This is a genomic window from Paenibacillus sp. FSL R10-2736, from assembly GCF_038000245.1.
Lineage (GTDB): Bacteria > Bacillota > Bacilli > Paenibacillales > Paenibacillaceae > Paenibacillus_AQ > Paenibacillus_AQ phytohabitans.
Genome location: NZ_JBBOBN010000001.1, coordinates 4668652 through 5591397, shown reverse-complemented (window position 1 = coordinate 5591397; position 922746 = coordinate 4668652). Strand labels below are relative to the sequence as shown.

The following is a 922746-nucleotide window of genomic DNA, read 5'->3' as shown; positions in this document are numbered from 1 at the left end:
ATAGCGGTCCGGACGGTGATGTGGCTGTTCCTGCTGGCAACAGCGCTCCTGACCTTGTTTCCGCTGCTGATGACGCTGGCAGGCTCGCTGAAGACAGGGGCAGAAATGATGACCGGCGGCAGCCTGCTTCCGGCGAAGCTGCAATTCGCCAACTATGCGGAAGCCTGGAAACAGGCCAACTTCGCCCGCTATACCTGGAACAGTGCTTTTATGAGTGTAATGGTTACGGTGGGGACGCTGCTGGTAGCCTCGATGGCCGCCTATGTGGTGGACCGGCGTGAGTTCCCCGGCAAACGGATATATGTCACGGTGCAGGCGTCCATGATGTTCATCTCGGTTGGTGCGATTGTGCTGCGCCCGCAGTTCGATCTGATGGTTGCGCTGCATCTGAATACGACGCTGTGGGGAGTCATTCTGATTCTGGTCAGTGCCCATTCCAGCACCTTCTTCATGCTGCAGGGCTTCTTCAAAGCGATCCCCCGTGAGCTGGATGAAGCTGCTATGGTCGATGGCTCCGGCTTCATCCGCACCTTCTTCCGCATCATTCTTCCGCTGCTGACTCCAGGACTGGGGGTTGCCGGACTATTCGCCTTCCGCCATTCGTGGAACGAATACATCCTGCCGCTGGTATTCACCATGACCAATCCGAAGCTGCAGACGCTGACTGTCGGGCTGGCGAATCTCCGCTACGGCTCCTCGGCCGCGATGCAGATCCATCTGATGATGGCCGGGGCCTGCCTGTCCATTCTGCCGATGCTGCTGGCATATATTCTGGCGAACAAGACATTCATTCAGGTTACGGCCGGTTCGGTGAAAGGGTAGCTATAATCTTATATGTGCAAAGGAGAATCTTCCATAATGAACGATCTGACGATAGGAACACTTACCTCAAGTCCGGTGATGGTCCGGCATCCGCTTAACCCCATTCTGAAGCCTGCGGATGTCCCGTACGGGCCGGCCATGGTATTCAACGCCGGAGTGACGAAATTCAAGGGCAGATATGTAATGGTATTCCGCAATGACTACGGGGATCAGAGCAAGGGAATCGTCGCTCCCCACCATACAACGAATCTGGGACTCGCCTTCAGCGACGACGGAGTAAGCTGGGAGGTGCAGCCGGAGCCGTGCTGGTCCTGGCATGATGAGGAAGTGGTCCGGGTGTATGATCCGCGCCTGACCGTGATTGGCGAACGCTGCTATCTGTGCTTCGCGGTCGATACGCTTCACGGCCTGCGCGGCGGGATCGCCGTGACGGACGATTTCCGCTCCTTCGAGGTGCTGAGCCTGTCGCTGCCGGATAACCGCAATATGGTACTGTTCCCGGAGAAGATCGGCGGCAAATATGTCAGGCTTGAGCGTCCGCTGCCGGTCTACAGCCGGGGAGGACTGGACCGCTTTGACATGTGGATGAGTGATTCCCCGGACCTGAAGTATTGGGGGAGTCACAAGCTGCTGCTGGCTGTCGAGAATGTGGCGTATGCCAATGACAAGGTGGGTCCCGGCGCCCCTCCCGTTAAGACGGACAAGGGCTGGCTGACGACATTCCATGCCGTGGATCTTGACCGCAGCCGGGGCAAGAACGGCTGGGAAGACAGCTGGAAGAAGCGCTATACCGCCGGGATTATGCTGCTTGATCTTGAAGATCCGGGCCGGATCATCGGCCGGGCGGCAGCGCCGATGCTGGCACCGGAGGCGCTGTATGAGACCTCGGGCGGGTTCCGCAACGATGTGATTTTTCCCGGCGGGATGATCCTGGAGGATTCCGGGGAGGTCAAAATTTATTACGGTGCTGCGGATACGGTGGAATGCCTGGCGACTGCGCATGTAGATGACCTGCTCCGGCTGTGTCTGGAGAAGGGGACTGAATAACTAAACCGGCCTTACAAGGAGGACGATTATGAATCAGGAACATATGAATTACGGAGATATGGATTACGGACAGATTACTCTGCCATCTGCAGCTGTGCCGGTCTCCCGTGAGGTAGATGTGCTGGTGATCGGCGGCGGGGCGGCGGGCATTGCTGCCGCCATCTCCGCTGCCGAAGGCGGTGCAAGCACCATGATCGTGGAGCAGCGGGGTTATTTTGGCGGCATGGGGACTGTAGCGCTTGTGCCTGCCTTCTGTCCCTACACGGACAAGGTCAAGCCGATTATCCGCGGCCTCGGCCTGAAGCTGATGGAGCGGATGAAGCAGGCCTGCGATCCCGGCTATCAGGAGGAATACCGCGAAATGCTGGACTGGGTGCCGATTGATCCTGAGGTGCTTAAGCGTGTCTATGACGATGCCATTCTTGAGAGCGGTGTGACGCCGCTGTTCCATACCTTTGTCTACGATGTTGTGCTGGCCCCGGATGGACAGAGTATCGAGGGCGTGATTATTGTCAATAAATCGGGTCGGTCCTTCATCCGCTGCCGGTATATTATCGACTGCACGGGTGACGGGGATATCGCTGCCCTGTCGGGCGTTCCGTTCCAGAAAGGCGGCGGGGAAGGAGAGCTTCAGCCGGGCAGCATGTGTTATCTGCTGGCAAATGTAGACCGCAAGGAGTTCAGCCGGTTCCTGGAAGAAACGGGGGATACGGGGCAGCTGCACCGGACGGTTGAGCAGGCTATGGCTGAAGGGGCACTGCCGGAAGGCCGCAAGTCCATTTCCGGCCTGGCCTGGGTGAGTGATTATCTGGTCGGGGTCAACTTCGGCCATGTGTTCGGGGTAGACGGAACGAAGGCCGAGGAGCTTACGCGCGGAGCCATCGAAGGCCGCCGGACCGTGCTGCGGCAACTGGAATTCTTCCGCAAGTATGTGCCGGGCTTCGGGGCGGCACATCTGGTGGCGAGCGGTGAGCAGCTTGGCATCCGGGAGACGCGGCGGATTCAGGGCGATTACATGCTGACCGTAGACGACTTCATTGCGGCGCGTTCCTTCCCGGATGATATTGCCCGCAATGCCTATTACATTGATATCCACCTGGCTACCAGCAAGAGTGATATGACCTTCAATCATCTGCCGCCGGGAGTCTCCCACGGTGTGCCCTACAGGGTCATGCTTCCGGTAGGCATCCTCAACCTGTGGGTGGCCGGACGCTCCGTGTCCTCGGACCGGGCGGTTCAAGGCTCCCTGCGGGTGATGCCGAACTGCTTCTCGATGGGCCAGGCCTGCGGAACGGCAGCATCGCTGGCGCTCCGGGATGGCGCGGATTCCCGCAGCATCTCGATCCCTGAGCTTCAGCAGCGTCTGCTGGATCAGGATGTATGGCTCGGGGAGGGGTTCGTTCCGGGCACCGGGGCGGCGGACAGCAGGGAAGCAGGGGAAGGGCATTGAAGAACCTTCCTCTGACGGATGAGTGGTTCCACGGCGCAGTTTCACTGGAGCACCGGGAGGAGGGGATCAAGCCCTGGCGTATTCCTTACCGGGATTATGAGTTGTATCCGCCGGACGGGATCGATGGCAAGGCGGAAATCTGCTCCGGTATCCGGCTGCGGCTGGCCACCGGCTCCAAGGCACTGGCCTTGTCGTTCAGTCCGCTTGCGGAGGCTGCCGCACTGGACTGTCTTATTGGCGGCGTGCTGTTCCAGAAGCTCCGACTTGCTGCGGGCGGCACGGAAGCCTTATTCACCGGGCTTCCGCCCGGTATGAAGGATCTGGAAGTCTATCTGCCGCAGAATACCGGCATTACACTGAGCGGCTTGCGGATCGAAGATGAGGCGGCTGCTGAACCGCTGCCGGATCACCGGCCAAGGTGGATCACCTATGGAAGCTCCATCACCCAGTGTGTGGCAGCGTCCAGCCCTTCGCGCACCTGGCCGGTCATTGCCGCCGGGGAGTGCGGCTATCATCTGACCAATCTCGGCTTCTCGGGCAACTGCCTGATGGAGCCGATGGCGGGCCGGCTGATCCGGGATTTGCCGGCTGAACTGATTACCTTGTGCGTCGGAGTCAATATATACGGTGCAGCAGCTTCCAGCCCGCGGATGTTCAAGCCGCTGCTGATCGGCATGCTGGAGACCATCCGTGAGAAGCACAAGGAGACGCCGCTGGCCGTCATCTCTCCGATCTACGGGACGGAGCGGGAGACGGAGGAGAACAAGCTCGGGTTCACCCTGCCGCTGATGCGCCGGCAGATCGTAGAGACAGTGAAGCTGCTGCAGGAGCGGGGAGACCGCCATCTGCATTACCTGGATGGCCTGGAATGGTTCGGCCCGGAAGATGGGGAGCTGCTCACGGATGGCCTGCATCCGGGAGCCGAAGGCTACGAGCTGCTGGGAAGCCGTTTCGGCAGCAGGCTGGCGGCAGCGCTTCAGGTGGGGCGGGTGTAGCCAGGCGATGGAGCGCCTGAGCGGATTCATTGGGCGAGTATAACAGCAGGTGAAAGACAACTATAAAAAGGCAGCAGCCATCCCGGTTAAGGGGTGGCTGCTGCCTTTCCTGTTGTATAGGAAATTCTGATATATGTCAGTTGTGGTCAAATAAGTCCCTTGGAATTAGGAGCAGATCCGTAATCCCATTGAATCTCCTGGTAAGCGGGCCAAAGGTTGGCTAATGTACGCGAAAAATCGAACACAATGTGCTATCGCGAAGGTAATCAGGCCTAATGTATGCGAAAAACCGAACACAATGTGCTACTGCGAAGGTAATTGGGCCCAATGTATGCGAAAAATCGAATAGATTTTGTCCTTGTTAAGGCAATTATACCGTTTGTTGCTTGAACAATTGCTGATCACTCACACCTGCCAGTGAAGCGGACTGAGAGGACGCTATATCTCCCAAAAGCCACTTTATGAGGCTGAGGCGGACTGAGAATCGCTTATCTTGTAGATTCGGGCCACGAATCCGGTGAATTTGCTCACTTAACGGAATCTGAGTCCGCTTAGCCGGCAAATCTGCCTGATCTGCCCGAATAACGGAATCTCAGTCCGCGTTGCCGGCGGGCAGGCTGGCTTGATGAGCCGCCAAGCACTCTGCGAACATCGGCACTCTACAAGGCCCGCCAAGCACTCACTGCGAATATTCGCACCCGATAAGCCCCACCCCGAAATCACCTGACGCACCGTTAGGAGTGATTGTCGGTATGCAAGAGTGATGAGTGGCGTGCTAGAGTAAGAATCAGTGCGTTAGAGTGACTATCGTTGCGTAAGTGTGATTACTGGTACGTTGACTATCGATGCATTAGTGAGATTACCGGTGTCAAAAGATAATAAAGTTCTAGACTGAAAAATAAAGTGTTAGACTCGGCAAATAAAGTTGCAGACTGAGAAAATAATGTATTAGACTGTCAATACTTCTTTAAGCTCTAACGGGCAGGGTAGTTGAATGATTTCGCGAATAACTTAAGTCATGACGGATTTACGAAGTTCGCAAAAAGACGTTAGCCGAAAGAAGTTATTAGTTTAGGAGGAGTCTATATGATATTAGAAAAAGTTATAAATAGAATTGTAATACAAAGTGAATATAAAGATTTTGTTGATAAGTATATAGGTAATATACTTACCGAATTTAAAGGTAAGATTCATAGCATTTATATGTGTGGCTCGATTCCAAAAGGAACTGCTAAACCTTTTAAGTCAGATGCAGACTTTACTATTGTATGTGTAAATCCCAAAGATATTGATTACGAAAGATTGTCAAATATTAAAGACAGGCTTTTGGAAGAATATCCAGTAGTAACTAAGATTGATACGATAATTTGCCCGATTGACGATGTATTAAGTAAACCAAATGAGTGGGGTTTTTGGGTAAAGATAATTTGTGTTTGCATATATGGTCATGACGTTGGTGAAAAAGTGCCACCGATAATTATTTCTCCAGAGTTCATTTTAGACTTAAATACAGAGACCAAGGAGGAAGTAGCTCGTATACATAGTTCACTTTCTAATGCTAGTGATAACACAATGAAAGCTAGATATATTAAAGGTTACTCTAAGAGATTAATTCGTGCATTATACTCTTTGGTTTTAGAAGATACAGGTGTATGGCAAGATGACATTATTAAGATGAAGAATGCCATATTAAACTATTGTGAGATTGACTCCGCTTTAGTTGATTATCTGTATGCTTGTTACTTGGATAGTAATGTACTTGTTGAAGAGTTTCTGGGAATTGCAGATGAAGTATATAGCTATTTTGAGAACGCCTTAAATGCAATGGCTGCTTCCAGAACTTCCTTCGGCTAAAACCATATTGACGCTCCGGGTCACTCTGAGAAGCGAGTGACCACATCCAGCCCCCTAAGCCCGTCGGGACGTCACTGCGTTAGGTGTTCGGCAAGCCTCACAGCTATAAGCAGCGACTCTAATTAAAACATAAGACGATTAAGCTAACCGGAAACGTTAGTCGAACGACAACAGCGGCAGTCTAAGACTTTATTTATCAAGTCTTAGACTGCCGCTGCTTTTATTAATGGATCAGTCTAAGACTTTATTTTCACCGAACAACCGGTACGTTGACTATCGATGCGTAAGAGTGATTACTGGGGCATTAGAGTGATACCGGCACTGTTCCCTAGTTCGTCAACTGGTGCAGCACCATAGCGCATGCGCCTGCTGCGACCGAGCGCTCACCGAGTCTGCTGCGGGTGAAGCGGACGTTATACTGCTCGCGGTAATAGGTCCGCTCAAGGGCGATCCGGGTCGCCTCCTGATAGAAATCATCGGCCGCTAGGAATAACGGGCCGCCGAGGATGACTTCCTCGGGATGGAGGATATTGATCAGATTGGCCAGCCCGATGCCGCAGTAGACAGCCATCTCGTGGAACAACCGGACAACCTCGGGATCACGGGCATGGAGCGCTTCTATTAGATGGGCGAATTCCAGCTGCTCTGCACTCTCGGCCAGGCTGCGGAGCAGCCCGCTGCTGCCCAGCCGCCAGACTTCACGCGCCTGTCTCTCCAGGGTGTGGATGGACACATAGCTCTCCCACGCACCGGCGTTGCCGCCGGGAATATGCGGCGGCAGCCCGGAGCCTTCGATGATCATCTGTCCGACAGCCCCCTCGGTATCAATCATGCCATAGAGCAGCCGTCCATCATTCATGATGGCGGAGCGCAGGCCGATTCCGGCATGGAGGTAGAGCAGATGATGCTGCATCCGGTTACTGCTGGCCCAGTATTCGCCCAGCAGAGCCGTATTGGCTCCATTGTCCAGATATACCGGCACAGCCAGCCGCTGTTCCAGCTGCTCCTTAATATGTACCTGAGACCAGCCCGGAGCCGCGAAACGGGCCGGATTGAGGATAACTCCGGCACGGCGGTCCAGCGGACCGACTGCGCCGATGCCAAGTCCCGCGACCCGGCTAAGATCAATGGAAGCTGCAGCTAGCATCTGCAGTGCCTGACTATGTAAGGATTCCATCAGATGCTCCGGGGTAAGGGCGGTATCCATATTCCAGGTATATTCGCCCAGCAACTGCAAATGAAAGTCCATCAGCACCAGCTTGGCATGGGTACGGGAGATCTCCAGTCCCAGCAGATAGGCATAGGCCGGATTGGTCTCATAGAGAGTGGGACGGCGGCCACCGGTAGATTCGCCGAAGCCGACTTCAACCAGCAGCTCCATGGACAGCAGTTCATCCAGAATGCGTGTTAACGTGCTTATGGTCAGTCCGCTTTCGTCCAGCAGACTTTGTTTGGAGACGGTGCCGTGTTTTCTTACAGTGAAATAGATTTCCCTGGCTTTGGGATTGGCGATAAGTTCATGAATAAGCAGCAAAGACGGTTCTCTCCTTATGAATATACTAAACCTGATGAATAGACTAAACCTGCTTTTACAATGACACAAAAAGCAGGGGGCCGCAACTGTCACAAGGAGAGAATAGACTTACAGGGTTCCATCCGGTTATAGCGGTAAATCCCGCCGTCTGAACAGCTGGATGCCGATCGTGAGCAGGCTAGTCCGGTCAGCAGCAGCCAGAGGGAGACCTCTGCCCAGGCTGCTGTTCCCTGGACAATCTCGCCTGGACGGTAGAAGCTGAAATAGGGTGAAGAAGCGCAGCACATCCAGCTTATCATTGATTTTACCGAGAATATCGAGGGTGAAGAATCCGAACGTGACCGCCCCGGAGATCCCGATTGCCTTCTTCTCGTTATTGCAGGCACAGGAGACCAGGAATCAGAATCCGCCGATGGCGAAGAACAGCAGAAAAGCCGCCAGGTTAAGCTGGCTGAACCGGGCATTTCCGAACTCGTAGCCGCTGCTCAGCCCGAATGCCTTGCCTACGCCTTCCGGCATCGCCTGCACCAGATCGTTCAGCGCAGGAACCCGAATACCTCACCTTGATTCACGGTAAATGAGACATCGCGAATTCCCTTGCCGTTTGAAAATTGTTTTGTTAAACCTTCCACTTGCAGCCTGCTGCCACCCCCGACAGATAATAATGAAATAGTATTGAATGGATATTTCAGATGTTATAATAGTTCCAGGCTACGCCTAGCAGGTAACGATTTATAATTATTTTGGCAGCATAGAGGCTGATCAGCTAGTTTTTCAAGGATTTTATCCAGCGGCCATTGATGAGTTTCGGGGAGAAATTTCGGATAAAGGGTCAGTGAAGGCGGTTCTGCTGACCATACAGTTATATATTAAGAGCTCGGGAGAGATACTGGGCAGCCTGGCAGGGCATGAGGATAAAGATGCGTTTCTGGAGGAGCTTATTCACATCTTCTTCTATGGGCTGTGCGGCCGGGAGCCGCAATAGACGCGGCGCCGGCAACAGTCCGGTAAGTCAGCTTGCATAGCAGAATACAGCAGAACACAGCATCTGGCTAGAGCAGAGCCTTGAAGGAATGGCGGATCACATCGCCGCGGCTGATAATGCCGACCAGCACACGGTTACGCTCAACGGGGACTTTTTTGATCTGCTTTTTGCCGAGAATGGTGGCGATCTGTTCAATGTCCTCTTCGTAGTGCACAGTGACCACCTTCTTCTTGGCGATGGCCATCACGTTCAGATTGAGCAGCTTGCGCGTCCGTTCTTCGAACTCATCATTATCCCCGACGAATACATTGATCTGGAAAAAAGAATCCACAATCAGATCCTCATGCCTGCCGATATAGCGCATAATATCTCCGTCGCTCAAATAAGCGACAATCTCGTTCCGGTCATTGACTACAGGCATGCCGCTGATCCGGTGGGTGATGCATTTCTCAATAAAAGTCCGTACAGTGTCTTCCTGCTTGACCTTGTAGACCTGGCGGATCATGAACTCATGGGCTTTCATATAGGTTCCCCCTGAAAAGTATCTCATGCACAAATAAGTTGCATAATGAAAGTATATACTTGTATTATACAAGTGGAAAGAACGATGTCAATGAAGAAAGAGAAGAGGATGGGACTGCATGGAGAAACGTTCAATAGAGACGATAGAGCTGGAAATGGCGGTTCTTGTCCGCCGTCTGACCTCACTTACCACTTACAAAAAAATCGGCAATCTCGACCGGGCGGCCTACCTGCTGCTGCATCAGATTGCTTTCAATAACGGAACTGCCGGAGTGAAGATGCTCTCCGATGAATTCCAGCTGGATATCTCCACCGTCAGCAGGCAGGCAGCTGCACTGGAGAACAAGGGATATATCATCCGTGTACCGGACCCTGTGGATGGACGGGCCTATACATTGCAGATTACGGAGCTGGGCGGAGAAATTCTGGATGAGAACCGGCAGATGCGGCAGGAAATTATGGGCAAGCTGCTGGCGAACTGGTCGGATGAAGAGGGAGATTCCTTCGGGGAGCTGCTGCGGAAATTCAATGCGACCTTTCTGGAAGAGGATTAACCAGGGCAAAGCCGTTTCCTGAGTGGAGGGTTTGGGCTATTTTGGGCTATACTTAAGTTAATAAAGCTTATGGGGTGTACCGATGAACGAAGATAAATATGAACATATTGATGATTTAATAGAGGCTTTTCAGCAGTTTGCCCGGATGAATTGGCGCAAGACGACGCTCTGGGGACTGAAGCCGAGTGAAATCCGTGTGCTGGTCTCGATCAAAAAGGGCATGGAGCAGGAAGGCAACAAGGGGCGGACAGTTTCCGATATCAGCAAGCTCCTCAAGGTGACTTCTCCGACGGTCACGCAGATGGTGAACAGCCTGATTGCCCAAGGGTACGCTGTGCGCACGCCGGATAGCCAGGACCGCAGAATCAGCGACATTACACTAACGGACAAGGGTGCGCATCTTGCCGATATGGCGGTGGCGAAATCCCGGGAGACCTTCCAGGGGATGATTGACCATCTCGGCAAAGAACGAAGTGAGACCTTAAGCGAGCTGCTGAACGGGGTATACGAATATTTCGAGCAGCTGAATAGCCAGCAGAATGATTTCTGAACAGTAATATTGGGCATTGTATACAAAAAGAGATGTCCCGCAGCTGTAGCTGTTCCGGGACATCTCTTTGCTGTTTATAAGGATTAACTTGTGAATCTGTTAATGCCCTGCAGGCGCAGTTTCCTTCCGCAGCTTACTCCCCGCACCGGCTTCCTCTGCGGCAGCCTCTGTCTTGGATTCGCTGGAACGCAGCGGAATCTCCTTCAGGAACAGAACAAGCACGGCTGCAATAACGAGCAGCGCAGTACCGCTCAGGAACACTACCGTCAGGGAGTCGCTCAGCGCCCCGCGCAGCATCTCAATCAATTGATTGAAGAGCGGCCGGATCTGCTCCGGCAGCGTTGTATGCAGCTCTTTCAGCTTAGGCTGGTCTAGCAGCAGCTGCGGATTCATGAAGGCTGTAAGCTGCCCCGCGGCTTCCGGATCAAGCTTGGACAGGTCGGGACCTTTGCCGGAGGCCACCGCAGATTCCAGCTTATGCGTAAGGGTTGTATTCATTACGGTACCCATAACGGCAATCCCGATAGTACCGCCAAGGTTACGGAAAAGAGTTGTGGTAGCTGTAGCTACGCCCAGCATCTGCGGAGCCACGGCGTTCTGCACGGTCAGCGTGAATACCGGCATCGCCAGCCCGAGTCCGATCCCGAACACGATCATGCTGGCCACAGCCATAATTATGCTGTTCATGAAGGCCATCATGATCATGGCGGCGACCATAAACGGCATGCCAATCATGGCGTAGCGCTTGTATTTACCGGACTTGGAGATCCAGCGTCCGGCCAGTGTGCTGAGCACAATCATCATCAGCGACATCGGCATGTTGATGAAGCCGGAATTGGTCGGGGACACGCCCTCGACCCCTTGCACGAAGAACGGCAGATAGATCATGGCGCCCATCATGCCCGCATTCATCAGGAAGCCGATAATCATCGAGATGGTGACAATCGAATTCTTGAACAGGGAGAGCGGCAGCACCGGACTCTTGGCTTTGCGCTCAATCAGAATCAGAATGACTGCACCGGCAATCGCTGCCGCGAACAGTCCGAGAATCTCCGGTGAACTCCAGGCATATTTGGTGCCTGCCCAGGAGAAGCCGAGCAGCAGGGCGACGATGCTGAGGGACAGGAAGATGGAGCCCGGATAGTCAATCGTTTCGGAAGTGGCGCGTGTTCCTTTGGGGAACATTCTCCAGATCATGATGAACGCTACAATACCGAGCGGCAGGAAGATCCAGAAGATCCAGCGCCAATCCATATGATCGACCATGAATCCGCCGAGGGTAGGGCCGATTACGCTGGAGAAGCCGAACATGGCCATCATAATTCCCGTCCACTTCGCCCTTTCCCGGGGAGCGAACAGGTCGCCTACGGCAGTGACGGTGGCCGACATCAGAATTCCGCCGCCGACGCCCTGTATCCCGCGGTAGGTGATCATCTGATAGATGTTGTCAGACAAGCCCGACAGGAAGGCCCCGATGATAAAAATAACAATCCCGGCGAGCAGGAAGGGCTTGCGGCCGTAAATGTCGGATAACTTACCGACCAGCACCGTGGCAATGGTGGAGGTCAGCATATAGATGGTGATGACCCAGGTGTAATGCTCAATTCCGCCCAGGATGGCAATAATCCGGGGCATCGCGGTGCCGACAATCGTCTGGTTGATCGCCGCGAAGAACATAGCCGCCATTAAGGCGATCATAATGGTTACTTTCTTTTTTTGCGTGAGATGCTCCATGGCAGGGTACTCTCCTTTGATCCTATACGTATTATAGTTTGGCCTTTTATGATATTCTAATTAGGTAGCCAAACTACCTTTTATGTATAATACACAACTATTTTAAACATCACAATAATTTTATTTTTTATCGGAAGATAAATAGAGGTTTGTATTGATTTTCACATGTTAGGTAGGTAATCTAATGATATAGAACGGAGGTGTCTCATGAGTATCCAGGACAGTCAGGAAAGGCAGCTGCTTATCACACTGGAAAATATAAAACGCCTAACCCCCCGTCAGCAGAGCATGGACTCTATCCCGCATGGAGAATTTGTAACGATGTTTGTCATACATGCAGCCATGAAGCAACAGGAGGCGGATGAACAGGAACGGGGAGGCCCGTGCCGCGGCCTGATGGTCTCCAGATTAAGTGAGCTGATGCAGGTCAGCCGGCCGACGGCTTCACAAATGGTCAGTACGCTGGAAGAGAAAGGTTATATTGAACGCGTGATGTCCGAAACCGACCGCAGGGTCATCTATATCTGCCTGACGGCCAAAGGCCAGGCGGTATTCGGCAGCAGAATGGACCGTTATTCGGATGTGCTGGCCGAGATTATCGATAAGGTGGGCCGGGAGGAGATTGATCAGCTGATCTCAACCTGCGGCCGTCTGATGGAAGCCGTGAACGAGGTACGGCCGCGGGTAATGGGGAATGCGTCCGAATGAGCCGTAATCCGGGTAACTTATAAACCTGTAAGCTGTAAACATGGAAGGTGTAGACCTGTAAGCTGTAAACCTGTAAACCTGTAAACCTGTAAACCTGTAGCGATGAAGACTTTAAACTATAAATTCCACTTTTGCTAACCGTCTGATTTCAGGCGGTTTTTCTGTTGGGCCAATGTCCTCTCCACAGCAGGCAATCTTTGTTTTGGCCAACGCAAAGAGAAGAAGAGAAGAAGAGAGAAAGCATGCTAAGTGGAAAAACGACATCTAATAACGCAGAAACCTCTGTATACGGTAGATTAGTTGGAGAAATAGCACTTGCTGCCACACGGATCGGAGAAAAACGAGGGAAGAGGGGAAATTAGGTGGAGAAAATCCAGCTAAAATCGGTAAGGCTACCCGTGAGGCCTTGGGAAGTGGAGGAAATCCATTTAATCTCTGGGGCGCCATTCACCATCACAAGGAGCAATAACTGCAGGAAAACTGGATGCCCGCCTGAGTTTTGTCCCCCGTGAACAGGGGAAGCTGTACGCCGAACACCGCAGATGTACCTATCCAAGGAGGGCGGCAACCCCCTATGATCAACTCGTATGGAAAGCGCTACCATTATTGGCCGTCTCATCATGAGTAAGCAGAGAGCATGCAATGAGCATGCAGTGGGCAAGTTGCGGCAGGAATAGAAAGCGCTTTATAAATTGCCGAGGGGAGCTGGGATATTTGAAGTCTTTGGGTAAGAAAATCGGCTTGTGCCTGCTGATGCTGATCATGACAGCAGCGCAAACCGGACTTGCGGGAACCAGGCAGAATGTAGCGGAGGCAGCTGACAAGGAGCTGGCACAGAAGCCTTATATGGGCTGGAGCAGCTTCAGTATGCAGGTGTATGAGCCTTCAGGGAACTGGATATCGGCGGACAGCATCAAGAAGCAGTCGGATGCCATGCATGAGAAGCTGCAGTCGCACGGCTATGAGTATATTAATATTGACGCTGGCTGGAACGGAAGTATGGATGAATACGGCAGGCCTATTCCAAGTACTGAGCGTTACCCGAACGGGTTCCAGGAGGTCATCGACTATGTCCACAACAACGGGCAGAAAATCGGAATCTACCTGATCCCCGGCTTGTCCATCGATGCCTATAATCAGAATCTGGAAATCTACGGAACTGCCGGTGAATGCCGGATGCAGGACATTGCCGTGCAGCCGCTCAAGATCGTGGATGCCTGGAATGCCTACAGCTACAAGATCGATTTCAGCAATCCCTGCGCGCAAAAGTATATTGATTCCATCGCCGATATGCTTGGCGAATGGGGGATTGACTTCGTCAAATTTGACAGCGTAACTCCGGGATCGGGAATCAACAATCTGAGTCTTGATGCACGCGGCGATGTGGAAGCCTGGTCCAAGGCTTTGGCCCGGCATGACATCTGGTTCGAGCTCTCCTGGGCGCTCGATCATAATTATGTGGACTTCTGGAAGAAATACGCCAACGGCTGGCGAATCCAATGGGATGTTGAAGCCTACGACAGCAATGTGGGATTAACCCAGTGGGCCAATATCGCCCGGCTATTCCCGGATGCCGCGGTATGGTGGCGGGATGCCGGTCCCGGCGGATGGAATGACTTTGATTCGCTCAATGTCGGAAACGGTGCGATGGATGGTCTGACCAAGGATGAACGGCAGACAGCCATGACCTTCTGGGCCGTATCTGCGGCGCAGCTCTATATCGGCAACGACATGACCCGGCTTGACGACTATGGCCTGCAGCTGCTGACGAATGATGAGGTCATTGCCGTCAACCAGTCAGGTCGTCCGGCCCATCCGGTGTCGATGGATACGAAGCAGCAGGTCTGGTACGCGAATAACGGCGACGGTTCCTACAATGTGGCCTTGTTCAATCTCGGCAGCCGCAGTGCAGCAGTGGAGGTGAAGTGGAGCGATATCGGACTCGAAGGCCCCGCTTCTGTCCGCGATCTCTGGAGCCACACGGAGCTTGGAACCTTCGGGGACGGCTACAGTGCAGGAGCGCTTGAACCGCATGCTTCCCGGATGTTCAAGGTGACAGCCAAGGAGGGCACCTCGATTGTTAATGATGATGATACCGGGCTGCGCTACACTGGCTCCTGGCAGCGTAATGGCGGGAAAGAGCAGGTTCCCGGCAGCCAGGATATGAATATCAGCATCACTGATACATCTCCGGCTCCGGGTGAGGGAGATCCGGGGGACGGCGGGCAACAGGGGGGCGGAGCTGGAGCAGATCCGATTGATCCGGGAACAGGCAGCGGAGCATCAGTTACCCGCTCGGTCTATGTCAATGACAGCAATCCGGCGATTGCCTACAGCGGCTCCTGGTCTTCCTCGACCGGCAGATCTGCCGGGGACCACAGGGCAGATGTGCACTATACGGAGCAGAACGGTGACTATTTCCAGTATACCTTCAGCGGTACGGGAATTGAGCTGCTGACGGAGAAGGACCCCGCACAAGGCGATATACTGGTGTATCTGGACGATGCCGCAAGTCCGGACCGGGTGAGCACATATACGTCCGGGGATAAGGAAGCCCAGCAGATCGTATATAGCGCTACTGAGCTGGCGGAAGGTGAGCATACTCTGAAGGTGGTCAAGGACTCCGGCCAATATATGCTGCTTGATGCGCTGCGGATTACGGCAGGCCAGCTGATTAATCCGCAGGCAGGCAGCTTCGACAAGGCGCCCGGCAGCCAGGCGGATCTGGAGCTTGCACTGGCAGCCGGCAGCGACTCGCTGCTGGCGATCACGAATAATGGCGTTGCCTTGCTGCCGGGCGCCGATTACACTGCTGACGGCAGCACAGTTATTCTGAAAAAGGAGTATCTGTTCAACCAGCCATCCGGCCGGACAGAACTGGCGCTCAGCTTCGACGGAGGAAGCAGTGAGCTGTTCACTGTCCAGATAACCGGCTCCTCTACAGTGCGCTACGAACAGATCAACAATGATGATCCGGGAATCACCTATAATGGCTCCTGGTCGCGCAGTACAGGAAGAAACATGGGAGACTACAAGGATGATGTGCAGTACACCGAGCTTAACGGTGATTCCTTCGAGTACGCCTTCAACGGGACAGGGATCAGTCTATATACCGAAGTAGACAGCTCGCAGGGGGATATGGATATCTATGTCGATGGAGAATTCAAAGAAACCGTAAGCGCGTACCGGAACGGGCGGCTGGCCCAGCAGAATCTGTACAGTATTTCCGGTCTTCCGGAAGGCATTCATACATTGCGGGCAGTGAAGAAGTCAGGCCGGTTCATGCTGCTGGATATGCTGAAGGTGGAGATTCCCGACCTCGTTAATCCTGTGGAAGCTGTCTTCGACAAGGCAGCTGCGGCTCAGGCTGATATAGACGTGACGCTGCTCCGGCAGCCGGGACTGTTCGGCGGCATCCGCCAAGGGTCTTACACGTTGGTAGAGGATACGGATTATACGCTCTCCGGCAGTACAGTCACGCTCGCGAAGTCCTATCTGGCCGCTCAGCCGCCTGGAACACTTACGCTGACCTTTGAATTCAGCGGTGATTATCAGAACGATGTGCATTACACAGAGCATGATGGCGACTATGTCGAATATGCCTTCACGGGTAGCGGGATTTCGCTTGTAGGGCCAACAGGACCGGAACTGGGAGACATTGAGCTGTACGTGGACGGTGAACTGCAGCAGACTGCCAGCGCCTATAGCGCGAACCGGCAGATTCTGCAGAGTATTGCCGTGATTACAGGACTTGAGGCAGGCCCGCATGTGCTGAAGGCTGTGAAGAAGTCAGGCGGTCTTATGCTGGCCGATCAGTTAAGAATCACCTTGCCGGCTGCTGACGAGGGTCCGGGTGAAGAGCCCACGGCAACACCGGCTCCAAGTGCAACACCGGAACCTGCTGCAACGCCGGAAGCTACAGCCACACCACAGCCCGGAGCCACCGCGCAAACCGGAGGTAATCCGGCTCCGGCAGCAACCGCTTCGCCGGCAGTAACTGTAGCACCATCGCCGACATCTGCGCCGGTTCCATCTTCTACGCCGGGCATTGCAGAGGAACATCATTCCGCATATGCCAAAGGATATCCGGGCGGCTTATTTAAGCCGGATCAGAAGATTACCCGCGCCGAGATGGCATCGCTGCTGTTCGCAGCCATCACACCGGAGGCCGGCGGATCAGCGGCATCGTTCAGCGATGTAAGCGCAGATTACTGGGCAGCAGCGGCGATATCCGCTGTGGCCGAAGCCGGGATGATGACCGGTTACAGCGATGGCAGCTTCAAACCGGCGCAGCTGATTACCCGTGCAGAGATGGCGAGTCTGGCAGCCGTACTGATACCGGCAGACACGGCAGACACGGCAGACACAGCGGCAGGCCGCGGATTCCCGGATATTGCCGGGCACTGGGCAGAGGCAGCCATCCTGAAGGCGCAGGGTGCCGGAATACTGAGTGGCTACAGCGACGGTAGCTTCAAGCCCGGCAATCCTTTAACCCGGGCAGAGGCGGTTACGGTGATTAACAGACTTACCGGCAGAGGACCATTACGCGGGATGGCAGTTACCTCGTGGCGGGATGTTCCGCTTACCCACTGGGCTTATGCCGATATCATGGAGGCTTCGGTGAATCATGCCTGGAAGCCTGCAGACGGAGGCGGTGAGCAGTTCAGCGGCTCCTGATTCCTGGATTTCTAACATCTGACTAATGTTAATCATCCGCTTGCACTGCCGCTCGCGCGAATCTCGCGCCGGGCGGCAGTTTTCTGCAGCGAGATCGGAATTACTAATAAAAAGCAGTGATGCCCGCCTGCATCACTGCTTTTTATTAAATTCCCGATTGCCGCCGCGCGGAGGCGCAGGACAAAAGCTTGACTGGACGGCAAATTGTTTTAAGCTAATATTATGATAGCGCTACCAATAGAGGGGAGAATCTTACCATGCCCAAGTACTCCAAGGTGTTCCGCAGATTTCTGATCTCCTATCTGGTCATCTTAATTATTCCCAGCATTGGGGGCTATATGTCGTACCACACCTCAATCTCTGTAACCCAGTCCATTTCGATTGAGAACAGCGTGACCCAGCTGGAGAAAAGCCAGGAGATTCTGGAGCGCCGCATGGCTGAGGTTGAAGGGCTTACCCGGCAGCTGGCCATTAATCAGGAATTGAATGTTCTGATGAATGAACAAGGCCGTGAAACGAATGTGTTCGGGATCTGGAGAGCCATGCGCAATGTCCTGACCTTCGGACAGACGAATGATTTTTTGCAGGACTATTATATTTATCTGGCCAATTATGATCTGGTGCTGACTGCCGGCTCCTCCTACCGCCCGGATCATTATTACGAGATCTATCACTACAAGGATCTCCCGCTGGAGGAGTGGAAAAAGGAGATTCTGGACCGTACGCACCGGAGTGAGATTAAGCCGCTGAGCGCTTTTGTGAGTAAAGGTACACCTACCTCGGTAATCACCTATATGCAGTCCCTGCCGCTGGATAGCTTCAATAATTCTTCGCCGGCTGTCGTGGTGGTTAATATTGACGAGAAGATTATCGCCAGTCTGCTGTCCGGGCTGACCGAGCGTGATGGCGGCTGGGTGCATATCAGCGATGCGGACGGCAATACCATAGTGCTGCAGGGGCAAAATGATGGTTACGTGGATAAGCTGGCTGCTGATCCTTTTTTTGACGCGGATAAGGTAAGCCAGTTCTACAGGGATGATCTCGTGATCACGACCCGCTCCGGCACGAACGGCTGGGTGTACCAGGCGGGGATTCCCCGCAGTGTGTTGATGGAGAACGCGAATAAGATTAAGCATATGACCTGGCTGATTACGGCCGGCGCCCTATTCCTCGGTCTGCTGGCCGGGCTTGTGCTTGCCTACAGAAACAGTATGCCGATTAACCGTCTGCTGGCCGTGATGAAGGAGCAGTTCGGCAAGGAGGACAGTCCGGAGCGCAATGAATTCGACTTCCTGAGCGGGAATATCGCCGACATGATAACGAAGAACAAGCTGCTGGAGACCGAGCTTAACCGTCAGCTGCCGGTGGTCCGGGATGCTTTTCTTAAACGGCTGATCGCCGGGGAATTCGAATCCAGGGAGGAGATTGTCTCGGCAGCCGAGCAGGCGGATATCGGACTGGGTGAAGGAACCGGGTATGCGGGAATTCTGCAGATCAAAGGGTATTCCGGTATGGACAGTGTTGAAATCCTGAATGAACTGAATGCGGCCCGGCTCCTGCTGAAGCAGACGTTTACCGAGCTGGCGGGTCCGCTCCCGATGACGGATATGGGCTCAGACAAAATTGTTATTCTGTTCTTCTCCAGCACAGCTGACAGGGGGCCGGCACTCAAGGAAGATGAGATGGAACGGCTGATGGATCAGGGGGTTCAGCGGGTGTTTGAGGAATACCGCATTTCGGTGCAGGGCGGCTTCGGGGAGTATTTCTCGTCGGTTACTGAGGTTAGCCAGTCCTTCGAGCAGGCCAGACAGGCGCTGGAATATGCCGTATATACGAACCGTAAAGGAGTCATGCGCCATCAGGAGGTGCAGATTGAGAATACGACCTATTATTATCCTCTGGAAACGGAGCAGCGGCTGATCAGTACGATCCGCGCCGGCGAGCTGGCCGAGGCGGAGCGGATTATTGACGCTACTTTTGCGCAGAATCTGGGGCCCCGCGAGCTGTCTATGGAAATGAAGCATCAGCTGATCGGGGAGATGAAGGGCACCTTCCTCAAGCTGCTGGATCAAAAAATATTCATGGAGTCCCCCCTGGGGGAGAGCGTCAAACGGCAGATTATCGACATTGACACCTCGGCGGCGCTGGAGAGAATCCAGACGGAATTCCTTGAGCTGACCGGAGAGCTATGCGGATTCATCACCAACAAAAAGAAGGATGCGCACACCCAGATCATCAAGCAGATGTACCAGTATACCGCAGAAATGTACGCCGATACCGAGCTCACCCTGTACCGCGTCGCCGAGCATGTGGAGCGGCCCGAGAAATATATCTCGCAGCTGTTCAAGGAAGTGACGGGGGTCAATTATTCGGATCACCTGATTAAGGTACGGATGGATGAGGCGGCAGTCCTGCTGCGAGAGAGCCGGTACACGGTGGATGAGATCGCGGCCAGAGTCGGCTACAACAGCTCACATTCTTTCCGGCGGGCGTTCAAGCGGCTGACGGGCATTTCGCCGAGCACCTACCGACAATCGCATGGCGAATAGTATTGATTTCACATGCTTAAGCGGCTGCAGCTGTCCATGGTCCGGACATGCGGCCGTTTTTTATTGTCTGGTAAAGTACATCGTTAGAAAAGAACACCATTAGGAAAAGAACACCATTCAGATAAATGTTGATAAAACAAATTTTCTCATTTTAAATTAGTACCAAGTTGAGTTAGCCGGAAATAGCAGCTGCCTTTAAATGCGCCGGAAAGTGGGCGAGACGGGAGAATGAGAGGGAAAAATCCCCCTGAATCCGCCAAAAGTGGGCGGGATGAGGAAATGAGGGGCAGAAGTGCCCCTGAATCCGCCAAAAGTGGGCGGGACGAGGAAATGAGGGGCAGAAGTGCCCCTGATTTGGACAAGGTATAAGCGGAGTGCGGGATGTAAGCGTATGCAATGGACCCCGGAATCCGGGTGAACTGTACGCAAAATACGGAAATGTACCTGTTCAAGACCCGCCGCAGCACCTTATGATCGAGTCGTGGAGAAAGCGCTATCACACAATTTAGCCAGTCAAACCTAAACACCTGCTTCCGCAGCAAGTTCTGCTTGAAGCAATCCAAGTGAAGCAACTTAGCACAACCAAGTACCTGCTTCCGCAGCAAGTTTTACGCAAAATGAACTAACGAAGCCACACGGAAACCAGTCACACGCTTCCGCAGCGATTTTTGCACGAGGTACAATCATGAGCACAAACCAACGCAGTACACGCTGGCACAACTTTAGGGGGGATTAATCTGGAGAAGAATCTGATATTAAACAACAAGCCGGCGCCCCGGAGGAAAGGCCAGAGCTGGCTCTCTAACGCCGGAAAAAGCATGCTGAAGCACTGGCAGCTCCATCTGCTGGTCATTCCACCTCTGCTGTTTTTTCTGATCTTCAAGTATTATCCGATGGCGAATGCGGTTCTGGCGTTCAAGGATTATAACGTGATCAAAGGCATATGGGGCAGTCCATGGGTAGGCTTCAGGAATTTTGAACTCTTTTTCGAGAATCCGATGTTCTGGACGCTGGTGAAGAATACCATTCTGCTGAGCGGCTTCCTGCTGCTGGCGGGGTTCCCGATTCCAATCCTGCTGGCACTGATGATCAACGAAATCCGCGGCGGACGGTTCAAACGGTTTGTCCAGCTGGTCTCCTTCGCACCTTACTTTATCTCGACGGTGGTCATGGTATCGATTATTATGCTGTTTCTCGCTCCGCGCCTCGGCTTCGCCAATATTGCCCTGAATTTCTTCGGGCTGGAATCGGTGAATTTCCTCGGGGAGCCCGGCATGTTCCGCTCGATTTATGTCTGGTCCGATATTTGGCAGACCGCAGGCTATAGCGCCGTCATCTATCTGGCCGCCCTGGCCGGCATTGACCCTACGCTGTACGAGGCCGCCAAGGTGGACGGAGCTTCACGGTTCCAGAAAATCCGCCACATCGACCTTCCGGGCATCGTCCCGACGATTGTGATTATCCTTATCCTGAATGTGGGCAACGTGATGGCGATCGGTTTCGAAAAGGTATATCTGCTGCAGAATCCGCTGAATATCGTCAATTCCGAGATCATCGCTACGTATGTGTACCGGATCGGCCTGCTGAATGCCAATTACAGCTTCGCTACCGCAGTCGGTTTATTCAATTCCCTGATTAATCTGGTCCTGCTGCTTACGGTTAACGGCTTGGCCAAACGAATCACCAACAACAGCATCTGGTAGGAAAGGAGTGCTCGTATGGCCGCTTCGGCAGCAGTTTCCCAAAAAATCAAAGAATCCACCGGTGACCGGATTTTCCTCACTGTGGTCTATACGGTGCTCATCCTTGTGGTGATAGCCGTCCTGTACCCGCTTATCTTCATTATCAGCAGCTCCATCAGCAGCCCGGCGGCTGTAACCTCCGGCCGTGTGTGGCTCTGGCCCGTCGATATTTCCTTCAAGGCGTTCAAGGTGCTGTTCAGCACGCATGAGATTGTTTCCGGATATGCCAATTCAATTTTTTATACGGCGGCCGGCACACTGATCAGCGTAACGCTGACGGTAATGATTGCTTACCCTTTGTCGCGCAAAGCGTTTTTTGGACGGAATGCGTTAATGATGGTAATTACGTTCACGATGATCTTCAGCGGCGGGCTGATCCCCACCTACATGGTGGTCCGGCAGATGCACCTGATCGATACCCGCTGGGCGCTCCTGATTCCGAATGCCATCTGGGTGTGGCAGGTGATCATCGCCCGTTCTTTCTTCCAGGCCTCAATTCCAGAGGAGCTCCTTGAAGCCAGCGAGATTGACGGCTGCAGTGACATGCGGTTCATCCGCAGTGTAGTGCTTCCGTTATCCAAGCCGATCCTTGCGGTGCTGGTGCTGATGTATGCCGTAGGGCAGTGGAACTCCTATTTCGACGCACTAATCTATCTGAAGACGGCGGATCTGTTCCCGCTTCAGCTGGTGCTGCGCAGTATTATTATCCAGAACAACAGCTCCGGAGCGATGGATGCAATGGCGATGGTGGAACGGCAGCAGATGGCGGAGCTTCTGAAATATGCGCTGATTGTTGTGGCTACGCTGCCTGTGCTGGTGATTTATCCTTTTGTGCAGCGTTATTTCGTTCAAGGGATGCTGGTCGGGTCCGTTAAGGGCTGAGGCCTGGCATGTACACCTGCAAAGGGGGTGAGTTCATCAGCCGGCAGCAAGAAATATCCACCCTGTTCAACTCAAAAAAAGGGAGTGATTGATTTTGAAGAAAAGCCTTATTAGTCTGTTAATGCTGGTAACGGTACTTACAGTTGTGATCAGCGGATGCTCGGGCAAAAATACAGACAGCCCTTCGGGCGCCCAGGCCACAACCGGGAATGCGGACGGAAATACAGCTGCGGCAACGGCACCTGTTGAGGTGAGCGTCTTTGCCGTCCAGGAATCGGGCATTGATATTCCAACCAATAAATTCACCACCTTCCTTCAGGACAAATTCAACATGAAGTTCGACTGGCAGATTAATCCGTCTGACGGAGCCAAAGAGAAACGCCAGATCTCGCTGGCCAGCGGGGATTATCCTGATGCTTATCTGCTCACCGCTTATATTGATGAATTCTCGCAGGGCGATGTGCTGAAATACGGCCAGCAGGGCGTTCTTGTGCCGCTGAATGATCTGATTGACAAGTATGCACCGAACATTAAGGCAGCGATGGAAAAGACACCTGCACTGAAGACGCTGAACACAGCGCCGGACGGCAATATTTACGGGCTGGGTGCTTACACGGAATGCTTCCACTGCTCTTATCCGAACAAAATGTGGATCAACACCGAATGGCTCAAAAAGCTGAATCTGGAAGAACCGAAAACTACTGAAGAGTTCAAGCAGATGCTGGAAGCCTTCAAGACACAGGACCCGAACGGTAACGGCAAGGCCGATGAAGTGCCACTGAGCGGTTCCACTGAAGATTTCGGTGTACGGATTATTCCTTATCTGATGAACAGCTTCGTCTATGACGATGACCGCAATTACCTCAACCTGACACCGGACGGCAAGGTCGAATCGGCAGCCATCAAGCCGGAATGGAAAGAGGGCCTGACCTATATCAAATCCCTGTTCGATGCCGGGCTGATTGATCCGGGGGCTTTTACCCAGAATGCTGAAGCGTTCAAAAAAATCGGCGAGAACGCCGATGCGGAAATTCTTGGCGCCGGTGCGGGCATGCACCCTGCCATCTTCATCAATATTGATCCTGGCAACACACGTTCAGCGCATTACAACCCGCTTGCTCCGCTTACCGGTCCTTCCGGAGTCTCGTTTGCAACCCATGATGCAGGCGGTGTATCGCCGGGAGCCAAGTTTGTCATTACCAACAAAGCGAGTGAAGAAGCACAGATTGCTTTAATCAAAATGGTGGACTACATGTTCACACCGGAAGGCCAGACCAATTCGGCCAGCGGCATGAAAGGCATTGACTGGACCGATCCGGGTGAAGGCGATGTGGCACTCGGCAAGGATTCGAAGCCGGTGATCAAGCAGATTCCGATGGCAGAAGGCGAAGCGCCGCGCAATGCGGGCTGGAGCGGAATGGGCCACTTCTATATGCCGAAGGAGTACCGCGATACTTTTGTCCAGGGAACAGATATCTATGCTTCCAACGGATATGAACGCAGACTCTATGATGCTACGCTGCTGTATGAGGGCCATGAACCGAAGGACCTGTTCCCGCTCTGGTCGATCTGGATTGACCCGAGTGACATCGACGAAGCCAGCATGCTGCAGACGAACCTCAGAAACTACATTGAGCAGAACGAGCTGCAGTTCATTACAGGCAACAAGGATCTGAACAAGGACTGGGATGCATATGTGAAAGGTCTCAAGGACCTGAAGCTGGACCGCTATCTGGAGATTCTGCAGAAGGCTTATGATGTGTCAGCGAAATAAAGCTGTATAAGCGCGGAAACGCGGGCGGCCTGAACGCTGCAAAACGGATGCCGGCCTCCTTGGCCGGCATTGCTGTTTGCAGGGACGTTCAAACACGTTCAAGTATTCACCGCAAGTAAGGCTAAGGCCTATTCATTTGGTAAAGAGGTGGAATTATGCAATACCAGAACAGCGGAGGCATTCCGGGTATTGAACCGCGCCGGGGACTGCCCGGGATGAGAAGCAAGCTTGCGGGGGCTGCCCCGCTTACAGCCGCTTTTCTGGGTGGCTCGATTACGGAAGGGGCTGGCGCTTCGGATGCGGAGGCCACCAGCTGGCGTGCACTGACCGGAGCATATCTGCAAAGGCTCTACGCCGGCCATCCCGTGAACTGCATCAATGCCGGGGTCGGCGGGACTACCTCCACCTTCGGTGCGCACCGGCTGCAGGAGCATGTACTGCGGGAAGGTCCCGTAGACCTGCTGTTTGTTGAATTCAGCGTCAATGACGGGGAAGACCGCGGGGAGACGATCCGCGGCATGGAAGGAATTGTCCGCCAGTGCCGGCGGCTGTCACCGGAGACGGAGCTGATCTTCGTGTACACGGCAGCCGACAAGAATCTGACCGGCTACAAGCCGTTCAATATCGCCGTGCATGAGGAGGTGGCAGATCATTATGGCATTCCGTCGATTGACTGTGCGGCAAAGGTGTACACCATGATCCACACAGGTGAGCTGAGTTGGAAGAGGTTCGCTCCGGACGGATACCATCCGCTCGATGCGGGGCATGCGCTGTATGCCGGCTTGGTGCAGGAGTACTTGCAGCAGGAGATTGGGAAAGGCGGCAATCAGCCGGGGTGGCTGGAGGAGGCAGGGCCGGAAGCGGGGCCGGTAGTGGCGGTGCCTGGAGAGGGAGCAGAAGTGCAAGAGACGGCGGTGCTGAATAAGGAAGCGGGGCGGGAAGCTGCAGTAGCTGGAGAGGAAGCAGGAACGCAAGAGACGGTGCTGCTGATACAGGAAGCAGCAGTACCTGGAGAGGAAGTCGAAGCGCAAGAGACGGTGCAGCTGATACAGGAAGCAGGAGAGGAAGCGCTGCTGCCCATTCCGCTGGATATCCGGAATTATGAGTACGGCGGATTGCTGGATTACAGTGCCGCCGCCTATTCCGCAGGCTTCCGCACCCAGGAGCTGGAGCCCGGGGAGCCGCTGATGAATTGGCGATTCTCTACAGAACATGCCCATACAGATGATCCGCAGGCAGAATTCAGCTTCACGGTGACGGGACAAGGTGCCGGACTGGTGCTGCTGTACGGGCCGGACTCGGGTATTGTGGAATATTCGCTGAACGGCGGGCCTTACGCTGAAGTCAATCTGTTCGATGACTGGTGCCTGAATGCTTACCGTCCAATCCTGGCACTATTCCCGCTTCAAGAGAAGCGCGGCGTATTGCAGGTTACAATTCGCAATACAGTGCACAAGGACAGCCGGAGTACCGGGACCGGCCTGCGGGTGCTTAAGCTACTGCACAACTGATGCAGCACCGCAACTGAGCAGTCCGGCAACTCATGAGCCGTCTGCTTCATAACCATTCATCCGGGAGGTGTTTGATATTCATCACGAAATTCATCCCGCAGACGATGAACAACCGGCTCACCGGACTGTGCTCCGGCTGACCGACTTCGGCGCCGTTCCGGATTCGGACAGGGATACCCAGCCTGCGATGCGGCGGGCAATAGAAGCCGCAGGCAGGCTGGAGGGTCCGGTGCTGCTGGATTGTCCGCAGGGCAGCTATCATTTCTACCCGGACCATGCGCTCCGGGTTCCTTATTACATTACCAACACGGCCAGCGAGGAAGAGCTTCCCGATGTGACCAAGACCGCCGGGCTACTGCTGAAAGGGCAGCGTCAGCTGACACTGGACGGGAACGGCTCGCTGTTCCTCTTCCACGGAAAGCAGACGATGCTGATTCTGGACGGCTGCACGGACATGGAGATCCGCAACCTGCATCTGGATTATGTCCAGCCTACAGTAGCCGAGATGACCGTGGAGCAATGCGGTGGGGACTTCTGCGAAGTCACCGTGCACCCGGATTCTCGGTATGAGCTGATCGGCGGCAGGCTGGACTGGACAGGCGAGGGTTGGCGGTTCCGTGAAGGCCCGATGCAGGTTTATGATCCCGTGCAGAACATAACCTGGCGGACGGAGAACTGGCTGGCAGAGGCCCGGCAGGTCGAAGAGATCGGCCCGCACAGGCTGCGATTCTGTTTCGGTTTCCGGCCGGAGGCTACCCCGGGGAATGTCCTGCAGGTACGGGACGGCATCCGGGATCAGGCCGGAATCTTCATCACGGAGTGCTCCGGCGTGACGTTTCAGAACGCAGGTGTGCATTTCATGCATGGGCTGGGGATCGTGGGCCAGTTCAGCCGGGATCTTGTCTTCCGGCAGCTGGAACTGTCGCCGCGCCCTGAAACCGGGCGGACTGTGGCCGGATTCGCCGATTTCATTCATCTGTCCGGCTGCAGGGGACAGCTTCTGATCGAAGACAGCCGCTTTAGTGGGGCACATGATGATGCAATCAATGTGCACGGCACCTATCTGCGGATTGCCGGGCAGCCTGCCGGAAATACGTTGAAGGTCCGCTTTATGCATCCGCAGTCGTATGGGTTCATGGCCTTTCACCCGGGCGATGAGATTGAGTTCGTCCGTGCGGAATCCCTGACTGCTTATGCAGCCAGCCGGGTTGCCGGTGTCCGGCAGCTGAATCCGCGTGAACTGGAGTTAACGCTGGAAGGGCCGGTTCCGCCGGGCATCGGCGGAACTGATGTCATTGAGAATGTCACCTGGACTCCTGAGGTGGAGATCAGGGGGAATGTTTTCCGGCGGATTCCGACCAGGGGAATTCTGGTGACTACGCGGCGCAGAACAGTAATCCGGGATAACGTATTCGAGCGGATGCAGATGAGCGCCATTCTGGTTGCTGCCGATGCGGAGTCCTGGTATGAATCTGGTGCTGTCAGAGATATGATCATTACCGGGAACACCTTCATTGCCTGCGGCAGCAGTGAAGCTCCGGTCATCCACATAGCCCCGGAGAATAAGGAAGCGGACAGCAGGGCGCCTGTGCACCGGAATATACGCATTGAGCACAACCTCTTTGAGACGGGAGATGCCCCGGTTCTCAGTGCCAGAAGCACGCAGGGACTAACGTTCAGGCATAACCGTGTGGTTGTTGCGGCGGCAGATGCGGGAGATCGAAACAGGAAAATGGGCATTTACAAAGACAAAAACAAAGACAAGGACAAGGACAAAGACAAGAGCATGGACAGGGACAGGTTCTCAAGTCTTGAGAAGGCTATCCGGCTTACGGCCTGTAGCGAAGTAGACTTGAGAGAGAATTCTTTTTGCATAGAGGAACAGTGAGTGTAAGCATGCCTTGAAGCTGCTGGAGGCGGGCAGATTATGACAGACAGGAGAATGCGGTATGAATGATTTTAAATTATGGTATTCTGAGCCGGCAGTGAGCTGGGCCCAGGGATTGCCTCTGGGTAACGGCAGATTAGGGGCAGTCGTGATGGCTGCTCCACACCGCGAAGTATGGAGTATGAGCGAGGTCACCTACTGGTCGGGGCAGAGCGACCCGGTACCTTCCTCCGGAGGGGGTAAGGCTGCGCTGGAGGAAATGCGCCAGTATTTCTTCAGCGGGGATTACGAAGGGGGCGACCGTCTGGCTAAGCGGCATCTGCAGCCTAAGAAGCAGAATTTCGGCACGAACCTCGGACTATGCGAGGTGGTGATTGATTTTGCGGAGCAGATGCAGAACCGGGAGCAGGAATCAGGAGATGCCGGACAATTCCGGCGGGAGCTCGATCTGACGAATGCGGTGGCCGGAGCGGTGCATCAGGGGAAGAGTTCAACGCTGCACCGTGAGGTTTTTGCCTCGCATGCGGGTAATCTGGTAGCGTCAAGAATCTGGGGCGGACTGCCGGGTACAGTGTCCTTTTCGCTCAGTCTGGTGAACGGGACGAGGCCGTTTAGAGCGGCAGCCGTGGAAGGCGATATGCTGGAATTCAAGAGCCAGGCAATAGAAAATATACACAGCAACGGCACATGCGGAGTCTATGCCAAAGGATGGGTAAAGGTGGTGATATCCGGCGGTTCGATTCATAGCGGTGACGGCCTATTGACTGTCAGCGGAGCGGATGAAGCCTGGATTTACTTCGCCGTCAGCACGAATTACCGCCGTACAGATGCGGACTGGGAATCAGAAAGCCGCAGCACCATTGATCAGGCGGCAGGCAAGGGCTATGAACTGCTGCGAGAAGAGCATATTGCCGATTACCGCAGCCAGTATGACAAGGTGAATATTCACCTGGGGCGCTCAGATAAGGCGGATCTCCCTACCGGTCAGCGTATTCAATCCCTGGCCCGGGGCGGCGGGGATGATCCGCAGCTGTTCGCGCTGTTCCTGCAGTACGGGCGTTACCTGACGATCGCCGGTTCACGGGCGGATTCGCCGCTGCCTATGCATCTGCAGGGGATCTGGAATGACGGGGAAGCCTGCCGGATGGGCTGGAGCTGTGATTATCATCTGGACGTCAACACCCAGATGAATTATTACCCTACGGAGATTACGAATCTGGGGGACAGCCATCTTCCGCTGATGCGCTATGTTGAAGAGCTGGCACAGGCGGGAAAATCAACGGCTGGCAATCTGTACGGCAGCAAGGGCTGGGTTGCGCATGTATTTTCGAACGTCTGGGGATTTACGCTTCCCGGCTGGGAGACTTCATGGGGACTTAATGTTACAGGCGGACTATGGCTTGCCACACATCTGATACAGCATTATGAATATAGTCTTGACCGTGAGTTCCTGGCGCGCCAGGCCTATCCGGTGCTCAAAGAGGCGGCAATCTTCTTCCTCGATTACATGTGTATCCACCCCAAGTATGGCTGGCTGGTTACCGGCCCGGCGAATTCACCGGAGAACAGCTTCTATCCCGGTCATGCCGGGGAAGGAGCACAGCAGCTGTCCATGGGGCCGGCGATGGACCAGATTCTGGTCCGGGAGCTGTTTGGATTCTGCCTGATGGCGGCAGCGCTTCTGGACCAGGATGAAGCGTTTCGGCAGACGCTTCAGGCGGCTGCAGCTAAGCTTCCACCGCTCCAGATCGGCAAGAAGGGGCAGCTGCAGGAGTGGCTGGAGGATTATGAGGAAGCCCAGCCGGAACACCGGCATCTGTCTCATCTGTTCGCGCTGTACCCCGGCAATCAGATTACTCCCGGCCGGACACCGGAACTCAGCAGGGCAGCCAGAGTTACGCTGGAGAACCGAATGCAACAGAACGAGCTGGAGGATGTGGAGTTTACGGCGGCTTTGTTCGGACTCGGGTTTGCCCGGCTGCATGACGGGGAGAATGCCTATAAGCATATTTCTCACCTGATCGGCGGTCTGTGCTTTGATAATCTGTTCACCTACTCCAAATCGGGCATTGCCGGAGCGGAGAGCAATATTTTCGTCATCGACGGGAATTTCGGCGGTACAGCGCTGATTGCAGAGATGCTGCTGCAGAGCCACGCGGGAGAGATTCATCTGCTGCCTGCCCTTCCTGCGGCATGGAGCACTGGAGCGGTATCCGGCCTGCGGGCCAAGGGTAATGCGGAAGTGGATGTTGCCTGGGATAACGGCCGGCTGACTGCAGCCGAGGTCCGTACCTTTTCTCCGGGAACGGTGACGGTGCGATGGGGTGATGTACGAACAGACTTCCAGGCGGAAGCAGGCGGAAGCTACAAATTGGGCAGCCGGCTGGAGCTATTGGCGTAAGAAAAGCGGGGGTGAAATTCGCCCCCGCTTATTTGCTGCTTTTGTACGATAACCGTGTGTTCTTGGCGGGAATGAAGCCTTAGGGGACTATGGCGCTATGGAACTGTCGACTGAATCGTACTACATCAGAGCTAGAGTAGTGAGTTCATTCAAACATTTCATACATGCAGCAATTTGAGTATTCAGTTCCAACGGGGAATTTCGTGATAGTTGTATAATGTACAACTAAAAAAGGCGAAAAGGGCTGCTCGCCTCTTATAACTGTAGTCTGTACAACTAAATTTGTCCGAATCGGTAAAAACCATCTAAGTACGGCAGTTTAATTGTACGGAATACAACTAAACGGATAATCCGTTCTAAATCAGTTAATATAGTTGTACAAAGTGCAACTAAGATTAAGCCTGCCGCATATACCGTAATCCAGTCATTGCAAATCCTCAGCAAGCAAGCTGCCAAAGTGGCTTTTCCTAGTTTGATTCTGACGATACACTAGGTGTATTCCCCCGCTTAACGACGATGACCGTCTCCCCGGCAGAAGTCTGCATATCCGCGGCCATACCTGCGAAGGTCTGCATCTCCCCGGAGGAACGGGTACATTCGGCCCCTTGCTCCCAAGGAATATAGAAGGATAACGGAGCTCCTGCTTCACTGAACACCTCGATTTGCTGCACTTCACCTGCCCGGATGGACGCACTGACCAGGAAGCCGCCTACCGCGCGCAGGGTGCGGAATTCTGCGCTGTCATGCTCCGGCCAGTTGGGGAAAAAGCGCAGCACGCCGTTATAACTCTGGAGCAGGCATTCGTTGATAACGGTGGGCAGGGCGAAATTCTCGAACCAGATACCCATGCGCGCCATGAAGCTGAAGTCGTCCGTATCGGAGTAACGCCCGCCGCTCATCAGCACTTTATCTGTGCAGGTGCCGTTAGGCAGCAGGCAGTACCGGATCTGCCGCTTGAACCGCTCCAGATCAAGGATACCGAGCCGTGCCCCGGCCAGAGGCTGGAACACCAGCTCATTGCCGCCTTCATTGAGATGATTGCGGTAAGTATTCACCGCCGTCTGATACTCTGCCGGAGGAGAATGCAAACCGTGCTCCTCCCCCGGGAAGACGGTGGTCAGCGGAACCGGGACATTGTAGACGGTGTCCGGATCTTCGCCAGCTACGGATACAAATACACGGCCCGAAGCGGATTCGGCTGCTGGATACTCCGGGAAGTGATTCAGGATGTCCTGTACTTCTGTTAACAGGGCTCCTTCTGCTTCATCCTCTCCCAGAACGGCACAGGCACTGATGAATGCCCGGAAGATAAATTTGGTCAGCGTCAGATCGATCAGGCAATCGCTGTTGCGGGCGAATCCCGGCGTGATCTCATACAACTCAGGCACCACTGTCGGGAAAATATGATAGCAGCCGTCCTCCCAAGGCTGACCATAAGCTTCGGGACGTTTCATATAAGCCGTCATGAACAGGACGGCTTCCTTCATAGGCATGAAGGCGCGGCTGCGCAGGAATTCCTTATCCATGGAATATAGATAATGCCACCATAAACTCTGTACAGTCCATGGGGTCTCGCATATTTCCCAGCCCCAATGCGGAACAGGGTAAGGCATCATGTTCATTGCTACCGGATAGGCTGAATGCGGGAAATAGGCGCCGGGCAGACCGTAATAGTTACGCGCCCACTTGCGGCTGACCGGCAGTACATGATCCACCATGTCTGAGTAGGGCAGATGCTTCTCCAGATGGTTGCTGGAGAACGTCACCCAGAATGGCTGCTGGGTGTTGTAGTTCATATGATAGTCTCCGTGCCATTCCGCTCCGATGGAGCCGTAGCTCCAGTTGGCGAACAGGCCGGGGCAGGTTATTCCCGCTTTGACGGAGCAGTTCAGGAAGTAGAGATTGCGGTACCAGATCTGCTCCAGGAATTCGTCCTCCAAGGCGACAAACGAATGCCCCCAGTATTCCCGCCATGCTTCCCGGGTCTGCGCCAGCGCATGGTCGTAACCGGCGCGTGTCGGCGCGTTCATCCCAGCAGATGCGCTAGGTCCAGGCTGAGCACACATTACAGTTCCGGTGTCAGCTATAGCTCCAGCATCGGCTTCAGACCCGTGTTCGGCTCCGGACCCGTTTCCGGTTCCGGTTTGTGGCACAACCCCAGATTTCGCTCCGACTCCAGGTCTGGACTTATATCCGGCTCCACACCTAACTCCGCCAGTCGCTATCTCCGTTGCCGGTCCCTCCCGCAATTCTGCGCAGGCCAGGAAGCCGCTGGATTTCCCGGAGATATCCAGCCGGGCAATGCTGCCGCTGCCGGTGAATTCTGCCCCCGGAAGCCGGAATGCAAGCCGGAACGCCTTGTCCCGCTCATGCGGAATGTACGGCGAAGCGGGGAACTCCATGTGTGGCAGAATTTGTGTAAAAGCCAGCAAGCCAGCCGCAGCGTCATTATCCCATTGCGCCGGGGGGAATTCCTGCGGTGTGTTGGGATCGGGGATGAGCCTGGCCTCATGGAACAGCGGAACCTGCGAACCGGTCGCCGTATCTGTTACCGACATCCACACCCGGTCCTGCTCCGCCTCCACAAACAGCTCGAACACCGCCGGTTTGCCGTTGATCAGGAAATCAACCGTGCAGCGTCCGTCGCCAATATGCACCGTGTGGCCGAGTACCTCCGCGCGGCGCCGGTCATACCGGAGCAGCAGCGAGCCGCAGGGCATCGGGCGCGGGTAGGGCTTGCTGTAGTTGTCTCCGGCCATTTCGCAGTATTCGCGGTACCACGGGTTGTCCGTAAGCTGGCGGAGATCAGCAGGAAGCGTAGCGAAGCGGTCGAACACCTCCTGAAAGGTCATAATCTCTTCTGCATGATGCTCGGCAATGCGGATATCCCAGACATTATTGTGCCCGAAGTGCAGCATAACCGCATCCGGCCGGGTGGTCACCACCACACCAAGCCCGCCGTTGCCCAGCAGCGCCCCTTCGAAGAAATCCGCCGCCGGACCGCTGAAGGTAATATTATGCCGCCCCGCTTGTTCCTGGGCATGAAGCAGACCGCCCGCCGCTGTACAATCCGCCGCTGCCCCAGCCTCCGCCTTAGCCTCTAACGCAGTGACCGCCATAGAATCTACCTCCGCAGCTACCGCCTTAGCCTCTACCGAAGTGACCACCATAGAATCTGCTGCCCCAGCCTCCGTCCTAGCCTCTACCGAAGTGACCGCCATAGAATCTGCCGCCCCAGCCTCCGCCCCAAACTCCTCCTTATCCTCTGCCGCCGCCACCGCTCCAGCCATCCCAAGCTCCACCACCTCTGCCTTCGCCGCCTCCGCACCCTCCGTCACCGATGATACCTTAGTTTTTTTCATCTTAGTTATGCCTCCTCCAAGCTGTATTGACCTGTTTTTATAAATGTACTAAACCGTCTATAGGGTTTACCTGACATAAATCGTAGGCGAATCCCGCAGGAAAGTATTTAGCAGAGGGTCCGGTTGTTGCACGATCGGCGGGTGAATTAACGCTGGACTGTCACGCCCAGTCTGAACGGGGGAAAGGTACCCTGCTGCCGCAAGTGTACCTTTACGCTGAAATATCCTCCAGCTTATATTCAGCATAGAAAGCGCTATCAATAAGCGGCATCTATTTTATCTAGGGGGATAAACAGCAATGGCTAAATCGAAGGTAAAACAAACAAAGAAAAGTTCCGGTTTCGCAGTTCCGGTCATCGTAATCTGTGTGATGGTACTGGCCGTATCCGTGGTGTTCCTTACCCGGACCAAGGCGGCGGGCGAACTGGACGGACTGCCCAATTATACGGAAATCCGCGGAGACTTCAATGCAGAGGGCCTGAAATATGAGAAGCAGCCGCATCTCGGCAGCACCACAGCCAAAGCCAAGGTGATTGAATTCGCCGATTTCAAGTGTCCTGCCTGCAAGAAGTGGAAGGAGACCTATTTTGAACAGTTCAAACAGGAATTCATAGATACCGGCAAGGCAGAGCTGTTCTTCATTAACTTCGCCTTCATCGACCGGGATTCGATTATGGCAGCCAGCGCGGGTGAAGCGGTATTTGCCCAGGACAACGATAAATTCTGGGAATTCATGAGCAAGCTGTACGACCATCAGGGGGATGAGACGAAGATTTGGGCTACCCCGCAGTTTATGCTTAATTTCGTGAAGGACAACATCAGCGGTATTGATTATGAACGCTTCGCGAAGGATTTGCAGGCGCGTACTTACATGCTTCCGGTCAAGGAGGATTTCAAAACCGCAGGAAATTACGGGGTGAACGGGACACCGAAGTTTATGGTGAACGGCCAATTGCTGCCGGGTTCATCTTACGAAGAGCTGGCAGCTGCCATTGAAGCCGCGCAGGCTTCGAACGTTACAGAGTAACCGCACCAACGAAAGGAAGGAAGGGAGAGGAGGAGGAGCATATGAACTTTTCCGCAATGCATCCTTACGTCTATCTGGCTACCCGCTATCCCTTTGCCAAAGGGCAATCCAGCTCTCCGAGAATTTGCTATATGAGCTCGGTTTACCTGATCAGCGAAGGTTACGGGACACTGTTAACAGGGGGACATGCCCACCGGGTCAGTCCGGGAATGCTGATCCATCTCCCGCCCGGGCAGCTTCATGAATGGCGTGCAGACGCTGCCGAACCCATGGTTCATCAGTGCTGCTATTTCGATTGGCATCATGTGGACCGGGAGGGCGTCTTCGACTGGGCCTGCCCGATCTGCTATAAGCCGGAGCAGCTGAAGGAGGAGCTACTGGGCCCTCTTTTCCCGTATCCGCTTCCGCTGTCCATGGATGTGGGGCTGCTGCGCGGGTGGACAGAGCGGTTTCAGAGGTTCTACAAGACAGGGGAGTTCGATAATGAGCAGACCTTCATCCGCAATCTGACGATTCAGCGCCATTTCCAGGAGTTTATTGATGATCTGCTGCATCTGCTGCTGAGCGGCCAGCCCATTCCGGACCGGAGGATCAGCTCACTGCTCGAGCAGATGGAGCAGGATCTGCTGCATGATGTACCGAAGCCGCTGGAGGCATATTACAGCAGTCTTCAGCTGAGCCGGGGGCATTTCTTCGAGCTGTTCCGCAAATCTACCGGGGCCTCACCTGTGGAGTATATGAACCGCTTCCGGGTCAACCGGGCCAAGGAAGACCTGCTGCATAGCCCGCTGAGTATTACTGAGATTGCCGAGAAATACCACTTCAGCTCACTCCATTACTTCTCCCGCCTCTTCCACCGCCAGACCGGCCAGACTCCACGGGAGTTCCGCACGCGCTGAGCTAAGCTTCCGGACTGAAGCGGAATAGCGAGTCCAGAGGATATCCTGCCCCTGTAATGGGGCGGGATATTTCGCTTTGAAACGATCCCGCTGAAACGATCCCGCCCTTTATAAGGACTGCAAAGCCGTTTCCACTTGTTCTGCGGGGATAAGCGCCGCTTATACCCGTATAAGCAACGTCTATTTAACAAACGCACGGGCTGCCGTCTATAATGACCACAGAGATTAATTCCTAGTTATCTCATAGGAATATCTAAAAATCCCTGGACGGAGTGAGGTTATGGCAAACGGCAAAGACGGTGCTCACGGCAGCAGCAACAACAGCAACAACAATAACAGCAACAACAATAACAGCAAAGCGAAGAAGGTAATGCTGCTGGGTCTGGACGGTGCAGATCCGGTAGTCATCCGCAAATATGTGGCAGAAGGCAAGCTTCCGGGCTTCAAAAGAGCGCTCGATGCCGGTGTAACCACCAGCGATCTGGGTATGCAGAGCGTGCTTCCGGCGATAACGCCGCCGAACTGGGCATCCATTGCTACGGGCGCGTATCCGGCGACCCACGGCATTACCTGCTTCTGGAACCATACGCTCGGCAATGAGCTGGATGTGCTGGATTATGGCTTTGACTCGGGGCTTCTGAAGGCGGAGACGATCTGGCAGGCTTATGCACGGGCGGGCAAAAAGAGTATTATTTTCAACTATCCAACGTCCTGGCCGCCGCAGGTGGAGGATGCAATCTATGTAGACGGAACAAGCATCTACACCAATCTGCGCGGTTACATTGACTATGAGAAAGTATATGAAGGCCGCTCGGAATATGCCGAGCTAATCGAAATCCCCCATGTCGTGGATAATACCGGGGCCAACTGCCGGTTTGAAGGGGAAGAAACGTCGCAGAAGGCGGAGATCAGCAAGGATACCTACGAAGGCTATGGCTATACCCAGCCCGGGCTGGTCACAACGACCCAGGATGGAGAGTTGTCTGCAGATGTGCCGACTGCGGATCAGATCTATACGCCGCTGAGAGCGGCTGAAGGCTGGACTTCTGCTCCGGCAGGAGCGCGTGAGTTCGCGGTTCCGGTAAATAACGGCCAGGCCAGACGGTACGGTCTGCTGGTTGCCGATGATCAAGGGGATTACAGCCGGGTTCAGATTTATGCCTCCAAAACGGCAGCGGTGCCTCTCGGTGAAGCCGGACCCGGAGAATGGAGCGGCTGGATCTATGACACCTACAGCATTGAGGGCGCGGACATTCCAGTCGCCTACAAAATCCGTGTGCTGGAGCTGGACCCCTCCGGTAACAGCTTTAAGTTCTACGCCTCATATGTGCTCGATTTGAAGACGGGCAAATACTTTTATCCGCAAAATATCGGGGAGGAGCTATACAGCAAAGTCGGGCCGATGCTACAGCCTTCCAATTACAGCCGTCTGAATCCGCAGGCGGATCAGGTGCTGCTGGAATCGATTGAGGAAATGTACAGCTGGCATGTGGATGCGATCAATCATCTGCTGGATAATAATGAGTGGGATTTGTTCTACACTCACATGCATGGTATTGATATGTTCAATCATTTCTACCTGGACCATACGCTGCCCGCTGCGTCTGCGGAGTATGAACGTTATCAGGAGATTATCTATAAAATCTATGAGATCAGCGACCGCTTCATCAGCACTCTTTTGGACCGGCTGGACGGCGAGACGGCGGCCTTTATTGTCTCGGACCATGCAGGAGTCGCGAAGAATCCGGAGACTGATCACCCGCTGATCGGCGACATGTGGGGCATCAACGTCGGCATTCTCGGTGACCTCGGGTACACGCAGCTTAAGGAAAACGGAGGCAGCTATGAGATTGACTGGAGCCGGACGACAGCTGTTGCCCAGCGCGCTACCTTCATTTATCTCAATGTAAAAGGCCGTGATCCGCAGGGGATTGTAGATCCGGCGGACTATGGCAAGACTGTAGCGAAAATCATCGATGATCTGTACAGCTACCGTGATCCCAAGACAGGCAGAAGAGTCATCAGCTTCGCGCTGAACCGCAATGACATGGAAGTCGTGGGTCTTGGCGGAGAGAACTCCGGCGATATTTTCTACATCCTTGAGCCTGACTTCACCCGCTGCCACGGGAACGGCCTCAGCAACCATACTCTGCTGGGGTACTCCATGAGAGCTTTGTTTATTGCCCTGGGAGCCGGGGTGAAGAGCGGGGAAGTCATCGACCGCAAAGTCAAAGTCGTTGATATCGTGCCGACCATCTGCCATCTTACCGGGTCCCCGGTGCCGGAGAATGCTGAGGGCGGGATCATCTATCAGATTCTGGCCGGTTCTGCGGAGGAGGATATCCCGGCGGCAGGACAACCCGCAGAGGCGGGAGAGCCAGTGACAGCAGGTACGGGGGGCGGAGCGTAAGCATGCGCCCGGAAATTCCGCGCAGGCCGGTCTCCCATATTACGGACAGTGAATTCGAAGCGCTCGCTTTCGGCAGTGAAGGTCCTGTACTTGTCTTCTTCGGCTCCCGGCGCTGCAAAATCTGCAGGCAGCTGTTCCCGGTAGCCGAGGCCATAGCCCATGATTTCCAGGGCCGGATGAATGTGTATGGCGTAGATGCCGGCAAATACCGGCTGCTGTTTCAGAGTCTGCGCCTGCGGGGCATCCCGCAGCTGGTGCTGTTCCTGAACGGCGAGGTCAAGGTGCGGCTTGGCGGGTTTCACCCGCATCCGGTACTGGTGGAGCAGTTAAAGCAATGGGTGCCTTGAACATCGGCGCAGCAGGACGCATCAGGAGATGAAGCAGACTTTTTTCCTAGTAGTCACATTGGTTTTATAGTTATATAATGAGGCTATTAAGAATCAAGAGGGAGAAGCCATGCGTCTGGAACAGCTCTATCATATTGTGGCGATAGCCCAAACGGGCTCCATATCGACGGCTGCCGAGCGCTCCTACATTTCCCAGCCTGCGCTGAGCTCATCGGTGTCCAAGCTTGAGGTTGAACTCGGCATTCTGCTGTTTAAGCGGACTAACCAGGGGGTTCAGCCGACCGATGTCGGTCGGGCTGTGATTCAGAAGGCGATGGAAGCTATCGACCTGCTGGAAGACATCAAGGCACTGGCTGAGGAGAATACGCAGGCCATGACCGGGAGTATCCATCTTGCGGTGGAGCCGTTCATCAGCAACACGATCATGGTCAATGCGCTAACTACGTTCAAATATAGGCATCCGGGTGTCAATGTGCTGATGAAGGTCGGGGAATCGAACAATAATCTGCGCGACATTGCGGCCGGCAAGGCGGACTTCGGTGTCGTTATGAAGACCTGCGGACAACCGGAGGAGAAGGATCTCTGCATCAAAGAGCTGTTCCGCGACCGGCTGGTGCTGCTTGTCAGCAAGGACTCAGAATTGGCAGGCCGGGGGGCAGTTCCCCTGCAGGAAGCGCTGGCCCAGCCGCTGGTGCTGTATAATACAGAGTTCGCCACCGACTGCTGGGTGTCCGAATTGCTGCAGAAGCACGGAGACTACAACGTAGCCTACCGGCTGGACAGCTTTCCGATGCTGGAGAATGTGATCGGCCAGAACCTGTGCGCCGCTTTTGCCCCGAAATTCATGAGTGATTATTTCCTGAACAAGGGCAGCATTGTGCCGCTCGATATTGCTGATACGGAGCTGGATGTGTTGATTGTCCTGGCCTGGACGAAGCGGCACCATCTCTCCTTAATGGAGAAAGAAATGATGGAAACGATCAAATCCTTCAGCTCCATGCTTCAGTTCATCGGCTAGACGGATAAGGAGAAGCAGGGATATGAATGCACTGAAACAGACTTCTGCATTGCAGGACCGCAGCTTTTCAGCCTGGCTCTATGTTGCTGCCGGAGGGCTGGTAGATGTCTTCTGGGCCACCGGGCTGAAATATAGTCAAAGCTTCCGCATGTTCTGGCCGAGCCTGCTCGTCCTGTGCTGCATTGGAATAAGCTATACCTTATATGTAAAAGCCATAATGCGGCTGCCGGTTGGAACCGCATATACCGTATTTACCGGCATCGGGGCGGCAGGCACTGCCGCCGCCGGAATGCTGCTGCTGAACGAACCCGCCGGCTTCTGGCGGATCTTCTTCATTCTGCTGCTGCTCTGTGGCATGATCTGCCTGAAGCTGACGGCTGGGGATGAGAGTGTGGCGCAGGAAGGCGGCGGTGAAGCAGATGCAGCGCTCCGGGGCGGTGAGCCTGGCCGGGCACTGAAGAAAGGGCACTTCATGCCATTGTCAACGACGTCCCCGGCAGACCGTGAACAAGGAGGCCTGCGCTAGTGGGCTGGCTGCTGCTGATCATTGCCGGATTGTCGGAGGTCGCCAGTGTTCCTCTATTAAAATATTCCCGGGGATTCCGGCATCTCTGGCCCTCTGTTGCCGCAGTTGCCGCCCTTGCACTTAGCTTCTATTGCCTGTCGCGCTCGGTAATGACGATACCTGTCGGGACGGCCTATGCCGTGTGGACGGGCATCGGCTCCTGCGGAGCGGTCGTGCTGGGGGCCATGGTGTATAGAGAATCGCTTAGACCGTCCAAACTGATATGCCTGGCCATCATCATTATCGGCATGATCGGCTTAAGGCTGACATCGTAACGGGTTCAGAATAATAAATTCATGAATTCAGGTACAAGCCTACCGTACAGCCGGAGGCCTGATTAGCCGGAGCAAGGGCGGAAACTGCCCTGCTTGCTGGAGTCAGGCCTTTTTGTATGCCGGCAAGAGAGAGGAGACCCGCAACATGCAGAGTAATACACCGAAGGCAGCGCGTCCTGAGGAAGGGCAGAGTATCAGCGTTAGCGAACCAAAGGGCAACGGCCGGAATCCGGCTGAATCAACGGCATCCGCGTTACCGCCTGCAGCAGCAGGCTGGTCCAAAGAATGGCTGTACCGGGGAATTTCGGTGGCTTCCCTGCTGGCCGCACTGCTGCTGTGGTGGCTGGTCAGTGCCAGAGAGTGGGTGAATCCGCTGTTCCTGCCGGAGCCGCAGACCGTATGGGCAGCCTTCACCGATGTTCTGCATGAAGGGTACAAAGGCCAAACGCTGCTGAACCATATCGGCACCAGCATGCGCAGGCTGTTTCTCGCGCTGGCCGCAGCCTTTGTTACGGCTGTGCCGCTGGGGATTCTATGCGGCCGTTACCGGGTGCTGCGTGCGGTTATTGATCCTTTTATCGAATTCTACCGGCCGCTGCCGCCGCTTGCCTACTACACTTTGCTCATTCTCTGGTTTGGCATTACAGATGTGTCGAAGGTGCTGCTGCTGTTTCTCGGGGCTTTCGCTCCGCTCTTCATTACGGCCGTGTTCAGTGTGCAGCGGCTGAGTCCGGACCGGATCAACGGGGCCAGATCGCTGGGCGCACGGGGTTGGAAGCTGTATGCCTTCGTGATCTTTCCCTCGGTGCTGCCGGAGCTGTTAACCGGATTGCGGACCGCAGTCGGGGTAAGCTATTCCACGCTGGTTGCTGCGGAGATGGTGGCTGCCGTATCTGGAGTCGGCTGGCTGGTGCTGGATGCGAGCAAGTTCCTGCGCAGCGATATTATGTATCTGGGCATTATCATCATGGCACTGATCGCCATCGTGATTGATCTGATTATCCGCAGCTTAATCCGGCGTGTATCGCCTTGGACGGAGCAATGAATAACTATGGTTTTCATAAAAGGAGAGTAGAAAATATATGAAACAGCTTCATTCAAAGTTTCGCTTAGGGACCCTTCTGGCAATATTCGCTTTGCTGGTGGTGGTATCAGGCTGCGGCAATTCTGCCAGCAATAGCGGGAACAGCGGCAATACAGCGAAAGCGGCGGCTGCCACAGAGAACGCCAACGCTACGGAGGCAGCTGCGGCGGTGGCTGAGGAAGCTACGCCAGCACCTGCCGCGGCGGAAGAGCTGCCGAAGGAAATCCGCATCGGCTATCAGGTCTCACCAAACGGAGAGCTGCTGGCCAAGTCCCTCGGCCTGCTGGAGAAGAAATATCCCGATATCAAAATATCCTGGCTCAAGTTCGATTCCGGCCGCGACGTGAACGTGGCGATTGCCAGCGGCGGAATCGACTTCGGCCTGCTGGGTACCCCTCCGGGAGCGTCCGGTGTGGCCCAGGGTCTGCCGGATCAAATCTATTATATTCATGATGTCATCGGCGAGAGTGAGGCACTGGTAGTCAAGAGTGCTGCCGGAATCAGCTCCCTCGCCGAGCTCAAAGGCCACAAGATCGCTACCACCTTCGGCTCCACCTCGCATTTCAGCCTGCTGTCGGCACTGAAGCAGGAGAACATTGATCCTGCATCCATTACCATACTTGATATGCAGGCTCCCGACATCGTTGCCGCCTGGCAGAGAGGCGATATCGACGGCGCTTATACCTGGCAGCCGAGCCAGTCGAAGCTGGTGGAGGATGGCGGCAAGGTCATCATCACCTCAGCCGATGTGGCGGCCAAAGGCGGCATTACCGGAGAGTTCGGCGTGGTGCACAAGGATTTCATCGGGAAGTATCCGAATGCCGTTAAGGGCTATATCGCTGTGCTGGATGAAGCGGTGAAATATTACCGGGATCACCCGCAGGAGTCGGCGGAAGCGATGTCTGCTGAGCTTGGACTTAGCGCCGAAGCCACCCTTAAGGCGATGAATGAAATTATCGTGCTGGATGCCTCGCAGCAATCAGCCCCTGAATATATGGGCACGCCGGATCAGCCGGGCGCATTCGGACAGCTGCTGAAGGACACGGGTGATTTCCTTGTAGAGCAGAAGTCGATCACCGATTCACCGGACCTCTCGGTCTACCAGCAGGCTTTGCGGAGCGATTTGTATACCGGTAATTAGACCAGCAATGACAAGGAGGCGATGGCGCGATGATCTTGGAAGAAAAACTGGACGGTCCCGGTGGTACAGGTGTACTGAGTGCCGGGAATTACGGGGAGAGCGGACGCAGGGGGGCGGCTTCCGGTATGGCCGGAGCTGCTGCAGTACCGGTAACCTCCAACGGCAGCGGACAGGGTATCCTGCTGGAGAGCATCGGCCTCACCTATGGCAGAGGGGCCACAGCAAGGCAGGTGCTGCAGGAGGTTAATCTGCAGCTGACACCGGGCGAATTCGTTGTAGTCCTTGGACCTTCGGGCTGCGGCAAAACCTCCTTGCTGAACATTATCGCCGGGTACCTGAAGCCTTCGCAGGGTAGCATCGCCATTAACGGCAAACGCCATACCCGGCCGGATTCCGAGGTCGGCGTGGTGTTCCAGCAGGCGAACCTTTTTCCCTGGCTGACGCTAGCCCGTAACATTGAGTTCGGGCTGCGGATGAAGAACCAGCCCAAGGCTGAACGCAGGGAGCGTGTCGCTTATTTCCTGGAGCTGATGGGCCTTACGGCCTCGGCCGGACTGTATCCCCACCAGCTCTCTGGAGGCATGAAGCAGCGGGCGGCCATCGCCCGCACCCTGGCTGCAGAGCCGGAGATCGTTCTGCTCGACGAGCCGTTCAGCGCGCTGGACGCTCTGACCCGCGAGAATATGCAGAGCCACCTGCGGGAGATCTGGCGCAAGACCGGGAAGTGCATGTTCTTCATCACCCATGATGTGGATGAGGCCCTGCTGCTGTCCAGCCGCCTGGTTGTCATGCATCCCGGACCGGGCAGAATTGTCAAGGACTTCGCCAATCCGCTGACGGAAGGCAGCATCAGCCGCTCCTTCACTGACATCCGCAGCGGCGGGGAGTACAGCAGCCTGCGCGAGTATCTGGTGTCGCGGATGGATTCACCGTAGGAACAGCAGGCGCCATGGACACAACAAAGTCCGTGGCGCCTGCTGTTATTTTATAGAACATGATCAGGTTCTTAGAATTCCTATGGCCTTTTCTTTCAGATCATGACAAACACAACTTCATTTCCATCAGGATAGGTGTACATCATTCTTGCTCCTGTATAAATGGAGAGTAGATTATAGTGATTGACCTCAAGTCCGGTTTCTTCTTTAACTTCTCTGATCATGGTCTCTTCAATCGTTTCTCCGGCCTCCATTCCCCCGCCGGGCAATCCCCAATCCCCGTAATCAGACCGTTGTTGTAATAATATCCGGCCGTATTTATCTTTAATAATGGCTCCGCCTGTAACAATAATACTTCTGGTCATGATCTCAGTCCTTTTATTCGTAGTAGGCTGCTTCTTGCAAGAATCTCACATACAGTATCGTTTAGCGGCCTTCTTTTTCACAGGGGAAAAGTCACAGTTGATCACGGCAGGAATCATTTATGATAGGGGCAAGAGATTAATCATCACGCTATTTTCAGCATCATCAGAGCCTTAAGCCATTCCAAATAAAATGGAAACGGAGATGAAACGGGACTATGCTGACGATAGCCAAAGCCGGGACAGAGCATCTGGAAGAAATGTGCCTGCTGCTGCAGGAGCTGTTTGGAATGGAGCAGGATTTCGCCAGTGCGGCGGCTAACCTGGATAAGCAGAGGGCGGGACTGCGGCTGATTCTGGCGCATCCGGAACGCGGTCAATTACTGCTGCTCAAACGGGGAGATAAGGTGGCTGGTATGGTGAATCTGGTGTTTGCGTTCAGCACGTTCGAAGGCGGGCCGGTAATCATGCTGGAAGATTTAATTGTAGCAACTGAAGAGCGGAGGCAGGGCAGCGGCCGCTTCTTCATGGACGGCATAGTGGCTTACGCCAAAGAACACGGATTTCTGCGGATCACCCTGCTGGCCGATGCGGAGAATGCGCGGGCGCTGCATTTTTATGAAGCTGCGGGCTATGAGTACTCTAATATGAGATGTCTGCGGCTGGCGGTTAAGTGATGGAGAGCAGGGGAGCCTGCCCGGTCATTCTTTTGAATGAGCGTTGCTGGCACCAAGACAATGAGCGTGCGAGGAAATATATGTAATGAAGCAGATGTTAAAAAGCATATTTCACGGTCCCGGATCAGCGGGTTGGCCCGCGGGGCTCCTTGCCATTCTTCTGTGCTTTTTGCCGTAACCCCTGCGCAGGCTGCGGCCCGCTAAGTGATTCAATTATAGGGTTGTTCCGGCAGGCAAGCCTACATGATGCGTGTGAGTTATGAAATGTAGAGTATTCCTGCCGTGACAACCTTTGCTATTAAGAGTAACCTTTCAATTCATATGCACAGTGAGCAACCTGAAGCTGCGTCTAGGCTAATCTGCATATTCATAATACTCAGCTAATCCGTTCATAGACAGAACTATGAGAAATTACAGACGGAAGCTGTAATAAGTGGATTTATGACACTTAATTTTTCGCGCCATCTGCTGAATCGGAATTAGATGGATTTATGACACTTAATTGTGCCCAATATGCTCATATCAGCCAATATGCATGGAATTAAGTGTCGTTTATCCAACTAAAATCTCATATTCGAAAATTTCGAGGGAATTAAGTGTTGTTATTCCACTTATTAGTCGTATAGCCCTCGTTCCGCCAGCGTACATCGCACGCAGCCGCAGTCAGTCTGCATCTCGTCCAGCTTTACACACACTCAGCCTCAGCAAATACATATCAGGCAAACAGCGGATTGCCCTGCATACCTACCCACAGCGGTGATTGTTCCAAGCAAGCGGCCAGCTGGAGCAGCAGGTCCTCACGGCCTTTGGAGGCCATGACCTGAACCCCGATCGGCAGGCCTTCCGCCGTGAGATGCACTGGTACGCTCATCGCTGGCTGACCGGTCAGATTCGCTAGCTGGGTGAAAGGCGTATAGGTTAGGCTGGGCTCGAACATCTCGTAGATCATCCGCCGCTGAGCGTCTTTGGACAGACTGCTGACTTCCAGCAGTTGCTGAATCTCCTCAGGCGTCTGGGTCAGCTCCCCGACCTTCGGTGCGGAATCCGCATTCGCAGGCGTGATGTACAGGTCGAAACGGTCCATCAGCGCCGCCATCTGCGCGGCGGCCACATCCCATTCATGCAGACTGTGTACGAATTCTGCAGCTGAGACCTGTTTACCGGCTTCGGCCAGCACCCAGGTAACAATATCCACTTCGCTTGCCGCAATCGTGCGGCCCATACCGCTCTCAAGCGACAGGAACATTGCCGATACCTCTCCGGCATTCATCGTATAGTAGTTATCCATCAGTCTGACCCCGTTAACCGGACTCAGCTTTTCCTCAACCGCATAGCCTTCCGATTCCAGCCACTTTACAGTGTTCATCACAGCTTGTACAGCTTCTTCCGATACCGGTGTACCCACCGGCGAAGCTGTAGTGTACGCAATCCGCAGCTTCCGCTGCGCAGGCTTCAGCAGATCATCCAGATAGACCCCCGGATACAGCGGGGTCTGAAAAGCAGCTTCCGGCTGCACCACCTGAAGCAGATCAAGCATCGCGGCACTGTCGCGCACAGTCCGCGTCAGGGCGAAGTCGATCGACGCGCCCTGCCACTGGCGGCCGACGCCAGGGCCGACCGGCGTGCGCCCGCGCGTCGGCTTCAGTCCGAACAGGCCTGTGAACGAGGCCGGTATGCGGATGGAGCCGCCGCCGTCACTGGCTCCGGCGGCCGGAACAATCCCTGCGGCTACGGCCGCAGCAGCACCACCGCTGGAACCGCCGGGGGAATAGGCGGGGTTCCACGGATTACGCGCCGGGCCGTGGAGCAGGGGCTCGGTAATATTTTTGAGGCCGAATTCCGGGGTATTCGTGTGTCCTAGCGGTATGAAGCCGCCGCGGCGGATACGGGCGACGTAATTAGAGTCGCGTTTGGCGATATTGTCCTTCATGAGCATGGCACCGGAAGTTAGCGGTTCTCCGCCAATCGCCTGCGAGATATCCTTCAGCAGGAAGGGCACGCCGGCAAACGGCCGGGAAGTGTCACCATCAAGAACCGGCATCTCATCCGCTTCCTTCAGCGCTGCCTCACGCCGGGTACGGACCACTGCATTCAGCAGCGGATTCATTTCATCGAGCCGGGCGAAGGCGGTTTCCACGAGCTCGCGTGGTGAGACTTCACGTGCCTTAACAAGGGCGGCAAGCCCCAGAGCATCATGAGCGGAATAAGAAGACAACGACATGTGAACAACCTCTTTCTGGCAGGTGTGCAGGCTATAATCGCTATAGATGCGTCTGCGGATAGTAATAGTTGGGACCAGCATCTATAGTATACTTCGGGAGCGCCAGACTTCCCAACTGCAAGCAAGACCCCCGCAGCCTATGCTGCAATCGGGGCCCTGCGTATTTTTGCTATAGTAGTCACTGCAGTGAATATTAGACTTCCAAGAATCTGATTCGGACGTTGGCTGTTGTCGTACTCATTTCAAGTCCGCTCATCCGTAAGATATTTCTTCACCGGAGGCGGGGTATAATCAGCCAGTTGCTGCAGAATTCCCTCCGCAGTCGTATCGTTCAGCATGATCGAATGCTGTTTCTCCTGCATGAACTTCTCCTGGACCATGTTGCCGAACAGGGCAATCAGCGGATCGTAATAACCGTTGACGTTCAGCAGCCCGCAGGGCTTCTGGTGCAGACCGAGCTGCGCCCACGTGAAGATCTCGAAATACTCCTCCATCGTGCCCGGCCCGCCCGGCATGGCGATGAATCCGTCGGCAAGCTCAGACATCTTCAGCTTCCGTTCGTGCATGGAGTCCACCATAATCAGTTCGGTCAGGCGGGTGTGCTCGATTTCTCTTTTTTTGAGAAAATGGGGCAGAACCCCGATCACGCGTCCCCCCGCCTGCATTACGGCATCAGCAATCGCGCCCATCAGGCCGACAGTGGCTCCGCCATAGACCAGTGTGATGCCCCGTGCAGCCAGCTCCTTGCCCAGAGCAACAGCATACTCCTTGTATACGGGCGAAGCTCCGTCATTCGAACCGCAGAAAACAGCGATACTCTTCATATAATGCTGATTCTCCTTTGCCTAAGTATCTGAAAATAGCTTCATGTATGATGTTGCAACTGTATCTACTTCAAAGATACCACACGATGTCGTGCGGTAGAAGGATATGCTCAATGTTTAACTCTGTATTACATTCATTTTACATAAGAGCCCTATGTACAACAGGAGCCAACAAATGTTGTTGGCTCCTTTGCGGATGAGCTTAATGGACAGGCGTTAATTCGCCGACTAATTGTACGGCTTTAGCAGCATCAATGCGTCCAAAGCCATAACGGTCATGCCAGCTGCCCGACATAGGTCTTGCGGATTTGCGGAGAATCTCGTGAATGTCTTCACTGGATAAGGAAATGCCGTGTGCCAACGCTTCTGCGAGCATCAGGGCAATAATACCGGTTACTGCCGGGGCCGCCATGCTGGTGCCCATCATCGGAGTAACCTTATCTATTGATCCTGATTTAGCGGCCATAACCATGAACTGTTCTCGTTCATTCCGCGTAGCATTTCCTCCGGGCGCACTAATCTCCGGCTTTTGTCTTCCGTCCCGTGTCGGACCGGCGCTGGAGAAGAAGGAAAGTGGTGTGCCTGCTTCTTTGGCGCTGTATGAACCGACCACGATTGTTTTTTTGCCGCAGCAGATTGAACCGAGGGTGTGGGTATTATCCAGCGGTTCCTCGAAATGGGATTGGCCAAAATCATCCCGCTCAATCCAGGCATGATATTTCCCCGACCGGATATTCACTCCCCGCAGTTTAAGTGTCCATGCACCGGCCGGTAAACCGCTCTCCATGAAGATATTGATGACATTGTCACCGTTGTTCGGATCTTGTTTCCGGTGGGAGATGAAGATCAGGATTTCATTCCGGTTCCCGACCGCCTGGTGAGTCGTGCCAAGCTTAACCTCACCGAGGTTCTCCCCATCCGGAGTGATCAACTGGCAGGAGAATTCATCTGCTGCATTGTACCAAAGCTCGATTTCGTTAGAGGTACGGTCTGATTGTTCCACGATCCAGCTGAGATCCTTCACCTCATTCTGGCGGATTGTGCCACTGGCGTGTATGCCGTCAGTATAAGAGTTGCTGGCGGCCAATACGATGGCCCGATTGTTAGCAGCACTTAGGAGTGTATCGAATCCAACCTCAACCAGAGAAGTGCCGTCATGCGGTCCGCCATTGGTGCCCAAGCTTATATTGGTGACACACGGCCGGTTTCCGGCGAGCTTATAGATGTATTGCAGAGCCTCCAGCAGATGCACAGAACTCCCGAAATCCCCTTTGACCGCGTCAGGTCCCGACCATGGAACATCATTGGCATTCAATTGCACAAATACGATATCTGCCTGAGGAGCAGGGCCCGGCGTTTTGGTTCCGTTACCGTTGCCCGCAGCAGTATCCATTACGTGGGTTCCGTGCCAGGATTCTTCGTTTTTAGGATCAGGAAGGTGTACTGCCGCGAACGGAGCATCTGTTTGCAGAGCACGGCTTAATTGCGCTTGAGAAAAGACTTTGCCGTATCCAAACTCGCTATTACTGGAATTAAGAAGCGTCTGATCCCAGTAGCTAAGAATACGGCTTGTCCCATCTGAATGGATGAAGTTCTTATGGGTAAAGTCACATCCATAATCTACAATCCCGATGACGACGCCTTTTCCGCCGTTGCTTTTAGTATTTTGATTCAGCAAATCCGCCCGGGCTTTAGTTTCTTCAATGGTCTTAAAGAGCTGGGGTTTTAACAATTGTGATGCCTTCAAGCTCATTACCGCCGGTGATTTGCGGATCTGCTCAATTTGGTCTGCGGCAATCCGGGCGGTGACGAGCCGTACATTCTCCTGCTCCTCAGGCACGCTGCCCAGGTCGGCAATTTGCCGGACTCCGGACAGGTTTTTCCACGCCTCAATATCCTTTACCTTGGCGATAACCGCGATTTCACGGGCATCCGCTGTCTCCGCTGATTCTGCGTTGAACAAATGCGGATGAGCCTCTTTGTGTTCACTTTGATTGAAAGCGATGACCCGCTGCAGTCTTGGATCAAGGTTAGCGGGGATCTCATTCGTTGTTTCTTTGAGTTTCATGTCATGTCTCCTTTAGCTGGCTAGTGTGCTGGAAAATACAACGTCCATATACTTTCACTAATTTGAATTTTTATAAAATCCATTATATTCAAGCAGAGACGTCACAAGGGGTGTGAAGAGTACAGCATGAAAATTATGGTCTTTTATACGCGGTCATTCTGATTAAATACATAAGTAGATAATGATAAATAAACAAATATGTAAATAAAAGTAAGTATCATCGAGTGAACGTTTTCACATAATAGCTCCGTTCCTTTTTGGAGGTACCAGAGAAAATATAAACAGTAAGGGGTGAGCAACGTATGTTCATATCCAACGAATCAGGAAGCAAGACGTATTCACTGGTCGGGAAACGTTATGCAGCTGCGGGCAATATCCCTTTGTCACCGGATGATTACCGTGATCTGGTGAAACGCCGAGCGATTTCTATTCTGCACATTACGCCTGATGAACAGGAGTGGCAGGGAAACGAAGAGCTTCGAAGAGAAACCGAACAGCTAATCATGGAGAAAATTCATCGTGACAGCAATCTGCTGCCCATTGATTTCTTGAGCAAGGGGGTAGAACGCGCCAAGGCTGTCTGCAGGATTGTAACGCCTGGCGGCGGACTTGGAACCGGGTTTTTGATCGGACTCGGGCTGGTAATGACCAATCATCATGTGCTGGCAAGTGCGGAGGAAGCAGGCAGCAGCCAGGCTGAATTCGGATACGAAGAGAATGGGGAGGTCATAAGGCTTAATTTAAAGCCTGACGAATTTTTCATCACCTCACCCTTTGAGGAATTGGACTTTACAATCGTGGGCTGTGAGACTGCCGGGATTGAGGATGTGATTCCGGTCAAGCTGTTACGGAGTCCGACAACGATTACCCGCGGAGAGTATGCGAACATTATTCAGCACCCCAAGGGCAGACAGAAAGAAATTGCTCTGCAGGACAACACCGTCAGCTATGTCTATGAAAAAGTGATTCATTATACGACCGATACGGAGCCGGGCTCCTCCGGTGCAGCCGTGTTTAACAATCAGTGGCAGCTCGTCGCTTTGCATCATGCAGGCTGGTATACAGACAATGATAACCAGCAGGCAGTGAATGAAGGCATAAGGATTTCGGCAATCGTTGCGAAACTCGTAGCTCTTGCTCAAACCGGTGATTCCGCTGCATTGCAGCTGACACAGATGATTGAAGGCACTTCGCCGTATCTGGGCTTTTACGATGTTGAGGGGCTGGTGGATAACCGCAGAGAGCTTGCTGAAATCGAAATCCCCTCCTTCAAAGGCGATAAACGGTTCGCGGATATCGGATTCTGGAATATTGAACACTTTAACAACGGCGTCAGTGAGCAGCGGATTAAGGATGTTGCCCATCTGGTGGCAGATATGTCCATGGATGCGCTTGGTCTGGTTGAAGTGGAGAGCGGAGCGCTCGAGCGGCTGAGACAAGAGCTGAAGAACCGCGGCGCCGCTATGGACTATGTGTACCTCGATGCTAATGGCGCGCAGGATCTTGCCATCCTGTACGATACGACAACGACTGGTGTTGAGCTCAGAAATGACATTAACCTGAAGTACGGCCGGCTGCTGTGTTCCGAAATCAATGGAAAAACTGCTTTTCCCAGAGAGCCCTTATTCGCCAAGTGTACAGTCAGGGAAGAGGGCAAGGATGTTCAGTTCCTGATGATTATGGTGCATTTGAAAGCCATGCGGGACGCGTTAAGTACCGAAAGACGAACGCTCGCCGCCCAGACATTGTCAGTCATCATTGAGGATCTGGAGCGTACGGAAGAGTTCAAGGAGCTGCCTATTATACTGGGTGGAGACTTAAATGATGATGCAGGAAGTGTGTCACTGAGTCCGGTGATGAACATGCCCTCAGTGCTTACGCTAACCCTTGACGATGCGCAGGCAGGTCATATCTCTTACATTGGTGATCATAAGTCGCTGATCGATCACATCATTATTACCAAGGATACCAGGGCAGGAGTTATCACCTTCGACGGGAAGCAGGATGATGCAGGAATCGTCAGATTTGATAAAAGCATGCCTGATTATGCTTTGAGAATCTCAGATCATGTTCCAGTCGTGCTAAGAATCATCTATAAAGACAGCAGCACCGAGCAGGATAACCTGAGGATTCCTTCAGTGCCGAGTGTGGTTTGGGCGCAGGGAAACACGATGGAGCATGCGCTGCTCAAGCTTCAGCTGAACCGCTTCAGACTCGAAGAGGAACGGGGATATTACGATGCCGAGAAGGATAAATTCGATATCGTGAACTACTATCGCAGCGTGGATCTCCAGTCCGGGGGAAGCCAGGTGTTCCGCCATTTGCATCAGCTGCTGCTGGAAACCCATAACAGCATATTCTCTTACCCGGCAAGCCGGACGCAGCTGTATGCCGGAGTCGATATCCATGAGGATGGCAGCCTGCACAGCCTGTATTCAGGAGAGAAGCTTGATGCAGAAGAGCTGATCCGGGAGGATCACCGTACCGAACGGCTGCGGAAGGAATTCATGGAGAGTCTTGCCCTACACGGCCAGGAGGAAGAAGAAGGGTTCCAGGAGCTGATCGATGAGAAATTCGGGTTCAATGTTGAGCATGTTGTTCCCCAGTCCTGGTTCAGCAAAAGCTCGCCCATGCGGGGGGATCTGCACCATTTATTCATCTGTGAGAAGGAATGCAACAGCTATAGAAGCAACATTCCATACTATGATTTTGCTGACTACAACCCGGAAGCGTACCGTGAGACTGTCCGGAATGCCTGCGGGAAACGCGGCGGGACGATCCGCTTTGAGCCGGAGAGCGGCAAGGGTGAGGCAGCGAGAGCGGTGTTGTATTTCATGGTGCGGTATCCAGGTAAAATAGAGCGGCAGAACGAGCGGGTTGACATTAAGCTGCTGCTGGGCTGGCACAAAGAGCATCCGATAAGCCTGCATGAGAAGCACCGCAATCAGCTGATCTTTGAATTGCAGGGTAACCGCAATCCCTTCATAGATCTGCCTGAAATTGCAGATCAAATAGAGTTCTAACCAAGAGAAATAAGGAGGCGGCAGCATAATGAACATGACTGTTACCGGAATTAATCAACCATCCGCAGAAATGGTAAACCAGCTTCAGCAAGGCGGATACGTGCTATATTTCCGCCATGCCCAGCCGGCTGAGACTTCAGGTGATCCAGGCTTAAGTGCGGAGGGGCAAGAGAAGGCGGTATTACTCGGCAACTGGCTACGGGAGCAGAAGATTAAGATTAATCTGCCTGTGTTATCCAGTCCTACACAACGGACACAGGAGACTGGAAAGGCAGCTTTTCAGAGTATTCGTGTTGAAGAAGCACTGGCTTATATGGATGTCTTGTTTATGGAGAATCCGTCCGGTGCAGAACGGGTGATGAAGGCAAGGCTTGTGAGCCTGTTGGAATCCATCCCCTCAGAAGAAACCAACACGGTACTGGTGGCTCATAGCTTTTCTTTTAATAATCAGATCGAAGCCAGACCTTACCTGGGACTTATTCTGCTCAAGCCTAAGGGCAAGGGGCAGGGCTATGAGATCGCCGATGCATTTAATTTTTAACCGATAAGGAGATGTCTCCGATCATGCCCGAAGGAATGTCCTTTGAATTCAAGCTTTTCCTTGACCCTAAGCAGGTGCTGGCGGAAGATGGACAGCTGCTTCCCAAGATAGCGGGGCTATCCTTTGAACTCAAGGACAAAATGCAAATTCACCTGCTCGATACGCCTGAGTTGAAGCTTTATGAGACGGGGTGGATTGTCCGTAGCCGTTTCAAGGAAGAGAAATGGGAGCTTACCTACAAGAGACGGATCAGGGATTATCCGGATATGCGTAGCGCTATGGAACAAGCGGTGCAGGAAGGATTTACACTTGCAGAATACGAACTTGAAGTCGAGTGGGGGTACAAGAAGCAAGCGTTATCTCTTGCAAAAGACTTTGACATTGCTCTGGAAGCCAAGCCTGAGGGACAATGGAGGCAGCTGATCCTGGACAAGGCCCCGCAGCCTTTTAAAGACAGCAGCATCTTTCAGTCTGTAGCCCAAACATGGGTGATGGGTCCTATCCGGTCCGAGAAATATAAAAGTAAATGGGAACAGGAGAAAGTTCACCTGGAAGTCTGGACCCTCGGGGCAGAACGCATGGCTGAAGCAACAATGAAAATAAAGAACGCCACCGAAGCCGAAGCAGCGGACAAGCATCAACAATTCATTACTCTGTTCAAAGAGGCTAATCTGCTGCTTGAGCAGGATATGTCCAAAACCAAATGGGCACTTGAGCGATTGTAGCAAGCACATACAACACAAACTACACACTAAAAAGGAGCGATTATTATGCCGCTGAATCCATACGGAGTGTTAAAAGGAAAGATCATCAGAGGAATACCTGCACCACCCACAGGTGACAGCACCCCGCATTATCATGCTGTAGTCAAGGCTGACGGCAGAGAATATAAATTAGCCATCAACGTTCAATCCAGAGAGCAGCCTTCAGAGCTGTTATACCTGGTCGGAGATAAATTTAATTCTGAGCAGATTACCCATCTGCAGAGTTTAAAAGACGGTTTTACTAAAATTAGTAAATCCAACCGTGATGAAATAGCCTTGGACTACATCCGTGGCGGACTGTTTGACCCCTCCAAGATGATCGCACTTCTATTTAATGAAGACGGTCCGGATAATGACTTGAATGAGAAAGTGGATGCTTATCTGCAACGTGCCATCAAGGATGAAACAGCTAAAATTTATGTATACGGTGAGCCTTTCCCGGGCGGTATTCACAACATTCATATGAATCAAGGGAACGTTAAAAAATACAGAGCAGACGACGGCATCTGGCAGGATGGCGGAATTGTGATTCATTTCGAGCAGGAGGACAAATGGCTCGGCCTGTTCCTCGCCTTCCAGTCGCAATCCTGGTGTACAGACGACCAGGGCCATATGGAGCGTCCGGTTAGCAAGTGCAGTCATAAAACCGTTAAGATTGCCGAAGTGTCGAGATAACTGTATGAAGGACCAGCAATTTGCTGGTCCTTCACCTCATTATTGAACCCGAAGCTGAAGGAAGGATGATAAAAGTGAAAGTAGTACAAGCGGTTATTCATGCTTCATCGCTGGAAAAATTGCATGAGCTGGAGAATTACAATCTGGATCTGGCTAGAAGCAGTGCCAAGCAAATCACAGAGGACGATTATTCCGTCTCCGGGATTCTGTCTGCAGAACAGGCGGAGCTGTTGAAGAAAGAGGGCTACACTCTGGAGATCGAGCTGGATGCTACAGATATTCCTGCTCAGCGACTACAGGAGGTTTACCATGGAAACCGGTTAGAGTCCGAATCCCAAGCCGCCAATTTCACAGCTGAGTCGGTGCGGGGCGGTTATATGACTGTGGACGAAATCGATAATACATTGCTGCAGCTTAGCCGGCAAAACCCCGGGCTGGTCTCGCTGATCACTCTACCTAACCGGACCTGGGAGGGCCGGACATGCCGTGCGGTTAAGCTCAGTGCCGCTCCACAACAAGCCAGAATGAAACCGGCCATTCTGATTACTGGCAATGTGCATGCGCGCGAGTGGGGTGGTTCGGACATTTGCATTAACTTGTTAACCAAGCTCACCCAAGCCTATACAAGCAGACAGCCCATCCAGTATGGGAACAAAAGCTTTACTTATGAACAAATTAAGCAGGCGCTGGAATCTGTAGACCTGATTATCTTTCCGGAGGTTAATCCGGATGGCAAGGTGTATTGTCAGGAAAACCATGAGCAGGATTCATTGAATGATCAGCTGGCGGGTAATGGCTTCTGGTGGCGGAAGAACCGCCGGCCTGATGAGAACGGGAGACCGATGGGCGTTGATTTGAACCGGAATTTTGATTTCTTGTGGGGGAGTACAATCGGTACCTCAGAAGATAAAAACAGTCTGATTTACCTTGGTCCAGCCCCATTCTCCGAGCCGGAATCACAAAATATCAAGTATCTTTTGGATACGTACAATCAAATCCGTTTTTATGTGGATATTCACAGCTTTGGAGAGAAAATTATGTACAACTGGGGGGATGATAATAACCAAACCACTGACCCCGGCCAGAATTTCTTGAATCATCAGTATGACGGAATGCGTGGAACTACTGAGTTTATGAGGGACCGCTACAAAGAATACATTGCGCCGCAGGATGAGAAGCTGGAGCGTGAACTAGGAAACCGGATGAACGGAGCTTTACAAGCCGTACGGGGCAAATCCTACAAGGTTGAAGAGTCAGCCCAGTTGTATTATACCAGCGGGACGACACAGGATTATGCCTACAGCCGTCATTTAAGAGACCCTTCCAAGCCTAAGATTTACAGCTACACTTTTGAATTTGGTACCACCTTTGTCCCTCCTTATGAAGAGATGCAGCTTATCATTGCTGATTTAAGTTCTGCGTTAACGGAGCTGACTTACGCGGTATCCCAGATAAATGCACTAGAGCCTGTTCGCCCGGGTGATTAGAACCCATTAAGCAAGACCCTGCGGCTTCAGTCCGCAAACAGGGTCTTGCTTTTTTTACAGTTAAACCGTCAATAATGTATCACGGATTTCCGGTTATGTACCTTCTTTCTCCGCAGCAGCAGAAGAATTCCGATAGCAAAGCCCATACAGGTAAGCGAAGCCGTTGTGGCGTAGCTGTTAGTCCAGATCACCAGATTCACATTCAGCAGCGAGTGGACGCCCACTACGATGAACAGATTCCGGGTCAGGACATAGAGGAGTGCAAACAGCATCCCGAGAATAACCAGCTGGATAAAATCATACACAAATTCCATTCCGCTAAGTCCGCCGTAAATCCGGTTCGGGATATGCATGAGGGCGAAGACCGTTTGCGAGATGAGCAGCGCCTTAACTATGCGGGAAGAAGGCTTACCCGTTCCAGACAACCAATGATGGATCTGCACAAAAAGGAAGCCGCGGAAGATGATCTCTTCCAGCAAGGCATTGCCGAACAATTGCCCGAGCAAAGCGCCCAGAAACAGATTTGGAAAGTCGGCAAGGTCATGATTCCATGTAAGTGCTGTACCGGCAATGAGATTGATGCAGGCACTCATTACATTGACAGCCAGCCAGAACACAAATGTCCATAGGCATCCGGCCAGCAGCTTCTCCCGTCTCAGTCCCAGATCCCGCAGCGGAATCCGGCCCATTGCCCATAAATAAATAATGACAATTACCATGAGACCGAGCAGCCCCGCGCATAACGTGGCATTTATCCACCCGTGGGTCAGCCGGTTAATGTCATCGAAGGTCCCCTTTTCAAAGAAAAGGAGGTTCACTGTCATCGCGAAAATAATCTCCAGAATAATAAGGCCAACGATAAACCAGGCTGAAATACGTTTTCCTGTAAAAATCCCTGCATGTTCCCCTGTCTCAAGCTGCATTAAAGTAACACTCCTTTGGATGAAGAAATATTTACCAGTAAATCCCTCTCTATTACTATATTGGCTATGCAATGGATTCACTGTCACAGAAGTCACAACAGTCACAGAAGTCATTGAGGTCACACCGCTGCACTGCTACAATCCTGCCACTCATAAAAAGAGCACTGCTATGGGCATAATTAGCAAAGCTGATTTCTGATACTGACGGTTGACACCGTTTTCAGCTTATGTTAAATTGTTTCCGAGGCTTGTTACCGGTAATGCGGGCAAAACCACAATGGGAATGATTGATTCGTTTCCGTTGTTGTTTTGCCCTTTTTTATTCCTCAAAAGCAGGTGGACTGAAAGTGATAATCAAACAGATTTTCAACAATAATATCGTCAGCACCGTAGATGACAAGGATCAGGAGCTGCTTATCCTCGGCCGGGGTATCGGTTTCCAGTTCCGGGCAGGGGACCCCATTGACGAGGCGCGGATTGAGAAGGTCTTCCGCCTTCAGGATTCCTCCATCTATGAGCGCTTTAAGGCGATTGTTACAGAAATGCCGGTTGAAATCCTGCAGGTGACAGATGATATTGTAAGTCTGGCGCGCATGCAGCTGAATAAGCAGATCAGTGACGGGATTTATGTATCGCTGTCGGATCATATCCATTTCGCTGTGCAGCGGATGGAGCGGGAGCAGATTGTCCGCAACCCGTTATCCTGGGAGGTACAGCATTTCTACAAAGCCGAGTACGATGTGGCGAAGGAAGCGCTGACGATTCTGCGGGAGCGGCTGGGGATTGATTTTCCCAAGGATGAGATCTGCAATATCGCGCTGCATTTCATCAATGCCGAAGTCAATGATTCGATGAACGATGTGACGCATCTGATGCAGCTGCTGCAGGAGATTATGAACATTATCAAATATCATTTTGGCGTGGATTTGGACGAGGACAGCGTCAATTATTTCAGATTCATTACGCATCTCAAATATTTCTGCCAGCGGGTCATCACCCATACCAGCCATGACGATACCGAGGAGTATTTGTACAAGGTGGTTAAGAAGAATTATCCGGACACCTTCAAATGTATCCGCAAGATTGAATCTTTTATCCTGAAGAACTACGAGTACGTCATGACCCATTCCGAGCAGCTCTATCTGACCCTGCATCTGGAGAGGCTGATGAAAAACAAATAACAAGGGGCTTGTTACTGTTCAATCAGGCAAAACCCGAATGAAAACCGGCATGCGTTTCTTTCGCGTATGCACGTGTTCATTCGGGTTTTTTTATTCCAATAATTAGGAGGAAGACGAATGAAACACCAGGAAACAGCGCAGCAAATCGTCAAGTCGGTGGGCGGAGTATCCAATGTGAAGTCGGTGTACCACTGTGTAACGCGTCTGCGCTTCGAACTGAAGGACAACCATAAAGCGGATCAGGCCGCGCTCAAAAAGCTGGATATGGTGATGGGCACCAACATCTCGGGCGAGCAATTCCAGGTCATTATCGGCAATGATGTGCCTAAAGTATACGACGAAATGGTTAAAGAGTACCCGGCGCTCAAGCAGACAGCGGAAGGAAATAAGCAGGCTGACGGGAAGAAGCAGAATGTGATTCTGAAGATTTTTGAGACAATCGCCGGTGTATTCGCACCGATGCTGCCCGCAATCACGGCTGCCGGTATCCTTAAGGGGCTGCTCGCTCTATTCGTGACCCTGGAATGGCTGTCAGCGGGAACAGACACGTACCGTATCCTGTCTGCGATTGGCGATGGCGTATTCTACTTCCTGCCGATGCTGATCTCCTTCAGCGCAGCGCGTAAATTCGGGAGTAACCCGTATATAGCAGTTGGTGTCGGCGCGGCTCTGATGTATCCGGATATGGGCGCACTATTGTCCAGCGGTAACCCCGTATCCTTCCTCAGTATTCCGGTAACAGCGGTCTCCTACGGATCTTCCGTAATTCCGATTCTGCTTGCAATCTGGATTCTTTCTTACGTGGAAAAAACAGTGGACCGCTTCATCATACCGTCACTCAAGCTGCTGCTCGTTCCGCTGATCTCCCTCCTGGTGATGGTTCCGGTCACGCTGATTGCGATTGGACCTCTGGGAACCTTCGTCGGAGACGGATTGTCCGGCGGCATTAACTGGCTGCTGAATGAAGGCGGCCTGATCTCCGGGATCGTGCTTGGCGGGGCGATGTCCCTGATTGTTATGACGGGTATGCACTACGCACTGGTCCCGGTTATTATCAGCAACCTGGCTACACTCGGCTTCGATAAGTTCCTCCCGCTGACCTTCATCTCCAATATGGGTCAGGCGGGCGCTACTCTGGGCGTATTCTTCCGGGCCAAAGACAAGAAACTGAAATCCGTCGCCTTGTCCACCAGCTTCACTGCACTCATGGGTGTTACTGAGCCGGCCATGTACGGTGTGAATATGAAATACAAAAAGCCGTTCATCGCGGCGATGATCGGTAGCGCGGCAGGCGGCGGCTTCGCGCTGGCGTTCGGTGCCAAGGCATATGCGCTGGCTGGTAACGGCGGTATCCCGGGTCTGCCGGGATTGGTTGGACAGACCTTCTGGTACGCTTTCGGCGGGATGGTCATTGCCTTTGTAGTTGCAGCGGTTGTTACAGTGTTACTTGGCTTCCAGGAAGAGGCTGATGATGCGGAGCAGATTTCCGGCAGTATCGCCGCTAAACCGGCAGATGTGACCCCGGCAGCTCCCGCACCGGTAGAGGTTGAGGTAGAACCGGCATCCGCTACCGCAGACAGCACAGCTTATGCACCAATGACCGGTAAGGCGATTCCGTTAAAAGAGGTCAATGACCCTACCTTCGGCGATGAGCTGATGGGTAAAGGCATAGCCTTCGTCCCTACGGTCGGCGAGCTCGTATCTCCAGTTAGCGGTACCGTAATGAATGTCTTCAAAACCAAGCATGCTATGGTTATCCGCAACACTGACGGCATGGAACTCCTGATCCACGTCGGAATCAACACCGTGAAGCTGCGCGGCCAGTTCTTCGAGGCTCATGTGCAGGCCGGTGATCCGATTCAGGCCGGAGACAAGCTGCTCACCTTCGATCTGGCGCAAATTGCCCAGAATTATGATATTACGACCGCTATGGTCGTTACCAATACGGCCGATTACAAGCAGATTCTGCCGCTTAAGCTGGGCGAAGTTTCTTTTGGTGAGCCGGTGCTGAAGGCTGAGCTGTAAGGTTGCCGGTTTAGCTTTGATCGTATCTTGGGTGTTTAGCTTGGATCTTCGATTTGGACTTTCGATTTTGGTTTTAGTTTTTGGTTTTAGTTTTCGGTTTTAGTTTTCGGTTTTAGTTTTTGGTCTTAGTTTTTGGTCTTCAATGTTGAGCTTAGCCTGAGTTATTTCCAGGCGCCAGCTCCGGTTTTAGCCTGAGTTTGAGCTTAGTGATTTCGGAACGAAGCGATCGGGTTGGCTTAGAATTTTGTCACCTCCGAATCCGCTTCATCCAAACAAAAGGCTATTAGTAACGGAGGGAAGTTTGGAACTGTAGGAGCGATAGCGTCCGCCTTTGTCTCCGGATGTTATCCGCTAATAGCGGTACAATTCAGAACATCTGGAGACAACAGCGGCCGAAAGTCCAAACTTTCCCGCAGTTACGGCCCGCCTTTTAGCATTCGATTTTCAAAAAATGAGGAGATGACAAAATGACCACTTTTCCACATGGCTTCCTATGGGGCGGAGCAATCGCCGCCAACCAGGCAGAGGGCGCTTTTGACGCAGACGGTAAAGGATTGTCCACGGCAGATATGGTGCCATACTATAAGAAAAAAGATTACACCAACCTCAAAGAGCTGATGCATGTCACCAGTGAAACGATTGAGCGCGGAATGCAGCATGCCTCAGCGGAGGGCTACCCGAAACGTTATGGGATTGATTTCTATCACCGGTTCAAAGAGGATATCGCCTTGTTCGGCGAGCTGGGCTTCAAAGTGTTCCGCATGTCGATCAACTGGTCACGTATTTTCCCGAATGGGGATGATGCCGCGCCTAACGAGAAGGGCTTGCAGTTCTACGATGATATGTTCGACGAGATGCGTAAATATGGCATTGAGCCGCTGGTTACCCTCTCCCACTATGAGATGCCGATGTCGCTGGTGCTGAATTACGGGGGCTGGAGGAACCGCGCGGTGATTGCTTTTTATGAGAAATATGCTGAGACTGTCATGACCAGATACCGCGATAAAGTGAAATATTGGCTGACGTTCAATGAGATCAATACTACCATCATCGAGCCGTTTACCGGCGGCGGGGTAGTAGAGGATACGGTGGATAACATCCGCGAAGCGTCCTATCAGGCGCTGCATCATCAATTCGTCGCCAGCAGCCTCGCGACCCGCAAAGGGCGGGAGATTAATCCGGAATTCCGCATCGGCTGCATGCTCGCGCGTATGATCCATTATCCGGCGACCAGTGATCCGGAGGATGTGCTGCAGGCCCAGATCGATAATCAGCTCAACCTGATGCATACCGATGTGCAGGCGCGGGGAAGCTATCCTCCGTTCATGAAGCGTTATTTTGCTGACAATCATATTCAGCTTGTGACTGAGCCTGGCGATGAGCAGTTGCTGCGTGAGAACACGGTGGACTTCATCTCCTTCAGCTACTATACGTCGCTTATTTCCACAGTTACTCCTGAGAAATATGGTGTTACCGGAGGCAATCTGTTCAGCACCGTGAAGAATCCGAACCTGAAGATTACCGAATGGGGCTGGCAGCTGGACCCGATTGGCCTGCGGATTGTGCTCAAAGAGCTGTACGACCGTTACCAGCTTCCGCTGTTTGTGGTGGAGAACGGGCTGGGTGCGAAGGATAAGGTCGAAGAGGATGGTTCCATCCAGGATGATTACCGGATCGATTATTTGCGCAAGCATATTACCCAGGTCAAGGAAGCGGTTCTGGACGGAGTCGAAGTCATGGGCTACACCGCCTGGGGGGCGATTGATATTATCAGCGCGTCGACTTCGGAGATGTCCAAGCGTTACGGCGTGATCTATGTGGACCAGGACGATGACGGAAACGGAACGCTTGACCGGAAGAAGAAGAAGAGCTTTTACTGGTACCAGAAGGCAATTGCCAGCAACGGAGCAGATTTGGAGTAGGCAGCTCATGGCTGGCGCTGCCAGCGCATTGACAACGATTTTAGAAGCGGCTATACTTTCTGTAATCTTATAGTTGGTATACGTTGAACGAGCCAGTAGCAGACTTGTCCCTGTTCCCAGAAAGCCGGGGGTTGATGGAACCCGGTATATACAATGGACTGCGAATTACACCTCGGGAGTATCTTGGGTAATGCCAAGCGGAGCTAAGCGAACGATAACTCGCGGAAGAGTGGTACGGACATGTTTGAATGATGATGTCTGTGCAATTTGGGTGGTAACACGGTTAATGATAATCGTCCCTGTGTCTGAATAGACAAGGGGCGATTTTTTGTTGCCCAAATTCGGAAATTGCGGAGTCACCCGTTAAGCTGGCTGTTTTTCAATGCATACCAATTACACACAAAACAAACCAAAGGGGCTGTACATGTTGAACATTATCGACGAGTTGCTGTGGCGCGACGCCATCAACCAGCAGACAGATGCGGACGGACTGCGCGAATTAACAGAGAGTAAGGCTGTATCGCTGTACTGCGGCGTGGACCCTACAGGCAACACTATGCATATCGGCCACCTGATTCCTTTTATGATGCTTAGACGCTTCCAGCTTGCCGGACACCGTCCGGTCATTCTGATCGGCGGGGCTACCGGAACGATTGGTGATCCGAGCGGACGCCAGAGCGAGCGCTCCCTGCAGACGCTGGAGCAGGTACAGGAGAATGTGGATGCGCTGACGGCCCAGATGAAGAAGCTGTTCATTACGGAAGGCGACAATCAGGTGCGGATGGTTAACAACTACGACTGGACCAAGGACATGAACGTCATCGAATTCCTGCGCGACATCGGCAAGAACTTCAGCATCAATACGATGCTGGCTAAGGACGTAGTCTCCAGCCGCCTGGACAGCGGAATCTCGTTCACCGAGTTCTCCTACCAGATCCTGCAGTCCATGGATTACCTGCATCTGTACCAGCATGAGGATGTGCAGCTGCAGATCGGCGGTTCGGACCAGTGGGGCAACATCACCAGCGGCCTGGATCTGATCCGTAAAAAAGAAGGCAACGAAGCCAAAGCCTTCGGCCTGACCATCCCGCTGATGCTCAAGGCAGACGGTACCAAGTTTGGCAAATCCGCCGGCGGTGCCATCTGGCTGGATCCGAAGCAGACCACACCTTACGAGTTCTACCAGTTCTGGGCGAACACCGATGACCGCGATGTGGTGAAATACCTGAAATACTTCACCTTCCTGAGCAAGGAGGAAATTGAGGCGCTTGCCGAGAAGGTGGCGACGGAGCCGCATAAACGCGAGGCGCAAAAAACACTTGCCGAAGAGATGACCCGCTTCGTGCACAGTGAAGAGCTGCTGGAGCAGGCTAAACGCATCAGCGCAGCGCTGTTCAGCGGCGATATCAGCTCTCTGACTGCCGATGAAATCGAAGAAGGCTTCAAGGAAATGCCGACCTTCACCGCCACTAAGGAGTCGAAGAACATTGTCGACTGGCTGGTCGACCTGGGCATCGAGCCATCCAAACGCCAGGCGCGTGAGGATATTACTAAAGGTGCAATCTCCATTAACGGCGAACGTGTCAACGAGCTGGAGACAGAGATTACCGCTGAGCTTGCCATCGGCGGCAGATTCATCATCGTCCGCAAAGGCAAGAAAAACTACAGCCTGGTGAAATTGGGCTAAGTCCTTGCTGCTGGCTGAGAAGTCCATAGGTAAACACGCAAACAGGTAGACAAGTAAACAAGTAAATATGCAAACAGGTAAATAGTAAATCGGCAAATAGGTAAACAGGTAAACCATAAGAGGCTATCCCGCTGTGTCAGCAATGACGGGGATAGCCTCTTTTTTATAAGGTGATTAATTTGTTTTAGGGTGCCTGCAAAGTACCTGAGTAGTCAGCGTGGCTGTGAGCGAGGTGATCAGTTGTCAGCGTGGTAGTGAGTGAGGTAATGAGGAGGTGATCAGTAGTGAGTGTGGTAGTGAGCGAAGTAACCAGTAGTCAGCGTGGTAGCGAGGAGGTAACTAGTAGTCAGTGTGGTAATGGGCAAGTAATCAGTGGTCAGCGAGGTAGCGAGGAGGTAATCAGTAGTCAAAGGGTAGTCAGCATGGCAGGGAGGGGGTAACTAGTAGTCAGTGCGGTAGTGGCCAAGTTATTAGTGGTCAGCGAGGTAGGGATGAGGTAACCAGCAGTGTGGTAGTGAGTGAGTTGATGTGTGGTCAGCGAAGTAATCAGTAGTCAGCGGTGCGAAGTAAACAGTAGTCAGTGTGGTAGGGAGCATGGTAACCAGTAGTCAGTGTGGTAGTAAGCGAGGTGATCAGTAGTCAGCGTGGTAGTGAGCGAAGTGAACAGTAGTTAGCGTGGTAGTGAGCGAGGTAATCAGTAGTCAGCGTGGTAGTCAACGAGCATACGCCCCGCTCTTGTGGGGCTAATTGGTTGGATTCGTCGTGCGGACCCAGTTTCCTGGACGAGAATCCTGCACAAAATACAACATTTTCTTCCTATATCCGCCTCAAATTGAGAATTGTTGTATGAAATGCAACATTTCCTTTCTTTCCGGCGGCTTAGCCTGACAATTGTTGTATTTCATACAACAATCCCCTCAAACTCCTTGGAAACTAGGGGGCAGAGTTGTAATACGTACAACATTTCTGCCTGGACAAGGCTGTAAAGTGTAATCTTTGCTCAAAAACTCAATCGATGCCGGGCAGAACGCTCGGAATAACGCTCAGCACGCACCCAGCACGCACCCAGCACTCAGCACAGACAAAACGCCCAACACACACAATGCTCAGCACACACCCAGCACCTACCCAGCACCTACCCAGCACCTACCCAGCACCTACCCAGCACTCACCCAGCATACCCAGCACTCACCTGGCATACCCAGCATCCACTCAGCACACTCCAGCACACCCAGAACAACCCCATATTCCCCGCAGCAGCCAGAAGCCCGGCACCGAATGACTATCGGTTCGCTCGAGAATACAGGTGCCTACTGCGGCGCTGCTGGAATCTACATCTTTTTGTCATTGATAATCATTATCACATGATCTATTGTTAGAGATAGAATCGAATCGAGAAGTGACGGTACTACAATAATCGGCTTAGTCAGGTGTAATCAGGTATAATCAGGCTTAGTCAGATGTAATCAGATGTAATCAGATGTAATCAGGTTTAATCCTCTAGCAGCGCCAGCTCGTCTTCGAGTTTGGCAATTTTCTCGCGGAGGGCCTCTGCCCGGGCTTCGTCTTGCGCTTTTAATGCCACCGCCAATTCTTCTGCAGCTAATTCGATCTGGTATACCAGATAGGTGTAGTCCGATGCGGCGGCAGGGTGGCTCGAACGCTGTGAATAAGTCATGGCCTCACACTTCCTTTCTATTATTAATGTAATGCCTGGCTCTGGGCATTGTATCCATCGTTCAATCGTATCTACAGTATGTTCATGATACAGCCTTTCCGTGAGCGGCTCAACCTTTGTCACCCGTGACAGCCGTATTTTTGCGCCGGAAATAAGGCTTTGGCGAGGGAATTGCGACATTATTCACAGACAGTAGGCCCGGTTCTGGTTTTACCATAAGAAGTATTGAAAATTAAAGCTTAATTTTTCAGTAACGTTTGCAGGGGGAGATCCCGCGAAGGAAGGTTGATATACATAATGAAAGCTTTATCTTTTAACACACCGGGCGAAGCCAGGCGGCATCTCGAACAACTGGATAGCAGCAGAGGCTTGGTGCTGTTCGCTTCCGCTGCGGCAGTAAGCGAATTGTCCCGGTATGCACCCTCCCGGGCGGTATTGTGCTCGACCAAAGGCGAATATACCCCGCAGGGCTACCGCAGCGGCGCAGTCACAGGGTTCGAATACGAATCAGGGATAGCCGATATTGTGGAGATCCTGCATCCGCCCGTGCTTAGCGGCAATATACTAAGTGCCTCATATCACAAAGTCCAATGCAACGTTAATGCCTTTCTGCTGCTGCTATGTGACGGTACAGGCGCGATGGAGGAGACGCTCCTCTCCTCGCTGTTTTTCATTGCCCCGGAATTCAAAATCATTGGTGGAAGTGCAGCGGATGATGAGCATGGAGAGACTTATATTTACATAGGAAGCCGCCGGGTGCGGAATCTGGGGATTTTCTTCAATATGCCGGGCCGTACCGCACTGGTTAAAGAAAATATTTATGTTCCCACCGGGACAACGCTGCTGGTGACAGAAGCCGATGTGTTCGGCAGAACGGTGTATTCCTTCAACGGACGTCCTGCTGCGGAAGAATACGCGCGCGTGCTTGGTGTCCCGGAGGCGGACCTGGCAGAGCATTTCCTGAGCAGCCCGCTGGGCAAAAGATACGAAGACGATCTGATCATCGCGTCACCGATGACAATTAACCCGGATGGCTCTGTCACATTTTACAGCCAGGTTATGTCTAGTACTTATGTGGAGGTGCTGAGCGCGGCAGATCCGCTTGCTGTGCTGGAGGAGACGCTGGGCGGGAGCCCGTACAAGCCATCCTTTGTGCTCAACATTAACTGTACGCTGCGGGATCAGCTCTTCATCCGGGACGGTCTGTGGGCGGATTTTGACAGGACGATGCTCGGATTCTGCGGCAACACTACAGGTTTCATCAGCTACGGAGAGCAATATTATAAAAAGCATGCCAACCAGACCATGATTCTGCTGCTGGTTGAATAAGGGAGAGTAGATTGATTATGCAGTGGATAACCAGATTACGCACTTCATGGGGCAAAAGCACCTCTGCCGGAGGTGTTCAAAGTCATAATACACTAGCCGTTCTTGAAAAAACGGACAGCTCCGGACCATCAGCCGGGACGCTAAAGACAGCTGGAACAGCGGCAAATGCTCCTGAGCCTCCAGAGAATACTGGCGGGACAGCTGACGATGCCCCCGCTTCGGCCACTGAATCCTATGGGATGCACGCCTATACCCTGGCCGGACAGATCCGCCGCGAAACTGACGAGATTCTCAAGGAAGAGGCACAGCTGGTAGAGGAGTTTGCGGCTTTACGGGCGGGCAGCGGTGAGCTGATCAGCCAGATCGGCGGGACCCAGCAGCTGCTGGAGCATCTGAAGACCAACAGCGGGCAGACCGAAGATCTCATCAATGAAATGTATGGCAGCCTCTCTTTTTCCTCCAATAAAATTGAATTCGCCAAAGAGTCCAATATCCAGATCTCGGCTGAAATGCAGAAGGCTTCGGCGGTATTTACTGAATTTGTCACCTTGAATGAGGACCTGCGGGGGCATTTCCGGAGCATCGAGCAGCTGGCGAAGATCATTACGGATATTGCTGAGCAGACGAATCTGTTGTCGCTGAATGCAGCGATCGAGGCGGCGCGGGCCGGAGAGCACGGACGGGGCTTCTCGGTGGTTGCCACAGAAATCCGCAAGCTGGCCGACAGCACGCGCAGTCATGTGAAGGAGATCATGGGCTCCCTTTCGGGGATGACCCAGGTGATGGAGCAGCTACACAGCAAGTCCGGTGACGGGACAACAGCGATGACAGAGACGAATGCGAAGATCAGCCAGTCCACGGTATATATGAACGAGATCGTGGAGGCGGAGGAAGAGGTGTTCCAGCATCTGGAGAAGATTCAGGAGTCGCAGGAGAGCAGCATGGAGGATGTGGAGCAGATCAATGGCGATCTCCTGCGCATTCTGGAGAAATCGGGACAGGATGCAGGGCAGTTCCAGAAGATGGTGCTTACCGTCCAGAAAAAAGCCGATCACTATCAGCAGCTGCTTAATCATCTGCACCAGATAGAGCAGCTGCAGCAGCTTGATGAAGCACAGAAGATGGGCGTATAAGCAGAAGCAGGTATCCGATAAAAAAGACTACAACCTGCAGAGGGAATGCTGTGGTGTAGTCTTTCGTATGATTAGGTCAGCCAGAACCTTCTGGCTGGCCTTTTTGGTTATCAGGCAGAGGATTGCGAAGATAAGGTACAGTGTGCTGGAGCAAGTGGTCGTCAGCAGAGTGAAGTGGACTGAAAAGCGCTTATTTCCCGGAAAACCCTAATATTGAGGCCGAAGCGGACTGAGAATCACCTATCCTGTTCATTCGTGCCCAAAATGATGGCCAGCTGGCCCATTAACGGAATCTGAGTCCGCTTATCCCGCAATTCAGCCTGATGGGCCCGATTAGCGGATTGTGAGTCCGCCAGAGCAGCTGATGTGCGATTAGGGCCTGGGCCTGAGGAGGCTGAGGAGGCTGAGGAGTGGCAGTAAACTCTGTTGCTTACTGCCGGTCTCAGATAGGAGCAGCTCCAGCCCGGATGAATTCTCCCCCGCCCGCTTGGCGCCCTTGCCTACAACGCAATAAGTCTGTAGCCGTAAGCACCGACCATCAGCGGACCGGCTGGCACGTGCTCATCGCTCAGCACATCCTGTCCGCCCCGCGGCAGGGTTACACTGCCTCCGAGTCCGTCCATGTTCACGATCGTCCATAGTTCACCGGACGCTCCGTGTCTTGGACAGACGACCGTCCCCGCGGTGACATCGCTCCGCAGAGTCACACCGGCCCGGGCTGCATAATGATCGATCAGCGCGCACAGCAGCTTGTCCCCCGCTTCTCCGGAGGGCAGGGAGCCGAGCATTACGATGGCTCCGCGGCCATAGGGCTGCTCGGTCAGGAAGGCCAGGCCCGGCGTCCGGCCTGCCGTGATCCTGCCGGTCACGGTTGCACCGCCCGGCAACGGCTCGAATACCGCACTCCACAGGGACAGCGGCGCGGAGATGCCGAAGGCCTCGCCAATGCTGCCCGTTCCCTCCATCGGGTAGACATATCTGGTGATTACCCCGGCGATGCGCTCCAACCCGCCCAGTGCAGCATCGGTATGCAGGGTATGGTCGGCTGTGCGGCCTCCGCTCAGCGGACCGGCGATCCAGATGCCGCCAGCCTCTGCAAAGCTGAGAGCCTTCTGCATATATTCCGGTGACAGATAATGCACAAAAGGGGTGAACAGCAGCTTGTAGCCGCTAAGCTCTCCGCCTTCGGGCAGCAGGTCACGGTGTATGCCCATATCGAGTACCCGCTTGTAGTAGTCCCCCAGCAGGGAGCGGTAGCTTAGCTTCCGGTGCGGCTCCGTCGCCAGGTACGCCTTGGTCCGGTCCGAGTAGGTAATTGCGACCTCGGCCTGCACCGGCCGGGTAGCCAGCAGGTGCGGCTCGATCAGCAGACGCGCTGCGGAGGCTTCCCGCACATTGTCATAGCCGAGCGCAGGCTGCCCCCAGGCGCTGATGATGGAGCTGTGCGTCTGCTCGCTGCCGGTGCGCTGCTGCCGCCACAGCCAATAGCAGAAGGCTCCTGCCCCCAACGCATAGGCAGACACAGCCTCAGCGGTGAGATAGCCGTCCGGATGGGGTTCGCCGTAGCTCATGAGCGAACCGGCATAGGCCGGGCTGGTCTCCAGCAGCCAGAAATCCCGTCCGGGCTTGATATTACGCCAGAGATCACAGTTCAGCAGATAGGCGTGCTTATTGGTCTGGGAGGCATAGGTGTCGTACGAGGCGAAATCGAGCTCCCGGAACAGCTGTTCATTGTCCACGTGGAAAGCGACGCTGCTGTTATGGGTTATGGGAGCTGGCGAATAGCGGCGGAGAATCGCTGCCTGCTCAGCCGCGAATCCGGCGGTTGTCTCCATCTGAAACAGGCGGTACAGGGTTACAAGAGATGAGTTATGCAGGAAGGGAGTAGCCACCGGCTGCGGCACCTGATCAAATTGCTGATAGGTCTGGCTCCAGACTCCCGTTCCCCAGGCTTCATTCAGCTTCCCGATATTGCCGTAGCGGCTCTTCAGCCACTCATGCCATAGTGACTTGCAGGTCCCGCACATGCATTCTGACACATGTGCCTTGAGTTCATTATCGAGCTGCCAGGCGACCAGACCCGGCAGCTGCCCCAGCTCTTTTGCCAGCTGTTCGGTGATTATCGCAGCCCGCTGCCGGAAATAAGGGTGATTCGTGCAGACATGCTGCCTGGACCCATGGCCCATAACCGCCCCGTCCGCCCTGATGACCAGGCGTTCCGGGTGCCCGTGTGTCAGCCAGACCGGCGGAGTGGCCGTCGGGGTGCACATTATGGTGTCGATGCCGTAGGCATGCAGCTGCCGGATATGCTCAGCGAAGGGCCGGATATCAATGGAGCCTTCCTCCGGCTCCAGCTCCGACCAGATGAACTCACCCATCCGGACGAGATTGATGCCGGTTTCCTTCATAAGCTGAAGGTCATGCTTCCGTTCAGCTTCCCCCCAGAGCTCGGGGTACCATGCAGCGCCGTAATATAGCTTATGATTCACTTGCTTTACCTCCCGGGGAGCCCATTATGAGCGTTTTGGTCTCCCGGCATCATAGTTGCCCCCCGTGCAGCAGGCAATAGTAAAGTTTTGCCGGCTTTGCACTTTATTGTAGCGGAGCGGATCAGGGCAGGACAGGCCCCTGTCCAAAAAGTCCGATTGCCGGAAAAATCTGCTGAAACCATAATAGGAAGCGCAGCCAAGGCACGGCAACGCAAGGCTGCTTATCTATGTGGAGGTGAATGTAATGAAGCAAGGAGCGGCAATAGGGACAGCAGATATACATGCTGCTGCAACCTACCGCAGCAGGCGGGAGCTGCGCTTCAGACGTCTGAAGCGGGACAAATGGCTCTACATCCTGCTGACCCCGGGACTCCTGTATTTTCTCGTATTTAAATATGTACCCATGTGGGGAGTGCTGCTCGCGTTTAAAGATTATCAGCCCTTTCTGGGCTTCTGGAAAAGCGATTGGGTCGGTCTTGAGCATTTCCGCACGTTTTTCCAGAATCCTGACTTCTTCATGCTGCTGCGCAATACACTCGTGTTGTCGCTGTATAATCTGGTGTTCTTTTTTCCGGCCCCGATCATACTTGCCCTGCTGCTGAATGAAGTCCGGCTGTCCTTCTATAAAAGGACGATTCAGACGATGATTTATGTACCGCATTTCATATCCATGGTCATCGTCGCCAGTATATCGTATGTATTCCTGACTACACAGGGCGGTGCTGTCAACGAATTCCTGTACTCCGTGACCGGGAGCAAGATCGATTTCCTGGCCAGCCCCGACTGGTTCCGCCCGCTGATCATCCTGCAGACCATCTGGAAGGAATGCGGCTGGGGGACGATTATCTTCCTGGCGGCGCTGGCCGGTGTTGATGTTGAGCAATATGAAGCAGCCGTAGTAGACGGGGCCAGCCGCTGGCGCCAGACCTGGCATATTACGCTGCCGGCGATCCGCAGCACCATTGTCATTCTGCTGATTCTGCGGATGGGAACCATTCTGGATAATGGGTTTGAGCAGATTTATCTGATGATGAATGCGCTGAACCGTGAGGTGGCCGAGGTGTTTGATACCTACGTATATGCACTAGGGATCACACAGGGGGCGTTCAGCTACAGCACCGCAGTCGGACTGTTCAAATCGGTGATAGGGGTTGTACTGGTGCTCGGCACCAACTGGCTCGCCAAGAAATCGGGCGAATCGGGACTTTATTGAGAGGGAGGCTGTGTGCGTGGCTAAACATTATAAGAGCCCCGGAGAGATTACGTTTGACGTATTTAATTATTTTGTATTGGGAGTTATCGGAATTGCCGCAATCCTGCCGTTTCTGTTCGTGGTCTCCGGTTCATTCGCAACCGAGGCGGAAATTACGAAACGCGCTGTCTTTCTGATTCCGACTACGATCTCGTTTGATGCCTACCGGTTCATTTTCTCCACGGATACCATTGTAAGAAGTATCGGGGTATCGCTGTATGTGACGGTGATCGGTACGGCGGTCAATCTGTTTTTCACAGTAACCATGGCGTATCCGATGGCCAAACGTTATCTGATGGGCCGCAATGTAATCCTCAATCTGGTTATTTTCACCATGCTGTTCGGGGGCGGGATGATTCCCACCTATCTGGTGATCCGCGAGCTGCAGCTGCTGGATACGCTGAATGCGTTAATTCTTCCGGGTGCGATCAGCGCCTTCAATCTGATTATCGTCAAAAACTTCTTCCAGGAGCTTCCGGTCGAGATTGAGGAGGCGGCCCGCATCGACGGCTGTACCGAGCTGGGGCTGCTGTGGAAAATCGTACTGCCGCTCTCCAAGCCCGTGCTGGCGACGTTCACTCTCTTTTATGCGGTCGGGCATTGGAATAACTTCTTCTCGGCGCTGCTCTACATTAATGATCCGTCCAAGTGGCCGCTGCAGGTGATGCTGCGCCAGATCGTTATGCTGTCCCAGTCGGCAGCTGGTGATCTCAGCTCGATGGACCCGAATTTCGTACAGCCGCCTGAGCAGTCGATCAAAATGGCAGTTATCGTGGTCGGCACACTGCCGATTATGTGCGTCTATCCGTTTCTGCAAAAACACTTTGCCAAAGGGGTGATGCTCGGTTCGGTTAAAGGGTAAAAGGGTATGCCAACATACAAAGGGAGGCTAAGTAATGAAGATTGCGCGCAAAGAAGGTTCCATACATTTGAAACGATGGTTGTTTATGTTACTAGCTGCTATTATGATTTTAAGTGTATTCACCGGCTGTGCCGGCAATAAGGAGAATAATGCTGCAGGGCAGAAGGAATCTGCCTCAAGTGAAGGAAATGCGCCTGGCGGAGCTGAAGCTGCAGAACCGCTGGATCTGACGCTGATGCTGCCGATTTTCAAAACGAATTATCCGAAGGACGGCAGTCCGGTTGCCGCTAAGCTCGAGGAGCTGACGAACACCAAGATCCATTTCGAATGGGTGCCGAACGCTTCCTATACCGACAAATTTAATATCACGCTGGCTTCCGGCAAGCTGCCTGACATTATCTATGTGGGCGATGTCAAAGCCTCAAGTTTCGTGAATGCGGCAAGATCGGGCGCTTTCTGGGAGGTAGGTCCGTACCTGAAGGATTATCCGAATCTGAGCGGAGCGAAGGAAGTTATTCTGAGCAACTCAGCCATCGACGGCAAGAACTATGGAATCTACAGAGGACGGGCGCTGGGCCGCAACGGCGTGGTTTTCCGCAAGGACTGGCTGGAGAAGCTGGGGCTTGAAGCTCCGCAGACCGTGGATGATTTCTACAATATGCTAAAAGCGTTCAAAGAACAGGACCCTGACGGCAACGGTCAGGCGGATACCTACGGCATGGTGCTGGTGAAGTGGACCGGCGGATGGGCCAGCGGCTTCGATACAATCAAGCTGTGGTTCGGTTCCCCGAACAAATGGGGCGTACAGGATGGCAAGCTGGTTCCTGAGCATGAATATCCGCAGTACTTGGAAGCGCTTAAGTTTATGAAAAAGCTGTATGATGAGCAGCTGATCAACTCCGACTTCGCGGTGATGGACAGCTCCAAGTGGAATGATCCGGTGGTCAACAACAAGGCCGGTGTCATTGTCGATGTGGTGGACAACGGGGCACGGCTCGATGACAAGATTCATGCTGCACTCCAGAAGGAAGGCACGGATGAGCCTGACCGTCATTATATGGATGTCATCGGCGGTGTGACAGGAACGGACGGAGCACTGCATACCCTTCCGACTTCCGGTTTCTCCGGCATGCTGGCTATACCGAAGTCGTCGGTCAAGACTGAAGCAGAGCTGAAACAGGTGCTGACCTTCCTGGACCGGCTCAACGAAGAGGATCTGCAGACGATGCTGAACTACGGAATTGAAGGTGTCCATTATAATCTGGTGGGCGGATATATTGAACGCTCAGGCGATACGGTTCTGCTGGAATCGGAAGTGGAAGGTCTCAACCAGATGCTGCCGTTCATTCCGGAGGACAAGGCGAAGCTGGTGAAGCAGACTGCCCTGCGGCTGAAGCAGACAGAGGTACAGAAGGCTAATGAAGCGACGATTGTGACCAATCCTGCCGAAGCGCTGATCTCTGCAGTATATACGCAAAAAGGCTCGCAGCTGGATAATGTAATCAATGATGCGCGCATCAAGTTCATTGTCGGCCAGATTGACGAAGCAGGCTTGAAGTCGGCTTTTGAGGTATGGCGGAAGACAGGCGGGGACGAGCTTGTGAATGAAATGAACGAACTGTACTCGAAGACGGGCAAGTAAGTCCGGCACTGCTCCAGGCACCAGCCGGTTTATACCCGTTATAGCCGTAAGGCTGCAACTCTAAACTATGGATTCGGCTGGTGAATGATATGGAGAATGGAACGGCAGGGGAACGAAAGGGATATACAGGGGGGCGTACCGGCCGGAAGGGCCGGTATTACCGCAATAATCTCATTATTGTGCTGATCGTTTCGTCTATCCCCGGCCTGATCATCGGGTCTCTGGTGTACTTTATGGCAGGGGGCAATCTGGAGAAGGAGCTGCTGGGTATGCATAACCGCCAGATCGAGCAGCGTGCGGACAACATTAATGACCAGCTGTCCAATCTGGAGCTGATGCTGGCCCACTGGGCGTTCGAGCCGAAGTTCGACTACAGCCTGAGCAACATGGATTTCACCCTGAATCATGAACGGGCCTGGGATATTACCAAAACCCTGGTGGTCATGCAGGGCTCGAATTCGATGGCGCGGCAGGTGGAGCTGTACCTGGCGGGCGATCAGCCGGTGCTGTTCGGCACGGAATACGGGACACTGGCGCCCGAAGAAGATGCAGTGTACGGGAAGCTGCTGGAGCAGGAGCGCAGTACCTACTGGACGGAATGGGCGTTTGATCCGGCCAAGCCGGAGCAGAAGGAGCTGACACTGGTGCATCATATTCCCGGCGGAAGCCTGGAGCCCTTCGGGGCACTGCTGCTGCGGATGGACACAGAGAAGGTATCCGCGATGCTGCGGACCATGACCCCGTACAACACGGGGGAAGTATTCATGCAGCAAAAGTCCGGGGGCCTGTTCATCTCCGGGAACGGGATCGATGCAGCCACACCGTTTGTTACTGCGCTGCAGAAGGCGATAGCAGACAGAGGCAGTAAAGACAGCACATCGTTCCTGTATGACTGGGACGGAGTTACTTTCGCGGTGACCTACGGCGATTTCTCCCGGATTGCGAATGAATGGATGTATGTGTCGGCTTCTCCGATATCCAGTGTGACTTCACCGGTGGTGGGGTTATCCCGGATGATCATCCTGGTCAGCTTGTGCGCGCTGCTGCTTGCGGCAGTCCTCTCCTGGATTGCTTCCCGCAAAATCTACTCGCCTGTCCGCCGCCTGCTGCAGACGCTGCTTCCCGAGCATGCGGCCTCCGGGGGCCGGGTGGACGAGATGACGCTGATTGAGCGGCACTGGCAGAATCTTCACGGGCAGCGGCATGCCCTCCAATACACGCTTTCGGAGCAGCTTCCGCATGTGCAGCAGAGCTTTCTGCATCAATTGTTCCAGGGTTATCTGTATGCTTATTCCGAACAGGATCTGCTGAGCCGGATGAAGCAGTACAAGTGGGAAGTGGACAATTGCGTTTTTGTGGTGCTGTATATTCAGCTTACAGGAATCTCCAGCCTGGAGGCCAAGTTCCGCAGCGGTGACGAGAGCCTGGTGTCCTTCGCGGCGGTGAACATTATCGGCGAACTGGCTGCTGAGCATTTCGGGCGGGCCGAGACCGTTAATCTGCATGACCTTACGTCGGGCATTCTGCTGATTGAGCAGGGAAGCGGCCCGGAGCCGGAGCGGGTTCAGGCTTTCGGTGAAGAACTGGCAGCCACGATCAACCGGATGCTTAAGCTGCAGGCAACTGTAGCGTACAGTGCAGAGGTGAACAGCATCTCCGGCATTCCGCGCTCGTTCGAAGCGGCGAAGCAGGCAGCCAGTCACCGCAGATATGGAGGCGGGAACCAGGTGATCAGCCTGGAGCAGCTGGAACGGGAAGGGCAAGGCACGCAGCTGCCGCAGTATTCGTTCGCGCTGGAGCGCGGCCTGATTCAGGCGCTGCGTACCGGCGAAGCGGAAGAGGCGGACCGGCTGCTGGAGGAGTTCCTGAAGACGCTGTCCGAGGGCGGCGCGAAGGTCATTGACGTGCAGCAGGGAATGCTGCATCTGCTCGGCGCGATCCTGCATGCGGTGCTTGAGGCAGGGATTGCCCCGAATCAGCTGTTCAAGGGCAAGAACCTGTATGCAAGCCTGTCACAGATTCATGAGCCGGGCCTGATCCTCTCGTGGTTCCGCGGGCATGTGGTGGCCCCCTTCCTGAAGGAGCTGTGCGAACGTTCTGACGCCGGCATCCGGCGGACGGTTGAACAGGCCATGCTGTACATTCAGCAGCATTATATGGACAATATTTCGCTGGACAGCTGTGCGGATTATACGGGAACCAGCCCTTTTCTGCTCAGCAAGTCCTTTAAACGGGTAACCGGAATTAATTTTATTGATTATTTAACAGAGCTGCGGCTGGACAAAGCCAAGGAGCTGCTGCGCGATACGGATCTGAAAATGAACGATGTCGCCCAGCAGGTCGGCTATCAGCAGAGCTATTTTAACCGGATATTCAAAAAACAGGAGGACATCACTCCGACACGCTACCGTGAACTGAGCCGGCATGAAGGGGAGAAGGAGAACGGAATCAGGTGAGACAGGTACCAAAGGGCTTCTCATTTGCCGTACACGAATAAGCAGCTTTCTCCGGCTCGGATCATTAGTCTCTGTGATCGGTGATGTCACATAAGGAGATGACCGTTTTGTCCTCAGCCATGCCAATACAATTACGCTGGTTGAATCAGCCAGCTGCTGCTGCGGGGGTTACCTGGGGCGTACCCTGGTCCAAGGGAGAACTGAAGCGCGGGGACCTGTCCGCCCTATGTCTTAACGGGACGGGGGAAGGTTGCAGTCTGCCGCTGCAGAGCCGCCCTGCCGCTTATTGGCCGGACGGCAGCATCAAGTGGTCGTTTCATTCGGCCGTATGCCCTGACGGGAGTACGGAGGGTTATACGCTGGAACGGTCTGCAGTGCCGGGGGATATGCCGGCACTGCAGGTGTCCGTTCAAGAAACAGAAGAAGCCTATTTTATCGATACCGGCACCATCCTGTGTACCGTGGGCAAGCGGGGGGCGGGACCAGTCTCCCGGATTATCCGCCGGGCTCCAGAGGAATCCGGAGGTTCCGGCAGCGATCATGGATATTCCGGAGCTGCGGAGGCTGGCGCAGAGCAGCTCCTGTGCAGCGGAAGTGAGCTGGTCTGCCTCCGCGAGCAGCGCGATACGCTCAGCGGTGAGCTAACACTGCGGCAGGAACGCTTTACAGGCGTGACCCGCAGGGCAAGCCTGGAAGAAGCCGGACCGCTGCGTGCTGTGGTTCGGCTGGAAGGCAGGCATAGAAGTGTGAGGGGAGCCAGAGAATGGCTTCCTTATACTTTGCGGCTATACTTCTATGCCGGGCTGGATTCCATCCGGCTGGTGCATACCTTTCATTATGACGGCAATCCGCAGCAGGATTTCATTAAGGGGCTGGGCATCGTGTTCAAGGTGCCGCTAAGCGGTCCGTTGTACAATCGCCATGTCCGGCTGGGTGGCAGTGAAGGAATCTTCAGCGAGTCGCCCAAGACGCTTCATACCCGCAGGACCAAAGGCAAATACGCCGGCATGTTCGCCGGGCAGCTGGAAGGAAAGCTCCAGCAGTTTGACCCGGGGGAGGATGCTTATTTCACGGGACTGCTTCAGGATTCTGCAGTATGGGACAGCTTCAAGCTCGTTCAGGATTCGTCCGAGCATTATGTAATCCATAAGCGGACAGGGGCGGGCTGCACCTGGATTAAGGGGGCAGAAGGCCGGCGGGCAGGAGGGCTAAGCTATGTCGGCTCGGAATGCGGCGGTCTGGCCGCCGGAGTGAAGAACTTCTGGCGAAAGCACCCGTCCGGGCTGGAGATTACCGGAACCTCCGGCAGTGAAGCAGCGTTAACGGTCTGGTTCTGGTCGCCGGAGGTTCCGGCCATGGACCTGCGCCACTACGATACGAAGACGCATGTGGAGTCCTCCTACGAAGGCGCAGATGAACTGCGTGCTACACCGTACGGTATTGCGGGCACCAACGAGCTGACCTTGTGGTGCACCGCGGAAACGCCGGGAACTGCACAGCTGCTGCAGATGCAGCAGGAAGCGGATGAACCGGCGCTGCTGGTCTGCGCTCCGGAGTATTATCACCGCAGCCGGGCGTTCGGCCTGTGGAGCCTGCCGGACCGGAGCACACCGGCCAAGGCCTGCCTGGAGGACCGGCTGGACGGCATCCTCTCCTTTTACCAGTCGGAGATCGGGCAGCGGAAATGGTACGGCTTCTGGGATTATGGCGACTTCATGCACAGCTATGATCCGGTCCGCCATGTCTGGAATTACGATCTGGGCGGCTGCGCCTGGCAGAATGCCGAGCTGGTGCCGAATATGTGGCTGTGGCTCAGCTTCCTGCGGACCGGGCATGCAGATCTATTCCGCATGGCGGAAGCGATGACCCGGCATACCAGCGAGGTGGATGTTTATCATTTCGGGGAATATGCGGGCCTTGGCTCACGGCATAATGTCGTCCACTGGGGCTGCGGCTGCAAGGAAGCACGGATAGCTATGGCCGGACTGCACCGCTACTACTATTATCTGACCGGCGATGAGCGGACCGGCGACATCATGGACAGTGTGAAGGATGCGGATTATTCCACGGTGACGCTGGACCCGATGCGGGCTTATTTTCCGAAGGATGAATTTCCGACCCATGTGCGGGTAGGCCCGGATTGGGCGGCGTTCAGCTCCAACTGGATGACCTGCTGGGAACGGTATGAAGATACGGCGTACCGCGACAAAATCATAACGGGAATCAACTGCATCAAAGCGGCCAATCTGCGGCTGATCTCCGGTCCAACCTATGGCTATGACCCTAAGACGGGAATTCTGAGCGCTATGGGTGATGACAACTGGGGACGGCATCTGGCGATCAGCATGGGCGGGCCGCAGGTATGGTTCGAGCTGGCGATGATGCTGGAGGACCCGGAGTGGGAGGATATGCTCGCGGAATTCGGCGTGTTCTACAACCTGCCTCAGGAAGAGAAGGATGTCATTACCGGAGGAGCGATTACAGGCAGGCTGCGGTTTGAGCATCCGGTGCTGAGTGTGGCTATTGCCGCCTATGGCGCATGGTATAAGGATGACCGGGCTACTGCTGAACGCTGCTGGAACATCCTGCTGGAGAATCCGTTCGGAGCCGTTGACCTTCAGGCAGAGCAGACGCAGGTTACTTATCTGGAACCGATCAATGAGATCGGCTGGATGAATACGAATGAAGCTTCGCAGTGGTCGCTGAACACGATCATTGCCCTGGAGCTGATTGCTGAAGCTCTTCCGGAGCGGGGAGCAGGAGCAGGAGCAGGAGCAGAGGCGGATGCCGGAAAGGCGGTGGCGTCTGAGTGACTGCGCAGCAGGACTTGACGCTGATTCCGGAAGGCTGGCGGGAGATCTACCGCAATACTCTGGAAGGACCCGGGCATGTGGAAGGTTTCCGGATGGAAGGCGACGGCATAGCCACCTTTCCGCAGGGACGTTTAAGGCTGGAGAGTAAACGGGATGCAAAAGAAGGGCAGCAGGCGAATGTGGTCTTCTGGTGCCCGGAGGTTTGTCCGGCGGAGCTTGCGGTATCGTGGAAGTTCCGCCCGCTGCGGGAACCCGGACTGGCTATTCTGTTCTTCGCTGCTGCCGGCGCCGGGGGCAAGGATCTGTTTGATCCGTCCCTGCCGGTCCGCACGGGGGAGTATGACCAGTACCATCATGGGCAGATGAATGCTTTCCATATCTCCTATTTCCGCCGGATGTGGGAAGAGGAGCGGTCCTTTCACACCTGTAATCTGCGCAAAAGCTACGGCTTCCACCTTGTCGCGCAAGGCGCTGATCCGTTGCCTGATGTTGCCGATATGACCGGAGCCTACCGCATGCTGGCCGTGAAGCAGGGTCCTGCGGTGACCTTTGCCGTGGACGGATTGCCGCTGCTGCACTGGGTGGATGACGGTTCGTCCTCCGGCCCGCTGCTGGCAGGCGGCAGAATAGGCTTCCGGCAAATGGCACCGCTGATTGCAGAGTATAGTGATCTGGTTGTCTATGCTCCTTGATTGCCCGGAGGAACGAAAAGAAAAAAAGAGGCGATAGGGGAAATTTCGCACTGCAGGAGGATTGAACCGGTAACCTTTCGTATTAGCACCGGGTTCCTTGCTTGAAATGCTGGCTTTCTGTGACGCTCCCTTAGGGCCTAAGCTTTAACTGTATTTTGTGCAACTAAAGCGATCGATTATTGCACTGCGAGAGCTTTAATTGTATTTCATGCAGTTAAAAGTACACATATTTGGAAAAGAAGACGTTTCGCCATTTTTAATTGTACAGAATACAGTTAACCCGGCAAAACCCGTGTTTTGCCGTCTTTTAAGTGCAGGAAATACAACTATATAGAGTGAGCTTAAGAATCTGACTTGCTGCATGGACGAAATCCTTGCTCCGCAAAAAGGGGGGGCCGTCCATCAACTGGCCATCATTCTATAACTGCTATCTGCTCCTCATTATTACACTCAACAGACCTGCTAGCGCAAGGTTCTGCAGAGGAAGTCTTTTACAAGTTCAAGCCATATAGTTCAGATCCTAAGTGTGTCTTATATAGATCATTCATTCTCATATGCAAAGGAGGCTTAACCGTAATGTCCGGAGTGTATTACTGCTATCCGCAAGGCCGGCATAAGGCGCTGACGATGAGCTATGACGACGGCAGACGGGCAGATGAACGGCTGGTCGGCCTGTTCAACATGCACGGAATCAAGGGTAGCTTTCACCTGAATTCGGGACTGCTTGGAGAAGGGGACCGCATTCGGGCAGAGGAAGTCGCCGCCTTGTACCGCGGTCATGAAGTCAGCGCGCATACGCGGAGCCATCCGACCATGGCACGCTGCCCGCAGGAGTATATCGTTGAGGAGATTATGGAGGACCGCAAAGTATTGGAAGGGCTAATCCGCCAGCCGGTCCGCGGAATGTCTTATCCGAACGGGTCCTATACGGCGGAGATCAAGGGGCTGCTGCCGCATCTGGGCATCGAATATGCCCGTACTGTCCAGAGCAGCGGCGGTTTCGCCCTCCCGGAGGACTGGCTGGAGTGGCAGGCCACCTGTCACCATAACCGGGATTTACTTGCCCACGGCGAGACTTTTATAGGACTGCATAAGCGCCAGTATCTCTATCTGATGTATGTGTGGGGCCATAGCTACGAATTCGACAATGATAACAACTGGGAGCTGATGGAGCGCTTCTGTGCCATGGCCGGCGGCCGGGACGACATCTGGTATGTGACCAACCTGGAGCTGGTTCATTATATGAAGGCCTGCCGGGGGCTGGTTTTTTCTGCCGCACGGGATTTTGTATACAATCCGGGAGCTGCTGCGGTCTGGCTGGAGGTTGCCGGAACTGTGGTCGGGGTGCCTGGAGGACAGACTGTGGAGTTAGGCTGATTACAGGACTGGGATAGAGATAAGGAGGAATTACTGTGGAAAAAACAAATCAATCGCTGCACCGGCTGGCCGCAATAGATATTTCAGCCGCCGGTCCAAGATGTAAAATGCTGCTCGGTGATCTGGACGGGGACGGCAGGGCAGAGCTGCTGCTGGTTCAGCCGGATAACCGCCAGGATGTCCGTTATATTCCGCATCAGGTGCAGTGCCTGACTGCCTATGATCTGGAGGGCCGTCTGTTGTGGCAGACCGGGAAGCCGGATAATGGTGCAGGCAGCTCAGGGTCGGATTATCCGGCCCAAATCTTCGATATTGACGGAGACGGCGCGCTTGAGGTGCTGTGTGTGATGGATGACCGGCTGCAGATTCTGGAGGGGGCGACGGGCAAGGTCAAGTCGGTCCATCCGCTGCCGGCCAAGGAAGCCCATGACTGTATCATTATTGCCGACCTGAAGGGCAGCGGACATCCTTCCGACATTATCCTCAAAGACCGCTATCATCAGCTGTGGGCACTGAACTCCAGCTTCGAATTGCTCTGGACCCATCAGGGCAATGTGGGGCATTATCCGTGGGTGTTCGATCTTGACGGAGACGGGCGTGATGAGATCATGGCCGGATATGATCTGCTGGATGCGGACGGAAACCGGCTGTGGAGCTGCCATGATCTGGAGGATCATGCGGATTGCCTGTGGGTCGGCGATGTGAATGGAGACGGAGTGCCGGAGCTGGTGATCGGCGGCAGTGTGACGGTGATGTATGACCGTGACGGGCATGAGCTGTGGCGGTATGAAGGCTCCATTGAATCGCAGCATCTGGCGCTCGGACGGTTCCGTCCCGACCTGCCGGGTCTGCAGATTGCCGGTCTCGACCGTATGGTCCGTGAAGATGACGGCAAGGGCCTGCGCGGTAAAGATGCGATGTTTCTGCTGGACCAGTCCGGTCAGGAGCTGTGGAAGGAAGAGCGCACCACGGACGGCTGGCTGACGATCGTTGAAGCCGTAAGTCATTTCTGGAAGGATGCGCCGGATTATATTCTTGCTTACCGCCGGGGCGAAGCTGTGCTTCCCGCGCTCTATGACGGCTATATGAATATCGTTGCCCGGTTTGCCGAGCAGGGATACGCCGTGCATGGGGACCTGCTGGGCAGCGGGACCGAGCAAGTCATTATTTATACGGATGAGCTTGCGGCCGTCTATGCCGGCGAACCGCTCCCGCTGCAGGCGGTGCATCCCGGGCGGCAGCTGCCGCAGCCCAAGCGGCTGTACAGCTCCACCCTCTATCCCGGCGGTGAGGTGGCGTTGTGATAGGCGGTGGGGCAGGCAATGGAAGGGTGACGGTGAAGAGTGGTGAGGCAGCGAAGAGCGGGAATACTGTGGAGGCTGGCGGGACTGTGAAGAACAGCAAGACTGTGGAGGCTGGTGTTCCGGCATATTTTGATCCGCAGAATTCTATCGTGCGTACGGCTGGAGAGCATACCGAATCCGTGCTTGCGATCGTAGCCAATCGCTATATCGGTGCCAATCCGCCGCAGCCTCCGGTGTACCGGGTGCATCTGGAGGACAGCTTTCCGCGGCCATCCGACTGCCGGTATGAGATGAATCTGAAGGAACGGCTGCCGGAGCTGCAGGACGGGGAATTTGTCTATGTCTGGGGCAAGCTGTGGAGCGATGCAGAGAGCGATATCCCGCTGGCTGTCAGCTGCTTCGGTCCGGTAACAGTCTATGTCAATGGCTCCGCCGTGTTCCAGTCCAATCTGAACGATGATGTATTTCCGGACCGCAGGGCCTACTTCCGGACCGGGCTAAGCCAGGGCTGGAACCATGTGCTGCTGGAATTCACCGCAGTCGGCACGGGCTGCGGCGGCATCTTCGGCACGGGCAGCGTGAAAGGCGCGCCGCTGCATTTCCTGGCCCCGACAGCCGGGCGCAGCGGCTGTGAGGGCTGGATTTACAGCGCGCCGCAGCAGAGCAGATGGATGCTGCAGCCGGAGAGCGAGCGCGCCGGCGTTCCTCAAGGAGGAACAGCAGCACTCCAGGCGGAGCCGCTGCAAAGCGCATTCCGCAGCGGCGCGGCCGAAGCGGCGCTCGCGTCCCGCTGTGCCTGGTATCCGCAGGCCGGATGGCCGGATACCGTGGCCTGCGCCGGGAATCTCGCGCGTATCTTCGGCGAGGTTCCCGGCGCGAAGGCGCTGGCCTGGAGCCGGCTGGCGGTGACAGCGCCGGGCTTCACTGACACCCGGCTGAGCCTCCGCAGCCGGGACGTGGCGGCACTCCGGGTCTATGTGGATGGCAGGCTTGCCGCCATCCAGCCCGGGGGGAGTGCCGGGCTTGAATGTGTGCTGCCGCTGGGCTTCGGCAGCCATGATCTGCTGGTCGAGGCCGTCTGCTGCGGCCCGGACTGGGGCTTCCGGCTGGAAGCGGCGGACGCAGGGGGAGAAGCGGAAGCGGACACCGTGAACCTGGTCTTGCCGCATCCTGTGGAAGGGCAGGCAGGACCCTGGCTGTATCTGGGGACCTTCCTTGCATCGGCTGCACCGGAGGCTGCGGCGGCTGCTGTGATGGATACTCCCTTTGGGGAAGGGGCGGAGAGCTGCTTTTGGCGGGTAGACCGCCCCGGCGGAGCGGTCAGGCCGTATCTGGAGAGCACGCTGTACGGACGCTGGAATTATCCGCTGGGCGTGACGTTATACGGGCTGCTGTGCACAGGGATTGTGCTGGATGATTCCCATTACACCGCTTATTCCAGAGGCCATATTGAGCAGTGCACACGGCTTCATGAATATGCACTCTGGGACACGGGCCGTTACGGCGCTCCGGGAATTAATCAGCAGCTGGCGCTAATCGACTCCCTGGATGATTGCGGCTCATTCGGTGCGGCGATGCTGGCAGCGCACAGCGTGCAGCCGCTGCCTGGAGCAGCCGGGGCGGCAGAATATATTGCCCGTTACATTCACGGGACACAGTCCCGTGACGAGGCGGGTGCGCTTTACCGCACCCGGGGCACGACCGACTTCATGCAGGGAACGATGTGGTGTGATGATTTGTATATGAGCACCCCTTTTCTGGTCCGGTACTATCAGCTAACCGGCAATGCTGAATATCTGGATGACGCAGTGGCCCAGTTTCTGCATTACCGCGCGCGGCTGTTCCAGCCGGAGCTTGGCATTATGCACCATGTCTATGACTATAAATTCGGCAAGCCGAACGGTGTGCATTGGGGCAGAGGCAACGGCTGGGTGCTGTTCTCACTGACCGAGCTGCTGGAGATTCTGCCGGAGCAGCACCCGCAGCAGCCGGAGCTGCTGGATTATTTCCGGGAGCTGTGTGAAGGGTATCTGCGGCTACAGGATGCAGCAGGGTTATGGCATCAAGTTCTGACGGATGCCGAATCCTATGCGGAGGCATCCTGCTCTTCAATGTTCGTGTATGCATTCGCTAGAGGGGCGCGCAGAGGCTGGCTGCTCAAGCCGCACCCCTACGCCGCTGCAGCAATACGCGGCTGGCACGCCCTTGCCGAATACTGCATCGACAAGCAGGGGAATGTCTACGGCGTCTGCCGGGGATCAGGCTACTCCTTCAATAAGCTCTATTACAAGGAGCAGCTCACCTGGCAGCTCAACGATACTCACGGAATTGGCATAGTACTGCTGGCCGGTATTGAAGCGCTGGAGCTTACGCGGGAGCTGGAAGCACAGAAACGATAAAGAAATTATACTGTATTGATAATATTTGCCGGCCGGGGCTGTCTAGTAAGCAGATTCACTGCTTACTAGACAGCCTCTTTGCTATGTAACAGCACTGCTCCAGAGAAACGGAGCAAGAAGGAGTAAATCATCGGCCGCTTAAGAACGAAAGCAAAGAATACGCCTTCATTCATGCAGGGACGGCATTTTTGGCTTCTTTTGTCAACCGCAGCGTTTTACATTAAATGGCTGCAGGCGTAAGATTCAAATCAACAACCGAATGAAATTTAACTGTTCTCAAATGGCTGAATTCCAGTAATGGGAACGGGGGAACCAACGGTGATTACGGCTTTTGCTCAGATAGCGGCCGCTCACCTGGGGTGAATCCTTGCTGCATGCTGTAACGGTGCTCCGGCAAGGTAGGGCAATCTCGCTGCCCGAATCCGTCAGCTAACCCCGTAAGCCTCGAAGAGAGAGGATGAGCGCCATGATCGATTAACCGACCACGGAGAGCCCTGCTGCTGCTGTGGTCTTTTTGCTGTGCAGGCAGTGGGGGAAGACGGTCTGAATCAAGAATAACAATTCATATAACAACGTAAAAAGTATCTTTATAATGTGATCTGAACTGCCTAAGGAGGTGATCGTTATCTTAACTATATTTATCGTGTGCTTCTGGGTCGGACTGCTCCTACTCCTAAGCGGCGGACTTCACGGGCATGGCCTGGCGGGTCATCTGCATGCGGGGGGCGGTGACGCCGGGGGTCCGGGCTTTGTGCCTATACTCCCGCTGATGGTGTTTGTCACAGTCTGGGGCGGCTCTGGTTATGTGCTTATCCGCTTCAGCGGAATGAGCGTGCTTGCAGTAGTGCTGATCTGTACCATGATTGCCTTGCTGACAGGGTGTCTGATGTATGCAGTGCTGGCCCGGGTGATGACCCGGTATGACAGCAGCATGAATGAATTGGATTATGAGCAGGCAGGGCAGCTTGGATACATCAGTGTGCCTGCAGCGGATGGGACAGCCGGGGAAATGAAATATGTGCTGCACGGAACGATGCGCTCCATTGGAGTGAGGGCAGCAAGCGGCCAGCAGCTTGTGAGGGGCGACAGGGTGATTATTTTGAAGGTGGATAAGGGAATGGCGGAAGTAACCCTCTTCGAGAGGGAATTCGGAGAATTATAAATGACGGGGAGTGTCGGACCAAATGGTTATTCTTTATTTAATCTCGGGCATTGTTGTTGTTATTCTGCTGGCTTTGTTCAGTATCGTGACCGCTTATAAAAAAGTCCCGCCCAATCAGGCGATGATTGTATACGGTCTCGGCGGTAAAAGAGTGGTGCAGGGCGGCGGTACGTTCGTCATCCCCGGCTTCCAGAACAATAAGACCATCTCGATGATGCTGATGAGCTTCGATGTCATTCCGGCGCAGGCGATGTTCTCCCGGCAGGGCATCAAGCTCAACCTGGAGGCGGTCGCCCAGATAAAAATCAAAAGCGATCCCACCGCTATTCTGACGGCCAGTGAGCAGTTCATCGACCGGCCGGAAGAAGACCGCGAGACGATTATCCTGCATTCGGTGGAGGGCCACCTGCGCGGCTTGATCGGGCAATTGACGGTGGAATCCATCCTCAAGACGCCTGATGAAATCAACAGCAAGATGAGGGAGACCTGCTCGGAGGACCTCGACAAGATGGGGCTTGAGGTCGTCAGCTTCACCATCAAGAAAATTACGGATGACAAAGGGTATATCGACAATATGGGGGTTCCGGAAATTGAGCGCATCCGCCGCGATGCCAGCATTGCCAAGGCGGAAGCGGAACGCGACATTCAGATCAAGCAGGCCGAGGCGGAGAAGGAATCCTCCATTGCCAAAGCCAATGCGCATCAGGCCACCATTGAAGCGGGAACCGCCGCCCGCGCGAAGGAATCCCTGTTTGAGAAGGAACTGAACATCAAGCAGGCGGATTTCAAGCTGGAGACAGAAGTGAAGAAGGCACAGGCGGATCTTGCGTATGAATTGCAGCAGAACAAAATTAAGCAATCGCTCGTTACCGAACAGGTCAAAATCACGCAGATGGAAGCGGAGGCCAACCGCACAGTCCGGGAAATTGAAGTCGAGCTGAGACAGCGGGAGCTGGAGGCAACGGTGATCAAGCCTGCCCAGGCGGAGAACCAGGCTACGGTCATGAGAGCGGAAGCCGCCAAGCAGCGGCAGATTCTTGAGGCGGAAGCCGAGGCAGCGACAACGACCAAGCGCGGACTGGCCACGGCGGAAGCTGAGCTGGCGAAAGGGAGAGCGAATGCGGAGATTGTCCAGCTGGCCGGAGCGGCGGAAGCGGGAGCCCTGGAGAAGAAAGCCGAAGCGTACAAACAGTTCACACAAGCTGCGCTTACCGTGGAATTCCTGAAAATACTGCCGGAGCTGGCTGAGAAAATTGCTTCCCCGCTCGCCAAGGTGGATAAGATTACAGTGATTTCCCAGGATGGAGCTACCTCAGGCGTGAACAAAATTACCGGTGATATCGCCAAAATAATGGCCCAGGTTCCTGAGTTGACCCAGACGCTTACCGGTATGAATGTGACCGAAGCGCTCAGCGGACTGCTTGGCCGGGATAAAGAGCAGTAATTCATATACAGCAGCAATAAAGCCGCCGTTCTTTCGTTAATGGAGAATTGCGGATTTATTGCTTTTTTGTGTGCCGGTTTTTCTCACTGGTCACAGACGTGAAGCTGGATTTGTAGTAAACTGGAAGGAATGTACTGTCTGCTCGCAATTATTCTACAGAAAAGAATGTGATATATTTATGCAGCTTCAGGCTCGACTGCCGGCCAAAAAATGGCTGGAGAAGTACCTTTCCGGGGAAGGGATGGATTACCGGCAAATTGTAGCTTTATTTATTCCGATCCTGATTGACCAGGCTTTCATCATCGGGCTTAATCTGGTAAACACTGCGATGATCAGCTCATCCGGCATGGCGGCGGTCAGTGCGGTGAATATGGTAGATTCACTGAATATATTCCTGATCAACGTATTCGTTGCCATTGCTACCGGCGGGACAGTGGTCGTTGCGCAGTACAAAGGCAGCGGCAACGACCGGATGGTATCCCAGGCTACGGCGGGTTCGGTTACCTCGGTATCGCTGATCGCCGTGGGAATCGGACTTCTGCTCATGGGCTTCCACACGCCGATACTGAACCTGCTGTTCGGAACAGCTTCCGCCGATGTGCTGGATAATGCCCGGATCTACATGATCGGCAGCAGTATTTCTTATCTGGGGATCGCCGTGGTTCAGGCGGTGTGCGGTGCGCTGCGCGGCGTCGGCAGGACGCGGGCTTCGCTGATGCTGTCGCTGATCATGAATCTGTTATACGTACTACTGAACGTAGTCTTCATTAACCTGCTGCACATGGGTGTGCTGGGGATGACGCTGGCGGTCAATATCGCGCGGTATGCGGGCATGATCTTTGCCCTGGTGTACCTGTTCAAGATTGACACGGTACTGCGTGTGCGGGTCCGCGACCTGTTCCATGTTCCGGTCTCCATGCTGCGCAGAATTATGTTCATCGGCATTCCATTTGCAGCTGAGCAGATGTTCTTCAATGGCGGCAAGCTGCTGACCCAGATTTTTATTGTTAGTATGGGCACCTATGCGATTGCGACCAATGCTATTGCCGGCTCGCTGGCGATGGTGTTTCAGATTCCGGCCAGTGCATTGTCGCTGACGATCGTAACGGTGGTCGGCCAATGCATCGGGCGGGGGGATGTGGCGGATGCCAGAAAATTCATCAAGTCCTTCCTCTGGATCGGTTCAGCCTCGTATGCCTTGGTCGCCCTGCTCCTGATGCCGCTGTTCCATCCGCTGGTGTCAATCTTCTCTCCGCCTCCTGAGATCATTGACGACTTGTTTGTAGTCCTGCTGGTGAATGCTATTGCCCAGATTCCGCTGTGGGCGGTCAGCTTCATTCTGCCGTCCGCGCTGCGGGCAGCGGGGGATTCCCGCTTCACCTCTATCACCTCCATGCTGTCGATGTGGCTGTTCCGGGTCGTATTCGGTTACATTCTCGGGATCGTCCTAGGCTACGGTGTGCTGGGGGTCTGGCTGGCGATGAACTGCGAGTGGGCCGTCCGGGGATTTGTGTTTCTATGGCGCTTCAGAGGCGACAAATGGTTTGCGCATAAGCTGATATGAACGCTGTGGCTGCTGATCTAAAGGCTGTCCCGTAAGTAGTTTTCCCATAAATGTAAGACAACAGAGCAGCGTTGCCCGTTATTAAGTGGCGCTGCTCTGCGTTTTTTGTATCGCGTGCAGATTCCCTGCACGTGGTGTAATGAAGTGAAGGCTGGCGCGATATGATGTCGAGCCGCGTCGGGCTGTCCAAGTGTTCTCCGGTAGGAGTGAGGAGTGGCTTCTTCAGGCCAGCAAGTGGAAAAACGTATCTTAATTCGTCAATTTCTGAGCGATGTGCGGAAGCAAGTGGAAAAACAACATCTAATAGGGGTAGTTTTCACTACTTTGGATGAAATGGAGTGATTTAAGTGCTGTTTATTCAACTGCTGATTAAGCAGGGGGACATTCGCTCATCAGCAAGTGTAGTAAATCCAACTGCTATTAATCCGGCCTCTATAGCATCCGGCTTATAAAGTGGCAGACAGGTGCTTCTTAGTTCTGACACTCCAGTGAAATGAACTATAAAAAGCACGGTACAATCTTTAGTTTCGGGTAAGACGCTTTTTTTGCATTATGCTACGATTTGGGTTGAGAAGGGGGGCAGCTTTCACATAACTGTAAGCGCTTAACTCAAAAGAAACCCAAATTCATACAGAGGAGTGCAATGCATGAAGCGAATAATCAAGCAAGTCTCTCTCGTATTACTTGCAGCCGTCCTGCTTCTTCCGGCAGGCGGGTATATTCCGGCTGCTCAGGCAGCAGAGGCCCCGGCCAAGGTATACCACGAAAGCTTTGCGGGCGGCACAGGCAAGGCAGTCCAATCCGGAGGCGCCAGCCTCAGTGCAGTCACGGGAGTTCCTTTTGACGGAAATGCCGATGGAGCAGCGTTATACGTAAACAACCGGGTAAATAACTGGGATGCGGTTGATTTCAAATTCTCGGATGTCGGCCTCAAGAACGGGCACACATACACCGTCACTGCTGTCGTCTACGTTGACGCTAATGTAGCGGTCCCGGACGATGCGGCGGCGGCGCTCCAGACGGTGAAAAGCTATGGGAATTATACGGCAGTACCCTATGTGGCAGGCCAATCAGTCACACTGAAGAAAACATTCACTGTGGATACCAGTGCCGTGGACCCCGACAAGAAGGATTATGGCTTGCGCATCAATTCTAACGAGGCCGGGGCCGCAGTGCCATTTTATCTTGGAGATATTCTGTTCACTGAAGAGGGCACTCCAGGCGGCGGGGAAGAACCTGTCCGGGACCCGGCTTTACCATTCAATACGATCACCTTTGAAGACCAGACGGCAGGCGGCTTCACCGGCAGAGCGGGAACCGAGCTGCTTACTGTAACCGGTGAAGAGAATCATACGGCTGATGGTTCCTACGCGCTGAAGGTGGAAGGCAGAACCTCTACCTGGCACGGGCCTTCCCTGCGTGTGGAGAAATACGTGGATAAGGGCAGCGAATACAACATCTCTGCCTGGGTCAAGCTGATCGATCCTGCCAGCTCGCAGCTCCAGTTGTCTACGCAGGTGGGCAATGACAGTGGTGCGAGTTATGTGGCCCTGTCCCCCAAGACGATCAGCACTGCTGACGGCTGGGTGAAATTTGAGGGCAGCTACCGCTATAACAGTGTGGGCGGCGAATATCTGACCCTTTATATTGAAAGCTCCAACAACACAGCAGCCTCCTTTTATATCGACGATATCACTTTTGAGCATACAGGCACCGGCCCGGTGGATATTCAAAGGGATCTGGTTCCTCTAAAAGCAGCCTATCAGAATGACTTCCTGATCGGTAACGCGATTTCAGCCGAGGATCTGGAAGGTGTCCGGCTGGATCTGCTGAAGCTGCATCACAACGTTGCTACCGCAGGCAATGCCATGAAGCCGGATGCGCTGCAGCCGACTAAGGGGAATTTCACTTTTACAGCGGCAGATGCGATGGTGAACAAGGTGCTGGCGGAAGGGATGAAGATGCACGGGCATGTGCTGGTATGGTACCAGCAGTCGCCTGACTGGATGAACCTGACCACGGATGCGGCAGGCAATACCGTTCCTCTGGGACGTGCCGAAGCACTCACCAATCTTAGAACTCATATCCGGGAGGTTATGGAGCATTTTGAGGGCAGGGTGATCTCCTGGGATGTAGTTAATGAAGCAATGAATGATAACCCGTCCAACCCGTCCAACTGGCAAGGGGCTCTGCGTCAATCCCACTGGTATGATGCCATCGGTGCGGACTATGTAGAGCAGGCTTTCCTGGCGGCCAGAGAGGTGCTGGACGATCATCCAGAGTGGGATATCAAGCTGTATTACAATGATTACAACGATGATAACCAGAACAAAGCCCAGGCCATCTACAGTATGGTCAAGGAAATCAACGACAGGTACGCGCTTGACCACCCCGGGAAGCTGCTGATTGACGGTGTGGGGATGCAGGCACATTACAATATCAACACGAATCCCGATAACGTCAAGCTGTCGCTGGAGAAATTCATCTCGCTTGGGGTAGAGGTGAGCATTACCGAGCTCGATATTCAAGCCGGAAGCGACAATAAGCAAACGGAGAAGGAATTGGTCGACCAGGGCTATTTGTATGCGAAATTGATGGATCTCTACAAGGCACATGCCGCCAATATCGCGCGCGTTACCTTCTGGGGAATGGATGACCGTACCAGTTGGAGAGCTGTCTCAAGTCCGCTGTTGTTCGACAGGGATTTGCAGGCCAAACCGGCATATTACGGCGTCATCGATCCGGCAAAATATATGACAGAGCATCAACCGAACACGACAGAGGCTAATGTGTCTGAGGCCGTTTACGGCACACCGGTCATTGACGGAACAGCGGATGCAATCTGGTCCTCAGCGCCTGAGATGGCAGTGAACCGGTATCAGCTGGCCTGGCAGGGTGCAAGCGGAACCGCGCGTACTTTGTGGGATGAACAGAATCTATATGTACTGGTCCAGGTCAGCGATGCCCAACTGGACAAGAGTAACGCGAATGCGTGGGAGCAAGACTCGGTTGAGGTCTTCCTGGATGAGAATCTGGGCCGTACCACCTTCTATCAGGACGATGACGGACAGTTCCGGGTCAATTATGACAATGAAGCCTCCTTCAGTCCGGCAGCCATCGGTGCAGGCTTCGAGTCGGCAACCAAGGTAGCCGGAACAAGCTATACCCTTGAAATGAAGATTCCGTTCAAAAAAATCACCCCGGCCGGCGGCACCAAGGTCGGCTTCGACACTCAGATTAACGATGCCAAGAGCGGCGTCCGGCAAAGTGTTGCCGCCTGGAATGATACCACCGGGAACGGTTATCAGGACACGTCTGTGTACGGCATATTGACTCTCAAGAGCAGGGATGAAGAGCCGGAACCGACAACGGCACCAACGCCGACACCGGCAGCAACGACACAACCAACTGCGGAACCAACAGCAGAACCAACACCAACAGCTACACCAACCCCGGCACCGGTATCTGGCGGAACAAACTATGTCAATAGCACACCTACACCGAAGCCTGTGAATCTTGAGAGTAAGGACGGCGTGGTTACGATCAGACCGGAAATCAAGAATCAGGGAGGAGAGGCAAAGGCCACGGTTACGGGCGATATTCTGCGCAAAGCGCTGGAGCAGGCAGTCCCGGCAGCAGACGGCATGAAACAAATCGTGATCGACCTGCCGAAGCAGACGGGTGCAGCCTCATACGAAGTTGAACTGCCGCTGCAAAGCCTGAAGGGGCAGGCGAACTTCGTGCTTGTGATCAAGACAGGCCCTGCAACGCTCGCAATCCCAGGCGGGCAGCTGGCTGGCATTACAGCAAACAGTGAATACATCTCCATTCATGTAAAAGCGTCCCCGGCGGCCAGTCCGGATGCGGCAGCCCGCAGTCTGACCGGCAGTCGTCCGGTGGTGGAGCTGAAGTTGTCGGCCGGAGGCCGGGAGATGGCCTGGAGCAACCCGGATATGCCAATAACAGTTTCTATTCCTTACAAGCCGGCAGTGGAAGAGCTGGGTTACCCAGATTCACTGCTGGTAAGGCATCTCAGTGAGGATGGCCATATGACTGCTGTCGTGAACAGCCGTTATGATGCGGCGAACGGATCACTTGTGTTCCAGACATCAGAGTTCGGCACTTTTGCAGCGGCGTATGCTCCATTGACATTCACGGATCTGGGGAATCTGTCTTGGGCTAAGCAGGCTGTCGCTGCCATGGCGGCGCGTGATCTTGTCCTGGGAACCTCCAGCGGCAATTTCTCCCCGGCTGTTCCAGTAAGCAGAGCAGATTTCACCGCATCCCTTCTGAAGGTGCTTGAACTCAAAGCTTCTGCTGAAGCAGGTGCTGGATTCAGCGATGTCGGGAATAATGCTGAGCATTTCAAGGAGCTTGCCGCCGCGAAGCAGCTCGGCATCGTCACCGGCTATGCAGATAACACCTTTAAGCCAGGCAGCACGATTTCACGTCAGGAGATGATGGTGATCGCCGCCCGCGCGCTGAAGTCAGCCGGGATAGCGGCACACGGCAGCGGAACTCTGGATGCTTACGCGGATGCAGAGCGGATCTCTGCTTACGCCAAGGACAGTCTGGAAGCTCTGCTGAAATATGGAGTTGTGAACGGTAAGAACGGCAGGCTTGCCCCGGATGATACTCTTACCCGGGCGGAAGCAGCGGTCATTCTGTACCGGATCTGGAAGCTGTAATTAGGACTTAGAGTTTTCTTTCTGATTGAGCGCAGCAACAGCCAGCCGCCGGGCGGATTCCCGGAGGCTGGCTGTTCATGTTGCAGGTTTATTTTTGTTTTTAAGTATGCCGGCAATCAGCGTCCATTGTAATTCCGCACAAGTTCATCCATCACGCGGCTGGTACGGATAGCGGTATCGCCGGTGCTGAGAGCGGTGCCGCATCCCAGAAGCTCATCTACAATGGACTGGATCAGCGGCTGCTGGATATGGGGCGGGTGGGCAATGAATTCAGGGTACTCCCCGTCTTCGGTCCGGAGAATAACCGGCTGCTCCGCAAAGGTGGAGAAGGTGATACTGCCACGGCTGCCGATGATTTCAGTAACGTCTTCGTTAGAAAAGGCATTGAAGCACCAGATGCCCGTCCCATGCACGCCTGTCTCAAAGCGGTATCTGCCGGAGACGGTATCCTCAGGTTTGTAGGGGCTTCCAAAGTTGGACGCATGTCCGTTGACATCCTTAATCGGGCCGAGCAGGAAATCGAGCAGATCCAGCGTATGGCTGCCCACATCCAGCAATAAACCGCCGCCGGAAATTGCCGGGTCCACCCGCCAGTTCTCCTCACTTACCGCCGCGAGCGGCTTAGTCATATGCAGAGTGCGCACAAACCTGGGTTCGCCGATCGCTCCCGTGTCCAGCCACTCCTTAACCTTGCGGAAGCGTGGAAGCCCTCTGCGGTAATAAGCTACGTACAGCGGAACCCCCGCCTGCCCGCAGGCAGCAATCATGGCTTCGCATTCCGCCGTATTAAGACCCATGGGCTTCTCCACATAGACAGGCTTTCCGGCCTGCGCTGCCGCTAAGGTGTACTCCATATGGGTGGACGGCGGTGTAGCGACATACACGGCGTCCACGCCGGGATCGGCTATCAGACTGGCTGCCCCGTCGTACCAGCGGGGTACCCCATGCCGCCGCGCATAGTCCGCTGCAAGTTCTCCGCTGCGCCTCATAACGGCCGCGAGCTGTGATCCCCCGGCCTTTTGCAAGGCCGGACCGCTCTTAACCTCGGTTACATCCCCGCAGCCGATAATGCCCCAGTGAATGATTTTGCTCAACTCAGTATCCTCCTCCGGATCAAGTCCTGCTTACAACATTCTCCTCATTATATCAACCCTTTGCCCTGAATGTTGTAAGAAAGACAGCAATTCCGCGCCTCCAAGCGGCTTAGGGGGAGGAATCTTGCAGTTCCTGCAATAATCCTCCGGAACACCCTGGTATCTTTGAATCCGGCTTGCGGAACTAGGCGAAATAATGCCCTTCTTCCAGATCGGCGATCAATCCGGGCTGTATCGGTTTCCAGCCCAGAAGCTCCCGTGTTGCCAGACTCGCTTGCGCAGTGTTAGACAAGCCTGTGATGTCGAATGCCGCAATGGGGCCAAGAAAGCCGAAATGGGCGGCAGCTTCTTCAGGTGTGATGCTGACCGTCGGCACGTTCAATTGCCGCCCGATGACCGCGGCGATCTCGCGGAACGGAATGCCTACATCGCCGACGCCAAACAGCCGTGAGCCGGCCGGGGCGGATTCCAGCGCCAGTCGGTACAGCACCGCCGCATCCAGGAGGTGAACCGCCGGCCAGCGGTTCGTTCCGTCGCCGATGTAGGCGGCGAAGCCCTTCGCCCGGGCGATGTTGATCAGCTTCGGCACAAAGGCCCTATCGCCTTCGCCGTGCACGGACGGTGAAAGCGTGACGATGGATGCCCGAATACCCCGCTCTGCCATTGCGAGCACTGCATGATCCACGGTTTGTCCATCTGCGTGAGCCGTGTGACCCGTGGTAATGAACGGCTTTCCGGAACCTTCGAGCGCAGCTCCCATGACTTCAACGGCCCGCAAATCCAGAGCCAGCGCATCCGTCAAGTCGGAAAAATCGCTAGTGAACGCTAGATGAATCACGCCGTCCGCAGCAGCAGAGGCGCTGCGCAGAGTATCGAGATCGTCCAGTGTGCCGTACAGCACTTCGGCCCCCGCCGCCTTTAATCCCGCGGCTTTCTCTTCAGAACGGCAAAGACCCGACACAGTATGTCCCGCGCCGATCAGTTCCTGGATGACCGCAGAACCGATATACCCCGTTGCTCCTGTAACAAAAACATGCATAATGATATCCTCCTTCATAGGTTGACTGCTTGATCATGTTAAGCATAAACTATGAAGTGAACTCTAGGGCAAGCGGCCCAAAGGAGAAATGATGATGAAAATTCAGGAACTGGCGGACAAGATGGGACTCACGATCCATACGATCCGCTTTTATGAAAAGGAAGGCTTGCTGGATGATCGGCATGTCCGGCGGGAAAGCAACAATTACCGCAACTATTCGGAAGAGGCTGTCGAGCGGCTCAAGCTCGTCAAGAATTTCCAGTCCATCGGCTGTTCGCTGGCCGAACTGAAGGAAGCTTTGCAGGAATGCGACACCAATATGAGCACCAATCTGCAGATTATAGATTGGATTCGCGGCAAGAAAAAGGAGATCGAAAGCAAGAAGGAAGAATACGACCAAATGCTGAATACACTGAACTGGATGCTGGAATGCCGGACGCTGCTCATGACAGATTCGCAGCAGGCTCAAGAGATGATGAAGAGCTGGCAGGCGGGCTCATCTGATTGAGCGGCGGAGACATCAAATTGTATTTTAAAAATCAGGCGAGAGTGAGATTTACGGCGAATTAATGGCGGCGTATCTCCTCTCGTTTTTCTATTTGGATAGGGTAATCAACGCTTTAATACAAGCGGCAGGAACACTTCGTCCACAATATTGGCAATGGTCTCCTCGGACATTGGTTTGTTATACAGCATTAGCTCATGGCGGGCCAGATCTGCCGGCAAACTAACGGATCAGATCGGTTCGAGACCCGTCGTTCTTACCGGAACCCTCCTTACCATACTTGAACATGGCCGCTTACGCAGCTTAGCGGAGATACGAGCTATTACTATTTGAGCGCAGCATTGATCGTGCGGGGGGCAGGATTAGGGGCTGTTTTTCTGCCGGTCATGGCTTCGGCCTATATTGGCCTGTCTTCGAAACAAATTCCGCATGCCAGCAGCACCACTCGTATTATGCAGCAGATCGGCGGCGCCTTTGGCGTATCGGTTATCGCTATTATTTTGCAGAACGAGCTTAATTCAGTCCTGTCCCATGACCCGGCAGCTATGGCTGTTGCGTTCGATCATACGTTTATCTGGTCGATTGCCTTCGCTACACTGGCGCTGATTCCGGCGGCATTTCTGCCGAGAATAAAAAGATAAATCCGGGCTAAGTCACAATATAATTACGGTCAATTCATTGTCTCCTCCCGTACAAATCGTTTGTTTCGGTTCGTATTGGAAATAATGGAGGGAGGAGGGATTGCGCTATGCATGCTTATATGGATATTCTGGTCCGCACGATAATTTCCGTCATTCTGCTTTTGTTTATCCCTAAGCTGCTGGGCAAGCAGATGATATCGAACATGACTTCTCATAACTTCGTCACCAGCATCATGCTGGGGTCGATAGCCGCCAACCTGGCGTTCAATGAGAGCCTGAAATCGGTCTATTTGATTCTGGCCCTTGTCGCTGTTGCCGCCCTTTCTTTTCTGCTGTCGCTGATCGCACTGAAAAGCCATAAGTGGAGAGCTTGGATCTCCGGTTCGCCCACGGTACTGATTGAAGGAGGAAAGATCTTGGAGGGCAACATGCGCAAGCTTAAATATACGATGGATTCACTGGATCAGTCGCTGCGGGAGAAAGATATTTTCGATATAGAAGAGGTGGAGTATGCCATTCTTGAAGATAACGGAAGGTTGTCCGTACTGAAAAAGGAGGCCTTTCAGGGAGTACAGAAGAAGGATATGAAGCTGCCGTCCCATCCGCAAGCCTTCCCGGTGGAATTAATTATGGATGGCATCGTAATGGAGGATAACCTGAAGAATTACGGTCTTACGGCACAATGGCTGGAGAACGAGCTAAGACGCCAAGGGAAACGAATCTCCGATGTGTTCTATGCAGTGAAAGGAACGCAGCAGCAGCTCATTTTCGATTTCTACAAGGATGATATCCGCCATCCGCTGGATGAAGAGTGATACTTGCGTCCGCTCCGTCCTTACATGAAAGAGTATTAAAGTCGTTAAAGTCAATCATGTTGTCACATTTTGAATATGCCAACTCCTGCTTTCAATGAGGATGTTGGCTTTTTTGATTACCGCCGGAGAACATTGCTATTTTAGATTGAACTATTTTTGCCGGCCGCTCATAAGCTGTTCCTTTACCGTTTCTCGTTCTGGCTATATCAATAAAATTAGTTTCGGGCGCGGGCTACAATGGACTTTATTTTCATCTTGACATGCTAGAAAATCGGTGATAGATTACTCTAAATCAAAGTTCATAATTCATACCGATATACTTGGTATTATGTCGAATAATATCGAATTTTGATTTTTAAGTCTGGTTCTATCGATAAGATACCGTACAAACGGTTTTTATACCATTTTCTGCGCAGAGCATGAGGGGGTGACGCATTCGCTGTTAATTTCGTGAAGATCCGAGGCTGGAAAGGAAGCATGAGAGCGGTACGACATTTGATAATGCATAAGGAGTGGAGAAAAAATATGAGACACAGCAAACAAACGACAAAACAGAATAGGGGATTAAGGCTGGCCCTGACTATGGTGCTGCTTATGGCCATCATGGTGATACAAGCATGCGGAGGAACAGGCGGGAACAATGGGGCGAATGCCTCCGCGCCGTCGCCAGCCGCACCGGAACAGCCGAGCGGAGCGGATAATGAACCGGTTCCGGCAGCAAAAAAGGTGCCGGAGAAATTTACGTATTTGTTTGTCGGGGCAACAGGCAAGCAAAGCGGAGCGGAAGGCTGGGGCTTCCATACCGGAATCATACCTGAAGTGCTTGCCCAATATGGCATCAAGGAGGCTGTTGCTTTGGGTGGAGGCACTGGCCCGGACATTAACGAGGCTCTGCTGGCAGGCCGCGCCGACGTGGCCACGACAGGCGATACACCGCAATTGCTAACCCGTGCTGCCGGCAACAAAACCAAATTAATCGGGTTTACGGTTACGCAGAACGAAAGCTACCTGCTCGGCAAAAAGAACGGCGTTTCCACGGTCAAGGAGCTGGAGGACAAAACGATCGCCGTTGTTAAAGGCTCTATTATGCACCGCTATGTAGTGGGACTGTTGAAAGAGAACAACATTAAAGCAAACATCATCAATATGGGCTGGCCGGATTCCTATGCCGCACTGGCCCGCGGCGATATTGACGCCTTTGCTCCGGCCGCCTACGATTATACCTCGTACCGTATGGCGGAAGAAGAAGGATACCCGGTGCTGGATCGCGGCATCGACCATCCTCCGTTGCTGGGGACGTCGGTTACGGTTGCCCGTGAAGAGTTCCTGAACCAGTATCCCGATTTTCTGGAAGCGTGGAACGCAGCTAGAACAGCCGCCCTGGAGGACTTGAAGTCCAAGCCGGACGAGTACTACGCCTATATTTCAGAAATTACCGGAACACCGATTGATGTAGCGCCTATCTTATATCCTATCGAGCTGATTGCCGACACGGAGATTAGCGAGCAAGGCATCGAGCGGCTGCGATTGGCCAAGGATTTTCTGCAGGAGGAGAAATTAGCTGCTGGCGACTTCGATCTGGAGCAATGGATCCACAACTAATAATCTGATAGGAGGAATAGAAAATGAGTAAAAAACAAATGCATCTGGGAGCGTTTTTCACCGGATCGGGAAACAATGTAGCTGCATGGAGACATGGAAATAGCCCATCCGATGGTCCGGTTAATTTGCAGCACAATATCAGACTGGCGCAAATTGCTGAAAAGGCGAAATTCGATTTCGCGTTTATTGCAGATTCGGCCTATATTACGAAGGATTCAACGCCGTACTTTTTGAGCCGCTTCGAGCCGCTGACGATCTTGTCGGCATTAGCGGCGGTAACGAGCAAACTTGGACTGATCGGCACGTTCACGACCTCGTTCAGCGAACCGTTTACTACGGCCCGCCAGCTTGCCTCGCTGGACAAGCTGAGCGGCGGCAGAGCGGGATGGAACGCCGTTACTTCGGCACTTGAAGACGTCGCGAAAAACCATAGCAAGGACAAGCTGTACGATCACGCGGAACGTTACGCTATCGCGGACGAATACATTACGATTGCCAAGGGGCTATGGGATTCATGGGAAGACGATGCATTTGTGAGGGATAAGGAGACCGGCCAATATGTGGATCTGGACAAGCTGCACACGCTCGATCATAAGGGCAAATATTTTTCGGTGAAGGGTCCCTTGAACATGGAACCCTCTCCGCAAGGCCGTCCTCTCGTATTTCAGGCGGGGGCGTCCGAGGTGGGCAGAGAACTCGCCGCGCGCCAAGCAGACGGCATTTTTGCGCCGTCGAGCCAATTGGAAGAGGCGCGTGAATTTTACAAGGATGTGAAGCAGCGCGCGGCTGCGTTCGGACGCAAGCCGGAGGAAATCCTCATCTTCCCGGCGATTACGCCAATTATCGGGGCGACGGAGGAAGAGGCGCTTCGCAAATATGAACAGACGAGCGCGTATGTGGATATTCAACTCGCCGTCAAATATTTAAGCCGGTTTTTCAGCTTTTTCGACTTTTCGCAGTTTCCGCTGGATGAACCACTCCCGGATCTCGGCGATATCGGCAGCAACAGCTTCAGATCCACGGCTGAGAGCCTGAAAAGAATGGCCAAGGAAGAAGGGCTGACGTTGCGGCAGCTGGCGCTGCGGGCGGCTACGCCCAAAGGGGATTTCGTGGGAACGGCTGAGCAAGTCGCAGACCGGATGCAACGGCTGTTTGAAGCGGAAGCGGTGGATGGCTTCATTATTTACGGGTATGTACAACCGGAGGGACTGAATGATTTTGCGGAGCAGGTCGTGCCTATTCTGCAGGAGCGCGGCTTGTTCAGGAAGGAATATACCGGCAACACATTGCGCGGGCATCTGAATTTGCCGTACCCGGTCAATCGGTATACGAAAGAGAGAGAGGCGGCACAAGTCGATCAGGGCTGAGGGAGGAATACGTATGGGTAGCTTGCGACCGTACAATCGGTATTTGTATAAGGCAGTGGCAGGAAGCACATTACCCGTTCTTTTGCTGGTGTTGTGGCAAGTGCTTGGCGATCAGGGGCGCATCTCTACGCTCCTGTTCCCGACCCCTTCAACGATCTTCAATGCTTTGACGAGGCTGTACCAGACCGGGGAGCTTGGGGACAATCTGTCTATCAGCCTGCAGCGCGCGTTGTATGGTTTCGCACTCGGGGGAGGGCTCGGCTTTATGTTCGGATTGCTGGTTGGATTCTTTCGTTTCGCCGAGCGGTCTCTGGACCCGACCATTCAAATGATTCGCATGATTCCCCATCTTGCAGTTACGACTTTGTTTGTATTATGGTTTGGAATCGGAGAGACGTCAAAAATACTGCTGATTGCAAAAGGGGCTTTTTTTCCGTTGTATATTAATACGTATTTAGGTATTCGAAATGTGGACCGTAAATATTTTGAGGTGGCGAAGGTGCTTGGCTTTAGCAGATTGAAGCAGATTGTCCGGCTGGTCATCCCGGCAAGCTTGCCCAACATATTCCTGGGTATCCGTTTGTCGGTTGCCGTTACCTGGCTCGGACTGGTCGTGGCGGAAATAATGGGCTCCACCTCCGGAATTGGCTACCTGATGATGGACGCAAGATCGATGGGTATGACGTCCGTTGTATTTGTAGGCATATTGCTGTTTGCAGTGTGCGGAAAAATATCCGATATGTTCGTTGTGGGTATAGAACGAAGATGTCTGAAATGGCGGGATCATTTTCAAGGAAATTAAGGAGGGATGGAATGAGCACGCAACTGTCGACTTCGCCGCGCGTTCACAACAAAAAAGTGAATCGCCGAAAAGTGGTCTGGAAGAATGTCGCCATAGCGGCAGCCTTTCCGTTATTGCTGGTGGCGGGCTGGCAAACGCTAGGTACCCTGAACATTATCGATACCTTCTTCCTCCCGACACCTTTGGAGATATTGAAGGGGTTTGAAGCCCTGATTGGCAGCGGAGAGTTGTTCCATCATCTCGGCGTAAGCGCCCGGAGGGCATTGCTGGGCTTTCTGGCAGGTGGGACTGTCGGCTTTTTACTTGGCATATGGACAGGATTCTCCAGACGGTCGGAGGACTTTATCGATCCTTCGATCCAGCTGGTCCGGATGATTCCCGGGTTGGCGTTAGCGCCGCTAATTACGCTCTGGTTTGGTTTTAGTGAAATGTCCAAAATCGTTATTATTGCGGAGGGCTCTTTCTTCCCTATATATATTAATACGTTTATAGGCATCAGAAGCGTGGAAGGCAAGCTGTACGAGGTGTCTCGCGTATTGCAATTCAACCGGTTCCAGCAAATCGTCCGTCTGGTTGTGCCCTCCTCGTTGCCACATTTGCTGCTGGGCATCCGGCTGTCTCTAGCGATATCGTGGCTGAGCCTTGTGGTTGCGGAACTGATCGGAGCGAGTGAGGGCGTTGGAAGTTTGATCCTGACATCGGCTCAGAACGGCAGAACGGATCTGGTGTTCGTTGGCATTATTATATTTGCGCTTGCAGGCAAGTTTATCGATTCATTGGTCAAGTATCTGGACAAGCGGTGGCTCAGTTGGAGAGACAGCTATCAGGGTTAACAGCATAAAATATAAATGGAGGAACAAAAGATGACAACCAATCCTAAAGCGACAAGATTGCAACCGCCTCAATTCGATAATTTAGAGGACGAGCGGGAGCACCGCAAGCAACGGCTGGTAGCGGCTTTTCGGATTTTTGCAAAATTCGGATACGATGAGGGGGTCATGGGGCATATCTCTGTTCGCGATCCGATCAAGACGGATCATTATTGGACAAATCCGCTCGCCCTCAGCTTCAATCTGATTACGGCAGATGATCTGGTATTGCAAAATCATAACGGTGAAATCGTGCATGGACATGGTCATGTGCATGGAGGAGCGCTCCAGCTCCATCTGCCGGTTCAGAAATTGAGACCGGATATTAATGCGATTGCCCATACGCATTCTATCTACGGAAAAACATGGTGCGCACTCGGGCGGAAGCTGGACCCCATTACCACAGAATCCGCAGTCTTCTATCAGGCGCATGATGTATTCGACAGCTTCAGGCATGGAGAAGGAGAGGCGCTTGCGAATGCGGTGGGCAGCAACAAAGGGCTGCTGCTCAAAAATCACGGCCTGGTCACCTTTGGCAAGACGGTTGATGAAGCCGCTTATTGGTTCATTTCAATGGAACGGTCCTGCCAGGCCCAACTGATGGCCGAAGCGGTAAGCAAGCCGGAGCTGATTCCTCCGGAACGGGCCGCGCAGGTCTCCCAGCGTTTTACGCCGGATATGGGCTGGCTTAACTTTCAGCCCTATTATGAAAGTATTGTCCGCGAGCACCCTGAGTTGTTTCGGTAAGCGGCGCGGCGCGATGCTATCTGACTATGGGCGCACGGCGACTGGCAGCAGGATAGCGGTAGGGCCCGCATGAGTGCCAGACGACAATACTGGATAACGATCACGGTCGCGCTGGGCGTTATGATGAACCCGATCAACACAACGATGATAACCGTAGCCTTTTCCCGCATACAGGAAAGCTTCGGAGCGAATTTCAGAGATGTATCCTGGCTGATTGCTTCCTATTATATAGTGAGCGCCATCGCGCAGCCGCTAATGGGCAAGGTGAGCGACATGGTCGGGGCCAAGCGCATATATATCTGGGGGCTGCTCCTGGTATGCCTCTCATCTATGCTCGCTCCGCTGTCTGCCAGTATGGGTGAGTTAATGGCTTACCGGACCATTCAGGCCTTCGGGACATCGGCCCTACATCCGGCAGGCATGAGCCTGCTGAAATATTACGTATCGGACAAGCAGGCGAAAGCGCTTGGAATCGTTGGCGTGTTCTCGACATTCTCTGCGGCCGTTGGACCATCCGTCGGCGGTATCCTTATTCATTACAGTGACTGGAAAGCCATTTTTCTGGTCAATTTTCCGATCGTCGCGCTTACCATAGCTCTCGTTTTTTGGGCCATCCCGAAGGACTCCGTTCTATTTGAAAGAAAGATGGCGGCGGAACTGGACTACACCGGCATTCTGCTGTTTGCGGCAAGCATGGTGGGGTGGTTTGCTTTTTTTCAAAACCTGGCGGATCCGCTTTACTGGCTGCTGCCGCTTAACGTGCTGTCAAGCGTTTGGTTTTACCGGCATGAGAGCACTTCGACAATGCCGTTTATCGATATCCGGATTCTCCGGTCCAACCGTGCATTAGGCTTGATTTACGTTCAATATATGCTGGTCAACATCATACTGTATTGCATTTTGTTCGGGTTGCCAGCCTTTCTGATAACGAGCGCGGGTCTTGGAACAGGAGAAGCCGGGCTTGTCATGCTGGCCATGTCGGCTCCCAATCTGGTATCGCTGCCCGTTATGGCGAGGTGGGTGGAGCGGAGCGGGCCCGCTTATGCGATGTTAGCCGGAGCGATCGGCTCGGTGATTACCCTAATCCTGTTTACCGGTGTGAAAGCCGATACGGGAAGCGTCATCATCTGTTTGCTGCTGACGCTGTTCGGCCTGTCGAATTCGGCTCAGAGTTTCAGCGTACAGAACGCCTTGTACCGGATGGTTGACAGCCGCGGGATCGGCGTATACTCCGGGTTGCTGCAGGCCTTCAGATTTATCGGAACGATTACGTCCTCCTGCGTGCTGGGTTTGGTGTTCGGCAGCAATGTGTCCACGCAAGGACTTCATGTCATGGCGCTACTATGTGCTGGTGTAGCCGCTATGACCTTACTGGTCGCATGGATGATCGCTCACAGTATCGGAAGGCAACCGGAATAAGTCATATTTGAGATGAAGGGAGCTGTGTTCAACAATGAGTGTACCGATTCTAGATATACAACAGCTGGACAAGAAATTCATCTCCGGCAACAAAGTGGTTCAAGCACTTCATAATATCAACTTGAAAGTCAATGCTGGTGAGTTAGTTACGGTTATCGGCCCAAGCGGCTGCGGTAAAAGCACGCTGCTTCGCATCGTTGCGGGGCTGGATACAGATTTTGAAGGAACCGTAAAACTTTCCGGGGAGAACATTGCAGGTCCGGGAATTGAGAAAGGATTTGTTTTTCAGGAGCCGAGGCTGTTCCCCTGGCTTACGGTTGAGCAGAATATCGCAGCCGATTTATCGCTGCGCAAGCCGGAAATCCGCGAGAAGGTTGACGAATTAATTGAACTGGTGAAGCTGCAAGGCTTCGAAAAATCGTATCCGAAGCAATTGTCCGGAGGGATGGCGCAGCGGGTATCGATCGCAAGAGCGCTGCTGCGCAACCCCAAGATCCTGTTGCTTGACGAGCCGTTTGGCGCGTTGGACGCCTTTACCAGGTCTCATATGCAGGAGGCACTGCTTGATATATGGGAGACAAACAAAACAACGATGATTTTTGTAACTCATGATCTAGACGAAGCGGTCGTACTGGCTAACCGGATTGTGATTCTGAGACCGCGCCCCGGCGAGGTTCGTCGGATCGTCAAGATCGACCTGCCGTTCCCGCGGAAGAAAGCGAGCACTTCGTTTCAGGAGCTTCGTTACCAGGTGCTAAGCGAATTTGAAAAAATTGAGGAGCTTTCGTTTGGAGAAGCAGGAGCTGGCATCTGAGGCGGACAGCAAAGAAGGGGGAGTCAATTATGATAGCAAACGATCCGTTGTACCATCCGTACCCGGCTTATCGGCCGCCGGTATACGCCGGCCGGGGGATGGTGGCGACATCCCAGCCGCTTGCTGCCCAAGCGGGACTGGATATGCTGAAGCGGGGCGGCAATGCAGTCGATGCCGCCATTGCCGCAGCAGCGGCTCTGACCGTCGTAGAGCCTTGCTCGAACGGGATTGGAGGCGATGCGTTTGCAATTATATGGCATGGCGGCCAGTTGCACGGCTTGAACAGCAGCGGTCCGGCGCCCGCCGCCATCTCGATCGGGGCATTGTGTGAAGCTGGTTATACTGTGATGCCGCAATACGGACCGATTCCGGTTACGGTACCAGGCATTCCGGCGGCCTGGGCGGAATTATCGGAGAAATTCGGTAAACTGTCGTTGGAGGAAACATTGGAGCCCGCTATTCAATATGCCGAGTACGGATACCCGGTATCTCCCGTGACTGCCCATCACTGGAACAAAGCCTTTCATGTATACAAGCAAGAGCTAAGAAATCCGTATTTCTCTCACTGGTTCGATACCTTCGCACCAGCCGGACGAGCTCCGCAGGCTGGAGAGCTATGGCGATCGCCGGATCATGCGCTGACGCTTCGCAGCATCGGCAACAGTGGTGCCCGTGACTTCTATGAAGGAGAATTGGCCAAGCGGATTAGCCGCTTTGTCGGGGATGCCGGCGGATACTTGACGGAAGACGACTTACGAAGATACAAGCCCGAATGGGTTCAGCCGATCAGTACCGCCTACCGGGGTTATGAAGTGTGGGAGCTGCCGCCGAACGGACAGGGACTAGTAGCGCTTATTGCATTAAGTATTCTGGATGGCTACGAACGTCATGCGGCAGGAGATGTAGAGACCTATCACAGGCAGATCGAAGCGATTAAGCTCGCTTTCGCCGATGGCTATCGTTATATTTCGGATGCGTCAAGGCTGACCGCGACCCCGGCTGATCTGCTCGATCCGGCTTATGCGGCGGTGCGCAGGAAACTGATCGGAGATCAGGCGCTTCAGCCAGCACCGGGAGACCCCCGCAGTGGTGGCACAGTTTATCTGGCCGCAGCCGACGGCGAAGGCAATATGGTGTCCTTCATCCAGAGCAATTACATGCAGTTTGGTTCGGGAATGGTCGTTCCCGGCACGGGTATTGCGCTGCAAAACCGTGGCAAGGATTTTTCGCTGGATGAGACGCATCCCAATGCGCTGGAGCCCGGAAAGAAAACGTATCATACGATTATTCCAGGCTTTCTGACGAAGGGCGGCCAGCCGGTGGGCCCGTTCGGCGTTATGGGCGGTGTCATGCAGCCTCAGGGACATGTGCAGACTCTGATGAACGCCATCGACTTCGGCTTTCATCCGCAGGCAGCACTCGATGCGCCGCGCTGGCAGTGGACAGGAGGCAAAACCGTGCTGGTCGAGCCGCAGTTCCCGGCTGCCTGTGCTCAGGCGCTTAGCCGCCGCGGCCACGACATCCGGATCGCACTGGAGTCGGGATCCTTCGGCAGAGGCCAAATCATTTGGCGGGACAACGGGAGCGGAGTTCTGCTGGGCGGGACGGATTCGCGTGCTGACGGCAGTCTGGCCGTCTGGTAGTGAAGGGAGGAATAGCGATGACAGCCAGAAAAGTAAACCACATAACCGATCTGATAGGAGAAACTCCCGTTGTACGCTTGAACCGGCTCACCGGTGAAGGCGACGCCGAGGTTTACGTCAAGCTGGAATACTTCAACCCCGGGGGGAGCCTCAAGGATCGGGCGGCGTATAATATGATCGTTCAGGCCGAGCTGAGCGGCCGGCTTAAGCCGGGATCGACGATCATTGAGCCGACCAGCGGAAATACGGGTATAGGTCTTGCGATGACCGCCGCCTCAAGAGGCTACAAGCTGATTATTACGATGCCATCTAATATGTCCAAGGAGCGCATCAATGTACTGAAGGCCTATGGTGTAGAGGTGGTGCTGACGCCAGCCTCCGAACGGATGTCCGGGGCCATTCGCAAGGCACTAGAGCTGCAACGGCAAATCCCCAACAGCTTTGTCCCACAGCAGTTTGAGAATCAAGCCAATCCCGACATTCACAGGGCGACAACGGGTCCGGAAATATTGCAGCAAATGGAGGGCAGGCTCGACGCATTTATATCGACGGCGGGAACGGGAGGCACCATAACCGGTGCAGGCGAGTTTCTGCGACAGGCGTTGCCCGGCATCCGGATTGTGGTGATCGAGCCGGAAGGCTCGCCAATGTTATCAGGCGGCAAGCCGGGTATGCACAAGCTGATAGGAGCAGGCCCCGGTTTTGTGCCGTCCGTATTGAATCAAAGCGTATACGACGAAATCGTAAGAGTATCGGATAAAGCAGCCATTGCTACCGCAGGTAAAATGGCTGCCCAGGAAGGTATTCTTGTAGGTCCTTCCTCAGGAGCCGCAGTATGGACCGCGCTGCGGGTAGCCAAAGAGCTGGGAGCCGGCAAACGAATTGTTTGCGTCGCACCTGATAGCGGGGAACGTTATTTAAGTTCAGACTTTTTTAAATTTTGATTCTCTTCGATGTCAAGCATGAACAAAAAAGGAGTGTATATCAATGGCATCTATTGTTGTAGACAGTATTACCGATCTCATAGGCTGTACTCCCGCCGTCCGGATTACGAAAATGACAGCTCCTGAGGACGCCGACGTGTTCGTCAAGCTGGAATACTTCAATCCGAGCGGCAGCGTTAAGGATCGGGCGGCATACAATCTGATTCTACAGGCGGAGCTCGACGGGCGGCTGAAGCCAGGCGCGACCATTATTGAGCCGACAAGCGGGAACACCGGCATTGGCCTGGCGATGAATGCTGCAGCCAAAGGATATCGTTTAATTATAACGATGCCTTCGAACATGAATAAGGAACGCATCCAAATTTTGAAGGCGTATGGCGCCGAGGTCGTTCTGACTCCCGCCGAGGAGCGCATACCCGGTGCGATCCGCAAGGCGCTTGAATTGCATGCCGGGATGCCGGGCAGCTACCTCCCCCAGCAATTCGAAAATCCGGCCAATCCGGACATTCACCGAACAACAACGGCCCGGGAAATTCTGGAGCAGCTAGAAGGGCGTCTGGACACATTCATTGCCACGTCCGGGACGGGAGGAACCATTACCGGTACAGGCGAGGAACTGCGCAAGTCACTGCCCGATCTTCGCATACTGGTGGTGGAGCCGAAGGGATCACCGGTCCTATCGGGTGGTGCTCCCGGCCCGCATAAGCTTGTAGGCACGAGCCCTGGTTTTATTCCACCGATTCTGAATCAATCCATCTTTGACAAGATTGTTCAGGTAAGTGACGAGGATGCCTTGCAAACGGTTAGACTACTGGCCCAGCGGCAAGGTATACTGGTAGGTCCCTCCTCTGGGGCTTCTGTCTGGACGGCGCTCCAAGAGGCGAAACGGCTCGGTAAAGGGAAACGGGTCTTATGCATCGCTCCTGATAATGGAGAGCGCTATTTGAGTTCGGATATATTTTGATATAGCTGTACAAGCCAGTTGGCTCCCCCGGGAACGGGATGCTGAACTGGCGGGGAATTCCTTGCTTTCAGAGTATGCCACGACTTCAAACCACCCGTGTGACGGGTGGTTTTGATGTTAAACGGTAAACTTTTACCGATCGTTCTCAATATGTTATATTGAGCGTTGGGATGCAGGAATAAAGGTTGTGGAAATAATATCCATACGCAAAGAAAGATTGCAATATATAGCCGATGGACAGAGTAAGCTCTTATCTGAACAATCATGGAGATCCAACTGGCAAGTATTATTGTATCATTCCCTTTGTATTTTCTAGTATGATCGTTCTCGAATTGCTTTTCCATTAAAGTAATCTTTATAAATTGCCGCATCGTTTAGCCATAGGCAGATGAGGCGGGACTGACTCTGCCGCATCTGGCCATGGCGTTTACCCAGGCTCATTCTTCCATTACCTCAGCAATTGTTGGGGCTAGGACCATCGGGCAGCTTCGTGAAACCTTAAAGGGGAGCGGCATCCGGTTAAGTAAAGATGTTCTGGATGCGATTGATTCTATTGTCCAGGCTGGAGTAACTCTGGACGCGATGGAAAAGGGATGGACCCTAGGGTGGCTGCAAGCAGGCAAACGACGAATTCTTCGTTAAGCACTTTCCGGCTGCAACAGTTGTCAGAAAGCAGGAAGCAACAAAACACTAAATGTCAGCAGGGCAAGTGTATTGACACTTGCCTATTTGTAAGCCCTGGGGTAAGCCCTTTCCACTTCCTGAGGGGAAGCGAAGGGACTGAAAAGTTTGCTCTGCCGATAATTGGAGATTTATACAAGGGTTTTCAACGTACAATATTAAATCGATGCTTGTTCTCTTCGACCCACTCCGCAAAAGGCTTAAGCTCTACACCATACTGCCTTGTTTCTTGAATATCGAATCCGTAGCCGGGTATTTCCTCCATCCACTCCATGAAATTAACCGTCCCCTCCAACATGCCGCGCTTCCGGGCTGCTACGCTGCCGACTGTTTCGAAGATCACATTCGTGTCAAGAACGCGGCTCAGAGTCTGGGCGATCTCTGTCATGGACAACTCATCGCTTGCGACATTAATATCCTTTTCGTGAAACTTTTGCGGATGCTCAAAGGCAGCACGCGCAAATTTGGCTGTATCTTCCCCGGAATTCAATTTTAAGGGGGTATCGGCTTGCATCGTGCCAAACAAAACTCCATTTGTCAGTTCCGGCGCCATCATTACTGAATTCGGTTCTACAAAGTTCTCCATAAACCAGCAAGGGTGGAGAATCGTCCAATATTGGAATCCGCCATTGCGGATAAGCTCTTCAATATCGTATTTATTCTCCCAGGTCTGAACCAAATACTTGTATTTATCCCACCGTGGGAACAAATTGCTGCCGGCGACCGAGGTGTGTACGATTTGTCCGACTCCCGCATTCTTTGCAGCCTGGACCATATTTGCGGCATTTCGCGGCTCAATCGTTTGATCATAGGGATCGGCATACTGTACCGAAAAAATCGCCGATACGTTCGCCATGGCAGGCTCAAGCGAGACCGGATCGGCCAAGTCTCCTTGAATCAGTTCCGCGCCTTTGGCGGCCATCGCCCGGGCTGCCGCAGATTCCGGGTTTCGGGTCAGAATCCGCACACTGTGACCGTGGTTCAACAACTCGCGGGCCACGTTACCGCCTTGCGTACCTGTACCGCCTACAACCAATATCGTTGTTGTATGATGAGCTTCCATAGTGAATCACTCCAATCTCAATTAAGGAATAATCGAATTATATTACTTGGGTAAAGTTAAGTCAATACCTAGGTAAACATAAATCGTATTCCAGCTAGAAACCGGAACACCGGACAAAACAAAAACGCCCCTCAAAAGCGGGGCGTTACCTCTGATAACAACTATGCTTCATTAAGAATCAGCAAAATTTCAAACCTTTTCCTGGTTTCGTTCAGAACATCGAAGCTGCCGCCCGTGACAGCCCAATTCAATATGACTCCGTTGGCTGTATAGCACATTGAATCAAGCAGGTCTTCAGCGCTCGCCGGGTTCTTGAATTGGCCTGCATCCTTGGCTCTCTGAAGCAAGGCTGGAATAATATTGCTGAGCAAGGCGGATTTGCTCTTATCAAGCGGAAGCAGCTGGTTTTGAAGGTGGATTCTATAATTCTCCTTGGTCATCTCGACGCCAAGCCGAACAATGTGCTTCACAAAAATCTCCATAGCTTTCAACGCCTGGGCGGCAAAATCAGTAACGGAAAGAATGTCCAGTAAATCATCACTGGATACCATATTGTCAAACGAGAAGAATTCGGAAACTAACGCATCCTTGGATTTGAAATGGTAGTAAAACGCGGTCTTGGTCACATTGATTTCATTGCAGATCTGATTGATAGTGACCTGATCAAAGCCATGTTGGTTGAATAGATGCATGCTTGTCGATAAAATAGCTTCTTTGGTTGCACCCCGGTTGCTCATTTTCTTTCCACTCCTTTCGTTTTATTATAATTCATATAACAAAAAAATAAAATTACATTACCAAGGTAAAGTTTATGCGGCAGCTTTGCTGGAGGCAGTCGAACAAGCGCACCGGTGTATCGAACAATTTCACGTATCGGATCTGGATGAACCGGCTTGAGCCGGATAAGATTATGCTGAATAAAGGGGGTGCACGGTTCTGCCGGAATTACCCGGCTGGCTAACCAGTTCCAGGAGCTGTATGGTCCGCTGCAGAACTTTGGGCGTGCTTATTCCTAATGTCCTTGGGAATGGAGAAGTCCGGCATGTGGATATACGAAAAGAAGCTGCAGTATCCGGTACGGAATTTGTTCATTTAGAAAGGATCGCCACCATGATCTAACAAGCTGACCAAGGATGCGTCTGTACAGGACTCGAAGCAGGCGGTCTTAGCTCTAACTATGCGACAAGGGATCACGCCCTGTTCTACCAGAATGCGGCAGGTGCTGTGGACGGCCAGCTAATTGCAGCCAAGGGTGGCGGCTCAGATTGTCGAGAAACCCAGGTCATCCAAAGACCTTGGTTGAGCCGATTGTTCCGGACCCCATCCTTGCTGTCCTCCCAGATATGCCTTGTCACCACTCTTCGGTGGTTCTTGGATTGCTTACACTCGTTTAAAAACGGACAACTTTTACACTGCTCTGGATCTGAGGCATACTGCTGGAAGCCTGTGCGGCCCGTTGTCCGGTAGTTCAGTTCTTGGCCGGCCGGGCAGACGTACACCTCTCGCTCAGCGTCAAACGCAAACTTCCATTTTGGAAACAGCCCTTGCTTGGAATGGTGGAAGCTTAGTCTAAAAAACTCAAACAAAAAAACCCTTATAAATCAAGGGTTCCGGCACTAACAATATGGTCGAGACGACAGGATTCGAACCTGCGGCCTCTTACTCCCGAATTAGGCGTCATATACATTACTATACATTGTATTGTCTTCAGGAACCTTATCTGGTGCGGGTTTTCCGTCTTTATGTATTATTAGCTTTTGCTTAGAATTAGGCGGAATTATTCTCATTGGTGTAAAATTGGTGTACTTTTTGGATCGGTTATCAATAGGGTTAATAAGTTATTACTAGAACACTTAAATAGTCTGCAGTGAAAATTTTAATGAACAATTAATAATTTTAAGAGTTACTTTAATATCGCTGGATAGGACTAGGCCCTCTTGTAACACAAGAGGGTTTTTTCTCATACTAAAAATATCCATTATTATGTTATAGTAGAGTGGCTCTAAGTAGATTGCGAAAGTAGCGTATAAATATCAAATTTTAAGTTGGTTTTTAGCATATGCTCCCTTTTGTTTGAATCAATATAACTGTAGTTATTTCTAGTAGATATTGTTGAATTATACTATAGTGTGTTCTGAAAGGACTCTTTATTCATGGAGGTAGCGACTGATTTGAATAACTATGATGATATTAAGGGGTTTTTATTAAAACCTTACGCTGAACGTCAACTGATAGTTGTGCTTAGTGACGAACAGATTAAGAAAAAAGAGAAAGAGCAAAAGCGAAGAAATACTCCTATTAATAGTATATTGAAATTTGGTTTATCTACGTTCACTGTTAGTGTAGGAGTACCTTATGTTGAATTAGTTGAAGCTCTGTACAAAAGTATTAAGGAACTGCGGGAAAAAGGTGTAAATACTGTTCCGGTGTCTCAAACACTCTCTAATAATCTTAAATTCCCAATAGGTCATCCTAGATTTAAAGTGCTTTATGTCGCTCATCCTGCGAAATCTGATGTCTATTATCCTTTTGCTCAGTTTCATAGATTTACCTTTGAACACAAGTTTTCTGAAGCAATAACCTTGTTAATGTCTTTAGGTGCATCATACATAGAGGTGGAGCATGTAACTGGTTGGTCAAAAGAGTTTTCTACAAGATTAGGTATTTCCATTCCTGCGGCAATGACGAATCTAGAAAGTGAAGTTTCTTCTAATACAAAGAAGGACTCTCAATTGTTATTTACTGCTAATCTTGACCCAAAACTTGAAGCGGCACTACCGGAGAATCTTGTGTGGTATCACCATGAACCAACTTGGCAGCAAATTGCGGATGGACGATTAAAATATGGACTTAAGGATTTCTCTTTATCTGTACGCTATGAAGATGATTTAGGGGTAAACACGAGTCTAAAACAAGCTGCGACCAATGCGGGGTTGGACATATCCGGGAGATTTGAAGATCATGAATCTACAGTGTGGCGAATAGCAGGAAGGTTTGAGTAAACGTAGTACAAGATGGTTGGAATGAATTCCTTCCAAAAGTTAAACTCTTGTATTCTCTAGTCGAAGGTGCTGAGGAAACCGGCATCTTCTTTTTTATAGGCTATCTCTTTATCAGTGTAATGAACAAAGAGCTAAATTCCTCCTTCAAAACTCCAACCATCTCTAACTGATATTACTTTTCACTTATTCCTGAATCCGAGATTCTGAATTCAGGCTTGATCCTTTTGCATATTTTCCTGAATTACCACTGTAGAATTGGCAAAGACAGTTATAAACTATAAATTTCATTTCTGACCCTAACGGATTCTACTAACTTCTATTTATAAAATAATGGATTCTCATTAAAAAAGTCCTCGACCATTTTATAACGGTTGAGGACTTTTTTATAACTTGAATGGACCAATTTATAAATAATTACGAGCTTAAATTATAGTTTGAAAATACAGCTTGTCAGGATAAGAGGTCGTTTTATAAAACTCTTGAGAGTAATTTATAAAAGCCCGTTTTTATATTATAAGGCTTAAAGACTACGTTATAACTTGGATAGACGATTTTATAAAAAAACTGAATATGTATTACAAGCCAGGAGAGTCAGCTTATCAGAAAGGACTTGTTTTATAAAAATACAGGACAGCATTTTATAAATATATTATTCGAATTATAACGACTTCAGACTGTGTTATAAGGGCGAGGCACAATAATTTATAAACAGACCTTTATTTTTATAAATGTGCAAAGCAATTTTAAATGGATTTCTGTGATGTTTACCATACCAGAGAATATATAATTTTACCATTCTGCACATTTCGGTATAGCTTTCTACAAGTTACTTACTTTGGATTTGGCGTTACTCATTAAGAGAGGGTATTTACAACCTGGAAGAGCTATTTCTCTTCCGGAGTTTAATAGTCTGTCAGAAGTTAAACTGATTTTATGCAGAGATTAAAGGCGAAGGTTACTTAGAGTCACATGTTTTAATTTGTATACAGGAAAACAAACTTCAGTTGATCTATAAAATACAGTTTAATAAGAAGGCTTTGCTCTTAAAGCCTTGGAGGGATATCTGCACATATCAGAGTTGAATAGACCCTTCAAGTTAATTAAATGCATAAGAGGTCTATATTCAAAATCTTGACTTCTTTTTAAGCCTTTTTGGAGAAGTAGAATATAAATTATTTTGAATTTTAAATAGTGTGGTCGGCGATCTTTAAAATGCAAAGTTACGGGCCAATGCAAACTTAACTTTTGATTTTAACTTTGATTTTTCGGGTTTTTCGGCTCTAAAACCTGAGTTTCTGCAATTTTTTTAGGGGGAGTGTTAAGTTTCTTATGTGCTTGGTGGTTGATGGTTATCTTAGAAAATTGAAAATTATCACGTAATACATTTTTCAAGAGGTTGCTCAATACATACACGGAGCTGAAGGAAAGCCTTACATCAGTTTGGCCTATCCGGATCTTCAGTTAGTGTGAAGGGCGATGGAAAAATGATGAAAACCAAATTTCAGAGAGCAGATGTTAATGAGTCAGGAGGTGCTAAGGCTCAAATGCCTAAAGGCCTTAAGGAATTGGCGGAAGAGTATTGGGATATTTCTCTTTTGCTTAAGGAGCATCATGGACTTGACGGAAAAACATACGTGGTTAAAATGCAAAGCAAATGCGGACAAACAGATCCATTATTCTTTCCAGCGGGTGAACTTGAAAACTCCAAGCAAGAAAAAAGAATAATTGAGGAGCTTGCTAATAGAGGAGGTTTTGGGAGCGACATGTTTGAACCACTTAAAGAATTCGTTAAATTTAAAAAAATACTTGGCGAGACTTCAGAAGACGATGGAAGTTATAAACGTTACTTCTTAGGGCAGGCTGAGACAGTAGGGGGGGAAGAAAGCATGAAAATGTATGAGAGAGTGGTTGAACACGTAATGGATAACAAGACTGTGTTCCCAACTAAAACTAGTAATAACTACTGCGAGGGCTACAGTAAAGGTCAAATTTTAGATGATGAAAAGTCGCTTAGAAAGTATAAATGCCAGACGGTTGCAATTGTAGCTGCGCACCTCAATGATATATATAGATTTAGAAATACAAAGGTTATGAACGCTCTTCTGTTAAAACTTGAGAGTAAAGGTCTTGTATTTACTAACACCGATGAAACCAGAAAACAGGTAACGTTGGGTGGAAAGGTTCAAAAATGTTATGTTTTCAAAATTGATTTTGAGCCTCCAGTTGAATCGGGCGATAGCAATGTCTAAGAAGAATATTAAATCCCTAAAAACCATAGGGGGTAAGGTCCGAATACTTGAGCCTCTAATAAAAATAATTACACATGAACTGCGCACCTCTGGTATTGCCGGTTTTATGGACTTATTTGGAGGCGGCAATAAGTTCATACCACAACTAAATCAGTATCTAACACCGGAACGTGTATACAATGAATTAGATCTTGGAATTGCGAATCTATGGGAATGTACCAAAGACTACGCCGCCATAATGGAGGTAATTAATTTAACTTGTAAAATACAGGGAAGCATAAATTCTCAGAAGACATTCAATATGGCTAATATTAAGAGGCGTCTACCCGAAACCTCAAAGTTGGAGTCAGCGGCACTTACAATTATAGTTGCTGAATATAGTCGTGCTGGGGATAGAAAAACATTTTTTTCGAGTAATGCCGACAATGGCATTACTCGAAAAAGTCTGGAGAAATATTTGCCTCTAGTTCCTATTATGCGTGAGGTCACTGTTGCCAACAAAAGTTACGAGTATTATTTTGAAAATTACACGGACAGAAGTGACATGATGGTTTTACTCGACCCTCCATATGTTGACTCTGATATTTATCTTGACGGATTCACAAGAAAAGATCATGAGGTGATGGTTGGAAATATTATTACGAATACGAAAATGAAGGTTTTACTCTGCGGAACTGATAATGACATCTACGACAAGCACTTAACGGCAGAAAGAGGATGGTATAAGTACTGTCTTGGTGATATATCTAAGCATAGCAGCCCCAAAAAAGGTGAGAAACAAACTGAATATATTTGGACAGATTTTTCAATTCCTTATTATCTACTACCCAAGCAACATTCTTATTTGTAGCAGCGCATCCTGTGATGTTGTTCTATTGGTCATCTGGAAAATGATAAGACTACAGTGAATTGAAGCCTCATGAGACATTTTGTTTCCTGAGGCTTCAATCAGTTCAATAACAAAGCAACTTAACGGCTAAGTATCCTACAGTTTACTAACCTCGTATTTTTAAAAAATTACTTGCTAAATTCCTGCTTAAAGGAACACTCCCTCAAAACTGATTTTCCTATGTCTTGTTGCACCTTTTTGGTTTGTTATGGTTTCTCTAGTGGCATTTTGACGTTTGCGTTATGTGCCTTTTGTTTTCGCCAAACATGTGTTCTTGTAGTGTGCTCTCTCCTTTATATTACGTTTGTCTTTCAGGGGCTTACAGGGCTGTTTAGGGGGCTTACAGGGGGGATTAATATAATTGGTAGTAAATCTCTTTATGTTATGGGATTATATTGGATTTTTTTTTGTAAAACTTGCTTTTCAGTGTCGGTTCAAGTTATTGTAAAAAATGTCTAAAAGTTAAAATGTGGAATTATTTAATAGTCCTGTTTTCAGTGCATTAAAGCGCACTAGCCTTAGCAATCATAGACTTAACGTAGGATTCTATTTACCTCAAAATTTGAGAAAACACAAGATTGCCAGAGAAAACAAACGATAATAGGGTGGCTTAGAGGAAAAAAATATTTTTTCATGAGCTACATACCTCTCAATGTACTTCTTATGAGCACTAAAAAACTTATGCATTCTTTTTGTAGCAGTGGAGGAACAAACTTAAAAATCCATAAAGTGTATTACCTCTCGGGGTAGTACACTTTTTATTTTAGAATACTAATTTCCTTTGGGAAAGAGAATCTAAATAAAAGCAATAGAAGGAGGAAAGAATGTTACCTGTAATGTATAGTGATTTGACCATTGGAGTGGAGATTGAATTTACTCGATTGTCTCGAAAAGAGGCAGCGGATGTAGTAGCTAAGTTTTTTAGCACTACTATGGTGTTAATACAAGAATATTGTGACAGCTACGAAATAAGTGACACAATGAATCGTATATGGAGAATTAAGCGTGATGCATCTATAAGGCCAGAAATGCTAGGAGCCGGGGTACTAAAGGAGGGGGAAGATGATTTTAAATGTGAACTGATATCTCCAATTCTCCAATATAGAGATATAACATTACTACAAGAATTGATTGTGTGTTTAGTGGAAAACGGTGCAGGTACAAACGAAAGCACAGGTTTACATATTCATATTGGAGCGGAGCGATTCACTCCAAACAGTTTGAGAGTTCTATGCAACATATTGTATGCCAAGCAGTTATTACTGAATAAGTCAGTGCAAATAACTAAGTTTCGAAAAAAGTATTGCAGAAACCTGCCAGAGAATTTCATAATTCTTCTCAATAAGCATAAACCAAAAACATTCGAGCAATTTGCTGATATATGGTATAGGGGGGAAGGCGCATGGATTTATAACAGGGGGAAACGGTATCACGTAACTCGGTACAGGATTCTCAATTTACATCCCCTTCTTGGGGGAAGCCAAAAAACAATTGAATATCGTCTTTTTAATGGAAGCCTTGACCCTATTGCTATCAAATCCTATATTCAGCTTTCTCTATTAATTACAGCACAGGCGTTAAATCAAAAGAAAGCCACTAGCCGGATCTCTACTCAAGAAACAGGTAATGATAAGTATGCTCTGCGAGTCTGGTTGTTAAAACTTGGGGGAATTGGAGTTGAGTTTAAGTCTATGCGGCACTATTTAATAGGGCATTTGAATGGTAATGCTGCATGGCGTACTCCACCTGTAATAAATCACATTATATCTGAAACTATTTGAGGCGGGGAACACGAACCTATACGGTCAAAAAATCTGGTAGTGTTATAAAGCAATGATACTCAAGAAATATTCTAATCACTTAGCGAAACAAAAATACTTTTTCCACCATGTTCTACAGCGCGATCATATATAGTAGGGAGAGGTATGTGGACAATGATAATTAAAGGGAAATAAGAACAGGAAGCAGAGGAAATAACAACAGCAATGGTAATACCTGCTAGACAGAGAGGCTTTTCTTGAGAATTATGTAGCTGGCCAACCCAGTCATCCAGTCAACCCGCTCATTGAGTCAACCCAGTCAACCAACCCAAAAGTATTATTTCATGGAGCTAAGTAAGTATAGAACCATTATCTGTACAAAGGAAGTGACTCTACAAATGATTTATCTTGATTTTAAGGATAATGGATTTAAACGAGCAGTGATGAATGCCTTGAAGGTGGCAGAGAACAGCTTAACCCAACAAGACATTTCTAAAATTTCGGGAATAGTTGTGAGTACTTCTTCGGAACAAGCACTTCCTATTCCTTGGTTACTGGAGGGGTCATCATTTGGAATGCGTAAGCCTAATCTGTATTTTAATGTAGCCGACTCGGAAAATTGCTTATGGGAAGAAGATCTAAAACTGTTCAAACATATCTCATCGCTTTATTTATTTGTTAGAGTAGGAGATCTCGGTTATCTTAGGCATTTTACTGAATTACGAGATTTCTATGTAGCTAAAGGAAGCACTACCTTAGATTGGTCATTTTTAGAGGAAACAAAGCAATTGACTTATTTGTTACTCCAAGAGGTTTCATTAAAAGACCTTGAAATGCTACGGAGACTGGCAGAGTCCCAGGATGAAGAAATTTCCACAAGTAAAAAGACGATTTTTAGACGCTCGGGATTGACATGTCTTCGCTTAGCGTACTGCAATATAGAAGATGTTTCTCCTTTAGCGTCTTGTAGGTGGTTAACGGAACTAGATCTGTCGAATAATAATATCAGTGATTTCAGTTCGTTATTGGGGTTACAACATCTCTATAGTCTTACTCTAAGGTATAACAGTTTATCTGACTTGTCTTTTATTACAAAAGATTGTCCAAGTATTTCTTATTTGAACTTACGTCATAACAACATTAAGGATATCTCCCCCTTGGTTTATATGGTAGGAGTATACAAGCTATATCTTGGGTATAATCCGATAATTGACTTCAAGGTTTTAGATCAGTTGAAGATACGTAATCATGATGTGGAAAGCTATAGTGGCCGGAGAAGAACATAGTGTGATGGTTTAAGGCTGGTACTGTAACATATTCGCTTGTACTTCTACATAAAAATTCAGTCCTTCAAAGACACCTCTGCATTTCTGGGGTGTCTTTCTATTTAGAGTGTTACGTACTTAAAGTTTAGACAATGGACTTAATGAGTCCATTACCATTAATATCAAACATTTGAAAAGCGGTTCCAACCATGTCTTTGTCTGAACCAAACAGTGGTTTTGTTTTGTCATGTATTCCACTTATTCTAGTCACATGATCCATTTGTTCCTGCATGAATTGAGAGTTGCACAAAACAGCTACTTGTTTACTGTATTTTGTCAGCTCCTGTTGAAATACCACTGCTCTGTCTGAAACCTCAGGTGAATAAACCACCGGCTCACCATCAGAAGCCATCATATCCCGGTGATCTACAATAATGTTTAACTCATCTTTCCCGTAAGCTGAGCATATTCCCATTAACTTTGTGCACATATAATCCACATCTGGCCCCGTTAGTAGACCAGTCACTTGAAAGGCTAATACTTTCTTTTCGGGGTCAAGTTGATACTTGAAACGCTTAAGAAACGGAATAGTGAAATCCTTCTTTAAATATGTAGCCCCTGCAGAGAATCGTTCATCTGAAAATATGTAACGCAACGAAACATTAAGAGCTTTAGCTATTCGTTGCATACTATCTAATGTAACATTACGTTTTCCCCGCTCTACGCCACTTATATAAGTACGATCTAAACCAGAACGAAAGCTCAGTGCATCTTGTGACATGCCACTCCGCGCCCGAAGCTCTTTCACTCTTTTACCAAACTCAACTTGAATATCCAACACGATCCCCCCAGTGATAGCAGCTTAAATGTTTTGTCGGTATTTAGTAGATGTGACTCATAGTCTATAGAAATAATCATTGGGCTAGAGTATGCTATGTTCGAGTAGTATAATTACCCAATTATAATACACGTATTATAGTACGTAATCAATAGCGTGCAATGAACACTAAGGTCTTGATAATACTTGACCTGTGTTTTTCACGGGAAATAAGGGGTGAAAGAAACAGCTTAATTAACTAAATTAGAGGAGAGAATAGAATGAGAAAGTACTTCAGTTTATTATTATCTATTGCACTTTTAATTGGTGTTGTACCAATGGTTCATGCTGAGGAAGTGCCTGCTTTTGCGATTCAACCTGAATATGATGGAGCGCAGGTCTTTAGTGATAACGGATTAGCATTTGTTGAAAAAGGAAGCAAATGGGGAGTCATAGATACCCATGGTAATGAAGTGGTTCTGCCTAAGTACGATACTCCTCCACATGACGATGAATGGGGTATCGCTGCCGATCCTTATTTTTTCCAAAATGGAATGGCTAGAGTTTACTTGAATGAGAAGTGGGGATTTATTGATAGTACTGGAAAAGAGGTTATTGAACCCAAGTACAATGATGCTGGGACTACCTTTAATGATGGCCTCGTAGCAGTACTGGGTGATGAAGGCTGGGGATATATAAATAAAGCTGGACAAGTTGTAGTTCCCCTACAATATTCACAAGCTTCTGCGTTTAACGATGGAGTAGCTGTTGTCACTGAAAGATTAGAGGATGGGGGTTCTTCGGGACTTATTCTCATTGATACAACAGGGAAGATCATTGCAGCAACGGACTATAATTATAATTATGATATCGAACCAAATGATAATTTGTTCGATGAAGGGTTGTTATGGGCATTTGAGTTCATTCCGGATGGTTCGGATAATTATCCATATGGCCAAGATAAGTATGGTGCCATCGACCGTGCCGGAAATGTAGTTGTAGAGTTTAAATATGACGAGCCTACGCAAGAATTAGATATAGAGCATGATAACAGAGCCTACAACTTTCAAGATGGATACGCTATCGTTGGACAAAATCAAGAAAGGGTCATAATTAATCTGACAGGAGAAGTTGTTGCGAGTTTAGAGCAATTTAACGGTATAAAGGATTTATATATTTCGGACTTTTATGAAGGAATGGCGAATTTCATACTTCTGGATGGAGACGAAGACTGGGAATCATGGAAGTCTGGTTATATCAATGTTAATGGTGAAGTTGTTATCCCTCCGCAATTTACCCAATATGGAGGCAACTTCTCTGAAGGGTTAGCCGCAGTTCGGCAGAATAACAAATACGGCTTTATTGATAAGTCTGGAGATTTTGTAGTAGCCGCTCTCTATGATCAAGTTTCTGAATTCCATGAAGGTATTGCCTTAGTTAAAAGTGGCGAAAAGTATGGTTTTATTAATAAGACTGGTGAAGAGATCGTAGCTCCTCAATATGACCAGGCTCTATATATTTCCAATCTTATAGATGGTTCCTCTAACGGTTACTTTTTCAATAATGTTGCTGCTGTTGAACGTAATGGTAAATGGGGATTTATTGATACTACTGGTACAGAAGTAGTGAAACTGCAATATGATCAAGTGAATGCATTTAATTCAGGGTTTGCTGCAGCTTCTTTAAATGGTAAATGGGGTTATATTAGCTATCCCTCTGCTCCAGCAATCGGTGCACCTGCTCTCTTGGCACCTATATCTGCAGAACCGGGAACTCAAGAAAATTCTACGGTTATAACCGCAGTATATGAATATCCAGAGCACCTTCTTCAATTAATTGTAACGGATGCGCCAATTGCAATTCCATATTTGGAAACAGACAAAGTTCCTTCAAATGCTATTACTTTGGAAAGTAACGGGGTAGCAGGAAGCAGGGCAGGTGAATTAAACGCAGTTTCTGCAGGACAAACTGTGGGTGTATATGAGACAGACAATACTGGTAAGATTTATCGTTTCAGTTCACACTTACTTGTGACTACTGATATTAAGGCAGGAGTACCTGCTCCATCTCTAAGTCTAACTGCTGCACCAGGTACAGCTACGGGTTCAGTTGCAGTGTCAGTTAGTACTTATAACGAATTAAATTATTTGTCTTTGAGAGTATCAACTGTTTCCATACCTACACCTTATAAAGGGAGCATAGCTCCTAGAGGCGTAGGGGTAATTAGTCCGTATATCTCTGGAAAAGACATACAAGGTTTATCCGCCGGGAATTATGTTGGCATCTATGAAGTGAACTCAGAAGGGAAAGTAGAAGGGTTCGCTCAGGTCCAAATCAAAGCATCGGATTTCAAGACATCAACAGGCAACACAGGGAATGATGGAGGTTCAGGTGGCGGAGGTGGAGGAAGCGTGCCTGTAGCCACACCGGCATCTACTTCAACTCCAGTTCCAATTAGCAGTAGTTCTTCGCTAAATATTGCAGCGGATTGGGTAACCAATGAACTTAAAGATTCCACTAAGTCCACATTAACCATTGACTTAGACACACTTAAGGCAGATGCAGATCATAAGAAATCGGTCGTTCTTTCGGTAGAAGCCATTAAACTTATAAAAGCTGCTGGGAAATCTATCACACTTAAAAGTGAAGGTGTGGAATGGAGCATTCCACTGAGTGGACTTCAGGCCATTGCTGATCTTACTTTAACGATAGGTCAAAAGGCAAGTATTAATGCTCCGACACAAACTGTTGGTAAAGTACTGTATAGTTTTAATGCTAGTTCCGAGGGAAAAGAGTTTACGGTTATTGGAGCCACGGCGACAATTAAGTTACCAGTACCAGCCGATGTGAAGGATGCAGAAAAATTGGCTGTCTATAAGCACGGTTTGGATGGGAACTGGTCATATGCTGGAGGACGCATTGCTTCAGGATCACTCACATTTAAAACAGATGCATTCGGAGAATATTTGGTTGTTGAGTCTACTAAGACTTTTGCTGATATAGCTGGCCATTGGTCACAACGTACTGTGGAAATTTTAGCTGCAAGGCAAATTGCCACAGGGGTAAGTGAGGAACAATTCGCACCTAATCAGCCGATAACCCGTGCTGAGTTTGCTGCACTGCTTGTACGTGTGCTGAAATTAGATGCAAGCAACGCCACCTTCAATGATGTATCTAGCAGCGCGTGGTATGCGGGGGAGGTAAGTGCAGCAGCAACAGCCGGTATTATTGAGGGGAATGCTGGAGCGTTCAGACCTAAGGATGCTGTAACCAGACAAGAAGCTGCTCTTATGTTAACAAGAGCATATGAGAAGATAAGTGCTAGCCATAATGTAGAGGGGCAGAATGCCTTTACTGATAACACTGCGATAAGTGCTTGGGCTAGTGAAGGGGTCTCTAAGGTAACTAATTTAGGAATAATGCAAGGCATGCCTGATGGGGCCTTTCATCCCTTAAACAAAACCACACGTGCTGAAAGCCTTACTACATTATTACGTTTATCGGACTTGTTGAAGCTGTAAGCTTCTAGAGAGAAAACCAAAATACACCTGCTCAATTGCGCTGGTCTCTTAGAGGCTCGCAACTGGTCAGGTGTATATTTAATTTATCTACTTATACTGGGGGTCTTCTGTCTTTCCATTCGTCAATTTCCCGAGGATCAACTTCGAGTATCTCGCAGATATGTAAAGCAATGTTAACCGCTGGCGTTGTAATCCCATATTCAATATTTTGATAATGCTTCAAAGAAACGTTTAGTAATCGGCTTAATTTCTCTTGAGTATAGTTTTTATCAGTTCTGGCATCGCTGAGCTTCAATGGGAAACACTCCTTGCCCTTTTCCCTAATCGTAGACAATACGTGAACTTTTGATAACAAATTATAATTGGCGTACTATAATACACGAAGTATAGGTGGTATTTTGGCTTTTACCTTGAGATATTAATTTGTGAAGATGATTAATGAACTATGATTGCAAAGTTACTAAATTTCTGGAGTTATGAATGTCAGTGATGATGGGTTAATGGTCTAATGAACACCAACTTGTAATATGTAGCATAGAGGTGGAGAGTGTGTTTTATTTCTATCAGAGTGCTGGTGTTTAAGTATTGTAATCATACTTTCCGGTATTTCTTACAGCTGTTGTTTCGTCTGCATGCTTAAAGAAGCTGCTAGTTTGCAAGTGGCCAAACGGCTAAGTGGATTTTCTTTCTTGCTCATAGTTCAATGTTTTTAGGGACTTTGTGCTATAGCATTTATCTAAAAATTCGCTAGGCACTGAAAACAAGACATCAACTTAAAAAAGACAGTATAGCACTCCCCGCTGAGTCTATACTGTTTTTCTTTTTATAAGTGTATAAATTCTTTTAGTCTTCACGAACATTTATTTAATTTACACAGTAGATTCGGGATCAACAACATAGATGGACACCTTTAATTTCAAATGTTATGGGGTTTTAAGTTAGACATTATTATGTAATTTAGTACAAATTCAGAAAGGGGTAGTTTTGTTGAAGATTCTCAATGATCTGCAAAGGCACTACGCACGGTATTTTGAGCTGGTCTTTTCCGATCAAGTGAACAATCAAGTGAGGATGTTGATTTCGCAGAAATATAACGCACTTCGAACTATTGAGTTTTTTATGTTTGAAGACTTTTTGCAAACACTTCCTGATTCTGCTCAGCAATGTATTAAGCATTACTGTTCAAACGGCAAATGCCTTATTACAACTGCAGCCTTCCTCAGGTTGGATGTAATTGAACTTAAAACAATTCTTTCTGAGGTTGAGATGGAAATGGAAGCATTCCTGGGTGCTAAAACAATTAACAACATTGAGTTGGCTAGGAATGAAAAGGATGTATCTGAAGCATTGGCGCACTTTAAGTCAAATGTTCTAAAATATCAAGTTAGTAAGATGCTCAAAAGACCTTATTGAACGTGAGTACGTTATGTACCAACTTTTCTATTAGGTAGCCCCCGGAGTTAGGGTGTCGCTTTAAAGGAACACTATCCGATAAATCGGACTAATGGATTGTATTTGGGCCTTGCGTATAGGTCAAAACTCTTGAGTTTTGGCCCCCTCCTTAGATAGCGAAAAGCAGACGGTATAATGCGGGTTTAGCGGGTGTCATAACTGGGGGTCATAAATCAAATTAGGCGGTGGGGGTAAATGGGCAAAATTATCGGATACTGCAGGGTCTCTACAAGAACACAACTGGATGGTAATAGCTTGGAGCAACAGAGCCTGGAGATTAGGAGCAGGTACAATAACGCATTTATCATCGAGGAGCAGTATAGCGGGGCAAAAGATGATAGGCCTAAATTTAACCTCGTAATTACTGGATTAAATGCCGGGGATATTTTAGTGGTCACCAAGCTTGATCGATTCTGTAGAACTGTAAGAGAGGGATTGCGGTATGTTGAGGAATTGCATAGCAGAGGGGTAATAATCCACATTTTGAACATGGGTCTTGTTGAGGACACACCAGTCGGGAAAATGCTATTAACCAATCTTTTCGCATTTGCAGAATTCGAAAGGTCGATGATTATTGAGAGAACACAGGCTGGTAAAGCGATAGCTAGGCAAAAGGAGGGGTTCCGTGAAGGAAGGCCCCCAAAATTCACTAAGAGACAAATAGATCATGCTATTGAGATGTTACAAACTCGCACAATGAAAGAAGTTGTTGATATAACTAGGATTAGTGAAAGTACATTAAAGAGAGAACTTCGGCGTAGGAAAAATTCACATGAGTAAAAACGGCTAAATTTTATCCTTAAAATATTCCTACGACGAGCCAAAAAAAAAGGGGGGGACAGTTATTAAAATTGAGAATTACGTGTTCGCATCTAGAACTTGTTAAGTCAAACTCTATCAAAAGTCTTTATAGCTCTTAATTTATAATTAATATGTCTATTATAATCTTCGCTCAGTTTATTGCTTGCATTATATTGACAACTATTGTATATTACTTCATTTACCCCTGTTACATCCAGAATAACTGCTTGACTCATTCCTTGAAGTATCATGTTAATTATTGCAAACTTCGAAAGACCTGTTGCAGTAAATGGATTTTTGCTTTGTCCTTCTAATCCTTCTAATTGGGATTTTGAATAGTATGAGTCTCGCGCTTTATCAAGCAAACCTGTAATCAAAGATGATGCTACTGGAGTGGAGTTTACTGTTAAAAATAAATTTCTATTCTTGGTAACGTTTTTAATTCTATGATTATAGTACTTCTTAAAATCCAGAAACAAGGAATATGGGAGTTCTAATTTTATTTCACCTTGTGTAGAATTATTACGTTTTACCTTAAGAATACGCTTTTCAATGTCAAAATCATCAATCAAAAATTGAGACACTCTGTTAAACTTAAAGCCGTACAATAGGATTAGTTTAATTATTAACTTTGGTTGTAAAGAAGAATTTTTTTCTGAAGTAGACTCAAGGATATTGCATAAATGTTCAAATTGGTCCTCTTCAATAGGAGGGTTTGTTTCTCTATCCTGCAAAAATCGGCCCTGTATCTCAAGACTTTTTTCGATTTCATGACTTAGCTTAGAGAAAGGCTGAATATTTTTTAAATTTTGATTTGGATATTTTTCGTTGAGTGTTTCCTCAAACAATCGGTTAAGAGCTATAAGAAAATCATCAATTGCGCTTTTACTTCTCACATTATTGTTATTTAAGACATAATACTCGCAACTCTTGATAACATCGTTACGTGTGAACTCATGCTTAAATAAAGCCTCAATATTGAGAGCATGTTTCTTTTGAGTGAGTATGTAGGGGAGCAAATAGTCTCGAAGTTTGGGTAAATATTGATGTTTTTCGTGGGGAGTGAGATTACTCCCGAAATAAAGTAACATACTTTCCAGTTCTATGTTCAAGTTTGTCCTCCTTAATAACGTTGCAAAACTATCGAATTGAATTGAGTGCTAAAGAAAACCTCTTCTACAAGAAAAGGTTTCTTTATCACATCTACAAATTAAGCACCGACACGTTTCTTAAATACATCTAGCCATGACTTTAACTTCTCCATATCTGCCTTTAACTCATCGGGTTCGGGAAGCATAATAGGAGTTTCATTAGCTTGAGAGTGCTCATATGTTGAATATTTTGTCATGTAATCCTCGATCATTTGACAATCTTCGGCAGAAATATGTGCTAACTTATGTATTTTTCCTAGAGTATTGACAGATCTTCTGAATCGCTGAACAACGTCACTTAATAGGTCATTTTCTACAATACGCTCTATTAATACCCTAAAGTCACTACATAAACCTTTAGCAATCAAATCATATTCAGTGCGTCCTTGTTCCTGGAGAATTCTACTTGCTTTAGGAAGTCTTTCTGTTAGGAGTTGATTAAGAGCTCTATCCGGCCTTTTGGCAAAGATTGGTGTTTCACCAGGTTCCCCACTTCCCCAACTTTCAGATCTAAGCCATGTAACATCATACTCAACATCTGACTCTTTGGCGGCTTGTTCCAATAGTGTCAGAAAAGAGAGTCTATGTGTAAATACAATGACTTGTCTAGTAGTACTGAGCTTAGCTATTCTTTTAACAGTTGCTTCCTCAAACACTTGATCTAGAGAAGAGATAGGATCATCAAAGATAAAAGGAGCGCTATCTAAGCCTCCTTCTACATCCGCAAGAAACCCAGCTAAAGACACTATTCGAAATTCACCTTCACTTAGTACATCAGCAGCTCTTACGGATGGTGGACATTCTTTTAGTCTAATTTGGTGATAAATTTGCCCTTTTTGTGCTCTGGTTTTTATCAGTTCAACATTTATTCTTATGCCACCAAGTTCTTTTAATTCATTTTGAAATCTCTTAACGTATTCAGTTGTAATCAGTTGGTCTGTCAACGAGGACTTTTTTGAAGATAATGCCTGAGTTTTTGTTAAGGTGATAGCTTGTTCATATTTATTTATCTTTTTTAGTTTCTCGATGTTATCAGCGATACTAGCTTTATTTAGATGCAGCCATTTGCGAGCTTCGAGAGAAGTTACATAGTTTTTTATAACGTCTTTGTTGTCAGCCTTCGATAATTCACTGTAAGTAACAGCTTGTTCATCATTTGCTAAAACGGATTCATTTAGACTGAATATGATATCTTCGGATGGTAGGCATGTGACTTCATCAATTGAGTTAGCGCTAAACAAACTCTTTTTTCGTAATTGTAGAACAGTGCAGAAATCTATCACCCCTTGTTTATCAAGTTCAGACATTGCTCCAATAGAATTGAAATACAATTCTAACGTCTCGAGAGTTGGTATATCCATTACTTTTTTCAATAATGTTGCAAGATGATCTTCTGCTTCTTTTGCTTGAGTATTCAAGGCAGCCTTAACATAATTCTCAAATGAAGTTATTCTTTCTCTAGCTGGTGATGTTAAGGGTTGCTGACATAAAACACAGTGAGCATCTTCTGAAACATTTGGAAAACTCTCATTTGGATAAGCATGCTTCTCAGAAAATATTCTTGCTTGTTCCCAAAGTAATTTCCAGCTTTCGGAGTGTACTCCTTGTAAGGGGAGATTTTCAAAAATAGCATTAGCATCTTTTTCTGCTGCATGCTTTTTCCGTTCACAATCTACTTTTGCATTAATGATATCTAAGCAGGCCTCAACATCAAGAGATTTTTTAACACCATCCAACAAATTATGTAAACTTTTAATCCTGCTAGAAACTTGTTTGAATTGTTGTGCTTTTGCTAATGGGACAGGTTCATTTAATTGCCTTCTTTTTTGATTCAATTTTTCTTCATCTTCAATTGCCCATTCACAACTGGTTTCAACTTCTTGAGCCAAAGTTGATTTACTGATTCCTCTTAGCCACAATATAGAGTTTGTATTTGAATAATCAATCGGGTACTTGAATTCCAAAAGAGATATTTTTTCTAACTCTTCTTTAAGAAGCTTGCTCACTTCCTGACATGTATTTGTTAATTTGCTAAAAAACTGAAGAAGCCAGGGTTCGTAAGCCACTTCATTCTCATCATTAACGTATATATTGGCACAATTAGTATCATACAATTGCAAATTCCTAAGTTCATCTATAACTCCCATAGCAGGATTCCAAAGTAGTTCACTCTTTTCTTCGTTTCTAGATATAGTGATGCTACATTCTTGAGAGTGTTGTTCTTTACTGTATACATTGCCCATTAGTACACCAGGTTTTTTTGATCCAGAGATATGTTTTAATAAACGCACATAACTTGATTTTCCAGAACCATTTTGGCCGTATATTATGGTTAAATGCTTATTTAATTTTAATGGGTTTTTTGGAGAGAGAGCACTAATACCCTTGATGCTATTAATACTTTCAAGTCTTAAATTAGCTGGCTCATCTTTAACTGATAAACTACCTGATGAAATTCGAGAGTAGTTTTTTTCAGATATTGATATTTGTGCTTCTTTTTTGCATAATTCTGTAAGGTCTTGATAGTCTTCAGCGGTTAGTGAATCGTTATTAAGATGACGATAAGCAGCATCTTGTAACCAGAGTGGACGCTGTCCTAACCACTGCTCAACGTCTCTAAAAACCTGACTCATGTATGTTCCTCCTATGAGAAAAATTTGGGAATATACTCCAAGTATATCATGCTTGTACTATACAGTCTTATTATGTTGGTGTGGTGGCAGAACCACAATGTACTAAGTGATTGCTAGATATTCGGTTGTACCTAATCTGAAGATATATTCTGTCATCAATTATGGAGACACTATGTTTAGATATTTAGATGTTTTTGAGAGCGGACTTTTAATCTCAGGATAAAAATATCTAAGATAGAGTATTCCCTTTTAAGAGAATATTCCTTGAATATCTTGTTGGCTATATTTTCTTTACAAAACTTATTTTCAGCAAAAATTGACTTTTGTCTACAGAATGTTCTTATTTAATGGCAGGTATTGGTTCTTAAGGACCAGAATATGGATGGAGAAATAGTGATAAAGAAAAACCATGGAGGGTGAAGAATGTATAACACAAAACGAGCCATATTTATTGACTTTAAAGAGCTAAAGGAATTTGCAGGTGTAAGTCATGAGAAGCGGATTGTTGATGCTTATCTGGACAAAGACAAAGATCGCATTGTAATTGAGATCGAAGCTGGAAGAAGACTTCGTGATGCATCGGAAGAACTTATCATTGATCGCACCACTAATCAAGTATTAAAGCACTATACAGAAGGTAAACCGATTAATCAAGATCGTCAAAGAGAACTCCGTGAACTCCATGGACGAGTTGTGGGAAAGGAATTGGAGAGGTTTTGAATATATAAAGGTCAAAAGGTTCAGTGCTCATTTAGTCCGTTGTTGTGTACCTAGTTTTTTGAACGGGTGTTGTTTGAAAATTAAATTAATATGATTGTGCTGCTGGAGGAAACATGAATGGATATTAACTATAATTTTACGTTCCAGCCTGTCGGACAAGGGTTGTTCTACACCGGAAGAGTTGGAGACAAGAATTTTGTATATGACTGTGGATCGAATAATAAATTTCAGTTGGAAAAGTGTATTAGTAATTATGGTGAAATTAATGGTGCTGTCAATTGTATAGACTTGTTGATTATTTCTCATTTTCATGAGGATCACGTGAGCGGGTTAAAACAATTACTTGACCAAGTAACTGTGGATACAGTGGTTCTTCCATACATAGGGGATGTTGAAAAGGTATATTTGTTAGCCAGAGGAGGGTATGGCGATACTACGTCTACGTTTGATTTGTTATTCGATCCAGTTCGTTATTTTTTAGGAGGCAAAAAGCCTAAAGCTAGACGTGTTATATTTATTGCTCCTGGTCGGGCAAACGGTCCAGATGACATTGAAGTAGTAGTTCCAAATGACAATAATCCTTCAATTGATACCAATCAAATGGAAGAGGACAAGGAAGTAAAAGCAACTTTAAAACAGGATCTGTTTTATGATGAATGTTTTGAGCGTGATAAGTTAGCAGTATTTAAGCATAATAAACCACTAATACTATCATCTATATGGATATTCAAATTCTTTAATATTAAAGTTAGCTCTGATGCACTAAAAAAGTTTCAAAGAGAGTTGAAGCTAATATTAGATTTTTCGGATAAGACTTTGCTAAAAAGACAGTTGAAAGAACCTAGAGTTAGAAAAATAATAGCTACATGTTATGAAGAATCTCTTAATAAAAGAAGAGGTGATTTTAACGATACATCACTTGTATTATTCCATGCTCCATTAAAACAATATAATAAGACAGGTATAATGAGTGTAGTAAGAGACTTTAGGCTGCTTAATATACAGAGAATTGATCATAGGGATAGGACTATTAATGATGCAATAGGGCAACTCTTACTCGGGGATATTAAACTAAGTGAAACTAATTATTCACAATTCACAAGACATTTTCAATATGAGTTGCAAGAGATTCTCTTTATCCTACTTCCACATCACGGGTCTAAACATAATTGGAATAGAGCATTGCTTAAGGACTGTGTTAATGCAGAAACTTTCATCTCTTCTTCAGGCTTTTCGAATACTTATGGACATCCAAGTATCGACGTTGTTGATGACATAATTACATGCCAACAGGAGTTTATTGGTGGAAGTGAATTTGTGGAAATATGGGTGAGCGGGTGGACATCTCAAAATTAGTAAAAGAAGAAACCTATCAGTAAGGTAAAGAGATTGTTATAAAACTTATTTATGCTTTCATTTAGTATCTTCCATCGACATGAAATTATGAGTACCTCAAGGCAGGGTCAATATGACTCTGCCTTTTTCATGTGCGCCCAGCATGGGCGTTATCTTTAGAGTGAATGTCCCGAACGGGGGCTGGCGAGCGCCTACCGTTAGCCAAGGGCAAGGGTGTCCACGGTGAGGTGGAATCTGAAGGAAGCCAGAGGCAAAAGCACTGGCCAAGGTACACGAACTGGATTTGAGGCTGTGTCAGTCGGATGAGTCACCCATACATGACGAAATCCAAAGCCGCTAAGGGCTGACGCGGTAAACTCCAGTGGTCGCGGGCGGAAAGATGACGTTCTTATCTGGGGAGACCTGCTAGACAAGCAAGGAAAAAAACTTGTAACCGTAGTCGAGAGGCTACGCTGAACTGGCAGGAATCAGCAGAGGCCATAGTACGTAAGCTGTTGCAACAGCTTACGGAAGGGCTGAACCGAAAGGAGGGAGGAAACCGATGCGTTCGTATGAAGAGCAAAGACAGCCGAATATCTCACAAGAGAGCTACCAGCAAAGAGAAGCGGTGAAGCCGTCAGGGTATGCTGGAGCGCAGAGTTCTTCGTCGGCACAAGTCGCCCCTTCCTAATAACTTGCTGGGTCGAATGCTCGAAGGAAGTAACCTTCGACTCGCCTACAAACGGGTGGTCCAAAACGGAGGAGCTCCCGGTGTGGACCATGTAACGGTAGCGAATCTACAAGTGTACTTAAAGACACATTGGGAATCGGTGAAAGCCGAACTACTAGCAGGAACCTACAGACCTGCGCCAGTCAAACGGGTGAAAATTCCCAAACCTGGAGGCGGTGTAACGCTGCTAGGCATTCCGACCGTCATGGATCGCTTTCTCCAGCAAGCCCTTCTACAAGTGATGAACCAGATCTTTGAAGCACAATTCTCGTGGTATAGCTACGGTTCCCCGGCTGGGAAAGAGTGCGCATGACGCAGTGAAACAAGCCCAAAGATCTATCCAAAGTGGCCTGAGATGGGTCGTGGACTTGGATCTGGAGAATTTCTTTGACCAGGTAAATCACGACATGGCAAGAGCGGCGCGGAAAGTGACGGACAAACGTGTGTTGACACTCATTCGAGCCTACTTAAACGCCGGAGCCATGGTAGATGGAAAGTTGGAGTGCAGCCAAGATGGAACGCCACAAGGCGGTCCCCTCAGTCCGCTTTTAGCAAACATTTTACTGGATGATCTGGATAAGGAATTGACCGGACGCGGCATGCGATTCGTCCGCTATGCGGACGATTGTAATATCTTTGTCTTTGTGGCGAGTAAACGAGCGGGAGAACGAGTCATGGAATCGGTTAGTCGATATTTAGAAGGAAAGCTAAAACTGAAAGTGAACCGGGAGAAAAGTGCAGTAGCAAGGCCTTGGCACCGGAAGTTCTTAGGATTCAGCTTCCTGAGCCAGAAACAGGCGGGGATCCTAATCGCACCGAAGAGTCTCCAAGCATGTAAAGAGAGAATTCGAGAGTTAACGAACCGGACCTGTTCCCATCTCAATGGAAGAACGAATCAGCCGATTAGATCAATATCTGATGGGCTGGCTTGGCTACTTCCGTCTCGCCACGGCGAAGACACACCTCCAGAAACTGGATCAGTGGATTCGGAGAAGACTCCGAATGTGTTTGTGGAAGCAATGGAAACGAGTGCGTACACGAATCCGTGAACTCCGGGCACTTGAGGTACCGAGTGGGCAGGTTTGGCGATGGCTAACTCGCGGCACGGAGCATGGAAAATGTCCCGGAACACAAATAGTACCCTTCCGACTTCCTACTGGGAAGCGAAAGGGCTGAAAAGTTTGCTTTCACGTTATCTGGAGCTTTGTTAACCTTTTGGAACCGCCGTATGCGGACTCGCATGTACGGTGGTGTGAGAGGACGGGGGCTCAACAATAATGATGCTTTTCCCCTCTCACACTCCGGTAAATGTGATTTTTGTATTTATGGGTTGCATCAATTGTCTTTGACGGAGTTGAAAAGTTTTAAGTTGTTCAACTAATTAGAGTAGATTCATAAATTATCGTTCAGGAAGCAATGACAATAGTAAAGATTCAGGTAACACACGGCAGTAACATTATCAACTTATTTGAGCATGTTCCAGCCGGATCAGCGCGCTGGACTTGGTATCGACAAGATGGAGGAATCAATTGGAGGCCTGCTCCTTTCATCAAGACTGATGAAGGTACGCGCGACAGCTTCGGCTCGAACCCGCAGAACAGTATCCGAGTTGCCACTCTCACCATGAATGATGTGTATCTTTTTATCCCGATGGTTAAGGTTGGTCGCAATGCGTAATTTGAGTCGTGGTTGAATTATCATGCCAAAGGGGTATCGGGAAAGAAATTTTTGAAGGTCTTGCAAGCCACTTATACATTCCCGTCATTTAGGTTTAATCGGATTATTCAATTTATCTGGTAATGAAGTTCAGCAACTCTTTTAAAGAGTATTTAATTAACCGGCACATGTGTCGAATTTTTGTTATAATTTAGGTGATTAATTATTCAAAGTGGCAGGTGATAATCCTTGTGGGGTATCGACTTAAAAGATGAAGTTAAAGCACTGATCAAATCAGAACGTGAAGATGATTATTGGGATTTCAAACAGCAGCACCATTCCAATGATGCCAACCTGCTCCATGATATTATCTGTATGGCGAACAACCGAGTTGACAGGGATGCCTACATCATCTTCGGAATTGCGGACAAGACCTTCGAAGTGATCGGGGTCGAGAATGACGAGCATCGTAGGAATCAGCAGCAAATGATCGACTTCCTGAAGGCTAAGAAATTTGTCTCCGGCATCCGACCACGAGTCGAGTTGCTGACATTACTTCTTGCCGGTCATGAGGTAGATGTCCTGATTATAAAGAACAGCACCGACACCCCCTACTATCTGACAGAGGACTTCCTTGACAAAGGCAGAAAAGTCCGCGCCAACCATATATACACCCGCGTTGGAGATACCAACACGGACATCGATAAGAGCGCAGATATAAACAATATTGAGTACCTATGGAAGAAGCGCTTCTTGCTAACCCGTTCCCCGTTCGAGCAGATCATTAAACGGCTTGAGAATAAAGACGAATGGACGAAAGATGAAGATACTTACTACAATATCTTTAATCCAGAATTAACAATCACGTTGGAATTTGGAGAGGACAGTCGAGAAGCTCGGTCGGAGTTTTATGCTTATGCGATGACCAATTCATCAACTATGTATCAAATGTTAAGTGTCAAATATTTTGGTACTCAACTCTATGGTAGACAAGTTGTAGTTCTTGACAGCGCTCAGTATAGTACTCCTGTTCCTGAATGGGGATTTTTCACTTTTAGTGAATACAAGTCTAATCCTGAATTCGCCATGAAGTATTTTACAAAGGATAGTCCACACTATAAATTGAATGAGTTCATATATGACGAGGATAGCTTTGAAGAGGGGTATGCGCGGCGGAGATTCTTTGAGGTCGTACTGCTATTCGAGGACACTTTAGAGAAGGACACTTTTATGGGGTATGTTCAAATTAATAAGGAAGTTTTTCTGGATAAGTTGAAATCACTGGAAGGCGGGTATTCTTGGATTGAAGCCAGTAATAACCTTGAGCGGAAACAAATTGTGACTCGTCTCAACATTGGGAAAGCTTTAAATCAGATGCTTAATGAGTTCCGACAAACTGATTATTTGTTACGATGATATTCTTGATCACAATCTCCGACTCACAATACTCCAGTCATAATCACCAATTACTTACAAGAAATTTCCTTTTCTAATATAATGGTCTTAATACTTATAGGGGGAAAGGTTATATGAGCAAGAGGTAACAAAGAAGATGAATGACGGTAAACTTGAAGAAAAGACCGCCAAAACGTTCCTCCGGCATGTATCCACGTTTATTCAATGGTCTAATAACGATTTTGAGCCAGGTATAAGGAAGATCAACAAGTAATGCATTCTGGCTATTGGCATGAAGTTTAAGGGGGGGGCCTTGCGACTTCAAATTATTGTCGATTCTTGATTTTTAAGCAGGAATAATAAACGCCTTTGGTGAATATTTACAGGTGGAAACATGATGCTCTTCTAAGGGAGGTCGTTTGAATGAAATGTACCAGTTGCGGAAGAACTAAGACGAATATCGGTGGTGTAGGGTCACAAGCAGAATATAATTGTGAGAACCCTAACTGCCCTAGCCATTACACTCATATTTCGTGTCCGAAGTGTCACGAAGTCGATAAGAAAGTAACAACTCAAGGCATTGGAGATCAAGTATTCACATGCACAAAATGCGGTCATGTCTATACTTCGGATGATGTCGAGTAATCTTACGGAGTGGAACCTATTCCTTTTAGGGTCCACCTCTTGCTTTTGTACTGACGAGATATCTAAAATTAACGATAATAACAAATTTAAATATAAACTTAAGGTGAAGTTTTATGACAAAGCTTTTAGATACAACGGATGATGCTAAGCTTATTTTTTCATTAGCGGATATTTTGAGTATTCCTGCAGTTGATGTGAGGAAATACTTTACATCAAACATGCGAATCTTGAGGGATGTCTCAGAAGTTTCAAATGTGGATATTAATCATTTTTTTGGATATGTGGCTGGGAAAAGAGGGCAATTAAAGCTCAGCTTTAATGAAGTCATCTTTGAACAAGTCTCTATTAATCACTTGACAACTAGAATCGGTGTTAATAATCCAGATGGAGAGCCACTTTACAATCTTGTTGATGCGCTGGTAAATGAGACATGTTTGAAAGAGTTCTTACAAAGCAACAACCTAGAGTTTAAAGAGAATCAAGGGGAATTGCAAACTTACTATAATAAAGTACTCGTAAATTGGGATGATTATTGTAATGATGATAACAAGCATTCTGTCGGTATGATTAAGCGGAGATTTGCTGGCTCAAAAAATGTCTCTCAAGATAAGTGTGTTAATGGATTTCTCTTTAGTGAAGGGATACATGAGCATTCGGATGTTAAGCATATATTATACGGACCAGAAATAATGCAAGATATGTGCAGAGTACTCTGCAGGACAGACATTCTTTCTGAATGGCGACAACAGCGTAAAATATTCAGTGTCAATTTTAAAGCAGATATATCAAAGGTAATATTTGATTATAATGACCGACTGAACAACAAACAGAAGATATTTCGTATTTACAGATATATAATCAACTACTTCAGTAAACAGTTATTCGGTCAGTTGAGTGATTACGATAACCCGATAATACGTTTATTGGACACATTCAGCGTTCCGATAAAGGATATCATGAGTTTCCGTGAAATAGATGTTTAACTGCTCATTATGCTGGATATTTTAATGGGAGCAGTCTTTTTTAGGATCTATAACTTTTCCGCTGCTTAAGATTAATCAATATCGGAGTGACTCAGAAATAAGTGAGAAAAAAGGTTTCGTTAGCTTTACCAAAGGATTGTTTGGAACATTTAGAAATCTCACTGCTCATGTGGCAAACGTTGAATGGAACATGTCAGAATAGGATGCCATTGATTTATTTTAAGTGGTTTGATATGTATTACGGAGAATCGAGAAAGCGATGCCTATGGAGGGAGATTTATGAAAGCGCCAGCAGATGTTATAAAGCGACTGGAACTATTATTTGAAGAATATGAGAAGGAAGTGTCCGACAAATTGAGCAGTGGCTTAATTGCCAAAAATACTGCTAAGACCTATCTCCTTCACTCAGGTAATTTTATCAAATGGTGTCGGGATGAATTTGCTCCAGGAGCAAGAAATCAACAGAAGTAAGTTATGAGTTTACTTGCTTCCCAATACTGTCTACACATGACAACTCGGTTTAGGCATCCCGAATTTTTAAATAATGTATGTGTTGACTCTGCTTACTCCACACATGTAGAGAACTAACAATTAGGCAATAAGTCTTTGACCCCACCTTTAAATGGGAGTAAAATGGAAATGATTACAGACCAAAAGGCTGGGAGAAGCGACTATTGTTAGAAACCGCAGAGAAATTTAAAAACATCTATCATATTCAATCATGGCTGGACAGTTGTGCTTATATATTTGATGAAGTAATGGAATATGGCCCATTAAAGGTTGATTTGGGTCAATTGAAGTGGCTTACGCCTGCAGGGTTTACTGTTCTCCTGTCAACATTAAACTATTTAGATCGGTTTTACTTTTTAGAAACTATTCCACCAAGATATGACTCTAGATCTGACAAGTTCGACATTGTTGGTTATATGGAACGGATGAATTTTCTTACATCTTGCCCTGAAGATGTAAAACTGTCGTTTGAGAAAATGATTAACATGGATTACTACTATAACCGAAATCGTAAACGTAAGGAAAAAGAACTTGACGAGCTACGTATTTCTCGGTGTGATAGAGACATTGAAGATTTGGAGCGGTCAATAAAACGGATAATGAAGGGGAAGGGACTTCATATCAATAGAATCTCAGATATTGCAGAAATTGTAACTGAATTGGCTCAGAATGCCGTGGAACATGCAGATGAAGTAAGTGATGCTGAATGTTATTCATGTGTACAATATTACAAAGAAACGGGCACTCAACCAGGCAGAGTTGAGATTGCAATTTCTGATACTGGTCGGGGTATCGTTGACTCTCTTAGAGATCATGTTGATTTTGGATCTTCAAATGATATGATTGTTGAAAAGGCTATTTTCACCAGAGCCAGTCGTTTGCCTGAACAGGATCGGGGTAAAGGCTTTAATAATGTGCGTAGAACTGCATTTGGTTGGTCTTCAGATGCAGAGTTTTATGTTAGAACTCACGATAGTATGTATCGTATTTACGAAAATCGGTTAGAACTTTTAGATAAGGGGAGATATTTTCCAGGAACATTTTATTACATAATAATTAATGTGTGATGGGTTGACATCTTTCTAGAGGTGGTATAAATTAGAGGAAAGGACGATTTCAAATCCGGAATTGAAATCGGATCTTCAAATCTAATAAGAATGGTGGATCATTATGCTAAAGGTTAACTTACTTCCTGCTGTTGACACGAAGGTAAGCTTAATCGGAAGAAGATCAATGATTCCGCTGAACCAGAAGGTCATGAAGCAGATCGAAGAAGCCCCATATGGATCAATTTTGGTTTATGATATGGAGCAAGTGGAAGGTATGAATGGGTCTGGAATTGATGAAGTGATCATCAAGCCTTTGAAATGGATTCTACAAGAGTCCAAAACCCATAATAAGTATTTGTATTTAATTAATCTCAATGAAGAAGAAGATCATTTATACAATTTACGAAAGAGCTTGCAGGGCGAAGAAGTGGTTTTGGTCGCTCAGACTGAAACATCAGTAGAGATCATTGGTGATCTCGGTGATGCTTCAAGAGAACTTTTGGAATTGGCTTATCAGCATAAGAAAATTACAGCTAGAACAGCTGCCGATGTGCTTGGTAAGAAAAACAACTCAGTTAGTACACAACTTATTAAGCTTCATGATCAAAGGTTGTTGCAGCGGCAAGAAGACCAGCTCGAAGAGGGCGGCAGACAATTTGTATATAGCAGCTTGTTCTAAGGGGAGAAATCCCCTTTAAACAAAGAGGGGTTTCAAAATCAAAATTGAAATCTATGTCAAACTCTTTTTTATTATTTCGTTTTCAAATTTAATTTTGAAAACGGTGGAGAACTAGACTAAATAGAAGTATCGTAATCCCCATTAAAAATTTGGAGTGTATACCTGGAATAAACTTTTTTCAGAAAAATGCTCAAGTGTGGATATTACAAAATATAAAACTAAAGGGAGAGAAGAGAAATGTTAATTTGTCGAAAGTCTATTCGCCGAAAAGACGGAACCATTGTAACAGCAGCACAGTTGGGTCTTAAAGCAATTTGTTTTGAAGTTTCGGAAGAGCAGCATCAAGCATATCTTGAAAAAAAGAAAGCGGAGAAGGAGAGTAAGTAGGAGAACAATGAGAACCACTGTTTCGTAGCAGACAAATCATAAGAATTTATATGTGAAGGGTGGAAATAACATGGCTAAAAATACAGGTAGCGGATTTCGTAAGGGTGCAGTTAAACAACGTACCCAATTTCAAACTCCTAACGGGAACTGGGCAAAACGTGATCCAGACACTGGACGTATCATGGATCAGAAAACTTCTGGTGGGAAGTTTAAAGGTATTCGCAAGGAAAAGTAACAAATAAATTATAGAGTTAAAAAGGAGATCGACATGGACTTTTTTCTGAAGCTAATACTGAGCAGTACTCTTATCTTTGCAATAAACTTCGTTTTTAAGACTTTAACCTCAAGTAAGTTTGATAAGCTTTTTGTTCCTAAACACCAGAAGGCTTTGCAAACTCTTTGCATCTTCATCCTGCTGATTGTACTTTTTATAGTATATGGGATGATTTTAGGTGCGCTTTATTTTCAGGTGAAAAGTTATAAGTATACCGAAGCAGTTTCTGGGATTCTGGCAGTTTTTTATTTGATTGGACTTATCATAGTAAGTATTGTTTGCTTAATGAAATATTTCAAGGAGAAGAAGAGCGGTTTACCTTACAATATTTCTGAGAAGAAAGTTCTTCGGTTGATTTTCGTTGTTGTATTTCTAAACATTGTAATATACTCAATGGTTCTTAGCGACACATTTTTCACTTCAGGAAAGACTGAAGTAGAATTCGTAGGAGACATTCTATACTGTATAGTTCAGTTTTTTGTATTAACATGTGTTCTTGTAAAGGCGATGACATATTTATTGGGATATATGAAAAGAAATTGGGGGTATGTGGTTTCACCAACTCCAGAGGATGTAGATAAAAGGTACCTGCATGTCCTGTATTCATTATCACCTACTCAACTTGTTCTTTCAGAAGATAATGAAAATCTTCATTATCCTACGAATGTTTATTTGTTCGATGTTACCAAGCAAAGCTATATACATTTTGAGAGAGTACTAATCATGAATAAGTAATTTACCTTTACCACTAGAATGGGTAGGCCTAAGATTAGTATCTATTTGGTTGAATAGAATGAAGGCATGAGGTGGAAGTTATGGTAAGTATAAACTTGAGATCATTTAAAGATGTAGAACAGGAAGCGTTATGTCGTATAATTGCCGATACCAACAACGGCATTACTGGATCTCAAATTGAGCACTACTTGGAGGCATTGAAATATAAGGATACAGATCCACTTATGACGAAGTGGAAGAGATTATATAATTCTCTCGTGAACAGGCAGAATGAGACCCAATCAGGAAACTGTGTGTTATCCTTCATTACGAAAGCTCTAGCCCCAAGCCGATACGTGGGTCAATTAGATGTATACCTTGATTTACTGGAGCGGATGAATAAAATATTAATTTTTCGTGGACTAGAGTATAAGGAAGATGGGAAGTTTCAGAAGGTGAAGGTAGCACACACTCTTAGCGAAGCAGAAATTAGAGTATCAAGACTATCAGAAAAAATAGCTTCTCGAAAACTGCACCCGTACCTCCTTAGGTATTGTAAACCAGAATTGCTTCAAAATAACTACTTTCATGCAGTCTTAGAAGCTACGAAAAGTATTGCTTCTATGATTAGGAATAAAACTGGTTTAGTAAGTGATGGAGCAAAACTTGTTGATGAAGCTTTTACGGGAAATGATCCTCTAATTAAAATAAATGGATATAAATCTGAATCTGAGATCAGTGAACAGAAGGGATTTGTTAGTCTGACCAAGGGCTTATTTGGAACCTTTAGAAATCCTACAGCGCACTCTGCTAAAATAGAATGGAACATGTCAGAAGAGGATGCTATAGACTTATTTACTTTAGCATCTTATGTTTTGCGCAGAATTGAGAAGAGTACTTAGATAGGAGAGGTTGTTAAGTGAAGATGAGTGATATGAGTAATACTAAAATCGGATACTAAAACAAAAGCGGCACCTTTTTCTTTTACGATGATCGTTTTATGATCACTGAACTGAAAGGTGTTTTTTTTTTGGAGTGTAGACTGATGATTTGTAATCATTTGTCGAAGTTATTATAATTGCAACATATTTCCTATGAGCATGAAGGGAGCTTAAGAATGCAAGAAAATAGTAAAATCGAATCAATGAATAGGGTAGGTTCTAAGCATTATTCTAAGAAAAAAGGCGACAAAGCATATTATGCAATGTCAGATTGGAGTCGGTTGTTGAGAAACAAAGGACTTGAACATGTCGAGGAAATGTCAGATAAAGAATACTTAAATCTCAGAAGTATGTCTGGAACTTTGCATTTTCAACATCTTCTATGTTTGGAGACTTTGAAAAGTACACGCACTTCAAAAGTGGACGGAGAGAGAGTGTACACTGCTGAAGCGAAGCCGGTTGGTGTAAGCTTACTTTCAGATGTGGATATCAGTGTTCCACAGATAGAAGCGGTAAAAACTAAAAAATCCAGAAGTAACAAAAATGTCTTTCTTGATCTTGAGAAGGATATTACTTACATAGATATAAAAGCAAAAGAGCCATTTATGCTTACACATTATGAATTTATGTTTCTTCTTATAAGACCGGAATATTCAGGGTATCTCTCTCTTAATGATGATCCGTATGGAGTTTATCTTTCAGTTTTGTCGAGAGATATATTTAAAGAAGAAGGGAGGCTTAATAATGTAACCTTTAAAGCTGATGATGGAACGGTAAAAGTTAAGTTGCCTACGCCTACAATAAATTTTAGTAAGAATAAAGACGGATACACAACAAAAGGATCTTCGCTAATTATTGACCTAGAAGGATTTATCTCACCTGGTTATGAGAAATTTGAAGCACTACTAACTAAACCTAGAAGAAAGCTAAAGAGCAGTTCAAAAGAATCAGAAGCAAAAGTATATTCTTCCAGTATATTGGCACTTCAGAAGTTATTGTTTACTCGCGATTCTAAATTTCCAAATATTAATAATGATGAAGATCTTACTGAACTAGGCAAGAGTATTCTAAAAGAGATGCCTGAAAAGCAGAAAAAAAACTTGGGTAGTCATAGCAACTCCCTTTATCTTTTAGAAGTATTAAATTATAAGGGTCACTATAGTGATATTACTGTCGGTGTGAAACTTATTTCCGACATCGAAATACAAATACCTAATATAGACGTATCAAAAGATCAGGATACTGGAATTAATCCGGAAAAAGATTTAACTCATGTTTTGGTTCATGCAAAGGAAGAGTTCTACCTTACTGTGATTGAATTTATGTATCTCTTGCTACGAGATGAATATATTGGCTACTGTGAGGTGAAGGGAAAAGGTAAAATGATTCCTTTAAAATTCAATGTAAATAAATACTTGAAAGGTTTAAAGCAGTTACCCATTCCTATTGTAAATGTTGAAATATACGAGCAGAAACGTGTTGATATCTCTGACCAAATAAATGGCGTCACCACAATATTCCCAGAGTATAGGGAGAAATTCGGATACATTGAAGCAAAATAATTTCATAATATACTTAACCCCAAATAAGACTCGGACTTCTCTAAAAGTTTGAGTCTTATTTGGGTTTAGGCGAGATAGAGAATTCAGACAGCTTGAGTATAGGAAATAAATTGTCGCATCAAAATATACTAAACATCTTCTTGTTATTTATCTTTCTAACTTTCTAAGCATATTTAGTGCTTAAAAGAACACCATTGCATTATTTTTGGAAGTACGGTAACGTAGAGCAACTTATCGAGTATTCTTATCTTCCGAATCATCTAGTTAGAATAGTTAATGCCAACCATAGTGTTTATACAACATATGTTGGGACGAAATGCACTTTGTTTGTAAGCAGACTGGTTAAGTAGTTTGTTTGCCACACAGATAGGTGCTTTTTGTTATTTGGTTGAACAGTAAAAACTTTAGTTCAATTTTCAAGAGGTGCACTTCCAAATATATAGGCTCAAAGGTCTATAAATTCTAAAGAAAAAAATTTGGAGGTGCTCTGAATGAGTATTAAGAGAGACGAGGCAAAAAGTTTTGTAAACCGAGAATTAATGGTGGAATCTACTACAGGTGTGCAAAATGATCGGATATTTTGTACCGTAGCAGAACTTGCTGAGTTTTTACCACTTGGAATGAATTCATTGTACAAACTTGTAGCCAGAGAGGATTTCCCAAAAGTGAAAATAGGAAGGAAGATACTAATCCCAATAGCAAAAATTGAAACCTATTTAGTTGAGACAAAGAATCTATAAAGATCATGGAGAAAGGGGTTTTGAAATTCCAACTTCATCTAATTTGAAATTTCTAAGGAGGTGTAAGCATGGCCAAAAAAAGGGCAAACGGTGAAGGTAGTGTTTATAAGGTTAAAAGAACCGGCGGATGGGGAGGCAAGCTCCAGATCGGAGTCAAAAGTAATGGAACCCCCGATTACAAATATGTCTATGGGAAGACACAAGGTGAAGTTCTGAATAAACTGAATGCTCTTAGAAAGGATTCAAGAAATGGGGTATATGTTCATCCAGATAAGGTGACATTAGGTGAGTGGCTTGATAATTGGCTAAATGTAACAGTTAAATTATCGTTAAGAGACACAACATGGTTGCTATATGAAAGTTTGGTGCGAAATCACATCAAAGAAGTTCTGGGTAAAATTCAACTTAGCAAGCTTAAAGCTGCTAATGTTCAAAAATTCTATAATGAAAAATTGACTCAAGGTAGAAAAGATGGAAAAGAAGGGGGACTTTCTGCTCAGACGATAAGACATTTTCATAAAGTGCTCAATTCTGCACTTGATCAAGCAGTTGCTGAGAAGTTCTTATCAGAAAATATTATGAGCGCTGTGAAGCAACCAAAGTTATTGCATAAAGAGATGCAGATTTTAAACAAAGATCAAATTCGACAATTTCTTGAAACTTTAAAAGCGCATAAGGATTATCAAAAGTACTACCCGATGTTTCTTCTAGAATTGTACTCGGGGCTGCGAAGAGGGGAACTGCTAGCTCTTCGATTTAAGGATATCCTAGTAAATCAATCTGCTATAAAAATTGTGCAACAAGTAGTTAAAGTTGGTGGTAAGAATGTCGTTCGAGAAATTAAGACCACAGCAGGACAAAGTCGTAAAATAGTTATTCCTACGGAAATTTTAAATATACTTATTCTAATTAAGCACTCAAGGATAGATCAGTTTAAGAGTCTGGGGGTAGAAAATGAACTGCATGGTTTAGAAGAGCAGTATATATTCTCCAACTCTTTAGGTGGTTACATCAAACCAAGGAATTTTGTTCGCATATTCAAAGCGATTTTAAAGGCGGCAGAACTTCCCTTATCCATTCGTTTTCATGATCTTAGACATACTTTTGCTACCACCATTAGCTTAGAGCAAGGGATAGACATTAAAACCTTACAAGCGGATTTAGGGCACAATGATATATCAACTACATTGAATCGATATGGTCATGTTACTAATGAAATGCAACTAACGGCTGCTGTGAAAAGAAAAGCTATGTTTGACAGTCTTTCGAGTATTGCTCTCTAAGTGATGCTTTCTTCTCTAACAAAAAGGTTTAACTTTAAAAATTCACAGCCTATTATTAATTGGTGTATTAATTGGTGTATTAATTGGTGTATTAATTGGTGTATTTATTGGTGTGTTTTCCGAAAAAACGCTTAAAAGCCTGGAGCTTCAAGGTCGAAAACCCTTGCCGCTCTAGGCTTTTTTGTTATCGAGACGACAGGATTCGAACCTGCGGCCTCTTACTCCCGAAGCAAGCGCTCTACCAAGCTGAGCTACGTCTCGACGTGTGGAACAATTCGAATTATACGCCTGTATGTAAGCGCTGTAAATATTCTTTTTAGCACAGCTTACCGGCCCCGATCAGGCGATTTTCCTGCCCGAGATTGACAGATATCAGGCCGCTGGCTATACTTGAAATGTTAAAATGCAAATCGGACAAAACGTTGATGAAAACAAGTACGCCGGAGAATGGCTCCATCAGAGAACAGGTTCCTTTGCGGATTCCCCGCAATTGGCTGTGAGAACCTTGAAGACAGGCCGGCAGAAAGCTAGTTTCGGAGTGCGGGGACAATCCCGCCGGGGGCACCCGTTAACAGCCGCACAAGGCGATCGTCTGCAATAGTCCGTTTTCTCACGGAACAAGGCGATAACCAGGGTGGTACCGCGATAATCATCGTCCCTGAATCTAATTCAGGGGCGTTTTTTGTTTTTGATTTTTCGGGTAACTTTTGGGGCAACAATGAGATTTCCGGCCAAAGTGCCGCATTAAATGATGAGACGGGAGCTGTACATGATGAAAGCAAGTGAAATCCGTTCCAAATGGCTGCAGTTTTTTGAGAGTAAAGGTCACCGCATTGAGCCGAGCGCCTCGCTCGTGCCGCACAATGACCCATCGCTGCTGTGGATTAACGCAGGCATGGCGCCGCTGAAGGCCTACTTCGACGGCCGGGAGATTCCTGAGAATCCCCGCCTGACCAACTCGCAGAAATGTATCCGTACCAATGATATTGAGAACGTAGGCAAGACGCGCCGTCACCACACGTTCTTCGAGATGCTGGGTAACTTCTCCATCGGCGATTACTTCAAGGAAGAAGCGATTACCTGGGCCTGGGAATTCCTTACCGGCAAGGAATGGATCGGCTTTGACGGCGACCGGATTTCCGTTACCGTGTATGCAGAGGACGAAGAAGCATTCAAGCTGTGGAATGAAAAAGTCGGTCTGCCTGCAGAACGCATCATCAAGCTGGGCGATGAGAACTTCTGGGACATTGGTGAAGGACCTTGCGGCCCTTGCTCGGAGATTTTCTATGACCGCGGCGAGGCTTACGGCAGTGATATGAGTGATCCTGAGATGTATCCGGGCGGCGAGAATGAACGCTGGCTGGAAGTGTGGAACCTCGTGTTCTCGCAGTTCAACCATAACAAGGACGGCAGCTACACACCGCTTCCTAACAAGAATATTGATACCGGAGCAGGTCTGGAACGCTTCGCTTCCATTCTGCAGGATGTGGACTCCAACTTCGATACCGACCTGTTCCAGCCGATTATCCAGAAGACTGCCGGTCTTGCCGGTGTAACCTACAAGGATAATGTTGAACAGGATATCGCGCTCAAAGTCATTGCCGACCATGTGCGTACCGTTACTTTTGCAGTAGGTGACGGAGTGCTTCCTTCTAATGAAGGACGCGGCTACATTATCCGCCGTCTGCTCCGCCGTGCCGTGCGTTACGGCAAGACCCTGGGACTGGACCGCCCGTTCCTGCATGAGCTGACAGAGACAGTGGGCGACATTATGGGAGTGTATTATCCTTCCGTAGTGGAGAACCGGGAATATATTGCCAAAATCATCCGTCTGGAAGAGGAACGCTTCCACGAGACACTGTCCGACGGTCTGGCTATCCTGGGCGAGATCAGCGCCAAAGCCAAAGCTGACGGACTGAGTACCATTGCCGGCGCTGATGCTTTCAAGCTCTATGACACTTACGGATTCCCGTTTGACCTGACAGAGGACTTCGCTTCCGAGCAGGGGCTTACGGTCGACCGTGAAGGCTTCGATGCTGCGATGCAGGAGCAGCGTGACCGCGCCAGAGCAGCCCGCCAGGACAGCGCCAGCATGAAGATTCAGGGCGGAGCACTTGCCGAACTGACGGTTAAAAGTGAATTTGTTGGATATAATGACACGGTAACCGAGTCAAAAGTGCTGGCGATTGTAGTTGACGGCGCACTTGCTGATGTCGTCAGTGAAGGCGCCCAGTGCCAGGTTATCCTTGAAACGACTCCGTTCTATGCGGAAAGCGGCGGCCAGGTCAGCGACACCGGACTTTTGACCGGCGGCTCTGTGACTGCCAAGGTTACCGGACTCTTCAAAGCTCCGCATGGCCAGCATGTGCATCTGGTTACTGTCGAAGCCGGAGACCTGAAGGTTGGAGATACGGTCCGTGCGGAAGTGAACCGTGCCGAGCGTGAGGATATCGTGAAGAACCATACGGCAACCCACCTGCTGCACAAAGCGCTGAAGGAAGTGCTTGGCGGCCATGTCAACCAGGCAGGTTCTTTAGTAGAAGGCTCACGCCTGCGCTTTGACTTCTCGCATTTCGGAGCCATCACTCCGGAGGAGCTCAGCGATATCGAACAACGCGTGAACGCCCAGATCTGGCGCGGCCTCGATGTTGTCATTGAGAATAAGCCGATTGATGAAGCCAAAGCTATGGGAGCGATGGCCCTCTTCGGAGAGAAATACGGCAATATCGTCCGTGTCGTGCAGGTTGGCGACTACAGCCTGGAGCTTTGCGGCGGATGCCACGTAGCCAATACATCGCAGATCGGAATCTTCAAGCTGCTCAGTGAGAGCGGCATCGGTTCCGGTGTGCGCCGGATTGAAGCGGTGACCGGCCGCTACGCCTACCAGTTCACGGAGAGCCAGCTGGATCTGCTGAAGCAATCGGCAGCACTGCTGAAGTCCTCGCTGACGGATGTGCCTAAGCGGATCGAAGCCCTGCATGCCCAGGTTCGTGAGCTGGGCCGCGAGAACGAATCGCTGCAGTCCAAGCTGAGCGCAACCTTTGCAGCTGAGCTGACCAGCAGTGTAATTACAGTTGGCGGCGGCACGCAGCTGTTGGCGGTATCCGTGCAAGCCGGCAATATTGATGCTCTGCGCTCGACTGCCGATGAACTGAAATCCAAGCTTCCGGATGCCGTACTGGTGCTCGGTGCAGTAATGGATGACAAGGTGAACTTTGTGGTTGCTGTGCCGCAGGACCTGGTGAAGAAAGGCTTCCACGCCGGCAAGCTGGTCAAAGAAATCGCTGCGGTCTGCGGCGGTGGCGGCGGCGGACGTCCGGACATGGCACAGGCTGGCGGCAAGGATGCCTCCAAGCTGGGCGAAGCCCTGAAGAAGGCCGAAGAGCTTGTAGCTGCATTGGCTTAACGGATTGCCTGAAATAGCTGAGAAATTCCCCGGATAAAGATACAGCGGTACTGAGGGCAACATATCAGTACCGCTGCTTTATTCACAAAATGTATAATTTTTGGGGTTATTCATTATTGACCCGGGGCTTGCAATAGCTTAAAACCCAAAAAAACATCTATTTTTGTAGATAAAATACCAAAAAAAGCGCTTTTACAGTGGCAGGATTTCCTCGTTGGGCCATGAATATGTTATGATGAAGGCAGCAAGTAAGCTGTACAGCAGCAACTTTGCGAAGCCGCCCGAATAGGGGTGATTTTGCAGAAGGAAGGTGTCACAAATGGACTCCATGGACAAAACGGTCAAATTCAATGTGAAGGGCGACGAAAAGGAAGCTTCTCCCCAGGAAATTTTACTCGCCGTGTACGACGCGCTGGTGGAGAAGGAATATCATCCGATCAACCAGATCGTAGGGTATCTACTTTCCGGAGATCCGGCTTACATTCCTCGCCACAACAATGCGAGAAGTTTGGTCCGGAGAAAAGAACGTGATGAGCTGATTGAGGAACTGGTCCGGTTCTATCTGGCCAATCATCGGGTGGACCAGCCGAAATGATGAAGAAGCTGGGACTGGATTACGGCGACCGCAGAATTGGTGTCGCCACAAGCGATATTTTCGGGTGGACAGCGCAGGCTTTGGAGACTATTGAACGGCGCGGAAACGGCAACGAATATGACCGTATCCGTGAACTGGTCAAGGAGTACGAAATCGGTGAGATTGTCGTTGGGCTGCCAAAGAATATGAACGGCTCAGTAGGACCCCGTGGTGAAATTTGCATCGAATTCGCAGGCAAGCTGCGGGAGCAACTTGATTTACCCGTACACCTTTGGGATGAGCGTCTGACGACGGTATCTGCTGAGCGGGTGCTGATTGAAGGGGACGTCAGTCGGAAGAAACGCAAGGGGATTGTGGACAAAATGGCCGCAGCCCTGATATTGCAAAATTTTTTGGATGCTAACAGTAAAAGGTGAGGGGTGTGCGGATATGACAAACGAGCAGATCGGCCAAGAAGAAGAACCGGAAATTATCTATATTCCTGATGAGGAAGGTAATGAAGAGGAATTTGAGGTCATCATGAAGTTTGAAGTCGACGGATCGGACGCGAAGTATATGATGGTGGTTCCACTGGATTCTGAGGATGAAGAGACTGATGAAGTCTATGCGTTCCGTTACGAAGAAGACGGCGACGACTTGCAGCTGTTCATGATTGAGAATGACGAGGAATGGGCTATTGTAGAAGAAACCTTCAATACTCTGGTAGACGAGCTGGATGGAGGAGCGGAGAATGACTGATTTTTCCGCTGATCAAGCGGTATGGACTTCGAAGCTTAAAGAAGTATACGGAGAAACAGTAGAACTGGAAGATGAGCAGGGCAAGTCTTCCGTTTACGATATTATTGCTGAATTTGCTGTCGGTGACCGTGCTTATGCTGTTTTGGCCGGTTCAGGAAGAGCTGCGGAGCAGGAAATTCTGCGGATCGTGGTTTCCCCTGACGGGCTTCCTGAGCTGGAGAGCATTATGGACGATGAAGAGTGGGAGGATGTTTCCGAGCTGTACGATGAGCTTACCTTCCCGGCTGAAGACACCGAATAAAGTCATAGCATTAGCACGGAAGAGGGCGGATTTTTTTCCGCGCTCTTTTTGCTTGGAATGCAGAAAAATAAAAAAGTGTTGAATTTAAGACAATACAATTTTATACTTTATAGTCGGAAAGTGAGGCGTAACATTTGAAAGCCGTGATCCGCACTGTGCTTATTATAATCCTTGTCCTGGCAGCTGCAGCAGGGGGAGGAGCATGGTATATCTGGAATGGAATGCAGCCGGTGGAGCCCGCAGAGCCAGCCGTGACGGTTACGATAGAGAAGGGTATGGGAAGCTCGCAAATTGCCGACCTGCTCGAAGAGAAGGGAATTATCAAGAACGGATTATTTTTTAAAGGGTATTTAAAATGGGTCCAGGAAGGCTCCAGCTTCAAGGCAGGAACCTATAACGTGAGTCCGGGCGACACTTATGATACCTTGATCAGCCGGATGAATGCAGGGGATGTCGTGAAGGAAGATACCGTTGTATTCACGATACCCGAAGGGTATACGGCGACTCAGGTTGCAGATAAGCTGGCTGAAGCGTGGAACCAGAAGGCAGAGGTTTTCCTGCAGTTGATTGACTCAGGTGCGGGCCTTGAGGCAGTAGGGACTTTAGGAATCCCGGAGAATAAGGAGCTGCGGCACCGTCTTGAGGGGTATCTGTTCCCGGAAACCTATGAGCTGGCCAAGGACAGTACTCCGCAGGAGGTCATTGAAGCCATGCTGGAGCAACTGGTGAAGAAGCTGGACACGATCCCTGAGTGGAAGGCGAAGCTGGCGAACCGTGGACTTACCTTGCATGAGCTGATGACGGTTGCTTCGCTCGTAGAGCGTGAGGTGGTAGTGAACGAGGAACGTCCGCTGGTCGCCGGTATTATTTATAACAGACTGGACAAGGGTCAGAAGCTGGAGATTGATGCTACGGTCCAGTATTTGCTGGATAAGCAGAAGGAACGGCTCTACGAGAAGGACCTGAAGGTGGACAGCCCTTATAATACGTACAAGCAGGAAGGATTGCCGCCTGGACCGATCAGCAGCCCGGGGCTTGCTTCTATTGAAGCCGCATTGACTCCGGAGGTATCGGAATATTTCTTCTATGTCACCAAGAAGGATGGTTCCCAGGCGCATTTATTCGCCAAGACCTACAAGGAACATTTAGCCAATATCGAGAAAAGCAAACAAAATCAGTAGGAAAAGAGCTACAATAGTATTGATGCGATAGGCACAGGAGGTAACACAATGAATAACAAACCGGAGCTGCTGGTGACAGCAGCCTCGCTGGAAGAAGCGGCGGCTTTGCTTGCGGCAGGCGCAACTGCGCTGCTGATCGGAGATGACCGTTTCGGCATGCGGCTCGCCGGGCATTTCTCGCTGGAAGATACTGCAGCAGCTGTAAAGCTTGCACATGATACAGGCGGTAAGGTGTACGTAAGCATAAACGGGCTGATCTCCAATAAAATGCTGGAAGAGCTGCCGGCTTACATCAAAGCAATCGGCGAATTGGGTGTAGACGGGGTCGAATTCGGAGACCCTGCTGTCCTGGCAGCCGTAAAGGCGGAAGCGCCAGGGCTGAAGCTGCACTGGAATGCAGAAATGACCTCCACCAATTACGCCACAGCCAACTATTGGGGCAGCAAGGGAGCTTCGCGGGTCGTCTTGGCACGTGAGCTGAATATGGATGAAATGACCGAAATGGTACCCCATCTGCAAGTCGAGGCTCAGGTCCAGGTACATGGCATGACGAATATTTATCATTCCAAGCGTAAGCTGGTAGCCAGCTATATGTCTCATCAGGGGCGTCCGGGTGATGGCGGCAGCCTTGGCAAGGAGCGCGGGCTTTTCCTGATTGAAGCGGAACGGCCGAATGAGAAGTTCCCGATATATGAGGATGAGAACGGAACGCATATTATGAGCTCGGACGATATTTGTATTCTTGAGGATCTGCATTTCCTGCTGAAGGCTGGTGTGCACAGCCTGAAGATTGAAGGGCTGCTGAAGCCGGTGGCTTATAATGTAGCTGTGGTTAAGGCTTACCGCCATGCCATTGACTTGTATTCCGCTGATCCGGCTGAATATGCTTACGATGAGGCCTGGATGGATGAGATCCGGGCGCTGCAGGACCCTGAGCGTGAACTGTCGTTCGGCTTCTTCTACAAAGAACAGGTATATTAAAATATATAAAAAGCATTGTCTCAGCTTTTGCAATGGATTGTCTAGGCTACATTATGGTGTAAGCAGCGGAGGGGAAGTTTGAACTGGAGGAGCGCCAGCGTTCGCCTTTGTCTGCGGATTTCAACCGCTAAGCGGTATAAATGAAGAAATCTGCAGACAACAGCGACCGGAAGTCCAAACATTCCCCGCAGTTGCGCCCTCACACCAAATGCCGGCCGTTCAATCTTGCAGCAGCTGAGACAATTAGGAGGAGAACAGGAATGGGAACAATGACCAAGCCCCAATTCAAGGGCAAACGTTACCGTCTGGACAAACCGGAGCTCCTGGCTCCGGCAGGAAACTTAGAGAAATTGAAATTCGCCGTGCATTATGGTGCGGATGCAGTATATATCGGAGGACAGAAATACGGCCTGCGCTCGGGAGCGGATAATTTCACTTTTGAGGAAATGCGCGAGGGCGTTGAATTTGCCAAGAAATATGGCGCCAAAGTATTCGTAGCGACGAATATCTATGCTCACAATGAAGACATCGCCGGGATTGAAGAATACCTGCGTAACTTATATGAAGCCGGCATTGCTGCCATTATTGTAGCCGATCCGGTGATTGTGGACACCGCACTCCGCCTGGTACCGGGTCTTGAGGTGCATCTCAGCACCCAGCAGTCCACGCTCAACTGGCAGGCAGTATCTTTCTGGAAGCAGGAAGGACTGCCGCGGGTCGTGCTTGGCCGGGAGACCAGCCTGGAGGAGATTGCCGAGATCAAGCAGCATGTGGACATTGAGATCGAGAGCTTCATCCACGGTGCGATGTGCTCCTCGTACTCCGGACGTTGTGTATTGTCCAATCACTTTACAGACCGCGATTCCAACCGCGGGGGCTGCTGCCAGTCCTGCCGCTGGAAATACGACCTGTTCGAAGATGGCCGTCCGGAAGGAACCTGGGTATCGGAAGAGGACCAGGCAGTGGCGCCTCAGGCATTGCAGCCTGGCGTAACCCAGCTGCCGCTGCATCAGCCGGAGGATAATCCGTTCTCGATGGGTTCGAAGGATTTGTGCATGCTGGAGAGTATTCCTGAGCTGATCGAAGCCGGGATTGACAGCTTTAAGATCGAAGGCCGGATGAAGTCGATCCATTACGTGGCAACGGTGGTCAATGCCTACCGCAAAGCGATTGATGCCTATATGGCGGACCCGGAAGGTTATGTGCTGAAGCCGGAATGGCTGGAGGAGCTGCAGAAGGCCGCTAACCGACCGCTCAATACAGGCTTCTTCTACGATACTCCGGATCATGAGGATCATATTTATGAGCCGGAGGAAAAAGCGGCACCTTATGATTTCGCCGGCCTGGTGCTGGAATATGATGCGGAGAGCGGCATGGCACTCGTTCAGCAGCGCAATAACTTCAAGCCGGGCCAGGAAGTGGAATTCTTCGGACCGGATGACACCTTCTTCAAGCAGACCGTCGGCGAGCTGTGGGACGAGGCGGGGAATCCGCTGGACGTTGCCCGTCATCCGCTGCAGCGGGTGCGCATGAAGGTTGACCAGCCGGTAGCTTACTTTGACATGATGCGTAAAAGAAAATAAAGTCATAAGAATGATTTAAAGGGATGCCCTTCTTCTGGAAGGGCGTCCCTTTTTGCGTATATTCCTTGGAATCCGCCGGAAAGCAGGCTGGTTCTGAATAAGGATGAATGTGGAATGAACTTTTCCGGTGCTCTCCCGGGAGTAGAATGCTTCCTCTTCCTGAACCCGGACTGAGATGCCGTTATTTTGCTGAAAGCCTGCCTAATCTGGATGAAGCGGACTGAGAATCCTTTATCTTGTTCTTCTAAGCTTCAAATGAGCTGATTCAGAGCAATTAACGGAATCTTAGTCCGGTTGTCGCGAGGTTTCGCCAGATTTGGCCCAATAAAGGAATCTCAGTCCTCCTCACAAGCCGATACGTCCATGGAGCGTCTGCCAAGTTCCGGCTGGAAAATCATGCAGCCGGGGAGCTTCATACGCTCCGGTTCGATTAACCCGTAGGGGGATTTTAGTTCTAGACCAAAATACTTATGCAGTTCGACAAAAACATAAAAATTCTGAAGCAATTTCTATAAAATACTAAGAAAAATGAGCCTTTGTGCCGATATATATCACAGGTAACGCTTACATACGTCTTCTAATCTAATTGGCAGGTGATTGTAATGGGGGCTCCAAATCCGGAGAGCGACAGAGACAAACCGAAAGAGAGAAGGATTAAAGTGGGAAAGAACAGTAAAAAGCCTAAGGTTATACAAAAGGCTGAGACAGGCCAAGCAGGTGATACCCAGTCAACAAGTAAAGCGGCAGTTCAAAAACTAACTTTAAAGAACGTACTGAATGGTTCAGTACGCCAGGTTAAGAGAGTTAACCCGCTGAAATCAGTTGGTGTTAAGCTTTTCCTGATATTCTTATCTTCTATTGTGATTGTTGTACTGTTCCTGGGGATTCTGTCTTACAACAAAGCCAAGAATACCATTAAGGATAATGTTTCCGAAGCCAACCGGCAGACGATTATCCAGACTTCCGAGAAGCTTGATATTACCTTGAAGCAGTATGAAAATTTGGCACTCCAGCTGTATTTCGATACGCAAATGCAATCGAATCTGACTGAGCTTGCCGCTGCTGCGAGCAGTTATGATAAATTTGTGGCTACAGATGCCATCAGCAAAAAGCTCTCCAGCCAGACTACAACAGATTCCAATATCGTAGCGATCTCACTGATTCCAGAGGATCCTGCGATGACGATCATATCGAGCGGGAGCTCCGGTCTTACCGTCGACGGCTTAAGAGATCAGGAATGGTACAAGACTGCAGTCAAAAATTCAACCTCATATGAGCCATATTATACCTCGGAAGCGAAGTCCGCACAGAACTACTGGTTCCCGACTTCCGTTGAAGGCGATGGCGGCAAGAATATCGCAATGGTCAGATCGCTCAAGAACCTGGGCTCTAATGCAGGTTATGTTGTTTTGCTTGAGCTTAAGAGCACTCTGCTTGAAGAAGCCTTCGAGAGCGTGAAGCTTGGGGACGGTTCGCGGATTCAGCTGGTATCACCGGAAGGAATGGTAGTTGCTTCTTCCGTACCGGCAGAGGACGGCAAGGTCTCAGAGCTTAACTTTATTATGGAGAGCAAGAAGAACAGCGAGAGTCAGGAAGCTAAGGATGCGAATGGCAAAGATGTCCTGGCTGTCTACAACCCGATGGAGAAGGCGGACTGGAAGCTTGCAGGAGTTGTTCCTACCGGCCAGCTGGTTAAGGCTGCCACTCCGATTCTGTTCACAACATTCATAGCGGCTGGAGCTGCAGCTCTGCTTGCCATTCTGGTCGGCTTCTGGATGGTACAGATGATTGCCAAGCCGTTGGCACGTCTGAAGGATCTTATGGTTCAGGGGGCTCAGGGTGACCTTAGCGTCCGTACAGAGTATGTCTCGAAGGATGAGATTGGAGATCTGTCCGCCTCCTTCAATCTGATGATGGGGCGGATCACCGAGCTGGTTGCCCAGACAACGGAAACTGCGCGTGAGGTGCTTGAAACAGCCAATGATCTGGGCGACGCTTCCCGCAAGACGGCGATTTCTGCCAAGGAGATTGCTGCTGCTACGGAAGAGATTGCCGGCGGTGCCGGAAGCCTGGCGCAGGAAGCGGAACGCGGCAATGAGCTGACGGATCTGATTGCTACGCAGATGCAGAGTGTTATTGCTGCTAATGCCGAGATGGACCAGGCCGCCCGCGGAGTAGGGGAAGCCAGCGGACACGGTGCCAGCCAGCTCGAAGAGCTGCTGGAACAGACGGGCCGCACCGGTGAGATGACCAGCGCACTGGTGGACCGGGTCAACAACCTGAAGGACACGGTATATTCGGTGATTAAGGTACTGGATGTCATGAAGAATATTACCCAGCAGACGAATATCCTGTCTCTAAATGCAACGATTGAAGCGGCAAGAGCGGGTGAAGCAGGCAGAGGCTTCATGGTCGTAGCTGGTGAAGTCCGGCAGCTCGCTGACCAATCCAAGCAGTCTATCGCCCTGGTTGCCGGCATTACAGACAAGATTATGGCTGAAATGGATGAGACAGTAGCCGTACTGTCAGAAGTGGCCCCGCTGTTCAAGGAACAGATGAGTTCAGTCAAGAGTACCAGTGATATCTTCGTATCGGTGAAGGGTCAAATGGAAGACTTCATTACCAGCCTGGAATCGGTCACCGGTGCAATTGACAGCCTGAATCATTCCCAAGGCGTATTGTCCGATGCCATGAGCAATGTAAGTGCGGTTGCACAGCAGTCTTCTGCAACTTCTGAAGAAGTTGCTTCCCTCAGCAATGAGCAGCAGAATGTTAGTGATCAGCTCGTATCGCTGTCCGGTAAGCTGCAGAGTGCATCGACACAGCTGGAGAGCAAGCTGTCACTGTTTAAGATATAGTCAGGCGGCAACGTACAATAACAAATTAAATCGTTCCGGGCATATATCCGGGCATATAAATTACTGCATTCCGCCGCTTCTTTCCATCCGGGAAGGAGCGGTTTCTTTATGCTTGTGCATCGGTTCGCGACCCCGTATAATTATTTTGTTAGCTAAATGTTATGATTTCCGAAAAAGTTAGCAACAATGAATAAAGACTCGTTATGTGAAACCGTGAATAGTATCTGGAGGTCTTATATATGGCTAAGAAAGTCACTATGCAAAAAATCGCCGACCATCTCGGCGTTTCCAAGTTTGTCGTGTCCAAATCCCTGTCCGGCAAAGGCGGCGTCAACGAAACTACCCGGGAGCGGGTCATTCAGGCGGCTTCGCAATTAGGCTATTTCACTCAAAAGAATGCCTATGTTCAAAGCATCAAACGTCCTCCGCAGTCTGCGGACAGTGACCGGAACAAACAATCTGTGCTGGTGCTGATGCCTAATATCCGTTCGCAAACCCAGGATTCCCTGTATTGGGGGAAGATTGTAGACGGCATTGCACTGGCGCTGGACCAGGAAGGTCTGGGCATGGTCATAGTCTCTGAGCACCGGACGGATAACTTCGTCAATATTCTCAACCCTAACGGACTGCTCGGGCTGATTGGCGTGGGCCAGATCTCGACCTCACTGCTGCTGGAGGTGCACCGCATCGGCCTGCCGATGGTGCTGATTGACCATGAAGATCCGCTTATTCCAAGCGATACCGTATTCGCCAATAATACGGATTCCATGACCCGGCTCAGCAATCACCTGATGGGCACGGGACATACAGAGCTGCATTTTATCGGAAATATCCGCTATTCCCGCAGCTTTCGTGACCGCTGGATCGGCTTCCGCAGCGCCCTGGAAGAGAATGGAATGAAGACGCCTGCCGGGGATGATGAAATGCTGCAGCTGGAGGGAATGGATGATGGAACTTTTGATGAGAGCTTTAAGCAATGGCTGCAGAGACGCAAGAAAACCAAAAGTCTGCCAACCGCACTAGTGTGTGCCAATGATTTCATTGCGCTCACCATTAGTGATGTGCTCAAAGCAGAAGGCTTTGTCATCCCGGGTGAAGTTTCGGTAACCGGCTTTGACAATATTGAGGACGCCACACGGGGGGTTCCCCCGCTCACTACTGTTCATGTTCCGAAAGAGGCAATGGGCCGGGCGGCTGTAGAGAAGCTGCTGAACCGTATCCATAACCCTGCCGCACCGCTGGAGAAGATCCTGATTGCTGCCGACATTGTCCACCGGGATTCGGTGACTGGACCAAGAGCATAGTTGGAATTATATTGTATTTCGTGCAGGATAATCGAAGGTAAAATAGGAAATGTCCCGGTTATAGTTTCTCTTTTTGGCCTGAGCACACGCCTATATAATTTGGACATCAGTTAAGAGAAGGGTGTGACGTTACACATGGCCGCGATTCCGCAGAACGAGCAGGCTCTGCACCGGTTCATTTCAATAATCTGTTCACCGCTGTCCATCGTTCAATATGTCCTTACGAAGCGTGATGCTCTAACCTACAAGCCTCCTGGAGAAATGGTTCCTGTGCAGGATGCCTGCCTTCATGCCCATGTTATGGGGAAGGGAGACCACACCGTAATTCTGGAAGCGGGTATGGGCGGATCATCCCTGGACTGGTCAATGGTGCAGCCGGAGCTGTCGCTGTATGCCAAGGTGGTCTCGTATGACCGGGCAGGCCTGGGCTGGAGCGGGAGCGGCAGCCAGCCGGAAAGTGCAACCTGCAGGAAATACGTCCGGGAGCTCAGGGAACTGCTGAAGGCAATGGACTGCAAGCCTCCCTATATTCTGGTGGGCCATTCCTATGGAGGCATGATTGTGAGATGTTTTGCGGGGGAATATCCGGATGAAGTGGAGGGGCTGCTGCTGGTTGATGCTGTACATGAGAGCCGTTATCTTACGGATGAAATGAGCAACCGCCGGAAACAGCAGCGGGAGGCGAACAGACGGCAATATAAGCTGGGTTATCTGTTGGCGCCTGCGGGGATTCCCCGCTTGCTTAGAAGGCCTGTAGGAGGGCGGAGACTCCCGGCAGCTATCCAAAAAAACGCCTCAAGTCTTGGATACCGCAAGAGTGCTTACCGGGCCGCATATGCAGAACTGCTCTGCGCGGAAGAGAGTGCCCTGCAGCTGAAGGCGGCAGAGCCGCTAAGCAGCAAGCTGCCCATTACGGTGCTTAGCGCAGGCAGTCCGGATGAAGAATGGAAGCAAGGCCAGCAGCGCTTAGCCAGGCTGACCCCAAATGTACAGCATATTACCGAAGAAGATCCCCGGCATTCCATTCCCATTCACAGACCGGAGACTGTCGTTAAATACGTCACCGAATTATTGAATACCTTATAGCCAGCGGCTCAAACGAATAAAAGGCAGTACCGGCAGAGCATTCTGCCGGTACTGCCTTTTTACTGGTATAAGTGCTTCGTGCAATCTGCCCTCAGACGGATATTACAGCTGCAATTACAGCTGGAGATTCCGGTCAATTAGGGCAATGCGCTGCTGGACACAGGCATAAGAACGGAGCGGATCTTCAGGAGTATTGAGCACATAATCAAGCATTTGATCTACCGTAGTGGTAGCTACATGAATCCGGGTGTCGGAGGAAGCGTAGTAGATGTAGATGTCCCCGTTGTCCCGGGCGATTACGCCGTTGCAGAATACAACGTTGGATACATCGCCGACGCGTTCTTCACCGTCCGGAGCGATGAAATGTCCGCCGGGAGCATGGGTAACCTTGTTCGGCTCATCCAGATCGGACAGGAATGCGTACAGTACATAACGCAGTCCCGCAGCAGTGTTGCGGACACCGTGGGCGATGTGCAGCCAGCCTTGAGGGGTTTTGACCGGCGCCGGGCCCTGGCCGTTTTTCACTTCCTTGATCGTATGATAATAACGCTGATCCATAATGGATTCGCTGGTAATTACAGCATTCTCAATGGTATCGGACAGTCCCCAGCCGATGCCGCCGCCGGAGCCTGCATCAATGAACCCATCCTGCGGGCGGGTGTAGAAGGCATATTTGCCGTCTACGAATTCAGGATGCAGCACTACATTACGCTGCTGGGCAGAGCCGGTCTTGAGGTCAGCCAGACGTTCCCAGGTCTTCAGGTCCTTAGTGCGGGTGATTCCGCACTGGGCAACTGCACTGGACAGATCGCCGTGCGGGGCAGCGGGATCTTTGCGCTCGGTGCAGAACAGGCCGTAGATCCAGCCGTCGGCATGTTTCACCAGACGCATATCGTAGACGTTGATATCCGGTTCTTCAGTTTCCGGCAGGACAACCGGATGATCCCAGAAGCGGAAGCCGTCTACACCGCTGTCGCTCTCGGCTACAGCGAAGAAGGATTTGCGGTCATTCCCCTCGACACGGGCCACAATGTAGAACTTGCCGTCCAGCTCAATGGCTCCCGGGTTGAAGATGCCGTTCACGCCGATCCGTTCAGCGAAATAAGGATTGGTTGCCGGGTTAAAGTCATAACGCCAGATCAGCGGCGCATGTTCCGCTGTGAGCAGCGGGTATTGATAACGGTCATAGGTACCGTTGCCAAAGGGAACCTTCTCATTTTTGCGGCCAATCAGTGATTCATATCGTTCTGTTAACTGCGCCTTGCGTTCTGTGAATAATGTGCTCATTATTTAGTCTCCTTTGAGGTTGTTGTCAGTCTTCCGATCATTTCAAAGCAGGCTCTGCTGTTATGATAAGGGCATTTCCAGGCACTGACCTTGGATGCATGCGCCAGCGGCTGCAGGGATTCATCAACGGCCCAGAACCACTCGCCTAATGTATGATCGACCATGTAGCTGTTAGTGAACGTCCAGGCTGCCTCAGCAGCATCGCGGAACCTCGGATCTCCGGATAGCTGGTAGGCATTATAGAAGCCGACGATCGCTTCGGCCTGCGGCCACCAGTCTTTATTCTTATCCAGCAGCCCGTTCGAATCCGCCTCATTCCAGATTCCGCCGTCAGCGTCAATGCCTTCAGCCAATGTTGCTTCGGCCATGGACAAAGCCACACTGCGCACCCGGTGCAGCAGCTCCTCATCCCCAAGCACTTCAGCCGCTTCGACCAGGAGCCAGCTGCCTTCGATATCATGACCGTAGGAGATATGGTCGGACTTGATATTCCACTCTTCATCCAGGAACAGATGGAAATGCTTGCCCTCCTTATCAATGATGTGGAGGAGCATGACCTCAATCAGCTCAGCCAGCCGGGTCCGCAGCTCTTCGGATTTCCACACACGGTACAGGCCGGTGTAGCCTTCCAGCACATGCAGATGGGTGTTCATCGATTTCTTCTCATTCATGTCCTTGCTGCTGAGACTCAAATTCTCTGTCATCTGCCACTGCTCAGAGAGGGCTTCGATATAACCTTTATTAAGCGGATCATAGCCGTATTGCTCGACCAGACGGAACAGTGCCACAGCCTGATCGAGTGCATCCTGGCGTCCGGTAGCATGATGGAACTCAGCCAGGGCGTAGATGGCGAAGGCCTGGCCGTAAATTTGTTTTTTGCGTTCGGAAGGGGCGCCCAGCGCATCTACCATCCAGTAATAGCCGCCGTATTCGGCGTCGGTGAAATATTGAAGCAAATAGGCGTGGGCCCGTTCAGCCATAGTCAGGTATTCAGCGTTGCCATACATGCGGTAAGCGCTCGCAAAGGTCCACAGAATCCGCGCGTTCAGCACCAGGCTTTTTCCGGCCTCCGGATTGATATTCATCTGGTTATCTATTTCACCTACGAATCCGCCATGCTTGTCATCCAGGGTATGCTTCATCCAAAAGCTGAGGATATTATCTTTCAGCTCTGCTTCCATTTCATTCCGCCAAATCTGTGGCGATTTCGTCATATGGTTGTTCACTCCTAAACAGTAATGGTAGATATTGAAATCAAGGCTATAAGGTAGGCGGGGATTTCGTCTTGGAACTGTAATACTCTTCAATAATGCCTGCCGCCGGCTTGCCGTACATGCAGTAATCATCGTTGCCTGCTGCTTCGTCCAGCGGATAGAGCTGTGCCGGCCAATCCCACAGCATGAAGCCCTGTACCCAGTCCCGCTTCCCGCAGGCGCCGAACATGGCAAGGTAGAACCGGCTCTGCTCTTCAAGATCCGGTCCGCCCTCGAGACTCCAGTCATTCGGGATGGCGGCACTGCCGGTCCGGCTGGGGCATCCCGCTTCCATGAAGAAGAAGGGCTTGCCGTGTTTCGTGACCTCCGCCTCAATCCGGTCAAGCTGTACTTCCCAGTCCTGCTCGGGATAATAGCCGCTCGAAGAGATTACATCAAGCGCATCCCACCAGCTCACGTTATCCTCCTGATACTTATCGCAGTTGTAGGTGATTACACCGCTGTACACCTTGCGGACTTCGGCAATCAGGGCACGCCATTCTGCGGCCCGCCGGTCCGTCTGGACCAGCTCACAGCCGACACAGAACATCTCGCAGCCGCTCTCTTCGGCAAGCACAGCATAATGAAGGATAAAGGCTGTATAGGAACGGAACCACTCTGACCATTTCGGCTCGCAGGGAACATCCTTGTCGAAGAAGTTGATATGAGCCCGCCATGTGCCGTCTGCACAATTCACAATGGGCTTCAGGCAGACCTTCAGTTCAAGTGATTTTGCCTGGCGGATGGCCCAGCGTACCTCTTCATCACTGACCGTGGGTTCTGACCAATAGGGGATTTCTGTAGATTGCGGGGTAGCTTGAAGTGCGCTGAATGCGATGGCGGTCCAGTTCGCACCGGTAGCCCTTTTCATCAGTTCCATGGAAGACTCCGCTGCATCATTGGCCCAGGTTCCCCGTCTGCCCATGAACCCCCAGGTTACGCCTCCGATATACTCGCTAAGCAGTGACATGTGGTAACCTCGCTTTGCTGTAGAATGAACAAAAAAATATAGTGTATAAAACAAAAATAATAATTTATTTGTATTTTGTTATTATGTTATTGTTATTTAACGATAACAAGAATACAATTAAGTTATAACGCTTTTTATGAATGTTTTCAAGGGGGAATTGTGCGGGAAGCCTGAAACCGGCCTCTATGTATGTCCATTCTGCGGAGTGGACGGAATCATCAGTCAACTGCAGCCGTGGCTGCGCCAATCTGAAGGGAGACTATTACTATGAGAGAAGTTCAACTGACCGGAAGTAACATTCCGAATATGCCTTGGCAGGACAGACCGGAAGGAAATGAGAATCCGGTATGGAGACATAGTGACAACCCGGTCATCAAACGCAATCCGGCCAAAGGGGTTGCACGTATTTTCAATAGTGCGGTAATTGCCTATGAAGGAAGCTTCCTCGGCGTATTCCGGGTAGAGGATAATACAACCCGCCCTCATCTGCGTATGGGCCATAGCCATGACGGACTGGACTGGAAAATTGAAGACGCTCCCATTCCGTTCATTGATGAACAAGGCAACCCCTACATGCCGAGATATGCCTACGATCCGCGTCTGGTTAAAGTTGAAGATACGTACTATATTATCTGGTGTACGGATTTCTACGGCGCCGCCATCGGTGTAGCCAGAACGCAGGACTTCAAGACCTTCATCAGCCTGGAAAATCCATTCCTGCCGTTCAACCGCAACGGCGTGCTGTTCCCCAAGAAACTTAACGGCAACTTCGTGATGCTCTCCCGTCCAAGCGACAGCGGCCATACCCCGTTTGGCGATGTCTTCCTGAGTGAGAGTCCTGACTTCGTCTACTGGGGCAAACACCGTCATGTGATGAGCAGAGGCGGACAGGGCTGGTGGCAGAGCACCAAGATTGGCGGCGGTCCCGCCCCGATTGAAACCTCCGAAGGCTGGCTCATGTTCTACCATGGTGTAACTGGAACCTGCAACGGGCTGGTGTATAGCATGGGTGCGGTTATTCTGGATAAAGACGAGCCGTCGAGAGTCAAATACCGCTCCAGGAACTTCGTGCTTACACCGGAAGAATGGTATGAGGAGAGAGGCTTCGTGAACAATGTGCTCTTCCCGTGCGCGACCTTGAATGATGCCGAAACGGGCCGCATTGCCATCTACTACGGGGCGGCTGACACTTATGTAGGTGTTGCATATACGACAGTGCAGGAAATCGTCAACTACGTGATCGACACCCATGAAGAGGTTGGCGATGATGCGGATTTAGGCAAAATCTAGATTGGATAAGGCAGCAGAGGCCTTTTCACCTGACACCGTTGGTCTGCATTCTATGCTACTCATCTCATACAACAAAATCACAGCGATAAAAGATCTGATGGTATATTATTAATACTGGCCTTGTGCGGAATCATTCCCTACAAGAATACAGCAGATCCGGCGGTGATTTTTTGAGCAAGTCAACAGTTCGCGGTAAAAGTATTCTTACTCGGCTGCATCCCTCCAAGTCGCTGGGGGTGCGGCTCTTTCTCGTGTTTTTCGTTGCGACGATGGGAATCGTCCTGTCTTTGGGCTATACATCCTACTCTGTTGCCAAACAAACAATCGAGAACAATGCACTGTCCGCTAATCAGCAGACAGTCGAGCAAACGGCAGAGAAGCTTGATGTAACTCTGCTGCGCTTTGAAGATAATCTGGGCCAGCTGTTCTACAATAAGGATATCCGGCAGGCAGTCTCGGAAGAAAGTACTGCTGCTGCAGGCGGGGGGACGGAACAGGCCGCTGTGATCAGCGGCGAATTGAACCATTGGCTCTCTGCAGTTACTAATGTGCAAGCGGTTTATCTGATTCCTCTTAATGAAGCGCTGCCTGCCGCGTCAGCGGGGGCTGTGGACAATGAATTTCTGGCGGGTGTCCGCGAAGCTTCGTGGTACAAGCAGCTGCAGGATAAGCCGCAGGGCTTGTGGATTACCGAGGCCCTGAAGCAAGGGGAAGCAGAAGGCGTGGTCCATTTCGCCAAGTCCGTAGCGGGGGAAGCGGGAAGCTTAGGATACATAGCGGTCTGTGACATCAAGACTACGGAGCTGGCCAGCCACCTCAGCAAAGTCGATCTGGGGATGGATTCTTATATCCAGCTGCTGACTACCAAAGATGAGATGATTGCCTCTTCCCAGCATCAGGAGACAGACACTTACTTGCGTCTGGGAGGGACCCTGTTCAAGGGACTCAGCGAGAGCTCAGGCTCCCTGCCGACCAAGGATGAGAAGGGCAAATCCATTCTTGCCGTGTATGGTACACTGCAGAGCTCGGGCTGGAGACTGCTTGGCGTTGTCCCTTCCGAGAATCTGATTAAAGATGCGGGCCGTATCCTTAACACCACTTACATAGCAGTGGCTGCCGCTGCCGTCATCGCCATTCTCATTGGCCTCTGGATGGTAAGGATGGTCTCACGGCCGCTGTCGCGTCTGCGGGACCTCATGTTCCAAGGGGCAGAAGGTGACCTGCGTGTGCGTACAAAGGTAGTCTCGCATGATGAAATCGGCCAGCTGTCAGGCTCCTTCAATATGATGATGGAACGGATCACAGAGCTGGTCGTGCACACCAATGAGACTGCACGTGAAGTACTGGAGACCGCAGATGCCCTGGGCAATGCATCCCGTGAGACCGCAGTGGCCGCACAGGATATTGCCGCAGGAACTGAACAGATTGCCGGCGGTGCAGGAAACCTGGCGCTGGAAGCAGACCGCGGAAATGAGATGACCGCCCAGATCTCCGAGCGGATGGATGCGGTGATTGCTGCGGCCCAGGAGATTGGCGGGACCGCACATAACGTACAGGCGTCCAGCAGGGAAGGGGTCGTCAAGCTGCAGGAGCTGCTGGGCAGAACGCATGAGACCGGCGATAGGACAGGGAAGCTCGTCATTAAGGTCAATGAACTGAAGGATACCACCTCGTCAGTCATCCGGGTGCTTGAGGTCATGCAGAACATTACCCAGCAGACTAATATTTTGTCGCTTAATGCTACTATTGAAGCAGCCCGGGCAGGCGAAGCAGGCAAAGGCTTCACCGTGGTCGCTGACGAAATCCGTCAGCTGGCTGAACAATCCAAGCGTTCCATTGCAGTAGTTGCTGAGATTACCGACAGAATCATGAATGACATGCATGAGACTGTAGCCGCATTATCCGAGGTGGCACCTTTGTTTGGAGAACAGATGACGTATGTTCAGAACACCAGCGAGATCTTCGTCAGTGTACAGGGGCAAATGAATCATCTGATTACCCGGCTGGATTCCGTGTCAACATCCATTGACGGACTGAACCACTCGCAGAGAGTGCTGTCCGAGACGATTGGCAATGTCAGCTCGTTTGCGGAAGAATCCTCTGCCGCCTCTGAGGAGGTTGCATCCCTCACAGGTGAGCAGGAGAGCGTAAGCGAATATCTGGTCAATCTCTCCGCCAAACTGGAGAATGCCTCGTCCAAGCTTAAAGAACGATTGTCTAAATTTAGCGTGTAAGCTGCAAGTACATTAACCGCTTTTCCTTCGGGGGAAGCGGTTTTTTTGCAGTTTGGGGTGGGCATAATAGAACCCATAGTTCCGCAGCCCACTTGATGGAGGAATAACACTTGCAGAAGCTGGTTCACAAACGTATATTTTGGAGTCTGCTGATCCTGTCTGTGCTCGTGGCAGGCTTGATCATCAGACTGGCCTGGGTCCAGCTGCTGCTGAAGAATCAGCAGGTAAGCAGCAGCGGGTACACGATGGCACAGATGGCTGAAATTCAGAGCGAGCGGGAGACAGTGCTGGACAGCGGACGGGGCCGGCTCTATGACAGGAACGGAGAACCGCTGGCCGGAGAGACTGTGTGGACAGCGGCGCTGTTTCCGCAGGAAGAGTCACTTCAGCTGCATACGGTTACCGGGGAGCCTGCCGGGGATAACCAATTGCACCGCCTGGCAGAAATTCTTGGAGTCAGCTACAGCCAGCTGCAATCCAGACGCACAGGACTTAAGGAGCCGCTGCTCTGGCCCTCCGGCAAGGGGGACACTCCGCTGGCATTGTCGTTGTCAGAGGCCCGCGAAGTGGAAGAGCTGGGAATTGAGGGGGTTAAGGCGCTGCCCTTTGCCCGCAGATATGATGGAGCCGCTTCAGGGCGGCAATGGCTTGGTTATTTGTCTGAAGCTTCGGGTGAAGCCCTCCGGCAATCACCGACAGGTCTGCGGATTCCGCGTACAGGTACGGACGGGCTGGAGAAAACACTGGAGCCGCTGCTGCAGGGAGTGGGGCATACAGAGGCGGTTGCCCAGGTGGATGCCCGGGGCAACCGTGTTCCAGGCAGTCCGATTGTAGTCAAAGCACCGGGGAATCCTTATTACCCGCTGTCTTTATATACCACGATTGATAAGAAACTACAGGAGAGTATTGAGCAGCTGGCCGCAGAAGCGGGCGTGAAGGAGGGAGCCGTTGTAGTCCTGGATAGCCAGAACGGCGATATTGCCGCGATGGTCTCCTTGCCGTTCTATAACCCGGAGCAGATCTCGCCGCAAGGGGGCGAATGGAACAACCGGGCGCTGCAGGCAGCGGTACCCGGGTCCATCTTCAAGATAGTCACTGCCGCTGCTGCCCTGGAGGCCGGATTAACTTCACCGGAGGAACCGTTCTATTGTAAAGGAGAATACGGGAAATACGGATTAACCTGCCTGAACGGCAAAGGACACGGCGCCCTTACGATGGCGCAGGGGTTCGCCGTGTCCTGTAATACCGTGTTCGCCACGCTTGCCGAGCGGCTTAGTGGAGCACAGCTTAATGCTGCTGCTCTGGCACTGGGCCTTGGCCGGGACATCGGCTGGCAGGCGGAGAATACGCTGGGCCTGCCGCTGCTCCGGCCGCTCTCCGGGGAGCAGGCGGGGACGATCTTCACCACGCTGCTGCCGGATGACGGCGGGGCCAGGGTGCAGACCGCGATCGGACAGCGCGATGTGCGGATTACACCGCTGCAGGCGGCGAATCTCGTAGTCACGCTGCTGCATGGCGGGGAGGTTAGAGCGCCGCGTATTCTGCAGCGGGTTGCTTTTGCCAACGGCCAGACGCTGAAGGAGCTTCCGGGACATCTGGCCCCTGCGCCGCAGGGCAGAATATCCGGGGCAACCGCCCGCGTGCTGCTGTCCATGATGCGTAAAGTGGTGACAGAAGGAACAGGCCGGACGCTGCAGGGCCTTGAATGGCCGGTCGCCGGCAAATCAGGCACAGCGCAGACTCTGGTCAAAGGCGTGGCCCGCAATAATCAATGGTTCATCGGCTATGGCCCGGTAGACCATCCGAGATATGCTGTATCCGTTGCTGTCGAGAACGTGGCTCCAAGCAGTCCGCAGGCAGCTGCCAAATTATTCGGTCAAGTATTTGAGCTGCTGTCCGGGTCAACGGGGGCCTGAGTACCGACTGTGCCTGCTGTACCTTCCGAAGCTGTACCTGCCGTATTACCCGATACAGGGCCGCCGGCTGTGGAGGGTTCAGAAGCGGCGAACGGAGACACGATGAATTCCTCCTGCGGCAGATAGATCCAGCGCTGCAGATATCCCTGCTGAATCAGCTCCTTGAGCAGGATCAGCAGGATCGGCGACAGAATAAGGCCGGCGATGCCAAATACAGAGGAAGACAGAATTACGAAGGATAACATCAGGAACGCCGAGGAGACGCCGATCGAATTTCCGGTGATTTTGGGCTCCAGCAGCTGCCGTATAACCATCACCACTGCCAGCAGAATGATCAGACCAATGGCAAGTGAGGTATTGCCGACAATGAACAAATAGATAATCCAGGGGATCAGAATCGCCGGTACTCCGAGTAGTGGCAGCAGGTCGAACAAGGCGCAGATCAGAGCCAGAGTAAGAACATTTCCAGTCTGCAGAATCAGCAGTCCGGCGAGAACGATCACGAAGGTGATGCTGATCAGAATCAGCTGGGCTTTTAGATAAGAACCGATAGCCTTGAACACATTCCCCTGCAGGAAAGCGTAAGCCGTCTTAAAGGTCTTGGGCAGCTTGTCATGGGCGATCCGGCGCCAGTCCTTAATCTCCATACTGAGGAAAAAGGCCAGAATAATCGCAATGCCGAAATTAGCCATAAAGGAAGAGAAGGAGCCAAGCACACCGATCATATATTTAAAGAAGGTGACCATCCACGTCGAGAGGACATTGGTCGCATCGGTGAAATAACCGTTCAGTTTGTCTGTGAGATCGGGCGGGAGCGCATCAATTTTTTGCTGGAGATAGGTGGTAGCCTCAGTAAAATGCTGCTGGACTATGTATGTATATCTGGGCAGATTGTCCTGGAATTGAATGACCTGAGTCGTAATCAGCAGTCCGGCAGCAAATAATGCGCCAAGCAGGATCACTAAGAAGAGTACCACGGAGATAGCGGAGGCGAAAGGCTTAGCCATTCCCTTGCGGTTCAGGAACCGGGCCAGCGGCTCAATCAGCAGGAAGACAAAAAAGGACAGGAACACAGGAGCGGCCAGCTGATACAGCTTACTGAATCCCAGCATCACGAGATATAGCGTCAGAATAACCAATCCGATGTCGAAAAAAGTGCGCCAATATTTTTTGTACAGCGGCAGCATAGAGATAAACGACTCCTTTTCTAGATAAATTTACAATAATCACTTCAATTCATTGTACACGATTTTAATAAAAAAGCGTCTATTTCTTTGGCAGCTGTGTTAAAATAGGGGGTAACGTTTTTTTTGAATGTACTACTTGTCGCCACAACGGTATTGTCCTCTTGCAGGACAGCAGACGCTTCTACTTACTCTACTTGGCCGTATCACACGTAAGACGAGCCAAAGTCAACTCTGGAAAAGCGGGGAATTTACATGCAGACTTTGCTGCTCTGGCTATTTTACATTTCTACCTTTTATGCTTTCATTCCTGGAATGATCAGCCGTATATTTGGTTATCGTGTCTTTCGCAAGGGAATCGGGCGCACGGATTATGGCCTGACCTTTGATGACGGACCTGACCCGCATTATACACCGTTATTGCTGGATTTGCTTAAGCGCTATGGAGCTAAGGCGACTTTCTTCGTGGTAGGTGCTCATGCTGAAGCGCATCCGGAGATTATTAAGCGTATGCATGACGAAGGGCATCTCATCGGGATTCACAATTATGTGCACAAGACGAACTGGCTGATGCGTCCGGCAACGGTGAGGAAGCAAATTCAGCGGACCGATGATATTATCTTCAAAATAACCGGCGAGCGCAGCACCTATTACCGTCCGCCGTGGGGAATTGTGAACCTGTTTGACTTCTCGAAGCGGCGGCAGGTGCAGATTGTACTCTGGTCGGCCATGTTCGGCGACTGGAAGGAGAAGCTGGGGGCGGAACGGCTGACCGACAAGCTGATCTCCAAGCTGGGTCCGGGTGAGGTCATGCTGCTTCATGACTGCGGTACTACACTCGGTGCCGATCCGCATGCACCGGAGCATATGCTTATTGCCCTGGAGCGGATGCTTCAAGAAGCGGATAGGCGGGGGCTGCGAAGTATCCGGATTGACAAGATGATCAAGGCGGTGCAGGAATCACCTATCACAAGGCTGTCTTTCGGCAAACGGCTGGTTGTCGGCTTATGGCTGGCCTGGGAACAGGTATTCCAGCTGTTGTTCCAGATTAAGACGATCTCTCCGGCAGATCCGTTCCTGCATTACCGGCTGCGTAAGTATCAGGGGAATCCCGTGCAGATGGATAACGGCGAGACCTTAAGCAAAGGCGACAAGGTGATCGAGCTGCATATCGACAACAGGCAGCTGTTCGAGCTGGGGGTGCATTCGCGTTCCTCGGCACAGCTTGCCATCCGCATGATCCGCCGCATGGAGAAGGATCTCCCGGTGCTTGCGGAGCGGATTGCCGGTGATGTGGATCTGGCGGAAGCCAAGGCACTCTACGGTGTGAGCATGCTGAACCGCGGGCCGGAGAAGTTCGGATTCATGGTTCTGGATCTGCCAAGCGGCCTGTTCGCAAGTTCCACCAAGTTCTATCTCAGTATTCTGCTCAGCGTCATTCACCCGTCAGGCGGAGCGAGACTTAAAGTCCGCAGTGAGCTGCTGGTACCCAAAATGATGCTGATGCCCGTGTCGCAGCTGCTCGACCAGATGAACCAGCAGCGGCCGCAGAAGCCGGTGAAGCAGCGGGAACGGGTACGGGAAGAGGAACACTCCCTTGAGGCTGAACTTGAACTGCCCGGAGCAACGGTTGTTCATTGAATGCAGCAGGCAGACAGCACTTATAAATTTTGATATTTATCTATACCGCAACTGAAGCTGCTCCTTATGCTCCGCTGGCCTGACTGGGCTGGCGGGGTTTTTTATATATCTGGAGCTATTGCCGATATGTTTGCTGCCTGTGTCGGACGGAGATCCTCTTCCGGAACAACCCGTTATCGATGAATCAAAGTTGCAGAGTGTACAACATTTCCCTAGCGAACAGCGATAGGGACCCTTTGGGTGATTCCTGCTAAGTGCGCCACGTGTATTAAAGGACCCTTACATGTCAAAAAAGAGCAGTCCCGCCGCATTAACGGAGGAGACTGCTCTTTCAGTTCGTTCTTCCTATCTCAGGCTGCGGCCGATTAGATCTTCAGCACGCCGCCTTTGCTTGCATTGGTAACCAGCTTGGAGTAACGGGCCAGGTAACCGGTCTTCACCTTCGGTTCGAAGTCTTTCCAGCCGCTGCGGCGGACAGCCAGCACTTCTTCTTCAACCAGCAGCTCAATCTTGCGGTTGATCAGGTCCAGCTCGATGATGTCACCATCCTCGACAAAAGCAATCGGTCCGCCCTCAGCCGCTTCCGGCGAGATGTGGCCGATACTGATGCCGCGGGACGCTCCGGAGAACCGGCCGTCGGTGATCAGGCCGACCTTGGCGCCAAGACCCATACCGACGATCTGCGAAGTCGGTGCCAGCATTTCCGGCATGCCCGGTCCGCCCTTCGGACCTTCATACCGGATAACAACGACATGGCCTTCTTTGACCTTGCCGTTCGCGATTCCTTCCAGCGCCTGCTCCTGGGAGTCGAAGCAGATGGCAGGTCCTTTGTGGTAGCCGCCAACGGAAGCATCTACGGCACCAACCTTGATGATGGAGCCTTCCGGAGCCAGGTTGCCGTAGAGTACAGCCAATCCGCCTACCGGGGAATAAGGGTTGTCTATTGTATGAATAACTGACGTATCCTGAATCTCATGACCCGTGACATTCTCGGCCAGAGTCTTGCCGGTTACGGTCATGCAGTCGCCGAAGATGGCGCCCGGCTTCTTCAGCAGCTCGTTCAGCACAGCGCTGACGCCGCCCGCCCGGTCCACATCCTCGATGAAGATATCGGATGCCGGAGCCAGCTTGGCCAGGTAAGGCACGCGGTTGGCTACTTCATTGATGCGCTCCAGCGGATAGTCAATTTCAGCTTCCTGAGCCAGTGCCAGGGTATGCAACACAGTGTTGGTGGAACCACCCATAGCCATATCCAGCGCAAAGGCATTGTCCAATGATTCATGGGTTACGATATCACGCGGCTTCAGATCCAGCTTGATCAGCTCCATTAGCTGGGTAGCTGATTTGCGGACGAAATCTCTGCGTTCTTCGGCAACAGCCAGAATGGTGCCGTTGCCCGGGAGAGCAAGGCCCATAGCTTCTGCCAGACAGTTCATGGAATTGGCTGTGAACATACCCGAACATGATCCGCAGGTTGGACAGCCGAATTGTTCCAGTTCAAGCAGTTCAGCGTCATTGATCTTGCCGACCTGATGGGCGCCAACGCCTTCGAACACGGATGTCAGGGATAGCTTCTTGCCTTTGCTGTCTACGCCGGCCTTCATCGGTCCGCCGCTGACGAAGATCGTCGGGATGTTGACGCGCAGTGCGCCCATCATCATGCCCGGGGTGATTTTATCACAGTTGGGAATGCACACCATTCCATCGAACCAGTGAGCGGAAACCATCGTTTCCACAGAATCGGCAATAATCTCGCGGCTTGGGAGCGAATAGCGCATTCCGATATGTCCCATGGCAATACCGTCATCTACGCCGATGGTATTGAATTCGAACGGAACCCCGCCGGCTTCACGGATAGCTTCCTTAACGATTTTGCCGAATTCCTGCAGATGCACATGACCCGGTACAATGTCGAGATAGGAATTGCAGACTGCGATGAACGGCTTGCCGAAATCCTCTTCCTTAACGCCTGCAGCACGCAGAAGGCTGCGGTGCGGAGCACGGTCAAAGCCCTTTTTGATCATGTCTGAACGCATTTTCTTGTTTGCCATGATGAAATTTCCCCCTAAAAGTAATGTGAGCCTAACCTCTTGGAACGGTGAGAACAAATATAGTGCCGCATTAACGCATTGCAATCCCAAAAGCTGCGTATCTGCGGTTTATAGAAGGTACAAGGTCCAGCTTCCTGCAGTAAACAGAAGTAGGGCGGAGCCGTTTCTATAAAACAAGCGGATTGGATACGAACGTTAATAGAGAGTCTATCACAAAAAACCTCATTTTTCTACCGGGCAATGTGAAGTTTGTCGCGGTCATCTCCCGGCAGGCCAATGGAAACGGCTACACTGTCCTCCACAGGAATTCATACACAAAAAGCCTATCCGCGGCGGGACAGGCTTCTACATATTAATAAGGGAAGAGGTTTCTGTGAATAATTACTAAAGTGAGCGTCTGATGGCGGCGCGCTGGAGCGAGATCATCCAGTCTACAGACGGCTCAACCAGCGGGTTCAGCATACGTCTGACAGCGGGCTGGGCCAGCAGCACCGTGCAGGATACTGCGCCTGCAATCAGAAGAGCGGCTCCGGCAGCATTTCCGATATAGGCATACAGGCCGGAAACGGCAGCCGCCCGGACAATGAATCCGTGAAGCAGGAAGACGTAGAGGGTGCGGCGTCCCAAGTCTGTCATGCGGCTTAACCCGTAAGGGACCAGGCCCAGAAATGCCAGGGAAGCGGCAAATTGCAAACCATACACAGCGAGCCGGAACACCCCCGCATACCATTCATGGGCACCGAGCTGCATATAGGTCATACTGCCGAACAGCCAGCCCATCGGGAGATCGCGTCCCGCTAAGCCCATCACTACAAGCAGCAGGAGGGAAGCGGCAGCGGCAGCGGTTTTGACATATTGCTGATACAGCTTAACGAAAGCTCCGAATGAGAAATGAAATCCGATGACGAAAAAGGGCAGATAGACAAAGGTGCGGCTGATGCTGAACCAGATACCATCCAGCTGCAGATAACCTACAGCCACACCTGCGGCGATGGCAAAGGCAAACTGGGCGATTTTGCTCCAGCGGCTCATTCCCAGCATGAGCAGACGCCAGAAGGCATGGCTGGCCAGGAACCACAGCAGCAGGTAAGGGGCGAAGAAGGAATGCTGTATGTTATTTACATGGAATAAGGAAATGTCGAGTGCGGAGTATAGGCTCTGAAAAATAATATATTGCAGTCCGATCTGCAGCAGCACCTTACGGCCGGCCGCGCCATTTAAGCTTTTACGGGCAAAGTATCCGGTCACGAGCACAAACAGCGGCATGTGAAAGCTGAAGATCCATTGGTACAGGGTGTGGAGTCCGCTCATTTCAAGAATCAGGGGTTCGATCGCATTGGCCACAAAGACAGTTACAATAAGCATGAAGCGTAAATTAAGAAAAAACGTTTCTCCACGCGTGTCGAGCGAGCTTTCCCGGGTCATGACGTTACCTCCAATAAATACGGTTTGCACGATGCTTAATACTTTAATTTTAAAATACATGATTTCCGGTAAATAAATTGTGAAATATATCACAATAGTAAGCGCTCTCATGGCCGCTAGATGTGGCGAAGTCTTGAAGGTTGTTTGATTTCATTGATTACACTATAATTTTCTGTATGCAGTATCCGGGAGTGAATTCTATTGAGAAAAAGCAGTACCAAACGCAATGTGCTTATAGGAATTGTATTGATTCTGCTGGTGGCAGGGGTGTTTATATGGAAGTACCTGACTCCGTATCAGCCTGCTGAAAGAGCTGAATCCGCACTTGTCTCTGCCGGGGGAGTTACAGTAGAGCAGAATGACAACTGGATCTCATTCGAGCCATCGGTTGCACTCGGTACCGCCGTGATCTTTTATCCCGGCGCATTGGTCGAGGCGGAAGCTTATGCTCCGCTTGCCAGGAAAATCGCAGCAGCCGGCCACCCGTTCTATATCGCAAGAATGCCGCTCAATCTGGCCGTGATCAAGGGGAATGCTGCCGAAGAGATTATCCGCGTGCATCCGAAGCAGTCCTTTGTGCTTGGCGGACACTCGCTTGGCGGGGTAATGGCCTCGCGCTTCGCTGCAGATCATGCCGACCAGCTGGAAGGCGTTTTTTTTCTGGCTTCCTACCCGGATGAGAAAGGCAGTCTGAAGGATACTACGCTGTCCGTATTGTCGGTGCTGGGTACGGAGGACAAGGTGGTTGATCAGGAGAGCTATAACGAAGGCCGGGCTTATCTTCCGGGCAACACTGTATACACGCCGGTCAACGGCGGCAATCATGCCCAGTTCGGCAGCTACGGCCCCCAGAAGGGGGACGGCATAGCCACGATCACAGAGGAAGAGCAGCAGACACGCACTGCGCGGGCCTTGCTGGATTGGATAGGGAATCTGCGTCAGAGTAAGTGAGCACCGAATGGACGGAATTAACTCCGACTGGGAGAGGAGTGTCAGTCTGAATGCCTGAATTGCATATTAATGAGATATCCGTTCCGTGCAGGGGCATCTTGTTCGACAAGGATGGAACGCTGCTGGATCTGCTTGGTACCTGGGGAAGCTGGGCTGATCTGATTCTGGAGGGGCTGGGCAGCCAGCTGGCATTGATCGGCGGCCTGCCGCGAGCCGGGCCGGATCTTGCTTCTGTGCTGGGTACGGTTCATGATGCCACCGGCAAGGTGACCGGCTATGATCCCGCCGGACCGCTCTCCATGGCGACCGCCGAAGAAACGACCGGGATTCTGGCCTGGCAGCTGTATGCTGCCGGCGTTCCCTGGAATGAAGCGGTAACGCGGGTGAATGCGATCTCCAAGGAAGCTATGAACGAGCTGCGCCGGCGGAGGGCGGCGGTGGCAATGCCGGGGCTGACGGATTTTCTGGAGCAGTGTGCGGCCGCTTCCCTGAAACTCGGTGTAGTGACCTCAGACAATATGGCCACTACACGTGAGCAGCTGGAGTGGCTTGGGATTTCCGGTTATTTTCATTCTGTCGTCACCAGAGACAGAGTGAAGCACGGCAAGCCTGCACCGGAGATGGCCGAGACGGCCTGCCGGGAGCTGGGCCTGCTGCCCGGCGAGACGGTCATTATCGGTGACAGTAATGCGGATATGCAGCTTGGCAAAGGCGCAGGCCTGCGTCTTGCTGTGGGTCTGTCTCCAGACGGAGCCGCAACCCACCTGCTGGATGCGGATATTGTTGTTTCCGGCTATCCGCAGCTCCGGTTAACATTCTGATTTCATTTCTGTACAGAGAGGAAACGTGTGGACTCTATGGATCAATTGCAGCTACTGGCTTCCTGGATCAAAGACAGCGGGAATATTGTTTTTTTCGGCGGCGCCGGAACATCAACGGAGAGCGGCATACCGGATTTCCGTTCGGCGGCTGGTCTATACCAGACTCAGCACAACTCTCCTTATCCGCCTGAAGTCATGCTGAGCCGCAGCTTTTTCATGTCCTCGCCGGACATTTTTTTTGATTTCTACCGCAGCAAGATGATTCATCCCGAGGCGAAGCCGAACGGAGCCCATCGGCTGCTGGCTGAACTTGAAGCCAAAGGCAAGCTGAAGGCAGTCATTACACAGAATATCGACGGTCTGCACCAGCTGGCGGGAAGCCGCCGGGTGCTGGAGCTGCACGGATCGATTCACCGCAATCACTGCATGGACTGCAATACCTATTACGGTCTGGAACAGATTCTGGAGCAGACGGCTGCTGTGCCGCTGTGCCCGGAGTGCGGCGGCATCATTAAGCCGGATGTGGTGCTCTATGAGGAAGCGCTTGATCATGATGTGCTGGTCGAAGCAGTGGCGGCGATTGCGGCAGCGGATCTGCTGCTGATTGGCGGCACCTCGCTCACCGTCCAGCCGGCGGCAAGTCTGATCACCTACTTCCGGGGAAGGCATACGGTGCTGCTCAACGGTGATCCAACACCGTACGATCATCAGGCAGATCTGATCATTACGGACCGGATCGGCGATGTTATGGGCAGAATACAAGGGCTGCTCGGATGAGGATTTCAAGCTTTTCGCCGGGGTGAAGATTACAAAGTCTGTACGGAGTTTAAAATAGGGTATTGCAATAACTGAGGAAACGAGAGGCAGGGATAATCAATGATATATGTGGCTAGCGATGAACGGTATGAAGTCATGCGTTATAACCGCACCGGCAGGTCGGGCCTCAAGCTTTCGGCAATTTCACTGGGCCTGTGGCATAATTTCGGCGGCATCGACACTTATGAGAATGGCCGTGAGATGATCACCCGCTCTTTCGATCTCGGAATTACCCATTTCGATCTGGCTAACAATTATGGCCCTCCGGCAGGCTCGGCAGAGGAACTGTTCGGCAAAGTTCTTGCCCGTGATCTCGCTCCGTACCGTGACGAACTGGTAATCTCCACCAAGGCGGGATATTATATGTGGCCCGGCCCTTACGGTGACTGGGGTTCACGCAAATATATACTATCCAGCCTGGACCAGAGCCTGAAACGGCTGGGACTGGACTATGTGGATATTTTCTATTCCCACCGTCCGGACCCGGAAACACCAATGGAAGAAACGATGGGAGCACTGGATCATGCCGTACGTTCAGGCAAAGCGCTCTACATCGGCCTGTCCAACTACACGGCTGAGCAAACGGAGCAGGCAATTGGCATCCTGAAGAAGCTCGGAACACCGCTTCTGATTCATCAGCCGCGGTATTCCATGCTCGACCGCTGGATCGAAGGTGGGCTGCAGGATGTGCTGGAGGAGCATGGCGTCGGCAGTATCGCCTTTACCCCGCTGGCTCAGGGCCTGCTGACCAGCAAATACCTGAACGGCATTCCCGGCGATTCCCGGGCTGCCGGGCCATCCGCCTTCCTGAACGAGAGCCGGATTACGCCGGAGGTGCTGCGCAAGATTCACGCGCTCAACCAGATGGCGGTAGCGCGCGGCCAGAGCCTGGCCCAGTTCGCGCTCCTCTGGACGCTGCGCGGCGGCAAGGTGACCTCGGCGCTGATTGGCGCCAGCCGGGTAAGCCAGATCGAGGAGAATATTGCCGCTCTGGCGTATGGTGATTTCTCGCAGGAAGAGCTGGAACGGATTGAGACGATCCTTGGAACAGAGGATGAAGCCTGAGTAATATATAGAATTGACAAGCAACAGCCCGCTTCCGGAACAGGAAACGGGCTGTTGGCTTAAGCGGAGTTCTGGTAGAACGCCGGATGTTCTCCTGAGCCTATTTCTCCCCGGGATTGGCAGTTGCCTGCCGGTAAGTGCTGGGAGACTGGGCACAAAAGCGTTTGAACTGCCGGGAGAAGTACAGGGCATCGGTCAGGCCGACGGAGGCTGCGACCTGCTCTACTGACAGCTCAGGGCGTTCGCGCAGCAGCTGGCGGGACTTCTCAATGCGCAGCTTCAGCAGATAGGTCACCGGCGAGAGGCCGGTCTCCTGCTTGAAGATGCGCGACAGATAAGCGCGGTTATAGCCCAGGCTGCCGCACATCTGTTCAATGGAAACCGGATGGGCATATTGGGAAGCCATATAGTTGATCATTTGCTTCACCGTGCGTTTGACCTGCGATTCTGCCCCGGGCAACCGTGACGAGGAGATCAGCAGACCGGATGCTTCGCCGATGATCAGGTAAAGATAGCCGAGCGAGGTCAGATGCGCGCTCTCCTTGCCCGCATAGAAGGCGGACATCATCCCGGCGAGTGCGCCCGGGATCACACTGCCTTCAGCCGAGGTCAGGACCGGCTTCTCCGGGGAGAAGCCGGCCTGCAAGGCGAGCTGCTCCGCGTCCGCTCCGGTGAAGGCGGCCCAGCGGTACCGCCAGGGCTGCTGCTGATCGGAGATGTAGCTGACCAGCTGGGCCGGGTGGATCAGGAAGCAGTCTCCCGTTCCCAGTTCATATTTACGCTGCTCGGTCCGGAACACACCGGAGCCGGCCTCAATGTAGTGAAGCAGATAATAATCGTAGATCTTGGGGCCGGCCTGATGCAGCGGAAGCGTCTGGCTCTCCCCGGCGAACAGCACATGCAGAGGCTGCTGATCGAAATACACGGGATTTGATCCTACGGAATAGGTATGTTCCAACGGCCATCCGCCTTTCTTGAATATAACGCTATCATAGCTTAGCATGAGGGGAAGCGCAGAAATGAATCTTTATCTCCAGTATATCCTCCCGGCGGCTGGAAGTCACATTTGTCCATGTATTGCACACATGATTGCATTATCAGGGCAAGTCTGATTTTATTATAATGTAAGCATGAAGGAAGCAAGTTTAAAAGCAAGCTGAAAGCCCAAGCACAAGCAGCGAAAGGATGGAGTGGCAATAATGAGCGTACAGGAACTTAACAGTAAATTTATCGAGAAATACGGGGAGAGCAGCGAAGAGGCGCGGGTATTCTATGCACCAGGCCGTGTGAATCTCATCGGAGAGCATCTGGACTACAACGGCGGTTATGTGTTCCCGGCAGCACTGGACTTCGGAACTACCCTTATCGTACGTCCGCGTTCGGACGGTAAGATTCAATTCGCATCAACGAATTTCCCTTATGAAGCCTCTATCGACTACAGCGAAATCGGCAAAGCCAAAACCGGCGAGTGGGTTGACTATCCGGTGGGTGTTATGGTCGAGCTGGCCAAGAAGGATCTTCCGGTATCCGGAGGGTATGACCTCTTGTTCCACGGAGAGATTCCGAACGGCTCAGGCTTGTCCTCTTCCGCTTCCATCGAGGTAGTAACAGGTTATGCCTTCCTGACGCTGCTTGGCGGAGACACGGATACTGTAGAGATCGCCCTGCTGTCCCAGCGTGCGGAGAACCAGTATGTCGGCGTAAACTCCGGCATCATGGACCAGTTCGCTGTCGCCAACGGCAAACGCGACCAGGCCATCCTTCTGATGTGTGACACACTGGAGTACAGCCTGGTACCTTTTGTGACCGGCTCTTATAAGCTGGTTATCGGCAATACGAACAAGAAGCGCGGCCTTGTGGACTCCAAGTACAATGAGCGCCGCAGCCAATGCGAGGAGGCTCTGGCTATTTTGAAGCAAGAGGTGCCAACCCTGTCTTACCTGGCCGAGCTTAAACCTGAACAATTCGAGCTTCATCAGGATAAAATCACCGACGAAACCGTCAGACGCCGCGCCCGCCATGTGGTGGAAGAGAACCAGCGTGTGCTCGATTCGGTTGAAGTGCTCAAGAACAATGACCTGAAGCAATTCGGACTCTATATGAACGACTCCCATGTCTCCCTGCGTGACTTGTATGAAGTCAGCTGCGAAGAGCTGGACATCATGGTTGAAGAAGCACAGCGTATTCCGGGAACACTCGGCTCGCGTATGACAGGTGCCGGATTCGGCGGATGTACAGTATCTCTGGTGCATGAGGATGATGTGGAACGTTTCATTGCCGAAGTCGGCGAAGCTTACAAGAAGAGATCCGGTCTGACGGGCGAGTTCTATGTATGCACGATCGGCAACGGCGTTGAAGAACTGAAAGGAGTGAAATAAGATGGCGATTCTGGTAACGGGCGGAGTAGGTTATATCGGTTCCCACACAGTAGCAGAGCTGCTGGACCGCGGGGAAGAGGTTGTAGTTATCGACAATCTGCTGACAGGGCACCGCGAGGCGCTGCTGGGCGGCAAGCTGTATGAGGGAGACCTGCGCGACAAGGCACTGCTGGCCAAGCTTTTCTCCGAGAACAAGATTGAAGCGGTCATCCATTTCGCAGCGAGTTCCCTGGTGGGCGAGAGCATGAAGGATCCGGTAAAATATTACGACAACAACGTGTATGGTACACAATGTCTTCTCGAAGCGATGCAGCATGCCGGAGTGGATAAAATCGTCTTCTCCTCCACAGCCGCGACCTACGGCGAACCGGAAAAGGTGCCGATTGAAGAAACGGACCGCACTGAACCTGCGAATGTGTACGGGGAGACCAAGCTGACCATGGAACGCATGATGGCCTGGTTCGACAAGGTACTCGGCATCAAATACGTAGCGCTGCGCTACTTCAATGCTGCAGGTGCACATGCCAGCGGCAAAATCGGCGAAGACCACCGTCCGGAGAGCCACCTGATTCCGCTGGTGCTCCAGGCTGCACTTAAGCAGCGGGAGAACATCGCGGTCTTCGGCGAAGACTACCCGACAGAAGACGGAACCTGCGTACGCGACTATATTCATGTCAGCGATCTGGCGGATGCGCATGTCCGTGCGGTAACCTACCTGCGCAGCGGCAGTGCAAGCAATATCTTCAACTTGGGCAACGGCCTGGGCTTCTCGGTGAAGCAGGTGATTGAAACAGCGAAGAAGGTAACCGGCCTGGACATCCCGGTTGTAATCCAGGAGCGCCGCGCCGGTGATCCGGCGGTACTTGTCGCTTCTTCGGCCAAAGCCCGGACGATCCTGGGCTGGGACCCGCAGCATGCCGATCTGGAAGGCATCATCCAAAGCGCCTGGAACTGGCACTCCTCGAATCCGGAAGGGTACGGCGGCTAAGCCTGCCAATGTACTTTGTTGTGAATAGTACGGAAGCCTGGCTTGAAGAATAAGCAATCCTAAGATGAACAAAAGAAAAATAAAAAGCCGGAAGGATCGAAGGGGGATTTTGGAACTGTAGGAGCGTTAGCGACCGCCTGAAAGCTTTCCGCAGGAAAGCTCGCTTCGGAAGCATCAGCAGTCACCGGATTTCCACCGCAATCAGCGGGTCAATCAAGAAATCTGGGGACAACAGCGGCCGGAAGTCCAAATATTCACCGTAGTGACGTCTATGGCTTAAGTTAATATCTTAAGTTCAGCTATACAGGTTGCAGCAAATAAGGAGAATTGAAATGCAGAACGATAATATTACGGCTGCAGCCTCTGAGAAGGCATTGTATGCGATTGAACAGCTGGTCCTGTTTGCGCAGCACAAGGAGCTGATTCAGCCGGCTGACGTTGATTACAGCCGCAATGAACTGCTGGACCAGTTCGGCTTCAGTGAGCCGTATGCCGGTGAATTCACTGAAGGTCCGCTTGAGAGTCCGCAGGCCCCGCTGGATCAATTGATCGACTACGGGTTTGAGACCGGGCTGATTCCGGAAAATTCGGACACATACCGCGATCTGCTGGACGCCAAGATCATGGGCCTTCTGATGGCCCGGCCGTCTGAGGTAAATGCGGAGTTTGCCGCGATCCAGGCGGAGCAGGGCATTCAGGCGGCCACTGACCGCTTTTATAAGCTGAGCATTGATTCCAACTATATCCGTATGGACCGGGTGGCCAAGAATGTATATTGGCTTCAGGATTCGCCTTACGGGGATATCGAGATGACGATCAATCTCTCCAAACCGGAGAAAAGCCCGAAGGAAATCGCCATGGCCCGGCTGCTCCCGCCGCCGGTCTATCCGAAATGCCAGCTCTGCCGCGAGAATGTCGGCTATGCCGGACGGGTCAATCACCCGCCGCGCCAGAATCTGCGCGTGATTCCGCTCGCGATGAACAATGAGAAATGGTTCTTCCAATACTCGCCGTATGTGTACTATAACGAGCATTGTATCGTGTTCCACCATGATCATGTGCCGATGAAGCTGACGAAGGATACGCTGAAGCGTCTGCTTAGCTTTGTTGAATCCTTCCCGCATTATTTCATCGGCTCGAATGCCGATCTGCCGATTGTCGGCGGCTCCATTCTGACCCATGATCACTTCCAGGGCGGACGCCACACCTTCCCCATCCAGAAGGCGCCCAAAGAGGATAGCTTCACCCATGCTGCATATCCAGGCGTTAGCCTAAGCATTGTGAAATGGCCGATGTCTGTGCTGCGGATGCACGGGGCAGATCCTGCCGTGCTGCTGGAAGCCGGCAACAGTATCTATGAGGCCTGGAAGACTTACAGCGATCCGGCAGCTGATGTCCTGGCCTTCAGTGAAGAGGCCGGGGAGAGCGTGCCGCATAACACGGTTACACCTATCGTCCGCCGGGCAGAAGACGGCGGCTATGAGATGGATCTGGTGCTGCGTAACAACCGGACCAGCGAAGAATATCCCGAAGGGATTTTCCACCCGCACCGGGAAATGCACCACATCAAGAAGGAGAACATCGGCCTGATCGAGGTTATGGGCCTGGCGATTCTGCCGGGACGCCTCAAGGAAGAGCTCGATGCTGTCGCTGGCGTTTTGGCCGGAGACACCGCACTGCTGCAAGCGGTCCAGAGCCAAGGTGCTGATCATCCGCTTGCGCTGCATGCCTCCTGGATCGCGGAGCTGGCCGGCCGTTTCGGCACCTCCCTGAGCCGCGAGGAAGCGGTGAAGACGGTGCAGAACGAGGTAGGCACCAAGTTCACGCATATTTTGGAGCATGCGGGAGTATACAAACGCACACCGGAAGGCCAGGCGGCATTCCGCCGGTTCGTGAACAGCAGCGGGTTTAACTAAGACCCCTGTGTCTTGTAAATGAGATGTCCCTGCCGGAGTGTCGGCGGGGGCATTTTTTGTTGCGCGGGAAACTATACAATGCAATGATGTGTCCGCCGGAAGTGGGCGGCAGGAGGAAATGAAGGGCAGAAGTGCCCCTGATTCCGCTGAAAGTGGGCGGCATGGGGAAATTAAAGGGATAAATCCCTCTGAGTTCGCCGAAAGCGGGCGGCATGGGGAAATTAAAGGGATAAATCCCTCTGAGTTCGCCGAAAGCGGGCGGCATGGGGAAATTAAAGGGATAAATCCCTCTGATTCCGCCGAAAGTGGACGGCATGGGGAAATTAAAGGGATAAATTCCTTTGAATTCGTGCTAGGCAGGCGTTAAGGGAACGCCGTGTCTTTTAAACACGATACCGACCTTTTGCCGCTCCTCTGCAGTCATTTGAATGCGGCAAGCCGGAGGTCTATAATATACAAGTGCGTCACATTCATATACTCATGGAGGTTTACCCATATGCGTAAGTTTGAGTTCTATAACCCTACCAAGCTGATTTTTGGACAAGGGACATTGCAGGCACTCCGCACCGAAGTGCCGAAATACGGCAAGAATGTACTGCTGATGTACGGCGGCGGCAGCATCAAGCGCAGCGGCCTGTACGACAATGTAATTGCTGAGCTGAATGCCACTGGAGCTGTAGTTACGGAATTGGCCGGAGTGGAGCCTAACCCGCGCCTGTCCACCGTACATAAAGGCGTGGATTTATGCCGCGAGAACGGGATCGAACTGATCCTCGCCGTCGGCGGCGGCAGTGTGCTGGATTGTGCCAAGGCTGTAGCTGTCGGTGCGAAGTACGAAGGGGATATGTGGGACTTCGTGGAGCGCAAAGCGGCGCCTCAGGGAGCTCTTCCGCTGGGAACTGTGCTGACTATGGCGGCTACCGGTTCGGAAATGAACAACGGCTCGGTAATTACGAATGAAGTGACCAAGGAGAAAATGGGCTGGGGCAGCGTGCATGCCTATCCGGCATTCTCGATTCTTGATCCTGAGAACACCTTCTCCCTGCCGCGTGACCAGACGGTCTACGGTATGGTGGACATCATGTCCCATACACTGGAGCATTATTTCCACACAGACGGCAACACGCCGGTACAGGACGGCTTCTGTGAAACCCTGCTTCGTACAGTAATCGAGACTGCACCGAAGCTGATCGAAGATCTGAACAACTATGAACTGCGTGAGACCATCATGTACTGCGGCACCATGGCACTGAACGGGATGGTCAGCATGGGCTTTGCCGGAGACTGGGCTACGCACAATATTGAGCATGCCGTATCCGCCGTTTACGATATTCCGCATGGCGGAGGATTGGCGATTCTGTTCCCGCAATGGATGAGATACAACCTCAGCACGAATCCTGCCCGTTTCCGCCAATTGGCGGTGAACGTATTCGGGATTGATCCGGCTGGCAGAAGCGATGAAGAAGTCGGTCTTGAAGGCATCGAGGCGCTTCGCAGCTTCTGGGATTCCATCGGAGCTCCGAAGACACTTGGTGATTATGACATCGATGACAGCGAAATCGGCAATATGGCGGACAAGGCTGTCCGTTTCGGCCCGTTCGGCAACTTCCGCAAGCTGCAGCGTGAGGATGTTGTAGAGATTTACAAGCTGGCTCTGTAAGTTGCACATTTACAAGCAGTTGACCATGTAAGCTAGCCCTGTAAGGCAGCTGGATAGACATGCCTGCAGTGGTTAACCCTATATGCTGCACCCAAAGATAGCCGTTCCCGTTCGCCGGGAGCGGCTTTTTAACATGGAAATCCCTTAATGTTCTCTCTCCGGAGATACAATAATGAGATTAATACCCAACTTTGTGAAACCAAGGACATGGTTTCTGCGTTTAATCTAGTATGACAGTCCGGAAGTAAAGACGGGAGGAGACCAATATGCAAACGCTGTATTTGGGCTGTTTGGCGCTGGGCATTATTTTTGCCGTAGTCAGTGTACTTGTAGGCGACCTGATCGGAGGCGCTCTGCACGGGGTTTTTGACTTCGTATCCTTTGATTTCGTCAATCCTGCCATCTTGGCAGGCGGAGTAACGGTGTTCGGCGGAGCGGGGGTGCTGCTTAGCCGCTACAGCGGACTGGAAGATGGCGCAATTCTTGCCTTGTCCCTGCTGATTGCGGCTTTTATGGGAGTGGTGCTGCATCTTGTTGTAGTGAAGCCAATGAGGAACAGCGAAATGTCGAACGGATTCTCCATGAACGATCTGCCGGGAAGAATCGGTGAGGTTATGGTTCCGGTTCCTGCATCAGGCTATGGTGAGATTATGGTGAAATTCGGTGCAGGCAACAGTCTGCATACCGCAGCCAGCTTCGAACAGCATCCGCTGCCGGCCGGTATTAAGGTTGTGGTGGTAGAGGTCCGGGAGGGCGTAGCCCTTGTGTCAGAATTCGAAGACAGAAGAGGAGTGGATTCTTAATGTTCGGTATTCCTGATTTTTTGTTTATTCCCGCAGTCGTTGTGGCTGTATTATTTGTACTGGGGATTGCATTCTGGGCCCGTTACAAAACGGTAGGACCTGATGAAGGTATGATCGTCACCGGTTCCTTCCTGGGCAGCAATCATATCTCAGATGACGGCTCCGGCCGCAAAATCAAAATCGTCCGCGGCGGCGGCGCGTTCATCCTGCCGGTCTTCCAGAAGGCCGAGTTCATGTCACTGCTCTCCCACAAGCTAGACGTGACGACCCCTGAGGTCTACACGGAGCAGGGCGTTCCGGTCATTGCCGATGGAGTGGCGATCATCAAGGTGGGCAGCTCGACCGAGGATGTGGCGACGGCAGCCGAGCAGTTCATGGGCAAGCCGATTGAGGCGCTGAAGAGCGAAGCCCAGGAAGTGCTCGAAGGCCATCTGCGGGCGATTCTCGGCTCGATGACCGTTGAAGAGGTCTACCGCAACCGGGACCGTTTCGCCCAGGAGGTTCAAGGCGTTGCGGCTCGTGATTTGAAGAAAATGGGGCTGCAGATCGTCTCGTTTACCATTAAGGATGTGCGTGACAAGCACGGCTATCTGGAAGCGCTGGGTAAACCCCGGATTGCCGCAGTGAAGCGGGATGCAGAGATTGCCGAAGCCGAAGCAGTGCGTGACGCGCGGATTCAGAAGGCCAATGCCGAAGAGCAGGGGCAGAAGGCAGAACTGCTGCGTGATACCAACATCGCCGAAGCCTCGAAGGAGAACCAGCTGAAAGTAGCGGCGTTCAAACGTGATCAGGATACCGCCAAAGCGGAAGCGGACCAGGCGTACCATATTCAGGAGGCGCGGGCCAAGCAGACGGTGGTTGAAGAGCAGATGAAGGTCGAGCTGGTCCGCAAGGAACGCGAAATTGATCTGCAGACCAAGGAAATCCAGGTTCGCGAGAAGCAGTATGATGCGGAAGTGAAGAAGAAAGCGGAAGCGGACCGTTACGCGGTGGAGCAGGCGGCGGAAGCCGACAAGGCCAAGCGGATGCGTGAAGCCGATGCGCTGCAGTACAGTATTGAGACTCAGGCTAAAGCGACCTCCGAGCAGAAACGTCTGGAAGGGCAGGCGGTCGCCGATGCCGAGCTGGCCAAAGGTAAAGCGGAAGCAGAAGTTATCCGTCTGCGCGGTCTGGCCGAAGCGGAAGCCAAAGAGAAGCTGGCGGAAGCCTTCCAGAAGTTCGGCGAAGCGGCGGTACTCGATATTATCGTCAAAATGCTGCCGGAGCTGGCCGGGAAGATTGCCGAGCCGCTGGCTTCCATTGACAAGCTGACGGTTGTGGATACCGGCAACGGGGAAGGCGCGGCCCGGGTAAGCAATTATGTGACCCAGCTGATGGCGACAGCGCCTGAGATGCTGAAAAGCGTGTCTGGCATTGATGTCGAAGCGCTGATCAAAGGGTTGACCAAAACCAAAGGCAAGCCGGAGCTGGCAGCAGCTGCCGAGTATACCGGAGCGCCAGTAACCGCCCTCCCGGGTAAACCGAAACCGGCCGTAATACCACCTGCCGCCCCGGTTGAACAACCAGAGGAATAATAGAGTATCACCGAGGTATGGCCGGCAGGTTTAACCGCCTGTCATACCTTTTTTATAGAATTACGGCAATAGGAAACGGAGGTGCAGGCATGGAGCTCATTTTGGATAATATACGCAAGAGCTTTGACGGTAAGGAAGTGCTGAAGGGAATTGACTTCACCTTCGAGCAAGGCAAGATTTACGGGCTCCTGGGACGCAACGGTGCCGGCAAAACCTCACTGTTCAACTGCCTCAGCGGTGAGATACGCATGGACAGCGGCGGGGCTTTCCTGCGGCGGGAGGAAGTGAGTCTTCCGCTTCGCGAAGAGGAGATCGGCTACGTCTTTTCCCTGCCGATTCTGCCGGATTTCTTAACGGGTTATGAGTTCGTGAAGTTCTACATGGATATCAACAAGGATAAAATTGAACCGGGCAGAAGTATCGAAGAGTATTTTGATATCATCCGTTTTGAGGAGGAGGACCGCCACCGTCTGATCAAAGGCTACTCCCACGGGATGAAGAACAAAATCCAGATGCTCTGCTTCATCATTTCCCGGCCGCCGCTGATTCTGCTGGATGAGCCGCTGACCTCCTTCGATGTAGTGGTGGCGCTGGAGATCAAGAAGCTGCTGCGTGAGATGAAGCAGAAGCATATTATTATTTTCTCCACCCATATTCTGCAGCTGGCTGCCGATCTCTGTGATGAGCTGGTGATTCTGAATAATGGCTCACTCCGTGAGATTCCCGCGGAAACGCTGCACAGTCCGGAATTCGAGGAGCAGATTATCGCGCTGCTGAAGGATGGAGACCATGATTAGCACGCTGAAGGCGATCATGGAGATTCGCGGGATGTCCGGCGCTAACCGGCTGATGTTCTATTTCAGAAAAATCCCCGTAATCGGCAAGCTGTTACCGGCCTCGGCCTATGCCGAGACGTCGCTTAAGCGGACTTTATCGGTAATTGTCTATATCCTCAAAGCCATCTGGGCTTTCTTGTCCAAGTTTGCCTATTTGGGGCTTATGGTCTATTTGCCCGTCAAGCTTGCAGGCAGTGAATTAACCTTAACGCTTTCAGCACAATATCAGCTGTACCTTCAGGTCCTGCTCTGTTTAAGCTTTCTGGTCTCTGCAGTTTCCAGCGCGGTTATTCTGGAGCCCAAACGGGACAAGTATATCTTCGTGAAGCTGATGAGGCTCCCCGCGGAGAGATATATGCGTGTTACGCTGACGCTGCGCGGGATCAGTTTTGCGGTAACCTTTATCCCGGCGATGATGGTCTTCGGGAATCTTCTGGGGGCTCCGCTGTGGCAGGGAGGTGTTCTTGCTCTGCTGCTGACCTTCTGGCGTATTGCCTGCGAGGCCCTGCATTTGTGGATTTTTGATAAATACGGCATTGTCGTAGTCAAAAAAACAAGCTGGGTCTGGACCGCCATTGGTGCTGGTTACCTGCTGGCTTATGTGCCTCTGCTCCCGGGCTTTGCGGTGGTGGACAGTTCCATGTTGTTCAGTCTGCCTCTGGTGCTTGGTGTGACTGTGCTGGGAGCCTTATGTGCGGTCTACATCGCCCGTTATCCGGATTACCGCAATGCAGTGGATGCCGTTACCAAAATTGATGATCCGCTGCTGGATATGGGACGCATGATGAAGGAGGCGCGGGTGAAGGATGTCGCAACCCGGGAGCAGCAGTACACGGCGGAGCAGCTGAACCCCGGACAATTCGCAGGTAAAAGCGGGTATGCTTATCTTAATGCGATTTTTTTCTCGCGCCACCGGCGGTTACTCATTCATCCGGTGCAGCGGCGTCTGGTAATTATTGGCGCACTCTTCGCAGCTGCTTTGCTGACGCTGCTGTTCTCGCAAGCAGCTTTTAACAGAATGGCCCATTATCTGATCAGTGCTTTGCCAACCTTTCTGATCCTTATGAATTATACCTCCATCGGTGAACGTGTCTGCAAGGCTATGTTCTACAACTGTGATCTCAGTCTGCTGCGTTACGGGTTCTACCGTGAACAGTCGGCGATCCTGAGCAACTTCCGGATCCGGCTGCTGCGCATCAGCCTGCTTAATCTGATTCCGGCGGCAGCGATCTGCCTGGGGGTGAATCTGCTGATCCTGCTGTCGGGTGAGAGCTGGGGCGCGGCGGATGCGGTTATCTTTTGCGTGACGATTGTGGCACTGTCCCTGTTCTTCTCGGTGCATCATCTGTTCATGTATTACATCTTCCAGCCGTACAGTACCGAGCTGAATGTGAAGAATCCGTTCTTTACGATTGTGAACAGTATCGTGCTGGCCGCCGGTTTTATAGCCATACAGTTCAAGAGCGAGCCCGGGATTTTTGCTTTTATCGTAGTACTCTCTGCTGTTGTCTATATGCTGGCGGCCCTGATATTGGTCTACAAATTCTCAGGCCGGACGTTTCGGGTGAAATGAGCCTCCCGGCTCTTTGCCGCACACTTCTAATTTGAGATTCTTGATGTTATGATAGTAGCTCAAGGTTAATTTTCACATGCTGATACGTGTATCGTGCTGCCTTAATAGATCGGGTATTCAGAATTAAAAGAGGTGTCGCAAGTGAGCAGCAGCATAACAGTGGCCAAGGTACTGAATAACAACGTTATCATTGCCGAGCATCCCCAGTATGCCGAGGTAGTGGTCATTGGCAAGGGTATCGGCTTCAACCGTAAGACACGGGACCGGATCAACCTCTCTTCTGTGGAAAAAATGTTCATCCTGCGGAGCCAGGAGGAGCAGGAGCAGTATAAGCAGCTTGTGCCCCAGGTGGACGAGAAGCTGATTGAGGTGGTCCAGGAGATCGTCCTGCATATTATGCAGAGCAGCCGGCAGGCACTTAACGAGCATATCCATATCGCGCTCACTGACCATATTTCCTTTGCCATCCGCAGGAGTGAACAGCATATAGCCATACATAATCCTTTTCTGTACGAGACCCGGGAGATCTATCCGGAGGAATACAGGCTGGCCGAATATGCAGTGGACCGGATTAACGAAGCCATGAAGGTTTCACTGCCGCCGGATGAGATCGGATTTGTGGCGCTTCACATTGTCAGTGCACTCAGCAACCGGCATATCTCGGAGGTTAAGCAGCATTCGCAGCTGATCGGGGACATGGTGGGACTGGTGGAGGATAACCTCGAATACCGCATTCCGCGTGACTCCCTGGACTATTCACGTCTGGTGACTCATTTGCGTTTTGTGCTGGAGAGGCTGCGCCGGGGGGAGACTGTACGTGAGACTTCCTCCCTTGACGGGCTGATGAAACGTGAATATCCCGAGATGTATATGCTTGCCTGGAAGCTGACCAAGGTTATCGAACAGCGCGTGCATATCCCGGTATATCCTGCCGAGGTGAGTTATCTGACGATTCATCTGCAGCGTCTTGCCCAGAAGAAGGAAGATGAATCCGGTATGGAACAGCAGGACAGCATTTAGCCTGTTAATTAATGCTTGCAACTTCAAATTATCAGTGCTACAATGATCCCTGTTATTAACAAAACAGAATACAAACGTGTAACTGATACGATCAGGCATGAGTGATTTACAGTATTATGGTTGTCTTGCCCCAACTCGGGGTACTCTAACGTTAGCGTTAGACGACAATCTGTGTGCTGTATTGCTCATGCCTTTTTTGGCTTCTGTTTTGAATGAAATTTAGGATTAGGAAGTGACCTCAATGTTCAAAAAGTTATTCGGCGTTTTGCAGAGAGTTGGTAAAGCGCTTATGCTGCCCGTTGCCATTCTGCCTGCAGCAGGGCTGCTGCTCGGGATCGGGAACATGCTCGTTAATCCGGATTTCCTGCAGTATGTGCCGGCACTGGAAAATCATGTAGTTCAAGCTATTGCTACCGTATTGATGAACTCGGGGCAAATTGTATTTGATAATCTCTCCTTGCTGTTCGCAGTCGGCGTAGCCATCGGGCTGGCCGGAGGTGAAGGTGTAGCGGGTCTGGCAGCTATCATCGGATTCCTGGTTATGAACGTAACCATGGGTACGGTTGTTGGCGTCAACGCCTACGTCCTGACCTGGAAAGATTTCGCCTACTCCAGCGTGCTGGGGATTCCTACGTTGCAGACAGGGGTGTTCGGTGGTATCCTGGTGGGGATATTGGCCGCATCCATGTACAAAAGGTTCTTCCGTATAGAGCTGCCGTCTTATCTCGGCTTCTTCGCGGGTAAACGTTTCGTACCGATCATGACTGCGGTAACTTCCCTGATTCTCGGTCTTGCGCTCACATTGGTATGGCCGCCGATCCAACACGGCCTGAACTATGTATCGCAGAGTATGATTAACACCAACCTGACGCTGTCGGCCTTTATCTTCGGGGTCATCGAGCGTTCCCTGATTCCTTTCGGCCTGCACCATATCTTCTATTCGCCGTTCTGGTATGAATTCGGAAGTTATGTGGACAAGGCAGGAGATCTGGTCCGCGGTGACCAGCGGATCTTCATGCAGCAGCTTCGTGACGGTGTGGATTTCACAGCCGGTACATTTACCACTGGTAAATATCCGTTCATGATGTTCGGACTTCCGGCAGCCGCCCTTGCGATCTATCATGAGTCCAAACCTGAGAACAGACGGGTTGTCGGAAGCTTGATGATTTCCGCAGCGCTGACTTCGTTCCTGACAGGTATTACCGAGCCGCTGGAATTCTCATTCCTGTTCGTGGCTCCGCTGCTGTTCGCTGTACATGCGGTATTTGCAGGTCTTTCCTTCATGACCATGCACATCCTTAATGTCAAAATCGGTATGACCTTCTCCGGCGGTTTCATCGACTATGTGCTGTTCGGCGTCATTCCGAACCGTACAGCCTGGTGGCTGGTTATTCCGGTAGGTCTGGTGCTCGCGGTGATTTACTACTTCGGATTCCGCTTCGTGATCCGCAAGTTCAACCTCAAGACTCCGGGCCGCGAAGATGCATCTGACGACGAGGAAGAAATAAGCACAGAGAGTGTATCGAAGTCGGGCGACGATCTGCCGCGCAACATTCTGTCCGCTCTGGGCGGCAAAGAGAATATTACGCATCTGGATGCCTGCATCACCCGTCTTCGTGTTGAAGTCAAGGATAAAGCGGGCGTTGATAAGAACCGGCTGAAGAAGCTGGGTGCTTCTGGAGTTCTGGAAGTGGGTAACAACGTACAGGCGATCTTCGGAACCCGTTCGGACACCATCAAATCGCAGATTCAGGATGTCATGAACGGAAGAACACCGGCTGCTGCTCCTGTAGCGCCGAAGCCGGAGCTTGAGCAACAGGCCGGCGAGCAGGGTGAGGCTATTATCGCTGAGGATATCGTATCCCCTGTAAACGGCGAGCTGATGGATATTACACTTGTTCCTGATGCGGTCTTCTCGCAAAAAATGACCGGTGACGGCTTCGCCTTCCTGTCCGATGACGGCAAGATTGCCTCGCCGGTATACGGCAAGGTGTTCAATGTCTTCCCGAGCAAGCATGCAATCGGCATTATGTCCGACGGCGGCAAGGAAGTGCTCGTGCATATCGGTGTCAATACCGTTAAGCTTAAGGGCCAGGGCTTCACGGTTCTTGTAGAAGAAGGCGATCTGGTAGCTGCCGGACAGCCGATTATGGAAGTGGATCTGGAGTATGTGAAGGCCAATGCACCTTCCGTCATTTCTCCGGTCATCTTCTCCAACCTGCCTGAAGGCTCTTCTGTCACCCTGAAGAAACCGGGCAAAGTATCCATCGGTGATAAGGATATCATCACCATTCAGTAAAATGTGCAAAGGCGAAGCGCTTCCATTATAATTAAAGGGAGCGCGGCCTTCACCATAAGCAACTATCCTAATTAATAGAAAGCGAGTTGGATATTATTATGCAAACAACTTTCAGAATCATTGACGAAGATGGAATTCACGCACGCCCGGCAACAGCGCTGGTAAATACAGCTACAAAATTCAAAGGCACTGAGGCTTTTGCGGAAGCCAAAGGCAAAAAAGTAACCCTTAAATCCATCTTGGGCGTTCTGTCCCTGGGCCTTGAAGCAGGAGATACCCTGACCCTTATTACTGAAGGCAGTGAAGAAGCTGAAGCCCTCAGCGCACTGCAGGAGATCATGGTTAAAGAAGGGCTGGGAGAAGTTCATGAGTAAAATTTCAGGAATCGCGGCTTCCGCAGGTATTGCAGTAGCCCGTGCCTTTATCCTGGAACATCCGGACTATACCATTACCAAAACAGCGGTCACTGATGTGGAAGCTGAGCTTGCGAAGCTGACTGACGCCTTGGACAAATCCAGAGGCGAACTGCAGAGCATCAAAGAGCGGACACTGGCAGAGCTCGGCGAGAAAAAAGCAGAGATCTTCGAATCCCATCTGCTGATTCTTGATGATCCCGAGCTGATCACGCCTGTAATGGATAAAATCCGCGAGGAATCGGTTAATGCGGACTATGCCTTGAATGAAGTAGCTAATCAATTCGTGGAAATGTTCCAGAACATGAAGAGCGCGTACCTGCAGGAGCGTGCAGCCGATATGCGTGACGTAACCAAACGCGTACTGAACCATCTGCTTGGCATTCACTATGTGAGCCCGGCTGAAATCAGTGAAGAGGTTATCGTTATTGCACTCGATCTGACGCCTTCGGATACAGCACAGCTTAACCGTAATTTCGTAAAGGGCTTCACGACCAATATCGGCGGACGTACTTCCCACTCCGCAATTATGGCCCGTTCCCTGGAAATTCCGGCTGTTGTAGGAACTAAGAACGTATTGTCTCTCGTCAAAGCCGGCGATCTGATTATTGTCGACGGTCTGAACGGGGACGTGCTAATCAACCCTACGGAAGCGGAAGTCGCTGAATATACCGCCAAGCAGGAAGCTTACAATCTGCAGATTGCCGAGTGGAAAAAGCTCCGCGACGAACCAACCGTGTCGGCTGACGGCAAGCATGTAGAGCTGGCTGCCAATATCGGTACACCGAATGATGTAACGGGTGTAATCGAGAACGGCGGCGAAGGCGTAGGCTTGTACCGTACAGAGTTCCTGTACATGGGCCGCGACAAGCTGCCTTCCGAAGAGATTCAATACAATGCCTACCGCAGCGTGCTTGAGAACATGCAAGGCAAGCCGGTAGTTGTGCGCACGCTGGATATCGGCGGCGACAAGGAGCTGCCTTATCTGGATCTGCCGAAGGAAATGAATCCGTTCCTCGGCTTCCGTGCTATCCGTCTGTGTCTGGACCGTCAGGATATCTTCCGCACCCAGCTGCGTGCCCTGCTCAGAGCCAGTGCCCACGGCGACCTGCGGATTATGTTCCCGATGATCGCGACTCTTGGCGAATTCCGTGCAGCCCGTGATCTGCTGCTGGAAGAGAAGGCCAAGCTGCGTGAAGAAGGCAAGGAAGTATCCGATAACATCCAGCTGGGCATCATGGTTGAGATTCCTTCGACAGCTGTACTGGCTGACCAGTTCGCCAAAGAAGTGGATTTCTTCAGTATTGGTACCAATGACCTTATTCAATATACAATGGCTGCGGACCGTATGAATGAACGGGTATCCTACCTGTATCAGCCATACAACCCGGCAATTCTCCGTCTGGTCAAAATCGTCATTGATGCAGCACACGCCGAAGGCAAATGGACCGGCATGTGCGGTGAAATGGCCGGCGACGCTACAGCGATTCCGCTGCTGCTCGGCCTTGGCCTGGATGAATTCAGTATGAGTGCAACCTCAATTTTGCCGGCCCGCAGCCAGATTGCCAAGCTGTCTGCTGCAGACATGAAGGAAATGGCTGCCCAGGCGCTGCAGCTCGGCACTGCCGAGGAAGTAGCAGCACTTGTGCAAAGCCGTGTGAATTAATTCGTTTTTGGTTTTCTGTTTGAGGCAATTCCACTTTTCCAACTACTTTAGCCGGTCTCCGTTACAGGAGGCCGGTTTTTTTTGAATTGTGAGCATGCATCCACTTCAGCAAGAACGGAACCGCCCTTTCCGGCAGCATTATATATAATGAGTCCATTACTTCCGAAGGGTGGAACCATTTTTGCAGAAATTTAATGCCTCGCAGCTGTACATGTTCATGGTTTTTATGATGTCATTAGCGGGCAGCACCATATTTACAACCTACAGCATTTATTATGTTATTGAGCTAGGGTTAAATCCGTTTCAGCTGGTGCTGGTTGGAACGGTTCTGGAGATAACAGTGTTAGTGTTCGAAGGCATTACAGGTGTTGTAGCAGATACATACAGCCGTAAGCTGTCGGTTATTATCGGAATGTTCGTGCTGGGAAGTGCTTTTGTACTGGAAGGATGTATTGTCTGGATGATGCATCCGGCCTCCATGCTGCCTGCATTTGCCTGGCTGCTTATGTCCCAGATGCTGTATGGCATCGGCTGGACGTTTGTCAGCGGGGCGGACACGGCCTGGATTGTAGACGAGCTGGATGAGGAGCAGACGGGGGCAATTTTTATGCGTTCCAAAGTATTTGCGCTAAGTGCATCTCTGCTGGGCATTGCTGTCAGTGTAGGATTATCACTGCTTGCGCCCAATATGCCGTTTCTGGCAGGGGGGGCTGTCTATTTCATACTTGGGCTGGTATTGATCCGTTATATGAAGGAAACGGGCTTTATCCGGCGTGAGCGGGAGCCGCACACCTCACCAATCCGTGAACTGGGCAAGACCTGGGTAAGCGGCGTATCCGTACTCAGACATCACCCGCTGCTTCTGCTGCTGACCGTTGTAACATTATTTAACGGGGCTGCGTCTGAAGGATATGACCGTCTGTGGCAAATCCACCTCATCGATGAAATCGGCTTCCCGGATGCCCCCGTGTCAATGGCGGTATGGTTCGGCCTGATCAGTGCAGCGGCTACAATGTTGGGGATGCTGGCCGTGCGTTTTGCCGGGAAAAGAATGGACCTGCTCCTGGAACGAAAGGTCTCTGCCGCATTGTTCATACTTACCTGTATCCGCATGGGCTGCATCCTGCTGCTTGCGCTTGCGCCGAATTTCACGGCCGCAATCTTTGCGGTGCTTCTCCTGGGGGTGGCCGGCTCCGTGAGCGATCCTATCTACACTACCTGGCTGAACTCGAAGCTTCCAAGCCGGAACCGGGCCACAGTCCTGTCGATGATTAGCCAATCGGATGCACTCGGCCAGTCCGCAGGCGGTCCGGTTGTTGGTTATATAGGCAGCCGTTTCTCGATCAGGGCCTCCATTCTGGCTGCCGGCTTCCTGCTGCTTCCAATTCTGGCGCTGTTCGGAAAGGTCATGCGTAAGCGCTAAAGGAAGCAAAACAACATTTAACAGTTGTTATTTGGCTGCAGGACAAGTATACTTCCGGGTAGATTCGCAGCTGTCACCCCATGAGCTTAAATACCCGGGACTTCATGCCGATATAGGATATAGCAAGCAGATGCAATTCTACCCCGTAACCCAAACCTGTGAACATAATGTTACATATTATAAGATGAACCGTGAGTAAGAATTCTCAGCAATACCCGCTTGCAGAGCTGTGCAAGTATTAGATTGGTGATATGTGGAAATAGCTTGGTTGTAATAGAGTGATCAGTTTTCGGCCGGATGGCAGAGAGCATTAGGATGGTGAATATGAATGAGCAGCAATTATATAAATGCAGAATCAGTAATGGAGACCTATGAAGGCAAAGACCTTGGCTTAACGTATTCTGCGGAGTACAGTATGTTTAAAGTCTGGGCGCCGACCGCGTTTGCAGTATCGCTGGTGCTGTATGCTACCGGCGGGAATGGCATATCAGCCGGTCATACCGGAGATTACAAGGACAGCGGCCGGATTATCAATATGCAGCGCTCAGACGGCGGAATCTGGGAAGTCAGGGTTTCCGGTGATCTTAAGGGCAGGTATTATATGTACCGGGCTGTATTTGCGGACGGAAGCATCAACGAAGCTGCAGACCCTTATGCAACGGCTGTATCGGCTAATGGTGTGCGGACGGCGGTCATCGATTTGCAGGATACGAATCCGGCTGGCTGGGATCAGGACACTTCTCCTGCTCTGCCGCATCCGGCTGATGCTGTAATCTATGAGCTGCATGTACGTGATTTCTCGGCTCATGAGAGCTCGGGTCTTACCCATAAGGGGAAATTCAAGGCGTTCACTGAGATGGGACTGAGGGATGCTGCGGGTCATGCACTGGGCATAGACCATCTGGCTGAGCTGGGGATTACGCATGTGCATCTGCTGCCGGTATTCGACTTCCAGACGGTGGATGAGCTGAAGGCTCCCGGTGAAGCACCGCGGTCTCCGCTATTCACAGACTACAATTGGGGCTATGACCCCCAGCACTATAATGTGCCTGAAGGCTCATACAGCACAGACCCAGCCAATCCGCCTACCCGTATCCGTGAGTTCAAGGAGATGGTGCAGGCCCTGCACAGCCGTGGTATCTCTGTCATTATGGATGTGGTCTACAACCATACGTATTCTATAGAAAAAGGACCCTTCCAGCCGCTTGTGCCGGATTATTACTACCGCCATGACTATAGCGGCCGGCTCTCCAACGGCTCGGGTGTCGGCAATGAGCTGGCTACCGAGCAGCCGATGGTCCGCAAATATATTAAAGACTCCTTGTCCTACTGGGCATCAGAGTATCATATCGACGGTTTCCGCTTCGATCTGATGGGATTGATGGACAGTGTGACCATGCGTGAGATCACGGAAGAGCTGCGGCTGGAGATTAATCCGAATCTGCTGCTCTACGGTGAGCCCTGGACAGGCGGAGACTCTCCGCTTGCCACCAAGACTCTGAAGGGTGTGCAGCGCGGCAAAGGTTATGCCGTCTTCAATGATAACTTCCGCTCTGCTATCAAGGGAGACAGTGACGGCTGGGGCAAGGGCTTCGCTACCGGAGAATACGGTAAAGAAGGTGCGGTTGCTTCCGGGATCAAGGGGGCCATACATGAGTTCACCGATTCGCCTGTAGAGACAGTGAACTATGTAACAGCACATGATAATCTCAATCTGTGGGACAAAATTCTGGCTACCCAGGGATTACGCCAGGAAGCGCGTTTATTGGAGCTTGAGAATGGCAGGCTGCGGAGCGGCGGGGATCTGGAAACCGCTGTGGAGCAGGCTGACCCGTATTTCGCGATTGATACTCTTGATGTGCTGGAGAATGAGACTGTACGGCGTTCTCTGCTGGCTAACGGAATCATTCTGACCTCGCAGGGAATACCATTCCTGCACGCCGGTGATGAGCTTCTGCGCAGCAAATACGGGGACCATAACAGCTACCGCAGTCCTGACTGCATCAATGCCATCCGCTGGGAGAACAAGAAGAAGTTCATTCCCGTCTTTCAATATTACAAAGGTCTGATTGAGCTGCGGCGGGGACATCCGGCTTTCCGTCTGCATGGACGTCAGGAGATAGAGCGCAGCCTTGAGTTCCTGCGCTGTGACAGCGGAGTCATTGCCTATGTGCTGAAGAATCATGCCGGCGGCGATGGTTGGAATAATATTGTCGTGATTTACAATGCAAATATGGGACCGGTAACCCAGTGTCTGCCTGAATCCTCCGGCTGCTGGAATATCGTTGTCGATCATACCCATGCAGGAGCGGAGGCCTTCCGGCAGACGGAGAACGGCAGTATTGAAGTGGCCGGGCTGTCTATGATGGTGCTCTACGATAAATACGGCGAGCCTGAACCGAGATCCAAGGTAGTCGAAGTTCATTATGAACGGCCGGACGGCGATTACCGGGGCTGGAATCTCTGGGTATGGGGTACAGGCATTCAGGATGGACAACGGGACTTCCAGCACATGGAGGACGGTCACGCAGTAGCGCGGATCGAGGTGCTGCCAGGCACAGCGTCTATCGGGTACATCCTCCGGCTGAATGATTGGGAGGAGAAGGACGGTACCGGAGACCGCTTCATCGACTGCTCCGGAAGCGAGGATCCGGTTAAGGTAAGGGTCAGTGACCGCCGGCACGAGCATGAGGAAGATACAGAAGGACCACTTCAACGGAGTAGTTAAGCAATAAACCAAGAGCTGTCCTGCATATCTCCCCTTAGTGGGACGCAGGACAGTTTTTTATATTCCGGCTCGTGAAGAGACGGTATAAAATGGATATACATGGAATTATATAGACGGAAGAGCTCTGGTTTTCTTTTAATGATTGATTTTACTATTGGAACTTCAATGTGATATTATTGTATTAGATTCGAAAAAAGTAAAATATTGGATGTGTTTTTCGCATCTGGATTTGCCGAATATAAAAAAGGTGTACAAGCATTCTTGTAGCAAGAGAACTTTTTATTCAAACAAAAAATCATAATAAGTAACAGGGAGGAAAAATGAAAAGAAATAAGCTATCCAAAGTTTTTACTATTGCCGCATTATCATTAGTTGTTGGTGGTTCTAGTGCTTTTGCAGCTGTTACTACTGATGGAAAGTGGGCAAGTCGCTATAATACTTTAACTGTTTCTTTAAGCTCAGCTAATACTACTGCTTGGACTTCAGGCGCTGCCAAATGGTATAACAATACTAATTTTAAGCTTTCATCAACTTTGGGTTCTGTTTCTAACTATTTTGCTACAGATACTTATGTTGAAAATGCCCAATGGGACGGAGTTACGTATTCGACCATTCTAGATCCAAGCGGCACTATCATAAATTCAGAATCTTATTTGAACACTTGGGCATTTACACAACGTGTTTATTCTGCGGCACAGAAGGCGGCTGTCGCTGCCCATGAAATAGGTCATTCTTTTGGTTTGAATGAAGCTTCAAATGTAGAAAGTTCATCTATTATGTGGCCATATTCATTTAACAGCTCAGGCCAATTTGTAAAGGTTTTAAATCCATCTTCTACTGACATTAGTGTTGTTAATAGTCTTTACCCAGCTTTAGCCCTGAAAAGTAAAACTGCGGAACCTAATTCAGTAATTTCTTCAGGCGAAAAAACAGTACATTTGCATCCTAACTGGGCGGTTTACTATAAGGATGACAACGAGTTGGCTGATGCTGCAGATCTAGTGATCCAAGGGATCGTTAAGGAGGATTTGGGAAGTAACATTGACAATAAGGGAGCATACTATTCTTATTACACAGATGTTAGCTTGGAAGTCATCAAGGTAATCAAGGGTGATCCAGCAGAGAATCAAAAAGTCATTAGAGTATCCCAAATGGGAGGTTCTGACGGAAGTGTTAATGTCGTTTCTGAAGGTTCTACCAAGTTATTAAAGGATCAAGAGGTGACATTATTCTTAAAAAAACTTAATGATGAACGTTACATCCCTATAAATGAAGATGAGAGTATATTCGTTAATGCAGGAGGAGAGTTTCTTAATACTGCTAATGGTGGTTCCTTGAATATACAATAACCGTATCTACAATCGTAACTATAAAAAGCCCGCATTTGTGGATGATCCAATTTGGTCATACCAGTGCGGGCTTTTTGTAGTTTGTAGATTATCCTTAACTGCTATTCTTATTCAATATATGAATTTCTTTTGAACATTTTTCGTTCTTTCATTATTTTGGTCAAGCGAATACAACGCAGTACTATTTCGGCTGGCGGGTGTATTCTTCATCCTGGTGCAGGCGTTGCACAGCCGCGGCATCTCGGTCATTATGGATGTGGTCTACAATCTATCCGGGAACGTAAGCCGGAGCACGAAGGTGAGGCGGCTGATCCGCTGCAGCGAACCAGTTAGATAGAATAAGAGCTGATCTGTTCCGTCCCCCGGGGGGACGGGCAGATCAGCTCTTTTCATTAGGGAAGTCTGTCAAATTTATTTTCTTGGGCATCGATTAAGGCGAGCTTGTAATTGATCTTTTCCAGCATTTTTATCATCCGTGTTAATTGTTCCTCCACTTTGCTCTTTTGGGTGAACAGCATCGTTTTTCTTAGGTGCAGTGTACGATCTCCGCGCTTGTACAGCTCAACGTATTGTTTTATTTCTGACAGCGGCAGCCCTGTCGAACGAAGAGCCTGAACCGTCTCAACGCACTCGATGTAGTGATCGTTGAATTGGCGGACCCCGTTTGTATCCCGGTCAACAGCCGGCAATACGCCTTCCTTCTCATAATAACGCAATGTATATGCAGTAATGCCCGTTTTCTCAACGATATCCCTAATCGTATAAGCCATAAGATGTTTCACCGCCTATTGAATGTTAGAGTGACTCTAGTATATTCTACAATCCGGACTTGCCTCCAGTCCATATTATCCCTATATAAAAGGCTTGAATTGATAGATTTGACTTAGAGCCGCTTCAATCCGCTAAGCTGAGAGAGCAGCAACAAACTAAAGAGGAGGATGTTCAATGCCCAAAACAGTGTTGATCACCGGGAGTTCGACCGGACTGGGAAATACAACAGCGAAGAAGTTTGCGAAGGAAGGATGGAATGTGATTGCGACGATGCGCAAACCGGACCAGCGCTTGATTGAGGAGAATCCCGAACGGATTTTCGTCACCGGGCTTGATGTCACTAAGCCCGCTTCCATCGAGGCGGCCATTGCGGCAGGGATCAACAGGTTCGGCCGGATCGACGCTGTTGTGAACAACGCCGGAGTCAGTATTCTCTCGATATTTGAGGCAACACCCATGGACATTACCCGCGGAATTTTCGAGACGAATGTCTTCGGTGTCATGAACGTCATTCAGGCAATCACCCCTTATTTCCGTGAAGAAGGCGGCGGCACAATCATCAATATCACTTCAAACGTAGGCTTTGCCTCCAACCCGCTCCTGGCCGTATATGTCTCAACCAAGCATGCCATTGAGGGACTGTCCGAATCACTCTCGTACGAACTGGAATCGCAGAATATTTCCGTCAAGCTTGTGGAACCAGGAGCCATGATTACTACGAATTTCTCGTCGAACACCATGGCCGCAACTCAAAACCTGTCCGTTCCGCAAGCGTACCAGCCTTATTACGAACATATGATGAACTGTATGCTGGACTATCCGTTTGAGAGTTCAGATGAGAATCAGGCTGCAGATCAGGTGTATGCCGCTGCATGTGATCCGTCTGACCGGCTGCGCTATCTGGCAGGTCCGGACGCAGAAGAAACAGCAAGATTGAGATGGTCCCAGTCAGAAGAGAAGTACATGAAGACCATGCGGGAGCTGTTGGGGCAAACGGCGTGGCGAAATGGACAAGCCGGCATTCAATAAAGAATACTAATTCTGCTTCACAAAGGATGGTTGGAGAATAGAGGAAAAAGTACATCCGGAACTTCAAAATATGTTTTCCGGTTTACCAAAGGTTGTATATACGCGAGAGAATTTGGCAGCGCAGAGGAAAGAGATGCAGGAGTTTACTGCCGGAATGGCGGCATCGCTGCCTTTTAATGATGAAGTCCTGATCTCAGAAAGAAAGGTTCCGGGTGCAGAAGGGGAGCCGGAGGTCCGCATTAAAATATACGAGCCCAGAGTGAAAAATCAAACTCTCCCGGGTGTCTTATATATTCACGGCGGAGGATATATTCTGGGGTCCGCCGATATGATGGACTTTACCCTGCAGCAGCTGGTATCAGAGCTCGACTGTGTCATTGTTTCTGTGGATTACCGGCTGGCTCCGGAGCATCCGTTTCCGGCTCCTCTCGAAGATTGCTATGCTGCACTCACCTGGTTCTCCGAAAACGCAGAATCACTGGGAAGCGATTCATCCAGAATCGCAGTATTCGGCCCAAGCGCCGGCGGCGGATTGACGGCTGCTCTCTCCCTGCTGGCAAGAGATAGAAACGGCCCTCCGATTATGTTTCAAATGCCCCTCTATCCGATGCTTGACGATCAGCTCCTTACAAGGTCCAGTAACGAAATAACAGATGACAGAGTATGGAACAGAGCCAAAAGCCAATTGGCCTGGGAAATGTACTTAGGAGAACAAGGCCAAGAATCCCTGTATGCCGCTCCGGCACGGGCAGACGATTTGTCAGGACTTCCGCCCACATACACCTGCGTCGGTGACTTAGATCCGTTTCGCGATGAAACGATTCAGTATGTGTTAAGGCTCACGCAGGCGGGTGTGCCGACTGAATTTCATTTGTACCCCGGATGTTTTCATGGGTTCGAAGAATACTTTCCTTCTGCGGAGATCAGCCAGAGAGTTGTGCAAGAATATTACACGGCTCTGAAGCATGCCTTATACAAATAAACAGCTGATTTCTTCAGCATAACAGATAGAGGGGGCGCATTCGCTATGGAATGCGCCCCCTCTATCTAAGGGCTTAGGCTATTTCGGCTGGCGGGTGTATTTTTCATCCACATTCTCGCTGTACAGATTGGCCTCATTGCCGCCATGATTCTTGGAGCGGTACATGGCCAGATCGGCGGCGCGGAGCAGATCATTGATGCTGCTGCCATGCTGTGGATAGAGGGCTACACCAATGCTGGCAGAGGTATGGAAGCTGGAGCCTTTGTTGACCGACCAGGATTTATTGAACAGCTGGAGCAGACGCGCCAGCATTTCATCTAGCATTTCCGGACTTGTGAACCGGTGCAGCACCACCGCGAATTCATCACCGCCGATGCGGAACGCCTGGCCTGAGCCCTTAACGGTCTGCTGCAGCTCCCGTGAGAGCAACTGCAGGAATTCATCGCCTGCCAGATGGCCCAGCGTATCATTCAGCTGCTTGAACCGGTCGCAATCCAGCAGGGCTACGGCAATCTCCTGCCGGCGCTCCTCCGGCTGGTTAATCAGGTTCTCCATGTACATTTTGAAATGGGCCCGGTTGGGAATGGCAGTCAAATGATCATAGAAGGCCAGCTTGTGCAGCCGTTCCTCATATTGCTTGCGCTGGGTAATCTCACGCGATACCAGCATGAATTGTGCAGGGAAAGCCCGGCTTCCCGGAATAGGTGTGACTTTGGTCTCCAGCCATACCCAGTGCCCTTCTGCCGAACGCATACGCAGCTCGGAAATCCGCGGTGAAGCCTGAACGACACTCTTCAGCTTGGCCCAGGAGATCTCGGCTTCGCGGATATAATTGGAGAGAGGGGCGCCCTTGCTTGGAACATACCCAAGTACACTTGAATGTGATGGGGATGCGTACAGGATCAGGCCATTGTGATCGGTCAAAATAATGAAATCGGACATGGTTTCGCCGATCAGCTGGTATAGTGATTTCTCTTCCAGCATTTCATTCTGCAATGAGATGAGTCTGCGGCAGAGATAAATAATAACCAGGACCAGCAAGAACAGGAATACTGAATAGACGGCAAACAGCGAGCTTTTCAGATTCTTGAACTCGAGAATAACCTGCCGGGCATAGCTGTCAATCAGACCCTCGGCAGTATCCAGCGTCCCCCTTACCTGGGTGAGCTGGGTATGAACGGCCAGCGGGGAGTAGGCCGCGGGGTTCCAATCACTTTGAACCCGCTGCGAGATCAGTTCCCTTCCGTTATCCTTCCAGAGCTCAAGTGAGGTCTCGAACTGCTCCAGCTCGCTTCTCAGCTCACCCAGCAGCAGCTCACTCTGCTTCATTCCATTGTATGGACTCTCTACAGAATCCAGATTATAACGGGCAGTACTGACCCGCTGCTGCGCCTGGGCATTATTGTCCTCGAACTCCTGCGAGAGCACACTGCGCTGCGCATCGGTTATATTGCCGCTGTGCGAAGTCTGAAGCGCGATGGCAGACTGATGCAGATCGCGGTCGGCATTCAGCAAGAGCTCGGAGTTCTGGTATACATCACTGTATAAGGAATCCGATAGTTTATTCATTGTATAATTCAGATATAACAGGGAGGCAACGCTGACGCCAACCAGAAGAACGGAGATGGAGGTGAATAATAGGATTAATCTGCGTGTACTTGTGATTTCGGAAAAAACTGCCACTGTCATCCTCTCCCCGCATAGAACTTTGCGAATCTCATTGGTGTACCTTGGGTGCATGCGGAACTTATCCTTATGCGGCAAATGGCTGTTTGCTGGCATGATAAAGAGAGTTTATGTTAGCGAGTCCTATAAGCAGGGGAAGAAGGAGGGAAATGAAAGAAAAAATCCCGGTTTAACCGCGGTTTCTTTTCACCAGTATATAGGACTACCTTCATGCAGAGCAATTGCTGAAAAAATAATAAGCCTCATCATCTCCTGCTGCCGGATTTACGGGTCGTCAAGCGAACCGGGAAACCGGGAAGGAAATTGCTTGAGACATATCACGTGCTACTTATTACGAAGATTTATGTATAACTTACTACTATAAGTATTCTACCCTTGAGACCTATTACCCACATTTATTGCAAACGATACCCTCCCGGGATCAATTAAAAGTTAATTTTGCTGAAACGGCTGCAGTTTACCCGGAAGGGTTGGATGGAACAGGAAAATCCGCCAGCCTCAACCAAATGCGAGACGGACGGATGGAGTAAATAAGATATAAGGCTCGTTATTACAGGAATGCTAATCATTTCGCAGCGCGTAGATAGGCCGCATTCTGGCTGCCTTGTTAGCCGGGATCATTCCGAAGACAACCCCGATGATCAAGGAGAATGTGAAGGAGATCAGGACCATGTTCCAGGATGTCGCCACATTCATGGTTGTATATTTCCCCACGGCCCAGCTGGCACCAAGCCCCAGCCCGACTCCGATCAGGCCCCCTGTTCCGCTTAAGACTACAGACTCAATCATGAACTGCATCATGATGTTGATTTTTTTGGCCCCGATCGCTTTGCGGATTCCGATCTCCCGCGTCCGCTCGTTAACGGAGACAATCATGATATTCATGATTCCTATGCCGCCGACGAACAGGGAAATGCCGGCAATGCCGCCAAGTGCCATAGAGAGCGTATCACTGGTCTCGTTTACCGTTTCCAGCATTTCCTGAGAATCGAAGACAGAGTAGGAGTTCTCCGCACCGCTGAATTTGGCATCGAGCGTAGACTCCAGCTCGGTTTTTACCTCCTCCACATTATCGTTGGAAGTAGTTGTGATGGTAATCGAGCGGACCCCCTTACTCTGCAGGAACCGTTCAGCGGTTGAAATAGGAATCAGAATCTTCTCGTCGCTGGAGCCGCCGCTGGTTGAGCCTTTGCTCTCCAGCAGACCGACGATCTTGAAGCTGCTTCCGTTGAGCTGTACCTTTTGGCCCACAGGATCATCCGTGCCGAACAGATCCTCAGCCGTATCTGTTCCGATCAAGGCTACCTTTTGACGGTAATCTGTATCAATCTCCAGCAGAAACCGTCCGGATTGCACATGGAAATCCTGGACTTCCTCATAGGCAGGTGTTATCCCTTCAACGGATACTGAAACGTTCTCGGTCCCATTCTTGGCGGTAACATTCCCCGTAATTACGGGAGATACATTCTCCACCCCTTCAATCTCTCCAAGTGCCAGAGCTTCCTCGTAAGTTAAGGAAGTCGTTGCCCCGCGTCCCATAATGTTAACCGTCAGCTGGTTGGTTCCAAGAGAGCTTAAGGATTCCGTAATCTGCGAAGTCGTACCCTGTCCTACCGAGACGAGGGCGATTACGGAGGATACACCGATAATGATGCCCAGCATCGTGAGGAAGGCTCTGATTTTACTGCTGAGAATACTTTTAAAAGCCATTTTCATGCTCTGATACAGCATCATGAGTGGGACACCTTCCGATCCTCAACGAGATCCCCGTCCTGAATCCGGATAATCCGTTTGGCCTGCTCGGCGATTTCGAGGTCATGCGTGATTAGAATAATAGTATGTCCCTGTTCATTAAGCGCCTTGATCATCTCCAGAACTTCCTTGCCTGTCTTGGAATCAAGCGCACCAGTCGGTTCATCGGCAAGCAGGATAGGAGGGGTGCCGGCAAGGGCGCGGGCGATGGCCACACGCTGCTGCTGGCCTCCCGACAGCTCGGACGGACGATGATCAATTCTGCTCTCCAGGCCTACCCTGACCAGAGCATTGCGGGCAACCTCTCGGCGTTCCCGGTGAGACATTCCCCGGTAGATAAGGGGCAGCTCCACATTCTCTACTGCCGATAATTTCGGCAGCAGATTGAAGTTTTGAAAGATAAAGCCGATTTTCTCATTGCGGATCTGGGCCAGCTTGTTGTCTGACAGCTTGCGGATTTCCTGGCCGTCCAGGAAATAATCACCTTCATTCGCAACATCCAGGCACCCCAGCATGTTCATCAGGGTCGACTTGCCCGAGCCTGAGGGTCCGATGATCGCAACAAACTCACCGTAATCGATGTTGAAGGTCAGGCCCTTGAGGATCGCCATTGATTCTCCGGCCATGGTATAGCTGTGCTGCATGTTCTGAACCCGGATTAACGGTTCGGAGGTGCTCATCGTCCGCCACCGCCTCCGGAGAAGCCTCCGCCGCCGCCCGTCATTCCGCCGCCAGCACCGCCGCCAGTGAAGCCGCCGGTCATTCCGCCGCCGCCGAAGCTGCCGCCCATACCGCCTTGCATCTGTGTCTGCTGGGTGGATGTGTTGCCTGTTGAGATCACAGTTGGAATGATCACTTCATCACCTTCATTTAAACCGCTCACGATTTCGATGCTGCTCTCATTGTGGATGCCTACCTCTACGGCAACCCGTTTCTGGCCGGATGCTGAGCTTGCTGCAGTTCTGCCGCCGGATGCGCCGCCCGGGAACTCGCCTCCGCCGTAGCCTCCGCCACCGCCGCTGCGCATGCCCCGGCCGCCGCTCTGGCCTTCTCCGCCTTGCCATTTCCCGCTTGGAGGGCCGCCTGCCGCATCACCGCTCGAAGCCTGGCCGCCCGCCGCATCACCGCCCGGAGCTTGCCCGCCCGCCGCATCACCGCCCGGAATCTGGCCGCCCGCCGCACCGTTGTCCGTTGCCGCAGATTCCCCGCCTTCGGTCACAGGCACATTCACGTAATATTTGCCGTTCACTTCGGATACCGCCTCGATCGGCACGGTCAGAATATCATTTTTCTCTTCAATGGTAATCGCCACTTCTGCGGACATGCCAACCAGTACTCCCTCAGAGTCATTCAAGCCTACAGTGACATTGAACAGGGAGACGCCGTTTGAGGAGGTTCCTTCCTTGGCGATATCAATAACCTTGCCGGCAAACTCTTTATCCTCAAGCGCATCCAGCGTAATCGTTGACACCTGATCCAGCTTGATCTGAGGAATATCCAGTTCATCCACCTGTACAGTTACGCTCAAATTAACGTAGTCAGTCATGGTGAACAGCTCTGTACCATTCTGAGCCTGTTCGCCGTCCGTAATATTTACAGCTGTAATCGTTCCGTCGATAGGAGCCGTTAACGGATCTGGCGGAACCATATCCTCATAGATGGCAGCAATGGAATCCTGCTGATCGGCAATATCGCTTTTGGCTTTATCAATGGCTGTTTTTGCCGATTCCAGCTCTTCATCTGTAGCATTATTCATCGCGATTGTTTTGTAGTTTTCCTGCTTGTTCGTAAGCTCGGTTTTGAGGTTCTCCAGCGATTTGTTGGCTTCCTTCAGCTTGTCATCGAAATCGCCCGCCACAAAGGTAATCAGCACATCGCCTTTTTTGACGACATCGCCTTTTTTAACCATGACTGTATCCACTTCACCGGCTTCTTTGGTGCGGATGCTCTCACTGTTAATTGCCGAAACGGAACCGGAGCCGGAGACACCGACGAGGATATTTCCCTTGGTCACCATTGAGGTATTCATGGGAGCGGCATTGACCTGCGGGTTCTGATCCGGCCATAATACATAGCCCAGAATACCTGCAATAGCAATAACAACAACGGCTGAGGCAATAATCATTTTCTTCTTCTTTTTCATTCAGATCCTCCATCTTACTCAAATAATATAAGGGGCCAGTTGTACCTGAGAATCTTAAGAACCGCTTGCTTCGGTGCTGCCATTGCCTGCGGCCGCTGTAGTGCCGGTATCCGTAGTTGAAGCTGCTTTGGTCACAACATCGACGGAGTAGACCTGTCCGCCAAGCTCTGTCCGCTGGCCTTGGAATTCGTCGTACAGAGTGAGCTTGTAAGTGCCTCCGCTTAAGTTCTTGAACAGTGAGCTGGTAATGGTCGTTGTGTAGGAGCCATAAGTTCCTACTGCTAAATCTGTTCCAAGGGACAGCGTTTTCTCGAAATATTGTCCATACGGGTCAGTAATGTGCAGAATCAGCTTATGGTCGAATGCTCCCATCTGGTAAGTTGTATCCCGCGAGAGATTGTAGTTAAATGCCAATGCAAGACTGGTGGTGCCTGATGTAATGGTGCCAGTGGAATTTGATATGGCCAGCGTGTAAGGATACAGGGACACAGAAGTCAGGTTGGCAGCAGGCGTAGGCACCACAGGAGCCAGAGTCAGTGCTGATGTATTCACATAAGCTGTAGCCGCGGTTCCGGCTGAAGTCAGCTTACCGTCTGCAATCTCCTGGCTGACATACAGCTGGAGGCCGTTTGTGTCCACGGCAGCTGGTATATTAGCCCAGAAGTTAACCAGGGTCTTGCCTGCCGGACTTGTGGAACTCTCCGACTGGACCGCAGTTGCCTCGAAATACTGTCCGTCTGCGGTTTTGAATTGTCCATACAGCCGGGAGAGGTCAGTCTGCCGGGTTTCTTCACTGTTCATTTCTACTTCACTGTATATGAGGTTATTGCTGGTTCCGCTGTATACAAGGGTTGAACGTTCCTTCACGCTGGCTTTTTTACCGGTCGACGTAATCTTGAACGATTCACCCACAGCCAGAGGCGTAATACCGCTGCTAAGCCCGTCCGTTGTGCCAAGAGAGAGGAACTGGGTAGTGCTGGTGCCGGAAGTTTCTTGAAGAATGATCTGGGCCTGGCTGAAATCGAGCGTATAAGGCACGCGGGCAAGAACCGAGACTTGCGTGCTGGCTCCAGGCGCAAGAACCGTGCTGGTACTCTCCGTATATAGCTGTGAGGACGAGCTCAAATCCGTCAGGTCCACTTTCAGAACACCGGTAAGTGCAGGCAGAGTAATCGTTTTGGAGGAATGATTGCTGATGGTGACCTTAGCCTGTACGATATCTTCGCTGCCCCATGGCAGACGCTGCAGGGAATTCAGTGTGACGCCGAAGGTGCCGTAGCTGTTGGTAATGCTGTTCTCTGTAGTGATATGAGTGTTGCCCGCCAGGGAATAAGGGATTTTGAAATAGGCTACAGGCAGTATTACTTTACTTGAACTGGTGCTGGTCTCACTGCTGCCATTACTGCTGTTGCTGCCGTTGCTACTGGTGCTGCTGCCCGCAGGGGCAACCATTTGCAGTTCGAGCGTATCCTGAGCCAGCTCAAGCGGAACGCTGGCGGTTAGTTCAATCAGCTTTTCTTCCAGCGGCTTTAAGGTAAGGGAGCTGAACGCAGTCGTTGTTACCGGGAAGGTATAACCTTCAGCGGATTTGACAGCAAGCTCATACGCAGGCAAAGTCACTGCTTTGGTGCCGGCATTTCTAAGGGTGAGCTGATAACTCCATACGGCATTGCCATTGTCTGCATGCACACTTGCGTCCGCGAGCTTCATGTCAACAATATTGCTGTCGATGGAGATCTTCTTGGTATAGCCGGCCGCCACGGTGAAATCAGCTGTACCCGCAGCAGGAAGGGAATAGGAGGAGACTGGAAGATAGAGCTTCAGCCCTTCATCCAGCTTGGCGATCTGCAGCGTCATCTTGGTGACGTTCATGTAGGATGGAATCTCAGTCATATAGTAGAGCGTCTTCTTCTCCTGAGGCTGAACCTTGTATTCGGAGCTGCTGTCATCCAGCGTGAGTGTGAAGGTAGAGCCGCCCGAGGATTTCAGGTATAGGCTGTAGCCCGGGTCGGTGAGCACTTTGGTGCCCAGATTCGTTATACTGAGTCCAACCTTGGCATAGACCTTGCCGTTATATTTGTAGATTTGTGCAGACTCAGCCTTGGTGTTGACCGGAATGCTGCCGAGTTCAACTTTACGGGTCTCACCGGTAAGGGAGGACAGCGAATAATTAGAAGGAATGGTGAACGTGCCGATGCGCTGTTCATAATTGGCGGCACTGAAATTCCAGCCGTACATGTTGATTTTGAGCCCTTTGGCCGAGGCGGCTGTTCCGATATTCGCATAATATGTAATGCTGGTGCTCTGCTTAGCAGCGATCTTTTTGACAGCACTGTCTGCGCTGACCGGGATTCCCTTAATGATGCTGCCGCCGGCAGTCACGATTTTGGAGAAATAATTGACCAAATTGATGCTGCTGCTTGCATTGTTAGTATAGGTGAGTGTATAAGTAAGAATATTTCCGCCGGTTTGGCTCTGAATGCCTACATTGCCCAGCTTCACACTAAGCGTGGTGCCGAGCTTGATTGCGCTGAGGCCTGTAAGACTGGAGACTTCCGTTACTGTGGCAGCTGTTTTGGCAGTGGTTGTACTGGCCGTGGCAGCAAACGCCGTGGTTCCCGCGATCCCCGCGAGTTGACTTGCAGCAAATGTACTGAGTAACAGCAGAACAAATGCCTTTCTTCGTTTAAGCATGAAATTCCCTCCCTGTATAAAAGCCGATACTATCCAAAAGCCGCCCTGTTCTAATGAGGACAGCCAGGCTTATCTCAAAAGGGAAAATATCAAAATTGGCTGAACGTTCGCTGAAAAAAAGCCCCCAAAACCGCGCTGAAGCTTAAAGGAAGCTTAAAGGAAGATAAAAATTAACCTAAAATTGTGCAACTTGTCAAAAGCGCCGTTATTGCATATAATAAATAGACATATCTTCCGAACTGGAAGATCGAGTATATTTGACACAATCCGCATAAATGCATTGATGGAGAAGAGTACGCAGTGCCTGGCTTACAGGGAGGAAGCGCCGCAGATTGAGAGCGTTTCTAAGAGAGCAGAGCTGCCGAAGTTCACTCCGGAGCAGTTCCCTGAATTCCATTCAAGGCTTCCTTGAGGGACACAGTAGGGGATACCGGCCGCAGACCGTTATTTCTGTTAAAGTGAGACATGTCTCCGCCGGTCCGAAAGAGGGAATATTGCTCTTAAGGGAAGCGTCGCAGCCGTCTAACAAGGGTGGTACCACGGTCTTTTCGTCCCTTTACCGGGAGGAAAGGCCTTTTTTTGTTGACAATACGAGATTTAAGGGGGCAGTACAAGGCATGAAAGAGAAATTGGAAGCATTGAAGGCCGAGGCATTGGCTAAGCTGCAGGAGGTAACCGATCCGCAGATTCTGAATGATTTGCGCGTCAAATACCTTGGCAAAAAAGGTGAGCTTACGGAGGTTCTGCGCGGTATGGGCGGACTCAGCGCGGAAGAACGCCCGGTGATCGGCCAGGTGGCCAATCTGGTGCGCAGTGCCATTGAAGAGGTAATCGGCACGAAGCAGGAAATCTTCCAGCAGCAGGAGACACAGAACCGCCTGAATGCGGAGAAGGTCGATGTGTCGCTGCCGGGCCGCGGCCTGCCGCAAGGCGGAATTCATCCGCTGAACCGCGTAATTCAGGAGATTGAGGATATTTTCATCGGCATGGGCTACCGGATTGAAGAAGGTCCGGAAGTAGAGACAGACTACTATAACTTCGAGGCTCTGAATCTGCCGAAGAACCATCCGGCCCGCGATATGCAGGATTCCTTCTATTTAACAGAAGATCTTCTGATGCGCACACAGACATCTCCGGTGCAGGTCCGCACGATGCAGGCTATGAAGGGCGAAACTCCGGTCAAAATCATCTGTCCGGGCAAAGTATTCCGCCGCGATGACGACGATGCGACCCACTCCTTCCAGTTCCATCAGATTGAAGGCCTGGTTATCGGCCGCAATATCCGTATGAGCGACCTGAAGGGCACCCTGCTGCAGTTCATGAAGGAAATGTTCGGTCCTACAGCAGGCATCCGCCTGCGTCCGAGCTTCTTCCCGTTCACCGAACCGAGTGTTGAGGTAGACGTGAGCTGCTTCAAATGCGGCGGCGAAGGCTGCCGCCTCTGCAAGCAGAGCGGCTGGCTGGAAATTCTCGGTGCCGGCATGGTACATCCGAATGTGCTGCGGATGGGCGGCTACGACCCTGAGATCTACAGCGGCTTCGCTTTCGGCGTAGGCGCGGAACGGATCGCGATGCTGAAGTACGGCATCGATGACATCCGCTACTTCTACACGAACGACATGGGCTTTGTGAAGCAGTTCAAGGGGATTTAGAGATTTGGCGGGTGTGCGGGGTGCGTGGGATTGGAAGGGTTGCAGTAGATTTTGAGTTGCTGTTTCTATACCTGTTAAAAATGAACCGGAGGGGGAATTTTGGAACTGTAGGAGCGGTAGCGTCCGCCTTTGTGTTTGGATTTCTACCGCGAATAGCGGTTTGAATCAGGAAATCCAAACACAACAGCGGCCGGAAGTCCAAATATTCCTTGCAGGGGCACTATTAACAGAGAGTTTTGAAGCAGGAAGGAAAGATCGTGCAGCGGCTTACTGGCAAGCGCGTCAAGCATAGGGCGGCATGGAGATAAATACATCTGAAACAAAAGGAAGTGTGCGAAAATGAAAGTATCAACCGCCTGGCTGGCTGATTATATATCGCTGGACGGGGTGACCGCTGATGAACTCGCGGACAAAATCACTACCGCCGGCATTGAGATTGACGGAGTTGAACGCCGTAACAAAGGGATTTCCGGAATCGTAACCGGCTATGTGAAATCCAAAGAGAAGCATCCGGACGCCGACAAGCTGAACATCTGCATCGTGGATGCCGGACAGGGCGAGGATCTGCAGATTGTCTGCGGTGCCAAGAATGTCGCAGCGGGACAGAAGGTTCCGGTCGCACTGGTTGGCGCTAAGCTGCCCGGACTGGAAATCAAGAAAGCTAAGCTGCGCGGCGTGCTGTCGCAGGGGATGATCTGCTCGGCCAAAGAGCTGGGGCTGAACGACAAGCTGCTGCCCAAAGAGCTTCAGGAAGGTATTCTCGTATTGCCTGAGAATACGGAAGTCGGCCAGGATATTCTGAAGGTGCTTGGCCTGAACGATGAGATCCTGGATTTCGACCTGACGCCTAACCGCTCCGACTGTCTGAGCATGATCGGTGCTGCTTATGAAGTGAGCGCAATTCTGGGCCGTGACCTGCAGCTGGCAGATCCGGCGGCAGAGCTTGTGGAAGCAGGCGGACGGGCAGCGGATTCCATCACTGTCAATATTGAAAATGAAGAATACTGCAGCCATTATGCAGTGCGTTATATTGCCGGTGTGAAGACAGCTCCATCCCCGCTGTGGATTCAGAACCGCCTGATGGCGGCCGGGGTACGCCCGATCAACAACATCGTCGATATTACCAACTATGTGATGCTGGAATACGGACAGCCGCTGCATGCGTTTGACGGTGATCAGCTGGCAGGCGGAACGATTGGTGTGCGGTTCGCTCATGAAGGCGAGCTGCTGACAACACTTGACGGCCAGGAGCGCAAGCTGGAGCCGCAGATGCTTGTCATCGCTGACGGGTCAGGAGCTATCGGCCTGGCTGGCGTTATGGGCGGATTATCGACTGAGGTTACAGCAAATACCGTCAATATCGTATTGGAATCCGCCAAATTCGACGGCGGGACTGTACGCAAGACCTCGCGTCAGCTGGGTCTGCGTTCTGAAGCTTCCCAGCGCTTCGAGAAGGAAGTCGATCCGAATGCCGTCATTCCTGCACTTAACCGTGCAGCTGCTCTAATCGCCCGCTATGCCGGCGGCTCTGTGCATGAAGGTATTGTTCAGGCAGGCAGTGCCTCTGCCGAGGAGAAAGTACTGACCCTGTCGCTGGAGAAGCTGAATCAATATCTGGGTACCGAGCTGTCTTTGCTGGAAGTGAAGACCCTGTTTGGCCGTCTGCACTTCAAGTGCGGTGATGCTGCCCAGGGAATCGTTGAAGTTCAGGTTCCCACGCGGCGAGGCGACATCAGCTATGATGTGGATCTCATAGAAGAGATTGCCCGCCTGTACGGATATGACAACATCCCGACAACCCTAATTGAAGGGACTACTACACCGGGGGCACTCACCAGAGAGCAGTTCCTGCGCCGTGAGCTCCGCCGCCTGCTGGCTCTTGGCGGGTATCAGGAGGTTATGGGCTATTCCTTCATCCAGCCGGAACAGAGCAAGCTCTTCCCGGCACTTGCGGACGGCAAGCTCTCCGTGAAGCTGGCGATGCCGATGAGTGAGGAACGCAGCGTGCTGCGTACCAGCCTTCTGCCGCAGCTTCTGGACATTGCCCTCTATAACACCAACCGCCGTCAAGGCGATCTGGCGCTGTTCGAAATCGGCAATGTTTTCTTCACTGATGAAGAAGTGCTTACCCGCCAGCCCGGTGAACTGCCGGTACTTGGACTGCTGCTGAGCGGTACACGTGCTGCCAAGCAGTGGAATGTAGCGGCCGAGCCTGTAGATTTCTTCGATCTTAAGGGGGCGCTTGAAACTGTATTTGCCCACCTTGGCCTTACGGACCGCATAATCTATGAAGGGGATGCTCCTGAAGGCTACCATCCGGGACGCTCTGCTTCGGTCTACCTGCTGCAGGCTGAAGGCCGCGATAAGATCGGTACCATCGGACAGCTGCATCCGGAACTTCAGCGCCAGATGGATCTGGAGGATACTTATGTAGCTGAAGTGCTGCTACAGCCGCTATATGATGCGGCGCGTGCCCAATTACAGTACAGTGAGCTTCACCGCTTCCCTGGCATGGAACGGGATATTGCGGTAGTTGTAGACGCAGAAGTTCCTGCAGGGCACCTGATAGCTTCCATCCGTGAACATGGCGGAACACTGCTGCAGAATGTGCAAGTGTTCGATGTGTACACCGGCGGCAAAATGGAAGCAGGAAAGAAGAGCGTAGCCCTCTCGCTGCTGTACCGTCATACGGACCGTACACTTACCGATGAAGAGGTTGTGGAAGTGCATGACAGAGTCGTTTCTGCCCTGGAGCAAACTTTTGGCGCAGAATTAAGAAAATAGCAGGAATTGTGCAAAGCCGCAGCGAATCCATTTAGAAACCGATTCGCTGCGGCTTTGCTGTACCCTTGTGAAGTACGGAGTCCGGTTTAAATCTATGAAATGAACACGTTTTTTTTGCCAAAGGTTAAGGAATAACGCTACAATAGCAGTAAGGAAATCAGCTTAGAATCCGCACACATACAAAGGAGGGCACAACTGTGGCTATGGACCGGACTCGTGTCGCCGTGGAGATATACGGAACTTCCTATAAACTTGTCGGAAGCAGCACTGAATATATGAAGCAGGTTGCCCGTTATGTCGATGAGCATATGCGTGCAATATCCAAATCACATTCCAGACTGGATACCCCGCGGATCGCGGTGCTTGCAGCTGTACATATGGCAGAGCAGGCTATCCAGGTTCAGGATTTCAAGAATGAATTGAATATGCTGACCGGTGAACGTACCGAGTTGCGCGTGGAGGTATCACGCCTTCAAGAGGCGCAGCGCGAACGGCAGGAAGAATACGAGAAGCTTGAAGCGGCTGCCAAGGAAGAAGCGGCGCGGCTGATTGCCGCCGTGGAAGAAGAACGCGCAAGGCATCTGGAGCTGCAGGAGCAGGAGCGCCAGATGCACGTACAGCTGCTGGAGGAAGAGAAGCAGGCTGCTGCTTCCAGCCGCGGGCAGCTGACAGATGAACTGCAGGCGCGCGAAGCAGAGCTGAAAGCGCTGCGGGAGACTTATGAAGCAGAGCAGGCTGCAAGCCGCGAAGCTGCAAGACAGGAGCTGGAAGCGGCTGAAGCGTTACGGCTGCAGCAGCTTGAAGAGCTGAAGGCTGCTCATCTGCAGGAGCTGGAGCAGCTCCAGGAGACACTAACCCGTGAGAAAGCGGAGACGTTGGCAGGTCTGGAGCAGGAGCTGATTCAGACCCGGGAGTCTATGGGCAGTGAGATTGTTGAGATCCGTACTACCTTGAGCAAGGAGCTCGCCGATACCAAGGCAGCGCTCACCAGTGAGCTCAGCGGAGAGCGGGAAGCGTTTGAGAAGGAGCTGGCCAAGAATAAGGAGCTACGGCAATCCCAGGGGACGCAGGAGCACAGGCACAAGCAGCAGCTTCAGGAGCTGGAGAAGCAGCTTGGTGAGTTGCGCGGCGGAACCGGGCAGCTACAGTCCCGGCTGCGCGCGGCGGAAGCCGGGCTCAAGGGCGAGCGCGATGCGCGCCTGACGCTGCTCGCGCAGTACGAAGCTGTGCTGAAGCGGGAGGAGCAGCTTGGCGAAGAGCTGCGCCTTGCGGCAGAGCAAGGGCAGCAGCATAGCGCAGAGCTGGAGGAAGTGCGCCAGCGTTACGTGCAGGCGCAGGATGAAGCAGCGGGACTTAACAGTGCGCTGCAGGAAACAGCGGACAAGCTAAGTGCAGCACTGGAAGAACTGCAGACTGCCAATGAGCTCAGCGGTCTGCTGAATGATGAGCTGGAGGGGCTGCGCCAGCGTTATGAGCTGACGCAGGAAGAAGCGTCGTCTCTCCGCAAATCTCTGCGGGAGACGACGGATAATCTGAGCCGGACACAGGCGGAATTTGACCGTACCGCGCTTGAAGCAAGCTCCTGGCAGGAGCTGGCGAACAAGCATATGGAGGATATCGGCGAGCTGGAGATGAACCTTCTGGAAGCCGGGGAGAAATCGGCAGCGCTGCAGCGTGAAGTCGAGACCCTCCGCGGACAGGCGGATGGAATGGTGCAGCAGCTTGACCTGGAAGCCCAGCTTCGTGCTGAGGCAGAGCAGGAAGCTGCCCTTCATCAGGAAGCGGCAGAGGCAGCCCGTAAGGAACTGGCGGCGCTGCGCGGCCGCTACGAAGAGCTGATCGCCCAGTATGATGAAATTTTGCAGGATGGCGAACAGCTGAAGGAACGTTATGAGCTCCTGGAAGCTGAAGGCGAGGAAGCTGCGCGGCGTCTGGAAGAGCTGTACGAGGCGGGCCGCGAAGCTGCCGCAGCGGCGGCGGAGCAGCAGGAGGCGCTCCGCGAGACCAGGGAGTACGAAGCTTCATGGAAGCAGAAGTACGAAGAGCTGCAGCAGCGCGAGCAGCAGTGGAGCGAGCAGGAGGCGAAGCTGCGTGAGGAGATTGAGATCTGGCAGCAGGAAGCCGGGGACGCTGAAGCCCAGGCGGAATCCGTGAGCCGCTCGCGCAGCGAGACTGCGCAGCAGCTTGGGGAGATCGGCGAGAGCTACGAGCTCGTCCAGGGCCAACTGCGTCTGGTTCAGGCCCAGTTCGAGCTGCAGCAGGGTGAGCTGGACAAGCTCTCCCAGGAGCACCGCAGCCTGCAGGCGGAATATGCCAAGCTGCAGAGTGAATATAATGAATGGATTCAACTGATCGAACAGGACAGTTGAATGGCGGATGCATTAACGAAAGAGCTGTTTTAAGCAGGAGACTGCTTGGAACGGCTCTTTTGCTGTTTAGGGGGAGTCCCACTGAGTCCACCTGAAGTGAATGGTAAGGAGCATCAAAGCAACCTTGATTTCTTCAGAAGCGGACCAAAGGGCGGGAATGAAGAGCCAAAGTGCACCTGAATCCGCAAATAGTAGGTGGCAGGCTGAGCGGGAATGTATGCGAAAAACCGAATACAATGCTCCTCCGAGCGAGTAGATGAGCCGAATGTATGCGAAAAATCGAATACAATGTGCGTCTGAGAGAGTAGATAAGCCGAATGTATACGAAAAACCGAGTACAATGGGCCTCCGAGCGAGTAGACGAGCCGAATGTATGCGAAAAACCGAGTACAATTAAAGGGATAAATCCCTCTGAATCCGCCGAAAGTGGGCGACATGAGGAAATTAAAGGGAAAAATCCCTCTAACTCCGCCAAAAGTGGGCGACATGGTGAAATTAAAGGGATAAATCCCTTTGAATCCGCCGAAAGTGAGCGGCATGGGGAAATTAAAGGGAAAAATCCCTCTGAACCCGCCCAAAGTGGGCAGTAGGAGTAAATGAGGGGCACTAGTGCCCCTGAACCCGCCCAAAGTGGGCAGTAGGAGTAAATGAGGAGCACTAGTGCCCCTGAATGCGCCGAAAGTGGGTAGTAGGAGTAAATGAGGAGCACTAGTGCCCCTGAATGCGCCGAAAGTGGGTAGTAGGAGTAAATGAGGAGCAGAAGTGCCCCTGAATCTGCCGAAAGTGGGCAGCAGGCGTGAATGAGGGGCATCAGTGCCCCTGAATCTGCCGAAAGTGGGCAGCAGGCGTGAATGAGGGGCATTAGTGCCCCTGAATCCGCCGGAGGTGGACGGTGGAGGGGACTGAGGAAATCATAAAGCCCTTTTGACTCTCGTAATGGGCAAATGGAGATAAGGCAAGCACTGGTGTGCCGCGTATTCCGTCATCGGGCGGATTTGGCTGCGAATAGGCAACTCCCACAATTAATGATTCTGAATTTCTAGGTTTCACATAATAAGTTATTCATAAATTAAATATTGCAACCGTTTACAACTCGGGGTAGGATGTTGATTGAGGTGAGCATGATGGATAAAAAATGGGTCAGCGGCGCGGGGGTTATTGTGCTTTTTCTGCTGCTGGCATATCTGTTTATAGACTTTGCCAATCATTCAGGCCTGATGGGCAATATTGTCAATGAATTAAGCGGGCATCCCGGCGGAGATAATTCCGGCTATCATATTGTGCTGATCGAGCAGGAGCGGTACCATCCGTACTGGGAAATGGTCGAGAAGGGTGCCAAAGAGGCTGCTGCGAAATACGGAATTGATATCGAGTTCACCGGCCCGGTGCGCAATAACATGGAGGAGCAGATCAGCCTGCTGGAAAAAGCGATTGCCGCACAGGCGGATGCGATCATCGTGCAGGGGCTGAACGACGAGAAGTTCACCCCCGTAATTGATAAAGCCGTGAACCGGGGGATTCCGGTGATCACCATTGATACCGACGCTCCGGCGAGCAGGCGGCTGGCTTATGTAGGGACCGACAATGTTGCAGCGGGTGAGGCGCTGGGCCGTATGGTGGTGCAGACGACCGGCGGTAAAGGGAAGATCGGCGTGATCATCGGCAGCGAGCTGGCCAAGAATCAGGTTCAGCGTCTGAACGGCCTTAGTAATATTGTGAAAAATTACAGCGGCCTTGCAATTGTGGATGTCCGCAGCTCCAACATCTCGCATATGGAGGCAATCCAGCAGGCAGCCGATATGCTGCGGCTTCATCCGGAGATTGATGTGATGGTCGGTACCAGCTCAACGGATGCGCTGGGAGTACTGCAGGCCTCCAAGAGCCTGAAGCGTGTTCCGATGACGATTATTGGCTTCGATAACCAGGCAGAGACCCTTGCTGCCATCAGCCGCGGGGATATCACGGCCACAGTGGCACAGCAGCCTTATCTTATGGGGGCTACGGCTGTGCGGCTGCTCCATGAGCATTTTCAGGGAATGCAGCTGGAGTCCAAATACTTCACCGGCGTGAAGGTGCTGGACAAGTCTAATGTGCAGGAGGGAGAGAGCCTATGAGTATCCGCCATAAGCTGCTCATCTGCATTCCGCTGCTTGTGCTGCTGATGAGCTCGGTCTCTTTTGTGCTTTTTGAGAGCGGAAAGAATGTGCAGGAGAGCTACCATCTGATGATGAACCGGATCATGCTGTACAAGGAAGTATCCTATGAGGTAGGAGAGAATATGCGCTCCCTGAACCGTTTCATTATGCAGGTGGACGCGGACAGCTTCCCGGAGGTGCAGAAGCATCTGAGCGCTGTGCAGGAGCTGCGGGCGAAGCTGGACGGAATGGCGACCATCGGGGGAAGCGGTCTTCCGCTGATGAACTACAGCCATATCATTGATACGTTTCTGGAGCAGGCCGGGCAGATGATTACAGAGATCGACGGGCAGGACTCCAACACGCTGGCCGGTGCCTATATTGAGGCGGAGCAGACACAGCGGTTCATCCGCGAGGAGGCACAGGAGCTGGTTGACCTGGAACTGGACCAGTATAAGCCGATCTATGCGGAGATCATGTCCACGACGGCCAAGTTGAACCGGCTGGGGAGCCTGCTGGTAATTACCGCTGCGCTGCTTAGTATCTGTATGGCGATCTGGCTGTCCGGGAGCATCACAGGACCTATCCGCCGCCTTGTGGCCACCGCCAAGCAGATCTCCAAGGGGAGGATGGATACGAAAGCGCCGGAGAGTGTTAACAACGATGAGATCAGCATCCTGTGCCGGGCTTTTAACGGAATGATCGATAATATCCAGGAGCTGATGAAGGAGAATATCAAGAGCGTGGAGAAGGACCGGCTGGTCAAGGAGCTGGAGCTGAAAATGCTGCAGAGCCAGATCAATCCCCATTTTCTGTTCAACACACTGAACTCCATCGCCAAGCTGGCGTATCTGGAAGGAGCGGCAAGGACCAGCGATCTGACGGTATCGGTATCCCGCCTGCTCCGGTATAACCTGCAGAAGCTTGACCAGGCTGTACCGCTGCGCGAGGAAGTAGAGCATGTGAACGAGTATATTAACATTCAACGGGCGCGTTTCCGTGACCGGATCGCTTTTGAGATGGATATTGATGAGCAGGCGCTCGGCGGAATGATTCCCTGCCTGACCCTTCAGCCGATCTTCGAGAATGCTTTTGTCCACGGGCTGGAGCAAATGGAGGAAGGGGCGGTGCTGTCACTGTCGATCCGCTACCGGAGCGGACTTGTAGAGATTGAGATCAGTGATAACGGTGTGGGCATGAACCGTGAGACCGTAGCCAGGCTAATGGGATCGATTCAGGAGGAAGCTCCGCAGTTCAGCGGCAAAGGCCAGTCCACCGGACTGGGGACACATAATGTGTTCAAACGGCTGCATCTGTTCTTTGACGGACAGCAGCTGATCGAGATTGACAGCAGTGAAGGGCAGGGGACGGCGGTGCTGTTCAAAGTACCCTTCCGCCCGTCTGCCTGAGCCACAGCTGAGAAAGGAGATGGATTACGATGTACAGACTGCTGATCGCCGATGATGAGGCGCTGGAACGGGAAGGGCTGGAGCTGATGATCCGCCATATTTTCCCGGATGAATTTGAATTTCTGCATGCCGAGAACGGACGGAAGGCCATTCAGCTCGCGGAGGAGCACCGGCCTGATATTATCTTCATGGACATTAAGATGCCGGGCATTCAGGGACTGGAGGCCGTACGGCAGATTCTCACCAAGCTCCCTTCCGCGCAGATCGTGATGATTACCGCTCATGATTACTTCTCCTACGCCAAGGAGGGGCTGCTGCTGGGAGTGCGGGATTATCTGCTGAAGCCGGCCAGACGGGACGAAGTGGCGGATGTACTGAAGCAGCTGATGGAGGTGATCCAGGAGGAGAAGCGGCGCAGGAATGAGCAGCTGGAGCTGCAGGAGAAGCTGGCCCACCTGCTTCCGCTGGCCGAGAATGAGCTGACAATGATGCTCATGCTGGAGCATGTGCAGGACCTGGAGCTGGAACAAGTGGCCGGTCTGCTGGAGCTGCAGTGGGCCAAAGGCTATGCGATGGTGCTGTCATTCCCGAGGCATTCTAGCGCAGCTTGGGAAGAATTCCAGCAGGGCAAGCGGGAGATCTATGAGGCGGTCAAGCAGGTTGCCAGAGCAGGTCTCGGCTGCCTGTCCGGACCGCTGATCGGGCATCAGCTGGCGTTGTTTATTCCCTTGCCGCCGGGGCGGACCGGTTACTCACAGCGCGTCAGCTCCATGGATTGGGGGGAGCGGCTCCGCAGTCTGATAGAGCAGCGGTTCGGTCTGCCGGTCAGCATAGGCATCGGCTCGATCCGCGAGGGCTGGGACGGGCTTAGCCGATCCTACCGGGAAGCGGTCCGTGTCTGTGCGGATCACCATGATTCCTTCAGCGTGCACCACTATGATGATATCATCCATAGCTCCGGGCAGACGGCCGTATCCCTGGATGAGGAGAAGCGGCTGCTGGATGCCCTGTTGCAGCGGAGCAAGCAGGAAGCCATAGAACGCTTCGGAATTCTGTATGCTGCTTTCGAGCAAGGCGGCGGGCGGCCGCTGCCCGAAGTGCGGGGAGAGGTGACCGGGCTCCTGCTGTTCCTCGCCAGAGGCGTTCACTCCGCAGCCGGAGCGGAGATCCTGGCCTCCTTGCATACAGCAGAGGATCCCATATCGCTAAGGCTGAGCGCAGAATCCTGGCTGGAGCGGCTGATCCACAGTCTGGAGCAGGAACAGGAGCATAACCGTTCCCATGTCCATCAGCGGGCGCTGCTCTACATCAGCCAGAAATATAAAGAAGATATATCAATGGAGCAGACGGCTGAATATGTGAACTTAAGCCCGCATTATTTCAGCAAATTGTTCCGGCAGCATGCGGGCGAAACCTTCATTGATTACGTCACACGGCTAAGAATCAACGAAGCGAAGCGCCTGATCACCGGAGATCAGCTGAACCTCAAGGAGATTTGTTACGAGGTAGGCTACAAGGACCCGAATTACTTCAGCAGGGTCTTCAAAAAAGCGGCCGGCATGACGCCAAGCGAATTCCGGCAGCAGCATGAGAAGCAGGGTCCTTGCTGACAGAGCAAGGACTTTTTTGTGCTCCGGCCCCGGATAATCCTATGAAAGCGGCCGGGAAGAATTACATTACAGGAGAGGAGGACGGAATGCAGGCGGAGAGCAAGAAAGTGCTGGGAATAGCGGCTCCTGCGGCGGATGATCCATGCTACACTTTTTTTGTAAGCGCAATCAAATATGCGGCTAATGAAAAGGGGCGAAGGGCAGAGTGAGAAAATACGGAAGAGCAATTTCACTGGGGATGGCAGCGTTAGTGCTGGCAGCGTCAATGGCGGGCTGTGGGGTGGTCTCAAACGGTGATAATCAGAAGAAGGAGACATCGGGCGCAGCGAAGGACGGGGACAAAATTGTCATCGGCATGTCGATGGATACCTTGAAGGAGGAGCGTTGGCAGAAGGACCGGGATATCTTTACGGCAAAAGTGGAGGAGCTTGGCGGTGAAGTGAAGGTGCTGGCTGCAAACGGCGATGATGCTACCCAGTTAAGCCAGGCGGAACAGCTGATCTCCCAGGGTGTGGATGTGCTTGTGGTTATTGCCCATAACGCGGAAGCAACGGCTCCGATCGTAGAGAAGGCTCACAAGGAAGGCATCAAGGTCATTGCCTATGACCGCCTGATCAATAATGCCGAAGTAGACTATTATATTTCGTTTGATAACGTGCGTGTCGGAGAGTTCCAGGCGCAGGCGGTCATTGATAAGGCTCCTAAAGGCAATATCGTCTATATCGGCGGTGCCGATACGGATAACAACGCCCATATGTTCAAAGAAGGGGCGATGAATATTCTGAAGCCGCTTGAAGAGAAAGGCGACATTAAGATTGTCTACGACCAGTTCTCCAAGGACTGGAAGCCGGAAGAAGCGCTGAAAAATATGGAGAATGCGCTGACCGCGAACAATAATGATGTTCAAGGTGTGGTAGCAGCCAATGACGGGACTGCAGGCGGTTCGATCCAGGCGCTCACGGCTCAGGGCATGGCCGGTAAAATACCGGTATCCGGCCAGGATGCTGACCTTGCTGCGGTACAGCGCATCGCTGAAGGCACGCAGCTGATGACGGTCTACAAGCCGATTAACGCGATTGCAACCAAAGCTGCAGAAATGGCAATAGCAGCTGCCAAAGGCGAAAGTATTTCGACTGAAAAATCAGTTAACAACGGTAAAATTGATGTTCCTTCTGTATTGCTTGATCCGCTTGCGGTCAATAAGGATAACCTGGACGTACTGATCAAGGACGGCTTCCACAAGCTTGAGGATGTCTATAAGAACGTTCCGAAGGACCAGTGGCCGAAACAATAAGGGCGGCCTGTACGGCAAGCAGATGCGGTGCCTGTGGCGCTACCGCATCTGCTTGCAGGTTTAAGGGCCGGAAGGAGGAGCGGAAGGCATGAATGTACTTGAAATGGTAGAGATCAGCAAGACATTCCCCGGTGTTAAGGCGCTGGACCATGTGAACTTCAAGGTCAGGCAAGGGGAGATTCACGCCTTATGCGGCGAGAACGGCGCTGGTAAATCCACGCTGATGAAGGTATTGAGCGGACTATACCCTGCAGGGACATACGGCGGGGAAATCCTGATCAATGGGGAGAAAAAGTCTTTTCATAGAATAACGGATGCGGAGAAGGCCGGTATCGCGATTATTCACCAGGAGCTGGCACTCGTGAAGGAAATGACGGTCGGCGAGAATATCTTTCTGGGGGCAGAGCCGGTGAAGCGGGGGGCGATCCAGTGGAATGAGCTGTACCATCAGGCTTCGCTATGGCTGAAGAAGGTCGGGCTGAATCTGTCTCCGGACACGAAGATCGGCAATCTCGGCATCGGCCAGCAGCAGCTGGTCGAGATCGCCAAGGCACTCTCCAAGCATACCAAGATTCTCATTCTGGATGAACCGACGGCAGCTCTGACCGAGAGCGAGGTGTCTATCCTGATGGGCATTCTGAACCAGCTGCGGCGCGAAGGGGTAACCTGTGTCTATATTTCACACAAAATGCCTGAAGTGTTCGCACTGGCTGATTCCATCACCGTGCTGCGGGACGGGCGGACGGTAGCTACACTTGACCGCAGTGAGACAGATGACGACCAGATTGTATCCCTCATGGTTGGACGTGAGCTCACGGAGCGTTATCCGCGCGTGGAGCATTCGCCTGGGGAGAAGGTGCTTGAGGTCAGAGATTATAATGTATGGCACCCGGAGAAGCGCCAGCAGAAGGTGCTCCGCGATATTGAATTCAGCCTTCGTCAAGGTGAGATACTGGGTATTGCCGGGCTGATGGGCGCCGGACGTACGGAGCTTGTAAGCAGCCTCTTCGGTGCCTATGGGGGCCGGGCCGAAGGAACGGTGCTGATTGAAGGCAAGGCCATTAAGATCCGTTCCATAGCCGAGGCGATCAAGGCGGGCATTGCCCTGGTCACGGAAGACCGTAAGCGCCAGGGGCTGGTCATGGGGATGGATGTCAAGCGTAACACCACTTTAGCCACACTGGGCAAAGTCGCAAGGCTGGGGGTCATCAATGAGAATGAGGAAATTAAGTGGGCAGACCGGTATGTGCACGATCTGAAGACGAAAACAGCTTCGCTGGAGACGCTGGTAGGCACACTGTCCGGGGGGAACCAGCAGAAGGTGGTTATCGGCAAGTGGCTGATGAGTGGCCCCAAAATCCTGATTATGGACGAACCTACCCGGGGCATCGACGTCGGGGCGAAGTACGAAATATATAATTTGATGAATCAGCTGGTAGAGCAGGGAGTGGCCATTATTATGATCTCCTCGGAGCTTCCGGAGGTACTGGGCATGAGCGACCGGATTCTGGTGATGTGTGAAGGGCAGTTCGTACGGGAATATGATTGGCGGGAAGCGACGCAGGAGAATATTATGCTGGCCGCTACGGGAGGTAGATAGAGATGCAGCTGCAAAAAGAGCTTAGGGAACCTGAAGCGGTTCCGGCAGCCGGAGGATCGCGCTTACGCGGCTTGTTCGGCAAAATGGATATGCGTGCCTATACGATGGTGGGTGCATTAATACTGATCTGGGTGCTGTTCGGAGTACTGAATCCGACCTTCCTGACTTCGCGGAATCTGTCCAATCTGTTCACGCAGATGTCCGTGACCTCCATTCTGGCCATCGGCATGGTGCTGGTCATTGTGGCAGGGCATATCGATCTGTCTGTCGGCTCCATCGTTGGACTGACCGGCGGCATGGCAGCAATTCTCAGCAACTGGCTGGAGCTGCCGGCTATTGTAGTCATCCTTGGCACACTGGCCGCAGGTGCAGTGCTGGGCCTGATTCAGGGCTGGCTGGTGGCGTATAAAATGATCCCCGCCTTCATTGTCACCCTCGGGGGAATGATGGTGTTCCGCGGGGTGCTGATGGGCGTGACCGAGTCGATGACCATTCCGGTATCCGACCCGGTGCTGGCCTTGCTCGGCAATGCTTATTTTGCCCCGGGCTTCGGGATCATCCTTGGTGTGATCGCAGTAGGACTGCTGTTCTGGAGTGCGTTCAATAAACGCCGTTCCCGCAGGAAATACGGCTTCGAAATCGCCCCGCTGGGCCTGGACGTCGCCAAGGTGGCCGGACTTGCCTTGCTGGTGGTGGCTTTTGTAGCCGTGATGAACAATTACAAGGGCATTCCGTTCCCGATTATTTTCGTAATTGTCCTGGCGGTCATCTTCTATTTCCTGTCAACCAAGACGACCTTCGGCCGTCATATCTATGCAATAGGGGGCAACATTGAGGCGGCACGCCTCTCCGGTATTAACATCAAACGCAAATCCATGCTGATCTTCGTGCTGAGCGGACTGCTGGGCTCGATCGCCGCCATCGTGCTGACCTCACGCCTGGCCTCGGCCACCATCACCGCCGGTAATATGGCTGAGATGGATGCTATCGCCGCTTGCGTCATTGGCGGCACTTCACTGATGGGCGGAGCCGGCACAGTTATCGGTGCCATTATCGGAGCGCTGGTGATGACCTCGCTTGATAACGGAATGTCGCTGATGGGACTGGAATCCTTCTGGCAGTATGTCGTCAAAGGCTCAATCCTGGTCATTGCCGTCTGGCTGGATATTTCCAATCGCAGCAAGGGTGTAAGATAACCGCAGCTCAAGCAGGGTAAACAATTTCAGCAGAACAGCTAAAACAGCCGGTTAAGGACAAGGGGACTGAGTCCCATGTTGACCTTGACCGGCTGTTTGCTGTGCCTATAGAGCCGCTTATTCGACGATAATCTTGGCGCTCATTCCGCTGTGGCCGGAGCCGCACATGATCGCGCAGGTGACCTCGAAGGTTCCTGCCTCCTCGGGGAGAATCACCTTGGAGGAATCTTTGGCATCCAGCCGCAGCTTCATCTCAGGCACAAGAATGCCGTGGTTGCCGCTCTCGTTTTTGAAGATGATTTTGACAGGTACGCCCTTCTTCAAGTGGTATTCTTTCTGGTCAAAGCTGTAGTTGGTTGCTGTAATGACGATTTCTTCTTCCGCCGTAAGATTGGTATCAGCAGCCGGGCTGTTAGCGCTGTCAGAATTGCTGCTGCCCCCGCCGGTTCCGCAAGACGTAAGCAGTAGTGCAAATACAATAGAACAAAGAATAGCCGCCTTCCTGATCATAAGCATCCTCCTAAAAGGTTCGTGATGAATTGTGATAGCAGATGACATTAGCATAGCTCAAATCCTGATAGTTGTCTTGGATAATCTGTGAGAAATTGTTTGACCGGAAGCTGACTCCAAACTTTGTCGAAAATTGCAAAAATATGATGCAAAAACAATTAAAATTTATTATAATTAAAGCTATTATAATTTTACCTTTTATATTATTTGGTTAGAAGTAGGGGATCCACATTATTTTAGCCCACGAATCGCAAAGTTCGGAGAAATGGCACCGCAGAATATTAACCGGATACTGGATTATTGTGCTCTGTATGCTGGCAGCCCAATTTATTTTTATGCTGTCCTCCCATTCCACTGAGACTAAGACCATCCTCATCCCCAGTAAGGGCCACTTGTTCATCGCCTGTAATCTGATGATCATTATAACTATGGCTTCCGCCGAGATTTGGCTGCGTAAGATGCAGCATTATCATAAGCAGGCCGTTGTGATCTGCGGATTCATCGTTTCTTATCTGATGTATTTTGTGCTGGAGCCTTTTGTAGATGGTGCCCAGATGACACTTATGATGCCGATTATGATTGCCCTGATCTATTTCGACCAGCGGCTGCTATACTATCTCGGGGTATTCAGCACGCTATTCTATAGCGGGATTTATTTCGGGCTGGAGCGGCCGCTGCTGGACAAACCGCTGCTGGAGTTTCTGATGGTGGAATGTGTGTTTATTGTGTTCGCCGTGATGGCGCAGGCTGTCATTGTCAGGGCCCGTGAGACCCGCGAATATCTGGAGCAATTGACCAAGTCGGAGCAGGGGCTGATGGTGGAACGGGCGATTTCCGACAAGCTGCTGAAGATCGATGCGCTTACCGGCCTGTACAATCACAAAACCTTTCATGAATATCTGGACTCCCTGCTGGAGCAGTGCGAGAGCAACGGGCTGAGGCTGCAGCTGGCGCTGTTTGATATCGACAACTTCAAGCGTGTTAATGATACGTACGGACACTGGGTCGGCGATCTCGTGCTTAAGGAGGTGGCAGCGAAGGTGAATGGTCTGATCGGGCTGAATGATTTCGCGGCGAGATACGGCGGGGAAGAGTTCGCGGTGATTTTTACGGATAAAAGCTTTCAGGAAGCCTATGCTGCCGTCGAGGAGATGCGGGTAGGTATAGCCGCTATGGAGCATCCGTATGCCGGAGGCAAGCCGATTACGGTCAGTATCGGATTCTGCGATTATCAGCTGGGGGACGGCAAGGAAATGCTGTTCCGCAAGACGGACGAAGCGCTGTACAGCGCCAAGCGGGGCGGTAAAAATGCTGTCGTCACGGCTGCTGTCACCCATGGCGATGATCCGGTTGTGTCCTATGCGTAATTTTTAGTTATAAAAATTTTTTAATTACAAAAAACCCCCAGTATCCGGTATAATCCGGGGATTGGGGGTTTCGTTGTGTGCTGAAACGGATACCCGTCCCCTAAGGATGGTTCAGCCGTTTCTACTTGGCCGCTTCAAACGGAGTGGATACCGGCAGGAAGAGGTCGATAATACCAATGACCAGGGCTGCGAGCAGCGCTCCGAGAATGGTGACACTGACTCCGCTCACAATGAACTGGGCAATCCAGATCACCAGGGCGCTGACCAGGAAGCCGACGATACCGCGGCCGAAGGGTGTTGTTTTTTTGCCGAAAATGCCCTCAACCACCCAGCCGAGCAGAGCGATAACCAGCGCAAGCACAAGCGCGCTCCAGAACCCCCCGACCGTGAATTGCGGGACAATCCAGCCGACCACCATCAGAACGATTGCCGCGACCACGAAACGTACCACATGACCTAAGAATCTCACCTAACTAACCTCCTTTGGCGTTCGCGTAAGGATATGTGCGTTGTTATTGTGGCCCGCAGCCGCTTTTCTATGCCCAGAAATCATACCCAAATAGCGAAAATGGGCTAAATTAGGTATAATGTAACCATCTATGAAGGGAGCTGTGACAGTAATTGGACGACAAAATTTTGCATACGCTTGAATATCGCAAGATTTTAAATAAATTGATGCAGTATACGCAGACACCGATGGGACGGCTGACTGCTGAATCGCTGAAGCCCTCCGGGGATTTCGAAGGAGTGAAGCTGCTTCTGCAGGCTACGGATGAGGCTGCTAATGTTGACCGGCTGAAGGGAATTCCTTCCTTCCGCGGTGTGACTGACATCAAGCCCGCCCTGAAACGCGCTTCGATCGGGGGAATGCTGGGCACTACTGAACTGCTCTCTGTCGGCAACACGATCGGCGGAGCCCGCAGAGTGAAGCGGTTCCTCGGGGCGATGCACGAGGATGAGAAGATCCCTACCCTCTTCGCCCAGAGTGATCTGCTCTCGGAGCAGAAGCATGTGGAGGATGCCATCCGCCTGTGTATCGACGAGAATGCGGATGTCATGGATTCGGCCAGTACAGAGCTGGCCTCCATCCGCCGGGAGCTGCGCGGCGGCGAGACCCGCATCCGCGAGAAGCTGGATTCCATGATCCGCTCGTCTTCGGTATCGAAGATGCTGCAGGATCAGCTTGTGACGATCCGTGGTGACCGGTTTGTCATTCCGGTCAAAGCGGAGTACCGTGCCCATTTCGGCGGCATTGTTCATGATCAGTCCGGCTCCGGGGCGACGCTGTTCATTGAGCCGGAATCGATTGTGGCGATGAACAACAAGCTGCGCGAGACACGGCTGCGCGAGGAGCGGGAGATCGAGATTATCCTGCACCGCCTGACGGCACTTGTCGGCGATATTGCCGAAGAGATGGCTTATGATATCGATATTCTCGGCGAACTCGATTTCATCTTCGCCAAAGCGCGCCTGGCACGCGACATGAAGGCTACCCAGCCGCGTATGAATGACCGCGGCTACCTGCGTCTGCGCAAAGGGCGCCATCCGCTCATTCCCGCAGAGCAGGTTGTGCCGCTGGATGTGGAGCTGGGCAACCAGTACACCTCGATTATCGTGACCGGCCCGAACACCGGCGGTAAGACAGTTACCCTGAAGACCATCGGTCTGCTCAGCCTGATGTCGATGTCGGGACTGTTCATTCCGGCAGAGGAAGGCAGCCAGATGTGCGTCTTCGATGCGATCTATGCCGACATTGGCGATGAGCAGAGTATTGAGCAGAGCCTAAGTACGTTCTCCAGCCATATGACCAATATCATCTCCATTCTGAAGAGAATGACGCCGAAGAGTCTGATTCTGCTCGATGAAGTTGGAGCAGGAACGGATCCGGCGGAGGGATCGGCCCTGGCGATTGCCATTCTGGAGAATATCCACCGTACAGAATGCCGGATGGTGGCAACTACGCATTACAGTGAGCTGAAGGCTTATGCGTATGAGCGCAAAGGCGTCATCAATGCCAGTATGGAGTTTGATGTGGCCAGTCTGAGTCCTACCTACCGGCTGCTGATCGGTGTGCCGGGACGAAGCAATGCGTTCGCTATTGCCGAGCGCCTCGGCCTGCCGAATGCCATTCTTGAGCATGCGCGCGGCGAAGTCAAGGAAGAAGACATGCGCGTCGAGCACATGATCGCTTCCCTGGAAGAGAACCGCCTCACCGCAGAGAATGAGCGTGAACGGGCCGAGGGCCTGCGCCGCGAAGCGGAAGAATTCCGCAAACGGCAGCAGCTGGAGCTGGAGAAGCTGGAAGGCCAGCGCGACAAACGCCTGGAGAAGGCGGAGAAGGATGCCAGCGATATCCTCGCCAAGGCGCGTAAGGAAGCCGAGGAGATCATCAGTGACCTCCGCCGCCTGGCAATGGAGGAAGGGGCGTCCGTCAAGGAGCACAAGCTGATCGAAGCGCGCCGGAGACTGGATGAAGCGGAGCCTGCACCGCGCAAGAAGGTTATTGCCCGCAGCAGCACCAAGGCGCCGCGGAAGATTCAGCCCGGGGATGAAGTCAAGGTGGCTAATGTGAATCAGAAGGGCCTTGTTGTAGAGCTTAGCGGTGCCAAGGAAGCCGTGGTGCAGTTCGGCATTATGAAGATGAAGGTCAACCTTGCTGATCTGGAGTTCCTGGCCTCTGCACCGGATGCGCCTCCGCCGGCTCTGCGCCGGGCTACGACAGTCAAGCGTACGCGGGATGAGAATGTCCGCACCGAGCTCGATCTGCGCGGGGCCAATCTGGAAGAAGCCATCATGGAGACCGACCGCTTCATCGACGAGGCGTTCCTCGGCAATCTTGGGCAGATTTCGATTATCCACGGCAAAGGCACGGGGGTATTGCGGACGGGGATACAGGAATATCTGCGCAAGCATAAGAATATCAAAAGCTACCGGCTCGGGAATTACAACGAAGGCGGCGCGGGCGTAACCGTGGCTGAACTGCAGTAGCGTCCGGCAGAAAGAGGGAGAAGTATGCAAGATAATATTGATCTTTTGCTGGATCATCCGCTGGGAGCGCTGCTCGGCTACTTCACTGTGGCCATATTGGGTCTGGTGGTATTCCTGTCCTTCTTTGAAATGGTGACTAAATACAACTGCTGGGAAGAAATCCGCAAGGGGAATGTGGCCGTAGCGATGGCAACCGGAGGCAAGATCTTCGGCATCTGCAATATTCTGCGCTTCAGCATTGAAGCGGGAGCCTCGATCTATGAGACGATGAAATGGTCGGTTGTGGGTTTCCTCCTACTGCTGCTGGCGTACTTCCTGTTTGAATTTCTAACCCCCGTCTTTTCGATTGATGACGAGATTGCTGCGGATAACCGGGCCGTGGGACTGACAGCACTGCTGATCTCCGTTTCATTGTCCTATGTCATCGGCGCCGCTATATTTTGATTTAGGGAGCAGGAAATTATGAAGATTCTGGTTCGGGTTCTGTTCATTTCCGCTCTGGTGTTTATAGCGGCCGGGATTATTTATTTAATGTTGCATTGAAAGTGAACCTAATGTGAGGAACGAAGGAGATTATACAGATGGAAACGACAGTATGTCCTTGGTGCCATACCGAGATTGTATGGGATGAGGAGTTTGGCCCGGAGGACACTTGTCCTCATTGCAATAATGAGCTTAGCGGTTACCGCACGATTACAATAGGCGCTGACGATCTCGAAGATGAAGAGCTGGACACAGAGGACGCTTCCGATCAGGAAGAGGTCAGTGACGAGGATCTGTGGGATGACGACGGTGACAAGGATAGTGTGGTTCCCATATTTAATACCCTGGTCCAGTTCGGTGATGATTATGATCTGACGCGTTATGAGCAGAGTGTCGCCAGCTTGCTGGCCGCGCAGCTGGAAGCGCCGGAATGTCCGCAATGCCATGAGCTGATGCTTCACTCCGGCACACAGCAGGTAAGCGGATTTACCCCGGCAACGCCGGAAGCGCTGGGCGGCGGAGCCGTGCTGAAGCCGCCGTTCTCGCTGAATCTGTTCGTATGTCCTTCCTGCTTCCATGTGCAGCACAGTCTGGCACAGGAAGACCGCATTCAGCTTGTGCGCAATCTCAGCACTGCATCGGAGTAAGCTTCGGATTCATGCTTTACCTGTAATTTGGACATGTTATGTTTACATGAGATGTCCAGAATAGCAGGGAGGTATAGCATGAGGAGGTTATTACGTAACCAGGCGGCGCTGCTGCTCGCCGTGGGCGGGCTCTACCTGCTGGCTACAGTGCTGGCAGGTACTTTTTTGAACGTATATTTGTGGAAAAGCCGGCAGAACTTCGCCATGATCGGCTGGTTTACGGTTGCCCAGCAGCTCGCAGTCGGACTAAGCTTCTGGCTGGGCGGCAAATGGGTGAAGGAGCATAACAAAATGAATGCCCTGCGGCTGGGAATTGCCGTTTCGGGCTTTTTTTATTTGCTGGTGCTCTGGCTGCGCGGAGAAGCGGTGTATTATATCTGGCCGCTGGGACTCATTCTCGGTCTTTCAATCGGGTTCTACTGGCTGGCTTTTAATATTGTTTTCTTTGAGATTACCGAGGCGGGCAACCGCGATTTCTTCAACGGCTGGATGGGACTGCTGGGTTCGCTGACGGGCATTGTCGGTCCGTGGGTATCCGGTAGTCTGATCTCCTTGTGGCATGGGGACAAGGGCTACCGTATTGTGTTTATCCTGTCACTGTGCATCTATGGAGTGGCTGCTGTACTCAGCTTTGGGCTGGAGAAGCGGCCGCGCGGCGGAACTTACCTGTGGCTGGAGCCCTGGCGCGAGCTTAGCCGCAAGGAGAGTCCCTGGCGGCCCGCTGCGGCGGCGCTGCTGTTCCAGGGAGTAAGGGAGGGCGTATTCTCGTTCCTGATCGGACTGCTGGTCTATATTGCGGCCCGTGAGGAGAGTAAGCTTGGGCAGTTCGCGCTGATTACCTCGGCAGTTTCTTTGATCAGCTACTATGCGGCCGGTAAATGGTTCAAGCCTGGAACCCGCTTCAGGGGGATGCTGGCAGGCAGTCTGCTGCTGGCCGTTTTCATTCTGCCGCTTCTGTGGAAGGTGAATTACGCCACGCTGTTAATTATGGGAATTGGAACCTCGCTGTGCATCCCGCTCTACATGCTGCCGATGACGTCTACCAGCTTCGATCTGATGGGTGTCTCTGAAGAGAGTGCCGGCAAACGGGTGGAGCTGGTTGTGCTTAGAGAGCTGAGTCTGATGACCGGGCGGCTGATAGGCCTGCTTATATTCATTGCTGTGCTGTCGGTCAATCAGTCCCCGCAGGCTGTCACTTGGCTTATGCTGCTGCTGGGAACGGCTCCGCTGTGGGGCTGGCTGGTGCTGCGGCGGTTGCTGAAGCAAGGAGCCGGGCTTAAGCATACCAAGATAACTTGAGCTGAACAGATCCGGGTGCAGGTGCTGAACCGGCTTGGATCTAGCCGGGATAACCTGTACAAATGTTATTTATGAGGAGGCATGGGCATCCTTGGCCAAGAAAAAAAGCTACAGCCTAAGGACAACGGTAGCGGTAATGGTATCTGCTGTTGTAGTCCTGGTGCTGCTGGTCTTATATATTATATTCCGCAATCAGATTATTCCCCAGACCCGGCATGCGCTGGAGGATAAGGCCATTACGATTGCCCGCACGATTGCCCTGATGCCGCTGCTCTCAGAGGGCTTAAGCGAAGGGAACAGCAAGGGGATTCAAGCCTACACCTCCAAGATTACACGCCGTAATGATATATTGTTTGTAGTGGTGATGGATATGAACAGCATTCGGTATTCGCATCCGGATGCCTCCAAGGTAGGACTGCCCTTCGTGGGAGGCGGGCAGGAGGCTGCGCTGCGCGGACAAGAGAGCATCTCCGAAGGAACAGGGACGCTCGGGAATTCGTTGCGGGCATTCGTGCCGGTCTATGACGGCAGAGGGCATCAGCTCGGGGTCGTAGTAGCTGGACTGTCGATGGACAGGGTGCAGCGTCTGGTCAGGCAGAATGAATGGACGATTATTGCCATTCTGGTCTCAGGCGCGCTGTTTGGGGCCGGAGGCGCTTTTGTTCTGGCGAGGAGGATCAAGCAAATGATGTTCGGCATGGAGCCTGCCGATATTTCCAGACTCCTGCAGGAACGCAGCGCCATGCTGGAATCCATTCGCGAGGGGATTATTGCGATTGACCAGGAAGCGCGCATTACGCTTATCAATATGGAGGCGCACCGGCTTCTCAAGGCGGCAGGGATCAACGGCGCTGTTGTAAACCGGCAGATTGCCGATTATTGGCCAGAGCTGCGTCTGGAGCATGTGCTGGCCAGCGGGGAAGGCAGGCAGGACCAGGAGCTGGAGCTGGGCGGTGTCTCCCTGCTCGTAAGCAGCCTGCCGGTCCGCGTAGCCGGCGAGATTGCCGGAGCCATCGCTACATTTCGTGACAAGACTGAGCTGGCAGTTCTGGCCGAACGGCTGTCGGGTATTTCTGTCTATGCAGACGCCCTGCGGGCAGGTGCCCATGAATTCATGAACAAGCTGCATGTGATTATGGGCATGACGCATATGGGCTTATATGACGAGCTGCAGCAGTATATTCTGGGAACGGCAAATAACTACCAGCAGGAGATCGGGGCCATCACGAGACAGATTAAGGACCCGGCTATGGCAGGTTTTCTGCTGGGTAAGCTGAGCCGGGCGCGCGAGACGGGAATTGAACTGCTGCTGACTGCGGACAGTTATCTGCCGGAATCGGCAGATTCGCAGGTTATTCATGAGCTGATTACGATTGCCGGGAATTTGCTGGACAATGCGATGGAAGCGCTGGGCGGCCCGGGACCTGATGAACACAGCAGCGATGTATACAGCAGAGATGTACACGGCAGAGATGTACACAGTAATAAGCGGATCGGACTTGCTTTTCACTATGAAGAGGGAAGGCTGCTGTGTGAGGTTAGCGACAACGGCCCGGGGATTCCGGAGGCACTCCGGGAGCAGATCTTCGTCCAGGGCTTCTCATCCAAGGGGGAACACCGGGGAATCGGACTGTACTTAGTCAGGAAGAGTGTAGATAAACTGCAGGGACATCTTCAGATTGCCGCCTGCGGCGGCGGGCAGGGAACCACGTTCATCGTTGATGTGCCATATGCTGCAAAGGGTGAGGAGAGCCAATGAACATTAAAGTGCTGATTGTAGAAGATGACCCGATGGTAGCGAAATTCAACCGCCATTATCTCGAACAGGTCCAGGGCTTCGAGTTCGCGGGCTGGGCGGCTTCAGGAGATGAGGCCTTGAAGATGCTGGCGGAACAGGAGATCGATCTCCTGCTGCTGGATATCTATATGCCCGGTACCAGCGGGCTTCAGCTGTTGTCCACGCTCCGGGAGCAGGGAAGCAAGGCGGATATCATTGTGATCTCCGCCGCCAGCGATAATGCAAGCATCCGCAAGGCGCTGCAGAACGGGGCTGTGGATTACCTGATCAAGCCATTTGAGTTTGCCCGTTTTCAGGCGGCTTTGTCGGCATACCGCGAAGACTTTCGGTTAATGCACAAGGAGCATCTGAGCCAGGAACAGCTGGATAAGCTGCTGCGCCATTCCGCTCCGGAGGCTGAAGAAGACAAGACTGGGGCGCAGAGCCTGCCCAAAGGTCTTACCGAAGGCACACTGGAGAGCATCTGGGATACGATTAAGCAGCTGCAGAATCCGGTATTCTCCACTGAAGATATCAGCAGCCAGGCGCCGATTTCGCGGATTTCTGTCCGCAAATATCTGGCTTTTCTGACCGAGGCAGGCATTCTGGAGATGGAGCTCAGCTACGGCGGGGTAGGCAGACCGGTATATATGTACAAGGTGAAGCCGGAGGGGCATGAACTTATAAGTAAATATAGATGAGCGGCTGGTAAATTGGACAGCGGGTGGTTAGTGGTTAATGGAGGGCCTTCGGGTCCTTTTTTGTTGCCTGGGAGATTGTGATCGGGGAAATTGTTGATATTTCAAGCCTGTAAGTGAAGCGGACTGAGAAGCCGCTATATTTCCAAATAACCGTTTTATGAGGATGAAACGGACTGAGATTCCCTTATCCTGTTCATTCGGGCCGGAAATGAGCTATGTCTGGTCAAATAAGCGATTCTGAGTCCGATTAGTCAACGAATCCGCCTGATCTGCCCAAATAACGGAATTTCAGTCCTCTACATCAAGGAATTAATGAATAAGATTACAACTTCTACTAATTCTACTAATATGGAGTCATGGCCGCCCCAACACTGCCAGCTATGACTCCATGTTTAATTCTGATTCTATATGTTAGCAAAGGTGATTTATGCAGCCCTGCGATCAGGCAAAAGCCAGCTTCAATGCCTGCGGATGGAAGGAACCCATAATTTTATAAGCTTTTAAATGCGGATTGTTCATATCATTATCGTAAATAATCATATGCTGCCTGCCCTTGAGAATGATATCAAACCGCTGCTTCCGGTCAGCCTGTACGATGGTAATATAATAGCTGTATTTGTTGTCTGTGCTTACATTCCGCGCTGATTTCATTAACCGGACGTCGGCGAAATCATCACATATTTGTTTGATGGCCTCCGGCTCCGTAACCACAATATCCTTCTGTTCACCGGGAACAGAGGACAGACGGGTGATTTCAAGGGAGGCGATATCCTCCAGCCGGATGGTTCTGGCCACCACTTTTTTGAAGGAAGTGTAACGGTTTGCTGTATAGGTCATTAGAGAAACACCAGCTGCGGTCAGGATGGCGCCGGCAAGCATATATTTTTTGCTTTTGTCCATGGTTCAGTTCCTCCTAGTCATACGATTGTGTAAGTCCCAATTATAAAACTATAAACATCCGCACGCAAATTCACTTACTTTAGTTACTTAATGATTTCTTTAATTACGTAAGCTTCCAAGGACAGCCCTTTTGCGGATATGATAATTGTGAAAATATGCACAAGGGGGCAAGCGTTACTATGAAAAAGAGATATGCAGCGACTCTTATACTCGTTCTTTCCGTTATGCTGGTTATCGCAGGCTGCGGTAACAACAATGCTAACGGCAGTGTCAATGAGAGCAAGGGTAAGAACAGCGCAACCACAGAGCCTGCAGCAACCACTGCACCTAAAGAGACAGCCGAAGCCGTATCGGGAGCATCCGAAGCGAGCTATACACCGTACGATCAGTTAAAAGATAAATATGATATCATCATTGTGGGCGCAGGCGGTGCCGGAATGTCGGCGGCGCTGGAAGCCAAGGCTAACGGCATGAACCCGGTTATTCTCGAGAAAATGCCGGTTGCCGGCGGTAATACTACCAAATCCTCCTCGGGTATGAACGCTTCGCAGACGAAGTTCCAGAAGGAGCAGGGCATCGAGGATACCAATGATCTGTTCTATGAAGAGACACTGGCAGGCGGCCATGATACGAACAACAAGGAGCTGCTCCGCTTTTTCGTGGACAATTCCGCAAGTGCCATTGACTGGCTGGATTCGATCGGAATCCGTTTGAACAATATTACGATTACCGGCGGAATGAAAGAGAAGCGCACCCACCGTCCGGAAGACGGCTCAGCAGTCGGTCAATATCTGGTTGCCGGACTCGTAAGAAATGTACAAGAGCAAGGGATTCCCTTGTTCGTTAATGCGGACGTGAAGGAACTTACAGTGCAGGATGGCAAGGTGAACGGCGTCAAGGTGTTGTTCAACCAGGCCGATGAGAAAACAATTACCGGATCAGCAGTGATCGTAACAACCGGCGGATTCGGCGCTAATATGGAGATGATTACCGAAGTCAGACCTGACCTCGAGGGTTATGTGACCACGAACCAGATCGGCAGCACAGGCGACGGCATCCGGATGATTGAACAGGCTGGCGGCACAACGGTAGATCTGGATCAGATTCAGGTACACCCGACTGTACAGCAGGAGAAATCCTACCTGATCGGTGAAGCGGTCCGGGGCGAAGGTGCAATTCTGGTGTCCAGCGAGGGCAAACGTTTCGGCAACGAAATGGATACTCGTGATAAAGTGACAGCTTCCATCAATACACTTCCGGAGAAATCAGCGTATCTGGTGTTTGATTCCGGCGTGAAATCCCGCGTCAAAGCGGTGGACCAGTACATCAAGATGGGTGTAGTCAAAACAGCGGATACCATCGAATTGCTGGCAGAACAAATGAACGTTCCGGCAGATCAGCTGAAGACGACCGTAGATACCTGGAACAGCGCAGTGAAGAATAAGTCGGATGCGGAATTCGGCAGAACAACAGGCATGGATAATGATCTGTCCGGCGCACCGTATTACGCGATCCAAATCGGCCCGGGAATTCACTACACCATGGGCGGTGTGGTGATTAACACCAATACAGAGGTCTTGAACAAAGACGGCAAAGCGATCACAGGACTTTTTGCAGCAGGTGAGGTAGTCGGCGGATTACACGGCCAGAACCGGATCGGCGGGAATTCTGTAGCCGAGATTATTATCTTTGGACGGCAGGCAGGGATTAAATCTGCTGAGTTTGTAAAAGCACAATAAGCTATTATTCCATATTGTCAGCTTTATTATAAAAGGGATGCTCCGCAGCCATCAGGCTTGCGGAGCATCCCTTTCCTGCGTGTCCTTGCTGCTGCTCCTGCCGGATGCAGCAAGGCTCCCGCAGGCTCAGCTGCTTACGCCTGAATTGCCGGAGACGGCGCAGGCTTCGTTGTACGGGTCAGCGAGAACAGCTCCAGCTCGGGGCGCACCTTGCCGGCAAGGGTATCTGCGAGCAGTTCGGCCGCGATCATGCTGTAGACGGTTCCGTTGCCCCCGTAGCCTTCAATGAAATAGCAGTGCGGGTACTCCGGATGCGGCCCCATATAAGGCAAGCCGTCACGGGTAGAGCCGAAGACCGCTCCCCAGGAGTATTCAGCCTCTATTCCCTGAAGCTCCGGGAACAGGGCCACAAGCTCCTCCAGCAGCCGCTGGCATTGGGAGAGCACACGGACATCGCGGCGCTCGGGACTGGTGAGCTGTTCATCCTTGCCTCCGGCAATGATCCGTCCGTCCGGTGTGGTCCGGAAGTACAGATAAGGCCGTGCCGTTTCCCAGAGCAGACTTTGCTCATGCCATTTGGGGAAGTCCGTAAGAGGCCTCGTCATGATGGCATATGTATTGATCAGCTCCGCGCCCCGGTCCTTTTTCATATCCTGCGTTTCATACCCCATGGCAAACACAACATTTTTCGCAAAAATCCGGCCATTCGCTGTATGGCAGACCACGCCGTCAGCACTATATTCGTAATTAAGGGCTTCGGTATGCTCATAGACCCGGACTCCGCCGGAGTGGGCTTTATCAATCAGGCTGTGCACGGTCCGGAACGGATTGGTCTCGGCATCGCCCCGGGAGAAGAGTGCGGCAGGTTTGGAGAAGGAATAATGCGAACGTACTTTATCCTCATCCCAGAATTCTGAATCAAATCCATGCCGGATCAGGTTTTCATTCTCCAGCTTCAGGGCGGGTACATCTTCAGGGACACTGGCATACAGCAGACTGCTGCGTTCTATGATCTGCGGATCAATATCCAGCTTGCCCGGCAGGTCGAGAATCGCGCGGACGCCCTGCTGGCACAGCTTATAGAACAGCACGCCGTTCTCTTCCCCGAAGGTATTCATGCAGGCGGTCAGCGACTTGTCGTTCGCGATCTGCAGCAGTCCCGTGTTGGCGTGGGAGCTTCCGCTGCCCACTGCTCTTTTATCGATGAGAACGGTATCCGCTCCGCTAAGGGACATACGGTAGGACATCGTCGCCCCGCCCATGCCGCCGCCTACAATAAGACAGTCACAGGTAATATCTTCATTTAGTACCGGATATACCGGCGGTTGAAGCAGTGTATTCTCCCAGGGCAGCTGCCCGCTGATGAGTTTCATGGTATGGTCGCTCCTTTATATAATCAAGGTAAGGTATTGTTTGCAGTTTGGCAGCCGCTCATGCGCGGTTTATAAGGTGTTAATCCGATTTTTTCAGAAGCAGCTTTGCGCTTTTTGGCACATAAAGTGTTCTGCTCTGCGGCATACTAAGGAACGCTTGAACATCCAGAAGGAGGGAATACTGAACATGCAATCTAACCAAATGCAGGCGCTTAGCGGAAAAGAACTGGAATATATCGCAGATTCCATTTCCAACGAAGATTTGCTGATTAAGCAGCTGGCCGCTACAGCCGGAACCACTCAAAACTCCACGGTGCAGGGAATCTGTGTACAGCAAATTCAAAGTCATACCCACCATATGGATATGCTTGTACAGCTGCTGCATCAGCATCAGCAATATGCACCAACCCAGCCGCAATAATTATTACTGGCCGCACACAAATTTGATGCCGGGAAGCATATCCCACAAACTTTAAGGAGGTTTTACTGTGTACGCACAAAACGGAACGCCATTCATGGCAGATGAGGATTTACTGAACACGGTTTTGGCTGATTTGAAGCGGACAGTCCGTGAATATACAACAGCAGCTACAGAATCGAATTGTCCTACAGTACGCCGGGTATTCAATGATTTGACGATGGATACGCTCAGACTTCAGGGAGAGCTGTATAACCAAATGTCACAAATGAACATGTATACTGCTCCGGGGAAAGCGCTGCGTCAGGATGTAGACAAGCAGATTCAGACTGCCCAGCAGACCCAGCAGAAATGCCAGCAGTTCGTGCGTGAGAAAACAGGCGGAGCCGGTGCCTACAATCAGGCGTCCAATGTTCCGCTGCATCAGGCCAATGTCCAGCACAATAACGGTTCTTACTATATGTAACCCTCACGCGGGGCGGATGAAGCATAGGACTGCATGTCCGCTGGTGCGGAGAAACACAAATAAAAAGATCCATTGTAACCCCGCCCAGGCGGGGTTATTTTGTTTGCAGAACTGTCATTTTCGTGTCATATTAATACTAAACTCTTTTCGCAGGCGCTCTGCCCTGAAGCAGGGGTACCGGACTGGCGAACTATCCGGAGGGAAGGCATGAAGGAAATGAATGATTTGAAGAGGAAAGTGCTGGAACTGCTCAAGGAGGACGCGCGAAGCTCAACAGCTTTAATGGCAACCCTGCTTGGTGCGGAAGAAGAAGATGTCAAAACCGTGATTGCACAAATGGAACAGGATCATGTCATTGTGAAATATGCTACTGTGGTCAATTGGGATAAGGTGGACGATGAACGGGTGACTGCGCTGATCGAAGTCCAGATTACACCCGAACGCGGCCGCGGCTTTGAAGGCATTGCCGAGCGGATCTATCTGTATCCGCAGGTCAAATCGGTCTATCTGATGTCCGGCGCATACGATTTGCTGGTCGAAGTGGAAGGCCGCAATCTGCGGGAGGTCGCCAATTTCGTCTCCGAGAAGCTGTCGCCGATTGATGCGGTACTCTCTACCAAAACTAACTTTACGCTCAAAAAATACAAACAGGACGGTATCATCTTTGAAGAGCATGAAGAAGACAACCGTCTGATGATATCTCCGTGAAGGATGTAATGCCATGATTACGAAGTCGATGAATTCCTATTTGGCCCCGCTGGTCCAGCAGATACAGCCCTCGGGCATCCGCAAGTTTTTTGATCTGGCGGCAGGCAGCAAGGATATTATTTCACTGGGTGTCGGGGAACCGGATTTCAAGACTCCCTGGCATGTCAGGGAAGCCTGCGTCTACTCGCTGGAGCGCGGCTTCACCGGTTATACCTCCAATGCCGGCATGCCGGAGCTTCGAGAAGGCATTGCCGAATATCTGCAGACCCGCTTCGCGGTGCAATATGATCCTGCGAACCAGATTATTGCCACCGTCGGCGGCAGTGAAGCGATAGATCTGGCGCTCCGGGCCTTGATCTCACCGGGAGACGAGATTCTGATTCCCGAGCCATGCTATATCTCTTATTCACCAATAACAGCAATCGGCGGCGGGATTCCGGTCGGCATTGAGACCTTCGGAGAGAATAACTTCAAGCTTACGGCGGCTGATCTGGAAGCCAAGATCACCCCGCGCTCCAAGATTCTCATTCTCTGCTATCCGAGCAATCCGACGGGTGCGATTATGAGCCGTGAGGATTGGGAACCGATTGCCAAAGTGGTAGAGAAACATGATCTCATAGTAATTTCCGATGAAATTTATGCTGAATTGACCTATGGAAGCAATCATGTAAGCTTTGCCTCCCTTCCGGGCATGATTGACCGGACCATTCTGGTCAGCGGCTTCTCCAAAGCCTTCGCCATGACCGGCTGGCGGATGGGATATGCCTGCGGTCACCCGGACCTGATCTCCGCGATGCTGAAGATTCACCAGTACACAGTCATGTGCGCGCCTTCGATGGGCCAGGTGGCTGCGCTGGAAGCGTTGACCAACGGAATGGAAGAGAAGGACCGGATGGCGGATTCCTATAATCAGCGGCGCCGGCTGATCGTCAAAGGGCTGCGCGATGCCGGGCTGGACTGTCATGAGCCGCAAGGCGCGTTCTATGCTTTTCCGAGTATTCAGCGCACCGGACTGACCTCCGATCAATTCGCCCAGCGTCTGCTTCTGGAATATAAGGTGGCTGCAGTTCCGGGCAGTGTATTCGGACTTGGCGGTGAAGGTTACCTGCGCTGCTCCTATGCAACCTCGGTATCCCAGCTGAACGAAGCGGTTGAACGGATTGGGGCATTTGTCTCACAGCTGGCCCGCGAGCGGGCAGAGTAATGCAAACAGAATGAAGTAAATTGAACTATAGCCGATCACTCTTCTATATGGTATTATTTTACTCTAAGGACAAGAAACACCTGTAATACACTTACATGGAGGTCTTATTCTAGAATAGGGCGCAGAGTCCGGATAGGAAGAATTCAGTATCAGGTATCCGGATATCACGCAATAATACATTAGGAGGGATGATTGTGCTGAGCGCAGATTATTACTTACCTTCCTATGGCGGGGAATGTAGTTCCGGAAGCGGGATACATCCTCCCAGGGGTGATGCAAATGCACGCAGGCTCTCGCTGGAAAATGAAATACAGGTCCTCCGCAGCAGAATGGAACAGCTCTTTGTACAGGAGAATTCCTTTACCTCAGATAATGTGATTGCCATCAGCAGCTTGCTGGACCTGAAGATCAATGAGTATATGAGAGGCCGCCACCGTAAGAACGATTAACCGGCTGATTTATATTGAAGCGGACATTTCCCTTTGCGGGAGGTGTCCGTTTTTTATTGCGCCTCAGAGTCTCACCGTGTAGGTGATTATGATTTTCGTAAGTGGAAGCTATCCATCCTTAGGACGGAGCTATTCTTGTATCAGGAATCCCGCTGAATCCGCTGAAAGTGGGCGGTAGGCAGGAATTAAAGGGATAAATCCCTTTGAATCCGCCGAAAGTGGGCGGTATGGGGAAATTAAAGGGAAAAATCCCTTTGAATCTCCACAGCCCCCTAATGAAGTTGGAGTCCTCCCCCATAAAAATGTAGACTGAATACAGGAGGAGGATGAACACAATGGGAAACTTAACAGGAACAAGAGAGAAGGCAGCGCAAGAGGTGTTGTCTGGCATTAAGGCAGCGGTGGTTGCCCGAAAATATGGGGTGACCCCAGCGACGGTGAATCAGTGGGTGAGAGATTACCGAGAGGCCCATGGGGAACAAGATCATCCGTATCCCCAGGAGCAGGTGGAGGAACTGAAGCGCCTCCTGGAAGTGGAGCAGAAATACGAGAAGGCCGTCAAGATACTCGGCGAAAAGGAGTTAGAGATTGAGATTCTGCGTGAACTGCTAAAAAAGCCAACCCCTGCTTATCCGAAAAAATCGAGGTAGCCGACATGTTCATTAAGCAGGGGAATACAGCAGCTTTGGTACTGCGTCTCATGGGGCTAGCAGAGTCCACGTACTACGACCGTAAGAAACGCAGGTCACTGTCCCCAAAGGCCGTTCAAGGGGGGCGTGGAAGACCCCAGCCAGGCTACTCCTTTAACGAGTCTGGGGAAAAGATTAGTGACGAGGAGATCCAGGAATGGCTGCTGGAATTAATCGCTGGAGAAGAGCACGTGTACGGGTACAAACTCCTGGCCAAGTGCTTGTGGAACCAGCACCGGTTGAAGCTCAATCACAAGAAAAGCTACCGGCTGTGTCAGGCGCTGGATATCCTGCAGCCCCAGCGTCAGAAGCGCTTTAAGCATCCCCGGAAGCTGCCGGAGAACCGAGTCATTACAGGAGCGGGCCAGCTCTGGCAGATGGACATTAAATACGGGTATGTGGAGGGACGTGACCGGCATTTCTTTGTCCTGAGCATTATCGATGTGTTTACCCGCGTCATCGTCGGCTACCACCGGGGATCGTCGTGTGAGGCCAAGCACGCCTGCCAGACGCTGGCGCGCGCCATGGAGCATCACTGCGCCCCTGACAGCGCACGCCCTGTGATCCGCACCGACAACGGCCCACAGTTCGTCAGCCACCTGTTTGGCGACATGTGTGAAAGCTGGGAAATGACCCATGAACGTATTCCGCCTCGAACGCCGGATTTAAATGCTTTTATTGAATCATTCCACAGTAATATCGATCGGGATTTGTTCCGCAAAGAGGCATTCGAAACGTTCGAAGAGGCCTATGAAGCGGTGGACCGGTACATGGACTTTTACAACAATCGCAGAATGCATACGAGCCTTCGTAACCTGCCGCCAGCTACCTTTGCAGAGTGGGTGCTGACCCTAGAAGACCGCTCCCGCTTCTTCTGGCCGAGAGAAAAAGCGAAATAAAGAGCATATCTACAACAAGTACTGATTTTATACGGAGGACTCCGGGATAAGGGGGTCGCACCGGAATCCGCCGAAAGTGGGCGGGATGTGGGAAAATAAAGGGAAAAATCCCTTTGAATCCGCCGAAAGTAGGCGGGATGGGGAAATTAAAGGGATAAATCCCTCTGAATCCGCCGAAAGTGGGCGGGACGGGGAAATTAAAGGGATAAATCCCTTTGATTCCGCCGAAAGTGGGCGGGACGAGGAAATTAAAGGGATAAATCCCTCTGAATCCGGCGAAAGTGGGCGGCACGGGGAAATTAAAGGGATAAATCCCTTTGAATCCGCCGAAAGTGGGCGGGATGGGGAAATTAAAGGGATAAATCCCTTTGATTCCGCCGAAAGTGGGCGGGATGGGGAAATTAAAGGGATAAATCCCTCTGAATCCGGCGAAAGTGGGCGGCACGGGGAAATTAAAGGGATAAATCCCTTTGAATCCGCCGAAAGCGGGCGGCATGCGTAAATGAGGGGCAGAAGTGCCCCTGAACCCGCCGAAAGTGGGCGGCATGCGTAAATGAGGAGCACTTCACAGTTTGCACGCAAAAGGAGGAAATGAGAAGCTCTGGCGTGTGATTTCGCCGAAGACTGCCCAGTAAATAGTCTGAGTGAAGCATCGCGATGTGGCCTTAATATCTACATAAGCTGCACTGGCTACATAGGCCGCATAAGCTTCAGATTGATTCACCCGTTAGGGTGAGTTTGTACTGAATATATGAATGAACTTATTTGCTGGATGCTATAACTTTTCTGCGGCAAAGCAGGTCTCCTCTTTTAATTTACATAAATATCCTTTCACAGTATAATGAATGAACAGTCATTCATTTTGAGGGAGATGGGAATCGTGAGTGATAACAGCAAGAGCGACAACGGAAAATTGCTGGAACGTAAATTCATTGAGGGCTTTGAGCAATTGGCTCCGGACAAGGCGATCCGTCAGATCATTTATCATGCTGTTGAGGTCTTCTCAAGGAAAGGCTATGCCGGGACCAAAATCAAGGATATCGCCGCCAGTGCAGGCTTCAGCCAGGGGTATGTCTATATGTATTTCAAATCCAAAGACGATATCTTCACCAGGATTGTTGAGCTGGCTTCGGACGGAGCCGGAATGTCGGTGCAATATGCAGCAGAGCTGGACGGAACCCCGATGGAGCGGATTACCTGGCTGACCGAGGCCTTCCTGTCCCAAGGCAGTATTGCTTTGCAGCACTTCCGGCTCATTCTGCTGCAGACGGCAACCTCGGAAGCTATTCCGGAGGAGGCTAAGCTTGTTGCGCAGGAGAAGATTATGAAGCCGTTCGAGCATCTCGTTCCCCTGATCATCGCCGGGCAGGAGGCAGGGGAGATTATTCCGGGTGATCCGGTGGAAATCGCTGTCGCCTATTTCTCATTCATCCAGGGGCTTGGCATAGCGAGGGTACAGGCCACAGCTGCTGCCCCTTTTCCCTCAACAGAACTGGTTCTGCGCTTCATGAAAAGAGATCATTAGCCCATCCCATATCCGAAAAGGTGGAATTAGCCATGGTCAAGGTATTTAAAAGTGATGCCGGCAAAGAACAGGTTCTCCGTTCCTATAATGAGCTGCTCGGGGACTGGGGGACGGAGGTTCGGGAGCTGGATATCGAGACCCCGTACGGGACAACACATTGTATAACGGCGGGTGAGGCCGGTTTGCCGCCCCTGTTCCTGTTTCATGGGGTAGGCGATAATTCGGCGGTGATGTGGCTGCTGAATATACGGGAGCTGTCCCGGCATTTCTACTGCATTGCGGTGGATACGCTGGGAGGGCCGGGGAAGAGCCTGCCGGGTGCCAGGTTCAATAAGCAGAATTTTAATCAGGTAGATTGGATCAACAGCGTCGCGGATGGACTGAAGCTGGAACAGTTCTATGCAGCAGGTGTATCGAATGGAGCGTACATGGTCTACAATTATACGGTTAACGAGCCTGGAAGAGTCCTTAGGGCAGTCTGTATGGAAGGCGGGATTGTCACGGCTCCTTTAAAAAGCATGATCCAGACGCTGCTGATGATGTTCCCGGAAATAATGATACCTACCCACAAAAATCTGCTTAAGGTATTTAATAAGCTCAGCTCGCCGGAATCACGACTTGCGGAAAAACATCCTAAATTGGCCGAGCATGTGGTGCTGCTCATGAAGAATCATAACCAGCAGGCGATGTTTGTCCAGAGAATTGAGCTCTATGACAAGGCCCGTGCGGCTATAGTCAGGGATAAGCTGTATTTCCTGATCGGGGATTACAAGCTGCAGCATAAGAAGGATTTTATCGGCATACTTCAGGACGGGGATTTCCGCTATAAGGTGATCGGGGGCTCAGGCCATGGCATCAATATGGAACAGCCGGAGCGGGTCAACCGGGAGTTGATAGGATTCCTGCTGAGACAGGGGATATGAGGCTGCTGTAATGCTTGTACGTCCCGGGGCGGAGGAGGAGGCGGACCCGGGGCCCGATGGAGGACTCCTGCGGCAGGGATATAATGAATACTCACGATGATTCTAAAGGTACGGGCTCTTCTGCAGCGTACCGGAAAAAGAGGATGATATTTATGTTACAGGCAGAAGTGCTGCAGGACCCATATACCCATGATGAGCTGAAGCTCGAAGGAACGGGAGCAGTTAATCCGGAGAGCGGGCGTCAGTATCCGTTGAAGCAGGGTTTTCTCGCCTTTTTGGGAGAAGCGGATGCCGAGGGCAGCAACAAAAAGTACCTTGAGCTATATAACCGGATAGCCCGTTTCTACCGGCTGTCCAACAAAGCTTATTTCGCCCTGAAATTCGGCGGGGAACGCAGCTACAGAGGGCAGTTCCTGTCTTCGCTTGAACTGCGGGACGGTGACCGGGTACTGGAAACTTCGGTGGGCAGCGGCGATAATTTCCCCTATCTGGGTGTACAGGCAGAGCTGTACGGACTGGATATCTCCAGCGGAATGCTGAAGCAGGCGGTGCGCAATCTGCGTCGCTGGAAGCTTCAGGGACATCTGTTCCAGGGACAGGCTGAGAAGCTGCCTTTTAAGGACAACGTCTTCGATTGTGTCTATCATGTCGGCGGAATTAATTATTTTAGTGATCCGGGAGCTGCGGTACTGGAGATGATCCGGGTGGCGAAGCCGGGCACCAGACTGATGATTGCCGATGAGACAGAGAAGCTGGTAAAGGGAACGTACGGGAAGGTGCCGGTGGTTAAGGGGTATTTTCAGCAGGGGGAGGAGTTGCCAGGGGTGCTTGGACTCATTCCGCAGGATATGCTGGAGATCGAGTATAAGGAAGTATGCAAAGGCCTGATGTACTGTATTACTTTCCGGAAGCCGTAGGCGGGGTGGGAATACTAGCTCATTAGGGAGTTATTTACATGTCAGAAATGCTGATCTTTGTTTGCCTACATACATAAGAACGATTACACTATTACTATGTGATTTGCAACTTAGGAGGGAAATACTATGGCGATCTATACGCGTACGGGGGATAAAGGGGAAACCTCAGTCATCGGCGGCCGTGTGGGCAAGGACGATGTCCGCGTCGAGGCTTATGGCACCATAGACGAGCTGAACTGTTTTGTCGGCCAGGCACGGAGTCTGATGGAGGATGAACGGTTCGCTGATGTTAGGGAGCAGCTGCTGGAGATTCAGCATGAGCTGTTTGACTGCGGTTCGGACCTGGCGTTCGTGAGGCTGAGCGAGAACAAATATAAGGTGAAAAGCGAGATGGCCGCGCGTCTGGAAGGCTGGATCGATGTGCTGCAGGCGGAGAATCCGGTACTGGAGCGCTTCATTCTGCCCGGCGGAAGCCAGCTGTCCTCGGTCCTGCATGTCTGCCGGACGGTCTGCCGCCGTGCGGAGCGCCGGGCTGTGACCCTGGGACGCAGTGCTGATATTAACCCGGAGGCTGTTGTCTATCTGAACAGACTCTCTGATTATTTCTTCGCGCTGGCCCGTGCCGCCAATACACGGCTGGAGGTTGCTGAGGTGGAATATTTACGCAGCAAAAAGGTGTTCCGGAACAAATGACCAGCTACTATCCGCCGATTACTTATAGAGTGCCGCCGGATGAAGACGGCTGGCTGCTCAAAACCATCCTGCAGAAGCGGATGGATGTCTCCCGTAAGTTGTTGTCCCGTCTGAAGATGACAGACCTCGGGATTACGCTGAACGGAGAGCGTGTCTATATCAGCGTCAAGGTAAGCAGCGGTGACCGGGTAGAGATCCGGATGGAGGAAGAAACGTCAGAGGATATCCTGCCGCAGCCGATTCCTTTTGAGATTCTATATGAAGACGGCCATCTGCTAGTCGTGAACAAAGCCGCGGGGATCATTGTCCATCCGACCCATGGCCATTACACGGAGACGCTCGCGAACGGAGTGGTGCATTACTGGGCGGAGAAGGGGGAGCGGGTCCGCTTCCGCCCTGTCCACCGGCTGGACCAGGAGACCTCCGGTGTACTGGTCATTGCCAAGAACCCGTACAGCCATCAGCATATCTCCGAGCAGATGATCGCCGGGACGGTGGACAAGCGGTATGCTGCTTTTGTGCACGGTGTTCCCGCTGTGCAGAGCGGCGACATCGACGGTCCGATCGACCGCGACCCGCTGGAGCCGCACCGGCGGATTGTGACGCCGGATGGTTATCCTTCCTTGACCCGGTACGAGGTCAAGGAGGTCTATCCACGCGCGGCTTCGCGCGTGGAGCTGAAGCTGGAGAGCGGGCGCACCCATCAAATCCGGGTGCATATGAGCTCGATCGGCTGCCCGCTGATCGGTGACGGCATATACCGTCACCCTTTGTATGCCCGCGGGCAGGCGGCAGGCGGGCTCGTTCCGCCGGGCAGCGGAGAGCGGGAGGCCGGGCTGGTGCTGCCCGGCGGCGAGACGCAAGAAGCCAGGCTGACGCTGCCGGGCGGAGAGAGCAAAGAGGCGGAGCTGTCGCCCGTGGAAGCGGCGCAGCTGGCAGAGATCGCGGAGCTGGACGCGTCCATTCCGCGCCAGGCGCTGCACGCGGTGCGCCTGTCCTTCCGGCATCCGGTCACGCATGCCGATCTGGTCTTCGAGGCTCCGCTGCCGCCGGATATGGCGCAGCTGCAGGCGAAGCTGCGTGAGACTGGTGCAGGGCAATAACTGTCTCAGCAGCCTGGCCGTGATATAAGGGGATGCTGAAGATTTCGCTGGCGGGTACAGCCAGGCGCCAGCGTGAGATTGTGAAATAAGTGCGAGGCTGCACTTATTCTTAGCTGTTTCTCCACTCTAAATCCAACAAGTGGAAAAAGTACAACTAATCTAAGAGGTTTGGCCGAAAAGTATCGAATGCGCTCAAATTAAGTGTTGAAAATCCAACTAATTCCTATTAAGCTGCTAATTCACGCTAAATAAATGTACAATTTCCATCTATTTAGATTGAACCGGGAAAATTCCACTGTGGGGATTAGCCGTGGCTGCAGAGAATGCTTGACTTCCGGCCATCCGGCCCGTGAACGTGGCTGCGCCGGCATCCCTAATAATCAGCGCACTGCAACATTGCCGCTGCGCTTATAATAAAAGGAGAACCATATGAGTCAATTGAAGGTGTATCAATATCCGAAATGCAGTACCTGCCGCGCCGCAGTGAAATGGCTGAAGGAGCAGGGGCATGAGCTGGACTTGCAGCATATTGCCGAGCAGCCGCCCACAGTGGAGGAGCTGCGTGTCCTGCTGAAGAACAGCGGACTGCCGCTGAAGAAGTTTTTTAATACGAGCGGTGAGGTCTACAAGGAACTTAATCTGAAGGACAAGCTGGCCGGTCTCAGTGAAGATAAGCAGCTTGAGCTGCTCGCCAGCCACGGGATGCTGATCAAGCGTCCGGTTGTCACTGACGGCAAGAAGGTTACAGTCGGCTACAAAGATGAGCAGTACGCTGAAGCCTGGAGCAACACCTAAAATTCGGTGCGATCCAGGCGATTAATGCAGCGTTCCATAAGATTTCCTTTTTTATTTCTTGTTTAAGCATTGCAGCAATACTGGATCCCATATCATGTTTATGTTTGGCTGCCCTTTCTTGTCCCCTTGCTTCGTATGATCACCGGAGCATCAAAAAGCAGCAAGGGGAAGATAACGGCATACGTACGAAACCTCCAGAATATCCCTTAGAACCAGTCCTAATTCCATTCGGAAAGTTTCAGGAGAAAAATTAAAAGTATAATCAGAAAAGTGAACGGAAACATAAATTTATTTGCTATTGTAATAGTCTCCGGTCCCCCTGTTCGAAGCCATATACATTTTTGAAATTCTTTCCACACTTTGCCGCGCTTATATTGGATATCTTCCTCCAGCCCAAAGAAATCCCATTCCTTGTTTATGGATTAAATTTTGATGCAAATTGTTTGTCTGCATATGAGCAATCCTGAATTATTGCAAGGGTAATATGTATTTTGTATTAATTTATCAAACAGAAATTAAATAGCATATAAACATGTTATATAACAATTTGGATTTATAGTTAAAACAATATAGATTGTACTTGAGATTTTAGAGTGAAGAATCAGTCGCCACTGCGGTGAATATTTGGACTTCCGGCCGCTGTTGTCTGCAGATTTCATGATTATACTGCTGTTCGCGGTGGAAATCCGCAGACTAAGGCGATTGCTATCGCTCCTTCAGTTCCAAAATCCCCCTTCGTCACTCCTTCCTCCTCCTCAAGTTTCCAAGTTCAATCTATACATAGTGTCAATGATATTGAATGAATGGGGCGAGGAAATGACAGTACGGCGATTATTACCAGTAACGGATACAGAAGAAGTCGGAATTGTTGAGTTTCTGCTAGGCAATGATCTGTATTGTACGTATGTGCAGCAAGTAAGGGAGGTTATTAATACTATTCCGGTTACTCCAGTTCCATTAGCACATCCTTACATGGAGGGGCTGATTCAGTTCCGTGGAGAAGCCATTGCAGTCATAGACCTGGCTAAATGTTTCGGGTATCCTTCTGCAAGGAGAACTGGACAGATACAGGGCAAATATATTATTGCTGAGATGAAGAATAATAAGGCTGCCGCGTTTCATGTCCATGAGGCATTGAGAATCAATCAGTTTAATCCGGCGAAGATGAATCAGACTCTTGAGGCCTTACAAGTGCAGCGCGGGTTTAGTCAGAGGATTGTGCAAGTCGAGGGGAAGCTGCTTGTTCTTCTGGACTTTGAAAAAGTGATAGAGACTATATCTGCTGACTAAGTGTTTGTAAAATATCAAACAAATGTTGAAATGTGTGGCATTTTGTCGAACGGTGTATATTGTTCGACATTTTTTGTATATAATCATGTTGATCTTAAAATTGCCAAATACAAACCAATAATGTATTTATAAGGTGGTAGTGAGTTGATTCGTGATTTGATTCTCAGTTTTTGCCTGTTGACGATTTTTACGTTTTTTTTCGAGCACTTTATGATGAGGGTAAACATTAATCTGAGGGTTTTAACAGGCTACACTTGGAAAGTGGGGATATACCAGGGCCTTGTGGGCGTCATTCTAATATATGCTGTTAGTCATCCCTTTAATAATTGCCTGATTGCGGACCTGAGTACCATCCCCATACTCATTGCTGCTTCCATTGGCGGCCCATTCGCATCAGCATTGGCGGCTTTGTTAATTATCCTTCCCCGTCTTATTTATGAGCCATCCATAAAGATGATGATAGTGGGGATTATTGATGTGTCCATCATTTTTATTGTTTGCAATATAACCATCCGCTATATTCACTCCTTCTGGAAGCAGTGGATCATCTTAGTCACCGTGACCAATCTTCTGTTGATATTATTTTATAATTATATTGACAACTCACATTCTTTATCCGCCAGTCTGCAATTTTTGGCCGTGTATGAGGCATCCGGGTTATTTATCGCGGCAAAGTTATTCTATATGTGCAATGCCCAGAGGCTGAAGCAACGGTTCGATGAGATGCAAAGCGATCTGTTAGAGATTCTTCATCTGCAACCTGGATTTATCTATAAATTGACCAGAGAAAATGAAGAATTCAAATATAAAATCGCCGGAGGTGCCTTGTGTGTTGAACTGGGGATTTCCTCCAGTGAACTCGTCGGCAAGACACTTGATAGACTGGATTTATTCCCTGAGGATCTAAGTGTTTTTATGAAGATTCAAAAGGAAAAGGCCTGGGCCGGAGAACCGCAGACATTTGAAATATTATTTAAGGAGCATACGCTGCTTATCAATCTGAATCCAGTTTTCTATGACAACATCGTTGGCGCTATCATCGGCTCTGTTATAGATATTTCCCAGCGCATGGAATCAGAGAAGAAGCTTAAAGAGAGTGAGGAGTTATACCGTTCGCTTGTGGAGAGCACCCAGGATTTCATAGTGTGGTTTGATGTGCAGGGACGAATTACATCTGTAAATAATAAAGTGGCCGAGACGCTTCGAATATCGCCTGGGAGCCTGATTGGGACAATGATAACAGAACAGATGCCAGCGGGTGAGCATGTTGAGCAATGGCTCTATTACTTCAGACAGGTCATCTCAAATGGAACGATGGAGAGATTTGAATACAGCTTTAGATCAGCCAGGAGAGAACATCAATATGATGTCACTTTGTCTCCGTTCTTTAACATGAAACAGGAAGTAATAGGGGTTATAACCACTGGGCATGATATTACCCATGTGAAGAAAAGCAGGGCGGCAGACGAAGCTAATAAGGCAAAAAGCGAGTTTCTTGCCCGCATGAGCCATGAAATACGTACCCCGCTTAGCGGAATCATAGGTCTCACGGAGCTTTTGACTAGACAGGAAATGTCTCCGGTGCAAAAAGATTATTTGAACAAAATTCTCTCCTCGTCCCATACCTTGCTTGGTATTATTAATGATGTTCTTGATCTCTCGAAGATTGAGGCCGGTAAAATTGAACTGCAAAAGGTTAATTTTAATCTGCATCAGCTGATGCAGGAATTATCGGATATTCTTGCCGTGCTTCTCGGATCGAAACAGCTAAAGTTCATTATTGATACATCGGCGGATATTCCGGAGATGCTCTATGGTGATTCTCTGCGCGTTGAACAAATTCTTATCAATATGATAAACAATGCCATTAAATTTACGGATAGGGGTCATATATACGTCAAAGTTGAACCCGTAAGATATGAAGAAGATATTATTCATTTGGAATTTTCGGTAGAAGATACGGGCATCGGGCTCACGAGCGATCAGATCGATCATCTGTTTGAACCCTTCATGCAGGTCAGACATTATTCCAGACAGATGGGTGGAGGAACCGGCCTGGGACTTCCGATCTGCAAATACTTTGTTGAACTGATGGGAGGAGATATTGAAATCAGCAGCGAGCCGGGACAGGGCAGTAAGTTTTCCTTTACCATTCCCTTTGAATATGCACGACCGGATGAATTGCTTCAGCTGGAGGAGCGGATGGAATTTTCACAAACCAGAGTTCTTGTCATTGAGAACAATGCTGCGGTTAGAAACGGGTTATGCTCTATGCTGGAATCAATGAACTTTGATGTTGCGGCATGTGAACAATCGGATCTTGTTTATTCTCATCTGCCTGTTGAAGTGATTGTGGTTGATTTAAGTATGAATGAGCGGGAAGGGTTGAACGACTGGCTGCAGCTTCAGAAAATACATCATACACATCCCGTTCGCTATGTTGCAATTTCAACGGCAGAGGTACGTGATGGGATTTCGAAATTGCCTGCGAGTCTGCAGCCGGATGCTCTAATTCTAATGCCCGTTAGCCGTAACGGCCTGTACCAGGCCATGTACACCTTGTTCAAGAATGAACCGGATTCACCGCATGAGATTAAGGGTAGCGGGAAGCTTTCCTTACCCGGGATTCAGCGGAAAATTCTGTTAGCAGAAGATAACGAAATTAATCAGCTTGTTGTCACAGAGCTTCTGACTTCATACGGCTTTGAGGTAACCGCAGCAAATGATGGTAAGGAGGCTCTGGCTTTACTGGAACATGGGGGATGGGACTTGCTTTTACTGGACATTCATATGCCTGAACTTAGTGGAATTGAGGTGACGAAGAAGATACGGCAGAACCGCGAGTATGACCACCTGCCCGTCATAGCCCTGACCGCAAATACTGTAAAGGAAGAGCATGAAATGTATTACCGCATTGGGATGAACGGTGTATTGACCAAGCCGCTTCAGGTCGATGCACTAATTGCGTTACTGAACAGACGTGTCAAAGGAATAGATTATCAATTGCTTTTGCAAAGAGTTAGCGGAAAAGAATATATTGTACGTTATATGTTCACTGTGTTTATTCGTGACTATAAGCTTTTTGTTGAACAACTGCGGGATGCCCTGAACAATGACGATTTAACTGGATATCATCGGATGCTTCATACCTTTAAGGGTGTGGCAGGGAATCTGTGTGCCGACCGGCTGCTGACAGCTGCAATGAGGCTTGAATTAGAACTAGAGCAGGATGCTGATCTCCAGAATGGATTGGACAATTTGGAGGATGAGCTTCTGGGGATCATCTCCTCTATACAGCACTATTTAGATAATGAATATCCTGGTGACAGCAAGGATGTACTTGATCATGAGAGGGTTTTATTATGAAAGTAATACTTATTGAGGATGACATGATTATCGGTGACATGATAAAGATGTATCTTGCAGAAGAAGGCAATATTGTTTACAGAGTAGATACAGGAACCGGAGGACTTGCTCTTATTGAGGAAAAGCAACCCGATCTTGTGATCATTGATTTAGTGCTGCCTGACTTAAACGGCATTGAGGTTTGCAGAGAGATTCGTAAAGAATCTGTGGTGCCCATCGTAATTATTTCTATGAATACCGAAGTCATGAGCCGTGTCGAAGCCTTAAACGCCGGGGCGGATGATTATTTATGCAAGCCCTTCAGCATGAAGGAGCTGTTAGCCAGAATGAATGCCATTTTACGGAGAGCGTATCAGAGATCAAATTATAAAGAGGCTGATGGAAGTCATTCAATTTCTAGACCGGAAGATAAAAGCATTGTTATTGAACATGAATACCGGTCCATTAAAGTTCAAGGGAAAATAGTAGAGACAACCTTTACCGAATTTGAAATTATGAAACTCCTTTATAACCATCCGGAGCGGGTGTTCTCGCGGGAGGAACTGATCATTTATCTGCGTGGAATCCATACATTAGTGAATGAACGCTCAATTGATGTGCATGTTATGAAGCTCAGAAATAAAATTGAACTAGATCCAAAAAATCCGAAATATATTAAAACAGTTTGGGGAATAGGCTATAAATTTTCGCTGAATAAATTCAATGAATATGAAGAAAAGACATAGATTCCTAATACTTTTACAAGAAATGTTTTAATACCTCTGCTCTATCATGAAAGGGAGATGTAAGTGATAGGAAGGGGATAGAACTGTGCGTAATCTAAAAGTAGCAACAAAACTGTTTCTGTTGATCGGAGTCTTTATTGTAGCCATGGTTGCACAATCTGCTCTTGGATATGTATCGTTGACGAAAATGGTTGATAATTCTAACGCGATGTATTTCGATCAGATGGTGCCGGAAGCAGATTTTCTAAATTACCGTACCGGCAACCGGGCGATGGAAAGCATTCTGTTCCAATCCATGCAGACTAGTACAAATCAAGAGGCGAAGGAATTAAAAATAAAATTCGATAGCCTAGTGAATGCGAATTCAAATATTCTGGATAGAATGCTTGTGAATGGGATCACCGAAGAGGAGAAAAAGCTTGTAAAAGATATTAAAACTGAATTTATTGTATACATCCGTTCCATGCAGGAAGCCTTTGCTTTGGGGGCTGTTAATCGCAATGTGGAAGCCTATGAATATTACAAAAATAATGTTGTACCCACAATGAATGTAATGCTTACTTTAGGTGACACATTGGAAAACAAACTTAAGGATAGTGCCGCTGCCATTAACACTTTGGTCCGCGAACAAGGGGAGCAAAGCATTCTGTTATCAAACATCCTGTCCATCGCTTTTTGTCTGCTCTGCACTGTTGTCGGAATTATCATCATAAGGATGATTGTAAAGCCGGTACAGGCTGTACAGAAGCTTATGAAAGAAGCGGAGAACAGAGATTTCACCGGAGAAGCAAGTTATCGTTCCAGAGATGAACTCGGACAACTTACGCATTCTCTCAATACTATGCTCGAGGTATTAAGAAACCTGTTCGGGCAGATTACAGAGACTTCGCAGCAGGTTGCGGCGTTCTCTGTGCAGCTTACGGCAAATGCGGAACAGACCAGCACAGCCAGTGAAAATATTGCGGCAAATGTTCAAGAAGTAGCGGGAGGTGCAGATCAACAGGTTCATGCGGTTGAAGTAACGGCCAGAACAATGGAACATATGAAGGACAGTATTCAGCTTATTGAACGGAATGCTCAGAACATGTCTGAAACAGCCTCACAGACTTCAGATCTATCATTGGAGGGAAATGAAGCGGTCCATACAGCTGTGAGTCAAATGAGTTCAATCTATGCGGCGATTGAAGAGCTGAACAGCATTATTCATGGTTTAGAACAGCAGTCAGAAGAGATAGGTCAGATTGTAGACACTATATCAGGGATTTCAGCACAAACCAATTTGCTCGCGCTGAACGCAACAATCGAAGCGGCCAGGGCTGGAGAACATGGCCGGGGATTTGCGGTTGTCGCGAATGAGGTCCGCAAGCTGGCTGAGCAATCAGCAGGATCGGCCCAAAAAATATCTGTCCTGATCAGTACGATTCAGTCGGAAACAGGCAAAGCTGTCCGATCCATGGAACGCACGTCTAAAGAGGTTGAGAGCGGGATCGAGATTGTGAATTCGGCAGGGCAAGCATTTGCACAGATTGAAGAGTCTGTGGATAACGTCGCCGCCCAGATCAGGGAAGTCACAAATGAAGTTCAGGATCTGGCTGCAGGAACAGAAATAGTGTTTCGTTCGGTGGAAGAGATCAATACTTCTGCCAAAACTTCTGCCTCCGGCACGCAGAATATTGCAGCAGCAACAGAAGAACAGCTAGCATCAATGGAAGAAATATCAGCATCCTCAGCTTCCTTAGCCCAAATGGCCGAGGATTTGTACGACAATTTAAACGGTTTCAAGATTTATAGGAATTAAGGTAAAGAATATGCTGATAATAATTCTGAAATTCATTGTATCCGCCGGTATTTGTATTTATCTTTTTTTACGAGTAACATCTCGGAAACTTATCAGCAATGTCCCAAAAGCAGAGGAGCCTCTTTATCGGCAGCAGCTTGAGAAAGATCTACACCATGCGCTCGAAAATGAAGAATTTTTTCTCGTATATCAACCACAGGTCGATGTTCCCAGACAGAAAATTGTGGGCGCTGAAGCATTGCTCCGTTGGGAGCATCCCACATTCGGAATGATCTCCCCCGAGATTTTCATTCCTATCCTTGAAGAGACGGGGCTCATTTGTCCGATTGGTGAATGGGTGCTCCTCTCTGCCTGCAGACAGTTGAACAAATGGGAGGAGCATTTAACGTCAGCAATTCGTATTTCAGTAAACCTGTCCGTCAGGCAACTGATGATGGATGATATTCCAAGTATCCTCTCTGGAATTATACGTGAAACCAACGTAGATCCTCGCAGGCTGGAACTTGAAATTACAGAAAGCGGATTTCTGACACATACGGAGAGCATGATAGCAACCGTAGAAAGTATCAAAGCAACCGGTGTGAATATCGCGATAGATGATTTTGGAAGCGGACAATCTTCTTTAAGTTATTTTAAGTATTTTCCAATAGATACACTCAAAGTTGACCGGATCTTCATTCGTGAAATGATAAGCAGCAATTGTGATCAGGCGATTGTATCATCTTTAATCTTCCTGGCACACAATCTGGGTATGAAGGTCATAGCTGAAGGGGTGGAACGAATGGAAGAACTAGAGCTTCTGTCTGATTATAAATGCGATGAGATTCAAGGATTCCTGTACAGTAAGCCCTTAGCGGTGAGAGACTTTGAAGATTTACTGGCGTCCGAAGGGATTTTTAACTATGATTTGGTGCTACAGTAGTTAATTCCGGCCGGGCCTCCCAATGATTGGAGCTGTGGGAATCTGGATGCACTCTTATAAGATTACTAGTTTTCTGATAGAATACTCCTAGAGGCGCAATGCAAATTGTATGCACAAGGAGAGGTTACACATGAGCACAGTAACAGAAACTAAGGGCCGGGTAATGATCGTGGATGGAATGGCTCTGCTGTTCCGGGCTTTTTATGCTACCTCTTATGGAGGATATATCCGCAAGACCAGCGCCGGGCTTCCGACGAATGCGGTGTATGGATTTTTGCAGTATTTTTTCGACGCGGTGAGTACGTTTGAGCCTTCACATGTGGTCTGCTGCTGGGATATGGGCAAGGGTACCTTCCGTACGGAGAAGTATGACGGCTACAAATCGAACCGCATTGATGCGCCGCTGGAGCTGATCCCGCAGTTTGACCTCGTGAAAGAGGTAGTGGCCGAGCTGGGCGTGCCGAATATCGGTCTGGTTGGTTATGAGGCAGATGACTGCATCGGTACACTGGCTTCGTGCTACAGCGGGGAGTCGGAGGTCTATATTCTCACAGGCGACCACGATATGCTGCAACTGGTGAATGACAGTGTCAAGGTCGTGATTATGAAAAAAGGCCGCTCCAACTATAAAGTGTATGATCCGGCGGAGCTCCTTGCTGAACGTGGCCTCACCCCTGCACAGGTGATTGACCTGAAGGGCTTCATGGGCGACACCAGCGACAATTATCCCGGCGTTAAGGGCATCGGTGAGAAAACAGCCACCAAGCTGCTGACCGAATACGGCACCGTGGAAGGTGTCATTGAGAACCTGCATCTGCTGCCCAAAGGCGTGCGGGCCAAAATCGAGGCTGACCTCGATATGCTGCATCTCTCGCGGGAGCTGGCGGAAATCCGCTGCGATGTGCCGGTGGTCTGCGAACTGGCGGACTGTCTGTGGGCACTGCAGCGGGATACTGCGGCACGCAAGTTCAATGAGCTGGAGTTCGGCAGCCTGATGCATCTGATCGGCGGGATCGCCGAGGTCCGGGATGACCGGGGAATCGTACAGATTGAACTCGGAGATTTGGGCTGAGAAGAGCTTAGTTATAGGCTTAGGCAGGCCAGAGCCTCCTGAATAAGCAGAAGACCCCTTGCGAAAATCTCGCGTAGGGGTCTTTTTGTGTTGTCCCTAACAAATGAATACCATATGCCGGGCTCAGATAATAATTCCGTCGCAGTGGTCAATCTCATGCTGAATGATCTGCGCAGTAAAGCCGGTGAAGGTCTGGTTCTGCGGCTTAAAATTACGGTCGAGGAACTCTACCTCAATGGAATCATAACGCACAGTTCTGCGTACGCCATCATGTGACAGACAGCTCTCCTCGGTTTCATAGGGATTATTACGCTTGCTGATGACCGGATTGATCATAGGGACATTTACCGGTCCGATACTGAACACTATGATGCGCTTGTTGACACCGATCATGTCAGCCGCCATGCCGACACAGCGGTCCGCATTGGCGCGCAGCGTATCCAGGAGATCCGTTAACACCGGCAGATCCTCTGGGGTAGCCGGAGTGGACTTCTGGCTTAGAATCGTCATATCTTTACATATGGGTCTGATCATAGTAATCTCCATTTTTTTATTTGGTTGCCACTGCCATGATATCATCTTTTGTATGGACAGTGAAATGAATCTTGCTAGAACAATAATGTAAAGCCGTCAGACACCTCCGGGTGTGTAGTGGTTTTTTGCAGTGCCGGTATATCGTGTATGGTGCGGAATTACAGATTTACTTTGCTTATTTGACAAGACTACTGTAGAATTAATAAGATATAATGGTAAAAATTGGAAACAAAAAAAGAGGGAGCATGCGTATGAAACTAAAATATCTAGGACTCACCGCAATTGTGCTGGTTTTCACGCTGTCTTTTTCAAGGATTGTGCTGCCCGCTTCAGCTGCGGTAATAGACATGAATTTGGGTTCAGCAGCCACTTTCGGACTACTTGCAAAGACGATGACAACGGTTGAGACTTCCGTTTCCGGAAATACGGGAGCTATTACTCAGACCGTAATTCCACATATAACAAATGGGAATAATTATTTAGATGATAGTGTTTATCATGCTGCTGACATTGATTTGGGTAATGCCATTGTGTATGCGAATTCACAGGTGCCTACTGTTAATGGAACGGCTGGAGCAGATCTGGGAGGCGAAATCCTGCTGCCCGGTATATATAATTATCCGGGTGCAGTTAATATCAGTGCTGATGTAACGCTTAGCGGTGATGATATTTTTATCTTCCAAATTGCTGGGACATTGGATACAACGGCCGGTACGAAGATTCTATTAACAGACGGGGCACAAGCCTGTAATATCTATTGGGTGGTAAACGGGGCCGCGACACTCGCGGCAAATACGGAGTTCAATGGCAGTTTATTGAGTCAATCTTCAGCAACAACGGTTGGTATTAATACTATTATAAATGGCAGAATTCTGTCACAAGATGCAGTTACATTCACTGGCCCGGGCCCGTCTAACATTACTGTTCCGGCTTGTGTACAGGAGCCGCCTGTGGAACCACCGGTACAACCGCCAGTACCAGCTACGGCAACGCCAATACCAGCTACGGCAACGCCAGTACCAGCTACGGCAACGCCAGTACCAGCTACGGCAACGCCAGTACCAGCTACGGCAACGCCAGTACCGGCTACGGCAACGCCAGTACCAGCTACGGTAATGCCAGTACCGGCAACGGCAACGCCAGTACCAGCTACGGCAATACCAATACCGGCCACGGCAACACCAGTGCCAGCCACGGCAACGCCAATACCAGCTATGACAACACCAATACCGTCTACAGCAACGCCAATAGCCACGGCCACACCAATCCCGGCTGAAGCAACGCCAGGCTCCGTTGCTTCACCTGTCAACACTCCTGCTGCTTCATCTCCTGCGGAGCTGCCGGCAGTGCCTGTTTGGATTGTAGAAACGGAATGGATTAAAGTAGGCTTACTTCCGGACGGGGATATGGTTATTGATGCAAAGCTCCCTGATAATCAAGAAGACACAGGAGTGTGGAATTTCGATCTGGGGGGAAAGTTATACAATATAGAAGGAACTGAAAGTGTTAAGTATAGGATCGCTAAAGCACCGGTAGGGACTTATAATATTCTGGTAAGATTCACTTCCCATAACGGAACTGTGTTCAAGTTTGAGGCGGTTCCCGTATCTGTACCTACAGTCACCGGAGGCCAGCTTCCGGCCACTGCAACGCCGTGGTACAACTTGCTTCTCTCAGGATCTCTATTAACCATAATGGGAGGAGTAATCTTATGGAGGAGAAAGCTTCGTGAATAAGCGGCACACTGAGCACAAAGTACAAGCCGGAAAACAGATATACGTTATCTCCCTGGTATCAATGATTATGGGGATCTTGTCTATCTCTTGGGCTCTGATTCATATCCAGGCGCAAGCGGTACCCGTTGCTTATAGCGAAAATACTCATCTTATCCCAATTCAGGCTGATCTGCGCAATAGTGTAAAGAGCAGCATCGCCGTTCCTGTAGAAGCAGGCGATTCCAGCAGCATACCGCCGCAGGATGATATCCTCTATCCCATAAGGCCGCTGGAAGGCGATGTTATCGGACAGCTGATAATTCCGGCATTACAGCAAATTCTTCCGATTATACACGGGACAGACGAGGATGAGCTGGAGGAGGGAATTGGACATTTCCCGGAAAGCGTACTGCCGGGTGAGAATAACAATTCGGTTCTATCCGGACACCGGGATACTGTCTTTTCCAAATTAGGCGAGCTGGAAATAGGAAACAAGCTAATCGTTGATACATCAGCCGGTTCTTTCACCTATAAGATAAGTGCTATACGGATTGTTGATAAAGACGATAAAACGATTATTGTACCTACAGACCACGCTGTCCTAACCGTAAGTACCTGCTACCCCTTTCACTTTATCGGCGCGGCTCCCGACCGTTATATTCTCATCGCAGACCTGATTGCTGAAGTCCGTTCCCCCACAACATGAAAATCTTTCGGCTTACCTTTATCCTTTGACATCTCGGTGTCAAAGGATTTTTTTTGGAGGGAAAACGGGCCTGACCACCCAAAGAAGTACTACATTCTATGCGCCACCGCAGCGAAGGATGGAAAAATTCTTAAGAAACGGTAGCACGAGATACTTAATTTAAAGATTGACGAACCGGCGGAAGCCTGACTATAATATTAATATAAGTGTTAAATGATTAACAAATATATTAACTTAAAGAGGAGCGTTAACTGAAATGGCAGAACGCATCGTACTGAACACTGATATCCGCAAAGGTACAATTAACCGTAACATCTATGGACATTTCGCTGAGCATCTGGGACGCTGTATCTATGAAGGCATCTGGGTAGGGGAAGATTCGCCGATTCCGAACACGAAGGGTATCCGCAACGATGTAGTGGAAGCGCTTAAGGAAATGAAGATTCCCGTATTGCGCTGGCCGGGCGGCTGCTTCGCCGATGAATACCACTGGAAGGACGGCATTGGCCCGAGTGAAGAACGCAAGCGGATGATCAATACCCATTGGGGCGGTGCGGTTGAGAACAATCATTTTGGTACACATGAATTCATGCGGCTCTGCGCCATGCTGGAATGTGAGCCGTACATCAACGGCAATGTAGGGAGCGGAACGGTACAGGAGATGTCCGAGTGGGTTGAGTATTTGACCTTTAACGGCGTATCTCCAATGGCTGAGCTGCGCCAGAAGAACGGCCAGGAAGAGGCCTGGAGTGTAGCTTACTTCGGCGTGGGCAATGAGAACTGGGGCTGCGGCGGCAATATGCGTCCTGAATATTATGCTGACCTGTACCGCCAATATCAGACTTATGTGCGCAACTATGGGGATAACAAGATTCACCGGATCGCCTGCGGCGCGAACTCGGATGACTATAACTGGACCGAAGTGCTGATGCGCGAAGCCACCCGCTTCATGGATTCGCTTACCCTGCACTACTACACCCTGCCGACTTCGGATTGGACTAATAAAGGTGCGGCTACCGGCTATGGAACGGATGAATATTTCAACACATTGAAGAAGGCGCTGTTCATGGATGAGCTGGTTACCCGGCACAGTGTCATTATGGACAAATACGATCCGGACAAAAGAGTGGGCCTGATCGTCGATGAATGGGGCACCTGGTATGATGTGGAACCCGGTACGAACCCTGGATTCCTCTACCAGCAGAACACGATCCGCGATGCGCTGGTTGCCGGTCTGACCCTGAATATCTTCCACAAGCACAGCGACCGTGTGCGGATGGCGAACATTGCCCAGACCGTTAACGTGCTGCAGGCTGTAATCCTGACCGAAGGCGAGAAAATGCTGCTGACTCCAACCTATCATGTATTCAATATGTATAAAGTACATCAGGATGCGGAGCTGCTGGATCTGACGGTGGATAGTCCGGTATACAGCTATGAGGGCGTGGAGATTCCTGAAGTATCTGCTTCAGCTTCCGTAACAGCAGAGGGTGTCATTCATGTCAGCCTGTGCAACCTGAATCACGCTGCACCGGCAGTATTGCCGCTGGAGCTGCGCGGACTGGCTGGACAGTCAGCAGCCGTAAGCGGCACTACACTTGCCGGGTCTTCCATCGATGCCCACAATACCTTCGGGCAGCCGGAAGCGGTAGTACCGCAGCCGTTCACCGCCTTCCAGCTTGAAGCCAACACCCTTACGGTTGAACTGCCGCCAATGTCGGTGACAGTACTGGCAATTACTCCGGGAGCTTAACGGGAAGGAGCGCAGCATGACTACAACCTCAGCATGCAAGGGATGCCGGGAAGAGTACAAGGTGACGGAAGCGCAGATTGCCCGGATTCTCGCCTCCTCCATGTTCAATCCGGAGAATACAGCCCCGGACGAAGTCTACGCCGAGCGGGTTGCCCTATGCGGAGCTTGTCCCAAGCTGCAGGATGGCGTAACCTGCATTGCCTGCGGCTGCATTATACCGGTCGTGGCCCGGCTGAAGGCGCGCGGCTGTCCGCTGCCGGGCGGCGGCCTGTGGCAGCCGGTGACTGATTAAACTGCAAAGCTGCCCTGCAATACACCCGTAACCACAACAGTGGCAGCGGGAGACCTGAGCTTAAGGTCTCCTGCTGCCGCTGTTTGCTGTCCAGTCCTGGTCATTCCGTCCGGCTGGCACTTGCCGATGCTTCAACTGCATCTGTATAAAAGAGCTCAAACACAAGATCCTCGTTATAGTTGCCGAACCCCTTGCCGAATAAGGTAAGGCCGCCGATATGCTCCGCATCCTCTTCCACAGAGACCTTGAACGTCCACTGCTTATCACGGATACCGACCTGCTCCAGTGTAACCTCTGACAGCTTCTGACCGTCCATGAACGTGCCCGCCGGAGTAATCCTCAGCTGCTTAAGCAGTCCATATTGGTTGGTGAGCGCAGGCCACCAGGCAGGAGTGTATTTGCCCGGGCTGTCCCCGTAGTCGCCGGGGCTGGTCCAGAAGCCGAGCCGCTGACCGTTCAATGTGAAGGTGATGTCGGAAGGCCAGTTATTATTAATGGACGGGGCTTCGGAGGCAATCTCCATCGTGATGACCAGCTCCTCAGGCTTCTGGCTGGACAGCAGGAAGTTCGGGATTTTATATTCTACGAATCCTTTGCCGAACCACAGAATGCCCGCATTCACCCGCTCCTGATCCCAGAAATACCGCGGATCGTCGAAGTTGCCGATCACCCGCTCGGTTGTAGATAAGCCGCAGGTCGGTTCAATCCGGAAATCAGAGTAGTGGCCCACGGGAATTTCCTTACGGTAGCCTCTGCGCTGTGTTCTGGCTTGTCCGGGGAAAATAATCTCAGCACTCTCGGCGGCCAGTGTACAAATCTTCTGCAGTCCGCTGCGTCCGGGAGCCATGTGGCTGCGGATCAGCCCGGCAGCTTCCAGCTTGCGCACATGCATCGTCATAATGGCACTGCTGAGCTTCAGCGCCCCGGCCAGTTCCTTGACGTTCATCGGCTGTTCGGACAGGAGCCGCAGCATCTGCAGGCGCACAGCGCTGGATAACGCTTCGTACACGGGTAAAGATTGTTCGGTTAGATCAAGTTTCATGCGCTGCCTCCACGTTCAGGTTATATAGTTAATAATTATATTACTCAAATGATATTCTTACAAGCAAATGAACGCTGCCCTGCAAGCAAATGAATACTGCGTCCTCGCAGCCGCTCCAATTTTATCACAGACATGCAGAGCCTGTTCCGCTATGATGTAGGATGGATTAGCGATGTAACAAGGTGCTCTTGCCGGATCAGGCAAGGGATAACAGGGAATCGGGTGCAAGTCCCGAGCGGTCCCGCCACTGTAAGGAAGAGCTGAACTTCATGATGTCACTCGGGGAGAACCCCGGGGAAGACGAAGGGTATAGCGCCCGTATTCCAAGCCAGGAGACCTACCTTGATTACGCACACCACGACTCTACGCGGATAGGAGCGGTGTACGGATAGGTTAATGAGATGAAGCGATGTGCCTGCAGGACCGGAGGGAATCTTGAAGATCAAGATCAGAGCCGGTTCAATGTTATGCAGACACAGCGTTGAGCGGCCCATGCGGAGCGACCGGGTGCAGAACCCCTTGTTGGCGCACGGCAGTGCTCTCTATCGAATCATACCTGCGTACATACACTCCCACCCTGAAGGGCGGGAGTTTTTTGGGTTTGCTATATTTAAGAAACTTGGAGGCTGACAAATGAAGAAACGCGGATTTTGGGGTTTTGCGGCGCTGATTGCCGGATTTACAGTGTACTTTATGCTGAATGAACCGGGAACAGCCCAGGCTATGCACATTATGGAAGGTTTTCTGCCGGTAGGCTGGGCTGTGTTCTGGTGGGTGGCGTTTTTACCGTTCTTCGTACTCGGGATTATCAGGCTTAGATCGATGACCAGGGAGAATCCGGAACTGAAGCTGCTGCTGGGTCTGGCAGGGGCTTTCACCTTCGTCTTATCGGCGCTCAAAATGCCTTCCGTTACCGGAAGCAGCTCGCATCCTACAGGTACCGGACTTGGCGCAGTTATGCTGGGACCGCTGCCGATGGGCGTGATCGGCTCGATCGTGCTGTTGTTTCAGGCGCTGCTTCTGGCGCACGGGGGGATCACTACGCTGGGGGCGAATGCGTTCTCGATGGCGGTCGCGGGGCCTTTTGCCGGATATGCAGTCTATAAGCTGATGATGAAGCTGCCGGACCGTGAGAAGCTGGCCTTATTCTGTGCGGCGGCGGTTGCCGATCTAATGACATATGTAGTGACTTCCTTCCAGCTTGCGGTGGCTTTTCCGGCTGCGGATGGCGGAGTCCTGGCGTCTTTTCTCAAATTCGGGGGGATCTTTGCCGTGACGCAGATTCCACTGGCCATCAGCGAAGGGCTGCTGACCGTATTATTGTGGAACTGGCTGAAATCGTACAGTCCGAATGAAATGTCGCTCCTGAAACGCAAGGTCAAAGGGGGAAATGCATAATGAGCAATAAATGGAAAAATGGATTGATGCTGCTGGCCGTTGTCCTGTTGTGTGTCTTGCCGCTGCTGTTCGTGAGTGGTGATTTCGGCGGGGCCGATGATGCTGCCGAGGGTGTAATCACAGAGATTAACCCTGAATATGAACCCTGGTTCAAGCCGCTGACCGAGCTTCCGGGTGAGACGGAGAGTATGCTGTTCGCATTGCAGGCGGCGATTGGTGCCGGGGTAATCGGATATTCACTGGGGCTGCTGAAAGGGAAACAAGGCCAGGCGAAGCAGAACAGCATCAGCAAGTGATCAGACGAATTGATGTCCTTTCTTATAATAATGCCTTGAGGCAGCTGTCTCCTATGTGGAAAAGCTCGTTCGCGGCACTGATGTTCCTGCTCTCCTATACCGTGCATCCGGTGCTGCAGCTTGTGATTACGCTGTGGATGATGTCCTGGTGCATCCTGCATGCCAAAATTCCCTATCGCGCCTATGGGCTGCTGTTTGGTACGGCGCTGCTGTTCTATTGCCTTAGTGTACCGGCGCTGCTCGTGGATTTCGGCCACCCCGCTGCCGGGGAAGCTGGCGTATTCCGGATTTCCGGGCAGCCTCTTCCGGCGTATATCACGGCAGCAGGGCTGGAGCGGGCCGGTGAACTGCTGGCCAGAGTCTCGGCCTGCATGAGCTGCTTCTTCTTCCTGATGTTCACCACCCCGTTCAGCGAGCTTCTGCAGGTGCTGCGCAGGCTGCGTATGCCGCAGATTGTGCTGGAGCTGATGCTGATTATGTACCGCTTCCTGTTCCTGCTGAATGATGCAGCGCACGGGCTGATGCTGGCCCGGAGGCTGCGCGGCGGCAGAAGAGGTTACAAGGCCAGGCTGCGGGAGACTGCGGCCATGGCCGGGGCCCTCTTCGGAAATACGATGCACCGTTATTACGGATTGTCGCAGGGGCTGCTGACCCGCGGGTTCACGGGGGAGATCATTCTGCCGCCGTATACCGCGCAGCCTGTGCCGCGGCGTTATGCGGTCCGGGCGTATGCCGGGATCGCTGTGCTGGCGCTGGCGCAGCTTTGGCTGTGGCTGCGGGGTTGAATTTAAGATTTTAGTGCAAGAAATCTGCTGGCTTTGTTGAAATCATGCCCAAAGTACAACAATTTCCCCGAAATATCGGATGTATTCCACAATTGTTGTACAAAAGGCAGCATTTCACTTCATTTAGTTGGCTCTGAGGGAAGATTGTTGTATTCCATACAACAATCCCCCAGAAGGCCGGAGTATCCAGGATTCAAAGCTGTAAAACGTGCAACATTTATCCGATTCCGCTTTGCCAAATCTCATTAGAGGAGTACGCCATGGACATGGAATATAGTCTGGCTTTTGACGGGGTGGTGTTTCATTACCCGGATACGAAGGAAGCCGCGCTGCGTGAACTAACCGTCTCCATTCCCAAAGGCCGCAAAACGGCGGTGCTTGGCCACAATGGTTCGGGCAAATCGACCCTGTTCCTGCATGCTGTCGGCATTCTGCGTCCGCAGCGTGGTATGGTTCAGCAGGGAGGCAGGACATTGTCCTATGCCAAAAAAGAGCTGGCTGCGCTGCGGCGCAGTGTGGGCCTTGTTTTTCAGGACCCGGAGCAGCAGCTCATATTGAGCACACCTCTGGAGGATGTGTCCTTCGGGCTGCGGGGAACGGGGATGGACGAAGCCGCAATAGCTGAGCGCTGCCGCAGTGTCATGGAACTGCTGAACCTGACGGAGCTGAGTGACAAACCGGTTCACCAGCTTAGCCTGGGGCAGAAAAAACGCACCGCACTCGCCGGAGTAATGGCGATGGAGCCGGAGCTGATCCTGCTGGATGAGCCGACCTCGTATCTGGACCCGTTATCCGAGACACAGATGCTGCAGGGTCTTGATCTTATACATGAAAAAGGCACAACCGTAGTTATGGCTACGCATGATATGAACTTGGCGTACCGCTGGGCCGACTGGATTATCGTACTGGATCAGGGGAGGTGCCGGGCTGAGGGGACGCCGGAGGAGATTTTTGCCGGGGCGGAAGAATTGCAGGCCATCGGCCTCGGTCTGCCGCTGCTGGCCGACTTGTGGTACAGCCTGCCTGCACGGCACACCGCCGGCCAGCCAGCCCCCCGCACGGCGGGAGATTTCAAAGCTGTACTAAACAGGCTGCTGAATAGTTAATACAGGTATTCATGAACGGGGGAAGAAGGATGAAGAAACAAGGTAAGCTGCTGATTATCGGCTTCGGTCCCGGAGCGCTGGAGCATATTACCGGCCGGGCGCTGGCTGCTCTCGAAGAGAGTGAGGCTGTAATCGGCTATAACACTTATGTGGATCTGATCAAACCGCTGCTGCGGCATCAGGAGATTGTCGGCACCGGCATGACCGAAGAGGTCAGCCGGGCGCAGGAGGCCGTCCGCCGAGCCGAGGACGGCCAGACCATTGCCGTAATATCCAGCGGCGATGCCGGTGTATACGGCATGGCGGGTCTGGTCTACGAGGTGCTGATTGAACGGGGCTGGAACCGGGCTGACGGAGTAGAGGTCGAGGTGATCCCCGGAATATCGGCGATCCAGTCCTGTTCTTCCCTGCTGGGAGCGCCGATCATGCATGATTCCTGCACAATCAGCCTCAGCGATCATCTTACCCCGTGGGAGAGCATTGCCGCGCGTGTAGAAGCGGCGGGCGCTGCGGATTTCGTGATCGCCTTCTATAACCCTCGCAGCGGCAAGCGGACGCGCCAGATTGAAGAAGCACGCAATATCCTGCTGCGTTATCGTGATCCTTCCACGCCGGTCGGCATTGTCAAAAGCGCCTACCGTGACCGTCAGCAGACGATCGTCACTACGCTGCAGGAGATGCTGGAGCATGAGATCGGCATGCTCTCTACGGTTGTCGTCGGCAACTCGGCGACGGTGGTCTACGAGGGACTAATGGTTACGCCGCGCGGATACGAGCGCAAGTACAATCTTGGCGCGCAGACGCAGGCGCTGAAACCGCATGAGCGGCTGCGCACTGCGGCCGAACCTTGGTCGCTGGCTGCGGCGGAGAGTGTGGCGGCTGAGGCGGGACGGTCTGAAGGGACAGCGGTGGAGAGTGTGGCTGCTGAGGCGGAGCGGACAGAAGAGATAGCGGTGGAGAGTGTGGCAGCAGCTGAGGCGGGACGTATAGGTGGGGCAGTAATACCAAGTGCAGCTGCCGGTGAAACCGGAAGGGGAGAGCGATTGGGGTCAGAGAGTATGGCTCCAACTGACGGGGCTCGGACGGAGGAGGCTGCGGCGCTAAGCCTGGCAGCGTCTGCGCGTGTGGAGCAGCTACGCCGTCCTGCCGTTCAGCTGGCGGAACACGCTGATGAAACCTTCGAGCTGGAGGTTTCTCCTGTTATCGGCAGCCGCAGATTCAGAGGTATCCAGATGAAGCTGCTGGCGGAACTGGCAGGCGATGAGGGGCAGCTGATCTATACGAAGGACGGACATTTTCTGCTGCGCAGCCATCCGGGCGACCGTGCTGAGGTGGCGGCGAAGCTTACAGAGGCAGGACTGAGCGTTAGTATACCCGGTGATTATGTGAAAGTAAAAACCTGCGGGTTCTGTGAATTGCGGAGAAGCGGCGCTTTAAGCGCAGCGGTCCGCCTGCATACCCTTCTGCACGGACTTGCTGTACCCAAAGAGCTGAATATCAGCGTGGCGGGCTGCGGCATGGCCTGCAGCTCGGCTGTTCTGGATGACATCGGGCTGGTCCTTTCGCGGGGCAGCTATGAGCTCTATCTGGGCGGCAAGAAGTCGGGCCGGGGAGCGCATGCCGGCACACTCGTCCGCGAAGGTATGGATGAAGATGAAGCCGTGGCTGCTGTAGCAGCGGCAGTGGAGCATTATACTGCGCAAGGCCGGGAGAAGGAGCGGTTTCATGCTTTTTATGAACGGGTGGGCAGTATTGAAGAACAGGTGAACAGCACTGCAGGTAGTATAGATAATAATGACAGCATAGAGGGAGCACACATGATGAGAACCGTATTACTGGTTGGACATGGTAGCCGGGTTCAAGCAGGAAATGATGAGCTGCTGCAATTCACCAGCCAGCTTGCCGCCCGCAAGCCGGAGCTTAAGTTTGAGACCTGCTTCATAGAGCTAGCCTCACCTTCAATCGCGGGCGGAATTGCCAAATGCGTGGAGGACGGCGCGACGCAAATTTATATTGTGCCGATTATATTGTTCGCGGCGGGCCATTCCAAGCTGGATATTCCGCTGGCGATCGATGAAGCCAAGCTGAAATATCCGGGTGTGGAGTTTGTATACGGGCGTCCGCTGGGTGTTCAGGAGCGGGCTGTCGATATTGTGCTGGACCGGATACGGGAAGCTGAATCGCTTTTTGCTTCTGTGAAACACAGTAGTGAAGCTGAATCGCTTGCCGTTTCTGTGGATCACAGTAATGAAGCCGGAGCTGCAGACTTGAGTTTGCAGGAAGCCCAAGCCTGTACAACATCTGCAGCAGAGGATAAGGATACCATCGTGCTGCTCATGGGGCGCGGGGGCAGTGATCCGGATGCCAACAGTGATTTCTATAAGCTGGGCCGGCTGCTATGGGAAAGAACGTCTTACCAAAGCGTTGAAAGCTGCTTCATCGCCATCACGAAGCCGTCGCTTCCGGATGGGCTTGAACGCTGCCTGGCACTGGGTGTGCGTAAGATTATAGTTGTGCCGTACCTGCTGTTCACCGGAGTGCTGATGAAGCAGTTCGCAGAAATGGTTTCTCATTTCGCCGCAGAGCATCCGGAAATTGAAGTGCAGCTCGGCCGCCAGCTCGGCACGCACCCGCTGCTTGTGGATATGCTGACAGAGCGCATTGAGGAGACGATGGAGGGACAGTCTTTCAGCAATTGCGATAACTGCAAGTACCGTGATGAAGCGGCATTGCACCACCACCATCATCATCACCATGGTGAGGAGGGGCATGGACATGGGGAGCATGGGCACGGGCATCATGGGCACGAGCATCACGGGCACGAAGAACACGAGCATGGACACCACGATCATCAGGAGCACGGTCATGGGGAACTCGAGCACGGGAAACACGAGCATGTACACCACGATCATCAGGAACATGGTCACAGGGAACACGATCATGGACACCACGATCATAAGGAACACGGTCATGGGGAACTCGAGCACGGGAAACACGAGCATGGACACCACGATCATCAGGAACACGGTCACAGGGAACACGCGCACGGAGGCCACAGTCATGAGCACCATCGGCACGGGCATCATGGTCATGGGCATCATAGGCATGGGCATCACGGTCGCGGGGATCATGAGCATGGGCATCAAGAGCGGCGGCATGATGTAACCGGAACAGCGGCTCCGGCAGACAACCGGGATCTGCGCCAGCCGCGATGATCTTCATGCTGTGCGGCACCAGCGATGCCCGGGAGCTGGCCCTGAATCTGTCGCGTCAAGGCCTGCCGCTGCAGGCCTCTGTCGTAACTCCCAGTGCGGCTGAACGGCTGGAAGCCGCAGCAATCCGCACCCGGGTCGGCCGTCTGGATAAGCCAGCCATGATCTCGCTGCTGCAGGAGGGCAGCTATCGTGCAGTCGTGGACGGCAGCCATCCTTTTGCGCTGGAGGCACACGCCAATGCTATGGGCGCGGCTGCAGCGCTGGGCCTGCCCTATTTTCGCTACGAGCGGCAAAGTCTTATCTATGACAGCCACCCCCGGCTGATCGTTGTGCATTCCTATGAAGAGGCTGCGCGCAAGGCCAGGGATCTTAAGGGTTCTGTAATGCTGACAACCGGCGGCAAGACACTTGAGGTGTTTGCGGAGGCGCTGCTGGGAGATCCGGATATCCGGCTGACGGTCAGACTGTTGCCCTGCCTGGAGAATATGGAGAAATGTCTGTCCCTTGGCATTGAGCAGCGGAATATTATTGCGCTTCAGGGCCCTTTTAGCAGAGAGATGAACGAGGCACTTTACCGGCAATATGGCACACAGGTGATGATTACCAAAGAGAGCGGGGCGGAAGGCTCGGTGGATGAGAAGCTGTATGCCGCGCTGGATATGGGGCTTTACGTCATTTTGATTATGCGGCCGGAGCTGACCTTTGGTGAGAACGGGAAGGTGTTTGACTCTTTTGACGAGATTACGGAGGCCGTGAGAACTGCGCTGCAAATGAACAAGGAGGGATAACTGTGGATTTTGGTACGGATTTCAAGCCGGTGACGGTACAGCCGCAGGAAATAGAGGGTCTGAGTTTTCAGATGATTACAGAAGAGATGGGTGAACATTCCTTTAGCGAGCTGGAGTACAAAATAGTGCAGCGGATCATTCATGCTTCTGCCGATTTTGAGCTGGGGCGCAGTCTTGTTTTTCACCCGCGGGCGATTGAGGCCGGGATCAGCGCCATTCTGCAGGGCAAGCCGATTATTGCCGATGTGCGGATGGTGGAGGCGGGCATTGCCAAGGAGCGGATTCAGAGGTACGGCGGGGAAGTCAGGGTTCATATTTCCGATCCGGATGTGATGGAAGAAGCGAAGGCGCTGGGGACTACACGGGCCATTATGGCTACGCGCAAAGCTTGTGCACAGGCTCCGGGAGGGATCTATGTGATCGGCAACGCGCCCACTGCCCTGCTGGAACTGATTCGTCTGGTAAAAGAAGGCACAGCGCAGCCGGGTCTTGTAATAGGTATGCCGGTCGGATTCGTCTCGGCAGCAGAATCCAAGGATGAGCTGCGCAAGCTCGACATTCCTTACATCACGAATATCGGCCGCAAGGGCGGAAGCACAATCGTCGTTGCAGCGGTCAACGCACTGAGTCTGCTGGCGGTCCGCCGGGCTGCGGGCGAATTAAATTAGGTCTGCGTCAGGAATAAGCGGGACCTGTGCTAGCGCTGGGCCAAAACTCTATAAGGGTTGGGTCAGAGCGGGTTTTGAACAGGATATGAACAAGTTCTAATCTATATGCCAGGCTTATGAGGTATGTTTACTTAACTGCACTTTGTACAACTAAAACGTCTGATTTACAACAAATTATCCGTTTAGCTGTATTTTGTACAATTAAACTACTGTTTTTTGCTTGTTCTCACCCATTTGGGCAGATTTAGTTGTACAGAGTACAGTTATAAGATGCTAGCCTACCTTTTCGCTGATTTTAATTGCACAGTATACAACTATTATGGAATTTTCACTTGGAACTGAATACATCAATCGCTGCATTGTTGATTGAACTCACTTATTTAATTGTTAGCGTGTCTAAATATATCTACGATGCTCCAAATAGGTTGCATATCATCACAAAGAGGGATTGCCATGAGCGAGGAAACACCAGACAACCGGGTAGATCAGAATAGGAGGAAACGGAGGTGAAGCATGATAATGAGTCCGCGGCAGAGTACACTGCAAAGCGGGTGTCTGAGCATGATGTGGAGTCCGCAGCGAATCGCGGGCATGAGCATGATGCAGAGTACGCAGCAAACCGAGAATCGGAAAATATTGAAGAATACTGCCGTACCCTTGCAGGAGATGAACCGCAACCGCAATCGCAACCTCAGCTGCAATCGCAACCTCAGCTGCAATCGCAACCTCATCCGCAAGCACAGCCAACATCTCCTGCCCTATCCCGGCTGGCAGGGACAGACACAGCTGCGGAGTCCGGCGGTGACTCAGGAGCTGCGGAACCAGGCGGTCTGTCAGCGTCACCTTCCGCTGCTCCTGCCTCCTCAACTCCTGCCGCCCCGCTGCGCAGGGGCTACACCACAGGTGCTTGTGCCGCCGCCGCTGCCAAGGGTGCGGCACTGCTGCTGATTACAGGCGACAGGCTTGCCGCTGTGGATATTGATCTCCCGGCGGGCTTCCGGCACTCCTTTGAACTTACAGGCTGGCAGCGCGAAGGAGCGGACTCGGCAATCTGTGCCACGGTCAAGGATGCCGGAGATGATCCGGATGCCACGCATCAGGCCTGGATTGAAGCAGCGGTGAGTTGGCTGGATCACCCCGGTGTGGAGATCGACGGCGGCCGTGGCGTCGGCCGGGTGACGAAGCCTGGGCTGCCGGTGCCCGTCGGAGCAGCGGCGATTAATCCGGTGCCGCGGCGGATGATACTGGAGGCGGTGTCCGGTGTACTGGAGGAGCATGGCGCGGCGCGGGGGATGCGGGTGGTCATCAGCGTGCCGGAAGGCGAAGCGATTGCCCTAAGAACGCTGAACCCGCGGCTCGGCATCATCGGCGGCATTTCTATCCTCGGCACGCGGGGCGTGGTTACGCCGTTCTCCACCGAAGCCTACAAGGCTAGTGTGGTTCAGGCGATCTCGGTTGCGGCCGCGACGGGGAACGGGCAGATTATTCTGACCACCGGCGGCAGCAGTGAGAAATATGCGATGGCGATGTTTGCCGGGCTTCCGGAGGAAGCTTTTATCCAAATGGGGGAGTATGTAGGCTTCTCTTTGGAGCATGCCAAGGCCTATGGGATCAAGAAAGTTACCTTTGTGGGCATGGCCGGTAAATTCTCCAAGGTCGCTCAAGGTGCCATGCTGATCCACTCGAAGAACGCACCTGTTGACTTCGGATTTCTGGCAGCCGTGGCGGCGGAGGCCGGGGCAGATGACAAGCAGGTGAAGGAGATTGCCGCCGCCAATACTGCCTCGCAGGTGGTGGATATGATGACCGAGGCTGGGAATTCCGCTTTTTTTGAGAGCCTGTGCCGGCATGCCTGTGAACAAAGTCTGAAGCATATGAACGGGGGCATGGTTGTGGAAATGGTATTGATGACGATGAAGGGCCGAGTGCTGGGAAGGGCGGAGATCTGTGGGTAACCTGATCTATGTTATCGGTATCGGTGAGGATGGCGCCGGCGGCCTGACACCGGATAGCTTAAGCAAAGTGAATAACAGTGAGGTGCTGCTCGGCGGAGAACGGCAATTGAATTTTTTTGGCGGATATACCGGTGAGAAAATCATTCTGCAAGGCGGGCTGAAGCCCTTTACAGATACGCTGGAGGGATTGTGGAGGGAGCGGCGGACCGTGGTTCTGGCCTCGGGGGACCCGCTCTTTTTTGGCATCGCGGGGTATCTTGTCCGCAAGTTCGGGCCGGAGCATGTTGAGGTTATTCCGCACTATAGCAGTGTGCAGCTCGCGTTTGCCCGGCTGGGGGACAGCTGGCAGGATGCCGAGCTGATCAGTCTGCACGGGCGCCCCATCCAGGGACTGGCCCAGCGCATAGACGGCAAGCACAAGGTGGCTCTGCTAACGGACGAGAGTAATACGCCTGCGGTGATTGCCGCTTATTTGCGTGAGTTCGGGATGATGGAATACGAAGCGTTTGTGTGCGAACGGTTGGGGGGAGCGGAGGAAGTCTGCCGCTTCTGGACGCTGGATGAGATGGAGACCAGTGAATTTGCGGCGCTGAATGTAGTTATCCTGCGCAGAAGGCCGGGAACCAGCTCATCATTGCGGCGCGGCTTCGCTTATCCGGATGAGCAGTTCCAGCAGCGGAAGCCGGAGAAAGGCCTCATTACGAAACGTGAAGTCCGGGCTCTGGTCCTGTCCGAGCTCAATCTGTCCGAGGATGCGGTGGTATGGGATATCGGCTCCGGCTCCGGTGCGGTTGCGGCGGAATGTGCGCGGATTGCCAGGCTCGGCAAGGTCTATGCCCTGGAAAAGGGAGCGGAGAATCTGCCGAACATGGAAGCGAACCGCCGGAGGTTCCGCGCCGATTTCCAGATCATACATCAAAAAGCGCCGCAGGGGCTGGAGAGTCTCCCGGATCCGGATGGAGTGTTCATCGGCGGCAGCGGCGGGGAGCTGGCGGATATTATCGCGCTCTGTGCCGCGAGACTCCGGCCGGAAGGGCGGATTGTCGTTGGAGCGATCACTATTGAGACGCTATATAGAAGCATGGAGGCGCTGAAGCAGGCAGGCCTGGATTGCGGGGTAACTATGCTTCAGGCATCACGCGGTAAGCCGATTCTCGACATGACCCGGTTCGAGGGTATGAATCCCGTGTATGTGGTTAGTGGACGGAAGAGCTGAGGCTGATCAGAACAGAACAGAACAGATTTAGATCAGATCAGATATTCAGATATAAGGAAGCAAGAAGCATCAGAAACAAAGGAGGAACATGCGATGAAGACCCATGTAACGGCGGCGAGTCAGCAGGCAGTGCAGGCTGTGGACGGGCAGGAAGCATCTGAGGGACAAGGAAATGCCGCTGAAACGCAGCTGGCAGAAGCGGCGATGCAGGCCGCAAGTGCGCTCTATGATGCTATGGATGAGGAAGAGCTGAAGCTGGAGGAAAGGCTGACTCCCCGGGCGATCGGGACGTTGTACGGTGTCGGTGTCGGCCCCGGTGATCCGGAGCTGATTACGCTCAAGGCCTGCCGGCTGCTGCGGGAATGTCCGGTGATTGCCTACCCGGCAACCAAAAAAGGCGGCAAATCCTACGCCCACGAAATCATCGAGATGCATGTGAAGCCGGATGAGAAAATCATGCTCGGACTGATCTTCCCGATGACGAAGGATCCGGTGCAGCTGGCAGGCGGCTGGAACCGCACTGTGGAGCTGTGCTGGAGTGAGCTGAAGCAGGGCCGAGATGTGGCTTTTGTGACGGAGGGTGACCCTAATCTGTTCAGCACCTTTATTCACCTGGCCCGCTTAATGCAGGAGCTGCATCCTGGTGTACCGATCGTCTCCATTCCGGGGATTTCCTCGGTGCTGGGCGCGGCGGCTGCCCTGGAGCAGCCCTTGGCGGACGGAGATCAGCGGGTGGGAATCATCCCGGCGACAGATGACCGCGAGGCACTGAAGGAGGCGCTGCTGCATCACGAGACGGTGGTATTCCTCAAGGTGGCCAAGGTGCTGGATCTGGTGCTGGATGTGCTGGATGAACTGGGACTGTCCGGCAAAGCATCCGTCGTTACCAAGGTAACCTCGCCTTACGAAACGGTATGGCGCGATGCGCGGGATCTGCGGGGCAAAGAGCTGGAATACTTAAGTCTGATGGTGGTGAGCAAATGACAGATATCGTGCTCGAACCTAAAGTATACATTGTGGGTGCCGGACCCGGCGATCCGGAGCTGATTACAGTAAAAGGCAGCCGGATCCTGCGCTCAGCGGACGTGGTGCTCTATGCCGACTCTCTGGTCAGTGAGGAGCTGATCCACAGTGCGAAGCCCGGTGCAGAGGTACTGCGAAGCTCGGGGCTGGATCTGGAGCAGCAGGTAGAGCTGATGGCGGCAGCAGTACAGTCTGGTAAAAGCGTAGCCCGCGTCCACACGGGCGACCCGTCCATGTACGGCGCGATTCTGGAGCAGATGTCGCTGCTGAAGCTATGCGGCGTCCGCTATGAAATCGTGCCGGGTGTAAGCTCGGTCTTTGCATCCGCTGCGGCGCTTGGTGCAGAGCTGACCGTGCCTGATCTGACACAGACGGTAATTCTGACCCGTGCGGAAGGACGCACACCGGTGCCGGAGCGCGAGCAGCTGCGCAAGCTGGCCGAGCATCACTGTACAGTGGCGCTGTTTCTTAGTGCCTCCCTGGCCGGGCATGCGGCCGGGGAATTCCTGGCTGCCGGCTGGAGCCCGGATACACCGGTAGCTGTAGTGAAGCGGGCGACTTGGCCGGATCAGCAGATTCTGCGGACAACGGTGCAGAATCTGGAGGCAGATCTGCGTGGAGCGGGCATCACCATGCATGCCATGATCCTGGCCGGCTGGGCGCTGGACCCCGGGCTGACAGACCGCGATCAGCACCGCTCCAAGCTCTATGACAAGGCATTTACCCATGGCTGCCGGGAAGGAATTGGCTCTGGTGAGTAAGCGGCGGTATGCAGCGGTCGCGATCACGCGAAACGGCATCGGGCTGGCGCTGAAGCTGGGAGCGATGCTCGGGGAGACGGAGGTCTTTTGTTATGCCAAGTATAGCGGCGGGCTGGAGATGCGGGCTGGGGAGATTTCGCTTTTTGAGGGGCCGGTAAAGGATTTACTCCCCCGGCTCTTCCGGGATTATGAGGGGGTTATTCTGTTCTTCTCACTGGGCGCCGCGGTCCGGCTGATTGCTCCGCTGCTGCAGGACAAAAGAACCGATCCTGCCGTCATCGTCATTGATGAGCGCGGGGAGCATGTCATCAGCATGCTGTCCGGCCACCTCGGGGGGGCCAACAGACTGACGCTGCAGATCGCCGGGCTGCTCGGCAGTCATCCGGTAATTACAACGGCTTCCGATGTGCAGGGCACCTTCGCTGTGGATCTGCTTGGCCGGGAATACGGCTGGCGCGCAGACAGCTTTACCGGTATGAAAAGTGTCAGTGCTGCGCTTGTCAACGGGGAAGCGGTAGCTTTTGTCCAGGAGAGCGGAGAGCCGGGCTGGCTGCCGCCGGGGGCAGTGCTGCCGGAGCATGTACGCGTATTTGCCAGCAGGGATGAGCTGCGAAGCAGCGGCTTCCGCTTCAGCGCAGCGATCGTGGTGAGTGACCGGCTGCCGGATGAAGATGAGCCGGAGGAGGCTGTGCTTGCTGAATGCGCTGTAGTCTATCGTCCGCGCAGCCTGGTGCTCGGTTTGGGCTGTAACCGCGGAACCTCTGCGGAGGAGCTTGAAGCTGTAGTGCTGCATACGCTGGCAGAGCTCAGGCTATCGCTCTACAGTGTGCGGAATGTGGCTACTGCCGGGATTAAGGGCGATGAGGCCGGATTGCTGGCTCTCTGTGCCAAATACGGCTGGGAGCTGGCGTTGTATTCACCGGACCAGTTGAACACGGTCACCCTGGACAATCCTTCGGAGGTAGTGTTCAGAGCGACCGGAGCGTACGGAGTCTGTGAGCCTGCCGCACTGTTATCTTCAGGTGCGCAGGCGCTCCTGCAGCGCAAACATAAAAGCGGAAATGTGACAATCGCCGTAGCGCGGGTTGTCTATGCCGGTTAGAGCGGGGGAGAAGCGGTGAGAGAGACATGGAATGAAATGAAGGACCGGGAGCCGTTCTTGCAGACACGCCCGCGCTTTGTAGTAGCAGGCACGGGCAGCGGCTCCGGCAAAACAACGGTCACGCTGGGACTGATGCGGGCGTTTGCCCGGCGCGGCCTGAAGGTTCAGGGCTTCAAATGCGGGCCAGACTATATCGATCCTGCGTATCATACTGCAGTCACTGGCCGTTCTTCCCGCAACCTGGACTCCTGGATGACTTCAAGCAGCTATCTGCAGGAATATTTCCTGCGGGTATCGGAGGATGTGGATCTGTCAGTCATCGAGGGTGTGATGGGGCTGTATGACGGCAAAGAGGACACAGCACTCACCGGATCAACGGCAGAAATCGCCATCCTGACAGACAGTCCGGTGCTGCTTGTAGTCGATGTCCGCAGTATGGGACGCAGTGCTGCGGCCATTGTCCTGGGCTTTCAGCAGCTGGAGCCGGAGCTGCGGATTGCTGCGGTCATAGTGAACCGCTGCGGCAGTGAGGGCCACTACCGGATGGTCCGGGCAGCGATTGAAGCGGCCTGTGGCATTCCGGTCATCGGCTGGCTGCCGCGCGACAGCGGCCTCGATATCCCGGAGCGGCATCTTGGCCTGCTTCCCGCTGTGGAGCGCGGAGAGCTGGAGCCTTTGTTCGAGCATGCCGCCGATCTGCTGGCGGAAGGCACCGATCTGGAGCGGCTGCTGGAGCTTGCCGCTGCTGCGCCTGCATTGCAGTATCCACCGCTGTTGGAAGCGGTGCTGCAGGCGCAAGGACCCTCGCAGGGCTGCCCGGGTATACTGGAGCCGGGAATGCCGGGGTTTACGGCGACTGAGACTCCGGGTTTGGGCAGCCAGCCGGCAATGGAGCCTGCATCACAGGAGCGGCCTGTGTCAGCGGGGCCACCCTTGTCTTCACCGGCAGCACGGATAATGCCGGCGGATACGAACAGGCCGGCACACCGTCCTGTCCAGCCGGTTATTGCCATAGCCCGGGATGCGGCATTCAATTTCTATTATGCCGACAATCTGGAGCTGCTCGAGCGCGCAGGTGCGCGGCTGGTTATGTTCAGCCCGCTGAGCGGAGAGGGAATCCCGCCGGAGGCCGACGGAATCTATATCGGCGGCGGGTTTCCCGAAGAATTCGCTGCTGTGATTGCAGCGAATTCGCTCTTCCTGGACGGCGTAAGAGCTGCAGCTGCAGACGGAATGCCGTTGTATGCGGAATGCGGCGGCTACATGGTGCTGGCCCGCAGCCTGACCGACCGCTCCGGCGCCGTGCATGAGATGGCCGGAATCATTCCGGCACATACCGTAATGCAGGAGCGCCGCGCCGCGCTCGGGTACCGTGAGGTGACAGCCCTTCACGATTGCCTGCTGCTGAAGCAGGGCGGACGACTGCGCGGCCATGAATTCCATTATTCCGGCATGAGCTACATTCCCGGGGAAGCCAGAATTTATGCCTATGAGAGCAAAGGCAGAGGGGGGAGTCAGCCGGAAGGGTATATCAGCGGCAACATTATGGCTGCTTATGCGCATATTCATTTGGCTTCCCATTTCCCGGCAGCAGGACGTCTGGTGGAGGCCTGCCGCACTTATCGGGAACAGAAGAAGCATGCGGAGCAGCGGCTCTAAGTGTTCCAGACTGGAGGCCAAGGCAGAAACTGGACTCCGTATAAATCCTGCACCTAATCCTGCATGAAATCCTGCACGAAATACAACATTCCCCTCAAGCTATCGATGATAATCGGACATTGTTGTATAAAAGGCAGGATTTCGCCTCCATCAGTTCGGTTAGCGGAATGAATTCTTGTATTTTCTGCAACAATCTTCATGAAAACCTTAATATCAGTGAACCCAAGTTGTAATACTTACAACTTTTGAGCCTGTCCATACTGAGGGAGCCTAACAATCACTTCGCTGCCGGGTGAGACTCTAGGCTCATAGCTTAACCCTCGGCCGGATTGTCTAATATATAGTCTATATAAGTGGTTCATACAAGTGGTCTATACCAAGAGAGCTTAAATCTCTTACTTTTCGGATGAACAAATTGTATGCCCTAAATTTATGGCCCGCAGGGATTTCGGCCATCGGTTAGACAGCCTTCTAAAGTCCTTATCTTGTATATTCTGGGCTGTTTGCCTGCTGATCATAATCGTTCGGGTAATTCCTGCATCAGCCAGCTCGTAATACTAACGCCTTGCCTGAACCGCCATTGACTGGTTTTTCACTCCCCGCTGGAGAGTGGGATTCCAGAATATTTTATAGCCGTTTCATATATGTCAACCGCTTGTCATACATCTGTAAGCCTCGTATAATAGGATCAAGAGAGCGCTTTATTACCCTGCTGGCAGGTTACCGGCTTATTTTTTATCAGGGGAAAGATTGGATTATATGCTGCTGAATTTCAAAGTCTGGAAGCAATCACTAAATGATGGTAATGGAGAAGGGAGCACGCTGCAGTGAAATTGTTGGGAGCGATTGAAGCAGGAGGAACAAAGTTTGTATGCGGAATCGGGAATGAGGACGGGACGATTATCGACCGGGTGAGCTTTCCGACCACAACTCCTCAAGAAACGATGGGGCTGGTATTAGATTATTTCTCCGCTAAAGATGTGGAGTCCATTGGCATTGGTTCATTCGGACCGATTGACCCGGTGATCGGCAGCCCTACTTACGGATATATTACAACCACACCGAAACCCCACTGGGGTGGATATAATCTCGTTGGAGCCGTGACGGAGCAGCTTGATGTTCCGGTAGGTTTCGATACAGATGTGAACGGAGCCGCCCTGGGCGAGTACACTTGGGGAGCAGCCCAAGGGCTGGATAGCTGCCTCTATATCACAGTAGGCACCGGCATCGGCGCCGGTGCAGTGGTCGGCGGGAAGCTGATCCACGGGCTGTCCCACCCTGAGATGGGACATATTCTGGTCCGCCGCCATCCGGAAGATCACTATGAAGGCTTCTGCCCTTATCATGGCGATTGCCTGGAAGGCCTGGCGGCAGGTCCGGCTATCGGCAAGCGCTGGGGCAAGCCTGCGGGCGAGCTGCCATCGGATCATCCGGCCTGGGCGATGGAGGCCCACTATCTGGCCCACGCCCTGATGAACTATGTGCTGATCCTATCGCCGCAGAGAATCGTGATGGGCGGCGGCGTGATGAAGCAGAGCCAGCTCTTCCCGCTGATCCATACCAAGCTGCAGGAATTGCTTGGCGGATATGTGCAGCATCCGGCGCTGAATGAAGCCATCGGCAGCTATATTGTCCCTCCTCAGCTCGGGGATAATGCGGGACTCTCCGGTGCGCTTGGCCTTGCGAAGCTGGCGCTTGACGGACAGTAGAATATCCTACAAAAAGGCATTGACTGTTTCGCAATATGTGGTATCCTAGGTTTTAACAGTATAGCATTTAAGAGGAAGCACCTCTTTCACGGATTTTCGTGGGAGAGGTGCTTTTTTTTGTGCAAAGATAAGAATTTATAGGCTCCGCGCAATAAATGTTCCTTATCTTTCCCGCTGAAACGGTATCGGCGGGGGCAGGTAATCCGGTCCGCACAAAGCTCATGCATACTGTAAGACGATGAAGGTAGGGATTCATATGCAGATCGTATTTATGAACCGTTTGTCCAGAATGTCAGGTGTGGATCAGGAGGTATTTGCCCAATTGTGGATTGGAGAGGAGGAGGGGGTGTGGCGCCTGGGCTGGCGCGACTTCTCAGGAGAACAGGAAATGGGTGACAGCTTATGGTATGAAGGCGGTTCATGGAATGAAATGCTGTGTGTGTACCGGCATGAGCTTGCAATGAAGATGGGAGACGGTTACCGCCCCCTGATTGATGGTGTATTTCATGAAGATGAGCATCTTAACAGCCGAGGTCAGGAGCAGCTTAAGCTGCAGTATTACAGTGAGCAGTACGCCAATGAAACGGTATATGAGGAGCTGTGCTCCTGGCGCAGGGGGAAGGCTTCCAGCGAACGCAAGGCACCTTACATCCTGGCCAGCAACCGTCTGCTGCGGATGATCAGTGCATTTCTGCCCCATACGGCGGAAGAGCTGCTGCAGATTCCCGGCGTAGGTGAAGGTAAAGCCTCGCAATATGGCGCCGACTGGCTCAGTATTACCTCCGGTGTGCAGCGTGAGCATCAATATCCGCTGGGCTGGGTAAGTGATTCGATCGACGAAGAGAGCTTTGTTTCCTGGCTGTACAAACAGAAGGAGCTGAAATACAAGAAGCAGCTGGAGCGGCTGAGACTGCGGCGTGTACTGCTTCAGGGGATTGAAGAAGGGCAGGGAATGGAGCAGCTCAAGGGGCTCAGCGGGGTCTCCCGCCGTGAAGTTCTTGAAGCTGTAGAGGAACTGGAGAAGGACGGCTATTCCGTCGAGAAGCTCATTGCTCTTGAACTCAGTGAAGTTACTCCCCAGGAACAGAACAATATATGGACAGCCTATGAGCTGATCGGTGATACCTTCCTGAAGCCCGTCCTCTATAAGGCCTATGGCGAGGATTTCTCCCCCGCAGAAGGCCTCGATATGTACTATGAGCGCCTGCGGCTGATCCGTATCCGCTTCCGCCGGGAGCAGCCGGCCGGTCTGGGGCTGGCGACGAACCTGTAGGAAGCAGCCTTCTTCCCGGAGCTTACCCTGAAGCGCGCTTCCCCCCTTCCCGTGAGGAAGTGCGCTTTAGGGTTTTATCTGCGGCCGGCAGTGCCTGCAAATTATTAGGAGAAAGGGGCGATTAGCGGTACTATACCTGTATGCAGTTAAAAAGGAGTGGGACATATGATAGTAACGTTGACGGTTAATCCTAGCGTTGATGCCAGTACGGGTATAAGTAAGGTTGTTCCCGATCATAAGCTGCGCTGCCGTGAAGCCTCATACAAACCGGGAGGCGGCGGTGTGAATGTATCGCGGGCGATCCATAGATTGGGAGGGGATTCGCTGGCACTGTATGCCTCAGGCGGACTTCATGGCCAGCTGCTGCACCATATGCTGGAACAGGAGGGCGTAAGGCATCAGGAGATTCCGATCAGCGGGCAGACCCGGGAGAATCTGATTGTCGTGGAGGAATCCACCGGGCGGCAGTTCCGGTTCGACATGCCGGGCCCGCGGTTCATCGAAGGCGACTGGAAGGAGTGTCTTGAGCAATTAACGGCGCTGCCGGATAAACCTGCTTATCTTGTAGCCAGCGGCAGTCTGCCCCCGGGCTGTCCCGCTGATTTCTATGCGCGTGTCATTGAAGCTGCGAAGCCCTGGAAGGCCAGGGTTATTATCGATACTTCCGGCGAAGCGCTGCAGCTTGCGGCTGATGCCGGCGTATATCTGCTGAAGCCGAACGCGCGTGAGCTGGAAGAATTGGTAGGGCATGCAATAACCGGTGATGAGGAAGTGAAGGCAGCCGCACTGCAGCTGATTGAAGAAGGCCGGACGGAAGTAGTGGTAGTCTCACTGGGCGGGGACGGGGCGCTGCTGATTACCAAAGACGGCTGCGAGCATGTGCTGGCACCTGAAGTTCCTGTACTCAGTGTAGTAGGCGCTGGCGACAGTCTGGTTGCGGGACTCGTGTACAGTCTGGAACGGGGCTGGCCGCTGCGCAGAGCCGTTCAGTTCGGCATCGCCTCCGGAGCTGCGGCGGTCATGAATCCGGAGCGTCAGCTCTGCAAGCGCGAGGATACGGAGCGGTTGTTTGCCGGCATGGATACCGGCGCAGCCGGACACATGTAGTTTTGTGGCCGCCATATACCAAAAAGACGAAGGCTTCCCTATACCCTGAGGTATCCGGTGCCTTCGTCCTGCGTATTCGTCCGTTTAGTTTCATAGCCAATCCTTCTTGCGGAAGATCACCAGCATTCCGCAGCCGAGCGTCACCATGACGGCGATGACTCCATAATAGCCGTACTGGGAATGGGTCTCGGGAATATTGTCAAAGTTCATACCGTAGATACCGGTAATAACGGTCAGCGGCATGAATATCGTAGTAATTGCCGTAAATACTCTCATGATTTCATTGGCGCGGTTAGCAATACTGGACTGATAAGCTTCACGTAAGTTGCCCATGAGATCGCGGTACGTTTCAAAGGTTTCAGAGATCTTGACCGCATTTTCATAAATATCGCTGAAATACTTCTGCAGCTGATCGTCGATCAGGCGGAGGTCTTTTTTGTTGAGCGTGTTGATAACTTCCTTCTGCGGGCCCAGCATCTTCTTCAGCCAGAGAATTTCACTGCGCAGACCGATAATCTCGCTGAGATGCGATTTCTTGGTGTGCATGAGGATATCCTCCTCCAGCTTCTCAATCCGCGCTTCAATCCGGTCACCGACCGAGAAGAAGTTGTCGACCACAAGGTCGATTAACAGGTACAGGAAGCGGTCCGGCTCACTGACCTCCTGCTCCCACAGAATGGGCTTCAGGACGCGCAGCTCATGGATCTTCTGCTTCGTAACGGTGATGATGAAATGTCTGCCCAGGAATACGTTGAGCGCGCGGAGGAAGATTTCCTCGTCATCAAACCGGATGCTGTTGACTACGATAAAATAATGGCTCTCATAGATCTCCAGCTTCGGGCGCTGATCCTCTTCACTGAGACAGTCCTCGACAGCCAGATCATGCAGATTGTACAAAGGCTGAAGCTCAACAAGATCCTCAACATCCGCATCAATCCAATAGAAACCCTCAGCGGGTGCGGTAAGTGTATCCTCAATATTGTCAATAGTCGTAAAAACCCCTGCGTTCACCAGCCGGATTTTCATCTGATTCACTCCTTCTGTCCCTGGTCTTCTCCAGGGATATGCTAATTAAAGCACAGAGAAAAAATCAGCTTGGCCGGTGGTACAATCATGGATGAAGGCCAAAAGACGGTCCGAGAGCATGAAGAAGAACTGCCCCCGCCGCCGGCAAGCTGATGTTAATCCTGTGTGGTTGTTCTTTCTGCACGCTTATTCGCGAGCCCGGGTCGCCTTCCATTCTTCTCTCACCTCTTCTTTTCGCCGTTTATGGTTGAAACACTTGTCTAGTATAACGCCGGGGTATGGCTCTTTCAAGAGAAATTCTTTTCATTCTCCAGGCCCCTTAAGCATTGTATGGACTTGACGAAAAGGAGGTTCATGATTTAAAGTGAATTTTAAGAAAAGTATCCGCGGATGCTTTGGAATAACCCCAACTGAATACAGCTAAATCTTATCAAGAGCAGGTGGAGGGACTAGCCCGATGAAACCCGGCAACCGGCGTGTGAACGCACGGTGCTAATTCTTGCGGAAGCTTTGCAGGACGTTATTCGTCCGGCGGAAGTTCTCTGGCAGATGAGAGAGGCGCATATGACTGCAGATATATGACCTTTCTCGCCCGAGAAAGGTCTTTTTTCGTTGTTTTACATCAGATTTAACCGCCAAGCGGAACCTAATTTCAGTTAAGGAGTGGAAACAGCAATGCCTATTAAAATTCCCGACAGTCTTCCGGCCAAAGAAGTATTATCCGGTGAGAATATTTTTGTAATGGATGAAAGCCATGCCTTTCATCAGGATATCCGTCCTTTGCGGATCGCCATCCTGAATCTGATGCCGACCAAAGAAACCACGGAAACGCAGCTGCTGCGCCTTATCGGGAACTCACCGCTACAGGTGGACGTTGTTCTGCTGCATCCCAGCTCCCATACCTCGAAGAATACTTCGGCAGAGCACTTAAAGAGCTTTTACAAAACCTTTGATGAAATCAGTGACCGCCGCTTTGACGGCTTGATCATCACCGGGGCTCCGGTGGAACAAATGGAGTTCGAGGATGTCAACTACTGGGAAGAGCTGAAAGTGATTTTTGAATGGAGCAAGCAGAACGTAACCTCGACCATGCATATCTGTTGGGCCGCGCAGGCAGGACTGTACCACCACTTCGGCGTGCGTAAGGTGAGTCTGCCGGATAAATGCTTTGGAGTGTTTCCGCATACGCTGAGCCATAATAATGTGAAACTGCTGCGGGGCTTCGACGAAGTATTCCATGTGCCGCATTCCCGTCACACCGACGTCTCCCGTGAAGATATAGAGAATAATCCGGATCTGCAGATTCTGGCGGAATCAGAGGAAGCCGGTGTGTACCTGGTTTCTGCGCATGACGGCAAGCAGATTTTTGTAACCGGACATTCAGAATATGATCCGTTCTCCCTGAAATGGGAGTATGACCGCGATATCGCCAAGGGCATGGATATTGAGATTCCGAAGCACTATTATCCAAAAGATGATCCCACCCGTACACCGCCGGCCGTCTGGCGCGCCCATGCTAACTTATTATTCGCTAATTGGCTCAATTACTATGTATACCAGGAGACACCCTACGATATCGGAGCGTTTATTTAAAAAAATTATTTATATATAGAAGCAATGGTTACACGCACAAAACTTTTAGGAGGCAATGGAAATGGACGAGAAACTGAAAATTGAGAGCAGACTGGCACAGATTGGTTCGATGGAGGACCCCGCGACAGGGGCGATTAATTATCCGGTGTACAACGCGACGGCATTCCGTCACCCGAGACTCGGACAGAGCACGGGCTTTGATTATATCCGCACCAAAAATCCTACCCGTTCTGTGCTCGAAGATGCGGCAGCGGTACTGGAATCCGGCGATGCCGGCTTCGCCTGTGCCTCGGGTATGGCTGCACTGACTACTGTGTTTGCTTTGTTTGGACAAGGTGATCATCTCGTTGTCTCGCTCGACCTGTATGGCGGAACGTACCGTCTGCTGGAACGGATTCTGTCCAAATACGGCATCAGTGCCTCCTATGTGGATACGAATGATCTGGATGCTCTGGAAGCTGCGCGCCAGCCGGGCACCAAGGGTGTATTCATTGAGACACCAACCAATCCGCTGATGATGATTACGGATATTGAAGCGGTATGTACATGGGCCCGCCACCACGGGCTGCTTACGATTGTTGACAATACGCTGCTGACCCCGTTCTTCCAGCGCCCTATTGAGCTTGGAGCAGATATCATCGTTCACAGCGCGACCAAATATCTGGGCGGACATAACGATGTCCTTGCCGGACTTATTGTGACCAAAGGTGCTGAATTGTCCGCAGAAATGGCGATTCTGCATAATTCACTGGGAGCTGTCCTTGCACCAAACGACAGCTACCAGCTGATGAAGGGGATGAAGACACTTGCCCTGCGCATGGAGCGGCATGAGAGTAATGCGCTGGCTCTCGCCCGTTATCTGCTGGAGCATCCGGCCATTGCCGAAGTCTTCCATCCGGGTCTGCCGGATCATCCGGGATACGAAATCCAGAAGCGCCAGTCCTCCGGCAACACCGGGATTTTCTCCTTCAAGGTGAAGGATGCCAGATACGTGGAGCCGCTGCTCCGCCATATCCGCCTGATTGCTTTTGCTGAGAGTCTTGGCGGTGTGGAATCGCTCATGACCTATCCGGCTGTACAGACTCACGCCGATATTCCGGCGGAAATCCGGGATGCGGTTGGCGTAGATGACCGGCTGCTGCGTTTCTCAGTCGGCATCGAGCATGTGGACGATCTGATCGCTGATCTTACGCAGGCACTGGAGGCCGCGCGCACCGAGCTGGAATAGGCATCTTGGAACCTTAGCAGCCAGATAGAATCACTGTATACATTGAACAGCAGCGCCAACGGGGTGCTGCTGTTTTATTTGGCGAAAGATTTTTCAAGCTCATCCGATTGTGATACGATGGGGGAACGAGTTTGTTTATTTTTTAAATTAAATTCATCTACTATACTTCATAGGATTAAGAGGAGGCTGCGAACGTTGAGTGCAATTGATCTTATTCTGGATAAGACACTTAAAGGTGAACGTCTTCAATTAGAAGACACAATCACGCTGTTCGAAAGCAATGAAATTGAGAAAATGGGCGCGGCTGCGGATATTATTATGAAGCGCTGGCACCCGGACCCGCTGGCTACATTCGTAATCGGCCGTAATATTAACTACACCAATGTATGTGATGTCTATTGCCGCTTCTGCGCCTTCTACCGCAGACCGGGTTCGGAGGAAGGTTATGTGCTTCCCGATGAAACTATCTATCAAAAGATAGCCGAGACGATCAGCGTGAACGGGACTGAAATTTTGATGCAGGGCGGAACGAACCCGAATCTGCCTTTCAGCTATTACACGGATATCCTGCGCGGAATTAAGCAGCGGTTCCCGGAGATCACCATGCATTCCTTCTCACCGGCAGAGATCATGAAGATGGTCGAAGTATCCGGACTGCCGCTGGAGCAGGTCATGCGTGAGATTCATGCCGCAGGCCTGGATTCCCTGCCCGGCGGGGGAGCGGAGATTCTCGATGACCGCACGCGCCGCAAGATCAGCCGGCTCAAAGGCTCCTGGCGGGAGTGGATGGATGTCATGCAGACCGCGCACCGGATCGGCATGAACACGACAGCCACGATGGTGATCGGTCTGGGTGAGAGTATGGAGGAGCGGGCGCTGCATCTACTGCGTGTCCGTGAAGCCCAGGACGAGTGCATAGCGAACAAATATGACTCCGAAGGATTCCTGGCCTTCATCTCCTGGACCTTCCAGCCGGATAATACGAACCTCAAGCTGGACCGGCAGACACCGGAAGAATACCTCAAGACCGTGGCAATCAGCCGTCTGGTGCTGGATAATATCAAGAACTTCCAGTCCTCCTGGGTCACGATGGGCCCTGAGGTCGGTAAGCTTTCCCTGCAATACGGCTGTAATGACTTCGGCAGCACGATGATCGAGGAGAACGTAGTTTCCTCGGCGGGCGCAACCTACAAGGTTAACATTGAGTCGATCACCCAGCTGATCCGCGAAGCAGGCAAGATCCCGGCGCAGCGCAACACGCGTTATGACATCCTGCGGACGTTCGAGGACGCCAATGCTAAGATTGACAATGACTTCATCATGCAAAACTAGAGGGTAGAACAACACCTGATGTGTTGTTACCCTACTAAGGTGAGAAAACGGGTAAAAACTACACTTTATGTAGTTTTTACCCGTTTATTTTTATTATTTTAACTACAACATTTGTTCAATTGAATATGCGTTCTTTGTCGTCTGGAAAAGGTTCGATTATCCATACAATCAATTATATGTTAATATTTTAATGTGAAATCACTTAAATAAGCTCATGGGAGGCTGAAGATGAAACGGATATCATTTGAACGCCCAACAGATCACTATGATGAAGGAATTACCGATATCGATAAAGAAATTTGTTCTTTGATAAAGCGAAGGAAGGAAATCTCTGGTAATAATCCAGGTTATCCTCCGTTTGAGTATATTTCTAAATGGTCAGAGACTTATGGACTCTATGAGGATTTCTTAAAGTCGTTATTTGGAAGTATGATGAATGAAAAACAATATAAACCATTAATTGAACCAGCGGGATTTAGACAACACATTGCAATCCTGAAGTCAGTCGTGATAGGGGAGCGGTTCTATACTCTAACTTCTATACGGCAATACACAAATGCAAGTGTACTAACACTTAGTATAGATTGGGACAATGAGCCGGAGATTGAATCCAAATCTCATCAACATAGCCACTATGAGCTATACATTAGCGAACAATATGACTCCCGGATGATTAGTGGGGGGAGCAGATCTGATCATGCTGCCTATAAATACGTTGTCTCCCCGCCATTACCTGACGATGCTTCAGGATTGCAATTGAGGTTCACACAATACATCAACCCTTTCAAGAAGAGCGAGACAGGCGACGAGATAGTATTTGAGATTTAGTAAAAGCGAAAGATAGCCCTTCAGCACATATTAGATGTGTAAGAGGGCTGTTTATCAATGTCTTTTTTCCATCTATTCCACCGGCACCGCTAGCATCAGCTACGGGCGAGCCAATTGTATTCGAAATTTCGCATACATTCTGCTCGTTGAGCCACGTGCGAGCCTTCGCTTAGCTTTTCCGGTATTGGCACCAGCCCCCATCAACTCACCCAAACCTTAAATATCGTTTGACCATCCCGCTCATCTTCATCAGCATAGATATCATTAAAGGAAGCGTCGCCCAGAGTCTTCAGGCGAGTCAGGTTATAGACTAGCGCAAACGCCAGCTTAGAATCACCAGTCCAATAGCCGTCAAACTGGTCTCCGCCAATTTTATTATAGGCATCACTCATAACCCATTCTTCTGCTTCCCGTAAAGTATCAAAGGTGAGCATTTCCCTAAACCAGCGGATATCTTTCCGGTTTGTGTTCCGGTTCTCGTCTTTGATCCAGAATAATTCTTCATGTGTATTCTTTCCCTCGTCCATAGTCAACCCTCTCCTTATAAAAATATGAATGCAACATATCCTTTTTTACATTTTACACAATTCGCAATTCTAGTTAACCCAGTTTGATAGATAGGAATAAGTTGATATGTTACGCTTTGACGGTCAATTTAAAGAGATTAACTGGGAGGGTATAAGATTCTATGGTACAAAAACGTTGGAATAAGCCTATTGCTTCAATATTGGCTACCGCTGTGATTACAGCACAGGTGCTGGGCGGAGTCGTTGCCGGTTCAGTACTGGGAGCCGGGAAGGCAGCAGCTGAACCTGCGTCAGGCGCGATCAACCTGCGGCTGATGAGTACTACAGATGTGCATACCAATGTGATGGGCTGGGATTACTTTAAGAACCAACCGTCTCTGACGGTTGGACTGGACCGGACGGCTACGCTGGTGAAGCAGGCCAGAGCCGAGGAGAAGGGTGTTAACAACCTTTTGCTCGACAACGGAGATTTGATTCAGGGTACACCGCTGGGTACGTACGCTTCGAAGCAGGTTGATGCAGACGGCAGGACTACACAGATTAATCCGATGATTGCAGCTTTGAATACCATGAACTATGATGCTGCGACACTCGGCAACCACGAATTCAATTATGGACTTCCTTATCTGGAGAGCATTACATCTGCGACTTCAGCCACATATGAGTATACAGACATTCCTTTTATTAATGCGAATGTGTATGCCGTAGACGGGGACGAGGATGATTCCAATAACCCGAACTATTTCACTCCTTATAAAATAATCGACAAGGCAGTTACCGACAGCAACGGAGCTACCCAACATGTTAAGGTCGGCCTGATTGGTCTCGTTACTCCGCAGATTATGGATTGGGACAAAGTCAACCTGGAAGGTAAGGTCATTACTAAGGACATCGCTGAAACGGCCGCTAAGTTCATTCCTCAGATGAAGGAAGACGGTGCGGATATTATCGTTGCGATGGCGCATACCGGATATGATAATAATGCAGTACCCGGAACCAAATCTGAGAATGACATCAAAGCACTAAGCCTCGTGCCGGGGATTGATGCGATTACGTTCTCGCATACCCATAAGGTATTCCCGGCTGCGACTGTGGAAGCGCTGGACGCATCCTTCAAGGATTCTACTGGTAAAGCAGTGCTGCCCGGCATCGATAATGCCAAAGGCCAGATCAACAATGTTCCAGCCGTTCAGGCGGGATTCGGCGGCGCCAATTTGGGTCTGATCGACCTGGCAATCGTTCCAGACCCACAGCGGAGCGGACACTTTATGGTGGATAAGAGCGCTTCGGTTTCGTCCACCCGTTCGATCTACAGAACGGAGAACAAGGTTAATATTGCAAACGTAGAGCCGGATGCTGAGCTGGATGCAGCAATTGCTGCCGATCACCAGGCTACGGTTGCTTATGTCAATCAACCCCTTGGACGCACGGATGTACCGATGAACAGCTTTTTCGCTATGGTGCAGGATGATCCGACGGTTCAGATCGTAACCTATGCCCAGAAAAACTATGTCGAGAAGCTGATCAACAGTGATCCTAACCTGGCAGCTTACCAGGGAATGCCCATCCTGAGCGTTGGCGCACCCTTCAAGGCCGGACGCAATAACCCGGATGAGTATACAGAAATCGAAGCGGGAGATCTGACGATCCGCAGCGCAAGCGACCTGTATCTCTATGACAACACGCTCAAGGCCATTAAGGTCAAGGGTGAGACTGTAAAAGAATGGGTTGAAATGAGCGCGGGTGCCTATAACCGTATTGATCCTGCGGTGACTACGGAGCAGCCGCTGCTCAACTCCGCATTCTCCGTATTTAATTTCGATGTTATCGACGGAATTAAATACACGATTGATGTCACCAAAAATGCAAGATACAAGCCTGACGGCACGGTGAATGACCTCACTTCTGAGCGGGTTACCTCCATTACCTACGATGACAAGCCGCTGGATATGAATCAGGACTTCATCGTAGTGACTAACAATTACCGGGCAAGCGGCGGCGGGAATTTCCCGGGTGTCAAAACAGGTGCTGCCGGTCTTACGATGGTGCTGGATACCCTGGAAGAGAATCGTCAGATTCTGATGGATTACATCAAGGAAGCAGGAAACGTTAACCAGCCGGCCGATAATAACTGGTCGATCGCTCCGGTCAAAGGCGATGTTAAGGTTACCTTTACTTCTTCACCTAAGGCTAAGAATGCACTTCCTAAACATGATAATATTACCGATACCGGAACCCAGAATCTCCGGGGTGACGAGATTTACAATCTCGACCTGAGTGGAAGCGTCAAAGTCCATCTGCTCGGCATCAATGACCTTCACGGACAATTGGATACGACATCCTTTGTAACTGTGGGTACGGAGAGCAAGCCTGTAGGAACTGCGGCGATTCTGGCAACCTACCTGAAGAATGCCCGTGCCAAATACGATAACACCCTGCTAGTCCACAACGGGGACTCTGTCGGTGCCTCTGCTCCGGTATCCTCCATGGAGCGTGACAAGCCGACCCTGGAATGGATGAACATGATGAAGTTCGATGTGGGAACCTTGGGTAACCACGAATTCGACCAGGGTGTTGAAGCATTGAAGGCACAAATTTTCGGCGGTGTGGACCCGGTTAACCCGAGCATTGTCCATGCACCTGTGAATTTCGATTACATTAATGCCAATGCGATTGACATGAAGACTGGAGAGCCGCTGATCAAGCCTTACACGATTAAAGAAATCGGCGGTGTAAAAATCGGGTTTATCGGCGTAGTAACCAAGGCAACACCAAGTAAGGTATCCCCTGCCGGTACAGCCGGTGTGAAATTCCTGAGTGCTGAGGAAGAAGTGGCTGCTATCGAAAAGTATGCTGCAGAGCTCAAAGGTAAAGGTGTCAACACGATCGTCGTGCTTGCACACGATCCGGCAACTACGAAGGTTGATGCGGCAACGAAGAAAAATGTATCCACAGGTGAGGCTGTAGATTTGGCGAATGCCCTCCCGGCTAATTCTCCGGTTGATGTTATTGTGGCTGGTGATAATCATGCCTACGCTAACGATATGGTGAACGGCAAACTGGTTGTTCAGGCCTACTCTTACGGTACTGCCTATGAAGACATCCGCCTGGCTATCGATCCGGAGACCGGAGAGGTTAAGAGCAAATCTGCTGAAGTAATTACTACCTTCCAGGAGAATGTGACGCCGGATGCTGAAACCAAAGCACTGGTAGATCATTATCTGGCTCTGCATCCTGAGCTGGCTAAGCCTGTAGGAACTACAGATGGAACCGTTACCCGTACAGATGTATATCTGAAGGAAGCTCCCCTGGGTAACCTGATTGCGGATGCTATGCGTCAGGCTGATTTCAAAGACGGCGCTGCTGGTCCTGCTGACTTTGCATTTATGAATCCGGGCGGTATCCGTGCCGATCTTCCTAAGGGGAATGTTCTCTTCGGTGATCTGGCCAAAATCCAGCCTTTCGGCAATACGCTGGTGAAGCTGACGCTTACCGGTGAACAGATCAAAACCTTGCTGCAGCAGCAATGGGCAGTTAAGGCTGACGGAACAGCAGACATCAAGACGCTGCAAATTTCCGGCCTGAAATATACGGCCAATATGTATCTGCCGGTTGCCAGCCGTGTGGCTAACCTGACCAAAAGTGATGGAACACCGATTGAAATGTCCAAGAGCTACACAGCTGTCGTCAATAACTTCATGGCTGCAGGCGGAGACAACTATAAGGTATTGACCCAGGCAAGTAAATCGCTGGCCGGACCAATCGATCTGGATGTATTCTATGATTACATTGTGAAGAAATTCAATGGCGGAGCTATTACTGCTGCAATTGAAGGACGGATTACCAACAATGCTGCTCCAGAAACAGATCCAGGCACTAACCCGGGTACTAATCCTGGTACTGGCACAGGGCCTGTAGCAACGGCGACACCTAAACCGACTGCTTCACCATCAGCTTCTCCTAGTCCAGCCGCATCAGCAACTCCGGCTCCGGCTGCAACCACCGCTCCGGCACAGAGCCCGGCCGTTCCTGTTACTGCATTCAAGGATTTGGATAAGGTAGCGTGGGCTGCAGAAGCTATTAATGCACTGGCGGCTAAAGGTATTGTAAAAGGCATCGACGGCACGAACTTCGCACCCGTGAAGAGTGTAACCCGTGCTGAATTCGTAACTATGCTCGTTCGTTCACTTAACTTGAGCAATACTGCATCAACAACTACTTTCAGCGATGTGAAACAAGGTGTCTGGTATACAGATACGATCGCTGCTGCTGTAAACGCCGGTTTGGTGAGAGGCTCAGGGAACGGTAAATTCGAACCGGGCCGTGAGATCACCCGTGAGGAGATGGCGATTATGATCGCTAATGCCCTCAAGGATCAGCTGCAGCCGGTCGATCCAGCTGCTCTGAATAAGTTTGCCGACAAGGCCAAGATTGCAGCTTACGCACAGCAGCCTGTGGCACAGCTGACCCAGCTGGGGATTGTCAACGGTGTAGACGCGCAGAAATTTGCGCCTAAGAGTATCGCGAACCGCGCCCAGGCAGCGGTCATTATCTACCGGATGCTGGAGAACAAAGCTTCCTGATTTCTATATGAATACAATTGAATAAGGCAAAAGGCCCGTGCACATTGTGCGCGGGCCTTTCCGTTTGCGAGGATGCTCAGGCTTGTCCAGCCCAGACCATAATACGTCCCGTTATTTCACTGCAGCTTCCCATTTACAGCGGATAGGGGAGACGATCGCATTTTCCTTTTTGAGCTCGGTGAAGGCCTTGTCGACCGCTTTGCGTTCCAGTCCCGACAGCTTTTCAACTTCACCTGCAGTTACAGGAGCTGCTGAAGCTTTAATGATTTCCAGTACTTGATCCTTAACACTCATGAGTTACACTTCCTTTGTTCATTGTGATTTGGTCCATTCTTATCTTCGTAACATTCGTAATGTCAGACAAATTATAAAAGAATAACGGTAAAGAGGCAGTGATTTTTTTACAATATCAGTTTACAGTTGTATCCAAAAGTGATATCATAATTATATCAAATACATATCTAATGGAGGCATCTTTATGAAAGAGAAAACATTGCATCCTGTCAGCGGATTCTGGGTTGTGGCTCTAATTGCTATTTGTATCGGGGGCGGAATTTACGGTGCCGTTCAGGAATACGTGGCATTGACTGTCATCCTGTTTGTTGCAGCCGGTATTCTATGTACGAGTATTACCGTCGTTCAGCCGAACAAGTCAGTGGTCGTGACCTTCTTTGGCCAATATGTCGGTACGATTGCAACCAGCGGGTTGTTCGCTGTCATTCCGTTCAGCATCCGCAAGACCGTATCACTGCGGGTCCGCAACTTCAACAGCGTGAAGCTGAAGGTCAATGATGTGGAAGGTAATCCGATTGAGATTGCTGCCGTGATTGTATTCAAGGTCATTAATTCGGCCAAAGCGCTGTTTGATGTAGATAAGTATATGGCGTTTGTGGAAATCCAGAGTGAAACGGCGCTGCGTCATGTGGCAAGCAAATACCCTTACGATAACTTCAATGAGACCGGCATGTCCCTGCGGGCCAATGCCGATGAGATTGCCAAAGAACTGGCGGTGGAGCTGCAGGAGCGTCTGTCCTTATCCGGTGTAGAAGTGATTGAAGCCCGCCTGACCCATCTGGCCTACTCCACAGAGATTGCCAGTACGATGCTGCAGCGCCAGCAGGCTTCGGCCATTCTGTCTGCACGCCAGATCATCGTGGAAGGTGCTGTCGGCATGGTGGATCTGGCGATCCGCCAACTCAAAGAGAGCGGTGTAGTTGAACTGGACGAAGAACGCAAGGCGGCGATGATCAACAATCTGATGGTGGCGATTGTGTCGGAGCGCGGAGCGAGCCCGGTCATTAACGCCGGCTCGTTGTACTAAGGCGGTAATATTATGGCGGCCAAAAAAAGCTTTCCGCTGCGGATCGATCCCGAACTGCACGAAGCGCTGGAACGTTGGGCGGGAGAAGAATTTCGCAGCGTAAACGGACATATCGAATACTTGCTGCGTGAGTCTTTGAAGCGCGCAGGCCGCTTGCCGGGTAAGAAACGCCGGGAAGAAGAATGAACAGCCTGGGGCGGCGGCGCTTCAGACTTGTATGACATGCCGGTTCCACTTGACGGAAGATAAGCTGAGATTTATAATTACCGTAATTCACGTTATCAGCTTCGACAAAGATATGAATCGATGTTCAGGACCGCTTCAGAGAGAGGAAACCTCAGGCTGCAATTTCCTCCGGTACCGGCTTTTGATTTACCCCTTTGTAGCTGCGGTTATGAATTCCTGGGATGTCCGTTTACGGACATCATTACGCAGGATAGTAAGAACCGCCGGTTCATGGCCGTTATCTCCATGCTGACGAAGGATTCTATTCTGCAATGCCGCTGCTCTGCAGCAGCTTTTGCATAATGGTATCGAATTTGGGTGGAACCACGGGTGCAATCACTCGTCCCTTTGCGGGACGGGTGTTTTTTGTGTGCAGAAGCTAACTTTTAGGAGGAAGAAAAATGTCAGTAAATATCAAACTTCCGGACGGTTCGGTCCGGGAATATGCCGATGGCAGCAGCATTGATGATGTAGCAGCCTCGATCAGCAGCGGACTGCGCAAGAATGCCGCAGCAGGTAAAATCAACGGAATCGTCGTGGATCTGTCCACTCAGCTGCAGGAAGGCGATCTTGTAGAGATCGTTACCCTGGATTCCCCGGAAGGCCTGGAAGTGATGCGTCACAGTACAGCTCACCTTATGGCCCAGGCGGTAAGACGCCTGTTCGGGACTATGGAGGTTAAGCTCGGAGTAGGTCCGGTCATTGAAGACGGCTTCTATTATGATATGGATCTGGAGCATCCGCTTAATCCGGAGGATCTGCTGAAGATTGAGAAGGAAATGGAGCGTATCGTTTCAGAGAACCTGCCGATTGTCCGCCATGAGGTAAGCCGTCAGGAAGCACTGGACAGATTCGGTGAGCTGGCTGATCCTTACAAGCTGGAGCTGATTCAGGCGCTGCCGGAAGACAGCGTGATTACAATCTATGAACAGGGCGAATTCTTCGACCTCTGCCGGGGTCCGCATTTGCCGTCCACTGCGAAGATCAAAGTGTTCAAGCTGATGAACGTAGCCGGTGCCTACTGGCGCGGAGACAGCAAGAACAAGATGCTGCAGCGTGTATACGGAACTGCCTGGATCAAGAAGGCCCAGCTTGACGAGCATCTGCGCCTGCTGGAGGAAGCGAAGAAACGTGATCACCGTAAGCTGGGCAAGGAACTGGAAATCTTCACCTTCAACCAGCTGGTTGGACAAGGCCTGCCGATCTGGCTGCCTAAGGGCGCCAAGCTGCGCAGCATTCTGGAGCGCTATATTGTGGATCTGGAAGCCAGCCTTGGTTACCAGCATGTCTACACTCCTGTACTGGGTAATGTAGAGCTGTACAAGACTTCTGGACATTGGGAACACTACCAGGAAGACATGTTCCCTAAGATGACGATCGATAATGAGGAGTTCGTGCTCCGTCCAATGAACTGCCCGCATCACATGATGATCTATAAGAGCTCGATGCACAGCTACCGCGATCTGCCGATCCGTATTGCCGAGCTGGGTATCCAGCACCGTTATGAAATGTCGGGAGCCCTGACAGGCCTGCACCGTGTCCGTTCGATGACACTTAATGATTCCCATATCTTCTGCCGTCTGGACCAGATCAAAGGCGAGTTCATCCGCGTGCTGGAGCTGATCAAGCAGGTATACAGCGACTTTGGGATTGAAGATTACCGTTTCCGCCTCTCTTACCGGGACCCTAAGGATACAGAGAAGTATTATGCCAATGATGAAATGTGGGAGACTGCACAGCGCATGCTGCGTGAGGTTGTCGAAGAAGCCGGCCTGCCGTTCTACGAAGCCGAAGGCGAAGCAGCCTTCTATGGTCCGAAGCTGGATGTTCAGATCAAAACAGTATTGGGCAAGGAAGAAACACTGTCGACAGTACAGATCGACTTCCTGCTGCCAGAACGCTTTGAGCTGGAATATGTCGGTGATGACGGACAGAAGCACCGTCCGGTTGTCCTGCACCGCGGGATTCTAGGAACAATGGAACGTTTCGTAGCGTTCCTGCTGGAGAACTTTGCCGGATCACTGCCGCTGTGGCTGTCTCCGCAGCAGGTAAAGATTATTCCGGTATCCTCGGCCTTTGATGAATATGCGAAGGAAGTGGCTGCCAAGCTGCTGCGCAGCGGCATCCGCGCCGAAGTCGATTTGCGCAATGAGAAAATGGGTTACAAAATCCGTGAAGCACAGCTGGAGAAACTTCCATATATGTTCGTTGTAGGCGAGAATGAAATGAATGCCGGCAGCGTGTCGATCCGCAAACGCGGAGAAGGCGACATCGGTGCCAAACCGCTGCAGGAAGTCATCGATTCGCTTGGACAGGAAATTGCGGAACGCGTAATCTAAAGCATATACAAGCTATTAATAGTACGTATAATTACCAATAAATAACCTCTGTTATAAGCTGCGTGGGACCGCTATTATGCGGTTTCAGGTATAAAATTTTGTGAAACGGGAAACCTTCGCTATATGGGGAGGTTTAACTAATGAACAAAATGGGCTTATACCAGAGGTTTTGGTGTCTTTTCGTCACCATCGTGCTTCTGCTGACAGCAGCCGGGATCTACCCGGATTATTCGCGCAAATCGGCACAGGCAAGAGGGACGGAAGACACTGCAGGACAACTGAGTGCAGTCACCACGAATTCTCAGGTTCAGCGTCAAGAGGCAGGTTCGGCATCCCGTCTGGGAGGCTCTTCGCGGTTAAGACAGCCGGTTACCGTTCAGGCTCCTAAGCCAGCACAGGTGCCGGAAAGTAAGCCGAAGGCGAAGGCAGCCGCCAAGCAGCCGGATTCGGTACCGGTAGCTGCACCTGCGCCGGAGCAGATCATCACTTCAATGAAAGTAACAGCGACCGGCTATACGGCCGGATACGAATCCACAGGTAAGACCGCGAAGCATCCACAGTACGGAATTACGTATTCGGGTGTCAAGGTACGCCGGGACAAGAATGCCGTATCCACCATTGCTGCGGACCCGAAAGTTCTGCCTTTGGGAAGTATTTTATATATACCGGGTTACGGATATGCTATAGTGGCCGACACCGGTTCGGCGATTAAAGGGCGGAAGATTGACCTGTACTTCAGCACCACCAAGCAGGTGTATAAGGAATGGGGCAAGAAGACGGTTGTCGTCCAGCTCATCAAACGAGGCAACGGAAAATGTACGGAGAGTATGCTGAAAAGTCTTGGACATGCAATCCAGACCTATAACGCAGTGCCGCAATATTTGCTGGAAGAGGTTATTTAAGGGTTGGGCCGGCCTCACTGAGTTTGAATTATTTTTCACGTAAGCATGCATAATACGGCTTCACATTTCCCATAATATCGACTGGGGCAAGTGACTTGCCTCTTCCGAGATGAGGGAGGTGAACAATTCCGTGGCTAATTCCAAGAAACCAAAGGTACAAGAGAACTACAAAACACCGAATGAAAAATACAATGCTGAGTTTGCCGTTGAGAACGACGGTGCAACTACTAAGAGCAACACGTTCTCCAAACCGGTACAAAAACCGCAGCAGTAATGCTGGGGTTGCCGGTATGAGCATTTGAAGCGTCAAGGCTGTCCTCTCAAGTCCGGATTATGGGCTGGAAGGGCAGCTTTTTTATGGGCATCATACAATTTACGGAATATTCCAGCCGCCTCGGTCTGGAGACTGAGGCCTGTTTCCTTCTCACGCCGCTGTTCCCCGCAGCTTTCTTCCTGTAGACTAGGACTATAAGCGTGAAGAAGCAAGAGTTACACTAACTACTGGGGGGAATGACATATGAAACGACGGTTCACCAGCCAGGTGCTCGGCGGACTGATCCTTATCGGTCTCGGAGGCCTGTTCCTGCTAAGACAGATGGGCTACACTGATTTCAGCCTGGGTTCAATGATATCTACGTATTGGCCGGTTATTCTGATTATATTAGGGGTTAAACGCTTTTTGTCCCCGGATGATGAGCATTCAAGATTCTCTGCGACACTTGGCGGATTTTTCTTTCTGGCCATCGGCGTGTTTTTCCTGGGACGGAATTTAGAATGGTTTGACTTCTCGGCAGGCGATTTCTTCAAAATGCTGATCCCGGTTATGCTGATCGGCGGCGGTTTAGCCGTTATTTTCAAGCCGCGGGGCACAACGCCGCCGGTTCCTCCGGCACCGCCGGCACCACCGAATTTCTATCCGCCCGGACCGGGCAAAAGCCCGCTGGATGCGAAGCCTCCTGCACCGCTGGAATCGACGCTCGATGAGCAGTTTGAGCAGAAGTTCGGCAAATCTGCCGGTGCCGGCGGGCGGGACTGGAATGATTATCTGCACAAAGACACTGAGGATGAAGACGGAGAACAGGGAGTATCCTCCTCTTCGGCGGATGCCCGGTGGCAGGAGAAGCAGGAGCGCCATGAACGCAGACGCCAGGAGCGCCAGGAACGCCATGCCCGCCGCCACGGCGAATGGCATGAGGAGTTTCAGGATTCCGGGCAGGACAAAGAAACGACGAACCGCTCGGCTTTTATCGGCGATGTCCATATGGGCCGTGAGCATTTCCAGCTAAAACAAACCAACATTTCGCAGTTTATCGGGGATACAGTGCTGGATCTGACCAATGCGCAAATTCCTTACGGTGAGACCAAGATCAACATTTCCGCTTTTGTCGGTGATATTAAGGTTTATATTCCGGATGATATGAATCTTGGTGTATCGGTTAACGGCAGCTCGTTCATTGGTGATATGCAGGTGCTTGAGCAGTCGCGCAGCGGATTCATGAGCAATGTACAGTGCAAGACGCCTTATTATAAGGAGGCAGGTAAAAAAGTCCGCATTAACGTCAGCTGCTTCATCGGTGACATTAAAGTCAAAACGGTGGGCTAAATGGGGACGATCTTCAGCAATACCAAGTGGATGCTGCTGGTGTATTTCCTGCTTAGCGGCGGAGTAACTGCCGGACTGATGTATGCCGGGACATGCCTGGGCTATATCCGGGTGGTGGATACCAGCATGTGGCTGTACCTGTGTCTGGGCATTGTGCTCTTCACCGTGACTATCGGCTATATTGCCGGACAGCGGATTCAGCGGCGGATCGACCATCTGGACCTGAATATGCTGCAGGTAGCCAAAGGCAATCTGTCCGTACGGATGCCGGAGAGCGAAGACCAGTCTTTTGCCCGGGTATATCACGAATTCAATATTATGATGGATACTGTAGAGAAGAAGATGAAGCTCCTGCAGCAGCTGGGTGAACAGGAAGTCATTGAGAAGGAAAAGGCGGCGGAGAGCGCGGTACTGGAAGAGCGGAGGCGTATGGCCCGGGATCTGCATGATACGGTGAGCCAGCAGCTTTTTGCGATTCACATGTCCGCTTCTTCGCTGCCTAAAGTGCTTGAACGGAGCGCAGAGCATGGGCAGACGGTCATGGACCAGCTGATCAGCATGTCCCAGATGGCGCAGAAGCAAATGAGGGCATTGATCGCGCAACTGCGTCCGGTGGAGCTGGAGGGGCGCAATCTGTTCGAGGCGCTGGAGAAATGGTTCCCGGATTACTGCCGCCAGAACGGGCTCAAGGGAGTAAAGGAGCTTGAACTGCAGGGTGAGCTGTCCGAGGCGATTGAACATCAGCTGTTCCTGATTATTCAGGAGTCGATGGCGAACATCGTGAAGCATGCCGGAGCACGGGTAGTCAGCCTGTCGCTGCGCGAGGTGCCGCGCCAGGTTGTGCTGAGCATCAGCGATGACGGTCAGGGCTTCGAGCAGGTGCAGCATAAACAGGGCTCCTATGGACTTACCACCATGCGCGAGCGTGCCGAGAAGCTCGGCGGCCAGGTAGAGATTATCAGCCGCAAGGGGGCGGGAACTACGATCCGCGTACATATACCAAAGTTTGTGCAGGGCATCCCGGAGCCGGTTGATGCCGAATCTGAGCCTGATAGGGGGAGTACAGAATGAGTCTCATTAAAGTGCTGCTGGTGGATGATCATGATATGGTGCGGATGGGTCTCAAAACATATCTGATGCTTGATCCGATGTTTGAAGTTATAGGTGAGGCAGAGAACGGGCATAAGGCGCTTGGCATGCTGCGTGAACTGGGGCATGAGGACCTGCCGGATCTGGTGCTGATGGATTTGATGATGCCGGTCATGAACGGGGCGGAGACAACGCGCGCAGTGCTGGCCGAATTCCCGGGTCTCAAAATTGTCATCCTCACCAGCTTCCTGGAGGATGATCTTGTTGTAGACGCGATCGAGGCGGGGGCAGTCAGCTATGTGCTCAAAACCGTCTCGGCAGAAGAGCTGATCTACGCGCTGCAAGGCGCGTACCGCGGCATGCCGGTGATGACCGGCGATGTCTCGCAGGCACTGACCCGAGGCATCCGCCAGCGTACCGTACAGGGCGACTCTTCCGGCTTGACCGAGCGGGAGAAGGAAGTGCTGCTGCTGATCGCTGAGGGCAAAACCAATAAAGATATCGGCGAGGAGCTGCATATCAGCATCAAGACGGTGAAGACGCATGTCAGCAACCTGCTGATGAAGTGTGAGCTGGATGACCGCACCCAGCTGGCTATCTACGCCCACCGTAAGGGCTGGGCGCAGAGTTAGCTCCTTCAGTTCAGTGAATCCTGCACAAAATACAACATTTTCCTCTATATATCATCTATAATCGAAAATTGTTGTACGAAAGGCAGCACTCCACCTCTTTCGAGCGGCTAAACGGGGCAATTCTTGTATTTCGTACAACAATTCTCCCTAAAACCCCTGTTATCTAGGAGCAAAGTTGCAATATGTACAACATTCATGCCTATTGTACGTATGCTTGAAGCGGTAACCTGCAATACCCCGGCGCTATAGCGCCGGGGTATTTATTTGTCCTCTACGTTCACCAATTGCCTCAACGGCCTCAACAACCGTATTTCCTGCGGTTCTCCCTCATATTCTCTTTTAATTGTTCATATCTTTTATCTCCGCTTAAATTGTTTTTAATGTGACCTTAAGGTTTAAAGTACAAAATAAGAACAAGAAAACAAATAACACTTTGCCGGATGCGGCAAGGCGCGGGAGGAAAGAAAACATGGACGATAACAAAAACAACTACAATCGTGAGAACAACTTTAATCGTGATAATGAACCGGGACCGCAGCGGGAATGGGACAGTAATGATAGCAGTAACTTTAACAACAATGACAATAACAACAGTAACTCATCAACCGAAGCAGGCTCTTCATACTACTATTCCTATGGGCCGTTCAAATCCTTGAACAATGATGAGATGAATGGTGAAGATCCGCAGCATTACAACCGCCGGGAGCCGGAACGTGTAGAGATTTCACCTCCGCAGCCGGTCAAGCCTTTACCATACAGCACTTCGCTCCGCACAACCGGATATGACGGAAATGGCGGACGCGGCGGTAACCCTCCTGAGGGAAGTAATGGCTGGCAGTATAACCGTAAGCCGAAGAAGCCGGTCAAGGCGGTACTTATCTCTTTTCTTGCCGGAATGATTGTATTATCGGGTTCGATGTTCATGGCGGACCGGGGCAACTGGTTCACAGGCGATCAGGCAGTTACAGCAGCCGTTACGAATACAGCAGCTAAGACAGCGAACGGAAGTGCTACCATTACGCCTTCCACTTCCACAGCAGCACTGGTTACCGGATCGGGTGATGTATCCAGCGTAGTGGATGGGGTGGGACCGGCAGTTGTCAAAATTGAGACGCTGGTTAAATCAAGCAGCAGAAGCAGCAGTAATCCGAATATGAGCGATCCGTTCTCCCAGTTCTTCTTCGGTGATCAGTTCGGCGGCAGCGGATCTTCCGGCTCCAATTCAGAATCCCAGCCGGAATCAAACAATTCGGATTCATCCCAGCTTACTCCTTATGGAATCGGCACAGGCTTCATTTATAATTCAGACGGTTATATTCTGACCAACCAGCATGTGGTGGATAATGCAGATGTCATTCAGGTTACGGTTGACGGCAATACCAAACCTTATGAAGCGAAATTGCTCGGCTCCAGCAAAGATCTGGACTTGGCAGTGCTCAAAATTGAAGGAACGGACTTCCCTACAGTGGCGCTCGGTGATTCCGACAGCATTAAGGTAGGTTCAGAAGTCGTAGCGATTGGTAACCCGCAGGGCTTTGATCACACCGTTACAGCAGGTGTACTGAGTGCCAAGGGCCGCAGCATTGATATTAATGAAGAAGACGGAAGCGGCACACGCAATTACAAGAACCTGCTGCAGACGGATGCTTCGATTAATCCCGGGAACTCGGGCGGGCCGCTGCTTAACATGAACGGTCAGGTCATAGGGATGAATGTGGCGGTTAGCACAGACTCCCAGGGTATCGGTTTTGCTATCGCGGTCAATACCATTAAAGAAGTTGTAGAGAAACTGGAAGCCAATCAGGAAATTCCGAAAGAACCGGTACCATTCATCGGCGCTTCGCTGATGACCATTACCGATGAAGTCGCTAAGCAAATGGGCACTGACCTTAAAGAAGGCTCCGTAGTCGCCGAGATTGTCTTCAAATCTCCAGCGTATACCGCCGACCTCCGCCCTTACGATATCATCACAGGTGTGAACGGTACGAACTATGCCACCAGCCAGGATCTGATTACTTACATCCAGACGCTCAAAGTTGGCGATCAGGTGACACTGAATGTGGTTCGTGACGGTAAGAAGCTGGATCTTCCGGTAACAATCGGCAACAAAAATGATTTTGACACGACTCAAACTCAGAAGCAATAAACACACCGGACGGTGAGCAGCACAGCGGAAGGGGAGACCCTTCCGTTTTTGCTGCATAGGCTGCGGATAAACGGATTCATGATACAATATAGATATATGAACTGAACAATGGGGGCTGCTTGATGCGACCGAATATTTTAATTATTGATGACGATGAGAAAATTATATCCATGCTGCGCCGCGGGCTTGCCTTTGAAGGGTATGATGTCAAAACAGCCGCTAACGGGGCAGATGGGCTGCGTGCTGTTCTGAACAGTGATCCGGATGTGGTTATCCTGGATGTAATGATGCCGCAAGTGGACGGGTTCGAGGTCTGCCGCCGTCTGCGTGAGGGCGGAAGCAGTGTTCCGGTACTTATGCTGACGGCCAAGGATGAGATTGAACACCGGGTCAAAGGGCTCGATCTGGGTGCGGACGATTACCTGGTGAAGCCGTTTGCTCTGGAGGAGCTGCTTGCCCGGGTACGGGCACTGCTCCGGCGCAAAAGTGAGCAGGGCGGAGGCTCGGACCAGGCGGTTTCCTATGAGGATATCACACTGGATGTAGATTCGCGTGAGGTGACGCGTGCAGGCAAACGTCTGGAGCTGACGGCGAAGGAATTCGAACTGCTGCATCTGTTCATGCAGAACCCGAAGCGGGTGCTGTCCCGTGACCTGATCATGGACAAGATCTGGGGTTACGATTACAGCGGTGAATCCAACGTGCTGGAGGTATACATCGCAATGCTGCGCCAGAAGACGGAAGAGCATGGCGGCAAAAGGCTGATTCAAACGATCCGGGGAGCCGGCTACATCCTAAGAGGTGACTAATATGTCTATACGTTTGCGGCTGACTGCCTGGTATTCAGGGATTCTGGCCATTATGCTGCTGGCTTTGTCTGCTGCAATTTACGGGTTTGTATATTTTTACAGCTATGGTGACATCAAAGACCGGCTTAAAGAGCAGTCAAACAAAGTTGTTCTGGGACAGGCGTGGAGCGACGGAAAGCTGAAGCTTGTGATTGGCGGTCCGGAAGGGCAGAATCTGTTCGCACAAATGTATATATACGACTTGGAACGATTATTTACCAATGACAATATGGAGAATATCGAGCTTAAGTTTAAAATCCCCGACCAGATTGCAGTTAAGAATCAGCAAGGGTTTATAAAAGCGAGCTATGAGGGCAATCCCTTTCTGATCTATCAGATATCAACTGATGTGAGTACGACCGATGGAATGCTTCCTGCTGTACTTCAAGTTGCTGTATATACGGGAGAACAGGACCGGCTGCTGCTGACACTGAAGAATATCCTGCTGGTAGGCTCCTTTGCCACATTGTTTGCAGCCTTTACGTTCGGCTTATTCCTGGCCCGCAAAGCAATGAGTCCGATCGGCAAGGTCATTGAAGCTGCGAACGGGATACAGACGGGAACTGACCTCAGCTCGCGGATCGTATATGACGGTCCGCAGGATGAGATCGGGCGGCTGATTGAGACGGTGAACAGTATGCTCGGGCGGATGGAAGGCTTCTATACGGGGCTGGAGGAGGCCTATGCCACGCAGCGCCGCTTCGTCTCGGATGCTTCGCATGAGCTGCGGACACCGCTTACAACGATTCGCGGAAATATTGATCTGCTGGAGAAGATATGGGAGATGGAACCGGATGACAGCCGGATGACCGAGGCGGAAATCCGCCAGCTCTCCATTGAATCGGTGAAGGATATTGCTGATGAATCCAAGCGTATGAGCCGGCTGGTGGCGGATATGCTCTCTCTGGCCAGAGCGGATACAGGCCGGACCTTTGATATAGAGCCGGTAGCGCTGGAGCCGATGATGACCGAAGTAGCACGCCGTGCTTCCTTCCTGCCGCGTCAGGCGGAGTGGTCTGTGGGCGAAATGGGCCAGTTGAACGGCAAATATATTCTTGGCAACAAGGACTATCTGCAGCAGATGCTGTTCATCTTCATTGATAATGCTTTTAAATACACGCCTGCGGGTGAGGTTACGCTGGATGCCGTCTTTTATCAGAACCAGGTGGGAATCCGTATCTCGGATACCGGAATCGGGATGGATAAGGACGAAGTGCCGCATATCTTTGACCGTTTCTACCGTGCGGATGAATCCAGAGGAATTACCGAAGGGATCGGTCTGGGGCTGTCCATCGCCAAATGGATAATTGATGAGCACGGCGGTTCTGTAGAGGTGGTCACACGGCAGGGTGAAGGGACGACTTTTGTGATCTGGATGCCGCTTCTCTTTGCCCCGCCGCTGGAATAGGGTATAATTAAACGGTTCCTATTACAGCAGTCATTGACAGCAGAAAGCGGTGAATCATGGAAGTCATCAAAATTTCTCCCCGGGGCTATTGCTACGGCGTCGTCGATGCTATGGTAATGGCACGGCAGGCCGCACAAAATCTTGATTTGCCACGGCCGATTTATATATTGGGCATGATTGTGCATAACAGCCATGTCACGAACTCCTTTGAGGATGACGGAATCATTACGCTGGACGGGCATAACCGTCTGGATATTTTGGATAAAATAGAAAGCGGGACGGTTATTTTCACTGCTCATGGTGTGTCGCCCGAGGTACGCAAGATAGCACGGGCCAAAGGGTTAACCACAGTCGATGCCACTTGTCCCGATGTAACAAAGACTCATGACCTCATCAAGGAAAAGGTTGAAGAGGGCTACGAGGTTATCTACATCGGCAAGAAAGGTCATCCTGAGCCGGAAGGTGCGGTGGGGATTGCCCCTGAACATGTCCATCTGATTGAGAAGGAAGATGAAATTGCCGGTCTCTCGGTCCCTTCCTCGCGTATTGTAATTACGAATCAGACCACCATGAGCCAGTGGGATATTAAGCATATTATGAAAAAACTGCTGGAGACCTTCCCGGGAGCCGAGGTCCATAATGAGATCTGTATGGCGACCCAGGTCCGCCAGGAAGCGGTAGCGGAGCAGGCAGGCCAGTGTGAGCTGGTAATTGTTGTCGGTGATCCGCGCAGTAATAACTCTAACCGTCTGGCACAGGTGTCGGAGGAAATTGCCGGCGTACCGGCTCACCGGATCTCAGATGTATCTGAGCTGAATAGGGATTGGCTGAAGGGGATTACCAAGGTGGGAGTAACCTCAGGTGCGTCTACGCCAACACCGATTACCAAGGAAGTTATCAATTATCTGGAGCAGTATGACGAAGCAAATCCTGCGACCTGGGAGATCATACGCACCGTGAATATGGCGAAGCTTCTGCCGCCTGTGAAGAATAAGAGTGCGAGTGCTACCTGACTTGATAGCAAATATGAACTTATAGAATAGGTATAGCGGCGGTGCGGCCTGTAGCCAGGTGTGCTGCCGTTTTTTTCGTCCCCCGGCGGTTTTGTTATATATAGCCTATTGGGGTTGACTGAAACGGAAACTTGCGGTAAAATCACTTTAGTGCTTAAAAGCGTACACGCGTCGTAGCGAGATAGTATCAAATTTGATTGATTATACCCGTTTATAAGAATAAGTGTCCAAAAAGGGGAGCTATAATATGATCGTTATTACATCCAACCAAACACCGCAGGATCAGGTAAATGATATTATTGCCGTAATTGAAAAAGAAGGCTTGCAGGTACATCTCTCAAGGGGAGCAGATCATACCGTAATCGGTCTTGTCGGCGGCGTGACCCCGAAGCTGGCCGAGCATCTGCGCCAGATGAAGGGCGTCGAGAACGTCGTGAAGATTACCAAGTCTTATAAGCTGGCAAGCCGTGATTTCCATCCGGAGGATACGGTTATCGATATCCGCGGGGTGAAGATCGGCGGAGAGAATCTCGTCATTATGGGCGGCCCTTGTGCCGTGGAATCCCCGGAGCAGATTGATGAAATCGCACGGCTGGTTAAAGCTTCCGGCGGCCAGGTGCTGCGCGGCGGTGCTTTCAAGCCGCGTACCGGACCTTACAGCTTCCAGGGTGTAGGCGTGGAAGGTCTTACGATGATGGCTGAAGCCGGCAAGCGCCACGGCCTGCTGACCATCACGGAAGTGATGACGCCGGAGTATGTGGATATCTGTGCGGAGCATGCGGATATTCTGCAGGTAGGCACACGTAACATGCAGAACTTTGACCTGCTGCGCAAGCTGGGAACCTGCGGACGTCCCGTCCTGCTGAAACGCGGTTTCAGTGCGACTTACGATGAGCTGCTGAACGCAGCGGAATACATTCTCGCCGGGGGCAACCGTGATGTTATGTTATGTGAGCGCGGAATCCGGACTTTTGAGACCTACACACGCAATACGCTGGATCTCTCAGCTATTCCTGTGCTGCAGAACCTCAGCCATCTGCCGGTGATTTCCGATCCAAGCCATGGCACCGGACGCCGTGAGCTGGTTGCGCCTATGGCCAAGGCTTCGGTTGCTGCGGGAGCCAATGGTCTGATCATCGAGATGCATACCGACCCTGATAATTCCATGACAGGTGACGGAGTACAGTCTCTGTTCCCGGAACAGTTCGACAGCCTGCTTAGAGATCTTGAGAAGCTGGCGCCGCTTGTTGGACGCAAGTTCTCTCCTTCACTGGAAGCAGCCCCGGTAGTTTAAATTTCAGAGTGCGAATTAGCTTCTTACAGGCTCTCTTCTCCCGCTTTGGGCGGAGGAAGGGGGCTATTTTTATTGAATATAGGACAAAGGTGACATGGGAATCGGATGAACTGAGTTTTTTCACCAAAGCGTCAGAATATCTTACATTGTCGTAAGAAATACCTGACATAAGCATTGACGATGTTAGGTTTGAGATTTATAATGACGACAGCAAAAAAATAAAAACAAGAACATTTGATACTGTGAGCGGCCTAATGTTCGGAACTTGGGGAGGAATAAAGCATGTCGGTTGAAAAAGTATTGCAGACGATCAAGGAGAACAATATCGAATGGGTGGATTTCCGGTTTGTAGATTTGGGTGGACGTGCTCACCACATCTCACTGCCAGCATCCGCAGTTGAAGAAGAAACATTTGAGAATGGTGTAGCATTTGATGGTTCTTCCATTACAGGGTTCCGGGGTATTGAAGAGTCGGACATGGTAATGATGCCTGATCCAAGCACTACATACATCGATCCTTTTACAGCTCACCCAACGCTTAACATCATGTGTGACATTTTCACACCGGATGGCGAACGTTACGAGCGTGACCCGCGCGGTATCGCTGTGAAGGCTGAAGAATTCCTGCAATCCAGCGGTGTAGGTACAGCGGCATTCTTCGCACCTGAGTCTGAATTCTTCATCTTCGACGATGTTCGTTATGAGAGCGGAATGAACAGCTCTTCCTACTTCGTTGATTCCGAAGAAGCAGCTTGGAACACTGGCCGTAAAGACGAAGGCGGCAACCTGGCATTCAAAGTTGGCGTTAAAGGCGGATACGTGCCTGTAGCTCCAGTGGATTCCCAACAGGATATCCGCAGTGAAATGTGCCGTTTGCTTGCTGAAGCAGGCCTGGAAATCGAACGCCATCACCATGAAGTGGCGACTGCAGGCCAGGCGGAAATCAACTTCCGTTTTGACACCCTCAAGAAAACAGCTGATAATCTCCTGACTTACAAATACATTGTGCAGAACACTGCACGCCAATACGGCAAGGTAGCAACCTTCATGCCAAAACCGCTGTTCGGTGATAACGGTAGCGGTATGCACGTTCACCAGTCGATCTTCAACGGCAGCGAGCCATTGTTCTACGAAAAAGGCTCTTATGCTAACCTGAGTGAATTGGCTCTGCACTACATCGGCGGTATCCTGTATCATGCTCCTGCATTGATCGCGCTGACTAACCCAAGCACCAACTCGTTCAAACGTCTGGTTCCTGGTTATGAAGCACCAGTTAACCTGGTTTACTCCAAGGGTAACCGTTCCGCTGCTGTCCGTATCCCGGTAGCTGCTGTAACACCTAAGGGCTGTCGTATCGAATTCCGTACACCTGACTCCACGGCTAACCCTTACCTGGCATTCTCCGCAATGCTGATGGCGGGTCTGGACGGAATCAAGAAGAAGATCAACCCTGAAGAAATGGGTTACGGTCCACTGGACAAGAACATCTACGAATTGTCTGATGCTGACAAAGAGAAGATCCGCAGCGTACCAGGTACACTGGACGAAGCACTTGACGCTCTGGAAGCTGACTACGAATTCCTTACAGAAGGCGGCGTATTCACTAAGGACTTCATCGATAACTACATCGCTCTGAAGCGTTCCGAAGCTCAAGCCGTTGCGATTCGTGTTCATCCGCATGAATACTCCCTGTACTTTGATGTATAAGATAAGTTAACTTGAATAGAGCTTGATGAAGAAGCCTCCGGGATCATTGGATTCCGGGGGCTTTTTCTGTTGTGTTCTGGATACCCAAGCTGTACCTGTCCCGCCTCCCGGTTGTGCCAAGCTATTTTGTATCTGTACTGTATGGGGAGGTAACTGGTGTTGCCGCAAATGATTGTAGTATAGCGGTATTGGCGGAAACAGGGCGGTTGCAAAGGCCGGGTTGCTGATCGGGCCGGGGCGGAGGATCATCAATGAACTAATTTTCATTCCAGCTCACTAACTTAGGGAGCATGGAGATCCCAGTCCGGCATGGCCTTATGAGTGGTCGTGATTTCGTGATTTTTCGTGTTATTTAATAGAATATATCCTATAAAATCTCAACTAGATTATATATAGCGCTTACATTTTGTATGTATTTTAGATGTGTAAAATTTCAGGCGTGTTTGTACTATGTTTAAGTCAGATTTATATAAAATATAAGACCGATAACGAAAGTGGTTTCGTGAATAATGGGATTCAAATAAAGGCTGTAATATCAGCTTTTATGGTAAAAATTTTGCACATCAAAGAACATGAAAAAAACCTTTACAAAGATTTATAACGATGCAATAATGAAAAACGAAACCGATTTCGGAAAGTTTGATTAAAAATGCAATCGATCTTTGTAGTATAGAGAGGATGAATACAGTGAATCACGATCACAAGATAAAATCAGGCTGGAGCTTCACCGGCAATAATGGGGATTTCAGACTGGAGCAGCCGGACCGGAGCAGTTTCTTATATTTTCCCCTGGTGAATGAGGGGGGCATGATGTCCTCGGTCAGCCCGAAGCTGCATGGTCAGGTGACTTCAGGTCATAATACATTCCTTACTCCGCCGCTCTCTGTGGAGGATCTGCACAATTCCCGCGCTTCCCGCAATTTCTGGGTATATATCGAAGGACAAGGCGCATGGTCAGCTACGGGAGACTCCGCCCGGCAGAATGCCGCGGTATATGGCGAGGGTGCTGATGAATCTCTGCTGGAAGCCGGACTGTTATGGCATAAAGTGACCCGCGACAATAAGGAGCTGGGGGTAGGAGCACAAATCACGAGCTTCGTACCTTGCGGCAATGACAAAGTAGAGCTGATGAAGGTTGTGCTGACAAACAGCGGCACGAAGGAGCTCACGCTGACTCCGACGGCTGCCATTCCGCTGTATGCGCGTTCTGCAGATGATCTGCGGGATCACCGTCATGTTACTTCGCTGCTGAACCGGACTTATACTTCCGCTTACGGAGTGGAGGTACAGCCGGCACTTTCCTTCGACGAACGCGGGCACCGGGTAAATCATACCTCTTACGGGGTATTTGGTGCTGCGGAAGGCGGGGCACAGCCGGTTGGCTTCTTCCCGGTGCAGGAGGAGTTCATCGGTGAAGGCGGAAGCCTGGACTGGCCGGAAGCGGTGGTACGCAATCTGGCTCCGGAGATTGGTGAAGGGGGCGGAATACACAAGGAAGGGTATGAAGCGCTTGGCGGACTGCGTTTTGCAGAGATTACACTTGCTCCAGGACAGAGCCATTCCTATGTAGTTGTACTTGCGATAGAGAATGACAGAATCGGCGTGCCGGCCTTGATGGCCAAGTATGGCTCAACCGCTGCTTTTGATGCGCTACTGGAGGAGAATAAGACCTTCTGGGCGGAAAAAGTGAATACGGTAGAGTTCCATACAGGGGATCATGCCGCTGATGAGTGGATGAAATGGGTAACCCTGCAGCCCGTGCTGCGCAGACTGTACGGCAACTCCTTCCTGCCTTATCATGACTATGGAAGAGGCGGCCGCGGCTGGCGTGATCTCTGGCAGGACTGTCTCGCTCTGCTGATCATGGAGCCTGCTGATGTGCGCAGCCTGTTGCTGAACAATTATGCCGGTGTCAGAATCGACGGCAGTAATGCAACGATTATCGGGCAGCAGCCTGGTGAATTCATAGCGGACCGTAATAATATTCCCCGCGTCTGGATGGATCACGGCGCATGGCCGTTCCTTACTACGATGCTGTACCTCGATCAGAGCGGTGATCTCGACTTCCTGCTGCAGGAGCAGACCTATTTCCGGGATTCCTTCATGAGCCGCTGCAAGGAACGCGATACGTCCTGGGAGCCCGGAGCCGGCAGCAGCCTGCGGACTGCAGCAGGTGAAGTGTATACAGGCACCATTCTGGAGCATATCCTGCTGCAGAACCTGGTTCCATTCTTCAATGTGGGTGAGCATAACAATATTCTGCTTGAAGGCGCAGACTGGAATGACGGCCTGGATATGGCCGCCCAGCGGGGTGAGAGTGTAACCTTCACCGCCTTCTATGCCAGCAATCTGCTGGATCTCTCCCGGCTGCTGATCACGCTTAAGGAACGTACCGGGGGAGACACCCTGGAACTCGCGGAAGAAATGAAGCTGCTGCTGGATTCGCTTGGCGAATCTATTGATTATGAATCTATCCCTGCCAAACACGGGCTGCTGGACCGCTACTATGCCGCAGCACCGAATAAGGTTAGCGGAATCCGTACCCAGCTGAAACTGGAGCAGGTTGCGGCGGATCTGGCCCGCAAAGCGGAATGGATCTTCGATCACCTGCGCCGCAATGAATGGGTAGCAAGCGGGCATGGCGACGGCTGGTTCAACGGCTATTATAATAATGACGGGGAACGTGTGGAGGGTGAGTTCGCTGAAGGTACCCGCATGACGCTGACCGGGCAGGTCTTCCCGCTGCTGGGTCATGCTGCTGCACCGGAACAGATTGCAAGCATTGTCTCGGCGGTGGAGCGCAATCTGTTCGATGACAAAATCGGCTACCGGCTGAACAGCAACTTCGGGGGCATTCAGCAGAATCTGGGCCGTGCGTTCGGCTTTGCTTTTGGCCATAAAGAGAATGGAGCCATGTTCAGCCACATGACTGTAATGTACGGAAACGCGCTGTATAAACGCGGATTTGTTAAAGAAGGCCGTAAAGTACTCGATTCGCTGTACAGCCTGAGCGCGGACTTTGAAGTCAGCCGGATGTACCCCGGTATCCCGGAATATATCAATGAGCAGGGCAGAGGGATGTATACGTATCTGACCGGTTCGGCAAGCTGGATGCTGCTGACAATGGTCACAGAGGTGTTTGGTGTCAAAGGCAAGCTGGGCGATCTGCTGCTGCAGCCGAAGCTGGTTAAAGAACAGTTTGATGCCGAAGGCCGTGCTTCTATCAAAACTATCTTTGCCGGACGCGAGCTGAAAGTCGTCTATACGGCTTCAGGAAGCGCTGAATACGGAGAGTACCAAATACATGCTGTGAAGCTGAACGGGGCTGAGGTAACGCTTCAGCGCGTCTCAGAAGGGGTTGTGATCTCGCGTAGCCTGCTGAGCGCCCTGCCTGAAGGCCAAGTCCATCTGCTGGAGGTTGAACTGGCGTAACGCCGGACGATAGGAATTTAAGACGCCTGCTCTGCCGGTCCGCCGGGAGCGGGCGTTTTCATATGAGATGCCCTATAAACGGTGCAGTAGCTGCGGACAAGAGCGTAACTTAAGGAAACCCGCAGGAAGTTGCAGCCGGAAGCTTGTGTATTCCCCGCAGTAACGGGTAAGCTTAGAATCCATGGGTCAAGCATAGATTGATCATAGGCCAAACATAGAAAGTAGAAAGGAAGGGCATTAAGTGGCACATATTCTATCAAACGGAATACTTACAGTGGAGATAGCAGAGCCGGGAGCGTATAGCGGCACCCGGTTTGATTGGAGCGGTTTTATTACAGGAGTGACTCTGGAGCAGGGGGGGCATACCTTTTGTGTGCCGGAGAGTCTTGTTCCGGGACAGGGCAGCGGAGGTAGAGGCCTGTGCAATGAGTTCGCCATTTCCCGGGCAATCGGCTATGAGGATGCCGCTGCCGGTGAGTGGTTCCCGAAGCCCGGAGTCGGGCTGCTGCAGAAGCAGAGCGATGAAGCATACGATTTTTTCGGGAAGTATCCGCTTATTCCCTTCTCCATAAATCAAGAGCTCAGCAGGCATTCGGTCACTTACACCGTCCAGCCGATGGAATGCCGGGGCTACAGTATGCGGCTGACTAAGACGGTTACGCTGAATGAGGACCGGCTGGATATTGCCTACGGGATTGAGAATGTAGGGGACAAGCCGTTGCGCATAGAGGAATATATTCATAACTTTGTCGGAATCAACGGCGCGGCTGTCGGCGGGGAATATGAGCTGAGGCTGCCGGGAACACTCCGGATTGCGGCACCGGAATCTTCCTATACGGACCATTTGCTGAATGTAACCGGGAACAGCCTTACCTGGTCGGCTGAGCCGGACCGTCCGTTCTACTGCAGACTCGAAGGCTGGGAGAACGCAGCGGCTGATCATTATTGGGAGCTCATCCATAAGCCAAGCGGCGCCGGAATCCGGGAGAGCGGGGATTTCACGGCGGAACGGATCATTCTATGGGGGGAGAAACATGTAATTTCCCCCGAGGTTTTTGTTGACATCACCATTTTACCGCGTCACAGCAAGGGTTGGAGGCGCAGCTATCAATTTTTTGCCTCCTGAAGCCTGTCTAGCTTACCTCCTATGTGAATAATTATACTTGCTGCTGTTTAATGTTATCTGCTATCATAGCGATATCCATATTCATAGGAGAGAAAGGGTGGGAGCAATTTTGAGCAAGAGAGCATACAATTTTAATGCCGGTCCGGCGGCACTGCCGCTTACAGTGTTGGAACGTGCACAAGCGGAGTTTGTTGAATTCCGGGAGAGCGGAATGTCCATTATGGAGATGTCGCACCGCGGGGCTATATACGAATCCGTGCATAATGAAGCTCAGGAACGCCTGCTTTCGCTCCTCGGCAATCCGCAAGGCTATAAGGTATTGTTCATTCAAGGCGGAGCAAGCACACAGTTCGCCATGGTTCCGATGAACTTCATCTCTGCAGGCCAGGTCGGCAGCTATGTTATGACAGGAAGCTGGGCTGACAAGGCCCTGAAGGAAGCCAAGCTGACAGGCGGCGGGCATGTTGCCGCATCCTCAGAGGATAAGAAGTTCCTGGCGATTCCGGAGCTTAGCAGCATCAAGGCTGCTGACAATGCCGCATATCTGCATGTTACCTCGAATGAAACGATTGAAGGGACACAATACGCAGAGTATCCGGATGCCGGTTCTATTCCGCTAATCGCAGATATGTCCAGTGACATTCTGAGCCGTGCCTTCGACATCAACAAATTCGGTCTGATCTATGCAGGTGCGCAAAAGAATCTGGGACCTTCAGGCGTCACTGTAGTGATCGCCAAGGAAGAGCTGATTTCCAGTTCTCCTGCGAATATTCCGACGATTCTGCGGTATGATACACATTATAAGAACAACTCTCTCTACAATACGCCGCCATCCTTCTCTGTATATATGGTTAATGAAGTGTTAAAATGGATTGAGGAACAGGGCGGGCTTGCCGGTACCGAAGCCAAGAACCGTGATAAAGCAGGTCTCCTCTATGACTATATCGACGGCAGTGACGGCTTCTACCGCGGAGTTGCGGAAGAAGGCAGCCGTTCCATTATGAATGTAACGTTCCGGATGCAATCGGAGGAGCTGGAGAAGCAGTTCATCAAAGCTTCCGAAGCGGAAGGATTCGTTGGCCTCAAAGGCCACCGCAGCGTTGGCGGCTTGCGTGCCTCCATCTATAATGCGGTTCCTCATGAGAGTGTTAAGGCACTTGCCGATTTCATGAAGCATTTCCAGCAAACTCAAGGTTAATGAAAGAACGCTCCTGACCTTCCGCCTGGCGGTGGAGGGTCTTCTTCTTGCCCGCAGCTCAGGATTTCCGGGCTCCGCCTGTGCCTGGAGCCATCATCAAGAATTCATTACAGGGCCAAGTACGTCTTTAGGACCCTACAGAGAGGAAGCATCCGAATTATGGCATTACACATTGTGCTCGTAGAACCGGAAATTCCGGCGAATACAGGCAACATTGCCCGCACCTGTGCGGCTACGGGAACCCACCTCCATCTCGTGCGTCCCCTCGGTTTCCGTACAGATGATGCAACACTGAAACGTGCCGGACTCGATTATTGGCATGCGGTAACCATTGAGTATCATGATTCCTTCAGTGAAGTACTTGAGAAGTATAAGGAGGGCCGTTTCTTCTACGCCACCACAAAGGCGGAGAAGCGTTATACGGATTTCACCTTTCAGGATGGTGACTTCTTTGTGTTCGGCAAGGAAACCAAGGGACTGCCGGCAGATATTCTGGAAGCCGGCAAGGAAACCAGAATGCGCATGCCGATGAGCGAAGCAGTAAGATCGCTTAATTTATCTAATTCTGCAGCGATTATTGTTTATGAAGCACTCCGGCAGTTGGATTTCCCGCAACTTTTCTAAAAGTTGACATCAATTTTTATTTTTTTCAGCAGGATTCGACATTTTAGTAACGAAATAGTTAATTAGTGCCGAAATAAGTAGTATAGAAAGTGAACTTAAGAATGAGAGTTCTCATTCTTAAGTTTATCTTAGTAGCTACTAATTATCAGTTGAACAGGAGAGTGTAAGTTAGATATGAAACCTGCTGGCGTTGTACGTAAAGTAGATCAGCTGGGTAGAATTGTTCTGCCTAAGTCCCTGCGTAAAAGGTATTCAATGAATGAAGGCGACCCTGTAGAAATTCTGGTTCAGGGCGATCATATCATTCTGGAGCGTTATCGTCCGAAGTGTGTCTTTTGCGGAGGTATGGAAGGCGTAAGCGAATATAAAGACCGTTATATTTGTGCAAGCTGCCTTTCGGAAATGACTCAATTGCCAAGACACGCGTAAGTGCAAAACAGCATTACTATCTACATAGGAGAAGCGCTGAACGGCGTCCTGTAACAGGCTGCTGATTGGGAAAGGCTTTTCTTCACACCAAAAAGAGCGCCGCACATCAGTGCGGTGCTCCTTTTTTTGTAAACGCTCAGCGGACTCTTATAAGCCCTTGGTCTTGTCGTCGTTGTAGGAAGAAGTAAGGATGCCGGCCAGAAACAGCAGAAAAACCAGGGTCACGATCCAAAAAGTCAGGGAGAACGACATGCTGTGCACCTCCGTTAGTGACTGTTATTCGTTAATCTGATTATACGCTTTCATTCCGCAAAAATAAATGAAAATGTGATTTATGGCATTGACGAACTCCAGTCACTTACTTGAAGAACAGGAAGTTCGTCGGTACACGCCGCAAATTGCCGTCAGAAGGGTTATTGATGACCTTCCCCCGGAAGATCAGCGAGGAAGATCCGCCTCCATCTAGATTGTAGGCATCAATGACGCCAAGGTTATACAGCTTGTCCTGAAGCTCTGCCAGAGTAGCCCCGGAATTGCCGTTCTCGTCATAACCGTCGGCCACCAGAATGAGCAGCTGATCATCCTTGAAGTTGCCGATCACGGTGCGCGGTGCACGCTTCGGAGTGAGCTGCCATTTCTGCGGAATCACAGTCTTGGTGTGATTCTTCAGCAGAACCGGCACGAAGGTGGCGCCAAAAACGGGCTCCAGCTGATCCAGCTGTGCCCGGCTGCTGAACTTGCCGCCGATCAGCTGCCCGGACTTATTGAGGCCGACGAAGCTGAGATCCTTGTAGCTGGGTTCGAAGCCATACAAATACTGGCCGCCGACAATGGTTGTAGACAGCGGATAACGCTTGCCGTTCTGATCGGCGAACCCGCCGGCGTTGATACCTGCGGATGCACCATAGCGGTTCACGGCCTGCATGGTGGTCTCGGATGCGCCAGTGCCGTCACCGGCCAGACTCATCTTCATGGCGGCAGGATCCTTCAGCCTGATCTTTAACGCGTATGCTTTATAGTTTCCGGGGTTCAGCCGGTACAATTCAATGGTAATCCGGTCACTGGTAATTACATCGGCAGGTATGCCCAGCCGGGAGGTAATCCGGTTATTGTAGATCCGCTCCGGGCGGGAGGCCTGGGCTGCGGCCGTACTGACCAGCGCATTCATGGCATTCGTGGTCTGCTTGTACAGCAGGGCACTGGCACTGATCGAATCGATGGTGTAAGACGCATAGCTCTTGGCTACGGCCAGATCCTGCTTAAGCTTAGCGGTCTCACTAACAGGGCCGGAGACAGCAGTAAAGGGTCCGGTATCGAGCTTGAGGTCGAGCGGCGGCTGATACAGCCACAGGCAGAGCAGCAGTCCGAAGAGCGGCGCGGTCAGGAGCATGAAGAAGCGGTTTACTCTTTTGACAGGAGTCATCATTTGAGCAGATCCATCTCTTTCTTAAGCGCATCCAGCTGCTTCTTGACCTCGCTTAATTGCGTATACAGTTTGTTGCTGTTGTCGGTCTTGTTGCTGGCGTTATCTTTGGTGAAGGTCAATAATTCATTAAAGGTCTGCACCGTGCTCTGCAGTTCCTTCACCTGTTCGGTCAGGACGGCGATCTTGGATTCGTAATCGGTCTTCAAAACGGTAAGCTGCTGCTGGCTTTGTGATCCAAGCTCGCTCAGCACCTGATCTTTCAGATGGTTCGTGTAGCTGTACACGGCATAAACGCCGAGTGCAATCATCAAAATCCAGAACAGTAGAAACCATTTTACGGAAGGTCCGCTTCTCTCTGCGCTCCGGCGCGAGTGTACCCGGGTCGATTCCGCTAGCGGTTGCATTTCATCACCTCAAGCCATTTTTTTTCAAGTCCCCATTCTATCAGACTTTTACTATTTTCGCAAAAGTGAAAGAGCTTGTGAAAACAAGAAAAAGTAATTGCATCCTGTTAAACTACTGCGATACAATTTCTATAGATTGGAATATCTGAGGGGCGTATTCAAGGTAAAAGTAGGAAGAACAGACAAGACATCATAGTTCCTTGCTTGCGTGTTAACCGGAAACGCTTATCGCGCTTTCCATTCTCGTAAATTATATAGATAGCAGGAGGTCTGGGCATTGATGAAAGTCTGGCGGGTGGTCATCGTGGGATGTCATCCCACAAGTATGTTGGGAACAAAATTGATTCTGGAAGAAGGGGGAGAGCTGGAGGTTGCAGGTATGTATTCCACCTGGAGCGAATGCGTTTCCATGGTGCGCGATACCGGGCCGGACCTGGTACTCAGTGATTATCAAATGCCGGAAGGAACAGTAGAGGATGTTCTGCCAGAGATGAAGAAGAGCTCACAGAGATCCCATTTTATAATTATGACCGAAGAGAACGATAAAGAAATGTTTCAGCCGCTGATTGAGCTTGGGGCCAGCGGAGTGCTGTCCAAGGGGGCGACTCCGAATCAGCTGCTGCAGATGATTAGCGGAATCCGTGAAGGCTTCCTCTCCATTCCGCTGGAATGGATTGAGAAGGGGGTACGTCCGGTGACCTCTTCCAAAGGGCTGGACGCTGTAATGCAGCTTACACAGACAGAGATGTTTATTATGGAACGCATTGTGCAAGGAATTACATACGATAAGATCGCCCTGGAAATTGAAGTCAGCCGCCGCTCGATCGATAACTATCTGCGCAAGATTTATGTTAAGCTGGAAGTATCTACGAGGGCACAGGCGATCGAGAAGTTCGCCCTATTCTCAAGACAGAACAAGCAAATCTACGCCTAATCCCCGTATAACGACATAATGCCGTCCGGGCTGGAATATTCTTAAACCAGAGTAAAGGGGGGAGCGTATGAAGTATGAATTTTCTGCGCGCGCACATACGTTGTTGTCATCACCACTGCTGAGCATCCGCAAACAAACGCGGCGCGGCACACTGATCTCGCTGGCGGAAGAGCTGCCGGCGGAGGAATTATTCCCGTTGCCGCTATTGTCTGAAGCGGCGTCGACGGTGATTTCAGCAGATGCCGGAGCTCTGCAGTACGGCGATCCCGAGGGCTATGGCCCGCTGCGGGAGTGGCTTACCGGAGATTGGCTGGGAGGCAAAGGGGTAAATGTGGCCGAAGGCGGAGTTCTTCTGACAACGGGAAGCCAACAGGCCATCGATTTGCTGGCCAGAGTCTATATAGATCCCGGTGACCGGGTGCTGGTCGAGAATCCGACCTCCCCGGGCATTCTGCAGGCGCTGCGGATGCAGGGTGCCGTTATCATTCCGGTGCAGGGGGATAAGGACGGCCTGCTGCCCGATCATCTGCGCAGCGGAATCCGCCAGCACCGGCCCAAAATGCTGTTTGCCACACCGAGCTTTACCAATCCGAGCGGTGTGCTGTGGAGCCTTGCGCGGCGTAAGGAAATCCTTGAGCTGTGCACCTCGCATAACGTGCTGATTATAGAGGATGATTCTTACGGTGATCTGCATTTCCAGCGTTATGATGAGCATCCTTCACTGAGATACCCTTCCCTCTACGCGCTGGAGAATGTCAGCGAGGGCGGGCATGTGCTGTATATCGGTTCATTCAGCAAAACGGTTGCGCCGGCGCTGCGGACGGGCTGGGCGGCGGGAAGCCGCGAGCTGATCGGGATGATGACCGCTGCGAAGCAGATGGCGGACTGGCAGTCCAGCTCGCTGAACCAGCGGCTGCTGCATCATCTGCTTAGTGTAAGCGCCTTTGATCTGCGGGAGCATATCACCCTGCTGAACCGGGAGTACAACACCCGCCTGAAGCTGATGGCCGAGCTTTTGAAGCGCCCGGCCTGGAAAAGCAGCGTGTATGATATGCCGGTTGGCGGGATGTTCCTCTGGGTGTCGCTGCCGGAGGGGCTGGATGCCATGGCACTGCTGCGTGCCTCATTGGCTAAAGGCGTAGCCTTTCTGCCCGGACCGCTCTGCAGTGTAAGCGGAGGCTCGGACCGGATCCGGCTTAACTTCAGCCACCCCGGCCGGGATGAGCTGCTGCTGGGCATGAATCTGATGAGTGAAGCGGTATCGGAGTTTACGGCGCGGAGCTGAGGGTGACGGGAATAACCGGAGCATGATATAGAAGAAGGATGACTGCTTGCCATGGAATGGCGGGCGGTTGTCCTTCTTTTTTTGGACTAAATTTACAAAAATGTCTTTAGAATCGGAAAAATATGAAACTTATCGTGTGGTGGAAGGAACTATACTTGGGCTAAGCGTCAAATTTATTCCAAACCCAGGGAACCGGAGCTGAAAGAGAATGAAAATAAACAAAACATATAGGTTGGCAGCTTGCATTGCAGTAATGCTACTGGGAGGATGCAGCAGTAATCCGGAACCACCGGATGCGCCTGTACCCACCGAAACCGCTGAAGCCGCAGGACCTGCCGCTGGCAAAGGGGCAACGGGCCTTACGGCTTTAGATACTCCTGTATGTGAGGAACCGGTCAACAAGCTGCACTACAGCCGGAATCAGCTGCAGGAGATCCGGGAAGCAGCGCAAAAAGCAGGCCTGGCGAACGTATATATTCCTGAGATTGGCGGCGGTCCGGATGATTATTTTGAAGAGGCCAAGGTGGACGGAAAACGGTTGACCCTTCATTTCATCCGGATGGCGATTACTGAGTCTATGGAGGAGCTGGAGCCTGCGGGCGGAAATAGAACGGTTACCAAGGTGCAGCTGTCCCCGCAATGGGAGGGAAAGTGGATTAGCGAAGAGGAGAGTACGGTGGAATATTTGTATGGTGAAATAGATAACACCCATTTTGAAATCTTCTCAGCCAGAATGTTTGACCGGAAGGGTTTTGAGGATGCAGCGGAATCATTGATTCTGCTCCAAGAGAAATGAATGCCAGAGCGGATGCAGCAGATTTTAATTTGAAATTTCCAGGGTGCTGTGTTAGGCTGAAATCAATTAAATCTTCCATAAACACATCGTTTACTGGATTGTTACTGGCCGGGCCAGGCAAAACCTAAACTGATGGTGACTGATTTGAACCCTTTTACCGGGGCTTCAATGACATTGCCATAGGTTTAGGTTTTTCTGTTTTCCGGGCCTTCTGTTCTGAACAACAAATAGGAGAAGGGGTAATGACAATGGCTGCAGTACAAAATGGATTTCCTGATAATTTCTTATGGGGCGGCGCAACCGCTGCCAATCAGCTGGAGGGGGCTTTTGACCAGGGCGGGAAAGGGTTGTCGACCGCAGATATGATCGCCTTTGTGCCCAAGGATAAACGCCAGGGAGACCATTCGATGGAAATCTCCACCGAGCGGATCGCCCGGATTCTTGCCGGAGAGACGGACGACTGGTTCCCGAAACGCGAAGGCGTTGATTTCTATCACCGTTACAAAGAGGACATCGCCTTATTCGCCGAGATGGGCTTCAAGGTGTTCCGGATGTCGATTAACTGGGCGCGTATTTTCCCGAATGGCGATGATGCCATGCCGAATGAGCAGGGCCTGCAATTCTACGATGATGTATTCAATGAACTGCTTAAATACGGCATTGAGCCGCTCGTGACCCTGTCTCATTATGAGACGCCGCTGGGACTTACGCAGAAGTATAACGGCTGGGCCAGCCGTGAAGTGATCGGCTTCTATGTGAAATATGCCGAAACAGTATTTACCCGCTACAGAAGCAAGGTGAAATACTGGCTGACCTTCAACGAAATTAACGTGATGCTGTTCAGTCCATACACTGGAGGCGGCATCCTTACCGATCAGGTGGAGAACAAGCTTCAGACCGTGTTCCAGGGACTGCACCACCAGTTTGTGGCAAGTGCTCTGGCAACCAAGCTGGGTCACGAGATTATTCCCGGCTCCCGGATCGGCTGTATGCTGGCTAGAATGGAGAGCTATGCGAATACCTGCAATCCGGCAGATGTGCGCAAAAGACAGCAAGAGGACCAGATGAATCTGTTCTTCACCGATGTGCATGCACGCGGCAAGTATCCCCGTTACATGGACCGTTATTTTGCCGAAAATAACATTGTGATCACCCGCGAGCCGGGAGATGATGAGATTCTGGCTGCAAATACAGTGGACTTCATCTCGTTCAGCTATTATATGACGCTTACGGTATCTGCCGGTCCGGAAGGCGAAGCCACCGCAGGGAACCTGCTTGGAGGAATCAAGAACCCTTATCTGAAAGCCTCCGATTGGGGCTGGCAGATTGACCCGGTGGGTCTGCGTATCACTCTAAACAACCTTTACGACCGATACCAGAAGCCATTGTTCATTGTGGAGAATGGACTGGGTGCTTTTGACAAGGTGGAAGCAGACGGGGCGGTTCATGACCATTACCGGATCGATTATCTGCGAGAGCATATCAAGGAGATGAAGGAAGCGGTTAAAGACGGCGTGGAACTGATGGGCTACACAGCCTGGGGGCCGATTGATCTGGTCAGTATGTCTACCTCGGAAATGTCCAAACGCTACGGATTCATTTATGTAGACCTGGATGATACCGGAAGCGGCACGCTGAACCGCAGCAAAAAAGATTCTTTTGAATGGTACAAGCAGGTTATTTCATCGAATGGTGAAATTTTATAACATCATTGGGGCAAGCTTAAGAAGCCCAAGATCTTAAGTAAACCGTTTTCATAAAAGTATTGTCAATTTCATAATGATATGCTAAGATGCTGCTACAGGTGAATAACTGGATTGTTACTGTTCATTCAGGCAAAACCAGAAACGGGCATTGTTGATGCCGTTTTGGTTTTGCCTTTTTTTTAACCTATTAGGAAGTATATATTTGGAGGTCCCTGCAAAGTACCTGAGTTCGTTTCCATGTTATATCCCCACTTTGTGGGGTGATTTTATTACTCTGACGGTGTAAGGTGATGGAATGAAAATTGCTAAGGTGCTCAACAACAATGTTGTAACTGTAATCGATGCCAGCGGGAAGGAACTGGTCGTAATGGGCCGGGGGCTTGCCTTCAAGAAGCAGGCTGGTGATGACATTGAAGAGGACAAGGTTGAGAAAGTATTCTCTCTGGAGAATAAGGAAGTATCACAGAAGCTGATGTCGCTGCTCTCCGATATTCCGATGGAGTATGTGGAATGTACCGATGAAGTGATCCGTTATGCCGAAACGGTCCTGGGAGAGAAGCTGCATGACAGCATCTATATCTCGCTCACGGACCATATCCATTTCGCCATCGACCGCCACCGTCAGGGGCTTCAAATCAAGAATGCACTGCTGTGGGAAATTAAGCGGATGTACCGTAAAGAGTTCTCCATTGGACGGAAGGCGCTGCAAATCATTGAGGAACGGCTTGGCGTGCTGCTGCCGGAGGACGAGTGCGCTTTCATTGCAATGCATCTGGTCAATGCGCAGATGAATGGTGAAATGCGTGAGACGGTGAGCATTACGAATATTGTGAAGGACATCCTAAACATTGTCCGGCGGACTTTTCTGATTGAGCTGGATGAAGAATCGCTCGGCTATTACCGTTTTTTGACCCATCTGAAATTCTTCGCGCAGCGGGTCGTTCAGGGTACCGCCGCTGAGGACCGGGATAAGGATCATGTGCTACATGATCTGGTCATGCAGCAGTACCCGGCAGCATATGCCTGTACGATGAAAATTGCCGACTACACACGCAAGATTTACAAGCGGGTCTTGTCCAAGGAAGAAATTCTCTACCTGACTATCCATATTGAACGGATTAACCGCAATGAAAATGATGTAACTGAATAATGTGGGGCAGGATTGCTACTCTACCCGGAGGCAAAACCTAAACCCGGACAGTGATGAGCGTAAGTATGCATCACGGACCGGTGTTTAGGTTTTTATTTTGCCGAAAATACACAATAAACTACATAATAGACTAAAGGAGTTAGCCCATATGAATAAAAATGAGCTGTCTAAAGAAATATTGCGGCTGGTCGGCGGAGAAGAAAATATCGATCAGGTTACCCATTGCATGACCCGGCTGCGCTTCAATCTGAATGACAATAACCGTGCCGACAAAGCGGCGCTGCAGAAGACGGACGGCGTAATGGGAGTTATGATTAACGGCGGACAATTCCAGGTCATCATCGGCAATGATGTGCCGGTAGTTTACAATGAACTGATTGGCAACATGTCGGGTTCTACTGAGAAGAAGGCTACCGGTGAAAAGGTAGACAAGAAGAAGCAGAATCCGCTCAGCAAGCTGTTCGATTTCATCTCGGGGATCTTCACACCGATCCTGCCGGCCATCACCGGCGCGGGGATGATCAAGGGGATTGTAGCCCTGCTCGTGGCGCTGGGCTGGATGGGCACGGATAACTCTACTTATGTCATTCTCTCGGCCATCGGCGATGGCGCCTTCTACTTCCTGCCGATCGTCCTGGCGGTCAGCGCTGCCCGCAAGCTGGGCAGTAATATGTACATTGCTGCAGCAATAGGGGCTGCGATCCTGCATCCAACGGTTACTACGCTGCTGGGGTCCGGGGAGACGGTCACGTTTGCTTCGCTGCCGGTGGTGGCCGCAACCTATTCCTCGTCCGTGATTCCGATTGCAATTGCGGTCTGGCTCGCTTCCTATGTGGAAAAAGCCGTAGATAAAATCACCCACGCTTCCCTGAAGCTGATTATTGTTCCAACGGTAACACTGCTTGTCATTGTGCCGCTTACCCTGATTGCGGTCGGCCCGCTCGGTGTAATTATCGGGGATGGTCTTACCGGAGGCATCAGCTGGCTGTTCGAAAATACCGGTCTGTTCGCAGGACTGCTGCTCGGCGGAACGATGTCCCTGCTGACAATCACAGGGATGCACTATGCACTGGTACCGATTGTGATCGCTTCGATTGCACAGCTTGGTTATGACTATTTGATTCCTATAATGATGGTGGCGAACTTTGCCCAGGCAGGAAGTGCCCTTGGCGTGTCTCTGAGAACCAAGAACAGCAAGCTGAAATCTCTTTCGATGTCCACAAGTATTACGGCCTTTATGGGGATTACAGAACCGGCAATGTATGGTGTAAACATGCGTCTTAAGAAACCGTTTATCTCTGCACTGATCGGTGGAGCTGTCGGCGGTGCGTTCCTCAGCTTGTTCAAAGTAAAAGCTTATGTTATTGGCGGTCTGACCGGACTCTCCGGTATTCCGATGGTTCTGGGTGCTACGTTTGTCTATTCGGTAATTGGTTTTGCGATTGGTGTCGGGGTTGCGGCGATCGTCACTTATATTCTGGGCTTTGAAGATGAGCCTGAGGCCGCTGCAGCGCCGGTTATGGAAGCAGCACCTCGGGCAGCAGCAAGCGTGACGGCTGCGTCTGCTGTAACGCGGGTTGAACCGACGATGGTTAATGAAGAAGTGTTCAGTCCGATTGCAGGTGAAGTGAAGCCGCTGAGTGAAGTGAATGATCCGGCGTTCTCGGAAGAAATTATGGGTCAGGGTTTTGCCATTCAGCCCTCCGAAGGCCGCGTGGTATCGCCGGTCAACGGAACGGTGTTCTCGCTGTCGAAGAGCGGCCATGCGATTGGTCTGGTCAGTGACAGCGGAGCCGAAATGCTGATCCACATCGGGATCGACACCGTGAAGCTGAAGGGACTGCATTTCTCACCTAAGGTTACCGCTGGAACCAAGGTGTCTGTCGGCGATCTGCTGATGGAATTCGATCATGTTGAGATCGAGAAGGCAGGCTACAGCACAATCACGCCGGTCATTATCACGAACATCCAGCAGTATAACTCAATCCTGCCTTCCGGCCGCTCCTCTGTTAAGGAGAAGGAGCTGCTGTATACGGTGCTTGCTTAGGCACGGTAGCTGGAAAGCTGAAAAGTTAGATAGCCGAAAAGCCAAAAGCATAAGGCGGGTGTGACTGCAAGGTGTGGGAGGAAGTAGGGCTGAGACTTGTAAGTCTGGCGCGAAAGTAATGGAAGAACGATTGGAAGAACGACTGGAAGAACGACTGGAAGAACGATTGGAAGAACGACTGGAAGAACGATTGGAAGAACGATTGGAAGAACGACTGGAAGAACGATTGGAAGAACGACTGGAAGAACGACTGGAAGAACGACTGGAAGAACGATTACAAGAACAAGTGAAAGAACTAGGGTGAAAAAAAGGAGTTGTCTCGCCACGCAGGGGGTCTGCGTACGGGATAACTCCTTTTGTATCTGTATGCGTATGCGTGCCTTTTTGCTCTGCCCAATTCTGCTCTGTCCTTCCTCACGGAATAGGTGGAAAAAGAGCATTTAATTCCACTGAAACTGGAGATTTCAGGAATTTAAATGGAAATAATACATCTATTGATTCGGAATTCGCCATTCGATTCGAAATCAGATCAATTAGATGCCTTTTATCCAACTAAACCGTTCTGACGGGATAAAGTCATGAAGTTAAGTGCTATTATTCCACTTGTTGGGTGGCTACAGCTTGCCCGCACTGATCTCCGCGATCGCCGCGTATTCGATCAGCGCTGCAGTGCCGTCGGCCGTGAGCGTGTAGCGGCCGCGCCCGACCCGGAAGAACCACGCATAGTAGTTCTTCTGCAGGTAGGAGGCGGCGCCCGTCACGCCGCTTCGCTTGCGCAGCGCGGCGGGGGTCACGCCGCGCGGAGCCTCAGGCGCGCCGCCCAGCGGGGCGCGCCCGTCTGCGAGGCCGGCCGCGCCAGCAGCGGCTTCGGCCTCGAGGGCCTGCAGCGCGGCGGCCACGCGCAGCGCCTTCTCGCGGTAGGCCGTCACGAGCTTGACGCGCGTGCTGCCGCCGGTGTTATAGTCCCCGCTGCGCTCGCGGAACTCGTAGAGCAAGCGCTCGCGGCGGCGTACGGCGCTGCGGGCCTGAGGCGGCGCCTCGCCCGGCTCCGCGAGCACCTCGACGAGCGGGGCCTTCGTCTTGTAGAAGACGACGGTGATCAGCCCGAGTCCGAGCCGGCGGCACAGCCCGCTGAGCTCGCTCCAGCGCTGGTTCACCGCGCCCTTCTTATCCCGCACGCGTTCCACCGCGAGATAGACGTTCGGGCTGAGGCGCAGCCGTTCCACCCCCTGCAGCAGCAGGGCGAGGTTGAACGATTTTTTCATCTCCACGATCAGCGGCTGATCCTCGTCCTCCCGGATGCCCACGAGGTCGCAGGTCCGCACCTCACCCTTGATGTCATAGCCCTGCCGCTCAAAAAAACTCTTCAAAGGAGCATACAGCTCCGTTTCCTGTTTGATCGCCATTGTACTCACTCCTGCGCTCTTAATGCAGCATAATTATTTAAGGGAAATCATGATTCTCTATTATAGCACAGCAAAAAAGAGGTCAACTATTCCGGGCTCGCCGCATAGGTATGTAATACACTTTCTAAGCTTGGTGGAGCAAGTAGGAGCGCAAGAGGAGGCAGCGAGCCATGGATATTTTTGAGCGTATAGCTTCGTATCGGGCTGAGAACGACCGTTTGGCGTGGAGCGGCACTTTCAAGGACTATATAGAACTGCTGAGACTAGACCCCTCTCCCGCAAAAACGGCTCATTCCCGCGTATACGACATGATCAAGTCACACGGCGTCGAGGACATCAACGGACGTAAACGGTATAAGTTTTTTGAGCAGGAGATCTTTGGGCTGGACCGTGCGGTAGAGAAGCTGGTGGAGGAATATTTCCATTCCGCCGCCCGGAGGCTGGATGTGCGCAAACGGATCCTGCTGCTGATGGGACCGGTCAGTGGAGGCAAGTCGACTCTCGTCACTCTGCTCAAACGCGGACTGGAGCAATATTCGCGCACGGATGCAGGTGCGGTATATGCCATTGAGGGCTGCCCGATGCACGAGGATCCACTGCATCTGATTCCGCTGGAGCTGCGTCCGGAGATCGAGCGGGAGCTGGGTGTACGCATCGAAGGCAACCTCTGCCCGTCCTGCCAGATGCGGCTGAAGAATGAATACCAGAGTGATATCGAACAGGTTGGAGTTGTCCGGGTGCTGTTGTCGGAGGAAGAACGGGTAGGTATCGGGACCTTCAGCCCGTCCGATCCGAAGTCACAGGATATTGCCGACCTAACGGGCAGTATCGACTTCTCGACCATCACGGAATTCGGCTCGGAATCCGATCCGCGCGCCTACCGCTTCGACGGGGAGCTGAACAAGGCTAACCGCGGAGTAATGGAGTTCCAGGAAATGCTGAAATGCGATGAGAAATTCCTGTGGAATCTGCTGTCGCTGACCCAGGAGGGTAATTTCAAGGCCGGGCGCTTCGCGTTAATCTCGGCGGATGAGATGATCATTGCCCATACCAATGAGACCGAGTATAAATCCTTCATTTCCAATAAAAAGAATGAGGCTCTCCAGTCGCGCATGATCGTCATGCCGGTGCCTTATAATCTGCGGGTCTCGGAAGAGGAGAAAATCTACGCCAAGCTCATCGGCCAGAGTGATATGAAGCATGTGCATATTGCCCCGCATGCGCTGCGGGCGGCGGCGATCTTCTCAATCCTGACCCGGCTCAAGGAGAGCAAGAAGCAGGGCATGGACCTGATCAAGAAGCTGCGCATGTACGACGGCGAAGAGGTAGAGGGCTACAAGGAAGCCGATCTCAAGGAAATGCAGACCGAGTACCTGGACGAAGGCATGTCCGGCATCGACCCGCGTTATGTCATCAACCGCATCTCCAGCGCTTTGATCAAAGGCGACCTGCAGTGCATGAACGCGCTGGATGTGCTGCGGGCGATCAAGGACGGCCTGGACCAGCATCCTTCGATTACGAAGGAGGAACGCGAGCGTTACCTGAACTTCATTTCCATTGCCCGCAAGGAATACGATATTCTCGCCAAGAGCGAAGTGCAGAAGGCATTTGTGTACTCTTTTGAAGAATCCGCCAAAACCCTGTTCGAGAACTATCTCGACAATATTGAAGCCTTCTGCAACTGGTCCAAAATCCGTGACCCGCTCACGGACGAGGAGATGGAGCCGGATGAGCGGCTGATGCGCTCCATTGAGGAGCAGATCGGCATTTCCGAGAATGCCAAGAAGGCCTTTCGCGAGGAGATCCTGATCCGCATTTCCGCCTACTCCCGCAAGGGCAAGAAGTTCGAGTACAACAACCACGACCGGTTGCGCGAAGCCATCGAGAAGAAGCTGTTCACCGACCTGAAGGATATCGTCAAAATCACCACCTCCTCCAAAACGCCGGATGAGAGCCAGCTGAAACGCATCAACGAAGTCAGCCGCCGCCTGATCGATGAGCACAACTACTGCCCGATCTGCGCCAATGAGCTGCTGAAATATGTCGGAAGCCTGCTGAACCGCTGAAGCTATCAGAGAATAGGGTATGGACTGCCTGCTGGCGGTCCTTTTTTTAAGATATAAGTTTGCTATAAGTTATTCTTCTATTTCTCGCTGAAACGGATACCCTCCTCTTAAGGACGGTATCCGTTTTCACTTGAATATGCGCCAGAATTAAAATATAACAGATGGATTTTCTCCACTTGCTGATGAACAACAGAGTCTTGCTAAAACAGCAGTTGGAAAAAGAGCACTTAAATAGTTTCATATCACTCAAAGTCGCTGAAACCCCGAGCAATAGATGTCATTTTTCCAATTAACGGCCTATAAACCTCCGAAATCGAATAATTAAGACACCTTTTTCCACTTGCTTGTGGGAACAGCTGGTTTCCAGACCTACAGCAACTCAGTGATCCTTCTGAAAGTCGCCGGCGGTTCTGCTAAAGCTCAGCGGAACTTTCATATACAGATACTGTTACTGAACAGATGTTGAGCGGACGAGGTATAGTCTTGAAAAAGGGCGATAAAGCTGTTTCCAATCGAAATATAATTTATATGCTTCACGCTTGTCCGTATGTATACCGGCGCACGGAGAATAGGGGCTGACCGCCCCCTCCTGCACTAAAAGTCAGGGGCGGATCAACCCTCCGGCCCGGTTACTCCTTGGACTCCTTATCCTTACCGCCAATGGTAAAGCCTAATTGTCCGTTATATTTGCCTACCTGTCCGGTAACGTCTATGCCTGCGCCCTGACCTCCGCCGAGCTGCGCCTTGGCCTGTGCACCGAGCCCATTGTCACCGCCGAGCTGCAATTGGGTCTGGAGCCCTGCACCTTGACTTAAGCCCAGATGGCCGCCGGCCTCTGCACTCAGACCGTGTTCACCTCCGGCTTGTGCCCCCGTATGAAAATTGGCTCCCTGGCCGCCGCCCAGCTGGGTAGCTGCCTGGGCCGCCAGCCCGTACTTGCCGAAGGCCTGGGCTTCTGCATTAAGCCCAAGACCCTGGCCGCTGTCCAGATGGGTATTGCCTTGCGCCTGGATTCCATAGGAAGTGTTGCCGATGTGGCCGCCTGCCTGCATACCAGCGCCGGTGTATTTTACATTCCCGCCGGCATTTACACCGATGCCGTGTTTACCGCCTACTTCACCTCCGGCATCTACATGAATCCCTTGCCCGCTGCCGACATCTGCGTTCATATGCCCTTTTACGAATTCATTTTTTACACTTTGGTTTTCTGTTGCCGGAAGGGTTTGACCGGGTTCTGAGCGGACCAGATGGTAATAATGCGAGTAAGGAAAGGAAGTGTTACGCGGAGAATAAGGATAGGCGGATGGATAAGCTTGACTGTTCGGATATTCGTTATCAAAGGTCATGAGGGTACCTCCATTATTCAATTAATTACAACAGCCTATTCATCGCAGCATTGAAGTGACACGATTCAGGGGAGTTAAAAGTGTGTTGTAATGACAGCAGCGCTGTGCTACATTATGAATGAATTAAATATTATTCACTCAGGCACGGAGGGCTTACGGATGGAAGATAAGAAGGCTGAGATTTTCAGATGCGGCAAAGAGCTGTTCAGCTCCAAGGGCTTCAAGGACACCAATATTTCCGACATCACCAAAATGTGCGGGTTCGCTGTAGGCACGTTCTACAATTATTACGCCTCGAAAGAGAAGCTGTTCATCGATATTTATCTGCAGGAGAACGAGAAGCTGAAGCGGAGCATCCTGCAGTCTTCGGTCAATCTGGACGACGAGCCTGCCAAAGTGCTTAAAGAAATCATGGCGCTTAATTACAGCGGGATCAATACGAATCCAATCCTGAAGGAATGGTACAACAAAGCTCTTTTCAGCAAGCTGGAGAAGGAATTCTATGAGCATGGCGGAATAGAGGGTATTCATGAAATGATGAACAGCGGCACGCTGGAATTAATCCGGCATTGGAAGACCAAGGGGAAGATCAGAGAGGATCTGGAGGACGGCATGATTCTTGCCTTGTTCAACTCCGTGCCGTATATCGACATTCACAAGGAAGAGATCGGGGTTAGCTATTTTCCGCAAATCCTGGACTATTTAGTCGAGTTTATCATGAAAGGCTTGACGGATACACAGCATTGACAAAGGTCTCCGGCTTCGTTTGGCCGGTGGCAGAATACACTATTAAATGTTCAGTGGATGTACTGGGCATTTTATTCCGGTTTGAAATGAATGAATTTAATTACGTTCATTCATGTTTATAATATAACGAATTGAGGCGCCATTATGAAGACTATCATTATTTACAGATCAGGCCGCAGCATGAACACACAGAAGATTGCAGCCGCTATGGCGGAAGTGCTGGGTGCAGATTTGGCCAAAGTGGAGGACATTAAGCCGGAGATGCTGTCCGGATATGACCTGATTGGCTTGGGTTCAGGCATTTACGCCTCCAAAATCCACCGCAGGATGTTCAAATTCATCAAGAGGATGCCGCTCCGGGACAAGAATGTCTTTATTTTTTGCACATCCGGGTCGGGGGAATTCAAGAATAAAGCGCTGGTTGAGGCCAAGCTGGCGGCTAAAGGCTGTAACGTCATCGGTGATTTCAACTGTCCCGGGGAATTCAGCCCGCTGGGCTTCAATCTGGATAAAAAGGGGCATCCCAATGAGCAGGATTTCGCGGATGCCCGTGCATTTGCAGCTGGTGCGTCTCTTCAAATTATAAATAAGCCTAGAGTGAACTAGTTGGCTGCTGCGGCAGTGCTTGCGGTTATGCTGCCTCCGGTCAGGCTGTCGATAACAATGCTAAAGACCGATGACGCCGGAAAGTCCGGCTCCACCCCCCTCAGGTGCCAGTTGGCGTATAGGCTGGGGTTCTTGCTGGTGGCAGTGCCCCCTGTAAATTCGACCAAGCGCTCCCGGTTCAATATATCTGCGTCATTGACTGCTGCGTTAAAGCCAAAGACGGTCCCTTCCTGCAATTGAAGAGGCGTCATATTAGCCAGGGGCAACCGGATCAAGTATGTGGACAGCTTGAGCGCTTCGTCCCGGAGCACCTGAACCCATTCCGATGGCTTTTGCCCGTAGCTCTGGCCGTATGCCGTTGCTGCCTGCCAGGAATACACCTCATTGCCTGCTCCGGTGTAAGCAAAGCCATATTCGTAATCATCCGTGCTGTATTTGGTGGCCTTGTCGTTCAAGGGGTCGATGCTGATCTGCACATTATCTCCATCCCAGATATTCATACCCGATTTATTATTGAACTGGTAATCATCATACACCTGGGCTAGCACGTACAAGGCATCCTCATCCCATTGAGTATACATTCTGGCTGCCACATTGCTGGCCTGCCAGGCTTCGGCGGACAGGGGATCGGCAGGCGGATTGAGGTAGATGGGATAGGCCTTCTTCCAAGCATCCAGGTTGCCGTCAAAGCCTGCAGTTGTCAAAGTCTGCTCCGCCTTCACCATAACCGCAAAGCTCAAGGGCAGTATGGCGGACTTCAGCAGATTCCCCTCGGTGTCCTTCACCCGGACCGCAAACGAATATTCGTGTAAAGGTTGGTTGCGGGTTGAGCTTACGGAAAAGGTCACCGCTTGAATCTCTCCGGCACTCAGGCTATAAGGCTTGCTGGCATCCATGATCCACCCTGGAGGAGGGTCAATTTCAACAGTACCGCTTAGCACATCAGTGAATAGATTGTTCAAGTTGACCGTGATACTGTCGAGCTGATCCATGGTTTGCCCGCTAGGCTTCAGGCTATAACTCACCTTTTCGGCAATGTTCACGGGAATAGCTTTGGTTCGCAGTACTTCGCCGTTTGGATTCTCCAAAATCAGATCAAGAGAAGAGGGGCTGCTTAATTGAAAATCAGAAGAATGAATAGTGAAAGGAATCTGCACATTTGTTTCTGGCTCAACGGATACTTCTGTTTCGGCAATGATTCGGTTTGCGCCTGATTCCACTAATTTAACCTTGCCGGACAGCGCTGTTGCTCTTGCATTGGTTACGGCAGCCTGGATCGAGGCCGATCCTCCCTCGAACAAGGACACCTTGGAGGGATAGCTGCTCAGCAGCAAGTTTGTTGGCTCTGCAGCCTCGAATTCGCTAATCTTGGCAGCCCAACGTGCCAAACGCCCGGCTGTCTGATCCCAGGCCAGAGCCATCTCGGGACGGTCAGCCTGCAAATAGGCATTGGCCTTCACGTTCCATTCACGGGCATGTCGCATGATTTCCTGGGCAAATGACTGACTGCCTCCAGAAATATTCTGCAGCTTGGCCTGGATCAGGCTGCTCGTATTCACAAGCTCAGCAGTGGAGGACAAGGCGGTCAGCGCCGGCTGGTTCTGTGAGCCCTGCATTAATGCCTCCAATGGCTTCACGGCCAGGTGATAGGCGTATAGCATACTCATCGCACTCTCCATGGTGAAGGTTCCCGCCTGTGCTTCCTCCACGATGGCTTGGCCAAGCAGCTCATATTGATCTGCCAAAGCCTTGATCTCGGCGTATGCACCGCTGCCGAAGCCGCTCACGTACAGAACTTGCAATTGGCTCTGGAGAGCAGGGGCTGCGGACAAGGCGCTACCCCATTCAGTTAACCAATTCTGATGGAGGCTTACCGCCAACACCTTCAACTGCTCCTTGGCCCAAGCCGGGTCAATGCCGGTAAAATAAACCGGAGAGGAGCCGACGGTATAGCTGCTGCCGGAGCCGGGGGATGGAAGCTGATTGCCCATGTAGTCGGTCTGCGTCAGATTGCCGGTCAAAGCAATGGATTGGTTCCCGCCTGTCAAGGACCAGGCAGTGATGACATATTCCTGTTCCTTTTTCCACAAATAAGATTTCACTTGGCTTCCTGAATTCATTTCACCGACAAAGTAGGCATCTGCCAAGGCTCTGTTGAGCTGCTGAAAGGAAACCAAGGCTGGTTTGGGCATCCGGTCAATCCGCACGATGCCGAAGTTGTCTTCAGTATACGCAGGGTCGGTACCGTCATCACGCAAATCATAGATGGCGCTCTGCCTAATGCCATTGGCAGAAGAAATCAGAAACTGCTTGGTAAGGTAGACGGATTGCAGTTCTTCATTGACGCCTCTGGCATCGGCAGAGGTTGGCCAGCCCACCTCAGTAATATTTTGGTATTTCCAGGCTCCGTATTTCTTGGTTATGTCGGTATATGATTTCAGTTTGGCCTCATAGCTTGTATCCGGATCGTTCGGATAGACGTATGGATGGAACGAAACCGCATCAATATAGGGATATACCTCCTGCAGGAACATGTCATCCAAGTATTGGGGACCGTTCTGATTAGCTACGCTGCCCGCAATGATCACCGCATCGGGATTGATTCTGCGGATGGTCAGCGAAGCGGCTTTCACAAGACGTGCATAGTCGCTGACATTAGGCTCCGGCTGCCAGAAGCTGATGTTTGGTTCATTCCACAGCTCGAAGGTGTTGATCTTGCCCTTGTAGCGGCTTACCACCTGTTCCACATAGTTGACATAGGCATCCAGTTGCTCCTGGGTGGCGGGTCCGACCTTTATATCCTGTCCGCCATTATATAGCGAATTGGAAAAGCAAAGCAGGGAAACAATCTGCATACCCTTGGAGACGGCGTCATTCACCCATTTGTCGGTCTGGGTGAAATCAAAAACACCCTTTACCTTCTCCACCTTGTTCCAGGATATACCATCTCTGATATAGCGGATACCCGCCCCTTCCATCAAAAGTGTGTCTGCGGCATCCGTTTTGTTGCTCTGATCAAAGTGGGTGGCTACTCCAAACAAGGACTGATCATCGCCGAATTGCCGCTCGTAATCGGGAAACACCGCAAAGGTGGCGGAATCGAAGCTGACCACCTGGCGCTGAGCATCCTTCACCTCTACGTGAAGGGAATGGATGCCATTTAATTGTGGAGGCAGCATGATGGTTTTCACCAAAGATTGAGAGGCCGGAACCATGATGGTTTGTTCCTCCAGCAGTCCGCCTGCAATCTGATGATAGACGCTGTAATTTACCGAATGATCCGTATTATTGGTGAAATAGACCGAATAGGATACGGTATCCGGGCTATATACCCGGTCTGTCCGGGCCATCTTGACCTCGACAATCTCAGGTACATCGAAGCCAATAAGGCCCAGCTCCCGTTCGGTGTAGCCGATGTCGCGAAGCTGCTCGATGGAATAGTGGTCCTGCAGCACCTGCTTCACCTTGCTGCCCATGGCAGATACATCCAGTTTTACGGTGCCAAAGAAGCTATCCTTGAGGAAAAAGGCCGGTCTGATCATGTTAGTGGTTTTGGCTTCAGCACCGGAGGTTTCTCCTAGTCCACCTGATGGCACGCACAGTACAATGTTAGTGCCCACATTTTTGCCCCGTGCGGAACGAAGCCACCAGCCCCAGGCGGTCATATTGTCCTTATATCCCAATTTTGAGGCATATTGGGCATATTCGGTCTGGGACAGTAAGGCGACGCCGGCCGTCGTAGTGAAGTCCTGGGCATAAGTCGTATTAACATTACCGCCTTCAGTCAGCCACTGATGCTGGAAGTCAATATGGTTGACGATAGCTGGCTCCAGCTTGACAGAGCTTGTGGAGCTGGGGTCAATAAAATCATGATTCAACCAGTAGGCGATATTATTGGTATCGCTTACATCAAACTTCGCAGTATTGTCCGGATCAAAGGTGCTGGTGCCGTAATTATTTTTGGACAGCACGAAATACTGGTAGACTCCCGCCGTTACCGTACTGTCGAGCAAAACGAATTCCCGCGTGCTGCCTGCCAAACGGAACAGATTGTCCGCAGGAGTCGTGGGGGTGGCTCCAGCCGGTGAGGTATATAACCGGTCGATTGCCGCATAGGCCGGCAAGGCACTCATCAGGAGCAGAACTGCCGCAAGGAGCGCTGCCAGTTTTTTTGAAAGATAATCTATAGGCTTCACGCAATGAATTTTCATGCCGTAACCCCATTTCCCTATAATAGACTGATAGTTAATAAGGCAAATTCAGAAACATGGGTGGATGTACACCGATTTAACCGGAGCAAGCCATTCAAGCTGACCCGCTCCGCAGTCTTAACATGAAATTATTTTAATTGGCTTTTGTTCTCCAGATACCACTCGTTGACGGTCTTCTCTACGGCATCCCCTCCCAAGCGTTTCCATTCCTTGCGGATTTCATCGATGCCGGTTTGTGCAGTCATGGATGTCCCGCCTGTCACTACCTTGGCCTCAATTTGCTGGGCAATCGGAGAGAAGGTGGCAATCAATTGGCTGACCTCCGGTTGGCTCGGACCGTAAGCGATATCCCGGCGATACTTATTTTTCATAGCCAGAGTCAGGGAGTTGGCCTTTTCTTTGGCGTATTCCTGGGATAAGGCGTCGGAGGCCGCCATGACCGGGAACCATTCCGGCTTCTGCTCATATTGGTTGACAATAGGCAGCTCGCGGGCAAAAGTAACTTCCTTGCGGAATTTATCAGCATCACTAATCTGGGGAACACCGTCTACATCTTTGTAATGCACATTTTCCTCTCCGTACTTCAGAGGCTTCCAGCCAGTGTCGATCATCCAATCCAGAAATTTGAAGGCTGCTTCAATCTTGTCCTCTTTGAGATTGCCGTTAAATGTTACGAAGATTCCCGGTGATGCCTCCTGATACAAGCCGCTTTTGCCATATTGGGTGGAAAGGGATTCCAAGGCTGTCATCTTGGCATCAGGGACATTCTTCTTCAAATCAAGGAACTCGGCTTCCATATTCCAGGATCCCAGCATAATGCCTGCCTTGCCCGTCGTCCAGAATTGCATGGATCTCTGGAAGTTTTTATCTGTGATATACTCCTTGTCAATCAGACCGCCGTCGAAAAGCTGCTTTTGGAAGGACAGACTGTCCATATAGCGTTCGGTCACTCTGCCGTATTCCAGCTTGTCACCGTTTACATACCACTGGCTCTCCGAAGCCATAAATAATTCTCTAATAATCGGCACGCCATTGCCGTTGAACACGATCGGTACGGTATCCGCCTTGCCGTTGCCGTCCGGGTCGTCATCCTTGAATTTCCTGGCTACCTCGAGCAATTCGTCCACGGTTGTCGGCGTCTTGAGTCCCAGCTTATCCAGCCAGTCCTGTCTGATCCACATGCCATGATTGGCAACGCTTTCGACGCCGCGCACGCTGGCAACGGCGTATTTTTTGCCGTCAAAGGTAAGGTAGGAGTCGAGCTCCGGATGCTCCTCCAAATATTTTTTGTAGGAGGTGCTGTATTTCTCTATATAAGAATCCACTGGCTGGATAGCACCCTGATTGACTAGTTGGGCAATGTAGTTGCGGTCGTACTCCCAGATGAGGTCTGGAGCGCCGCCGGAAGCAATCAGTGTATTCAGCTTGGTCTGGGCTTCGTTCCGGGGAACCGGCACCCACTTGACAGTCACAGGAGCATTGTTATTGATCCACTCGGTCCAACGATTGCTTTCATAGTTTCCCTCCTCAGCAGGCACTTCGCCACGGTCAAAGATCGAAATGCTGATCTCTTTCTTCGCTGAAGCTTGCGAGGAGGGGCTTGTCCCACCCGCTGTCGAAGTAGTTGAATCCTTGCCTGAACCACAGGCTGTCAGAGCTGACACTGCTAAGCAGGCAATCACTGCTGTTGAGGCGGCTTTCTTGAATGTTGCCAATTGCTTCATCCCCTTAAAAAAATGTTTTTTTATATATCAAGAGAAGGATGTTGCAGCTCTTTCTCAATGATATCAGCCTTTAACGGAGCCAATTAGAACCCCTTTGACAAAATGCTTTTGGAGAAATGGATATACGCATAGAATCGGCAGGATGGCTATAACAACGGAGGCTGCCTTGATTCCTTCCGGTGTCAGTATGACAGATGTTGCGCCTTCACTGCCGCCTCCGCTGTTCAGCAGACTTTCATCCACCTGCTTAATCATCTGGTAAAGCTTGAGCATCAAGGTCTGGAGCTTGGAGCTGTTAATATAGAGCATGACGTTAAAATAGGAATTCCACCATCCCACAGCATAGAATAGGGACAACGCCGCGATAATAGGCTTGCACAGGGGCATCATGATCTGGACCAGGATGCGCCAATTTCCCGCGCCGTCTATGGAGGCGGCTTCCTCAATCTCCTCCGGCAGCCCTTCCATAAAGCTTTTCATAACGAACATGTTATAGGTACTGATCAGCCCTGGAAGCCATAAAGCCAGGTAGGAATCCATCATTCCCAGGTTCTTGATCAGAATAAAATTAGGAATGATTCCAGATACGAAGATCATAGTGAAGGTGATGAACATGAGAATCAGTCCCCGGCCATACAGCCTTTTGCGGGATAAGGGATAAGCTGCCAGAATGGTCATGAGTATGTTTAAGGAGGTGCCGACTAAGGTTACGATGACCGTATTGCCCATGGCGTGGAGCAGTTGGCCATCCTCGAGCAGTCTCCGGTAAGCTTGCACATTGAACTCTATAGGCCAAAAGTATACTTCTCCGGCAGTAATGGCTCTGCTGCTGCTGAAGGAAGCGGATATCTCGTACCAGAAAGGATATAAGGTTAGGAGAGACAGCAGGCCCAGAAGCAAATAATTCAATAGGCTGCCGGCAAGGGCCAGCGGAGAGGCATCTTTCATCATTTTTTTCATGATTACCATAGCCCCCTTTCCCCGAACAGGCGGATCGACCGGTTCACACCGACAACAAGAATCAGACTGATCAGGGATTGGAACAAGCCCAAGGCTGTCGTATAGCTGTAGTTCATATTTTGCAGTCCCACCCGGAAGACGTAGGTACTGATGACATCAGCTACATCCAGAACAGAGTCGTTTTGCAGCGAAAGAGTCTGCTCTAATCCAACATCCATCATGCTGCCCATCCGTAGAATAAGCAGGATGGCAATGGTGCTGCGGATGCCCGGCAAGGTAATATGCCAGGTTTGACGCAGCTTATTGGCTCCATCAATCTTGGCTGCTTCATATAACTGGGTATCAATAGCGGACATGGCAGCCAGATAAAGGATCGTTCCCCAGCCTGCTTCCCGCCAGATGGAGGAAGCGGTGTATGCCACCGGCCACCAGCCGGAATTAGCCATGAAGTAGATGGGCTCCATGCCGAATACATGCTGCAGAATCAGGTTAATGACCCCTGTGCTGGGGGACAGCATGGTAATCAGTATGCCGCCAAGCACTGCCCAGGAAATGAAGTGGGGGATGTACAGCAGATTTTGGATCAGGCGTTTGAAGCTTTCCAACCGAATTTCATTCAATAGGAGAGCCAGTACAATCGGGACCGGAAAGCCTATTGCTAGACTGTATACATTGAGCAGCAGGGTGTTGCGGAATACGCGCCAGAAGTCTGTGCTTTCGAACAGCATCCGAAAATGCTTGAATCCTACCCAGTCGCTTCCTACAATACCATCGGCAAACCGGTAGTTTTTGAAGGCGATAATTTCACCGGCCATAGGTGAATATTTGAACAACAGGTAGAAAACAATAACGGGCAGCAGCATGAGGTACAGGGATTTATCATATTTAATGCGCTTCCATTCGAATTTATTTCTCGTAATGCAAGCACGCATTGCCAGGGCCTCCGGTGAACCTGAAGCCTCTATAGCGGTTAACGACTGTTGCTTTCTCATCTCTCGCATCCTCTCCAAACCACAGCATTTATATGTTTGAGGGGCCCCCTCGCAGATTTAATCTTACTGGCATGACAATCGGCTGAATACAGATTCGTTATGACGAACGTCGCTTTTTTTGACAAACGGCAGGTTGCATTTTTCTACTATGGTAACAATTTTCGCAGTGAGCTCCTCACAAGCCTTATTCCGCAAGGCTTTTAGCGAATACAAAGAGTCCTGCCGTAATGTCAGGCAGGACTCTTCGATGGCCTCTCTTACAAGAAGCGCTCCCGGTATTCCGTTGGTGTAAGACCTGTGTACTTCTTGAAGCTGCGCATGAAGCTCCGGCTGTTGGTATAGCCGACTGCCTCGGATACGTCATAAATCCGGAAGGTTTTATCCTTCAAAAGCTCTTTGGCAGCATTAATGCGGATTTCGATCAGGTAGTCGATGAAGTTGCCTTCGGCATGCTCCTTGAACTGCCGGCTAATATACGAGGGATTCAAATGGAATTCATCAGCCAGCTTGTCTAGGGACAGGTCACTATCCTGATAATGTTGCCGGATATAAATCAGTATTTGGTCAATGGTATCATTTTTGCCCCTTTGCATCCGCTTGTCTTCGATAGTCCCCACCAGCCGGAGCAGCAACGTGCTTACTAATTCCTCGGCTTGCCTCCAGTTGTCAGATTGCTGAATCACTTCGTGTGCTGTGCCGATTTCTGCCTGGATCTCATTGACGTCAATGCCGATGGAATCTATCGTTTGCATGGCTCTCATGACCAGCTCAAAGGATAATTGCTTGAAAAGCTCCGGCGGAGCATTGTTCTTGACCGCTGACATAAAGACATCCTGAACCAGCACTTGAAGCTTTTCCCGGTCTGCCTGCTTAAGGGCTTCCAGAATGCGGTCAATTCGCTGGGGAAATTGATAATAATCCTGGCTTTGCAGGGGCTGCAAATCCTCAATGGAGATGACGGTCTGGGGTCCGGTTACCATTTTGTAGCGTAATGCAACCTTGGACTCCTCATAAGAGCGGGGAACGTTGCCCAGCTCCCGGTAGCATCTCCCTACACCTGCGGTGACCACCAGCCCGATTTGTTTGCTCATTACATCCAGAATATGCTCCAGCAGTGTGGCGGCACGCAGATGGTTCTGTGCCTCGTCTCCCTCCGAGAAACTCAATAGGATAACAACCCGGCAACCTCCAAGATCAATGGCCACACCTGCGTTCTCCCTATAGATAATTTCCTCGGCCACATTGCATAGCGCATAGGCATAGAGAATTTCATCCCGTGGGGAAATTCCGCCTTCCTTGCCGAATTCCGCGGTGCACACGACAAACCATTCGGGATACAAGCGTACTCCTGTAAATTCCAGATGAGGGATCACCGTCGAATATACAGTCCGGTAACCGGTTAATATATCCATCACGGTTCGCCATTTCAGCATAGGCTTGGCATCTCTCACCTGCTGTTCCAGACCCTCCCGATCCAAAAACATTTGGTCGATGACATCGTCCAGATAGGACAATCCCTTATGGGGAGTACCGTCAAACCGTCCAGCCTGCACAGGCCGATACTTGCCGGACAGCTTGCCAATCAATGCGTCCATAGGACGGAAAGTTCTGCGGCTGACGTAGAAAAGAATGATTAGAGCAATTGCAAACATCAGTACGCTAAAAGCAAGGAGCAAATTGCGGGTCACTGTAAGGGGGCGGTACATCTGGTCCTCCGGTACAATGCTGACAATCTTCCAGCCTGTGTAAGTCGAGGTTGTATAAAACACCATCTGCTTTTCCTGCTCCGGCTTGATGCTGAAGGAACCGGCATCCGGGCCAGTCAGTACGTTTTCAAGATATGGCATGTCCTTTAAGGAGCTGTGCAGCTTGGATTTATCATTATGGGTAACGACTTGACCCTGCTGGTCAATAACGAAGGTTTGCCCCTTGTTTCCATCCTGGTAAATATCCTGAATCATCTGGTAGAGCACACTTTCCTTCATATTTACAGCCAGCAGCCCGGTGCGGAAGCCCGGCTTGCTTAATGCCGGATAAGAGCGGATCAAGGTGACCACATCCTCCAAGGCCATGCCGTCGGAAATCTGGTGCGTAGGCAGCCATTTGAAGTAACCATCCATATTCAGATATTGGGTAAGCCATTGGTCCTCTGATCCATCGTTACTGATGTAATTTTGCTGGGTTAGAATGTCACCGCTTACATGAGAGTAGACGTAAATGGATGAAAATTGCAGATTGCGGTTCATGAACGTCCCAAGCTTACTGTCCAACCCATAAAAATTGGCATATCTCTGAGCATCATCCTTATAGACGTTGTTCATGAAATAGACAAATTCAAGCTCATGGGTCAACTGCAGCAAATCCTTTTCCGTCTGCTTGAAGGAAAGTTCTAATTTTTGATTTATCTGGTTTAATAGCGCAAAATTAGTTTCCTTCAGCTGGCTGCGAAGCCCTCTGACGGTTCCCAGGTAAGAGAAGAGGAAGGTCATGGATATGACCACCAGCAGAAGACCGCCGTAAATAAGGATTACCCTGCCTGTGAAACTGGATTTCATTTCAGCGCCCCCTCAAAAGTTGTAAATACCATGATCATAAAGTGTGATGAGATGAAACGCCGATAACATTTCAAATAGATGTACCAGCGGAGCAGACTCGTATTAAATATTAACAATAGCAAAGTCGCAGGCCGGAGGGTTAAAATGAACGAAAAAAAGACTCTCTGCTGCAGCTGGTAGCCAGAGAGTCTTTCCATCTGCTGGACTGATCAGGCTATTACCGGGGGCTGGAAGGCGGATTCTCCACTGATTTCCGCTCAATCAGCTGAACCGGAAGGGTGATGCGTCTGCGTTCTGCTTGGGGGCTGTGAATCAACTCCATCAGGAGCAGAGCGGCTTCCTGCCCCATCTTCCGAAAGGGCTGTACGATAACAGTGGGTGGAACCCTGAACAGTTCCGGGTAGGAATAATCGTCGAATATGACCAGGGAAAGATCTTCGGGAATTCGGATGCCCAAATGTTCAGCAGCTTTCATAATCAGGGAGCCGTGTACGTTGTCAAAGGCCACCAGCCCGGTAAGGGGGGGCTGAGTCCTGAGGAAATTGATAATGCCTTCAGGTGTAGGTTCGAACAGCCGGGCAGCGTGATCCACCGGAATAAGGTTGTCGGCCAAAGCCTGCTCATAGCCGTGAAGCCGGTCCTCCAGCGAGGTTGTGCCAAGAACAGGGGACGAGATGCAGCCAATTCTCCGGTGTCCCTTGCTGATCAGGTAGGAGACTGCCTGATATGCTCCGTTCTCATTGTCTGAACAGACACAATTGGTCTCCACGCCGCGCAAATAACGGTCCAATACAACGACAGGATATTGCTCCATGGTCAGACGAAGCACTTCCTCGTTATATGTTTCACCATGAACCGGGAACAAAATAATACCTTTGGCGCCGCTTTGGACAGCTTCCTTCAGCATAGCGAGTTCACGTTCCCTGGATTCCCGGGCGTTCATGAACAGGACCCGGAAGCCTCCATCGGCTGCGGCTTCTTCAATGCCAAGAAGCAGCTCGGAGCATATAGAGTCCAACGTGTTTTGAATAATAAAGGCTATGACCGGGGGGCCTGATAATCTTTCTCCCGCATACTGTGGCGCTCCGGCCACTGGACGGAGCGAGAATGAGTTTGTGGAGACTGGGCTGTCCATCACCTGCATAATGCTATCCGCGCCCTCTGCCACAAAGCTTCCTTTTCCTTGAACCCGGTATACAACTCCTTCTTCGACAAGTGTCTTCAAGGCTTGCTTCACCGTAATCCGGCTCCCCTGGAACAACCGGGCCAGCTCATTCTCCGAAGGGAGCGTATCTCCCGGCTTCCAGCTTCCGAGGTGGATTTGTTCAGTGATGTATTCGCGTATTTGCAGGTAGATTGGAATTCGTTTGTTTGGCTGCTTCATCTGTTTCCCTTTCACACTTTTGTATATTGGTATATACAAATATACAAGTTGAAAAGGCAGAAGTAAAGCTGGAAAGTCATTACTAGTTTGTTACGGGTAGTGCATGTTTATGTACAAAGTTTCGTATATATGTATTGATATTTATATACAAATATACAACTTAATTGGAGGCATCCGACATGCCATTTGCCAAGGACAATAAAATGATTCTAAAAACGGAGAAAAGACTTAAAAAACAGCAAATCTGGAACAGACCGGCTGGCTGCCGGCTGCTACAATTGAATTAGTATGTGTTATGGAAAGGCTGGTGGATCACCTGAATTACAGCAGGGAGATCGAGCGGAGTATTGATTATATTGAGGAGCATCTGCGGGAGAATCTGACGGCAGAGGAGATTGCCGCACAGGCGGGGTATTCGCTGTATCATTTTTGCCGGATGTTCAGCCAGTGCCGAGAGATTCCGGTCATGGAATATGTGCGCAGCCGGAGGCTGTCCCTGGCAGCAGTAGAGCTGTTTGGCGGGCGGCGGATTACGGATATTGCGCTGGAGTATGGTTTTGAGACCCCCGGCGGCTTCGCCAAAGCCTTCCGCAAGGCCTTCGGCTACAGTCCCTCGCAGTATGCGGCACGGATGGACGGGTATCTCCGGGACAGATCGGTGTACCAAATCGGAGATTATATCTGGGAGCCCGTGATGGTGAGCAAACCGGCGTTTAAGGTGGCTGGTTATGGCATCGAAACGAACGTGGAGGCCGGAAGCTATACGCAGGACGTCGCTTCCTTCTGGTATTACTATGACGGAGACAATCTGGAGGATAAAATGTACGCCAAGCTGAACCCGCCGAAGCACGGGGAGGTTGGCTTATGTATTCCGGCAGACGATGGCGGCAACGCCGTCTACCTGCTGGGGGTTATAGTGGAGGACTTCAGCCTTGTGGCTGAGGATATGGTTACCGCTGTTGTGCCTGCTGCGCAGTATGCGGTATTCACGACACCGCCGGTGGATAATAGCGATGAGGAGAACCCGGATACTTTTGCCCAAGTGGTGAAGTCTACGTGGCAATATATCTTCGAGGAATGGTTCCCGGAAAGCGGTTATGTACATGACGAGGGCAAGCTGAACTTTGAGTACTACGACGAGCGGTGCCATGCGCGGGTAGATACGGTGATGGAGATCTATGTTCCGGTGGTGGAGCGGCGGGGAAAATAGTAGCTAAATACGGCGGAGGCAAAGGCTGTGCGGTGAAGGGCGTAACTGCGGGGATTTTGGACTTCCGGTCGCTGTTAAGATTGGATTTCTTCATTTAAACCGCTAGGCAGCGGTGGAAATCCAATCTTAGCTTATGCTTCCGAAGCGAGCTTTCCTATGGAAAGCTTTCAGGCGAACGCTATCGCTCCTACAGTTCCAAAATCCCCTCCGTTACTCCCACCGCCCAGCCTTTGCCTGGTTATTAGTCCTATTGTTCCGGCCGCTTGGTGGTGGCGGCCGCAAGGAGGGCCCGCAGCGCACATTCCAATGTGCAGGCGGGCCTGGATTTTGTAAACCGGTAAACCGCTGCTACACCCGCTGACACTTCGTACAGGGCGGGTGTAACCACAGCCACAACCAAAACTACAACCAAAACTACAACCAAAACTACAACCAAAACTACAACCAAAACACCAACCACTAACCACTTTATCATGGGAAATTAGCCGGAACTGACTGAATGCCAGCAGTTATGTGTTAGCACAGGTCATCACGCGAGCAAATTCCCCGCTGGGATTCCACTTTTACAAGCTGGTTGTACTTTGTACAATAGAAACCCCTATATTTGTTACTGAATCGAATTCTGTTGTATTTCGTGCATTAGATTTCTGCGTTTAGAGTAAAAAACAGCCTATTCTCTAAATTCAATTGTACAAAGTACAATAGATGCTGTTTTTCAGAGGAATTAGCATTATTCTACTGTACAAAGTACAATTGCTAGTATTGTAATCCATCATAGAGTGCTCTCCGGGCTCAGGTTGAGCTGTGCTAAGAGGACAAGCTACATAAACTTCCGCTGCACCTTTTTGCCGTCATAGGTAAAAAGGGCTTTTTTGTCTTCCACAACAGTCTGCAGATGCACGGTGCGGCCCCACAATGAGTAGATATGCGGGAGGGTGTGTTCCAGGTACTTGAGATCCAGCTCGATGCTCTCGTAGCGGTGGGCGATCAGCAATTCGCCGTTGCGCTCATAGTCGGCATCCTGGACAACGAGGTACGGTGAGCCGCCGTTAACCCGGGCCAGCACAAGCTGGTCACGCACATTTTCCCAGGCTTTGTCGGTGATCTTCCATTCCGGGCCTTTTTTCTCGAAGACATAGAGGTCAAGGTCGTTAACCAATTGCTTCGACAGGTAGCTGCGGATAAAAGAAATGTCGGAATCCAGCTCGCGCACCTCGAACATTTTGTCCCGGTCCCAGCGGCGTTCGATATCCTCGAAGATCTTCAGGCCCAGGTAATAAGGGTTCAGGCTCTGGCGTGAAGGCTGCACCACAGATGAGTTGAGCTTGGCGTATTCCACTGTTTCCTCGGCCGTCAGATCCAGCTCGCGCATGATCCGCTGATGCCAGTAGGAAGCCCAGCCTTCGTTCATGATCTTGGTCTCCATCTGCGGCCAGAAATAGAGCATTTCGTCATGCAGCATGGTCATGATGTCGCGCTGCCAGTCCTCGAGGGCGGTGGAATATTGCTGGATGAACCAAACGATGTCCTTTTCCGGCTCCGGAGGGAAGGTTCGTTTGCCTGCAGTTTCCGGCGTTGGCGGGGCGACATCGCTCTTCTCCAGATCCCATAGCTCACTGTAGGCATTTGCAGGACCGGGACCGCCGGGAGGGGAATCCTTGCGCTCCTTCATTTTGGCTTCGAGCAGGTGGGTCTTGCCCAGCTTGCGCGGCTGGATCAGGCTGGGATCGATATGCTCCTGAATTGCCAGCACAGAATCGATGAAGTTCTCCACCGTATCCGTTCCATAGGTGACGGAATAATCGGCGATCCGGTCGGCGGTGGCCGACATGCTCTCGACCATATCCCGGTTGGACATCGAGAAGCGCATATTGTTCTTGAAGAAGTCGCAGTGCGCCAGCACGTGGGCAACAATCAGCTTGTTCTGCACCAGCGTGTTGCCGTCGAGCAGAAAGGCGTAGCAGGGGTTCGAGTTAATGACGAGCTCGTAAATTTTGCTGAGGCCGAAATCGTATTGCGACTTCATTTTATGAAAAGTCTTACCGAAGCTCCAGTGTCCGAACCGGGTGGGCATCCCGTAGGCACCGAAGGTATAAATGATATCCGCAGGACATATCTCATAACGCATCGGATAAAAATCGAGGCCGAAGCCGGTAGCAATCTCCGTAATCTCGGCAATCGCCCGTTCCAGCGCTTTAATCTCATCACCGGGCATGCATCCATCTCTCCTTCCAGCTTGTGAACCGTTCTTCTTATGTATATGGGCGGAGGGGAGGGAGTATGATGGCGGGATGAAGGGGCTTGTTAAGCCAGCCCGATTATAAGAAAAAAAAGCCTAATCCATTAGCGATTACGCTGTGATAGTTGTGCAAATTCCTCTTCGCTGTCACTGTATGTGGAAATTCCTTCATTGCGATCTTTCTGTGCTTGTTGAAGCTGTGACAGAACGGCCTCGTCTTTAAAGATAACTGAAGTCATTCTCTTCTTCTGTTCATCTGTAAACATAGGCTGTTCATCCTTCCTTTCGCTCATTATATCATTAACGGCATCTATTATTTGTTGTGCAATCATTGGGTGGAGGACTTCAGCAGAAGTTATCTCGATGCATGGCTTAGACGTAGTGTTCGAATTTCAACCTTCAACTCATTGTTTGCGGTATGTGAAACCTCCAATTTGCTTTGTCCTTTTATTGTATCAGGATAAAAACCATAAAAAAGGCTCTCCAAAACGATCTATATCGTTCATGGAGAGCCTTTTTGCGTAAGCCTTGCCCAGCCTAAATATTCATTATTCTGCTTCGGTGTAGAATATTTTAAGCAGAATATTCTGCGAATAATTTCCAAAGTGCTCCCCGAATATGGTAAGTCCGCCTTTGTTTGTAGAATTCTCATCAATACCAATCTTCAACTTGATGAAGGGGGAATCTTCGATCTTTAAATGGGCCAGTGTAACCGATGATATTTTCTGACCGTCTATTCCCGTATCTTTTTTGGTGACTCTTAAATGCTTCAAAAGGCCGTACTGGCTAAGTTCATTATCCCACCAGGCTGGTGTTAATTTCCCGCGCACATCTGAAAAATTACCCGGAGCCGTCCAGGTGCCTAAAAAAACATCGTTGATATAAAAAGCGATATCACTGGGCCAATTATTGTTGGAACCAGGAAACTCTGAAGAAAGCTCTAAGGATAACTCTAATAATTCTGCAGTGAAATTTTGGTTGAAATCATTCGGAATCATATATTCAACGAAGCCCTCCGCAAACCAAAGTAATGAAGCATCGATCCGGTCATTGGATACGTAAGCCCGTTGATCATCTAACTTTCCGATTACTTTAGTTTGGCTGGCTAATCCACATGTAGGGGTAACTGAAAAGTTAGAATAGTATCCCAGCTTAATTTCATTAGTGATTACATTAAAAGGAAGATGGAGTTTCTTCGGTAAGTTGATGGCAATATGATCAACAGCAAGAATGAAATTCTTCTTTCTGTTATCGGTAACCCCTAAGTTGTCCTGGAGCTTGATGATCTTGGCGTCCTCCAGTAACCGGATATGGCGTGAAACGATAGCTTTGCTTAAATTTAGCTTTTTGGCGAGCTCACTGACCGTAAGCGGTGTATGTAACAATAGTTTGAGAATGGAAGCTCTTGTGTCAGATGCCAGTGCTTTCAAAACAGAAATACCATTCTCATCGAGTTCTAAGAACATAAGTACCTCCTTACCCGGATCAATCTAGCTTCTATAAAGAACTTGAAAAAATACAGACAGGGAAAAGTGACGGAGGAGAATTTTGGCACTGTAGGAGCGATAGCGTCCGCCTTTGTCCCCGGAGTTCTACCGCTAGGAGCGGTTCAAAATCAAGAAATCTGGGGACAACAGCGGCCGGAGGGCCAAACATTCTTTGGAGTCACGGCAATCCCATAACAGAAAAATACAAGTACAGTCTATATAGACGCTGCCTAACATTATAACATATTGTTAACTTTTTAGTTTACAATAATAGGTCCGGTTGGGCGGTAATTTATTATTGTATACTACAAAGTTGAAAATCACGAATAACGTTGATGCAGGCTTGAAAGAACGCTTTCATCATGATAGTATTTGCTTGCTTGTGAGGAAGGGTTACTGTTGAACTCGCAAGAAAGTTAACTATTATTGTTGCGGGACTAATAGGATAGGAGATGAAGCTAGATGTCACACCGGATGGAATATCCGCGTCCACAGTTAGTTAGAGACGCATGGCTTAACTTAAATGGAGCATGGCAATTTGAATTTGATGACAGGAACGTTGGAGCTGCACAGCGATGGTTTGATCCAAGTGAAAATTTCAGTCAGACCATTCAAGTTCCTTTTGCTTTTCAAACCCCTGCAAGTGGAATACACGACACCTCTTTTCATGACTATGTCTGGTATAAGCGTAATTTCACACTTGAGCCAGGTTGGTATAAGAAGCGTGTTATCTTACATTTTGGAGCGGTAGATTATAGAGCCTGGGTGTATGTGAATGGTCATTATATCGGCATGCACGAGGGAGGACACACCCCATTTTCTTTTGATATTACACATGCATTAACCGGGCAGGAGGAACAGGTGACTGTTCACGTTGAGGACCCTTCACAGGATGAGACTATACCCCGGGGCAAACAGTTCTGGTTAGAGAAGCCGGACAGCATCTGGTATACCCGCACGACAGGGATTTGGCAGACCGTGTGGCTGGAGGCGGTAAACCCTGTTCATATTCATCAGGTGAAGTTCCAGCCCGATGTAGATCAAGGGAGCATTGGAATAGAAGTTAAATCTGAGGGATATGGATCAGAGGAATTAGATGTGGATATTCGTATTTCTTTTCAGGGAGTCCCTGTTATTCAGGATCGAGTACGATTGCTGCAGCCCATAACACGTAGAACGGTAGATCTGTTTGGTTTGAAAATCTTCAGGACAAACTTTCATAACGCCGGCTGGACCTGGACTCCGGAAAATCCTAATCTGTTCGATGTTGAAATGAAGCTGTACGATCATGGGGTTGAGGTGGATTGTATACAATCGTACTTCGGCATGCGGAAAGTTCATACAGAGAATGGTATGGTCTATCTGAATAACAAACCTTATTATCAAAAGCTTGTACTCGACCAAGGTTATTGGCAGGAAGGATTGCTTACTGCGCCAAGTGATGAACACCTGAAGCAAGATATTGAACTAGCCAAAGAATTAGGGTTCAACGGTTGCCGTAAGCATCAAAAGGTAGAGGACCCGCGGTTTTTATACTGGGCAGATCGTATAGGGTTCCTTGTATGGGGAGAATGCGCGGCCAGCCCCTCTTACAATAGTGATGCTGTAGCCCGGTTAACCAAAGAATGGATTGAAATTATTGACCGTGACTTCAATCATCCGTCTATTGTTGCCTGGGTTCCGCTTAACGAGAGTTGGGGAATTCCGATGGTGAAATCGAATAAGCAGCAGCAGTATCACAGCTTAGCCATGTATAGTCTTATTCATTCCTTGGATGATACCCGGTTAGTGATATCGAATGATGGATGGGAAATGACACGAACTGACCTTTGTGCGGTACACAATTATCAGCATGGAAGAGCAGATGAGACCGATAAGTATGAAGAATTCAAGCGGATTCTGTCCACGAAGGAAACGATGCTTGCTTCCAAGCCATCCGCCCGCAGTGTATATGCAGATGGTTATGAGCATCGGGGAGAGCCAATCTTGTTAACTGAATTTGGTGGTATAAGCTATAAGGCTGGCGCTGACGATGGCTGGGGATATACCAGTGCACAATCCTCAGAGGATCTTGTACTGGAATATGCAAGAATCATGAAGGCGGTATACGCTTCTAAGATTATTTATGGTTATTGTTATACGCAGTTGACCGATGTGGAGCAAGAAATTAACGGTCTATTGGCCTATGATCGGACACCCAAATGCGATACGAAGTTAATTAAAGAAATTAATAATCAATGGCATCTGCGAACAATTTAACCGGAACATATTTTAATGACAAGGAGCTTATGCATCCATGACAAATGAAGTATTGCTGCAAAAAATTGGGCTGGTAGTAGATAAGCTGATGAATCTGGGCGGCAGCGACTATGAAAAGGATAAAACCGTGGTTCAGGCCGATACAAGAGTAGGGATTGTGCAACGGGATTTCGGAATTGAAGAATGGGACTGGCCGCAGGGCGTCGGTCTGTATGGTCTGTACAAGCTGCAGAATTATTACGGTGATGACCGCTATATGGAATTTTTGCAGCATTGGTATTCCCGTAATCTGGAGGCCGGACTGCCTTCCAAAAATATTAATACGACAGCTCCTTATCTGGCTCTGGTACTGCTTCTGGATCAGCTTGAGCCTTCCAGCCAGCTGGAGGAGCTATGCCGGGAACATGCGGATTGGCTCCTTCATGAGTTGCCCAAAACCAAAGAAGGAGGCTTTCAGCATACGGTTACTGCCATTGGCAACCGGGATGGAATTCACTTGCACAATGGGCAGCTATGGATAGATACGCTCTTTATGGCGGTTCTGTTTCTGAACCAGGCCGGGCGCAAGTTCAACCGGCCGGAGTGGCAGCATGAAGCTGAACACCAGATTCTGCTCCATATCAAGTATTTGTTCGACAAGCATACCGGCCTGTTCTTCCACGGCTGGAGCTTCGAGCGTAATGATAATTTCGGCAGTATCTTCTGGTGCCGCGGCAATTCCTGGTTCACTTATGGTATCGTCGATTACCTGGAAGCTTGCCAGGATACAATTAGCCCGGGTATCCGGAACTTTCTGGGGGACACGTATAAAGCTCAGGTCAATGCCCTGGTCTCCCTTCAGGCAGCTTCCGGCCTGTGGCATACAGTCCTGCAGGACCCCACCAGCTATGAAGAGGTATCCGGTTCGGCTGCCATTGCCGCAGGTATCCTAAAAGGCATTAAGGCCGGTATTCTGGATTCTTCCTATCAGGCTGTGGCCGATAAGGCTATTCAGTCGGTATGTCACAATATTAGCGGAGATGGAACGGTGCTGAATGTGTCGGCCGGAACCGGGATGGGAATGGATAAGGATCACTACAAGAACATTACCCTCATGCCAATGGCATACGGACAGTCCTTGGTGCTTATTGCCTTGTATGAAGCTGTGAACTACCCCCACCTATAGAGGTGGCGGCTTCTTGGAAACAACCCGGACTTGCTCAAAACGGCGTACATCCGTGAGCAGCGGTCAGATTTATTGCGCGCTTAAGCAAATGGAGGGAGCGACTCTCCTCTCCCTTCGCATCTGCTCAGCGCCCTACCCAAGCGATCCCCGCAGTCCCTGCGGTTCGGGGTCCAGTTAACGCACTCCTGTGCCTTGCAGCAGGCGAAGCCCTTCGGTTCGAATGTTCAAGCTCGCATTGACGTCACGGTCATGGTTGACACCGCAGCTGGGGCAGCTCCATTCCCGGATGTGGAGCGCCTTCTTCCCGCCTGGATGCCCACAAGCCGAGCACAGCTGGCTCGAAGGAAACCAGCGGTCCACCTGTACGACTTGTTTGCCGTACCACGCCGCTTTATAGGTCAGTTTGGATAGAAAGCTTGACCACGAGACGTCATGAAGCGACCGGGCAAGTCTGCGATTCCGAACCAACCCTTTGACATTCAGCGACTCCACACTGATCACATCGTGGTTGTTGACGAGATCCGTGCTGAGTTTGTTCAGAAAGTCATTTCGTTGGTTGGCCACTTTTTCATGCAGCTTGGCGACCAGAATTCGCTGCTTCTGGTAGTTGCGGCTCTCGCTGAGCAGATGTCCGTCCTTCTTCGCCTGCTGCGCCCGGCGCGATAGTTTGCGCTGCGCTTTCGCTAGGGTAGCGGCGGTTTGGGCGAGAACTCTCGGATTCGGTACCTTTGTTCCATCCGAGAAAATTGCAAAATGCGCAAGACCGAGATCAATCCCGATCACCGAACCCGTTTGGGGTTTGGGCGGAATGTCCGTTTCGCACAGCAGGGAGACAAAGTACTTGCCGGATGCGGTGCGGGAGATCGTCGCTGACTTGATCACCCCTTCCGGTTGTCGATGTAGTTTGATACGTACCGGCTTCATTTTGGGCAGCTTCAGATAGCGACCCGCCTGAATTGCAATCGTTCCTTTTTGATTATTCGTGGTGTAGGATTGAACGGGATTTTTGCGGGATTTCCACTTGGGGAAACCAGAGGCGGGCTGCTGGAAAAAGTGGCGGTAGGCGGTATTCAGGTGGAGTTGCGCATTAGCCAGAGCCAAACTATCGACTTCTTTAAGAAAGGGAAATTCATTTTTGTATTGCGCTGGTGTCGGGAACTTGATTTTCTCACCGGTTTCTTGATTCTTTTGGTACGATTCGATACGGTCATGGAGCATGAGATTGTAGACTTTGCGTACGCAACCGAATGTTTTGGCGAATAGTTCCGCCTGCTGTGTTGTGGGTTCCAGGCGATATTTGAATGCTTTGAGCACAATAAGGCCTCCTATGTACGTGGTGCGCCTTCGATTTGCTGTTCAAACCGAAGGCGAGTCCGCAAAATAGAACAAAGTTCCGGCTGGCCAAATCAACTATGGTCGCAATCCACGAACAAATCGGCCAAGACCATTACAGGAACGTACATTCGCTTCCATAGCATAACCGAAATCCCTTTAAAATCCAAGTCCAAACCGTTGTCATTCATCCCGCCACTTTAGAAGTGGGGGAATTCTGACAGCTTTTTGTTAAAATAAACACTGCGTAAGCACATTTTATTCATGTCTTCCTGGACATAAATAGCCTAATCCTTGAGCATTTACGCCAAAGGATTAGGCTATTTTATCTTCTTTACTCAGTTACTCGTAAACCCGCACCTCAATAATCTCCGCATACTGGCTTCCGTTAGTCGCCCCGATCACAACGCGCAGGCGATCAGTTGTTACAGCTTCGGCAAGTGTGTGCACATGCTTGCGCTTGTGATTGTCACTTCCTGCGGCGACTGCCGTCCAGTTGCCGTCCATGTAAGCTTCAATACGATAATCCTTGACGAGCGTTGGCAGGATTTCGTAAGGCGTGATGTGATGATGCAGGTTGATCAGATCCTCATTGACATCATCATTGAAGGTGATATGCACCTCACGGATGGAGGCAGGTGCGCTCCAAGAAAGCTCAAGCCATTCCGGGCGGCCGGAGTTCATTTGATCAGAGGACCATAGATGTGGGCCTCCGTAAGGACGGAGGTATCCGTCCGTTGCTTTGTCAGCGGCAAAGGCTTGGGTTGGCCCAGACAGGCGGATACACGGTGCGGTGTGGTCGAATTTCTTTTTGTCCCAGAGGACTACTGGCTGAGCGGGCTGATTCTGGAAATCCAAGGATACTACCGGTGTGTTGCTATGCCCATAGGCGAGTATCCCCGAAGTCGGCTGATCTGCCATATGCAGGGAGATTGCCGCATTAGCCTTGATGATCAGAAAAGCATTGCGCGGCGTCTCCGGCTGCCAGCGCAGGTCAAGCTTCACCCATTGCTGCGTCCCGGAGTTGACAGAAGCCGATGCGGATTGCAGGTGCGCATACGGAACATAATTCTCGGGCCGGCCGGTCTCCCATAGCTGAACGGTCAGCTCTGCTGCTTCGCTCGCATCGATCAGCAGCTCAATTCCGTCAATCAGAGGATCAACCGGAAGGGTGATGCCGATGTCAGTCGTAAGAGGGACACTGAATGCCGGATGCTCTACTGCGAACCGGCTCCGTTCGCTGGAGGCACTGACGGCTGCCTGGAGCGCCAGATCGGATTCGTCTTCATTGCGCAGGCCGAGAACGGATGCATCCTGGCGCAGCATGGTCTGCTGCAGGTCTTGCAGGTGGTTCGCATGCAATTCACGCGGCGTAATTCCCCTGGCCGCGCAGAGTGCAGCGCCGGTGCCGGCAGCTTCGCCGATGACCGCGCAGGTAGCCATAACCCGTGTCGTCCCGAACGCGACATGCGATGCGCTGATGTCGCGGCCGGCCATCAGCAGGTTGTTCACATTCACTGAATACAGTGAACGGAACGGAATGTGGTAGCTGCCGTCGGAATACATATGCTTCGAGCCTGATTCGGTAGCATACACACCCTGCGGCGGGTGCAGATCGATCGACCAGCCGCCGAAGCCAATGCGGTCTGCGAATTCACGCTGCGCAAGGATATCGTTCTGGTTCAAGATATAATCGCCTACGAAGCGGCGGTATTCCCGTTTGCCCGGAAGGGAGCCGACCCATTCCAGCGTCATATTCCCGGCATCGAATTTACCGGAATTCTTAATATAGTCCCAAATCCCGTAAATGATGGACCATAGCTCGTCGCGGATGGCCTCGTTATCATGAACGGTATCCTGTTCGCCGCCGAACTCAATCCACCAGTATGCGCAGCCATTGTCGCCGCTGCGGATGATGCGGTTCTCGGTGATTGACGTTTGTGTAATATCGATGGCCATAGCCGGAGCTATATATTTGACCGGATGACCGGCATCCTTGGTATAGAAGAGCAGGGTGCTGCCAAGAGTGATATCATCTGCAACCAGCGGTGCCCATTCTTCGCCCAATTCATCGCGCGCTTCGCGGCCCATCCGGAATTCTGCACCAGCCAGGAAGCCGACCAGCCCGTCTCCGGTGCAGTCCAGATAGACCGGGCTCTCAAAACGGATGCTCCGCTCTGATCCCATCATCCATCCGGTAACCGACCGGATCTGCCGCCCGCCGTCCGCTTCCTCATCGGCCTCGGCTTCATGCACATCCGTGTTCAGAAACAGCTGGATATTCGGTTCAGCCTGCACGGCCTCAAGCACAACCATATCCCATAAATATGGATTACCGTCCTTGTTGCGGTACTGGTTCTCTACAAACAGCTCCCCCATTATCCCCGTCTCCCGGGCATACCGGTGAATGCCGTGTGAGGTGGCGCCGCACACCCATACCCGCACCTCACTGCTGGAGTTGCCGCCAAGCACTGGACGGTTGTTGACCAATGCGACCGTCTGCCCCAGACGTGCGGCTGCAATCGCCGCACATACTCCTGCCAGACCGCCGCCTACAACGGTTACATCCGTTTTGACCGTTTCTTTCCGCATGGTTGAATCTCTCCCCTGAGTTATGATAATATATCCGTAATTTCATAATAAATCACCTGTATATCAAATAACATGCATATAATTTCCTTTGATATATACTTTATTTCATTTCGTTTACTGGTTGGAGGGAGAGCAGTGCATGCGAATTAATTGGTCAGTTCATCCAGTAGCCTATACGTATTGGGAGAAGAAGGAACAGTTCCTGCTGGAGTATGACACGTATCCTGTGTGGACGATATTTGCGGTGGAACAAGGGGAATTCGCCTACCGGTTCGGAGATCATGAGGGAGAAGCCGGATGGGGGGATATCATCGTATGTCCGCCGGGTACGGCCTTTTACCGGAGAACGGTGACAACTTTAACCTTTCATTTCATCCAGTTCGAATGGGAGGAGAAGCCGGGGCTTGAAGAAGCAGCTGCAACGCTAGGCGGAAGGTGGACGGTCAGGGATGTGGAGCGTCTGCTGTCGACTTACCGTTATATGAGGAACATCGGAAGAAGCATTCAGGAGGAGCCGGGCTTTGGACGAATGAAGCATATGCTGGAGGATTTGTGGAGACTCCTTGATATCGAGCGCAGCTTTGCGGCGGAGGAAGAGCAATCCGAAGGGGAGAGTTCCGATCAGGACATGCAGAAGGCAAGGCAATGGTTGCTTGAGCATGCCTGCACCCCTATGAAGATGCAGGAGCTGGCGGCCGCGCTTAGTATCACACCGGTGCAGTTAACACGGCGGTTCCGGGCAGCTTATCAGGCGACACCTTCAGAATTTGTGACCGGAATCAGGCTCCAAAAAGCCTGCCTGCTGCTTGAAGATTCCACACAGTCCATTGAAATCATCGCCCAGCAGTGCGGTTATGAGAATGGCTTCTACCTGAGCCGCGTGTTCAGCGCGAAGCTTGGTTTAACCCCATCCAGATACCGCAAGCTGCACCGGCTATAATAATTCACCAAACAAACGCGCCTCTCCTAATAAGGAGGGCGCGCTGCCGGTAAGTTCATATGAAGGCTGTCATCGTCACACCGCTGTGCAGCTGCGGCTGAATTCTATTGCTGCTTCGCATACCATTCAGAGAACTGCTTCTGGTATTCGGCGATGTACTTGTCGATACCGGCTGCTTTTAACCGCTCAAGTGCCTTAGGGAAAGCAGAATCATAATCACTGAAGCCGCTGCCGATCGGGGCCAGGTATTCGGTGAATACGCCGTTCAGCTTGGTTTCTTCATTCTTGACCGGGGTATTGTCGAAGTTGAAGCCCGCACCCTTGGAGATAATTGCTCCGTCATCCCATGCTTTGTAATCGGCAATGAAATCATCCGGTACGGTGTTGTCAAAGCGCATGAAGTTTTTGTTCATCAGCAGCCAATCGGGAATCAGTGAATCGGTGTTAATTTTCGTCAGACGGCCGTTAGCATCCAGCGTATAATCGGTGCCTTCAATACCATAGGCGAACAGGTCGTACAGCTCCTGGTTTTTTTGCAGCAGGTTGAAGAACATGACATAACGCTCAGGGTCCTTGGCCGCGGCAGAGACGAAGAAGGCGGTGCTGTAGGTGCCTCTGCTGATTTTTGGACGGCCGGTGCCCAGGAAATAATTGACCAGCTTGGCTTCAGGCACTGCCTGCGAGATGGTAGCTGCGCCTTCGAACGGACGTGCTGCGGTTCCTGCCCAGAACATTGCTTTGCCGGAGTTCCAGTCAGACTGCAGCTGAGGCACATTCGTTGCGGCGTATTTCGGAATGATCCCTTTCTCGTACCAGCCGTGCATCAGACCGGCATAGGTCTTGAATTCTGGTGATTCGAACCAGCTGATAATCTGATCATCCTTGGCCGACTCATCGAGGGCGATGAAATCATTTTGCCAGTACAGATTCTTGTCGGTGAAGTCATATTGCAGCATTCTGCGGGCGTCCGTGTTGGCATATCCGATCAGCTCGGGATGTTGCGCATGGACTTTATCATAGAATTGCTCAAGCTCTGCAAGGGAGGAGACCTGTGTCATTCCTGCTTCCTCCAGCAGATCCTGCCGGACAAGCACACTGTAAAATTCAGCGGAATTCGGCTTGTTGCCTACAGGTACCGCATATTGTTTCCCGTCTAGCTGGAAGGCACGGAAGGATGCCTCGTCCACTGCCGCACTCAAATCCGCTGCTGCTGCAGAGATATAGGGAGTGAGGTCGGTGTAGAGCCCTTTGGCGACAGATTTCACCATATAGTTGGCATCCGTATAGGTCGCGAAATCTTCGCCGGTCGACAGCATCAGGTCCGTTTTGCCGCCGCCGTATTCCGTCCAGGGCAGGAACTGAAATTCAACCTCGGCATTGATTTCTTTTTTGATCACATCATAGAACTCCGTCTTGGCCAGCTCCTTCATCCGGTTCGACTCGTCCCCGTACAGCACGATCTTCAGCTTGGCCGGCGCCAGAGCCGTGCCTTCAGTCCCGCTGCCCGCCGCCGTTGCCGGTGTTGTGCCTCCATTGCTGTTGTCCGTATTACCAGGGTTAGCGCTTTCATTATTGCCCTGCGAACAACCGCTTACCAGGAATACAGTTGCCAGGAGCAAACTTAACCAGCCTTTTTCTTTGTCATGATGAACACCCTCCTGAATTAGAATTAATCTGTGAGGCTTATATTGCCAAGGCGGTGCTCCCGTAAGCTTATTGTACAACATGTCGGAGCATGGGAGCACACACCTGATGCAACCAATATTAGGTCAGCGTTTCTGGCGGATCAGCCTTTCACCGACCCCACGATAATACCTTTAACGAAGAATCCCTGGAGAAAAGGATACAAAATAGCGATCGGCAAAACGGTCAGACAGGTCATCGCCATCTTCGCGGTCTCCAGCGGCGGGGCAATAATTGCGCCGCCCACCTGTGCGGCATTGCCGGAGGCCAGGAACTGAATGTTCGCCATCATGTTGTACATCAGGTATTGGATCGTATAGAGATCCTGATTGTTAACCAGCATCAGCGGCAGGTAGAAGTCATTCCAGAACTGGAGCGCGTAGAACAGCGAGATCGTCACCAGCCCGACCCGACCGAGCGGAATCATAATACTGAAGAAAATCCGCAGATGACCGGCACCGTCAATTTGCGCCGACTCGACAATCTCATGCGGGATACTGCGGAAGTAATTGGCCATCAGGAACATAAGGAACACACTCAGCACATAGGGAATGAACAGGCCGAGCAGCGTATCACCAAGATGATAGTATTTGGTGCTCAGCAGATACCAGGGCAGTGTGCCGCCGCTGAACAGCATCGTGAAGTAGGCAAAGAAGGCAAAAAAGTTCTTCAGCCGGAAATTCCGGACGGAGATGACGTAGGCATAAGCGGTAGTCACCAGTACAGCGGTCAGCGTGCCCAGTACTGTTACGACCAGCGACATGGAGTAGGCCCGCAGAATCTGCTCTGCTTTGGAGCCAAACAAGAATTGATAGGTTTCGAACGTGAACCCCCGGGGCCAGAAGGAATAGCCCTCCGCAGCAATTCTCGACTCTGTAGATAGAGAACCGGATACCGCCAGCACGAACGGCACCAGACAAATGACCGAGAATACCGCAATACAGACATAGAAGAAAATAACCAGCCCTTTGTTTTCAGTAGTTTGCATCGTATCGGTCTCCTAGAATAGTTTGCTGTCTTTGTCATACCAGCCGGCCAGCTTGTTGGCTACCAGCACCAGAATGAATCCAAAGACGGATTGATAGAGCGTAATGGCGGAAGCGAAGCCGAACTCACCGGAACGGATGGCCGTGCGGTACACATAGACATCGATAATATCGGTAGTGGGCAGCAGCAGCGGATTGAGGAACGTTACGCCCATGATCATACTCAGATCGCCCTTCAGCATGCCTCCGATTCCGAGCAGCGTCATCAGGATGATTGAAGGAATCAGCATGGGTATCGTGATTTTGGTGATAATCTGCCAGCGGGAGGCACCGTCGATCCGGGCCGCTTCATAATAGGAGGTGTCCACTCCCTGCAGCACCGCATAGTAGATGATCGCGCCGTAGCCGGCACTTTTCCAGATATTCGCGAGCACCAGGATCACTACGAACAGCCACGGGCTCGAATACCAGTCCATTTGCGACAGGCCAAGCGATTGCAGCAGCTGGTTGAGAATCCCTTTGTCATAGTCGAGCAGGGAGAACAGGATGGCTCCGATAATGATCCAGGAGATGAAGTACGGGAAGAACATGACACTCTGGGTGATTTTGATAAACCACTTGCTGCGCAGCTCATTCAATATAATGGCGATAGCCACCGAGAAAAAAGTGCCGGTCAGCATGTACAGCGCATTCAGCATAACTGTGTTGCGGGTCGCCCGCAGGGCATCCTCCATACTGGAGAAGAAAAACTCGAAGTTGGAAAAGCCCGCCCACGGGCTGCCGAAAATTCCGTCGTTAAAGTTGTAGTTCTTGAAGACGAGAATCAGTCCGCTCATCGGCAGGTACGCAAATAAAATCAGAATGATGATGCCCGGCAGGGCCAGCAGATACAGCGAGCTGTCCTTCCTCAGGGATTTGCGGAAGCGCCTGGCGCTGGCAGTCCGTGTTCCCGGAATAAGCGGCTCCATTGTGCCGGGTGTTGCCTCTTGCGTCATATACAGTCCACTCCTTTATGCTAGCGTTATCATTTCATCCCGTGATTCAGGAGAACGCTTTACAAGGCAAATCATAATCCGGCGCAGAATGTAAACGCTATCATAATAAACGGGAAAAAGTTAAAAAATCCGGAATGAGCGGGCTTAAAAAAACAGAAAAAGCAGAAGTTTTCTGAATTGGGATGGTTAAATGCCTGATAAAAGCGGGGAAATAGGGATGTGAAAGGGGGAGTGCCTTGTATGGAGATAAATACAACATCAGAGCTAAAGAGGTAAGTTCGTTCAATGCAGCAATTTAGGTATCCAGAGTTCCAACATAAAATTCAGAGATAGTTGTATTCTGTACAATTAAAACCAGCGAAAAGGTAGGCTAGCATCGTATAACTGTATTCTGTACAACTAAATCGGCCCAAACGGGAGAAACTATCAACAAGTGCCAGTTTTAATTGTACGAAATACAACTATACTGAGATTTGGCGGGGAATCAGACGATTTAGTTGTACAAAGTGCAGTTAAGTCTAATGCATACAGGTAGCTGGTTACTTTAAACCACAAACCCAAACCGCAAACCGCAAACCGCAAACCGCAAACCGCAAACCGCAAACCGCAAACCACTAACCGCAAACCGCAAACCGCAAACCACAAACCACAAACCCAAACCACAAACTGCAAACCACAAACCGCAAACCCTCACTAGGCAATTTGCCAATGTGGTTTTCATTAATTTATATCTGACGTTATAGTAGAGGCGAAGCTGTGGAGAATGAAATGGTGGATTGAAAAGTTAAGTGATAGACTTGAGGAAGAAAGCATGAGGCGGACGCGAAAATCCTGCATAAAATACAACATTTTCCTCAAAATCTCGGCTGTAAATCAAAATTGTTGTATAAAATGTAGGCGTGTTGATTTCCCAAAAAAAGGGACGAAAAAGGCCGCCATTTCGGGTAATGGTAAGTACGACCAAACCAAACCGAAATGAGGCGACCTCATGAATAAATATACCCCATTTTTAGCCGTTTTCAAACAAGTATTAACACCGGAAGAAGTCCAAATGGTGACTGGACAAACCAAGGACTACGTAGATAGTGGAACCAAAATGACCGTCGGGTTGCTACTCGATTACTTTGTCCAAGCCTGCTACCACAAATGGGACGGCTTCCGGCAAAGTGCCCGCTTAGGCCCAAACTTTGACTTGCCTGAGATTCATTACTCCACCCTTTCCGGCAAGGCCGGTGAAGTCCCTTACGAAATCTTCAAACGTATCTTTCAACTGCTCGTCAAGAAATGTAACCGACAAACCCGGCGGCATCTGAATCTTCCTAAAGATCTTCTGCTGATTGACTCGACGACGGTCACGGCGGCGAATTCCCGAATGCCTTGGGCCTCGTACAAAAAATTTAGAGGGGGCATTAAGCTGCATGTCGCTCTTTCGCAAGGTCAGCGTTTACCCGTGAACGTGGAGGAATCGATTGCGAAGCGCAATGACGCTCCGTTTGGAGAAGTTTTGGCAGATACGGACTACATTTTGGTACAGGATCGGGCGTATGGAAAAATTAGCAGATTGGATCAATATGTGCTCCAGGGCCAGTCGTTTGTGATTCGACTCAAAGACAATCTCCATTTGGTGAAGCCGAGAAACCTCCAGCGACCCGCAGAGGGAGAAACGAAAATTGTTCGTGATATGACTTGTTATATCGGTCAAGGGAAGTGCCAATCCGCTCAGCGCCACCGGGTCGTAGAATTTGAAAATGACCGGGGGAAGTCGTACGGGTCGTGACCGATTTGAGAAAAGAGTCCGCTCATGTAATCGCCGAAATCTACAAGGCACGCTGGGAAATTGAAGTCTTTTTCCGCTGGATTAAACAGCATCTGAACGTGCCATGTCTATTTGGAACCACCGAAAATGCAGTATACAGCCAATTGTTTGTGGCCCTTGCTGTCTATGTGCTTCTGAGACGCGTTTATGATGAAATCCACTCCAACGTGCCTGCCTTTGCTCAACTGACCCTTTGGGAATTTATGCAGCATTGGCGTATATTTAGTCTTCCGCTGGAGTGGCAGGTTCAACTGAGTCTACTCAGGAACAAGAGCATTTTGGGAATTATATTCATTCCATAATATGGGGAATCAACACGCCTGTATAAAATGCAGCATTTCTCCTCCTCCTGGCGGTTTAGCAGGACAATTGTTGTATTTCATACAACAATCTGCCCCAACACCCGGGTATATAGGTCGCCGAGTTGTAATATGTACAACATTTAAGTCTTTACAGACCTGTACCGTGTAAAAGGTATGAGAGTTAGTTAGGATAAGCCGACAGATTTGGGCAAAATCCACAACGTTCATAGGGAAATATTCCTTTTCCGCATAGAAAAAGATAAATAATTTCAATTGTTTTAAATTGAAGGGAGATAAAATAATGAGAGGTCGTGTGCATACAGAGTATCGGCGTTTAGGGGTTTTTGCTGTAGAGACTGAAGACCATGATTTCTCCATAATAGAGGTTCGGAGCGGGCTCCCATCCTTAGGTGACGAACTGGTTGGCGAGCTTAATTCACTTGGTGAAAAGCAGCTGTACAATGATACAACTCTAGAAAAATTGGATGTGTCTATTAAATCTATACATTTACTCCGTGATGATGTGAAGAGAGCTATTATAGATGCTGTAAGAGGGAAGTAGGAAGAAGACTCACATAACTGAAGTGTTTGTAATAGAAAATTTGATCAAGAACGCAGCTTTGGATCTGGCTAAGAATGATTTGGAGTTTGGATAAGAAGATTATGTTGCAAACGGAGAATTTCCAATAGGTGATGAATATATGAAGAGGATGACCCAATCTCAGGAAGTCCTCTGTTAGTTGGTGTTCACTTAAAGAAGACGGCCTCGGATGATATTGAAGATTTTAACTTAAATTACCCGGGAATAGTGAAGCAGTTTATAGTGTATGGTCTGGAAAATGGGTGGAGGGGATCAAACAGAATTGAGTTCAGTGATGGGTTAGAAATACTCGAGGATATGGGGTATGACGTGTTATGGCTTAAAGCTGGACCTAGTCCGCAATAATTAATGAGTACTCTTACGCAGGAGGGCACTAGGATCGTCGGACATGCAGAGGTAACACAAATTTTCAATGAACTGTTGATAAAATCAGATTGATTCGGTGAGCAATTATCATAAAGAGGTGAGGATGATTAAAAAATCGGAAATTGAATTTAAAATGCGTCTAAGGGATGGTTACCCGGGACCCATACGTTTTGCGGATTTTATAGTTGACGGACAATCCTTATATGATAGTTATGCTAAGCATTATGACTTTGTATCATGTTTAGGGTGGGGCAGTGAGGATTTTCAGCAAAAACACATTTCAAGGTTGATATTATTGAGTCAGCCAGATTTCCCCAATGGAAAGAATTCAATATATATATGCCCTGCATGTGCTGATCTGGGGTGTGGGGCAGTATATTCATTTATTGAAATGAATAAAGACATTGTAACTTGGACTTTCATTGACGGCAGAGAACAGTTAATGAATAACTCAAAAACGTTTCACTTTGATAAACAAGATTATATTAAACAAATTAATAGTACATATGGATTAGGCGGGTTTAAATTCCCTTGGGGAGAGTAGACCTTATTCACAAGGAGTAAAAAACTTAGCTCAACAACCAGCGGCAGCCCAGGACTTCATCCGTCCTTGGCTGCCGCTGGTTGCATTTTTCCCTATCCGTCCCTGTCCGTTCCCCTCCAGCCCCCGCTACTCCTGCTGCTGCAGAATATGATTCATTCGCCATTTGGACGGTGTGACGCCATAACGCTTTTTGAACTGGGTTGTAAAATAAGTGCTGCTGTTATATCCGACCCGTCCGGCAATCTCGCGGATATCGAGCGTAAGATCCGTGACCAGCAGCAGCTCTGCCTGCTCCAGCCGCAGCTGATTGACGAAATCCGGGAAGCTGCTGTCCACCTCTTCGGCAATCAGCCTGCTGAGGTAGGCAGGGCTGACCGACAGCTTCTCGGCCAGCGCATTAAGCGACAGGGCGGGGTCGTTATAATGCTCCCTAATATAAGCGGCAGCCTCAGCGGCAATGCTTCGGGTCTGTACCGCACTCATGCTGGCAATCCGGCCCACGGCTGCGCTGCAGCTGTGTTCAATCCACTCGCGCAGCTTGTCATAGCTCTGAATCTGCCACACCTGCTGATAATCATCCAGAAAGCCGGAATGGCGGTTGCCCCCGCTGCTGAGATCTGCCGTACGGTTCAGCTCAAAGGCAAGCCTTGATACAGCAACGGTAGCAGACTCTGCACGGTAGCTGCAGGCTACCGCCAGCAGTCTTTCCACAGCCTGAGGGATGTGGCTGGCCAGCTCCGGCTGTTTTACCGCCTGCAGTACCGGCTCCAGCGCACTGTCTGGTACCGGGCTGCTGTTCAGATGGACGGTATCGTCGGCGAATATGATATTCTGCTGTGCATGAAATTTAAGATATTGCATGCAGTCTGCTGCTTCAGCGTATTTGGACTTCAGCAGGCCCAGATCACTTTCCAGCCCGCTGATACCGAACGCGCAGCGGCCGCCGGACTTAAGGCACATTGCAGCGAGTTCCTCCCATTTACTGCGGTAATGGGCATAATCCCCGAAGCTTCCGCTATAGAGCTCACTCAGAATAAGGACGGCCGACCCTTGATGGGGGCGGAAGATTTGAACCTCGGCCAGCTCCGAGAATGCAGTTTGAATCCGGTGAATGACTTCCTGGACAGGTTCCGGAGCATCCCCGGTCTGTCCCGGTTCCAGCACGGCCAGTACACAGACACAATAAGCACCTTCCGTTGCGCCGATGCCCATCATCGGGAGGCCGCCGGAAGGGTCCGCCGCACCGCGCGGGGAGAGCAGCCAGCGCATCAGGGCACTGCCGTCGCTCTCCTTCTTGAGCTGTGCCAGCTTCACACCTATAGATTCCAGCTCCAGATTCACGGTATCCAGGTCACTGCCGGCCTTCAAGGCTTCTTCATTGCCGGAGATATTAGAGATACTGCCAAACAGCCTGCCGATCGGCTTATAGATCCGCCGAGAGATCAGGTTGGCGGTTACAGCAGCAGCCAGTATCAGAGCCAGGCAGAGACCCATCATCAGGTTACGTGCATTCGCAAGCTCACGGATGCTGTCTGTATAGTACATCTCGGATACAAACCACAGCTTATCTTGCGCGGAATATACATAAGTAATCAGCTGCTTGTCTCCGTTGCCCTTATAAACGAAGGAGCCTCTCTCAGAGGTGGAGGCAGCGACCTGCTTCAGCATCTCCGGGTGTAAGGTGCTGCCGGAGAGTGTGCTGTGCATGAGAATTTCGCCATTCCGGTCAATGACGGCGTAACGTGTAGTTCCGCCTTCTTTTTGAGTGAACAGATTGTTCTGGAGCTTGGCGAGATTGACGGTCAGCGCAACTGCGCCGTAATATTCACTGTCTGCAAAGGCCCGGTCGTTATAGAAGACAGTCAGCAGGGTGACCGGCGTACCGTTGTTCTGGGTGGTCTTCCACACAAAGGGAGATTCAATAATACGGCTGCTCCGCATCCTCCGGGCCAGCTCCAGCTTGGCTTCCGGGCTGAGCGGCATGTTCTCATAGATGACAGCAGGTTCCTTCTCCCCGAAGATATAGGCGTTCTCCAGATACTGGTTAACGACCAGCGCACCGCGAATCTGGCTTAAGACACTGTAGAGCTGGTCACTCCAGTCCGTCTCTCCGCTCCGCATCAGGGCACTGATGTTCGGGTTGGCATAGAAGTCCATCGTATAGTTCTGAACAATTTCCTTATAGTTCGTGAATACGGTTTCAGTATTTAGCAGCACATTCTGGTTAGCCTTGTCGACATTATCAATCGATATGTTCCGGTACCAGTAGAAGATCACCATAGCCAGTACCAGAATGCAGCAGACAGAGATCAGGGTCAGGCTCATAAAAAAGCGGGTATACAGTTTCTTTCTCTTTCCCAAGATGATCGCCCCTTTATGTAAATCCTACTACACCTATTCTAGTGGGACAAGCTATTCATTGACAAGAAGGGAGATAGACCCAAATAGCATGAAAGTATAAAAAACGGGAAAAAGAGCATAGAAAGAGCAAGAAAGTTAAACTTATACGAACTATAATTGGTTATGCTTACATTTTGCTCGTTTGAAGGAGGATTTCTGTATTGAGAACTTTCCGCAATCCGGTGCTGCCGGGCTTTTACCCTGACCCTTCCGCTATCCGCGTAGGTGAGGACTATTATCTTGTCACGTCCAGTTTTGAATTTTTCCCCGGTGTTCCTATCTTCCACAGCAAGGACCTGGTGAACTGGCGCCAGCTTGGCCATGTGCTCGACCGTCCGTCCCAGCTTAATCTGGACCACACGATTCCGTCGATGGGCATTTGGGCCCCTACCATCCGTTATCATCAAGGTCTCTTCTATATGATTACAACCTACGTGGACAATAATAAGGATCAGCATAATTTCTATGTGACTTCCGCCGATCCGGCCGGAGACTGGTCAGATCCGGTCTGGCTGGAGGATGCACCGGGTATCGATTCCTCCCTGTTCTTCGATGAAGACGGCAAGGTATATTACACCGGCAACCGTGTTCCTCCCGAAGGCCAGGATTATCCGAAGCATATGGACATTTGGCTGCAGGAGATTGACCTGGAGCAAGGCAAGCTGATAGGTCCGAAGCTCAGCATCTGGCAAGGTGCCCTTAAGGTGGGGCATGCGCAGGAGGGACCCCATGTCTACAAAATCGGCGGCTGGTATTATGTGCTGATTGCCGAAGGCGGCACCGGCCATACCCACGCTATCACGATTGCCAGAAGCCGGAACGTGACCGGCCCTTATGAAGGCCATAAAGCGAATCCTATTCTGACCCACCGCCATCTCGGCAGAGAATATAAGGTCGTGAATGTCGGCCATGGCGAACTGGTGGAGACGCAGCATGGAGACTGGTGGATGTTCTGTCTTGCTTCCCGGACCTGCGGCGGCTATTACCGCAACCTCGGGCGTGAAACGTTCCTGACCCCGGTGAAATGGGAGAATGAATGGCCTGTAGTGAATCCGGGCAAAGGCGTGCTGGAGCTGGAAGCGGCAGCGCCTGATCTGCCGGAAACGAAGTGGCCGCAGCTGCCTGCGCGTGATGATTTCGACGCAGCCGGACTCAGCCTCATCTGGAACTTCCTGCGGACACCGCGCGGGGAATTCTGGAGCCTCACCGAACGCCCGGGACATCTGCGGCTGCGGCTCAAGCCGGAGCAGCTGACAGAGATCAGCAATCCGTCTTTCATTGGAAGACGCCAGCAGCACTTAAGCTTCAGAGCGGCAGCTGAAATGGTCTTCAAGCCGGGGGCACCAGGCGAAACCGCCGGACTTGTCCTGATCCAGAATGCGGACAACCACTTCCGCTATGAATTGAAGCTGGAGGACGGGAAGCAGGTGCTGCAGCTGATTGTGCGCAGCAGAGGGGACGAGCGGCTGCTGGCATCCTCGCCTTATCCGCAGGACAAGGTGCAGCTTAAGGCAGAGGCCAGAGGACAGGACTACAGCTTCTATTATAGAGCTGACGAATTCGGCTCATGGACGGCATTACATGAACGGGCTGACGGAAGAGTACTCAGCACGGACTTGGCCGGCGGATTCACAGGGGCGTACATTGGCATGTATGCCAGTTCTCAGGGGGCGCCAAGCACCAATTATGCCGATTTCGACTGGTTCAGCTATGAAGAAATTGAATAGACGGGAAGGAAGAAGCCTATGAACAGCCTACAGGATTCCAATCATTATCCTGTACCTGAACTGCCGCGGATTCCGGAGCGGACGTTCAGGATTACAGATTATGGCGCAGCAGGCGGAGAGCTGCTGCGCACTGCTGCCATACAGGATACGCTTGATGCCTGCGCTGCTGCAGGAGGCGGAACGGTCATCATCCCGCCGGGAATATGGCGTACGGGACCGCTGACGCTGCACAGCCGGATTAATCTGCATGCCGAGCGCGGGGCACTCGTATGTTTCGAGCCGGACTTCGCGCTGTATCCGCTGCTCTTCTCCCATTATGAGGGGAATGCCGGCTGGCGCTGTCAAGCTCAGCTGGATGGGGAAGCTCTCAGTGATGTAGCCATTACCGGCGAAGGGATATTCGATGGAAGCGGCGAGGCCTGGCGCCCGGTGAAACGCTTCAAGATGACGGAACTCCAGTGGCAGAGCCTGATTGCCTCCGGGGGAGTAGTGGATGAGGAGAATGAGATTTGGTGGCCTTCTGGAGAAGCATTGGAGGGAGAGGCCTACTACCGGCGGCTGCTGGAGGAAGGGCAGACTGAAATGGAAGCTTATCTGTCTGCCCGGGCCTATCTGCGTCCTGCACTGCTAAGCCTGCGGAACTGCCGGCGGGTACTGCTGGAGGGAGCCACCTTCCAGAATTCTCCTGCCTGGTGTCTTCATCCTATGGGCTGTGAGCAGGTTACCGTCAGGCACATTCAGGTGCGTAATCCATGGTACTCACAGAATGGGGACGGGCTGGATCTGGAGTCCTGCACACATGCCCTGGTGGAGCATTGCCGGTTTGATGTAGGGGATGATGCCATCTGCCTGAAGTCGGGCAAAGACGAGGAAGGACGCAGAGCAGGGATGCCCTGCCAGTATATTACCATCCGGCATTGTACGGTATATCACGGACATGGCGGAGTGGTGATCGGCAGTGAAATGTCGGGCGGAGTGCATGCGGTCAGAGTCAGCGATTGCCTGTTCATCGGCACGGACATCGGGCTGCGCTTCAAAAGCGCCAGGGGAAGAGGCGGCGTAGTAGAGGATATCCGGATGGAGAATATCCGGATGACAGGCATTATCCATGAGGCGGCTTCTTTCCATATGTTCTATGCGGGAGTTGAGGGCTCTGAAGGCTACGATGAGCAGTCCTTCCCCGTTACGGAGGAGACTCCGCAGTTCCGGAATATCACACTCCGGAATATCACCTGCCATGGTGCGGCAACTGCGCTGCTGGTGAACGGATTGCCCGAGATGCCGCTTGCAGAGCTGACGGTGGAGAATTTCAGCGCCGTAAGCAAGCGGGGAATGGTTCTGCGGTACGCCAGCAATCTGAAGCTGGACCGGATCCGGCTGAGGACAGAGGAAGCACAGCCCGTGAAGATGCATAAATGCAGCCATGTAGAGCTCATCCGGTCCGGAGAGCTCCTGATCACAGAGAGCTCAGGCTGATGTCCGGGAGAGGCGCGCTATTCTTCAATTATTCCTTCAGACTTGGACGACGCCCGCGACCTGGATGCCTTGCGGTATTGGAGCGGAGTCAGCCCGGTTGATCTTTTGAAAGTCTTATTGAAGTGGGACAGATGCTCGAAGCCGACAGTGGAGGCGATCTCCTGAATCTTGGCGGAGGTTCCGGCCAGCAGGCGCTGGGCTTCACGGACTCTGACATGGACAATGTATTCACGGAAATGAAACCCGGTCAGGCGGTGAAACACGCGGCTCAGGTAAGAAGGACTGATGAAGAAGTGTCCGGCAGTCTCTTCCAGCGTAAGCGCTTCGCGGTGATGGCTCCGGATGTACGTGGCGACATCGGTTACCAGATGATGCAGCGGGTGCTTCGTTCCCCCGGCCTGTGTCGTACTGTCCGAGCGCTGGAGCAGAATCATCAGCTCGGTGAATATCGCCACGATGGAGGCTTCATACAAAGGCCGCTGGATACGTGCTTCCTCCAGGATACGGCTTAGCAGCGTCTCCGCCTCATTCTGTTCGCGCAGGGTCAGCCTGAACAGACGGTAGCGGTGATTCTGAAACCACAAGGCTTCACCTTGCAGCACAAGGGGCAGCAGATCAGGATCGTAATTGATCAGAATCCGTTCGAATTCGGCCATTTCGGAGCTTGCGGTAGCATGCAGCTCCCGGCCGGGAATCAGAATCAGCTCGCCCTTGTGAACCGTAACGACCCGGTCATCCACAAAGTATACGCGCTCACCTTCTGTCAGATAGTACAGCTCGGTGAGTTCATGGCTGTGGGGGCGCGGCATCGCCGTGATGCCTTTGCGCTTCATATGCTGAATGCTGAACCGTCCTTCTTCTATATGATATTTCGGATTAGGGCTAGTCACACTGGTCATAAATCTCCTCTTCTCATCTGAACCGTTACGGTTATTATAGAATAAATAGAGGTCGCCATGAAAGGAGCCGCACATGTTAATTACAGTATCGAAGAGTCCCGGGGAAGGATACAGCAGTCTGCAGGAGGCGCTGGATTCCATTCCGCCGCAGCAGAAGCAGGCCGTAACCATCCGGATCAAGCCCGGCATTTATGAGGAAAAGATTACAATCGTCCGCGAAGCCCCGCCCATTCTGCTGCTGGGGGAGGACCCGCATTCCACCGTAATCTCCTGGAATGATAATGCCCACACTCTGGGAGCGGACGGTGAACCGCTCGGTACCTTCCGCAGCGGCACCCTGAATGTGTTCGCGGAAGGCTTCACAGCCGAGAATCTGACCATCCGGAACGCTTCCGGTCCGGGGACCGGACAGGCGGTGGCAGCTTTCGTTGATGCCGGACAGGCGGTGTTCCGGCGCGTTCGTCTGCTGGGTGACCAGGATACACTCTATACGGGGCAGGGAAAGCAATATTACAACGACTGCTACATTGAAGGCGATGTCGATTATATTTTCGGAGCCGCCACAGCTTTGTTTGAGGGCTGCCATCTGCACAATAAGCGGTCCAGAGGTTACATTACAGCCGCTTCAACACCGGAGGAAGCAACATTCGGCTATGTGTTCCTGAATTGCCGGATTACCGGCGGCGAAGGGGTCAGTGAGGTGTATCTCGGGCGTCCTTGGCGGCCTTATGCGCATGTAGCTTTCATCCGCACGGTTATGGACGGTTCGGTGACCGGCGAAGGCTGGCATAATTGGGGGCAGCCGGACAGGGAGCAGACCAGCCGTTACGAAGAATACGGCAGCAGCGGGGCCGGAGCCTGTCCGGAGAGCCGTGCTGTGTGGTCGCGCCAGTTAACAGCAGAGGAAGCTGCGGAGTACCGGGTTCTGACCGTACTGGACGGCTGGCATCCTGAAGGATATTAAGAACCAGGAGGAACCCCCGATGGAATCATTGGAACAATATATGAAGCAAATGACGGACTCCGCAGTGCAGGACGCAGCCTTCCGTGAGGATATCCCTTACGGAGAGTGGCGGGCAAAGCTAACTGCAAGCTTTACCGGGCGGCTTGGCGGATTTCCGGAGGAACGGGCAGCGCTTGCACCTGTGCGGCTTGAACGGGTAGCCTGTAACGGATATATACGTGAGCGTGTAGAGATCACTACTTATGAAGGACTTAGAATGGCTATGTATCTTCTGATTCCCGGGCAGCCGTTATCCTCCCCCTGTCCGGCTGTTCTGGCTATTCATGGGCATGGCTACGGCAGCCGTGAGATTACCGGCCTCAATCCGGACGGCTCGCAGCGGCAGGGTGACCCGGGGCTGCATAAGGATTTTGCCGTCTCGCTGGTGAAGCAGGGCTTCGTGGTCGCTGCTCCCGAGGTGCTCGGATTCGGCGACCGACGGCTGGCAGAGGATCTGGAGAGCGGTGAGCCCGGGCGTAATTCCTGCTTCCGCCTATCCTCCGCGCTGCTGATGGCGGGGCAGACGATGGCAGGCTACCGGATCTATGAAAGCATGCGGGCGCTCGATTATTTGCAGACGCGGGAAGAGGTTAACGGTGAACGATTAGGCATTATGGGTATTTCCGGCGGCGGGCTGGTCGCCGGCTTCACGGCTGCACTGGATCAGCGGATCAGCTGTGCTGTCGTCAGCGGGTATGCCAATACGTTTGCGGACAGCATCCTTACCCGAAATCATTGTCTGGATAACTACATTCCGGGCATTCTGCTCGAAGCGGAAATGCCGGATCTGCTTGGGTTAATTGCCCCGCGCGGCCTGTTCCTGGAGTCGGGAGATGCCGATCCTTTGTTTGGTCCGGCTGGCGCGAAGCAAGCCTTGGCCCGGCTGGAGGCGATCTTTAACGCAGCGGGGCATGGCGGACAGGTAGAGGCGGATTTTTTTGCCGGAGGGCATGAAATACACGGGGAACCGGCGTACGCCTGGCTGCGGAAGCAGCTTGCCGGTGCCTGAGCTCAGACTTAGGCTTGGAACATAAGCGACAGGAGGAATAATGATGTCTATCACTGAATCAACAATGTCAGGTTTGTCCCGCAGAATCGCGGATACCTTCATCAGTCAATGCAATGAACACGGGGAACACGAGTATGTCCTGGAGCGCTGGGCCTATGTGCCCGGTATGCTGCTGATGGCAGTGGCCCGCGCCGGTGTGCAGCATGGGGAGTCCGAATATCTCTCCTTCATGCAGCGGCATATGAATAGCTTCATCGGGGAGGACGGCTCGATCCGCACCTATTCGCTGGAGGAATATAACCTGGATCAGATCAACCAGGGCAAGAATCTCTTCTACCTGTACACGCAGACCGGGGAAGCGCGTTACGCTGAAGCGGCTCATCTGCTGGCGGCGCAGCTCATTGGGCAACCCCGTACTTCAGAGGGGGGATTCTGGCATAAGAAGGTGTATCCTTTCCAAATGTGGCTGGACGGACTATATATGGCTTCGCCGTTTCTTGCCGAATACGGCGCCGTATTCCAGCGTCCCGAGCTAATAGATGAAGCTGCCCATCAGCTGCTATTGATCGAGCGCCGGACCCGTGATCCGCGGACCGGCCTGCTCTATCACGGCTGGGATGAATCCAAAGAGCAGGAATGGGCGGACTCGTCCACCGGACTCTCTTCCCACTTCTGGAGCCGGGCGATGGGCTGGTACGCCATGGCCGCCGTGGACTGCCTGGAGCATTTCCCGGTCACCCATCCGCAGCGGGGAACGATCATCGGGATTTTCCAGCGGATGTGCGGTGCACTACTTGAGGTTCAGGACCAGGAGACCGGCCTGTGGTATCAGGTGCTTGATCAGGCAGGGCGCAAAGGCAATTACCTCGAGGCTACCGGCTCCTGCATGTTCGTCTATGCAATGGCCAAAGCCCTGCGGCTGCGTTACCTGGAGCCTTCCTTCAAGGAAGCGATGCTGAAAGGCTACGAGGGCATCCTCGCGCATCTGGTTACCGAAGACGAACAAGGTGTTCATCTGCATCAAATTTGCCACGGGGCAGGCCTCAGCAAGGACCGGAACGGTTCCTATGATTACTACATTTCTGAGGCGGTAGTCTCTGATGCGCCGATGGGTGTTGCGCCATTATTGCTGGCTTCCCTTGAGGTGGAGAAGTACCTTGACGGGCAATAGGCTACTGCTGTCGGAGCAGACGAATACTTGAATACCGGTGAATTGAGCGTCAACATCGTTATAATCGCAGCCGATCCGGGTCCGCTTTTTGTGATAGTATAGGATATTGGATACTTCTAACAAGGATAGCGGAGGAAATTATGGATCAGGAATTACACAGAATAGCCAAGTGGATTGGCGCTCAGGCTGCGAGGGTCATCGTGGGGATTTCGGGTCATGGGGCATCGGGAAAGACGACGTTTGCTCATCATCTGATTAGTCTTTTGGGGCAAGAGAATGTGAATGTTCTGAATACTGACCCCTACATTATCGGATCTGATCTTAGGCGGTACGCAAGGATTGACTACGAATATAACAATGAACAATATCGTGACAAAATGACCGCCTGTCACCCTGCCGCCCATAACGTGGCTGCTTTGGAGCGAGACATCCGTATGCTGCGGGACGGCTTGGACCTGTATACCATCGGCACGCATTATAGCAAGAGGAAGCTGTTATCTTCTGACAACAAGATTAATATTGTAGAAGGCATGAGCGTGGCTTTTACAGACCCCAGTCTATATGATCTCAAAGTCTACTTATATACGGATGGGGAGACCGAGCTGAGGCGAAGGGGAATCCGTGATGTGGCTGAACGGGGGACGGATATTCAGTATTTAATGAAGTCCCATGAACAGCGCAGAATTCAGTATGATTTATTCATGCATCCGTATCATGAGAAGTTCGATATTGTAATCAGGAATCAAGATTAAGCTTAGTTTCGGCGAAAAGAAAGTCATACACAGCTACGGCCCCAGCCTTCCGGTGAAATGGAGAGTTGGGGCCATTTTTTGCTTCTTGGAATGGAAAAAATAAAATCCGAAAATATTACCAATCATTGACCGGAATCATGCTATAATTTTAACGGATTAATAGGTCTTAAGTAATAGACAGGTGAAGGTAACTTATAAATTGTGCGCTTTTATAACTACATAGTCGGGGGTATTAGCTTGTTCATTCAAAAAACTGTAAGGAACAAAGTAATCGCAGGAGTACTAGCTGTATGTCTATCCATACTGCCGGCTGGCGCAGCTTTTGCGGGTAATGTATCGGATCTCAGCGGAAATTGGGCGAAGGAGCACATCAGTAAGTGGATGGATCAAGGTCTGATCTCCGGCTACCCGGATGGTGAATTTAAGCCGGATCATCCGGTCACGCGGGCTGAATTAACGGTTTTGATTAATAGGGCTTTTGGATTCACTGAGACTAAGAAAGTTAATTTCAGCGATATCTCAAGCAGTAAGTGGTATTATTCAAGTATTTTGCAGGCCAATGCCGCGGGTTACGTTCAGGGCTATGCGGATGGGACCTTTAAGCCGGACCAGAAGATTAACCGTCAAGAAATGGCTGTTATCATCAGCAAGTTGCTCAAGCTGACAGCATCGGCTGCGGCTCCTGAGTTTAAGGATATTGCCGGAAGTCCGGGTTGGAGCAAAAGTGCTATCCGGGCTGTAAGCGAGCAGGGGATCATGACAGGCTCCGGCGATGGGAATTTTCGCCCGCTTGCTTATGCAACCCGTGCGGAAACGGTAGTCATCCTGGATAGAGCTTTATCCTTGCTCGATGCAGATTCCGGGGAATATGTAATCATCTATGAATCGCCGGGTACATACGGTCCGATGTCGGGAATGTCCGAAGTAGACAGTGATGTAGTAATTAATGTGCCAGGTATCACACTCCGTAATATGAACATTACTGGAGATCTGCTGCTGGGAGAAGGCATAGCTGAAGGCGATGTGCATCTCCTTAATGTAACGGTAGGAGGCAACACCGCGATTGAAGGCGGCGGGGCGAATAGTATTCATCTTGCCGATTCGACACTGGGTTCTGTGCGTATTGACAAGAAGGATGGCAGTGTAAGACTGGTTGCTGAAGGAAAGACGCAAATCAATGATCTTCAGATCAAGTCCGCTGCAGCCGTAGAAACACTCACCGGAGCTGAAATCAGCGCCCTCACGTTATCCCGTGAAATTCCAGCGGATGCCCGTATCCTTTTGACAGGTAACTTCAAGGCTGTGAATATTCTTGCATCACGTCTTAACATTGATATCAGCGGGGGCACTGTGGAGGCAGTCAATGTTGATAAAACAGCGGGCAGTAATAAATTGAGCAATAGCAGCATTATCAAGTCTATGATAATGAACGCCGGTATACAAATTTCAGGTAAAGGCAACATCGGGAATGCAGTCGTCAACGCTTCGGGCATTACAATAGAGAATGCGCCAGGGAAAATTACCGTGGGCAGCGACGTTCCGGCAGGTGTGAAAATCAATATAGCCGGTTCTGATAAAACGGCTGCTGCGTCTTCTGCAACTCCAACAGCGGCCGTATTAGTTGGCAGTGGAGGCGGAGGCGGAGGCAGTGCGGCAGAAACGCCGGCGCCAACAGCAGCACCAACGCCTGAACCAACAGCAAAGCCAACGCCGATAGCGACAGCGGCAGCAACGCCGGTAGCAACGGCGGTTTCATCAGCTACACCAACAGCGGTGACTTCGCCGTCACCATCACCATCGGCAATACCGACAGCGGTAACTACGCCGACGCCATCACCAACACCAACAGCGGTGACCTCACCGTCACCGTCGCCATTACCATCATTCCCGGGGCCGATACCTACACCTGGGTCAACGGTGGCACCCACACCGCCCATTGTAGATCATGGGGTTGTAAAAGGGTTCATTGAGCGTGCAGACGGGAAGGCTGCCGATTCCGGTACCTTGTATTTGGAACGGGACAGCGATCATATGATTTACAGCGCTGCACTGACGAACGGGGAATTCTCTATAGATTTGCCGGATGGGCCCTACAAGATTTACTCTATGCGTTCCACAACTACACAAGAGATTATTTCACTCTACTATATGTTTTACGTTATGAATGGCAAGGCAGATAGAGAGGTGCATATTCTCATTCCTGAGCAGCAGGCAGGCACGATGCAGTATTCGGACGAGACCGTGGTGGAGAATGGAGAAATTATTGTAAAGCGCTTAGACAGCGGACCGCTTGCCTGGTATAGTGCCGAAATCCATGACGGTAAGTTTAACTTATATTTGCCGGACGGTCATTATAATGTAGAAGTCTTAATCTATGGCGAAACTAACAAACAATTAACAATCAATCATTCATTTGAGGTCATTGACGGGAAAAGCAATTTGAATATAACATTGCCACCCAAAATTGAAGGAAGCATTAGCTTCGTGGATGGTTCCCCTATGTACGATGGCTGGCTGGAAATAAGTAATATGGGTGCAGTGAATACCGGGCTTTATAAGTTTGATGTGGTTGACGGTAAGTTTAATCTTTATTTGCCTGATGGCGACTATAGCATACAGACGCTGAACACTAAGGATTCAGAAAGTATACCCTTACGTACACAGATAAAGATTGTTAATGGTGAACCTGCCGCCGGACCGATTAATATCAAAGTACCTTTAGCAATATCAGGCAAGATTTATAATGAGGACGGAACTCCATATGCTAATGGTATATTAGTGATCACAGAGGTTGGCACTGCTTCTCCGCTTCTGTATGCAGCAACGATTAAGAATGGCTTGTATAATTTCTATCTGCCTGATGGCTCATACCGGGTACTTATTTTAGCGGAAAAAATGTACTCCATCTACGATGCCAAATTCCCGTATTATAGTTTCTCGGTGCTGGATGGGAAGTCTGATCCGCCTGAGCTTGTAATTCATTTACCCGCTAATAATGTTACCGGCACTCTGAAATATGATGATGGGACCCCGCTGCCGGACGGCTATATTGAATTAGGCAGTGGTCTTGGCGGTAAGGATTATCTCAAAACAGTTGAGCTGAAAAACGGGGCTTTCGGTGCTGATTTTCCGGATGGGGAATACGATGTATTCATCTATTGGGATGCCGAGCATCTTAATAGAATCGAAATAAATTGTAAATTTAAAGTTGAAGAGGGCCTGCTTGTTGATCCTCTGGACGTTACTTTGGCTAAGGAATAATAAACGAATACAGCAGTCCATGAAAAAAACAGAGCAGCGCTTCCCGTCACAGGAGATCCGCTGCTCTGTTGCGTGTAGCATTAATTCAGTATACAAACTTCCGCTGTGCCCAATAGCTGAATACGAAGATCGAGATTTCCGTCAGAATCTTGGCTGCAACCAGCGGGATAATCAGCTTCTCATTATAGAAGTAGAGCAGCCCGTAATTGAACATCAGCACAAGGACTACGAGTGAGAAATACTTCGGCAGCGACTGGAGCCGCGATTTTTTACCGCCGGCAAATACATACTTCCGGTTTACCGAGTAGTTGAAGATTGAACTGCATAATCTTGCGGCCGCGACTGCCAGGAACAGGTTGTGGGTCAGGCTCTGGAACAGGAACAGCAGTACGAAGTCCAGCAGGCCTGAGATCAGCGAGGAGGTGCTGAACATCAGAATCGGCAGATAGATCCTGAAGGAGTCGATCAATGGCCGGAAGTGGGAGGATTTATTATCCTCCAGATAGACGGTATCGATATACTCCTCAGTAATGGTATAGCCCTCTTTGTGGGCGGTCAGCAGCATGTTCATCTCATATTCGAACCGTTCGCCGGGAATCCGACACAGCCAGTCCAGCATCTGGAACGGGAAGCCGCGCAGGCCCGTCTGGGTATCATAGATTTTGGTGCCGGTCGTGAGTGCGAAGACTGACCGTGTCACCGAGTTCCCAAAGCGGCTGCGCAGCGGAATGGTTCCGCTGAACCGGCGGCTCCCGAGCACAATCCCCGGCTTGCTCTGAAGCAGCAGCGTCTCGGCAATCCGCTTGATGTCATGGGGCAGATGCTGTCCGTCACTATCAGCGCAGATCACATTACCGTGCAGGCCGGCTTCCTGAATATGACGGAAGCCTGTTTTGAGGGCGGCACCTTTGCCGAGATTGGTCTTATGGCTCAGGAGGGTGCAGCCGAATGCCGCAGCCCGCTCGAAGATTGCGCGGTAAGCCGGGCCGCTGCCATCATCGACCAGTACGATGGGACCCAGCGGGTATTCCTTAAGCTGTATAATTAAATCCAGCAGCCGTTCATCTGGCTCATAGGCGGGTATTAGTATAGTCATCCGGGTTCACTCCTTAATATAAAGTATGTCGCTGACGCCGCGTTCCTGGTTTTTGCCCAGCGGATTATTCACTACCCGGCCCATAAAGTACATGGTGGAGGAACCGCCGCCGTCCAGATTGTAGGCTTCTGCAGCTCCGAGGCCTTCCATCACATCAGCAAGCTCGGCAAGGGTCATTCCGCGGCTATAGCCTTCCTTGCGTCCGTCAACTACAACGAACACGTAGTGGTTCGGGGCGATCATGCCAATGGCGGTCCGGGGATTCGCATCCTGAATCGAACGGTTGCCGAAATTGTTATCGATTTTGACACTGCTGAAATCACTGACGATCTTGCCGTCCTGAATCAGAATCGGTCCGAAGGACAAGGTGTTCGTAACCCCTTCAGCCAGCAGCTCAGACGAAGAGATTTCCTCCTCGTCATAGGTCTGCATCGTTCCGTCTCCGAACAGAGCCATCGCATCCCGCACCGGATCATCCCGGTACACGGTTCCATTGCGGATAATCACGCCGTCTTCACGGAAGCCGTAGTAATCGCCGTTAATGGCGAAGATTGCATTATTGGCTGAGGCAATCACCGAGGTGTCCTCCGTAATATTCGTACCGAAGCTGTTATCGGCAAAAGCGGACCGCAGGCTGGCTGCATCCTTCAGGACCACATCTGCGACAAAATAGGTGATCTGGTCTGACCCGCTTCCCGTCTGGACCTGATCAATCTTTACCTGGATATCGTCACTGCTGTAGCTCCAGTCATCCGATGTTGCATTCACGTCAGCTGTTGTTGCTGCTGCTGTTGTTGTGCCTGTGCTGCCGGTACCAGCGGTTCCGGCGGTATCGTCTGCGACGACGACCTCAACATGCTCAATCAGATAACGGTCTGCCAGACGATATACCACTGCGCCAATGCCCAGGAGGATTACGAGGATAATAATCAATAATTTTCGTTTGCCGGAACGGGTTGCAGTGTTGCCTGTATTGCTTGTGTTGCGTGACTTCATATCGAAGCACCACCTCTTCAATTAAGTTCTTAAGGCTCATGATAAGTGCCATTCCTTAAATGAATCTTAACTGGCTGTATCCGCGGGGAATGTGCAAGTAACCAAGGGTTAATTTGTTGATGATGTGTTGATCTGTTGAGCTGTATTTGGATAAATGTTGTACGTAGTGCAACCTTGATTCATGAAATCCCGGGGGTTCGCGAGGATTGTTGTACGAAATGCAAGAATTTTTCCGTTAACCCGTCCGGCTGATGGGAAATGCTGCATTTCATACAACAAATCCGGATTACGGCTGCTTTTATGAGCAAAATGTTGCATTATGGGCATGATTTTTATAAAAAAGTAATGTAGTAGAATCGCGTCCGCAGCATTGGTATACTTTAACAAAAGCTCCATCCGATCATGATTTCAGGGAGGTCACTAACCGTGAAATTAACATCCGTCTCAAAATCACTGTGCAAGCTGAGAATACCGGCTGTACTGTTCAGAAGGCTGGCCGTGGCGGCACTTCCGCTTCTGCTTCTGCTGGCCCTCGCTACAGGATGCTCGTTATTTAAGCGGGGCGGCTCATCCGCCATCAGTCACAAGATTGACCAGGAGGAGGATGTCATATCCTCTAACGGCGGCGTAATCAGCAATTTGGACAAGCTGGACAGTTTCATGGAACGGGGAAGCGGCAGCCAGCGGATAGTGCAGTATACGATTGAAGGCGATCCGATCTTTATTGAAACGCGGTATAAAGGCGGACGGCTGGAGCTGAGTTATGATACCACTGAGGATGCCTTCGGACCCCGTGAAGTGAAGACTTACAGCTGTGATGAGCTTGTACGGACGGAGGAGAAGCATCAGTTGAAGTACTCCCTGAAGGGCTGCGAGGGAGAGGCCGTGAATCAGGATTTACTCACTGTTGACTTCGATCTGGGCCGGCAGGATAAGTTTGAATTTATCCTCAAATACGGGTTTAATCACAGGAATGAGATCAATACGGTGAAGCAGTCCCTGGTAAAAGATATGCTGAACGGTACTGCCATCGAAATCAGCGATTTCTCCCTGCCGCAGGCAGACCGGCAGAGCATCTACCGGAAGCTGGTGCTGGCCAATTATCTTGGGGAGAAGGAGCTTAGTACAAGCTGCAACCTCAAGCCGTATGAGAGCTATGATCTGACGGTGCTGATCAATAGTGCCGAGCGGCATTATGCCTGGAGCGAATGTGATACCGGCAGGGATGGCAAGACCATGACGGAGGCCGCAGATTACATTATCGGGCTTGTAGAAGCCGGGGATAGTTACTTACAGCTGCCTGCTGCTACAGGCGGCGTCAAATAGGATTACAGGAGGTTCAATATGCTGCAGCGGGTGCTGCTGATTGAGGACGATGAGGCAATCAGCGAAATGGTAGGTTCATATTTGACTAAAGAGGGCTATGAGGTGGAGACAGCATTTGACGGGGAGGCGGCGGTGAAGAAGTTTGTGGGCGGTCCGTCATATGATCTGGTACTGCTGGATCTGATGCTGCCGAAGCGCAGCGGTACGGATGTGCTGCAGATGATCCGCAGCGGGAGCCTTGTGCCGGTGCTGATTATGTCAGCGAAGGACAGTGATGTAGATAAGGCGCTGGGGCTTGGCTTCGGCGCTGATGATTATATCACCAAGCCGTTCTCGATGATTGAGCTGGCAGCGCGGGTGAAGGCGGCGATCCGCCGGGCCGGGTACGCAGCGCAAGGGAGCCAGGCTGCCGCCGGCAGTCAGGCGTCTGCCGGGGAGGAGCCGCAGCCGGCATCGAAGGTGGTTACACTGCGCGGGCTAACGGTCGATCTGGATAACTTCTCGGCGCAGAAAAACGGGGAAGAAGTGAAGCTGACCGCCAAGGAATTCCATATCCTGAAGCTGTTTGTCAGCAGCCCCGGGCGGGTATTCACCAAGGCGCAGATTTACAGTCTGGTCTGGGAGGATGACTACTTCGGGGATGAGAATGTAATTAATGTACATATGCGCAGACTGCGCGAGAAGATTGAGGACGATCCTTCCCATCCGGAATATATCAAAACGCTGTGGGGCATCGGCTATAAGCTCGGAGATATGCAGCAATGACAGCCTTGTTCATTATCATCATTGCGCTGCTTCTGCTGGTCCTTGTCCTGCAAGTAATGCATTCGCGGCAGCACGCACGCCAGCTGAAATATATTCATACCAAGCTGGAGAGTATTGTGGAGCGCGGCTCGCATGAACGGCTGCTTCTGATGAGCAGCAGTCCGGAGCTGCAAATCCTGCTGACCGATCTGAACCGGCTGCTGGATGTCAATCATAAGGGAGCTGTAGAACGGGCCAGGCTGGAGAAGTCTATGCGCAGTATGCTGGCTAACATCTCCCATGACCTGAAGACCCCGCTGACGGTGGTGCTGGGGTATATTGAGACCCTGCTGCATGATAAAGACATGCCTGTGGAAGAGCAGGAACGTATTCTGCGCACCATTCATGCCAAAGCGGGGGAAGTCATTACGCTGATGAACCGTTTCTTTGATCTGGCCAAGCTGGAGTCGGGGGACCGGGATATCCCGCTGTCACGTGTGGAGCTGGGTGAGGTCTGCCGCAGGAATATTCTTGCTTTCTACGATATTCTCAGTGCCAAAGGTGCTGATGTGCAGATCGAGATACCGGATGAGCCGCTCTATATGATGGGCAACGATGATGCGCTGGACCGGGTGTTGTCCAATCTGTTGTCGAATGCTATTGCCTACGGTGATGCCGGAGGGGCGCTGGGGCTGAAGCTGTACAGCGATGCCGGTCAGGTATGTATAGAAGTGTGGGACCGGGGTAAAGGCATTGCCGAAGGCCATGAGGACAAGGTGTTCGAGCGGCTCTATACCCTGGAGGATTCGCGCAACCGCGACTACCAGGGCAGCGGCCTGGGGCTGACCATCACCAAACGGCTCACCGAGCAGATGAACGGCCGTATTTCCTTAAGCAGCAAGCCGTACGTCCGGACGGCATTTACGCTTTCTTTTCAGCGGCTGACCTTCTGAAATAATCCCGGTTCTGGCGGGGCGGTCCGCGTATCCTTACGCAGCTTAAGAATTTCGTAAGATTCAAGTAATAAAAAAGCAAACTCCGCCCTGTAGAATAAATACCAGGAAGACAAAGAAGAAGTCAAAGGGGATAACGGACATGACAACGATACTCCGGACATGGGATTTAACCAAGGTCTATGAGGAGAAGGAAATCGTACGCAGCGTGAATATGGAGATTAAGCAGGGTGAAATTTACGGGTTCCTGGGACCCAACGGCGCCGGCAAAACGACGGTGATGAAAATGATTACGAATCTGGTGAAGCCGACGGCGGGCGAGATTGAATTTTTCGGCGACAAAATGACCCACCGCTCTTATGAAATGCTGAAGCGCATGGGCAGCATCATTGAATATCCGGTCTTCTACGACAAGCTGAGTGCCCGCGAGAACCTGGCGCTTCATGGTGAATACATGGGATACTATGATGTCAAAGCGATGGAGGAAGCGCTGGAGCTGGTGAAGCTGAGTGCAGTGGACAAGAAACCGGTGAAGCAATTCTCCCTGGGGATGAAGCAGAGGCTGGGCATTGCCAGAGCGGTGATGACCAAGCCGGAGCTGCTCATTCTGGATGAACCGATCAACGGGCTGGACCCGCTCGGCATCAAGGAGCTGCGCGAGGTGTTCCGCATGCTGAGCCGGGAATACGGCATGACCCTGCTGATCTCCAGTCATATTCTGGGCGAGATCGAACAGATTGCCGACACGATCGGCGTGATTCGCGAAGGCGTGCTGGTGGAGCAATTGGCGATGGATACGATCCGTAACCAGAATACGCAGTACATTGAGCTGATTACAGGCGAGTGCACCAAGGCCGTCTATATCCTGGAGCATAAGCTGGGCTTAACCAATTACAAGGTGCTCGACCCGCGCACCATCCGGATCTATGATGACATTCCGCAGCTGGAGCTGAGCAAAGCCCTGGCAGAAGCAGAGGTGGAGCTCGAAAGTATGAGCAAGAAGCATCATTCGCTGGAAGATCATTTTGTAGAACTGATGGGAGGTGCCCGCAATGCTTAAGCTGATTCGTTTGGAGCTGCGCAAGAACAAATTCAATTTTCTCAAAAGTGTGCTGATAGCAGATTTGGCTATTCTGGGTTTCATGGTTCTTATCGCCTTTACGGAGATGGACGAGGGGGAGTTCAGCTCGTATAGCGATTTGTTTGAAGGGGTGTTCGTTTTTGTAAAAGCAACCTATATCATCTTCTCCTCTGTATTGCTCAGCAAGCTGGTAATCGACGAATATAAGAATAATACGATCACTGTGCTGTTCATGTACCCGGTTCCCCGCAAAATGCTGCTGACTGCGAAGCTGATTATCGTCTTTCTGTTCACCTTCCTCAGTATTTTCCTGTCTGATATTGTAATCAGCAGTATTCTTACAGGCGTTGATTATTTCGTGCCTGAGGCCATTCAGGGAATGCTGACACAGGATCAGATCCTTACCTACTTGACGAAGGCCGGAACGGATGCGCTCTACGCGGCAGGCATCGGGCTGATTCCGTTATACTTCGGGATGCGCCGCAAATCGGTACCGGCGACAATTGTCACCGCCGTGTTCATTGTTATGCTGATCTCGTCGGGCTTCGGGAGCTTCCGCGTGGGCAATCTGATCTGGGTTTCACTTTCTCTGGCGCTGGTCGGTGCGGGAATCGCGTATCTGTCGATCCGGAATATCGAGCATCAGGATGTTGCCTGACGGGCAAGGCTGAGCCGCTGTGATTGTATGAGATGAATGCCGTCCCTTCAGGGGCGGCATTGTTTCTGTTTAGTTGAACAAGCGCTCTAATCCGGCGTTTTTGTGGCGACCAATAGCGGTTTTTTTGTTATAATAGTAAATAATTCAGAGATTTCTACATAATCAGAGTTTCTCCGCAATCTATGGTCCTATAATATAGCAGGATTGAAGCAGCAGAGGAGGTGGGCCATGCATAAAGATTGGGCTTCTATCCTGGGCCGGGCACTTTCTGAAGAAAGTGCTTATAGAGCGTTGTTCGATCATCATCCGGATCTCATTATCGTGCTGGACAGACAGGGGCGTTATGCCGACAGCAACCGGACCTTAAGTGCAGAGGACGCAGCCAGGCTGATCGAATGCCGGATGCATCCTCCCGGCGAGGGCTATTTCGCATCTGCTCTGGCCGGTATTACATCCAGCTTCGGGTTAATGGTGGAAGCGGAAGAAGAAAGCGGAGCAAAAGCAGGGAATTCCGGTGACAATGCTGTTTCTGTAAGGTATGTACCGCTTCATACAGATGAAGGCATTGCCGGTGTATTTGCCATCGTTCATGATACCGGGAACCGGCCGCTCTCTCTGCTGCTGCAAAGCTGGGAAAGCATGAGCAGACAGGAATCTGCCAGTGCTGAACGCATTGGACTTGAGGGCGCGGACTTCCCTCCCCTGACGGACGAGGAATTGCTGACAGAGGAGGAACTGCCGGTTTCAGAGTTTATTTTTGAGATGGCGGAGGATAGACGGCTTAGTCTGATTCTCAATTCCGTCTCGGCGGGAATCTTCGGACTGGACACGCTGGGCCGGACGATCTTCATCAACCGTGAAGGGGCCGAAATGCTGGGCTATGAGCCATCAGAGCTGGCCGGACTGCCGATGATGGAAATGATTCACTATATCCGCGGGAGTGCAGCCCGGCATTCACCGCTGGAATGTCCCATCCGGCTCACCATTCAAGATGGCGTTACCCGCAGCAAGGCGGATGAAATCTTCTGGCGCAAGGACGGGACAAGCTTCTTCGTGAACTACCGGATTGCCCCGCTGCTGGATAAAGGCATGATCTGCGGTGTGGTCGTCTCCTTCAGTGATATTACGAACGAACGGGAGATTCTCCGGGCCAAGGAATCGGCTGAGCAGGCTGCACAGGCCAAGTCTGATTTCCTGGCGATGATGAGCCATGAGATCCGCACCCCGATGAACGGCATGATCGGGATGGCTGATCTGCTGCTGGAAACCAACCTGGAGGAAGAGCAGCGCAGCTATGCCGAGATTCTGCGCAGCAGCAGCTACAGTCTGCTGCAGATCCTCAATGATATTCTCGATTTCAGCAAGATGGAAGCCGGCAAAATGCCGCTGCAATCGGAGAGATTTGATCTGCGTGAGATGCTGGAGGGCATCATTGATCTGTTCACTCCCAAGGCGGAGGAGAAGAAGCTCGCCCTGCGCTGGTGGGCGGATACCAGCGTGCCGGATATTGTCACGACCGATCCCAGCCGCTTGCGGCAGATTATCGTCAATCTGGTCGGCAACGCGCTGAAATTCACCGATCAGGGCAGCGTGACTCTGTCGGTGAAGAATATTCCGCTGCCGGCCTCGCCGGAATACCTGCTGGAGTTCTCTGTCCGTGATACCGGTGTAGGTATTGCTGACAGCAAGCTGAACCTGCTGTTCCAGTCCTTCTCCCAGCTTCATCCGTTCATTAACCGTAAATATGGCGGCACCGGACTAGGCCTGGCGATCTGCAAGCAGCTGGTAGAGCTGATGGGCGGAACGATCTTCGTGGAAAGCGAAGAGAACCGGGGGTCGATCTTCCGGTTCATGCTTCCTTTTGTGAAGGAAGAGGTTGAAGCGGAAGCGGGAGTTGAACAGGTTTAACCTAACAAACAGCAAGCCTCCGGGAGGAGACTTGCTGTTTCTGTTTGCGGCCGGCTTGCTAGCCTGATGTTCCAGGATACAGCGGGTTCAGCTGGCCCTCAATATGATCCGCAATCAGCGTGTAGAATTCAGGGAATCTCGGGTCCCCTGGACTCCTGATTTCTTCAAAGGTACGGATATATAGCCCCTGAGAGGCTACTGAAGTGATAATATCGCCCACAGTCCAGCCCCGCGTCACCACTTGTGCTAATCCGGACCGTTCCTCTTCGGGAAGCAGCTTGGCAAAGGCAACCTCACCTTCCTTGAGTGTATCGTCAAAATAATTACCCGTAGGATGCTGAAGATTCCGGGTTGTCATCCATGCCCTGGCGAACGGGTGGAAATCCGTCAGCATGAGCCGGCCGTTTGCCGTTAACCGTCTGCTGACCACAGAAAAAATAGCATTTAAATCCGTAAAGTAATGCAAAATCCCAAACTCCATCAGGACAATATCGAAGGTTCCCAGAGCGTCCTCACCGGGGATCTTTAAGACGTCTGCACAGATGTAGTTCAGCTCAACACCCGCCGCTGCTGCTACTTCACTGGCATACCGCCGGTTCTCTTCGGATATATCCACGACAGTAACCTCAGCACCCAGCAAAGCCAGACAAGTCGCCTTCATCCCGTGAGAGCCGAGCAGGTTCAGCACCTTCAATCCTGCCGGGTTGCCTATGTACTTCAGCCAATGCCGCAACGGGTGCATTGGATCCTGCTTCAACCGCCCGGCAAGCTCCTCAGGTGATCCATGGTGCTGTATCCAGGCCTGATATGCTTTCGTTTCCCAAGCCGTCTTATTCGTACGTGCCATCTGCTCCTGCATGTTACGCCCCCTTGATTTAGATAAAATTGGAAATTACCGCTTTCTGATTTTACTATACTTTGTTTACTATGCAAAAAACGAATCTTTATCTACATAAGCTGCAGATAAAGATTCGTCTAAGGTAGAGCTTAATTATTCTAGTGCATATACATGAGACCCACTGTAGCAGGCCCGCAGTGGCTGCCGATCACGCAGCCGGCATGGATTACGGCAATTTCATCCACACCTGTCTGCTCGCGCAGTGCCTTCTCCAGATACCGGGCATCCTCTTCAGCAAGGGTATGGGCAACAATGAGCAGCTCCTTGTCCATGCCGGCTGCATTCGCAAGTGCGTGCTGAAGCATCTGTTCTACAGCCTTTTCCTTCTTGCCGCGGATTCTGGCAACGGGTACAATCGCCCCGTCCACCAGCCGCAGCACAGGCCGGATCTTCAGCAGGCTGCCGATAAAGTTCTGCATGCCTGAGCAGCGTCCGCCCATATATAAGTAATCCAGCGTATCGACGACAAACTCGGATTCCACCCGCTCACGGGAGGCTTCGATCATAGCTGCGATGTCGGCCGCACTGTGGCCTTTGGCTGCGGCGCGGGCGGCCTTCATGACCAGCAAGGCGATCCCGCCGCATAACGTCCGGGAATCCACAACATGTACCCGTCCTTCCGGGAACTCGCCTGCGGCCAGCAGGGCATTCTGATATGTAGAGGATAAAGAAGAAGAAAGACTGATATAGACGATATCTCCGCCAGCGCTCACGACTGGCTGAAAAGCGGCAATGAAATCAGCCGGGGAAGGGGCTGCCGTCTTGGGCAATGCACCATTTGCGGCGACACGGCGGTACACTTCTTCGGGTGTAATCTCTACACCATCCTTGAAGGTGCCGTCTTCAAAAACTACATATAACGGGACAATGCCGATATCATACGTTTCCTTCCAGCCTTGCGGCAAATCGGAAGTGCTGTCTGAAAAGATTTTTACGATAGACATGAATATCTCCTTCACCAATCTTGGATGACAGTACACTATACTAAGACCCTATAATCTGTTTATTATACCAAGCCTGCCTGGAATCTCAAAATAAAAAATGCTAGCTTGTGAGGTTGGCAGGTATGCCGCTTCTTTAGTTGCCTTCAGCCTGAGTCCCTGTATATGCAAAAAAGGCCTCACCATCCTTGCGGACAGTGAAGCCGTTTCCGGTACAGCCTGAACAATTATTTCTTCATTACAGGAATCCATATTTCGCAGACATAATCCCCGGCCGTAGTATCGCCTGGCGGATACAGCTCGAATTCGGGTCCGCCTGTATGCTCGTAGCCCGTTCCCGGGAACCATTCCTGGAAAATGCGCTGCCAGACCCCTTGAATCGCATCAGGCATAGCTCCTACAGATTTAAATACCGCCCAGGTCGCAGCCGGAACCACTGCAGTCTCATACGCCTGCGGGTCAGTGGACGCGTCTGCTTCAACACCGATCCAGTAGGACAGCATTTCCGTCTCCATATTCATATTCATACAGATGCCGAGCCATTCTTCACGTAAGCCGAACTCAACCAGCTTATCTGATGTGCCGTCTTCATTGCATTCATTCCAGAACTGCGGAATTCTGCGGAAATTCTCCCCGTCCTTGCAGGTAACCTCCATTGATTTGCCGATAACGGTAAAAGCTTCTTTATTCACGATTTTGTAATCCATTTCCTGATCTCCCTTCAATGACAGATGGAAAGAGAGGCGCGGGAAGGCTTTGAGCTGTACCCCAGGCTCGCGCGCGGCGGAGGGGGTAAGCCCATGCGCTTTGCGGAACGCTTTGGCGAATGACTCCGGGGAGTCATATCCGTATTTCAGTGCGACATCCAGCACCCGGATGTTTGAAATGGCCAGCTCTTGAGCGGCCAGAGTCAGTCTGCGTTTGCGGATATAGTCTGCTACGGTGACGCCGGTCAGCATGCTGAACATGCGCTGGAAGTGGAAAGGGGAGACATACGCCACTGCGGCAATCTCTTCGATCCGCAGCGGTCCGGTCATTCTGCTCTCCATATAATCCAGCGCATTCTTCATTCGGATCAGCCATTCCAAGTTTGCCATCTCCCTTTAAGTTCATATTATCACGAGGCCTACGGGCTGGTCCTGTTATTCTCTGCTCATCTGAGACAGGTACAGTCAACGGCCTACAGTCTATGATCCTATGATGTCATATTTCAAGGGGTTTGTCAGCTTCCGGCAAAACTAGCCTAACCGGCAGACTCTCGCTTCATACGGACGCAGCGTACTGCGGTCCATGGGCGCCGGCTCCTCCGGATAGTTCCCGATAATCGTTTCGGTTACGGCGTTCAACTCGTCAGGCAGCTCTACAGTCTGCGGTGTGTCACAGAAGTTCAGCAGCACCAGCCATTTCTCACCGTCCAGTGTCCGGGTGTACGCGTAGATATATTCATGCTCCGGCAAAAGCAGCTCATATTCACCATACACCATGATCAGATGCTGCTTGCGCAGGCTAATCAGCTGCTGATAATAGTAAAATACCGAGTCAGGATCGGCCAGCGCCTGTTCCACATTGATCTCTGTGTAGCGCGGATTGAGCTTGAGCCAAGGTGTGCCAGCGGTGAAACCGGCATTCGTTGAGGCGTCCCACTGCATTGGGGTCCGGGCGTTATCGCGGCCTTTCGTGTGAATCGCCTGGAGAACCGTCTCATGATCTCCGCCGCCTTCCGTAACCTTTTCCCGGTACATATTGAGAATCTCTATATCCTTGTAGTCCTCCAGCACAGGGAATTTCACGTTGGTCATGCCGATTTCCTCACCCTGATAGATATACGGCGTGCCTTTGAGCGTGTGCAGCAGGGTGGCCAGCATTTTGGCTGAGATCACACGGTATTTACCGTCATCCCCGAACCGGGAGACCATCCGCGGCTGATCGTGGTTGTTGAGATAGAGGCTGTTCCAGCCTTTTTCCGACAAGCCTACCTGCCATTTGTGCAAAATATCGCGCAGACCCTTCAGCGTCCACGGAATCACATTCCACTTGCCGCCCGGGCCGGAATCGACATCCATATGCTCGAACTGGAACACCATCTGCAGCTCATGCCGGTCTTCGTCAGTATAGAGAATGGCGTCTTCTACAGTTGCTCCCGGCGTCTCGCCGACGGTCATTACATTGTATTTGGAGAGAACTTCACGATTCATTTCCTGGAGATACTCATGAACCCGCGGTCCATTCATATAATACTCTCCGCCACCGGCCAGCTCACCGGGAGCCAGGCCCTCATGGTGTGCGGAAGGGAGCCCTTCTACTTTGGAGATCATGTTGATGACATCCATCCGCAGCCCGTCTACACCTTTGTCCAGCCAAAAAGCGATCATTTTATAGAGCTCTTCCCGCAGCTCCGGGTTCTCCCAGTTGAGATCCGGCTGTTTGCGTGAGAACAGATGCAGGTAGTATTCGCCCGTCGCTTCATCCTTCTCCCAGGCCGGGCCGCTGAAGATGGAGCTCCAGTTGTTCGGCAGCGCGCCATCCGGTCCGGCGGGACGCCAGATATAATAATCACGGTAGGGGTTATCCTTGGAGGCGCGGGATTCCGCGAACCAGGCATGCTCGTCCGAGGAGTGGTTAATCACGAGATCCATCATCAGCTTGATGCCGCGGGCATGCAGGCCGGCCAGCAGCTCCTCCCAGTCCCGCAGCGTACCGAATTCATCCATAATATCCTCGTAGTTGCTGATATCATAACCATTGTCATCGTTCGGTGATTTGTAGACCGGCGACAGCCAGACGACATCGACGCCCAGCTTCTGGAGATAATCCAGCCGGGAGATGATCCCCTGCAGGTCCCCGATTCCGTCTCCATTGCTGTCCTGGAAGCTGCGGGGATAGATCTGATAGACTACGGCTTCTTTCCAAAAGGCTCTATTCATTTGGGTGGGCTCCTTTGAGTGGTTTTGAAATATTTGAGCTATTCAAAAATTAAATCTGCAATTGTCTCAGCTACGGGAAGATTTGGAGTTCCGGCCGCTGTTGTCCCCAGATTTCCTGATTAAACCGCTGATCGCGGTAGAAATCCGGTGACAAAGGCGGACGCTGCCGCTCCTACACTTCCAAACTTCCTCTCCGCCTTTCTTGCTGATTCAATTTTCAAGTTCAAGATATTTAAAAAAGCCCCGAAGAAGCTTAATGCCTCCGGGGCTGCAGGAAGTTATACAGTTACCGAAGAGCCGTCAGCAGTCACACTGCTCAGTCCGTTCACCGTATACTCCTTGCCATGAATCGTGAGGGATGCCGGAACATCGGTTTCATTACTAACCGTAACCTGTACATCGGTAACTGTGACCTTCAGACGGGAGCCGCGGAACATGATTTTGAACGAATAAGAGGTCCAGTGTCCCGGGTTGGAAGGGTTCAGGGTCAGCCGGTCGCCCAGCACCCGGAGTCCTCCGAAGCCGTGTACGATTGACATCCATGTACCCGCCATGCTGGTCGTATGGCAGCCGTCTTCCGTATCATTATTGTAATTATCGAGATCCAGCCGCGAAGTGCGCAGATACATCTCATAAGCCTTCTCTTTGTAGCCCAGCTCGCAGGCCAGAATGGCATGGATACAAGGGGAGAGGGAGGACTCGTGCACGGTGATCGGCTCATAGAAGTCGAAGTTGCGCTTTTTGGTATCCAGATCATAGCGGTCTCCCAGGAAGTAGAGCCCTTGCAGCACATCCGCCTGTTTAATGAAGCAGGAGCGCAGGATGCGGTCCCAGGACCATTTCTGGTTCAGCGGCAGGTTTTCCGGCAGCACATCCTTCACCTGGATAATCTCCTTGTCGAGGAAGCCATCCTGTTGCAGGAAGATGCCGCGTTCTTCATCAGCCGGGTAGTACATTTTGGCGATAATCTCGTTCCACTGCGCCGTTTCGCTCTCCAGCAGCTCCAGCTTGTCGGCCAGCTCTGCATAACGTGTGCCTTCATTCTCTTGCAGGTACGCCAACGCTTCCAGGGTATATTCCATGGTCCAGGCGGCAATCCGGTTCGTATACCAGTTATTGTTGACATTGTTCTCGTATTCATTCGGGCCGGTTACACCGAGCATTACATATTTGTCCTTATGCGGCACATAGTGCACGCGTTCTTCCCAGAAGCGGGAGATCTCTACCAGCACCTCAAGCCCGTATTGGCCGAGATAAGCCTTGTCGCTGGTATAGTTCACATAGTTGTAAATTGCGTAAGCAATCGCGCCGTTGCGGTGAATTTCTTCAAACGTAATCTCCCACTCGTTATGGCACTCCTCACCATTCATCGTCACCATCGGGTAGAGTGCGCCTTTTTTGTAACCGAGCTTTAGGGCATTCTCTTTGGCTTTCTCCAGATGCTTGTAACGGTAGATCAGCAGATTGCGGGCAATCGAGGAGTCGGCGGTACTGAGATAGAAAGGCACACAATAAGCTTCCGTATCCCAGTAAGTGCTGCCGCCGTATTTTTCCCCGGTGAAGCCCTTCGGTCCGATATTGAGACGGTCATCTTCGCCCGTATAGGTCTGATTCAGCTGGAAAATATTAAACCGGATTGCCTGCTGCGCCGACACGTCACCCTCAATAATAATGTCGCTTTCCTTCCACTTATCGCCCCAAGCCGCAGCCTGTTCGGTCAAAAGCGCTACAAATCCGGCTTCACGCGCACTCTGCAAGGCGGTCCGTGCGGCGTCTACCAGCTGGCCCAGCCCGTAATTGCGGGAGGTGACATTGGCGGCATACTTATAAATAACCACCTGATCGCCGGACTGTACCGGAATCGTTACTTTGCTGCCTACATATTTCTCCTGCTCGATAGATTCTGCTTCTGCGGCTGTTGGTTCGCCGTTGACCAGAATGTCATAGACATAGGCTGAGGTTACGTGAAAATCAAGCTTTTTGGTCTTCAGCGTGAGATGTCCGCCCGCCAGTTCTGCTTTCTTCTCGACCTCGTTCCAGAACTTCTCGTCGTAGTTGGAATCCTTGTTCTTGATATCGCCATCCAGATAAGGAGTCACGGTAATCTCACCGGAGAAATTGAGCGGCTGGATGGAGTAGCGGATCGCGCCAATCTCATGGCGGACCATGCTGACGATGCGGATGCTCTCCACTTTCACTTCTTTGCCGTCTGCGGTCGTGGCTGTGAAGCTGCGGGAGAGTGTGCCTTCCTTCATATTAAGGACACGGCGGAATTCGCTGACTGTGCAGGCTGCCAAATCGAGCGGAGTGCCGTCAATTTCAACGTTGATGCCGATCCAGTTGGTGCTGTTGAGGACTTTGGCAAAATACTCCGGATAGCCGTTTTTCCACCAGCCGACCCGTGTCTTGTCAGGGTAGTATACACCAGCCATGTAGCTGCCTTGCAGGCTGTGCCCGCTGTATTGCTCTTCGAAGTTGGCTCTGCCGCCCATGTACCCGTTCCCGATGCTAAATACGCTTTCGGAAATTTCCTGGGTCTGCGGATCAAAGGATTCTTCGATGATGGACCATTCATCAATTTTGAGGTATTGTTTCATTGTTATTGGCTCCTTTTAGATGGGGGAATGAGGTATATAAAATGAACTATCAGTTCGATGATACAATTGCGTGCCGGCCGCTCCGCAGACAAAAGGTTGTTACGATCGCTGTTGTCCCCGGATGCTCAGATTGAAGCTTATTCGGTAAGCATCCGGGGACAAAGGCGAACGCTGACGCTTCTCCACAATCCTTTTGCCCGCTCCGCTATCACGTAACTTTAGATCTCACATATAGTTCTTTTATAAAGAGTAGGGCAGAAGACAAGGAATCATATTACGCAGCAGCTGTTAATATTCGTCAAACAGAGGCAAAAGATTCCCTTAGTGCAGCAACGCTGATCTGCTGCAACGAAGGGACCACCAGATTCGCTGCGCCCAGCGTCTCGGGCGAACCGATGCCGACGCTGCGCATGCCGGCACGGGTGGCGGCCAGGATGCCGGCTTCAGCATCCTCGAAGACTACACAGTGTTCAGGAGCGATGTTGACTGCTTCTGCTCCCAGCAGGAAGACCTCCGGATCAGGTTTGGCTGCGCTGGTGTGCGTGCCGTCAATGATCGCATCGAAGTAGGGGGTAAGGCCGGTATTGTCTAGGATGGTCATCGCATTCTTGCTGGCGGAGCCCAGGGCTACCTTGATGCCATGTTCCCGGCATTCCTTCAGGAAGTCCAGCGCGCCGGGCAGAATCTCTGAGCTGTCCATCTTGGCGATGTATTCGACATAGCGGTTGTTCTTCTGTTCGGCCAGCCGGGCCTTCTCCTCTTCTCCAAGCGTGATACCGCCGATCTCCAGCAGGATATTCAGGGAAGCGGCCCGGCTGACGCCTTTGAGCCGCTCATTATCGTGTTCGGTGAAGACGAATCCGAGCTCCTCCGCCAGCTCTCTCCAGGCAATATAGTGGTATCTGGCGGTGTCGACGAGTACACCGTCCAGATCGAACAGGCAAGCTTTGATTTCTGACATAATGAACCTCCTAAAATGTAAGTGGATATAATCTATTTTGAGAATCGCACCATATGGCGCGTCACAATAAATGGCGGAAATGCTGCATTGCTACAACATTCTCGGCGGAGCGCCTACGGCTGGCAGAATTGTTGTACTACGTACAACAATCCAAAAGAAAAGTTGGTTAAATTGCGGAAATGCTGCACCAGATACAACAATTCGTCAGCGAAACGCTCCAGTTGGGCGGTAGTGTTGCATAAAGTACAACAATTCGTCTGCAAAACGCCCTTGGTGGGAGGGAATATTGCACTACGTACAACAATCCTCGGCCGAGCTCATCCGTCTGGCAGAATTGTTGTACTATGTACAACAATTCAAAAGAAAAGTTGGTTAAATTGCGGGAATGCTGCACCAGATACAACAATTCGTCTGCAAAACGTCATTGGTGGGCGGAAATGTTGCACTGTGTACAACAATCCTCGGCCGAGCGCATCCGTCTGGCAGAATTGTTGTACTATGTACAACAATCCAAAAGAAAAGTTGGTTAAATTGCGGAAATGCTGCACCAGATACAACAATTCGTCAGCGAAACGCTTCAGTTGGGCGGAAATGTTGCACTACATACAACAATCCTCCGGCTGGCAAAATTGTTGTACTACGTACAACAATCCAAAAGAAAAGTTGGTTAAATAGCGGAAATGTTGCATAAAGTACAACAATCCGTCTGCGAAACGCTCCAGTTGGACGGAAATGTTGCACTAAGTACAACAATCCGTCTGCAAAACGCTCCAGTTGGGCGGAAATGTTGCATAAAGTACAACAATTTGTCTGCAAAACGCCCTCGGAAGGTGGAAATGTTGCACTACGTACAACAATCCATTTGCGAAACGCCCTCAGCGCTCCCTGCGTTGGCTAAAGCCTGGCCAGGGCGGAAAATCCTATCCAGATGTGGTGCTATTCTATTTAGCGCAAACGTTTGTACAAAGCTCCAAAAAATAAATGAAGCGTAATTAGCTTCATTTATCTGCTTGTGAAATCATTGCTGCTTGTGCATCACTGTTGCGTGTGAAATCACTGCTGCGTGTGAAATCATTGCTTACCCGGAGTATACATCGATGACTCCCGTACGATTAAACGGTGGGGAATGACAAAACGGTTAGTATATCCGTCATGATTATCCGGCTTCTGAATACTCTGAATCAGCACCTGTGAGGCCGTATAGCCCAGATGATAGATTCCGATATCAATGCTGCTGATTGGCGGGCTGGACAATTCCGAGAGCGGAATATTGTTAAAGCTGACAATCGCCAGATCCTCAGGGACCTTGTATTTCAGCTCATTCAGTCCGCGCAATACCCCGAAAGAGACCATATCATCCACCGCAACAAGTGCCGTCGGACGGTTCGGGAGATTCATGAAGAAGGACATCGCCCGGTATCCGCTGTCCTGCAGAAACTCGCCTTCCACAATCCATTCCGCCTTCATTTCAAGGCCTTTATTCTGCATTGCCTTACGGTAGCCTTCCAGACGGTCGCGCGAAACGATAAGATTCGGCGGGCCGCTGACGAAGCCAATGCGTTCATGACCCATGGAAATAAGGTGGTTCGTTGCATCATAAGCAGCCATGATATTATCATTGTCGACTGACAATATATCCTCATAGCGGTCGCTTCGTCCAACCAGCACGAAGGGATAGCCGCCTGATTCCAGAAAATCGATCACCGCATCATCTTTACGGGAATACAGCAGAATAACGCCGTCCACGCGGCGTCCTTTGAGCAAGCGTGAGACGGCTTCAAGCTCTTCCTTCTCATTTGCCCCGGAGCTGATCAGCACATCATAGCCGGAACGGCTGGACTGGGTGACGATCCCGCGGATTAATTCCATAAAAAACAAATTGGAGAACAGCTCTTCAGCCGGTTTCGGAAGAATGATGCAAATACTGTTGGTTGTCTTGGAAACGAGACTTTTGGCCATCATGTTCGGGGTGTAGCCCATTTCCTCCATAATCACTTTAACCTTACGGGAAGTTTCTAGGCTGATTCTGGGATGGCCTGACAACACCCGGGAGACCGTGGAGGGAGAAACTCCCGCTTTCTTGGCCACGTCCTTAATGGTAACTGTCATAGAAACCTCCTTATGGAACCGTTTGCTTTACACAGTAATATTAATCGAAGTGCTGATGATTGTAAATAGATAAACCCGGTGTGTTGCACAATACTGGCATAGAAAGTGATGAAATGAACATTTTTTCTGCGCAGGCCACAAGCTTTCCACAGGGATTCACTGGATGTTTATGAATGGAGTGGTTTCCGTGGGGGGAGGCAGTTTGGAGGCATCCCGGACATTGCACCAAAACTGTGCAAACGTTGTTAGATTGATGCAGATGATGATATATCTAATTTATTTTCAATATTCCTTTATAAAATAAGGATTTATTTAGACTTTCTCAGCTTTTTTGTTATTAACAAAAGCATGTGGATGAATATGAAGTGTGCAAATTAATGCAATTAATGACTTAATTATTGTGCAACTATAAGCAAATATTTGAGAATATTCTGGAAAATTACTAGTTGACAATAACTTTACCGGCGGATTAGTATGAAATCGAAATGAAGCAAACGTTTACAAAGTCCGGTTTTATGCAGAATATTTATGTCGCTGCCCTGAGTCAATGGATAAAGGTTTGTGCACAAATGATTGCAAACGTTTGCACAATGGGAAGGGCTAATTGAGGGCGTGATGGCGTGATGGCGTGATGGCGTGATGGCGTGATTTTGGAATTTGACAAGGAGGATCGGGGTCGGTTGGGCCTGACAAGCCATCTTTACAGCAGACATCCTGCAACCGGAGAGTGGGATTCTGCCGTTCAAGCGGTTGAAGTTCATAACATTCATGGGGGGATTGACGGAATGAAATTTGCTTTACGGATAAAAAAAGCTTTTGCAATCTTGATGGTTATCGCTCTTGTATGCTCGGGCTTTGGCATAAACCTGCCCAGAGTCAGCGCGGAAACGACAAAGGTTGTGCTGGTTGGTGACCTGCAGAGTAAGTTCACAGGGCTGGATCCTGCTGAAACGGCGGACTGGAACGAGAAATCGACCGTAACCCAAATGACTTACAGGGGGGAGGGTCTGTACACCTTCACCGGCATGCTGCCGCAGGGGACCTATCAATATAAAGTGGCCCTTAACGGTGCGTGGACGGAGAACTACGGATATGGCAGCTATACTGATCCTGACGGGACAGATGCGGGCGGCAACATTCAGATTACATTAAGTGAGGAGACAAGTGTAACCTTTTATTATAATGACATTACCAAAGCGGTTGCAGATTCCACGTATTATTCACCGGTGCCTGCGAACCGTTTACCCCGGGTGACCGGCAGTCTGCAGACTGCGCTTGGAGATGAGCAGAATGACTCCCCGGCAGATGCCCGAACGCTGCTAACCGATCCTGACTTCGACGGGGTCTATGAGCAGACGGCCTTACTTCCTGCCGGCAGTTATACCTACCAGATTTATCTTCCGGGCGCTGATCCATCGGGTGGAGTCTCCTATCCGGATACGGCGCAGGAGCTTAAGCTTCCCTCCGAATTACCTGTAACATTCAAGTATAAAACGCAGGACAACAGTGTGTCTGCCCATTTCACGGTTCCTGCTGAACCGGGAACGGCCGTGCCTGTTCCTGCCGGACATATAAGAGTGCATTACCACCGTGCTGCCGGTGATTATGCCGGTCAGGCGTTATGGACATGGGGCGATGTTGTATCGCCGTCCGTGAATTGGCCTAAGGATGCCGTTCCTTTCCCTGATGGACAAACTGATGCCTACGGCGCTTATGTCGATCTGCCTGTGAAGGATGGGGCGAAGACGATCTCGTTCCTCGTGGTAAACCGGACTACCGGGGTTAAGGAAATGGAGGACGGGGACAAGACCTTCATCATCAGTACCCCGCAGACCGATGAAGTCTGGATCACAGAAGGGTCGAATAAAGTAACCCCTTATGAACCGGTAGCTCTTCCGGCGAATACAGTGCGGATTCATTACATGCGTTCCGACAACAATCAGAGCCAATACGGCCTGTGGCTGTGGGATGATGTGGTGACGCCGTCTAATGTGTGGCCCAAAGACGCAACTCCTTTTGTACCGGAGAACAGGGATTCCTTCGGAGCCTATGCGGATATTCCGCTGAAGGAGAATGCCAAGACTATCAGTTTCATCGTTATGAAGCCTGCAAACGGAGACAAAGACGGTCCGGCGGGCAATGAGAACAAAAGCTTCGCTTTTCTCGACCGTTACAATCAGCTGTGGGTGAAGGAAAATGACCCGAATGTTTATACTTCACCTTTTGGCGAGACGCCGGTTGGGCTGTTATCTGCAGATATATTGTCCGCAAGCAAACTATGGCTCGGGTTTACGTTAACGGACGGGCTCACGGCGGATGCTTTAAAAACAGCCATATCCATAAAGGACTCGGAAGGAGCCTCTGTTCCTGTTACAGGTGTGGCGGTTACCGGCGCAACTTCGGTTGAAGTGACTACCGGTGCATTTGATCTGAAGAAAATCCCGCTGAGTGTCACGTATGCAGGTAAAACTGTATCCGCTTCCACCGGCTGGAGAATGATGGATGAGCTATACAATTACACAGGTGACGATCTCGGGGCCACGTACCATAAGGCCGGCAAGTCGGCAACGCTGAAGCTTTGGGCACCGAAAGCGAGCTCAGTGACTGCGGTGGTCTACGATAAAGCTGACGCTAATCTCACTGTAGGCCGCGCCGGGCTGACTCTGGGTGACAAAGGAGTCTGGACGGCGGAGCTGACTCCGGCTGATCTGACCGGTGCACCCGGCGCAGAGGATGTCAGAGACTTCTACTACCAGTATGAAGTGACCAATGAGGGAGTAACTAAGCAGGTGCTTGATCCCTATGCCAAATCCATGGCTGTATTCACCGTGAATACGGCGGGAGAGGCAGGTGCAGGCGGTGATACGGTGGGCAAGGCAGCCATTGTGGATTTAAGCGCTACGGATCCCGAGGGCTTCCAGGCTGCAGACATTGCCGGCTATGAGGACCGTGAAGACGCCATTATCTATGAGGCGCATATCAGGGACTTCACCTCCGATCCGGCAATCCAGTCGAGTCTCGGCGGGGAACGCTGGGGGTCTTATGCGGCTTTTGAGTCGAAGCTGGATTATATCAAATCACTGGGTGTCACCCACATTCAACTGCTTCCGGTGATGGCCTGGTATTACGGGGACGAGACCGGGATGGAAGACAGGGAGCTGGACTATTCAGCTCAAGGCAATGAGTATAACTGGGGTTATGACCCACACAGCTATTTCTCTCCGGACGGGGCGTATTCCCGCAATCCGGCAGATCCGGAAGAGCGGATTAAAGAGCTGAAAGGCTTGATCGATGCGGTACACGAAGCCGGGATGGGCGTAATTCTTGATGTTGTATACACCCATATGGCCAAAAAAGAATTCCTGAACGATATCGTGCCTAATTATTATGCCTTCCAGGACCCGGCGGGCAACTTCATCGGCGGCTTCGGCAACAATCTGGCAACCAGCCATAAGATGGCCGAGAAGCTGATGGTCGATTCCGTAAAATACTGGTTCCAGGAGTACAAAATCGACGGGATGCGGTGGGACATGATGGGCGATGCCACAGCAGATGCGGTACAGGCTGCTTATGACGCAGCGGCTGCCATTAATCCTAAGGCGCTGTTCATCGGGGAGGGCTGGATTACCTTCGGGGGCGAGGCTTCTGATCCATCCCTCAAAGGCAAGGCTGCTGATCAGAAATGGATGGATAAGACGGACAGTGTCGGCGTATTCTCCGATGAATTCCGCAATGAGCTGAAATCCGGATACGGCTCCGAAGGAGATCCGCGGTTCATTACGGGCGGAGCACGCCCCTTGACGACGATCTTGAACAATATCAAAGCGCAGCCTTCCAATATTCCGGCAGATGATCCGGGAGATATCGTGCAATACATTGAAGCGCATGATAATCTGACGCTCCATGATGTCATTGCCCTGGCCCTTCATAAGAATCCGCAGAACGCGGCGAATGAGCTGGAGATCCAGAAACGGATCAGGCTTGGGAATATGCTGCTGCTGACTTCGCAGGGTACCGCATTCCTGCAGGCGGGTCAGGAGTACGGGCGTACCAAGCAATGGATGGCTGAAGGGATTCCCGAGCAGAAATATACCGAAGTCCGCGATGCGGCAGATCAATCGGTCAGTTATTTCATCAACGATTCATACGATTCGTCGGATGCGGTCAATGCTTTCGACTGGGCCGCAGCAACGGATGAAGTGAACTTTCCGGTGCAGAATGCGACCAGAGAATATACGGCCGGGCTGATTAAGCTCAGAAAGTCTACCAACGCTTTCCGGCTGGGCGACATCAGTCTCGTGAATTCCAATGTCAAGCTTATCGAAGCGCCTGAAATGCAGAAGGATGATCTGGTGATCGGTTATACAAGCAAGGCAACGGATGGAACCGGGATCTATTATGTCTTCATGAACGGTGACAGCAAGACAAGAACACTTTCTTTGCCGGAGAATTTGAGTGATGGTACTGTGCTTGCCGACAATGACGAAGCCGGCACTGAAGCTATTTCTGCCGCGGACCAGAGCGGATTCAGCCTGACTGCGGATTCCATCACCCTCGACCCGCTCACATCTGTAATTATCCGCAAGGATGCAGCCGCAGCAGTAGTGTCTCTGCTGGAGACTGACCAGGCCAGCTATACGTTGAAGGAAGGGGCCGCGCATCAGACTGTGGTCACGGCCAAATATGCGGACGGCACTTCAAGCAAAATGACTGCCAAAGCACTGTATGTATCCGATAAACCGGAAGTAGCCACAGTGACAAGCAAAGGACTGGTGAAGGGGATTAAGGCTGGAACAGCGATCCTTACCATTACCTATGGCGGCGTGTCCGCGAATGTGACCGTAGAAGTAACCAGCCCGCCGGTGGAAACCAAACGGTATGTGCAGTTCACTTACACCCGGGAAGACAGGAATTATAAGGATTGGAGTGTATGGCTGTGGTATACCGGGGCAACAGACGGTGAGGTGAAGCTCCCCGAGCCTGCAGGAGATTCAGCAAGCACGACGGTTCTGATTGAAGTAGGCAAAGACGCAACCCAGGTAGGCTTTGTGCTCATTAAAGGCCTGGATTGGTCTGACAACAAACAGGATATAGCGGATGACCGCTATATTGTTCTGACTCCCGGTGAGGCCTTTACCAAAGTCCGTGTAACCAGCATGGTCAAAGAGCTTGAAATCACCCCGGGCATCAGCGGTCCGCTGATGCAGGATGAAGCCATAACCTTCCTGTACCGTGATGACGAGCTGTTCCGCGGCGGCGATGTGTCTGCGATAACAGACATTAAAGTGAAGGTGAACGGCAAAGAATATCCGATGGAGTATGATCCGGCCAAGGAATGGTTCAGCTACCGGCTGAGCGGTCTGGAGGAAGGCATTTATAAGTATACCTTCATCGTGACCAAGGACGGAGTGACCCGCGAGTTCACCGACCCGCACAACACGTTGGGCGGAGAATCTTCCCTGTACTATCACAAACCGGAGGTTAACATTACGGCAACGGTGAATCCGACGGCTGTAACCTCCAATGAGAATGCTGTAGTAACGGTGAAGGCTGTCTCCACAGAGGAAGTGTCCTATAAGGACGCTTATCTGGATCTTACCGCTCTGGGAGGACCAGCCAAGGTCAAATTCGATACAGAGCTTATGCAGCAGACCATAGCAGTGAAGGATAACGTGCCGGCGGGTATCAAAAGCATTCCAATCGTCCTTGTAGACCAGTATGGCAATCTGCACAGACAGTCTGCTGAAATCGAGGTGAAAGCCAGAACCTACAGCGGTTCCAAGCTTGATTTCGACTGGGATGAGGCGCGGATCTATTTCGCACTGACCGACCGCTTCAAGGACGGTGACCCTGACAACAATGAGAATGTGGACAAGGCACATCTTGAAGCCTATCATGGCGGCGATTTCAGGGGGATGATCGGCAAGCTTGATTATCTGCAGGAGCTGGGCATCAACACGCTCTGGATCACGCCGGTTGTAGACAATATTGATTTCAACCAGGGGTTAAGCTTTGGCGGCAAACAATATGCTTATCACGGGTATTGGGCCAAGGATTTCACTAAGCTTGATGAGCATCTTGGGGACATGGAGACCTTCAAGGAGCTGATCGAGAAGGCGCATGACAAGGGCATCAAGATTATGGTCGATGTAGTGCTTAATCATACAGGCTACGGTTTGAAGGAGGATGACGTCAATCCGCAGGTGGCTGCAGAGGACAAAGCGCGTTTTGCGGGAATGCTGCGTACGGACGGCGTTCAAGCCGATACGGATGTCATCAAAGGCGAGCTCAGCGGATTGCCGGACTTCAAGACGGAAGATCCTGCGGTACGCAAGCAGATCATTGCCTGGCAGACAGGCTGGCTGGATAATGCCCGGACAGAGCGGGGAGATACAATCGACTATTTCCGCGTTGATACGGTCAAACATGTGGAGAGCGCAACCTGGAAAGCATTTAAAAATGCGCTGACGGCTATAGATCCGGGCTTCAAAATGGTCGGCGAATACTTCGGCGGAACCGCCGATAATGACGGCGGCATGCTGCAGAGCGGGCAAATGGACGGTTTGCTTGATTTTAGCTTTAATGATCAGGCCAAGCTGTTCGCAGACGGCACCATTAATGCTGTGGATGCTTATCTGCAGGAGCGCGAAGCGAAGATCAGCAATACCGGGGTGATGGCACAATTCCTCAGCAGCCACGATGAGGATGGTTTCCTCTCGGACTACGTTGACAGGGACAAGGGTAAGCTCAAGATCGCTGCCGCGCTGCAGATCACGGCCAAGGGCCAGCCGGTGATTTACTATGGGGAAGAGCTGGGCCGGTCCGGTAAAAATGCCGGGGATATGGCAAGCGGCGAGTTCAGCGAGAACCGGGGCGATATGCCTTGGGATCAGCTTACTGCAGAGCAGGGACTTCATGATCATTATCAGAAGCTGCTGAACATTAGGGCGGAATATTCGCAGCTATATGCCAAAGGTATCCGCACCAGGCTTGCGGGCTCCGATGATCTGGGATATCTGGCCTTCAACAAGCAATACGGGAACGATAACGTGGTTACGGTAATCAACACGAAGAAGGAAGGTCTGAGTGCAGAAATTCCCGTGCCTTTTGCGGCCTTGTCTTCTGTAAGAGATGAGTACAGCGGCAAACTATATACGGTATCGGCTGACCGGAAGATTACGATTGATCTGCCGGGCAGAGATGACGGGGGGACGGTGATTCTGGCGGCGGAGACAGTTGTAGTACCGCCAACACCAACACCAACACCAACACCAACACCAGCGGCAGAATCCGAAACTAGTTCCGTTGTAAAGCCAACGGTAAAGCCAACACCAACGCCAGGGCCAACGGCAGTTCCGGCAGGTACACAGATTATAAGTGAGCAGGATCTTCGAAATGGCAAGGATGGCAGAGTAGAACTCAGTCTGGATCAGGGCAAGACTTCCGTGCTGCTGCCGGTCCAGGCAGCTAAGCTGCTAGGGAATAACGGGCTGGTTATTCACTCGGAGGGGCTGTCCGTTACAATCCCAAATGCTGTGCTGGCTGATATTCAGGCCATGGTTACAGGTGCGGATGCGGGCAATTCACATATCCTGCTGGAGCTGACTCCGCTTAGCGAAGCTGCAGCGCAGGATGCAGTCAAGAGATTCAGTAAGGAGAACACGGCTGCTACTGCTGTTTCCGGGGTATACGACCTTAAACTGCAGATTATCAAAAAAGACGGGACCAGCCTGCCTGTTACAACGTTCAAGCAGCCGGTTACTTTGACGCTTAAGCTTCAGGGCAACCCGGTTAAGGAATGGACAGGTGTGTTCTATCTGGGAGATAACGGTGAGCCGAAGTATATTGGGAGCGCAGCGCAAGCGGATGGTTCACTTACTGCTGCAGTTACACATTTCAGCAAGTATGCAGCACTTCAGATAAATACAGTGTTCAAGGATGTGCCTGATACCCACTGGGCTTCTGCTGCCATTAAATCACTTGCAGCCAAACAGGTGGCAACAGGAGTATCGGCTGCTGAATTTGAACCTGCAAGAAACGTGACACGTGCGGAGTTTACAGCATTGCTGATGCGTGCACTCGGACTGTCAGGGGAAGGGAGAGTGTTATTCGCTGATGTCCGGGCGGATGCCTGGTACTCCTCTTATGTAGCCGCTGCCGTCAAATCAGGCATTGTTAACGGGCGCAGCAGCACTGCCTTTGCCCCGGATGCTACAATCAGCCGTGAGGAAATGGCGGTGATGATTATCCGTGCTCTGGAGTTCAAACAGGGCAAGGTTCTGGCTTCCTCAACAGGCCCGATCTTATTCGCGGATGCCTCCAGTATCAGTGAATGGGCACATGCTTATGTGAATGCTGCCGTAGAGCTTAAACTTGTGCAAGGCAGAGACCATCATCTCTTTGCGCCGCAAGGACAGTTAACCCGTGCAGAGAGTGCGCAGGTGATTTACAAGCTGCTCGGCAAATAGCACGCGCAACGAATCAGATCAGAACATAAACAGGGTATTCCGCAAGCCATAACGGCTGCGGAATACCCTGTTTGCTTTGCCTGGAATATAACTCAATCCAATGAATGGAGCACCTGAGACGGAGGCTAGGCCATATTAGCCTGCAGTACTGCATAACCGTAAGCCGGAAGCTTGAGCGACAGCTTGCCGCGTTCCGCACGGAGCGGTTCGCCGGTGAACAGGTTCTTCCAGGAGCGTTCCTGTACGTCTGCCCGGAAGGTCTGCGCGGTCTCCTCAGTATTGATCAGCACGAGAATAAGATCATCGCCCAGGCTGCGTTCATAAGCCAGCTTGGTGCCCCCGGGTCCGGCTTCCAGGAACGTGAAGCTTCCTGTGCGCAGTGCCGGATGGCTGCTGCGGATCTCGATCAGCTTGCGGTAATAATTGAACAGGCTGCGGTCCTGCATCGCCGGATTCCACTCCATGCACTTGCGGCAGTCCGGATCGCCTTCACCATCCATGCCGATCTCATCCCCGTAATAAATGCAGGGAGTGCCCATGAAGGTGAACTGGAACAGCGCGGCCAGCTTCAGCTTATTCTTGTCCCCGTCCGCAAGCGTCAGCAAACGGGGGGTGTCGTGGCTGTCCAGCAGGTTGAAGGCAACCTCGCTGGCCTGCAGCGGGTAGCGCGACAGCTGTTTGCCGATGGAGTTGGCGAAGCCTTCCGCATCGAGTTTGCCATATACGAAGAAGTCGAGCACCGCATCCGTGAACGGGTAGTTCATCACTGCATCGAACTTGTCTCCCTCCAGCCATGGCGCGGATTCATGCCAGATCTCACCGAGAATATAAGCCTCGGGATTCGCGCGCTTCACCACCTTGCGGAAGTCGCGCCAGAATTCATGATCCACCTCGTTGGCCACATCCAGGCGCCAGCCGTCGATGCCGACCTCCCGGATCCAATACTCAGCAACTTTCAGCAAATATTCCTTAACCTCAGGATTCTCCGTATTCAGCTTCGGCATCAGCGGCTCAAAGGCAAAAGCGTCATAATTCGGAATGTTATCCACTACCTGAAGCGGGAACTCACGGACATGGAACCAGTCTTTATATGCGGAGGCTTCCCCTTTCTCCAGCACATCCACGAACGGGGCGAAGGTACGTCCGGCATGATTGAATACAGCGTCAAGCAGCACACGGATACCGCGTTCATGGCAGGCGTCGACCAGCCTTTTCAGCGTCTTCACATCCCCGAAATGCGGATCAACCTGCATGTAGTCTTCCGTATCATATTTATGGTTGGTGGTGGCTGTGAAGACCGGAGTGAAATAGATGCCCGTGATACCCAGCTCAGTAAGATGATCCAGATGGTCGATAACCCCCTGCAGATCACCGCCGAAGAAGTTGTCAGGCTTAGGTGTGCCGCCCCATGGCTGTACATTGTCCGGATTCAGACTGGAATCGCCGTTCGCGAAGCGTTCAGGGAAGATCTGATAGAAGACAGCATCCTTCACCCACGCCGGAGGAATGAAGACGTCACCGCGGTTGATATAAGGGAATTCAAACAGACGGTTTGGATTGGCGGGACGTTCGGTTTGGAAATCGCTTTCGGTCATCCAGATGCGCTCATGGCCCTTTTGCAGCAGGAAGCCGTACTTCAACCGGCGGTAAAGGGGGACGGACTCGCACTCCCAGTAATCGAACATCGCATCCGAAGTGAAAAGAGTCATAGGAATCAACTCCTTGGTGTTGTCCCAGGCGTACTTGTCTCCGGCCCAGGCGAATACCTCGGTTAAATCCCCTTTCTTGGCACGCAGACGCAGGTGGATCGTTTCATGATCGTAGGCATAAGACCAATTGAGGCGCGGACGATGATACACAGCTTCTAACAACATACTAATTCCTCCTAAGGTTTAGTGAACCAAACACCCCTGAATGACACCGGGCAAACCAGCGCTGGCTCCGGAAGCAAGCATTTTACAAACACAGTCCTATATCTGGCAAGTGCATGATTAGCACAGCAGCTGTGCCACAATCGCACTAATCATTCAGATTCTGCGCATACCAAACAGGCACAACCGGCGCCGGGCAGCTTGTCCGAGGTTGTACCCAATTGAAGTAACATTGCCTTTGAATTATGTGAAGAACAGGGGCGTTCTTAATGTTTTGGATTATAGCATGGAATAAATTGAGGTTCAATATGTTTGTACAAACATTTGCACAAATACCGACAGGCAGGAAACCGATTTCCAAAGCCTGAAAAATGAGATTATATGGAAATTAAATTACATAATTCGCTAAAATACAGCAAAAAATGCGGATTATAAATTTTATCAATAAGATATATAGAGATATTTGAAGAAATCCTGTGAAATTAGAAGGAAATAACAAATAATGTACAGGAAATCATTGAATTTGCTTAAATACACTCTGTGCAAACGTTTTAACAATCTTGCCTGCTGATGTATTATGAATTCAGGAATGAAGCGCTTTCTAAAACTTGGCGGAGCACATAAGGAAGGGTCAATCTGCAAAACCTGAATTTTTTTTGAGTCTTCTGAAATCGTTTGCGCAAAGTCGGAGGCATCATGTTCAAATCAAGTGATATACAAATCGGGAGGGGTTAAAAGCAATGAATTTGAAAAAACTCATGGTTCTCACCGCATCGTTCTCTATGGCAATGTCGATTACGGCGTGCGGCTCAAACAACAATAACGGGGGAAATGCAGCAGCAACCAATGCTCCTGCGAATAACGCAGCAGCAACAGACAACGCTGGCACGAACGGCGGGAATGCTCCGGCAACAGATGAGATTGTGCCTGAAGACGGCGCATCTCTGGTGATCTGGGAGAGTAAAGAAGAAAGAGCGTTTGCTGAAGAGATCGCCAAGCAGTTCACCGCACAGTACAACGTTCCCATCAAAATTGAAGAGGTAGCACCGCCCGATCAGGTCGGCAAGCTGACACAAGATGGCCCGTCAGGTCTGGCTGCAGACGTTGTCCTCATTCCTCACGATAATCTGGGTAAGGCTGCAAGCGCGAGCCTGCTGCTTCCAAACGATATTTTCGGTGAGCAGACCAAAGCTGAGAACACAGAAGCATCCATCGTAGGTTCGTCCTATGAGGGTGAACTGTACGGTTATCCGAGAGCGGCAGAAACCTATGCGCTGTTCTACAACAAATCCCTGGTCAAGGAAGCACCTAAATCCTTCGATGATGTAATTGCCTTCAGCAAAACGTTCACTGATAAAGCCAAGAACAGATACGGAATTATGTGGGAAGTCGGCAACATGTACTTCAACTATCCGTTCATCGCTACAACCGGCGGTTACCTGTTCGGCAAAGACGGCACGGACAAAGACGATATCGGTCTGAACAATGAAGGCGCAATCAAAGGTCTGAGTGAATTTGTAAAGCTGAAAGAAATATTGCCGATTAAGAGCGGCGACATTAACCCGGACATCAAGCGCAGCTTGTTCAACACTGGCGATGTGGCCATGGATATTACTGGACCTTGGGAGCTTGCCGGTTATAAAGAAGCTCTGGGCGACAACCTCGGAATTGCTCCGATTCCTACTATTGACGGCAAAACAGCGATTACGTTCTCCGGAATCAAAATTTTCGCAGTCAACGCCTACACACAGTATCCGAATGCTGCTAAATTGTATGCACGCTTTGCTTCCGGCAAAGATGCGCAGCTGACGCTCAACAAACTGATCGGTTCCGTGCCTACGAATAACGAAGCACTGCAGGATGCACAAATCACTAGCGATCCGTATGTATCCGCTTTTGCTGAACAAGCCAAGAACTCCCAGCCGATGCCTTCGATTCCTGAAATGGGTAACGTATGGAGCCCCGTAAATGCAGCGCTCCCGGCAATCTGGGATAACAACACTGATCCTAAGGCAGCTATGGACAAAGCAGTAGAACAAATCAAGGATTTGAATAACGGGGCATCTGCCCAGTAAAATCAGCTCTCCGGCAGTGTAATCATCAGCTGCCCTTGAGGCAACAAACAACCATCAGCACACAGTGGAATCAAATCGCCCGCCGCATAGCTCGCGGCGGGCAGTTTCCTGAATTCCGCGCGGAGAGGAGAACGGAAGGGAAATGCAGCGATACAAAGCTAGAGCCGCAGTACTGTCGGCCATTTTTATGGGATTGGGACAAATATATAACCGCCAATTCATCAAAGGGCTTATTTTCATAGCTGTAGAAGCAGCCGCACTATTCTATTTCATTACCAATTTGGGCAGGGCCTTCTGGGGCATCACCACACTCGGGGAATCTCCAAGCCGCCTTGAGAAGGTTAAGGGCATCGCCAAAATGGTTCCCGGTGACCATTCCATCGTTATTCTGATTGAAAGCCTGATTACCCTGCTGTTCTTTGTGTTATTCCTGATTGTCTGGTACATGAATATTAGGGATGCCCATAAAATCGGAGCAGAACGCGAAACCGGTCGTCCATCGAATACATTCAAGCAATCCGTACGCTATATTCTGGATTACAAATTTGCCCAGAGCTTTTTGCTGCTTCCGGGTATCGGTATTTTGTTCTTCACCATCATGCCGATTGTTTTTATGATCATGCTGGCCTTCACCAACTATGCCGCACCGGACCACATTCCGCCGGCCAGACTGGTAGACTGGGTAGGCTTTGAAACCTTCCGCAATCTGCTGGTGCTGAAATCCTGGAGCCATACCTTCTATGGAGTACTTACCTGGACTATTATCTGGGCGGTTCTATCGACTATAACTACTTATTTCGGCGGGATGCTCGTTGCCCTGCTGATCAACCAAAAAGGGGTCCGCTTCAAAGGCATGTGGAGAATGATTCTGATCATCCCCTATGCCGTGCCGCAGATGATCTCCCTCCTGCTGATGCGCAACCTGTTCAACGGACAGTTTGGTCCGATCAACCAGTATCTCGGCTACTTCGGACTTGGCGGACTGCCATGGCTGACAGATCCGTTCTGGGCAAAGGTCACGGTCATTATTGTCAACATGTGGGTTGGTATTCCGGTATCCATGCTGCTGATTATGGGTGTGCTGACTACGATACCGCGGGATATGTACGAAGCAGCCGAAGTGGACGGGGCTACGAATTATCAGAAGTTCCGGATTGTTACGCTGCCTATGATTCTCTTCTCTACCGCGCCTACACTGATTATGCAGTTTGCCGGCAATATCAATAACTTCAATGCGATCTACCTGCTGACCGCAGGCAACCCGGTCAACGGCAACTATCAGTACGCCGGGTCAACCGACCTGCTCGTAACGTGGCTGTATAAGCTGACGCTGGATCAGAACAAGAATAATATGGCTTCCGCGATAGGGATCATTCTCTTCATCATTGTTGCCGGGTTCTCCCTGTACAATTACCGCCGGACCAAGTCATTCCAAGAGGAGGATATGATTCAATGATCACCTCACGCAAGCTTGCGAGCTTTATTCGTTTGGGCCTCAGCTACATCATTCTGGTTATCCTGGCGATTGCTGCGATCTATCCGGCACTCTGGATTCTTCTGGCATCCTTCCGTCCGGGCAAATCCCTGTACAGCAAAACGCTGATTCCCGACCATTTTACACTGGCTCATTACAAAGAGTTGTTCACTTCACCGGTCTATATGTTCGGAACCTGGTACGCAAATACGCTCAAGATTGCCGTGTTCTCCATGCTGATCGGCGTGGTGCTGACGCTTTTGACCAGTTACGCCTTATCCCGGTTCCGGTTCAAAAGCCGCAAGACGACCATGTCAACCCTGCTGATCCTCGGGATGTTCCCGGGCTTCATGAGTATGATTGCAATCTATCTGCTGCTGAAGGAGTTCAATCTGCTGGATACCCATCTGGCATTGATTATCGTGTACGCTGCCGGAGCACCGCTCGGAGGGACCTTGATTGCCAAAGGCTTCCTGGATACGATTCCGCGTTCGCTGGATGAAGCCGCGCGGATTGACGGGGCGAGCAACTTCGGGATTTTCACACGGATTATCCTGCCGCTGTCCCGCCCGATGATCACTTATATGGCACTGACCCAGTTTGTCGGGCCATGGGTGGACTTCATCTTCGCCAAGCTGATTCTGCGGACCAAGGAGAACTGGACCGTCGCGGTCGGAATGTGGGATATGGTCAATACGATGCAGAATTCCAACTTCACGCTGTTCGCAGCGGGTGCAGTATTGATCTCTGTACCGATTATGATTCTGTTCGGCTTCCTGCAGCGCCTGCTTGTTGATGGTCTGACCGCAGGGGCGAGCAAGGGGTAAGCCCTTAAGGAATAAGGATAATAAGAAATGCTGATGTCATTATGAATAACAGGTGCGGCCTTTATGCAGTCAACGAAGGGCTGCACCTGTATTTTTTTATGCGAAAAATAAGGGGAGAGCGTAATGAAACGGCAGCGGAAATTAAACTTCAGATCGGTTGGCGTCAAATTATTTGTGATTCTGTTCTGTACAATTGTGCTATTGTCCTCTGTGCTGGGCTTAACCTCCTATTATGCTGCTAAAAGAATCATTACCAATGAGGTAGCAGCGGCATCCTCACAGTCTATTGTGCAGGCGGCGGACAAGCTGGACTTCCTGTTTGCTGAATATGAAGCGCTTTCAAGACAATTCGCCGTAGACTCTGCACTAAAATCAGATATGGAAACCATCCATAATCCCGGTGCCGGAACGGTAGCCAAGGTGGCAGCTGAAGACCGGATCCGCCGTAAGCTGGATTCCGTCCGGGGCTCCGATGATCGCCTGCTGGGCGTCCGGCTGGTCGCAAGAAGCATGGTGGATGCTGAATCCTACAAATCAACAGGTATCAGCGGCGTGCGCAGTGATGAAGGCGTTCTTGCCCGCATGAAGGAGATCGATAACGGCAAAGGCAATCCCGTCTGGTTCCCCGTACGGGCCAATGGCTTCTTCGACGCTTACAGTGAGTCCTCCATGACAATGGGCCGTCTGCTGCGGAATATCCAGAACCCGGCAGCGGAGTATTATATGCTGATTGAGGTGAAGGGCAAAGCTCTGACCGATGTATTATCCAATCTGCATATCGGACTTGCCGGGGAGATTCGCATCCTTGACAGGGCCGGCAATATTGTGTACGGGGCGGATAACGGGCTGCTCGGACAGCCTTCTTACATACAGGCAGCGGATACCGGGGTTGAAGGGCAGAAGCAATCCTTCACTGCGGCTGATGAGCAGGGCAGCTCACAGCTTGTGGTCTATCAGCCGCTGGTGACAGCTGACTGGACACTGCTGGGTTATGCGCCGGTGAGTGATTTCACTAAATCGGCAGACCGGCTGCTCTATATTACACTGCTGGTTGTGCTGGCTGCGGCTGTGATTGCGCTGGTGATTGGTTATGTGCTGGTGCGGCTGATCGGCCGCCCGCTCGGCAAGCTGGCCCGGCTGATGGAGGAAGGTGAACAGGGGAATCTGCAGGTGCGGACGAACTTCAAGGGCCAGGATGAGATCGGGCGGCTGGGACACAGCTTCAACCGGATGATGGAGCAGATCTCCCGGCTGGCCGGCCAGAGCAGCAGTTCGGCGGCGGCGGTGCTGGCCACGTCCGAGCAATTGGTGCTTGCTTCGGGTGCGACCCGCACTCATGCCAGGGAAGTGGCTGCCGCAACCGGCGAGATCGCCGGCGGGGCAGCCAGCCTGGCGGCAGAAGCGGAGAGCAGCAACCGCAAGGTGGAGCTGATGGGAGACAAGACGGACGAAGTGGCGGGGACGAATGCAGTCATGGCTGATTCCGCAGGAAAGGTCATGACGGTAAGCGGCCAGGGAGCGGAGCTGATGAAGAAGCTGGTGGATCAAAGTGAATCTGCCCTGAAGATGATGAATCTGATTCAGGAGAACTCGGCCATGCTGCGTGACAGCACGGTGCTGATCCGCAGCATTCTCTCCCCGATGATTGCCATGAACAAGCAGACGAATATTCTGGCGCTTAATGCTTCGATTGAAGCTGTACGTGCGGGTGCTGCGGGGAGGGGCTTTAATGTTATTGCCGATGAGATCAGGGGACTCGCTAACCAATCCAGCCAGTCAATTGCGTCTGTCTCCAGAATTACGGAGGAGATCAGCAGCCATATCGAGAACACGGTTAAGGTAGTGAGTGAAGCAGCACCGCTGTTCAGCGGGCAGATAACCTCAGTCCGGGAATCTTCGCTTATCTTTGAAAGTGTGCGGGCGGAGATGGAAGTGTTCAGCGGTTATCTAAGCCAGTCTTCGGCGGCGGTTAAGGAGCTGACCGGTTACCGTCAGCAGCTGGGGCAATCCATGGCGAGCGTAATCTCGGTCGTGCAGCAGACCAGTGCCTCAACGGAGGAGGTGGCTTCGATGTCTTCACAGCAGTTCATAGTGAGCGAGGAGCTGGTGGCTCTGTCCGGCAAGCTGGAGGTGTTAGCGGAGAAGCTGAAGCAGTCGATGGTTTCTTTTCAGGGATGAGCCGGTGTGTAGTTGATAAAGTGAAGTGCTATTGCCAGAACTTACACTTGTCGTTATAGTTGTCTGTAAAAAACCGAAGGTGATGTCATGGATAAGCACTTATTTCTGAATGGCGGGGGCCCGCCGTTTACGCAGGATCTGGCAAGGAAGTATAAAGATATAGCAGGTGAAGGCGCAGGTCCCGTTGTTGTATTATTCGTGGAGCGTGGGGAGAGCTGGGAAGATTACGCGCCGGTCTATACGCGTCCGCTGGCTGATGCAGGGTTAACAGAGTTCCGTTATCTGCCGCTGCCCGCTACACCTGCGGATGTTGTTGTTCAGAGCATAGAGACCTGCTCGGGCATTATCATCGGAGGCGGGGATACGGACCTGTATGCCGATTATATTGTAGATACCGCGATCGGCGGCGCTATTAAACGGAGGTATGAGTCTGGCGTTCCGGTTGCGGGGTTCTCGGCGGGAGCTTTAATCAGCCCTGAACTATGTATTATTTCCGCTAAGGATAATGAGAGCAGGTTGTTTGATCACCGCAAGGGCTTGAATCTGATCCCTGAGCTGCTGCTGTCCGTACATTTTACCCAGTGGGATGACGAAGATCATTTAAGAACCGCCGTCCGTACGTTCGGTGAGCTTCCGAATTACGGGATTGATGAAGAAACAGGGATCTACCTGTTGAACGGAGCGCTGGAAATGGCGGAGGGCGGCGGAGTGTATAGCGTGGTGAATGATATTTTGACTAAAATTCATTGATGATCGAAAGCAAGGGTAGGGATAGACACTTAATATGATCATTGAAAACAAGAGTAGAGCGCTTCGTGCCTTTGCTCTTGTTTTTTCTGCGTTCTTCTTTCTGCTGCAATAGTAAATAAGCGAAAATCCTGCACGAAATACAACATTCCCCTCATCAGATTAGCTTGAATGGAAAAATATTGTATTAAATACAGCATTTCATCTAATCCAATCGAATTAATGAACCAATTCTTGTATTTCATACAACAATACTCCGGACAACCCCAGGTTATATGAACTAAAGTTGTAATACTTACAACATTAACGCGAATAGAGAGTACTGAAAAAAATTTGATTATCTGCGAGGCGGGAGCTCTGAATCTATGTGATCCTCACCTGAAATTCTAATTTACATACAAGAAATGATTAACTTATAAAGCTATTTATTCCAGTATTGGACTTCGGCCAGCTTCTTGTCCTGGCGGAGCTCAAGGGATACACTTGTGCTATGAATACTGGCGAAGGAGGCATGCGGGATGCCGGAGTTGAACGGAAGTCTTTTTCAGCAGGCCTTGCTTGACGGGGATTACAGCCCGCGATTCCTGGCCTACTATTACAAGCAGTGGAGCAACTACACGATGGCCTACCATCAGCATAATTCCACCGAAATTATGTATCTCATCTCAGGCAGCTGTGTGGTCGAGGTGCGGGATGAATCGGGAGGCCATACCCCCTTCCGGCTGAAGCGGGGAGAAATGATTCTCCTGGATGCGGGCGTTCCGCACAGGCTGATCGTCGAAGACGGGTCCTCCTGCCGGATGCTGAATGTGGAGTTCGCATTCACAGAGTACGTCGGTGTAGCCCCCTCGGTAGGCAGGCTGGCCCGGGAGGAGGAGACGCTGGCGGATTTGCTGCAGAGTCCCTTCGATAGTCTGGTGCTGTCAGACCAGGAAGAGGTGTTTCATGTACTAAAGGCATTGGTGCTGGAGCTGGATCAGCAGGGCAAGAGCGGAAACAGTATGGTTCAGCTGCTGTTCTCGGAATTGCTGCTGCGTCTGTCCAGACTGCGGAGGGAATCGCTGCCGGCCAGCCAGCAGCCCTCACAGCTCTATGTACGGCGCGTGGTAGAGTTCCTGCACCAGAACTATGACCGGAGTATTCAAGTCAAGGAAGTTGCGCTCACTGTGAATGTCCACCCGGGTTATCTGCAGCGGATCTTCAGGACACATACCGGCCAGACCTTAACCGATTACTTGAACAGGCTGCGAATGGAGAAGGCCCGGATGCTGCTTGGGCAGAGTGAGATTCCAGTCGCGGAGATTGCCGATTATGTGGGCATTAGCAGCAGGCAGTATTTTCATCTCCTGTTCAAAAAGTATACCGGCTGTACTCCAATCGAATACCGCAACTCGCTGGACCGCCATTCCTGGAGTGAGGAATAGATGGGTTGCTGGATCTAAAGGTGAGAATTGTTGACACAATAACGGCAAAGTGGTCATGATATTGGTTACGCTTCCCGCAGCCTCCTTGCTACAATGGACAGGAACCCACTATTCTTTGCCGGAGGATGATAACGATGTCTTTTAAAGTAACCTTTATCGGGGCGGGCAGTATCGGATTTACACGCGGGCTGCTGCGCGACCTGCTTACAGTACCGGAATTCCGGAATATTGAAGTCTCATTCATGGATATAAACAGCCATAATCTGCAGATGGTCACCGAGCTGTGCCAGCGGGATATTAAGGAGAACGGCCTGGATATTGTGATCGCTCCCACCACGGACCGGAGAGAAGCGCTGAAGGATGCCAGGTACGTATTTTGCACTATCCGCATGGGCGGCCTTGAGGCGTTCGCCACCGATGTGGACATTCCGCTGAAATACGGCGTGGACCAATGCGTAGGTGATACGCTGTGTGCGGGAGGGATCATGTACGGACAGCGCGGCATTGCCGAGATGCTGGAGATCTGCCGGGATATCCGGGAGACGGCTGCGCCGGATGTGCTGCTCCTGAATTACTCGAATCCCATGGCCATGCTCACCTGGGCCTGCAATAAATATGGCGGTGTGCGGACCATCGGACTCTGCCATGGCGTACAGCACGGACATCATCAGATCGCCGAAGTCTACGGGCTGGAGAAGTCGCAGGTGGATATTATCTGCGCCGGAATCAATCACCAGACCTGGTACATCTCTGCGAAGCATGAGGGCAAGGATCTGACGGCCGGGTTGCTGGAGGCCTTCGAGCAGCATCCGGAATTCAGCCGGACCGAGAAGGTGCGGATCGATATGCTCCGCCGCTTCGGCTACTACAGCACGGAGTCGAATGGACATCTGAGCGAATATGTTCCCTGGTACCGCAAACGCAGCGGCGAGATTATGGACTGGATTGATCTGGGCAGCTGGATCAACGGAGAGACAGGCGGATACCTGCGGGTCTGCACAGAAGGCCGCAACTGGTTCGAAACGGACTTCCCGAACTGGATGAAGGAACCGGCTCTGGAGTATACCCGGGAGAACCGTGGCGAGGAGCATGGCTCCTATATAATAGAAGGACTTGAGACGGGCCGCGTGTACAGAGGTCATTTCAATATGGTGAATAACGGGGTCATCTCCAATTTGCCGGACGATGCCATTATTGAAGCTCCGGGGTATGTAGACCGCAACGGTATCTCGATGCCGCTGGTCGGCGACCTGCCGCTGGGCCCGGCGGCTGTCTGCAATGTAAGCATCTCCGTGCAGCGGCTGGCCGTGGAAGCAGCCGTGCATGGCGATGACAAGCTGCTGCGCCAGGCCTTCATGATGGACCCGCTGGTCGGTGCGGTCTGTAATCCGAAAGAGATCTGGCAGATGGTGGATGAGATGCTGGTTGCCGGGGAGCCTTGGCTGCCGCAGTACGGCGCGGCTATAGCTGAAGCGAAGGAACGTCTAGCTTCCGGTAATCTGATCCCGACGAATGCCGGCAACGAAGGCGCTGCCCGGCTGAAGGTGAAGACGGTGGATGAAATGATGCAGGACCGTGAGGCCGCGAACAAAAACGCCGGGGAGTCCGATAAGGGCAAGGATAGAGAGAAGGTGCACTAAATAAGTTAATTCGGCCGGAAGCAGCGCGTTTGCTTCCGGCTTTTTGTTGATGTTCGGGGACGTGAAGGTCACACAAATTAGATTGAAGCCGGAAATGAAAAAAAATAGCGGATGTGGCGAGAGAGGCGAGAGAGGTGGGAGAGACGGGAGAGACGAGAGAGGCGGATGTGGCGGGAGTTGGCGGATGTGGCGCAAGTTGGGGAGTTACTAGTGCAGATGGCGTAGTCGGAATGAAGCGGACTGAGAAGACGCTATTTTGGCCAAAAGCCTCATATTGCCGCTGATTCGGACTGAGATTCCGTTATCTTGTTCAAATGAGCCACAAATGAAGCCTGATCGGTCAATTAACGGAATCTCAGTCCGCTTGGCCTGCGAATCTGCCCAATCTGACGGAATAGCGGAATCTCAGTCCTTTTTACAAGCTAAATGGAGCCGGAGTGAGGTGAACGCGCTGTTGGAACGCTTCATCAACACCCGGATCATCACCGCAGAACGCCTCGCCAACACCCGAATCGTCACCACAGAACGCCCCGCCAACGTCCGAATGTCACCGCAGAACGCCTCACGGAGTCCCAAGCCTCACTCCCGGACTAGCTTGTCATTTTGCAGCTTGGTAATCTTGCGGCGGATAGGCATACTTAATGAAATGAAGAACAGGGCCAGAACGATGAGCAGCAGGCCCATAATAAGGTTGATTCTGTTGAGGGCGGTGGGATTGTTCACAAACATCAGGGATATATTAAAGACGCCAATGATCAGCTCCGCCACCGCGAGCGAAATCCATAACCGGAATATTCTCTGATAATGCTTAATTTTGGAATCGGTATCCGAATAGATGGTGAAGGCACCCTCCGCTGCTTTTTTTCGAAAGATTACCCAGCGCGGGTTAACATTTACAGTCTTGCCCGATGGCCGTTTACCGGCAGGCACACGCTCGGCCCCTGTCTCCTCCATGAACTGCAGGTATTCGGCAGACTTGGCTTTCTTCGGATCTTCCTCCAGCAGCTCCAGCCGGTAGATGTATTCCCCCGGGGCACTCTCTTCAAATACATAACGGGCCCAGGAGTATTCAACAAGTGCAAGACCTTTGGCAGACATGTCATTCAGCCACTGCTCTTCCTTCTCAAAATCCGCGAAATATTTGCGTACCACATGACTCATTCCGGTTCGCCTCCTATTAGCTTTCTTCCATTAGACAACAGCTCATCGAGCCTGGTCATTTCGCTCAGCAGTGCAGATCTGCCTGACTCCGTAATCCGGTATTCCTTCTTGCGGGAATCCTGACCGCCCGCCAGCGGCTCAATCCAGCCCCGCTCGACCAGCGTGCCAAGCGCGCCATATAGCGTGCCGGCGCCAAGCTCCACGCGCCCGTTACTCAGCAGCTTCACATTCTGCATAATTCCATAACCGTGCATCGGGGTGAAAAGTGACAGAAGAATATAATATACGCCTTCTGTCAGCGCCCCGTATTCATTGCTTCCTGACAACTGCCTCACCTGCCTTAGTCTTATATTAACGGATCGTTGCATCAACTGACGTTATAGCAATTGCCGTTACATCGTCTGACGCTATATCGTCTACCGATATACTTATTATATCGGCAGCCGATATATCAGTCAAGAGGATTTTGCGGAAAATACAAGCAAAAACAAAAACAAAAAGCAAAAAGCAAAAAGCAAAAAGCAAAAAGCAAAAAGCATCCCCTTGCGATGGATGAAAAGCTCGCAAGGGGATGCTTTTTGGCCTGGATAGCAGATGGAAGGGGGAACAATGCCGAAATAAGCATGCTGCATGACGTTGACAACATCTTGTTGCTGTAAGCCATGGGAAACATCTTAGCTTATGCCCCGGTAGTTTTTTTACCGAAAAACGTCTTCAGCGCCTGATAGACTTCCTTCTTATCCTTAATGACATAATGCATGAATTGCTCCTGCTTCAGGTGGCGGTAGGCGGACATCAGTGTGCTGCTGCGGTTGTACTGGTTCACTTCACCATAGCCGAACATGTTGCTGCGCTTCAGCAGTTCACCGATCAGCTTGACGCAGCGTTCATTGTCGGAGGTCAGGTTGTCGCCATCCGAGAAATGGAAGGGGTAGATGTTGTATTTGGCCGGCGGATAGCGGCTGTCGATAATCTCCAGCGCCTTCTGGTAAGCCGAGGAGCAGATGGTGCCGCCGCTCTCGCCGCGCGTGAAGAAGTCATGCTCGCTGACCTCTTTGGCCTCGGTATGATGGGCCAGGAATACAATGTCCACCTTCTCATACTGGCGGCGCAGAAAGCGGGTCATCCAGAAGAAGAAGCTGCGGGCGCAGTATTTTTCAAAAGTACCCATGGAGCCTGAGGTGTCCATCATCGCAATAATTACGGCATTGGAATGGGGGACGGTAATGTCATCCCACGTTTTGTAGCGCAGATCGTCCGGGCTGATGCTGTGAATTCCCGGATTCCCGCTGCTGGCATTGCGCCGGAGATTCTCCATCAGTGTGCGTTTTTTGTCGATGTTCGACATCATGCCTTTTTTGCGGATATCGTTGAAGACAATGGATTTGACCTCGATTTCTTCCTTGTCCTTCGGCTTCAGGTGGGGAAGCTCCATATCCTGGAACAGAATATCCTCCAGATCCTCAATATCCACTTCGGCTTCGACGGTATCCTGCCCGGGCTGATCCCCCGCCTTGTCACCTTTGCCCGGCTGGGCGGACTGCGAGTCGCGGCCGAGCACATCGCCTACCTGACTCTCCCCGTCCCCCTGGCCGACATGCTTCTGCTTGCGGAAATTATAGATAATCCGGTATTCATCCAGACTGCGGATCGGCACCTTCACAATCTGCTTGCCGCCCGACAAAATAATGTTCTCCTCAGTAACGAGATCAGGCAGATTGTCCTTAATGGCTTCTCTGACCTTTTGCTGGTGACGCTCCTGATCCTGATGGCCTTTGCGGTGAAGGGACCAGTCTTCTTTAGACACAACAAAGGCGTATGGACCGGTTGGCTGGGGCAAGGATGACCACCTCCCATGATTCTCTGAAATTGGTACAGGCTACGCTTGTGACGGGTGCGGCTGGTTGTAACTAAAGTATATTCATGGGGATGGGGGATATGTGAGCTGTATTATTCACTGATTTCCTCAATGAGCAGTTTATAGCTGTTCGAGCGGGCTTCGCCGGAGTATCTGCGTCCGTCTATTGTGAATAAATACAGGGCGGTCGCGGATCCCTGAAGCGATGTGCCCATATAATCAAGGTTGATTTTCACAAAATAAGTGAGGGTGACGGTCTGCCCGGGCTGCAGTGTTCCCAGAGCCACAGTTCCGCTGTACGGGGTTTCGGGTACAGTGATGGCGCTGATGGTAACGATATCCGGAGCAATTACTGCTCCTTGCGGCACAATCCGGACCACAGAGACCTCTGCCGGATAATTCCCGCTGTTGGTGACAAGAATCCGGAATTCGGCAATGCTTCCAGGCTCGACAACCGGCGGCTCCCCTTGCATTTGAATGGAGACGATGGGCGAGAACAGCAGCGTAGTCACAGCATTGGTCCGGGCGATCTGCCGGACATTGCGTCCATCCGGAAGGGTGAACGTGTATTGTACACTGCCCTGGTTCTGGATGGCCGGAGTCTGGCGTACATCGGTGGCGCCCGGAATGGAAACGAGACAATCAACCCTTACCGCTGAGCCTGCTCTTACCGTTCCGAGCGGAATGCCGTCCGCAGGCCGTATTCCCTTCTGGGGAACACCGTCAATATGGATGCTATCCCAGATGAATAGAACACCTGCCGGAATGAAGTCGGTCAACAGAGCCTCTACAGCCAGATTTCCGTTATTGCGCACGGTGAACTCATACCGCAGATTATCACCGGGAGCGGCGCTGTAGAGATCTACCTTCAAGCTGGCGGATACTCCCGGCTGGACGACCGTTATGAGGACTGTATTGCTCTCAGCGGTATTCCTGCTGTCATTGACCTCATAGGTGACCCCCGCCTTCGCCGGCAATACCGGATCCGGAGGAATTGCGGCCACCCGTACACGGAAGGAAATCTCGGCAGCCGAGCCTGTACTCAAGGAACCCAGCCTGATGCCAAGGGCCGGGTCGGCCTCGGGCTGGTAGACCCCGCCTGCAATGACGCTGCCGGGAATGAACATAGCACCTTCGGGAATTGGAATGGCAGCGATAATCCCGGCCAGCGGCCGGGTGCCTTCATTTCTGAGCTGCAGTGTATACGTCACGGCATCGCCGACAAAGGTAGTGGGTGTGCTGGCAGAGAGAAGCGTGGACAACTGATAAGACAGCAGGGAGACAGTCACCGGGTTGGAGCGGACTTCCCCGCGTACCGTTCGTCCTTCGGGTGTGGAGAAGGAATAGGTGCCGACTGCCCTGTTATGCAAGGCCAGGGAAGGCGGGAGCGATACTACAATGACCTGGAAGGCGATCGTAACTCCGGAATGCGGAGAGAGAGTGCCTACCGGTATGCCGGAAGACGGAGTGACCCCCGGAAGGGGAACTCCGTCTCTAAGCACACTGTTGGCAATAAAGGATACACCCTCAGGAAGGATATCGACGATGGTGACCAGTGCGGGCGTATTGCCGCTGTTCTTGGCGAATACGGTGTAGACGAGCGTCTCCCCGAGGGAGGCGCTCGTGTGATCCGTAAGCTTAAGCAGGGATAGAACAGGGCCCACGACGGGAGTATTGACGGTATTCGAATAGGTAATGGCGTTAATACCCTCTGCCGAGCTGAATAGGACCATAGACTGGTTGCTTACGACAGGTTGAAGCCGTGAGCCTTCTGTCATATTACAATGACCTGAACCTGGAAGGTGACTGTAGTGGATGCACCGGCGGCAATCGTGCCGATGACTATGCCGGCAGCCGGGTTCGCACCAGGGCGGAAGACTCCGTCTACGGCAACACTGCCAACGACAAATTGGCTGCCTGCCGGAATCGGGTCAACCAGTACAACATTGTTGACGGGAACGATACCGTTGTTGGTCACAACAATGGTATAGGTAATAATGTCGCCTACTACCGCATCGATTGCAGGAGTGCTCTTGACTGCTGTTACGTCCGGTGAAGAGACAGGGATAATCAGCGTATTCGACAGTGCAGAACCTGAGAGCAGACGGCCATCCGGCGGTGTGAAGGTGAAGGTGGCGGCGGCCTGGTTCACGAGCTGCTGCGGAGAAGGCAGGGAAGCTACCGTGACCTGCAGGGTGACTGTCACGAGGATTGTAGCTCCGGCTGCAACCGTGCCGAGATTAATGCCGGTAGTCGGGTCTGCACCCGGAACAGGCTGGCCGTTGACCAGGACGCTGTTCGGAATGAATACAGCTCCCGGCGGGATAGAGTCTGTCAAGGTTACGACAGCTGGCAGATTGCCTGAATTGGTAACACTGAACGTATAGGTCACGGTATCTCCAACCGTCGCATTGGCCGTATCTGCAGCTTTTAGAATACCGATGATGGGCTGGAATACCGGAGTAATGAGATTGTTGGAATAAGATGCGCCAGAGAAAGCACCGGAAGTGAAGCTTACCGAAGCCTGGTTGTTCAGTATCGCCGGATTAGGCAAGGAGTTGACCAGAATATTGAATGTAACCAGGACCGTCGCACCCGGGGCCACCGTTCCCAGTGAAATCCCGTTAGCCGGATTCGCTCCCGGAAGCGGAGTACCGTCCACAACTACGCTTCCGGCAACAAAGGTAGAGCCGGCCGGAATCGGGTCGCTCAGTACAACATTATTGATCGGCGCTATGCCGCTGTTGGTAACACTGATGCTGTATGGAACGGTATCTCCCAGAACTGCATCGGTTACAGTAGTGCTTTTGACAACGAGTACATTTGGCGATGATACCGAAATCTGATTGATGTTCGAGCTGGCCGACTGGTTGAAGGTCCGTCCGTCAGGAAGCGTATAGCTGAAGGCGATGATGGCCTGGTTGCTGAGCTGCTGGCTGGCTGGCAGTGTGGCAATGACGACAGAGAATGTTACCGCCAGCGATACACCTGCAGCAACCGTACCCAGAGGGATTCCGGTGGCGGGATCTGCACCCGGTGCCGGGAAGCCGTTGATCAGCACGCTGTTAGGAACAAGCGTTGTACCTGCAGGAATCGTATCGGTCAGTGTGGCAGCGGCTGCATAGTTACCCGAATTGCTGACATTGACAGTATAAATAATGGTGTCTCCGACCGTTGCATTTACAGAGTTAGAGCTTTTGGCTGCTGCAATAATCGGCTGGAAGACTGGAGTGGTCACAATGTTCGAGAAGGCAACACTGGACAGTGCCCCGGAAGTGAAGCTGACCGATGACTGATTGTTAAGCACTCCCGAGACAGGGAGGGATGTTACAGTCACACTGAAAACTACAGTTACTGATGCGCCTGGCGCGACGCTGCCAATGGTTACCCCGGTAGAAGGTGAAGCAGCCGGACGAGGGACGCCGTCTACCGTTACACTGCCGGGAACGAAGGCCGTTCCTGCAGGTAAGGCATCTGTAAATACGACATTGTTAACGGTAGCGATCCCGTTATTGGTCAGACTGACCGAATACGTAATCGTATCGCCAACATTGGTAGCGGTGGTTGTGGTCGATTTGACGACCGCGAGATTCGGATTCGAGACAGGGATGGTCAGTGTGTTGGTGAGCACCGATCCGCCAAGGGTTCTTCCGTCAGGTAAGGTGAAGCTGTAGGCTACTGTCCCCTGATTCACCAGTGTTTGCGGTGTAGGCAGTGAAGTAATTACCACCGAGAATGAGACAGCAACGCTTGCGCCCGGAGCGACGCTTCCGGCGGCGATTCCGGTGGTGGGATTGGCCTGCGGCAGAGGCAGCCCGTTGATCAGAACACTGTTTTCCTCAAAAGTAGTCCCGGCTGGGATGTTGTCCGTTACTGTCAGGCTTGCTGCGTAGTTGCCTGTATTGCTTACAGTTATAGTGTAGGTTACTGTATCGCCCACCGTTGCGTTCGCGGTGTTGGCGGTTTTGACGGCAGCAATATTCGGCTGGAAGACGGGAACCGCCACAGGGTTCGAGAAGGTGGAGCCTGTAAAGATACCGGAGGTGTAAGTTACAGTCGCCTGATTATCAATCGAAGTATCTGCTGGTACCGATGTTACCGTAACACTGTAGGAGACAATTGCGGAAGCACCGGATGCCAGTGTGCCAATGGCAATTCCTGTAGAAGGTTGGGCATTGGGAAATGGCACGCCATTAACGGATACGCTGCCCGGCACGAAGGCTGCCCCATCGGGCGTTGGATCACTGAGCACTACATTATTAACCGGGTCTATTCCGTTGTTCGTAATGCTTACCGAATAGGCGATAGTATCGCCCAGTGCCACCGAGGTTGAAGCCGTGCTCTTAACAACCGCCAGATTGGGTGCGGAGACAGCGATCGTTACAGTGTTGGAGACGGCGCTTCCGCTCAGCAGCCGCCCGTCCGGCGGCGTGAACGTGTAGGTGGCAGCCGCCTGATTCACTAGCTGCTGCGGCGATGGCAGGGAGACAATGAAGACGGTGAAGCTGACAGATACACTGGCGCCGGGAGCGACAACTCCGACAGCAATGCCTGTATCCGGTGCCGCGCCCGGCTGAGGGAAGCCGCCGACAATGACACTGTTGGGATCAAAGGCGGTGCCGGCCGGGATATTGTCGGTTAACGTTACATTGGCTGCAACGTTGCCGGTATTGCTGACAAGAATGGTATAGATGACCGTGTCGCCGACTGTGGCGTTCAGGTCATTGGCGCTTTTGACCAGAGAAATTTGCGGCTGTGTTACCGGTGTGGTAGTGACGTTGGAAGATGAAGAGCCGGAGAAGACCCCGGAGGTGAAACTGACAGTTGACTGGTTATTGACCTGTGAAGGAATCGGCATTGTTATCCTCACCTCGAATGTTACGGCAACTGAAGCCCCTGGGCCCAGACTGCCGATTGGAATGCCGGCGGACGGAACTGCCAGCGGCTGGGAGACGCCGCCTACAATTACGGTTCCGGGAATGAAAGCCGCATTCTCAGGCAGAGGATCGCTGAGAATGATATTGCTGACAGATGTAATACTGTTGTTGGTCAGCACGGAGGTGAACGTAAGAATGTCGCCGGTTACGGCATCGATGGCATTCACGCTTTTGACAACACTGACATTGGGGGCAGAGACGGGAACAGTCAAAGCGTTCGATACGGTATTTCCGCCGAGCTGCCGTCCGTCCGGCAGCGTGAAGGTATAGGAGGCGGCCGCTGAATTGACCAGCTGCTGGTTCGGCGGCAGTGACGTAACGGTAACCAGAAAACTGACGGTGACGCTGTCTCCGGGAGCAAGCGGGCCTACCGGAATTCCGGTCAGCGGGCTGAAGCCGGGCAGCGGCGTTCCGCCTACGCTTACACTGTTGGTCTCGAAGACTGTTTGCGGCGGCAGAATGTCGGTCAGATTCAGGGTTGCGGCAATATTGCCGGTATTGCTGGCGAAGATGGAGAAGGAGAGCAGACTGCCCACCGAGGCTTGTGCAGGGCTGGAGCTTTTGACCAGCCCAATCACCGGGGTGAAGACTGGAATAAGTATAGTGTTCGAAAGAGCTGTTCCGCTGAATGCACCTGCTGTGAAAGAAGCACTCGCCCGGTTGTTCAGCTGAGGCGGGCTTGGAACAGAAGTGGCGTTGACCTGGAAGACTACAATACTTGTTGCTCCGGCAGCAAGCGTACCCAGGGCGATCCCGGCATTCGGATTCGCAGACGGTACAGCAGCCCCGTTCACCGTGACGGTTCCCGCTACAAAGGCGCTCCCGGCAGGGGCGGGATCGGACAGAACGACATTGTTAACCGCCACACCGCTGGGGTTGGATACCGACACGGTGTAGGTGAGATATTCACCTACTGCTATAGCGGTGACATTTGCGCTCTTGAGGAGCGTGATGTTAGGTGCAGATACCGGAATGGTAACCGTGTTCGACACACTTCCGCCGGACAGGGCACGTCCGCTGGGCAGCTGGTACGTATAGCTGCTGCTTCCCTGGTCGGTCAAGGTTGCCGGAGACGGCAGAGATTGAACCGAAGTCAGAAAAGTCACAGTAAAGCTTGCCCCGGGTGCTACGGACCCCAGCGGGATTCCGCTAACGGGTGAGTCTGCCGGGCGGGCAACGCCATTCACCGTAACACTTCCGGCAACGAAGACGGACCCGGCCGGAATCGTGTCGGTCAAGCTCACCGTTGCTGCGAGGTTGCCTGTGTTCCTCACCAGCAGCGTATACTGCACATTGCCCCCGACCGTCGCGCTGCCCGGACTCGCGCTTTTGACGATACCGATTACGGGTTGATATACAGGGGTTAGGGTTGTATTCGATTGAGTGATTGCATTAAATGCTCCCGAGCTGTACGAAGCGGACGACTGGTTGGAGAGCTGGCTGCTTCCCGGCACGGAAGTGACATTCACCTGGAACGTAACGGTTACGCTGGCCCCCGGAGCGATGGTTCCGATGGTAATCCCGGAAGCCGGATCAGCAGTCGGACGTGCACTTCCGGCTACGGTGACACTTCCCGGCACAAAGGTGCTGCCGGCGGGTACCGGATCAGAAAGGACAACATTCGTGACTGCAACAATTCCGTTGTTGGTGACCACTGATGTATACAGCAGAGTGTCGCCTACGGCCACATCAGGGAAGCTGGCGCTTTTGACGATGGTAACACTTGGCAGCCTCACCGGTATGGTCAATGTGTTGGAGGCTGCCGTTCCGGAAACGGTCCGGCCGTCGGGAACGATAAAGGTATAGGCTGCCGTGGCCTGATCGACCAGCTGCGGAGGCGAGGGCAGACTGTTTACCAGCACACGGAATTGTACAGTTGAGGTTGCCCCGGCAGCAATGGTGCCAATGGGGATGCCGGCGGCGGGATTGCCTGCTACCGGAGTACCGTTCACCGTAAAGCTTCCCGGAACATAGGTGCTGCCCGCAGGAATGTTGTCAGTAAGCGTAGTTGTGGCGCCGATGTTGCCGGTGTTAGCAATCTGCAGTGTGTAGAGAATCTGATCACCGACGGTTGCGTTGGTCGTATTGGCGCTTTTGACGATGCCAAGAACCGGAGAATAGACCGGCAGCGAGCTTGTATTGGAGGGAATAACCCCGCTTACAATCGGGCCGCCGGCCACACTTTGGAAGGTAAACGCGGCATTGGCTGTATTGGCGACAATTTGTGTGCTTGGCAAGGATGTGACCCTGGCTTGATATGTAATCGTGATTGAAGTACCCAGGGCCAGTGAGCCGAGAGGGATGCCTGAGGTAATATCAAAAGTCGGCCTGGCAACACCGGCTACCACAACGCTTCCGGCCACAAAGGTCAGGCCCGGCGGCAGCGTGTCTGACAGTACAACACTGGCTGCGCTTGCCGTGCCGGTATTGCTGACGGTAACGGTGTACGTGACCAGATCACCAACGATTGTACCGGCGACATTGGAGGCCTTGGTTAATGAGATTCTGGGTGCATTGATATCAATCTGCAGCCCGTTAGCGTTAACCACGTAGGCATCGCCCGACGTAGTCAGTGTCAGCAGAGCCGAGGACTGATTGTTAACCAGGCGCGCGCCAACATCCACGTTCGTGATATCCCAGCCCTGCCGTCCGCCGACAATGTTGGAGCCGGGACTGCCGTTAGTCTGGTTGCGGTTTCCGAACGTGCCGGTGGTATTCAGGTTGCCGGTATCATTATTGATCTGTGATGCGAAGAAGTTGTTCGCAAAGTTGTTTGGGCCTGACAAAGCGACCTGGGTCGCAGAGGTAGGCCCGAAGAGCGCCTGATCTCCTGAACGGTTGGCATCTCCTTCCTGGGCACTGAACATGATACGGCCGCCGAGTGCTCCTGTGACAGGTGTGGCAAATCCGGTAATCGTTGTGACAACCGGGGCAGAGGTGGACTGGACAAGTACGGCCCCCGCCCGCAGCGACATGTTGCGGAAAGGGAGTGACGGATTCTGGTAGATGACAGCGAGCGTCCACCCCGCATGGTTGGCAGTAGCATCACCGTTGATAACGATGGTTCCGACTACGCCTCCGGTGATATAGGTTCCGGCTCCAGAGGCTTGAATAATGCTCGTCACATTGGCGGAACGGACATAGGCGAGCGCTCCGCCTCCCAGATCTACGGAATTGGCAGTGGCTGCGTCGGGGGACACGCTGACCGTGTTGCCGAGCGGTGTTATGAAAGAAACGGGATTGTTGATCGCCGCACTGAGGTTGACGTTCCCGTTAACATAGGAACCGCCCCAGATCAGTTCTGCATACAGGACCGTGCTCCCCGCCGGAAGCACCAGGACCGCTGCTGAACTGTTGCTCTGGTACAGATTTGTAGTGCCAGCAGGATAAGTGCCGAATATGGAGGCTGTATTCACCGTGGAGAAGGCCCCGATACTATCCTGGGTACCCGGGACCCCAAGCGTATCGGACCGGCTTAACCCCAATGTATTGCCTGTAAAAGTAATGGCACCTGTTGCATTAACCGTAGACCGAACGACTAGAGGAATGATTTTCACCTCCTTTTGGGAGTGTTGAATTCAAATCGGAAGACAACGAAAAAAAGCAGACCGACTCCTGCTTGAGGTCGATGTGCCGTCTTTCTTGTGTGGTATTAGCCTATGTGCGGTGCAGGGCATTATTGTATGTCCATTTGCGATTCTTTTTTACTAATTTTGTCTGTTCTGTGACCGGAGCCGGCGTTCGAACAGCGCTCGCGGTTCAGGATAGACTCTTCTGCTCATTGCTTCCAGCTCTTCCCGGCTGATCTCCTGCTTAATTACGGCAAAATGATACATGATTTCATGGACGACATTGGACTGCAGCGTCTTGAGCACCTCCAGCTCCTCCGTCTCATAGAGCGAGTCGTCAAAAGGATACTGATAGAACAGCTCCATCCGCAGCAGTCTGAAATCAAACGGCGGCGCAGGAGCCGGATAGTCCGGAATCTCCGGCGAGATTGGGCTGAGAGAAGGCTGAAAAAAGCTGCCGGTCAGATAACGGGGTGTATATTCGTCAAACTTCTGTTTGAACATAGGGTTGGAGATATGCGGAAAACTATGGGCATAGGGTGAGAGAATACAGATGACCGCTTTATGCGTGCTGATTCTGTGAATCTCGGACAATGCTGCAAACAAGTCGTTTACATAGGGCATTACCCGGCTGGCCATCACGAATTCGGCGGTATTATCAGGCAGGGGAATGCCCTCGCAAATATCGCAGACAATATCCACACCGGGGTATAACTTGCGGTCGATTCCCAGATAACCGGATTCTTTGCCGGGACCGCAGCCGATATCGATTCTCAGGGGAAATCACTCCTTCAAGGTGCTGAATAAGGCTCTCCATCATTGTATTAAATCTGCGGTTCTGTGCGTACGGCGGATGCCCAGCCCCGTCCGGCAAGTTTATGCCCCCCGGCCTTTGGGGTAATCGTTAATAAGGTAAGCAGCACACTCAGGGCTTACCGCGAGATATGGAGGAGGTAAGGCTATGAGATCACAACGTTCGCTGCCTGCTATCGCAGCAGTCGCTGTACTAATGCTGGCCTTAACCGCCTGCGGCGGGAATCATCCGGCTGAAGCGCCGGGGCTACCCTCAGCAGGCCCGTCATCTGCACCTGTAGAGAGCGCAGCTGCGCCGAGCCCCAGCCCTGCTCTCCCGCCAAGTCCTACCGGAGCTGCAGAGGCACAGGTTATTCAGGGATCCGGCGTATATATCGGACAGATTGATAATCATTCCGTAGAGATTGAGACTGAAGAAGGACCCACAGCCTTTGAGCTGGGTGCCGGCACGGAGGATGCGCCGGAGCTGCTCGAAATGGATGATGCCGTTGTTTTTGCGTATGTGGAAAAAGTGGTCGGAAGCGATGGGACCGCGGTCCAGCGTGTGTTGTCCAGCCTGTCCAAGGCAGAGGGCGGAGGGGCCGCACCGGCGGCCAGTGCGCTCCCGGATACTCAGACCTTCAGGCTGACACTGGAAGGGATGGAGGAAGAGAAGACGGCGGCACTTGCCGAAGGAGAAGGGTACTCCCTGTATGTATTCGATATCTTCAGCTTTGACGCGGCCAGCGGCAAGCTGGCGATGAAGGTAGACCCGGGGTATTACGCCGAAATTATCAAGCTTCCTGCCGATTTGGATCTGGATGCCCTAGAGCAGGAGGGGAAGGCTGAACTTGCGGCTACAGGCAAGGTTACGGCGCTTACCCGGGAAGAGCGGGACCGGCGGATGTCCGGCATCCGCTTGTATCTTACCGCAATGGGCTCTGGCCTGACCCGCCAGGTTGCCGTGAAGGAAGTTGATGGCCAAGGCTATCTCATCAGGCTGAACATTCCGCAGCGGGAAGCCTCGGAGGGCTTCGGGCCGCATGTGTATGCTTCACTGGATTCACTGGTTAATCAGTGAAGCACGGAGCAGCGAAGCGGCACCGCCAGCTTACACGATAAGAATGCATAGGCTTCGCGCCAACCATTATCCTAATCTTTACCATGGAAACGGTAGTGTCCTTATTAAAGGGGCGCTACCGTTTTCACTTGCCTGCGGCATGATTCAACCTCCAAAAGATTATTTTATTGTAACCGGTTTGCGAGAAACTTTTACCCGTGATTTTACGTCAAAGAGATAGAAATAGATGAGATTTTTTTCCTATCTGGGAGGATGAGTTTGTGAAGAAGTTATGGATTTCTATTGTAGTGGGGTTGCTGATAGTTCCGTTACTATTTCAAGCCCCGGCCAAGGCCGCAGTCACACCGATCCGCATCATTATTGACGGAGTCCAGTTGTCTACGGATCAGCCTCCGGTAATGGTGAACGGACGGACGATGGTGCCGCTGCGAGCAATCTTCGAAGCCTTCAATGCCGCTATCAAGTGGGATCAGAAGACGCAGACTGTAACGGCGGTGCAGGAGGATACAACGGTTATATTGAAGATCGGCTCCAAGACAGCTACGATTAATAATCGGTCTGTAAGCCTGGATGTGCCCGGTCAGAATTTGAAGGGCAGAACTATGGTTCCGACGCGGTTCGTAAGTGAAGCGCTGGGCCGGGAAGTGGGCTGGAATCAGACCACCAAGGTTGTGACGGTAACCACTCCGGTACCGGCCGGTGTTAATACTGCTCCGGTATCCGGCGTAACCACGCAGGATATCAGTGATTTCGGTGACGGACGCGACCTGCAGATCAGCTTCAACCGGGTGGCCGATGAGTCCCTGGTGGACCATTACCGCGTTCTGATCGTCAAAGCGGGAAATTCGCTTGATCTGTCGTCAGCACTGGCTATACCCGCATCTAATTACTCCTCAGTTATGGTAACAGGCGCCAATCCTGTGGTTAAACTGACAGCTGCTTCGAGAACGGCAGATGGAGAAGTAATTAAAAGCAGTCAAGGGTATAAAGCTTATGTCCTTACGGTAGGCAAAGGAAGTAACCTCAGCGCGCTTTCCGGCAGTTCTTCCACCATTACTCTGACCAATAATATTGCACCGGTAATAAGCAATGTACAAGTGACCGATAATGGCGATTACGGTGACGGGCGCGATCTGTCCGTCAGCTTCAACAAGCTGGCAGATGAGACCAAGATAAGCTCTTACCGGATATTTGTGGTTAAAGCGGCGAACTATTCAGCCTTTAATCTGGCCAAAGCCAATTCTGTCGTCAGTGCCTATTACACACAAGTCACCAAGACAGGTGCTAATCTTACCCAGATTCTTTCCTCAGGAGCCAGGGATACAGACGGAGCACTGATTCAAACAGGGGTAAGCTACCGGGTATTCGCCATGGCTGTTGACAGCAGCAATACCGCCAATAATGTGTTATCCGCTGCTTCGTCTCCGGTTACCCTATCCAGCATCGGGATCTCGAGCCTGTATGTCACTGACGTTAACGACTATAATGACGGCCGTGACCTCAAGGTGTCCTTTACCCATGCCGCTGACGAAACGTATATCAGCCAGTACCGGATTCTGGTGGTGCCTACATCATACTACAGCAGCTACAGCCTGTCTGAGGCGAATAATGTATCGGGAGCCAACTATACTGCTGTGAGCACTTCCGGTTCTTCTACCAGTCTAGTGCTGACCTCGTCCACCAGAGATGTGCGCGGGACGCTGCTGAAGAACGGAATCAATTATAAAGTGTATATTTTATCTGTCAGAAGCGGGGGGAATGCAGGGTCCAATATTCTTTCTTCTGCCTCTGCCGAAATTACGCTATGGAATGATTTCAGCATGAGTGCTGTGACTAACCTGAGTGTGACTGACGTTAACGATAATGGGGATGGCCGCGATCTGAGGGTGTCATTCACCCATGCCTCAGATGAGACTTATGTCAGCCAGTACCGGATTCTGGTGGTGCCTACATCCTATTACAGCAGCTTCAGCTTGTCTGACGCGAATAATGTATCAAGTGCAAATTATTCCTCAGTAGGTACATCGGGCTCCACGACCAGCCAGGTATTAACTTCCTCCGCCAGAGATGTGCGCGGGAATCTGCTTAAGAATGAGATCAGTTACCGGGTGTATGTATTATCTATTGGAAGCGGAAGTTACGCGGGGTCTGGTGTACTTTCGTCAGGTTCATCGGTAATTACGTTATTGAATTCCTCAAGTGTGAGCGCAGTTTCCGGCCTAGCTGTCAGCGATGTTACCGATTTCGGTGACGGCCGTGATCTGAAGGTGTCCTTTACTCATGCTTCGGATGAAACCTACATCAGAGAGTACCGGATTCTGGTGGTGCCTACTTCCTATTACAGCAGCTTCAGCTTGTCTGATGCGAATAATGTCTCCACGTACACTTCAGCAGGTACATCCGGCAATAGCACCAGCATAATTTTAGACGCCTCAGCCAGAGATGTGCGCGGTACTACAATCAAAGATGGAATCAGCTATAAAGTGTATGTGTTGTCCGTCGGAATTGCGAATTATGCGGGCCCGAACGTGTTGTCCGGAGAATCGTCAGTAATTACCCTGGCCGGCAAAACCCCGCTCACCTCTGTTACGAATGTAACTTATAGTGTAGACAAAGGTAACCTTCTGATCGGCTTCACCAAATCATCGAACGAGGCTAATATCCTGGAATACCGGGTATACGTAGTCCCTTCCAAGCAAGGGTTTGGTGCAGCGGATGCGCTCGGAGTGCCGGCTTCACAGTATAAGGCCGTGGCTCCAAACGGCTCGAATCCGACAGTTGCAGCTGCAGCCAGAGATGTGAACGGAAATGCAGTTGCGAGCGGGATTAAGTACAAGGTGTACGTTCTTGCCGTAGCCAATAATTATGGTGTGCAGAATGGCGGTCTTTCAGATTCAAGCGAGGAATTTGAGCTATAACTGCCCGGTTCTAAGCTGTAAAAAAAGCTGAAAAACACAAACACAGCACGTCTCCAGTAAATGGGGAGGTGCTGTGTTTTTTGAGTAATTCATTACGCCTGCCTAGGCAGCGCCTGCATTCACCAGAACCATGGAAATCAGCAGCATGAACACCAGCAGGATAACGGCGTTAATGATAGTCCCGAGGACTGCGAATACCTTACGGCGTCTGCGGAGTGTAAGCCCGACAATGCCGGTGACAGCTCCAATCACATTAACAGCAGCCAGGATCAGCACGGATAAGCCCAAATACATAATCGCTTCCGCTGAATCGGCAATCAGCTTATTATTCTCATTCATGATGGAGGAAGCCTGTGCACCAACATACACAAACGCAATTGCATAACCGACCAGAGTAACCAGAGCGATGACAAAAGAAGCGATGCCGGGGCCTGAGTGCTTGAAGTCGCGTTTGTTCTCCTGATACACGTATGCTGGATCAGCAGGTATTGGCTGTTCTGATGAGCCCCATTCTGCGGACAGGGATGGTACGGTTTCCGGTTTGGGTGGAGGATTATGGTCCATGGGCTGCACTCCTTGGGATAAAAGATTGATAGTACCACTTTTCCATAAGATGGCTCTAAAAGCAAGTATTACGGCAGAATTATCCGTAAATCCTGCTGCTGGAAATCAGCCATGCGGATACGTTAAGATAGGAGGAGTTCAAGAGACAAAGGAGCTGTATATCCATGCAACGAAGATTGGTAGCCTGGGGAGCTGTGCTGGCTATGCTGTCCGTGGGAATCGGAGCGTTCGGCGCACATATGCTGAAGGCTGTGATCAGTGAAGAGTACCTGAAAGTGTACGAGACCGGTGTCCAGTATCATATGGTTCACGCACTGGCTCTGATTCTTATCGGCCTGGCAGCAGGCCAGTGGGGAGAGAGTGCCCGGCTTGCCTGGGCGGGCCGGCTGATTGGGGCGGGAATTATTCTGTTCTCCGGCAGCCTGTATATCCTCAGCACCTCCGGGATCAAAATTCTTGGAGCCATTACACCCATCGGCGGCGTATGCTTCCTTGCCGGCTGGATATGCTTTGCCGTGGAGGCTTTCTCGCGTAAGGACTAACAAACAAGCACCCGTTCCCGGAATCCCGGGCGGGTGCTTGTTTGGGCTTGCTTACAAGAATTCGTCGATTTCATTGAGATTGAAAGTATACACCTGCTTCTCGTCAACATGGTACACGCTCAGCGAGTTAGCGCCTTCATCAAAGTTCAGAATACGGCAGGGCATTGATACCTGCTTCCCGTGCCGGTTCGCTCTCAGCCGGACCAGCTGGTTATTCTGAATATATTGCCTGATCTTGCCGAACACGTCTGCCGGCGTTTCCGCCGGTGTCACAACAGGCGGTTTCTTGACGGGAGGTCTTTCGGCGGGCTTGTCCGCAGGCTTCTCTGGCAATTTCACTGAAACCGGCGCTGGAGTGTAAGATTCGTTTTTTAGAGCCAGCTTTGCCGAGCGCAGCAGAGTGTCTATAGTTCTTCCAAGCTCCAGACCGGAGTTAATGTTGAAATCTGTGATTTTATCGCTGTTGTTCAACATTTCAAGTAAGTATTGCAGTGCAAGCGGGTTAGTACGGGCATTAATCAGGATGTCGACATTGAAGAGGTAGTTGCCGTCGGTGTGTTGTAGTTTCTTGTCCATTAATCCCCCAGCTTTATCGTTTAACACGATTCATTAAGTATTTATAAAGTATATAAACTATACCATTAAACAAGCAAAATTTATATACCCTCCGGCAGAGAATTAAGGACTTATGACCCCTCTAATTTATAAAGGAACTAGGACCATCGTCCACACGCCGTTGTAGCAGGACGCATAACTTAGATCGTGGAACGTGATAATAGGAGGTGCTGCAAATGGTAACATTGGAGCCTGTACAGGTGGGCGATTATGTCCTGGTCGGGGTTGAAGTGAAGCTGCCCAAAACTACGCTGCTCAGCATCAGCACAAGCCGGGGGTATATCATGTGCGGGGCGCTGGATATAGGACTGCTCAATAATACGCTGAGTGACCGGCAGATTATTGCTGCACGGGCAGTAGGGGTGCGCACATTGCCGCAGCTGCTGGCTGCCCCGCTGGAATCCGTTACAATAGAGGCGGAGAAGCTTGGCATCGTTCCGGGAATGACTGGGGCGGAAGCCCTGCTTCTGATGGTGTAGGACAGCAGACTGGAGTAATGTTCAGCAGGGGGGCCGGCGGCCCTCCTTTTGTCTGAGGATATGAATAATAATAATTCTGTTGTTTCACATGTCCCGGAGCATAAGGCAAGGACTCTTGGCTCATCCTACGGGTTAGGACCGGAAGCGGCAGGATGCGGCGGAGAAAAAGCTGCTTGTCCCGTGTCCTCATTTGTTTCGCCCTGCGGGCAGAAGGGTAAATGGAGAATAGACTACTGCATAGCCGGATGATGGACAAGCAGCCGGCAAAATATATGGATAAGGAAGGGATCAACTCATGGCTAAAGCATCAAACAAAGTAAATACCGCTTCATTGGAACAAGTACTTAACCGTCAGGTAGCTAACCTCAACGTTCTATATGTGAAAGTGCATAACTATCACTGGTATGTGAAAGGTGAGCAGTTCTTTGCCCTGCATGTGAAGTTTGAAGAACTGTACGATGATATCACGCTCAAAATGGACGAGGTTGCCGAGCGCCTTCTGAGTATCAAAGGCAGTCCTGCAGCGACGATGAAAGAATATTTGGAAATTGCCACTATTCAGGAAGCAACCGGCAAGGAAGATGCACGGGGAATGGTACAGGCACTCATCGAAGATTTCGCTACAGTAGCGGAAGAATTGACTGAAGGCATCGAACTGGCGGAAGAAGTCAGCGATCAGCCGACTGCCGACCTGTTCATCAAGATCCGCACTGATCTTGAGAAGAACCAATGGATGCTGCGCTCTTTCCTGGGCTGAGTGGTAGCTGGTTAATCCTTGCTGTGTAAGTTTGAGACAAAAGTATAAACAAAGCCTCCCCTGGGATAATACCATGCGGGAGGCTTTATTTATGCTACGAACTAAAGAAGAGAGTTCATTTATTATTGCAGCAATGAATGTATTCAGTTCCAAGTGGAAATTCAGTAATAATTGTATATTGTGCAGTTATAAACAGCGAAAAGGGCTGCCCGCATCTTATAACTGTATTCTGTACAACTAAATCTGCCCGAATGGGTGAGAACCAAGGTCCAAAGGCAGTTTAATTGTACGAAATACAACTAAACGGATAATCGGCTGGAAAGCAGACGTTTTAGTTGTACAAAGTACAACTAAGCATACGCATATACCGGAATAGGGTCACTGCAAGCAAACCATCAGCAAGTGATTTACAAAATTAGTTATCACAAATATAGATCAGATGCTGTTTAAGGAGCTCCCTATGTTTACCGCAGTGACGGCTAGGCTTCAAGTTCAAATCTTAAGTAAGCCTTATACTGACTAGGAGCTCCCGTCGTTGTTAATCATAGTGTCACTATGACTAATCACCGTTTGAATAAATTTCAGTGAAGCCTGCAGTTCCGCCTCCGAGAAGGTGTTCAAACCCTGAATAAAGCTCTGCTCAAGGCTTTCATGCATCTCGGCATGAACGACGAAGAGCTGCCTGCCTTTGGGCGTAAGGCTGAAATAGACTTCTTTCTTGTTGTCATTCATCCGGCTGCGCTTAATACAGCCTTCCTGTAGAAGCTTGCCGCTGATTTTTGTAATGCTTGCCTTGGACAATTTCATTTTTTCGGCAATCGAGGTGCTGTTAATGGGCTCGTGGTTGCCGATGCAATCAATGACATGAATGCTCGTCAAAGAGTTTGAAGTGAAAGTCAGCCCGTACTGGCGGGTAAGATCAGCGAAAGCATCGAGCTCGGATGCAAAAAGCTGTTCGTTTAGATGCGTTAAGTGGAGTAATCGGCCATACAGCAGCCGCTTAAGTCCTTCGGATGAGTTCATAAGGCTGGGCATCTCCCTGTTATGCAAAATTATCTTTATCCTACCCCGAAATTATTCACTTGTAAACTAACGTGTGATTTCGCTGTTTAGCTATTAAAGCTCAGTCTATTTTCTAATAATTAGATTGACAGCTATGTTATTGCGAAATATAGTTTACTGGTAAACAATTTAAAATTGTTGAATGTTAACAATATTCCGGGGAGGATAAGGATGAAGAATGTGTCTCAAGCGATAAGGGAACGGCGGACCATTCGGAAATTCAGCGCAAGGCCGGTCGATCAAGAAGGGATCGTTGCTTTGCTGAATGAGGCGTCAAGCCTGTACGAAGCTGAGGGGACGCCGCATTGGCGCTGTCTTTATTTCGGCACACCGGAGTCACGTGAAGAGCTGGCTGACAGCATGATTGCCAAGGTGAAGGATAGTCATCTGGGAAAACTCCTTCCTGCCAGGATGACCGGATTTCTAAAAAAACAAATCACTGCTACTCCCGCCCACATCATTTTCATCGCTGAATCGGCCGAAACGCAGCGGCAGCGCGACGAAAATTACGCCGCCGTCTGCAGCATTATGCAGAATGTTCAGCTGCTGGGCTGGGAACAAGGGCTAGGAATGCTGTGGTACACGGATTCCATGTTTTGCAGCGGGTCATTTTTTGAGAAAATGGGCTTGAAGGAAGGAGAACGGTTCGCCGGAATGTTGGAAATCGGCTACTTTGAGAAAACGCCGAGGGCCCGGAAAAGAACCCCCGCAGAGGAGAGTTGGAGTATAATAGGTGAGGACGACAGATTCCATCCGGATCTAAACCCTGTTTCTGCGCAAAGCGTCTTGAAACTGCTCAACGAGGCCGTATGGGCGCCTAATGACGGAATGAGAGAACCCTGGCGTTTTATCTATGTAACGGGTGGTCAGGCTGCCCGGAAACTGCGATCCTCTGGAGAGGAAGCTTCAACACCATTCCTTATGGTCGTGGCCACGGAGGAATCGGATTTTCACCGGCAGGAAGAGGATTATGCGGCGGTGTGCTGTCTGATCCAGAACTTTCAGCTGCTGGCCAAGTCCGAACCATGGAACCTGCGCCGCCTGATTCCGGAATGGATTTATGACACGGAGCAGTGCAGGTCATTCGGAATTCGCCCCCGGGAACGGATTGTTGCTGTGCTTGAACTGGGGGGAGACAAGAGAGTCTCTAATTCCGTGTCTGCTCCAGTGGTTGTAGAACAGTACAGCAGGGGGAGCAGGCTCGGGCAATAATTACTATTATTAGCTGTAGATACAGGCGACAGAGTAATAAAATTATAAGTCGGTATTTGTAAAAATCGGACCTTTGTAATAAAATTAGTGAGAATCATTGATAATCAACATGATTCAATTTATAATAATTACAATGTGATATAAAATCTAATTGCTTGTAATCAGGGAAATCCTGTGACAATACAACTTTCTGATTTCGCAAATCGATCAATGGAGGGAATAATAATTATGGCAGCAGATTTTGTCATTGAGGGACTGAAAGCGACGATTGAAGGAAAAGAAATTCTGAAGGGGATCAACCTTCAAATGAAAGGCGGAGAAATTCACGCCATCATGGGACCGAACGGTACTGGTAAAAGTACTTTGGCCTCAGCCCTGATGGGTCATCCGAAGTATGTGGTTACAGAAGGCACAGCCGTGCTTGAAGGTGAAGATCTGCTGGAGATGGCGGTTGATGAACGCGCCCGTGCCGGCCTGTTCCTGGCTATGCAGTATCCGAGCGAGATCAGCGGAGTTACCAATTCCGACTTCCTGCGCAGTGCAATTAATTCCCGGCGTGAAGAGGGCAGTGAGATTTCCCTGATCCGTTTCATCCGGCTGATGGAAGCTAAGATGAAGGAACTGGATATGAATCCTGAATTCCTGCACCGCTACCTGAACGAAGGCTTCTCCGGCGGTGAGAAGAAACGTAATGAAATTCTCCAAATGATGATGCTGGACCCTAAGATCGTCATTCTTGACGAAATCGACTCCGGCCTTGATATTGATGCACTCAAAATTGTTGCCGATGGCGTGAACTCCATGCGCAGTCCGGAACGCGGATTCCTGGTTATCACTCACTATCAGCGTTTGCTTAACTACATCAAACCTGATTATGTACATGTCATGATGCAGGGACGGATTGTGAAATCCGGCGGCCCTGAGCTTGCAGAACGTCTGGAAGCAGAAGGTTATGAATGGGTTAAGGAAGAGCTCGGCATTGAAGACGAAACTGTAGGACAAGAAGCTTAGAAACGCTGGAAGGAGGAAACCACTTATGACGACGCAAACCATTCTTCCCGTGGATGCCCAGAAGCTCGGCGAATTATCGCAGAGCAGCGGCGAACCGGGCTGGCTGAAGGACAGCCGCTTGAAGGCACTTACGCTTGCTGCTGAGCTTGCCCTGCCGAAGTTGGAGAAGACACGGATTGACCGCTGGAACATTAACAACTACGGAGAGTACAAGGCAAGCCAGGCTTTCACATCCCTTAGCGAAGCACCTGCTTCAATTGCCGCTCTGATCAAGGATCAGGAGGAAGGCAGCCTGATCATTCAGCGTAATTCGGGAGCCGTATATGCCCGTCTTGCTCCTGAGCTGGCTGCGCAAGGCGTGATATTCACCGATCTGCAGACAGCAGTCAGAGAGCATGGAGATCTGGTGCAGCGTTATCTGCATAAGGCAGTATTGCCTGAAGAGCATTCCATCGCCGCACTGCATGCAGCGCTGTGGAACGGCGGGGTATTCCTCTATGTTCCGAAGAATGTCATCATCGAAACTCCGCTGCAGGCGGTGCTGTTAACGGATGATGCCGAGGCTGCATTTGTCCCGCATATTCTGATTGTTGCCGATACTAATAGTTCATTAACCTACGTGGATAATTATGTATCAGATAAGTCCGAAGCGGGTCTGCATAACGGGGCTGTTGAGGTATTTGTAGGTGCAGGTGCCACAGTACGCTATGCCACGGTGCATCAGCTTGGGCTAGACACCACGGATGTTACCTACCGCCGTGCGGTAGTGGAGAATGACGGAACGATCGAATGGATCATCGGTGAGATGAACTATGGCGATACCGCCAGCGACACCAAGTCTGTGCTGAAGGGTAACGGCTCAAGCTCGGATGCCAAGGTAATTGCTGTAGGTACCGGTTCGCAGAAGCTGAGCTATACTACGCAGGCCCAGCATTTTGGCAGAAACACTCCGAGTGACATGATTACCCGCGCAGTGATGCGGGATTCGGCCACTTCCATTATTAACGGAATTACGAAGATCGAGAAAGGTGCGACAAGAGCGGACGGACAGCAGACCGAGAAGGTTCTGATGCTGAGTCCCAAAGCACGCGGCGACGCCAACCCGATCCTCCTTATAGATGAAGATGATGTAACTGCAGGCCATGCCGCTTCCGTAGGACAGGTCAATTACGAGCAAGTCTATTACCTGATGTCCCGCGGAATTACGCGGCATGACGCAGAAACACTGATCATATACGGCTTCCTGGCTCCTGTTGTGTCGCAAATTCCACTGGAGGGACTGCGCAATCAGCTCCAATCTCTTGTGGAAAGGAAGTTAGGCCAATGATTAGCAGCGGAGTTCGGGAGCAATTTCCCATCTTAAATCAGAATATTAACGGACACCCGCTGGTGTATCTGGACAGCGCGGCAACTTCACAGAAGCCGCGCCAGGTCATTGAGGCGGTCAAGTCTTATTATGAATGGGATAACGCCAATGTTCACCGCGGGGTGCACACACTGGGCAGCCGGGCAACCGATGCTTACGAAGGCGCCCGCGAGAAGCTGGCTAAGTTCATTAATGCTCGCAGCACCAAGGAAATTATTTTCACACGCGGTACTACAAGTGCACTTAATATTGTAGCTTCATCTTATGGACCTTCCGTCCTGCAAGAGGGCGATGAGATCGTAATTACCCAGATGGAGCATCACAGCAATTTCATTCCCTGGCAGCAGCTGGCCAAGAAGACAGGGGCAACCCTGAAATTCCTTCCTTTGCAGAAGGATGGTACAGTGACACTGGAGGATGCCGAGAAGACGATTACGGCTCAGACCAAGATCGTAGCTATCGCGTATGTATCCAATGTTATGGGGATTACCCATCCTATCAAAGAGCTTGCAGCAATAGCTCACCGCAACGGCGCCGTAATTGTGGTGGACGGAGCACAGAGCACGCCGCATATGAAGGTGGATGTGCAGGATCTGGACTGTGACTTCTATGCACTGTCCGGTCACAAGATGCTCGCCCCTACCGGAATCGGCGCTTTGTACGGTAAGAAGGCACTGCTGGAGGCCATGGAGCCTGTCGAGTTCGGCGGCGAGATGATTGATGATGTAGGTCTGTACGAATCGACCTGGAAAGAGCTGCCCTGGAAGTTCGAAGGCGGGACACCGATTATTGCGGGTGCCGTTGGACTGGGAGCAGCAATTGATTTCCTGCAGGAGGTTGGACTGGATAATATTCACCGCCATGAGATGCAGCTTGCGGCGTATGCGGAGGAGCGGCTGTCAGAGATCAGTGATCTGACGATCTACGGCCCACGGAACCGCCAGGTAGGAGTAGTAACCTTCAATCTTGGCGATGTCCATCCGCATGACGTAGCTACGGTGCTGGATGCGGAGGGCATTGCTGTCCGCGCCGGACATCATTGCTGCCAGCCGCTGATGCGCTGGCTGGAGGTCAGCTCAACAGCCCGGGCCAGCTTCTACCTGTACAATACGGAACAGGATGTAGATTCGCTGGTTCAAGGCTTAATCAAGGCAAAGGAGTATTTCGCCTATGAACTTGGATGACTTATATAGACGCGTAATTATGGATCATTACAAAAATCCCCGGAACCGTGGTTCATTCGAAGATGATGCACTCAAGATTGAGCTGAACAACCCTACCTGCGGCGACCGCATTACGCTTCAGCTTAAGGTAGAGGACGGCGTCGTCAAGGACGCCCGTTATAGCGGCGAAGGCTGTTCAATCAGCATGTCGTCGGCTTCGATGATGACGGAAGCGGTCAAAGGCCAGACTGTAGCGCATGCGCTTGAACTGGCGGACAGCTTCTCCTCTCTGATGAAGGGTGAAGAAGCAGATTTCGGAGACTACGAAGATATTGAAGCCCTGTCCGGTGTTAATAAATTTCCGGCGCGGATCAAATGTGCCACACTGGCCTGGAACGCGCTTCGCAAAGGCATAGATACGGAAGAGAATCACCCACAACATTAGAAACAAGGAGGCTGACACCATGGCTAAGAAAGCGCCTGATATGGAAGAGTACCAGTATGGATTCCGTGACGAGCATAAGTCGATATTCCAGTCTGGTAAAGGGCTCACGGAAGAAATTGTCCGGGAAATCTCCGCAATTAAGAATGAACCGGAATGGATGCTTAAATTCCGCCTGAAAGCACTGGAGCAGTTCCGCAAGATGCCAATGCCTACTTGGGGCGGCAATATGGACGATCTGGATTTCGAGGACATTCAATATTATGTAAGACCTTCGGAGAAACAGGGCAAGACTTGGGAAGAAGTGCCTTCCGAAATCAAGGAAACCTTCGATAAGCTGGGTATTCCTGAAGCGGAGCAGAAATTCCTTGCCGGTGTCTCGGCACAGTATGAATCTGAAGTTGTATACCACAGCATGCAGAAGAACCTTGAGGATCAGGGGGTGATCTTCACAGATACGGATTCTGCACTGCGTGACCACCCCGAGCTGTTCAAGAAGTTTTTCGGCACCATCATTCCTCCGGCAGACAACAAGTTCGCCGCGCTCAACAGCGCAGTCTGGTCCGGCGGCAGCTTCATCTATGTTCCGAAGGGTGTGAAATGTGAAGTGCCTTTGCAGGCCTACTTCCGTATCAACTCCGAGAACATGGGACAATTCGAGCGGACCCTGATTCTTGCGGATGAAGACAGCTTCGTGCATTATGTTGAGGGCTGTACGGCACCAATCTATAGCACCAACTCGCTGCATAGTGCAGTGGTTGAAATCCTGTGCATGAAGAATGCCCGTGTCCGTTACACAACCATCCAGAACTGGGCACCGAACATCTATAACCTTGTAACCAAACGTGCGGTTGCCGAAGAGAATGCTACCATGGAATGGGTAGACGGCAACATCGGTTCCAAGCTGACAATGAAATATCCGGCAGTTGTGCTTAAGGGCCGCGGAGCCAAAGGTTCGGTATTGTCAATCGCGGTAGCAGGCAAAGGCCAGCACCAGGATGCAGGCGCCAAGATGATTCATCTGGCACCGGACACTACTTCCACGATCGTCTCCAAGTCGATCAGCAAGCACGGCGGGAAGGTAACTTACCGCGGACTCGCTTCCTTCGGCCGTCAGGCAGAAGGCGCGAAATCCAATATCAAATGCGATACGCTTATTATGGATAACGAGTCCACCTCGGACACGATTCCTTACAATGAGATCATGAACGATAACATCGTGCTTGAGCATGAAGCTACAGTATCCAAGGTCTCTGAAGAGCAGCTGTTCTATCTCCAGAGCCGCGGCCTGACTGAAGCTGAAGCTACGCAAATGATCGTTATGGGCTTCATCGAACCGTTCACCAAAGAGCTGCCGATGGAATACGCGGTAGAGATGAACAGATTGATTAAATTCGAGATGGAAGGCTCCATCGGTTAACAGGAGCTTCGATCTTCGATTATAACCACGCAATATCCTGTACGTGCCCACAGATTCTTGACGCAATATTGTCTAAGATCTGTGGGCATTTTTATGTGGTATGGGGAATTATACAATGTGAAATAATGTAGTGGACACAGGAGCAACCGTGTAAGTTATATCTTTCCGGTCTTAAGGAGGCCCCGATGAGAAAATTGGTCGTATCAGAGTTTATGACGCTGGATGGAGTAATGGAGAATCCGCAGTGGACTTTCGCCTATGGTAGTGAAGAACAGGAGAAATACAAGTTCGGTGAATTGAAGGATGCCGATGCTCTGCTGCTGGGCCGTGTGACGTATGAGGCATTTGCTGCTGCCTGGCCCAATATGCTGGAGCAGACCGGGGAATACGGCGAGATGATGAACGGTTATGCCAAACATGTCGTCTCCACAACGCTCTCCGAAGTCACCTGGAACAATTCAAGCCTCATTAAGGACAACCTGCCGGAGGAGATAACTAAGCTTAAACAGCAGCCGGGCCGGGATATTCTGGTATTCGGCAGCTGTACGCTGGTCCAGAGCCTGATCAGCCTGGGTCTTGTGGATGAATTCCGCCTGATGGTATTCCCGGTGCTGCTTGGCAGCGGCAAACGGCTATTCGGTGAAGGACTTAAGGAGCAGGGACTGCACTTGACAGATACCCGGAGATTCTCCCCGGGTGTGGTTGTTGCCAGCTACAAGCCGGTTAAGGATTAGGATTAATGTTCAGGCAAATGGCGTAAAGAGATTTGAATAAGTTTTACTAATAGGGTTAGCGGATAGACTTAGCGAATTAGCGCAAGCACCGGAGCATAGCTGTTATGCTCTGCTGCTTGTGTTTTTTTGTTTGTAGACACGATGAAGTGGACTGAGAAGCGCTTATTTGTTCAAAAAGACCCATATTGTCGCTGAAACGGACTGAGATTCCGTTATATTGTCTTTTCGCGCCTGAAAGGAGGGGCGCGCGATCAAATAAAGGAATGTGAGTCCGGGTGTCAGGCAAATTCTCCTGATTTGCCCGATTAGCGGAATGTCAGTCCGCCTCAGGCAGGAAGGGGTCCGTTAAAGGCTTACAGCGACGCTTTTGTAATATTAATACATAATATTCCTTTTAACGGACAGCCAAAAAGCAGTTTCGCAGGGTTGAATCTTGCTATATCTTAATTGAGCAGTATTTACGAGGAAATAGGAGGAATTAAAGCTATGGGAGGTCTTTTCCACCTGCTTAAGCCCTGTTTTTTCCGAAAAAACAAGGAAAATGCTCATTTCTCCCCTTTGCCGCATTAAATCATGGGTGATAAACTGCTTAAAGTCCCTAAATTGAAAGCGCATAAAAAGGTGGCTTAAGATGTGAGGTTTGGGGACTAAGACCATGCTTACGAAGTAGCTTTACTTCGTAAAGCTTTAAGGAGGAGAGATATGGATGTTCTCAGGCAACTGCGGGGCTTTTATCGGGAGAAACTGCACTATTTGATTCTGTCGATTATATGTTTGGCGGCCGCAACTGCAGTGGGGCTTATTACCCCCAATTTGTTAAGGAGATTGATTGATGATGTTATTGTTCCCCTAAAGTTTACTGAGGTGCCCGTACTCGCTCTTAGTGTGCTTGCTGTAATTATTGTTAAGGCCTGCCTGCAATTTGCCCATGGCTTCTTCGGTGGACGGCTGGGGAATTTTCTGGCCTACCGGCTGCGCAATGCCTGCTATGAGAAGCTGCAATTCCTGTCCTTCCGTTACTATGATACGGCGAAGACAGGTGACCTGATGTCCCGGCTGACCGGGGATTTGGAAGCGATCCGGATGTTCATCGGCTTCGGATTTGCCCAATTGCTGAATGTATTTTTCATGGTTTTGTTCGGTTCCATCATGATGTTCACAATCAACTGGCAGCTTACGCTGGTTACTCTGATCACTATGCCGTTCCTGGCTGTAGTTGCACTCAGATTCGAATCCAAGATTCACCCGGCCTTTCAGGAGATGCGTCTGGCGTTAAGCTCCCTGACAACGGCTGTACAGGAGAATGTCACCGGGGTGAGAACAGTCAAATCGTTTGCCAGAGAGGCTTACGAGGTTGAGAAGTTCTCACACCGTAATGAACGTTATAAGGATAATCAGATTTTTGCCGCCGAGCTATGGAGTAAATTCTTCCCTGTGATGGAGCTGCTCGCTTCGGTCAGTGTAGCGATATTGCTGGGGGTTGGCGGTACACTGGTCATTAACAAGCATATGTCGCTCGGAGAACTCGTCGCTTTCTTCAGCCTGATCTGGTATATTATCGGACCGGTATGGGGCCTTGGCTTCCAAATCAACAACTATACCCAGTCCAAGGCATCGGGAGAACGCGTGCTTCAAGTCCTTAATCAGCAGATCGATGTGAAGGATAAAGAGAATGCAAGTGAGCTTGTACCGTCCGAAGTGAAAGGCGAAGTGGATTTCGATCATGTTACTTTTGCTTACGGGAACAAGATGCCGGCTGTCAAGGATATTCATTTCCATGCTGAGCCAGGTGCGGTCATCGGATTCCTGGGAGGAACCGGCTCCGGGAAATCCACCATTACCCAATTGATGATGCGCGCTTATGATGTGAATCAAGGAAGTATCAAGCTCGATGGGGTGGATATCCGTGAATTCCAGGTCCGCAGTCTGCGGGCACAGATCTCGACGGTGTTCCAGGAGACGTTCCTGTTCTCCTCCTCCATCCGCAATAATATCTCCTATGGACTCAAAAATGTCAGCATGGATGAAATCATCCGTGCCGCCGAGCTGGCGAAGGCGCATGAGTTCATTATGGAGATGCCGGAGGGCTATGATACGGTGGTAGGTGAACGCGGGATGGGACTCTCCGGCGGACAAAAGCAGCGGATTGCCATTGCCCGCGCGCTGCTGAAGAACCCGCGGATTCTCATTCTGGATGATGCGACCAGTGCGGTCGACATGGAGACGGAGCATGAGATTCAGGCAGGATTCCAGGAGGTTATGCGCGGACGTACAACCTTGATCATTGCCCACCGGATCTCCTCTCTGCGCCATGCCGACCAGATTATAGTTATGAATGAAGGGAAGATGGTGCAGCAAGGTACGCATAAGGAACTGATTGAGGTTCCGGGACCTTACCAGGATGTATACCGGATTCAATATGCCGATTATTTGGCCAGAGATAATGAACTAGGGGCAGGTGATCCGGCATGAATCTTGAGACATCCAAGCAGACCGCAAGTGCGGCATTAGAGAAGGATAACAGCAAGGCAGAGGAACAGACTTTGGAGGAGCGTTTCGTCTACAAGGATGATGACGTGATTGACAAGGCTTTTGACTGGAAGCAATTCACCCGCCTGTTCGGCTATATGAAGCCGTATGCCAGGCAGATGCTGCCGCTCGTCGCAGTAATGATGATTCTGGGTACAGTGACGAAGCTGACGGTTCCGTTCCTGACAAGTATGGCGATCGATAAGGCAATTGCTCCCGAGGACGGCAACTCAAGTCTTACGCTGCTATACACACTGACGGCCAGTGTTATTGTGCTATATCTGATCCAGTGGATCGCCGGTGTGTACCGGATTAAGTATACGAATGTGATCGGGCAACGAGTCATTTATGATCTGCGTTCGGATCTGTTCCGCCATATTCAGAAGCTCTCCTTCAACTTCTTCGACAAAAGACCGGCCGGATCAGTACTGGTGCGGGTGACGAATGATATCAACTCGCTGCAGGATTTGTTCACGAACGGGGTCGTCAACCTGATGATCGACTGCGTCCAGCTGGTCGGCATTATGGTCATTCTGCTGCTGATCAACTGGAAGCTGGGACTTGCGGTAATGATTACCGTGCCGGTTATGTTCCTGATCTCCACCAAGCTGCGGCAGCGGATCCGGATTGCCTGGCAGGATGTGCGGATGAAGAATTCCCGGATCAACTCCCATCTGAATGAGTCGATTCAGGGGATTCGCGTGACTCAGGCGTACACCCAGGAAGAAGAAAATATGCATTATTTCGATGCCATGAATATGGACAGCCGGAAATCCTGGAACAAGGCTTCGGCAATGAACCAGGCGTTCGGTCCGATTATTGAAGTCACCGGCGGCTTCGGAACGATGATCCTCTTCTGGTTCGGGGCTTATCTGATCCAGTCCGGTGAGCTTACCGTTGGTTTCCTGGTTGCCTTCAGTACGTATGTCAGTAACTTCTGGGACCCGATTAACCGCCTTGGCCAGATGTACAATCAGCTGCTGGTAGCCATGGCTTCCTCGGAGCGGATCTTCGAGTATCTCGATGAGCAGCCTGCGGTTCAGGATAAGCCGGGCGCAACACCGCTGTCCAAGATTCAGGGAGACATTCACTTTAACAAGGTCGTATTTGAATATGAAAAAGGCCGCGCCGCGCTCAAAGGCATTGATCTCGATGTGAAAGCCGGCCAATCGATTGCCCTCGTCGGCCATACCGGCTCCGGTAAAAGCACGATCATCAACCTCATCGGCCGGTTCTATGATATCAAGAGCGGCGACATCACGATCGACGGCAGAGATATCCGTGATGTAACCCTGCAGAGTCTGCGGGAACAGATCGGGATCGTGCTCCAGGATACCTTCATCTTCTCAGGAACGATCCGGGACAATATCCGGTTTGGACGGCTGGATGCTACAAATGAGGAGATTGAAGAAGTTGCCAAGGCAGTGGACGCCCATGACTTCATTATGAAGCTGCCGGGCGGCTATGAGACCGAAGTTGAAGAGCGCGGCAGCGCACTGTCCATGGGCCAGCGCCAGCTGCTGTCCTTCGCCCGGGCGCTGCTCGCCGATCCGCGGATTCTGATTCTGGATGAAGCGACAGCCAGTATCGATACGGAGACGGAGATCAAGATCCAGGAAGCGCTGAAGCTGCTGCTTCAGGGCCGGACCTCCTTCATCGTAGCCCACCGGCTCTCCACCATCCGCCATGCGGATAAGATTGTGGTGCTGGATCATGGCGAGATCAAGGAAGAAGGCAATCACGCCGAGCTTACCGAGCGTGACGGCATTTATAACGGTTTAATTGAAGCGCAGTTCCGCTTCTTATAGCAGAATGACAGACAGCAGCCCTCCCCGGCACACTTTAATTAGCAGGGAGGGCTGCTGTTATTTTTATACAAATTCACCCCTGCCGCTTGGCGGCTCTGCCGGTTACCCGGACCTCCAGCATCTGTGCACTGATCTCCTGCTGCCACTGAGAGTCTTTCGTATGTGCCGCCAGCATGGCTTCATTATTCAGCCGGGCCATTTCCCAGCAGTACACCGTGTTGACATGAAGGCAGTGCTGCTGCTCGTCACGTTCCGCTGCGGCCAGCGGCCGCTTCAGACTAAGAGTATACAGCTCCGCAAGGCGCTGATGAACTGCAAGCATAGGTTATCTCCTCCAAATGATCTTTTGCTATCAGCCTAGCCTTGGAGGCCGGGATTCAAACAGGGGAAAATAAAGTTCTTGAAATCGCTTTTTTTTATGCTACAATAACAGTAATACAGGATTGTGACCGGTAACGCGGGCAATGCCTAAGCTGATGCGAGTATCATTTTCTTAATGATATTGGGATCAACTTAGGCTTTTTTTGTACAAACTATATGGCAGGAGGTGAGATAGAGATGATTATCGAGAAGGTGCTGAACAACAATGTACTTCTGACCAAGAATCAGAAAGGCAAGGAAGTCATTGTCATGGGCAGAGGGATTTCCTTCAACAAGGTGGCAGGGGATTATGTAGATCCGGCTAAGGTGGACAAGATTTTCCTGCTTAATGAGAACGAATTCACGGCAAGGCTGACGGAGCTGCTGAATGATATTCCAGTGGTGCATCTGGAGCTGGCCAATGAGATCGTGATGTATGCGAACGGGGTGCTGGGCACAGAGCTGAGTGATAATCTGTATCTGACGCTGACGGACCACATTCATTTTGCGCTGCAGCGTTTCGATAAGGGAATCATGCTGAAGAACGCGATGCTGTTCGAAATCAAACGCTTTTATAAGAAGGAATATGAGATCGGGCTGGATGCCCTTAAGATTATCGAGCAGGCAACGGGCCTAGCGCTTGGTGAAGATGAAGCCGGTTTTATTGCCTTGCATCTGGTGAATGCCAGGATGGATGGCGGCAATGAGATGAGATCAACCGTCAAGATGACGGAAATCGTGCAGAATATTCTGAATATTGTTACCTATCACTACAAGCTGGTGCTTGATGAGACTTCGCTGAATTACTCGCGGTTCCTGACGCATCTGCAGTATTTCTCCATGCGGATCCTGAAGAAGGAGACCAATAACAGCGGCGAGGAGTTTCTGTATAACCAGGTGAGGCAGACTTATGTCAAGGCCTTCGAATGTGCAAGCAAGATCAATGAGTATCTGGAGAAATCCCATGGCCAGAGCTTAAGCAAGGATGAATATGTCTATCTGACCATTCACATCCAGCGGGTGACGGACCGTAACAGTCTGGAATAACACATTCCCTAAGCGAACCCTCTAACTTCATATTTTCCATCCTACAGGGTGTAACTGGTAATGCAGGCAAAACCTGAACTGATGGCAAAACTAGCGTTTTTTGACGCCCTTTTGCCCTGAGTTCAGGTTTTTCTTGTTTGCAGGGGGGGATAATAGAACTTGCTGGCACAACCTGCCTCTGCAGCGATGTTTAATCAATCGAGAAATATAAAGGAGCATACCCAAGTGAGCAATAAAGACTTATCCAAACAGATTATTACACTCGTTGGCGGAGAAGGTAATGTGAATTCCGTATTCCATTGTGCAACGCGCCTGAGATTCAAATTGAAGGATAGCAGCAAGGCCAATAAAGCAGCGCTTGAAACAACGCCGGGAGTCATTACCGTGGTGGAGAACAGCGGCCAGTTCCAGGTCGTCATCGGCAACAATGTCAGCCAGGTGTTTGAGCAGATTATGAAGGAAACCTCTTTGCAGGATGCAGAGAAAAGCGGTAATGACGAAAGCTCCGAAAGTACCGGTGTACTCGGCAAAGCGGTTGATATTATTTCAAGCATCTTCTCTCCGATTCTCGGGGCGCTCGCCGGTGCAGGGATTCTCAAGGGCCTGTTGGCTTTGATTCTCTCGCTGGAATGGATCAGCGGCACCAGCGGTACGTATCTGATTCTCAATGCAGCGTCGGACAGTGTGTTCTACTTCCTGCCTGTGTTCCTGGCAGTTACAGCGGCGCGTAAATTCAAAGCCAATCAATTTGTCTCCATAGCAGTAGCCGGGGCGCTGATATACCCTTCGGTAATTGCTGCTGTGGGTTCGCCGGACCCGCTGAACTTCCTGGGGATCAAGATTGTGCTGATTAACTATTCCTCCAGTGTAATTCCGATCATTCTGGCGGTATGGGTGCAATCCTATGTGGAGAAATGGTTCCGTTCGTTCATTCATGAATCGGTCCGAAATATTCTGGTTCCCATGTTCGCGCTCTTAATTGTAATTCCGCTTACGTTCCTGGCCTTCGGACCTGTAGGCTCACTGATCAGTGACGGTTTGGCTTCCGGTTATACCTGGTTGTACAATCTTAGTCCTTTGGTTGCCGGGGCTATTGCCGGGGCATTCTGGCAGGTATTCGTGATCTTCGGCGTGCATTGGGGATTTGTGCCGATCATGCTCAGCAACATTGCTACATTGGGGTATGATACGATGCTGCCAATACTCTGCGCAGCAGTTCTGTCTCAGGCCGGTGCAGTATTCGGCGTATTCCTGAAATCCAGAAACCCGCAACTCAAAGCTCTGGCCGGTTCTTCCACACTGGCAGCCATCTTCGGGATTACTGAACCGACAATCTACGGGGTTACCCTGAAGCTCAAGAAACCGTTCATCTATGCCTGTATCTCCGGTGCGATCGGTGGGGCGATTATTGCACAAGGCGGCGCAAGAGCACTGTCCTTCTCCTTGCCGGGACTGCTGGCCTTGCCGACTTATTTCGGAACCGGATTCCTCTGGGTAATCATCGGCATACTTGTAGCCTTCGTACTCGCTGCTATTCTGGTATTTGTGCTTGGGTTTGATGACCCGGCAGCCGATACAGCAGCTTCTGTTAACACAAGCGGACCGGTTAACCCAATTACACCCACTATGATTGACAAAGAAATGGTGGTAAGTCCTCTGGCTGGAGCACTGCAGCCGCTCGATAGTCTGCCCGATGAAGCTTTTGCTTCCGGCGCAATGGGTAAAGGCATTGTCATCGAGCCGTCCTCCGGGAAGCTGACTTCTCCGGTGAACGGAACGGTAACCACGGTATTCCCGACAGGGCATGCGATTGGCATTACTTCGGATGGCGGCGCAGAGCTGTTGATCCATGTAGGAGTCAACACGGTGAAGCTGAAAGGGAAACATTTTGACAAAAAGGTACAAGAGGGAGATAAGGTCGTGCAGGGTCAGCTATTACTGGAATTTGATCTTGAAGCTATCCGTGCGGCAGGCTTTGTAACAGCGACTCCGGTCATTGTCACCAACTCGGCAGAATATCTCGATGTTCTGAAGAATACCGGAAGCGAAGTAACAAACGGCGAAGCTTTGCTAACCCTAATACACTAGAACCCGTGCTCCAATGAGCAGGTACTTACGACTTCTAAAAAGGAGATACACATGACTAATTTCAAACAGAAATTTCCGGATAACTTCCTGTGGGGCGGGGCTACGGCCGCGAACCAGCTGGAAGGCGCTTACGATCAGGGCGGCAAAGGCCTGTCCAGTGCGGATATGGTAGCTTACGTGCCCAAAGCAGAGCGCAGCAATGATCATGCCATCGAAATCAGCTCCGAGCGGATCGCGCAAATTCTGTCCGGCGAATTCAATGCACGTTTCCCGAAACGTGAAGGGGTCGACTTCTACCACCGCTACAAAGAGGACATCGCTTTATTTGCGGAAATGGGCTTCAAGGTGTTCCGTCTGTCGATCAACTGGGCCCGGATTTATCCGAATGGCGATGATGCCCAGCCGAATGAGGCCGGTCTGAAGTTCTACGACGATGTATTCGATGAGCTGCATAAATACGGGATAGAGCCGCTGGTTACCCTGGCGCATTACGAAACTCCGCTCGGTCTGACGCAGAAATACAACGGCTGGGCCTCCCGCGAACTCGTCGGCTGCTTCACCCGCTATGCCGAAACGGTGTTCCGGCGTTATAAGGATAAAGTGAAATACTGGATCACCTTCAATGAGATCAATATGATGACCCTTAGCCCGTTCACCGGCGGCGGTGTTGTCATTGACCGTGCCGGGAATAAGCTGCAGACGATATACCAGGCCCTGCATCACCAGTTCATTGCGAGCTCGCTGGCTACCAAGCTGGTGCATGAGATTATCCCCGGTTCCCGGATGGGCTGTATGCTGGCGCGGATGGAGAGCTATGCGGCTACCTGTAATCCCGAGGATGTGCGGTTGAACCAGCATGAGAATCAGCTGAACCTGTACTTTACCGATGTCCATGCACGCGGCGAATATCCGAAATATATGGACCGTTATTTTGCAGAGCACAATATTGAACTCCACAAAGAGCCGGGCGATGATGAGCTTCTGAAGCAGTACACGGTGGATTATGTGGCATTCAGCTACTATATGACCCTCACGCTGTCAGTTAGTCCTGAAGGGGAACGGGCGCAGGGTAATCTGTTCGGCGGGATAAGAAATCCTTATCTCAAGGCCTCGGAATGGGGCTGGCAGATCGACCCGACCGGGCTGCGGATTATGCTGAACACGATGTATGACCGTTACCAGAAACCGCTGTTCATCGTTGAAAATGGGCTTGGGGCGTATGACAAGGTTGAGCCGGACGGCTCCATCCATGACAGCTACCGCATCGATTATCTAAGACAGCATATTGCCCAGATGAAGGAAGCCATTATGGACGGTGTGGAACTGATCGGCTATACAAGCTGGGGACCGATTGACCTGGTGAGTATGTCTACTTCGGAAATGTCGAAGCGCTACGGCTTCATCTACGTGGATCTGGACGATGACGGTAACGGGACGTTGGACCGTTCGAAGAAAGACTCTTTCTATTGGTACAAAAAGGTCATCGCCAGCAATGGTGAAGAACTATAGCCTGCGTTAAAAGAAAAGGAGATTCGCTGACCCGTATCCGGGTTCAGGAATCTCCTTTTTGCATGAATGTATATGTAGCCGGCCTATTCCATATAGATTTCTACGACCGCAATTTTGCGTTCGCGCGACAGATCAAGGAATTTGCCTTCGCTCTGCACGAGCGGCCGGAAGACATCCAGCGGGTTGTTCATAATGATTACACCCATATCTCCGGTGCTGAGCAATACGCGTTTGCCGATAAAATTAGGCATCAGATGCTGAATGAAGGCTTGTACCGGTTTGCCGTTCAGCTTGCCGAAGCTGAGCGAGTTGATCTCGCGCAGTACGGAAATCAGCTCCTGCTTGGACTGGTAGACCCGGTGGGAGGTCATGGCGCTGTATATATCGGCGACCGCTGCAATCTGGGCATAAGGATGAATATCGTTCTTGGTAAGCTGGTGCGGATAGCCGGAGCCGTCTTCACGTTCATGATGCTGCAAGGCGACTAAAGCTGTGAAAGGATCATTCATGGAATTCTGAATGATTTCGTGCCCGTAAACCGTATGTAGTTTGATTTCGTCGAATTCGGCAGCGGTCAGCTTGCCGGGTTTGTTCAGAATATCAGGGGAGATCCGGCATTTGCCGATATCGATCAGGTATCCTGCACGGCCGATCTCATAACACTCCGCCTTGGAATATCCCAGCCAGGAGGCAATATAATAAGATAGCATCCCAACCTGCAGGGAATGGTTGTAGGTATAATTGTCTTCCCGGTCAAGCAGCAGAAGGAGTGAGACGACATCTTTATGTTTGTCGAGCGTGGATAACGTCGGCTGGAGAATATCGTCTACAACGGACTGATTGAAGCTTCCCTTAGTGAGTGCTTCCATATATAGAGATTCAAAACCATCGATCATGATGTCGAAGCTGCCGGAAGCAGCCTGGATGATTGAGGATCTGCTTGAGGGTGCGGGTTCTTCCTGCACCGTTTCAATATCTACATAATCTACGCCATGCTGTATCAGCTTGGCGATCTCCTCCAACTGGAGCCGTGATCCTTTGGGGAGTACATGCAGCCCGCGTGAGCTGAAGGTATCCATCCGCAGATGATCACCCGGTTTTAGATCCATGACGTGTACTCTCAATGAATATGCCACCTTACTATAGCGATTTTTTCCAGCATAGCAACAAAGTCGGGAATATTCAATGGTTTAGGAGTACTGTTTATAGCTGGAGGATTCTTCAGCCTGGGGATCTTTCCCGAGCCAGTGTGAGCCTGAATCCCGGATATCCTTTTTCCATACGGGGACTGAGACTTTAAGCGCCTCAATGGCGTAACGGCTGGCCTCATAACAGGTATCGCGATGCGGTGCGGACACGGCAATGACAACACTGGCTTCTTTGATTCCTACGAGTCCGATCCGGTGTGCAATTGCGCAGTGAGCCTGCCAGCGTTCTTGAATCTCGAGGCCTATCTCCTGCAGCTTCTTCAGTGCCATGGGCACGTAAGCTTCATAATGAAGGGCGGTTGTCTGCTGATCTCCAGTCATCTCCCTGGTCGTGCCGACAAAGAGGAGTGAGGCTCCGTGGTTAACATCCTGTACCTTCTCCAGGAGCAGCTCAGCCTTCAAGGGCTGATCAGTAATGCTGTACAGGCCGTCTGCTGTCTCGTCAGCGGCAGCTTCAGGTTCTCCGCCGGACACGGGCGGGATCAATGCCACCTCGGAGCTTTCGGCAATCTCTGTATCATCTGGGGCATATTCCCGGTCAACGGCAACCAGGGATACATTGATCTGCGGAGCAGCATCGGGATACGAAGCGGAGAGCAGTTCTTTCAGTTTGCCGGCTGTCAAAGGCGACTCATGGGCATGAAATGTCAGAGTAGAGGAGCCGATGACTTCGGCCAGACCCGCAAACAGTCGAATGGACACATGCATGATTAAATCACCTCGTAATTACATAAGTTAGGACAGCTTATAATGATTACAATATACCATAATGAGCCTGAAAATGTTATGCTAACTCTAGAAGAGCACAAGCCTGCCGCTTACACTATAAACGGCTGTACAAGTGGGAGGGAAGCAAGCTTATGAAGCCTGAGCCGCAAAGATTAACCATTCTTCATACCAATGACATACATAGCCATTTTGAAATGATGAGTCCTGTCGCGGCAGAGATTTCTGCAATGAAGGCTGCTGCAGGCGAAGGTCCGGTGCTGCTGCTGGATATCGGCGACCATATGGACAGGGCTGCCGTAGAGACGGAAGGCACGATGGGGCAGGCTAACATCGATATTATTAATCTGACCGGATATGATGCCGTAACTATCGGCAACAACGAAGGCCTTACCTTCTCACAGGAGATGCTCTCGGCTATATTTACCGGCATCCAGTGTCCTGTGGTGTGCTGCAACTTCCTGGAGTCTGCAACCGGAGAGCCTCCGCATTGGATGCAGCGCCATGCTATCCTGGAGAAGGACGGGATCAAGATCGGGCTGACCGGTGCCACGGCAGCGTTCACTTCTTTCTACTCCCTGCTGGGATGGGATGTGCTTGACCCTGAAGAAGCGCTGCGTGAGCAGTGTGAACTGCTGGCACCGCAAGTGGATATCCTAATCATTCTGTCTCATCTGGGGCTGCCCGCAGACCAGAAGCTGGCAGAGAATCTGGAAGGTGTACATGCCATTCTGGGCGGACATACCCACCACATGCTTGAGAAGCCGCAGATGATAGGCGGCACGGCTGTATGCGGCGCCGGCAAATTCGGCCGGTACCTCGGACGGCTGGTATTTGAGCGGGATCAGCCGGACGGAGTCTTCCGGCTGGCTGAAGGGGGATGTACCGCAGTCAATGGCGCGCTGACTGAAGAGATCATCGCTCCGGCGGCAGCAATTCACCTGCAGCGCGGCCGTGAGGTGCTGCAGGAGACCGTTGCCATCAGCGACCGCGGGCTGCCGCTCGACCTGCAGGGCGAATCACCGTTTGGCAACCTGCTCGCACAGGCTGTCCGCCGCTTCACGGGCAGCTCCTTCTCGCTTGTCAATTCCGGGCAGCTGCTCGGCTCCCTGCCGGAGGGTAATATTACGGCAGGCATGCTGCATGCCCTATGCCCTTCCCCGATTAATCCGTGCATTGTACAGCTCACCGGCAAGGATATCCGCACTGCGCTGGAACAGAGTCTAATGGAGGAATACCGCAACAAGGTAATCTACGGCTACGGATTCCGGGGGAATATGCTGGGCAGTCTGGCTGTCGACGGATTAAAAATCTTGTACGATCCAAGGGTCATGCCGTATGATAACGGTATTGCGATTTTTGTCGGCGGAGAGAAGCTGGAAGACGGACGGGAGTATAGCGTCGGCACGCTGGATATGTTTACATTCCGCACCGGGTATGAGAGTATAGCGAATGGCCGGGAGCCTGTCTATTTGCTGCCCCATTTTCTGCGCGATCTGCTGCGGATGGAGCTCCAGCGCCCGGGGAGTCTCGATGAGAGCGAAGTTGCCCGCTGGGTGAGCCTGGCCACCTGATTCATTCCGCAATTCATTCAAACATTAGAAGTCATAGCTGCACCAGGTTTCATTGACTAGATCAGGAGGATTATATGGATACAATTACAGCAATAATTCTGGCAATTGTAGAAGGAATAACCGAGTTTATCCCGGTATCATCAACGGGACACATGATTCTTACCACGAAGCTGCTGGGGTTTGACGAGCAGGATTCCATTATGAAAACGTATGAGATCGTCATTCAGCTTGGGGCCATTCTGGCCATTGCCATTGTCTACCGCCAGCGGATTCTGAATCTCCTGGGGATCGGCCGCAGCGGCAGAAGCAGAGGCGGAGTCATGCCGGCATCACGCCTGAACCTGATTCATGTGCTGCTGGGTATAGTGCCTGCGCTCGCCGTAGCTTTTTTCGCCCGTGATTTCATCAAAGGCCTGTTCGGCGCATCTACGGTTCTCTGGGCACTGGTGGCCGGCGGGATTCTGATGATCGTCGCGGAATGGGTCAACAAACGCAAGATTCGCGTGACCGCGCATGAGCTGGATGATCTGTCCTACGGGCAGGCGCTGGCGATCGGACTCTATCAGATCATTTCCGTACTCTGGCCAGGGTTCTCCCGTTCCGGTTCGACCATCTCCGGGGGGATGCTCAGCGGGGTCAGCTACAAGGCTTCGGCGGATTTCTCCTTCCTCATCGCGATTCCGATTATGTGTGCGGCCTCGGGCTATGAACTGCTGGATTCCTACCGCAATTTCACGAATGATACGATCTGGTATTTCGCCATTGGCTTCGTGATTTCTTTCGTGGTGGCCTATGTGGTAGTTGTTCTGTTCATGAGGATGATCCAGAAGATCAGACCGACCCATTTCGCGATTTACCGGTTCATACTTGCGGCTGTCTTCTGGCTGTTCATTATGCGTTAAGCTCACCCGGCTTAGCATCACCGGGCAAGAGAGGCAGTCTTACATACATCCGCTTGTCCGGTCGCTCAAGGTAACGGTATAGGCACAGCGTTTGACCCAAGGATTCCGAAGCAGAATAGCAATTTACCGTTAAAGGCAGGAGTGAGCCAAGGTGCGTTTAGTATCCGTGAATCGGCTTCAGGCGGGAATGAAGCTGGGTAAAAAAATTTATAATGATGAAGGACTGGTTCTGCTCGCTGATGGAGTAGAGCTTACTGATGCCCTGATCAAGCGGCTCGCTAGGATCGATATCGGCTATATCTATATAGAGGATTCCGTCACGGAAGATGTCGTGATTCCCGGAATGCTGCAGGATGAGACGCGAAATCAGGCGCTCAAGGTAATCAGAAATCAATTTCAGCAAATGTCCGGCGCTTCGGGAATTACCAAAGGCTTCTACCACCTGGATAAGAAATTCTCCAAAGTGATGGATTCCATACTGGACGATATGTCGGCTCAGGAAGATCCGATGATTATGCTGCTGGATATGCACACCGCAGACAACTATCTGTATGTGCATTCCCTGAACGTATGCCTCTACACACTGGTGCTTGGCATTGCCCATGGCTACAGCAAGGAAGAACTGCGGGTCATCGGACTCGGTTCGCTGCTGCATGACATCGGCAAGACACAGATTCCGGTCAAAATTGTTCAGAAGCCCGGGATGCTTAGTGAAGATGAATTCAAGCATATGCAGGCGCATACCGAGATCGGTTACCGGATTCTTAAGGAAGAGCCGAATATCCCGCTGCTCGCGGCCCATTGTGCACTGCAGCATCATGAGCGGATCGACGGTTCCGGCTATCCGCGCGGTCTGACTGGTCCGCAGATTCATGAATATGCGAAGTGGCTGGGTGTGGCGGATTCCTATGATGCGATGACCTCCAACCGGATATACAAAAAAGCCATGCTGCCGCATCAGGCGGTCGAGGCGCTGTACGTCGGCTCCGGCACGCTGTATGAGCAGAAGCAGCTGGAGATTTTCAGAGACCGTGTGGCGATCTATCCTCTGGGGCTTACCGTCAAGCTTAGCACCGGCGAGAGCGGTGTTGTGGTCAAGATTGATCCCAGCATACCGCACAGACCCGTTGTACGTGTGCTTAACGGCCCGGAAGGGGAACCGGTCACCCCTTATGAGCATGATCTTGGCAAAGCCCTCTCTGTGGTCATTGTTGATGTGACTGACGGGGGAGAGCTTATAGTGAAGAGCACTTGATTAGCGTTGTTAGCAGCGAGGAAAGAATACAGGTGTCCGCTTGGCTGCGGAGCTGTATTCTCAGCCTTGCTGTTTTTTTGAAATTAAAGCAAATAAGCGGAAGATGCGCAGTTTTTCGCTTGTCGTGGTATGATATAGCGTAAGTTATCGTTCTTTTTCAATTGTTTTGGGTTAATAATAAGGAATAAGCATTAAAGGAGCATTAAGAAATGAGTATATTAGAGCCATCATCATCATCAATACCTGTACAAGAGCTGTCGCCGGAGTACGATCCCTGGGATCCGATTACCTCTCTTCGCCAGCACGGGCGGCATGTGCTGACCAGCGTAGAGATGACGGTGACCAATCTGTGCAACATGCGCTGTGAGCACTGCGCAGTTGGAGACAGCCTGACTATGAAAGAAGGGGAGCTGCTGCCGCTCACCAATATGCTGCGCCGTCTGGAAGAGGTAGAGCATCTGCAGACCATCAGCATCACCGGCGGGGAGCCGATGTTCCGTGCCGGAACGGTGGAGAATACCATCGTGCCGCTGCTGAAATATGCACGTGAGCGGGGGATCCGTTCTCAGATCAACTCGAATCTTACCATGCCGTATTCCCGTTATGAGCAGCTGCTTCCATACCTGGATGTCATGCATATCTCTTTCAACTATGTTAACGGGGATGACTTCCATGAGGTGGGCTTCGCGAACAGCGGGCATCCGGTCTCGAAGGAAGCCGCCTACCGTCTGTATGACACCATGCTGGAGAATTCCCGCCGGCTTAGCAATGACGGTATGCTTATCTCGGCGGAGTCGATGATTAATTACCGTACGCATACCAAGCTCCCGCAGATCCACAAGCTGATCGGGGAGATGGGGGCAAGACGCCATGAGGTGCATCCGATGTATGCCTCCAGCTTCGCTTCGAAGCTGCCCGTATTGTCACTCCAAGAGATGAATGCAGCCATTCATTCCCTGCTGGATGCCCGGGACCCTGAGATGTGGATGCTGTTCGGCACGCTGCCGTTCTTCGCCTGCAGCTTCCTCGAGGAAGACCAGCAGCTGCTGCGCAGACTGCGCAGTGAGAAGAATGTTACTCTGCGCAATGACCCGGATGGAAGAAACCGGGTGAACGTAAATTTATTTACGGGCGATGTATTCGTAACAGATTTCGCCGATATTTCTGCATTTGGCAATATCAGCAGCACCAGGCTGGATGACATTTTCACCGAGTGGCAGACTAAGCATCCGCTGAATCAGAAAGTGAATTGCTACTGCGATGCCGCCGGCTGCTGCGGGCCCAACCTTCTGGTAGCCGATATGTATTATCCTGAGGTTGATTTCAAGACAAGAAAAGCGATCACTCTGTAGAAATGGGGCGTTATTATAGTGCATACGGAATTTGACATAGGAAGCTTAGTGCTTAATCTTTTGCTCGTTCTGGTGCTCGTATTATTGAATGGGATCTTCGTTGCGGCGGAGTTCTCGCTGGTAAAGGTCAGACAGTCACGTCTGACCCAGCTGGTCAGCGAAGGCAACAAAATGGCCGGGTATGCGCTGAAGGTCAATAAAAGACTGGATTCGTATCTGTCTGCCACCCAGTTCGGGATTACGCTCGCCTCGCTGGGACTCGGCTGGGTCGGAGAACCGGCGATCTCTGAGCTGCTGGTGGAACCCCTAATGTATCAGCTTGGCGTATCGGATCAGACCCTGATCTCTACGGTATCTGTGATTATCGGGTTCTCGATTATTACCTTCTTACATATTGTGCTGGGTGAGCTTGCACCGAAGTCCCTGGCGATTCAAAAAACTGAAGGCTCAGCGCTGCTGCTGTCCGCTCCGCTGATGTTCTTCTATAATGTGTTCCTGCCCTTCATCTGGGTGCTGAATGCGTCGGCTAATGCGCTGCTGAGGCTGGTTGGTGTTGAACCGGCCAGTGAAGCCGAAGCTGCCCACTCGGAAGAGGAGATCCGTATCCTGATGAATCAGAGTGCGAAGAGCGGGGTTATCGACAAGGACGAGATGAAGCTGATGGACAACATCTTCGAATTCTCCGATCTGCTGGCCCGTGAAGTGATGCTCCCGCGTACGGATATGGATGTACTGTACAGCAATCTCCCGCTGGAGGAGAATATGCGGATCATTACGGAAACGAAGCATTCCCGGTATCCGGTAGCCTTCGAGGATAAGGACCGGATTATCGGCTTCATCCATATTACAGATCTTCTCTTCGCACCGCTGGAGCAGCAGAATGACCTGGCTTCACTGGTCCGGCCGATTCTGAATGTGCCGGAATCGATGGAGATCAGCCATGCGCTCCGTCTGATGCAGAAGAACAAAGCCCAGCTGACCCTGGTCGTAGACGAATATGGCGGGACCGCGGGGCTGCTGACGGCTGAAGAGATCCTTGAGGAGATTGTCGGCGATCTGCATGACGAATTCGAGGATGAACGCCCGAGTGTGGAGCACAACGGAGAATATATTTCCGTTGAAGGCCGTATGCTGATCGAAGACGTGAATGATCTTACTGGCGTCATCATCGAGGATGAAGAAGTGGATTCGATTGGCGGCTGGCTGTTCAAGGAGCTGGAGGGGAATCCGTCCAAAGGCAAACAGGTGGTGGTCGGCGACGTCACCTTTGAGGTAGAGGAGTCCACCCGGCTTCGGATTACCCGGATTAATATTCACCGGGCGAATCCGCCGGAGTCCGCAGAGGATGCAGAAGATACGGAAGAAGATAAAGAGTAAGCAGGGCAATTGCTGAAATGAAGCAGTTAAAATGTAACAGGGTACATTGGCAGCCGCTAAAGGCTGCTGGTGTGCCCTGTTTTTTTGCAATTGCGTTCTGATATCCCTTAGAGCTGTCATAAATTAGTTACGAAGGTATCTATCAGATAATACATTCATGGAACGATGCTCATCAAACTTTGAGGAGGAATGAAACTTTGAACTCCCAGGAACGTGTATGGACACCGTATAGGGGACCGTTTGATCCCTGTCCGCCGGTGCCGTTCAAGACGTATGTAGTACCGCCGAACAATTCATTAATTTTCAGCCCCCGAATCTGCCGCAGTTCTCCCTGCCGGAAGCGCTGAAGTACGGAACGCTGTGGCCTGCGCTGTTCAGCCCGTATGAGTCCAAGTCCAAAGGAGGGAAGTAGGCGATGGAAGCAAATCCTTGCGAACCCCGCTATTACGAAATGCTGGAGCTTGCCAAACATCCGGAAGGCCACCGTTATGCAAAAAGAGACCTGTCTCCGAACATTAACTTTTTCATGAATGTACCTGTAACGCCTGAGGGCGGGTTAACGTTTGAGGATGGCGTATCGGGACCAGGATGTTATGTGGAGCTCCAATCCAGCTGCCATTCCATGGTGCTGATCAGCAATTGCCCTCAATTGAACAATCCATGCAACGCCTATAATCCTACGCCGGTCCAAGTGCTTATTTGGAACGAATAGAGCAGCTGGATTATATTGCATACGTTAACGAATACATTTGGCAGCCAGTCTAAGGACGGGCTGCTTTTTGGCGTGACCGGTAAAGAACTTCAATTTCAAAATATTATCACATCAGGGCTGGCTACATTTTCTAGAGAGTGCCCTTCACCTTACGCACCGCTATCCACATAGACAGGAAGGATCTGTTTCAAGTGAATATTGTTAGCGTTGGCGAGCAGGACAAGCAGGACCATGATCATAATAATCGGTCCTAGGAATTCGCTGCAGCGGACAATCCCTTCGATCGATCCCGCATAAGTAACTTATGTAATTAACAGCACCATCAGCAGAATAATTGATTTTATAGGCGTTTCTGGAAGGGGATAAATATAGAGCCCTTGACATTTGTTACATGCATCGTTAATATATCGATATATATAAATGTATTAATATATGGAAAGGGGGGCCTGCTATGAAGCTTGACGACAACACGCTAAAAAATGCGGTGAAAATATATAAAGCCCTCGGGGAGCCTACGCGATTGAAAATAGTTGCTCTGCTCAGCAAGCATGAGGAACTCAGCTGTTCCGGGATCGGGGAGCATTTGAACTTTCCGGGTTCAACTCTTTCCCATCATTTGAAGCAACTGCAGGAGTGCGGCCTGCTTGAACTGGTAAGAAAAGAAGGAACCTATCATATCTATAAGCTAAACCAAGCAACACTTAAAAATTATATTTCAGCAGAGTTTGAAATGTAATTTTTTTTGCTCAATAGATCGATATATTTAAATGTATTAAAGGAGGGATATCCGAGTAACCGTCCGCTTCATCTTATATCACTTTGGAGGTGTTCAAATATGTCAAGCTATACCTTAACAGCAGACAATAAGAAAATTACGTGGGGAACTTCTGTTGAGATTGCTCCGTTACTCCGTGCCAAGCCTTCTATTCTTACAGTGCAGGAGGATGGGAGCGTAGATTGGCGTCTTGCCGAGGGCGTATATGTAGCCAAGGATATTGTAAGAGAACTGGATATTTTATTGGAAGCTGTGCTGCTTAGACTTGGTGAAGCGGCGGATCACAGGCTGCTGCTGGATAATCTGCAGGCTAATCTGGCGATTGAGGGCAGAGAAGCGGATTTGCCGCTGGGTCAGCTGGAACTTACAGGAAAAGCCGGAGTTGAAGTGACCCGCCAAGCCAGACAGATTGGGGAAAAGCTGTCCCTTTGGGCCCGCGAATATAATGTGGAGAAGTCAGCTGCCAGACAGCATGACCCTCAAACGCTGGGAAATGTGTATTTCCGAAGCCATTGCGAGAACCATCTTTGGACGCACAGAGTAGCGGATTTATTGATGGGTCCGGCTGGAGGACCTGTTGTTATGCAGATGTTCAATGAATATTTGCACCAGTTCATTCTCTTAAGAGATGCGCTGCTTCCTTTTAAGAATTGGGAGGAGGTTCCGATTGAGATCAGGCAGGGGGCAGGCAGCGACAGAGGAGTAAGATTTATTGAACAACCGCGTGCCAAGTTCCTCACGGCAATTATGAGCAAGAAAATCACGCACAAAGCGTTGGTTGAATACGCACAAGGCTGGTTAAGTCCTGAATTATCCGCTGTGGGATACGGGTTCCAATACCGGCTGGGGACGATTCTTCCGGCGAGTCTGAACGGACATCCGGGAACTGCCCCGGGCTATCTTCTTCAGTGGTATCCCGTATGGACGGTTTCGGCGGATGCTGCAGGTGCAGCTGTGCCTGTTGCTTTCCGCTACGGGGAAGAGGAGTATTTTGCGGCACCGCGAAGCCAGGTCCTTGCGGGGGAAGCATGGAATCTGGCTCAGCCTGATCCACAGCAATTGCAGCATGTTACCGAAGCACGTATCGTCCCGATTACGGTTCAAGATCGTGTACTCCTTAACTATGATTTGGAGCTGGATGGGGTTACCTATCGGGTGGACCTGGGTCAAATCTTCAGAGGGCATCGCTTTATGTACCGGCCGAACGGTCAGGTTGAACCCGGGCTGCCAGCAAGCCCCGCAGAATATGCGGATATTACCGGACACCGTCCAGCAGATATTCTCGGCTTGCCGGGGCTGGTCACGGATAAGGAAGGCATCCATGTGATCTCCGCCGGAGGAAATCCGCTTGTGCTGTGGGCCTTGCTCGGGAAAATATACCCAGAGAATGTTGTTGTGTTAGACAGCCTTTCCGATCACGGGCTCCGGTCTGCCCAAAGTGCGGGAAAAGGATTTGGACCTAAATTTTTTGTCTTTTAGGAAATTCTGGACAGTGAAAAGTTCTTGTCGGCGGCTGCAGAAAGCGTAAGGTCAGATTTATCGAAAATGAACAAGACAATTTTGTTATGCCGTCAGACGGGGCTTTGAGTTGAGGGATTCACCTAACTACGAATTATCCGTATTCTATTACCAAGCTCTGTCCATGACTAAAACAGACGCAGAGGAAAAGAGGAAAATAAAGATAAGCGCGAGAGAATCGTCAATATAGCGGCTATATTTTAACGGGAACATAAAGAAGCCATTACAGGGCTGCTTTATGTTCCCTTTTTTGCGAAGGGGTTCTATTCCTCTCTGGAGCCGTCATAAATTAGTTAGGAAGGTGAGAGCTGGAATAATAAAGGTATACCATTAATCTATAAGGAGGAATGATCATTGAACTCCCAGGAGCGTGTATGGACGCCGTACAGGGGACCGTTTGATCCTTGTCCACCGGTGCCGTTCAAGACGTATGTTGTGCCGCCGAACCAATTCATTAATTTTCAGCCTCCGAATCTGCCGCAGTTCTCCTTGCCGGAAGCACTGAAGTATGGGACGCTATGGCCCGAGCTGTTCAGCCCGTACGAATCAAAGTTCAAAGGAGGGAAGTAGGCTATGGAGGCTAATGCTTGCGAACCCCGTTATTATGAAATGCTGGAACAACTGCAGGTGCTCGATTTCGCACTAGTTGAGCTGAATCTGTACCTGGACACCCACCCGGAGGATCTGAAGGCCATAGAGCAGTTCAATCAGTTGACCTTCGAACGCACCAAGCTGGCGAACCAGTTTCAGGAGCTTTACGGACCCCTGCAGAATTTCGGGCGCGCCTACTCCAAGTGTCCATGGGAATGGAGCCAGAGCCCTTGGCCGTGGCAAGTCTGAACCGTAGGACGGAGAACATAAAAGTCTGAGGAGGGGGAAGCACACGAATGTGGATCTACGAGAAGAAGCTACAATACCCGGTGCGTGTAGGCAAATGCGATGTGCGGATGGCGCGGTACCTGATGGAGCAATATGGCGGTGCGGACGGGGAACTGGCGGCGGCCCTACGTTACATGAATCAGCGCTATGCAATACCGGATAAGGTTATCGGTGTATTGACCGATATTTCGACCGAGGAATTTGCGCACCTGGAAATGATTGCTACGATGATATATAAATTGACAAAAGATGCAACGATCAGTGAACTCGAAGCCGCCGGGCTTGGCCCGAACTATGCACAGCGTGACCACGCGCTGTTCTACCAGAATTCAGCAGGGGTCCCCTGGACAGCTGCGTATATCCAGGCCAAAGGTGATCCGCTGGCTGACCTCTACGAGGACATTGCCGCCGAAGAAAAGGCCCGGGCTACATACCAGTGGCTGATCGATATGACGGATGACGTGGATCTGCAGGACAGCCTGAAGTTCCTGCGGGAGCGGGAGATTGTACATGCGCTGCGGTTCAAGGAGTCGGTACAGATCTTAATTGAGGAGCGGGATAAGAAGAGAGTGTTCTGAGGAAATCTTCTGAATAAAAAGACCAGCCGCTGGGCTTCCGGCGGCCTCAGATTGTCGAGAAACCCAGGCATTTAAAGACCTTGGGTTTCTTTTGTTTTTCAATGCCGGGCTGCGAACGGGAAAATGAGGAGTTATATAGCGAAACCCATGGAGTTATTTACAAATATTGAAGTAAGCCCCGCACACAAATACCCTTGAATTTCTCATAGCTTAGATCTACAGAGTATACTCTCCTGAAGTTAGAAGGGTGTTAAAGGTGGGTCTGCAGCAGGGACATTAAGCCGCGCTTCATACTCCACTGATGTCTCTTCAGGAAATCTATGTACGTTGAACCTGTTATCTGACAGGCCGCGGCGAAACCCTTTTAGAATAAGGTGCTTATCTTGCTCAAGTATGTAGGAGTTAAAGAAGTCTTTTACCATTCCTAATTTGCTGAGATTACTTCCTGACAGACTGTATAGTGTCTCTAAGATACTGTTCATCATTAATTACACTGGTCTATAACAGGCCAAGGTCTGTATAAGCATCGTAAGATGAATTTACCGCCTCTGATACTTCCTGAAATGACATTTCCAGCACCTCCAGTGAAATTATAGTATATGTACCCCATTGTTTGTGCCTGCCAAACGCATACTGGTAACACTAAAGATGATGGTTGAAAATATAGTAGGTACTGAAAATAAAGTATTAGACTCGGAAAATAAAGTTGTAGACTAAGAAAACAAAGTATTAGACTAGCGCGGACGCTTCATTAAGCTAACGGGCAGGTTAGCGTAATGAAACTTATCGAATGGTATTTTAACAATACTATTTAGATGTGATTATATCGGTTAACTATGCTTCGAAGACTATGATATAGTTCTGGTCATCGAACCACCGTAAGTTTGAAATCATCAACTGGTATTCGTGCTTTTGTAACTACACAAAAAAAGGTTATTGACTAATTGATACAAAACATATAGTATACACATAAAACTACACATGAAAGGAGTAGGTAGCATGATAAAGGGTGGTAGACCTCGCGAGTTTAAAGACGTTTCCGTCATTGACGCCGCTATGGATGCCTTCTGGGCCAAAGGGTACGAAGCGTGCTCTACCAAGGATCTATGTGATAAAACAGGAATTGGACGGGGCAGTCTATATAATGCGTTCGGCAGCAAACATGAGTTGTATGAGCAAGCGCTTCAGCGTTATCATGAGGTTGGAATTCAGGCACAGACCGAATTATTGGAGCAACCGGGATCTGTGAAAAACAAACTGCGTACACTGTTAGAATGGGCCGTTAATGCAGACTTTTCCAATCCGGAACACAGTGGCTGTCTTGCAATTAACGCTGCGATGGAGCGATCCGGTATTGACCCTGTTGTTGATCAGATGTTTAACCAACACGTTGAACTTCTCCAAGAAGTTTTGTGCCGTGTTATCGAATCTGGACAAAGTACAGGAGAGATTGCAAAGACTCGCTCAGTGCCAGAGTTGGTTAGCCTGTTCTTAAGCAGCTATTACGGTCTACGTGTTCTTAATAAAGGCACAAAAAATCAAGATATGGCCGTACATATCGTCAACGGTACACTGGCCGCCATTTTTTAGGCAGCTAGTGAGTTGACACTTTTTTTTGCTTAGTTTTGTACTGATCAATAAAAAAGTCTTGGGATAGGAGAGATAGAATGCCGATTGTCATCTATGTATTAGGTCTAATTATCTTTTGCATGAATACTTCTGAATTTATGGTTGCGGGGATGATGAATTCACTTGCAACAGAGTTTGGGGTTTCAGTATCTTCAATTGGATATTTAATTTCAGGCTTTGCAGCCGGAATGGTCGTAGGTGGTCCCTTACTGACAGCAGGTCTGTTAAGAACACCAAAGAAACAAGCTCTTCTGCTGGTGACGGTCCTTTTTCTAATGGGGCAAACCCTGGGGGCGCTGGCCTGGAATTATGAGGTCATGATGGTTGCGCGGATCATCACAGGAGTTGCCTCGTCGGCTGCTTTTGGTGTCTCGATTTCTCTCTCTGCCACGCTCACGAAGGAAGAATTACGCGGACGTGCTTCTTCTATCATTTTTGGCGGAATGATGATTGCCAACGTTATCGGTGTGCCAGCTTCAACCGTTATTGAACAAGTTTTTGGTTGGCGCATTAGCTTCTGGCTTGTCGCAGTTCTGGTGCTTTTGTCCGGAGTGATTGCATGGCGAGTGCTACCTGCATCATCTAGACCTGAAGCAATGCCGCTTCGAGGGGAGCTATCTGCTTTTCGCAACCGCAACTTATGGGCTGCCTATACAACCAGCTTTCTAATTATCGGTGCCACCTTCGCAGGATTCAGTTATTTTACACCGATATTCACAGAGATCACTGGCGTATCACAGGCGATGGTTCCACTTCTGCTGGTGATCTATGGCGCGGCTACGGTTGTCGGTAATCTGATTACAGGAAGATTGGCCGATCAATTTAACATGCAAATTATGTTCGGTGGGCTTGTCCTGTTGGTTGCTGCGCTCACCCTGTTTGCGCTAGGTGCGCAACATGAAGTCTATACCATCATTGCAATAGTTATCATTGGTCTGGTAGGTGTTCCCATGAACCCAGCCATGGTTACCCGCGTTATGCGGGCGGCAGGAAGTGGACTTATGGTCAGTACGGTCCATACGGCTGTTGTCACTTTGGGTGTGACTATGGCTTCCTCCATTGGAGGACTCACCATCAGCGCCGGATATGGTCTGGTCTCCCCATTGTGGGTCGGTGCGGTACTTGCCTTATTGGGCCTGCTGACGCTGCTGCCTTATGTACGTGAAATATTCCGTAATTCAGCTACAAATGGTGCTCAGAAAGAAAAATCCTACTAATACGAAAGAAGGTTGTAATATATGAAAATATCTATTATTGGAGCTGGAAATATTGGAGGTAATCTTGCTCGTCGACTGACAAAACTAGGACATGACGTATCTATTGCCAATTCGAGAGAACCGCAAACACTCTCGGAGCTTGCAAATGAGAGTGGCGTGAAGCCGAAATATGTTGCAGACGTTGCACGAGGAGCTGAACTTGTCATTATCGCGATTCCACAGAAAAGTATTCCTGCACTTCCAACAGAAATTTTGGATGATATTGCGCCGAATGCAGCTATTATTGACACAGGTAACTATTATCCGGAACGGGATGGTTATATTGAGCCCATTGAGTCGGGACTGACAGAAAGCCGCTGGGTAGAGCAACATGTAAAACGTTCCATAATCAAAGCTTTTAACGGAATATCCGCGAAAAATTTGTTGGAGCGAGGATTGTCTGTTGGGACACCCGGCCGTATTGCACTACCTGTTGCAGGTGATGAGCCCATTGCAAAAGCTATTGTTCTGCAGCTTGTTGAAGAACTCGGATTTGACGCAATAGATGCAGGAGGTTTGGATGAATCCTGGCGACAGCAACCAGGCACGCCAAGCTATCGTGAACACAACGCAGCCAGTCTTCGCCAAGCTTTAATGGAAGCAAGTCCCGAACGAAACGCTGAATTCAAAGCCTAAGTGAATCTTGGACGGGAGTTTGAGTGTATTTACGAATATTTGCGTAGGGACAAGAAAAGCCAGATATAAGTGACGTCATTCAATAACAATATTCATTACGCTAACGGGACACTTTAGTTGAATGACAACTGCGGCAGTCTAAGGCTTATTTATTAAAAGATGACGATTATCAAACTCAGAAGCCGTGTTAAATTAACAAATACAGTCTAACACTTTAATTTCATTTAACAATTATTTCAATAAAATCATGACTGATAACTTCGATGTGCAGAAGAATTCGCCCATCTCGAGATGATCGCTACCATGATCTATAAGCTGACCAAGGATGCTTCAATTAGTGAGCTGGAAGCCGCCGGGCTTGGCCTCAACTACGCGCAGCGGGATCATTGTTGTATTTCATACAGGAATCCTCGCGAACAGCCGGTTATTCTTGATCTAAAGCTGCAAAACGTACAACATTGTTGATACATAACTAAGGGGCTGTTCCAAAAGCCATGAAATGGCTGGTTGGATAGCCTCTTTTTTTCTGTAGCTAACTCCCTGCCTTTGTGCTGACCTGCCGTGCGTCCGGTGCCAGATAAGAACATCTGTGAGATAATACAGCTACTGATGTTCAATCTGGCGCAGGAAGCGGAAAGCGGAAAGGGGGGCATAATGGTTATGGCAATTGAACGGTGGCGCGGATTCATCCGGGCCTGGCAGGATTATCCCTTCCCGGAAGGGGCTGTGATTGGCGGACGTTATATAATAGAGGCTTTGCTGGGAGAAGGCAGCTACGGGCTGACGTACCTTACCCGGAGTCCTGAAGACGGGACGCCTCTGGCACTCAAACAGTCCAGACCCAGTAAGAAAGCGGTTGGCCGGGCGATGCTTGCCAGAGAGAGTACAATTCTACGGGTAATGGAGCATCCTAACATTCCGGCTTGCCGTGATTATTTTGAATATAAAGGCTCGAATTGGCTGGTTACCGATTATATTGCGGGGAAGACGCTTGAGGATCTGATCTTTGATGAACAGATCGTCTACGGTGAGCGGGAATGTCTGGCCACGACGCTGAAGCTGATGGAGCGGGTTGCCCATGTCCATTCGCGCGGATACGTTCACCTGGATCTGCGGATTCCCAATGTGATTCTCCAGAATGAAGACCTGTACTTAATTGATTTCGGATTGGCAGCAAAGATTGGAGAGGCGGATACCGTGCCAGGGCAGCTGAAGCCGAGAGAGAAAGGGCTGCCGGAACGTAGGTCGCCGGTGATTGCCTCGGATTTGTACGATGTAGGACAACTGATGCTGTTCATGTTGTATTCCGGTTATAAGCCTGTACGGGGAGGGGCGGAGCGGAGCTGGCGAGAAGAGCTGGAGCTGTCGCCGGGAATGCTACAGATGCTGTCCCGGCTGCTTGGGGAGCAGGAGGCCTATCCGGACACAGCTGTATTTATCCGTGAAGCCAGAGAATTGTATAAGAGTCTGCTGCGTTAATATCTGTTCAAAAAAAGGCGCCCTCAGCCAAATGCTGACAGGCGCCTTATGAATGTGTAGGAAGTAATCAAGCTGACATCAGCTTGAACTGCCGTAACGGTTCTTATAGTATTTATGTCCGGTTCCTCCGCGGCGGGCATCTGAAGAGGAATGCCGTTTGTATCCGTGGCTGCTGCTTGAATGCCTTCTGGAGACTGGCCTCCCTTTATTACTGCTCGAATGTCTGCGGTGTCCGCCATGTTTGGACTGCTCTACGGAGTGCAGGACTTTACCAAGAATTTTCTTGAACATCTTGTTTCCTCCTCTTAGGTTGTAGTAGCCATTGTACTGCGGCTTTAATCGTTAGTTACCCTTAACTACGGCCTCCGTACCCGGCAGGTTTCAATAAAAAATAAACCCCGTCCATTTGCGGCGGGGTTGTTTGTATACCAAGCGTAATGAGTGCAATGATAATGTTATTCAATATAACTCTTCATTGCCTGATACATATTGACCGCGTATTCGTCGATCTTATCGCGTGACATCCGCAGCCGGTCCACTGAAGTGCCATAGCCGATTTCCTGCTGTCCCTCCGCTAATCGCTGGAAGATTCCGTCCGTGAACGCATCTAACGGTTCGCCGTGGACATGCAGCCCGCTTCCGCCGAGATCCGTGTTCACTGCCGGAGGTGCAACTTCAATGACTTCTACAGAGGTGTCGGACAGCTGGAGCCTGAGACTCATGGTGAACGAATGAAGCGCCGCTTTCGTCGCTGAATAGATCGGGCCAATGGCAAACGGTGTGAAGGCCAGGCCGGAGGTGACGTTGAGGATAGCCGCCGCTTCCCGTGCTGCGAATAATGGAGCGAACAGCATAGCCAGATGAAGAGGGGCTTCAAGGTTAGTTGTAATTTCTTGATTGAAATAAGCCCAGTTGTTTCTCGCATCTGCTTTGAGTACATTGAAGCGCTGCTGGGTCCCGGCATTGTTCACTAACACATTCACTTCCGGATAGTTGGCGGTTACCCAGTCGAACAAGGCGATACGCTCGGATTCGATGTTCAAATCACTTACACGGGTAATCAGGCCGGGGAACTTGTCCTTGGCATCCTGCAGGACCTGTTCACGCCGTCCGGTAATGATGACTGTATTTCCGCCGCTGATGAAGCGTTCGGCAAAAGCGAGACCGATTCCCGAGCCTCCGCCAGTAATAAGGATTGTGTTTCCTGTAAGTTTCATTTTAGAACCTCTTCTCATTATTTTGATAAATAATTGGTATACCGTGCGATTTTCTTGTCGATGCCCTGCAATGATTCTGTCATGAGTGCAATTTCCTCCAGCACAGCCTGCTTGTGCTCCTGAAACATTTTAAGCCGGAGTTCAGTCGTGCTGTCCCCTTCTAACATCCAGTCCACATATTGCCTGATGCTGCTGATGGGCATATGCGTATTTTTCAGATAAATAATGATCTTAAGGAAAGCAATACGATTCTCCGAGAATATCCGCCTCCCGGCTTCATCACGCTCCAACTGTGGCAATAAACCCTTTTTCTCATAATAACGGATCGTTGATTCCGGAATCCCTAACTGGGCTGCAGCTTCGCTAATGGAAACATATTTCATCTGGAGACCTCCATGGGGTTGTTTACTTGTCGACAGGAATAGGATACGACTTAAACCATGGTTTAAGTCAACACAATTATTTTCATACTGCCGAAATATAGTTTTGAGATGAATTACCATTTTTGCTATAGTAAAAGAATGCGTTTGCAATAAATAAGAATTATCCAAAAATGGGAGGATTATTGAATGACAAAGACAGATTTCGCGGCGTACAGGTGGATGAATGAGGGGAACATCAGGTTTGAGGATGATGCTATTATATTAGAAGCCACTGCTAACAGCGACTTTTTCTGCAACAACGGTGCTATTGCCGAAGAAGGGCTTACCCCTGAGAGTCTGACCAATGCGCCTTTCTTCTATACAGAAGTGTCCGGTGATTTCGTGCTGCGGGTGAAGGTTAGCCATGACTTCCGGGATACCTACGATTCCTCTTCCATTATGGTGATGCAGGACCTGACGGTCTGGGCCAAAGCCTGCTTTGAGCTGACAGATTTCGATACCCACGCTGTAGTCAGTGTAGTGACGAACCAGACCTCGGATGATGCAAACGGCTGTAATATCGACGGCAATGAGGTATGGCTGCAGGCCGCCAGATCCGGGAATGCCTTCGCCTTTCATTATTCGACAGATGGTGTAAGGTTTGATATGATGCGCTTCTTTAACCTACCAGTGGGAGAAACGATCAAAGTAGGTTTATTGGCACAAGCCCCTACAGGCGAAGGCGGAGAGCGAATCTACCGGAATTTCACAATGGAGAACCGGACGGTCAAAAATATAAGAGCGGGTGAATAAGCTGTAACGAAGGTCTGGAAAATGTTTTAGCGTGCGCTGCCCTTTATCTGTCTCGGCCAGATGAAATAGGTAACGGTGATGATCAAGTCAATGCCGACTACAACCGACCATACCGTAAGGATGCTTAACAGCGCTTCCGTGCGGGCGGGATCGTCAATCCAGACGATGAGTCCATATAGAATGCCTGCGGCGAGCGCAAAAGAGAGCAGATGCTTCACCCAGCCCTTGAAATAATGCCGGGCGTGCTCCATACCGTACCGTTTGACCGGCTGCGCCCCTTGCTTGGTGACATAGTAGCGGAAGCGTTCGTCGGCCCAGGCGATCATGCTTTTGCCGAACACGATGGATACTGAGATATACACAGCTGCAAGCGCATGCGCTGTCGTAGCGGAAGCTCCCCCGGCCAGATCAACACCAGAGATGACTAACAGAATAATATCCAGCACCGGAGTCAGCGCCAGGAGTATCAGGCCCAGCGTGTTGCGCTTGAAAATATATCGTGCCGTGAAACCGGCAAGAATGACCACCCAGAATAACACTTCGCACGTAACAATTGCCCATGCTACCAGATTCATAAAGCACCTCTTGTCAGGATTATTTGTGGTAATAACGGAAGTATAGCAGCGAAATTTAAACAATACAACCGTATTGTTTAAATTGTGTTTCGTATTCTGCTTATGCTACAATATGGGCATGCCAAAAATAGTAGATCATTCAGAGCGAAAATCGAATATTGCAGAAGCGACCTGGCGTGTCATTATCCATCAGGGAATCAAAGGGGCAACTGTGCGTAATATTGCTGCTGAGGCGGGTGTGTCTCTGGGAGCGCTGCGCCATTATTTCTCCACCCAGTATGAATTGCTGGTGTTTGCCATGAATCTGGTGAAGGAACGGGTCACTGCACGGATCGTGGACATCATGCAGACAGACCTTCCACCCAGGGAACAGGTTGCCAGGGTGCTGCTGGAGCTGCTTCCTACGGATGACGGCAGCATGGCGGAAATGGAGGTATGGTTTGCGTTTATCTTCCATCTCAAGTCTGCCGGGGAACATAACGATGAGCATCATGATGCCATCTATCCCCTTATCATCCAGCTGATCGATTATCTGGACCAGCATGAGCTGCTTCGGCAGGAGCTGGATAAGGACAGTGAAGCGGAGCGGCTGTATGCCGTGGTCGACGGACTGGCCCTGCACGCCATGCTGGAGCCTGAAAGGCTGAATTCGCAGCGGATGATCCGGGTGCTGAACGTTCATCTGGATTCAATCTGCAGCAGCGCGCAGCCTCAGTAATTTGCTATATTGCTAGAGTTATGTTATAAAAAGTAGTGTATATTTTCGGGTTGTTACTGTTAAATCAGGCAAAACCGCTACCTTATCAAAGGTGTGGTTTTGCCTTTTCTTGTTTATTATGCAGTAATAGCTGAAACCAAAAACTATAAAGAGAGTTGGAGAGAAGCATGCAAACAACATTCAGAATTATCGACGAAGACGGAATTCACGCGCGTCCGGCCACGGCGCTGGTCAATACAGCAACCAAGTTTAAGGACACAGAAGTTTTTGCCGAAGCAAAGGGCAAGAAGGTTACTTTGAAATCTATTCTTGGTGTATTGTCACTCGGACTGGAAAGCGGCGATACCCTGACCCTGATCACTGAAGGCGGCCAGGAAGCAGAAGCCCTTAGCGCACTTCAGGATGTAATGATCAAAGAGGGCTTGGGCGAGCTCAATGATTAAGATTTCAGGCATCGCGGCTTCCGCAGGTATTGCTGTTGCTAAAGCGTTTATCCTGAAGCATCCGGACTACACGATCACGAAGACCACCATAAGCGATGTGGAGCTTGAGGTTGTCAGGCTGGAGAGCGCCCTGGAGATTTCAAAGGGTGAACTGGCGCGGATTAAGGCTCGCACACTGGCAGAGTTGGGAGAGAAGAAAGCAGAGATTTTCGAATCCCATCTGCTGATTCTGGAAGATCCGGAGCTGATCAGCCCGGTGATGGACAAAATCCGTGAGGAAGCTGTAAACGCGGATTATGCGCTGCAGGAGGTCGCTAACCAGTTCATCGAAATGTTCGAGAATATGAAAAGCACCTATCTGCAGGAACGTGCTGCCGACATGCGTGATGTAACCAAACGTGTGCTGAACCATCTGCTGGGAATTTCCTATGTCAGCCCGGCGGAAATCAGCGAAGAGGTTATTGTAATTGCTGAGGATCTGACGCCTTCAGATACAGCGCAGCTTAACCGTAAATATGTAAAAGGCTTCACTACCAATATCGGCGGACGTACCTCACACTCGGCAATTATGGCCCGTTCCCTGGAAATACCGGCAGTCGTCGGCACCAAGCATGTAATGTCTGAGGTGAAAGCCGGAGATCTTATCATTGTAGACGGGTTAAGCGGAGATGTACTGGTGAATCCCGGCGAAGCTGAAGTAGCCTTGTACATAGCCAAGCAGAAGGAGTACGACCTGCAGATCGCAGAATGGAAAAAGCTCCGCGAAGAGCCTACGGTATCCGCAGACGGCAAGCATGTAGAGCTGGCAGCCAATATCGGTACGCCGAATGATGTTGCAGGCGTCATTGACAATGGCGGCGAAGGTGTAGGCTTATACCGCACTGAGTTCCTCTACATGGGCCGCGACAAGCTGCCTTCCGAGGAGATTCAGTATAATGCCTACCGTACTGTGCTTGAGAATATGCAAGGCAAGCCGGTTGTCGTCCGTACACTGGATATCGGCGGCGACAAGGAGCTGCCATACCTGGAGCTTCCGAGGGAAATGAATCCGTTCCTCGGGTTCCGCGCGATCCGCCTCTGCCTGGACCGCCAGGATATCTTCCGTACCCAGCTGCGTGCTTTGCTGAGAGCCAGCGTGCATGGCGATCTGCGCATCATGTTCCCGATGATTGCAACTTTGGGAGAATTCCGTGCAGCCCGTGATCTGCTGCTGGAAGAGAAGGCTAAGCTGCGTGAAGAAGGCAAGGCAGTATCGGATCAGATTCAGCTGGGTATCATGGTTGAGATTCCTTCTACTGCGGTACTCGCAGACCAGTTCGCGAAGGAAGTGGATTTCTTCAGTATTGGTACGAACGATCTGATTCAATATACTATGGCTGCAGACCGGATGAATGAACGGGTCTCCTACCTGTATCAGCCTTATAATCCGGCCATCCTGCGTCTGATCAAGAATGTAATTGATGCAGCTCACGCAGAGGGCAAATGGACGGGCATGTGCGGCGAAATGGCCGGAGATGCCACAGCTATTCCGCTGCTGCTGGGTCTGGGCCTCGATGAATTCAGTATGAGTGCAACCTCCATCCTGCCGGCACGCAGCCAGATTGCCAAGCTGTCCGCGGCGGAGATGAAGGAGCTGGCTGCCAAGGCACTGCAGCTGGGTACTGCTGAAGAAGTCGCTGCACTGGTGCGGGCTATTAAGTATTAAGTATTAAGTTTTAAGTTTTAAGTTTTAAGTATTAAGTATTTTCGCCTGCTGATGCTGTTCGTTTTTGAATCCACTTTTTCCAGTTCATTGTTGCCGGCATTCTCTTAGTGGAATGCCGGTTTTTTTCTGTTCAGACAGGATATGAAATCAATGATTTACAGCCTTATTTGCGCATGATAAAATGTTTATAAATCACAAATTATTCAAATTTGCAATGAAATACATCATATAGATTGGCTGTTCATTAACCGGGTGTCCTCTAAGTGCCGTTTGCTGAGGGCACCCTTTTTCTTGGATTTCTTAGCTGTCTGCCAGACATCACAGCTCATTTCATTGGGCTATCCGTATTCGTGAAGCACACTGGAGGATTAGGATGATAAGAGCGGTAATTATCGATGATGAAAAACCGGCACTGGATGTGCTCCATTACCTGCTGCAAAAGGATGGACGGGTAGAGGTAGTCGGGGCATTTCAAAGGCCTAAGGAGGCACTGGAGCAAATACGGGTGCTGCAGCCGGATATTGTGTTCCTGGATATGGAGATGCCGGTGATGAACGGTGTGGATCTCGCGGGAATACTGCTGGAGAGCTTCAGGGATCTGGAGGTTGTTTTTGTGACTGCACATGATTCGTATGCCGTGGAAGCCTTTCGGATTGAAGCCCTGGATTATTTGCTTAAGCCGCCGACACCTGTACAGCTTGACCGGGCAGTAACACGCTATCAGAAGAAACGGCGGCTGTACGGAGAACAGATGATGCCGCTTAAGCAGGCAAGGATTGTCAGCTTCGGGGGGTTCGATGTGCTGAATGCGGGCGGCCGGGAGGATACGGTCAAATGGAGAACCTATAAGTCCAAGGAACTGATGTCCTTCCTGTTTCTGAAAGGGCCGGCTTACGTTCCCAAAGGCCAGATTATTCAGGCGCTATGGCCGGAGTGCAGTGACGTGCAGGCTCACTCCAATCTGCATACCACAATCTACAAAATGAAGACTGCACTCAAAAAAGCGGGCATCCATGTGGAAATTCATTTCAAGGGCGGGAGCTACCGGATGGAGATTGCCGGTGCTGCCGGAGATTTATGGGAATTCGAGGATTTTGCCAGGTCGAATCCACCCTTGACCCCGCTTAAGGTGCCCAGATATGAATATATTCTGGAGCTGTATCAAGGTGAGCTGTTTGCGGATGACGATTATTTATGGAGCAGCTCGAAGAGAGCGGAGATGCTCGGATTCTACGTGATGCTGTCGAAGAGGCTGTGCAGTTACTTTATCGCGGAGGGACGGCTGGAGGAGGCTATGCACCGGGTTCATCTGCTGCTGGATAAATCACCGCTCGATGAAGAGGCGCATGAGCTGCTGATGGGGATTTATTTCCGCCAAAAAGACCGGATCAGCCTGATCCGGCATTATCATGCGATGAAGGAACTGCTAAACTATGAGCTGGGGCTTGAGCCGAAAGAATCGGTAAGGCAGCTGTACAGTGAAATGCTCTCTAAACAATAGCTTTGGGCTGGGCTCAGGTCCATTTGGCGGACCACAGCTTCATTTCATGAAGGATCTGATGCAGATCCGCACCTTTGGGGGTCAGTGTATATTCCACAGTAACCGGAACGGTCGGGTAGACGCAGCGTTCCAGTACACCATGATCTTCAAGATGTCTCAGGGTGCTGGTCAGCGCGCGCGGGCTGATGCCTTCGATATTGCGCTGCAGCTCGCCGAAGCGTTTCGTGCCGCCCTGCAGCTCTCTCAGCACCAGGAAAGCCCATTTTCCGGCTAGTACCTCCAATGTTTTTTCTATGTTGCATTCAATAGAGACGGGGTTCTTAGGGATGTAATTACTGGCAGAATTGGCTGCTTTCAAGGGATTTCCTCCTATTCCAAGGCACTATACCAGAGTATAGCAACTATACTGGATGACATATAATAAACTATTTTTCACTTCTTTCTATTATATACAATCTGTTCTAGAATGAACATGTGTATGGAGCAACCGGTTAACAGGGCCGGATTCAGAGAGGAGCAAGGATTCATGAAATACCGCAGATTAGGTGGAACCGGACTTAAAGTCAGTGAGATCAGCCTGGGAAGCTGGTTGACCTACGGAGGATATGTAGAACAGGACAATGCCGTTAGAGCCATTGAAACCGCTTACTCCCTGGGTGTTAATTTTTTTGATACGGCTAATGTGTATGAGAAAGGGGCAGCGGAAAAGGTGCTTGGTGCTACCTTGAGCAGCTATCCGCGCGAATCCTATGTGCTGGCGACCAAAGTATACGGCGTAATGGGTGACGGTCCCAATGACCGCGGCCTGTCCCGTAAGCATATTACCGAGCAATGTCATGCCAGCCTGAAACGGCTGGGTGCTGAATATGTGGATCTGCTGTATTGCCACCGGTATGATCCGGAAACGCCCATTGAAGAAACGCTGCGGGCGCTGGATGATCTGGTCCGGCAGGGCAAGGTGCTCTATGTAGGCGTAAGTGAATGGACTGCGGCGCAGATGGCCGAGGCCCTTGCGGTTGCCGACCGGTATTTGCTGGATCATATCGTGGTCAACCAGCCGATCTACAATATGTTCGAACGTTATATCGAGAAAGAGATTATTCCGCTGGGCCTGCGTAAAGGGATCGGACAAGTCGTATTCTCGCCGCTGGCCCAGGGGCTGCTGACCGGCAAATACAGCTCGGTCTCCGATATTCCAGAGGATAGCCGGGCCGCTAAGCTTGACTGGATGCGTAAAGGAATTACGGAGGAAAAAATCGCCAAGGTTCAGGAGCTGGGCACGATTGCCGCTGAGCTGGATATTTCTGTAGGCAATCTGGCGCTGGCCTGGATTCTGCGTCAGTCTAATGTAGCCAGTGCCCTGGTTGGCGCCAGCCGTCCGGAGCAGGTGGATGAGAATGTGAAGGCTTCGGGTATTGAGCTCACCGGGGATGTATTAACACGGATTGAAGAAATTATCGGCTAAACTACGGCTAAGAGAGGGAGGATGCAGGATGAAGGTTCTATTTATCGGAGGTACAGGACTAATCAGCCAGGCCGTATCCCGGCTGGCAGTGGAACGGGGAATAGAACTTTATCTGTTCAACCGTGGAGAGCGGAGCAGCTTCGTGCCGCAAGGCGCGCAGGTGATTCAGGGGGATATCCGCGATAAGGAGAAGTCTGCCGAGGCGCTGAAGGATTACGAATTCGATGTGGTGGTGGACTGGATTGCCTTCACACCGGAGCATGTACAGACGGATATTGCCTTATTTACCGGAAAAACAAAGCAGTACATCTATATCAGCTCCGCCTCAGCTTATCAGAAGCCGCAGCGTAATTATCTCATTACTGAGGAGACGCCGCTGGTGAATCCGTACTGGCAGTACTCCAGGGATAAGATTGCCTCTGAACAGCTGCTGCTGGAGGCGTATCAGAACAGCGGCTTCCCGGTTACGATTGTCCGTCCATCCCATACGTATGGAGACACGGCCATTCCGGCGGCACTGACCAGCTGGAGTAATCCATGGTCGCTGGTGGAACGCATCCGCAAAGGCCAGCCGCTTGTTATTCACGGCGACGGCACCTCCCTATGGACGCTGACGCATAATTCCGATTTTGCCAAAGGGTTCGTCGGGCTGCTGGGTCACCCGGAGGCGATCGGGGAAGCGATTCATATTACCTCTGACGAAGTGCTGAACTGGAATCAGATCTATGCTGCTATCGGCGAGGCCGCAGGCAGAGAACCGAAGGTTGTGCATATCTCTACCGACTTCATCGCCGCGAACACACCGCCGGGGACGGCGGACGGGCTGATTGGGGATCAGGCAGTGAGCAGCGTGTTCGACAACAGCAAGATCAAACGCCTTGTTCCTGATTTCGAAGCAACCGTCCCCTTCGCCGGAGGGGTGAAGCGCTCGGTCACCTGGTTCGAAGCTCATCCTGAATGTTGCACGGTGGATCAGGATTGGTCCAAGATGCTGGACGGACTGATTGCTAGGCATGGAGTGGATGCGAAGCTGATCACGTATTACGTTTAATGAGGGAAGAATAGTATCAGCTATGATTTAATAGTAGAAACAGGTGCCGTCCTTAAAGGGAGGGTGCCTGTTTTTTTGTGCAGGAGCGGCGGGTCCGTTATTCCGGGTATAGCATGAAATACGGATTCGTGAATATACTCTCACTACCGAAATCCCCTCATAAAAGGAGTCCTGGTCATGCCGACACATCCATATGTCTCCCGTTTTTTTGTGAATACCGATGCACGCCGTGAGAAGCTGATTTATGATTTGCCGGAATCCTGGTGGAGCCGTCCCTATGAATACGAATGGTGCACCAACTTTATTTCACCGCATGATGTGGTGCTGGATGCCGCCTGCGGAATATCCCACCCGCTTAAATTCTACCTTGCCGGCTATAGCGCAGAGGTCTTCGCCTGTGATATTGATGCCCGGATTCTGTCACGGGAAGCGATTATGCAGGATATTGCCGATGATATCGGAGAATTGGCAGCCCAGCAGGTGCAGGCCAGAAGAACGAACCGGCTGCATCTGACCCAGGCGGATCTTACCGCACTGCCGTATGAGGGTGAGAGCTTCGATACGATTTTTTGCATCTCGGTACTGGAGCATCTGTCCGTGCAGGATTCGGTGCTTGCGGTGCGGGAATTTCACAGGACTCTTAATGGAGAAGGTCTGCTCGTGCTGACCTTTGATTATCCGACCGTGAACCTGCCGCGGATGAATGAGATTCTGCTCCAGGCCGGATTTCAGTATTGGGGCGAGACAGATTTCAATCTTCCGGCAGATGCGGTGCATACCGATCAGTGGGGCGGTCTGAACTGCTTCCGGGCGGTGCTCAAGAAGGCGCAGGGTTAGTACCAGCATAAAACGGTAGAGGTATAATCCCCATCATTTGGTTGTTTCCTTCCGGTATAGTAGAATAGGCTCAAGACGGAAGAGAGAAGGAGACAACTTCATGGGGATGATTGGTAACTACATCACTGTAACTGCGGAACTGCTTCAGGCCATCCGGGATGAAGAGATCAGTCTGCACGGAATCGAACCGAAGCTGGATATCGATAAGGCCTGGCAGGCGCTGCATTATACACTAAGCGGCGGGGGCACGGAGGAAGGTTCAGCACTTGGGGCGGTTGTGCCAATGAATGGCCAGCATTATGCCGGACACTATTCCGATGCCGAGGTATTTGTGCTGGAGCCGGAACAGGTGAAAGAAACCGCTGCTGCCCTGGAAGGAATAGAAGAGGCGTATATGCGGGAACGATATCAATTCCGGCAGATGCTGGATGAAGGGGTTTATCCGCTGGTGGATGATGATGAACCGGAAGAGTTTTTTGACTATATGTATACGTATTTCACGGCTATGAAGGAGTTCTACCGGACCGCAAGCGCGGATCAAGCGTATGTAGTATTCTATATCTCATAACCCATTTGAATTTGTGGAAAAGGAGCCAGACAACTTGCGCAGATACGCCATTATAATTATGATTCTGCTCCTATTAGTACCGGCTGCGGGTCTCAGTGCCGAAGGGGCTGCTCCGCAGGACAAGATTCAGCTTGCATTTGCCGGAGATATTCTGCTGGACGGTTTTGTCGGCGAGCAGATTGCCAAATACGGGGTCAATTTCCCGTTCGTCAAAGTGGCGCCAGTGCTGAAGAAGGCCGATATGGCTTTTGCCAATCTGGAGACACCGGTCTCGGTACGGGGAGACGCCGCCGAGAAAATGTTTGCCTTCCGCTCCAAGCCGGCAGCATTGGCCGGACTGAGCTACGCCGGAATTGACGGAGTATCGCTGGCGAATAATCATATTCTGGATTATGGACAAACCGCCATGCTCGACACGCTGATCCATCTGGACAGAAATAAGATCGGACACACCGGGGCAGGCGCGAATATACAAGAGGCTTTTAAACCTTACATTAAGACGGTCAAAGGCAAGCGGATCGCCATGCTGGGCGTAAGCCGGGTATTGTCTGACCCTTCCTGGTATGCAGGCAAGAACAGTCCGGGTGCAGCTTCCGCCTATACAGCGGAGCCTCTGCTGAGTGCGATTAAGCAATCAGCCAAGGACAACGATTATACCATTGTCTATATTCACTGGAATCAGGAGTTCAAGGACTACCCTGAACAGTATGCCCGGACTCTGGCGAAACAGATGATCGACAGCGGGGCCGACATTATCCTCGGGGCGCACAGCCATTGTCTGATGGGGATCGAATATTACAAGCATAAGCCGATCTACTATTCGCTGGGCAATTTTGTGTTCAACCGCTCTACACGGGGCGGGGACAAGACGCTGCATTCGATGCTGGTCAACTTCACGATCAGCAATTCCGGGGTGACGAGCAGTATTACTCCGGTCAAAATCATTGGCGGGCAGCCCAATTTCATGGGTGAAGCCTATAACAAAGAGACCTACAAACTGCTGAATGAGCTCTCCTTCAATGCGAAGATCACAGCGGGCGGAGCGGTCAGCGAGAAGCTCTGAAGCAACAGGGAGTGCTGAAGATGTACTGAATAGCCCGGAGAAGCAGACTCTTCTTCTCCGGGCTATTTGCATTGGAGCCAAGTCATATTCATTTTGTGCTATTCATTATTAGCATTGTACTAACGGCGTAAAGCTAATCTACTCTACAATATGAATATTAGTTCATCAAGGAGGTTTTTGCTGAAGTGAGAACGGGAACCGTTAGAACCAAAGTCAAGTTTGATGAGAGCTGGGGCTTTTATAAAGGGGAGCTCCAGATTCCTTATGCAGTCAAGGGTGGAATGACAGGCGGTATTACAGATACAGGTGCTCTCCGGGAGGGGGAGTGGCTGGATATCGCTTTTAATGATAAAGGAATGGGTGAGCAGCAGCTGGAATGGACCGCACTCAGCCTGCCGCATGACTGGTGTGTGGAGCAGCAGTATGTTCCGGATGAGATGCTTGGCGCAAGGGATGGCAGCCATGGTTATCTGCCGGGCGGTACAGGCTTCTACCGCAAAACCTTCGAGCTTCCTGCAGACGCTGCAGGCAGTAAATGGACGGTACGCTTTGACGGGGTATCGGGCACCAGCACGGTATGGGTTAACGGGCATCTGATCGGCTCGCATCATGGCGGATATATAGGGTTCAGTTACGATCTGTCGGATGTTCTCCGCTATGGCGGGGAGGGCAGTAATGTCATTCTGGTCAAAGTAGATGCTACCGAATGTGAAGGCTGGTGGTATGAGGGCTGCGGCATTTACCGTCATGTCTGGCTGGAGAATACGGACCGCCTGCATGTAGCCGAGTACGGAACCTATATAACGACACCGGAAGTGGCCCAAGAGCAGGCCGTAGTCAACATCCGCACACGCCTCCGCAATGATTATACGGAGGGCCTGCCGGTATCCCTGCGCACGGTGATTTATGATGCTGCTGGAATGCAGATCTGCGCGCATTCGGCGGATGCCTTTGCGGACTGGCATGCTGAGACGGAGATTGAGCAGAGCTTTGAGGTGAAGCAGCCCATGCTCTGGGGCACGGAATCGCCGTATTTATATAAGGCGGAATCGGCTGTTATATATGAAGGGAAAGAGCTTGACCGGTACGAGACTGTGTTCGGCATCCGCAGCATCCGCTTCGATGCGGAGGAAGGCTTCTTCCTTAACGGAGAACCGCTGCTCATCAAAGGTACCTGCAACCATCAGGATTTCGCCGGGGTCGGCGTAGCGCTGCCGGACAGCCTGATCGAATACAAGCTTAGACTGCTGCAGGAGATGGGCTCCAACGCCTACCGCAGTGCCCATCATCCGCCGACTCCCGAGCTGCTGGAAATGTGTGACCGGATGGGGATACTGGTGATGGATGAGAACCGCAAGCTCGACAGCAGCCCGGATGGCCTGAGCCAGCTGGAGCGGATGCTCTACCGGGACCGGAATCACCCCTGTGTAATCATCTGGAACCTGGAGAATGAGGAGGTTCTTGAAGGTACCGTGACTGGGGCCCGGATACTGAAGACGCTCGCGGATCGGACCCGCAGAATCGATCCAACCCGCCCGACCTCTGCGGCGATGAACCATGGCTGGAACGAGAATGGCTATAACGATGTGGTAGAGATTACAGGCTATAATTACGGACACCGGGACACCCATAATATCGACATCCGTGACCACGGGCTATATCCGGAGCGGCTGATGATCGGCAGTGAATGTGCCAGTTATACGGCAACCCGGGGAATTTACGAAGATGATCCGGTCAAGGGCTACTGTTCCGAATACGGCACGAACATTCCTTCCTGGGGCTGCACTCCGCAGCAGGCGTGGAGCGATCTGGTGAATCACCGTTTTCTGACCGGCGTCTTCATGTGGACCGGATTCGATTACCGGGGGGAGCCGACCCCTTATCTGTGGCCGTGCATTAACTCGCATTTCGGGCTGATGGACACCTGCGGGTTCCCCAAAGACAGCTATTACTATATGCAGGCGGTGTGGAAGGAAGAGCCGATGGTTCATGTGCTGCCGCACTGGAATTGGCCGGGCTCGGAGGGGAAGCCGGTTGAGGTGCGCGTATTCTCCAACACCGAGACGGTGGAGCTGAGTCTGAACGGCAGAAGTCTGGGCGAACAGCAGGCAGACAGAACCGGGTATTTATCGTGGGAGGTCATCTATGAGCCGGGTGAGTTAAAAGCTACCGGTAAACGCGGCGGCCTGGCCATTGCCGAGAAAGCTGTAGTCACAGCAGGCCAGCCGTACCAGATCGCGTTGTTCCCTGACCGGCTGGAGGGCCGGGCGGATGGCTGTGATACGATCCCGGTCCGCGTGGCTGTCCTGGACAAGCAGGGGTATGTCGTTCCTGCGGCCGACAACGAGATCCGGTTTGAAGTGTCGGGAGCCGGAGGGCTGCTCGGCGTCGGCAACGGCAATCCAAGCAGCCATGAGCCGGATAAGTCTCCGCTGCGGCGTGCTTTTAACGGCTGGTGCCTGGCCTTGATTCAGGCTTCAGCGGAAGCCGGCTCCATCCAGGTTCGGGCTGTGTCCACGGGACTGGCCTCTGCGGAAGTGGTGCTGCAGGTGACTGCGGAATAATCATAAGGCGGAAGTGAACTTGTGGAGCGGGCTATTTATTTCCGGCGGGTGGAACGATAATATATAAATAACGAATTCCATGCAGAGGATGTCCCGCGAATGATGCCTAAACTGAAGAAATACATGCCCTTCACTTATAAAATGATGATTCCCTACCTGCTGCTGGTCCTGCTGACCGATGTGTTCATCGGCTACATTTCTTATTCCATGCTGACTGATTCGAGAACGGAAATGGCCGAGTCCAATATCAAGACGGGAATGGAGCAGGCAAGGAACAATATCCGCTATCAGATGGATGAAATTCAGCGGATGTCGGACAACCTGTTCGGCAGCCAGCCGTTTCAGCGTGCGCTTGAGCAGAAGGGGACACCGTTTGAGATCTATTTGACTATGATCGATGAGATTGTTCCCCAGATCACCGCACCGCTGCAGCTGTTCGGGAACAAGATCCGCTTCATGCTCTATACCCCGAACAGTGATCTTAATATTGTATCGGGCGATAATCTGGATGAGCCGATCTATGACAGCGACTATTATATTCTGCCGTTTGAGGATATCACTGACAGTGAATGGTACCTGTCGCTGAAGGATTCGAAGCGCGATAATTTGTGGCTGCAGATTGATACCGACCAGAAGCTAGGGAATCTCTCCCATGTCCGCAGGCTGGTCAACTTCAGTGATTACAAAACGGTGATTGGTTATATACGCATTACGGTCTCCCTGGAGGATCTGTTCGGCGGCTTCGATACCTTCCCTGTGGAAGAGGGGATTACCCTGCGGCTGGTCGAACAGACGACAGGTTCGATTCTGTTCCAGCGCGGAACCGCCAATTATGACGATGGCCGGCAGAACTTCCTCAGTCTGCATGAGCAGATCCCGGGCAGTAATTTCGTTATCGAGGCGCTCGTCCCGCAAAAGTATCTGACCCAGGATGCCGGCCGTCTGCGCAAAGTCATTATTGCAGCCTGCTCGCTCAGCTTCCTGGTCATGACCCTGATCGGGTACGTGGTAGCGCGTATTTCCGGGCGCAAGATGAGCCGGATCGTAGGTTTGGTCCGTTCCTTCCAGGAGGGTAACTTCCAGAAGCGGATCCGATTCTCCGGCAATGATGAATTTGTGCAGATTGCGGACTCCTTCAATGATATGGCCGCCAATATTCAGGGGCTGATCAACAGCGTATATGTGCAGGGGATTCAGAAGAAGCAGGCGGAGCTGGAGGCGTTGCAGGCGCAGATTAATCCGCATTTTCTCTATAATACGCTCTCGACGATAAGCAGCCTGGCCAATCTGGGTGAAATCGGCAAAGTCACGGAGATGGTCCAGGGCCTGTCACGTTTCTACCGGCTGACGCTGAATCAGGGCAATGTGTACATTGAACTGGAGAAGGAGCTGGAGCAGGTGGCGACTTATCTGGAAATCCAGCGGGTCAAATATGCGGATGCCTTCACTCTGTATGTTGATGTGGACGAGGAGATTATGCAGATGCAGGTCATTAAGCTGCTGCTGCAGCCTTTTGTGGAGAATATATTCAAGCATGCCTGGTTTGGCGAGTCCATTGCCATCCGTCTGACAGGCCGGAGGGTCGGCAGCAGTATTGAGCTGAAGATTATCGACAATGGAATCGGCATGCGTCCGGAGGTCGTTAAGAAAATGATGCAGGGCAAGGGACAGTCCGGCGGGTACGGGGTGAAGAACGTCAATGAGCGGATCAAGCTCAGATACGGTGACGCCTACGGTGTGACAATTGCCAGCTTCTACGGAGGAGGGACAACGGTCCAGCTGCTTCTCCCTGCCGGGGTTCAGGATCACGAGGACCTGTGAGGAATTTCGCTGACCGGTTACGGGGCAGAGCATCTTGTACAAACACAGGAGGAAATGATTGCGATGAGTATCAATGTATTGCTGGTAGACGATGAAGCTGTCGATCTGGAGTGGCTGCGGCGCAGGGTGCTGGCAAGCCCGCTCGATATTGCAGTAGTAGGAACGGCGAACAGCGGCTTTAACGCGCTTAAGATCATGGAGCAGGAACGGGTTGATATTATCCTGTCAGACATACGGATGCCCATTATGACCGGAACGGAATTTGCACGCAGGGCTAAGGTCATCCATCCCAAGGTCAAAATCGTCTTCATCAGCGGCCATGAGGATTTCAGCTATGCCAAGGAGGCTATTGAGATCAATGCCTCCGGCTACTTGCTGAAGCCTGTTGAAGATAAGGATTTGTACGAAATGCTGGACTCCTTGTGCGCAGCTATGGAGCAGGAGAGGGAGCAGAACCGTTCCTTCAGCGAAGCCTTGTCCCTTGTGAACAAGGAGCTTATCCTGCGCTGGTTCGAAGAACCTTCGCCTGAACCCGCTGAGCCGCATTTGCGCAGTGCCCTTACCCCGCTTTTGGTGAAAGGGGCGGCGGCTGCATTTGTCGAGATCGATGATCTGGAATGGAAAATGCGTGATCTGTCCGAGGAGGATGCACGCGTGAAGACGCGGCAAATGGCCGGGTTGATCAAATCCTTCGTGGAGGATGGGAAGCTTGGCACGCTGATTCCTGTTCATCATCACCGGTTTGTCATTCTCTGCAGCCTCCCGCAGGACAGCTTCATGAACCTGCTGGACGAGCTAATCCGCAAGATGGCAGAGTCTTCACCCTGTACGCTAACCGTTGGTGTCGGACGTTATGCCCAGGACGAAGCGGGACTCCACGAATCCTACCAGCAGGCACAGGCCGCCCTCAGCGCGAAGTGGCTGCTCGGGAAGAACCGGCTGATCCGTGATAACATGGAATCTTCGCCGCGCGGGACGCCGGGAGCCCGGATGGAACAGACTGTGGTGAAGCTGCTGGAGGCAATCATTCAATATGATCTGGTGGCCATCGACGACCAGCTGCTGGAGCTGTTCACGAGTGCAGGCAAGAAGGATGTCTATGAGCTGATTATCCGCATCACCTCCAAGCTGCATGCGGATCTGCAGCAGCAGAACGAGAATCTGTATGAGCTGCTGCAGTGGGAGTCGCATCAGCCGGATATTCTGTTCCAGTTCGAGACGATTCACGATATCCTGTCCTGGATGCGGCGCAGATTCTTCGAGCTGTCGGAGCTGCTGTACGTGAAGCGGCAGCGGCAGAAGCGTAAGCTGATCGATGAGATTATGAACTATGTGGAGGAGAATCTGGAGAAGAAGATTACCCTGAAGGAGGTAGCCGCCCATTTCGACTTCACACCGAACTATCTGGGTTATCTGTTCAAGGAAGAGTACGGGCTTCCTTTCAGTGAATTCGTGAATGAGCGCAAGACGGGCCGGGTCTTCGAGCTGCTGGGAGATCCGACACTCAAAATCTATGAGATTGCCGAGCGCATGGGCTACAAGAATATTATCTATTTCAACCGGCAGTTTAAGCAGATTACAGGCATGACGCCGGGAGAATACCGCAAGAAACAGAAAATATAGCCTGCCAAACGTTGCCAGTCCGGTTATTACAACCGGGGGCAACGTTTTTTTGTTTTTGGGGAATGGTATATATTAACCGATCGTTGAAAAAGTATTACTTTTAGTTGCTGGGCTTAATCCACACGAGGAAAGCGCTTCTTTATAATAAAGCTATAGAGAAAAGGGATTGATGGAAAGGGGATTCAAGATGAAACAGAAACAACATGGATTCTGGGATGATGTGAAGAAGTACAGATCCTTGCTCCTCATGCTTGTACCGGCGGTATTGTTCTTCCTGCTTTTTGCTTATATACCCATGTCAGGCATTATACTGGCGTTTAAGCAATACGACTACACCGGCGGGGTCTTCGGCAGCCCCTGGAACGGATGGGACAACTTTAAATTCTTCTTCAATTCCGGTGACGCCTGGCGCGTAACACGAAACACAGCGCTGTACAATATTGCTTTTATCGTTGTGAACAACGTGGTTCAGATCTTTGCGGCTATCCTGCTGTTCGAGGTTGCCGGCAAATGGTTCCGGAAAATCACCCAAACGGTATTGTTCCTGCCTTACTTCATTTCCTGGGTTGTGGTTGGTGCCATTGCCTACAACCTGTTCAACTTCGACGTTGGTACCATTAACGTATTGCTCAAAGGACTCGGCATGCAGCCGGTGGACATCTATAATACCGCTGCCTACTGGCCGGTAATCCTGGTGGTCGTATCCGCGTGGAAGACGCTGGGCTATGGTACAATCATGTATCTGGCGGCGATCACCAGCATTGATACCGAGATGTATGAAGCGGCTGAGATTGACGGGGCGAATATTTTCCAGCGGATTATGAAGATTACGGTTCCGAACCTGATGCCTACTGTGATCATTCTGGTGCTGCTGGCGATCGGTAACGTCTTCCGCGGGGATTTCGGGATGTTCTACAATATGGTCGGCAACAACGGCCTGCTGTTCTCGTCAACCGACGTCATCGACACCTTCGTGTTCCGCTCACTGACCACTTCCAATGAGATCGGAATGTCCGCTGCGGCCGGCTTCTATCAGTCCCTGCTTGGTTTCGTAACCATCATGCTGGCTAACTATGCCGTACGTAAATACGATAAGGATCGTGCTCTATTCTAGGAAAAGGAGGTCAACCGAAATGAGTTCAACTACTGCAAACATGAAAACTCCGGAGGTTATCCGGAAGCGCGGCAATAAAGACAAGATGATACTGGCCATTATCGGCTACGTGACGCTTACTGTGCTCGCTATATTCTGTATCTTCCCCTTCATTCTGGTCGTGTCCTCCTCTTTGAGTGAGGAGAGCACGATTATCGAAAAAGGGTTCCAGATCTTCCCGTCCGCGTTCTCGACAGAGGCCTACAGCCTGCTGTTCAAGTATCCGGAGGAAATGCTCAGAGCTTACGGCATAACCATATCCGTAACCGCCATTGGTACATTGTTCGGCTTGTTCCTGACTTCGATGACGGCCTATGTGCTGTCCCGGAGAGATTTCAAATGGCGCGGCCGCTTCTCCTTCTTCTTCTTCTTCACGACACTGTTCAGCGGCGGTCTGGTCCCTTGGTACCTGATGATTGTCAACTATCTGCATCTTAAAGATACCTTGCTGGTGCTGATCCTGCCTTTGCTGATGAACGTGTTCTACATTATCGTCATGAAATCGTTCATGAGCAGCATCCCGGATGCCATTACAGAATCCGCCAAGATTGACGGCGCAGGAGATTTCCGGATTTTCATGCAGCTGATTGTGCCTTTGTCCAAGCCTGCCCTGGCTACCATCGGCCTGTTCATTGCTCTGGCTTACTGGAATGACTGGTACAACGCACTTTTGTTCATCTCCAAATCAGAGCTGATGCCGCTGCAGTATTATCTCTACAAAATGCTCGGCAATATGGATGGCATGCGCAAAGCGATGATGGCCTCTGGTGCAGTTGTAAATACGGATCTGCCTACGGAGAGTCTGAAGATGGCCATGACCATTGTGGCTACAGGACCGATCCTGCTTGCTTATCCGTTCATCCAGAAATATTTTGTAACCGGACTTACAATTGGTGCAGTCAAAGGATGATCACAGGGCAACCTGGTTATCAATATAAACCCAATACTATTTTGAATTAGGGGGAACATCGGTCATGATGAAAAATAAGACAAAGAAACTTACAGTTACGCTGGCAACAATGATGGCACTGGGTACCATTCTCAGTGCATGCGGCGGCAATAACAACGCCAATACAGGTGCGGAGGCTACGAAGGCTCCGGCAACGGCTACAGAAGGGGCAGCTGCGAATCCCGGCGCTCCGGACACTTCCAAAGAAGTGAAGCTGAAGATGCTGCTGATCGGCGGCCAGCCGGGGGACTATGACAAGGTGTTCGGAGAGCTGAACACGAAATTGAAAGAAAAAATCAATGCCACCGTCGAAACTGAATTCCTCGACTGGTCGGATTGGACACAGAAGTACCCGCTGAAATTTGCGGCTAATGAAGATTTTGACCTTGTGTACACTGCCAACTGGGCACTCTATAACGATCAGGCGCTCAAAGGCGGTTTCCTGGAGCTGACGGATGATCTGCTGTCGACTTACATGCCGCAGACTTGGGAAGCGATGCCTAAAGTGAACTGGGAGCAAGCCAAAGTGGACGGCAAGCTCTTCATGGTTCCGAACAACAACGTTGAGGTTACCGATAAAGTGGTTCTGTACCGTGAGGATCTGCGCAAGAAATACAATCTTCCTGAAATCAACAGCCTTGAATCCTATGCCACTTACTTGAAAACGGTTGCCAAAGAAGAAACTGGAATTACCGCATACGGTGCCAAACCTGCCGACGGCTGGAAATGGCATGAGCTTGACCAGGCTACGCTGGAGCAGAACAATGACTGGAACCTTGTAGATGCTAACCTGCTGCCGCTGGCTTACAAGCTGGATGATGCAACCGGCAAAATTTTCAACATCTATGACACACCTGAATTCAGAGAGCTGCTTACCTACTACAAGGATCTTGCAGACAACGGCGTATGGTCCAAAAACGTAGTCAGCAACAAAAATGACGTATGGCAGGATATCAAAGCTGAAAAAGTTTCCTCCTACGCTCAGAACCTGGGTACTGTAGCAGCGAATGTATCTGAAATGCGCCGTGACAAACCAGATGTGGAGCTGGCGATTGCCGACCTTACACCGGGCAAGAAGAAAATTGCAGCAATTTCGACTCAGAACGGTATGGCGATCCATGCTACTTCCAAGAACGTGGAACGTTCCCTGATGCTGATCGACCTGCTGCAGAATGACAAGGAAATTCATGACTTGACGATGTACGGCATTGCAGGAACCAACTATATTCCTGATGGCGACAAGAAATACAGTGCAGGACCAGCAGCGGCCAACTACACGGGCTTCTCGAACTGGGGCTGGAACTCCCCGCTGAACCGTCAAGATTCGGCGTATCCGGTAGAAGCAGACAACATGTTCAACAGCTGGCAGTCCAGCATCTATCACTTCCCGCTTGAAACCTTCGTCTTCGACTCCACACCGGTGAAGAACGAAGTAGCCAACATCGGCAACGTGATGCTGCGTTATGCCATTCCGCTGGAATACGGCTTGATTGATGATCTGGATAAAGGTCAGGCAGACCTGATCAAACAGCTGAAATCCGCTGGTATTGACAAGGTGCAGACAGAGCTGCAGAGCCAGATTGACGCTTTCCTGGCAGCGCAGAAATAATAACACTATATAGATTGAACTAGGAAAGACAATAACAGATGGAAGTACGGAGGGGGATTTTGGAACTGTAGGAGCGTTAGCGATCGCCTTTGTCACCGGATTTCCACCGCGGAGAGCGGTTTAAATCAAGAAATCTGGGGACAACAGCGACCGGAAGTCCAAATATTCACCGCAGTTACGACGACATCTACATTGGATATCCATAGTTCATACTATATAGCTGAATAAAGGTGAAGCTAATGTAACGGCTTCCGGGCCACTCCAGAGCATAGCTTTGGGGTGGTTTTTTTATAGACATTAACGAAGAAAATAAGCTAATTGCAGAGGAGCCGATCACATGAAGCATACGATACAAGCCCATATTGCCCCGAAGGAAATCTATCCGTCGACCCTGCGACTCGGGGGAAGCAACCCGGAGGGTGACCAGATCAGCTTCACCAATTACTACATGGAGCTGAATGGCAAGCCTTATTTCGCTATCTGCGGGGAGTTCCACTATTCGCGATATCCGGAAGCGGACTGGGAGACGGAACTCCGGCAGATGAAGATGTCAGGAATCAATGTGATCGCCACCTATATCTTCTGGAATCATCATGAAGAAATAGAAGGGGAATTCGATTGGAGCGGCAACCGCAATCTCCGGAAGTTTGTGGAGCTGTGCCGCGATAACGGGCTCTATGTTATCCTGCGTGTCGGTCCGTTCTGTCATGGCGAGGTCCGTAACGGGGGACTCCCGGACTGGCTGTTCGGGCGGGAATTCGATGTCCGCTCTAATGATGAAGGGTACCTGGGTTATGTAAGACGATTGTTTGCAGAGATTGGCCGGGAGGCTGATGCGCTGATGTATAAGGATGGCGGGCCGGTGATCGGGATTCAGCTGGAGAATGAATTCAATGCTGCCGCTGCGCTCTGGGAACAGACGGCGAAGCAGGGGGACGAATATCTTAGCGGCGGAATAGGCGGCGAGAAAGGTGCAGCACATATGCGCCTGCTCAAGGAGTATGCGGTAGATTCCGGCCTGATTGCGCCGATCTATACCAGCACCGGCTGGGGCGAGGCGCCGTTCCTGGAAGATGAAGTCCTGCCGCTGTATGGCGGATATGCCTATACCCCGTGGAGCATCAGTGACCCGGGTCAAACCCAGACACCGACACCTGAATATGTATTTGTGAATTTCCATGATGATCAGGCGCCGGGAGGAGAGTTCAATCCGCCGTATCCCCGGACGAAATACCCGTTTGCCTGCTGTGAGATGGGCGGCGGCATGCAGACCTGGTATCTGTCCCGGTTCCAGGTAGAACCGGAAAGTGTACTGGCCATGACCCTGATGAAGCTTGCCGGCGGCTGCAACTTCATCGGTTATTATATGTTCCATGGCGGCACAAATCCGGTGGGCAGAACAGGTTACCTGAACGAGAGCACAACGCCTAAGCTGACGTACGATTTTCAGGCACCGATTGGCGAGTTCGGACAGATCCGTGAGTCTAACGGCTTGCTGCGCCCGCTGCATTATTTCCTCCGCCAATTCGCAGACCGGCTTGCCCCTATGGCAACCGTGCTTCCGGAAGGTGCAGAGGCGGTTACTCCTGATGATGCGCATACGCTGCGTTATGCTGTCCGTACGGATGGCAGGTCCGGGTTCTTATTCGTCAATAATTATCAGGATCATGTAGAGATGGATGGGCATGAAGAGGTAGTGTTTGAAGTTAAGCTTGGGGAGGAGATGATCAGCTTCCCTCAGCGGAGTTCGCTGACTGTCAAGCCCAAGGCTGCATTCCTGCTGCCGTTCAACTTCGCTCTGGATGGGCTGAATCTTAAGTATGCAACAGCCCAGCCGGTCACCGCTGTGGAATCTGCTGAAGCCATCACTTATTTCTTCGCGATGCCGGAGGGTGTGGATGGTGAGTTCCTGCTGGATGCGCAGGAGGGTATTCTCAGTGTATCGACAGATGCCGGAACGATTGAGGGGAACGGCAGCAGCTACAACGTGCTCATTCCCCATCAAGTATCCTCAATGATCGTAATCAAGCGTGACGTAGCCCGGGAAGTCCGGATTTACGCGATGAGTGCCAAGGATGCTGCAAAGCTGTGGGAGCTGGAGGACGGCGGTCAGAGCCGGATTGTGTTCTCGGAGGTTCCGCTTGTTCAGACCCCCGAGGGCATTGAATTCCTTAGCAGCGGGCAAAATGCCTTCACGTTCCGTGAATATGCCGGTGGAGCAGTGGTGCCAGCCGCGCAGTGGAGCACGGTGCAGGCTGAAGCAGCTATCAGCGGACGGACGGAAGGCTGGTTCCGGATCTATGATGTGCAGGTTCCTCTGAAGGAGATCGCGCTTACCACGCGGCGGCTTCATGACCATAAGCTTGCGCTCGGGCTGCCGGAGGATGTTCTTCAAGGAACCGGGGAAGTGCTGCTGAGTATCGACTATACAGGGAATGTGGGCTATGCCTTTGCTGGCGGGCAATTATTCCATGATCATTTCTACAACGGCCGGCCTTGGGAGATCGGCTTGTCCCGGTTCCGCAATGTCCTCCGCAGAGGCGAGATCATCCTGGAAACCACACCGCGCCGCACAGGAGCTGTAACCTTGGCTGCCGATGCCGCCATGGCGGTAGAGAAGGTATTCGAGGGCGAAGCCATTGCTGTGTTCCACAGTGTTACGGCTACGCCGGTGTACCGGGTTGCGCTGAAGCTGTAGTAGTTGGCGGATGGTAAGGAGTAAGGTCAAGACCGATATACTATATAGAGAAAATGTGGATAAGAGCAGGACAGAGAAATGAACTTTGAAGTATTGCACAACAGAGAGAGAATGCTGGACGGAGTAAGGACGGTAGAGGAGTAGAAAGAGCGGTTGATTGTAGACTGTATATGAGGTGGATTAGCAAAGGCATGTAAAGTAGCAGGAATATCCGGCTGATTGTCTGGAGTGGACGAAGCATGTGGACGGCGGTAAAAGATTTATGAGTAACATACGAACTATGGCTTCTATTGGGAAGCAACGATGGGGCATACCATTCTTTTATACGTCCTTACTTGGAAGGCAAACGATGGGAGTGCTTGAAAGGGGAGGAGTGGCGGAGGTCGTGCGGACTGTAGGGACGTTATTATACTCGAAAAGCTGCATTATCCGCCTATGCGGACAGAGAGCCGCTAAGCTCCTGATTCCCGTCGTTTCGGACCCGAAACAGCAGGATAAGTGCATCTGAGCCGCAACGAGAAAAAGAGGCCATTATTGGCGAAATAAAGTAAAGTCATCTGAGCGACTAGAATAAAGTCCGTTACGCCTTGCCGGCGGGCGGGCTTTTTAATGTATAGGGAATTATGATCTTCGTCTGTTGTGGATAGGATTCTTTGGAATTTCGAGCAGCACAGTTTGAAGGACGAGTGTGTGCCTGATCCGGCACAAAAGTCGGCAGGATGGGAAAACTAAAGGGATAAATCCCTCTATATCCGCCAAAAGTCGGCGGAATGGCGAAATCAAAGGGATAAATCCCTCTAATTCCGCCGAAAGTGGGCGGAATGGGGAAATTAAAGGGATAAATCCCTCTAATTCCGCCGAAAGTGGGCGGAATGTGAAAATCAAAGGGATAAATCCCTCTAATTCCGCCGAAAGTGGGCGGAATGGGGAAATCGAAGGGATAAATCCCTCTGATTTCCCTGAATACGTGCCAAAGGAGCAAATGAGGGGCACTAGTGCCCTTAAATTTACATAAGCTGCAAAGGCTCCATAAGCCGCATAAGCTCAGCTCGATTCACCCGTCAGGGTTACTTTTTTGTTGAGGTTTGTAGATGTTTTCCAGCTTGAAAACAGCGGAGAGGACGGAACGATTGTGTACCAGCGGCAGCGGCCGCCTGAAAGCTTTCCGCAGGAAAGCTCACTTCGGAAGCAGCAGCAGTGTCCAGATTTTCACCACTAAGAAGAATAAATAAAATCTGGACACAAGAGCGATGGGAACAACGGTCCGTTCACGCAGCGTCCTCACAAAACGCATAGGTAGATCCTGCACAACAGCAAAAGGCACGGCCCAAGCGAAATCCGCTTAGCCGTGTCTTATTTGCGGCGCGGGGTGAGGAGCAGGATCAGGGATCAGCCCTTAACAGCCCCTGCAACTACGCCCTTGACGATGTACTTTTGCAGGAAGATGAAGACAACGATGGATGGCAATACGGCCATTACCATGGCGGTCATGGCATACTGCCAGTCCGAGGTATATTGACCGACGAAGGTGTAAGCGGCCAGTGTCAATGTCTTCGTGTCCGGCGAGCCGTTAACCATCAGCAGCGGGAGTAGGAAGTCATTCCAGATCCACATGACGTCGATGATGACGATGGTGGTGGTTACCGATTTCAGCAGCGGGAAGATGACGCTGAAGAACAGGCGGAAGCCGGATGCGCCGTCGATGGTCGCACTTTCATCGATCTCAGTCGGGATACCCTTCACGAAGCCGTGGTAGATGAATACCGCCAGCGGTGCGCCGAAGCCCCAGTATAAAAGGCCCAGTCCCCAGGTGCTCTCGGACAAATGCAGGTTCTTGGCCGTCTGCAGCACAGTCAGCATGATCGACTGGAACGGGATCAGCATCGGCATAATGCACAGGAAGTACAGGACGCCGCTCCATCTGGACTTGGTCCGCGCCAGCTTATAGGCAGCGATGGAGGAGATGAACACGATGCCGAGCAGGCCGACGCCGGTAATGATGAAGTTGTTCAGGAACAGCCGCGGATAGTTGATGAATTTCCAGACATAGGAATAGTTGCTGAAGGTCAGGTGCTTCGGCAGCGCGATAACGTCGGTCATGACCTCGCTGAAGCTTTTCAGGGAGTTAATAATCGTCAGGAACAGCGGATACAGGAACAGCAGAGACAATATGACCAAAACAACTTCCAGTATGATCTTGCCGGCCTTGTTGTTGTTTGTTTTCATTATGCCTCAACCTCTCTCCGTTTGAAGACTGTCAGCTGGATGATCGTCACGACAAGTACTGCCAGGAACAGGATAAGTGCTTTCGCGGTACCGTAGCCGTACAGATTGTTCTGGAACGTATCCCGGTAAATATCATAAGCGATACTGTAGGTGGTTCCGCCAGGGCCGCCGCCTGTCAGCGACAGAATGACGTCGAATACCTTGATCGAGTTGGTCAGCGCCATGAAGACGGATATCGTAATCGATGGGGCAAGCAGCGGCAGCGTAATGCTGAAGAATCTTCTCATCGGACCTGCGCCGTCTACGGTAGCAGCCTCCTTAAGATCCTCCGGCACAGACTGCAGACCGGCGATGTAGATGACCAGATAGAAACCGATCGACTGCCAGATGGACACGCCTAAGATGGAGATGAACGCCAGTCCCGGTGTCCCGAGCCAGCTTAAGTCGAAGATGGCCCAGCCGGTGCTCTCACCGAGTGAGTTGAAGCCCTGCATGAAGATGAACTTCCAGATGAAGCCGACAATAACAAGACTGAGGATATAAGGGATAAAGAATGCCGCTCTCAGCCAGGAGGTGCTCTTCAGCTTCATGTCCAGCAGCACGGCCAGCAGAATCGCCAGCACGTTGACGATCACAATGTAAAGGATTGCATATTTAATCGTGAACCAGGCCGCATCGGAGAAGTTCGTATCCCCCGAGAAGATCTGTTTGAAGTTGTCCAGTCCGACGAATTTGGGATGCTTGGAAATCCCGTTCCACTTCGTCATCGAATAACGGATGGTCATGGCAAAGGGAATGTAGAATGCAACTGCGATACAGATCAGAACCGGGAGTGTGAAGATTCCGAATTCGAATTTCTCGCGCCATCTTTTGCCGAGTGTTTTTAACATGGATGCACCTCTTCTTGAGTTATAGGGTGGGAGTATTGTGCCTGGCTTGCCACACATAACCATTCCGGTTAGTCTATATTGTGTATTATAGATCAGACCCCTATACTCAAAAATGGATTTAAGAGTACAGTTAGGGGTAAAAAGGTGAACTGAGTCCGTATGACAAAAATGAGTCTGGGACTGAGGCCTGATACACCAGCGGGGAGACGGAGAACATGATTAAACGAACGCTGTACAAGCTGTTTGAGCCTTTACTGGAGCGCATTTCCCGCAGGCTGGCCAACAAACTGATTCTTTTGTTCACTATAATTATCATTCTGGTGGTAAGCTCGCTGACGTACATTTCCTATGGAATGCTGCGCAAGGAATCGGTGAACAACAGCATTGCGAGCACAAGCAACAATCTGCTGCTGGTCGGACGCAATCTGGAGAGTTACCTGAGCGGAATTGAACAATTGTCCCTGCCGCAGATCTCATATGATGAGTTCGCCTATGCCATCCTGCATGAATCAGAGGACTACGGCTCCAAGATGTATGTGGAGGATTATCTGAAGAATCTGTATTTCTCCCGCAATGACCTGGAGGCGGTATACCTGTATGTGATCAAGGAGCACAAGTATTATTATGTCACCAAGGAGAACTATAATATTACCGTCCGGGTGACCGAACATCCGCCGATCGACAATCTGTCCTGGTATAAGCGGGCACTGGCGAGTCCGTTCAACCGCTCCTATCAGTCTTTTGTGGAAGAAGCCCCGGCTGCGGAGAGCAGTGTGGATTATCCCGTTAACAAGGACAAGGTCTTCATGGGCTATCACCGGCTGCTGCGTTCCATTGTGTCTAGGGAGCCGCAGGCCGTACTGTCCCTATACCTTAACTCGTCGGTGACCGATGAGATTATGAAAGATATTCCGTTCAGCACCGGAGAGCATCTGATGTATATCAGCCCGGATAATGAGCCTTTTACAGTGGACGATAAGGAATTCTATCAGGGGAGCAGAGAGGCGGGGCTGCTGGACCAATTGACACCGGAAAAGAACGGGCGTGTGACGTGGTCGGATGAAGAACAGAAGTACCTGGTGATCTACGACATCAGTCAAAAAGAAGGCTGGAAGCTCGTCAAGCCGATTCCGTATACAGAAATCTATGCCGCGGCGACAACGACCCGTAAGCTGAATGTATTCATCGGCCTGCTGTTCCTGGTATTGTCCGTGGTGCTGGTCAGCGTCACTTCGAATAGAATTACGCACCCGCTGAAGAATCTGTCGCTGCAGATGAAGCGCTTCAGTACGGGGAGCTTCGATGCCGAGGCAACGGTGGAGGGCAAGGATGAGATCGCCTATCTGTCACGCCACTTCAATAAGATGGTGGAGAAGACCAATGAACTGATTAATGAACGCTATAAAATGAAAATCGTGGAAAAAAACGCGGTTCTCAAAGCGCTGGAGGCCGAGATTAATCCCCATTTCCTGTACAATGCGCTGCAGGCCATCTCTACCAAGGCGCTCAAGAACAACAATGATGATATCGTCGAGATGGTCGACAATCTGGCCATGACGCTGAGATACTGCATCAGCGGGCGGGATGTTGTGCAGGCCCGGGAAGAGCTGCGGCATATTGAGCGTTATCTGGCGCTGCAGAAAGCGCGGTTCGGCAGCCGGATGCAGGTCGTGTATGACTGGGATGAAAGCCTGATGGAGCTGAGGATTCCCAAGCTGTCGATTCAGACGCTGGTGGAGAACTGCATCAAGCATGCGCTGGAAAAGGTATCCACTACGGTTACCATCCGTATTGAGGCGCATGTTACCGCTACTCACAGCGTAATTTCTGTACGGGATGACGGGCCGGGAATCAATGAGGAGCGGCTGGAGCAAGTAATGAGCTCTCTGCAGATCCAGTGGGAGGACCGCGATTCGGATGCGGAGGAAGAGGACGGCAACGAGAGCATTGGCCTGAAGAACCTTAACACCCGGCTCAAGCTCTTATATGGAGAAGAGGCGGGATTGGCCATTCACAGCAGTGAACACGGGACACAAATGGATATGCGGCTGCCGCGGGGAGGAGTAGGACAACATGTATAAAGTGCTGATTATTGATGATGAGGAGCCTTTGCGCGAAGCGATCAATATTCTGGGGGACTGGAAAGGGCTGGGTGTCGGACAGGTTCTGGAGGCGACCAATGGCCAGGCGGGGCTGGAGATGCTGCGCCGGGAGAAATTCGATCTGGTGCTGGTGGATATGAAAATGCCGGAGCTGAGCGGCGCCCAGCTGCTGCAGATCGCCGAGGAGGAGTTCCCGGATCTGCTGCTGATTGTGATCAGCGGCTACAATGATTTTGAATATACACGCCAGGCGATCCGCTCCAAGGTGGTGGATTATCTTTTGAAGCCGGTCAACCGGACCGATCTTAACCATGCACTGCGCAAGGCGGTGGACATACTCGAAGCGAAGCGGAAGCGGGAGAGCGAGTTCATCAACCGCAATATTACACTGAATATGTCTTTGCCGAAGCTGAAGGAGAAGATGTATTTGTCCATTATAGACCGCAGCTTCAAAACCCAGTCCAATGAAGCCTTCCTGCCGCTGATCGGTGCGGACGGGGCGGCCAGCCATTTCGCTGTAGGTATTCTGCGGATGCTTAATCTGGAGCAGGTGCGTAAAGAAAGATTCCATGAGGACCGGGATTTGCTGCATTTTGCCGTAACTAATGTAATGAATGAGAACAGTGACGGACAGTTTGAGTCGTTCAGCTTTGCCAGCCCCAAGGGGGAGCGGGAGTTTATCGCTATCTTTACGATGAAAGGCGGATACGGGGCGGACGCCGCCTTTCTGTCTCTGCATCATATGAAGAAGGCCGCAGCTACGCTGAAGGAGCTGTTCGGCATCGTTTGTGCCGGTGGAATAGGTGATCCCTACAGCGATCTCCTGAGTATTGCCGGTTCTTATGAGCAGGCCAAAGAGGCACTGGACCGGATTGACCTGCTAAGCATGAAGGACAGCATGATCCTGCAGAGCGGCGGCAGCATGATGGAGAAGCCGGCGTCCAGGGACAATCCCTCACTGACCGGGCGGATGCCGCAGATCCGCAGCAGCCTGGAGAGCGGGAACGTGAACCATGCGCGCAACATTTTCAGCGAGTTTGTCTCCAAGTGGAAGAGTGCGGAGCATTTCACGCTGGGTGAAGCGGACAGAACACTGCAGGAATTCATTATTCTCCTCAATGAGATTGCTGCACAGCTGGATGCAGTGCCGCCGCAGATCCGCAGCAGCAAGGATAAGGGGCTGAATGCCCTGGGCATCCGCAGCGATTTTGCCTCCTTTGAACAGTTCGAGCGTGTACTTAACCAGATATTCGACGTTTATGCCGGAGAGATCAGCCGGACATTATCCGGAGACCGCAGCAGCGTGCTGGAAAATATTAAAGCATACATTGATAACCATTATTTTGAGGATATTAAGATATCGATGTTCACGGATAAATATTTCCTGAGCAGAGAATACTTGATGAAGCTGTTCAAGGGGCAGTACGGATACGGCATTCATGAGTATGTGCAAAAGGTGAGAATGGACAAAGCCAAAGCACTGCTGTCCGATCCCGGCCTCAAAATTCAGGATATTTCCGAAATGCTGGGGTACAAGGATAAGAACTATTTCAGCAAGGCGTTCCGCAATTACTATGATTGTTCACCTTCTGAATTCCGGCTGCAGCTGCCTGGGGTAGAAAAGTGAAACGGTTACATGAACACACTTTTTTACCCTCATAAGTTCACTTATGTACATTCTTATCCTTTTTCTTTTTATTTAGAATGATGAGCAAGACCACAAGATGCATAAGGAAAAGGGGGCAACATCATGTTAAAACGATTTATGGCACTATCTGCGAGTCTGCTGCTCGTCGGCGGACTGCTGGCCGGTTGCGGCGGGAATAACACTAATAATGCCGCTAACAACACGGCTGGAACAAATGGAGCAGAGAATACAGCTACAGATTCTTCCAAGCCCGTCACGATTAATATGTTTACCGCATCTCCCGAGTACACAGACGCTTTCAACGCTTACATCGCTGAATACAAGAAGGTTAAGCCAAATGTAACGATCAATCTGGAAATTATGCAGGCTGACTACAATACGGTGTTAAAATCCAAAATTGCCGCAGGCAGCACGCCTGACGTGTTCCAGACTACCGCTGGCGGCGATATCGATACTTTCGCTGAATACAGTGCCGACCTCACCAATGAACCGCTGGCAGCAGCGATGACAGATGCTGTCCGCTCCAACATGAGCTCCACAGACGGCAAAGTACTGGGACTTCCGGTCAAAGGCAACCTGTTCGTGCTGATGTACAACAAGAAGCTGCTGGCAGATGCCGGCATCACTGAAGTTCCTAAGACTACCGCTGAAATGGATGACGCCATCACTAAGCTCGAAGCTAAGGGCATCACGCCATTCGCCAACGCCTACAAAGAGTGGTGGGTATGGAAGCATATCTTCCAACACTTCGTTGACGCTGCAGCAACTGATGCAGGTACTGACGCTAAGACACTCGTAGCTGATTTCATCGCCGGCAAAACGACCTTCGCAGATCATCCGGTGCTGAAGGACAACTTCTTCACCTTCATTGATACGACGGTAAAACACGGAACGGACAAGCCGCTGGAACGCGACAGCAATGCTGAAGTCAGTGACTTTGCCCTTGGCAAAACAGCATTCATGACCGGTAAAGGCGCATGGGATGAAGAAGCGATTAAGAAAATCACCCCTGACTTTGATCTCGGCATCGCCGGCTACCCTGTCAGCGACAAAGCTGAGCAGTCCCAGATCATCACCGGTGCCGACCAGGCGCTGCGCATCAACAAGGATTCTGCTGTAGCAGCTGAAACAATTGAATTCTTCAACTGGCTGTACACTTCCGAATACGGTAAGAGCTGGTTCTCCACAGTAGCTAAGGTTATTCCTCCAATCAAGGATGCACCGATGCCTGACCTGCAAATGCCTAAGGAAATGGAAGAAATCCTCAAAACCGAGAAATCCGGCGACCTGTCGGTGAACTACTCACTGGATACGTTCCACCAGAAATTCGGTGAATTGATGCAGGCTTATATCGGCGGCAGCAAGACTAAGGATCAAGCGATTGATGAAATTCAAAAGGCCTGGATTCAATTCGGGTCCGCTCAATAAAAGCTTTAGTACCGGGAGGGCCTCCGAAGTAGAATTATTACTGAGGGGGCCTTCTTTATATGTAACGCGGATTTGTGGCGGTGGCGGGCGGCCAGTGGCTGGACGTAACTGCGGTGAATGTTCGGGCTTCCGGCCGCTGTTATGTTTGGATTTCCTGATTTAAACTGCTGGCCGCAGTAGAAATCCAAACATAAAGGCGGACGCTATCGCTCCTCCAACCCAAACTTCACCTCCGTTACTGCGCCACTTATGCGAGCAGCGCAAGAAATCAGCAGTTACGAATATAAAGAAAGACCCTATAATCAGGAGAGAGCAGGAAACCATCACTTGTCAGGAGGCCAAATTACACATGAGCAGCAAGCAGATCGATATTGCCGAGAACGGACTTTATCTTACAATTGAAATAACGGAAGAACAGGATGTGCGGCTGCTGCATTTCGGGGCGGCGCCGCTTGAAGCGGGAAGGATCGAAGAGAAGGGCAAGGTGGGCTTCCGGCTGCTGGAGCTTCAGCTGTCCGGGGAAGACCGGGCGGAGTATCACGGGCGGACGCACCGCGCGTCGTATCCGGGGCTGCGTATGGTGTATGGCGGGCACAGCGATACGATGAATCCGCTGGGACGCAAGCTGGAGATTACACTCGTTGATCCGCTGACAGGAGTGAAGGCGGTACAGCATTATCAGTTCTATACAGGCGTACAGATTGTGCGCTCCTGGACAGTGCTGCGCAATGAAGGGGCTGCGGAAGTTGCCGTAGAATATATTTCTTCGTTTGCGCTTACTGGAGTGGATAAAGAGGGCAGCAAAGACCGGGGCGATAAAATCGAAGTAAGCCTTGCTCACAGCGGCTGGCAGAGTGAGCTGCAGTGGAAGAGCTACAGCCTGCAGGAGCTGGGCATGTCCCATCTGGCCGACCGCGGCTCGAAGCGGATTGCCGCCAGCAATACCGGCTCCTGGTCAGCGGCTGAGCTGCTGCCGATGGCAGTGCTGCAGAACAAGGAGAGCGGGACAAGCCTGTTCTGGCAGATTGAGCACAACGGCTCCTGGCACTGGGAGCTGACGGACCAGTACGACCAGCTCACGCTGCTGGTCAGCGGGCCTGCGGAGCATGACAATCACTGGTGGCTGAAGCTGGCCCCTGGCGAAGAGTTCACCTCCGTGCCGGTTGCCGCAGGCGCTGTGCAGGGCGGCTTCCAGGGCGCGGCAGAGCAGCTGACCGCATACCGGCGGATCATCCGCAGACCGAATGAGGACAATGAGCTGCTGCGGATTATTTTTAATGACTACATGAACTGTCTGTGGGGAAGTCCGACAACGGAGAAGCTGCTGCCGCTGATTGATGCCGCCGCCGATGTCGGCTGTGAATACTTCTGTATCGACGCCGGCTGGTATGCCCCGGGTGAATGGTGGGACGGCGTGGGCCAGTGGGAGCCGTCGACCGAGCGGTTCCCGGAAGGCATCAAATATGTGCTGGACTATATCCGCAGCAAAGGAATGATTCCCGGACTCTGGCTGGAGCTGGAGGTTATGGGCATAAACAGTCCAAAGCTTGCCGAGACCGATGACAGCTGGTTCTTCATGCGCCACGGCAAACGGGTGAAGGACCGCAGCCGGTATCAGCTGGATTACCGCAGCCCGAAGGTCATAGAGCATGCCAATAGCGTCATTGCCCGGCTGGTGGAAGAATACGGTGTCGGATATATCAAGATGGACTACAACATTAACGCAGGGATCGGCACAGAGACAGATGCCGATAGCTTCGGGGATGGCCTCCTGCAGCATAACCGGGCCTATCTGGCCTGGCTGGACAGTATCTTCGTCCGTTACCCGCAACTGGTGATCGAGAACTGCTCCAGCGGCGGCATGCGGATGGACTATGCCATGCTCAGCCGCCACAGCATCCAGTCGACCAGCGACCAGGAGGATTATGTGCAGTATGCGGCCATTGCCGCAGGCTCCCCGGCGGCGCTGACGCCGGAGCAATCGGCCGTCTGGTCGTACCCGCTGCGCGAAGGCGATGATGAAGAGGTCATCTTCAACATGGTCAATGCGCTGCTGCTCCGCGTCCACCAGAGCGGCCATCTGGCCGAGCTTGCGCCGCAGCGCAGAGCCCTGGTGAAGGAGGCGCTGGATTATTACAAATCCATCCGCGCCCATATCCCGCAGGCGTTCGCCTTCTGGCCGCTCGGTCTGCCGGACAGCAGCGGAGAGTGGGTCAGCTTCGGCCTGCGCCATGGCGACATCCGCTATATTGCCGTATGGCGGATTGCCGGAGATGCAGCGGGAATTACGCTGCCCGTCCCTGAGCTGAAGGGACAGGCCGCAGAGGCCCGCTGCGCCTATCCGCAGGTGCATGGCTCCGAATGGAGCTGGAACCCGGCGGAAGGCAGCCTGAGCGTCTCACTTCCGCCGGGCAAGACCGCGAGGCTCTTCGAGCTTCGGCCTTTGGTTTAACCCTCAATAAGAACCGCCCCCTCAAGGGCTGGAGGATAGTACTCCAGCTATTTGAGGGGGTATTTTTATTAATAGGGAAATCATCCGTCTGAGTCAACTGTCTGAGTCATCCGTCTGATTCCGCCGAACCCGTTGTTCGATTCACTTCCCGCGATTTTGTGTATAGACGAAGCAGACGTTGTAACGGTCCGGTAAATATAGGAAGTGGAAAAAGGTATCTTATTTTGCCCGTTTACTAAGTTTTGGACCTGTTAAGTGGAAAAAGATCATTTAATTACCGCCCTTATTACAAACCGAGCAGGTTAGGCATGATTTAAGTGTCATTTTTCCAACTCTTGTTCCGGCAGAGGGACTTGAGCCAGTATTAAGTGCCTTTTATCCAACTGTTCTCGAAGCGGATCATGGACAACAGTAAAAGTTGAGGCAGAAGAACAGAAGAGCAGAAAGGCAGAAGGGCAGATGGGAAACGAGAACGGGAGCGGGAACGGGAACGAGTATGAACATGTTCATGAACATGAACAGACATAGGAACGGAGTCACAGCGGTTAGGCTAACCTGGAGCTCCAAACTACTGAAATCAAGGTTTTTTCTAAAATTTAAATAAAAAACTGTCAATCCGAGAGGAAATTGGATAAAATATGATTCAGGCTATTATTTTGTCGAATATGCTCTAAACTTTGTCGAATAATTTGTCGATATATATCAAAAGATGTAGAAATAAAATTGACAGGAAAGAAATAGCACTTTACAATGCAGATATAGCATAATCATTTCTACTATTTAGAAGCTTTGATAGCTTTTAACACTGAATGATGAATCAAGCGTTATTTCAAGGGAGGATGCATAATGATGAAAGCAACAGGTATTGTAAGAAAAGTAGATGAACTGGGACGTATCGTGATTCCGATTGAACTACGCAGAACGATGGGAATTGACATAAAAGACCCGCTCGAAATTTTTGTGGACGGCGAAAAGATCATTCTCAGAAAATATGAACCTACTTGTATCTTCTCCGGAAGTGCCGAGAACCTGATCAACTTCAAAGGCAAAATGGTCAGCAAAGACGTTCTCGACGAACTGATTGCAAGCTTCGACCACGTATAAGCTTTGTTCTGAACCGCACCATAAATAATGACAGCAGGGACCGCAGCGCAGGCACTTTAACAGTGTTTGCACTCCGGTCCCTTTTAAATAGCATAAATAAAGACGACAGTTCCCGGGCTTAGGTTTAGGGAGGACTGCCGTCTTGTGTTGTTTGCGGATCTATGCGCGGCTATGCTGATAGTTCAGCTCTCCAGTGCACTCTGTACTCTTCGGATAAAAGCATCGTATTGCACCAGCCCCAGCTCCATACAGAGCTTCTGGGAGGAGGTCAGCTTGCCGATTTTGTCCAGCTCCTGCAGCTTATGCTCCAGATCATCGTACATCTCCTGTTTGGCCCGGAGGGCTTCGCGGAGCAGGGTGTGCATCGTCTCTTCGTCCGCCATGTCCCCGAAATACAGATGCATCAGGAAGTCGGAACGGAGCACCTCCTTCTCCGCAGGCTGACGTAAATACTTCTGGAAGTGCTGTTCACCATCGGGGGTGATTGTAAACATGTTCTTATCCGGTTTGCCTTCCTGGCGTACCGCTTCCCTGGAGATCAGACCCAGCTTCTCCATCTTGCTTAAGGTGGGGTAGATCGTGCCGAAGCTGGCATCGAAGAAGAAGGAGAAATACTCCTCGAAATGCCGCTTAATATCATAGCCCGAATGGGGCTTCTCACTCAGAATCCCGAGTATTACATCTTGAATGTTCATGAACGTCTGCCGCTCCTCTCTCTTCTTCCTACCATATCACATCTGTGCTGCCGGACTCAATTTGAACTGGCGAAAGGTGTCTGGACCATAGATGGTTCGCAGGTACTCAGGCATTGGCTGCCGCTTCCGCCCGGATTGCACCTTTCTCCCGGCGGAGCAGGGTAAGCAGCACACTGCCTGCTGTTGCAACAGCGGCAATATAGAGCAGCGCCGTCACGTCGTGCATTATACCCTCACCGCCTATGACGAGATCCAGCATGCCGTCCACAGCATAATAAGCAGGGAAGAATTGGCCGGCCGACTGGTAAAAGGGTGACAGTACGTCCCGGGGAATCGTTGCCCCGGAGCTCAGCATCTGCATGGACAGCAGCGCAATGTTCAGCCACGCTCCGGCGTCGCCGAGCAGCACAAGACTGAGATTGGCGACCGTCATGCAGGAGAGGATAACGACAAATTCAAACATCCACATGCCGAGGAAGCCTTGCGAGGAGTGGATACCGAGAGTGTTCAGCAGTGAAGTGCTGATGAGTGAGCCGGCAAGTGCAGTGCCGGCCATCAGCACATACCGGGCGCTAAGCCGCTGCCATTTGCCGGCAGCAGCGGCCAGACTGGCGGAGGCCTTGCTCAGGTTCATGGCCAGCAGCATGCCGCCGGTGAAGGAAGCCGTAACGACCATTAGCGGAACCATGGTTTCAGCGAAGTTGGTAGCCGGATTCACAATCTGGATATCGGAGCTGATCCGGCTTGCTGCGCTGCTTCGAATCATTGCGGCTTCTGCCTCCGGCAGCTTCATAGCAGTGAGCACGGCGCCAAGTCCCGCAGCACTGCTCTTTGCATCCAGGGCAGCAGTGACTTTGGCTGCTACGCCCTGCATGACATTAGTGACCATTTGCGGATTGGATTCGTTCAGATAATAACGGATCTTGGCCCCGCCCGACAGATCGCTTAGTGAAGAAGTAAAGCCTTGGGGAAGCTCAATAATCATCCGGAGGGTACGGTGTCCGAGCTGTTCCTGCGCCTCTGCCAGAGAGAGGCCCTTCACCTGCTCGAAGTTAAGAGACGCCGATATATTGTCAGCGATGGACTGGGCTGCACTGCCGTCTCCGTTAACAATGGCGATCGGCAGCTGATCTACCCGGTCGGTGACATGATCGTAGCCGGTGATCCAGATGAGGCTGAAAAAGACCTGAAACAGCAGCGCAGTAATAATCCCCACGATGGTTACGGGTTGTTTGAGAAACTGAATAATTAATTTCATTGTGTAAACACTCCTTATATCAATACGTTATATGGCGATATGTAATATATCATCATAAAATAATGAAATCAATACTTATTCTTAGGTTCGTAGACAATACGTGCTGCTTTCCTATATCATTAAAGCGTGTTATGGAAGCTCCAGATGAACTAGAGAGTCAGAGGCAGAACAATTTGGAAGGGATGGGTCACCTTATGAGTTATGAAGAACAGACACAGGCAGGGCACAGACAGCTGCCGAAATTGAACAAACCGGAAGCCATAGTATTTGATATGGATGGTACGCTGTTCCAGACGGAAAGCCTGCTATTGCCGGCCTATCATAAAATGTTTGATATCCTGCGCGAAGAAGGGCTGTATTCCGGGCCGACTCCGCCGGAGGAGCGCATTCTGGGCAGCCTTGGCATGCTGCTGGCGCAAATTTGGAAGAATGTAATGCCGGAAGCGGACGCGGCGGTGCACCGCCGGGCGGATGAGCTGCTGCTGCAGCTGGAGATTGAAGGACTGGAAGCCGGAGGGACCCTTCTGTATCCCAAGGTAGTGGAAACGCTGCGTGCGCTTCATGCGCGCGGAGTGAAATTGTTCGTCGCCAGCAACGGGCTGGAGGATTATATTTACAGCATCGTAGTGGTACATGAGCTGAAGGAGCTGTTCGAGGGCTTATACAGTGCAGGCGGACAAGGAACGGCAACCAAGACGGAGCTGCTTGGACTCCTGCTGGACAACCACAATATCAGCAGTGCCTGGATGGTGGGCGACCGTTCCTCTGACGTGGAGGCGGGCAAGGGCAACGGGCAGACGGTAATTGGCTGCGGCTACGCCGGATTCGGACGGCAGGATGAGCTGAAGGGCTCTGACGTTATTATTTCTTCCTTCGATGAATTAATCGGGCTGTATGACAACAGCACAGCGCAAGACCTGTAAGGAAGCAGATCCCGGAATAGTTTGTACAAAAGCAAGTACACACGGATGTCTTTACTGCCGGATCACCGGCGTTAAGGACATCCGTTTTGGCATCAGCGGGGACGGGTACGGATAAATCTCGAAATTTCATACCTTTTCTCGAATGTGGACCGTTTCTTTGGAGGTATGCAAAATTTATACTGATAGTGTAAGCGTTTCACCAGAAGTGAACCTCAGGAGCCCGGCGAAGGCGGGCGCAGAGGCCCGGACAATGTGGATTAGGAGGGATAGGCTTGCACAAGCTGTTTCTGGTTGAAGACGAAGCCCTGATCCGTTCGGGCCTCAAACATTTGATTGAGGAGGTTATCGGCGGCTTTCAGGTGGTGGGTGAAGCAGAGAACGGAAGACTTGCGCTGGAGGCGCTCAAGAGTGTGAAGCCCGATGTTCTGATTACGGATATACGGATGAATGAAATGAACGGTCTGGAGATGATCCGGCGGGTCCGTGACCAGTACCCTGACCTGTACATTCTAATTCTAAGCGGGTATGCCGACTTTGAGTATGCGAAGCAGGCGATTAAATACGGCATCAGCGATTATCTGCTGAAGCCGGTTGACCGCACGGAGCTGGCCCAGGCACTGGGGGATTTCAGGCGCAAGCACGGAACCCGGAGCGGCCTTGCGGACCTGCCGGAAGAGGGCGGAGCAGACCTGAAGGGCAGGCAATTGATCCGTAAAGTGAAAGAGCTGGTTGCGCAGCGGCTGGATCAGGAAATTTCACTGCAATATATGGCGGAGCAGGTGCATCTGAATCACCAGTACCTGTCGGTACTGTTCAAATCAGAAACAGGGCAGAACTTTACGGATTATGTCTCGCAGTGCCGGATGAACCGGGCCAAGCAGCTGCTGAAGGAAACGAATCTCAAAATCTATGAGGTAGCCAAATTATCAGGCTATCTAAGCTCCAAGCATTTCATGGCGGTATTCAAGGACTATACCGGCAGCACTCCCACGCAGTACAGGGAACAGCTGTAATGTAACCGTTAACTTAAAAGGGGAAAAGGAGGAGCAATGATGCGGAAATATGAAGTTGTTGTAGCAGGCGGCGGGGTTTCCGGCTCGATCGCGGCCATCGCGGCAGCAAGAGCAGGCGCCGCAACACTGATCATAGAGGCAGGAGGTTTCCTCGGCGGAACTCTAACCGCTGCGGGTGTCGGGCCGATGATGACTTTTCATGCCGGGCATAAGCAGGCTATCCAGGGGATCACTGATGAGCTGATCCAGCGGCTTCAGGCGCTCGGCAAATCACCGGGGCATATCCCGGACGCGACGAACTACACCTATTCGGTGACACCGTTCGATGCCGAAGCGATGAAATACGAGCTGGATCTGATGCTGCAGGAGAGCGGAGGCGAGGTGCTGTATCATACGATGCTGGCAGGGGCTGAAGTATCGGGCAGACGCATTGAGTCGCTTACCTTGTGCAACAAGGCAGGGCTCAGCCGGATTACGGCGGATGTGTTCATCGATGCTACCGGAGACGGGGACTTGGCTGCCTGGTCCGGAGTGCCGTTCACCAAAGGCCGTGAATCCGATGAGCAGTCGCAGCCGATGACCCTGAAGATGAAGATGAGGGGGGTGGACACGGAGAAGATCAAGGCGTACATCCGGGAGCACCGCGAGGACTTCCCGCGCATGAACCTTGATATCACCGTGATGGACTCTGCGGCCAGATTATCTGTCGCCGGCTTCGACAAGCAGTTCCGGGAAGCCAAGTCGCGCGGTGAGATCAGTATTCCGAGAGAGGATGTGCTGTTCTTCGAGACGAGCAATCCCGGCGAGATTATTATGAACACCACACGTATTCTGGGCAAGGACAGCACAGATCCGTGGAGCCTCAGCGAAGCGGAAATTGAAGGGCGCAGGCAGTGCCGGGAGCTGGAACTCTTTTTGAAAAAGTATATTCCCGGCTTTGAAGAGTCCGTGGTAGTCTCCACAGGTCCGTCCATCGGTGTCCGCGGCTCCCGCCAGATCAAGGGTTTGTACACGCTGACCGCGCAGGATATTCTGTCGGTGAAGCCCTTTGCGGATGTGATCGCCCACTCCGGCTATCCGATTGATATTCACAGCCCGGACGGCGAGGGAACCGCAACGGATCATCTGGAATGGGGGGCGATGTACGGCATCCCTTACCGCTGCCTGATCACGAAGGAAATCGACAACCTGATTGTGGTCGGCAGATGTCTCTCAGCTACTTTTGAAGCCCAGGCGGCTGTGCGAACTACACCTACGGTGGGGGCAATTGGTCAGGCGGGCGGTACTGCGGCGGCATTGGCTGTGAAAGAAGGAGTCCCCGTGCAGCAGGTGGACTATAAGAAACTGCAGCAGACACTCGTGGCGCATGGCGCTTATCTGGAGGTGTAACGGACGGAGCATGGTGAGCAAAAATAATGTCATGTACACCTTGAACTGTTAATCTTTCGGATTAGCATGCCGTGCTCCTTGCTAGAGCCGCAGGCTGGTGGCTGTGACGGGACCCGGCCTAAGCTCTAACTGTATTTTGTGCAACTAAAGCGAGCGTTTATGGCGCTGCGAAGGCTTTAATTGCATTTGATACAGTTAAAATCCCCCATATTCCGCAAAAGGGGACTTACCGTTATTTTTAGTTGTACAGAATACAATTATTCCGGTAAAACCGGCTTTTCGCCGACTTTTAGTTGTATGAAATACAATTAAATGCTTTGTTGTTGTTGCTGTTGTTGTTGCTGTTGCTGTTGTTGTTGCTGTTGTTGTTGCTGTTGCTGTGTTGTTGCTGTTGCTGTTGTTGTTGCTGTTGTTGTTGTTGTTGTTGCTGTTGTTGTTGCTGTTGCTGTTGCTGTTGTTGTTGCTATTGCTGCTGTTGCTGTTGTTGCTGTTGCTGTTGCTGTTGCTGTTGCTGCTGTTGCTGTTGTTGCTGCTATTGCTGTTATTGCTGTTATTGCTATTGCTATTGCTATTGCTATTACTGTTGCTGTTGTTGTTGCTATTGCTGTTGTTGTTGTTGTTGCTGCTATAACTATTGCTATTGCAGCTATAGCTCTGTTACTAGCTTCTTACACCCCACGCTGGTTGCTCTCAAAGACCGGGAAGCGCGGAGGTGATACGGAAGATTGTCATTTTCAAGGTTAATCTATACCGTTCATTTGATTCCAAGCTTGCTTGGTTTCCGATGGTAATTAAGCACAATGATTCTTATAACAACGTATATTTCACAAAAATTTAGGAGGAATTGGTTTGGAAACTGTGCAGATTATCGGCATTTTACTTGTATTTATTGTGTTTGTGGGCCTGATGATGACCCGCAAGCTGACCACGCTGCTCGCCCTGCCGATGATGGCGATACTGCTGGCGGCGATCGCGGGAATCCCGCTGCTGTCCGATAACCCGGATACCTTCACCATCACCAAGGGTGTGCTCGCAGGCGGGGCCATGAAGCTGTCCACGGCCATCGCCGGACTGATCTTCGGCGCCTGGTTCGGCCAGATTCTCAGCAAGGTCGGCATCACGAAGACCATTATCCGCAAGGCTGCGGAGCTGGCCGGTGACAAGCCGCTGGCGATTGCCCTTATCTTTTTCCTCGCCGCGTCTGTAATCTTCTCGGCTGCCAACGGTCTGGGCATGGTCATTCTCGTCGGAACGATTGCTATTCCCATTATGCTCACCGCCGGTCTTAAGCCGTTCGTCAGCGGCCTTGTTGTCTTGCTGGCCAATGCGGTCGGCGTGGTCTTCAACGTCTCCACCTGGGCCATTTATACCGATGTGCTAAAGGTGCCGACGAACACGATTGCTTCGTATTCACTGATCTGCGCTATTCCGCTGATTGTCATTGCCTTGATAATGATCGTCTACTATACCCGCAAAGACGGCAAGGTCCGCCGTGCCTGGGCCATGCCGCTCAAGCCGGAATTCCAGGCTCAGGATACCAAGAACGTAAGAGCCATCGCACTCATCAGCCCGCTTGTTCCGGTGCTGCTGGTATTTTTCCTGAAGGTTGATATTGTCTCTGCAGTCTTCATGGGGGCGGTTGTCACATTGCTGCTCGCCACACCTAAGCGTCCGATCCATGTGCTGTCGAGTGCGCTGGTGGAAGGGATTCAGGATGTGGCCGGTGCGCTCGGGCTGATGATCGGGATCGGGATGCTGCTCAGCGCGGTAACTGCACCTCCGGTGGCGTTGCTGATTCAGCCGCTGATAGAAGGCATTATTCCAACCAGTCCGCTGATGTATATTCTTGTCTTCACCCTGCTGTCCCCGCTTGCCATTTACCGTGGACCGCTTAACGTATGGGGGCTCGGCAGCGGAATCGCGGCACTGATTGTTGCCGGAGGCATGGCACCAGTTGCAGCGATGCTGGCTCTGCGTATCGTGAGCAATCTGCAGGCTGTCAGCGATCCAACCAACTCGCACAATGTCTGGATCGCCGACTACACCAAGACGGATATTATTGAAACGCTGCGCAAGACACTGCCATGGATGTTCGCGGCTGTGATGATCTCGATGATTATCGCGGGTCTGACCGTTTTCTAGATTAAGTTCTGGTTAGGCGAATACGGATTGCAGATTAGAGACATAAGCTTCATGGAGAGGAGAACCTGCTATGAACAATAAACAAATCAGGATCGGCATCGATGTCGGAGGAACCTTCACGGATGCCGTTGCGATAGACAATGAGACCTTTGAGGTGCTGTCCAAGGTCAAAATGCCCACAACACATCACGATGAACGCGGAGTCGCCAGCGGGATTGTGCAGATCATTCAGCGGATCATGAGCGAGAACGGCATTCTTCCCGGTGACATCAAGTTCATCGCCCACGGGACGACGCAGGCCACTAACGCTCTGCTCGAAGGAGACGTTGCCCGTGTCGGCATCGTGGGGATGGGCACGGGCCTCGATGCCCGCAGTGCCCGCTCCGAAACTAATGTGGCGAATATCGAGCTGGCTGCCGGTAAATATCTTACCACCTATCACAAGTTCATTGATTCGAAGGAACTGACGCCGGAAACCATCAATGCGGCGATTGATCAGCTGCTCGCCCAGGGTGCAGAGGTTATTGTAGCCTCGGAAGCTTACAGTGTCGATGATCCGGCCAACGAGCTGAGAGTGATGGAAGCGGCGCGCAGCCGGGGAGTGTACGCCACCGGCGGACATGAAATCTCCCAGCTCTATGGGCTGAAGACGCGGACCCGCACAGCGGTCGTCAATGCGAGCCTGATTCCGAAGATGATGGAGACCGCCAACATGACTGAGCAGGCCGTCAAAGAAGCGGGGATTACCTCCCAGCTGATGATCATGCGCTGCGACGGCGGTGTCATGAGCATCGACGAGGTGCGCAAGCGTCCGATTCTGACCATGCTGTCAGGGCTGGCGGCCGGTGTGGCCGGCGCCCTGATGTATGAGAAGATATCGGACGGTATTTTCTTCGAAGTCGGCGGAACCAGCGTAGATATCTCCGTGATCAAGAACGGCAAGGTGATGATTGAGAATGCCCAGGTAGGCGGACATAAGACTTATCTGCGTTCGCTGGATGTACGAACGCTCGCCGTTGCCGGGGGCAGCATGATTCAGATCGGCGGAGGCAAGATCACGGATGTCGGCCCGCGCAGTGCGCATATCGCCGGTCTGGAATACGAATGCTTCACCCGTAAGGAGAATCTGGAGCAGCCTGTCATCGGTCTCGTCAGTCCGCGCCCGGGAGATCCGGATTACGTCACCGTACGCGGGGCAGGAGGACATGAATATGCGCTGACCCTGGCAGGAGCGGCGAATCTGTTGAATCATGTGCCGGAGACGGACTATGCCCGCGGGAATATGGAGAGCACAAGAATAGCCTGGCAGGCGCTGGGTGCCCGGCTCGGCATGTCTGCGGAAGACGCAGCAAGGGCAGCAATGGATATTGCCATCCGCAAGGTGATGGCTGTGGTTAATCAGATGATCAGCGATTATGAGCTGGACGCCGGGTTTGTTACGCTGGTGGGCGGCGGCGGCAGCGGAGCAGTGCTCGTTCCGGCAATGGCGGCGAGCGAAGGCTTCAAGCACCAGATCGCCAATAATGCGCCGTATATCTCCACGATCGGCGTTGGGATGGCAATGGTCCGCGAGCAGATCGAGAAGACTGTGGTCGGTGCGACAGAGCGGGATATCAAGCTGATCCGTGCAGAGATTATGGAGAAAATCGTCCAGTCCGGAGCGAATGAAGCTACGGTTGACGTGACGATCGAGATCGATTCGCAGCGCAATATTCTGCGGGCGATCGCCACCGGCTCGACCGAGCTGCGCTCGAAGGATCTGGCCAGCCGCGAGGTGCCCGTGAATGAGCTGATGCTGACGGCGGCGGAAGCGCTGGGCCAGCCGGCCGGCCAGACGGAGCTGAAGGCGGCCTCCGGCAGATGGTTCCTGTTCGAGTCCAGCGAGATCAAGAAGTCCATGTTCGGGCTGGTGAAGAAGAAGCTCAGCCATGTCGGCGTGCTGGACCGCGAGGGCGTGGTGCGATTTAAGAAGACGAATGCGTATCATCTGGCTTTTTTGAAGAAGAATATGGCCGACCGGTTTGCCTCGTTCCTGGAGGAGAATACAATCTATTCGGATGCTAATGCGACGATCCCGAAGACCTTTATCTTCTATAAGGAAAAAATGCTCGATCTGACCGGGATGCAGACCAAGGAGCAGCTGTTCTCCATTCTCGAAGTGGAAACCCAGCTGCTCGAGGACAACAGCGAAATACTCGCTGTCGTCTATCAGTAGGAGGTGCACAGGGTGATGAAGACAGCTGCGCGTACACTGCCAAGCGATGAGGTGCTGGGATATGCCGAGCTCAAAAGTGATTTGTTGTTTCACCGAATACCGCACAGCAAACGGCGTTATTATGTAGAGCGCCCGCTGGCGATCGGCAGGGAGCAGGCCACTTCATTCAAAGCCCGCTACGGCACGGATGTCGGGGCCATCTGCCGGGACCGCGGAATCAGCGTCAATCTCAATGAACGGCAGGGCACCATCGGGCAGATCCGCTTCCGCGCCCAGATTGAGCTGTCGGCCAAGGAGCGCGCCATTACGCTGTATAAATCGTCCATGGAAGAACTGCGGCAGTGTGCCGGTGTACTGCTTCCCGGCCGTTCCTTCACGCTGAAGGAAATCACAGACATCCATCTCGCGCATGAGCTGTTCCACGATCTGGAGTTCACGGAGCTGGGATACACCAACAAGCGGCTTGACGACATCAGCAGCCTCTCCCTGGGTCCGCTGCGCATCCGGGCCAGCGTGACCAAGACCTCGGAGATCGCCGCGCATGCGTTCAGCCGTTATCTTCTGGATCTGCCCTGCCTGCCGAATCTGCTGGATTACGCTTATATGATTCACAGCGGCACGCTGACTGCTGCTGAATTCTGGAGGCAGACGGAGGTTTGGTCCGGAGAGCTTGAGAATAGCTGAGCGGACTTCTTCAGACAGCAGCCTTGTGCACGTAAGCAGACAGCAACCTTAAGGGGTGTGCTGTCTGCTGTATTTTTGTAGAGGAAGCTATTGCGCCAGCCAGGGAGAACGTCTCTGACTTCGGACTCGAATTATGCTATGTTGGAGTGGGTAACCAGAGTTTGGGGAGGCTGTCCGCATGCCATTCAGAAAAGGTTCAAACCAATCTATATATGTACCGCTGCGCACCAAGTTTATCGTATTGTTCTGCCTGCTGATTACGGTTCCGTTTCTCGTGATCGGCACCATCAGCTATAAGAAATATACTGCCGGTGTGGAGCGCAGCACTGTGGAGCTATCCAATCAGGTTGTGAGCCAGATTAATATCAACCTGGAGCATTACATTAAGGAACTGGACCGGCTTACACTTACGCCGCTGTACGATGAGGATATGATGCAGATTCTCCGCAAGCACAGCGGCAGCGGCTCTGCGAACACTTATTTAACTACGGATGAGACGCTGAAGATGAATCTGTTTATTTCTTCGCTGGCTTTTGACCGGGGTGAGATTGAGAGCATTCTGGTGTTCACTAATGACGGAGGAATCTTCAGTAATCTGGACCAGAGCGTCAGGAAGCGGTGGGACCGCAGCATGGCAGACTGGATGGAGGCGGTTGAGCAGGAAGACGGTGGTCTTGCCATCCTTCCGCCGCATGCTGCGGCCTACTATACAGAGGCGAAGCAGGGGATTATCTCGGTGGCCCGGGTTATCCGTGAGCCCTATACGAATGACATGCTGGGGATCGTCAAAGTGGATCTGACGGCGCGGGGGTTCGGTTCGATTGTATCCACGGTGCGTTCGAGCGGGAGCGGTCTGCTGCAGATTACCGGCAAGGATCAGGTTATGCTGTACTCAGGGCCAGACGGGCTTCCCGATTCAAGTGAATCCTATATTACAGCCTCTGCCCATTCTTCTTATACGGGACTTAAGGTGACCTCACTGATTCCGCGTACGCAGCTCCGGGAAGACGCGCGCGAGTTAACGAATTCTACCTTGATTGTGTCCATCGTTGCCCTAATGGCGGCTTATGCAGCGGCGATTCTGCTGTCGAACCGCCTGATTAAGCCGATCGCCCATCTGCAGTCGAAGATGAGGCAGGTGAAGCGGGGGCTGTTCCTGGAGCGGGCGACGGTCACTACAAGCGATGAAATCGGGCAGCTGACCGAAGGCTTCAATACGATGATCGGCGAGATCGACCGTCTGGTCAAAGAGGTCTATGAGACCCGGCTGAAGGAGCGGGAAGCCGAGCTGCTTGCGCTGCAGAGCCAGATTCATCCGCATTTTCTGTACAATACCCTGGAAATGGTGAACATGCTGGCCCTTCAGGGCAATACCCGGGAACTCTCGGGGGTGGTGACCAGTCTCGGGAAGCTGCTGCGCTACACGGTCGGCCATCAGGAGCAGATGGTGTATGTGCTGGATGAGGTAAGATTCGTAGAAGCGTATCTGCGAATCCAGGGTATGCGTCTTGGAGACAAGCTGCAGGCTGTGATCCATATTGATTCTTCCTTCGATTACTGCGTGGTGCCGAAGCTGATTCTGCAGCCGCTGATTGAGAATGTTATTGAGCATGCCATGGGCCAGGACAAGCTGCAGCTTGCCCTGACGGCTTCGGTGGAAGAGGAAGACTTGGTGCTGTCCGTCAAGGATGATGGTCTTGGCATAACCGGTGAACGGATGCGGGAGCTTGAAGAACAGCTGTATCAGAATAAATCCCGGCCCGCTACAGAGACGGAGCAGGGCGGCTTCGGCCGGATTCAAAAGGGTTTTGCGCTGCGCAATGTCCATCAGCGGCTCCGGCTGCTCTATGGAGAGCCTTACGGATTAACTCTTGATCATACGGCAGAGCGCGGGGTAACGGTCTCACTGCGGCTGCCGATGAACTGGGAAGCGATGAACAATGCCGGACCCGCCGGGGACAGGCAGAAGGAGGATTAATGATGTGGACAAGGCTGCTAAGCCTTATGATAGCGGTATTAATAGTTGCGGGCTGCTCTTCAGGGGCAGGAAGCGGGGCGTTTGACGGGAAAGCCGTGGAAGGTGAAGAAGCAGGAGGAAGTGAGGCGGCTGCTGTGCAGGAGCCTGTGAAGCTGAAGTTCAGCATCTGGGGCAACGATGCGCAGAAGGCAATGGTTGAGGGCCTGGTGGATGAATATGAACAGCTCCATCCCGGGATTGAGGTAGAGATCATGACGATCCCTTTTGCTGATTATCAGCAGAAGCTGTCGATCATGCTGGCCTCCCGTACCGCGCCTGATGCCGGCTGGCTGGCGGAGCGGATGATTCCCCAGCTGCTGGAATCCGGCCAGCTGGTGGACATTGCAGCAGAGGTCAAAGAAGATCCCGGATATAACTACGCGGATATTTATCCGTCTACGCTTGATATATTCAAGCGGGAGGACAGGTTGTACGGAATCCCCTTCTCCACGCCTCCGGTGCTGATCTACTACAACAAGGACCTGTTCCTTGAGAAGGGTCTGAAGACGCCAACGGAGCTGTATAAGGAAGGGAAATGGAACTACGAGGAATTTCTCAAGGCAGCGCGCAGCCTCACTGATTCGCAGCAAGGCATTTACGGCGTGAAGCTGGTCCGCGACTGGAACAACTGGTCGGATGCGCTGCTGCCGCTGTTCTGGTCGCATGGCGCCGAGCTGTTTGACAGCAGTGCAACGGCTTTTGCGCTGAATTCTCCGGCAGGGAGAGAGGCGCTGCAGCTCTACAGTGATATGATGTTCAAGGACAAGGTGCATCCGCTTCCGGGCGATGAGCTAACCTTCGACAGCGGCCGGATCGGGATGTATACGGACCGTTACAGCTATACCTCGAAGGCCCGCGCGGTTACTGATTTTGAATGGGATATCGCTCCAATGCCGGCAGATGTGAAGGGTACAGGAACTTCACTCGGTTATGCGGGGGTCTCTGTATTCGAGACCAGGCATCCGGCGGAGGCTGCGGAATTCCTGAAGTTCATCACCAGCGCAGAAGCCATGAGCGTTACCGCGCAATACTTCGTACCCTCGCGGAAATCCGTGCTTGAATCGGATGTCTTCCTGAGAGCGGCTTCCAAGCCTTCGCCGGAGAGCATCCAGCTGGCCGTGCTCGACCAGATCGCGGATGCCCGGATCGCGCCGGGCCATAAGAACTGGCAGCAGATTGATACGAAGATCCAGAGGCTGCTGGACGGGCTCTACACGCAAAGCTCTACCGTGGACGGGCTGCTCGGACAAATGGAGCTTGAAGTTAATCCGCTTATGAAATAAGCGGAGAAATTCGTACACGTTAAAGACCGCCTTCGGCACCGCTTTTATGCGGGGGAGGGCGGTTTTTTTAAAATCCTGCACGAAATGCAACAATTCTCCCGTTAAATCGGCTATAATTCAAAATTGTTGTATAAAAGGCAGGATTTCCTCCTCCGCCAAGCCGATATAAGAAATAATCCTGTATTTCATACAACAATCCACCCGGGCACCCGGTTATCCAGGTGCAAAGCTGCATTACATACAACAATATGTAGCTGCCCGCATACCATGAGCTGAGCTTTTGGCAGCCCGCTTTACTGCCGGAGGGACTGCTGAGGAACAGCGTACGTAATGCGTAATCACAACCCCAGACCGCCAAATTTACAACAATCCGGCTTGTGAACTGAGCTGCCTGACTTGCATGCCCGGATAGTGCAGGGGCGGATATTTGCCTAAAGATCGTTTATACTGAGTTTACATACAAATTTTATTTTAATAGCAGCGCTAGTGAGTGCAGACTTGGAGGTTTGATCGCTTGGAATTATTTGAATATATTTTGCTGATGCTGGCAGCGGTCTCGTTGTCCAATCTGGTGAACCGGTTTATCCCCTCGGTTTCCGTGCCCATCATTCAAATTGTGCTGGGGATGGCTTTGACCTGGCTGCCTTTGCATTTTGAACTGACGTTGAATCCGGAGCTGTTTCTGCTGCTCTTCATTGCCCCCTTATTGTTTAATGACGGCAGGCTTGCGGATAAAGTGGCGTTATGGAAGCTGAAGAAGCCCATATTGCTGCTCGCGCTGGGGCTGGTCTTTCTGACGGTAGGCGTCCTGGGTTACTTCCTGCATTGGCTGCTGCCTATTCTACCGTTAGCTGCGGCGTTTGCTCTGGCGGCGGCACTTGCCCCTACGGATGCCATCGCTGTAGGCGCGTTGGAGCAGAAGGTCAAAATCCCGCATCAGACGATGCAGATTCTCGAAGGGGAGTCCTTGATCAACGATGCTTCGGGTCTGGTATCCTTTCAGTTTGCCGTGGCCGCTATGGTCACCGGGGCATTCTCCCTCAGAACAGCCAGCCTTAGCTTCATTACCATTTCACTCGGCGGTGTCGTGCTGGGGCTGCTGCTCACGCTGATTAAATACGGGATAGTCCGATGGCTGCGCAGACTCGGGATGGAGAACGTTACGTTACATATGCTGATTGAGATTCTGACTCCATTTGCGATTTTTATGGCGGCAGAGGAGCTGGGGGTTAATGGAATCCTGGCCGTTGTCAGCGCAGGTATTGCCCATTCCTTCGGATATAAGCAGATGAATCCCGAGGTGGCTAAGCTGAGCATCGTGTCCAAAAGCACCTGGTCCGTCATTATTTTTGTCTTGAACGGCCTGGTCTTCCTGCTGCTGGGTACACAGCTGCCGGAGATCATACAGACTGTCTGGAACAATCCGGATATCGGGAATTTCCAGGTAATCCTGTACACGTTATTATTAACAGCGGCCGTTCTTGGCCTGCGTCTGATCTGGATGCTGATCATGGATATTCCCGAAGGGGAGGAGCCGCGGGGACACTGGAAGCTGGAGTTCAAGAAAGCCCTCATTCTCACGCTGTCAGGAGTCCGGGGAACAATCACACTCGCGAGTACGATGTCACTGCCGTTTTTCCTGGATGACGGTACCCGGTTTCCGGCCAGGGATCTGATTATTTTCCTTGCGGCGGGTGTGATTCTCTGGACCCTGCTGGCCTCCAACTATCTGCTGCCGCTGCTGCTCGGCAAAGAAAATGAAGCAGAGCATAATGCCGAAGAGGTTGAGGCCAAAATCGAAATTCTGCGCAACGTAGTTTCCGGTCTAAACGATCAGGCTACGGATCATTCGCGAATGGCTCTGAGCCACTTGATCAGCACCTACACCTCAAGAATCCGCATGCTGAAGAAAAATGAAGCTGCTGAGGAAATGGAGCGGGAGCTGGGTGTTACTACGCTCAAGTGGCAAAGAGAGTACACCCTGACTGCGATGAAGCAGCGGGAGGTGAACCCGTACACGGCCTACCGTTATCTGACCCGGATGAACAAGCAGCTATTCATGCACACCCGTGATCCGGAGTACAGGAATGACCTGGTTCCAATCAAAAGCTGGGAAGAGATTGTAGGGGTGATCCAGCAGGTGCGTCTAAGCGGCCAGGAACGGCGTGAGGAATGGAACCGGCTGCAGTCCGCCAATTTTGCCTATGTCTTGAAGAAGCTGAGAGAGCTGCAAAGTAAGGGGGAGACCGAACCCGAAGCGGTCAGCGCCCTGATCATGCGCTATGAGCGGGGGCAGATGAGACTGACCCGTACCGAGTCACTCTCCTCCACCAAACGGGAGTTTGAAGAGGCTCTGCAGGAGCTGTCCAGAGCTGGGATTCAGCTGGAGCGTGACAACATTCAGCTGATGTTCGAGACCGGACGGATTTCCAGAGCTAGCATGAAGGAAATGAAACGTGATATCCTGTTTATGGAACATGAATTGAGGGAAGAAATGGGCTGAGGAGTCCTCTTCTGTATTAAGGCTGAAATTCCACAAGGAGATGAACATATAGAGTATGCGTAAACAAATCGTGGCGGGTACATGTGCAGTTGTTGCGGCAATCGGAATCTTTATTTATGCCGGAAGCGGGGAACGAAACACGGCTGACGTCGAAGAGGCACAGGGCAGCAGCCAGCCGGTTAGTCAGGCGGCCGCTCAGGACATTAAGCAGTTGGTGTCTGATTACAGCTCGCGCGCTCTGACGTCCCAGTCCGCCTCCATCACCTCCACCCAGCTCATCGTGGACAGCGGCGGGCCAAACGAAGTCACCTATGATTTGCCGGAGAACGAATTCTTCCTGTCCGTTGCCCCTTATGTGCAGAAGACGCATCCATGTGCTACACACAGCCTGACCGGTTGCCAGGGGGAAATGGCGGGCCAGGACTTCGACGTATACATTGAAGACGCCGAAGGCAAAGAAGTGATGAAGCAGACAGTGAAATCCCAGCCTAACGGGTTCATCGACCTATGGCTCCCGCGTGACCAGAAGCTTCAGATCACCGTCACGCATGACGGGAAACAAGCCAAGACCGAAGTATCCACCTTCGAGAGCGATGACACCTGCCTTACCACTATGCAATTAAGTTAATCTATTCTATTAGGCTTACGGTCTCAGCCGTCTTCCGGGTACCGCTATTCTGCGGCAGGGAGGCGGCTGTTTGCTGTGATCATTTACTATTTTCACCATGCGAATCACTGGCCTCCGGCTTAGTAACACAACGCAGGAGTCCTCCGCTTTGATCCAGAGGCACCTTTATGAAATGCTGCACAAAATACAACATTTTCCTCGTGAGATCGATCGAAATCGAAAATTGTTGTACTTTTTGCAGCATTTCCACGTCTTCCAGCCAATCAAAGAGACTATTCTTGTATTTCGTACAACAATTCGCCCAAACACAGGGGTAACTGGCGAACAGAGTTGTACTCCGTACAACAATTATGCCTAATCAGCCCGGCGGGCTTAAGAAATCGGCTTCGCTGCGGCTACAACTCCCGGGGGGAGTAACGAATAATTAGCTAAAGCTTATCCATACGTCTATCTTTCCCTCTCAATCCCTCCACCCACCCACCCAAATCCCTCTACCTCTGCTCACGCCTCCCTCGGCCAGTCAACCGCCCAAGGTCTTCTCCGCTCTTGAATATAAAACCTAATTTACTATTCCAGAACCCGGTGTTACGATGGGGTGGAGTTGAGGCAAATAGGGGGCTAACAGGTTACATGAAGCGGATCACCCGGGTTTTTCACAATTGGAGTGTGACCTCAAAGTTTGTTGGGGTCTTTGTTCTGATTCTAACGGTCTCGTCCATCATCACAGGGGTCATCATTTATGTGCAGGCGTACAATTCAGCCATCTCCCAGGCGCGGAGCGTGATGGAACAGAATCTGCTGCAGACCAAAACCACGATCGATGAAAAGGTGGACATGATCGAGAACATTTCGGAGATCATCGCCTTTGATTCCAGGATTCAGACGCTGCTGGACAGCGCTTTTATTAATGAGAGCTTTCAGCTTCAGGACTACCGATACAACGTTGCCCCGATTGTAGACAACATTATGCGGCAGAATACGTACATCCACTCGATACATGTCTATATGAACAATCCGACGATCCCTGAGATCTTCGAGCTTTACGACGGCTTCTATAGTATGGACCGGATTCGCGGGGACGGGGAGTATGTACGGTTTATGAAGGATGTCCAGAACTCCACGGACTGGCGGGGACTGCATCTGGAGAATCTGCTGACAACGAGGCCTGATGTGAAGGCCAAAGCGGATGTTTTCTCGTATAACCGGAAGATTCTCTCCGGACGCAATAACGAGGTGAACGGTCTGGTCGAAATTGAGGTGACACAAAGCGTGCTGTTCCAGCCGCTGGAGGATGCCAACACGGAGGTTGGAAGCGTTCTCGTCCTCGACAATAATCACAAGGTTGCCTCCAATAACAACACTCCGCTGTCCGATGCGATGATCAAAGAGCTCACCGGGGTGATGCCCGGGGATAACAGCAGGCTGAATATGCTGGCAACGGTAGGCGGGGTCAGGTCCATAGTGATCTCGGTCCCGCTTACAGGCCCGGATCTTCGCCTTGTGGGTGTTTTTCCGGTGAGCAACTTCGTGGATAAAGTGAACCAGTCGATCCGGACCAGCTTCATGGTGCTGATTGCCGCGCTCATTATACTGAGCCTGCTGGTGTATTATCTGACAGTGAAGCTGCTGTCCCGCATGAAGGTGCTGCTTAAGGCGATGAAGCAGGTGCGGGAAGGCTCCATTGACGTATCGGTGCCGGTTGTCTGGAATGACGAGTTCACCCAGATGGCACTGAGCTTCAATCATATGACTACCCGGATCCATGATCTGGTCGAAACCGTATACAAATCCGAGCTGCTGGAAAAAGATGCCGAACTCAAAGCGCTGGAGTCCCAGATCAATCCGCATTTTCTGTACAACACGCTTGCGACGATCTCCTGGGTGGCCCGCAAGGCTAAAGCGCCGGATATCGTGAAGCTGTCGGATTCCATGGCGAAGTTCTACCGGCTGGTACTGAATAAGGGGAATTCGGAGACATTGGTGGCGAATGAGCTTGATATGGTGGGGGCTTATCTGGCGATTCAGAAGTTCCGGTTCGAGGACCGGTTTGACGCGGTTTTTGAAGTGGAGGAGCGGGTCAGGAACTGTTATACGCTGAAGAATATTTTGCAGCCGCTGGTTGAGAATGCACTGATCCACGGGATTGAGCCTAAGCGTTCACATGGTACCATTATCATCAAAGCAGCCCTCGAAGACGATCAGGTGGTCATCCGCATCATCGACGATGGGGTAGGCATGCCGCGGGATATGATCGAGGATGTAATTGCAGGCAAAGTTCTCAATACACGGGGCAGCGGGTTTGCCATTGCCAATATAACCAAACGTCTTCAGGCTTTTTATGGGGAATCCCAGCATATTGAACTTTACAGCAGACAGGGGATTGGAACGGTAATTACCTTGTCTTTTGCAGCCAGGGGGATGAACAATGTTTAAAATGCTTATTGTCGAAGATGAACGCTGGGAGAGAGAAGGGTTAATCGAGTTTCTGGACTGGGCGTCGATGGGCATCTCTGTGATTGAGACCGCATCGGACGGCATCGAGGGATTGGACAAAGCGCTGGAGATCAGGCCGGATATCATCATCACGGATATACAAATGCCCGGCAGGAATGGAATCGAGATGGCCAAGCTTGTTCTGGAGCAGCTTCCCGGGGTGCGGATCGTTGTGCTGACCGGGTATGATGATTTCGAATTTGCCCGTGAAGCCTTGCGGTTCGGCGCGGTGGATTATGTGCTCAAGCCGGTGGGGGAAGAAGAAATGCTCAGCACGATGCTCAAGGTCGTCCAAGGCTGTGAGGATCAGCTGCTGAAGCGGAGTGAAGAGGAGCGCATGTGGCTGGAAAAAGATGCGGTGCACCACCTCTCGCTGCGCCAGCAGGTAATGGATTGGCTGCTGGGCCGGGGCGGTGCGGAGACGCAGCAGCAGACGATTAATGAACTCCGGGACAATGGCTATCTGGAAGCGGGCGCCTTCTCTGTGTGGCTGTGTTCCCGGCCGGGCCTGCCGCAGAAGCCGGATACAATGGAGATGGAGCGGACCGCCGGAACTGTACTCGGGCGGCAGGTGCTTGTGCATTCGTCCGGCGCGGGGGCAGGGCAGGGAGAACTTGCGGCCCTCGTCCTGCTCATCGCCCTGCAGCAGGATGAGCTCAGCGGCCAGGCACAGCTTGCAGAGAAGCTGCTGCAGGTGTTTAATCTGCAGCCAGTGATCATAGAGGATACAGCCCGGGAACAGGTTGATCCAGCGGGGTGGATCATCGGCATAAGCTCACCGCGGGAGGATATCGGACTCATCCGCGAATCCTTTCGGGAATCGCAAAGTGCATTTAACTTCGCGGTGTTTAATGGCCTGAGCGGAGTTGTTGCAGCAGACAGGGAACAGTTCGCCAGGAAACAATTCACTAAGGACTCTGAGGTGTTCACCCGGCAGTTCCGGGAGCTGGCCAAGCGCCTGAGGTATGATCTCGGGAGCGGGAGCCCAACCGGACCGGTCATGGACGAACTGTTCGCCTTGCTTGCCGCGCATCCCGGGGCAGGAAGATCCTATATCGCTTCCTTGCTCGGCGGTGTGATCGAGAGCTGTTCCTCGCTTGCGATGCCCGCTGCCCAAGCTACCACAGCAGTTGCCGCCAATCATATGGAGGCGCTGCTGGCCAGCAGCCGTCTCCCGGACATGAGAGCTTATACAGCAGGCGTTATCGGTGAAATGTCGCAGCTGCTGGAAGAGAAGCGGAACCGTAAGGATGACTATCTGATTAACCGGGTCATCGTTCTGATTGAGGAGCAGTACGGGAACCAGGATCTGAGCCTGGCATATTTAGCCGGCGAGGTATTCGTCTCCCCCAACCACCTGGGGATGATCTTCAAGAAGAAGACAGGCAAGACACCGAGTGAATATATCCAGGAGTACAGGCTCGCACGTGCGGAGGAGATGCTGCGCACAACCAAGCAGCGCATAGCTGTAGTGGCCGAGCAGATCGGCATTCCGAATCCATCGTATTTCGGGCTGCTGTATAAGCAGGTTTACGGAATGACACCCGGAGAGTACAGGGAATTCGTACAGCGTTAAGGGTCAGATCCTTCCCGGACGATAATAAGTCAGCCTCAATCGCAGATGATGCGTTTGGGGCTCTTTTATTTAGACAGCGCTTACAAACATCGTGGGATTCTGATACCCGCGTTCATTTTTGATATATAACCCTGGCAGGCGGCATTTTATAATTAACCCATAGAAAGATGAGAAGTCGAACGCAATCGAATGCAGAAGAAAGGATGTAGCTTATGAGCAGTTTGCCCGTCAAACGGAGCGTATCCAAGCGGTTCTGGCAGCAGCGGTATCTGATGTTGCTGACACTGCCGGCAGTACTATGGATGATCATTTTTAACTATATCCCGATGTATGGTGTGATCATTTCCTTCAAGGAATATACACCTTTTCAGGGGTTTCTCCACAGTCCCTGGACTGGGCTGGCGAATTTCCGGGAATTATTCAATGATCCGACGTTTACAGAATCACTGGCTAACACATTCAAGATCAGTATTGCCAAGCTGGTATTTGGTTTCCCGGCACCGATCATCCTGTCGATCCTGCTGAATGAGGTAGTATTCAAAAGATTCAAGCGGATTGTTCAATCACTGACGTATTTGCCGTATTTCGTATCCTGGGTGCTGGTAGTCGGCTTAATGTACACCCTGCTTGATCCGGAGACTGGCGTAATCAGCAAAATGCTGGTCAGTACCGGGATTATTGGAAGCGATACCATGATGATGGGCAGCCCGCATACGTTCCTGACCCTGGTTGTATTTACGGAGATCTGGAAGAATATCGGCTGGAACTCCATTATCTATCTGGCAGCCATTGCCGGCATTGATCCCCAGCTGTATGAAGCGGCCATTGTGGATGGTGCGGGCCGGTTCCGGCGGATCTGGCATATTACACTGCCTTCCCTGAAGCCAACGATCATTATCCTGCTGATTCTCTCGGTGGGCGGGCTCATTAACTCGAACTTTGATCAGATGTACCTGATGCAGAATTCAATGACCCAGGATGCAGCCAATGTGCTGTCTGTGTATTCGTACAAAACGGGTCTCGTAACAGGCAGATTCTCCTACGGTACTGCGATTGGCCTGTTCCAATCCATCGTTGCTTTTGTGCTGATGTACATTGCCAATTATTCTTCACGCAAAATCACTAAAGAGAGCTTGTTCTAGGAGGCGGGACATCATGTTAACGTATTCGAAAAGGTGGCCGGAACGAGCCTTTGATATCCTGAATGTGCTGGTGCTGCTGGCGCTCTGTATTATGACCCTGTATCCGTTCTATAATATCGTAATTACTTCCCTTAACGATCCGACGGATGCCGCCCGTGGAGGGATCGCCTTCTGGCCGCGCGTATTCTCCATGGAGAATTACAAAGTCGTGTTTCAGGATGAACGTATGGGGCATGCCTTTTTCATCACCATCGCCCGGACTCTTGCCGGAACAGCAACTGCGGTATTGTTTACAGCAGCCTTTGCTTATGGCGTATCCAAGACCGAGCTGATGGGGCGTAGGATTTTCCTCATGATGGCTATTGTCACCATGTATTTCAGCGGCGGTATTATTCCTTATTACCTCGTTGTAGCCAAGTATCTGCATCTAAAAGGGAGCTTCCTGGTCTACATTATCCCGAATCTGTTCAATGTGTTTAATGCCATCATTATGCTGACCTTCTTCAGGGGACTGCCCAAGGAAATTGAGGAATCGGCCAAAATTGACGGTGCCAACGATCTGCGGATTTTCTGGCAGCTGGTCCTGCCGGTCTCCAAGCCCGTGCTGGCGACGATTGCACTTTACAATGCGGTGTTCCACTGGAACGCCTGGTATGATGCCATGTTATTCGGTAATGATAACCTGCTGACACTCCAGCAGATTCTGATGCAAATTATCAGCTCGAACAGCAATGTCAGCCTGATGGCCAGCAACCTGGGACTGGGCTCAGTCTCTGCGCAATCGCTTAAGCTGGCTACGATGGTCATTACCACATTGCCGATTGTCTTTACCTACCCGTTCGTACAGAAATATTTCGTGCAGGGCGTGATGATCGGTTCGGTCAAAGGTTAATAACGGCTTTAACGGCTCCGGCCGTTTAAGTATATAGATTTCATTTTATGGGAGGTCAATGTATGAGAAAGAAAGGCGCACAAGGAATGGCCGCTGCTTTACTCGCCGTCACTCTACTGGCAGGCTGCAGTTCTAATAATACCGGCAATAATGCAAATGGAGCGGCTGAGGGTAATGCGCCAGCTACTCCGGCAGCGAATGCTTCGGCAGAACCTGCTAATGCGGGCACAGACACCGGAAGCACGGAATCCTGGAAGCAAGACACCTCACCTTTTAAATTCACCCAATATTTCTACGGGAACTGGGCATCTGCATATCTGTGGAAGGATCAGTATGCGATGAAGCTGGCTACAGAAAAAACAGGTGTGACGATAGACCGCAAGCTGGCAACAGGGAACGATGACGATTACCTGAACACCATGATTGCTTCCGGGGATCTGCCGGATACCATCATGCTGGACTGGAACAATCCTGCGGTAAGCAAGCTGATCAATAATGGTATGGTCTACTCCATGGATGAGCTGATGGACAAATATGCACCGGAGCTGAAGTCCATGCTCGACCCGGATATGGTGAAATATCATTCGGTTAACGGGAAGCTCTGGTACTTGCCGAACCTGTTTGAAACCGCTGACAGACTGACCAGCGGGGTGCCGATTACGCCGATTCGTCCATGGTTCTTCCGCGAAGATATTTACAAGGCCATTGGCAGTCCGGAGTTGAAGACGACAGATGATCTGATGAACGCCCTCAAGCTGGCAAAGGAGAAATTCCCTGAGATCAGTCCGGTCGGTGTGGAGAACTTCGATGTGGCCAAAAACAGCTTCGGCGGCAGCTTGTCAATGAACTTCCTGATCAGCTCCTTCTCGCCGAATCTGCTGGAGGAACGCATCAAGGATGATCAGCAGATCGTAGAATACCCGATGCGGAACAAAGGCTTCATCGATTCCTTCCGTTACATGAACCAGCTGTACCGCAATGGACTATTCGATTCACAGCTGCTGATCTATAAGCAGGAGCAGTATGAAGAGAAGCTGTATGGGGCGCAATATGCCGCAGCTTCGCAGTACATGTCCAATATGTACACCCAATACAATCCGAAAATTGAAAGTACGCTGGGGGCCGATCATAAATACTCGATTATCGGCGGACTTCAGGCGAATGGTCAGGACCCAAGATATGCCGCTTCCCGTCTGATGGGCTGGCAGGGCTTCTTCATCACCAAGAATGCGAAGAATCCGGAACGGATTATCCGCTTTGCTGAATATGCCTGGTCCGATGAAGGACAGCTTGATGCACGATACGGTACTGAAGGCGAGACTTATGACATGGTTGATGGCCTGCCGAAATTCAAGCAGGAAATTATGGACTTGAAGCTTAAGGACAACAACGCTTATAACGCCCAGTACGGCTTCGATGATTCGACCCTCCTGATGCGGGCAGGTAAACTGTGGGATGATGCGTCCGCCCGTGACTTCCAGGAACAGCAGCCGGAGCAATTCGCGGGAGCGAAGCTGCTGGAGAAATACAACTTCGACAGCTACTCCCTGGGCATGGACAATCTGGAGCCGGACGGCTCTTCACCTGAAGGTGTGATCAACGGCAAAGTGAAGGATCTTTGGAACAAAACCATTCCGAAGCTGATCCTGTCCGAAACCGATGCTGATTTCGACAACGCCTACAACGATTTCATCAGCCAGATGGACAAAGTCGGTGCAGAGAAGGCCGAGAAAGTGATGTATCAGCGCCACCTGGAGGATTTGCAGAAGAAGGGCGTTCAATAAAGGATAGTGGGTTAGAGAGATTCGAGGGGGGCCGTGTTTATCACGGTTCCTTTTTTGTCGTTCTGTTGATCTACACAAATCATGGGGAGAATCCGATAACTTGGGATAAAGGGAATATATTCAATAGATTCCTGATATTATATCTGGCTGATGAGGAACAGTGACCAAGTCAAAGGAGCGTAATATGATTATCAGTTTGATTTTCGTTGCTTTAAGCGGATTAATGGGAGTGGGGATGTACTTTCTAGTCATCGGCATAGTCTTTTCTGCTGGCGGAGGCGGTTTATTATGGACAGCAACCGACTATAATCAACTGTCGTTTTATATTGTTCTCTTGGTAGTATGCCTGGTAATCTGCTTTTTCTTTGCAAAACACTTGTTAGAGAAGAGCCTGCATCTTTTGCTTCTGATCTGTTTTAGCACGACAATGCTCTTTTTCTTCCTTGCGCCTTGGCTTACATAATCAGAAATTCCAGATATACATTCAAAGAATAATCATTTTGCCTAATACATGTTAAGCAAGGGAGATAAACAATGGAGAAATCCATAAAGACGGTATTCCAAGTCATTCTATATATGTTAGCAGCAATTGCAATACATTTGATCTTAATCTATTTTCTCGGGATAAGAATTGAGGGAGGATGGGGAACAGAGCTAATCATTTTACTTTGTAAAACGTACATTCTGCCCCTCGCCATGTGCTTTATCAACGGTTTATTGTTTATTAGGGCGAAGAGAGTCAGGGACCGGATCACCTGGTTCGTATTTACAGTTATCCCAAGCAGCTTACTTCTGTTTCTTTTAGTGGAAATGCAAAGTCCTGGAGGCAGTGAAGATGAGTTGGTATTTATTACAATGCCGAAGTATTCGGCTGAAATGATCTATCTGCTTCCAATGATTATTATAATCATCCAATTAATTATGACGTTATACTATCTTATTAATGTAAGGGTATGGAATAGGAATTAATGTCATCACTATCGAATGAAATGATTGCCGCACCTGTTGTGCTGGCTTATAATTAGCTCAGACGAAGAACGTCCCAAGCTGCTGCTGGCAGAGGGGCGTTCTTTTTTTGCGTAAATGAGAGAGGGAGGTAACTGATTATGGAGTTTGATAAGGAAATCGTTAAACTGGCTTGGAGCCTGGACAAGGGACTACGTCCCAAAGACGTGATGCTGCAATACAATCTGAACTTTCGGACGGCGCGTAAGCAGCTGCAGGAGCTGGTGCGTAAAGGGCTGCTCCGTCCGGTGATGCAGAATTCATACATTTGTTATTACGAGCCGGTGCAGGGAGTACCAGATATGTTCGTGTAACTGTTTCTGTAGCTGTTTATGTACGTACGGATGTAAGAGCTGATGTAAGAGCGGATGTTAGAGCTTATGAATTGTCCGGGAAAATATGCTCTGAGTATTCAAGTTGGATTTGTAAGTCAGGCGGCCTGCTTAGAATGTGCTGTTGTCTCAGAGCTCCGGCCTGTAGCAGCAATGGGATTCTTAAGTTGGCGTCTGTGTAGAGGGAAATGTTGTATGAAATACAACTCGGTTACATGCATACCCGGCTATTTTGGAGGATTGTTGTACGAAATACAACAATTATTCCAATAATCGGCCTGGAGGAGGATAATTGCTGCATTTAATACAACATTTTTCAATTTTTACCCTTTTAAGGAGGGGAATGTTGTATTTAGTGCAGGATTTTGAGTAATAGTGACCATACTTCTCTCCATTCACTCCATACGCAGCATGAGGAGGCGCGCGGACCCAGGCAGGATTACTCTATAGACATTTAAGAAGTTTATCGACCTGAAGAAGTTCACCGACCTGTTCGCCCACGGATTTGCGCAGATGAACCTGCTCATAGATTCGTGTAATGAACCTGCTCATGGACAGCTTATAGTCTTGTTAACGTTCTATTCACAATACTCTGTTAGTCTCTATAAGTGTCAGGCGGATGATCATCCAACCTACAATATATAAGATGATGCGGAGGATAATATGGTAATAACTATGCAAAAAAGGCTGGCTGCTGGTCTGACGATATTAGCTGTAATCGGGTTAAGCGTGAGCCTTATATTTCCCGGGAAACTTGCCACGGCCGAGACGGCTCAAACCAAGCCGGCGGTACCTCAGACTGAAGCATCTGCCGCCAATCTGGAGGATATCGCGGGTCTGACTGCTTTCGTTGATGGAATCATGGAAGAGGATATGAACCGGCTGCAAATTCCGGGAGCGGTGATCTCCATCGTTAAGGATGGCAAGATCATTTTGGGCAAAGGATATGGCAGCTCCAATCTGGAGCAAGCGGCTCCGGTTGACCCTGCAACCAGCATGTTCCGAATCGCTTCAACGACCAAACTCTTCACCTGGACAGCTGTGATGCAGCTCGTTGAACAAGGTAAGATTGATCTGGATACCGATATTAACACCTACCTGAAATCCGTGAAGATTCCCGCCACTTATCCTGAACCCGTCACTATGCGTCATTTGATGACCCATACAGCAGGCTTTGAAGAGGGCGGAGTCGGTTATCAAATCGTCACTGATCCTGCCGGATTGCCCGGTTCCATCTCGGAGACACTCCATAAACATATGCTGGCCCGGATCAGACCGCCCGGTGAGATGAGTGCCTATTCTAACTATGGTGCCACGCTTGCGGGTATGATTGTGGAGGATGTCAGCGGCATTCCATACAATGAATATATTCAGAAGTATATCTTCGATCCGCTGGACATGAAATATTCGACGGTCGTGGAGCCATTGCAGGAGTCATTCATCCCTTACCAGGTGGTAGGGTATAATAGCGAGAACGGCAGCTTTATTCCAGGCATGCCTACATTCGAGGGCGGATTTCGTCCTGCCGGCTCGGGCACTGTATCTGCATTAGACATGGCACATTTCATGATCGCGCATCTGCAGAACGGGAAATATGGCAACGGGCAGATTCTGAAGCCTGAGACTGCTGCATTCATGCATTCAACAGCGTTCCAGCTCGATAAGCGCCTGCCGGGAGTAGCTCTCGGATTCGCAGAGAAGCGGGTGAACGGGGTAACATTAATCTCTCATGGCGGCTCCGATCCCATGTTTAATACGGAATTGTATCTCGCACCTGCCAAGCAACTGGGGATTTTCTTATCCTACAATGGCGGTCAAGGCAGTGAATCGGCAGCAAATCTGGTCCAGGCCTTGTTCAACCGGTATTATCCCGCTCCCGAAGTGAAGCAGCCGGAGTTCTCCGCTTCTGTGGAATCCGTGCAGAAATATGCCGGCTCCTATCAATTTACACGCCGCAACATAAGTGATATCGACAAGTTCTTTAACTTTTTTGCCCAGCTGAATGTTACGATTGCGGACAATAAGCTATCCTTGGGAAGCGGCAGTGAACAACAGCTGTACAGAGCCATCGGTCCTAACCTGTTCCAGCTTGAAGGAGGGACCGATCAGATCGGCTTCCTTACGGATGAGTCCGGCAAAGTAACACATATGCTCCTGGACATGGCTCCGGAGATGCCGCTGGAGCGTACGCCCCTTTTGGATCAGAGTAAGTTTTGGCTTATCCTTCTTGGTGCCGCAGGATTCATTTTCATCACAGCTTTGCCCGGCCCCCTCTTCTTCAGACGCAGGTTCAAGGCGATGACGCCCCCAGAAAAGCGGGCCATCCGATTATCTGCGGGAACTGCCGGCTGGGCGCTGTTATCTTTTATTACTCTGTTTATGGTTATTATGTCCATGGACATTATGCAGAAGCTCAGCGGTATCAGTCCTTTGCTGTCTGTCAGCTTGGTTATGCCAATCATTATGGCGGGCTTGACCTTAGCAATGTTGGTCTCGGCTATATTGGTTTGGAAAAATAAGTATTGGACCACCTTTAAACGGATGCATTACACGTTAGTGACGCTTTCGGCTGTCGTATTGATGATCTTCTTCTACTATTGGAATCTGCTCGGCTGGCAGTTTGGATAACGCTTAAGAGAGAAGGATGATCGTGGCTACTATACTTATCGCGGATGATGATGACAATATCCGGAAGCTGATGTCTCTATATCTGCGCAAAGAAGGGTTCGACCTCGAAGAAGCCGGGGACGGCACCAAGGCCTTGTCCATCATAGAGGACTCACAGATCGATCTTGTCATTCTGGATATTATGATGCCGGGACTGAATGGCTGGGAGCTGTGCAGGGAAATCAGGCGTTCGGATGCCAACCTCCCCCTCCTCATGGTGACGGCCAAAGCGGAATCTGCCCACAAAGTGAAAGGATTTCAACTCGGAACGGATGATTACCTGACCAAGCCGTTTGATCCGGTGGAACTGGTGATGCGGGTAAAAGCGCTGCTCAAACGCTCACTGGTAGTTACTTCCCAGTCCGTGCAGCTCGGCAATGTGGTGCTCAACCGCCGGACCTTTCAGGTTACACGCAGTGGGGCACCGGTCACGCTTCCCTTGAAGGAATTTGATCTTCTGTTTCTGCTGGTCAGCCATCCCGGGCAGATCTTCACCAGAGAACAACTGATTCAGCAAGTCTGGGGACTCCATTATGAAGGGGACGGGCGGACTGTAGATGTGCATATCAGCCGGCTGAGGGAGAAGTTCAGCGGCAATGGCGAGGGTTTTCAAATCGAAACTGCCCGCGGCCTGGGTTACCGGCTGATCCCTGAGCCATGATCAAGACACTGTATGTTCGGGTCATTCTCACGTTCCTCAGCATCATCATCTTCAGCCTGATCTGTTCCTTTTTCATTGGCTTGTATGTTTTTCAACAGCAAATAAGCTATAAGGGACAAAGCGAAATGCTCGCAGTGGGCCAGGAGATCATTCATCGCTATGATGACGCCAAGCCTACAGATACGGACGAGTTCCTGAATAGTATGGTTAAAATATCGGCACATCCCATTAACCTGTACGATCCATCCGGAGAACATACTTTTTACGGGCTCATAGATAGCCCTGCTGTACCCATCACCTCAGAAGCTGTCCGGCAAGTGCTGCAGGGAAAGGTCTATCGTTCCTCCAAGGAAGATAAGGATACGTTCATCGGAATGCCCTTTATGCTCAAGGGGGAGTGGCATGCAATGTTCTTGCAGTACTCTGCCGGGAACGAGGCTATCGTCAACCGGATGGTACTCTTTGTGCTGCTGCTGGTGCTTGTGCTGGGAAGTGTATGTATCGTTGTTGCTGCCAGATATCTGGTGGAGCCGATCAAAGCTTTGACGAATGCAACCAAAAGACTGGCCAAAGGTGACTTCGAGGTGGAGCTTAAAAGGAACCGTGTGGACGAGATCGGGGAGTTGACGCAAAGTTATGTGGAGATGGCCGGAGAATTGAAGCAGCTGGAGCAGATGAGGCAGGACTTCGTATCGAGTGTTTCGCATGAAATTCAGACACCGCTTACGTCTATTTCCGGCTTTGCCAAGGCGCTGCAGAACAATGACCTAATTGCGGAGGAGGAACGCAAGGACTATCTGGATATCATTATTGCGGAGAGTGGGCGTCTGTCGAGGCTAAGTGATAATTTGCTGAAGCTTGCTTCCCTGGATTCCGAGCATCATCCCTTCATAACAGGCTCCTTCCGGCTTGACGAGCAGATTAGAACCATCGTTGTAACCTGTGAGCCGCAATGGTCAGCCCGAAGCATCGTTATTGATCTGGAGCTGCCGGAAGCTGTCCATATCATTGGGGATGAAGATCAGCTGAAGCAGGTATGGATGAATCTGCTCAGCAACAGCATTAAGTTTACGCCTGAAGGCGGAAAGATCCGCATCTCTTTAGACAGCAGTGCAGCAGAAGTATCCGTCACCATCAGCGATAATGGCATCGGGATTTCCCCGGAAGAGGCTGGCGCCATCTTTCAAAGATTCTATAAAGCTGACAAGTCGCGCAGCGGAAACAACAACGGGAACGGTCTGGGGCTTGCAATTGTCAAAAAAATCGTCTCCCTGCATCAAGGGAGCATTGAGGTGGACGGAGCACCTGGAGGGGGGACGACGATGATTGTCAGGTTGCCCGTACGCCAGACATGATGAAATCCCTAAATTGCCGGTCCGCTGCCTGGTCTTCCTCCGTAACCAAACCGCCCCGCTGATGAGTAAGAATCACGGCTTTTTGCAGGTACATGAAATACAGGTGGGTGGACTTCTGCAGAATGGGCATGGGCATGGGGATACAACAATCCGGGATAATTGGGAGGTAATAAGACCATACCTCGGGGTATACCGGTTCAGGTCCAAGGCGTAAGCGAAGTGACTGCCCAGGCGGCAAGTAAGGAAACTGCAGTTGATAAAGCTTGAATATGAATTTAGAAAATTCTTAACTGTGGTAATTCTGTCGCATTACAATGAACAAATGTCCCTCCGGTAGCTGCGGAGGGGCATTTGTTCATGTACAGGAAATTAAGCAAGAAGAAATATTGTGAAAAAGACGGTGAAGAGACGGCTAAAGAAATTTAGAAGAGTATTGTTTAGAGCCTGGGTGTCCGGTGTTCCTGAAATAAATGGATTTTCTCCACTTGCTAGGAACCGGAGGAGTGACAGTTCAACAGCAGTTGGAAAAACAGCACTTAATTGGCAGTAAATCGGCCAAAGTAAAGGAAGGATGAGAAATTAAATGCCATTTATCCAATTAAACTCCGAAAATAATCCAAAATGATGAAATTAAGATACGTTTTTCCACTTAAATTCTTCAGAGGTTGACCTAACAAACATCAGCTAGCATGAGTAAGCAACTTGCTTACAAGGAGATCCTTCGCTGGAACAGAGAGCAGCAGCAGGAGCTATCGCATGGCAACCCGATAAGTTTGCCTGGAGGAAAATTTTGTTCGTTGCAGAGCTAATCCTCTATTCCTCAACCGTCTTCGCCGAACTCGGCGTATTCTTGTTCTTATACACCCACATCGCATACTCCAGCGGGCGGACCAGCGCTTTGCGGTAGGTGCTATTGTCGCCTGAGCGGGCGAAGACCTCGCGGGCCGGCTTGGGGTTGACCTCCAGCACGTAGATCTTGCCCTCGCGGTCGATCGCGAGGTCGAGTGCCAGCTCGCAGAGTGCGCCGAAGCTGTCTTCGAGGTACGCGGCGGCTTCGAGCCCCAGCTTCTCTGCGTTCCGCATGGCCTTGTCGGCCCGCTCTTCGCTGCCGAGCCACTGCTTCAGCAGGGCCTCGGCACGCATCGCATGCCCGCCGCCATGAAGGTTCGAGGTGACGCTGCGGGCAGCGCCTACCCGGCCGGCCATGCCGGTGAATTCCCAGACGCCCTGGCCGTTCTTCTGCACGAGCATCCGGTAGTCATGGAACCGTCCGCTGGGCAGACGCAGCGGAATGCCCTGCTGGATGAGGAACCGTCCGCCGAGGCACCACTGGCGCACAATCGACTCCAGGCGGTTCAGCGACACCTTACGGGGCGCGATGATCTGGCGGTTCTGGCGGCGTCCCTGGATATCGTAGAGGTGCTTGCCTTCCCGCTGCCGTTCAATCCGCAGGATGCCGCGTCCGCCGGTGCCGTTAACCGGCTTGACGTAGACGACCGGACTGAACTTCAGCATCCGGTGGAGATCGGCGGAAGACTGATATAGAAGAGTCTCCGGCATATGCTGCCGGAAACGGCTTTTCTGTGAAAAGGTCTGGTGAACCGTCCACTTATTACGCAGCGGGCGGTTCAGGAAGGTCAGGTGGTCATACCGCGCGCGGAAGCGCAGCAGCTGCTGGAACCGCTGGCTGCGCTGAATCCGGCAGCGGTCATAGATCATATTGGGGAAGGAGCGCCACCTGCGCGACCATGTTCCGCTTTTAACATCATAGACAAGCGCATGGATCTGTTCCTTGCTTACATGCACATCTGCGGGGGTAAAGACAAAGACATCCAGGCCAATCCTGCTGCCTTCAATAATCATCCTCCGGTACACGCTCTTCTCCTCCAGCTGTTTGGCGTCATTCAGATATAGCGTGAGGATGCCTAAGACGGGCTCTGGCACAGGAGTTCACCTTCTTGTGGGAGAATAGTAGGTCCGGCTGCAGTCCGGGGAGACCGCAGCAGCAGCGTGGGTTTGCCCGTAGGGCCGTTAACCAGGTCTACGGCGGCAAGCCCGCTGTTGAAGCACATTTTCAGGCTGGCCGGGTTATCGCAGGCCACATGGCATTCCAGCTGTCCAAGACGTTCCAGCTGCGCGGTAAGCAGGGCTGTGCCGGTATGCCTCTTGCGGTACAGGGGATGAACGGCTACTACACAGGCCTCCTTGCCGTAGCCGGAGACGAAGCTGACACCTGCGAGCTGACGGCCGTTCTGACCCCGTACAGTGGCAACGAGCAGCGAAACTCCCGGCAAGGCAAGCTGCTCCGGCGTCAGCCGGGCCAGCTGCCTGCATCCGCGAAGTGTAATCCGCTGTTCCCCATACTCCCTCAGGAACTCAAGCAATCCGGCTAGTCTGGAATTCCACTGCACCGGATTGCTGTCGTAGAGTGAGGATATCTGCATGGTGTCACTTCCTTTACGGGTTTAATTAGGGCTTGGTCTGGCGGGACAGATGCTGGCCATAATGAAAAATGCGTTCCAGCGACAGCTTGCGGATCGCCGGCTCATCGAATTTCATCGGCCGGGAATTGGCCTCGAAGAACCACAGCCCGCCTTCTTCATCGACGCCGAGGTCCATTGACATCTCGCCCAGCATGGTCGCCGAAGCGCGTTCAATCTGCCGGGCAATCAGCAGCGCCGTGGTGGGGACATTCTTCAGGATGACCGCAGCCTGCTCCGCCCCGAAGGTCCCCTCCAGCATGCTGGAGGGCTCTTCAATACTGCCGCCGCGCGGCACATGGGTAGTGATGCTGCGGGCTCCGGCCAGCCGTGCTCCAATGCCGGTGACCGCCCAGGCGCCACGGCCGTTCTTCTGCAGCAGCACGCGAAGATCGAAGGGGCGCCCGTGGTGCGCAGCAAGCACAATGGCCTGCTGCACAATATAGCGGGATACCCCTTTTTCCCTGACGATTCTGGCCCACAGGCGTTCGATGGAGGCGGCTTTGTAGGTCGTGTTCTTTTTGCCGCTCTGGATCTGCAGCCTGTAAGGCAGCATAGCATCCATCCGGTATCTCAGCCGCATAATCCCTTTGCCGGCTTTGCCGTTCTCCGGTTTGAGGTAGAGACTGTCGTGATTCTTCAGCATGGCCGTCAGGGTTGCTGCACTGCGCAGACGGCGGGTCTTGGGCACATGCTTTGAGGTTGCTTTGGATTCCTTGAGCCACTCGAAGAGATTCCATTTATTGAAAAAGCTCGGGTTGTACAGCTGGATCTCAGGATGCTCCAGACACTCCGCTATTTTACGGGCGACCGGTGCTTTCTCCTCTTCAACGCGGTTCGGAATCCGGTTATAAATCACCTGCGGCAGCGGGACAGGAATGGAGTACCAGAGCTTGCCGCTGGCAGAAGGGACGTAGCCGTTCACCATCCGCTCCTCCAGCTTCAGATCGCGGACAGTGACGACATATACCAGATAACCCATTTCTTTGCCGGTGCGGATAATATCGCGGAAGTTATTGCGGTTGCCGCGAAACTGCTTCAGCCGGTCACTGGTCGTCAGGATGGCGATAACGGGCTTGCCGGGGTCGGGGATACGGCTGTTCACAAGTCATCCCTCCTGCGGAATTTGCTGAGATACAGACAATGCTCCAGGATGTGCTCAATGGAAGCTTTGCCCTCAGCGCGCAGGGAGGGGTGGCGGAAGATAGAGCGTCCCGGTTTGGCATTGGCCTCGAACATCCAGATATCCTCATCCTGGTCAATCCCGAGATCAAATCCAATCTCACCGAGCAGATGCCGGTGCTGGATTTCCAGGGATTCGGCCAGCTTGACGGCTGTTGTTTTGGCGCGCTGCAGCACTTCATCCGATCTTGCGCCGAAGACACGGCCCAGTGCCTGCTGCGGTGTAAGCAGGGCGCCGCCGTTCTTCAGGTGGGTGGTGACACTGCCCCGGCCGGCTTTCTTGGCCCCGATGCCGACAACTACCCATTGGTTGCTGCCGTTCTTGTGCATATGGAAGCGGAAATCAATCGGGCAGCCGTCAATCTCAATCAGCCGGATACCCTGCTGAACCACATAGTTCTGCAGGCTCTGTCCGTGACGGCCGCGCAGCATGCGCATCAGGCTGTCGAAGCTGGTGAAGCGCAGCAGCACATTCTTGCCGCTCTTACGGTAACGGGCGAAGTACCCCTTCTTGGGCAGGTAGGTCAGGCGGTAGATGCCGTGTCCAAGGCTGCCTGCGGAAGGTTTGTAATAGACAAAGTGGTGGCGGTCCAGCATATCGCGCATCTGTTCTGTGCTGGGGTTGCTGTGTGTTTCAGGCACGAAGCGGTTGGCGGCACCGTCATTCTCCAGCAGACGGTATACATCCGATTTATTGAAGAAGCTCCAGTTGAAATAAGGAATCTTCTTGCGTCCGAAACGCTCGCGCAGCTGGTTGATGTATGGGGAAGTCTCTGCTCTGCGGCTGGGCAGACGGTTGTAGACGACATCCGGCAGCGGCACTATTTTACGCTCGAATTTGCCGCTTGCACTCAAGAAATATCCGTTGACCTGCTCCTGCTGCCAGTCGATATCACGCGGCATGAAGGCGAAGATATAGCATTTGTTGCTGCCTTCGCGCAGCAGCTGCTTGATGAAGCCGGTACGGGAGCCGAAAGGCTGTGACGCTGAGGCGGGCCCGTCGGAGAGTACGCCGACCAGCGGTCCGAGCTGGACCTCATCATTCTGCAGGTTGCGCAAATAAATGCCGCCTGATTTCGGAATCTTGATTGCGCTCTTCACTCCCGAGGCCAGGAAGAGATGCTTGCCGGCGCGTTTGATCGGCTTGATCATCGCCGGTATGGCATCCTTCCCGAGGCGCAGGCGGATGTTTTTCTTGCCGGATAATTTCAGGCTTTTCATCAGTTCACCCGAGACATAGACTACTCGCTGGGGCTGCTTGGTGAAATGCACATTGCAAAAAGTGAGACCCATTTATGAATCCTCCTTAGGAACCATTGATATCATTCTCCCGTTGAACGGAACTGCCTTTGAAGCAGCTTGTGGTTTGCTGCCAGGGTGCAAGCAGCAGATGACGCGCATAGCGCAGCGGATTCTCAGCGGCGAGCCTAGCAGCCCGGCGGTCGCCCGTCAGCCGGAACACCGTGCGCCCTGGTTTGGAATTAGCTTCAAGCAGATACAGTCTTCCTCCGGCATCGATGCCGAAGTCTAGACCGAGCTCTCCCAGTCTCCCGCAGGATTCTTCCAGCAGGGGAGGCAGGAGTGCGGCGGCTGAGATCAGCTCCTGATACAGGTCCCGGCCTGCTGCGCCGTATTCGGCTAGCAGGAAGGGCAAAGCGGGAACCGCGGTTCCCCCGCCGTGCAGATTCGAGGTAAGAGATCCCCGGCCGCCCAGACGAACGGCCATGCCGGTCAGGGTCCATGCGCCGGTGCCGTTCTTTTGCATCAGCACACGCACATCGAACGGCTGTCCCCCGCTGCCGGTGAGATGCAGATAAGGCTGTATGATATAGCGGTGCTGGCCGATGAAGCGGTGGATCCAGTTCAGCCCTTCGTCCAGCGTACCGAAAACATATTGAAAAGGTTCATTCATCCGGTCTCTTCCCCGCACACTCACTCCGCCGCCTTCGCGTTTGCCGAGGAGTACTGCATGCAGGGTGCGTTTGCCGTGGGAGCCGGTTTTGGGTTTCAGGAACACACCGTATTCCCTTTCGGCCAGCAGGTTTCCGAGCGCCTTCCGTCCGCTGTAGACCAGCGTTTCAGGCAGCAGGGCAGCGGCTGCGCGGCTGCGCCGCAGAATCTCGTATACGCCCCATTTATCCGGCAGTCCGCGTGACCAGGGAAGCGACCGGGATAATACCGCCAAGGCGGCAGCAGCAGATTGCTTCTCCTCCGGAGTCCGGTAGAAGCAGCGGTTATACAGGATATCAGGCGGAGGCGCCTGGGCAGGCACCCATTGTCCGCCTTGCCAGAGATATCCGCTGACTGAAGCGCCGTCCTTCGCAACACCCTCCGGATGAAAAACAAGGACCTTCAGATCATACAGCGGGGCCGCCCGGCATAGATGACTGCAGAACTCCGGCTCTGCGATGGGAGGATTCCCGTGGCGGCGGTCTGTCATTATGCCAAGGAACCCCATTGCTGTTTCTGTCATGATGTCCTCCTTATAACCCGGCCAGATAGCGGCAGTATAGAATCATTTGTTTGACGGAGGGTCTGATCTTCTGGTCGTTCAGCGGCGTGTTGTCATTCTTGGACGGCTTGGAGTTGACCTCCAGCAGCCAGATTCTGCCGGACTGGTCCAGCGCAAGGTCGATGCCCAGCTCCCCGAAATGCGCGGGGATATACGTCTCTACGCCTCTGGCGATTGCCAGTGCTGCCCGGGGAAGCTGAACCTGGGAGCTTTCCTTCGCCCCGGGCGGGAGATTGCTTTTGCCGATGGCTTCGCGGACCGTACTGAGCGTCCCGCCCCGGGCGAGATTAGAGACAAAGTGATTACTTCCGGCGGTCCGGGCCACAATGGAGGTGACGCCCCATTTGCCGGTGCCGTTCTTCTGTACGAGTGCCCGGAAGTCCACCGGCCGCCGTCCAAGCTCCATCAGGGGCAATCCCTGCTGAATCTGGTAGCGGGTCGTTTTCATCTTCGGGGCAATGGACCCATAAAGCTTCGCCAGACTGGGATAGCTCTGCTTGCGTGTCCCCAGCGGTGTTGTTGACAGCAGCCGGTAGCCGCCGCCGTCTTCTTTGGAGATGCGCAGAATGCCTTTGCCAAGGCTGCCGCGTACAGGTTTCAGGAACACACTGGGATAATTGCTGCACATTCTTTTCAATACGGCGAAGCCGTTCAGGGCATGCGACTCCGGCAAATACCGCTGTAGGGCGGGATCTTGCGCCAGCGCTTCGAATACCTCTGTCTTGTCAAGGAACTTTTCATTGAAAAAATGAGTTCCGTAGCGGGATTTTACATCCGCCAAAAAATGCTGTACGCTAGGTTTGTTCTCTACCTTTCGCGTCGTCAGCCGATTGTTGATCACATCGGCTACAGGAAGACTCAGCTTCCGCCAGCCCTCATCGTATACCCAGCCCTGGATGGTAGTGCTGCGCGTTTCCAGCGCTTCCGGGGTAAAGAAATATACATAGGCGCCCTGTGCATGGCAGGCATTGGTCAGTTCCCGGCAGAACATCGTGATCTGGCCGAACACTCTGTCGGGATGCTCGGGATGGTCCCGGCTCACCAGAACTCCAATCAGCGGCCCCAGCCGCAGATTGCGGCTGCCTGAACTATAGGAAGCGTTAAGCTTGAGGCGCTGCCTTAAGCCCAGCCGCCGCGCCAGCCCTTCGCTTACGCGCAGGCTGTCGGATTTGGGAACCGGAATAACGGTAACCTCCTGCCGGAAAGAGCCGAAGGTAAGCTGGATTGTTCCGTGCGCCGGTATTTTGAGCCTCTTCATGGATTTGTCGCCTAGCATTACAGCGTTTTCCTGCAGGATGCCCGAGTGGACCGTTTGGACCGGGATCTTGAGTTGGGACATCGTGGATCTCCTTCCGGTAGGCAGCATGATGCCGGCAATATGAATCTTAAGGGTTACATATCATTCATCATATGGAGACATCTGACCCTTGGTGATTGACCTATTCTTTAAAAAGCCGTGCCGGACGGATTAAATGTCCGGCAGCGGTGAAACCATTCAGCAGGTGGAGTACAGGTGCAGGCTACAGGTGCAGGCGCACAGACAGAAGTCTGGCCGCTGGAGGGGAAATAAAGTGACCGCGAAATTTGGGCGGATGCACAAAGCTTAAGCGAAGTGAGTTTTGTACGAAGTAACTCAGGAAATGTAGCTCACAACAAAACTTTTAGGAGGATTTATAATGAACGTAATTGACAAGGCACATGAACTGGCGAGAGCCATTAAAGACAGCACCGAGGTATCGGATATCACCAGCGCGATGAAAGTGATCGAAGCAGATCCGGAGAGCAAGCTGATGCTCGACAACTTCCGTCAGAGCCAGATCGAGCTGCAGCAGCGGATGATGAGCGGAGAGATGCCTCCGCAGGAGGAAATGGAGAAGATGGAGAAGCTGTTCGAGGTGCTTAACCTGAATCTCGGCATCCGCCGCCTGTTCGACGCAGAGCGCCGCCTTAGTGTAGTGATCGAGGATGTGAACAAAATCATCACCGACAGCCTGTCCCAAATGTACGGCGGACAACAATAAGCGCTATAGGAGGGGAATCCTCCTGATAATAGCAAGAGGGTGATTTCAGGGCCATTTGGCTCCGGAATCACCCTCTTTTTGATGCTAAGGCCGGTTATTTCTAATCCTGTTTGCCTTCAATGGCACAGAGCAGAATCGCGGCAGCTACGCCAATACGTCTGTCGAGCACACCTTTGCGGTCCTCGGAGAAGTCGGCGATGATTTTGGTGACAAAAGGGTTGAAGTTCTGCCGGAAGGCCGGGATGACCATGCCGCCGATCTCCACATTATATTTTTGCGGAATTAGAGTAATGACACGCCGCAGCAGCGCCATGAACACACTGTCCTCTTTAATGAATCCGATCTCGTTATCGCCGGTGTCCAGAATCACCCATTCATCTTTGAAGATGGACTTCAGGCCTTTGCGGCGGAGTGCGCCCAGAGATTCCCCGGTCTCCGAATCATAGACATCATAGGTGGCGCTGAGATCTATCATTTTGCGGGCTTTAATGCGCAGCAGCTCTCTCTCCATGCTCTCGTCCGTGTACAGGGCTATATCCTCTTTCAATTTGAACGCTTTCATTTGCGAAAAGAGCACCAGTTCCTCCGAGCTGTTGTAAATATGCAGCTTCGCCCCCATGACGGAGAATACCTTTTTGCGGATTATGTACTCGGACTGGCCCCAAATGTTATTCAATGTAAATTCCTCCTCTTCGTGGCTCCATCATCTCACACCCCCGGCATTCAGGCTAGACTAAACCCGGAGGCAGCGAAATCAGCGGGATGAAAAATTAGCAACTTGTCTCATAATCCGGACCTGAAGTTCATAGAGTAGAGATATAGATTCAGATTCAGCCTGACAACCCTTTAGAACGAAGGAGCGGTTCGATAATGAAAAAAAGAAACAAATTCAAGCATTCCGTGTATCTGCTGGCGGCTCTGGCGATGCTGCTGTACGCGCTGCCGAAGCTGTCTTTTCAGAATGGCCCCGGCTGGGTGCTGGGCTTCGGTATTGTCTGGTGTGCGTTTGCCTTCCTGGTGATTGCCTCGCACCTGCACTTTATCATCGGAGTGGATGAAGAGAAGCAGAAACGCCTGGAGGCGGTCCGCAAGGTTAAGCTGGAGCAATGGCAGGGCCAGTGGAACGAAGAAACCCGGGTGTCCCAGAGATTATAGAATTTGGCCGGGGTCTATAGGCAAGGTGCAGCGGCTCACCCCCTGTTTCGCGAAAGCTGCGGACTGGGGGTTTGCTGTGTTTGCAGTAATGTGGATGTACGGATATACAGTGTATTTATGCTTTGTAAAATGATGTGTTATAGCTATATTCAAGGCTGTACTCATGCATGCATTATATGTGTGTGGGCATAAGCGCGGCTGTACCTTAATTGCCTCTGGCATCGCTTGTCATACGGCTGACATATCTCTTGAAAGAAGCATACCCGTTCTGTTGTACTCCGCTGTAACCAGCGTTATAATGGGTACAGAATAGTACAGATCGGGGTATGGGGGTGTAACAGTTGGAAGGTCAAGGCGATAACATTACAAAGCATGAACAACTGCTGCAGCATATTGAAAGCCTGAAGGTGGGAACGAAGATTTCCGTCCGCAAGCTGGCCAAGGAAATGGGCGTCAGTGAAGGTACAGCTTACCGTGCGGTGAAGGAAGCGGAGAACCTGGGAATCGTCATTACCAAGGAGCGGATCGGTACGGTCCGGGTAGAAAAAAAGCCGCGCAATATTTCTGATCAGCTTACGTTTGGAGATGTGGTCGACATTGTCGAGGGACATGTCCTCGGCGGAGCGGAGGGTCTGAACAAACATCTTCATAAATATGTGATCGGCGCGATGAAAGTGGATGCCATGATCCGTTATATCGATGCCGACAGCCTGCTGATCGTGGGTAACCGTGATGATGTGCATTCACTTGCACTGGAGCAGGGGGCAGGGGTGCTCGTAACCGGGGGCTTCGGTACCAGCCGCGAGGTGAAGGCGCTGGCGGATGAACTGGACCTGCCGGTGATTTCATCCCGGCATGATACGTTTACAGTAGCTTCGATGATTAACCGGGCGATTTTTGACCGGCTGATTAAGAAGAAGATTATGCTGGTGGAAGATATTGTGGAGGGCAAGCCGCGCCTGAATACGCTCAAAATCTCCAGCACAGTCGGCGAATTACGCGAATTGTCCCTGGCGAGCGGCGAGCAGCGCTTCCCGGTGACCGATGAGTGGAACCGGGTCATCGGCATCGTGGGCCGCCGTGATGTGGAGGATCTTGCAGAAGGGCAGAGCATCGAGAAGGCCATGATCCGCAGCCCGGTGACCGCCGCACTGCAGACCTCGCTGGCTTCGGCGGCGCAGATTATGATGTGGGAAGGGATCGACTTCCTGCCGATCGTAGACCGCAACCGCAAGCTGGTCGGGTCGCTGACCCGCAGGGAAGTGCTGCAGAGTCTGCGCGATGCCAGCAACCAGCCGCAGCTCGGGGAGACCTTCGATCATCTGATCTGGAACGGTTTTGCCGATGAGCGCGATGAAGAGGGCAAGCTGTTCTTCCACGGCTTCATCACACCGCAGATGGCGACGGATCTGGGCACGATCTCGGAAGGGATATTGTCCACGCTGATGACCCTTTCCGCATTCAAAGCGGCCAAGGACATCACCGGCAATGACTATGTGCTGGACAACATGTCCACCTATTTCATCCGCCCGGTGCAAATCGAGCATTCCATTATCGTCATGCCGAAGCTGCTGGAGATCAGCCGCCGTACCTGCAAGCTGGAGATTGAGATCAGCCATATGGAGACCATTGTGGCCAAGGCCGTCCTGATGCTGCAGTCGATTGACCACGGCTAAACCGCTCAAGTATATACATTCAGCAATAGTGCAGGCATACACAGTCTTCGCACAGAAAATGAATACAGGACGAATACAGACGAGTCAGAATCAATATAAACGAATCCAGATGAATCAGAATCGAATATAAACGAATACAGACGAGTCAGTACCGAATAAACGAATACAGACTAAATAGACCAGACTATCCTGTAAATACACGGAGAGTACTCTGGTCTATTTGGCATTCGAGACTAATCGGGGTTATTCGGCAAGCCATGGAACAACTGGTTGGATTATGGCTGCGAGGCTAAGAAGCTGAACGGCTGAATAATATGTGGGCGGATGACTGGACATCTGGTTACATGGACACTATGTGGGGACGGACTGGACATCTGGTTACATGGACACTGAGTGGGCGACGAACTGGACCTCTGATTACATGGCCATTGAATGGTCGACGGACTGTGACTAGACGACAGACTGGACATCTGGTTACATGGAGACTGAGTGGGCGACGGGCTGGACATCTGGTTACATGGATACTGAATGGGCGACGGACTGGACATATGGTTACATGGATACTGAATGGGCGACGGACTGGACATATGGTTACATGGACACTGAGTGGGAGACAGACTGGACATATGGTTACATGGACACTGAGTGGGAGACGAACTGGACATATGGTTACATGGACACTGAGTGGGAGACGAACTGGACCTCTGATTACATGGACACTGAGTGGGAGACGAACTGGACCTCTGATTACATGGACACTGAGTAGATAGGTCTCTCTTATGAGCAGCGGGAAGCAAGTGGAAAAAGGGCATCTAATTGTCCCGAACTCCCCGATTTTGGAACAATAAGTGGAAAAAGGACAACTAATCCGCCGGAATCTGCACCAGGGGAGGAGAGCGGACGAAATAAGTGCCTTTTTTCCAACTGCTCTCCTGAAAGGTAGGGCTTGGCCAGAAATAAGTGTACAATTTCCACTTCGCATAGATTCTACTGGAGAGCCGGTTGGGGAGATGCAGAGAATTAGCTAGCGATTCAAAGATAAATACCGATTCAAATAGCAATGCAAAGATTGAAATAGCGATTCAAATACCGATTAATAGCCGGATTCAAATTCCCATTCAGATACCGGTTCGGATACCGTAAACACTCAGCTCCCGCTCCCGCTGCGGAGCCGGCTGTAGTACCCGTGGCTGCGCAGCCCCGAGAAGATGTTGAAGATACCCAGCAGCAGAAAAGCTGCTTCAATGACGACATTAAGCGTCGAGCCGCGGAAGATGAACATCGCCATCAATGAGAGCGTTACCAGCATTGCGCCGAGCAGCACGTTCATAATCGATCGCTTAAGCCCTTTGATGAGCGGGTCTGCGGCCCTCCGGGAGGAGAAACTGTACATCGCGGCGCTGATCATAAAGACGACCAGCAGAACAAACAGCAGATACTTGATGAGCATAATCATGGACAGACAGCTCCTTAATGGAAGGTGGGAAACGGTGCTTCGGCCTATCTCTACCATTCTATGATTTGCCCACTATTGTACCATGATTATGACTCAGGTGCGCTTATAAGGACCGATCTCCACCCAGATTTGCAGCACACCCTCCATAACGAGCATAGTGCGGATTCTGACGGTGTATTCCTTCTCGCGTACAATGTAGATTTTGCCGTCCAGCAGCAGGCGTGCCAGCTTCCCGTCCGAATCGATTTCAAACATGCTGCGCCCGCGCATCGGCTCCAGATCGCTGACCAGCTTCCTGAGGATTTCCTTAACAGTTACTGTATCCAGCACAGCGGTGCCTTCCTTAACTTTGCTGTCCTCGGTGCGGACCTTAATCTCCCGGATTACGGTGGAGGTATTGTTGTATTTTTTGAGCGTGTCAATGTCATTGCGGTACTCCTCAATCTGTATCCGGAGTTCCTGATTGCTTAGCCAGAGCACGTTGTACCCCATATGATAAATGGCGTTATATACCACGGCGCCCACAATCATTCCCAGCACAAAAACGGCAGCAATCTGCGAGAAACGCCGATAGCGGTGAAACGGCGGCAGGCGCATGGATTCATCACCCCTTTAAATATATGAATGTATCTGCTCAGCGCTATCCATCATCCTTTTATTTCTCTGAAACGGAACCTGAAAGCGATACGTAGTATTGATGCTTCGGAAGCATTGGCTTGATTTAAGGACCGCTTACCCTTTTCTACTTGCCGCACACCCATTTGACTAGCTCACTGCCCATATGAGCGCCCAGAAAGGCGAAGACCAGATAGAGAATCTGCTTGATGGCGGGGGAGAGGTTGCCTCCCAGCATGTTGCTCTCAATGACCCGCATCGGGTCGATCGTTCCGCCGACGGCGGCGGCCAGCGCCCAGATTTTGATCCGGTCGGCGATATCCAGCATGGTGTGCGTAGGCGGCTGCAGTGAGACCACGGCTCCGATCCCGCCCAGCAGGGAACCGCCCAATACAATGCCGAAGGCGATGAAGAAGTCGAGGACGGCTTTGCTCAGGAAAATATTCATCATAAGGCTCCTTCCCGGTCCAGGCAATTGCTAATCCGCTGCCTGTCCTTATGCTCTTAATCCATTCTATGGGCGGTTCCCCCTCTAATATGATAAAATAGTTTCATCTTATGTTTTGATTTTGGAACTGAAGGGAAGTGGGGATAATGAGCCCTTTCGTGCATTTGCATGTGCACAGCGAATACAGTTTACTGGACGGGGCGGCGCGCATTACGGATCTGGTGCGCCGGGCCGGCGAATACGGCATGAAATCGCTGGCGCTGACGGATCATGGAGTGATGTACGGGGCTATCCCTTTCTATAAAGCTTGCCAGGAGAACGGCATCAAGCCGATTATCGGCTGTGAAGCTTATTTGACCGCAGGCTCGCGCCGTGAGCGGGGCAGCCGCAAGGATCAGCCGATCTATCACCTGATTCTGCTGGTGAAGAACCAGATCGGCTACCGGAACCTGATGAAGCTGATCTCCATCGGCCATCTGGAGGGCCAGCACTACAAGCCGCGGATTGATATGGAAGCACTGGCGGCGCATGCCGAGGGCATCATCTGCCTCAGCGCCTGTCTTGGCGGAGAGGTGCCGCAGCATCTGCTGCATGGGCGTGAGGAGGAAGCGCGCAAGGCGGCGCTGCGTTACAAGGAGATTTTTGGCGCGGACTTCTACCTGGAGCTGCAGGATCATGGTATGCCTGAACAGAAGCGGGTGAATCCGAAGCTGATTCAGCTTGCTGCCGAGCTGGATATTCCCCTGGTGGCTACGAATGACGTGCATTATATGGACAAGGAAGATGCCGAGGTTCAGGATGTGCTGATCTGTATCGGCACAGGCAAATCTGTGGATGATGAGGACCGCCTGAAGATCGGCACGGATCAGCTGTTCTTCAAGAGCGGCGAGCAGATGGCCTCGCTGTTCCCGCATGTGCCGCAGGCACTGGAGAACACGCTGCGGATTGCAGAGGCCTGCAATCTGGAGCTGACGTTCGGCAATCATATTCTGCCGGAGTATTCCCCTCTGCCGGAAGGGCTGGATGCCGCCGCTTATTTGCGTGAGCTGTGCCGCAGCGGGCTGGAGGAGCGCTACGCGGATACGCCGCTGTGGGCATCTCCGGAGCAGAAGGAAACGGCCGAGAAACGGCTGGCCTATGAGCTGGGCGTCATTGAGAGCATGGGGTTCAGCGATTATTTCCTGATTGTCTGGGATTTCATCGCTTTTTGCCACCGGAATGGTATTGTTACCGGCCCGGGCCGTGGTTCCTCGGCAGGCAGTCTTACAGCATATACGCTGAAGATTACGGATGTAGATCCGCTGAAATACAATCTGCTCTTCGAGCGTTTCCTGAATCCGGAGCGGATTACGATGCCCGATATTGATATTGACTTCAGTGACGAACGCCGTGATGAGGTTATTGCCTATGTGGTGGACAAATACGGCAAGGAGCATGTGGCGCAGATCATCACCTTCGGAACGATGGCAGCAAGAGCAGCTGTACGGGATGTAGGCCGTGCGCTGAATCTGCCGTATAACGAGGTGGACAAGGCGGCGAAGCTGATTCCGGGCCAGCTCGGCATCAGCATCACCCGGGCGCTGGAGAGTACGCCTGAGCTGAAGGCATTATATGATGCCAATCCGAAGACCAGAGGGCTGCTCGACATGGCGATGAAGGTAGAAGGCATGCCGCGTCATGCTTCAACGCATGCTGCCGGAGTGATCATCTCCAAGGGGCCGCTGACCGATGCTGTTCCGCTCCAGGCGGGCAGTGAGAGTACAGCGCTGACCCAGTATTCCATGGAGCATCTGGAGAGTGTAGGCCTGCTGAAGATGGACTTCCTGGGGCTGCGGACCCTGTCGATTATTGAACGCTGCATGAACTGGGTGAAGGAAATGACCGGCAGCGTCCCTGATTTCCGCTTCATCCCGGATCATGATCCGCTGACTTATGAGATGCTGGGGGCAGGCGAGACCACAGGCGTATTCCAGCTGGAGTCAGCAGGCGTACGGCGGGTGCTGAAGGATCTGAAGCCCAGCGGTTTTGAGGATATTGTCTCCGTGGTGGCTCTGTACCGTCCGGGTCCGATGGAATTTATTCCGAAATTCATCGGGGGCAAGCACGGGGAGTTCGAGGTCGTGTATCCTCATGCTGATCTGAAGCCGATTCTGGCCGATACCTATGGGATCATCGTCTATCAGGAGCAGATCATGCAGATTGCCTCCCTGATGGCCGGGTTCTCGCTCGGCGAAGCGGATCTGCTGCGCCGTGCGGTGTCCAAGAAGAAACGGGAGACGCTGGACAAGGAACGCAGCCACTTTGTGGAGGGCAGTCTGAAGCAGGGCTATCAGGAGGCGGATGCCAATGAGGTGTATGACATGATCGTGCGGTTTGCCAACTACGGCTTCCCGCGTGCCCATGCTGCAGCCTATGGTGTACTGGCGTTCCAGACTGCTTATCTCAAGGCGCATTATCCTGTGCAGTTCATGGCAGCAATGCTGACCGCTGTCATGGGAACCCACCGCAAGGTGGCAGAGTATGTGCTGGAATGCCGCCGCAGCGGGGTCGGCGTGCTGCCGCCCGATGTTAACGAGAGCGGCGTGCTGTTCACCCCTGTACCCGGCGAAGGCAGCGGGCATATCCGCTTCGGACTGGCTGCGGTTAAGAATGTCGGGACGCTGGCGGTGGAGAATATTATGGCGGTCCGCAAGGAGCGTCCGTTCGACAGCCTGCTTGATTTCTGCCGCCGTGTCGATCTGCGCGTCTGCAACAAGCGCGTGATTGAATCACTGCTGCAGACAGGCGCCTTCGACCGGCTTCCCGGCCACCGGGCCCAGCTGCTGGCTATGCTGGATGAGACAGTCGATGCGGCAGCGAAGTGGCGCAAGGAGCGCGATGAGCTGCAGATCCAGCTGTTCGATGATCTGATTGAGACGCCGAACTGGGAAATCCGTTATCCGGATATCCCGAAATTCTCCGTGACCCAGCAGCTGGAGCTGGAGCGTGAGCTGCTGGGTCTGTACCTGTCCGGCCATCCGCTGGATGACAGCGCGGCCCTGCTGGAGGAGCCGGGGATGCAGAAGCTGATGGATCTTGGCGAAATGGCGGACGAGAGCATGACGGTGACGGCCGGCATGGTCGTGTCGCTTAAGGAAATTACGACAAAGGCCGGCAAGGCGATGGCCTTTGTCGAATGGGAAGACCAGATCGAGCGCTGCGAGGTCGTACTCTTCCCCGAGGTGTGGAAACGCAGCCGCGGCCTGATCGAGAAGGGCGCGCTGCTGGCCCTGCGCGCCAAGGTGCAGCAGGAGGACGAGGGCTTCAAGCTGCTGGCCGAGGAGGTGGCACCGCTCACCGCGGACAGCGTGCGCGGCCTGCTGCAGCGCCGCAGCGCCGCAGGCGCCCGGCCCGCCTACGCGGGCCGGAACGCCCCCGCAGGAGCGCCTGCGGCAGCTCCTGCAGCCCGTACGGGCGCCGGAAGCCCCGGCGCCCGCAGCGGCGGTGCAGCTGGCGCAGCCGCTGCACCGGGCACGCGCACACCGGCGGCACAGCCGCCCGGTGCGCGCGCTAACGCGGCCGCTGCGCAGGCCGCGCCCCAATCCCCGGCCGCGTCAGCTACGCGGCCGGGAAGCCCTGCCCCGCTGCGCACGGGGCAGCCCGCTCCTGCTGAGCGCTCCGCAAGCTCAGCGCAGAGCACCCAGCGTGTCTTCATCAAGATCACGCCGGGCGCTGAGCTCAAAGGTCTGCTGCCGCGCCTCCAGGCGCTGCTGCAGACCCATCCGGGACCAGCCGCGACGCTGCTGTTCTACGAGCGCAACCAGAAGGTGCTGGCGCTCAGCGACAGCTACCGGATCGAGCCCTCGGAGGAGCTGTTTGCGGCAATAGAGAGCATGCTGGGAGCAGGAACCGTCAGAATCAGGTAGGAACGGCTTGCCGTCCGCTAAGGAGGCTTTGCATCCGAAGCAGCAATACAACGTATCCATTTCAGGTATCCGCTTCAAAGGTATGTGATTCAACCCAGTAAGTAACGGGTCAATCGCCGTGGGGTTAGAGGAATACGTTTATTGCTTACACTAGATTCGCTGCCGGCAGTATAGAGACTTCCAGGTAAACACTGCAGACAAGAATGTTGTACGTTTTGCAGCTTTGATTCATAATTAGCCGGGTGTACGGGAGAATTGTTGTATCAAATACAGGAATTCTCCCGCCAAGCCGCCTGGACAAGAGGAATTGCTGCCTTTTGTACAACAATTTTGGATTTTCACTATTTAAATGAGGAGAATGCTGCACGTTGTGCAGGATTCTGCAAAGTAATCCGGTTTCTGCCGTGAAAAGCGGATGAACCTGGAAATTTCCATAAAGCTTAAACATATTTTCTTATATTTAAAATAAGCACATTTCCGCCCTTTTCCGCATACATTAGGGAACCACAGGGCATTGTCCCGTGCGGAAAGGGGAATCACATCATGTCCTATCAATTGGCAGCAGACCTGCTGGAGCGCCGGGGAGTTTCGCTTGATTCTATCGCTGAGATCGTATATATTCTGCAGTCGGCCTATTATCCCGATTTGACTGAGGAAGAGTGCCTCGTAAGCGTCAAGGCGGTGCTGGGCAAAAGAGAAGTACAGTACACGCTGATGACAGGTGTCGCGCTGGATGAGCTGGCGGAGAAGAAGCTGCTGCCGCAGCCGCTTCAGGCAGTGCTGGAGGCGGATGAATCGCTCTACGGGGCGGACGAGACTCTGGCGCTAGGCATCACGGGTGTATACGGGATGATCGGGCTGACAGGTTTCGGTTATCTGGACAAAATAAAGCTTGGAATTATCGGCAAATTGAATGATGATAAGGGTAGCATTCATGTATTTCTTGATGATCTGGTAGCCGGGATTGCAGCTGCGGCATCGGCCAGAATTGCCCACCGCCACGAAGGGGCGAAGGTCTATTCTCCTGCCTCCGGAGAGGCATAATTGCAGCTCTTGCATTTGTTAGAAGCGGCCTCCCGGTCAAGCAGCCATCCTGCCGAGCCTGTTGCGGGAAAAAAGAAAACTGTGTTATCATGATTCCATTATATACAGGATACGGCTGGGATTTGAGATTAGGGAGGCCTTGCAGGGCATGTGGACGGTAATCTATATAGCGCCGACCGCCAAAGTGGCGGAGATGATTCAGAGGAAGCTTACGGAAGAAGGATTTCTGATAAAATGCCGTCCGATTAATATGTCCAAGCAGCAGTTTGAGATTCTGGTTCCTTCAGGAGAGCTTGAAGAAGTGCAGGAGGTCCTGAATCTGATTCTGCATCCTTGAGAATTACAACTTAGAGATACATGAGCGGTCATGACAGCGGCAAGCTGCTATCTACGCAAATAAACGGCTGAAGAGGTGCGACCCTTGTTCAAAGATTTATTTCAGAAAAAACGGAAGTACGCGATCATTCCTTCAGAGCGTCTGGAGCGAAGCGGCGGACCGGCGGAAGGCGAGCGCCCCAAACGTGAGATTCCCGAGGGACTCATGAACAAATGCAACAAATGCGGAACCATCCAGTACAGCAAGGAACTGGAGAAGAATTTGAAAATATGCCCATCCTGCGGCTATCATATGCGCCTGAACGCTTCGGAACGGATTGCGATGACGCTGGACCCCGAAGGGTTCATTGAGTTTGACAGCGAAATGGCATCCGTTGATCCGCTGCAGTTCCCCGGCTATGCCTCTAAGCTGGAACAACAGCAGTCCAAAACTGGACAGGTTGAAGCTGTAATCACCGGCCAGGGCACTATTGGCGGCCATCCGGTTATTGTTGCGGTGATGAACTTTGAGTTCTTCTCCGGGAGCATGGGGTCCGTAGTCGGCGAGAAGATTACCAGAGCGGTTGAAGAAGCAACAGAGCGGAGACTTCCGATGCTGATCTTCTCCACCTCGGGCGGAGCGAGAATGCAGGAGAGCATCCTCAGTCTCATGCAGATGGCGAAGACAAGTAGCGCACTGGCCCGGTTCAGTGAAGCCGGAGGCCTGTATATTTCCGTAATTACTGATCCGACCACAGGCGGGGTGTCGGCGAGTTTTGCCAGCCTGGGTGATATTATTATTGCCGAGCCCGGTGCGGTATTCGGTTTTGCCGGACGGATTGTGATTGAACAGACGATCCGCCAGAAGCTGCCGGAAGATTTCCAGACAGCAGAATTCAATTTGCAGCACGGCCAGCTGGATATGGTTGTGCACCGCAAGGAAATGCGCTCCACGTTAACCAAGCTGCTGGAGCTGCATGATGTGAAAGGGGGATTTTAGGTTGGCAGGAGAGTTGCCTTTTGAAATGCCTCTGGTAGAAATGCGCAAGAAAATTGCTGAACTGAAGCAGTTTGGTGAAGAGAAGGGTATTGATTTCAAAGATGAGGTAGCCCGTCTTGAGGAGCGTTACCACATCCTTGAGAATGAAGTATATTCGGATATCTCCCCGGCCCAGAAGATGCATCTGGCCCGGCATCACGGCCGTCCGACCTCACTGGATCTGATCGGACTGATCTTCACCGATTTCATGGAGCTGCATGGCGACCGCCTGTATGGTGATGATCTTGCCGTAGTCGGCGGGATCGCCAAGCTGAACGGCCGTCCGGTCACCGTAATCGGACAGCAGCGCGGCAAGGATACGAAGGAGAACATTCTGCGTTTCTTCGGCAGCGCGCATCCGGAAGGCTTCCGCAAGTCATTGCGTCTGATGAAGCAGGCAGAGAAATTCGGCCGTCCGATTATCACCATTGTCGATACCAAAGGGGCTTATCCCGGCAATACGGCAGAGGAACGCGGACAGTCCGAAGCGATCGCCCGGAATTTGTACGAGATGTCTCAGCTGGCCGTACCGGTCATCTGCATCGTTATCGGCGAAGGCGGCAGCGGCGGTGCCTTGGCTTTGGCCGTGGGCAACCGGGTCCTGATGCTGGAGCATGCCATCTATTCGGCGATCTCCCCCAACGGGGCGGCGTCCATTCTGTGGAAGGATGCCACCAAAGCGGAGCAGGCAGCTGAAGCGATGAAGATTACGGCGTCTGACCTGCTGGAGATGGAAGTGATCGAGGAGATCATTCCTGAACCCAAAGGCGGGGCACACCGTGACTACGAGGCAACGGCAGCGGCAATCAAGGATGCGGTATGGCGTCATTTGCAGGAATTATCCGTGATGGATTCGGCAGAACTTAAGGAAGACCGTTACCTTAAATTCCGCAAAATCGGCGAGTTCTCGGAGTCCCTCCAGGAACAGGATGCGCCTCAGGAGGAAGTGCAGATTGTAGAGTAATCTACACTTATCATTTGCACTTTCTGACATATTCCAGTGTATTCCTGTCCGTAAGCCGGTCGGAATACTTTAACCATTTATTCCCACTCCGATCATCCCGCAGACTTTGCGGGGTGATTTTTATTTTGACGGCATTCTTATAAAATTCGACTTTAATTTACAGCAAAAACAGGCACTAACATTGATTTTGTCTTCAACTTGCAGTAATATTCATAAGGGCGCAATAAAAGGTACATGTGACTACATGTGATAAAGTTCCTATACAGAGAGCAAGCCTTATAGTAGATTTTGTAGTTGGAAAAAGTGAGACAGAGAGAACGAAAAAACGGAGGAAAACCTAATGCGGAAAAGTAAAATTGTATGTACGATCGGACCTGCAAGTGAATCGTTGGAGAATATCAAAAAATTGATTTTGGCTGGTATGAATGTGGCCCGTCTGAACTTCTCCCACGGCGATTTTGAAGAGCACGGTGCCCGGATCAACACGATCCGTCAAGCTTCCAAAGAACTTGGCAAGACTGTTGCCATTCTGCTCGACACCAAAGGACCTGAGATTCGTACTGGTAAGCTGGAAGTAGAACCGATTGAACTGGTTCAGGACGAATACCTGACATTGACTACGGAAGAAATCCTGGGCGACCAGAACCGTATCTCCATCACGTATAACAACCTTCCTAACGATGTTCAAGTTGGATCGACTATCCTGATCGACGACGGCCTTATTGGTCTTACTGTTGTCGACATTCAAGGCACCGAAATCAAGACCCGTATTGTTAACGGCGGTACAATCAAGAGCAAGAAGGGCGTTAACGTACCAGGAGTATCCATCTCCCTGCCGGGTATTACGGAAAAAGACACCAATGATATCGTTTTTGGGATCGGACAGGACATCGATTTTATCGCCGCTTCCTTCGTTCGCAAAGCCAGCGACGTTCAGGAAATCCGTGCATTGCTTGAGAAGCACGACGCTTCCCACATCCAAATCATCTCCAAAATCGAGAACCAAGAAGGTGTCGATAACCTTGATGAAATTTTGGCAGCTTCCGACGGTCTTATGGTTGCCCGCGGCGACCTTGGCGTAGAAATTCCTGCTGAAGATGTGCCTCTGGCTCAGAAGCTGATGATTCAGAAATGTAACATCGCCGGCAAACCGGTAATCACAGCTACCCAAATGCTGGATTCCATGCAGCGCAACCCGCGTCCTACCCGCGCTGAAGCGAGTGACGTAGCGAACGCTATCTTCGACGGAACAGATGCAATCATGCTGTCCGGTGAAACTGCTGCCGGGAAATATCCGGTAGAATCCGTACTCACAATGTCCCGCATTGCTGAGAAGGCGGAATCTGCCCTGAACCACCGTGAAATCTTCATGAAGCAGCAAATTGCTCAAGAAACTACGGTAACTGAAGCGATCAGCCAATCTGTAGCGATTTCCGCTCTGGATCTGAACGCTAAAGCTATCATTTCTTCGACTGTAACTGGCCACACTGCACGCGTGGTTTCCAAATACCGTCCTAAATCACAAATCATTGCTGTAACTACCCAGGAAAGAACTATGCGTCAGCTGGCGCTGGTTTGGGGCGTAACTCCAGTATTCGGCAAAGAAGCTACTTCGACTGACGAATTGCTGGAAACTGCACTTCAAGGCGGTAAAGCTTCCGGTCTGGTAAAAGCCGGAGATCTTGTAGTCATTACTGCAGGTATCCCGCTGGGCCGCTCCGGTTCCACTAACCTGGTGAAGGTAGACACGATTCCAGCCGACTAGGATTTGGAAGAGAGGTTCTGCAGCATTAACAGAATACACCTATTAGAGCAGTGGCGTTCTTAGCCGCTGCTCTTTTTATTGTGCAGGAAGGCACAGCCGTTTCCGCTTGCGGGTTGATATAAACGGTGCAAATGTATATATTGAATTGAGAGTTTTGAGAAACCGGGCAATCAGGTTCTTGTAAATATAGGGTTTCTGGAGTACACAGCAGGATGGCTTTTGCGGTAGATCCGCCGGACCGAGAAGGAATCGCCGCGGGGACCCGGCAGAGTCGGCACGGCTAGCAGCGTTTTGTTCTGGACCATAATGCCGCCGTCTTGAGCCTTGAGCTTGGGACTGCATCCGTTAACCCGGCAGCAGGTGAATCTTACCAGTGATACCTTGGACAACGGTGCGATATTCTGTCCCACCTGGGGAGCTTCCATGATCCATTCGGCAGAGGTTTGCGGCCCCTGATAGCGCTGGACAGTACGGAAAACCCAGTTTTTGCTGAGATTGCGCAGAGTGATACACCATTTACCCGGACTGAGCTTGACAATGGAAGCACGCATATGGTCTCCGGGAGATACAGGCAAGGGGATAACGGTCTCGGCAGCGGGCAGAATTTCCCACCAGGCATAGTACCGGACGGTTCCGTTTACCGATTCATGGCCGGTTCCGGTCTGAATCAGGCTGCTGTTCCGGAAGCCGTCGATGCCGATCCAGGCCGAAGAATACGTGGCTTTGACCGTAGGTTTTACATAAGGGACAATCCAGTCGGCCGATATCCGCCGGTAAGTGCCTTTTTTGCCCGAGATGGCATAACCGCTCCAGTTGCTGGATGTCCAGCCGAAGCCTGAGCTGACGGCTCTGCCTGTGTTGAGTTTATCTTTCAGACAGGGTTTGCTGCTTAGCAATCTATTGACTTGGCCCACTTGTCCACCGCCTCATAATATGTTCTGCTCTATTTAATGCAGTAAGAGGCTCTTAAGGTTGGGTATTCTGTTAAAAAGGAAGAGAGAGGACTTATAACTCCAATGGAAAAAATATCGAAGCTGCGCGGGTTTTATCTGTTTCTGGGACTCGCCGGGGGCTCCTTCGGCTCTTATTTGTCACTGCTGCTCAAATCGAACGGACTTAACGTCAGCCAGATCGGCATGCTGATGGCTACGGGCACACTGATCGCGATCTGTGTGCAGCCCCTATGGGGAGTGATCTCTGACAGATATAACCAGGCGCGGCTGGTGCTTCTTCTGAGTGTGGCGGTTCCGGCGCTGCTTGCGGTGCTGTACCGGTCGGAGTATTTCATTGTGCTGATGCTGGTGTACACGGTATCCACGATCTTCTCCTCCACACAGGCTCCTATTGCCGACTCTTACGCCATAGCAGCGGCGAACAGAGCCGGATCGACTTACGGCAGCATCCGGATGATGATGAGCATAGGAGCCGCTGTAGGAGCCATAGCCGGGGGGCAATATGTATCTAAATTCTCGGTATCCACGATCTGGCTGCCGTTTCTGCTGCTGAATGCCGTTGCAGTGGCCATTGCCTTCACCCTGCCGAAGCAGGCGGAAGAGAATCACATGATGAGCCAGTCCTTCTCCCAGGGCGTCAAAAAGCTGCTCGGCAACCGTATATTCCTGGCCTTTCTCGGGGGAAGCTTCCTGGTGAACCAGACGATGACGGCGTTCGGTACTTATTTCGTCCTAGCCTTCCAGTCGGTCGGCGGCTCGACCAGCTATGCGGGGATCGCCCTGTTTCTGGCGTCGATCACTAACGTACCCTCCATGTTCTTCGCCTCTAAGGTTATCCGCAGGCTGGGCATGGAGCGGACGCTGCTGCTGGGTGCGCTGATCTATGTGCTGCGCTGGGGGATTCAGGTGGCCTTCCCGTATCCATCGGTCATGATTGGGGTACAGGTGCTGCACGGCCTGTCCTTCGGCTTCTTTTATATTGCTGCAGTTGAATATGTATCGAAGATTACCTCTGCGGAGATGCAGGCGACGGGACAAAGCGTATTTAACATCGTATTCTCCGGCTTTGCCGGTATTCTGGGCAATCTGCTGAACGGAATGCTGCTGAATCAGGGCGGGGTCGGCCTTATGAATCTGTCCTGTATGCTGAGTGCGGCGGCCGGCGCGGCTCTGCTGTTCTATGTCGCCCGGAGCTCACGCAGCAAGCTGCCGCTGAAGGCCTCTTCCGGCGGAGTCAGCGCTTAGCTGCCCGCCTGCCATTACAGAAAGGAGCATGAATATGAATTCACACAAACCGGGGTGGTCCAGCCGCTGGCATGAGACTTCATTTCGTGTGCGTTATCAGGAAACCGATCAGATGGGTGTGGTTTATCATGCCAATTATTTGACCTGGTTTGAAAGCGGGCGTACGGAGATGTTTCGCGGACTGGGCTTTGCCTACCGCACACTTGAAAGCCTGGGGCTGTTATTGCCAGTGACCTCTGCAGATTTGCAATTTAAAAGCCCGGCGCGATATGATGATCTTATTGCCGTGTATGCACGGTTAACAACCTTCTCAGCCCTAAGGGTTGTCTATGAATATGAAATCCGCCGGGTGGCGGAAGAGCACGGGGAAGGCGGAGCGTCCGGAGCCTCCGGGACCCGTAAGGCGCGTCCGGCGGACAGTGAACCTCTTCCCGGCGAACTGCTGGTCAGCGGCACGACGAGCCATGTCTGGCTGAACAAGGAATGGAAGCCTGTACGTATCGACAGGGCGCAGCCTGAGCTGTTCCGCGCTATCACTACGGCGCTTAAGGAAGAAGAAGGAGGAGCAGTATGATCAGGAACAAATGGCTGTGGGCTGCATTATTCGCCGTCCCGGCCGTGGAATTATTCGGTTTCATCTATGTCTCAAGTTTTCTTGGAGCGCCCAAGACCCTGCTGATCATGCTGGCCACTTCGGTCATCGGTCTGCTCATGATGCGGTTTGAAGGCAAAAAAGTGCTGCAGGACAGCAGAACACATATGCAGGAAGGACGGGTGCCCGGACGGACCATGCTGGACGGCTTATGTATCTTTTTTGGCGGTCTGCTGCTGATTCTGCCGGGCTTCGTCACGGATCTGATCGGCTTTACACTGGTATTTCCGCTGACCCGGCCGCTATACCGGGTTTTTCTGCTGAAATGGATCGAGAAGAAGATGAAAAACGGCACCTTCACCTTCTACCGCAGGTAGAGGCGGGGGCGACACAAATTTTGTAAAAAGCGTTCGGCTGCGGGGTGATGCGGCTGAGCGCTTTTCTACTTGCAGCCGAACCGGATGTAGCGAAATGCTGCAGATTATGCAGGAGTATGCGGTGGGAAATGCGATGAACGAGGAGCGGGCCCGATGTATGCGAAAAACCGAATACAATGTGTGCCGGATATCGCAAACGGACCTAATGTATGTGGAAAACCGAATACAATGTGCGGCGGATAGAGTAAATGGGCCCGATGTATGCGAAAAACCGAATACAATGTGCGGCGGATAGCGCAAACGGGCCCGATGTATGCGAAAAACCGAATACAATGTGCGGCGGTTAGCGCAAACGGACCTAATGTATGTGGAAAACCGAATACAATGTGCGGCGGATAGAGTAAATGGGCCCGATGTATGGGGACGGAGGTCCAGACCGTACCGGCTATTTGCTCTACTGGCATTTAAGGAGCTTGTGAGGTGTTGGCGTATAAAGCTAATGCAGCCGGCCGCTGAGGATGTAGCTGCGCAGTGCGCGGAACACGCCGGCGCGGCCGAACGCGTCCAGAATGACGAGCAGCACCGGGCCGAGGATCAGGCCGAGCATGCCGAACAGCTGAAGTCCGGCGAACATGCCGATCAGCATGGCGAGCGGGTCCAGCCCGATGCTGCTGGCCAGCACCTTCGGCTCAAGCACCTGCCGGGTGATCAGAATGATGCCATACAGCACCAGAAGGCCAACCGCCAGAGCCAGGTTCCCGGTCATGTAGGAATACAGCGCCCAGGGGAGGATCACGATGCCAACCCCGAGATAAGGCACCAGATCGACGATGCCGATGGTCAGGCCAATGGCGAAGGCAGAGTCTACACCCAGCAGCAGCAGGCCGATGATTACGATCACTGCAGTTACGGAGATCAGCACGAGCTGGGCACGGAGGTAGCCGAACAGCGCCTTGCGCAGATCCTTCCAGATCTCCGAGACCGGCCGCAGCAGCGGAGCGGGGAGGAGTGAGAGCAGCTTGGCGTTATGCCGTTCCCAGCCGGTGCTGAGGAAGAAGGCGGCCAGTACGATCACGATCAGAATCGTGCCGAGGCTCGGCAGCGAGGAGATCAGCCCCAGAATCATGTTGAAGAATCCGGTAATCAGCTGTGTCATGGCGTGGCCTACAGTTTCCGTGGTTCTGCTGATATTACTGTCAATCGTGGCATGGTAACCCGGATTGTCGTGGTAAAACTGGTTGATCTGGTTAATAATATTCTGAATGCTGGCATTGCGGCTAACCTTCAGCAGCAGCTCACGCCATTGGTCTGTATGGAGGTCGAAGGTCTGGAGCAGCACAATGAGCTCCTTCACCAGCCGGGTAATCAGCGCGGTCAGTACGAGGCCCGTACCTCCAATATAAAAAAACAGTGAGAGGGCCACCGCCAGCCAGCCCGGGAGCTTCAGCCCCCGCAGGATCAGCACCAGCGGATGTATAAGGTAAGCCAGCAGCCAGGCCAGCAGCAGGGGATAGAGGAGCGGCAGCAGTACATAAACAGCCAGCAGGATCACGGCGGCGGCAAGCACGACCCACAGGCCGCGCAGCACTCTTTTGAGTACAAGTGTATCGATATCCGGTCCCTCCTACTCTAACGGGTGTACAAGGAATAACTGCTCGTCTTATGTATATTCATAGAGCATGCGAAAAGACTAGCAGGGACGGAAAAGGGCAGAATGGAGAAGCTTACTAACCTGAAAGCGTAATCATGAAACAGGTTTTTCGTTAGTTTTTTTCTATCTCTCCGATAAAATCATTTGATCCGCTGCAAAGCTCCCACGTTGTTCACATAACCGTCAAAATCCGGTATGATTATTACAGGTTAAACAGCAGAAATATAGTTGCAATCTTCAGCCCCTGTCCTAACGCCTTTTGCGGAGAATTGAAATACTTAAAAATGTAAATGTTTTCATGAGGTTAGAACCAGCATTATATACCCTTGTAGGCAAAGGAGAGAGATACTATGACAGCTACTAAAGGACTTGAAGGCATCGTTGCAACGACCTCATCGATCAGCTCCATTGTGGATGGAGTGCTCACTTACCGCGGTTATGATATTGATGATCTGGCGGATAATGCCACCTTTGAGGAGACCGCTTATTTGCTGTGGTTCGGCAATCTGCCGACAGTACCGGAGCTTGAAGCGCTGCGCCGCGACCTGAGCGCTTCAGCCCAGATCCCGGATCAGGTGCTTGCCCAGATGAAGCTGTATCCGAAGGAAGCCAACACGATGGCGGCCCTGCGCTCCGCCGTATCTGCCCTGGCACTGTACGACGAGGCTGCGGATGATATGAGCCGTGAAGCGAATCAGATCAAAGCTGTGAAGCTTCAGGCACAGATTCCGACTGTGGTTGCCGCATTGGCACGCATCCGTAAGGGACTTGAGCCGGTAGCACCGAAGGAAGGCCTGACCATCGCCGAGAACTTCCTCTACATGCTGTGGGGAGAGCAGCCGGATATCGTATCCGTCAAGGCGCTGGATACAGCCCTCGTGCTGCATGCAGACCATGAGCTGAATGCTTCCACTTTTGCCGGACGGGTAACTGTGGCTACACTGTCTGACATCTATTCCGGAGTTACTTCGGCTATTGGCGCGCTTAAGGGGCCGCTGCATGGCGGTGCGAATGAAGCCGTGATGAAGATGCTGGAGGAAATCGGCACGCTCGATGCCGTTGAGCCGTATGTCCAAGGCAAGCTGGAACGCCGTGAGAAGATCATGGGCTTCGGACACCGTGTATACAAGAACGGCGATCCGCGGGCCAAACATCTGATGAAGATGTCCTATGAGCTGGGCACGATGAAGAATGATACTACGCTCTATGACATGTCGGTCAAGGTTGAAGAGCTGATCACCGGGCAAAAAGGGCTCAAACCGAATGTCGACTTCTATTCGGCATCCGTCTATACACAGCTGGGTATTGAACGTGAGCTGTTCACTCCGATCTTCGCGATCAGCCGGACCTCGGGGTGGACTGCGCATATTCTGGAGCAGTATGAAGACAACCGGATTATCCGGCCGCGTGCGGAATATACCGGCATGTCCGACATGAAATACGTCCCTGTAGACGAACGATAACAGGGCGGCCCCTTGCGGGCCGCTCCACCCCTTTAGTACAATGAACTATAATATATGCAGCAACTGCTTATTGATTATTGCTTGTACATCATACTTTTAGGAGGAATTCCCACTAATGTTGAAACTGGAAAAGTACGATCTGCCCACAGAAGGCGAACAAATTACAATCGAAGACGGCAAGCTGCTGGTTCCGGATCAGCCGATTATCCCTTTTATCGAGGGTGACGGTACAGGCCGTGACATTTGGAAAGCCTCCAAGCGGGTGCTGGATGCGGCTGTAGAGAAAGCTTACGGCGGCACGAAGCAGATTGCCTGGTACGAAGTTTTTGCCGGCGAGAAAGCCTTCAATACATATGGTGAATGGCTGCCGAATGACACACTGGAAGCAATCCGCGAGTATATTGTAGCCATCAAAGGCCCGCTGACAACTCCGATCGGAGGCGGTATCCGCTCTCTGAATGTGGCGCTGCGCCAGGAGCTGGACCTGTATGTATGTCTGCGTCCGGTACGTTATTTCGATGGTGTTCCTTCACCGGTGAAGCATCCGGAGCTGGTGGATATGGTTATTTTCCGTGAGAATACTGAAGATATCTATGCCGGGATTGAATATCAGGAAGGTTCCGCTGAAGTGAAGAAGGTTATCGAGTTCCTGCAGAAGGAAATGGGCGTGAACAAGATCCGCTTCCCGGAAACTTCCGGTATCGGCATTAAGCCTGTATCCGAGGAAGGCTCGAAGCGCCTGGTGCGTTCTGCGGTTGAGTATGCCATCAAGCACGGACGCAAGAGCGTAACGCTGGTACACAAAGGCAATATCATGAAATTCACCGAAGGCGCATTTAAGAACTGGGGCTATGAAGTGGCTGAACAGGAGTTCGGCGACAAGGTCTTCACCTGGAACCAATATGATGTCATCAAGGAACGTGATGGTGAAGCTGCAGCGAATGCTGCCCAGAAGGAAGCCGAAGCAGCCAGCAAAGTTATTGTCAAGGACGCTATCGCCGACATCGCTCTGCAGCAGGTATTGACCCGTCCGACCGATTTCGATGTCATCGCGACGCTGAACCTGAACGGGGATTACCTCTCCGACGCACTGGCTGCCCAGATCGGCGGCATCGGTATCGCTCCGGGAGCGAACATTAACTATATTACGGGACATGCTATTTTTGAAGCTACTCATGGTACAGCACCTAAGTATGCGGATAAGGACGTTGTGAATCCGGGTTCGGTTATTCTCTCCGGCGTTATGCTGCTTGAGCATCTGGGCTGGCAGGAAGCGGCTGACCTGATCTACAAGGGAATGAGCACCGCGATTAACAATAAGACGGTTACTTATGACTTTGCCCGCCAGATGGAAGGCGCTACAGAGCTGAAATGCTCCGCCTTTGCTGACGAGATTATCAGCAATCTATAAGCAGGCTAACCGGTATATAACAAGTATAAGCTGCACATACGTGCAGCTTATACTTATGCTTGTGCATCTGCCAGCCCATTCAACATCATTGGTTCATGCTCCGGGGCAGTCTTGCGAAGTGAAATGAACGAAGTGTATGCTATCCAACCCTTAGGAGGTCTTCCCGTGGCCATCAAACGTTATAAAATCACTGTCGTAGGTGCCGGATTCACCGGTGCGACTACGGCGCTTATGCTTGCCCAGAAGGAGCTTGGCAATGTAGTGCTGCTCGATATTCCCCAACTGGAGAATCCGACCAAAGGTAAAGCGCTTGATATGCTGGAAGCCGGACCTGTGCAGAAATTCGATGCCCAGATCACCGGAACTTCAAGCTACGAAGATGCAGCCGATTCCGACATCGTCATTATTACGGCAGGGATTGCACGCAAGCCCGGCATGAGCCGTGATGATCTGGTCAATACCAATGCGGGCATCGTCAAGTCGGTCTGCGAGAACGTGAAACGGGTAGCCCCCGAATCTATCGTGATCATTCTGAGCAATCCGGTCGATGCCATGACTTATGTGGCTTACAATGCACTCGGCTTTCCGAAGAATCGCGTAATCGGACAATCCGGCGTACTCGATACAGCGCGTTACTGTACATTCATCGCCCAGGAGCTTAATGTTTCGGTTGAAGATGTACGCGGTTTCGTACTGGGCGGTCATGGGGATGATATGGTTCCGCTTGTGCGTTATTCCAGTGTTGGCGGTATTCCGATCGACACGCTCATCCCTGCGGAACGCATTGCTGAGATTGTGCAGCGTACCCGTGTCGGCGGCGGTGAAATCGTCAGCCTGCTGGGTAACGGCAGCGCTTATTATGCACCTGCCGCGTCACTGGTTCAGATGACGGAAGCAATCCTCAAGGACAAGAAACGGATTATTCCAGTAATTGCCCTGCTTGAAGGTGAATATGGTTACGATAATTTATTCATGGGTATTCCGGCGCTCCTCGGTGCGAATGGCATCGAGAAGATTTTCGAGCTGGAGCTTACGGCAGAAGAGAAGGCTGCTCTGGATAAATCAGCCGATTCTGTCCGTGCAGTCACTTCAGCAGTAACTGTGTAAATAACGTTAGCGGGCGGCTGCTGAAGCCCCTTTTTGCTGGCAGAGATTGGGCTTTGCTGCTATTTAATCCTACAATGTAATCGGAGGAGATTGATATGGACCGTATTTTCTTTTTCCTGCATATGATCGGCACGCTGGCGCTTGGCTTCTATCTGGTATTGCCGTTTATTCTGAGCGGGACGGCGAAGCTGTCCGCCCCGGCGAAGGAAGGTACCTTGAGCGCCATCGGCGGCTTCAACCGCTTTGCCCAGTATGGACTAGTTATCCAGCTGTTGACCGGAGGCTATATGATGACCAAGGGTGACTATTCTGTCGCCTGGATGATCGTTGTTGTTGTGCTGCTCCTGGCGATGTTTGCGCTTGGCGGCATCATGAGCAGACCCCTGCGCCTGGCTGCGGCCGGAATGCGGGAGAACCGTGATGTCTCTGCCGAAACCGCCAAGATCCGGACCATGAGCCTGCTGCTGATGGTCGTGCTGGTTATCATGATCTTTTTCATGGTGTACCGGCGCCTTATTTAAACCTGGCTCCTGATTTATAGGGAGGAACGCGAGTATCAAAGGCTCTGGCAGCTTAGGCTGCCAGGGCCTTTTGTTGTGTAAGACACTGAAGCAGATCCGTTTGAAGGACGATGTGTTCTTGTCTCAGGAATCCCGCTGAATACCCCGGAAGCGGGAGCGGATGAGGAGCAATGTATGCGAAAAATCAAATACAATGTGCCTCCATGGAGGTAACCGGGCCAAATGTAGTTGACGGATGCGCAGAAGGCGGTGCTGGAGATAACGGCGGCGAACAAGATTATTGCGTTGAAGGCAGCGGCGGATCAGCTACAGACAGGACTGCAGAGAACCATACTGGGCATATTAAAATGAAAAAAAGGCCGTTTTCCTCGTGGAAAGAGGTCTTTAATCAAACAATATAACCCACTATTTCGATACGACCCTGCCGTCCATCATCACAAATCTGACTTCCCGGAGATTGTCTATATCCGTAAGCGGGTTGCCCTCAATCACAAACAGATCCGCCTTCTTGCCCGGTTCAATCGTTCCAATCTCATGTGCCAGATTGCAGATCTTCGCACCGGTTGAAGTGGCGGCTGTGATAATCTGCATCGGGGTGAGACTTGCCTCGCCCAATAAACGAATTTCTTCCCACGGCATTCCCAGTCTGTACCACGGGCTTATTTCTTCGATGAAATCATCCCCGAGGCCAATCTCTCCGCCTGCCTGGATGAATCTCCGGACATTATCCAGTCCTTGTTCTAACAGAGGGGCGCCGAATTTGTCCTGAAACATCTTCAATACAGTGAGTGTGGAGGCTGTCATTTGCCGGATCAGGTCATCGTCCAGCCGGTCGTAAATCATATGCGCAGCATCGTTAATCCCCGCATTCACCAGAATCTGAAGGTTGCGTGCACTGGTTACATGAGCTGACACATAAGCCCCCATCCTCCGGGCTTCCCTGCAGATGCTCTCCAGAAGCTCCTGATTCAGCTGTGGCAGTCCGATTGTACTGGGATCGTAACCGTCTTCAAGCGCTGTTTTGATACAATGTATCCCTTGTTCTAAAACCTCGCGGACCTTCAATCTGGCTTCATCCGCACTTCCAACTCCGATAGGGGCCTGCCCGCCATACCCGCCGGGAGCCGTGAAGACTTTGCCGGTTGTGATTATTCGGGGAAAAGATCCGCGGTCCAGTGCTTGTGTGTGTGCCGTCACATCGTCAAGCGTTGCGGCTGTAGTCATCCCCTCGTCACGGATCGTGGTTATTCCTTCTGAGAGACAGGCGGCTAAATATTCCTTATGGTACCCGTGAAGAGGCTCGTTCTGTATGAATTTGAAGCTGGTGTGTGCATGGGTATGAATAAATCCCGGCAGGACCACAAGCCCCTCAAGATCTATCTCCGTTACTGAGTCATGCTCCAGCCCGCTGCTCCCTTGCCCGGCAACCATGCCGAACCGGCCATTAACAATTTCAATGCTTGCATTGTACAGCGGCTGGCGCCCCGTTCCGTCGATTAACGTCGCGTTAGTCAATCGTATAATCTCATTTTCATTTCCCATTGCAGATAGTGAACCCTCCAGTGAAGATGGTTGTCTTCCAAGAAAAAGTATAGGATATAAAAATGTCCGGATATATATAATATTCTTGTAGAAACCGTTCATTACTTACCGTAACAACCCTTCCAGCTCAAAAATGCCGTGCTCCTGAAAGTCAGCGATAATCTGCGGTGACAGCAGGGCGTTCATTTCGCTCACGGTGCACCAGCGGTAATCGGTATGCTCTTCCGAGAGCTGGATTTCGCCACGGGCTGCGCGGCATAAATTAGGTGATAATCACTACCTGTCTCGCAGGGTCTGTGAGCAGGGTTACCGCGTAAAGGATACGTTCTGTCGTAACCGCCAGTCCGGTTTCCTCGAGAATTTCTCTTTCCAGTGCAGCCTCCAGACTTTCACCGAATTCGATTTTGCCTCCGGCACATTCCCAGCTTCCGGCACCTGCAGAATCGGCGGCAGCCCGCTTGACGAGGAGGATTCTGCCTTGATACAGGATGACACCTTTGACGGCAACGATGATGGTTTTTGATTTTTTGGACATGAGGATAACTCTCCTTCTGCAGGCTCTATAATGGACCGGGGAACGCGTTGGACTCAAGATTTTCTGTTTGGCCGGCTTCCCTATGTGGTAAGTAAAATAACGTAAAGCGATTTTTGCTAGGCAAGTATGATGCATAAACACCAGACTTTTAGCCAACCTAACATGATTAGTAAAAACAGTATAACGGTACAGCGAAAGGAGAATGGATTATGCCAGACACCAGCAAACAACCCGTCAAAACCCTGCCTCCGCAGGTACAGGACCAGCAGCCCGGAATTGAAAGCGAGATGAACCCGCTTCCGGAGTTTGAAACCTCAGCTTACAAGGCAGCAGGCAAGCTGCTGGGCAAGGCCGCACTCATTACCGGAGGGGACAGTGGAATCGGGCGTGCGGTTGCCGTTCATTTTGCCAAAGAAGGCGCAGATGTGGTGATATCCTATCTGAATGAGCATGAAGATGCGGAAGAAACCAAACGCCAGGTGGAGCAGGAGGGTCGGAAGTGTATTCTGATCTCCGGTGATATCGGGGTCGAGGCCTTCTGCCAGGATCTGATTAATAAAACCATTGAGGGACTCGGCAAGCTGGACATCCTGATCAACAATGCGGCAGAGCAGCATCCGCAGGATAAGATTGAGGACATTACCGCCGAGCAGCTGGAGCGGACGTTCCGGACGAATATATTCTCCATGTTCTATCTGACCAAGGCAGCGATGCCCCTTCTCAAAAAAGGCTCCACGATCATCAACACTACGTCTATCACGGCGTACCGCGGCAGCCCGCAGCTGCTGGACTATTCGTCCACCAAAGGAGCAATTCTCAGCTTCACCCGCTCCCTGTCGATGAATCTCGCAGACAAAGGCATCCGCGTGAATGCGGTAGCACCGGGCCCGATCTGGACGCCGCTGATTCCGTCTACGTTTGACGCGAAGAAGGTCAGTGAATTCGGCGGCACCCAGCCGATGAAGCGTCCGGGACAGCCCGAGGAGCTGGCACCGGCCTATGTGTATCTGGCTTCTGACGATTCCTCTTATGTAAGCGGTCAGGTCATGCATGTGAACGGCGGCGAGATCGTTAACGGCTGACCATTGGCACTGCTATGTAAGCCGGATCAGTTTATACTGGTTTAAAGAATCAAACGTTCAACAGATGAAAAGTCAGCCGGAAGGCTGGCTTTTTTGCCGCTTAAACCCGCTGGACTTAATAATTGAATCTATTAAAGAATAGCTCTTACAGGAATAATATGCTAATATACAAACTGCAAGAACAATAGAATATGAACGATCACTAGGGGTGCCGCAAGGCTGAGACGAACATATCTGTTCGGACCCTTTGAACCTGATCTGGTTTATACCAGCGTAGGGAAGTGGAGAATGAATAATGCAGCGGGGGTAACGGCTTACCCGGTATTCCTGCTTATATTCCGGACTGCTTCCTGATACAGGGGGCGGTCTTTTTGTATTTTCCGGAATGTCGTATAGAAGGGAAGGTGAAGGTGCTGAAAGAAATCCATTTGATCTCGGACGGGAGGCTGAATCCGGAGCAGTTTGCGGGGCTGGCTGCTGCTGTACATACCATGGTGGATTATATCCATCTCCGGGAAAAAGCCCTGTCCGCACGGGAGCTTCTGGCTGCCGCAGAGCGGTTGCTGCAAGCGGGGGTTCCGCCCTCAAAGCTGGTTATTAATGACCGGATTGATGTGGCTCTGGCAGCAGGGGCAGCCGGCGTCCAATTGGCCTGGCACAGCCTGCCGCCTGCCAAGGCGCGCGGCATTGCCCCGGGCCTGCGGCTGGGCAGGTCGGTGCATTCCCCGGAGGAAGCGGCACGCGCCGGACAGCAGGGAGCGGACTTTTGTCTGTATGGACATGTATTCCCCACAGCCTGCAAGCCCGGACAGCGGGAACGGGGCCTGGCGCAGCTGGAAGTGGCTGTCCGCTCCAGCAGTATACCGCTGATTGCTATCGGAGGCATCACACCGGGCAATACCGGAATCGTTCTGTCGAAGGGGGCTGCCGGAATAGCCGTAATGTCCGGGATATGCGGAGCGACGGATCCTGCTGGCGCCGCTCAGGCTTACAGATCATCCGTTCAGGCCGCAGCATATGCTGAAGTCCTGAATGACCCCCCATACCGGGCAAAGGAGGTGAACTGGAATGAATTTGACCGTTAACGGACGCAGAGGAAGGTATGAAGAGAGCTGCCGGACGCTGGCTGATCTTCTGGCCCGGCCTGAGTGGACCGGGAAGCTGGTTATTGTGGAGCTGAATGGTGAGCTTGCCGGCAGAGAGGTTTATGAAGATACATTGCTGAATGAAGGTGACCGAGTTGAGCTGGTTCATTTTGTCGGCGGAGGCTAGGTAACTGGTAACTGTGTGTGCGGTGTGCGGTAGACGCAAGAATGCCAATACGCAATTAAGATAAAGGCAACGACTTATCACAGGAGGCGATATGATGCAGGATCCTTTGATTATTGGAGGAGTTACTTTAACGAGCAGACTGTTCATCGGGACCGGAAAATACAGCCGCAACACTCTTATTCCCGAAGTGATCGCCCGCTCGGGTTCACAGGTCATTACGGTTGCCCTGCGCCGGGTAGATCCGGAGAGCAAGGACAATATTATCAGCCATATTCCTTCCCACATGACGCTGCTGCCCAATACCTCCGGTGCGCGCACCGCAGAGGAAGCGGTACGCATTGCCCGGCTGGCAAGGTCAGCGGGGCTGGGAGACTGGGTGAAGATTGAGGTTATCAATGATCAGAAATATCTGCTGCCTGATAATACCGAGACGATCCGAGCCACGGAAATCCTAGCTGCGGAGGGTTTTGTAGTTCTGCCCTACATGAGTCCTGATCTGTCAGCCGCACTCCGGCTGAAGGCGGCCGGAGCTGCAGCCGTCATGCCGCTGGGAGCGCCAATCGGCTCTAACCGCGGGCTGCAGACCAAGGAGCTGATCCGGATTCTGATATCAGAAACGGGTCTGCCCATCATCGTGGATGCCGGTATTGGCAGACCCTCCGAGGCTGCTGAGGCGATGGAAATGGGCGCAGCCGCTGTGCTGCTGAATACGGCAATTGCCACCGCCCGGGACCCGCAGCTGATGGCGGAGGCATTCCGCGAAGCGGTGTCGGCGGGGCGGAAGGCCTATCTGGCCGGGCTGGGGCCGGTGGAAGAGACAGCCGCAGCTTCTTCGCCGCTGACCGGATTTCTGGCATGACTGATGCTGTTTATGAAGAGGGAGGAAGGACATGAGCTTTTATGATAGGCTGACACGGCTGGACAAGCTTCCCTACGAGGGGGTATGGAAGCAGTATACTGCGCTTGATGTGAAGCGGGCGCTTCGTCTGGAGCGGCTGGACGAGGACGGGCTGATGGCTTTGCTGTCACCGGCAGCGGAGCCTTACCTCGAAGAGATGGCGCAGAAGGCGCATAGATTGACACGTACGCAATTCGGTCATGTGATGCAGCTGTTTACACCGATGTATCTGGCTGATTTCTGCGTCAACCATTGTACCTACTGCAGCTTTAGCTCTATCTATGATTTTCCGCGCAAAAAACTGACACTGGAGGAGGTCCGGCAGGAAGCGGAAACAATCGCAGCCACAGGGCTGCGCCACATTCTGATTCTGACCGGAGAATCCCGGAATGAAAGTCCGGTCAGTTATCTGAAAGACTGCGTGGAGGTGCTCCGCGGCTATTTCTCTTCAGTCAGCATTGAAGTGAATCCGCTCACTACCGAAGAATACGCTGACCTCAGACAGGCAGGAGTAGACGGTCTGACGCTGTATCAGGAGGTCTATCATCAGGAGACTTACCGCCAGCTGCATGTGAAGGGTCCCAAGCGGGTGTACCGCAACCGTCTGGATGCGCCCGAGCGCGGCTGCCTGGCAGGATTCCGCTCGGTAAATATCGGAGCCCTGCTGGGAATGTACGAATGGCGTCAGGAGGCTCTCGCGACTGCACTGCACGCCAGGTACCTACAGGACAAGTATCCGGAGTGCGAAATCGGTTTGTCCATTCCCCGTTTTCGGCCGTACCTGGGGGAATTTAATCCTGCGAGTGATGTAAACGACCGTGCGCTGGTGCAGATTATCCTGGCCTACCGCCTGTTTCTGCCGCGTTCCGGTATTTCACTGTCCACGCGGGAGCCGGCAGCCCTGCGCGATCATCTGGTCCATCTCGGCATCACTAAGATGTCTGCAGGGGTATCCACCGAAGTAGGCGGACATTCTCTGGAAGGCGGCACCCCGCAGTTTGAAATCTCAGACAACCGCAGCGTGCAGGAGATTAAGGAGATGCTCGAGGAAAAAGGGCTGCAGCCGGTGTTCAAGGACTGGGACAGCCTGGATGAGCCGTTAGCTATGCCTTAACTTGATGCAAATAACCCGCCGTGAGGCGGGTTATTTGCATTGCAGGGCCAAACGGACGGTGCGATGCTACATTCTTCAAGAGGCCGCACGGTTTCCGGCTAGTCGGCTGGCTTCTCAGGACTCATACTTGAAGACAGCTCGTCCAGCGACAGCTCGAAGCCCGGAGCCATATGGGTAAGGAAATACTCCATCTCCGGCAGGGCGAGCCCGTGCAGCTTCGCGGCCGTCTGCTCCCGGGCGGCCGCGAATTCGCGGTTGCCTGCGGCGGTTTCCCAGACGCATTTCAGATATGCGTCGAGCACATCCGCCGCCTTGACGTAGCGGAGCAGTCCGGCATCCTCGGAGCCAAGCGGGCTGTCCTGCGGCTGCAGGAGCGGCGCATAGACTGCGCTCAGCTCCGGCGGGATCATCGCCGCGAGGCGCTCAGCGGCGACCCGCTCCATCTCGCGGAAGCTGGACAGCAGCAGCGGGTTGTTATGCTTCACCGGCGTGGCGATGTCGCCGGTGAATACCTCGGTGGCGTCGTGGAACAACGCCATTGTGGATGCGCGGTCGGCGTTCAGCGACCGGCCGAAGTGGACATTGCCTATGGTGCACAGCATGTGCGCCAGCAGGGCCACCTGGAACGAATGCTGCGCCACGTTCTCGGGGGCGGTGCTGCGCATGAGGCTCCAGCGCTGGATATATTGCAGCCGGTAGAGATAGGCAGAGAAATGGTAGTTCAATTTTTAAGTAACCCCTTTCATGAGCGGCTTAATATGATATGATAATAACTAATTGTAACAGAGTTAGGGCAGCTTGAAACAGATGGAGAGGAGACTGAATGAAGATGCAGCATTTTGAAGACAGCATTTATAATCTGATCGTAGAGACCTCCACGAATTTGCCGGGTGATGTCCGCCGGGCGGTTGCTAAAGGGCGTGCGCTGGAAGACAAGGCGACCCGCTCCGGACTGGCGCTGACCACGATTGCCCAGAATATCGGCATGGCCGAGCTCCAGGTATCGCCGATCTGCCAGGATACAGGGATGCCGACTTTTATAATTCATACGCCGGTAGGCGTGAATCAGATAGAGATGAAGAAGGATATTCATAGCGCGATAATCCGGGCGACGAAGAACGGCAAGCTGCGGCCCAATTCCGTAGATTCCCTTACAGGCGAGAACAGCGGGGACAATCTGGGTGCAGGCACGCCGGTGATTCATTTCGAGCAGTGGGAAGAGGAAGGCATTGATGTAAGGCTCATTCTGAAGGGCGGCGGCTGCGAGAATAAGAATATTCAGTACAGTCTCCCGGCAGAGCTGGAGGGGCTGGGCAAAGCCGGACGTGATCTTGACGGCATCCGCAAATGTATTCTTCATTCGGTCTATCAGGCGCAGGGTCAGGGGTGCAGTGCAGGCTTCATTGGCGTAGGCATCGGCGGTGACCGTACAACGGGCTATGAGCTGGCCAAGAAGCAGCTGTTCCGCAAGGTCGAGGATGTGAATACCACCCAAGATCTGGGTAAGCTGGAAGATTACATTATGGAGAATGCCAACAAGCTCGGGATTGGTACGATGGGCTTCGGCGGTGAAGTTACGCTGCTGGGCTGCAAAATCGGGGTGATGAACCGGCTGCCGGCGAGCTTTTTTGTCTCGGTAGCTTATAACTGCTGGGCCTTCCGCCGTCAGGGAATACTGGTAAATCCGGCAACCGGGGACATTAAGGAATGGCTCTATGAGAGTGGCACAGGCATTTCTGTAGAAGGGGAAGAAGCCTTAGTGCAAGTAACTGAACCGGTAGCGGTCTCTGCTGCTGACGGCATTTCGCAGGGCATGATTCCAGAGGATGCAACGATTCCTGCGGCTCCGGCCATCTTGTCAGGAACTGGGGAAGCTGCTTCTGATGCTGCTATCCCGGGTAATGGCCAGGTAATCGAACCTGCAGCCGCAGGCTCCGCCATATCGGGTGGTTCGCGCGAAATCCGCCTGACCACGCCGATCAGCGAGGAGGATATCCGCAGCCTGCGCGTTGGTGATGTAGTTATTCTCTCCGGCGAGATGCACACCGGCCGCGATGCCCTGCACAAATATCTGATGGATCACGACGCTCCCGTGGACTTGAACGGTGCGGTCATCTATCACTGTGGTCCGGTCATGCTGAAGGATGAAGAGGGCTGGCATGTGAAGGCTGCCGGTCCAACCACCAGTATCCGCGAGGAGCCTTATCAAGGCGATATCATTAAGAAATTCGGCATCCGTGCCGTAATCGGCAAAGGCGGGATGGGCCCGAAAACGTTGAAGGCATTAGGCGAACACGGCGGCGTCTATCTCAACGCCATTGGCGGTGCAGCCCAGTACTATGCAGAATGCATCAAGAAGGTTAACGCGGTTGATTTCATGGAGTTCGGAATTCCGGAGGCCATGTGGCATCTGCAGGTAGACGGATTCGCCGCTATCGTCACCATGGATGCGCATGGCAACAGCCTGCATGCCGATGTGGAGAAGGATTCCGCGGCCAAGCTGGCTCAGTTCCGGGAGCCGGTATTTAAATAAACTGCTTAGCAATGCTCCCTGTGACAGTGATTTGTTGGATGATATGAATCAAATAGTATATTTATTCAGTGTTATTAAGACCTCTTTCTGTTTGATGAAAGGGGTCTTTTTGCGGTGCGGCTCTGAATGAAATCGAAACCGGTGCCTGTCCGCGGAGGAGCATGCTGCCGGCTGATGCTAAACGAGGGATTCTCTGCGTATTGCAGAGTCGTTATCCTATATGGGATACGGGTTCTGAGGAAGAACAATTTATATGTCTTGACAGCGCATACAAGTCCATGTTAATTTTTAGTGGGGAAACCGGTTTCCCTGAAATGAGTAAGATGAGGCTGTAGACGGTAGCTTGTTCTTTTTGGCAGAAAGTGTTGTGCATACGCATTTATGAGAGGGAGATGAAGAATGAAACGTAAACATTGGCTTATCCCCGTCCTTATCACATCCATGGTTCTTTCGATCACGATTAATTTATTTGTTCTGCCTCCAGTTAAGGCTGAAGCTGCCAGTATCGGTACGGTTACAGAGAATGACACGATTTATCAGATTATGGTTGACCGTTTCAATGACGGAGACTCCTCCAATAATGCCACAGGAGCCGCCATCCGCTATGGGGAGACCTCTGAAGAAGATTTCCGCTATATGAAGGGTGGAGACTGGCAGGGGGTTATCAATAAGCTCCCCTATATTCATAATATGGGTTATACGGCGATCTGGATCTCTCCGGTTGCCGAACCGCAGATGACCAACCGGGAGAATAACGGGACAGGGAAGAACACAGCCTACCACGGCTACAATGTCAAAGATCCCAATGCGGCCAATCCTTATTTCGGTACAAAAGAGAAGCTGAAGGAGCTGGTAGATTCAGCGCATGCGCTCGGAATCAAGGTCATCATCGACGTCGTTCCGAATCATATCGGCGACTATATGCTGGGTACCCAGGCTTATTATGATATACCTGCCTTGCAGCCGGTCGCCCCTTTCAATAATCCGGCCTGGTATCACCATAACGGGGATATCAACTGGTCGCTGGCAGACGGAAGATATGATCAGTGGGCCCAGGATTATTTGGAGAATCACGATCTGGGCGGACTGGATGATATCGACTTCGATGTTCCTGCCGCCAAGCAGGCCATCTTCAGCTCGATTAAAGGCTGGTTTGATTATACAGGTGCAGATGGTGCCCGCGTTGATGCCGCCAAGCTGATGAAGCCGACGGATATCGGGGAGCTGCAGACACTGCTGGGCGTGAACACCTTCGGAGAGAATTTTGACGGCAATGCCGAATTTGTCTCCCGCTGGGTCGGCAGCAGCAAGGAATGGGGGATGCTTGATTTCCCGCTGTTCTTCTCTGTGCTGAATAGCTTTGCTTACGGACAATCCTTCGATTCCAATATTAAGAGTACACTGGCTCTCGATTCCTATTACAACGGCAATGCGAATCATATGGTCACCTTCATTGATAATCATGACCGCAACCGCTTCCTGACAGAGGCCGGAGGCAGTGTAGAGAAGCTGCAGAATGCCTTGTCCTTCATCTTCACTGTGCGCGGAACCCCGGTGGTGTTCCAGGGTACAGAACAGAATAAAGGCAACGGGAACGGCCAGATTATGACTGGCGGTATTGCTGATACGTGGAACCGCTGGTCTATGGTGAAGCGTGATGCAAGCGGCAACGTGGTGGAGAATTATTTCAATGAGAACGCCAGCACCTACAAGCATGTAGCCAAGCTTAATGAAATCCGCAAAAACAACCCGGCTCTGCGCACCGGTACCCAGCGTGAAATGTGGTCTGCCCAGAACCTGTACGCGTTCTCCCGCCGGATTGACAGCGGGACCAATTTGGGACAGGAAGTCATCTCCGCGTTCAGTAATGCTTCGGGCGGATCGCAGACCGTTACGATTCCGCTGCGCGCCGAAAGTACTCTGACTGTGGGAACAGTACTGATTAACCAGTTGAACACCTCAGACACGGTAACCGTACAATCCGGCGGGGCAACCGGGAAGCAAATTACAGTCACACTCAGTGCGAACTCCGCCAAAATATACTCCAAGACGCAGCCAATAGTTGATACCCAGGCGCCGTCTGTTCCGACGAATGTAACAGCCACTGTGCAGAATGCCTCCAGTGCGCTTGTGACCTGGACGGCTTCCACCGATAATGTCGGGGTTACAGGTTACGAGATTCACCGCAATGGGGTCAAGATTGGGACCTCGGCAACTACCTCTTACACAGACAACGGCTTATCTGGCAGTACGAACTACTCGTATACGATAAAAGCGTATGACGCCGCCGCCAACCTCTCGGCATTCAGCGCGGCTGCACTGATCGTCACGCCTGCCGGAAATAGTGTGACGATCTATTACAAGCAGGGCTACACCACACCTTACATCCACTACCGCCCGGCTGCGGGAACCTGGACGACATCGCCGGGCGTAGCAATTCCTGCGGCTGAAGTGGCAGGTTACAACAAAATCACGATCAACATCGGTGCGGCCACCCAGCTGGAGGCCTGCTTCAATAATGGCAGCGGCACCTGGGACAGCAACGGCGGCAGCAATTATCTATTCGGTACCGGTACCTGGACGTATATTCCGACAGGAACGATCCAGGCAGGAGGGCCGGCTGTTCCGACCGCATCACCGACTGCGACACCAACGGTGACGCCAACGCCAACGCCGACCGCAACACCAACACCAACAGCTACACCGACCGCGACACCGACAGTGGCACCTACCGCTACGCCAACAGCCACACCGACCGCGACACCAACGGTTACGCCGACAGCAACTCCGGTGCCAACCGCCACTCCGGTAGGGAATACAGCGACGATCTACTACAAGAATACGGCCTATACCAACTCCTATATCCATTACAAGTTGGATGGGGCAAGCACTTGGACGACCTCGCCGGGCGTGCAGATGCAGGCATCCACATTCAGCGGCTACAAAGCGGTTACCATCGAGCTCGGGACCGCAACCGGACTTACTGCAGCGTTCAATAACGGCAGCGGAACCTGGGACAGCAATGGCGGCAGCAATTATCACTTTGGCGCAGGCAGCTCAAGCCTTGTGGGGGGAAGTCTTACCACCGGAGAACCTCAGGCGGACAGCGTGACCTTCCGGGTCACTGTTCCGGTCACCACTCCAGCGAGCGTGCCTGTCTATCTGACCGGGTCGTTCAACAGCTGGAACGCGGCTGACCCCGCATATCTGCTGACCAAGGGCAGTGACGGAGTCTATTCCATCACCCTGAGCCTTCCGGCAGGAACAGCAGTGACGTATAAGCTGACGCGCGGCAGCTGGGCTTCGGTAGAGACCGCATCCGGCGGAGCAGATATTGCGAACCGTGCGCTCACGCCGGCGGGCGGCGCACAGACCGTCACGTTGACCGTGCAGCGCTGGAAGGATCAATAGGGAATGACAGGGGGCAAAGGATGAATTCCGGCGCCCCCGTTCTTTTGTGTAAGCTGATGTGGTTGAAGAGAGAGGAGCTGGTTGCTGATGAAGAAATCCAGGTATTGGCGCAAAATCACAGCCCTGCTGCTTGGTGTGCTTCTGATGATCCCGGCAGCAGCCACTAATGTCTCGGCAGATATTGCCGCTACGCATGTGTACCATAACCATATGCCGAATTTCTGGGCGTACTATGATTTGAACTCCTATAACGCTGCCCCGGCAGGAAGTCCGATCCGCTATACGTATGATGGTGAAGTCATCCAGTTGAAGCAGAACCCGCCTGCGGGATATACCTATTATTTGCCGAACGGTTCCCCGATGCCGCATGATGATCTGGTCTCCTATTATTCACATCACGCCAAGACAGGAGCGTACTTAACCTGGCCCTGGAGCGTGGCTAACACGCTGCACAGCAATTATCCCCAGGCGCAGATGCATGTTACAATGTCCGGCTCTGTTGTAAATAACGTGAACAGCATTATTCAGCAGGGTAATGTAAGCGGATACAATAATCCGGCTTGGGGTACCCCCTGGAAGAGCGCCGTCGATCAGCTCAAAACAACAAACGGCAGCAACATGCTCGATCTGATCCATTTCTCCGGGCATCACTCCATGGGTCCGCTGGTCGGCAACGACTATTTGCTCAAGGATATGATCTATCATGGAGCCACATTGGCCCAGCCTTATTTTCTCGGAAGCAGCTATAAGTCCTCTAAGGGGTTCTTCCCGACAGAGCTGGGTTTCTCTGAACGGATAATCCCCGTCCTGCAAAAGCTCGGCATTCAGTGGTCCGTAATCGGCAACAACCATTTCTCCCGTACGCTTAAGGACTATCCTCTGCTGAACAGTCCCGGCACGGATACGATGGTCTCACCGCCCAACCGCAGTGATCTGCAGAATGTCAGCACCGTAGGCTCCTGGGTGAATGAACCGATGTTCAACGAACAGCAGGTTGTTTACAACAAGTATCCTTTTGCCTCTACAGCCCATTGGGTCCGTTATGTGGACCCGGCAACCGGGGCAGAATCCAAAGTGGTCGGCGTTCCGGTTGCACAGGCGCAGTCATGGGAAGAAGGATATCTGGGCCAGGTAAAAGCAGATGTGCTTAAGCCGTATGAGAATCTGGTCGCACAGAAGCAGATTTTTGTGGTCGCGCATGACGGGGATAATTCTTCGGGCCGGGCAGGTTCCGAGGAGACCTGGCGCAATGCCGGGAATGTGACCTATGCCAGCAGCGGTGTTACCGGTATGGGAATTGACGAGTATCTGCGCAATAATACACCAGCCGCCTCCGATGTAGTCCATGTTCAGGACGGCTCATGGATTGATACCCGGGATTCCTCCTCCGATCCGACCTGGTACCACTGGCATCTGCCGTTCGGCATCTGGAAAGGCCAGTTTGCCAGCTTCAATCAGGTGAACGGCACCTCTTATGCGCCGAAGAAGAATCTGTCCGGTGTTGAAGAAGGCATGACCGTATCCTTCGAGAAGGGTTACCATTATCTGGAGCGTAACTTCGCCCTGCTGCAGGCTTCCCTGAATTATGCCAAGACAGCCGAGCAGATCTGGCTGGATGAGCATCCGAATTACTGGAAGCCGGTCAATCCGATTGACCGCGAGGTGACTTATGAGGGCAATCAGCTCAACCCTTGGATGATCTCCTATCCGGTCAAAGGGAACACTGCGAATGATTATTCCGGAGGAGCCAATCCTGCTGAATTGGCCTGGTATTTCCTGCTCCCGGCGATGGACTCCGGCTTCGGGTATTACGATGAGAATGTGGATGACAGCGTGAAGCCGGCCCTGTCCTTCAATCAATCGCTGTATTTCTCCAAGCCTTATGTTACGCAAAAGCTGGCCAAAGACAAAACCGGCCCCTCCGTATGGTGGCCGCAGCGTTACCCGTACAATCCGGGCAGCGCCAATGTCAGCAAGGCGGAGGGCTGGACGCTGCAGCATTTCAATAATGTGTTCTCCATTTATACCTACGCCTTCGACACCAGCGGTATCAGCGATATCAAGGTGAAGGTCCGGGCACACCGCGACAAGACGGCAGATGCTGCGGACAATACTTTTAAGGTCTATGACCCGGCGGGTCTGGCCACAGCAGGAATATCCAATATTGACCCTGCCAAGGTTGGTGCCTGGACGGAATACCCGATGACGGTCCGCGACCTCAGCACCGATATCAACGGGGTCGACTGGCAGCCAAGCAGTAAGGCCATCATGCAGAAGGTTCCGGCTACGGACATCGGCAATCTGTATTTCAGTTATATCTCGGATTATCGTGACCAACTGGTGGACTACTATATTGAAGCCAAAGACGCTAAGGGTAATGTAACGAAAAGCGATATCCAGCAGGTCTATGTCGGAGCCGGCAAATACACATTGGCAAACGGAAAATATACCGAGAGCATGCAGGGAACCGTTGAGGGAACGCATCCGTTTATTACCGATGTGCCTGCAGTTCCGGACACGGAAGCCCCGTCTGTGCCGGCTAATCTTCAGGCAGCTGTGGTCAATGCCTCCTCGGCCTTGCTGACATGGAATGCAGCTACAGATAATATCCGTGTGACAGGGTACGAGGTCTACCGCGATGGCATTAAGATCGGTACATCACCGTCTGCTTCTTATACAGACAGCGGCTTGTCCTCCTCTACGACATATGAATACAAGGTCAAAGCGTATGACGCTTCGGGCAATCTGTCCGGACTGAGTGCAGCAGCAGTGGCCACAACTCCGGCGGGGAATAATGTGACGATCTATTACAAGAAGGGCTACACCACACCGTACATTCACTACCGTCCGGCTGCGGGCACCTGGACGACGGCGCCGGGCGTAGCGATTCCTGCGGCTGAAGTGGCAGGCTATAACAAAATCACGATCAATATCGGTGCAGCCACCCAGCTTGAAGCCTGCTTCAATAACGGCAGCGGTACCTGGGACAGCAACGGCGGCAGCAATTATCTGTTCGGCACGGGCACATGGACCTATACCCCTACCGGGCAAATCCAGGCGGGCGCCCCGGCTGTTCCGACTGCTACGCCGACAGTGGCGCCAACGGCTACGCCGACAGTGGCGCCAACGGCTACGCCGACAGCGGCGCCGACAGCCACGCCGACAGCGACTCCGGTGCCAACTGCCACACCGGTGGGCAATACGGCCACGATCTATTACAAGAATTCTTCCTACAGCAATTCCTATATTCATTACAAGGTGGATGGGGCAACAGTCTGGACGACCTCACCTGGGGTGCAGATGCAGGCATCCGCATTCAGCGGTTACAAGGCGATTACCATCCAGCTCGGAACCGCAACAGGCCTTACTGCAGCTTTTAATAACGGCAGCGGAACCTGGGATAATAACGGCGGCAGCAATTATCACTTTAATGTTGGCAACTCGAGTCTGACCGGCGGAAGTCTTAGCACCGGAGAGCCGCAGGCAGACAGCATAACCTTCAGGGTGACCGTTCCGGGTTCTACACCAGCAACCGGGCCAGTCTATCTAACGGGGTCTTTCAACAGCTGGAATGCAGCAGATCCGGCGTACTTGCTGACTAAAGGCAGCGATGGTGTATACTCCATCACCGTGAGCCTTCCGGCAGGAACAGCAGTGACGTATAAGCTGACGCGCGGTAGCTGGGCTTCGGTAGAGACAGCATCCGGCGGGGCAGATATTGCGAACAGGTCGCTAACTCCGGCGGGGGGTGCACAGACCGTCACTTTAACCGTACAGCGCTGGAAGGATCAGTAACTGGGGCTGCATTCCGTGCACAAAAAGTTGGTTCATCTATTTATTAGAAGTGAAATGATCTCTCCTAACTACACTTTAGTTAACAACCCCACAAGTTGCCAGTAATCGCTGGTGGGATTAGCGCAATAATTCATTTCTCTCTTCACACCTGATTAGTTACCGGCAGAATTGAGACTCTGAAGAAGCTCTGCAGGCATAATTGTTGTATGTTTTACAACTTTGATCCCTAGATATCTGGATGTGCGGAAGGATTGTTGTACGAAATACAACAATTCTCCCGCTAAACCTCTTGTAAAAGAGAAAATGCTGCATTTGGTACAACAATTTTGAATTTGGGCCAACATAATGAAGGAAATGTTGTATTTTATGCAGGATTTTATAAAAACCTATCTGGTCTAAGCTACAATAAGTAGCTGCATTAGTATTTGTTGCTGATTAATGCCATTTAAAGGAAGAATATTGATCTATAGACTATAATGTGTGTTAAAAGAATCGCTCCTTTTAAATGGTGTGTGGACCAGCCATTTAAAAGGGGCGATTTCTTGTTTTCTATTATTTTATGGGGGGATTAAGGATTGGAGGGTTGATGGTTGATGGTTGAAGGTTGAAGGTTGAAGGTTGAAGGTTGAAGGTTGAAGGTTGAAGGTTGAAGGTTGAAGGTTGAAGGTTGAAGGTTGAAGGTTGAAGGGTTGAAGGGTTGAAGGGTTGAAGGGTTGAAGGGTTGGAGAGTTGGAGTGTTGAGGGTTGAAGGTTGAAGGTTGAAGGGTTGAGGGTTGAGGGTTGAGGGTTGAGGGGTTGAAGAGTCTACAGGTTTCCCGTAACTTCCCCCTCTTAAACAGCGGAGCGGACGGACTGATTGTGGAGAAGCGATAGCGTTCGCCTTTGTTCACGGATTTTCACCGCTAAGGAGAATAAATAAAATCCGGGAACAACAGCGATCGGAACAACGGTCCGTTTGCGGAGCGTCCACAGCGAGTTCTAACGTTGCTCCTACTCCTAAGCGAAACACACTATGATCTTCAACAGCACAGCCCCCATTTTACACTCCGTTGATAATCGCCGCCGGATCTGGTATTTTGCCGAAAATGGAGGTAGGATGTTCACAAGGACACAATGATAAGGAAGAGGACTACTACTGATGAAACCGTTCCGCGTTCGGCTTACATTCATACTCATGGCCCTGATCGGGATATCCATGACCGGGGCTGGCATTACTATGGCCCAGCTGTTTAAGGACTCACATATTTCCGTACTGGAAGAAAACATGTCCCGGGAAATAAATCTGCTCTCCGGCACATTTACGTTCAAGGATATGCACAGTCCGGACGCCATGGATTACTATACAGACCAGGCTCGGACGATATCCACACTGACAGGATCGCGCATCACCTTCATTACGAAGGAAGGCCGGGTGATTGGCGATTCGGAGCGCAATCCGCTGGAAATGGACAACCACTCCACCCGGGAAGAGGAGCTGCTCGCAGCGAAAGAAGGGATTGGCCGGGCAATCCGCTACAGTGATACGCTGGACCGCGAAATGCTCTATGTAGCAGGTGCGGTAGTCTCTGACCAGGGCTTCGACGGATATATCCGGCTCTCCATGGGACTGGATGCAGTGACGGAAGGACTGAACCGGGCGTGGATGATTATGGCCGGGGGACTCGTGCTGCTGTTTATTGCGGCCACTTTTGTGAGCTATAAGGTAGCCTCCAGCATGACCTCGCCACTTGAGCAGATTACCAGAGTCGCGCGGCGTATCACCGATCTGGATTACGATGCCCGTGTGCCGATGAAGCGCAAGGACGAGATCGGCCAGCTGGCAACAGCGATCAACGCGATGGCAGACAGTCTGCAGGCCCAATTGAAGACCATCCGCGACAACGAGGATCTGCTGCAAAGCGTACTCGATAACATGACCGGCGGAATCGTGATGATTAACGCTGAAGGGGAGATTGCCCTGCTCAACCGTGCGGCAGAACGGCTCCTTGATGTGAAGAACAGCGAGATGACCGGGCATTCCTACAAAGAGATCAAACATCATTATGAGCTGACCCGGCTGATTGAAGAAGGCGTATCACGTAATGAACCGGTCCATGAAGAACGTATTATCTATAATCCGGTGGAGCGGATTGTACGCCTGGACGGAGTGCCGATGATTCAGGACGGCTCCACCCGGGGAATGCTGTTCCTGCTGCAGGAGGTGACAGAAATCCGCCGTCTGGAGAAAATGCGCAGCGAATTCGTGGCGAATGTCTCCCATGAGCTGAAGACACCGGTAGCTGCGGTAAAAGGCTTCGCCGAAACCCTGCTCGGCGGAGGCGTTACGGATGAGAAGACGGCACGTTCGTTCCTGCAGATTATTTATGATGAGAATGAACGGCTCAACCGTCTGATCGGAGATATTCTCGAATTGTCCAAAATCGAATCCAAACGCGTCCAGCTGGACTGCTCGCCGGTTCATTTGATCGAGTTCTTCGATTCTGTGCTGGAAACACTCAGCAAGGTGGCGGAGAAAAAGAAGATCACCCTGAGCTCGGATGTACCTGCGGAGCTGTTTATCGAGGGGGATGAAGACAAGCTGCGCCAGATCTTCATGAATCTGCTCTCGAATGCGATCAACTACACGCAGGACGGGGGAAATGTAAGGGTCACCGTGGTCAACGTTCAAAAGGCAGACGGAACGGAGAGTGTGCGCTTTACCGTGAGCGATACGGGCATGGGGATTCCGCGCAAGGATCTGCCGCGGATCTTCGAGCGCTTCTACCGGGTGGACAAAGCCCGCTCCAGAAGCTCCGGCGGAACCGGCCTGGGCTTGTCCATCGTGAAGCATCTGGTAGAGCTGCACAGAGGATCAATTACGGTAGAGAGCGATCTGGGCATCGGCAGCTCTTTTATCCTGGAATTACCGCTGCTGCAGGAAGAGAACGAGTAACCTGTCAGCAACGATTCAATTCTGGCAGGACATCCGCCTTAAGCCTGTGGATAGGGCGTATGTCCTGATTTGATTGTATGCCGGCAAAGGGGTAATATTAAATTCGTAATTTTACACCAAGTTAACATTGTGGTGCTATGATGTGCATGTGTGCAGTTTTGTAAATTTAATAACCTATGAAAAGACGGGGGAACCTATGGCACAACGATTGCTTGTCATTGAAGACGAACCGACACTGGCCCGGCTGCTGTCTTATAATTTGACACAGGAAGGCTATGAAGTGACGGTGGAGGATCATGGAACGGCAGGATATGACCGTGCGACTAGAGAACCTTTTGATTTGATCGTACTGGATCTTATGCTGCCCGGCATGAACGGCATTGACATTCTGGATAAATTGCGTGGACAGGGCATACGTACACCGGTCATTGTACTGACGGCCAAGAATGCCGAAGAAGATGTAGTCCGGGGCCTGAAATCGGGGGCCGACGATTACATAACCAAGCCGTTTGGCGTCTCCGAATTACTGGCCCGTGTCAGCGCGGTCCTGCGCCGGATATCCGGCCTTGCCGAGGAAGCCCCACCGGAAACGGCGGTATCTGCTTCGACCATTATCCTGGGACAGCTGGAAATCTACCCGGAACGTTACGAAGTCTCTCTGGGCGGACAGAGCATTAATCTGCGTCCCAAGGAGTTTGAAGTCCTGCTGTATCTGGCCCGGAAGCCGGGTGTGGTTCTGACGCGTGATGATCTGATGAATGCGGTCTGGGGTTTCGATTATATCGGCGGCCAGCGTACTGTAGACGTTCATGTCAGCTCGCTGCGCAAGAAGCTTGAGCTTGATCCTGAATCCGTGCATATTGATTCCATCCGCGGCGTGGGCTATAAGCTGGTCGTGAACAAGAAGAGAACACCAGTCATTTGATATGGCGGTGTTCTTTTTCTGATACACCTGTCCTGCTGAATTTTGATTTTACACAGCGTTAACAATTCTCTGGAGCTCTATTTACACTGAAAGCTTATCATGGGGAACGAAGATGATGAGAAGGAGACAACAGAAACTAATGAAATCCATCATTGACATAGAGAAACTTGATCTCTACTATGAGTCATTTCACGCGCTGAAGAATGTGGATCTGCAAATTCCGGAGAAACAGGTTACCGCTTTTATCGGTCCTTCCGGCTGCGGAAAGTCCACGCTGCTGCGTACCCTAAACCGAATGAACGACATGATTCCCGGAACGCGTATTGAAGGAACAGTAAACATCGGCGGTAAAAATATTTACAGCGACGAGATTGAAGTGGAAAGTCTGCGCAAGCAGGTAGGGATGGTGTTCCAGCAGCCCAATCCTTTTCCCAAGTCGATTTATGACAATGTAGCTTATGGTCCGCGCCTCCATGGGGTGAAGGGCAAAGCCGAGCTTGATGTCATTGTGGAGCAAAGCCTGCGCCAATCCGCACTCTGGGAGGAAGTGAAGGATTTCCTCAAAAAGTCTGCACTCAGCTTGTCCGGTGGCCAGCAGCAGCGTCTCTGCATCGCCAGAGCCCTTGCCGTACAGCCGGATATTCTGCTGATGGACGAGGCCACCTCCGCACTTGATCCGGTGTCCACGCTGAAGATTGAGGAGCTGGTACAGGAGCTGCGGGATAAGTATACGATTGTAATGGTCACGCATAATATGCATCAGGCCGCCCGGGTGTCGGGGCGCACCGTATTTTTCCTGAACGGCGTTATCGTGGAGGCTCAGGATACGGAACTGCTGTTCTCGAATCCCAAAGACTCCCGCACAGAAGATTATATATCCGGACGCTTCGGTTAAGCGGCAGAGGAATCCGTTCCCGGAAGGAAATCAGCGGTATAAGCTGAACTTAAGAAGAGGGACGGCGGTTTCTTAAGTTCACTCTATATGACCATATGTTTTTGAGGAGGATCGTTTTCAATATGATTCGCAGAAAAGAATTCGATAAAGATCTGGAAGAGCTGCGCAATCTGCTGGAGCAGATGGGCGAGCATGTTACGGATGCGCTGGAAGGTGCAGTACTTGCTTTGCAGAATCTGGACACCGTACGGGCACAGGAAATTGTTAAGAACGATTTACGGCTGAATGCGATGGAAGACCGGATTATGGAGATCGGCTCACGGCTGATCATCACCCAGCAGCCGGTAGCCAAGGATCTGCGCCGCATTATTGTAGCCTTCAAAATCTCCAGTGACCTCGAACGTATGGGCGATCTGGCACTGGATGTGGCTAAGGTAACGATGCGGATCCAGGGGCAGCAGCTGATTAAACCGCTTGTGGATATTCCGCGGATGGCCGAGATTGTTACGGTAATGATCTCAGAGGCAATTCAGTCCTATCTGGATGAGAATACGGATTTGGCCTACAAAATGGCCCAGGACGACGATCAGGTCGACGGGCTGTACAGTGCAATGATTAATGAACTGTACACTTACATGGTTCAGAAGCCCGAGTCGGTTAATCAGGCGATGCTGCTTACGCTGGTTGGCCGCTATATTGAGCGTATCGCGGATCATGCGACCAACATTGGCGAGAGCGTAGTTTATCTTGTAACGGGCAAACGTCCGGATCTGAATCAATAAAAGCATAAGGCACGACAGCAAGCCTTCATCCCCGGAGGCTTGCCTTTTTTGTTTTAAAGTGCCGTCAGATTGGAAATCCTGCTTAGAATGCCTTAAACTGCAGACCCGGCGTGAATCCCGCTGCTTCATTATAGGCTTCACTAAAATCAATCATCCTTATGTTTCAACTTGGTGCGGGGCATATGGTACTATATAAGAAGTAAGCAAGATAAAGGCGAGGTGCTAGAGTGGACAAGCTGATACTGATTGATGGAAATAATATCATTTACCGGGCGTTTTTCGCGATGCCGCCGCTGACGAATACAGCAGGACAGCAGACGAATGCGGTGTACGGTTTCACGACGATGCTTCTGCGTTTGATTGAAGAGCATAAGCCAAGTCATATGATTGTGGCCTTCGACGCCGGGAAGATTACCTTCCGGCATGAAGGGTATGAAGACTATAAAGGCGGACGCCAAAAGACCCCGCCGGAATTGTCCGAACAGTTCCCGCTGCTGAAGGAATTGCTGCAGGGATTAGGGGTGCCGCAGTTTGAGATCGGCGGCTATGAAGCTGACGATATTATCGGCACCATCTCCCGCGAGGCGGATGCCGCAGGGCGGCAGGTAATGATTGTGTCCGGGGATAAGGACATGCTGCAGCTGGCGTCAGAGCATACAACCGTCGCGCTGGTCCGTAAGGGCGTTACGGAAGTAGAGCTGTACGGGCCGCAGCAGATCCGGGACAAATATGATCTTACCCCGGAGCAGATCATCGATCTGAAAGGGCTGATGGGCGATGCCAGTGACAATATTCCCGGTGTGCCGGGAGTAGGGGAGAAGACAGCGCTTAAGCTGCTTCAGCAGTTCGGATCGGTAGAAGGGGTACTGGCCGGAACCGGTGAGCTGAAGGGCAAAATGAAGGAAAAGCTGGAGGAGCATGCTGACAGCGCCATCATGAGCAAGAAGCTGGCGACGATCTACCGCGAAGTTCCGCTGGCGCATGCCTGGGAGGATATGGTCTTCAGCGGTATCAATACGGATACGGCCGGTCCTGCACTCGCTAAGCTCGAATTCAAATCCCTGCTCGAACGCCTGTCGCTGAGCGCTTATTCGCATGCGGCCGATGGCAGCAGTTCAGATCCAGCAGCGGTGGAAGCGGCAGCGCTTAATATCACTATTGCGGATGAAGACGGACTGGCTGACCTGATTGCTGCGCTGCCAGGCATTTCGGCGCTGCATGTGGAATCGAATGGTGAGAATCCTCACCGTGCAGAGGTCATTGGCCTTGGGCTGTCTTCGCCGGAGCAGCACTACTTCGTGCCGTTTGCCCTGCTGAAGAGCGCGGCAGCGGCGCCGCTGCGGGACTGGCTCGGCGATGACAAAGCGCCGAAGAGCGGGTATGACCTGCACCGTGCCGATCTGGCGCTGCATTGGCAGGGGATTGCTTTTGCCGGAGCTGCTAATGATGTCCAGCTTGCCGCATATCTGCTCGACCCGACGGAAGCGAACCAGAATCTGAATGACCTCACGAGCAAATACGGACTGCCCCGCTTATCGCCTGATGAAGATGTATTCGGCAAAGGGGCCAAATATAGAATACCGGAGCTTGAGATTCTCGGAAATCACGTAGCCCGCAAGAGCGCAACCGTGCTCGGCATCGTGCAGAAGCAGCAGGAGGAGCTGGAAGAGACCGCGATGACCGGACTGTTTCAGGATCTGGAAATGCCGCTCTCGCGGATTCTTGCCGATATGGAGAAGCAGGGCATTGCGGTTAACAAAGATGACCTCATAGAGCTCGGCAAAGAATTCGAAGCACAAATCTCCCGGCTGGTAGGAGAAATCTATTCGATCTGCGGAACAGAATTCAATCTCAATTCACCGAAGCAGCTGGGGGAAATCCTGTTCGTGAAGCTCGGCCTGCCTGTCGTGAAAAAGACGAAGACCGGGTATTCCACCGATGCCGAGGTGCTGGAGAAGCTGGCTCCTTATCATGACGCTGTGCGCCTGATCCTGCAATACCGTTCCATTGCCAAGCTGCAATCCACATATGTAGAAGGCCTGCTGAAGGAAATCTCGCCGGAGACCGGCAAGGTCCATACCTTCTACCGGCAGACGATTGCCGCAACGGGCCGCCTCAGCAGCCAGTTCCCGAACCTGCAGAATATTCCAATCCGGCTGGAAGAAGGCCGCAAGATACGTAAGGTGTTCGTGCCTTCCGAACCCGGCTGGTCGATTCTGGCGGCGGATTACTCGCAGATTGAGCTGCGGGTGCTGGCACATATCTCCGGCGATGAGCGGATGAAGGAAGCTTTTGTAGAAGACATGGATATTCATACCAAGACCGCGATGGACGTATTTGGCGTTACAGCCGATATGGTGGACAGCAATATGCGCCGTTCCGCCAAGGCGGTTAACTTCGGGATTGTGTATGGCATCAGCGATTATGGCCTGTCACAGAACCTGAACATTCCGCGCAAGGAAGCGGCCCAGTTCATTGAGCAGTATTTCGAAGTGTTCAAGGGTGTCCGCCGCTATATGGATGATATCGTGGTCGAGGCCCGCAAGCAGGGGTATGTGACCACCTTGCTGGAGCGCCGCCGCTATCTGCCGGAGATCAATGCGAAGAACTTCAATCTGCGTTCCTTCGCCGAACGTACCGCCATGAATACGCCGATCCAGGGAACGGCTGCCGATATTATCAAGCTGGCGATGGTTCACATGGACAAGGCCCTGTACGAGCGCGGCCTGAAGAGCCGCATGCTGCTGCAGGTGCACGATGAGCTTGTGTTCGAGGTGCCGGAAGATGAACTGGAGCAGATGAAGCAGTTGCTGCCGGAGGTTATGGCCGGAGCGCTGAATCTGTCCGTTCCATTGAAGGCAGAGGTAAGTTTTGGCAGTAACTGGTATGAAGCGAAATAGGCTCCCCGCATCCGCTGGATATCCGGTATAATGGAGTGGAGGTGAGCCATTATGCCGGAACTGCCGGAAGTCGAAACAGTCAGAAGAACACTTAATGATTTAATTACAGGCAAGCAGATAGAGCATGTCACCGTCCGGCTGCCGCGGATTATTCAGCGGCCGGATGATATTCAGGCTTTTGCCCATATGCTGGCAGGCCATAGCGTAGTAACGGTTGAGCGCAGAGGCAAGTTCCTGCGGTTCGTCTTCGATGGACTTGTGATGGTCTCCCATCTGCGGATGGAAGGCCGTTACGGTGTTTACCGGGAGGGCGAGCCGCTGGACAAGCATACTCATGTGATTTTCCATTTCACCGATGGTACGGAGCTGCGTTATACCGATGTGCGCCAGTTCGGAACGATGCATCTGTTCCAGCCGGGTGAGGATCTGCTGCTGAAGCCGCTGAATAAGCTGGGACAGGAACCGCTGGATGCAGATTTCACCCTGGAGCGTTTCAAACAGATTGTCTCGCGGAGAAGCACCAAAATTAAGCCGCTGCTGCTGAATCAGGAATATATCGTCGGTATCGGCAATATTTATGTGGATGAATCCCTGCACCGTGCCGGTATTCATCCGGAAGAAGCCGCAAACTCTCTCTCGGAGGACCATCTGGCCAGGCTGCATCATGCGATCGTTGCAACCTTGACAGAGGCGGTGAATGCGGGAGGCTCCTCGGTGAAGTCATATGTCAACGGCCAGGGGGAGAGCGGGAACTATCAGGATCAGCACCGCATATACGGACGCAAGGATCAGCCGTGTGCTACCTGCGGAACGTTAATTGAGAAAAGTGTTGTCGGCGGCCGGGGCACGCATTATTGTCCGAGCTGCCAGCCTGTACCGGTGCAGATAAGGTAAGTATTCAGCCGGGCTTATGAAGTGGATTTATAGGAGATTCTAAGCGGTGTTGTCCATGCTTCATCAAAAGGCAGGCACTCACTGCCCGTCCCGCCCATATAATGTGTGAAGATTGCTGATTAAGGCGAACGGAACCCGGCTGACAAGGCCGCCAGGTTCCGGTTCTTCACGGGAGGGATTGCGGGTGCTGAGCCCATTGTTGTCATTGCTGCTGCTTGCGTTTGCTCTTAGTTTGGACGGATTTGGTGTAGGCATTACATATGGACTGCGTAAAATGAAAATTCCTTTGCTCTCAATTATGATTATCTCGCTCTGTTCGGGGGTAGTCATTTGTGTGTCTATGCAGGTCGGCGTGCTGCTGGCCAAGGTGGTCTCACCGCATGCCGCTTCCAGTATCGGAGCGGTTATTCTCGTCTTGATGGGCTGCTGGTCGCTGTTCCAGATGCTGACACAGAAAGAGAAGGAGCAGGGGGAAGCAGGGCTGGGAGCCGGAGACGGGCTGCCAGACCGGCAAGCCTTGCTGGAGACGGCTGCTGCCGCTGCGATTGAGGCAGAGGCAGAGGTGCTGAAGCCGGCTGTATTCTCACTGGAGCTCCGGCATCTGGGAGTAGTCATTCAGATCCTCCGCACCCCGTCTTCCGCCGATATGGATGCTTCCGGGAGTATTTCCTCCATGGAAGCCATGGTCCTGGGCATTGCGCTCTCGCTGGATGCCTTCGGCGCCGGTCTCGGTGCTGCGCTGCTCGGGTTCAGCCCGGTGTCGACCTCGCTGATGATCGCTGTGTTCAGCGGAACATTTCTGCTGCTGGGGATGAAGACAGGACTAAGATTGTCAGGCAGCTACTGGATGAAGCATGCGGCTGTTCTGCCGGCGTTATTATTAATTGCAATGGGTATAATGAAGCTATTATGAGGTGAGTACATGATTATGGGCTTAACCGGAGGGATTGCCTCCGGAAAAAGCACCGTGTCCGCACTGTTTGTCGCCAAGGGAGCTGCTCTGGTGGATGCCGACGTTATCGCCAGAGAGGTTATGCTCCCCGGTCATCCGGTGCTGGCCGCTGCTGTACAGGCTTTTGGAGAGACGATTCTGCAGCCGGACGGAACACTGGACCGGGCGAGGCTGGGGGAGATGGTTTTCCGGGATCCGGAAGCACTTCAGACCTTGAACAATCTGACACATCCGGCGATCCGCACAGAAATTAAGGACCGTATGTATGCGTTAGATCAGGAAGATCCGCAGCGGCTGGTTATTGTTGATATTCCGCTGCTCTATGAATCACAGCTGGACAATTTATTCGATCAGATTATTGTGGTCTATGTGCCCCGCAGAGTCCAGTTGGCCCGGCTCATGGCGCGGAGCGGAATGACGCTGGAACAAGCCGAGAACCGGCTGAAGTCGCAGATGGACATCGAACTGAAGCGCAGGAAAGCCGACTATGTGATCGACAACAGCGGTGATCCCGGAGCTACGGAGCGGCAGGTTGCCGGCCTGTGGGACAGGCTGGGCCTCTCATGATGAAGTGGCTGCGCAAAAAAAGAGTACTGCTGCTGCTGTTTATCGGCTTTACAGCGATCCTGTTCCTGAGCACCAATTGGATGTCGTGGTTTTATCCGATACATTATAAAGATGAGATCCGCAAACACAGCCTTACTTATGAGATGGACCCGTTCCTGGTGGCGTCAATTATCCGCGTTGAGACCAATTTCAAGACCGGACGCGAATCCAAAAAGGGTGCACTCGGACTGATGCAGCTGATGCCGGATACCGCCAAGTGGGCGCTGGAAAAGGCCAAGCTTCCCGAAGTGTCTCTTGAGCGGCTAAAAGAAGAGCCATCCTCCAATATCGAACTGGGCACCTGGTATTTGTCTACGCTTTCGCGGCAGTTTGACGGCAACCGCACAGCGGTTATAGCGGCCTATAATGCGGGCCCCGGCAAAGTGCAGAGCTGGCTGGATGAAGGCCGGTGGGACGGAACAGAAGCATCTGTGAAGGACATCCCGTTCGGAGAGACCCGTCACTACGTACAGCGTGTTATCTATTATTATGACCAATACACGGAGCTCTACAGTGAATTCTGAGGCTCTGCTTTAAATATTGCGTTTGTGCCGACATAAAAAGAAGCATCAAACGGCCCGGAGGCCGTTCAATACTTCTTTAGGCAAGCTTATGGAGACAGGTTATTTGTATTGACCTGCCAATTGCTGTTCAGCCAGGGTTACAAGACGTTTAGTGATGTAACCACCGATCGAACCGTTTTCGTAAGAAGTTTTATTGCCTTGGTATCCATCTGGGGAGAGGGTGATACCTAGTTCTTGGGCAACTTCGAATTTCAGTTGTTCCAAGGCACCGCGTGAATTTGGAGCTACCAGGTTATTGGAGCTGTTGTTTTGGCTCATTGCTGTTCACCTCCTATCGGTTGGTAACTGTATTATGTGCCGGACTTGCCATATTCATAACAACAAATAAACGGTGATTTCTGGAAATTAACATAAGCCCCGTGTAGCCTGGTTTTTCAGGAGCGGGGCATACCCATTCTTACTATGAGGAAGTGATGAAGCTTATGAAATGCCCTTACTGTGATCACACCAATACCAAAGTGCTTGACTCCCGTCCAGCCAATGAGAATAAGTCCATCCGCCGCAGGCGCGAATGCGAACTGTGCAGCCGCCGCTTCACCACCTTCGAAATGATTGAAGAGACCCCGCTGATTGTCATCAAAAAAGACGGCAGCCGCGAAGAGTTCAGCCGTGACAAAATCCTCCGTGGCCTCATCCGCGCCTGTGAGAAACGTCCCGTTTCCGTAGAGCGTCTGGAAGTCATCGTATCCGAGGTTGAGAAAAGCCTGCGCGGCATCGCCCTGGCCGAGATCGAGAGCCGCCAGATCGGCGAGCTGGTCATGGAGCAGCTCTATCCTGTAGATGAGGTAGCTTACGTTCGCTTCGCGTCCGTGTACCGCCAGTTCAAGGACATCAACATGTTTATGAAGGAACTGAAGGGACTGCTCTCTAAGGGTACTGAGGAGCTGGACGGGCTGTAGGAGGCTTTGTGAAGAGGTAATGTGCCATTCCTGGCATAAAGGGGCTAGCCTTGATATTGTGAGGCTGGCCTCTGTGTGAAGCGCCTCTGCATAGAAATTAATTAATTTTATAAAAGTGTTGACACTGATGCTGAATTTCTGTATTATATAGAAGTCGCCTACGAAACATAACAACTTGAAAGCGACTTGAGCGAACCGCTCAAAATGGATTTCAGAATACATAATGTGATTCGAAATCAAGCGTATGGGGAATTAGCTCAGCTGGGAGAGCGCATCGCTGGCAGCGATGAGGTCAGGGGTTCGAGCCCCCTATTCTCCACCATACTACGGACTCTTAGCTCAGTTGGTAGAGCAGTAGACTCTTAATCTATTTGTCCAGGGTTCGAGCCCCTGAGAGTCCATCACAGAAGAAACGGCAGAGATGCCGTTTTTTTGTTGTTTCTTCATACCATATATATAGCTGTAGACGGATATCGAAAATTATGTATTCGTTCTTATAGCATGTTCTTCCGGGGACTTTTATATAAATCAAGGGAGCATCTCTTCCCAGGCGGGTGATACTACACCTGTAATATCGAATGTTGAAACTAATTTCCCCAAAAAAGATGGTTGGTACATAGTTCCGAAGAACAGCGGCGAACTGGATGTTTCCGTAAATGCTACAAACGTTGAAACGATTCTTTTTTGGGCGGTCCCAACGGGCACAGAAGCTTGGGGAGAGAGAGAACTTGTCGGTTACGATATAAATGGAGAAGATGGTTGGAATCTAACCTGGAATATATCTGGGATGTCATTGCATCATCGAATTGCCATCCAAGCATTAGGGAGCGATGGGAGAACAATCACCGATGAAACGATACAAATTACTAACGAATAGATCACGATTGGATAACCCATTCATTTTCAAATTGCGATTTGATGAAGAAGGGGCTGGGGTGCACCAGCCTTTACTCAAGGATAGTTGTGCAGTGTACTCTTCGCGGCTAGTCATTGATTCTTTAAGAAGGGAGTAATTCCATGATCATTAATAATCAGGAATACCTTGTCAAAGGTTTAAACTACACGATCCGTTCAGCAGTGAAGGCAGATGCGAAGTCTCTGTCCGGGGTAAGGCTTCAGGTTGACGGGGAGACCGAGCATATGGACCGGGTGCCGGGAGAAGCTTTTATTGATGAAGCCGGATTTGAAACAATTATTGAGAGGGATACGAGCCATCCGCTGAATATATGTCTGGTTGCAGAAGCGGACGGCAGAATCATTGGCTATTCCCGGTGTGAAGGACATGATCTTCAGCGGTTTAAGCACAAGGTGGAATTTGGGGTAGGAGTCTTGAAACAATATTGGGGCTTCGGAGTAGGCGCAAACCTTTTGCAGGCGTCCATTTCCTGGGCTGACGCAAACGGAATAACCAAAATCATTCTAAGCGGCGTTCTGGAAACCAATGAGAAGGCTATCCGCTTGTACCAAAGCCTTGGTTTTGAAGTTGAAGGGATACTGAAGAAGGACCGTATCCTGTCAGACGGCAAATATTACAGTACATATATGATGGCGAGATATACAGATTAGGCCTGAGAGTAGAATGGCTTGATTATCCCCAAGAACGGCAGAGCTGCTGTTCTTTTTTATTTGTCTCGGGTATCTGAGCCCCCTTTTCTATTTACAAACCGATGGTCGGTATGTATAATCATGATAAATTAAAGTCCAAGCAGAACGAAGGAGGAGAATCGCCATGAAGAACTCAGATCGCCGGAAGCAGACCATCCGGCAACTACTGGATGCAACCAAGGAATTGTTGCGGGATAAAAGCTGCCATGCGATCACCTTAAAGGACATCATGGAGCAATCGCAATTATCGAAGGGTGCAATATTCCATTATGTAAAGAGTAAGGATGAGATTTTTGCCTGGGTGCTGGAGGAGCGGCTTGAAGCTGTGAATGAACGTTTTGAGGAAGAAGTGGCAGGCAGCCTTAACAAAACATTCGACGGGCCAATGCTGGCCATCTCCAAGAGCCTTGCAGGATTGGAAGACAGCCATGAAGCGACCAATAAGGTTCTTCTATACTTGATGGGCAAGGAGAATGAACCCGCGGTAGCGGAAGTGCTTGAGCATTTTCATGAGCGGTCGGTATCAGTCTCCAGGCAGTGGATTACAACGGGTCAAAGGCACGGGGTGATCAAAGAAAACGTGAACCCTGATGAGACGGCGGAATTGTTCGTCCTGCTGTCACTGGGTCTGCGTGTGCGGGCATCCCTGCGCCCATCATCTAGGTCAGTTGCAGCGAAAGAGGTATCGGACTTTATGGCCGGAATTCTAAAAAAATAAAGTTAAGGGAGGATTATAAAATGGTTCCTTTTATAGCGCTCATCTTATCCTTTTTGCTGTTTCGGGTGGTTGGTTTCCTGGGCGTGACTTATTGGAATGACTGGCATACCTCCATTCAATGGGCAGTATCCATAATGCTCCTAATGGGTGCTTCTGCTCATTGGGGGCGGCGGCGGTCTGATTTGGTAAGAATGGTGCCGCCTGGTTTTCCGCAGAAAGAATGGATTGTGACGGTTACCGGGATCTTGGAAATTGCCGGAGCTATCGGTATCCTTCTGCCCGTTTTCTCACCAGCTGCTTCTGTGTGCCTCGTTTTGCTTCTTATCGCAATGCTCCCCGCCAATATCTATGCCGCCCGCAACAAGTTGACAACTGGCGGCAAGCCTGTGCCGAAATTGCCGGTGCGCATAGGAATTCAGATCATATTTATCACTGCAGTACTGCTTGCCTCCCCAGTGTTCTATCTACCTGGTTAACGGGAGGAACACTCAGCCATCCGCTACAAGCAACAAATTAAGCTGCTGCACCTCTTGCCCGCCCACTCACACGCCTCTACCTGCCACGACCGGAGCGACATAGTGCCATTTGTTGTTGCATACAACACTATTATTTATAAATCATTCCCTAGTTTTGACGCCAGGCAACCATTCCTCCCCTAAAGATCGTTATAAGAACAGATCAAATTATCTGGCAATTTAGCATGCTGCCCACCCCTGTTACTTAGTTAAACTCTTAGCTGATAGGCACGATTACGCTACTGCCCGCCGCTTGCGATATCCAATCTAACATCAAGATCCCTGGCATGAGGTCTATAGCCCTGAATCTCAATTCCGCCCTTTACACCTCCAGGCATATAAGCCAAATCCAAATGTCGGTACCCGTTATTGAAGTCGCGCACTTCCCATTCCGGAAACAAATGATCCAGATTCCCGATTGCCGGAAACCATATTGTGCGGAGGAACTCAACGGTTCCATGGCCTAATCCTTTACCGAGTAACTCCTTTCACCAGTGGTTACTTTCATTCTCCAAGTTGTTTTTCGCGGTGCTCCTCCTTGAGCGCTATTTTCCCTCGCAAAAAAGCCGCCTTAATACTCACCCCTTCCTTAAATCAATCTTGGATGGGGGAGAGCATTAAAAGCGGCGTGTGCTTCAAAACCTATGTCTTCTATTATAACGCGAAGTGAAAAGTGAATTCAATTTATTTCGTAGGAGTGTGTAGTAAGCTGAATTATCGAATTGCCTTTTTGATAATCAGCATATTTTGCCGAGCTAACGGACCATACGGTACTTATCCCATGGCATTTGGCAATATTTCACCCGAATATCTGCAAATAAGTACATCTGTGTCCGTAAGAAATACGAAACAGGGTTTCTCAAGGAAATAAGAACTCTCTGGTCCGCAACCGAGCCCCTCTATTTGCTCCCGGCTTCCCACTTCAGATTCCAGTTATAGTGCTGATCTAATTCCTCGTGTCCGGCGAAATATTCTACGAGCCGCTCCACGCTGAAGGTCTCGTCCTGCTGATTACGAATCATGGCGATGGCACACATTCCCTTATTATTGTTATGCTCATCCAGCCGGACCTCGATCTCAGGCCCGTCCTGCTGCCTGATAGTCACACGGGCGTCAGCCTGCGACCAGTTCGTGATTCCCTCATAGATAAAGGCAAAGACAACAATCCGGCTGATCTCGGAAAGATAATGGCCGTTAATCCGCAGATTCTCACCTGTGGCGATCGATCCGGTGCGGTCATCCCCGTCCAGGGAAATGTAGGGCGGCCTGTTCAAGCTGCCGAAGGACTCACCGAGTGCCTGGACAGAGCCCTTAAGCCCGTTTTTTAATTCAAACAGACAACCGAGATCAAGATCGATACCTTTGCTGCCGAACCAGCCGGATGATTGGGTCTGCACCCAGTTCAGGTTAATCAGGATCTCGCCTAGTGATCCTGCCCCTTTCTGCAGATTGATCCGCTCCCCGCGTTTCTTAAGCAGGAGGGTACCCGGATTTAATGGAGGGGCTGGCGGTGCTGCTGGCGATGCTGGAGGTAAAGCTGGTGAAGAAGGAGGCAAATTACCCGCCGGTTTAGGCCGTGACCTCAGCTCAGGGAGAATAAGGGGAGACTGCTGCGGCTGAACCACCCGGCTGGCGGGCTGGACAGACGGCAGAATGTCATTGACCCGAATCCCATAACTTTGGCATAGGGCAGCTAAACCGCCTGCATATCCGGAACCCACTGCGCTGAATTTCCATTCATTCTGGTATCTGTAGATTTCTCCGGCGACAATCGCGGTCTCTACAGTGAACGCTTTACCCAGCCTGTAGCGGAGAAGCTCAGTTCCATCAGCAGCATTGATGATCCGTAAATATGCATCGTCCAGCAGCGAGAAGCTGTGCTGCCGCTTCTCAGCCTCATAGATCGTTAGTGCAAATGCAATCCGCTCGTATTCTGCAGGAATCTGACTGAGACTGACAGCGATTTGTGTGTTATCGGTTAACCCTGCGTAGGCTTTTTTATCAGACTGCAATACACTTACAGATTGGTCAGGAGTAGAAAGGTTGCCATAAAAAATAAGGTCCTCATCTTTTGAGACGCTCTGGGATGGCGTAAGCAAAAAGGCGGAAAAATCAACCTCAACCGCAGAGCCCGTATTGTGCCAGCCCATTCCGACGATGATACGGGTAAGGAGAGGCGTATCTTTTGTTAAGTTGCATTTTTGTCCCTTTATCAGCTGAGCGGTCATTGGAACCAGCCTTTCATAAGATTAGTAGAATTGAATGAATACGTGAAGGAGCTTAGAATCTGCCGCGTCTTCCGGCATCGAGGTTCGGACCATTCAGACTGGATAGCTTATCTAAAGAATGTTCGTAGATACGTACAATATCCTGCACCTTTTGGAATTCCGGATCCGAGGGGCCCAGATTGTCCATGAACATCCGCTGCAGGATTTCTCTATAAAAGGAAATGCGGTTCTCGACGAGACTACATTCGTAATCAATGACCTCTTCCACCGAGTGCTGCTGAACAAATTCCATCAGGTCATCAGCCGGGTTATCGTAGGACTCCCGCTCATTGCGCGCGGCAACCGGAGTGTTCACATTATCGAGGTTAACAGTGGAACGTATATCGGTGAAAAGAATTCCCTCTTTTGCCAGCATGACCTGAAAAGGCTTGTGCTTGAACAGCTCTTGGGCGACAAGAGAGCACATTGCCGGATTCCTCAGCAGAATGCCGTCAAAGGGGTGAAGCACCCAGCCTCTGTCATCCCGGTACAGGCTGAACGTGAAGTACTCGCCTCCATACTCATATTTCAGATTAATTGTAGTCTCTGAAGTAAGCTCATATTGAAATGCATCCATTCAAGTTCGTGCCTCCTGCTTCTTATTGGGATTTCTATTAGCATAGCAGAAGATGGGGAATCTTGGGAGAGCACGGTTGATTATTTATATAAGATTTAGTAGTTTAGTAGTGAGGTGATGAACGATGAAGAATAATGAAGGCATAGCCTTTAAAATAACCTTAAGCGACAGGAACGGTGCGGTTCGTGGACGGCCTTTCCGTAATATAGTCATTGCTGCCGAAGACTCATTGTATGCTCTGGCGGAAATTTCGATTGAAGCCTTTGATTTTGATCTGGATCACGCCTTTGGTTTCTATGATAATATCAAAAACTGGACGCGCTCTGAAGAAGGCTACGAGCTGTTTGCTGATATCGGTGAGAAGACGAAGTTCCCCGGCGTGAACAGGGCAAAAATCAATAAAGTATTCCATACTCCTAAACAAAAGATGTTACTCTTATTCGACTACGGTGATGAATGGCATTTTATTGTTCAGTATCTGGGAACTATAGAGGTGAGTCCGGGTCAGAAATTACCGAGGATTATGGAGAGTGACGGAGAGGTGCCAAATCAATATGGAGGTTTCGGAGACGAAGAAGAATATGAGGACGAAGATGAATAACCTGCCGGCATGTAGTCCGCGAAATCCTCATTGTAGGTTTTGTACTGAACACGTCAACACGACTCTCTGAGCAATAGCCGCTTTTAAGGGCGGAGGCTTTTAGGTGCTACGGGCAGAAATAGACCGCATCCTTTGGACTAAGGCGGTCTATTTCTTTTTGAGGTAGTTGAGCAATGCAATAATGAACATGCCGAACATGATCATCAGAGTTAGGTATACGGAGAATACAAATGTTCCTGAATCGCATGTGAGCGAAAGCTCCTTGCGTTTTTTTGTTTTAGACATTTTTTTCGGGGAGGAGAGATTTTTTTTCGCTTTTTCGAGAGATTTCCCCCATGTAGGACCTGGTGAGGCGGTTTTTGTCGAGAATTGTTAAGAGTTTGTTTAGAGCTGTCTGATAGAATGGACCGCAGATATGAAAATTTCTAGTTAGATTTAATTGTTTTTTGTCCGCGGATAAGCAAGATGAAGGGAGAATGCGGGAGCTAAGGGAGCGTATACAAACTGCAGCAAAGCTTGCTATACAGCGGACGGAAAATGATGAATGAATAAGGGGGAGCGATACATTGTTAATGAGCAGGGGATTGAAGAAGTATTTCTCGTTGTTACTCGTAATCAGTTTATTTGTGACAGGAGCATTGCCCGCATCTGCAGGTACGGAGAATACAGCTCCGGTAAGCTGGGAGAACCTAAGCCCGCTGCCAAGCGGCAACAAAGTAATGGGAGTAACTATAGGCGCAAATACAGTCGTTGTGGTAGGTGAAGGAGGAAGCGTGGGTACGTTCAGCAACTACACGACCTGGGCGATCCGTAATTCAGGGGTAGTTAATGACTTGAACGATATTATAAATATAGGCTCAGGGGCTAACGCCAAATTTGTTGCTGTAGGAGACAAGGGAACCGTCATAACGTCAACAGATGGTGCTTCCTGGACCACTCAGACTACAGGCATATCTGAAAATATATCTGAAAACTTGAATGCAGTTGTTTACAGCGGCAGCAGATTAGTCGCAGTCGGCGATTCAGGCAAAATAATTACGTCTAGCGATGGCGGCGTCACTTGGGCTGCTTCAACCTCAGGCGTTAGTGTGAATCTGAACGCTATTGCTTATGGTGACAGCAAGTTTGTAGCTGTTGGCGATGGCGGGGAAATTATTAACTCTTCGGATGGGCTGGCCTGGACGCCGCAGACTTCCGGTTCTACTAATGATTTGAACGGCATCAGCTATGGCGGCAATGTATTTGTTGCGGCCGGAGCTGCAGGTGAGATCCTAAGCGCCCCGAACGCTTTGGGCACATGGACAAAGGGAACGAATAGTATTAAGTCGGATTTCAATAGTGTATCTTATAGAAACAACAGATTTTTCATTGCCGGCGATGCAGGCAAACTGATATATTCAGCCACCGGAACGAACGGTTGGAGCAGTTCAGTTTCAGTAGCCGGAGCTACGGATAATCTGATGAAAATCAAGGCTACCGATTTTGGTTATTTTATCGTTAGCTCAGAGGGTACTGTATTTTTCGCGACAGCAAGTACTGGCGGAACGAGCAGCTGGGAAAAATTCAGCTCCCCCACCTCCAGTGCACTGAAGACGGTAACCTACGCCAATAATACCTATATTACCGTTGGTACAGATGGATTGATCGGTACTTCCACCGACGGTAAGGTCTGGTCGAAGGTTGCTAGCGGCACTACTAATGCTATTAACGGCATTGCTTACGGCAACAGCAAGTTCGTAACGGTCGGCTCGAACGGCCAAATCCTGACCTCCAGCAACAACGGTACTAGTTGGACAGCCGGAACCTCGGTGGATGCTATTACGCTTAATGGTATTGTTTACGGCAGCGGCCTTTTTGTTGCAGTAGGCAATAGCGGGAAAATTGTAGTGTCTTCAGACGGAGTCAACTGGGCGAGGATCTCCGACAGTAAGACCGTGAATCACTTAAATGCTGTTACCTATGGCAACGGCAAATACGTGGCTGTAGGTGCTGGCGGTACCATCGTAACTTCTTCCAATGGAGCGGAGTGGAAATCGGAAGATTCCAAAACGAACGGTAAATTGTTGAACGGCATCAGCTACGGCAGCGGTTTATTCGTGGCGGTCGGCGCGTCCGGAACGGTCGTAATCTCTGCGGATAGCTCAAGATGGTCGGCCAGAACCATTGACGGCCAAGTGAATCTGAATGGAGTTGCATCCGGAAGCGGAGTATTTATGGCAGCGGGAGACAGCGGGAATGTCTACTACACAGCTGATCCAAGCCAGACTTGGCACCCTGAGACTACAGGCACGACTAAAAAACTTAACGGCATCGGGTTTATTGCCGGGCAAGATCGTTTTATCGCAGTCGGTGACCCCGGCGTGATGATTGTGTCCTATCCGGTTCTCAACATTCCGCGGGTTATAAGTCAGTCTCCAGAGAATGCTGAGAAAGATGTAGCAACCGATGCTGAGCTGGTTCTGACTTTCAATCAGAAGGTGACAGCAGCCAGTGGAAATATTAACATTTACAAAGCTTCGGATCTGTCAGCTCCGCTTGAAACCATCCCGGTGGACGACAGCATCAGGGTAACCGTACAGAATAATACTGTAACGGTTAATCCGGAAAAGGATTTGGATAAAGGGACTAAATATGCAGTCACAATTGACAGCGATACGTTCTACAACGAGAGTGAAATTGGGAATGTAGCGATTGTAGGTGATGACTGGAGCTTTACGACAGTAGCCGAGCTGGATGAAACAGCTCCAATTGTAACTGCTTATTCTCCTGATAAGGGAGAGACGGGAGTAGCCATTGACGCGGATCTGACGCTTACATTCAGCGAGGATGTAACGAAGGAGAGCGGCAACATTGAGATTTACGAAAGCGCGGATAGCGATGTACCGGTGCAGATTATTCCAATCTCTTCTAATAACGTAGCGATCGATGGCAGCGTGATTACTATTGACCCGTTTTTCCCGTTGAAATACAATACAAGCTACTTTGTGAATATTGGAGATAGTTCATTCATTGATCCGGCAGGCAACTATTATGCCGGAATCACGGACAGCGAGACCTGGCAGTTTACAACAGAAGAGGCGCCGGATACTACACCACCGGTGGTGAGCTCTTATTCGCCTGAGGATAGAGCAACGGAGGTTGCCGCTGGCGCGAACCTGACCCTTACCTTCAGTGAGAATGTAACCAAAGCAGAAGGCAGCATTGAGATTTATAACAGTGCGAATAGCAATACCCCGGCTGTGACCATTCCTGTCACTTCCGAAAATGTAACGGTCCAAGGCAACTTGGTAACAATCAATCCGGAGGATAAGCTGGACTACAGCACAAGTTACTTTGTGAAGATCGGGTCCGGGGCATTCAAAGATCCGGCCGGCAACAATTATGCTGGCATCGAGAACAGCACAACCTGGCGGTTTACAACAACCGGTGAACCGGATACGGCTGCACCAACAGTAAGCGCGTATTTACCTGCTAACGGTGCAACAGGTGTAGGGGTTGAGACCGATCTTGTGCTTACTTTCAGCGAGAATGTAGCGGCGGGTGAAGGCAGCCTTGTGATCTATAACAGTGCGTCTGACATGTCGGTAGCTACGATTTCCGCCAGTGACCTAACCATCCTGAATGATGTAGTGACGGTTAATCCGGCTGACAATCTGGAGTATGGTACCAGTTACTTTGTTCAGATCACGGACGATGCATTCACAGATACAGCGGGCAACTACTTTGCAGGCATCTCTGACAGCACGACCTGGCAGTTTACAACAGTTGCTGCACCAGATACGACAGCGCCAGCAGTAACCGCGTTTTCACCTGAGCCTGGGGCAACGGAAGTGGGGATTGATGATAATCTTATCCTTACCTTCAGCGAGAATGTAACGGCGGGGGAAGGCAACATTGTGATCTACAATAGTGCGAATAATGCGCCGGTAGCTACAATTCCCGCTGCTTCCGGAAATGTAACCACCCAGAATCATGTAGTGACGATTAATCCGGCTGGCGATCTGAAGTATAGTACAAGTTACTATGTACGGATTGGAACCGGGGCGTTCAAAGATACTTCAGGCAACAGCTATGCTGGCATCACCGACAGCGGAGCATGGAATTTTACAACAACCGGTGTACCAGATAGAACCTCACCAACGGTGAGCACGTATTCGCCGGAGCCTTGGGCAACGGAAGTAGCTATTGGTGCTAATCTGGTTCTTACCTTCAGCGAGAATGTAAAGAAAGCGGAAGGCAGCATTGAGATTTTCAAAAGCACAGATGAGATTCATCCGATAGTGACGATTCCCGTCGCATCAGACATCGTAACGATTCAGAATAATGTTGTAACTATTAATTCGGCTGACAATCTGGAGCATGGTACAAGCTACTTTGTCCGGATTACAGAAGGCGCCTTTAAAGATAATGCAGGCAACAGCTTTGCCGGTATTGCAGGCATCACAGCCTGGCGGTTTGTAACAGCCAGCGGGCCTGATACAGCAGCGCCGCTGGTGACAGCTTATAGTCCGGCAGACAATGCAACCCAAGTATCCACATCCGCTGCGCTCTCATTGACCTTTAACGAGAATGTATTAGCCGGGGATGCCAATATTGATATTGTGAATGCGGCGGATGATATGATTGTAACGACGATTAAAGCGGGTAATCAGGCGCTTGTCACCATTACGAATGCTACCGTCAGCATTAATACAGGCGGTATATTGAAGCAGGGCGGCAGCTATTATGTATTGATTCACCCGGGTGCATTTACTGATGAGTCAGGGAACAGCTTTGCGGGGATTGCGGATAAAACCGTCTGGAACTTCTCAACCGTTCCTGTACCCGTCACGCCAACAGATCCTCCGGCATCGGGTTCTGGAGGTTCCGGAGGAGCGGCTCCTGCAGCAACACCGACACCGGGCACACAGACCGAAACCATTAATCTAAACGTTGAAAACGGCTCAACCCAAGGCCCCAATGTATCCTCCGTTGTCGTTAGCCGTACGAAGGATGCAAATGGTGTGAAAAGTGATGTCATTACGTTCGCATTGGATCAAGCGCTCAGAGCAATTAATGAGCTTAAGGCGGCTGGCTCCAATATTGCCAGAATCATTGTTCCTGATGTCAATGATGAGGTGGCGGAAACTAGACTGACGATTCCAGCCGCTTCCAGCAAGGCATTTGCCGATAATCAAATCAGTCTGGACATCTTCACGGTTAATGCGGAAGTGAAGGTGCCGGGAAGCTCTCTGGTAGGGTTTGGTACAGATATTTATTTCAACCTGGTACCCTTAAAAACGCAGCAGCAGAGTGCAGATGCTGAAGCGCGTGCAAAAGCACAGGTTCAAAGTCTGTCCGGAGGTGGGGCGGTGACGCTGGTAGGCCGTCCGGTAACGATTGATACCAATCTGCAGAGCCGTCCGGTGACGCTGGTGCTGCCGATTAACAACACTTCGTTAACTGCAGAACAGCTGAAGGCACTGGCGGTCTTCATTGAGCATAGCGACGGCACCAAAGAACTGGTTAAAGGCGAAATTGTACCCTTCGGCCAAACCGGCAAGTCCGGAATTCAATTTAATGTCAATAAATTCAGTACATTTACAGTTGTTCTTGCGCAAGATCCTGCGGTACAAGTGAAGGCTTATATGACGGGGTACGCTGACGGCACCTTCCAGCCGGGCAAGAGCATTACCCGTGCAGAAATGGCCAGCATCATTGCCCGTACCTTCAACCCGTCAGCCAGTACTTCCGGCGTTGCATACACAGATCTTGCTGCCGGCCACTGGGCAACAAATGCAATTAATCTGGTGAGCAGCAGCGGTATTATGAAAGGTTACGCTGACGGCAGCTTCAAACCAAACCAAACGATCACCAGAGCCGAAATGGCGACCATTCTGTCCCGTCTGGTTACTAACGGTCAGGGGAATGCAGTCAGCTTCAGCGATATTGCCGGCCACTGGGCACAGGCAGCCGTTGAAACGACGGCCAAAGCGGGCATGATCACCGGTTACGAAGATGGAACCTTCCGTCCGAACCAAACGTTAACCCGTGCGGAGGCCGTAACCATCGTCAACCGTGCCCTGGGCATCACTCCGCTGACAAGCGCGGCACCGCGATGGTCCGACGTCCCTGCGCAGTATTGGGCATTCGGCAATATCCAAGCGGCATCGGTGGATCACACAGCAGAATAATCACTACAAAAACAGCCCTTCCTTCCGTCTTCTGACGGGGGGAGGGCTGTTTTTTGCAAATTCGTTTAGACTGCCGGCGACTATTTGCTCATATCGAAATCCGGCATGCCGATCGTAGAGAACCACTGACGGATCTGTTCCTGATCCTTGGAGAAGGTGAGGCCGAGCTGAAGCAGGATTCTCGCTTTCTGCGGGAGCAGGTCGCCTGCGCCTATGATTCCTTTGGCTCCAGTGTCATATACCGCCCCTGAACCCGCGCGAGTCGCGCTGACGAACAGGACGCCCTTCTCGATTGCCGCTGTGCGGGCGGCTTGCTGCGCGGTGGAGATACCGCCGGCACCGTGACCCGCAGTTACAATCCCTTTAACGCCTTCATCGGCCAAGGCAGTGATGGGTGTTGCGGAGGCTTCCGTGTAGCTGTATACAACGTCAACCTTAGCCAGGTCCTCTGGCTGGATCGTGCTGAGATCAAATGGAGTTTTCCACTTATCCGTTCCGGCATCCTTGACGCGGGCTGGAGCACGAACGGCACGAATCCGGTTCTCGTCTACCGTTCCCAGAGCGCCGTACCGGCCCCCGTCAAAGGTATCCAGACGCAGAGCATCTGTCTTGGTGACTTCTCTTGCGGCGAAAAATTCATCGTTCATCATCAAAACAGTGCCATAGTAGGCTGTTTTTTGACTTGCTGCCAGCCGGATAGCATTAAGCAGATTGGCTTCCCCGTCGAAGGAGATAGTATTGGATTGTCTCATGGATCCTGTGAAGATAACGGGCTTCGGACTGCGGACGGTGAGATCGGTCCAGTAGGCCAGCTCTTCCATGATGTTGGTGCCGGTAGTAACAACTACTGCATTAACAGCCGGATTGGCCAGTTCCTTATCGATAGCGATCGTGAGGTTATATAAGTCCTTGGAGGTGGTTTGCGCCGAACTGATGTTGCTTAGCTCAGTGCTGGTGACATTAGCTACTTTGGATAGCTCGGGCTGTAATCTTTGGATAATATCATTAATCGGTACCTTGGGTGTGCCGTAAGTCTGAAACAGTTCTCTGGAAGGCGAAGTGGAGGTGATCGTTCCGCCGACGCCTACCACTACGACATTAGGAATAATTTTCCCGGGTACGCTGACTTCGGCGGCCTTCGTGATGGAAGGGAATGACAACATGGTGAAGAGAACAAGTAGGGCGGTGAAGAGACGTAGACTTCTTTTGTGAATAAAATTCATAAGTGACCTCCTTTTATTTAAAATTCAATGTAATTATATATGACATAAATCATAAATGTCAAAATGATATTTTTACTTTTATGTAAAATAAATCTATAAATATGCATCAAATATGTATAAATATTAGAAATAATTATTTTTAATGTTACTTTATATAACACAATGAGCATATTTGGCTCCGATAATCGGTTGCCGGTGCCAGCGTGGACGTCATGAGCGGGCTTCGCAAAGTTCATTGCGGCCGGGACGGGGCCGAGAAGCTGGCGTCCGAGCTGGCTGCTGTGAAGTAAGAGGTTTGTCCCGAATACAGCAGAATGGGCCGATCACATCCCTGTGACGGCCCATTCTGCTTTTGTACATTAAGCTTTCGCATTCTCATAGATATTCATGACCACCTGCTGGATCGGCAGTTCCTTGACGGAGATGTCGGAGAACTGGTGCTTCCGGGAGATATTTTCGATGAAGTCACTGATAGAAATCCGTGCTGTATCCACCTCAAGTGTAATCTGAAAGTCAGACGGCCGTTCGATGACCTTGGTGTAGGTGTTGTCGAAGTCAGTGCCCTGTGCAGATTCTACAAAAGTAAAACTAACCTGTTTCTTCTCCCCCAGGAAAAGCTTCAGCCGTTGAAGCGAATCATCAAACACCTTCTCCCCATGGTTAATGACAATCACTCGGTGGGCAAGCTCTTCCACGTCCTCAAGATCATGGGTCGTCAGGATACAGGTCATATTCTGTTTCTGATTCATCTGGCGGATGAATTCGCGGATCTTGACCTTGGCGATTACATCCAGGCCAATAGTCGGCTCGTCCAGAAACAGGATGTCCGGTCCATGCAGCATCGCCATGACGAATTCGCATTTCATGCGTTCACCGAGGGATAGCACCCGGGTGGGCTTTTCAATCACAGAAGCTATATCCAGCAGCCCGGTCAGTTCTTCCAATCGGTTGTTGTAATCCTTAGTGGTAATCCCGTAGATGGCTTTGTTCATGTTGAAGCTGTCGATCGGCGGAATATCCCAGATCAGCTGGGATTTCTGGCCGAAGACGGCCCCGATTTGGCCGACATAACGCTTCCTGTCCCGGGCAGGCGAATAACCCAGTACCTGAATTTCTCCACTTGTGGGGTAGAGCGCGCCGCAGAGCATTTTGATAGCGGTGGATTTGCCCGCCCCGTTGGGCCCCAGAATGCCGCAGATTTCACCTTGCGCAATGGAGAAGCTGATATCGCTTACGGCCTGGACTAGGACTTCTTCACGCTGGAATAAGCTCCTGAAGGTCTGCCCCATGCCTGCGCCACGCCTATAGGTTGTATATGTCTTGGTCAAATGCTTCACATCAATAACCGGCTTCATCCGCCTACCCCCTCGTACAATCTGATCATATGCCGGTATACCCATACGGCTGCTGCCATAAATAAAAAGCAGGGCACAATCGCCGCGAAATCGCTCGCTTGCACCCGTCCCAATAAAGCCGACGCCGGGAGGAAGCCTACCATGCCCACAGGAATGATCATCGTGGCTACGGCCTGCACAGCCTGAGGGAATATCGGCAGCGGATATTTGCCGACTTGCAGCACGCTGTCCGCAAGCTCAGAAATTCGCGAATTGCCTACCCATTTGAAGGACATCGCAGCCATTATCAGAGATAATCCGGCCAGGACAGCTGTCCCGGCGATGAACATGCCGGCGAACTGCAACCAAGCGAGCGCAGAAATCGCGCCTACATGCAGGGCTGAGAAGATGAACAGCGCCACACCGCCCAGGAACAGGCCGATACTTTCGGTAGAAAATGTCGTGGCCACAATGAAAAACAGCGGGTTCAGCGGTTTAAGCAGAATCACCTCGAAGCTGCCCTCGCGAACATGCGACATGGTGGTCCAGAGAACCCCGCCGAAGACAAGGCTGGAGAGGCCGCTGGACATGGTGAACACAGACTGGATCAGCAGTACTTCATACAGGCTCCAGCCCGGGAAGCTGGTGCCTGACCTGTAGATCAGCAGGGTCACCAGCGGAAAGAGAATGTTGCCGGCCAGCGTGATCAGGCTGCTGACGATGAAGTTCATCCGGTAAGCCGCAGCCGATTGAACAGCGGAGTACATACACTGCTTATACACTTCCAGATACCGTTTCATGTTGAGAATTGTCCTTTCATCAGGGCATTCACGCGCCGACAGCCGTGAATTGCTTCATGGCCTGGCGGCGGATAGCCTCGTTAAGTCCAAAAGTAATCAGCACTGCCACGGCCTGCAGTCCTACCGCCTGCGGAATGGACAGCTCCAGGCCGCCGAGCGAATAATGCCCGGTGAACACCATTGCCGGCATGTAGGCGATGTATTGGAACGGCAGGAAGAACTGGATGACCTGCAGCCAGTGCGGGAAGAAGGCGAGCGGAATGAGCGCCCCTGAGAAAATAGCCGACACCAGCATGAACGCGCTGCGGATTCCGCCCGACTGCACTAGCCAGAATGAAGTCAGACCAATCGTATAGTTCACATAGAAATTCATCAGAAAAGCCAGCAGCACTGACAATAGTGTCCACGGGAAACTTGCCGGCCGCATATCGATTCCGAATATAAAAATAAAAATGAAAAGGCAGGGCACAAATTCAAACAGGAAGCCCAGGAAGCGGTGCCCGAGCTTCTGGAACAAGGCGAAGGAACGGTGATGAACCGGCCGCAGATGAAAGGTCAGAAACTTGCCGGTGCGCACGAGCATGGACAGGTTCCAGTCGGCAAAATCCATAATCAGATAACCGATCAGCGCCGTTGCCCCGAAATAGCGGATCATCTGGTGGAGATCCATTCCCCCCAGTGTAGCTTGCCCGCCATATACCGCTGTCCAGATGAAATATTGCACCATGAAATATACAGGGCCGACGATAACGGAAACCAGGGAATGGGTGCGGTAGGCACTCCACTCTTTATAGGTCACCTCCGCTACCGAGCGGCAAACAAGCCAGTTATGCTTAAGGCGGTTCATTTAGATCAGTCCTGACCAGATAATATTGGTTACATTGAACAGCCCTTCCGCATACCAGTTATCGTCAGTGAAAGGCACGAACCATACCGCAGCAAGCTGTTCTGCAGGGTCGATAGCCATGCAGCAGGCACCTGCACCTTCATGAAAGTAACTGCCCTCAGAGTAGAGGAAGGCAGGACCTTGTCTCATATCCAGTCCAATCCCGTAGCTCCGGTCTTTGACATTGTTACCCCAGCAGTAATCGGGCACGCCATAGAGGGTGCGGGTGGTGAGCTTCTCGACGGCCTTGCGGCCCACAATCCGGGTATCGCCCAGCGTGCCCATGCTCAGCAGCATATTGGCGAACAAGATGAGATCGGCGGGTGTTGAGACCAGGCCTCCGCCGGTACTGGACACCGTCTCCCACAGCTTTTCTGCCGGAGAGAGCTCTGGCTGAGTACCATGGATCAGGTCATGGAGCCGCTTTTCTTTTCTTTCGTTTCTTATAATGAAGCGTGCAGCCAGCTCCGGAGTCGGTTCCCACATCGTATCCTTCATTCCGAGCGGCTTCAGAATCTGCTCCTCTATGTACTGCTCGGCGGTAACGCCAGTGATTTTCTTAATAATCTCACCGAGGATACAGAAGCCGAATGAGCAATATTGCCACTCCTCGCCAACCTTTTTATTAACCCCGCAGCTCAGTGCAGCTGAAATCCAGTCCGGCTTACCCTCCTCAGGATTATACTTGTCGAAGTACTCTTCGATCAGCTGCCAGTAAGACTTATGGTAGGGGATCATGCTGCCGGCACAGTCGGGAAACAGGCCCGAGGTATGGGTCAGCAGGCTGTAGATATCGATTTTGCTGAATGGCTCCACGTTAAAGGGCTCCAGAATCGTCCCGACAGGAATGTCCAAGCGGATGAATCCGTCCTCCACAAGCTTAGCAATGGCTACTGAGGTAATGGCTTTGGTAATGGATGCGATATTATGGACGGTTGCCGGTAAAAGCGGTTCCGTCCGGTCCTCACGGTATGAGCGGGGCCCTATGGCGCCGTGCATGAATGTCTTGCCGTATCTGGATACGCAGTAAGAGGCAGCCTGGATCTTCTTGTCATCGATCAGATTCTGGAAATGGCTGTGCAAAACACCGATTCGTGAAGCGTCATAACCTACCTCTGCCGGTGAGCAGTCGGTATTACCAAGAGTGTGCAGCATAATATGCCTCCTTAAAATTTAGTAGTGCCGTGTACGGCTCAAATAAATATCTAAGCGCTTTCACTGTGACAAGCACATGCCAATCAGGATGGCAATGGCTGCTGGCACGATACGTCTAAGTATATTCCAAGGATTGGATGTTGCAATGGGGAGTTTGTTTATAACCAAACTTGACTTAGTGAGCTGCTGTTATGGAATAACAAGAATGTGATATAGTGGTGAGAAATTAACAGGGAGAGACAGGATGGCGGGGAATGTTCGTGTTGAACATATATTAAAGGAGTGAATCACCTATGTACGAGCAGAAAACGAAAGAGACTGAGCAGAGCGTCGCCCAGTTTATTGAACAAATAGAGAGTCCAGGGAAACGTGAGGGTGCTTATAAATTATTAGATATTTTCAGCGAAACTACGGGTTATCCGGCGAAAATGTGGGGCCCTAGCATTATTGGTTTCGGAACGTACCACTACAAGTATGCGACAGGGCATGAAGGGGATGCACCGCTGGTAGGCTTCTCGCCGAGAAAAGCGAAGATCAGCCTATACTTTGCAGCGGGTGATGCCCAGCGGGAAGAGCTGCTGCAGAGGCTGGGGAAGCACACAGCGGGCAAAGCCTGTATATACGTAAATAAGCTGGACGATATTGATGCCGTTGTCCTGAAGGCATTCATTCAGCAATCTGTGAAGTTCTTAAGAGAGACTTACGGAGCTTGAAGCCTGCAAGTGACAGCAATGTCACATGAGACCTCTTAATTAGCAGGTGAATCGCACGACAGTGCTTACCCGACCCCCTACAATGAAGGAGTTGGCTGGAACGGATACTTCACTCCGCCCTTTGGAACTCCAAATTTAAGGACATTAGGGAGAGGCTGCAGTTGAAACAAGGTAATATCAAAAGGAATAACAAAAGGGATAACACCCGTATCAAGTCCGGCATTCTAAGCGCTCTGATTATAATGGGTTGTGTTAATGTGGGAAGTGCCTATGCTCAGCAGCCGGAATCTTCAGTGAGTCCAGCCTCTATCGAACTGCATGCCGAACTCAGCCGCGCATCCGCTGCAGATGTACGAAATGGCCCTCATGATGCGAAGGAAGTCGAGGCGTTTCTGGATGATTTTTTTGCCAGATCGGATATTAAGGCGAAAGCCGGAGCTGCTGCGGTCTCAGTCGTTCAGGACGGGGAGACCCTTATCTCTAAGGGGTATGGGGTAACCGGCAAATCAGCGAAGTCAGGGGTAGATGCAAGCAGGGATACGTTCCGGATCGGCTCCGTGTCCAAGGTATTCACTGCAGCTGCCATTATGCAGCTGGTCGATCAAGGGAAGATCTCACTTCAGGACAATATTGAAAAATACCTGGACGGCTATACGCTAACGAATCCTTATGATACTCCGGTGACGGTGGAACATCTGTTGACGCATACGACAGGTTTTGAAGTACGCGAACCTGCCGACGCCAGCTATCTGTACGACACTTCCCGTAAGCCGGTTTCTTTAAAGGAAAGTATCTATGATGTCTTTCCTCCTGTGGTCCGCGAGCCGGGAGCCTCTTACATGTACGATAATTTCGCTTCCAGACTACAGGGATATATCGTGCAGCAGGTAAGCGGAGAATCCTTCGGGAGCTATGTGGAGAACCATCTGTTTAAGCCGCTTGGCATGAATTCAAGCGGCTTCAGTGTAACTCCTGAATTGGCAGACCGGCTCGTACCTTCCTATGACGGGGAGGGCGGCGCTATATCGCTATACGGCTTCTCTCCGGCGGAGTGGCCTGAAGGCAGCATGTTATCAACCGCATCTGATATGGCGCTATTCATGGAAGCTTTTCTGAATGGCGGCAAGGCTGCTGACGGTACGGTAATCCTGTCCGGGGAATCGGTTAAGGCTATGTCTTCCTACCGGATGGTTATTCATCCCGATTTGCCGGATACGACCTATGGCTTTGAAGCGCCTGTAATCCCGGCCCTGACGAAAGGGGAGAAGGTGATCTCCAAAGGCGGAGACATTCTAGGTTACAGCTCTCTGCTGTGGGTTCTGCCTGACCGGCGTACTGGAGTGTTCGTATCATACAATACCAATCAGGATTTGCGTAATGATCTGTTCACCGCATTTATGAATCATTATTATGCAGGGGGACAATCGCCGTATGAACCGAAGGGGTATCAGGTACAGGCTGCGGAGGAACTGGCCAGGTTCGAGGGCTTGTACTCCGATCTAAGAATTAAGCTGCTGACGAAAGTTCAAGCAAACGTAGACGGCACCCTAACGGTGAGTGATGTGCTCAGCCGTCATCAGATGAAGCAGATTGGCGAGCTGCTGTTCGTGGATGAGGAGGGGAATCCGCTGGCCTTCAAAGCGGATAATGAAGGTCATATCCTCTATATGAAATACTCCAATCTATATAGCTATGCTACCAAACTCCCGGAGAATCCAGCCGGATTTCCGGATGTGCCGGCCAATCATCCGTATGCCGGCTATATTCTGAGCCTGCGGTCACTGGGCTTCTTGACAGAGAAGCTTTCGGAGCCGTTTGGGCCTGAGCAAAAAGTTACCCGCGGAGCGTTCATCCATACGTTTAATACGATATGGAGCATCCCGGAGTCATCGAATCCGTCCTTATTCAAGGACACCGGTAATTCACTGTACGGGCAGGATATTCAAGCTGCTGTCGATGCTGTCCGTTCAATTGTTAGCTGGAAGCTGTATGGACCGGAGGTTACAGAGTCGGACGGCATATCCGACTACGGTTCACAACGTGCGCTGAGCAAACAGGAGATGGCGGCTCTGCTGTTCCGCATGCTGCTGCCGCAATAAGAACATACAGGGAGAAGGGGCGATTCATCCGCTCCTTTTTTTGTGCTGCAGGTAATTTTCACATGGCCTGTTAACTTTGTAATGGTATTTCTTATAATTCCATGCGACAATGCCATTCTGGAGGGATGAAGCATGAATGATGAATACACGGTTCAGTTAGCGGAATTATCAGATCTCGATTCCTGGATGCACATGATTGATATCGTCCGCGATAACTTTCCGGGTATAGATACGGATGAATTACTGGCAGGCTACAGGCAGACGGTAATTAAGAATATGAACAGGCGAACTGCGGTGTGTGCCAAGCTTGCCGATGAGGTAGTTGGACTTCTGTTATTTTCATATAATGCCAAGTGCCTCTCCTGTATGGCTGTCCATCCTGAACACCGGAGACAAGGTATTGCTGAAGCTATGATTCAGCGGATGCTGCCGTTATTTCCGGAGGATGCGGATATCTCTGTAATAACCTTTAGGGAGAATGACAGCAAGGGGATTGCCCCGCGTTCATTGTATAGAAAAATCGGCTTTACCGAAGCGGAGCTGGTGGAAGAATTCAATTACCCTCATCAGAAATTTGTCCTGCGGAATAGGGGAGTGCAGAGTTGAATTTAGCCTGGAGGACGTTTGATAAATAAAAACCTGAGAATGAAAGGACAATGAATTACATTATGAATTCGAAGCCGTTAACCAAAAGTATCACCTTCATGCAAGCCCTGGCCCTTGTGGTCGGGATGATTATCGGATCGGGGATCTTTCTGAAGCCCGGGATTGTGCTGAATAACGCGGGAACTCCATGGATGAGTATCCTGGCCTGGGGTGCCGGGGGGATTATTACACTGGCTTCGGCGCTGAGCGTGGCGGAAATTGCTGCCGCGATTCCGAAGTCAGGAGGTTTGTATACATATTTAAGTGAATTGTATGGCGGGGTATTCGGCTACCTGCTCGGCTGGGTGCAGGCGGTGATTTCCTATCCGGCTTCTGTTGCCGCGCTGGCGATTGCTTTTGCCACATACTCCGGCTACTTCCTGCCGCTGAATCACTGGCAGCAGAAGCTGCTGGCCGTGGGTATTCTGGCTTTCATTCTGCTGATGAATGTCATCGCCACAAGGTTCGGCGGAATCATCCAGACTGTGGCAACTGTGGGTAAGCTGATTCCGGTAGCGGGCATCGTGGGCGTAGGCTTGTTCTCGGATCTGGCTCCCGGCTTTGGAGGAATCAGTGCATCAGCGGCAGGCGCGGGCTTCGGGGCGGCGGTTCTGGGCACACTCTGGGCGTATGACGGCTGGATCAGCGTGACCAACATGGCGGGTGAAATCAACAATCCGGCCAAAACACTGCCAAAAGTCATTTCGATCGGTGTTATTTTTGTAATTGCCGTGTATGTACTGTTCAACATTGCAGTGTTCAAAGCGCTGCCCTATGATCAGATTATTTCCTCCCAGACTCCGGGTGCAGATGCGGCAGAAGCACTGTTCGGCAGCGGCGGCGGAGCTTTTATTACGGCTGGGATCATTGTCTCCGTATTAGGAGCGCTGAACGGGTATCTGATGACCGCTGCGCGGGTGCCGCAGGCGATGGGGGAGAAGCGGCAGATTCCATTTTCCCGGGTGCTCAGCAGTATTCATCCGAAGTTCCAGACCCCGGCGAATGCGCTTATTTTTCAGAGTGTGCTGGCGGTGATCTACATCTTCTCCGGTACCTTCAATACGCTGACAGACCTGCTGGTGTTTGTCCTGTGGATTTTCTTTACGATGGGTGTGTTCGGCGTGTTCATCCTGCGCAAGAAAATGCCGCATGAACCAGGCCGCTACCGCGTGCCACTCTATCCGTTCACCCCGATACTGGGCGTGGCAGGCGGAATATATATTCTGGCCAGCACGATCATCAGTGATCCGCTGCGTTCGCTGGTGGGGATCGGCATTACGCTGGCCGGACTCCCGGTCTATTATGTGATGATCCGGAAGAACCGTGTGTAGAGTAAGTTCACAGATTGTCCGAGGGTAAGCTGAATATGAAATAAACTGCGCAGTACAAGGTGCTTCAGGGCTTTGTACTGCAGCAGTTAACAGCTGAGCAAGAGGAAATATAATTATTTGTTGACAAGGGCAGTTATATTAAGTATACTATGAAAGTATCTTTTGAGCGGGCGTTCACAGCTTAGAGATTACCGTCTTGTAGATCAGAATACATAGACACATACGGACTCTTAGCTCAGTTGGTAGAGCAGTAGACTCTTAATCTATTTGTCCAGGGTTCGAGCCCCTGAGAGTCCATCACAGAAGAAACGGCAGAGATGCCGTTTTTTTGTCGTTTAAGGCGTGAATAATAAAGTTGGAATATCGCTGAAGAGGCGGCTAAGGCATCCGGGAGCAGCGTTGGCGAGGGTTGGGCTGAATCAGCGCCGGAAATAGTTATGGATTTTCTCCACTTGCTGATGAATAGAGAAGCCCTCGCCGGACAGCAGTTGGATAAACAGCACTTAATTTGCGGTAAATGCCATAAAGTAGAGTGGATGTGAGAAATTAAGTGACGTTTCTCCAACTAAAATCCTGAAATTAGTCAAAAGTGCGAAATTAAGATACGTTTTTCCATTTAATACTCTATGTACTGGGTAAACTACGGCGGCGATCTCTAAGCACGACTCATTAATTAGCATTAGCCTATACTCAATTACCGTAGTTTGCTGATTCGCTTGAAATTAAACTTGATCATGCTTGTCAGAACAGGAGCTAGCAATGCTCCGCAATCTGTACTTCGAAGCCGTCCGGGTCTAGAATGTAAAAGAACCGCAGATGCGGATTCGGCGAGACGGGTCCGCGTGCTACCGGAATTCCCTCGTTACTAAGCTCCTTCATAGCCTCGTCCAGTGAACCTGCCTCGAAACCTACTGAAATACCGCACTCCGGCTTTAGCGCCGGATCACTTCCCTGAATAAGCTCGATCTTCGGTTGTCCTTCTGCACCCAGCATGACAATTTGCCTGCCTCTGCTCTCAAATCTGCGCTCAATGGGAAGGCCCAGAATCCTGTGATAGAAATCAAGGGAAGCCTCCAGATCGCGCACTCTGAGCGTAATCCAGTTCATACTCAAGTTCATGTTTCTCATATCCTTTGCTGTGAATTTTGGTAGTGTCTATTATACGCTATGTGTACGGCTTTTTTAACATACACAGTCTGCCGGTAACGTTATAATCTATCTGGAATGATTCTGTTATATTGCCGGAGGCCGGAAGATGAGGAAGTATGTGCTGCTATTGATATTTCTAGTACTTATGGGACTGCTGGCCTTCATAGGAACGATATGGCGCGAGGGTCCGCAACAAGAGGTGCCTGAATTAACAGCGGCCCGGAAGCGGGAGGATTTTGAATATCTGGCCAAGCTCGTGAAGGAGGTTTATCCGCTGGATAAGGCGCTTGAGCAGGATAAAGGTCTTGAGAATATGGACGTAATCAGTCAGGCATTCATAACCCGGGCCGGGGAATCTGCCGATAATGCTGAATTTCTCCGGCTGTTCTATGAATACATGACATTCTTGGGGCAAGCCGGCCATGCACAGGTGGTCTTTGATGAGCCGTACAATCCTATGCTTGCTTTCTTCTATAACATTGATAAACAAGCCTACCGCTCCAGAGACTACTGGCTTAACATGGCGTCCGGTGTGGAGATGTATGTGCACAGCAAAGCAGACATCCACTATGAGCAGGGTAAATATGTGCTGGCGCAGGATTATCAGGCGAGAGAGACTCTTTTTCCGCAAGGTTCAATAATTGAGCGAATTAACGGTCTGGCTGTTGAGGATTATGTTAAGTCTTTGCAGACACGGCTTCATCTAGTTTGGGATGCTGCGCTTCATCGGGTATACCTGCAGACGCTACTTAGTGCTGATCCGGGGAACGGTGCTTGGATGATTGAAGCGGTCCGCCCGGATGGCACGATGGCCAAGGGGGATTTCTTGGTGTACAAGGGATATGCGGCGCCATACCGGAATGAACAGCCTGACAGCAATGTTATCCCCGTTGAGCTGGATGACCAGACCGGATATATAAGGATTTTTAGCTTTGCAGATATGTATAAGGAGCAGGACCGACTGGTTATTCAGGATTTCATGAAGAAGTCGGGAGGGAAATACAGCAAGCTGATTATTGATCTAAGGAGGAACGGCGGCGGTGATGATGATTATTGGGCGGATAATCTGCTGAAGCCTTTGTTAAAAGCGCCCGTGGATTACGAGCAATCCGCAAGCGTGAAGAAATCATTCGGTGAACGTTTTGGGCTGCGGTTTCGCCTGTACAAACAATTCGTCAGCTCTACTCTGACCAATAAGGACAGATATGACGTAACAGAGGTTAAGAAAGAGCAACTCCCGGGAGTAGACTCTGCGGACTGGGACACTTATACGGTGACCAAGTACTGGCAGCCGGAAGATTCTTTTCTCTTTGACGGAAAGGTATATGTGCTTGCAGACGGTGACAGCTTCTCGGCAGCAGACAACTTCACGGCCGCTGTCCGCAAGCTGGGCCTGGGAACGGTGGCCGGAACGAATACGGCGGGTGGAGCCTGTGTCTATATGGAGCCTTACAGGTACGCTCTGCCGAACAGCGGGATTATATTTAAACTCGAAACGGACCTGAACAGCAACGCTGAAGGCCGGATTAATGAAATCTACGGGACTGCGCCGGATGTGCTGATGGACGAATCCCGCTATCCAACGGCCTATCCGGAGAGTTATGAACCTGAGGTTTTGAAGAATGAGGAGTGGATCCGCAAGGTCATGCTGAGTCTATAATGGAATGTGAGTTCTAAGTACATATTAGGAGGATTTGGTGATGAATATAACACCAGTAGTAAACGGCGGAAAAACGATAGCCGTAGTGAGCGGCAGCAAGACCTTAGTCAGTGATGTTCAGGATGCGCTGGATCTAATGGCAACGGTACGGTATGAAGTGGATTGTGACCGGATTGTCCTTCATAAAGCTCTGCTCAGCGAAAGCTTTTTTGATTTGAAGACCCGGCTGGCCGGCGAGATTCTGCAGAAGTTTATTAATTATCATGTAAAGGCAGCAGTGGTAGGAGATTTCAGCGGCTATACCAGCCGGAGTCTGCGCGATTTCATCTATGAATGCAATAACGGGAAAGATATTTTTTTCCTGGCGGATGAGCAGCAGGCGGTTGAGAGGTTAAGTGAGGTTTAGAGATACGCTATAAGAAACAACTCAAACTCCGATCCGGCTGGATCGGTTTTTTTTGTATTTTCCAGTGAGGCAAAAGAACAATATGCGCTGAAAAGGCATTACGTCTATACCTTCACTATTAAATTCGAATACTACTATATTGAAAAATTGTTTTATATCAATCTGAGTGAAAGGGGAGTGGTGAAGATGAGCTTATTATCTACGGGACCGATTGAGAACAATGTCTCAGCCTCAACCGGGGTAAGGCCTACGCAGCAGGTGACAGTCAAAGTCGATAACAGAAGCAGTGTCTCCAGTTCGACGGTTGTGGTCGAAGGCTATTTTTTGGATGGGACAAGAACATTATATGTGAGTGAAACTCTGAATCTGTCCCCGAATCAAGTGATAACCAGAACTTATTACGCGGATTTGAATGCCTTTGAATTTCTTTTCACCACATCTGCTTCCGTTAACGATGAGATCCAGATCTCTATATGGGGAAAAGATGCTACGGGTAATTTGGTGACGGCGCACAGGCTGGTTTCCGCTGAATTATTAGGAGCAGTGACGGGAGCTACGGGAGCCACGGGAGTAGCGGGAGTGACGGGAGCCACGGGGGTAGCGGGTGCGACTGGAGATACGGGAGTGACTGGAGCGACAGGAGTGACTGGTGCGACTGGAGTAGCGGGAGTGACGGGAGCCACGGGAGTAGCGGGAGCGACAGGAGCCACGGGAGTGACTGGAGCTACGGGAGTTACAGGAGAGACAGGAGTGACAGGTGCGACTGGAGTGACAGGAGCGACAGGAGTGACTGGTGCGACTGGAGTAGCGGGTGCGACAGGAGCCACGGGAGTGACTGGAGCCACAGGAGTGACGGGAGAGACAGGAGTGACTGGATCTACGGGAGAGACAGGAGAGACAGGAGTGACAGGGGCTACCGGAGCAACGGGAACTGCCGGTTCAACCGGAGCTACAGGATCGGCGGAGCCCGCCTCGGTTAATCTGATGTACGTGACCAACAACGGTGGCGACAATATTTCTGTGATAGACGGGAATACGAATACTGTTGTAGCTACGATTGCAGTAGGTGCAGGGCCGTTTGGTGTAGAGGTGAACTCTGTAACCAACCGGATTTATGTAGCCAATGAGGATAGCGGGAATGTCTCGGTGATAGATGGAAGCACCAATACGGTTATAGCTACTGTTACTGTGGGGACTACACCGAATGGGGTAAGAGTAAATCCCAATGCCAACCGGATTTATGTTACGAATTCAGGGAGCAATAATGTCTCGGTGATTGACGGGGGCAGCAATGAAGTGATTGCCAGTGTGGCCGTAGGAGCCGGGCCATTCGGTGCATGGGTGAACCCGATCACCAACCGGATCTATGTAGCAAATACAGGCAGCAACAATGTCTCTGTCATCAGCGGAATATCCAATGCCGTTATTGCTACGGTTGCTGTTGGGGCTGTTCCTGTAGGAGTAACGGTGAATACCCGTACCAACCGGATTTATGTGACAAATTCAAACAGCAGCAATGTTTCGGTGATCAGCGGTTTGTCAAATACCATTATCGCTACGGTTCCGGCAGGTATAGTACCAAGCGGCATCGGATTGAATCCTAACACTAATCTGATTTACTCCGCCAATCAGGGCAGTAACAATGTGTCCGTCATTAACGGAAGTACCAATACCGTTGCCGCCACCATTACAGTGGGGATCAGTCCGCTCGGTGTAGCGGTAAATCCTCTGACCAATGGTGCATATGTGGCGAATGCCGGGAGCAATACGATCTCCGTTATCGACGGGAACAGAAATACTGTCACTTCCAGCATAACAGTAGGTACCACCCCTTTAGGAGTAGGGATCAATCCTTAACAAGAGGTGAGCGCGATGATTACGATTAGTCTGTGCATGATAGTGAGGAACGAGCAAGCTACACTGGAACGATGTATACAGTCTGTACAGGAGGCGGTGGATGAAATCATCATTGTGGATACCGGATCAACGGACAGCACCAAAGAAATAGCCGGGCGATGGACGCCTCATGTCCGGGATTATAAGTGGAAGCATCATTTCGCCGATGCCCGGAACTATTCATTTGCGCAAGCGGCAATGGATTATATCTTGTGGCTTGATGCAGATGATGTGTTGCTGCCTGCGGAACTGCAGAAGCTGTTGGAGCTCAAACATTCTCTGTCTCCTGACATTGATCGGGTGTCTATGCCCTATCACTGCGACTTTGATGAATACGGGCATGCCACATTAAAGGTCCGGCGCGTAAGGCTGGTCAGACGCTCCCGGAATTACGAGTGGACCGGGGCGGTGCATGAGGATTTGTCGATAGAAGAAGGCGGCTGTCTGGACAGTGATATTGTGATCACTCATCTGAAGAATCATAGCCGTTCAGACACTAAGCGGAATCTGAAAATTTATGAACTGCTATTGTCCTCCGGGGTGGAATTTACAGCACGGGATACTTTGCATTATGCCATGGAGCTGCATCAGCATCGCTTGTATGAACAGGCAGTTCTCTGTTACCAGCAATTCATAGACTCTAATCAACGTACAATAGAAGATATAATTCATGTCTGTTCGAAATTGGCAGATTGTTATTACCACATGGGCAACCGGGATAAGGAGCAGGAGTGGATATTCAAATCGTTCACCTACGATATTCCCCGTCCGGAATTCTGCTGCCGGCTGGCTTATTTCTTTTTGGAAAAGGAGCAATTTCAACAGGCGGTGTACTGGTATAAGCTGGCTATCGAATCGCCGCCGCCTGTTAATCCTTGGGCCATCTCAAATGATGTGGCCAGAACATGGCTGCCCCACATGCAGTTGGGGATGTGCTACTACCACCTTAATGAGTATGAACTATCCTATCATCATAACAAGATAGCCTCCGGATACCTCCCGGATGATCAGAAGATTCTCAACAATCTTATTCTGTTGGAGAATGAGATTCTAAAGGTTAAGGAGCAGCCCGATTTGCGTTTGACAACCTTTCCATGTTGAAGCACAATAAAAAGGTGATGATGTAAATTTAAGTGGTGCAGGGAGAATAATACATGAATAATAAATCAGGACGTCAGTCCTTCCGGGAAAGATTGGATTATATGGTAAGCAAGCTCCGCACAGATATTCTTAGCGGTATTCTGCAGCCGGGAGCGTATCTTCCTGCCGAGAGTCTGCTGGCCAAACAATTTGAGCTCAGTAACAAATCCGTACGCAGAGGCCTGGATGTCCTTGTGCAGGAAGGCCTGATTCAGAAGATTGACCGTGTGGGCAGTGTGGTAATGGAGTCGGTCAGGGAGCGGATCCGCATCCACTTCGGCTGCAGCTCTTCCTTGACTAAGGATTTCAAGCTGGATGATCTCATTGCAGAATTCCACCGGCTGCATCCCGGGATTCATGTTCTGCCGCTCGCCTTGAATGACTTCGATCATGTAAATTCGGCCTTGGAGCTGATGAACAACGGGATGCTCGATGTGTTGTCGCTGAACAGCACCCAGTTTCAGGAGATGGCCGAGGGCGGTTCCGCCGAACTCCTGGAGACGCTGGAGCCTGATCCGGGGCTGTATCCGATTACAAGTGAAGCCTTTTTGCATGAGGGACAGCTGTTTGCTTATCCGATTTCCTTCTCTCCCGTGGTGCTCTGCTACAACAAAGCCCATTTCCGTGAGGCTGACCTGCCTGAACCGGACAGTTACTGGACCTGGGATGATCTGATGGAGTCGGCACGGCAGCTGTCGGAGAAACGGGGGCGCCATGCCGTGTATTTTGTACCCGCCTCCGAGAACCGCTATTCGGTGTTTCTGCTGCAGAGCGGAATCCGGATCACGGAGGACGGAGGACACCATCCCACACTGAGTCCCGAGACCGCCAACAGTCTGGATATATACAGCAGGCTGGTGAACAATCATCAGATCTTCCCCAAATATCTGGCTGGCAATCACGAGGATGAGACAATATCGCTGTTTGTGCAGGAGCAGGTATCGATGATCCTGGCGACCTACTACAATCTGAACGAGTTCAAGGACCTTCCCCTGGATTATGACTTGGCCCCGCTTCCAACGCTCAAAGCTAGGGACCCGCAAAAAACACTGCTCGTCACCATCGGTGCGGCTGTTGTGGGGAACTCCAGGCAGAAAGAGGCTGCACGGCAATTCGTCAGCTTCCTGGCTTCGGCAGAGGCGCAGCGGATGATCCGTGAACGTTCGGTCAGTATTCCGGCACGCAAACGGATTGCTGAAATGACCGTGGATGATCATTTGAACCGTCCTTCGAGATATCTGATGTACAGAGAGTTGTTTCCAACATTTTCATACCTCAGAGATCTGGGGCTTCCTATTGCTGTACTGCAAAGCTTCCGCAAGCTTTTGAATGCGTATTGGTCCAGAATGATTGATGAAACCTCTATGTATGAGGAAATGGGCCGGCTGATTGCAGAAGAAAACAGGGCGAAAGCGGATAGGTCAGCGGATACGTCCACCTGAGTGCGGCTGCAGCGGTTCTGGGTCGGAGATTAAGCGTGATGATAGCGGGATTCTGCTATTATTACGCTTTTTTGCTGTGTTTACTACTAGAACTGGTGTAAAAAGAAAACATGAAATGAAAACAATGAAATATTTCATATCAATTCATGTTAGCTTTTTCACAATATTAAGATGGAAAATTCGATTGATGAAATATTAATGTGATGTATAATTACATAAACGCTGATAAATAGTCAAAATTTAATTGACTTCAATGAAAGGTGAAAATATAATAAATACATCAGATGTATATCAGTAATGCGAAAGTATAGATCTGAATAGCTTGGATATGAATCACAAAGAAGTCAAGAGTGAGAAAAACGTCACAATTATTGAGAAATGTACAGGCTGAAGGAGAAAATCAAGAGGAAAGGCGCTGATAGCTATTCTGTAAAAACGAAATGTTGATGTACTGTTGATTCCCTTATCGTGTGTTAGTAAATATCTCATAGGAACTATCTTACTTTTACTTATTAATAGGGGGCTGAATTATGAATGTTGCTAAAAGGAAGCTAGCTCTGCTGTTGCCGGTCCTGACACTGCTCGTTACACTGGTGTCCGCCTGTGGAGGGTCAAACAATAATGGAGGCAACGCCGCTGAACCATCGGCCTCTTCGGGTACTCAGAGTGAGACGGCTGCTCCTGAAGATGGAAGCCGGTCCGTTGGCGGCCTTCAGGTGCCGATTGTGGCGGACAAGCTGGAGCTGTCCCTTTGGTCCCCAAGCGGGGGGAATTTCCGGGGAACCGATTTTAATGAGAAGTACTCCTTTCAGCAAATGGAAGAGAACACCAACGTTCATATCAACTTTCAGCACAGTACAGAAGCCAGCGCAGAAGCATTCAGTCTGCTGATGTCCTCCGGCAAGCTTCCGGATATTATCTATAACGATCTGTGGGGGACGGACTCCGGCAAATACGGCACTCAGGGAGCGCTCCTTCCACTGGAAGATCTGATTGACCAATATGCACCGAACTTCAAAAAGCTCCTCGATGACCACCCGGATATCCGGGGACAAATCACTTCGCCTGAAGGGCATATCTATTATCTGCCGAACCTCGTACTCGATTCCCAGGACTTGACCCAAATGTTCCCACAGGTCCGCAGTGACTGGGTGGAGAAGCTGGGACTCCAGATGCCGCAAACTACAGAAGACTGGTATAACATGCTTAAAGCCTTTAGGGAGCAGGATCCCAATGGTAATGGCAAAAAAGATGAAATTCCGCTCGTCACCGTCAATCTGGAGAACATTATGATGCTGTTCGCGCCGGCCTTTGGTGTCGAATACGGGTTCTTCGTGGATAACGGTGAAGTGAAATTCGGGCCTAATGATCCGCGGTTCAAGGATGTTGTTGCCTATCTGAACCGTCTATATGAAGAACAGCTGCTGGACCCGAACTATCTGGTGGACACAACGTTCCAAACGCTGACCGAGAAGGTGACCACGGATGTGGCCGGTGCCTGGTTCGGCTGGTCGGGGTCCTATATGGGGAACTTCACAACGCTGATGGAAGGCAAGCATGACACCTTCAAAATTGCAGCAGCCATTCCTCCAAAGGGGCCTAACGGTGATCAGCGCCATGTCTCCTTCCGCTGGCAGGCTGCGGCCCATGGACTTGCCGTATCCTCAAAGACTGCACATCCCGAAGAAGTGATGAAGTGGCTGGACTACCAGTATTCTGAAGAAGGTATTCTGCTGAACAATTTCGGGGTGGAAGGCAAGTCTTATGATCTGGTGAACGGCGAGCCGGTATATAAGGAAGAGGTTACTCATCCTACGAACGGGCTGACCAATACGCAGGAGCTGCTGAACCATACCATCGGCGGCGGAAGCTGGGCTACAGTGGCCGATACCCGTTATGCCGAACAGATCCGTGAAGCGAACGGGCAAACGGAGAATCCGCTGGAGATTTACAAGGATTATATTGACTTTGACGCGAAGCTGCCGCCAGTACAATTCACGGCTGAAGAAAATGAAATTGTGGTTCCGCTTATGGCTGACATTCAGACCTATGTGGCTGAAACGATCAATGCCCAGATTATGGGACGCCAGAGCTTCGAGGATTATGACAAAGTCATGAAGCAGCTGGAGCAAATGGGGATTGGCGAGGTGCTGAAGCAGTACCAGGCTGCATATGAGCGTTTTAAAGGAAAATAAGCGGAGCAGGGCTGTCTTAGCCGGGCGGGCTGCGGAAATTCCGGCAGCTCCCTGGCACTAAGATAACCGGTACCCTCGCCTCTGTCCGGGAAAGGAGCCCCCTATGGCAGTACCCGTAAATGCAATCAAGGCTAAAAGCAGGAAACAGCAGACGAAACGGAGTTCCCTTTCGCTGAAGCGTATGATGGCTAACCGTTATCTCTATCTCATGCTGCTGCCTACTGTGCTGTATTTCCTCATCTTTGAATACAAACCGATGTACGGGGCGATAATCGCCTTCAAGGATTTCAATCCTTTCGCAGGTGTAGCCGGCAGCCCCTGGGTGGGCTTCAAAAATTTCGAGAAGTTTTTTGAGAGCTATTATTTCTTCCGTTTGCTCAAGAACACCTTCCTAATGAGCTTTTATTCGCTGCTGTTCATTTTTCCGGCTTCGCTGGTCTTTGCACTTTTGCTTAATGAGCTGCGGATCAAAAAGCTGAAGTCCTTCCTGCAGACGGTGTCTTATCTGCCGCATTTCATTTCATTAATTGTCATCTGCGGCATGATTATTGACTTCACGAAACCCGGAGGCATTATCAACAGCCTGCTGCTCGGCATTGGAATCATCTCTGAGCCGATTCAATTTCTAATCCTGCCGGAGTGGTTCCGCACCATTTATGTCGGTTCGGGCATGTGGCAGAGCCTGGGCTGGAACTCTATCATCTATCTGGCAGCCTTGTCCGGTATTAACCCGAGCCTCTATGAGGCTGCTGTGGTCGATGGGGCCGGGCGCTGGAAGCAGCTTACCCACATTACACTGCCGGGAATTCTGCCCACAGTGCTGATCCTGTTGATTCTGAATGTCGGGACCCTGCTGAATGTGGGCTGGGACAAAATTATATTGCTGTATAATCCGGGAACCTACGTCACGGCAGACGTCATCTCCACCTTTGTCTACAGACGCGGTGTCATGGAAGCCGATTACAGCTTCTCGGCGGCGGTGGGACTGTTCAACTCCGTGATCAACTTTACGCTGCTGGTGCTGGCGAACCGGATCAGCCGGAAGACCACCGAGAGCAGCTTATGGTAAGGAGGGCTATGCTTCCGAAGCAAGTTTAATTGCGCTGTTCACACAGGAAGTATAGCTCCATTAAACTCTTAGGAGGGAAGACATTGGTAATCAAACGCAGCATTCCGGAACTGATATTTGACAGCTGCAATGTTCTATTCCTAATCTTCTGTTCCTTCCTGTTCCTGTATCCCATGTGGTATGTACTGGTATCCTCGTTCAGTGATGCGCATGCCATCGCCGCGGGCGAGATCAGCTTCTGGCCGAAGGGCTTTAATGTGGATGCGTACAAGCTGGTTTTTGAGGACCAGCGGATCTGGACCGCTTACGGGAATACGTTCATTTATGTCATCGCGGGCACTTTTATCAACCTGGTTCTAACTACACTTGGCGCTTATCCGCTGTCCAGAAAGAATCTGGAGGGGCGCAGCCTGATTATGGCGTTCATCGTGTTCACGATGTTCTTCAGCGGGGGGCTGATTCCGGCCTATCTGAATGTGCGTGAGCTCGGACTGTACGATACAAGATGGGCGTTGCTGCTGCCGGGCGCGGTTAGTGCTTTTAACCTGATCGTCATGCGGACCTTCTTCCAGTCCATACCGGAGAGCCTCGTGGAATCGGCCAAAATCGACGGTGCACATGACTTCCGCATTCTGCTGCGGATTGTACTGCCGTTATCGATGCCTGTACTGGCGGTAATGACGCTGTTCTATGCGGTGGGACACTGGAACAGCTGGTTCTCGGCGATGATTTATTTGCAGGACCGTGATCTGTTTCCGCTGCAGCTGATTTTGCGGGAAATTCTGATTCAGTCCTCCGCGCAGAATATGCTGGCCGGCGTTACGCAGGATGAGGTGTTCCGCATCAGTGAATCTATCAAGTTCGCGACGATTATTATCGCAACGGTGCCTATTTTGATGATCTATCCGTTTTTGCAGAAGTATTTCGTTAAAGGCGTCATGATCGGGGCACTGAAAGAGTAAGCGGACAAGAGAGAGAAACAGAGCAGAAACAGGGCAGAAACAGAGCAGAAATAGAGAAAACAACATTCGCACCGTAATCTGCGCGAAGCAGTCGGGAGGAGAGAGGCTATATGAAGGCGGTACTATCCCAGAATGGTGAAATTAACGTGGCTGAGATTCCCGCTCCGGTGCTGGAGGACGGATTCGTGCTCGTTGAGACAGAATATTCGGCCATCAGTCCCGGAACAGAAATGATGATGAATGGTGCTCACCGCCCGAAACCCATAGTTCTCGGATATAGTGCAGTAGGGATCATCCGGTCCCGGGGACAGGGAATGGAGCATTGGCCAATTGGTCAGCGGGTGGCCTGTTACGGGGGACCTTATGCGAAACACGCGGAATGGCTGCTGATGCCACAGCATCTCATGGTGCCGGTTCCGGAGCATGTCAGTCCGGTGGAAGCATCAACGGTGGGTCTTGGAGCCATCGCAGTGCATGCCGTAAGGCAGGCTGACCTGCAGTTCGGCGAGACGCTGGTGCTGATTGGAGCAGGGATTCTCGGCCAGCTGATTGCGCAAATTGCCAGGGCTGCCGGCTGCCGGGTCATCGTCTATGATCTGCTTGAAGCGCGCTGCAGCATCGCTGAGAGCCTGGGCATCCGCCACATTGCAGTGAGTCCGGAGCAGGTCAGCTCGCATCTGGAACAATTGACGGCGGGAATGGGAGCGGATGCCGTAATGATCTGTGCCGGGGGCAAATCCGGCGGGCTTGTCGATCAGGCGCTGGAATGGGTGAGGAACCAGGGGAAGGTGCTGCTGGTCGGAGATGTGAAGGCGGACTTCTCGCGGGAGCTGATGTTCGGGAAGGAAGCGCAGGTGCTGATCTCCAGAGCAGGCGGTCCGGGCCGTTACGATCCTGTCTATGAAAAGCAAGGGATTGATTATCCTTACGGCTACGTTCGCTGGACCGAAGGACGCAACATGGCGGAATACATCCGGCTGATCGCTGAAGGCGATATTCAGGTAGGGCCGCTGATCAGCAAGGTGTTCCCCCTGGAGCGTTCAGCCGATGCGTTCTTACAGTATGCTCAATCTCCGGCAGAGCTGCTGGGGGCGGTGCTTGCTTATCCTGTAACCGGTGTTCAGGAGGCCGAGCCTGCTGCAGCCCAAGCCCGGGAGGGGCAATAATCATGGAGGCGCTGCGGATCGGCGAGCCGCTGAACGGGCTTGCGGTATGGGCATCGGCCTATGGCAAGCGGCAGGGGCAAGACCGGATCTATGCCGTATCCTCCGGCAGTCCCTGCATGCTGTTTGTACTTGATCCTGCTGGTACCGAGCCGGTGCAGCAATTCGCGCTGGAAGGCTCGGATCATTGCTGGGGAGTGGTTGCGGCGGCCAGCGGAATCTACATCGGCGGCAGCGGGATTCTCTACAGATTTACGCATGAACAGGGCATCGAGAACCTGGGGGAGATGATTCCAGGCGAGTTCTACACTTGGCGGCTTGCCGCCGACAACGCGGGCAACATCTATGGAGGCTGCTATCCCGGCGGCAAAGTCTTTCAATATAACCCGTCCACGGGACAGTTCAGAGATTACGGTGTCATGGTAGACGGGGAGCAATACGCCCGGTGCATGCAAGCCTGGAAGGGCAAGCTGTACGTGGGGGCCGGAACCCGGTGTCCGCATATTGTGGAACTGGACACAGAGACAGGTGAACGGACTGAGATCAGTCTGCCGGAAGAGAGCCGCACAGAGCAGCTGGTGTATGATCTGAATATTGTACACGGGAAGCTGATAATTCGGATAACACCGAGTTCTAGATTATATATCTATGATCTGAAGCTGCGCGGGTGGGAGAATTCTATCGATCATGTAAGTGGACTTAGTGTGTCGCCGCCTGACCGTTACGGGAACATCTATTTCATCAAGGATGATGTTCTGCAGCGTTATGCATTGGCAACGGGCGTGCTTACCCCTACTTCATTTGCCATGCCGGAACCGGCAGGAGACTACGGCTGGCTGGAGGGCCATCCGCTGAATCCGCAGGGAAGCTGCCTGGCAGGTGTGCACAGGGACGGGACCTGCTGGATCTATGATCCGGAGAACGACCGGCACACGGTCATGGATTTCATACTGCAGGGGCAGCCGGTTCACCTGCAGTCCCTGGCCTGGGGGCCGGAAGGGAAGCTGTATATCGGCGGTTATTTCGCCGGCGGACTGGCCGGTTACGATCCGGCCACCTCGGAAATCGTTTCCCGCCGGGGGATCGGGCAGATCGAGGGCATGATGGAAGCCGGCGGCATTATGTATCTGGGAGTGTACCCCAAAGCGAATATCTTCGCCTATGACCCGTCACGGGAATGGAATCCCGGCCTTAATCCCAGGCTGGCTTTCTCCCTGCAAGGCGAAGAACAGGACCGTGCTTTTGCCTGGACCCGGGCGGGAGAAGAACTGGCTATCGGAACTGTTCCGTCCTACGGCCGGCATGGAGGTGCACTTACCCTGTTGCATCCAGAAACCGGGGCGCGTGAAGTATTCAGGGGGCTGCTGCCGCAGCAGAGCATCGTGTCACTGACTGCAAGTGAAGACCTTTTGTTCGCCGGAGGCTCTGTCTGGGGAGGACTCGGAATCGCCCCGGAGCGGATGGAAGCGTCCCTGATGATCTGGGATGTGAACAGCCGCCGCAAGGTGTGGGAGGGCGTTCCGGTACCGGGTGAAAAGGCCATCCCGGCGCTGGCGCTGGATGATGAGGGCAAGGTATGGGGACTCACTGCAGGGTTGCTTTTCCTGTTTAATCCGCTAACGCTGGAGACTGAAAGGACGATTCGGGTATGTCCGGCGGATTGGGAAGGAATGACCCACTTCTGGCGGGGAGGCAACGAGCTGCTGTACAGGGAAGGCATTTTGTACGGGACCGCAATGAATACACTGTTCCAATATGATGTGCGCCAGGACAGGCTTGAGGTGCTGGACGATGATGCCCGGCTGCTTGCGGTGGACGGCGAAGGCGGACTGTTTTTTGCCAGAGCAACCGCGCTGTACCGCATGCAGGCCTTGGCGGCAAGTCAGGAGAAATCATGAAAATCCTATATTTCTATAAATTTTGCCTGCTGGGCGGAGTCACCACGCAGCTGGCGAACAGGCTTAAGTTTCTGCGGGGCCGTGCGGAGGTGCATTTTGCTTTTCTTGAGGACTACGGCGGGGCCGGCGCTTTTGAAGGCTATGCGCATGTCCGTATCCTCGGAACAACTGATGAAATCAGGAGCTACATTAAGGTGCATGACTTTGACGTAATCATCACCATTGATACCTATGAGCTGTATGAAGCGCTGGGCCCGGCGGAAGAACGGAAGCTGATCATTCACGAGGTGCACACCACCTATGAGGAGCCCTTGCGGATACTGGCTGAATCCAGGGACAGTCTGCCCTTTCACTATGTCATCACACCCTCTGCGTATATGAAGGAAATGCTGGAGGGAATCGGGATTACAGATGCTTGTCATATCAATAACTGCCTGGATACGGAATTATTCAAATACGAACCCCTCTCCGGCGAGCGGCCGCCTACCATTCTGTGGGTAGGCAAGCTGGACCGGCATAAAAACTGGGAGTCCTTCATGAACATAGCAGGCAGGCTGAATGCGCAATTCCCGGACCTGCAGTTCCTGCTTGTCGGCGGTTACACCGCTCCCGAAGAAATTACCGGCAAACTCCGGGCGAGAGTGCAGGAGCTGGGAATCCGGAATTTTGAGTGGCTGCCCAAAGTGGATTATGAAGAGATGCACCATTATTATTCTGCGGTTGCCGGGAGTGGCGGGGTGTATATCAGTACTACCAGCAATGAATCCTTCGGGATGACCGTCCTGGAGGCGATGGCCTGCCGGTGTCCGGTTGTCGTGCCGGAGGTCGGAGCGTTGCCTGAGCTGCTGGATGATGAGCTGAGTGTATCGCTGTATGCTACCGGAAATGAAGAGGAATGTGTCCGGCGTGTGGCCCTTCTGCTCGAACAGAACGCCCTGCGGGAACGCTTGATGACCTTGGGCGAGCAGAAGGCAAGAACGGTGTACAGCATTGAAGAGGTTGGAAAAGCATACCTGGCGCTGCTGGAACATTTCGTAAGGGAACGTGCATACCACAGTTAATCTACATTGTCCGCAGGCACAAGGGGGCGTTCATTAACTGCCATATAGATTGAACTTAAAAATATACGGACTGGAAAAAGCAGCGGAGGGGAAATTTGAACTGGAACTGTATGAAGGTAGCATCCGCCTGAAAGCTATCCATAGGAAAGCTAGCATCGGAAGCATAAGCTGTCTGAGAATTTCCACTGCGAACAGCGGATTAGATCAAGAAACCTGGGGACGGGCAGCGGCCGGAGGGCCAAATATTCTTTGGAGTTACGGCAACCCATGACCCGATTACGGTACATTCCTAGGCGTTTGCGGTAAACGGTAGCGGTAAACGGTAAACGGTAAACGGTAGGGCGGTAGGCGGTATGCGGTATGCTTAATTGCACTTTGTACAACTAAAACGCCTGATTTTCAACCAATAATCCGTTTAGTTGTATTTCGTACAATTAAACTGCCTTTGTTCCTTGGTTCTGGCCCATTCGAACAAATTTAGTTGTACAGAATGCAGTTATAAGAGGCCAGCCTCTCTTTTCGGTGTTTTTAATTGTACATTATACAACTATATTCAACTATCCCTGAACATCCATTTGGAACAGAACACATCAGTTGCTGCAAGTACTAGTTAACCCAAGTCTACGCGGGGTGGAGGTGCAGAGTTGAAAGAGCTGAACATTGGCATGGTGGGCATGGATACCTCACACAGCAGAATCTATGCTTCGCTGCTGAACCATGCGTCCCATCCGCTGCATGTACCCGGCGGGAGGCTGACTTGTGGGTATGCCGGGGGCTCGGCGGATTTCCCGTTAAGCGCCTCACGGGTGGAAGCGATCAGCAGGGAGCTGCAGGAGCACTACGGTGTCGAGCTGGTGTCTTCCATTGCTGAAGTAGCCGAGAGAGCAGATGCGGTCCTGCTGACTTCTGTAGACGGAAGAGTACACCGTGAACAGTTCGCGGTGCTCGCACCCTACGGCAAGCCGGTGTTCATCGACAAACCGCTTGCGGTCACCAGCGCCGATGCCCGGGACATCATGGAGCTTGCAGCAAGCTACGAGACACCCGTTTTCTCCAGCTCGATGGTCCGGTTCGGCGGGCCGCTGAATGAGGCGCTGAAGGATGAGAGTGCAGGCTCCATTGTAGGAGCAGACTGCTGCGGTCCGCTCGAGCTGCAGCCGACCCAGCCGGGATTATTCTGGTACGGCATTCATACCGCAGAGATGCTGTACGCGGCACTTGGCGGAGGCTGCATATCGGTGAGAGCCCAGAGTAATGAAACCCAGGAATGGGCAGTCGGGCAGTGGAGGGACGGACGGATCGGCACCATGCGCGGCAACGTAACCGGAGGCACCGATTTCACTGCTGTGCTGCACAGGGAACGGGGCAGCACAGCAGTAAATGCGCTGGGCGGGCACTATGAAGCAGGCCATCAGAATCTGCTAAGGCAGTTTCTGTTGATGGCGGGGGGAGCGCCTCCGCCCGTAAGCCCGGCTGTGACGCTGGAGCTGATCCGCTTTCTGGAAGCGGCTAATGAGAGCAGGGTAATGGGGCAGACCGTGCTTCTGTAAGGAGCTTAATCGTACCCGATGATACGGACAGGCTGTTCTTTTGTAATAAGGAGTTACATTCGGAAAGGGGAGAAACGGAATGCTCAAGACAGCAGTGATCGGCTGCGGCGGGATGGGAAACATTCATGCGGACAGATATATGTCCATGCCTGAGGCTCAGCTTATCGCGGTATGCGATATCAACGGGGAAGCAGCCGAGAGGCTTGGATTGCTGGCAGGTGTGAAGTATTACCTGTCGGCACAGGAAATGCTCGAACGGGAGAAACCGGAGGTGGTCAGTATAGCTGTACCCACCTATCTGCATGTGCCGATGGTACGGCTGGCAGCGGACTACGGTGCACATGTGATCTGCGAGAAGCCGCTGGCGCTGACTTCCGCGGAAGCCGAGGAGGCGGTCCGTTACTGTAACGGTAAAGGTGTCCGGTTATTTGTCGGACATGTGGTCCGCTTCTTCCCCGCCTACAGCCAGCTTGCGGAAGGGATCAGGCAGCATGGCGGAGGCAGGGGAGGCATCTACCATGCCAAGAGAGCAGGCTCGCATCCCGGCCAGGTTCAGGAATGGTTCCGCGACCCGGCACTGAGCGGCGGCGTGATTGTGGATCTGATGATTCACGATATCGACTATATCCGCGGGACCTTTGGTGAAGCGGAGGAGGTATATGCCTTCGAGCATCGGACGGAGACGATGAATTATGCTTCCGCGACCTTCCGCTTCGGGAACGGAACCCTTGCCCAACTGGAGGCCTTCTGGGGGTATCCGGGCGCATTTCATACTGCGTTTGAATATGCCGGTGCGGACGTCATTATCTCGGGCGGAACCCCGGACGGGGAGAGTGTGCATGTCCGGCGGGTAGCTGCCTCGGGGTCTGCTCCGGGGTTCGTGGAGACCCCGGCAAGCGTGCTGCTGAAAGACCCCTACTATGAAGAGCTGGAGCATTTCCTGCGGTGCATTGCCAGTGGTGCGGAGCCTAAGGTCACGGCAGAAGATGCCGTTCAGGCTGTACGCTGGGCGGAAGCTGCCGTGAGCTCAGGGGCAACCGGACTTCCCGTTAAGCTCGATGCCAAAGGAGGGATTAGATGAGACGTCTCAATGTGGGAATGCTCAGCTTCGCCCATGCCCATGCCTATGATTATCTGGCCTGTCTTCAGCAGATGCCGGAGGTGACGGTAGGCGGAATCGCTGATCCCGTGCCGGAGCGGACAGAGGAATTGGCCATGCGCCATGCCATCCCTTACTACAGCGATTACCGCGAACTGCTGGCCGATGCGTCGATAGATGCGGTGATCATATGCTCGGAGAATGTTCATCATGCGGAGCATACCCTTGCCGCTGCTGAAGCAGGCAAGCATGTTCTCTGCGAGAAGCCGCTTGGCCTCTCTGCCGGGGAGATGGAGCGGATGATTGCAGGCTGTGAAGCCAAGGGGGTCCAGCTGATGACCGCTTTTCCCTGCCGCTTTCTGACCCCGGTGGTCCGGGCCAAGGAGGCGCTCGACAGGGGAGAGATCGGAGAGATTATAGCTTTTAAAGGAACCAACAGAGGCTCATTCCCGGGTCCGGCGTGGTTCGCCGAGCCTTCGCTTTCGGGCGGTGGCGCTGTGCTGGATCATACAGTTCACGTGATGGATCTGATGAACTGGTTCACCGGCTCTCCGGTCGAGCGGGTCTATGCCTATGCGGGAACCTTATTCGATCCTGAGCACAAGCGGACGATTGATGATTCCGGCATGGTGCATGTCACTTTTGCAAATGGCGTGTTCGGCGTTCTGGACCCGAGCTGGTCGCGTAATCCCGGATTCCCCACCTGGGGGGATGTGACCCTGCAGATCATCGGGACAGAGGGAGTCATCTCCATCGATGCCTTCAATCAGAAGAACAATGTGTATGGCAGAGCATCCGGCAAAGGCAGCTGGTCCTTCTGGGGAGACGATATGAACGGACTGATGCTGCAGGCATTCGTGCAGGCACTGCTGGAAGGCACGCCGGTACCGGTGACCGGACTGGATGGTCTCAGATCGGCGGAGGTCGCATTGAATGCCTACCGTTCCGTACAGGAAGGACAACCGGTTAAGCTGCACAGGTAATGCCAGGATTTGAAGGTATGTAACCACATTAAAGAGGCGGGATGAACAATGGACGATCAGAAGCTATTCGATACGATGTGTGAAACGCTCTATTCGGCGGTTATCTCCGATACGCTGGATCAGCTGGGCTACCGCAATCAGGTGATGCGCGAGAATATCAATCCGGTCGATCCCTCCTGGGTGGTGGCCGGACGTGCCAAAACCATTCTGTCGGTGGATATCCACCATCTGCCCGAAGATCCCTACACTAAGGAAATTGAAGCGGTAGACAGCGTCAAGCCGGGAGAAATTGTGATCGGCTGCACGAATGAATCCAGGCAGAATGGCCTGTGGGGGGAGCTGCTGTCAACGGCCTCCAAGATGCGCGGCGGGCGGGGAGCGATCGTGGATGGCTTAATCCGGGATACAGCCAAAATTCTGGAGCTGGGCTTCCCCGTCTTCGCTACCGGCACCAAGCCGGTAGATTCGCAGGGACGCGGGATCGTTATCGACTACGATATTCCCGTGCTGTGCGGAGGTGTGCTGGTGCAGCCCGGCGACATTATCTTTGGCGACCGTGACGGTGTCGTAGTGATACCGGGCGCCATCATTGATGAAGTGTTCGCACTGGCGACGGATAAGGCGACACGCGAGAATCATACACGCGATGAGCTGCTGGCTGGCTCCACACTGCGGCAGGTCTATGATAAATACGGAGTACTCTAAACCACGAAGGCGGGGTGTCTACATCATGAGGCTGGCTGGAAAAAGAGTGCTGGTAACCGGCGCCGGGCGGGGCATCGGGCTGGCGATTGCCCGCCGTTTCCTGGAGGAGGGGGCCCGCGTGGTCCTGCTGGACCGCAGCGAAGCAGAGCTGCTTACTGCCGCTGATGAACTGGCAGACTACAGGGGAAGCTGGACCACGGAGGTCTGCGATCTGCGCGACCCGGCACAGCTTGAGGCGTCTGCAGCCAGGGCTTTCGCACATTTTGGCGGAATTGACATCGTTGTGAATAATGCAGGAATTGCTTATAGGGAATCCTTTCTCGATATTTCCTTGGAGCACTGGAATGCAGTCTTCGAGATCAATGTCCGTGCGGTGTACAGGCTTGGCCAGCTGGCTGCGAGGCAGATGATTGGCCAGGGCGGCGGCGGTGCAATTATTAATATGAGCTCCAAAAACGGAATATCGGCCAGCGCGGAGCTTGCGCATTACAATGCTTCCAAGGCTGCCGTTATCCTGCTGACAGAGTCTATGGCGGTAGAGCTGGCTCCGTATGGTATCCGGGTCAATGCAGTGGCGCCGGGCTTCGTGGATACCCCGCTGGACCGCAGGCTGCGCGAGGAAAGCGGACTGCCGTCCCATTCGGAGCATACTCCGATGAAACGGGCAGCGGCTCCAGAGGAGGTTGCCAGCGTGTTTCTCTTCCTGGCCTCAGACGAAGCTTCGTATGTGACGGGAGAAACGGTCCGTGTAGATGGCGGACATCTGGCTAACGGAAGTGAATTATAGCTTGAAGGAGGTGCAGAGATGATTTTTGATTCACATACTCATTTGTTTGGACCGGGAATGGTGGCCGGACCTACGGATGCCGCGATCAAGCGCGCCTGGGGCCCGGATATGAATATTGAGGCTACACCGGAGCAGCACCGGGGCAACCTGGAAGGATTCTCGGGAGCCATAGTACTGGCGATGGCGGCGTCTGCCACCGGGCTGGTGGTGCCGAATGAATATGTGGCGGAATACTGCCGGACGGACCCGGGAAGGCTGTTTGGTTTTGCCAGCGTAGATCCGAATGATCTGGACTGTGTAGGCAAGTTCGAAACGGCTGTCCGTGAGCTGGGGCTGAAGGGGCTGAAGCTGGCCCCGATCTATCAGAACTTTTATCCGGAGGATCCGAAGCATATGGCGCTCTATGCTAAGGCGGAGCAACTGAACGTTCCGGTTCTATGGCATCAGGGAACCTCCTTTGTCCCGGAGGGATATCTGGATGCTTCCCGCCCGGCGATGCTTGATCCAATTGCCAGGGCTTTTCCGAAGCTGAAAATGATCGTAGCCCATATGGGTCACCCCTGGGTGGATGAATGCATCTCGCTGGTGCGCAAGCATCCTAACCTGTACATGGACGTGTCTGCACTCGGCAGCCGTCCGTGGCAATTCTATAATGCACTGGTCTCCGCTGCGGAATACGGGGTGCAGGACAAGCTGCTGTTCGGCTCGGATTATCCGTTCTTCGGTACGCAGCAGATGCTGGATGCCTTGTACCGGATCAATGATCTGGTGGAGGGAACCAGGCTGCCGCGTGTAGCGGAGGATTTCATTGAAGACATTATTCACCGGCCGACACCGGAAATCCTCGGGCTGGTCTAATTTGTACAACAGCAGGCTGGAAGCCAAAGGGAGATGGAGCATGGAGGAGCATACGGAAACCAGCCGGGCGGACAGTGACGGGAGCGGTGCTGCCGGACGCAGACTGAAGAGTGAAGCCTATTTCCAGGAAAAAGATCTGTGGGGCTTCATTCACCGTTCGTTTACAAAGTCGATGGGATATACAGAAGAGGATCTGCGGAAGCCGGTCATCGGCATCTGCAATACCTTCAGTGAGCTGAACAAGTGTCATTCGCACTTTAATGAGCTGGTGGATTATGTGAAGCGCGGGGTCTGGCAGGCTGGCGGGGTGCCGATGGAATTCCCGACGATATCGATCGGCGAGCCTTATGTCAAGCCGACGACGATGCTGCTGCGCAACCTGATGGCGATGGACACGGAGGAAATGATGAAGGGCCACCCCATAGACGGGGTGGTGCTGCTCGGCGGCTGTGATAAAACAGTGCCTGCCCAGCTGATGGCCGCGGCCAGTGTGAACATTCCGGCCATTGTGCTCACGGGCGGGCCGATGCTGAACGGCCGCCTGGGCGGACGCAGCCTGGGTGCCTGCACCGACTGCTACGGCTTCACGCTGGAGCATAAAGCGGGAAATATTACAGACGAGGAGCTGGCGGTGGCGGAGGACGCCATCTGCCGCAGCGACGGGCACTGCATGGTGATGGGCACAGCCAGCACCATGGCCTCGATTGCCGAAGCCATTGGCATGGCGCTGCCGGGGTGCGCGGCGATCCCCGCGCCGGACAGCCGCCGCAGGCATCTCTCCGAGCGGACCGGCAAGCAGATTGTGGAGCTGGTGCGGCGGGATATCCGCCCGCGCGACATCATGACGGCAGAGGCAATGGAGAATGCCATCACGGTCACGATGGCCAGCGGCGGCTCCACGAATGCCATCATCCATCTGGTGGCGATTTCCCAGCGGCTGGGCCGGAAGCTGCCGCTGGAGACATTCGATGACATCAGCCGCCGGACGCCGTTCATTCTGAATCTGCGGCCTTCGGGCAAATATCAGATGGAGGAGTATTTCGAAGCAGGCGGCGTGCCTGCGCTGATGAAGGAGCTGGAGCCGCTGCTGCATGGCGGCTGCCTGACCGTAACCGGGCGGACGGTTACGGAGAATCTGGTCCAGGCGGTCACGCTGGACCGGGAGGTGATCCGCAGCGTGGCGGAGCCGCTGGACAGAGAGGGCGGAATTGCCGTGCTGCGCGGCAATCTGGCCCCGGATGGCGCGCTGATTAAGCAGACTGCGGTATCAGCGCATCTGAAGCGGCACACCGGGCGCGCCGTGGTGTTCGAGAGTCCGGCGGATCTCCAGCTGCGGATCGACGACCCGGAGCTTGCGGTAGATGAGCACAGTGTACTGGTGCTCAAGAACGCGGGCCCCAAAGGTGCGCCCGCGATGCCGGAGATCGGGCAGATCCCGATTCCGCAGAAGCTGCTGGTGCGCGGCATAAGAGACATGGTCCGCATCTCTGATGCACGGATCAGCGGCACTTCCTACGGCGCGCTGATCGTGCATGCGGCGCCGGAAGCGGCTGTAGGAGGAACGCTGGCGCTGGTACAGGACGGCGATGAAATCGAGCTGGATATTGCCGCGAGAAGGCTGATGCTGAAGGTGCCGGATGAGGAGCTGGCCCGGCGGCGGGCTTCCTGGAAGGCACCGGAGCCCCATTATGACAGAGGCTACGGCCTGCTGTTCCATGAGCGCGTGCTGCAGGCGAATTTGGGCTGTGATTTCGATTTCCTGCTGCCGGCAGAGCTTCGCCGGGAGCTGCTGGACGGAGCTAAGCAGGACTAACCATAAATTTTATCCACCTAAAGGAGAATTCTTATGCAAATGCCAACGCAAGCTGTGATCCGGTCTGTTCAGGAGCTGGAAGACCGGCTGGCCCGTCCGTCTGCCGCACTGCTGGAGGAGCTCGCCCGGCTCGACGGGGATATCATGCTGCTCGGAGTAGGCGGCAAAATGGGCCCGAGCCTGGCCCGGCTGGCCGTGAATGCCATCCGGGAGGCCGGGCTGGACAAGAAGGTGATAGGCGTCTCCCGCTTCTCGAATGAGGCATTGAAGCAAGAATTAATTGAAGCCGGTGTGGAGGTGATCGCGGCGGATTTGTCTGACGACAGCGCGCTGCGGGCACTGCCTGACACGAAGAATATCCTGTACATGGCCGGCAATAAATTCGGCACAACAGGCAATGAGCATTTCACCTGGATGATGAACGCCTATCTGCCGGGGCGTGTGGCGGAGCGCTTCCGCGATTCGCGGATTGTCGTCTTCTCGACAGGCAATGTCTACCCGTTCACGCCGGTGGGCCAAGGCGGAGCAACAGAACGCACCTCACCGAATGCGAACGGCGAGTATGGACAGTCCTGTCTGGGACGGGAGCGGATCTTCGAGCATTTCTCGCATAAGAACAATACGCCAATGTTCATCTACCGGCTCAATTATGCCATAGACTTGCGCTATGGCGTTCTGCTTGAGCTTGCCCGATCCGTTAAGGAGCAGCGGCCCATCGATCTGACGATGGGGCACGCCAATGTCATCTGGCAGGGGGATGCCAATGAGCTTGCCCTGCGCGCCTTGCTCCGCTGCAGTTCGCCGCCGAATGTAATGAACATCACAGGACCGGAGACGGTGTCGCTGCGCTGGGCGGCCACGGAAATCGGCCGCAGGCTGGGGACTGAGCCTGTCTTCACGGGTGCAGAAGCCCCGGAAGCCCTGCTGAGCAATGCTGCGAAGGCCGCGGCTTCCTTCGGATATCCCCGGGTATCGCTGGCACAGATGATCGATTGGGTCGCGGACTGGGTGGCTTCGGGAAGCGAGACCTGGAACAAGCCGACACATTTTCAGGAACGGGAGGGCAACTATTAATGGGAGCGAGCAGACAACCGTTAACTCCGGAGCTCTATGAAGCGCTGCATGAAGGTCTGGCGATTCCGGCGCATCCTCTGGCCCTGACGGCAGAACGCAAGCTGGATGAGCGCCGCCAGCGGGCATTGACCCGTTATTATATCGCCTCCGGGGCAGGCGGAGTTGCTGTGGCCGTGCATTCCACGCAGTTCGAAATCAGGGACCCCAAGATCGGGCTGCTGGAGCCGGTGCTCAGGCTGGCTGCGGAAGAAGTGGAGCGTGCCGGCCTTACCCGTCCTTTCATGAAGGTGGCAGGCATATGCGGAGACACGGAGCAGGCTGTCCGGGAAGCGCAGCTCGCGGCAGGTCTCGGCTATGAAGCAGGACTTCTCAGCATGGGCGGACTGCAGGACTGGAGCGAGGCGCAGCTGCTGGAACGCACCAGGAGAGTGGCGGATGTGATTCCCGTCTTCGGCTTCTATCTGCAGCCTTCTGTGGGCGGCCGGATCTTAAGCGTTGACTTTTGGCGGAGCTTTGCAGAGATTGAAGGCGTTATCGCGATCAAAATGGCACCGTTCAACCGTTATCAGAGCCTCGATGTGGTCCGGGCGGTGATGGAGTCCAGCCGCAGCAGCGAAATCGCTCTCTATACCGGCAATGACGATAATATTGTTACGGATCTGCTCACCACCTACCGCTTCAAGGTTAACGGGGAACCCATGGAGAAGAAAATTGTCGGCGGGCTTCTCGGTCACTGGGCGGTCTGGACAAGCAAAGCGGTTCAGCTTCTGGATACGATCCGAAAAATCCGCAATGAGGCTACCCTGTCATCCAGCTGGCTGACCCTTGGCATTGAGGTGACCGACAGCAACGCGGCCTTGTTTGATCCGGCCCATCAATTTCACGGCTGTATTCCGGGCATTCATGAGGCGCTGCGCCGCCAGGGACTGCTTGAAGGCTTATGGTGCCTGAATCCGGAGGAGCAGCTCTCACCCGGGCAGCTGGAGGAGATCAGCAGAGTCACCAGGGATTATCCCCATCTCACGGATGATGAATTCGTGGCAGCGCATTTGGAGGAATGGCTCCGGTAAAAGAGGCGTCTGCACATTCCCCAGTGGAACCCGAAAGCCCGGATATGATAAGCTCATGGCATCAGGCCAGCCCTGAACCAAGGAGGGAAATCTATGAGCAGCTTAATCACAGGCCAAGTCTATTCCGGGTTTCAAGTCATGCATCAGGAGTATATCCGGGAAATCGAATCCTCTGTATATACGCTGGAGCATCAGCAGAGCGGCGCGCGGCTGCTATACGTACAGAATCAGGATGATAACAAGGTGTTCAGTGTCACTTTTCGGACTCCGCCTGCAGACAGCACGGGAGTGTTTCATATTCTGGAGCATTCAGTCCTGTGCGGCTCGGATAAATATCCGGTAAAGGAACCGTTTGTAGAGCTGCTGAAAGGCTCGATGAAAACATTTCTGAACGCCTTTACCTTTGGCGACAAGACGATGTATCCGGTGGCCAGCCGGAATGAACAGGACTTTGCCAACTTAATGGAGGTTTATCTGGACAGCGTGTTCCAGCCGAACATTTACAGCCAGCGGGAGATTTTTGAGCAGGAGGGCTGGCATTACGAGCTGCCGCGCTCCGGGGATGAGCTGATCTATAAGGGTGTCGTCTACAACGAGATGAAGGGCTCTTATTCCTCACCCGTCACGGTATTAATCGACCGGATCAAGAAGTCGCTCTACCCGGATACGGTATACCGGCATTCCTCCGGCGGAGACCCGGAACATATCCCTGCGCTGACCTATGAGCAGTTCCTGGAGGCGCACAGCCGTTATTACCACCCGTCCAACAGTTATTTCTATCTATATGGAGACTTGAATATCGAAGCGAGGCTGCAATTAATCCACGAGGAATATCTCAGCCGGTATAACCGCAAGGATATCGATACGGGGATTGCCCTGCAGCAGCCGACAGGAATAACCGAGCTTACGGCGGAGTATCCCATTCTGGAGACCGAAACCGCCGCTGACAAGACTTACGTGAGCCTGAACTATGTAATCGGAACCTCCCTGGACCGGGAGCTGAATCTGGCCTTTGCCATTCTGAAAAGCATGCTGATGGACAGCAACGCCGCTCCGCTGAAACAGGCTTTGCTGGAGAGCGGACTCGGCAAGGATGTCGTCTCTTTCTATTCCGACAGTATGGTCCAGCCTATGCTTGGCATCGCCTTGACCCATTCTAATCCCTCTGCCAAGGAGGCCTTCGTGAATCTGGTCAGAACGACGTTAAGCCGCCTTGCCGCGGACGGCCTGGATGAGAAGCTGGTGCTGGCTGCGGTGAACAGCAAGGAATTTGAACTGCGGGAAGCAGACTTTAACCAGTACCCCAAGGGCCTGACCTATAATATGGAAGTGATGAAGGCCTGGCTGTATGACGGCTTGCCGTCCACGTATCTGGAGTATGAAGCTGCAATTGCGTCTATCCGCGAACAAAGTGCTAACCGGTATTTCGAGCGGCTGATCGAGACCTACCTGCTGAATAGCGATCATTGCAGCGTCGTTGTCCTGAAGCCTTCCCAGACCCTTGCGGCAGACAAGGAAGCGGCGGCCCGAAGCCGTTTGGCTGAATATAAAGCCTCGTTGACGCCGGTACAGTGCGAAGAGCTGGTGCTGAATACGCAGAAGCTGCTGGCCCGGCAGAACCGTCCGGATGCCGCGGAGGATCTGCAGAAGCTTCCGAAGCTGTCCCTTCAGGATATTGACCGCAGCGCTCCGCCCGGGGTGCCCACTAAGGAGCATAGACTGGATGGAATCAAAGTGCTGCATCATGAAGCGGCTGCAGGAACCATCGCCTATATTAAGCTGTATTGGGACACCCGGGTTCTGACGGCAGAACAGATTCCTTATCTGGAACTGCTGGCGAAGGTACTGGGGCAACTGGAGACTGCGGCTTACAGCATTGAAGAGCTGACCAGTGAAATCGGGATCACAACCGGCGGCATCCGCTTTCAGAATGAGATATTTGGGGCCGGCACAGCTGGCGAAGGAAGCTACCAGCCCAAATTCAGCGCCCGCATCAAGGTCATGCAAGGCAACATCGGCGGTTCCTTGAAGCTGCTGCACGAGCTGCTCTACAATAGCAACTTGAATAATTTATCCAAGCTGCAGGAGATTGTCCGCCGGGAAGCCTCCGGCATGGAAGCAATGCTGAACCAGAAAGGCAATGAAATCGCAGCCGGCCGGGTGCTCTCTTATTTCACGGATAGAGGGATGTATGAGGAGCAGCTCGGCGGTATGGCCTATTACCGCTTCATCAAAGAGCTGACCAGCCGGATTGACCAGGAGGCTGAACTGCTTGCTGACACTCTGAAGGGAATCTGCGGGGTTCTGTTCAATACGCAGAATGTAACACTGTCCGTAACCGGAACGCTGGATACGTATGCGGAATTCACTGCACACCTGGCGCAGCTGGATCTGCGGGACCAGCAGGTTAAGTTCTTGCCGCTGCTGTCTGCGCTGGACCAGGCGGGCAACGAAGGGTTCATGTCTGCCAGCCAGGTGCAGTATGTGGTCAAAGGATATGACTTCACGAAGCTGGGGTTTGCTTATTCCGGCAAGCTGCAGGTGCTCAAAAGAATCCTCAGCCTGACCTATCTGTGGAATGCTGTCCGGGTCAAGGGCGGAGCTTATGGCGGCAATCTCGTTCTGCGCAGAGACGGTGTGCTCCTGTTTACTTCTTACCGTGATCCGAATTTGCAGGAGACGCTGGAGATTTATGACCGGGCGTATCTGTTTGCCGGAGAATTTGCCGCAGATGAAGAGGAGATGACGAAGGCAATCATCGGCACGCTGGCGATGGTTGACCAGCCGCTGAGTCCCGGCGCACAGGGCCGGCAAGCGGACCGGCATTATTTCGAGCAGATTACCGGTGCAGACCTGCAGCAGGAACGGAATGAAATTCTGTCAACAACCTCAGGGGATATCAGGCAATATGCCGGCCTGCTTCAGGCAGTGACGCAGCAGAATTACTTCTGTGTGGTCGGCAATGAGTCGAAGCTGAAATCGGTCCGGGATCTTTTCGGCAGCCTGGAGGAACTGGTGAAGTAATTGGCGTATTCTTCTGCAGTCCCGGTTAACATAACCGGGACTGTTTTCAGGTTATAGAGTAGCGGTGATGTATCTCCAGAAGGCTATTACAGACCACCGGTTATGCCGGACTCGCCCTAGGTTAATCAGTAAGGCAGCCTAAGGCGGCGGAGGACTCGGGTTTTTTGCCGCGCGGAAATTTAGTTTTTGAATATTTAACTATTTAGATTTAAAATATAAGGATTACTGACTATGCGTATGCTTTCGAAGCAAGTTTTGCGAAGGGGACTCCCATGGAGCAGATGCTAACATAACTTTTAGGAGGAACAACAAGTGGAACTTGGAATAAGCACCTTTGTCGAGACAACGCCTGATGTGAATACCGGTGAGACCCTGAGCCACGCGCAGCGGCTGCGTGAAGTGGTGGAGGAAATCGTGCTCGCGGATCAGGTGGGACTGGATGTATACGGCGTAGGTGAGCATCACCGGCCTGATTTTGCAGCTTCATCGCCTGCGGTTCTAATGGCTGCAGCTGCACCGCTGACGAACAGAATCCGTCTAACCAGTGCAGTCATGATTCTCTCGTCAGCTGATCCGGTGCGTGTATTTCAGGATTTCGCCACACTGGACGGGATTTCGAACGGCCGTGCCGAGATTATGGTAGGCCGTGGCTCATTTGTGGAGTCATTCCCGTTATTCGGCTATGATCTGAAGGATTATGAAGCACTGTTTGACGAGAAGCTCGATTTATTGCTGAAGCTGCGCGAGTCGGAGAAGGTGAACTGGAGCGGGAAGCACCGCCCAGCGATACATAATCTGGGGATTTACCCGCGTCCGGAGCAGAATCTCCTGCCTGTATGGATTGCGAGTGCCGGAAGTCCGGAGTCTGCGGTCCGTGCCGGCACACTGGGCTTGCCGTTTGCCCTGGCGATTATCGGCAATGTGAATCCTTCGGATTATGCCAAGCATGTAAGGCTGTACAAGGAAGCAGCGGCCAAGGCCGGGCATGATGTGTCACAGCTGCCGATTGCCTCGCACTCCCATGGCTTCATTGCGAAGAGTAATGAGCTGGCACTAGAGAAGTTCTTCCCGTCCACTCACGCGCGGACGAATGTCAGGGCGGTGGAGAAGGGGCTGCCGCCTTATCACCGTGCGGATTATGATGCGGCGAGCAGCTTTGACGGAGCGTTATATGTTGGCGATCCGGAGACGGTTGCCCGCAAAATCATCCACCTGTACCAGCACGTAGGGATTACGCGGTTCCTGCTGCATGTGCCGCACGGCTCCATGCCGCATGCGCAGGTCATGGAGGCGATCCGCCTCTTCGGAACTGAAGTGGCGCCACTTGTGCGGGCGGAAGCTGCGCGTTTGAAGAACGTATAGCTGCTGTTTCCGCGAGAAACTTCTCATTGATCGCAAAATCCTGCACAAAGTACAACATTTTTTTCACTAACCCGGCCATAATCGGAATATGTTGTATGAAATACAGCATTACTCCTCCATCAAGCGGTTTAGCGGGAGAATTCCTGTATTTCATACAACAATTCACCCGTAGCCCCAGGGATCGCAGGCTCAAAGTTGCAATCCTTACAACATTTTAGATTATTCCGTTCCGATGGACCTTTAGCGATGGGGCGGTTACTGCTTTGGGATTAGTCTAGTCGTATGTTTGGCTTATTTAACAAAGAGACCCCGGGACATTAGTCCCGGGGTCTTCGTCTGCTAATCAAGCAACTCTATAGATTGGGTGGGAAACTTAAGAGAAAAGGCGGAGCAGCGGAGGCTTCAAGTTATGGAAGCCTCGTAGATCGCAAGGGTGGACGCAGCGAGTATGCTATTAAATTCATCGTCACTCTGCTGATCGCTGAGGCCCTGGGACAAGGCGCGCGAGAAGCTGGCGATGAGTCCATGCTGGCGGGCCAGCTTCTCATTCGCTTCTGCCTGGGTATAGCCACCGGATAATGCCACGATGCGGACTACATGCGGATCTGCGGCGAGTTCGCTGTACAGATTATCTTCAGTCGGAAGAGACAGCTTCAGCATGACCTTGACGCCCTCTTCCAGAGCGGATAATTGGGCGGCCAGTTCGCGCTTCAGCAGCTGCTCGGACTCTGCTTTGTCCGGGCTGAGAATGTCTACTTCCGGTTCGATAATCGGAACCAGCCCGTAACCGGCGATTTGCCCCGCGACAGCAAACTGCTGTTCTACGACTTGCCGGATACCCTCCGCGTTAGCTTCATGGATTACTGAGCGCATCTTGGTGCCGAAGATGTTCCTCTTGACCGCCCGTTCCAGCAGGTCATCAAGACCGGGAATGGGCTTCATGAGCTGAACCCCATTTTCCTGCGCGGCCAGTCCCTGATCGATTTTCAAAAAAGGCACGATGCCTTTCTGTTCCCATAAATAATCGGCGGTTAATTGTCCGTCTATGAAACGGTCCATCGTGTTCTCAAAAAGAATAGCGCCGAGGATATGCTCCGAATTAAATGCGGGACTCTGAATAATGCGTGTTCTCATCCCGTGGACCATCGCGTACATCTCTTCGTCACCGGAGTAACGGTCTTCCTTAATGCCGTATTGCAGCAGCGCTTTGGGTGTGCTTCCCCCGCTCTGATCCAGAGCAGCTATAAAGCCCTTGCCTGTGTGAATTCTGTCCAATTGTTTCGTATTCATGGATATTTGTCCTTCCCTTCTACGAAATGAAATGGTGACTCCATCTGTTTAGTATAGCACTTTTGGTTAGGGACATACATTTGAGCCGGCAGAGCTTTCCATTTGAGTTGAGAGATATGGTATGTTACCTTGTTCAATAGGATGGTATGATAGGAAGCGGGGTGAAAATAATTATGACAAATGAAACAACCAATGAGACAGCCAGTGAGACAACCAACGAGGCAACAAACGGTGAAGCAGAAGCTGCCGAAAAGGTCATGACCGAAGAGAAATGGAACGAGCTGCTGAAGGCTGTTTTTCATAACGGCATTGTAGCTCTAAAAATGAGTTTCAGTGAAGTGGAAGGCCAGGTTCTGAATTTGGATACTTACGGCCCGGTGTTTGTGTATCGTGTCAAGGACAGTGCCAATGATGATTATTACTGCGGGTTCTTCCTTCGTGAGTTGGCCGGCAGATTCCAGTCCGGAAGCAGTCCGGAGATCTGGATGGCCTCCTTCTTCCACGAATTGATGAAGACCAAGGGAGGCAACTCCTTGCCTAAACCTCTTCCGAATGAAGAGGAAGCCAAGGCCGTTGTTGATAATGTGCTGGTTCCCATGTGCATCGCCGCTGTCCGTGAAGAGTTCGCACCGGAGCAGGTCCATGCAGGCCTGGCCTTTAACCCGGAGCACGGCCCGGTCTTTGAAGCAGGATTCCCTGCAATCACTGACGGGAACAACGTATGCGCGATCCCGCTTCATCTGTTGCTGACGCATTTGCAGCTGAACCGCGATCCTTCGGAGCTGCTGCTGCAGGGCTTGTACAAAATCCGTGAAGAGCACGGAATGGAGTAGAAATGCAGGTAAGAGCATAAGATAAGCACAGGCCGCTCCTCTATGGAAGCGGTCTTTTGCTGCGAAATTAAGAGTGTATAGGTTACACACGGTCACTTCTCCTTCCGTTTCTGCCGGGTTCGCTGAATTGTCAAAATTACAGTTCTTACCGGGAGTAAAAACGATATATATGGGGTGTAGCGGATGAAGACGTTCTCAAATGCCATTTTCGAAACCGGTTGGGTTAGGTTTCAACTGCACGAACGTACGCGTGCATTGAAATAGGATGGGCAACCTTGAATAGCAAAGAGGAGGACAACGATGTTGAGAAGAGGAAAAGTCTTAAGTTTGTTTCTGCTGTTCACGCTTTTGATCGCACTGGTGCCTACGGGGAATTCCAGCGCAGCTTCAACCTGGAATCTGGCCTGGAGCGATGAGTTCGACGGCTCTTCCCTGAACACCGCCAACTGGACTGCCGAGACCGGCACCGGCAGCGGCGGCTGGGGAAACAATGAATTGCAATATTATACGAACCGGGCACAGAATCTGCAGGTTACCGGCGGCAACCTTGTAATTACAGCGCAGAAGGAATCCTATGGCGGCATGAATTATACCTCAGCACGGATCAAGACGCAGGGCCTCAAGAATTTCACCTACGGCAAAATAGAAGCCAGAATCAAGCTGCCTTCAGGTCAGGGATTATGGCCTGCATTCTGGATGCTGGGCTCCAATATCACCACGGTTGGCTGGCCGGCCTCCGGGGAAACGGATATTATGGAACGGGTGAATAATAACGCCTTCGTCAACGGTACAGTACATTGGGATGCAGGCGGGCATGCCGAATATGGGCAGGTGTCCGGAAGTCTGGATTTCTCCCAGTATCATGTGTACAGCGTGGAGTGGGATTCAAAATATATCAAGTGGTTCGTGGACGGCAACCAGTTCAATCAATTCTATATTGAGAACGGAACAGGCAATACAGAGGAATTCCAGAAACCGTTCTTCCTGCTGCTGAACCTTGCGGTAGGCGGCAATTGGCCGGGCGCACCGAACAGTGCTACCAGCTTCCCGGCACAAATGCTGGTTGACTATGTGCGTGTGTATCAGGAAGGCGCTCCATCGAGCGGCATTGTCAGCGGCGGAGTATACACATTAATGTCCAAAGTAAGCGGCAAAGTGCTGGATGTGAAGGATGTCTCCACGGCAGACGGGGCCAAAATGCACCAGTGGACTAATTATACTGCCAGCAACCAGCAATTCAGAGTGGAGAGTACAGGGGATGGCTTCTACAAGCTTACTGCGATGCATAGCGGCAAGGTGCTGGATGTTCCGAATGCCTCCACTTCAAGCGGAGTCCAGCTGCAGCAGGCTAATGACAATGGCAGCAATGCCCAGCGCTGGAGCATCATCGATGTAGGCGGCGGCTACTACAAGCTTATATCCAAAGCGAGCGGGCTGGCTATGGATGTCTCCTCGTCCTCTACAGCGGATGGTGCGGCAGTGCAGCAATGGACCGACAACGGAACAGATGCCCAGAAGTGGCAGCTCACCAAGATTAACTAGGGTAGCCTGGCTATAACTCTAAGGCTTATACCATCTTCCCGCTCATCAGACCGGGATGCGAATGGAGATTGTGTATAGATAGGGACGAAAGACCGCGGAAGCTGCGGTCTTTCGTGCTTGTATGTGCTTGTACATGCTTGTATTAGAAATAATATTATTCAAAGCGGATATTCTTGCTGAAGCGGACTGAGCTCCAGCTTGATCCAGCTCCAGCCGGCAGAATAGTCATACCATAAATATTCATTGATGTGATAATGTTTATTGTAAGCGTTATTATACGGTGGGATAAATGGAATATTGGAGGCGATTTATGCAAAGCCGCGGAAATGCCAGGTCTAAGCTAAAGGTGCTAACGATGCTAATCATGCTAATATGCTGCATGTCGCTTGTGAGTTGTTCTTCCGGTACTGATTCAGCGGCCGTCCAGACAGCTTCCCCGGAAGCGTCCGCAACCGCAGCTGAAGGGACTGCGTCAGCAGTACCGCTGCAGACCCCCGGAATTCAAAATTTAACATTCCACAGTGAGGCGCTGGATCAGAAGATGCGGCTCAGTATTTACCTGCCCGTAGGGTACAGCACGGAGCAGCATTACCCGGTCCTCTATCTCATCCACGGCTATGGCGGCAAAGAAACGGATATGATCGCTGGCCTCGGGCTGCATCTGAATGCAGAAAGGCTGGCCCAAGCCGGTCAGATCCATCCGCTCATTATCGTCTCCCCGCAGATGGATAACAGCTATGGGCTGAATTCTTCTCCTACCTATGCAGTGAACGATCCGGGTGATCCCCTGACGACCTATAACGGGATGTATGAAGATTATCTGGTGAAGGATGTTGTGAATTATGTGGATTCGCATTTCAGCACGTTAGCTGAGCGGGATTCGCGCTATATTGGCGGCATTTCAATGGGCGGCTTTGTCAGCCTGCATACCGCGCTGCTGCACAGTGATGTCTACAGCAGGGCAGGCGGGCATAGTCCGGCGCTGTTTCTGGATGACTGGTCTTCGGTGGGCGGTGAATACGGCCTGATCCGATTCCTGTATCCGACAGAAGCGGAGCGGCAGGAGCGTGATCCGCTTATTTTGGCGAAGGATAGGGATTTAAGTGATCTGGCAGTATATCTGGATTGCGGGGAAGAGGACAGCTACCGGTTCTATGAAGGTACAGAGCAATTATATACACTGCTTAAGGATAAGGGCGTGCCGGTTGAATATCACTTAAGAGCAGGGAAACATGACGGGGAGTATTGGAGAGCCAACTTGGATGAGTATTTGATTTTTTATGCCGGAAGGACTAACTGATGATGATGCCTACGAATTATAAATTGAATTTTGAAAAGCTATGTGCTACATATAACTTGGGGTCACTGCGCACTGAGCCGGAGCAAATCTTCGGCGGGTTCCTGCACCGGATGTACCGGATGACCACGGATCAGGCAGAGTACGCAGTGAAAGCGCTGAATCCGCAGATTATGCTACGGGAATCAGTGATGAATAACCTGACAGCCGCCGAGAAGGCCGCGGAGCTGGCAAGCAGACATGGAATCAATGCTCTCCCGGCTCTGCTGCATGAGGGGAGCTGTATGCATGAAGTGGACGGGCAGTATTATCTGCTGTTTCCATGGATTCAAGGCCGCTCTATATCTGCAGACAACGCGGGGCTGGAGCACTGCGTTACTATGGGGGAAGCTCTCGCGGCTATACATGCCACGGACTTCTCTCCGCTCCATAATGAGCTCCATAGGGATAGCACAGCGGAACAATTGCAGACCGATTGGAAAGGGTATGCCGTACAAGGTCAGGCGACGGGTCTTCCATGGTCCGCTTCCCTTATGGCTGCTCTGGACAAGCTCTACCGCTATGAGGAATTGGTGAATGGTGCTATGCCGATCCTTAATGGCAACAGGATCATCAGCCACCGGGATCTGGACCCGAAGAATGTGCTGTGGGATCATGACGGCCGGCCCGTTATTATTGACTGGGAGGCTGCGGGCTGGATCAACCCGGCGCAGGAGCTGGTTGAAGTGGCACTCTATTGGTCAGACTTTGAGAGTGGTCACATCCGCAAGGAGGCCTTCTGTGCGCTGATTCAGGCTTACCGTAATCATGGGGGAGGGACACGTGACCCCTGGCCGGGGGTGCTAAACAGCGGTTACCACGGGAAGCTGGGCTGGCTGGATTACAGCATCCGGCGGTCGCTGGGGCTGGAAGGCCCGGATGAAGCGGAGCGGGAGCTTGGGACAAGCCAGGTGCTGCCTACGCTGCAGGCGCTGAAGGATTACGAAGCGTTCATTCCGCTTTGCCTGCAATGGCTTACGAACTTAAGTATGAAATAGAAGGAGTTGGGCCCCGATGGAAGAGAATAAAGTCACCTATGAATCTGTCGATCAATATATTTCTGCCTATGCACCAGAGGTCCAGGAGATTCTGCAGACCTTGCGCAAGGTCATCCGGGAGGCAGCGCCAGAGGCAGAAGAGAAGATCAGCTATCAGATGCCGACCTTCTTCCTGCATAAGAATCTGGTGCATTTCGCCGCATTCAAGAATCACATTGGATTCTATCCGGCACCGCAGGGAATTGAAGCGTTCAAAGAGGAACTTGCAAAATATAAAGGGGCCAAAGGCTCTGTGCAATTTCCGATTCATGAGCCGCTTCCGTATGAACTCATTACGAGGATCGTTAAATTCAGAGTGGAAGAGAATCAGCAGCAGGCAGCGGGTAAGGCACAGAAGAAGAAATAAGTGGTTTCAGGCAGAACGGGAGGCTGAACAAAACATATGATCAGGGTAATGGCAAGAGCATGCCTGAAGGATTCAGGCGAAGCGGGCAAGGAATATTTGCGGTCCGGCGGTGAAGCGGCAAGAATGATCCGGGAGGGCCGCCTGATGACGGCTGCGGGATTCTGCTGGAATCACAATGTGTTCCTCTACTATGAATGTATGGAGGAAGCGATCCTGCCGGAAGAACTGCTGCCGCAGGCGGCGCAGTATCTGGCCGACTGGCCGGGAGAAGCTCAGCCCCGCCAATGGATTCCGCTGATCGATGTGTTTCACTTCAATGCGCCAGCGGATGCTGCGCACTGGCGGCGCAAGACCAAGCCTGAGCAGATGGCCGGAAGAGTGGCGCATCTGAAGCCGGAGAGAGTAGCGAGCTATGTCTATTACCACTATCAGCTGCAGGAGGAACAGGCTTTCCATGGACCGAAATACGAGGTGATCGGAATACATGAGAACCTCCTGTTCGGCTATCAGGAGTTCCCGGCAGTGGTGGAGGTACCCGTGCTGCTGGGGAAGCTGGCTACATCCGGGACTCCGGAAGTGTGGGCGGACTCGCGGATGGATCTGCATTTCCAGCCATGGCCGGACGGCCATCTCTACTTCAAGCCGGTGGAGACTCTGTTTGCCCTGCAGGAGCCGCCGCTGGAATAGAGCTGTTATACATAGATTACATCCAAAAAGCACTCCACCGCTGGTACTGGCCGGGAGTGCTTTTTGGGGTTTGGGGTATAGCTTGGCTACCTGTTTCCCGAATAAATTATAAGCCTGTAAGCCATGCGGCCAATTCTTCGGTCTGGCTAAGAATAGCTATCGGGTCCCAGTAACCGAAACGGTCGCTTGTCCATAAGAACACATGATTATTCTTGACTGCGGGAAGTGCTCCCCAGATCGGGTCCGCCTGAAGTTCATCCAGCGTTTCCGAATCGGAGGTCAGAATAATATAATCTCCCGCATACTTGGGCAGGACCTCCGCAGAGAATGAAGCCCAGCCGGGATCGGCCATTTCCGCCGCAATCTCCGCAGGCGGCTTGAACCCGAATCCGTTGTATATCGGCTGGCCGCCTTTGCCGAAAGAGGTTCCGACGGCCATCAGGCTATTGTCGCTCGATTCAATAACGGAGAAGGTGCTGTTGGCAGGTATGACTTGGAGCACCTTTTCTTTGGCGCTGGCGGTATAGGGTGGAAGGTACTTTATAGGAGAGCGGGGATTCACCAGCACTGATTGTGACCCGGCGGATATCTATGACCTTGCAATTCGCCTGATTCCATAGAGTGATTAGATCGTTGATGTCCAAACGCAGCCTCGCCTTCCCCCTGTCCTTAAGGACTTTTGAGAGTAAGCATAACATCTTCAGTGAAGTAAGCAAACCACACCAGATAACGGAGCCACTTGATAAACCATCCTATTCTAAAAAACTGAAAAATGGGGGAGCACATCTTCCCGGAATGCAAAACGAGCCTTGGAAGTGATTCCAGAGGCTCGTTATTAGAATCTTTTATTTAGTTAATTGTACAGTGGCTTTGTTGCCATAGGAGATTCCCTGCTTACAGCGCCTTATCATCAATGCTGTTCAGCCAGCTCTCAATATCCCCGATGACGGAGCTGACGCAGCCGTCCTCGAACGGTGAGATTAGTCCGGCAAGCTCTACCAGCTTCGTGAAGGACTGGCTTCCTCCAGCCTTGCAGAGGCGCAGATAATCCGACCATGCGGATTTGAAATCCTCATTCGAGCGTTTCCAGAACTGGAAGGCGCAGAGCTGGGCCAGCGTATAGTCAATATAGTAGAACGGGGAACGGTAGATATGCGCCTGCTTTTGCCAGAAGCCGCCCTGCTCCAGATAGACGTTGCCGTCATAATCACGGTGGGGCAGATATTTCTGCTCGATTTCCCGCCAGGCCTGCTTACGTTCAGCCGGAGTCGCCTCCGGGTGCTCATAGACAAAATGCTGGAACTCATCGACAGAGACACCATAAGGAATAAACAACAGACTCTCTGCCAGGTGGTTGAAGCGGTATTTGTCCGCATCCTGTTCGAAGAACTGGTCCATCCACGGCCAAGCGAAGAATTCCATACTCATCGAGTGGATTTCTGCGGCTTCAAAGGTTGGGAAAGCATATTCCGGAACACCGGAGTTGCGGCTGGAATACACCTGGAAGGCGTGCCCCACTTCATGGGTCAGCACATCAATATCCGCCGAGGTTCCGTTGAAGTTGGAGAAAATAAACGGTGCCTGATAGTCGCTGAAGTAGGTACAGTAACCGCCGAATTGCTTGCCCTTCTTGCTGACCAGATCCATCAGCCCGTTGTCCAGCATGAAGGTGAAGAACTCATCGGTTTCCGGTGACAGCTCCTTGTACATCTTCGCTCCGTTAGCCACAATCCAGTCAGCATCGCCCTTGGGTGTAGCATTCCCGGAATTGAAGCTAATGCCCTCATCGTAAAATTTCAATTCATCCAGACCCAGACGCTCTTTCTGGCGCTGCTTCAGCTTCGTTGCAAGAGGAACGATATTCTCAAGCACCTGCTTGCGGAAATTAGCAACCATCCCGGCATTGTAATCCGTACGCATCATCCGTTCATATCCCAGCTCCACGAAGCTGCTGTATCCAAGCTTGGCAGCTATGCTGGCCCGTACCTTGACGAGCTCATCATAAATCCGGTCGAGTTCCGGTTCATGCTCTGACATGAAGGCATATCTGGCTTCAAAAGCTCCCTGGCGCACAGAACGGTCCGTCGATGAATCATAAGGGATCAGCTGGGCCAGAGTGCGCTCTTCGCCGTCGAAGCTGATTTTGGCTGAAGCGATCAGCTGGGCGTATTCGGAGGACAGCTTGTTCTCGAGCTGCAGGTCTCCGATCACTTCAGGGCTGAAGGTGCGCAGTGAAATTTCGGCCAAGCTTAGCAGCTGTGTTCCCCATTCCTGCTCAAATTCGGCTCTGTACCTGGAATTCACAAGGGCTCTGTAATAATCCGTTATGTACTCCTGGACTACCGGACCGGTCTCATCCATGAAGTCCTGTTCAGCCTTGTAGAACTCATCCTCAGTATTAATCGAATGGCGGACGCTGACAATTGTCTCCATCGTGCCAAAGTTGCTGCGGAGCTCATTCATGGCGGCAACCGCAGCCTTCTGCTCCTCCAGACTGCCATTCTCCAGGCCTTTCAGCAAGGTTGTGAAATCGGTCTTAAATTGCTCCACATCCGGACGTTCATAACGGTATTCTGAGAATTTCATTGGATTATCAGCACCCTTTCTTTACCATATAAACCCCATTATATAATCGACTCCCGCAAAAAACCAACTTTTAGACAGTAAAGTTTAATTATATTTAATTTCTCAAGGCGAAAGGACAGTGAAACTTCCAAGTTGTGTTGCGGATAGTATTATTTTAGAATAGTAATGATCTGCATCCATAAAATGTAACTGTTACGGCGGCGCTCAGCGCTGCCCTGGGAGGTGAAGGACCATGTTTAGAATGAACCACTATGTGAACGGCACGCTCCATGCAAAGCCTGTGGAATAACTAAGGCGAAAGCTTGGCATGGAGCGGATAGTATTCGCCTGAAGTAACAGATAGGTACAGTTATTCATACAGGCTTTGCCCTTAAAAGATCAATTTTATTTTAAGGAGCGGGCCAAAGATGAAATGTGTAAATGCAGCAACGTTATTGCCAGACCACCTGCTGAAGGAAATTCAGCAATATATTCATGGGGAAGCCTTGTATATCCCCACCCGTCCGAGCAGCCGCAGAAAATGGGGCGAAAGCTCCGGTGCAGCCGGTTACTATAAGATCCGGAACGGGGAGATACGCAAATGCTTCCGTGAAGGCGCGGACATGAGCCAGTTGTGTGAGCAATATGGATTATCCATAGACAGCATCCGAAAAATCGTATATTCCAAGAACCCGCAGAGCTGATCTGCGGGTTCTTGCTGTGAGATAAAACAATTCTAGAAGAGCTTGGTATATAATGTCCTTTGCTTGTTCCGTAGAATGAAGGCATGACAGAGCCTCTGGAGGACGAAATGACTAAGAGAACAGGGAGAGCAGAATATAGAGCCTATACTCCGCAAGATATGATGAAGGTGCGGGAGTATATTTCGCGGGTCTACTCCAGGCTGAAACGGCCGAACAGCTGGTCCATTGCCCGCTGGGAGTTTGAAGTATTCTTTATTCAGAAGAGAGCGGGCATGTTGCCCGGCTGGGAGCAGCATATAGGACTGTGGGAAGATGAGGCGGGCGAGCTGGCCGCCGTTGTCTGCCGTGACGGGGACTACTATTTTCAGCTGGATACGCTGGAGCCGCAGGAGGAGTTGCTGGGCGAAATGTTCGAATTCATAGAAAAGAGTTCCAGTCCGGACAGCCCTAAGCTGGCCATTCCGAAATTCATGCCCGCGCTGGAAGCGATAGCGCGCAGCCGGGGATATAAGCTGCTGCGCAATGAAAGTGATAATATCATTTCGGTCGCGCTGGATCAGGAATTCCGGGCAGACCTTCCCCATGGCTTCACCCTTTGCTGCGGGGATGAAGTCAGTGACCGTGCGAAGGCGCAGGGGCATATTATGGCTTTTGACTATGCAGGCACGAAGAAAGCGGAGCAGACGCTGCAGCATTATGGCGGACTTCGGGAAGCACCGGGGTACCGCCCCGGGCTGGATCTGTCGCTGGTGAACGCTGCGGGAGAGGTCGTGGCCTTCTGCAATATTTTTGTGGATGAAGCGAATAGGATTGGCATGCTCGAGCCGGTAGGAACACATGTGAATTACAGAAGACAGGGGCTGGGCAGAGCCGTGATATATGAAGGCCTGAACCGTCTGCGGACGCTGGGCATGGTCAAAGCGTATACGGGGCCTATGCAGCCCTTTTACCGGAGGATTGGCTTTGCGCTGGAGGAAGAGATGACCATCTGGGAGAAACAACGCGGGTGAAAATGCGGGAATGAAATTGCAGGAATGAAATTGCAGGAATGAAATTAGGGAAAATAGTGTGGACTCTCCTCCTGGGGAGACTTTTGCAGCCCAGGCTCAATTGTAGGATAACCTTTGATAAGACGGGATTTGAAACAGTCAAGATGTTCAGCGGGGCAGGGACAGGTATCCAGCGCCACTTAGCCGTCGCAGTCCGGCTAAAAATCATATATAGAGAGTATAGTAGTTGAATTTGCACAGTGGCGGAAAGCCGCCGAAAGCCGCGGACTGAGATTCCGTTATTTTGGATTTATGGGCGGTTTTAGGTTGTTCGCGGACTGAAAATCCGTTATTTCTGCTCTAACGGGTGTTTTGGAGTGATTCAGGAGCAAATAAAGGAATCTCAGTCCGCGAGCTAGTGGAAAAGCCCCACTTTCAGCAAAATAAGCGCATCTCAGTCCGCTTCATTGGAGGGGCGTACCTACAGGAGTGCAGCTCAACAGTTATTCGCTTGCGGGGCGGGGCACTCCTGCGCTTGCAGGGGATTCCCGCCGTTACAGCCGAATCGTGTAAGTCCGCGCCCGATGTGAACCACTCGCGACATCAAGGATCTGCAGCGTAAGCGAGATCGTGAAGAATGCGTCTGGACTGACGGTCGCATATCTTGAGGTGCCGGGCAAGCTCCAGCGGAGTCAGCGGCCGCAGCATTCGCCGGGCCAGGCGGACGGTCTCTGCCTCCAGCCAGGATAAGGATGCTGATACGTCCGTGGCTATGAATCTGCCAATAAAAGCGAGCACCAGCTGCTGGCATAGCTGCGGTTCTTCGGTGATGGACGGGTATGCGATGGGCAGAAAGGTCCAGCCATCCAGTGCCAGCAGACAATGCCGTCTGCACAGGTCTTTGAATCTTCTGACATCCAGATCTCTGGCATGAGGGCTGAAGCCCTGGATCTCGATTCCGCCTTTTGCTCCACCTGGCATATACGCCAGATCCAAATAGCGGTAGCCGTTATTGAAATCCCGGACCTCCCATTCCGGAAAGAGATGATTGAAATTCTCGATAGCGGGAAACCAGACAGAGCGCAGAAATTCTCTGGTTCCGTGCCCTAGGCCTTTTTGGAGCAGCTCCAAGCGTATTGGACCTGTCTCTGCATGAATCTGTTCCTGCAGCCATTCATCATAGTGCTGTTCAAATCTCGACATTAGCGCTTCCTCCTACGAATAGTTTGACCCTTGATGTGATCTTGTTTGGATACAAGAAAAGCCGCCTCAATACAACGTATCTGGGGGTTAGCTCCAGACAAACGTTCTATTGCGGCGGCGTGTGCTTCACGACCTATACCGGTTATTATACCTCCCCATATTTAGGCCAGAAAGCGACTTGGATCATACTTGATCTTCCAATGATGTGATAAGGTGGGAAATCAGGGCTTGGTAAATACTAAGGAGGATTCAAGATTGAAGAAACACAGAGGTAAGCGAAGAATAGCTTTGCGGATCTTATGGTTTGGCCTGCTGCTAATCGTCCTGCTAATTGGAGTGGGATTCGTCTTCCCGACATGGACTCCAGGCATTAAAGGAAGCAAAAGTATAAGTACTCTGCAGCAGATTGAGATTAACGGCACCAGGCAGGAAGTGATGATACGGGGGAAGGACCGGAGTAATCCGCTGGTGATTTTTGTGCATGGCGGACCAGGGGTCCCGGAGACTCCGTATGTACGGAAATATCAGAATCTGCTGGAGCAGAATTTCACGGTTGTCCAGTATGATCAGAGGGGCAGCGGGAAGTCCTATCATTTCTCCGAGGATTATTCGAATTTGACTTCAGAATTATTAGTGGAGGACTTATTGGCCCTCACAGAATATCTTGAGCAGGAGTTTGACCAGAAGAAAGTGCTGCTGATCGGCCACTCCTACGGTACATACATAGCAACACAGGCGGTAAGTAAGGCGCCGGACAAGTTCAGTGCCTATATCGGGATTGGCCAGACGGCCAATTGGGTTAACAGCGAGCTGGAAAGTCTGCAATTCATGATCGATCAGGCGAGGCTTGCCGGCAATAACGCAGAGGCGGAGGAACTGGAGCACTTGAGGGAACCGGTTACAACAGGAGACGCGATTAGTCCCCGTGACAAAATCAGCAAATACGGCGGTTCAGTAAGACAGATTGACGACATCACGGATCTCTTCAAAGGTTTATTGTTCGGAAAGGAGTATAATTTGCTGGATGCCGTCCGCTTTTTCAAGGGGAATTCGATCTCGGAGCTTAACCTGCAGCCAGAGTTGTCAGAGCATGATATCACGGAGCTGGTGGATCAGATTGATATTCCCGTATATTTCGTGATGGGGCAATTCGATCTGATGACCTCGGTGAATGAAGCTCGTAAATACCTGGACGAGCTGGAGGCGCCGCAGAAGGAGTTCGTGGTGTTCGACCAGTCGGCGCATTATCCGCAGTTCGAAGAGAAAGAGAAGTTTGCACAGTGGCTGAACGAGACATGGGCTAAATTACCGCAATAGCGCACGTTCTCTGGGCGGCACACTAGCGATTGCAGCGGAAGCTGAGAAGAAAACGGCGCACTATCCTAATCCAAAGGACGGTGCTGCCGTTTCTTTTTTTGTATATAGTATCCTGACCTGCAGAAATTGCAGCTTGAAGCCGCTGTAGCGCAGCTTGCGCAAAGGCCATTGTATAAGTCTTTTAGCAAAAATATACTGTAACTGTAAGGAGAAGCGCAGGAGGCGATGGGCGATGAAAATTACAATTGAGAACGTTCCGGAGGGCGGTGAGCCTGAAATTATTCTAAGGTGCAACGACCCGGATGAATCTTTGCTCAGGTTAATCTACTCCGTGAACTCCAGCTCCAGAAAGCTGATCGGGATGACCGAGTTGCAGCTGCATATCATTAGTCCAAGGGATGTGTATTACTTTGAGGCGGTGGATCATAAGGTGTTCATTTATTGCCATGAGAAGGTGTACGAATCCCGGCTGAAGCTGTATGAGCTGGAGATGGATTACGAGCATGGGGATTTTTTCAGAGCATCCAAATCGACCATCCTGAATGTTGCCCGAATCCAATCACTCAGCCCGGTGCTATACGGCAGATATGAGGCGCTGCTGCAAAACGGTGAAAAGGTCTATATCTCCAGACAGTATGTTCCTGTGCTTAAACATAAATTAGGGTTGTAGCGGATGATTCGTGCTGGAAGAAACGAGCTGCTTAATATTCGGGAGGGAATATCATGATTACAACCGGTAAATATATATCTTTTTTCGTGAAAGATCTGTTAACGGCCTGCGGCTTTTTGACGGTACTTGCGGCGGTTGTGCTGGCTCTGAATTCTACGGAGACGATCAACGGCTCGCTGTTTATGCAGCTGTTCCTGGGGGCCTTGGCATTTACCTGCTTCCGTTATGCACTGGTGAATACCTATGAGGTTGATAAAAAAGTGCAGACAATCAGCTTCTACATTTGTTTTATCCTCGCCGATGTTTTTGTGATTCTATGGCTGTGGCTGTTCGCTACAGGTCCCCGGCTGCTCGATAACGGAGTACTGGTGCCGTTCGTCATCGTAATTCTCGTAGTCAAAACCATGGTTTACACAATGATGCACATTGACGGTAAAAGGGAAGCCAAGCAGCTGAACCAGAAGCTGGAGGAGTATAAGAAGGACGGGGATAAATAAGCAGTAAGAAGTTAGCGGTTAGCTTCAACAAGTGCAGCCTTATAAGCGAATATTCGAAAGCCGCCCCGGTGCCGGATTTGCCAGGGAGGCTTTTTATTTGGTTTATTGTATTTAGAGAACACACAAAAATCCTGTTACCATTCTGCAAATTAAGCGTAACTAAGACGGTGTTATACATAATCTTCCATGGAGCTGATATCATGCTGCTTAACAGATCATCACTGATAGAGATGATGAATGGTACGGGTGAACCAGAAGTCCGGCTTGAGAGATCACTTGATTTGTACCTGGAGCGGTTCGGACAGCTTGAGCCGCAGATCCGCGCTTTTGTCCCTGAAGCGGACGCTGAACTACGGCTTGGCCGGGAAAAAGCGCTGCTGCTGCATACTTACAGCGAAGCGGACAGCAAACAGCCTTTATTCGGCATTCCTGTGGCGGTTAAGGACTTGCTGCATGTGGAGGGACTGCCTACCCGGGCCGGTTCGCAGCTACCCGCGGATCTGCTGACCGGACCAGAGGGCTCTTTGGTCCTAAGACTCCGCTTACTCGGCGCGTTGATTGCCGGGAAGACAGTTACCGAGGAATTTGCCTATAACGGGCCTATTGCAACGCGTAATCCGCATAACACCGCGCATACTCCCGGCGGGTCAAGTGCAGGCTCAGCCGCTGCGGTTGCTGCGGGAATCTGCCCGCTGGCGGTCGGTACCCAGACACTGCGCTCAGTCATCGCTCCTGCATCCTTCTGCGGCGTGGTCGGATTCAAGCCGAGCTATGGCCGGGTTCCGCTGGACGGGGTGCTGCTGCTCTCGCCTTCTTTTGACACCATCGGGTTCTTCACTCAAGATTTGCCTGGTATGGAGGCCACCGCAGCTCTGCTTGTACCGGATTGGGAAGCCATTCCCGCTATATCTGACCGCAAGCCGGTCCTTGGCGTTCCCGCCGGGGTGTACATGGAGTTAATGAGTCCGGAAGTAAAAGCTGTCTTCATCGCTCAGATAGGGATACTCGAACAGCTGGGCTACCAAGTCCGCCACGTGGATATGCCCTGGAAGGATGAATTCATCTATGGAGATGCCATGATTCGGCTTATCGAGGGAGAACTGGCGCGGGAGCATGAGCATTGGTTCGCGGAGCATAGGGAGGAATACGGACTTCCAGTTCAGGAAGCTATCGTTAGAGGCAGGCAGATTCCAGATGAGGAGCTGGAGCAGTACCGGGGACAGCAGATGATTCTGCGGCGTGATCTGAAGGAACTTATGGTTCAGGAGGGCATCGACCTGTGGGTGTCGCCAGCCCAAGGAGGCACGGCACCCAAGGTAGAGGAGAATAATACAGGCTGGGCAGGAATGCCTGCCATCTGGGGATTCGCCGGATCGCCGTCAATCAGTCTGCCGGCTGCAACGATCGGGAGTATGCCGCTCGGCTTCCAGTGCATCGGCACCCATGGAGAGGACGAGACACTGTTAGCTTGGGCGCGGGAGCTCTGGCCTCACTTATGCACAAGCGCATAAGCCTCCAGCAATTTCTCCACAGGGATATCATTAATCCGCAGGCCGGAGATTTCACATTGCGAGATATTTACGCCGGACAGATCACAACCGGTGAAATGGCTTCCTGACAGATCGCAGCGCTCGAACCGGGCGGGCTTACCGGAAGCTCCCAGACTCGTATCATGGAAATGCACACCATCCAGTGCCAGCAGCGCAATTTCGCTGCCGCTTAATCTGGAATCGGCAATCAGGACGTCGGTCAGATTAAGATTGATGAACCGGGACCCGCTCAGGTTGCAGTCCGTAAACAGGCTGCCGTGCAGATTGCTGTTGTTGTAGCTGGCCGTCGCAAGATTCATGTTGTAGAAATCAGCCTTATCCATTGCACAGTTCTCAAACTCCGCTCCGGAGAGCCGCTGATCTTCAAACCGGATTCCCTGCTCCTCTGGAGCTGCCAGGGATCCGGTTATTTTCATATAGCCGTATTCATCCGGGGATTCGTAGATTCGCATATACCCGGATTTTTCATAGAAATGGTGGTTGCTCAGCTGTCTGCTGGAGGTTTCCAGCTTCCATGCCCGCACTTCAGGATACTCCGCTTCAAGGAAGGAGAGAATCTTCGAACCATAACCCCGGCCTTGATAGGAATGATCGATGTAAATTTTGTCTACCCGGGCATGTCTGCCTACTATATGTACGTTTGCACCACCAATGATCTGCGAGCCGTCTTCAATTACATAATAATCAGTTTCTCTTATGGCATACCTGTGTTGCTCAATTGAATCATAACCCGGCGGGCGGAGATTGTTGTCCTGCAGCGCTTCCCCCGGCAGCCAGCGCTGCATTTCCCGGTCAAATGTTCTTTTCATAACCGCAGCCAGTTGTTCGGAATCTTCCGGCACAGCTCTGCGAATATTCATAGCGTTCACTCCAGTTGGGTAATAGAATTATCTACAATTATAACGAAGCCTGAAGTGGAATGCCGGACAGAAATTGCGGATGTTACATACATACTCAGGAGGGACCTATGGAAATAAGAAAAGCTGTTGTAGCTGATGCGGCGGTCATTTTGGAGAATAGGCTTGTTTTTATTGAGGAGGTCACGCATGCCGTATTGCCGGCAAATTTCAAGGAAGAGACTTATGCTTATATTCAGGAGAATCTCGCCAATGGGAGGCTGGTTTGTTATATCGCTACTGAGCAGGACAGAATCATCTCCATAGCAGTCATGAGCACCTATGAAGTTCTGCCCACAGTCGGCAACCCCTCCGGTAAAAAAGGATATCTCTATAATGTGCATACTGCTGCAGCGTTCAGGAGACAGGGCTTGTCCACCCGTGTACTCCATACACTAATTGAAGAGGCTGAACACCTCGGTATAGCTGAAATATTCCTCGATTACACCGCAGACGGGAGAATGCTGTACGAGAAGTTAGGGTTTAAGTATTTGGAGAAAGAAATGGTTCTGAAAATACGTTAACGGATGAAATAATTGAGTGAAAGGATTGAACCGTCTGGAGGCTTGGACCAGAGATGACCTGTGGGTGTTGTTGTATAAGTTAAAATCCTGCAGGAAATACAACATTTCCGCTAGAATATCGACCCAAATCCCAAATTGTTGTATAAAATACAGCATTTCCTCTCCGCCCAGCAGATTAACGGGGAGATTCTTGTATTTCGTACAACAATTCTTATAAACTCTCAGGTAACTTTGCATTCGAGTTGTAATCCGTACAACATTTAGCAACCGCCCGTTTAACCGCGGGCCATTCATTGTTGATTTGGGATAAAAAATGCCCTTAAGCAAAAAGGAAGCGGGCTGCTTCCATTACGCTAAAGGGCTGCTCCCGTTATGCTTAAGGGCTGTTTCTACTTGCCGCCAGGCTTAGAGGCGCAGCGCTTCAGGAAGCGCACATCGATCTCGCCGCTGCCAGCAGTATTGGGCTTTAGGCCAAGGGAGAAGGCGTTCCGCTTCAGCAAGGACTTCACCTGGCCGGGCGTCAGGCAAGGGCGGAGCTGCAGCAGCTGCGCCGCTGCACCGGACACGATCGGCGTAGAGATGCTGGTGCCGGATAGCTTGAAATACTTCCTGCCAACCTTGTTTCCCGGCAGTTCGCGGACCAGCTGGGAGCCGGGTGCACGCAGGGAGATCACCGAATCGCCGGGGGCAACAAGATCAGGCTTCACCTTACCGCCGGGAGCCGGTCCTCGGCTGGAGTAGACGGCGATACGGTCGTCCTTTTGCGTCACCGTACGGCGGTCATTCACGGCTCCGACGGTGATGGCGGAGGGACTGATTCCGGGCGACTCAACCGTTCTGCGCCCAGGGCCGCTGTTGCCGGCGGCGATGACTACTGTGAGTCCGGCTTTGACGGCTTTCTCAACCGCCTGGACAAGAATATCATCCTTGGCAGAAGGGCTCACCGGTCCGCCGAAGGACATGGACAGGATGCGCAGCTTCAGCTTTTTGCGGCGGACCATGCACCATTCAATGGCTTTAATGATGGTGGAGTCATAACCGTCGCCGTTTTTGTCCAGCACCTTAATTCCGACGATCCCTGCTTCAGGTGCCGGCCCTCTGTATTTACCTTTGCTGGACCAGCCGTTCCCTGCGGCATCGCCGGTAATATGTGTGCCATGCCCGTTATCGTCATACGGACACTTCCGGTGATTGATATAATCCTTGAAGGCAATAATCCGGTTCACAGGCCGGGTCAGATCGGGATGCGGATACACACCGGTATCGAGCACGGCGATATTGATGCCTTTGCCGGTAAGCCCTCTTGAACGCTGAACGGCGGTGGCACCAATGGACGGGGTAGCGATATTTAAGGTGGTTTTTTTGATGCCATCAAGATAGACCTTGTGGACCCCGTTCCAGCAGCATACCTGCTCCAGACATTTGAGCGTAACCCGGGAGGCAACTGCGCGATGCAAAGGCAATTGATGTTTAATTGGAAAAGCGTGTGTCCCCAGATGCTTCTGCAGTGCCTTCATTCTGGCTGGAGTCAGCGGATGCTTGAACTGTATAATGACCGGAATGGCAGCCGGTTTCACGGTGGATGTATAGGACTTGCGGATCTTTTGCTTCAGCGGACGGTTAAGCTTGGCGGCATGATGCTGAACCCATAACTTATCAGTCATTAATGTGATCACCTCTATGGAAGCATAGTATGCGGCCGGGTGATCAGTGGGTACGAATCTATTAATATAGGACACTGCTACATTTCTATGAATATCAGGCAATAACGCGTGTCGGCCGGTTCTTCATTTGCATTTACTACTGTATTCCAACAGAAAGTGGTGAAGCAATTGAAAGAATCAGAGAAGAAAGCACTAATGGCAAAACGTCTCCTTATGGCCAAAAAAGCAAAAGCATCGGCGGTAGTAAGACCCAAGAGACGGCGGATCAAACAGGTTCTCACCAATTTCATCGTGCTCGCAGTAAATAACAACAATGTCCCTTATGAAACGCAAGGCTGGACGGCTACGTTGACCAGAAGCTCAGGCACGGTTACCACCGCACAGTTCGATGAATTCGGTGTAGCCCAATTTAACACAATCAGCACTCTGACAACTATCAGCTACACCCTTAGAATTATTGATGCGGATAATGTTCAGCGTACTCAGAAATTCGTCCCTGCCAACCGTGAGTTCTTTGTAGCCCGTTTCTAAGAGGCCGGCGCGTCCTGTTCTATACGGGGCGTGCCTTTTACTATACAGAATAATAGATATGATTCCTTGTACGTTTAAGCGAAATGTGAAATTATAGAAAAAAAGAGTTTTATCATACATAGCAGGGGGAACAACGATGAAAAGCTATTTTTTTCATAATGGAACTGCTTTATTGCATGTGCTGGAGAGCGGGATGCCGGGTGCTAAAGCACCGTCCCTGCTCGTGGTCAGCGGATTGTGGGAGCCGGCGGAGCGGGCGATTCCGCTGCTCAGCCATTTACCGGTCATGTAGTGGCTTTCAGCTTCCGCGGCCGCGGCTTAAGCTCTACACCGGATACAGGTTATGATCTGGAAGATCATTTATCCGATATTGAGGCTGTAGTTAACCATAGCCGTCTTACAAACTATATTGTACTCGGCTTCTCCCGGGGGGCTGCCTATTCTCTTGGCTGGAGTCTAAGGCATCAGGATCAGATGAGGGGCCTTATCCTGGTTGATCAACCGCCGGTTCACAGGGCCATGTCTCTTGAAACGGTGGAGTTCTGGAGCAGCCTTGTCTATCAGCAGGTCCTCTTCTGAACTATATCCGCCGGGAGGCTTGCAGGGAATGGGACGGGAAGCCCGTGAAGTGGACTTCTCGGCACAACTGCCGCAGCTTGCAATTCCCGTCACGCTGTTTGCCGGCAGGAATCCGGAATCTATGATCCCATCGGATATATCAGATGAGTAATGGAGAAGTACCGCACATTGGTGCCCTGCTGCACTGTAGTCGAATTTACACAGTCCGGGCATATGATTCCGGATGAAGAGCAGGCAAAGTATATAGCTGAGGTTGAGAGATGTATGTCTGAGACTTTTCGCTAAGAGGAGGTAAGTCTGTGTTTAACTGGATTCAGAATCATACGAGACTTGAGTATATCACGGAGCTGGAGCCTTTCGATTTCAGCAGCGTGACGGAGCAGGAGCGTATCCGCAGAATGGAGCCGCAGGAGCAGCCAGCTGAAATGACTGCACTCGCGCAATATTTCATAGCTGCCAGTGCCTGGCTAACGGAGAATATGTCTATTACGATCCCTATGCGCAATGAAGAAGCCGCGAAGCGGGTGCTGGAAGAGGTTATCCCGCATTTCAACAAGGTTCTGCAGTACACTGCTGCGGACAGAGGAAGTGGGATGGTTCTGCAGAAGCTGAAGCCGGCGTCCAAAGCACTCTTCGGGGCTGCACGCACCGCAGCGCTGCCGTTAATGGAAGATCTGTACCGGCATCATGATATCGGTGTATGGGATGCCGGCAAGCGGAGTATTGTGAATTATACCGTTAACCGTGCGGAGCTTGAACCCTGTGAAGGGCCGGAAATAGAGAAGCTGCAAGCCCTGCTGCATAAGCTGTATCTTGATCCGCCAGGGGAGGACTTTGGGCTGGCCCCGCTGGGCTGGAAGTTTGAGGATTCCCTTAAGGATTCCCTGATGCTGCGCTTCCTGGCAGGATTCACACCGCATCTGACGCTTGCTGTGGATTCCGGCACCATGGAAGTCATAAGCATTCATCTGTCCCGGGAGGAATTCAGCCGTCCGGTTCTGCTGCGCTCGGGATGGCCTAAGCCGCCGCGCAGGAATGGGGATTATCTGTATCTGGATCTCGGCAGGAAGCTCGTATATGTAGTCGATCTGAGCAAGCAGGCCAAGCTTGAGACATGGGCTGATCTGCATGAAGAGGCCCGGGTGTACCATATCCTGCCGGACGGGGATTTTGCCCGCTTCAATCACCTTACCGCTGAGCCGAAACCGGCTGGTGTGGGCTTATTCTTTGATACAAATACGATTGGCAGAATGCTGGAGACAATCAACCTTGAGCTGGAGTCTTTTTGAAATAATAAATACTATAGAGGATCAGCGGAATGACCAGGAAGTTGGCGAGCTGAATATAGAGCAGATAGTCGAGCAGCTTGAACATATCGAACAAATCCCGCGAGAACAGGTACGAGAAAAGTATCGTCAGCGCGCAGACATAATGCTCCTTGAACCGGATCTTCAGGCCCGACAGCCGGATCAGCTCCATCAGTGCAAAGAAGCAGACGATATAACGGATGAACCAGCCGGCGACCACCTGCAGCATGACGAATAGCTCACCGGCCTCCAGGAAGCCGAAGGCGCTGATAATCTGGGTCTGTGTCAGCTTGGGGAACAGCAGGTTGACCGCACGGTCCGGCCCGAAGGTAGTAATGACGCCAAGCATCGAGAAGATCTGCATCTGGATAATGAACAGCAGGGCAATCGACGTATGCAGGAGCAGCTTGGATTTGTCCCGCACACTGTCCAGGTAAGGGATCATAATGGTGACACAGCTCAGTGCGCCGAGAATCTTCAGGGTGCTCAGCAGCAGTGCAGGGGTTACTCCATGCTCCAGGATCGGATAGATATACTTCATGTCTTTGTATTTATGAGTCAGGAAGGCGAGCAGCATACCGGACAGGCTGATGAAGAAGATCACCACAATTGTCGTAATCGTTACGGAAGCAATCCCTTTTTTGACCACATAGACCGTCGCTACCGCAGTCACCAATATAAAGACCCATACAGGCGTGAACAGCTGGAAACCGGTGTGAATGACACTGGCCTCGGCGCCCGCACTCTCAAATATAGTTAATAGAAGGGTCAGCAAAAACAGCACGGAAAAAAAGCCGCCGCCCCATTTGCCGAGCGATTTCGCATAGATGTCGAGCAGGTTATAATTTTTAGTCCTCTTCTTAATCGTCAGAATAACCCACATGTAAACAAGAATACAGGCTGAAGCGGCAATCATGGCAATCCAGGTATCTCTTCCGCCTAGCCGGATGAATGACGAGGGGAAGGTCTTAAGAGTGACAATCGCCAGGCTGCAGATGATGAAAAACAGATGTTTGGAGTTCATACTTCCCACTAGTACGCCTTCTCTCAGAAAAATCTAGACTTAACCTCTAGTATGGTCCGCTGTAAGGAATATTATTCCGGGAATCCGGCATACTATCCCTACCACTTAAGAAGGGCGGGAAACCGGATGACCGTACAGGCGAGTGAGCTTTCCTCTATACTAAGCGGCTGCTTTGATTTCATTAAGCGGGATATCGTGATGAACGATGCTGTCATTACTCTCTTTTATATAGAGACCATTTGTGATTCTACCTATATCAGCCAATATATTATCGAGCCGCTGTCGCAGGCGGCAGGCGGGATTACCAGCAGGGAAGAGGTGGGTAAGGCCATCTATGCCGCTAAATTCGGGGAGGTCCGGGATGCGGACGAGGCGCTTGAGCATCTGCTGGCAGGTGATCCGGTGCTGATTTTTGAGCAGCTCCAGTATGCTGTTTATTTTGACGCACGCAAGCTGGAATCCCGTCCGGTCGAGAAATCGCAGTTCGAAGCGTCGCTCGTCGGCTCGAACGAGAGCTTCAATGAGCTGCTGGTTAACAATGTCAGCCTGATCCGCAAACGGATGGCTACGCAGACGCTGAAGATCGAAAGCCATATTCTGGGCAAGCAGTCGAAGACGCAGGCGGTTCTGCTCTATGTGGAGGGGACGGCTCCGGAGGATCTTGTCGCGACTGTCCGCCAGAAACTGGAGGCTATGGACAATGAATTCGTGCTGGGAGCACAGTATGTTGCGGAAGCGTTAAGTCCGGGCAAGACGCTGTTCGATACCATAGGATACACCGAGAAGCCCGATGCGATAGTTGCCAAGCTGTTTGAGGGCAGAATCTCCGTAATTGTGAATGGAACACCGTTTGCACTGACCGCGCCCTGTTTCTTTTTTGAGAACCTGCAGTCCCCGGATGATTATGCCACCAACAGGCTGTTTGTTACGCTGCTGCGCTGTGTGAGATTCGGCTCTGTGCTGGTATCGCTGCTCCTGCCTGGATTCTATGTGGCGCTGACAACGCATCACTTCTCGCTGATTCCTTCGGCGTTTGTATTCAAGCTTGCCGTGTCCCGTTCGGGGGTGCCTTTTCCGACAGTGGTGGAAGCGGTCCTGATGTTCCTGTTCTTCGAGCTCTCCCGGGAAGCGGGACGGCGGCTGCCGCATCAGATCGGACAAGCGCTCAGCATTGTAGGTGCCCTGATTCTGGGCGATGCCGCTGTCGGCGCCGGACTGGCTTCCCAGGCTACGGTGGTCGTGACAGGGATTTATGCCATTACTTCGTTCATTAATCCGCGCCTGACCTCGGCCATTTCTGTATGGGCAGTGTTCTCTATCATCATGTCTGCCTGCTTCGGACTGCACGGCTTCTATCTGGGATTCATCCTGCTGGTGGCCCATCTGGGATCGCTAAGATCCTGTGATTATCCGTATCTGTTCCCGCTGGGCACCGAGAAATCGTTCCGCGCCGCCAATCTGGATGTGCTGGTCCGGGGACCGCTGAGCAAAGTATCGAAACCCTTCCTGTACCGGGGCAGAAAATGATCAAGGCGCTCCGCAGAAAAGTACTCGTCACACTGATGCTGGCGGTGCTGCCCCTCCTGCTGGCTTCCTGCTTGGGTTACAGAGATCTTGACCACATCGCATTCGTGACCTCCATTCTGATTGATCAGGATGAGGAGGAGAATCTCGTTTTTTATTTTGAGACGCTGAACTCCATCCGCAACTCCTCCAAAGAGGCGAACCAGGAGGAGCGGATTGTATATAAAATAGCGACCCAGAATCCGGGTGATGCAATCAACCGGCTGGAGACCCACACCAGTGCCCCGGTTACCCTTGCCCACAACAAAGTAATCCTCTTCACGGAACGCTTTGCGGCGGGCGGGCTGGACCAGGCATTTGATATTTTTGACCGGTGGCAGGAATCCAGCACACGTACACTTCTGGGCGTGTATGTAGGAGAGACAGAGGATTTCATCAAGCCCAACCACGAGGAAGAGGTTATGACCGGCCTGTATCTCTATGATATGCTTGGCAACAAAGCATCCGTAACCTCCTATGGCGTCAAGCTGAACATCAAGGAGTTCATGAATCAGAAGATTATCGGTGATCATGTGAATTCCATGTCAATCATGAATGTGTCCAAGGATAAGGATACTAAGGGGCAGTATTTCCTGGACGGCCTGGCGCTGATTAAAGATTATAGAATGGTAGGCAGACTGAGCAGCGAGAAGTCCATCTACTTCAACTTCCTGCTCGATAACGAGGTATCGGGCAATATCAATACGCAGAATCCCGAGGACCGGACGAAGACGGTGAGCCTGCTGCTGCAGAATAACCGCTACAAGTCCAGGCTCGATTATAAAGACGGCATGCTAAAGATGGAGATCATCCTTAAGCTGAACACCGATGTATCCTTAATCCAGGGGAAGCTGAAGCTGAACGAGGAGAATATTGCGAAGCTGGAGGCGTCCATGGCAGCGAAGATCAGAGCCGATTGTCTGGCACTGTTTCAGAAATGGAAGGATAAAGGGACCGATATTTTTGATATCCAGGAGAAGTTTGACCGGAAATATCCTAAGCTCGCCGGCCGGAATATCATCGGGAGTACAGAGCTCGACCTTAAGGTTACGGTAGATATTAACGGCACGACAACGCTTAGGGATGCGGAATAGCAATATGATAATTATAGAAGCTGTTATCACGGCCATAAGGGCTGAGGTTACAGCTTCTTTTTGTATGACAGATTTCATGCCGCGAATAAGCGGATTGCACGGGCTGTTGTATCTTTTGTCAAGATTTAATGCGTAATATTTATAAAATATTGTTCGATTATACAAACCAATCCGCAAATTTTAGCTATAATGACAATAAACCTGCCACGAACATTTCAAAGCCGGAGCATTAAAGATATAATGTGGCCATAGGTATAGGTATGATACAGTGCGGAAATGCCCGTAATTACGCAGCCTAAAGATGCCAGCGAAAGGTCTGAGGATGATGAGCCTGGAAGCCTTGAATGAACGTGTGAAGACCGATCTTTCCTACCTTGCCTATGGCGGCACGGACTGGGTACGCCCTCTGGAGCATCCCGAAGGCCATGTCTATGATGTTGTGATTGTGGGCGGGGGGCAGAGCGGATTAGGCGCAGCCTTCGGCCTGCTGCGTGAACGGATATCCAACATTCTGATTATTGATGAGAACAGTGACGGGCAGGAAGGTCCTTGGGAAACGTACGCGCGGATGGTGACTCTGCGCACGCCCAAGCATTTGACCTCCATTGATCTGGGCATTTCATCGCTCACCTTCCGCTCCTGGTGGGAAGCGCAGAAGGGAACAGCAGCCTGGGATGAATTAGGCAAAATCCCCCGCGGCGACTGGATGAATTATCTGCGCTGGTACCGGCAGATTCTGCAGCTGCCGGTGATCAATGAGGTGCAGCTTAAGCTGATCGAGCCTGGTGAGGACGGGATCTACCGGCTGCGGATTGCCGGAGCGGGTGCCCCGTCCGGTCTGCTGTTGGCGCGTAAGATCGTACTGGCCACAGGTATCCAGGGCGGAGGCGAGTGGCATGTCCCGCCGATGATTGCGGAGCATCTGCCGGAGCATCTGTATGCACATACCTCGCAGAAGATTGATTTCGCCGCTCTCCGCGGCAAGCGGGTAGCGATTCTCGGCGGCGGGGCCTCGGCCTTCGACAATGCTAACTTCGTCCTTACTGAAGGAGCGGCGGAAGCGCATGTGTTTGTCCGCCGCGAACAGCTGCCGAATGTCAATCCGATCCGCCAGATGGAGGTTTCGGGCATGATTGAACGGTTCCATGCCTTAGCGGATGCAGATAAATATGCGGTGATCTCGCATTTCTTCAATTATAATCAGCCGCCAACGAACGACACCTTTGCACGGGCGGCGGCCTGGCCCGGCTTCCGGCTGCATCTCGGTTCTCCCTGGCATAGTGTGGCGGCTTCCGGAGAAGAAGCGGTAGTGACTACGCCTAAGGGTGAATTCAGCTTCGACTTCCTGATTGTCAGCACCGGGCTGCTCAGTGATCCCGCCCTGCGGCCGGAGCTGCAGCAGGTCGAAGCTCATATTGCCCGCTGGCGCGACCGCTATGAGGCGCCGGCTGGAGCGGCGAATGCGCTGCTGGATGCGCATCCGTACCTCAGCCCGGGGTTTGCGCTGCAGAGCCGGGATGAGGCAGGCCGCAAGCTGCTGCATGGAATATTCATCTTCAATTATTCGGCCCTGGCCAGCTGCGGCTTATCGGCATCGGCGATCTCCGGCCTGAAGAATGCGATACCGAAGCTTGTCTGTGGTGTAGCCGACCAGTTGTTCATGGATGACCGTCAGCAGACCCTGCAGGCGTATTATGATTACGACGAGATTGAGTTTACCGGCAAATAATACAAGAAGAGGCTGTACCGGAGGTCAGGAAGACCTTTGGTACAGCCTTTGTGCTGTGGAGCGTGTCCAGAGAATTGGCCTGGTGCTTACATGCTGCTGCCTGGCAGCCGGGTCTAGGTTGTGATCCTGGCATACACCGCGAAGAACAGCGCCAGCTCGCCCATGATCAGCACATTCGGAACATGGATTACGAGATCCAGCACGTAGAAGCAGATCAGGATAGCGGTGAGCAGCGCCAGATGCTTAACCCCCAGCCGGTGCTGCTTATGTCTGTAGACATGGAAGACCAGTGTGGTCGAAGCGAAGTAGAGCAGGACTGAGCCGAAGAGCAGATTCAGCATCAGGTCATAATGAAGCTTATTCAGGAAGAGCAGCTGGATCGATGCGGCAAGCATACATAACGACAGATAGATAAACAGATGTCCGTAGATAATGGTCTGTCCGGCCGTTTGAATATGCATATCCACCTTCTTCTCCAGGTTGTCATAATACTGCCACCACATCGCGATAATCAGCACGAAGGTGAGGGCGGCGAAGCCGACAGATTGTCCGGTCCAGGTACTGGACTGCAGTACGGCAAGAATGCTGACAACAGATTCACCCAGGAGAATTAAAGCGAACAGTGAGAACCGCTCCAGCAGATGATGGGTATTGGCAGGAGTCTTCACAAGAATCCGCCGCCCGGTCAGCGGGAGAATAATGTCCAGCGCAATCCCGGCGTACAGCACGGCATACCGGAGCCAGGAATCGAAGAACAGCGAACAGGCCGAAATCACCAGTCCGATCCAAAAGCGTGTTCCCAAATAACGGGCAGTATTCCGCAGATGGCCGCTTTCTTTGGAATGTGCGTAGTGATACTGGACGGCGGTCATGATCCGGAGTCCGAGATAGCCAATCAGAAACGGCAGATAGTTGGCATCGAAATCCACAGACAGGCTGGCTGTCATAATCAGCACGAAGAATAATTGGATGATCAGAAAAATCCGGTGCGCCACCGTATCCTGTCCATAACGGTTGACGAAAAGCGTCTGGCCTACCCAGGCCCACCAAATCGGAATGAAGATCAGTACGAATTTGCCCAGTGTCTCCAGAGAGAGAACCTCGTCTTCTACATGCAGAAGCACATGGCTGGCCTTGGAGACCGCAGCGACAAACAGCAAATCATAGAAGAGCTCCAGCCAGGTTACTTTTTTGATAATCATTCTGCAAGTCTCCTTTGCCGTATGTTTACCGGAGCAGTCCGGTTAACAAGTATAATAAAGGCTCTGGATAGAAGAAGGCAAGACAGCAGGTGGATTAATCCAGGTTCATTCCGGCGGCAATTGACCTGGGCTGCGCTCTCACGGATAATATAGAGGTTCATATTCTTTACAGGATCGGGGTAGAAGCATGTCATATCGTAATATGGAAGAATGCATTATTGACTTGGAGAAGCACGGACATTTAATTCGCATACATGAGGAAGTTGACCCGCATCTGGAGATGGCGGCGATCCATATGAAGGTCTATGAAGCGGGCGGTCCCGCGCTGCTGTTCGAGAATGTCCGGGGCTCGAAGTACCGCGCGGTATCGAATCTGTTCGGGACGATCGAGCGCAGCAAATTCATCTTCCGGGATACCTGGCAATCCTCCCAGGATGTTATCGCTTTGCGCAGCAATCCCATGAAGGCGCTAAAGCAGCCTTTTAAATACATTGGAACCGCCCTTGCAGCCAGAAAAGCACTTCCGCTGAAGAAACAGGGCAGTGCTCCTGCCGGTTTCGAGGAGATTCAAATCTCCGATCTTCCCCAGATCAAGCACTGGCAGGGAGACGGAGGGGCATTTGTCACGCTTCCGCAGGTATATTCGGAAGATCCGGACAAGCCGGGGATCATGAACTCCAATCTCGGGATGTACCGGATTCAGCTTAGCGGCAATGAGTACGAGATGAACAAAGAGGTCGGTGTACATTACCAGATTCACCGCGGCATCGGCATACATCAGTCCCAGGCCAATAAACGCGGCGAGCCGCTCAAGGTGAGCTGCTTCATCGGCGGGCCTCCGGCACATACGCTCTCGGCGGTGATGCCGCTGCCGGAAGGCCTCAGCGAGATGACCTTTGCCGGGCTGCTGGCCGGACGCCACTTCCGCTACACCTATGTGGACGGATTCTGCATCAGCAGCGATGCCGATTTCGTAATTACTGGAGAGATCCATCCCGGTGAGACGAAGCCGGAAGGTCCGTTCGGGGATCATCTGGGCTACTACAGCCTGACCCATCCGTTTCCGGTGATGAGAGTGCATAAGGTCTATGCCAAGCGAGGGGCCATCTTCCCGTTCACGGTTGTCGGCCGTCCGCCGCAGGAAGACACCGCCTTCGGAGAATTGATCCACGAGCTGACCGGCGGGGCGATCCAGTCGGAGGTTCCGGGCGTCAAAGAAGTACATGCCGTAGATGCCTCGGGAGTGCATCCGCTGCTATTCGCCATCGGCAGTGAACGCTATACGCCTTATCAGCAGCTTAAGCAGCCGGCGGAGCTGCTGACCATCGCCAACCGGATTCTCGGAACCGGACAGCTCAGTCTGGCGAAATATCTGTTCATCACTGCAGAAGAGGACCAGCCGGTCAGCACGCATGATATTGAAGGTTTCCTGACGTATATCCTGGAGCGGATTAATCTGCACCGCGATATTCACTTCCAGACGAATACTACCATTGATACACTGGATTATTCCGGCACCGGAATCAACAGCGGCAGTAAGGTGGTATTCGCTGCGGTAGGCGAGCAGAAGCGGAGCCTATGCACGGAAGTGCCCGGGATTCTGCAGGCACAGCAGAGCTGGGGACCGGCGGCGATGATTATGCCGGGTGTTGTGGCGCTGCAAGGCAAGCCGTTCGCGGATTACCAGTCAGCAGCAGAGGAAATCGCCGGCCTGTGTGCCGCCATTGCAGAGCAGGGGCCGCTCGATTCCTGCCCGATGATCATTCTGTGCGACGACAGCGGGTTCATGTCGGAGCATCTGAACAATTTCCTGTGGGCGACCTTTACGCGGAGCAATCCTTCCCATGATATCCACGGGGTGAACAGCAGGGTAGAGCATAAACATTGGGCCTGCGATAATATCATTATCGATGCCCGGGTGAAGCCGCATCAGGCGCCGCCGTTAATCCCCGACCCTGAGGTGCAGAAGAATATACAGCGGGTATTTGCTCCCGGAGCCAGCCTGGGCGGTATGCGGGGATAGAATGGGGCTTACTCCCTGACGGGCACCTCAACTTTAATGTATTCACCTTCACTGTTTAAGACGGCGATTGCTTCTGCTGTAGGGATATCATTAATGGCGTATAACTTGCTGCCTTCAGAGAAAGTAGTGGAGAAGTTGTTGGGAGTATCTGCGATAGGCTCCAGGGATTGTAATGTGATTTCGCCGATTTGTTCCCCTACATCAGTAACCTGCGTTTTCGTAATTTGATAAATCCGGTCATTCCATTTGACACATGGAAAGGCAATGGACCCCGCAGTGCGGACCTCTACGTGTTGACTAGAGGGACCCGGCTGCGGGGTTTGTACTTCTTGGCCGGCAGATGAGCAGGCAACGAGGAAAATTACGCTTGCGGCAACAATGAACTTCTTCATTCGTCTGGTTTACTCCTTTCAGTAAGCTTATAGATGGAAAAACGTCACTTAATTATCTTGGCGATACCCAAGCAGCAACATTAACTGGAAAAACGTCACTTAATTCTGCCCATATCTCCGATATCCCGTAAGATGGGTTAAATTAAGTGTTGTTTATCCAACTGCAGCTCCATTTAGGAAGATTTCCCCGGAATTAGTTGACGTTTATCCACTTGTTAGCTTGTCTTGAATTTGTTTTATTCACTCTCGCTGTCAGGCAGTGTATAGGTATGCACAGTTTCTTTGCTGCCGTCCAGATAGTTAACAGTGAAGGTGAACACATTGCCCTCACGTTTGGTGAACTTAATATGGTCCCCGGGGAACATATAATCTATTTGCTCCACATCAAGCTGCCCTTCAGCACTAAGCAGCTCTTTGTACAGCAGGGTTTGCTCGCCGGTAGTACGATTGACGAGTGTCAGGAGGGCTGTATCCAGAGGGCGGACCAGCAGGACATCCTTGAAGACAGCTTCGACATTATAGTAGACATCTTTCGTGACGGTTGCACCCATCAGGTGCGGTAAATCAATTGTTTCACTGACCGCTCCCGTTCCATCCTCAATCAGCCGCAAAGTCTGCCCGTCATTCAATACCAGCTTCCCCTCAGACCACTGGGCGGCTGTGCCGAAGGAGGTGTAGGTATCTATATGCCCCTGACGAATGACGCTGCCATTTTTCAAAAGATAGGTGTAGTACCCGGCATGCAGATGCGGTTCGCCGTAAACATTGCTTACACGCAGCAAAGTCAGGCCTGCAGGTGTATGCTCGAAGGTGAAGTCAATAACATCCAGACCTCTGCCCAGCGTAGCAAGCTTGTGCTTCGTGTTCTGCTTGGTGGTGAGGTACAACTCACCGCTGTCAAGGGATAGGGAATACACTCCGCCCTCGAAGGTTTCCGAATAGCTGCGGTACATATGCAGATGATTGATCAGCAGAGTCTTCTTTGCAGAGTCCCACCGGACAGGTCCCCCTTCAAGTGCCGCTGCAATAAATTTAACAGGTACATACAGCTCTTGATTTGACATATACGGAGTGCCGCCTAGCGGAACCTTCTGCCCGTCGAGCACACCGGTGGAGCTGCCCAGCTGCACACTGAAGCTTTTATTCCAACCGCTGAATGTCGCAGTTTTAGCCGCATTGTTCCACAGGATCTCAATTCCGGTAGCTTTCACCAGATTGGCAGGCATGTAGGAGATTCCATTCTTGATCTGTGCGTTCCCCACTGAACTCCCCGATATACCGCTCTCACTGCTATAGGTAAAGTAGATCTTTACCTCAGAAACAGACTTGGCGGAAGCCGGGACTGCCGGTGTGCCCGTTGCCATTGCAAGCGCAAGTGCGGGGAGGAGTAATATTTGCCGGGTAATCTTCATCGTTCCCATCCTTTCTATGAAAGCGTGATTGCCATGGCTCTGGCATTAATCTTCTGTTCCATATAGACGAATATATAGACGAATATAACCATGGAAGGTTTCGGGTGTTTGTAAAAATATGGACGAAGTGATATTGAGTATGCCCACTCTCCTGTGGATATGCTACTATGTTGTTTAGAGTGGCAGAATAGCGCTTTCATCCGAAAAGGAGCAAATCATATGACCAAAGAGCTTTGGCTTAATCTCCCTGTAAAGGATCTTAACCGTTCGCGGGAATTCTTCGGCAAGCTGGGGTTTGCGTTTCATCCGCGGCATGAAGGCAGTGATGAGATGGCGGGACTAGTCATCGGGGATCAGAAAGTACTGGTAATGCTGGTTCCGGAAGCAACGTTCCGCAGATACACCGGGCAGGAGATTGCTGACACCTCTCAAGGGACAGAAGTTCTCTTCTCTATCGATGCTGCCAGCCGGGAGGAAGTAGACGAACTTGTCCGTAAGGCGGAGGAGGCGGGCGGACATGTTTTTGGCAGGCCGAAGGCGGCGGGCGGAGGCTGGATGTACGGCGCAGGCTTCGCTGATCCCGACGGACACCGCTGGAATGTGCTCTATATGGATATGGATCAGATACCCGAAAGTTGAAATAAGGGAAAGTATACACTGCATGCAGGGGGAAACAAAGATGGATGTATTAGAAACGCAGCGGTTAATCTTACGGGGCTTCAGAGCAGAAGACGGGGACGATCTGCATGCCTATCTCTCGCAGGAAGAGGTTGTGAGATTCGAGGCTTACGGCGTATATGACCAGGCTGCAAGTAAGGCCGAGGCAGAGCGGCGGGCAACCGATCACGCCTTCTGGGCCGTATGTCTGAAGGACAGCGGCAGATTGATCGGGAACTTGTATTTCCAGCAGCAGAACCCGCCGCAGTTTCAGACCTGGGAGCTGGGCTATGTGTTCAACAGTAACTATCAAGGAAAAGGCTATGCGGCAGAGGCTTGCCGTGAGCTGCTGGCGTACGGCTTCGGCACGCTTGGAATCAGACGTGTAACCGCACATTGTGATCCGGATAATCATCCGTCATGGCGGTTGCTCGAGCGGCTGAAGCTGCGCCGGGAGGGGCATTTTCTGCAGACAGGTTATTTCAAGCCTGATGAACAGGGCAACCCGGGATGGCATGATACTTATGCCTATGGTGTGCTTGGGAGCGAGTGGATGAGTATGAACCAAAGGGATGATGTTAGCGGCAGATCGCTGTGAGGCTGGCGGAATTCGTTAATTCTCTATACTAGATTCGTTTCCGGCAGGATGGAGACTCTTAAGTTAGCACTAAGGGCATAAATGTTGTACGTTGTGCAGCTTTGATCCCTGAATATCTGCGTGTTCGGGAGGATTGTTGTAGGAAATACAACAATAGTTCTGCTAAACCGCCAAGTGGGGGAGAAATGTTGCATTTTCTACAACAATATTGGTTTTTGGACTGGTATAGTGAGGAGAATGTTGTATTACGTGCAGGATTTTAAAAAATTTTCAAAGCTATAGCCCCACAGCCCCACTGTGTGGGGCTATTTCACGTATACGGCAGCGGCTTTACATTCAGTTTATGTAAATCTTCAAGTGAGCAAATACTCGTCTCCTATAGTAGTTAAAAAAGTAGTTAAAAAATAAACTATAGAGTACAGGAGTGACAATCACTTGAATTCATCCAGTAAAGCCATCCTTTCTCTTCTCCTCGCCGCAGAGCTTGCGGCCGGATCCGCATGGGGCGCAGGCCCGGTAGCCGCCGCCCCTTCGATACAGCCAGGCACTCCGTATAATGCTTCCGGCAGCTATGATGTAGCCGTTCCGCACATTGTCGTCAACCAGATTTACGGCGGCGGTGATGCCGGGACAACAGAGGGCTACTTCTCCAAAGGCTTCATTGAGCTATATAATCCTACAGATGCGGATGTGAATCTCAGCGGCTGGTCGGTGCAGTATTCCGATCCCGGCATGAACGGTGCCTGGAGCAAGCTTGCCCTGACCGGTACCATTAAAGCACATGCCTCCTACCTTATTACGGACGGTAAAGTGAATCCCGTCTATCAAAGTGACCTCAGCGGCAAGGGGGATCAGAGCTGGGACGAACTTCTTTTTAATAATAAAGGCATGAAGGTGGTCCTTCTTAGCAGTTCCGCTCTGCTGGAGAATGCTAATCCGTTCCTGGACAAGTCGCCGGCTTATGTAGATATGATCGGCACAGCTGGCAATGACAACGGTGCTATGATCGATGGCTATGAGGCGGATTATCCGACGGGCAAAACCGGCGGGACCTCCAAGCAAAAGTCAGTGCGACGTACGGATTACGTGGACACGGACAACAATAAAGCGGATTTTGCGCAGATTTCATTCGATAAGCTGGATGGGGCAGCGATGAATCAGCTGAAGCCGCATAACAGTGCCGATGGCGCCTGGGGGATAACGGCTCCTGCCCTGGGCATAGCGACCGCTTCCTTGCCTCAGGCGACTGCAGGGGCGCCCTATTCCGTATCGCTCTCGGTATATGGCGGAACACAGCCGTATTCCTACACGGCAGCGGGCCTGCCTGACGGGCTGAGCATAGACTCCGTATCCGGTGCAGTTAGCGGTACTCCGCTGAAATCCGGAACGGCAACGGTGAGTTTCTCTGTATACGACAGTGCAGCTCCTTCCAACAAGGCTGAAGCGATGCTCCCGCTGACGGTCCAACCTGAGGCTGCTCCGCCTACGGAGGATGTCATCAGCATCACCAAAATTGGCGGGTATGCGGTTGGTACGACCAGTGAGGATGGCGGTGTAGCCGAGATCATTAAGTACAACCGCGATAACGGGAGATTCTACCTTGTCAACGGCTCAACCCATCCGGCATCGGTGGACATCGTGAATCTGAAGGATGGCATTCATCCGGAGAAGGAAACCAGCATCAATGTTGAGCAGCTGTCAGAAACGGGGGGCTTCAGCTACGGTGACTTGACGAGTGTCGATATCAACACGGCCACCAAGCGGATTGCTGTTGCTGTACAGGAAGAAGATGCGCTGAAGAACGGTAAAGTGCTTGTGCTGGATTATGACGGCAGGCTGCTGGAACAATATGAAACCGGCGTACAGCCGGATATGCTCAAATATACGGAAGACGGCCGTTATATTCTTACGGCAGACGAGGCCGAGCCCCGTACACTTGCAGGTGATCCTGAAGGCAGTGTAACGATCATCAATACGGCTACCAAAGCAGTGAACCTTGTGAAATTCGACGACCCCGCGGTTATTGATGACCTTGTGCATATCCGTGGTGCTGTTGACCCTAAGACCAAGCTGATTACCGGGAAAGGGAGCAAGGCGGATGCTATACGCGATCTGGAGCCGGAGTTCATCGAGCTGTCCGGGGATCAGGCAACAGCGTATGTCTCGCTTCAGGAGAATAACGCGATTGCCGCGGTTGATGTTGTCTCCGGGAAGCTGTTGTGGGTCAAGGGCCTTGGATTCAAGGATTTAAGCAAGCCGGAGAATAAGCTTGATTTGTTAAATGACAGCACGATCCGTCTGGAGAATGTGCCGTTTAAAGGAGTCTACATGCCGGACGGCATCAGCCAATACACAGTAAACGGCAAAACCTATTTGTTCACAGCCAACGAAGGGGATGCCACCGAATGGGACAGCAAGGAGAATGCAACCAAGATCAGCAAAGTGAAAGGCCTGCTAAACCCGGAATCAGCTGCGGCGCAGTTCCTGAACGGCACCACTAAATATGACGGGGTAGAAGTGATGTCGGATATGGGCAATGAGGACATCTATCTGTACGGAGGCCGTTCTTTCTCAGTATGGGATGCGGCGGACATGACGCAGGTTTATGACAGCGGCAGCGATTTTGAGCAGATTACTGCGGAACGTCTGCCCGGCTATTTCAATGCAAGCAACAGCAACACGACACTTGACAGCCGCAGCTCCAAAAAAGGGCCGGAACCTGAATATGTCAAGGTAGGCATGGTCGGGAAAAGGGCGCTGGCCTTCACCGGACTAGAGCGTATCGGCGGTCTGATGACCTACGATGTAACCAATCCCGGGCAGCCGCAGTTTGTGAATTATATCAATTCCCGTGAATTCACGCCTAAGAATAATCTGGAGACCGACACCGGACCGGAAGGGATTGATTTCATCCCGGCAACGGCCAGTACGACCGGACTGCCGCTCGTGCTGGTCGCCAACGAGGTTGGGGGAACGGTTGCCGTCTACCAGCTGAACGTGACGAAAATTACACTGGACCAGTCCTCGCTGTCTCTGACAGCCGGAGGAACGGCAGCAGTGCTCAAGGCGACGGCCCAGGCCGACGGAGGCATGGAGGGCGCGCTCAGCTGGAGCTCTTCCAATGCTGCTGTCGCTTCTGTCGATCAGACAGGCAAAGTAACACCGCATGCCGCGGGAACAGCTGTTGTCTCGGTGTACAGTGCAGACGGCTACGGTGTAGCTGAATCTCAGGTGACGGTTGCGGCTGCTGGTCCGGTTGCCAGCTTACCGGGGGCGGGTTCTTCCGGTGGAAGCGGAGCCTCACCAGCTGCAGCAGGGGCTGCAAACGCAACTGCTGCAGTTACTATAGAAGGCGGAAAAGCTGTCATGGAACTGAAGGGACAAGCTGATGCAGAAGGCAAACTCAGCTTGTCGGTAACCGCTGCTGAAGTGGCAGCAGCACTTGAGACCCTGAAGACTTCAAGTGCAAGGGAGCTTGTATTGCATATCATTTCGGGTCATGCGGCCGAAGCGGTGTTGCTGAAGATTCCAGCCGCAGCATGGGCTCAGATTGCCGGCAGTTCACTGGAGGCAGTGAGTGTGACCGGAGGACCCGGTACAGTTACCTTCGACCGGGCTGCCTTCTCCGCCATTCATGCGGCGGCAGGCAACGAAGATGTCAGCCTGACCATCGCCAAAGCCGATATCGGCAGTACCTTGACCGGTCAGGAAGCGGCGGGTTCAGCCAGCATCATTGGCACCCGCCCGGTGCTAAGCCTCACGGTTCAGGCCGAAACGCAGACGCTTTCGAGCTTCGGTGAAGGTAAGGTGGATGTCAGCATCCCTTATATACTGGCGTCCGGCGAAGACGCCAATGCGGTTGCTGCCTATCAGGTGAGCGCAGGCGGCGAACTCGTTGTCCTTCCGGGCAGCAGCTATGATCCGGGGAACGGCCTGCTCTCCTTCCGCACGAATCATTTCTCGGTGTACGCGGTTGGCTACAATAAGCTTGTGTTTGCGGATATGGGAAGCAGTTATGCCAAGGATTCCATTACGTATCTTGCGGCACGCGGTATTGTTACCGGGGTCTCCGCCGAGAACTTTGGCCTGAAAGACAAGCTGAGCCGCGGCGATGCCGCGCTGCTCCTGGCCCGTTTGGCCGGGGCAGAGCTGGAGTCCTCAGCTGCCGGCAGCTTTACGGATGTGAAGCCGGGGGACTATTATGCGGCCGCTGTGGATTGGGCGAATCAGAGCGGAATTGTCCAAGGAACGGGAGACGGAAGATTTGAGCCCAAGGCACCGGTCACACGCGAGCAGCTTGCGGTAATGATGATCCGTTTGTCAGATTCATTAAAATGGAGTCTGCCGGCAAACGGCGGATCAGCAGCCTTTGCAGATCAGCCGTTGATTAGCCCTTATGCAGTGGAAGCCGCAGCTGCTGCAGTGCAGGCCGGCATTCTTTCCGGTCAGGCGAGCGCTGACGGCAGTGTCAGCTTCGCACCGAAGGCAGCCGCTACACGTGAGGAAACGGCGCATATGTTAGCCAAACTGCTCAAAGCAGTGCAATAATAAACCATTTTAAATGATTCCTAAGAGGTGTTTAGAGGCCGTGAAGCGGCTTCTGGACACCCCTTTTGCCGTTAATGGGAGCAGTTAGATGCATCATGGAAAAATCCGGGACTTCAGGATAAGCTACAAGGGACAAATAAGGATGAGGATGGAGCGTGGAGCTGACCATGAAGATCAATCGTTTGCTGGGCATCGTAGTCTATCTGCTCAACCGGGAGACCGTCAGCGGGCGGGTGCTGGCCGGGAAGTTCGAGGTCTCGGCGCGGACCATTCAGCGGGACATTGAAGCGATCAGTCTGGCCGGGATTCCCGTAGGTTCGCTGCAGGGGCTGAACGGGGGCTACTACATCATGGACAGCTTCAAGATGAACAGGCAGCTGCTTCAGCCGCAGGATTATGCGTACATTCTGGCAGCGCTGAGAGGTTTCGTGTCCGGCTATGACAGCAGGCAGGCTCAGGATACGGTGGAGAAAATGGTTGCGCTGTCGCCGGATAAAGAGGCGGTTCCGCAAGCTTTTCAGCTGAATCTGGGGGTGCTTCAGGAAGGTGTGGGGACCGGCGAAACCATCGCTGTACTTGAACAAGCCATCCGTGAGAAACATGCTGTCCAGTTCCTGTATACGAATGCCCATCTCAAGGCTTCCTGCAGACGGGTAGAACCGCTGCTGTTGACGTACAAGTGGTATGCCTGGTATTTATTTGCCTATTGCTGTGAGCAGGAGGATTACCGCCTGTTCCGTCTGTCGCGGATGCGTGATATCTTGCCTCTGCCCGAACCGTTCCCTTCGGATCATGGAGATGCGGAGCTTCTGCTGGCTGGGCATGGTGACAACCGGGTCTATATTAATATTAAGCTGCTCTGTCCGGTAGAGTATAGAGTGCTGCTGGAAGAGGCTTTGCCGAATGCCAGATTGCTGGAAACACGCGGGCAGAAGCTGGTGATGGGCTTTACGGTACCCGGGGAGGAGCAAGGCTGGTTCGGCATTATCCTGCAGCACAGCCATCAGGTCACTGTTCTGGAACCGGAGTCACTCCGGGAGAAGCTGCTGGCCAGGGCCAGAATGATTCTGGATACCTATAGCTGAATGGCGACATAATGCTGTCTTATATAGCCCTGTGGTGGCCGCCTGCCGCTTTGGTCCTATGCTGCCGCTTCCTGATTGCGTTTTTATAGTAAATAATTCGCATGATTTGCATTAGCCCTTCCATTCTCCCCTTTGGAGTACAGGAAGGGCTAAATTTTTTGCTGAACAATGTCGAAAAAAAGAGTAGAGCTACGATGACATCTGCGTATAGAATAGATAAGCGCAGATTTCTTTTGCAGAATGATAAATTGATTGAGGCAAGGGTGGTAACGTCAGATGGATACACATAAAGCCAACACATGGTTAGGAGGATTGGCCGTCTACATTGTTGCCTATTTGGCAGCTGTGCTGCTGGATAATCATCTGATGTTTGGAATCGTCACAGTCATAGCGCCTATGCTGGCCTGTCTGTATTACCGGATATCCGGCCCGCCTCCCGCGCTGCTGAGAAGGCCCTTCCGGCTGATCAGTTACGGGTTCTTCCTGTGGATGATCTGTGATGCGCTGCTGCTGACAGGGTTATACGGCTTCCATTTCTCAGCTGACGACACGTCAACTTTCACCCTTACCGCACTTACGCTCTATTCGGTCACAAGAACGATTATTCTTGTTGCAGTCCTGCAGATGTATGGAATCTTCAGACAGGGCATCAATAAATTACAGGTGCTGTGGGATCAGATCACAACGCTCGAATGCATTGTGGGCAGTATCTGGTTTGTTTTGTTTCAGGACGGGTCATTCCGTTTGGCGGATATGAATTACCGTACCCTGATCCTCTTCTTCTATCTGCTGGCCCCCCTGCTGACCCTGGCCTCACTGATGCTGATCTGGGTATACATGAAGCGGGAATACCGTACAACGGGCTTCAAGCTGCTGATTGCCTCCATTGCCCTGGTATCCTCCGTGGATCTGGTCCAGGCGCTGAATAATGGGATTATGTCCGGCTACCTCATAGACGGGCTCTATAAATTATCCATTGTGTGCATAGCCGCAAGCTGGATTCTGGTGCGCCAGTATCCGATACAGGCGGAGCAAGGCATTGCCGAACCCCAGCCCGTGACGGAAGGCCGGACCTTGAAGAGCGGAGTGCTGTTCATGGCGTATCCGGCACTGATTTTTATAATCAAAGGTTTCTCTGTATATGTGTTTCTATATTTCACCATCATTATCATGGCTTATTTCATCGTCCGGCTGTATGCCAAACAGATCGCCTATACGAGAAAATTGCTGGACACCGAAAGGGAGTACAGCGAGAAGCTGCGGCTGTACATGGATGTGGTTGAACAATCCCCATTGTCTATAGTCATCACCGATATGGATAGCCTCATCGAATACATAAACCCTTATTTCACAGAAGTTACTGGTTATTCCAAGGAGGAGGCCGTCGGCAATAAACCGTCGATTCTGAGGTCGGACAAGAACCAGGCTGAAACGTACCGGAATATGTGGGAGACGCTGATACTTGAAGGCAAATGGCAAGGGGAATTCATTAACCGTAAGAAGAGCGGGGAAGAGTACACGGAAGCCGTCATTATCTCTTCTATTAAGAATGAACGGGGCCAGACCACGCATTATGTGGGCATTAAGGAGAACGTCTCGGAATATAAGCGGATCAAAAAAGAGCTGTCGGACCAGCTGTATTTCACCTCCCAGCTGGTGGATACTTTACCGCATCCGCTATTCTATATGGATGCCGAAGGGAACTTTCTCGGCTGTAATACGGCCTATGAAGAAGCGTTCCAGGTATCCCGTAAGGTCTTTACGGGAACTCCGATGAGCCGGCTGCCGCATCTCTCGCAGGAGGGCTTCGGAATTCTGAGTGAGATGAAGGATGAAGTGACGGCCAGCGGACTGCCGGCGACCCGGCAGATCCAGCGTAACTTCGCCACGGGAGAAGAGCATGATATTCTCTATTCCCTGTCTGCTTACCGGTTATCTGACGGTACAGTGGGCGGTTACCTGGGGATTCTGACAGATATCAGTGATCTGAAGCATAAAGAGAAGGAGCTGCTCAACAGCCGCAATTTCCTGGATGCGATTATCAACCATATTCCGGTCATGATTAACGTCAAGGATGCGCAATCCTTGAAGATATTCAAGGCAAATCAGGCGGGAGCGTCCTTCCTCGGTATGACTCCGGAGGAGCTGGAAGGCAAGGATAATTACGATTTGTACCCTGAAGAGCTGGCGGGCAAGCTGAACGGCAGTGACCGGAAGGTACTGGAGACGGGCAGGCTCTTCAGCGAAATTGAGATTGTTACCGATGATGCCGAGCTATGCAATCTGAAATATGTACTGGCTTCGAAGGTGCCGATTCTGGATGCAGAGGGGAAGCCCCTCTATCTCCTTAGTGTGTCCGAGGATATTACTGAAGTGAAGCGCAAGGAGGAGGAGCTGAAATCCGCGCTTAATCTGGCGGAAGAGGCGACAGCTGCCAAATCGCAGTTCCTGGCGAATATGAGCCATGAGATCCGGACACCGATGAATGCCATTATCGGGATGGCTTACCTGGCGCTGAAGACAGAGCTGGATCCCAGGCAAAGTGACTATATCTCCAAGATTCATAATGCCGGAACCTCACTGCTCGGTATTATTAATGAAATCCTCGATTTCTCCAAGGTGGAGTCGGGGAAGCTGGAGCTGGAGAATATTGATTTTGAGCTCCCGGATGTGATCGGGAATGTGGTGGATATCTCAGGACAGGCTGCACTGGACAAGGGGCTGCAGATGTCCGTTCAGCTCCCTCCGGATGTTCCGCGCCAGCTCAGCGGCGACCCGCTGCGGCTGGGGCAGATTCTTACTAACCTTCTGAGCAATGCCGTTAAATTCACCGAGAAGGGTGAAGTGGTTATTCTGGTAGAGAGAATCAGCATGATCGACAGCATGACGAAGCTTAAATTCAGTGTGCAGGATACAGGGATCGGCATGAGCAAGGAGAGTGAAGGGAAGCTCTTCCAGGCGTTCACCCAGGCAGACAGCTCAACGACAAGAAGATTCGGCGGAACGGGACTGGGCCTGGCCATCAGCCGGAAGCTGGTGGAGATCATGGGCGGCAGCCTGTGGGTCGAGAGTGAGGAGGGGCAAGGGAGTACCTTCGCCTTCACGGCCTGGTTCGGAATTCCTGCTGTGCAAGACTCAGGGGCAAGGGCAATGAGAGATGAAGCAACTGGTGTGAAGGACAAGGATTACGGCCTGTCCGGTGTGCGGGTACTGCTGGTGGAGGATAACGAGATTAATCAGCAGATTGCGGAAGAACTGCTGCTAAGCCAGGGAATGATCATCGACATTGCCGGCAACGGAGCGGAAGCCGTGCAGAAGATTGAGGAGATGTCCGCGGATCAGCCTTATCAGCTGGTGCTGATGGATCTGCAGATGCCGGTCATGGACGGGTTCGAAGCGGCGCGGAGGATCAGGGCCGCAGAAGCTGAGCTGCCGATCATTGCCATGACCGCAAGGACCATGCAGGAGGAGCGGGAACGAAGCTTCACGGCAGGTATGAACGGCCATGTGGCGAAGCCGGTCGATCCGGATATCCTTTTTGCCAAGATTAGCAGGTGGACATCAGATGCTTCCAGGGAGGAGCAGCCGGATTACGATGAACGTGAGCACGGCCGTCCGCAGGAGGCGCAAGGGACTTCCGGATTCCGCATAGAAGGTATTGATACGGAGAACGGCCTGAGACGTGTCGGAAATAATGAGGCGTTATATATACAGCTATTGCTGAAATATTCAGAGAGCCAGCGCGATACCGCCCGGAAGCTCCGCAGCTTCATTAAGCAGGGGGATGAGGAAGCCGTGTATATGCTGGCTCATAGTCTGAAGGGAGTTGCCGGGAACCTGGGGGTAAAAGAAGTGCAGAAGCTTGCCGATTCGCTGGGCAGATTGCCGAATTATCATGAGCAGCCTGAGAAGCTTGAGGCGCTGGTGCTGAGGCTGGAGGCGGCTGTGCTGGAGAGCTGTACAGCGATTCGCGGGCAATGGGGGTCTGACGAGCCCTCTGCCGCCCTGATGGCTGAGCTTGATCCGGAATCGGTTGCACAGCCGCTGGCTCCTATGGCCGGGAAGCTGCTCGGAATGCTGATGGACAGTGACAGCGAAGCCGTTGATTATTTCATTTCGGTGCGTAGCCAGCTTGCAGGATATATGCAGCCAGAGAAGCTGGTTCAGCTGGCTGACTGTCTGAACCGGTTCGAATATGAGGCCGCCATAGAAATGATTGAAACGGTAATACAAGAAAGTAATTATGAACAGAGGTTGATATAAATGCTGGACACTAGACCTGTAATCCTGGTAGTTGACGACACGCCGGACAATATCTCACTTCTCAGCGGGCTGCTGAAGGAGCAATACAAAGTAAAGGTAGCCACCAACGGGGAAAAAGCATTACAGGTGGCCAAAGCCTCACCTCCTGATCTGATCCTGCTGGATATTATGATGCCGGTTATGGATGGCTACGAGACCTGCCGCCGGCTTAAGGAAGACGGGGAGCTGAGAGAGGTTCCGGTAATCTTTTTGACGGCCAAGGAAGAGGTGGAGGATGAGAATCTGGGATTTGATCTGGGGGCCGTAGATTATATTACGAAACCGATCAGTTCGCCGATTCTGCTGTCCCGTGTCAAAACGCATCTCACCCTGAAGCAGTCCAAGGATTTCCTTGCGGACAAGAATGAGTTCCTTGAGGCAGAAATCTCCCGGCGGATTAAGGAAATCTCACTCATCCAGGAAGTCTCGGTTATGGCGATGGCGGCGCTTGCCGAAATGCGTGACTCGGAGACCGGCAATCACATTCAACGGACGAAGCTCTACATTGAAGAACTGGCCACCCAGCTAAGCCGGACGGGAAAATATGCGGAGGTGCTGAGTCCGGAGCATATTAACCTGATTGTGACTTCCGCGCCGCTGCATGATATCGGCAAGGTGGGCATTCCTGACCACATCCTCCTGAAGCCGGGGGCGCTGACCCGCGAGGAATTCGAAGTGATGAAGACGCACACGACACTCGGCAGGGAAGCCATTCTGCGGGCAGAACGGCTTATGGACAAGCCGGAGACTTTTCTGCGTTTCGCCAAGGAAATTGTCTATTCCCATCATGAGAAATGGAACGGAACCGGATATCCCGAGCAGATTGCCGGTGAACAGATTCCTCTGTCAGCCCGGCTGATGGCGGTAGCCGATGTCTACGATGCGCTTACGAGCAAGCGGGTATATAAGGATGCAATGCCGCATGAGGAGGCGGTCGGCATTATAGTAGGCGATGCCGGAATACATTTCGATCCTGACATCGTGAAGGTATTCATGAAGAACAAGCATAAATTCAAGGAAATCGCCGAGCGGTATACCAGCGAGCTGGCAGGATGACCGGTCGTGGATTGGACAATTTTAAGGTTATACAGATCAATCTGGAGGACCGTTCGCTGCATATACGGATTGCGCAGATTGTTTATTTTGAGGGGGCGCTGGCTTCGTATGTGTAGGTTGGCGGTATGAAATAAGCAAAAGGCTATAAGCTATAAGCTATAAAGATCTTTTTCCATCCCTTACGGGGTGGAGGAAGGTCTTTTTTTTAGAGTCGATTTGGAGCCGCCTACCCGGGGGAGCATCTGCTGCTTCGTACGCCTTGATTAGGGGCTTAAGAGAATGAGAGTGGAGACGAGCCGAATGTATGCGAAAAACCGAATACAATGTGCCAATGGTAAGGTAGACGAGCCGAGTTATTTTACTTTTGAGGTGCCGCTTGATTCGCCCTCCGGGCGATTTTGTTATTGCTTTGGAGTTAAGCACCGTTATTTGGGGGGGAGAGGGCTTGAGGCGGAAATGAAGGGGATAAATGGATGCTTGCTTTAAAGTGCACTTTAAGGATTATGATGGTTCTGAAGGCGAAGGCGCTGAGGCAGGTGAGTTTGTCGGTTCCTATTAGTTATGTAGAGCCGGGTAGCCGGCCATGCGCCTGGAAAGAAACTTTACTTAGGAGGTACAACTATGCACAAGTATATAAATAGCAGCGCAACACCACAGGCTCCGATTGGGAGCGGTTTTGGTGCCGGGACTACGGCGGAACAAGTAATCGGCAACCTTAATTTGAGCGGGAAAATAGCCATCGTAACCGGCGGATATTCCGGCATTGGCCTGGAAACTGCACGTGTACTCGCCGGTGCCGGAGCTACAGTCATTGTACCGGCACGGACACCGGACAAGGCCAAGGCTGCAGTCGCAGGAATTCCGCGTCTGGAGCTTGAAGCCCTTGATCTCATGGACCCTGCTTCCATCGACAGCTTCGCCCGGCGTTTCCTGGATTCAGGACGGCCGCTGCATATGCTGGTTAACAGTGCCGGCATTATGGCTGCACCGCTGGCGCGGGATACCCGGGGCTATGAATCCCAGTTTGCCACTAACCACCTGGGGCATTTCCAGCTTACGGCCAGGCTCCTGCCGGCATTGAAGCAGGCAGCCAATGCCCGTGTCGTATCCGTAACATCGCGGGCACATCGCCTGGGCGGTGTCGATCTGGACGATCCTAATTTCATCCACCGTGAATATGACAAATGGACCGCCTATGCCCAGTCGAAGACGGCAAATGTGCTGTTCGCCATAGCATTGGATGAGAAGGCTAAGGGTCAGGGAATCCGGGCCTTTGCAGTGCACCCGGGATTAATTCCATCCTCCGGCATCGGGCGCTTCTTGGAAGCGGAAGAGATTGGCGTCAAGCCGGTCCCGGAGGCGCAGGATGTGAAGCATGAACAGCCGGCTGGCAGTGCCGGAGCTGACCGGATGAAGACGGTGGAGCAGGGCGCGGCAACCAGCGTCTGGTGCGCAGTAAGTGAACAACTGGCAGGTATGGGGGGAGTCTACTGCGAGGATGTTGATCTGTCCGAAGCTGTCCCGGCTGGCAGTGTGCAAGGCTCCGGGGTATGGCCCTGGGCAGTAGACCGGGAGATTGCGGAGCAGCTGTGGACGCTCAGCGAGAAGCTGACGGGAGTGAAATTCGCGATTTAAGCGGATATTCTGCTGCGGGAATACAGCGGACGATTCGCAGGTGAGAAGCTAGTGTAAGCACAACGCTGGCTCAGGGCACCCAGGTACTCAAGCGCTCAAGCTTGACTTAAAGTGCATTTTAACCCCTATACTATAAGAAAAACTTGATCACTGCCGTGATCTGAGGGAAGTGACCGCTTTGAGTATATTGATCAAAGAAGCTGCGGCCAAGCTGGGGCTCCCCGCCCATACCATCCGCTATTATGAGAAAGAAGGGCTGCTGCCTTCTCTACAGAGGGACGGGCAGGGGAACCGTGTTTTTGAACAGGGTGATCTGGACTGGATCTCGCTTATGACCTGCTTCCGGGCTACAGGAATGCCAGTGGCCGGACTGAAGCAGATCGTTAACCTAGCCGCAGAAGGAGATTCCACGATACCCGAAAGGCAAGCAATTCTGGAAGCCCACAAGCTCGAGCTTCAGCGCAGACAGGAGGAGCTGGACCGGGCTTTTACAGCGGTAAATATGAAGCTGTCACGGTATGAGACAATTCTGAAAGGCCAGCCGGACCCCGATGCCGGTAACCCTATGGGATTGTGCTGAGCCTAGCTTTTATAGGGCATTGAGCTTCTGAACCCAGTCAAATATAGCTTCACCCACTGCCTGCGGCTGCTCTTGTCAATATAGTGGAGACGGTGGCCGTTCACTTCCGCGTAATGCGAGTCGAATGGGAAGTCCGCGCGGATAGGAGGGGTGTCAGAACGAGCTCCGCCGGTTGATTAGTTGGTGGCAGTTCCACTATACTTCAAATTTAAGTCTATTTCCGCAAAAAAGACACTCCCGGGTCCGGGAGCATCTTAGGAGTATCGTTATACTATTTTCTTAACAATAATATTCAAATATATACAGACCTAACCCTCACCCGCACCATGACCCATAGTAGAAATGAATTGGGAGCTATTCAGATCTGTTGTGAATCCGATACCTCCAACCGGTAAAATAATTACAAGTAGCAGACTAAACGAAGTTAGAAACATGATGAACTTTTTGGTCATTTGGATCCTGCACCTCTCTAATTAGAAATTTATACTGCACTTGCTCTTCTTCGCTGGCCTCATGCCGGTGCTGCTCAAACAAATTCACACATTTAATGATTAGGCTTTCATTATTGATTCTAACGGATGATTCCAAACTTTTGAGTATTACGCTAATTCCATCGTGCCGTTTGTTGTGCAGATTATACATGGCTAGCTCAGTGAGGAATCTGGCATGCTGGTCTGCAATAATCTGATGATTATATTTGCCGAAGCCGGAGTTGTAAGGTTCATAAGGAACATGCTTGGAAAACCTGGCAAGAATGTAATCTATATTCCATCCGTAGCGGTTTGCTGATTTAATGATATTATAGACAGCTGTAAAAACCTGGCCCTCGTGGTTAGAGATATAGTCTACATAATCCTGCAGCCCCTCATATTGCCCGGCCATTACACGATAGAGGTGGGTGTTTGCCGTTCCCCAAAGCTTAAATTGAGCTAACGTCTCCCGGACCTCATCACTGTCTTCCTGTATCCAGTCTGCCTCCATATATTGTGGAATAAGATTCAGAGCCGCTGTATAGTCCCCATACTCTTCCTGCACACTGGAGCGCATAAGATAGGAATATAGAATGTAGAAGTATAACGGTTTCTCAGGAGCTTTCTCGCTTCTGTCCTTGCGGCCGGAGGGATGCTGGAAATTGTAGCTGAGCGTAGCCAAACGGAGCATTTCCAGTGCCAGCTCATCTACCTTGTCCCACTTGTGCAGTGAATAATAGACATGCATCAGGTGTTTCAGCCCATCCAGCTGATCCGCTACCTCTAACCGCTCAATATAGCATTCAAAAAGAAGAGCCGCCTGCAGATTGAGGACTTGGCTGTCACCAATGGAAATGCGGAATAAGCGGTATTGGCAAATAGCAAGCCGTTCGGAATGCTGATACTTCTCACTTGCACTCACATTCTTGTACAGAACCGCTGCTGCCTGCCATTGGCCCTCCTGAAACAAGCCTTCGGCTACTTCAAACAGCATGGGTGCATAGATTAAATTGTCGAGCAGATTCCTAACCACAAGTTCAATACAGTCAAGCCGCCCAAGCGCTGCTGAACTCAGAATGAACGGGCGCAGACGCCGCCAGGTTGGTGCTGAATGATAGAAGCATTCGTCCACATACAAACTATAGAAATGGTCCTCCGGTACTCCCATTCCCCGGGTAATCAATTCCAAATGACTCATGGCGATCGGCTGCTGGCCGTTAAGCAAACGGCTGAGCGTTCCCGAATTAATGCCGGTCTGTATGGAGAATTGATTAATGGACATATGCTGTGCAGAGAGATAAGCCTCTAAATGACTGCGAATCGTGGCTGCAGGCTCCAAAGAAACACCACCAATCCAATACCATAATTTAGGTCCTTAATGTTATAAGTGTATAATATGCGCCATTATACCACCGGTCAAGAGTGTGATTGGTAGAAACAGTGAACAACAGGAAAAAGCATCCCCAATGTAACAGGAACGCTCTCCCGAATTTTTGCAGCTGGTGATAAGAGACGCTTAGCTTCTGAAGCTGGACTAGGCAGTGAAAATACCCGCCCCTCCTTTGCTCTTCCGGCTCTCGATCACCTCTTCGTAATCCTTGATCAATCCGTCGAAAATATGCTCCCAGGAACGTCCGAGCGCGAGGCGCCGCCCTTCCCGGCCCATAGACGCCCGCAGTGCATGCTGGGCGGCTAGGGTACTAATTCCGCGTGCCAGCGCTGCCGGATTACGGGGTTCGAACGGATTCCCGGTCACACCGGGAACGACCAGATCCCTGGTGCCGCCTGCATCTGCGGCGATGACCGGCAGCCCCGAAGCCATGGCTTCAAGCACGACATTGCCGAAGGTTTCCGTGCAGGAAGGGAAGACAAACAGGTCGGCTGAAGCGTACAGCTCCGCCAGCTCTTCGCCATGCTTCGCACCGGTAAAGGTTACGTTGTCCGGTGCCTGTGATCTGAGCTCAGGCAGGAGCGGCCCGTCTCCGACAATCAGCAGCTGCACACCGGAGCGTACGGATTCCGGCAGAAGCTGCATGGCGAGCAGCAGGGTGGTGATATCTTTTTCCGGGGCAATCCGTCCGACATAGAGCATAACCAGAGGCGCGCGCATACCATACCGCTCCCGCAACTCTACACCTCGTTTCTCAGGAGAATAGAGAGTGCAGTCGACGCCTCTGGACCACAGGCGCAGTCTCATGAAGCCCTCTGCGCGCAGCGAGGCTAATGTCTCCTGGGAAGGGGCCAGCACAGCATCGCAGGAACGGTGAAACCACTTCATATATTTCCAGTAGAGCGGGACAATTCTTCTCATTTTGTAATATTCCAGGTAACGGTCGAAGTGGGTGTGGTAGGAGGCGACATGAGGGAGCTGCTGCTTGCGGGCATAGCGGAGGCCGGATAAGCCGATGTTGAACGGGGTGGCCAGATGGATCAGATCAGGGGCGAAGGCCGTTAGCTCACTTTGAATAGAGGACATGCCCGGCAAGGCCAGCCTGCACTCGGGATACAGAAAAAACGGGATGCTGGCGATGGGGCGGACGGGATCTGGGTAGCTGCTCTCCGGTGCGGACTTAGGGGTAAACAACAGATGCTCAATCCCCCTGCGGTGCAAATGACCGGTTAACCGGCTAAGCGTGCGGGCAACACCATTGGTCTGCGGAAGAAACGTGTCCGTGAATAGAGCCAGACGCATCGGAATCCCTCCCTGTATTCTTGTTGCCTTGAGCTTAGCAGGCGAATATTTCATGGAGATCAACCGCAGGTTAAACATCTGGCATAGAGGAAGATTGGGGAGTTTCGAATCTGCTTTTTTTCAAGAAGGGGTGGAGCGGGTATACATAGGTATCAGGAATGAAGGAGGTAAGAGGATATGAATAAAGATCTGCCGCCAGAGGTTCCACCGAAGGTTGTACCCGAAGTGAAGCCGGACATGATCCCTGAACCGGGACCGGTTGTAATTCCGCCGGAGGTTCCTCCACAGGAGCAGCCGGAAATTATTCCGCAGACCCCGCCGGAGATTATTCCGAGGGAGCCTTTGTAATTGTTGATATAAGCCGGGCATGGAACGGCATCGGAATAAACGCGGTACCGGAACAACATGGAGATAATAGGAATTACATTGGGATGATAGGAACATTACGTGACAATAGGAACAATACCAGTGATTATAGAAATAGTACGTATCAATAGGAAGAATATAGGATGGATTACGGGGAGCGTCCGGGAAACCGGGCGCTTTTTGGCTGCTTGGGAGATTATACATTTGGAATATTGCGATAACTCAGTTTGGAGGCGCTGGAAGCGGGCGGGATGATGTTGTTCCAAAGTAAACGTTGTAGTTGCTTCGCGCCAGTAATATGATTTGTCCTTTTCGCTGAAGCGGACTGAGATTCCGCTATTTCAGCAAAAACCCTCCATATGAAGAGTATGCGGACTGAGAATCCGTTATCTTGTTCAAATGGGACTGAAATGAGGGGGAGTCGGACAAATAAGCGATTCTGAGTCCGGTTGGGCGGGAAATCTGCTTGTTTTGCTCAAATAGCGGATTTTCAGTCCGCTTCATCAGCTGACGGGTCATGAAGTGACCGTCAAGCGCGGCCGGAAGCGGCGAAGTTACTTCAAAGCGCCGCCAGGAGCGCCCAAGTTACTGCGAAGCGCGGCCGGGAGCGCCCAAGTTACTGCGAAGTGCCGCCGGGAGCCGCGAAGTTTCTGCCAAGCGCCCACCCGTTCCCCGCGCCGCCTCCTGGGCGGCTTCATTGCCCGGTTGAAGCGGCGGCAGAGCCGGATGAGACGCCGGCTGCGATCAGCTGCCAGGCAGGCTGGTCCAGATGGGCTCTGCATATTGGTTCTGCAGGTTCATGCTGCATTCCTTACCCGTATCATAAGAGCGGTCGCCCAGTACTGTGATGAACTGGTCGAGCTTGTGCCTTGCCGCGTCGTCGTCCGTACATTCCAGCCAATCAGCGAGCGCGGTGAGCACGGTCCGGCCTTCCTCCAGCGCCTGCTCCCACAGCTCCCAGACAGATTCCGTCCGGACCTCGGAATACAGTGCGGAATGCCGCCACTCGGAGTGCCGGTCATTCAGATAATCCAGCTGCTCTTCATGGGCAGTCAGCTTCCGGGAGAACAGACGGCGGGTACGGCCCCAGGCTAGGGCCTTCTTCCAGCCCTTCGGATCATAAAGACATCTGTGAGCCAGCACCATATCCCGGTAGGAGCTCTGCCAGATCTCGGAGGGCAGCTTGCCCATGGCTTCCGGGTAGTGCCGGAGTGCAGTGGTGTGAAGAATATGATGAACCTGCTCAGACAGCCGGGGACCTGCGTCTATTCTTGTCCAGGCGGCATTCTGCCATGTATTGACGCCCCGCAGCCGTTTCATGAACAAGGTATCCAAATCGATTTCGAACCGCTGGTGATCGCGGAATTTGTAGCCTGCCTTCCAGTTAATGTACGGATGCAGGTTCCGGTCCAGCAGATGATGGGTCAGGAAGCCAAGGAAGTAGAGCCGGGCCTGGTCCGCCTTCGGTCCTTCGAGAGTCCGCGCAGCTTCCCAGCAATCAATAAGCACAGGCCCGCAGTGCTGCGTATGCATCAGATCCCCGAGATGGAGGGCCCCCGCATCCTTGCTCCAGGGCAGAAAACTATGATACAGCAGGAAATCCGGGCCCTGACAGCCGAGATTATACAACTGTTCCTGCGGCTGAAGCTTATGTAAGAACGGGAACCGGCTGCGGAATTCCCCGGCCAGCTGTTGCCCGTATTCGAGATGCATCCAGATATTAGGCATGATTAATCCTCCTACAGGTTTTGTGAGCTCAGCTTAGTTATGATCTGAATCCATTGTAACGCCTGCATGTTAAAACAAAATGAGAAATGTGGATGAATTTTATTCCACCTGTAGACATTGCAACGGGCATAAGAGTATTCTTATATGGCTTTAATACAACCACAGCTATGAATTTACAACTGGCATTAGGAGGTACGTACGTATGAAGTCCAGTCTCTCTGACCTTATTAGAATACCTCCGGGATTCTGGGCAGGCATAAATCACTTAGGAATTGCCTCCCGCGACGTGGCCCGCCATGCACAGCTGCCGTTATCGATAACAACGGAATCCTCAGTCACCACTGCCCAATATTTCGCAATCTGGCAGGCGTATTCCGAGCTCACCGGAGACACTGCAGAGGGGATCATCAAGCTTGCAGCCGCCTTTGAAACCACGCAGTACCCTCCGACCGTCTTAGCAACGTATCACGCCCGTGACTACCGCGATGCTCTATACCGGATGGCCAGATACAAGCAGCTGTGTCCTCCCGAAAGCCTGCGGATCACGGAGGAGAACGGGCATTGTACAGTTGAACTGGAATGGCTGAATACCGAAGCATCCGGTCCTCCGGTGCTAGCGGGGATCACTTTGGCCTTTCTTCTGGAGCTTGGGAGGAAGGGGACAGGCCGTCCCTTGAAGGCACAGTCCGTCGAATTTACGCAGTCCATGGGCGATGAACGGGTCCTCGAAGCCTACTTCGGCTGTGCAATCCAGGCAGGCGGGCAATGTAACCGGCTGACGCTGCATCGAAGTGATCTGGATCTTCCCTTTGTATCGTATAACGAAGAGCTGCTGGAGATCCTGACACCCGCTCTGGACCGGTCACTCGTTGAACTACATGACAACCGCTCTATTACCGGAAGAGTCAAAATGGTCATTAAACACAGCCTCGCAGGAGGATGCCCCGGCATTCAGGCCGCTGCGAAGCAGCTTAAGATGAGCGGCCGGACCCTGCAGCGCCGGCTGACTGACGAAAATACGACCTTCAAGCAGCTGTTGACAGAAGCACGGCATGAGCAGGCCCGTGAGTATCTGGCAGACCCTTCGCTTGATATTAAAGAAGTGGCTTACCTGCTTGGCTACGAGGACCAGAACTCATTCTACCGTGCTTTCCGTCTGTGGGAGGGGGACACTCCTTCGAAGTGGCGTGCTGAGCATCTTCCGGATGCCGGCATTTCGTGAGCAGTATTTTTTGGCGTGATAAACAAGAAGTTTGGCACATGGGGCTAGTTACTGAATAATCCCGGCGGGGTACAATAATCACTATCCGGAACACAGGAATGTTCGAATAAGGAGAAGTGGATTATGGATATGGGATTAAATAATACAACAGCATTAGTTACTGGATCTACGAAAGGCATAGGGAAAGCCATTGCTATAGAACTTGCCAAGGAAGGCGTTAACGTATTGGTCAATGGACGAAATTACGAAGAGGCAGAGCGGACCGTCAGTGAATTGAAGATGAATTTCCCGGACACCACTCCTCAGAATGCCGCTGCTGATATAGTGGACGCTGCACAAAGACAAGCTTTATTCGCGAAATTCCCCAGCGTTGATCTTCTGATCAACAATATGGGCATTTATGAATTGATGCAGTATGAGGATGTTGACGATGACATATGGGAGAAGTATTTCCGTACGAATGTGCTTGCTGCAAACGGATTAACGAAATTATATATACCTGGAATGTTGAAACAAGACTACGGCCGTATCCTCTTCATCGCCAGTGAAGAAGCCGTCATGCCTTCAGGACAGATGCCTCAATATGCAATGACCAAATCCATGCTGCTGTCCTTGTCCAAGAGTCTGTCCAAACTGACAGCAGGAACTGAGGTCACGGTTAATACAATCATGCCTGGACCTACATTGTCTGAGAATGTGCAGCAAATCATTGACGGGATGTATCCTGACGAGAAATTGACGTTTGCAGAAAAAGAGAAGAAATTTATGGCTGCAAGTCTGCCGCAATCTGAATTACAGCGTTTCATCAAGCCTATGGAGATCGGCAGGCTGGCTGCTTTTGTATGCAGTCCCTATGCGGCAGCATTTAAAGGCTCTCCAATCCGTATGGATGGGGGAATGGTGCCGGTTATTTACTGAAGGAGGAGGATGTATGGATAAACGGTTAACATTCAATGAGGATGCGGCGAATTACGATAAATGGAGACCGGCTTATTGTGCGGAATTATTCCGGGACATTATAGCGTATTCCCGGATCGGGCAGGGCGGGAAGGCTATAGAAATCGGGATCGGAACGGGCCAGGCTACCCGGCCTTTTCTGGAAACGGGCTGTGAATTAGCGGCCATTGAACTGGGGGCAGACCTTGCGGAATACTCACAACTAAAGTTCCGGGAACACAAGAATTTCAGAGTGCACAATACGACATTTGAAGAATTCACAGGCCCGGACGACAGCGTAGACCTCATTTACTCCGCTACTGCATTTCATTGGATTCCAGAGGACGTTGGTTACCCGAAGGTTCGTGAATTGTTGAAGAAGGGCGGAACATTGGCCTTATTCTGGAACCGGCCTTTTGCAGCGCGGGAGGATGACGAATTACATCAGCTTATTCAGCGTATTTACCAGCAGTACAGGCCTTCAAACACCAAATTGATCGAACATGATACGGATAGATACAATACCATCTCACAGAATCTGCATACCTACGGGTTCAGGGATGTTCAGCTCAAGCTGTATCACCTAACCAGAAGCTTCTCCTCGGCGGATTACATTGCCCTGCTTAATACATATTCAGACCATAGAAGCATGCCGTCTGCTATTAAAGAGCCGTTTGAGGAAGAGATCAGAGCGGCGATTATGAAGTCCGGTGATGTGTTAACTATTTATGATACAATCGACCTGCATTTGGGCAGAAAATAAAGGATTTCCGATTATCGATTTCTGCTAGCTTGGCGGAACAGGTTATCTGTAACGACAATAAAACAGCGGCAGCCCAGGGACATTTAGGTCCTTGGCTGCCGCTGTTTGCTGTATCAAAGGGCTGTTTTAGTCCATACTGATCAAGTCGCGGAATACGCCGGGAAAAGAATCAGGGACCGCAATCGCGCCGACAGTCTTCTCATAGAAAGGCACTGCGTCCACGACCCAGCCGATGATGGCGTAGCCATAGCCGTTCCGGTGCATCGCGGACAGGCATTCCAGCAGCAAGGCCTTTCCGATGCCGAGGCCCCGGTAATCCTCCAGCACGCCGGTCGGGCCGAAGAAGTTCTTCACAACAACATCGTGACAGGCAAAGCCGATCACTTCGCCCTGCTTCACAGCAATGTAGCAGTGGACAGGCAGATGCGCGAAGGCCGTCTCGCATTCATTCCGCCAGCTATTCGTGAAATGGCGGCCGACAAAGTCCACGATGGCCTGCTTATCCCCGGTCATCGCCCGTTTAATGGAAATTCCTTCGCCCCGCAGACGTTCCAGCAGTGCACTATTATCCGGCAGATCATATAACTTCACAAGCATATCAGGCATCAGCTATCCCCCGCTTTCTGTTCAATCATCTCAAGATCTGTAATCATCCCGCGCAGGTCCGCTTCGAATAATTCCGGCCGGTAGAACCGGGAGCGGATGAACAGCTCCGCCATTTGCGGTGGAAGCAGCTCTGCAAGCACGCTCTGCATCCGCTGCTTGGCTCTGAATAGATCGCCGTATCCGCTTCTGTACTTATCCCGGAGGAAGGTAATGACTTCCTCACTGCCTGGCGACATTGCTCCGCGAAAGAGGAACGTATGCAGCGGAGAGCGGCGCTGCGCCGGGATCTCATACTGAATCATTGCATCAATCAGCTCGGCAGTGAGGCGGTTCTTCCTCACTGCCGGAAGCAGCTGCGGAATCAGGGCATAATAGTCGGTTACCGCATAATCTGCCCATTCTTCTCCACTCAGCAGGGCCGTATCAAGCCCGTGGAACTGGTGCAGGAAACGGGCCAGGAAGGATGAAATATCCGCCTTGGCATTCCAGCTCTGCTCTGCGGCAAAAAACGCCGGAAAACGAGAGGTCTCGAACAGGCCATAGGGACTGCCCAGCGAGAACGGGCATCCCCAGTTCGTATGAATGATCCCGTCCAGCTGCTCCGATTGCGCCAGCTGAATCCAGTCTAGCACATTCTTGATCCGGTTATGAATGACCGGATAATTCTGGTCGCCGTTATCATCCCAGCAGCGTACAGAGGAGGCGCCGATGGTCTCAATGCCGGCGTCGCGCAGCTTGTGGAGAATGAGCCGGGCATCCGCCTTCATCCGGTGCCCGCCGTAGATCCAGACCACCACTACGACACGCTTGTCGAGTGCGGCGATCTCGTCCAGGGTGGCGTGCATGATCATGTCATGCCAGATCATCGGTGTTTTGCCAAGGCTGATTGTCTTCTCAGCCAGCTGATTGACAAAGCGGATGAAGGAGGCTTCCGGGGTAAGCCCGGAATTCCGGCAGTCTTCACAGGTGCCGAGCGTCCAGACTTCATCACAGCCCAGATGGAGATAATCGCTGTGCGGATGAAGTGCAGCCACTTCCTCCAGAATGCCGGCCATCATCTCGAAGGAGCCTGCGCGGTGCGGGCATAATTCCGACACTGTCTCCGGGACCTCACGCAGTCCGATATAGACTGGATGCTTCAGAATATATTCCAGATGTCCGAAGGACTGCTGCTTCGGGATTACCGTAACGAAATGGTCATGCGCCATCTGCAGCAGCACCCGGTGCTCTTCCTCGGTGAAGGCCAGCCCGGGATGGCGGAGGAAGCTCAGCTTCCGGAACGGCAGCTTGTCCTCATATTCGATGATCAGTGTATTAATCTTATAGCGGGCCAGCTCCGCAATATACTCCAGCATATGCTCATAGGTCGGATAGACGGTGCGCAGATCGAGATAATCGCTGCGCAGCCGCAGATCCGCCCAGTCGGCCACCGTCAGTGCAGGTACGGCGCCTCCGCCGCTATCCAGCAGCTGCTCCAATGTTCTAATCCCGTAGAAAAGCCCGGAAGCGCTAAGTGCGTATAGTTCAACCCGGTCTGTATCTGTAATCAATACGTAACCGTCATGCTTGCCTTCTACCCGCCGGGCCATGCGGGGATTGAAGCGGGTTCCCTCCGAGACCAGCGCATATACTGCGCTGCCTCCAGGCTCCTGAACCTCTGTCACCCCCGCGAATATTCCCTGCGCTGCCGTCAATAACCGGACATCATTCCCGGGACTCCATAGCTGCACCGTCCAGCCGCGGATGCCGCTGACCGGTTCCGGTCCCCGGCTCTGCACCACCTGAGGCTGCGGAATCAATGGAATGTTCATAGCCAGCGGACCCGGCCCTTGAAGCGCTCAATGAAGCGGTTATTCCATTCATCCCCGCCGGGAGCGTTGCCGCTGCGCCAGACCGGCACCTCAATCTCTTTTTCCCCGAGACAGGCAGCCGTGGTCATCATCAGTGAATTCAGCAGGAAAGCGTTGGCGAAGGTTGAGGTCGAGCCCATCTTCGGTTCAATTCCCTCAATATGCAGTGCAGCGTCGCCCGGCTTGACCTTGCTGTCCAGAACATAATCGCATAGCTCATACAGGTTCTGCCCCGAAGGATGGCGGGCAATATGATTCTTGGGGGTAGCTTCGGCATGGCCGACAGAGGTAACGGCAATCGTTGTAACCCCCCGGCGCCGCGCCTCCAGGGCAGCATCGACACAGGCGGTGTTAATGCCGTAGGCATTGGCAAGGATCAGGATGTCACCTTCGCCCAGCCGGTTATCTTCTATAACAAGTGTTCCGTAGCCGGGAGTACGTTCAACGGCCATCGAGCGCAGTGCGCCATTCGAGATCATCGTGCCTTCATCTAATATAGCGCTGATATGCATCAGGCCGCCTGCGCGGAAGAAGACCTCGGTCGCATTCATGTTGGAATGCCCGCCCGGACCGTACAGATAGACCAGCTTATCCTCTGCAATATGATCCGCAAGCAGCTCCGCCACCTGCACCAGCTTCTCCCTCGGCTCACTCCGTATCTCATTCAGCAACTCCACAATGCTTTCCATATAAGCGGACATAATATCTGACTTTGCGTTCATTTACATTCCTCCTAAAAGTTTTGTAAGCATAGCCCCCTGAGTCTCTTCGCAAAACTAGCTTCGGAAGCATACGCTTTAAGTTTTGTAAGCATAAGCTTCCTGAGTCTCTTCGCAAAACTGGCTTCGGAAGCATACGCTTTAAGTTTTGTAAGCATAAGCTTCCGCTTGCCTAGAAGATAACAAAGCGGGCAGGCGGAGTAAATCAACTATTTTGCGCAAATCGGCACCGTTTTTGACTGATTTGGCCAGCAGCATGCCATGATGTGTGCAAATCGCTGATTGGGACAACGGCAGGTAAAAATTTTTCTGAACGGGTCAGGATCGTGACTTATGTAAAATTCTTTGCTTTTCTATAATGAGAGATAACATCACGCAAGAGGGGGGACAGAGCCTTGAAGACGTCAGTTGCCTTGCCACAGTCCCGGGAGAATCCGGTCATCCGCCGAAACAAACGGAAATGGAAAGAAATATGGATGGGTTATCTGTTCACCGGGCCCATGCTGCTCGGAGTAATTGTATTTACGCTGATCCCTATGATTTTCTCCTTCATACTCAGCTTCACCAAGTGGTCGTTCGTCACCGGGTTTGACAAGATCCGCTGGAACGGACTGGACAACTTCCGCCAGCTGTTTCAGGATGATGTGTTTCTGAAGTCGCTGGGCAATAATTTCATTATGCTGCTGGCGGTACCGGTGGGAATGGCTATAGCGCTGATCCTGGGGGTGATTATCACCAATCATGTCTACGCGCCGGGTGCGTTCAAGGTCATCTATTTCATGCCCCAGATTTCCAGTGTCGTCGCTGTCGCAGTAGTGTGGCAGGTTCTGTTCCATCCCTCCTACGGTCCGGTTAACGGTTTCCTGTCGGCACTCGGAGTGGACAACCCGCCCAAATGGCTGGCCGATCCTTCGTATGCGCTTCCATCGGTCATGCTGCTGATGATCTGGATAGACCTCGGGGTCTCGCTGATTATCTACATTGCCGGGATCAAGAATATTCCTGCCGATCTGTATGAAGCAGCGACAATCGACGGTGCTTCGAAGTTTGCCCAGTTCCGCTCCATTACTTTTCCGCTGCTGACGCCGACGACCTTTTTCCTGCTGGTGACCGGAATTATCGGCAATTTCAAATCCTTCGCGCTGGTCAAAGTGCTGACGGAGGGCGGTCCGGCCAACTCTACTTCAGTCGTCGTGTACGACATGTATCAGACCGCATTTGTGGATCTTCAGACGGGTTATGCTTCTTCTATGGTCATGGTTCTGTTCGTTATCGTACTCGCCATCACCGGCTTGCAGTGGCTGGGACAGCGCTATTGGGTCAATTACTAGAAAGGGAGGGACCCCTGTGAAATTAAAGAATCTGGACTGGGGAAAAGCGGTCATCACTCTACTAATGGCGCTGCTGGGCATCGTATTCCTGCTCCCTTTTATATGGATGCTGTCCGCTTCGCTTAAGCCTGAGGCTGATGTGTTCAAATATCCGATCGAATGGATTCCGCAAACCTGGAGAGCATCGTTCAACTACCACTCTGTGTGGTTTGGCAAAGCGAACTTTACCCTGTATTATTGGAACTCCATCAAAGTCACAGCACTCACGACACTCCTGTCCGTAGCCGTCTCCAGCATGGCCGCCTACGGCTTCACCAAAATCCGCTTCCCGGGCAGAAACGCATTATTTGTAGTGGTGCTGGCCACTTATATGATTCCTGCGGAAGCCACGCTGGTGCCGCTGTTCATCATGTTCCGCACTATCGGCCTGTACGACACCCATCTGGGCCTGATTCTGCTCGGCGGGTTCAGCGTACTGGGAACCTTCCTGCTCCGCCAGTTTTTCGCTTCACTCTCGAATGAATACATCGAATCCGGGCAGATCGACGGGGCGGGCCATGTCCGCATTTTCCTCTCCATCCTGTTTCCGCTGGTCCGGCCGGCGATTGCCACTTATGCCATTCTGCGGTTTATCTGGACCTGGAATGATTTTCAGACGCCGCTGGTCTTCCTAAACAGCAAGACGCTCTATACCCTTCAGCTTGGCATGAATGCCTTCGCTGACCGTAACGGCGCATTCTATTCCCTCATCATGGCGGCTTCCGTCTCTGCAATCGTACCGCTGCTCGTAGTGTTCATCCTCGGCCAGAAGCAGGTCATCGAAGGCATTTCCTTGGGGGGGGTGAAGGGGTGAAGGCTGGCAAGTTCCCGGAATTTGCATAACCGGAGGTGGGTGGAGCGGACGTGACTGTCAGTGAGTTGAACTTGAAAACTGACTAAAAGGATAAGTGACGGAGGGGGATTTTGGAACTGGAAGAGCGAATGCGTACGCCTGAAAGCTTTCCATAGGAAAGCTTGCTTCGGAAGCATCAGCAGTCACCGGATTTCTACCGCGAAGAGCGGTTTAAATCAAGAAATCTGGGGGCGGGCAGCGGCTGGAAGTCCAAATATTCACCGCAGTTACGATTAACCTATAGGAATATTTAAAGTTCAGCATACACATCGATAAGGAACAGCTGCCGGACAAGCTTCATAGGCAGGGAGAACTCACATTAGAAGGGGTGTTATTAATGAAAAAGAATGTATTCGCGTTGGTATGGATCACCGTGCTCCTTGTAGCCCTGGCGGGCTGCGGCAATTCGAACAACACTAATAACGCATCTCCCACTAATAGCAGCACTGCTGCACCGGATGCGGCGGAGAGTGCTGCACCTTCTGCAGAACCTGTCACGATCAAAGTCGCCAACTGGTCACCTGCGGCGGATATGGAGCCTATTCTGAAGGCGTACGAGGATTCCCATCCGGGAATTACACTGGAATACGTGGAGCTGGCTGACAACGGCGATTCCGTGGCCGGGATGAAGAAGCTGGATCTCCTCGTTGCTTCCGGCGAGAACCTGGACGTTGTGTTCATGCCGGGTGCAACCGACTACTCACAGCGTGCGGGACTCGGACTGCTGGCTTCGCTGAATGACCTGATCAGCAAGGAAGGCATCACGCTGGCGGATGAATATACGATTGATCCATCCGTAGACGGACAGGTGTATGCACTTCCCGATACACTGGAGAATTATTTCGTCCTGCTGAACAAGGACAAGCTGGATGCGGCTGGACTGGCTGTGCCTACGGAATGGAGCTGGGATGACTATCTTGACTATTCCGCCAAGCTGACCAGCGGTACCGGGCCGTCCAAGACCTTCGGCACTTATTTCCATACCTGGGCGATGTACTGGGAGCTGGCCATTATCAACCAGGAGAAGGACAACAATCTGGTCAATAACGGCATCGTAAATATTGACAGTGCGGGTATCCGCCAATCGCTGGAGCTGCGCAGCAAGGCAGAGGAATCCGGAGTGGCTGTACCGTATGCGGATACCATCTCCCAGAAGCTTGCTTACCGTTCTGAATTCTTCACCGGACATGCCGCGATGATTGTGACCGGCAACTGGATGATTGGAGAAGCGGGCGGATCGGAGGAATTCCCGGCTACATTCACCACTGCCTTTGCACCGATGCCTTCCAACAGCGCCGGACAGCCTTCCGGAGTCAGTATTGCCAACGGCAACTATGTGGGCATTCTGGAGAAATCGCAGCATCAGCAGGAAGCCTATGATTTCATCCGCTGGTATTCCACAGAGGGTGAGCAGATGCAGAATGTATATTCCGCCTGGAAGAAGCAGGATGTCGATCAATACATCGCCGGAGTGAAGGCCTCTGCTATGAGCCCGGACAAGATTGACGAAACCTCACTAGCCTATGTGATCAAGAATGCCAAGCCGGCTCCGCTAAGTGTGCCGCCGACCTATCAGGGCGAGCTGGAAACTGCTTTTACCAAAGAAACCGAGCTGTACATCCTGAAACAGCAGGATCTGGAAACTACGGTCAGCAAAGCGCAAGCTGAACTGCAAAAGATCGTGGATGCCAATAAGTAAATAAGCCGAACCGTCACATTTTGTCGAGATATTACTGGGAAATGAATTACTGGAGGCGGAAAGCTGATATGATAGAAGCAAAGAAAACGATCGTCTGATTGTGAAGGGGGGATTGCCATTGCTGCCAAAAGGATGGAAACTCGGTTTTCGCAACAAGCTGCTCGTCGCTTCCTTGCTCTGTCTGCTGCTTCCCGCCTCCATTACCCTGTATATTTCCAATTCCTATACCGAGCACATCCTCCGCTCCCAGGTGATTCAGAATGAACGCCGTTCGCTGGAACAGGAGAGCATGTATATCTCGAACCTTCTCAGCAATATGGTGCTGGTGTCGAATTACATTCAGTTCGATCCCGGGATTACGCTTATTCTCAAAGAAAATTGGCAGCGCAGTAAGCTGCATCAGCCGGATACAGCCAAGAATGTACTGGAATTCAAAGAGGTTACCGAAAAGCTCGAAAGCGTGACCTCCATGATGGAGAAAACATTTGTCACCGTGCTTACCTCAGACGGCCAATATTATTCGAATTATCCTTACGCCAAGCTGGATGTCGGCGCCCTGCTGCTCCAGCCCTGGATGGAAAAAGCCCGTCAGCAGCCTGTCTTCGATCTCTACTGGGCAGGTGTGCTCGATAACTATATTCCTACCGTTGCCCAGACCAGCCCGCAGGTGCTGACGATTGCCCGCAATCTGAAGCTGTCCTCCAATTCCACTTATGCGACGGTCATTATCAGTATCGCCGAGAGCCGGATCAGCCAGATCTTCAATGATAACCGTAAGGGCCAGGAGACACTGCTGATTGCACCTGACGGAACTGTACTGGCCTCCCTGGACAAGACGCGGCTTGGTCAGCTTTTTACACTTGCGGATGAACTGACGGGCACAGCGGATTCACGTTTCATGGACTACCGCAATGAGCAATATCTGCTCAGCAGCCTGGATATTCCCTATGGGAACTACCGGATCGTCAGCCTGTCGCCTTACCGCGAGGCGGTCAGCCAGATCAGTGCAACCCACCGCTGGAGTACAGCCGTGCAGATCGTGTCGGGAGCGTTCTTCCTGCTGATTCTGGTCCTGCTGGTCCGTCAGTTCACAAAGCCGGTAATCAGGCTGGACAGCGTGGCGGCCAGAGTAGAGCAGGGGGAGCTTGGCATCCGTTCCGGCGTGCGCGGGTATGACGAGATTGGGCGGCTTGGCAAGTCTTTTGACCATATGCTGGACCGGGTGGAGAAGATGATCGAGCAGATTAAGGTGGAGCAGGCGCAGAAGCGCAAGGCCGAGCTGGCGATGCTGCAATCGCAGATCAATCCGCATTTCCTGTTCAATATTCTTAATTCCATCCGCCTGCGCATTATGATGCGGGGGGATGAGGAGAATGCGGAGCTGCTGTTCTCGCTGTCCCGGCTGCTGCGGATGACCATTCAACAGCGTGATGAGTACACTTCTCTGCATGATGAGCTGCATATTGTCAGGAGTTATGTGGAGCTGCTGAATTTTCGCCAGGCCGATGAAGTTACGCTGGATACAGACTGCACCTCGGAGAGCCTTGGGGTAAAAATCCCGCGCTTCCTGCTGCAGCCGGTTATCGAGAATGCTTACATTCACGGCCTGCGCCAGGAGAGCGGACGCATTCTGATCCGTACCTGGACTCTGGACAGCCGTCTGTTCATAGCGATTGAAGATAACGGCCGGGGGATGGATGAGATTACCCTGAACCGGCTCCGGGCTGAGCTAGGCTCTGAGCTGCCGGAGCAGGAATCTATGCCGTCCAGCAGACTGGCCCATATTGGAATGTCGAACGTATACGAGCGCCTGTATCTGACTTATGGTTCAGCTTTCGAGGTTACCATTGACAGTATCCCCGGACAAGGGACAACCTTCCTGTTTGTGCTTCCTGAAGAAATTCCGGATCAAGGTTAGGAAAGGGAGAGTGAGAACGATGTATAGCGTGATGCTGGTGGATGATGATTATCCGGTGCTGGACTTTCTCTCGGCTGTAATTCCCTGGAACGAGCTTGGACTGACCCTTCATTCGGCCTGCAAAAATGGTCTGGTTGCCCTGGAGAAAGCGCAGGCCGGTATGCCTGATATTGTGATAACGGATATTGGCATGCCTTATATGGACGGCATTGAGCTGATCCGTGAGCTGAAGCTGATGAACGAAGATTTACGCGTTGTGGTGCTGTCATGTATGGATGATTTCACGTATGCGCAGCAGGCGGTAAAGCTGATGGTGAGCGATTACATTCTCAAGGAGATGATCAGCCGCGAGCTGATTACCGGTCTGCTGCAGGAGATTGGCGATGAGCTGCGGCGCAGGGATGCGGACAAAGCCCAGACGCTGAAATGGAAAAGCATGGCGGAGAATCAAAAGGTGCTGCTGAAGCAGAGTGTGCTGCGGCGGATTGCCTCCCGGGAGCTGCCGGATACCGAATGGCTTCCGGATGCCGCCGAGCTGGGGATTGTACCCGAGTTGACGGCGAATGTAGCCGTTCTATGCCGGGTCAGCGGCAGTACCGGGGAGCCGGTCCGGGATGATCTTGCGCTAATGGCACTGGTGGAATCTGCCGCCGAAGCAGTGCTTCAGGATGGAACGGCCGCCGTATGTCTGCCCTACAGCGGGCGGGACTGCGTGCTGGTCTTCACCGGAGGGATGGGCAATGGCGCAAGTGCCGGCCATATCTCCATGCTCGGCAAGCTGCGTTCTGCGGTTCAGAGCATGCCGGGGGTAGGGGCATCCTTTCAATATCTGTGTATTCCGCCTGGCAGCGGGCATTTCCGTGAAGGGATCATAACGCTGCTTACTCAGGGGCGGGAGAATGCCTTCTATCTGAAGCCGGGCGAGCTGACCGGGCTGAAGGAGCTCCAGCCGTTCACCGCTGAGGATCTGTTTCTGCATTACACCGAAGCCTCCCGGGAGATCCGTGATGCGTTCCTGGAGGAATCGGCCGGGCGGCTGGAGGAGCTGCTGTCCAAATGGATGGATTATATCCGTGTGAAGCGCTTTGCTCCGCGCCAGGTCAAGGAATGGGTGCTCAAGCTGCTCTATGATAACCAGATGCGGCTGATGGCCCGTCAACAGTTCCAGTCAACCTTTTCCCTGGAGATGCTGCATGACACTATCACTGCCATTGAGCATATTGACAGCCTGGAAGAGTGGTCCCTGCAATTCTTCTATGAACGTCTGCCGGTGATCCGGGAGATGTACCAGGAGACACGGCGGGATGAGATCAAGAAGGTGAAGCAGTATGTGGACAGGCATCTGAACCGTAAAATTACGCTGGAGGAGGTAGCCGAATACACTCATCTGAATTCGAGCTATTTCAGCCGCCTGTTCAAAAAAGAAACCGGGATGAGCTTCATTCACTATGTCACCCACACCAAGATGGAGCATGCCAAAGAGCTGCTGGACCAGTCTCCGCAAAGTGTGGAGCAGGTCGCCGAGCAGCTGGGCTACGAGAACAAAAGCTATTTCACCAAGCTGTTCAAGCTGCATACAGGCTTCACTCCGGGTGAATTCCGGGGTGAGGAAGGAACAAGGAACGGACAACCACAAGGCACAGGGAGGAACTACTCATGCTGAAAGTGACACCAATCCATACCGAAATGGCAGGTTCCATGCTTGTCCGTGTGTTTGAGAACCGGCAGCTGCTGGGATCTGCGGCAGGGCGTGAAGCAGCCGCGGCGATCCGGGCGCTGCTGGCGTCCAAGACCTTCGTAAGAATTATTTTCGCCGCCGCCCCTTCCCAGAATGAATTCCTTGCCGAGCTTGCCGCAGCCAAGGATCTGGACTGGAGCCGGATTACGGCCTTCCATATGGACGAATATCTCGGACTCCCGGAAGGCTCGCCGCAGAGCTTCGGCAGCTTCCTCCGGGAAGCGCTGTTCGACAAGGTGAAGCCGGGCAGGGTTCATTATATCAATCCTGCCGCAGAGCTTGAGGCTGAATGTGAGCGTTATGGCAGGCTGCTGGCGGAGGCTCCCATCGATATTGTCTGCCTCGGCATTGGCGAGAATGGCCATCTGGCCTTCAATGACCCTCCGGTTGCGGATTTCCATGATCCCCGGCTGGTCAAAGCGGTGACCCTCGATGCCGCCTGCCGCACCCAGCAGGTGAATGACGGATGCTTCGCCAGTCTGGAGGAGGTCCCGCAGCAGGCACTGACCCTGACGATTCCTGTACTGCTCTCTGCCAAGTGGCTGTTCTGCATGGTCCCGGGTCCGACGAAGCGCGGAGCAGTTACCCGCACGCTGCATGAATCTGTCTCCACGGCCTGTCCGTCCACAATCCTGCGCAGCCACGGGGATTGCCGGCTGTTTGTGGACACGGATTCCTTCGGAGCGGTTGTGCGATGATTGTGGATGCGCTGCATTACCGTACAGGCGAACCGGTCCGTATCCATCTGGAGGGCAGCATTATTTCTGCCATTGAACCGTTGGATGGACCGCTGCTGCCGCCGGACGAACTACTGGAGCTACCGGTAGCTGCACCCGGCCTGGTCGACCTGCAGATCAACGGCTATGGGGGACATGACTTCAATCATCCGGTGCTGACCGCGGAGGCTGTCAAGGAAGCCATCCGCGCCTTGTGGACCGAAGGTATAACCACCTGCTATCCGACCGTGATCACCGGTGCTGCGTATACGATTCACGGCGCCATGCGGGCGATTGCCCGGGCCTGTGAAGAGGATGCTGCCGCCGCTGCCACGATTGGCGGCATCCATCTGGAGGGGCCATTTCTCTCGCCCGAAGACGGTCCGCGCGGAGCGCATAGTCTGGAGCATATCCGTCCGCCGAGTACGGCCTTGTTCGACCAGTGGCAGGAGGCGGCAGGCGGGCGGATCTCCATCGTGACGATGTCCCCGGAATGGGAAGGAAGTGCGGAGTTCATCCGCCACTGCGTGCGGCAGGGCGTGACGGTCTCCATCGGGCACACCTCGGCAAGCCCGGCGCAGATTTCGGAGGCGGCCGCTGCCGGAGCACGGCTGTCCACGCATCTCGGCAATGGGGCGCATGCCATACTGCCGCGTCATCCGAATTATCTGTGGGCCCAGCTCGCGGAAGAAGAGCTGTGGTGCACTCTAATCGCCGACGGCTTCCACCTCCCGGATGAGGTGCTGAAGGTGGCGATGAAGGTCAAGGGCAGCCGGGCACTGCTGATCAGCGATGCCGTTGCCCTCGCCGGCCTGCCGCCCGGCAGCTACGACACGCCGGTCGGCGGCCGCGTCGTGCTGACCCCGGAGGGCCGGCTGCATCTCGCCGGCCAGCCCGGGCTGCTGGCCGGTTCGGCGCAGATGCTGCTGCGCCACATTGCGCGCCTTAGCGCCGCGGGCCTGGCCGATCTGCCGGACGCCTGGGACATGGCGTCCGTGCACCCGGCAGGCTTCATGGCCCTGCCGGAGGCAGCGGGCCTGGCCGCCGGCGCGCCGGCGGATATTGCGCTGCTCCGCCGGGGCAGCGCGGGGCCGGCGCTGGCGGCGCTCTGCAAAGCCGGCGAATGGGTGTACCGCCGGGGCTGATGCCCGGCGGTAGCTATTCGCCGGGAGGGGCTGCGGGGTGCTGCGCCCGCACGCGCACCTGTACCCGCGATTGCAACTGCACCCGCACTAGCTAACGCCCCTGCCCCCGCATCCGCACTCGCACTAACTAACGCATCTGCTTCTGCCCCCGCATCCGCACTCGCACTAACTAACGCACCTGCCCCTGCCCCCGCACCTGCATCCGCACTAGCTAACGCACCTGCCCCCGCACCCGCATCCGCACTCGCACTAACTAACGCATCTGCAACTGCCCCCGCATCCGCACTAGCTAACGCAACTGCACCTACATCTGCCCCGCATCCGCACTAGCTAACACGCCTGCCCCTGCCCCCGCACTAGCTAACGCACCTGCCCCTGCACCTGCATCCGCACTAGCTAACACAACTGCACCTACATCTGCATCCGCACTAGCTAACGCACCTGCCCCCGCACCCGCACCCGCATCCGCACTCGCACTAACTAACGCATCTGCAACTGCCCCCGCATCCGCACTAGCTAACACACCTGCACCTACATCTGCCCCCGCGATCGCACCACCACCGCAACTTTTTGCCTGAGACAAGTTCATGCTATAATGGTGCGGAACACACTCCATGGATGCAGAGGTGATTAGAAAGTGGGATATAAGGCAGGCCAGCTTTTTGTTAATTTGCCGGTGAGTAATCTGCAGGATTCGATCAACTTTTTTACCGCGCTCGGATTTGAGTTCAACCCGCAATTCACGGATGAGAACGCAACATGTATGATCATTAATGACAACACGTTCGCCATGCTGCTGACCAAAGAATTTTTTAACACCTTCACTTCGAAATCGGTTGTGGATACTGCCGGACACACGGAGGTCATTCTCGCCTTCTCCGCAGCAAGCAGGGCAGAGGTGGACGAGCTGGTGCATAAGGCACTTGGGGCCGGCGGGAAACCGTTCAATGATCCGGTAGACCATGGGTTTATGTACAATTGGAGCTTTCAGGATATCGACGGACATCTGTGGGAAGTCATGTATATGGATGAGAACGCGCAATAGCATAGTGTGGATATAGGTGTGCATGAGGACAGGCTTCCGCTACGGGGGCTTGTTTTTTGTTTAATTCTAAAGGAATATGGTGAGAGTTCTCCTAGGCCTAGCCGGGTTTGCAGTGACACGATTACGGTACGCGGTACGCTTAATTGCACTTTGTACAACTAAATCGTCGGATTTCCAACCAGTTATCTGTTTAGTTGTATTTCGTACAATTAAAATGCCCAATATAGATGGTTTACGCCGCTTCGGGCAGATATAGTTGTACAGAATACAGTTATAAGAGGCGAGCCTGCCTTTTCGCGGTTTTTAGTTGTACAATGTACAACTATCCTTTAAGTTTCCGGTTGAAGCTGAAACCGAATACATAGATTCTGCATGAAATAATGAACTCACTTCATTAGTTCTGAGATTGTACCAAGCCGGGCATTGTAGAATGGAGGAGGCGTACCTGAAAGACAGATTACTGGTGGTGTTCTGGAGCGAATTGCCTTGGCGTGGCAGGACCGTTAGCTCAGCAGATGGCGATCAGCAGGGGAATGCGGACTGAGAAGACGCTATTTTGCCCAAATAGCGGACTCTCAGTCCTATTCACGATCGTATACGCTCGTGAAGCTATTCATTCCCCGCCAAGCCCCGCCGAGTCCTGCCGAGTCCTGCCAAGTCCCGCCCAGCTCCCGCCGAGTCCCGCCAAGCCCCGCCGAGTCCTGCCAAGTCCCGCCCAGCTCCCGCCAAGTCCCGCCCAGCTCCCGCCGAGTCCTGCCAAGTCCCCGCCGTGTCCCGCCCAGCCTCGCCGTGTCCCGCCCAGCCTCGCCGTGTCCCGCCCAGCTCCTGCCGAGTCCCGCCCAGCCCACGCCGAGTCCCGGCCCAGCCCAGCCCCACCGAGTCTCGCCCAGTCCCCGCGAGTCCCCATCAGCCCCCATCAGCCCCCTAAGTCACTCTCCCGCCAACTTCTCCGAATACAATTAGTAAAGCAGGACTTCACCTAGTACTCTAGCAGGCGCCCGTTATCATGCCATTGGCCGTACATTGTATTGGCTCTGGTGTTTGCGATGAATTTCTCCAGTCTGCGCTGAAATACTTCAGGCTGATGGATATAGCTTTGTATGGTATCGATCCGCACCCGCCGGTAGAGCGCCGGAAAGGCCATGAAGTTCTCATACACCTGCGTATCCTCTTTCAGCTTCTCTTCGATAACCTTGTCTATTCTAAAAGAACGGATATCCATATCAGGAAGGACCCGCCGTCCTTCATCACGCATCAAGCCCAGCTTCTCCAGGCGGCGGACACGCTCTTTATTAAGCTCAGTCCATGAACTCCGTCTGCTGCGGGGAGACAATCTCTGCACCAGCTTCGCTTCAGCGTTCATCTTCTTCACTCCATCGATCCAGCCGAAGCATAAAGCTTCTTCAACGGCGTCCAGGTACAGCAGCGTACCCGGGACTGGCTTCATAGTGGCTTCGACCCAGCAAAAGGGTTCAGCCGTACTATTCATAAGCAGCCAGTTCCGCAACTCTTCCCTTGATGTAGCCGCAATGAGATTTTCAGCACTCATAGTTCTGTACATTCCCTTCTGACAACTATATAGCCCGAACAGGAACCTGCACGGACGATTTACATGAATGGCAGTTTGTATGGCGGGAAGACTCCCGCTCAAGTGCTAACTGTAGTTTCTCCTAGGCCGGTTTGTACAGTTATAACGAGCTGTCCCTGCAAGATATTCAACTATCCGCTAAGCGTAACCCGCTTGAGAACGGTAGAGCTAGCTCATCATTGATTGCACTTTCTGCAACAGATTCTGCGTTATCCTGCGCTAAAACCAATTCTGATGTATTTCATACAATTGATTTCCAGCTATCTGCCCAAATTCACCTATTCCAGAGCGATCTGTTGTACGAACCTGGCCCTCACAAGAAGACCAGGCAGCATAGCTTAAAGGTGAATCAGTGGTGGAGAACCGGCCCTGACCGAAAATTGTTGCCCAAAAGGCATCAATTGTCCTTCACCAAGCGGCTAAACGGGGAAATTGTTGTATCGCGTACAAGAATCCTTACGGGTACCCCAGTAACTATGAATTAATGTTGCAAAACGTACAACAACATCGACTTTTCAACTCATCGTTACAAGAATTATACTGACAATCAGCCCGGACAGGAAAAAATAGCTCCCGCTAACCAGTCCATAGACCAGCGGCCGGGGAATGTTGGGGTTAATCCCGGTATTCACGGTTGTGGCCGCCAATAGTCCTGCTCCGACAATCCCGCCAAAGATGAGAGCATCGGCAAAGGTTTCGATCTCGAACGCATAGAACAGTACCGCCATCGCCACTGTTGTTACCAGTCCGCATACCAGGGGACCCAAGATGAACCGGAGCGCCGGTTTTTCTTTGGAAATAGAAGGATTCATATGTTGCTTCGTATGATTAACATTCCTTCCATTTCCCGCTGAACCGATACCGTCCTCCTTAAGGACGGCAACGCCGTTTTCATTTGGCGAATGCTCTTTTCCCAGAGCGTAGGCATACGCCTTGCCCCAGACCACAGTGAACCATAGGCCTCCCACCAAAGACAACGCCAGCGCCCCGAGCACAACAGCCAACCAATTGATCTCCTGAATTACATTAAACATAATGTCCTCCTCGTGTGTTTAAGTCTGCTTACATCATAAAAAAAGAAGTTTGACAACAGCGTGTCATACTTCTTCATAAGGTTTGAGTGCGTTTTGGAGCTGCTCTCGGATGATGGCGCGCAGGGGGATGGGTTCGAGGACCTCGGCACCGCTGCCGAAACTGAGCAGAATGGCCCATAACCAGCGTGCGCTGAGCGGCTGATATACCGGAATGCGCATCGTCATACTTCCGTCTTCGTGAAACTGCTTGTCCATCTGCTGAAACTGATCCAGCGCGTCGGCCAACGCTTCCGGCTTTACCCGGATAACTACATCCTCCAGCTGGTTCTGACGTGTGTGCTCTGAGGAAGCTGCCTCTTCCGGCACCTCCGGGTGCGGTCCGAAAGTATCCCCGGTCAGCATCAAATTCATCAGCCGGGACAGGCGGAACTCGCGGTAAGCCTGACGGGTGCGGCAATATCCGTAAATGTACCAGTTCCGGTATTTGAAATGAAGCCGCAGCGGCTCGATGTCACGGGCCGTTCGTTCATTCATGGTGTCGATATAATCGAAGCGGATCACTATGCGCCCGGTGATGGCAGTCCGTATATGACGCAGCGCATCGGGCTCCGTCCGCAGGGTGTCGAGGTCTACGGACAGGCTCTGCGTCAGATGCTCCGGTCCGATGGTCTGCAGCCGCTCAATAGTCCCCTGCGCACGCCCGTCTTCAAACACAGTAGAAAGGCTGCGGAGCACGGTAATCAAGGCGTTGACATCATAAGTGCCGAGCAGGCTTTTATCCATTTTGTAGCCGTCCATCATACCATATCCGCCTTTCATCCCCTGATACGATACGACCGGGAAGCCCGCTGCACAGATTATATCGATATCCCGGTAGATGGTCCGCTGCGATACCTGGAACTCTTCAGCCAGTATGGCCGCAGACAACACCTCGTGATTCAAAAGCTTATAGATTATAGAGATCAGCCGTTCCAGTTTCATAGGTATACATCCCCGTCCATTGGTTCTATTTCCTTAAATATTGACGTTTTGTTAACAGTTTCGCAACATATTCTTTACGCTCAGCATACACAACTTAAGAGAACAGTTAATATCCGGCTTCTACAATGAGGATATTAGCAGAATATACCTATTGTAAAGACAAGCTAGATATGAAGGGATGATACTTTTGAAGGGGAACCTGCTGCACTTTTCGATGAAATGGAAGCTAATCTTCAGTTTCTCGGCAATTACGCTCATTTTTCTGGGCGTGGCTCTGTACCAAGGACATAAAATTAACCAGGTAGAGCTATCTATGGAACAGCAGAAGAGCGAAATGGAGAAAAGAATTACAGTCTCAACCATCACCCAGCTGCTGCAGGAGCTGAACCGTGCGGAGACTACCTTCGCTGAATCTAGTGATTTGGAGCTGGCGGAGCCATTACAGGAGAAACAGCAGCAGATGTTGGCTGAACTTGCCAAGGTGGAATTTGAGCAGGACACACCAGCATTCACTATGCTTGGACTTCTGGGCACTCAGGCCGCAGAATATGGGGAATTCATTACGGAACTGCTCGGAGCAATGTCGGATGAAACACTTGATCCACTAACTGTATTGGAACAGATTGATGATATACATACGAAGGCACTTGCGCTGAATCAATCCATGCTTGAGACAAATGGTAAGCTGTATACGGCAGCCGCCGACAATGCAGAGCAGGCGCAGGGGGTTTCTTTTAAACTGCTGGATGATACGGTCTCAATCGTGGCCTATGCTGCAGGCGGAGTGTTCCTGTTCATGCTGGTGCTGGCCTGGCTGCTGATCCGCTCATTCCTGTCGCCGGTCGGCAGGCTGCAGGCTGCACTCAGGCAGATTGCCGACGGGGATCTGCGGCAGCAGATCAACTCCCCGTATAATGATGAGCTGGGCCGGCTGAGCCATCACTTCGATCATATGGTGGGCAGAGTTCAGGGCATGCTGCGGCAGACCTTGTCTGCTGCGGGTTCACTGGCTGACTATTCGCATTCTTTTCAGCAGTCATCAGCGATTACCGCGCATACGAACCGCGATATTGTCCGGACGATCCAGGAGATTTCGCTGGGTGCCGACCAGCAGGCTGTTCAGTCTGAGCAGAGTACGCTGCTGCTGGAGGAGCTGGCCCGCGGGGTTCAGGATATTACCGAGTATACAGATGTGATGCTGGCGACCAGTGAAACGGCTAACCGGAATACGCAGCAGGGTTCAGATACCGTTACTGCCCTGCGCCAGATTTCACAGCGTTCCCGGGAGTCGATCAGCAAGGTTTATGTGGCGCTGGAGCAATTGGTGAACCAGTCCAAGGATATTTCACGCATCACCAATTCAATCACGGAGATTTCGAAGCAGACGAATATTCTCTCGCTCAATGCTGCGATTGAGGCAGCGCGGGCCGGGGCATCGGGAAAAGGCTTCGCCGTTATTGCCGATGAAGTCAGACATTTATCCGTGCAAACGAATGATTCCTCCGTGCATATCAGCCGGATTATCCAGGAGCTTCAGGCCGGCATGGCCGATTTCCAGGGATATATGATGGAGACCAGAGAAAGTCTGGAGCAGCAGGATCATCAGGTGGCGGAGACACTGGCATCCTTCGGGGCGATCGATGAATCCATTGCGGGCATCAGCACACAAATCGGGCAGATTCACCAGAAGGTGGAACAGACGCGTACGATCAATTCACGCCTTGCCGAATCTGTGCATTCCGTAGCCTCCGTGGCGGAGCAGACAGCGGCCGGGGTACAGGAAGTGAATGCCTCCAGCACCCAGCAGGATCAGGCGATCAGCGACATTGCACGGCAGGCGGAGGAGATTCATGAAATCTCGCAGCGGCTGTTCCGGGAGATCAATGTGTTCAAAATTGCGGACGGGCCTGAAGTACGAGTGGACGAAGAAACAGCGGCAAAGGCTGGAGCGAAGATAGAAGCGACAGAAGTTGCGAGGAAGAATACGAATACGAAAGAAGTGGAGGAGATGGCAGAGAAAACTGAGAAGAAGACATCGGACCAGACATCGGAGAAGCCGGAACCAAAGTCAGAAGCCCGAACAATTGCGGAGCCTGAAAAAAAGACCGGAGCCGGAATTCACCGGCCTCAGTCTGGAGTATTACGGGTGATGGAGGAATCCGCATCCGCAGACGGGCGGAGTGAATCGGAGGCTGATTTACTGGTGCTGGCGAAGTGAATGATTCAGCGATGTGACCAGCTCCGGGAACCAACCGGATAATGACAGGAAGCTGAAGCCCGCGGAGCGGGCTTTTGCCGTATCCATGACCCATGATTCTTCGATGCCAAAGGGAGAGCTGTCCGAATCTGCGGTTTCCCGCCGTACCACGGCAGGTTTACCTGTTGCCGCTTCAACAATGGAGATAACTCCGCCGATGGTCAGTGTACCGTCCGAGCAGGCATTCACCGGACCCGTCAACGTGGAACTGCCCAGCCAGTGCAGGAAATCAGCGGCTTCATCGGAACGGATGAACGAGATCTCCGCCTGCGGATTCGGGATGCCGATCGGCTGCCCTGCCTGTACATGCTCTATATGAAAATGCAGCCTGCGCGTATAGTCATCCGTGCCCAGCACAATTGGAAACCGCACCGCGGCCACCGGGAAGTCCGCCGTCTGCAGCAGAACGGTCTCGGCCAGTCTTTTGCCTTCCTGGTAACTGAAATCGGCCTTCCCGCCCAGCTTCAGCGGATAATGTGCAGGATCGAAATCCGCTTCAGTCAAGATATCCGGCTGCGGATTATAGACAGACAGGCTTGAAGTCAGAATATACCGCTTCGTCCGGCCGGCAAATATCCGCACCGCAGCCGCAGCCTCATCCGGTGAGAAACAAATATTATCGTAGACGATATCCCAGTCTATATTTCTTACAGCACGCTCCAGCGCAGCTTCATCGGTGCGGTCCACGGCCAGCCGGGTTACACGGTCACCGAAATCATCCTCTGTTACACCACGGGTCAGAATGGTTACCTGGCTGTCCCCGTCCCGGAGCAGCAGCTCCACCAGTCTTTTACCAAAAAACCGCGTTCCTCCGAGTACAAGTACCTTCTTCATTTGGCTACACTCCTAAAGTTTTGTGTGCGGGCTAAGATTCCAATGAATAAAGTTAAGCTGCCATCCGCAGCCCGGCATAGGTGCTGCTTCCATTCAGATAGGAGAAGCTTCCGCTTCCGGAATACAGGGCATGCACTGTGGTGGTGCTTACAGCAACAGTTACTTCTGCAGCAGTCTCCTGGCGGAGCAGCTCCAGCATCATCGGAATTTGACCCTGCTCATAGGCATGGGCCAGCGCCCGGAGATAAGCCCGGTAATCAGCATCCGGCGGAAGAGCGGGTCCCTCATTCTCAGCCAGTTCTTCCCGGACCCTGGATAAGGCCAGGCGTGCCCGGTGCAGAGCCGCCTTGACTGCCCCTTCGGTAGTGCTTAAGGTTCCGGCTGTCTCGGCGGCTGAATAGCCCAGAACATCACGGAGTACGAAGGCGGTCCGCTGCAAAGGGGAAAGATGCTTGGTCAAGGCCTGAAAGGCCAGTTCGATTTCGGTGCGGTCTCCTTGCGCAGCCGGTGCAAGGGCTGAATCTGCCGGGGTTTCTGAACGTTCAAGCGCACGGAGCAGGGAGCCTTTGCGCCGTGCGGCATCAATCCACGTATTCTTGGCAATCCGCAGCAGCAGGGCTTCAGGATTGGGGCTCAAGGTGAACTTGCTGTATCCGAGTGCCTTGGTCCAGGTCTCCTGGGCCAGATCTTCAGCGTCGAAGGCGGAACGGGTCAGCGACAGGCAATACCGGTGCAGCGCAGTCCCCAGCTCCTGCAGGCTTTGCTTATCCATATCCGTCCTGTCCGGCATACGGTGATGTTCAAGAATCGTCATCTTGGCCCTCTCCTTTGTGCTTTTTGTTATTTTCTTGTATTCAGCTTATATAGCCATTGCTTCTATTATATAAACGAACGGCACTTTGTAAAAGATACGCTATCCTTGTATACCCGCCGAATTCCGCATGCCCGTATCTTTAAGCTTCCCTGGTCCGTCTACAGGATATATACACTAAGACAGATCAGAGGAGGCACAACCTAATGAGTATTATACCTTATGTCATTGAACAGACTTCCAGAGGCGAACGGTCCTACGATATTTATTCCCGGCTGCTGAAGGACCGGATTGTGTTCGTGGGTGCGGCAATCGATGACGGGCTGGCCAACAGCATTATTGCCCAGCTGCTGTTCCTGGCGGCGGATGAGCCGGATAAGGATATCCAGATGTTCATCAACAGCCCCGGGGGCTCGACTACCGCCGGCTTTGGTATTTATGATACGATGCAGGTAATCAAACCGCAGGTGAATACGATTTGCACCGGTTTTGCGGCTTCCTTCGCTTCGCTGCTGCTGCTGGCAGGAGCTACAGGCAAGAGATCCGCGCTGCCGAACAGCGAGATCATGATCCATCAGCCGCATGGCGGTGCACAGGGCCAGGCCAGCGATATCGCCATCAGCGCAAGACGTATTCTGCAAATCCGGCACAAGATAGTCCAGATTACGGCGGAACGTACCGGCCAGCCGGCGGAGAAGGTGGAGAAGGACATGGACCGTGATTATTTCATGTCAGCTGAGGAAGCACTGGAATACGGGATCATCGACACAATTATTACCCATCTGTAGACGAAGGAGCGGATTAAGATGTTATCAGCATTGAAAGGGCAGGAAGTAACGATTCATTTTTTGGATGGTACCAGTGTCAGAGGAGGAGTTCTGGAGGAGCTGGATGAGAGGTTCGTGAAGTACAGCACGGAGTACCAGACCCTCTACATTCCAATCACCTCGATCCGCGCCGTAGACGTGCAGACCAAAGAACGGGAACGTCCGCGTGTCGGTTTCGGGCAGTAGACAGTACATCCTGGTAAAAGCAATCTAAACCCCCGGTTCTCCGCTTTATCAGGGAGAACCGGGGGTTTTTGGTTTGGCATAGTGGAGCTGAAGCTGATATTGCTGCTGAAGCTGATATTGGGCCTTAATATCTGCTTGAGGTTTATCCTCAGCCAGCCGCAGGGCTGCTGCGGTGTGATGGCAGGATGAGTGCAGGAATCAATGCGATCACGGCAAAGCCAATCGACCACCAGAAGGCCACGTCGTATGCCCCGGCAATGCTCTGGAGACTTGAGGCTGATTGCCCGGCCAGCTGGTGCTGGGATACAGTGGCCAGAATCGCTGCCCCGAAGGCGCCGCCGATCGTCTGGCAGATCCTCATGGAGATACTGGCATGGGGGATCTGATCCTTGCGCAGCCCTACATATGCGGATACCATTACCGGAATCAGGAGTCCGTTCAGAGCAGCCCCCCGGACTACCAGTGCGGCCGCGAGCAGGATCAGATTCGTATCCGAACCGGCGAAGGCAAAGGGAAGTGTCGCGAATATAGTGACCAGCAGGCTCAGAATGACGATGATCCGCGAACCGATGCGGTCGGACAGACTGCCGATCCAGCTTCTGGTGAGCAGCATACCTATTCCTTGGGGAATCATCATCATTCCGGTAGACAATACACTTTCACCGCGTACCTGCTGATAGTATAATGGCAGCAGGAGTAAAGCCCCGTTCATGACCATGCCGGACAGGAATACGGTGACATTCGATGCTGAGAAAATGCGCGACTTAAACAGACGCAGATCCAGCAGCGGTTCTATGCGCGTCCGCAAAGCGTAGACAATGAACGCGGCCATGAGGACAAGGCCAATCACCAGGGGAATCACCACTTTGCTGCTGTGCAGCCCCCCATAGGTGCTGATTTGGGCGATCCCGTAGATGAGGATAGCAAAAGCAGGGGACAGCAGCAGCAGACCGGTAAGGTCAAGCGTCTGTTTGCGTGTGGACGGCTCATCCGCCGGAATGCCGCGCCAGGCCAGCAGTATTGCGATAAGGGTAATGGGAATGTTCACGTAGAAAATAAAGCGCCAGCCCAGGCTGTTGATAATGACCCCGCCCAGCACGGGACCGAGAATGGGCCCCAGCAGGGTGGGAATGCTGATGATTGACATGATCCGTCCGATGTTGCGGCCCCCGGCAGTCTGGACAAGCACGGTTTGCAGGGTCGGAATTAATATTCCTGCGCCTACGCCCTGCAGGAGGCGGAAGCCGATCAGGCTGCCGGGATTCCAGGCCAGGGAGCAGAGGACCGAACCGGCCAGGAATACGGCGAGTGAGAACATGTATACTTTTTTGCCGCCGAAACGGTTGACTGCCCAGCCGGACACCGGAATTGCCATACCCATGGTCAGGACGTAACCGGTAATGACCCACTGGATAACGGCAATGGAGCTTTGCAGGTCTGAAGTAAGTGTCCTGATGGCAACGTTGATCATCGTGGAGTCGAATAACGGCGCGAGTGCACCGAAGACGAGAATAAGGGCTACTTTAAGAATGGCGGGATCAAGCTTCTCTTTCTGTGCTCTCTTGGGCTTGGTTCTTTGGTCTGACATAAAATTGCTCCTCTCAACATAATAAGGTACGGTACGTTGCGTACCTTATGTGAATAAGATAGAGTAAAAGCAGCCAGAATGCAACAAGAGAATTTTCTGCCCATTTTGTCCGCCAGAGGCAAGCCGCGTCTATACTGAAATATCCCGAAAGTAGGAAATGACATGGACGATATCAAACAAGAAAATCAGCCCAAAGGCGGACGCCGCCGCGGGGAGGTTCTCGAACAAGCCATTTTGCAGGCTGCCTGGGAAGAGCTTGGCGAAGCGGGTTATGCCCGCCTGACGATGGAGGGGATTGCGGTCCGGGCGCAAACCAATAAAACCGCACTCTACCGCCGCTGGCCGAATAAAGCCAAGATTGTTGCAGCCGCGATTAAGAAGTATATGCCTAAGACTGCTCTGGCCGCTCCCGATTCAGGCGATCTGCGTACGGATATGCTGCAGCTGTTTCAGAGCTTCGCCCGGCCTTTGCAGGGCTTAGGCGCTGAGACGATCCACGGCCTGCTGGTGGATTATCACGGCGATGATCTGATTGCGCTGCTGCCGAAGATCATGCCTCCCAAAACCGGAGGCAAGCTGAACGCGATCATGGGGACAATTCTGGCTAATGCCGAGAAACGGGGTGAGGTGCGTCTGGACCGCATTCCTGAACGGGTAATTCTGCTTCCCCTCGATTTATTCCGCTACGAGCTGCTTACCACCCATGAACCTGTTTCTGATGAGACAATCACCGGTATTATTGATGATATCTTCCTGCCGCTGGTCCGGATCAGGTGATGGGTCCCCAAGAGCACAAACAAACCGCCGCATACCGGAACATCATTCCGGTATACGGCGGTTTGTTTGTGTTGAAGGCTGAAGCTGGTAAGGAGGTTCATTCACAGCGGAAGCGGAGATGGGAGCCGCTATCTCGGGGGCAGTGAGAAGGCAGGGGCCAGGCGGTGCACACCTTTGGGAGTATATCCAAGCGATGAGCTTACACCGCACAGGTCAGCCAACAGATAGAGGATGCTCAGCCACATTTCGGTTCCCTGCAGACCCGTGTCCTGCTGCTGTGATAACTGGAAGGCGAAGCCGCGCTGCGGAACCCAGAATTTCAGCACTTCGCTGAGCATATTCTCCGCCCAGCTGCGGATCTCTGCACGGCGGTAATTGGTCTGCTTCAGGCAGAGCCAGAGCGGATGGACCACATCCAGCACGTTGCAGGCGTTAAGCGCCTCTGCACGGAAGAACCGGCGGTCCCTGCTGTGGGCCAGCACGGTATCGATACTGCGCTCCGGATACGGCAGAGGAAGACCGAACTGCGCATAGGTCGCGCGGGTGAGCCGGTAGAAACCGTTCACCGGCTGCAGCCAGCCTTCCTCTGCGGTAGGGAGGCCCCAGAGGCCAGAGTCCCGGCGGCAATGGGTCGCCAGCCAGCCGAACAGATCATCCGGCCGTTTGCGGGAGCCGAATGTCTTCAGGTTGTGGTACAGACCTGTGGCATAGCAGTCGATCCAGTCTCCGCCGCCCCAGGCATTGTCCTCCCATGGCAGATCATTCAGATACGGATACAACGCAGCGGTTTCCATATTCTCAGCAACGATAACCGGATGAGGCAACGCAGAACCTAGCACTTCCAGTGCGTAGCCTACAGCGAGAAGATGGTACCGGGAGAGATGGTCAGTTAACAGCTCAGGCTGATCCTCAGCTCCGGGCGGAGACCACGGGTCGGGCAGCAATCCTGTCCCGGCATCCTGGAATCCCTGCAATACAGCGGTAAGCTCTGCCCGCGTCCAGCCGGGCGGCAGGCTGCCGAACATCGCAGCAATCTCCACCGCATCGCAGTAAGCTCTAACCGTCCGCTTATATCCGGGCCGGTCGCGGAAGAATTTCTCTTCCCCCGTTGACTCTGAGTAGTACTCCAGCAGCGGGATCAGCTGGTCTCCTGCCAGCCTGCCGAAGTCAGCCAGCTGCTGTGAGAGCAGGCTGTATGCCGGTACACTTTCAGTAACTGGTTTCGTGTTTACGGTAGTGTCCCTATCCGCTGTAACAGCTATTACAGCTGTATCATCCGCATCTGTACCCGTACCAGCCTTCACTGCTGCACCTTCAGCTTGTGCATCCATTGTCATCCCTATATCCTCCTTTTGTTCAACTGCCGCGGCAATTGCTGCTGTATCCCCGGCCAGCCGGCTGCGGATTAGCCTGGCCGGATTGCCGCCGACAATACTGTAGGCCGGCACATCTCTGGTAACTACGGCACCGGCGGCGACAATGCTGTGCGAACCGATCTGCACACCGTCCAGAATAACGGCATTGGCTCCAATCCATACGTCGTCCCCGATGATAATCCCTTGGACAGTGCAGGGCTGGCGGAAGACCGGGATATCGGTGGAGGCGAATCCGTGATTGAACCCGTACATACTCGCATGTGAAGCAACTCTTACGCCGTTTCCCATGGTAATATCGCCTGAAAGCACACTGTAGCTGTTGAGTGAGCAGTCGCTGCCCATGACGAGCCGGGCACTGCGGACAATCGCTCCGCCGGCAATATAGCTCCGGTCGCCCATCTGAAGCTGATCCGGCAATACCACCGCCTGCGGTGAGACATAACAGGCTTCTCCGAAGGTACAGGAGTATTCAGTAGTTAGCTGCTGCTGGTATAGGATCTGCTCTTGCTGCTCCTGTGCGGAGGGGCCAATCCAGGGCATGTAATCGAGCGCCTTCCGTGAGGCGAATCGTTGTTCGGGCATCTTAGTCTCTCCTCTATAACATAAGTCATTATTTCCTTAAGTGTAGCAGTAGAGAAAGGGAAGCGACATGGCATAAAGAGCACGACTAGCTTGTCAAAAACGCATCAACATCTTATGCTGATTTCAGAGATGCTGCAGAAACGGGGGAGTCAGAGGGTGGAGAAAATTGTGCAGAATCTGGCCATAGATATTCACTGGATTCACGATAAGATCACGTTCCCGCACTGGAGGGATATCCGCCAGAATATCAATGTACATAGCTTCTACTGGATTCAGGAAGGTCAGGGGATCTTCCGTACGGACCAAGACTATCCGGTATCGCCGGGAATGCTGTTCTATCTGCAACCGGGGCTGGCTATGGACATGAGCTGCGGAAGGGAGGAGCCTCTGCGGATCACGATGATCCTGCTCTCGCTCTATACCTTGTCGCCTTCGGCGGATAATCAGGGCAGGATAGAGCCGCTGGATGTGCTGCCGCTGCAGTTCATGCTGAAGCCGGAGGGGGAACAGGGCAAACAGCTTGGCCATTTGTTCCATAAAATTGCTGCGGATTGGGTCCCCGGAAGCACCGGGAGCCAGCTGATGACCCAGTCCCTGCTCTATGAGCTCATGTACGAATTGCTGCAGGTTCAGGCGAATGCCCAGCTGGGCCGGGGGCAGGGCTATGAGCTGTTTTTGCGGATCAAGGATGATATTGAACGCCGTTACAGTGAGCCTTTGCTTATTCACGAGCTGGCGGTGCGTTACGGGATTTCCTCCTCGTATTTACGCAGTCTTTTTCAGCAATATCTGCACAGGAGCCCCAAAAGCTATTTAAGTGAAATCCGCTATGAGCATGCGGGGAAGCTGCTGCTGTACACCAGATTAACCTTGAAGGAGATTGCAGCGGCCTGCGGTTACAGCGACGAATTTCACTTCAGCAAAAGCTTCAAACAACAGAACGGGCAGCCGCCTTCGGCAATGCGGACTCAAGACCACGGGAAGAGCGGATAATGCTTACCGGTAAAATAATTCCTGTGACATTGCCAATGAGAATGATTATCAATATACTAAGGATAGTTTTCATAACATTCGTTCAGATTTGGTGGTGTGCACTGTAATGGAACTTATCCAACAGAGAACTTCTATAGATAACCAAGATGATCCGGACGATTGGGACCGGTTGTCTTTCCGGCTTCTGTCTGTACAGGCGCTGAAGGGAACGGGGGAGGTCCATCTCGCACAGCAGCTGCTTTTCTCTTATGCCCTTGCAGTCGTGACGAGCGGTTCCGTCCAGTTCATTAGTGATCACAACCAGTATGAGCTGGCGGCAGGTTCAGCGGTGCTCTGCCTGCCGGATCAGACCTGCGGAACGGTGCAGCCGGCCGGGGGGCTGGAGATGTATATTTTCTATTTCGATGTGTACTGTTATGGCAAGTCAGGCGATAGCGGAAATTGTCTGCCGGTTAAGGATACCCGGTTATTCCAGGGGGACGGCAGGCTGCCGTTTCATCCGTCGAAAGAGATGTCGGCCAAATGCAGCAGGCTGTTTCTGCTCTCCGAACAGGGTGAACAGAGCATCGGCTTCCGGGCACAGCTTGATTTTCAGGAACTGCTGTATGATCTCCGCGCGCGCAGCCTGCACCGGCCCAGAGATACGAATTCGGCGCTGGAGCAGGCGAAGCAGTACATAGAGGCCCATTATACAGAGGCGTTAACCGTAGAGCAGGTGGCTCAGTCCGCCGATTTCAGCGCCAAATATTTCGTTGACCTGTATAAGAAGAAATATGGCAAAAGCGCGCTGGAATACGCAGCCGAGCTGCGCATCGGGCAGGCCAAGCGCCTGATGGCAGAGAGCGGCGTTAAGCTGCGGGACATCGCCCACAGGGTCGGTTATGCCGATGAATTCTATTTCAGCCGCAAATTCAAGAAGATGATCGGCATGCCGCCCGCAGTCTATATGAAAAGCCGGCGGCGCAAGCTGGCCGCCTATACGCCCGGACTGCTCGGACAGCTGCTGCCGCTGAATATCACCCCATATGCGGCGGCACTGCATCCGAAATGGACCGAATATTACTACCGGAACTACCGCGCCGATATTCCTGTCCATATCAGCGCCTACCGCAACAATCAGGATTGGCAGGCCAATATTGAAGTGCTTAAGCAGTCTAACGCAGAGCTTATCCTGGCCCCGGCAGGTCTGGCAGATGATGAACGGACAGCGCTGGAGCAGGTCGCTCCTGTGAATTATCTGACCAGCGACAGCGCAGATTGGCGCGGACAATTTCACGAATTATCCCGGCTGCTGGGTGAAGAGTGGCAGCGCGAGCAATGGCTTGCTGCCTTCGACTGGGAGGTGAACGCCGCTAAAGACCGCTTGCACGAAGGGCTGGGCCAGCAGACGGTTACAGTTATCCGTATGCTGGGCAGCCAGCTGTTCCTGCACTGCAACGAGGGAATGGCGAGCATATTGTACCGTGAGCTGGAACTGCACCCGGCTTATGAGTGTGAGGCAGAGGTTTATAATGTTCCGGTCACTCCGGCTATGCTCGCGGAGCTGCAAGCGGACCATTTACTGATGCTGATCCGTCAGGAGTATGACACGCTAGGGGAGTGGAGGAAGCTGCAGAACGACCCCCAGTGGATGAAGATTCCTGCAGTCCAGCGGCATCACGTACATGTCCTGAGCTCTGATCCCTGGCGTGAGGATTCCGCATATGCACAGCTGCGGATGCTGCGGCAGATCCTTCAGCTGCTTCCGGCCAATCGTCCATAGTTGTTCCGCATTTTGTCCATGGTGCAGGGGACCCCGCTTCGTTATACTCGTAATTGATAATCATTATCAATACTAAAGTACATAAAGAGTGGGATGACATGAAATGGACAGGCGGAATTAAGACGGCCTCCCTGCTGGTGCTGGGGGTTGTCCTTATCATTATTATTAGCGTGTTATCTGTAGCTTACGGAACGAAGCCAATGAGCTTCGGTACGGTGCTGAATGCCATTTTCCACGCCGATCCTGAGAATATTGATCATGTTATTGTGCGGACGTCGCGTATTCCGCGCACAGCAGGAGCGCTGCTAATCGGGGCATTCCTGGCGGTGTCGGGAGCCCTGATGCAGGGGATGACGCGGAATTATCTCGCTTCTCCGTCCATTATGGGGATCAGCGACGGCTCAGTGTTTGCCGTTACGCTGTGCATGGTATTCCTGCCGGGCGCTTCCTCCATGACAATGATTGTGTATTCGCTGGCCGGCTCTGCGCTGGGGGCATTGCTCGTCTTCGGTACGGCCAAGCTGCTGCCCGGCGGCGTATCACCGCTGACACTGGCTGTGCTCGGCACGATCATCGGCACCTTCCTCGGCGGAGTCTCGCAGGCGCTGGCTGTCTACTTTCAGGTGTCGCAGAATATCAGCTTCTGGTACAATGCCCGGCTGCATATGATGGACACGGCTGTGATCAGACTTGCGCTTCCGTTTGCCGCCGCCGGTCTGGTGCTCGCACTGCTGATGGCAAGACCGGTGACGATGCTCTCACTCGGAGACGAAACGGCCGCAGGCCTTGGACTTCGGGTGGGAACCATCAAGATGCTGACGATGCTGAGTGTGGTGCTGCTGACCGGGATTTCCGTAGCGATAGCCGGCAAAATCGCTTTTATCGGCCTCATTATTCCGCATATTGTACGCTTTCTGGTCGGGCAGGATTACCGCAAGATCATTCCGTTCACTGCTTTTGCCGGAGCCCTCTTCCTGGCCTTGTGCGATCTGATCAGCCGGTATATTAACTTTCCGTTTGAGACACCGGTCGGTGTGGTTACCGCATTGTTCGGCGTCCCCTTCTTCCTCTATCTGATCAAAACGAGAGGGGGAGGCCATCATTCGTAAACATTCCAAGGATTCGAACAATTCTAAGGACGCGAAGAACTCGCTGTTAATGAAGCCCAAATCCAAGGCACTGGCCTTCTGGGGGCTGTTCCTGCTGCTCTCTGTTCTGATTGTCTGCGGGATGTATGTCAGTCTGACCAATGGCACCTTTGATATTTCGGCGAAGGATGTCGTGCGCACTCTGCTGCGGATTCATCCTGTGGCGGATCATGATCTCGTCATCTTCGAATTCCGGCTTCCGCGCATTCTGCTCGGGGCACTGGTCGGCTTCGGGCTGGGAATCGCCGGGGCTGTACTGCAGGGCATTACCCGCAACTCCCTGGCAGACCCGGGAATTCTGGGCATTCATGCCGCTGCCGGGGCTTTTGTCGTCGTGTTCATGTTCTTTGTTGGCGGTACCATGAAAGCGCCCGGCTGGATCTCGGTCATGAGTATGCCGATGTTCGGATTCATAGGGGGCCTGTGCTCCATCGTTCTTCTCTACCTGTTCGCAAGAAATCAGGGGGAGTTCCACCCGCAGCAATTAATTCTTGTCGGGATCGCTTTGGCCTCCGGTTTCGGTGCGGTAACGCTATATGTTTCCCTGCGAATGGACCCGGAGAATTTCGAGATGGCTACCGTCTGGCTGGCCGGGAGCGTGTATAATGCGAACTGGAGACAGGTGCTCTCCACACTTCCGTGGCTGCTCATTCTGACTCCGGTAATCTGGCGCCGCGCGGCGGTGCTCGATCTGCTGCAGCTGCATGAGGTTAGTGTCAAAGGCGTGGGCGTGGCGGTGGGCAGAGAACGGCAGATTCTGCTGCTGTGCTGTGTAGGACTGGTCAGCGCATGTGTGTCCGTGTCGGGCAGCATCGGCTTCGTCGGACTGATTGCTCCGCATATTGCACGGCGGCTGATCGGTAATACCTACAGGTACATCGTGCCGTTGTGCGGCCTGATCGGAATGCTGATGGTGATAATCGGTGATTTTATCGGCAAAACCGTATTCGCTTCCGTTCAGCTGCCGGTAGGCATTGTAATCTCCATCATCGGCGTGCCGTATTTCATATTCCTGCTGTTCAGAAACCGTGCCAGATAAACGCACTGCTTGCTGACGGAGGCCTAAAGGAGAAGTCACAGGATGGGAATAAAGTATATTCACATAGAGATACACGGCTGGAAATTGACTATACGTTTGCCATTCAGCTACGGTACAGAGCACAGGCGGTTTCCGGTAGCGTACCTGCAGGACGAAGGCAGCGTAATGAAGCATACGGCGAATTACCTGGACCATTTGTTCAGATCGCAGCAGTTGAATGAGCTGATCCTTGTCGGCGTTGCATCGAAGGACCGGAATCATGATTATACCCCGTGGCCCCTGCCGGAAGTGACCCCAGGAGCACCCTCGTTCGGCGGCGGAGGAGAGGATTATCTGCGGGCACTGGCGGAGGAGATCAAACCTTATATCGACAGCCATTATCTAACGTTACATGAAGCCCGGTATACGGGGATTATCGGATACTCTCTCGGCGGACTGATCTCGCTGTATGCCTCTTACCGCTATCCTGAAGTGTTCGGGCGGATAGGCCTGTTATCGGCATCCTTCTGGTATGAAGGTATCCTGGACTATATGCGGGATCATCCCGTAGACAGAGCAGGGCAGCGGATATATATGTACTACGGAGAGCTGGAAGGCTGCTATAAGACCAATGCGCAGAAGGAAATGGCCGGACGCTCCAGGGCAGCGCATCAGCTGCTGCTGGAACAAGGCTTCGGCGGCGGTGATTTACTGCTGGAGTGTGATCCGCAGGGAACCCATGACCTGATGTTCTTCAGCCGGCAGTTCCCGCCGGCGCTGAGGTGGCTGTTTGGCGGAGGGGAAGCCGGTCCGGTTCGGGGGAACGCTGGGTGAAGCGGCAGACGGACTTGCTTGTTTATAATAACTGTGATGAATGGGACGGCAGAGATGCCGTTCCTTATTTTTTTATTCCTGTACTTATTTGCTTGGAGCGGATAATTGTATTTCGTACACTTAAAAGACGGATAAAAACCGGATTTGGGCGGTTAACTGTATTCTGTACAACTAAAAACAGCGAAAGATGATTTTTTGAGACAGGTCAGCTAATATAACTGTATAGAGTGCAATTAAACTTGATATCTTACAGCGGATGGTGAATTTAGTTGCAGTAAATGCAGTTATAGTCTGGCGCGTTAGCTTCAAATGATCACCAAGCTCCAGTCCTGCACTCTCTTATCTGCTATTGGCATCAGCCTTGCGGTGCTCTGGCTTTTGCAGTTGTACTTTTTCTTATGGCGACAAATGTGTTGGGCGAAATTACGCATGCACGGCAAATTTATATAAAAGCATAATACCCCTCGGACTCCTGGTCTGCGGGGTTTATTTCTGCGTTCAGAGTATTGGATTACCTGCGTTACACATAATAACCTTATGGAGCTGCTGCCGGCACTTCCTGACGCAGCTGTGCCGGTCAAGCAGTTAGTGCGGCGCGAAAAAGGGGTAAGTTACTATAATGTGCGGTATTTGCAGTTTTACACAACCACTTGGAGGTGAGCGGATTTCATCGGAATAGAGAGGGCAGACCAACCGTTTCCACTTAATTTTAAAATAAATCGTATGAAGATTTCTTCTGCTGTGATACAATTATCCGGTTGGCCTTGTACATGGTTAATCGTCCGGTGCTCCTGATGAGCCCGTGATTGAATGAAGCTAATAAGCGTAGGAAAACGAAGCATTCCAGTGTATTGCTGTGAATTACAGAGTATTAATGGAGAAACCAACAGATTTTACACGGAACATATCAATTTTTGTCGTTTTTTATTGATTTATTGAAAAGGTTTCTGTATAATCAGCCTTGTTGATTTTTCATAGGATGTAGCCTGTTCAGCTTGATGAAACGAAACGACTGACAACGAAACGGATCCAGAGCAGCAAGGCTAATAACTAATAACTTAAGCAAAATTAGGGGGTTATTAATTTGGGAAAAGCGTTAATTATTGGCGCTGGCGGTGTAGCGAGCGTTGTTGTTCATAAATGCTGCCAGAACCCGGATGTATTCGAAGAGATCTGCATTGCCAGCCGTACGGTGTCAAAATGCGATGCTCTGAAGGAGAAACTGGACGGGGGCCTGACGAAGATTTCTACGGCCAAGCTTGATGCTGACAACACGGAAGAAGTCATTGAACTGATCAAGAGCTTCCAGCCGGATGTCGTGATTAATGTCGCTCTCCCATACCAGGATCTGACGATCATGGATGCCTGCCTGGCTACCGGAGTGCATTATGTAGATACAGCTAACTACGAACCGCAGGATACCGCGAAATTCGAATATTCCTGGCAGTGGGCGTACAAGGAAAGATTCGAGAAGGCCGGAATTACGGCGCTGCTCGGCAGCGGTTTTGACCCAGGCGTAACCGGTGTATTTACGGCGTATGCGCAGAAGCATTATTTTGACGAAATTCATACGATTGATATTGTGGATGCTAATGCCGGTGACCATGGTTATCCGTTTGCGACCAACTTCAATCCTGAAATCAATATCCGCGAAATTACAGCGAACGGACGCTACTTCGAGAATGGTGAGTGGATTGAAACTGCACCGCTGTCTGAGAAAAAAGTCTACGATCTCCCGGAGATTGGTCCGAAGGATATCTATCTTTTGTACCATGAAGAGCTGGAATCCCTGGCTGTTAATATCCCTGGCGTGAAAAAAATCCGCTTCTGGATGACCTTCTCGCAGAACTACCTGACTCACCTGAAGGTGCTTGAGAATGTTGGCATGACCTCGATCGAGCCGATTAATTATGAAGGTAAAGAGATCATTCCTTTGCAGTTCCTGAAGGCCATTCTGCCTGACCCGGCTTCCCTGGGACCAAGAACCAAAGGTAAAACGAACATCGGCTGTATCATTCAAGGTACCAAAGACGGCCAGCCAAAAACTTATTATGTCTACAATGTCTGCGATCACGAAGAGTGCTACAGAGAGGTTGGCTCCCAGGCCATTTCCTACACTACCGGCGTTCCTGCAATGATCGGGGCTATGATGATTATCAAAGGCATCTGGAACAAACCGGGCGTACACAACATCGAAGAATTCGATCCGGATCCGTTCATGGATGCACTCAACAAACACGGGCTGCCTTGGCAAGAAGATTTCTCGCCGACGCTGCTGGATTAGGGCTTAAGTCATGAAGGATAAAGATATAGATATTGATATCAGCGCGCTGCCGTCCCCTGCCTATCTCGTGGACGAGCGTCTGCTGACGAAGAACCTGGAAACTCTGAACTATGTGCAGGAGCAGAGCGGAGCGAAGATTCTTCTCGCGCAAAAAGGCTTCTCCATGCATTCCATGTACCCGCTGGTGGGTAAATACCTGCATGGCGTAACCTCCAGCTCCCTGTTCGAAGCCCGCCTGGGCTTCGAGGAGATGGGCAAAGAGGTCCATGTGTATGCGCCGGCTTATGTAGACCGCGAGTTCGATGAGCTGCTCGGTTACACCGACCACATTGTGTTCAACTCGTTTGACCAATGGAGCCGGTTCAAGGAACGGGTGCAGAACGCACCGAAGAAGATCAGCTGCGGCATCCGCGTCAATCCGGAGTACTCCGAGATTGAAGTTCCGCTGTATGATCCTTGCTACAATTACTCCCGTATGGGCGTAACCCTGCCGAACTTCCGGCCGGAGGAGCTGGACGGCATCGACGGGCTGCATTTCCATACGATGTGCGAACAGAATTCAGACACGCTGGAGCGTACGCTTAAGGTTGTGGAAGAGAAGTTCGGCCAGTATCTGCACGGCATGAAATGGCTGAACTTCGGCGGCGGGCATCATATTACCCGTCCCGACTATGACCTGGAGACGCTGATCAAGTGCATCCGGCATATGAAGGAAACTTATGGCGTGGAGATTTACCTGGAGCCGGGCGAAGCAATTGCCCTTAACACCGGTTACCTGGTGGCGACAGTACTCGACACGATGCATAACGGTATGGATATCGCGATTCTCGATACCTCGGCCGAATGCCATATGCCGGATGTGCTGGCGATGCCTTACCGTCCGGGCATCATCGGTGCCGGAATGCCGGGCGAATTCGCCCACACCTACAGACTCGGCGGCATGACCTGCCTGGCAGGGGATGTAATCGGGGATTATTCCTTCCCGGAGCCGCTGAAATACGGTGACAAGCTTATCTTCCTCGACATGGCGCATTATTCCATGGTGAAGAACCATATGTTCAACGGCGTGAACCTGCCGGCCATTGCTTCCTACAATGAGGAAGAAGGCATTAAGGTTATCCGCGAGTTCGAATATAGCGATTTTAGCGGACGATTGTCTTAAGTTAGTATAGAAGCGTTCCATCAGCTGCGGCTGATGGGGCGCTTTTTTGCGGTTTGAGGGGGGAGCGGCTCAGCCCGGAGCTGCGATCCTGCGGCTGTCTGGTTGCTGTTTACTATTTGCACACTGTTATTGCCCATCAAATGCTCACTATACTACTTACAGCCAACATACAGCCCACGATACAACCTATGATAAAGGTCAGCGTACAACACGCCATACTGCTTACCATACAACACATCATATTACTCAACATACAACCACCATACGACCCACGATAAAGCTCAACGTACAACACGCCATACTGTTCACCATACAACCCACGATACTACTCAACATACAACCACCATACAACCCACATAAAGGTCAGCATACAGCCCACCATACAACACACCATACGACCCACGATAAAGCTCAGCGTACAACACGCGATACTGCTCACCATACAACACACTATACTACTCAAATACAACCTACGTTAAACCTCAGCGTCAACACGCCATATTGTTCACCGTACAATACATCAATACAACCCAGCGTACTATCCGCTACTTACAGCCCACCACTACCTGCTGCCCCCTAATCCGCCGACCTGCCGGAAATGTTGCATAAAATACAACAATTCGTGACGCGGATCGGCTAAATAAGGGGAATCTTGCACAAAATACAACATTTTGAAGCTCTGATCGGCTGATCAGCTTAAAATCTTGTAAAAAGTACAACAATTTAGCTCCGTTGAGCTCCAAAAGGAAGCGAAAGAAGCGAAGGAAGCGAAGAAAGTGAAAGAAGCAAAGAAGCAAAAAACCTAATAACTCCTAATGTGAGTATTGCTGCGGGAGAAGGGACACTGCTGATGTGAAGCGTTCTGGCCTTTTTACAGCGATGTTTACTTGTAAAACATACTTAAAAAAGTTTGTTACATTGCCCTTAATCTGCATCTGGCGTAGCATTGAACAGAGAATGATTTGAACGTGAAGGGAGTGAGCGGCATGATTAAGATCAGCCGGGTTATACGAACGGGCAGCTGCTGCAGATGCGGTGAGAGAAGCGCAAGACAGAAGAAGGAACAGCGAAGAACAATGAGTAAAGATAAAGGACAGAGGATAGAGACAGAAAGCTGAAGACTGCGAGCCCAAGAATGGCGATTCAAGTTAATGCTGCGTCTTCCTCTGTTGACTAACCTATAGGGAGCTGCTATGCATGCTGAAATTACAATATCTACACAATAATGAGGAACTGGCGGCGATGCTGCTGGGAAATTGGGAACATGATCCGGAGTCGCTGCATCTGTTCCAGTATTACCGGATCTCTTCCAATGCGGTGTATCCGTTTGAGAACACAGGGCATAGCCAATTGCTGCGGTTCGCTCCAGTAGCTGAGAAGCAGAAGGAGAATATACTGGCAGAGCTTGACTTCATCGCTTACCTGCGGGAGCGCGGGTATGGTGTGCTTGAAGCAGTAGCCTCGCGAACAGGATTAGAGCTTATTGAAGCAGAGACCCCGTGGGGGCCATACTATGCTTCCGTATTTAAGCGGGTAGCTGGGGTGCAGCTGGGCAGCACAGAGCTTAGTGATCACATCGTATATAAATATGGTGAAGCGCTGGGCCGGCTTCATCAATTGTCCAATGAATATACGCCTGTACAGCCTGGCAGATGGACGCACAAAGCTGTGCTGGAATGGATTCTGTCCGTACTGGCTGATTTTCCCGGGGAAGAAGCGGCTGTGGCCGAGGCAAGGTTGCTGGAAGAATATTTTGCCGGACAACCTGTCACGCCTGAGAATTACGGGCTGATCCATTATGACTTTGAGCCCGACAATGTGTTCTATGACGAGGCCTCGGATAACATCAACGCCATTGATTTCGATGATGCGATGTACCACTGGTACGCTATGGATATTGAACAGGCACTGGATAGCCTGGAGGGAGAGGCAGCGCCGGAGGAATATGAGCGCAAGAAGCAAATATTCATGAACGGCTATATCAGCCGCCGCCCGCTGCCGCAGGACGGACCCACCATGGCAGCGTGCAGACGGTTCGCCGATTTGTACGGCTACGCACGGATCTTGAGATCCGCAGCGGAGCTGGGAGAGAATGAGCCGGATTGGCTGACTTCGCTGCGGAGCCGGCTGGCAAATGCATGTGCGGCTAGGGCTTCGCGGTTTGGCGGGCCTGTCGGGTAAGCACAATCTGAAATTAAGCTGACCTGTACAGCGGCCCGGCCCGGCTGAGTGGTGTCAGCAGATAAATCAGTAATAGGCTTACCTGGAAACTGAAACAGCGACAGCAAAGGACGATAGAATGAAGTCCTGGACTGTCGCTGTTTTATTTAACTACCATTATACTACGTTAGAATTCATCAATGATTTCGACGACTTCGATTATACCGTTAATCAGCAGCTCAGGAAGCTGGTTATGGTTATTGCCTTTCCAATATTCCCGGGCTTGTTCGATTTTGCGGGAGAAAGGGAGGCCATCCTCCTTTGGCAAAAGAGTACCGTCACCTTCAAAGATCCTCCCGTTCACGCGAAGTTTAACGATCTGCAATACTTTTCGATGATGAGATACGAAGATTTCTTTCCATTTCAGAGCGTCTTCATAGCTCTTTGCAGCATACAAGCACGACAACCGGGAAGGATATTCAGGATATTCCTGCAATCTGACCATTTCAACGAGTGCTTCTCTTATCGCCCGGATGGTCTGCCCCATATATCTAAGGGCCACATCTGCATTCTCTTTATCCATGCTTATGCCGTTATTTGTATAGTTACCGTGCAAAATTTGCATAAAGTCTTCACCTTTGGAATTCATCTGTTCCTTCTCAAAAAAGAAGTGATATAAGGTGTTTTTTTGGTTTTGGTCAAAGCTGATGATCTGCCCAAGGTCCATTTTGTTTCGGGTTACAATGTGATAAACATACCATTCGTTAACTTGCATAGACTGCTGCTCCCCCTATTTCATACTTATTGTAATTCTGCTCTCCTGCGGCAGCCATTCAACCGTGGCCCCGAGCTGTTCGCTGATGAAGCGCAGCGGCAGATAGACTGTACCATTGACTACAAAAGGCGGGGTAAGCAGCGTAACGCTTTTACCGTTTACTGTCGTGGCTCCGCTCTTAGTATTAATCACAATGGATAGCGGCGATTTGCCCTCCGCAGTGCCGGTGATGGTTGCTACTTTATCCATAGAATAGCCGACGGTGGCCCCCATCTTGCTGAACAACGAGCGCAGCGGAATGAAATTCTGCCCGTTCCGGGTAATTACCCCGTTCGTGAAGGCGACGGATTCACCATTCAGGGTGACAGAAATCGGTTTTTGCATCGGGACGGGAGCAGGGTAATTAAATTCATAGGTACCATATCCGAGCTGAGCATTCTTGTTCACACCCCAGCCCCAGAGCGTTCCGTCTTTCTTTTGCATAATAATATGTCTTCCGCCGCCCTTCATGGACTGAACATCGGAAGTGAGCAGAGTGAACGGAGCGTCCGGGGACATCTTGGTTGTATCAATGGTCGTCGTATAAACCTTGCCGTCCGAGGTCAGCGCTACGACAGAACGTTCAACGATGTAGGCATCGGTCACCTTGCTGATTCCCGAGAAGAGAACAGGCACAGCCTGATTCGTATACATCGTTCCGTCCGAAAACCCGGTAATGGTTGCTCCCCAGAACCACAGGCGGGATTGTCCGTCGATGGCCAGTCTGGTATTCCCGTTGTTGCGCAGAATACTTACGCTGGATAAGGCTGGCATGCGGGTAGCGGTAAGCTTAGAAGCATCGCCAAGAGTCTCAGGTTCATAGGGATTCTGGATCGGCCAGGTCCAGACGCTGCCGTCTTTGCGGAGAGCGTAATTCTGTTCAAGCTGGGTGATGTCCGTCAGACTAGCTACAGGCGTGAGGGTGGCAAATTCGTCAAAGGTGGTCCATACCGTACCGTCCGTCTTCAAGAACAGGAAACGCCGCCAAGAGCTTTGCCCGTTACTCTCGCTGTATCCGGAGACAGCAGCAACTTGATCTATACCGGGGACTGGTGAAAAAGAAGTCGTCTCCGCACCGTCAGGTGTCGTCACAGCAATAAACACTTTGCCTTCTCCGGTGATTGCTACTCGGCGGCTCTCCAGGCTTAAGAAGTCCGTCATATTCGTTAATTCCGCGATCGGAGTCACTTCTATTTCCATCGTCCGGGCGTTGGTCTCCCAGTTCCAGACAGAGCCGTCCCTGGCCGTAACCAGTGCGCTGTTCCACAGGGGAAAGGAAGCTTGTACATCACTTAACCCCTGAACCTGTGTAGGGACAGATTTGGTGTCGCCCCAGACCCAGAGGGAACCATCATCCTTAATCAGATAATTGGCTCCATAAGAGGCGACCCCGGAAGCACTTGCAGCTGAGCCCGTCTCAGGATTACCAATGCTCAGAACCGCGGTCAGACCCATGATCAAGCTCACAAGCAGATTTCTTTTTTTCATAAAAGCACCCTCTACCCTCAATGTTATTTTTACTGATATAGGTAAATAAAAGAATATATTTCCTTCCATATAGACGCTGTATGAGGGCGGAAAGTTTCTTTGAAAATTAACCGTTCATAGCCGGCTCTCCTGTGTTACAATGATTTAGTCTGTTTTTTGTGGAATTTGATTTGTGCACCGATATTTAATAAGCTGTACCCGGCATTGTCCGTATTTGAGGAGGAAATCAGCGTTAATGAAACATGCACCTTTTATAGCCGTGGAGGGCCCAATTGGAGCCGGTAAAACAACCCTCGCCACGATGCTCGCCAGCGAAATGCAGCTTCCGGTCATTAAAGAAATCGTGGATGAAAATCCGTTTCTGGACAAGTTCTATCAGAATATGGACGACTGGAGCTTCCAGCTGGAGATGTTTTTTCTCTGCAACCGGTTTAAGCAGCTTGAAGACACTACGACCCAGTACATAGATAAAGGTAAGCCGGTCATTTCGGATTATCATATTTATAAGAATCTGATCTTCGGGGAACGGACATTGAAGGGATCGAAACGGGACAAATACCGGGAGATCTATCATATCCTGACTGATGATTTTCCGAAGCCGGATATCATCTTCTACATTCGTGCCGATCTGGATACGCTGCTGGCCAGAATTGCCAAACGCGCCCGTACGTTCGAAGAGATCATTGCGCCTGCTTATCTGCAGCAGCTGATCGAGGATTATGACGATGCGATGGCTTCACTGGCCCGCCGCGAACCCTCTACGGTCATTATTACCATCGATGGCAACAAGGTCGACTTTGTAGAGAACCCGGAAGACTTCGCCGCAATCGCGGAACAATTAAAGGAGCTTATGAAATGAACTCATACAACATCCCGGACAATGCAATTATTACGGTAGCCGGCACGGTGGGCGTCGGCAAATCGACACTGACCGCAGCACTGGCGGAACGCCTGCAGTTCCAGACTTCGCTTGAGCAGGTAGATCATAATCCGTATCTGGAGAAGTTCTACCATGACTTTGAGCGGTGGAGCTTCCACCTGCAGATCTATTTCCTCGCGGAACGCTTCAAGGAACAGAAGAAGATGTTCGAGCTGGGTGGAGGGTTCGTGCAGGACCGTTCGATTTACGAGGACACAGGGATTTTTGCCAAAATGCATGCCGATCAGGGCACGATGTCAAAAACCGACTATGAAACTTACACCAGCCTGTACGAGGCGATGGTGATGACTCCGTATTTCCCGCATCCTGACGTGCTGATCTACATTGAAGGCAGTCTGCCTTCAATTCTGACCCGGATCAATGAGCGCGGGCGCGAGATGGAGATTCAGACCGATGTCTCCTACTGGGAGCATATGCATGGCCGGTATTCCCAGTGGATTAACGAGTTCAGTGCCTGCCCGGTGCTGCGACTGAACATTGACGAATATGATGTGAAGGATGCTGCCTCCATGGCGAATATCCTGCATAAGGTAGGCGCGGCGATTGGCCGGGCTCCGGTGGGGAAGTAAGGATTTTATTTTAGCGGATGGTTTGTGAGATCATAAAAGATAGGGATGTTAAGAAGCGGCACCAGTTCATCTGGGGCTGCTTTTTTTGTGTTTTTAGACATTTTTTTTAAAGAAAACGCGACTTTTTTCATATTTTCGGGACATTTACCCTATTCAGGACCATTTGAAACGACTTTTGTCGAGAATTGTTAAGAGTTTGTTTAGAGCGGCCTGATAGAATGGATCGCAGATATGATAATTGCAGTAATAAGAATTTAATTGTTTTTGGTCCGCGGGATGGCAAGTGAAAGGAGAATGCGGGAGCTAAGGGAGCTAATAGATACTGCAGCGAATCTTGCTACACGCCGGACAGGAAATGATGAACGAATAAGGGGGAGCATCACATTGTTAATGAGCAGGAGATTGAAGAAATATACCTCGCTAAGTTTGATTCTCAGCATGTTGTTGTCGTTAATACCCGGTTCCTTTAGTGGCCTGGCAGAAGCTGCGGGTGATGATTTTGAAGTAACGTTTAAGAACGGAGCGCATGTGGGGAATCTGAGCTACCCTGCAGAGAACGCCTTCGGTAACTTTTACAACAATATGGAAGAAGGTTTCGCCCAGACTGAGACGGACAAAGATGCCAGAATGGATTGGACAACCGGTGATATTTATGCCGGTCTCGATGATAATGAAGCAACGGTCACGTTCGAGGTTGACGTAGCCAAAAATCCGTTATTGAAGGCCATGGCGGAGAGCGGACAAGCAGAGATGATTACAGGTTTTGCGGTTCTGCGGCGTCACTCCGGATTCCTGTGGACACGTCATTCGGCAATTACGGTGACCATCGACGGAAGGGATATTATCAAAGAAAGAACCGGCAGTAGCCAGAAATATAACAAAACGGCTACAGCCCGTATTACACCTACCTCCAAAATTAAAGTATGGGTATATGGTGAAGGGGATGACGACGGTGAAGCAGCAGGGGTACGGGGCTTCTATCTCAAGTTCCAGGATCTCAAGCGTCCCGTCATTGACAGCTATACCTTCACCGGCAACGGAGCAGAACGGCTGAACGAGAATATTAATCAGCAAGAGCTGTATGTCAAAAGAGATGAGAACATCACACTCAGCTACAATTTCAACGAGCCCGTCAGACCGGCTACGGTAGTGAAAGCAAACTCCGATTATTTCCTGCGGCAAAAGCTGTTCATTAATGATCCGGACACCGGACTTCCGGCTGCCGGACAGCAGCAGTATCTGCAGAATATTACCTTTAATGAGGACAATCTAACTACGTATCAGAAAACACTTTCCTATAGATATACCGGAGTTCCTTTTCATAACAGCGGCAATCTACCCCTGAAACCGCTAATTACCGGGGGGACTACCGGCGGAGCACCAATGGATCTGTCCCTGGAGAATAAATTGAAAGAAGCCGTGCTCAGGGATGCGGCAGGGAATAAAGCTACTATAAATCTCAACACTGTGCCGAGCAAGAGCAGCAATGCCTGGCTGAACAATAAAATCGGGAACCCGTTTGATTTCGATAGAGGCGGCTTCCGCGTCATCGTGGATGCGGTGCGTCCGAAGTATTCCAAGACCGCTAACGGCATTCAACCGGAGATTCTGACCGGTGTTACGCTGAATAAGGGAGATGTTATTGATTTCACCCTGCAGATGACGGAAGAGGCAATTGCCAAAACCGGCTGGGATGAGAAGAAAACCTTTATTCTTTTCAATAACGGAATGAAAGCCTATTATGTTGCAGGCAAGAATACAAGAAATTGGACCTTCCGCATGACAGTACCTGACGGACTAACTGTGGAAACACCGTTGCTCAAGGCCGTTGCCGTATCTAATGATGCCAAGGGCGGCAGCTTGCCTATCAATATGGATACGGATGTAATCCAGGATTACGCAGGCAACCTGATGATTCAGCCCGCTAACTTCGATGGAATACATGAAGAGAAAATTGATCCTTACGGCAGTGACTTCTCGCTCGCCAACTCTAAGATAGACTGGGCGAACCTGTTCATCGACAATACAAAACCGATTATCGGATACCGGTTCGAGGCACAGGGCGCGAGTGATGTAGCCTATTCGAAAAAAGGTAAGGTAACGATCGATGCCAATGATCCTTCGATTAAAGTACCCCACCTTGATCCGACTGAAGCAGACCGTGGTGCAGAACGGCCGAGCCGTGGCATCTACCGGCCTTCCAATATGAGTGCGGAAGCATCGCCTTCCGTTGGACTTGTCTACTACTGGTGGAGTCAGGATAAAGCGGATCCGTTTGCTTCTGTATCCGGAGACAATAACGCGGCACTCAAGCGTTACGCGCTCTCTGCCAAACAACCGTCGGAAGAGCTGTATCCCGGAGAATTCCAGAATGTACAGCTGTCGGTAGTGAATAACAAGACCAACCTGCTCTCTCCTCCGCCTGAAGCGTTCGAGGAAGGAAACAGCGGGGAATGGTACCTGCATACCTGGACAGCGGATATGACCTGGGATTCAGCCAGAGAATTGATGCAGTACGAGAAGAAAAAAGCTTATGTGGCGAGCCATCAGGCGCAGTATGATGCCTGGATTGTTGAAGCACCGGGTTCGAAGGCAGATAAAATCTTCTATGCTGACAATCAGGCGCTGGCCGCTGTTGGACAATACGGCGACCTGAGTGTCTGGAAGGTTGACGATTTCAAACAGGATGATTCCAACTGGACCCATGAAGTAGGTATCCTGAAGCTGGACAACCAGGGACCTGCCATTACAATGGCCGCCGAGGACAGCACCACTGTGCAAGCACTTGTAAAGGACCCGCATAGCGGCGTCAAGAGCGTGCAGTATCAATGGGTGAAGGACGGGGATTCACCGCAGGACATTAAGTGGGCCGATACATCATACTCCGGGAATACCGTAACCCGGTCTACCTATGAGGATATTGATGAGGATGGCGCTTACTGGCTCTATCTGAAGGCACTCGATAATGCGGGCAACGAAACGGTCAAGACACCGCAGGAAAAGGCGGTTGTCGTGAGTTCAGAGGCTACGATTCCGACGCAGTTCACACCGGAAGCTAATCCTGACTACGTTCGGAGTCATGATGTTATGTTCCAGATCAGCGGAGTGACCCCGGATTATGTGGGCTATGCCATCAGCAGCAGCTCTATTCATCCTGAGTCCGACAATGAATATACAGGCCTTGAAGCAAGTACGGAGCTGATACAACCTCTGTCCGTGGACAATTCTTTAGGCAGCGGGGAAGAGACTCCCCAGCCTGAAGCTCCAGCAGAGCCGAATGCTCCGGCAGAACCGGAAGTTACGGCAAACATCGGACCAGTGGCTATCCTTAAGCTCCTGTCCGAAGGACCGGTTCAGCCTGAACTGACCCCGCTGGCGGCTGAACAAACTCCGGCACCAGAGAGCGGTGCCGAGCCGGCAACTGCACCTGCTGCTTCAGCAGGCGCTACTGAACCGGCAGCAGATGCCGCAGCGGAGGCAACAGAAGATAACACGGATTCCAGGCTGGCAGCGATGGGACTTAATGCTTCTGTAAGTGAAGCCACCTATAGCTATGTCATTCCCGCTAAATCTGAACTGAACGGAACGCAATACATTCATCTTATGGTGAAGCACAGCGACAGAACGTATTACTATTCGAAAGCTTATTATTTTGACAATGAAGCACCGGTGGTGTATTTCAGCCCTGATGCTATTGCTTACCCGTTGCCGCAGCAGAAAACGCGGATCAGCGTGTCGGAATTCTATAGCAAAACAGGACTTGTCAGCAAATATAAATGGGTCAAACAAGAAATAGGTGCAGAAGTACCTACAGAGTCTTCTACAGAATGGAAGGACGTTCCGGCAGGCGGTTCGGTGTCCATAGACGACAAATCGCTGGACGCGGGACAAATTGCTGAATACCGGTTATATGTACTCGCGGTTGACGGGGCAGGCAACAGCTCTGTGACGGCAAGCGGAGGAACCTTCAAGGTATCAGCATCTTCCAAACCGGAGGCACCTGTATCCGATGCGAAGTCTTCTCTTATCTATCTGTCCGGTGATGCAAAGGATGGATACACAGCGATTGTGAAGCTGAGCCTCGAGACAGAGGACAAAACGGGATATGAATATTCGGTATCACCTGATAACGGTGCAAGCTGGATCAACTGGAAGCCTTATACCAACTTCGTAGCCGTGAAGGTTCCGACTGGTGATCCGACACAGCTGCAGGTGTGGGTCAAGTACAGAACACCGGGCGGGTTGATCAGTGAAGCGGCCAAGCTTGATATCGAAGGCGCATCTACAACCGAACAGCCCGTCTATGCGCTTGCAACGCTCAGCGTGAACAGTCCGGTAAATGCCACGGTTGGGGCAGATATTGAGTTCACGCTTCCGCCGGGTATCCGCGTGATGCCTTCGAAGATTAACCCTTCGGTGCCTGTGCGGACCGGAAACTCATTCAAGATCTATGAGAATGGCTATTACAGCTTCGATCTGACCGATCTCGGTGATCCGGACCGGACAGATACCCTGTATCTGGTTGTGAAGAATATTGACGGTACGCCTCCAGAGGGAACGGTTGAATACTCGAACATGGAGCGTACGAACGGTAATGTGGTTGCTTATCTTCAGAGCACCTCTGAGCCTGTAACGATTACGAACAATGGCGGCAAAAATGCCTACACCTTCAAGGAAAATGGCACCTTCGTCTTTGAGATTAAGGACGCGGCCGGGAATACAAATACCGTCGAAGCCACGGTAAAGAACATTAACAAAGAAGCTCCGAAGGTGAAAGTGGTCCGTTCCTACCAATATGGCCTGAACGGCAGCAGCACCTTCAATACCGTGAAGGATAATAACGGCAATGTACTATTCTCCACCGGCACTACAGTAACGGTTGAGAAGGCAGATGCCTCGGCTAAAGCTATTAACATTATCAGTCAGGCCAAGAGCATTACACTGACTGAGAATGGAACAGCCTCCTTCACAGTTGTAGATGAGTACGGCAATACGACAGTCATTAAAGAGAAGGTTACGAATATTCTCTCCGCACCGCCTGAAGCTGATAAGATTGCCTACACCTTTGTAGATGCGGAAGGCAAAGCGGTTCCGGCCGATCAGATTGTTACGATCGGCGGACAGAAATATGCCAAGGGTAAAGTGAAGGTTACGATTAGCGGCAGCGTCACAGCACCTAATAAAATGTTCTTCGGAGTAAGACCTATTGAGGGCGGAGCGGCGTATTCGAATCAGATCAGTAAGGCTGATGGAACGTTCAGCTACTCACGTGCCTTTGAGAGCAGCGGGTCGGCGGTAGTCGCCATCTCGGATCTTCTGGGCAATGTGAACAAGGTTCCGGTTACAATAGCGGGTCTTGATAACACACCGCCTGAGCTGACACTGAATAACGAAACAGCGGGTATTGTCCAGAACAAGAAAGACTTTAACTTCCGCGCAGATCTCGGCGGCTTCACAGTTTCCGATAATGTATCGGAAGCAGCGGGTGTGAAGGTATCGGTCAGCGGGCTGGATCTGAGCAAGCTTGGACGCCAGCATGTAGCTTATACGGCAGTTGACCAGGTAGGGAATGAGACGGTTGTTTATCAGGATGTGGTGGTCGTGAAGGATGGCGGACTGCTGATCTTCGGTAACGATACCTTAATCTCGGCATCCTCCGGAGAGTCTGCACTGTTCAATACCAATACACTTACCTTTAAGGTATCAGGCTACAACATTATGAAGGTAGCCGGAGTAGACAAGGTCAATCAGGCAGGAACATTTGATATTCTGTATTACCCTGGTTTGTACCGCGAAGGACAGCTGAAGCTGGTGAAGCAGAAGCTGACCTATGACGAACTCGTGAGCAGTCAATTTAAAGTCACCTTCCCGAAAACAGGCTGGTACACGATTGTCGTGAGAACACAGGAGCGGGACCGCGAGTTTGCCACCTTCTTTATTGGCAATATGAAATAAATGAAAGATAAACAGGGGGAATACATGGTGAAGCTGCTCAAACGCGCTACCGCGCTCATGCTCACAATAATCATGGTATTTCTGTCCACCTCCGAGAGCTTTCATGCGCTTGTGGAGGCGGCCAGCAGTACAAAGACAACTGTTGTAGAGAATAACTTTATTAAGGTTACTGTGGATAATGAAACCGGACGCTACGGGATTCGGACCGTGGATGGCCAGCCCATCCGCAAGAATGACAACAACGTAAACTTGCTGTTCCAGGGGGATGATCCGGAAACGTCGTTCACGACGTTCCGGATTGACGGAACCGATTATATTTACGGGAATAAGTACAAGTTTGACAACAGTCATTATTCAGAGACTACTACACCCAAGGTGGTAGAGAATTCGAATGGCACGAAGCAGCTGGAGATGATTTGGAAGATTAAAGGCGTAGAGATTAAGCAGATTCTGATGCTCTACACCGACAGCAAGGATGCTGTCAATTCCGGAAATGTCAACATCCGCTATGAAGTGAATAACCGGAGCAATGCGCAGGTAGAGATCGGAAGCCGGATCCTGCTGGATACGATGGTCGGCGGCAACGACGGGCCGCAGTTCCAGATTGGAACAGCTTACAAGTCACCGCTTCAGGTAGAGCGGAAGCTGGTGCATAATCCGGAGGATAATGCCGGAATCCCTGAAGAGGACAGAGCATACTTCAAGATTCCTTCTTACTGGGTAATGCGCGACAAGCTGGATTTGACTAATCCCCAGGCAACCAATGTCGTTGCCTATGGCTTCAATAACTTTGCCGAACAGAACATTAATATTGTGGATGAAATGATTGTCGGTCACTGGAACGGCCTGGCGAATACGAAATGGGATTATGAAGTACATCCCAACCTGGACTTCACCAGAGACACCAATGATTACGGCACGGCGGACTCCGCCGTTGCCTTCTATTGGAACCCGGATAAAGTGGCAGCCGGAGGCTTCCAGAGCTTCGAAACTGTCTATGGACTTGGAGAAATAACTGCTCCGGATAAAGTGTTCTCGATCCGCTATGTAGACCAGGTTCAACAGCTGGCTACGGCTGCGCTGGAACAAGGGGAGACGGTTCCGTCGAAGTACGTGGATAACGGAGTCTTCACGATCACAGCCGAGGTTGAGAATCTGCAAGCCTACAATATGGAGCACTCCAAGATCGAAGTGGAGATGACGCTGGAGAGCGGTCTCAGCTTCGTCAGGCAGGATGAGAGCGGCAAAGACGTCCTGGACGCAAATGGCAAGCCAGTCCTGGAGAATGACCGCAGCAAAATGCTGGAATTTAAAAAGTCAGCCTCTCCTGAGGAAGCTGCCTTGGGAATTGAGCCGAAGTACAAGCCGGGTGATGCCATCACTGCGACTTTCCGTGTTCAGGCTAAAGGCAGACCTTGGCCGGTAACGCGGGATTACATGATTTCCGCGAGAAGCCCGGAAACACAGGGCAAGATTGAGGGCATTGAGGATGAAGGCATCAAAGCCCAGTATGAGTCGAGCCGTACAAACTTCATTCTGCTGCCGCCGGTAGGCGAAGCAACGGCTACGTATTCATACGCTCTGTCACCGGCAGAGCTGTATAGCTCAGATGTGAAATATCTGACTGTGAATCTGTCGAACATTGAAGCCTATAATACGGGCAATGCAACCACAGCACCGAACTTTGACCTGTACCTCAAGGATCTGGTATCCGGAAGCCGGTACAAGGTGAATGTGCAGGATGCAGTGGTTATGCAGCCTACAGACGATGGTTTCTCAGGTGCCATGCGGATTACTTACCGCGGCGGGGAACGGGTTGATGAAGGCGGCAATGTGCTGGAATCCGGACTGGGACCTGAGCTGCCGCTGGGTGAATACGCAGTGGAGATCGACTATAAAGGCGATGCGGGAGGCGACGAGGAAGTAGCAGCCCTTTACGATATTACTACCCCTCAATCCTTCCTGGTTACAGATAATGATGAGACGCGGATCCGTGAAGCCGGAGTTATGGCTGTGTACAGGGAAGCTGTGGATATCAGCGGCCTCGCGAACGGCGCTTCTGTAAAGGATGACTTGCTGGATCAGCTGAACTCGCTGTTCCCGGGTGAGCCATTTAAGAACGGCTCGTTCCTGTACTCAGCTGTCACCGAGTATAAGAAGACCAAGGCCTTGTTCGGAGCAGCCAGCAAGGCGGTTGATCCTGAATTCGATATCAGTGAATTCATGGATGATGAAGCGCTCAAAGAGACTCCGCTGTATGCCTACAAATTGTTTGCAACAGAAGAGGATTTTGAAGCCTTCCAGGAAGAAGCAGAATCCGAGGACCCGGAATTCGACCGTGAGGTTCTGGTTACGGTCCGCGGAATGATCAAGCAGGTCGGCACGGGTGATGAAGAGCAGGTCATCGTCGATACCAAGACAGAACCGGCAATTATTAATGATGCTGTTGCCTATACAGGCAAGGATCTGGCTTTTGTACGCGGCAAGCTGGACATCTTCGGAAACAGCCTTCCGGGCGATCTTCCCTTCCTGGATACCTTGTTCATCAAGGGTGACGGAACGCTCAGTGTAGCGAGCAGCGGCTTCGTCTTCCATAAGGGCGAATGGACGCTTGATTTCTTCAACGGCTTCTCCAAATCCCTTGGAGATGAGAACTACAATCCGTCCAAGGTGGAGACGCCAGAGGATGACGATGAAGAGGAAGAAGGTAGTAAGGAAGATAAAGGAAATGACGGTAATCCGGAAGACGACAGCCAGAACGGCAGTCTGAAATGGGCTATCGGCGGTGTGGGCGACAGACTGAATCCGCTGCGCCAGGTCATGATCGGGGATGTGTACTTCAACAAGCAGTCTTTGTTTGGGGCTCCAAGCTTCGCGATTGACGGCTTTGGCTTCTCTTTCAATGATTTCATTCTGAGAGAGAATGGGATTTCCTTCGGCGGCTCATTGTCACTGAAGATCATTAACTCAGAAATTAAGAATGTCATATTCAACAGCGCAGGCTTCTATGGCGTAGATGCCTCACTCGGCTTCGATCTGAATCAGGAGATGGGCTTGTTCGGACCGGATAAGAAGAAAGACGCGGATAAGAAGAAAGGTCCGGATGCTCCCAGCGGTAAGGTTACCATCAAGCATGCCGTGCAGGGCGGCGGAGTTGGTAATGAATATGGCCTGGAGTTCGCGGCACAGCTGAAGAACATGCTGGGTGTAGAGATTGAATTCTCGCTCAAAAAGGTAAAAGACGGCCGGATTCTTCCGGATGTAATCGCCTTTGGGGCTGAATTGCCGGCTCCGGGTATTATTGTCACCGGTGCAACCTATCTGACCGCTGTACGCGGTGCAGTGCGCGAGCTGGCGGATACCATTGCCGGCGGTACGGCGCAGGACCCGTTCCCGCTGACGATTGAAGCTGGCGTAGGCATGCGGTTCGGGATTGCCCCGGCGTACTTCTTCGGGGATGTTGACCTGACGGTGAAGCGTACCGGCCTCAAGGTGGAAGGACGGCTTGACTTCTCCGCAGACGCAGAAGCTGAGAAGGATGACCGGCTTCCAATGCTCACCAAAGCGCTGCTTGAAGCGCAATGGGTGACTCCATGGTTCGTGCGGGTAGAGGCAGCTATGGATATCGGCGGCTGGGATATCATCATCGGTAAGGCGGGAATCTTCGTCGGACAGAATCTGGAGAAGAACCGCACTGACTTTGAAGGCTATATCGGCTCCAAAGTACAGATTCCGAATAGTGTACCGGTTGTCGGTGGAATGCCGCTGTCCAGTATGTTCCTCGGGGTCAACAATGATAAGGTATGGGGCAGTATCGGCATTCTCTTCATCTCGCTGGGTATTACCTACTACTGGAGCGGAGGCATAGAGTTCGGTACATCAAGCGATCAGCTGCCGGAAGGTATGATTCATCTCGTAGTGGATGATCCCGATAATGGACCGCGCCTGATGGTTATTGGTGAAGGTGTAGAGACTCTTGCCACTTCGGCCGCCCCTGCTGCTGAGGAAGAGAATCAGGAGATTATCTACCGTGAAGTAGCAGAAGGTGTGAAAATTGTTGAGAACGGATCGGTTAATGTCGGCGTAGGCGGCATTACGGTCAAGAACGGCGGCAGAATCCATGAGATTCCTATGGGGGCTGCAACCGGTAATGCCATTATCGAAATGGAATACAGCAGTAAGGATATGCCGGAATTTAAGCTGCAGGATGCAGCGGGCAAGGATTATCCAGTGGTATTCGAAACCTTTGCGAATCCGGACAAGCCTAATCCTAAAGCTAATGCTTTTACACAATATATTCCTGCAAGTGATGTATCACCGGATCCATCCAAGCTTAATGCTGAAGTGGATATCCGCAGAGCTTACATTATTATCCCTGAGAATGAAGCTAAGAAAGGCGGAACCTGGACGCTTACTGCAGTCTCGGCTGTAGAAACCAAGCTGATGAATGTTCCAACCCTGCCTCAGCTCAGCGAAGTAAATCTCGCGAAGGATAACTCGAATGTCAATAAATTCACGGCATCCTGGAAAGTAGCCAACGCAGCAGAAGGAGATACAGTGAATCTGTACCTGGCTGAAGATGCGGTAACCACTGAAAAGACTATCGTGGAAGGGCAAGAGGTGCTGTCACCGGGAGATCCGGGGATGCTGATTGCCAAAGATGTGCCGGTTGGCGCCGGCGGTTCTGTCAGTGGTGGCATAACCAGCGGCAGTACAGTAATTGATGTAACGAATGTAACGCTGATGGGCAATCCCGAGGATATCCGCGGCCTGCTCAGACAAGGCAATTATTATCTGCGGGCCGAGCTGAAATCCAGCGCTACCTTCGGCACGAAGACTTCACCGCAGCGATTCGAGCTCATTGATCCGCTTGCACCGCAGGTTGTCAGTGATGTCTCGGTTGTACCTGCCGGTAACGGATTGTTCTCACTCTCCTTCAAGCCGGGAGCCAAAAAAGCGGGACATAACGCTTACGAGCATAGCTTCGTCATTGATGCTCAGGTCCAAGTGAACGGCAAGCTGGAGACTTATTCTCCATTTGGCGAAATTTTGTACACCGAAGAAGAACTTCAGCCTTACTGGAATGCAGCAACCGGTAAATATGAAGGTATTCTGATCGGAGGCTGGAAGGCCCTATCCACTTCGGATGAAGTGAATACGACCAGCCTTGAAGGAACGGTTACAGATGTGACCAAGTTGAAGTATACCGGTCTGGAAGTTGGAACGGAGTATGTTGTCGGTGTCACTGCCGCCACAGTTCCAACTGAAGATGCGGACAAGAATCAGAACTATCACTATGCTGAGCACCAGAACAGCAGCAAGAAGCTGCTGCCGGTTCCAAGCCTGCCGAAGCTTACTGTGGCAAGCGGATCTGGTACCGTGCAGGATACCGGAAATTACATTAACCTGCTGACCAGTGAAACGAAGCAGAAGCTGACGCTCACTTCAGACCAGTCCAATGTGACGGTGGAGGTCTTTAATGCTGAGAAGTCCATCGGGTCGGTAGCTTTGACGACCAAGGCCGGCGGCGGAAGCCAAGGCGTTCTGAATCTCGACCAGTTCCAGACAGACGGGCCGTTCGCTCTTGAACTGAGAGCCAGAAACATGACGACCAAGGATATCTCGGTCACGATGCTGTATATGACTGTAGATACGATCGCTCCGGTCTTGTATCTTGATCAGCCGGTAACGGGTGAACGTACCGCAAACGGCGCTGTTCATGTAGCAGGAACTACAACAACAGGAACTGTGCTGACAGCGAAATATACAGTGAACCAATTGCAGCCGGATGGCAAATACAAGGAAGTGGAGATTCCTACTACCCTTAAGGTGGACCCGCTGACGGGGGACTTTAATGGAACTGTGGAGATCAAATCCGATGAGCCTTCCGTGGCACTTAACATTGTTGCCTCCGATGAGGCAAAGAATCTGAACACAGCGGTTGTGGATATCACGAACGCTGGTTACAAGGTTCCTGTAGCACTGGTTTTGAAGGGAATGGAAAAGGAACTGGAGCCAGGGCAAACAGGCAAAGTTCAGGCTTATCTCAAGGTCTCGGATGGACAGGACGAGAATACCGGCAAGCCGAAATTCAAGGATGAGCCAATTGCAGATAAGGATCTGCAGAAATTGACTTATACAGTCGCCGTAGGCGATGCAGTGTCCTTATCGGCAGTAGGCAGTGTTACGGCGCTTGCCACAGGCTCCAGCTTAATTGAAGCAGAGTATAAGGTGTCCGAGGGTGTAACGCTCAAAGGCATGGTTGCGGCAATAGTAGCCGTACCGAAACCAGAGAAGCTTGGTGCAATTCAAGCCAGCACTTCTTATATTTATGCAGACAGCAGCCGTACCAAGATCACCATTACTTCCTCCGGGGATATGACCGGACAGCAGATTGCGTATAAGGTATATCGTTCCGGCGCCGTGCTGCCGGCCTTCGATGATAATGTCAGCTCTTGGCCGCTCCTTCCGCTGGACGGTATAATCAGCGCTTCTTACGGTGATGTAATCGTGCTCGCTAAGCGGACATCTACCGATAAGCTGGTTAAGGCAGCGGGTCAGGTTACAGCAACTGTATGGTCCAGCAGCGGTGCTGGAACAGGCGGTGGCGGTGGCGGCGGTGGTGGCGGCGGAGCTGCCACACCAGGCATAGTGGAAGAGCAAGCACCAGACACAGCCGCACAAGTAACTGTCAACGGACAGCCGGTTGTCACTGAATGGAACGGGCTTACAGCGGTAATCCGGATTACGGATAAAGAAGCCGCAGCGGGCAGCGATCTCACGGTTAGTTCCGCAGATCCGGCTGCAAAAGCATTCATTATCCATGTAGATCAGAATGTTGTGAAGCAGGCCGTTGCAGCGAAGAAGAAAGTGATTATCGAGGTTCCGATGGGTCGTTTGGTTCTCGAACCTGAGAATCTTACCGCATTAAATGGTGAGCTTGTGGTGGGCATTGGCCAGAACAGCACTGCAGATCAGCAGGCCATGAAGACCATAGCCGATCAGCAGGGCTTCACGCTTATGGCCGCAGGACAGGGTGTTACGGTAACGGCTAACCTGCCAGCAGGCAGCTGGACACCGGCACTTGCAGCCAAGATCGCCATTCCTTCGCCGCTTGCAGCAAACGAAATTACAGCAATTGTGCTGAAGGATGCAGCCGGTAACTGGACCACTGAGCCATGGAAACTGGACAGCAGCGGTACGGCTGTGAATGTGCAATTGACCGGAGAAGGCAGCCTCTACTTCATCCGCAATCAGAAGACCTTCAAGGATATGCCTGCAGGCTGGGGCAAGGACGGTATTGCAGCAGCCTCCGCCAAGCTGTTCGTATTAGGCAAATCTGCAGATACCTTTGATCCGACCGGCAAAGTGACCCGGGCAGAGTATCCAACGATTCTGCTGCGCGTCGCAGGTCTGATGAACAAGCAGGCACCTTCTGCAGGCTTCAGTGATGTCGGCAGCAGCAGCTGGTATAACCGCAGCGTCTCCATTGCTGCACAGCTGGGTATTGTCACCGGATTCGAAGGCGGCAAGTATGCGCCTCAGGGTACGCTGACACGAATGGAAGCCATGACGATGCTGGGCAGACTGCTCACCCTTGTCAGCCCAGGCAGTGAGATCAGTGATGCAGAAGTAACAGCAATTCTGGCTGGTTTCACCGATAAAGATAAAGTTCCCGCATGGGCAAGACAAGCAGTAGCATTGAGCATCAAGAACGGCATTATCCTTGGGGAAGGCAACAAGGTGAATCCGTCCAGTCCGCTTACGCGTGAACAGGCGGCAGCCATTGCTATCAGACTTGATCAATTGATTACAGCCAAGCAATAACAAGAATGTGCCCGTACCGCCTATTGTGGAGTGCGGGCACACTCTGCTGGGAATTCATAATACTATTTGGGTGGTGTCAAAATGGCTTTGAAGCGGAAATCAATTATAGGGTATTTAATAGCGCTGGCAGTGGTTGTCGTTGCGGCAGTTGCCGGCGGAATCATGGCTAAGGCTGATCCGCAGACCTGGGACAGCATGGCAAAGACCGAATGGTATATATCTACCAATGATACCTTCAAAATTGATAGTGAGGATAAGCTTGCGGGTGTTGCCAAGCTGGTTAATGAAGGCACTGGGAATGGTCTGCAAGGCAAAATTCTTGAAATTACGCGAGACATGGATCTCAAAAACTATCAATGGATTCCCATTGGTACAGCCGAACATCCATTCAAGGGTACTCTGATCACTGAGGGTGGTCTAATCAAGAAAATCTCCAATATGAATGTCGTTACAAATTTGTCCTATCAGGGTCTGGTAGGAAATATGGAGGGCGGGACAGTCGGCGGTCTGACTTTTGAAGGGTCTGGCTCCATCACTGTTACCGGTGTAACCTATGATGTATATGCAGGCTCTGCAGTAGGTAAAATGAGCGGCAGCAGCATCGTTTTCGATATTACCAACAATATCAGTATCAGCACTCACGCTTCTCCGTACCGCTCCTTCACGGGCGGAATTGTCGGAATGGGCGAAGGTATGATCTCTAACTCTATCAACAACGGAACCATTACGGCGCAAGGTTCAGCTGATATCGGCGGGATCCTGGGCTACGGTGAATCCAGAGGCATCATCATCAAAAAAGTGGTCAATAATGCAGCAATTCTCGCACAAGGTACTGACAGTGCCGTTCTCACCGCAGGCGGGATTGCTGGTCATACTACAGGACCGCTTAGTCTGAATGATGAAGATACTCCGATCATCAATAATGCTTCTGTCACCATCGCCGGCGGAAACCAGGTTGTGGCAGGCGGAATTGCCGGTAAAGTGGACAATACCGTAGTATTCTCTAACATGACTACCAATAAGGGTGCAGTTACGGTTAATGCATCTGCGGCAGAAGGCTCGGCAGCCGGAGCGCTTGTAGGAGCAACGGGTACGGTAGTCAGTCCGGAGGTTGGGATTACGTTTGTAAATACCGCTCCGGTAGTGAATAATGGCGGCAAGAATGTATACACAGGAGGAATTGCCGGATACACCGGCAGCAAATTCACCTGGACACATGCTTACATCAACACGCAGCCGATTACAGCTACAGGTACACAAAATGTATCTACTGGCGGATTTGTCGGACATGCTGCAGGCGGACTGGTAACCAGCAACGCTGCAACGGGGGTGTTTGAGAATAAAGCGCTTGTCTCGGTTAACGGAGGAACAGGAATCTATACTGGCGGGATTGCCGGTTATGATGCCGGCGGGAATATAGGCCAGGCCTCCTCCACAGGTGCATTGAATGTAAAAGGTACAGCGGATGTATACACCGGCGGTATCGTAGGGTATGAAGCCGGCGGAACGATTACATCATCAGTAACCGGCAAAACCGCAAGCGATCTTCTGGCGATAACTTCGGATGGTACAATCGGCGGAATCGCCGGTTATCTGGAAGGTACCCTGAATGATTCTTCTGTTAAATATGCAACACTTCAGGTAACTTCTGCAGGCGGGATTGCCGGGGGGATTGCCGGTAATGCACAAGGAACCATGAACAACATCACTGCCGGAGATGCTTCCTCGGCAAGCTACAGCACGTTAATTCTGAAAGCTGTGGTAGCTGCTCCGGCAGACGGCCTGGATAACATCACGTTCGGCGGACTTGTAGGCGTGAACACTAAGCCTCTGGTTCTGAACGGCGGCAAGGCTGCCCGGATCAGCTTCCTGAATGAAGCCGGCAAAAGCGGATATACCATCGGCGGCGCAGCCGGTAAGCTTACTGCGGATGCGGTAATCGGCACTGTCACCGTGCCTGCGGAAGTACAGGATTTGCTGGTTGAACTGAAGGCCGACAAGGTCAGCTTCGGCGGCGGCGCAGGGCATAACTCGGCTGCCCAGTTCAACGGACACACTAGCCGTACTGAAATTAAAGCTACAGGTGCTTCGGTAAAAGCTGGCGGAATGTTCGGTGAGAACCATTCGGCTGCAGCGGCTCCGTTCAATCATGCGGAGAATGTAGTCATCACTTCAACGGGTGCGGATAACGTACTCGGCGGTAATACCGGTCTCAATACCGGTCAACTGGTTAACGCTACAGTTACCCGGCTGTCTATTGAGGCGAATGGTGCACGTGCTGAAGCCGGCGGGATTGCCGGACATTCTGAAGGACCGGCAGCTCCTGCTGACCGGGCGGGAATGAAGTCAGCTGTGCTGAATGTTCCCGGATATGACCCGATGATTACGCTGACTGCTGTGGAATCCAAAGCAGGAGCGATCGTAGGGGCTGCGAAAACTACGGATATTACTAATCCGGAGGTGAACGCAGCGGATGACGCGCAGGTGTTCATTCAAGCGCAGGCAGCTAAACCGTCTGTCGGCGGCTTGGCAGGTACACTTGAGAACAGCGCTATCTACAGTGACAGCAAAATAGTGAACTTGGAAAACATGTTGATTCTGGTAGCGCCAGCCGCTACAGATGCCTATATTGGCGGTATTGTCGGCTACAATGAAGCCTCCAAGCTTGACCGTCTGGTAGGTACAACGGTTAATCTGACGATTAATGCACCACGCGCTACTGCAGGCGGGGTGGCAGGGTACAACCACGGTAGTTCTTCAGGAATTATTGCAAACAGTTATATAGGTGCTCTGAATCTGAAGGCTAACGCCGGAGCAGTTTCATCTTATATCGGGGGGATTGTGGGCTTGAATGATGCCCAGACAATTGATCCCGTATTGAATCCGGCCACAGCGGTTAGTACGATTCAGAATACGCGCACACTTGGTACTGTATCCGCTGTTTCACCTACTGCAATCGTGGGCGGGATGGTCGGCGAGAACCGCACTCTGATTGCCAATAACAGCATTACTGATAAAATCACAGTAATCTCCAGAGGCAATTCTTCCATCATCGGCGGCTTGGCCGGGGTGAACACGGCATCAGGAACTCTCTACTATACGTACTCCAATGCCAACTTGACCATTGAGGGTGTAGGCACACTGGCTGGCGGCTTGGCTGGTGAGAATGCAGGGGCAGTTCTCGGCTCCTATGTAGATATCGACGTTACAGGCAATGCAACTGGAACAGCAAGCGGTTCGGTCTACCTGGGCGGGCTGATCGGCAGAAACACAGCCGGTACGGTGGAGCAATCTTATACCTCCTCCAAGGTTACGGCAAACGGCGTATATACGAATGTTGGCGGTCTGGTCGGGGAACACTCCGGCGGTACCATCAAGAACTCTTATGTAGCCAAAAGCGTAGCAGCTGCCAAAGCCAATTCTTACGTTGGCGGTTTCATCGGCAGAATAACTAACGGTAAAGTGAACAATGTATACTCGGCGGCGGAAGTTACTGCTGGTTCGGGCGCTTATGCCGGCGGCTTCGCCGGACGTTATGACAATGCAAGCAAAGAGCTGCTCTACAAGTCTTATTACATTAAAGATGAAGCGCTCAACATCAACTCTGACCTGCCTGATTTCGCAGAGGGCAATCACCGCTGGCTGAATGTGCATGTGCGGCTGACTACGATCCTCTCGGAAACGCTGAAGGACAGAACGGTCTTCCCGGGCTTGTCAGGCTGGGACTTTGAAGGCGCATGGAAATATGGCTCGCTTAACGCAGTATACCAATATCCTGAAGTAAACCGTGCAGCCAATACCGGCGGTGATATCGGCAATGATGTCAATGCCAATATCAACTGGTACATGAAGGATAAGGATGCTATCAACTTCCAGATTACTACGGAAGCAGAGCTTGCCGGTCTGGGAGCAATTGTCAACGGCACGATTGCCGGAGCGGACAAATTCGACTTCACGGACAGAACGGTGACGATCATGAATCCGATCCATATCCAGTCCAAGCAGTGGGTGCCGATCGGCAACAAGGAAGCCAATCCTTTTGAAGGAACCTTCGAAGGAAACAATCACTTGATCGATGGCTTAACCTTGCAGCCTGTGTACACTCATTCCGGATTGTTCGGAGTCATCGGTACGAAGGCGATCGTCCAGAATATCAATCTGGAGCCGCTCTCTGTTGCGGGCAACCAGTACACCGGAGTCCTTGCCGGGATGAACCTGGGTACAGTGAACAATGTGGATCTTAAGCTGCTTGGCGGCGTGAAGGTCAGCGGCGGAATTGTCGGGGGGATGATCGGCAGCAACTCAGGCAGTATTACCGGACTCCACCTTACGCTGGACGGCGGAAGCCGGATTGAGACGGTTGCTGACCACGGCATTGCCGGTGGACTGATCGGTGAGAATACAGCAGATTTCACAACCGGGACTTATACCATTAAGGATATAGACGGAAGCACCGGCAGCGCTGCTGACCATGCGATTGTCGGCGGGCTTATCGGAGTCCAGACGGGCGATGTAACAGGTCTTGAGCATGAAGTGAATTCGCGGTACCGGGTTTCGGCTACGGGAATGGAATCCACGGTCGGCGGACTCATTGGCCAATTCATCTCGGGCCAGGCGAAGGATATTACGCTGACCTTTGCTGACGGAACGCTTGAAGCACGCGGACTCGGCTCGATTCTCGGAGGCATCATCGGCCAATCGGATGCCGGAAACAGCATCAGCAATGTCACAGTGACAGGCTTCGGAAGCGGTGTGCAGTTGAGCGCCAACGGTACTGCCGGTGGTGTTGTAGGCGTTAAAGAAGGCAAGCTGGGCGGAATGTTGGCCCGGTCCATTGATCCGGGAAACAGCTTTGACATTGAACATGCAGCAGTTGAAGGCGTGAAGCTGTCTACTACGGGCGACAGCCTGAAGGCTGTTATCGGGGGGATTGCCGGATCGGCTGTCCATACGGCGATCAATGATGTCCGGTTCAATGCTTCTCTGCAGGCCGCAGGTGAAGAGATTACTGCGGGAGGTATCCTGGGAGAGAGTGTGAATTCTATCCTGTACCATGCAGAGGCATCACCTGATCTTCAGGTTGCAGCGAAGAACGGCGATGCAGCAGTCGGCGGGATTGCCGGAACGGTCTCTGCGGATGATATCCACCGGGGCTATGATTTCGGCAAAGCCTATCCGCTGTACAGCGGCATTTACATTGCCAAAGTTCAAAGCGGCAAGATAACGGTCACTGGAGCAGACAATAGTGCTGATCTCTATGTGGGCGGTGTGGCAGGCAAGAACGACAATGCCTCAATCTATAGTTCTGAGGTTGCTTCCGGGCTGAATGTAACCGGCGGCAACACAGTGAATGCAGGCGGAGTTGCCGGATACAGCAGCGGTATCATTGTAGATACCATCGTGAAGACCGGTCTGCATGCGGATGCCAGCAGAGTGTATAATGCCGGCGGACTTGTCGGCTGGGGATCAGGCGGCGAGATTCATTACAGCAAGGTGATCGCCGGATCTGGACAAGCTCTGACGGTTGGCACAGCGTTAACACTGGGTCAATCTGTACCGGCGACACATGCCGGCGGAGTAATCGGTATGGGGGATACTATCAAAATTACGCATACCCATACGGATATTCCGGTACAAATCACCGATACCAATCAGGACAATACCATCTATGCGGGCGGTTTTGCCGGACTTCTGGGTGATAATGGTACGCTTGCAGGACAAATTCAGAAATCCTATGCAGCAGGCAAGCTGAATGTCAGCGGCAGATTAGGCTCTTATGTCGGCGGCTTCGCGGGTTCTGTAGATCATTATTCGATTACGGACTCTTATGCTTCCGGTGACATCAGCAATACCGGCTTCGACACACGCAGCGGCGGTTTCGCAGCAGCGGTAGAGAGAAGCGGCAGCATCAGCAATTCTTACGCATTGCAGAACAAGATTTCTACAGTCGGAGTGAAGTCTTCAACCCGTTCTTACAACGGTGGCTTTGCCGGTTATAATGACGGGACTCTGACAGGCGTCTATGCCAATGTTCCGGAGATCTCCGTTAATGTAGCAGGCAATAACGTCTCTACAGGCGCACTGGTCGGCTATAACTTCCGGGACGGCAAAATTTCCGGTTCATCGTATACGACAGGTACGCTTACGGCAGGACTGAAGGCAGTAGGTCACAATGCAGGTGCGGCAGCTGGCGCTGTTAGTTCAGCAGCGGTTAATCCGCTCAGCTCAGGCACATGGATTATGGATTATGATACCTCCTTCCTGAACGATCTGACAGACGGAACAATCACGGTCCAGACTCCGCTGCAGCTCTCGGGTGCAGTCATGTTCTATAACGAGACAGGCCTGAATTATTACAAGCTGTTCAACAGAACAGCTGACGACAAACCGGAGCTGGCAACCATCCTGCTTGGGGCGGATATTAATCTTGCCGGAAGCACTTGGACCGCATTCGACAGCTTTAAGGGAGTATTTGACGGTCAAGGCCATACGATTAGCGGACTTTCACTGAAACTCTCTGAGCAGCAGACGGCCGGATTCATTAAAGAAAACCATGGCCAGATTCTGAATGTTAACTTTACCGGAGCGGATATTTCCGGCGCAGTAAATTCCGGTATTGCTGCAGGGCTCAATCACACAGGTGCAGTAATCCGCAAGGTTAACGTCAGTGGTTCTGTAGCAGGCAGTGCCACGGCAGGCGGGGCTGCTGGTGTGAATCTAGGCCTCATTGAGAAGGCTGCTAATGACGGAGTGACTCTTTCGGGACAGGGCCGTAAAGGCGGAATTGCCGGACGCAACGCCGGAGTGATTCACCAGGCAGTGTCCAAAGGCAATATTGATGTTACTGCCACACTGGCAACCGGCGGCATCGCCGGCGAGAATAGTGCGGAAGGTACAATTTCAGAGTCGATTGTCTATGGCGATATCCATGTGGCTTCGGCCCAGGCTATAGCCGGAGGGATTAGCGGTCTGAACGCGGGAGAGATCAAGAACAGCTATTCCGCCGGTGCCATTTACGCAGAAGGAATGTCTACAGCATGGGCTGGCGGTATCGCCGGTCTGGCGGAGAGCGGAGCGATTACTTCTTCCCTGAATACCGGAGAAGTGAAAGCTGGAGTGAAAGGCAAAATTCTTCCGCTGCAGGCCTTCTTCGGAGGGATTGCCGGACAGAAGTCTGATCATGCAACCATCAGCCAATCCTTGTTCAACAGACAAATGCTGAAGAATAATATTGCCTTCTACAATCTGGATGGCCAAGCAGTGGCTGGCAACAGCAGCAGTGCAATGGGGCTGCTTGGCACAGAGCTTACCAGCCCGAATCTTCCAGCAGGTCTGGATGCCGGAATCTGGACAGCACAGAACACATTCTATCCGGTACTTCTGGCCTTTGACGGAACAGAAGAAGGAACTCTTGCTTCAGCGGCCGTAATACTGAACCCGCAGGATCTGATTAACCGTGTAGGTTCAGCATTCAGCTTGAGCGGCAGCGGAGCACTGGTATGGAGTGCAGATCCGTCCAAGGCAGATGTGAACGGTGCTGCAGGAAGCCTGAAACAGGGCGGCAGCGCAGTGCTGAAGGCAACAGCCGGAGGACAGAGCAGAAGCATTACAGTTAATGCGGCTGCACTGCAATACCCTGGCTCGGCAGCTGCACCAACTGCAACACCTGCGGAGCTGAGCTTCTCGACGGAAGTGAAAGTAGAGCTGACAACAGCGGAGCCGGGCGGCCAAATTTATTACACGCTCGACGGCACAGATCCTACGGAAGCTTCTCAGCTATACAGCGAAGCGATTGTGCTGAAGGACAAGACGACTGTTAAAGCCGTCACCATTGTTCCGGGCAAAGAATACAGCAAGGTATCGGCCTGGACTTGGACGCTATTAGTTTCCAGCGGTGGTGGAGGCGGCGGCGGTGGCGGTGGCGGTGCAGTTGTGCCGACCCCGACCCCGACCCCAACACCAACTCCTGTTCCGGTGATTACCGCTATTGCCGGTACTACAACGGTGAATGGAGACAGTGAAGCTCCAGTGAAGATTGCCAAGAACAGCAAGCTGAAGCTGACCGCTCCGGAAGGGCAAACGATCTACTATACAACGGACGGAAGCACGCCGACAGTAAACAGCACGAAATATACCGGTGAGCTGTTGATTACCAAGACCATGACGATCAAAATGATCACAGATAAAGATGATACTGTGACTACCATTGAATATGTAGTGGAGAATGCCAAATACAGCCTGAAGAGCAATGCGGGAGAAATTAAGTATATCGCTGCTTATCCGAATGGTTTGTTTATGCCTAATGCAGCCATTACCAGATATGAGCTGATCCAGTCTCTTGCACCGCTGCTGGATATGGAAGACGTGAATGTAGGAAACCTGTTCAATGATGTAAGTGCAGGCAACGAGGCTTTGACCGGATTCTTCGCTTCGGCAGGCATTATTGAAGGTTATCCGGACGGTGGCTTCGGCGGAACGAAGGGCTTGACGAGAGCCGAGTTCTCCAAGATCATGACTACAGTGCTGAAGCTGGATGTTACAGATACCGGAGTTACGAAGCAGTCGGATCTGAAGGGCCACTGGTCAGAGAATTATGTGAATGCCCTGTCCAAAGCAGGTTATGTACAAGGCTTCCCTGACGGCACATTTAAACCGGGATCGCCGATTACCCGTGCTCAGGCTGTAGTGCTGATCAACCGGATTGCCGGTACGAAGAAGCTGGCTGTAACAGCAGTACGCTTCAAGGATCTTCCGGCAACACACTGGGCTTACAAAGACATCATGTCGGTTGTGCAATAATTTGTAATTCTTTTATGAAGGAGATTGGCGGATGAAAACAAAACTGCTTGCCGTAAGCCTGATCTTCTCGTTGATCTCGGCAGTGCTCTTCTATTCAGGCACTACCAGCGCCGATACACCAAGTGTGTATAACGCTGAACAGAGCTACGGAATTGCGAATGAAGCCATGTTCTATCTGCGGGTACTCAAAAGTGACGGCACCGCAAGTTCCACGGGGACAGGAATTATCCTGTCTCCGGCCGGAACAGCGGCAACGGCGTATCACGTGGTCAAAGGCGCGGAGCGGATGGAAGGGGTGATGGCGGATGGTAGTATTATCAGTCCGATCAAAGTCACCAAATTCGATGAGCTTAAGGATGTGGCTGTTCTTGAACTGCCAAGTCCTGCTGCTATGAAGCAGAAGGGCAATGCATATGCATATCTTCCTCTGCGCAAAGACGTGCTGAAGCATGGAGAAGCTGTATTCGCACTGGGCTATCCGCTTAAGAATACAGCGATCATCACCGAAGGGATTGTCAACACGCCTGCTGCGGAGATCAATGGTAGAAGCCGGATTCTGACTTCGGCCCAGGTGGCAAGCGGGATGTCCGGAGGTCCGCTGCTGGATACACATGGCCAGCTTGCCGGAATTATCTCCGGTTCGCTGCGGACCATGAACAACATTCATCTGGTTGTAAATATGGAGGATCTGCGCAGCCTGCTGCCGGCAAACTTCAAGTAAAGTTCACTTCAGAAGCAGCTTAGACAACAATGAAGGCTGCAAAATAATAATAACAATGGCTGTCCTCTGACGTTTGGAGCAAACGGGGGGACAGCACTTTTTTTAGACACCTGTACCGATAGACTGCGTAATTCACCCGTCCGGAAGGAGGAGGAACCCGAGTGATCAAGGCATTTCTGCTGGATATGAACCAGAAGGATCTCTATAAGCTGTCTTCCATGCTGCAGCATACAGGCAAGGTGAATGTGATTGGAATGTCGGCCTATCCCGAGAATGTTGTGGACAAAATTGTTCTGCTGCAGCCCGATGTGCTGTTCCTGGATCTTCAGCTGCCCGGCCAGCAGGGAATAGTTGTAGCCGAACGTGTAAAAAAGAAGCTGCCGGATATTCAGATTGTGATTGTCACCGAGAGCAAACAGCATGCCCTATGGGCCTTCGACCAAGACATTGTGGATTATGTGCTGAAGCCCCTGGAGGAGGTCCGCCTGGGCCAGTCACTCGAACGGCTGCGTAAGGGAAGCTGAAGCGTATGCCGGAGTAAGCCCGAAGCCGCCAGACTGAATCAGGATGCCGGAAGTCTCTCTCCATGTTACAATAAACGGACAAGCAGAAAGGATGGGTGATTTATTTGAAGTACGATTTTAACCGTATCATTGACCGCCGCAATACCCGCTCATACAAATGGGACCAGTCCGAGAAGCTGTTCGGAGACAAGGAGATTCTTCCGCTTTGGGTCGCGGATATGGACTTTGAGAGTCCCCCTGCCGTGAAGGAAGCGATTCTGCGCCGTGTACAGGAAGGGGTGTACGGCTATAGTGTGACGAGTGACTCCTACAAGGAGGCGATTGCCGGGTGGTACCGCAGCCGTCATGACTGGGAGATTCAGAAGGAATGGATCACCGATTCTCCGGGAATTGTGACCTCGCTCAGCCTGTCCGTAGAGCTGTTCAGCCAGCCGGGAGATCAGGTGATTCTGCAGTCGCCGGTCTACTATCCTTTCTATGATGTGATCCGGATGAATGACCGCAAGGTGGCGATCAACCCGCTGAAGCTGGAAGAAGGCCATTATGTTATGGATTATATCCAGCTTGAAGAGCTGATGGCCGGCGGCGCCAAGCTGCTGCTGCTGTGCAGTCCGCATAATCCGGGCGGCAGAGTGTGGGAGCGGGAAGAGCTGCTGCGGCTTGGAGAGCTGTGCCTGCGGTATGGTGTAACGGTAATCTCGGATGAGATCCATTGCGATATGGCAATGCCGGGCTACAAGCATATCCCGTTTGCGTCCCTGTCGCCGGAGCTGTCGGATATTACACTGACTACGCTGGCAGCGACCAAAACCTTCAATCTGCCGGGCCTGCAAACCTCGTATATCGTAACCTCTAGTCCCGAGCTGAAGCGGAAATTCGAGTACAAGCTGAAGGCACTCAGTCTGCATATGTCGGCATTCTTCACGCCGGAGGCGGTTGAGGCGGCTTATAATGAAGGCGGAGAATGGCTCGATGAGCTGGTGCAGCATGTCAGCGGCAATGCGGATTATGCCATTGGCTATCTCGCAGAGCATCTGCCGCAGGTGAAGCCAATGAAACCCGAAGCCACCTATCTGCTGTGGATCGATTGCCGGGCACTGGGCCTGGATGCGGACGGGCTTAAGAACCTGATGTACCGTGAGGCCAAGGTGGCTTTTAACGAAGGCTCTGTCTTCGGTACGGAAGGCCAAGGTCATCTGCGTATCAATCTGGCCTGTCCGCGTTCCATTCTTGCCGAAGCGCTGGAGCGGTTCACTCAGGCTGCTGCCCGTTATGTTCAGCAATAAAGCATATACGTATGCTTGTAGCTGCGGCATATAGTTGTATACTTTGCAATTACAAACAGCGAAAAGGTAGCGTACCATAAATCAGACGCTATATTAAAACATTTACAGCGATCAAGAAATCCGCGCCCCTAGGGGTAGCGGATTTCTTGTTATACCGCTGTCTGCGAAGGTTGAAGGTGTCCCGCCAACCTCGCGGTGAACACCCCTTGCTGCCCCTTCCCGGCATGCGCATCAACCACAACCGCTTATTGAGCAGACCGCAAACCCGTGATAAGATGGGCAGTACGGCTGATAGAGTAAGTATATATAGAGAGTGGGAGAGATAGAGATGAGTAGCAGTAATACAACCCGGATGATTATTGATTGTGATACAGGAATAGACGATGCTTTGGCTATTCTTTATGCCCTCCGCACACCGGATGTGGTAGTTGAGGGGATTACGACGGTGTTTGGCAATATTGATGTGCAGCAGGCGGCGGATAATACGCTGCGGCTGCTTGCCCTCGCAGATCCCGGATACGACATCCCGGTAGCGCTTGGAGCGTCCAAGGCACTGGTGCGCGAACTGACCGGCTTCTCGACCCATGTGCATGGGGAGAATGGGATTGGCGGCGTTCAGCTGCCCCCTTCCCGGCAAGTGCCGGTGCAAGAGACGGCGGCGGAGTTCATTGTGCGGATGGCGGATGAGAACCCGGGTGAGATTGTGCTGGTAACGCTCGGACGGCTGACCAATCTGTCGCTCGCGCTGGATTTGGACCCGCAGTTGACCTCCAAGCTGAAGAAGGTAGTGGTCATGGGCGGCACGGTCTTTAAGCCGGGCAATGTGACTCCGGTAGCCGAAGCCAATCTGTGGGGCGACCCGGAAGCGGCTGACCGTGTATTCACCTCTGGCCTGCCTGTGCTGATGATCGGGCTGGACGTTACACTGCAGACACGGATTACCTCAGAGCATCTTGAGCTGCTGAAGCGCCATGGGCGCGAAGAGAACAAGTCCATCATAGACTTCATGGAGGAGTCACTCGAATACTATTTCAAATTTTACCGGGAAGCCAACTATCTGATCAATAGTGCGCCGCTGCATGATCCGCTTGCCCTCATGGCTGCGCTGCAGCCGGATCTGGTGACTACGCGCCGGATGAAGGTTCGCGTGGAGCATCAGGGAGAGTTCACCTCAGGTATGGTCGTGGCAGATTTGCGGCCGCAGCCGAAGGTCGGACATTTCATCGAAGTGGCGGTGGATGTGGAGGCTGAACGGGCGGTTGGCGTCTTTTTGAGCGCGTTTATGTGAGTGTGAAGTAAGTGGAATAGAATTATGCATCAGCTACCCTACTTCAATAGCAGACAATTGAATCTCCCAATAGTTACAATCTCTTAATTTGCTATAATTTCCTGGTTTGGTAAAATGGTAGGGGATGTAAGATTGAGAGATTCATAATCTATCTATAAGAGAATGGGGAACTTATTAATGAAGCATCTGGCTAAAATAGTATTATGCGCAGCGATCTCACTGGGTAGCTACTCGGCACTCCCTGCAAGTGCTGCACAGGCGGCACCAGGCGGTGTCAGTATTCTGCTGGACGGCTATCCGCTGCCCTTTCCGGTAGAACCGGTAGTCATGAGCGGAACGACAATGGTACCTTTCCGTGCGATTTCTGAGGCACTGGGCATTGGGGTGGAATGGAACCAGGCGGCCCGCCAGATTACCGCGACACAGAAGTCCGCTGCTGAAGCAGCTCCGGCAAAAGTTATCCTGACCCTGGGCAGTAAAAATGCATCCGTGAACGGAACCGTAGTGAAGCTTGATGTAGCGCCGCAGAATATCCGCGGGACGACGATGATTCCGCTCAAGTTCTTCAGCCAGCAGTTTGGAGCGGTTGCTTCCTGGAACCAGGCTTCCAAGACCGTATCCATTACATCGCCCAAGCGGGATCTGTACACTTTAGGATTCTATGCTCAGAAGGCCTACAGCGAAGTGTCGCTGATTCCAAGCTTTGATGCGGTAGCCTTTGGCTGGAGCCGGATTGACCCTACCGGACAATTCACCACAACCGGTAAGGATTTCTGGTGGCCGGAGGCTGCAGGAGAGGTAACGCCGGAATCCATTGTCCAGAATGCAGCAGCGGGAGGTACAGCCCCGTATCTGATGGTTTACTCCAGTGACTCAGCTCTAGAACTGAGCAAGAATCTGGCGGACCCGCAGCTGCAGCAGCAGACCATCGCCAGCATCGTGGACCTGGCCTCGCAGAAGGGATTCCAGGGCATTGGACTGGATCTGGAAGGACTGGGCTTGACCGGAGATAAGACGCTTGTGCAGAGCCAGTATAATGCTTTTGTCAAAAATCTCTCCGTGGCCGCACGCGCTGCCAGTCTGAAGCTGACGGTGATTCTGCATCCGCTCAACAGCTCCTACAAAGGCTATGATTACAAGACTCTGGCTTCGCTCGCTGACGATCTGGTCATTATGGCCTATGCCTACGAGGGTGAGAAGGGGCCGGAGCCGATGGATAAAGTGGATGAAGGTATCCGGCTGGCCCTGCAGCAGGTCAGCAAAGACAAGCTGATTCTCGGCATTTCAGTGTTCAGCGAGAATGATTCCTCCGTTAACGCGAAGATTGGCCTGGCCAAACGTTACGGCCTCAAAGGAATTGCCATCTGGCGTCTGGGTCTCATTGGCCAGCCGGTGTTCAGCAGAATGGGAGAATCGGTAGAATTGTAGAATGTGCAGCAAGTATTCATGCATTGATAGCTATAATTAAATCTGGCTGAAGAGAGACTGCCGTATGGTGATATTGACCACGCGGCAGTCTTTTTGATGAATATTTGAGTATATATCTTTCATTATATGGATCCTCCCCAGGTTTCTGTTTGTTATGCAGCATCTTGTATATTCGGGCTGGCGATATCAAATGTCACATTAACCTGACGGGCAACCCTGTATAATTTTAAAGGTTGACCTTTAAATTGACGATTCTAAATATAGGAGGACTATAGAGCATGAGTACGAAATACAAAGCACTGGAACTGGATAAACCGATGACTTATGAGCTGGAGGGTCTGGAAGTCGGGGTTACCTCGAACTGCAATTTCCGCTGCGATTACTGCTGCGCTTACAATAGAAATGATGGACAGAGCATTAACGGCAAGGAGGTTATCCGCATTCTGGAGGAGCTGCCGAATCTGAAGCGTGTGCGCCTCTCGGGCGGTGAGGTGACGCTGAAGTTCCAGGATTGCGTGGACATTGTGGCTTACTGCACCTCCCGCGGGATTCAGACCCAGCTGAACTCGAACGGCAGCCTGCTGAATGAAGAGCGGATCGGGCAGCTGGTGGATGCAGGACTGACTACGATACATATATCCTTCAATTTCACTACTGCCGAAGCATTCTCTGCTTACTACAATATCCACACAAGCGTTTATAACAAAATCAGAGAGAACATCACCATGTTCGCCAAAACAAAGGTAAATGTGGTCCTGGAAACGCTGCTGTTCAACGAAACGCAGGACAATATGCGCGAGATCAGCGATCATGTCTATTCCATGGGCGTAAGAACGCATGAGATCCAGAACAGCATTATTATGGGGCATACCGGCTGGAAAGCGATCGCGGCCCGGGAACAGCTGAAGAATGCCGTGAACGAGCTGATTGCCCGTAAACCGGCGGATACCACCCTCTATTTCACATGTATGGACCGGTTCATGGAGGCTATGGGCTTCGAGGAACAGCCGGGTGTCTACTTCCCGCACTGCATTGAGGGCATGAAGCAGCTTCACCTGCACGGCAATGGCGATATTCTGATCTCCGAGCTATGCCACCCGGTTATTATCGGCAATATTTACAGCGGCACCTCGCTGAAGGATCTGTACAGCAACATGCCTGCACCGCTCGAAAAGTATCTGGAGAAGCGGCCTTGCCCGGCGCTTGATGCGCTTTTCCCGCAAGGGGTATAGTCCGGACGCTGCAGCAGAAGAGATTATGAGCCGATATTGATATAACGCATTATATCAGGCAGGATTGCAGCCCAACCGCTGTGGTCCTGCTTTTTGCTGGTAATGACTTTGAATGACAGATATTTCTGACTTTATTTCAACTATGAATGAAAACTTTCATGTATAATCATCAGCATGAACTGTATAACAATGCAGAAACCTTCTGCTTCATTACTATAGAAATAGAGATAACACATATGGACTGGGAGGATTTCATCATGATTTACGGGTTTTTACTATTGCTGCTGGCCTGCTGCTTCCAAGGCAGCTTCGGGCTGGGGATGAAGAAATACCAGCCGTTCTCCTGGGAAGCGTTCTGGACGATTTTCTCGCTGGTAGGGATATTAATTATTCCGGTAGTCTGGACATGGATTGAAGTGCCCAACTTCTTCAGCTATATCCGGCAGACGCCTGCTGATGTGCTGTGGACGGCTTCCTTCTGCGGTTTCCTGTGGGGCATCAGCTCGATTATGTTTGGCAAAGCGATTGATTCCATCGGTGTCTCGCTGACCTACGGTGTGAATATGGGGATTTCAGCATCGCTAGGTTCGCTGATTCCGCTGTTCATCTTCGGCAATATCCCGGCTGCTGGCTCATTTACGGTACTGCTGACCGGCACAGCAATTATGCTGGCTGGCGTTGCCGTGATTACCAAGGCCGGCCTGCTCAAAGAAAAGATTATCACCGCTTCCGGCCAAGGGACAAGCTCCGGCAGCAACCTGACCAAAGGCCTGATTATCGCTTCAGCTGCCGGACTAGGCTCTGCTGCGATGAATATCGGCTTCTCCTATGCGAGTCAGGCGGCTGATATTGCCGTTGCCGATGGAACAGCCAGGATTAGTGCAAATCTTATTTCCTGGGTAATTACGCTGTCCGGCGGCTTCATCGCTAACTTCGCGTATGCTTTTATCCTGTTAATCAAGAACCGGACCTATAAGGATTATTTTGCCAAAGGTGCAGGCCCGGCCTATGGTAAGGCACTGTTAACCGCTGCGGTGTGGTTCCTGGCACTCGGTGTCTATGCCAAGGCAACCGCATTACTCGGTCCGCTAGGCTCCGTCGTGGGCTGGCTTGCCTTCAACGGATTGTCGCTGATCATCAGCAATGCCTGGGGACTTAAGGACGGAGAGTGGAAAGGTTTCGCAGCTCCCAAGAAGCTGCTGCTATGGGGGAATGTAATATTGATTCTGTCCTGGGTTGTGGTGGGGATCGCCAACAGCATGGCGTAGGATATTCCGCAAATTGGCAATTTTCCACTCTTCCGGGCGGCTTGGTTCTGTTATGATTTCATTAGAGTGTTAACCAAGACCAAGAAATCTGCAGAGAAGGAATGTGTGGCCCGCCATACATAGAGGGATACAACATGCTTAGTGCAATAAGACGCGGATTAATATCTTCCAATGTTGTGCTTGAGAAAATAATGCCGCTGCTCACACCTACAGCCATTGTGGTTGGTGTGCTTAACGAGGCGGCGCTGCTGCCGTTTACCTGGCTGGTGCCGTGGATCTTTGCTTTTATGACGCTGATCGGCAGTCTGAAATCTAATTTCCGTGACTTGCTGGCAGTGTTGGCTAAACCGCAGAAGCTGATCATCCTGCTGATTATTCTGCATATTGTGATGCCGCTGATCGGCTGGCTGGCAGCGATGGCCTTTTTCCCGGGAGATCCGTATACAGTTACAGGGTATGTGCTGCTGTTCGCCATTCCGACCGGTGTGGTCAGTGTGGTCTGGGTGTCGATGCATGGCGGGAATGTTGCTCTTACGCTGGCGCTGATCCTGATCGATACACTGCTCTCGCCGCTGGTTGTACCCGGCACGCTGTATCTGCTGATGGGGGCGAGTGTGCAGATTGAGATTGGGGAGATGATGCGGGGACTGCTCTACATGGTGGTGCTGCCGTCCGTAGCGGGGATGCTGCTCAATCAGTTCAGCAAAGGCAAGGTTACGGCAGTCTGCGGACCGCCGCTGGCGCCGTTTGTCAAAGTTGGCCTGTTCATCGTTGTATCGATTAATGGCGCCAGCATTGCCCGGTATCTGAAGCATCCGGATGGCAAGCTGGCCCTGATTATTGCCGTTACCTTCGTTACAGTCTTACTGGGTTATGTCATCGGTGCTGTAGTCTCACGCCGTTTCCGCTGGGATTATGAGAATACCGTCGCCGTTCAGTTCAATTCCGGTATGCGCAATCTGAGTGCAGGTGCAGTACTGGCAGTGAAATACTTCCCGCCGGCCGTCGCCCTGCCTGTGATTTCCGGCATGCTGTTCCAGCAGATTCTGGCTGCCTGCTCCGGCATGTTCATCCGTAGCCAAGTGAAACGTCTGCACCAGGCGGAAGCCCTGACTCCAGAAGGACCAAAGGCCACACCGGCCAAGAGCCGCATTTCGTTATAGGATATCCCGGCAATCCCGCATTTCCCCCCATTTTGAGTGCCGCTGTCTGCGGCTGGGGAATTGCGGGTTTTTCAGGTTGAATATAAATAAAAATAGTTATATTTCACTATGATTCGACAAAATGCGATATTATTTCCGAAAATTCGTCTAGAAATATTAATTATTTCTGTGGGAAATCCGATAGTAATTGTAATAAATGTTACAGTTTTTAGCTGTTTAGGTACTAGTGGATTAGATAGAGGCGGAAGGGTGTAGAAAACTATGAAGATTCGTATGAAGCTATCGGTTATGATGATTGTCGTTACACTAATTTCTACAGCATTAATGGGGATTTTTACGTACAGCAAGTCCACTGGCACCATCATGAATCTGACTGAATCTTCTATGGCACAGGTGAACACCAACAAAGCGCAAACGATTGCAGCAATGATCGATAAAGAAAAGCGCAGCATGCAGCTCGTTGCAGGTGAAAGCGAGATCGCGGAACTGCTGCTTCAGGCCGGAAACGGCGAACTTTCTAACGGGGATGCGCTGCAGAATGAAGTGAATGTGAAGCTTCAGGGCTTAGTCAAAGATGCAGGCAACCTGGAGCATATGTTTGTGGCTGATATGAAGGGAATTGCGGTAGCTGACAGTGACACCAAGCTGGTCGGCACCGATTTCAGCGAAAGAAACTACACGAAGAATGTATTCAAGACAGGTGAAGCTGTTGTAAGTGAGACCTTGAAATCTAAATCTACCGGAGCCTACGTATTAGCCTTTGTCCATCCTGTGAAGAGCGGGGGCAAGATGATTGGTTTCGTCGCTTCGGCTGTTAATGCTAACAGTATTATTAAATATTTGGCCGATGCCAAGGTGACTAATGCGCCTTCATCTTACGCCTATCTGGTGGACGAAACCGGCAATATCCTCTACCATCCGGATGAAACGAAGATTGGTTCAGTGGTTGAGAATGAATCAATCAAAGCGGTCGTGGAGCGTGTGAAGGTGGGCGAGACCGTACCGGATGGAACGGTGCAATACACGTATGAGGGCGCTGAGAAAAAAGCGGCATTCACCGTTCTTCCTGAGACCCACTGGACCCTGGTGCTGACCGGAGATCTGGAGGAGATCATGCTGCCTGTGGACGAAATGACGAACTACATTTTATTGCTCGGACTGGGAAGTCTGCTGCTTACGCTGTTGATTGGGGTTACTGTAGCTACCCGTATCTCCTCACCGATTATCAAGCTTACCCAGCTGATTAACCGCACTGCGGAGCTGGATCTGAAGTATGACAACCAGTATGAATATTTAACTAAAAATAAAGATGAGACAGGCACCATTGCCAAAGCGATGTTCCATACCCGCGCCGTACTGCGTGAGATGGCCGGAAGCCTGATCTCGATTTCCTCGAAAGTGCTGGACAATGCGGAAACGCTGGAGAAGCTGTCCATCGACGTCAGAGAGAATGCGCATGATAATTCAGCCACTACGGAGCAGCTGTCCGCAGGTATGGAAGAAACGGCAGCATCTACCCAGGAGATGACAGCGGCCATTCATGAGATCGAGAATAATGTCAGAATGATCTCCACCCGGGTAAAAGAAGGATCCGGTGTATCCGGGCAAATTACGGAGCGTGCATTGGCGCTTCAGCATGATGCGGTAACTTCAACCGAGAATGCCAAACAGATCTACGGCTCGGTCCGTGGTGAGATGCAGAAAGCTATAGAGCAATCGGGAGCCATCAACGAGATCAATGTGCTGGCGGATACGATTCTCTCCATTACAAGCCAGACGAATCTGCTGGCACTCAATGCGGCAATTGAAGCTGCACGGGCAGGGGATGCCGGCCGTGGATTCGCTGTTGTAGCGGGTGAAATCCGCAAGCTGGCCGAGAAGTCATCGGAGACTGCGGCAGGCATCCAGGGCGTCGTCAAGAATGTCTACAACTCCGTAGAGCAGATGATTGAACATTCCGAGGCCATGCTGACGTTCATTGATCAGAATGTGCTGGGCGATTATGAGCGGCTGAACGAAGTCAGCCAGCAGTATAACAGCGATGCTTCAACGATTAATGAGCTGATGAACCAGTTCGAGGAGGCAGCCGATCACCTGAACGAAACGGTGTCCAGCATCGCCATCGCCGTCAATGAAGTGGCGGCTACCGTGAACGAGGGCGCGATTGGTGTGCAGGATATCGCCGAGAAGACGGCGGATATTGTGGAGAAGACCTTCCATGAGGCCACCATGGCTGATGAGAATACGCAGAGCGCCAAGGAGATGCAGGTCCTGGTAGAGAAGTTCAAAATCTAAGCCGGTTTCAGCAGATTTTTACCCGCGCTTCATCTGATTTTAAGCTTCGGGGTATATATTAATCACATAACCCCCCTTTAATATAACTTAGACCCCGCCGGACGCTGGCGGGGTCCCTTTTTTTGTTGGTGCCGCGCATCCGTTAAGATTGAAATTCGTATCCCGCTTAAACAGCGGAGAGGACGGACTGACCTGCGGAAAATCGTTAGCGTTCACCTTGGTCTTCCGATTTCCACCGCTAAGGGAAACGAATAAAATTCTTACGAGCACAGCGATTGGTACAACGGGCCGTTCGCGCAGCGTCCACCCAAGTGCTCACATTGATCCTACTTAAAAACAATCTGTCAGAAATGTCCCCAAGCTATTAATAATTACTCGAGGCACCGCTCATCGTTTAGGCAGGATTCAGGAGTTTTTTGCAGGAAAATTGAGGTTCAAGTATGCTATATTAAATATAATCCAAGTCAGATAATGGAAGGAGGACGCTTCATGAGAAGATTAATGTTCAGCTCTACGCAAAGTCTATGGACGACATGGCAGTGGTTGTTGTGTAGAGCTGATAGCAAGTCTCCGCTGCAACGATTTGCCGCATAAAATGGTCTGTTCTATAGACTTTGCTGCCTTTACAAGTTCACTACTTTAAAGGAGCGGAGCTATATGAAATATGTAAATGCAGATCTGGTATTACCGCAGCAGCTGCTGCAGGAAGTACAGAAATATATGCAGGGCGGGATGCTCTACATCCCCAAGCCCGAGGGACAACGGAAACGGTGGGGGGAGAACTCAGGCGGCAGAACCTATCTGACGGCCCGGAACCAGTCCATTCGTGACCATTATGCCAGAGGCCTAAGCGTAACTGAGCTCGCCGAGCAATTTTGCCTGTCGGGTGACAGCATCAAGAAGATTGTATATGGAAGCAAGCAGATATGAGCTGCACTTATATTGAAATGAGAGAAGGAGTCGAACAGGACTCTTTCTTTTTTTGTGCAAAAAATGAATTGCAGCTGTTTATTATCTATGTCCTTCCGGTGAGCCGCCCATATAATTACAGACATACATATGCGGGAGGCAGGAAGATGACGGAACATAGTTTATGGAGCGGAATTACGGGTGAGCCCTCTCGGTCCCTCTGGAGATCGGGCAGGAATATAGCACTCAGGGCATTGGCAGAGTATGATCTGGAATGGAACAGGATTGAGCTTATCGGGATGTCGGATAGCGTCACCTTCCGGATTGAGACAGAAAATTCCGGCAGCTTTCTGCTGCGAATTCATGGTGAGCGCTTCAGCCGGGAGGAGATCCTGTCGGAGCTGGAATGGACCCGGTATCTCAATCAGACGGCGGGTTTTGTGGTCCCGCAAGGATTGGCCAGCTCCGGCGGCTATATCCTGGAGACTGGAAGCGAAGAGCGGCGGCTTGCCTGGGCAACGGTGATGCACTGGGTGGAAGGGGAGCCCGTAGAGGTCAATCTGACGGATGATCATGTCTTCAGGATGGGTAAAATGCTGGCCGGTATGCACGAAGCGGATACACTGTTCGTTCCGTCTGACGGCTTCACCCGCCCGGTATGGGGAGCAGACAGCTTCAAGCTGGAGTGGAGCAAGCTGGAGGAGCATCACGCGGTAATGGTAACGGAGGAACAATGGAAGCTCTATCAGGCTGCTGCCGCAAAAATACGGACTGATCTCGAAGCCATGCAGCCTGACCCTTCCATTTACGGCTTGATTCACGGAGATTTACATAGCGGAAATGTTGTTTTTGACCAAGGCGAGCCGCGTGCGATCGATTTCGGCCGCTGCGGATACGGATATTTCCTCTATGATATGGCGCCCGCACTGATGGAGCTCTCCCCGGCACAGCGCGGCAGCCTGATCCAGGGCTATAGCAGTGTCAGGGAGCTGGAGCCGGATTATGAACGGAAGCTGGAATGCTTCTTCGTTATGATCATGATCGGAAATTACAGCCATCACATCTCTAATCCGGATGAAATCCCCGGTCTGCGGGAAGAACAGCCGTATGCACTGGCTTATCTGAGAGAATATCTGCAGGGTGAGCGTTTTTTGTTCAGACGCATCGAACCCTTCGTGATAGAGTGAGGGCAGCGTCCAGTTGTACTTAATAAATAGCAGAGCCCTGTGCGGTCTGCTTCTTCAATATCAGCTGTTCCCTGGTGATTATGCCGGTGGGGCAGTTTTTTTGATGTATTAGGAGGTATCTGATCAACCGTTTTATTGTGTGGTTTAAGAAATTATGCCGGAAAATTATGCGATGTTTGATGAGATTCCAGCAGTGAGTTATGGAGGAAATGAGCTGTAAAAGCAATGTGTCGCAGCGAGGGTAACCGAGCCCAATGCATGTGAAAAACCGAATACAATGTGTCACCGCGAAGGTAACCGAGCCTAATGTATGCGAAAAACCGAATACAATGTGTCGCAGCGAGGGCAAACGAGCCAATTGTATGCGGAAAACCGAATACAATGTGTCGCTGCGAAGGTAACCGAGCCTAATGTATGCGAAAAACCGAATACAATGTGTCGCAGCGAGGGAATAGGGTGGAGGAATTGTGCCATCAGGGCGATTTTATTCTCCGGGAGCCGCCGATGGATTCGGACCCCATGAGCGTTGAATTCATACGTTAGACCCCGGCAGCGTGCCCGCCAATCTGTAAATATGTCCATTGATCCTAGACTGAGGACATTTTTTGCGATCCCCCGGGGAGGTAACATAAAGACATCAAAGAGCAGTCGTCTTTGAATCACGGGTAAAAGGGGAGTACACAGATGAAACGATCCATGCAAAAAGTAACATCACTATTACTGATGGTTATGATGCTGGCAATGGTAGTAGCCGCCTGCGGCGGGAACAATGCGAAGAACAACAGCGCAAATGCCGGTAACAGCGGCAAGGAGACGCAGGGAGAAGGCAGCAGCGGCGGCAAGAAGACAGAGCTTCTGTTCTGGTCACCGTTCTCCGGCTCGGATGGCCCGTTCATGAAGAAAATCGTAGATAAATACAACAACTCCCAGGATAAATACAAAGTGAATTTCGTGATCCAGCCCAATGGTGAGTATTACAAGCAGCTGGATGTAGCGCTCAGCACCGGTAAGGAACGGCCGGACCTGATGATTATGCACGTGGATCAGGTGCCGACCTACCAGAGCAAGGATCAGCTGCAGTCTGTGGATGAGTTGGCGGCAACTGCCGGAATTAATTCTGCTGATTTTGCCGAAGCCCCAGTGAAGTACGCCACCATTGACAGCAAGCTGTACACCATTCCACTCGACATTCACCCGGTGGTGATGTACTACAACAAGGATCTGTTCGAGAAAGCAGGAGTCACTGCCCCGCCAACAAACCGTGCTGAATTCGACGCGGCAGTGGAGAAGCTGACGGATAAATCCAAGGGAGTCTACGGATATGTAGTGCCTACCCTCTGGCCGCAGCAGTTCATCTTCCCGTCGCTAGTCTGGCAGAATGGCGGAGAGCTGTGGAACGGAACGGACGTAGCTTACAATTCTCCGGAAGCGGTAGAAATGGTGCAGTGGCTGCGCGATAAGGTCGACAAGGGCATCTCCCCGGCCAATGTGCAGCAGGATGGCGAGAATACGCTGTTCCTGCAGGGCAAGAATGCGATTCAGTTCAACGGACCGTGGATGAAATCGCAGTTTGATGAAGCCGGACTCAATTATGGCGTAGCCGTTATGCCGCAGATCGGCAAAGCAAAGCAGGCCATTTATGCAGGCTCACATGGCTTTGTGGTTCCGAAGGCTGTAACTGACAGCAACACACTGGCCGGCATCGGTGATTTCCTGAAATATGTATCCGGCAACTCACTGGACTGGGCTGAATCCGGTCAGGCGGTAGCTTCCAAAACCGTTATGGACAGTGCAGAATTCAAGGCTATGGAGTTCCAGAGTACCGTATCCCAGAGCTTCTCCTCCGTACAGTTTGCACCGAATGTGCTGAACTGGGGCACCATTGTTGAGCCGGTGTGGAGCGAGCTGAGCAATGCCATTCTCGGCAAAAAATCACCGCAGCAGGCCATGGATGATGCTGTAGCCAAATCCCGTCAGGCGATGAAATAGCGCTCATGATGAAGTGGATTTTTCGGTAAGCAAAAGCGGGGAGCGCGAATCGCTTCCCGCTTTTCCCTATACGAAGGAATGGAGGAATCTCTTTTGAAAAGCACATGGACTTCCCGCTTCACCTCATTTCTGTTCATACTGCCCTATCTTGCAGCCTTCGGATTGTTTCTGCTGTTTCCGATCCTGTACGGTGTTGTGATCAGCCTGCAGGACTTTGAGCTGCTGTCTGCCGCGCATCCCTTTGTGGGACTGCGGAATTATATAACGATTTTTACCCCGGGGACTTATGAGAACAGTATCTTCTTCCGCGGGCTGTGGACGACTTTCCAGTTTGTCCTGTACTCCGTGCCGCTGCTGATCGTTGTGGGGCTGGGAATGGCGATGCTGGTCAATGCACTGCCGGCGAAGCTCCGGGGGCTGTTCCGGACGTTCTATTTCCTGCCTTATGCCTTGTCGGCTTCGGTTATGGCCGTGATCTGGCTGATGATGTTCGATACCAATGCCGGATTCATTAACAGTCTGCTGCAAAAGCTGGGCCTGACTGGCATTCCGTGGCTGACGGCTACGCCTTGGGTGTGGATTGCGCTGGTGTTCACGACGCTCTGGTGGACGATCGGGTTCAATATGATTATTTTTGTAAATGCACTCAATGAGGTGCCTGAGGATTATTACGAGGCTGCTGCTATTGACGGGGCGGGCGCGTGGAGCAGGTTTGTGTCGATTACACTGCCTTCGATCCGCCCGGTGATGCTGTTCGTGATGATTACCTCAACGATCGCGTCCTTCAACATTTATGCCCAGCCGTTTCTGCTGACGCGCGGAGGGCCGGGAGACACCACCAAGGTGCTGCTGATCAATGTGCTGGACCAGGCATTCGTGCGCAAGGATATCGGCTCAGCTTCCGCAATGGCGATTCTGATGGCGCTGCTGATCATGATGGTGTCCATCGTGCAGTTCCGTCTTACGAACCGGAAGGAGAAGGTATAAATGGGAAAAGCCAAAAAAACCGGCCTGCTGCTGCTGGCCATTCTGATTGCACTGTTCGTGCTGTTGCCGCTCGTGTGGATGCTGTCCACTGCGTTCAAAAATGACTTCGAAGCCCTCTCCGGGCGGATGAACTTCTTCCCGCAGAAGCCCACGCTTGATAATTTCGTTCAAGGGCTTAGCGGGGAGCTGATGAATACACCGATTCTGCGCTGGATCATCAATTCCCTGTCTGTAGGTATCGTGGGCACAGCTATCGTGCTGCTGATCGATTCCATGGCGGCGTTTGCCCTGGCCCGGCTGCCGGATCTGCCGCTGCGCCGCACGCTGCTGTCCATGTTCATTGCCTCGCTGATGATCCCCAGCGTGCTGACCTTTCTGCCGATGTATATTGAGTTCAATACGCTGGGGCTGATCAACACGTATCAGGCGCTGATTCTGCCGGCTACAGCCGGGGCGTTCGGCGTGTTCCTGCTGTATCAGTTCTTTGTCTCCTTCCCGAAAGAAATCGAAGAGGCGGCCCGGATCGACGGTGTGAACAAATGGAATCTGTATGCCAGGATATTGCTGCCTTCCGCAGTGTCGATCATGATGACGCTGGGGATCTTCACCTTCATGGGAATCTATAATGACTTTGTCTGGCCGCTGTATGCGACCACCTCGCCGGAGATGCGGACGATCACTGCAGGGATTGCCATGATGGCCACCGGAAGCTACACCCAGAGTTACGGCAAATTAATGGCCATGACCACCATCGCGGCGCTCCCGGTGCTGATGATCTTCATTGTCGGCCAGAAGTCGTTCGTTAAGGCGATTACGAGCTCGGGTGTGAAATAACGGGTGATAGGAGGGATGCGGATGAGTATGAAACCTGATAGTCCGCACAAGGCATGGACAGGTAAGAAATCACGTAGAATAATCTACTCCCTTGCGGCGGTTCTGTTACTTATACTGGCGGGAGGTGCATATTTGGTGCTGCAGCACAATAATAGCGGGACGGATGAAGTCTATAACGGGCATGGCGGAACGTTTAAGAACACACTTGCCGGGATCGATACGCCTGATCCGAGCGTAATCTACAAGGATGGATATTATTACATGACCTTCACCCATAACGGAACGGATATTATGCTGATGAAGTCCCGTACCCTGGATTTCCGCCAGGCCGAGCGGAGAGTGGTATGGTATCCGCCGGCGGAGACCGCCTACTCGGCGAATCTCTGGGCGCCCGAGCTCCAGTACATCCGGGGCAGCTGGTATATCTATTTTGCCGCAGATGATGGAAATAACGAGAATCACCGGATGAATGTGCTGCAGGGGGACAGCGGTGATCCGCTGGGCGATTATACCTTCAAGGGGCAAGTCACCGACGACACCAACAAATGGGCGATCGACGGGCTGGTGATGGAAGTGGATGATGAGCTGTATTTCGTCTGGTCGGGCTGGGAAGGCGAAGTGAACGCTGCGCAGAACACCTATATTGCGCCGATGAGTGATCCGCTGACGATCAGCGGACCGAGGGTGCTGCTCAGCGAGCCGCTGCTTCCGTGGGAGCAGGCCGGAGGCCCGCCGTACATCAATGAAGGCCAGTCGGTCCTTCATCATGACGGCCGCGTCTTCATTGTCTATTCCGGCGCGGGCAGTTGGACTCCATATTACAGTCTGGGCCTGCTGGCCCTGAAGCCCGGCGGGAATCCGCTGGAGGCGGCAGACTGGACCAAGCCGGAGCAGCCGCTGCTGGCGATGGATGAAGCCTCCGGAGTGTACGGGCCGGGGCATAACTCGTTTACGGTGTCGCCGGATGGCAGCGAGCAGTGGATTGTCTATCACGCGACTACTGGAGCGGCGGACGGCTGGAACAACCGCAAAGCACGGGCCCAGCCGGTCAACTGGGACGATGGCGGCCAACCTGTGTTCGGGAAGCCGCTGGCGCTGAGCACGGCGCTTGAGGTTCCCGCTGGAATGGGAGTATTCGAGGCTGAGAATGCCATCCGCAGCGGGAACCGGCTGGAGTTCCCGTCCCTGCCGTCCACGGTGAATAGCGATACCCCGGTGCTGGTGCATTATGTGAATCCGGGTGAAGTGCAAGCGGAGGCGTCAGTCTCAGTGAACGGTGGTTCACCGTTCACACTTCAGATGCCCTCTACCGATGAAGGCCAGACCGGATACGCCTATCTGAGCATACCGTTCACAGCCGGGATGAATACAGTAGCCTTTGAGCTGCCGGAGGGAAGCGCAGCTGAACTGAAGGCCATAGAAATTCCCCGGTATGAAGGTGAAGCCCAGGCGATGGAGGGGGATGCTGATGCGGAGGATAACCCGTATGCCTCAGGCGGGGCAGCGGCAAACCTCAGCGGAAGCGATGCAGCGCTGCGCTTTAGCAATATTCATGTTCCGCGAAGCGGGGCCTACACTATCTCCGTAGCTGTTCTTAATGCTTCGCCGGACGCGAAGCTGGAGGTGGCGGTGAACGGGGATTCTACGATCGTATCGACCCTGGAATCTCAGGAACGAAACCAATTATCCTTCATGGAGCTGGAGCTGGAATTACAGGGCGGTGCGAATGAAATTATTCTTTTTGACAGACAAGGCAGCTTCGGTATAGATTATATGGATATATGGCAGAAGAGTGAATAAGCCGGGTAGATTCATAGATTGCATGCATGACGGGGGCTTAATCATATGAGAGATACGGGACGCTTTAGCGGACACAAACGGAACAAACTGATTACGCTTTCAATTCTGCTGCTGGCTATGCTTCTGGTGCTGGTGATGGGCGGCTGCGGTACAGACGGGGCAGAGGAATCCCCACAGTCTGCCGCTGAGCCGGTAACTCTGGAGTATTGGACTCCATTCAGCGGCGGAGATAACATTTTCATGACCGAACTTGTGCAGCAATTCAACCGGGAGCACGGGGATATCCGGATCGATCAGATCAATTCCCGGCTTGATGATTATTATTCGCGGCTGCGTACGGCTATTCTGTCCGGCAATGCACCGGATCTGGCGATTATCCATGCTACCAATCTGCCGCAATTCGTACAGAACGGTTATATTGAGCCGCTTGACGGACTCGCTGCGGATACCGGGCTGGACTGGGGCCAGTTCAATACTAGAATCGCTGAGTCCACGGTCTACGGCGGTGCCCATTATGCTGTACCCCTGGATACGCATACGTTAGTGCTCTATTACAATAAGAAGTTTTTAAAAGAAGCAGGGCTGCTGGATGCCGGGGACAAACCGCTGATCGGCAAAGGAGAGCAGGGATTTACGGAGTTCCTGCAGCAGTTGAAGGCAGAGTTACCGCCCGGTGTGGCTCCGCTGGCTCTGCCCAGCACACGTATTGATTCCGTGTGGCTGTGGTGGAGCCTGTACAATCAGATGCAGGGCGGTGGTGTCTTTTATAATCCGGAAGGTACGCAGGCTGTCTTTAACAACAAGGAATCGCTTCAGGCACTGGAGTTCGTGAACAGCCTGTATCAGCAGGAGCTGATTCCGCCGGATATTAATGATGCCTTCAAGCTGTTCTATGACGGGGAGGCCGCTATGCTGATTACGGGTGTGTGGGGAACCGGCGCTTTTGAGCAGGATGAGAACCTGGAGCTGGGCGTGGTGCCGGTTCCGGTCATCTACGATCATCCGGCGGTCTGGGGAGATTCTCATACGCTGGCTATTCCGGCCAAAAGTGAGATGAGTGCGGAGAAGCGTAATGCTGCTATGATTTTTGCCCGCTGGGCGGTGGAGCATGGAGTGATGTGGGCGGAAGCAGGACATGTGCCGAGTTCCCGGAGGGTCGTGGAGAGCGAAGCTTATGCTGCACTGAAGTTCCGCAGTGATTATGCCAATACCGCCAACTCCGTAGCCTACTGGCCGAGAAATGTGAAGCAGTGGAGTATTAATGAAGAGATTATCCGGCAGTTTGAGAAAATGATCTACAAGGAGCAAAGCCCGGAGCAGGCTCTGCAAAATGCGGTGGACAGCATTAACCTTCAGCTGAAGAAATGACTGTAAGGGGATCAAAGGGGAGAATGCGGTTGAAATCATTTCGCGGCTGGTTCAGGAATCTGGCGCTCGCGCGCAAGCTTATTCTTATCAATGTGGTATTCATTGTGCTGCCGCTGGGGCTGATGGGCTATTTCGCCTTCGCACGCTTCACCGAAACAACAGAGCGCAAGGTTGGCGATTATCAGCTTCAGACGCTGAAGCAGCTTACCCTGAATATCGACACCTATATGAATGAGCTGAACCGGCTGACCGTGATGCCCTATCAGTATCCCAAGGTTACCGACTATCTTGCAACCAAGCGTGCTCCTGGCGAACCTCTGACACTGGATGAGATTAGCGGACTGAACAGCTTCGTCACTCAGGTGTTTTTAAACGGCCGGGTAGATATTCTGGGTGTCTCATTATACGGCACCGGCGGTGCCTCGTATGTGGTCATGCCGGAGAGCCAGTATGTGACGACCTATAAGCTCGATGAAAATGTCAGCTGGCTGAATAAGTTCAAGGGTCACTACGGGCAGCCTGTGTATGTTGCTACACATGACTTAAGCTCAAGCGGCGGAAATGTGTATCAGGCGTTCTCCATTGTGCGGGAGCTGCGCAGCTTCGATGACGGGGTGACCCTCGGGTACATCGTCATTGATGTGGACCCCAAGTTCATCAGTGAGATTCTGTCCAAAGTAAAGCTGGACGCCAAGGAGCTGCTGTACATTACGGATGACTCCGGCAAACTGGTCATCGGTAAGGATCATGGACTGCCGCAGGCAGCGCCTTCCCTGTCTCCGGATAATGCCAGTGAAGGGGTAAGTCATGTGAAGTCAGAGGGCGAAGGGCTGCTGATGGCCCACGTAACTTCTGAAGTGACAGGCTGGACCACGGTGGGCGTTGTACCGGTCTCCAGTCTGATGAAAGATACCGAGGTTCTGCGCACCTACATTATTCTCATTGGCATCATCTCTGTAGGTCTGGCCCTGCTGCTGTATGTGTTTATCGCCTACCGGATCACCCAGCCGCTGCGCAAGCTGAGCCGGCTGATGCGCAGTGTCGAGCGCGGTGATCTCAGCAGGGCTTTTCCGGTGAGCGGTACGGACGAGGTAGGAATGCTGGGCCATTCATTTAACGGCATGCTTGCCAAGCTCAGCGAGCTGGGGTATCTGCTCTATGAGACAGAGATCCGGGAGAAGGATGCGCAGATTGCCGCGCTGCAGAGCAAGATCAATCCGCATTTTCTGTACAATACACTGGGCTCCATCAGCATGTACGCTGAGCTTGAGGGAAGTCCGGAGATTATTGCAATGTCCAACAATCTCAGCAAGCTGCTGCGCTACAGCCTCAGCGGACGCAAGGAGCATGTGACGCTTCAGGATGAGCTGGACCATGTCAGCGGGTATATGACAATCCAGCAGATGCGCTATGAAGAACGCATTCACTTCACGATGACCATCGAACCTTCGCTGCTGGATTGTGAGGTCATTCCGCTGATGATCCAGCCGCTGGTGGAGAATGCAATCAATCATGCACTGGACAAAGGTGTTGGCCGGGGCCGCATTTCGCTGACCGCGGACAGCAGCAGTCAGGTGCTTAGAATCACTATCGAGGATGACGGCATCGGCATGAATGCGGAGGCGCTTGAGGCGCTCCGGCTGCATCTGCGGAATACGCAGGAGCTGGGAGGACGCTCAGGCAACGGTCTGCTGAATGTTCACCGCCGGATTGTGCTGCATTATGGCGATGAATATGGTCTTTCGCTGGAGAGTATGCCTTATCAGGGTTTCAAGGCAGTGCTCAAGCTGCCGGTTATTACCCATCAGGGCAGAGCAAGGGAGGATGACGGAGTTGCCTAAAATACTGATTGTTGACGATGAATCTGTCTTCCGCAAAGGTCTGCGTAAAATGATCACCAGCCTGGAGGGGAACTGGGAGGTGGTCGGTGAAGCCGCTGACGGCTATGATGCGCTTGACAAGCTGGCCGAGCTGTCGCCTGAAGTGCTGCTCACTGATATCCGCATGCCGCGGATGGACGGGATTCAGCTGCAGCAGATGGCCGGGGGGCGGTTCAAGGATCTGATGACCGTCGTGGTCAGCGGCTATGACGAGTTCGCCTATGTGCAGCAGTCGATGCGCCAGGGAGCGAAGGATTATCTGATGAAGCCGGTCGAACGCCAGGAGCTGGGGCGTGTGCTGGAGAGACTGGGGCGGGAACTGGCTGAGCGCAAGGCGCTTCCGGCGCGCAAAGATGAACCGTGGCAGGTCCAGCCTGTGCTGAAGCGGCATGTGGCCGGTCATCTGATCGAGAGTCTGCTGAAGGGCAAAACAGAAGACAGCGACCTGCAGCTGCTGCGGGAGATGGGTTTTGCCTTCGGGCATCCCTACTTCATCTGCATGGTGATCAAGCTGGATAAGCATTCGGTGGAGAAGGAGCGTTATCAGCGGGGCGATGCCTCCCTGTTCCTCCTGTATATCCAGCAGGTAGTCCAGGAAATGATTGACCGCCATGCTACAGGCATAAGCTTCGTGCTGTCGGATACCGAGGTGGTGGCTTTGCTGAACATAGCTGAGCCGCAGCATACCTTATCGGCCCCGGGAGCTCTGGGCGACCTGATCCGCAGGCAGATCCGCTCGTTGTCCAACCTGACGGTAACCATCGGGGTCAGTAATCCGGCGGAAGGGCTGCCGGGTATTCCGAAAGCTTATAATGAAGCCGGAATTGCCCTCCTATACCGGTTGATAGAAGGCGGTGACAAGCTGCTCGATTATGCCAAAATGACAGAGCGCCCCCATTCCGGAAGCGGACCCTTGAAATGGTCATGGGAGATGCTGGAGAAGTCGATTACCGGGGGCAGAGTGGCCAGTATCGGCCCGATTGTTGAACATATGATTGAAGAGCTGTGCAGTATGGCAGAATCGCCGGAGAGCATTCATCAGCAAATCTGCAAGCTGCTGCTGTACTACTACGAATTATCCGAAGAGCTTAATGTTACCGAATCCTGGCTGGGGTCAAAGGATATCCGCAAGGTGCTGTTCGATGTGTGCAGCCTGTCTTCGCGGCAGGAGCTGGCCGAGAAATGCCGCGGATTGCTGCTTAATCTGACGGGTTGTATTGCGAAGTCCAGAGAGGTGAAGGATCTCGATCCGGTTGCCGCCGCCCAACGCTATATTACGCAGCATTATGATCATCCGCTAAGCCTTAAGGAAGTGGCGGACGAGGTGTATTTGAACCCGGCGTATTTCAGCAATCTGTTCAAGCAGAGGACCGGCGTCACTTTTATCGAGTTCCTGACGCATATCCGGATGGAAGAGGCCCGCAAGAAGCTGGCCTTCACAGATGACAAAATCAGCAGGATCGCTGAGGAGACGGGCTTTGGCAATGTGCGCCATTTCAACCGGGTGTTCAAGAACTGCTGCGGTCTCTCGCCCAAAGAATACAGGGACAGCACTCGTAACGTACAGGCAGCTTCTATGGATGGCCGTGAGTGACAGTAAGGACTAATAAGACTGTAGCAAGGCCGGATCGCATGAAATCTAATCACACGGGAAACTGGAGGATGAAATAATGACGAATCAGCAACGTGCGGAATATCCGCGTCCGCAATTTGTACGCGATAATTGGGTGAATTTGAACGGGGAGTGGGAGTTTGCTTTCGATGATGACAATGTAGGCAGCCGGGAACAGTGGCATCTGGGAAATAAACCGCTGGCCCGGCGGATACAGGTTCCGTTTGCTTTTCAGAGCAGCCTGAGCGGAATCGGCGATCCCGGATTTCATGACATCGTCTGGTACCGGCGGGAGCTGGAGATTCCGGAGAGTTTTGTAGACCAAGAGATTCTGCTGCATTTCGGCGCTGTGGATTACGAAGCCTCCGTCTGGCTCAACGGGATCCTGGTGGCGAAGCATGAGGGCGGGCATACGCCGTTCCATGCCGGGATTAGCGCCGCACTGGCGCCAGCAGGCCAGCCTAATATTCTGGTGGTCAAAGCTGTGGATTACAGCAAGGACGTGACTTTGCCTAGGGGCAAGCAATACTGGAAAAGCGATTCGGCCAGCATTTTCTATACCCGGACAACGGGGATCTGGCAGACGGTGTGGATGGAGGCGGTATCGTCCGTCTATCTCGGCAAGGTGAAGCTGACGCCGGATATTGACCACAAAAGTATCGAAATCCGCTCCTTCATTAAAGGTGCGCTGACCAGTAATGGAGAGCTGAACAGTGATTCCCTGAAACTTCAGGTGGAGATCACGTTTGAAGGCCAGCCGATTTCAAGTGACGTATACTCTGTGCGCAGCCCGGAAGAGTCCCGGAGCATTACCCTCAGTGATTTCAATGACCATGGGCACGGGCACTGGTGGTCGCCGGAGCAGCCGAATCTCTATGATGTCACTTTTACCCTGCTGGATGGCGGGAAGGTGCTGGATAAGGTAACCAGTTATTTCGGTATGCGCAAAATCTCGGTCGAAAGCGGCAGACTCTGCCTCAACAACCGCCCTTATTTCATGAAGCTGGTGCTGGATCAGGGGTATTTCCCGGACGGCAACCTGACACCGCCCAGTGATGAGGCGATCCGCCGCGATGTCGAGCTGACCAAGGAGCTGGGCTTCAACGGTGCGCGCAAGCACCAGAAGCTGGAGGACCCGCGTTACCTGTACTGGTGTGACCAGCTGGGCTTACTTGTCTGGGGCGAAGCGGCTAATGCCTATGAATACTCGGAAGAGTATGTCCGCCGCTTCACCCAGGAATGGCAGGAGAGCATCGAACGGGATTACAACCATCCTTCGATTGTGGTTTGGGTTCCGCTCAACGAGAGCTGGGGCGTGCCGAACATCGCTGCCGACAAACAGCAGCAGCAGCATGCCCAAGCGATGTACCACCTAACCAAGTCGCTGGACGGGACGCGGCCGGTTGTCTCCAATGACGGCTGGGAGCTGGTCACCACAGATCTGTTCAACATCCACGATTACGAGTGGCGGCGCGAGGTGCTTGAGCAGCGCTATTCCTCCGTGGAGCAGGCTATCAGCGGCCTGCCGGGCAACCGCAAGCTGGCGGTAGAAGGCTTCCCGTATGCGGACCAGCCGATTCTCATCACAGAATTCGGCGGCGTCGGCTACAAAAAAAGCGACTGGGACGGCTGGGGCTACTCCGGCGCAGAGAACGACGAAGACTTCGCCGCGCGTCTGCGGGCGGTGATACAGCCGCTGCTGTTGTCCGGGGTCGTGCAGGGGTATTGCTATACTCAGCTCACGGATGTGGAGCAGGAGATCAACGGCCTGCTGACGTATGACCGCGTACCGAAGCTCCCGCTGGAGCTGATCCGCGCGATTAATGAGGGGAAATAGGCTTTAGTCGTAATGCGTACTGGTGAAAATTATGACAGACACGAGAAAGATGCTTTCCGATATGGAATCTCATACGGGAGGCATCTTTTTGTTTATTAGAAATTTTGTATAGCAACTAAGTCTTGATTGATTACGATATACCAAATATTAGTACATAGATCATATTAAGTGCTGTTAAAATTATGTAGAATTATTAATAATAATCTATTTTTGATAATCTTAATAAGGAGCTAATATTATGTTTCAAGTATTACCCTCTTTTAAGAGTAAAGAAAAATTGAAGTTTGAAAATTTATATACGAAATATAGATATCTATTATATAAGTGTGCTTTTGATATCCTAAAAAGGCAAAACTTAGCCGAAGATGCTACAAGTGAAGCTTTTATTAGAATATTTAAGAATCTGGATAAAATAAATGAGAATAATGAGAAGGAAACTATTGGTTTCATGGTGATCATTGTTAAGAATATATCCCTTACAATGTTATCTAATGAAAAGAGAAATAAAACGTTATTTTTTCAAGAGATTGATGAGGATATAGAAGAACATTTCAATTTGGAAGAAGCAGTTATATCTAACCATCAATATAAGGAAATAGTCGAAGCAATAAGTAAATTAAAAGTTGAATTAGAAGCACCGTTTCTGCTCCGGTACGTTTATGGTTACTCCAGTAAAGAGATCGCTGAGATTCTGTGTATCTCTATAAATAATGTTGATGTAAGAATTTATCGTGCGAAAAAAGCCCTTGCTGATATTTTAGGGAAACGGGGTTTAAAAAATGGATAACGTAAAGTTAAAAAAGGAACTTTTTGATCTTATAATAGAACATGCGGCAACAGAATATTTATACGACGAAGCAGATGCGCTAAAAATAAAAACTGAAAAAAGTTGTGATGTCAAATTCTCTGATGGTTTTGAACGGAAAATAGATGTTTACATTCAATTAGAAAAGATTCGGCATGTGAGAAAAAGATGGGCAAAGCATCTGAAAGTTATTGCTGTTGCGGTAGTGATTTTTTCCTTGATTACCATATTGTCTATAAATAATGTAGAAGCATTTAAAATAGATTTTTATAATATTTTTTACTCAGAGAAACCTAATTTTGTTGAAGTGAAAGCTATTAAGGAGGATTCTGATTTAATAATTGAAAAACTGCCAGACGGGTGGGATCATATCTATCTTCCGGACTATATTCCCTTGAATTACAGGTTTGAAAGTAGTTCCAATAATTCAAGTACCTTTAAAATAATATTTCAAGATAAAACAGATAAAAAGCTGGTTTTTAAGCAGAAAAACTATGTAAGGGATAAAACAGTGGCAGATAATGAAACCTCGAATTTTACAAGTATAACTATTGGCCATACGAAAGGTTACGCAGTTGAAAAAAATGGCGAGATTTTTATGTCATGGCAAAATCATAATTATTCGTTTGAGTTAGTTGGTTCAATAGATATAAAAGAATTAAGAAAAGTGGCTGAAAGCCTTAAAATTCATAACTAAACATTTATTTCTATAATAAAAAACAGAAGAAGCAACAGCTTCTTCTGTTTTTTATGTTTTTTAGGAAAATGTGTAAGATATAGTGTTTGTTTGTAGTTTTATATATGAGAAGAAAAGAGAGGAGAGGTAGAATTTGTATGAAAAATAGATTTATGGCACTCTTTGCACTGCTTATGTTATTTCTGGTTCCTCAGCACATGTATGCAGGTGAAGTCAATGCGACTGTGAGTAATTTGGATCAGGATTACCAGATTCAAAGATTTAAGATCATTACCAACGTATCATTGAGGCTGTTTATCAGCAGTAGTGGTATCGCCGAGATGGATGTAGATTTAACTGCGTTTCAAGCTGACAAGACCTCTATAGTCTGTAACTTGCAGCAGTACAAAGATGGGGGATGGACCACACTAAAGACATTTAGTAATTCCATCAATAGCAACGATCTTAATTTGTTTCAAACATGGGCTGTGGCTAAAGGCAACAACTATAGAATTGAAGTTCATGCAACAGCCTATCTAAACGGTACTTCTGAGAGTACAGTACAGTACTATTACGCCGATTATTAACTAAAAGCAATGAAAGATATTGAAAATAGGCAGAGGTGAAATAAATGAGGAAAGCATTGTATTTAACTTTTGTTGCTTTATGGACTCTATGCTTACTTTTTGTATCGCAACCTGTAAGTTCTTACTCTGCAGGGAGTCAATCTTTGTATCAAAAGGTGGATATCTCGAATCCGATTACACTGGAATCTTCTATGTTGTACACAGGAGGCCCCTTGAACTCTGGCGAGGACCTCTGGTTTTCTTTTATTCCCAAACAGACTGGCAGTTATGAAATATCAGTGCGAGGGGAAGGTGGATTGTCTGGAACATTGTTTGACGCACACAGTTCTAAAATCATTATGCAAAATGAAACCGTTGAAGGCTCAGATATTTTGAAGCTAGCTAATACATGTTTAGCAGAAAAAAACTATTTTATAAAAGTATCATCAATACATCCAGGCGCATTTATCAATCAGTTGGAAATAGCTATTGAAGAATTACCTGCTCCTAACGATGAGTTCTTTAATGAGCAGTGGTCATTATTTAACCCGCTGAACGGAATAGATATTAACATCATTCCAGTATGGAAAAATTATAAAGGTTCAAATATTACTATTGGTGTGGCAGACACAGGGGTTGATTATCAGCATCCGGACTTAATTAACCGGTTGGATATGTCCCTTGCTTATAACTTTACCCATGATATGAAGGATGTCTTTCCAGAAAATGAGAAATCCTCTGCTTCTTCGGCCAGAGCGGGTCATGGTACTCATGTATCAGGTATTATATCTGCTCAGAGTAACAACAATCAGGGAATAGCAGGTATTACTTCGCAAGGTTCAGTAGTACCGCTTAAAGTGCTTGGGAGCAGACTGACAGATACCAGTGTGTATAACGGATCCATTGCTGCTTTTGTCAAAGCGGTAGAATATGCAAAAGCAAATGACATCCGGATCATCAATTGCAGCTTTGGCGGAGCAAATCCGGCTGTAACTGAGCAGGAGGCAATGTACCAGGCTAATGATATTTTATTTGTTATCGCAGCAGGGAATTCAGGGAGTAACCTGGCAGATTATCCGGAGTATCCAGCCTCATATTATCATGACAATTCACTGGTTGTTGCTGCACAAAATATGGAAGGGAACTTAGCCGCTTTCTCTAATTATGGCGGACCAACCGACATAGCTGCACCGGGTGAATCTATTATCAGCACTTTTCCTAATTCGTTATATCTTTATAATAGCGGAACTTCAATGGCAGCTCCTGTTGTATCTGCGGTATCCGGTTTAGTTTGGGGGAATGCACCTTACTTGACAGCACTTGAAGTTAAGGAAATTGTGACAGATGTGAACAATGTAACTTTAGTAGATTCACTTTCAAATAAGGTACACAGTGGCGGTATGGTCAATGCTTTCAAGGCTATGATGTCTGCAGAACCCAGAACGGAGTCTCGCAGATTTGAGAATAAAAAGCGTGATATTTTTGGGGAAAATCTTAAATCATCTATCGACTCATACCTGCAAAAGGCAGATGAAGCTCTGAAAACAAACCAAATTATTGTCAAATTTGCTGCAGGAGTTAACGCGGAAGAGTACATAAACACGCTTGAAAAGGAAGAATTACTCACGGGAGTTCATTTCATTGATTACCTAAGTTCTGTTGATGCTTATGTACTTCAACTTTCAAACATGGAAGAAGCAGATAAAGCCATTACTGCTCTAAATAATTCCAACAATATTCTGTATGCAGAACCAAATTATTTAAGAGAATCAAATTAATTGGAAGGTTATTCACTGAATTACTTTCTTTATTGAAGGAATTTAGTGTTCATATACAACCCGGAAAGGAGATGATGCAACATGCGGGAGCCGCCTTTTTCTTATTTTGACGTACTAAATGTAAGGCTCGTGAATAATTCTATAATAAGAAGGAGTTAATTATGAAAAAGTTGATCGCAGTTCTTTCTTTGTTTGTATCCTTGTCTTTGACAACCAGCGCGTTTGCATCTGAAGTAGCACCAGTAAATGTTATGGATAATAATTCGTACGGCATTACAGTGGAAGCACAGTTTGACGCTGTGAACAGTGAAATTTCGATTGAGCTTCCCGATGAACGTACTCCGCAATCTTTAAGTGATGTTACGAATTCTGATGATGCCTATGTCAAAGTGACGTTGAAAGCAAATTATTACTTTGATGCCTATACAAACCGCTTTACCTGGAGCACTATTGATAAGGTATTGGTAAATGCTAAATCTGGATATAGTTATAACAACCCTATTTACTCAGCCTCTTTTTTAGATGGTAATCGGACTTATGGAATTAGGCTGAGTGGGACTTTGGTTAATACTAAGGACGGCACCAGCAAGGATTATCCTATGTATGTGGAGTTTTACTTAAACCCGCAGACCGGTGCAATTTCGACAATATTATATTAAGAAAACGAGGAGGATTATAGTGAAAAAGTTTGTGAAAAGTATCACCCTTGTCGCCAGTTTTTGTCTTCTACTCAGCAGTGCCAATATAGTTAGTGCTTCAGCAACGGAAGCGAAAAGTGCCCAAACCAGCATTCAGAGCACGGCTACAGTTAACTTTTTTCAGAATATACTAAATAATGGAACACTGTCGGCTGATAAACAGTTAATCACATATGACGAAGCTGTATATGTGTATTCCGATATTGTAAGACATGCCAATGCTGAATCAGAGGTCCCCGAAGATGACAGGAGCCCAAGTGCAGGTTATTATATTTCTAATGATATTTCTTATGAATACACAGATATCAGTAATCCAGTTGACACACTGGATGCGACACCTGGTCAATCATTTTCTTTTTCGGCAGGTAACTCATTTGCAGCAACTGCCACCGCAACTGCTACATTAAAAGCATCTGAGGTCTTACAGATCGGGGTTTCAAACGGATACACTCAAACCTATACATTAACAAAAACAATATCAGACAAGAATAATACAAATCAAACCAAACGATATGGTCTATGCAAAATATATCGTGTTCATACATTTGATATTTATTATAAAAACATTTTTGGCAGCAATAGCTTTATTACGGCAGCAGTGTTTTATGAACCAGTCTCAATGGTTGTACGGGCGTTGAACTAGAATTCCGGTAGCTGTTCAAAAAAAGTAAACGTACAGATATAGAGATTGTACAAGAGCATCTCGTATGCTTAGTGTACAATCTCTATTGGTGTTATGCTGGGAAACTAACCGGCAATCCGCGCAACCGCCTCCCCCACCGTAACCAATCTCTCGCTCCCCAGCGTCATATCCTTCAGCCGCAGCTTGCCCTCAGCCGCTTCACTCTCACCAACCATAATGACATACCGGATGCCCTTGGCACTCGCTGCGGCCAGCGTTTTTTTGAGCTTGCGCGAGCCGGTGTCTACACCCGTGCGGATGCCGGAGGCCCGCAGTGCTGCGGCGGCAACCAGAGCCTCCGGCAGATATCCGCCGATTGGAATAATCAGGACGCCGGAACGGTCCGCCGTATCTGCCGGCCGTTCGCCCAGCAGGGCCATGATCGACTCCATCCCGAACGAGATGCCGACCGTAGGGTACTCTATATCGTCACGCCCGACGAGCTTTCCGATGATCGCATCATATCTGCCTCCGCCCCCAAGACTTGAGGTATAGCTGCCGGATGCGTCGAAAATTTCATAGACGGTCCCGGTATAGAACGAGAGGCCGCGTGACAGAAAAGGATCAAACACACAAACTCCGCTAAGGCCAATCGCATCAATTAGCTGTTGCAGCGCTAGTACTTCAAGCGCGCCCGGCTGGCCTTCAAGCTTATACTTCTCCACCAGCTGCCCGAACCCCGGGTTATCCAGCTCCAGCAGCTCCGAAATCAGCCGAACCGTCTCAGCAGTCAGCTGCTTGTCCGTCAGCTCTGCCAGCACCCCGCCGCTGCCGATCTTGGCCAGCTTGTCGAGCGTCAGCATCACGGACAGCTGCTCCTCCGGCGGAACGCCGACCGCACCCAGAATCTCGCCCAGGAACCGGCGGTTGTTCCACTTCAGAACCACCGGAATATCCAGTCTGCGGAAGACCTCCGCTGCCAGCTGCATTAGCTCCGCTTCAGCCTGCGGGCCGGCAATGCCGACGACGTCCGCGTCACATTGGAGGAATTCGCGCAGGCGGCCTTTTTTGACCGGCCCATCGCGGAACACCTTGCCGATCTCATAGCGCCGGTATGGGAACTCGATTCCCGGATTCATGGCAATCACCTTGGCAAAAGGGATCGTAAGATCGTAACGCAGCCCCAGTCTGCGCCCGCCCTGATCAGCCAGCTGGTACATCTCGCGGAGAATCTCATCGCCCCCGGCGTATTTGGAGGTCAGCAGTTCCAGCTCGTTCAGCAGCGTCGTATCCATTGACTCGAATCCGTACAGCTCGAATAACTCCTGGAGTGTGGTCCGGACATTCTGGCGGATGGCCTGCTCGCGGCCGAAGTAATCATAGGTACCTTTAATATTTTGCATCATTAGCAGCTCCCTTGTTATTGAATTCCGGTAAAATAAAAAACGCGCCGGACCCCGTGGTCCCGCGCGCTTCGATATGCCGCAGGGAGGTCAAACGCGAAATGCGTTAGCCCTCCCTGAATGAATTCAGGTGTGTGCTAACGCTGCTTGTGATGAAGAAGTTGATTCGGTATGATGGACAGGCAGTTCATGTGAATCAATTCCCTTCAGCTTTTAATTACTGCACATTATAGCGGATCAGGGACAGCTGTGCAACACCTATATCCCTATTTTCACAAAGGAGCAATCATAATGAATCATACAGAGCTTATCACAGAAGCAGAGAACTTCGCCAAGGAGCAACTGGGCCAGGATACCACCGGCCATGACTGGTTTCATACTAACCGCGTGCGCAATACAGCGGCGCTGATCGCAGGGATGGAAGGGGCCAACGTGGTGATCTGCACAATCGCCGCGCTGCTGCATGATGTGGCCGACGAGAAGCTGAATCCCTCCAAAGAAGCAGGACTGCTCAAAGTACATACTTGGCTGGCCGCACATCTCCCGGATGAAGCTGCAAACAAGCAGATTATGGAGATCATCTCGACGATGTCCTTCAGCGGCGGCGGTGGCGCACCGATGTCTACGCTGGAAGGACAAGTGGTGCAGGATGCGGACCGTCTGGATGCGCTGGGGGCGATCGGGATTACGCGTACAATGGTCTTTTCAGGAGCCAAAGGCCGTCCGGTCTATGATCCGGAAATTCCGCCAAGGGACGAATCGCTGAAAGAGGAATACCGCAACTATTCCAAGGGAACGGCGGTCAATCATTTTTATGAGAAGCTGCTTAAGCTGAAGGACCTCATGAACACCTCTTACGGCAAACAGCTGGCGGAGGAGCGGCATCAGTTTATGCTGATTTTTTTGGAGCAATTTTATAAGGAATGGAATCAAGGGACAGAGTAGGTGTTATAATGGAATAATGCGCAAGATGGATGGAACGCGGGAGACCCCGCTTGAACCGGAACAATCGGCATAGAAGAGGTTGGATACAATATGAGTGAAGTACAAGTACAGTTTAGTGATTATGGTTTAAATGAAGAGATTATCCGCGCGCTGGAGGTTCTGAAGTACGTGGACCCCACCGAGGTGCAGCGGAAAGTCATTCCGGTAGCGCTGAAGGCGCAGGATCTGATCGTGAAGTCACAGACGGGTAGCGGCAAAACCGCAGCGTTCGCCATTCCGCTCTGTGAGCTGGTCGATTGGAATGAGAACAAACCCCAGGCACTGGTGCTGACCCCAACCCGGGAGCTGGCCCAGCAGGTGCGTGAGGATATTACGAATATCGGGCGCTTCAAGCGGATTAAGGCGGTAGCGCTGTTCGGCAAGCAGCCTTTTGCCCCGCAGAAGATTGAGCTGACTCAGAAAACGCATGTGGTCGTTGGCACGCCAGGCCGTGTATTTGACCATATCGACCGTGGAACGCTGAATCTCAGCCGGATTAAATATCTGGTAATTGATGAAGCGGACGAAATGCTCAGCATGGGCTTCATTGAGCAGATTGAGAAGATTATCAAACAGCTGCCGAAGGAACGTGTAACGATGCTGTTCTCGGCGACGCTGCCGGAAGTGATTAAGAATCTGTGCCGTAAGTACATGACGGAGCCGGTGGATATCGAGATCGAAGCCAGTGGAATTACGACGGCGTCGATTGAGCATGCGCTGATTGAAGTGAGACAAGCTGCCAAGTTTGGACTGCTGAGCGACCTGCTGACGGTGGAGAATCCGGATAGCTGTATTATTTTTTGCCGCACCCAGGAGCAGGTGAATGCCCTCTTCCGCGGAATGGCGGATCTGGAATATCCGGTGGACAAAATCCACGGAGGCATGGAGCAGGACGAGCGTTTTGAGGTCATGAATGCTTTTAAGCGGGGCCAGTTCCGTTATCTGATCGCCACCGACGTTGCAGCCAGAGGGATTGATATCGAGAACATCACCCATGTCATTAACTACGATATCCCGCTCGAAAAAGAGAGCTACGTCCACCGCACCGGCCGGACCGCCCGCGCAGGCAAAAGCGGTAAAGCGATCACCTTCGTTACGCCGAACGAGCACAAATGGGTCAGGGAAATCGAAGGCTACATCGGCTTCACCCTGCCGGAGATGAAAGCTCCTTCAGATGATGCCGTGGCCTACGCCAAACCGGCGTTCGATCTGAAGCTGGGCAAGCAGCAGGTCCGCAAAGCCGGCAAAACCGAGGTCATGAACCAGGACATCATGAAGCTGTACTTCAACGGCGGCAAGAAAAAGAAGCTGCGCGCGGTCGATTTCGTCGGCACTATCGCCAAGCTTGAGGGCATCACGGCTGCGGACATCGGAATCATCACGATCCAGGACAACGTAACCTACGTCGATATTCTGAACGGCAAAGGATCGCTTGTGCTGCAGGCCATGAAGGAGACAACCGTGAAGGGCAAGCTGCTGAAGTGCCATATCGCCAAAAAATAAGCCGTTTCAAAGAGCTGTCACACCAATTGTTATACGGGGTGGCGGCTTTTTTGCGAGGTATGATGTATGAGAGCCTGCGAACAAATGTATGTGAAAAACCGAATACAATGTGCCACGAATGGAGCAAACGGGCCAAATGTATGCGGAAAACCGAATACAATGTGCCGCGAATGGAGCAAACGGGCCGAATGTATGTGAAAAACCGAATACAATGTGCCTCCGATAGCTGGGGAAGCCGATCATCCGGGAAATGTTGGAGGGGAAGAAGCTGATACGTTTAGCGGCGCCAAGGTTTTATCCTTAGTGACACGTATGCTCCAGGACAACGTGACTTTTGCGGCTGCAAAAATCCCGGAGATCACGTAGATTTCAACATAAGTTATATGCACGATCTGGATGGGCGTGCTGTAAACTTGGCCGAAACGAGGATGAACTGGACTGAGTTGAACTAAACTGAACTGAAACTACCTAAACAAGGAGGATGTTGAACTATGATCAATGTGAGAAGCCGCGAGTTTGCCGTGCCTCTTCTGCAGCGTCTGATCCAAGTGGATACCTGTAATCCTCCCGGCAATGAGCACAGGCTGTCTCTGCTGCTGCAGGAGGTGTTGCGGGAGCTGGGCATATCCAGCAGCATTACGATTGTGGAGCAGGGCCGGAGCAACCTGGAGGCGGTGATTGCCGGCTCCGGCAACCGGAAGCTGATGTTCTGCGGCCATCTCGACACGGTCAGTCCCTGGAGCGCAGCAGCAGGCAGCTATCCCCCGCATGGCGCGGTGATTGAGGGGGGCCGGATGTATGGCCGGGGCACCTCGGATATGAAAAGCGGCCTGGCCGCCATGCTGCTCGCCGCAACTTCCCTGCAGCAGGACGGCATCCGGCTGGCCGGTGATCTGCTCTTCCTGGCGACAGCCGGGGAAGAGGTGGACAGCTGCGGCGCACGGCTGTATGCCGAGCAGCACAGGCACGACCTGCCGGAGCTGGACGGCCTCGTCATCGGCGAGCCGACGGACAGCCGGGTGGCGGTCGGCCACAAAGGCGCTCTCTGGCTACGCATTTCCCTCTTCGGGCGCAGCGCCCACGGCTCCATGCCGCAGCTTGGACTCAATGCGGTGGAGGGCATGATGGAGGTAATCGCGCTGCTGCACCGCCATGCTCTGGAGTGGCAGGCCACTGATCCGGTTCTTGGTTCAAGCAGCCTGTCCGTGAACAAGATTACCGGTGGTGTACAGACCAATGTGGTCCCGGATTCCTGCACCATCGATGTGGATATCCGCACCGTTCCGCCGCTGGAGCATGGTCCGCTGCTGCGGGAGATCGAGGACAAGCTGCAGGAGATTCAGCGGCTTCATCCGGACTACCGTTATCAGGTGGAGCAGCTGCTGGACCGGAGTGTGGTCTATACTGATCCCGGCCAGCGTTTGATTACTACGGCTTTGGAAATTGCTGCGCAGCAGAGGCGGCAGGGCCAAGCGGGAGGCCCTGCTGAAGAAGCAGAAGGTGATGCGGCAAGAGACGTAACTCCAATTCAAGGCGTACCCTATTACACGGACGGCTCCGTGCTGCATAATAACGGCAGGCTCCCGGTTCTGATCTACGGACCGGGCGACCACCGCCTCGCCCATCAGCCGGATGAATGGGTGGATATTGAGGCCTACCTGGAATCAATCGACTTTTATAGAGAGCTGGCGATCCGTTTTCTGGGCAAGGCGGATGATTAGAAGACGCAACGCTGACGAGGCAGATGCCACTCTTAAACGAACAAACTGGGGCATAGGTAACCCTGCAGTTTGGTTGATTGTACTTTATACGCCGTTTCTAAGGTTGTAATAAACTTCGGATTTCGTCGCCGACAATTCTGGTATCCCAAGGCGAAAAGAACACATTCACACCGTCATCAACAAGAGAAAAGGAGAAGGCAAACGGCCCGCCGGTATATAGGACTACCTGATAATATTCCGGATCACCGTCCTTATTCTGAGAGCTGTAATTTTGGGTGTTTTTTCCGCTTTCCAGCAGGTGAACGAAGCGCTTGGTTTCATCATCGGTTAGAGTTTTGTAAGGCTTCACATCATCCTGATGATATAGTTCAACCCGCTCTATATTGTGTTTAATGACGTCGTTATATCGCTGCTGCAGGTTATTGGCGTAATCATCCTCTACATATAAGCGGTATCCGCCGATGCGTGTTTCATCTTTAGCGGCAATAACTTCGTCTGTCTTAAAGCCTTCAATGCGGTATAGCTTAGTTCCTTTTTCCAAAAAGGCAGCATCACCATCCTTCGTCCGGTAATGAGGATTAGTAACGACATCCGCGACTTTAAAGTTTACTTCGCCAACAGTTTCCGTGGTGACTTGAGCCGGATTCTTAATCACGTTTTCCCAGGATCCGGTGTAGGAATGTCCATTTAACTTTAGGAAATCCACCCAATCAATTGCAGAGCCGCCCTTAATCCGAGTACTACTCGAGCAGCCGCATAGGACTATAACAGCCGTTAGCAATATGAGTATTTTTATTTTCATCCTAAGACCCCCGCCTTTCTTCAGTTGCATTACATATACTAATTGACGAAACTGTTCACGGGAGGTTGCGGGAATGAGGCCCGTGAACGAAAAAAACCTTGCGAAGTGCAGCACGCAGGCCGCATCTCGCAAGGTTTTTAATGTGTACTCCTAAGCATTATACTGCGCCTGATACAGGCGGCTATAAGTGCCTCCGGCGCCCACCAGATCCTCATGGCGGCCTTCCTCAGAGATGCCGTCCTCGCTGACCACGATAATCCGGTCGGCATTCTTGATCGTTGTCAGGCGGTGGGCGATGACAAGGGTTGTGCGGCCCACGGACAGGTCAGCCAGCGACTGCTGAATCGCCGCTTCGGTCTCGGTGTCGAGGGCCGAGGTGGCTTCGTCCAGAATCAGAATCGGCGGATTCTTGAGGAACATGCGGGCGATCGCCAGGCGCTGCTTCTGTCCGCCGGACAGCTTGACGCCGCGTTCCCCGATAACGGTATCCATCCCGTTCGGCAGGCTGTTGATCAGCTCTTCCAGGTGAGCCTGACGTGCGGCCTGCCAGATCTCCGGCAGCTCTGCATCCAGCTTACCGTAAGCGATATTCTCACGGATCGTGCCGGAGAAGAGGAACACATCCTGCTGCACGATCCCGATCTGCTTCCGCAGCGAGGTGAGCTTCATATCGCGGATATCGATCCCATCGATGGAGATGGCTCCGCCGGTCACATCATAGAAGCGGGGAAGCAGGCTGCAGATCGTTGTTTTGCCGGCACCGGAAGGTCCGACGAAGGCGATGGTCTCACCTGCATTAACCTTCAGGCTGATATCCGCCAGTACTGTACGGTCCGCTTCATAGCCGAAGCTAACATTGCTGAAGCTAATATCCCCGCGGAGTGAGCCTACTTCTACAGCATCCGGCTTGTCCGCGATATCAGGCTCGGTATCAATCACTTCAAGATAACGCTTGAACCCGGCAATCCCCTTCGGATAGCTCTCGATGACGGAGTTGATTTTCTCAATCGGGCGGAAGAAGACGTTAGCCAGCAGGATGAAAGCGACAAATTCCCCGATCTCTAGCTCTCCCTGGATGAAGAACCAGGCACCGCAGACCATCACTACAATGGTAATCAGACGGGTCATCATATAGCTGACCGACGAGCTTTTGGCCATCAGCTTATAAGCCATCAGCTTGGTCTGGCGGAACTTCTGGTTGTCCACAGCGAACAGCTCTTTCTCATATTCCTCATTGGCAAAAGACTGAACCACGCGAATCCCGCCGACATTGTCCTCGATCCGGGCATTAAAGTTACCCACATTGCCGAACAGACGATGGTAAGTTTCCGTCATATTGCGGCCGAAATGGATGATGACCCAGGCCATAACCGGCACGATGATGAAAGTGATCACAGCCAGCTGGAGATTGATATCCGCCATCAGAATAAATGCACCGATCAGTGTCATGACAGCGATGAACACATCCTCGGGCCCGTGATGGGCCACTTCGCCGATATCGTTCAGGTCATTGGTAATTCTGCCGAGCAGATGACCTGTTTTGTTATTATCGAAGAAGCGGAAGGACAGCTTCTGGATATGATCGAACATTTTTTTGCGCATATTGGTCTCAATGTTAATGCCCAGCATGTGCCCCCAGTAAGTGACAACATAGTTCATTGCCGTATTCAGCGCGTAAATTCCGAGCAAGACCACACAGGCAATCAGAATCAGCGGCCAGTCCTGACCCGGCAGCAGATCATCAATGAATTTATTGACCGCTACGGGAAAAGCAAGCTCCAGCAGACCGGCACCTACCGCACAGGTGAAGTCAAGGATAAACAGCTTCTTATAAGGACGGTAATAGGAGAAAAAACGACGCAGCATCTCTTGTTCACTCTTTTCTGTAGTGTGTTATGTATCTGGTTATTGAGATTGATTCTCAAGTGAACCTTATTCTTAGGATACTAAAGAGGGTTACATGATTTGTCAACGGTAAGATGTTTAAAATTACATGTAATTCATCTGATTTATTACCGTTTCACCCAGTCGTGAAAGGCTATTTCCACATATTTTAACTGTATTCAAGTATAAAGGAGGAGTTAACATGAGCGAAAATGTTGGGGGATACGGCGGAGTATTCACTTCCACTGGCGCGATTCTGGTTCTGTTCATCCTGCTCGTAATCATTACTAAATCCTTCTGGATTTAATTAAGCTTCACCTATGTGTGCTGCCGCCGGTCCCCGAGACCGGCGGTTATTCCTGCTGCGGATGATGTTCAGACGTATTGTCAACCCTCGGAACTAACTTAAATTTGTGCAACCTCCAGCGTAAAGAGATATAATGGCCACATGTGCCATGGATCTGAAAGTCTAATACATACAGCAGCTTTATTCCCTGACAAGCCCCCGGCTTGACGGGTGTTTTGCTGCGGCCCTGGAGGAACAACATGAAATTCAGCCGTCAAAAAAGCAACAAAGCGGGGCCAGGTTTGCCCGCGCATGATTCAAATACCGCCAGCCGGTGGATGCTCGTCACCGGCATTATTTGTGTCGCAGCTGCGCTGCGTGCCCCGTTCACTTCAGTCGGACCTCTGCTGGAGACGATCCGAGATGACCTGGGATTGTCTAATACCTTGGCCGGAGCGATCACGACCTTGCCGTTACTGGCCTTTGCGCTATTATCTCCGTTCGCTCCACAGCTTGCCCGCAAAGTTGGGCTTGCCAATATCCTGATGCTGGCTATGCTTACGCTGTCTATGGGAATACTCGTCCGTTCAGCTTCCGGAACCTTCACCTTGTTTGCGGGTACGGCAATGATTGGCCTGTCCATAGCCGTCTGCAATGTGCTGCTGCCTGGACTGATCAAAGGGAAATTCCCGCACCGCATCGGCCTGATGACCGGAATCTACACGGTCTCGATGAATATATGTGCAGCTGCTGCTTCAGGAATCAGTGTTCCTTTGGCCTCCCATGCGGGGCTTGGGTGGAGGGGAACCCTGGCTTTGTGGTTTATTATCTCTGCGCTGGCTACACTGTTATGGATTCCGCAGATGAAGAGCCTTAGCCCAAGCGGTACAGGCGCCGTGCGGTCTTCGGCCGTGCGCGTATGGCGCTCCCCGCTCGCCTGGCAGGTTACACTGTTCATGGGGCTGCAGTCGTTGCTCTACTATGTTCTGATCGCCTGGTTTTCGGTTATTCTCGGGGAGCGGGGAATGTCCTCCAGCCATGCGGGGTGGATTCTCTCACTGATGCAGCTGGCACAGCTGCCGTTTACATTCTTTGTACCGCTCTGGGCCGGACGGATGAAGAACCAGCGTCTGCTGGTAGTTATTACTTCCATTCTGTTTATCATTGGCATCCTCGGAGTCTGGCTGGGCAGCACGGAGCTGATGGCGGTGTGGGCGGTATGCATCGGAATCGGCGGAGGATTTGCTTTTGGCCTGGCGATGATGTTCTTCAGTCTGCGCACCCGGACTACGCAGGAAGCCAGTGAGCTGTCGGGCATGGCCCAGTCTGCCGGTTATCTGCTGGCCGCGATGGGACCGGCACTGTTCGGTCTGCTGCATGATGCTACAAACAGCTGGAACACACCGCTGGCACTGCTGGCGGCAGCAAGCGTGCTCTTGTTCGCGGCAGGAATGGGGGCCGGACGCGACAGATACGTGGGTGACAGGGGATAGCGGATTATAATGAACACGGATATATTTATTATTTTCATGGATTACCTCACACATTCCATTTACAAACGGATGGTATATTAAGGATATCCTCAGCTTGTATGTGCTATATATGTTTATGAACTATGGACTCCGCCGCTTGCTGGCGGGGTCAATTTTTTTAATAACTACAAGAATTTATATGTTTCACAGGATCACTTATCCTTCTATTTCTCACTGAAACGGTACCGTCCATACACAAGGGCGGCAATGTCGTTCCCGCTTACAGCTAAATTCAATACGCTTAGTTTGTATAAGATTTTGGCAGAGAAAGTGCATTGAAAGCTGATCAGGACATGCTACTATTGTCATTAAGATTACATGAGAATGATAATCAATGAAAACAGACATAGGAGTGAAGAGAGAAATGACAAACCGGGGCCGGAAGTTTATCTGGACAATCGTACTTATGCTGGCAATGTCCGCTTTGGCGGCTTGCGGGACTGCTAACAAGGCTGCGGAGGGCAACGCTGTCCAAGCAGGGAATGCAGCGGAAGAGGCAGCAGTAGCCAGTGCAACTCCTACAGAGAGCAGCAATAATGCCTCAGAAGAAGGCGCGACCCGTACGATTACCGGAGAATTCGGAGATGTAGAAATTCCCGTAAATCCTAAGCGGGTGGCGGGGATCTATGTAGAAGATTATCTGAAGGCACTAGGCGTTACTCCAGTGGTGCAGTGGTATCATCCAAGCTGGGGCAAGCAGGATTATCTGAATCTGGATGTGCCTGAATTCGATATTAGCGGCAGTATGGAAGCGTTGCTCGACAAAAATCCCGATCTGATCATTACCGACGGCGGTGCAGATGCCGCTAAGTATGAACAATATTCCATGGTGGCGCCAACCTACCGTCTGCCGGAGAGCGTGCTCCAGGATTCAAGGCTAATGCTCACAGCGATTGCCGACGCACTGGGTATTCCGGAGAAGGGCAAGGCTGTGCTTGCTGAGTATGACCAGAAGGTAGCCGAGGGTAAAGCCAAGCTGCAGCAGGCTCTGGGACAGGAAAAGGTAGCTGTAATCCGGCTTAATGTCGCGGACAAAACCTTTGCTCTTTTTGGAGTCAAAAACCGCTTTACCGGTGTGCTCTATGATCAATTCGGTCTGACACCTGTCCCGATGGCCGCTGAGATGACGGAATATCAGTCCATTATTTCCGAAGAAGTGATACCAGCGCTTGAAGCGGATCACATCATTGTATTCCCTGACAACGGAGACTGGGATACTGCGGCTAATCAGGAGGCGATTCAGATTCTCGATGGCCCTCTATGGAAGAACCTGCCTGCGGTGAAGAACGGGAACATCTACAGAATGGAACGTTCCCACTGGCAGTCCGGTGCAATCACGGCAAATACGATGAAGCTTGACGATCTGCTTAAGGTCATGGTGAAATAACATGATTTTGATGAAGCAAGTGAAAAGAAGGTCTATCAGCACAGTTGATAGATCTTCTTTTTTGTTTTACACTGAATTGGTGATAATGATTCTCAATAAGGAGGGGTGGAATGGCGGATCTAATACAGGGTAATACCGGAAGAAGGCTATTCTATAGCCTGAATAACATAGAAACCGTTGCCCAGTCCCCGTCTGAAAATGAACCGACAGATGTGTACAAAGAACATACATTAATTATAGTTTCGGAAGGGCAGGGCTGGCTCAAAGCGGATGATAGGCAATATCCCTTGGAGAAAGGTGCCGGATTTCTGATAGAGGCCGGATCACTAAACAGAATCCGGGCCGGAGAGCGGGGGCTGAGCTTTTACCGGATAGGCTTTGAGGTTATTCATACCGGAGACAGCAAACCTAACGGAGTGGAAAGGGAGTCTGGAGATGGCATGCTCCGGCCGGGATTCCTTACCTGCAGACCTTATTCACAGTGTGTACTGCTGCTGGATGCCATTTATCATAGCCGCAGGAGTGCCGAGGATATTGAATGGTTTGCGGCTCAGACCCGTTTTCAGGAGCTCCTGCTGCTGATCATGCGGGCGAATTCTCCGGCGATGAAGACCAGGGATGATCATGAGGCGGTGGAGCGTTCGATCCGCTATATGGAGGACCATTTCAATGAATCCTTATCTGTCGACCAGCTGGCTGAGCTTGCAGGGATTGGCCGTGCGCGTTACACCCAGCTTTTTAGAGAGATTACCGGTCAGATTCCCTTGGAGTTCTTGAATGGACTGCGTATTGAACGGGCACAGCAGCAGCTGCTGCTGACCAGGGACCGCCTGCATGATGTTGCACTGGCTGTCGGCTACAGCAATGAGTATTATTTCAACCGCCGCTTCAAAGGAACAGTTGGAGTAACTCCCGGCCAATACAGGAGCCTTCATCAGGAGGGAGTCCGCGTATTTGCCCCTTTTCTGGAGGATTATCTGCTGGCATTGGGGATTACTCCGGTGGTGCAATATTGTCATGCCCAGTGGGGGAAGCAGGAGTATCTGGGTCTTGATCAGGTTCCTGCCTTTGATATTTCGAGCGGAAACTGGCAAGGACTCTCCCGGTATATGCCCGAGCTGATTATGCTGGATGACGGCTTCCAGCGCTGGCAGCTGGGGGAATGCCGCCAGGTGGCCCCGCTGCTCCGGCTTCCGTTCCATCAGGAGGACTGGCGGGCAACGCTCCGCTCCGCAGCCGCTGTCTTCGGCAGAACGGAACGGGTGCAGGAGGTCATCGGCCATTATGAGCAGCAAGCCCGGCAGGCCAAGCGGATGCTCAGCCGCAGCATCAGGGGACAGACGGTAGCGTTACTGCGGATATCCGCTTATGGAGTTGCTCTGTATGGCTGTGATGAGCTGGGATATTCAGCAAGCGTTCTGCATGAGGATCTGGGGCTCCAGCGGCATGGATTCGTCAGCAGGCTTACCCGGGGACAAAAGCGTGTGAACCTGAGCCGTGAAGAATTGTCTGAGCTGACTGCAGATCATCTGTTTATAACATTTGACAAGCAGGAAGGTGAAAGCCGGGAGCTGCTCGATTCACAGTTATGGAGAAGCCTGCCCGCTGTGCGTAACCGCTGTGTGTACGAGGTTGATTTCATGGCCTGGATGAATTATGGTGTGCTGTCCCATCAGCGTAAAATCGAGGATGTGCTGAAGGTACTGGCGTAGGCACCAGTTACAGTCTGCGGATTGTTGAAGCAACAGCAATAAGCACCTCGATCAGTTTGGCGGCGGCGGCCAGCAGAAATACTGCAACGGGGGCCAATGCACCGCTCATCCAGCCGCCGAGTAATGCACCGGCCGGCATAGCCGTGCGGGTGACGACTCTGGAGAAGCTTAGCACTCTGCCGAGCAGCTCGGGCGGAACCTTCTCCTGGCGGATGGAAGCGGACAATACGGACCAGGAGGTGTTGCAGGCAGCGACCAGGCCGAAGCCGATTCCCGGCGCCAGCCAGGAGGCGCCAAAGCCGGCCAGCACAAATCCGCAGGTTCCGGCCAGCAGCAGCACCGGAATCAGGCGGCCGCGCCTGAAATGCCGGTCGAGATATATAACCGCAAGGCTACCGGCGACTCCTCCGGCAGCGAGCAAGGTATATGTCATGCCCATTTGACCTGTAGTTAAATGAAGATTGGTAATCAGGTAGTAGGTCAGGGTGGCATACGCTGCACTGTAGCCGAAGTTGCCGATGGCTGCCTGTATAGAGAGGGCCAATTGGACCGGGCTGCGGATCAGCCAGAGGAAGCCCTGGGACATTTCGGCGGCAAAAGCAGGCTTGGCACTGCGTGTCCGTGCGGGTTCCTGCGGAAGCCGGTACAGAACGTAGAGAATGACCGCGAAGGAAGCGACATCCAGCCACAGGATGGAGGTAATGCTCATAAGCGAGGCCAATCCGCCAGCGATTGCCGGTCCCAGCATATCGGCCAGCTGGCCTGCGGTCTGCACTCCGGCATTCCCCCGGGTAAGATTCTTCCCTGACAGCGCCGGAATGAGGGTTACAACCGCTATATCATAACCTGTTGATACAATGGATAAGAGCAGAGAAATGACGTACAGATGCCAAATGGCGAGCAGTCCGTAATGTGCCAGTATAGGAATGAGGGCAATGAGCCCCATTCGGATCAGATCTGCGCAGAGCATCAGCCGCTTGCGATTGAACCGGTCGAGGATTACTCCGGCAAAAGGGGCGAACAGTATGACCGGCAGCACACTGACGGCAAACAGCGAGCTCATTACCAGCACAGACCCGGTCAGCCTGTAGGAGAGCAGCGGCAGACAAAAGGTGTATAGGGCGTCTCCGATTCTGGAAATGAAATATCCGGTCAGGAAATGCGCCAGCTGGAGCGGGCTGTGCGGCCGGGAGTGACGCTGTGGTTCTTGCGGCAAAGCAGAGGCTGGATTAGAAGAGGAACCGCGGGCGGTCTTCACCGTATTGCCCCCAATAAGTGGACAATACGGTGAAGCTGCCGTATAAGCTGAACAGAACCAGTATGATTGCGGTGCCCAGGCTCAGGAACCGGCTGAAGCTGCCGGACAGCCTGCCCCTGATAAGGGCGATCAGGCCGGATAACAGCAGCCACCAGGCGAAGGAGCCCAGAGCAATACCTGCAGGAAGAAACAGGGAGGCGCTGATTGACTGGCCCAGGGAAGCGGCAAGCGCCATGAAGGACAGAAGTGTTGCCGGATTGGCCAGTGTCAACAGGCAGGCGGAGGACAGGCTGTAGATATTTCCGCTGCGCACGGCTGCTGTTACCGGTTCTGCCTTGGCCGGACCCGGCCATAGCGCCTTCAGCCCCAGGTAGCCGAGAAACAGGCTGCCGAGCAGACGAAGCGGAAGGGCGTAGGTGGTGGTGAAATCATTCACAACCCGGAAGCTGGCAACGGTCACCAGCGCATAGAAGGCGTCAGCGAGCGCTATTCCGGCGCCCGTGGCGAGACCGGCAGTGAAGCCGGACTTCAGTGTACGGTTCATGCACAGCAGAGACATCGGGCCGACAGGAGCGGCAATAATGAAGCCGAAGCTGAGACCGCTTAACATGGCCAGCCATATATTCATCGTGTGCGTTCTGCCGGGGGCAGCGGTACATGCGGAGTTTCTTTGACCGTTCCGAGGATAATCGTAGTGCGGGTCCGCACGATACCCGGCAGGCCTTTGATCTCCTCGCTGATGATCCTGTCCAGATCCCTTGTTCCCCGGCAGCGCAGCTTCAGGATGTAATCATCATCCCCGGCAGTGTGATGGCATTCCTGAACCTCCGGCAGCTTCATCACGAGTTCTATGAAGCCTTGCCGGTGTTCTGGCCGCTCCAGCGATACGGCAATCAGTGCAGCCAATCCGTAACCGGCAGATTCCGCGTCGATCAGCGCCGTATATCCGGTAATGACACCTTGCTCCTCCAGCCGCCGAACCCTGTCTGCTGCGGCAGGAGAAGAAAGGCCCAGCAGTCCGGCAAGCTCGGACCAGGTGATCCTGCCGTTATTCATTATTGCTGAGATGATCTTGTAATCTAAAGAATCCATGTTATTCCTCCTTATATTATTAATCCATATGAGAAATATACATTATAATAATAAGTATTTCAATAATATTCCATGCATATTATTTGCGGGTCATTGAGTGGATAGCAGGACTTTCATAGTGCTGTAATAATCACCAATAAATAATGCTTGCAATTTATATTTAAAGAGAGTATAGTCTTAATTACGGTGATTGAATCACTGAACTACATAATATGCGGTCATGGCGGAATTGGCAGACGCGCTGGCTTCAGGTGCCAGTGATAGCAATATCGTGGAGGTTCGAGTCCTCTTGACCGCATCCGTTTTACAAACAAAACTCTTCTTTGGAAGGGTTTTTTTGTTTTGGGGATTTATACATTTCTAAGGAATGTTGATAACTCCGAAGAAGAAACGGCAAAGGAAGCTGGAAACAACATTGGCAAGAATTTGGCTGCGTCGGCGGTCGGAAATAGCAGTTGGATTTTCTCCACTTTTTCATGAACGCTACTGCCCCTGCAAGGAAGCAGTTGGAATATCAGCACTTAATAAGCTGCATATAGGTCAAAGTAGAGTGAATTAATGGAATTAAATAACTTTTATCCAACTAATTACCTCGAAATCTCCGAAACATCCAAGTTGAGATACTCTTTTCCAATTAATAATATAGAGTCAAAGTGGGGGCTACGCTATGACCGTCATTTAGAAACACAAAGGCGCCTATGGCTTAATATTAATATAAATGTCCGTATCAAACAAAGCCTCCTTATGTACAACAAACCGGTTACGGATCGGTTATTATCACTCTATATCAATCCGTATACGCGATAAGACACATGTTTGCAATATAGGGTGTGTTCAATTTCGACAATAACGCGCAGAGTTCGTCTTCAGTAGGACAGATGAGATTGGAAATTGCTATCACAGGCGACTGAAGCACTGCCTTGAAAATATAGAGGTGTGGCAAGTCCAGTAGTTAAAATCCGGCGTTATTAGTTGGATTTGCAGATGACGGAAGAAGTCAAGAGACTTGGCTTTAGTATGAAACGTAATATAACGATAAAAGGCATTTCAGGTTATAATCTGAGCTGCCCTTTTTGTACATGTGTGGGAATTATACAGACTGAAATATTGATTGATAACTTAACATTGTTCATTTGGGCAAAAATTACTTATATCAAGACGCTTAATAGAATTTAATTAGAGAGTCCTGCAATTTCATCTGATTTGCCAACATGGCAGAATCGGTCCTTCTCCGAGCTAATGAGTCATAAAAAACCCGCCAATATCCAGCTGAGAAAAGCGCAATCTAAATCTCTACCTTAATTCACCTGTTAGGGTGAGTAGGATGAAGATTAAAATTTTTATGTTTCGCGTAATAAACTTTCCTTAGCATTCTCGCTGAACCTCCGCTGTCCTTATACAAGGACGAGAAAGCCCTTTCCACTTCTTTTACAGGGGGATAGAATCGACTTTTCATAGTAAAAATATGTCGTTTTTTTGGGAAAAATAGTGAAACATTCAAATTGTCGTGCTACTATTGTTGTAGATGAAGGATAATATGTAATTATCGACTACTTAGGGGGCACAGGCATGATTTTCTTTTGTTTTTCCAGCAAAGATCGCAAGCAAATTGTGGAGGCGCTTTTATTTCATATTACCAATTTTGAACTTCCTGTCTGGTATGACCGCCACAAAATGCTGATGGGCGATGAAAGAGACTACAAAAACTTTGACGAAGGAGTAGCCAAAGCACACTATGCCATTATCGTACTTAGCCCCAATGCAATCGCTTCAGTTTGCGCTCAAGAGGAGATTGCAATGCTTCACAAACAATATAAAAGTGGAAAAACGACCGTTTTCCCCTTGTTTTATAATTTAAAGGCGAGCGAAGTGCCCGAAGAGCTGGGATGGATGAAAAAGCTGGTATACAAGGAAATGAACGCAGAGCTCGATGCCCGCAGCGCCTGCAACCATATCATTTGTCGTTACCTGCTAGACGAACTGGGGAAATACAGATTTCAGACCATTAACGCTTTTTTGAAGTGGCATGGAGACAACGCCGCTCTTGGCTATGTCGCTCAATTGCTAAAAGCCTATACTAAAATAAGCGATGAAAATGTTAACGCGCAAATTGCGCTTCTTTATGCTGCCTGTCTATTTATGAAAAGCAATTACAGACTGGGCGAGTTACCCGATTTTTATTATGCCGGAGTAGATCGTTTATTTGATGAAACCCGCTTGTATTTATCAGTTGATCTGCGGGAAACACTTATATTAGAGCGCCTCACCTTGCTATTAATCAATTCTGTGCTTTTTGGGTATATCGTCTAAAATAGACAAAATAAGCTTAGACAGCTTCTCAGGATTTTTCTCGTTGCGCAACTTGTCGATTTTTTTAGATAAATAGTAGAATTCATTAATATTGTCTGATACTTCTTTCCAGATAATTTCAGCCTCATAGCCGGTGCAGCCAACAGGTATAATGGCAAGGCCTGCCTTCTTCGCCAATTGATACTCCATATAAACACCTTGACTACAGTGACCGGTAGCTGCAACTCCTCCTGCCTCTGAAGTAGAACGGCTTTGGCCAAACATAAAAATTGCTGCGCTGCAATCCGCCATCATGATGCTTCGATAGCGTACCTTCTGGTCTTCATCTAAATTCAAATGGAACGGAAAGGGACGCATCGAAAGCTGACGAGAAGGGTCGGAGGTGCTGCGCTCAGCCAAGTATTGATGTGCATATCCGGTAATCAAGGTTCCTAATTGTTTTCCTACTCCAGTGGCAATGCGGTATCTTTTACCATAAAGCTCATGGACCAGCGAGCGGCATAGCGTATCGGCAAATTGAGTTTCCGCCTCCGGAATTGTATCGTAAGCGCCGGAAATAAACACCTTTTTCTCACGTACTTTTTTGGAAATCCGAGAGATAAAGTTCGTCATTTCTTCCATTTTCAGGGGCAGACATTTGATGTTATACCGCCTATGCAAATCTTCGTAGAAGTATTGGGTTTCACGAGTAACCTCTTCACCCACAAGCATTAACGCGTAATGACAGTTGCCGCTATCTCCAAGGAATTGATTCAAGGAATTGAGACAATCAAGTACTTGTGAATCTGCAAAGCTATATCCTGCAAACAGAAAGGTATTGGCAACAAGCTCCTTTTTCAAATAAGCAAGGAATAAAGGATGCTTGCTGGTGTACTGCTCATAGTCTCTTTTAGTAATGACCATGTTTGCCGGATCTGAGATATCTCCGTTCATTTTGTAAATGTTCACCCGGGTGCCTTTACTGATGCTGGGAAGAGTTTTATCATTTGAAATTGCATTGTAACCGACAAATTGACGTTTCAGGCTTTGTTCGATGAGTTTGTCATAATTGGTCGTCCATATGCTGCTGTAGGATATTTCAAGCAAGCGCTCCAGTAAGTCATTGTCGGTGGAAGACTGGTTAATTTCTTCGCTGAATCTGCGCCGCAACTCGGCATCGCTATGTCTATTAGCATAATATTGTGCTACAGAATACAAATCAGTAGATAATTTAATGTCCAATCCAAGCTCTTCAAAACACGGTCGAAGCAGTTCTGACCAACTGGGATAGCCTGAATTTCTTGATACTCCGCTACCCAGAAAAAGCGAAGCTTCTCCATTAATGATGCGTTCCGAATATGTATTAAGAAAATGATTTTTGTCGTCTTTGCTCTTCTGTAATAGCTCTTCCAACACCTTGTTTTTCTTCCCCATAGTCTCAGCTCTCTCCCGACATAGTATAGATAATTACATATTATCCTTCGTTCATTACAAGAGGGAGGTTGAATCTGGATTTAATTCTTTTATTTCATGAATTAATTGAGACTCGATTTCGCGGATGCTTTAAGCTGAGAATATCGTTTTGTTTTTTGGTTGAAACATGTGTATAAATTTGAGTTGTCGTTATAGAACTATGCCCCAATATCTGCTGAATGTACCTTATATCTACATCTTCCTCCAATAAAAGAGTAGCAAATGAATGCCGAAACATATGTGGAGTAAGGTGCTGACGGACCTGGGCCTTTAATGCAAGCTTGTTAATCATAAATCGAACAGATTGTTCGGAGAGGCGTTTGTTTAGCCTGTTGACAAAAAGATACCCTGTACTTTCAATTTGCTCGTTAAAAGCGAGCTTGTATCTTTGCAGTGCTGCAAGCACGTCAGAATTACTGATCGTAATAATCCGCTCTTTCGAACCCTTACCATAAATCCGGATTTGTTTATTCGGCAGATTCAGGTTTTCTGGTTTTAAGGAACATAGCTCTGAAACTCGCATACCCGTTGCAAACAATAGCTCCAGAACGGCGAGATTGCGCAAGCAGGCGAGTTTTTTGTGAGGTGAACTGTGCTTCTGCTCTAACTCCCGATATGCGGACTGAAGCAAGGTCTTTATTACATCAAGAGGGATTGTTTTTGGAAGAATATAAGGCTCATGAAATTTCAGATTCATTTTTGAAAAGGGATTGATCGGAATAAATTCTTCATACTCCATCCAGTTGCAGAACGCTTTAATACTGGCAATTTTACGTTTAACGGTCTTGGGTTTGTATGTCTCATGAAGGTTGATTATGTAGGTCGAAATATTATTTTTGGTTAAAGAACCGTCGTTCCCTTCGATAAACTTCAACAATTGTGCAATGTCTATCCGGTAAGCTTTTATAGTCTTGAAGTCAAGCCTTTTCTGATATTGACAGTAATTCAGATAACCATCAGATAAGTGAACGAAGTTTTGCATGAATGAATCCTCCATCTTGGTATGTATTGAATCATTATGCCTACAAAAGTCATGTTTTGTCGAACATACCCGCAAGCTTAATGAAACGGCACCGCCAGGAAAAGATGGCATAGTCGTTTCATCTTTTTTTGCGGACAGACTGTAACCTTTTGCAGGAGGTAAACGAATAACCAGTAGATGGCTCAGCGGGAGAGGAGGCGGCGTAAGACGAACGGAAACGGAAGAGAACATGCGGAAGACCCTGAATCAAAGGAAGCGAAGGATAGTTCCGCGGAAGAAGAGGCTGTACTGGTCAGGTTCCGGGACGGAAGCCTTGAGGCTTTTGAGTGGCTGGTGTGTAAGTACCGGAAGCCGGCGGTACGTTTTGCGTACCACTTGACCGGAGATTATCATACGGCCGAGGATCTGGCGCAGGATTGTTTCGCTTATCTGCTGGTATATCCGGAGAAGTATGATCACCGTGCATCCTTCCAGACCTATCTGTTCACGATCCTGCGCAATAAAAGCATTGATTCCATCCGCAAGCGCAGCAGACAGCGTACCTTGACCGCGGAAGAGAGTCATAATCCGGAAGACCGCAGGACACAACGTGATGGTCCGGCAGACCGCGGCGGATTCGGGAGATACGGCAGCGTACATACACAGGGAACAGACGATCCCGAGCGGCTGGCTATTATCCGTGAAGAAGACCTGGAATGGCGCAGAAGGCTGCACCAGATGAAGCCGGATTACTGCCAGGCGGTCTATCTGGTGGATGTGGGACAGATGTCTTATGAGCAGGCGGCAGCGGTAATGCGACGCAATATGGTTAGCTTCAAGGTGCTGCTGCACCGGGCGCGCAAGAAGCTTAGGCAGATTTACGAAAAGGAGGAGTGGGATTGTGAGGTCAAACGAACCGGAACAGTTATTTCTGGATGAGGTCTACCGCAAAGCCCGTCTGCTGGAATATGACAAGCGTGATGCAGAGAAAGTGCTGCATAACCGCAGGTTGCTGGCCAGACGCAAGGCAATGACAATATCATGCGTCACAATCTTTACGGCTGTTTTTGCCCTGATGATCTCGATTGGAAAGATCGATAAGGAACTATGCGTGGCGCTGTCACTCCTTCTGATCGCAGCGGGTCTGCTGATTGAGAAGCTTGAATTGTCGTGGAGTCCGGAGAATGACGGGTGAACAGGGAGTTGTAAGAACGGGGGAGAAGACTGGGATGGAGCTAATTATTAATCATTTAACCAAGACCTACGGAAACAAGCAGGCACTGCAGGATATCAGCTTCCGGGTGGGCGAAGGCATTCACGGACTGCTCGGACCTAACGGAGCAGGTAAAACCACGCTGATGCGTCTGCTTGCCACCTTGCTGGAGCCCACCTCGGGAACGGTGGAGATTGGTGGTGTTGCCTTGAAAGATAAGGCGCAGATCCGAGAAATGGTTGGCTATTTGCCGCAGGAATTCGCCTTTTATCCGGGGATGACGGTAGTGGAAGCGATGGATTATCTGGCGCTGTTATCCGGTATAGCCGGCCGTGCGGAGCGGAAACGGAGAATAGAGAATCTGCTTGAGCTGGTTAACCTTACCGAGCAGCGCCGTACCAAGGTGAAGGCATTATCCGGGGGAATGAAGCGCCGGCTCGGCGTAGCCCAGGCAATGGTGCATGAGCCGAAGCTGCTGATCGTGGATGAACCGACTGCAGGGCTGGACCCTGAAGAGCGGATCCGTTTCCGGCGGCTGCTCAGCCGGTTTGCCGAAGGCAGAATTGTTCTATTATCCACGCATGTTGTTGAAGACGTGGAGTCCACCTGTGAGCAGATGACCGTGCTGCATAAGGGGCGTCTGCGTTATCACGGCAGAATAGGCGATTTGACTGCCGCGGCCGCCGGCCGTGTCTGGATAGCCGAGCTTGACCGGGTAGAGTGGGAGCGGGACCGCGACCGGTTCCCGGTACTGTCCGCTGTGCCGGAAGGAAGAAATATGCGGGTGCGGGTGCTGGCAGATGAACAGCCCTATGCGGGGGCGCAGCAGACCGCACCGTCCATTGAAGATGCTTACCTGCACCTCATGCGCAGGGAGGAATCCTTCGTATGATGGCGCTGATCGGCAAAGAGATGCGCATGACGCTGCGCAGCCTGGTTTTTTATCTGTTTATTATCGCGAGCGTGTTCTTCTATTTCACCTCTTATGCTACGGAGGAAACCTGGGGCGAGCTGGGTTCCCCGGTTATAAGTACGCCGCAGAATGTAGGTACTATTGAACACCCGTATTACGGCTGGAAGCAGCCGGCGGATACCCGCGATTTAGCCGAACAAATGAGGAAGGAAATGGGCTGGAATCTGGATGCCGGAACCAGCCAGAAAATCAGGCTGGGTTTTCCATTCAAGGTTAAGCTGAACGAGAAGGAGAAGACAGCCCTGTCTGCAGCGATCTCCCAGCTGGATGAGGTTCTGAAGAATCCGGATACATATACTATGGATGAGGTATACACTATCGCCGAGTCAGTGAACAATCAATTGGGCGGGAAGAGTATATACCAGCAAGGGCTGGGGGAATTCGGTTCTGCCATTGAGACTGTTGATGAAGCGATAAAGGCGCAGGAAGCGGATCTTGCCCGCTATAACGCTAAGGTGGATGCAGGTGAATTGCTGCCCGGAGCCGCACGCTACTTCAGTGATTATCTCTCGCTGCCAGCAGGGATCTTTCCGGTCTTTCTGTCTGCCTTTCTGCTGCTCCGGGACCGCTCAAGCCGGATGAATGAATTGATTTACAGCCGCAGAATTTCGCCTTGGGTGTATGTCGGTTCGAAGTTTATTGCACAAGGTGTCATGCTCTCTTTGATCTACCTCATCCTGGCTGTCATCGGCGGCTGGCAGACCGTGGATACACTGGGGCTTACCGGCCAGACGGGACAGGCTATTGTAATCTTCCTTGGATACACAGCATGGTGGCTGCTGCCGACGTTATGGATTTCCGTTGCCTTCGGGATGTTCGGCTCGATGCTGTTCCGCCGGGGGATCGTACCCATCGCCCTGCAGATTGTCTGGTGGTTCATGTCGGTACTGCCGCTGTTGGGCTCTTATGGGCTGAACCGGCTGTTCATCCGATTCAACTCGCCTAATGACTACGAGTTATACTGGAAGTGGACGGATGAGATTGCACTTAACCGCAGCTTCTATTTGATACTCACCGTACTATTGGCTGCAGGAGCCGCCTGGTTATGGGAAAGAAACCGCAGCAGGCTGGATTCAGCCAAGATACTGAGCAGGAAGTCCGCTAAAGGAAGTGTGGCGGCATCTGCAGCGGAGGCGCTTAGATGAGCCGGCAGATCATCCGCCCGCTGGCCGGGTACAACCTCAGGCTGACTGCACATTATTCATGGCTCCTGTCCGCAGTGCTTCTGGCTGTCGTCCCGTTCTTCATGGAGCCGGCACTGATGAACAGGGTTCAGGCTGCGAAGCTGGGGGAACAGCTGATCAGCTTTCTGGGATTGATTGTCTTCCCCCATCTGGGCCTGCTGGAGGATGGCGGGATTGGTGAAGTGCTCTATGCCAAGCGGGTAAGGCATCATCCGGTATTTCTTTTCCGCTGGCTGCTCACCGTTCTCTATATCTTCCTTGTGGTGACAGCCTTATTCACATGGATGCATGGGAGCGGTGCTGATTTTGAGCTGTGGCCGATGATCGGCGGGACGGTGATTACCGCAGTTGCGATAGGATCAGCGGGACTGACGGCTGCGCTCTTGATCGGCAACATCTCTGCCGGATACATTGCCGGATTCTCCTGGTATCTGCTTGATTTCATGACCAAAGGCAAGCTGACCGGCCGCTTTTATTTATTCGGCCTGATAAATAGCGAATGGGATAATGATAAATGGCTGCTGGCAGGAGGTTCACTCGCCCTGGCGCTGTTCTGCGCCTTCTGGCTGCCGCGCAAGAGACTGGACCAGTAGAGGCCAGGCCTGTCTTATATCAGGTACAATCCAATATAATAAAAATCATATAACAACCGCCTTGACGTCATTTACTTGACCGGGGCGGTTTTTTGACGCATTGAATATACTGCCTGATTATTGGTGTGACTTCAGAGCTGGAGCATATTTTCCGAAAAAAAGGTATACTGATAATAATTTATGTCCCCCACTTTCACAGAGGAGGCTCGAGCTTTGTCTGACACACTTTTTAAGCATTTGTATTTACGGTCTTCCATAGGCTATGCGGTAGTATCCATTGACGATGGTACAATGCTCATGGCCAATCCTGCCTTTTGCGGGATGTTCGGATATACAGAGGATGAACTTAAGGATCTGCGCTATTTGGATATTGCCTATCCGGAGGATGAGCACACCGTGGATCACGGTCTGATTATGAAATATTTGCTGCGCAGTCCCGGCGCGGCTGTAGATAAAGAGAAACGGTTTGTGCGCAAGGATGGGGAGATCATCTGGGTGGCGCTGCATCTATTTTTAATTATTGATGAATCGACAGGCAGGCCCCTGCAGCTGATTGCGGAGATGACGGATATTACCGCACGCAAGGTAGCGGAGAAGAAGATTGAGGAGGATCACCAGTTCTACAAGCTGATTACGCAAAATACTCCGGACATGATCTCCTTTGCCGATCCGGATGGAACCTTGCGATATGTTTCTCCCTCTGTTGAGAAAGTGATGGGTTACTCCGCAAGTGAGATGATCGGCAGGAAAAGGCCGGATTATTACCATGAAGTTGACGCGCTAGAGATGACCGAGCAGGGCAAGCTGTACTCGGACAACGATGTCTTTACCCGCCGGGCAAGGCATAAAGACGGCCATTACATTTGGATTGAAAGCTCGTTTCAGGTTATGCGGGACAGTGAAGGTGAAGTGCAGCAGGTACTGACCATTGCCCGTGATGTTACAGAGCGGAAGAAATATGAGGAGATGCTGGCGTCTGCACAGGAGCTTGGGCAGATGGGTTCGTGGGAATGGAATTCGGTCTATGCGGAGTTGACGGTTTCCAGCCAGATGCGGGCTATTTTTGAAATGGGCGGCTGCCAGGGCAGTCATACCCGGATTGATTATCAGCTGCTCCTGGATTGTGTGGTGAAGGATGATCTGGGGGCGCTGCGTGAGGAGCTGCACCATACACTGAAGTCAGGCACCCAAGGTGAGGCGACCTTCAGAATCAGGAACGGCAGCGGCGGGCGTAAAGTGATCTATGCGCACTGGGAGGTTATCCTGGATGCAGCAGGCAAGGTTCAGCAGATCCGCGGCATTGTGCAGGATGTTACGGAACGCCACCGGATGGAAGAACAGCTTCGCGACAGCGAACGGAATTACCGCCTGATCTCGGAGAATTCTCAGGACTTTATCTCACGCAATGCGACAGATGAACAGGCGACATATCTGTATGCTTCTCCGGTCTGCCAGCAGATGTTCGGATATACTCCGGAAGAAATGGTCGGCACGAATGGGATGGATTATATCCATCCTGACGATTTTGCCTGTGTGCAGGCTTTTCTGGACGACAGTAAGAAGGGCTTGAAGCTGGAGCCTATCGTCTTCCGTTATCTGTGCAAGGACGGCTCTTATCTGTGGGTGGAGACTACGCTGCGGCATACGGAGACGGGAACCCCGGGAATTACAGAGATGATTGGAGTTACCCGGAATATCTCTGAGCGCAAGCAATATGAACTGAAGCTGCTGGAAAGCGAGAACCGGTACAAGTCGCTGTTCGAATATAATCCGTCCGCGATCAGTGCAATGGATCTGCAGGGCTGTATCCAGTCGCTGAATGCCAGTCTGCAGCAGCTCACCGGCTATTCCCGTGAAACACTGCTGCATTCAAGCTACAGTGAGATTATTGATGCGGATGAGCTGGCATTTGTGAATAACCGTTTTCTTGCCGCTGCCGGGGGGATGGCCCAGACTTTTGAGACCCGGATCATCCGCCGTGACGGGCAGACGGTTGAGGTTGGCATGATTTATGTGCCTATTCTGCTGGACAGCCAGGTGGTAGGCGTGTTTGCGATCACGAGCGATATCACCGAACGCAAACGGCATCTGGAACAGATTGAGAAGCTCAGTTATGAGCATGCGCTGATATTGAATTCGGTTTCGGAAGGGATCTTTGGCATCAATCTGCAGGGGGATACGGTCTTTATTAATCCGGCGGCTTCCATTATGCTGGGTTACGCTCCCGGGGAGCTGGCCAGCAATATCAAGCTGCAGACGATCGCCCAGACCTGGATGGACGGGGAACTCTACCGGGGAGGGCATAGGACCCTCGCAGAGCTGCTTACGACTAATCTCTCCTATGAGCGGGAGCAGGAAGGGATTTTCTGGAGACAGGACGGTTCCAGCTTCCTCGTTAAATACCGCATGACGGCATTATATGATAACGGGGAACGCAAGGGTGCGGTAGTGGTATTCCGTGACATTACCGAGGAGAAGGCGGTTGTGCGTGCCAAGGAATCAGCGGAGCAGGCCGACCGGGCCAAATCAGAATTCCTGGCCATTATGAGCCACGAGCTGCGCACTCCGATGAATGGGATTATTGGCATGGCTGATCTGCTCTCGGGGACAGAGCTTACGGAAGAGCAGGAATACTACACGCAGATTATTAATAAAAGCGGTGGAGCACTGCTGCATATTCTGAATGAGGTGCTGGATTTCAGCAAGATTGAATCCGGTATGATGACGCTGGATCTGCAGCCGGTCGATGTCCGGCAAGTGATTCAGAATGTATGTGAACTCTTTTATCCGCGGGTCAAAGAAAAAGGGCTGACCCTGCGCAGCGAAGCAGACCCGGAGATTCCCGGTCTTGTAATAACGGATGAAATCCGGCTGCGGCAAATCCTCGTGAATCTGGTCGGCAATGCGGTGAAATTCACGGAAGAAGGGGAAGTCGGTATTTCCGTGAAGCTGGAACCTGTACGGGAACCCGGGTCAATGATTCTCAGATTCTCGGTGACAGATACCGGTATTGGAATTCCGCAGGACAGCCAGAGCCTGTTGTTCCAGTCGTTCTCCCAGCTGCATCCTTCCATTAACCGCAAATACGGCGGAACCGGACTGGGGCTGGCCATAAGCAAGAAGCTGGTCGAGCTGCTGGATGGTGCGATCGGTGTGGACAGTACCGAAGATGAGGGCTCGGAGTTCTATTTCACGATTGAGGTTATGCCGTCTGGTGAGGTTGCGGGGCCTCCACTGCCCCTGGAGATCCTTGCAGCTGAAGAGTATAAGAACGGAATTTTTGATATGGATTATCCGGAGGGGCAATATGGTCCGCTGTCGATCCTTATTGCCGAGGATCATCCGGTGAATCTGCACCTGCTGCAGAAGTATTTGAATAAGCGCGGCTATACCTCGGATGTGGCCCTGAACGGGGAGCAGGCGGTTCACGCTGTGCTCACACGTCATTATGATCTGGTGTTTATGGATATTCAGATGCCGGTGCTGGATGGTATTGAGGCTACAGGGCGGATCCGCGAGGCGATGGGATTATCCCCGGTTATTATTGCGGTTACCGCCTTTGCCCGGAAGGAAGATAAGGAAATGTGCCTTCGAGCAGGGATGCAGGACTTCATCTCCAAGCCGATCCGGGTGGAAGAGCTGGACAGGGTTCTGCGGGAATGGTCGATTAATCTCCGGAATTAGCAGGCAGAGCCTTGAGGAGGAGCAAACAGGAATGAGATGGATCATCTATATTTTATTTGCAATACTCTATGGGCTGACAACGCTATATGGGCTGGGGCCGGTGCTGCTGGCTGACGGATCGTTCCGGGAGCGGATGCTGACACTGGCCATTGTACTGCTGATCTATGCCGGAATTACCTGGTGGCTGCGGAGTTTGCTGAAGCGGCTGGGCAGACGTTGACAATCTTCCCCTGGCTAAACTATTATTTATAGGGATCGTAATTATTACGATTATAAAAGAGTCAGCGAGAGGGTTACGGCATTGAAAACCATGAAACGTGGCGATTTCATCATGATCCTGGTCGTATTGCTTGCCGCCGGTTCCATTTACGGCTATAAGTGGTTCTCGAATCACAATGAGCATTATGCACAGGGAGATCTGAAGGCTGTTATTACAGTGAACGGCAAGGCGTACAAGACGGTAAACCTGACCAAGGAAGAACAGATTATAGACATCCGTACCAAGTTCGGCCACAATACCCTGAAGGTGTTCGACTATGGGATACAGATGACTTACTCGGATGCTCCCCTGACCATTGCGCTGGATATGGGGTTCATCTCCAGGCCCAAACAGCAGATTATCTGTATTCCGGCCCGGCTTCTCATTGAGGTCGTAAATCCCGGTTCATCCATTGATGACGATGATGCGCTGGATGCGGTGATCTAAGCTGGCACTCAAGGCTGCAGCTCCTCCCAGGCCGCTGCGGCGTCGGCACTAGTGTATACATAAGGTGTGGACGGCTCAGGAACTGCGGTTAGGACTTCCGGAGTAATCTGCAGTGTCTCCACTCCCTGATAGAGCACCACATGAAGCTTGCCCCGAACCTCAATCCAGGTATCGGCGGGCAGGCTTATTTGTGTTCCCGGCTTCAGCAGAATACCGAACGGAGTGGCATCCGCCGTGCAGCACTGGACGAGGAACCGGCTGACCGCATAGCTGGACTGGCCCGCACCCTGCGGCTCGCGGTAGAGGAAGCCGGATACCGAGATTTCCCGGCCCTCAAACTGTGATTTATACAGGTTGATTGCGCCCAGGGTCTCGGAAAAAATCTCCGGGTATACAGGAATAACGGACTCTCCGTACAGCTTGCCGGCCAGCTCGGCAAATTCCGCCTCATAGGGGTTAGAAGGGGTAAACTTCGCGCCGCTGCCGGACTCTGCGGCCGTATAAGACAAGGTGAGGCCTTTCCTGGCTGCTGCGGCACTGCCCAGCGCGCGGTCAGGCAGGAGGAATCCTAGCAGCAACGGAAGCAGGAACAGGCTGTACAGTGCCGAGCTGCCCAGCCCGGACCGGGGAAGGCGGTGCTCGCAGTCGCACAGGACAGTGCTTTTGCCAAGAACGGCTTGAAGCCCGAGACTAAGCGCCATCAGGGAGAGCGGAACCGGACACAGTCTGATCCAGCGCGCCAGCTTGGGGGCAACGTAGTAATGAAGCGCGTCCTGCTGGACCAGATGTCCGATATAGAGGGCGAAGGCGAGCAGAATAACCGCCCTCAGTAAATAGTGAAACCGGATGCTCCGGGCATTATTCATACGGAACCTCCTAAGAGTTTGTGAGGGTTGCTCCCTGAGTTTCTGCGGACAAACTGCATCGGAAGCATATGCTGAGTTTGTGAGGGTTGCTACAGCCAGAGTGAAGCCAGCACCGAGCCGGTGAAGACGGCCGAGACAATCAGGAAGAACAGATAAAGCGCGAATCTGGTTTTGAACAGCGACAGCAGCATCAGCGAGTTTTTGAAGTCGAGCATCGGGCCCAGCACCATGAACGCCAGCAGTGATCCGGCCGGGAAGGAATGCAGGAAGGTAGAGGCGACAAAGGCATCTGAGGTGGAGCAGAGCGAGAGTACAAAGGCCAGCCCCATCATGAACAGGTAGGAGCCCAGCGGGCGCTCTCCGATAGCGGTCAGGCTGCCGTGATTCATGAAGGTTTGGATACCGGCGGTTAACAGGCAGCCGATGATCAGATATTTGCCCATTTCAAAAAACTCATCCGACGTATGCACAAAGACAGCGACTACCCGCCCGCCGCGGGTGGTGCCGTGATGCTCCTCGCCCCCCTCGCGCGGGATGGACAGACGCAGCGGTGATTTGCGGATGGTGGCATAGATGACAAGGCCGATTAGGGCGGATACGGCAAAAGCCAGTCCCATCCGCGCATAGGCCAGTTCCGGATGGGAACGGAAGGCCGTCAGGGTGGCCCCGTAGACGACCGGATTCAGGATCGGACCGGACAGGATGAAGACGATGGCGACGTAGAGCGGCATGCCTTTGTGCATTAACCGGCGGACAAGCGGAATCATCCCGCATTCGCAGACGGGGAAAATGATCCCGAGCAGGCAGCCGAATAGAATAGCCGGAATAGGATGGCGCGGAATCCAGCGTGAGATCATCTCGTCCGGAACAAAGACGCGGAGCAGTGAGGAGAGCAGCGCACCCAGGAGCACGAACGGCAGGGCTTCGAGCAGAATGCCGAGAAACGCTGTTTTGAACGTGTCCACATACCCGTTGTTAAGCAGCTCCGGATGACCGGGGAGCCAGAGAATGCCAATCGTGAGCAGGAAGGCAGCGGGAATGAGCAGCGGCAGTATTTTGAACGGAGAAAAGGTTGTCAAAGGCTTCATCGGCTCCTTCCCGCGCCTGATATTAGCTGAACAAGGCTGCCCAGCGGCGGCTGACCGCCCTCTCGTCCAAATTCAGGCCGATGCACACAATGTAAGGCTGGCCCGGATAACGCGAGGCTTCCCAGGTTGTGCGGTGTCCCGCATATTGCACGAGCTGTACGGAATCCTGCTCCGCAAGCTGGACATGACCTTTGGCTCTAAGCAGACTGTCTCCCCATTCCCGGAAAAAAAGCTCCAGCTGCTCCCGGCGGATCCTTCCGTTCCCACCCTGCGGAACGGTCAGCGTAACTGCCGCTACCTGCGAATAGGAGGTGCTTGAGCCGGACTCGGGCTCCTGTACAGCAGTCGCGCTCCCCCCGTAGCCAGGACTGGTTCGTTTAAGCGATGTGCCGTTTATAGTACCAGGTCCGCGCTGCGGCGCAGGCCTCCGCAGTTCACGGGCGGCGATGCCTGCCAGCAGCGGGGCCAGATTAATCTGGCTGTAATGGGTAAAAACAATCTCAGATTCAGAGTTTTGCTTATAGACCATTTTCTCGATTTTCCATAGGGTTTCCGGTTCGACCAGATCGCTTTTGTTCACGATAATCAGATCGGCCACCGTGAGCTGCTTGCGCAGAGTGCGGACCAGCTGTTTATCGGCGGAGAAGCGGCTGTTATAGTCCAGCGCATTCTCGGCGTCGAGCAGCGTGATGGTAAAGTGCAGCTTCAGCCGGTCTGCTAAAGGCATCTCCAGCAGCGATTTGGCAATTTCATCGGGGTCCGCTACGCCGGTAAGCTCGATGTAGATGATATCCGGACGGCGCGCCAGCAGGGCGGCCAGGCTGCGCGGCAGCTCTTCCTTGCGGCTGCAGCATACACAGCCGTCCAGCAGCTTTTCCACACTAGTGCCGGTATTCTCCTGCAGAATATAGCCGTCGACATCCTTTTTCCCCAGCTCATTCATGACTACGCCGGGATTCAGCCCCCGCCGCTTGCTCTCCTTCAGCAGACTTAACAGCAGAGTAGTTTTTCCGCTCCCCAGAAATCCGCTCAGTATGATCACAGGTATCTTCATGGCTCACTCTCCCGCTTCGTTCTTGGAATTGCAAGAATCATATTTTCTTTGTAATACAACCTTCGATGCATCTCACCAGAGCAACCGTCTGTTTCCTGCTGAAACGGCCCCGCTCTTGAAGGAGGCCAAGCCGTTTTCACTTGTAATTCCATCTATACGTAATTCCTCCGCAGGAAAGACCACAATTCTAAGAGAGTTGAAATTTTGCGGATCACCAGTTGACAGCGGACAGGCGGAACATGTAGAATGTGTAAATCGTAATAATTACGATTAAATAAGAGGGAGTTGAATTCAGTGAGAGTAATCGTTACCTTGGCCTGCACAGAGACTGGCGACCGCAACTACACCACTACCAAGAATAAGAGAACCACGCCCGGACGGCTTGAGATGAAGAAATACTGCCCGCGCCTGAAGCGTGTAACGCTGCACCGTGAGACCCGCTAAGGATGCTGAGCGGTAACTTGGGAAGGAAGAAGTTCTGATAGACGGGCGGCGGGTGCGCTGCTGTCCTAAACTAAATTTGTGTAAGGAGTAGATCAATGAAGAGAATTCCTGTTACTGTACTGAGCGGATACCTCGGTTCCGGCAAAACGACACTCCTCAATCACATTCTGCATAACCGCGATGGCCTGAAGGTGGCGGTCATTGTGAATGATATGAGTGAGGTGAACGTGGACGCAGGCCTGGTGAAATCCGGCAATACCCTCTCCCGGACAGAGGAGAAGCTGGTGGAAATGTCCAATGGCTGCATCTGCTGCACGCTTCGCGATGATCTGCTGCGGGAAGTGAATAATCTCGCGTCGGAAGGGCGTTTTGATTATATTCTGATCGAGTCTTCAGGCATCAGCGAGCCGGTTCCGGTAGCCCAGACCTTCACCTATGCGAACCCGGAGCTGGATATCGATCTTACTCAGCTTGCCAGACTGGACACGATGGTTACGGTAGTTGATGCCAACCGTTTCTGGCATGATTTTGCTTCGGGGGACAGTCTGCTTGACCGCAATATGACTGCGGGCGAAGGCGACTTCCGGGATATCGTTGATCTGCTGATTGACCAGATTGAGACCTGCGATGTGCTGCTGCTGAACAAATGCGATCTCGTGGACGAGCAGGAGCTGAACAAGCTGGAGGCTGTGCTGCGCAGGCTTCAACCGCGCGCGAAGATCATCCGTACGGTTAATGCGGAGGTCGACCCTTCAGAGATCCTGAATACAGGTCTGTTTGATTTCGAGCAGACCAGTCTGTCCTCCGGCTGGATCGCAGAGCTCGGCAAGGAGGAGCATACACCGGAGACGGAAGAATACGGCATCACCTCCTTTGTCTACCGGCGCAGAACGCCGTTCCATCCGCAGCGGCTGAGCTTCCTCTTCAGCAACTGGCCGGCCGAGGTAGTCCGGGCCAAAGGTCTGGTCTGGCTGGCCGCGCGCGGGGATCTGGCCGCAACGCTCAGCCAGGCGGGACCGTCCATTCAGTTCGGTCCGGCCGGTTATTGGCTGGCGACGATGCCGGAGGACCAGCAGCAGGAGGTGCTGGCCGCCGAGCCGGATGTGAAGGCGAAGTGGGACGGGCAGTGGGGCGACCGGCTGAACGAGATCGTGTTCATCGGTGTCAGCATGAACTGTGCAGACATCGAAGCCCGGCTGGACCGCTGCCTGCTGAGCGCGGAAGAAATGCAGCTGGACTGGAATGAGTTCAACAATCCGCTGCCATGGCCGGTAGAGGAGCTGCTTGCTGCCGGGCAGGAATAGAGGGCTGAGGAGGAGCGTGCAGCGGGCGGAAGGTTAGGGTTTAAGAATTGAACTCTAACTCGGGTGATACAGGGGATTTCTATCCGGGTGGAATACAAGACGGGTATCTGGAGTAACGGTTGGAATGCAAGACGAGCATCTAATTTCGCGGAAGAGCCGGAATCGGGACTGTCGGTTCCGGCTTTTTGCTGCCTAGATTACGGTGTTAATCAGTTTGATTACGATTAATTTTCGATTTCGGGTTTACAGATCGTAATTATTACGATAATATCAATGGAGTCAAAACGTAATTATTACGAATAAATTCATTATCTGCGAATGTTAATAGACTTTGCCGGTGCATCAGCTCCGTCTGAAGTTGAATGAAGAAGGGAAGACGATACGTTATGATTTTGTCATCCATGCAGGATGTTGTGTTCGGCTACGGGAACGAGCCGGTCATTGACCGCTTGTCGCTGGATATTGAAGCCGGGCAGTTCATCGGGATCACCGGCCCCAACGGAGCGGCGAAGACAACGCTGCTCAAGCTTATGCTGGGCCTGCTGAAGCCTTGGAGCGGAACAGTCTCCCTGAACAAGGAGCTTACCGGCGGGGGCGGGCTGGTGATCGGTTATGTGCCGCAGCAAGTTGCCTCTTTCAATGCCGGATTCCCCAGCAAGGTCATCGAGCTGGTCCGTTCCGGCTGCTACTCCAGGCTGGGATTGTTCCGCCGCTTCACGAAGGAACAGGAAGCGCTGGTGGAGAGCAGCCTGCGTCAGGTCGATATGTGGGAGTACCGCAACCGCAGAATCGGCGAGCTGTCCGGCGGGCAGAAGCAGCGGATCTGCATCGCCCGGGCGCTTGCTCAGCAGCCGCAGGTGCTGGTGCTGGATGAGCCGGCAACCGGCATGGATACTGCCAGCCGCAGCGGCTTCTACAAGCTGATGCGGCATTATGTCAGCCAGCATGGCCGCACCGTCATTATGGTTACACATGGCCTGGAAGAGACAAGATCCTATCTGGATACGGTGATCAGCCTGGAACGGCAGGAACAGGAGGGCTGGACATGCTTGGTTACGAATTCATGCAGCGTGCATTTTGGGCAGGAGGCCTGATCGGCATTATTGGTCCGCTGCTTGGCGTATATCTGATGCTGCGCAGGCAGGTGCTGATGGCGGACACCCTGTCCCATGTCTCACTTGCAGGTGTGGCGCTGGGTTCAGTCCTGCAGTGGAACCCGGCCATCAGCGGTTTCGCTGTGGCCGTAGCCGGAGGGCTGGTTATCGAGCAGCTGCGCCGTTCTTACCGTACATACAGTGAGCTTCCGGTAGCTATTATCATGACCTCCGGCCTGGCGCTGGCCGTCGTGCTGATGAGCCTGAAGCAGAACCTGACCAAGAGCTTCAGCTCTTACCTGTTCGGCTCCATCGTTGCCGTGAGTGAAACCCAGCTTAAGCTGATTGCCATCGTGGCCGCCGCCGGACTCGTCTACTTCATTGTGCTGCGCCGGCCGCTGTACAACCTGACATTTGACGAGGAGACCGCCAGCATCGGCGGAGTCCATACCGGATTACTGTCCTTCTCGTTCGCCGTTCTTACAGGCATGACCGTTGCCGCAGCCATGCCTGTTGTAGGTGTGCTGCTGGTATCCGCTCTTATTGTGCTTCCGGCATCTATTGCGCTGCGGATTGCGTCCGGTTTTACCGCAGCCATTCTGATTTCAGTCGGTGTCGGCTTGACCGGCGTGTTTAGCGGCTTAACGGCTTCGTATTATATCAACACGCCTCCCGGAGGCACGATTGCACTTATTCTGCTCGTATTTTTGCTAATTGCCATTGCTGTGCAACGGCGGATTACCTTGAAAAACCGCCGCAACATAAGAAGTACTAAAGAAATTAACAAAAAGTGAAAGAAGCGGAGGGGAAATTTGGAACTGTAGGAGCGATAGCGACCGCCTTTGTCAACGGATTTCAACCGCGAACAGCGGTATAGATCAAGAAATCTGGTGACAACAGCGGCCGGAAGTCCAAATGTTCACCGCAGTGACGACTAAGCTTTCTAGTTCAAATCTTAAGTACGTCTTATATACATTCATAAATCTACAACCATTTAAGAAAAGGGGTCTCCAAAAAATATGATGAATTCCAAATCAAAGTCCAAATTCAAAATCCGCCACCTTGCTGTCTTGTCTCTCACCGCTACGCTTATTGTCTCCGGCTGCGGAAACAATACTGCAGGCAATGCTGCCTCTACCGGCAGCCCTGCTAACGCCCCGTCCTCTGCGGCTGCAGCTACAACCGTACCTGCGGCGGACAAGCTGAATATTAAGGTCAGCTTCTATCCGATGTATGAATTCACGAAGAATATTACCGGTGAGCTTGCGGATGTGGAAGTGCTGATTCCGGCCGGCACCGAGCCGCATGACTGGGAGCCGACCGCTAAGGATATGGCTGAGATTTCTGATGCGGATGTGCTTGTCTATAACGGAGCCGGTATGGAAGGCTGGGCGCAGCAGGTTGTGGACGGGGCTTCCGGCAGCAAACTGATTACCATTGAAGCCAGTAAAGGGCTGGAAATCATGGAAGGAACGGAAGAGGAAGAGGGACATGACCATGACCATGAGCATGCCCATGAAGAAGGCACAGTGTCCGGCGAGGCTGGTCACGATCACGAACATGACCACGAGGATGAACATGGGGAAGAAGCACATGCCGGAGATGGCCATGATCACGGCGGCCTTGATCCGCATGTGTGGCTCGCCCCGGCTATGGCGATCCAGGAGGTCCGCACGATTGTAGCGGCTTTATCCGCAGCCTCGCCTGAGAATGCAGCAGCCTTCAAAATGAATAGCGAAGCCTATATCGCCAAGCTGCAGCAGCTGGACCAGGAGTTCAAAGACGGGCTGAAGGATACGAAACGAAAGGACTTTATTACCCAGCATGCCGCTTTCGGATACCTGGCCCGTGAATATGGCTTAACTCAAGTGCCTATCGCCGGGTTGTCACCGGAGCAGGAGCCTTCCGCTGCTCAAATGGCAGAGATCGTAGAATTTGCCAAGGCGAATAACGTAAAAACGATCTTTTTCGAAACTCTGGTATCCTCCAGTGTGGCTGACACTATTGCCCAGGAAATTGGGGCCAAGACAGCTGTACTGAATCCGATTGAAGGACTGACGGAGGAAGATAGCAGGAATAATCTGGATTACTTGGGCGTTATGCGCCAGAATCTTGAAGCTCTGAGCGCGGCGCTGAACGAATAAGAAGAAGAGAGGCTGATCCATACAATGGCTAAGAAATCGAAGGTTGTCAAGGAACTGAAGCGGCAGGAGCTGGTGGCGAAATATGCGGACAAACGCAGAGAGCTGAAAGCGGCGGGAGATTATATGGCGTTGCAGAAGCTCCCCCGTGATTCCTCAGCTACCCGTCAAAAAAACCGGTGCACCGTCTCCGGCAGACCCCGGGGGTACTTAAGCAAATTCCATGTTTCCCGGATCGTCTTCCGCGAGCTCGCACTCCAGGGACAAATTCCCGGTATCACCAAGTCCAGCTGGTAGACCGTTAACTTCATAGATGCTCTGCCGCAAGACGGCTGATTCTCTGGGATACAGGGGACCAGCCGTTTTGCCATATTCATTGACTTTGCCTGATGCAGCGGAGTGAATTATGATAGAGGAAAAAGATATTCCGCAGCTGAAGGAGGCTTCTAATTGAGCTATACCGATACTTTTATCCGTGTTGCTGAAGATTGTCCGGCAGAAATTGGCATAACCCCGGTCTCGGGACGGCCGCTTCCGCCCGCTCATGTCATTCAATACCAGCTGCTGGCAGGTGCGCCTTACCACTATAACCATGAAGAGCTGCTGTATCAGGTCCATGTACGGCACAAAGGAATTCCCGAAGAAGAGCGGGACGCCCGCCGGGAAGAGATTTGGGCAGAGCTGTTCGCGAAGAATCATCCTTGCCTGCGGGCCTCCATGCTGCCCAAGAAGTACGGCTGGGGAGTCCACTATGATGCAGAAGGCAAAATCGCCTTGTACGCCAAAGAGTCTCCAGAGTACGATTATTATATTTCCAGCGGTGAAGCCGGGGTGAAGCTGCTGAATGCTATGCGCAGTAAGCGCCGCTGAGCAGGGAGCCGGGAGCGGGGAGCCAAAAGTACAGCATCACAATTTCCTGGATAGAAAGAAGGAAGCGTTATGTCACAGTATTGGAGTCAGCGGTTTGCCCGGGAGGGGATGATCTGGGGGAGCCGGCCCAGCCCGACTGCCGGGTGGGCCAAACAAAGGTTTATGGAAGACGGGGCGTCTTCCGTCCTGATTCCGGGTGCCGGTTACGGGCGGAACACCAAAGTGTTTGCCCCCGAATTTACCGTTTATGGCATAGAATTAAGTGAAGCCGCGCTGGAGCTGGCCGCAGAATGGGATCCCGGGACAACCTTTATCGCCGGATCTGCGCTGCAGCCGCAGCTTGAACATCCGGTGGATGCCGTGTATTGCTATGACGTGCTGCATCTATTCCTGGCAGATGACCGCCGCAGGCTGATTGAAGCGTGTCTTGAGCAGGTGCGCTCCGGAGGACTGCTCTATTTCACCAGCTTCTCCGATGAAGATCCCAATTATGGGTGTGGGAAGGAGCTTGAACCGGGCACTTATGAATACAAGGCAGATAAGTATGCCCATTTTTTTAGCGACGGCGATATAAGAGGGCATTTTGCCGGTACTGAGATTCTGGAGACGGGTGCATTTACCGAACCGCTGGAGAGTCCGCAGGGCGGGACCCATGAATACATACTAAGATACATTCTCGCACGCAAAAAATAAACAGGTGCAGGAGCGCAGCATCAAGAGGCCCTTCTCCAAACAGGAGGAGGGCCTTATTCAGACGTTTATTCAGGCGGTTACACTAGTGAAGCTCACAATCGGCGAACAGGATATGGCGCGGAATCCGGAAGAAATTCTCGGCTTTCTCCTGCAGCGCCAGCGTAGGCAGATGGCATTGGTGCAGCCACTTGCGGAAAGTGCCGGGATGGACACCGATCCAGATGCTGACATCAGTTACCGAGAAGTCATACACCATGCAGAGTCCGGTCAGGATAGCATTGCTTTGCGGTGAACGGGCAATCGTTCTTTTCATGAAACGGGACGGGGTCGGCTGGCACACAATCGGACTCTGCCGCAGAAGAGCTTCATTGAACAAGATATGGGACGGATAACCGAGCAGGCGGCAGACCTTGTCCAGATTGGTTCTGGAGGGAATGCGGCCTTCATACACCCATGCGCTTACGCTGCGCGAGGAAACGGATAGCTCTTCTGCAAGTCTGGAGAGCTTCATGTCCTTAGCCATCAGAATGGCCAGCAGAACGCGGTTGCGGATCTGGCTGCGCTTTGGCCGGCGGAATCTTTTGACACGTACACCTTGTCCAAGATATTTGCGGTTGATCAGAGACCAGGCCTGAATTTTATGTGGTTCTTGCTGATTCTTAGGCATAATTCCTCCGATATACTGAATTAATGAAGTGGTAATTCTTCTAGTTTAGCTGTATATGACTTTAACATTACACCAATGCTTTCGTCCAGATCAAATGCCTCCGTTTCGTGCAGCGCTAAGTTTCTTTCAGTAATGCTGTTGTTTATGATATATTTTTAGTAATCAAATTTATATTAATCAAGAGCTGGGAGCGAGATAGATGATCAAGCATATTGTATTCTTCAAATTAAAGGACCGGTCCCCGGACAAAGTACAAGAGACAGTAGCCGTTCTACGCAACATGGAAGGAAGAATTCCGCAGCTTATCTCTATTGAAGTAGGAGCTGATCTGATTCACTCCGAGCGTTCGTATGATATTGCCCTGGTTACCGTTGTAGCCTCCATGGAAGATTTACAGGCTTATCAGGTTCATCCGGCCCACAAGGAAGTTATCGCCCACATTAACGAAGTCAAAGATGTTTCTGTGGCTGTGGATTACGAGATTTAGGCAGCATATGATCTGCAAGGCTGGAACCCATTAAGTACGGAAAGCGGTGACGGTTATGCGTGAGCTTGAGTATCCAATGGAAGCGTTAACGTATCTGGTTGTATTTTTGGCGGCTTGCTTCATTATGCTGTTCTGGCTGAAGCGCCGGGGCAAACGCGGGAAGTAGCGGCAGTTATTGAGTGGCAGGTCAAATTACCGCAGGGTGGAGGGTCATCTGTGTATTATGTCAACCGGAAGCAAATTGAAACGATACTTGAACAAATCCCTGATCTGAATAACGGTCTCCGGCACGCGGCATCTTCCTGGGATGGCAGTACGATACTTGGTCTTGTACAGGAACGCTGCCTGCATCTGGCGGTAGAAGTGGTTACCGATGTGGGCAGCTGTCTGATCGACGGGTTCATTATGCGGGATGCCGGGAGCTATGAAGATATTATTTCCATTATTCATGAGGAAAAGGTGCTGGGTGACAGCGGGATTTACCCTGATCTGACTTCGCTGGTAGCCCTGCGCAAGCCTCTGGTTCAGGACTATTATGTGTGGGAACGAAAGGCACTGCATCCGCTGACGCTGGTGCTGCCGAATGTGCTGGAACAGTTCGCCTCCGAGGTGCGCGGCTATCTGGACCGGGAGCTGGGAATTGAAGTAACGGTGTAATCATAACGTAAAGTATGTAGTCAGACAGAAAGGAGGTCCTTTATGGCGAAGAAGGGTCAGGAAAGCGGTTCGACAAGGCGGATGATTATGACGCTGCTGAAGATGAAAGGGCCGCTGACAATCGGCGCTCTGGCGGAAGAGCTGGGCATTACCGAAATGGGCGTCCGCCGCCATGTGCTTCAACTGGAGCAGGAGTCGCTTGCCAAGACCAAGGTGGTGCGCCAGGCCATGGGACGTCCTATGCATGTATACTCACTTACCGAGCGGGCGGAAGATCATTTTCCCAAAAGCTATCACAATCTGGCGCTGGAGCTGCTGCGGGAGCTGGATCACGGGAGCGGGCTGGATGCGGTTAATGTGCTTTTTGAAGGCCGCAGGCGGCGTATGCTTGCCCAGTACACCCCTATGATGCAGAACCGCGATCTCGAGCAGCGTGTTGCCGAGCTGTCAGCGATTCAGAATGCCGGAGGGTATATGGCGGAATGGAGTAAGGAAGAGGACGGTTCGTATGTGATGCGTGAATTTAACTGTCCCATCCGCCAGGTCGCTACCCAGTACCGCAAGGCCTGCCAGTGCGAGCAGCATTTGTTCGAGGAATTGCTGGATGCGAAGGTTACCCGCAGTGAATGTATGGCGGAAGGCGGCCAATGCTGCCGTTATGCAATCACTCCGAACAAAAAGGAGAAAACTTCGGAAAACTCCAAATGATCAGTCACAGGACAAACTCTCTATGCTTATGATATACCAGAACTAGGCGATCGCCCGGGCGGCCGGGCAGAGGCACTTTGAATCCAAAGGAGAGATTGATGATGAAAAAGGATACCAAAAGCTTGCTCTGGGGTGTGCTTGCCGGCAGTGTGGTCGGAACGGTGACAGCATTGCTGTTCGCTCCTAAACCGGGTAAGGAGCTCCGTAAGGATATTGCCGAAGGAACGACTGAAGCGGTCGATAAGGTCCAGGAAATCGCTGTTCAGGCCAGTGAGAAGACTACAGAGATCTACGGCAAGGCTAAAGAAGCTGTAGTGTCGGTCGTCAGTGAAGTCAAAGAATGGAGCAAAGCCGTCACAGATACAGTTGAAGAAGCTAAGACGGCTACCGTAAGCGGAATTGCTGAAGAGGCTGTGGAAGCCTCAGAAGCGGATGAAGTTGCTGAAATTGCTGAGGCTGAAGAGGTTGTGCTGGAAGAGGAAGCCATTGAAGCTGAGATCGAAGCTGAATCAGACACGGATATTGCTGTAGCTGAAGAGGTTGTTGACGGCAAAAGTGAAGGCGAGCTTTCCTAAGCTTACCCAACAATAGAGGAGCCGCTTTCCGCAGACTGGCGGGAGGCGGCTTTTGCCGTTCCTGTCCCTCCCCAGGTCTGGCCTGTTCCGGCCCGGGGCTGTGCCTGATGAATCCCTTACTTGAACTAAGCCGGTAAATGGGGTATTATCTGCAATTGGGGCTGAAATCCTGGTACACTTTATTCCGGCCTTACATAAGCTACACAAAACAAGTTAAAGGATGCGGTGTGTTCGTGCAGCAAGCAATAGCTATATTAGACTCAGGTGTGGGAGGATTGACCGTTGTCAAGGAAGTGATGCGACAGCTCCCCAGGGAGAAAATCATCTATTTCGGCGATACGGCGAGAGCTCCGTACGGACCCCGTTCGACTGAGGAAGTGAAATTGTTCACTGAACAAATCGTGGACTACTTAATTCAATTTAATCCTAAAATGATTGTTATTGCCTGCAATACGGCAACAGCGGCAGCTCTTGATTATATCTCCGCCAAGGTAGCCATTCCTGTGATCGGAGTCATTCACCCCGGTGCCCGCGCAGCCATCAGCGCTTCCAAGAATGGCCAGGTCGGCGTCATCGGTACCATCGGTACGATCAAAAGCGGTGCATATACGGCGGCGCTGAAGCAGCTGTCACCGTTCGTCCAGGTGGTCAGCCAGGCCTGCCCGGCGCTTGTCCCCTTTGTAGAACAGGGCTTGTTCCGCTCGGAGGAGAGTCACCTTGCCGTAGCAGAGTCGCTGAACGGCATCAAATACGAGCCGATTGATACTCTGATTCTGGGCTGTACCCATTATCCGTTCCTGGTCGAGCCGATCGGTAAAGTAATGGGGCCGGGAGTCAAGCTGATCAGCTCGGCAGACGAGACGGCGCGGGAGATCAGCACCATTCTGTATGACAAAGGCCAGCTGGCGCGCGGGGATGAAAGCCCGATCCACCAATTCTTCTGCAGCGGCGATGCAGAGATGTTCCAGCGGATCGCCCGGGACTGGCTTGGCGAGCAGATTAGCCGTACCCCTGTAGTATGGCAGGTATCCTCGATGTAGGCTGGGATGCTCTCTGTGGTGAATTGAATAGGGACAAACCCCCAGGCATCACGGGGCGGATGTTACAAGCCGGGAGCGGGATTCCCGGCTTTTTGTATGTTCAAATCTTTCATGACATGGAGCTGCTGCTCATATACTAGGCTAGGGCTGTGTCCCGCCTGTATTCGCGGAGAGACCCGGACAGGCTGGAGGGGACGGCGGCTCAAGAGGGCCGGGAGGATGAGACATATGCAGCAATATATTGCCCGCAGGGGAGATACCGTAAGCCGTATAGCCGCAAGACAAGGACTGACACCGGAGCATGTCATTCAAGGGAATCCATGGGCTGGAAGCCAGCCTTATTTATATCCGGGGCAGGTGCTGTTCCTGCCGTCTGCTCCGCGTAAGCGTTATGCGGTGCAGGAAGGGGACGATGCACACAGCATCGCTTCCCTGTTCGGTGTGGGGATTGACGAACTGGAAATGCTGAATCCGGGGGTAAGCTCGGGGCGCATATGCCTGCCGGGCAAGGTGCTTGTGATTCCGGCCGCAGCCCGCCGTGAGGAAGTCTATCTTCGCGGTGAATACGGACCGGCTGACCAGGAGGCGGATACCGCCAGGCTGGCGGGTAAATATCCTTTTGTCAGCACTGAAACCATCGGCACCAGCGTGCTCGGCAAGCCAATCACTCTGCTGCGGATCGGCAGCGGTCCACGGCATCTGCATGTGAATGGCGCGCTGCATGCCAATGAATGGCTGACCGCGCCTTCGTTGATGCGCTTCATTGAAGAATACGCAGCAGCTTTTGCTACAGGCAGCGCGTGGCATGGCCATCAGCCAGCGGACTGGCACCGGGACTGGACGCTATGGGCGGTGCCGATGGCGAATCCCGATGGTGTCGAGCTGGTGCAGGAAGGCGCGCTGCCGGATCATCCTTATTATGCTGCGTTGATGAAATGGAACAGCGGCAGGCGCAGCTTCCGCCACTGGAAGGCCAACATCCGCGGCGTGGATCTTGGCGATCAGTTCCCCGCCCATTGGGAAGAGGAGCGCGACCGGCGGCAGGTTCCCGGTCCGGCTCCGCGGGATTACAGCGGGCATGCCCCGCTCTGTGAGCCGGAGGCAGCGGCGCTGGCGGCTCTGGCCGAGCGGATTCCCGGCGATGCGGCCGTATCCCTGCACAGCCAGGGTGCAGAGATTTACTGGAACTACCGGGGCTACGAGCCGCCGGAGAGTAAGCGGTGGGCAGCAGGGCTTGCGGCGGTGAGCGGCTACCGGGCCGTCGAGCTGACCGGCAGCGATGCCGGATACAAGGACTGGTTCATCCAGCGCTTCCGCAAGCCGGGATTCACGGTAGAGCTGGGCATAGGCAAGAATCCGCTGCCTGCGGCTGATTTTGAGGATATGGCCCTGGAGACCGGACTCATACTCGGGGCGATACTCTCAAATTTGAAATAATAATGAAACAATCTCTGCAAATTTGCGTAAGATAGCAGCAAAGGGCACGGCCGCAATCCTCCATATCGATCCTCCGCGGCTGTATCCTTTTTTATTGTATTGCGGGTTGGAGACAAGCTGGTTGGAGACAAATCGGGTCCATGGACCCGATTATTAGGCGCAATTATTAGGCGCAATAATTAGCTCAATAATAAACGCACAAAGAAATCGTTCCTTAAAGAGCGGGGGGCTAACACCTCCAATGCTTAAGGGGCGGTTTCTTTTTGTATTCGCTGGGGAGTAGGGGGAAATGAGGAGCAGAAATGTCTCTGATTCCGCTGGAAGTGGGCTGGATGAGTAAATGAGGGGCAGAAATGCCCCTGATTCCGCCGGAAGTGGGCTGGGTGGAGATAGATGAATGAGTTAGGATAAATTCACTGGAGACAGCCGCTTGGGTAGTGGCTTGCCAAAATTGGTTACTGGTGATGCAGGAGTGGGCACTCTAATGGAGAGACGCAGACTGAGAAGCGCTTATTTCACGAAAAAACCTAATAATGGGGCTGAAGCGGACTGAGATTCCGTTAATTTGTTCATTCGGGCTCAAGATGGGGGATATTCTGACACATAACGGAATCTGAGTCCGTTTGACAGGCGATTTCGCCTGATTCCATCATTTAGCGGAATCTCAGTCCTCATCACTAGCTGAACCGGGCTGAGGTTCAGCTAGTATACGCAAAGACAATGCACGCATGCAGAGCATACATACGTCCATTCCTCCACAAACCCACACCCACACACAAAGTGCCAACGTTACTCCAACGGCCTATACCAACTCCAGCTTTAGCTCTAGCTTCAACTCGAACTCCAGCTCTAGCTTCAACTCGAACACCAGCTCGAACCCCAACCCCAACCCCAACCTCAACCCCAACCCCAACCCCAACCCCAACCCCAACCCCAACCCCAACCCCAACCCCAACCCCAACCCCCTGAGTCTCCCGCCTAGGCATTTTATAGTCAAAATAATGCACATCAAGGCGTATGAAAGCTATACCGTACTCGCAAATGTCTCTTGCTAAAATTAGCGTATAGAAGAGTGGCGGACGGCTTCACGGAAAGAGGGCCGGCCGCCGGGAAAGTGAGGGCCACATGGAGAACGATACGTATACGCTGAAAAGTAAACAGATCCCGCTGAATTCCTCCTACGATGTCATTGTAGTCGGAGGCGGACCTGCGGGCTGCACTGCCGCAGCTGCGGCGGCAAGAGAAGGGGCGCGGACGCTGCTGGTCGAGGCGACCGGGAGCCTTGGCGGAATGGGAACCTCCGGCCTGGTGCCGGCCTGGTGCCCGTTCTCGGATAAAGAGAAGATGGTCTACCGTGGTCTCGCGGCCAAGGTATTCAATACCTTAAAGGCGCAAATGCTGCATGTCCGGGAGGATGCGATGGACTGGGTGCCGATCGAACCGGAGAAGCTCAAGCGGGTGTATGACGATCTCGTAACGGAGTCGGGTGCGCATGTCCTGTTCCTGACCGCGCTTGCGGATGTGGAGAGAGACGACCACGGCAACATCACAACACTACTCCTCCTGAACAAAGGCGGCCTGCAGGCCTTCCGCGCTGCCGTCTATGTCGATTGCACGGGAGACGGCGATGTCGCCGCATGGGCAGGCGCCGAGTACCAGATGGGGGACGAAGAGACCGGCGAGCTTCAGCCGGCTACCCATTGCTTCATCCTTGGCAACGTGGATGATTACGCGTATTTGAACGGGCCGAAGCTGCATGCGGAGAACCCGCACAGCCCGATCCATGAAGTGGTCCGTTCAGGGGAATACCCGGCAATTCCGGACACCCATCTGTGCAACAACATGGTAGCTCCGCGTGCCGTTGGCTTCAACGCCGGACATCTTTGGGGAGTCGATAACACGAATTCCTTCTCTGTATCCGGGGCGCTGGTTGAAGGACGCAAGATGGCGGCCGCCTACCGGGACATGCTCGCCGCTGTCCACCCCGCGGCCTTCGGCAACGCGGTGGTCATGAGCACAGGCACGCTGATCGGAACGCGGGAGTCCCGGCGGATTACCGGCGATTATGTCCTGACGGCGGAGGACTACATTTCCCGCAGAAGCTTCGACGATGAGATCTGCCGCAACAGCTACTTCATTGATGTGCACGGCACACAGAAGGAGCAGCAGAGCGGCACCGGGTCCAGCCAATCCATCACGCTCTACGGGCCGGGCGAATCGCATGGCATTCCGTACCGCTGCCTTACACCGCGCGGACTGCGCAATGTACTGGTCGCCGGCCGTTCCATCTCCTGCGACCGCAGGGTGCTCGGCAGTGTCCGGGTGATGCCGGTCTGCCTGGCGATGGGTGAAGCAGCCGGACTCGCTGCCGCACTGGCTGCCGCTCAGACCGGCGGCGACGTACATGCCGTTGATATCGCCCGTCTGCGCGGCCGCCTGCGGGAAGAAGGCGGCTATCTGCCGGACAACCAAGCTGAAACTGCAGGGGAGAGAATACAATGAGTGAATCTGCTGTTACCCGTAAGACAACCGGGGCTGAGCCCAAAACTTACTGGACACGCAAAAGAAGGGAGCAGCTGGCGGGGTGGCTCTTTATCGCTCCCGAAGTGATCGGTATGCTGGTGATCGCCGTGTTCCCGCTGCTGTTCAGTCTTTTCCTAAGCTTAACGGAGTGGAACCTGGTCGGAGGCTTGTCCGCGATCCATTTTGTCGGCCTGGACAACTTCATCGAGCTGTTCCGAGATAACCGCTTCCTGCTGGCACTGAAGAATAACGTGCTGTTTACGATCGGCACGGTGCCGGTCACGATGCTGCTGGGGGTGGTGCTCTCGGCGCTGATCCATAAGAAGCTGTATGCCAAAACCTTTTTCAAAGTAGCCTTCTTCGTGCCCTACATTTGTTCAACCGTCGCGATTGCCGCCGTCTGGCAGGCGCTTTATCACCCGTCCAAAGGGCCGATCAACCAGATTCTGATGCAGATCGGCTTGTCCGAGCCGCCGCGCTGGCTGGTCGATACCAGCTTCTCGCTGATCGCCATTATGATTATTTACGTCTGGCAGCTGCTGGGCTATCAGATCATCATCTTCCTGGCCGGCATGACGAATATTCCGGAAGAGCTGTATGAAGCCGCAACGATTGACGGTGCGAGCGGGATCGGACAGTTCCGGCGGATTACGCTGCCGCTGCTGGGTCCGACTACTTTTTTCCTGGCCATTACCAGCACAATTTCGTCCTTCAAAATCTTCGATATGATCAAGTTCCTGACGGACGGCGGTCCCAACTATTCCAGTACGGTCATCGTGTACCAGATTTATGAGGAAGGGTTCGAGCGCTTCAAAATGGGCTACGCCTCGGCAATGTCCTGGGTGCTGTTCCTCATCATTATGCTGGTTACGTCGATTACCTGGATGACACAGAACCGCAAAGTCCATTATTAGTCTACGGCGAAAGGAACTAAAGGCAATGACAATGAGAAAATTTAAGACCGGCAATCTGATCTTTACCGCCCTGTTCGCCCTGCTCTCGGTATTCTTTCTGATGCCGCTGGTCTGGATGCTGTCCGCAGCCTCCAAGACGGAGAAGGAGGTCTGGACCTTCCCGATTCAATGGATTCCGACCGACTGGAATCTGGTTGCTAACTTTAAGGCCGTGTGGATGGGCGACGTCGCGTTTGGACTATTTTATATGAATTCGATTAAAATCGCCCTGATATCCACCATAGCTACAATTGTGATATCGGCCATGGCAGGTTACGCGCTCGGCAAGCTTGATTTCAAGGGCAGAACCCTGATCTTCACCCTGATGCTGGCCTTCATGATGATTCCGGAGCAGGCGACACTCGTTCCGCGCTATATTATGATCAAGGAGCTGGGACTCTACGATTCGCATGCAGCGCTCATCCTGATGGGGATGTTCTCCAGTTACTTCACCTTCCTGCTGCGCCAGTTCATGATCGGCATTCATAATGATATGCTGGAAGCTGCCGAGCTCGACGGTGCCGGATTCTTCCGCATCTTCTGGAGTGTTGTACTGCCGCTAAGCCGGCCGATCCTGGCTACGGTAGGGATTATCAAGTTCATCTGGACGTGGAATGATTACCAGGGACCGCTGATTATGCTGAATTCGACCAAGCTGTATACCATTCCGCTGGGGATGCAATTCTTCAAGGAAGAGTTCGGCACGCAAATCTCCGTCATGATGATGGCTTCCGTAGCTGCGATTCTGCCGCTGCTTATCTTGTTCCTGGCCCTGCAAAAGCAAGTCATTGACGGGATTGCCATTGGCGGAGTCAAAGGTTAAAGTAATATCTCCGGGCAGCTATCCCTGCCCGGACCGGAAGGTCAAAAAAGTGTACGCGCACACCGCAAAGCTGTACACGGTGTGCGCGGGCCTTAGATTGTATAATGAGCCTGCAGACAACAAATCAAGGGGGAATTGCTTTGAAAAAACTATCTTTAGTATTAGCAAGTATGATTCTTATGCTCTCCGTTACCGCATGCGGAGGGAACGGCAACAGCAGTAATTCGGCCGCCACCGATGCGCCGGCTTCGGCTGATCCGGCAGCCGGAAGCAGCAGTACAGAACAGCCCGCAGGCAAGGCGAAGATCAAATTCTACACGTTCAAGGCCGATAAGCCGGAAGAACCGATCTACCAGGCCGTTCAGGCGTATAACGAATCCCAGGATAAAGTGGAAGTCGAATATGAATCACTGGTTCAGAACAGTGACAGTACTGATTTCATGAAGAAGCTGGATATTCTCGTAGCCGGCGGAGAAGTAGTCGATGTATTCATGACCGGTAATGAGGATGAACTGCTGGAGCGTGCTTCACGCGGTGTTGTGGAACCGCTTAACTCCTTCTTTGAGCAGGAGAGCATTACGCCGGAGGATGAATATTCCAAGCTGTTGAAGCTTGATGACAAGGTATACGGCATTCTGCCAAGCTCCACCCAGTGGCTGACGGTCTTTAACAAGGATCATCTGGAAGCAGCCGGGCTGTCCCTGCCTGAGATGGGCTGGACCTGGGATGACTTCCGCGACTATGCCAAGAAGCTGACGACACCTGAGCACTACGGAACCTACTTCCACACCTGGGGTGAGTATCCGAACATCATCGCTTACACCGAGAAGCCGCATCCGCAGCTGAGCGCAGATCTGAAGCCGATTTTCGATGATCCGTCCTTCGAGTACTTCTTCAATCTCCGCCGCACTATGGAGAAGGAAGATAAGAGTGTTGAACCGTATGCCGATGTGCTTGCTTCGAACTATCATGTGCTGCAGCAGTTTTTTGCCGGAAATGCCAGTATGCTCGCTGTACCAAGCTATGCTGTCCGGGCGGCGCTGAATCTGGAGAAATTCCCGCATGAGTTCCAGACGATGTACGCTCCGCTGCCGCGCTCCATGGATACGGAAGAGCTGGGCATGACGAATATTTCCGGCGGCGGCCTCGCTATGGGCGCGAAATCGGAGAATAAGGAAGCCTCCTATGATTTCATCCGCTGGATGTCCAAGGAATCCTATAAATTCACGAAAGAAATTCCAGCCTTCAAGGGTGTAGACGGAGCAGAGCTAATCAACGGCTTCTTTGGAGAAAATACAGATTTAATCGATACCGCATCGCTGTCCAAGACACTGTTTGATCCGAATATTCAAATGCCGGATACTTTCAGTGTGCCTTATGGCAGTGAGCTGAAAGCGATTGTGGAGAATGGCTTCGCCAGCTTTATCCTGGATAACCGCAGCTTCGATGAGGTCAAGACTGAAATGACAGCCGAAGTGGAGAAGGTAGTTCAGGCCAATCAGAAATAATGAATTAAGCTAAAGGCGGCAGCGATTATGGATTATAATAGGGACGTTGAATTTACATTACAGTACAAGGTGGATACATTATGAAATGGTTAAGCCGTTTTTCTTTCCATCGCAGACTGCAGTTCACGTTCCTGATCCTGATCCTGCTGCCTTTTATTGTCGTTACCTTCTGGTCGTACACCTCCGTGAGAGAGAATGTGAGTGACAAAATCTCGCGTGCAGGCGAGGAGACGCTGAAGGTAATCGGGAGTCAAATTGAGAAAACCGTAGACAGCATCTCGTTTGTCTCGGTCTATTTCTCTGAGGCATATGATCCGGCCGTGCTGGAGAGTCTGCGCTATTTAAAAAACACCGGGAACTTCGGGAATTACGGAGTGTATACCCACTACAATAAACTCAAGACTACGGCCAATATATTGTCCGTACAGTCGCTGGATGCCGATCTGCAGATTATGCTGGTCAACCGGGAGAACCGGATTCTGATCGGCAACCAGAATATTCCTGTCTTTTCGGTCCTGCCGGAGCAGCTTCTAGAGGAGAGCAGCAAGCTGAATGAGCAGGAGAAGATCTCACTGCAATGGTTCCCCTACGGCGGAGACCCCTCTGCACCGGATTATTATTACGCTGTACGCTTTATTACCGATCCGCTGAATCAGGAGAAGCTGGCAACGCTGTACGTGGGCATTCCGAGCCATTATTTTCATAACCTGCTGGATACGGGCAATAGCGCCAACGTTCTCTCCCTGGCTGACGGGCTGGGCAGAAGCATCGCGGTCACGGGCGGAGCGGATACTCCGAAGGAGAGTCAGATGCTGGTCAGCGAGGTCCGTATTCCAAAAGTGGGCTGGCTGCTCACCAGCAAGACGCCGCGCAGCTCCATCGACAGCCATATCAACCGCGAGTTTCTGGTCTCGATTTCGATCGTCGGTCTGTTCTTTCTGGCGTTTCTGATCCTGTCCATGCTGTGGGCCGGATATATCAATAAGCCGATCAGTCTGCTGCGGGCAAGCGTCAAGCAGTATGTCGGCGGCAACCGCGCGGTGCGGATTCCGGTCCGGGGCAAGGATGAAGTGGCAGTGCTGTCCTCAGCCTTCAACCAGATGCTGGATGATATGAATCAGCTGCTTCAGCAGGTCGAGAGTGAGCAGGAGGAGAAACGGCTGCTGGAGCTTCAGGCCTTGGCGGCGCAGATCCGGCCCCATTTTCTGCTGAATACGCTCAACTCGATCAAGGTGGATCTGCTGCTCTCCGGGGACCAGCCCCATGGTGCGATGATTGATGCGCTGATGAAGCTGCTGCGCGTATACGTTCATGTAGATAAGCCGCTGGAGCTGGCGGAGGAGTGCAAGGTGCTGGGCAGCTATGTGCAGGTGATGCAGATCCGCAACCGGCTGGATATCGCTTTTGAATGTGTGCTGGACGAGAAGGTAGGCGAGGTTATGCTGCCAAGGCTGCTGCTGCAGCCCATTGTCGAGAATGCCATCAGCCACGGCTTCTCTGCACGTCCGGCGAAGCCGGCGATCCGGCTCGAGGCAGCGTTTGAAGACGATATGCTGAAGATCAGCATCAGCGACAATGGCCGGGGGATGCCGGAGGATAAGCTCCAGCGCCTGAACCGGCGGCTGCAAGGAAATGAAGACACGGCCCTGTGGCCGGAAAAAGGGGTCGGACTCGTGAACACGGCACGCCGGCTGCAGGTGCTGTACGGATACCGCGCGCGGCTGAGCGCGCAGGCAAGAACAGATGAGGATGGCATGACTTTTACCCTATATATCCCCGTAACCAGTGAGAAGGAGGCGGTTGCCCTTGATGACCCTGATGCTGATTGATGATGATGTCCCGATGCTGGAATATGTAGAATATCTGCTCGGGTCACTGGGACTGGAGCTGCAGCTGGTGGCTTCGGCCTTCAGCAGTGAGGATGCGCTGGAGCAGTTCCATGCGGCTCTGCCGGATGTCGTCATTATCGACATCGGCCTGCCGGGCATGGACGGGCTGGAGCTTGCGGATGCCTTCCGTATTACGAAGCCGGAGGTGCGCCTGATCTTCCTAACCTGCTATGAGGATTTCCATTACTCGAAGCGGGCCATCCAGCTGGAGGCGGATGATTATCTCATTAAGGATGAATTATCCCCTGAACAGCTGAAGAGCAGCCTCAGCAAAGCGATGAACCGCTTCAAGAGCCGTGAAGAGCTGCTGGAGCGTTATTCCTTCCGCCAGGCGATTGAGCGCAATAAGGAAGTGCTGAAGCAGAGCTTCCTCAAGCAGCTGCTGTCCGGTACGGCAGATCAGGAGAATACGCTTGAATTCGGACAGCGCCTCGGGATCTCCTGGAAGCATCCTTATCTGCGCCACGGGTTTATCCATATGGATGCCGCCTCTGTAACCGAGCGTTACCGGTACAAGGATATACCGCTGATTCATTTTGCCGTGAACAATATAGCGCTGGAGCTGTCCGCCGGAGAAGCTTCCATTACTCCGATTATGAGCAGAGACGCAGACATTTATCTGGTTTGGAATGTAGCTGACCCTTACAGCCCGGGGACGGGGCTGACTGATTTTATGCAATCGGTGTTGGACAAGGTAGAGCAGTACCTGAAGATTACCCTGCGGGGGTTCTATTCAGGGGCTTCCGTGCCCTTGCGGAACTTCGACTCGCTGTATAAGACGCTTATGGACAGCCGCGATCACAACTTCTATCAGGCGGTTACTCCTATTGCTGTCCTCGATGAACAGGCGGATTTCGGGCAGACCGCCGAATGGCGCGGAGATAAGGAACGCGGGATGCTGTCGCTGGCGCTGGAAGAAGGGCATGCCGCCTGGATTGATCTGGCAGTCAATCAATGGACGCAGCAGGTCACCGCGGATAGGCTGCTGCCCCGGCTGGTGAAGGAAGCCTGCGGCAATTTTGTGCGCCAGATGGCCTTTGAAGCCGGAGGACTTGCCGAGGAGGACTTCTTCACCCAGCTGGAGCAGACGGTTCATATCCAGGAGGCTGCCCGCCTGACCAAGCGGGAGCTGCGGAATCTGTGGAGACAGCATACGCTGGCACCCGTGGCGGCGCAGGAGAAGGATATCCGGCTGCAGGAGGTGGACCGTTTCCTGGAGGAGCATGTCGACCAGATGGTGACCTCGACCGATATGGCGGAGCATCTGCATCTGAATGCCAGCTACTTCTCCCGCTATTTCAAGAAGCTGTCCGGCATCAATTTCACCGACTACGTCAATCAGTACAAAATGAATATGGCGATCACGATGCTGGCACGCCCGCATGAGACGGTGGAGAATGTAGCCTATACCCTAGGCTTCTCTGACCGGGCTTATTTCTCCAAAGTCTTCAAGAAGTACAGCGGCAGAAATCCCAGTGAATACAAAGCCGGGCCGGCTGAAGAGGGCATGGGTGAGGAACGAGCGGACTAGACAAGGGAATAAACAACATCCCCATTGGAATCAATTCAGCTTCAATCTATATAGGCTTGTATTAAGGAGGAATTGTAATGAGTGAATTTACGTTTAGATTACCAGCGGAAGAAATCGCCGTTTCGCATGAAGTGGATGTGCTGGTTGCAGGCGGCGGGCCTGCGGGCGTGGCGGCTGCGATTTCCGCCGCCAGAAGCGGAGCGCGGACGCTGCTGATTGAGCAGCGCGGCTTCCTGGGCGGCATGGGCACCGTTGCCCTGGTGCCGGCCTTCTGTCCCTACAGTGACGGGGAGAAGGCGGTGGTGCGCGGCATCGGACTTCAGCTGCTGGAGCAGATGAAGGCGGAATGTGAACCGGAATTCCGGGAACGCTTCGGCACTGAGCTGGACTGGGTGCCCATCGATCCGGAGGTGCTTAAGCGTGTATACGATGATGCTGTGGCAGAGAGCGGAGCCGGGGTGCTGCTGCATACCATTGCCAGCCAGACTGTGATGGACGCAGACGGTCGCAAGATCGAAGGTGTCGTAATCGTCAACAAATCCGGCCGGAGCCTCATCAAGGCGAAGACGGTAATCGACGCGACAGGCGATGCCGATCTGGCTGCCCTGGCGGGCGCACCATTCCATAAAGGCGGGGAGGCAGGTGAGCTTCAGGCGGCGACGATGTGTTATCTGCTGGCTAATGTGGACCGCAAGCGATTCCTGGATTATCTGAATGAAAGCGGTGACACCGATCAGATTCATCGGGCGGTGCAGCAGGCCCAAGCGGACGGGAAGCTGCCGCAGGGCCGGGATTCGGTCTCTGGCCTGTCCTGGGTTGCCGATTATCTGGTCGGCGTCAACTTCGGCCATGTCTTCGGCATCGACGGCTCCAGAGCGGAGGATTTGACCCGGGGCGCAGTGGAAGGACGCAAGCTGGTCCTCCGCCAGCTGGAATTCTTCCGGGCGTACGTGCCCGGCTTTGAACATGCCCACCTCGTGTCCACCGGAGAGCAGATCGGCATCCGCGAGACGCGGCGGATTGTGGGGGATTATGTTCTGACACAGGATGATTTCATGAATATGGTGTCCTTCCCGGATGATATTGCCCGCAACAGCTATTTCATTGATATCCATATGGCGCGCAGCAGCGGGGCCATGCATATTCACCATCTGCCGCCCGGCGAATCCCACGGCGTTCCCTACCGCTGCATGCTGCCGGTTGGTCTCGATAATGTGTGGGTGGCAGGACGCGCAGCCTCCTCGGACCGCGTAGTGCAGGGCTCACTTCGCGTGATGCCCAACTGCTTCGCTATGGGGCAGGCGGCAGGAATGGCGGCGGCGATGGCCGCCGGTACGGACAGCCAGAGCCGGAAGGTAGATATCACCGCGCTTCAGCGCGGGCTGGTCCGGCAGGGGGCCTGGCTTGGCGAAGCATTGGCTGCGTTATAACTAATTGCGGGAGAGTGATTAGAATGACAAGTAACCATGTGAAACATAATTCAAGCAAAAACAGGCCGGGCAGGCTCACCATGCTGGGCATGATCGTATTTTTACTGTTCAGTCTCCTATCCGGCTTGTCAGGTCCAGTTGCAGAGGCCGCAGGGACCACTTATTACGTCGATTCCGCCCTGGGTAGCGACAATAGCTCCGGTACCAGTGAAACGGCAGCCTGGAAGACGCTGGGCAAAGTGAACAGCACTACCTTCAGCCCGGGTGACCGGATTCTTTTGAAGGCAGGCAGTGTGTGGACTAACCAGTATCTTGATCTGCAGGGCTCAGGAACTGAGGGGAATCCGATTACGGTAGACCGCTATGGGAGCGGGGGGAAGCCGCTGATAGATTTCGGCAACACCGCCGTGGGCGGGGAGGGCTTCGGGGTCAGATTGCGCAATGTCTCCTACTGGGAGATCAATAATCTGGAGATTACAAGCGGACAGCAGCCCACGGATATGCGGAGAAACGGCGTGCTGGTTGTGGGGGAAGGAGCAGGAGCGGGGAACTTTCGGCATATTTATATCCGCAATCTCGATATTCACGATATCTTTGGCACGGACCGCAGAACGGGCGGAATTAATGTTCATGCCCGGGGAGCCAATACCGCACCGGAGAGCACCTGGGATGATATTCTGATCGAGAATAACACAGTCATCAACGTGGCGGATACCGGGATTCAGACGATGACGGATGCTTTTTTCAATAGTGCATGGACTCATAAGTTCGATGCTTTCAGCAATGTCGTGATCCGGGGCAATGTGGTGGAGAAAATCCACCGGGACGGCATCCTGGTCAGAGCCAGCGCCTCGCCGCTGATCGAATACAACAAGACGAAATCCATCGGAGAAGCCACCGATGTGAATACATCCATCGTCAATTACCTTGAGGATATCACTGTCGTTGCGGCGCAGTGGGCTTATTATACCAAGGGTGCTATTTTCCAGTACAACGAGGCCTCCGATACCCGGATGCTGGGCGGAGACGGCCAGCCGTGGGACTTCGATATTGAGGTGCACGACAGCATCTACCAGTATAACTATAGCTATAACAACGAGGGCGGCACACTGCTGGTCATGAACAACACGAATAATAATATCTTCCGCTACAATATCAGCCAGAATGATAAGGATGCGAACGGGGTGTTCCATCTGGTGAACGGCGGCGGCAATCTGTACATCTACAACAATATCATCTACCGTTCGGGAACACAGAATAAGGCACTGACCCATGCGAGTAATACAGGAATGGCTTATTACACTAATAATATCTTTTATAATGCTGCCAGCGGGCAATACACGAACAGCCCCAGAATGACGTATGATCACAACAGCTTCTACGGGTTGAATTCGGGTGTTCCCAGCGATCCTAACAAAATCACCGGCAATCCCGGCTTCGTCAGTCCAGGCACAGCCACAGGACTTGCTTCGGCAGACGGTTATAAGCTGGCGCAGACCTCTCCGCTGATCAATGCCGGGGCGGTGGTTGCAGGCAACGGGGGGCTCGATTACTTCGGAAATACACTTTATAACGGCGTGCCGGATATCGGTGTATTCGAGTTCCAGGGTACAATTACACCGCCGGTTACGCTGCTGCAGGATGATTTCGAGGATAACAATTACAGCGGCTGGACTACTTCAGGCGGGGCGTGGAGCGTGGCGGATGACGGTACGAAAGCTTTGACGCAGACCTCAATGTCAGGGGAAGCGCTAGCCTATACAGGCGATGCCTCTTGGAGGAACTACACATATTCGGCCAAAATTAAGCTGCTGAATGCCTTCGGCAACGCTGGACTGCTGTTCCGGTATGCGGATGCCTCGAATTATTACATGTTCCGACTGAATGATTCAGGCGACAAAGCGGAGTTGTTCAAAAAAACAGCCGGAACGCTCACGATGGTAAGCAGTGCCGATGTTGCCGTTACGCCCGGACAGTGGACGGAGCTGAAGGTGACGGTCAGCGGCAGTACGGTTACGGCTTTTGCCGGCGGTACCCAGCTGATCCAGTGGACCGATACGGCGGCACAGCCGGCCGGAGGGAAGATCGGCATCCGGATGCATTCCAGCACCGCCCGGATCGATGATGTCAAGGTTACGGAATAAAGTTTAGCGGGATGATCCGGTCAAATTTTAGTTAAAAATGAAACGATTTCTGCAAATTTGCGTAAGATAACAGCAAAGGGTATGGCCGCAATCCTTTCAACGGGTGTTTGGCGGCTGTGCCCTTTTCTCTTTTCTAATGATATAAGCAAATGAAGCAGGGAGGACTACTCAATGAAATTCAGAAAACTGTTGTCGCTCAAACAATGGTCTCATATATTCCGCAGCTCCTGGCAGTATATCATTTCACCGAACGTCACTATGGGAGATAAGCTGCTGTTCACTATTCCGGCGCTGCTGTACTGGGTGCTGCCTGACTTCATGCCGTTCATACCAATTGATGACATCGGGGTAACGATGCTGCTGATGGGCTGGTTCGTCTCGCGGATGGACCGCAAATACCCGGCGCTGAAGAGCCTAAGATGACGGTTTTACGACAATTTTGACTGCTCTATCTGATGTATTTCTGCAATATGGTTGCTTTTACATCCTATATTCCTTAAAATGAATTATTGAGTATTTAAACTATAGATGCCCGGGAGATGGAATCGAATGAACGTCAAAATTACCCGCAATGCGGCTAAAGTGATAAAGAAAACTATGGAGCTTGAAGGCAACAGCGAGCTTAAACTGCGCGTAGCGATTACGCATTCCCACGGTGACCATGCCCACTACGGCCTGGATCTGGACACGCCTAAGGAGAACGACGTAGTCATCTCCACCGACAAAGAAATCGATGTTATTCTTGATCCGAACCAGCCGCTGCTGGACGGTGTGAAGATTGATTATCTCTACTTCCCTGAGGAAGGCTTCGTTATTACTAATCCGTCTAAAGGAAATCATGGCGATCACTAATTGATCCGCCCGTATTTTACGGACATAAAGAAGGGTTGCTTCATGGCTAACGATATAAGATTATGTGACGAGTGCAATCATATCAAAATGAAAAGCATCGTGCCCAAGCTGCTGAAGATGGCGCCTGACGCCGAGATCAAAACAGGCTGTATCTCCTACTGCGGACCTTGCGGCAAACGCCCGTTTGTCTATATCAACGGCCGTTACATCAGTGCTCCGACAGAAGATGAGGTGCTGGCCAAAGCGGAAGCTTTCGTCAAACAGCCCGCAGTGAAGAAATAGATCAGGTCAGACAGTATAGTTTTGATAGTGTGATAGAACAAAAATACAGCCTCCGCATAAGTTTGCGGGGGTTGTTTTGTTTGATGAGCGTATGTCTGGTTGGAGTTCCCTGAAAAGTATCTGGTATCTGAGTAATCATCGGAGCTAAAGCGTCACTTTGTGGAATATGTCGTGTGTGGGGGCGAGGTGCTGTAAAAGGTGGCCGATGGATAAAAATCTTGCACAAAATACAACGATCGCAATGGGCAGACGTCCGAAACTTGGAAATCTTGCACTAAATACAACAATCCGAGTTAGTGAGAGCTCAGTTAGGCGGAAATGCTGCATTTTGTACAACAATCGGGGTCCGAGTGGCATTGTTACGAGGAGAATCCTGCATTTTGTACAACAATTTGGGTCGGGTCTAATATTGGAGCCCGAGTGGCATCGTTCCAAGGAGAATCCTGCATATTGCAGCACTATTGACGCAGCACACAGCAGCAGTGAAAACCGAAACAAGCCTTAAGTCCGCAGCACAGACCGGCTGCATGGAACTTAAGGCTTGCTGTTAGTTTGTTTAAGTGCCAGCTCTGATAATCAAATCCGCACCGCCTCCTGCTAATTACGCGGAGGCAGCGGGCCGAGGTATTGATAGTATTGGCATTCAATCCGGCCGTTGTACAGCTTGCGGCGCTTGTCCGCTTTACGTCCGTAGTATTGCTCGAATTCCTTATACGGGCTGATGGCGAAGAAGGACCAGGTTGGCAGATAGAGCATCATCTCGCCGAATTGGCGGGTCAGCTTCTCCACTTCCTTATCATTACTGATCCGCTCCCCGTATGGAGGGTTCGTGATAATGCAGCCATATTCGCCTTCCGGGCGGGCCTTGGCGGCAGCGATATGCTTGAAGGTGATCTCACCGGAGAGTCCGGCGCTCTTGGCGGCGGCTTCGGCAATCTCAATCGCTGCCGGATCAATGTCGGTGCCGGTAAGCTGCAGCGGGTAGTCGTCGCGCACAGCGTCGAAGGCTTCCTCGCGGGCTTCCTCCCACAGGCGCTGCGGGATCTCCGGCCAGTGCTCGGACGGGAAGGAGCGGCGCAGACCCGGCGCGATATTCCAGGCGATCATTGCGGCCTCGATCAGAATCGTGCCGGAACCGCAGCATGGATCGTACAGCGGCCGGTGGCCGTTCCAGCGGCTGAGCTGGATCAGGGCCGCAGCCATGGTCTCCTTCAGCGGCGCTTCGGTGGCCTGGCGGCGGTAGCCGCGTTTATGCAGCGCCGGTCCGGTGGTGTCCAGGGTGATCAGCGCGATGTCATTCAGCAGAATAACTTCAACCACATAACGCGGCCCGTTCTCAGGGAACCACTCGGTATGGTAGGACAGCTTCAGCTTCTCGACAATCGCCTTCTTGACGATCCCCTGGCAGGCAGGAACACTCGTCAGCTGTGATTTGTGGGAGCGGCCTTCTACCGGGAATTCGCCGTTCTCGGGAATCCAGTCCTCCCAATTAATCGCTTTGACGCCTTCGAACAGCTCGTCGAAGGTTTTGGCCGGGAACTGGCCCATTTTGACCAATACACGGTCAGAGGTGCGCAGCCATAGATTGCAGCGGCAGATGTCGATGTAATCTCCGCTGAATAATACCCGTCCGTTCTCGACCGTGGTCTCATAACCCAGTTCGTTTAATTCACGCGCTACTACAGCCTCCAGCCCCATGGGGGCAGTGGCGATCAATTGTAATTTGCCCAAATGCTCTCAACTCCGTTTAACTTGTGGATAAATACGCAAAGCCAGTACAATAAGAGAAGCTTGCTCTCCATGTGAATGTGAACCATTAGAACGTTCAGATATCAGTATAGGGTAATGAAGGGTTCTACACAATGCCCGTTCACGCTACACAAAATGAAATTTGAAGGAGAATACATATGCAGAATCAGGAAGAATACAGTGAACAGCTATATACAGAGGATGATTTACTGTTAAAAGTCAAACAGGCCATCACAGCAAACGGAATGCCGGAGGTGTCCATCGCTCCAGGCTACGGCAGACTGCTGACGATGCTGGTTACCTTGTCACGTTCTACCCGGATACTTGAGATTGGTGCGCTGGGCGGCTACAGCGGAATCTGCCTGTGCCGTGGTTTAACGCAGAGCGGCAGCCTGACTTCCCTGGAGCTTAAGGCTGACTATGCCAAGCTTGCCCACAGCCATCTGGAGCAGGCGGGCTTCGGGGACGCGGTAGAATACAAAATCGGCCCCGCACTGGACAGCCTGAAGCTGCTCGAAGCGCAGGGCCAAAAGTATGATTTCTTCTTCATCGATGCCGACAAGGAGAACTATCCGAATTATCTGGAATATGCGATCCGGCTCGCTTCCCCGGGCGCAATTATTGCCGGTGACAACATTTTCTTGCGCGGCCGCACGCTGAATACGGAGAAGAACGGACCTGCCGTTCAGGCGATTCGCCGCTTCAATGAGATGATTGCCGGCGATCCCCGCCTGACCAGCACACTGCTGCCGGCCTACGACGGACTAGCCTTGGCGATGGTTAAATAGCCTGTCCTCTGCAGGCTGAGCCCATACGCTCCACGCATACCAAAGTCTGCTAACGGAACAACCTGGGTTCTGTCTTCTTATATAACTTGAGCCTTACCCAGACCGTATTAATCAGCAGGAACGCGCCGGAGATGATGAACAGCCCTTCGATCCCGATATATCCGGACAGGAAGCCGCCGATGACTGCGCCCAGCATATTGCCGAGTGCCAGTGTGCTGCTGTTGAAGCCGAAGGCACGGCTCTCCTTGCCGTCGGGCGTATAGGAACGGATGAGGGCGTTGACGCTCGGCAGCAGGCCGCCCATGAAGACGCCCATCAGGAAGCGGACGAGGATCAGCTGCCACACGCTGGTCACGAAGGCCTGCGGGATGAGGAACAGCGCCGCGCCAATCAGCGCATAGGTCAGTATCCGGTGGGCGCCTACCTTGTCGCTGAGCTTGCCGAGCAGCGGAGAAGCCAGCATGTTCGAAATACCGGTGACGGCACTGACCATGCCTGCCCAGAAGGCAATATTCACAGCGGAGCCGTGCAGCTTCTCCACGTAGAGCGGCAGCAGCGACATCGGGCTGATCATGGCGAACTGCAGCAGGAACGTCACGCCGAACAGTGCCGGCAGCTGCGGAACCTTAGCCAGCTCCTTGAAGCCTTCGAGCACAGATACCTGCGGCACCTGCGCAGCTTCCACCCGGTCGAATTTCTCCTTGACCAGGAATAACGCCAGCAGGGAGGCGACGAACAAGAGCGCACCCACGACATAAAAGATCGGGCGGAACCCGATCCAGTCCGCCAGCAAGCCGCCGATCAGCGGACCGAGAATCGTACCGGCTACAGCGCCGGACTGCATCAGTCCCATCGCGAAGCCCATACGCGGCTTCGGGGTGGTTCCCGAGACCAGCGCGATGGAGGCGGGGTTGAAGCCGGAGATGGTTCCGTTCAGCAGGCGGAGCAGCAGCAGCTGCATCGGGGACTGCGCGAAGCCCATCAGCACGATAACAATTGCCATACCGAAGCTGGAGCGCAGCAGCATGATTTTGCGGCCGTATTTGTCGGCAAGCTTGCCCCACAGGGGCTGAAAGATAAACGAGGTCAAGAAGTTTGCGGCAAAAATAAGTCCGGCCCACATCCCGATCGCGTGATCTCCGGTCACACCCAGGTCTTTGGCGAGATAAAGGGACAGAAAAGGGGTAATCATAGTCATGCCGGCATTCACCAGAAACTGGCCAAACCAAAGCACCATGAGGTTGACTTTCCAGGTCTCCCAATTCTTCAAAGTGCTTTCACTTCCTTTCAGGGGATTCAAAGATAAATAGTTCACGAAAAATTGACATTATATCAGTATATCATAGTTTTTTAGCCGTGCAGTGCAACACTTGTCATAGTAATGTCATGGGATTGTCATTCCCTTAAGGGTGAAGCGGTTGTTACCCGCTGGCAAAAGGGGCATAATAATGATATGTGTTTTCTAAATATACTATCAAATCTAATGGAGATCTTATCATGACCTACAACGACACTTTTATCCGCGCCTGCAGACAGCAGAGCACGGAGCACGTTCCCGTATGGTACATGCGGCAGGCCGGCCGTTATGATCCCGAGTACCGTAAAATCAAGGAGAAATACTCGCTGCTGGAGATCTGCAGACAGCCGGAGCTTGCAGCTGAAGTAACCTTGATGCCTGTGCGCAAGCTGGGTGTGGACGCGGCCATCCTGTATTCCGACATTATGAATCCTGTAGCTTCCCTTGGCGTGGACTTCGACATCGTGAAGAATATCGGCCCGGTCATTGAGAATCCGATCCGCTCGGCGGCGGATGTCGACCGGCTGAAGCCGATTGATGTGGAAGGGGATCTGGGTCACATTCTTGAGACGATTGCCCTCCTCGACAAAGAGCTGGACGTGCCGCTGATCACTTTTGCAGGAGCACCTTTCACCATCGCCAGCTATCTGATTGAAGGCAGGCCCTCCAAGAGCTATCACCGCACCAAGGAAATGATGTTCAGCCAGCCCCGCGTGTGGGAGAAGCTGATGGAGAAGCTGGGCGATATGGTTATCGCATATCTTCGCGCCCATGTCGCAAGCGGCGGCAAGGCGTTCCAGCTGTTCGACAGCTGGGTTGGCGCGCTGGCCCCGCGTGATTTCGAAGCATATGTGCTGCCGACAATCACCCGGATTTTTGCCGAGCTGTCTGATCTGGACGTTCCGAAGATTTATTTCCCCGGTGTCAGCTCAGGGGAGCTGCTCCCCAGCCTGGCCAGGCTGCAGGCCGATGTGATCGGACTGGACTGGCGTGTAAGCCTGACCGAAGGCAGACGCAGAACGGGCGGAGGATTCGCGATTCAAGGCAATCTGGATCCTTATCTGCTGACCGCACCAATGGACGTATTGAAAGAACGGGCTAAAGAACTGATCGATGAAGGCATCAGACAGCCGGGTTATATTTTTAATCTGGGCCATGGATTATTTCCTGAAGCTTCATTGGACACACTTAAGGAATTAACGGATTATGTACATGAGTATTCGGCAGCGGCATTGAAACAGGCAGCAGGACCGCTCGCGTAATTAAAGCAAGGTACATGAGATAGCAGCAATTGCTGCTCTCTTTGTTTTTTATGAGCATAATGGAATTGTGAAATGAGCAGGCGCAGGACATTATTCGTAAAAGGGGATGGAAACCGTGACCACCAAAATTGGAGTACTCGTGATGTCGTACGGCACGCCTGAAAGTCTGGAGGATGTGGAGGCGTATTACACGCATATCCGCAGAGGCAATGCACCTTCCGCTGAACAGCTGAAAGAGCTGAAGGACCGCTACGAAGCCATTGTAGGAGGCGTGTTCCCGCTCAGGGAGAATACAGACCGCCAGGTGGAGGCCCTGCAGGCCAAGCTGAACAGCGGGCAGATTCAGTATGTCTGCTACCAGGGGCTGAAGCATGCCAGACCTTTCATTGAAGATGGTGTGGAGGCGATGGTCCGGGATGGGATTACCCAGGCGATAGGCATTGTGCTGGCCCCTCATTACTCGGTGATGAGCGTTGGAACCTATATCAAGCGGGCCAAGGATAAAGCGGATGCCTGCGGAATTAATATGGAATTTGTCGAGAGTTACCATATGCATCCGGAGCTGATCGATGTGCTTAGCCGCCGGGTGACTGCGAAGCTGGATGAATTCGAGGAAACCGGAGCTGCGAGGGATGAAGTACGTGTACTGTTCAGCGCACACAGCCTGCCGGAACGCATTCTGGCTATGGGCGATCCGTACCGTGACCAGCTGCTGGAAACCTCCAAAGCCATTGCCGATCAGGCAGGTGTGGAGTCCTGGCAGTTCACCTGGCAGAGCGCGGGCAGAACTGCAGAGCCGTGGCTGGGTCCGGATATTCTGGATACGATGCGTGAGCTGGCCGAAGCTCAGGTGAAATATGTGCTGTCTGCTCCCATTGGCTTCGTGTCTGACCACTTAGAGGTCCTGTACGATCTGGATATCGAGGCGCAGGCCTTGGCTTCAGAGCTGGATATGCGGCTGCTGCGGATTGATTCATTGAACAGCGATCCGGCGTATATGTCTGTGCTTAGCGATGTGGTGCGTACGAAGGCCGGACAGTTACAGGTGAAGCAATCATGAGCGGTTCACCGCGCAAGGTAGTAATTATCGGCGGAGGCCTCAGCGGCCTCAGTGCCGCTTACTACGTCCGCAAGTTTTACCGGGAAGCCGGGGTTCAGCCGGAAATTATATTGATTGAGAAGGATAAATGCCTTGGCGGCAAAATCGAGACCCTGCACCGTGACGGCTTTGTCATTGAGAAAGGCCCGGACTCCTTCCTGGCCCGCAAAACAGCCATGGTTGATCTGGCCAGAGAGCTGGAGCTGGATCACGAGCTGGTGACCACGAATCCGAATGCCAAGAAGACTTACATATTGCAGCGAGGCAAGCTCCACCCGATGCCCGCAGGGCTTGTTCTGGGGATTCCTACGGAGCTGAAGCCGTTTCTGAAGAGCGGCCTCGTCTCCTTCGGCGGTAAAATGCGGGCGATGATGGATTTCGTACTTCCGCCTCGCCGCAGCTCCGAGGATGAATCGCTCGGTGACCTGATCGAGCGGCGTCTGGGTACAGAGGTGCTGGAGAATATGACAGAGCCCTTGCTCGCCGGTATTTATGCCGGTGATATGCGCAAGATCAGCCTCCAGGCTACTTTTCCGCAGTTCGGCGAGGTCGAACGCCAGTACGGCAGTCTGATCAGGGGGATGACGACCGGCAGGAAGCCGGCGGAGACCCATACCGGAACCAAGAAAAGCGCGTTCCTGACTTTCCGTCAGGGGCTGCAGAGCCTGGTGCATGCCCTGATCCATGATCTGCAGGATGCCCAGCAGCGGACCGGAACGGGAGCGGTGTCCATCAAAGTACGGAGCGGGGCGGGGGTATCCGCAGAGGCCTCTGCTGCACCGCGCTATGAGGTGGAGCTGGACAACGGTGAACTGCTGCAAGCTGATGATATCTATGTAACCGTGCAGAATTTCGCTGCCGCAGAGCTGCTGCGTCCGCATGTGGATGTATCCGCGCTGGATGCTGTCAATTATGTGTCAGTGGCTAATGTGGTCATGGCGTTTACCAAGAAGGATATCGTTACCGAATATGACGGATCCGGATTCCTGGTCCCGCGCAAAGAAGGGCGGAACATCACGGCCTGTACCTGGACTTCTACGAAATGGCTGCATACCAGCCCGGATGATAAGGTATTGCTGCGCTGTTACGTCGGACGGTCGGGGGATGAACAGAATGTAGACCTGCCGGATGAGGCGCTGGCTGAACTGGTGCGCAAAGACCTGAAGGAAATTATGGGGATCTCTGCAGCTCCCCTGTTCACCGAGATTACCCGGCTCAGGCATTCCATGCCGCAATATCCGGTAGGCCATCCCGGCCGGATCGCCGGCCTGCGAAGTGAGCTGGAAGAGAAGCTGCCGGGTGTGTATGCTTTTGGCGCCGGCTATGACGGCATCGGCATGCCGGACTGCATTAAGCAGGCGAAGCTTACGGCTGAGACTGCTGCAGCCCATTTAGAGAAGCTGCCGGAACCGGCAGCTGTAACGGTATAACGGAAGCGGTGGAGCGGAGCAGTGGCGCTTCACCCTTTTTTTATTGGGGAATTTATAAAGTGCCGGAATAATCATTGAAGCCAAGGCCACGCTCCGCGGGGCGGGAAGACTATGGGTAACTTTGGAGCGACACGGAAGAGATATGCTATAATAGAAACACTTTAAGGGTAAAGGAGATTACCAGTACTCATGTATCCGCCGAGGTCACGCAGTAGACAGAGCAAGAAACATAGCAGCAAAAAGAGGCGCAGAACGGTCTGGGCATGGTTTAATGTAGTGTTGCTTCTGATGATAACCGGCCTGCTGGCCTATTCTTTCATGGATAACAAAGATAAGGAGAGTTCAGCTCCTCCGGTAGCAGTGACTGAGCCGTCACCTTCGCCTGAAGCTTCTGCAACAGCGGCAGCTCCTGTGGAGGTGGCACCTACAGCAGAGGCTACAGCCAGTCCGGAGCCAACACCAGATGCAACACCGGAGGCCACTGCGCTGCCTACGGAGACTGCGGAAGCCGTGATTACGCCTGTTCCAACGGTTAAGGAAGCTGCAACGGCTGAACCCCAAGCGACAACGGGAAATCCTGGCGGCCTGATATCAGGCTTGCCGGAGAACTCTTCCGGCGGTACGGTGAAGCTGAATTTTGCCGGAGATGTTATCTTTGCCGGTAAGGTAGCGGAGCTGCTGCAGAAGAAAGGGTACGATTATTCTTACAGTGCACTTGACGGGATGTTCAAAAAGGATGATCTGACCGTGGTCAACCTGGAGACGCCGATCACTACTGGCGGTGTAGGTGCCGCGAACAAGCAGTTTGTATTCAAGGGTGCTCCCGAAGCGCTGGATGCACTGAAATCAGCTGGCGTAGATGCGGTCAATCTGGCTAATAACCACACGCTGGATCAGGGGGAAGAGGGCTTGCTGGATACCCTGAAGCACCTGAGCAAGCGGGGCATTCCCTATGTCGGAGCAGGGAAGAACAGCAAGGAAGCTTACTCTGCGCAGTATTTTGAGCGGCAGGGTATCAGGATAGCCCTGCTCGGGTTCACACGGGTGATGCCGGTGATCGAATGGAAGGCCGAAGCAGGCAAGCCGGGCCTCGCCTCTGTCTATGACAGCGCAGAAGCACTCAAGGCCATTGCCGCTGCCAAGCAACAAGCCGATCTTGTCGTAGTCGTTGTCCATTGGGGCAAGGAGCGGATGGAGCAATATGACAAGACCCAGCAGACGCTGGGGCATAGCTTTATCGATGCGGGAGCCGATCTGGTGATGGGCGGACATCCGCATGTGCTGCAGGGGATTGAGCCCTACAAAGGGAAATGGATTGCCTACAGCACAGGCAACTTTATCTTCACACGTTCCAGTCTTCCGGCAACCTGGGAGACGGCTGTATTCCAGGCGGAATGCAGCAAGGAGGGACAATGTTCCCTTAAGCTGAGTCCGATGGATGCTGAGCTTGGACAACCGGTGCCGATGAATGAGGCGGATGGACAGCTTTTGCTGCATAAGGTGGAATCCTTATCTTCCGGTCTGGTGAAGATCCGCAATGATGGTACCGTTGTGCAGTCGGCCCAATAAATCCTACTTCTGCTGGAGGTGCCAATGATGATGAATAACATGTGTGTCGCCCACCGCGGATTTTCCGGCAAAGCCCCCGAGAATACGCTGGCGGCCGTCCGGATGGCGATTGCCCTGCCTTTTGTGCGGTGGATGGAGATTGATGTGCAGCTGACAAAGGACGGCGTGCCTGTGGTCATCCATGATTATTCGCTGGACCGCACGACCAATGGACACGGCAAGGTGAAGAACATGGATTATGAACATATACGGCGTCTGGATGCGGGGAGCTGGAAAGGGCGTGCTTTTCGCGGAGAACGGGTGCCCTCCCTGGAAGAAGTGCTCAGCCTGGCTTCAGGCAGACTGCGGCTTAACATTGAGCTGAAGACCAGCGGGGAGATGTACCCTGGCCTTGAGCAAGCGGTCATCGATCTGGTGAATACCATGGGAATGCGCGAGGATGTGGTGCTGACCTCCTTCGACGCCGGTGCATTGCAGCGGATTAAGGAGCTGGACCCGCGGTTCCGTACCGGTCTGATCTATGATTCCAGGTCCGGCGATCCGGCCAAAAAGCTGAACGAGCTGGGCTGCTCCTTCTTATCCATCAGCTCCGACCGGCTTAGCCCGGTTCTGGCGAAATCCCTGGCTGAACGGGGCGTGAAGATCATGGCGTGGACAGTGAATAAAGCTAAGGAGATGCGGCGCTTGTCCGCCATGCATTCGGATATCATGATCTGTACGAACCGCCCGGATATTTGGGGCGATATCTTTCTGCAGGCCTGACTTAGGATATAGACTAATCCATTTAAACGATCTATTCATTCTAATAATCTGAGAAGAAAGCGAGCTGAACGATCAATGAGTAGAGCGGTCAATAATGTGTACTGTGTGGGACGCAATTATAAATTACATGCGGAGGAACTCGGCAATCAGGTGCCGGCCGAGCCGCTGATCTTCCTGAAGCCGTCGCATGCTGCTGTTGCGCTTGATAAAGCGATCATCCATCTGCCCAAAGATGCGGGACTGATCCATTATGAAGGTGAGCTGGTGCTGCGTATTGCGCGTGATTACGTACCGGGGATGAGTGTGGAGGAATTGGTGGATGTGATGGCGCTGGGCCTCGACTTCACGCTCCGTGATGTGCATAATGATCTGCAGAAAAAAGGCCTGCCCTGGACACCAGCCAAGGGCTTCAAGAATGCGGCTCCGCTGACTCCCTACATTGCATTTCCGGAGCAGGAGGAGCTGGAAGCAACGGATTTCACCGTCCGCAAGAACGGAATTGAGGTCCAGCGCGGGAACGTGCAGAACATGATTTTCTCGCTGCAAAAAATTGTTGAATTCATTGCCTCCCGCTACGGGCTCGGCAAGGATGATATCATCTTCACCGGAACTCCTGCTGGCGTGGGACCTGTAGTGCCCGGCGATTCGTTCGAGCTGTTCTGGGGCGATACGCTAATGGGCACCTGCCTGATCGGTTAAGGCGATGTTATCAGGACTTGAAGTGCTGCAATGGCTGATCGGGGCCTGCGGTGCGCTGCTGGTCGCCGGGGCCGCTTACTGGAAGCAGTCGCTGAGCCTCTCGGGCATGCTGGCGGCGATAGTGATGGGAACCATCTACTTTGGGGCAGGCAATGCCTTCTGGTTCGGCATTCTGCTGCTGTTCTTCATCTCCTCCAGCCTGCTGTCGAAGCTTCATCATGAGAATAAGGCCGAGCTTGAGGCCACCTATGATAAGACAGGGCGCCGGGATGCCGGCCAGGTCTTCGCCAACGGCGGACTTGGCATGCTGCTGGTGCTGCTTAACGCGATTTATCCGCTGGAAATCTGGGGCTTTCTGTTTATCGGAGTCATGGCTACCGTGACCTCCGATACATGGGCAACAGAGATTGGGACGCTCGCTAAGCGGCCTCCCCGGTCTGTACTGACCGGGAAGGTGCTGCAGGCGGGCACCTCCGGCGGTGTATCGCTGCCGGGCACGCTGGCCGCCGCTGCCGGGGGTGCGCTGATCGGCGCAGCCTCCTGGCTGCTGCGGGCAGCCTCCGGCATGCCGCCGCATTCTCTGCTGACGCTGGCGCTTGCCGGACTGCTGGGCGGACTTGCCGGAGCCTTTGCCGACTCGGTGCTGGGGGCAACGGTGCAGCGGATGAACCGCTGCGCAGTCTGCGGCCGCGAGGTGGAAGCCTCGATGCACTGCGGTAAGCCGACCGTGTACGCCCGGGGCTGGCGCTGGATGGACAATGATACCGTGAATGCTGTAAGTTCAATTATAGGCGGCGTGGTGGCCCTACTGGCCAGCTACATAGGAGCGGGATAGGAGATAGGCGGGCCTTAGTTACGTTATCCGGCTACAATTTTATTATACAAGGTTGGGAGGTGAACCGTTGAGCAGCGCATCCGTACACAAACATGCAGCTATTCTGGATGCCGCTTACGAGCTTTTCGGTTCAGGCGGCTTCTACGAAACGAAGATGTCGGAAGTGGCAGAGCGGGCCGGAATTGCCAAGGGCACGGTCTATTTATATTTTAAAAGCAAAGAAGAGCTGTTCATGGCGGTTACCCGCCGGGATTGTGAAGGGTTCCTGGAGCAGCTTGAAGGCAAGCTGGGCACCTGCTCCAGACTGGCGGATAAGCTCTCCGTTATTGCCGAGCACCATCTGTTCTATTATTATGAACGCAAGCAGCATACGAAGCTGTTCTTCCGTGCACCCAATAATAATCCTGAGCTGGTAGACTATATGGCGCAGTTCATGGAAGCCTATATGCAGGCGGTAGTGAAGGTGCTGCTGGAAGGCGGGGCATCCGAGCCGGAATTGATGGCGCAGTCTTATATCGGTATGCTGGACCGTCTGAAGATGGATATCCTGTTTAACCCCGGCTTTGCGGAAGAAGATGCGTATAAGCGGGCAAAGTTTGCTGCGAACCTCTTCATCACAGGGGCGCTGGGCAGCTTGAATTCGGCACTCGGTGACCTTCCGTTTGAATAATCCTAAGAGATACAGCCAGACCTGGTTTATAAATATAAGGCAAGCGAGGACAACTGATGAATATTATGACCGTGGAACACCTCTCCAAGAGTTACGGGGAGAAAACATTATTCCTTGATGCATCCTTTGGCATGGACGACAGGGACAAGATTGGCGTCATTGGTGTCAACGGAACGGGTAAATCGACCTTTCTGAAGATTATCGCCGGGCTGGATACACCGGACGCCGGACAGATTGCCATCGGCAATGACGTGCGTGTACAGTATCTGGCCCAGAATCCGCCGTATGAGCCTGGCAATAGCGTGCTGCAGCAGGTGTTTGCCGGAGATGATCCGGAGCTTGCCACGATGCGGGAATATATGGAGATTATGTCTCTGCTGGAGCAGAATCCGGGCGATTCCGTGCTGGAAGCCAGACTCGTGCGGATCGGGCAGGCCATCGATGCCGCCGGCTCCTGGCAGCTGGAGAGTGAAGCCAAGATTGTTCTGACCAAGCTTGGAATTACACAATTTGATGCCCTGATGGAGAACCTCTCCGGCGGCCAACGCAAGCGTGTAGCGCTTGCCGCAGCACTGATCACGCCTTCAGAGCTGCTGATTCTGGATGAGCCTACCAACCATATCGATACGGATTCCGTAGCCTGGCTGGAGCAATATTTGCAGAAACGGCGCGGCGCCCTGCTGATGGTTACGCATGACCGTTATTTCCTGGAGCGCGTAGCCAGCGTAATGCTGGAGCTGGACGGAGGAAGCCTGTACCGCTATGAAGCGAACTACTCCCGCTTCCTGGAGCTGAAGGCTGACCGCGAAGAGCGCGAAGCCTCGGCGGAGCAGAAGCGCAAGAATCTGCTGCGCACCGAGCTGGCGTGGATCCGCCGGGGGGCCAAAGCACGATCCACGAAGCAGAAGGCGCGTATCGACCGCTTCGAGAAGCTGAAGGAGAGTACAGGCGGCGCTTCATCTGCCTCGATGGATATTTCCGTGGCTTCCACCAGACTGGGCCGCAAAATCATTGAGATCCAGGATCTCACGAAATCCATGGACGGCCGGACATTGATCAAAGACCTGACCTATATCGCGGTGCCGCAGGACCGGGTGGGCATTGTCGGCAAGAACGGCAGCGGCAAGTCAACGCTGCTCAATCTGATCGCCGGAAAGCTTACGCCGGACAGCGGCGAGGTTCAGCTGGGGACAACCGTTAAGCTCGGCTACTTCACCCAGGAGCATCAGGATATGGATCTCAGCATGCGCGCGATTGAGTATGTGAAGGAAGAAGCGGAAATCATCAAGACTGCGGACGGAAGTGTCATCACCGCCGGCCAGATGCTGGAACGGTTCCTGTTCCCGCCGGCGATGCAGTGGACCCCGATCTCCAAGCTCTCCGGGGGCGAGAAGAGACGCCTCTACCTGCTGCGCGTGCTTATGGGAGCGCCGAATGTACTGCTGCTGGATGAGCCGACGAATGATCTGGATATCGGAACGCTGGCCGTGCTGGAGGACTATCTGGATGAATTCCCCGGCGTAGTCTTTACCGTATCGCATGACCGTTACTTCCTGGATCGTACGGTGGATAAGCTGATTGCCTTCGAGGACGGATCGATCCGGCTTCATGTCGGTGACTATAGTGAATACGAAGAATGGCTGGCAAAGAACGTACCTTCCGGCAGTGGGGGCTCCGGCAAGTCTGAAGGCACTGGAGGCCGCAGTGCTATTGCAGCTGTAGAGCAGAGCGGGAATGCGCCAGCAGCCGCGCCGTCACGCGAGAAGCTGAAATTCACCTTCAAGGAGCAGAAGGAATACGAGGGCATCGACGAGGCCATCGAACAGGCCGAGCAGCATCTCGTAGATATCTCGGCAGAGATGGAGGCGGCCTTTGCCGACTCCGGTAAGCTCCAGGAGCTGGTGGATAAGCAGCGGCAGGCTGAAGCGGAGCTGGAGCGCCTGATGGAGCGCTGGACGTATCTGAATGAGCTGGCGGAGAAGATCGCGGGTAAGGCGTGAGTTTTGCAGCGCTGCGGGGCTGGGTTGAGGTTGTGACAAACCCCTCTCCGCTGTTTCCCCTCGTTGTGATATAAAATCCTGCCCAAAATACAACATTTCCCTCATTTTATCGGCCCAAATCCCCGATTGTTGTATAAAAGGCAGGATTTCAACTTTTTCAAGCGGCTTGGCAGGATTATTCTTGTATTTTGTACAACAATCCACCTGAACAGCTGGTTATTCATGAATCAAAGTTGCAAAACGTACAACATTTATGTCCGCGCTGCTGCTTCCTAACTCTAAGAAGTTTCAATTCAGCCGGCAACGAATCAAGTGTGGGGAATTGACGACGTTTGTCGTATCTCCGCCAGTCTCCCAGCGAATGGCCGGTAACTTGAAGGGTTGTTATCTAAAGAGCGGTTATATAGTTATTAATTTCCCCTGTCAGAGTTAAATCATAAGAAGGAGGACGTTGCCGGTGACAAATACTCTCGAAGCTGCCATTGCGCTGCGGACCTCCGGGCAAGCGGAGGAAGCAAGAGTCATGCTGCTTCAGCTGCTGTCAGCGGATGACAGTAATGCCGAGCTGTACTATCAGCTGGCCTGGACACATGATGTGCTCGGCATGGAACGCGAGGCCGTGTCCTATTACGAGCAGAGTCTTGCTCATGGTCTTCCGGATGAGGAGCAGAAGGCAGGTGCAATGCTGGGACTGGGAAGCACTTACCGGACGCTTGGGGCGTACTCACAGTCCCGGGAGCTGCTGGAGCGAGGTGTGCTTGAATTTCCGCATCGTGCGGAGTTCAAAGCTTTCCTCGCCATGACACTGCATAATTTGGGTGCGCATGCAGAGGCGATGGAGCTGCTGCTTAAGCTGTTGTCCGAAACCTCTGCCGATGCAGGTATTCATAGTTACAGTAAGGCTATTATGTTCTATGCAGATAAGCTGGAGCAGGTATGGTGATATGAACGCGTAATAGGAAACCCGGCACCTGAAGTTCAGAGGCCGGGTTTCTTTTTTTTGCGCTGTGGAAGGAAATACAACATTAGAGATTTCCCCGGAATAGCTATGTACTATATTAGACGCACTAAAAAATAACAACTAGGGAAAGAAGCATAATCAGTTACCGGATATCCACCGCGAACAGCGGTAATCATCAAGAAATCTGAGGGCGGGCAGCGGCCGGAAGTCCAAAGGTTCACCGCAGTGACGACTAAGCTTCAAATTCAAATCTTAAGTGCATCTTATATAGTGAATTTATGGTAGAATATTCTTGTGTATATGTGCTTAAATATAGAATAATTGTGGCTTCGATCTTACTGTTTGCGGAGGTGTGAATGATGAACATACGACTGAGAGATATAGGCTTAAGTGTCATGTTTGTTTCTGCTGTTTTCTTCTTCGGAAGGCCGGATGCGCCCAATGAAGCCAGTGAACATAATGTAGAGGCGCTCAAATATTACAATAATAGCTCTGCACCAGTTATAGCTCACCCTATTTCAACTGATAATAAGCTGTCCCGGAGGCATGAGGAAGCTTCAGAACAGAATTTGACTATAGCTGTAGTTGACTCTGGCAAAAGCCCCGTGCAGCTCATTCCGGTCTATAAGAACGGGGATACACCGCAAATTGAACTTGTGCCATCCCGGTAAATTTCAAAACATTACATTCTACTGTTGGATCAGTTGTTAATAAATCAAACCTGAGAGTGAAGCGGACTGAGATTCCGTTATCTTATTCCATCAAGCCCTAAATGAGGCATAATCGGTCATATAAGGGCCTCTGAGTCCGCTTGGACAGCGAATCCGCTGGATCTGCTCAAATAGCGGATTTTCAGTCCTCTTCATCCGAAAATTATTATTCTATAGTAAAAAATTGGGATAAGTGTCTCCCGCAGATACTGTCCTTAGTTCAGCTTATCTTATACAGTTAACAGAAAGAGTGCTGTACCAGTTATGAATAGAACTGGCACAGCACTCTTTGGTTATTACGCTATAGCATAGGTTTAAGCATCGTGGCGAGCAGGAAGGTCCGTGGCCGTGTATGGCCCGGGGCCCCGGTTATTTCCAGCCCGCCACGGCAATCATCTGCACGACCGGACGCGAGTCGCCGGTCAGCACCACCTCGTCAGCGTTCATCTGCGATGAACCGTCTCCGTCGAGGAAGATCCCTTCCCGTCCCTCGCCGGGGACGGCCCGCTGCACGGCGGTGCGGAACTCCGCCGCCGTGCAGAGCGAATTCGTGACGAGCAGCCACAGCTTGCCGGACTGGTCATAGACCAGCCCGGAGCGCAGGCGCCGCTCGCCCTCAAAGGGAAGATGCTCTGCGGCCGCTGCAGCTGCCCACAGCTCTTCATGCTGCAGGTTCATGCTGATCCCGCCCTGCGCCCAGTAATTGCCGCGGTCACTTACCGCCAGGTCGCCGCCGGAGGCAACGACCTGTACGCTGAACGCTCCCGTGGCTCCATCCCACACCAGGGTTCCACGCTCGTACTTCGCGTTGAACCAGCCGGAGCCGTAGGCCTGCGGAGCGCCGTTCACCGGCACGTCGTTCATGATGGCGATGGACAGCAGGTCATCGCCATAGAAGAAGCCGCCATTGATCCCATAGGCGGCAATCTGTCGCAGCGGCTGCCCTGCGCGCCGCAGCACGATATCCTCCGGCTTCACCGCCATCATATGCAGCTGAATCTCGCCTGAACTCTCGGCATAGATGTAACTATGAGGGAGGCCGTCAAAGACCTCATGCTCATCATCATCCGTCAGCCTAAGCGCAGCCAGGATGACCGCAAACAACACCAGCAGGACAACTGTGGTAACCACAATCCACCACCTGCGATGCCCCCGCAAACTCTGCAGCCATCCCCAAAACTCAAATCGCGCCGACACAAGCATCCCTCCGCAAACTCCGCAGCATGGCATTAGTCTTCATAGTCTCTATGATTCAGTCCACACAGCCTAAGCTCTCCGCAAACTCTGCAGCATGGCATTAGCCTTCATAGTCTCCATGATTCAGTCCGCACAGCCTAAGCTCTCCGCAAACTCCGCAGCCATTCCTCTAGTTCAGTGCGCCCCAACATAAGCGGCAAGCAGCTTAGCCGTATTCAGCACGGCCTGCTTGTGTGTACGCTCCATAGAGTGGGAGGCATGCACGCCCGGACCGATTAGCGCAGCGCGGATATTATTGCCGCCACGCAGCGCCGCTGAGGCATCGGAGCCATACTGCGGATAGATATCTACCGCAAAAGGAATCGCCAGCCCGTTAGCGAGCTCAATCAGCTTACTGGTCATGGCATAGTCATAAGGTCCGGAGGAGTCTTTGGCACAGATGGAGACATCGGTCTCCTTGCAGCTCAGATCATCACCCATAGCGCCCATATCCACTGCGATCATCTCGTTAATCCCGCTTGGAATCCAGGCTGCACCGTGTCCGACTTCTTCGTAATTGGAGATCAATAGGGACAGGTTATGGAGCGGCTTCCAGCCTTCGCGCCGGATGCTCTCCAGGAGGCCGAAGATGGCCGCTACGCTGGCTTTGTCATCGAGATGACGGGACTTCACATAACCGCTTGGCGTCAATACCGCACGGGCGTCAAAAGAAATGAAATCACCCACAGCAATGCCCAGCTTCAGCACATCGTCTTTGGTCGAGACCATTTCGTCAATACGAATTTCCATGTTCTCTTCTACGCGTTTGAAATCGCGCGCATCGGCATACACATGCACGGAAGGGTGGCTGCTCAGGATTGTACCGGTGTAGGTTAATCCGCTGCGCGTATGAATCGTGCAGTACTCATTCTCGATACTCTGCATGCTGAATCCGCCGACAGAGGTTAAGCGCAGGGAGCCGTTTGGTTTAATGGAGCGGACCATGGCGCCCAGTGTATCTACATGGGCACTGATCCCGATGGTGCGCGAAGGATCAAGTCCGGGAACAGTCAGGATCGCCCCGCCTTTCTCATTCCAGCTCAGCGGAATATTCAGTGCAGCCGCTTCTTCGGCCACAAGAGTCATCACCTGGGCGGTGAAGCCGCTGGGACTGGGGGTGTCGAGCAGTTTTTTGAGCAGGGTAAGGATATATTCTTCATTAGGCTGAATGTTAAGCAATGGGTGTTCCTCCTATTCGGTGTATGATTATATCTGGGCTGATCCTTCTGAAGAGAGGACATCATTTGGGACAGTCAGAGAATCCATGGCATTGCCTGCATCACGGAGCTTGGTCAGCTCTGCGTTCAAGCTTTTAATCTGCTTCTGCAGCTTATATTGGCGGAAAATCCCGTAGGAACCCACAACAACGCCGCCGATCAGCGCGCAGCCAAGAATGACCAGAATAAGCGGGATGCTGACAACGTCGAAACCAAAATTAACCGGTACCGTATCCACGTTCATGACTGCGAAAACAGCGGTCAGCAGTGCAAAGAATAAACCTAATATAAGTGACCATTGAAATTTCATAGTACTTCCTCCTCGGGCCATATTGACAATACAAATCCCCTGCCCGCAAAGGGCAAGGGATTACTGTAATACTAAGCTTTCTGCCTTACTTGGTCAACTGTTCCATCTGTTCAATCACACTTTCAAAGACGCTCATTGCTTCGCGGATCGGTTCAGGTGAAGACATATCGACGCCGGCTTTGGTCAGGATATTAATGGAATAATCACTGCCGCCGCTCTTCAGGAAGCCCAGGTAACGGTCTACCGCCGGTTTGCCTTCCTCCAGAATCTGTTTGGCGAAGCTGGTCGCCGCCGAGAATCCGGTAGCATATTTGTAGACGTAGAAGCTGTTATAGAAATGCGGAATCCGCGCCCATTCCATCTCGATATCCTTATCCACGACCATATCCTTACCGTAATACTTCACATTCAGGTCGTAGTAGATTGCAGAGAGGTCCTGAGGAGTAAGCGATTCGCCTTCTTCAGCACGCTGGTGAATAATCTTCTCGAATTCGGCGAACATCGTTTGCCGGAACACGGTAGTGCGGAACTGGTCGGCATAATAGGTGAGCAGGTACATTTTTTCCTTCGGATCGGTCGACTTGTTCAGCAGATAATCCATCAGCAGGGCTTCATTGGTGGTCGAAGCAACCTCTGCCAGGAAAATGGTGTACTGGGCATCCCGGTATTTCAGCGTCGTGTCTGAATAGTAGGAATGCAGGGCGTGACCCATTTCATGCGCCAGTGTGAACATGCTGTTGAGGTTGTCATTATGGTTCAGCAGCACGTAAGGGTGGGTGCCGTAAGCTCCCCAGCTGTATGCGCCGGTGCGTTTGTTCTCATTCTCATAAACGTCAATCCAGCTTTTGTCGTAGCCTTCCTGCAGCACGCTTAGGTAGTCCTCGCCGAGCGGCTTAAGGCCTTCCTTAGTGATCTTCTTGGCTTCCTCAAAAGTAATATTCAACTTGTATTCGTCCACGAGCGGAGCGAACAAATCGAACATATGTAACTCATCTACTCCAAGCAGCTTTTGGCGCAGCTTCATATAACGGTGCATCAGCGGCAGGCTCTCATGAATGGTGTCGATCAGATTAGTGTAGACTTCCTTCGGAATATTGTCACCGTAGAGGGACATTTCCAGCACGGAAGGGTATTTGCGCACACGCGAGTAAAATACATTCTTGTTCACATTCGCACTAAGCGTAGCGGCGATGGTGTTCTTTTGCTTGCCGTAGGTCTCATAGACCGCTTTGAAGGCATTCTTGCGCACTTCACGGTCCGGGCTTTCCAGGAACTGAATGTAGCTTCCGTGGGTGAGCTCAACTTCCTCGCCATCTTCATTCTTGACCTTCGGAAATTTCAGATCCGCATTGTTCAGCATGCCGAACACAGTCTGCGGAGCCTGGGCAAGAGTGCCAACCTGAGCGAGCAATGCTTCTTCCGCTTTGGAGAGGACATGCGCTTTCTCACGCTTCATTTCCGTTAAGGTGAAGGTATAGTCAGAGAGAGAAGGATCGGCAATGAACTGGTCCAGGGTTTCGTTTGGCAGGGCCAGAATTTCCGGTGTGACAAAAGAAAGAGCTTCCCCGGCTTCAACGCCCAGCTTCTTGGCTTTTGAGGAGAGTGCCTGGTACTTAGGAGCCGCCGTATCTTCATCCTGGCGCATGTGCGCATAGACATAGAGGCGTTCGGTCAGCAGGGACAGCTTGTCGTCCAGCTCGAAGCATTTCTTGAGGGCCTGAGGAGAATCAAGCTTGCCCTGGAAGTCAGAGGCGCTTGTGATTAGCTCCTTCACTTCCTTGTATTCGGCATCCCATTGTTCCTCTGAAGCAAACATATCTTCAAGCTTCCAGCGGTTCTCGGCGGGTACTTCACTTCTCTTAGGTAATTGTTCCATAGAAATCCTCCTCGGTTGATGGGATGCGGCAGACATAGTCTCGGCTTGCGGCACTGCTGCGGACACATTCCCCGGCAGCAGGCCGAGAACAAGCAGCAGCGGGAGGGATTTGGAAGTAAACGACATGACAGCAGCCTCCTGAATCTTAAAGTAGGCTTAGTATGTCCTGCCAAATCCTGATTATTAATCTTAAAGTTACTTGAGGTGAAATTATGCGAGCATGCTGTAAATAATGAAGACAAAAGCGAGTGCAATCATGATGACTGCAGTTAAGGCCATGCCGCGTTTCAGACGCGGCGGCATCTTGTCCTTGCTCATAACGAGCACGGCACCCAGACACAGAACGACAATTACATAGATTACAAGGCTCTCATTGTTCATTCCCGCTTATACCTGTTTGAAGGCAGCGATGATATTCTTGTACTCTTCTTCATTGTCTTTGTAGGACTCTTTGTTGAAGCGGTTGTTGACCCACTGCATCATGGCCGGGCGGCTCATGAAGGTATGTGTTTCTTCTCCCCATTGATCGGAAATTTCACGGAGGATAATATAACGTCCCTGAACTTCCACTGTCATCATATTCCATTTGTCTGTTTTGTATATTTCATGTTTTTTGATCATTATCATTACCACCCTGGCGATTTTTGGCTTTTGGCTCAATGATAACGCACCGGAGAAGGGAAAAGCAAATTAAATCACGAATACAGGGAAAAGATGGATTGCTTTACAAGTATAGATGGAGTATAATGTAAGCATACGCCATATATGGCGGTATTTTTAGGAGGTTGTTCATTTGAAAGGTACAGTAAAATGGTTTAACGCAGAAAAGGGTTATGGTTTCCTTCAAGTAGAAGGCGGCGAAGATGTATTCGTTCACTTTTCAGCAATTCAAGGCGACGGTTTCAAGACTTTGGATGAAGGCCAAGCGGTTGAATTCGATGTTACTGACGGTAACCGCGGTCCACAAGCAGCGAACGTAGTTAAATTATAAGATACGGTTAGGCAGAGCTTCTGCCAGCCGCAATATATATATATTTGATGCAACACGCATTTGCATGAGTAGCAACAAGCAACTTAAGCAGCACACAGTTCTCCCGGGAACTGTGTTTTTTTATTTCTTCTATAGAATGATGAATCCAAACAGCCATGCCGCTCCCGGCTCCGGGATGGCATGGCTGTTTGGATAATTCCTACAATGCAATACTCAGAGCGGAGTCCTGGCTTTTCTCCGGAGCGGCCGGTCGGGGCCTCCCCCCACATCCATCAGATGCTTGGACAGGAAGCCGATAAAAGCAAGAATTGAGAATCCGGTAGCCACCATATAGAATACAATCCGTCCGGCATCCTGATAGATCAGGCCGCCGAAGGTACCGCTAAGCAGACCGGCACCGCTGGACCATACAACCGTGAACAGTGCCATTCCCGTTGCCCGGAGATGATCCGGGATAATCCGCGTGATATAACGGACGGCGGTTACATAATAGATGCCGAAGGAGACGCTGTGCATAGCCTGAATGGCGACTACAGCTCCCGGCTCCTGAGCCAGTGACATGAACAGGAACCGCAAGGCAAACATCAGGCTTGCGAAAGCAAGCAGCGGCAGTTCCTTGAACTTGTCACCGTATTTGCTCAGCAGGAAGAAGATCGGGATCTCACTAAGAGCAGAAGCCAGCAATGCCCAGCCTATAATCTCATCCCCGGCATTCATTCCCTTGAGGCTGATGGTCAGAAAGGCTTCATTCATGCGGTAACCGATAGCGAGCAGGAAGACACAGCTGAAGAACCACAGCACTTCTTTTTGAAATAGAATTTCTTTGAGTCCGCCGCCTTTAAGCGATTTGCCTGAAGCGTCCCCGCTTACGGGCGCGGGAGTTGGCTCGCTGCGTTTCACATCCTTCAGTCCGAAGGTAATAAGCAGTGCGGTCACGACAATCACGATACAAATGCCTACACTATATTCAGGACCAAGTGCTCTCAGCACATAACCGATCGTTAGGGCGAAGAACGAATACCCGAGCGAGCCGAATACACGGATTGCAATGAAGTTCCGGCCGTGACGCTGGGCAATTTTGATGGCCATGGTGTCCGCAAGCGGAAATACAGGGTAATAGAAGAAATAGAAAACGGACAAAATAAGCATAACACTCGAGAAATCTGCGGCTCTGGCGAGAATGATAGCGGTTACCAGCTGGCCTCCTAGCAGGAGGGCCATGATCTTCCGGACAGTGCCCAGACGGTCACTCATCATGCTCCAGAACAGATTGGAGAGAATGGAGATCAGCGGGCCGACAGAGTAGAGCAGACCCATCTGCGGGCTGCTGAAGCCCAAATGTGAATAGAATAAAGGGAAATAGGATACAACCAGCACACTGGTGCCGTATAAGGTGAACATAAAGGATCGCAGCCAGTTTTGATCGCTATATTGGCCGCCGCTCCGTCCTGCATACATGAACCTGCACTCCTCCGGATATGAAATAAGCCTAATCTCATACATTTAATGTCGAACGGGTAATAGTATAGCATAAAGCTGGTGAGGCAGGGGTTACGTGAAAAAACGTTTTTCTGAATCTTTCAAGGTTTTGCGAAAGTGATTTTGTTGTTTGTACAAATACGCTCTGCATATTATAATAATGATGATTTGGATAAGGAGACAACAATGTGGAGGCACTGTCATTGAATGAATTTGAGCAAGGCCGTTACCTTAGTCCGCGCGGTCCCATTGGACTGATGAACAGGGTCTACAAGTACGTGCTGCCGGAAGTGCGGGCATGCCTCGATTTCTGGCGCCAGGATGCAGAAGGGATTCCCGATCCCGAGCTCCGCAAGCAAGCGCTTGCCAGCATTGAAACGAAGCAGTTTCATTGCGAAGGCGGCGGTATTTATGCCGCCGGCAATTTGTCGATGAGACATATACTGATTCCGCTAATTGTTGCTTATCAGACGATCAGTGATTATTTGGACAACCTATGTGATCGCAGTACTTCGCTTGACCCTGCCGATTTCCGGCTGCTGCATCAATCCATGCTTGATGCTATTAACCCAGAGGCGGAGCCGGTGAATTACTACGCGCTGCGCAATGAACAGAATGACGGCGGATATTTGTACAGGCTGGTCCGCAAATGCCAGGAGATGACCTCTCAGCTTCCCGGATATGCCGCCGCCGCAGCTGAGATTCATGATTTGGCCGTATTGTACACCGATCTTCAGGTCTATAAGCACATTCGTCCGGAGCTCAGGGAAGCTGCCCTGAAGGAATGGTGGGAGAGAGAGGGCCATCGTGCACCTCATCTCGGGTGGAATGAGTTTGCAGCCGCAACCGGTTCAACCCTTGGCGTCTTTATGCTTTTTTTGGCCTCATGTGATCCCAAGCTAAGCCTAAGCGCATCGGCTTCGATTCGTGCTGCTTACTTTCCGCATGTGTGCGGACTGCACATTATGCTGGATTATCTGATTGACCAGGACGAAGACCGGGCAGGCGGTGACCTCAATTTCTGCAATTATTATGACGACACTGATACCATGCTGAATCGGATCGCTTCCATCGTGGAGTGGGCCCGCAAGGATGTCCGGACTCTTCCCGAGACCTCAATGCATCGTATGGTCATCGAGGGGCTCTTGGCACTTTATTTATCCGATCCAAAAGTCAGCGAACAGCGGGAGGTTCGCTCTGTATCCAAACGGCTGATGAGAAAAAGCCCGCTGACCCGGCTATTCTTCTTCGTTAACAGCCGCTGGATACGCAAACACATGTATTAGTCGCACTAGATGCTGCCGGGCTCATTCTGACACGGAGGACATCCGGCGCAATTTTAAGGAGGAACAAACAGAATGGCAAACGTAAAAAAAATCGCAGTACTAACCAGTGGAGGAGATTCACAGGGCATGAACGCCGCTGTACGTGCGGTTGTCCGCAGTGCGATCTACTTCGGAATTGAAGTGTTCGGCATTCAGCGCGGGTATCAGGGTCTGCTCAACCGTGATATTTTCCCGATGGATCTGCGCAGTGTGGGTGACATTATCCAGCGCGGAGGTACCATTCTGCAATCTGCACGCTGTCTGGAGTTCCTGAAGCCTGAAGGCCAGCAGAGAGGTGCTGACATTCTTAATGAAATGGGCATTGACGGCCTGGTAGTCATCGGCGGTGACGGTTCTTACAAAGGAGCCAACAAACTCAGCAAGCTGGGTATTAACACCATGGCTCTGCCGGGTACCATCGATAATGATATTTCCTTCACAGATTATACGATTGGCTTCGATACAGCCGTAGGCGTTGTTGTAGATGCGATTAACAAACTGCGTGACACCATGTCTTCCCATGAGCGTTCTTCGATCGTGGAAGTTATGGGCCGCCATTGCGGAGACATCGCGCTGCATGCAGGTCTTGCCTCCGGTGCAGAAACGATTCTTGTACCTGAAATGCCGTATGACCTGAATGAAGTAGCGGACCGGATGAAGGACAATTTTGCCCGCGGCAAACGCCACAGTATTGTAATTGTTGCTGAAGGCGTAGGCAAAGGCGAAGATGTGGCACAGGCGCTCAAGGACCGCCATGCTTCTCTGGATGCCCGTGTAACGGTTCTGGGACATATCCAGCGCGGAGGTACACCTACTCCTGGTGACCGCAACCTGGCCAGCCGTCTGGGTGACTTCGCAGTCCGCAAGCTGATTGAGGGTGAATCGGACAAAGCATGCGGAATTATCAAGGGTGAACTGACTCTTACTGATATTGATAAAGTAGTGAACACTAAGAAAGACTTCGACACGGATCTGTATGAATTGGCTTCCCGTTTGTCCCAATAGGAACTATTATATTACCTTTAAGACCGCCTTGAGACAGGCGGTCTTTTTCCTGTGATCATAATTAGAAGGATATGCTTAACTCGATATTACTTTGCTCTGAGCTGGAAAAGATAAATAGTATTATTCCTTATACGGGTGCCATGACCTACAGCAAAACATCTTTTTCTCACTTGACTATATACCCCCACCCGTATATATTTATACCCGTAGGGGTATTACTTATAAGGGGGAACTAGAAGTGGGAAGAACTATTGTCATTATTGGCGGAGTAGCAGGAGGAGCGTCAGCTGCTGCACGTTTAAGAAGATTGAATGAGGAAGACCGGATTATTATTCTGGAACGTGGAGAGCATGTTTCCTTTGCCAACTGCGGGCTGCCCTATTACATCGGAGAAACTATTGATTCCAGAGAAAAGCTGTTTCTGCAGACACCTGCCGGTATACGGGCACGGTTCAATATCGATGTGAGAGTATTTACTGAGGCGACGCAGATTGACCGTGAACATAAGCGGGTAGAGTGCCGGAATAGTAAGACCGGAGAGGTTGAACAAATTCCATACGATATTATAGTGCTGTCTCCGGGTGCTCGGCCGATAGTGCCGTCTATTGAGGGTATTTCTGCAGCGGAGAATCTGTTCACCCTAAGAAATATTCCCGATACCGACCGTATCAAAGCCTATGTAGACCGCCGAAAGCCCCGACATGCTACAGTTATCGGCGCAGGCTTTATCGGCCTTGAAATGGCGGAGAATCTGCGGGAGCGGGGTCTTGAAGTAACTGTAATTGACCGGGGACAGCAGATTCTCAATCCGCTCGATCCGGAAATGGCCCGCCCGCTGGAAGAGCATATGCGGCTGCATGGTGTTGAAGTGCGGCTGAATGAAGGTGTAGAAGCTTTTGAACAACAGGGCAGCCTGCTGCGCCTTTCCTCCGGTGAAGTGCTCAGTACCGATATGGTGATTTTGGCAATTGGTATCAGTCCCGAGAATGATCTGGCACGCAGCAGCGGGCTTGCACTTGGTGTCCGTGGAGCGGTTAAAGTAAATGCCCAATTACAGACCAGTGATCCGGCTATCTATGCCGTTGGGGATGTCATTGAAGTCAAGGACCGCATTCAAGGGTTTGATACCATGGTTTCTCTTGCCTGGGGGGCGAACCGGCAGGGCCGTCTCGCAGCAGATCATATTAATGGGCGCGAAGCTTCATACAATGGGGCAATGGGAACGGCGATTATTAAGATTTTTGATTTAACTGCCGCTCTTACCGGTAATAACGAGAAGACGCTTAAGTCTCTTGGGGTACCCTATGAAGCGGTGCATATACATCCGAGTTCCCATGCCGGATATTATCCCGGTGCTGCACCGATAGCCATGAAGCTGTTATTCAATCCGGAGTCAGGAGCCATTTACGGAGCGCAGGCGGCGGGCAGCACCGGTGTTGATAAAAGAATCGATGTAATTGCCACAGCCATCCGCGGCAATCTTAAGGCTAATGAGCTGGCCGATATAGAGTTGTCATATGCTCCTCCATACTCCTCAGCCAAGGACCCGGTAAATATGGCAGGCTACGTAGCCTCCAATGTGCTGGAGGGGCTTGTAACAAACCTGCAGTGGCATGAGGTGGATGATTTCTCGCACGGCGGCGGACTTATCATTGATGTCAGGGAAGAAGTGGAGCGGTCAGCAGGCCATATACCCGGTTCTATAAACATTCCGCTGCCAGAGCTGAGAGAGCGTCTAACGGAAATCCCGCGGGATAAGGAAATTGCGGTATCCTGCCAGGTAGGGCTGCGCGGCTATATTGCTGCCAGAATGCTAAGCCAAAACGGTTATCAGGTAAGGAATGTTGACGGTGGATATAAGACTTATGCTGTGATGGAAGAAAGTCAGCTGCAGAGTACCGGGAAGCGCAAGGCTTCGTCCGGTTCAGCGGCTCCTGCCAATGCTGTGAATAACCGGACAGAACACGGGAATGAACAGCGTCTTATACTGGATGCTTGCGGTTTGCAATGTCCGGGCCCTATACTCAAAGTATATGAGACAGTAAAGTCAATGGAAGATGGCCAGAGGGTTGAGATTTCTGCAACGGATTTTGGTTTTGCCGCTGACATCAGGCAGTGGTGCAGCAAGACGCATAACACCCTGGAATCTGTAGATGTATCTGAGGGCAAAGTGAAGGCGCTGGTACGCAAAGGGTCATGGAATACAGCAGATGATGTGTTTCAGGTGCAGAATCCCCAAGTCACAGAAGGGACGACTATGGTTGTCTTCAGCGGCGATCTGGACAAAACCATTGCATCCTTCATCATTGCCTCAGGTGCTGCCGCGATGGGGAAGCAGGTAACGATGTTCTTTACTTTCTGGGGGCTGAATGTGCTGCGGCGCGGGCAGACCCCGCAGGTGAAGAAAGCCGGACTCGACAGAATGTTTGGAATGATGATGCCGCAAGGGACACGTAAGCTACCCTTATCAAGAATGAATATGGGCGGGCTGGGTGCGAGGCTGATCCGCTACACGATGAAACGCAAGAATGTTGATTCACTGGAGCAGCTTATGCAGGGTGCGCTTAATGCCGGTGTGAAGCTGATGGCCTGTTCTATGAGTATGGACATCATGGGTATATCACAGGAAGAATTGATAGAAGGGGTAGAGATTGGCGGTGTTGCCAGCTATCTCGGTGCCGCAGAGGATTCGGGAGTTAATCTGTTCATTTAAAGGGGCGAAGAAACCGTGGAATATGACAAGGCAATAATTAACAGATTGAAGCGTATAGAAGGTCAGGTAAGGGGTGTTCTCAGCATGCTGGAGGAGGGCAAGGATTGCCGGGAGATTGTAACCCAGCTGACCGCGATCAGAACCGCCGTAGACCGCACTGCCGGTGCAGTTATTGGAGACAACCTGGAGCACTGCATTCAGGAGGAGCTGGCAAAGGGAAATACTCCGGATCATGTCATCAAGGAAGCAGTACAACTGCTTGTGAAAAGCCGGTAAAAAAGAACAGCCGCAGACAGGAGGATTAACCTCTTGCCTGCGGCTGTTTTTCGAATATAAGCTGTAAATACTTAAGCCTTCTCAACAGCGAATCTTCGTTGCACTCTGACCAGCCGCGACAGCAGCAGAATAGCTCCGATAGCCAGACCCGCAATCAGCCCGATCCAGTAGCCGTAAGCGCCCAGATCCGTATAAGTGGCGAGCAGATAGCCAACCGGAAGACCAATTACCCAGTATGCAACGAAGCAAATGATGAAGGCAGGGGTAACATCCTTATAACCCCGCAGCACGCCCTGGGTTGGGGTGGCGATGGCATCGGAGATTTGGAAAAAGATTGCATAGATCAGGAAATGCTGAATTAGTGAAATCACCTCAGGCTCATCCGAATACAGCCCGGCGACATGGCTGCCGGCAAACAGCAGCACCAGCGCGGTAAGCAGGGAGAGGACGGCTGCCGTACCAATGCCCATGATTCCGTACTGGCGGGCATCCTTAAGCCGACCGGAGCCGCTCTCGAAGCCGACAAGTATCGTCAGACTCATACAGATGCTCAACGGAATCATATACAGGGTGGACGCGAAGTTGATCGCTGCCTGGTGGGCTGCAATAGTAACCGTATCAAAGCGGCTCATAAGCAGCGTTACGGCTGAGAAAACCGCAGTTTCAAAAAAAATTGAGAAGCCGATAGGTACACCGATCTTCAGCAGTTCCTTAAAGCTGCTCAGCGACATGGCATGAAATTTGCGGAAGAGCTGCAGGCCTCTGAAAGGCTCGGCACGATAGATAAAGACCAGGGCAATCAAGAAGATTACCCAGTATGTAATGGCTGAGGCTACACCGGCGCCTACTCCGCCAAGGCGGGGGAAGCCGAAGTTACCGAAGATCAGCAGGTAATTGAGTCCCACGTTAACCGGAAGAGCAATCAGTGTGATGAACATCGAGACACGGGTCTGACCCAGTGCGTCAATGCAGCTGCGGACTACGGTATAGCCGAACAACGGAATGATGCCAAAAGAAATCGCCCGCAGGAACCGGAAGGCGATATCCCGTACCTCTGGCTCCAGATTCATGAAATTGAGTACCGACGATAGGGCCAATCCGCCCAGAATGAGCACCAGCACCGATACGAGCAAGGAGAGCCACATGCCTTGCATGACCTGATGGGCAACATCTTTATTGCGGCGGCTGCCGATCAGATGGGAGACAATCGGGGTGATTCCCATTAGAATCCCGCTGAGTCCGGTCTGAATCGGAATCCACAAGCTTGTGCCGATAGCAACACCGGCGAGATCGTTCGTGCCGAATTTACCGGACATGTTCGTATCGAAGAAAGTAATGGCTGACAAGGCGATCTGTGTAATAAGGATCGGAAGCAGGATATGCAGAAACTGTCCGGCTTTTTGTTTAATGGAGGATGTCTGTTTCATAATAGTGGGTGCCCCGTTATCTTAATAGTAGTTGTAGGATGTACATGCTTAATTCTCAGTAAAAAACCCGGCAGCTGCCGGGTTCCGGATCGTCTTATGGTGATGTCTTATGGTGATTGGATACATCAGATAATTGCTGTAAGCTTATTGTTCGTAATCCACTTCCGAGGTATAACGGTTATTGGCGTTCCAGAGCAGGAATTCATCCACGTTCTCGTCTTTCAAGGCGCGGATCTGGTCTTCAACCTGCTTTTTGCCATATTTGACATAATGGCCGCTGCCGAGCCAGCTGGCGGTGAAATCCTGAATCCATGGACGAATTACCGGCTTGTAGCTGCCGAGCGGATCAAGCTTCTTGTGCGTATCGACCATTGAGCCTTTGATTGTAGCATAAGGGTCCTTATCCGGATCTTTGACGTCAAACCAGCCGGTAGAGTAATGGCTTGGATAGACCATCGGGCTGATGACATCCACATTCTTCGATATTTTGACGAAATCCTGGCCAATGCCCTCTGCTGCAGGAACTGACGCTGCATAGCCGAAAATATCAACAGATATACGTACGCCGAGCGGCGCGAGCTCTGCTTTGGCATATTTGACAAAGTCGGCAATGATTTCTACACGCGGTCTGTCACTCTTGGTGTATTTCAGTGTATCTGCACGTTTCTCGAAGCCTTCAGGGAAGCGTACATAGTCAAATTGAATTTCCTTGAATCCGAGCTTCGCGGCTTCTTTGGCAATATCCACATTGTATTTCCACACCGCTTCATTATAAGGATTCACGAAGCTGTCTCCGCCTTTGTTAGCCCAGACTGAGCCGTCGGTATTTACAAAGGATAATTCCTTGTTCTTCTTGGCCAATACAGAGTCCTTGAAAACAACAATCCGGGCAATCGGATATACGTCATGCTCCTTCAGACGTGCCATCAGCTTGTTGATATCTCCAATGAACGGCTGAGGATGTCCCATTTGCTGGAGTTCTGTGTTATCCGTTTTGTATGTGATGTAACCGGCGTCATCCTTGATATCGATGACCATGGAATTCAGCTCCGTCTTGTCGAGCAGGGCAAGCAGGGTTTCCATGCGTTCGCCCCCGGCGCTGTAGGCAGTTACATAAATCCCCTTAACCTTAGGTGCATCCGGCTGCGGATCGGTATGAAGTGCTGCGTCTGGTGTTGCGCTTGGTGAAGGTTCAGGTGCTGCCGTGCTGCCAGCTCCACCCGGTGTAATCGCTGTTGATTCTGGATTCGTAGTGTGTTCTGCGACGATGGGGGGATTCATGGCGCTCTGCAGTGCTGCTGCCACATCAGCGTCGTGGCCGTTATTCGGCACACCAACGCCTCCCAGGGCCATCATCAGTAATGCCCAGGTGATGTTCATTCGTTATTCGCTCCCTTTATGTACATTCCCTTAAAGTATAAAGTAACGGATGCACTCAAAAAGAACAGACTTGTAACAATACCCGTAATTTTTGGTGTCATAAAAAACCGCTCTTGTTGTTTATAAACGGGATGTACGGATTTTGAACCGCTGAATTAAAAAGTAAATGCCGCTCGGATCCGGCACGAAGGCCGAATCCGAAGCGGCAACTATAAAAACTTGCTCTTAGGGCAGCTTGCTCAGTGAAGATACGCAGAATTCTGATGCTCGCAAATGCTGTAATGGATGATATCCATGGCATCTGCCGGTTCCAGAATACTTAGACCGTCACGCAGAACGATTACAGAATTGAGTTCGTCCTGCTTCAGAAACGGTATCATATCGGGATACCACCTCATGACGATTGCTGACAGTTTTACCGTTTCCATTTCCACAAAAATCACCCTTTCCTTTTTCGAATCGAACTGAATTAGAATTCAGGGTCCACCCGGAAAAACGAAGTGCCTGGAAAAAAGAGGGGTAAATCACAATCTTCATGAAATTGATAAGGGTCCTGCGTGGTACTAATATATCACAATTTTAAAATATGCGCATTTTTTTCGGAGCCTATCTTTTGCGGAAAGACCCCATAACCCCGACTGTTTCAACGATGTTCACAAAAGCCTGCGGGTCGCTTGTTTTGATGATCCGTTTGAGCTCTGCGAGTTCGTACCGTGTGGTCACTGTCATTAGCATGTCCCGTTCCACATGAGAATAAGCACCTTCCGTCTTAATCTTTGTGACACCGCGCTGAAGCCCCAGCAATTGCTGCAGAAGCTCATCCGTCCGGGTTGTTACTATATAGACGGTGACTTTGATGTGGCTGACATGAATCAGATCGACGACCTTGCCGCTCACATAAATGGAGACCATGGATGCAAGTGCCAGGTTCCAGTTGTTATCGAAATAAGCTGCGGCCAGAATAACGAGCCCGTTAAGGCCGACCAGGACATTGCCAATCGGGAAATCGCGGTAACGTGTAATAATCGAGCCCAGAATATCGAAACCGCCGGACGAGCCGCCCACACGGAAAGACACTCCGGCCCCGACACCTACAAGCACCCCTCCGAAGACGGAAGCCAGCAGCATATCCGAGGATACCTGATGCACCGGTACCAGAGTCATCAGCCAGGTTGTGGCTCCGACAGAGAGGATACTGAGGATAATGAACCTCCGTCCAAGCTGGAACCAGCCGGCGGCAAGCAGCGGCACATTGAAGAGTAAATACAGCAGGCTGATATTAAATGGAGTGAAGTAACCGACCAGCATGGCCAGGCCTGATACTCCTCCACTGAGCAGTCTGTGCGGGATCAGGAACAGATTGAAGCCGCAGGCAATCATCGCAGAACCGAAGATTACGGCCAGATAACTCCCGAATAGTCTGAGTTTCAACAAACAAATTCACCTCTATGTTTAATGTAAGTAATGAAAGAAAGGAATGTACTGGTATTCCTGATCGGGTTTGTGATATAATGTATAGGATATTCTTGAGTAGGACGTTACAATGGTATTTTTGCATTGCTTAGAATGCGAAGTTACAGTTGTCAGGTATATGTAGTGGCCTGATCATAGGACATTTTTTTTGTCCCAATACGCGCTAAACCATGCAGGAAATACGGCATGATTGGACAGCCTATAAATGTGTTTACCGCTACTTAAGAATACAGACAAGCATGTGGAATGTCCACTGTATAGAAGGAGCATGAATAATTTGAAAACATTCGCAGAATTCGGCTTGGAGCCAAAAGTGCTACAGGCAATCACTGAACTAGGATTTGAGGAAGCAACACCCATTCAGGAGCAAGCTATTCCGCTTGCAATGGCCGGATCGGATCTGATCGGCCAGGCACAGACGGGTACAGGTAAGACCGCTGCTTTCGGGATTCCCCTCATTTCCAAGATCGCCCGGGAAGAAGAGAAAATTGTTGCATTGATTATGACGCCTACCCGCGAGCTTGCTATCCAAGTAGCGGAAGAAATCGGCAAATTGACCCGCTTCAAGGGACTTCGTTCACTGGCTATCTACGGCGGGCAGGATATCGGCCGTCAAATCCGCGGACTTAAGAAGAAACCACAGATCATTATTGGTACTCCTGGACGTCTCCTGGATCATATCAACCGCAAAACCATCCGTCTTGATGATGTACAGACCATTGTACTTGATGAAGCTGATGAAATGCTGGATATGGGATTCATGGAGGATATCCAGACGATCCTCAAGCTCGTTCCGGAAGAACGCCAGACGATGCTCTTCTCGGCTACTATGCCTCCTAACATTCAACGTCTTGCCCAGCAGTTCCTGAAGAACCCACAGCATGTATCCGTAATTCCTAAGCAAATCAGCGCACCGCTAATCGATCAGGCTTATATTGAAGTTCCTGAACGCCAGAAGTTCGAAGCGCTCAGCCGTTTGATTGATATGGAGTCCCCTGATCTGGCTATCGTCTTCGGCCGTACCAAACGCCGGGTAGACGAGCTTGCTGAAGGATTGCAGAAACGCGGATATTCCGCTGATGGCCTGCATGGTGACTTGTCGCAGAACCAGCGCGATGCTGTAATGCGCAAATTCCGCGACGGCAGTATTGATGTACTGGTTGCTACAGACGTTGCAGCCCGCGGTCTGGACGTTTCCGGTGTAACTCATGTAATTAACTTTGACCTTCCGCAGGATCCTGAAAGTTATGTACACCGTATCGGCCGTACCGGCCGTGCCGGTAAAGAAGGAACTGCATGGTCCTTCGTAACTCCTCGCGAAATGGATCACCTGCACCTGATCGAACGTGTTACCCGTCACCGCATTACCCGTAAACCGCTTCCTACTATGGCTGAGGCTATTGAAGGCAAACAGCGCATTACAGCTGAACGTCTGCTGGCAATGGTTGAGGACGGCGGCGAACTGAACGAATACAAAGGTATTGCCATTCAATTGCTGGAACAATATGATTCTGTACAGCTGCTATCCGCAGCTATGAAGCTTCTTACCGGCGATAACAAGGATGCGCAAATCGAGCTGACTCCTGAAGATCCGATCCGCGCGAAACGCCGCGGAGGCAAGAACGATATCCGCAGCGGACGCAAGCCTAACGGCGGCGGCTATGGCGGCAACCGTACAGGCTCCGGAACTGGCAGCAGCAGTGGCGGCGGCTATCGCGGTAACCGTGATAATGCCAGCAGCGGCGGAAGCACACGTGGCGGCTACAGCAGCGGCTATGGCAGCAACAGCGGCAGCAGCTACGGCGGCGGCTACAAAGGCAACCGTGATGCGGGAGCAGGACGCGATGGCGGTGCAAGCCGCAGCGCAGACCGTAAACCGTCGGCACGCCCAAGCAGCACAAGCACCCGTCCGGCTAAACAGGATTACGACGTTTAAGCATTGCGATTGACATAGGAAGAAGACGAGCGACCGCGAGCGGTTCTCGTCTTCTTTTTTTGCAGATATAGGAAATTATATACTTCTAGTAATACCTTATCCTTATCATGCACGATTAGATGAAAGTGCGGGTAATAATGACGAGCAGAATGAACAGGACCAGAATGGTGCCGGTGGAAGTCCAAGGATTGCAGCAACCGGGTGCGGACATGGGATTAACCTCCTTTAAACAGTGGTTGTTGTGGTTACGATTCTAATATATGGACGAATCACAGAGCTTGCGTAGACACTTACCTATAACTTGTAAACTTGGGCGCTGGAAAAGTCCGGGTCAAATAGGGTATAGTTAAGATACGCAGTATGCGCTAGATAGACAGGAGGAAGGGAATTGGAGTTTAAGGGAGCAATGGGCGGTTTATACCGCATCACAGAATGGATATCACGTATTGCCTTCAGTAATATTTTGTGGGCACTGTGTTCGGTTCCATTTCTGTTCGCAGGAGTTATGAAGATGATTATGCTGGGTTCGGAAGCAGGCGGACCGAATGAGCAGATCACGCTCAACTGGGTACTTGGCGTACTCGCGCCATTCACTGTATTTCCCGCTACGGCGGCGTTGTTTACAGTGGTGCGCAAATGGGTGATGGGTAACACAGATGTAAGCACATTCCGCACTTTTTTTCAGGGGTACAAAGAGAATTATTTCAAAAGCATGCTTGGAGGTATTATCTACACCCTGCTGTTTGTGATTATGTACGTTGATGTTACCGTATACATGACACAAATGGCCAATTTCAAAATCGTCGGTATCCTGATGCTCGTGCTGATGATTATTTTGTTCGTTTCCATGTTCAATTTCTTCTCGATCGTGGTTCATTACCAGATGACCTTCAAGGAAGTGGTGACCAACTCCATTCTGTTGACCATCGCCCGGCCGATCCGTGTATTCTCAACACTAATTGGTTCAGCGGTTCTTCTCTATATAGGTCTGCGGTATCCGGTGCTCTACGCTCTTTGTATTCCTACATTCATTGCTATGCTTGCTTTCTTTAACTTCTATGCAACGTACAACAAGCTGCAGCTGCAGGTGGAGAAGAAGAAGCTGGCTGAAGAGCAGGCGGCGCTGGAAGCAGCCGAGAATGAAGGCATGCCTTCTGACGAGGATGATGAGGAAGCGGAAGAGGGTATTAACCTCAAGAAGAGTTAACATTCCGGTAACCGAAAGATCAATAATTTTGACGGAAATTTATTCCAGTGTTAATTAAAGCGCATACAGGTTTACTTTTTCGTTAAAACGCAATATAATATTAATAAATCCTGCGATGTACGTTATGGTTGCTCGTTGTTTTGAACCAATGATAATGTCTTGGGAGATCTACATGAAGCGCGGCTGAACAGCCCTGTCTATACGACTTGGGGAATTCAAAAACGACTTCTGCGGTCACCCACCTGCTATAGCAGGTTCAGAAGACACTGCAGCCGGACGGCATAGGCGGGTTTTCTACTGTTTTTGACAAGGCACCCTGTTACCTGCTCACTGCAGGATTAGGGTGCCTTTTATGGTGTGTGTTCCGTTTTTTTTGTGAGCAGTACTTGTAAGTGCATTGCTGTTCCCGCCAGCTAATGGAAGCGGGATGTTAGGACTGCCCTGCATGGCTGGGCTATTTACCCGGACAAAGTGCGCTATGCTCTTTTGTTCCGGGGATAAGAGTGTTACACTTAGAGTAATGAACTTGGGATTTGAAGAGGGGGAAGAATTTTGTCGTTGAAAAGAACCTTGGTCGGTTTATTTCGCAGTCATGACGGAACAAGCGACCGTGCAAAAGATCCGACACTCAAAACACGTTATTACACTCTTTCAAGAGACAAGGCGTGGGATGAAGTATCCGCAACGCTGAAGAAGATTCCTGGATTCAAAGTGCTTCACGAAGTACAGTCTGTAGGGGAGATCACCCTGGAGAAGAGAACGGCGTTCGGCCGCACATTGGATATCACCGTATCTGTGCTGAGTACCTCTCCGGTACGCTGTGCCGTAGATATGTATTCCGCATCCAGAGGATCGCTTGGCGATTTGGGTGCCAATTACCGTGTCATTCAGCGTTTGTACCAGTCACTCGATAAGAAGCTGGGCAAATATAAGGCTGACTAAGAGCAAGCTGCACTTTTCTGTCCAGAGATTGTATGCGGTTTCTAAGCGCGGTACAGGCCGTGCCGGGCATTAATAAATAGGGCTCATCATACGCAAAAAGCGGGAGAAGGATGACCTTCTGCCGCTTTTTTTCACAAAAGTAAGACTGAAAATGTATAAGTATGGTGCGCTTGCGGTTACAGCAGTGCCCGAACAGCAGAGATGGCAGCTTCATAGTCCGGATGCTCCGCCATTTCGCTGAGGTATTCAACATAAGCCAGCTTGTCATTCTTGTCCACAACGAAGATGGAACGCATATCCAGACGGAATTCCTTGATAAGTACGCCATAGGCTTGTCCGAAAGAGGTTTCCTTATGGTCGGAGAGTGTAATTACACTGTCAATGCCTGCAGCGCCGCACCAGCGTGCCTGAGCGAAAGGCAGGTCTGTGCTGATAGTGAGGATAACCACGTCATCGCCGAGACCGGCAGCCTCGCTGTTGAAGCGGCGGGTCTGTGCATCGCACACGCCGGTGTCGAGGGAAGGCACAACGCTGATCAGCTTTATTTTGCCGGCATAATCACCGAGTGAAGCATCTTCCAGCAGATTCTTGCTTACCACGAATGCCGGTGCGGAATCTCCTGCCTTCAGTTCAGGTCCTACGAGAGTAATGGGACTGCCTTTAAAAGTAGCTACGCCTGTTCTTTCTTGCGTCATGTCCTTGTTTCCTCCTTGGATTGCAATATTGGATTGTTACTGCCACAATAAATTATAATCTTTTTAGAAGCTGAATGTCGAGCCGGACAAACATACATAAAAGGATGGGTGCTATGATTTTCATACGATACGAGAAGTGGAAAAGTTATCTCCGGTATTATCCGGTAACCTGTGTGCTGATTCTGGCCAATGTGCTGATGTTCATTGTACTGTCACTGAATGGCGGCTCAACGAATCTGCAGACTCTCGTGAAGTTCGGGGCAACGGTAAATGTCGGACCGGAGAAAGAAGAGCTGTGGCGCTACGCTGCGGCCATGTTCCTGCATAACGGGTTTGCCCATCTGTTCTTTAACAGTTTCGCCCTGCTGGTATTTGCGCCTCCCCTGGAGCGGCTGATGGGCTGGTGGCGGTATGCGCTGCTGTATCTGGCCGGCGGGTTCCTGGCGAACCTTCTGGGGGTTGCCATCAGCGGCCGCGGAGTAGTAGAGATCGGGATTGTCTCTGTAGGCGCCTCTGGAGCCATCTACGCCGTTTATGGAGCATTCCTCTACATTGCGTTACTGCAAAGAACGATGATGGACGAGGGCTCGCGCAAGACGCTGTACGGCCTCCTGGTGATGGGGATTATTATGTCGTTTGCCACACCGCATGTAGATTATATGGCCCATATCGGCGGTCTGGTAGCCGGCTTCTTCATTTACGGACTAATGATCCGCGTGTTCAAACGAAACCGACGATAAGAGAGGGTGTAGACGTGGAGCTTAGACAGCTGCAGTATTTTCTAAAGGTTGCCCAAAAGGAACATGTCACCAGAGCGGCGGAGGAGCTGCATGTCGCACAATCTGCAGTAAGCCGCCAGATTCATCAGCTTGAGCAGGAGCTCGGTGTAGATCTGTTCATGCAGAAAGGGAGGAACCTGCAGCTTACTCCCGTCGGACAGCTCTTTTGCAAAAGAGTAGAGTCGCTCCTTAATGAACTGGACCGCTCGGTGGCGGAGGTTCATGAATTCCTTGATCCGGAGCGCGGGGAGATCCGCATCGGCTTCCCGCATAGCCTCGGGACCCATCTTATTCCTTCCATTGTTGCGGAATTCCGCCGTCATTATCCGCATGTTAAATTCCGCTTTAAGCAAGGGGCCTATCCGTCCTTAATTAAGGATGTAATTTCGGGTGAGGTGGACCTGGCCTTCATTTCTCCATTTCCGGAGAATGACGGGCATGTGGCCGGAGATATTGTAATGACTGAAGAGCTGTTCGCCATTCTGCCGCAGAATCATCCGCTGGCCGGAGAGGAAGTGATCCGGCTGGAACAGCTGCGGGAAGAGAAATTTGTCTTATTCAGCCAAGGCTACTCACTGCGGCCGATTGTATGGCAGGCTTGTCTGCAGGCGGGGTTCAAGCCGCAGATCGCTTTTGAAGGCGGGGAGACAGATACGATCCGCGGTCTGGTAGCTGCCGGGATGGGAGTGAGTCTGCTGCCGGAGATGGCGTTCTACCAGACCAATCCGATGCAGCCGGCGCAGGTCCGGGTCGTTGAACCCTCGGTAACAAGAACTGTGGGGCTGATTCACAGGGCGGACGGCAAGCTGCCGCTGGTGGCCCGTTCATTCCGTACCTTCCTGCTAACATATTTCAAAGACAGACAGCAAAACAATACCCCGGTCGGCTCTTAGCCTACCGGGGTATTGTTTGTAATTATCTAAAGCTAACTCTTAGTCGCGGTTCCCCAGGAACATGAGGATCAGTCGGATAAGCTCGAGCAGCGAGACTAATGCTGCTGCCACGTACGTGAGTGCTGCGGCATTCAGGACCTTGGCGACCCCGCGTTCCTCTTCATTGCGGATGAAGCCTTGCTGGACCATAATCTGGCGTGCCCGGCTGCTGGCATTGAACTCGACAGGCAGCGTGACAAGCTGGAAAGCTACTGCGGCCGAGAAGAAAATGATCCCCAGACCTATAAGGTTCAATGAGCTGAAAATAAAACCGGCCAGCAGCATAAAGGGTGCAACACCTGATGCGAAGTTAACGACCGGGAACATCCGGTGGCGGAGCGTCAGCATCGGATAATGTTCCTTATGCTGAATCGCATGGCCAATCTCGTGACAAGCGACGGAAACCGCTGCGATGGAGCTTTCATAATATACGGGCTCAGACAGCCGGACAACACGGTTGATCGGGTCGTAGTGGTCAGACAGGGTACCCCGTACCGGTTCAATAGGTACATCGTACAATCCGTTTGCGTCGAGCATACGGCGGGCGGCCTCATATCCTGTCAATCCATTCATGTTGGGCACCTTGGCCCATTTCTTGAAATTACCCTTGACCCTGAACTGGGCCCACACGGAGAAGATAAAAGCGATAATTAATAATAGATACATTAGGGGCATCATATGTCTCATTCCTCCACTTTAAGTTACAAGCTGTTACATTGACGGCCCCTGCGTCAGCAGAAGCCGGATCGCTTCCATGCAGGCAACGCCTTGCGGAATTAATGCTGCTAATGCCCGGTTGGCCTGTCCGGGCTTCAAACCGCTGATTACCGGTTCAAGAGCCTTGACTTCGCGCTCAAGCTGCTGCATCTGAATCTCAAGCTGAACCAGTTTGCCCGAGACCTCGGCTTCCGGTGTAGCTGCGTTCCATTTGCCCATCAGGGATTTGATTTCTTCCAATGTATATTTCTCCTGCTTTAGCTGATTAATACGTTGTAAATTGATCAAGGTTTCATGACTGTACAGCCGGTAGTTCTTCATGCTTCTTGATTCGGGTGTAATAAGTCCGAGCTTCGTATAATAATCAATGGTACGCTCACTCGTGCCGGCCGCCTTGGCCAGCTCACCAATACGGTAAAGGGTCATATCTCCAAGTCATCTCACCTCGCTCGAAGCGGCAGGCTGTAATACAGCGATGTGCTCTGCTTCATTTATTATTCTTATAATTAATGATACCAAATTGCAAACCATACAGTCAAACGTCACGCTTACTTAAAGTATATGCTGTAATTTCTGAAAGATGCGCTGTTTATTTATATGAGGTGATCCCTTCTTTGCGGAGTGCGGGAGCATAAATTTCCATAATGGTGGGGATTCAGACAGGGAAGGCAAAGTTTATATATAACACAACATGTGATGTATTGACTTAAGTACCCAAAATATCCCGGATATTCTAATCAGCCGCTTAAGAAAAGCAGTTAAACATATTTTATATTGAAGATAAACAAGGGGGATGTCAGGTAAAATCCGGCGTGAAAAGGTATGTTTACTAACTGATATTAATAAAAATACATAATGAAAGATCTTGAATCCTACACGAAGTGTATGCGCTTGCATCCTTGACTGGTATGGAAGTTGGCGGTTTCTGCGGATTATCTGCGATCTGGCAGGGGAATTGTCATACGGTGAATAAATCGTGAGCTTCCGATAATAAATTAAAACATTCAAAAAAATAGTCTTGTCAATTTCCCTGACTTCTGATTATAATGACATTAAGAGTTTCACGCTTTGTTAGAAAATATAACATTGGGGAGTGGGGTAAAGTATGAAAAAAAAGATGTTGATGATGTTCCTGGCCATGGTTACACTGATGATCTATCCGGTCAGCGCATTTGCAGCTGAGGGTCCGGCAACACCGGATCTGCAAATCGGACTTGACACTGCGTTTACGTTCCTGGCATTTATCCTTGTATTCTTTATGCAAGCTGGTTTTGCAATGCTTGAAGCAGGTTCGGTCCGGATGAAGAATGCCGGCCACGTTGCCGGTAAGACGGTATTGACACTGGCCATTGCAAGCTTGTGTTTCTGGGCTCTGGGCTTTGGTCTTGGCTTCGGTAACGGCAATAGCTTCTTCGGTACTACAGGCTTCTTCTACGGTGGAGATACAACGGCTTCCTCGTTCGAATCCCTGTTATTCTCCGATGTCACTCTAAATGTTAAATTCCTGTTCCAAATGGCTTTCGCAGCGGTTTCTCTGGCGATCGTATCCGGTGGTATGGCGGAACGTGCGAAGCTGAGCGTATACATCATCTTCGGAATTCTTTTCTCAGTAGTGATCTACCCGGTTGTAGCTCACTGGGTATGGGGCGGTGGCTGGCTGGCTGAGCTGGGCATGCAGGACTATGCAGGTTCCACGGTTGTCCATCTTACAGGTGCAACTGCAGCTGTTGTGGCTACAATCCTCCTTAAACCCCGTCTGGGCAAGTTCAATAAAGAAGGCAAACCGGTTATCATTCCTGGTCACAACCAGGTATTCACAGTACTCGGCGTTATCATTCTCTGGTTCGGCTGGTTTGGCTTCAACCCGGGTAGTGCATTGTCCCCGATGGGCGGATTCTTCGGCCACGTGGCACTGACAACGAACCTGGCTGCTGCTGCAGGCGGTCTGGCGGCACTGATTGCTTCCTGGCTGTACTTCGGCAAGTCGGATATTCCGGCAATGCTGAATGGTGTTCTGGCTGCACTCGTTGCTATCACTGGTGCCTGTGCATTTGTAGAACCTTGGGCAGCAATTCTTATTGGATTTATCGCTGGTGCATTCACGTTCATGACATCACAGTGGCTGGAACGTGCAGGTCTCGACGATCCGATCTACGCCTTCTCCGTTCACGGTATTGCAGGGATGTGGGGAGCCATTTCTACAGGCTTGTTCGCAACACCTGAGCTTGTTGAAACTGTTGGTGTCGGTAAAGCCGGTTTGTTCTACGGCGGCGGGGCACATCAGCTGGGAGTACAGGCGCTTGGTGTCATCGGAACCTTTGCTTTCGTAGCGGTGATGTCCTTCATTATCCTCTACGTGATGAAGATGGTTATCGGACTTCGTGTAACGGAAGAAGAAGAATTGATGGGTCTGGATATCAGTGAGCATGGTACTTACGGTTATCCTGAACAAATGAAACTGATTACAGAATCGGAATCCAAACCCTTGAAATAATTATATCTTCTACTCAATAGGGAGGCGGACCGAGTGGCTTCGATGGAGACAGCAGACTGGAACGAAGATGAAAGATACTTGTCCATCGTAACGGCCGGTTCGCCGCAGGAGCTTAAGGCCAGGCGTACCGCTTGTCAAACAGTACTTCTGGAGCAATTAAACGTTATTCCGGTTGAGGAATGGATGTGCCGGGTGAATGCAATGCATGATCAGATTGCAAGAACAGCGGTACACATATGTGAGGCGCAGATGAAGGAGGCGGGCTATGGCCTGCCTCCCTGCGCCTATTCCTTTATTGTATTCGGCAGTGCAGGCAGACAGGAAGCTACGCTGTGGAGTGATCAGGATAATGGTTTGATTGTAGAAGGAGAGCTGGATGGGCTCAAGAAAAGCTATTTCGAAGCCTTTGGAGCCATGTTGTCCGATGTGCTTGAAACTACAGGATACGAGAAATGCGATGGCAAGGTGATGTGCTCCGAGCCTTTGTGGCGTAAAACACTGCCTGAATGGGAGCATCAGCTGGCGGGATGGATGGAGCAGCTGGAATGGGAGCCTGTCCGTTACTTGATCATAGCTTCCGATATGCGCCATGTGGCCGGCAGCATAGAATTGTCCGCGAAGTGGAAGGAAGCTTTTCATGCCGGTTTTGCAGACAATCACAAACTGGCGATGGCTGTGCTGCGCAATACCGTGCGTCATAAAGCAACGCTTAATCTGCTTGGACAGGTGCTCACGGAGCGATTTGGCGATTATGCAGGCGGTTTTGATGTCAAATACGGGCTTTATATCCCGCTTGTCAATATTGTCAGGCATTTGTCGCTGCTGCACGGGATACAGGATTCTTCGACGCTGAAGAGGCTTGAGCATTTGGCTGAACTGGACATATACCAGCATCTTGAAGAGATCCGGCGGGCATTTCTGACTGCCTTGAAGATGCGTGTGAATACGCCTTATACGGTGGAGGACGGCTTGCTAGCAAGCAGTGATTACTATGCCGAGAATGATTTGAAGAATAAGCAGCTCAGAAGTGAGCTGCGGGAAAGTCTGCTGCTGGTCAGGCGCCTGCACAAGGCCCTGCAGCGTCAGCTCCGGTCCGCGGAAAGGAGACAGCCATGAAGGAGCCGAACAAAGGCGGAGGGTTCTGGAATAACCTGAGACAAGGCGGAATGCCATCCGCCATCGCTTCCATGAGAGGCGGAGAATCGGCGCAGCAAACCGCACAGCAGATGGCTTTTATCCGTTCTCTTATGCGCGAAAAACGGCGTCCGGAAGTGCTGCACACGCCGCTCTCTGAGCTGGAGACCGTTATATTTGATCTTGAGACTACCGGCTTCTCCCATCAGGGCGGGGATGAAATTATGTCCTTCGGGGCGATCCGTGTGGTAGGGGAAGAGATTAAGGAAGACGAATGTTTCTACACGCTCGTGAATTGCGGGACGGCTATTCCTGATAATATTACCAGGCTGACCGGGATTTCAGAGGAAATGACATCCAGTGCCCCGTCTTTGATGGACGGACTGCACAATTTCATGTCCTTTGTCGGACAGAGAGTACTGGTGGCACATGGAAGTGCACATGATAAATCTTTTCTGAATGCCGCCTTATGGAAAACCTCCAAGGTGCAGCTGACCCACCGGGTACTGGATACGATGATGCTGGCCCGCTGGCTGGAGCCGCACCGCAGTAATTACACGCTGGATGAGCTGCTGGCCATCCACGAGATCCCGATTGAAGGCCGTCATCATGCGCTGGAGGATGCCAAAATGACGGCGAAATTATGGGTAGCGTATCTCCGGCAGATTTCCCAGAAGAACCAGGTGGAGACACTGGGCGATCTGTACGCTTATCTAAGCAGGACTTAAGGGCACATGCTGTAAGGCAGGTGTCTGTACAGAGCCATTGCTGTCCGTACGCTGTATTAGGAAGCCGTTCAGCAGCGGAGTACCGGTATGGCCGGTTCCCGGAGAGCCGATCAGGTATACCTTGAACTCAGGCCCCAGCGAAGACAGGCCGTTCAGATCGGCAAGAGAAGGCCAGGGCGCAGCATGCGGATGGGAGTGGAAGAATCCGACAGGTGCGGGTTCACGGTATACGGCTCTGATCCACTCTCCGGGATCAGGTACGAAAGAATGCAGCGGGTCAGGCGCTACGTTGCGTACCGGCACATAGTTGTCGATACACATGCCGCCCGCTGCGGCAGCTCCCAGCAGGATTCCGCAGGCTTCCTGCGGATAACAGGATAGCAGATGCTTCCCCAGCATATGCTGTACGGAAGAGCTCAGTCTGATCGACTGGGGGATTCCCTGGCTCGCTGTCATATCTTCACCCCTCTCTCTTTATGGGATTTCGTCTTTGGCGGAATCCTCTTTTTTTATTGCAAATAACGTTTGAAACTGCAGCAGGTGGGGGTACAATAGAGGAAAATCCTCTAAGTAAAGGAACTGACTCCTATGAAAGCAGTCCATAAACGGAATTTGACTGTTCTGGCCCTGATTGTTTTTCTGGCCGTTCTTGCCATAGAGCATAGAAGCAAGGCTGAGCCGAAAGCGGTCGCGGTCCTTCAACAGCAGGCGGAGCCGGAGACTGGTGCTTCCGCAGGCTTGAGAGCCCCTTCATTCATGCTGCAGGAAGGCGACAAACAGTATGAAGTCGGGGGAGCAAGGGAGAAAGCGGTAATGCTGAATTTCTGGGCCTCCTGGTGTGATCCCTGCCAGCAGGAAGCACCGGAGCTGAACAAGCTGGCAATGAAATACAGCGATGTGCTGGATATTTACGGCATCAATGTTACCAGCCAGGATTATAAACCGAACGCAGAACGGTTTGTCAAAAAGTACATGCTGGCTTTTCCGGTGATGTATGATCTGAAAGGCCAGATCTTCGATAAATATAATGGAGCCGTATTCCCGACTAATGTACTAATTGACAAGAAGGGTGTAATTAGCGAGATCATTCTTGGTGTCCTGACCGCTGAGGAATTGGAGCAGAAGATTATCGCCTTAACCGGTTCCTGACGAGGCCGGCGGCAAGGTGCTGCAAAGCCCTCCGGTGCGGATGTACTTCCGCACCGGAGGGCTTTTGCTTTTGAGCAACCTATGGATAAAGGCAGTTAGTGATTGACTAAGCCTCTCGGCTCACTGCTGGCCTGGGTGCCATGATCCAGCGAAATCTGTCCGAGCAGGGCATAGCGCATAGAATCGACCAGTGCCTCCCAGCTCGCTTCAATCACGTTGCTGGATACGCCTACTGTGCTCCAGGTGTCTCCGTAGTCTTTGGATTCAATGAGTACGCGAACCTTCGCTGCGGTCTGGTCCTGCTCGTCAAGCACCCGGACCTTATAGTCGGAGAGGTGCATATCCTTAAGCTGCGGGAAATACGTCTGCAGCGCCTTGCGCAGCGCGTTATCCAGCGCATTGACCGGACCATTGCCTTCTGCGGCAGTATACAGGTTCTCGCCGCCGACCTTCAGTTTGACGAAGGCTTCAGAGACGACGGGGCGGCCGGAAGTTTTCTCTACCAGCATCTTGAACGACTCGAAGGTGAACAGCTCGTTCATCTCCCCGGTAGCTTCCCGGAGCAGCAGTTCAAGCGAGGCATCCGCCCCTTCGAACTGATATCCCTGATGCTCCAGGTCCTTGATCTTATCAATAACCTTGCGGGCCTGTTCGCTGCTTGGATCGAGACTGAGTCCCATCTCCTGGGCTTTGGACAATACATTGCTCTGTCCTGCGAGTTCAGAGACAAGCACACGCTGTTTGTTGCCGACCAGCTCGGGAGCGATATGCTCATAGGTGCGCGAATCGCGCAGAATGGCCGAGACATGAATGCCGCCCTTATGGGCAAAAGCCGCGGTTCCGACATAAGGCTGGTTTACCGGCATGTTCACGTTGGCGACTTCGCTGATGAACCGGGCGGTGTTGGTTAATTGGGGTAACGAATCTCCCGGGATACAGTGATACCCCATCTTCAACTGCAGGGTTGGAATGATGGAGCACAGATTGGCGTTACCGCAGCGTTCGCCGTAGCCGTTGATGGTTCCCTGGACCTGACGTACACCCGCACCGATTGCGCTTAAAGTGTTAGCTACCGCAAGCTCGCAATCGTTGTGTGTATGAATGCCCAGAGCAGCACCCGGAAGCTGGATGCCCATGCCGGAGACGATCTCCTGAATTTCATGCGGCAGGGTTCCGCCGTTGGTATCGCACATTACAAGCCAGTCGGCTCCGGCTTCGCGGGCACGGGCGAGTACGGCAGAAGCATATTCGGGATTGTTCTTATACCCGTCGAAGAAATGCTCCGCATCGAAAATGACCTCCAGTCCCTGACGTTTCAGGTAGGAGATGGAGTCGCCGATCATGGCAAGGTTCTCTTCAAGGGTAGTCTGCAGCGCAGTATGAACGTGGAAGTCCCAGGACTTCCCGACCAGGGTCGCTGCCGGAACGCCGGCATCAATCATTCTTTGCAGCCCGTCGTCATGCTCCGCTACAGAATTCTTGCGCCGGGTGCTGCCGAATGCCGTGATTTTGGCATTCAGGTGGAGCTCCTGGACTCTTTTGAAAAATTCAATGTCTTTGCTGTTGCTTCCCGGATTGCCGCCTTCAATATAATGGACACCCAGATCGTCGAGTTTCCGGGCAATCTTCAGCTTGTCATCCGCCGACAGACTGATCCCTTCGCCTTGAGTGCCGTCGCGCAGGGTAGTATCGAAGATGGAGATAGACTTAGACATGAGTGTCCTCCTAAAAGTGTTGTTTAGCATAACTTCCTTGAAACCGCTTCGTGCAAAACTGGCCTCGGAAGCATTAGCTTAAGTTGTAGTTGTAGTTAGCATACACATATATGAAATTAATTTTTATATTATAGCATTTTTACGCGGGAAAGTAACAAAGAACTTTTCACTTAAACGCCACAAGAGGCTCTTCTGCAAGTTGACCTCCCGCAAGGTGAAGAGGTATGCTGACAATAACAATGGAACCCTGAAGATAAGAAGGTAGATACCATGCAGAATGTGGATCAGTATTATCCGGCAAGCGGCAGGGTTATTCTACATGTGGATATGAATGCCTTTTACTGCTCGGTGCATGAGGCGGAGGATCCGGAGCAGTATAAAGGTAAAGCGACGGCCGTTGCCGGGAGCGTGGAGTCCAGACGTGGGATTATCGTCACTTGCTCCTACGCCGCACGCAGGCTGGGCATCTCAACCGGGATGCAGGTGCAGAAGGCGCTGCGAATCTGTCCATCCTTAATCCTTATTAAGCCGGACTTTCATTTATACCGCAAGTACTCGAATGCATTTATGCAGATTGCCTACAGCTATACTCCGCTGCTTGAAGCGGTATCGATAGACGAATGTTATCTGGATATTACCGGTTCGCGCCAATTCGGGACCCCTCCGCAGATTGCCGAGACGCTGCAGCGGCGGATTATGGAAGAGCTGGGTCTGCCCTGCTCCATCGGGATTGCCCCCAATAAACTGCTGGCGAAGATTGCCTCTGATCTCAAAAAGCCGAATGGCATATCCGTGCTGCGGCTGCGCGATGTGCCGTCCATTCTATGGAACAAACCCTGCAACGAGATGTTCGGAATCGGCAGCAAGACGGCCGAGAAGCTGAAGAAGCTGGGTATTTACAGCATTGGACAGCTGGCGGCAGCGGATGAGGCGATGCTGGTCGGACATTTTGGCGTGATGGGCTCGTGGCTGAAGCGGGCCGGCAACGGGATCGATCACGGGGTAGTGAACCCTGAGCGGGAACAGAGCAAGTCCATCGGCCACACGACTACGCTGCCGCGGGATGTGGTGGGGCTTGCGGAGGCGCGTCCGATCCTGCTGAATCTCAGTGATCAGGTGGCTCGGCGGCTGCGGAAGCAGGGTCTGGTCGCTGCGGGAGTGCAGCTTACGATCCGTACACCGGATATGAAGACGATTACCCGTTCGCGCCAGCTGGAGGCACCTACAGAGAGCGCTGAAGACATCTATAAGGCTGCTCTGGACCAGTTCGCGCGCCACTGGAAGGGCGACAAACCGGTACGGCTGCTGGGGGTGACCCTTCAGGGGCTGACGCTCAAGGAGGATTCCGCCATTCAGCTGGACTTGTTCGATTACGAACGGCAGCCGAAGAAGGAATCGCTGAATAAGGCGATGGATATGCTGCGCAACAAGTTCGGCGAGAATGCGGTGCTGACAGCAGGGATGCTCACCGACAGCCACTCGGCGCGGCTGCGCAATCACAAGGAGCGGGGAACCTCGCTGCAGAAGGACAATCTCAGCGGCGCGGACCGGGATACCGACTGAGATATCGGCCCGGAATTGCAGCCTGGATGCGGCCGTTTAATAGGGCAATACTGTAAACACATTGAAAATTCATTGAAATTGTATCCTATTTATATTAATATGAGAAAAATAACAGGCTGCTACTGCAGGCTGTATTGTTTAACGGGAGGCAGAGATAAAATGGCTAAGTACACTTGGGTCGAAAAAGATACATGCATCGCTTGTGGTGCTTGTGGCGCGACGGCCCCTGATATTTTTGATTACGATGACGAAGGTTTGGCAGAAGTGATCTACGAGAATGACGGTAACCACGGGAATGTAGTGATTCCGGACGACTTGTTCGATGACCTGCAGGATTCCGCTGACGGATGTCCAACAGACTCCATTAAGATTGCGGATGCGCCGTTCAACAAAGAAGGCTAAGTCCGGACTTCAATTCATCAGTACCTAATGTAAGGATCGGATATAGGGTGATACTTATATTTGATCCTTACATTAACATAAAGGCATCTCCTGACCGTGATAAATGCGGCTTGAGATGTCTTTTTTTAATGTCCTGACCGATATAAAATATAAAGAAACTAAGTTGAATCATAGATTCCCGGAGGCCAATGTGAAAAATTCGCAGCATCTTAAAGCATATGTGCAGATGCATCCTGATAACAAGATGGCATGGTACTTGCTCGGTAAGGAATACTATAAGAACGGTCAGCAGGGAAAAGCCAATTACTGCTTCAACCAGGCCGGCGAAGTGTATGAAGCTTTTGAGCACAGCAAGGTGCCGGCCGATATGCTGAAGCAATATGAGGATGGGCTGCTGCAATCCGCCCGGGAACGCCAGGCAGGCAGGCTGCGGAAACGCCGTGTACTGCTGGCCTTGATGCTTCTGCTGCTGTTGCTGATCCCGGCTGCAGTGGCGCCGGGGGTAAGCCAGGAAAGCTCTGAAGCACCGGACGGGGAGAATGCGGCTGTTGCCCTGGCTGAGCTGCCGGCATCAGATGAAGAAGAGACTACGGCAGTTCAGCCAAGCCTGTCCTTCACCGCTGTAGGGGCAGATGCCGTTTCCGGCGGCCAGGGACTGGCGGGTATCCTGCAGAAGGCACAAACGCCTTCCGCCACGGCGATGCTAAGCATGGAGCGGGCGGGCAAGTGGCTGGTGTGGAAGAAGAAGCTTCCGCTGGCGGCTACGCTTGCCAAGAGCGGGGACGGACGCGTAGTGTACCAGTCCTATAATCCGGCTGTATGTGACTGCCAGCCGCCTGATCCGGCGGAAATCAAGAAGGAGGCGGAGCTGTGGCAGGAGAAGCAGGAGGAGCTTGCCGTGCTCTGGAGTGCCATGCGGGCCTATAAGACGAGCAAGGGGGCCCTTCCCGGTTCGCTACAGGAGCTGGTGAAGCCTTTTCCGGCCAACTGGCTGGGCGGCACGACACCGCTGATGAAGGATGAGTTCGGTCCGCTCCGCGGGGCAGCAGCGGGACTTGCTGCAGTGCCAAGCCCCTCTCCGCAGCCTGCCGTAACACCGGCCGCCGGTTCAACGGGGCAAGGTCAGACAAGCGGGGGCAGTACTGAGGATGGCAGCGGAGCCGGTGGGACGGAAATGCCCTTTTTTACAGCACCGCTCACGATTATTGTAGATAAACAAAAACACCGTCTGGCAGTAACCAGCGGCAATATTATTCTGCGGAACTATGCAGTTGGACTTGGCGGTGACAACACACCTGAGGGGAATTTCGTCATTCGGGATAAAGTGGTCAATCCGAATGGACGTGATAACGGAGAATTCGGCAGCCGGGGCATGCAGCTCTCGGACAGTAATTATGCGATACACGGTACGAATGAACCGGAAAGCATCGGGAAGGATGAATCACTGGGCTGTATCCGGATGAGCCGGAAGGATGTGGAGGAGCTGTTCGCGATGGTGCCGATGGGCACGAAAGTGCAGATTAGTAAAGGGGTTCTGCCTGAGGAGCTAGCCGTGCCGGAGGACCGGTTCCCTTCGGATACGCCCCCAAATCAGACCAACCCCCATAAGGTCTACCATTGGTTGAATTAGTTCCCTGCTACGAGAAACAAAACGACAATGAGAAGAACCAGCAGTACCAGACTTGCACTGATCCATAGGATTGCCTTGCGGTTAACCTCTTCTTTTTTCTGCTGCAGGGTAGGAGGTTTGCGTTTAGTTGACATATTGTCATCCTTCTTTCTCTCTTTATCTGTGATTACCCTTACATTGTAATGCGTTTACAAGAAAATTACTATACTCTGAGGGACAGGCTGGAACAATCGCTGCGGCAAAAAACTTTTCTTTTCACCCGGAAACGGATAAAATTAAGAAGAAACCTATAGATACGGGAGTCAACCTGCGATTTATGGTTCCCTTGAAGGAGCGAGAACGGTGCTGTATCGACATTTTGGTAAACCAATTTTCTTTAAAATGGACCCGGAGAAGGCGCACCATCTCGTCATAGGCGGACTAAATAAAGCGAATTTAGTTCCCGGCGGAAGTGCGGCGATGCGCCTCATGTACGGTGTTCCTGAGACTGCCGATCTGGCAGTGGATCTGTTTGGCGTGCATTTCCCCACACCGGTAGGCTTAGCTGCAGGACTGGATAAGAATGCTGAAGCGGTAGGAGGCTTCTCTTCAATCGGCTTCGGATTTATGGAAGTAGGCACAGTGACGCCGCTGGGCCAGCCGGGCAATGACAGCCCGCGGTTATTCCGCCTATTGCCGGACAAGGCGCTGATTAACCGGATGGGCTTCAACAATGAAGGCGCAGCGGCCATGGCTGAGCGCCTGAAGGGGATGAAGAAGCGCAGGATTCCGGTTGCGGTCAATATCGGGCGCAACAAGGCCACCCCGAATGAATTGGCGCATGAGGATTACCGCCAGTGTATCCGTACGCTATATCCGTACGGTGATTTTTTTGTGGTCAATATCAGCTCGCCGAATACGCCGGATCTGCGGAGTCTCCAGCATGGCAGCGAGCTCTCGAACCTGCTTAGCCAGGTGAAGGAAGAGATGAAGCTGCAGCGGGAGAAGACCGGAGAAGCCAAAGGGCTGCTGGTGAAGATTGCTCCCGATGTCAGCGACGCCGAGCTGGAATATATGGTACATACAATCACAGAGGCTGGAATGGACGGCGTGATTGCCACCAATACGACACTCGTCCGTGAAGGGCTGAAGAGTGACAAAGCCGGTGAAACGGGAGGACTCAGCGGCCAGCCGCTGCGTGACCGCTCCACAGAGATTATCCGCAGAATCTACAGCCAGACCGGCGGCAAGCTGCCGATTATCGGCTCGGGCGGGATTTTTACAGCCCAGGATGCTTATGACAAAATCCGGGCAGGCGCAAGCCTGGTCGAAATTTATACAGCACTCATCTATGAAGGACCGGAGGTTAACCGCAAAGTGCATGCCGGATTACGGCAGCTGCTGCGGCGGGACGGTTTCCGGGGGCTCCTAGAAGCGGTGGGCGCTGATCATCACTGAAGGATGAATGGACAGGAGGACAAGGCGATGGACGTCAGGGACTGGGGAACTTTTCTACTTCCATATGAACAGACTGTGGAGGAATTGAAGGTTAAATTTAAGACAATGCGCTCGGAACTCAAGAAGAGAGAAGAATATACACCGATTGAGTTCGTAACCGGACGTGTCAAACGGCTGTCGAGCATACTCGAAAAGGCTAAGCGGTTAAACGTGAAGATGGAGGATCTGGAAACGGGCATTGAGGATATCGCCGGCATTCGCATTATGTGCCAATTCGTCGAGGATATCCGCAGAGTGGCGGAGTACATCCGCGCCCGCAAGGACCTTGAAGTGTTATATGAGAAGGATTACATCACCAACTACAAGGAAAGCGGATACCGCAGCTTCCATATGATCATCAGATACCCGGTACAGACTGCACTTGGACAAAAGATTGTACTGGCCGAAATCCAGATCCGCACGCTGGCGATGAATTTCTGGGCAACCATTGAGCATTCGCTGAATTATAAATACCGCGAGAGCCTGCCGGATGAAATGCGCGTCCGCCTGAAGACGGCAGCGGAAGCGGCATCGATCCTGGACAGCGAGATGTCCAGTATCCGTGAAGAGATTCTGGAAGCCCAGAAGACCTTCGAGGAGAACTCGAATACGACGACCCAACTGCTCAAAGCCATCCATCAGCTGTATTTCTATCACCTCGTGAATGAAGCGATTGAGTGCCAGGAGCGGTTCAATGCCATCTGGCAGGTGCAGGATATGGACGCTATGCGGGAGCTGCTGGATCATGTGCGGGAGCTGCTCTCGAATGCCAAGAAGGGCAGCCAGCCGGATGGCCTATGAGCCGCTGTACCTGGAGTATCTGATCTATTTCAACCGGGACAGGGATTACTTCGAATGTCATGAGGTGCTTGAGGAGCTATGGCTGGAACAGCAGCGCGACCCGCTCTACAAAGCATTGCTGCAGGTAGCGGTCGGGCTGTATCATTTCCGTAACGCCAATGTGCGCGGCGGACGGATCATGCTGAGGCAGTCCTATGAAGTACTGCGTGGATATCCGGCGGTTACCTTGGGGATTGATCTGGCGAAGCTCGTGCAGGAAGTGGGAGAGTATGCCGCCCGGCTTGAAGCTTATGAAGAGCAGCCGTTTCCCTATTATGACCTGACGATCCGTATTGTTGACCCTGTGCTGGAAGAAGCGGCGGGAATGACTGCGCAGTCTCTTAAGCCGCAGCTTCCCCAGCGCCGGGGGCCGCAGCGGCCGGATAGACCCAGGCATAGAGCGGATTGAATATAGCAAGGCAACATTAGGAGCACCCGCAGGGGTGTTCCTTGATTATTTGAGCAGGAGGACGGCATCATGGCGGCACAACTGCCCGGGCTTTTCATGGAGCGCATGAAAGAATTGCTGGGAACTGAATACGATCAATTTGTGGATACATATAAGCAGTCCCCCTACGGAGGAATCCGCGTAAATACGCTGAAAATTACTGTGGACGAGCTGCGCGGACGATCCCCTTTCGGGCTGGAGCCTATTCCCTGGTGCCCTACCGGTTTCTATACCGGAGAGGGAGCCAGACCCGGCAAACACCCGTATTATCATGCCGGGTTATACTATATCCAGGAGCCCAGTGCCATGGCACCGGTCGAATTGCTTGGCGTTCAGCCGGGTGACCGGGTACTGGATCTGTGTGCCGCGCCCGGCGGCAAATCCACGCAGATTGCCGCCAAGCTGCAAGGCGAAGGTCTGCTGGTTACCAACGACCTGCATCCGGAACGGACGAAGGCACTTGCCAAGAATCTAGAGCTGTACGGCGTGCGTAACGGAATTGTACTGAATGAGAGCCCGGAGCGGATTGCAGCCGCATTCCCCGGGTTCTTCGACCGGATACTGATTGACGCGCCTTGCTCCGGTGAGGGCATGTTCCGCAAGGACGAGGATATGGTCAAGCAGTGGGAACCGGAAACTCCGGCCAAATATGCGGGTATGCAGCGTGAGATCCTTGCGGCGGCAGCGGCAGCGCTGAAGCCGGGCGGAATGGTCGTATACTCGACATGTACGTTCGCCTTGGAAGAGAACGAAGAGATGATTGACGGTTTCTTATCCGGTCATCCGCAGTTCTCGCTGGTACCGGTGGGCGGCAGCGGTTCTTTTGCTGCCGGATTAGGTCCATTGCCGGGAGCTGCGCGGCTGTGGCCGCATAAGGTCAAGGGCGAAGGACACTTCATGGCCGTGCTGCGGCATGACGGAAGTCCTGATATAGCTGGAGTGGCAGATATAGAGGCGAGAGCAGACTTCATAGAAGCAAAGGCAGACTTCAAAGAAGCAAGGGCAGACTTCAAAGAGGCGACCGTATCCGTTTCTCCGCGTAACCGGGATACCAGGTCCGCTTCCCCTGCCAAAGCGTCAGCCGGC

The 922746-nt window shown here is 51.7% G+C and carries 721 protein-coding genes, 5 tRNA genes, 1 other RNA gene, 10 pseudogenes, 4 riboswitches and 1 other annotated feature (2 of these 742 cut by a window edge); of the genes and pseudogenes, 555 read left to right on the top strand and 182 right to left on the bottom strand.

All coding sequences use genetic code 11. From position 1 onward, the window contains the following. From NSQ73_RS23865 to NSQ73_RS23845, 5 genes are all read left to right on the top strand, one after another. A protein-coding gene (locus tag NSQ73_RS23865; RefSeq protein WP_042134873.1) for a carbohydrate ABC transporter permease crosses the window boundary here: on the top strand, nucleotides 1-822 show its 3' portion. The gene continues 81 nt to the left of window position 1, outside the view; 822 of the gene's 903 nt are visible here — the last part of the coding sequence; its start codon lies off the left edge, out of view; its stop codon occupies nucleotides 820-822. Between the two features lie 36 nt (nucleotides 823-858). Beyond that, nucleotides 859-1869 carry a glycoside hydrolase family 130 protein gene (locus NSQ73_RS23860; RefSeq protein WP_340988439.1) on the top strand — a complete coding sequence of 337 codons (1011 nt, stop codon included), beginning with the start codon at nucleotides 859-861 and terminating at the stop codon, nucleotides 1867-1869. Nucleotides 1870-1897: 28 nt separating this feature from the next. Then, on the top strand, nucleotides 1898-3319 hold the full coding sequence (locus tag NSQ73_RS23855) for an FAD-dependent oxidoreductase (protein ID WP_445669601.1): 1422 nt from the start codon (nucleotides 1898-1900) through the stop codon (nucleotides 3317-3319). Continuing rightward, nucleotides 3316-4314, top strand: a complete 999-nt coding sequence (locus NSQ73_RS23850) for an SGNH/GDSL hydrolase family protein (protein ID WP_340988438.1) — start codon at nucleotides 3316-3318, stop codon at nucleotides 4312-4314. Before NSQ73_RS23855 ends, NSQ73_RS23850 begins: the two co-directional genes overlap by 4 nt. A 1086-nt stretch (nucleotides 4315-5400) precedes the next feature. Continuing rightward, nucleotides 5401-6168, top strand: coding sequence for a nucleotidyltransferase domain-containing protein (locus NSQ73_RS23845; protein ID WP_340988437.1), 768 nt, complete (start codon nucleotides 5401-5403; stop codon nucleotides 6166-6168). Nucleotides 6169-6496: 328 nt separating this feature from the next. On the opposite strand, the gene NSQ73_RS23840 is transcribed toward NSQ73_RS23845, so the two are convergent. The 3 genes and pseudogenes from NSQ73_RS23840 to NSQ73_RS23830 form a co-directional block, all read right to left on the bottom strand. Next, nucleotides 6497-7702, bottom strand: a complete 1206-nt coding sequence (locus NSQ73_RS23840) for an ROK family protein (RefSeq protein ID WP_340988436.1) — start codon at nucleotides 7700-7702, stop codon at nucleotides 6497-6499. A gap of 89 nt (nucleotides 7703-7791) precedes the next feature. After that, on the bottom strand, nucleotides 7792-8001 hold the full coding sequence (locus NSQ73_RS23835; RefSeq protein ID WP_340988435.1) for a hypothetical protein: 210 nt from the start codon (nucleotides 7999-8001) through the stop codon (nucleotides 7792-7794). Nucleotides 8002-8244: 243 nt separating this feature from the next. Then, a pseudogene (locus tag NSQ73_RS23830) lies at nucleotides 8245-8340 on the bottom strand (ABC transporter ATP-binding protein); the annotation flags it as partial. 197 nt (nucleotides 8341-8537) lie between these two features. Between NSQ73_RS23830 and NSQ73_RS23825 the strand changes: the two are divergent. Next, nucleotides 8538-8687, top strand: a complete 150-nt coding sequence (locus NSQ73_RS23825) for a hypothetical protein (protein ID WP_340988434.1) — start codon at nucleotides 8538-8540, stop codon at nucleotides 8685-8687. Between the two features lie 67 nt (nucleotides 8688-8754). On the opposite strand, the gene NSQ73_RS23820 is transcribed toward NSQ73_RS23825, so the two are convergent. Beyond that, entirely contained in the window at nucleotides 8755-9210 is a 456-nt protein-coding gene (locus NSQ73_RS23820; RefSeq protein WP_039309990.1) for a CBS domain-containing protein, read from the bottom strand. Between the two features lie 118 nt (nucleotides 9211-9328). On the opposite strand from NSQ73_RS23820, the gene NSQ73_RS23815 reads away from it, so the two are divergent. Beyond that, nucleotides 9329-9763: a MarR family winged helix-turn-helix transcriptional regulator gene (locus tag NSQ73_RS23815; RefSeq protein ID WP_042134892.1), complete on the top strand. Its 435-nt coding sequence runs from the start codon at nucleotides 9329-9331 to the stop codon at nucleotides 9761-9763. Between the two features lie 82 nt (nucleotides 9764-9845). Further along, complete coding sequence (locus tag NSQ73_RS23810) at nucleotides 9846-10313, top strand: MarR family winged helix-turn-helix transcriptional regulator (RefSeq protein ID WP_042134894.1); 468 nt, start codon at nucleotides 9846-9848, stop codon at nucleotides 10311-10313. 99 nt (nucleotides 10314-10412) lie between these two features. On the opposite strand, the gene NSQ73_RS23805 is transcribed toward NSQ73_RS23810, so the two are convergent. Next, nucleotides 10413-12047 (bottom strand): MDR family MFS transporter, encoded by a 1635-nt coding sequence (locus NSQ73_RS23805; protein ID WP_340988433.1) that lies wholly within the window; start codon nucleotides 12045-12047, stop codon nucleotides 10413-10415. 207 nt (nucleotides 12048-12254) lie between these two features. On the opposite strand from NSQ73_RS23805, the gene NSQ73_RS23800 reads away from it, so the two are divergent. The 9 genes from NSQ73_RS23800 (at nucleotide 12255) to NSQ73_RS23760 (ending at nucleotide 30179) form a co-directional block, all read left to right on the top strand. Beyond that, nucleotides 12255-12755, top strand: coding sequence for a MarR family winged helix-turn-helix transcriptional regulator (locus NSQ73_RS23800; RefSeq protein WP_039309982.1), 501 nt, complete (start codon nucleotides 12255-12257; stop codon nucleotides 12753-12755). 714 nt (nucleotides 12756-13469) lie between these two features. After that, nucleotides 13470-17432 carry a X2-like carbohydrate binding domain-containing protein gene (locus NSQ73_RS23795; protein WP_340988432.1) on the top strand — a complete coding sequence of 1321 codons (3963 nt, stop codon included), beginning with the start codon at nucleotides 13470-13472 and terminating at the stop codon, nucleotides 17430-17432. A 257-nt stretch (nucleotides 17433-17689) separates the two neighbouring features. Next, nucleotides 17690-19981, top strand: coding sequence for a helix-turn-helix domain-containing protein (locus NSQ73_RS23790; RefSeq protein WP_340988431.1), 2292 nt, complete (start codon nucleotides 17690-17692; stop codon nucleotides 19979-19981). An 818-nt stretch (nucleotides 19982-20799) separates the two neighbouring features. Beyond that, the gene (locus NSQ73_RS23785; RefSeq protein ID WP_039307795.1) at nucleotides 20800-21684 is read left to right on the top strand and encodes an ABC transporter permease; all 885 of its coding nucleotides are present in this window, start codon (nucleotides 20800-20802) and stop codon (nucleotides 21682-21684) included. Nucleotides 21685-21699: 15 nt separating this feature from the next. Beyond that, nucleotides 21700-22605: a carbohydrate ABC transporter permease gene (locus NSQ73_RS23780; protein ID WP_340988430.1), complete on the top strand. Its 906-nt coding sequence runs from the start codon at nucleotides 21700-21702 to the stop codon at nucleotides 22603-22605. A gap of 94 nt (nucleotides 22606-22699) precedes the next feature. Next, nucleotides 22700-24379: an ABC transporter substrate-binding protein gene (locus tag NSQ73_RS23775; protein ID WP_340988429.1), complete on the top strand. Its 1680-nt coding sequence runs from the start codon at nucleotides 22700-22702 to the stop codon at nucleotides 24377-24379. A gap of 155 nt (nucleotides 24380-24534) precedes the next feature. Next, nucleotides 24535-25890: an SGNH/GDSL hydrolase family protein gene (locus NSQ73_RS23770; RefSeq protein ID WP_340988428.1), complete on the top strand. Its 1356-nt coding sequence runs from the start codon at nucleotides 24535-24537 to the stop codon at nucleotides 25888-25890. 67 nt (nucleotides 25891-25957) lie between these two features. Beyond that, nucleotides 25958-27778 carry a right-handed parallel beta-helix repeat-containing protein gene (locus tag NSQ73_RS23765; protein WP_340988427.1) on the top strand — a complete coding sequence of 607 codons (1821 nt, stop codon included), beginning with the start codon at nucleotides 25958-25960 and terminating at the stop codon, nucleotides 27776-27778. A gap of 61 nt (nucleotides 27779-27839) precedes the next feature. Beyond that, entirely contained in the window at nucleotides 27840-30179 is a 2340-nt protein-coding gene (locus tag NSQ73_RS23760) for a glycoside hydrolase family 95 protein (protein ID WP_340988426.1), read from the top strand. 467 nt (nucleotides 30180-30646) lie between these two features. Here the strand turns inward: NSQ73_RS23760 and NSQ73_RS23755 are convergent, their stop codons facing one another. After that, on the bottom strand, nucleotides 30647-33541 hold the full coding sequence (locus NSQ73_RS23755) for a glycosyl hydrolase family 95 catalytic domain-containing protein (protein WP_340988425.1): 2895 nt from the start codon (nucleotides 33539-33541) through the stop codon (nucleotides 30647-30649). A 298-nt stretch (nucleotides 33542-33839) separates the two neighbouring features. On the opposite strand from NSQ73_RS23755, the gene NSQ73_RS23750 reads away from it, so the two are divergent. The 10 genes from NSQ73_RS23750 to NSQ73_RS23705 all read left to right on the top strand — a co-directional run bounded on the left by NSQ73_RS23750 (nucleotide 33840) and on the right by NSQ73_RS23705 (nucleotide 43242). After that, on the top strand, nucleotides 33840-34568 hold the full coding sequence (locus tag NSQ73_RS23750) for a DsbA family protein (protein WP_340988424.1): 729 nt from the start codon (nucleotides 33840-33842) through the stop codon (nucleotides 34566-34568). 41 nt (nucleotides 34569-34609) lie between these two features. Beyond that, nucleotides 34610-35467, top strand: coding sequence for an AraC family transcriptional regulator (locus NSQ73_RS23745; RefSeq protein ID WP_340988423.1), 858 nt, complete (start codon nucleotides 34610-34612; stop codon nucleotides 35465-35467). 280 nt (nucleotides 35468-35747) lie between these two features. Then, nucleotides 35748-37877 (top strand): alkaline phosphatase family protein, encoded by a 2130-nt coding sequence (locus NSQ73_RS23740; protein WP_340988422.1) that lies wholly within the window; start codon nucleotides 35748-35750, stop codon nucleotides 37875-37877. Nucleotides 37878-37879: 2 nt separating this feature from the next. Then, nucleotides 37880-38224, top strand: a complete 345-nt coding sequence (locus NSQ73_RS23735; protein WP_340988421.1) for a thioredoxin family protein — start codon at nucleotides 37880-37882, stop codon at nucleotides 38222-38224. A gap of 109 nt (nucleotides 38225-38333) precedes the next feature. Beyond that, the gene (locus tag NSQ73_RS23730; protein WP_340988420.1) at nucleotides 38334-39242 is read left to right on the top strand and encodes a LysR family transcriptional regulator; all 909 of its coding nucleotides are present in this window, start codon (nucleotides 38334-38336) and stop codon (nucleotides 39240-39242) included. 22 nt (nucleotides 39243-39264) lie between these two features. After that, the gene (locus tag NSQ73_RS23725) at nucleotides 39265-39768 is read left to right on the top strand and encodes a DMT family transporter (RefSeq protein ID WP_340988419.1); all 504 of its coding nucleotides are present in this window, start codon (nucleotides 39265-39267) and stop codon (nucleotides 39766-39768) included. Next, the gene (locus tag NSQ73_RS23720; protein ID WP_076242570.1) at nucleotides 39768-40082 is read left to right on the top strand and encodes a DMT family transporter; all 315 of its coding nucleotides are present in this window, start codon (nucleotides 39768-39770) and stop codon (nucleotides 40080-40082) included. Before NSQ73_RS23725 ends, NSQ73_RS23720 begins: the two co-directional genes overlap by 1 nt. A gap of 145 nt (nucleotides 40083-40227) precedes the next feature. Next, on the top strand, nucleotides 40228-41127 hold the full coding sequence (locus tag NSQ73_RS23715) for an ABC transporter permease (protein WP_083705135.1): 900 nt from the start codon (nucleotides 40228-40230) through the stop codon (nucleotides 41125-41127). Between the two features lie 37 nt (nucleotides 41128-41164). Further along, nucleotides 41165-42307, top strand: a complete 1143-nt coding sequence (locus NSQ73_RS23710; protein WP_039307777.1) for a taurine ABC transporter substrate-binding protein — start codon at nucleotides 41165-41167, stop codon at nucleotides 42305-42307. 29 nt (nucleotides 42308-42336) lie between these two features. Then, nucleotides 42337-43242, top strand: coding sequence for an ABC transporter ATP-binding protein (locus NSQ73_RS23705; RefSeq protein WP_340988418.1), 906 nt, complete (start codon nucleotides 42337-42339; stop codon nucleotides 43240-43242). A 95-nt stretch (nucleotides 43243-43337) separates the two neighbouring features. On the opposite strand, the gene NSQ73_RS23700 is transcribed toward NSQ73_RS23705, so the two are convergent. Then, nucleotides 43338-43607: an NUDIX domain-containing protein gene (locus NSQ73_RS23700; RefSeq protein ID WP_081969890.1), complete on the bottom strand. Its 270-nt coding sequence runs from the start codon at nucleotides 43605-43607 to the stop codon at nucleotides 43338-43340. 215 nt (nucleotides 43608-43822) lie between these two features. Between NSQ73_RS23700 and NSQ73_RS23695 the strand changes: the two genes are divergently transcribed. After that, nucleotides 43823-44281 (top strand): GNAT family N-acetyltransferase, encoded by a 459-nt coding sequence (locus NSQ73_RS23695; protein WP_340988417.1) that lies wholly within the window; start codon nucleotides 43823-43825, stop codon nucleotides 44279-44281. A 715-nt stretch (nucleotides 44282-44996) separates the two neighbouring features. On the opposite strand, the gene NSQ73_RS23690 is transcribed toward NSQ73_RS23695, so the two are convergent. The 3 genes from NSQ73_RS23690 to NSQ73_RS23680 form a co-directional block, all read right to left on the bottom strand. Continuing rightward, nucleotides 44997-46502: an amidase gene (locus NSQ73_RS23690; protein WP_340988416.1), complete on the bottom strand. Its 1506-nt coding sequence runs from the start codon at nucleotides 46500-46502 to the stop codon at nucleotides 44997-44999. 242 nt (nucleotides 46503-46744) lie between these two features. Then, entirely contained in the window at nucleotides 46745-47326 is a 582-nt protein-coding gene (locus NSQ73_RS23685; protein ID WP_039306808.1) for an LOG family protein, read from the bottom strand. A 202-nt stretch (nucleotides 47327-47528) separates the two neighbouring features. Next, nucleotides 47529-49394, bottom strand: a complete 1866-nt coding sequence (locus NSQ73_RS23680; RefSeq protein ID WP_340988415.1) for a S8 family peptidase — start codon at nucleotides 49392-49394, stop codon at nucleotides 47529-47531. A 302-nt stretch (nucleotides 49395-49696) separates the two neighbouring features. Here NSQ73_RS23680 and NSQ73_RS23675 point away from each other — a divergent pair, with 302 nt between their 5' ends. The 5 genes from NSQ73_RS23675 (at nucleotide 49697) to NSQ73_RS23655 (ending at nucleotide 55884) form a co-directional block, all read left to right on the top strand. Beyond that, nucleotides 49697-52417: an endonuclease gene (locus NSQ73_RS23675; RefSeq protein ID WP_340988414.1), complete on the top strand. Its 2721-nt coding sequence runs from the start codon at nucleotides 49697-49699 to the stop codon at nucleotides 52415-52417. 28 nt (nucleotides 52418-52445) lie between these two features. Beyond that, entirely contained in the window at nucleotides 52446-52958 is a 513-nt protein-coding gene (locus tag NSQ73_RS23670; RefSeq protein WP_340988413.1) for a histidine phosphatase family protein, read from the top strand. Nucleotides 52959-52981: 23 nt separating this feature from the next. Beyond that, a complete protein-coding gene (locus NSQ73_RS23665; protein WP_340988412.1) occupies nucleotides 52982-53683 on the top strand; it encodes a hypothetical protein in 702 nt (233 codons plus the stop codon). A 45-nt stretch (nucleotides 53684-53728) separates the two neighbouring features. Further along, nucleotides 53729-54397, top strand: a complete 669-nt coding sequence (locus NSQ73_RS23660) for a YukJ family protein (protein ID WP_340988411.1) — start codon at nucleotides 53729-53731, stop codon at nucleotides 54395-54397. Nucleotides 54398-54471: 74 nt separating this feature from the next. Continuing rightward, entirely contained in the window at nucleotides 54472-55884 is a 1413-nt protein-coding gene (locus tag NSQ73_RS23655) for a M14 family zinc carboxypeptidase (protein ID WP_340988410.1), read from the top strand. Between the two features lie 68 nt (nucleotides 55885-55952). Here NSQ73_RS23655 and NSQ73_RS23650 read toward each other — a convergent pair whose 3' ends face one another. Further along, nucleotides 55953-56807, bottom strand: a complete 855-nt coding sequence (locus NSQ73_RS23650) for a CPBP family intramembrane glutamic endopeptidase (RefSeq protein WP_340988409.1) — start codon at nucleotides 56805-56807, stop codon at nucleotides 55953-55955. Nucleotides 56808-57154: 347 nt separating this feature from the next. On the opposite strand from NSQ73_RS23650, the gene licT (NSQ73_RS23645) reads away from it, so the two are divergent. The 4 genes from licT (NSQ73_RS23645) (at nucleotide 57155) to tyrS (ending at nucleotide 63622) form a co-directional block, all read left to right on the top strand. Then, entirely contained in the window at nucleotides 57155-57988 is an 834-nt protein-coding gene (gene licT, locus NSQ73_RS23645; RefSeq protein ID WP_340988408.1) for a BglG family transcription antiterminator LicT, read from the top strand. Between the two features lie 117 nt (nucleotides 57989-58105). Continuing rightward, nucleotides 58106-60013, top strand: coding sequence for a beta-glucoside-specific PTS transporter subunit IIABC (locus NSQ73_RS23640; protein ID WP_340988407.1), 1908 nt, complete (start codon nucleotides 58106-58108; stop codon nucleotides 60011-60013). Between the two features lie 467 nt (nucleotides 60014-60480). Further along, on the top strand, nucleotides 60481-61935 hold the full coding sequence (gene ascB, locus NSQ73_RS23635; protein WP_340988406.1) for a 6-phospho-beta-glucosidase: 1455 nt from the start codon (nucleotides 60481-60483) through the stop codon (nucleotides 61933-61935). Nucleotides 61936-62362: 427 nt separating this feature from the next. Next, nucleotides 62363-63622, top strand: coding sequence for a tyrosine--tRNA ligase (gene tyrS, locus NSQ73_RS23630; protein WP_340989382.1), 1260 nt, complete (start codon nucleotides 62363-62365; stop codon nucleotides 63620-63622). 1492 nt (nucleotides 63623-65114) lie between these two features. On the opposite strand, the gene NSQ73_RS23625 is transcribed toward tyrS, so the two are convergent. After that, the gene (locus NSQ73_RS23625; RefSeq protein WP_340988405.1) at nucleotides 65115-65300 is read right to left on the bottom strand and encodes a hypothetical protein; all 186 of its coding nucleotides are present in this window, start codon (nucleotides 65298-65300) and stop codon (nucleotides 65115-65117) included. A gap of 297 nt (nucleotides 65301-65597) precedes the next feature. On the opposite strand from NSQ73_RS23625, the gene NSQ73_RS23620 reads away from it, so the two are divergent. Together NSQ73_RS23620 and NSQ73_RS23615 are read left to right on the top strand one after the other, a co-directional pair. After that, a complete protein-coding gene (locus NSQ73_RS23620; protein ID WP_340988404.1) occupies nucleotides 65598-66629 on the top strand; it encodes an FIST signal transduction protein in 1032 nt (343 codons plus the stop codon). Between the two features lie 17 nt (nucleotides 66630-66646). Beyond that, complete coding sequence (locus NSQ73_RS23615) at nucleotides 66647-67762, top strand: methyl-accepting chemotaxis protein (protein WP_340988403.1); 1116 nt, start codon at nucleotides 66647-66649, stop codon at nucleotides 67760-67762. A gap of 500 nt (nucleotides 67763-68262) precedes the next feature. Here NSQ73_RS23615 and NSQ73_RS23610 read toward each other — a convergent pair whose 3' ends face one another. Further along, nucleotides 68263-70251, bottom strand: coding sequence for a beta-galactosidase (locus NSQ73_RS23610; RefSeq protein ID WP_340988402.1), 1989 nt, complete (start codon nucleotides 70249-70251; stop codon nucleotides 68263-68265). 244 nt (nucleotides 70252-70495) lie between these two features. Between NSQ73_RS23610 and NSQ73_RS23605 the strand changes: the two genes are divergently transcribed. The 13 genes from NSQ73_RS23605 to NSQ73_RS23545 all read left to right on the top strand — a co-directional run bounded on the left by NSQ73_RS23605 (nucleotide 70496) and on the right by NSQ73_RS23545 (nucleotide 93906). Next, nucleotides 70496-71464, top strand: a complete 969-nt coding sequence (locus NSQ73_RS23605; RefSeq protein WP_039306775.1) for an ABC transporter permease — start codon at nucleotides 70496-70498, stop codon at nucleotides 71462-71464. A gap of 16 nt (nucleotides 71465-71480) precedes the next feature. Beyond that, nucleotides 71481-72365, top strand: coding sequence for a carbohydrate ABC transporter permease (locus NSQ73_RS23600; RefSeq protein WP_039306771.1), 885 nt, complete (start codon nucleotides 71481-71483; stop codon nucleotides 72363-72365). 34 nt (nucleotides 72366-72399) lie between these two features. After that, nucleotides 72400-74007 carry an extracellular solute-binding protein gene (locus tag NSQ73_RS23595; RefSeq protein ID WP_340988401.1) on the top strand — a complete coding sequence of 536 codons (1608 nt, stop codon included), beginning with the start codon at nucleotides 72400-72402 and terminating at the stop codon, nucleotides 74005-74007. Between the two features lie 89 nt (nucleotides 74008-74096). Beyond that, entirely contained in the window at nucleotides 74097-76463 is a 2367-nt protein-coding gene (locus NSQ73_RS23590; protein WP_042134946.1) for a helix-turn-helix domain-containing protein, read from the top strand. A gap of 119 nt (nucleotides 76464-76582) precedes the next feature. After that, nucleotides 76583-79276 carry an exo-rhamnogalacturonan lyase family protein gene (locus tag NSQ73_RS23585; protein WP_340989381.1) on the top strand — a complete coding sequence of 898 codons (2694 nt, stop codon included), beginning with the start codon at nucleotides 76583-76585 and terminating at the stop codon, nucleotides 79274-79276. After that, nucleotides 79273-79968 (top strand): DUF1961 family protein, encoded by a 696-nt coding sequence (locus tag NSQ73_RS23580; protein ID WP_340988400.1) that lies wholly within the window; start codon nucleotides 79273-79275, stop codon nucleotides 79966-79968. Before NSQ73_RS23585 ends, NSQ73_RS23580 begins: the two co-directional genes overlap by 4 nt. 576 nt (nucleotides 79969-80544) lie before the next feature. Continuing rightward, complete coding sequence (locus tag NSQ73_RS23575) at nucleotides 80545-81345, top strand: polysaccharide deacetylase family protein (RefSeq protein WP_340988399.1); 801 nt, start codon at nucleotides 80545-80547, stop codon at nucleotides 81343-81345. A 107-nt stretch (nucleotides 81346-81452) separates the two neighbouring features. Continuing rightward, nucleotides 81453-82649, top strand: coding sequence for a hypothetical protein (locus NSQ73_RS23570; RefSeq protein WP_256703765.1), 1197 nt, complete (start codon nucleotides 81453-81455; stop codon nucleotides 82647-82649). Nucleotides 82650-82681: 32 nt separating this feature from the next. Continuing rightward, on the top strand, nucleotides 82682-85048 hold the full coding sequence (locus tag NSQ73_RS23565; protein WP_340988398.1) for a glycoside hydrolase family 88/105 protein: 2367 nt from the start codon (nucleotides 82682-82684) through the stop codon (nucleotides 85046-85048). Between the two features lie 272 nt (nucleotides 85049-85320). Further along, nucleotides 85321-85507: riboswitch (cyclic di-AMP (ydaO/yuaA leader) on the top strand. Between the two features lie 157 nt (nucleotides 85508-85664). After that, entirely contained in the window at nucleotides 85665-86210 is a 546-nt protein-coding gene (locus NSQ73_RS23560) for a hypothetical protein (protein WP_340988397.1), read from the top strand. A gap of 22 nt (nucleotides 86211-86232) precedes the next feature. Next, a complete protein-coding gene (locus tag NSQ73_RS23555) occupies nucleotides 86233-87654 on the top strand; it encodes a flotillin family protein (protein ID WP_039295561.1) in 1422 nt (473 codons plus the stop codon). A 178-nt stretch (nucleotides 87655-87832) separates the two neighbouring features. Next, complete coding sequence (locus NSQ73_RS23550) at nucleotides 87833-89218, top strand: MATE family efflux transporter (protein ID WP_076242588.1); 1386 nt, start codon at nucleotides 87833-87835, stop codon at nucleotides 89216-89218. A gap of 647 nt (nucleotides 89219-89865) precedes the next feature. Beyond that, nucleotides 89866-93906 carry an endo-1,4-beta-xylanase gene (locus NSQ73_RS23545; protein ID WP_340988396.1) on the top strand — a complete coding sequence of 1347 codons (4041 nt, stop codon included), beginning with the start codon at nucleotides 89866-89868 and terminating at the stop codon, nucleotides 93904-93906. 116 nt (nucleotides 93907-94022) lie between these two features. On the opposite strand, the gene NSQ73_RS23540 is transcribed toward NSQ73_RS23545, so the two are convergent. Together NSQ73_RS23540 and NSQ73_RS23535 are read right to left on the bottom strand one after the other, a co-directional pair. Beyond that, nucleotides 94023-95000 (bottom strand): Gfo/Idh/MocA family protein, encoded by a 978-nt coding sequence (locus NSQ73_RS23540; RefSeq protein ID WP_340988395.1) that lies wholly within the window; start codon nucleotides 94998-95000, stop codon nucleotides 94023-94025. A 184-nt stretch (nucleotides 95001-95184) separates the two neighbouring features. Beyond that, entirely contained in the window at nucleotides 95185-96039 is an 855-nt protein-coding gene (locus NSQ73_RS23535; RefSeq protein WP_340988394.1) for an SDR family oxidoreductase, read from the bottom strand. 94 nt (nucleotides 96040-96133) lie between these two features. Between NSQ73_RS23535 and NSQ73_RS23530 the strand changes: the two genes are divergently transcribed. From NSQ73_RS23530 to NSQ73_RS23465, 14 genes and pseudogenes are all read left to right on the top strand, one after another. Further along, nucleotides 96134-96547, top strand: coding sequence for a MerR family transcriptional regulator (locus NSQ73_RS23530; protein WP_340988393.1), 414 nt, complete (start codon nucleotides 96134-96136; stop codon nucleotides 96545-96547). A gap of 326 nt (nucleotides 96548-96873) precedes the next feature. Then, the gene (locus tag NSQ73_RS23525) at nucleotides 96874-97185 is read left to right on the top strand and encodes a hypothetical protein (protein WP_340988392.1); all 312 of its coding nucleotides are present in this window, start codon (nucleotides 96874-96876) and stop codon (nucleotides 97183-97185) included. Between the two features lie 107 nt (nucleotides 97186-97292). Then, entirely contained in the window at nucleotides 97293-98000 is a 708-nt protein-coding gene (locus NSQ73_RS23520; protein ID WP_340988391.1) for a DUF421 domain-containing protein, read from the top strand. A 525-nt stretch (nucleotides 98001-98525) separates the two neighbouring features. After that, nucleotides 98526-99602: an ABC transporter substrate-binding protein gene (locus tag NSQ73_RS23515; RefSeq protein ID WP_340988390.1), complete on the top strand. Its 1077-nt coding sequence runs from the start codon at nucleotides 98526-98528 to the stop codon at nucleotides 99600-99602. 23 nt (nucleotides 99603-99625) lie between these two features. Then, complete coding sequence (locus NSQ73_RS23510; RefSeq protein ID WP_039295585.1) at nucleotides 99626-100969, top strand: LLM class flavin-dependent oxidoreductase; 1344 nt, start codon at nucleotides 99626-99628, stop codon at nucleotides 100967-100969. Nucleotides 100970-100982: 13 nt separating this feature from the next. After that, complete coding sequence (locus NSQ73_RS23505; RefSeq protein WP_340988389.1) at nucleotides 100983-101771, top strand: ABC transporter permease; 789 nt, start codon at nucleotides 100983-100985, stop codon at nucleotides 101769-101771. Nucleotides 101772-101782: 11 nt separating this feature from the next. Beyond that, a complete protein-coding gene (locus NSQ73_RS23500; RefSeq protein ID WP_340988388.1) occupies nucleotides 101783-102604 on the top strand; it encodes an ABC transporter permease in 822 nt (273 codons plus the stop codon). A gap of 30 nt (nucleotides 102605-102634) precedes the next feature. Further along, complete coding sequence (locus NSQ73_RS23495; protein WP_340988387.1) at nucleotides 102635-103387, top strand: class II aldolase/adducin family protein; 753 nt, start codon at nucleotides 102635-102637, stop codon at nucleotides 103385-103387. Nucleotides 103388-103456: 69 nt separating this feature from the next. Further along, on the top strand, nucleotides 103457-104806 hold the full coding sequence (locus NSQ73_RS23490; RefSeq protein ID WP_340988386.1) for an MFS transporter: 1350 nt from the start codon (nucleotides 103457-103459) through the stop codon (nucleotides 104804-104806). Nucleotides 104807-104840: 34 nt separating this feature from the next. Then, a complete protein-coding gene (locus NSQ73_RS23485; protein WP_340988385.1) occupies nucleotides 104841-105620 on the top strand; it encodes an ABC transporter ATP-binding protein in 780 nt (259 codons plus the stop codon). A gap of 29 nt (nucleotides 105621-105649) precedes the next feature. Continuing rightward, nucleotides 105650-107263, top strand: coding sequence for a gamma-glutamyltransferase family protein (locus tag NSQ73_RS23480; RefSeq protein WP_340988384.1), 1614 nt, complete (start codon nucleotides 105650-105652; stop codon nucleotides 107261-107263). A gap of 17 nt (nucleotides 107264-107280) precedes the next feature. Further along, nucleotides 107281-108207 (top strand): cysteine synthase A, encoded by a 927-nt coding sequence (gene cysK, locus NSQ73_RS23475; protein WP_039295604.1) that lies wholly within the window; start codon nucleotides 107281-107283, stop codon nucleotides 108205-108207. A 43-nt stretch (nucleotides 108208-108250) separates the two neighbouring features. Beyond that, nucleotides 108251-109171, top strand: a complete 921-nt coding sequence (gene cysK / locus NSQ73_RS23470) for a cysteine synthase A (RefSeq protein WP_340988383.1) — start codon at nucleotides 108251-108253, stop codon at nucleotides 109169-109171. A gap of 396 nt (nucleotides 109172-109567) precedes the next feature. Then, nucleotides 109568-109813: pseudogene (locus tag NSQ73_RS23465) on the top strand (aldo/keto reductase); the annotation flags it as partial. Between the two features lie 184 nt (nucleotides 109814-109997). Here NSQ73_RS23465 and NSQ73_RS23460 read toward each other — a convergent pair. The 3 genes from NSQ73_RS23460 to NSQ73_RS35010 form a co-directional block, all read right to left on the bottom strand. After that, nucleotides 109998-110915: an NmrA family NAD(P)-binding protein gene (locus tag NSQ73_RS23460; RefSeq protein WP_340988382.1), complete on the bottom strand. Its 918-nt coding sequence runs from the start codon at nucleotides 110913-110915 to the stop codon at nucleotides 109998-110000. A gap of 161 nt (nucleotides 110916-111076) precedes the next feature. Further along, the gene (locus tag NSQ73_RS23455) at nucleotides 111077-111652 is read right to left on the bottom strand and encodes a TetR/AcrR family transcriptional regulator (protein WP_039295610.1); all 576 of its coding nucleotides are present in this window, start codon (nucleotides 111650-111652) and stop codon (nucleotides 111077-111079) included. A gap of 465 nt (nucleotides 111653-112117) precedes the next feature. Further along, the gene (locus tag NSQ73_RS35010; RefSeq protein ID WP_445669683.1) at nucleotides 112118-112414 is read right to left on the bottom strand and encodes a transposase; all 297 of its coding nucleotides are present in this window, start codon (nucleotides 112412-112414) and stop codon (nucleotides 112118-112120) included. A gap of 672 nt (nucleotides 112415-113086) precedes the next feature. Between NSQ73_RS35010 and NSQ73_RS23445 the strand changes: the two genes are divergently transcribed. The 5 genes from NSQ73_RS23445 to NSQ73_RS23425 all read left to right on the top strand — a co-directional run bounded on the left by NSQ73_RS23445 (nucleotide 113087) and on the right by NSQ73_RS23425 (nucleotide 120101). After that, entirely contained in the window at nucleotides 113087-113917 is an 831-nt protein-coding gene (locus NSQ73_RS23445) for a hypothetical protein (protein ID WP_340988381.1), read from the top strand. A gap of 1484 nt (nucleotides 113918-115401) precedes the next feature. Further along, entirely contained in the window at nucleotides 115402-116166 is a 765-nt protein-coding gene (locus tag NSQ73_RS23440) for a hypothetical protein (RefSeq protein ID WP_340988380.1), read from the top strand. Then, nucleotides 116159-117016: a hypothetical protein gene (locus NSQ73_RS23435; protein WP_340988379.1), complete on the top strand. Its 858-nt coding sequence runs from the start codon at nucleotides 116159-116161 to the stop codon at nucleotides 117014-117016. The genes NSQ73_RS23440 and NSQ73_RS23435 overlap by 8 nt, the downstream gene beginning before the upstream one ends. Before the next feature lie 863 nt (nucleotides 117017-117879). Then, nucleotides 117880-118836 (top strand): amidoligase family protein, encoded by a 957-nt coding sequence (locus NSQ73_RS23430; protein WP_340988378.1) that lies wholly within the window; start codon nucleotides 117880-117882, stop codon nucleotides 118834-118836. A 377-nt stretch (nucleotides 118837-119213) separates the two neighbouring features. Next, entirely contained in the window at nucleotides 119214-120101 is an 888-nt protein-coding gene (locus NSQ73_RS23425; RefSeq protein WP_340988377.1) for a leucine-rich repeat domain-containing protein, read from the top strand. 124 nt (nucleotides 120102-120225) lie between these two features. On the opposite strand, the gene NSQ73_RS23420 is transcribed toward NSQ73_RS23425, so the two are convergent. After that, on the bottom strand, nucleotides 120226-120918 hold the full coding sequence (locus tag NSQ73_RS23420) for a helix-turn-helix domain-containing protein (RefSeq protein ID WP_340988376.1): 693 nt from the start codon (nucleotides 120916-120918) through the stop codon (nucleotides 120226-120228). A 260-nt stretch (nucleotides 120919-121178) separates the two neighbouring features. On the opposite strand from NSQ73_RS23420, the gene NSQ73_RS23415 reads away from it, so the two are divergent. After that, nucleotides 121179-124418 carry a WG repeat-containing protein gene (locus NSQ73_RS23415; protein WP_340988375.1) on the top strand — a complete coding sequence of 1080 codons (3240 nt, stop codon included), beginning with the start codon at nucleotides 121179-121181 and terminating at the stop codon, nucleotides 124416-124418. A gap of 91 nt (nucleotides 124419-124509) precedes the next feature. On the opposite strand, the gene NSQ73_RS23410 is transcribed toward NSQ73_RS23415, so the two are convergent. Then, complete coding sequence (locus NSQ73_RS23410) at nucleotides 124510-124713, bottom strand: helix-turn-helix transcriptional regulator (protein ID WP_340988374.1); 204 nt, start codon at nucleotides 124711-124713, stop codon at nucleotides 124510-124512. A gap of 692 nt (nucleotides 124714-125405) precedes the next feature. Between NSQ73_RS23410 and NSQ73_RS23405 the strand changes: the two genes are divergently transcribed. Together NSQ73_RS23405 and NSQ73_RS23400 are read left to right on the top strand one after the other, a co-directional pair. Continuing rightward, nucleotides 125406-125831 (top strand): hypothetical protein, encoded by a 426-nt coding sequence (locus tag NSQ73_RS23405; RefSeq protein WP_340988373.1) that lies wholly within the window; start codon nucleotides 125406-125408, stop codon nucleotides 125829-125831. Nucleotides 125832-126065: 234 nt separating this feature from the next. After that, nucleotides 126066-126650, top strand: a complete 585-nt coding sequence (locus tag NSQ73_RS23400; RefSeq protein WP_340988372.1) for a recombinase family protein — start codon at nucleotides 126066-126068, stop codon at nucleotides 126648-126650. Nucleotides 126651-126757: 107 nt separating this feature from the next. On the opposite strand, the gene NSQ73_RS23395 is transcribed toward NSQ73_RS23400, so the two are convergent. Beyond that, entirely contained in the window at nucleotides 126758-127783 is a 1026-nt protein-coding gene (locus tag NSQ73_RS23395) for a hypothetical protein (protein WP_340988371.1), read from the bottom strand. Nucleotides 127784-127881: 98 nt separating this feature from the next. Then, the gene (locus tag NSQ73_RS23390; RefSeq protein WP_340988370.1) at nucleotides 127882-130455 is read right to left on the bottom strand and encodes an AAA family ATPase; all 2574 of its coding nucleotides are present in this window, start codon (nucleotides 130453-130455) and stop codon (nucleotides 127882-127884) included. A gap of 423 nt (nucleotides 130456-130878) precedes the next feature. On the opposite strand from NSQ73_RS23390, the gene NSQ73_RS23385 reads away from it, so the two are divergent. The 16 genes and pseudogenes from NSQ73_RS23385 (at nucleotide 130879) to NSQ73_RS23310 (ending at nucleotide 146058) form a co-directional block, all read left to right on the top strand. Then, entirely contained in the window at nucleotides 130879-131175 is a 297-nt protein-coding gene (locus NSQ73_RS23385; RefSeq protein ID WP_340988369.1) for a hypothetical protein, read from the top strand. 117 nt (nucleotides 131176-131292) lie between these two features. Continuing rightward, entirely contained in the window at nucleotides 131293-132531 is a 1239-nt protein-coding gene (locus NSQ73_RS23380; protein WP_340988368.1) for an MBL fold metallo-hydrolase, read from the top strand. 541 nt (nucleotides 132532-133072) lie between these two features. Beyond that, nucleotides 133073-134451: pseudogene (gene ltrA / locus NSQ73_RS23375) on the top strand (group II intron reverse transcriptase/maturase). A gap of 694 nt (nucleotides 134452-135145) precedes the next feature. Further along, complete coding sequence (locus NSQ73_RS23370; RefSeq protein ID WP_340988367.1) at nucleotides 135146-136312, top strand: AlbA family DNA-binding domain-containing protein; 1167 nt, start codon at nucleotides 135146-135148, stop codon at nucleotides 136310-136312. 737 nt (nucleotides 136313-137049) lie between these two features. Then, nucleotides 137050-137919 (top strand): hypothetical protein, encoded by an 870-nt coding sequence (locus NSQ73_RS23365; protein WP_340988366.1) that lies wholly within the window; start codon nucleotides 137050-137052, stop codon nucleotides 137917-137919. A 49-nt stretch (nucleotides 137920-137968) separates the two neighbouring features. Further along, complete coding sequence (locus tag NSQ73_RS23360; protein ID WP_340989379.1) at nucleotides 137969-138121, top strand: TIGR02391 family protein; 153 nt, start codon at nucleotides 137969-137971, stop codon at nucleotides 138119-138121. Between the two features lie 77 nt (nucleotides 138122-138198). After that, nucleotides 138199-138390, top strand: coding sequence for a hypothetical protein (locus NSQ73_RS23355; protein ID WP_340988365.1), 192 nt, complete (start codon nucleotides 138199-138201; stop codon nucleotides 138388-138390). 203 nt (nucleotides 138391-138593) lie between these two features. Then, nucleotides 138594-139496 carry an ATP-binding protein gene (locus NSQ73_RS23350; protein WP_340988364.1) on the top strand — a complete coding sequence of 301 codons (903 nt, stop codon included), beginning with the start codon at nucleotides 138594-138596 and terminating at the stop codon, nucleotides 139494-139496. Between the two features lie 103 nt (nucleotides 139497-139599). Continuing rightward, nucleotides 139600-140157: a hypothetical protein gene (locus tag NSQ73_RS23345; protein WP_340988363.1), complete on the top strand. Its 558-nt coding sequence runs from the start codon at nucleotides 139600-139602 to the stop codon at nucleotides 140155-140157. 237 nt (nucleotides 140158-140394) lie between these two features. Further along, nucleotides 140395-140544 carry a hypothetical protein gene (locus NSQ73_RS23340; RefSeq protein WP_340988362.1) on the top strand — a complete coding sequence of 50 codons (150 nt, stop codon included), beginning with the start codon at nucleotides 140395-140397 and terminating at the stop codon, nucleotides 140542-140544. A 70-nt stretch (nucleotides 140545-140614) separates the two neighbouring features. After that, entirely contained in the window at nucleotides 140615-140779 is a 165-nt protein-coding gene (locus tag NSQ73_RS23335; RefSeq protein ID WP_239712563.1) for a hypothetical protein, read from the top strand. Between the two features lie 33 nt (nucleotides 140780-140812). Continuing rightward, a complete protein-coding gene (locus tag NSQ73_RS23330; RefSeq protein ID WP_340988361.1) occupies nucleotides 140813-141553 on the top strand; it encodes a hypothetical protein in 741 nt (246 codons plus the stop codon). Between the two features lie 80 nt (nucleotides 141554-141633). Continuing rightward, a complete protein-coding gene (locus NSQ73_RS23325; RefSeq protein WP_340988360.1) occupies nucleotides 141634-142434 on the top strand; it encodes a TIGR02391 family protein in 801 nt (266 codons plus the stop codon). Nucleotides 142435-142649: 215 nt separating this feature from the next. After that, nucleotides 142650-144035 carry a hypothetical protein gene (locus NSQ73_RS23320; RefSeq protein WP_340988359.1) on the top strand — a complete coding sequence of 462 codons (1386 nt, stop codon included), beginning with the start codon at nucleotides 142650-142652 and terminating at the stop codon, nucleotides 144033-144035. A gap of 491 nt (nucleotides 144036-144526) precedes the next feature. Continuing rightward, entirely contained in the window at nucleotides 144527-144775 is a 249-nt protein-coding gene (locus tag NSQ73_RS23315) for a helix-turn-helix domain-containing protein (protein ID WP_340988358.1), read from the top strand. 68 nt (nucleotides 144776-144843) lie between these two features. Next, the gene (locus tag NSQ73_RS23310) at nucleotides 144844-146058 is read left to right on the top strand and encodes a tyrosine-type recombinase/integrase (protein ID WP_340988357.1); all 1215 of its coding nucleotides are present in this window, start codon (nucleotides 144844-144846) and stop codon (nucleotides 146056-146058) included. Between the two features lie 187 nt (nucleotides 146059-146245). On the opposite strand, the gene NSQ73_RS23305 is transcribed toward NSQ73_RS23310, so the two are convergent. Continuing rightward, nucleotides 146246-146319, bottom strand: a tRNA-Pro gene (locus NSQ73_RS23305). Nucleotides 146320-146830: 511 nt separating this feature from the next. On the opposite strand from NSQ73_RS23305, the gene alaS reads away from it, so the two are divergent. From alaS to NSQ73_RS23250, 11 genes are all read left to right on the top strand, one after another. Beyond that, nucleotides 146831-149464: an alanine--tRNA ligase gene (alaS, locus tag NSQ73_RS23300; protein WP_340989377.1), complete on the top strand. Its 2634-nt coding sequence runs from the start codon at nucleotides 146831-146833 to the stop codon at nucleotides 149462-149464. A 319-nt stretch (nucleotides 149465-149783) separates the two neighbouring features. Continuing rightward, complete coding sequence (locus NSQ73_RS23295; protein WP_036696603.1) at nucleotides 149784-150059, top strand: IreB family regulatory phosphoprotein; 276 nt, start codon at nucleotides 149784-149786, stop codon at nucleotides 150057-150059. Next, nucleotides 150059-150475 (top strand): Holliday junction resolvase RuvX, encoded by a 417-nt coding sequence (gene ruvX / locus NSQ73_RS23290; RefSeq protein ID WP_200905897.1) that lies wholly within the window; start codon nucleotides 150059-150061, stop codon nucleotides 150473-150475. Before NSQ73_RS23295 ends, ruvX begins: the two co-directional genes overlap by 1 nt. A gap of 13 nt (nucleotides 150476-150488) precedes the next feature. Further along, on the top strand, nucleotides 150489-150797 hold the full coding sequence (locus tag NSQ73_RS23285) for a DUF1292 domain-containing protein (RefSeq protein ID WP_036696606.1): 309 nt from the start codon (nucleotides 150489-150491) through the stop codon (nucleotides 150795-150797). Further along, complete coding sequence (locus NSQ73_RS23280; RefSeq protein ID WP_039295631.1) at nucleotides 150790-151098, top strand: DUF1292 domain-containing protein; 309 nt, start codon at nucleotides 150790-150792, stop codon at nucleotides 151096-151098. Before NSQ73_RS23285 ends, NSQ73_RS23280 begins: the two co-directional genes overlap by 8 nt. Before the next feature lie 134 nt (nucleotides 151099-151232). Beyond that, nucleotides 151233-152279, top strand: coding sequence for an endolytic transglycosylase MltG (mltG, locus tag NSQ73_RS23275; protein ID WP_340988356.1), 1047 nt, complete (start codon nucleotides 151233-151235; stop codon nucleotides 152277-152279). A gap of 48 nt (nucleotides 152280-152327) precedes the next feature. After that, nucleotides 152328-153260 carry a peptidase U32 family protein gene (locus tag NSQ73_RS23270; RefSeq protein ID WP_340988355.1) on the top strand — a complete coding sequence of 311 codons (933 nt, stop codon included), beginning with the start codon at nucleotides 152328-152330 and terminating at the stop codon, nucleotides 153258-153260. 260 nt (nucleotides 153261-153520) lie between these two features. Beyond that, nucleotides 153521-154843, top strand: a complete 1323-nt coding sequence (locus NSQ73_RS23265) for a peptidase U32 family protein (protein ID WP_042134976.1) — start codon at nucleotides 153521-153523, stop codon at nucleotides 154841-154843. Nucleotides 154844-155502: 659 nt separating this feature from the next. Beyond that, nucleotides 155503-157701 carry a methyl-accepting chemotaxis protein gene (locus NSQ73_RS23260; RefSeq protein ID WP_231575313.1) on the top strand — a complete coding sequence of 733 codons (2199 nt, stop codon included), beginning with the start codon at nucleotides 155503-155505 and terminating at the stop codon, nucleotides 157699-157701. Nucleotides 157702-157940: 239 nt separating this feature from the next. Continuing rightward, entirely contained in the window at nucleotides 157941-159005 is a 1065-nt protein-coding gene (locus tag NSQ73_RS23255) for a LacI family DNA-binding transcriptional regulator (RefSeq protein ID WP_340988354.1), read from the top strand. A gap of 123 nt (nucleotides 159006-159128) precedes the next feature. Next, nucleotides 159129-160091 (top strand): alpha/beta fold hydrolase, encoded by a 963-nt coding sequence (locus NSQ73_RS23250; protein ID WP_340988353.1) that lies wholly within the window; start codon nucleotides 159129-159131, stop codon nucleotides 160089-160091. Nucleotides 160092-160205: 114 nt separating this feature from the next. On the opposite strand, the gene NSQ73_RS23245 is transcribed toward NSQ73_RS23250, so the two are convergent. The 3 genes from NSQ73_RS23245 to NSQ73_RS23235 are packed head-to-tail and all read right to left on the bottom strand — an operon-like array spanning nucleotide 160206 to nucleotide 163601. Continuing rightward, nucleotides 160206-161378 (bottom strand): glycoside hydrolase family 130 protein, encoded by a 1173-nt coding sequence (locus tag NSQ73_RS23245; protein WP_039295646.1) that lies wholly within the window; start codon nucleotides 161376-161378, stop codon nucleotides 160206-160208. Beyond that, entirely contained in the window at nucleotides 161378-162592 is a 1215-nt protein-coding gene (locus NSQ73_RS23240) for an AGE family epimerase/isomerase (RefSeq protein WP_076242601.1), read from the bottom strand. Before NSQ73_RS23240 ends, NSQ73_RS23245 begins: the two co-directional genes overlap by 1 nt. Nucleotides 162593-162638: 46 nt before the next feature. After that, nucleotides 162639-163601: a glycoside hydrolase family 113 gene (locus tag NSQ73_RS23235; protein WP_340988352.1), complete on the bottom strand. Its 963-nt coding sequence runs from the start codon at nucleotides 163599-163601 to the stop codon at nucleotides 162639-162641. A 267-nt stretch (nucleotides 163602-163868) separates the two neighbouring features. Here NSQ73_RS23235 and NSQ73_RS23230 point away from each other — a divergent pair, with 267 nt between their 5' ends. The 3 genes from NSQ73_RS23230 (at nucleotide 163869) to NSQ73_RS23220 (ending at nucleotide 169041) form a co-directional block, all read left to right on the top strand. Further along, complete coding sequence (locus NSQ73_RS23230) at nucleotides 163869-164891, top strand: glycoside hydrolase family 130 protein (protein WP_340988351.1); 1023 nt, start codon at nucleotides 163869-163871, stop codon at nucleotides 164889-164891. A 170-nt stretch (nucleotides 164892-165061) separates the two neighbouring features. Then, nucleotides 165062-167125: a methyl-accepting chemotaxis protein gene (locus tag NSQ73_RS23225; protein WP_340988350.1), complete on the top strand. Its 2064-nt coding sequence runs from the start codon at nucleotides 165062-165064 to the stop codon at nucleotides 167123-167125. Nucleotides 167126-167235: 110 nt separating this feature from the next. Further along, entirely contained in the window at nucleotides 167236-169041 is a 1806-nt protein-coding gene (locus NSQ73_RS23220) for a peptidoglycan D,D-transpeptidase FtsI family protein (RefSeq protein ID WP_340988349.1), read from the top strand. Here NSQ73_RS23220 and NSQ73_RS23215 read toward each other — a convergent pair. Next, nucleotides 169002-170228 carry an AI-2E family transporter gene (locus NSQ73_RS23215; RefSeq protein WP_340988348.1) on the bottom strand — a complete coding sequence of 409 codons (1227 nt, stop codon included), beginning with the start codon at nucleotides 170226-170228 and terminating at the stop codon, nucleotides 169002-169004. The two genes, NSQ73_RS23220 and NSQ73_RS23215, sit on opposite strands and share 40 nt — an antisense overlap. 252 nt (nucleotides 170229-170480) lie before the next feature. On the opposite strand from NSQ73_RS23215, the gene NSQ73_RS23210 reads away from it, so the two are divergent. Continuing rightward, nucleotides 170481-171866, top strand: a complete 1386-nt coding sequence (locus tag NSQ73_RS23210) for a polysaccharide deacetylase family protein (protein WP_340988347.1) — start codon at nucleotides 170481-170483, stop codon at nucleotides 171864-171866. A 365-nt stretch (nucleotides 171867-172231) separates the two neighbouring features. Here the strand turns inward: NSQ73_RS23210 and ilvD are convergent, their stop codons facing one another. Then, the gene (gene ilvD, locus NSQ73_RS23205; RefSeq protein ID WP_042211484.1) at nucleotides 172232-173917 is read right to left on the bottom strand and encodes a dihydroxy-acid dehydratase; all 1686 of its coding nucleotides are present in this window, start codon (nucleotides 173915-173917) and stop codon (nucleotides 172232-172234) included. Between the two features lie 384 nt (nucleotides 173918-174301). Continuing rightward, complete coding sequence (locus tag NSQ73_RS23200) at nucleotides 174302-175342, bottom strand: acyltransferase family protein (protein ID WP_340988346.1); 1041 nt, start codon at nucleotides 175340-175342, stop codon at nucleotides 174302-174304. Nucleotides 175343-175543: 201 nt separating this feature from the next. Here NSQ73_RS23200 and NSQ73_RS23195 point away from each other — a divergent pair, with 201 nt between their 5' ends. The 4 genes from NSQ73_RS23195 to mgrA all read left to right on the top strand — a co-directional run bounded on the left by NSQ73_RS23195 (nucleotide 175544) and on the right by mgrA (nucleotide 178995). Further along, nucleotides 175544-176293: an alpha/beta hydrolase gene (locus tag NSQ73_RS23195; RefSeq protein ID WP_047013676.1), complete on the top strand. Its 750-nt coding sequence runs from the start codon at nucleotides 175544-175546 to the stop codon at nucleotides 176291-176293. A 50-nt stretch (nucleotides 176294-176343) separates the two neighbouring features. Beyond that, on the top strand, nucleotides 176344-177114 hold the full coding sequence (locus NSQ73_RS23190; RefSeq protein ID WP_340988345.1) for an HAD family hydrolase: 771 nt from the start codon (nucleotides 176344-176346) through the stop codon (nucleotides 177112-177114). A 36-nt stretch (nucleotides 177115-177150) separates the two neighbouring features. Further along, nucleotides 177151-177891, top strand: coding sequence for an NAD-dependent protein deacylase (locus NSQ73_RS23185; protein WP_340988344.1), 741 nt, complete (start codon nucleotides 177151-177153; stop codon nucleotides 177889-177891). Between the two features lie 99 nt (nucleotides 177892-177990). Then, nucleotides 177991-178995 (top strand): L-glyceraldehyde 3-phosphate reductase, encoded by a 1005-nt coding sequence (gene mgrA / locus NSQ73_RS23180; RefSeq protein ID WP_340988343.1) that lies wholly within the window; start codon nucleotides 177991-177993, stop codon nucleotides 178993-178995. Nucleotides 178996-179095: 100 nt separating this feature from the next. On the opposite strand, the gene NSQ73_RS23175 is transcribed toward mgrA, so the two are convergent. Continuing rightward, complete coding sequence (locus NSQ73_RS23175) at nucleotides 179096-179998, bottom strand: AraC family transcriptional regulator (protein ID WP_340988342.1); 903 nt, start codon at nucleotides 179996-179998, stop codon at nucleotides 179096-179098. A 196-nt stretch (nucleotides 179999-180194) separates the two neighbouring features. Between NSQ73_RS23175 and NSQ73_RS23170 the strand changes: the two genes are divergently transcribed. The 15 genes from NSQ73_RS23170 (at nucleotide 180195) to NSQ73_RS23100 (ending at nucleotide 201621) form a co-directional block, all read left to right on the top strand. Next, nucleotides 180195-181373 carry a galactokinase gene (locus NSQ73_RS23170; protein WP_340988341.1) on the top strand — a complete coding sequence of 393 codons (1179 nt, stop codon included), beginning with the start codon at nucleotides 180195-180197 and terminating at the stop codon, nucleotides 181371-181373. A gap of 1 nt (nucleotide 181374) precedes the next feature. Next, the gene (galE, locus tag NSQ73_RS23165) at nucleotides 181375-182361 is read left to right on the top strand and encodes a UDP-glucose 4-epimerase GalE (RefSeq protein ID WP_340988340.1); all 987 of its coding nucleotides are present in this window, start codon (nucleotides 181375-181377) and stop codon (nucleotides 182359-182361) included. 332 nt (nucleotides 182362-182693) lie between these two features. Then, entirely contained in the window at nucleotides 182694-184277 is a 1584-nt protein-coding gene (locus NSQ73_RS23160; RefSeq protein ID WP_340988339.1) for a UDP-glucose--hexose-1-phosphate uridylyltransferase, read from the top strand. A gap of 496 nt (nucleotides 184278-184773) precedes the next feature. Then, on the top strand, nucleotides 184774-185937 hold the full coding sequence (locus tag NSQ73_RS23155; RefSeq protein WP_340988338.1) for an iron-containing alcohol dehydrogenase: 1164 nt from the start codon (nucleotides 184774-184776) through the stop codon (nucleotides 185935-185937). A gap of 266 nt (nucleotides 185938-186203) precedes the next feature. Then, complete coding sequence (locus NSQ73_RS23150; protein WP_042135018.1) at nucleotides 186204-186740, top strand: hypothetical protein; 537 nt, start codon at nucleotides 186204-186206, stop codon at nucleotides 186738-186740. After that, entirely contained in the window at nucleotides 186740-188314 is a 1575-nt protein-coding gene (locus NSQ73_RS23145; RefSeq protein WP_340988337.1) for a flotillin family protein, read from the top strand. Before NSQ73_RS23150 ends, NSQ73_RS23145 begins: the two co-directional genes overlap by 1 nt. An 89-nt stretch (nucleotides 188315-188403) precedes the next feature. Further along, the gene (locus NSQ73_RS23140) at nucleotides 188404-189111 is read left to right on the top strand and encodes an ABC transporter ATP-binding protein (protein WP_039309335.1); all 708 of its coding nucleotides are present in this window, start codon (nucleotides 188404-188406) and stop codon (nucleotides 189109-189111) included. After that, nucleotides 189104-190723 (top strand): hypothetical protein, encoded by a 1620-nt coding sequence (locus NSQ73_RS23135; RefSeq protein WP_340988336.1) that lies wholly within the window; start codon nucleotides 189104-189106, stop codon nucleotides 190721-190723. The genes NSQ73_RS23140 and NSQ73_RS23135 overlap by 8 nt, the downstream gene beginning before the upstream one ends. Nucleotides 190724-190864: 141 nt before the next feature. Next, a complete protein-coding gene (gene glcT / locus NSQ73_RS23130; RefSeq protein ID WP_076242614.1) occupies nucleotides 190865-191743 on the top strand; it encodes a glucose PTS transporter transcription antiterminator GlcT in 879 nt (292 codons plus the stop codon). A 241-nt stretch (nucleotides 191744-191984) separates the two neighbouring features. After that, nucleotides 191985-194042: a glucose-specific PTS transporter subunit IIBC gene (gene ptsG / locus NSQ73_RS23125; protein WP_340988335.1), complete on the top strand. Its 2058-nt coding sequence runs from the start codon at nucleotides 191985-191987 to the stop codon at nucleotides 194040-194042. A gap of 98 nt (nucleotides 194043-194140) precedes the next feature. After that, nucleotides 194141-194416 carry an HPr family phosphocarrier protein gene (locus NSQ73_RS23120; protein WP_039309348.1) on the top strand — a complete coding sequence of 92 codons (276 nt, stop codon included), beginning with the start codon at nucleotides 194141-194143 and terminating at the stop codon, nucleotides 194414-194416. After that, a complete protein-coding gene (ptsP, locus tag NSQ73_RS23115; RefSeq protein ID WP_340988334.1) occupies nucleotides 194409-196121 on the top strand; it encodes a phosphoenolpyruvate--protein phosphotransferase in 1713 nt (570 codons plus the stop codon). The genes NSQ73_RS23120 and ptsP (NSQ73_RS23115) overlap by 8 nt, the downstream gene beginning before the upstream one ends. A 181-nt stretch (nucleotides 196122-196302) precedes the next feature. Then, entirely contained in the window at nucleotides 196303-197544 is a 1242-nt protein-coding gene (locus NSQ73_RS23110) for an MFS transporter (protein WP_340988333.1), read from the top strand. 328 nt (nucleotides 197545-197872) lie between these two features. After that, entirely contained in the window at nucleotides 197873-200272 is a 2400-nt protein-coding gene (gene pulA / locus NSQ73_RS23105; RefSeq protein ID WP_340988332.1) for a type I pullulanase, read from the top strand. 320 nt (nucleotides 200273-200592) lie between these two features. Further along, nucleotides 200593-201621: a matrixin family metalloprotease gene (locus NSQ73_RS23100; protein WP_340988331.1), complete on the top strand. Its 1029-nt coding sequence runs from the start codon at nucleotides 200593-200595 to the stop codon at nucleotides 201619-201621. Nucleotides 201622-202013: 392 nt separating this feature from the next. Here the strand turns inward: NSQ73_RS23100 and NSQ73_RS23095 are convergent, their stop codons facing one another. Beyond that, the gene (locus NSQ73_RS23095; RefSeq protein ID WP_039310237.1) at nucleotides 202014-202391 is read right to left on the bottom strand and encodes a MerR family transcriptional regulator; all 378 of its coding nucleotides are present in this window, start codon (nucleotides 202389-202391) and stop codon (nucleotides 202014-202016) included. 175 nt (nucleotides 202392-202566) lie between these two features. Between NSQ73_RS23095 and NSQ73_RS23090 the strand changes: the two genes are divergently transcribed. Beyond that, nucleotides 202567-203421 carry an SDR family oxidoreductase gene (locus tag NSQ73_RS23090; RefSeq protein WP_340988330.1) on the top strand — a complete coding sequence of 285 codons (855 nt, stop codon included), beginning with the start codon at nucleotides 202567-202569 and terminating at the stop codon, nucleotides 203419-203421. Nucleotides 203422-203458: 37 nt separating this feature from the next. Continuing rightward, nucleotides 203459-204403: an alpha/beta hydrolase gene (locus tag NSQ73_RS23085; RefSeq protein WP_445669682.1), complete on the top strand. Its 945-nt coding sequence runs from the start codon at nucleotides 203459-203461 to the stop codon at nucleotides 204401-204403. A gap of 78 nt (nucleotides 204404-204481) precedes the next feature. Here the strand turns inward: NSQ73_RS23085 and NSQ73_RS23080 are convergent, their stop codons facing one another. From NSQ73_RS23080 to NSQ73_RS23060, 5 genes are all read right to left on the bottom strand, one after another. Further along, nucleotides 204482-206086 (bottom strand): diguanylate cyclase domain-containing protein, encoded by a 1605-nt coding sequence (locus tag NSQ73_RS23080; RefSeq protein WP_340988328.1) that lies wholly within the window; start codon nucleotides 206084-206086, stop codon nucleotides 204482-204484. Nucleotides 206087-206650: 564 nt separating this feature from the next. Next, entirely contained in the window at nucleotides 206651-207823 is a 1173-nt protein-coding gene (locus NSQ73_RS23075) for an ABC transporter permease (protein ID WP_340988327.1), read from the bottom strand. Then, complete coding sequence (locus NSQ73_RS23070) at nucleotides 207820-208521, bottom strand: ABC transporter ATP-binding protein (RefSeq protein WP_076242620.1); 702 nt, start codon at nucleotides 208519-208521, stop codon at nucleotides 207820-207822. The genes NSQ73_RS23075 and NSQ73_RS23070 overlap by 4 nt, the downstream gene beginning before the upstream one ends. After that, nucleotides 208518-209984 (bottom strand): efflux RND transporter periplasmic adaptor subunit, encoded by a 1467-nt coding sequence (locus tag NSQ73_RS23065; RefSeq protein ID WP_340988326.1) that lies wholly within the window; start codon nucleotides 209982-209984, stop codon nucleotides 208518-208520. The genes NSQ73_RS23070 and NSQ73_RS23065 overlap by 4 nt, the downstream gene beginning before the upstream one ends. 54 nt (nucleotides 209985-210038) lie before the next feature. Further along, nucleotides 210039-212678, bottom strand: a complete 2640-nt coding sequence (locus NSQ73_RS23060) for a hypothetical protein (RefSeq protein ID WP_340988325.1) — start codon at nucleotides 212676-212678, stop codon at nucleotides 210039-210041. Nucleotides 212679-212949: 271 nt separating this feature from the next. Next, nucleotides 212950-213237: a binding site (T-box leader), on the top strand. 58 nt (nucleotides 213238-213295) lie between these two features. On the opposite strand from NSQ73_RS23060, the gene pheS reads away from it, so the two are divergent. The 9 genes from pheS to NSQ73_RS23015 all read left to right on the top strand — a co-directional run bounded on the left by pheS (nucleotide 213296) and on the right by NSQ73_RS23015 (nucleotide 228727). Then, nucleotides 213296-214330, top strand: coding sequence for a phenylalanine--tRNA ligase subunit alpha (pheS, locus tag NSQ73_RS23055; RefSeq protein ID WP_171718878.1), 1035 nt, complete (start codon nucleotides 213296-213298; stop codon nucleotides 214328-214330). Nucleotides 214331-214669: 339 nt separating this feature from the next. Next, nucleotides 214670-217114, top strand: coding sequence for a phenylalanine--tRNA ligase subunit beta (gene pheT, locus NSQ73_RS23050; protein ID WP_340988324.1), 2445 nt, complete (start codon nucleotides 214670-214672; stop codon nucleotides 217112-217114). Between the two features lie 197 nt (nucleotides 217115-217311). Continuing rightward, nucleotides 217312-219483 carry a hypothetical protein gene (locus tag NSQ73_RS23045; protein WP_340988323.1) on the top strand — a complete coding sequence of 724 codons (2172 nt, stop codon included), beginning with the start codon at nucleotides 217312-217314 and terminating at the stop codon, nucleotides 219481-219483. A gap of 1121 nt (nucleotides 219484-220604) precedes the next feature. Further along, on the top strand, nucleotides 220605-221597 hold the full coding sequence (locus tag NSQ73_RS23040) for a sugar-binding protein (RefSeq protein ID WP_340989375.1): 993 nt from the start codon (nucleotides 220605-220607) through the stop codon (nucleotides 221595-221597). Continuing rightward, nucleotides 221594-223027 carry a sensor histidine kinase gene (locus tag NSQ73_RS23035; protein ID WP_340988322.1) on the top strand — a complete coding sequence of 478 codons (1434 nt, stop codon included), beginning with the start codon at nucleotides 221594-221596 and terminating at the stop codon, nucleotides 223025-223027. Before NSQ73_RS23040 ends, NSQ73_RS23035 begins: the two co-directional genes overlap by 4 nt. A gap of 29 nt (nucleotides 223028-223056) precedes the next feature. After that, nucleotides 223057-224637, top strand: a complete 1581-nt coding sequence (locus NSQ73_RS23030; RefSeq protein ID WP_340988321.1) for a helix-turn-helix domain-containing protein — start codon at nucleotides 223057-223059, stop codon at nucleotides 224635-224637. A gap of 238 nt (nucleotides 224638-224875) precedes the next feature. Beyond that, entirely contained in the window at nucleotides 224876-225931 is a 1056-nt protein-coding gene (gene xylF / locus NSQ73_RS23025; protein ID WP_042140901.1) for a D-xylose ABC transporter substrate-binding protein, read from the top strand. 88 nt (nucleotides 225932-226019) lie between these two features. Then, nucleotides 226020-227531 (top strand): xylose ABC transporter ATP-binding protein, encoded by a 1512-nt coding sequence (locus NSQ73_RS23020; RefSeq protein WP_340988320.1) that lies wholly within the window; start codon nucleotides 226020-226022, stop codon nucleotides 227529-227531. 2 nt (nucleotides 227532-227533) lie between these two features. Beyond that, nucleotides 227534-228727, top strand: coding sequence for a sugar ABC transporter permease (locus NSQ73_RS23015; RefSeq protein WP_340988319.1), 1194 nt, complete (start codon nucleotides 227534-227536; stop codon nucleotides 228725-228727). A 117-nt stretch (nucleotides 228728-228844) separates the two neighbouring features. Here the strand turns inward: NSQ73_RS23015 and NSQ73_RS23010 are convergent, their stop codons facing one another. After that, complete coding sequence (locus NSQ73_RS23010) at nucleotides 228845-229237, bottom strand: cupredoxin domain-containing protein (protein WP_340988318.1); 393 nt, start codon at nucleotides 229235-229237, stop codon at nucleotides 228845-228847. A gap of 311 nt (nucleotides 229238-229548) precedes the next feature. On the opposite strand from NSQ73_RS23010, the gene NSQ73_RS23005 reads away from it, so the two are divergent. Beyond that, entirely contained in the window at nucleotides 229549-230604 is a 1056-nt protein-coding gene (locus tag NSQ73_RS23005) for a GGDEF domain-containing protein (RefSeq protein ID WP_340988317.1), read from the top strand. Nucleotides 230605-230725: 121 nt separating this feature from the next. Here the strand turns inward: NSQ73_RS23005 and NSQ73_RS23000 are convergent, their stop codons facing one another. Further along, nucleotides 230726-231073, bottom strand: coding sequence for a phage holin family protein (locus NSQ73_RS23000; RefSeq protein ID WP_039308415.1), 348 nt, complete (start codon nucleotides 231071-231073; stop codon nucleotides 230726-230728). A 152-nt stretch (nucleotides 231074-231225) separates the two neighbouring features. On the opposite strand from NSQ73_RS23000, the gene NSQ73_RS22995 reads away from it, so the two are divergent. From NSQ73_RS22995 to NSQ73_RS22970, 6 genes are all read left to right on the top strand, one after another. Next, nucleotides 231226-233592, top strand: coding sequence for an endonuclease MutS2 (locus NSQ73_RS22995; protein WP_340988316.1), 2367 nt, complete (start codon nucleotides 231226-231228; stop codon nucleotides 233590-233592). A gap of 24 nt (nucleotides 233593-233616) precedes the next feature. Further along, entirely contained in the window at nucleotides 233617-234036 is a 420-nt protein-coding gene (locus NSQ73_RS22990; RefSeq protein WP_039308413.1) for a DUF350 domain-containing protein, read from the top strand. Nucleotides 234037-234173: 137 nt separating this feature from the next. Next, the gene (locus tag NSQ73_RS22985) at nucleotides 234174-234722 is read left to right on the top strand and encodes a hypothetical protein (RefSeq protein ID WP_340988315.1); all 549 of its coding nucleotides are present in this window, start codon (nucleotides 234174-234176) and stop codon (nucleotides 234720-234722) included. A 78-nt stretch (nucleotides 234723-234800) separates the two neighbouring features. Continuing rightward, entirely contained in the window at nucleotides 234801-236021 is a 1221-nt protein-coding gene (locus tag NSQ73_RS22980; RefSeq protein ID WP_340988314.1) for an MFS transporter, read from the top strand. Nucleotides 236022-236112: 91 nt separating this feature from the next. Continuing rightward, complete coding sequence (gene dcuS, locus NSQ73_RS22975) at nucleotides 236113-237780, top strand: DcuS/MalK family sensor histidine kinase (protein ID WP_340988313.1); 1668 nt, start codon at nucleotides 236113-236115, stop codon at nucleotides 237778-237780. Beyond that, nucleotides 237777-238499, top strand: coding sequence for a response regulator (locus NSQ73_RS22970; RefSeq protein ID WP_340988312.1), 723 nt, complete (start codon nucleotides 237777-237779; stop codon nucleotides 238497-238499). The genes dcuS and NSQ73_RS22970 overlap by 4 nt, the downstream gene beginning before the upstream one ends. Before the next feature lie 441 nt (nucleotides 238500-238940). Here NSQ73_RS22970 and NSQ73_RS22965 read toward each other — a convergent pair whose 3' ends face one another. Further along, nucleotides 238941-239399 (bottom strand): hypothetical protein, encoded by a 459-nt coding sequence (locus NSQ73_RS22965; protein WP_171718893.1) that lies wholly within the window; start codon nucleotides 239397-239399, stop codon nucleotides 238941-238943. 179 nt (nucleotides 239400-239578) lie between these two features. Between NSQ73_RS22965 and NSQ73_RS22960 the strand changes: the two genes are divergently transcribed. Next, nucleotides 239579-241138, top strand: coding sequence for a flavocytochrome c (locus NSQ73_RS22960; protein ID WP_340988311.1), 1560 nt, complete (start codon nucleotides 239579-239581; stop codon nucleotides 241136-241138). Between the two features lie 134 nt (nucleotides 241139-241272). Here the strand turns inward: NSQ73_RS22960 and NSQ73_RS22955 are convergent, their stop codons facing one another. After that, complete coding sequence (locus NSQ73_RS22955; RefSeq protein WP_042135084.1) at nucleotides 241273-242511, bottom strand: NAD(P)/FAD-dependent oxidoreductase; 1239 nt, start codon at nucleotides 242509-242511, stop codon at nucleotides 241273-241275. Between the two features lie 187 nt (nucleotides 242512-242698). Between NSQ73_RS22955 and NSQ73_RS22950 the strand changes: the two genes are divergently transcribed. The 20 genes from NSQ73_RS22950 to NSQ73_RS22855 all read left to right on the top strand — a co-directional run bounded on the left by NSQ73_RS22950 (nucleotide 242699) and on the right by NSQ73_RS22855 (nucleotide 262473). Further along, nucleotides 242699-242932 (top strand): hypothetical protein, encoded by a 234-nt coding sequence (locus NSQ73_RS22950; RefSeq protein ID WP_039308384.1) that lies wholly within the window; start codon nucleotides 242699-242701, stop codon nucleotides 242930-242932. A gap of 67 nt (nucleotides 242933-242999) precedes the next feature. Further along, a complete protein-coding gene (locus NSQ73_RS22945; protein ID WP_042135086.1) occupies nucleotides 243000-243395 on the top strand; it encodes a spore coat protein in 396 nt (131 codons plus the stop codon). A 207-nt stretch (nucleotides 243396-243602) separates the two neighbouring features. Continuing rightward, nucleotides 243603-244103, top strand: a complete 501-nt coding sequence (locus NSQ73_RS22940) for an Lrp/AsnC family transcriptional regulator (protein WP_039308379.1) — start codon at nucleotides 243603-243605, stop codon at nucleotides 244101-244103. A 13-nt stretch (nucleotides 244104-244116) separates the two neighbouring features. Then, a complete protein-coding gene (locus tag NSQ73_RS22935) occupies nucleotides 244117-245307 on the top strand; it encodes an aminotransferase class I/II-fold pyridoxal phosphate-dependent enzyme (protein WP_042135087.1) in 1191 nt (396 codons plus the stop codon). A gap of 254 nt (nucleotides 245308-245561) precedes the next feature. After that, nucleotides 245562-245756 (top strand): aspartyl-phosphate phosphatase Spo0E family protein, encoded by a 195-nt coding sequence (locus tag NSQ73_RS22930; RefSeq protein ID WP_340989372.1) that lies wholly within the window; start codon nucleotides 245562-245564, stop codon nucleotides 245754-245756. A 335-nt stretch (nucleotides 245757-246091) separates the two neighbouring features. Next, a complete protein-coding gene (locus tag NSQ73_RS22925; RefSeq protein ID WP_340985281.1) occupies nucleotides 246092-246406 on the top strand; it encodes a helix-turn-helix domain-containing protein in 315 nt (104 codons plus the stop codon). 5 nt (nucleotides 246407-246411) lie between these two features. Continuing rightward, complete coding sequence (locus NSQ73_RS22920; protein WP_340985280.1) at nucleotides 246412-247344, top strand: IS3 family transposase; 933 nt, start codon at nucleotides 246412-246414, stop codon at nucleotides 247342-247344. Nucleotides 247345-247429: 85 nt separating this feature from the next. Next, nucleotides 247430-247846 carry a hypothetical protein gene (locus NSQ73_RS22915; RefSeq protein WP_340988310.1) on the top strand — a complete coding sequence of 139 codons (417 nt, stop codon included), beginning with the start codon at nucleotides 247430-247432 and terminating at the stop codon, nucleotides 247844-247846. A gap of 378 nt (nucleotides 247847-248224) precedes the next feature. Further along, on the top strand, nucleotides 248225-248869 hold the full coding sequence (locus NSQ73_RS22910) for a TetR/AcrR family transcriptional regulator (RefSeq protein ID WP_340988309.1): 645 nt from the start codon (nucleotides 248225-248227) through the stop codon (nucleotides 248867-248869). A 32-nt stretch (nucleotides 248870-248901) separates the two neighbouring features. Continuing rightward, the gene (locus tag NSQ73_RS22905) at nucleotides 248902-249792 is read left to right on the top strand and encodes an alpha/beta fold hydrolase (RefSeq protein ID WP_340988308.1); all 891 of its coding nucleotides are present in this window, start codon (nucleotides 248902-248904) and stop codon (nucleotides 249790-249792) included. A 152-nt stretch (nucleotides 249793-249944) separates the two neighbouring features. Then, entirely contained in the window at nucleotides 249945-250709 is a 765-nt protein-coding gene (locus NSQ73_RS22900) for a class I SAM-dependent methyltransferase (protein ID WP_340988307.1), read from the top strand. Nucleotides 250710-250835: 126 nt separating this feature from the next. Continuing rightward, entirely contained in the window at nucleotides 250836-251402 is a 567-nt protein-coding gene (locus NSQ73_RS22895) for a cob(I)yrinic acid a,c-diamide adenosyltransferase (protein WP_340988306.1), read from the top strand. Further along, nucleotides 251399-252505, top strand: coding sequence for an RluA family pseudouridine synthase (locus NSQ73_RS22890; protein ID WP_340988305.1), 1107 nt, complete (start codon nucleotides 251399-251401; stop codon nucleotides 252503-252505). Before NSQ73_RS22895 ends, NSQ73_RS22890 begins: the two co-directional genes overlap by 4 nt. Before the next feature lie 429 nt (nucleotides 252506-252934). Further along, nucleotides 252935-253300 carry an arsenate reductase family protein gene (locus tag NSQ73_RS22885; RefSeq protein WP_042135100.1) on the top strand — a complete coding sequence of 122 codons (366 nt, stop codon included), beginning with the start codon at nucleotides 252935-252937 and terminating at the stop codon, nucleotides 253298-253300. A gap of 657 nt (nucleotides 253301-253957) precedes the next feature. Further along, complete coding sequence (locus NSQ73_RS22880; protein ID WP_340988304.1) at nucleotides 253958-254590, top strand: chemotaxis protein CheW; 633 nt, start codon at nucleotides 253958-253960, stop codon at nucleotides 254588-254590. Nucleotides 254591-254734: 144 nt separating this feature from the next. After that, the gene (locus NSQ73_RS22875) at nucleotides 254735-257956 is read left to right on the top strand and encodes a response regulator (RefSeq protein WP_340988303.1); all 3222 of its coding nucleotides are present in this window, start codon (nucleotides 254735-254737) and stop codon (nucleotides 257954-257956) included. After that, nucleotides 257953-258681: a response regulator transcription factor gene (locus NSQ73_RS22870; RefSeq protein WP_042135104.1), complete on the top strand. Its 729-nt coding sequence runs from the start codon at nucleotides 257953-257955 to the stop codon at nucleotides 258679-258681. The genes NSQ73_RS22875 and NSQ73_RS22870 overlap by 4 nt, the downstream gene beginning before the upstream one ends. An 85-nt stretch (nucleotides 258682-258766) precedes the next feature. Then, a complete protein-coding gene (locus tag NSQ73_RS22865; RefSeq protein ID WP_340988302.1) occupies nucleotides 258767-260479 on the top strand; it encodes a methyl-accepting chemotaxis protein in 1713 nt (570 codons plus the stop codon). A gap of 10 nt (nucleotides 260480-260489) precedes the next feature. After that, nucleotides 260490-261401 (top strand): putative bifunctional diguanylate cyclase/phosphodiesterase, encoded by a 912-nt coding sequence (locus NSQ73_RS22860; RefSeq protein ID WP_340988301.1) that lies wholly within the window; start codon nucleotides 260490-260492, stop codon nucleotides 261399-261401. A gap of 130 nt (nucleotides 261402-261531) precedes the next feature. Further along, nucleotides 261532-262473 (top strand): 5'-3' exonuclease, encoded by a 942-nt coding sequence (locus NSQ73_RS22855; protein ID WP_042135106.1) that lies wholly within the window; start codon nucleotides 261532-261534, stop codon nucleotides 262471-262473. A 123-nt stretch (nucleotides 262474-262596) separates the two neighbouring features. Here NSQ73_RS22855 and NSQ73_RS22850 read toward each other — a convergent pair whose 3' ends face one another. Beyond that, nucleotides 262597-263007: a peptide deformylase gene (locus tag NSQ73_RS22850; protein WP_340988300.1), complete on the bottom strand. Its 411-nt coding sequence runs from the start codon at nucleotides 263005-263007 to the stop codon at nucleotides 262597-262599. Between the two features lie 212 nt (nucleotides 263008-263219). Between NSQ73_RS22850 and NSQ73_RS35005 the strand changes: the two are divergent. Continuing rightward, nucleotides 263220-263843, top strand: a pseudogene (locus NSQ73_RS35005) (ice-binding family protein); the annotation flags it as partial. Here the strand turns inward: NSQ73_RS35005 and NSQ73_RS22845 are convergent. Then, nucleotides 263828-264319 (bottom strand): hypothetical protein, encoded by a 492-nt coding sequence (locus tag NSQ73_RS22845; protein ID WP_340988299.1) that lies wholly within the window; start codon nucleotides 264317-264319, stop codon nucleotides 263828-263830. The pseudogene NSQ73_RS35005 and the gene NSQ73_RS22845 overlap by 16 nt on opposite strands. Before the next feature lie 34 nt (nucleotides 264320-264353). Here NSQ73_RS22845 and NSQ73_RS22840 point away from each other — a divergent pair, with 34 nt between their 5' ends. From NSQ73_RS22840 to NSQ73_RS22825, 4 genes are all read left to right on the top strand, one after another. Further along, nucleotides 264354-264743 (top strand): LPXTG cell wall anchor domain-containing protein, encoded by a 390-nt coding sequence (locus tag NSQ73_RS22840; protein WP_340988298.1) that lies wholly within the window; start codon nucleotides 264354-264356, stop codon nucleotides 264741-264743. Then, nucleotides 264736-265428: a class D sortase gene (locus NSQ73_RS22835; protein WP_340988297.1), complete on the top strand. Its 693-nt coding sequence runs from the start codon at nucleotides 264736-264738 to the stop codon at nucleotides 265426-265428. Before NSQ73_RS22840 ends, NSQ73_RS22835 begins: the two co-directional genes overlap by 8 nt. Before the next feature lie 256 nt (nucleotides 265429-265684). Beyond that, the gene (locus tag NSQ73_RS22830; protein ID WP_340988296.1) at nucleotides 265685-267181 is read left to right on the top strand and encodes an alpha-N-arabinofuranosidase; all 1497 of its coding nucleotides are present in this window, start codon (nucleotides 265685-265687) and stop codon (nucleotides 267179-267181) included. Between the two features lie 16 nt (nucleotides 267182-267197). Continuing rightward, the gene (locus NSQ73_RS22825) at nucleotides 267198-267473 is read left to right on the top strand and encodes a DUF6171 family protein (RefSeq protein WP_336102646.1); all 276 of its coding nucleotides are present in this window, start codon (nucleotides 267198-267200) and stop codon (nucleotides 267471-267473) included. Between the two features lie 100 nt (nucleotides 267474-267573). Here NSQ73_RS22825 and NSQ73_RS22820 read toward each other — a convergent pair whose 3' ends face one another. Beyond that, nucleotides 267574-268515, bottom strand: coding sequence for an ArsR/SmtB family transcription factor (locus tag NSQ73_RS22820; protein ID WP_340988295.1), 942 nt, complete (start codon nucleotides 268513-268515; stop codon nucleotides 267574-267576). 163 nt (nucleotides 268516-268678) lie between these two features. Continuing rightward, a riboswitch (cobalamin riboswitch) is annotated at nucleotides 268679-268874 on the top strand. A 274-nt stretch (nucleotides 268875-269148) separates the two neighbouring features. Here NSQ73_RS22820 and NSQ73_RS22815 point away from each other — a divergent pair. The 17 genes and pseudogenes from NSQ73_RS22815 to NSQ73_RS22740 all read left to right on the top strand — a co-directional run bounded on the left by NSQ73_RS22815 (nucleotide 269149) and on the right by NSQ73_RS22740 (nucleotide 288576). Beyond that, complete coding sequence (locus NSQ73_RS22815; RefSeq protein ID WP_340988294.1) at nucleotides 269149-269913, top strand: energy-coupling factor ABC transporter permease; 765 nt, start codon at nucleotides 269149-269151, stop codon at nucleotides 269911-269913. Continuing rightward, nucleotides 269913-270209: an energy-coupling factor ABC transporter substrate-binding protein gene (locus NSQ73_RS22810; RefSeq protein ID WP_042135118.1), complete on the top strand. Its 297-nt coding sequence runs from the start codon at nucleotides 269913-269915 to the stop codon at nucleotides 270207-270209. Before NSQ73_RS22815 ends, NSQ73_RS22810 begins: the two co-directional genes overlap by 1 nt. Further along, a complete protein-coding gene (cbiQ, locus tag NSQ73_RS22805; RefSeq protein ID WP_340988293.1) occupies nucleotides 270206-270994 on the top strand; it encodes a cobalt ECF transporter T component CbiQ in 789 nt (262 codons plus the stop codon). The genes NSQ73_RS22810 and cbiQ overlap by 4 nt, the downstream gene beginning before the upstream one ends. A 260-nt stretch (nucleotides 270995-271254) precedes the next feature. Continuing rightward, entirely contained in the window at nucleotides 271255-272100 is an 846-nt protein-coding gene (locus NSQ73_RS22800; protein WP_340988292.1) for an energy-coupling factor ABC transporter ATP-binding protein, read from the top strand. Nucleotides 272101-272129: 29 nt separating this feature from the next. Beyond that, nucleotides 272130-272973 (top strand): annotated as a pseudogene (gene cobJ / locus NSQ73_RS35000) (precorrin-3B C(17)-methyltransferase); the annotation flags it as partial. A 185-nt stretch (nucleotides 272974-273158) separates the two neighbouring features. Further along, nucleotides 273159-275315 carry a CbiX/SirB N-terminal domain-containing protein gene (locus tag NSQ73_RS22795; RefSeq protein ID WP_445669681.1) on the top strand — a complete coding sequence of 719 codons (2157 nt, stop codon included), beginning with the start codon at nucleotides 273159-273161 and terminating at the stop codon, nucleotides 275313-275315. Continuing rightward, nucleotides 275312-276103: a precorrin-6A reductase gene (gene cobK / locus NSQ73_RS22790; RefSeq protein ID WP_340988290.1), complete on the top strand. Its 792-nt coding sequence runs from the start codon at nucleotides 275312-275314 to the stop codon at nucleotides 276101-276103. Before NSQ73_RS22795 ends, cobK begins: the two co-directional genes overlap by 4 nt. A gap of 2 nt (nucleotides 276104-276105) precedes the next feature. Then, nucleotides 276106-276771 carry a precorrin-8X methylmutase gene (locus NSQ73_RS22785; RefSeq protein ID WP_340988289.1) on the top strand — a complete coding sequence of 222 codons (666 nt, stop codon included), beginning with the start codon at nucleotides 276106-276108 and terminating at the stop codon, nucleotides 276769-276771. 830 nt (nucleotides 276772-277601) lie between these two features. Then, a complete protein-coding gene (locus NSQ73_RS22780) occupies nucleotides 277602-278726 on the top strand; it encodes a cobalt-precorrin-5B (C(1))-methyltransferase (RefSeq protein ID WP_340989370.1) in 1125 nt (374 codons plus the stop codon). Next, a complete protein-coding gene (gene cbiE / locus NSQ73_RS22775) occupies nucleotides 278719-279942 on the top strand; it encodes a precorrin-6y C5,15-methyltransferase (decarboxylating) subunit CbiE (RefSeq protein WP_340988288.1) in 1224 nt (407 codons plus the stop codon). Before NSQ73_RS22780 ends, cbiE begins: the two co-directional genes overlap by 8 nt. Before the next feature lie 234 nt (nucleotides 279943-280176). Then, a complete protein-coding gene (cobI, locus tag NSQ73_RS22770; protein ID WP_340989369.1) occupies nucleotides 280177-280926 on the top strand; it encodes a precorrin-2 C(20)-methyltransferase in 750 nt (249 codons plus the stop codon). Between the two features lie 5 nt (nucleotides 280927-280931). After that, on the top strand, nucleotides 280932-281726 hold the full coding sequence (gene cobM / locus NSQ73_RS22765; protein ID WP_340989367.1) for a precorrin-4 C(11)-methyltransferase: 795 nt from the start codon (nucleotides 280932-280934) through the stop codon (nucleotides 281724-281726). Next, nucleotides 281692-282828 (top strand): cobalt-precorrin 5A hydrolase, encoded by a 1137-nt coding sequence (locus tag NSQ73_RS22760; RefSeq protein WP_445669589.1) that lies wholly within the window; start codon nucleotides 281692-281694, stop codon nucleotides 282826-282828. The genes cobM and NSQ73_RS22760 overlap by 35 nt, the downstream gene beginning before the upstream one ends. Before the next feature lie 36 nt (nucleotides 282829-282864). After that, entirely contained in the window at nucleotides 282865-284487 is a 1623-nt protein-coding gene (locus tag NSQ73_RS22755) for a cobyrinate a,c-diamide synthase (RefSeq protein WP_340989365.1), read from the top strand. Nucleotides 284488-285314: 827 nt separating this feature from the next. Beyond that, nucleotides 285315-286196 (top strand): ROK family protein, encoded by an 882-nt coding sequence (locus NSQ73_RS22750; RefSeq protein WP_340988286.1) that lies wholly within the window; start codon nucleotides 285315-285317, stop codon nucleotides 286194-286196. Between the two features lie 256 nt (nucleotides 286197-286452). Beyond that, nucleotides 286453-287469, top strand: a complete 1017-nt coding sequence (locus tag NSQ73_RS22745; RefSeq protein ID WP_039303302.1) for an HRDC domain-containing protein — start codon at nucleotides 286453-286455, stop codon at nucleotides 287467-287469. Between the two features lie 165 nt (nucleotides 287470-287634). Further along, nucleotides 287635-288576 (top strand): 1-phosphofructokinase family hexose kinase, encoded by a 942-nt coding sequence (locus NSQ73_RS22740; protein ID WP_340988285.1) that lies wholly within the window; start codon nucleotides 287635-287637, stop codon nucleotides 288574-288576. Nucleotides 288577-288666: 90 nt separating this feature from the next. Here the strand turns inward: NSQ73_RS22740 and corA are convergent, their stop codons facing one another. Beyond that, a complete protein-coding gene (gene corA, locus NSQ73_RS22735) occupies nucleotides 288667-289602 on the bottom strand; it encodes a magnesium/cobalt transporter CorA (protein ID WP_042211571.1) in 936 nt (311 codons plus the stop codon). Between the two features lie 424 nt (nucleotides 289603-290026). Continuing rightward, nucleotides 290027-290158: riboswitch (SAM riboswitch) on the top strand. A 119-nt stretch (nucleotides 290159-290277) separates the two neighbouring features. On the opposite strand from corA, the gene metA reads away from it, so the two are divergent. The 4 genes from metA to NSQ73_RS22715 all read left to right on the top strand — a co-directional run bounded on the left by metA (nucleotide 290278) and on the right by NSQ73_RS22715 (nucleotide 294583). Next, nucleotides 290278-291195: a homoserine O-acetyltransferase MetA gene (gene metA, locus NSQ73_RS22730; RefSeq protein WP_042135138.1), complete on the top strand. Its 918-nt coding sequence runs from the start codon at nucleotides 290278-290280 to the stop codon at nucleotides 291193-291195. Nucleotides 291196-291256: 61 nt separating this feature from the next. Beyond that, nucleotides 291257-292423, top strand: coding sequence for an aminotransferase class I/II-fold pyridoxal phosphate-dependent enzyme (locus NSQ73_RS22725; protein WP_340988284.1), 1167 nt, complete (start codon nucleotides 291257-291259; stop codon nucleotides 292421-292423). A 195-nt stretch (nucleotides 292424-292618) separates the two neighbouring features. Next, nucleotides 292619-293755 (top strand): cyclic dehypoxanthinyl futalosine synthase, encoded by a 1137-nt coding sequence (gene mqnC, locus NSQ73_RS22720; protein ID WP_042135145.1) that lies wholly within the window; start codon nucleotides 292619-292621, stop codon nucleotides 293753-293755. A 228-nt stretch (nucleotides 293756-293983) separates the two neighbouring features. Next, nucleotides 293984-294583, top strand: coding sequence for a hypothetical protein (locus NSQ73_RS22715; protein ID WP_042135146.1), 600 nt, complete (start codon nucleotides 293984-293986; stop codon nucleotides 294581-294583). A gap of 200 nt (nucleotides 294584-294783) precedes the next feature. Here NSQ73_RS22715 and NSQ73_RS22710 read toward each other — a convergent pair whose 3' ends face one another. After that, nucleotides 294784-295110, bottom strand: coding sequence for a hypothetical protein (locus NSQ73_RS22710; RefSeq protein ID WP_340988283.1), 327 nt, complete (start codon nucleotides 295108-295110; stop codon nucleotides 294784-294786). A 161-nt stretch (nucleotides 295111-295271) separates the two neighbouring features. Between NSQ73_RS22710 and NSQ73_RS22705 the strand changes: the two genes are divergently transcribed. Further along, complete coding sequence (locus NSQ73_RS22705) at nucleotides 295272-299693, top strand: bifunctional 2',3'-cyclic-nucleotide 2'-phosphodiesterase/3'-nucleotidase (protein WP_340988282.1); 4422 nt, start codon at nucleotides 295272-295274, stop codon at nucleotides 299691-299693. Between the two features lie 111 nt (nucleotides 299694-299804). Here NSQ73_RS22705 and NSQ73_RS22700 read toward each other — a convergent pair whose 3' ends face one another. Continuing rightward, entirely contained in the window at nucleotides 299805-299987 is a 183-nt protein-coding gene (locus tag NSQ73_RS22700; RefSeq protein ID WP_039303325.1) for a hypothetical protein, read from the bottom strand. 184 nt (nucleotides 299988-300171) lie between these two features. Here NSQ73_RS22700 and NSQ73_RS22695 point away from each other — a divergent pair, with 184 nt between their 5' ends. The 19 genes from NSQ73_RS22695 to NSQ73_RS22605 all read left to right on the top strand — a co-directional run bounded on the left by NSQ73_RS22695 (nucleotide 300172) and on the right by NSQ73_RS22605 (nucleotide 323029). Then, the gene (locus NSQ73_RS22695; protein ID WP_076242656.1) at nucleotides 300172-301014 is read left to right on the top strand and encodes an SPFH domain-containing protein; all 843 of its coding nucleotides are present in this window, start codon (nucleotides 300172-300174) and stop codon (nucleotides 301012-301014) included. A gap of 12 nt (nucleotides 301015-301026) precedes the next feature. Beyond that, a complete protein-coding gene (locus NSQ73_RS22690; protein ID WP_039303331.1) occupies nucleotides 301027-301200 on the top strand; it encodes a toxin-antitoxin system HicB family antitoxin in 174 nt (57 codons plus the stop codon). Between the two features lie 440 nt (nucleotides 301201-301640). Beyond that, complete coding sequence (gene thrS, locus NSQ73_RS22685) at nucleotides 301641-303578, top strand: threonine--tRNA ligase (RefSeq protein WP_340988280.1); 1938 nt, start codon at nucleotides 301641-301643, stop codon at nucleotides 303576-303578. Between the two features lie 338 nt (nucleotides 303579-303916). Further along, complete coding sequence (locus NSQ73_RS22680; protein WP_418793975.1) at nucleotides 303917-304480, top strand: 3D domain-containing protein; 564 nt, start codon at nucleotides 303917-303919, stop codon at nucleotides 304478-304480. A 130-nt stretch (nucleotides 304481-304610) separates the two neighbouring features. Continuing rightward, complete coding sequence (locus NSQ73_RS22675; RefSeq protein WP_156118574.1) at nucleotides 304611-304754, top strand: hypothetical protein; 144 nt, start codon at nucleotides 304611-304613, stop codon at nucleotides 304752-304754. A gap of 243 nt (nucleotides 304755-304997) precedes the next feature. Continuing rightward, nucleotides 304998-306083 (top strand): cell wall-active antibiotics response protein LiaF, encoded by a 1086-nt coding sequence (liaF, locus tag NSQ73_RS22670; RefSeq protein ID WP_340988279.1) that lies wholly within the window; start codon nucleotides 304998-305000, stop codon nucleotides 306081-306083. Further along, the gene (locus NSQ73_RS22665) at nucleotides 306084-307154 is read left to right on the top strand and encodes a HAMP domain-containing sensor histidine kinase (protein ID WP_039303347.1); all 1071 of its coding nucleotides are present in this window, start codon (nucleotides 306084-306086) and stop codon (nucleotides 307152-307154) included. Continuing rightward, a complete protein-coding gene (locus NSQ73_RS22660; RefSeq protein WP_340988278.1) occupies nucleotides 307151-307804 on the top strand; it encodes a response regulator transcription factor in 654 nt (217 codons plus the stop codon). The genes NSQ73_RS22665 and NSQ73_RS22660 overlap by 4 nt, the downstream gene beginning before the upstream one ends. Nucleotides 307805-308273: 469 nt before the next feature. After that, nucleotides 308274-309950: a S1C family serine protease gene (locus NSQ73_RS22655; protein ID WP_340988277.1), complete on the top strand. Its 1677-nt coding sequence runs from the start codon at nucleotides 308274-308276 to the stop codon at nucleotides 309948-309950. A 122-nt stretch (nucleotides 309951-310072) separates the two neighbouring features. After that, entirely contained in the window at nucleotides 310073-310759 is a 687-nt protein-coding gene (locus tag NSQ73_RS22650) for a response regulator transcription factor (RefSeq protein WP_042135165.1), read from the top strand. Between the two features lies 1 nt (nucleotide 310760). Then, nucleotides 310761-312206, top strand: a complete 1446-nt coding sequence (locus NSQ73_RS22645) for a sensor histidine kinase (protein ID WP_340988275.1) — start codon at nucleotides 310761-310763, stop codon at nucleotides 312204-312206. A 56-nt stretch (nucleotides 312207-312262) separates the two neighbouring features. Further along, nucleotides 312263-313219, top strand: a complete 957-nt coding sequence (locus tag NSQ73_RS22640; protein WP_042135168.1) for a 4-hydroxy-3-methylbut-2-enyl diphosphate reductase — start codon at nucleotides 312263-312265, stop codon at nucleotides 313217-313219. Between the two features lie 247 nt (nucleotides 313220-313466). Next, complete coding sequence (aroF, locus tag NSQ73_RS22635; RefSeq protein ID WP_039303367.1) at nucleotides 313467-314513, top strand: 3-deoxy-7-phosphoheptulonate synthase; 1047 nt, start codon at nucleotides 313467-313469, stop codon at nucleotides 314511-314513. 282 nt (nucleotides 314514-314795) lie between these two features. Beyond that, complete coding sequence (gene glnA / locus NSQ73_RS22630) at nucleotides 314796-316220, top strand: type I glutamate--ammonia ligase (RefSeq protein WP_042135170.1); 1425 nt, start codon at nucleotides 314796-314798, stop codon at nucleotides 316218-316220. A 687-nt stretch (nucleotides 316221-316907) separates the two neighbouring features. Then, nucleotides 316908-319652 (top strand): GH36-type glycosyl hydrolase domain-containing protein, encoded by a 2745-nt coding sequence (locus NSQ73_RS22625; RefSeq protein ID WP_340988274.1) that lies wholly within the window; start codon nucleotides 316908-316910, stop codon nucleotides 319650-319652. A gap of 241 nt (nucleotides 319653-319893) precedes the next feature. Then, nucleotides 319894-320778: a hypothetical protein gene (locus tag NSQ73_RS22620; protein ID WP_340988273.1), complete on the top strand. Its 885-nt coding sequence runs from the start codon at nucleotides 319894-319896 to the stop codon at nucleotides 320776-320778. A gap of 106 nt (nucleotides 320779-320884) precedes the next feature. Then, nucleotides 320885-321976, top strand: a complete 1092-nt coding sequence (gene serC / locus NSQ73_RS22615; protein ID WP_340989364.1) for a 3-phosphoserine/phosphohydroxythreonine transaminase — start codon at nucleotides 320885-320887, stop codon at nucleotides 321974-321976. 159 nt (nucleotides 321977-322135) lie between these two features. After that, the gene (gene trmL / locus NSQ73_RS22610) at nucleotides 322136-322600 is read left to right on the top strand and encodes a tRNA (uridine(34)/cytosine(34)/5-carboxymethylaminomethyluridine(34)-2'-O)-methyltransferase TrmL (RefSeq protein WP_340988272.1); all 465 of its coding nucleotides are present in this window, start codon (nucleotides 322136-322138) and stop codon (nucleotides 322598-322600) included. A 174-nt stretch (nucleotides 322601-322774) separates the two neighbouring features. Beyond that, nucleotides 322775-323029 (top strand): AbrB/MazE/SpoVT family DNA-binding domain-containing protein, encoded by a 255-nt coding sequence (locus NSQ73_RS22605; RefSeq protein ID WP_039303382.1) that lies wholly within the window; start codon nucleotides 322775-322777, stop codon nucleotides 323027-323029. Between the two features lie 358 nt (nucleotides 323030-323387). On the opposite strand, the gene NSQ73_RS22600 is transcribed toward NSQ73_RS22605, so the two are convergent. Both NSQ73_RS22600 and NSQ73_RS22595 read right to left on the bottom strand, forming a co-directional pair. Beyond that, nucleotides 323388-324455, bottom strand: coding sequence for a phosphodiester glycosidase family protein (locus NSQ73_RS22600; protein ID WP_340988271.1), 1068 nt, complete (start codon nucleotides 324453-324455; stop codon nucleotides 323388-323390). Next, nucleotides 324452-324859, bottom strand: a complete 408-nt coding sequence (locus NSQ73_RS22595; protein ID WP_039303387.1) for a hypothetical protein — start codon at nucleotides 324857-324859, stop codon at nucleotides 324452-324454. Before NSQ73_RS22595 ends, NSQ73_RS22600 begins: the two co-directional genes overlap by 4 nt. A gap of 277 nt (nucleotides 324860-325136) precedes the next feature. Between NSQ73_RS22595 and NSQ73_RS22590 the strand changes: the two genes are divergently transcribed. From NSQ73_RS22590 to NSQ73_RS22560, 7 genes are all read left to right on the top strand, one after another. Beyond that, nucleotides 325137-325793: a response regulator transcription factor gene (locus NSQ73_RS22590; protein ID WP_340988270.1), complete on the top strand. Its 657-nt coding sequence runs from the start codon at nucleotides 325137-325139 to the stop codon at nucleotides 325791-325793. Between the two features lie 67 nt (nucleotides 325794-325860). Continuing rightward, nucleotides 325861-327078 (top strand): aminotransferase-like domain-containing protein, encoded by a 1218-nt coding sequence (locus NSQ73_RS22585; protein ID WP_039303393.1) that lies wholly within the window; start codon nucleotides 325861-325863, stop codon nucleotides 327076-327078. A gap of 208 nt (nucleotides 327079-327286) precedes the next feature. Then, nucleotides 327287-327874, top strand: a complete 588-nt coding sequence (locus tag NSQ73_RS22580; RefSeq protein ID WP_340988269.1) for a hypothetical protein — start codon at nucleotides 327287-327289, stop codon at nucleotides 327872-327874. Between the two features lie 248 nt (nucleotides 327875-328122). Continuing rightward, the gene (locus NSQ73_RS22575; RefSeq protein ID WP_340988268.1) at nucleotides 328123-329580 is read left to right on the top strand and encodes a glycoside hydrolase family 1 protein; all 1458 of its coding nucleotides are present in this window, start codon (nucleotides 328123-328125) and stop codon (nucleotides 329578-329580) included. A 295-nt stretch (nucleotides 329581-329875) separates the two neighbouring features. Then, nucleotides 329876-330730 carry a BglG family transcription antiterminator LicT gene (gene licT / locus NSQ73_RS22570; protein ID WP_340988267.1) on the top strand — a complete coding sequence of 285 codons (855 nt, stop codon included), beginning with the start codon at nucleotides 329876-329878 and terminating at the stop codon, nucleotides 330728-330730. A gap of 148 nt (nucleotides 330731-330878) precedes the next feature. Continuing rightward, nucleotides 330879-332777, top strand: a complete 1899-nt coding sequence (locus tag NSQ73_RS22565) for a beta-glucoside-specific PTS transporter subunit IIABC (RefSeq protein WP_340988266.1) — start codon at nucleotides 330879-330881, stop codon at nucleotides 332775-332777. Between the two features lie 118 nt (nucleotides 332778-332895). After that, entirely contained in the window at nucleotides 332896-333081 is a 186-nt protein-coding gene (locus tag NSQ73_RS22560; RefSeq protein WP_340988265.1) for a hypothetical protein, read from the top strand. 310 nt (nucleotides 333082-333391) lie between these two features. Here the strand turns inward: NSQ73_RS22560 and NSQ73_RS22555 are convergent, their stop codons facing one another. Next, nucleotides 333392-334183, bottom strand: a complete 792-nt coding sequence (locus NSQ73_RS22555; RefSeq protein ID WP_340988264.1) for a DUF2161 family putative PD-(D/E)XK-type phosphodiesterase — start codon at nucleotides 334181-334183, stop codon at nucleotides 333392-333394. A 170-nt stretch (nucleotides 334184-334353) separates the two neighbouring features. On the opposite strand from NSQ73_RS22555, the gene NSQ73_RS22550 reads away from it, so the two are divergent. After that, nucleotides 334354-336249, top strand: a complete 1896-nt coding sequence (locus NSQ73_RS22550; protein WP_340988263.1) for a PrkA family serine protein kinase — start codon at nucleotides 334354-334356, stop codon at nucleotides 336247-336249. 629 nt (nucleotides 336250-336878) lie between these two features. Here NSQ73_RS22550 and NSQ73_RS22545 read toward each other — a convergent pair. Further along, nucleotides 336879-337595 (bottom strand): hypothetical protein, encoded by a 717-nt coding sequence (locus NSQ73_RS22545; RefSeq protein WP_340988262.1) that lies wholly within the window; start codon nucleotides 337593-337595, stop codon nucleotides 336879-336881. Between the two features lie 159 nt (nucleotides 337596-337754). On the opposite strand from NSQ73_RS22545, the gene NSQ73_RS22540 reads away from it, so the two are divergent. After that, nucleotides 337755-338342, top strand: coding sequence for a TetR/AcrR family transcriptional regulator (locus tag NSQ73_RS22540; RefSeq protein ID WP_171718937.1), 588 nt, complete (start codon nucleotides 337755-337757; stop codon nucleotides 338340-338342). A gap of 144 nt (nucleotides 338343-338486) precedes the next feature. Beyond that, on the top strand, nucleotides 338487-338948 hold the full coding sequence (locus tag NSQ73_RS22535) for a flavodoxin domain-containing protein (protein WP_340988261.1): 462 nt from the start codon (nucleotides 338487-338489) through the stop codon (nucleotides 338946-338948). Here NSQ73_RS22535 and NSQ73_RS22530 read toward each other — a convergent pair. The 6 genes from NSQ73_RS22530 to NSQ73_RS22505 form a co-directional block, all read right to left on the bottom strand. Then, a complete protein-coding gene (locus NSQ73_RS22530) occupies nucleotides 338945-343159 on the bottom strand; it encodes a sugar-binding protein (protein WP_340988260.1) in 4215 nt (1404 codons plus the stop codon). The two genes, NSQ73_RS22535 and NSQ73_RS22530, sit on opposite strands and share 4 nt — an antisense overlap. A 128-nt stretch (nucleotides 343160-343287) precedes the next feature. Beyond that, nucleotides 343288-344874 (bottom strand): extracellular solute-binding protein, encoded by a 1587-nt coding sequence (locus tag NSQ73_RS22525; protein WP_445669585.1) that lies wholly within the window; start codon nucleotides 344872-344874, stop codon nucleotides 343288-343290. Nucleotides 344875-344946: 72 nt separating this feature from the next. After that, a complete protein-coding gene (locus NSQ73_RS22520) occupies nucleotides 344947-345843 on the bottom strand; it encodes a carbohydrate ABC transporter permease (RefSeq protein ID WP_340988258.1) in 897 nt (298 codons plus the stop codon). A gap of 2 nt (nucleotides 345844-345845) precedes the next feature. Further along, a complete protein-coding gene (locus NSQ73_RS22515; protein WP_340988257.1) occupies nucleotides 345846-346835 on the bottom strand; it encodes an ABC transporter permease in 990 nt (329 codons plus the stop codon). A 257-nt stretch (nucleotides 346836-347092) separates the two neighbouring features. After that, nucleotides 347093-349390 carry a helix-turn-helix domain-containing protein gene (locus tag NSQ73_RS22510; protein ID WP_340988256.1) on the bottom strand — a complete coding sequence of 766 codons (2298 nt, stop codon included), beginning with the start codon at nucleotides 349388-349390 and terminating at the stop codon, nucleotides 347093-347095. A 217-nt stretch (nucleotides 349391-349607) separates the two neighbouring features. Beyond that, on the bottom strand, nucleotides 349608-350774 hold the full coding sequence (locus tag NSQ73_RS22505; RefSeq protein WP_340988255.1) for a GntR family transcriptional regulator: 1167 nt from the start codon (nucleotides 350772-350774) through the stop codon (nucleotides 349608-349610). A 307-nt stretch (nucleotides 350775-351081) separates the two neighbouring features. Here NSQ73_RS22505 and NSQ73_RS22500 point away from each other — a divergent pair, with 307 nt between their 5' ends. Further along, nucleotides 351082-351984 carry an AraC family transcriptional regulator gene (locus NSQ73_RS22500; protein ID WP_340988254.1) on the top strand — a complete coding sequence of 301 codons (903 nt, stop codon included), beginning with the start codon at nucleotides 351082-351084 and terminating at the stop codon, nucleotides 351982-351984. Between the two features lie 820 nt (nucleotides 351985-352804). On the opposite strand, the gene NSQ73_RS22495 is transcribed toward NSQ73_RS22500, so the two are convergent. The 3 genes from NSQ73_RS22495 to NSQ73_RS22485 form a co-directional block, all read right to left on the bottom strand. After that, a complete protein-coding gene (locus NSQ73_RS22495; RefSeq protein WP_340988253.1) occupies nucleotides 352805-354199 on the bottom strand; it encodes a SpoVR family protein in 1395 nt (464 codons plus the stop codon). A 128-nt stretch (nucleotides 354200-354327) separates the two neighbouring features. Further along, nucleotides 354328-354489, bottom strand: a complete 162-nt coding sequence (locus NSQ73_RS22490; RefSeq protein WP_340988252.1) for a hypothetical protein — start codon at nucleotides 354487-354489, stop codon at nucleotides 354328-354330. A 282-nt stretch (nucleotides 354490-354771) separates the two neighbouring features. Beyond that, the gene (locus tag NSQ73_RS22485) at nucleotides 354772-355689 is read right to left on the bottom strand and encodes an ArsR/SmtB family transcription factor (protein WP_340988251.1); all 918 of its coding nucleotides are present in this window, start codon (nucleotides 355687-355689) and stop codon (nucleotides 354772-354774) included. 483 nt (nucleotides 355690-356172) lie between these two features. Here NSQ73_RS22485 and NSQ73_RS22480 point away from each other — a divergent pair, with 483 nt between their 5' ends. Next, nucleotides 356173-357969, top strand: a complete 1797-nt coding sequence (locus NSQ73_RS22480) for a glycoside hydrolase family 2 protein (RefSeq protein WP_340988250.1) — start codon at nucleotides 356173-356175, stop codon at nucleotides 357967-357969. Nucleotides 357970-358006: 37 nt separating this feature from the next. After that, nucleotides 358007-359134, top strand: a complete 1128-nt coding sequence (locus NSQ73_RS22475; RefSeq protein WP_340988249.1) for a glycoside hydrolase family 88/105 protein — start codon at nucleotides 358007-358009, stop codon at nucleotides 359132-359134. A 174-nt stretch (nucleotides 359135-359308) separates the two neighbouring features. Here NSQ73_RS22475 and tnpB read toward each other — a convergent pair whose 3' ends face one another. After that, the gene (gene tnpB / locus NSQ73_RS22470) at nucleotides 359309-360448 is read right to left on the bottom strand and encodes an IS200/IS605 family element RNA-guided endonuclease TnpB (RefSeq protein WP_340988248.1); all 1140 of its coding nucleotides are present in this window, start codon (nucleotides 360446-360448) and stop codon (nucleotides 359309-359311) included. Between the two features lie 360 nt (nucleotides 360449-360808). Further along, a complete protein-coding gene (locus NSQ73_RS22465; protein WP_340988247.1) occupies nucleotides 360809-363058 on the bottom strand; it encodes an FAD-dependent oxidoreductase in 2250 nt (749 codons plus the stop codon). A gap of 139 nt (nucleotides 363059-363197) precedes the next feature. On the opposite strand from NSQ73_RS22465, the gene NSQ73_RS22460 reads away from it, so the two are divergent. Beyond that, nucleotides 363198-363998 carry an AraC family transcriptional regulator gene (locus NSQ73_RS22460; protein ID WP_340988246.1) on the top strand — a complete coding sequence of 267 codons (801 nt, stop codon included), beginning with the start codon at nucleotides 363198-363200 and terminating at the stop codon, nucleotides 363996-363998. A gap of 104 nt (nucleotides 363999-364102) precedes the next feature. On the opposite strand, the gene NSQ73_RS22455 is transcribed toward NSQ73_RS22460, so the two are convergent. The 3 genes from NSQ73_RS22455 to NSQ73_RS22445 form a co-directional block, all read right to left on the bottom strand. Beyond that, the gene (locus tag NSQ73_RS22455; RefSeq protein ID WP_340988245.1) at nucleotides 364103-365617 is read right to left on the bottom strand and encodes an ABC transporter substrate-binding protein; all 1515 of its coding nucleotides are present in this window, start codon (nucleotides 365615-365617) and stop codon (nucleotides 364103-364105) included. A 167-nt stretch (nucleotides 365618-365784) separates the two neighbouring features. Continuing rightward, nucleotides 365785-366669, bottom strand: a complete 885-nt coding sequence (locus NSQ73_RS22450) for a carbohydrate ABC transporter permease (RefSeq protein ID WP_039304534.1) — start codon at nucleotides 366667-366669, stop codon at nucleotides 365785-365787. Nucleotides 366670-366681: 12 nt separating this feature from the next. Next, entirely contained in the window at nucleotides 366682-367662 is a 981-nt protein-coding gene (locus tag NSQ73_RS22445; RefSeq protein ID WP_171718946.1) for an ABC transporter permease, read from the bottom strand. Between the two features lie 988 nt (nucleotides 367663-368650). Between NSQ73_RS22445 and NSQ73_RS22440 the strand changes: the two genes are divergently transcribed. The 4 genes from NSQ73_RS22440 to NSQ73_RS22425 all read left to right on the top strand — a co-directional run bounded on the left by NSQ73_RS22440 (nucleotide 368651) and on the right by NSQ73_RS22425 (nucleotide 371291). After that, on the top strand, nucleotides 368651-369439 hold the full coding sequence (locus NSQ73_RS22440) for a transposase (protein WP_340985386.1): 789 nt from the start codon (nucleotides 368651-368653) through the stop codon (nucleotides 369437-369439). Next, nucleotides 369436-369780: a transposase gene (locus NSQ73_RS22435; protein WP_340985387.1), complete on the top strand. Its 345-nt coding sequence runs from the start codon at nucleotides 369436-369438 to the stop codon at nucleotides 369778-369780. Before NSQ73_RS22440 ends, NSQ73_RS22435 begins: the two co-directional genes overlap by 4 nt. A gap of 301 nt (nucleotides 369781-370081) precedes the next feature. Then, nucleotides 370082-370342, top strand: coding sequence for a hypothetical protein (locus NSQ73_RS22430; protein WP_340988244.1), 261 nt, complete (start codon nucleotides 370082-370084; stop codon nucleotides 370340-370342). Nucleotides 370343-370850: 508 nt separating this feature from the next. Then, nucleotides 370851-371291 (top strand): hypothetical protein, encoded by a 441-nt coding sequence (locus NSQ73_RS22425; RefSeq protein WP_340988243.1) that lies wholly within the window; start codon nucleotides 370851-370853, stop codon nucleotides 371289-371291. A gap of 126 nt (nucleotides 371292-371417) precedes the next feature. Here the strand turns inward: NSQ73_RS22425 and NSQ73_RS22420 are convergent, their stop codons facing one another. After that, nucleotides 371418-373652, bottom strand: coding sequence for an AraC family transcriptional regulator (locus tag NSQ73_RS22420; RefSeq protein ID WP_340988242.1), 2235 nt, complete (start codon nucleotides 373650-373652; stop codon nucleotides 371418-371420). 200 nt (nucleotides 373653-373852) lie between these two features. Here NSQ73_RS22420 and NSQ73_RS22415 point away from each other — a divergent pair, with 200 nt between their 5' ends. Beyond that, the gene (locus NSQ73_RS22415) at nucleotides 373853-375418 is read left to right on the top strand and encodes a glycoside hydrolase family 43 protein (protein ID WP_340988241.1); all 1566 of its coding nucleotides are present in this window, start codon (nucleotides 373853-373855) and stop codon (nucleotides 375416-375418) included. 18 nt (nucleotides 375419-375436) lie between these two features. After that, the gene (locus NSQ73_RS22410) at nucleotides 375437-376894 is read left to right on the top strand and encodes a glycoside hydrolase family 28 protein (protein WP_340988240.1); all 1458 of its coding nucleotides are present in this window, start codon (nucleotides 375437-375439) and stop codon (nucleotides 376892-376894) included. 17 nt (nucleotides 376895-376911) lie between these two features. Here NSQ73_RS22410 and NSQ73_RS22405 read toward each other — a convergent pair whose 3' ends face one another. After that, on the bottom strand, nucleotides 376912-377793 hold the full coding sequence (locus NSQ73_RS22405; RefSeq protein WP_340988239.1) for a helix-turn-helix transcriptional regulator: 882 nt from the start codon (nucleotides 377791-377793) through the stop codon (nucleotides 376912-376914). Nucleotides 377794-377866: 73 nt separating this feature from the next. On the opposite strand from NSQ73_RS22405, the gene NSQ73_RS22400 reads away from it, so the two are divergent. The 5 genes from NSQ73_RS22400 (at nucleotide 377867) to NSQ73_RS22380 (ending at nucleotide 384989) form a co-directional block, all read left to right on the top strand. Next, a complete protein-coding gene (locus tag NSQ73_RS22400) occupies nucleotides 377867-378757 on the top strand; it encodes a pectinesterase family protein (RefSeq protein WP_340988238.1) in 891 nt (296 codons plus the stop codon). Nucleotides 378758-378776: 19 nt separating this feature from the next. Further along, nucleotides 378777-379805 carry a dienelactone hydrolase family protein gene (locus NSQ73_RS22395; protein ID WP_340988237.1) on the top strand — a complete coding sequence of 343 codons (1029 nt, stop codon included), beginning with the start codon at nucleotides 378777-378779 and terminating at the stop codon, nucleotides 379803-379805. A 40-nt stretch (nucleotides 379806-379845) separates the two neighbouring features. Next, the gene (locus NSQ73_RS22390; protein ID WP_445669583.1) at nucleotides 379846-380976 is read left to right on the top strand and encodes a glycoside hydrolase family 88/105 protein; all 1131 of its coding nucleotides are present in this window, start codon (nucleotides 379846-379848) and stop codon (nucleotides 380974-380976) included. 140 nt (nucleotides 380977-381116) lie between these two features. Further along, the gene (locus NSQ73_RS22385) at nucleotides 381117-381728 is read left to right on the top strand and encodes a uridine kinase family protein (protein WP_340988235.1); all 612 of its coding nucleotides are present in this window, start codon (nucleotides 381117-381119) and stop codon (nucleotides 381726-381728) included. Between the two features lie 237 nt (nucleotides 381729-381965). Further along, a complete protein-coding gene (locus NSQ73_RS22380) occupies nucleotides 381966-384989 on the top strand; it encodes an S-layer homology domain-containing protein (RefSeq protein ID WP_340988234.1) in 3024 nt (1007 codons plus the stop codon). Between the two features lie 85 nt (nucleotides 384990-385074). Here the strand turns inward: NSQ73_RS22380 and NSQ73_RS22375 are convergent, their stop codons facing one another. Together NSQ73_RS22375 and NSQ73_RS22370 are read right to left on the bottom strand one after the other, a co-directional pair. Further along, nucleotides 385075-386085, bottom strand: a complete 1011-nt coding sequence (locus NSQ73_RS22375) for a bifunctional glycosyltransferase family 2/GtrA family protein (RefSeq protein WP_340988232.1) — start codon at nucleotides 386083-386085, stop codon at nucleotides 385075-385077. A 6-nt stretch (nucleotides 386086-386091) separates the two neighbouring features. Then, nucleotides 386092-387081: a phosphodiester glycosidase family protein gene (locus NSQ73_RS22370; RefSeq protein ID WP_340988231.1), complete on the bottom strand. Its 990-nt coding sequence runs from the start codon at nucleotides 387079-387081 to the stop codon at nucleotides 386092-386094. A gap of 426 nt (nucleotides 387082-387507) precedes the next feature. On the opposite strand from NSQ73_RS22370, the gene NSQ73_RS22365 reads away from it, so the two are divergent. The 6 genes from NSQ73_RS22365 (at nucleotide 387508) to NSQ73_RS22340 (ending at nucleotide 393751) form a co-directional block, all read left to right on the top strand. Next, the gene (locus NSQ73_RS22365) at nucleotides 387508-388407 is read left to right on the top strand and encodes a DUF4362 domain-containing protein (protein ID WP_340988230.1); all 900 of its coding nucleotides are present in this window, start codon (nucleotides 387508-387510) and stop codon (nucleotides 388405-388407) included. Between the two features lie 21 nt (nucleotides 388408-388428). After that, nucleotides 388429-389172, top strand: a complete 744-nt coding sequence (locus tag NSQ73_RS22360) for a response regulator transcription factor (protein ID WP_340989361.1) — start codon at nucleotides 388429-388431, stop codon at nucleotides 389170-389172. Further along, entirely contained in the window at nucleotides 389169-390104 is a 936-nt protein-coding gene (locus NSQ73_RS22355) for a sensor histidine kinase (protein ID WP_340988229.1), read from the top strand. The genes NSQ73_RS22360 and NSQ73_RS22355 overlap by 4 nt, the downstream gene beginning before the upstream one ends. A 142-nt stretch (nucleotides 390105-390246) precedes the next feature. Next, nucleotides 390247-391164: an ABC transporter ATP-binding protein gene (locus NSQ73_RS22350; protein WP_340988228.1), complete on the top strand. Its 918-nt coding sequence runs from the start codon at nucleotides 390247-390249 to the stop codon at nucleotides 391162-391164. Further along, nucleotides 391157-391843 carry an ABC transporter permease gene (locus NSQ73_RS22345; RefSeq protein ID WP_340988227.1) on the top strand — a complete coding sequence of 229 codons (687 nt, stop codon included), beginning with the start codon at nucleotides 391157-391159 and terminating at the stop codon, nucleotides 391841-391843. The genes NSQ73_RS22350 and NSQ73_RS22345 overlap by 8 nt, the downstream gene beginning before the upstream one ends. 228 nt (nucleotides 391844-392071) lie before the next feature. After that, entirely contained in the window at nucleotides 392072-393751 is a 1680-nt protein-coding gene (locus NSQ73_RS22340) for an ATP-binding protein (protein ID WP_340988226.1), read from the top strand. A 58-nt stretch (nucleotides 393752-393809) separates the two neighbouring features. Here the strand turns inward: NSQ73_RS22340 and NSQ73_RS22335 are convergent, their stop codons facing one another. The 7 genes from NSQ73_RS22335 to NSQ73_RS22305 all read right to left on the bottom strand — a co-directional run bounded on the left by NSQ73_RS22335 (nucleotide 393810) and on the right by NSQ73_RS22305 (nucleotide 404181). Continuing rightward, complete coding sequence (locus NSQ73_RS22335; protein WP_340988225.1) at nucleotides 393810-394610, bottom strand: class I SAM-dependent methyltransferase; 801 nt, start codon at nucleotides 394608-394610, stop codon at nucleotides 393810-393812. A gap of 137 nt (nucleotides 394611-394747) precedes the next feature. Continuing rightward, entirely contained in the window at nucleotides 394748-395593 is an 846-nt protein-coding gene (locus tag NSQ73_RS22330) for a DegV family protein (protein WP_042135233.1), read from the bottom strand. A 224-nt stretch (nucleotides 395594-395817) separates the two neighbouring features. Continuing rightward, complete coding sequence (locus NSQ73_RS22325; RefSeq protein WP_340988223.1) at nucleotides 395818-396678, bottom strand: AraC family transcriptional regulator; 861 nt, start codon at nucleotides 396676-396678, stop codon at nucleotides 395818-395820. Nucleotides 396679-396828: 150 nt separating this feature from the next. Beyond that, complete coding sequence (locus NSQ73_RS22320) at nucleotides 396829-398514, bottom strand: glycoside hydrolase family 13 protein (protein ID WP_340988222.1); 1686 nt, start codon at nucleotides 398512-398514, stop codon at nucleotides 396829-396831. Between the two features lie 278 nt (nucleotides 398515-398792). After that, nucleotides 398793-401111 (bottom strand): glycoside hydrolase family 65 protein, encoded by a 2319-nt coding sequence (locus tag NSQ73_RS22315; RefSeq protein WP_340988221.1) that lies wholly within the window; start codon nucleotides 401109-401111, stop codon nucleotides 398793-398795. 298 nt (nucleotides 401112-401409) lie between these two features. Further along, the gene (gene pgmB / locus NSQ73_RS22310) at nucleotides 401410-402072 is read right to left on the bottom strand and encodes a beta-phosphoglucomutase (RefSeq protein WP_340988220.1); all 663 of its coding nucleotides are present in this window, start codon (nucleotides 402070-402072) and stop codon (nucleotides 401410-401412) included. Nucleotides 402073-403143: 1071 nt separating this feature from the next. After that, a complete protein-coding gene (locus tag NSQ73_RS22305) occupies nucleotides 403144-404181 on the bottom strand; it encodes a LacI family DNA-binding transcriptional regulator (protein ID WP_039307469.1) in 1038 nt (345 codons plus the stop codon). Nucleotides 404182-404966: 785 nt separating this feature from the next. Here NSQ73_RS22305 and NSQ73_RS22300 point away from each other — a divergent pair. Continuing rightward, entirely contained in the window at nucleotides 404967-412649 is a 7683-nt protein-coding gene (locus tag NSQ73_RS22300; protein WP_340988219.1) for a pullulanase, read from the top strand. A gap of 125 nt (nucleotides 412650-412774) precedes the next feature. Here NSQ73_RS22300 and NSQ73_RS22295 read toward each other — a convergent pair whose 3' ends face one another. Further along, nucleotides 412775-414523, bottom strand: a complete 1749-nt coding sequence (locus tag NSQ73_RS22295; RefSeq protein ID WP_340988218.1) for an alpha-glycosidase — start codon at nucleotides 414521-414523, stop codon at nucleotides 412775-412777. Nucleotides 414524-415260: 737 nt separating this feature from the next. Here NSQ73_RS22295 and NSQ73_RS22290 point away from each other — a divergent pair. The 7 genes from NSQ73_RS22290 (at nucleotide 415261) to NSQ73_RS22260 (ending at nucleotide 424885) form a co-directional block, all read left to right on the top strand. Continuing rightward, the gene (locus NSQ73_RS22290) at nucleotides 415261-416595 is read left to right on the top strand and encodes a sugar ABC transporter substrate-binding protein (protein ID WP_171717990.1); all 1335 of its coding nucleotides are present in this window, start codon (nucleotides 415261-415263) and stop codon (nucleotides 416593-416595) included. Between the two features lie 142 nt (nucleotides 416596-416737). Beyond that, nucleotides 416738-418051 (top strand): carbohydrate ABC transporter permease, encoded by a 1314-nt coding sequence (locus NSQ73_RS22285; protein WP_171717989.1) that lies wholly within the window; start codon nucleotides 416738-416740, stop codon nucleotides 418049-418051. Next, nucleotides 418048-418896 carry a sugar ABC transporter permease gene (locus NSQ73_RS22280; RefSeq protein WP_171717988.1) on the top strand — a complete coding sequence of 283 codons (849 nt, stop codon included), beginning with the start codon at nucleotides 418048-418050 and terminating at the stop codon, nucleotides 418894-418896. Before NSQ73_RS22285 ends, NSQ73_RS22280 begins: the two co-directional genes overlap by 4 nt. A 123-nt stretch (nucleotides 418897-419019) precedes the next feature. Beyond that, nucleotides 419020-421074, top strand: coding sequence for a methyl-accepting chemotaxis protein (locus tag NSQ73_RS22275; protein ID WP_340988217.1), 2055 nt, complete (start codon nucleotides 419020-419022; stop codon nucleotides 421072-421074). A gap of 87 nt (nucleotides 421075-421161) precedes the next feature. Further along, the gene (locus tag NSQ73_RS22270; protein ID WP_340988216.1) at nucleotides 421162-421824 is read left to right on the top strand and encodes a Type 1 glutamine amidotransferase-like domain-containing protein; all 663 of its coding nucleotides are present in this window, start codon (nucleotides 421162-421164) and stop codon (nucleotides 421822-421824) included. A 524-nt stretch (nucleotides 421825-422348) separates the two neighbouring features. Continuing rightward, on the top strand, nucleotides 422349-423245 hold the full coding sequence (locus NSQ73_RS22265) for an AraC family transcriptional regulator (RefSeq protein WP_340989359.1): 897 nt from the start codon (nucleotides 422349-422351) through the stop codon (nucleotides 423243-423245). 134 nt (nucleotides 423246-423379) lie between these two features. After that, nucleotides 423380-424885 carry an alpha-glucosidase/alpha-galactosidase gene (locus NSQ73_RS22260; protein ID WP_340988214.1) on the top strand — a complete coding sequence of 502 codons (1506 nt, stop codon included), beginning with the start codon at nucleotides 423380-423382 and terminating at the stop codon, nucleotides 424883-424885. A 579-nt stretch (nucleotides 424886-425464) separates the two neighbouring features. On the opposite strand, the gene NSQ73_RS22255 is transcribed toward NSQ73_RS22260, so the two are convergent. The 6 genes from NSQ73_RS22255 to NSQ73_RS22230 all read right to left on the bottom strand — a co-directional run bounded on the left by NSQ73_RS22255 (nucleotide 425465) and on the right by NSQ73_RS22230 (nucleotide 437112). Further along, the gene (locus NSQ73_RS22255) at nucleotides 425465-426046 is read right to left on the bottom strand and encodes a DUF2812 domain-containing protein (RefSeq protein ID WP_340988213.1); all 582 of its coding nucleotides are present in this window, start codon (nucleotides 426044-426046) and stop codon (nucleotides 425465-425467) included. After that, on the bottom strand, nucleotides 426043-426372 hold the full coding sequence (locus tag NSQ73_RS22250; RefSeq protein ID WP_039307488.1) for a PadR family transcriptional regulator: 330 nt from the start codon (nucleotides 426370-426372) through the stop codon (nucleotides 426043-426045). Before NSQ73_RS22250 ends, NSQ73_RS22255 begins: the two co-directional genes overlap by 4 nt. 353 nt (nucleotides 426373-426725) lie before the next feature. Next, nucleotides 426726-427886, bottom strand: coding sequence for a sporulation protein YhbH (gene yhbH, locus NSQ73_RS22245; protein WP_042135257.1), 1161 nt, complete (start codon nucleotides 427884-427886; stop codon nucleotides 426726-426728). 110 nt (nucleotides 427887-427996) lie between these two features. Beyond that, nucleotides 427997-429682, bottom strand: a complete 1686-nt coding sequence (locus NSQ73_RS22240; RefSeq protein WP_340988211.1) for a hypothetical protein — start codon at nucleotides 429680-429682, stop codon at nucleotides 427997-427999. Beyond that, complete coding sequence (locus NSQ73_RS22235; protein WP_340988210.1) at nucleotides 429679-436398, bottom strand: DUF7507 domain-containing protein; 6720 nt, start codon at nucleotides 436396-436398, stop codon at nucleotides 429679-429681. Before NSQ73_RS22235 ends, NSQ73_RS22240 begins: the two co-directional genes overlap by 4 nt. A gap of 150 nt (nucleotides 436399-436548) precedes the next feature. After that, on the bottom strand, nucleotides 436549-437112 hold the full coding sequence (locus NSQ73_RS22230) for a hypothetical protein (RefSeq protein WP_340988209.1): 564 nt from the start codon (nucleotides 437110-437112) through the stop codon (nucleotides 436549-436551). A gap of 259 nt (nucleotides 437113-437371) precedes the next feature. Between NSQ73_RS22230 and NSQ73_RS22225 the strand changes: the two genes are divergently transcribed. Continuing rightward, nucleotides 437372-438283 carry a hypothetical protein gene (locus NSQ73_RS22225; RefSeq protein WP_340988207.1) on the top strand — a complete coding sequence of 304 codons (912 nt, stop codon included), beginning with the start codon at nucleotides 437372-437374 and terminating at the stop codon, nucleotides 438281-438283. Between the two features lie 260 nt (nucleotides 438284-438543). Then, nucleotides 438544-441201 carry a copper amine oxidase N-terminal domain-containing protein gene (locus NSQ73_RS22220; protein WP_340988206.1) on the top strand — a complete coding sequence of 886 codons (2658 nt, stop codon included), beginning with the start codon at nucleotides 438544-438546 and terminating at the stop codon, nucleotides 441199-441201. Nucleotides 441202-441303: 102 nt separating this feature from the next. Here NSQ73_RS22220 and NSQ73_RS22215 read toward each other — a convergent pair whose 3' ends face one another. Further along, entirely contained in the window at nucleotides 441304-441765 is a 462-nt protein-coding gene (locus NSQ73_RS22215) for a hypothetical protein (protein WP_340988205.1), read from the bottom strand. A gap of 164 nt (nucleotides 441766-441929) precedes the next feature. On the opposite strand from NSQ73_RS22215, the gene NSQ73_RS22210 reads away from it, so the two are divergent. After that, nucleotides 441930-442307 carry a DUF423 domain-containing protein gene (locus tag NSQ73_RS22210; protein ID WP_039307497.1) on the top strand — a complete coding sequence of 126 codons (378 nt, stop codon included), beginning with the start codon at nucleotides 441930-441932 and terminating at the stop codon, nucleotides 442305-442307. A 51-nt stretch (nucleotides 442308-442358) separates the two neighbouring features. Here the strand turns inward: NSQ73_RS22210 and NSQ73_RS22205 are convergent, their stop codons facing one another. Further along, nucleotides 442359-442883: a hypothetical protein gene (locus tag NSQ73_RS22205; RefSeq protein ID WP_340988203.1), complete on the bottom strand. Its 525-nt coding sequence runs from the start codon at nucleotides 442881-442883 to the stop codon at nucleotides 442359-442361. 215 nt (nucleotides 442884-443098) lie between these two features. Between NSQ73_RS22205 and NSQ73_RS22200 the strand changes: the two genes are divergently transcribed. Both NSQ73_RS22200 and NSQ73_RS22195 read left to right on the top strand, forming a co-directional pair. Next, entirely contained in the window at nucleotides 443099-443401 is a 303-nt protein-coding gene (locus NSQ73_RS22200) for a YunC family protein (protein WP_039307501.1), read from the top strand. Nucleotides 443402-443696: 295 nt separating this feature from the next. Next, nucleotides 443697-444158, top strand: a complete 462-nt coding sequence (locus NSQ73_RS22195) for a Dps family protein (RefSeq protein ID WP_039307503.1) — start codon at nucleotides 443697-443699, stop codon at nucleotides 444156-444158. 519 nt (nucleotides 444159-444677) lie between these two features. On the opposite strand, the gene NSQ73_RS22190 is transcribed toward NSQ73_RS22195, so the two are convergent. Continuing rightward, nucleotides 444678-445181, bottom strand: a complete 504-nt coding sequence (locus NSQ73_RS22190; RefSeq protein WP_340988202.1) for a MarR family transcriptional regulator — start codon at nucleotides 445179-445181, stop codon at nucleotides 444678-444680. Nucleotides 445182-445391: 210 nt separating this feature from the next. Here NSQ73_RS22190 and NSQ73_RS22185 point away from each other — a divergent pair, with 210 nt between their 5' ends. The 9 genes from NSQ73_RS22185 (at nucleotide 445392) to NSQ73_RS22145 (ending at nucleotide 456905) form a co-directional block, all read left to right on the top strand. Then, nucleotides 445392-446432 carry a nitroreductase family protein gene (locus NSQ73_RS22185; protein WP_340988201.1) on the top strand — a complete coding sequence of 347 codons (1041 nt, stop codon included), beginning with the start codon at nucleotides 445392-445394 and terminating at the stop codon, nucleotides 446430-446432. Between the two features lie 228 nt (nucleotides 446433-446660). Continuing rightward, nucleotides 446661-447443 carry a Fe-S cluster assembly ATPase SufC gene (sufC, locus tag NSQ73_RS22180; protein ID WP_042135273.1) on the top strand — a complete coding sequence of 261 codons (783 nt, stop codon included), beginning with the start codon at nucleotides 446661-446663 and terminating at the stop codon, nucleotides 447441-447443. Nucleotides 447444-447468: 25 nt separating this feature from the next. Beyond that, nucleotides 447469-448770, top strand: a complete 1302-nt coding sequence (gene sufD / locus NSQ73_RS22175) for a Fe-S cluster assembly protein SufD (protein ID WP_340988200.1) — start codon at nucleotides 447469-447471, stop codon at nucleotides 448768-448770. Then, nucleotides 448767-449993 (top strand): cysteine desulfurase, encoded by a 1227-nt coding sequence (locus tag NSQ73_RS22170; RefSeq protein ID WP_076242704.1) that lies wholly within the window; start codon nucleotides 448767-448769, stop codon nucleotides 449991-449993. The genes sufD and NSQ73_RS22170 overlap by 4 nt, the downstream gene beginning before the upstream one ends. Next, nucleotides 449980-450417 (top strand): Fe-S cluster assembly sulfur transfer protein SufU, encoded by a 438-nt coding sequence (gene sufU, locus NSQ73_RS22165; protein WP_042135279.1) that lies wholly within the window; start codon nucleotides 449980-449982, stop codon nucleotides 450415-450417. The genes NSQ73_RS22170 and sufU overlap by 14 nt, the downstream gene beginning before the upstream one ends. Before the next feature lie 19 nt (nucleotides 450418-450436). Next, on the top strand, nucleotides 450437-451834 hold the full coding sequence (sufB, locus tag NSQ73_RS22160; protein WP_340988199.1) for a Fe-S cluster assembly protein SufB: 1398 nt from the start codon (nucleotides 450437-450439) through the stop codon (nucleotides 451832-451834). Nucleotides 451835-452019: 185 nt separating this feature from the next. Next, complete coding sequence (locus NSQ73_RS22155; RefSeq protein WP_340988197.1) at nucleotides 452020-452568, top strand: dihydrofolate reductase family protein; 549 nt, start codon at nucleotides 452020-452022, stop codon at nucleotides 452566-452568. 702 nt (nucleotides 452569-453270) lie between these two features. Then, a complete protein-coding gene (locus tag NSQ73_RS22150; protein ID WP_039300219.1) occupies nucleotides 453271-455040 on the top strand; it encodes an ABC transporter ATP-binding protein in 1770 nt (589 codons plus the stop codon). After that, a complete protein-coding gene (locus NSQ73_RS22145) occupies nucleotides 455037-456905 on the top strand; it encodes an ABC transporter ATP-binding protein (protein WP_081969908.1) in 1869 nt (622 codons plus the stop codon). The genes NSQ73_RS22150 and NSQ73_RS22145 overlap by 4 nt, the downstream gene beginning before the upstream one ends. A gap of 73 nt (nucleotides 456906-456978) precedes the next feature. Here the strand turns inward: NSQ73_RS22145 and NSQ73_RS22140 are convergent, their stop codons facing one another. Then, a complete protein-coding gene (locus tag NSQ73_RS22140) occupies nucleotides 456979-457227 on the bottom strand; it encodes a DUF7667 family protein (RefSeq protein WP_039300213.1) in 249 nt (82 codons plus the stop codon). A gap of 236 nt (nucleotides 457228-457463) precedes the next feature. Here NSQ73_RS22140 and licT (NSQ73_RS22135) point away from each other — a divergent pair, with 236 nt between their 5' ends. The 3 genes from licT (NSQ73_RS22135) (at nucleotide 457464) to NSQ73_RS22125 (ending at nucleotide 461909) form a co-directional block, all read left to right on the top strand. Beyond that, on the top strand, nucleotides 457464-458312 hold the full coding sequence (licT, locus tag NSQ73_RS22135; RefSeq protein ID WP_042135285.1) for a BglG family transcription antiterminator LicT: 849 nt from the start codon (nucleotides 457464-457466) through the stop codon (nucleotides 458310-458312). A gap of 225 nt (nucleotides 458313-458537) precedes the next feature. After that, a complete protein-coding gene (locus NSQ73_RS22130) occupies nucleotides 458538-460400 on the top strand; it encodes a beta-glucoside-specific PTS transporter subunit IIABC (protein ID WP_340988196.1) in 1863 nt (620 codons plus the stop codon). Nucleotides 460401-460451: 51 nt separating this feature from the next. Then, nucleotides 460452-461909, top strand: coding sequence for a glycoside hydrolase family 1 protein (locus NSQ73_RS22125; RefSeq protein WP_340988195.1), 1458 nt, complete (start codon nucleotides 460452-460454; stop codon nucleotides 461907-461909). 83 nt (nucleotides 461910-461992) lie between these two features. On the opposite strand, the gene NSQ73_RS22120 is transcribed toward NSQ73_RS22125, so the two are convergent. Together NSQ73_RS22120 and NSQ73_RS22115 are read right to left on the bottom strand one after the other, a co-directional pair. Next, nucleotides 461993-463033, bottom strand: coding sequence for an HD-GYP domain-containing protein (locus NSQ73_RS22120; protein WP_039300202.1), 1041 nt, complete (start codon nucleotides 463031-463033; stop codon nucleotides 461993-461995). A 66-nt stretch (nucleotides 463034-463099) separates the two neighbouring features. Next, on the bottom strand, nucleotides 463100-463825 hold the full coding sequence (locus tag NSQ73_RS22115) for a molybdenum cofactor biosynthesis protein (protein WP_340988192.1): 726 nt from the start codon (nucleotides 463823-463825) through the stop codon (nucleotides 463100-463102). Between the two features lie 152 nt (nucleotides 463826-463977). On the opposite strand from NSQ73_RS22115, the gene NSQ73_RS22110 reads away from it, so the two are divergent. The 17 genes and pseudogenes from NSQ73_RS22110 (at nucleotide 463978) to NSQ73_RS22030 (ending at nucleotide 479765) form a co-directional block, all read left to right on the top strand. Next, a complete protein-coding gene (locus tag NSQ73_RS22110) occupies nucleotides 463978-465417 on the top strand; it encodes a bifunctional metallophosphatase/5'-nucleotidase (RefSeq protein ID WP_340988189.1) in 1440 nt (479 codons plus the stop codon). Between the two features lie 74 nt (nucleotides 465418-465491). Then, nucleotides 465492-466319, top strand: a complete 828-nt coding sequence (locus NSQ73_RS22105) for an undecaprenyl-diphosphate phosphatase (protein WP_042211663.1) — start codon at nucleotides 465492-465494, stop codon at nucleotides 466317-466319. Between the two features lie 151 nt (nucleotides 466320-466470). Beyond that, nucleotides 466471-467574: an HD-GYP domain-containing protein gene (locus tag NSQ73_RS22100; protein ID WP_042135295.1), complete on the top strand. Its 1104-nt coding sequence runs from the start codon at nucleotides 466471-466473 to the stop codon at nucleotides 467572-467574. Between the two features lie 209 nt (nucleotides 467575-467783). Further along, nucleotides 467784-468926 (top strand): radical SAM/CxCxxxxC motif protein YfkAB, encoded by a 1143-nt coding sequence (yfkAB, locus tag NSQ73_RS22095; protein WP_076242709.1) that lies wholly within the window; start codon nucleotides 467784-467786, stop codon nucleotides 468924-468926. Between the two features lie 18 nt (nucleotides 468927-468944). Next, nucleotides 468945-470303, top strand: a complete 1359-nt coding sequence (locus tag NSQ73_RS22090) for a hemolysin family protein (protein WP_445669580.1) — start codon at nucleotides 468945-468947, stop codon at nucleotides 470301-470303. A gap of 197 nt (nucleotides 470304-470500) precedes the next feature. After that, nucleotides 470501-470715: pseudogene (locus NSQ73_RS22085) on the top strand (spore coat associated protein CotJA). 39 nt (nucleotides 470716-470754) lie between these two features. After that, nucleotides 470755-471015 (top strand): annotated as a pseudogene (locus tag NSQ73_RS22080) (DUF1989 domain-containing protein); the annotation flags it as partial. A gap of 451 nt (nucleotides 471016-471466) precedes the next feature. Next, nucleotides 471467-471751, top strand: coding sequence for an ArsR/SmtB family transcription factor (locus NSQ73_RS22075; protein WP_042135303.1), 285 nt, complete (start codon nucleotides 471467-471469; stop codon nucleotides 471749-471751). A 99-nt stretch (nucleotides 471752-471850) separates the two neighbouring features. Then, on the top strand, nucleotides 471851-473269 hold the full coding sequence (locus NSQ73_RS22070; RefSeq protein WP_340988187.1) for a hypothetical protein: 1419 nt from the start codon (nucleotides 471851-471853) through the stop codon (nucleotides 473267-473269). Nucleotides 473270-473662: 393 nt separating this feature from the next. Further along, complete coding sequence (locus NSQ73_RS22065; RefSeq protein ID WP_039306384.1) at nucleotides 473663-473878, top strand: spore coat associated protein CotJA; 216 nt, start codon at nucleotides 473663-473665, stop codon at nucleotides 473876-473878. A 3-nt stretch (nucleotides 473879-473881) separates the two neighbouring features. Continuing rightward, nucleotides 473882-474148 (top strand): spore coat protein CotJB, encoded by a 267-nt coding sequence (locus tag NSQ73_RS22060; RefSeq protein WP_039306379.1) that lies wholly within the window; start codon nucleotides 473882-473884, stop codon nucleotides 474146-474148. A 47-nt stretch (nucleotides 474149-474195) separates the two neighbouring features. Beyond that, a complete protein-coding gene (locus tag NSQ73_RS22055) occupies nucleotides 474196-474765 on the top strand; it encodes a manganese catalase family protein (RefSeq protein ID WP_340988184.1) in 570 nt (189 codons plus the stop codon). Nucleotides 474766-475764: 999 nt separating this feature from the next. Then, nucleotides 475765-476355 carry a TetR/AcrR family transcriptional regulator gene (locus NSQ73_RS22050; RefSeq protein WP_340988182.1) on the top strand — a complete coding sequence of 197 codons (591 nt, stop codon included), beginning with the start codon at nucleotides 475765-475767 and terminating at the stop codon, nucleotides 476353-476355. Nucleotides 476356-476432: 77 nt separating this feature from the next. Next, nucleotides 476433-477611, top strand: a complete 1179-nt coding sequence (locus tag NSQ73_RS22045) for an MFS transporter (RefSeq protein ID WP_340988181.1) — start codon at nucleotides 476433-476435, stop codon at nucleotides 477609-477611. A gap of 21 nt (nucleotides 477612-477632) precedes the next feature. After that, nucleotides 477633-478286, top strand: coding sequence for an NADPH-dependent F420 reductase (locus tag NSQ73_RS22040; protein WP_340988180.1), 654 nt, complete (start codon nucleotides 477633-477635; stop codon nucleotides 478284-478286). Nucleotides 478287-478556: 270 nt separating this feature from the next. Further along, nucleotides 478557-478673, top strand: a pseudogene (locus NSQ73_RS22035) (manganese catalase family protein); the annotation flags it as partial. 273 nt (nucleotides 478674-478946) lie between these two features. Beyond that, a complete protein-coding gene (locus tag NSQ73_RS22030; protein WP_340988179.1) occupies nucleotides 478947-479765 on the top strand; it encodes a serine/threonine protein kinase in 819 nt (272 codons plus the stop codon). A gap of 78 nt (nucleotides 479766-479843) precedes the next feature. On the opposite strand, the gene NSQ73_RS22025 is transcribed toward NSQ73_RS22030, so the two are convergent. The 3 genes from NSQ73_RS22025 to NSQ73_RS22015 all read right to left on the bottom strand — a co-directional run bounded on the left by NSQ73_RS22025 (nucleotide 479844) and on the right by NSQ73_RS22015 (nucleotide 481365). Continuing rightward, nucleotides 479844-480056: a hypothetical protein gene (locus NSQ73_RS22025; protein ID WP_042211670.1), complete on the bottom strand. Its 213-nt coding sequence runs from the start codon at nucleotides 480054-480056 to the stop codon at nucleotides 479844-479846. Nucleotides 480057-480220: 164 nt separating this feature from the next. Further along, complete coding sequence (locus NSQ73_RS22020) at nucleotides 480221-480982, bottom strand: SDR family oxidoreductase (protein ID WP_340988178.1); 762 nt, start codon at nucleotides 480980-480982, stop codon at nucleotides 480221-480223. A gap of 17 nt (nucleotides 480983-480999) precedes the next feature. Next, nucleotides 481000-481365 (bottom strand): MerR family transcriptional regulator, encoded by a 366-nt coding sequence (locus NSQ73_RS22015; protein WP_340988176.1) that lies wholly within the window; start codon nucleotides 481363-481365, stop codon nucleotides 481000-481002. Nucleotides 481366-481551: 186 nt separating this feature from the next. Between NSQ73_RS22015 and NSQ73_RS22010 the strand changes: the two genes are divergently transcribed. Further along, nucleotides 481552-482157 carry a DUF1349 domain-containing protein gene (locus NSQ73_RS22010; protein WP_340988175.1) on the top strand — a complete coding sequence of 202 codons (606 nt, stop codon included), beginning with the start codon at nucleotides 481552-481554 and terminating at the stop codon, nucleotides 482155-482157. 26 nt (nucleotides 482158-482183) lie between these two features. On the opposite strand, the gene NSQ73_RS22005 is transcribed toward NSQ73_RS22010, so the two are convergent. Next, entirely contained in the window at nucleotides 482184-482732 is a 549-nt protein-coding gene (locus tag NSQ73_RS22005; protein ID WP_171715635.1) for a hypothetical protein, read from the bottom strand. Nucleotides 482733-482850: 118 nt separating this feature from the next. Between NSQ73_RS22005 and NSQ73_RS22000 the strand changes: the two genes are divergently transcribed. The 4 genes from NSQ73_RS22000 (at nucleotide 482851) to NSQ73_RS21985 (ending at nucleotide 487099) form a co-directional block, all read left to right on the top strand. Then, on the top strand, nucleotides 482851-483450 hold the full coding sequence (locus NSQ73_RS22000; protein ID WP_340988173.1) for a TetR/AcrR family transcriptional regulator: 600 nt from the start codon (nucleotides 482851-482853) through the stop codon (nucleotides 483448-483450). A gap of 167 nt (nucleotides 483451-483617) precedes the next feature. Next, nucleotides 483618-483893, top strand: a complete 276-nt coding sequence (locus tag NSQ73_RS21995; protein ID WP_340988171.1) for an HPr family phosphocarrier protein — start codon at nucleotides 483618-483620, stop codon at nucleotides 483891-483893. Beyond that, entirely contained in the window at nucleotides 483886-485598 is a 1713-nt protein-coding gene (ptsP, locus tag NSQ73_RS21990; RefSeq protein ID WP_340988170.1) for a phosphoenolpyruvate--protein phosphotransferase, read from the top strand. Before NSQ73_RS21995 ends, ptsP (NSQ73_RS21990) begins: the two co-directional genes overlap by 8 nt. A 373-nt stretch (nucleotides 485599-485971) precedes the next feature. Continuing rightward, nucleotides 485972-487099 carry a response regulator gene (locus NSQ73_RS21985; protein WP_340988169.1) on the top strand — a complete coding sequence of 376 codons (1128 nt, stop codon included), beginning with the start codon at nucleotides 485972-485974 and terminating at the stop codon, nucleotides 487097-487099. A gap of 13 nt (nucleotides 487100-487112) precedes the next feature. Here NSQ73_RS21985 and NSQ73_RS21980 read toward each other — a convergent pair whose 3' ends face one another. After that, nucleotides 487113-487457 carry a winged helix-turn-helix transcriptional regulator gene (locus NSQ73_RS21980; protein ID WP_042135329.1) on the bottom strand — a complete coding sequence of 115 codons (345 nt, stop codon included), beginning with the start codon at nucleotides 487455-487457 and terminating at the stop codon, nucleotides 487113-487115. A 168-nt stretch (nucleotides 487458-487625) separates the two neighbouring features. Between NSQ73_RS21980 and NSQ73_RS21975 the strand changes: the two genes are divergently transcribed. The 12 genes from NSQ73_RS21975 (at nucleotide 487626) to NSQ73_RS21920 (ending at nucleotide 504500) form a co-directional block, all read left to right on the top strand. Continuing rightward, entirely contained in the window at nucleotides 487626-488564 is a 939-nt protein-coding gene (locus NSQ73_RS21975; RefSeq protein ID WP_340988167.1) for an aldo/keto reductase family protein, read from the top strand. Between the two features lie 28 nt (nucleotides 488565-488592). Further along, nucleotides 488593-489615, top strand: a complete 1023-nt coding sequence (locus tag NSQ73_RS21970) for an SDR family oxidoreductase (protein ID WP_340988166.1) — start codon at nucleotides 488593-488595, stop codon at nucleotides 489613-489615. Nucleotides 489616-489792: 177 nt separating this feature from the next. Beyond that, nucleotides 489793-490452 carry a class I SAM-dependent methyltransferase gene (locus NSQ73_RS21965; RefSeq protein ID WP_340988165.1) on the top strand — a complete coding sequence of 220 codons (660 nt, stop codon included), beginning with the start codon at nucleotides 489793-489795 and terminating at the stop codon, nucleotides 490450-490452. Between the two features lie 100 nt (nucleotides 490453-490552). Then, nucleotides 490553-491020, top strand: a complete 468-nt coding sequence (locus NSQ73_RS21960) for a YfbM family protein (RefSeq protein ID WP_340988164.1) — start codon at nucleotides 490553-490555, stop codon at nucleotides 491018-491020. 58 nt (nucleotides 491021-491078) lie between these two features. Next, nucleotides 491079-492083, top strand: coding sequence for a CapA family protein (locus NSQ73_RS21955; RefSeq protein WP_445669680.1), 1005 nt, complete (start codon nucleotides 491079-491081; stop codon nucleotides 492081-492083). A gap of 185 nt (nucleotides 492084-492268) precedes the next feature. After that, nucleotides 492269-494647 (top strand): beta-galactosidase GalA, encoded by a 2379-nt coding sequence (gene galA, locus NSQ73_RS21950; RefSeq protein ID WP_340988162.1) that lies wholly within the window; start codon nucleotides 492269-492271, stop codon nucleotides 494645-494647. A 99-nt stretch (nucleotides 494648-494746) separates the two neighbouring features. Then, the gene (locus NSQ73_RS21945) at nucleotides 494747-496468 is read left to right on the top strand and encodes a sensor histidine kinase (protein ID WP_340988161.1); all 1722 of its coding nucleotides are present in this window, start codon (nucleotides 494747-494749) and stop codon (nucleotides 496466-496468) included. Nucleotides 496469-496531: 63 nt separating this feature from the next. Further along, on the top strand, nucleotides 496532-498091 hold the full coding sequence (locus tag NSQ73_RS21940; RefSeq protein WP_042135340.1) for a response regulator: 1560 nt from the start codon (nucleotides 496532-496534) through the stop codon (nucleotides 498089-498091). Between the two features lie 187 nt (nucleotides 498092-498278). After that, nucleotides 498279-499205, top strand: coding sequence for an ABC transporter permease (locus NSQ73_RS21935; protein ID WP_042135342.1), 927 nt, complete (start codon nucleotides 498279-498281; stop codon nucleotides 499203-499205). Between the two features lie 40 nt (nucleotides 499206-499245). Beyond that, a complete protein-coding gene (locus NSQ73_RS21930; protein WP_425497127.1) occupies nucleotides 499246-500154 on the top strand; it encodes a carbohydrate ABC transporter permease in 909 nt (302 codons plus the stop codon). A gap of 67 nt (nucleotides 500155-500221) precedes the next feature. Then, nucleotides 500222-501802, top strand: a complete 1581-nt coding sequence (locus tag NSQ73_RS21925; protein ID WP_042140943.1) for an ABC transporter substrate-binding protein — start codon at nucleotides 500222-500224, stop codon at nucleotides 501800-501802. A gap of 337 nt (nucleotides 501803-502139) precedes the next feature. Continuing rightward, nucleotides 502140-504500: a beta-galactosidase gene (locus tag NSQ73_RS21920; RefSeq protein WP_340988160.1), complete on the top strand. Its 2361-nt coding sequence runs from the start codon at nucleotides 502140-502142 to the stop codon at nucleotides 504498-504500. Between the two features lie 1389 nt (nucleotides 504501-505889). On the opposite strand, the gene NSQ73_RS21915 is transcribed toward NSQ73_RS21920, so the two are convergent. Together NSQ73_RS21915 and NSQ73_RS21910 are read right to left on the bottom strand one after the other, a co-directional pair. After that, nucleotides 505890-506726 carry a carbohydrate ABC transporter permease gene (locus tag NSQ73_RS21915; protein WP_039310293.1) on the bottom strand — a complete coding sequence of 279 codons (837 nt, stop codon included), beginning with the start codon at nucleotides 506724-506726 and terminating at the stop codon, nucleotides 505890-505892. After that, entirely contained in the window at nucleotides 506726-507616 is an 891-nt protein-coding gene (locus tag NSQ73_RS21910; protein ID WP_042135351.1) for a carbohydrate ABC transporter permease, read from the bottom strand. The genes NSQ73_RS21915 and NSQ73_RS21910 overlap by 1 nt, the downstream gene beginning before the upstream one ends. A 215-nt stretch (nucleotides 507617-507831) precedes the next feature. On the opposite strand from NSQ73_RS21910, the gene NSQ73_RS21905 reads away from it, so the two are divergent. The 5 genes from NSQ73_RS21905 (at nucleotide 507832) to NSQ73_RS21885 (ending at nucleotide 516350) form a co-directional block, all read left to right on the top strand. Beyond that, nucleotides 507832-509697, top strand: a complete 1866-nt coding sequence (locus tag NSQ73_RS21905) for a sensor histidine kinase (protein ID WP_340988159.1) — start codon at nucleotides 507832-507834, stop codon at nucleotides 509695-509697. Further along, nucleotides 509690-511345 carry a response regulator gene (locus tag NSQ73_RS21900; protein WP_340988158.1) on the top strand — a complete coding sequence of 552 codons (1656 nt, stop codon included), beginning with the start codon at nucleotides 509690-509692 and terminating at the stop codon, nucleotides 511343-511345. The genes NSQ73_RS21905 and NSQ73_RS21900 overlap by 8 nt, the downstream gene beginning before the upstream one ends. Nucleotides 511346-511468: 123 nt before the next feature. Beyond that, nucleotides 511469-512794, top strand: coding sequence for an ABC transporter substrate-binding protein (locus NSQ73_RS21895; RefSeq protein ID WP_039310299.1), 1326 nt, complete (start codon nucleotides 511469-511471; stop codon nucleotides 512792-512794). 349 nt (nucleotides 512795-513143) lie between these two features. Then, nucleotides 513144-515246, top strand: coding sequence for an alpha-galactosidase (locus NSQ73_RS21890; protein WP_340988157.1), 2103 nt, complete (start codon nucleotides 513144-513146; stop codon nucleotides 515244-515246). Between the two features lie 846 nt (nucleotides 515247-516092). Beyond that, nucleotides 516093-516350 carry an AbrB/MazE/SpoVT family DNA-binding domain-containing protein gene (locus tag NSQ73_RS21885; RefSeq protein WP_025708535.1) on the top strand — a complete coding sequence of 86 codons (258 nt, stop codon included), beginning with the start codon at nucleotides 516093-516095 and terminating at the stop codon, nucleotides 516348-516350. A gap of 182 nt (nucleotides 516351-516532) precedes the next feature. Here the strand turns inward: NSQ73_RS21885 and NSQ73_RS21880 are convergent, their stop codons facing one another. Both NSQ73_RS21880 and NSQ73_RS21875 read right to left on the bottom strand, forming a co-directional pair. Next, complete coding sequence (locus NSQ73_RS21880; RefSeq protein WP_340988156.1) at nucleotides 516533-517045, bottom strand: PadR family transcriptional regulator; 513 nt, start codon at nucleotides 517043-517045, stop codon at nucleotides 516533-516535. Nucleotides 517046-517151: 106 nt separating this feature from the next. Continuing rightward, nucleotides 517152-518303, bottom strand: coding sequence for a YhgE/Pip domain-containing protein (locus NSQ73_RS21875; RefSeq protein WP_340988154.1), 1152 nt, complete (start codon nucleotides 518301-518303; stop codon nucleotides 517152-517154). A 194-nt stretch (nucleotides 518304-518497) separates the two neighbouring features. Between NSQ73_RS21875 and NSQ73_RS21870 the strand changes: the two genes are divergently transcribed. From NSQ73_RS21870 to NSQ73_RS21770, 21 genes are all read left to right on the top strand, one after another. Then, nucleotides 518498-519226, top strand: a complete 729-nt coding sequence (locus NSQ73_RS21870; protein ID WP_340988152.1) for an HAD family hydrolase — start codon at nucleotides 518498-518500, stop codon at nucleotides 519224-519226. A gap of 272 nt (nucleotides 519227-519498) precedes the next feature. After that, nucleotides 519499-520239, top strand: a complete 741-nt coding sequence (locus NSQ73_RS21865; RefSeq protein ID WP_042135364.1) for a response regulator transcription factor — start codon at nucleotides 519499-519501, stop codon at nucleotides 520237-520239. A 36-nt stretch (nucleotides 520240-520275) separates the two neighbouring features. Then, the gene (locus tag NSQ73_RS21860) at nucleotides 520276-521628 is read left to right on the top strand and encodes an FAD-dependent oxidoreductase (protein WP_340988151.1); all 1353 of its coding nucleotides are present in this window, start codon (nucleotides 520276-520278) and stop codon (nucleotides 521626-521628) included. 312 nt (nucleotides 521629-521940) lie between these two features. Next, nucleotides 521941-522372, top strand: a complete 432-nt coding sequence (locus NSQ73_RS21855; RefSeq protein ID WP_340988150.1) for a hypothetical protein — start codon at nucleotides 521941-521943, stop codon at nucleotides 522370-522372. A gap of 114 nt (nucleotides 522373-522486) precedes the next feature. Further along, the gene (locus tag NSQ73_RS21850; protein ID WP_256703768.1) at nucleotides 522487-523770 is read left to right on the top strand and encodes a citrate transporter; all 1284 of its coding nucleotides are present in this window, start codon (nucleotides 522487-522489) and stop codon (nucleotides 523768-523770) included. 70 nt (nucleotides 523771-523840) lie between these two features. Then, on the top strand, nucleotides 523841-525985 hold the full coding sequence (locus NSQ73_RS21845) for a hydantoinase/oxoprolinase family protein (RefSeq protein ID WP_340988149.1): 2145 nt from the start codon (nucleotides 523841-523843) through the stop codon (nucleotides 525983-525985). A gap of 12 nt (nucleotides 525986-525997) precedes the next feature. Further along, entirely contained in the window at nucleotides 525998-526669 is a 672-nt protein-coding gene (locus NSQ73_RS21840) for a hypothetical protein (protein WP_340988148.1), read from the top strand. Between the two features lie 178 nt (nucleotides 526670-526847). Then, nucleotides 526848-528647, top strand: coding sequence for a sensor histidine kinase (locus NSQ73_RS21835; protein ID WP_340988147.1), 1800 nt, complete (start codon nucleotides 526848-526850; stop codon nucleotides 528645-528647). Further along, entirely contained in the window at nucleotides 528647-529969 is a 1323-nt protein-coding gene (locus tag NSQ73_RS21830; protein WP_340988146.1) for an ABC transporter substrate-binding protein, read from the top strand. Before NSQ73_RS21835 ends, NSQ73_RS21830 begins: the two co-directional genes overlap by 1 nt. Before the next feature lie 514 nt (nucleotides 529970-530483). Next, nucleotides 530484-532472: a Na+/H+ antiporter gene (locus NSQ73_RS21825; protein WP_340988144.1), complete on the top strand. Its 1989-nt coding sequence runs from the start codon at nucleotides 530484-530486 to the stop codon at nucleotides 532470-532472. Nucleotides 532473-532527: 55 nt separating this feature from the next. After that, a complete protein-coding gene (locus NSQ73_RS21820; protein WP_340988143.1) occupies nucleotides 532528-533100 on the top strand; it encodes a CueP family metal-binding protein in 573 nt (190 codons plus the stop codon). Between the two features lie 630 nt (nucleotides 533101-533730). After that, nucleotides 533731-535533 carry a sensor histidine kinase gene (locus tag NSQ73_RS21815; RefSeq protein WP_340988142.1) on the top strand — a complete coding sequence of 601 codons (1803 nt, stop codon included), beginning with the start codon at nucleotides 533731-533733 and terminating at the stop codon, nucleotides 535531-535533. Continuing rightward, nucleotides 535526-537169: a response regulator transcription factor gene (locus NSQ73_RS21810; protein ID WP_340988141.1), complete on the top strand. Its 1644-nt coding sequence runs from the start codon at nucleotides 535526-535528 to the stop codon at nucleotides 537167-537169. Before NSQ73_RS21815 ends, NSQ73_RS21810 begins: the two co-directional genes overlap by 8 nt. A 212-nt stretch (nucleotides 537170-537381) precedes the next feature. Then, the gene (locus tag NSQ73_RS21805) at nucleotides 537382-538311 is read left to right on the top strand and encodes an ABC transporter permease (RefSeq protein ID WP_340988140.1); all 930 of its coding nucleotides are present in this window, start codon (nucleotides 537382-537384) and stop codon (nucleotides 538309-538311) included. A gap of 13 nt (nucleotides 538312-538324) precedes the next feature. Beyond that, nucleotides 538325-539203, top strand: coding sequence for a carbohydrate ABC transporter permease (locus NSQ73_RS21800; RefSeq protein ID WP_039308538.1), 879 nt, complete (start codon nucleotides 538325-538327; stop codon nucleotides 539201-539203). Nucleotides 539204-539265: 62 nt separating this feature from the next. Beyond that, complete coding sequence (locus NSQ73_RS21795) at nucleotides 539266-540987, top strand: extracellular solute-binding protein (RefSeq protein ID WP_340988139.1); 1722 nt, start codon at nucleotides 539266-539268, stop codon at nucleotides 540985-540987. Between the two features lie 184 nt (nucleotides 540988-541171). Continuing rightward, complete coding sequence (locus tag NSQ73_RS21790; protein ID WP_340988138.1) at nucleotides 541172-541450, top strand: hypothetical protein; 279 nt, start codon at nucleotides 541172-541174, stop codon at nucleotides 541448-541450. 643 nt (nucleotides 541451-542093) lie between these two features. Further along, nucleotides 542094-542306, top strand: coding sequence for a hypothetical protein (locus NSQ73_RS21785; protein WP_340988137.1), 213 nt, complete (start codon nucleotides 542094-542096; stop codon nucleotides 542304-542306). Between the two features lie 681 nt (nucleotides 542307-542987). After that, a complete protein-coding gene (locus tag NSQ73_RS21780; protein ID WP_340988136.1) occupies nucleotides 542988-544952 on the top strand; it encodes a serine hydrolase domain-containing protein in 1965 nt (654 codons plus the stop codon). A 22-nt stretch (nucleotides 544953-544974) separates the two neighbouring features. After that, nucleotides 544975-545652: a response regulator transcription factor gene (locus NSQ73_RS21775; protein WP_042140949.1), complete on the top strand. Its 678-nt coding sequence runs from the start codon at nucleotides 544975-544977 to the stop codon at nucleotides 545650-545652. After that, nucleotides 545649-547007, top strand: coding sequence for a HAMP domain-containing sensor histidine kinase (locus NSQ73_RS21770; protein WP_340988135.1), 1359 nt, complete (start codon nucleotides 545649-545651; stop codon nucleotides 547005-547007). Before NSQ73_RS21775 ends, NSQ73_RS21770 begins: the two co-directional genes overlap by 4 nt. On the opposite strand, the gene NSQ73_RS21765 is transcribed toward NSQ73_RS21770, so the two are convergent. From NSQ73_RS21765 to NSQ73_RS21735, 7 genes are all read right to left on the bottom strand, one after another. After that, nucleotides 546982-547143, bottom strand: coding sequence for a hypothetical protein (locus NSQ73_RS21765; RefSeq protein ID WP_340988134.1), 162 nt, complete (start codon nucleotides 547141-547143; stop codon nucleotides 546982-546984). The genes NSQ73_RS21770 and NSQ73_RS21765 overlap by 26 nt on opposite strands. 677 nt (nucleotides 547144-547820) lie before the next feature. Beyond that, nucleotides 547821-548951: a YheC/YheD family endospore coat-associated protein gene (locus tag NSQ73_RS21760; protein ID WP_340988133.1), complete on the bottom strand. Its 1131-nt coding sequence runs from the start codon at nucleotides 548949-548951 to the stop codon at nucleotides 547821-547823. Then, nucleotides 548933-549451 (bottom strand): N-acetyltransferase, encoded by a 519-nt coding sequence (locus NSQ73_RS21755; RefSeq protein ID WP_340988132.1) that lies wholly within the window; start codon nucleotides 549449-549451, stop codon nucleotides 548933-548935. Before NSQ73_RS21755 ends, NSQ73_RS21760 begins: the two co-directional genes overlap by 19 nt. Before the next feature lie 25 nt (nucleotides 549452-549476). Further along, complete coding sequence (locus NSQ73_RS21750; protein WP_042135394.1) at nucleotides 549477-550592, bottom strand: YheC/YheD family endospore coat-associated protein; 1116 nt, start codon at nucleotides 550590-550592, stop codon at nucleotides 549477-549479. After that, nucleotides 550589-551962 carry a YheC/YheD family endospore coat-associated protein gene (locus tag NSQ73_RS21745; RefSeq protein WP_340988130.1) on the bottom strand — a complete coding sequence of 458 codons (1374 nt, stop codon included), beginning with the start codon at nucleotides 551960-551962 and terminating at the stop codon, nucleotides 550589-550591. Before NSQ73_RS21745 ends, NSQ73_RS21750 begins: the two co-directional genes overlap by 4 nt. 13 nt (nucleotides 551963-551975) lie before the next feature. Next, nucleotides 551976-553142: a YheC/YheD family endospore coat-associated protein gene (locus tag NSQ73_RS21740; protein WP_039309567.1), complete on the bottom strand. Its 1167-nt coding sequence runs from the start codon at nucleotides 553140-553142 to the stop codon at nucleotides 551976-551978. Nucleotides 553143-553152: 10 nt separating this feature from the next. Further along, nucleotides 553153-554520 carry a YheC/YheD family endospore coat-associated protein gene (locus NSQ73_RS21735; RefSeq protein ID WP_039309566.1) on the bottom strand — a complete coding sequence of 456 codons (1368 nt, stop codon included), beginning with the start codon at nucleotides 554518-554520 and terminating at the stop codon, nucleotides 553153-553155. Nucleotides 554521-554857: 337 nt separating this feature from the next. Here NSQ73_RS21735 and NSQ73_RS21730 point away from each other — a divergent pair, with 337 nt between their 5' ends. Beyond that, nucleotides 554858-555202, top strand: a complete 345-nt coding sequence (locus tag NSQ73_RS21730) for a YlbF family regulator (protein WP_042135401.1) — start codon at nucleotides 554858-554860, stop codon at nucleotides 555200-555202. Between the two features lie 100 nt (nucleotides 555203-555302). On the opposite strand, the gene NSQ73_RS21725 is transcribed toward NSQ73_RS21730, so the two are convergent. Further along, complete coding sequence (locus NSQ73_RS21725; protein ID WP_042135403.1) at nucleotides 555303-555878, bottom strand: hypothetical protein; 576 nt, start codon at nucleotides 555876-555878, stop codon at nucleotides 555303-555305. A gap of 194 nt (nucleotides 555879-556072) precedes the next feature. On the opposite strand from NSQ73_RS21725, the gene NSQ73_RS21720 reads away from it, so the two are divergent. From NSQ73_RS21720 to NSQ73_RS21710, 3 genes are all read left to right on the top strand, one after another. Beyond that, nucleotides 556073-556357 carry a hypothetical protein gene (locus NSQ73_RS21720; protein ID WP_171718649.1) on the top strand — a complete coding sequence of 95 codons (285 nt, stop codon included), beginning with the start codon at nucleotides 556073-556075 and terminating at the stop codon, nucleotides 556355-556357. A 341-nt stretch (nucleotides 556358-556698) separates the two neighbouring features. Beyond that, a complete protein-coding gene (locus NSQ73_RS21715) occupies nucleotides 556699-558033 on the top strand; it encodes a DRTGG domain-containing protein (protein ID WP_042135406.1) in 1335 nt (444 codons plus the stop codon). 517 nt (nucleotides 558034-558550) lie between these two features. Beyond that, the gene (locus NSQ73_RS21710; protein WP_340988127.1) at nucleotides 558551-558799 is read left to right on the top strand and encodes a hypothetical protein; all 249 of its coding nucleotides are present in this window, start codon (nucleotides 558551-558553) and stop codon (nucleotides 558797-558799) included. Between the two features lie 381 nt (nucleotides 558800-559180). Here NSQ73_RS21710 and NSQ73_RS21705 read toward each other — a convergent pair whose 3' ends face one another. The 3 genes from NSQ73_RS21705 to NSQ73_RS21695 all read right to left on the bottom strand — a co-directional run bounded on the left by NSQ73_RS21705 (nucleotide 559181) and on the right by NSQ73_RS21695 (nucleotide 560552). Beyond that, nucleotides 559181-559489: a YtpI family protein gene (locus NSQ73_RS21705; RefSeq protein ID WP_340988126.1), complete on the bottom strand. Its 309-nt coding sequence runs from the start codon at nucleotides 559487-559489 to the stop codon at nucleotides 559181-559183. Nucleotides 559490-559582: 93 nt separating this feature from the next. Continuing rightward, nucleotides 559583-560086 carry a hypothetical protein gene (locus tag NSQ73_RS21700; protein ID WP_039309560.1) on the bottom strand — a complete coding sequence of 168 codons (504 nt, stop codon included), beginning with the start codon at nucleotides 560084-560086 and terminating at the stop codon, nucleotides 559583-559585. Between the two features lie 145 nt (nucleotides 560087-560231). Beyond that, on the bottom strand, nucleotides 560232-560552 hold the full coding sequence (locus tag NSQ73_RS21695; protein ID WP_039309559.1) for a YtrH family sporulation protein: 321 nt from the start codon (nucleotides 560550-560552) through the stop codon (nucleotides 560232-560234). A 146-nt stretch (nucleotides 560553-560698) separates the two neighbouring features. Between NSQ73_RS21695 and NSQ73_RS21690 the strand changes: the two genes are divergently transcribed. The 6 genes from NSQ73_RS21690 (at nucleotide 560699) to pyk (ending at nucleotide 569584) form a co-directional block, all read left to right on the top strand. Continuing rightward, nucleotides 560699-564457 (top strand): DNA polymerase III subunit alpha, encoded by a 3759-nt coding sequence (locus tag NSQ73_RS21690; RefSeq protein WP_340988124.1) that lies wholly within the window; start codon nucleotides 560699-560701, stop codon nucleotides 564455-564457. Nucleotides 564458-565000: 543 nt separating this feature from the next. Continuing rightward, nucleotides 565001-565501 carry a phosphatidylglycerophosphatase A family protein gene (locus NSQ73_RS21685; protein ID WP_039307658.1) on the top strand — a complete coding sequence of 167 codons (501 nt, stop codon included), beginning with the start codon at nucleotides 565001-565003 and terminating at the stop codon, nucleotides 565499-565501. Between the two features lie 148 nt (nucleotides 565502-565649). Beyond that, nucleotides 565650-565838 (top strand): hypothetical protein, encoded by a 189-nt coding sequence (locus NSQ73_RS21680; RefSeq protein WP_036700684.1) that lies wholly within the window; start codon nucleotides 565650-565652, stop codon nucleotides 565836-565838. Nucleotides 565839-565922: 84 nt separating this feature from the next. Beyond that, nucleotides 565923-566816 (top strand): acetyl-CoA carboxylase, carboxyltransferase subunit beta, encoded by an 894-nt coding sequence (gene accD, locus NSQ73_RS21675; RefSeq protein WP_039307665.1) that lies wholly within the window; start codon nucleotides 565923-565925, stop codon nucleotides 566814-566816. Nucleotide 566817: 1 nt separating this feature from the next. Then, nucleotides 566818-567819, top strand: coding sequence for an acetyl-CoA carboxylase carboxyltransferase subunit alpha (locus tag NSQ73_RS21670; RefSeq protein WP_340988123.1), 1002 nt, complete (start codon nucleotides 566818-566820; stop codon nucleotides 567817-567819). Between the two features lie 340 nt (nucleotides 567820-568159). After that, nucleotides 568160-569584 carry a pyruvate kinase gene (gene pyk / locus NSQ73_RS21665; protein ID WP_039307670.1) on the top strand — a complete coding sequence of 475 codons (1425 nt, stop codon included), beginning with the start codon at nucleotides 568160-568162 and terminating at the stop codon, nucleotides 569582-569584. A gap of 170 nt (nucleotides 569585-569754) precedes the next feature. Here pyk and NSQ73_RS21660 read toward each other — a convergent pair whose 3' ends face one another. Then, entirely contained in the window at nucleotides 569755-570498 is a 744-nt protein-coding gene (locus tag NSQ73_RS21660) for a G1 family glutamic endopeptidase (protein WP_052421761.1), read from the bottom strand. Nucleotides 570499-570600: 102 nt separating this feature from the next. Here NSQ73_RS21660 and NSQ73_RS21655 point away from each other — a divergent pair, with 102 nt between their 5' ends. The 3 genes from NSQ73_RS21655 to NSQ73_RS21645 are packed head-to-tail and all read left to right on the top strand — an operon-like array spanning nucleotide 570601 to nucleotide 572751. After that, entirely contained in the window at nucleotides 570601-571782 is a 1182-nt protein-coding gene (locus NSQ73_RS21655; RefSeq protein ID WP_042135415.1) for an MFS transporter, read from the top strand. 34 nt (nucleotides 571783-571816) lie between these two features. Continuing rightward, a complete protein-coding gene (locus tag NSQ73_RS21650; protein WP_340988122.1) occupies nucleotides 571817-572356 on the top strand; it encodes an acyl-CoA thioesterase in 540 nt (179 codons plus the stop codon). Continuing rightward, nucleotides 572353-572751 (top strand): FxsA family protein, encoded by a 399-nt coding sequence (locus tag NSQ73_RS21645; RefSeq protein WP_036695825.1) that lies wholly within the window; start codon nucleotides 572353-572355, stop codon nucleotides 572749-572751. The genes NSQ73_RS21650 and NSQ73_RS21645 overlap by 4 nt, the downstream gene beginning before the upstream one ends. Before the next feature lie 496 nt (nucleotides 572752-573247). On the opposite strand, the gene ytvI is transcribed toward NSQ73_RS21645, so the two are convergent. Continuing rightward, nucleotides 573248-574363: a sporulation integral membrane protein YtvI gene (gene ytvI / locus NSQ73_RS21640; protein ID WP_340989356.1), complete on the bottom strand. Its 1116-nt coding sequence runs from the start codon at nucleotides 574361-574363 to the stop codon at nucleotides 573248-573250. 389 nt (nucleotides 574364-574752) lie between these two features. On the opposite strand from ytvI, the gene NSQ73_RS21635 reads away from it, so the two are divergent. The 5 genes from NSQ73_RS21635 to NSQ73_RS21615 all read left to right on the top strand — a co-directional run bounded on the left by NSQ73_RS21635 (nucleotide 574753) and on the right by NSQ73_RS21615 (nucleotide 579305). Then, complete coding sequence (locus NSQ73_RS21635; protein ID WP_171718643.1) at nucleotides 574753-575865, top strand: citrate/2-methylcitrate synthase; 1113 nt, start codon at nucleotides 574753-574755, stop codon at nucleotides 575863-575865. A 115-nt stretch (nucleotides 575866-575980) separates the two neighbouring features. Then, the gene (icd, locus tag NSQ73_RS21630) at nucleotides 575981-577276 is read left to right on the top strand and encodes an NADP-dependent isocitrate dehydrogenase (protein WP_340988121.1); all 1296 of its coding nucleotides are present in this window, start codon (nucleotides 575981-575983) and stop codon (nucleotides 577274-577276) included. Nucleotides 577277-577441: 165 nt separating this feature from the next. After that, on the top strand, nucleotides 577442-578383 hold the full coding sequence (gene mdh, locus NSQ73_RS21625; RefSeq protein WP_340988120.1) for a malate dehydrogenase: 942 nt from the start codon (nucleotides 577442-577444) through the stop codon (nucleotides 578381-578383). Between the two features lie 95 nt (nucleotides 578384-578478). Continuing rightward, on the top strand, nucleotides 578479-578904 hold the full coding sequence (locus NSQ73_RS21620; RefSeq protein WP_039307717.1) for a hypothetical protein: 426 nt from the start codon (nucleotides 578479-578481) through the stop codon (nucleotides 578902-578904). A 170-nt stretch (nucleotides 578905-579074) separates the two neighbouring features. Continuing rightward, a complete protein-coding gene (locus tag NSQ73_RS21615; RefSeq protein ID WP_340988119.1) occupies nucleotides 579075-579305 on the top strand; it encodes a hypothetical protein in 231 nt (76 codons plus the stop codon). Between the two features lie 4 nt (nucleotides 579306-579309). Here NSQ73_RS21615 and NSQ73_RS21610 read toward each other — a convergent pair whose 3' ends face one another. Both NSQ73_RS21610 and NSQ73_RS21605 read right to left on the bottom strand, forming a co-directional pair. Then, nucleotides 579310-580446 carry an amidohydrolase family protein gene (locus NSQ73_RS21610; RefSeq protein WP_340988118.1) on the bottom strand — a complete coding sequence of 379 codons (1137 nt, stop codon included), beginning with the start codon at nucleotides 580444-580446 and terminating at the stop codon, nucleotides 579310-579312. Between the two features lie 262 nt (nucleotides 580447-580708). Beyond that, entirely contained in the window at nucleotides 580709-580981 is a 273-nt protein-coding gene (locus tag NSQ73_RS21605; protein ID WP_340988117.1) for an NUDIX domain-containing protein, read from the bottom strand. 209 nt (nucleotides 580982-581190) lie between these two features. Between NSQ73_RS21605 and NSQ73_RS21600 the strand changes: the two genes are divergently transcribed. The 5 genes from NSQ73_RS21600 (at nucleotide 581191) to thiH (ending at nucleotide 585347) form a co-directional block, all read left to right on the top strand. Continuing rightward, a complete protein-coding gene (locus NSQ73_RS21600) occupies nucleotides 581191-582063 on the top strand; it encodes an SDR family oxidoreductase (RefSeq protein WP_340988116.1) in 873 nt (290 codons plus the stop codon). Nucleotides 582064-582257: 194 nt separating this feature from the next. Beyond that, a riboswitch (TPP riboswitch) is annotated at nucleotides 582258-582360 on the top strand. A gap of 113 nt (nucleotides 582361-582473) precedes the next feature. Continuing rightward, nucleotides 582474-583148 carry a thiamine phosphate synthase gene (locus NSQ73_RS21595; protein ID WP_340988114.1) on the top strand — a complete coding sequence of 225 codons (675 nt, stop codon included), beginning with the start codon at nucleotides 582474-582476 and terminating at the stop codon, nucleotides 583146-583148. Further along, nucleotides 583132-583335, top strand: a complete 204-nt coding sequence (gene thiS, locus NSQ73_RS21590) for a sulfur carrier protein ThiS (RefSeq protein WP_076242751.1) — start codon at nucleotides 583132-583134, stop codon at nucleotides 583333-583335. Before NSQ73_RS21595 ends, thiS begins: the two co-directional genes overlap by 17 nt. Before the next feature lie 94 nt (nucleotides 583336-583429). Further along, nucleotides 583430-584194, top strand: a complete 765-nt coding sequence (locus NSQ73_RS21585; RefSeq protein WP_042135433.1) for a thiazole synthase — start codon at nucleotides 583430-583432, stop codon at nucleotides 584192-584194. Nucleotides 584195-584225: 31 nt separating this feature from the next. Then, the gene (gene thiH / locus NSQ73_RS21580) at nucleotides 584226-585347 is read left to right on the top strand and encodes a 2-iminoacetate synthase ThiH (RefSeq protein WP_340988113.1); all 1122 of its coding nucleotides are present in this window, start codon (nucleotides 584226-584228) and stop codon (nucleotides 585345-585347) included. A gap of 98 nt (nucleotides 585348-585445) precedes the next feature. On the opposite strand, the gene yfbR is transcribed toward thiH, so the two are convergent. Continuing rightward, a complete protein-coding gene (yfbR, locus tag NSQ73_RS21575) occupies nucleotides 585446-586072 on the bottom strand; it encodes a 5'-deoxynucleotidase (protein ID WP_340988112.1) in 627 nt (208 codons plus the stop codon). Between the two features lie 104 nt (nucleotides 586073-586176). On the opposite strand from yfbR, the gene NSQ73_RS21570 reads away from it, so the two are divergent. The 12 genes from NSQ73_RS21570 (at nucleotide 586177) to NSQ73_RS21515 (ending at nucleotide 606496) form a co-directional block, all read left to right on the top strand. Then, on the top strand, nucleotides 586177-587880 hold the full coding sequence (locus NSQ73_RS21570; protein ID WP_171718635.1) for a fumarate hydratase: 1704 nt from the start codon (nucleotides 586177-586179) through the stop codon (nucleotides 587878-587880). A gap of 399 nt (nucleotides 587881-588279) precedes the next feature. Then, complete coding sequence (locus tag NSQ73_RS21565; protein ID WP_340988111.1) at nucleotides 588280-591291, top strand: carbohydrate binding domain-containing protein; 3012 nt, start codon at nucleotides 588280-588282, stop codon at nucleotides 591289-591291. Between the two features lie 87 nt (nucleotides 591292-591378). After that, complete coding sequence (locus tag NSQ73_RS21560) at nucleotides 591379-595086, top strand: carbohydrate binding domain-containing protein (RefSeq protein WP_340988110.1); 3708 nt, start codon at nucleotides 591379-591381, stop codon at nucleotides 595084-595086. A 1138-nt stretch (nucleotides 595087-596224) separates the two neighbouring features. Then, entirely contained in the window at nucleotides 596225-598018 is a 1794-nt protein-coding gene (gene pnpS, locus NSQ73_RS21555; RefSeq protein ID WP_171718632.1) for a two-component system histidine kinase PnpS, read from the top strand. Nucleotides 598019-598214: 196 nt separating this feature from the next. Then, nucleotides 598215-598943 (top strand): response regulator transcription factor, encoded by a 729-nt coding sequence (locus NSQ73_RS21550; protein WP_039304977.1) that lies wholly within the window; start codon nucleotides 598215-598217, stop codon nucleotides 598941-598943. Between the two features lie 139 nt (nucleotides 598944-599082). Beyond that, nucleotides 599083-599838 carry a phosphate ABC transporter ATP-binding protein PstB gene (pstB, locus tag NSQ73_RS21545; RefSeq protein ID WP_039304980.1) on the top strand — a complete coding sequence of 252 codons (756 nt, stop codon included), beginning with the start codon at nucleotides 599083-599085 and terminating at the stop codon, nucleotides 599836-599838. A 122-nt stretch (nucleotides 599839-599960) separates the two neighbouring features. Continuing rightward, nucleotides 599961-600620, top strand: coding sequence for a phosphate signaling complex protein PhoU (gene phoU, locus NSQ73_RS21540; RefSeq protein WP_039304983.1), 660 nt, complete (start codon nucleotides 599961-599963; stop codon nucleotides 600618-600620). A 227-nt stretch (nucleotides 600621-600847) separates the two neighbouring features. After that, the gene (gene polA, locus NSQ73_RS21535) at nucleotides 600848-603520 is read left to right on the top strand and encodes a DNA polymerase I (RefSeq protein ID WP_340988109.1); all 2673 of its coding nucleotides are present in this window, start codon (nucleotides 600848-600850) and stop codon (nucleotides 603518-603520) included. A gap of 51 nt (nucleotides 603521-603571) precedes the next feature. Next, a complete protein-coding gene (mutM, locus tag NSQ73_RS21530) occupies nucleotides 603572-604414 on the top strand; it encodes a DNA-formamidopyrimidine glycosylase (RefSeq protein WP_340988108.1) in 843 nt (280 codons plus the stop codon). Nucleotides 604415-604598: 184 nt separating this feature from the next. Continuing rightward, nucleotides 604599-605327: a manganese efflux pump gene (locus tag NSQ73_RS21525; protein WP_042135446.1), complete on the top strand. Its 729-nt coding sequence runs from the start codon at nucleotides 604599-604601 to the stop codon at nucleotides 605325-605327. Nucleotides 605328-605336: 9 nt separating this feature from the next. Beyond that, entirely contained in the window at nucleotides 605337-605933 is a 597-nt protein-coding gene (coaE, locus tag NSQ73_RS21520) for a dephospho-CoA kinase (protein WP_340988107.1), read from the top strand. Next, complete coding sequence (locus NSQ73_RS21515; protein ID WP_340989354.1) at nucleotides 605933-606496, top strand: lytic transglycosylase domain-containing protein; 564 nt, start codon at nucleotides 605933-605935, stop codon at nucleotides 606494-606496. The genes coaE and NSQ73_RS21515 overlap by 1 nt, the downstream gene beginning before the upstream one ends. Nucleotides 606497-606595: 99 nt before the next feature. Here NSQ73_RS21515 and NSQ73_RS21510 read toward each other — a convergent pair whose 3' ends face one another. Then, the gene (locus tag NSQ73_RS21510) at nucleotides 606596-606814 is read right to left on the bottom strand and encodes an alpha/beta-type small acid-soluble spore protein (RefSeq protein ID WP_039305013.1); all 219 of its coding nucleotides are present in this window, start codon (nucleotides 606812-606814) and stop codon (nucleotides 606596-606598) included. 164 nt (nucleotides 606815-606978) lie between these two features. Here NSQ73_RS21510 and nrdR point away from each other — a divergent pair, with 164 nt between their 5' ends. From nrdR to NSQ73_RS21480, 6 genes are all read left to right on the top strand, one after another. After that, the gene (gene nrdR, locus NSQ73_RS21505; RefSeq protein WP_039305242.1) at nucleotides 606979-607455 is read left to right on the top strand and encodes a transcriptional regulator NrdR; all 477 of its coding nucleotides are present in this window, start codon (nucleotides 606979-606981) and stop codon (nucleotides 607453-607455) included. A gap of 246 nt (nucleotides 607456-607701) precedes the next feature. Further along, nucleotides 607702-607777 (top strand) — tRNA-Ala (locus NSQ73_RS21500). Between the two features lie 6 nt (nucleotides 607778-607783). Then, nucleotides 607784-607856 (top strand) — tRNA-Lys (locus tag NSQ73_RS21495). A 616-nt stretch (nucleotides 607857-608472) separates the two neighbouring features. Continuing rightward, complete coding sequence (locus tag NSQ73_RS21490) at nucleotides 608473-609021, top strand: GNAT family N-acetyltransferase (protein ID WP_340988106.1); 549 nt, start codon at nucleotides 608473-608475, stop codon at nucleotides 609019-609021. A 163-nt stretch (nucleotides 609022-609184) separates the two neighbouring features. Next, nucleotides 609185-609778 carry a TetR/AcrR family transcriptional regulator gene (locus tag NSQ73_RS21485; protein WP_340988105.1) on the top strand — a complete coding sequence of 198 codons (594 nt, stop codon included), beginning with the start codon at nucleotides 609185-609187 and terminating at the stop codon, nucleotides 609776-609778. 20 nt (nucleotides 609779-609798) lie between these two features. After that, a complete protein-coding gene (locus tag NSQ73_RS21480; RefSeq protein ID WP_340988103.1) occupies nucleotides 609799-610254 on the top strand; it encodes a DoxX family protein in 456 nt (151 codons plus the stop codon). 305 nt (nucleotides 610255-610559) lie between these two features. On the opposite strand, the pseudogene NSQ73_RS21475 reads toward NSQ73_RS21480, so the two are convergent. The 3 genes and pseudogenes from NSQ73_RS21475 to NSQ73_RS21465 all read right to left on the bottom strand — a co-directional run. Next, nucleotides 610560-610781: pseudogene (locus tag NSQ73_RS21475) on the bottom strand (transcriptional regulator); the annotation flags it as partial. Between the two features lie 411 nt (nucleotides 610782-611192). Continuing rightward, on the bottom strand, nucleotides 611193-612521 hold the full coding sequence (locus NSQ73_RS21470) for a TerD family protein (protein WP_340988102.1): 1329 nt from the start codon (nucleotides 612519-612521) through the stop codon (nucleotides 611193-611195). Between the two features lie 52 nt (nucleotides 612522-612573). Next, entirely contained in the window at nucleotides 612574-613137 is a 564-nt protein-coding gene (locus tag NSQ73_RS21465; protein ID WP_042135460.1) for a hypothetical protein, read from the bottom strand. A gap of 124 nt (nucleotides 613138-613261) precedes the next feature. Here NSQ73_RS21465 and NSQ73_RS21460 point away from each other — a divergent pair, with 124 nt between their 5' ends. Further along, nucleotides 613262-613738: an IS1096 element passenger TnpR family protein gene (locus NSQ73_RS21460; protein ID WP_340988101.1), complete on the top strand. Its 477-nt coding sequence runs from the start codon at nucleotides 613262-613264 to the stop codon at nucleotides 613736-613738. Between the two features lie 147 nt (nucleotides 613739-613885). Here the strand turns inward: NSQ73_RS21460 and NSQ73_RS34995 are convergent, their stop codons facing one another. Then, entirely contained in the window at nucleotides 613886-614023 is a 138-nt protein-coding gene (locus NSQ73_RS34995; RefSeq protein WP_445669573.1) for a putative holin-like toxin, read from the bottom strand. Between the two features lie 287 nt (nucleotides 614024-614310). Between NSQ73_RS34995 and NSQ73_RS21455 the strand changes: the two genes are divergently transcribed. Next, nucleotides 614311-619911, top strand: a complete 5601-nt coding sequence (locus NSQ73_RS21455) for an Ig-like domain-containing protein (protein WP_340989352.1) — start codon at nucleotides 614311-614313, stop codon at nucleotides 619909-619911. An 80-nt stretch (nucleotides 619912-619991) separates the two neighbouring features. Here NSQ73_RS21455 and NSQ73_RS21450 read toward each other — a convergent pair whose 3' ends face one another. From NSQ73_RS21450 to NSQ73_RS21430, 5 genes are all read right to left on the bottom strand, one after another. Next, on the bottom strand, nucleotides 619992-621134 hold the full coding sequence (locus NSQ73_RS21450) for an asparaginase (RefSeq protein WP_052770157.1): 1143 nt from the start codon (nucleotides 621132-621134) through the stop codon (nucleotides 619992-619994). 359 nt (nucleotides 621135-621493) lie between these two features. Beyond that, nucleotides 621494-622489, bottom strand: coding sequence for an ABC transporter ATP-binding protein (locus NSQ73_RS21445; protein ID WP_042135467.1), 996 nt, complete (start codon nucleotides 622487-622489; stop codon nucleotides 621494-621496). After that, entirely contained in the window at nucleotides 622486-623268 is a 783-nt protein-coding gene (locus NSQ73_RS21440; RefSeq protein WP_340988100.1) for an ABC transporter permease, read from the bottom strand. The genes NSQ73_RS21445 and NSQ73_RS21440 overlap by 4 nt, the downstream gene beginning before the upstream one ends. Before the next feature lie 28 nt (nucleotides 623269-623296). Continuing rightward, entirely contained in the window at nucleotides 623297-624115 is an 819-nt protein-coding gene (locus tag NSQ73_RS21435) for an ABC transporter permease (protein WP_340988099.1), read from the bottom strand. After that, nucleotides 624116-625309, bottom strand: coding sequence for a serine hydrolase domain-containing protein (locus tag NSQ73_RS21430; protein WP_340988098.1), 1194 nt, complete (start codon nucleotides 625307-625309; stop codon nucleotides 624116-624118). Between the two features lie 293 nt (nucleotides 625310-625602). On the opposite strand from NSQ73_RS21430, the gene NSQ73_RS21425 reads away from it, so the two are divergent. From NSQ73_RS21425 to NSQ73_RS21405, 5 genes are all read left to right on the top strand, one after another. Beyond that, entirely contained in the window at nucleotides 625603-626022 is a 420-nt protein-coding gene (locus NSQ73_RS21425; protein WP_340988097.1) for a DUF1801 domain-containing protein, read from the top strand. 161 nt (nucleotides 626023-626183) lie between these two features. Then, nucleotides 626184-628121, top strand: a complete 1938-nt coding sequence (locus NSQ73_RS21420) for a serine hydrolase (protein ID WP_340988096.1) — start codon at nucleotides 626184-626186, stop codon at nucleotides 628119-628121. Nucleotides 628122-628253: 132 nt separating this feature from the next. After that, nucleotides 628254-628727 carry a GNAT family N-acetyltransferase gene (locus NSQ73_RS21415; RefSeq protein WP_340988095.1) on the top strand — a complete coding sequence of 158 codons (474 nt, stop codon included), beginning with the start codon at nucleotides 628254-628256 and terminating at the stop codon, nucleotides 628725-628727. A gap of 50 nt (nucleotides 628728-628777) precedes the next feature. Further along, nucleotides 628778-630097, top strand: a complete 1320-nt coding sequence (locus tag NSQ73_RS21410; RefSeq protein WP_340988094.1) for an APC family permease — start codon at nucleotides 628778-628780, stop codon at nucleotides 630095-630097. Between the two features lie 224 nt (nucleotides 630098-630321). Then, nucleotides 630322-630394 (top strand) — tRNA-Lys (locus NSQ73_RS21405). A 456-nt stretch (nucleotides 630395-630850) separates the two neighbouring features. On the opposite strand, the gene NSQ73_RS21400 is transcribed toward NSQ73_RS21405, so the two are convergent. Further along, nucleotides 630851-631216, bottom strand: a complete 366-nt coding sequence (locus tag NSQ73_RS21400; protein ID WP_052421766.1) for a VOC family protein — start codon at nucleotides 631214-631216, stop codon at nucleotides 630851-630853. A gap of 136 nt (nucleotides 631217-631352) precedes the next feature. On the opposite strand from NSQ73_RS21400, the gene NSQ73_RS21395 reads away from it, so the two are divergent. The 22 genes from NSQ73_RS21395 (at nucleotide 631353) to NSQ73_RS21290 (ending at nucleotide 660463) form a co-directional block, all read left to right on the top strand. Then, nucleotides 631353-632906, top strand: coding sequence for a S41 family peptidase (locus NSQ73_RS21395; protein ID WP_340988093.1), 1554 nt, complete (start codon nucleotides 631353-631355; stop codon nucleotides 632904-632906). A gap of 40 nt (nucleotides 632907-632946) precedes the next feature. Then, nucleotides 632947-633312: a DUF4180 domain-containing protein gene (locus tag NSQ73_RS21390; protein ID WP_340988092.1), complete on the top strand. Its 366-nt coding sequence runs from the start codon at nucleotides 632947-632949 to the stop codon at nucleotides 633310-633312. A 186-nt stretch (nucleotides 633313-633498) separates the two neighbouring features. Next, complete coding sequence (locus NSQ73_RS21385; protein WP_340988091.1) at nucleotides 633499-635169, top strand: YVTN family beta-propeller repeat protein; 1671 nt, start codon at nucleotides 633499-633501, stop codon at nucleotides 635167-635169. A gap of 15 nt (nucleotides 635170-635184) precedes the next feature. Further along, nucleotides 635185-636309, top strand: coding sequence for a glycosyltransferase family 2 protein (locus NSQ73_RS21380; RefSeq protein WP_340988090.1), 1125 nt, complete (start codon nucleotides 635185-635187; stop codon nucleotides 636307-636309). 53 nt (nucleotides 636310-636362) lie between these two features. Further along, nucleotides 636363-637790: an extracellular solute-binding protein gene (locus NSQ73_RS21375; protein WP_340988089.1), complete on the top strand. Its 1428-nt coding sequence runs from the start codon at nucleotides 636363-636365 to the stop codon at nucleotides 637788-637790. A gap of 530 nt (nucleotides 637791-638320) precedes the next feature. Continuing rightward, nucleotides 638321-639985: an extracellular solute-binding protein gene (locus NSQ73_RS21370; protein ID WP_340988087.1), complete on the top strand. Its 1665-nt coding sequence runs from the start codon at nucleotides 638321-638323 to the stop codon at nucleotides 639983-639985. A 103-nt stretch (nucleotides 639986-640088) separates the two neighbouring features. Further along, complete coding sequence (locus tag NSQ73_RS21365) at nucleotides 640089-641054, top strand: ABC transporter permease (RefSeq protein ID WP_445669571.1); 966 nt, start codon at nucleotides 640089-640091, stop codon at nucleotides 641052-641054. Between the two features lie 83 nt (nucleotides 641055-641137). After that, nucleotides 641138-642016 carry a carbohydrate ABC transporter permease gene (locus tag NSQ73_RS21360; protein WP_042135479.1) on the top strand — a complete coding sequence of 293 codons (879 nt, stop codon included), beginning with the start codon at nucleotides 641138-641140 and terminating at the stop codon, nucleotides 642014-642016. A gap of 110 nt (nucleotides 642017-642126) precedes the next feature. Next, entirely contained in the window at nucleotides 642127-643182 is a 1056-nt protein-coding gene (locus NSQ73_RS21355) for a zinc-dependent alcohol dehydrogenase (protein WP_340988086.1), read from the top strand. A 2-nt stretch (nucleotides 643183-643184) separates the two neighbouring features. Beyond that, a complete protein-coding gene (locus tag NSQ73_RS21350) occupies nucleotides 643185-645077 on the top strand; it encodes a WD40 repeat domain-containing protein (RefSeq protein ID WP_340988085.1) in 1893 nt (630 codons plus the stop codon). After that, nucleotides 645074-646138 carry a glycosyltransferase family 4 protein gene (locus tag NSQ73_RS21345; RefSeq protein WP_340988083.1) on the top strand — a complete coding sequence of 355 codons (1065 nt, stop codon included), beginning with the start codon at nucleotides 645074-645076 and terminating at the stop codon, nucleotides 646136-646138. Before NSQ73_RS21350 ends, NSQ73_RS21345 begins: the two co-directional genes overlap by 4 nt. 644 nt (nucleotides 646139-646782) lie before the next feature. Next, nucleotides 646783-647688, top strand: a complete 906-nt coding sequence (locus NSQ73_RS21340; RefSeq protein ID WP_340988082.1) for a Gfo/Idh/MocA family protein — start codon at nucleotides 646783-646785, stop codon at nucleotides 647686-647688. A gap of 79 nt (nucleotides 647689-647767) precedes the next feature. Continuing rightward, entirely contained in the window at nucleotides 647768-648769 is a 1002-nt protein-coding gene (locus tag NSQ73_RS21335) for a Gfo/Idh/MocA family protein (protein WP_340988080.1), read from the top strand. Then, a complete protein-coding gene (locus tag NSQ73_RS21330) occupies nucleotides 648766-649770 on the top strand; it encodes a Gfo/Idh/MocA family protein (RefSeq protein WP_340988079.1) in 1005 nt (334 codons plus the stop codon). Before NSQ73_RS21335 ends, NSQ73_RS21330 begins: the two co-directional genes overlap by 4 nt. A 48-nt stretch (nucleotides 649771-649818) precedes the next feature. After that, nucleotides 649819-650475: an RraA family protein gene (locus NSQ73_RS21325; protein WP_340988078.1), complete on the top strand. Its 657-nt coding sequence runs from the start codon at nucleotides 649819-649821 to the stop codon at nucleotides 650473-650475. 25 nt (nucleotides 650476-650500) lie between these two features. After that, entirely contained in the window at nucleotides 650501-651262 is a 762-nt protein-coding gene (locus NSQ73_RS21320; protein ID WP_340988077.1) for an SDR family NAD(P)-dependent oxidoreductase, read from the top strand. Nucleotides 651263-651280: 18 nt separating this feature from the next. Then, the gene (locus NSQ73_RS21315; RefSeq protein ID WP_171718597.1) at nucleotides 651281-652120 is read left to right on the top strand and encodes an amidohydrolase family protein; all 840 of its coding nucleotides are present in this window, start codon (nucleotides 651281-651283) and stop codon (nucleotides 652118-652120) included. Continuing rightward, nucleotides 652071-653933 (top strand): IlvD/Edd family dehydratase, encoded by a 1863-nt coding sequence (locus tag NSQ73_RS21310; protein WP_340988076.1) that lies wholly within the window; start codon nucleotides 652071-652073, stop codon nucleotides 653931-653933. Before NSQ73_RS21315 ends, NSQ73_RS21310 begins: the two co-directional genes overlap by 50 nt. Before the next feature lie 57 nt (nucleotides 653934-653990). Further along, nucleotides 653991-655007 carry an NAD-dependent epimerase/dehydratase family protein gene (locus NSQ73_RS21305; protein WP_340989350.1) on the top strand — a complete coding sequence of 339 codons (1017 nt, stop codon included), beginning with the start codon at nucleotides 653991-653993 and terminating at the stop codon, nucleotides 655005-655007. Next, entirely contained in the window at nucleotides 655007-656077 is a 1071-nt protein-coding gene (locus NSQ73_RS21300) for a dihydrodipicolinate synthase family protein (RefSeq protein WP_340988075.1), read from the top strand. The genes NSQ73_RS21305 and NSQ73_RS21300 overlap by 1 nt, the downstream gene beginning before the upstream one ends. A 93-nt stretch (nucleotides 656078-656170) precedes the next feature. Continuing rightward, on the top strand, nucleotides 656171-659101 hold the full coding sequence (locus NSQ73_RS21295) for an insulinase family protein (protein ID WP_340988074.1): 2931 nt from the start codon (nucleotides 656171-656173) through the stop codon (nucleotides 659099-659101). A 312-nt stretch (nucleotides 659102-659413) separates the two neighbouring features. Next, nucleotides 659414-660463: an LLM class flavin-dependent oxidoreductase gene (locus NSQ73_RS21290; RefSeq protein WP_340988073.1), complete on the top strand. Its 1050-nt coding sequence runs from the start codon at nucleotides 659414-659416 to the stop codon at nucleotides 660461-660463. Between the two features lie 402 nt (nucleotides 660464-660865). Here NSQ73_RS21290 and NSQ73_RS21285 read toward each other — a convergent pair whose 3' ends face one another. After that, a complete protein-coding gene (locus NSQ73_RS21285) occupies nucleotides 660866-661753 on the bottom strand; it encodes a fructose bisphosphate aldolase (protein ID WP_171718593.1) in 888 nt (295 codons plus the stop codon). A 173-nt stretch (nucleotides 661754-661926) separates the two neighbouring features. Between NSQ73_RS21285 and NSQ73_RS21280 the strand changes: the two genes are divergently transcribed. From NSQ73_RS21280 to NSQ73_RS21255, 6 genes are all read left to right on the top strand, one after another. Further along, a complete protein-coding gene (locus tag NSQ73_RS21280; protein WP_042140967.1) occupies nucleotides 661927-662586 on the top strand; it encodes a hypothetical protein in 660 nt (219 codons plus the stop codon). Between the two features lie 300 nt (nucleotides 662587-662886). Continuing rightward, nucleotides 662887-664128 carry an RICIN domain-containing protein gene (locus NSQ73_RS21275; protein WP_340988071.1) on the top strand — a complete coding sequence of 414 codons (1242 nt, stop codon included), beginning with the start codon at nucleotides 662887-662889 and terminating at the stop codon, nucleotides 664126-664128. Nucleotides 664129-664483: 355 nt separating this feature from the next. After that, nucleotides 664484-665428, top strand: a complete 945-nt coding sequence (locus NSQ73_RS21270; RefSeq protein WP_340988070.1) for an alpha/beta hydrolase — start codon at nucleotides 664484-664486, stop codon at nucleotides 665426-665428. Next, on the top strand, nucleotides 665428-666462 hold the full coding sequence (locus NSQ73_RS21265; protein WP_340988069.1) for a phosphotransferase enzyme family protein: 1035 nt from the start codon (nucleotides 665428-665430) through the stop codon (nucleotides 666460-666462). The genes NSQ73_RS21270 and NSQ73_RS21265 overlap by 1 nt, the downstream gene beginning before the upstream one ends. A gap of 16 nt (nucleotides 666463-666478) precedes the next feature. Then, nucleotides 666479-666868 carry an iron chaperone gene (locus NSQ73_RS21260; protein WP_340988068.1) on the top strand — a complete coding sequence of 130 codons (390 nt, stop codon included), beginning with the start codon at nucleotides 666479-666481 and terminating at the stop codon, nucleotides 666866-666868. A 36-nt stretch (nucleotides 666869-666904) separates the two neighbouring features. Further along, nucleotides 666905-667555, top strand: coding sequence for a hypothetical protein (locus NSQ73_RS21255; protein ID WP_340988066.1), 651 nt, complete (start codon nucleotides 666905-666907; stop codon nucleotides 667553-667555). 106 nt (nucleotides 667556-667661) lie between these two features. Here the strand turns inward: NSQ73_RS21255 and NSQ73_RS21250 are convergent, their stop codons facing one another. Together NSQ73_RS21250 and NSQ73_RS21245 are read right to left on the bottom strand one after the other, a co-directional pair. Beyond that, the gene (locus NSQ73_RS21250) at nucleotides 667662-668123 is read right to left on the bottom strand and encodes an ABC transporter substrate-binding protein (protein ID WP_340988065.1); all 462 of its coding nucleotides are present in this window, start codon (nucleotides 668121-668123) and stop codon (nucleotides 667662-667664) included. Between the two features lie 326 nt (nucleotides 668124-668449). After that, entirely contained in the window at nucleotides 668450-670141 is a 1692-nt protein-coding gene (locus NSQ73_RS21245; protein WP_340988064.1) for a M3 family oligoendopeptidase, read from the bottom strand. Nucleotides 670142-670548: 407 nt separating this feature from the next. Between NSQ73_RS21245 and NSQ73_RS21240 the strand changes: the two genes are divergently transcribed. Both NSQ73_RS21240 and NSQ73_RS21235 read left to right on the top strand, forming a co-directional pair. Next, on the top strand, nucleotides 670549-670824 hold the full coding sequence (locus tag NSQ73_RS21240) for a CD3324 family protein (RefSeq protein WP_039305165.1): 276 nt from the start codon (nucleotides 670549-670551) through the stop codon (nucleotides 670822-670824). Nucleotides 670825-670931: 107 nt separating this feature from the next. After that, complete coding sequence (locus tag NSQ73_RS21235; RefSeq protein WP_340988063.1) at nucleotides 670932-671834, top strand: GNAT family N-acetyltransferase; 903 nt, start codon at nucleotides 670932-670934, stop codon at nucleotides 671832-671834. A gap of 533 nt (nucleotides 671835-672367) precedes the next feature. Here the strand turns inward: NSQ73_RS21235 and NSQ73_RS21230 are convergent. Next, nucleotides 672368-673016: pseudogene (locus NSQ73_RS21230) on the bottom strand (transcriptional regulator). A gap of 255 nt (nucleotides 673017-673271) precedes the next feature. On the opposite strand from NSQ73_RS21230, the gene NSQ73_RS21225 reads away from it, so the two are divergent. The 4 genes from NSQ73_RS21225 to NSQ73_RS21210 all read left to right on the top strand — a co-directional run bounded on the left by NSQ73_RS21225 (nucleotide 673272) and on the right by NSQ73_RS21210 (nucleotide 677011). Continuing rightward, nucleotides 673272-674333 (top strand): alpha/beta fold hydrolase, encoded by a 1062-nt coding sequence (locus NSQ73_RS21225; RefSeq protein WP_340988062.1) that lies wholly within the window; start codon nucleotides 673272-673274, stop codon nucleotides 674331-674333. A gap of 232 nt (nucleotides 674334-674565) precedes the next feature. Then, a complete protein-coding gene (locus tag NSQ73_RS21220) occupies nucleotides 674566-675003 on the top strand; it encodes a LytTR family DNA-binding domain-containing protein (RefSeq protein WP_340988061.1) in 438 nt (145 codons plus the stop codon). Nucleotides 675004-675056: 53 nt separating this feature from the next. Then, nucleotides 675057-675500, top strand: a complete 444-nt coding sequence (locus NSQ73_RS21215; protein WP_340988060.1) for a hypothetical protein — start codon at nucleotides 675057-675059, stop codon at nucleotides 675498-675500. Between the two features lie 200 nt (nucleotides 675501-675700). Then, entirely contained in the window at nucleotides 675701-677011 is a 1311-nt protein-coding gene (locus NSQ73_RS21210) for an amidase (RefSeq protein ID WP_340988059.1), read from the top strand. On the opposite strand, the gene NSQ73_RS21205 is transcribed toward NSQ73_RS21210, so the two are convergent. After that, a complete protein-coding gene (locus tag NSQ73_RS21205) occupies nucleotides 676990-677910 on the bottom strand; it encodes a GNAT family N-acetyltransferase (protein ID WP_340988058.1) in 921 nt (306 codons plus the stop codon). The genes NSQ73_RS21210 and NSQ73_RS21205 overlap by 22 nt on opposite strands. 107 nt (nucleotides 677911-678017) lie before the next feature. Between NSQ73_RS21205 and NSQ73_RS21200 the strand changes: the two genes are divergently transcribed. Further along, nucleotides 678018-678470 carry a GNAT family N-acetyltransferase gene (locus tag NSQ73_RS21200; RefSeq protein ID WP_340988057.1) on the top strand — a complete coding sequence of 151 codons (453 nt, stop codon included), beginning with the start codon at nucleotides 678018-678020 and terminating at the stop codon, nucleotides 678468-678470. Nucleotides 678471-678859: 389 nt separating this feature from the next. Here the strand turns inward: NSQ73_RS21200 and NSQ73_RS21195 are convergent, their stop codons facing one another. Further along, nucleotides 678860-680134 carry a S8 family peptidase gene (locus tag NSQ73_RS21195; protein WP_340988056.1) on the bottom strand — a complete coding sequence of 425 codons (1275 nt, stop codon included), beginning with the start codon at nucleotides 680132-680134 and terminating at the stop codon, nucleotides 678860-678862. 195 nt (nucleotides 680135-680329) lie between these two features. Between NSQ73_RS21195 and NSQ73_RS21190 the strand changes: the two genes are divergently transcribed. The 5 genes from NSQ73_RS21190 to NSQ73_RS21170 all read left to right on the top strand — a co-directional run bounded on the left by NSQ73_RS21190 (nucleotide 680330) and on the right by NSQ73_RS21170 (nucleotide 682533). Beyond that, nucleotides 680330-680665 carry a hypothetical protein gene (locus NSQ73_RS21190; RefSeq protein ID WP_052421773.1) on the top strand — a complete coding sequence of 112 codons (336 nt, stop codon included), beginning with the start codon at nucleotides 680330-680332 and terminating at the stop codon, nucleotides 680663-680665. Nucleotides 680666-680801: 136 nt separating this feature from the next. Next, nucleotides 680802-680957, top strand: coding sequence for a hypothetical protein (locus NSQ73_RS21185; protein ID WP_340988055.1), 156 nt, complete (start codon nucleotides 680802-680804; stop codon nucleotides 680955-680957). Then, nucleotides 680957-681244 carry an alpha/beta fold hydrolase gene (locus NSQ73_RS21180; RefSeq protein ID WP_340988053.1) on the top strand — a complete coding sequence of 96 codons (288 nt, stop codon included), beginning with the start codon at nucleotides 680957-680959 and terminating at the stop codon, nucleotides 681242-681244. The genes NSQ73_RS21185 and NSQ73_RS21180 overlap by 1 nt, the downstream gene beginning before the upstream one ends. Nucleotides 681245-681272: 28 nt before the next feature. After that, nucleotides 681273-681395, top strand: coding sequence for a hypothetical protein (locus NSQ73_RS21175; RefSeq protein ID WP_340988052.1), 123 nt, complete (start codon nucleotides 681273-681275; stop codon nucleotides 681393-681395). A 148-nt stretch (nucleotides 681396-681543) separates the two neighbouring features. Next, a complete protein-coding gene (locus tag NSQ73_RS21170) occupies nucleotides 681544-682533 on the top strand; it encodes a hypothetical protein (RefSeq protein WP_340988051.1) in 990 nt (329 codons plus the stop codon). Here NSQ73_RS21170 and NSQ73_RS21165 read toward each other — a convergent pair. Then, the gene (locus NSQ73_RS21165; protein ID WP_042140976.1) at nucleotides 682508-683575 is read right to left on the bottom strand and encodes a GerAB/ArcD/ProY family transporter; all 1068 of its coding nucleotides are present in this window, start codon (nucleotides 683573-683575) and stop codon (nucleotides 682508-682510) included. The two genes, NSQ73_RS21170 and NSQ73_RS21165, sit on opposite strands and share 26 nt — an antisense overlap. A gap of 126 nt (nucleotides 683576-683701) precedes the next feature. Between NSQ73_RS21165 and NSQ73_RS21160 the strand changes: the two genes are divergently transcribed. From NSQ73_RS21160 to NSQ73_RS21150, 3 genes are all read left to right on the top strand, one after another. Then, nucleotides 683702-685102 carry a spore germination protein gene (locus NSQ73_RS21160; protein WP_340988049.1) on the top strand — a complete coding sequence of 467 codons (1401 nt, stop codon included), beginning with the start codon at nucleotides 683702-683704 and terminating at the stop codon, nucleotides 685100-685102. Beyond that, nucleotides 685099-686232: a Ger(x)C family spore germination protein gene (locus NSQ73_RS21155; protein ID WP_340988047.1), complete on the top strand. Its 1134-nt coding sequence runs from the start codon at nucleotides 685099-685101 to the stop codon at nucleotides 686230-686232. The genes NSQ73_RS21160 and NSQ73_RS21155 overlap by 4 nt, the downstream gene beginning before the upstream one ends. Before the next feature lie 325 nt (nucleotides 686233-686557). After that, nucleotides 686558-687961, top strand: coding sequence for an NAD(P)/FAD-dependent oxidoreductase (locus NSQ73_RS21150; protein ID WP_340989348.1), 1404 nt, complete (start codon nucleotides 686558-686560; stop codon nucleotides 687959-687961). A 113-nt stretch (nucleotides 687962-688074) separates the two neighbouring features. Here the strand turns inward: NSQ73_RS21150 and NSQ73_RS21145 are convergent, their stop codons facing one another. Continuing rightward, nucleotides 688075-689163 (bottom strand): low temperature requirement protein A, encoded by a 1089-nt coding sequence (locus tag NSQ73_RS21145; RefSeq protein WP_042135514.1) that lies wholly within the window; start codon nucleotides 689161-689163, stop codon nucleotides 688075-688077. 187 nt (nucleotides 689164-689350) lie between these two features. Between NSQ73_RS21145 and NSQ73_RS21140 the strand changes: the two genes are divergently transcribed. After that, nucleotides 689351-691186 (top strand): UbiD family decarboxylase, encoded by a 1836-nt coding sequence (locus NSQ73_RS21140; protein WP_340988045.1) that lies wholly within the window; start codon nucleotides 689351-689353, stop codon nucleotides 691184-691186. 8 nt (nucleotides 691187-691194) lie between these two features. Here NSQ73_RS21140 and NSQ73_RS21135 read toward each other — a convergent pair whose 3' ends face one another. Together NSQ73_RS21135 and NSQ73_RS21130 are read right to left on the bottom strand one after the other, a co-directional pair. Beyond that, complete coding sequence (locus NSQ73_RS21135) at nucleotides 691195-691578, bottom strand: hypothetical protein (protein WP_340988043.1); 384 nt, start codon at nucleotides 691576-691578, stop codon at nucleotides 691195-691197. Between the two features lie 236 nt (nucleotides 691579-691814). After that, a complete protein-coding gene (locus NSQ73_RS21130; protein WP_340988041.1) occupies nucleotides 691815-692990 on the bottom strand; it encodes a copper amine oxidase N-terminal domain-containing protein in 1176 nt (391 codons plus the stop codon). A 219-nt stretch (nucleotides 692991-693209) separates the two neighbouring features. Between NSQ73_RS21130 and NSQ73_RS21125 the strand changes: the two genes are divergently transcribed. The 8 genes from NSQ73_RS21125 to NSQ73_RS21090 all read left to right on the top strand — a co-directional run bounded on the left by NSQ73_RS21125 (nucleotide 693210) and on the right by NSQ73_RS21090 (nucleotide 707451). Next, nucleotides 693210-693629: a VOC family protein gene (locus NSQ73_RS21125; protein ID WP_042135519.1), complete on the top strand. Its 420-nt coding sequence runs from the start codon at nucleotides 693210-693212 to the stop codon at nucleotides 693627-693629. Nucleotides 693630-693669: 40 nt separating this feature from the next. Next, the gene (locus tag NSQ73_RS21120; RefSeq protein ID WP_340988040.1) at nucleotides 693670-694245 is read left to right on the top strand and encodes a GNAT family N-acetyltransferase; all 576 of its coding nucleotides are present in this window, start codon (nucleotides 693670-693672) and stop codon (nucleotides 694243-694245) included. Nucleotides 694246-694680: 435 nt separating this feature from the next. Then, the gene (locus NSQ73_RS21115) at nucleotides 694681-698793 is read left to right on the top strand and encodes a choice-of-anchor I family protein (RefSeq protein WP_340988039.1); all 4113 of its coding nucleotides are present in this window, start codon (nucleotides 694681-694683) and stop codon (nucleotides 698791-698793) included. 155 nt (nucleotides 698794-698948) lie between these two features. Continuing rightward, complete coding sequence (locus NSQ73_RS21110; RefSeq protein WP_340988037.1) at nucleotides 698949-699878, top strand: helix-turn-helix transcriptional regulator; 930 nt, start codon at nucleotides 698949-698951, stop codon at nucleotides 699876-699878. A 276-nt stretch (nucleotides 699879-700154) separates the two neighbouring features. Beyond that, a complete protein-coding gene (locus tag NSQ73_RS21105; protein WP_340988035.1) occupies nucleotides 700155-704141 on the top strand; it encodes a PAS domain S-box protein in 3987 nt (1328 codons plus the stop codon). Next, complete coding sequence (locus NSQ73_RS21100; RefSeq protein WP_171718558.1) at nucleotides 704142-705236, top strand: response regulator; 1095 nt, start codon at nucleotides 704142-704144, stop codon at nucleotides 705234-705236. A gap of 621 nt (nucleotides 705237-705857) precedes the next feature. Then, a complete protein-coding gene (locus tag NSQ73_RS21095; RefSeq protein ID WP_340988034.1) occupies nucleotides 705858-706871 on the top strand; it encodes an SDR family NAD(P)-dependent oxidoreductase in 1014 nt (337 codons plus the stop codon). Nucleotides 706872-707049: 178 nt separating this feature from the next. Continuing rightward, complete coding sequence (locus tag NSQ73_RS21090; RefSeq protein ID WP_042135528.1) at nucleotides 707050-707451, top strand: MerR family transcriptional regulator; 402 nt, start codon at nucleotides 707050-707052, stop codon at nucleotides 707449-707451. Nucleotides 707452-707865: 414 nt separating this feature from the next. Here the strand turns inward: NSQ73_RS21090 and NSQ73_RS21085 are convergent, their stop codons facing one another. Both NSQ73_RS21085 and NSQ73_RS21080 read right to left on the bottom strand, forming a co-directional pair. Then, entirely contained in the window at nucleotides 707866-709260 is a 1395-nt protein-coding gene (locus NSQ73_RS21085) for a helix-turn-helix domain-containing protein (RefSeq protein WP_336101282.1), read from the bottom strand. 195 nt (nucleotides 709261-709455) lie between these two features. Beyond that, complete coding sequence (locus NSQ73_RS21080; RefSeq protein ID WP_340988033.1) at nucleotides 709456-710613, bottom strand: glycosyltransferase family 4 protein; 1158 nt, start codon at nucleotides 710611-710613, stop codon at nucleotides 709456-709458. Nucleotides 710614-710790: 177 nt separating this feature from the next. Here NSQ73_RS21080 and NSQ73_RS21075 point away from each other — a divergent pair, with 177 nt between their 5' ends. Continuing rightward, complete coding sequence (locus tag NSQ73_RS21075) at nucleotides 710791-710961, top strand: hypothetical protein (RefSeq protein ID WP_160311840.1); 171 nt, start codon at nucleotides 710791-710793, stop codon at nucleotides 710959-710961. A gap of 762 nt (nucleotides 710962-711723) precedes the next feature. Here NSQ73_RS21075 and NSQ73_RS21070 read toward each other — a convergent pair. Continuing rightward, nucleotides 711724-712707, bottom strand: coding sequence for a zinc dependent phospholipase C family protein (locus NSQ73_RS21070; protein ID WP_340988032.1), 984 nt, complete (start codon nucleotides 712705-712707; stop codon nucleotides 711724-711726). A gap of 202 nt (nucleotides 712708-712909) precedes the next feature. Here NSQ73_RS21070 and NSQ73_RS21065 point away from each other — a divergent pair, with 202 nt between their 5' ends. The 3 genes from NSQ73_RS21065 to NSQ73_RS21055 all read left to right on the top strand — a co-directional run bounded on the left by NSQ73_RS21065 (nucleotide 712910) and on the right by NSQ73_RS21055 (nucleotide 715628). Further along, nucleotides 712910-713929: an AraC family transcriptional regulator gene (locus tag NSQ73_RS21065; RefSeq protein WP_340988031.1), complete on the top strand. Its 1020-nt coding sequence runs from the start codon at nucleotides 712910-712912 to the stop codon at nucleotides 713927-713929. Nucleotides 713930-714052: 123 nt separating this feature from the next. Further along, entirely contained in the window at nucleotides 714053-714847 is a 795-nt protein-coding gene (locus NSQ73_RS21060; RefSeq protein WP_340947003.1) for an SDR family NAD(P)-dependent oxidoreductase, read from the top strand. A 13-nt stretch (nucleotides 714848-714860) separates the two neighbouring features. After that, nucleotides 714861-715628, top strand: coding sequence for a class I SAM-dependent methyltransferase (locus tag NSQ73_RS21055; protein WP_340988030.1), 768 nt, complete (start codon nucleotides 714861-714863; stop codon nucleotides 715626-715628). Between the two features lie 126 nt (nucleotides 715629-715754). On the opposite strand, the gene NSQ73_RS21050 is transcribed toward NSQ73_RS21055, so the two are convergent. The 3 genes from NSQ73_RS21050 to NSQ73_RS21040 are packed head-to-tail and all read right to left on the bottom strand — an operon-like array spanning nucleotide 715755 to nucleotide 718806. Further along, nucleotides 715755-716234, bottom strand: coding sequence for a GNAT family N-acetyltransferase (locus tag NSQ73_RS21050; protein WP_340988028.1), 480 nt, complete (start codon nucleotides 716232-716234; stop codon nucleotides 715755-715757). Beyond that, on the bottom strand, nucleotides 716234-718045 hold the full coding sequence (locus NSQ73_RS21045) for a family 20 glycosylhydrolase (RefSeq protein ID WP_340988026.1): 1812 nt from the start codon (nucleotides 718043-718045) through the stop codon (nucleotides 716234-716236). Before NSQ73_RS21045 ends, NSQ73_RS21050 begins: the two co-directional genes overlap by 1 nt. Beyond that, entirely contained in the window at nucleotides 718042-718806 is a 765-nt protein-coding gene (locus NSQ73_RS21040) for an SIS domain-containing protein (RefSeq protein ID WP_340988024.1), read from the bottom strand. Before NSQ73_RS21040 ends, NSQ73_RS21045 begins: the two co-directional genes overlap by 4 nt. Nucleotides 718807-719279: 473 nt before the next feature. On the opposite strand from NSQ73_RS21040, the gene NSQ73_RS21035 reads away from it, so the two are divergent. From NSQ73_RS21035 to NSQ73_RS21005, 7 genes are all read left to right on the top strand, one after another. Further along, complete coding sequence (locus NSQ73_RS21035) at nucleotides 719280-720134, top strand: carbohydrate ABC transporter permease (protein ID WP_171718678.1); 855 nt, start codon at nucleotides 719280-719282, stop codon at nucleotides 720132-720134. A 64-nt stretch (nucleotides 720135-720198) separates the two neighbouring features. Further along, nucleotides 720199-720987 (top strand): carbohydrate ABC transporter permease, encoded by a 789-nt coding sequence (locus NSQ73_RS21030; RefSeq protein WP_340989346.1) that lies wholly within the window; start codon nucleotides 720199-720201, stop codon nucleotides 720985-720987. Between the two features lie 376 nt (nucleotides 720988-721363). Further along, on the top strand, nucleotides 721364-722725 hold the full coding sequence (locus tag NSQ73_RS21025) for an ABC transporter substrate-binding protein (RefSeq protein WP_340988022.1): 1362 nt from the start codon (nucleotides 721364-721366) through the stop codon (nucleotides 722723-722725). Between the two features lie 118 nt (nucleotides 722726-722843). Further along, nucleotides 722844-724643 carry a sensor histidine kinase gene (locus NSQ73_RS21020; protein WP_340988021.1) on the top strand — a complete coding sequence of 600 codons (1800 nt, stop codon included), beginning with the start codon at nucleotides 722844-722846 and terminating at the stop codon, nucleotides 724641-724643. A gap of 19 nt (nucleotides 724644-724662) precedes the next feature. Beyond that, nucleotides 724663-726306: a response regulator transcription factor gene (locus NSQ73_RS21015; protein ID WP_340988020.1), complete on the top strand. Its 1644-nt coding sequence runs from the start codon at nucleotides 724663-724665 to the stop codon at nucleotides 726304-726306. Further along, entirely contained in the window at nucleotides 726300-727079 is a 780-nt protein-coding gene (locus tag NSQ73_RS21010) for a glucosamine-6-phosphate deaminase (RefSeq protein ID WP_081969917.1), read from the top strand. Before NSQ73_RS21015 ends, NSQ73_RS21010 begins: the two co-directional genes overlap by 7 nt. Further along, a complete protein-coding gene (locus tag NSQ73_RS21005; protein WP_340988018.1) occupies nucleotides 727076-728242 on the top strand; it encodes an N-acetylglucosamine-6-phosphate deacetylase in 1167 nt (388 codons plus the stop codon). The genes NSQ73_RS21010 and NSQ73_RS21005 overlap by 4 nt, the downstream gene beginning before the upstream one ends. A gap of 304 nt (nucleotides 728243-728546) precedes the next feature. On the opposite strand, the gene NSQ73_RS21000 is transcribed toward NSQ73_RS21005, so the two are convergent. Beyond that, a complete protein-coding gene (locus NSQ73_RS21000) occupies nucleotides 728547-728765 on the bottom strand; it encodes a hypothetical protein (protein WP_340988017.1) in 219 nt (72 codons plus the stop codon). A gap of 114 nt (nucleotides 728766-728879) precedes the next feature. On the opposite strand from NSQ73_RS21000, the gene NSQ73_RS20995 reads away from it, so the two are divergent. Then, the gene (locus tag NSQ73_RS20995) at nucleotides 728880-729287 is read left to right on the top strand and encodes a VOC family protein (RefSeq protein ID WP_340988015.1); all 408 of its coding nucleotides are present in this window, start codon (nucleotides 728880-728882) and stop codon (nucleotides 729285-729287) included. A 979-nt stretch (nucleotides 729288-730266) separates the two neighbouring features. Here the strand turns inward: NSQ73_RS20995 and NSQ73_RS20990 are convergent. From NSQ73_RS20990 to NSQ73_RS20980, 3 genes are all read right to left on the bottom strand, one after another. Further along, entirely contained in the window at nucleotides 730267-730836 is a 570-nt protein-coding gene (locus NSQ73_RS20990) for a YdeI/OmpD-associated family protein (protein ID WP_340988013.1), read from the bottom strand. A 554-nt stretch (nucleotides 730837-731390) separates the two neighbouring features. Next, a complete protein-coding gene (locus tag NSQ73_RS20985; protein WP_340988012.1) occupies nucleotides 731391-731909 on the bottom strand; it encodes a DUF1761 domain-containing protein in 519 nt (172 codons plus the stop codon). 63 nt (nucleotides 731910-731972) lie between these two features. Beyond that, the gene (locus tag NSQ73_RS20980) at nucleotides 731973-732890 is read right to left on the bottom strand and encodes a helix-turn-helix transcriptional regulator (RefSeq protein WP_340988011.1); all 918 of its coding nucleotides are present in this window, start codon (nucleotides 732888-732890) and stop codon (nucleotides 731973-731975) included. A gap of 187 nt (nucleotides 732891-733077) precedes the next feature. Here NSQ73_RS20980 and NSQ73_RS20975 point away from each other — a divergent pair, with 187 nt between their 5' ends. After that, on the top strand, nucleotides 733078-735108 hold the full coding sequence (locus tag NSQ73_RS20975) for a methyl-accepting chemotaxis protein (RefSeq protein WP_340988010.1): 2031 nt from the start codon (nucleotides 733078-733080) through the stop codon (nucleotides 735106-735108). On the opposite strand, the gene NSQ73_RS20970 is transcribed toward NSQ73_RS20975, so the two are convergent. Both NSQ73_RS20970 and NSQ73_RS20965 read right to left on the bottom strand, forming a co-directional pair. Continuing rightward, nucleotides 735088-735981 (bottom strand): NAD-dependent epimerase/dehydratase family protein, encoded by an 894-nt coding sequence (locus NSQ73_RS20970; protein WP_340988008.1) that lies wholly within the window; start codon nucleotides 735979-735981, stop codon nucleotides 735088-735090. The two genes, NSQ73_RS20975 and NSQ73_RS20970, sit on opposite strands and share 21 nt — an antisense overlap. A 52-nt stretch (nucleotides 735982-736033) precedes the next feature. Beyond that, entirely contained in the window at nucleotides 736034-736795 is a 762-nt protein-coding gene (locus NSQ73_RS20965; RefSeq protein WP_340988006.1) for a sigma-70 family RNA polymerase sigma factor, read from the bottom strand. 167 nt (nucleotides 736796-736962) lie between these two features. Between NSQ73_RS20965 and clpP the strand changes: the two genes are divergently transcribed. Together clpP and NSQ73_RS20955 are read left to right on the top strand one after the other, a co-directional pair. After that, nucleotides 736963-737580 (top strand): ATP-dependent Clp endopeptidase proteolytic subunit ClpP, encoded by a 618-nt coding sequence (gene clpP, locus NSQ73_RS20960; protein ID WP_256704061.1) that lies wholly within the window; start codon nucleotides 736963-736965, stop codon nucleotides 737578-737580. 18 nt (nucleotides 737581-737598) lie between these two features. Further along, nucleotides 737599-737805 (top strand): hypothetical protein, encoded by a 207-nt coding sequence (locus NSQ73_RS20955; protein ID WP_042135564.1) that lies wholly within the window; start codon nucleotides 737599-737601, stop codon nucleotides 737803-737805. A 148-nt stretch (nucleotides 737806-737953) separates the two neighbouring features. Here the strand turns inward: NSQ73_RS20955 and NSQ73_RS20950 are convergent, their stop codons facing one another. Further along, the gene (locus NSQ73_RS20950; protein WP_340988004.1) at nucleotides 737954-739393 is read right to left on the bottom strand and encodes an MDR family MFS transporter; all 1440 of its coding nucleotides are present in this window, start codon (nucleotides 739391-739393) and stop codon (nucleotides 737954-737956) included. Between the two features lie 162 nt (nucleotides 739394-739555). On the opposite strand from NSQ73_RS20950, the gene NSQ73_RS20945 reads away from it, so the two are divergent. Next, entirely contained in the window at nucleotides 739556-740170 is a 615-nt protein-coding gene (locus tag NSQ73_RS20945; protein WP_340988002.1) for a TetR/AcrR family transcriptional regulator, read from the top strand. A 128-nt stretch (nucleotides 740171-740298) separates the two neighbouring features. On the opposite strand, the gene NSQ73_RS20940 is transcribed toward NSQ73_RS20945, so the two are convergent. Then, nucleotides 740299-742128 (bottom strand): acyltransferase, encoded by a 1830-nt coding sequence (locus NSQ73_RS20940; RefSeq protein WP_340988000.1) that lies wholly within the window; start codon nucleotides 742126-742128, stop codon nucleotides 740299-740301. A gap of 156 nt (nucleotides 742129-742284) precedes the next feature. Between NSQ73_RS20940 and NSQ73_RS20935 the strand changes: the two genes are divergently transcribed. The 8 genes from NSQ73_RS20935 to NSQ73_RS20900 all read left to right on the top strand — a co-directional run bounded on the left by NSQ73_RS20935 (nucleotide 742285) and on the right by NSQ73_RS20900 (nucleotide 753510). Next, entirely contained in the window at nucleotides 742285-743121 is an 837-nt protein-coding gene (locus tag NSQ73_RS20935) for an AraC family transcriptional regulator (RefSeq protein WP_340987998.1), read from the top strand. Nucleotides 743122-743227: 106 nt separating this feature from the next. After that, a complete protein-coding gene (locus tag NSQ73_RS20930; RefSeq protein WP_340987996.1) occupies nucleotides 743228-744883 on the top strand; it encodes an AraC family transcriptional regulator in 1656 nt (551 codons plus the stop codon). A gap of 98 nt (nucleotides 744884-744981) precedes the next feature. Beyond that, on the top strand, nucleotides 744982-745992 hold the full coding sequence (locus tag NSQ73_RS20925) for a FecCD family ABC transporter permease (RefSeq protein WP_340987995.1): 1011 nt from the start codon (nucleotides 744982-744984) through the stop codon (nucleotides 745990-745992). Between the two features lie 49 nt (nucleotides 745993-746041). Next, a complete protein-coding gene (locus tag NSQ73_RS20920) occupies nucleotides 746042-747070 on the top strand; it encodes a FecCD family ABC transporter permease (protein ID WP_340987994.1) in 1029 nt (342 codons plus the stop codon). A gap of 42 nt (nucleotides 747071-747112) precedes the next feature. Continuing rightward, nucleotides 747113-747883, top strand: a complete 771-nt coding sequence (locus tag NSQ73_RS20915; RefSeq protein ID WP_340987993.1) for an alpha/beta hydrolase — start codon at nucleotides 747113-747115, stop codon at nucleotides 747881-747883. A 1084-nt stretch (nucleotides 747884-748967) separates the two neighbouring features. Beyond that, nucleotides 748968-750167 carry a saccharopine dehydrogenase family protein gene (locus NSQ73_RS20910; RefSeq protein WP_036702452.1) on the top strand — a complete coding sequence of 400 codons (1200 nt, stop codon included), beginning with the start codon at nucleotides 748968-748970 and terminating at the stop codon, nucleotides 750165-750167. 25 nt (nucleotides 750168-750192) lie between these two features. Beyond that, nucleotides 750193-751329 (top strand): carboxynorspermidine decarboxylase, encoded by a 1137-nt coding sequence (gene nspC / locus NSQ73_RS20905; RefSeq protein ID WP_042140990.1) that lies wholly within the window; start codon nucleotides 750193-750195, stop codon nucleotides 751327-751329. 1197 nt (nucleotides 751330-752526) lie between these two features. Then, entirely contained in the window at nucleotides 752527-753510 is a 984-nt protein-coding gene (locus NSQ73_RS20900; protein ID WP_340987991.1) for a phosphotransferase enzyme family protein, read from the top strand. A 166-nt stretch (nucleotides 753511-753676) separates the two neighbouring features. Here NSQ73_RS20900 and NSQ73_RS20895 read toward each other — a convergent pair whose 3' ends face one another. Then, nucleotides 753677-754264, bottom strand: coding sequence for a DUF2441 domain-containing protein (locus NSQ73_RS20895; RefSeq protein ID WP_340987989.1), 588 nt, complete (start codon nucleotides 754262-754264; stop codon nucleotides 753677-753679). 15 nt (nucleotides 754265-754279) lie between these two features. After that, nucleotides 754280-755791, bottom strand: coding sequence for a stalk domain-containing protein (locus NSQ73_RS20890; protein WP_340987987.1), 1512 nt, complete (start codon nucleotides 755789-755791; stop codon nucleotides 754280-754282). A 235-nt stretch (nucleotides 755792-756026) separates the two neighbouring features. Between NSQ73_RS20890 and NSQ73_RS20885 the strand changes: the two genes are divergently transcribed. The 30 genes from NSQ73_RS20885 to NSQ73_RS20740 all read left to right on the top strand — a co-directional run bounded on the left by NSQ73_RS20885 (nucleotide 756027) and on the right by NSQ73_RS20740 (nucleotide 810655). Then, entirely contained in the window at nucleotides 756027-756650 is a 624-nt protein-coding gene (locus tag NSQ73_RS20885) for a deoxynucleoside kinase (protein ID WP_039303946.1), read from the top strand. After that, on the top strand, nucleotides 756647-757300 hold the full coding sequence (locus NSQ73_RS20880; RefSeq protein ID WP_039303943.1) for a deoxynucleoside kinase: 654 nt from the start codon (nucleotides 756647-756649) through the stop codon (nucleotides 757298-757300). The genes NSQ73_RS20885 and NSQ73_RS20880 overlap by 4 nt, the downstream gene beginning before the upstream one ends. 390 nt (nucleotides 757301-757690) lie before the next feature. After that, nucleotides 757691-763255: a hypothetical protein gene (locus tag NSQ73_RS20875; RefSeq protein WP_340987985.1), complete on the top strand. Its 5565-nt coding sequence runs from the start codon at nucleotides 757691-757693 to the stop codon at nucleotides 763253-763255. Nucleotides 763256-763279: 24 nt separating this feature from the next. After that, complete coding sequence (locus NSQ73_RS20870; RefSeq protein ID WP_340987983.1) at nucleotides 763280-771082, top strand: S-layer homology domain-containing protein; 7803 nt, start codon at nucleotides 763280-763282, stop codon at nucleotides 771080-771082. Between the two features lie 81 nt (nucleotides 771083-771163). Then, entirely contained in the window at nucleotides 771164-779881 is an 8718-nt protein-coding gene (locus tag NSQ73_RS20865) for a chitobiase/beta-hexosaminidase C-terminal domain-containing protein (protein ID WP_340987981.1), read from the top strand. A gap of 31 nt (nucleotides 779882-779912) precedes the next feature. Then, the gene (locus NSQ73_RS20860) at nucleotides 779913-780602 is read left to right on the top strand and encodes a S1 family peptidase (RefSeq protein WP_340987978.1); all 690 of its coding nucleotides are present in this window, start codon (nucleotides 779913-779915) and stop codon (nucleotides 780600-780602) included. Nucleotides 780603-780763: 161 nt separating this feature from the next. Then, nucleotides 780764-781126: a LytR/AlgR family response regulator transcription factor gene (locus NSQ73_RS20855; RefSeq protein WP_336103296.1), complete on the top strand. Its 363-nt coding sequence runs from the start codon at nucleotides 780764-780766 to the stop codon at nucleotides 781124-781126. A 104-nt stretch (nucleotides 781127-781230) separates the two neighbouring features. Further along, nucleotides 781231-782412: a MalY/PatB family protein gene (locus NSQ73_RS20850; RefSeq protein ID WP_340987976.1), complete on the top strand. Its 1182-nt coding sequence runs from the start codon at nucleotides 781231-781233 to the stop codon at nucleotides 782410-782412. A gap of 328 nt (nucleotides 782413-782740) precedes the next feature. Continuing rightward, on the top strand, nucleotides 782741-783700 hold the full coding sequence (locus NSQ73_RS20845; RefSeq protein WP_171718506.1) for a nucleoside hydrolase: 960 nt from the start codon (nucleotides 782741-782743) through the stop codon (nucleotides 783698-783700). Nucleotides 783701-783877: 177 nt separating this feature from the next. Further along, a complete protein-coding gene (locus NSQ73_RS20840; protein WP_340987973.1) occupies nucleotides 783878-785128 on the top strand; it encodes a stalk domain-containing protein in 1251 nt (416 codons plus the stop codon). A 278-nt stretch (nucleotides 785129-785406) separates the two neighbouring features. Continuing rightward, nucleotides 785407-786360, top strand: a complete 954-nt coding sequence (locus NSQ73_RS20835; protein WP_340987972.1) for a radical SAM protein — start codon at nucleotides 785407-785409, stop codon at nucleotides 786358-786360. 257 nt (nucleotides 786361-786617) lie between these two features. Further along, a complete protein-coding gene (locus NSQ73_RS20830) occupies nucleotides 786618-787628 on the top strand; it encodes an L-rhamnose/proton symporter RhaT (protein WP_340987970.1) in 1011 nt (336 codons plus the stop codon). 134 nt (nucleotides 787629-787762) lie between these two features. Beyond that, nucleotides 787763-788791, top strand: coding sequence for a bile acid:sodium symporter family protein (locus NSQ73_RS20825; protein ID WP_340987968.1), 1029 nt, complete (start codon nucleotides 787763-787765; stop codon nucleotides 788789-788791). A gap of 261 nt (nucleotides 788792-789052) precedes the next feature. Further along, nucleotides 789053-791086 carry a methyl-accepting chemotaxis protein gene (locus NSQ73_RS20820; RefSeq protein WP_340987966.1) on the top strand — a complete coding sequence of 678 codons (2034 nt, stop codon included), beginning with the start codon at nucleotides 789053-789055 and terminating at the stop codon, nucleotides 791084-791086. A gap of 657 nt (nucleotides 791087-791743) precedes the next feature. Continuing rightward, the gene (locus tag NSQ73_RS20815; RefSeq protein ID WP_039303164.1) at nucleotides 791744-792016 is read left to right on the top strand and encodes a CD3324 family protein; all 273 of its coding nucleotides are present in this window, start codon (nucleotides 791744-791746) and stop codon (nucleotides 792014-792016) included. A 146-nt stretch (nucleotides 792017-792162) separates the two neighbouring features. Next, nucleotides 792163-793182 carry a phosphotransferase enzyme family protein gene (locus NSQ73_RS20810; protein ID WP_340987963.1) on the top strand — a complete coding sequence of 340 codons (1020 nt, stop codon included), beginning with the start codon at nucleotides 792163-792165 and terminating at the stop codon, nucleotides 793180-793182. Between the two features lie 684 nt (nucleotides 793183-793866). Further along, nucleotides 793867-795171: an ABC transporter substrate-binding protein gene (locus tag NSQ73_RS20805; protein ID WP_340987961.1), complete on the top strand. Its 1305-nt coding sequence runs from the start codon at nucleotides 793867-793869 to the stop codon at nucleotides 795169-795171. Nucleotides 795172-795264: 93 nt separating this feature from the next. Then, nucleotides 795265-796158, top strand: a complete 894-nt coding sequence (locus NSQ73_RS20800) for a carbohydrate ABC transporter permease (protein WP_340987959.1) — start codon at nucleotides 795265-795267, stop codon at nucleotides 796156-796158. After that, on the top strand, nucleotides 796159-796992 hold the full coding sequence (locus NSQ73_RS20795; protein ID WP_340987957.1) for a carbohydrate ABC transporter permease: 834 nt from the start codon (nucleotides 796159-796161) through the stop codon (nucleotides 796990-796992). A gap of 21 nt (nucleotides 796993-797013) precedes the next feature. Then, nucleotides 797014-798792 carry a family 43 glycosylhydrolase gene (locus NSQ73_RS20790; RefSeq protein WP_340987956.1) on the top strand — a complete coding sequence of 593 codons (1779 nt, stop codon included), beginning with the start codon at nucleotides 797014-797016 and terminating at the stop codon, nucleotides 798790-798792. 45 nt (nucleotides 798793-798837) lie between these two features. Further along, nucleotides 798838-800160: an ABC transporter substrate-binding protein gene (locus tag NSQ73_RS20785; RefSeq protein ID WP_340987955.1), complete on the top strand. Its 1323-nt coding sequence runs from the start codon at nucleotides 798838-798840 to the stop codon at nucleotides 800158-800160. A 29-nt stretch (nucleotides 800161-800189) separates the two neighbouring features. Then, nucleotides 800190-802001: a cache domain-containing sensor histidine kinase gene (locus tag NSQ73_RS20780; RefSeq protein WP_340987954.1), complete on the top strand. Its 1812-nt coding sequence runs from the start codon at nucleotides 800190-800192 to the stop codon at nucleotides 801999-802001. Continuing rightward, nucleotides 801994-803634, top strand: coding sequence for a response regulator (locus NSQ73_RS20775; RefSeq protein WP_340987953.1), 1641 nt, complete (start codon nucleotides 801994-801996; stop codon nucleotides 803632-803634). The genes NSQ73_RS20780 and NSQ73_RS20775 overlap by 8 nt, the downstream gene beginning before the upstream one ends. A 76-nt stretch (nucleotides 803635-803710) precedes the next feature. Next, nucleotides 803711-805489 carry a glycoside hydrolase family 2 protein gene (locus tag NSQ73_RS20770; RefSeq protein WP_340987952.1) on the top strand — a complete coding sequence of 593 codons (1779 nt, stop codon included), beginning with the start codon at nucleotides 803711-803713 and terminating at the stop codon, nucleotides 805487-805489. A gap of 238 nt (nucleotides 805490-805727) precedes the next feature. Beyond that, complete coding sequence (locus tag NSQ73_RS20765; protein WP_340987951.1) at nucleotides 805728-806276, top strand: RNA polymerase sigma factor; 549 nt, start codon at nucleotides 805728-805730, stop codon at nucleotides 806274-806276. Beyond that, entirely contained in the window at nucleotides 806269-806991 is a 723-nt protein-coding gene (locus NSQ73_RS20760) for a DUF4367 domain-containing protein (RefSeq protein ID WP_340987950.1), read from the top strand. Before NSQ73_RS20765 ends, NSQ73_RS20760 begins: the two co-directional genes overlap by 8 nt. Nucleotides 806992-807128: 137 nt before the next feature. Then, nucleotides 807129-807557, top strand: a complete 429-nt coding sequence (locus NSQ73_RS20755; RefSeq protein WP_042234903.1) for a hypothetical protein — start codon at nucleotides 807129-807131, stop codon at nucleotides 807555-807557. A gap of 44 nt (nucleotides 807558-807601) precedes the next feature. Beyond that, nucleotides 807602-809314 (top strand): S8 family serine peptidase, encoded by a 1713-nt coding sequence (locus tag NSQ73_RS20750; protein ID WP_081956463.1) that lies wholly within the window; start codon nucleotides 807602-807604, stop codon nucleotides 809312-809314. A gap of 161 nt (nucleotides 809315-809475) precedes the next feature. Continuing rightward, entirely contained in the window at nucleotides 809476-809973 is a 498-nt protein-coding gene (locus NSQ73_RS20745) for a hypothetical protein (RefSeq protein ID WP_340987949.1), read from the top strand. A 19-nt stretch (nucleotides 809974-809992) separates the two neighbouring features. Beyond that, nucleotides 809993-810655 carry a hypothetical protein gene (locus tag NSQ73_RS20740; protein WP_042234909.1) on the top strand — a complete coding sequence of 221 codons (663 nt, stop codon included), beginning with the start codon at nucleotides 809993-809995 and terminating at the stop codon, nucleotides 810653-810655. Between the two features lie 104 nt (nucleotides 810656-810759). Here NSQ73_RS20740 and NSQ73_RS20735 read toward each other — a convergent pair whose 3' ends face one another. Then, nucleotides 810760-812040: a histidine--tRNA ligase gene (locus NSQ73_RS20735; protein ID WP_340987948.1), complete on the bottom strand. Its 1281-nt coding sequence runs from the start codon at nucleotides 812038-812040 to the stop codon at nucleotides 810760-810762. Nucleotides 812041-812328: 288 nt separating this feature from the next. Here NSQ73_RS20735 and NSQ73_RS20730 point away from each other — a divergent pair, with 288 nt between their 5' ends. The 3 genes from NSQ73_RS20730 (at nucleotide 812329) to NSQ73_RS20720 (ending at nucleotide 816245) form a co-directional block, all read left to right on the top strand. Next, nucleotides 812329-812982: an HD domain-containing protein gene (locus NSQ73_RS20730; RefSeq protein ID WP_340987947.1), complete on the top strand. Its 654-nt coding sequence runs from the start codon at nucleotides 812329-812331 to the stop codon at nucleotides 812980-812982. Nucleotides 812983-813072: 90 nt separating this feature from the next. Further along, a complete protein-coding gene (locus NSQ73_RS20725; protein WP_340987946.1) occupies nucleotides 813073-814524 on the top strand; it encodes a DEAD/DEAH box helicase in 1452 nt (483 codons plus the stop codon). A 491-nt stretch (nucleotides 814525-815015) separates the two neighbouring features. Then, on the top strand, nucleotides 815016-816245 hold the full coding sequence (locus NSQ73_RS20720; RefSeq protein WP_340987945.1) for a M20 family metallopeptidase: 1230 nt from the start codon (nucleotides 815016-815018) through the stop codon (nucleotides 816243-816245). A gap of 97 nt (nucleotides 816246-816342) precedes the next feature. Here NSQ73_RS20720 and NSQ73_RS20715 read toward each other — a convergent pair whose 3' ends face one another. Then, a complete protein-coding gene (locus NSQ73_RS20715) occupies nucleotides 816343-817047 on the bottom strand; it encodes a hypothetical protein (protein WP_340987944.1) in 705 nt (234 codons plus the stop codon). A gap of 150 nt (nucleotides 817048-817197) precedes the next feature. Then, nucleotides 817198-818913 (bottom strand): ABC transporter ATP-binding protein, encoded by a 1716-nt coding sequence (locus NSQ73_RS20710; RefSeq protein ID WP_042135633.1) that lies wholly within the window; start codon nucleotides 818911-818913, stop codon nucleotides 817198-817200. Nucleotides 818914-819133: 220 nt separating this feature from the next. On the opposite strand from NSQ73_RS20710, the gene NSQ73_RS20705 reads away from it, so the two are divergent. From NSQ73_RS20705 to NSQ73_RS20690, 4 genes are all read left to right on the top strand, one after another. Next, nucleotides 819134-819238: a YjcZ family sporulation protein gene (locus tag NSQ73_RS20705; protein WP_216626667.1), complete on the top strand. Its 105-nt coding sequence runs from the start codon at nucleotides 819134-819136 to the stop codon at nucleotides 819236-819238. Nucleotides 819239-819477: 239 nt separating this feature from the next. After that, nucleotides 819478-820710, top strand: coding sequence for a CynX/NimT family MFS transporter (locus NSQ73_RS20700; protein ID WP_340987942.1), 1233 nt, complete (start codon nucleotides 819478-819480; stop codon nucleotides 820708-820710). Nucleotides 820711-821113: 403 nt separating this feature from the next. Beyond that, on the top strand, nucleotides 821114-822136 hold the full coding sequence (locus NSQ73_RS20695; protein WP_340987941.1) for an ABC transporter substrate-binding protein: 1023 nt from the start codon (nucleotides 821114-821116) through the stop codon (nucleotides 822134-822136). A 110-nt stretch (nucleotides 822137-822246) separates the two neighbouring features. Next, entirely contained in the window at nucleotides 822247-823848 is a 1602-nt protein-coding gene (locus NSQ73_RS20690; RefSeq protein WP_340987940.1) for a helix-turn-helix domain-containing protein, read from the top strand. 7 nt (nucleotides 823849-823855) lie between these two features. Here the strand turns inward: NSQ73_RS20690 and NSQ73_RS20685 are convergent, their stop codons facing one another. The 3 genes from NSQ73_RS20685 to NSQ73_RS20675 are packed head-to-tail and all read right to left on the bottom strand — an operon-like array spanning nucleotide 823856 to nucleotide 826198. Beyond that, entirely contained in the window at nucleotides 823856-825106 is a 1251-nt protein-coding gene (locus tag NSQ73_RS20685) for an MFS transporter (RefSeq protein ID WP_340987939.1), read from the bottom strand. Next, entirely contained in the window at nucleotides 825078-825734 is a 657-nt protein-coding gene (locus NSQ73_RS20680; RefSeq protein WP_340987938.1) for a LysE family translocator, read from the bottom strand. The genes NSQ73_RS20685 and NSQ73_RS20680 overlap by 29 nt, the downstream gene beginning before the upstream one ends. Then, nucleotides 825731-826198, bottom strand: a complete 468-nt coding sequence (locus NSQ73_RS20675) for an Lrp/AsnC family transcriptional regulator (protein ID WP_340987936.1) — start codon at nucleotides 826196-826198, stop codon at nucleotides 825731-825733. Before NSQ73_RS20675 ends, NSQ73_RS20680 begins: the two co-directional genes overlap by 4 nt. A 214-nt stretch (nucleotides 826199-826412) precedes the next feature. On the opposite strand from NSQ73_RS20675, the gene NSQ73_RS20670 reads away from it, so the two are divergent. Both NSQ73_RS20670 and NSQ73_RS20665 read left to right on the top strand, forming a co-directional pair. After that, nucleotides 826413-826496 (top strand) — tRNA-Leu (locus NSQ73_RS20670). A 1271-nt stretch (nucleotides 826497-827767) separates the two neighbouring features. Beyond that, the gene (locus NSQ73_RS20665) at nucleotides 827768-828508 is read left to right on the top strand and encodes a toll/interleukin-1 receptor domain-containing protein (RefSeq protein WP_340987935.1); all 741 of its coding nucleotides are present in this window, start codon (nucleotides 827768-827770) and stop codon (nucleotides 828506-828508) included. Here the strand turns inward: NSQ73_RS20665 and NSQ73_RS20660 are convergent. Both NSQ73_RS20660 and NSQ73_RS20655 read right to left on the bottom strand, forming a co-directional pair. Continuing rightward, entirely contained in the window at nucleotides 828473-829921 is a 1449-nt protein-coding gene (locus NSQ73_RS20660; protein ID WP_340987934.1) for an SIR2 family protein, read from the bottom strand. The genes NSQ73_RS20665 and NSQ73_RS20660 overlap by 36 nt on opposite strands. 94 nt (nucleotides 829922-830015) lie before the next feature. Next, entirely contained in the window at nucleotides 830016-830942 is a 927-nt protein-coding gene (locus NSQ73_RS20655; RefSeq protein WP_340987933.1) for a tyrosine-type recombinase/integrase, read from the bottom strand. 177 nt (nucleotides 830943-831119) lie between these two features. On the opposite strand from NSQ73_RS20655, the gene NSQ73_RS20650 reads away from it, so the two are divergent. The 8 genes from NSQ73_RS20650 (at nucleotide 831120) to NSQ73_RS20615 (ending at nucleotide 839274) form a co-directional block, all read left to right on the top strand. Continuing rightward, nucleotides 831120-831860 (top strand): RNA polymerase sigma factor, encoded by a 741-nt coding sequence (locus NSQ73_RS20650; protein WP_340987932.1) that lies wholly within the window; start codon nucleotides 831120-831122, stop codon nucleotides 831858-831860. Continuing rightward, a complete protein-coding gene (locus tag NSQ73_RS20645; protein WP_340987931.1) occupies nucleotides 831823-832116 on the top strand; it encodes a hypothetical protein in 294 nt (97 codons plus the stop codon). Before NSQ73_RS20650 ends, NSQ73_RS20645 begins: the two co-directional genes overlap by 38 nt. After that, entirely contained in the window at nucleotides 832106-833026 is a 921-nt protein-coding gene (locus NSQ73_RS20640) for an ABC transporter ATP-binding protein (RefSeq protein ID WP_340987929.1), read from the top strand. Before NSQ73_RS20645 ends, NSQ73_RS20640 begins: the two co-directional genes overlap by 11 nt. Beyond that, complete coding sequence (locus NSQ73_RS20635; RefSeq protein WP_340987928.1) at nucleotides 833023-834252, top strand: ABC transporter permease; 1230 nt, start codon at nucleotides 833023-833025, stop codon at nucleotides 834250-834252. Before NSQ73_RS20640 ends, NSQ73_RS20635 begins: the two co-directional genes overlap by 4 nt. Beyond that, nucleotides 834249-834884 (top strand): hypothetical protein, encoded by a 636-nt coding sequence (locus NSQ73_RS20630; protein WP_340987927.1) that lies wholly within the window; start codon nucleotides 834249-834251, stop codon nucleotides 834882-834884. Before NSQ73_RS20635 ends, NSQ73_RS20630 begins: the two co-directional genes overlap by 4 nt. 213 nt (nucleotides 834885-835097) lie before the next feature. Then, nucleotides 835098-838568, top strand: a complete 3471-nt coding sequence (locus tag NSQ73_RS20625) for a PAS domain S-box protein (RefSeq protein WP_340987926.1) — start codon at nucleotides 835098-835100, stop codon at nucleotides 838566-838568. Nucleotides 838569-838599: 31 nt separating this feature from the next. Then, nucleotides 838600-838788 carry a DUF6954 family protein gene (locus NSQ73_RS20620; protein WP_042135652.1) on the top strand — a complete coding sequence of 63 codons (189 nt, stop codon included), beginning with the start codon at nucleotides 838600-838602 and terminating at the stop codon, nucleotides 838786-838788. Nucleotides 838789-838878: 90 nt separating this feature from the next. Then, on the top strand, nucleotides 838879-839274 hold the full coding sequence (locus NSQ73_RS20615) for a NusG domain II-containing protein (protein ID WP_042219308.1): 396 nt from the start codon (nucleotides 838879-838881) through the stop codon (nucleotides 839272-839274). Between the two features lie 8 nt (nucleotides 839275-839282). Here NSQ73_RS20615 and NSQ73_RS20610 read toward each other — a convergent pair whose 3' ends face one another. The 3 genes from NSQ73_RS20610 to NSQ73_RS20600 all read right to left on the bottom strand — a co-directional run bounded on the left by NSQ73_RS20610 (nucleotide 839283) and on the right by NSQ73_RS20600 (nucleotide 842282). Then, nucleotides 839283-840140 carry a TIGR03943 family putative permease subunit gene (locus NSQ73_RS20610; protein WP_340987925.1) on the bottom strand — a complete coding sequence of 286 codons (858 nt, stop codon included), beginning with the start codon at nucleotides 840138-840140 and terminating at the stop codon, nucleotides 839283-839285. Between the two features lie 89 nt (nucleotides 840141-840229). Beyond that, a complete protein-coding gene (locus NSQ73_RS20605) occupies nucleotides 840230-841228 on the bottom strand; it encodes a permease (RefSeq protein WP_340987924.1) in 999 nt (332 codons plus the stop codon). Nucleotides 841229-841250: 22 nt separating this feature from the next. Then, the gene (locus tag NSQ73_RS20600; protein ID WP_042135657.1) at nucleotides 841251-842282 is read right to left on the bottom strand and encodes a CobW family GTP-binding protein; all 1032 of its coding nucleotides are present in this window, start codon (nucleotides 842280-842282) and stop codon (nucleotides 841251-841253) included. A gap of 294 nt (nucleotides 842283-842576) precedes the next feature. On the opposite strand from NSQ73_RS20600, the gene rpmG reads away from it, so the two are divergent. From rpmG to NSQ73_RS20560, 8 genes are all read left to right on the top strand, one after another. Continuing rightward, nucleotides 842577-842726: a 50S ribosomal protein L33 gene (rpmG, locus tag NSQ73_RS20595; protein ID WP_042135659.1), complete on the top strand. Its 150-nt coding sequence runs from the start codon at nucleotides 842577-842579 to the stop codon at nucleotides 842724-842726. 95 nt (nucleotides 842727-842821) lie between these two features. Then, the gene (locus NSQ73_RS20590) at nucleotides 842822-844030 is read left to right on the top strand and encodes a GTP-binding protein (protein ID WP_340987922.1); all 1209 of its coding nucleotides are present in this window, start codon (nucleotides 842822-842824) and stop codon (nucleotides 844028-844030) included. A 386-nt stretch (nucleotides 844031-844416) separates the two neighbouring features. Beyond that, nucleotides 844417-845124 (top strand): metal ABC transporter ATP-binding protein, encoded by a 708-nt coding sequence (locus NSQ73_RS20585; protein ID WP_171718471.1) that lies wholly within the window; start codon nucleotides 844417-844419, stop codon nucleotides 845122-845124. Further along, on the top strand, nucleotides 845070-845918 hold the full coding sequence (locus tag NSQ73_RS20580; protein WP_340989343.1) for a metal ABC transporter permease: 849 nt from the start codon (nucleotides 845070-845072) through the stop codon (nucleotides 845916-845918). The genes NSQ73_RS20585 and NSQ73_RS20580 overlap by 55 nt, the downstream gene beginning before the upstream one ends. A 225-nt stretch (nucleotides 845919-846143) precedes the next feature. Beyond that, entirely contained in the window at nucleotides 846144-847268 is a 1125-nt protein-coding gene (locus NSQ73_RS20575; RefSeq protein WP_340987921.1) for a metal ABC transporter substrate-binding protein, read from the top strand. Nucleotides 847269-847292: 24 nt separating this feature from the next. Then, nucleotides 847293-847562, top strand: a complete 270-nt coding sequence (gene rpsN, locus NSQ73_RS20570) for a 30S ribosomal protein S14 (RefSeq protein WP_039308720.1) — start codon at nucleotides 847293-847295, stop codon at nucleotides 847560-847562. A 153-nt stretch (nucleotides 847563-847715) separates the two neighbouring features. Next, nucleotides 847716-848135 (top strand): DUF6157 family protein, encoded by a 420-nt coding sequence (locus NSQ73_RS20565; RefSeq protein WP_039308721.1) that lies wholly within the window; start codon nucleotides 847716-847718, stop codon nucleotides 848133-848135. Nucleotides 848136-848204: 69 nt separating this feature from the next. Further along, nucleotides 848205-848828 (top strand): class I SAM-dependent methyltransferase, encoded by a 624-nt coding sequence (locus NSQ73_RS20560; protein WP_340987920.1) that lies wholly within the window; start codon nucleotides 848205-848207, stop codon nucleotides 848826-848828. An 82-nt stretch (nucleotides 848829-848910) separates the two neighbouring features. Here NSQ73_RS20560 and NSQ73_RS20555 read toward each other — a convergent pair whose 3' ends face one another. Beyond that, nucleotides 848911-849495, bottom strand: a complete 585-nt coding sequence (locus NSQ73_RS20555; RefSeq protein ID WP_039308727.1) for a helix-turn-helix domain-containing protein — start codon at nucleotides 849493-849495, stop codon at nucleotides 848911-848913. A 199-nt stretch (nucleotides 849496-849694) separates the two neighbouring features. Between NSQ73_RS20555 and NSQ73_RS20550 the strand changes: the two genes are divergently transcribed. The 17 genes from NSQ73_RS20550 (at nucleotide 849695) to NSQ73_RS20470 (ending at nucleotide 868334) form a co-directional block, all read left to right on the top strand. Continuing rightward, nucleotides 849695-849982, top strand: coding sequence for a Dabb family protein (locus NSQ73_RS20550; RefSeq protein ID WP_039308729.1), 288 nt, complete (start codon nucleotides 849695-849697; stop codon nucleotides 849980-849982). 216 nt (nucleotides 849983-850198) lie between these two features. Continuing rightward, nucleotides 850199-850639 carry a DUF86 domain-containing protein gene (locus NSQ73_RS20545; protein ID WP_340987919.1) on the top strand — a complete coding sequence of 147 codons (441 nt, stop codon included), beginning with the start codon at nucleotides 850199-850201 and terminating at the stop codon, nucleotides 850637-850639. A 42-nt stretch (nucleotides 850640-850681) separates the two neighbouring features. Beyond that, on the top strand, nucleotides 850682-851347 hold the full coding sequence (locus tag NSQ73_RS20540) for a helix-turn-helix transcriptional regulator (protein WP_171718466.1): 666 nt from the start codon (nucleotides 850682-850684) through the stop codon (nucleotides 851345-851347). A gap of 98 nt (nucleotides 851348-851445) precedes the next feature. Next, complete coding sequence (locus NSQ73_RS20535; protein WP_340987918.1) at nucleotides 851446-851922, top strand: YtxH domain-containing protein; 477 nt, start codon at nucleotides 851446-851448, stop codon at nucleotides 851920-851922. A 233-nt stretch (nucleotides 851923-852155) separates the two neighbouring features. After that, a complete protein-coding gene (gene racE, locus NSQ73_RS20530; RefSeq protein ID WP_039308737.1) occupies nucleotides 852156-852962 on the top strand; it encodes a glutamate racemase in 807 nt (268 codons plus the stop codon). Nucleotides 852963-853190: 228 nt separating this feature from the next. Further along, nucleotides 853191-854399, top strand: coding sequence for a M14 family zinc carboxypeptidase (locus NSQ73_RS20525; RefSeq protein WP_340987917.1), 1209 nt, complete (start codon nucleotides 853191-853193; stop codon nucleotides 854397-854399). Between the two features lie 1125 nt (nucleotides 854400-855524). After that, nucleotides 855525-856901, top strand: coding sequence for an FAD-dependent oxidoreductase (locus tag NSQ73_RS20520; RefSeq protein WP_340987916.1), 1377 nt, complete (start codon nucleotides 855525-855527; stop codon nucleotides 856899-856901). Next, complete coding sequence (locus tag NSQ73_RS20515; protein ID WP_076244203.1) at nucleotides 856898-857836, top strand: carbohydrate ABC transporter permease; 939 nt, start codon at nucleotides 856898-856900, stop codon at nucleotides 857834-857836. Before NSQ73_RS20520 ends, NSQ73_RS20515 begins: the two co-directional genes overlap by 4 nt. A 25-nt stretch (nucleotides 857837-857861) precedes the next feature. Next, nucleotides 857862-858698: a carbohydrate ABC transporter permease gene (locus NSQ73_RS20510; protein ID WP_171718460.1), complete on the top strand. Its 837-nt coding sequence runs from the start codon at nucleotides 857862-857864 to the stop codon at nucleotides 858696-858698. 140 nt (nucleotides 858699-858838) lie between these two features. Continuing rightward, nucleotides 858839-860206 (top strand): ABC transporter substrate-binding protein, encoded by a 1368-nt coding sequence (locus NSQ73_RS20505; protein WP_340987915.1) that lies wholly within the window; start codon nucleotides 858839-858841, stop codon nucleotides 860204-860206. 80 nt (nucleotides 860207-860286) lie between these two features. Continuing rightward, entirely contained in the window at nucleotides 860287-862035 is a 1749-nt protein-coding gene (locus NSQ73_RS20500) for a sensor histidine kinase (RefSeq protein WP_340987914.1), read from the top strand. Beyond that, nucleotides 862016-863626: a helix-turn-helix domain-containing protein gene (locus tag NSQ73_RS20495; RefSeq protein ID WP_340989342.1), complete on the top strand. Its 1611-nt coding sequence runs from the start codon at nucleotides 862016-862018 to the stop codon at nucleotides 863624-863626. Before NSQ73_RS20500 ends, NSQ73_RS20495 begins: the two co-directional genes overlap by 20 nt. 77 nt (nucleotides 863627-863703) lie before the next feature. Continuing rightward, a complete protein-coding gene (locus NSQ73_RS20490) occupies nucleotides 863704-865056 on the top strand; it encodes an FAD-dependent oxidoreductase (protein WP_340987913.1) in 1353 nt (450 codons plus the stop codon). 23 nt (nucleotides 865057-865079) lie between these two features. Further along, nucleotides 865080-867200 (top strand): family 16 glycoside hydrolase, encoded by a 2121-nt coding sequence (locus NSQ73_RS20485; RefSeq protein WP_340987912.1) that lies wholly within the window; start codon nucleotides 865080-865082, stop codon nucleotides 867198-867200. A 171-nt stretch (nucleotides 867201-867371) separates the two neighbouring features. Next, complete coding sequence (locus NSQ73_RS20480; RefSeq protein ID WP_039308765.1) at nucleotides 867372-867623, top strand: hypothetical protein; 252 nt, start codon at nucleotides 867372-867374, stop codon at nucleotides 867621-867623. 126 nt (nucleotides 867624-867749) lie between these two features. Continuing rightward, complete coding sequence (locus NSQ73_RS20475) at nucleotides 867750-868052, top strand: HesB/IscA family protein (RefSeq protein WP_039308768.1); 303 nt, start codon at nucleotides 867750-867752, stop codon at nucleotides 868050-868052. A gap of 42 nt (nucleotides 868053-868094) precedes the next feature. Then, the gene (locus NSQ73_RS20470) at nucleotides 868095-868334 is read left to right on the top strand and encodes a DUF1450 domain-containing protein (RefSeq protein WP_039308771.1); all 240 of its coding nucleotides are present in this window, start codon (nucleotides 868095-868097) and stop codon (nucleotides 868332-868334) included. Nucleotides 868335-868931: 597 nt separating this feature from the next. On the opposite strand, the gene NSQ73_RS20465 is transcribed toward NSQ73_RS20470, so the two are convergent. Continuing rightward, a complete protein-coding gene (locus NSQ73_RS20465) occupies nucleotides 868932-870065 on the bottom strand; it encodes a THUMP domain-containing class I SAM-dependent RNA methyltransferase (protein WP_042135686.1) in 1134 nt (377 codons plus the stop codon). A gap of 176 nt (nucleotides 870066-870241) precedes the next feature. Between NSQ73_RS20465 and NSQ73_RS20460 the strand changes: the two genes are divergently transcribed. After that, a complete protein-coding gene (locus tag NSQ73_RS20460) occupies nucleotides 870242-870871 on the top strand; it encodes an O-methyltransferase (protein ID WP_340987911.1) in 630 nt (209 codons plus the stop codon). 49 nt (nucleotides 870872-870920) lie between these two features. Here NSQ73_RS20460 and NSQ73_RS20455 read toward each other — a convergent pair whose 3' ends face one another. Further along, complete coding sequence (locus tag NSQ73_RS20455; protein ID WP_042135690.1) at nucleotides 870921-872141, bottom strand: MFS transporter; 1221 nt, start codon at nucleotides 872139-872141, stop codon at nucleotides 870921-870923. 227 nt (nucleotides 872142-872368) lie between these two features. On the opposite strand from NSQ73_RS20455, the gene hemE reads away from it, so the two are divergent. The 11 genes from hemE (at nucleotide 872369) to NSQ73_RS20400 (ending at nucleotide 884126) form a co-directional block, all read left to right on the top strand. Then, a complete protein-coding gene (gene hemE / locus NSQ73_RS20450; RefSeq protein WP_340987910.1) occupies nucleotides 872369-873430 on the top strand; it encodes a uroporphyrinogen decarboxylase in 1062 nt (353 codons plus the stop codon). A gap of 106 nt (nucleotides 873431-873536) precedes the next feature. After that, complete coding sequence (gene hemH, locus NSQ73_RS20445; protein WP_445669562.1) at nucleotides 873537-874490, top strand: ferrochelatase; 954 nt, start codon at nucleotides 873537-873539, stop codon at nucleotides 874488-874490. Beyond that, on the top strand, nucleotides 874487-875959 hold the full coding sequence (gene hemG / locus NSQ73_RS20440; RefSeq protein ID WP_340987908.1) for a protoporphyrinogen oxidase: 1473 nt from the start codon (nucleotides 874487-874489) through the stop codon (nucleotides 875957-875959). The genes hemH and hemG overlap by 4 nt, the downstream gene beginning before the upstream one ends. A 189-nt stretch (nucleotides 875960-876148) precedes the next feature. Continuing rightward, the gene (locus tag NSQ73_RS20435; protein WP_340987907.1) at nucleotides 876149-877528 is read left to right on the top strand and encodes a CapA family protein; all 1380 of its coding nucleotides are present in this window, start codon (nucleotides 876149-876151) and stop codon (nucleotides 877526-877528) included. Nucleotides 877529-877558: 30 nt separating this feature from the next. Then, nucleotides 877559-878290 carry a glycerophosphodiester phosphodiesterase gene (locus NSQ73_RS20430; protein WP_042141002.1) on the top strand — a complete coding sequence of 244 codons (732 nt, stop codon included), beginning with the start codon at nucleotides 877559-877561 and terminating at the stop codon, nucleotides 878288-878290. A 75-nt stretch (nucleotides 878291-878365) separates the two neighbouring features. Next, nucleotides 878366-878989 carry a fumarylacetoacetate hydrolase family protein gene (locus NSQ73_RS20425; protein WP_039310261.1) on the top strand — a complete coding sequence of 208 codons (624 nt, stop codon included), beginning with the start codon at nucleotides 878366-878368 and terminating at the stop codon, nucleotides 878987-878989. Nucleotides 878990-879014: 25 nt separating this feature from the next. Beyond that, entirely contained in the window at nucleotides 879015-879824 is an 810-nt protein-coding gene (locus tag NSQ73_RS20420) for a DUF92 domain-containing protein (RefSeq protein ID WP_076244405.1), read from the top strand. 67 nt (nucleotides 879825-879891) lie between these two features. Then, complete coding sequence (locus NSQ73_RS20415; protein ID WP_340987905.1) at nucleotides 879892-880494, top strand: TetR/AcrR family transcriptional regulator; 603 nt, start codon at nucleotides 879892-879894, stop codon at nucleotides 880492-880494. A gap of 56 nt (nucleotides 880495-880550) precedes the next feature. After that, nucleotides 880551-882494, top strand: coding sequence for an ABC-F family ATP-binding cassette domain-containing protein (locus tag NSQ73_RS20410; protein ID WP_340987903.1), 1944 nt, complete (start codon nucleotides 880551-880553; stop codon nucleotides 882492-882494). A gap of 457 nt (nucleotides 882495-882951) precedes the next feature. Continuing rightward, nucleotides 882952-883437, top strand: a complete 486-nt coding sequence (locus NSQ73_RS20405) for a tetratricopeptide repeat protein (RefSeq protein WP_340987902.1) — start codon at nucleotides 882952-882954, stop codon at nucleotides 883435-883437. Between the two features lie 374 nt (nucleotides 883438-883811). Further along, a complete protein-coding gene (locus tag NSQ73_RS20400) occupies nucleotides 883812-884126 on the top strand; it encodes a hypothetical protein (RefSeq protein ID WP_340987901.1) in 315 nt (104 codons plus the stop codon). Nucleotides 884127-884534: 408 nt separating this feature from the next. On the opposite strand, the gene NSQ73_RS20395 is transcribed toward NSQ73_RS20400, so the two are convergent. The 6 genes from NSQ73_RS20395 to NSQ73_RS20370 all read right to left on the bottom strand — a co-directional run bounded on the left by NSQ73_RS20395 (nucleotide 884535) and on the right by NSQ73_RS20370 (nucleotide 889425). Beyond that, a complete protein-coding gene (locus NSQ73_RS20395; protein WP_340987900.1) occupies nucleotides 884535-885296 on the bottom strand; it encodes a hypothetical protein in 762 nt (253 codons plus the stop codon). A 240-nt stretch (nucleotides 885297-885536) separates the two neighbouring features. After that, nucleotides 885537-886580, bottom strand: coding sequence for a M42 family metallopeptidase (locus tag NSQ73_RS20390; protein ID WP_171718446.1), 1044 nt, complete (start codon nucleotides 886578-886580; stop codon nucleotides 885537-885539). Nucleotides 886581-886607: 27 nt separating this feature from the next. Beyond that, entirely contained in the window at nucleotides 886608-886928 is a 321-nt protein-coding gene (locus NSQ73_RS20385; RefSeq protein ID WP_042135712.1) for a LapA family protein, read from the bottom strand. A gap of 85 nt (nucleotides 886929-887013) precedes the next feature. Then, nucleotides 887014-888804: an oligoendopeptidase F gene (gene pepF, locus NSQ73_RS20380; protein WP_340989341.1), complete on the bottom strand. Its 1791-nt coding sequence runs from the start codon at nucleotides 888802-888804 to the stop codon at nucleotides 887014-887016. A gap of 210 nt (nucleotides 888805-889014) precedes the next feature. Beyond that, nucleotides 889015-889185: a hypothetical protein gene (locus NSQ73_RS20375; protein ID WP_042135714.1), complete on the bottom strand. Its 171-nt coding sequence runs from the start codon at nucleotides 889183-889185 to the stop codon at nucleotides 889015-889017. A 6-nt stretch (nucleotides 889186-889191) separates the two neighbouring features. Then, nucleotides 889192-889425: a hypothetical protein gene (locus NSQ73_RS20370; RefSeq protein WP_036702226.1), complete on the bottom strand. Its 234-nt coding sequence runs from the start codon at nucleotides 889423-889425 to the stop codon at nucleotides 889192-889194. Between the two features lie 172 nt (nucleotides 889426-889597). Between NSQ73_RS20370 and NSQ73_RS20365 the strand changes: the two genes are divergently transcribed. Further along, nucleotides 889598-889795: a cold shock domain-containing protein gene (locus NSQ73_RS20365; protein WP_036725228.1), complete on the top strand. Its 198-nt coding sequence runs from the start codon at nucleotides 889598-889600 to the stop codon at nucleotides 889793-889795. 213 nt (nucleotides 889796-890008) lie between these two features. On the opposite strand, the gene NSQ73_RS20360 is transcribed toward NSQ73_RS20365, so the two are convergent. Further along, entirely contained in the window at nucleotides 890009-891253 is a 1245-nt protein-coding gene (locus NSQ73_RS20360; protein ID WP_340987899.1) for an MFS transporter, read from the bottom strand. A 224-nt stretch (nucleotides 891254-891477) separates the two neighbouring features. Between NSQ73_RS20360 and NSQ73_RS20355 the strand changes: the two genes are divergently transcribed. The 4 genes from NSQ73_RS20355 to NSQ73_RS20340 all read left to right on the top strand — a co-directional run bounded on the left by NSQ73_RS20355 (nucleotide 891478) and on the right by NSQ73_RS20340 (nucleotide 896593). Then, the gene (locus NSQ73_RS20355) at nucleotides 891478-892560 is read left to right on the top strand and encodes a tetraprenyl-beta-curcumene synthase family protein (RefSeq protein ID WP_042141005.1); all 1083 of its coding nucleotides are present in this window, start codon (nucleotides 891478-891480) and stop codon (nucleotides 892558-892560) included. Nucleotides 892561-892632: 72 nt separating this feature from the next. Further along, nucleotides 892633-893604, top strand: coding sequence for a 6-phosphofructokinase (pfkA, locus tag NSQ73_RS20350; RefSeq protein WP_039299701.1), 972 nt, complete (start codon nucleotides 892633-892635; stop codon nucleotides 893602-893604). A gap of 238 nt (nucleotides 893605-893842) precedes the next feature. Then, nucleotides 893843-896317 carry a CoA-disulfide reductase gene (locus tag NSQ73_RS20345; RefSeq protein ID WP_340987898.1) on the top strand — a complete coding sequence of 825 codons (2475 nt, stop codon included), beginning with the start codon at nucleotides 893843-893845 and terminating at the stop codon, nucleotides 896315-896317. A 15-nt stretch (nucleotides 896318-896332) separates the two neighbouring features. Next, nucleotides 896333-896593: a metal-sensitive transcriptional regulator gene (locus NSQ73_RS20340; protein WP_340987897.1), complete on the top strand. Its 261-nt coding sequence runs from the start codon at nucleotides 896333-896335 to the stop codon at nucleotides 896591-896593. Between the two features lie 71 nt (nucleotides 896594-896664). On the opposite strand, the gene NSQ73_RS20335 is transcribed toward NSQ73_RS20340, so the two are convergent. The 4 genes from NSQ73_RS20335 to NSQ73_RS20320 form a co-directional block, all read right to left on the bottom strand. Beyond that, nucleotides 896665-898020: an MATE family efflux transporter gene (locus NSQ73_RS20335; protein ID WP_340987896.1), complete on the bottom strand. Its 1356-nt coding sequence runs from the start codon at nucleotides 898018-898020 to the stop codon at nucleotides 896665-896667. Nucleotides 898021-898164: 144 nt separating this feature from the next. Continuing rightward, nucleotides 898165-899400, bottom strand: coding sequence for a putative glycoside hydrolase (locus NSQ73_RS20330; protein WP_340987895.1), 1236 nt, complete (start codon nucleotides 899398-899400; stop codon nucleotides 898165-898167). 239 nt (nucleotides 899401-899639) lie between these two features. Then, entirely contained in the window at nucleotides 899640-899828 is a 189-nt protein-coding gene (locus NSQ73_RS20325) for a hypothetical protein (protein WP_171718441.1), read from the bottom strand. A gap of 178 nt (nucleotides 899829-900006) precedes the next feature. After that, complete coding sequence (locus tag NSQ73_RS20320) at nucleotides 900007-900831, bottom strand: YitT family protein (protein ID WP_039299805.1); 825 nt, start codon at nucleotides 900829-900831, stop codon at nucleotides 900007-900009. Nucleotides 900832-901150: 319 nt separating this feature from the next. On the opposite strand from NSQ73_RS20320, the gene NSQ73_RS20315 reads away from it, so the two are divergent. Beyond that, nucleotides 901151-902809 carry a DEAD/DEAH box helicase gene (locus NSQ73_RS20315; protein WP_042135729.1) on the top strand — a complete coding sequence of 553 codons (1659 nt, stop codon included), beginning with the start codon at nucleotides 901151-901153 and terminating at the stop codon, nucleotides 902807-902809. A gap of 115 nt (nucleotides 902810-902924) precedes the next feature. Here NSQ73_RS20315 and NSQ73_RS20310 read toward each other — a convergent pair whose 3' ends face one another. Then, complete coding sequence (locus tag NSQ73_RS20310) at nucleotides 902925-903020, bottom strand: hypothetical protein (protein WP_039299719.1); 96 nt, start codon at nucleotides 903018-903020, stop codon at nucleotides 902925-902927. Nucleotides 903021-903197: 177 nt separating this feature from the next. Between NSQ73_RS20310 and NSQ73_RS20305 the strand changes: the two genes are divergently transcribed. The 3 genes from NSQ73_RS20305 (at nucleotide 903198) to NSQ73_RS20295 (ending at nucleotide 904958) form a co-directional block, all read left to right on the top strand. Continuing rightward, nucleotides 903198-904016 carry a YesL family protein gene (locus tag NSQ73_RS20305; RefSeq protein WP_076244234.1) on the top strand — a complete coding sequence of 273 codons (819 nt, stop codon included), beginning with the start codon at nucleotides 903198-903200 and terminating at the stop codon, nucleotides 904014-904016. A gap of 104 nt (nucleotides 904017-904120) precedes the next feature. Then, nucleotides 904121-904312: non-coding RNA, 6S RNA (gene ssrS, locus NSQ73_RS20300), on the top strand. Nucleotides 904313-904568: 256 nt separating this feature from the next. Beyond that, on the top strand, nucleotides 904569-904958 hold the full coding sequence (locus NSQ73_RS20295) for a DUF1499 domain-containing protein (RefSeq protein ID WP_039299722.1): 390 nt from the start codon (nucleotides 904569-904571) through the stop codon (nucleotides 904956-904958). A 176-nt stretch (nucleotides 904959-905134) separates the two neighbouring features. On the opposite strand, the gene tpx is transcribed toward NSQ73_RS20295, so the two are convergent. Beyond that, the gene (tpx, locus tag NSQ73_RS20290) at nucleotides 905135-905653 is read right to left on the bottom strand and encodes a thiol peroxidase (RefSeq protein ID WP_340987894.1); all 519 of its coding nucleotides are present in this window, start codon (nucleotides 905651-905653) and stop codon (nucleotides 905135-905137) included. Between the two features lie 113 nt (nucleotides 905654-905766). Between tpx and NSQ73_RS20285 the strand changes: the two genes are divergently transcribed. Both NSQ73_RS20285 and NSQ73_RS20280 read left to right on the top strand, forming a co-directional pair. Continuing rightward, nucleotides 905767-906393 carry a rhomboid family intramembrane serine protease gene (locus NSQ73_RS20285; RefSeq protein ID WP_042235039.1) on the top strand — a complete coding sequence of 209 codons (627 nt, stop codon included), beginning with the start codon at nucleotides 905767-905769 and terminating at the stop codon, nucleotides 906391-906393. A 14-nt stretch (nucleotides 906394-906407) separates the two neighbouring features. Further along, nucleotides 906408-907325, top strand: a complete 918-nt coding sequence (locus NSQ73_RS20280; protein ID WP_039299738.1) for a LysR family transcriptional regulator — start codon at nucleotides 906408-906410, stop codon at nucleotides 907323-907325. A gap of 39 nt (nucleotides 907326-907364) precedes the next feature. Here the strand turns inward: NSQ73_RS20280 and NSQ73_RS20275 are convergent, their stop codons facing one another. Together NSQ73_RS20275 and NSQ73_RS20270 are read right to left on the bottom strand one after the other, a co-directional pair. Next, the gene (locus tag NSQ73_RS20275; RefSeq protein WP_371916272.1) at nucleotides 907365-908042 is read right to left on the bottom strand and encodes a zinc metallopeptidase; all 678 of its coding nucleotides are present in this window, start codon (nucleotides 908040-908042) and stop codon (nucleotides 907365-907367) included. Between the two features lie 33 nt (nucleotides 908043-908075). Further along, nucleotides 908076-908507 carry a MerR family transcriptional regulator gene (locus NSQ73_RS20270; RefSeq protein WP_340987892.1) on the bottom strand — a complete coding sequence of 144 codons (432 nt, stop codon included), beginning with the start codon at nucleotides 908505-908507 and terminating at the stop codon, nucleotides 908076-908078. A gap of 679 nt (nucleotides 908508-909186) precedes the next feature. On the opposite strand from NSQ73_RS20270, the gene NSQ73_RS20265 reads away from it, so the two are divergent. Genes NSQ73_RS20265 through NSQ73_RS20255 form a run of 3 tightly spaced genes read left to right on the top strand, consistent with a single transcriptional unit; the run spans nucleotide 909187 to nucleotide 912437 of the window. Beyond that, on the top strand, nucleotides 909187-910575 hold the full coding sequence (locus NSQ73_RS20265) for an ammonium transporter (protein ID WP_042135739.1): 1389 nt from the start codon (nucleotides 909187-909189) through the stop codon (nucleotides 910573-910575). A gap of 42 nt (nucleotides 910576-910617) precedes the next feature. After that, nucleotides 910618-911691, top strand: coding sequence for a DUF294 nucleotidyltransferase-like domain-containing protein (locus NSQ73_RS20260; RefSeq protein ID WP_340989339.1), 1074 nt, complete (start codon nucleotides 910618-910620; stop codon nucleotides 911689-911691). Then, entirely contained in the window at nucleotides 911688-912437 is a 750-nt protein-coding gene (locus tag NSQ73_RS20255) for an exonuclease domain-containing protein (protein ID WP_042135741.1), read from the top strand. The genes NSQ73_RS20260 and NSQ73_RS20255 overlap by 4 nt, the downstream gene beginning before the upstream one ends. On the opposite strand, the gene NSQ73_RS20250 is transcribed toward NSQ73_RS20255, so the two are convergent. Then, a complete protein-coding gene (locus tag NSQ73_RS20250) occupies nucleotides 912423-912893 on the bottom strand; it encodes a M67 family metallopeptidase (RefSeq protein WP_340987891.1) in 471 nt (156 codons plus the stop codon). The genes NSQ73_RS20255 and NSQ73_RS20250 overlap by 15 nt on opposite strands. Before the next feature lie 132 nt (nucleotides 912894-913025). Here NSQ73_RS20250 and NSQ73_RS20245 point away from each other — a divergent pair, with 132 nt between their 5' ends. Continuing rightward, nucleotides 913026-913586: a TlpA family protein disulfide reductase gene (locus NSQ73_RS20245; protein WP_340987890.1), complete on the top strand. Its 561-nt coding sequence runs from the start codon at nucleotides 913026-913028 to the stop codon at nucleotides 913584-913586. 95 nt (nucleotides 913587-913681) lie between these two features. Here NSQ73_RS20245 and cimA read toward each other — a convergent pair whose 3' ends face one another. Beyond that, nucleotides 913682-915301, bottom strand: a complete 1620-nt coding sequence (cimA, locus tag NSQ73_RS20240; RefSeq protein ID WP_340987889.1) for a citramalate synthase — start codon at nucleotides 915299-915301, stop codon at nucleotides 913682-913684. 270 nt (nucleotides 915302-915571) lie between these two features. Here cimA and NSQ73_RS20235 point away from each other — a divergent pair, with 270 nt between their 5' ends. The 3 genes from NSQ73_RS20235 (at nucleotide 915572) to NSQ73_RS20225 (ending at nucleotide 918896) form a co-directional block, all read left to right on the top strand. Then, nucleotides 915572-916864: a DNA polymerase IV gene (locus tag NSQ73_RS20235; protein ID WP_042235047.1), complete on the top strand. Its 1293-nt coding sequence runs from the start codon at nucleotides 915572-915574 to the stop codon at nucleotides 916862-916864. A gap of 159 nt (nucleotides 916865-917023) precedes the next feature. Further along, on the top strand, nucleotides 917024-917266 hold the full coding sequence (locus tag NSQ73_RS20230) for a ferredoxin (RefSeq protein WP_036702186.1): 243 nt from the start codon (nucleotides 917024-917026) through the stop codon (nucleotides 917264-917266). Nucleotides 917267-917456: 190 nt separating this feature from the next. Then, entirely contained in the window at nucleotides 917457-918896 is a 1440-nt protein-coding gene (locus tag NSQ73_RS20225) for a L,D-transpeptidase (protein WP_340987888.1), read from the top strand. On the opposite strand, the gene NSQ73_RS20220 is transcribed toward NSQ73_RS20225, so the two are convergent. After that, entirely contained in the window at nucleotides 918893-919030 is a 138-nt protein-coding gene (locus tag NSQ73_RS20220; protein WP_171718430.1) for a hypothetical protein, read from the bottom strand. The two genes, NSQ73_RS20225 and NSQ73_RS20220, sit on opposite strands and share 4 nt — an antisense overlap. Nucleotides 919031-919238: 208 nt before the next feature. On the opposite strand from NSQ73_RS20220, the gene NSQ73_RS20215 reads away from it, so the two are divergent. The 4 genes from NSQ73_RS20215 to NSQ73_RS20200 all read left to right on the top strand — a co-directional run. Continuing rightward, a complete protein-coding gene (locus NSQ73_RS20215; protein ID WP_340987887.1) occupies nucleotides 919239-920333 on the top strand; it encodes a quinone-dependent dihydroorotate dehydrogenase in 1095 nt (364 codons plus the stop codon). A 27-nt stretch (nucleotides 920334-920360) separates the two neighbouring features. Then, nucleotides 920361-921173, top strand: a complete 813-nt coding sequence (locus tag NSQ73_RS20210; RefSeq protein WP_039299775.1) for a GTP pyrophosphokinase — start codon at nucleotides 920361-920363, stop codon at nucleotides 921171-921173. Beyond that, nucleotides 921139-921621: a DUF309 domain-containing protein gene (locus NSQ73_RS20205; protein WP_305954205.1), complete on the top strand. Its 483-nt coding sequence runs from the start codon at nucleotides 921139-921141 to the stop codon at nucleotides 921619-921621. The genes NSQ73_RS20210 and NSQ73_RS20205 overlap by 35 nt, the downstream gene beginning before the upstream one ends. Before the next feature lie 69 nt (nucleotides 921622-921690). After that, on the top strand, nucleotides 921691-922746 hold the 5' portion of the coding sequence (locus NSQ73_RS20200) for an RsmB/NOP family class I SAM-dependent RNA methyltransferase (RefSeq protein WP_340987886.1). The gene runs 531 nt beyond the window's last position; 1056 of the gene's 1587 nt are visible here — the first part of the coding sequence; the start codon lies at nucleotides 921691-921693; its stop codon lies beyond the right edge, outside the window.

Coding starts and splice junctions, on each gene's coding strand:
- NSQ73_RS23780 (WP_340988430.1), top strand. CDS start 21,700: ATGGCCGCTTCGGCAGCAGTTTCCCAAAAAATCAAAGAATCCACCGGT.
- NSQ73_RS23490 (WP_340988386.1), top strand. CDS start 103,457: ATGAGTGCCAGACGACAATACTGGATAACGATCACGGTCGCGCTGGGC.
- NSQ73_RS22825 (WP_336102646.1), top strand. CDS start 267,198: ATGACTACAACCTCAGCATGCAAGGGATGCCGGGAAGAGTACAAGGTG.
- NSQ73_RS20950 (WP_340988004.1), bottom strand. CDS start 739,393: ATGTCAGACCAAAGAACCAAGCCCAAGAGAGCACAGAAAGAGAAGCTT.
- NSQ73_RS22330 (WP_042135233.1), bottom strand. CDS start 395,593: ATGTCTATCGTAAAAATCTTTTCAGACAGCACTTCCGATTTGCCGCAA.
- NSQ73_RS22600 (WP_340988271.1), bottom strand. CDS start 324,455: ATGATGACTCCTGTCAAAAGAGTAAACCGCTTCTTCATGCTCCTGACC.
- NSQ73_RS20235 (WP_042235047.1), top strand. CDS start 915,572: ATGCAGAATGTGGATCAGTATTATCCGGCAAGCGGCAGGGTTATTCTA.
- pnpS (WP_171718632.1), top strand. CDS start 596,225: ATGAAACCGTTCCGCGTTCGGCTTACATTCATACTCATGGCCCTGATC.
- NSQ73_RS23555 (WP_039295561.1), top strand. CDS start 86,233: ATGGTTATTCTTTATTTAATCTCGGGCATTGTTGTTGTTATTCTGCTG.
- NSQ73_RS21395 (WP_340988093.1), top strand. CDS start 631,353: ATGAGGAAGTATGTGCTGCTATTGATATTTCTAGTACTTATGGGACTG.
- trmL (WP_340988272.1), top strand. CDS start 322,136: ATGGCATTACACATTGTGCTCGTAGAACCGGAAATTCCGGCGAATACA.
- NSQ73_RS22460 (WP_340988246.1), top strand. CDS start 363,198: ATGCGAATTAATTGGTCAGTTCATCCAGTAGCCTATACGTATTGGGAG.
- NSQ73_RS22390 (WP_445669583.1), top strand. CDS start 379,846: ATGATGTCTATCACTGAATCAACAATGTCAGGTTTGTCCCGCAGAATC.
- NSQ73_RS21560 (WP_340988110.1), top strand. CDS start 591,379: ATGAAGAAATCCAGGTATTGGCGCAAAATCACAGCCCTGCTGCTTGGT.
- NSQ73_RS23310 (WP_340988357.1), top strand. CDS start 144,844: ATGGCCAAAAAAAGGGCAAACGGTGAAGGTAGTGTTTATAAGGTTAAA.
- NSQ73_RS23270 (WP_340988355.1), top strand. CDS start 152,328: ATGAATAACAAACCGGAGCTGCTGGTGACAGCAGCCTCGCTGGAAGAA.
- sufU (WP_042135279.1), top strand. CDS start 449,980: ATGAACTTGGATGACTTATATAGACGCGTAATTATGGATCATTACAAA.
- NSQ73_RS21045 (WP_340988026.1), bottom strand. CDS start 718,045: ATGAACATTCCATTGATTCCGCAGCCTCAGGTGGTGCAGAGCCGGGGA.
- NSQ73_RS21175 (WP_340988052.1), top strand. CDS start 681,273: ATGGGACGGGAAGCCCGTGAAGTGGACTTCTCGGCACAACTGCCGCAG.
- NSQ73_RS23640 (WP_340988407.1), top strand. CDS start 58,106: ATGAAACACCAGGAAACAGCGCAGCAAATCGTCAAGTCGGTGGGCGGA.
- yfkAB (WP_076242709.1), top strand. CDS start 467,784: ATGAGTATATTAGAGCCATCATCATCATCAATACCTGTACAAGAGCTG.
- NSQ73_RS22985 (WP_340988315.1), top strand. CDS start 234,174: ATGGAAACGACAGTATGTCCTTGGTGCCATACCGAGATTGTATGGGAT.
- NSQ73_RS34995 (WP_445669573.1), bottom strand. CDS start 614,023: ATGTCTAAAACAAAAAAACGCAAGGAGCTTTCGCTCACATGCGATTCA.
- pulA (WP_340988332.1), top strand. CDS start 197,873: ATGAGCAGCAATTATATAAATGCAGAATCAGTAATGGAGACCTATGAA.
- NSQ73_RS20695 (WP_340987941.1), top strand. CDS start 821,114: ATGACAAACCGGGGCCGGAAGTTTATCTGGACAATCGTACTTATGCTG.
- NSQ73_RS21960 (WP_340988164.1), top strand. CDS start 490,553: ATGGGGATGATTGGTAACTACATCACTGTAACTGCGGAACTGCTTCAG.
- NSQ73_RS21190 (WP_052421773.1), top strand. CDS start 680,330: ATGGCAAAACGTCTCCTTATGGCCAAAAAAGCAAAAGCATCGGCGGTA.
- NSQ73_RS20860 (WP_340987978.1), top strand. CDS start 779,913: ATGAAAACAAAACTGCTTGCCGTAAGCCTGATCTTCTCGTTGATCTCG.
- NSQ73_RS22335 (WP_340988225.1), bottom strand. CDS start 394,610: ATGCAGGAGCAGATGGCACGTACGAATAAGACGGCTTGGGAAACGAAA.
- NSQ73_RS22655 (WP_340988277.1), top strand. CDS start 308,274: ATGGACGATAACAAAAACAACTACAATCGTGAGAACAACTTTAATCGT.
- NSQ73_RS20525 (WP_340987917.1), top strand. CDS start 853,191: ATGCAGCAATATATTGCCCGCAGGGGAGATACCGTAAGCCGTATAGCC.
- NSQ73_RS22605 (WP_039303382.1), top strand. CDS start 322,775: ATGAAACCTGCTGGCGTTGTACGTAAAGTAGATCAGCTGGGTAGAATT.
- NSQ73_RS20485 (WP_340987912.1), top strand. CDS start 865,080: ATGACAAGTAACCATGTGAAACATAATTCAAGCAAAAACAGGCCGGGC.
- NSQ73_RS21030 (WP_340989346.1), top strand. CDS start 720,199: ATGGCGCTGCTGGGCATCGTATTCCTGCTCCCTTTTATATGGATGCTG.
- NSQ73_RS20590 (WP_340987922.1), top strand. CDS start 842,822: ATGAAGAGAATTCCTGTTACTGTACTGAGCGGATACCTCGGTTCCGGC.
- NSQ73_RS22480 (WP_340988250.1), top strand. CDS start 356,173: ATGTCACACCGGATGGAATATCCGCGTCCACAGTTAGTTAGAGACGCA.
- NSQ73_RS21160 (WP_340988049.1), top strand. CDS start 683,702: ATGACCGTACAGGCGAGTGAGCTTTCCTCTATACTAAGCGGCTGCTTT.
- NSQ73_RS23120 (WP_039309348.1), top strand. CDS start 194,141: ATGCAAACAACTTTCAGAATCATTGACGAAGATGGAATTCACGCACGC.
- NSQ73_RS21100 (WP_171718558.1), top strand. CDS start 704,142: ATGCTGGACACTAGACCTGTAATCCTGGTAGTTGACGACACGCCGGAC.
- mutM (WP_340988108.1), top strand. CDS start 603,572: ATGCCGGAACTGCCGGAAGTCGAAACAGTCAGAAGAACACTTAATGAT.
- NSQ73_RS22320 (WP_340988222.1), bottom strand. CDS start 398,514: ATGAATAGAGCCTTTTGGAAAGAAGCCGTAGTCTATCAGATCTATCCC.
- NSQ73_RS23725 (WP_340988419.1), top strand. CDS start 39,265: ATGAATGCACTGAAACAGACTTCTGCATTGCAGGACCGCAGCTTTTCA.
- NSQ73_RS22665 (WP_039303347.1), top strand. CDS start 306,084: ATGGGGACGATCTTCAGCAATACCAAGTGGATGCTGCTGGTGTATTTC.
- NSQ73_RS21745 (WP_340988130.1), bottom strand. CDS start 551,962: ATGGGTCTCACTTTTTGCAATGTGCATTTCACCAAGCAGCCCCAGCGA.
- NSQ73_RS20375 (WP_042135714.1), bottom strand. CDS start 889,185: ATGAACAATGAGAGCCTTGTAATCTATGTAATTGTCGTTCTGTGTCTG.
- NSQ73_RS22850 (WP_340988300.1), bottom strand. CDS start 263,007: ATGATCAGACCCATATGTAAAGATATGACGATTCTAAGCCAGAAGTCC.
- NSQ73_RS23860 (WP_340988439.1), top strand. CDS start 859: ATGAACGATCTGACGATAGGAACACTTACCTCAAGTCCGGTGATGGTC.
- NSQ73_RS20720 (WP_340987945.1), top strand. CDS start 815,016: ATGATCAATGTGAGAAGCCGCGAGTTTGCCGTGCCTCTTCTGCAGCGT.
- NSQ73_RS22940 (WP_039308379.1), top strand. CDS start 243,603: ATGAAGGAAATGAATGATTTGAAGAGGAAAGTGCTGGAACTGCTCAAG.
- NSQ73_RS22000 (WP_340988173.1), top strand. CDS start 482,851: ATGCCAAAAATAGTAGATCATTCAGAGCGAAAATCGAATATTGCAGAA.
- NSQ73_RS21240 (WP_039305165.1), top strand. CDS start 670,549: ATGAAATGTGTAAATGCAGCAACGTTATTGCCAGACCACCTGCTGAAG.
- NSQ73_RS22690 (WP_039303331.1), top strand. CDS start 301,027: ATGGCGGCCAAAAAAAGCTTTCCGCTGCGGATCGATCCCGAACTGCAC.
- NSQ73_RS21255 (WP_340988066.1), top strand. CDS start 666,905: ATGATCAGGGTAATGGCAAGAGCATGCCTGAAGGATTCAGGCGAAGCG.
- NSQ73_RS21915 (WP_039310293.1), bottom strand. CDS start 506,726: ATGAAAACAAACAACAACAAGGCCGGCAAGATCATACTGGAAGTTGTT.
- NSQ73_RS21655 (WP_042135415.1), top strand. CDS start 570,601: ATGGAAAAAATATCGAAGCTGCGCGGGTTTTATCTGTTTCTGGGACTC.
- NSQ73_RS20765 (WP_340987951.1), top strand. CDS start 805,728: ATGTTTCAAGTATTACCCTCTTTTAAGAGTAAAGAAAAATTGAAGTTT.
- NSQ73_RS20710 (WP_042135633.1), bottom strand. CDS start 818,913: ATGCTGCGTCGTTTTTTCTCCTATTACCGTCCTTATAAGAAGCTGTTT.
- NSQ73_RS20730 (WP_340987947.1), top strand. CDS start 812,329: ATGAATCATACAGAGCTTATCACAGAAGCAGAGAACTTCGCCAAGGAG.
- NSQ73_RS20370 (WP_036702226.1), bottom strand. CDS start 889,425: ATGATCAAAAAACATGAAATATACAAAACAGACAAATGGAATATGATG.
- NSQ73_RS20600 (WP_042135657.1), bottom strand. CDS start 842,282: ATGAAGATACCTGTGATCATACTGAGCGGATTTCTGGGGAGCGGAAAA.
- NSQ73_RS23070 (WP_076242620.1), bottom strand. CDS start 208,521: ATGAGCACCTCCGAACCGTTAATCCGGGTTCAGAACATGCAGCACAGC.
- NSQ73_RS22475 (WP_340988249.1), top strand. CDS start 358,007: ATGACAAATGAAGTATTGCTGCAAAAAATTGGGCTGGTAGTAGATAAG.
- NSQ73_RS22395 (WP_340988237.1), top strand. CDS start 378,777: ATGGAATCATTGGAACAATATATGAAGCAAATGACGGACTCCGCAGTG.
- NSQ73_RS21235 (WP_340988063.1), top strand. CDS start 670,932: ATGACTAAGAGAACAGGGAGAGCAGAATATAGAGCCTATACTCCGCAA.
- NSQ73_RS21430 (WP_340988098.1), bottom strand. CDS start 625,309: ATGCTGCACACTCTTGGTAATACCGACTGCTCACCGGCAGAGGTAGGT.
- NSQ73_RS23010 (WP_340988318.1), bottom strand. CDS start 229,237: ATGATCAGGAAGGCGGCTATTCTTTGTTCTATTGTATTTGCACTACTG.
- NSQ73_RS20250 (WP_340987891.1), bottom strand. CDS start 912,893: ATGACAGCGAGCCAGGGAATCCCCCAGTCGATCAGACTGAGCTCTTCC.
- NSQ73_RS23330 (WP_340988361.1), top strand. CDS start 140,813: ATGGACTTTTTTCTGAAGCTAATACTGAGCAGTACTCTTATCTTTGCA.
- NSQ73_RS21350 (WP_340988085.1), top strand. CDS start 643,185: ATGGAGGCGCTGCGGATCGGCGAGCCGCTGAACGGGCTTGCGGTATGG.
- NSQ73_RS21140 (WP_340988045.1), top strand. CDS start 689,351: ATGTCATATCGTAATATGGAAGAATGCATTATTGACTTGGAGAAGCAC.
- NSQ73_RS22890 (WP_340988305.1), top strand. CDS start 251,399: ATGACCAGCTACTATCCGCCGATTACTTATAGAGTGCCGCCGGATGAA.
- NSQ73_RS22170 (WP_076242704.1), top strand. CDS start 448,767: ATGATTAGCAGCGGAGTTCGGGAGCAATTTCCCATCTTAAATCAGAAT.
- NSQ73_RS23090 (WP_340988330.1), top strand. CDS start 202,567: ATGCCCAAAACAGTGTTGATCACCGGGAGTTCGACCGGACTGGGAAAT.
- NSQ73_RS21400 (WP_052421766.1), bottom strand. CDS start 631,216: ATGAACTTGAGTATGAACTGGATTACGCTCAGAGTGCGCGATCTGGAG.
- NSQ73_RS20665 (WP_340987935.1), top strand. CDS start 827,768: ATGATTTTCTTTTGTTTTTCCAGCAAAGATCGCAAGCAAATTGTGGAG.
- NSQ73_RS21970 (WP_340988166.1), top strand. CDS start 488,593: ATGAAGGTTCTATTTATCGGAGGTACAGGACTAATCAGCCAGGCCGTA.
- NSQ73_RS23210 (WP_340988347.1), top strand. CDS start 170,481: ATGCAGACTTTGCTGCTCTGGCTATTTTACATTTCTACCTTTTATGCT.
- NSQ73_RS22355 (WP_340988229.1), top strand. CDS start 389,169: ATGACAGCCTTGTTCATTATCATCATTGCGCTGCTTCTGCTGGTCCTT.
- NSQ73_RS23035 (WP_340988322.1), top strand. CDS start 221,594: ATGAGTATCCGCCATAAGCTGCTCATCTGCATTCCGCTGCTTGTGCTG.
- NSQ73_RS23700 (WP_081969890.1), bottom strand. CDS start 43,607: ATGACCAGAAGTATTATTGTTACAGGCGGAGCCATTATTAAAGATAAA.
- corA (WP_042211571.1), bottom strand. CDS start 289,602: ATGAAAATCCGGCTGGTGAACGCAGGGGTTTTTACGACTATTGACAAT.
- NSQ73_RS22040 (WP_340988180.1), top strand. CDS start 477,633: ATGAAAATATCTATTATTGGAGCTGGAAATATTGGAGGTAATCTTGCT.
- NSQ73_RS21790 (WP_340988138.1), top strand. CDS start 541,172: ATGATTATCAGTTTGATTTTCGTTGCTTTAAGCGGATTAATGGGAGTG.
- NSQ73_RS21870 (WP_340988152.1), top strand. CDS start 518,498: ATGAGTTATGAAGAACAGACACAGGCAGGGCACAGACAGCTGCCGAAA.
- thrS (WP_340988280.1), top strand. CDS start 301,641: ATGTCAGTAAATATCAAACTTCCGGACGGTTCGGTCCGGGAATATGCC.
- NSQ73_RS23365 (WP_340988366.1), top strand. CDS start 137,050: ATGACAAAGCTTTTAGATACAACGGATGATGCTAAGCTTATTTTTTCA.
- NSQ73_RS20220 (WP_171718430.1), bottom strand. CDS start 919,030: ATGTCAACTAAACGCAAACCTCCTACCCTGCAGCAGAAAAAAGAAGAG.
- pepF (WP_340989341.1), bottom strand. CDS start 888,804: ATGGAACAATTACCTAAGAGAAGTGAAGTACCCGCCGAGAACCGCTGG.
- NSQ73_RS21120 (WP_340988040.1), top strand. CDS start 693,670: ATGGATGTATTAGAAACGCAGCGGTTAATCTTACGGGGCTTCAGAGCA.
- NSQ73_RS20655 (WP_340987933.1), bottom strand. CDS start 830,942: ATGCAAAACTTCGTTCACTTATCTGATGGTTATCTGAATTACTGTCAA.
- NSQ73_RS23145 (WP_340988337.1), top strand. CDS start 186,740: ATGTTCGGTATTCCTGATTTTTTGTTTATTCCCGCAGTCGTTGTGGCT.
- NSQ73_RS23060 (WP_340988325.1), bottom strand. CDS start 212,678: ATGCTTAAACGAAGAAAGGCATTTGTTCTGCTGTTACTCAGTACATTT.
- NSQ73_RS20275 (WP_371916272.1), bottom strand. CDS start 908,042: ATGATGCCCCTAATGTATCTATTATTAATTATCGCTTTTATCTTCTCC.
- NSQ73_RS22145 (WP_081969908.1), top strand. CDS start 455,037: ATGAATCTTGAGACATCCAAGCAGACCGCAAGTGCGGCATTAGAGAAG.
- NSQ73_RS22045 (WP_340988181.1), top strand. CDS start 476,433: ATGCCGATTGTCATCTATGTATTAGGTCTAATTATCTTTTGCATGAAT.
- NSQ73_RS20640 (WP_340987929.1), top strand. CDS start 832,106: ATGACGGGTGAACAGGGAGTTGTAAGAACGGGGGAGAAGACTGGGATG.
- NSQ73_RS23520 (WP_340988391.1), top strand. CDS start 97,293: ATGCATGCTTATATGGATATTCTGGTCCGCACGATAATTTCCGTCATT.
- ruvX (WP_200905897.1), top strand. CDS start 150,059: ATGAAGAAGCTGGGACTGGATTACGGCGACCGCAGAATTGGTGTCGCC.
- NSQ73_RS22105 (WP_042211663.1), top strand. CDS start 465,492: ATGGATACAATTACAGCAATAATTCTGGCAATTGTAGAAGGAATAACC.
- NSQ73_RS20270 (WP_340987892.1), bottom strand. CDS start 908,507: ATGACCCTTTACCGTATTGGTGAGCTGGCCAAGGCGGCCGGCACGAGT.
- NSQ73_RS22030 (WP_340988179.1), top strand. CDS start 478,947: ATGGCAATTGAACGGTGGCGCGGATTCATCCGGGCCTGGCAGGATTAT.
- NSQ73_RS23805 (WP_340988433.1), bottom strand. CDS start 12,047: ATGGAGCATCTCACGCAAAAAAAGAAAGTAACCATTATGATCGCCTTA.
- phoU (WP_039304983.1), top strand. CDS start 599,961: ATGATTCGCAGAAAAGAATTCGATAAAGATCTGGAAGAGCTGCGCAAT.
- NSQ73_RS23455 (WP_039295610.1), bottom strand. CDS start 111,652: ATGAGCAACCGGGGTGCAACCAAAGAAGCTATTTTATCGACAAGCATG.
- NSQ73_RS22760 (WP_445669589.1), top strand. CDS start 281,692: ATGGCTGCCGGGAAGGAATTGGCTCTGGTGAGTAAGCGGCGGTATGCA.
- NSQ73_RS23495 (WP_340988387.1), top strand. CDS start 102,635: ATGACAACCAATCCTAAAGCGACAAGATTGCAACCGCCTCAATTCGAT.
- NSQ73_RS20785 (WP_340987955.1), top strand. CDS start 798,838: ATGAGAGATACGGGACGCTTTAGCGGACACAAACGGAACAAACTGATT.
- NSQ73_RS21320 (WP_340988077.1), top strand. CDS start 650,501: ATGAGGCTGGCTGGAAAAAGAGTGCTGGTAACCGGCGCCGGGCGGGGC.
- NSQ73_RS22115 (WP_340988192.1), bottom strand. CDS start 463,825: ATGCATGTGTCCATTCGACTGTTTGCGGGTCTGGCCGAAGTCATCGGC.
- NSQ73_RS22275 (WP_340988217.1), top strand. CDS start 419,020: ATGAAACGGCAGCGGAAATTAAACTTCAGATCGGTTGGCGTCAAATTA.
- NSQ73_RS20245 (WP_340987890.1), top strand. CDS start 913,026: ATGAAAGCAGTCCATAAACGGAATTTGACTGTTCTGGCCCTGATTGTT.
- NSQ73_RS23675 (WP_340988414.1), top strand. CDS start 49,697: ATGTTCATATCCAACGAATCAGGAAGCAAGACGTATTCACTGGTCGGG.
- NSQ73_RS21060 (WP_340947003.1), top strand. CDS start 714,053: ATGGATATGGGATTAAATAATACAACAGCATTAGTTACTGGATCTACG.
- NSQ73_RS23615 (WP_340988403.1), top strand. CDS start 66,647: ATGCAGTGGATAACCAGATTACGCACTTCATGGGGCAAAAGCACCTCT.
- NSQ73_RS23425 (WP_340988377.1), top strand. CDS start 119,214: ATGATTTATCTTGATTTTAAGGATAATGGATTTAAACGAGCAGTGATG.
- NSQ73_RS23170 (WP_340988341.1), top strand. CDS start 180,195: ATGAGCGTACAGGAACTTAACAGTAAATTTATCGAGAAATACGGGGAG.
- NSQ73_RS20955 (WP_042135564.1), top strand. CDS start 737,599: ATGTTATCAGCATTGAAAGGGCAGGAAGTAACGATTCATTTTTTGGAT.
- NSQ73_RS22895 (WP_340988306.1), top strand. CDS start 250,836: ATGGCGATCTATACGCGTACGGGGGATAAAGGGGAAACCTCAGTCATC.
- NSQ73_RS21485 (WP_340988105.1), top strand. CDS start 609,185: ATGAAGAACTCAGATCGCCGGAAGCAGACCATCCGGCAACTACTGGAT.
- NSQ73_RS23845 (WP_340988437.1), top strand. CDS start 5,401: ATGATATTAGAAAAAGTTATAAATAGAATTGTAATACAAAGTGAATAT.
- NSQ73_RS20705 (WP_216626667.1), top strand. CDS start 819,134: ATGAGCGAAAATGTTGGGGGATACGGCGGAGTATTCACTTCCACTGGC.
- hemG (WP_340987908.1), top strand. CDS start 874,487: ATGAGCGGTTCACCGCGCAAGGTAGTAATTATCGGCGGAGGCCTCAGC.
- NSQ73_RS20875 (WP_340987985.1), top strand. CDS start 757,691: ATGAGCAGGAGATTGAAGAAATATACCTCGCTAAGTTTGATTCTCAGC.
- NSQ73_RS20965 (WP_340988006.1), bottom strand. CDS start 736,795: ATGACGATTCTTGAACATCACCGTATGCCGGACAGGACGGATATGGAT.
- ascB (WP_340988406.1), top strand. CDS start 60,481: ATGACCACTTTTCCACATGGCTTCCTATGGGGCGGAGCAATCGCCGCC.
- NSQ73_RS23770 (WP_340988428.1), top strand. CDS start 24,535: ATGCAATACCAGAACAGCGGAGGCATTCCGGGTATTGAACCGCGCCGG.
- NSQ73_RS23190 (WP_340988345.1), top strand. CDS start 176,344: ATGCCTGAATTGCATATTAATGAGATATCCGTTCCGTGCAGGGGCATC.
- NSQ73_RS20815 (WP_039303164.1), top strand. CDS start 791,744: ATGAAATATGTAAATGCAGATCTGGTATTACCGCAGCAGCTGCTGCAG.
- NSQ73_RS22755 (WP_340989365.1), top strand. CDS start 282,865: ATGAAGGACCGGGAGCCGTTCTTGCAGACACGCCCGCGCTTTGTAGTA.
- NSQ73_RS23530 (WP_340988393.1), top strand. CDS start 96,134: ATGAAAATTCAGGAACTGGCGGACAAGATGGGACTCACGATCCATACG.
- NSQ73_RS23100 (WP_340988331.1), top strand. CDS start 200,593: ATGAAAAGAAATAAGCTATCCAAAGTTTTTACTATTGCCGCATTATCA.
- NSQ73_RS23810 (WP_042134894.1), top strand. CDS start 9,846: ATGAACGAAGATAAATATGAACATATTGATGATTTAATAGAGGCTTTT.
- NSQ73_RS20990 (WP_340988013.1), bottom strand. CDS start 730,836: ATGAGTGCTGAAAATCTCATTGCGGCTACATCAAGGGAAGAGTTGCGG.
- NSQ73_RS21940 (WP_042135340.1), top strand. CDS start 496,532: ATGAGTATCAATGTATTGCTGGTAGACGATGAAGCTGTCGATCTGGAG.
- pgmB (WP_340988220.1), bottom strand. CDS start 402,072: ATGTCAGAAATCAAAGCTTGCCTGTTCGATCTGGACGGTGTACTCGTC.
- NSQ73_RS23150 (WP_042135018.1), top strand. CDS start 186,204: ATGCAAACGCTGTATTTGGGCTGTTTGGCGCTGGGCATTATTTTTGCC.
- NSQ73_RS20820 (WP_340987966.1), top strand. CDS start 789,053: ATGAAGATTCGTATGAAGCTATCGGTTATGATGATTGTCGTTACACTA.
- NSQ73_RS22585 (WP_039303393.1), top strand. CDS start 325,861: ATGAAGTATGAATTTTCTGCGCGCGCACATACGTTGTTGTCATCACCA.
- NSQ73_RS22240 (WP_340988211.1), bottom strand. CDS start 429,682: ATGACAGAAGGCTCACGGCTTCAACCTGTCGTAAGCAACCAGTCTATG.
- NSQ73_RS21860 (WP_340988151.1), top strand. CDS start 520,276: ATGATGCGGAAATATGAAGTTGTTGTAGCAGGCGGCGGGGTTTCCGGC.
- NSQ73_RS21820 (WP_340988143.1), top strand. CDS start 532,528: ATGCGTAAACAAATCGTGGCGGGTACATGTGCAGTTGTTGCGGCAATC.
- NSQ73_RS23800 (WP_039309982.1), top strand. CDS start 12,255: ATGAGTATCCAGGACAGTCAGGAAAGGCAGCTGCTTATCACACTGGAA.
- cysK (WP_039295604.1), top strand. CDS start 107,281: ATGACAGCCAGAAAAGTAAACCACATAACCGATCTGATAGGAGAAACT.
- NSQ73_RS21740 (WP_039309567.1), bottom strand. CDS start 553,142: ATGACAGAAACAGCAATGGGGTTCCTTGGCATAATGACAGACCGCCGC.
- NSQ73_RS21720 (WP_171718649.1), top strand. CDS start 556,073: ATGAAAAAAAGAAACAAATTCAAGCATTCCGTGTATCTGCTGGCGGCT.
- NSQ73_RS21845 (WP_340988149.1), top strand. CDS start 523,841: ATGAACAATAAACAAATCAGGATCGGCATCGATGTCGGAGGAACCTTC.
- NSQ73_RS21605 (WP_340988117.1), bottom strand. CDS start 580,981: ATGTCCAAAAAATCAAAAACCATCATCGTTGCCGTCAAAGGTGTCATC.
- NSQ73_RS23340 (WP_340988362.1), top strand. CDS start 140,395: ATGTTAATTTGTCGAAAGTCTATTCGCCGAAAAGACGGAACCATTGTA.
- NSQ73_RS23680 (WP_340988415.1), bottom strand. CDS start 49,394: ATGAAACTCAAAGAAACAACGAATGAGATCCCCGCTAACCTTGATCCA.
- NSQ73_RS22530 (WP_340988260.1), bottom strand. CDS start 343,159: ATGAAAATTCATTGCGTGAAGCCTATAGATTATCTTTCAAAAAAACTG.
- NSQ73_RS20980 (WP_340988011.1), bottom strand. CDS start 732,890: ATGAAACTGGAACGGCTGATCTCTATAATCTATAAGCTTTTGAATCAC.
- NSQ73_RS22920 (WP_340985280.1), top strand. CDS start 246,412: ATGTTCATTAAGCAGGGGAATACAGCAGCTTTGGTACTGCGTCTCATG.
- NSQ73_RS20310 (WP_039299719.1), bottom strand. CDS start 903,020: ATGTCCGCACCCGGTTGCTGCAATCCTTGGACTTCCACCGGCACCATT.
- NSQ73_RS22070 (WP_340988187.1), top strand. CDS start 471,851: ATGTCAAGCTATACCTTAACAGCAGACAATAAGAAAATTACGTGGGGA.
- thiH (WP_340988113.1), top strand. CDS start 584,226: ATGAGCTTTTATGATAGGCTGACACGGCTGGACAAGCTTCCCTACGAG.
- NSQ73_RS22550 (WP_340988263.1), top strand. CDS start 334,354: ATGGATATTTTTGAGCGTATAGCTTCGTATCGGGCTGAGAACGACCGT.
- NSQ73_RS23705 (WP_340988418.1), top strand. CDS start 42,337: ATGATCTTGGAAGAAAAACTGGACGGTCCCGGTGGTACAGGTGTACTG.
- NSQ73_RS22880 (WP_340988304.1), top strand. CDS start 253,958: ATGATTATACTGCTGTTCGCGGTGGAAATCCGCAGACTAAGGCGATTG.
- NSQ73_RS20460 (WP_340987911.1), top strand. CDS start 870,242: ATGCAGAATCAGGAAGAATACAGTGAACAGCTATATACAGAGGATGAT.
- NSQ73_RS22965 (WP_171718893.1), bottom strand. CDS start 239,399: ATGGACAAAAGCAAAAAATATATGCTTGCCGGCGCCATCCTGACCGCA.
- NSQ73_RS21265 (WP_340988069.1), top strand. CDS start 665,428: ATGATGATGCCTACGAATTATAAATTGAATTTTGAAAAGCTATGTGCT.
- NSQ73_RS22915 (WP_340988310.1), top strand. CDS start 247,430: ATGTGGGAAAATAAAGGGAAAAATCCCTTTGAATCCGCCGAAAGTAGG.
- NSQ73_RS21645 (WP_036695825.1), top strand. CDS start 572,353: ATGATCAGGAACAAATGGCTGTGGGCTGCATTATTCGCCGTCCCGGCC.
- NSQ73_RS22060 (WP_039306379.1), top strand. CDS start 473,882: ATGGAGGCTAATGCTTGCGAACCCCGTTATTATGAAATGCTGGAACAA.
- NSQ73_RS21130 (WP_340988041.1), bottom strand. CDS start 692,990: ATGAAGATTACCCGGCAAATATTACTCCTCCCCGCACTTGCGCTTGCA.
- NSQ73_RS23285 (WP_036696606.1), top strand. CDS start 150,489: ATGACAAACGAGCAGATCGGCCAAGAAGAAGAACCGGAAATTATCTAT.
- NSQ73_RS21315 (WP_171718597.1), top strand. CDS start 651,281: ATGATTTTTGATTCACATACTCATTTGTTTGGACCGGGAATGGTGGCC.
- NSQ73_RS21155 (WP_340988047.1), top strand. CDS start 685,099: ATGATCAAGGCGCTCCGCAGAAAAGTACTCGTCACACTGATGCTGGCG.
- NSQ73_RS21480 (WP_340988103.1), top strand. CDS start 609,799: ATGGTTCCTTTTATAGCGCTCATCTTATCCTTTTTGCTGTTTCGGGTG.
- NSQ73_RS21185 (WP_340988055.1), top strand. CDS start 680,802: ATGAAAAGCTATTTTTTTCATAATGGAACTGCTTTATTGCATGTGCTG.
- NSQ73_RS21880 (WP_340988156.1), bottom strand. CDS start 517,045: ATGAACATTCAAGATGTAATACTCGGGATTCTGAGTGAGAAGCCCCAT.
- NSQ73_RS22990 (WP_039308413.1), top strand. CDS start 233,617: ATGCAAGATAATATTGATCTTTTGCTGGATCATCCGCTGGGAGCGCTG.
- hemH (WP_445669562.1), top strand. CDS start 873,537: ATGGAAACCGTGACCACCAAAATTGGAGTACTCGTGATGTCGTACGGC.
- NSQ73_RS22405 (WP_340988239.1), bottom strand. CDS start 377,793: ATGACCAGTGTGACTAGCCCTAATCCGAAATATCATATAGAAGAAGGA.
- NSQ73_RS22645 (WP_340988275.1), top strand. CDS start 310,761: ATGTCTATACGTTTGCGGCTGACTGCCTGGTATTCAGGGATTCTGGCC.
- NSQ73_RS21365 (WP_445669571.1), top strand. CDS start 640,089: ATGGCAGTACCCGTAAATGCAATCAAGGCTAAAAGCAGGAAACAGCAG.
- NSQ73_RS20255 (WP_042135741.1), top strand. CDS start 911,688: ATGAAGGAGCCGAACAAAGGCGGAGGGTTCTGGAATAACCTGAGACAA.
- NSQ73_RS21895 (WP_039310299.1), top strand. CDS start 511,469: ATGTTAAAACGATTTATGGCACTATCTGCGAGTCTGCTGCTCGTCGGC.
- NSQ73_RS23140 (WP_039309335.1), top strand. CDS start 188,404: ATGGAGCTCATTTTGGATAATATACGCAAGAGCTTTGACGGTAAGGAA.
- NSQ73_RS22955 (WP_042135084.1), bottom strand. CDS start 242,511: ATGAAACTCATCAGCGGGCAGCTGCCCTGGGAGAATACACTGCTTCAA.
- NSQ73_RS20585 (WP_171718471.1), top strand. CDS start 844,417: ATGATTTTGTCATCCATGCAGGATGTTGTGTTCGGCTACGGGAACGAG.
- NSQ73_RS22015 (WP_340988176.1), bottom strand. CDS start 481,365: ATGAAATATGTTTCCATTAGCGAAGCTGCAGCCCAGTTAGGGATTCCG.
- NSQ73_RS22195 (WP_039307503.1), top strand. CDS start 443,697: ATGGCTAAAGCATCAAACAAAGTAAATACCGCTTCATTGGAACAAGTA.
- NSQ73_RS20915 (WP_340987993.1), top strand. CDS start 747,113: ATGGGAATAAAGTATATTCACATAGAGATACACGGCTGGAAATTGACT.
- NSQ73_RS21330 (WP_340988079.1), top strand. CDS start 648,766: ATGAGACGTCTCAATGTGGGAATGCTCAGCTTCGCCCATGCCCATGCC.
- NSQ73_RS20400 (WP_340987901.1), top strand. CDS start 883,812: ATGATGAACATACGACTGAGAGATATAGGCTTAAGTGTCATGTTTGTT.
- NSQ73_RS22025 (WP_042211670.1), bottom strand. CDS start 480,056: ATGTTCAAGAAAATTCTTGGTAAAGTCCTGCACTCCGTAGAGCAGTCC.
- NSQ73_RS23550 (WP_076242588.1), top strand. CDS start 87,833: ATGCAGCTTCAGGCTCGACTGCCGGCCAAAAAATGGCTGGAGAAGTAC.
- sufD (WP_340988200.1), top strand. CDS start 447,469: ATGACGACGCAAACCATTCTTCCCGTGGATGCCCAGAAGCTCGGCGAA.
- NSQ73_RS21220 (WP_340988061.1), top strand. CDS start 674,566: ATGAAAATTACAATTGAGAACGTTCCGGAGGGCGGTGAGCCTGAAATT.
- NSQ73_RS23740 (WP_340988422.1), top strand. CDS start 35,748: ATGGCAAACGGCAAAGACGGTGCTCACGGCAGCAGCAACAACAGCAAC.
- NSQ73_RS20630 (WP_340987927.1), top strand. CDS start 834,249: ATGAGCCGGCAGATCATCCGCCCGCTGGCCGGGTACAACCTCAGGCTG.
- pstB (WP_039304980.1), top strand. CDS start 599,083: ATGAAATCCATCATTGACATAGAGAAACTTGATCTCTACTATGAGTCA.
- NSQ73_RS20330 (WP_340987895.1), bottom strand. CDS start 899,400: ATGAACATCACCTGGGCATTACTGATGATGGCCCTGGGAGGCGTTGGT.
- NSQ73_RS20550 (WP_039308729.1), top strand. CDS start 849,695: ATGATCAAGCATATTGTATTCTTCAAATTAAAGGACCGGTCCCCGGAC.
- NSQ73_RS22260 (WP_340988214.1), top strand. CDS start 423,380: ATGTCTTTTAAAGTAACCTTTATCGGGGCGGGCAGTATCGGATTTACA.
- NSQ73_RS22400 (WP_340988238.1), top strand. CDS start 377,867: ATGTTAATTACAGTATCGAAGAGTCCCGGGGAAGGATACAGCAGTCTG.
- NSQ73_RS22650 (WP_042135165.1), top strand. CDS start 310,073: ATGCGACCGAATATTTTAATTATTGATGACGATGAGAAAATTATATCC.
- NSQ73_RS21440 (WP_340988100.1), bottom strand. CDS start 623,268: ATGAAACGGTATCTGGAAGTGTATAAGCAGTGTATGTACTCCGCTGTT.
- NSQ73_RS23710 (WP_039307777.1), top strand. CDS start 41,165: ATGAAACAGCTTCATTCAAAGTTTCGCTTAGGGACCCTTCTGGCAATA.
- NSQ73_RS22885 (WP_042135100.1), top strand. CDS start 252,935: ATGAGTCAATTGAAGGTGTATCAATATCCGAAATGCAGTACCTGCCGC.
- NSQ73_RS20830 (WP_340987970.1), top strand. CDS start 786,618: ATGATTTACGGGTTTTTACTATTGCTGCTGGCCTGCTGCTTCCAAGGC.
- NSQ73_RS20210 (WP_039299775.1), top strand. CDS start 920,361: ATGGACGTCAGGGACTGGGGAACTTTTCTACTTCCATATGAACAGACT.
- NSQ73_RS21425 (WP_340988097.1), top strand. CDS start 625,603: ATGTACGAGCAGAAAACGAAAGAGACTGAGCAGAGCGTCGCCCAGTTT.
- NSQ73_RS23855 (WP_445669601.1), top strand. CDS start 1,898: ATGAATCAGGAACATATGAATTACGGAGATATGGATTACGGACAGATT.
- NSQ73_RS20285 (WP_042235039.1), top strand. CDS start 905,767: ATGATTTTCATACGATACGAGAAGTGGAAAAGTTATCTCCGGTATTAT.
- NSQ73_RS23595 (WP_340988401.1), top strand. CDS start 72,400: ATGAAGATTGCGCGCAAAGAAGGTTCCATACATTTGAAACGATGGTTG.
- NSQ73_RS23390 (WP_340988370.1), bottom strand. CDS start 130,455: ATGAGTCAGGTTTTTAGAGACGTTGAGCAGTGGTTAGGACAGCGTCCA.
- NSQ73_RS22855 (WP_042135106.1), top strand. CDS start 261,532: ATGAGCACAGTAACAGAAACTAAGGGCCGGGTAATGATCGTGGATGGA.
- NSQ73_RS22560 (WP_340988265.1), top strand. CDS start 332,896: ATGGAAGAACGATTGGAAGAACGACTGGAAGAACGACTGGAAGAACGA.
- NSQ73_RS22345 (WP_340988227.1), top strand. CDS start 391,157: ATGCTTAAGCTGATTCGTTTGGAGCTGCGCAAGAACAAATTCAATTTT.
- NSQ73_RS21280 (WP_042140967.1), top strand. CDS start 661,927: ATGACAAATGAAACAACCAATGAGACAGCCAGTGAGACAACCAACGAG.
- NSQ73_RS20470 (WP_039308771.1), top strand. CDS start 868,095: ATGGCTAACGATATAAGATTATGTGACGAGTGCAATCATATCAAAATG.
- NSQ73_RS23065 (WP_340988326.1), bottom strand. CDS start 209,984: ATGAAAAAGAAGAAGAAAATGATTATTGCCTCAGCCGTTGTTGTTATT.
- NSQ73_RS21755 (WP_340988132.1), bottom strand. CDS start 549,451: ATGCAGATATCCTCACTCTACGACAGCAATCCGGTGCAGTGGAATTCC.
- NSQ73_RS21570 (WP_171718635.1), top strand. CDS start 586,177: ATGCAGCATTTTGAAGACAGCATTTATAATCTGATCGTAGAGACCTCC.
- NSQ73_RS23480 (WP_340988384.1), top strand. CDS start 105,650: ATGATAGCAAACGATCCGTTGTACCATCCGTACCCGGCTTATCGGCCG.
- NSQ73_RS22515 (WP_340988257.1), bottom strand. CDS start 346,835: ATGAGAAAGCAACAGTCGTTAACCGCTATAGAGGCTTCAGGTTCACCG.
- NSQ73_RS23315 (WP_340988358.1), top strand. CDS start 144,527: ATGAGTATTAAGAGAGACGAGGCAAAAAGTTTTGTAAACCGAGAATTA.
- NSQ73_RS20735 (WP_340987948.1), bottom strand. CDS start 812,040: ATGATGCAAAATATTAAAGGTACCTATGATTACTTCGGCCGCGAGCAG.
- NSQ73_RS20265 (WP_042135739.1), top strand. CDS start 909,187: ATGAAAAAAAAGATGTTGATGATGTTCCTGGCCATGGTTACACTGATG.
- aroF (WP_039303367.1), top strand. CDS start 313,467: ATGATCGTTATTACATCCAACCAAACACCGCAGGATCAGGTAAATGAT.
- NSQ73_RS23295 (WP_036696603.1), top strand. CDS start 149,784: ATGGACTCCATGGACAAAACGGTCAAATTCAATGTGAAGGGCGACGAA.
- NSQ73_RS21125 (WP_042135519.1), top strand. CDS start 693,210: ATGACCAAAGAGCTTTGGCTTAATCTCCCTGTAAAGGATCTTAACCGT.
- cimA (WP_340987889.1), bottom strand. CDS start 915,301: ATGTCTAAGTCTATCTCCATCTTCGATACTACCCTGCGCGACGGCACT.
- NSQ73_RS20650 (WP_340987932.1), top strand. CDS start 831,120: ATGGCTCAGCGGGAGAGGAGGCGGCGTAAGACGAACGGAAACGGAAGA.
- NSQ73_RS22495 (WP_340988253.1), bottom strand. CDS start 354,199: ATGCCCGGTGATGAGATTAAAGCGCTGGAACGGGCGATTGCCGAGATT.
- NSQ73_RS21585 (WP_042135433.1), top strand. CDS start 583,430: ATGCAGGATCCTTTGATTATTGGAGGAGTTACTTTAACGAGCAGACTG.
- NSQ73_RS23625 (WP_340988405.1), bottom strand. CDS start 65,300: ATGACTTATTCACAGCGTTCGAGCCACCCTGCCGCCGCATCGGACTAC.
- NSQ73_RS22520 (WP_340988258.1), bottom strand. CDS start 345,843: ATGAAAAAAATGATGAAAGATGCCTCTCCGCTGGCCCTTGCCGGCAGC.
- NSQ73_RS23255 (WP_340988354.1), top strand. CDS start 157,941: ATGGCTAAGAAAGTCACTATGCAAAAAATCGCCGACCATCTCGGCGTT.
- thiS (WP_076242751.1), top strand. CDS start 583,132: ATGAATTTGACCGTTAACGGACGCAGAGGAAGGTATGAAGAGAGCTGC.
- NSQ73_RS21165 (WP_042140976.1), bottom strand. CDS start 683,575: ATGAACTCCAAACATCTGTTTTTCATCATCTGCAGCCTGGCGATTGTC.
- NSQ73_RS22200 (WP_039307501.1), top strand. CDS start 443,099: ATGGTAACATTGGAGCCTGTACAGGTGGGCGATTATGTCCTGGTCGGG.
- NSQ73_RS23670 (WP_340988413.1), top strand. CDS start 52,446: ATGAACATGACTGTTACCGGAATTAATCAACCATCCGCAGAAATGGTA.
- NSQ73_RS20870 (WP_340987983.1), top strand. CDS start 763,280: ATGGTGAAGCTGCTCAAACGCGCTACCGCGCTCATGCTCACAATAATC.
- NSQ73_RS20615 (WP_042219308.1), top strand. CDS start 838,879: ATGAAACGTGGCGATTTCATCATGATCCTGGTCGTATTGCTTGCCGCC.
- NSQ73_RS23515 (WP_340988390.1), top strand. CDS start 98,526: ATGAGACACAGCAAACAAACGACAAAACAGAATAGGGGATTAAGGCTG.
- NSQ73_RS21685 (WP_039307658.1), top strand. CDS start 565,001: ATGTCCTATCAATTGGCAGCAGACCTGCTGGAGCGCCGGGGAGTTTCG.
- NSQ73_RS20610 (WP_340987925.1), bottom strand. CDS start 840,140: ATGAATAATGCCCGGAGCATCCGGTTTCACTATTTACTGAGGGCGGTT.
- NSQ73_RS22255 (WP_340988213.1), bottom strand. CDS start 426,046: ATGAGTCATGTGGTACGCAAATATTTCGCGGATTTTGAGAAGGAAGAG.
- NSQ73_RS20770 (WP_340987952.1), top strand. CDS start 803,711: ATGACGAATCAGCAACGTGCGGAATATCCGCGTCCGCAATTTGTACGC.
- NSQ73_RS21145 (WP_042135514.1), bottom strand. CDS start 689,163: ATGATTATCAAAAAAGTAACCTGGCTGGAGCTCTTCTATGATTTGCTG.
- pheS (WP_171718878.1), top strand. CDS start 213,296: ATGAAAGAGAAATTGGAAGCATTGAAGGCCGAGGCATTGGCTAAGCTG.
- NSQ73_RS20620 (WP_042135652.1), top strand. CDS start 838,600: ATGAGATGGATCATCTATATTTTATTTGCAATACTCTATGGGCTGACA.
- NSQ73_RS21930 (WP_425497127.1), top strand. CDS start 499,246: ATGAAAACTCCGGAGGTTATCCGGAAGCGCGGCAATAAAGACAAGATG.
- NSQ73_RS23500 (WP_340988388.1), top strand. CDS start 101,783: ATGAGCACGCAACTGTCGACTTCGCCGCGCGTTCACAACAAAAAAGTG.
- NSQ73_RS21055 (WP_340988030.1), top strand. CDS start 714,861: ATGGATAAACGGTTAACATTCAATGAGGATGCGGCGAATTACGATAAA.
- pfkA (WP_039299701.1), top strand. CDS start 892,633: ATGGCAAACGTAAAAAAAATCGCAGTACTAACCAGTGGAGGAGATTCA.
- NSQ73_RS23685 (WP_039306808.1), bottom strand. CDS start 47,326: ATGAAGAGTATCGCTGTTTTCTGCGGTTCGAATGACGGAGCTTCGCCC.
- NSQ73_RS20555 (WP_039308727.1), bottom strand. CDS start 849,495: ATGCCTAAGAATCAGCAAGAACCACATAAAATTCAGGCCTGGTCTCTG.
- alaS (WP_340989377.1), top strand. CDS start 146,831: ATGAAAGCAAGTGAAATCCGTTCCAAATGGCTGCAGTTTTTTGAGAGT.
- NSQ73_RS21285 (WP_171718593.1), bottom strand. CDS start 661,753: ATGAATACGAAACAATTGGACAGAATTCACACAGGCAAGGGCTTTATA.
- NSQ73_RS21025 (WP_340988022.1), top strand. CDS start 721,364: ATGAAAAAGAATGTATTCGCGTTGGTATGGATCACCGTGCTCCTTGTA.
- hemE (WP_340987910.1), top strand. CDS start 872,369: ATGACCTACAACGACACTTTTATCCGCGCCTGCAGACAGCAGAGCACG.
- NSQ73_RS23040 (WP_340989375.1), top strand. CDS start 220,605: ATGATGGATAAAAAATGGGTCAGCGGCGCGGGGGTTATTGTGCTTTTT.
- NSQ73_RS20835 (WP_340987972.1), top strand. CDS start 785,407: ATGAGTACGAAATACAAAGCACTGGAACTGGATAAACCGATGACTTAT.
- licT (WP_042135285.1), top strand. CDS start 457,464: ATGATTATCGAGAAGGTGCTGAACAACAATGTACTTCTGACCAAGAAT.
- cobK (WP_340988290.1), top strand. CDS start 275,312: ATGATCTTCATGCTGTGCGGCACCAGCGATGCCCGGGAGCTGGCCCTG.
- NSQ73_RS22005 (WP_171715635.1), bottom strand. CDS start 482,732: ATGAATCTGGTAGCATGGGCAATTGTTACGTGCGAAGTGTTATTCTGG.
- galE (WP_340988340.1), top strand. CDS start 181,375: ATGGCGATTCTGGTAACGGGCGGAGTAGGTTATATCGGTTCCCACACA.
- NSQ73_RS21900 (WP_340988158.1), top strand. CDS start 509,690: ATGTATAAAGTGCTGATTATTGATGATGAGGAGCCTTTGCGCGAAGCG.
- NSQ73_RS21615 (WP_340988119.1), top strand. CDS start 579,075: ATGTATGCGAAAAATCAAATACAATGTGCCTCCATGGAGGTAACCGGG.
- NSQ73_RS21600 (WP_340988116.1), top strand. CDS start 581,191: ATGCCAGACACCAGCAAACAACCCGTCAAAACCCTGCCTCCGCAGGTA.
- NSQ73_RS23815 (WP_042134892.1), top strand. CDS start 9,329: ATGGAGAAACGTTCAATAGAGACGATAGAGCTGGAAATGGCGGTTCTT.
- NSQ73_RS22950 (WP_039308384.1), top strand. CDS start 242,699: ATGCAATCTAACCAAATGCAGGCGCTTAGCGGAAAAGAACTGGAATAT.
- NSQ73_RS20700 (WP_340987942.1), top strand. CDS start 819,478: ATGAAATTCAGCCGTCAAAAAAGCAACAAAGCGGGGCCAGGTTTGCCC.
- NSQ73_RS22505 (WP_340988255.1), bottom strand. CDS start 350,774: ATGAAGCAGCCAAACAAACGAATTCCAATCTACCTGCAAATACGCGAA.
- NSQ73_RS21805 (WP_340988140.1), top strand. CDS start 537,382: ATGAGCAGTTTGCCCGTCAAACGGAGCGTATCCAAGCGGTTCTGGCAG.
- NSQ73_RS20425 (WP_039310261.1), top strand. CDS start 878,366: ATGAGTAGAGCGGTCAATAATGTGTACTGTGTGGGACGCAATTATAAA.
- NSQ73_RS23175 (WP_340988342.1), bottom strand. CDS start 179,998: ATGCTAAGCTATGATAGCGTTATATTCAAGAAAGGCGGATGGCCGTTG.
- NSQ73_RS22055 (WP_340988184.1), top strand. CDS start 474,196: ATGTGGATCTACGAGAAGAAGCTACAATACCCGGTGCGTGTAGGCAAA.
- NSQ73_RS20515 (WP_076244203.1), top strand. CDS start 856,898: ATGAGTGAATCTGCTGTTACCCGTAAGACAACCGGGGCTGAGCCCAAA.
- NSQ73_RS22740 (WP_340988285.1), top strand. CDS start 287,635: ATGATAGTAACGTTGACGGTTAATCCTAGCGTTGATGCCAGTACGGGT.
- NSQ73_RS20260 (WP_340989339.1), top strand. CDS start 910,618: ATGGAGACAGCAGACTGGAACGAAGATGAAAGATACTTGTCCATCGTA.
- NSQ73_RS22745 (WP_039303302.1), top strand. CDS start 286,453: ATGCAGATCGTATTTATGAACCGTTTGTCCAGAATGTCAGGTGTGGAT.
- NSQ73_RS23380 (WP_340988368.1), top strand. CDS start 131,293: ATGGATATTAACTATAATTTTACGTTCCAGCCTGTCGGACAAGGGTTG.
- NSQ73_RS22290 (WP_171717990.1), top strand. CDS start 415,261: ATGAATTTGAAAAAACTCATGGTTCTCACCGCATCGTTCTCTATGGCA.
- NSQ73_RS20230 (WP_036702186.1), top strand. CDS start 917,024: ATGGCTAAGTACACTTGGGTCGAAAAAGATACATGCATCGCTTGTGGT.
- NSQ73_RS21080 (WP_340988033.1), bottom strand. CDS start 710,613: ATGCGTCTGGCTCTATTCACGGACACGTTTCTTCCGCAGACCAATGGT.
- NSQ73_RS22150 (WP_039300219.1), top strand. CDS start 453,271: ATGGATGTTCTCAGGCAACTGCGGGGCTTTTATCGGGAGAAACTGCAC.
- NSQ73_RS22210 (WP_039307497.1), top strand. CDS start 441,930: ATGCAACGAAGATTGGTAGCCTGGGGAGCTGTGCTGGCTATGCTGTCC.
- NSQ73_RS22705 (WP_340988282.1), top strand. CDS start 295,272: ATGGTACAAAAACGTTGGAATAAGCCTATTGCTTCAATATTGGCTACC.
- NSQ73_RS22215 (WP_340988205.1), bottom strand. CDS start 441,765: ATGGACCATAATCCTCCACCCAAACCGGAAACCGTACCATCCCTGTCC.
- NSQ73_RS22010 (WP_340988175.1), top strand. CDS start 481,552: ATGACAAAGACAGATTTCGCGGCGTACAGGTGGATGAATGAGGGGAAC.
- NSQ73_RS22935 (WP_042135087.1), top strand. CDS start 244,117: ATGATTACGAAGTCGATGAATTCCTATTTGGCCCCGCTGGTCCAGCAG.
- NSQ73_RS20560 (WP_340987920.1), top strand. CDS start 848,205: ATGTCACAGTATTGGAGTCAGCGGTTTGCCCGGGAGGGGATGATCTGG.
- NSQ73_RS23575 (WP_340988399.1), top strand. CDS start 80,545: ATGTCCGGAGTGTATTACTGCTATCCGCAAGGCCGGCATAAGGCGCTG.
- NSQ73_RS21345 (WP_340988083.1), top strand. CDS start 645,074: ATGAAAATCCTATATTTCTATAAATTTTGCCTGCTGGGCGGAGTCACC.
- NSQ73_RS23510 (WP_039295585.1), top strand. CDS start 99,626: ATGAGTAAAAAACAAATGCATCTGGGAGCGTTTTTCACCGGATCGGGA.
- NSQ73_RS23750 (WP_340988424.1), top strand. CDS start 33,840: ATGGCTAAATCGAAGGTAAAACAAACAAAGAAAAGTTCCGGTTTCGCA.
- NSQ73_RS22315 (WP_340988221.1), bottom strand. CDS start 401,111: ATGAAACAATACCTCAAAATTGATGAATGGTCCATCATCGAAGAATCC.
- NSQ73_RS22980 (WP_340988314.1), top strand. CDS start 234,801: ATGAGGAGGTTATTACGTAACCAGGCGGCGCTGCTGCTCGCCGTGGGC.
- NSQ73_RS22205 (WP_340988203.1), bottom strand. CDS start 442,883: ATGGACAAGAAACTACAACACACCGACGGCAACTACCTCTTCAATGTC.
- NSQ73_RS20675 (WP_340987936.1), bottom strand. CDS start 826,198: ATGGATTCTTTAGATTACAAGATCATCTCAGCAATAATGAATAACGGC.
- NSQ73_RS22370 (WP_340988231.1), bottom strand. CDS start 387,081: ATGAAGTCACGCAACACAAGCAATACAGGCAACACTGCAACCCGTTCC.
- NSQ73_RS20890 (WP_340987987.1), bottom strand. CDS start 755,791: ATGAAAAAAAGAAATCTGCTTGTGAGCTTGATCATGGGTCTGACCGCG.
- NSQ73_RS21450 (WP_052770157.1), bottom strand. CDS start 621,134: ATGAATTTTATTCACAAAAGAAGTCTACGTCTCTTCACCGCCCTACTT.
- NSQ73_RS22580 (WP_340988269.1), top strand. CDS start 327,287: ATGAAAATAAACAAAACATATAGGTTGGCAGCTTGCATTGCAGTAATG.
- NSQ73_RS22900 (WP_340988307.1), top strand. CDS start 249,945: ATGTTACAGGCAGAAGTGCTGCAGGACCCATATACCCATGATGAGCTG.
- NSQ73_RS22795 (WP_445669681.1), top strand. CDS start 273,159: ATGGCTCCAACTGACGGGGCTCGGACGGAGGAGGCTGCGGCGCTAAGC.
- NSQ73_RS23230 (WP_340988351.1), top strand. CDS start 163,869: ATGAGAGAAGTTCAACTGACCGGAAGTAACATTCCGAATATGCCTTGG.
- NSQ73_RS21515 (WP_340989354.1), top strand. CDS start 605,933: ATGAAGTGGCTGCGCAAAAAAAGAGTACTGCTGCTGCTGTTTATCGGC.
- NSQ73_RS23605 (WP_039306775.1), top strand. CDS start 70,496: ATGAAGCAAGGAGCGGCAATAGGGACAGCAGATATACATGCTGCTGCA.
- NSQ73_RS22465 (WP_340988247.1), bottom strand. CDS start 363,058: ATGCGGAAAGAAACGGTCAAAACGGATGTAACCGTTGTAGGCGGCGGT.
- NSQ73_RS22815 (WP_340988294.1), top strand. CDS start 269,149: ATGAAGAAACGCGGATTTTGGGGTTTTGCGGCGCTGATTGCCGGATTT.
- NSQ73_RS21015 (WP_340988020.1), top strand. CDS start 724,663: ATGTATAGCGTGATGCTGGTGGATGATGATTATCCGGTGCTGGACTTT.
- NSQ73_RS22440 (WP_340985386.1), top strand. CDS start 368,651: ATGAATAAATATACCCCATTTTTAGCCGTTTTCAAACAAGTATTAACA.
- NSQ73_RS22270 (WP_340988216.1), top strand. CDS start 421,162: ATGGATAAGCACTTATTTCTGAATGGCGGGGGCCCGCCGTTTACGCAG.
- pyk (WP_039307670.1), top strand. CDS start 568,160: ATGCGGAAAAGTAAAATTGTATGTACGATCGGACCTGCAAGTGAATCG.
- NSQ73_RS21925 (WP_042140943.1), top strand. CDS start 500,222: ATGAAAAATAAGACAAAGAAACTTACAGTTACGCTGGCAACAATGATG.
- NSQ73_RS23240 (WP_076242601.1), bottom strand. CDS start 162,592: ATGACGAAATCGCCACAGATTTGGCGGAATGAAATGGAAGCAGAGCTG.
- NSQ73_RS21905 (WP_340988159.1), top strand. CDS start 507,832: ATGATTAAACGAACGCTGTACAAGCTGTTTGAGCCTTTACTGGAGCGC.
- NSQ73_RS22540 (WP_171718937.1), top strand. CDS start 337,755: ATGGAAGATAAGAAGGCTGAGATTTTCAGATGCGGCAAAGAGCTGTTC.
- NSQ73_RS23185 (WP_340988344.1), top strand. CDS start 177,151: ATGGATCAATTGCAGCTACTGGCTTCCTGGATCAAAGACAGCGGGAAT.
- NSQ73_RS23415 (WP_340988375.1), top strand. CDS start 121,179: ATGAGAAAGTACTTCAGTTTATTATTATCTATTGCACTTTTAATTGGT.
- NSQ73_RS23400 (WP_340988372.1), top strand. CDS start 126,066: ATGGGCAAAATTATCGGATACTGCAGGGTCTCTACAAGAACACAACTG.
- NSQ73_RS20495 (WP_340989342.1), top strand. CDS start 862,016: ATGACCCTGATGCTGATTGATGATGATGTCCCGATGCTGGAATATGTA.
- cobI (WP_340989369.1), top strand. CDS start 280,177: ATGGATGAGGAAGAGCTGAAGCTGGAGGAAAGGCTGACTCCCCGGGCG.
- NSQ73_RS21005 (WP_340988018.1), top strand. CDS start 727,076: ATGATTGTGGATGCGCTGCATTACCGTACAGGCGAACCGGTCCGTATC.
- NSQ73_RS21855 (WP_340988150.1), top strand. CDS start 521,941: ATGCTTTGTTGTTGTTGCTGTTGTTGTTGCTGTTGCTGTTGTTGTTGC.
- NSQ73_RS22375 (WP_340988232.1), bottom strand. CDS start 386,085: ATGACTATACTAATACCCGCCTATGAGCCAGATGAACGGCTGCTGGAT.
- NSQ73_RS21975 (WP_340988167.1), top strand. CDS start 487,626: ATGAAATACCGCAGATTAGGTGGAACCGGACTTAAAGTCAGTGAGATC.
- NSQ73_RS20810 (WP_340987963.1), top strand. CDS start 792,163: ATGACGGAACATAGTTTATGGAGCGGAATTACGGGTGAGCCCTCTCGG.
- NSQ73_RS21040 (WP_340988024.1), bottom strand. CDS start 718,806: ATGAACGCAAAGTCAGATATTATGTCCGCTTATATGGAAAGCATTGTG.
- NSQ73_RS20635 (WP_340987928.1), top strand. CDS start 833,023: ATGATGGCGCTGATCGGCAAAGAGATGCGCATGACGCTGCGCAGCCTG.
- NSQ73_RS22385 (WP_340988235.1), top strand. CDS start 381,117: ATGGATCAGGAATTACACAGAATAGCCAAGTGGATTGGCGCTCAGGCT.
- NSQ73_RS21385 (WP_340988091.1), top strand. CDS start 633,499: ATGAGCTTATTATCTACGGGACCGATTGAGAACAATGTCTCAGCCTCA.
- NSQ73_RS23030 (WP_340988321.1), top strand. CDS start 223,057: ATGTACAGACTGCTGATCGCCGATGATGAGGCGCTGGAACGGGAAGGG.
- NSQ73_RS20795 (WP_340987957.1), top strand. CDS start 796,159: ATGGGAAAAGCCAAAAAAACCGGCCTGCTGCTGCTGGCCATTCTGATT.
- NSQ73_RS21650 (WP_340988122.1), top strand. CDS start 571,817: ATGAATTCACACAAACCGGGGTGGTCCAGCCGCTGGCATGAGACTTCA.
- NSQ73_RS21215 (WP_340988060.1), top strand. CDS start 675,057: ATGATTACAACCGGTAAATATATATCTTTTTTCGTGAAAGATCTGTTA.
- NSQ73_RS22700 (WP_039303325.1), bottom strand. CDS start 299,987: ATGAGTGTTAAGGATCAAGTACTGGAAATCATTAAAGCTTCAGCAGCT.
- NSQ73_RS21195 (WP_340988056.1), bottom strand. CDS start 680,134: ATGACTGATAAGTTATGGGTTCAGCATCATGCCGCCAAGCTTAACCGT.
- NSQ73_RS21325 (WP_340988078.1), top strand. CDS start 649,819: ATGGACGATCAGAAGCTATTCGATACGATGTGTGAAACGCTCTATTCG.
- NSQ73_RS23505 (WP_340988389.1), top strand. CDS start 100,983: ATGGGTAGCTTGCGACCGTACAATCGGTATTTGTATAAGGCAGTGGCA.
- NSQ73_RS21355 (WP_340988086.1), top strand. CDS start 642,127: ATGAAGGCGGTACTATCCCAGAATGGTGAAATTAACGTGGCTGAGATT.
- NSQ73_RS22905 (WP_340988308.1), top strand. CDS start 248,902: ATGGTCAAGGTATTTAAAAGTGATGCCGGCAAAGAACAGGTTCTCCGT.
- NSQ73_RS23755 (WP_340988425.1), bottom strand. CDS start 33,541: ATGAAAAAAACTAAGGTATCATCGGTGACGGAGGGTGCGGAGGCGGCG.
- NSQ73_RS22305 (WP_039307469.1), bottom strand. CDS start 404,181: ATGACAGTTACCATTAAGGACGTGGCCAAGAAAGCGGGAGTTTCTCCC.
- NSQ73_RS23735 (WP_340988421.1), top strand. CDS start 37,880: ATGCGCCCGGAAATTCCGCGCAGGCCGGTCTCCCATATTACGGACAGT.
- NSQ73_RS23570 (WP_256703765.1), top strand. CDS start 81,453: ATGCTGCTCGGTGATCTGGACGGGGACGGCAGGGCAGAGCTGCTGCTG.
- NSQ73_RS20725 (WP_340987946.1), top strand. CDS start 813,073: ATGAGTGAAGTACAAGTACAGTTTAGTGATTATGGTTTAAATGAAGAG.
- NSQ73_RS21695 (WP_039309559.1), bottom strand. CDS start 560,552: ATGAATATTTTCCTGAGCAAAGCCGTCCTCGACTTCTTCATCGCCTTC.
- NSQ73_RS22450 (WP_039304534.1), bottom strand. CDS start 366,669: ATGCAAACTACTGAAAACAAAGGGCTGGTTATTTTCTTCTATGTCTGT.
- NSQ73_RS22445 (WP_171718946.1), bottom strand. CDS start 367,662: ATGACGCAAGAGGCAACACCCGGCACAATGGAGCCGCTTATTCCGGGA.
- NSQ73_RS21815 (WP_340988142.1), top strand. CDS start 533,731: ATGAAGCGGATCACCCGGGTTTTTCACAATTGGAGTGTGACCTCAAAG.
- NSQ73_RS23690 (WP_340988416.1), bottom strand. CDS start 46,502: ATGTCGTTGTCTTCTTATTCCGCTCATGATGCTCTGGGGCTTGCCGCC.
- NSQ73_RS20335 (WP_340987896.1), bottom strand. CDS start 898,020: ATGAAACAGACATCCTCCATTAAACAAAAAGCCGGACAGTTTCTGCAT.
- NSQ73_RS21435 (WP_340988099.1), bottom strand. CDS start 624,115: ATGAACCGCCTTAAGCATAACTGGCTTGTTTGCCGCTCGGTAGCGGAG.
- NSQ73_RS22660 (WP_340988278.1), top strand. CDS start 307,151: ATGAGTCTCATTAAAGTGCTGCTGGTGGATGATCATGATATGGTGCGG.
- NSQ73_RS21955 (WP_445669680.1), top strand. CDS start 491,079: ATGATTCTGCTCCTATTAGTACCGGCTGCGGGTCTCAGTGCCGAAGGG.
- NSQ73_RS22190 (WP_340988202.1), bottom strand. CDS start 445,181: ATGAACTCATCCGAAGGACTTAAGCGGCTGCTGTATGGCCGATTACTC.
- cysK (WP_340988383.1), top strand. CDS start 108,251: ATGGCATCTATTGTTGTAGACAGTATTACCGATCTCATAGGCTGTACT.
- NSQ73_RS22725 (WP_340988284.1), top strand. CDS start 291,257: ATGGACGAGAAACTGAAAATTGAGAGCAGACTGGCACAGATTGGTTCG.
- NSQ73_RS23160 (WP_340988339.1), top strand. CDS start 182,694: ATGCAGAACGATAATATTACGGCTGCAGCCTCTGAGAAGGCATTGTAT.
- licT (WP_340988267.1), top strand. CDS start 329,876: ATGAAAATTGCTAAGGTGCTCAACAACAATGTTGTAACTGTAATCGAT.
- NSQ73_RS22125 (WP_340988195.1), top strand. CDS start 460,452: ATGACTAATTTCAAACAGAAATTTCCGGATAACTTCCTGTGGGGCGGG.
- NSQ73_RS22535 (WP_340988261.1), top strand. CDS start 338,487: ATGAAGACTATCATTATTTACAGATCAGGCCGCAGCATGAACACACAG.
- NSQ73_RS21510 (WP_039305013.1), bottom strand. CDS start 606,814: ATGAGCCAAAACAACAGCTCCAATAACCTGGTAGCTCCAAATTCACGC.
- NSQ73_RS21380 (WP_340988090.1), top strand. CDS start 635,185: ATGATTACGATTAGTCTGTGCATGATAGTGAGGAACGAGCAAGCTACA.
- NSQ73_RS20430 (WP_042141002.1), top strand. CDS start 877,559: ATGAATAACATGTGTGTCGCCCACCGCGGATTTTCCGGCAAAGCCCCC.
- NSQ73_RS22430 (WP_340988244.1), top strand. CDS start 370,082: ATGAGAGGTCGTGTGCATACAGAGTATCGGCGTTTAGGGGTTTTTGCT.
- NSQ73_RS20945 (WP_340988002.1), top strand. CDS start 739,556: ATGGACGATATCAAACAAGAAAATCAGCCCAAAGGCGGACGCCGCCGC.
- NSQ73_RS21245 (WP_340988064.1), bottom strand. CDS start 670,141: ATGAAATTCTCAGAATACCGTTATGAACGTCCGGATGTGGAGCAATTT.
- NSQ73_RS20660 (WP_340987934.1), bottom strand. CDS start 829,921: ATGGGGAAGAAAAACAAGGTGTTGGAAGAGCTATTACAGAAGAGCAAA.
- NSQ73_RS22830 (WP_340988296.1), top strand. CDS start 265,685: ATGGCAGAACGCATCGTACTGAACACTGATATCCGCAAAGGTACAATT.
- NSQ73_RS23005 (WP_340988317.1), top strand. CDS start 229,549: ATGCTGGCAGCCCAATTTATTTTTATGCTGTCCTCCCATTCCACTGAG.
- NSQ73_RS20940 (WP_340988000.1), bottom strand. CDS start 742,128: ATGCCCGAACAACGATTCGCCTCACGGAAGGCGCTCGATTACATGCCC.
- NSQ73_RS21370 (WP_340988087.1), top strand. CDS start 638,321: ATGAATGTTGCTAAAAGGAAGCTAGCTCTGCTGTTGCCGGTCCTGACA.
- NSQ73_RS23325 (WP_340988360.1), top strand. CDS start 141,634: ATGGTAAGTATAAACTTGAGATCATTTAAAGATGTAGAACAGGAAGCG.
- NSQ73_RS22695 (WP_076242656.1), top strand. CDS start 300,172: ATGAAAGAGAAAACATTGCATCCTGTCAGCGGATTCTGGGTTGTGGCT.
- NSQ73_RS20715 (WP_340987944.1), bottom strand. CDS start 817,047: ATGAAAATAAAAATACTCATATTGCTAACGGCTGTTATAGTCCTATGC.
- NSQ73_RS21295 (WP_340988074.1), top strand. CDS start 656,171: ATGAGCAGCTTAATCACAGGCCAAGTCTATTCCGGGTTTCAAGTCATG.
- NSQ73_RS22960 (WP_340988311.1), top strand. CDS start 239,579: ATGAAAAAGAGATATGCAGCGACTCTTATACTCGTTCTTTCCGTTATG.
- NSQ73_RS20690 (WP_340987940.1), top strand. CDS start 822,247: ATGGCGGATCTAATACAGGGTAATACCGGAAGAAGGCTATTCTATAGC.
- sufB (WP_340988199.1), top strand. CDS start 450,437: ATGGCTAAGAAAGCGCCTGATATGGAAGAGTACCAGTATGGATTCCGT.
- NSQ73_RS21445 (WP_042135467.1), bottom strand. CDS start 622,489: ATGAAGCCGGTTATTGATGTGAAGCATTTGACCAAGACATATACAACC.
- NSQ73_RS20480 (WP_039308765.1), top strand. CDS start 867,372: ATGAAATTCAGAAAACTGTTGTCGCTCAAACAATGGTCTCATATATTC.
- NSQ73_RS23820 (WP_039309990.1), bottom strand. CDS start 9,210: ATGAAAGCCCATGAGTTCATGATCCGCCAGGTCTACAAGGTCAAGCAG.
- NSQ73_RS20435 (WP_340987907.1), top strand. CDS start 876,149: ATGTATCCGCCGAGGTCACGCAGTAGACAGAGCAAGAAACATAGCAGC.
- NSQ73_RS20900 (WP_340987991.1), top strand. CDS start 752,527: ATGCTGAAATTACAATATCTACACAATAATGAGGAACTGGCGGCGATG.
- coaE (WP_340988107.1), top strand. CDS start 605,337: ATGATTATGGGCTTAACCGGAGGGATTGCCTCCGGAAAAAGCACCGTG.
- NSQ73_RS22800 (WP_340988292.1), top strand. CDS start 271,255: ATGGACATGGAATATAGTCTGGCTTTTGACGGGGTGGTGTTTCATTAC.
- NSQ73_RS22280 (WP_171717988.1), top strand. CDS start 418,048: ATGATCACCTCACGCAAGCTTGCGAGCTTTATTCGTTTGGGCCTCAGC.
- tpx (WP_340987894.1), bottom strand. CDS start 905,653: ATGACGCAAGAAAGAACAGGCGTAGCTACTTTTAAAGGCAGTCCCATT.
- NSQ73_RS21830 (WP_340988146.1), top strand. CDS start 528,647: ATGATGTGGACAAGGCTGCTAAGCCTTATGATAGCGGTATTAATAGTT.
- NSQ73_RS22225 (WP_340988207.1), top strand. CDS start 437,372: ATGAGATCACAACGTTCGCTGCCTGCTATCGCAGCAGTCGCTGTACTA.
- NSQ73_RS22595 (WP_039303387.1), bottom strand. CDS start 324,859: ATGCAACCGCTAGCGGAATCGACCCGGGTACACTCGCGCCGGAGCGCA.
- NSQ73_RS22555 (WP_340988264.1), bottom strand. CDS start 334,183: ATGGCGATCAAACAGGAAACGGAGCTGTATGCTCCTTTGAAGAGTTTT.
- NSQ73_RS21965 (WP_340988165.1), top strand. CDS start 489,793: ATGCCGACACATCCATATGTCTCCCGTTTTTTTGTGAATACCGATGCA.
- NSQ73_RS21210 (WP_340988059.1), top strand. CDS start 675,701: ATGCTGCTTAACAGATCATCACTGATAGAGATGATGAATGGTACGGGT.
- NSQ73_RS22020 (WP_340988178.1), bottom strand. CDS start 480,982: ATGAAACTTACAGGAAACACAATCCTTATTACTGGCGGAGGCTCGGGA.
- NSQ73_RS23440 (WP_340988380.1), top strand. CDS start 115,402: ATGATGAAAACCAAATTTCAGAGAGCAGATGTTAATGAGTCAGGAGGT.
- NSQ73_RS23535 (WP_340988394.1), bottom strand. CDS start 96,039: ATGCATGTTTTTGTTACAGGAGCAACGGGGTATATCGGTTCTGCGGTC.
- NSQ73_RS22565 (WP_340988266.1), top strand. CDS start 330,879: ATGAATAAAAATGAGCTGTCTAAAGAAATATTGCGGCTGGTCGGCGGA.
- NSQ73_RS20745 (WP_340987949.1), top strand. CDS start 809,476: ATGAAAAAGTTGATCGCAGTTCTTTCTTTGTTTGTATCCTTGTCTTTG.
- NSQ73_RS22640 (WP_042135168.1), top strand. CDS start 312,263: ATGGAAGTCATCAAAATTTCTCCCCGGGGCTATTGCTACGGCGTCGTC.
- NSQ73_RS20930 (WP_340987996.1), top strand. CDS start 743,228: ATGGAACTTATCCAACAGAGAACTTCTATAGATAACCAAGATGATCCG.
- NSQ73_RS23585 (WP_340989381.1), top strand. CDS start 76,583: ATGCCAATACAATTACGCTGGTTGAATCAGCCAGCTGCTGCTGCGGGG.
- NSQ73_RS21205 (WP_340988058.1), bottom strand. CDS start 677,910: ATGAATATTCGCAGAGCTGTGCCGGAAGATTCCGAACAACTGGCTGCG.
- NSQ73_RS20790 (WP_340987956.1), top strand. CDS start 797,014: ATGAGTATGAAACCTGATAGTCCGCACAAGGCATGGACAGGTAAGAAA.
- NSQ73_RS23095 (WP_039310237.1), bottom strand. CDS start 202,391: ATGGCTTATACGATTAGGGATATCGTTGAGAAAACGGGCATTACTGCA.
- NSQ73_RS20360 (WP_340987899.1), bottom strand. CDS start 891,253: ATGTATGCAGGACGGAGCGGCGGCCAATATAGCGATCAAAACTGGCTG.
- NSQ73_RS20520 (WP_340987916.1), top strand. CDS start 855,525: ATGGAGAACGATACGTATACGCTGAAAAGTAAACAGATCCCGCTGAAT.
- NSQ73_RS22485 (WP_340988251.1), bottom strand. CDS start 355,689: ATGTTCTTAGAACTCGATGAGAATGGTATTTCTGTTTTGAAAGCACTG.
- ptsG (WP_340988335.1), top strand. CDS start 191,985: ATGTTCAAAAAGTTATTCGGCGTTTTGCAGAGAGTTGGTAAAGCGCTT.
- NSQ73_RS21270 (WP_340988070.1), top strand. CDS start 664,484: ATGCTAATCATGCTAATATGCTGCATGTCGCTTGTGAGTTGTTCTTCC.
- NSQ73_RS20970 (WP_340988008.1), bottom strand. CDS start 735,981: ATGAAGAAGGTACTTGTACTCGGAGGAACGCGGTTTTTTGGTAAAAGA.
- NSQ73_RS21770 (WP_340988135.1), top strand. CDS start 545,649: ATGATCAAGACACTGTATGTTCGGGTCATTCTCACGTTCCTCAGCATC.
- NSQ73_RS20805 (WP_340987961.1), top strand. CDS start 793,867: ATGAAACGATCCATGCAAAAAGTAACATCACTATTACTGATGGTTATG.
- metA (WP_042135138.1), top strand. CDS start 290,278: ATGCCTATTAAAATTCCCGACAGTCTTCCGGCCAAAGAAGTATTATCC.
- xylF (WP_042140901.1), top strand. CDS start 224,876: ATGGCAGCGTTAGTGCTGGCAGCGTCAATGGCGGGCTGTGGGGTGGTC.
- sufC (WP_042135273.1), top strand. CDS start 446,661: ATGGCAGCAGATTTTGTCATTGAGGGACTGAAAGCGACGATTGAAGGA.
- NSQ73_RS21460 (WP_340988101.1), top strand. CDS start 613,262: ATGAAGAATAATGAAGGCATAGCCTTTAAAATAACCTTAAGCGACAGG.
- NSQ73_RS20535 (WP_340987918.1), top strand. CDS start 851,446: ATGATGAAAAAGGATACCAAAAGCTTGCTCTGGGGTGTGCTTGCCGGC.
- NSQ73_RS23590 (WP_042134946.1), top strand. CDS start 74,097: ATGGAGAATGGAACGGCAGGGGAACGAAAGGGATATACAGGGGGGCGT.
- NSQ73_RS22350 (WP_340988228.1), top strand. CDS start 390,247: ATGACAACGATACTCCGGACATGGGATTTAACCAAGGTCTATGAGGAG.
- NSQ73_RS20575 (WP_340987921.1), top strand. CDS start 846,144: ATGATGAATTCCAAATCAAAGTCCAAATTCAAAATCCGCCACCTTGCT.
- NSQ73_RS23650 (WP_340988409.1), bottom strand. CDS start 56,807: ATGCAGCTTGAGACAGGGGAACATGCAGGGATTTTTACAGGAAAACGT.
- NSQ73_RS22870 (WP_042135104.1), top strand. CDS start 257,953: ATGAAAGTAATACTTATTGAGGATGACATGATTATCGGTGACATGATA.
- liaF (WP_340988279.1), top strand. CDS start 304,998: ATGAAACGACGGTTCACCAGCCAGGTGCTCGGCGGACTGATCCTTATC.
- NSQ73_RS22860 (WP_340988301.1), top strand. CDS start 260,490: ATGCTGATAATAATTCTGAAATTCATTGTATCCGCCGGTATTTGTATT.
- NSQ73_RS22155 (WP_340988197.1), top strand. CDS start 452,020: ATGAGAAAATTGGTCGTATCAGAGTTTATGACGCTGGATGGAGTAATG.
- NSQ73_RS22285 (WP_171717989.1), top strand. CDS start 416,738: ATGCAGCGATACAAAGCTAGAGCCGCAGTACTGTCGGCCATTTTTATG.
- NSQ73_RS22490 (WP_340988252.1), bottom strand. CDS start 354,489: ATGTTTACAGATGAACAGAAGAAGAGAATGACTTCAGTTATCTTTAAA.
- NSQ73_RS23485 (WP_340988385.1), top strand. CDS start 104,841: ATGAGTGTACCGATTCTAGATATACAACAGCTGGACAAGAAATTCATC.
- pheT (WP_340988324.1), top strand. CDS start 214,670: ATGAAAGTATCAACCGCCTGGCTGGCTGATTATATATCGCTGGACGGG.
- NSQ73_RS20605 (WP_340987924.1), bottom strand. CDS start 841,228: ATGAAGCCTTTGACAACCTTTTCTCCGTTCAAAATACTGCCGCTGCTC.
- NSQ73_RS23665 (WP_340988412.1), top strand. CDS start 52,982: ATGCCCGAAGGAATGTCCTTTGAATTCAAGCTTTTCCTTGACCCTAAG.
- NSQ73_RS20925 (WP_340987995.1), top strand. CDS start 744,982: ATGAAATGGACAGGCGGAATTAAGACGGCCTCCCTGCTGGTGCTGGGG.
- NSQ73_RS22810 (WP_042135118.1), top strand. CDS start 269,913: ATGAGCAATAAATGGAAAAATGGATTGATGCTGCTGGCCGTTGTCCTG.
- NSQ73_RS21105 (WP_340988035.1), top strand. CDS start 700,155: ATGGATACACATAAAGCCAACACATGGTTAGGAGGATTGGCCGTCTAC.
- NSQ73_RS21390 (WP_340988092.1), top strand. CDS start 632,947: ATGAATATAACACCAGTAGTAAACGGCGGAAAAACGATAGCCGTAGTG.
- NSQ73_RS20885 (WP_039303946.1), top strand. CDS start 756,027: ATGAAACATGCACCTTTTATAGCCGTGGAGGGCCCAATTGGAGCCGGT.
- NSQ73_RS23135 (WP_340988336.1), top strand. CDS start 189,104: ATGATTAGCACGCTGAAGGCGATCATGGAGATTCGCGGGATGTCCGGC.
- NSQ73_RS21800 (WP_039308538.1), top strand. CDS start 538,325: ATGTTAACGTATTCGAAAAGGTGGCCGGAACGAGCCTTTGATATCCTG.
- NSQ73_RS23155 (WP_340988338.1), top strand. CDS start 184,774: ATGCGTAAGTTTGAGTTCTATAACCCTACCAAGCTGATTTTTGGACAA.
- NSQ73_RS21730 (WP_042135401.1), top strand. CDS start 554,858: ATGAACGTAATTGACAAGGCACATGAACTGGCGAGAGCCATTAAAGAC.
- NSQ73_RS21455 (WP_340989352.1), top strand. CDS start 614,311: ATGAGCAGGGGATTGAAGAAGTATTTCTCGTTGTTACTCGTAATCAGT.
- NSQ73_RS23280 (WP_039295631.1), top strand. CDS start 150,790: ATGACTGATTTTTCCGCTGATCAAGCGGTATGGACTTCGAAGCTTAAA.
- NSQ73_RS21470 (WP_340988102.1), bottom strand. CDS start 612,521: ATGACCGCTCAGCTGATAAAGGGACAAAAATGCAACTTAACAAAAGAT.
- NSQ73_RS22425 (WP_340988243.1), top strand. CDS start 370,851: ATGATTAAAAAATCGGAAATTGAATTTAAAATGCGTCTAAGGGATGGT.
- NSQ73_RS21795 (WP_340988139.1), top strand. CDS start 539,266: ATGAGAAAGAAAGGCGCACAAGGAATGGCCGCTGCTTTACTCGCCGTC.
- NSQ73_RS21490 (WP_340988106.1), top strand. CDS start 608,473: ATGATCATTAATAATCAGGAATACCTTGTCAAAGGTTTAAACTACACG.
- NSQ73_RS22295 (WP_340988218.1), bottom strand. CDS start 414,523: ATGTTGTTAGAAGCTGTGTATCATCGTCCGCGCCTCAATTGGTCTTAT.
- NSQ73_RS23335 (WP_239712563.1), top strand. CDS start 140,615: ATGGCTAAAAATACAGGTAGCGGATTTCGTAAGGGTGCAGTTAAACAA.
- NSQ73_RS21935 (WP_042135342.1), top strand. CDS start 498,279: ATGAAACAGAAACAACATGGATTCTGGGATGATGTGAAGAAGTACAGA.
- NSQ73_RS21890 (WP_340988157.1), top strand. CDS start 513,144: ATGAGCAGCAAGCAGATCGATATTGCCGAGAACGGACTTTATCTTACA.
- NSQ73_RS23730 (WP_340988420.1), top strand. CDS start 38,334: ATGCGTCTGGAACAGCTCTATCATATTGTGGCGATAGCCCAAACGGGC.
- NSQ73_RS22970 (WP_340988312.1), top strand. CDS start 237,777: ATGAACATTAAAGTGCTGATTGTAGAAGATGACCCGATGGTAGCGAAA.
- NSQ73_RS21135 (WP_340988043.1), bottom strand. CDS start 691,578: ATGAAGAAGTTCATTGTTGCCGCAAGCGTAATTTTCCTCGTTGCCTGC.
- NSQ73_RS22300 (WP_340988219.1), top strand. CDS start 404,967: ATGAAATTTGCTTTACGGATAAAAAAAGCTTTTGCAATCTTGATGGTT.
- NSQ73_RS21780 (WP_340988136.1), top strand. CDS start 542,988: ATGGTAATAACTATGCAAAAAAGGCTGGCTGCTGGTCTGACGATATTA.
- NSQ73_RS20500 (WP_340987914.1), top strand. CDS start 860,287: ATGAAATGGTTAAGCCGTTTTTCTTTCCATCGCAGACTGCAGTTCACG.
- NSQ73_RS21035 (WP_171718678.1), top strand. CDS start 719,280: ATGGGTTATCTGTTCACCGGGCCCATGCTGCTCGGAGTAATTGTATTT.
- NSQ73_RS21875 (WP_340988154.1), bottom strand. CDS start 518,303: ATGAAATTAATTATTCAGTTTCTCAAACAACCCGTAACCATCGTGGGG.
- NSQ73_RS23430 (WP_340988378.1), top strand. CDS start 117,880: ATGTTACCTGTAATGTATAGTGATTTGACCATTGGAGTGGAGATTGAA.
- NSQ73_RS23460 (WP_340988382.1), bottom strand. CDS start 110,915: ATGGAAGCTCATCATACAACAACGATATTGGTTGTAGGCGGTACAGGT.
- NSQ73_RS23545 (WP_340988396.1), top strand. CDS start 89,866: ATGAAGCGAATAATCAAGCAAGTCTCTCTCGTATTACTTGCAGCCGTC.
- icd (WP_340988121.1), top strand. CDS start 575,981: ATGTTGAAACTGGAAAAGTACGATCTGCCCACAGAAGGCGAACAAATT.
- NSQ73_RS21785 (WP_340988137.1), top strand. CDS start 542,094: ATGGAGTTTGATAAGGAAATCGTTAAACTGGCTTGGAGCCTGGACAAG.
- NSQ73_RS20880 (WP_039303943.1), top strand. CDS start 756,647: ATGAACTCATACAACATCCCGGACAATGCAATTATTACGGTAGCCGGC.
- NSQ73_RS21410 (WP_340988094.1), top strand. CDS start 628,778: ATGAATTACATTATGAATTCGAAGCCGTTAACCAAAAGTATCACCTTC.
- glnA (WP_042135170.1), top strand. CDS start 314,796: ATGTCGGTTGAAAAAGTATTGCAGACGATCAAGGAGAACAATATCGAA.
- NSQ73_RS21260 (WP_340988068.1), top strand. CDS start 666,479: ATGGAAGAGAATAAAGTCACCTATGAATCTGTCGATCAATATATTTCT.
- NSQ73_RS23015 (WP_340988319.1), top strand. CDS start 227,534: ATGCAGCTGCAAAAAGAGCTTAGGGAACCTGAAGCGGTTCCGGCAGCC.
- NSQ73_RS20490 (WP_340987913.1), top strand. CDS start 863,704: ATGAGTGAATTTACGTTTAGATTACCAGCGGAAGAAATCGCCGTTTCG.
- NSQ73_RS21765 (WP_340988134.1), bottom strand. CDS start 547,143: ATGCCCATGCCCATTCTGCAGAAGTCCACCCACCTGTATTTCATGTAC.
- NSQ73_RS21705 (WP_340988126.1), bottom strand. CDS start 559,489: ATGATTATGCTCATCAAGTATCTGCTGTTTGTTCTGCTGGTCGTCTTT.
- NSQ73_RS22075 (WP_042135303.1), top strand. CDS start 471,467: ATGAAGCTTGACGACAACACGCTAAAAAATGCGGTGAAAATATATAAA.
- mgrA (WP_340988343.1), top strand. CDS start 177,991: ATGATATATGTGGCTAGCGATGAACGGTATGAAGTCATGCGTTATAAC.
- NSQ73_RS21465 (WP_042135460.1), bottom strand. CDS start 613,137: ATGGATGCATTTCAATATGAGCTTACTTCAGAGACTACAATTAATCTG.
- NSQ73_RS22140 (WP_039300213.1), bottom strand. CDS start 457,227: ATGCTTGCAGTTCATCAGCGCCTTGCGGAGCTGTATACTCTTAGTCTG.
- NSQ73_RS22925 (WP_340985281.1), top strand. CDS start 246,092: ATGGGAAACTTAACAGGAACAAGAGAGAAGGCAGCGCAAGAGGTGTTG.
- NSQ73_RS21010 (WP_081969917.1), top strand. CDS start 726,300: ATGCTGAAAGTGACACCAATCCATACCGAAATGGCAGGTTCCATGCTT.
- NSQ73_RS23835 (WP_340988435.1), bottom strand. CDS start 8,001: ATGATAAGCTGGATGTGCTGCGCTTCTTCACCCTATTTCAGCTTCTAC.
- NSQ73_RS21680 (WP_036700684.1), top strand. CDS start 565,650: ATGTGGACGGTAATCTATATAGCGCCGACCGCCAAAGTGGCGGAGATG.
- NSQ73_RS20475 (WP_039308768.1), top strand. CDS start 867,750: ATGAACGTCAAAATTACCCGCAATGCGGCTAAAGTGATAAAGAAAACT.
- NSQ73_RS21375 (WP_340988089.1), top strand. CDS start 636,363: ATGAATAATAAATCAGGACGTCAGTCCTTCCGGGAAAGATTGGATTAT.
- NSQ73_RS21710 (WP_340988127.1), top strand. CDS start 558,551: ATGGATACTGAATGGGCGACGGACTGGACATATGGTTACATGGATACT.
- NSQ73_RS21550 (WP_039304977.1), top strand. CDS start 598,215: ATGGCACAACGATTGCTTGTCATTGAAGACGAACCGACACTGGCCCGG.
- NSQ73_RS21565 (WP_340988111.1), top strand. CDS start 588,280: ATGAAACGTAAACATTGGCTTATCCCCGTCCTTATCACATCCATGGTT.
- NSQ73_RS23320 (WP_340988359.1), top strand. CDS start 142,650: ATGCAAGAAAATAGTAAAATCGAATCAATGAATAGGGTAGGTTCTAAG.
- NSQ73_RS21910 (WP_042135351.1), bottom strand. CDS start 507,616: ATGTTAAAAACACTCGGCAAAAGATGGCGCGAGAAATTCGAATTCGGA.
- nrdR (WP_039305242.1), top strand. CDS start 606,979: ATGAAATGCCCTTACTGTGATCACACCAATACCAAAGTGCTTGACTCC.
- NSQ73_RS23660 (WP_340988411.1), top strand. CDS start 53,729: ATGCCGCTGAATCCATACGGAGTGTTAAAAGGAAAGATCATCAGAGGA.
- NSQ73_RS20825 (WP_340987968.1), top strand. CDS start 787,763: ATGCTTAGTGCAATAAGACGCGGATTAATATCTTCCAATGTTGTGCTT.
- NSQ73_RS20385 (WP_042135712.1), bottom strand. CDS start 886,928: ATGAAATTTCAATGGTCACTTATATTAGGTTTATTCTTTGCACTGCTG.
- NSQ73_RS23200 (WP_340988346.1), bottom strand. CDS start 175,342: ATGACCCGGGAAAGCTCGCTCGACACGCGTGGAGAAACGTTTTTTCTT.
- NSQ73_RS23695 (WP_340988417.1), top strand. CDS start 43,823: ATGCTGACGATAGCCAAAGCCGGGACAGAGCATCTGGAAGAAATGTGC.
- NSQ73_RS22820 (WP_340988295.1), bottom strand. CDS start 268,515: ATGAAACTTGATCTAACCGAACAATCTTTACCCGTGTACGAAGCGTTA.
- NSQ73_RS23760 (WP_340988426.1), top strand. CDS start 27,840: ATGAATGATTTTAAATTATGGTATTCTGAGCCGGCAGTGAGCTGGGCC.
- NSQ73_RS22410 (WP_340988240.1), top strand. CDS start 375,437: ATGAACAGCCTACAGGATTCCAATCATTATCCTGTACCTGAACTGCCG.
- ptsP (WP_340988170.1), top strand. CDS start 483,886: ATGATTAAGATTTCAGGCATCGCGGCTTCCGCAGGTATTGCTGTTGCT.
- NSQ73_RS22545 (WP_340988262.1), bottom strand. CDS start 337,595: ATGACCTTTGATAACGAATATCCGAACAGTCAAGCTTATCCATCCGCC.
- NSQ73_RS21985 (WP_340988169.1), top strand. CDS start 485,972: ATGATAAGAGCGGTAATTATCGATGATGAAAAACCGGCACTGGATGTG.
- NSQ73_RS21945 (WP_340988161.1), top strand. CDS start 494,747: ATGATGCCTAAACTGAAGAAATACATGCCCTTCACTTATAAAATGATG.
- NSQ73_RS23790 (WP_340988431.1), top strand. CDS start 17,690: ATGCCCAAGTACTCCAAGGTGTTCCGCAGATTTCTGATCTCCTATCTG.
- NSQ73_RS20205 (WP_305954205.1), top strand. CDS start 921,139: ATGCCAAGAAGGGCAGCCAGCCGGATGGCCTATGAGCCGCTGTACCTG.
- rpsN (WP_039308720.1), top strand. CDS start 847,293: ATGGCTAAGAAATCGAAGGTTGTCAAGGAACTGAAGCGGCAGGAGCTG.
- NSQ73_RS21735 (WP_039309566.1), bottom strand. CDS start 554,520: ATGTCCCAACTCAAGATCCCGGTCCAAACGGTCCACTCGGGCATCCTG.
- NSQ73_RS22340 (WP_340988226.1), top strand. CDS start 392,072: ATGCATAAAGATTGGGCTTCTATCCTGGGCCGGGCACTTTCTGAAGAA.
- NSQ73_RS22510 (WP_340988256.1), bottom strand. CDS start 349,390: ATGAAATCCAGTTTCACAGGCAGGGTAATCCTTATTTACGGCGGTCTT.
- NSQ73_RS21700 (WP_039309560.1), bottom strand. CDS start 560,086: ATGCGCCTGCCGCCGTTTCACCGCTATCGGCGTTTCTCGCAGATTGCT.
- NSQ73_RS22050 (WP_340988182.1), top strand. CDS start 475,765: ATGATAAAGGGTGGTAGACCTCGCGAGTTTAAAGACGTTTCCGTCATT.
- NSQ73_RS21995 (WP_340988171.1), top strand. CDS start 483,618: ATGCAAACAACATTCAGAATTATCGACGAAGACGGAATTCACGCGCGT.
- NSQ73_RS22185 (WP_340988201.1), top strand. CDS start 445,392: ATGAAGAATGTGTCTCAAGCGATAAGGGAACGGCGGACCATTCGGAAA.
- NSQ73_RS20920 (WP_340987994.1), top strand. CDS start 746,042: ATGAAGCCCAAATCCAAGGCACTGGCCTTCTGGGGGCTGTTCCTGCTG.
- NSQ73_RS21335 (WP_340988080.1), top strand. CDS start 647,768: ATGCTCAAGACAGCAGTGATCGGCTGCGGCGGGATGGGAAACATTCAT.
- NSQ73_RS23385 (WP_340988369.1), top strand. CDS start 130,879: ATGTATAACACAAAACGAGCCATATTTATTGACTTTAAAGAGCTAAAG.
- NSQ73_RS21075 (WP_160311840.1), top strand. CDS start 710,791: ATGAATAAAGATCTGCCGCCAGAGGTTCCACCGAAGGTTGTACCCGAA.
- NSQ73_RS21065 (WP_340988031.1), top strand. CDS start 712,910: ATGAAGTCCAGTCTCTCTGACCTTATTAGAATACCTCCGGGATTCTGG.
- NSQ73_RS23235 (WP_340988352.1), bottom strand. CDS start 163,601: ATGTCACTGCTTAGCGAGTATATCGGAGGCGTAACCTGGGGGTTCATG.
- NSQ73_RS21810 (WP_340988141.1), top strand. CDS start 535,526: ATGTTTAAAATGCTTATTGTCGAAGATGAACGCTGGGAGAGAGAAGGG.
- NSQ73_RS20680 (WP_340987938.1), bottom strand. CDS start 825,734: ATGAATATATGGCTGGCCATGTTAAGCGGTCTCAGCTTCGGCTTCATT.
- NSQ73_RS21835 (WP_340988147.1), top strand. CDS start 526,848: ATGCCATTCAGAAAAGGTTCAAACCAATCTATATATGTACCGCTGCGC.
- ptsP (WP_340988334.1), top strand. CDS start 194,409: ATGAGTAAAATTTCAGGAATCGCGGCTTCCGCAGGTATTGCAGTAGCC.
- NSQ73_RS21070 (WP_340988032.1), bottom strand. CDS start 712,707: ATGCCTAATATCTGGATGCATCTCGAATACGGGCAACAGCTGGCCGGG.
- ilvD (WP_042211484.1), bottom strand. CDS start 173,917: ATGGCAAACAAGAAAATGCGTTCAGACATGATCAAAAAGGGCTTTGAC.
- NSQ73_RS20750 (WP_081956463.1), top strand. CDS start 807,602: ATGAGGAAAGCATTGTATTTAACTTTTGTTGCTTTATGGACTCTATGC.
- NSQ73_RS22575 (WP_340988268.1), top strand. CDS start 328,123: ATGGCTGCAGTACAAAATGGATTTCCTGATAATTTCTTATGGGGCGGC.
- NSQ73_RS20865 (WP_340987981.1), top strand. CDS start 771,164: ATGGCTTTGAAGCGGAAATCAATTATAGGGTATTTAATAGCGCTGGCA.
- NSQ73_RS21415 (WP_340988095.1), top strand. CDS start 628,254: ATGAATGATGAATACACGGTTCAGTTAGCGGAATTATCAGATCTCGAT.
- NSQ73_RS20540 (WP_171718466.1), top strand. CDS start 850,682: ATGGCGAAGAAGGGTCAGGAAAGCGGTTCGACAAGGCGGATGATTATG.
- NSQ73_RS21610 (WP_340988118.1), bottom strand. CDS start 580,446: ATGGGAAATGAAAATGAGATTATACGATTGACTAACGCGACGTTAATC.
- NSQ73_RS20510 (WP_171718460.1), top strand. CDS start 857,862: ATGACAATGAGAAAATTTAAGACCGGCAATCTGATCTTTACCGCCCTG.
- NSQ73_RS21920 (WP_340988160.1), top strand. CDS start 502,140: ATGAAGCATACGATACAAGCCCATATTGCCCCGAAGGAAATCTATCCG.
- NSQ73_RS20840 (WP_340987973.1), top strand. CDS start 783,878: ATGAAGCATCTGGCTAAAATAGTATTATGCGCAGCGATCTCACTGGGT.
- NSQ73_RS23265 (WP_042134976.1), top strand. CDS start 153,521: ATGGGAACAATGACCAAGCCCCAATTCAAGGGCAAACGTTACCGTCTG.
- NSQ73_RS20845 (WP_171718506.1), top strand. CDS start 782,741: ATGAGTAGCAGTAATACAACCCGGATGATTATTGATTGTGATACAGGA.
- NSQ73_RS23345 (WP_340988363.1), top strand. CDS start 139,600: ATGCTAAAGGTTAACTTACTTCCTGCTGTTGACACGAAGGTAAGCTTA.
- NSQ73_RS23715 (WP_083705135.1), top strand. CDS start 40,228: ATGCAGAGTAATACACCGAAGGCAGCGCGTCCTGAGGAAGGGCAGAGT.
- NSQ73_RS21635 (WP_171718643.1), top strand. CDS start 574,753: ATGACAGCTACTAAAGGACTTGAAGGCATCGTTGCAACGACCTCATCG.
- NSQ73_RS21885 (WP_025708535.1), top strand. CDS start 516,093: ATGATGAAAGCAACAGGTATTGTAAGAAAAGTAGATGAACTGGGACGT.
- NSQ73_RS22715 (WP_042135146.1), top strand. CDS start 293,984: ATGAAACGGATATCATTTGAACGCCCAACAGATCACTATGATGAAGGA.
- NSQ73_RS23620 (WP_340988404.1), top strand. CDS start 65,598: ATGAAAGCTTTATCTTTTAACACACCGGGCGAAGCCAGGCGGCATCTC.
- NSQ73_RS21300 (WP_340988075.1), top strand. CDS start 655,007: ATGGGAGCGAGCAGACAACCGTTAACTCCGGAGCTCTATGAAGCGCTG.
- NSQ73_RS21050 (WP_340988028.1), bottom strand. CDS start 716,234: ATGCCTGATATGCTTGTGAAGTTATATGATCTGCCGGATAATAGTGCA.
- NSQ73_RS20755 (WP_042234903.1), top strand. CDS start 807,129: ATGAAAAATAGATTTATGGCACTCTTTGCACTGCTTATGTTATTTCTG.
- NSQ73_RS23435 (WP_340988379.1), top strand. CDS start 116,159: ATGTCTAAGAAGAATATTAAATCCCTAAAAACCATAGGGGGTAAGGTC.
- NSQ73_RS22110 (WP_340988189.1), top strand. CDS start 463,978: ATGAAGCCTGAGCCGCAAAGATTAACCATTCTTCATACCAATGACATA.
- NSQ73_RS21200 (WP_340988057.1), top strand. CDS start 678,018: ATGGAAATAAGAAAAGCTGTTGTAGCTGATGCGGCGGTCATTTTGGAG.
- NSQ73_RS22710 (WP_340988283.1), bottom strand. CDS start 295,110: ATGGACGAGGGAAAGAATACACATGAAGAATTATTCTGGATCAAAGAC.
- NSQ73_RS23075 (WP_340988327.1), bottom strand. CDS start 207,823: ATGATGCTGTATCAGAGCATGAAAATGGCTTTTAAAAGTATTCTCAGC.
- NSQ73_RS23355 (WP_340988365.1), top strand. CDS start 138,199: ATGAAAGCGCCAGCAGATGTTATAAAGCGACTGGAACTATTATTTGAA.
- NSQ73_RS21690 (WP_340988124.1), top strand. CDS start 560,699: ATGAGCCCTTTCGTGCATTTGCATGTGCACAGCGAATACAGTTTACTG.
- NSQ73_RS21620 (WP_039307717.1), top strand. CDS start 578,479: ATGGACCGTATTTTCTTTTTCCTGCATATGATCGGCACGCTGGCGCTT.
- NSQ73_RS23215 (WP_340988348.1), bottom strand. CDS start 170,228: ATGCTGCCGCTGTACAAAAAATATTGGCGCACTTTTTTCGACATCGGA.
- NSQ73_RS20410 (WP_340987903.1), top strand. CDS start 880,551: ATGAATATTATGACCGTGGAACACCTCTCCAAGAGTTACGGGGAGAAA.
- NSQ73_RS21095 (WP_340988034.1), top strand. CDS start 705,858: ATGCACAAGTATATAAATAGCAGCGCAACACCACAGGCTCCGATTGGG.
- NSQ73_RS20325 (WP_171718441.1), bottom strand. CDS start 899,828: ATGGAAACGGTAAAACTGTCAGCAATCGTCATGAGGTGGTATCCCGAT.
- NSQ73_RS20895 (WP_340987989.1), bottom strand. CDS start 754,264: ATGCAAGTTAACGAATGGTATGTTTATCACATTGTAACCCGAAACAAA.
- NSQ73_RS23245 (WP_039295646.1), bottom strand. CDS start 161,378: ATGAGCACATTATTCACAGAACGCAAGGCGCAGTTAACAGAACGATAT.
- NSQ73_RS21275 (WP_340988071.1), top strand. CDS start 662,887: ATGTTGAGAAGAGGAAAAGTCTTAAGTTTGTTTCTGCTGTTCACGCTT.
- NSQ73_RS20985 (WP_340988012.1), bottom strand. CDS start 731,909: ATGTTTAATGTAATTCAGGAGATCAATTGGTTGGCTGTTGTGCTCGGG.
- NSQ73_RS21150 (WP_340989348.1), top strand. CDS start 686,558: ATGAGCCTGGAAGCCTTGAATGAACGTGTGAAGACCGATCTTTCCTAC.
- NSQ73_RS20760 (WP_340987950.1), top strand. CDS start 806,269: ATGGATAACGTAAAGTTAAAAAAGGAACTTTTTGATCTTATAATAGAA.
- NSQ73_RS23785 (WP_039307795.1), top strand. CDS start 20,800: ATGCTGAAGCACTGGCAGCTCCATCTGCTGGTCATTCCACCTCTGCTG.
- NSQ73_RS23020 (WP_340988320.1), top strand. CDS start 226,020: ATGAATGTACTTGAAATGGTAGAGATCAGCAAGACATTCCCCGGTGTT.
- NSQ73_RS23745 (WP_340988423.1), top strand. CDS start 34,610: ATGAACTTTTCCGCAATGCATCCTTACGTCTATCTGGCTACCCGCTAT.